Here is a 922,746-nt window from a genome sequence, read left to right as displayed (position 1 = left end):
ATTATTTCGGAGCGCGAAAATAAAGGGAGTAAGTGGTGGTTGCTGATAGTCAGCCTGGGCATATCGATCAAATTAAGCAGACCAATGCGGGCGCGGTTTATCGCCTGATTGATCAGCTGGGTCCGGTATCGCGTATTGATCTCTCTCGCCTGGCACAATTGGCGCCTGCCAGTATTACTAAAATTGTCCGCGAAATGCTCGAAGCGCACCTGGTGCAAGAGTTGGAAATCAAGGAAGCGGGCAGCCGAGGACGTCCGGCCGTTGGGCTGGTTGTGGAAACGGAAGCCTGGCACTATTTATCCATTCGTATCAGTCGCGGCGAGATCTTTCTGGCGCTGCGCGATCTGAGCAGCAAACTGGTGGTTGAAGATTGTCTTGAAATGGCGCTGGTCAGTGAAACACCATTGCTGGAACGCGTTATTACCCAGGTCGATCAGTTTTTCATCCGCCACCAGCAAAAGCTGGAGCGCTTAACCTCCATCGCCATTACCTTACCCGGCATTATTGATACTGAAAACGGTATCGTTCATCGCATGCCATTCTACGACGATGTCAAAGAGATGCCGCTGGGTGAAGCGCTTGAAAATCATACCGGCGTGCCGGTCTATATTCAGCACGATATCAGCGCCTGGACTATGGCCGAGGCGCTTTTTGGCGCATCGCGCGGCGCGCGCGACGTCATTCAGGTGGTTATCGATCATAACGTGGGGGCCGGAGTAATCACCGACGGTCATCTACTGCATGCCGGCAGCAGTAGCCTGGTGGAAATTGGTCATACCCAGGTGGACCCCTACGGCAAACGCTGCTATTGCGGCAACCATGGTTGCCTGGAAACGATCGCCAGCGTCGACAGCGTGCTCGAACTGGCACAGGTACGCTTGAAGCAATCAATGAGTTCTTCTCTACACGGGCAACCGTTAACGGTAGACGCGCTGTGTCTGGCGGCGATGCAGGGGGATTTATTGGCGAAAGATATTATTAGCGGCGTCGGGACCCATGTCGGACGCATTCTGGCCATCATGGTGAATTTGTTCAACCCGCAAAAGATATTGATTGGTTCTCCGCTCAGTAAAGCGGCGGATATTTTGTTTCCCACTATTGCTGACAGCATTCGTCAGCAAGCGCTCCCGGCCTACAGTCAGCATATTGTCGTCGAAAGTACGCAGTTCACCAATCAAGGGACGATGGCAGGGGCGGCGCTCGTGAAGGACGCGATGTATAACGGTTCTTTGTTGATTCGTCTATTACAGGGTTAACATTTTTTAACTGTTGTACGAAAAATTGCGCTATCTCAAGCCGATTCTCGTCGTCATACCTTAGACTTTCTCCACTGTATTATTTTCCTGACTTATATTTTCAAAGCATAACGGTGGAGTTAGTGATGCTGAAGCGTTTCTTTATTACAGGTACAGACACTTCTGTTGGGAAGACCGTGGTTTCCCGCGCATTACTACAAGCGTTAGCGTCAGGGGGTAAAAGCGTTGCGGGCTACAAACCCGTGGCTAAAGGAAGCAAAGAGACACCTGAAGGTCTGCGCAACAAAGATGCGCTGGTGCTGCAAAGCGTGTCTACTATCGAACTGCCCTACGAGGCGGTCAACCCGATTGCGTTGAGTGAGGATGAAAGCAGCGTAGCGCATAGTGGTCCGGTCAATTACACCCTGTTATCCAACGGCCTCGCAAGCCTCAGCGAAAAAGTGGATCACGTTGTCGTGGAAGGCACCGGAGGCTGGCGGAGCCTGATGAACGATCTGCGTCCGTTATCTGAATGGGTGGTGCAGGAACAACTGCCGGTGCTGATGGTGGTGGGTATCCAGGAAGGCTGTATTAATCATGCCATCCTCACCGCACAGGCGATTGCCAGCGACGGACTGCCTTTGATTGGCTGGGTCGCGAACCGAATCAACCCGGGGCTAGCGCATTATGCGGAAATCATTGATGTGCTGGGCAAAAAATTACCCGCACCGCTGATCGGTGAACTGCCTTATCTGCCTCGCGCAGAGCAGCGCGAGCTGTCTCAGTACATCCGTCTGTCAATGCTCGGCAGCGTGTTGTCGGTAGATAGAGTCCTGGCGTAACGTTCGCGACAGCACAGACGCCACCACACAGGCAACCAGCAATCCGGGGAGCAGACGATACTCCCCGGTCATTTCACAAACCATCAGTGTCGACATTATTGGCGCATGCGTGGTCGCTGCCAGCAGCGTGGCCATCCCCGTTAATCCCAGCAGAATGGCAATCTCATCCGGACCCGGAAGCCATAATCCCCACACTCGTCCCAGCAGCATACCCACTGAAAGACCGACAAACAGCGTTGGCGTAAACACACCGCCAGGCGCACCGGAACCACTGCTGGCAAGCACCGCCAGTAATTTGCAGATGAAGATCCCGCTCACCACGGCCAGCAGCGGTGGGGAGAGTAAATATGATTGCACCACGCTGTAGCCGTTACCCCAGACCGCAGGCGTGAGCAATGACAGCAGGCCAACGATCAGCCCGCCAAGCGCCAGTTGCCACGGTGGCGAGAGTTTTAAGCGCAAAAAAACATTATGGCTGGCGGTCATCAACCACATGAATAGCGGTCCGCAAACGCCGGCAGCCAGACCGGTGCTGATGATCATGACGTATTCCAGCGCATGCAGTTCCCGTGTGAAGTGCACGGCATACAGCAGCGCATTGCTGTCGCTCAGCATATTGGTGGTGAGCAAGGCGACGACGGCGGATACCACCACCGGTCCCAGTGACGCGAGGATCAAGGTGCCAAACAACACTTCAGCAATAAATAGACTGCCCGCCAGTGGGGCATGATACGCTCCGGCCATACCCGCAGCGGCTCCGCAGGCAATCCATAACTTCCATTCTGTGCGCGGGGTGAAGCGTTGAGCAAAGCTGGAGGCTGCCAGCGCTGCCAGTAAAATCATGGCACCTTCGCGCCCGATGGCGCTCCCGCTGGAGACGACCAGTAACGAGGCCAGCGATTTCACCAGGCTTGCACTGACGTCAAATTGTCCGTTAGTTTGCAAGGCTTCCATGTAATCAGTGGGAGCCTGCGGGCGTAACCGGTTGAACGTTTGCCATCCCCAAAGCAGCAAACCCGCCGCCAGCCCTCCTAACGCAGGTGTCAGCATGCGTCTTACAGGGGAAAGGTTTGTTGCCGCGTTGACCAGACTCCCTGTGTCATTGCTCAGGAACAACCATTCAAGAAGGAGCATGGCGTGGCGAAATCCTGCGACGGCCAACGCAGCAAGGATACCAATCAGCGCAGCAATCAGCAGGCGGCGGAACATGGCGCGCAGGTCAGGATAAGCATGTAAATGATGCATGAGTGGCCAGACAGGAAATTTCAGACGCTTTATTTTGCGGCTATTTGGCAACAGAAGCAAAAGCTCAGCGTGCGCAACAGGATGCTACACAGGCAGGACACATCCTGCCTGTGATGAAACTAACGAAAAAGTGGCTTATCGGCTATCGGGATCAGTAACTGCGACTGCCATTGCGCTAGCGTCAGACGGGCCAGCTCCCCCAGCGCCTGGTAAAACGGGTGATCAGCTTTTTCGATAAACACATCAAGGAAGCGGGATGACCACGGGAACAGATGCCAGGCCAGCAGTTGTTCGCACTCGGTGTGGCGTTCATTTTCAGCAAGCCAGGCCGTCAGCAACAGCAGTGAACCAAAGTGATCTTCTGGCTCATTTTGCTGCATGGCAAACTGGATGCCGTTGTCCCGCATCCACTGACGGAGTGCCAGTGTAGAGTCGCCAAACAACACGTTTTCGCGATCCAGCCAGACAGATCCCCAGGGCGGAGAGGGTAGCGCATATGGACCGACAAACAGGCGCTGCCAGGCCTGCGGGAGAGGCTCATCGACCTCGGCTTGTAGCCGTGCAGCCAGCGGGAAAAGCATTGCCTGATCGAGCGGCCACTGCGCCTGCCAGCCATCGGCTCTTAACGCGCTGACTAATGCAGAGGCTTCCGCGCTATCTGGCGCATAGTAAAACAGTGCGCCGAGTACACGCGCCGCGGTAGAAAAGTTGTCACCTTGCGAAAAATGGGTCATGCAAACAATCCTGAACAGTGCGGGTTGCCCCGCACCCGAAAGTTAACCTGCAACAGCCATTCCGACTGTCATATGTAAACCGTAAAACAATCCGCGGCCAATGATTTCACCGGCGAGGACTAACATTAAGCCCAGCGCCAGGCCGCCGACGGATGGTGCTTTACGACGGATCAGCGGGCATATCCAGCAGCCCAGACCGGCGGCCAGCAGAATGATGCGCCAGACCTGCAAGCTTCCGTAGTCGGGAACCAGCGCGCTGGCGGATTGCACCGAACTGTGGATCCCGCCGAGAGACAGCCCCTGCAGAACAATAACCGCCACGATCACCAGTAGGGCCAAAACGCTCACGTAGGCGAATCTGGCGGTGCCAGAGGAAACACCCACAGCACGCAGTAGCAGGGCGGCAAACAGCGGTCCGCTTAGCAACATCGTCATAAAAAATGCCACCGTAGTGTAGCCGTTATACCAGGTCGGGACAGTGTCTATCTGGTAGACGCTGGTCATCGCCAGCACAAATACCAGACCCAGCAGCATGCCCACCAGCAGCCAGATTTTACCTAACGCTGCGGGCATTTTACCGAGAAACGCCACCAGCCACCACAGGCCACCGACGGCGAAAAACAGTGAACCACTGGCGATTTCGTTACTCAGCGCAGATGCGCCAACTCTGTTCAGCGAGTTAAAGGCGCGCAGTGGCGAACCCAGGTGCATTACCGAGGCGAGAAAGGCGATGCCCATCACCAGCCACAGAAAAAACATGCTGCGCACGATACGTTGTTTTGCCACCTCGTCTTTAGCGGTCAGCCAGCCATAGCCACTCACTATCAGCGCTCCGGCCACGCACTGGCCCAGCACCGTAAACAGGACCAGCGGCCATTCATGCCATCCATTGCCCATGTTACACCTCCTGCGGATTCGCCAGATAACCCGTGGTATCCCCGGTCGGGCGGCTATTGGCGTTGGGTTTGATCACAATGTTCGGTTTGGTGAAGTGCGCACCTGGCAGCGGAGCGACCGCCGCCAGTTCACCGTGCTTTTTGCGCAGCTCATCAATTGGACCAAAGTCCAGCGCGCGCAGCGGACAGGATTCGACGCAGATGGGCTTTTTGCCGTCGGCCACGCGGTCATGACAGCCATCGCACTTGGTCATATGACCTTTGGCGGCATTGTACTGCGGTGCGCCGTACGGGCAGGCCATGTGGCAGTAGCGACAGCCTATGCATATGTCTTCATCCACTACCACAAAACCATCTTCACGCTTATGCATAGCGCCGCTGGGGCAAACCTTGGTGCAGGCCGGATCTTCGCAGTGATTACAGGCAATGGAGAGGTAGTAGGCGAAGACATTCTGTTGCCAGACGCCGTTATCTTCCAGCCAGTCGCCTCCAGCGTATTCGTAAATACGCCGGAAACTGACGTCGGGAGTGAGATCCTTGTAATCTTTGCAGGCCAGCTCGCAGGTTTTACACCCCGTGCAACGGCTGGAATCAATAAAAAATCCATACTGAGTTGTCATGGGTTAGTCCTTATGCCTTTTCAACCTGAACGAGATTACTGTGGGATGGATTCCCCTTCGCTAATGGAGAAGGTCGATGCGACGTGAGAATATTTATGGAACCACCATGATCGATCTGGTCGCCGAACATATCGGCATTGAGCCAGGCTCCTTGTCCGATGGCAGTGACGCCGGGCAAAATACGCGGTGTGACTTTCGCGCTGATCAGCATCTGGCCGATATTATTAAACACCCTAACTGTGTCGCCATTACGGATGCCGCGCGTCCTGGCATCGACGGGGTTTATCCAGATCTCCTGCGGGCAAGCCTGCTGTAAAACATCGATATTGCCGTAGCTGGAGTGGGTTCTCGCCTTATAGTGGAAACCCGTGAGCTGCAATGGATACGTTTTGCGCTTAGGATCGTCCCAACCGTCAAAGCCTGGTGCATAAGCTGGAAGAGGATGAACAATCTCATCGTCTTTGAGTTCCCATGTTTCTGCAATGGTTGCTAGCCGTTCAGAGTAAATCTCAATTTTCCCTGATGGCGTTTTCAATGGGTTAGCCCCAGGATCTTCTCTGAAAGAACGGAAAGCAACATAGTGTTCTTCGGGGCATTTTTTCTTGAAAATACCTGTCGTTTTCATTTCGTCGTAATCCGGCATTTCCGGGTTACGCTCTTTGGTCTTGGCATGCAGGTATTTCACCCATTCATGCTGCGTACGACCCTCGGTGAATTTTTGATATACATCCGGACCTAGACGTTTGGCGACTTCACTTAACATCCAGTAAATGGGTTTACGTTCAAATTTTGGCGATGTCGCAGGTTGACCAAGGATGACATAGCCCATGTTCCCGGCAGACTCGTGTGAGATGAGATCTTCTTGTTCAGTTGGCATCAGGTCAGGTAGCAGAATGTCGCAGTATTTTGCGGAGGCAGTCATAAAATGCTCAATACCGACGATCATTTCGCACTTGCTGTCATCCTGTAAGACATCATGGGTATGCGCGATATTGCCATGCTGGTTGATGAGCGTATTGCTGGCATAACACCAGATAAACTTGATAGGCACGTCCAGCTTATCTTTACCGCGAACACCGTCCTTGGTCGCGGTCATCTCTGCACCATGATCAATAGCATCCGTCCAGGTAAAGACTGATATCTGCGTTTTAACCGGGTTTTCTAGCATGGAGAACCATTCCACGCCCAGATCCCAGGTCCCTTCGCGCATCCCTGAATTACCACCGTTTATCCCCACATTGCCGGTTAAAACGGAGAGCATCGCAATCGCGCGAGCGGTTTGTTCACCGTTGGAGTGACGCTGCGGTCCCCAACCCTGGCAGATATAAGCGGGTTTCGCTGCGCCGATTTCACGCGCTAACTGGATAATTTTCTCAGCCGGAATGCTGGTAATGTGGGAAGCCCAGTCCGGTGTTTTGGCTATCCCGTCTGGTCCATCGCCTAAAATATAGGCTTTATAGTGTGCATTCCGCGGTGCACTGGCGGGAAGAGTGGTTTCATCGAAGCCGACACAGTATTTATCAAGAAAAGGTTTATCAATCAGATCTTCGGTGATCAGTACCCAGGCGATCGCCGCAGCCAATGCAGCGTCAGTTCCTGGTCGGATAGGCAGCCATTCATCTTCACGACCAGCGGCAGTATCGTTATATCGAGGATCGATAACGATCATTCGTGCGTTAGAACGTTCGCGGGCTTGCTCAACATACCAGGTTACACCGCCGCCGCTCATACGGGTTTCGGCAGGGTTATTGCCAAACATGACGACCAGTTTTGTATTGGCGATGTCGTCAGGACTGTTGCCGTCGTTAGCACCAAACATATAACCCATTGCGGCGCTGATTTGCGCGGTACTATAACTACCGTAGCGGCTCAAATAGCCGCCGCAAGAATTCATCAGGCGGTAGGGGACGTTGGAGTTAGTAATATTCCCACCATCTACACCTGTACCGTACAGCACGTGAACCGCTTCGTTACCGTAATCCTGCAGGATCCGCTTCAAATTACCACTAATGGTGTCCAGTGCTTCATCCCAGGTGATCCTTTCAAATTTTCCTTCTCCACGCTTGCCTACACGTTTCATTGGATATTTTAGGCGGTCAGGGTGATTCATACGGCGACGGATCGATCGGCCACGCAAGCAGGCACGTACCTGATGATTACCGTAGGTATCATCGCCCGTTGTGTCCGACTCTACCCAATAGACGGAGTCATCCTTAACGTGCAGACGTAAAAGACAACGACTACCACAGTTAACGGTACAAGAACTCCAGACAACCTTCTCTTCAACGGGTTGTATCGCCTGCTGTACCGCTGCGGCGGCAGTGCGCATTCCGAAAGGTAACGACAGCCCACCCGCGGCAAGCGCCAGCGAACCGATTGCCGAGGATTTCACTAACGTCCTGCGGCTAATGCCTCCATATTGCTCAGTTTTTGACATTACTCACCCCATTATAGTTATCGCTATATATTAATTTCTATAACGAAATTAATAGCATGCTAATAATGGTTTGAGTTTACCCACTTATGGGTATGTCATCTTAATGCATATCAAACTGGAGTGACCCTCCGCGCACGGAGGGCGTGATTTATTGCGGTTCGGCGACGTGCCCGTCCTGGGCAGGGGTGCTATTGGCAGGGGCGTTGCCACTGTTGGTTCGGGTATAGAGAATTTTGTGCGTATCGTTTGCACAATGTCCCACGACCAGTGAATCAGGCTGATCGGCCTGATCGTTGGGAACAATGTTCAGCGTAAAGCTGGATTCAGCAACGCCATTATTAATGATCCGCTGTTCGATATCGCTTTTCACGCGTTCACATGACGCCGGTGCCGCCAAAACCTGCGGGGACGCGACGGCCAGTAAGAGCGCGGCAATTCCTGTTATGTATTTCATCATCAGCTCCTTTATGATCGACCTGGACTAAGATTAGCATTTCTGGTGTAAATAACTGTATTTGCTAATATGATTGAGAATTATCTTCTTATCCCGGTGAAAAATGTGAAGAAAAAGATCTTGTTAGGTTTCCTGTGCGTCGTGTTGGCCGGGTGTGATAACGCCAAAGGCCTGGATTCCTTTACGCCGGAAATGGCCAGTTTTTCCAATGAATTTGATTTCGATCCGCTGCGCGGGCCGGTAAAAGATTTCAGCCAGACGCTGCTTAATGACAAAGGTGAAGTCACCAAGCGCGTTGTCGGTACGCTCTCACAGGAAGGGTGCTTCGATACGCTTGAATTGCATGATATTGAAAGCAATACCGGCATGGCGCTGGTCCTGGATGCTAACTATTACCGGGACGCCAAAACGCTGGAAAAACGGATCCGCTTACAGGGTAAATGTCAGTTAGCAGAACTGCCTGCGGCGGGCGTGGTATGGGATACCGACGATAACGGTTTTGTCGTTTCCGCCACGGGAAAAGAGATGAAGGTGCAATATCGCTATGATGCGGAAGGCTACCCGCTGGGTAAAACCACCATCAATAAGGACAATACCTTGCAGGTTGATGCCAAACCGTCGGTTGACCCGTTGAAGAAGCTGGATTACACCGCGGTAAGCCTGCTCAATAACCATCCGTTAGGTAATGTAAAACAAACGTGCAAGTATGATGACTATGCTAATCCGGTCAACTGCCAGCTTGTTATCGTTGACGAGAGCGTGAAGCCGGCAGTTGAACACCATTACTCGATTGAAAACACCATCGATTACTATTAGTCAGTCTTTACTGAGCGGTAGGTTGCAGCAGGTTAGGACCTGACGTTTTATGTTCTGCCAGATACTGCTGCTGGAAGATACACATGCGGATTGTGTTGCGGTATTGGCCGTTGATAAAGAATTCATGAATCAGTTCGCCTTCGACCATAAACCCGAGTTTACGGTAGATGTGGATGGCTTTTTCGTTCTCTTTATCAACGATCAGATACAGCTTATATAAGTTAAGTACGGTAAAGCCGTAATCCATCGCCAGCTTAGCAGCCCGGGAAGCCAAACCTTTGCCCTGATATTCCGGCGAAATAATGATCTGGAATTCTGCCCGGCGGTGCACATGGTTAATTTCAACCAGCTCCACCAGTCCGGCTTTTTCACCGTCGCATTCCACAACAAAGCGACGTTCGCTTTGGTCGTGGATATGCTTGTCATACAGATCTGACAGCTCAACAAATGCTTCGTAAGGTTCTTCAAACCAGTAACGCATTACGCTGGCGTTGTTATCAAGCTGATGGACAAATCGTAAATCTTCACGCTCCAGCGGGCGCAGCTTAACACTGAGGGCGCTAGTCATATCGTATCCTTTCAATATCTTTCAAAGTGCAATCATTATGGGGCAACGGTGCGGCCAGTGCGTCGGTCGAGGCAGCGCAGGGTGTTGGGCTCCCAGTACGCATTAATATTAGCGCTCTGTTCGCACTTATCACGGCTATCGAAAGCTGCGTCGGTTTTGTCCCACTCTTTCTCTGCACGCTTGTTGACCTTCTGGCGTAACTGACGCGTATCGTTCCATTGTTCCTTTTCCATTGCTGCCTGTTGACGACTTTGCGCACTGTCCCCGGATTCAATGATCAGTTTACTGGTTTCAGCAAATGCGGAAGAGGTGTACACAGCCGCAGCCAGCGTCAGCATAGCCGTCAGGCACAGGCGTTTGGTCAGTGTAATATTCATGGTGAATTCCTTTTATGGGAAAGGGAAAAAACAATAAAACAGGGCTAAATTCTACACTATTCTGGCTTGCGGGCATACCCACTCAGCGGAGATGGATACGCTAACGACATTCTGTCGTATCATGGTTAAACCAAAGGTAACTGAATAACATCAATGCTTAAGACCACATTCCTTTTTTTCATCACCGCGTTATGCGAAATCATTGGCTGCTTTTTACCCTGGCTCTGGCTTAAGCGAGGGGCTACGGCCTGGCTGCTGATACCCGCCGGGATGTCACTGGCCTTATTCGTCTGGTTACTGACGCTGCATCCGGCAGCAAGCGGGCGTGTGTACGCGGCCTATGGTGGAGTTTACGTGGTGACAGCGCTGCTATGGCTACGCATTGTTGACGGCGTAAAACTTAGCCTGTACGACTGGTCAGGCGCGCTGGTGGCATTGTGCGGCATGCTGATTATTGTGGCTGGGTGGGGGCGCGCATAGCGCCTTTTTTGTGATCAATCAGCGTTTTTTTGATCTTCATACTTGTATGGTAGTAGCTCAGTTGGGTAAATTTCCTGCATCACAAGAACAAATGCAAGGAATAAGAGATGAAGATTGTTGGGGCTGAAGTGTTTGTCACCTGTCCGGGGCGTAATTTTGTCACGTTGAAAATTACGACAGACGATGGGATCACTGGGCTGGGAGATGCCACGTTAAACGGACGCGAGTTATCCGTAGCGTCGTATCTGAAAGATCATGTTTGTCCGCAGCTGATTGGTCGCGATGCGCACCGAATTGAGGATATCTGGCAGTTTTTCTACAAAGGCGCGTACTGGCGTCGTGGTCCGGTCACCATGTCGGCGATTTCCGCGGTGGATATGGCATTGTGGGACATCAAAGCGAAAGCGGCGAATATGCCGTTGTACCAGCTGCTCGGCGGTGCATCTCGTGAAGGCGTTATGGTTTACTGTCACACCACAGGCCATACCGTTGATGACGTACTCGAAGATTATGCGCGCCATAAAGAGATGGGCTTTAAAGCAATTCGCGTGCAGTGCGGCGTGCCGGGTATGAAAACCACTTACGGTATGTCTAAAGGCAAAGGACTGGCCTACGAACCCGCCACCAAAGGGCAGTGGCCAGAAGAGCAGTTATGGTCAACGGAGAAGTACCTCGATTTCACACCAACACTGTTTGAAGCCGTGCGCGACAAGTTTGGTTTCAACGAACATCTTCTGCACGATATGCACCACCGTCTGACGCCAATTGAAGCGGCCCGTTTCGGCAAAAGCATTGAGCAATACCGTCTGTTCTGGATGGAAGACCCAACCCCGGCTGAAAACCAGGAATGCTTCCGCCTGATCCGCCAGCATACGGTCACGCCGATTGCGGTAGGGGAAGTTTTCAACAGCATCTGGGACTGCAAACAGCTTATCGAAGAGCAATTGATCGACTATATCCGCACCACCATCACCCATGCGGGCGGTATCACTGGCATGCGTCGAATTGCCGATTTCGCGTCGCTGTATCAGGTACGTACCGGTTCGCATGGACCTTCCGATCTGTCCCCAGTATGCATGGCCGCTGCGTTGCACTTTGATCTGTGGGTGCCGAACTTCGGCGTACAGGAATATATGGGGTATTCCGAGCAAATGTTGGAAGTGTTCCCGCACAACTGGACCTTTGATAACGGCTATATGCATCCTGGAGACAAACCAGGTCTTGGGATCGAGTTTGACGAAAAGCTGGCGGCGAAATATCCGTATGACCCTGCATATCTGCCTGTTGCTCGTCTGGAAGATGGCACGTTGTGGAACTGGTAAATATAAATTTTACGTACGAAAGATGTTGATTAACTCAATACCCTACAGAAGGTAAAACTTATGGTTAGTTCAGTCGATATTAAAAATAACGTAGATAATAAACCCATTATTCGCAGAGTGGCTTCAGCCTCCGCAATTGGTACTGCTGCCGAATACTATGACTTCTTTGCATATGGGACAGCAGCCGTACTCTTTTTTGGTCATTTATTTTTCCCAAGTGACGATCCGTTAATTAGTACGCTGGCTGCTTTTGCAACCTATGCCGTTGGTTTCCTGGCTAGACCATTAGGAGGAATTGTCTTTGGGCATATTGGCGATAAGGTCGGGCGCAAAAAAGCACTGGTTATTACTATACTAATCGTTGGCTTAGGGACATTCTGTATTGGGTTGTTACCTACATATGAAAAAATAGGTGTATGGGCTCCAGCTTTACTTATATTTATTCGTGTATTACAGGGCTTTGGTGTTGGAGGAGAACAAGCCGGTGCAGTATTGATGACTGCTGAATATTCTGAGCCCAAACATCGTGGATTTTTTTCGAGTTGGGTTCAAATCGGTGCCCCAGTTGGTTTTCTTCTGCCGTTAGCACTCTTTGCGTTGTTAAATGCCACACTTTCTCCAGAGGCAATGATGGATTACGGGTGGCGTATACCGTTCCTGTTAAGTCTGTTGCTGGTTATTGTTGGGTTATTTATCCGCTTAAAAATTGAGGAATCACCAGTCTTTGCTCAGATTAGGGAGACAAAAGCAGAAGAATCACGTCCATTAGTTGAAGTTATCCGTGATTTTCCGGGAATTGTCGTTAAGGGAGTATGTGCGAAGCTGATTGAGGCTTGCACATTTGCAATGTTTACAGTGATTGTCCTTGCATACGGTAAGGCAAACAATCTCGATGCAAATATCTTGATGGAGACAATGATTGTTGCGGTGATTATAGAAATAATTGCAATACCGATGATGGGCTCGCTATGCGACAAAATTGGGCGTAAACCAGTTTATATTATCGGCGCATTGCTCCAGGTTGTTATGATTATTCCTTTCTTCCTTGCAATCAATCAGGATAGCTTTTGGCTTACGCAAATAGTAATGATCCTGGTACTGAGCGTTGGGCATAGTATGTGTTATGCACCTCAGGCATCTTATTTCCCAGAGCTTTTCCCGACTCATATTCGCTGTAGCGGAATAGCATTAATTTGGCAGTTGGGATCGCTAATTGGTAGTGGGATTCTTGGTTTAGTAGCAGTAAAAATTCTGCAAGTAACTGGTGGACATTATTATGGACTCGCAACCTATGTGATTGTACTTGGCGTCATCTCAGTTATTGGTTTGGTGATGATGCCGGAAACTGCACCGCAAAGGCTTAAACGTGAATACCAGCAGTGGCAGAAACATTAATATCCTTTGGCGGCAATATGCCGCCAAATTTACCTTTTATGGTACACAGCTTTAAGTGATGTCATACCAATCATAAAAAGCTTAATGCAAATCAAAACATACAACCATACAGGCGTTACTCTGAATCAATCCTGATTTCATTGATAAGTAGGTCATACCATGCAAAACAAGCTCTTAACGGCAAAGGCTGCACTTCCCGACTACGATCGTACAAAACTGGTCCCGCGTATTGTCCATCTGGGGTTTGGCGCATTTCACCGCGCACATCAGGGGGTTTACGCTGACATTCTCGCTGCAGATCACGGCAGTGACTGGGGCTATTGCGAAGTGAACCTGATTGGCGGCGAGCAGCAGATTGCCGATCTGAAACAGCAAGATAACCTGTATACCGTTGCAGAAATGTCTGCGGATGCATGGACTGCAAGAGTCGTGGGCGTGGTGAAAAATGCGCTGCATGCGCAGGTTGATGGTCTGGAAAGCGTACTGGCTGCGATGAGTGAACCGCAAGTTGCGATTGTTTCCCTGACCATTACCGAGAAAGGGTATTGCCATTCTCCGGCGACCGGTCAATTGATGTTAGACAACCCGATGATTGCTGCCGATCTACAAAATCCAAAACAGCCAAAAACTGCGCCAGGCGTTGTGGTTGAGGCGCTTGCACGCCGCAAAGCTGCGGGTTTAGCCGCCTTTACCGTGATGTCCTGCGACAACATGCCAGAAAACGGTCATGTGATGCGCAATGTTGTCACCGCGTATGCCCGGGCGGTGGATGCGGAACTGGCTGCGTGGATCGAACAACATGTCACATTCCCGTCGACAATGGTTGACCGCATTGTCCCTGCTGTTACCCAGGATACGCTGGACAAAATTGAACACATTACCGGCGTACGCGACCCGGCAGGCGTAGCATGTGAACCGTTCCGTCAGTGGGTTATTGAAGATAACTTTGTCGCTGGCCGCCCTGAATGGGAGAAGGCGGGAGCGGAGCTGGTTGCTGATGTCATTCCGTTTGAAGAGATGAAACTGCGTATGCTCAACGGCAGCCACTCTTTCCTTGCTTATCTGGGGTATCTGGCGGGATATCAGCACATTAACGATTGCATGGGCGATGAAAATTATCGCCTCGCCGCGCGCGCGCTGATGTTGCAGGAACAAGCGCCCACGTTAAAAGTGAAAGGTGTGGATCTTCCGCACTATGCCGATCTGTTAATTGAGCGCTACAGCAACCCGGCACTGCGTCATCGTACCTGGCAGATCGCGATGGACGGCAGTCAAAAACTGCCGCAGCGTATGCTGGACTCCGTTCGCTGGCACATTGTGCACGGTAGCCACTTTGAACTGCTGGCGCTGGGCGTGGCTGGCTGGATGCGTTACGTCGGCGGTGTGGATGATCAGGGCCAGGCGATTGAAATCAGCGATCCGCTGTTACCGGTGCTCCAGAAAGCGGTGCATAGCAGTAACGAGGGCGAAGATCGTGTCCAGGCGCTGCTGGCGATCGATGCTATTTTTGGTCGTGAACTGCCGCAGGTAGAATTGTTCAAGAATCAGGTCACACAAGCCTATCTTGCTTTACTGGCTGAAGGGGCAAAGGCAACCGTTGCGAAGTATGCTGCAAAACTGAAGTAACGAGAACATCATTTAAGTCGCCATCTGGCTATAAACAGGCCAGATGGCGCAATGTTTTCTGGCATTCACACCAATTAGTTCATGCCCAAACGAATCAATTCGAGGGGGGCATATTTACCTTCACACCCTTCGATTTCCACTGTTTTCCCGCGGCGAATTTGCTCAGCGGTCAGACCATCGGTATCTATCGCTGTAATGCGGCCTGTAAGTCCGGTGTCGCTAATCATGACGCGGCTGCCAGTGGTGATTGCGTTACGGTTACGATCGTATGTTTTCATGGTGTTTTCTCCTTTCCAACTTACCGTCAAAGCCCGTGGGCTCTAGTCCCACGTAACGGGCGCAATATAAATACGCTTCTCGTTAATGATTTTTTTTGTTTTCGATCAAAATCACAGCTTTTTTTATGCAGATGTGCGGGAGAGGGGAAAGCAGGAGAAACTCACCTCGGTGTGAGGTGAGCGTAATATTAATCTTCGCTGAACCAGTCGCTATTTTCCTGACGGATTAGCTGAACGGACTCACCAATTTCCTGGAGATGCAGCATCATTGCGCGCTCAACGGCATCGCCATCATGTTTCTCAAGTGCGGTAAAAATATCGTGATGCTGACGCAGCAGCATTTCAGGCGAAGAGATATGATCCAGGCTCATATAGCGAACGCGGTCAATCGTGGCCTTAATATTCTCAACGGTGTCCCAGGCGAGCTGGCACTCGGCGATTAAAGCCAGTTTCTGATGAAATTCGTCATCTAGCAGGAAGAAATCATTGATTTGTTTTCGATCAATCGCAATGCGCTGCTGATGCAGATTTTGTTCGAGCTGATAGCACTGTTTGTCGGTGATCAGTGATGCGGCGCGGCGGACCACGGCACATTCAATTGCCTGGCGAACAAAACAGCCGTTTTGCACCTGCGACAGCGAAATTTTGTTTACGTAGCTGCCACGCTGCGGGCGGATCTGAATCAGACCGTTCTCTGCCAGTTTGATGAATGCTTCTCGTACCGGCTGGCGTGACACATTAAAGCGTACGGAAACCTCTTTCTCCGACAGCGGCGTACCGGGTGCAATCAGACAGTGCACGATATCACGACGAAGAATACGGTAAATCTGTTGATTTACCGGTTGTGTAGGGTTGAGCTGCGTTTCTACGGTCATTCATTCTTACTTTTTAGAGAGTTAACCCGGAGATCTTATCACTTATTTCAGGCTATCTATACCCGGCGCAAGGCCGGGCAGAGAAATTAGCTCCGATGAATACTCAGTCCGGCAAAAGACTGTGTGACAGGCATCATTTCAAGGGTGTTAATGTTGACATGAGCGGGTAAGGACGCCACCCACCATACCGCTTCTGTAACATCTTGCGGGGTCAGGGCGGTGGTATTTTCGTAGGCTTTTTCAGCTTTAGCGTCATCGCCTTTGAAACGTACGTTAGAGAATTCCGTACCGCCAACCAGACCCGGTTCAATGTCGGTAACGCGAATCGCAGTGCCGTGTAAGTCAGTACGTAAATTCAGGCTAAACTGGCGAACAAACGCTTTGGTCGCACCGTAGACGTTCCCGCCAGCGTATGGCCAACTTCCCGCGGTAGAACCGATATTGATAATATGACCGCGGTTGCGCTCAACCATGCCTGGCAGAACGGCACGGGTCATATAAACCAGGCCTTTGTTGTTGGTGTCGATCATATTTTCCCAGTCTTCAACGCTGGCCTTGTGGGCTGGCTCAAGGCCCAGCGCCAGACCCGCATTGTTGACCAGAACATCAATATCGCGCCATTCAGCGGGTAAGGCGTTCAGCATCTCTTCAATTGATGCACGATTACGTACGTCCAGTTGCGCGGTATAGAGGCGGTCACCCAGCTCATCTTTGAGTTCCTGCAGGCGCTCCTGGCGGCGTCCGGTGGCAATAACTTTATGCCCATTCTCAATAAAACGACGCGTAATGCACTCACCAAAACCTGCGGTTGCTCCGGTTACTAAAACGATCATCTCACTGTTCCTCAACGCTTTTTATGTAGTACTACCATAGCACGTCATTTCCGTTCAGAGCTATTCCTGCTTAACGCGATTGCGGTCGATTCCCGGGAAGTCTACTCTGGTAAACAAATCGTTTTCAGGAGTGAAAGATGTCGTTAACGAATCCATTTTTACATCACAGCACATTGCCGTATCAGGCACCGCAGTTTGATCAGATCGACGTGCAGCATTATCGTCCAGCGTTTGATGAAGGCGTGCGGCAAAAACGCGCCGAGATCGACGCTATTGTGCAAAACTCACAGGTTCCTGATTTTGCTAATACGTTGCTGGCGCTTGAACAAAGCGGGGTGCTGCTCACGCGTGTGACCAGCGTTTTCTTCGCGATGACGGCGGCGCACACCAACGATGAACTACAGCGCCTTGACGAAGAGTTTTCCGCAGAACTGGCGAACCTTGCCAATGATATTTATCTCAATGGCGCGCTTTTCGCCCGTGTCGAAGCCGTCTGGCAGAGGCGTGGTACGTTAAGTCTGGATAGCGAATCAATACGTCTGCTGGAGGTCGTGTATCAGCGTTTTGTACTGGCCGGCGCCCGTCTGAATGAGACCGATAAAGCCAAACTTAAAGCGCTCAATACGGAGTCAGCCACGCTGACCAGCCAGTTTAATCAACGGTTGCTGGCAGCCAACACGTCAGGTGCTATGGTGGTGGATGATATCCGGCATCTGGAGGGGCTGAGCACAGAAGAAATTGCCGTTGCCGCCGAAGCTGCAAGGGCGAAAGGGCTTGAAGCGCGTTGGGTTATCCCGCTATTAAACACAACACAGCAACCGGCGCTTGCGGTTTTACGCGATCGTCAGACCCGCGAAAAACTGTTCACCCGCGCATGGACGCGGGCTGAAAATGATGATGGCAACGACACGCGAGCTATTATTCAGCGACTGGTAGCAATCCGGATGCAACAGGCGCAACTGCTTGGTTTTGCCAATTACGCAGCCTGGAAAATTGCCGACCAGATGGCAAAAACGCCGGAAGCGGCACTGACATTTATGCGATCTATTGTTCCAGCCGCGCGGGCGCGGGCGTTGGATGAGCAGGCTGAAATCCAGAACGTTATCTTTCAAGAACACGAGTCGTTTAGCGCCGAGGCCTGGGACTGGTCGTTTTATGCCGAGCAGGTCCGTCGTGAGAAATATGACCTTGATGAGGCACAGCTCAAACCTTACTTTGCCCTGGATTCGGTGCTGAACGAGGGCGTTTTCTGGACGGCCAATCAACTCTTTGGCATCAAATTCGTTGAACGATTCGACATTCCGGTTTATCACCCGGATGTTCGGGTATGGGAAATATTCGATCATGATGGCGTAGGGTTAGCGCTATTTTACGGTGATTTCTTTGCCCGGGAATCAAAAAGCGGCGGAGCCTGGATGGGCAATTTTGTTGAGCAATCGCTGCTTAACGAAACCAGACCGGTTATTTACAACGTCTGTAATTATCAAAAACCAGCACAGGATCAGCCTGCATTGCTGCTGTGGGATGATGTTATTACGCTATTTCATGAATTTGGACATACATTGCACGGTCTGTTCGCCACTCAGCGTTATGCCACGCTTTCTGGGACCAACACTCCGCGTGATTTTGTCGAGTTTCCTTCACAGATCAACGAACACTGGGCTAGCCATCCTCAGGTCTTTGCCCGTTTTGCCCGACATGTTGATACCGGGGAGCAAATGCCGCAGGCATTGCGGGATAAAATGCAGCGGGCCAGTCTGTTTAACAAAGGTTACGACATGACCGAACTGCTCAGCGCTGCATTGCTGGATATGCGCTGGCACTCTCTGGAGTTGAGCGAGTCATCTCATCCGGTCGATCAATTTGAACAGCAGGCGCTGGCGGCGGAAGGTTTAGATCTCAAGGCTGTGCCGCCGCGTTATCGCAGCAGTTATTTTGCCCATATCTTCGGTGGCGGTTATGCCGCAGGTTATTATGCCTATCTGTGGACGCAAATGCTGGCCGATGACGGCTATCAGTGGTTCGTAGAGCAGGGCGGATTAACCCGTGAAAACGGACAGAAATTCCGCGAAGCAATTTTGTCCCGCGGAAACAGCACTGATTTAACTGAACTTTATCGCCAGTGGAGCGGGCGTGATCCGCGCATGGAACCCATGCTGGAACATCGTGGCTTGAGCGCTTAAGACAGGTCAGTCAGAAAATTGAACCGGGCGTGGTGCCCGGTTGTTAGCTGGATTTTTTCTTCAGCAAAATGAATCGTTGTTGGGTATTGATGCCTTGCATCTCATAGAGACGCTCGGGTAGGGAGTGCTGCTGGTGAAAGGTCGGCATTGTTTTCCTGTTCTTACGTTACTTGACTGGTTTGCTTTGGGAAGGAAGGTAGGTATTGCCGCAGTTGGGGCAGACTAACGTTATGTTGTTTTTTATTCTCGACAGGCTGTGCATTGACTGGCGGCAGCAGTGAGGACAGGTACTTTTCACTGGTCGTAAAGTACGCATCTTAATATCTTTGAGTATCGACATATTGATTGTCCTTGTGATGGGGTGCTTACCATACACTATGAAGCAATAAATAGCTCATTTTATAACCATTGCGATGACATGGATTACTGTACGGTTTGCAAGAATCTTATGAGCGGCCAACATGTCTTATAGAAGGTAGTTACGTTTCGTTTAACGTTCATTGGGGTTGTCGATGATAGATTAGCCAACTATCCGTTATCTTCGCAGGGAATTGCCAGGTAGCGTATAAAAGCAAAACACAAATCTATCCATGCAAGCATTTACCGCTGGTTTATCCGGCGGTTTTTTTTATCTGTACATCAGGGAAAAGGTGCCGGGAGGGGGAATTCAGGTAAAAAAATGGCCCCTTGTGCAGCTACGCAGCAAGGGGCCGGGTCGGTTCAGGACTATCTCCGTTCATCAATCATCCCATCTGTGGCTAAAATACGCGGCCAGGAAACCGGAAAATAAAATAATTCCCAGAACAGCCATAAAAATATTCATATTACCCAGCATAGTAAATGCTCCTTTATTTGTGAGTTTCCTCTCTTACCTTAAGTTCACCTCGCTTATGACTATAGTAGCAATTCAATCTTAAACAAAGGCTGAACTGTGTGATTATTTCGGCGGAAAAGTAAAATTTTGACGTGATTACGTCGGGAAAAATAAATAATAGTGACAAGGCTCGGTTATCTGCGAACAAATAACCATGTTTTTATACCGGGGCGCGCCGTTATGACCGTGTGTGACAGACACACATTGTTGCACGTTTATAATGCAGAGTTGTCTCATTGTGGTTCAATCTTTCACGCGATTAATCCTTCTAGCGGCAAAAATTAATACTGATTTTTGTGTCTAAAATTCTAATTCATTGATTTTATATGATGTTTTAATATCTGGCATCGTTTTTTCCTTATCACTTCTGAATACCCTTAATTTGCACCGTTTTGTCTGCCCGGCTGCACCGGAGCTTTCAACAAGACTAATTTCAGGAGTGAAACTATGCAGCGTCGTACATTTTTAAAAGCTTTTGCGCTTTCCGCCTCTGTTGTCGCAATGGGAATGAGTTTTAGTGTTCAGGCGGCCGACACTATTAAGGTTGGCATCATGCATTCGTTATCCGGCACCATGGCTATTTCCGAAACGCCGCTGAAAGATGTGGCGTTGATGACTATTAATGAAATCAATGCGCAGGGCGGTGTATTGGGCAAAAAGCTGGAACCGGTGGTGGTTGACCCGGCTTCGAACTGGCCGTTATTTGCTGAAAAAGCACGTCAGTTACTGAGCCAGGACAAGGTAGCGGCGGTTTTCGGCTGCTGGACATCGGTTTCGCGTAAATCGGTTTTACCGGTATTTGAAGAATTGAACGGTCTGCTGTTTTACCCGGTGCAATATGAAGGAGAGGAGATGTCGCCTAACGTCTTCTATACCGGCGCTGCGCCTAACCAGCAGGCGATCCCGGCGGTTGAGTATCTGATGAGTGAGGACGGCGGCAGCGCTAAGCGCTTCTACCTGCTGGGTACGGACTATGTCTATCCGCGTACGACTAACAAAATTTTACGCGCCTTTTTGCATTCGAAAGGCGTGGCCGATAAAGACATCGAAGAGGTGTATACCCCATTCGGACACAGCGATTACCAGACCATTGTTGCCAGTATTAAAAAATTCGCCGCAGGGGGAAAAACGGCGGTGGTATCGACCATCAACGGGGATTCTAACGTTCCATTCTATAAAGAGTTAGCGAACCAGGGCCTGAAAGCCACGGATGTACCGGTGGTGGCATTCTCTGTGGGTGAGGAGGAGTTGCGCGGTATCGATACTAAACCGCTGGTGGGCAACCTGGCTGCGTGGAACTACTTTGAGTCCGTAGATAATGCGGCCAACAAGAAGTTCGTCGCGGATTACCGGGCGTATGCCAAAGCGCATAAGCTACCGAATGCTGATTCGGTGGTGACCAACGACCCTATGGAAGCCACTTATGTTGGCCTGCATATGTGGGCGCAGGCAGTAGAAAAAGCCGGAACTACCGATGTGGATAAAGTCCGGGCGGCTATGGCAGGACAATCATTCGCGGCACCATCAGGATTTACCCTGACCATGGATGCGACCAACCATCACCTGCATAAACCCGTCATGATTGGCGAGATTGAAGGCAACGGCCAGTTTAACGTGGTGTGGCAAACCGAAGCGCCGGTTCGCGCCCAGCCGTGGAGTCCGTATATCGCCGGTAATGATAAAAAATCTGAACAGCCCGTTAAAACCGCCAGCAACTGATCTTACGCCCTCCTGCGGGAGGGCAACGCTTTGGAGAATGCTCATGAAAGCCATGCGCTTTATTCGTGGTGTGTTGTTGCTGACGTGGCTTTTGCCGTGGATAGCGCAGGCCGCAGATGCCGATACCTTTACCGCCGCCAACCGGACTCAGCAGGCCGCCTTGCTAGAACAATGGTCGGTAAAACCCGATGTTCAACGCTTGCCGGTGCTCAAAGCGCTGAGTGATGAGAACCTGCTGACAGATAACGCGAAAAACGCGTTCATCATGAACGGCTCGCACGTACAACCGCTAGGAACGGCGGCAGGCCCGAACGGGGAGCTAAAAAAAATCCGCCTGACTAACCGCCTGCGTAATCTGGTTGCCGGAACCTTGGCCGTCCACCAGCTATTAAGTGACAGTGTCACGCAAAGGAGCGGGGCAGCGCGTACATTACAGCGTGAGGCCCAGCCGGAGATGCTGCCGTTTTTGCAGCAACGACTGGCCCAGGAGCCCGATGCTGACGTGAAATCTTTACTGGCTATTGCACTGGCAAACCTGCAACTGACCAGCACTTCGCCTGAGATCAGACGTCAGGCAATCGAACTGCTAGGGGCGTCGAACGATCCTGAAACCCAGGCGCGCCTGCAGCCATTCACCCATGCTGAACATGAACCTGATGCCCGCGTTCGTGCTGCCGCTGACGAAAGCCTGAATTCCATCGCGCATCGCATGAAGGTTGGCGATCTTCTTGGACAGGCATTTATGGGATTGTCGCTGGGCTCCATTTTGCTGCTGGCGGCATTGGGTCTGGCGATAACCTACGGCTTACTTGGCGTCATTAATATGGCGCATGGTGAGATGTTAATGCTCGGCGCTTACGGTACCTGGATGGTGCAACAGCTGATGGGCCAGTTTTTCCCGCAATGGTTGGCCTGGTATCCGGTTATTGCGCTTCCGGTCGCCTTTTTGCTTACCGCTGGGGTTGGAATGCTACTCGAGCGCGGAGTGATCCGCCATTTATACGGGCGTCCGCTCGAAACCCTGCTGGCAACGTGGGGGATCAGTCTGATGCTTATCCAGTTAGTGCGTATGTCCTTCGGCGCGCAAAACCTTGAAGTCGCAAATCCGGAATGGCTTTCCGGGGGCATTCAGGTTTATGCCAATCTGATTTTGCCGTGGAACCGAATTGTGGTGCTTGGCTTTGCCATTCTGGTGCTGTTCTTCACCTGGCTGTTGTTGAATAAAACCCGTCTCGGACTGCGCGTACGTGCGGTGACGCAAAATCGCAATATGGCGGCCTGCTGCGGCGTACCTACCGGACGAGTGGATATGCTGGCCTTTGGTCTTGGTTCAGGGATTGCCGGACTGGGGGGCGTAGCGCTCTCGCAGTTAGGCAACGTAGGACCGGAGCTGGGGCAAAGCTACATTATTGATTCGTTTCTGGTGGTGGTGCTGGGCGGCGTGGGACAACTCGCGGGGAGTGTAGCCGCTGCGTTTGGGCTTGGGATCTTCAACAAAATTCTTGAGCCTCAGGTGGGAGCGGTTCTCGGTAAGATTATGATTCTGGTGCTGATTATTTTGTTTATTCAGAAACGTCCTCAGGGGCTGTTCGCGTTGAAAGGGAGGGTTATTGACTGATGACGATGCCAATGACATTAACGCTGGCGCGTAAAGCGCCACGCGCGACACGCGTCCTGGGGCTGGGTTTACTGCTGGCGCTGATTATTCTGCCGTTTCTGGCGCTGTTACCTGCGGATCATCCGCTGGCCATATCGGTGTGGACATTGACTCTGGCCGGGAAAATTCTCTGCTATGCCATTGTGGCGGTGGCGCTGGATCTGGTGTGGGGCTATGCGGGAATGCTCTCGCTGGGCCACGGTATTTTCTTTGCGCTGGGGGGATATGCGATGGGAATGTATCTGATGCGCCAGGCTTCCGGCGAAGGATTACCGGCCTTTATGTCGTTTCTGTCGTGGACCGAGCTGCCCTGGTTTTGGTGGGGAACGCAACATTTTATCTGGGCGATGTTGCTGGTTGTGCTGGTGCCGGGCCTGCTGGCGCTGGTATTTGGCTGGTTTGCCTTCCGTTCAAAAATCAAAGGGGTTTATTTCTCCATCATGACCCAGGCCCTGACTTTCGCCGGAATGTTACTGTTTTTCCGCAACGAAACCGGCTTTGGGGGAAATAACGGTTTTACCGGCTTTACCACCATTCTGGGATTTCCGGTGACCGCGACCTCAACCCGTATCGCGCTGTTTCTGGCGACGGTCATGCTGCTGGTGCTGGCAATATGGCTGGGACTGGCGCTGGCCCGCAGTAAGTTTGGTCGAATTCTCACCGCCGTGCGTGACGCCGAGAACCGACTGATGTTCTGTGGTTACGATCCGAAAGGTTTCAAGCTGCTGGTGTGGACGCTTTCCGCCGTGCTGTGCGGCCTGGCGGGGGCGTTGTATGTCCCGCAGGTGGGAATCATTAACCCCAGCGAAATGTCGCCGACCAACTCGATAGAAGCGGCGATTTGGGTTGCCCTCGGCGGGCGTGGAACCCTGATTGGCCCGGTATTTGGCGCCGTACTGGTGAACGGCGCTAAAAGCCTGTTTACCGTCATTATGCCGGAATACTGGCAGCTGTTTCTTGGCCTGATCTTTATTGGCGTTACGCTTTTTTTGCCTCGTGGCGTGATGGGTCTGTTTCGCAAGGGAGACAAATAATGCAGCCAGATGAAGGGCTTTTTACTCGCCAGATGCCAGGCGATCGGTTTCGCAACCAAACGGACCCGGTGCTCCAGCTGGAAAAAATTAACGTTAACTTCGATGGCTTCCAGGCGTTAACGGATCTCACGCTCAATATTGGCGTTGGGGAACTGCGTTGCATCATTGGTCCCAACGGTGCCGGAAAAACGACGCTAATGGATGTTATTACCGGCAAAACCAGGCCGCAAAGTGGTCGGGCGATATACGATCAGTCGACCGATTTAACAACGCTGGACCCCATCGCCATTGCACGTCAGGGAATTGGGCGGAAGTTTCAGAAACCCACGGTATTTGAAGCGTTAACGGTGGAGGAAAATCTGGAGCTGGCGCTGAAAAGCGATAAATCTGTCTGGGGCTCTTTACGGGCGCGCCTCACCGGCGAACAACGGGATCGTATAGATGAAATACTGGCGCTGTTGCGGCTGGGCAACGAGCGAGCCCGCCGCGCCGGGCTGCTTTCTCACGGGCAAAAACAGTTTCTCGAAATTGGCATGCTGTTGGTACAGGAGCCGCATTTACTGCTGCTGGATGAACCCGCGGCGGGCATGACGGATGCGGAGACGGAATACACTGCGGAGCTGTTTCGTAAGCTTGCCGGGAAGCACTCGCTGATGGTTGTTGAGCACGATATGGGATTTGTCGAAACCATTGCCGATCGCGTCACGGTCTTACACCAGGGACGCGTTCTGGCTCAGGGAAGTCTGCGCGAAGTGCAGGCCAACGAGCAGGTTATTGAAGTTTATCTCGGGCGTTAAGGAGCACAGATGCTGCAGGTGAAAGAACTGAATCAATATTATGGTGGCAGCCATATTCTGCGAGGTGTGAACTTTGAGGCGCGTATCGGCGAGGTGACATGTCTGCTGGGGCGTAACGGCGTGGGTAAAACGACGCTTCTGAAGTGCCTGATGGGGCTTATTCCTGCCCGCAGCGGGAGTGTGTTCTGGCAGGAGAAAAATGTCACTCACTGGAAGCCGCATCAGCGGGTCAGGGCCGGTGTGGCGTATGTACCACAGGGTCGCGATATTTTTCCGCGTCTGACGGTAGAAGAGAACCTGCTGCTCGGCCTTTCCCGTTTTTCAGCACAGGAGGCCAGACATGTGCCGGATGATATCTATGCGCTCTTTCCAGTGCTACAGGAGATGAAACATCGGCGGGGCGGAGATTTGTCCGGCGGGCAACAGCAGCAACTGGCGATTGGGCGTGCGCTGGCCAGTCGCCCGCAGTTGTTGATCCTCGATGAGCCCACGGAGGGGATCCAGCCGTCAGTGATTAAAGAAATTGGGCAGGTGATTTCTCAACTGGCGCACCGGGGTGACATGGCCATTTTGCTGGTGGAGCAGTTCTATGATTTTGCGCAGCAACTGGCCGACAAATACTTACTCATGTCGCGAGGCAGCATTATTCAAAGCGGTGACGGTAAAAATATGGAATCCGAAGGCGTTCGAGGGCTGGTTGCCATTTGAGATTCGCGACAGAGCGGCTTTGGCTCTGTCGCGATCATCATTAGCAGACCGCCGTCTGGCCCCAGGGTTTGGCGCGCATGCCTTTTATCATTAGCGCCCAGGCAAGAACGATCGCCACCATCAGCGCCACAAACAGCGACCACGGCGGCAATGTGGTTAAAATGACGCCGCTGACTAATGGGTTTACCGCTGCGCCCAACCAGCCTAACGACTGGGCGGAAAAATAGCTGGCTTTCATTCCTGCAGGCGCGATGTTGTCGATGAGCATGTATTCACCCGGTGCGTAAATGACTTCGCCAATAGTGAAAAAGGCCGCAGAAATGCCCCATAACACCAGGTTGTTGCCGGAGAAGGTAAAGCCAACCAGACCGACCACAAAGAACAGCGTGCCTACAGTCATTAGCGGGCGGATATTGGTGGCGGTGAGCCTGCGCCCGAGGGCATATTGCAGTGATACCACAATGGCGGCGTTAACAGGCAGGACGACTGCCACCACTTTCTCGGCAAAATCGCCGTCTGCAACCACCATAACGTATTGCGAAATACAGGACGCAAAGGCACCACCAACGAATGACGCCAAAAATGCTGACAGCGTAAACCAGAATAATGCTCTGTCGCGCAGCAGTACCGAGGGGGACCAAACTGCGGCGTTCAAACCTTCTGATGCTGCTGGTGAACGTTTTACCCAGGTCTGGATAAATACCAGAGGGAGTGCTGAACATGCAGCAGCGAGCCAGAATGGCAGGTTAATGCTTTGCATCACCAGTAGCGTGCCCAGCGGTGGGCCTACGGTCCAGCCGATGTTCAGCACGGTATAGTTAAGCGAGAAAATTTTAGTCTTGTTGGTCGCCGAGAGATTATCGGCAAACCAGGCTTTCAGCACCGTGGCGAAGACGGAGTAGGCGCAGTTGATCAGGGCAAAGAGCAAAACCACTACCACTACGTTATGCACCAGTGGAATAGCAATAAAGCCAGAGGCAAAGCCGCAGATAGCCAGCAGCATATAGCGTTTTTTATCAAACTTGTCGGCCAGAATACCAAAGCCAAGGCTGAACACGACGCCAATGGTCAGTGCGACCGTCATCGCATAACCGATCAGGTCGACGCTCAGATTGTACTGTCGGCTGAGGTAGATCGTCATAAAGGGCAGCGTGGCGCCACGCCCAATCGTTAATAACAATGATGACGCGAGTAACGCGAGAGTGGACCTTCTCAGAGAGATATTCATTTTCCTGCCCGACAATGCATGTTGTTATGTTTTTTTTAGATATCAGAAACAAATAGCATGCTAAAAGTGTGATGTACACTCAATAAGTTGTCCGAAAATGCCCTGTGTGGCCTACCTGAATTAATGATCTGTTACGGCACAACGATTTCCGTTACTTTAATTTGTTTACAAAAATTTAATATTCGCAGGGGCGGTGGTATGTCGCGTAAAGACGGGTTATTAGCGTTACTGGTCGTTGTGGTTTGGGGGCTGAACTTTGTCGTCATCAAAGTGGGGCTACACAATATGCCACCCTTAATGCTGGCTGGGTTGCGTTTTTTACTGGTGGCATTTCCGGCGATTTTCTTCGTTGCCCGGCCGAAAATTCCGCTTTCACTGCTGCTCGGCTATGGGCTGACCATCAGTTTTGGGCAGTTCGCGTTTCTCTTTAGCGCCATCAAATTCGGTATGCCTGCCGGGTTAGCTTCTCTGGTATTACAGGCTCAGGCGTTTTTCACCATCATTCTGGGGGCATTCGCCTTTGGTGAACGTCTGCAAGGTAAACAACGGGTAGGGATTGCGCTGGCCATATTTGGCGTGCTGGTGCTGATTGAGGCCAGTCTGAACGGACAGCATGTCGGCATGCTCGGTTTTATGCTGACGCTGGCGGCGGCACTAAGCTGGGCCAGCGGTAATATCTTTAATAAAAAAATCATGCAGCATACGTCACGCCCGGCGGTGATGTCGTTGGTGGTATGGAGTGCGTTGATTCCTGTTGTCCCATTCTTCCTCGCCTCAATACTTCTCGATGGCCCAACGCAAATTATCCAAAGTCTGGTGACGATAGATATGACCACCATTCTGTCACTGGTTTATCTGGCGTTTGTGGCAACCATTGTGGGTTATGGCATCTGGGGATCTTTACTCGGGCGTTATGAGACATGGCGTGTCGCGCCGTTGTCGCTGTTGGTGCCGGTTGTTGGACTGGCGAGCGCGGCCGTGCTGCTGGATGAAACGCTTACCGGATTACAACTGCTCGGTGCGCTGCTGATCATGGCAGGATTGTACATTAATGTGTTTGGCTTTCGGTTGCGTAAGACTGCGCAGGCGAGAGGGTAAAAAAAAGCCCCGCAGTGACGGGGCAAAAAAATTACAGGTTGCGCATATTGTAATAAGGCACACCTAATTCGTCGGATTTGTCGCTGCCTGCACCCATATGATTAAAATCGAACGGGGACCGATCGTGCGCAGGCGGCATAATCATCGCGTCACGACTGTTTTGTGTGGCAGGTTGCGCGGTCTGTTCCGCCATGCTCTGGCCCGAAACAACATACAGCAGGGCCAGCATCGCATAAGACAGAAGTTTCATGATTTCCTCGGTTACGTCGTTAACTGGCGATTAGCAATTACATTGATTGAGTGGCAGCAAATAGCGTGATTCGCCGTGCATATTCGTCATACGGTATTTATGCGGCGGAACATCAAAATAGTTTTTGAATGTCCGGGTCAGCGTTTGCTGGGACTCAAAGCCGTAACGCTCCGCCAGATAAAGGATCGGCTCGTTACTCTCTTTTAATTTTTGCGCTATTTCAGTCATTTTACGGCTACGGATGTATTGACCCAGTGAATGACCGGTTTCTTTTTTAAACATCCGTTGCAGGTGCCATTTGGAGTAACCTGAACGCTCTGACACCTTTTCCAGCGAGAGCGGCGATTCAAGGTTATTTTCGATCCAGTCCAAAATGCTATGAATAGTGATTGTGTCAGTATTGCGTCTGGACATCGTCATACCTCTTTCTGTTTACGGCAGGATTTTCTTCAGCAAATGCTCAAGCGTGGTCACTTCATCCGCCGTTAAGTTTTTTGTTAGTTCCTGGTGCAGGTCTTGCCCTACTAATTGATGACACTGCTCGCAAATTGCCGCGCCATGCTCGGTGAGTTTCACCAGCACGCCTCGCTTGTCATGTGGATTCGGAAGCCTTTCTATCCAGCCTTTACAGGCCAGCCTGTCCAGCATCCGCGTCAGGGCGCCGAGATCGACAGACAGCACTTTTTTCAATTCGACAGGGGTAATACACACCGCGCAACGGATAGAGCAGAGCACCTTGAACTGCGATGCCGTGATATCCAGCGGTGACAGATAGTCGTTTAGTAAACGATCTTTTTTCTGATTAACCATGTAGATCAAACGACCCAGTGGGATGATTTCGTTAAACAGATCACTGGTGCTTTTCACAATGGTTGCCCTGGCAAGTAGTTAGTCACGGCTGATATTATTGCTTAGGCAAATATAAGTCAAATGAATGAGTCAGCAAATGCCACGTTTTGCTAAATCATCAGACTCAATATCTGGCGAGTGGAATTTTAACGGTTTGAAAATTATGGTTTATACGTGCGGATGAAAAATGAATCCTTACACCGCGAAAATGGCTTATCTCCCGGATTTCACCGTATACTTGCCGTTGACGATTAACGCACAGGAAAGATGACATTATGATGGACTTGTTTAAAGCAATAGGACTGGGGCTGGTAGTCCTGTTACCGTTGGCAAACCCGTTAACCACCGTGGCGTTGTTCCTCGGCCTTGCCGGCAACATGAACAGCGCAGAGCGTAACCGTCAGTCACTCATGGCGTCCGTTTACGTGTTTGCCATCATGATGGTGGCGTATTATGCCGGACAACTGGTGATGAATACCTTCGGGATTTCGATTCCCGGGTTACGTATCGCGGGCGGGTTAATCGTTGCGTTTATCGGCTTTCGAATGTTGTTTCCACAGCAGAAGGCACATGACTCTCCGGAAGCGAGAAGCAAATCAGAAGAACTGGAAGATGAACCGACGGCGAATATTGCATTTGTTCCGCTGGCCATGCCAAGCACCGCGGGTCCGGGTACGATTGCAATGATCATCAGCTCGGCGTCCACCGTGCGTCATGGGGCTGAGTTTCCGGACTGGGTGATAATGGTCGCACCGCCGATTATTTTTGCCGTGGTCGGGGTTATCCTGTGGGGCTGTTTGCGCAGTTCTGGCGGGATCATGCGTCTGGTCGGCAAAGGCGGTATTGAGGCGATCTCCCGTCTGATGGGCTTCCTGCTGGTATGTATGGGCGTGCAGTTTATTATTAACGGCGTGCTGGAAATCATTAAAACTTACGCTTAAAACAACGTGCCCGGTATTGTCTACCGGGCACGCTTTTATGAATGCTGAGGCTGCTCTTCCAGTGATACTGGCCATTTACGGAAGATAATCACCGACCATATGAACGCTACAACCGCAGGCACTGCACCTACGTAACCAATCGTAGACATTGACCAGTGCAGACTCACCTGATTTCCCACCAGCGCGCCAGCGCCTATCCCAATATTAAAGATACCTGAGAAAAGGGCCATTGCGACGTCGGTGGCATCTGGGGCCAGCGCCAGCACTTTGACCTGCATACCCAGGCCTATCAACATAATGGCGATGCCCCAGAATATACTCAGGACGGCCAGATGCATTTCGCTGTCCGCTGCGGGCAGTAACAGCACCAGGCACACCGTCAGCAGGGCAATGGCGCTACTAATCAATACGGAAGCATGTTGATTACCCAGCTTGCCAAAAATGACGCTACCGACAATACCTGCGCCACCCAGAACCAGCAGCAGCACGGTGGCAAAGTTTGCGCTCAGCCCGGCGACGGTCTGTACAAACGGTTCGATATAGCTGTAGGCCGTGTAATGCGCGGTGACCACAATCACCGTCAGCAGATACAGGCTCATCAATGCCGGACGGCGGAATAAAACCGGCAGGCTTTTTAATGAACCGGAATGCTCACTGGGTAATTTTGGCAGGAGCTTAATCAAGCAAAGTAGGGTGACTAACGCCCCCATACCGATGGCGAAGAAGGTGGTACGCCAGCCAAAATACTGGCCAACAATGCGCCCGATAGGCAGGCCCAGCACCATCGCCAGCGCGGTGCCGGTCGCAATCAGGCTGAGAGCCTGCGCGCGTTTCCCGGCAGGAGCCAGGCGAATCGCCAGCGATGCGGTGATCGACCAGAAAATAGCGTGGGCAAAAGCAATACCGATACGACTGATCACCAGAACGGTAAAATTCCATGCCAGGAAAGAGAGAACGTGGCTGGCGATAAAAACGACAAACAGGCAGATCAGAAGTTTGCGGCGTTCTACCTGGCTGGTAAGCAGCATGAAAGGCAGCGACATCAGGGCGACAACCCAGGCGTAGATCGTCAGCATGATCCCGACCTGAGCGGTCTGCATATTAAAACTTTGTGCGATGTCGGATAACAAACCGACAGGGACAAACTCGGTGGTATTGAAAATAAAACCGGCAATGGCAAGCGTAACTACCCGAAGCCACGCGACCTTGCGGGAAACAGTGTCTGTTGTCATATCAATTAGGTGGATTAGCTGCGAAAAGGTAAGGCCACGATCTTAAAACTTTTGCTGGCTAAAATACAATCATTTCGTGATGCAGATCTCATTTCATTGACTGGGTGGCAAAATTGACTGCCGAACATTTCGCGTAATTTTAACTATTTCATTATTAATGAAATTCCGGGCGTGCGAATTCACCCGGAACGCTATTTATGGCGTTGTTTGAGAATCGCGAATTATTCCGTGCTTTTCGACAACTGAGGGTTCAATACCTCAATAAACGCTTCCAGTTGCCTCGTCATTGCCCCTCTGCGCCAGACCAGCCACGTATTCAGCCAGCGCCAGTTTTCGCTTAGCGGCCAGGCGTGGACCTGATGGTGTCCTGGCATGCTCTCCAGCATCGAACGCGGGATCAGCGCGATACCCGCACCGGCAATGACGCAAGCCAGCATGCCGTGATACGACTCCATTTCATGAATGGTGCCGGGCATTGCGCGATCGGCATGAAACCAGCTTTCAAAATGGCGACGATAGGAACAGTTGGCGCGAAAGGCGTAAATGCTGCAACCGTTAACGTCGCTGGCCCGCTGGATAGGGGGATGACCGTGCGGAGTGACTATCATCATCTCTTCACGGTAGACCGGCATTCCTTCAAGACCTGGATGAGTAATTGGGCCGTCGACAAAGGCGGCGTTCAGCGTCCCGTCGAGCACGCCGTCCAGCATCGTGCCTGAAGGACCTGTCGCCAGCGCAAACTGAATTTTGGGGTAACGCTGATTATATTCAGCCAGCGTGGCGGGGATCCGCACAGCGGCAGTACTCTCGAGCGAGCCAAGAGAGAACAACCCCTGCGGTTCATCGCCGGCGACGACCATTCTCGCCTCGTCAACCAGGGCGAGGATCCGCTGGCTGTAGCGTAAAAAATTGTGCCCGGACGGGGAAAGCCGCAAACGCTGATTTTCACGAATAAACAGATCGACGCCAAGGTCGGCTTCAAGCTGGCGAATACGGGTGGTGAGATTGGATGGCACGCGATGCACCTTCGCGGCGGCCTGCGTAATACTGCCTGTCTCCGCGACGGCGTTGAACATTTCCAGTTGCGTCAGATCCATAATGTTCTCTGTTCGTGAATGGTGTGGTTAATATTATTCATTTTTCAGAAAGAGTAAATATGCGCATGATATGACCATACCCTGCGATAAAGAGAGGCACTTATGACTATCACAGCAGCAACACATGCGATTTCCGTTAACCCTACCAACGGTGAAAGGTTGGCGGCAATGCCGTGGGCCAGTACTGAAGAGATTGCACATGCGCTGAGCCTTGCCGCGAATGGCTACAGTGAATGGAAACACACTGCCGTTGAGCACCGTGCGCAAACGCTGCGTCATATCGGGCAGGCTCTGCGTCATCGCGCGGAAGAGATGGCGCAGTGTATCTCACGTGAAATGGGGAAACCCATCAAGCAGGCGCGTGGTGAAGTTGCCAAATCAGCCGCATTGTGTGACTGGTACGCCGAACATGGACCGGCGATGCTCAACCCGGAACCTACGCTGGTGGAGAACAACCAGGCGGTGATTGAATATCGCCCCGTTGGAACTATTCTGGCGATCATGCCGTGGAACTTCCCGCTCTGGCAGGTACTTCGCGGCGCCATTCCAATTCTGCTGGCCGGAAATGGCTATCTGTTAAAGCATGCGCCAAACGTAACCGGCTGTGCTGCGATTATCGCGCAGGTTTTTGCTGATGCGGGCGTTCCCGCGGGTGTTTATGGTTGGGTGAATGCCGATAACGCCGGGGTAAGTCAGATGATCAATGACCCGCGTATCGCGGCGGTAACGGTGACGGGCAGCGTTCGAGCCGGTGCGGCGATTGGTGCTCAGGCGGGTGCGGCGCTGAAAAAATGCGTGCTTGAACTGGGGGGTTCCGATCCGTTTATTGTCCTTAATGATGCTGACCTCGATCTGGCCGTTAAGGCGGCGGTCGCCGGTCGTTATCAGAATACCGGACAGGTTTGTGCGGCAGCAAAGCGCTTTATTATCGAAGAAGGAATTGCGGCAGAATTTACGGCTCGTTTTGTGGCGGCCGCGAGCGCGCTCAAAATGGGCGACCCGCTGAACGAAGAAAACGATCTGGGTCCGATGGCAAGATTTGATCTGCGCGATGAGCTGCATCAGCAGGTCGAAGCCTCCCTTGCCGAAGGCGCGCGGTTACTTCTCGGCGGGGAAAAAATCGCGGGTCAGGGCAATTACTATGCCGTGACGGTTCTGGGGGATGTCACCCCGGAGATGACAGCTTTTCGTCAGGAGCTGTTTGGCCCGGTTGCAGCGATTACCGTTGCAAAGAATGCGGAACATGCCTTAGCGCTGGCTAATGACAGTGATTTCGGCTTATCAGCCACGGTGTTCACCGCGGATGAAGCTCTGGCGCAGAAGATGGCGTCACGCCTGGAGTGTGGGGGCGTATTTATCAATGGTTACAGCGCCAGCGATGCCCGCGTTGCTTTTGGCGGCGTGAAGAAAAGTGGTTTTGGCCGCGAGCTTTCACACTTTGGTCTGCATGAGTTTTGTAATGTACAGACCGTCTGGAAAAACCGCCTCTGATGGTGTGGGTGCCTCCGACGGGGGCACCGGCCTTAATTCTGCGATGTTTCGGTCTGCGTCATGAATCTCACCCGCTCATGCAGACCGTGGCCAGATTCCGCCTTCCGGCCTGACGCTGCGTATTCAGCTCTGTTATACTCGCAGGCCTTTCATACCTGCGAGCAAGGAGCATGTTGTGGCCAGGGCCATGGACAATTCAATTTTAGAGACCATTGTGCAGCAGGTTCGTCCGCTGATTGGTCAGGGTAAAGTCGCTGATTACATTCCTGCCTTAGCTTCTGTCGACGGTTCAAAACTGGGTATTGCTATTTGCACCGTCGATGGACAGCACTATCAGGCGGGGGATGCGCAAGAGCGCTTTTCTATTCAGTCAATTTCAAAGGTGCTCAGTCTGGTCGTGGCGATGCGTCACTATCAGGAAGATGAGATCTGGCAACGCGTCGGCAAGGATCCTTCCGGGCATCCTTTTAATTCCCTGGTGCAGCTGGAAATGGAGCAAGGGATCCCACGCAATCCCTTTATCAACGCCGGGGCGCTGGTGGTTTGCGATATGCTGCAAGGACGTCTGAGCGCACCGCGTCAACGGATGCTGGAAGTGGTACGGGCGCTAAGCGGCGTTTCGGATATCGCCTATGATGCGACGGTGGCGCGTTCTGAGTTTGAGCACTCGGCGCGTAACGCGGCTATTGCCTGGTTAATGAAGTCCTTTGGCAATTTTCACCACGACGTGACCACCGTTTTGCAAAATTACTTTCACTACTGCGCACTGAAAATGAGCTGTGTGGAGCTGGCGCGCACGTTCGTCTTTCTGGCAAATCAGGGACATGCTTTTCATCTTGCTGAGCCCGTGGTGACGCCCATGCAGGCCCGACAGATCAACGCGCTGATGGCGACCAGTGGCATGTATCAGAACGCAGGGGAATTTGCCTGGCGAGTGGGCTTACCGGCGAAATCTGGTGTGGGGGGCGGTATCGTGGCTATCGTGCCTCACGAGATGGCGATTGCCGTCTGGAGTCCGGAACTGGATGCGGCGGGAAATTCGCTGGCGGGTATCGCCGTGCTGGAGCAATTAACGCAACAACTGGGGCGCTCGGTTTACTGATGAACTCGCTCGATCCTCTTTTTGCCCGGCTGGCGAAATCAACGTTTCGCTCGCGGTTTCGCCTTGGCCAGAAAGAAAGGCAGTATTGTCTGGATAAAGGCGCGCCGGTTATCGAACAACACGCCACGGATTTTATTGCCAAACGGCTGGCGCCCGCGTTTCCTGCCAATGACGGTAAGCAGACACCCATGCGCGGGCATCCGGTATTTATCGCTCAACATGCTACGGCGACCTGTTGTCGGGGATGTCTGGCGAAATGGCATGATATCCCTCAGGGTGTGGCGTTAAACGATGAACAGCAGCGTTACGTTGTCACGGTTATCTATCACTGGCTAGTGATCCAGATGAACAAGCCATAGATAACATAATCCTATGATATGACTCCTTGTGTTGTGCAATTGTTAAAAGCAGTATGAAGGGGTCATTCTAAGGAGAAAAAAATGGCTTCCTGTAAACCCTGCTTTGTGCTGAGCGCGGCCCAGATTCTGTCGAGAATCGATGAATTCAGCGACATCCTTGAAACATGCGTCAATGATGGCGCCTCTGTCAGCTTTATGCTCCCTTTTAGTGGTGATAAATCACGGCCTTTCTGGATAAGTGTCGCGCAAAGCGTTGACCGTGGAGAAAGGATTGTTCTGGGTACGCAGAACGCACAGGGGATGCTTGTCGGTACCGTCCAGCTCATTATCGATCAACCCGAAAACCAACCTCATCGTGCTGATGTCGCTAAGTTGCTGGTTCACCCCTCCGCGCGGCGCGGTGGGGTTGCCCGGACGTTGATGAACGAACTCGAAAACTGCGCGCGTCAGCAAGGGAAAACGCTGCTGGTGCTTGATACAGCGACGGGGAGTGACGCTGAGTTGTTCTACCACAATTGTGGATGGCAAAAAGTAGGGGTGATACCGGACTATGCAAAAATGCCTGACGGGAAGCTGACCGGGACCACACTTTTCTACAAAACTCTCTAATTTGTCGCCGGGGATTGATCAAAACAGGGTTTCAATGTATTAAAGTTTGCTAACCTATTGGACCAATTCAATCAGGTTGTATGACTAATTAAAAAGGGAACCCATTGTGCAAACACTAAATCGTCGCGATTTCCCCGGTGCTCAGTATCCTGAACGCATTATTCAGTTTGGTGAAGGAAACTTCCTGCGCGCCTTTGTTGACTGGCAAGTCGATTTGCTGAACGAACATACCGATCTGAACGCTGGTGTAGTCATTGTTCGTCCCATCGAAAGTACCTTCCCGCCATCGCTGAGTACGCAGGATGGTCTCTATACCACCATCATTCGTGGTTTGAATGAGAAGGGTGAGGCCGTAAGCGATGCCCGTTTGATCCGTTCGGTTAACCGCGAAATCAGCGTCTATAGCGAATACGATGAGTTCCTGAAGCTGGCGCATAATCCAGATATGCGTTTTGTGTTCTCCAATACGACTGAAGCGGGCATCAGCTACCACGCGGGCGATAAGTTTGAGGATGCACCGGCCGTGAGTTATCCGGCTAAACTGACCCGACTGTTGTTCGAACGCTTCAGCCATTTTAATGGCGCGTCGGATAAAGGCTGGATTATCATTCCTTGCGAACTGATTGATTACAATGGTGATGCGCTGCGTGAACTGGTGCTGCGCTACGCTCAGGAGTGGGCGCTGCCGGAGGCATTTATTCAGTGGCTGGATCAGGCCAACGCATTTTGCTCCACGCTGGTGGACCGCATTGTTACCGGTTATCCGCGTGACGAAGTGAAGAAACTGGAAGCTGAGTTGGGCTATCACGATGCCTTCCTCGACACTGCAGAACACTTCTATCTGTTCGTTATTCAGGGACCGAAGTCATTAGCTGCAGAGCTGCGTCTGGATAAGTATCCGCTTGATGTCCTGATTGTTGATGACATCAAACCGTACAAAGAACGAAAAGTGGCGATTCTCAACGGCGCACACACCGCACTGGTTCCCGTTGCCTGGCTGGCAGGGCTGGACACCGTAGGTGAGGCGATGAATGACGCAGAGATTTGCGCCTTCGTTGAAAAAGCAATTTATGAAGAGATCATTCCGGTACTGGATTTACCCCGCGATGAGCTGGCGTCTTTCGCCAGCGCGGTGACCGGTCGATTCTGCAATCCGTACATCAAGCATCAGTTGCTGTCGATTGCCCTGAACGGCATGACTAAATTCCGTACCCGTATATTGCCGCAGCTGCTGGCAGGGCAACATGCCAGCGGTAAACTGCCGGCGCGCCTGACGTTTGCGCTTGCCGCGCTGATAGCTTTCTATCGTGGAGAGCGTAACGGTGAGGCTTATCCGGTCCAGGATGATGCGCACTGGGTGGCACGTTTTCAACAGCTGTGGTCCCAGCATCATGACCGCCAGATAAGCACAGACGAGTTAGTCAAATCGGTACTGGACGTTAAAGAACACTGGGAACAGGATCTGACCCAGGTTTCCGGACTCGTGGAGCAGGTTTCAGCCGATCTGGATACCATTCTGGCCAAAGGCATGCGTGAAGCCGTTAAGCCATTATGCTAAGAAGACAACCCGGCTCAGGCCGGGTTTTTTATAGAACATTCATTAGTTACAACATGCTATTGTTTATTAATGACTACACCGTTCTGTAACTCCGGTGCGCGGTGGTTCTGGCAGCGCAAAAGTTGTTTAGTTAATGTTGCGATTAACTTGCAACATTGATCATGATCGCGTCTAATGTGATGGATTTCACATTTTCCCGAAGAAAACCATGATCGTTCGCCCCCAACAACACTGGCTACGCCTGATATTCGTCTGGCATGGGTCAGTATTATCCAAAATCTTTTCACGACTGCTGCTGAACTTCCTGCTCTCCATCGCCGTTATTATCATGCTTCCGTGGTATACGATGCTGGGAATCAAATTCACCCTGGCGCCATTCAGCATTCTCGGCGTGGCGATTGCAATCTTTTTAGGTTTTCGCAATAACGCCTGTTATTCACGTTACGTTGAGGCCCGACACCTGTGGGGGCAGTTGATGATTGCTTCCCGATCGCTACTGCGTGAGGTAAAAACCACCTTACCGGATGACGCCGAATTAGGGCAGTTTGTTCGTCTGCAAATCGCGTTTGCCCACTGTTTACGCATGACTTTACGTCGAAAGCCACAGGCAGAGCCGTTGGCGAAGTACCTCAGCGAGAAAGATCTGCAGACGGTATTTGCCTCACAATCTCCAGCAAACCGCATTTTGTTGTTGATGGGAGAGTGGTTGGCCGTGCGCAGGCGTAATGGTCAACTGTCAGACATATTATTTCATAGTTTAAACAATAGGTTAAACGATATGTCTGCGGTACTGGCTGGTTGTGAGCGGATTGCGAATACGCCGGTCCCGTTTGCTTATACTTTGATCCTTCATCGCACGGTATACCTGTTTTGTATCATGCTGCCATTCGCGTTAGTGGTGGATCTGCACTACATGACACCGTTTATCTCTGTGCTTATTTCCTATACATTTATCTCGCTCGACACGCTTGCAGAAGAGCTTGAAGATCCGTTTGGCACAGAGAACAATGACCTGCCGCTGGATGCGATTTGCAATGCGATCGAAATCGATTTGCTGCAGATGAACGATGAAACAAATGTGCCAGCAAAACACATGCCTGATAAGCATTACCAACTAACTTAGTTACGTTCGTTTTGCCACCAGTCTGGCTGCATATCGGAAAACGAATGAAACTCTAGCGCCAGGTCTTCATCGTTAGGGTCATCAAAAGCCCCGGCTAAAAGTGCAATTACCGGGGCATCATCAATAGCGCCCACGGAACTGCCGCACTGAGGGCAAAAGGCTCGACAACTCGTTTCTGATGAGCGCCAGGTTGTCGGTTTTCCGGCTTTTCCCGTCCATTCTACATTTTCTGCATCAAACTCAATCCAGACGACGGTCGGTGCGCCCGTATGTTTCCGGCATATATCGCAGGAGCAGGTATGGGAATTATTAGGACTGCTGGCCGTGAAGCGGATCGAACCACAAAGACACCCACCAATGTAGACTTTAGACATAACAACTCCCGTCAGAAACACGTGGCAAGACACTAGCAGATGCCTCGCATTGTCACTAGATCCTTATGTTAAAAAGGCGAGGGCGCTCATAGGCGATCCACTATTCCTGTGATCTATCTGATGATAAATGCTTAATTATTGCTTCGCGCAACAATAAACAATCGGGGAAATGCCAGTAAAATTTTGCCATTTTCCTGCAGTGGATATTGCTCCTGAAGTAGTTCGTGGTAGCGCGCCAGATACTGACGTTGCTCGCTTTCTCTCAAATCCTGCAACCAGGGGCGCAGGCCTGTAGAACTTACCCAGTCGATAATTGCTTGATGAGAATCCATAATGTGATAATACGTGGTGCGCCAGATATCCACCTCACAGCCAGTTTCGGTCAAAATATCATAGTAGGCATGTACGCCAGGAAGTGGCGCACGACCCCGGTCCGGGAAACCCTGTTCATAAGCCACTTCGCGCATCAGAACATGCGTGGGTTCCAGCCAGTTATCCGGCATTTGTACGGCCAGAACGCCGTTGCGACCCAGCAGCGATACCAGGTTCGGCAATAGTTCATAGTGATCGGGTACCCATTGTAAAGACGCATTTGCGTAAAGCAGATCCACAGGATGCTCGGGCTGGAACTGACTGATATCCGCTTCAATAAAATGGCATTGCGGTAATGCGTTGCGCGCTTCATTCAGCATGGCGGGTGAGGAATCAACCCCGGTTATTACAGCCGAAGGCCAGCGCTGATGCAGTAATGCCGTGCTGTTTCCCGGACCACAGCCAAGATCAACAACTGAACGAACACTCTCTAACGCCACTCTGTTGAGTAATTCCGCTGCGGGTCTTGAACGTTCAGTTTCATATTGCAGATAAAGCGAAGGGTTCCAGTCAGCCATGAATGAATCTCCAGTATGAGAGAAAAAGGCAGAAAGGACCGCATAAGTCCTTGCCGGTGAGCCATTTCATTTAGAAGATTATATGATAATGAAGGATAAGGGCAGAAATATGCCAGGAAGACAGATTGGCATGTCTGTGGTTTGCCTGCGTGAACTACAGTTATCAGTTTTGATGTTCAGTGAGTGATGTGGCACAGGTCGAAAATGGTTAGCGCTGGTAACGGCATTTGAAAAGAGGTTTGACCATCATTATCGAGCAGCACAAGGATTACCATAAAGCATCAGATTCTACCTTACTCAACACTTGTCAAAGCAAGTTTAAAATGTCACCTCTTTGTGCAAGATAGAAAGGGCACTTTCAGCCTATGTAATCATATTAATGTGACTGCTGCGTTATCCCACTCAACCAATTAATAAAGCAAAAGTTAAATATGAAAGACTGGAATAAAAATATAACGAAAACATCTTAATATGGAAATATCTGTGTCAACGGGATCTTTAGTTATTGAATATCTGGTTCTAAATAGGTTCTACATTCAACGGGAAGGGAAACCAAATATCTATATGTTTTTTATAAATACCATTACGTGGCAAACAACAATCTGCATATTTTTTTAAAGAATCTCCACATGGACAAATATTTTCTGGCGATAATACTCCATCATGTTCTTTCGCCTTAAATCTCCAGGTCGTAATATTGAAAATTTGATGTGGGGATTGTATGTATTTGACAACACTAATTAAAGTTGAATAGTTATAATGATCACCATCATTGGAGAAAAAAACACTACATTTGTTAACGGGATTACTAACTATGTCATAAGTAATTAATTCAAAATCGATCACTTCATCAAAGCAAAGAACTCCATTATAAAGTTTATTTTTAACATGACCACAATCATTAATAAAACTACGGGTTGTATTACATACTGAACATTTCACTTCTTTTATTATTTCACGAGAACTACCGAAGATTTTATATGGGAATAACGCCTGCCAATTACATACCATTCTCGCTAAGAAGTTAACACCATAGAAATTAACCTCAGGCAGAAACTCATTATTTTCTTTAATATGTATTAAATCTATTTCTATCCTTTCAAGTTCTACCCATGCTTCATAAAAATCACCTCTTGTAAGTAAATTAATGACTTGAATATATTTTAAATGGGCTAGTAAAATTGTTTTGTATAAAAACAATCTGTTTGATTCATTATTCAAGCTCAAGGATTGAGCTTTTTTTAACTCAGCATTAAGATAATCAAGAATAGCACTATCTTCTTGAGTAATACACATCCAACGCTTTAACTTTTCGTGAATATTCATAATATCTATATAGATTTTTATTTGATTTTGTTAATTACTTTTAAAACATCGTCTACTTTTCCAGAAACAGTGTATTTCACATGTTTTCCTGATTTATTTTTTTTAATTATAGAGACTTTAACGTCTATATCTCTAGTTCCAAAGTTATCAATTTTTTTCTGAATATAATTTGAAACAAGATTTACTAAAAAAGGTATCATTACTGATGTGGCAAAGAAAGTGCCTAACGCTAACGTTATACTGTTTAATTGCAGGTACGAAACACCATTAGAATCTCCGTACACTTTAACATTAGAATGTGATTGCTTGGTGAACTGGAAAAAATCCAGTGCATTACCTCCAGTAATTTTTGAACTATCAAAAACGATCGCAATCTCATCATCTTGAGGTTCATATGAAGAAATGATTTTTACCTCTTCATCTTCATCACTCATTTCACTCAAAGTAATGGGGTTCATTCTCAACTCCTTGTTTTATATTTTTACATTCAAATTTTACTATACGACTGGTTAATTGCTCCTGTCCAACACACACCAGAGTTCATATGCTTAGCATACAAGGGACCAATGCCAGTAGCGACAGGCTAGTGTGTCAAAAAACCACATGAAGATCAATCTCCTGCGGAAAATTTGGCCGCAATTAGTTTCATTGTCCTTTCCATGCCTTGATAAACTGTCGCATCTGTAATGTTTAACCTTGCGAGTTCCTTAAGTATTCTAGCTTTGTTTCTGATCACTATTTTTTCTACTTTAAACTCTTGCATAGCATCATCAGGGTTTGAAACTAAATCGGGATAAACAGCATTATTCCCAAATAATAAGAATGCACCTGACTGTGATGACATCCTTTCATTATTATTTCTTCCTTTAACGAAAATTAACCTTTCCAAATCTGATGGTATAATTACATCTTTAAAATAAGGTTTTTCATCTTTAATGTAATGTATGAGTTTTTGACAAGCTTCAGTTTTATTGAAAGCCTCCTTGTCCATTTTACAATCCAGCTGATCTTTCAGTGTTTGACTTAGCATTGATATATTTGATATGCAACTTACTGTATCAGAGTCAAAGAATTTTATACGATCCCTTTTTGTTTTGAAAATAATAACATGTCCATCAACCTCATTTGTATTTTCATTATTACTAATGTCGCAACAAGCGAAATACAGAGCGATTAGTGGATTTGATGTTATATCCAACAAACGAGTTGGTAGTCCGTAGTGTTGCATCCTTACTAACTTGTCTAGCATTGTTTTATCATCAACAAACTCAGTTGGCCTTGCTGTTAGGGCTTCACGGACTAAATTTGATTCACTGTGCAAATGCTTGAAGTTACCTTTTTTGTTTTTCCTGAAAACTGATGGAGCCAACTCGTAAGATACATCAGAATGTCCACGATAAAATATTTCTGCATCTTCTTCATGATCTTGTTCTAAAACACGCGCCATGAAACTTTGAACATTATCTATTATTGGGTAGTTATCAACTTCATCAGGAAGTGCTTCAGTAGGAGGAAGTGGTGTACTTCTTGTCGTTATATTTAGAAGTGCTAATGTTTGATTTAAATCACGTGCTTTTATTCCCCAGTGAGTCCGTTTCAGCCCATATGCACCTAATTCTAAAGCTGTTTGATATAACTCTTTGTTTATCACTACGACATCATCTTGTGAGTGAGTGATTCTGAAATCAAACTCAACATTTTTGTTAACTGTTCGTAGATTTGAAATTACACCAAGTCGCAAAGTAATGTATTCAACATTGTCTCGGGAATAAAGTTCTGACATAAAAAGCGTAGGTAATTTCTCAATATAAGATAATGCTTTATCATTCAAAGGCGTTAACTTCAACCGGATGTCATCAGAGGTGCCTTCTAACATACGTGATATAGGAAAATCACAACTCCCACTAACCCGTTCATACATGGGCCAATGTTCAAAATAGTCAGGTTCTCCGCCCATAATTAGATTAAACATTAAAACTAAATCCTTATATTTTACTTAATGAATTATTTACAATCCAATCAATTGCGCCAGAGGTGCGAATCCAAGGCTTTATATTATGATTCACATAATAAATGGCTTCATCCATTCCACCTAACGTGATATATCCACTGTTAGACTTGATCTGTAATCTGCACTTCGATAACAAGCCGGGGATGTGTCTATTAGAATCAATCGCAGCTTTAGCGATATCATCGGCATCCGGGGATGACTGTCGGTAGGCGAGTAGGGCGCGTGTATACTGAAAAAACGAACGCATATCCCCAGGATAATCGTCCAGTAGCAAGGCCAGATCATCCACCATTTCAAGCTCAAGGTAATAGTTCGCTAATAAATGACGAATCCCCTGGTTATCGTTCGGGTTGAGCTTCAGCATTTCGCGGCTATGAGCCATAGCCGGATAAAAATTACCAGACTCCCATAAGGCCTCAGCCAAAGCTGCTTTTGCTCTCATATATGGACGTGTTTCGACAAATCCCCAGAAACGTCCTGCGAACTCCTGAAAATCCTCGCCAAGTGCAATGCTGGCTGCGTACAAAGCAGTCTCCAGCTTCCCGATTTTTGACTCAGGAGGTTCTTGAGATATCTCGCAGTAGAATGAGTATGCGTCAGCACAGAGCGGGGATTTCTTGATAGCTTTTCTGATGAGTTTCAGCACAACTTCCAGGTCATCATTTTCCCAGGCATCGAACATGAACTCCTGAGCCGCAACCAGATCTAGATGTAATTGCTCAGAGCTGACAGCAGTTTTATACAAATCAACGCGCTTTGTAGTCGGGAATTTAATCATCTCAAGTATCCTTTTGGGGACTCACTGTTCCGGTACTTTGCAGCACTGATGGTCGATTCTATCGCTTTGAACTTGCCACAAACAAGCTCGGGTCTGCCAGAACGGGATTGATAGCCCGGAGCTGTTCCTGGATGCGCACCTGAGCCTTACGGCTGGGCGATTTTTTGCTTCGTTCCCGTTTGCCTTCGCTTTCCCGCTCATCCTGTTTTACCTGAGCCAGTCGGAGTACAGTCCCGAGACGTTTGTTATCAACAATCTGCCCCTGGTCGACACAGGCCAGCTTATCAAATGCCTGGCACTTAAGGCTCCGGTGCCCATAGAGGAAGGCGAGGGTGCCATCGGGATAATCCAGTACTTTAATTTTTTCACCGGCAAGACGGCTATTTTCTTCTGTGGTGTCCATGAGATAAAGGATCTTATCGTACTGGAAGGTCAGTGATTTCGACACGGTACGAACATCATGCCAGGCAAAGATGTCTCTTAATTCATCGGGGCTTTCCTGCACCGGACGATGCAAATCTTTGGGGAACTTAGCCGGTCGTGAAAACCGGCTGTTAAAGTCAGCGATGAAAGTGGCAAGCCAGGCATTTGCGGCCTCAATGCCGGTTATACCTTCCAGACGCATTTCTTTGATCAGCCGATCCTGAAGTGTCTGATTCGCACGTTCCACGCGGCCTTTAGCTTCAGAGCTGTTGGCACAAATAAGCTCGATTGCCAGGTCATAAAGCACACGTCCGAACTGGGTAACGGTGGTATTGCGTTTCTCCGGACCACTGACGCGAAATATTGCGTGTTTGTCACTGTACAGCGATACCGGCTTCCCATGCTGCTCGATGTATTCCCGGGTTGCCAGCATGTAGTCAAAGGCTGTTTCTGACTCGCTGAACCGCAAATGCATCAGACGCCCGGTGGCATCATCGATAAAGACCAGCAGGCAGCATTTTGGCGCACGGCCTTCAAACCAGTCATGGTGGGAGCCGTCGATCTGGATAAGTTCACCCAGACAATCACGCCGATGTCGGGGTTGATAAACCCGTGACTTACGGCGAGCATGCGGGACCCAGAGTCCGTCAGACGTCATCCAGTTGCGGACGGTCTCGATTGAAAGCCGGATATTATGGCGCTCTCTGAGTTTTTCTGCGGCCAGTGTGGGCCCAAAGTCACTGTAGTTTTCACGTATCAGCGTGAGTACTCGTAGTTTGAGAGATTCGGTCAACCGGCGGTTGCTGGGCTGGCCGCGTTTGCGGCTGACAAGTCCTTCAGCACCAGAAACTCGGTAACGATTGATAAGTCGTTGCGCCTGACGTTCTGAAATGCCAAGCTGTGATGCTGCATCACGACGGCGTAGACGCTTTTCACAAACTGCCTGTATCACCGGTAGGCGGTGGATCTCTTTATCTGACATGGTCACCAACATGCGTTGAGCCCCTTAGAATTGCATTCAGTTTAGCTTACTCTAAGGTGACGTTTCTATCTGGATAAAAAGTGACATTACTAAATGGTTCTAACAACACTTGTCAAGGCTCAATTGAAATGTCCGTTATCCAGCTCAATTAAAATGACCACTTTGATCTCTCATTCTCTTTACTGATAGACTTTCCTCCGACTGAAACAACAGGATGATTGAGCCCATGCTTCGATACGAGTTAACGCCGAACAATGCAGGTTTTATACTGTGGGGAGATTCAGAAGCCCTGAATGAATTACATGAACTCATTCATTACATCGTGGATGAAAGCCCACTGATTAAAGTTAAAGACGGATTTATGTTATCCCTTGCCTATGATATTCGTAAAGCACGGGAAGGTAATCGTCGTGTTGAGCAACATCAGTATGATCAACATGATACATATAAGCTTTATGGTGTTGAGCTTTTATGGCCTCTGGTCCTGGTACAGTCCTCAATACTCAGAAACTCAATGGGTTATATTCAGACAGACAAAAACCAGCTGTCTGTCATGTATGCCTTTGAATACCTGATAGAATCAGCATTAACAGAGTCTGAGAGAACAACGTCGAATGATATTATGCTAACAGTAAAATATGCATCAGACTCTGATTTTAATTTCATTGAGGATAATATTGACAGCAGGTGCTGCTATTTTATCAGCCTATCTCCGGAGCAAAGAAAAAAGCAGTTAATCAGTATTGTTCGTTCTTTTCATTCATTATGGGGTAAGTATGCCCGTGAAAAGCAGGACATAAAGATGCTGAACGAAATGAATAATACATCATGGGTCTGGCCGGACAATATCAACTGGTGAGCAACCACTGTCCGGCCAGTGAGTACCATCAGCGGGCTCTTTTACCAAAAATGTCCTCTGAACGTGACTGAAGCTGTTTGAGTGCTTCGAGCATGTCATCATTATCCAGTGAGCGCTGGGATTTCTTCCCTTCCTGCTTTGGCCGTCGTCGGGAAGGGCCATCTCCAGCGGGAATTGACTGAGAGCGCGTGTTATCCCGCTTGCTCTGCACCAGACTGATAAACTCCAGGGTTCGGCCAAGACGCTTGTTATCGACAATCGCGCCCTGGTCGATTTCTGACAGTCGGTCGTAGGTAGAGTAGGGAAGTAGCGTACCGTTCAGGCGCAGCTCTTTTCTGCCATCAGGATAGTGATACACATCGATATATTTACCTATTGCACGGCGACTCAGTTCGCTGTCTTCAATCAGGTACAACATTTTATCATATTGTATCGTCAACGATTTTGAGACTTTACGTTTTTCACGAACAGTGAAAATAAGCCCCAGGTCCTCATCATGTTCTACAGCACGGTGTACGTCAAAATCATGTCGCGGTACTTTGCCAAAACGGCGGTTATAGTCAGCCATATAGGCCTCAGCGAAGTCATTTGCAGCCTCCATTGAACAAATGCCCTGTAACCGCAGCTCTTTGACCAGACGATCCTGTAAAGTGAGGTGAGCTCGTTCTACACGCCCTTTGGCGGGACTGGTTTCTGCACAGATAGTCTGGATGTTCAGTTCATGCATGGCTCGCCCAAACTGAGTATGCCCGTCTCCGCCTGTGGCGTGTTTATTGTTAACACGAAAAACACCGGCTTTATCGCTGTACAGTGCCAGCGGTTTACCATGCTTATCGATATAGCGCCGCGTGGCTTCGAAGTAAGAAAACGTGGACTCCGATTTAACAAACAACAGTTCCATCAGTTTGCTGGTTGCATCATCAACATAGACCAGCGCGGTGCAGGCCGGGCCACGGCCTTCAAACCAGTCGTGATCACAGCCATCTATTTGTATCAGCTCACCAGTACACGGACGCCGGTACCGTGGTTGAGGGATCCTTGCGGCACGTTGTTTACGGGGAACCCATAAGCCAGCCCGCACCATGATGCGCCGGACAGTTTCTTTGCCAAGAAACAGTCCGTGGAGTTCTTCGAGCTTTTCACGCGCCAGAGTCGGACCGAAATCAGCATAACGCGTCTTGATCAGTTCCAGAGCCTGATCTGCGAGCCCGGGTGGCAACTGGCGGTTACCACGCATGCCACATCGTCTGCTGGCCATACCAAGCGGTCCGCCTTCACGGTAACGGGCAAGAAGTCTGCGGCATTGCCTGTCGCTGATACCGAGGTGCTCGGCCGCACGGCGCGTTGTGATGCGACGTTCAATGACGTCCTGTATAATCTTGATCCGGTTGATCTCTTTCAAAGTAAACACTCCTGAGCTTTCTGCGCTCATGATATGCCTCCCGGTAGTTTAAACGGACCAGTGAAGCTTACCATAGCGCGGACATCTGAATTGAGCCACAGGCGGACATTACTATTGAGCCATTACAACACTAGTGCGCATAATGTATATTATGTTAAATGCAATTTAGTATTTGATGGATGCTTAGTTCATAGCCCTTAGCTGACGCCGTTCCATCAAATCCTTACCCTTCCCTTATCTGCTACGGTAACAAGTTTTCGTCAGATGACCCCGAATGCAGATCCCTCTTTAGCCATTCTCAGTTTGGCGGTTCCGGTTGGTACACAGTGATGAAAAACGATAAAGTCAGAGCTGTTGTCGCCTTCGAGTCAGGAAGCGGTTTTTTTCATTCCTGGAAAAGCTCCCCCTGCTAATCCTGACTGAAAACTGCTGGACATGACTGTCTGCCTTGAGCAAAAGCAGACAGTCACTTTGATTTTCTACCGTAAGTTTTTTCTTTTTTTATAATCAATGCATCGGGCTAGATATTTTTGTAACAACTTTATAAGTTAAAGATCTGCCGCAATAACAGATTCCTTTATTTATAATTAGAGGTTTGCAACGTTGTGATAGACTTTTTGAACATCATCGTCATCTTCAAGGGCATCCACGAGTCCTGCAAAGATTTCTAAATCTTCTGGTGAAAGTTCAACTTCTGATTGAGCAATCATTTCTAATTCTGTTGTTGAGAATTCAGTAATCCCAGCGGCTTTCAGTGCTGCAATTCCTTTATGAAGGTCTGTAGATTCAGTATAAATAACGATGTTTCCCTCTTCCTCGGTTACATCGCGAACATCTACATCAGCATTAAGCAAAATTTCAAAAATATGGTCAGGATCTGTTCCTGCAAATACAATCACCCCGGTATTGTCAAACATATAGCTGACAGCACCTGCCGCTCCGATATTCCCGCCTTTTTTATTGAAAATTGAGCGGACATTAGCAATCGTACGGTTAACATTTGACGTCAATGTTTCAGCGATAATCAGTGAACCACTTGGACCAAAGCCTTCATAACGCCCTTGCACGAACGTTTCATCGCTGCCGCCTTTGGCTTTATCAATTGCTTTATCAATAACGTGTTTAGGAACCTGTGCTTGTTTCGCACGTTCAATAACGAATTTTAAAGCTGAGTTTGATTCTGGGTCTGGTTCACCTTGTTTGGCAGCGGCATAGATTTCTACACCGAATTTTGCATATATATTAGACGTTGCACCGTCTTTAGCAGTTTTTTTAGCAACAATATTTGCCCATTTACGTCCCACTGGAATAGTCTCCTCAGAAATTCATTTACATTACATGCAGATTAATAACCTGCAAATTTTTCCGCAACATTATATCATGATATGTAAACTCTCGTCCATGAAAAACAAAATATCCATGTTTTACTAAATGTTACTTTAATTTTATCAATAGTTAACATTATGGATATGTTATTTCAGTTTTTTTGGATCTTTAGTTTTTTAATTTTAATAGTTGAATGGTGGCAATAATACATAAATAAAGAGAAGCTGAAGTAACAATCCAGGTATAAATACCCACTTAAGATTAATGAACGCATCTAATCCAGATCTTTTCTTCAGCAATGTCTGGCTGATGTTTACTTCTTAATCATGAAAGCCTGAGGAACAGATGCCATTGCTGGTCGCCCCGCTTTCTTGTAACCTTCTTCCCGTTGCACTACTGACAAAATCTGGAACCACTGAACTGGACTTCATATGAATGCTCATATTTCTAAAGACCCTTTACATGGCGTAACGCTTGAAATGCAGGTCAATGCACTGGTTGATCGTTATGGTTGGGCTGAGCTGGCGCAACGCATTAATATCAACTGCTTTAAAAATGAGCCGAGCGTTAAATCCAGTCTGAAGTTTCTGCGCCGCACGCCGTGGGCGCGGGCAGAAGTTGAAGCGCTGTACCTGGATTCACTGCATGATCTGGCCTCAAATAACACCACCGAACCGGCGTTCGATCCCTGGGCTAACAGCCGCAACAAGAAGAATTAAGAGCAAAATCTGATGTCAGCATCCGGTTTTATTTCAGCAAATTATCAGAAAAAACTGGCGAATATTCTCGCCCGTTCCCGAGCCAGGCTGCCGCGTACCAACATGACATGGTTCGCGCTGCTCGTAGGCAGTATGTTGCTACTTGGCAGTTGTTCTTCACAGCCGCCCGGTTCAAAAATCACCCCACTGCCCCCGGTGGGCAAACCACAGCAGACCAAGGAGCCGGTGCGCGGTATCTGGCTGGCAACGGTTTCGCGTCTTGACTGGCCGCCGATTTCATCCGTCAACATCAGCTCGCCTGCCGTTCGTATCAGCCAGCAGCAAAAGGCGCTGACTGACAAGCTGGATAATCTGAAACGTCTTGGTATTAACACCGTTTTTTTCCAGGTGAAGCCCGATGCCACTGCGCTGTGGCAATCTACAATCTTGCCGTGGTCAGATACCCTTACCGGTAAAATTGGTCAGGATCCGGGTTACGATCCGTTACGGTTTATGCTCGATGAAGCGCATAAACGCGGAATGAAAGTCCATGCCTGGTTTAACCCCTACCGCGTGTCCGTTAACACTAAACCTGCGACGGTTACCGAATTAAACAACACGCTGTCACAGACGCCTTCCAGCGTTTTTGTCCTGCATCGGGACTGGATCCGTATCTCGGGCGAGCGTTTTGTGTTAGATCCCGGTATTCCCGAAGTGCGTGACTGGATAACCAGTATCGTGGCGGAAGTGGTTGAGAATTACCCGGTTGACGGCGTGCAATTCGATGATTACTTCTATACCGAGTCTCCCGGCTCTGCGCTCAACGACAGCCAGACCTTCAGAAGATACGGCCAGGGATTCGTCTCCAAAGCTGACTGGCGGCGCGATAACACGCAACGCCTGATCGCTCAGGTTTCACGAACCATTAAGAAACTCAAACCTGAAGTTGAATTTGGCGTCAGCCCTGCGGGCGTGTGGCGCAACCGTTCGCACGATCCGGCGGGCTCCGACACGCGCGGCGCGGCAGCCTATGATGAATCGTATGCGGACACCCGCCGCTGGGTGCAACAAGGCTTGCTGGACTACATCGCCCCGCAGTTGTATTGGCCTTTTGCCCGCGACGCGGCGCGTTACGATGTGTTGGCAAAATGGTGGGCAGATGTCGTCAAATCAACCAACACCCGCCTGTATATTGGGGTGGCGTTGTACAAAGTCGGTGAGCCGTCGCGAAAAGAACCTGACTGGACGGTCAAAGGCGGTGTGCCGGAGCTGAAAAAACAGCTCGATCTGAACGAGTCTGAACCGCACATTAACGGCACAATTCTGTTTCGCGAAGATTACCTTAATCAGCCGCAAACGCAGGAAGCCGTGACCTATATTCGCAGTCGTTGGGGGCGTTAATGGTCGTCCGTATTGGATTTATAACGCAAGAGCGTCCGGTAATACGGACGCTCTTAACCGATCCATCAGGCAACTGAAGGCTCAGGCAATCTGAATGATGAGACCAGCATCGCCAGCTGTTCCGCCTCCTCTTTCAGCGCCTGCGTTCGCGCGGCGGCATCATCTATTAACGAGGCGTTTTGCTGAACTGTGCTGTCCATTTCGGTAACAGCCAGCGTAACTTCGGAAACGCCCTTGCGTTGTTCTTCACCCGCAACGCGTATTTCCCCCATTAACTGACGTACCTGACGTACATTACTGACCAGCTCTCCCAGACGTTCGCCCGCATTGTGAATTTGCTGACTTCCGCTACCTACATGAGAAACGGATTCATCGATCAATGCTTTTATTTCCTGCGCGGCGGTGGCGCTGCGCTGGGCCAGCGTGCGCACTTCGGAGGCCACAACGGCAAACCCTCTCCCGGCATCACCTGCTCTGGCTGCTTCAACCGCGGCATTCAGGGCGAGAATATTGGTCTGGAACGCAATGCTGTCGATAACCGCGACAATTTCCACCATTCTGCCGGATGAGGCACTGACGTTATCCATTGTAGAGATAACACCCTGCATAACATCGCCGCAGCGGTTGGCCGTTTGCGCGGTGCTATCAGAGAGTTCATCCGCCAGTTGTGTATTACTGGCATTTTGATGAACGGTCGCATTTAACTGTTCCATCGCCGCTGAACTCTCTTCCAGCGCAGCGGCCTGTTGCGTCACGCGAGATGAAAGTTCCATATTACTGTCTGCCAGGCTGACAGCGTTATTCGCCACCACTACGCTACTGCTTCTGACAGTGATCAGAATGGCTGAGATTTTATCGACGAACAGGTTAAACGCTTCGGCGATAGCGGAAATCTCATCTTTGCCACGCACATCCAGGCGACGGGTAAGATCGCCTTCTCCCTGCGCAATGTCATCGAGAGCCTGACGGGTATCATCGAGACGTGAAATCAGTCGGCGAACCACCAGCCAGGATCCCACCAGCAACAGGGTCATGATCGGGATCAACACTTCCAGCACGTCCTGCATCATCACTTTGGCAAGGCCGACGATACGCGATTCAGGCGTCGCAAGACCAACAACCCAACCGGTATCCGCCATCGGGAACAGCATCACCCGTGAAGCTGAATTCAGGACGTTATCATTTGCAAGCGTAATCGTTTTCACCCCATTCGCTGGGCGCAGAGATTTCAGACCATTTTCCACCGGGATAAGCCATTGCGCGCTTTGCGCCAGATCGTTAATGGTTTTATATTTCGCCAGATCGGCCTGCGGGAAATAGAGAATTTGTCCCTGCTTGTCCACCACAAACGCGTAACCACCGGTGCTGTTTCCCTGCTGCTGCATGAAAGTGGCGACGTTATCCAGGCGAATATCGGTGGTGGCGACACCGGCAAACTTGCCCGCCAGTTGATAAGGTACGCTGCACGTCACCATGTTGACGCCTGAACTGGCGTCCTGGTAGACATCAGACCATAAGCAACTGTTTTGTGAATGCCCTTTAGCATGCTGATACCAGTTTTCATTGTGGTATCCGCTTGACCCTTCGACGTTATAGTCGTTGGAATACACCAGTTTACCTTCAGCATTACGCGCCCAGAAAAAGCTTCTTTTCTCCACACCTGCGGTGAAAGCGTCTGGTTCTGGCCAGATGCCGCCGCCGGTAATAATCGAATCTTTATCTTCACCAATCAGATGCGGAACGACGCTTTGATAAAGAGATTCATCATTTGGCAGCACCTCAGCCAGTCGTGACAAGCTAACGGTCTCACCTTCAATTCGGGACAATACGGTACTCAACTGGCGGGTTAAACCTTGCCCTGTTTCTTCGATCAGGGCGGTGTTGATTTCAACGACGCGCGGTTGGCCACGCCAGAGCATAATCACCACAATAACAAGGGTCGTGACTGCAAGCAGCAGAATGCCGCCGATGGTTAAACGCGTTGAAATACGAGTAGGATACCAGGCCATACAAACTCCTTCTGCAAAAGGCTAACTTTTATCCAGTATCGGCACAGGCGTTTATATCTTTATAAAGTTTTCTTAAGTATCACAAAATAAATAGGTGACATTGTCACAAATAGCAAAACCCAGCACTTTGGCTGGGTTTTAATAATGACTTAATCTTATTTGGATAATTCTTTTTTGATTTCGTCTTTTATTTTGCTTAATTCGCTCTGCGGATGTTTTTTACAAAGTTCAACGGTCAGAGGAACTGCAGTAGTCACGGTTTCGTTATAGTCTACGTAATCGCCACCCTTGAAATCTTCGTCTTCATTGAGCACCCAGAAAGCCACCGGGGCCATAGTTTGCGGGTTCAAATCAATAAACTCCTGGCAATTCATGCCTTTTGGAGTCACTTCAGTTTTAGCGTTATCAGTTGCTGCATTGACGCTGACACTGGTTAACAGCGCTGCGACCAGAATACCTGCTGTAGAAAGGGAGAATTTATTCATTGTAGTACTCCATTTATAATATAAATAATATCTACACTTGCGCTTCAAACCGTTAATGTAGTTCGCAAAAAATAATACCCCTAACGTCATAAGAATAAAGATTGCCACCATTGATATGGCTGAAATTTATATTTCACATTACTGATTCTGATGTCTGGGCGTAAAACGTGGCCACAATGTGATCGTTCCGACGAAATCAGCAGATTCATACCCCTCTTCCCCTGTCGCTGCACCAAAACTGAACTACGCTGCACAAATGTTGATCATTAGTTAACGGATATGGGCTGATTTTTAACAAAAACGGTCGGCGTGCCGCTGTTACCAACATGGCACGCGTCCTGCATTGTTAATTTGCTAACAGTGAACCGTACTCTGACAAACAATTAACAGCGAGAAGGTGATGACAGCGAAACCGGAGTTATTTACCCGCATAGAGCAGACCTTTAGCCAACTGACGCCCAGCGAAAAGCGCGTGGCCGGGTGGCTGTTAGCCCATGCTGTGCAGATCCCTTTTGAAACCGCGGATGGTATTGCTAAAGCGACTGGTACCAGCGGCATTACCGTTGGACGCTATCTGCGTAAACTGGGCTTTCGCAATCTGGAAGATGCAAAAGCCAGCCTGCGGGAGCTACCCGTCGTCGCCTATCAACCCTGGGGGATGAACGAGCGGCTGGACTCCTGGCACCAGCAACAAAGCCTGCCAGATCGCGCGCAGCAGTCGCTGTTACTGGAAATCGACGCCATTACCTATGTCTATCAACTCGCGCAAGGCGAAACGTTTTTACGCATAGCGCAGCGGCTGGCGCATGCGGAAGCCGTGTATATCCTTGGGATCCAGTCCACCCGCGGGATCGCTAACGCCTTTTTCAGTCACCTGGAATACCTGCGGCCTAAAGTCAGCTACTCCGAAGGGCTTTCCGGCAGTTGGGTTGAGTCGCTGAATTCAGGATTCACCCAGCCTTACGTGGTGATCACCGATATGCGCGCCTATTCCGCTATCTCGCGACAATATTGCCGCGTTGCCACAGAACGCTGCATTCCGCTGGCGTTAATCACCGATGTGTGGTGCCCGTGGGCCAGAGACTATTCCATTGACTTACTTCAGGTGAAAACTGACACCGGACATTTCTGGGACTCACTGGCTCCGGTGAGCTGTCTGTTCAACTTATTACTCTCTGCGGTGGTGGCACAACTGGGTGACTCCCTCGCAGAACGCCTGCAAACCAATCGCCAGTTACAACAACAATTTGGTCAATTCGAACAATAAACAGGAAACGTGCTATGTCAGAAACCCCAGAACTGGTCGATCTGTCGGTGATATTCCCGTCGCTACATATCGATCTTAAATACGCTACGGCAGACAACATTACCGGCGCCCCTATCTACCGGGAAGCTCGTTGCCTGTTGCACACCGAGGCGGTCACTGCGCTGGCGAAAAGCATCAGTATTGCGCAACTGGCGGGCCTGAAACTTGTGGTATACGACGCGTATCGCCCGCAGCAGGCGCAGGCGGTGCTGTGGAATGCGTGTCCGGATCCTCAGTATGTTGTCGATGTGGCGATAGGATCCAATCACAGCCGCGGAACGGCCATTGACGTTACGCTAATGGACGATCGTGGCAATCTTCTCGATATGGGCGCGGGCTTTGATGAGATGCACGACCGTTCCCATGCCTGGCACCCTTCTGTTCCTCCGGCCGCGCAGCGCAACCGCCTGCTGCTCAATGCCATTATGTTCGGCGGCGGTTTTGTCGGTATCACCAGCGAGTGGTGGCATTTTGAATTACCTGATGCCGCCCGCTATCCGCTGCTTGACGATCAGATAGATTGTTACACTGTCACACCCATAACAACACAACATTCCCTTTAATTCTGGAGCCTGGTTATGAAGACTACACTTGCGTTAAACGCGTTTTTTCGCCCCGCTCTGATAGCCGTTGCGCTGGCGTTTGCCCTGCCCGCTGCGCAGGCCGCCGTTCCCAAAGATATGCTGGTGATCGGCAAAGCTGCCGATCCGCAGACGCTCGATCCCGCCGTGACCATCGATAACAACGACTGGACGGTCACCTATCCCTCTTATCAGCGACTGGTTCAGTACAAAACAGATGGCGGTAAAGGCTCCACGGAAGTTGAAGGCGATTTGGCCAGCGGCTGGAAGGCCTCTGACGACCAGAAAGAGTGGACGTTTATCCTGAAAAAAGATGCCAAATTCGCCGACGGAACGCCGGTGACGGCTGATGCGGTAAAGCAATCTTTTGAACGCCTGCTCAAAATCGGCCAGGGGCCTGCAGAAGCGTTCCCGAAAGATCTGAAGGTCGAGGCTATCGATAACAATACGGTGAAGTTTACCCTCAGCCAGCCATTTGCGCCGTTTCTGTATACGCTGGCCAATGACGGGGCCTCAATTATTAACCCGGCCGTCTTAAAAGAGCATGCTGCAGACGATGCCCGCGGATTCCTGGCGCAGAACACGGCAGGCTCCGGTCCCTTCATGCTCAAAAGCTGGCAAAAGGGACAGCAGTTGGTGCTGGTTCCTAACCCATATTATGCCGGTGCAAAACCGGCGTTTAAGCGGGTTTCGGTAAAAATCATCGGTGAAAGCGCCTCTCGCCGTCTGCAATTGTCGCGGGGTGATATCGACATTGCTGATGCGCTTCCGGTTGACCAGCTTGCCGCCTTAAAACAGGAAGGCAAAGTTAACGTGGCGGATTATCCCTCGTTGCGCGTGACCTATCTGTATCTGAATAACAGTAAAGCGCCGCTCAATCAGGTGGATTTACGCCGCGCCATCTCGTGGGCCACCGATTATAAAGGCATGGTAAACGGGATCCTGAGCGGCAACGGTAAGCAAATGCGGGGTCCGATCCCTGAAGGCATGTGGGGTTTTGACGACAAGGCCATGCAGTACAGTTTCGATGAAGCCAAAGCGAAAGCGGCGTGGGACAACGTTGCCACCAAACCTGACAGCCTGAGCTTCCTGTACTCGGATAATGACCCTAACTGGGAACCTATCGCGCTCGCGACCCAGGCAAGCCTTGGCAAACTGGGCATTAAGGTCAAGCTGGAAAAACTGGCGAACGCCACCATGCGTGACCGCGTGGGCAAAGGAGATTACGACATTGCCATTGGCAACTGGAGTCCAGATTTCGCCGATCCGTACATGTTTATGAACTACTGGTTTGAGTCAGATAAGAAAGGCTTGCCGGGTAACCGTTCGTTCTATGAAAACGGTGAGGTCGATAAGCTGCTGCGTAGCGCGCTGGCCACGACCGATCAGGTTGCCAGAACCAATGACTACCAGCAGGCGCAAACTATCGTGATTGATGAAGCCGCCTACGTCTATTTATTCCAGAAAAACTATCAGTTGGCGATGAACAAAGACGTCAAAGGATTTGTATTCAACCCCATGCTGGAACAGGTCTTCAATATCTCCACCATGAGTAAATAAGCCACGTTAATGCGGAGCCGCTCTGGCTCCGCAAGGGGAAGCTAATGACGTTCTGGAGCATTTTACGCCAGCGATGCTGGGGACTTATTCTGGTGGTTATCGGTGTTTGCGTAATCACTTTTATTATTTCGCACCTGATACCTGGCGACCCCGCGCGGCTATTGGCGGGCGATCGCGCCAGTGATGAAATTGTCGAAAATATTCGCCAACAGTTGGGGCTGAACCAGCCGCTGTACGTCCAGTTTTTTCGCTATGTCAGCGACATTTTTCACGGCGATTTAGGCACCTCTATTCGCACCGGACGTCCGGTGCTGGATGAGCTGCGCATCTTCTTCCCCGCCACCCTTGAGCTGGCTTTCTGCTCCTTGTTGCTGGCGCTGGTTATCGGTATTCCTTTGGGCATTTTATCTGCGGTCTGGCGCAACCGCTGGCTAGATCACCTCGTTCGCCTGATGGCGATCACCGGTATCTCCACGCCAGCATTCTGGCTGGGGCTGGGGGTTATCGTGCTGTTTTATGGTCATCTGCAAATTTTACCCGGCGGTGGACGTTTAGACGACTGGCTGGATCCGCCAACTCACGTCACCGGGTTCTATCTGATTGATGCACTGCTGGAAGGCAATGGCGAAGTCTTTTTCAATGCGCTTCAGCACCTGATCCTGCCATCACTGACGCTGGCCTTTGTGCACCTGGGGATCGTTGCCCGCCAGATTCGCTCCGCCATGCTGGAGCAACTGAGTGAAGATTACATTCGCACCGCTCGCGCCAGCGGGTTGCCGGGCTGGTACATTGTGCTGTGTTACGCGTTGCCAAATGCGCTTATCCCCTCGATAACCGTTCTCGGCCTGGCATTGGGCGATCTGCTCTACGGTGCGGTGCTGACTGAAACGGTCTTCGCCTGGCCGGGAATGGGTGCCTGGGTGGTGACGTCGATTCAGGCGCTCGACTTCCCGGCGGTAATGGGATTTGCCGTGGTGGTCTCTTTCGCCTATGTGCTGGTTAACCTGGTGGTGGATTTACTCTACTTGTGGATCGATCCACGAATTGGACGCGGAGACGCACAATGATGCTCACACAAGAAACGCCAGCCGCGCCTCAGACAACACGCCGTCGCACGGACTGGGCTAAACTGTTCTGGATGATGAAAAGCAGCCCGCTGACGCTGGTTGGCGGGGTCATCATTGTGCTGATACTGCTGCTGATGGTGCTGTCGCCGTGGATAACCCCTCACGACCCTAATGCCATCAATTTGAGTGCACGCCTGCTGCCCCCGTCAGCCGCTCACTGGTTTGGTACCGATGAAGTCGGCCGCGATCTGTTCAGCCGCGTTCTGGTGGGTAGCCAACAATCGGTCGTTGCGGGGCTGGTCGTGGTGGGTATCGCCGGGGGATTGGGGTCGCTGCTGGGCTGTTTGTCTGGCGTAATGGGCGGACGCGCCGATGCAATTATTATGCGAATAATGGACATTATGCTGTCCATTCCCTCGCTGGTGCTGACGATGGCGCTGGCCGCCGCGTTGGGTCCAAGCCTGTTTAACGCCATGCTGGCGATTGCTATCGTACGTATTCCGTTTTATGTGCGCCTCGCACGCGGTCAAACGTTAGTAGTGCGCCAGTTTACCTATGTGCAGGCGGCGCGGACCTACGGCGCATCACGCTGGCATCTGATTAGCTGGCACATTTTACGTAACTCTCTGCCCCCGCTAATTGTGCAAGCGTCGCTGGATATCGGCAGTGCGATCCTGATGGCCGCCACGCTCGGATTTATCGGTCTGGGCGCACAGCAGCCCAGCGCTGAATGGGGAGCGATGGTCGCAATAGGCCGTAACTATGTGCTTGATCAGTGGTGGTATTGCGCTTTCCCCGGCGCCGCCATTCTGATTACCGCCGTAGGCTTTAATCTCTTTGGCGATGGTATTCGCGATCTGCTTGACCCGAAAGCCGGAGGAAAACAGTCATGACACAACCCGTGCTGGAAATCGAAGATTTGCATTTGAGTTTTCCCGGCTATAAAGCTGACGTGCATGCGCTTAACCATGTATCGCTGCATATCAACCGCGGAGAAATCGTTGGGGTGGTTGGTGAGTCCGGTTCCGGTAAGTCCGTGACGGCCATGCTCACCATGCGTCTGCTGCCGGAAGGCAGTTATCATATCCACCAGGGACGCGTTTCGCTGCTGGGGGAAGATGTGCTCAATGCCAGCGAGAAGCAAATGCGCCAATGGCGCGGCGCACGCGTAGCGATGATCTTTCAGGAACCCATGACGGCGCTGAATCCGACCCGACGCATCGGTCAGCAAATGGTGGAGGTTATCCGCCATCATCAGGCGTTAAGCCGCACGGATGCCCGTCAGAAAGCCATCGCTTTACTCCAGGAGATGCAAATCCCGGACGCGGCGGAAGTCATGAAGCGTTTCCCGTTTGAGCTTTCCGGCGGGATGCGCCAGCGCGTAATGATAGCGCTGGCCTTTTCGTGTGAACCGGAGCTCATCATTGCCGATGAACCGACCACCGCTCTGGACGTCACGGTGCAACTGCAGGTGCTGCGTTTGCTGAAGTTAAAAGCGCGAGCCAGCGGGACAGCCGTGTTATTTATCAGCCATGATATGGCGGTGGTTTCACAGTTATGCGACCGGTTGTACGTCATGTATGCCGGAAGCGTGATTGAGAGTGGCCCAACGCAAACCGTTATTCAACGCCCGATGCATCCCTATTCCATTGGTCTGCTGAAATGCGCGCCGGAACACGGCGAGCCGCGCGCATTGCTGCCCGCCATTCCCGGCACCGTGCCGAACTTAACCTGCTTACCGACGGGATGCGCGTTTCGCGAGCGCTGCTTTGCCGCTGGCCCCCGTTGTGAAGAAACACCTGCGTTACGCAGTCAGGGAGGCGGGGATCAACAATCTGCCTGCTGGTATCCGCAACTGGAGACAACACATGTCTGATTTTTTACTGGCGCTGCAGAATGTTCATGTCAACTTCCCTGCGCGTAAAAACTGGCTCGGCAAGGTAACGGAACGGGTGCATGCGCTCAATGGTCTGGATTTAGAGATCCGTCAGGGGGAAACGCTGGGGATTGTTGGCGAGTCCGGCTGTGGAAAAAGTACGCTGGCGCAACTGCTGATGGGGATGCTGAAACCCAGTCAGGGCAACTATGCACGCCGTGGTGACAAGCAGCATACCGGTATGCAAATGGTCTTTCAGGATCCCCTTTCATCGCTGGATCCGCGCTTACCGGTATGGCGGATTATCACCGAACCGGTGTGGATCCAAAAACGTCCTGCAGAACGTGAGCGCCGTATGCTTGCTGAAGATTTGGCGCGACAAGTGGGAATTCGTCCTGAATATCTCGACCGCCTGCCGCATGCGTTTTCCGGTGGACAGCGCCAGCGTATTGCCATCGCCCGGGCGTTGTCATCAGAGCCGGACGTGATTGTGCTTGATGAACCTACTTCGGCGCTGGATATCTCCGTGCAGGCACAAATTCTCAATCTGCTGGTGTCATTGCAGGCGCGCAGAAACCTGACCTACGTGCTTATCTCGCACAACGTGTCGGTGGTCCGACATATGAGCGACCGCGTGGCGGTAATGTACCTCGGGCAAATTGTTGAGCTGGGCGATGCGCAGCAGGTACTCACGCAGCCCGCCCATCCCTACACGCGATTATTGCTGGATTCGGTCCCTAAAACGGGAGCACCGCTGGCGGAGGATTTGGTGTTACGGAAAACCGAACTACCGGGGAACCGAACGCTGCCCCAGGGTTGTTTTTTCCGTGACAGATGTCCACTGGCGACCAGCGGCTGTGAGAAGAAACAGGCATTGCTGAAAAGTGATAGCGGTGGTGAAGTTCGCTGCTGGCGGGCGGTTGCATGAGCTGAACGGTTGGCGTATTGCGTGAGAGTCAGGTGCAATACGCCTTTTTCAGTGAATCCACCAGCACTTCAGAAGCGGTAGATAACTTATGATGCGCCGAACGCAAAACGCCGATCCGACGCTGGATCACCGGCGTATCCAGATCGATACAGGTTGCACCCAGCTCTGTCATTTGCGTGCGGCACAATGCGGGCACGGCGCTGCCGCCCAGTCCGCTCGCCACCAGGCGACCAACCGTCACCAGTTGATGGCTCTCCAGCGCCACTTCCAGCGTATGCCCACTTTGCACCAGCTGTTCTTCCAGCATCAGGCGCACGGCGGAAGGACGTTGCAGGGTGATAAAATCCAGCGTCAGTAATTCGCGCCACGCAATACGATCCCGTCCCGCCAGTTTGCATGTCGGCGGAACAATCGCGATAAAACGATCCACGCCGAGCGGGGTGAAATGCAGATGCCCTGAAGAGTCCGGCTCAAAGGCAATGCCCATCTCCACCCGCCCTTCACTGACCATCTCAATCACTTGTTCGTTAATCACGTCATGTACCGTTACGTTGATCCCGTAGTAGGAATCACGAAACGTTTTCAGTACCGATGGCAGGACGTTAGCGGCGAATGAGGGCATGGCGGCAATAGAAATTTTCCCGCGCTGCAGCGTAAAGCGTTGGCGCATTGCCTCTTCCGTATTCTCCCAGTCCGCCAGCAGCTGTCGCCCCATGTTGAGCAGCGTTTCTCCCTCCTGCGTCAGGGTCACTTTGCGGGTGGTTCTCAACAGTAACGCCCCGCCCAGTGAATCCTCCAGTCCTTTAATCGCCAGGCTTAAAGCGGGTTGCGACATATTCAGTCTTTCACTGGCATGAGCAAAATTCAGAGTGTGAGCTACCGCTAAAAACGCGCGTAACTGTTTGATGCTCATTCCCATTTCGCATTCCTTTAACTTGTTGAATACCTTTAATTAACATTAAATTGATAAAAAAACCCAATGAGTGAGTCACAAATTTAAAATTAACAAATCATTTTTCACCCCCAATGATGTCGGCAAGGACAACAGGAGGGGCAAGTGTATGGCTGGACTGGATAAACGGGTTGCCACCTATCAAGAGGCGCTGGCAGGACTGACCGATAACATGACGCTGCTGGCGGGCGGTTTTGGCTTATGTGGGATCCCTGAGAACCTGATTGCCGAAGTACGCCGTCGGGAGGTTCAGGGGCTTACGGTTGTGTCAAACAACTGCGGCGTGGATGGTTTTGGCCTTGGCGTTCTGCTGGAAACGCGCCAGGTACGCAAAGTGGTCGCATCTTATGTAGGTGAAAACGCCCTGTTTGAGCAGCAGGTTCTCAGCGGTGAACTGGAAGCTATCCTGACGCCGCAAGGCACGCTGGCTGAGCAGTTGCGCGCGGGCGGCGCGGGGATCCCGGCATTCTTTACCGCGACCGGTTACGGAACCCCGGTCGCGCAAGGGAAAGAAGTTCGCGAGTTTGCCGGACGCCCTTACATCTTAGAGCAGGCGATAACCGGTGATTTTGCGTTGGTTAAAGGTTGGAAAGCCGACTGGTACGGCAACGTTATTTATCGCCACACCGCACAAAATTTTAATCCGCTGATGGCTGCCGCTGGGCGTATTACCGTCGTGGAAGTTGAAGAAATTGTCCCTCCCGGAGAGCTGGACCCCGCCGCAATTCACACCCCCGGAATTTACGTTAACCGCATTATCCAGGGGCAGTTTGAAAAACGTATTGAACAACGCACCCTGCGCCAGAAAGGAGCCTGACCATGTTAACGCGTGAACAAATGGCGATGCGTGTCGCCCGCGAGCTGCGAGACGGTTATTACGTCAACCTCGGGATTGGTATTCCTACTCTGGTGGCGAACTACATTCCTGAAGGCATGGACGTAATGCTGCAATCGGAAAACGGCTTGCTGGGTATGGGCCCGTTTCCCACGGAAGACGAAATTGATGCTGACATGATCAACGCCGGGAAACAGACCGTGACGGCGCGCAAAGGCGCGGCAATCTTCGACTCGGCGCAATCCTTCGCCATGATCCGCGGCGGTCACGTCGACCTGACGGTGCTCGGCGCGTTTGAAGTGGATGTTAACGGCAATATCGCCTCATGGATGATCCCCGGAAAAATGGTGAAAGGCATGGGCGGCGCGATGGATTTGGTTGCCGGAGCCGACAACATCATCGTGGTGATGACGCATGCCTCTAAAAGCGGCGAGTCGAAACTGCTTCCCGCCTGCACCCTGCCGCTGACCGGCGTGGCCTGTATTAAACGCGTGCTTACCGATCTGGCGCTGCTGGAGATTGCCGATGGGGCGTTCATTCTGCGCGAGCGAGCGCCGGGCATCAGCGTCGATGAGATAGTCGCCAGAACCGCCGGCAAGCTGATCGTTCCCGAAAATGTCCCCGAAATGCACTTTAGCTGAGGAGCTGACCATGCAGGATGTTGTTATTGTCGCGGCGACGCGCACCCCAATTGGCAGTTTTCATGGCGCGCTGGCGCCGCTTTCCGCGGTTGAACTAGGTTCAGTGGTGATCCGTTCGCTGCTGGAAAAAACCGCCGTGGCACCTGAGCAAATTGATGAAGTGATCTTCGGCCAGGTTCTGACGGCTGGCTGCGGCCAGAACCCTGCCAGGCAAACGGCGTTACGCGCAGGACTGCCGGTCACCACGCCCGCGTTAACCCTGAATCTGGTGTGCGGCTCGGGCATGAAGGCGGTGCATCAGGCGGTCCAGGCGATTCGCTGCGGCGATGCGCAAATTGTAATTGCCGGTGGGCAGGAGAGCATGAGCAATGCGCCCTATTTCCTCGACGGCGCCCGGGCGGGACTGCGGCTCGGTCATGCCAGCATGAAAGACAGCGTGGTGCATGACGGTCTGTGGGATGCGTTTAACGACTATCACATGGGGATTACCGCGGAAAATCTGGCGGATAAGTTCGTGATCGGTCGCGAGCAGCAGGACGCCTTTGCCCTGCGCTCACAGCAAAAAGCGGCCGCCGCCATTGAAGCCGGTCGTTTTAGCGCGGAAATCACGCCAGTCAGCGTCCCGCAGGGCAAAAAACCGCCGCATGTCGTGGATCGTGACGAACAGCCTCGTCCGGATACGCAGGCTGAAAAGCTGGCGCAGCTCAAACCAGCGTTTCGCCCAGGTAACGGCACGGTGACCGCCGGGAATGCCTCTTCAATCAACGATGGCGCCGCCGCGGTGATGTTGATGAGCGCCGCCAAAGCAGCAGAACTCAATCTGCCGGTTCTTGCCAGAGTGGCGGGCTACGCTGTCTCCGGCGTCGACCCTGCGATTATGGGTATTGGGCCGGTAGAGGCATCACTTCAGTGCCTGAAGCGAGCTGGCTGGACGTTAAATGATGTCGATCTCATTGAAGCCAACGAAGCCTTTGCCGCGCAAGCGCTGGCGGTTGGCGAATCCCTGAACTGGGACAGCAATCGGGTGAACGTAAACGGCGGCGCGATTGCGCTGGGCCATCCCATTGGCGCGTCAGGTTGCCGAATTCTGGTGACTTTGCTGCACGAAATGGCCCGCCGTAACGCCGCCAAAGGGCTGGCTACGCTGTGCGTAGGCGGCGGTCAGGGGGTGGCGCTGGCGGTTGAGCGCCCGCAGGAGGTATCTCATGAAAACTAAGCATATCTGCGTACTGGGCGCGGGTTTAATGGGTGTCGGTATTGCCACCCACTTCGTCCGTTATGGTCACGATGTCTGGCTGTACGACACCGATAGCAACCGTATTGCAGACATTGGCGCAGTTGCCAGCGGAATTCTGGATGAACTGATTGCCACCGAACAGTTTCCTAAAAACGACAAAGCACAGGCTGTGAGTCGTCTGCATGGCACTACCTCACTGCAAGATATCGCCGCGTGCGGATTATTGATCGAAGCCATCCCGGAGCGACTCGAACTCAAGCACGCGTTGTATGCACAACTGGAAGCACTGATCGCGCCTGAGGCCGTCATTGCCAGTAACACCAGCGGCCTGCCGCCGGATGCGCTGGCAGAGAAGCTCGCCCATCCTGAGCGGTTGTTAATCGCCCATTTCTGGCACCCGCCGCATTTTATTCCGCTGGTTGAGATTGTACCCGGCACGGCCACGAAGCCGGAATATCTGCAGGAGCTGCAACAACTGCTGCTTTCGATGCAGCTGGAAGCCGTCGTGCTCGACCGCGCCGCGCCGGGGTTTGTCGGTAATCGCCTGCAGTTCGCTCTGCTGCGTGAAGCGTTGCATATCGTAAAAAGCGGGATCGCCAGCGCAGAGGTGGTGGATCAGGTAATGCGCGCCTCGCTCGGTCGTCGCTATGCAATGGTCGGTCCGCTGGAGGCGGCGGATATGACCGGACTTTCTACGGTACAGGACATTTGTCGGCATCTGCTACCGGAGCTGGCAACCGGGAGCGACATGATGTCTCTGGTCGCTGACAAGGTGGCTAACGGTGATACCGGTTTGCGCAGCGGTCAGGGATTTTATCGCTGGGATGATTCGCGCAAGGAATATATCCAGCAACGCAGAGAGCATCAGCTGCGCTTTGCCCTGAAACCGTAACTTCTCTTTCTGTACCCCACTATAACAATGATATTGAGGAGTCATGATGAGTGTATTAATCGCCCTGGCAGCGTTGGGCCTGCTGATGCTGGCAGCCTATCGCGGATATAGCGTCATCCTGTTTGCCCCCATCGCGGCATTAGGTGCTGTATTGCTCACCGAACCCAGCGCCGTCGGCCCTGCCTTCACCGGCCTGTTTATGGAAAAAATGGTCGGTTTTGTGAAGCTTTACTTCCCGGTGTTCTTACTGGGCGCTGTGTTTGGCAAGTTAATCGAGTTATCGGGTTTTTCTCGCTCCATCGTTGCCGCCGCCATCAACATTCTCGGGCGTCGTCACGCCATCCCTGTGATTGTGCTGGTGTGTGCACTGTTGACCTACGGCGGCGTATCGCTGTTCGTGGTGGCATTTGCGGTGTATCCGTTTGCGGCGGAGCTGTTCCGTCAGAGTAATATTCCGAAGCGCCTGATCCCGGCCACCGTTGCGCTGGGCGCGTTTTCCTTCACCATGGACGCTCTGCCAGGAACGCCGCAGATCCAGAACATTATTCCGACCAGCTTCTTTGGAACTAACGCCTGGGCCGCGCCCTGGCTGGGTTTGATCGGTTCTCTGTTTATCATCGTTGTCGGTCTGGTTTATCTCGAGCGCCAGCGTCGTAAAGCGCAGGCAAAGAATGAAGGGTATGGCACTGAACTGTTAAACGAGCCGGAAACGCCGGATAACATTAACCTGCCGAACCCGATAATTGCTATCTCTCCGCTGATCCTGGTTGGCGTTTTTAACCTACTATTTACCCACTGGATCCCGCAATGGTATGGCGCTACGCATCAACTGGAACTTCCGGGCCTTGCCAAACCGATTACCACCGAAGTCGGTAAAATCACCGCTATCTGGGCGGTAGAAGCGGCGCTGATTTCTGGGATCCTGCTGGTGGTGCTCTTCGGCTATCGCAACATTAAAGGTCGCCTGGCGGAAGGGAGCCGAACGGCGGTTGGCGGCGCGATCCTCGCAGCCATGAACACCGCATCAGAATACGGTTTTGGCGCAGTGATCGCCGCCCTGCCAGGTTTCCTCGTGCTGTCAAAAGCGCTGGCGGCCATTCCCGACCCGCTGCTCAATGAAGCTATCAGCATCACCACGCTTGCCGGGATCACCGGCTCGGCGTCTGGCGGGATGAGTATTGCCCTCGCCGCCATGTCTGACACTTTTATTGCCGCCGCCCATGCCGCCAATATTCCCCTCGAGGTCTTCCACCGCGTGGCGTCAATGGCCAGTGGTGGTATGGATACCCTGCCGCATAACGGTGCGGTCATTACCCTGCTGGCCATAACCGGTCTTAGCCATCGTCAGGCGTACGGCGGGATATTCGCCATTACCGTAATTAAAAGTCTGGCCGTGCTGTTTGTTATCGGCGTCTTCTACACCACCGGAATTGTTTAAGGAGAATCATCATGAACTTAACGGGAAAAACCGCTCTGATTACCGGCTCTACCAGCGGTATTGGATTAGGCATCGCACAGGTGCTGGCGCAAGCGGGCGCTACCCTGATCCTTAACGGATTTGGTGATGTGGAAGCCGCCAAAGATGCCATTGCGCAGTATGGCAAAACGCCGGGCTATCATGGCGCGGACCTGAGCGATGAAGCGCAAATTGCCGACATGATGCGCTATGCCGATAGCGAATTTGGCGGGGTGGATATTCTGGTCAACAATGCCGGGATCCAGCATGTTTCACCGGTGGAGACCTTCCCGGTTGATAAATGGAACGCGATTATCGCCATTAACCTCTCTTCTGTTTTTCACACCACGCGCCTGGCGCTTCCCGGCATGCGTACGCGTAACTGGGGACGCATCATCAATATCGCTTCAGTTCATGGCCTGGTGGCCTCAAAAGAGAAATCCGCCTATGTGGCGGCGAAGCACGGCGTGGTGGGATTAACCAAAACCATTGCGCTGGAGACCGCGCAGACGGGTATTACCTGCAATGCGCTGTGCCCCGGCTGGGTGCTTACGCCGTTGGTCCAGCAGCAAATCGATAAACGTATTGCCGAAGGCGCTGAGCCTGACGCCGCGCGTGACGCCCTGCTGGCGGAAAAACAGCCGTCGCGCGAATTCGTCACGCCGCAACAGTTGGGTGAGCTTGCGCTATTTTTGTGCTCAGACGGGGCGTCGCAGGTGCGTGGCGTGGCATGGAATATAGATGGCGGCTGGGTGGCGCAATAAAGACATCTGGTGCCGGATAAGACCCCGTCGCATCCGGCACACCTTCTTTACGATTTTAACTGATAATCCAGCGTGATTTCCGCGTTCAGTACCTGTGATACCGGGCAACCGGCTTTTGCTTTCTGGATGATGCCGTCAAACGTGGCGGCATCTATCCCCGGGACGCTCACCTGACTGTGTAGCGCGACTTTGGTGATAGCAAATCCGGCATCCACTTTATCCAGAGAAACATCGGCAGTGGTATCAATGGCATCTGGGGTAAAACCCGCTTCGCCCAGCATGAGCGAAAGCGCCATTGAGAAGCAGGCTGCATGCGCCGCGCCAATCAACTCTTCAGGATTGGTGCCTTTCGCCCCTTCAAATCGGGTGTTAAACCCATACGGTTGCTGATTCAACACCCCACTTTCGGTCGATACGGTACCTTTACCGCGCTTAATGTCGCCTTCCCAGTGTGCCTGACCTTTCTTATGGATAGTCATTACCGTTCTCCTGTGTTGTCGTTGGAGTTACAAGTATAGGACGGCTGAGAAAAAGCATGGCACATACGGGATAGTTCTCATTTGCCGCTTAAGCATTGACCTTTCAACTGAAATGACCGACCATCCAGAAAGCCGCTATTTTTAACATCGGCTTTCTATCAGGTTGTATTTCGTCCGTTCTCATACGGACTCGCCCTTGAAACCAGTAACAGGATTAAGGAGTTAGAATGAAATCGAACCGTCAGGCCCGTCATATTCTCGGACTGGACCACAAAATCTCAAATCAACGCAAAGTCGTGACCGAAGGTGACAAAACCAACGTGGTCAATAATCCTACCGGAAGAAAGCGCCGCGCTGACGGCAAATAGCCTTTCGCACGTCTGACTGAATAACGAGATAAACACCATTGCAACCGCAGTGGTGTTTTTGCTTATAAAACCCCTTAACCCATTCACAATGCTTTATACTTCGGCCGTTTCCCTGGCGGACAGGCCACATACGATCATAAAGAGTGCCAGGGACGGTTATTCAAAAAAGAGTGAGTGACATGGAAAACGAAACTAAAAAACTGCGTTCCCTTTACATCCCCTACGCTGGCCCGGTTCTGCTGGAATTCCCTTTACTGAATAAAGGGAGTGCTTTCAGTGCCGAAGAACGCCGTAACTTCAACCTGCTGGGGTTACTGCCGGAAGTGGTCGAGACGATTGAAGAACAGGCTGAACGCGCCTGGATCCAATATCAGGGATTCAAAACCGAAATCGATAAACATATTTACCTGCGCAACATCCAGGACACCAACGAAACCCTGTTTTACCGGCTGGTGCATAATCACCTTGATGAGATGATGCCAGTTATCTATACCCCAACGGTCGGCGCGGCCTGTGAGCGTTTCTCCGAGATTTATCGTCGCGCGCGCGGCGTGTTTATCTCTTATCAGAACCGCCACAATATGGACGATATCCTGCAAAACGTTCCTAACCACAATATCAAGGTCATCGTTGTCACCGATGGGGAACGTATTTTGGGTCTTGGCGATCAGGGGATCGGCGGGATGGGTATTCCAATCGGTAAACTGTCGCTGTATACCGCGTGTGGTGGGATCAGCCCGGCCTACACCCTGCCGGTGGTACTGGACGTCGGAACCAACAACCAGCAACTGCTCAACGATCCGCTGTATATGGGCTGGCGTAATCCGCGTATCACCGATGATGAATACTACGAATTTGTCGATGAATTCATCCAGGCCGTGAAGCATCGCTGGCCGGACGTGCTGTTGCAGTTTGAAGACTTCGCACAGAAAAACGCCATGCCGCTGTTGACCCGCTATCGCGATGAAATTTGCTCGTTTAACGACGATATTCAGGGTACCGCTGCGGTGACCGTTGGCACGCTGATTGCGGCCAGCCGTGCTGCCGGTAGCCAGTTAAGCGAACAGAACATTGTCTTCCTCGGGGCAGGTTCCGCCGGTTGCGGAATTGCCGAGCAGATCATCGCGCAAATCCAGCGTGAAGGTTTAAGCGAAGAAGCGGCGCGTCAACGCGTGTTTATGGTCGATCGCTTCGGCCTGTTAACCGATAAGATGCCGAACCTGCTCTCTTTCCAGACCAAACTGGTGCAAAAACGCGAAAATCTGCAGCACTGGGATACGCAAGAAGATGTGCTGTCGTTACTCGATGTGGTACGCAACGTTAAGCCGGACATACTGATTGGTGTTTCCGGACAGACGGGCCTGTTTACCGAAGAGATCATTCGCGAAATGCATAAGCATTGCCCGCGTCCGATCGTCATGCCGCTGTCTAACCCGACTTCCCGCGTAGAAGCCACGCCACAGGATATTATCGCCTGGACCGAGGGTAACGCGCTGGTTGCGACCGGTAGCCCGTTCGCACCGGTACTGTGGAAAGAGAAAATCTATCCCATTGCCCAATGTAACAACGCCTATATCTTCCCGGGTATTGGTCTGGGGGTAATTGCTTCTGGTGCATCGCGTATCACCGATGAAATGCTGATGTCAGCCAGTGAAACGCTGGCGCAGTATTCACCGCTGGTGCTCAACGGCGAAGGACTGGTGTTACCTGAGCTGAAAGATATTCAGACCGTTTCCCGCGCCATCGCGTTTGCCGTCGGTAAAATGGCCCAGCAGCAAGGCGTGGCGGTGAAAACCTCCGCCGAAGCATTGCAACAGGCGATTGACGATAATTTCTGGCAGGCAGAATACCGCGACTACCGTCGTACCTCTATCTGACGGTTTGCCCGGCGGCACTCTGCTGCCGGGCGCTCAGAACTTGCGCGACTGCGTGACTTACGATTACACTTTCGCTACCGATTAACATTCTGAAAAACAAAAGGAGGATACTTATGCTGTACTGTGAACGTTTTATCGTTTCACATGCTTTTGGCGATCGCCAGTGCTCAAGCGTTATCGGTATCGTGCTGCGATAACTTCTGCTTGAGCGAAGCTAACTTCTAAATCCTCTTCTCTCGGGCTTACCGGGTTATCGTCAGCGATGTTTGACGAGGCGTTTTTACGCCTGTAACTCTTGAGTAAGCAACAATGAGCACATTACTAACCGCACAATCCTTACACGTTGATACGGCATTCGGCACGCTATTCGACGATCTTTCCTTTACCCTGAAAAAAGGCGACCGCGTCGGGCTTATCGGCTACAACGGCTGCGGCAAAAGCACGCTGTTAAAACTGCTCGATGGCACAATTTCGCCGACCAGTGGGATTATCGCGCAGGCAAATCACTGCCATCTCGCCCGTGTAGAACAACATCTCCCAGACGAAATACTGCCGCTCACGCTGCAGGAAGCCGTTCTGGCTCAACTGCCCGAGCATGAACGCGCAGGTCAGCAGTGGCGAGTTGAAGCACTGCTCGCCGAAATGGGGTTCACGCCGGAGAATTTATCTCTGACAGCACACACGCTGAGCGGCGGCCAACACACGCGTCTGTTATTGGCGCGGGCGCTGATGCGAAACCCTGACCTGCTGCTGCTGGATGAGCCGGGTAACTACCTGGATCTGCCAACCTTACTGTGGCTGGAACAGTTCTTACAAAACTGGTCTGGCAGTTTTGTGGTGGTTTCCCACGACCCGCAGCTGTTAGACGCGGTGACTCACGGAACCTGGATCCTGCGCGATCGAACTCTCCATGCCTTCGATCTGCCCTGTAGCGCGGCGCGTCAGGCTCTGGCAGAAAGAGACATCAGCGATGCTCTGCGCCATAAGGCTGAGCAAAAGGAGATAGACCGGGTGACCGCCAGCGCCAAACGGCTGGCTACCTGGGGGCGGGTCTACGACAACGAAGATCTTTCCCGCAAGGCCAAGCAGATGGAAAAACAGGTACAGCGCCTGAAAGAGGTACAGACTGAAGTGACGTCAGGAAGTCAGTGGACACTAACATTGCAGGGAGATGCCCTGCGTGCGGATCGTTTGCTGGAGATGACTAATCTGTCCGTGGCCCCTGCTCCCGACGCCGATACACTGTTTTCCATTGCCGGTCTCCGGTTAAAAAGCGGCGATCGCGTGGCGATTGTCGGGCGCAACGGTTGCGGGAAATCATCGTTGTTAAGGCTTATCTGGCAACAGTTTCACTCACAACTGGCATCACCTTCACTGGTGTTACACCCGCGCGTTACGTTGGGGTATTACGACCAGACGCTGCACCAACTCGCAGATAACGATTCGTTATTTGACGCGCTGGAGCCGTTTGCTCCGCAGCCTGATATCCGCAAAATGGCGCTGATTAGCGCGGGTTTTCCGTGGGTTCGTCACGCGCAGCGGATCAGTTCCCTAAGCGGCGGTGAGCGCTCCCGGCTGCTGTTTGTGGGGCTAACGCTTGCGCGCTACAGCCTGCTGATGCTCGATGAACCGACCAACCATCTGGATCTGGAAGGTAAAGAGGCGTTGGCAGAAACGCTGCAAAGCTATAACGGCGGCGTGTTGTTGGTCAGTCACGACCGTCAGCTTATTAGCCAAAGCTGTAACCGGTTTTGGTTGATCGACAAGGGCGAACTCAGTGAATGGCACGATCTGGACGCGGTCAATGCGCGTATTCGGGAAACATCCTCGGAGATAACCGTTCCAAAAACGGTGGTCGATGCGAGAGCCGAAATAAGCGGTGACAGCGATGGATTGCTGGAACAACTTCTTGAGCTGGAGCAGCGTCTGGCTGACGATCTTGCCCGCAAGCCGAAACATCAAAAGCCGTTGTTACAGGCGCAATGGCGTGAGGAGATTGAGCGCCTGAACTCACAACTGGAGTAAACCGTATTGCCGGATGGCAGCCTACATCAGCAAAATGCGCGTGTAGGCCCGTCATCCGGCTTATCTTTTGTTATTGCGGTTTTTTCTCTTTCCAGGCATCCCAGGCCTGCTTGATCTCTTGCTTTGCCGTAGCGGCGTCATTGAAACCGTTTAATTCGACCTTCTTGCGCCCTTCCGGCAGATCTTTGTATACGCGGAAGAAAGATTCCAGACGTTGAACTTCAATCTTGGGCAGGTCGCTTAACTCTTTGATGTTGTCATAAGTGGGGTCAATTTTGCTGGCCGGAACGGCGACAATTTTATCGTCCTTTTCACCGCCGTCGATCATCTTCAGTACGCCTATAGCCCGCAGCTTAATCAACGTTCCCGGGGCCAGCGGCGCGCGGGTATAAAAGATAACATCCAGCGGATCGCCGTCACCGGCTAAAGACTGGGTTAGTGAACCGTAGTTGGCGGGATAGGCAACCGGCATTGACTGGAAGCGATCGGCCACGATAAAACCGGTTTTGGCGTCGGTTTCATATTTAATCATTCCTCCTGCCGGGATTTCGGTTACGGCATAAAACTCTTCCGGGTTATTTTCCGGCTGAGGAAATTCGAGGATGTTCTGCGCCTGAGCGGACGCACAAAGAAACACGCTGACTGCGAGTAATTTTTTCACCAGATGCATTGTCTTTTAACTCTTCTATTATTGGAAAGACAATACCTTACGTTCAGCAGATGACAAAAACATGACGTTTTTTGGGCAAAAAAATGGCGCTACTGGTGTAGCGCCATTACGATCAGGGCACGTCAGGAGTTAGTTAACCCCTTCCTCGCTCTCTTTTTTCGCTTCTTGCCGTTCAACTTCGCGATACCAGCGTGGGTGATGTTTCTTCGCCCAGCGACGGCTCACTTTCCCTTCGACCATGCCTTTAATCGATCCTTTCACCCAGAATGCCATATACATGTGGATGAGGATGGCGTGCATCAGGATAATCCCCGCAGCCGCATGGATAAGCAGGCTATAGCGCACGACCTGCATCGGGAAGAACTGCGCAAAGTACGGACGCCAGATAATGATGCCGGTGATCAGCAGCACGAAAATCATGCTCATGATCGACCAGAACATCATTTTCTGTCCGGCATTGTACTTACCCACGTCCGCCACTTTGTGTTCATTGCCTTTCAGCACTTCCACAATGTTTTTCAGCCACGGGATATCTTTTTTATCCGGGATGTTGTGGTGAACAAAGCGTACAAACATGAACATCAGCGCCACGAAGATCAGCAGTCCGAAGAACGGGTGCAAAATGCGCCCCATCTGCGGCGTACCGAAGGTCTGCGTCAGCCATTGCAGAGTCGGGAAGAAAAACGAAATCCCCGACAACGCCACCAGGAAGAAGCAGATCACCACCGTCCAGTGACAGGCGCGGTCGATAAACTTCGTGCGCACAATCATTTTCGACTTACTCATGATGATCCTCCTCGTCGTCGTCCACTTCCTTATTCGGACCGATACCAATGTAGTGGTAAATCAGTCCGGCGAAGGTGGCGATAAATCCGGCAGCGGCCAGCGGTTTCAGCGCCCCTTTCCACAGATTGATAGAGGTATCGATCTGCGGTTCTTTCGGCAGGCCGTGATACAGCTCCGGCTGGTTGGCATGATGCAGAACGTACATCACGTGCGTGCCACCCACACCTTCCGGGTTGTAGACACCGGCATGTTCATAACCACGTGCTTTCAGTTTTGCCACACGCTGTTCGCCCATTTCCAGCATTTCCTGCTTGGTACCGAAATGGATTGCCCCGGTCGGACAGGTCTTCACGCAGGCAGGTTCCTGCCCGACGCTGACGCGGTCCACACAAAGCGTACATTTATACACGCGGTTATCCTCTTTATTGAGGCGCGGAATATTAAATGGACACCCGGCAATACAGTAGCCGCAGCCAATGCAGTGCTCTGACTGAAAATCAACAATCCCGTTGGCGTACTGGATGATAGCCCCGGCAGACGGGCATGCCTTCAGACAGCCCGGATCTTCACAGTGCATACAGCCGTCTTTACGAATCAACCACTCGAGCTTGCCGTTCTGTTCGGTTTCGGTAAACCGCATCACCGTCCAGGACTTGGCGCTAAGATCGGCAGGGTTGTCATACACCCCGACGCAGTGGCCGACTTCATCGCGGATATCATTCCACTCTGAGCATGCCACCTGACAGGCCTTACAGCCTATACAGGTGGAAACGTCGATCAGCTTTGCGACCTCAGCTTTGTAATCACGGGCCTGAGGCGGCGGCGTGATGGCGTTTGTTGCGGACCGTTTGATGATGTCCTGCGTTTCCATAGACATATGTTCGCCTCCCTTACGCCTTCTCGATGTTAACTAAAAACGCTTTGTATTCCGGCGTTTGCGAGTTTGCATCACCGACATTCGGCGTCAGGGTGTTGGCGATATAGCCTTTACGCGCGACTCCTTCAAAGCCCCAGTGGATCGGGATCCCAACCGTTTCAACCTGCTGACCGTTGACGTGCAGAGTGCGCAGACGACGGGTAACCACGGCAACTGCGCGAATAAATCCACGCTTGCTGCTGACTTTGACGTGATCGCCGTTGGAGATCCCCTTCGCTGCCGCCAGCGTTTCGCTGATTTCCACAAACTGCTCTGGCTGGGCAATCGCATTCAGCAATGCGTGCTTGGTCCAGGTATGGAAATGTTCGGTCAGACGATAGGTCGTCCCGACGTACGGGAAGTCCTGTTTTGTGCCCATGCGTAACTTATCCGCTTCGTACAGACGCGCTGCCGGGTTGGAGATCACGTTCGGATGCAGCGGGTTCGTACCCAGCGGCGTTTCCATCGGCTCGTAGTGTTCCGGGAACGGACCTTCCGCCATCTTATCGATAGCGAACAGACGACCCAGCCCTTCCGGCTGCATAATAAACGGATTGGTGCCACTGCCCGGTGCTGCGGTGTTGAAGTCCGGGATATCGTTCCCCGTCCACTTCGTGCCGTTCCACTGGATCAGCATGCGTTTTGGATCCCATGGCTTACCTTGCGGGTCCGCCGAAGCGCGGTTATACAACACGCGACGGTTTAACGGCCATGCCCAGGCCCAGCCCAGCGTATTACCAAGACCTGACGGGTCGGCGTTATCGCGATTGGCCATCTGGTTGCCCTGCTCGGTCCAGCTACCGGTATAAATCCAGCAGGACGATGACGTAGATCCATCATCGCGCAGAAGCGCAAAGCTGCTGAGTAACTGGCCTTTCTTCGCAACCAGCACACCGTTGGCATCATAGAGATCTTCCAGCGCATAGCCGTTGTTCTCTTTTGCCACTTCTTCGGAGTGCGGTTCGTCCGGCTGCTTATAGTTCCAGCTCATTTTCAGCACGGGTTCAGCGGCTTTACCGCCTTCAGTGCGATACATGTCGCGCAGACGGTGATAAATACCGGCCAGAATTTCGCCATCGTTGCGGGCTTCACCCGGGGCATCCTGACCTTTCCAGTGCCACTGCAGCCAGCGACCGGAGTTGGCGATGGAGCCGTCCTCTTCCGCAAAGCAGGTGGATGGCAAACGGAAGACTTCGGTCTGAATAGAAGCCGGATCAACGTCGTTTGATTCACCGTGGTTCTGCCAGAACGTAGAGGTTTCGGTCACCAGCGGATCGATAATCACCAGATACTTCAGTTTGCTCAGGCACTGCACCACTTTGTTTTTGTCCGGGAAGGACGCGACCGGGTTAAAGCCCTGACAGATGTAGCCGGTGACTTTCCCGCTATCCATCATGTTGAAGTATTTGATGACGTCGTAGGACTGATCCCACTTCGGCAACCACTCAAAGCCCCAGTTGTTTTCTTTCTGCGCCGCATTGCCGTAGAAAGATTTCATCAGGCTGACGAAGAATTTCGGGTAGTTGCCCCAGTAGTTCACCTGATCGGCCAACGTCGCTTTTGGCGTGTTAGCGGCCAGATAGGTTTGCAGATCGGCCTGTTTCTCTGACGGCAGCGTCAGGTAGCCTGGCAGACTGGTAGAGAGCAGCCCTAAGTCGGTTAAACCCTGAATGTTGGAGTGACCGCGTAAAGCGTTGACCCCGCCACCTGCCATCCCCATGTTGCCGAGCAGCAACTGGATCATCGCCATGGTACGGATGTTCTGCGCCCCTACGGTATGCTGTGTCCAGCCCAGCGCATACAGGAACGTGGTGGTGCGATCCGCTGCGCTGGTGGAAGCCAGCACTTCGCAAACTTTCAGGAAGTCTTCTTTTGGCGTACCGCAGATGTTTTCCACCACATCCGGCGTGTAGCGGGAAACGTGCTGTTTTAGCAGATTCCAGACACAGCGGGGATGGCTTAACGTTTCATCGCGTTTCGCGTAGCCGTTTTCATCGAACTGGTAGTTCCAGGACGATTTATCGTATTGGCGTTTTTTCGCGTCGTAACCGCTGAACAGGCCGTCTTCAAAAGCAAAATCATCCCGCACCAGCAGGCTGGCGTTGGTGTAATGCTTAACGTATTCAGCGTTGATTTTGTTGTTTTCAATCAGATACAGCAAGACGCCGGACAGGAACGTAATGTCCGTGCCGGAACGAATTGGCGCGTAAATATCCGCTACCGAGGCTGTACGTGTAAAACGGGGGTCAACAACAATTAGCGTGGCATCATTGTTGTTTTTAGCTTCCATCGCCCAGCGGAATCCCACCGGATGTGCTTCAGCGGCGTTACCGCCCATCACCATCACGACGTTGGCGTTTTTAATATCAACCCAGTGGTTGGTCATCGCACCGCGACCAAATGTTGGAGCAAGACTTGCTACCGTTGGTCCGTGTCAGACGCGCGCCTGGTTGTCTACTGCCAGCATGCCGAGTGAGCGCACAAATTTTTGCGTCAGCATGCCGGTTTCATTACTTGCCGCAGATGCACACAGCATCCCGGTAGAAAGCCAGCGGTTTACCGTTACGCCCTGCTCATTCTTCTCAATAAAGTTGGCGTCGCGGTCAGTTTTCATCAGCTTCGCGATACGGGTGAAAGCCTCATCCCAGCTGATACGCTGCCATTTGTCGGAGCCTGGAGCGCGATATTCCGGGTAACGCAGACGGTTTTCACTGTGCACGTAATCCAGTAATCCTGCGCCCTTAGGGCATAATGCCCCACGGCTCACCGGATGATCCGGATCCCCTTCAATATGGTAAATCGACTCTTTGGCGTTTTTTGCTCCATCTCCCAGGCTATACATTAATAGCCCGCAACCTACGGAACAGTATGTGCAGGTGTTTCGGATCTCTTTGGCGCGCAACAGCTTATAGTTTCGCGCCTGAGCCAGTGCCATTTTGGGTGCAAAACCCAGAGCGGCTACTGTTGTTCCCGCCATACCGCCCGCGCAGATTTTAAAAAATTGTCTGCGGCTGACGTCCATTGCTTTCCTCTTTTTTGCAGGGATTCGTACAGGAAATCTCTCAAATTGCGCCAGCGCGGCATGATTGAAAGATGACATGTACAACTTCGCGACGAAACTATCAGCTATATCCATATTTTTTTTGCGTCAAATCAATAACGAAACGGTTCCGCTACTAAATAGTGCACTTCGCTTAACCTTTGTACCCATAAGGGAGTAGGCAAAAGGGAATTAATTAGTGCGCTACGGTGTAAAGGTGCTATACATTTCAGCTTAATTTTTGCCAGTACCATGGACAGACAATCAGCATGACAAAACAAAAAGCAACGTTAATTGGGCTTATTGCCATCGTGCTCTGGAGCACGATGGTCGGGCTTATTCGTGGGGTAAGCGAAGGACTGGGGCCGGCAGGCGGCGCGGCGATGATTTTTACATTAAGCGGCCTGTTGCTGATATTTACCGTCGGATTCCCAAATATCAGAAAAATTCCTGTGCGATATTTAATCGCCGGTAGCGTGCTTTTTGTTAGCTATGAAATATGCTTAGCGCTGGCCCTGGGCTATGCTGCTACTCGTCACCAGGCTATTGAAGTGGGTATGGTCAATTATCTCTGGCCAAGTCTGACAATATTATTCGCCATCTTATTTAATGGCCAAAAAACAACCTGGTTGGTGATTCCCGGATTAATCATCGCATTGACCGGGGTTTGTTGGGTGTTGGGGGGCGAAAACGGCCTCAATCCTGGAGAAATTATCAGTAATGTTGCCAGCAGTCCGCTTAGCTATTTCCTCGCCTTTCTCGGCGCTTTTATCTGGGCAACGTATTGCACGGTGACTAATAAATATGCAAAAGGTTTTAACGGCATCACCGTGTTCGTTTTACTAACGGCGGCAAGTTTGTGGGTTTACTATTTTATTACGCCTCAACCGGAAATGGTTTTCAGCACTTCGGTGACGATTAAAATGTTCACTGCAGCATTAACGTTAGGATTTGCCTATGCGGCGTGGAATATTGGTATTTTGCATGGCAACGTGACCGTTATGGCCGTCGGGTCTTATTTTACTCCAGTGCTCTCCTCTGCGCTGGCGGCGGTGTTGCTCAGCGCCCCGCTGTCACTATCCTTCTGGCAAGGAGCGCTGATGGTCTGCGCGGGGTCTCTGCTTTGCTGGCTGGCAACGCGGCGTGCCTGAAAAAAAGTCGGGTTTTATCACAAACAAATAAAATCCGGCTATACTTTAGACAATTTAATGAATAATAATTGTTCATTCCACTGCGGTTTATGTTTATATTTTTTTGATTAAATGTTAAATATATGGAAATTAATTAACGCCCGAAAGTATTACTCGGTTATCTGTATCTCTTCACATGTATATATTACACCTGCGAAACTAACGCCATTTAAATCATAGCCTGCACAATAGTTCCCCATGTAAATATACCCATTCCGATCTGTCACATATTAAGATTAATACAATCAGCTATATTATGTAGATCTGGATCACACAACTTCAAATATTTCGCAATATTATGAAACTTATTATTGAACTTATACCACTGCGTCATTTAAAAATGGTTTGCCATTGACGAACCCCTTCGTTTAGCAATGGTTTAGGAAACACACCAAGAAATAATTATAAGGATTATTTAGAATGAAACTTAAATTAGTTGCAGTGGCAGTGACTAGCCTGTTGGCGGCAGGTGCGGTAAACGCAGCTGAGGTATATAACAAAGACGCAAACAAACTGGACCTGTACGGTAAAGTTCACGCTCAACACTACTTCTCTAACGATACCAGCAGCGATGGCGACAAAACTTACGCGCGTCTGGGCTTCAAAGGCGAAACTCAGATCAACGACCAACTGGTTGGTTTTGGTCAGTGGGAATATGAATTCAAAGGCAACCGTTCTGAAGATCAGGGTTCCGACAAAGATAAAACCCGTCTGGCATTCGCTGGCCTGAAATTCGCTGAATACGGTTCTTTCGACTACGGTCGTAACTACGGCGTAGCTTACGACATCGGCGCATGGACCGACGTTCTGCCAGAGTTCGGTGGCGATACCTGGACCCAGACTGACGTCTTCATGACTGGTCGTACTACTGGCGTTGCAACCTACCGTAACACCGACTTCTTCGGTCTGGTCGAAGGTCTGAACTTTGCCCTGCAGTACCAGGGTAAAAACGATCGTAGCGCCGACAAAGAAGCTAACGGCGACGGCTTCGGTCTGTCAACTACCTATGAGTACGATGGCTTCGGCGTAGGTGCAGCCTATGCGAAATCTGACCGTACTGACTCCCAGAACAACCACAGCGGTCAGTTCAAAGCTGACGGTAAGAACGCTGAAGTTTGGGCTGCTGGCCTGAAATACGATGCGAACAACATCTACCTGGCAACGACCTACTCTGAAACCCGTAACATGACTACCTTTGGTGGTACTGTTAAAGGTACTGAGATCATCGGTATTGCAAATAAAGCACAGAACTTTGAAGCTGTTGCTCAGTACCAGTTCGACTTCGGTCTGCGTCCGTCCGTTGCTTACCTGAAGTCTAAAGGTAAAGACATCAACGGTTACGGCGACCAGGATCTGGTTGAATACGTAGATCTGGGCGCGACCTACTACTTCAACAAAAACATGTCCACCTTCGTTGATTACAAAATCAACCTGCTGGATGCCAACAACTTCACAAGAGCTGCCGGTGTAAGCACTGACAACATCGTTGCTGTTGGTCTGAACTACCAGTTCTAATTTTGTTGTAGTCTGAATAAAAAGCCAGTCCTTCCAGGGCTGGCTTTTTCTCTTAATGTAGACTCGGTCATAAGGAGTATGCCGTGCAGACATTCACTGGTCGTTGTCTTTGCGGGCAGAGTCATTTTACCGTCGACGTCGAAATGCTGGATGTCTATGCCTGTCATTGTACGCTGTGCCAGAAGTGGTCAGGTGGCATCGCTATGTATCTGGAAGCCAGCGCTCAGCCGCTGATGTCGCCAGATTCAGCAGAACCTTCGCACTTCCCTTCTTCAAATCGTGGTGAACGTTTCTTCTGTTCCGGATGCGGGTGCCCGCTGTGGTTTACCCTAACGGGCAGCGATCGTTATTTTGTGCCGTGGACGCTGCTGGAACTGAATGAGGTGGATCGCCGCCGCCTGGTTTTAGCGGCAGAGATCTATACGGAAACACAGCCTGCGTTCTGGAGGCTGACGGGGCAATACGCTCGACTGAGTGGGAAAGAAGTCGAAGAGATGGATTACCCCTGTCATTTAGCCCATTAGTTATTGACGCTGTACCTTTGCAAGACTGAACCACATTCCTACCGCTAATACGATAAGCATGCTGCCAGCGCTGCTTAAGGCTACGCTGTGCGACCAGGTAAAGGCTTCTTTAGCAGCCGACAGCAACGCCTCACTCAGCGACGACGGGAGCGAGTGCGCCAGTTGCACCGCCTCCCCCATTGACGATGAGGCTCGTTCTATCTCCTGTGGGTTAAGTCCGACAGGCGGCAGAATCGAGGCTGAAAAGCTGCGGCTCAACAACAAACCAAAGATAGCGATCCCAAGCCCGGCCCCCAGTTCATAAGCCATTGTCTCAATGGCGCCCGCGGCAGCGGCTTTTTCTGCCGGGGCTGCCGCCATGATAGCCGCCGTCGAGGCCAGCAGCGCACTGGCGGCGCTGAAACCGAGCAAAGCCATTAATATCCAGGCTTGAATCTGCTGAGTACTGAAATCTGTCATCGCCAGGCCGTAAAAACTGACGGCGCTAAGCGCCATACCCGCCGTTGCCACACAACGTAATCCCAGGCGTGACACCAGCATACCGGCAATGGGGCCGCTGAAGCCGCTTGCCAGCATCACCGGCAGCATAAACAGTCCCGCCTGATACGGTGTTAAACCATGAACAAACTGTAGCTCCTGAGCCATCAGTAACTCGAAACCCACCAGAGTTATCATCGCGGTCATCGCCATCACAACGCCGCTTAAGATGATGCGATGCGTGAACAGCCGCATATCTATCATCGGGCGGGAAGCGGCAAGCTGGATGCGGACAAACTGCCACAACAGTAACGCGCCGGTTAACAGCGTCAACGCAATGGCAGCGGTCGCCGTATGCCCTTTCAGCGCGGTTTTAGCGCTGTAAACCAACAGCAGAATGGCGACAATCAGCATTATCGCATGACCGAAATTTAACGACTGATCGCGACGTCCAGTCTGGCGCGGCACTAAGCGTGCGGTTAAGGCCATTACCACCAGGACAATCGGCACATTAATTAAGAACACGGATCCCCAGTAGAAGTGCTCCAGCAGCATTCCACCAACCAGTGGGCCAAATGCCGCACCGCCGGAACCCACGGCCGCCCAGACACCGAGCGCCATATTGCGATGCCGTTGCTCAGCGAATGTGGCGCGAATACCCGCAAGCGTTGCCGGAACAATCATCGCCGCCCCAATAGCCAATACAGCCCGAGTGGCAATCAGCCAACCCGCGCTGTGGGCAAAGGCAGCGGCCAGCGATGCGAGACCAAATAATCCGCCCCCTAACAGCAGCAGACGTTTAAAGCCAATACGATCGCCCAGCGCGCCCATTGGCAATACCATTCCGGCCATTACCAGAGAATAAATATCAATGATCCACAGCAGCTCGTTACCACTGGCACCCAGCGTCATACTCAGCGTGGGCGCGGCAACGTGCAGCACCGTTGCATCAATCGCAACAGGGATGTAGACCAGTACAATAATGACTAACGTTAACCACTGACGAAACATAAAACTCCCTAACGAAACTGAAACTGGACACGTGTCCAGCTTTAGCGATCCTACGGAAATTTGAACGTATGTCCAACTTTTTGTTAGACTGCGTGCTATACGGGTACAGGAGGAAAGATGAGCTATCTGAATCGGGACGAACGTCGGGAAGTTATTCTGCAAGCGGCCATGCGTGTCGCGCTTGAGGAAGGATTTACTGCTATGACGGTGCGGCGTATTGCCACGGAAGCGCAGGTGTCCACCGGGCAGGTACACCATCACTTTACCTCTGCGGGTGAGTTAAAATCCCTGGCTTTTGTGCAACTGATACGGACCCTTCTGGATGCCGAACAGGTCAGTGATAACGCCAGCTTCCGCGAACGACTGCATGCTATGTTGGGCAGCGAAGATGGCGGGTTCGAACCCTACATTAAACTGTGGCGTGAAGCGCAGGTCCTGGCGGATAAAGATCCGGAAATCAAAAGCGCCTACCTGCTAACCATGCGGATGTGGCATGAAGAAACCGCCGCTATCATCACTCAAGGACAGAGTGCAGGTGAATTCTCAGCAATACCGGATGCGGCCGAGGTGGCCTGGCGCTTAATCGCATTGGTTTGCGGCCTGGATGGCATCTATGTCTTAGGCATTGAGGAAATGGCCGACCCTGCATTCGAACGCCATTTGGATCGTATGATTACGTTAGAGTTAGTTAATTGATGTTATAGATGAATTAATAATACATCTTTTAATTTTACAATTGGTAACACTTAAGCAACATGTAATTCCCTCATCACGCCGCGTTATTGCGCTTTTTTATCTATTCTTTCAGTCAATATTCCCAAAACTTTTCAATAGTTTCTAAAAAGAACTCGCGCGGCGCTGTGTGCGTTTATTTCTTTTTCATGAACGGCATGGGCATGGAGAATAATATGTCAGCATCAAATGAGAAAAATAATCGTTATCTTTTAACTGACTGGAAACCGGAGAACCCCGCCTTTTGGGAAAACAAAGGTAAGCATATTGCACGTAGAAACCTCTGGATATCAGTAAGTTGTCTGTTGCTGGCGTTCTGCGTCTGGATGTTGTTTAGCGCCGTGGCCGTCAATCTGAATAAAATTGGTTTTAATTTCACCACTGACCAACTGTTTTTATTAACGGCATTGCCTTCTCTTTCTGGCGCAATATTGCGCGTTCCCTACTCCTTTATGGTACCTATATTTGGTGGGCGCCGGTGGACCATTTTTAGCACGATTATTCTGGTTATTCCCTGCGTCTGGCTCGGTTTTGCCGTGCAAAATAACGCTACTCCGTTTGGCGTATTTATTATCATTGCGCTGATGTGTGGTTTTGCTGGCGCAAACTTTGCCTCCAGCATGGGTAATATCAGCTTTTTCTTCCCCAAAGCGAAACAAGGCAGCGCATTAGGCGTTAACGGTGGTCTCGGCAACCTTGGCGTCAGCGTGATGCAGTTGATCGCGCCGCTGGTGATCTTTCTGCCTATCTTTACCTTTTTGGGCGTACAGGGCGTACCGCAAGCCGACGGCTCGTTATTGTCGCTGGCCAATGCCGCATGGATTTGGGTTCCGTTACTGCTGATAGCCACCTTAGCAGCAGGCATGGGAATGAACGATATTGCCAGTTCGAAGGCCTCAATTGCTTCCCAGTTGCCGGTCCTCAAACGTTTTCATCTGTGGTTATTAAGCCTGCTGTATCTCGCCACCTTCGGTTCATTTATCGGCTTTTCGGCAGGCTTTGCCATGCTGGCGAAAACTCAGTTCCCGGACGTGAATATCCTGCAACTGGCGTTCTTCGGCCCCTTCATCGGCGCTCTTGCGCGATCGGCAGGTGGGGTGATCTCTGACAAATTCGGCGGTGTGCGCGTCACGTTAATTAACTTCATCTTTATGGCGCTGTTTAGCGCCCTGCTGTTCCTCACCCTGCCTGGGTCAGGCGAAGGAAACTTTGTCGCCTTCTACCTGGTGTTTATGGGCTTGTTCCTGACTGCGGGTCTGGGAAGCGGCTCAACCTTCCAGATGATCGCGGTGATCTTTCGCAAAATCACCATATACCGGGTGAAGCTGCACGGTGGTACTGAAGAACAGGCCCAACGTGAGGCGGTAACCGATACCGCTGCCGCGCTGGGATTCATCTCTGCTATTGGCGCTGTGGGGGGCTTTTTCATCCCCAAAGCGTTTGGTTCATCGCTGGCGCTGACTGGCTCTCCGGTGGGCGCAATGAAAATATTCCTCGTGTTTTACATCGTCTGCGTGCTGGTGACCTGGCTGGTCTATGGCCGTAAATCACAAAAAAAATAACAAAATGGATACCGCAGGATCGGACAGTTCGATAGGCCGGATAAGGCGTTAACCGCCATCCGGCCTACCGTTCGATTCACCGTCGGCAATATTCTCAAAGCAGGAGTTATGTCATGAGTAAACTGTTCGATCGCTTTCGCTACTTTAAACAAAAGGGCGATACGTTTGCCGATGGGCACGGGCAAGTGATGCACACCAATCGGGACTGGGAAGACAGCTATCGTCAGCGCTGGCAGTTCGACAAAATTGTGCGTTCTACCCACGGCGTTAACTGTACCGGCTCATGCAGTTGGAAAATCTACGTCAAAAACGGACTGGTGACCTGGGAAACGCAGCAAACCGACTACCCGCGTACCCGCCCTGACCTGCCAAATCATGAACCCCGTGGCTGCCCGCGCGGTGCCAGCTACTCCTGGTATCTTTACAGCGCCAACCGTCTGAAATATCCCCTGGTGCGTAAACGTCTGATCGAACTGTGGCGCGACGCCCTGTCCCGCCAGCCCGATCCGGTGCTGGCCTGGGAATCCATTATGAACGACCCGCAAAAATGCCAGAGCTACAAGCAGGTACGCGGGCGCGGTGGTTTTATCCGTTCCAACTGGAAAGAGCTTAATCAGCTCATTGCCGCCGCCAACGTCTGGACGGTGAAAACCTATGGGCCGGATCGCGTGGCCGGGTTCTCCCCGATCCCTGCTATGTCGATGGTCTCCTATGCCGCAGGCACACGTTATCTATCGCTACTGGGCGGAACCTGCCTGAGCTTCTATGACTGGTACTGCGATTTACCGCCTGCATCACCGATGACCTGGGGCGAACAGACCGATGTTCCAGAATCCGCCGACTGGTATAACTCCAGCTACATCATCGCCTGGGGGTCAAACGTGCCGCAGACCCGTACCCCGGATGCGCACTTTTTTACTGAAGTACGCTACAAAGGCACCAAGACGATTGCCATTACGCCGGATTACTCGGAAGTCGCCAAACTGTGCGACCAGTGGCTGGCCCCCAAGCAAGGGACAGACAGCGCGTTGGCGATGGCGATGGGCCACGTGATTCTGAAAGAATTCCACCTCGACAATCCAAGCGATTACTTCATCAATTACTGTCGTCGCTATACCGATATGCCGATGCTGGTTTTGCTGGATGCCCGGGAAGATGGCAGCTACGTGCCAGGGCGTATGATGCGCGCCTCAGACCTTGTCGATGGTCTGGGCGAAAGTAACAATCCGGAGTGGAAAACCGTGGCCTTTAACACTGCTGGCGAACTGGTGGTCCCGAACGGGTCTATCGGTTTTCGCTGGGGCGAGAAAGGTAAATGGAACCTGGAGCCACTGGCGGCTGGCGCTGAAACAGAACTTTCCCTCTCGTTGCTTGGTCAGCATGATGAAGTGACCGGCGTGGCATTCCCCTACTTCGGCGGCAACGAAAACCCACATTTTCGCAGCGTGAAACAGGAACCCGTGCTGATTCGTCAACTGCCGGTAAAACATCTTACCCTCGCCGACGGCAGCCGTTGCCCGGTGGTAAGCGTCTATGATCTGGTGCTGGCGAATTACGGCCTCGACCGTGGTCTGGATGACGCTCATAGCGCGCAAGATTACAGCGAAGTGAAAGCCTACACCCCGGCCTGGGGAGAGCAAATTACCGGTGTCCCTCGTCGTCATATCGAACAAATCGCCCGTGAGTTTGCCGATACGGCGCACAAAACGCATGGCCGTTCGATGATTATCCTCGGGGCTGGCGTCAACCACTGGTATCACATGGATATGAACTACCGTGGAATGATTAACATCCTCGTGTTCTGCGGTTGTGTGGGACAAAGCGGCGGCGGCTGGGCGCACTATGTGGGTCAGGAGAAACTGCGTCCGCAAACCGGTTGGTTGCCGCTGGCCTTTGCGCTGGACTGGAACCGCCCACCGCGTCAGATGAACAGCACCTCGTTTTTCTACAATCACTCCAGCCAGTGGCGTTATGAAAAACTCACCGCTCAGGAACTCCTCTCTCCGCTGGCTGACGCGTCCAAGTTTAGCGGACATTTGATCGACTTTAACGTGCGGGCAGAAAGAATGGGCTGGCTGCCGTCCGCGCCGCAGCTCAACCTCAACCCTCTGACCGTCAAAGCAAAGGCAGAACAAGCGGGAGTGTCGCCTGCACAATACACTGCACAGGCGCTGAAATCGGGTGAAATTCGTTTTGCCTGCGAGCAGCCGGATAGTGGTAACAACCATCCGCGTAATCTCTTCGTCTGGCGCTCTAACCTGCTCGGCTCCTCCGGTAAAGGGCATGAATACATGCTCAAGTATCTGCTGGGTACCGAAAGCGGGATCCAGGGGGAAGCGCTCGGTTCAAGCGAAGGTATTAAACCTGAAGAGGTGGAATGGCAGTCCGCGGCGATAGAGGGCAAGCTTGATCTGCTGGTAACGCTCGATTTCCGTATGTCGAGTACCTGCCTGTTCTCCGATGTCGTTTTGCCGACCGCCACCTGGTATGAAAAAGACGATATGAACACCTCGGATATGCATCCGTTTATTCACCCGCTGTCGGCGGCGGTCGATCCTGCGTGGGAATCGAAGAGTGACTGGGAAATTTATAAAGGCATCGCCAAAGTCTTCTCTGAGGTTTGCGTCGGGCACCTTGGGCAAGAAACGGATGTGGTATTACAACCGCTGCAACACGACTCCCCGGCAGAGCTGGCGCAGCCGTTTGACATTCAGGACTGGCGTAAAGGTGAATGCGATCTCCTCCCGGGGAAAACGGCGCCCAATATTGCCGTCGTGGAACGTGACTATCCCGCCACCTACGAACGCTTCACTTCGCTTGGTCCGCTAATGGACAAGCTCGGTAACGGCGGGAAAGGTATTACGTGGAATACCCAGACGGAGGTCGATTTCCTCGGCAAGCTTAACTACACCAAACGCGAAGGTCCGGCGAAAGGCCGACCACTGATAGACACCGCGCTGGATGCGTCTGAGGTGATCCTCGCCCTGGCACCGGAAACGAACGGTCAGGTGGCGGTGAAAGCCTGGGAAGCGCTGGGAGCGATGACCGGACGCGACCATACGCATCTGGCGTTGAACAAAGAAGACGAGAAAATCCGTTTTCGCGATATTCAGGCGCAGCCGCGCAAAATCATCTCCAGCCCCACCTGGTCCGGGCTGGAAAGTGAACATGTCTCCTATAACGCAGGCTATACCAACGTCCACGAGCTGATCCCGTGGCGCACCCTGTCCGGTCGCCAACAGTTGTACCAGGATCACGCGTGGATGCGAGCCTTTGGTGAAAGTCTGGTGGCATATCGTCCGCCTATCGATACCCGAAGCGTCAGCAATATGCGCGAAGTTCCGCCTAACGGCTTCCCGGAAAAAGCGCTCAACTTCCTGACTCCGCATCAGAAATGGGGGATCCACTCTACCTACAGCGAAAACCTGCTGATGCTGACGCTGTCGCGCGGTGGCCCCATTGTCTGGATCAGTGAGACCGATGCTAAAGAGCTGGGCATTGAGGATAACGACTGGATTGAAGCCTTTAACGCCAACGGTGCGCTCACCGCGCGTGCTGTGGTGAGTCAGCGCGTGCCGCCGGGAATGACCATGATGTATCACGCTCAGGAGCGAATCATGAATATCCCTGGCTCGGAAGTCACCGGTATGCGCGGCGGGATCCACAACTCAGTCACCCGCGTCTGCCCGAAACCCACGCACATGATCGGCGGCTATGCGCAACTGGCATACAGCTTCAACTATTACGGCACAGTCGGCTCTAACCGCGATGAGTTCATCATGATTAGAAAAATGAAAAATATTAACTGGCTGGATGATGAAGGTCGCGATCAGGTACAGGAGGCGAAAAAATGAAAATACGCTCACAGGTAGGCATGGTTCTTAATCTGGATAAGTGCATCGGCTGCCACACCTGCTCCGTCACCTGTAAAAACGTCTGGACCGGGCGCGAAGGGATGGAATATGCGTGGTTTAACAACGTTGAGACCAAGCCAGGCATTGGTTATCCGAAAAACTGGGAAGATCAGGAAGAGTGGCAAGGCGGCTGGGTTCGCGATGTTAACGGGAAGATAAGGCCGCGCCTGGGCGGCAAGATGGGCGTTATCACCAAAATTTTTGCTAACCCGGTGATCCCGCAAATCGATGATTATTACGAACCCTTTACCTACGATTATCAGCATCTGCATAGCGCGCCGGAAAGCAAGAATCAGCCCACCGCACGTCCGCGCTCGCTGATAGATGGCAAACGGATGGACAAGATTATCTGGGGTCCTAACTGGGAAGAGTTGCTCGGCGGTGAGTTCTCAAAACGTGCCCGCGACCGTAACTTTGAGAAAATGCAAAAGGAGATGTACGGGCAATTCGAAAACACCTTCATGATGTATTTACCGCGCTTGTGCGAACACTGCCTGAACCCAAGCTGTGTCGCCACCTGCCCGAGCGGTGCCATCTATAAGCGTGAAGAAGACGGCATCGTGTTGATCGACCAGGATAAATGTCGCGGCTGGCGCTTGTGCATAAGCGGTTGTCCGTACAAAAAAATCTACTTTAACTGGAAGAGCGGTAAATCAGAGAAGTGCATTTTCTGCTACCCGCGTATTGAGTCCGGCCAGCCGACGGTATGTTCGGAAACCTGCGTGGGACGCATCCGCTATCTTGGCGTATTGCTGTATGACGCCGACCGCATCGAAGAAGCAGCCAGCACCGAGCATGAGACCGATCTCTACGAGCGTCAGTGCGATGTGTTCCTCAATCCACACGACCCGGCGGTCATTGAAGAGGCGTTAAAACAAGGTATTCCGCACAACGTCATCGAAGCGGCCCAACGTTCGCCCGTTTACAAGATGGCGATGGACTGGAAGCTGGCGCTGCCGCTGCACCCGGAATACCGCACCCTGCCGATGGTCTGGTATGTACCGCCGTTGTCGCCGATTCAGTCGGTCGCTGACGCGGGGGGACTGCCGCACAATGGCAACATTCTGCCAGCGGTTGAATCACTGCGAATTCCGGTTCAGTACCTTGCCAACATGCTTAGCGCGGGCGATACCGGTCCGGTACTGCGCGCGCTAAAACGAATGATGGCCATGCGCCATTATATGCGTTCGCAAACCGTAGAAGGCGTTACGGACACCCGCGCGATTGAGGAAGTGGGTCTGACCGTTGAGCAGGTTGAAGAGATGTATCGCTATCTGGCCATCGCCAACTATGAAGACCGCTTCGTGATCCCGACCAGCCACCGTGAAATGGCGCGTGATGCGTTCCCGGAGAAAAACGGTTGCGGATTTACCTTTGGCGACGGCTGCCATGGCTCAGATACCAAATTCAACCTGTTTAACAGCAGTCGTATTGACGCCATCGACATCACCGAAGTGCGCGATAAAGCGGAGGGTGAATAATGCAAATCCTGAAGGTTATCGGCCTGCTGATGGAATATCCCGACGAGTTGCTGTGGGAGTGTAAAGACGAGGCGCTGGCGCTTGTGGCCAGCGATGCCCCAATGCTTACCGAATTTAGCCAGGGGCTGCTCAATGCGCCATTACTGGATAAACAAGCCGAATGGTGTGAGATATTTGACCGGGGCCGGGCCACCTCTCTGCTGCTGTTTGAGCACGTGCACGCCGAGTCTCGCGATCGGGGCCAGGCGATGGTTGATCTGTTGGCGCAGTACGAAAAGGTCGGACTGCAGCTCGACTGCCGCGAACTGCCGGATCATCTGCCGCTGTATCTGGAGTACTTAAGCGTGTTGCCGGAAGCGGAGGCCAAAGAAGGATTGCAGAACGTCGCACCGATTCTGGCGCTGCTGGGTGGGCGTTTGAAACAGCGTGATACGCCGTGGTATCAACTGTTTGACGCCCTGCTATTGCTTGCCGGAAGCCCTCTTTCAAGTGACAGTGTCACTAAGCAGGTTGGCACGGAAACCCGCGACGATACCCGACAGGCGCTGGATGCCGTCTGGGAAGAGGAACAGGTGAAGTTTATCGAGGATAACGCCACCGCCTGTGACAGTTCACCGTTACAAAACTATCAACGACGCTTTAGCCAGGACGTGGCACCTCAGTATGTCGACGTCAGCGCGGGAGGCCCGAAATGATACAGTACCTGAACGTCTTTTTTTACGATATCTACCCGTACCTCTGTGGCACGGTGTTTATCCTCGGCAGTTGGCTACGCTATGACTACGGGCAATACACCTGGCGGGCCTCTTCCAGCCAGATGCTGGACAAACGCGGCATGGTGTTATGGTCAAACCTGTTCCACATCGGCATTCTGGGGATCTTTTTCGGGCACCTGTTTGGCATGTTAACCCCGCACTGGATGTATGCCTGGTTCCTGCCGATTGCGGTGAAGCAGCAGATGGCGATGATCGCCGGTGGGCTCTGTGGCGTGCTGACGCTGGTCGGTGGCGCTGGCTTGCTGGTACGTCGTTTGACCAATCCGCGCATTCGTGCAACCTCCTCCACTGCCGATATCCTGATCCTCTGCGTTCTGCTGATTCAGTGTATCCTCGGCTTAACCACCATCCCATTCTCTGCGCAGCATCCCGACGGCAGTGAAATGCTGAAACTGGTAGGTTGGGCGCAGTCGGTGGTGACCTTCCAGGGCGGCGCGTCTGCGCATCTGGATGGCGTGGCGTTGATTTTCCGTGTGCATCTGGTTCTGGGGATGACTATCTTCCTGCTGTTCCCGTTCACACGCCTGGTTCACGTGTGGAGCGCGCCGTTTGAGTACTTTACCCGCCGCTATCAAATAGTGCGTTCACGCCGATAAATCCGCATTGAAATGTCGGGTGACGACACGCCTTATCCGGCCTACAACCAGGCACCGTAGGCCGGATAAGATAGCGGTCATCGCCATCCGGCATTTTGCACGTTATGATGCTTCTCCATTCCAGGGAGAACGTTAATGAAACCACAGGTTTACCACGTCGATGCCTTTACCTCGGTACCCTTTCGCGGCAATTCAGCAGGTGTGGTTTTGCATGCTGACGGACTGAGCGAAGCGCAGATGCAACTCATTGCTCGCGAGCTGCGTCATTCGGAAACCGCTTTCCTGCTGACCAGCGACGACAGCGATGTTCGCATCCGCTATTTCACGCCGACGGTCGAAGTTCCTATCTGTGGGCATGCTACCGTCGCTGCACATTATGTGCGGGCAAACGTGCTTGGCTTGGGCAACAGTACAGTCTGGCAAACCTCGCTGGCTGGTCGTCATCGGGTGGATATCGAAGCTACCGGGAATGACTATCGTATTAGCCTTGAACAAGGCGTACCCGGATTTGAACCTCCGCTGGAAGGGGTTATTCGTAGTGCGATTATCGAGGCCCTACACCTGAGCGAAGACGATATGCTGGCAGGCTTGCCGATTCAGGTTGCTACCACCGGGCATTCGAAAGTGATGATTCCGCTCAAGCCCGAGGTGGACCTCGACGCCCTTTCCCCTGATTTGCAGGCTTTGACAGCCATCAGCCAACAAATTGGCTGTAACGGCTTCTTTCCTTTTCAAATCCGCCCGGGCGAAAACGCCACCGATGGCCGCATGTTTTCGCCTGCAATTGGGATTGTGGAAGACCCGGTTACCGGCAATGCCAACGGTCCAATGGGCGCGTGGTTGGTTCACCATGGGCTGATGGCGCATGATGGGAAAACGTTACGTGTTCAGGGACATCAGGGCCGTGCGCTCGGGCGCGACGGTATTGTTGATGTGACGGTAACTATCCGTGATAACCAGCCAGAAAAAGTCACCATTACCGGTTCGGCGGTGATCCTGTTTCACGCAGAATGGGCGATAGATTTTTAATTGTTCCCGTAGGCCGGATAAGGCGATTACGCCAATCCGGCACTAATCCCGATGCCCCTATTTCCCCGCGTCCGGATGCGTATCAAACGCCGCCATTACCGTGGCCAGCTCATCCTGGGTAAAGCCATGCTTCACGTCCTCCACGCCCAGGCCAAACCGGTCCTGCAACAAGGCATACAGACTGGGGACGTCAGGCAGATTAATCTGTTCTACCGCGTGTCCATCCTGATAATGGGTGAAATGAAAATTGGTTAACGTTAATTTCCCGCCGTCGGGCAGATGACGACACATCAGCAAATGATGGCGAAAATGTGATTGCGGCCAGTGAGCGGACCAGAAGTTGCCTATCAGATAATCGCTCTGATGCTGTACGACCAGGTCGAAACGGTACATTGATTGCCAGTGTTCGTGATGACAGAACTGTAGGATCCAGTCTTCACCTTCCTGAATCAGCCGATACTCGCCGTGTGGTGTCTTCTGCTCAATGTTCGCCTGCAGACGAATCGGCGCCGTCAGCGTCTGCCCGCCGAAACCAACGTCGGCGATCCACTGCTCTCCCTGCAACTCAACCAGCAACAGACGATGCGTGCGTGGTGGCAGGCTTGACGGGTTCGCCAGTACCACACGTCCGAGCAGACTGCGTACGGTAAAACCGATTTCGCGTAGCGCTCGCTCAAATACTCCGTTCTGTTCAAAACAATAGCCGCCGCGACGCGCCGTCACCAGCTTCTCTTCCAAAGACAAATCGTCAAGCTGCATCTCTCTTGGAAGCAATACATCCAGGTTTTCAAAAGGTATGGCGGCGTTGTGCAGTAAATGCAGCGCCCGTAAGGTTTCAATGTTGACCCTGGCCAAATCTGACCAGCCAATACGGGCAAAATAAGCGGTTAAAAAAGGCGTCATACGGAGTTCCTGTTCAATTAATGCAGTACTTATAACGCATTTTTAATTTTGCGCCGTCGATTTTGTGCGTTGTTCCTCCAGACGAGGCGACAAAATCGCTAATACCGTTAATATCTATGTTTATTGTGGTGTGTTATCTCTCAGCCAAGGAGCATCCATGAGCCATTTTCGTCCGATCGAATTAAAACATGCCAGTCGGTTGCTAAATCACGGCCCAACGATATTAATCACCAGCCGGGATGAGCATACCGAGCGGCGAAATGTGATGGCTGCCGCGTGGTCAATGCCCGTGGAGTTTGAACCACCGCGGATCGCGATTGTTGTCGACAAGACCGCCTGGTCACGGGAGCTCATTGAACGTAGCGGCAAATTCGGCATCGTTATTCCGGGCGTTGCCGCCGCCAACTGGACCTGGGCCGTAGGCAGCGTTTCCGGTCGTGTGGAAGATAAATTCAACTGCTACGGCATTCCCGTGGTGCAGGGACCGGTACTGGGTTTACCGCTGATTGAAGCCAAATGTCTGGCCTGGATGGAGTGTCGCCTGTTGCCTGCCACTGCGGCACAGGAAAAATATGACACGCTGTTTGGTGAAGTGGTCTCGGCTGCCGCTGATGAGCGAGCCTTCGTGGAAGGACGCTGGCAGTTTGATGATGGCAAGCTCAATACCCTGCATCACCTTGGGGCCGGAACGTTTGTCTCCAGTGGAAAACTCATAACAGCAGCTGAATAATGGCACGACAAAACGGGCGGAAAATCCGCCCGTTTTGTCTTACATGCTGTAGCCGGGTTTTTTAATCAACCTAGCCATCTGCGGCGCAATCTCCACATCCCACACGCCCTGCCACGCCTCGGGCTCAATTTCATTAAGCGCCACACTCACTGAACTGTCTTTGCTTTGCAAATGACGAATAATGACGTCGGTAATATCCGCCGCCAGCGCGGATTTTTGTTCGTCGTTCAGGTCGCGAGGAAAACATTTGATATCGACGTGCGGCATAGCAGATTCCTTATTGTTTTGGGATGCAGTTAACTTATGCGGATTCTCGTTCCACCAGGTGAAATCCAACATCAATAATATCGTCTTCACGCGGAATTTGTTCTATACGATCGGCAAGCAGAGAGGCGGCGCGTTGTCCAATAGCCCGTCTGTCGACGCTGACGGTGGTGATGGCAGGTCGGTTACTGGCGGCAAAGTCGAGATCGCCAAAACCGATTACCGCTAATTCCTGCGGCACGCGTAGACCACGGCTTTCAGCTTCCATGATCGCCCCCTGGGCTAACGTATCTGAGCTACAGACGATGACATCAAACGCGCGTTCAGCCAATAGCTGTGCCAACCCGCTACGCCCCAATGCCAGAGAGGCAGGAAGCGGGACATCCACCTGTGCACCAGCCGCAATACCATGACGGCTCAGCGCATCGCACAGTCCTTGTTTACGCTGGCCTGCCCGGCGATCGGCGGTCCATAGCAAACCAGGACGGCGATACCCTTTGTCCAGCAAATAGTCTGCTACCGCCTGCCCGACTTTTTCGTGCGAAAACCCCACCAGCATATCGATGGGCGTTGGCGTTAAATCCCATATTTCCACGACCGGGATGGCCGCATTAAGAATCACCTTTTTCAGCTCGGCGGTATGATGGATACCGGTGAGCACTACACCATCCGGGCGACGAGAAAGCAGCGTTGCCACCAGCTCAGCCTCTGTTTGCGGCGTATAACCCGACACGCAGAGCAAGATGTGGTATCCGCGTTCAGCCAGTTCATCGCTTAATGACTGGATGGTATCGACAAACATATTGTTGTTAATTTGTGGGACAACCACAGCAATAAGCTTACTGCGACGCGACGCCAGCCCCCCGGCCAGCGCGTTGGGAATATAGCCAGTGGCGCGTACCGCCTGCATCACTTTTTCTACTGTTCTCGGGCGCACCAGTTGCGGGGTATTCAACGCCCTGCTCACCGTCATGGGCGACAACCCCGCGGTACGGGCAACATCTTCCAGCGTGGGTGCGCGCGGAGGTCTGGGATTTTTCACTGTCGATGCCCTTGTCAAAAATCGCTGATTTATCCTGGCATTATTCATCATGATTTCGGCTATTGCCAGCGCCCCTCTACGATAACGCTGAGAAAACAGCAGCTTAGTTAATTAGCGCCATCTGAAATGATAGCGCCATCATAATGACTTGTGCATTTACCCATAAAGTATTGGAATGTGATGCTGTTTACAAGTTACTGCCCTTTCGTCTCAGTATTTGTGAGCGATTGTTCAAAACGCATTCAATTCGCTGGCGCAATGATTGCGCTAACACTAAAAATGTTAGCGCAATCATTTGTTATCACCAGGAGAGATTAAAATGTCATTAAGTGCGAATTCCGATGCCGTAACGTATGCCAAATCAGCCAATGCAAAAACCGCGGCTGAAACCGGCGACCGTATCGAGTGGGTTAAGCTGTCCCTGGCTTTCCTTCCTCTGGCAACACCCGTGAGCGATGCCAAAGTGCTGACCGGTCGCCAGAAACCCCTAACCGAAGTTGCTATTATTATCGCGGAGATCCGCAGTCGCGACGGGTTTGAAGGCGTTGGATTTAGTTACTCCAAACGGGCTGGCGGCCAGGGAATCTATGCTCATGCCAAAGAAATTGCCGATAACCTGTTAGGCGAAGATCCAAACGATATCGACAAGATCTACACCAAGCTGCTGTGGGCTGGAGCTTCCGTAGGGCGCAGCGGCATGGCGGTTCAGGCTATCTCCCCTATCGATATCGCCTTGTGGGATATGAAGGCCAAGCGTGCAGGGTTGCCGCTGGCTAAACTATTGGGTGCACACCGGGACTCCGTGCAGTGTTACAACACCTCCGGCGGATTCCTGCATACGCCGCTGGATCAGGTGCTCAAAAACGTCGTTATTTCCCGTGAAAACGGCATTGGCGGCATCAAACTCAAGGTTGGTCAGCCAAACTGCGCCGAGGATATTCGCCGCTTAACCGCGGTGCGTGAAGCGCTGGGCGATGACTTCCCGCTGATGGTCGATGCCAATCAGCAGTGGGATCGAGAAACCGCCATTCGTATGGGACGAAAAATGGAGCAGTTCAATCTGATCTGGATTGAAGAGCCGCTGGATGCCTACGATGTGGAAGGTCACGCCCAACTGGCCGCCGCGCTTGATACCCCGATTGCTACCGGTGAAATGCTGACCAGTTTCCGCGAACATGAACAGCTGATCCTCGGTAATGCCAGTGATTTTGTGCAGCCCGATGCACCGCGTGTGGGGGGAATTTCACCGTTTCTGAAAATTATGGACCTGGCAGCAAAACACGGTCGCAAACTGGCTCCGCACTTTGCCATGGAAGTTCACCTGCATCTGTCAGCCGCTTACCCGCTTGAGCCATGGTTGGAACATTTCGAATGGCTGAACCCGTTATTTAATGAACAGCTTGAGCTGCGCGATGGTCGGATGTGGGTTTCCGACCGTCACGGTCTGGGGTTCAGCATCAGCGAGCAGACGCGCCGCTGGACGCAATTAACCTGCGAGTTTGGTAAACGTCCTTAATTTATTTGGCGGGTAAGTAATACCCGCCCTCTTCCCTACAGAAACGCTCTCAACCTTATGAAAGGAGTGGGTGATGAACACAATAATAAAGCGCACAAAAGTGCGTTACGGTATTTTGATATTTCTGTTTCTTGCCACCGTATTTAATTACGCCGATCGCGCGACGTTATCCGTCGTGGCTCCGATTATGAGCAAAGAATTAGGTTTTGATCCCGAAGCAATGGGGCTGGCCTTTTCTGCCTTCGGTATTTCTTATGTCATTATGCAATTGCCTGGCGGCTGGCTACTTGATCGCTACGGTTCTCGTCTGGTATACGGCTGCGCCCTGATTGGCTGGTCACTGGTGACCATGTTTCAGGGCACCATTTATCTGTATGCCAGTCCACTTGTGGTATTGATAATCTTACGTTTACTGATGGGTGCCATTGAGGCTCCGGCCTTTCCTGCCAACAGCCGATTAAGCGTACAGTGGTTTCCTAATAATGAACGAGGCTTTGTCACCTCAGTTTACCAGGCCGCGCAATATATCTCGTTAGGGGTAATTACACCGTTAATGACGATTATTTTGCATAATCTCAGCTGGCACTTTGTTTTTTATTACATTGGGGCGATTGGCGTTATTCTTGGCATCTTCTGGCTGGTAAAAGTCAGAGATCCTATGCATCATCCGAAGGTAAACCAGCAGGAAATTGACTATATCCGGGAAGGCGGTGGCGAACCGTCGCTGGGAAATAAAAAAGAGCCACAGAAGATTACCTTTGCGCAAATAAAAAGCGTCTGCGTCAACCGCATGATGATTGGCGTTTACATCGGGCAGTTCTGCGTGACGTCAATCACCTGGTTCTTCCTGACCTGGTTTCCTACCTATCTGTATCAGGCTAAAGGAATGTCGATCCTTAAAGTGGGGTTTGTCGCCAGTATTCCTGCTATTGCCGGTTTTATCGGTGGATTGTTAGGGGGCGTTTTTTCAGACTGGCTATTAAAACGCGGCTACAGCCTGACGGTTGCTCGTAAGCTACCCGTTATCTGCGGAATGTTACTTTCCTGTGTCATCGTTATCGCTAACTACACCTCGTCAGAATTTGTGGTTATCGCGGCGATGAGTCTGGCATTTTTCGCCAAAGGCTTTGGCAATCTGGGATGGTGCGTACTTAGCGATACTTCACCAAAAGAAGTGCTCGGCATTGCTGGCGGCGTATTCAATATGTGCGGCAATATGGCGAGTATTATCACGCCGCTGGTGATCGGCGTCATTCTGGCGAATACCCAGTCATTCGATTACGCCATTCTGTACGTCGGTTCGATGGGGCTGATTGGCCTGATTTCTTATCTGTTTATCGTGGGGCCACTGGATCGTATTACGCTGAACCCGTCCGTCGCGTAATGTAAGCTTATGGCGATAGTTCGCCCGCTGTTCCGGGATTTGCACTCCTGCGGAACAGCGTTTTTTTGTTTAAATAATCTTATTATTTTTCAGTACAGTACGCAGTCGCGGGTGCTGGCAAACCGCGTCAGCGATGGCGCTGATATTGGGCGTGTTGTCCTGAAACCAGTCATGCCCCGGCCCCCACGTACGCATAACGGCAATATAAACGTCCAGCAGTGTTAGCTGATCGCCGAACGCGTACGGCTCAGCGCTTAGCTGGTCGTTCAGCCACATATAAAGCGATTTGCGGTACTCAATACAGTTCTTTTTTAACTGCGCCGCGGCGTCTGGTACCCAGCGTTGTGGATAATCGGCATAGGTAAACGTTGGATAGACATTTGCCACCAGCCATATCAACAGACGCTGAAACTGCTGGCGCTCAGCGTGCCCAACGGGTGGCGCAAGTTCAGGACAACGATCGAGGATCATCAGGGCGATCGCCGCCGTTTCCGTCATCACGTTACCATTTTCCAGTATCAGTGTGGGCACCTGGCACAACGGATTCATTTTTTTAAGCAACTCCCGCGAAGGCCCATCGCGGTCAAAACCATCCACATCAATAAAGCTGTAAGGGATCTCCGCCAGTGTGAGCATCACTTCACTGATGGCCGATCCCCAGCCCGGCACCCCATAGACCTTAATCATGCTGCCCCCCCCCAAAGTTAAAACCCTAAGTGTAGAGCAGCATTCGTCAGTCTATGCAGACCTGCCTATCTTTCCCTTGAAGTTCACAGCACTTTCGACAAGAACTGCTGGGTGCGCGTGTGGCGTGGATGATTCAGCACCTGCTCGCTGCTGCCCTGTTCGACAATTTTGCCATCGACCATAAACACCACCTGATCCGCCACTTCCCGGGCGAATCCAATCTCGTGCGTCACCACAACCAGCGTGGTTCCCGACTGCGCCAGTGCTTTGATGACATCCAGAACTTCGCCTACCAGTTCAGGATCCAGCGCTGAAGTGGGTTCATCAAACAGCATAACGCGTGGATTTAGCGCCAGCGCACGGGCTATAGCGATACGCTGCTGCTGACCGCCGGAGAGATGACGCGACCAGGCATCGGCTTTATTACGCAGGCCAACGGCATCAAGCAGAGTTAATGCCCGCTCGGTGGCGGCTTTACGCGATGCCAGACCGTGCGCAATGGGCGCTTCAATCAAATTCTCCAGCACTGTTAAGTGCGGAAACAGATTAAAATTCTGGAACACATAGCCGACGTTAACGCGCTGGCGCAAAATTTCCGCCTCTTTCAGCTCATACAGCTTGTCTCCCTGCCGACGATAACCAATGTAATCGCCATCGATTTGAATAAACCCTTCATCGACGCGCTCCAGATGGTTGATCGTCCGCAAGAGTGTGGATTTCCCTGAACCGGACGGGCCAAGAATAACCGTTACCGTTCCGGGAGGGATCTCCAGCGATACATTATCCAGCGCTTTGTGGCGACCGAAGTATTTGCTGACGCCGGTAATGGAAATATGGCCTTCAGGCGAGTGGGACATGGACGGCCTCCTGCTGTGGACGTTGACGGTTGCGTTTTTCTGCACGGCTCACCCGGGCGGTATTGATTGCGGAACGTCGCTCGCTGCGGGCCAGCGCGCGTTCGACCAGGTGCTGAATTAACGACAGGACGCTGGTGATCACCAGATACCACACCGCACCCACCATCAGCAGCGGGATCACTTCCTGCGTGCGGTTGTAGATCATCTGGATGGTGTAGAACAGCTCTGGCATTGCCAGCACGTATACCATCGCCGTCCCTTTCGCCAGACTGATGATTTCATTGAAGCCAGCAGGCAAAATGGTGCGCAGCGCCTGCGGCAGAATAATTCGCAGCGTACGTCGCCATGCGGGTAAGCCCAGCGCTGCCGCTGCTTCGTACTGGCCGTGGTCAACCCCTAAAAATCCACCACGAATAATTTCAGCGGTATAGGCGCTTTGCACCAGCGTCAGGCCAACCACCGCGGTGGAAAACTGGCCGAGTACATTGATGGTCTCAAAACTGCCCCATTGAATGGGAGTAAACGGAATACCAATCGCCAGCGTGTCGTACAAATAGGAGAAGTTGTACAAAACGATGAGCACCACAATCAGCGGTAACGAACGAAACAGCCAGATGTATCCCCATGCCAGACCGTTCAGCAACCAGGAAGATGAAAGCCGTGCCAGCGCCAGCAGACCACCGATGATAATACTCAACAGCGTACCGATAAGCGTCAGTAGCAGAGTTTGCCCAAGGCCGGACAAGATAACCGGATCAAAGAACCAACGGGCAAACACGCCCCATTCCCAGCGCGGATTAAACGCCACGGACTGGATAATCACCGCCAGGACAAACAAGGCAATGACTGCTCCTGCGGTGCGCATCGGATAGCGCGCCGGTACGACTTTAATACTCTCCGTCGTTTTCATCTTCTCTCCTCAGGCTATTCTGGCCTGACCGGCGATGGTCAACAGTTTGGTAAAGCGCAGCCGGCCATCAAACGGTGGCAGGCTGTACTCTTCGGGATCGCGCGCTGTATCAAATTGCGGATCGTAGCCCTGGCTTAAATAAAGTCGCACGGCCTCCGGCTGGCGAAATCCCGTGGTCAGATAAATCCGGCTGTAGCCCGCCAGCAGCGCCCTGCGTTCCAGCTCCTGCACCACGCGCGCCGCCAGCCCCTGCTGACGCAGGCTGCTTTTCGTCCAGATGCGCTTAATCTCGGCGGTGTCTTTGTCGTAAGGTTTGTAGGCCCCGGTGGCGATAATCTCGCCGCTGCGCTCCAGTACCACGAAAAGTCCCTGCGGTGCCAGATACCATTCGGTCAGCTCCACTTCAGCGTCGCGAGAAAAATAATCGCCATAGCGGGCGGCATATTCACCGAACAGACCGTTCAAAATTGGCTGCAGCTCGCTGGCTTCAGGTGAGACCACGCGAAATTGATCGCTCACGATGACCTCCTTAGTCGCCTAAACCGGCCGGGTTGATTTCAGATTGCGGAATACGTTCCACCCCTTCTCCCCAGCGGTTCAGCACCTTGTCATAGTCGCCGTTGCCAATTACGCCGTTGAGGGCGGTTTGTACCGGCAGAACCAGACCGCTGTCCTTTTTCAGCGTCACAGCGATGTGTGCCGCTTTTGGCCAACCGCCATCAACGCTGCCCACCCGTTGCGTTTTACCGTTGAGTGCAGCTTTCCACGCGCCGATAACGTTAGGACCGAAGTAAGCATCGGCGCGGCCTGACTGCAGAGCCAGGGTTTGCGCGGCATCATCTTTGGTATACACCGGCGTAAACGGCTGCAACCCTTTCTTCACGTTCTCATCGTTCCAGGCGAGCAGGATGGCTTCCTGATTTGTCCCCGAACCGACGATGATGCGCAGACCGGCAATATCTTCTGCCTGCTCGATTTTCTTCAGCTTACTGCCGGTTTTGACATAGGAGCCAAGGGAGTCCTTACGATACGTCGCGAAATCGAATTTCTCTTTGCGGGCTTTGGTGACGGTAATATTGCTGATCGCGGCATCATATTTGCCGGACGTGACGCCCAGCGGCCAGTCTTCCCATGACGTGGGCACGACGTTGAGTTCCAGCCCCAGACTATCAGCCACCAGACGAGCGATGTCCGCCTCGCTGCCGATCAGTGTCTTATTGTCATCGGCAAAGACGGTCAGCGGCGGCTGGCTTAGCCCGGCAATCGCCACGGTGAATTTACCCGGTACGGCCAGGTGCAGGTTCGCGGGCAACTGCGCAATCGCCTGCGGATTTTTTGCCGTATTAATTGGCGTTTTATTGGCTTCCAGGCTTACGCCCGTACCGTTAATAGTCACATCATTTGCCCAGACGTTAGCGCTGAAAGCCAGTGACAGCGCGAGGAAAACTGATTTTTTCTGCATAGCGTTTTTCTCTTATTGTGTGAATTGGTTTGCAGGTGTCGCGAGTCCCAGGCTTGCGCGCAGGGTCGTACCGGGATATTCATGGCGGAACAGGCCACGCGCCTGAAGCACGGGGACAACCTGTTCGACAAAACGTGGGAAGGTATCTGGTGTTCCACCCTGGATGATAAAACCGTCTGCGGCTTTTTCGTCGAACCACTGCTGAAGACCATCGGCAACCTGTTGCGGCGTACCGCTGAAACGTGGGCGTGGACTGGCCGCTTCCAGAGCAACCTGGCGTAGCGTTAAGCCACGCTCACGCGCGTTGCGTTTGATCTCATCAGTCGTACTGCGAAAGCTGTTTTGTCCAAGGGAGCCCAAATCCGGGAACGGTGCGTCCAGTGGATATTGGGCGAAATCATGATGTTCAAAGTAGCGGCCCAGGTAGTTCAGCGCGTCGGTAATAGAGACCAGCGCAGCGGTAGTCTGATACTGCTGCTCAACATCCTCAGCGCTGTCGCCAACAATCACGCTGACGCCCTGGAATATATGCAGTTGTTCGGGATGTCGCCCGGCGTAGGCCAACTGGCTTTTTACATCCTGATAGAACTCTTTGGCCTCCGCCAGCGACTCCTGATGGGTAAAAATAGCATCGGCATGCTGCGCTGCTAATTTCTTACCATCCTGTGAAGCACCCGCTTGAAATATAATCGGACGGCCTTGTGGCGTGCGCCCAATATTTAACGGCCCTGCGACCTGAAAATAATCTCCATGATGGTTAAGCGTGTGCAGTTTTTGCGGATTAAAAAATTCTCCGCTTGCCTTATTACGGGTAAAAGCATCATCTTCCCAGGAATCCCACAGTCCTTTCACCACCTGTAAATATTCATCGGCGATACGATAACGCAGGGCATGTTCTGGATGCTGAGCACGGGAATAGTTCTTTGCCGAACCCTCCAGAGGTGATGTGACCACGTTCCATCCGGCTCGCCCCTGGCTGAGATGATCAAGGCTGGCGAACTGCCGTGCGGTAGTAAACGGCTCGCTGTATGACGTGGATACCGTGCCAACCAATCCCAGATTTTGGGTAATGCTGGCCAAAGCAGATAATACCGTCAGCGGCTCAAAGCGATTTAAAAAGTGTGGGATTGATTTTTCATTAATATACAGACCATCGGCGACAAAAATAAAATCCAGCTTCCCTTTTTCCGCAATAAGCGCCGTCTCTTTGACAAAATCAAAATTAATACTGGCATCGGCCTGTGCCGCCGGATGACGCCATGCGGACATATTTCCCGCTGCGCCATGCAGAATAGTGCCGAGCCGTAGTTGCCGATTTTCAGCCATAATAACCCCTACCCAACAGGTAAACTTAAAGATGTGCGAATGCCGTTTTTGCTAACTGTGCAAAGTAATGCGCGGCAGGTTCAATTAAACGTTCGTCCGGATTAAAGCCCGGGTGATGTAATCCGTATTCACTGGCGCTGCCAATACTGACAAATGCGCCAGGCGTATTTTGCAGATAGACGGCAAAATCCTCGCCGCCCATATGCAGGTCGGCATGGTGGGTGGTGTAGCCTGATTGTTTCGCCACGGCGGTGGCGATATCGGCCCAACGTGCATCGTTTACCAACGCGGTCGGCCCCGCGTGCCAGATAACGTCGATTTGTGCGCCAAAGGCGTGGGCAAAACCGGCGGCGATGTCATTAACCCGTGCTTTAACCTGCTGTTGCACCGAAGTCCGGTGCGTTCTGAGCGTCCCTTCCAGCTCAACGGATTCTGGCAACACATTCCATGTATTTCCTCCCTGAATACGGGTCACGCTAAGCACCACTGAATCCAGTGTGTTAACGTCGCGACTGGCAACGCTTTGCAACACCGTGACCAGTTGGCTGGCGAGCAGGATGGCATCTCTGCCTTCATGCGGACGCGCCGCATGTGCGCCCTTGCCATTAATACGCAGCACGAAGCGATCGACGTTGGCATAGAACGCACCGCCGCGTGTGGCAAATTCCCCCACCGGTAAACCTGGCTCATTGTGCATGCCGAAAATAGCCGCAACGTTGTGCAGCGCACCGGCGCGGATCAGCGTTTTTGCGCCACCGAAACTCTCTTCAGCGGGCTGAAACAAAATTCGTACTCGACCCGGTAAGTGTGTTTCCTGTTGTTTAAGCAGCAGCGCGGCGCCCAGCATGACGCTGGTGTGAACGTCATGTCCGCAGGCATGCATCACTCCCGGCGTGAGGGAGCGAAACGGCACATCGGCGCTTTCTTCTATCGGTAGCGCATCGATATCTGCTCGCAGCGCGATGACCTCTTCTCCCTGCCCGATTTCCGCGACCAGACCGGTTTTCAGGTCGAACGGCAAAATCTCGACGTCCGCTGCGTGCAGCCAGGCGTGAATGCGCGCCGTCGTTGCCGCCTCTTGCAGGGAAAGTTCCGGGTGCTGGTGTAATTCACGACGCCAGTTGATAAGCGTTGAGGCCAGAGTCATCAGAGCACCTCCACGGCGTTATGGGCTTGCGCCAACAACCGCAGCGATGTCAGACGCGCGTGACCTTCCGCCACTGGCGTGTCGATAATGAACTCATCAATGCCAAATTGCGTATGCAGGGCATTCAGCTTCGCCATCACCTCCTGAGCCGTGCCGTGTAACAACGCCTGCTCACGACGCGCGATTTTGCGTGGCGGACTGCCGGCCTGCGCGGCGAATGCCAGCGCCTGCTCTTCGCTGGCTACCGTGACACGTTGACCATTCTCCAGCTCCACGCCCCAGATTTGCACGTTTTCCGCAAGCTGCGCGGCGGTATCGTTACTGTCAGCCACAATCACTTGTACGGCAACTATCGTCGGACGTGCGCTGTGGGTCTGCCAGAAGGACAAAACGTCACGCAATAACGCGCGGTCACCGTTGAGGTGTGCCGCGAAGATAAAATGCCAATTGAATTGCGCTGCTAACTGTGCGCTTTGCACACTGGCTCCCAGGACAAATCCTTCCGGCGGTATCGGTGGGATTGGCGTCGGAAATACCGTTTCCCCGCTTTCCGTGCCGCTCAGCGTCAGCCAGTCGTTAAGCTGGGAAAGTTGGTCGGCAAAACTGCCTTTTTCATCCTGATGCACTCCTTGCTGTAGTGCCTGAGTCGACAGTGGTAAGCCGCCAGGGGCTTTCCCTACGCCGAGATCGACACGCCCGGGTGCCAGCGAGGCCAGAAGATTGAAGTTTTCCGCCACTTTGTACGGGCTGTAATGTTGCAGCATCACGCCACCGGAGCCTACACGAATACGCTGGGTTTGCCCGAGGATCCAGGCAATCACTAGCTCCGGTGATGGGCTGGCCAGCTGTGGCGTATTATGGTGTTCCGCGATCCAGAAACGATGGTATCCCCACTCTTCTGCCTGCTGCGCCAGACGTAACGTCCGGGCAAGCGCCATCGCGGCGGTTTCACCTTCCCCGAGGGGGCTTTTATCCAGAATACTCAGGCGATATGACATGTTACGGGCCTATGCTTGTTAACATGTCATTATTATTAAATTATCAGATAACCATGCAGAAACATTTAATTCACATTTGCTCAGCTAAAAAGTAGATAACCAGCCCTGACGCTGTCAGGGATAAAATTCGGATCGCCTTGTACTGGTCGGAACACGAAACTGAAAACACGCGGAATGTATGGCCTACAAAATATAATAGGGTCGTTGGTCTCACGGGAATAACATCCAAATCATTTCATGCCAGTTTTCTTTTTGCGAAAACGTTTTTTAACGCGATTTACGTTAAGTCAGGTTAAATGACTTAAAACGTTATGCGGTTGTATAAAATGTTTCAGTTTTATGACCCTGAATGAATATTCCACAGAGATTTTTTAATTTAAATACTTCCACAGAAATGATGATTAGTAGAGAATGCAGCGTTTCTTATTAAAACGGTTTAAAACGGCTTTTTAATATTCATCCCGATTTTATTGCGGGAATTTTTGTATGGATTATACATATCATTATGGGGCCTCTATGAAAAGTAACATGCCCGTTACACAAATTGAGCACGCACTTAACGACAAAGCGACGCTGCTTTCAACGACGGATAAAGAAAGTCATATTACCTACGCTAACTCTGCTTTTATCGATGCCAGCGGATTTAACGAAGATCAATTAATGGGCGAAGCGCATAATATTATTCGCCATCCTGACATGCCTCCCGCTGCATTCGCCGATATGTGGTACACGCTACAGCAGGGAGACAGCTGGACGGGTATGGTGAAAAACCGCCGCCAAAATGGTGACCATTACTGGGTTCGCGCCAATGTTACGCCGGTCTGGCACAATGAAAAACTCACCGGTTACATCTCGGTGCGTACCGTTCCTTCGCGTGATGAAATAACTCACAGCGAAAATTTATACCAAAAAATGAATAGTCAGCAGTTTAAAGGCTTTCGACTTTTTAAAGGGATTATCATTCGTCGCGGCTTATTGGCATGGACCTCCATGTTTAAATGGCTGAATATCAGCCAGCGCGTCAATTATTCTTTAGGGGTGACGGCCCTGCTCGCTTTGCTATTTATCTTCGCCCCGTTTAATCCATTTATTCAGTCGGGTGGCTTGCTGGTGTTATTTATGGCGCTGGCTATTTACCTTAAGTATCAAATTTGTCAGCCAGTTAATACGCTCCTGACGCAAATGAAAAAAGTGGTGTCCGGACGTAAACCTGATAACTGTCATTTAAATCGGGTGGATGAGATCGGAATGCTAATGCGACTGGTTAATCAGTCCGGACTTAATCTGAATTCTCTGGTCGATGACGTCAGTACGCAAATTTCCGGTATTCGCGCTATCAGTCAGCGGGTGTCAAAAGAAGGTACGGCGCTGCATCAGCGTTCAGAAGAAACCTCTGCCGACCTGCAACAAACCGCTGCGGCCATTGAAGAAATTGGTAGCGCGGTACAACAAACCGCTGAGACGGCGGCACATACCATGACCATGGCCGATAAAACCAGCGCCAACGCTGCAGAAGGCGGCGATATCATGAAACAAACTATCGCCATGATGCAGGCGATATCGCGTGACAACGGGCAGATCGTTGACATCATTGGCGTGATCGACAGCATCGCCTTTCAGACCAATATTCTGGCGCTCAATGCCGCGGTTGAGGCCGCGCGAGCCGGGGAATCCGGGCGTGGCTTCGCCGTTGTCGCGGCAGAAGTCCGCAATCTGGCCCAACACTCGGCGTCTGCGGCAAAAGAGATCAAACAGCTTATTGAGAAGAACGTCGCCAATGTTAATAGCGGCGTCAAAATGGTGGAGCAAACGGAAACGCATCTCACCGGGATGATTGGGGATGTACTGCAGATGTCGATGATGATCAAAGACATTAGTCTGGCCACGCGTGAGCAAACCCAGGCTTTGGATCTGATTAACGATTCAATTTCACGCGTTGGCACCATGACACACAATAATGCCGAGATGGTGGAGCGCGTCACCGACGCCACCGCCGATCTGACCCAGCGTTCATCACGCTTACAGCAGGCCGTTCAGGTCTTTGGCGTATCGGCATAACGTTACGGCGCTTATTGGGTGAATGTCTCGATAAGCGCACTCCTCTACAGGTATAAACGCCCTTCTCCTTTATTGGCTGAATCGAGGCCACACCGCGCCAGTACCGGCTGCATAAAAATGCTTAATTCTTGTTACCGGGGCTTTGCGGAACCAATCAATTGAATGTAGGATGCTCGGCCGGCAGTTTTCCCCCGTAACACAATGAAGGGTAAGGCTGTTTTCGCCGCAGCAGGTGCGGCAAAAAGGATGTTGTATTTTTGTCAGGTCAACAGGAATCGTAATGAACACAAACAACACGCAAGCCGCGGAACAACATGCGGCGAAACGACGCTGGTTGAATGCTCACGAAGAGGGGTATCACAAAGCGATGGGCAATCGACAGGTACAAATGATCGCCATTGGCGGCGCAATTGGTACCGGGTTGTTTTTAGGGGCAGGCGCACGCCTGCAGATGGCCGGCCCGGCTTTGGCGCTGGTCTATCTGGTATGCGGTATTTTTTCGTTTTTTATACTGCGCGCGCTCGGCGAACTGGTTTTACATCGCCCTTCCAGCGGTAGCTTCGTTTCCTACGCCCGTGAATTTTTAGGTGAGAAAGCCGCCTATGTGGCTGGCTGGATGTACTTCATCAACTGGGCGATGACCGGCATTGTCGATATCACCGCGGTGGCGTTGTATATGCACTACTGGGGCGCATTTGGCGACGTGCCGCAGTGGGTGTTCGCCCTCGGCGCGCTGGCTATTGTCGGCACCATGAACATGATCGGCGTGAAGTGGTTCGCGGAGATGGAGTTTTGGTTTGCGCTGGTTAAGGTACTGGCAATTGTGATTTTCCTGGTGGTAGGTACCGTTTTTTTAGGTACCGGAAAGCCGCTGGATGGTAACGCCACGGGTTTTCACCTGATTACCGACAACGGCGGCTTCTTCCCGCATGGCCTGCTGCCTGCGCTGGTACTGGTACAGGGTGTTGTTTTCGCCTTTGCCTCTATTGAACTGGTGGGTACCGCCGCCGGTGAGTGCAAAGATCCGCAAACGATGGTGCCGAAAGCAATCAATAGCGTTATCTGGCGTATTGGTCTGTTCTATGTGGGTTCTGTCGTGCTGCTGGTTCTGCTACTGCCCTGGAACGCCTATCAGGCGGGGCAAAGCCCGTTTGTGACCTTCTTTTCCAAACTGGGCGTGCCGTACATTGGCAGTATCATGAATATTGTGGTGCTCACCGCGGCGCTTTCCAGCCTTAACTCAGGGTTGTACTGTACCGGGCGTATTTTACGCTCCATGTCGATGGGCGGTTCGGCACCGAAATTCATGGCTAAAATGAGCCGTCAACAGGTGCCGTGGGCCGGGATCCTCGCCACGCTGGTCGTGTATGTCGTCGGGGTATTCCTGAACTATCTGGTGCCGTCACAGGTGTTTGAGATCGTGTTGAACTTCGCGTCACTGGGCATTATTGCGTCGTGGGGGTTTATCATGGTCTGTCAGATGCGTCTGCGCCGGGCCATAAAAGAAGGTAAAACGGCAGACGTCAGCTTTAAACTGCCGGGCGCACCGTTTACCTCGTGGTTAACGCTGCTGTTCCTGGTGAGCGTACTGGTATTGATGGCGTTTGACTATCCAAACGGCACCTATACCATCGCGTCATTACCGCTGATTGCCATCCTGCTGGTCGCGGGCTGGTTCGGCGTGCGTAAACGTGTTGCAGAGATCCACCGCACCGCGCCATAACGGCAGAAGGCCTGACAGGTTAATCCTTCAGGCCTTCTTTTTTTAGTTCGCTTCAATCAACTGCGCTACGTCGTTGCTGTTAATTTCCCGCGCATTCCCATCCTGATCGGTATAGCTGGTCATTCCCGTGTCTTTATCCAGTTTTGGCTTACCCTGGGTGGTGATGGTTTGTCCGCTTTTGGTCGTCATAACGTAATCGGTGGTGCATCCTGCCAATGTAAACAGCATTACGCCTGCACAAAGACAGATAAATGGCTTTTTCATGGTATTCCCGTGTTATTCAGTTAGCCGTTGAGGGCGTAGTGTAAGTCCCTGAAGTGGGTCAGGCTACTGGCCGGGTGTAACGAGGCGTATCGGGGGATTTAGAGAAGTGACAGGAGGGGTTTCCCCCTCCGGTTAATTACAGCGCAATACGAATAACATCGTCCGGCTGGGTGGCTTCCTGCTCGCGGGTGGACTTCTGTTTCACGCTAACGTACAGGGTTTTACCGTCGGCGGAGAGCGCCAGGCTATTCGGGAATGTTGGGGTCTCGAACGTTTTAACGACTTTATAGCTTTTCGCGTCGATCACGCTCACTTTGCCGGCCTGACGATGGGTCACGTAGGCCTCGTTACGCGCCGGGTTAAACAGCACGGCCAGGGATTCCGGCGCGGCGACTTTTGCCAGGACGTTGCCATTACGGGTGTCGATTACCAGCACTTCCGCCGCTTTAGAGTCGGTGACAAAGGCGCGGTTGCCCGCCGTGTCCAGACTCAGGTTGATGAAGAAATGCTCTTTTCCATCATCCAGCAGCTTTTTACGGCTGAGAATTTTGTTGGTGGTGGTATCGATAGTGATGAATTCACCGTCCGCATTGGCGGTGTACAGGCGTTTAGCCTTGCTGTCGACAGCCAGAGCGGTGCTCATTTTGCCGGTATTTTGAATGGTGTCCTTCAATTTAATGGCATCACCGTCCACCACCCAAATCACGCTCTCTTTACCAATACCGCTAATGTATACCGTGTTGGTGGCGTCATCGGCGACCAGCTCACGCGGCTGCAGTGGGCGAACGTCTTCAGAACGCTTACGCGCATCCAGCACCAGACGTCCTTTCACCGCGCCCGTTTTAGCATCCATTGCCGTCACCGCGCTGTTTACCGTGTTGCCGAACCACAGCGTTTGCGTGGCGTTGTTGATGGTGGCGCCAAACGGTTTGAGATCGTTATGAATAACCTGAGTCACTTCGAGGGTGACCGGGTCAAGACGGTAAACCACCCCGCCGGTATCCAGTTTGCGGCTCTGCGAGGTCGCCAGCCACAGCGCGTTCTCTTGCTGACTGTACGCCATTTCATAGGCGCCTTTGCCCACGGCTTTGCGCAGCAGTTCTTCTGCAGCCTGCGTAGTAAAAGATGATGCAACGAGCAGTGAACCTAACAGTAAAGAACCACGCAGACGCGGCGAAAACAGATGACGTAAAGACATGACGACTCCCTTTGATAAATTCGTTTGTTACTGCTTCACATAGCTTCAATGAGCAAAATCATGGTTTTGCCTTTTTTAGGAATGAGAATAGTAATCATTATTCATCTCAAAGTGGAGCACTTCTTCACATATTGACTACAATCGTTGTCATTGCCCGAAAAACTAGCGCAATTCAGCAGCGCTAAAATTCATCTTTTATAAAAAAATTCACGCGCTTATCGCTGGTGTTACGGCGTAAGCATCATTAACTGGCCTTGTTCATGACGATTTTTGCATCCCGCTACACTGCACTTCCTGTTTCTTTACTGCCTGTCTTCCTCTCGCCTTATGCCGTGGCAGAAAGTGAGATAAACGATCAAACGCTGATCGTTAGCGCGACACCACAGTCCGTTTCTGAACTGGACACCCCTGCCGCCGTCAGCGTCGTTGACGGAGAAGATATGCGTCTGGCAACGCCGCGAATTAATCTGTCTGAATCCCTGACCAGCGTCCCTGGGCTACAGGTGCAAAATCGGCAGAACTACGCCCAGGATCTCCAGTTGTCGATTCGCGGATTTGGTTCGCGAACCACTTATGGCATCCGCGGCATTCGTTTGTATGTCGACGGGATCCCAGCAACCATGCCGGATGGGCAGGGTCAAACATCCAATATTGATATCAGCAGCGTACAAAATATTGAGGTTTTACGCGGCCCCTTCTCTGCTCTGTATGGCAATGCGTCTGGTGGAGTGATGAATGTCAGCACTGAAACGGGACATGAGCCGCCAACCATTGAAGCCAGCAGTTATTACGGCAGTTTTGGCAGTTGGCGCTACGGGTTAAAAGCAACGGGCGCACTGGGCGATGGCACACAGCGAGGGGATGTGGATTACACCGTTTCAACAACCCGGTTTACCACCCATGGTTATCGCGATCGCAGCAGCGCCCAAAAAAATCTGGCCAATGCCAAACTGGGCGTGCGCATGGACGATACGAGCAAACTAACCCTGATTTTCAATAGTGTAGAGAGTAAAGCTGACGATCCTGGTGGTCTTACCGAGTCGGAGTGGCAGGCCAATCCGCAGCAATCTCCCCGCGCTGAGCAATACAACACGCGAAAAACCATCAAGCAGACCCAGGCGGGGTTGCGCTATGAACGCCAGCTTAGCGCGAAGGATGATATCAGCATCATGACTTATGCGGGCGAGCGTGAAACCACTCAGTATCAGTCAATCCCGATGGCCCCGCAGTTAAAACCCTCTCATGCCGGAGGCGTTATTACCCTGCAACGTCATTATCAGGGGATAGACAACCGCTGGACTCACCGTGGCGAGCTGGGCGTACCCGTGACCTTCACCACCGGTCTGAATTACGAAAACATGAGCGAAAACCGTAAAGGCTACAACAACTTTCGCCTTGATGATGGCGTGCCAGAATATGGTCAGAAAGGCGACTTACGACGTAACGAACGTAACCTGATGTGGAATGTCGATCCCTATCTGCAAACCCAGTGGCAATTAACGCAGAAACTCTCGCTGGATGCCGGGGTTCGCTACAGTTCGGTGTGGTTTGATTCTAACGATCGCTATATTACGCCTGGTAACGGAGATGACAGCGGTGACGCCAGCTATCACCAGTGGTTACCTGCCGGATCGTTAAAATACGCCATCACCGATGCCTGGAACGTCTACCTGGCCGCGGGACGTGGGTTCGAAACGCCCACCATCAACGAGTTGTCTTACCGCTCCGACGGCCAAAGTGGGATGAATTTTGACCTACATCCTTCCACAAACGATACCGTGGAAATCGGCAGTAAAACGCGTATCGGCGATGGGCTGTTTACCGCAGCGCTATTCCAGACCGATACCGATGACGAGATCGTGGTTGACAGCAGTAGCGGCGGGCGGACAACCTACAAAAACGCTGGAAAAACCCGCCGTCAGGGAGGTGAGTTATCCTGGGACCAACGCTTTGCCGCAAGCTGGCGTGTAAAAGCTGCATGGACCTGGCTGGATGCGACCTACCGCAGCAACGTCTGTGGCGATCAAAACTGCAACGGCAACCGCCTGCCTGGCATTGCGCAAAACATGGGATTTGCTTCGCTGAGCTACGTGCCTGATGAAGGTTGGTATGCGGGAACTGATGTTCGTTATATGAGCAACATTATGGCAAATGATGAAAATACGGCGCAAGCCCCGTCCTATACCGTAGTGGGTTTAAATACCGGCTATAAATTTTATTACCGCAGTCTGATGATCGACCTGTTCGGTCGGGTGGATAATCTGTTTGATAAGTCCTACGTCGGTTCGGTGATAGTGAATGAGGCAAATGGTCGATATTACGAACCGGCGCCAGGACGAAACTATGGCGTAGGGATTAATCTGGCCTGGCGTTTTGAATAACACTGGCGGGAATGACTCCCGCCATCCGTTTTACGCATCGTCTGCAAGACGAATCACCACTTTACCGAAGTTTTTGCCGGTCAGCAGGCCGATAAAGGTCTGCGGCGCATTTTCCAGACCGTCGGTGATTTGCTCGCGGTAATGGATTTTGCCCTCTTTAACCCAGCGCCCCATCTCCCGCTGAAACTCCTGAATGCGGTGACCATAATCCTGACCAATGATAAAGCCCTGCATCCGAATTCGCTTTTTCAGCAGCGTTGCCATCAGCAAAGGTAATCTATCGGGTCCGCCTGGAAGCGATGTGGCGTTGTAACCGCTGACCAGTCCGCACAGCGGAATGCGCGCAGAGGTATTGAGCAATGGCAGAACGGCGTCAAATACCTTACCGCCGACGTTTTCGTAGTAAATATCGATCCCCTGCGGACAGGCTTTTGCCAGCTGTTGCGCAAAATCTTGTGCATGGTGATCGAGGCAGACATCAAAGCCCAAGACCTCGGTGGCATGTCGGCATTTTTCTGCCCCGCCAGCAACCCCGATCACCCGGCAGCCTTTGAGCTTACCAATCTGCCCTACCGTTGCGCCAACCGGGCCGGTGGCGGCGGCCACAACCAGCGTTTCCCCTGCTTTTGGCTGACCAATATCCAGCAGCCCCATATAAGCAGTAAACCCTGGCATCCCCATCACTCCCAGCGCCCAGGAGGGATGTTCGGGATTATCGCCAAGTTTCACCAGCCCGTTACCGTCGGAGATGTCATAGTCCTGCCAGCCGCTGTAGCTCAGCACCCACTCGCCTGGCTGGTAATCAGGATGGTTGGAGGACACCACGCGACTCACGGTCCCGCCAACCATCACGCCGCCAATCTCTACCGGCGGGGAGTAAGACGGCTCATCGCTCATGCGTCCACGCATGTAGGGATCGAGGGAAAGAAAAATGGTGCGCAGTAAAACCTGGCCTTCACCCGGCGTTGCCACCTCATCGTCTTCAAGACGGAAGTTTTCCGGGACCGGCGCGCCATGCGGGCGGGAAGCCAGTACCCAGCGGCGATTGCGATTAGTCTGTTGACCCATGATGTGCTCCTCTGCTTTTGGCATGATTCCATCAATAGTAGCAGCCTGTGTCCGCCAGTTAGCTGACGACATGATTTAACCGCACAACCAGGTAAACGCAGGGGTGTGCGGTTTCATTGATAAACCGACAATCATTCGGCGGACCAAGCTCCAGGCAATCGCCAGCCCGCATTTCATGACGCACGTCCCCTTCCACAAAGACCAATTCCCCCTGCTGTAGCCAGATAAGTTGTCTTGCCTGCACATAGGAAGAGGCTGGCATCGGGATGTCGCTTCCGGCGGGCAATTCTATCTGCACCAGATCAATAGGCAGATCGCTGCGCGGTGAAACGTGGCGGCGCAGATAGTGGCTTTGCGGGTCGTGCCAGACAGGCTGATCAGCGAAGCGCAGCAGCTTTCCCTCCTGCATTTCGGCCCGCGCCATCAGCATAGACATGCTGATACCAAAGGCACCGGAGAGCCTGCCCAGCAGCGTGGCCGTTGGGCTGCTCTCACCGCGCTCTATTTTATGGATCATCGCCCGCGACACGCCTGCGCGTTCAGCGAGTTCCGTCAGAGACCAGCCGCGAGACTCCCGCTCAATGCGAATTCTTGCACCGATCCGTTGATTTATGCTGTCTTCAATAGTATTCATATTGTAATACTATAGTGAACAATCCCTGAGGTTCAACATGTCCATTCGATTTGCCAGCAAAGAAGATTGTGCCGCCATTGCAGAAATCTACAACCATGCGGTACTGCATACGGCGGCTATCTGGAACGATCAAACGGTCGATGCCGAAAACCGTATCTCATGGTATCAAGCCCGCCAGTTGATGGGCTATCCGGTGCTGGTGAGTGAAGAGAATGGCGTAATTACAGGGTACGCCTCCTTTGGCGACTGGCGTAACTTTGATGGATTCCGTCATACTGTTGAACATTCGGTGTATGTCCATCCTGCTCATCAGGGTAAAGGCCTGGGACGAGCGCTGCTCAGCAGACTGATAGAAGAAGCCCGCGCGTGCGGCAAGCATGTGATGGTTGCGGGCATTGAGTCTCAGAATCAGGCATCGCTGCATCTGCACAGCACGCTGGGTTTTAAAACCACCGCGCAAATGCCACAGGTTGGCACGAAATTTGGGCGCTGGCTGGATCTGACTTTTATGCAGTTGCAGTTAGACGATCGCCGCGAACCGGATGCCAGCAGATGAACCAGACGCTAACCCTCTCCTTTCTGATTGCCGCAGGTATTGGTCTGGTGGTGCAAAATACCTTGATGGTACGCATCACGCAGACGTCCTCGACGATCCTCATCGCCATGTTACTTAACTCGCTGGTCGGGATCGTGCTGTTTGCCAGCATACTGTGGTTTAAGCAAGGTATGGCGGGGTTTGGGGAACTGGTTTCCAACGTGCGCTGGTGGACGCTAATCCCTGGCTTGCTGGGATCGTTCTTTGTTTTTGCCAGCATCAGTGGATACCAAAATGTGGGTGCAGCAACCACTATCGCGGTGCTGGTGGCCAGCCAGTTAATCGGCGGACTGGTGCTGGATATTCTGCGCAGTCATGGCGTGCCGCTGCGGGCGTTGGTGGGGCCGGTCTGCGGCGCGGTGCTGCTGGTTGTTGGGGCCTGGCTGGTGGCGAGACGTTCGTTTTAATTGCGCTTATCCGGCCTGAACATGCAGGCCGGATAAGGTGTTACTTCGCCATCTGGCAACAATGAATTAAAGGATTGTGCCGCCTTTGGTCAACTGTTCGCGACGGGTTTCCATATCCTCTTTATGCTGACGGCCATGATGTGCGATAGCCGTACGCAAACGCTGTTGCTGGGTGTAACGTTCTTCCCGGCTCAGCACGACATCATCGCTGAGTTCAATCAGCAATTCATTCATATGCGTAATGACGCTCTCTTCAATGGCGGCATCAACACGTGCGCTGACCTCATCCAGATGCGACATAACCTCTCCTTAACTCATTAATTTAATTTTGCTTTTGAAAAATCGCTGCCCATCAGGCTAACGCTGTATCCGCTGACGTTGCTGCGCGTCGCGTAAAACGTTTTCCCGTTTGCTAACGCAATCCACGGAGCCTGCTGGTAGAAAATCTCTTGCGACTGCTGGTAAAGCGCGGCGCGTTCTTCCGGTTTACTCACCAGTTTCGCCTTTTGAACCAGCGAATTATACTCTTTATCGCACCAGCGCGCGGCGTTAGATCCGGTTTTAATGCTGTCACAGCCCAGCAGTACATCGGCGAAGTTGTCCGGATCGCCGTTGTCTGACATCCAACCGAACAACGCGGTGTCATGCTCACCTTTACGCATTCCGGAGAGATATTCGCCCCACTCGTACGACACAATTTTCGCCTTCACGCCAACCTTCGCCCAGTCGCTTTGGATCATCTCGGCAATCCGTCGGGAGTTCGGGTTGTATGGGCGCTGAACCGGCATTGACCACAGCGTCGCTTCAAAGCCGTTTTCCAGTCCCGCCTGTTTCAGCAGATCTTTCGCTTTTTGCGGGTCATAAGCGTAATCCTGCAGATCTTTATTGAATCCCAACATATTCGGCGGAATTGGCGATTTTGCCACCGTACCGGAACCTAAAAAGACGGCGTTAATAATGGCCTTTTTGTCTGTCGCGTAGTTAAGCGCCTGACGCACCAGCACGTTATCAAACGGTTTTTTCTCGGTATTAAACGCCAGATAGCCGACGTTCAGCGCTTCAACCGAATGCAGCGTCAAATCTTTATTCTTCTTAATCTCGTCAAACTGTACGGGCGCAGGTGCCGGAATTATCTGGCATTCATTGGTTTGCAGTTTCGCCAATCGGGTCTGAACGTTTGGCGTGATTGAGAAGATCAGGTGCTTCGTGGGGACAGCGCCGTCCCAGTAGTTCGGGTTGGCGAGATAGCGGATTTGCGAATCCTGCTTGTACTGCTGCAACACGTATGGCCCGGTGCCAATTGGCCAGTTATCGACGTTTTCCGGAGTGCCTTTTTTCAGCATCACGTCGGCATATTCCGCAGAAAGGATGGAGGCAAAATCCATTCCCCAGTCGGCAAGAAACGCGGCATTAGGTTCATTAAGGATAAACTGAACGTGATAATCATCGACCTTCTTCACTTCTTTAATCAGTTTATCCAGACCGACATCGTTGAAGTATTCGTAGCTTCCCTGAGAAATTTTGTGGTACGGATGATCGGCATCTTTCTGTCGTAATACCGAGAAAACCACGTCATCAGCGTTGAAGTCACGGGTTGGTTTGAAGAATTTATTACTGTTGAATTTCACGCCCTGACGCAGGGTAAAAGTGTAGGTCTTACCGTCCGGCGAAATCGTCCAGTCCGTTGCCAGAGACGGAACTGGCGTATTTTTTACCGGATCAAAGTTGATGAGTCGGTTGTAGAGCACCTGTGAGCTGGCCACAAACGATGGACCGGAACTGGCGATTTGCGGGTTAAATGACTCTGGCGACGCTTCTGAGCAGTAAATGAGAGTGTCAGTATTGGCCGCGAACGCCGCGCCTGATGGTAAGACGGCGCTGAGCGCCAGCGCGAGTAACGTTGTTTTCCTTGCAATCATGGTTATAAGCCTTCTTATTTTATTATTAACCGGGATATCAGAGCATAGCTGACAAAAACTGACCAATAACAAATCACTATCAGGTTATTCTAATCCGGTGTATTTCGCTGAATAATTCATCACCCTAAGCGAATTAATTTCCCTTAAGTCTTTTTTAAAACGTCAAGATTTTTCCCGGCACTCTATGCCATGAAAATTCGCCCCTTTTTGCCTCTCTTCCACCGTTTGCTCGTTTTTATAAAACGTAAAGTAGATACGTGAAGAAGTCTAAGGGGTAACAACGTGGCAAAAACTCTCTTGCGCAGCGGCAATTTGGATGACTATCAGGCCGTGGGCGGCGGTGGTCAGGCCGTGTTTGATTCAGCATTGCAAATTCGTGAAACGCTTCGCCTGCGTAAACAGCAGGCGATGGTGGATTGTCTGGCGATCCCACAAATTAACGACAACGGCGATCGCGTTGACTGGTATTCGCCGATTGAAGGGAAAGCCGTTGCATGGAAAGCCGCTGATGAAGAGGCCCGTTTTCGTGCGCTGCGCTATCTGGGAAGCACGCTGGAAAATGCGGCGGCGCTGAGCCGTAAAAGTCTGCAATCGGGTAAAACCTCCCTGCAACTGTTTGGCTCACTGCTGGAAAAAGCCATCCAGTTTCCTGGTGAGAATCACGTGTTTCTGGTTGAAGGTAAACCCGTTATTACGTTCTGGGGTTTCGTCAATCTGAATGAAAATCCTCGCGACGATGTGCTCGATTGCCTGCGCCTTGCCGATATTCCTCCGGTCGTCACCGTAGCGGAGCCTGAGCCGGAAGAAGAAATCACTGCCCAAATCACCTTCGTCGAGGCCGACGCGCCTTTGTTGACTCCAGTCGTTGAGCTACCTAAACCGGCTGAACCTGAACCACAACCCCCGGTCGTTGTTAACGAACCGGAAGTCTCGCCGCCGCTCGCACAGAAGAAACCCGCACGCCGCTTGCCGTTGTGGAGCCTGCCCGTTGCCGCGGTGATCATTGCAGCCATGGTTGGGCCGCTGCTGTGGAAGCAACAGCCCACCCCGCCCGTACCCGCTGTTCCCCCTGCAGACGTCGCTAAGTCAGATATAGCACCGCTGCCAGAACTGACATCTGCACTGCCGCTGCATCGGGCTGAAGTGGTTCCGGTCGCCAAAAAAGAAAAACCTGTCGAGGGACCGGTCGTGATCGCCGCGATTCCGAAAGATGCGCTGGTGATGGATGCCAACCAGATGAAGGCAGGAACGACGCGTTTTCTCAACGGTAACTGGCGCGTAATGGTTGATGTTAAAGATCCGGTTAGCGGTAAAGCGCCGTCGCTGCGCTATCAGATCCAGGCCAATAAAGGCACGGCGCGCGTGGTTCATGGCGACAATATTGTTTGTCGTGCCGAGATTTTCTCCGGTTTGCATCAGTCAGGTGAATTAATGATTAAGAGTCGCGGGAATGCCCGTTGTACGGACGGGTCACGTTATCCGATGCCGGAAATTACCTGCAAAGCGGGAACCAATGACGTCGCCGCCTGTACCGCACGTTATGACGATCACGCGGAAATCCCTCTGACGATCAAAAAGATAGGTGCCTGATTTTATGTTGGTGAATCTGTGTGACTACAAACAGAGCGTGACGCTCATCGCCAATAGCGGTGTGCAATTTCTGGATTTTGGCCTGACGCCGCAGGAATCTGCGCATCATGGCCGCTTTGTGCGCAAAACGGCAAATGGTCCCCTGCTGCGGCTGGATTTCGATCTGACAACCGGACGTTATACCTTACCAGGCAGCACCGGCGCTCAGCCCGAAGTGGTGAAGCCGGAAAGCACCCAGAAGCTGCATTATTCGCTGGACGTGCTCGACGGTGTCTGGCTGCCGCTGCCGTTCCTGCGCTTTAATCCGCCGCGTACGTTCGTTGAAGGCCCGGATAACTGGGCGCGCGTACAGGTGCGAAAGCTGGCGCAACCTGACAGCGCGGGCAACACCCACCGCGTCACCGTGGCGCTGGACAGCCAGCTCACTGAAAATGCCCCTGCGGCGTTAACCCCCAACGAAAATGACCTGCTGAACGGTACGCGATTTGCGCTGGCCTGGCATGACAACGAAATTGCCGATTTCCTCGACCAGACCTGGATTGACGGCTGGTTGCGCGAATCCTTTATGCATCATGTCACACAGCATGAGAACCGCTCAGAACAAGAGATCCAGCAGGCGCTGCGTAACTTTGAATATCAGGCGCACTGGCTGAATGTGCTGACCCTGTTAGGCGAGCAGCTTTCCGTCCCGGAAGTGAAACTGGTCACGCATACCCTTAGCACGCCCGCCATTCCCGTTGATCTTATCCTGGATATCGGTAACACCCATACCTGTGGCGTCCTGATTGAAGATCACGGGGATGCCAATGACGGACTGCGCCAGACAGCCGAATTGCAGGTGCGTTCGTTAAGCGAGCCACAGTTTCTCAACGATCCGTTGTTCACCAGCCGACTGGAGTTTTCCGAAGCGCGTTTTGGTAAGCAGCACTTTTCCGTGGAGAGCGGTCGTGATGATGCCTTTATCTGGCCGTCGATTGTCCGCGTTGGCGATGAAGCCCGAAAGCTGGCGATGCAGCGCATGGGCACTGAAGGCAGCAGTGGGATCTCCAGCCCGCGCCGTTATCTGTGGGACGAAACGCCGGTGTTGCATGACTGGCGCTTTAGCCAGATGAATGGCAAAACCCAGCGCGAACCACTGGCTACCGCCTTCCCGCTGATGAACCTGATGAACGATGACGGGCAACCGCTGTTCAGCCTGCCGCAGGATGATCGTCTGCCGGTATTCTCACCGCAATACAGCCGCAGTACGCTGATGACGCATATGTTGTGCGAAATACTGGCCCAGGCGCTGGGGCAAATTAACAGCGTGGCGACGCGTTTGCGCCTCGGATTCCCGGCATCTCCTCGTCAGTTGCGTACGCTGATCCTGACCCTGCCGTCGGCGATGCCCAAACAGGAGCGTGAGATTTTCCGCCTGCGCATGTTTGAAGCTATTGCGTTGGTCTGGAAAGCGATGGGCTGGCACCCGCAGGATGAAGACTTCACCACCCGTAAACAGCAGGAAAAGAGCGTGGTTCCCGTACCTGAGATCCAGATGGAATGGGATGAGGCCAGCTGCGGGCAACTGGTGTGGCTGTATAACGAAGCTATCTCTCACTACGATGGTCACACCGAATCGTTCTTTAACGCCCTTGCCCGCCCGGACCGTCTGCCGGAGCCTGGTGAGACTAAAGGTCGTGCGCTGCGCGTGGCATCGATCGACATTGGCGGCGGGACAACGGATATGGCCGTCGTCCATTACCAGCTTGATGACGGCGTGGGTACAAACGTCAAAATTACCCCGCACCTGCTGTTCCGTGAAGGCTTTAAGGTTGCGGGCGATGACATGCTGCTGGACGTGATTCAGCGTTGCGTGTTGCCTGCGCTGCAAACCCGTCTGCAACAGGCTGGCGTGACCGACGCCGCCGCATTGCTGGCCACGCTATTTGGCGATTCCGGGCGCATCGACACCCAGGCGATTTTGCGTCAACAAACGGCGTTACAACTCTTTATGCCGCTCGGTCATGCGGTACTTTCAGCCTGGGAACAAAGTGATATTAACGATCCGGTAGCGGGTCTGCATGCCACCTTTGGCGAACTCCTGAGCCAGCAACCAACGCGCAACGTGCTGAATTACATCCAGCAGGCTATCGATCATGCGTTGCCTGCGGGATCGCCAGCGTTTGATGTGTTGAGCGTGCCGTTACAGGTGCAGTTCAGGCAGTTACAAGAAGCGTTACTGGCGGGCCAGTTTACCCTGACCTCCCCACTGCATGCGGTCTGTGAGGCCATTTCACACTATCGCTGCGATATTTTATTAGTGACCGGCAGACCCGCCTGTTTACCGGGCGTACAGGCGTTGATCCGCCATCTGCAGCCCGTTCCGGTTAATCGTATGATCTGGATGGATAACTACCGCGTACATGAGTGGTATCCGTTCAGCCAACAAGGGCGGATTGGTAACCCCAAATCCACCGCAGCAGTTGGTGCCATGTTGTGTAGCCTGGCGCTGGATCTACGCTTGCCGCGTTTCAACTTTAAAGCTGCCGATATCGGCGCTTACTCGACCGTACGTTATCTCGGCGTGTTGGATAATACGGTCAATACGCTGCGCGATGAGAACATCTGGTATCACGATATCGATCTGGATAAGCCCGGCGCGAAGCTGGATGCCCGCCTGCACTTCCCATTGCGCGGCAACGTTACGTTAGGTTTCCGTCAACTGGCCAACAGCCGTTGGCCTGCCACACCGCTGTATACGCTCAGCATAAATTCTGCCGAACTGGCAAAAACCATCGCCGGAGATGGCGTGTTGAATGTACGGCTGCAGCTACGCGGTGGTAGCAAAGAAAGCGGCCCGGAATTCTTCGTACTGAGCGATGCGTGGTTACAGGATGGCACTCCCGTTGCCGCCAATGCCTTAACGTTAAAACTGAATACGCTGGCAGACCGACGCCATAGCGGGAGCCATTACTGGATTGATAGCGGGAGCGTGTACCTGAAATGAGTAAGATGTTAAACACCGCGCAGGCCGCCATCGAGTGGGTAACTGATACCCGTCAGCGTGCGGCGCGTCTTGATGATGAAGCGGATGCCCTGTTGGCGCAGCTCACCCTGGCCGCCGTTAATGAATCTGCGTTGAAGACGACCTTTTCATCGCGAGGATGCGTTGGGCTTTACGGACATTCGCAATCGGCAAAAGCGCACCTGCTCACAGCATTGTGCAGCAACGCCAATGGCAAAGTGAATATCGTTACCCCGGATCGCAGCTTTGATTACTTTTCACATATTAATCCTGGTCATGCGCCAACCAATATGGCGATCCGCTTTACGCGTGATGAAAATCCGCTCGATGGTGAATGGCCGTTGCGCCTGCGGCTACTCAGTGAAGCCGAACTGGTACAGCTATTTATTACCCAGTTCTGTGCGCTTGCGGATAACCGCCAGGTCGAGAAATCGATTATTGAGGCGCGCCTGGAAAAATGGCAAACGTTGCGCCAGCGTCATCCGGTGCCGGGCATTACCGCGCAGGATGTCGCGGCAATTGGTCGTTTCTGGCGCGCCTGCGTACCGGCCAGACAGCAGCAATTTGACGACGCGCTATGGTATCAGTTTGCCACGCTGCTACCCGCTCTGGATCTGACTACCCGGGCAAACGCCTGGGCGTTACTGTGGGGAGAACAACCAGAGTTGACGCAACAGTGGTTGGCGCTGGCGCATACGCTGCAACAAACCGGGAGCGCGCAAGAACTCGCGGCTCCGCTGAGCCTGCTGGTTGACCATTTTGGTTTACCTGCCGAGAGTTTCCTGACTCAGGTAGCATTGAACGGGAATGAGGCGCAAAGCGATGTGGTGGTTCATCCAATAGAAAATGATCAGTTGCTCAATGCGGTCAGCCTTTCTCAGGCTTCGCTGGCGCTGCTCACGCGCGAGCTGGTCCTGACGGTTGAAGACGCGGTACTGGAGAATGTTGATCTGCTGGATATTCCCCTCGCCCCGGATGTTCATCCCCATCCATTGTGGCAGGCCAAATTAGGCTGGATGCTGGAACATTATCGCCAGCATCTGCAACCGGATGTACTTTTAATCTGTAATGCGGTATCTACCCGCTCCCAGACTCCCGCCATCACCCGCAAGCTGCTGGGCTGGGTTAACGATACTCAGCCCGTACATGACGCTGCATTGCCGGGAGTGGTCTGGGCCATTACTCCGCAGGATGCGCGGTTTAGCACTCAGCAAAATCTTGATGAATCTGTGCAGCAATTAATGGGCAAGCCCGGACTGCACTGGGGCACGCTGCAGGCGCTGGATAAACACAGCTTACAACGCCTCGTCGAATGGCTGACTCAGGCAACCTCGCCCCAGCAACGCCAGGCGAGATTGACCTCCCTGCGTGAGCAGCACCAGCAGCGCGTACGCGAAACCCTGATCGGCTGGATTAACCCCGTTGAAACCGAATCGGGTAGCAATGAGTCGGTGATCCGCCAGCTCCAGGCCCAGGCGGCAAAACATGGCGAACTCCTGGACGGTTTGCTCCCGCCGATGCGCCTCTTTGAGTCGCTACTGCGTGTTCAGCAGCCGCGCGAGGAACAGGTGAGCGGATTATTTAATGAAGAGATTGACCTGTTTGCCGAGGTGCGTGACACACCGCACTCGCCGGAAAGCAAAGAGACCGGGTATCAGGCGCACAAAATGTGGGTTAACCACGTGCGCCAGTGGTGTCGCGATGAAAATAATGCGCGCCGTTTACGTCTCGAGCCGCGTACGCTAAGGCAGGTTGCCGATATCCTCGTCACCACCAGCTATCGGCTGGAAATGCCGCAACGCTTACAGCGCATTATGCAGCGAGAAAACGTCTGCGCCGCGCAGCTTCACGCCGATATTGGGGATTTTATTACCTGGCTTGGATTTGCCAGCGTGGCAGAGGAACAGCGTCCGGCCAGCAGGATCCAAAAAGGATCGGCTATTTTTAGTGCCCCGGCGCAACAGCCGATGTTACGGTTGACGAAACTGGATGAACAACCTTCGCATGGCGCAAGCCGTTACGTTTACGACTGGCTGGTTGCTTTGTATACCCGCGCCAATGAAAACGTGGGATATCAGCATCCGCAGGATGTTTGCGCAGTCGACAAAAAACGATTAGATGCCCTGCTTTCCTCCTGAAACGGCGTTCACGCCGTCATCAGAAGAGAGAAAACATTAACGCGACGGGAAAACTCATCGGCCAGGTCGCCCCGACTAATACCGCGCTGAGAAAACGAATCCGCTTTTTATCGCGGGAAAGAAACCAGGTGATGATTGCCGTGATAGCGGCCATCACCGCATAAAAAACCAGCATTTTTTGGTACAGAGACATGTCAGGCATCCGGGCCGAAAGGTAAAATCGCGCGCAATATGCTCTTTTTCATGACCCACATCAAGTTTTATTAATTATTTTAAGAGAAACGCCGGTAAAACAAGCCGTTTTCATTATGTTCAGAATCCGTACTATTGCGGATAGTTATAACCCGTACTATACCCATAAGGGTTAAAACGAAAGGTGGCACAAATGAATGTTTCCAGTAAAACTGTGGTGCTGATAAATATATTTGCTGCTGTAGGACTTTTCAGTCTGATTTCCGCAAGGTTTGGCTGGTTTGCTTGATGTCGTTCTTCTTGATTAATTGCAGCGTCCGCTGGCAGAGAGGCTCTTCTCTCTGCCATTAGTACACGATTTTCCCACTCTCCTGCCACCCGGTAAATTATCCTTAGTATGTAATCCCCCTAATCCTTCTGCGGCATTATATTGCCCGCATAACGGCTCGGTGTTGTGCCGGTATGCTGATGGAAAAAAGCGATAAAAGCACTGTCACTGACAAATTCCAGATATTGCGCCACCTGGCTGATCTGCCCCCCGTCAGCCAGCATCTCCATGGCTTTTAATAGTCTAAATTGCTGCCGCCAGCTCTGATAATTCATCCCTGTATCCCTGGTAAATATTCGACTGATCGTCCTCTCGCATGCCCCAACCCGTTGGGATAATTGATTTAGTCGTGGTGGCAATTCGCCCATGCGTACTCCTTCAAGCCACACGTTCAGCCGTGGATCTGAGGGAAACTGCAACGTCCAGTTTTCACTGCGGGCGGCCCGCATTTCCTCACAGAAAACGGTGATAAGACTGGCCTGCTGCGCGGCAGGCATTTCCCACGGCCAGAAAGCCATACGTTCTATTACTTCAAAAAAGAGAGGATTAACGTCGACTATCTGCAGCGGTAACTTAGATAACGGCAATGTAGTTGAAAAATACAACGAACGATAAGCCATCACCCCGCGCATTATGGCGCGATGTACCGTACCAGCCGGGATCCAGACCGCGCGCCGTGGCGGTAGCTGACACAGGGCATGCTCCAGCTCAATCGTAATGCTTCCCGCAGCCGAAAAAAGTAGCTGATGACGAAGATGGCTATGCCGGCCTGAATCGTGTACGCCCATCTCGGAGGCAATCCCGATTACCGGTTTATCAAAGCTATCCGCATCGAAATCATCATCCGGGGCAATTTCCATTATCTGTCCGATAGTTGATATTTAAAGTCTTGATAATGGTAATGCGACACCTCCCTTTCAGCAATAATGCCCGCCAGTTTTCTGTCTCTCTGGATATTGCTATGAACACTCTTCGCCGCCCGCCGCTGTGGCTTCTTACTTTGCTGATTATGTTTCCGCAACTGGTGGAAACCATTTATAGCCCGGCATTGCCAAGGATTGCCACGTCTTATCACGTAAGCAGTGAGCGCGCGGCGCAAACACTCTCCGTTTATTTTATTGCCTTCGCCATCGGCGTGGCGATGTGGGGTTGGCTGAGCGACTGCATCGGTCGACGTTGGGCGATGCTGGCAGGACTTATCTGCTATGGGTCAGGTTGTGCCCTGGCCGTGGTTGCCACTGACTTCAGCGTTTTGCTGCTGGCGCGGATGATCTCAGCCATCGGCGCGGCTGCCGGGTCAGTGGTGGTACAGACCATGCTACGGGACACTTATGAATCAACTGCACTATCCCGCGTCTTTTCCGTGATGGGCGCTGCGCTGGCATTGAGTCCCGTTTTCGGCCTGCTAAGCGGAGGTTGGTTGGTTAGCCTGTATGGTCATACCGGTGTATTTATTGCCCTTGTGCTGCTGGCGCTGCTACTGCTACTACTGACTGCGACCATGCTGCCAGAAACCCGGCCCGAAAATACGCTCAGACCCAGCCTTGCTGCACTGCTCTCCCGCATGATGCATGACCGCGAGCTGTGGAAAAATACCATGCTGGTTGCGCTGCTGAACACCATGCTGTTTAGCTATTACAGCCTGGCTCCGTTTCTTTTCGGGCAATTGGGATGGAGTTCCAGAGCCTTTGGCTGGACGGGGGGACTACTTGCGTTTGCTTCGCTGTCGGGCAGCCTGCTGAACCGGAGATTATTGACGACAGACCTGACATCGGAACAGAGGGTACGTTATGCCTGTGCGCTGGCAGCATTGTCAGGCCTCGCCGCGTGGTGGTTACAGCACTCCGCGTGGATTCTGATACCGGTTTTCGGCGCGGTGATTGCCTATGGCATCGCAATCCCTAATGTGCTGAGTCAGGCCCTACGCCACTATCGTGAACAGGCCGGGGCCGCCGGTGCATTATTTGGATTAAGCTATTACCTGTTGCTGGGAATGATGCTGGGGGTTGCAGGCATGGTGCAACAACTGGGGCTGGTTCTGAGCATCTGTGCGCTACTCGCCTGGATTTGCAGCTTGCGCCGCGGATAACCGGATGACGATCGTGAAAGCACAAAGCCCTGACATTAATAAGCCGGGGCTTTGTTGTATCAATTAGCCTGACCTCGCGGATATTTCCAACTTACCGCCGTCCGATGGCGACGAGGCCAGTGGCGCGAATAATATAGACACACGTTTGCCAGTATTTAGCTATCCGTGCCGCATTTATCGCTCGCGCTTCAGATATTACTCATGCTTGATCATGACATGGCGAACAATCGTGTAATCTTCCAGCCCGTAAACCGACATATCCTTGCCATAACCAGACTGTTTTTGTCCGCCGTGCGGCATCTCGCTGACCAGCGTGAAGTGGGTATTGACCCAGGTGCAACCATACTGCAGGCGAGCGCTAAATCGATGCGCGCGCCCCACATCCCGAGTCCAGACGGAGGATGCCAGGCCGTATTTCGAATCGTTAGCCCACGCCAGCACCTGATCTTCATCCTCAAATACGGTGACGCTGACCACCGGACCGAAAACTTCCCGCTGCACGATAGCATCTTCCTGCTTCGCCCCGGCCAGCAGCGTCGGAGCAAAATAGTAGCCTGCGCCGTCCACTTTTTTACCACCGGTGATGACTTTGATATGCCCCAGTGCTTTGGCTTCATCGACCGCTTTAGTCACGCGATCGAGGTGCGCCTGCGAGCTTACCGGCCCCAACTCCGTCGATTCGTCATTCGGTGCACCGATTTTCAGGCTGGCAACCGCGGCACCCAGTTTCTCAACCAACGCGTCATAAATGCCTTTCTGGGCATAGATTCGACAAGCGGCGGTACAGTCTTGCCCGGCGTTGTAATACCCAAAGGTTCGCACGCCGCTCACCACCGCATCCAGATCGGCATCATCAAAAATGATGACCGGGGCTTTGCCGCCCAGCTCCATATGTGTGCGCTTAATCGAAGGCGCGGTGTGCTGGATAATGTGTTCACCGGTCGCAATGGAGCCGGTCAGGGAAACCATCCGGACTTTTTCATGACCGGTCAGCGGGTCACCCACCGTTTTGCCACGGCCAAAAAGCACGTTGATAACGCCAGGCGGATAAATATCTTTGGCAAATTCAGCCAGTTTAAGTGCCGTTAGCGGGGTAATTTCTGACGGTTTAATCACCACACAGTTACCCGCCGCCAGCGCCGGTGCCAGTTTCCACGCCGCCATCATCAGCGGGTAGTTCCACGGCGCGATAGAGGCCACCACGCCCAGCGGATCCCGACGAATCATCGACGTATGCCCTTCCAGATACTCTCCGGCCGCCTGTCCTTGCAGGGTACGAGCTGCCCCGGCGAAGAAGCGGAAAACGTCGACGATTGCCGGAATTTCATCGTTAAGGACACAGTGCAGCGGCTTACCACAGTTAAGCGATTCCAGCTCAGCGAAGGTTTGCGCGTTATCGGCGATAGCATCCGCCAGTTTCAGCAGCAGTTCGGAACGGACTTTCGGTGTGGTTTGTCCCCAGGTGGAAAATGCGTTGTCTGCTGCACGTACCGCCGCATCAACCTGCCCGGCTGACGCCTCGGCAATCTCCAGAATGCGTTCTCCAGTGGCAGGGTTATAGACTGGCTGCTTTTCACCTTCACCGTTGACCAGCTCGCCATTAATCAGTAATTGATGTTGCATAGCAATTTCCCATATCGTCGTTTATTTACCGTTTCCGGCGAGAGTGTCGCCTTCACGCGTTAGCCACCAGGCCCCTAAAATTGGCAGTGTTGTCACCAGCATTACCAGCAATGCCACAACGTTGGTGACAGGCACATCTCGTGGTCGACCCAGTTGATTGAGCAGCCACAAAGGAAGTGTTCTTTCATGTCCGGCGGTGAACGTTGTCACGATGATTTCATCAAACGACAAAGCAAACGCCAGCATCCCTCCCGCCAGCAGTGCCGATGCCAGGTTTGGCAGCACGACATAACGAAAGGTTTGCCAGCCGTTGGCGCCAAGATCCATAGACGCTTCAACCAGACTCCATGAGGTACGGCGAAAACGCGCCACGACGTTGTTAAATACCACCACCACGCAAAACGTCGCATGGCCGACCACGATGGTGAGAAAACCGGGTTCCAGGTTGATAGTTTTAAACGCCGTCAGTAGCGCCAGACCGGTAATAATCCCCGGCAGCGCGATCGGCAACAGCAGCAACAGCGATATTGCGCTTTTACCAAAAAAGTCCCTGCGCCACAGTGCGGCAGCGGCCAGCGTCCCCAGAACGAGAGCAATGGCCGTCGACAATGCAGCGATTTTAAGTGACAACGTCACCGATTCCAGAATATCGCTACGTTGCGCCGCAACGCTAAACCACTTCAGCGTTAACCCCTGCGGTGGAAAACTAAAAGCAGCCTCCTCAGTATTAAAAGCATAGGTGGCGATGATGAGGATGGGAAAGTGCAGGAAAATAACCCCGCCCCATGCCGCCAGTTTGAGTAACCAGGGCGCGCGTTCAGAGTGCATCGAAAGCTCCCAGACGCTTCACGAACGCCAGATACAGTGCGATTAACACAATCGGCACCAGAGTAAATGCCGCCGCCATCGGCATATTGCCGATCGCCCCTTGTTGCGAATACACCATATTGCCGATGAAATAGCCTGGCGGCCCCACCAGTTGCGGCACGATAAAATCGCCCAACGTCAGAGAAAAAGTAAAGATCGACCCCGCCGCGATACCGGGTATCGCCAGTGGCAGGACCACATAGCGGAAAGTCTGATGCGGACGAGCGCCCAAATCAGCGGAGGCCTGTAAGAGCGAAGGCGGAAGTCTCTCCAGCGCGGCCTGTACCGGCAGGATCATAAAAGGCAGCCAGATGTAGACGAACACCAGAAAACGCCCTAACCCTGAAGTCGACAACGTATTGCCGCCTACCGCAGGTAGCGTCAGGAACGAAAGCAGCAGAGGCTCCAGTCCCAGATGAGTTAAAAACCACTGCGCCACCCCGTCTTTAGCCAACAGTAACGTCCATGCGTAGGCTTTAACAATGTAGCTGGCCCACATCGGCAACATCACAGCAATGTAAAAAAAGGCTTTCATTTTGCCACTGGTATATCGCGCCATATACCACGCCATCGGAAACGCCAGAATCGCGCTGGCAATGGTGACCGCCACCGCCATCGTCAGGGTACGCAAAATGATGTCGTAGTTGGCGGGATTAAACAGCGCCTGCAAATTCGCCAGCGTCAGGTCGGGCGTGACCGACATGGTGAAATCATCGAAGGTATAAAAACCTTGCCATAACAGCGTCAGTAATGAGCCGAAGTAGACGATCCCAAACCACATCAGCGGTCCGAGGAGCAGCAAAAACAGCCCCAGACCTGGATTACGCCAGAAGAACCCTGAGATCCGGTTCAGACTTGTCGACTGTGGAGGCGAATGTAAGACATTCATAGCCATTCACCTCTCCTCAACCAGCGGTACCATCACGTCGCGTGACCACGATGCCATCACCTGTTGACCCGGCGACAGCGTTGTCGGCAGCATTTCTCCCGTCAGGTTCGCCTGGCTAACCAGCAATTTTTCACCGCCGACAAGTTTCAGCTCAAAACGTGTCGCGGCACCCTGGTACTGCACCGCCTGGATAACCCCCCGGGCCTGGACTTCACCACTGGTATCATTCAAGCGAATGTGTTCCGGACGCAGGGAAAACATACCCTGTAGCCCGCAAACGTTCGCTGACATCGTTTCATCAAAAACATTTGACGTCCCGACGAAACTTGCCACAAACGGTGTGCGCGGACGCATGTACAGTTCACGCGGAGAATCTACCTGTTCGATGCGACCATTATTAAACACCGCCACACGATCGGACATCGACAGGGCTTCACCCTGATCGTGGGTGACAAAAATGAAGGTGATACCCAGGGATTGCTGTAACTTTTTCAGTTCCAGCTGCATCTGCTCACGCAGCTTAAGATCCAATGCCCCGAGCGGTTCATCCAACAGCAGGACGCGCGGTTCATTGACCAGCGCGCGGGCAATCGCCACGCGTTGCCGCTGACCACCGGAAAGTTGCGATGGTTTGCGTTCATAAACAAAACCGAGCGCAACCTTATCCAGCGCTTCACGTGCTTTTGCGTGACGCTGTTTTTTATCAATACCTTTGACCATCAGCCCGTAGGCGACATTGTCGAGAATCGACATATGCGGGAATAGCGCATAATCCTGAAATACCGTATTGACGTCCCGTTCCCAGGGCGGCAATTCGCTGGCCTGCTTACCAAAAATGGTGATTGCGCCGCCTGACAGTTGCTCAAACCCTGCAATAAGGCGCAGACAAGTGGTCTTGCCGGAGCCGGATGGCCCCAGCATAGAGAAAAACTCACCGTCGTTAATCGCAATACTCACCCCATCAACTGCACGAACATCCCCGTACAGACGCGAGACGTTATGAAACTCCACTGCGTACGTCATAAAACCCCCAGCGGAATTAACGACCGCCCATAATGGCGATGTAATCCTGCGTCCAGCGACTGTAAGGAACGAATTTGCCACCTTCTGCGATCGGCGTTTTCCAGAAGGCAATTTTGTCAAAGTAGCTATAGCCGTTGGTTTCACAGCCCTTTTCACCCAGCAGCGGGCTGGCTTTACAACCTTCAGGCACGACTGGCAGAGAACCAAACCAGGCTGCGACGTCGCCCTGAACTTTCGGGGTTAATGACCAGTTCATCCATTTGTAAGCGCACACCGGGTGTTTGGCTTCGCTGTGCAGCATGGTGGTATCAGCCCATCCGGTAACCCCTTCTTTTGGGAAGACCGTGGCAATAGGCTGGCCTTCTCCTTTCAGGGCGTTCGCCTGATAAGGCCAGGCGCTGGACGCCACCACACCTTCGTTTTTGAAGTCGCTCATTTGCACGGTGGTATCGTGCCAATAGCGATGGATCAGCGCGTGTTGATCGCTCAGGACTTTGATCACCGCCTGATACTGTTGTTCGGTGAGCTGATAGGGATCGGTAATGCCCAGTTGCGGCTGAGTCGCCTTAACGAATAATGCAGCATCGGCAATATAGATCGGGCCATCGTAGGCTTGAACGCGCCCTTTATTGCTTTTTCCGTCCCCAAGTTTTTGCTCAACAAATACCACGTTCCAGCTATCCGGCGGCGTTGGGAAAATTTTGGTGTTGTACATCAGCAGGTTTGGCCCCCACTGGTATGGTGTGCCGTAAACTTTTCCGCCAACGTTAAACCACTCGCCTTTTACCACGCGCGGATCGATGCTTTTCCAGTTAGGGATCAGCGCGGTATTAATCGGCTGAACGCGTTTTCCCATAATCAGACGCAATGAGGCATCGCCGGAAGCGGTAACCAGGTCGTAGCCGCCTTTTGCCATCAGGCTGACCATTTCATCAGAAGTGGCCGCTGTTTTAACATTGACCGCGCAGCCGGTCTCTTTCTCAAACTGCGAGACCCAATCATATTGTTTATCGGTCTGTCCACGTTCGATGTAGCCCGGCCAGGCAATAATATCCAGACGGCCTTCCGGTTTATCTAAGGATGTCGGGGGTTCGGCTGCCTGTGCAGTCATCAGCGTCATACTGAGTGCGCACAGGCTACTGAGGGCAAACTGCTTGCTCATAACGTCTTACTCCTGTCTAAAAAATATTGAGCGGCAGCCTTGCCGTAAATATATGTCCTTTCCTAAAAATAGTCGGGGTGTTGTAAGCGTTCCTGCTGGCGCAAGGAAATTTAATCAGGTTGTGAGCTAACGCTCATTACGCTACTGATGCTGATCGGGAGCTTTAATCTTCTGGAGTATAGACAAGGAGTTAGGTGCAATGGTGGCAATAGTAAGAACTATTGATTTTTTGTATGGTAGCACCCGATATAAATAACATCGGGGTTAGGTATTCTCTATTTCGAAAATAAGAACGCGCTATTCTTTTATATTGAATAGCGCGTTACGTTTTATTTCATCATCTCGCGAATTAATTTTCCCAGCTGTTTCACTGCCTGTTCCTCACGCTCTCCCCAGTGCCATGCGGTATTAAAGCGAAAAAAACGAGTCCAGCTCCCCGAGGTCGAAAACATTTTTCCCGGTGCAATGCTGATATGGTGCGCCAGTGCCTGGGTGCTGAGCGCGCCTGCATCAAGCGGTTCAGGCAGTTCCAGCCACAGAAAATAGCCGCTGTCGTTATGGTGAATTTTGACTTCCGCCGGAAGATGACGCAGCAACGTTTGCCAGGCCTGCTGTTTGCGTTCCGCCAGTTGACGGCGTAAGCGGCGCAGATGCGCGTCATAGCGCCGGGTTGACAGATAATCCACGAGCGCAAGCTGCATGGGGGAACTGGTGGATAACGTGCTCATGAGCTGGAGTCGCTGAATACGTCGAGCATGCTTCCCGGCCGCCACCCAGCCCACGCGAAATCCGGGCACCAGGCACTTCGAGAAGGATGAACAATGCAAAACGCTGTCGGCGCGATCCCAGGCTTTGGCAGGCAGTGGTTTTTCGCGACCAAAGTACAGCTCGCTGTAGACATCATCTTCTATCAGCATTACATGATATTTTTCCAGCAATGCGACCAGGTGCGCCTTTTTCTCTGGGCTGAGCGTAAAACCCAGCGGATTTTGGCTGTTGGTCATCAGCCAGCAGGCTTTTACCGGATACTCCTGTAACGCTTGCTCCAGCGCGGTAAGATCGATCCCCTCTTTCACGTCGGTGGCAATCGAAAGCGCCTTCAGCCGTAATCGCTCCAGGGCCTGCAACGCCCCGTAGAAACAGGGGTTTTCGACAATCACCCAGTCTCCCGGTTCGGTAGCCGCCTGCAGGCTCAGGTTGAGGGCATCCAGCGCACCGGTAGTGATGACAATCTCATCAGGTGAAATGGTCATCCCCTGTTGAGCATAGCGGCGGGCAATGGCATGGCGCAGCTCATCATTTCCCGGCGGCAGGTTTTCTATCACGCTCATGGCGGTCGCGGTTTTACTGACCTGCGCCAGCGAGCGGTTCAACTGCTGGAGGGGAAACAAACGCGGATCGGGGAATGCAGAGGCAAATGGCATCACTGACGCATCCCGGCTGGCCTGCAGCATATCAAAAATATAGGTGTTGATATCCACCGCTTCATCGCGCATCACCTGCGCCTGCGGCGCTGCCAGCTCACGTTCAGGGCGCGCGGCAACATAGTAACCCGACTGCGGTCGGGCGATAATCCGACCCTGACTTTCCAGCAACTGATATGCATGTCCGACGGTCATAAAACTCATGCCACTGCTGACCACCTGCTCGCGCAAGGATGGCAAGCGATCGCCGGGCTGCCATACGCCAGACGCGATTTGATCGCGAATTTGCTCAGCCAGTCGCTGGTATTTTTTCATTTTTCGTCCTGATAATCGGTGTCGGTGACAAGCACTGTGTATATCAGTTTACATAATCAGGGCATTTTTTATAACTGTTATAGTTAACAGTTTTACAACATCGTTACTGACAGCTCCTTGCCTAAGGCGCGTGCAGCTATTTGCACAGCATCAATTTTTGTCGCGTGCTTTAAATCGAACAAACGGGTAATTTCCTGCTTAGGCCTGCCGATTCTGTTTGCCAGCTCCTGCTGGGTGATTTTTGATTCAAGAAAGGCATTTAACAAAAGAACCTTCGACGCAATGCTCAGGGGGATTTCCACATAGTCACCTTCTGCGCCAACCGCCGAAGGTAAAGGAATCGGTTCGTTATCGTCGAAATAGAATTCAAAAGCGGTCACCAATGCAGACTGCGCAGCCTGCAAAGCCCCATGACGGGTTTCGCCCTGGGTTAATGCTTCAGGAATATCCGGGAAAGAAACCACGAATCCACCTTCCACGGCGGGGATTAGATTAACGGGATAACGCATGATTTTTTCAAAATCTCTCATATAATTAACCTCATATTGATGATGACTGTAAACCAAGCTGCTTCAGGATCGATTTTCGCAAGGCTTCTTTTATTTCATCACCAGGATGCCTGGGCATAACGCTACGCCTTTCCTGATACCTCAACTTCAGATGATTTGAGCCGTTTGTAACAGCCACTCCCTGAGATTCAAGCCAGCGTCTGAACTCACTTTGCTTCACTGCGCCTCCCTGTCGTCTATTATACGCACAAAGTAAACATTTATGATTACCTTTTCATTACCTCGCTAGTGATAGCGTAAAATCACTCGCGTGGGGAGGACGCGATTCAATAACAGGAATCCAGGTTCCAGATTTCATATCAGCCAGGCTAACCTATAACAGCACGACAACTGTTATGGTTAAAAAGAACTGTTCTGTTTCTGCCTTCCATTGCTTCGCAGCCTTAGAATTGCGCCAAATCAATTTTGCCTGCGGAGCTAAGCATGTTCGGTCTTGACGCGTTTCACCTGGCGAGGATCCAGTTCGCGTTTACGGTATCCTTTCACATCATCTTTCCGGCGATTACCATTGGCCTCGCCAGTTATCTGGCGGTGCTCGAAGGGTTATGGTTAAAAACGAAAAATCCGACCTGGCGCTCGCTATACCATTTCTGGTCGAAAATATTCGCCGTAAACTTTGGTATGGGCGTGGTTTCCGGGCTGGTGATGGCTTATCAGTTCGGCACGAACTGGAGTGGTTTTTCTGAGTTCGCCGGTAGCATCACCGGGCCGCTGCTGACCTATGAAGTATTAACCGCCTTCTTCCTCGAAGCGGGCTTCCTCGGGGTAATGCTGTTTGGCTGGAACCGGGTTGGCCCAGGGCTTCACTTCTTCGCGACCTGTATGGTTGCGCTGGGTACTATTATTTCTACCTTCTGGATCCTCGCCTCCAACAGCTGGATGCAAACGCCACAGGGCTATGAAATTGTTAACGGGCAAGTTGTTCCCGTCGACTGGTTCGCCGTGATTTTCAATCCGTCATTCCCTTATCGTTTGCTGCATATGTCCGTTGCCGCCTTCCTGAGCAGCGCGCTGTTTGTCGCGGCTTCAGCCGCATGGCATTTATTGCGCGGTAATAGCACGCCAGCAATTCGCGCTATGTTTTCAATGGCGCTGTGGATGACGTTAATCGTCGCTCCGCTGCAGGCCTTAATTGGCGATATGCACGGGTTGAATACGCTGAAGCACCAGCCTGCAAAAATTGCGGCGATTGAAGGACACTGGGAAAATCCGCCCGGTGAACCGACCCCGCTGCTGTTGTTCGGCTGGCCGGATATGGAGCAGGAGCGCACCCGCTATGGGCTGGAAATCCCGGCGCTGGGCAGCCTGATCCTGACTCATAGTCTGGATAAACAGGTCCCGGCGTTAAAAGAATTTCCGAAGGAAGACAGGCCCAATTCCACCATCGTGTTCTGGTCGTTTCGCATTATGGCAGGGTTAGGCATGCTGATGATCCTGCTGGGCGCGTTTGCCCTGTGGCTGCGTTATAAGGAGCGGCTATACACCTCACGTCCTTTCCTGCGTTTTGCATTGTGGATGGGGCCCTCCGGTCTGATTGCCATCCTTGCTGGCTGGGTGACCACCGAAGTTGGCCGTCAGCCGTGGGTGGTTTACGGTTTGCAACGTACGGCGGATGCGGTTTCCGCACATGGTGATTTACATATGAGCATCAGCCTACTGTCTTTCTTTGTGGTGTATAGCTCGGTGTTTGGCGTGGGTTACAGCTACATGATCCGCCTGATCCGCAAAGGGCCACAGGAAGATGAGCCGACCATTCCACCAACAGGCACGCCGGCACGGCCGCTTTCTGCTGTCGTTCTCGATTCTCAACCGGAGGCACACCGCTAATGGGTATCGATTTATCAGTTATCTGGTTTGTAATTATCGTGTTCGCCACGCTGATGTATATCGTGATGGACGGTTTTGATCTCGGGATCGGTATTTTATTCCCTGCGATTTCGGATGCGGATGACCGCGATGTGATGGTCAACAGCGTCGCCCCGGTATGGGACGGTAATGAAACCTGGCTGGTGTTGGGCGGCGCCGGATTATTCGGCGCTTTTCCCCTGGCCTATGCGGTGATTGTCGATGCGCTGACGATCCCGTTGACCCTGATGCTCATCGGCCTGATATTTCGCGGCGTCGCGTTTGAGTTTCGCTTCAAAGCCACGCCGGCGCATCGACCATTCTGGGATAAAGCTTTTCTCGGCGGTTCAATCCTCGCGACATTCACTCAGGGTATTGTGGTCGGTGCCGTACTCAATGGATTTTCCGTCACCGGACGCAGCTACAGCGGCGGTCCTTTCGACTGGCTGACCCCCTTTACCCTGTTCTGCGGCGTGGGCCTGGTTGTAGCCTACGCCCTGTTGGGGGCAACATGGCTGGTGATGAAAAGCGAAAATCCGTTGCAGGATAAAATGCGCTGCGTGGCAAGAAAACTGCTGCTGGCGATGCTGGTTGTCATTGCCATTATCAGCCTGTGGACGCCGCTGGCGCACAGCGCCATTGCCGAGCGTTGGTTTAGCCTGCCCAATCTGTGGTTCCTGATGCCGGTTCCGCTCCTGGTTGCGCTGATTAGCCTCTGGCTGTGGCGCTCGCTGGGTCAGCAAAACAGCCATACGCTGCCTTTTGTATTGACGCTGTGGCTGATTTTTCTCGGGTTCAGCGGGCTGGGGATCAGTATCTGGCCCCACATCATTCCACCGTCCATTACGCTGTGGCAGGCGGCAGCTCCGGCGCAGAGCCAGGGCTTTATGTTAGTTGGCGCGCTGCTGATTATCCCGATAATCCTGGTGTACACTTTCTGGAGCTACTACGTTTTCCGCGGCAAAGTTCAACATGGTGAGGGGTATCATTAATGCAACAAACAATCTGGAAACGCCTGATGTGGCTGGTGATCCTCTGGGGCGGCAGCGTGCTGGCCCTGGCCGCCGTTGGTATGTTCTTTCGTCTCCTGATGACGGCCGCCGGATTTAAATCCTGATTCTCTCTCTGATAACAACCGGGCAGCGCTGCACTGCCCGGTTGTGACAAATCCCAACGTTATCTAAACAAAAATGTAAAAAACATCGAAATGACAAAACAGAGATTGTCATTAACCCGATTAAAATATTGAATAGTCACCTGGCGAAATTATCGTCAATTCCGCAGCTAACGTACCAGAGGGTGCATGATGTTTAAGAAAGGGTTAACGGTGTTATTGCTGGCCAGCGCGCTTTTTTCCGGTCAGCTTCTCGCTACTAATCAGGGACATGAATATCTTCAGGTGCAGGATGCCGATCACTTATTACGACACACGGCCGACAGCGATGAACTACGAATGACGGCGGAAGAATCCGCCGCCGATCTTCGCGAACACCATTACTGGCAAAAATCACGCAAACCCGATACACATCAGAGCTAACCGTTAGCTTTTACGCTTTGGCAACGTTTTCAGCAGTTCTTCAGGGCTGACGGAAGCCACCACGCTGCCCGGCAACGGCATCTTCAGAATGTGATGTTTCATCTTGCCGATCACGTGCATTTCGCACGGTCGGCAATCAAATTTCAGCGTCAGGACCTCATCGCCGTTAACCAACTGCATCGGCGTGGCTTTCCAGCTTTTGATATTTCCTTTCGCCTGTTTCGGACACAGGTTAAACGCAAAACGCAGGCAATGTTTGGTGATCATCACCGGCACATCGCCCTTTTCTTCATGCGCCTCATAGGCGGCATCAATCAACTGCACGCCATAACGGTGATAAAACTCTCGCGCTTTATGGTTGTAGACGTTAGCCAGAAAGCTCAGATGCGTTTGCGGGTAAACCGGCGCCGGCTGGGCAACCGGTTTACGGCGACCGCGCTGATAGTTTTGCAAACGAGCTGCATCCAGCATGTCGACCGCTTCACGTCGCAGCTGATTCAATTGACCGTTCGGCACGAACAATGCTCCCGGCAGATTCACCTGAATATTACGGGCGTAATACAGCGTTTGTCCCAGCTTTGCCAGGCCATCCTTTAGGTTGCTCAACGCTTTTTCTGCATTGTTCGCTTCCTCAAACTGGCCGTCCAGCGTATGGGTGATACTCACCCCCTCCTCACTGGTGAGCGTCAGGATCAACTGTTCCTGCCAGCCGCCCAGCTCAATATCGACCGCGACGCGGCGTTCGCTGGAGGTTTTGGTCAACGCTTGCTGCCAGTTATGATCGAGATTGCGGTTCAGCGGATGGTTGGCGCGCACTTTGTGCAGATCGGCGGGCATTTCATTCGGCCACACCCGATAACGATTGTGCCCCGTTTTTTCAACGGTGTTGGCGCGAAATCCGACGACCTCACGCTTGATTAACACGTTCAGACCATCCCCGTTGGCCAGCGGTTCTGTTACCTCAACATCGAGATGCTCTTTTGCCACCTTCAGGACTTCGCCAACCGGCAGACCGATGAACTTTGGTGAGTCGAATGCGCCGATATCCCCCTTACGGGCATTCACAAAATAATCGGTGCTGCCGCGATGGAAGGTCTTTTCCGTGGATGGAGTAAAGAAATGTTCGGTACGCCCGGCTGAAGAACGTGCAAGATCGCCGCGCTCTTCAATAATGGCGTCCAGCATCTGACGATAATGCGCGGTAATATTCTTCACATAGCTCATGTCTTTATAGCGCCCTTCAATTTTGAAGGAGCGCACGCCCGCGTCAATCAACGCGCCGAGGTTGGCGGTCTGATCGTTATCTTTCATCGACAACAGATGTTTTTCATAGGACACCACTCGCCCCTGATCGTCTTTCAGGGTATACGGCAGGCGACAAGCCTGAGAACAGTCACCGCGGTTAGCGCTACGTCCGGTTTGCGCATGTGAAATATAACACTGGCCTGAATAGGCGACGCACAGCGCACCGTGAATGAAAAATTCAATAGTCGCATCCGTAGCCTGATGAATGGCGTGTATCTGCTCAAGGCTCAGTTCGCGCGCGAGGACAATTTGGGTGAATCCGACGTCAGAAAGAAACTTCGCCTTCTCGACGCTGCGAATATCACATTGGGTGCTGGCGTGCAGCTCAATGGGAGGAATATCCAGCTCCAGAATCCCCATATCCTGCACAATCAGGGCGTCAACGCCGGTCTGATACAGATCGGTAATTAATCGCTGTGCGGGCTCCAGCTCATCATCATGCAAGATTGTATTCAGCGTCACAAAGATTTTCGCCCCGTAACGATGCGCAAACGGCACCAGTTCGGCGATATCTTTCAGACTGTTACTGGCGTTATGACGCGCGCCAAAACCCGGTCCGCCAATGTAAACGGCGTCAGCACCGTGCAAAATGGCTTCACGTGCAATGGCGGTATCCCGGGCCGGGCTTAACAATTCAAGGTGATGAGGCTGCTGGCGCATACAGTTGTTACCATCCACAAGTGGTAAAAATGGCGGCTATTGTAGTCACAAGCGCGGATTTTCGGAATAGTTTTCCCGATTAACCGCGCGGGTAATGGATCAGGGAATGAAAGTGAACCGTTTGTTCGCTACTGTTACGGTAGCTATGCGCCCTGTCTCCCGCAAAACGCACCCCCTCGCCGGATTTCATGGTGCGCCACTGCCCCTCAATACACATATCCAGCAGCCCATTTATCACCACCACGTGCTCTATAACGCCGGTTTCATGCGGAGTCGATTCACTGAGTGCGCCAGGTGCCAGCTGTATCGAAAAATGATCGAAGCACAGCTGTGGGTCCCACGGAAACAATGGCGTGACGACCATCGCCTGCTGCTGGGGATCGAATGTTGGCGCGCCGTCTGACTCTGGCGGTGAAATAAACGTCGAGAACGGCACGTTCAGTCCGGTAGCAATTTTCCACAATGTCGCCACCGTTGGGCTGGATTCGTTGCGCTCAATCTGCCCCAACATGGCTTTTGACACGCCGGTTTCCTCCGCCAAACGTGACAGGCTCCATTCCCGATGGTGACGTAGCGTGCGGAGCGTTGTGGCCAGATAGTGGGTTAAGTTTTCCATTTTTCGCCTTCCTGACTCTCCTTTCTCAAGGCTACAGCTTAGCACTTGTACGCTATAACGCACAGTGCTACATTGATTGACCGTTATAACGCACACGGAGTGACTATGCGCGCATTTTCCATCCCACTATCCACCGTATTATCGGGTTTTGTGGCTGTCCTGGTCGGTTACGCCAGCTCGGCTGCCATTATCTGGCAAGCGGCCCTGGCCGCAGGTGCGACCACAGATCAAATCGCGGGCTGGATGACCGCGCTGGGGATTGCAATGGGCGTCAGTACGCTGGCGCTGACGTTATGGTATCGCGCTCCTGTGCTCACGGCCTGGTCAACACCTGGCGCCGCGCTGCTGGTTACGGGTCTGCACGGGGTAGCGATTCAGGATGCTATCGGCGTTTTTATCGTAGCTAACGCGTTGATTGTGCTGTGCGGCATAACCGGATTGTTTGCCCGTCTGATGAAAATAATCCCCCACTCACTGGCATCAGCCATGCTGGCCGGGATCCTGCTGCGCTTTGGTCTGCAGGCCTTTAATAGCCTCAACAGTGAGCTTATTTTGTGCGGTAGTATGCTGGTGGCATGGCTGGTATTTAAAGTCACAGCCCCACGGTACGCGACGATCGCCGCGATGCTGGCGGGTATCGCTATCGCGCTAATAAAAGGTGACATTGTCACAAGCGGAGTGGATTTGTCGCCGGTCATGCCTGCGTTTATTGCCCCACACTTTTCATTTGCCCACAGTATCAGCATTGCGCTACCGCTGTTTCTGGTTACCATGGCTTCACAAAATGCCCCTGGTATTGCCACTATGAATGCCTCGGGCTATTCATTACCCGTTTCACCGCTCATTATCTTTACCGGCCTGCTGGCGCTGCTGTTTTCGCCGTTTGGTGTCTACTCCATCTGCATTGCCGCCATAACCGCCGCAATTTGCCAAAGTCCCGAAGCGCATCCTGATGCCAAACGACGCTGGCTCGCCGCCGCCGCGGCTGGCGTCTTCTATCTTCTGGCAGGAGTGTTTGGCGGTTCAGTCACAGGACTAATGGCGGCACTACCCGTAAGCTGGATCCAGATGCTGGCCGGTCTGGCCTTGCTCGGGACAATTAGCGGTAGTTTGTATCAGGCGTTGCATAATGAAGCGGAACGCGACGCAGCCATCGTTACGTTTTTGGTCACGGCCAGCGGCCTGACGTTATTGGGGGTTGGATCTGCATTCTGGGGGCTGGTCGTAGGCGGTATCTGCTACGCCGTGTTGACGTTATTTCGCCGCACGTAGCTGCGTTGGCGTTTTACCGGTTACCTGTTTAAACCGGTTACTAAAATGGCTTGCCGAACTGAATCCGCAGGTCATCGCAATATCTGACAAACTGCGTGAAGTGTAACAGACCAGATGCTGTGCCAGCACCATACGACGTTGCATCACGTACTGATGCGGTGCCATATTCATCGACTGGCGAAACATTCTGGCAAAATGGAATTCGCTTAGCGCCGCCTCGCTAGCCAGATCGTTCAGGGTGATTGGGTACGCCAGATGCGCGTCAATATAGGCCAGCACGTTACGCAAGGTGACGGGCGCGAGTCCCCCGGTGACGGTGGGCAGTCGCCATTGGACGTTGCTGTAATGCTGGATCAGATGCGTTAACAGTAGCGAAGATGCTGCGCTGAGCGTGAGGTGATTGGCCGGTTGCTGCCAGTCGTTATCAAGTAAAAACTGACGGTAAACCGCCGTGATCCCCGGGTCACTGCCAAACGTGTGCTCGTCCAGCGTGAAGCTATAGGGGCTTTTATCCCAGACTTTTTCCCCCACTTCGCGCAGATGTGCATCGGTACAATAGAGATGAACAAAGGAGAGATCGTCGCGGATATCCCAACTTGACTCGCTCTCTTTCGGCATCAGGCAAAAACGGTCCGGTCCGCCGCCATTCTTCCAGCCCCCCGCCGTTTTGTGATAACTCTCGTAGCCATCCGCGATATATAAACTGAGCGTATGGTGATCGCAATACTGGGTGATGGTATCGCGCTTGTTTGACCAGGCCGCCAGTTGGATCCCTGAATGTAACGCAACCGATTCATGCAGCACGGCATTATGTTTGCGTAAGTTTTCAAAGGCATCGTAGGGCTGAGGCATACCATCACATTCAAAATAAGTTAGCAGGCTTTCAGTCTATAACAGCCACATATTGTTAACAGCTTCCTTTTCGCTTTTACGCTAAAAAAGCGCAAGATTTTGCAAGTCCGCCGCAAACCGATGAAAGCCTCCTGCCGCCAGACATGACACAGTGTGAACCTGAATCCAAAAAAGAGAGAGTTGTATGAACGCACTGTTGTACTGCCTGGTGGTGGTAATTTGGGGAACGACATGGATTGCGATTTATTTGCAGCAGGGCCCGGTTTCTGCGCCGGTTTCTATCTTTTGGCGCTTCGCCGTTGCCAGTTCGCTGATGATAGTGATCCTGCTGGTTAGCGGTAAATTACGCAAACTGTCTGGTCGCGATCATCTGTTTTGTCTGTTACAGGGTGGATGCGTTTTTTGCTTCAACTTCTGGTGTTTTTATACGGCTGCAGCCTGGATTAATACCGGCCTGGAGTCGGTAATTTTCTCAATGGCCGTCCTGTTCAATGCGGTCAATAGCTTCATCTTTTTTGGGCAAAAACCACCGCTGCGTTTCTATATCGCAGCCGGTCTTGGACTGACGGGCATTGTGACTCTGTTCTGGCAGGATTTGCTCAACAGCGGATTCAATCATTCCTTGCTGCTGGGTATCGGCTTAAGCGCCCTTGGAACCTTCGGTTTCTCATTGGGTAATATGATCAGCATGCGTCACCAGAAAAAAGGGCTGGAAGTGTTAACGACCAACAGTTGGGCCATGCTGTACGGCACGCTGTTGATCGCTGCCATTGCGCTGATGCGCGGGGACAATTTTACGCCACAGTGGACATTCAGCTATCTCAGCGCGCTGTTATATCTGGCTATTTTTGGCTCAGTGATTGCTTTCGGCGCTTATTTCACACTGGTAGGTCGCATTGGTCCCAGTAGGGCGGCATACAGTACCCTGCTTTTCCCGCTGGTTGCGCTAACGCTGTCAACATTGTATGAAGGATACGTCTGGCAAGTTAACGCTATTGCCGGATTAGTATTGATTTTACTGGGGAATATGGTGATGTTTGCCCGACCAGAAGTGCTGATGGGTAAACTATTCTATCGACGCCGGGTGGCATAAAAAAAACGCACCATCCTGAGATGGTGCGTTGATTATTATTGTGGTTTTTTGTTCACGTCAAACATGGTGGCATCCGTCGCCATGTCATCAACAACTTTCTTCAACGTTTCGAATGTCATCGGCGTATTTTCGTTGCTCAGATCTTTACCTTCACCCTTACGTACAACTTTAACTACCGGTTTATTGGTCGCCGCATCAATCAACTCACCCTCGAAATAGAGGTTGGTATCCATGGTACGGTGACCCGTTGCCATTTGTGTTCCCGCAACGAGTAGCGCAACCGGGATCACTTCATAGAACTGCAGTCCTTCTTTGCTCGTTGCAACACCGGTAATCGCTCCGCGGAAAATCAGGCTACGTGGCCCAGGGGTAGTAACCAGGGGCTTACGCTTGCTGATGGCGGATTTCAACTGGGTATTAGTGTAGGTCAGCAGTTGATCAAGAACCTGCTGCCCTACCTGCGTGGTAGGTTTAGGAACCGGATAATACGTTACCGGGTTATATACAATGTTGTCATATTTGGATTCGTTGTAGCTCGGATCAACCCAACGGAGTACGGTTTGTCCCGATGCTGATTGTGTTTCCTTCAAATCAGAGTAATTTTTTAAAAACCCAGAATATTTATCCGGCGCAGTCACTTTTGACGCACAGCCGGATAATGCCAACAAGCCAGTAAGCACTGCAACTTTAAATAAAGTTTGAGTACGCATGAAACGATCCCTTTAGTTTTCGCAATGATGCTTAAAAAGCATAGCAAAACCGTTTCATTTTGGATGTACTAAAAATGGTAAACACCGCACAATTTTCTCTCTACGCCCGGCACAAAAAATGCTGAGCGCAGAAAGAGTTAACCCAGGCGGGAGGTTCAGGCAGTTTTGCGTGCCAGCATTGTGGCAAAGCGCAGTTTAATTCGATTACCGTTTTCATCCGTACGATGAAGTTCACCCACGTCTTCGTTATATTTCAGCAGATCCCATCCGCTGTAATAATTGCGCAATTCTCCGGTTTTAAACGCGAACGGGAAACCCACGGTACACGGAAAATCATCGGTATCCATCGCCGCGACAATTAAGTTATATCCGCCCGGTTTAGTGCAACGCTGCATATTTTCAATAAGGCCAGGGATAGTTTTGGCTTCAAGGAACATCAGCACAACGGTAGAAAGAATAAAATCATATTCGCCATCAAAGCGTAATGCGTTGAGATCCGCGACGTTCGCGTGCAGATTGGTCAGCCCTTCCGCCGCTTTGATACGCTCAAGGTTAGCGATGCTCATGGGATTTTTATCCCATGCTGTCACCTCATAACCGTTTGCCGCGAGGTACAGGCTGTTACGACCGTTACCGCAGCCCAGGTCTAACGTTTTACCTGGCTTAACAATTTTTGCCGCTTCAACAACATCGGAATGCGTACGAGTTAAATCGTATTTCTCAGTAAAGTAGTTTTCGTCGCAAAGGGTCATTATTTATCCTCAGATTTCAGTAATGCAGCACGCTCCGTGCGGATGAGCAGTTTCCCCTGCATCAGCAATGCAAACGTACGTACCAGTAATAATGCAATGATAAAATTGGTAAAAATAAACAGTGGGATCGACAGCGTATGAAAAAATCCTGACTCGCTACCGTGGCCCAGATGCAGCCCTGTTGTTGCCAGAGCCGACACGCCAAACGAGAAACTCCAGAAAGACGCATTAAATGGCTGTGACAAATACCACGGCATGAGCCGTAGCATGAACAAAAGTTGCAGGAGACCATAGCCGAACAGCATTTTGGCTAACGTATCGCCCTCGCCGCCGTTGACGCTAAGCCAGGCGCTGCAGGCGACCAGCGCAGGCGCCAGTTGAATGCCAAGTGAAGTACGTAATACCGCAGGCAACTCGCCGCAGCTACGTAAACGTTGCAGAATCACCGGCTCCAGGCTGAGCCAGGAAAAAACCCCGGCGCCCAAAAACACCAATCCTGCGTCGTTGAAACCCAGTGCGCCACAGGCCATTGCACTGATAAAGTTATTGGCGACGGTCGGCAGATACAGACCCGGCGTGGTGGCTTCCTCTGGATGCGATCCACGCCACAACCCTGCCGTTTGCCAGGCGGCGTAGGCCAGCTGTATCACCACGCCAATGCTGAACAACCCAATCGCCAGCGCTCGATACCACGGGACAAAACCAATCGCGACCAGCATCGTTGTGGCCGGAAACAGACTGACAAAGCTGCTCATCACCGGGTGACGAATTTCCGCCAATACGCTATGCGGAAAACGCAGTAAACGGCTCAGAAAAGCCAGCGTCAGCAGCCCCCAAATGACCATTGCGAGGATCACTAAACCGTCGCCAATCAAGTGACTCACAGGCCACACCTGACTGGCATAACGCCACGCAAACCCCATCCCAATGATGCCCAGTACCATGCCAAAATAACCGGCCGGAAGATTGAGGACCCGCTCACTCTGTTTGTTCTTACTCATTTTGTTTATTTTTTAAAGTATATTTGAAATGCATTTTATGGAATTTCCGCTGATTTAGCCAGTGCGGAAAACTTTGCTACGTTTAACTAAGGTGCGCAACATGGAAATGAGCTATGACCAAATATCGTCTCAGCGATGAGTCTCGATCCTTTAGTTACCAGGATAATGGCAATAAAAAAAGCGTATTACTACGCCAAATCATTGCGCTCACTGATTTTAATGATGTCCAGGCCGGCACGCCCGGTGGCTGGATCGACAATGAAAGCGTGCTGTCACAAAGCGGTGATTGCTGGATTTACGATGAAAACGCGCTCGCATTTTCCGGCGCGACGATTACAGGAAACGCCCGCATTACACAGGCAAGCGTGGTCAGAGATGGCGCGCAAATTAGCGATGACGTGTGGATTGACCAGGCTGAAATCAGTCATAACGCGCAAATACGTGACAACGTCACCATTCAGGATTCTGTGGTTCGCGGCGAATGCCTTCTCTTTGGTGATACGCGCGTGGTGTGTGACTCTGAAATCATCGCCGCCAGGGGGCTAACCCGTGAAAGCGACCAGCTCCTGCAAATTTATGATCGGGCTTTTGTCAGCCACTCACGAGTGGTGCATCAGGCGCAGATCTATGGCGATGCGAAAATCAACTATGCCTTTATTGAACATCGGGCAGAAGTTTTTGATTTCGCACAGGTGGAAGGTAATGAAGAGAACAATGTCTGGATTTGCGATTGCGCCAAAGTCTATGGATATGCGCGCGTCATCGCCGGGAGTGAAGAAGATGCCATACCTACCCTACGCTACAGTTCGCAGGTGGCGGAGCACGCGGTAGTTGAAGGTAACTGCGTGCTGAAACACCACGTGCTGGTCGGCGGTCATGCGCAATTACGCGGTGGACCGCTCCAGTTAGACGACCACATCCTGATTGAAGGCCACGTCTGCGTGCTGGGCGAAGTGCTGATCGAGCATCACATTGAGATAGCCGGTCAGGCGCATATCCAGGCGTTTGATGGCGATACCATTCACCTACGCGGACCGAAAGTGATTAACGGTGAACAGCGCATTACGCGCACGCCTATCGCAGGTTTATTCTGAAGAGCCATCAATGATGCGGGCGTAGAGATTCACATCATAGTAATCACCATTAAGGAATTCCGCCTGTTGCATACATCCTTCCAGTTGGAAGCCATTACGTAGCGCCACCTGGTTACTCTCAACGTTTTCTACGCGACATTTAATCACGAAGCGGCGAATCTCCTGACGCTGCGCATAATGATGAATTAAGGCCTGTAGCGCCTGGGACATGATGCCTTTACCCTGATGCTCCTCATCCAGCCAGTAGCCGATATAAGCCGCTTTGTTCAGCGGTTCTATCTGGTTAAACGAGATAACCCCGACCACATTTTCTTGCGCAAAAATCAGGAACATTTTGGCGTAACCGCGCTGGTGCAACATCATATTGCCCTGCACATTCTTGCGGGTGTCCTCCTCAGAGGCAACAAACTGCGGCCAGTTCAGCGACTGCTGGAGCCAGCTTTTATTTTTAAGCACCAACTGATGCAAAGGCGTGACGTGTTGCTCTTCTACGGCACGCAGTTCCAGCGTGTCATTGATGGTAATCACTTCTGACATTTTCATTCCGTTATGATGGTTAAGCAGGCCACCCTGCTCAATCAAATAAAAACAGGAAGGGCTCCCTTTTGGAAGCCCTTTTACACAGCAAGTGCCGTTTTACTTAGCTCTCACTGACACTCTCTTTTTGCAATATTTTGAGCAGATCTTCCTTCAGGTGGAGTTTCTGTTTCTTAAGGCGAACAATGTCCAAACTATACCCCCGACCATCCGAACCTTCCAGTCTGGAGATCTCATGATCAAGGCTGTTGTGTTTTTCGAATAAGGACAGAAAGCGAGGGTTCTCGGATTTCAGTCGGGAAATAAGGTCTCTATATTCTGGAAACATACTTTCTCCCTGTTAGTGGAAAAGAACGTGTATAAGAAATACACACCTCCAGAGTACCCACTTGACTTACAGAAAAATGCGAACGGGATCGAGTAAATAGTGTACAGAATGGTTGTGAAGAGGATTACAGATACGGCTCCCCATTCGGAGAGCCGTAAAGGGAGTGATTAACGCATCTCGCGGTCGTCAACGTACTGACGTTTATCCGGCGCTGGCGGGAAGTACTGATACAGCCAGGTTTCACTGATGGCGTCGCCCTGACAACGCAGGAACATACGCATATCTACCGGATCGGTTGAGTCAGAGGTCGGATACCAGTCAAACTGAATGCGATAACCGTCGATAGGTTCCACGTAAAGGATCTCAATCTGTTTCGCTTCACCGCTGGAGAGCGTAATCACCGGTTCAATACCCTTCGGCGCTGCGGCTTTTAGATCGCCACCGACGAAATCAACAGCAAAACGTCGCGCCCATTTTTCCGGGTAGTGCTCGCCCGGCGCCCATCCTTCCGGGAAGCCGCCCATGCCTGTTCGGGTCGCCATCACGCGAGCCAGCGGTGAACGCACCGGCGGCTGAGCACTCCAGTACAGGCGATATTTGAATTCCAGATCATCGCCCGCTTTGATCGACCTTTCAGGCTGCCAGAAGCAGACGACGTTATCCAGCGTTTCGCCGGTCGTCGGGATCTCCATCAGGCCGATAGTCCCCTTGCCCCACTGGTTACGCGGTTCGACCCACAGGCTCGGACGCTTGTTGTACCAGCCCATGATATCCTGGTAATGGGAGAAGTCGCGATCGAGCTGCAGCAAGCCAAACCCTTTCGGGTTGTTATCGGTATAGGCGTTGAACTGCAGTTTTTGCGGGTTATTCAGCGGGCGGCAGATCCACTCGCCATTGCCCCGCCACATCGCCAGACGGTCGGAATCATGAATTTGCGGGTGAATGGTGTCACACATCCGACGTTCGTTGTTGCCGCAGCTAAACATGCTGGTCATCGGTGCAATACCGAGCTGCTTGATGTCTTTGCGCGCATAGATGTGGTTTTGTACATCCATGATCACCTGCGTTTTCTCGCAGTGGATCACGAACTTAAATGCACCGGTTACGCTGGGGCTGTCGAGAAGCGCATACACGGTAAAGGAGGTTGCGCCCGGTTTGACCGTTTCGAACCAGAAAGAGGTGAAATCAGGAAACTCTTCTTTGCTGTCGGTGTAGGTATCTACCGCCAGACCGCGGGCCGATAAACCGTACTGATAGGTGTCATCCACGGCGCGGAAATAGCTGGCGCCCAGGAAAGAAACGATATCGCGACGGGCTAATTCTGGCGCTTTAAACACGCGGAACCCGGCGAACCCGAGGTCAGTCTGCCCTTCCAGCTGTTTGGTATCCACACCCGCATCATTGTATTTAAACAGTTCCGGACGGAAGTGGATTTCGCGCGCCATATGCGTGCTGCCATCAACCGAGAACATGCGTACGCGGCGACGGAAGCCCATTCCCACATGGAAGAACTGCGCATCAAGCTGACGATTTTCAACATTGTTCCACAGAGACTGCTCTGGGTCGTATTGAATGCTGTTGTAGGCCTGCGGCGTCAGTTTGGCCAGCGTGTCAGGTAACGCGCGCGGTGCGCCGCCCCAGGGCTTCTGTGCTAAGTCATGGGCCATCGATTGCAGAACGGAAAAATCAAAACGTACGGTTTTTCCGTCTGCAATGTCAGACTCTGCCGCAAAGGCGGCGCTGGAAAAGAGTGATGCAATACCACTGGTTCCGCACACGGCGGCCATTGCCATTGAACCTTTAATAAATCGTCTGCGATTCATGCCTGAAAGTGAGTCCTTCTGGTCGTGTAAATGGTCCCGCGCCGGCCATAATCAGCGGCAAGAGAGTGCACATTTCTGACCGCTCACTCTAGACAAAATTCATTAATAATCCAATTGTTGGTCGCCGATTATCTGTACAAAATCGAAAATATTTTATGTCGATGGGAACAGACCGAATCCCATGTAAATTCAATTAAAGTAAACCACACCGCCGTTTACTGCGATCTTGCGCCTCCTGATACAACGCAAACTCATCATAAACCGCACAACCCAGCGCCTGTTCAAACGCGTCGCGACTGGAATTACCGTGGCTACGGGCCTGAGTTTCATTCCCCAGATTAGACTGGAAAATCCCCGCGGCGCTCACCGGTAAAAAATCTTCGTAGGTAATGGGTTGAGCAACCAGCCAGCCCCGCTCAATGAGCGGTTGCGGGTCGTCATCCGGGCGAATCGCCTGTCGATGCGCCTCGCCCGACGGCGTCAGCCGGTAGCGGAACCAGGCAAGCCCCTGCTGGCGCAGCAGAAATTCGCTGTCCGGGAATGCTTTGAACACCTCCTGCAAATGCAGCTGATGCGTCAGGTTGTCTTTTCCCGTTCCCGCTTTATTCAGCAATTCGTCGTACAATGCTCTGCCTTTCGGCGTCAGGGCCACGCCGCGCTGTTCGATTTCACCAAAACGCGCCGTGTGAGTGCCACGCATTTCACCGGCAAATAACACCGGCTCTTCCAGCGCTTTAAAACTGGTCTGGCGCAATAAAATGGGCACCTCGCGGCGCGGCGGCCCTTCAATCAGTATTTTGGGTTCAATGCCGCACTCCGGCATCATCGACTGAACCCGGTCGATATCCAGCGTACGCGGCGTCAGATGGTTGATATGACACCCAGGGAAACACACCACATCAGCAATCAGCCGGTGCTCATTGTGCAATGCGTGATAGGTCGCCTCATCGACCGTGGCATGCTGATGCCAGCGGAAAGTTTCCAGCGCTTCTTGCACAAACTCCTGCGCCTGCTCAGGCGTAAAACTGCCCTGCACATCAAACTCATCCAGCAGTTCGTGACAACGACGGGTGAAAATATCGCGTTTCGCGAGGATCTCCGCGGCTTTTTGCCGTAGCGCGGCGTTTTCGATTAATTCGAGCCGCAATAACGAAGTGAATACCCGAAACGGGTTGCGCGAAAGCGACGCATCGTCAATGGGACGAAACGCGGTGGAATGCACGGGAACACCGGCCTGGGAGAGATCGTAATAACTCACCGGATACATGCCCATAATGGCAAACATCCGGCGTAGCGTAGAAAGCTCCTGCGCAGTGCCCACCCGAATGGCGCCGTGGCGCTCAACGTTTAGCCGGGCCAGCTCATCTGCATTCGCCAGTTTTTCATGCAGCGTAGGATTATTTTCCAGTACCGCCAGATTCACATCAGCGACAAGTTCCAGCAACGTGCCATATTGCGGGACTTCCTGCTGGTACATTGCTGACATTGCCTGCGAAAATTGTTCCCGAATCTCATCTGCCGTGATGGTGTTCGCCATAATGTCATGCCTCCAGTGAATATTACCTGGAGTGTAGAAAACGCCGCTGACTCCGGTGGGAAGAATTTACAAAGTGTGACCCCGCGTAAATTTCCCACCCCTACAGACGGTGAACAGAACCTACTGGCGTGGTTTTAAATGACTTTCCAGCCAGGGCAACATCTGTTTTTTACGGCTGAGCATCCCCTCCACCTTACAGGGTTGCGGGATGTCTGACAGCTCTGGGCCGGAAAACCACAGGCTGGTGTCGCCCAGATTGATATCGGTGAGCATCAGTACAACCAGCGCGGCATTCTTTTCCTCTGCATAGCGCGCCATTTCCAGACGGAGATCGTCCAGCACCGCATCCACCTGTTGCAGCGCATACAGTTCAAGCTGCGCCACACAGACCGAATGTCCATGAATGGTAAAGGTTTTAATGTCTTTCTGCAGAAGCTCGCGAGCGCTCATGCCTTCCACGCTTGTTTTAGCAGACAGCAGGTCGCGACTAAACGCCTCGAGATCCACACCGGTTTTTTGGGCCAGGGCCTCTACCGCCAGGCGATCGTCAGAGGTGGTCGTTGGTGAGCGAAGCGTGACAGTGTCACTCAATGCGGCACCCAGCAATAAAACGGCCTCAGCGGCAGACAACTGGCTGCGCTCCTCTTCCGACATCAGTTGCCATAACAGCGTCGCGCTACTGCCGACTGGCTTCACCCACACTTCAGGTGGCAGACGAGTGACTAATCCACCGAGTCGGTGATGATCGATAATTCCCACGACGTTACTTTCTGCCAGCGATGCCGGCCCCTGGGCAGGCTCGGTGAAATCGACCAGCCACACATCACGATCGGTCAGTTCAAACGTTAGCCGTTCAGGCATCGTCAGCCCCGCATGCTCAAAGATAAATTGCGTTTCGCGGTTAGGTTCGCCCAGACGCCATGCCGTCGCCTGCTGGCCACGTAAAGTAAGCCAACGCGCCGTCATGGCGGCGGTACAAATGGCATCGCTATCGGGGTTAAGGTGCCCTATTACATCTATCATTAATCAGTACCTTGTGAAGATAATGGTTCAAAAGCAAACAATAACGAAAGTATATCGACTGGACGCATTCTCTTCCATGATCCCACCACCCGGCAGCGCTGTACAAAACATAAGCAAAATAAATCAGTTGTAAGTAAAATAGGATAAATGTTAATAATATTTTGCTATCAAGTTATCAAAATCGAACAACTTCACTTGTCACCGATACGACTCTGTTTTTAACATCGCTTATGGAAAAAAATGTTCTGTTCAATCAGCGCATTCGCTTGCGCCACCTTCATACTTTTGTCGCCGTTGCACAGCAGGGAACGTTGGGCCGCGCGGCTGAGACCCTTAACCTGAGCCAACCAGCCCTCTCCAAAACGCTGAATGAACTGGAGCAACTGACCGGTACCCGGCTCTTTGAGCGTGGCCGTCTTGGCGCACAATTAACGCTGCCCGGAGAACAGTTTCTTACCCACGCAGTCAGAGTGCTGGATGCGCTCAACACCGCCGGACAAGCCTTAAACCAGCGCGAAGAGTCACAGACGGATGTTGTACGGATTGGCGCCTTACCCACCGCGGCCCTGGGCATTCTGCCGGCGGTCATTGGCCCGTTCCATAAGCAGCAAATGGAGACCACGCTGCAGGTTGCCACCATGAGCAATCCCATGATCCTGGCGGGTTTAAAGTCAGGGGAAATTGATCTCGGCATTGGCCGTATGGCCGATCCGGAATTGATGGTTGGTCTGAACTACGAGCTGTTATTTCTGGAATCGCTCAAACTGGTCGTGCGCCCTAACCACCCGTTGTTGCAGGAAACCATCACGCTGAGTCGGGTGATGGAGTGGCCGGTGGTGGTTTCACCAAAAGGAACCGCCCCTCGCCAGCACGCAGAGGCGTTGTTGCAAAGTCAGGGCTGCAAAATGCCGCCGGGCTGTATTGAAACACTGTCAGCATCGCTCTCCCGCCAACTGACGGTCGATTACGACTATGTGTGGTTTGTCCCTTCAGGCGCGGTTAGAGAAGATTTACGCCAGGCGACGCTGGTGTCGTTGCCGATACCCACCCACGGTGCGGGTGAACCCATCGGCATTCTTACCCGTGTCGATGTGCAACTCTCTCAGGCCGCGCAGATCCTGATCGCCGCAATACGCAAAACCGTGCCGTTTTGATGCCAAAAATTAAGGGACCATCAGGTCCCTTAATTGATTTTATTGTTAAAACGTTTCCCAGTTATCGCCACTGGCAGTTGCCGCCTGCGGGCGTGAATGGTCAGGCTTTGTCGTCACAGGCGCGCGTTTAATAGCACTTGTCCCTGTTAAACGGAATGTGCCAACAGCTTCCGTTAAGCGCGCCGCCTGCTCTTCCAGCGATGCCGCTGCGGCAGAGGCTTCTTCAACCAGCGAGGCATTTTGCTGCGTTACCTTATCCATTTCTGAAATTGCCTGGCTCACCTGGACGATACCCCGGCTCTGCTCATCAGAGGCCGCCGCAATTTCCAGCATAATGTCGGTGACGCGTTTTACCGCATCGACAATATCCGTCATCGTATTGCCCGCAGCGACCACTTCTCCGGAGCCCTGGTCAATCAGTCGGACTGATTCGCTGATCAATCCTTCAATCTCTTTTGCCGCCTGAGCGCTGCGGCTTGCCAGCGTGCGCACCTCACTAGCAACCACGGCAAACCCACGGCCCTGCTCTCCTGCCCGCGCCGCTTCAACCGCTGCGTTCAGCGCCAGAATATTGGTCTGGAAAGCAATGCTGTTAATAACGGCTGTGATTTCGGAGATTTTCTTCGAACTCGTTGAGATATTGCCCATAGTTTTGACCACGCCAGAAACCATCTGACCGCCCCGACTGGCCTTACCGGAGGCATCTTCTGCCAGCTTGCTCGCATGATGCGCGTTGTCGGCGTTTTGCTTCACCGTCGCCGTCAACTCTTCCATGCTGGCCGCCGTTTGTTCAATCGCCGCAGCCTGTTGTTCGGTACGTGAAGACAGATCGGTGTTCCCCGCCGAAATCTCACTGGTACCGCGATAAATCTCTTCCGCGCCCTGACGCACCGTGCCTACCGTTTTCCCCAGCGAACGTTGCATTGTTTGCAAATGGCGGCTCAGGCGACCAATTTCGCTGCGCCCGGTCGGTTCCTCCGGCATGGTGAGATCCCCCGCTGAAATTTGCTCAATACGCTGGGCGGCACGCAACAGAGGGTGAATGACAGTACGGCGCAGAACAATGAACGTCATCACGGTCAGCGCCAGCGCAAGAACGAATGCGCCCAGCATAAAAGCCATACCAAGCTGTGTACGCTGATGCGCCTGTTCGCTTAACTGATGCGCCCTGGTGGTACGAATGTCGATCACCTTTAACAGCACCTTGTTGTAAGCAGAGTCCAGCGGTCTGGCCTGTTCATTTTCATGGTTGATGATCGCCTCAAACATGCCGTTTTTAGCGTACTTCAGCATCGGCTGTAAGCCGTCGGTATAGGCTTTGAAGCTGGCGCTCAGTTCAGCGTCTAACGCTTCATCGGCAGACGTTTTTACCGCGCGTGACATATAAGCATTGAAACCGTCCTGCGATTGCTTAATCCGTTTTTCTGCCTCGGCGATATTGGCCTTCATGTCATCCATTTCGGCAATACGGCTCGCCGCGCCGGCGTGGATCATGTTGATACGCGCGGTACGCAAGTGGTTAGAGCTGTTAGATAACCCCATCCTGACCTGAATCTCATCGGTCACGTCGCGCTGATCGCGATCGGCCTGCATAAGAAAATAGCTTGCCAGCCCGGAACTTAAGGCGAACAGCAGAAGGATGCCACCGAGAATGGAGGAAAACAGCGGAACCAGCCGGATTTGATGCAGAAAGCCCAGTTTATGCTGGGCTTGCATCGATGTAGTGTTGTCCATGACCGTCGACTCTCTTGTAGGGTTTATGCGTGAAAACACGCCCGTTAGATAGTCATCGGCAATCCGGGAAGTTTACTTACCGTGAAAAGCGCCAGATTCGTCACACTTTCACAACATAATTCTAAAAAATTCAGGAAAGTGCCAGCGGTGAAATCCGCTGGCCAATGAATCAGTTATCGCCAAAGTGGATAACGGTACGGATGGATTTACCCTGATGCATTAAATCGAACGCGTCGTTAATCTGCTCCAGCGGTAAACGGTGGGTAATAAACGGATCCAACTGAATTTTCCCGCTCATCGCATCTTCAACCATACCAGGAAGCTGAGTACGACCCTTCACGCCGCCAAATGCGGAACCGCGCCAGACACGCCCGGTAACCAACTGGAACGGACGCGTTTTGATCTCTTGTCCGGCTCCTGCCACGCCAATAATGATGCTTTCGCCCCACCCTTTATGGCAGCATTCCAGCGCAGCGCGCATCACGTTAACGTTACCGATACATTCGAAACTAAAGTCCACGCCGCCATCGGTAAGCTCGACAATCACATCCTGAATCGGTTTGTCGTAATCCTTCGGATTGATGAAATCGGTCGCGCCCATTTCACCTGCCAGCGTAAATTTTTCCGGATTGGTATCAACGGCCAGAATACGCCCGGCTTTCGCCTGCGCCGCGCCCTGAATCACCGCCAGGCCAATGCCGCCCAGACCAAATACGGCGACGGTATCACCTTCTTTCACTTTTGCGGTGTTATGGACCGCTCCGATACCGGTGGTCACGCCACACCCCAGCAGACACACTTTGTCCAGCGGAGCCTGCGGGTTAACCTTCGCCAGAGAGATCTCCGCGCAAACGGTGTATTCGCTGAAGGTGCTTGTGCCCATATAGTGATAAATCGGCTCGCCGTTATACGAGAAACGGGTTGTGCCATCCGGCATCAGACCTTTGCCCTGGGTCGCACGTACGGCCTGACACAGGTTAGTTTTACCCGATTTACAGAACTTACACTCGCCACATTCTGCGGTGTATAGCGGGATCACATGATCGCCCGGTTTCAGGCTGGTAACGCCTTCACCCACTTCAACCACAATGCCGCCACCTTCATGGCCGAGCACCGCCGGGAAAACCCCTTCCGGATCGTCGCCTGAGAGCGTAAAAGCATCAGTATGGCACACGCCGGTGTGGGTAATTTTAACCAGCACTTCACCTTTCTTTGGCGGTGCGACATCGATTTCGACAATTTTTAACGGTTGGCCGGGGCCGAATGCAACTGCTGCACGTGATTTCATTTGTCTCTTCCCATTATAGCGAGGTGATGGTGTTATTTTAGATAAGCACGCAGAAGATGGCCGATTTCAGCCATGCGCACGGCACGCTGGTCTGGGGTTGTTTCCCCGCTGACCAGTTCGTCTTTCAGGTGGATCTCAACCATTTCGCCCATCAGGCCATTGGATGCGCCGCGCACGGCGGCAATTTGTTGCAGGATAGCCAAACACGGCTCGCCGGACTCCAGCGCGCGCTCAAGCGCATCAACCTGACCGCGAATACGGCGTACACGGGTGAGAATGCGTTTTTTATCTTCGGGTGAATGCGGCATACGCCCTCCAAATACTATAGGGGGGTATACTATCAGTCTTTTTAACTAATTGTAAAATAAATAACTTGTTATTATTTAATACGTTGCACAAACAGCACATTTAGACATATCACCGTTTTAAGCGGTTTTAGAGCCGCAACACCGAGCGCTTTTCGATGTATTCTGCATCGCTGAACAGTCCGGATTTTTTCTGGAGCAGCGTAACTGGATTGTCACTCGCAAAGAACAGTCAGTTGAAGACTCATGTAATTATGAACAATACGAATACCCCCGACTACAAACCGGGGGCTTCTATTTTTTAATACGCTATATATATAATAATTAGTTACTTATTCCGTAACTGCACACTCTGGCACGCGAATTTCCTTAATGAGCCTGGAAAAACTTTTTAACGAACACATTCCCTGACTATTTTTCTCTTCACATGCAATTAATTTTAAATCAACTTTGCCGGCAGGTTTTTCTAACGACAACGGTTGTATATCCCTCATATCTCTCAGCGTCTGATAAACAAATAAAACCTGAACCCAATCCGTATTATCACTGGTTCTTTTCCACTTTTCGAATACAAGCTCCCCACCAGGAGGGGTATTATCGGGTTGACCGGGCAGCGACCAGTTAAGATCTAAAGCCCCGCTTAAATTTGCAAGATTGGTATCATGACCAGCAATAAACAACAGAGATACGGGTAATTTTATGCCATACCTGTTTTCTGTTGTACCATTTGTCAATAATGCAGTGTCTATCATATCGAGTAATGGTGTGGCTCTACTACGGGCAACTTCTGGAGTTCTTTGCAAAAGATCAAACTGAGCGTTATGCAGACTTAACAAATCTCTCCATTCTTTTTCCCCCGTAATACGCCCCCAGGCTACCTGTGGCATTCCCTGGGCCTCTTGCAACAGAAATATCTCAGTCAGCGTGGAAGAAAGACTCCAGGCACCAGGTAATGATACATTGTCAGGAGTTACCTTAAGTTCAGACGGTAAAGCCTCTGGTAATGTGCATTTCGTAGACTTCTCTGTAGTCTTACATGTCTCCGATTGTGAGAAATTTAAAACATTTTCCAGGGTCCGAAATGAAGATTGATAGCGTTGGGTATACAGTTCAATATTTCCTCCGGCCCGTTCCAGAATAGCGTTTTTAACCTTCAATGTGTTAAACGAACACTTCCCCATTTTTACCGGATTAAAAAGAGGATCAGTTTTTTCTTCATCCTTCTGATAATGCACTTGAATTTGACATTTTGGTGCTAACCCAGCCAGAAACGCCTCACCCGTTTTACGGGTGCGTTGATCCGTGTCTGCAATAACAGCAACCTGCCCTGGAGATGGGCACGTTTGATTATTCAACAGACCTTTGCTCGTGAACCATAAACGTTGATACTGACCTAATTCAGAAACAAGTTCTCCCCCACGAGGCGTTAGCCATCCTAACGGCACATCCCATTGTGGCCATTGATCGGGTGTGACATCTTTCATTATTGGAGTGAACTTCGTAGGTGCTCTTACTCCATGACGACTCACTATCACAACCCGCTCAAGTTTCATACCGTTCTGCTCTTCAGCATGTATTGAGAAAGAACCGCATAAGAGAGAAAAAAATAATAAACGAATGATGAATGTACTCATTACCAGCACCACCTTTTCGTAAGTGAAAAACAAACAACTCGTATAAGCCAGTTCGATAACTGGTTCTATCAGATAGAAATAATCCTACTCCTGAGTTCACAACAATCCAACTTTTTGAATATCAACTTTGTATCTTATCGAAGTATTAAAGGAGCGCTAATTTAGCCGCGCTGGAAAGGTATCCAAGGTTATGGAATCGTTGGCAATTTACAACGTCCTGTCATTGAAAGGATAATTGATCCGGTATAAATAAGGTGGGCGGAAGCCTTGTTTGGCTATCAATTTACCCGCAGCAAATCACTGTATCTCGTTGTATAACGTGGTGAAAGCATATCTCGCTTCATCGCCCACGGCTGCTGTATCCCTTGCCCGGCAAAGTAGAGCGTTCCTTTCCCCTTTTCAGCATTAAGAGTATCCAGTAGGTCCATCAATTTATCGCTATTACGCCGCGGGGCGTTATTATCAAAAAGATTCAGCTGTGCAACGCCAGAGCTAAAAAAATCCCCCAGCATAACGCCCGCTTTTTGATAACGTAGCCCCTCTCGCCAAACGGCGTCCAGGCTGCGCGTGGCTGCTGTAATAATGTCCCGGCTATCCTGAGTTGGCGTCAGCAGTTTTATCGATGCGCTGTTACCGTAATAAGGTTCATTCAGGGCAAACGGACTGGTTTTGATAAACGTAGAGATAAACCGGCAGTACTGGTGTTCTCTGCGCAGCTTTTCCGCAGCACGTGAAGCATAGGTGCAAATGGCCTCTCTCATGGCGTTGTAATCCGTGAGTTTTTCACCAAACGATCTTGAGCAGATAATTTCCTGCTTATCCGGCGCAAACTCTTCCAGCGCCAGACAAGGCTCACCGCGCAATTCCCGGACGGTTCGCTCAAGCACGACGCTGAAATGTTTACGAATGAAGCGAATATCGGTATCCGCCAGGTCGAGAACCGTTTTAATGCCCATGACGTCCAGTTTCTTGCCGATACGGCGTCCGATGCCCCAGACTTCATCAACCGGGAGTGCTGCCATCAGCTTACGCTGGCGTTCAATATTTGAGAGATCCACGACTCCGCCCGTCTGTTCCTGCCACTTTTTGGCCGCATGGTTTGCCAGTTTGGCCAGGGTTTTGGTCTGAGCGATACCGACCCCAACCGTGAGACGTGTTTTCTGCAAAATGGTTGCTCTGATTTCCTGACCAAAATCCGTAAGATCCCTGCAGTTTCGCACGCCCGTTAAATCACAAAAGGCTTCATCAATACTGTATATCTCCACGCGTGGCGATAGCTCCTCCAGAATCGACATCACCCTGCTGCTCATATCCGCATACAGTTCGTAGTTCGAACTAAAACAGAACACGCCATAGCGCCTGAACAGATCTTTCTGTTTGAAGTACGGAGCGCCCATATTAACGCCAAGCGCCTTTGCCTCTACGCTGCTGGCAATAACGCAGCCATCGTTGTTTGAAAGAACGACAACGGGCTTCCCTTTCAGATCAGGCCGGAATGCCGACTCACAGCTGGCATAAAACGCGTTAACATCCACCAGTGCAAACATCATCAGCCCGCTGCTTTAATGATAAATGTCACCACGCCAAATATATCCAGCGTGTCCTCGCTGCTAATCATGATCGGCGCGTAGGCGCTGTTCTCTGGCTTCAGCATCACAACCGGATGTAATTGCAGGCGTTTAACGGTGAATTCGCCCTCAACGGCGGCAATAACGATGTCTCCATGGGCAGGTTTTCTGGCGCTGTCGACAATCAGTAAATCACCCTCGCCGATCCCTGCTCCCCTCATAGAGTCGCCAGATGATTTAACAAAATAGGTTGCGCTGGGATGCCGTACCAGCAGGTCATTGAGGTCGATACGTTTCTCAACGTAGTCCTGTGCAGGAGATGGAAAACCGCAGGGCACAAGATCGCTAAATAACGGAAAGTGTTTAATTTCGCGGCGTTCCGCAGGCTGGAAAAACAACATAATAATCTGCCTCTCATTTACTGTATTTATATACAGTAGTTTTAATAAGAGCAGCAATCAAGTAGCGAGTGTGATGAACTGGACGTTGTTTAACCATCTTGCCGGTAAGTTTTTATGATGTCTGGAAAAATAATCGGCTAAAAAAATACCCCGCATTTGCGGGGCATTACATCAGGAGCGTTTTCGCGGCATCATGCGCAGCAGCGTATTGTCCTTCCAGAAATAGTGGTGCATCAGGGCCGCAGCGGCATGCAGAGCAATAACAAAATAGCCCAGATTTGCCAGCGTCACGTGCCAGGACTTCAGCATATCCACTACATCAAAATTGGCCTCTGCCGCATGCGGCATAACAATGCCGAATGCAATCCACGGGTTACCCCGGTTATACATCATCACCAGTCCAATAATCGGCAGAACAATAAACAGCAGATAGATAACCAGATGCCCCAGATGCGCCATTCCGGTCATCATCGGCTTCGGTTTTGGCACAATCGGCGGTGCCGGATATTTTAGCCTGACCAGCAGACGCGCCACCATCAGCGTTAAAATAGTGATGCCACAGGATACGTGCACCATGTTAAATAAGGGACGATAGCTGCGCGGGAAAAATCCGCGAAACTCCATAGCGCTGTAGGCCACAATGACCAACAAAAAGACCAGCCAGTGAATGCCAATTTGCAGGCCAGAATACTTATTCCCCATAACACTTCCTGAATAAAAACAATAATGCGTCACCATAACGGGCTTTTGTTAAAAATTCATTAACTTTTGCTCACCCGGCTTATTCTTATGGATCGCCAGCAAAGTGTGAGAATTGCGCCGGGTGGCGTACAGGCTCACCCGGCGAAAACTTAGGACTGCAGATACACCACCTGCGTTTGCAGATATTCGTTCAGACCGTGTTTACCGTCAGCCCCGCCAATCCCGGACTTGCGCCAGCCAGCATGAAAGCCCTGCATCGCCTCGAAGTTTTCACGATTAATATAGGTTTCGCCAAACTTCAGCCCTTTAATCGCTTTCATCGCCGTATTCAGATTCTGCGTATAGATCGATGAGGTCAGACCGTAATCGCTGTCATTGGCCATCGTCAGCGCCTGTTCCAGCGTATCAAACGCTACCACCGGCAGCACCGGACCAAACGTCTCCTCGTGCATAATCGCCATCTCCTGGCGCACGTCTAACAGTAACGTCGGTGGATAGTAATACCCTTTGCCGGAAACGGCCTTACCGCCCAGCACCACTCTGGCGCCTTCCTGCACCGCTCGTGCAACTTTCTGCTCTACACGATCCAGCGCAGCGGCGTTAATCAGCGGCCCCATTGCAATATCATTGCGCTCAGCCGGATTGCCAAACTGCACGGCTTTCATCGCCTCACCCAGACGATTGACGAATTGGTCATAAATACCTTTCTGAACGTACACGCGCTCGGCACAGTTGCATACCTGTCCGGTGTTGATCACCCGCGAGTCAACAATTGCCTTTACGGCCAGTTCAAGATCGGCATCATCCATCACGATAGCCGGGGCCTTGCCGCCCAACTCCAGGCAAACTTTGGTGATATTTTTAGCCGCCGCAGCCATAATTTTCTCACCCGCCCCGACGCTACCGGTCATGCTCACCATGGCCACCTTCGGGTTTGCGGCCAGCGCCTGACCGACCGTTTCACCACGTCCCAGTACCAGATTAAATACGCCGCGCGGCAAGCCAATATCATCAACAATTTTGGCAAAGGCGATGGCGTTATTCGGTGTAAATTCACTCGGCTTAATGACAATGGTATTACCCGTCAACAGTGCGGGAGCCAGTTTGCGGGCAATCAGGAAAAATGGAAAGTTCCACGGCAGAATGCCTGTAGTCACGCCCAAAGCGCGCTTAAACAGCAGAATATTCTCGCCCGGACGATCGCTTTGCAGGATCTCGCCTTCATAGCGACGCGCCCACTCCGCCATGTAATCGATATAGTCGGCGGTAAACGAGACTTCGACCTCAGCCAGTTGCTGTATTTTTCCACCCTCCGCCACAATCAGCGCGCTGATTTCACTGGCTCGCTGACGGATACCCGCAGAAATTTTGCGTAACCAGTTCGCCCGTTCAATGGCGGGCAGCGCTTCCCATTGCGGCTGAGCGCGCTGTGCGGCATCGATCGCTTTACACGCATCCTCGGCACGTCCATCGGGAATACGCGAGATCACCTCTTCCGTGGCAGGATTGACGACATCAATCCAGGCATCATCGTGCCAGGTCACAAACTGCCCATCGATATACATAGGATGTTGTACGGGTACTGACATGCGGCTCTCCTGTGATTGATTTGTTTTTAACAAGTAAAACTATTGTTAATTAATATCAATCATGCAGGTCGTATTATGGCTGGAGTGGCTGTTCTGTGAGCGGCTTCATAAAAGCGTCTGGCAAAGTGATGATGAAGGGAAAAAACAGGTGTGATTTTTGCCCGTTTGCCGCAAAACGCCGACAAACGGGCAACAGGAATTACAGAGAGCGGCTCTCCAGTAAGTCAGTCAGCACGATGTCATTTTGCAACTGCTGCCAGGCTTGCTCAACGTTCTGAGGAATATCAACATGGGCAATAAAATCGCGGCCACAAGGCCCATAACCGGTGGCATCATCACGCAGGCGAGGAAGTTCACCGGTTATGAGAGACAGATAGCGATCCACTGACCACAAACCTTCTGCTGCTGGCACAAAATCCACGCCGTCTTGCTGTTGGGCCAGCTCAGGGATGAATCCAGGGAAACTCAACCAGCGCGGCGCATGCGGCTCATCGCGGGTTACGCGCTGAAAGGTTGCCATCGTGCGACGTTGCATAGTGGGATCCTGTACCACAATGACGGTATGAATACTTTCCGTCGCCTGATTCAATAATGCACAGCTAAAACGGGCATTCTCACCGCAGTTTGTTGACTGGTCTTCCACCCAAATCTTCTCCCCCGGGATTTGCCAGAACTGATGTGCGATATCGGCAAGGATCGCCGCTTCCGCGCGTCCGGTGGTACGAATGATGTTGTAACGAGGATGCTCTGCAATCGCGTCATACAAAAATCGTGTGGAGTGACCGATGCCACCGCTAATCAACAAGGGAACCTGTTGCTCTTTCGCGATCCGGCAGGCGGCATCGATGGTCGGAATAACCGCGTTCCCTGCCAGAATCACGCAATCTGACTGAACGGTGATATTCCCCGTAAAATCATTCTGCGCCAACCATCGCCCTACGGTATTGATCGCCGCAAGCGTGGTTGCGGAAAGTGTCGGAAACTGGCTCATACTCATGACTCCTGATCTTAATACTTTATCGGGTTGCATACCGGGCGGTGACGTCACCTTACCCGGTATGCTGTCTGGTACCGATTTATCCCGAAATTTGCTCCATCGCCTGCAAAATACGTTTATCGGAAATCGGATACGGCGTACCAAGCTGCTGGGCAAAATAGCTGACGCGCAGCTCTTCTATCATCCAGCGGATCTCTTTGACATCGTCATCTTCACGGCGCGCGGGAGGCAGTTTATTGAACCACTGCTGCCAGGCCTGCTGCACGCTATCCACTTTCAGCATCTGCGCACGGTCACGATGCGGGTCGATAGCCAGTTTTTCCAGACGCTTTTCGATAGCCTGCAAATAACGCAGCGTATCGCCCAGACGCTTGAAACCATTGCCGGTAACAAATCCACGGTACACCAGCCCGCCCATCTGCGATTTGATATCCGCAAGCCCCAGCGCCATGGTCATATCCACGCGCCCTTTCAGACGTTTGTTGATATTAAACACCGCGGTCAGAATTTGTTCGACCTGCTTAGCAATATCCACCACCGTATCGTTCAATTCAGCCCGCACTTTCTCATGCAGCGCCGCAAAGCCTTCTTCGGTCCACACCGGACCACCGTTGGCGTCGATCAGTTGATCCACACCACAGGATATACAGTCGTCAATCAAATCCAGCACTTTACCGTACGGGTTAAAATACAGCCCCAGCTTGGCTTTGTTGGGCAGTTTCTCATGCAAATATTTGATTGGTGAAGGAATATTCAACAACAACAGGCGGCGTAAACCGCACCACATCGCCTGCTGTTGCTCCAGCGGGTTATCAAACAGTTTGATGGCAACGCTGTCACGCTCATCCACCAGCGCTGGCCAGGCTTTTACCTTATAGTTACCGCGTTTTTGCTCGTAACTCTCCGGAAGCTGACCGAAGCTCCAGATGTGCAACCCGCTCTGTTCGATACCGTCATCCGCCACCGCAGACAATGTTTCCTGAACTTTACCCTTCAGTGCGTCTTTCAGATCCTGCAGCGAACGTCCTTCCTGCAGCTTTTTGTTCTTATCATCCACTACCCGGAAGGTGATTTTTAGGTGATCGGGCACCTGATCCCAATGCCAGTCTTCACGGTCAACGGTCACGCCGGTCATGCGGCGCAGTTCACGCTCCAGCGAGTCCAGCAGCGGCAGTTCCAGCGGCGTGACGCGGCCTAAAAACGCTTCCGCATAGTTCGGCGCGGGCACAAAGTTGCGTCGTACCGGTTTCGGCAAAGACTTAATCAGGGCGATCACCAGTTCACGGCGCAGCCCCGGAATTTGCCATTCAAAACCGCTCTCTTCGATCTGATTGAGCAGCGGGAGCGGAATATGCACGGTCACACCGTCCGCATCGGCCCCGGGTTCGAACTGGTAACTTAACCGTAGTTTGAGATTGCCCTGATGCCAGAAGTTCGGGTAATCCAGCTTACTGATTTTTTCCGCGCCCTCTTTGATGAGCATGCTCTTTTCAAAGTTGAGCAGATCCGGCGTTTCACGGCTGATCTTTTTCCACCAGCTGTCAAAGTGACGCGCGGAGACTACATCATGGCTGATGCGTTGGTCGTAAAACTCAAATAGCGTCTCATCATCAACCAGAATGTCGCGACGGCGCGATTTGTGCTCTAACTCTTCCACCTCTGCGCGTAACTTCAAATTGTCACGGAAAAACGCATGGCGCGTTTGCCAGTCGCCTTCCACCAGAGCATGGCGGATGAACAGTTCACGCGACAACGCGGGATCGATCTGGCTGTAGTTCACCTTACGAGCTGCAACAATCGGTAAACCGTAGACGGTAACCTTTTCTGTTGCCATCACTGCGCCCTGCGCACGTTCCCAGTGCGGTTCACTGTATGAACGTTTGATCAGATGCTGGGCAACCGGTTCGACCCACTCAGGATCGATGCGTGCAGCAATACGTCCCCACAGGCGGCTGGTTTCCACCAGCTCCGCTACCATCGTCCACTTCGGCGGTTTTTTAAATAGACCAGAGCCTGGGAAGATCGAGAAGCGAGCGTTACGCGCCCCGGTAAATTCCTGTTTATCGGCATCTTTCATCCCGATATGTGACAGTAAACCGGTCAGCAACGCGACGTGGATCTCTCTGTATTCAGCGGGTTCGCTGTTAACAGGAATCCCCAACTCTTTCACCCCCTGGCGCAGTTGCGTGTAGATATCCTGCCATTCACGCACGCGCAGGTAGTTCAGAAAATCAAGTTTGCACTGACGACGGAACTGGTTTGACGACAGCGCTTTCTGCTGCTCGCCGAGATAGTTCCACAGATTCACAAATGCAAGGAAATCAGACTCTTTGTCGTGGAAACGGCGATGTTTTTCGTCGGAAGCCTGCTGCTTGTCCATCGGGCGCTCGCGCGGATCCTGAATAGACAGCGCCGAGGTGATAATCATCGCCTCACGTACGCAGCCATGTTTTTGCGCTTCCAGCACCATGCGCGCCAGACGCGGATCCACCGGCAGTTGCGAGAGCTGACGGCCCAATGGCGTCAGTTTGTAAGCGGTTGCCTGTTCGTCGGTGGTTATTGCCCCCAGTTCTTCGAGCAGGCGTACACCGTCCTGAATGTTACGTTTATCCGGTGCTTCAACAAACGGAAACGCCGCGATATCGCCCAGCCCCAAGGCGGTCATCTGCAAAATAACGGACGCCAGGTTGGTACGCAGGATCTCCGGGTCAGTAAACTCCGGGCGCGACAGGAAATCGTCTTCGGAATACAGACGAATACAGATCCCCTCCGAAACACGACCGCAACGGCCTTTACGCTGGTTGGCAGAGGCCTGCGACACCGGTTCAATCGGCAAGCGCTGAACTTTGGTGCGGTAACTGTAACGGCTGATACGCGCAGTACCCGGATCAATCACATACTTGATCCCCGGAACGGTCAGCGAGGTTTCCGCCACGTTGGTCGCCAGCACGATACGGCGACCGCTGTGCGACTGGAACACACGGTTCTGCTCGCTGTTGGAAAGACGCGCATATAGCGGTAGCACTTCGGTATGGCGCAAATCCAGCTTATTCAGCGCATCGGCGGTATCGCGGATTTCGCGCTCGCCGCTCATGAAAATCAAAATGTCTCCCTGACTTTCACGGCCTAACTCATCTACGGCATCAAAAATTGCCTGCAATTGGTCACGCTCGGTGTCATCTGCGTCTTCAACAATTGGACGATAGCGAACTTCCACCGGATAGGTTCGACCAGAGACTTCGATAATCGGTGCATTATTGAAATGCTTTGAAAAACGCTCCGGATCGATGGTCGCCGAAGTGATGATAATTTTTAGATCCGGACGGCGCGGCAGAAGCTCTTTCAGATAGCCGAGCAGAAAATCGATATTCAGGCTGCGCTCATGCGCTTCATCGATGATGATGGTGTCGTACTGCATCAGCAGCCGATCCTGCTGGATTTCCGCCAGCAGGATACCGTCCGTCATCAGCTTAACCATGGTGTTGTCGCTGACATGATCGCTAAAACGGACTTTATAACCGATACAACCGCCCGGCTCGGTTTGCAGTTCTTCTGCAATACGGTTCGCCACGGTACGCGCCGCCAGACGACGCGGCTGGGTATGGCCGATCAGCCCTTTTACCCCGCGCCCGAGCTCCATACAGATTTTGGGTAACTGAGTGGTTTTCCCTGACCCCGTTTCCCCGGCGACAATCACCACCTGGTTATCGCGGATCGCTTCCAGAATATCCTGTTTTTTCTGACTGACGGGCAGGTTTTCCGGGTAGCTGATGACCGGACGCGCGGCTTCACGCAGCACAACTTTACCTGCAGCGTGATCAATCTCTTTTGCCATCTCCTGGTAAATGGCCTGTTGTGCATCAGGATTTTTAACCTTCTTCACGCCCTGCAGGCGGCGGGCAAAACGCTGTCTGTCACGCAGCATCAGTGAATCCAGCTGTTGCTGCAACATGTTGAAGGTTAATTTTTGTTGTTCTGTCATAGCGTTAAAAGGCAGTGCTCTGCCGGGTTAAATCTCTTTTAGATGATAGGTATAGAGTACCACATCAGCGCTTTTCATGTGTTGTTCAATAATTTCGAACATAGGATTCGATATATTGCGCTATCACTGCGACAGGATTGTGAATAAAGTGTCAACAAGCAACGGGGCACTCCCCCTTCAAACACATAAAAGGAAACACCCATGAGCAAGGTATTAGTTCTTAAATCCAGTATTCTGGCAGGGTACTCTCAGTCTGGTCAGTTGTCTGATTATTTTGTTGAACAGTGGCGTGAAAAGCACTCCGCTGATGAAATCACCGTCCGTGACCTGGCTGCAAATCCTGTTCCGGTACTGGATGGCGAACTGGTGGGTGCGCTGCGCCCGAGCGATGCACCGCTGACACCGCGTCAGCAGGAAGCGCTGGCGTTGTCCGATGAGCTGATTGCTGAGCTGAAAGCGCATGATGTGATTGTTATCGCCGCGCCGATGTATAACTTCAACATCCCAACCCAGCTGAAAAACTATTTCGATCTGATTGCCCGTGCAGGTGTGACTTTCCGTTATACCGAGAAAGGTCCGGAAGGTCTGGTGACGGGTAAACGAGCAGTCGTGTTGACCAGCCGTGGTGGTATCCATAAAGATACGCCGACCGACCTGATCACGCCGTATCTGAACGTATTCCTGGGCTTTATCGGCATCACCGACGTGAACGTCGTCTTTGCTGAAGGCATTGCGTACGGCCCGGAAGTGGCGTCCAAAGCGCAGTCCGATGCGAAAGCCGCTATCGACAGCGTCGTCGCTGCCTGATAATTCACCCTCTCACCATCCGGTGGGAGGGTTTCTCCAGCATTTACTTCTTTACCTGCACCTGTTTACCGTGAATGCGGTTAATATCGCGCCAGATGGTTGCATAATCTCTGCACTTCGCCAGATTCTCTTCCCAGCAATGCAGCAAAAATTGTTCTGGCTCGGCAACATCCCGGCTTAACAGCTTGAATATCCAACGATTCCAGACATACCACTTGAAAAGCCACATGATTTCACTCCGCAACGCGACCGGTGTTGAACTATATCAGCCTCAGTTTGATGCCGTGTGGCAACTATTGCGATGTCGATGAATAAGTCAGCGTCGTGCCTCTCTGGTTGTGTGCAGAGAAGATTTATTATTTTCTCAACCACTTACCATTGATGCCCTGGACGTACTCCCCTGGTTTAGCCCGAGCGACCAGCTTTTGTCCGGCCATTTTCGCCACTTCATCTGGAGGAATGTTATTGCTCTCAGCCAGTTGCTGATAGCTGACGCTGCGTGCTTTATTAATCTCACTCACCAGCGCCTGCGTTTCGGCGTCGGTTTGCAATGCCACCAGATAACCATTAAGCGTTTCGCCCACCCGCCCCTGGGATCTGGCTTCATTCAAGGTCAATGCCCACCCATTGCCACTGAATAAACTCAATGCCACCAGGATCACTGCAAGCTGTTTTTTCATCGTGACCTCAGAACAAATCGCTGCGCGATTTTAATAAGCTCTCAACGTCTTTATCGACTTTGATATGGATCTCATGCTCGATTTTGACGTTCATATTAATAGTGATCGGCTCTTTAGGCGCAGCCACTTCGATTCTGGGTGTGCACCCGCTCAGCAGAGATGAAGCCAGCAGACCCAGCATGGCAGCTATCGTTTTCATTGTTGTTCCTCACATTCCTTGCCTTCCGGGCAATGGGATTCTGGCAGCGCTGCATTTTGTTCAAGCCATGCCTGTAAATTGTCGCCAAAACGCAAACTACGCCATAGCGTAAAGACGTTTTCCTCATGGGTGTAATTCAAATTAACCGTCCCCACTTTGCCATCCACCCGGCTATTGCCAGTTACGGTTGCCTGCATGGTTAAGACACCGAGATTATCCAAATTTATTTTCGTCCAGGAATGGCTTATTTCCATATAACGCAGCCAGTTAATGGCCGCACCGGCTGCCATATTATCTTTGACGACGGCATCCGCCGTGTCTTTATCAATACGCAGCGTCATAGGTCCCGGGTTGGTCAGCCAGCCGTCTTTAATGATCCACTTTTCGTTATCCAGCCATAACGGCAACGCACCGCTGACCGGGCCAGACATGGCGAATTGCTTGGGATTAACCGCGCTGATAAGCTCGCTGGAAGAGATATTCTGCACCCGTAATAATGCCGGATCGTGCTGCGGCATCCGCAGTTGTTGCATGATGACTTTGCCCCCCAGCAGTTCGGCGCTGACATCGCTTAACAGTAACGGATTGTCTTCACTCCAGGGATACGCCCCCTGTAGATCGGCGGCGATATTTTTCACCGTCACCTGATTCACCACTTCCGCAATACGCAGTGAAATAGGTCCACGCGTACCCAGTTGCCATGCGCCTTCACTAAACCGGAAAGGCAACACAAAATCGACGCCATTAATTTGGTTATCGGGCATCCAGGCGCTACCGCCTTTTAATACCCCATGGCCGCCCGCTTCAAAGCCCTGTTCCGGGGCAGCGGAAAACGCAACCTGCGCATACAGTTCACCTTCACGTAGCTTCATTTTCCAGTCTGGTGGGATGAGCGGTTGGAATACGGTGAGCGATTGTTTTGGCCACCAGGCCTGTCCGCGCAGGCGGATCCCGTCCCAACGGCCATTTACCTGTACTGGACCTATCGCGCCCGCGTGAAGCTGTCCTTTAAACTGGAAAATCGTCGGGTCGGTGCCTTCCACGCTGAACTTCAGGGTTGACGGCGGTAACACGCTCCCCCCGGTAAAAGTGGTGTTCCCTGCGTCCAGCGACAGCGCGCCGCTAAAAGTCGGTTTGTTGGCATCCCGTACCCAGACGATCGGCTCGTCCATCACCAGGCGTGGGGTTTCTACCTTCATGGTGCCGTATTGCAGGTGGTCAAATCCGGTGGAGAGATCAAAAAGCTTCAGGGTGTTGTCATGCCATTCGCCCTTACCCGCCACGTCCCAACGCGCATGCATTGGCGTAAAGCTGCCTTTGCCCCAGTACCGCCACTGCCAGCGACCCGCGTCAGGGAGAAAATCATTTGCCAGACCATCCAGATGCAATTCAAAACCGCCCATCTGGTTTTCATGCGCGCGCAATATAGCCTGCAGACGGCCATCTACGCCGCGCTGCGTTACTTTTACGCCCGCCAGCGGCCAGCGAATTTCGTCAATATCCAGCGAGTCAATCACCCGTCCACGCGAACGCAGCAGCGCTCCTGGCTCGAAAGCCAGCTGCGGGTCGTTCAGGCTTCCGGTGAGTCTGGCGGGTAATTTGGCGTAGAAGATCAGGTCACCCTGTTTCGCCTCGCCTATCAACTGTAACGGCATGTCGCTACTATCCACACCCAGCTTACCCGGCCCCAGCGTTAATACGGCGTTTCCTTTACCTGCATCGCCTTGGGTCAGTATGTTCAGACGCCCGCTCACCACCGCATTTTCCAGCCCGGCCTGCCAGTTTTCAACTTTCATGCCCAACCGCCCGCTGAGCGGGAATCCCTGATAAGGCCAGTTCCAGCGACCGTCGCTGATGGTTAATTGCTGGCGGGTTATTTCCCACGGAAGATCGAGCAACGGATCGGCATTGTCCCGCGCCATAACGATCAGTTGTCCGCTGTTTTCTTGCCACTCCAGTTCGGCGTCCACCAGTGAGGGCTCCTGCGGCAAGCTCAGAGTAGCAACCGCATGACCGCTCACCGGTAGTCCATCAGGAACCAGCGGCATGGTAAATTCACCGACCAGTTTTACCGGCGGTTGCCCTTCAAATGCGGCTATATCCAGCTCATTTACCGTGAGATTTTGCCCGTGCAGATGCCCCTGGAATTTCACTTTTTCACCCTGGTAGCGCAGTTGCTGGGTCGATGGCGTTAGCGAGAGAGACAGTTTTCCCTGCCACTCCTGCCAGGGGGAGAGAATAACTTTGTCGATGTTAATCCAGGTATTGGGCAGCATCGATTGCCATTCAGCCAGCGTTTTGGGCGCTGCCGGAGACGCTTCTGTCTGCGGTAATTTAGCCAGGCAAGCGGAATCCAGCTCAATTGTCCCGACATTAAGCAACCAGCGGCTGGGATGGGAAAGATCGGCCTGAGTAATGCGCGCTAGTGGGCAATCATCGACCAGATAGCGGAGTTCCGGGATATGCAGCCCATGCCGTGTCAGCCGTGGGCTCTCATCCAGCGCGATGCGCGTGCCAACAGGTAACCAGACGCCCACCAGCGTAGGAACCCACAGGCCAAGCGTCATGACCAACGTCAGCGGCACGAGAATCAATAATAAGAGAAGTGCCAGAGCGGCTTTATATTTACCCTTCATGGGTAGTTAATATCCTGATTTAGCGAAAATTTAAGCCGGTTTAGGCCAGTATTGTGGCATGTTTAACAGGATATGCCCACATTAAGAATAAATTCCCATGAAGTATGTGCACTATTTATCAATCAACGAGAATTAATAAAATAATAATCAATTCAATAAGATAGTGCATTATTTTATATGGCACGCTGTTACACGTGCCGTCGGGAATATAAAGAACTCAGACTCAATGAGGCCTCAGTTCTCCATCGCTATGTTTAGGTCCTAAACGACCAGCTTCTATCAGAATTTCCTCAATGAGCTCTTCGAGGCACTCCCTACCATGATGATCGCAGACCAGATGTACCTGCCGGGAAATCTCCTCAGGTTTCATACCATCACATAATGCCGCCTTAAGCATTAAGGTGGCCCATCGCTTTGCTTCAGAGTGAGTTAACATGACCCCTCCCGATATTTGCTACCTGTATAAGCGTAGCTGTCTGGATGTGATTCGGCTGGCTTTTTACCTGCATCGATTACGGGTATTGAGTTGGACGGAAAAATATCCAGTTGTTGAAATTGAGTAACCTGCCCACACTAACAACAGATGCGCTGAAATTATTCATTACGCCTATGACTATCAATAACTTTTTAGATTTTGTAAAATAATTTGAATTGGATTAATGTGACGTCAAAATCACTGGAGAAAGTCTTATGAAACTCGCCATCTATAGTACAAAACAGTACGACAAGAAGTATCTGCAGCAGGTTAACGAGGCTTTTGGTTTTGAACTTGAATTCTTTGACTTTCTGCTGACGGAGAAAACAGCCAAAACAGCCCATGGCTGTGAAGCCGTCTGTATCTTCGTCAACGACGATGGCAGCCGCCCGGTTCTGGAAGAGCTGAAAAAGCATGGCGTGAAATATATTGCGCTGCGTTGCGCCGGCTTCAATAACGTCGATCTCGACGCGGCAAAAGAGCTCGGCCTGCAGGTCGTCCGTGTGCCAGCCTATTCACCGGAAGCCGTCGCTGAACATGCGATTGGCATGATGATGACGTTGAATCGCCGTATTCACCGCGCCTATCAGCGTACTCGTGATGCCAACTTCTCTCTTGAGGGGCTGACCGGCTTTACCATGTATGGCAAAACGGCTGGGGTGATCGGTACCGGTAAGATTGGGATTGCGGCACTGCGGATCCTGAAAGGTTTTGGGATGCGCCTGCTGGCGTTTGATCCCTACCCAAGCGCTGCCGCACTGGAGTTAGGCGTTGAATATGTCGATCTTAAAACGCTGTTCGCGGAGTCCGATGTCATCTCCCTGCACTGTCCGTTAACACCGGAGAATTATCACCTGCTCAATCACGAAGCCTTTGAGCAAATGAAAAATGGCGTGATGGTTATTAACACCAGCCGCGGGGCATTGATCGATTCACAAGCCGCTATCGATGCGCTGAAAAACCAGAAAATTGGTTCTCTGGGTATGGACGTGTATGAAAACGAACGCGACCTGTTCTTTGAAGATAAATCCAATGACGTGATTCAGGATGATGTGTTCCGCCGCCTGTCGGCCTGTCATAACGTGCTGTTCACCGGTCACCAGGCGTTCCTGACGGCCGAAGCATTGACCAGCATTTCTGAGACAACGCTGCAAAATCTGGCACAGATCTCCAAAGGCGAAACCTGTCCAAACGCCCTCTTCTAATCCCTATGCTCCCCTGGATTCAGGGGGGCATTTTCAGATAATCACCGATGCTAAAATCTTCAGTATCATTATTATATTGAATATATTCCCGTCACAAACGTAGAGAAATTGAATGAAAAAAGTTGTCACGTTGATTGCGCTCAGCATGCTGATGGCTGGCTGTGTGAGCAATGGAAAAGTTTCCGTCAATCGCGAACAGTTGCAGCATCACCGCTTCGTTTTGCAGAGCGTGAATGGTAAAGCCGTCACCGTCGCTAATAACCAACCCGAATTGAGTTTTGGCGAAAACATGACGGTATCGGGAAAGATGTGTAATCAATTCCACGGTCAGGGCAAACTGTCCGACGGCGAGTTGAAGGTTAAAGATATGGCGATGACCCGCATGATGTGCGCCGATCCACAGCTTAACGCGCTCGACGGGATCGTCAGCGACATGTTTAAGCAAGGCGCACAGGTCGATCTGACTGCTGACCAGTTAACACTGGCGACAGCAGAACAAACACTGACGTATAAACTCGCGGATTTAATGTAGGAAACGCGGTGGCTTAATAGTTGCCACAGCTTCCGGCGGCAAGCGACTGCTCACTACAGCGTTTGCCGTTGGGTAACGCACACATTCCGATAGCTGAACCATCCAGCTGACGGGCAACGGAGAGCGAACCACCAATCATGGCGCAATTAGCTTCTCCAGAACTGGACATTGCGGCCTTCATCCCCGGTGCGACATGCGCGGCGGTTGCCTGCTGAACAGGTTCACTACTACAAGCCGATAATAATAACGCGGCACACCCTACCCAAAACGCTGCGCGCATCTTACTCCCCTCTGAATATTAACCAAACGACACAGCCATAAATAATAGGCAGCGGAAACACCGCCGTCGAGAGGCAATATGCGCATTTATGCGCACTGTTTACATTTTCTGGCAATTTTTTGGCTGCTCCTTTGATCAAACCATTCATTCTGTTTATTCGGGGGACACAAAAGCGAAAATCTGTCTTTAGCGCTTTTGCTAAACTAAAAGGATAACTACAGGATTCGCCGCTGTTACGCGTGTCCCTTTTTTTGCGCAATGTAAGGGTGTCAGTATGATCACAATTGACGGTAATGGTGCGGTTGCTTCGGTCGCATTTCGTACCAGCGAGGTTATCGCCATCTACCCGATTACGCCCAGTTCGACGATGGCTGAACAGGCGGATGCCTGGGCCGGGAACGGGCTTAAAAACGTGTGGGGGGATACCCCTCGTGTCGTAGAAATGCAGTCGGAAGGCGGTGCGATAGCGACCGTTCACGGCGCGTTGCAGACCGGTGCGCTCTCTACGTCGTTTACTTCATCGCAGGGCCTGTTGCTGATGATCCCGACGCTGTACAAACTGGCCGGTCAGTTGACTCCGTTTGTGCTGCACGTTGCGGCGCGTACGATTGCCACTCACGCATTATCCATCTTTGGCGATCATTCCGACGTGATGGCGGTGCGCCAGACGGGATGCGCAATGCTGTGCGCCAGCAGCGTTCAGGAAGCTCAGGACTTTGCGCTAATTTCGCAAATGGCCACCCTGAAAAGCCGGGTCCCGTTTATTCATTTCTTTGATGGTTTCCGCACATCGCATGAAATTAATAAAATAGTGCCGCTGGCCGATGACACAATCCTCGGGCTGATGCCGCAGGCGGAAATTGATGCTCACCGCGCGCGCGCACTCAACCCAGAGCATCCGGTTATTCGCGGTACGTCTGCGAACCCGGACACCTACTTCCAGTCACGCGAAGCAACAAACCCGTGGTACAACGCGGTTTACGATCACGTAGAACAGGCGATGAACGATTTCGCTGCTGCGACGGGCCGTCAGTACCAGCCATTTGAATACTACGGTCATCCGCAGGCAGAACGCGTCATTATTTTGATGGGCTCGGCGATTGGAACCAGTGAAGAAGTCGTCGAAGAGCTGCTGGCACGCGGCGAGAAAGTTGGCGTTCTGAAAGTGCGTCTGTTCCGCCCATTCTCTGCCAGACATTTACTGCGCGCCCTGCCGGAAACGGTACGGAGCATCGCCGTCCTGGATCGCACCAAAGAGCCCGGCGCGCAAGCTGAACCGTTGTATCTGGATGTAATGACCGCGCTGGCGGAAGCCTTTAACTGCGGCGAACGAGAAACGCTACCGCGCGTGATTGGCGGGCGTTATGGCCTTTCTTCCAAAGAGTTTGGCCCGGACTGCGTCATGGCGGTCTTTAATGAGCTGAGTAGCGCGAAGCCGAAATCTCGCTTTACGGTCGGTATCTATGATGATGTCACCAACCTGTCGCTACCGTTACCGGAAAACACCCTGCCCGGTACCGCGAAGCTCGAGGCACTGTTTTACGGGCTGGGCAGTGACGGTAGCGTGTCGGCCACCAAAAACAACATCAAGATTATCGGTAACTCTACGCCGTGGTATGCGCAGGGTTATTTCGTCTATGACTCGAAAAAAGCAGGCGGTCTGACGGTTTCTCACCTGCGCGTTAGTGAACAACCTATTCGTTCAGCGTATCTGGTGTCGCAAGCCGATTTTGTTGGTTGTCACCAGTTGCAATTTATCGATAAGTATCAGATGGCTGAGCGCCTGAAACCTGGCGGTATATTCCTGCTTAATACCCCGTACAGTGTGGATGAAGTCTGGACACGTCTGCCGCAGGAAGTTCAGGCTGTTCTGAATCAGAAGAAAGCGCGTTTCTACGTGATTAATGCGGCCAAAATCGCCCGCGAGTGCGGTCTGGCTGCTCGTATTAACACCGTTATGCAGATGGCGTTCTTCCATCTGACGCAAATCTTACCAGGCGACAGCGCTCTGGCTGAATTGCAGGGTGCGATTGCGAAAAGCTATAGCAGTAAAGGGCAGGATCTGGTTGAACGTAACTGGCAGGCGCTGGCCCTGGCGCGTGAATCCGTCGCCGAAGTGGCGCTTCAGCCGGTTGACTCACATAGCGCTAATCGCCCACCGGTGGTTTCTGATGCCGCACCTGATTTCGTGAAAACCGTCACCGCGGCAATGCTCGCCGGTCTGGGCGATGCCCTCCCCGTTTCAGCGCTGCCGCCAGACGGCACCTGGCCGATGGGCACCACGCGTTGGGAAAAACGCAATATCGCTGAAGAGATCCCCATCTGGAAAGAAGAGCTGTGTACCCAGTGTAACCACTGCGTAGCCGCTTGCCCGCACTCGGCTATCCGCGCCAAAGTGGTTTCACCAGAAGCGATGGAAAATGCCCCTGCCAGCCTGCATTCTCTGGATGTGAAATCACGCGATATGCGCGGTCAGAAATATGTCCTGCAGGTTGCGCCAGAGGATTGCACCGGGTGTAATCTGTGCGTCGAAGTATGCCCGGCGAAAGATCGCCAGAACCCGGAGATCAAGGCCATCAATATGATGTCGCGCCTTGAGCACGTGGAAGAAGAAAAAGTTAACTATGACTACTTCCTCAATCTGCCGGAAATCGATCGCACTAAACTGGAACGCATTGATATTCGTACCTCGCAGTTGATAACACCGCTGTTTGAGTACTCTGGGGCCTGCTCTGGCTGTGGTGAAACGCCGTATATCAAATTGCTTACGCAGTTGTACGGCGACCGCATGCTGATCGCCAATGCGACCGGCTGTTCATCAATTTATGGCGGTAACCTGCCCTCAACGCCTTATACCACCGACGCCAATGGTCGCGGGCCTGCGTGGGCAAACTCCCTGTTTGAGGATAACGCCGAGTTTGGGCTGGGCTTCCGCCTGACGGTGGATCAGCACCGTGTACGCGTCATGCGTTTAGTGGAACAGTTTGCCGATAACATTCCGGCTGAACTGAATGACGCCCTGCACGCTGAAGCTACGCCAGAGGTGCGCCGTGAGCAAGTTGCAGCACTGCGCCAGCACCTGAAAGATGTCGAAGGCGCACAGCAGTTGTTAACCGATGCCGACGCGCTGGTCGAGAAATCTATCTGGCTGATTGGCGGTGATGGCTGGGCTTACGATATTGGTTTTGGGGGACTGGATCACGTCCTGAGCCTGACCGAGAACGTCAATATTCTGGTTCTGGATACCCAGTGTTACTCCAATACAGGCGGACAAGCGTCGAAAGCTACACCGCTCGGGGCCGTCACTAAATTTGGTGAGCATGGCAAGCGCAAAGCTCGCAAAGATCTTGGCGTCAGTATGATGATGTACGGGCACGTGTATGTTGCACAAATCTCTCTGGGCGCGCAGTTGAACCAGACGGTGAAAGCTATCCAGGAAGCGGAGGCCTATCCAGGTCCGTCGCTGATTATCGCCTATAGCCCATGTGAAGAGCATGGTTACGATCTCGCACTAAGCCATGATCAGATGCGTCAGCTCACGGCAACCGGGTTCTGGCCGCTGTACCGCTTTGATCCACGTCGAGCAGATGAAGGTAAGCTGCCGCTGGCGCTGGACTCTCGGCCACCGTCAGACGCCCTGGCCGAAACATTGCTTAACGAGCAGCGCTTCCGCCGCCTGAATGCCCAACAGCCAGAAGTCGCAGAACAACTCTGGAAAGACGCCGCAGCCGATCTGCAAAAACGCTACGACTTCCTTGCGCAGTTGGCTGGAAAAGCGGAAAAGAGCGGTACCGAGTAATGCGTTTATCTCAGTATTAACCTGGAACTCAAAAAAAAAGCCCGAACGGTTGTTCGGGCTTGTCAATTTATTCGCTGGCTAATTAATAATAGCTATCAATACGTCAACGAAAAATAAAACGTGACAATAAAGGCATATAACACGCGCAGAATAGCCCAACACACTTCACTTGTATAATTTTTATTTTATATATTTACCATCCATACATTCACCAAAATTATCATCATTTCCGTAGAATTATTTCTTTAAGGTTTTACTTAAGGCGTAACAATTCATATTTATCCCTTTACGGAACTTCTCCTTTAGCATGCTTTTACTCCCTACATGGGTAGTCACAGGTTAATAAAAAAACTAAAGGATTATTTCAATGAACAGAAAAGTACTGGCTCTCGTAATTCCTGCCCTGCTGGCTGCAGGCGCTGCTCACGCTGCTGAAGTTTATAATAAAGACGGCAACAAATTAGATCTCTATGGCAAAGTAGACGGCCTGCATTATTTCTCTGATGACGCTAACAGTGATGGCGATCAGACTTATATGCGTATGGGCTTCAAAGGCGAAACTCAGGTTAACGATATGATCACCGGTTACGGCCAGTGGGAATATCAGGTTCAGGCTAACGGCACCGAAGGTGATAAAGGTGACTCCTGGACTCGTCTGGCATTCGCAGGTATTAAAGTCGGCGACTACGGCTCATTCGACTACGGCCGTAACTACGGCGTAATGTACGACGTTGAAGGCTGGACCGATATGCTGCCGGAATTCGGTGGCGACTCTTACACCAAAGCAGACAACTTCATGACCGGTCGTGCGAACGGCGTGGCGACCTACCGTAATACCGACTTCTTCGGTCTGGTTGACGGTCTGAACGTGGCATTGCAGTACCAGGGCGCGAACGAAAATCAGTCACCAGAGCAGGAAGGCACCAATAACGGTGGCGACGATCGTAACATGAAGAACTCCAACGGTGACGGCTTCGGTATCTCTTCGACCTACGATTTGGGTATGGGTGTAAGCTTCGGTGCAGCATATACCTCTTCTGACCGTACTAACGAGCAGGTTAACGATTCTACCGCGGGCGGTGATAAAGCTGACGCGTGGACAGTCGGTCTGAAATACGACGCGAACAACATCTACCTGGCAACCATGTACTCCGAAACCCGCAACATGACCCCTTATGGTGGCTCAAACGGTAGTGATAATACGATTGCCAACAAAACTCAGAACTTTGAAGTGACTGCACAATACCAGTTCGACTTCGGTCTGCGTCCGGAAGTTTCTTTCCTGATGTCTAAAGGCAAGGATCTGGGTGTAAACGGATCTGATGGCGACCAGGATCTGGTGAAATATGCATCCGTAGGCGCTACTTACTACTTCAACAAAAACTTCTCCACCTATGTTGATTACAAAATCAACCTGCTGGATGAAGATAAAAACTTCTACAGCCAAAACGACATCTCTACCGATGACGTAGTAGCACTGGGTATGGTTTACCAGTTCTAATCCGTCAGCCCGCTGGCAACAGCGGGCTCTCTTTATGTTCTAACAATTCTGTTTTATCCAGATCAAAACATTATATCTGTTGCGCTAAAACACATCTCTGATAGATGATATCTTGCATTAAGACCTGTAGTAGAGGATACCTGCAATGAATCATCATCCTGTAAAATCATCCCGTATTGCATCCGTCGGCTATGACGAATCCTCCCGCACGCTAGAAATTCGCTTTCACCAGTTGTCTACTCTGCAATATCAGCATGTCCCTGCTCGTATTTTTCGTGATTTCCTGAGCGTCGTTTCTAAAGGTCGATTTTACGATGGAGTAATAAAAGGGAAGTTTCCTGAAATAAAAATAAAGTGATGCCAAAATGTGATCTTTGTCATTGTACATAAAGTGCCATTACGCGGTAAGCTTTGGGTGGATACTTAAACAGGAGGTTTTATGAACAGAACGATTCTTGTACCCATCGATATTTCAGACTCAGAATTAACTCAACGTGTTATTGCCCATGTTGAAGCAGAGGCAAAAATTGACGATGCACAGGTTCATTTTTTGACCGTAATTCCGTCACTGCCCTATTATGCTTCCCTGGGATTGGCCTACTCGGCAGAGTTACCGGCCATGGAAGATCTGAAAGCCGAAGCAAAATCTCAACTGGAAGAGATTATCAAGAAGTTCAATATCCCAACGGACAGAGTGCACGTTCATGTCACAGAAGGTGCGCCAAAAGATAAGATTCTGGAGATGGCCAAAAAATTACCGGCTGATATGGTCATTATTGCCTCACATCGACCTGACATCACCACCTACTTGCTGGGGTCTAACGCCGCAGCCGTGGTGCGTCATGCGGAGTGTTCGGTACTGGTAGTCCGCTAAGCTGTCTGGCCCGCACATCGCTGCGGGCTTTTTGTTTCTACCTCTTATACCCCACGATTCCTGTCCTAAATGTGCTGACATTTTTCCCGCTTATCCGTACCATACACGCCACAGTTTTTATATCAGACTTCTTTTGCCGGACTATCCGGCGTGATGCATACTCTTCTGATGCCACACTATGAATTGAGCCTCTATTAAATGTCGCAAAATCAAGATATTAGTTGGGATAAACCGCCACTCATTAATACTCTCGTTTAGACTGCAGCCACCAGCAAAATGTTTAAACCACTCACCCAGCTAGTCCAGCCAATATGACGCAGCATTACATGCCTAATCTTAAGTATTCTTTTCCATCAACTAACCTCACCATTCTGTATGATTCTTAGCCTCCTCCTTTGCTTTTGCCGTCTGTTTTCAAAAGGACTTAAAAATACTCATCTACACATTTTTATTGCCGATAACTTTAGTATCAAACTCACGTCATAAAATACTGATGGCCGGCAGGCGAGGAATAACATGAAACTGATCAATTACGATAAAAATGCACTTCAGCAAATCCACGACTGGAAAAACCCACAACGCGGTTTTCTGGCTAAATCATTTGATTTAATCAGTAAACCTCTTAACAGCGCCGGAGAGTTGATGCTTTCTACACCGGTCGTCGGCGAAGCCATTCAATCTTCTGTGCAGGGTCTGGTGGGAGTCTGTAACGATGCCGCACTGTGGTCAGTGCGACCAGAGGCGATTTTCGAAGAGTTCCGTAATGACGGGCATGTCCACATCAATCGATATGAAGATATTGAAACGTTGCGTCTTGAGGACATCGATAAAACCGTTGGCTGGCTGGCAGCTAAGTATAAGGGCATCGCACTGGCGGAAGGTGCAGGCACGGGCATGATGGGGATTGCAGGGATGGCTATCGATATACCTACTCTCATTACATTGAATCTACGAGCCATTGGCGAATATGCGACGTATTACGGTTTTGATATCACCCGTCAAGAAGAACGACTTTTTGCCTTTAATATTTTGGGGCTATCTTCTGCTTCATCGACTATGGCGAAAAATGTCGCCATGGCACAACTGGTAAAAATATCGCAACAGGTCGCCAAGAAAGTGGTCTGGGAAGAGTTGGAAAAACAAGTGTTTGTGAAGATTATTAAGCAGATTGCCAACAGTCTTGGGATTCGACTCACCAAAGCAAAACTAGCTCAAACGATTCCCGTCGCAGGCGCGGCCGTTGGCGGAGGTTATAACGCCTATTTCACCAGTAACGTCTGCGAAGCGTCCTACCATCTATATCGTGAGCGCTTCCTGGCGATGAAATACGATCCGTCTGTGATTGATCTCACGGTAAAGCCTGCGGATGATTTTTTCCCCGGCGACAGCGATCCGGTTTTCGAATGAGCAGAATATCCTCCGGCATAGCCGGAGGTTTTTCTGATACGCCTATCAGGCTCTCTTACCAGCCGCGTCCTAACAGGCATATACGATCTGACATTTGCATCAAACTTAATTAATTACGGCCAGTAAACGGGCTATCCGGATACGAGAGTTATAACTGCTCATACAACATCAGACTGCTTTCCCCTTTCAGATCTCCCATAAAGCCGGATACGCTCATCTTCGGTAGGATTTCCAGAAGTATATGGATGTGATCCGCACACATTCTGCTTCTAGAACATTCACACTTCTCTATTCGCACAGCTTTCTTAAGATGCTGCCAATCGCTTTACGGAACCTCCAGCCTAGCTGGAGGTTTTCTGTGCACAATGAAAAAGGCCGCCATGTGGCAGCCATTATTTATCTATTTTCAACTATCAGACAAAAATCACATCAGATGATTGCCTGGAAGTGTGATGCTTAAGCAAAACTACAGTGCGATTAAACAAAAAAAAACCGCTGCTATCACGGTACACAGCGGTAAATAAACTAATTTATTATGGTAATTATAACTACGAGTTAACTATTGCATATATGAATAACCACTTCAAACATAGGAATTAATCACTTTTGGACATTGTGTTGTTCTCTCACTCTTATGCCCCGTAGTGAGGATTGGTTGCGGTGGCCCTGCGTATAGACTAAGGGGGATAAAATATGTACTATTGCCTTCCTTCAGAAAAATAGAATGCTCACCCGTTGTTATTATGAAAATCATCCTCGTTACGATGTTATCATCACTAATTCTCATAGCTGGGTGTGATGAAAAAAAAGAAGTTAAAGTAGATGCTGAATGCTACTTTTCATCCACGAAATCAAGTGCTCGCCATTTCACGGATGGTAGCGCTACTGAGCTTGAGCTGGATTACGAGGGTAATAAAATGAGTGGTTGCGCCTGGGTGAAGAGAGTGACTGATTCCATATCAGATGCTACATGCCATGAAGTAAATCCAGATTAAAACTAAGTTAAACATGCCGCATTAAGCGGCATGTTTAACTGTTCAGGGCACGACTGGTTTCGACGGCATAATCCGGGTTGATTGGCACTCACTAATGCCTCAACGAACGGCGCTAGTGCCGAGTTAACTCTCGCTATCTCTTTTATGCAACAGAGGAGCTTTATTCATAACATCAGGAACACACCCTGTTTTAACAATAATGCCTGGGTTACCAATGACAACTGAATAGGGAGGGATATTGCCTGTCACAAATGCTCCCGCAGCAATTTTACTCCCGCGACCTATAATAACCCCACCTACAATGACAGCATTTGGACCAATCCAGACATCATCTTCAATAACTGGGTAGCCTGTTACGCGGCTTCCATTTTCTAAAACTTTATCGCGTTGGCCGATAGTTACACCATGAAACAAAGTAACGTTCTCTCCAATTTTGGCTTCCGGTGATATTACTATCCCCCACCCATGAGTAATCGCCAGCCCTGCACCAACCCGTGTTCTTGATGGAAAGTCCATTGACCCCATATGAGCAGACCATCGATGTAATACTTTAAATGGGTATAACATTAGGCGGAATGGTGTTCTAGAAACGGCGCAAAATTGGCATAACCGCATGAATACGATGATGCGGAAGGTTCTGCGGGTTAATGTGCCAACAAAGAGTTTTCTCCATGAGAAATAACCAAATTCGCGGTGAGTATCGGCTTTAATTTTGTCGAATGCCATCATGTTATCTCGTTGTAGAACGAATCAAATCTGATTTGTGATTGTTGATATTAAAATCCCCCATACTCACTATAGCCATTAAATTCAAATAGATAAGGCACATCCATAACTAAAAGTAGTAGGTATTAAAGGGATTATTACTACTACCACCTAAGCAAAATTCACAGCGCCTACTATTAATATCTGTTTTTTGACTACACACTATTGAGCAACGTCGCTATTTTTTGTCGTTCCGCGTGACCATTTCCTGATAACGCGGATCGGATGCTTTTGGCAGTGCCAGACATCGAATCAACTGTCAGCAACCCTCCCTTTAGATGATCGACATCCGACTCGGCATCGTTTAAAATTTAATATTACTCTGAAGTATGTTTATCAGCAATTGCCTTCATGAATGCGGTTGAACAAACATTCCCTAGCTGCTCTACCACAAATAGGTTACCTGTTTTTTTAGCGGCCATAGTTACCCTCGAATGTTCATAGGAGAATGAGTCATTCTTCGCTGCAACAGTACATGCGTCCCAAACATCACCAGCAGTTTTCTCGATGTTGGACATAAATTCCAAATCCGTTTCCTCGCTTACTTTTGGGCTGGATGACGCTATCATCAATACTGCCAAGTCTATAGCCTGTTGCCTGGTTGGCAATGGGGACATGCCGAGTAGGTAGTCTCCCTCTGCGTAAGAAGTAAATGATATAAAAAATGTTAAGAGGAGTAGTCTCTTAAAGAGCAGCATTAAATTACCTCGTAAAATACACCATGAATCTTCTCGACTACCTTAGCTAAATAATAAAGCTCAGGCTGCAACGCGAGTCTGACACAATTCCGGAAAATTTACTCTCATCAGCGCTTCCGCATCTTACCCCGATAGTCCTTGCCGGTGATGTACCACTCCGGGAAGCCCTGCCTCTTGGGCTGGAGTTTCAACAATCTGCAAGCGGTCACTAAGAAAAAGGTGTTCATTGAGCGACTTCATTCATTATAGTGGGCTGTTTTCATCCAGCTTCGTAATCTTCCAGATGTCGCCACTCGTATCATCTATACGCCAGAAAGATTTGTTACCGGCAGTCCCCCCCAAGGCATATTCAACTAACACAAGGATGTTCAACTTCTTGTTGTCCTTAGCAACAAAGGAATAATAGTTATCGATAAAGTAGCCGGTAGACTGCGTGGTTGACAACGCCCTGCCTCCAGTAACTTTTAAATCAGGAGTGTAATCCTGAATGCTTTTGTCAGCATATTCTGTTTGTACCTTCTGCGCGAGTTCGTCACTAATCGTATAGGCGGCTTTTGCTGGGAAATGTTTCAATACGGAAACCAAATCAGGTTTTTTGCTATCACTCTTCAATAGTCCATTTTTTATCACTGTTGCAGAAAGCCAACAACCGAACAATGCATCTTTAGCATATCTATAATCTGGGTCAGATAGGTCGGGTAACTCCTTGACACTCTCACCAGAATTATGCAAAGCGACAAAATCTGAACAAGATGATAATTTCGCCTGATTTCCATCACTCAAAACAACTGTTAATGGTGAATTATCGATAATGAGTTCATTAGCAGCAGAACTGTTAAAACTAAAAAGTAACGTCGCGATGACTACAGCAATATATTTCATATAATCTCCATACGTGAGATACGATCATTTTCATCCTTCGATATCATAAAGATAATAGCGAAGAAAAAATAGTTTTTATTTTTACCCTGCACATAGATTTATCAGCACACCCAGCACTACGTTTATTGGAGGCCACAATAAAAGTTAACTTATCAACATTAAGCTCATTCAACACTTATTTCAAAATTCTAAACAATTGTAGCCTGATCACTTACTAAGCAATAGTACACAATTCTCTTGATTGTAGGCTGCCCCCCGTTTTTAGGTATTGTAGGTTCGTTTGGGTCGTAAATATTGCCTGCGCGCTGAGTTTCAACCATAGTTATCCATTGAAGGATACGTCTGACAAGAATCCGTTTATCTGTCCAGATTCTTTCCGTCATGAAATACCACGTCATAGGGATTATACTTCCCATAAGTTTGGGTCTATATTCCTCGTTCGGAATATTATGATATATGCACCAATACTATCAGCGTATATAGTCGCTAGTTTTGAGTGCGCATCCTGATCATCGGAAATTTCGGATCACCAAAGACAGATGCCGGGATTAGAACGATAAAACTACTGGAGCCAGCACTGGATGCGAAAAGGAGAGCAAAAAACTTACTACTCTATGAGTAGCATAAGTGCCAGATGGAACGCCGCTGTAAAACGTGCTGGTATTCGTCGCCGTAATCCGTACCATACGCGGCATACTTTTGCTTGCTGGCTGTTATCGGCTGGAGCGAACCCATCATTTATAGCTAATCAGATGGGGCATGAAAACGCGCAGATGGTATACGAAATTTACAGTGCATGGATTGAAGAACTGAACGGCGAACAGGTGAAAATGCTCAACGCCAAACTTGCCCTGTAAAAAATTTTTGCCCCTTATATGCCCCTTTTGGAGTCAGAGACAGTAAATAATGCAAGAAAATCAACAAGTTACAAAGAAAGAACAATACAACCTGAACAAATTGCAAAAACGTCTGCGCCGTAACGTGGGCGAAGCCATTGCCGACTTCAATATGATCGAAGACGGCGATCGCATTATGGTGTGCCTTTCCGGGGGGAAAGACAGCTATACCATGCTGGAGATCCTGCGTAATTTGCAGCAAAGCGCCCCGATCAGTTTTTCCTTAGTTGCGGTTAACCTCGATCAGAAACAACCTGGCTTCCCGGAGCATATTCTGCCGGAATATCTGGAACAACTGGGCGTGGAGTATAAGATTGTCGAAGAAAACACCTACGGGATCGTCAAAGATAAAATCCCTGAAGGCAAAACGACCTGCTCGCTCTGTTCTCGCCTGCGTCGCGGCATTCTGTACCGCACGGCAACTGAGTTAGGCGCCACCAAGATTGCGCTCGGTCACCATCGCGACGACATCCTGCAAACGCTGTTTTTAAACATGTTCTACGGCGGGAAGATGAAAGGTATGCCGCCGAAACTGATGAGCGATGACGGTAAACATATCGTTATCCGTCCGCTGGCTTACTGCCGTGAGAAAGATATCGAGCGTTTCTCCGAAGCGAAAGGTTTCCCGATTATTCCATGTAATCTGTGCGGCTCACAGCCTAACCTGCAGCGTCAGGTCATTGCCGATATGCTGCGCGACTGGGACAAACGCTATCCAGGGCGTATTGAAACCATGTTCAGCGCAATGCAGAACGTTGTACCTTCACATCTTAGCGATATCAATCTGTTCGATTTCAAAGGTATCAGGCACGGTTCAGAGGTTGTGGACGGCGGTGATTTAGCGTTCGATCGTGAAGAGATCCCGTTGCAGCCTGCGGGCTGGCAGCCAGAAGAAGATGATGCTCAACTGGATGAGCTGCGCCTGAACGTCGTGGAAGTGAAGTAAGTCGATAGTTCCGGATAAGCGGAGCGCCATCAGGCGCTCCGACGAGTGGTTATTTCAATAACCGAACCCGGCAAGTCTTGCCTTTTATCTTACCGTTTTGCAATTGCTTCCATGCCTTATGCGCTACAGTCTGGCGAACAGCGACATAGACATGCGCCGGATGAACGGCAATTTTGCCGATATCGGCGCCTTCCAGACCAATATCACCGGTCAGCGCGCCGAGAACATCGCCGGGACGCATTTTAGCCTTTTTACCGCCATCAATGCATAACGTCGCCATCTCAGCTTCCAGCGGCAGGATTGGGCCGTTAGCTGGGGCTGGCAGCCAGTTCAGCTTCAGTTGCAGCATTTCAGAAAGAATATTGGCCCGCTGCGCTTCTTCCGGTGCACAGAAGCTTATCGCCAGACCACTGTTGCCGGCACGTGCGGTACGCCCGATACGATGGACGTGGACTTCCGGATCCCACGCCAGTTCGAAGTTAACCACCAGCTCAAGTGATTTAATATCCAGACCACGCGCGGCCACATCGGTAGCAACCAGAACGCGCACGCTGCCGTTGGCAAAACGCACCAGCGTCTGATCGCGATCGCGCTGCTCAAGATCGCCATGCAGTGAGAGAGCGCTTTGCCCCGCCGCATTCAGTGCGTCACATACGGCTTGACAATCTTTTTTGGTATTACAAAAAACTACGCATGATGCAGGTTGATGCTGACTGAGCAATTTTTGCAGCAGCGGAATTTTGCCGTGGCTGGAAGTTTCGAAAAACTGCTGCTCAATCGCCGGCAGCGCGTCAACGGTATCAATTTCGATCGTTAATGGATTTTGTTGCACCCGGCCACTAATGGCGGCAATGGCTTCCGGCCAGGTCGCAGAAAACAGTAAGGTCTGACGCGAAGCTGGCGCAAAGCGAATGACATCATCAATCGCATCGCTAAAGCCCATATCCAGCATGCGATCGGCTTCATCCATCACCAGCGTATTCAGGGCATCCAGAGAAACGGTGCCTTTTTGCAGATGGTCGAGTAAACGACCCGGCGTGGCGACAATAATATGTGGCGCATGCTGCAGGGAGTCACGTTGTGCGCCAAAGGGCTGCCCACCGCACAACGTTAAGATCTTGGTGTTAGGCAGAAAGCGCGCTAAGCGACGCAGCTCACCCGCCACCTGGTCAGCAAGCTCGCGCGTTGGGCACAGCACCAGGGACTGCGTCTGAAACAGCGCGACATCAACATGCTGTAATAATCCAAGACCAAAAGCCGCCGTTTTGCCACTGCCGGTTTTAGCCTGCACGCGAACATCTTTCCCCGCCAGAATTGCCGGTAACGCAGCAGCCTGAACAGGCGTCATTTCAAGATAACCCAGCTCGTTAAGATTCTCGAGTTGGGCAGCAGGTAAAACATTCAGGGTTGAAAAAGCGGTCACAATTTAATCTCGCGGTAAAAACTCACAATCAGCAGGCGCGTATCCTCGCAGATCTGCGCCCGCGATGCGACAATTTAATCGGCTCTTCATCCGGTGGGGGATCCGGCATTGGCTGCGGACGAGGTATGGGATCGGGAATGGGATCGGGAATGGGAACCGGGTCGGTCGGTAGCGAATCAGTGTGCGGCGTTGCAATCAGACAGTTCATATACCCCTCCAGTTATTCAGGTTGGCTCTTTTAGGGTAGACGCTGATTTCCTGCAGGCAAAAAAAAGCCGACTAATCTAAGTCGGCGTCGTACGAATCAATTGTGCTATGCAGTAATTCAAAAAAGGAAGTAAGACAATATGGAGCGCAACGCCCATCGCTTGACGTTGCATTCACCTGCGAGAGAGATATTGCCCCGAATAGGTAGATGGTTTATTGACTTCGCTCAAAAACCAGGACGTTTTCATGCGCAAAAGTCACTAAAAAACGTTGTTGTTACAACCATTTACTACGATGCAACCATAAAGTAACACCACCAATCAGGACCACTAACAGAATACAAAAAAGTGAGAAGCCAAACTGCCAGCCACCGCCAGGGATACCGCCGAGGTTAACGCCAAACAGCCCGGTTAAAAATGTGCTGGGAAGAAAAACCATTGCCATCAATGACATTGTATACGTTCGGCGAGCCAGAGACTCCTGCATAACCTGCGCAATTTCATCCGCCATAATACCGGTCCTGGCAATACAGGCATCTATTTCATCCAGCCCTCTCCCTAGCCTGTCAGCGATATCCTGCATCCGCCGCCGATGGTCGTCGGTCATCCAGGAAAAACGTTCGCTCGCCAGCCGGGAATAGACATCGCGTTGAGGCGCCATATAGCGGCGCATCACAATTAACTGCTTACGCAGCAATGCCAGGAAACCACGCGGCGGAATCTGCTGATCGAGCAGGTTATCTTCCAGATCGATAATCTTATCGTGCAATTGTTCGATAAACTCACTGGCATGATCGGTTAGTGCATCGCAAACATCCACCAGCCAACTACCACAATCAGCCGCTCCCGTGCCTTCCTGGAGATCGCTGACCACATCATCCAGCGCCAAGACTTTACGCTGACGCGTTGAGACAATCAGACGTTCATCCATATATAAGCGCATCGCAACCAGTTGGTCAGGTCGCTCGTCGGTGCTGCCGTTAATACAGCGCAGCGTAATCAACGTACCTTCCCCTACCCGACTTACGCGTGGGCGCGTGCTTTCACCCGCCAGCGCATCACGCACGTTATTGGGAAGTAAAGGCGTTGTCGCCAGCCATTGCGCGCTTTCAGGATGGGTATAATTAAGATGCAGCCAGCAGGGATGTTGACTGTCGATAACATCGTTATCTTCCAGTGGCTTCACCCCACCACGGCCATCCAACAGCCAGGCAAACACGGCATCCGGCACATTAACATCCGTTCCCTTAATGGCTTCCACAGCGCCTCCACAAACATTCAGCTTTTTTCGTTAGTCTAGCTGTCAGAATATGTTAAGCAATATCTCATTGTCCCATTGTGCTGAAATGATTCATAAAAAGTATCTGATAATAAGAAAAGCGCCGACGAATGCGGCGCTGGTTACGAGATGCCCGTCTCAGGCCCGCTGGCGTCTCTCTAATTCAATCGCATGACTTAAGCGAAATTTATGCGTTCGCGATTGAAGGTCAATCACCTGATTTTTCAGGATACCTGAGGAGTCAGAAAGCTCATCAACCATAATGGCATTACTTTGGGTGACGTTCTCCAGTTCGGCCAGAGCATGGGTAATTCTGATTATTCCTTTCTCCTGCTCCTGCGTAGTGGTTAATATCTCGCCCATCAGTTGGTTTAATTGCCCGGCCCCCCCGACAATATCATGCATGTTTTTCTCAGCTTCACGCACAATAGCAGCGCCTTGCTGAACATTTTGATGGGTTTGGGCAATCAGTTGCTTAATATTCTTAGCTGCATCTGCACTGCGGTGTGCAAGCATTCTTACCTCACCGGCCACCACAGAAAAACCTTTGCCATGTTCACCGGCCCTTGCAGCTTCCACAGCAGCATTCAATGCCAGAATATTGGTCTGGAATGCAATACCATCTATCAGCGTAATAATTTCTGTCATTTGCTGTGCGCATTCGGTGATTGAACGCATATTTGTCGCAACCTGCACCATTAATTCGCCACCCTGACGGGCGCATTGCGTGGCAATTGTTGCCTGGGCGCTGGCTATTTGCGTGTTATCAGCATTATTTCGCGTATTAACCGCTATTTCATCCATGTTGGCAGCCGTCTGCATTAATGCTCCGGATTGCTGTTCTGTTTTCACTGAAAGCTCGGCGCTGCGTTCCGCCAGCTGTTCAGAAAGCGTCATCGCCGTTTGCGAGGATGTTCTGATCTCATTAACGAGTGCTGAAATATTACTTGATAAGCTATTGATGCCAGGAATTAGTCTACCCGCACAGTTATTACCAAATTCGGGAATACTGATTGCCAGATTCCCGGATGTTACTTCTTCAATGCTTCTTTTAACCGTATTAATCGGCATGACCAGATATTTCGTCATGTACCACCACAAACATAATATAGAAATAATGCTTACCGCATTAGTGCCAATAATAATTTCTGGGGTAGCCGAAAAAATCATTTCAACAACATTGAGCGCAACCGCTGTAATGAGCAGAAATAAAACAATAAAGGTTCTGACGCTAATATCATTTAACATTTTAACCCTGTGCACCAAGAAATAACGTGGATGTTATTTTTATAGCATCTGCAATACAGATTTCCATTGCTCTGTGACGAAAGCTGAACTTTCAATGAGAGCCAGCAGCCCTTTTACTTAAGTCAATAAATTACACTAGCCATTCATAATAGGTCAGCACTTTATCCCGCCAATGGCGGTAATGTTCCCCACCATCAGATTATTGTGATGGCGAGCACGTGACGAGCATAAAACACACAGAAACATAATTTTTATGAATGTTTATATAAGTAATGGCTTGTCATTTTCAATATCTTGCTCTTCGCTCTAATACTCATTGTAAAAACACAAGAACATTCCTGGTTTTATCAGGTTAACTGGACAAAACCTGCTAGATTTATCATCACGGCTTTTTTTCGATAGGTAGTAAGATGTTGCACGTGTCGTGGGACCCTGTATTGATTGGGATTTCCTTTGTTGTCGCGTTTATTGCCTCCTTTATTGCCCTCGACAGTGCGGGTAAGGTAGCAATCTCCAGCAAACGTGAATCTACCTTCTGGCGGCTATCTGGCGGCGCTACGCTGGGTATGGGGATCTGGTCGATGCATTTTATCGGTATGCTGGCCATGAAAATGACTATGCCGATCAATTATCACCTATCACTCACCGCGTTTTCGTTCTTTATTGCGCTCATTTCTGCAACCCTCGCCATCAATATCGCTATTTCCGGTAATACGCTATCAACAAAACGACTGGTCATTGCCACCAGCATATTGAGTGCCGGCGTTGTCACGATGCACTACGTTGGCATGTATGCCATTATCGAACATGTGGCCATCTCATGGGATCGCTCGCTGATTTTGCTCTCTGTAATTATTGCCGTCGTTGCATCCGGCGTAGGTTTATGGCTCGCCTTCCATTTACGCCAAAACACCCGTCGCGTGCTGATTAACCGACTTATTGCTGCCCTCATTATGGCGCTGGCAATTGCTTCTATGCATTACACCGGTATGGGAGCGGCAACGTTCACCCATTTTGGACACACTGCGCACGATGGGCTCAGTACGCTGGAACTCTCTGTCTGGGTCTGCGCCGTCACGCTGATTATTTTGGGTATCATGCTGGTCGTCTCAATGGTGGATTCACAACTGCGCACTTCCCGACTGGCTGACAACCTGCATCAGTTGAACTGCCAGCTTGAACATCAGGTCCACTTCGACGCGCTGACCGGACTAGCTAATCGAACGCAAATAGATACCCGCTTACAGGCCTGCCTGCGGCATTCCAAATTGCATCAACAGCATTTCGCGTTGGTATTTATCGACCTCGATCGTTTTAAAGTCGTTAACGATACCTGGGGGCATCACATCGGCGATCAACTGCTGATTGCCAGTACACAGCGTATCTACAGTTGCCTTGATGATTCAATGACGCTGGCAAGACTGGGGGGAGATGAATTTATCTTGCTGGTTCCAGACTGCAACCAGCAGGCTATCTCCGCCTTGCTTGCGCGAATTTCAGATGCGATCGGTGACCCCTTTACCTTATTCGGTCATACCATTCGGGTTTCGTTAAGTGCGGGGAGCAGTATTTATCCCGAACATGGCTCGACACTGCATGAGCTAAAAGTGAAGGCCGATATGGCGATGTATCATGTCAAACAGGCGGGCAGAAACGGCTGGGCTATTTATAGTCCCCAGATGGAAGCTATCGCTGATACGCCGCCGACATTTCTACAGGAACTTTCACAAGCGCTTGAACGCAACCAGTTTGAGCTATGGTATCAGCCTAAATATACCGCTGGAGATCATTCCCTGACTGGTTTTGAAGCGTTATTACGCTGGCATCATCCGGAGCGCGGCATGCTGCTACCGGCTGAATTTCTGCCTGCGCTGGAAGAAACGGGCCTGATTATTCCCGTCGGCAGATGGGTTATCCAACAGGCATGTTTGCAGTTGCATCAGTGGACATTACAAGGGAATACAGAATGGACGCTCGCCGTTAACCTCTCCCCCGCCCAGTTTGAACAGCATGATATTATTGATGTTGTTTGCAACGCCCTGGCGCAATACCAACTTTCACCTGCCTGTCTCACGCTGGAGCTCACGGAGAGCACTGCACTTAAAAATTTAAAACGCAGTATTGAAATCCTGAATGCTTTCTCTGCTTTGGGGATCACCGTTTCTATTGATGATTTCGGCACTGGTTATTCAAATATACTGATGTTGAAGTCACTTCCGGCACGGGAATTAAAAATCGACAGGATATTTGTCAAAGATATTAGCGAGAACAGTAAAAATACAAAAATTGTGTCTACCATTATTGACATAGCTCACTCCATGAATATGCGCGTGGTGGCTGAAGGAATAGAAACCCAGGAGCAGGAATTACTTCTTACCCAGATGGGATGTAGCATGCTGCAAGGTTTCCTGTTTGCAAAACCGCTGCCAGCGCATAAGATTCATGAACTGATCCAATCAGAAAACAGCATCAAACAAAAGCCAGTCGTACAACCCTTGTCTCACCGACAATCAATAACTTTGTGAGACTGTAATATCTAAAATTTTCGCCATTAAACGGGCAACACAGCAGATAAAGATAACGGGATTATCGATGAGCACAACCGAGCTGCATTCACTGGATTTGTTAACCTTTCCGGTGTGGATTGTTTCGCCACAAACCGAAGAACTGGTGTTCGCTAATATCGTTGCACGTGAGCTAATGCAGGATCTCTGTTTTTCCCCACTGCGCAAGGGCATATTCTCAACGCATTCTCAAAATGATTTAACCATGTATCTCAGTGACTTGAGCAATCATCATCACGTTGTTGAGATCCTCACGGTTTACCGCGATGGTGAGGAAATCGCGTTGGCCAGCCGCCTGTCCATTAAATCTCTGCCGGGCGTGGGGGATGTTATCCTTTTCGAAGGCATTGAAACGCCTACTGCGCAAGGTCTGAAAGCCAGCCGTTCAGCAACTTATCAACGAAAAAAACAGGGCTTTTATGCGCGTTTTTTCCAGACCAACTCCGCGCCAATGTTACTGATTGATCCGTCCCGCGATGGCCTGATCGTTGATGCAAACCTCAGTGCCCTGAATTTTTATGGTTACAACCTTGATGTGATGTGCCAGAAACATACCTGGGAGATCAACATGCTGGGCCGCCATATATTGCCGGTGATGCATGAAATCGCCCATCTGCCCGGCGGCCATAAGCCTTTGCACTTTGTCCATAAACTGGCAGACGGCACCTCACGTCATGTGCAAACCTACGCCGGACCGATTGAAATTTACGGTAATAAACTCATGTTGTGCATTATTCATGACATTACCGAACAAAAACGGCTGGAACAGGAGCTTGAGCATGCCGCTCTGCGTGACCCCTTAACGGGATTACTTAATCGCCGACATTTTTATCAGGTAACCGAGCCGGAGCAGACGCATGCGGTATCATTGACGCAGGACTACAGTCTGTTGTTGATCGACACCGATCGTTTTAAAAGCATTAACGATCTCTTCGGTCATTTAAAAGGCGATGAAGTGCTTTGCGCTCTGGCCCGCACACTGGAATCCTGTGCACGAAAAGACGATCTTATTTTTCGCTGGGGTGGTGAAGAATTTGTGCTGCTGCTGCCGCGAACCTCGCTGGATGTCGCCCTCAATCTTGCAGAAGTGATCCGCGCAACGGTAGCCAAGGTTACTCTCCCTGGTCTTCCCCGCTTTACCGTCAGCATTGGCGTTGCGCGGCACGAAACGAACGAAAGTATTGATGAATTATTCAAACGCGTGGACGACGCGTTGTACAAAGCCAAGCACGAAGGCAGGAACAGAGTATTGGCCGCCTGATGAATACGTGGCTCAGCGGCTGCGCTTAGCGTGACGCTCCCAGTTTTCCTGTTTTGCCTGCGCGGTTTTACGTAATGCCACATAGCATGCCCCGCTGCCGCCGTGATGCGGCAAAGCGGCGCAGTAGGCCTGGACGTCATCAAATTCTGTCAGCCAGCGCGCCACATAGCTGCGAACAATATTGGCATGAGCGTTATCGTCACGCCCCTTACCGTGTATCACCAGCACGTTACGTAATCCATCTTGCTGTGCCTGCAGAATAAAACTGAATAGCATCTGGCGGCATGTTTCTACGGGCTGGCGGATGAGATTAAGGCTCGCCTGCTGCGGATATTTTCCGGTTCGCAGTTTGTCAGTCACGCCGTGCTGCAAACCTTCGCGACGAAACTCCAGCGGCTCGTTCAACGGGATAATATCGAGAAACCCCGTCGTGAGAAAGTTATCCAGTTGAAGCGTATCGATACGCGCTGGAGTGCGGATATTACGCGTTGGCTGCCAGTGTACATCGGCGCAGCCCTTCAGCGGTTGGACATCCCCCATAGCATCCAGAAACAGCGAAGCATCATCAAGATTCATGTTTCTTCCTCCAGCGAATTACGACGAGCATTATCATAACCGCGCACTATTATACCGACAACGGTTTACGATTATTTCCAATAATTCACCCGGCTCGCTCCGCTGAAAAGATCTACTCACGACATACAGATATCCGTTTTTAGGGGTATAGCTGCGACTGTCGCTGGCGTGATAATGTGTAACCTCGCCTGAACGCTGTAATGAGAGAAACGGATGCTGAACTTACTGGAAGATACCATCGACACGCCGCTGGGCCCGCTGTGGGTTATTTGTGATGAGCAATTTCGCCTGCGCGCGGTGGAATGGGATCAGCACCGCGATCGCATGGAACAATTGCTGGATATTCATTACCGCACAGAAGGTTATCAGCGTATTCCAGCCAAAAACCCTGGCGGATTAAGCGATAAACTGTCGGAGTATTTTGCCGGGAATCTCAGTATTATTGACACGCTGGAAACGGCAACGGCTGGCACGCCTTTCCAGCGTGAAGTCTGGCAAGCATTACGCACTATCCCGTGTGGGCAGGTCATGCACTATGGTCAACTGGCCGAACAGTTAGGGCGCGCCGGTGCTGCAAGAGCCGTCGGTGCGGCCAATGGCGCCAACCCGGTAAGCATTGTGGTCCCCTGCCATCGCGTCATTGGGCGTAACGGCACCATGACTGGATATGCTGGCGGCGTGCAGCGAAAAGAGTGGTTATTGCGTCACGAAGGTTATTTGCTACTCTAGATTCCAGGCAATTAATGCCTTATTCGTCACACTTTCGCATAATGTGACCACAAATTTAATGCGGTTAATCAAGGAGTTACAAACATTCATTCCGGTTATACCTGAATTATTCTCTATTGGGAGTAGCTCAGGCTTACGTGCTCACCAAAAAGATGTTAAAATTGACAAATATCAATTACGGCTTGAGCAGACCTATGATCCCGGAAAAGCGAATTATACGGCGCATTCAGTCTGGCGGTTGTGCTATCCATTGCCAGGATTGCAGCATCAGCCAGCTTTGCATCCCGTTCACACTTAACGAGCATGAGCTTGACCAGCTCGATAACATCATCGAGCGCAAAAAGCCTATCCAAAAGGGGCAAACGCTCTTTAAAGCAGGTGATGAACTTAAATCACTCTACGCTATCCGCTCCGGAACGATTAAAAGCTATACCATTACCGAACAAGGCGACGAGCAAATTACCGGCTTCCATCTGGCAGGTGATCTGGTCGGTTTTGACGCGATCGGCAGCGGACATCACCCGAGCTTTGCCCAGGCGCTGGAAACCTCAATGGTTTGCGAAATTCCTTTCGAAACCCTTGATGACCTGTCCGGAAAAATGCCGAATCTGCGTCAGCAGATGATGCGTCTGATGAGTGGCGAAATCAAAGGCGACCAGGATATGATCCTGCTGTTGTCGAAGAAAAATGCAGAAGAGCGCCTGGCGGCCTTTATCTACAACTTGTCTCGCCGCTTTGCCCAGCGCGGATTCTCGCCTCGTGAGTTCCGCCTGACCATGACCCGCGGCGACATCGGTAACTACCTGGGTCTGACGGTTGAAACCATCAGCCGCCTGTTGGGTCGTTTCCAGAAAAGCGGTATGCTGGCAGTGAAAGGCAAATACATAACTATTGAGAATAGCGACGCGCTGGCAGTTCTTGCTGGCCACACGCGTAACGTTGCGTAATCTTTCCGCAAGCATTTCTGTTATCCTTCTGTCAAATCGCTAAATTTTCCCGATTTATTGATCTGGCAGGAGGTTCTCCCCTGTTTCAATCCACATTATTGGGTTACTCTTTTAATTACAAACTGCGATGACAGTTGTAAGGAGACCCTGTATGGCTATGTATAAAAATATGCTGGTCGTCATCGATCCAAACCAGGACGATCAACCAGCATTACGGCGAGCTGTTTATTTGCATCAACGGATTGGTGGCAAAATTAAAGCCTTTTTGCCAATCTATGACTTTTCCTACGAGATGACTACCCTGCTGTCGCCCGATGAGCGTACGGCAATGCGTCAGGGGGTCATCAGCCAGCGAACAGCATGGATCCGTGAACAAGCAAAATACTACATCGAAGCAGGGATCCCTCTTGAAATTAAAGTGGTATGGCACAACCGTCCCTTTGAAGCCATCATCCAGGAAGTCATTAGCGCTCAGCATGACCTGGTCCTCAAAATGGCACACCAACACGACCGCCTCGAAGCCGTAATTTTCACGCCTACCGACTGGCATTTATTGCGCAAATGTCCAAGCCCGGTATGGATGGTTAAAGACCAGCCATGGCCTGAAGAGGGTAAAGCTCTGGTTGCGGTGAACCTCGCCAGTGAAGAGCCTTATCACAACGCGCTCAATGAAAAACTGGTCAAAGAGACGCTGCAACTAGCAGAACAGGTTAACCATACTGAAGTGCATCTGGTTGGCGCCTACCCTGTTACGCCAATCAATATAGCAATTGAACTACCTGAGTTTGACCCCAGCGTTTATAACGACGCGATCCGTGGACAGCATCTGCTGGCCATGAAGGCGTTGCGCCAGAAATTCAGTATCGATGAGAAAGTGACGCACGTTGAAAAAGGATTGCCTGAAGAGGTCATTCCTGATTTAGCCGAGCACTTGCAGGCGGGTATTGTAGTACTGGGTACCGTCGGCCGTACCGGTATTTCTGCCGCGTTCCTTGGTAACACCGCTGAACAGGTTATCGATCACCTACGCTGCGACCTGCTGGTCATCAAGCCGGATGAATATCAGACGCCAGTTGAACTGGATGATGAAGAAGACGATTAACCACACAACTCAATGCCGGATGGCGATCTCATCCGGCATAACAAACGCTTAGTGTTGCTCTTCGCCGCCGAGGAAATAGATTCCCAGCGGGATAGCCAACAGAATCGTAAACACCATGCTGTAGACACAAATCATTGCCGATTGAATGGCGTACATTGAAGCGGTCCAGTCGGATAGCGGAATGTCATACTGTTCAATCACACCACCGATCGTCGCTCGCGTCACGACCGACGCTGCAATAATAAACACCCCAAGCAGGCACAACAGAAACTTCCGTCCCTTCGCTGTCTTCAGCTTAGCCATGATCATAGTACTGTCCTTTTGCAGATGAAAACCTTGTTACTTTGCGCTAACAATACCATGACATCAACTGACTGTCTGCTACATAAACCGCTTTCAGGGTGGATACCAGCGCTATTTCGCCGAAAATAGCGCTAATTGCATTATATATCTCCCCTATGGATTAATGATCTGACCGCCAGAACTGAGTAAAATATTCGAGGATTAGGATATCAGAAGATATTTCACTACCACGGAGCTGTTGGAAGAATCATGATCGCTGAACTGTTTATAAATAATGCGTTTAATTTGACGGTAATTCTCAGCTGCTGTGCCGCGCTGGTTCTGATGAGCGTCTGGTATCATCGTGGAGAGCGTCGCTGCAAAGGATTCATATTTCATGCCGCGCAATTTCTTGTCTATGCCATTATCATCGGGACGTTAGGCAGTATTGCTAATAACGTTATCGAAAATTACAGCCTGAAATTTATCTCCTCCAGCGTGGTCGACTTTATCTGCACCTCGTTGATTGCGCTGATCCTTACCATCAAACTTTTTCTGGTAATTAATCAGTTTGAAAAGACGCAGATTAATAAAGGCAGAGATATCACCAGCGCGAGGATCCTGTCGCGAATCATCAAGATTACCATCGTGGTTGCCATCATTTTGCTGTATGGCGAACATTTCGGTATGAGCTTATCCGGCCTGTTAACCTTCGGCGGCATCGGCGGTATCGCTGTAGGTATGGCAGGCAAAGACATTCTGAGCAACTTTTTCTCAGGGATTATGCTCTACTTCGACAGACCCTTTAGCATCGGCGACTGGATCCGCTCCCCGGACCGCAATATTGAAGGTACAGTTACGGAAATCGGCTGGCGAATGACCAAAATAAACACCTTCGATCATCGTCCGTTATATGTCCCGAACTCGATTTTCTCCTCTATCAGCGTAGAAAACCCAGGAAGGATGACGAATCGCCGCATCAAAACGGTGATCGGGTTACGATATGAAGATGCTGATAAAGTCAGTGCCGTTGTCGAGTCGGTCAGAGAAATGCTGCAAAACCATCCGGGAATAGACCAGAAACAAACCCTGCTGGTTTATTTTAATGAATTCGCCGATTCATCGCTGAATATCATGGTGTATTGCTTCACGAAAACCACCGTGTGGCAGGAATGGCTTGCGGTACAGCAGGACGTTTATTTAAAGATTATTTCGATAGTCAAGGCACACGACGCCGACTTTGCGTTCCCCAGCCAGACGCTGTATATGGATAATCCTGAAGTATCGCCATCGACACACTAACAAAAGAAAAGGCGCGGAAATCCGCGTCTTTTTTCTGCACTTATTTCAATGAGGCAATATCAATGACAAAGCAGTACCAGCGCCAGCGTTGGAATATACGGATTCAGGTCATACAGATACGGAACTGTATCAATAATCAGGTCAAACTGATTCACTTCGGGCATCGGATTCTTTACCTGCAGAACGCGTGCCCCGCACAGCTCAGGGGAGCAGGTTGTACTCAGCGTCGCTTACCGGTTCAAGCCACTCGTTCGATGCGCCAGCTGCCGGGATTTCCACAGCGATATGGGCAAACCAGCTATCACGCGCAGCGCCGTGCCAGTGTTTCATTCCCGCCGGGATGTGTACTATATCACCGGTTTTCAGTTCACGCGCCGGTTGATTCCACGCCTGATACCAGCCTCTGCCGCCGGTCACCAGCAAGATTTGTCCCCCTTGATGATGGATATGCCAGAAGTTACGACAGCCCGGCTCAAATGCTACGTTACCAATGACCACGCCTTCCATGGAGAGCATGGTCAGATAGCTGTCGCCAGTGAAATATTTCGCATACGCTTCATTTTTCTCTCCGCGAGGAAAGACGCTGTTACCATCAAATTGTTGATTCATAATCTCCGCGCCGGCGCTGGAGACGGTATTCCGTTGATTTTGCATTTAGACTCTCCAAAACGGTGGCAGCACGCGCCACCGATGCTGAAAACTATAAAAATTATAGAGACTCGACAGGCGGGTGATTAGAGGTGAAAAGAAGGACAACCTTATGAATCATGCTCATCAATAGTCGGTAACAGGTACAACATTTCTACTGGAGATGGCGTGAAGCCTTAGGCCACAATTTCAATCAAATTGCCGTCAGGATCGCGTATCACCGCTTCGTAATAGCCATCACCGGTGGTGCGCGGGTCAGAAACTAATATCCCCTGTTCTTTTGCATGCATCGCCATGGCATCAACGTTTTCACTGCCGCCAACTGAAATGGCGAGATGCACCCAGCCTGAGGTGTTATTGTCGGGAGCATGTTTTGTCAGTCCAGGCTTAGTCATTAACTCAATCGCGATATCCTCACCAATTTTGACAAAATAGGATTCAAATCCAGGATTGGTTTTACTGCAGTATTTTTCGTTGATCTTTGCGTCAAAAAACGTGACCCAGAATTGAGCTTGTTGCTCAAGATCCCGTGTCCATAACGCCACATGCGCAACCTTCATAGCTAACCTCTTCTTGTTGTATCCAAACAATAGGTTCCCTAAAGGGATGTTGACATCGTGAACCATAATGCACAATTATGCTTGTTATTGCTCGATGTTTATTTCACTGGAGTATTGATGCTCGATTACGCAGCATTCCCTGAACAGCGCCAGGCGCTTATCTATCAGATCCTGCAGGAAAACGGCAGAGTCATCTGTTCCGAACTCGCCAGCAGGTTAGGCGTTTCGGAACATACAATCCGCCGCGACCTGCATGAACTGAGTAAAGACGGCGTGTGTAAAAAAGTCTATGGCGGCGCGGTCATTGCACTCCCTGAATCCGAAGACATCACCGTGCGCAAGAGTATTAATGTGGCGAAAAAGAGCAATATCGCGCAGAGATGCGCCCGGATGGTCAAATCCGGAAGCTGCATTTTTATCGACACGGGCAGTACTAATCTGGCGATGGCTGAAGCCCTACCCGCCGAGCTGGCGTTAACTGTGGTAACAAATTCCCCGGAGATTGCCGCCGTTTTACTAAAAAAACCACTGTTTGATGTCATTATGCTGGGCGGCGCGGTGCAACGATCTTCTGGAGGGTGCGTGGGTGCCACCGCTATCTCGCAGGTGCAGGGCATTTTATTCGATCAGGGATTTATTGGCGGCTGCGCGATGTCGCCAGAATCCGGCTTAACCGGATTTGATTACGCGGATTGTGAGTTCAAAAAAGCGGTGATCAAACAGTGTAATGAAACTATTGTCGCGCTGACGGCTGAAAAAATCCCGGCTGTCGCCCGTTATGTCGTTACCGAAAGCAGCAATATCGATGTAATTGTCGTCGAGGAAAATATCAGCAAAGAGTATGCCACGGCGTTTCAGGCGCACGACATTCGTATTTATACAGTGTAACCCATTCTATTGGGTGATACCTTTTCCATTGCTTTCATGACTCACCTTCCCCACAGCCTTGCCTGTTCGGGAAATCGCCAATGCAACGTCCCGAACAGGCCAGCTATATCAGTGCTTCACAATATACATTGTGCGGCTATAAGCCACATCTTCAGGGTTAGTAATCGGATACCCTTTCAGCCACGGTTTAATTAAACGCCCGTTGGTGTACTGATAAATCGGCGCAATGGGAGCCTGTTCCATCAGAATGTTCTCCGCGGCGTTATAATCAGCATTGCGCGCTTTCTGCGTATTCTCCAGGGTTGCCTGGGTCAACACTTTATCGTACGCCGGATTATTAAAGCGGGAGATATTGCCCGTATGGGTTGATGTTAATAGCGACAGGAACGTAGATGGTTCATTGTAATCGCCCACCCACGAGGCGCGGATCACATCAAAATTGCCGGTATTGCGGCTATCGATATAAGTTTTCCACTCCTGGTTTTGCAGTTTCACGTCAACGCCGAGATTTTTCTTCCACATAGACGCGACAGCAATAGCAATCTTCTGATGATTTTCAGAGGTGTTATACAGCAGCGTCAGTTTAAGTGGTTTCTGTGGACCATAGCCCGCCGCACGCAGCAGCGTTTTCGCCTGCGCGTTCAGCTCTTCCTGACTCATTTGCTCAAACGGTGAAGGTTCCGGCACAAACCCTGCCGTTACATCCGGCGTAAAATGCCATGCGGGCTTTTCGCCGGTACCCAGAACCTTCTCTGCCATCAGGCGACGATCGATAGTCATGCTGAGCGCCAGGCGCACGCGTGAGTCGGCAGTCGGTCCCTTCTGGGTATTAAAGGCATAGTAGTAAGTGCCAAGCTGCGGCGGGGTATAAACCTGGCCCGGGATGTCCTTCAACAGTTTCTGATACATGTTTTTCGGGAACGACTCGGTAATATCGATATCACCAGCAAGATAGCGCTTGGTCGCTGCCGATTCCTGGTTAATAGGCAGGAAGGTGACTTTTTGCAGCACCGTTTTGGCGTTGTCCCAATAATGCGTGTTCGGCACAACGTCCAGTTTTTCGTTCACCACACGATCTTTGAGCACATAGGCGCCGTTACCAATTAGATTACCCGGTTTGGTCCAATCTTTACCGCTCTCAACGTTAGCTTTTTGTACCGGATAGAAAGCAAAACTCGCCGTCAGATTGGCAAACCAGGGCAGCGGTTTATCCAGTTGGACCTTCAATGTACGCGCATCGATCGCGCTAACGCCGAGCTTATCTGGCGAGGCTTTTCCATCGATGATCGCCTGTGCGTTGTTAATACCCGCCAGCGCAGCAAACCAAGCAAACGGCGACAGCGTTTTCGGGTCAACCAGACGCTGCCAGCTATAGACAAAATCCTGTGCCGTTACCGGCGTACCATCTGCCCATTGCGCATTATCGCGCAGCGTAAACGTCCAGATACGGTTATCGTTGCTTTTCCACTGAGTGGCAACACCGGGCACAATCTCGCCCTTCTCATTCTGGTTGACCAGCCCTTCAAATAAATCACGAATAACCTGAATTTCAGGAAGCCCGACGGCCTTTGCCGGATCCAATGACGCCGGTTCGTCTTTGATATGACGCACCAGTTCTTGCTTTTCTGCCAGTACCGTTCCGCTGGGAACATCAGCAGCCCAGGATAATGAAATGCTGCTTACCAATAGCGCACAACAGGTTACTGAAACAGAATGCTGCATAAAATACCCTCAATTCCGGCTACTAAGTGAATGTGTAATTATTTGTATCGCCAGCAGGAAATGCAATTAACTTTCGACAAGGAAATAATATTACATCTGAAAAGATAAGTGTGTGAAAACGATTTGATTATCCATACATTTTGCACAACACTGCGAGTAACAATCCACGCATTCAGAGATGACTATGACCGTTACCCGACCCCGTGCCGAGCGCGGCGCATTCCCACCTGGAACCGAACATTACGGACGTTCATTATTAGGCGCGCCGCTAATCTGGTTTCCCGCAATGGCGGCCGATCGTGAAAGCGGTCTGATACTGGCAGGAACGCACGGCGACGAAAACGCATCGGTTGTCACCCTTTCCTGCGCATTGCGTACGCTTAATCCTTCCTTACGTCGTCACCATGTGGTGCTGGCGGTTAACCCTGACGGTTGCCAGCTCGGGCTGCGCGCAAATGCGAACGGAGTGGATCTAAACCGTAACTTTCCCGCTGCCAACTGGAAAGCGGGTGAAACGGTGTATCGCTGGAACAGCAGCGCAGAAGAACGCGATGTGGTGTTGTTGACCGGCGAAAATCCGGGCTCAGAACCAGAAACCCAGGCGCTGTGCCAGCTTATTCACCGAATTCATCCTGCGTGGGTGGTCTCTTTTCACGATCCGCTGGCCTGTATTGAAGATCCCAGACGCAGCGAATTAGGCGCGTGGCTGGCGCAGTCGTTTGAATTACCCCTCGTCACCAGCGTAGGTTATGAAACGCCCGGCTCATTTGGAAGCTGGTGCGCAGACCTGAACTTACACTGTATAACCGCCGAATTTCCGCCCATCTCTTCAGATGAAGCGAGCGAGAAATACCTGCTGGCCATGTCCAATCTCCTGCGCTGGCACCCTAGAGATGAAGTTGTCCGGTCGTAAAATGCAGGGCCGGCTCCGCGTCGCTGGCAAGCCAGGTCGGGCCATCAAGATCGGCAAATTTAACCTGCGGCGTAAGGGGTAACGCCGCGCCAATCGCCCGGGAAGTACACAACATGCAGCCCAGCATTAGCGTAAATCCCTGCTCGCGGGCTTCGGTTGCCAGCGCCAGCGCCTCCGTCAGGCCGCCTGTTTTATCCAGTTTGATATTGACCATTTCATAGCGCCCGTGCAGCGCTTTCAGGCTGCTGCGGGTGTGGCAGCTTTCATCTGCGCAGATCGGCAGCGGATGCACAAAATTTTCCAATGCGGCATCGTCCTGCGCTGGCAGCGGCTGCTCCAGCATCGCCACCCCTAAATCAGCCAGCAGCTGGCAGCGCGCCGCCAGACCTTCTGCCCGCCAGGATTCATTGGCGTCGACAATAATCGTTGCATCAGGGACTGCGGCACGAATAGCAACCATCCGCTCGCTAATCAAGCGCGCATCCAGTTTAACTTTTAGCAGTTTCGCGCCATTTTCCCACAGTGCAGCCGCACTCACCGCCATTTGTTCCGGCGTGCCAATCACCACGGTTTGCGCCGTCGTCACCACTTCCGCCAGCTCACTTCCCACCAACTCTGCCAGTGACAATTGCTGTTGACGCGCACTCAGATCCCACAACGCGCAGTCCACAGCATTACGCGCGGCTCCCGCTGGCAGCAGCTTTTGCAGCTCTTCACGCGTCAGTCCATTTTCCAGTTGTGGGGCAATGCTCATAATTTGCGCCAGCACTGAGGCATCGCTTTCACCATAGCGCGGATACGGTGTGCACTCGCCGATACCCGTGACGCCGTTTTCTGCCACTTCAACCACTACCACATGCGCTTCGGTTCTGCTCCCACGGGCAATAACAAAGGGAGTGTGCAGCGGCCAGGCTTCCTCATACACCTTAACTGTTCTCATTTGCTTTCCTTAATGCAGTCCCTGAAGCGGATATCCGCAAATAGCGTTTGCCGTGTTAACTGCTGATGGCATAAACTAGCCTCGACGTTAACTATATGTAAACAGGAAGATAACCATGTCACAAACCGTTCATTTCCAGGGCAACCCGGTTACAGTTGCCGGCTCAATTCCTCAGGCTGGAAGCAAAGCTCAGGCTTTTACCCTTGTGGCTAAAGACCTGTCTGACGTTACGCTGGGCCAGTTCGCAGGCAAGCGCAAAGTGCTGAATATTTTCCCAAGCATCGATACCGGCGTTTGTGCGGCATCGGTACGTAAGTTTAACCAACTGGCGACAGAAATCGACAATACCGTCGTACTGTGCATTTCGGCCGACCTGCCATTCGCCCATTCACGTTTTTGCGGCGCGGAAGGTCTGAGCAACGTTATCACGCTGTCCACCCTGCGCAACGCAGAATTTCTGAAAAACTACGGCGTAGAAATCGCTGAAGGCCCACTGAAAGGTCTGGCCGCACGTGCCGTGGTCGTTATTGATGAAAATGACAACGTCGTTTTCAGCCAACTGGTCAATGAAATCACCAACGAGCCAGACTACACTGCTGCGCTGGACGTACTGAAAGCTTAAACCACGTCTGCATACAAAAATGCCTCCGCAGGGAGGCATTTTCATTTACCGCGTTACTCTTCGCTTTTTTTCTGCTGGCTCAGGCCATATTCACGCAATTTGTTGGCAATCGCGGTGTGCGAAACGCCAAGGCGTTTGGCCAGTTTGCGCGTGCTGGGATAATTCATATAAAGCTGCGTCAGCACAGAGCGTTCAAAGCGGCTGGTAATTTCATCCAGCGATCCTTCCATCACCTCTTCTCCGACTGCAACCGTTGCCGCATCGTAATCCGGCAGTAAAATATCCTGCGGCCGCAGCTCATAGCCTTCAAGCTGGGTCAGCGCCCGGTAGATGGCATTTTTAAGCTGACGCACGTTGCCCGGCCAACCGTAGCGGGTTAACACCGTGCTGAGATCGGCAGACAGCTTCGGACGCGGCACGCCCTGCTCGTCGGCGAAGCGCGCCACAAACAGTTCGGTAAGCGGCATAATATCCTGCGGGCAATCGCGTAGCGGCGGCAGATTTAGCGTCAGTACATTCAGACGATAATAGAGATCTTCACGGAAAAGCCCTTTCTGCACCATTTCCACAAGGTTCTTTTGCGTCGCGCAAATCACGCGGACATCAACATGAACTTCGTGATCTTCTCCCACGCGGCGGAACGTGCCGTCATTGAGAAAACGCAGCAATTTGGTCTGCATACGCGGCGACATTTCACCAATTTCATCTAACAGAACCGAGCCGCCATTCGCCTGCTCAAAGAAGCCTTTTTTGCCTTCCGGGGCATGGCCAAACAGCTCACTTTCGACCGCATCCTCAGGAATTGACGCGCAGTTCAGCGCCAGATACGGCTTCGACGCACGCGGGCTTGCCAGGTGGCAGGCATGGGCAAAGAGATCTTTGCCGGTGCCGGTATTACCGGTAATCAGCAGCGGCGCACTCAGTGTCGCCAGCTTACGCGCCTGTTCCACTACGTGTTTCATTTTGGCGCTGACGGCAATAATCTGGCTAAACGCGCTCAAATCCTGCGTAGTCATATTTTGCAGCTGACGCCCCATCCGGATGGTGGAGCGCAGCATGACAACAGCACCGGTCAGCATCTGCTCCTGATTTTCACCCTGCAAATGGACAGGCGTAATCTCCATCAGGAAGTTCTGTCCGTTAATTACGACATGCTCGCTATGAGAATCCTGCGGATTGCTTTCGAGCCAGCGCTGGAAGTTAAACCCATTGATTAACTGGGCGGCGGTATGATTGCGCATCCGATCCTGAGTGTGCGCGAAAAGCTGACAGCTCGCAGGGTTCGCCATCTCGATTTTGCTTTTCATATCCAGAGAAAGGACCGGTTCTGGTAACGCCTCAAGCAGCGCACTCAACGCAAGATGTTCTCGTTCGGAAGGCATCCAGGGCACGGTACGCACATCCGTAACCCCTGAAATACGGCGGATTTCAGCCATCAGACTACTGAAGTTGGTGAACTCCAGTTCCGCAAAATTGAGGTAAATCCGCCCGATGGGGTCAATCTCGATACCGCGTAAATCAATGCTTCTCAGCACCAGTAAATCGAGCAATTCGCGGGTCAGACCAAGTCGGTCTTCACAAAAGACTTCCAAACGCATAGGAACCTTCACCTGGACAAGGGATTATGTATTAAATGATAAGACAGTATTGGGTTTGCAGGAAGAACTCTGTCAACAAATATTGACAGCTCGCTGGAAAATCAGGCGCCGGGACGTAAAGTTAAACGACTGGCGCCCAATTTTTAGCTAACTTTCGCGCGGAGATTTGTTCTTTTGTAAGGTTTCTTTCACCTGACCAATTAGTTGACGGCGAAAATCGCCCAGTCGTGGCTTATCGTCATCGATCCACGGTAGCGGTCGGCAAAGTTCCATGGCTTTAATACCCAGACGCGCCGTTAATAACCCCGCGCCAATACCCTGCGCGGCACGCGTCGATAAGCGGGCGGCTAAATCCTGCGACATCCAGTCCATTCCCACTTCCCGCACCAGCTCACTGGCCCCGGCAAAAGCGATATTTAGCAGCACCAGGCGGAACAAACGCAGGCGGCTGTAATAACCGAGTTCAATGCCATACAGCGATGCAATGCGATTAATCAGCCGCAGGTTTCGCCAGGCAATAAACGCCATATCCACCAATGCCAGCGGACTGACGGCAATCATCAGCGTGGACTCCGCCGCTGAACGGCTAATCTCACGTCGGGCCTGCGCGTCCAGCACCGGCTGCACAAGATGGGCATACAGGCTGACGACTTCTCGATCGTTCTGCGTTTCATGAATTGAGGCATACCAGCGCTGTAGCGCCGGATGGGACTGATCGATACCCGCCTGCTGCGCCAGCTTTTCACAAAATGCACGACCTTTTCCGGTTCCATGGCTGTGGAGCAGATCACGCGCTTCATCGCGCTCGTGTGCACGCTGGCGCAAACGCCATAGCCGACGCCACTCGGTCGCAACCGATCCGACACCTGCGCCGATAATCAATGCGCCAGCGGCACATCCTCCCAGCGCGACCCAGTCCTGAGTTTGCCAGGCATTCATGGTCCATTGTACGCCCTGAGCGACAACGCTCGCGCCAAACAGCGCCAACCCGCCCATCACCATTTTGCGCCACAAACTGCGTTTGGGGCGTAGGGCCGCATCAATGACGGCCTCAGCCTGACCTTCGTCTTGCAGAGGTTCATCCACTGTCGCCGGAGAAAAAGTCTGCGCCTCTGTTTCATTGAACATCTGCTGCGCTTTAAACGCCGCGTTTTGTTCCACGTCCAGCGGACCTGAGAAATCGATACGCGGTTTTAACGGCTCGCTCATCGCAATTTATCTCCTATTAAAAACTCCATCGCGGCATCAAGACGAATATGCGGTAAGGGTTTATCAACATCCATAACCTGCGGGCGAAACGCCTCAAACTGAAAGCCCTGGCTGTCCCAGAATGCTTGTCCAGGTAAACGCGCGGGCACTTCCCCCGGATAAACGGTTAGCGGTTCACCATCGCTCAGACGATGACCACGCAGCGCCGGGATCTTTTCGCCTTTCACATCGATCAGGCCGCTGGTGGTTGCCTGTACTGATGCCAGTCCCAGACAATCCATGCTGATACCTTCGAACGCAGCGTTTTGCCAGGCGTCCTGGATCAACTGCTGCAATAACGACACCATATTGGCGTGCTGATCGACCGTCACATGGTCGGCTTTGGTGGCGGCAAACAGCAGTTTGTCGATCACCGGGGAAAACAGCCGACGAAACAGCGTGCGCTGTCCATAATGGAAACTTTGCATCAGTTGGGTGAGCGCCAGACGCATGTCATTAAACGCCTGTGGCCCGCTGTTGAGCGGTTGCAGACAATCGACCAGCACAATCTGACGGTCAAAGCGCAGGAAGTGATTCTTATAAAATCCCTTCACGACTTTTTCACAGTAATAATTAAACCTGTCGCGCAGCATGCCTGCATTGGTGTGTTTGTCTGCCTGCGCCAGCTTCGATTCCCCCCAGGCATCAACGTCCGGCCACGGGAAGAACTGCAGCGCAGGAGCGCCCGCCATATCTCCGGGCAGAACAAAACGGCCCGGCTGAATAAAATGCAGTCCCTGCTGCTTGCACTGGTGCAGATACTCCGTCCAGGCGGCAGCGATTTCCGCAAGACGGTTTTCATCAGCAGGCGCCAGCGGATCCAACCCCTGGCATAACTGCCGCCATCTTGCCGACCATTCGCCCCGCTGTCCCTGTAATAATCCGGTCATTTGCCGCGACCAGCTGAGATAATCCTGGGCCAGCATCGGTAAATCGAGCAGCCACTCCCCCGGATAATCGACGATTTCCAGGTACAGCGTGGAGGTGTCTTTAAAGTGGCGCAGCAATGAATCATTGGATTTGTAGCGCAGCGCGAGGCGTATTTCACTCACGCCGCGCGTAGGTGTCGGCCAGGTCGGCGGTGAGCCATACAGCTGCGCCAGTCCCTCATCATAGGTAAAGCGCGGAATACCAAAATCGCGTTGTGGAACCCGTTTAACGCCGAGCAGACGCTCTTCGCGCACGCAACTGAGCAACGGCAGACGCGCACCGGCATGAATATTGAGTAACTGGTTTACCATCGCGGTAATAAACGCTGTCTTACCGCTACGGCTAAGTCCGGTGACAGCCAGGCGCAAATGCCGGTCTACGCCGCGATTAACCAGCGAATTGAGTTCATTTTTAAGTCGCTTCATCGCCATCCCGTTTTGCTGAAGGAACCGAAGAAATTATAACAAACAGGAAGTAAAGATAGGGGTCAATTCTTACTTATCAACTACCTGAGCTGTAACAGGCGGCATTATTCTTACCGCCTGGAGCAGAAGGAATGCGAGCGGTTTATTGATTCTCTACTTTAGGAAGCGCTATCTGATTGATGCCACCTTCGTTGGTCACCTGCGTGTAGCCCATTTCCGTCAACATATCCTTCGCCTGCCCCGATTGACGCCCGGAGTTGCAGTAAAGCTTCACGGTGTCGGTCTTATCAGGAACTTCAGCAGCGATACGCGCCTTCATCTCTTTTAATGGAATGTTGACCGCCCCCTGAATATGCTGCTGTTGATACTGTTCAGGAACGCGAACATCAATCCAGTGCTCGGCTGCAAAAACCGGCATGCCGATGACCAGTACCAACGCTAATACGCCTTTTTTCAACATAATATCTTCCTGACTGAGAGTTGGATTTAACCAACACACTATACGCCAGTTCTTAAGAAAATATTGCGACCGCATTATCACCCTCTGCACCCGTGGACGAGACTTCGTCTGGTTGCGCATACTGCGGTTAGTTTTTAGATTTTTCTGCCCGCATTCCGATATTGTTGTCATTCGCCAATTAACTCCATAATATGTTCGCCATTGACTCTCGGACGGAGCTTGGGATCTATGTCTCCTACCATTTATGATATTGCACGAGCCGCTGGCGTATCAAAATCCACGGTGTCGCGCGTGCTTAATAAGCAAACCAATATCTCGCCGGAAGCGCTTGAAAAAGTGCTGCGTGCTATTGATGAGTTACAGTACCAGCCCAATAAACTTGCCCGCGCACTCACCTCTTCCGGGTTTGATGCAATAATGGTGATATCTACCCGTTCAGCAAAAACAACCGCCGGTAATCCGTTTTTCTCTGAAGTGCTGCATGCTATTACTGCCAAGGCTGAAGAGGTCGGTTTTGATGTCATATTACAGACGTCGCGAAGCACTGAAGATGATTTACAAAAATGTGAGAGCAAAATTAAGCAGAAATTGATCAAAGGTATCATTATGCTGAGTTCTCCCGCCGATGAATCTTTTTTTGCAAGGCTGGATAAATACAACGTACCGGTTGTGGTTATTGGAAAGGTTGAAGGCGATTACGCCAATGTCTATTCTGTAGACACAGATAATTATCGTGACAGCATTACGCTAACTGATGCGCTGATTGAGAGTGGACACCGTAATATAGCCTGTTTGCACGCGCCGCTTGATGTTCATGTTTCTATCGATCGCGTTAACGGATATAAAGCCAGCCTTCAGGCGCATAATATTAAAATGCGCGATGAATGGATTGTTGACGGGGGCTATACCCATGAAACAGCCCTGCTTGCTTCACGAAAATTACTGAGTCAGCAGCCGTTACCCGACGCCGTATTTGCCACCGACAGCTTGAAATTAATGAGCTTATATCGCGTGGCGGCTGAGAAAAATATAACCATCCCACAACAACTTGCCGTTGTGGGCTACAGTAATGAGCTGTTGTCTTTTATGCTCACGCCCGTTCCTGGGGGAATTGATGTGCCTACCCAGCAGTTGGGTGAACAAAGCTGTAATTTATTATTTAACCTGATTGCGGGCGAGAAAGGATTACAAAATATCACGGTGAGCACACAAATATCGCTGGCCGACTCACTGGTGTAAAAACTGGGGCATAAATGCCCCAGTATATTTTAGAATGCGTAGTTCACGCCTATACCAGCATAATGGAATCTGTCGCTTTCGCCTTCGTCGTGATCTTCCCACTCATAGGCATACTCCAGTGACATTGATAAACCATTCTGGAAATCATATGCATACAGTAAACCGAGACGATTGAAATTATGGCCTTCACGTTCCGGATCATCTCGCCAGTCCCAGTTTGACCAGCGATCAAGCCCCAGACGGGTATACGGCGTCAGGGTGGTATTGCCTAAAGACAACGGTAAATATGCACGAATTTCCTGGGTTGAGAACTCACCATTATTGCGCGAATCAGCCAGATTAAAGCCGCGCTCAAGGTAATAGTTGACCGTTAAGCCCACCGTTTCGTTAAACCTGTAATTCAGACCGGTCTCGCTTTCGACACGACTATCGGAGTAGCCAGTAGTATTCAAATCATTAACGAATTGATACATCGACAGCCAACCGCTAAAGCGCAGGTCGTCGGTCAGTTTAACATCCCAGTCCGGCTGAACTTTCCAGCGCTGCATATTAGCGGTGTCGTTTCCTGGTTCATTGACATAGTGATAACCGTAATTACGGAAGCCACCGGTCAAACCGAAATTAACATCCTCACTTTCCAGAAATTGATAGCGAATTTCCAGTTCCGGACGATCAAACCAGGTACCACGCTTACCTTCGCTGTAATCAACCGGTCCTTCCTGATAATAGGCCAGCGATATTTTCCATGGCCCATTAGATGCGTTGAAATAGACGGACGGCTCAGCCAGTCCATCCATATCTTCGCCCTGACCTTCAACGTTTTCTATTTCGTACATAGCACCAATATTAAAGTGCCAGTCATTATTTTCAGCAGCCTGCGCGCAGGCCATTCCTGCGCTCATAATCAGCGCAGTAGCGGACAGTAGGGTTTTCATTATTATTCCTTGTTAAAATACTCGCAAAAATGCCCCAAGGCTTGGGGGGGATTTATCCCCCCGGAATTTTATTGAATAGCCACTTCAGTTTCAGCATCAAAGAAATGGCATTTCGCCATATCAAAATGAATAGTGATATTTTCTCCTGCATGATAATCATTCACTGCCCCAGCACGGACCACCAACTCATGCCCCCCAACAATGGTATAAAGCATAAATTCAGCGCCGGTTAATTCTGCAACGCTAATTTTTGCCGATATACTATTTTCATTATTAAGCTGCGGGTGTATATCTTCAGGACGAATTCCCAGAGTGACCGCCTGATGTTCATAACCCTGCGCTTTTAATTGTGCCAATTTATTTTGTGGAATCGTTAATTTCAGTGTTTCAGTAACAAACTTATCACCATCAATCGCGCCACGAATAAATTTCATGGCCGGTGAGCCAATAAATCCGGCGACAAACATATTAGCCGGGTGGTTATAAACCGTTTTCGGCGCACCAACCTGCTGAACGATGCCATCTTTCATAATCACAATACGCGTCGCCATAGTCATGGCTTCGGTTTGATCGTGGGTAACATAGATCATGGTGGTATTGAGTTTCTGATGCAGTTTGCTAATTTCAGCCCGCATCTGAACGCGAAGTTTGGCATCGAGATTCGATAAGGGTTCATCCATCAGGAAGACCCCCGCTTCACGTACAATCGCACGCCCCAGCGCCACACGCTGACGCTGACCACCGGATAACGCGCCGGGTTTACGCTGCAGATAATCGCGCAGACCAAGGATCTGCGCCGCCCAGTTGACGCGCTCCTCAATCACAGCAGGCGCAATTTTCTGCATTTTCAGGCCAAACGCCATGTTGTCATAGACGGTCATGTGTGGGTACAACGCGTAGTTCTGAAAAACCATCGCAATGTTGCGTGATTTCGCCGGCACATCGTTCATCCGTTTACCGTCAATCAGCAAATCGCCGCCGCTGATCTCCTCCAGACCGGCGATCATGCGTAACGTAGTTGACTTCCCGCAGCCGGAAGGTCCAACAAAAACAATAAACTCTTTATCTTCAATTTCCAGATTGAAGTCTTTAACGACGTGTACCTGGTTGTCGTAAATTTTTTGAATGTGTTGCAACGAAAGCTGTGCCATGTTGAATCCTTTACTTGTCGTGTTGCCAGAAAGCCGATAAGCACGGCCACGTCAGAAATTCGGTTGCCGGAAGCAGCAAGTCTGCCCCATTCAGCCCTTTACCGATGCCGACAGAAAGCATGCCGCAGGCGTTGATTGCATCAATTCCCGCTTGTGCATCTTCTATGCCAATACATTGTTGCGGGTCAACGCCAAGACCCGCGCAGGCTGCCAGGAAAATTTCCGGATCCGGTTTCGAGCGGGTGAGCAATGCCGCATCCGCACAAAAATCAAAGCAAGAGCTAAGATTAAGCGCTTGTAAAATAGCCGGGGCATTGCGCGACACAGAGGCCAAACCCACCGGAATCCGTTCTTCCCGCAACGTCATCAACAGCTCACGTATTCCCGGTAATACCGAGTTAACCGTCAGCTGGCGCAAAGAATGGACATACAGTCTGTTTTTTCTCTCGGCCAATTGTGCGCAGGCCTCGGGAGAAAACGCCCCCGCCTTCCCACCATGGTGCAAAATACGCTGTAGTGATTCGCCGCGACTAATCCCTTTCAGGCTGTCATTAAATACTTCGTCGATCACAATCCCTATTTCATCGGCTACCTGCCGCCAGGCCAGAAAATGCAGATGCGCGGTATCGGTAATCACGCCATCCAAATCAAAAATGATGGCCTGTGGTTTGAGTATCATTCATCGCCCCTTTCTGTGGTAGCGGTCCCATAAGTGGGCGAAATAATGGCGTCATTGCGGATTACGGTTTCCCCCTGCACGGAGACCTTTTCACCATTGACCCAAAGGACAATCTGCTCAGTGCTGTTAATACGGATTTCAGCCGCATTAATGATTACCTGCATATCGATGCCCTGCCAGCGCAGCGGGAAAGACAGCGTTTGCCAATGAGTCGGTAAGGCAGGAGCAAGGTGTAACTCCCCGTGGCGAATATTCACGCCGGCAAAACCCTGGATTGCACCCAGCCAGATGGCGCCCGTTGCCGCAGCATGAATGCCGTCATCGCAGCTATGTGGGTCCTCCCCGAGATCGATAAGCGATCCTTCACGCCAGAACCGATAGCCCTGTGCCGGATCACCGCAACGCGCTGCCACAATCCCGTGGATCGCTTTACTCAACGAGGAGTCATGAATTGTGCGCGGCTCGTAAAAGCGCAGGTTTGCCAGACAGGTTTGCGGGCAAAATTGCTCCGGTAGCATGTAGGTCAGCATCACCACATCGGCCTGTTTGAGAATTTGCATCTCATTGACTTCTGCACGGGAGTAATCGAGCAAAATCGTCTGCTTGCCCGCTTTGGCTTTGTACTGTGACAGATCGATAGCCGGTTTGCTCAGGAAGGTATCGTCCTGAGGTAGCACGCCATCGGGCTGAACTTCCGGTCGCCAGAGATGCTGTAAAAAATACTCTGCGCGGTGAATAAACGTCTCATCACCGCAGCCCAACCGACGGGCAAAACCCAGCGCCTGTTCCACGTTGTACCAGGCCATGTAGTTGGTGAACGCGTTGTTGTTCACATGCTCAGTGTATTCATCCGGGCCAATCACATCGTGGATCTCTAAACGATCATTAACCATGACCGCCCTGCTGATCCAGAACTTCGCCGTTTCCAGCAGCAACGTCATTCCCTCACGGGACATGAAGTTTAGATCCCCTGAGGCATGCCAGTAATTGATTACCGCCCAGGCAATATCCGCCACGAGGTGATGTTCAGCCTGCGCAGAGGCCACTTTCTGACGCAGTCCGGTACGGATGTTGATCGCCGCAAATTCAGGCGTTTCCTCATCACCGCTGCGAGCGCTTTCCCACGGGAAAAGCGCTCCCTGCCAACCGTTACGGCGAGCTTTCTCACGCGCCCCCGACAGATTATGCCAGCGGTAACGCAACAAACTTCTCGCGGTTTTCGGCTCGGTAAAGAGATGAAACGGTAACAGAAAGACCTCGGTATCCCAGAATATGTGGCCTTTATACCCTTCCCCCGTCAGACCTTTGGCCGCAATACTGCTGCGCTCATCGTGGTCAGGAGTCATCACACGCAGATGATAGAGCGCATAGTCCAGCGCTCGCTGATCGCTGGCATCAGTGCTGGTGACCTGAACGCGACGATTTTGCCACCAGGCATGCCAGTTAGCAGCCGACTCAGCAAGCAGAACGTCATAGCCTTGCTGCGCGCATACTTCCAGGTTGCGCAGCGACTGGCGTCCCCAGGTCTCAAGCGACAGGCTGCGTTCGCTCGCCCAGTCTACCCAGCTAATTTTTGTCAGCGTGACGCGCTGTCCGGCTTTCGCCTGCACGCTGTTGTGTTGTAACAGCCGACGTTCTTTCGCGGTGAAGCAGCGCTGCGCTGCACCGTCTACATCGCAATACGTGGTGATAGCGATATCATTGCGGTTGTCCTGGGTGGTGTAAATCCCTTGCATAAGATGCTGGCCAAAGACCCGGACCTGCGTTTCATCCAAATGCTGACGACCATGATTGGTCATCGTGGCGTCAATTCCGGTCGAGATACCAATGCTGGCATCGCCATCCAGTGGCGTGACGACAACTTCCATAGCAAACAGCGGCAGTTTTTGTGCCGAGACAAATCGCCGGCTCTCAATGGCAAAACGCGCCCCGCCAGACGCACGCCAGGTAAGCGCACGGCGTAATTCCCCACTGGCAAAATCCAGTTCACGTTGCCAGCTTTCGATAACGCCGCTGGTGAGCGAGAAAATCTCACCATTGAGTGAAATCTCCACCCCCACCACATCAGGCAGATTAACCAGTTCATTAATCTCGCCTTTCCCTGCCCGGTGATACAGTCCAGCAAGGTACATGCCGCGAGTTTGTAAGGTGTAGGCTTCCTCGTGGCTGGCGCGAATCCCCATATAACCGTTACCGGTCGTCATGAGGGACGCATATTTATTCAGGTTGTGTGGGCAAAAAGCCGGTTCAGTTAGCATTACTGGCCTCGTCATAAGTCTACGTAGGTCCCTGTTTCAGCCGATTGATACAGTGCGGCAACCAGTTGTTGAATAACGACGCCTTGCTCTGCGTCAGCAATAGTGACAGGCTCGCCCTGGACATGATTCACAAAAGCTTCCATGCTGCGATAATGACGATTGTCATCGGCCATTTCGCGTTGAAGCAGTACGTCAAGCGTCCCCTCACGATCGGTATAAACCTGGGCCGGGAATAACGTCGCCCCTGCCAGATCGCCGCAGAAATTAACGTTCATAATCGATTGTTCCGGGATATTCAGCGCGAAAGAGGTTTCCAGTCGCAGGATACCGCCGTTATGAAATTCAATCGTCCCGAACAGAGAATCCTCCACGGTATACGTCTCGGGATCCCATTTCCCAAACTGGCCGCTGTTTTTACGCGTGCCAATGCGTTGATAACTGTGTGCGTTAACGCGCTTTACTGCCGGAAACCCCAGCACATACATGGCGGCATCAAGCATATGGATGCCGAGATCAATCAGCGGCCCGCCGCCCTGCAGTTCTTTGTTGGTAAATACCCCCCAGCCGGGCACGCCGCAGCGGCGCAAAGCGCGGACATTGGTGACATAGATTTCACCCAGCACGCCGGCCATCACCTGCTCACGAAGCAGCTGCGTATCCAGTGCGAAACGATGATGAAAATCATAAGCCAGAACTTTCCCCATTCGACGCGCCGTGTTACACATTTCCAGCGCCTCGGCTGGCGTCATCGCCGGAGGTTTCTCACACATCACATGGCATCCGGCGTTCAGCGCCAACATGGTGTGTTCATAATGAAAACGATTGGGTGAACAGATGCTGACGATATCTGGCTTAGCCTCGCGTAGCATCGTCTGAGGATCGTCCCAAACCTGCGGATTGCCGTATTTCTCTGCCAACGCCTGCGCCTGTGACAGGCGGCTGTCACAGACAGCCACCAGTTCCAGATCGTTGCGGGTGCAGTAGTACGAAGCATGAACTTTATCCGCCACCTGCCCGGCGCCGATAATGGCGATGCGTAGCGGAGAGCTTGTCAGTGCACTTTTCACAGAAATCCTCTTAGCAGGTACGCAGCCAGGCCAGTGACTGACGGTACGCTTCCGGCAGGTTCTCTGCCCGTACACGCCCTTCGTACACGACGTAACCCTGATAATTATCTTCACGCAACTGGTCAAACAGCGCAGTGAAATCCAGCGTACCGCTCCCCGGCTGATAACGGTGGTTATCCGCAATATGGACGTGTCCCAGCAGATCGCGATTGTCATGCAGCGCCTGAGCCATATCGTCTTCTTCGATATTCATATGGTAAAAATCACCAATGATTTGCACATGCTTCAGGTTGTTTTCCACGATATAGCGACGGGCATCCGCCAGGGTGTTGATCATATGATCCTGATAGCGATTGAGCGGTTCCAGATACACCACCGTCCCCGTACGCTCGGCAACTTTATCGAGATAAATCAATGAATCACTTACTGCTTTACGATCGCCCGCCAGGCTGCGCGGAGAGGTCATCGGCGGTAAGCGGAAGGTAAACATGCCCCATGCAGCGGGTACAATAATGCCCTGCCCACCGACTTCGGCCAGCGCTTCGAGAATGCGGGTAATCTGCTGTAAGCCATTCAAACGACGCTCTTCGATAAAATCACCGATCCAACCGTCATATCCTCCACAGGCGGTGGTGACGGGCAGGCCTGTTTCTTTGATTGCTGCTTTCACTTCTGCCAGGTTGTTAACCAGCAGCTTGCCGTCAATTTCAAAACCGTCAAACCCCATCTCTTTGATGTAACGGAATTTCTCGAGAATATTTTCCGGAAAAAAAGCCTGGTTCTGTGTTCCAATTTTCATCTTCTGCATTCCTTAATTAAAACGTCACGCCCATTTTGATGCTCTTTTCCGGATGGCGATCGACATACTGCATATAGCTTTCCGGGCTGCTGGCAAATGTCACTACCGGGTCAATAAGTTCTTCACAGTTCAGGTAACCGTTCATCAACAGTTCCCAACAGGTCTCCTCAATACGCTTGCGGCTCCAGCGCGGATAATCCGGATTTGGCTCACTGCAGGCACGGGAGAAGACAATTTTAGCGTTGTTGAAGTGCGCTTCACGCCCCAGGTTGAAGCCTTCAGCAAAAGGTTTCGCGAAAGCGACATAGGAGATGGTTCCACCATAAGCCAGACCGCGTAACGCCGATTGCAACGCATCCGCATAGCCACTGGTTTCGATAATCACATCCGCGCCCTGCTTGCCGGTCAGCTTCTTAATTTCCATGCCGACATCGGTGCCAATAGGATTCAGACAGAAATCCGCGCCATGACGACGCGCGATATCGCAACGATGGGCAATCGGATCCACACCAATGACCACCGAGGCTCCCGCTTTCTTAGCCAGTTGGACGGCAATCTGGCCAATCGCCCCTAAGCCGACGATGACAACAAAGTCGCCGACACGCACATTGGCGTCGCGCACGCCACTCATGGCGAACTGTGCCGGGTCATAGCACACGGCATTTTTCCACGAACTGCCTTCCGGCATTTTGCGCAGTTTGTAGTTGTTTACCGCATTAAAGAAAACCGTTTCTGCCAGTGGGCCGTAGCCGCAAACTGAATCGCCAACGGCGTATTCGGTCACATCGCTGCCACACTCAATAACATCGCCCACCACCATGTTGCCAAGCTGGAACTTGCCGAATTCAATCCCGCGCGGCGCCCCTTCCGGACGCGGCATGAACATTTGCCATTCACCGTTAAAATCTTCGTCAATAAACGGACTGGCAGCGCGAAAATCGACCACTTCCGTGCCATGTTTTGGCGCACCAAAGCGAACGCGAACTTTCACTTCATTGGCGGATACAGCTCTGTCTTCATATTCCACCAGCGCCGCAACACGCGGTTCTGTGGCAACTAACTTCTTCATTTACAACTCCTTAATTAAACTGGCCGCTTAGCCTTTCACGCCGCCTGCGGTCAAACCACTTTTAATAAAACGTTCGGAAAGCGCATACATAATGACGACCGGCAATGCGGTGACTAACGATGCCGCCATCATGCGTCCCCAGATATAGTCAGGCGTACTGAACAGCGCGTTCAGACCGACCGGTAAGGTAAAATTGCTGGCGCTGGAGAGGAAAATCGAGGCAAACAGATAGTCATTCCACGCCACCATAAAGCAGTACACAAAGACCGAAACCAGGCCAGACATCGCCAACGGCACGGTAATGCGAAAGATGATCTGCAGACGGTTCAATCCATCCATCATCGCGGCTTCTTCTATCTCATCCGGAATGGTGTCGAAGTAGCTTTTCAGCATGAACACCGCGGTCGGCAGCGTCTGGGTGACCATGGTGATAATCAACGCCATTTCGGTGTCATAGATGCCAAGTGCCGTAATGATTTTGAATAGCGGCACCACCAGCAGGATCCCCGAAAACATGTACACCGTGTAAAAGCTGGCATTGATGGTCATTCGCCCTTTAAAACGCAGGCGGGAAAGCGCATACGCCCCGAGCACGCCGAGAAACACCGCCACCACCGAAGAAGTGACCGATACCACCAGGCTATTACGGAAGTAGTCAACAAACGGGAAAATCATCGGGTTGAAGATGTCGATGTAATGTTCCAGCGTCCATTGCTGCGGTAACAACGTCGGATGCAGCGAGATCGCCTCTTTGGCGCTTTTAAATGAGGTCATCAGCATCACAAAAAATGGAAATAGCGTGATGCCCAGGAAGACAATTAATCCACAGTAAAAGCCGATGCGGCCAAGTGTGCGCTTATTTGTTGCCATTGAGGTTCACCCGTTTTCTGGTCAGCAGGATAACAGCGAAAATAATGACGAAGAGGACGACAGAAATAGCGGCCGCTTTGCCTAAGTCGTTAAATGCAAATGCTGTTTTATAGAGATAGACCCCGAGAATATCGACTTTAGTGGTCAGCAGATAAACATCGGCGAACATGTAAAACATCCAGATCGTGCGCAGCGTGACCACGGTTGCCAGCACCGGCATAATCGCTGGCAGCGTGACGATACGAAACCGTTGCCAGGCATTCGCGCCGTCCATTTCTGCCGCCTCATACAACGATTTATCAATCGTCTGTAAAATCGCCAGAAACGAGATAAAGGCATACGGGAAGTAGCGCCAGATGGCGAACAGCACGACCAGCGCGAAGCTGCTGCCGGGATTGTCGAACCACAGCGGTGCCTGATCGTAGAGATGCAACAGATCCACACCGAGGTAGTTCACAATGCCGTAGCCGTTGTTGAACATGTATTTCCAGGCAAACACCAGCGAAATTGATGGCGTCACGTAAGAGAGGATGACCAGTGAGCGCGCCGTTTTCCGCAGACGAAACTCACGGTTAAAAAACATCGCTACGCCCAGCCCCAGTACCGTGCTTCCTGCCACAACCAGCGCGGTATACCAGACCGTCATCCACAGCGAATGCCAGAATCCGGGATCGGATAAGATACGGATATAGTTGCTCAACCCGACAAACGTAGACTCAATTTGCGGATTCAGCGGCAGTCGCATAAAGCTGATTTCGATGTTTGATATCATCGGCCACGCCACTAAACCGCCCAGCAACAGCAAGCTGGGCGCCAGCAGCAGCATGGCGAATGGCATATCAGATCGACCTGAAAAGAACTTATTCATCACGGCTTTCCATTTCCCCATTAGCGCTGTTCAACGAGGTCATCCAGTTTTTTCTGGCTCGCTTCAATCGTGGTGACGAGGTCGGCTTTGCCTACCGTCACGTTGTGCACCATTGAGCTCACAACACCGGAGCCTGTGACGTCGCCCATGCGGGTGAAGTTCTTATCGCCGACGGCACCAAACACCTGGATATTCGGCAGTTCGGCAATCAGTTGATCGGGTAATTCACCCAGCGCTTTGATGACCGTGTTATCTTTCCACGTCGGGGTATTCACCACTGCTTTGTTGACCGGCAGCGCCGCCCCTGGCGACATCATGACCCAGTCCGCGATGTTGTCGGCCTGCTCCATAAAGGTGACAAATTTCTCTGCCGCTTCTGTCTCTTCAGACTTTTGACCCGCGGTAATGGTTAACGACGTCAGCATGCCGTAAACAGCAGAGTTTTTTTCCGTCGGCACCATAAAGCCCACATTTTTAGGATCGCCCTCTTTAATCACCGCCGGGAGGATATAGGTGGAATAAATCGCCATCGGTGCCGTGCCGTTCATGAACGCGTCTTTGACTTCCATGATGTCGTTTGAGCCCGGCATGGTGTTCATTGCCAATTGGCGGTAATACTGCAGCGCCTGCGCCATTTCAGGTGTGTTGAGCGTTATCTTTCCTTGCGCATCAAAAACGTTGGCCTGGTTTGAGAGCGCGAACTGAGAAAATGACTGTTCGGTCAAAACGCTTTCCGCCGTGGGCAGCGCAATACCATATTTCTTACTACCAGGATTGTTTAGCTTCTGCGCCACGCTCAGCAGTTGTTGCCAGTCTTTTGGCTCTTCCAGCCCAGCTTTTGCCAGCACATCTTTGCGATACCAGATCCCGCCAATCCAGGCGCTAACCGGAACCCCGGTCCAGGCGGTACCGTCTTCAGTACGCACAATACGCAGCACGCCATCATAAAAAGTACCTTCACCTACGGCGTTGATGACCTGCGCTACGGCTTTACGATCGATAAGTGATTCTTTATCCATAACTTTCGCGTAGTCATGGCTGGTTTCAATGACTTCAGGCAGTGAACCACTCCGCGCCAGGGTAATGACCTTGGTGTTGTACGCATCTTCTTCTACAGGAACCTGTTTGACACTGATCCCCGGATTCTCTTTTTCAAAACGCTCAATCAGTTTTGCAATAACCGCCTGCCGCTCCTGTTCAACAGAAGAGTGCATAAATTCAATCGCAACAGAGGACGTTTTATCATCCTTACACCCGGAAACCAGGGCGCAGGAAACCAGTGCTGAAATCAGCACAATTTTAGTTTTAAGCATGAAATGTTCCTTTTTATTACTTAACCCACATGACCTGCCAGGCGTTCAACGTTAATTCTTTACCTGAAATAGTTTTACCGCTAATCAAATCAAATCCATTTTCAACATCAATACTAATGGTTTGCGTATGACCGCTGACATTAAATAATCCGGTAATTTTTTCGCCTGTTTCCGCCGTACGTTTAATTTGCATTACAGCCGGTGTAACACAGCTAATCTGAAAATCACTATCAGGGTGAAATGCTTTATTACTACGACGTATTACAATTAATCGGGATAATTCATGATAAATAGCGTGGCGCAAACTGGTTTCATCTGCCAGCTCCGTTTCGATTTGGCTTATTTGATATTTTTTGCGGTTGATCGCGCGGTTATAACCTAGCGCCTCGACACCTTTATAATCATTGCGTGACCCAAGAATGCTTTGAATGTAAACCGCAGGTACACCCGGAAAACTCAGCAAAATGGCATGTGCGAGAATAAAGCGGGAAAAACGTTCGGCATCACTACAATTGCCTGGCGTCAGTGCGTCCATATATGTGACGTTAATTTCATACGGACTGCGACTACCATCAGGGTTATTTTTCCAGTTAACCAGCGCGCCTTCCTGTTGTAATTCCGTCACCAGGCGCACGATCTCGTCTTCAGGTAACAAACCACGTAATGGGTTGAGACCAATGCCGTCATGCGATGCGAGGAAATTAAACCAGGTGGTCTCACTGGACGGCAGTTCCAGTGATTGCGCCCACTGGCACAAGGTTGAGGTATCCTGGCGTTGTACCGCATGCAGCACCAGCGGCGGTAACGAGAACTGGTACACCATATGTGCTTCATCACGGCCATTTCCGTAGTAGGACACATTATCCTTATGCGGAACGTTTGTTTCAGTAATAATCGCCGTACCAGGCGCCGCGCAGTCAGCAATAGCGCGAAATAGTTTGATAAGCTGATGCGTTTTTTCCAGGTGAATACAGGTCGTTCCTGGCTCTTTCCACATAAAGCCAACCGCATCCAGACGGACATAATCAGCGCCCTGCTCAATATAACTCAATAGCACATCGACCATCGCCAGTAACACTATCGGGTTGGCATAGTTGAGATCGATCTGGTCGTCGCTGAACGTCGTCCATAAATAGCGTACGGTGTTATCTTTCAGCGTAAAAGGCGTCAGTAACGGTAATGCGCGTGGGCGCGTTACGTTGCTCAGGTCCGTATCAGGATCCATCGCAATAAAGAAATCTTCATAACCGTCAAGCTGTTGCAAATAGTTATTAAACCATTCGCTTTTCGCTGACATATGGTTACAAACAAAATCAAACATCAGTCGACTGGATTTACCCAATTGCTTAATATCATTCCAGTCACCGGTTTCTTCGGCAACCTGATGGTAATTAATTACGGAAAAACCATCATCCGATGACCACGGATAAAACGGCAAAAGATGCACATGAGAAAATGTCGACTTAAGCCATTCATTATAAAACTGATTAAACATCGGCAGTGGTTTTTTGCCTGCCCCGTGGAATTGATCGGCGTAGGTAATAAGAACCACATCGCCCTCGTCCCAATGCGCTTTACGGATTTTTTTAATTAATCCCTGTGATTTCTCTAAACGTGCAATCAGCGCTTCATAGTGGCATGAAGTAAACGTATCACCATAAACTTCTGCCAGGCATTTTTGGATTTTTTGGTTCACCTTCAATTCTCGTGGTAGCGGTCCCATGAGTCAAGAGACTACTCTGCGGGAAATAAGCTGTCAATCGGCTGAGGTGGCCAGGAGGGGGATAATAAAAGAATTTCGGCAGCCAAAAAATCGTATTTGTGAGCTGCCGCAAATTAACAGAGGGAATGTTGATTAATTGTTGCTTGCTTTTGCTGATTCGGATATCAGGGTTGATTACCTGAATAGCGTTTCGATAATTTTGCCGCTGCCCGACTCAAAACCGGCTCCAGGACCAACGCCAGCAGCATTTTAAGCGGGCGTCGAGCGACGGACTTCACCGCCCACCCTGCTACCCCCGCCGGGCCGTAACGAAGCGCAGTTAAAAGCACCAGCTTACCTGCTATTTTAAAGCCCGGCTTAACCCTTTGCCCGGCACGTTGCCAGCGATTGTTCATTTCTATCCTCACAATTGGCGGAAACGGCTGCGCAATGAAAAGGTATCAGAGGTGACATAACGCTCCATTTCACGCAAACGCTTTTCACTTGCCGCCAGCTCGCGATCGACGGCATCCAACAGCTCGCCGCTTGATGGCTGCTGCTCACCGGAAACCACATTGTCCGGCATCGGGTCCAACACAAACGTCAGCACGATGTAAGCGACGAAGGTGAAAAAGGCCAGACCAAAAAAGACGGACAACACCACCAGGATCCGCACCAGCTTCACAGGCACATCGAGATAATGCGCTATACCTGCGCAAACTCCCTTCACCATGCCCTGCTGCGGAATACGCCACAGTTTTTTGTTCAGATTAACGCCTCCCATTAGCGGTCCCTCCAGTTTGGATGTTCAGCATCAAGGATGTCTTCCAGCGCCTGAATGCGCTCGCGCATCCGCTGTGCGTCATCGTTGAGTTCTACCAGACGTTGCTGTTCACTTTGCGCCAGTTCGCCACGACTGGAACGGTTGCTGTAATGCAGCCAGAGCCAAATCGGTAAAACGAACAACACAAAGATGGTTAATGGGATAGCCAGAAATAGCGCGCTCATGAGTACTCCTTACAGGTGATGAGCGGCGGCGCGTTCGGGCGCCGCCAGATGTTATTATTGCTTATCTTGCTGCATTTTGGCTTTAAGTTGCGCCAGCTGCTCGCTGATTTCATCATCTGCTTTCAGGTCAGCAAATTGCTGATCCAGAGACTGCTGTTTACCGAAGTTATGGCTTTCGGCCTCAGCTTCCATCTGATCGATACGACGCTCGAAAGATTCAAAGCGTGCCATCGCTTCATCCAGCTTACCGCTGTCCAGTTGACGACGAACATCACGCGAAGAGCTCGCAGCCTGATGGCGCAGCATCAATGCCTGCTGACGAGCACGGGTTTCACTGAGTTTATTTTCCAGCTCACCGATCTCTTTTTTCATTCGCGCCAGCGTATCGTCAACCAGCGTCACCTCATGCTCCAGAGAAGCAATCAGGTCAGTCAGTTTCTGTTTTTCGATTAAGGCAGAACGCGCCAAATCTTCTTTCTCTTTACGCAGCGCCAGCTCGGCTTTTTCTTGCCACTCTGCCTGTTGTGCGCTCGCCAGTTCGATACGGCGAGATAATTGTTTCTTTTCTGCCAGAGCGCGTGCGGAGTTTGAGCGCACCTCAACCAGCGTGTCTTCCATTTCCTGGATCATTAACCGCACCAGCTTCTGCGGATCTTCAGCCTTTTCCAGCAACGCATTAATGTTGGCGTTCACGATGTCGGCAAAACGAGAAAAAATACCCATAATGTAATCCTCACTTACTGTTCTGATATCGGGCTATGCCCTGCTGTTTTCGTAATGCACTTGGCGTGCCAACTTTTTAAATAATTGATTTTAATGTAAATATGCAATTTTACCTGACGGGAGAATTAGGGTAAATTGGTGAATAACACTAACAAGTGGTGAATTTCATCATGGCAGGATACAAAGACAATATTCTGGGCGAAGCGAACAGCTTTATTGAAGTGCTGGAACAGGTTTCTCATCTGGCGCCGCTGGATAAACCTGTACTGGTTATCGGTGAGCGAGGTACGGGGAAAGAGCTTATTGCCAACCGCCTGCACTACCTCTCCAGCCGTTGGCAGGGCCCATTTATTTCGCTTAACTGCGCAGCTCTCAACGAGAACTTACTTGATTCCGAACTGTTTGGTCACGAAGCCGGTGCGTTTACCGGTGCGCAAAAACGCCATCCAGGACGTTTCGAACGCGCGGACGGTGGCACGCTGTTTCTTGATGAACTGGCGACCGCGCCAATGTTGGTACAGGAAAAACTGCTGCGCGTAATTGAGTATGGCGAGCTGGAACGCGTCGGCGGCAGCCAGCCCTTGCAGGTTAACGTGCGTCTGGTCTGCGCGACCAATGCCGACCTGCCACGTATGGTCAGCGAAGGCACTTTCCGCGCGGACCTGCTGGATCGTCTGGCCTTTGACGTGGTGCAACTTCCCCCACTACGCGAGCGTCAAAGCGACATCATGTTAATGGCCGAACACTTTGCCATTCAGATGTGCCGCGAGATCGGGTTACCGCTTTTTCCGGGATTTAGCGCCGAGGCCAGAGAAACCCTCCTCCATTACCGTTGGCCGGGTAATATTCGTGAACTGAAAAACGTCGTGGAGCGCTCCGTTTACCGGCACGGTACCAGCGATTACCCGCTGGATGAGATCATCATTGACCCCTTCCGCCGCCACGTTGCGCAGCCACAGGCAGCACCACCAAAGCAGACATCTGTAGCATTACCGCTGGATCTGCGTGAATTCCAGCAGCAACAAGAGAAAGACTTTCTACAAACCAGCTTGCAGCAGGCGAAATTTAATCAGAAAAAAGCTGCTGAGTTACTGGGTCTGACTTACCATCAGCTACGCGCGTTGCTTAAGAAACACCAGATCTAATACGCATTTGCAGGTGTCATACTGGCGGGTTTGACGCATAACGTCATAAGGTTTACCATGGCGTTGTTACTGTATAAAAACACAGGCATAGATATGACTCTGGCATTAGTTGGCGAAAAAATTGACAGAAATCGCTTCACCGGTGAAAAAGTTGAAAATAGTACATTTTTTAACTGCGATTTTTCAGGTGCCGACCTGAGCGGCACTGAATTTATCGGCTGCCAGTTCTATGATCGCGAAAGTCAGAAAGGATGCAATTTTAGTCGCGCAATGCTGAAAGATGCCATTTTCAAAAGCTGTGATTTATCAATGGCAGATTTCCGCAACGTCAGCGCATTGGGCATTGAAATTCGCCACTGCCGCGCACAAGGCGCAGATTTCCGCGGTGCAAGCTTTATGAATATGATCACCACGCGCACCTGGTTTTGCAGCGCATATATCACTAATACCAATCTAAGCTACGCCAATTTTTCGAAAGTCGTGTTGGAAAAGTGTGAGCTATGGGAAAACCGCTGGATGGGGACTCAGGTACTGGGTGCGACGTTTAGTGGTTCAGATCTCTCCGGTGGCGAGTTTTCGACTTTCGACTGGCGAGCAGCAAACTTCACACATTGCGATCTGACCAATTCGGAGTTAGGTGACTTAGATATTCGGGGTGTTGATTTACAAGGCGTTAAGTTAGACAACTACCAGGCATCGTTGCTCATGGAGCGGCTTGGCATCGCTGTGATTGGTTAGCTCAGCGTTTACACCGGGAGATGCGTTTGACGATTTACTTTTAACCAGTACGACTCCTGGCAAGCATTGTGAAATGTTTTCTCCAGTGGACGAATATCCTGACCTGCCGCATCAACGACATGCCATCTAATGCTGCATTCTGGACAGGAATTTGATGGATATATAACCAATTCATTTTCGCGAGAACAACGAATAACCACTCCCGAATCATGAAGCCATGTCTTATTTATAATCTCAACTTCAGCCATGTCATCCCGTTTACTGACATCCTCAATACAAATAACATTTTTGCCTATTTTTATAGCATTGACGTAATCCGCTAAGTTGCTCATTTATTAAATATTCCCTTTGATTCGTACACTAACGCATTGTAATCGCTTATGCATTTTGTCACAGCGAGGAAACCGTAACAAATTACGCCAACTGTCCACATCCTGCACCGCGTTTATAGCAAGTCAGATGGTCCATGAAAATGCTAAGATAGTTAACAGAGTAGATTCAAAGTGGATAGCAGGTATGAATTTTGACCATGTCGCGGTGTTGAACTCGCGCTTATCGAGCCTGTTACTCCCAAACACAAACGGTAATGGCAAATGTCATTAAATATTAGTAAGATAGCCTCTTTATTTATAATCCTTTAAAATTATGCGCCTGGTTTTATCATCTCTGATCGTGATGGCTGGATTTCTGAGTGGTCAGGCTGCTGCCGCGCCTGAACAGGCTTCGCATGCTGATATTCGTGACAGCGGCTTTGTCTATTGCGTTAGCGGGCAGGTCAATACGTTCAACCCGCAAAAAGCGAGCAGCGGTCTTATCGTCGACACCCTGGCAGCCCAGCTGTATGACCGACTACTCGATGTCGATCCGTACACCTATCGACTGGTGCCTGAGCTGGCTGAAAGCTGGGAGGTGCTGGATAACGGCGCAACCTACCGCTTCCATCTGCGTCGTGACGTCCAGTTTCAGAAGACGGCCTGGTTCACCCCCACCCGCAAACTGAATGCGGACGACGTGGTGTTTACCTTCGAGCGCATCTTTGATCGCCAGCATCCGTGGCACAATGTAAACGGTAGCAGTTTCCCCTACTTCGACAGCCTACAGTTCGCCGATAACGTCCAAAGCGTACGCAAGCTGGACAACAACACCGTTGAGTTCCGCTTAACTCAGCCCGACGCCTCCTTCATGTGGCACCTCGCCACGCATTATGCCTCCGTGATGTCAGCAGAATATGCGGCTAAATTGGCAAAACAGGATCGCCAGGAGCTGCTCGACAGACAACCCGTCGGCACCGGACCGTACCAGCTTTCGGAGAATCGCGCAGGGCAATATGTTCGACTGCAGCGCCATGAAAAATTCTGGCGTGGTACTCCTCTGATGCCGCAGGTGGTTGTGGACCTCGGCTCTGGTGGCACCGGACGTCTATCGAAACTCCTGACCGGTGAGTGTGATGTTCTGGCCTGGCCTGCCGCCAGTCAGCTCAGCATTTTGCGTGATGACCCGCGCCTGCGTCTGACCCTGCGCCCGGGGATGAACATCGCCTATCTGGCATTCAACACCAATAAACCACCGATGGATAATCCCGCCGTGCGGCATGCGCTGGCGCTGGCCATTAATAACCAACGGCTGATGCAGTCCATCTACTACGGGACGGCGGAAACCGCAGCATCTATTTTGCCTCGCGCCTCGTGGGCTTATGACAACGAAGCTAAAATTACAGAGTACAATCCGGCAAAATCGCGCGAGCAGTTAAAAGCACTGGGGCTGGAGAACCTGACATTACAGCTTTGGGTACCCACCAGTTCTCAGGCCTGGAACCCCAGTCCACTGAAAACCGCGGAGCTGATTCAGGCTGACATGGCTCAGGTGGGTGTGAAAGTTAAAATCATTCCGGTAGAAGGTCGTTTTCAGGAGGCGCGATTAATGGATATGAACCATGATCTAACGTTATCCGGTTGGGCGACGGACAGTAACGATCCTGACAGTTTTTTCCGACCGTTGCTAAGCTGCGCCGCCATCAACTCGCAGACTAACTTCGCCCACTGGTGTAATCCGGAATTTGACAGCGTTCTGCGCAAGGCCCTCTCTTCGCAGCAACTCTCATCGCGAATTGATGCCTATGACGAAGCGCAAAATATTCTCGCGAAAGAGTTACCGATCCTGCCGCTGGCCTCTTCACTGCGTCTGCAGGCTTATCGTTACGATATCAAAGGACTGGTGCTGAGTCCGTTCGGCAATGCATCTTTTGCCGGGGTTTCCAGGGAAAAGAAAGATGAGGTGAAAAAGCCATGATTATCTTCACCCTGCGTCGTTTTTTATTGCTGCTGGTCACCCTTTTCTTTCTGACCTTTATTGGTTTCAGCCTGAGCTACTTCACGCCTCATGCGCCGTTACAGGGTGCATCGCTGTGGAACGCCTGGGTATTCTGGTTCAATGGCCTCATTCACTGGGATTTTGGTGTATCCAGTATTAACGGTCAGTTGATTTCAGAACAGTTGAAGGAGGTGTTCCCGGCGACGATGGAACTGTGCATTCTGGCCTTTGGTTTTGCGCTGATGGTTGGGATCCCCGTTGGTATGCTGGCAGGGATCACGCGGAACAAATGGCAGGACCGATGCATCAGCGCCTTAGCGTTGATGGGCTTTTCCATTCCGGTTTTTTGGCTGGCGCTGTTGCTGACGTTGCTCTTCTCACTGACTCTCGGCTGGCTTCCCGTTTCGGGACGCTTTGATCTTCTCTATGAAGTGAAGCCCGTTACCGGATTTGCCATTATTGATGCGTGGATCTCCGACTCGCCCTGGCGCGATGAAATGCTGGTCAGCGCAATCCGTCACATGGTGCTTCCGGTGTTGACGCTTTCCGTCGCCCCTACCACGGAAGTTATTCGCCTGATGCGAATCAGCACCATTGAGGTCTTTGATCAAAACTATGTTAAAGCGGCCGCCACGCGCGGTCTGTCACGCTTAACCATTCTGCGCCGTCACGTTCTGCACAACGCCCTTCCGCCGGTGATCCCGCGTCTGGGCTTACAGTTTTCCACCATGCTGACGCTGGCGATGATCACCGAGATGGTCTTTAGCTGGCCAGGTCTTGGCCGTTGGCTGATTAACGCAATTCGCCAGCAGGATTACGCGGCAATTTCGGCGGGCGTCATGGTGATTGGCTCACTGGTTATCATCGTTAACGTCATCTCTGATATTTTGGGTGCTATGGCTAACCCTCTGAAACATAAGGAATGGTATGCCTTACGATAGCGTCTACAGCGAAAAGCGCCCGCCGGGTACGTTGCGCACCGCATGGCGCAATTTTTACGGCGATGCGACTGCGATGATCGGCCTGTATGGCTGCGCAGGATTGGCGATTCTGTGTATTTTTGGTGGTTGGTTTGCCCCTTATGGCATCGACCAGCAATTTCTCGGCTATCAGCTTTTACCGCCGTCATGGTCGCGCTATGGCGAAGTCTCATTTTTCCTCGGAACTGACGATCTCGGGCGTGACGTGCTAAGTCGCCTGCTCAGCGGCGCGGCCCCAACCGTTGGCGGCGCGTTTGTCGTCACCCTCGCCGCCACACTATGTGGCCTGTTACTGGGCGTGGTTGCCGGCGCAACGCACGGTTTGCGCTCCGCGGTGCTGAACCACATTCTGGACACCCTGCTCTCGATCCCTTCGCTGCTGTTGGCGATTATTGTGGTGGCCTTTGCCGGACCGCATCTGACACACGCGATGTTTGCCGTCTGGCTGGCGCTGCTGCCGCGCATGGTACGCTCCGTCTACAGCATGGTGCATGACGAGCTGGAAAAAGAGTACGTTATCGCCGCTCGCCTGGACGGTGCAACCACGCTCAATATCCTGTGGTTTGCCGTTCTGCCCAATATTACCGCCGGACTTATCACTGAAATCACCCGTGCGCTGTCGATGGCGATTCTGGACATCGCCGCGCTGGGTTTTCTCGACCTTGGCGCACAGTTGCCGTCACCAGAATGGGGAGCCATGCTTGGCGACGCGCTGGAGCTGATTTATGTCGCACCCTGGACGGTTATGCTGCCAGGTGCGGCGATTATGATAAGCGTGCTGCTGGTTAACCTGCTGGGTGATGGCGTGCGCCGGGCAATTATTGCGGGGGTGGAATAATGCCATTACTGGATATCCGCAACCTGACCATTGAATTCAGAACCGGCGACGACTGGGTGAAGGCGGTTGACCGCGTCAGTATGACCCTCAATGAAGGTGAAATCCGCGGACTGGTTGGCGAGTCTGGATCGGGCAAGAGCCTGATCGCCAAGGCCATTTGCGGCGTCGCTAAAGATAACTGGCGCGTAACCGCAGACCGCATGCGCTTTGATGATATCGATCTGTTGCGCCTTTCCGCGCGTGAACGACGCAAGCTGGTCGGCCATAACGTTTCCATGATCTTTCAGGAACCGCAATCGTGTCTCGATCCGTCTGAGCGCATTGGACGACAACTGATGCAAAATATTCCGGCATGGACTTATAAAGGCCGCTGGTGGCAGCGTATCGGCTGGCGTAAACGCCGCGCGATTGAACTCCTGCACCGCGTCGGGATAAAAGATCATAAAGATGCGATGCGCAGCTTCCCGTATGAACTGACCGACGGCGAATGCCAGAAGGTGATGATCGCAATCGCCCTGGCTAATCAGCCGCGTTTACTGATTGCCGACGAACCAACGAACGCGATGGAGCCAACCACTCAGGCGCAAATTTTCCGCCTGCTGACCCGGCTGAACCAAAACAGCAATACCACCATTTTGTTGATCAGCCATGACCTGCAAATGCTCAGCCAGTGGGCTGACAAAATTAACGTGATGTACTGTGGGCAAACGGTGGAAACTGCGCCCAGTAAAGAACTGGTGACTATTCCGCATCATCCTTATACCCAAGCGTTGATTCGCGCCATTCCTGATTTTGGTAGCGCAATGCCGCACAAAAGCCGCCTGAATACCATGCCAGGAGCCATTCCATTGCTGGAACAATTACCTATCGGCTGTCGTCTGGGGCCGCGCTGCCCTTATGCTCAGCGCGAATGTATCGAAACCCCAAGACTGACCGGAGCAAAGAATCATCTCTACGCCTGTCATTTCCCGTTGAACATGGAGAGAGAGTGAGATGGTAGAAACCCTGCTCGAAGTTCGTAATCTGAGCAAAACCTTTCGCTACCGGACGGGCTTATTCCGCCGTCAGACCGTTGAGGCCGTTAAGCCCCTGAGCTTTACCCTGCGCGAGCGTCAGACGCTCGCCGTCATAGGTGAAAATGGTTCCGGTAAATCTACGCTGGCGAAGATGCTGGCCGGTATGATTGAGCCCACCAGCGGTGAGCTGCTGATTGACGATCACCCGTTAAAATATGGTGATTATTCATTCCGTAGTCAGCGTATCCGTATGATTTTCCAGGATCCGTCAACGTCGCTTAACCCACGGCAACGTATTTCGCAGATCCTCGATTTTCCGCTACGTCTGAACACCGACCTCGAGCCTGAACAGCGTCGCAAACAGATCATCGAGACCATGCGCATGGTCGGTCTGTTGCCTGACCATGTGAGTTATTACCCGCATATGCTGGCTCCGGGACAAAAACAGCGTCTGGGCCTTGCCCGAGCGCTCATTTTGCGACCCAAAGTCATTATCGCCGACGAAGCCCTGGCCTCTCTGGACATGTCGATGCGTTCGCAGCTCATCAATCTGATGCTGGAATTACAGGAAAAACAGGGGATTTCATATATCTATGTGACTCAGCACATCGGCATGATGAAGCACATCAGCGATCAGGTATTAGTCATGCACCAGGGTGAAGTGGTTGAACGCGGCAGTACAGCAGATGTTCTGGCCTCGCCGTTGCATGAGCTGACCCGTCGCCTGATTGCCGGCCATTTCGGCGAAGCGCTAACCGCTGACGCGTGGCGTAAAGATCGCTAGCAGATGCAGCCCTCCTCAACCGGAGGGCAATTTTGCAATCAGTGACAAACATTTGGTAAGAGCAGTGTATCAACCTCGCTAAACGCGACCGAAGGGAAAAGGGATCCCTGCATCACCCAAACACCAGCCGCGCCTACTTCGTCGATAAGCTGTTTGGTTTCCACGCCCTCCACCGCAATGCGGTCGCAATATTCGCGGATGTTTTTAATTAGCACCGGGAACATCGGTTTTTCAGCCTGATCCAGGAAAAAACCACGATCCAACTTCACAACATCAAAACGACCGCAAACCAGCGGACTGGCCCCAATGCTGCCGGAGCCCAGATCGCCCAGCCATAATGCGTTTGGACCGTCGCAAAGTGAATTAATCAGCAGATTATTCAGACATACGGTATTCGTCAGAAAACGCTCTGAAAGTTCTAGTGCGACAAAAGGCATGGCATGTAGCGCCGATTTGACGCTCGGGTCGCCAATTGCCAGCAGCGCCATTTCATCAATGAGGTTCAGAGTACAGAAAAGGTTGTGGCTCTCAAACCAATTACGCTTTTCGGCAATTAATCGAATTTGCTCGAGCATGAAATTACGTTTTTGTTCGCTATTCCACACTGAAATGATGAACTCTGGATGTATCGGCGAAACCGTATCTGAAACAAACCGGACGCTCATCTCAACACCCAGTAACGTATCAGTTGTGTCTCTCATCGGTTCCGCGATGAAATGATAGTGCATAAGACCACTCCAATTGATCATAACTTCCTGATAATGCACTTTTAATCACAATCAATCAATAATAACGATCAATGAATCAATATTGATCGATAAAAACAATATATCATAAAGAACTGAATACAGTCATATTTTTTGTTTTAAGAAAGTTCCTACATTGCTATGTTTTAAAACATAAGCTAGCAGTTAATAATACCATTGAGATGCCTTTAAAGCCTTGTATTTTCTCCTTCCCCCCGCGCTTCGCAGAATGAATGAGACTTAACCAGGGAAAGTGTTATAACCCTCATGTGTAATGAAAAGTGATTATCAGTAAGGGATGATAACTATTCTACAAGGCACAAAGAGTGGGATATAATTGCTGCCCCATTTCGAAACACCTTCAAATTGTGATCATAACTCATTGATTGCAAAAAATAAGCAATGACCATAAGGATTAAAGCTATGGGTTTTCTTTCCGGTAAGCGCATTCTGGTAACGGGTCTTGCCAGCAAACTGTCCATCGCCTGGGGTATCGCTCAGGCCATGCATCGCGAAGGGGCTGAACTGGCGTTCACCTACCAGAATGACAAACTAAAAGGCCGCGTCGAAGAATTTGCAGCTCAACTGGGTTCCAGCATCGTACTGCAGTGTGATGTGGCGGAAGATGCCAGCATTGATGCAATGTTTACCGAACTGGGCAAAGCCTGGCCGAAATTCGACGGTTTCGTGCACTCCATTGGTTTTGCGCCCGCAGACCAACTGGATGGCGACTATGTGAATGCAGTCACCCGCGAAGGCTTCAAAATTGCTCATGACATCAGTGCTTACAGCTTTGTGGCGATGGCAAAAGCCTGCCGTTCCATGCTGAACCCAGGCTCGGCGCTGCTGACGCTATCCTATCTGGGCGCAGAACGCGCCATCCCTAACTACAACGTGATGGGCCTGGCAAAAGCCTCACTGGAAGCGAACGTCCGCTATATGGCTAATGCGATGGGTCCTGAAGGGGTGCGTGTGAACGCTATTTCTGCCGGTCCTATCCGTACACTCGCCGCTTCCGGCATTAAAGATTTCCGTAAAATGCTGGCGCATTGTGAAGCGGTTACGCCGATTCGCCGCACTGTAACCATTGAAGATGTGGGCAACTCCGCAGCATTTTTGTGCTCCGATCTTGCTGCCGGCATCTCTGGTGAAGTCGTTCACGTCGATGGTGGCTTCAGTATCGCGGCAATGAACGAGCTGGAACTGAAATAATCGTAAGTCTTCTATGGGCGGTCTTGCCCCGCCCATGACTCTCCTCTGCCCGCCGCCATATATGCTTTTCTGATATTTATTATCACGGAACAATCTTTCATCCCCTCTTCTGCTTACGTCAGGATATTGCAGCGCAAACGATCCGGCGTAGTAGTAGACGACGTGTCCGGGTCGCCACTTTTTAGACCAAGGACCGCCCATGGAACAACGCCGAATTGAAGGCAAAAGCCACTGGTATCATGAGACGCAATCCAGCAAGCATCCGCAAGATATTCTGCCGCTGGTGCCGGAAGCCGCTCATGTCGACGACAGCTTTTTACTGGATCTGGCGATACCTGATGACGCCCTTTTGCCTTTTCAATCCTGGTTAACCCCTGCCCGTAAACTTGCCCAGGTTCTCTTCCCGGTTCACGTAAACCTTAATCAGATGCACACATTCAGCGCCTATGAACGGATGAGTACGGCGCTTACCGTCGCTCAGGTGTATGGCGTCCAGCGATTGTGCAATCACTATGCCGCGCGGTTAACACCGCTTCCTGGTCCTGACTCGTCACGGGAAAGTAACCATCGGCTGGCGCAAATCACCCAATATGCTCGCCAACTTGCCAGCTCTCCTGACGTGATAGGCGCACGCGATCGCCAGCATCTGGATGCGGTCGGGCTGACTACCAGCGATAGTATTTTGATGAATCAAATCATCGGCTTCGTCGGTTTTCAGGCCCGGACCGTGGCTCTGTTTCAGGCCTGGTTTGGACATCCGGTGCGCCGAATACCGGGGCTGGATATACAGCAATTCGCTCACGCTTCGCCATTTAGTGCAACAAACGCTACCTGGCACGCTGCGCCATTCCCAATCGAAAAATATCCTGCTCAGGACGAGACGACGGCCAGACATTTTCCCGCTGAACTGCAAGCGTTGGTGCCATTACTGATTCATTCACCGGTCATTTTAGATTTATTCACGACACTGATTTCCAGTACCCGGCGCAGCGCAGTACCGGTGCAGGCATTTTCACTGGCGGCGCTAATGACCTCACGGATTAACGGCAGCGTGGCCTGCTTTAATGAACAGGCACATACAGCCAATGAATTAGCCAACGTTATCGCCCTGCTTCGCCAGGAGGAACGTGAATTACAGCGCTGGGAACAGCGACATCCGGTTGAGCGCGTCACCCTGCAGGCGGTACAATGGTTAACCCGAGCGCCCGACCGTTTTAGCGCCGCGCTGTTAACCCCTTTGTTCGATCAGGGCATCTCTTCTGAACAAGCGATTAACCTGCTGGCCTGGAGCGGATTGTGCGGATGGTTGAATCGCTTGAAAATCGCGCTGGGCGAGACTTATTAACCGATCCACTTACTGAAAGAGCGCTTGCCGCAACTGAGAGAATCGCGTAAAACTGTCAGCCGCTCTTTTAGCCACGAAAATAGACAATTATGCTTCAGGACAACCCGCTGCTAGCGCAGCTTAAACAGCAACTGCATTCCCAGACGCCACGTGCTGAAGGGGTGGTAAAAGCCACGGAAAAAGGCTTTGGCTTCCTGGAAGTCGATGCACAAAAAAGCTATTTCATTCCACCGCCGCAGATGAAAAAAGTGATGCATGGCGACCGCATTGTTGCGGTTATCCATACAGAAAAAGATCGTGAATCTGCCGAGCCGGAAGAACTGATCGAACCCTTCCTGACGCGCTTCGTGGGTAAAGTTCAGGGCAAAAATGATCGTCTGTCCATTGTGCCGGATCATCCGTTACTGAAAGAAGCGATCCCTTGCCGTGCCGCCCGCGGCGTTGAGCACGACTTTAAAGAAGGTGACTGGGCCGTCGCTGAAATGCGCCGCCACCCGCTGAAAGGCGATCGCACCTTCTATGCCGAGTTAACCCAATTTATCACTTTTGCTGATGACCACTTTGTCCCGTGGTGGGTCACGCTGGCACGCCATAATCTCGAAAAAGAAGCGCCGGACGGTGTGGCAACTGAGATGCTGGATGAAGGTCTGGTTCGTCAGGACTTAACCGCCCTCAACTTTGTCACCATCGACAGCGCCAGCACCGAAGATATGGACGATGCGCTGTATGCTGAAGAGCTGGCCGACGGCAAACGGCAATTAACTGTCGCCATTGCTGACCCTACGGCCTGGATTGCAGAAGGCAGCAAGCTGGATAAAACGGCAAAAATTCGCGCGTTTACTAACTATCTGCCGGGGTTCAATATCCCGATGCTACCACGCGAACTGTCTGACGATCTGTGCTCTTTACGCGCGAGCGAAGTGCGTCCGGTTCTGGCTTGTCGTATGACCATCGCCGCGGATGGCGCGATTGAAGACAACATCACCTTCTTCGCAGCGACGATTGAGTCGAAAGCGAAGCTGGTCTACGACAACGTCTCCGACTGGCTGGAAGGTGCCGGTGACTGGCAGCCTGCAAATGACGCGATTGCTGAACAAATCCGTCTGCTACACCGTATTTGCCTGAGCCGCGGTGAATGGCGTCATAACCATGCTCTGGTATTTAAAGATCGCCCGGATTACCGTTTTGTTCTTGGTGAAAAAGGTGAAGTCCTGGACATCGTCGCTGAGCCACGCCGCATCGCAAACCGAATCGTGGAAGAATCCATGATTGCGGCAAACATTTGCGCCGCCCGCGTGCTTCGCGACAAGCTCGGCTTCGGTATTTATAACGTCCATATGGGATTCGACCCGGCCAACGCCGACGCTCTGGCCGCGCTGCTAAAAACCCATGGTATGCACGTTGATGCCGAGGAAGTCCTGACGCTGGAAGGTTTCTGCAAACTGCGCCGCGAGCTGGATGCGCAGCCTTCTGGTTTCCTCGACAGCCGAATTCGCCGCTTCCAGTCTTACGCTGAAATCAGTATCGAGCCAGGGCCGCACTTTGGGCTGGGTCTGGAGGCTTATGCCACCTGGACCTCTCCTATTCGTAAATATGGCGATATGATTAACCACCGCCTGCTTAAGGCCGTCATCAAAGGTGAAACCATTACCCGCCCTGGGGATGATACCACGGTGCAAATGGCGGAACGTCGTCGCCTGAACCGGATGGCTGAGCGTGATGTGGGCGACTGGTTATACGCCCGTTTCCTGAGTGACAAAGCCGGGACCGATACCCGCTTTGCGGCCGAGATAATTGACGTCAGCCGCGGCGGTATGCGCGTACGTTTAGTTGATAATGGCGCAGTCGCATTTATTCCTGCCCCATTCCTGCACGCCGTTCGGGACGAGCTGGTATGCAGCCAGGAAAGCGGCACGGTGCAAATCAAAGGTGAAGTGGTTTACAAAGTCACGGATGTGATTGACGTAACCATCGCCGAAGTTCGCATGGAAACCCGCAGCGTTATCGCGCGTCCAGCCGCGTAACACGTATCAATCCAGCGACCTTTCTCATTTTGTGAAAGGTCGTTTCTTTTTTCCGCCCAAATTCCCACCAGGCACTACACTTCTTTCATTCGGTTAATTTTATTTTTTTACTTTTTTCAGTTCCGCTGGCTTTGCTTTTTACGGATTCTGGATTAAACATAAATATATAAAAAAAACAATACGTTCAGCCATAATCACCCCGAATGAATCATGGCTACCCATACTTTTGAGGCTCTATGCGCTTTAAACGGGATAGTACACATGATGAAAGACGTCCGGGAGCTGGTTACGTTGTATAGCTATGTGGGCACTAATAACCCCTACTGGCGTTTGTCAGAGGATTGCAACATCCTGCATTTCTCTATCGACGAAGCGTCAGAAGCTGATCAGACCATCGAATTATTACCTGAACAAGCCGATCGCATTCGCGAGATGACGGTGATCACGTCAAGTCTGCTAATGACGTTGCCCATTGAAGATGACGACATTCCCGTGCATCTGGTCGGTCGAAAAATCAATAAGCGCGAATGGGCTGGTAGCGCATCCGCCTGGGATGACACCCCCTCCGTCGCCCGCGATCTGGCCCACGGCCTCTCTTTTGCCGAACAAGTCGTTTCCGAAGCCAATTCCGTTATTGTCATTCTTGACCGCATGGGCAACATTCAGCGGTTTAATCGCCTGTGCGAAGAGTACACCGGCCTCAAAGAACGTGAAGTCATTGGTCAAAGTGTATTCACATTATTTATGAGCCGTCGTGAAGCGGCGGCTTCACGGCGCAATATTGAGGTCTTTTTTCGCGAAGGTAACTCGTATGAGGTTGAACGCTGGGTCAAGACCTGCAAAGGCCAGCGTCTGTTTCTGTTTCGCAATAAATTTGTGCATAACGGTAGCGGCAAGAACGAAATTTTTCTGATCTGTTCCGGGACGGATATCACTGAAGAACGCCGCGCGCAGGAACGACTGCGGGTGTTGGCGAATACCGACTCCATCACTGGATTACCAAACCGCAACGCAATTCATGAACTGATCAGCAATGCGATTGAGAACGCGGGCGATACGCAGGTCGGTATTGCGTACCTCGATCTGGATAACTTCAAAAAGGTAAACGATGCCTACGGGCATATGTTTGGCGATCAGCTACTACAAAGCGTGTCGCTGGCAATCCTCAGTTGCCTCGAAGACAACCAGATCCTGGCGCGATTTGGCGGCGATGAATTCATTGTTCTTGCCACCGAAACATCCCAGGGCACACTGGAAGCCACCGCATCACGCATTCTGACGCGCCTGCGCCAGCCCTTCCGCATCGGTCTGATTGAAGTCTATACCGGATGCTCTATTGGTATATCCCTCGCGCCTCAGCATGGTCAGGACTGCGAGAGCGTCATTCGTAACGCGGATACAGCCATGTACACCGCGAAAGAAGGCGGCCGTGGGCAGTTTTGTGTTTTTTCTCCGGAAATGAATCAGCGGGTATTTGAATATCTGTGGCTGGATACTAATCTGCGTAAGGCACTGGATAACGATCAACTGGTTATCCATTATCAGCCAAAGATAACCTGGCGCGGTGAAGTGCGCAGCCTGGAGGCGCTGGTTCGCTGGCAATCTCCGGAACGCGGCCTCATTCCACCGCTGGAGTTTATATCCTACGCCGAAGAATCGGGGCTCATCGTCCCGCTGGGGCGTTGGGTTATTCTCGACGTTGTGCGCCAGGTCGCGAAATGGCGTGACAAGGGAATAAACCTGCGCGTGGCGGTAAACGTTTCTGCCCGCCAGCTCGCCGACCAGACGCTTTTTACCGCACTTAAGCAGGTGCTTCACGAGCTCAACTTTGAGTATTGCCCCATCGATGTTGAATTAACAGAAAGCAGTTTGATAGAAAATGAGCAACTGGCGTTGTCAGTCATTCAGCAGTTTAGCCAGTTAGGTGCGCAAATCCATTTGGATGATTTTGGTACCGGTTATTCGTCGCTGTCTCAACTGGCCCGCTTCCCGCTAGATGCCATTAAACTGGATCAGACCTTTGTCAGAGAGATCCACAAACAATCCATTTCACAATCGCTGGTACGGGCCATAGTTGCGGTAGCACAGGCGCTCAACCTGCAGGTCATCGCCGAAGGCGTGGAAAGCGCGAAAGAGGATGCGTTTCTGACCAAAAATGGCGTCAATGAGCGTCAGGGGTTTTTATTCGCCAAACCAATGCCAGCAGCCGCATTTGAACGTTGGTATCGCCGCCACCTGAGTAAAAAACTGCGCTAATGCAGAGAGAATGAAGGCGATAAATAGCCATAAATGGACATTACATGACGACGCTATCCGCATGTAATCACAGAATATATAATATTCTTCAATCGTTCAGGTTAATACTATTTTTCCCTTCTCTTTTGCCATGAAATTCTGCATCATGAAATTCAAACTCTATTGCCATTAGGATGACGACCATGTCTGATATCGACGCTCAGCGTCTGGCCGAACGTATTGATACCGTGCTGGATATCCTCGTTGCAGGTGATTACCACTCAGCCATCCACAATCTTGAAATTTTGAAAGCTGAACTGTTAAACACGGTCAAAGAAGATGCCGAATCTTTGGCGAAAAAGCAGAAGGCACCATGGGAGATCTGATGACAGTGATCTTTTGATGTCGCTGCTATCAGCAAACTGCAGATAATGCAGTTTCCGTTTAATTTCCGATACGATATCGCAATAAAATTAATATTATGAATTCCCGACAACAATCTATTTTGCAGATGGTGACCGATAAAGGTCAGATGAGCGTCGCCGATCTGGCAAAAGTCACCGGTGTCTCCGAAGTGACGATTCGACAGGATCTGAACACGCTGGAAAAACAGAGTTACTTACGCCGAGCCCACGGTTTTGCTGTTTCATTGAACAGCGATGATGTTGAAACGCGCATGATGACCAATTTCACTCTGAAACGTGAACTGGCTGAATTCGCTGCATCTCTGGTCAGTCCAGGCGAATCCGTATTCATTGAGAATGGCAGCAGCAATGCACTTCTGGCCAGAACGCTGGCAGAGCAAAAAGATGTCACCATCATCACCGTGAGCAGCTACATTGCTCATCTGCTCAAAGAAACGCCCTGTGAAGTGATACTTCTCGGTGGAATTTACCAGAAAAAAAGTGAGAGCATGGTCGGCCCCTTAACTCGCCAGTTTATCCAGCAGGTACACTTCAGTAAGGCCTTTATCGGCATTGACGGCTGGCAGGCTGATACCGGTTTTACCGGACGCGATATGATGCGTTCTGACGTGGTTAACGCGGTGCTGGAAAAAGGCGCAGAAGTTATTGTGTTGACCGACAGCTCAAAATTCGACGCCATTCACCCTTACACGCTGGGTCCATTAGAGCGATTCAGCCGCGTAGTAACGGACTCCAGACTCAGCGCCAGCGTACAAATGCAGCTCGAACATTCAGGATTAATCGTCAATATCATTGATGCCCACGTATAAAATCTTCAGTAGATGGTTTGTCAGCAGACAAATCATCTGCTCTCTGAGAGTTATCTGACAATCCAATTAAGACTTTTTACCTGTCGTTAACAGGATAAAGTCGTAAAATTAATGTTAGCGATATAACAGGAACGAACCTCCAACTTCAGGATAGTGTTTGTAATGCCTTCGCTAAACGGTTTCACGGAAATATCTTCGATAGTCTTAATTTGACGCTATCCTTAAAGAACACTGGATTCCGTGAATCAATAATTCAGGAGAAAGTATTATGTTAGTAACGAGCAAAAAAATGACCGCTGCCATTCTGGCGATTACTCTGGCAATGTCGCTGAGTGCCTGCTCTAACTGGTCCAAACGAGATCGTAACACCGCAATCGGTGCTGGTGCAGGTGCAATAGGTGGTGCAGTACTGACTGACGGTAGCACGCTGGGTACGCTGGGTGGTGCTGCAGTAGGTGGTATTATTGGCCACCAGGTGGGTAAATAATCTACGGTTAAACGGCTCGATATAATAATACGTTTACTTTTTCAGGTCTGTATTATTAAAAAGCCACGGAAATTTTCCGTGGCTTTTTTATTAACCGCCAGCCAGTTTAACTTTCATTCCTTTAGCTTCCAGCAGCGATTTAATCAGGTCGCGTTTATCCCCCTGAATTTCAATCACGCCATCTTTCACTGCTCCACCGCAACCACACTTTTTCTTCAGTTCTGCGGCTAATTTGGTCAGTTCGGCATCGTCTTGATCAATACCGGTAATCAGGCACACGCCCTTCCCTTTGCGACCACTGGTCTGGCGCTGGATACGAACAATGCCATCGCCTTTTGGACGCTCAGGCGCTGTTTTCGGTTCATCAATACGCCCGGAGTCGGTAGAGTAGACCAGACGAGAGTTTGAGTCGTTCATTTACGCACCTCGTTTCAGGGAAGCATTGATCATCTTCAGCGTCTGCGCGGGATCGGCCGACTGGGTGACCGGACGACCAATCACCATGTAATCCACACCTGCTAATTGCGCCTGTTCCGGTGTCATAATACGACGCTGATCGCCCGCCTCGCTGCCTTCAGGACGAATCCCCGGCGTCACCAGCTTAAATGCCCGGCCCAACGCCTGCTTGAATCGCACCGCTTCCTGAGCTGAGCATACGACACCATCCAGACCACAATTCTGGGTTAAGCGCGCCAGTCTTTCAGCATAATCCGCAGGTGACAACGTCACGCCGAGATCGGCGAGGTCGCTGGCTTCCATACTGGTCAGAACCGTCACGGCAATCAGCAGCGGCGCATCCTGGCCAAAAGGCACTAAGGCTTCACGGGCTGCAGTCATCATACGCGCCCCGCCAGAAGCGTGAACGTTAACCATCCAGACGCCAAGTTCGGCAGCAGCGGCAACTGCATGCGCGGTGGTATTGGGAATATCATGAAATTTCAAATCAAGAAAGATGTCAAAACCACGCTGTTGTAGATCGCGAACCAACTGAGGCCCAAAAAGCGTGAACATCTCTTTGCCCACTTTCAAACGGCAATCACGAGGATCAATTCTGTCAACAAAAGCTAATGCTTTATCACGATTAGAATAATCGAGAGCGACAACGACAGGAGAATCGGTAACAGCACGAGAAGAAGATGAAGCAGTAAACGTCATGACCAGACCTTCTTGAGGATGGGCGCCCACGGCGGCGCGAAATGGGTAAACGGCGTGCATTCTACCTGCGGTAATAGAAAATTAACAGGCGCGATTACATTTCTGCCAAGCGAACCGGCAGCGGAGGTTGAGGATGGATCGATGACACACCAAAAGTATGTTGTAACTAAAATGAGGTTTTTTTAAAAATTACAGCCCATCAAGTCCGCGAATGGGCTTAATGGTTGACCATGAACGGCAGGATGGACAGTGCCAGTACAGCGTATACGCCGTAAAACCGCACTTCTGGCAGCGGTAGCGCGGTTTACTGCGTACCTGCTCTCCGACCATATCGCGCAGAACCATCAGGCTCTCTTTGGCACGCCCTTCTTCGGCTTCGTGGAGATGATAATCCATCAGCTTGTGGAACACGCGCATCGTAGGATGACGTTGCAGCTGACGAGTGATATAGACCTGAGCGGTATCAGCCCCCTCACGCGCCTCAAGAATATCAGCCAGCATCAGTTCGGCGGCGGCACCAGTATTTTCCTCGACGGCCCGACGTAAAAACTCCGCCCACTCATCGTTTTTCCCCAGATGCTGGTAGCAGCTTTGCAGCATTTCCAGCGTTTCGCTGACCAGCTCTTTGTCCTGGGAAATGACCCGTTGCAGGCTTTCAACCGCCTTCGCGTAATCACCTTTTTCCATGTACACGCGACCCATCATGATGGATACCCGTGCACTGTTTTTGTCTGCCGCGGCGCCTTTTTTCAACAGCGTCATGGCGCGATCCATATCGTCGCTACCCATTTGCTGTAAGGCCAGTTCGCAGTAGAAGTGGGCTATCTCATTACGCTGTTTGTCTTTGCCGAGTTTTACCAGACGCTCTGCTACATCAATGGCTTTTTGCCATTCGCTGGTGGCCTGATAAATTTGCAACAGTTGCTGTAATGCGCCAACCCGAAAATCAGTTTCATCGGTAAGCTGATTGAACATGTCTTCCGCGCGGTCGTACAGTCCCGCGGCCATGTAGTCGCGCCCCAGCTGTTGCACGGCCAGCAAACGCTGCTCGTAGGTCAGCGAGGCACTTTCCATTAACGTTTGATGGATGCGGATTGCGCGATCGACTTCACCGCGAGAGCGGAACAGGTTTCCGAGGGTGAGATGAGCCTCAACGGTGCCTGTGTCCTCTTTTAGCATATCAAGGAACAGATCTACCGCTTTATCTTGTTGGTTGCTCAGGAGGAAGTTAACCCCGGCGACATAGTCACGAGAAAGACGGTTAGCTTCATCCTGCTTGGTTTGTTGCGCACTTCTGCGACCCATATACCACCCATAGGCAGCGGCTACAGGTAAAAGCAGAAACAACAACTCCAACATAAATAATTATTCCTTCACAACCGACGAATCGGCAGATACCGCAACGTCGGTCGCAGGCGCAAGCTGGTTTTCCAGTCGTTTGATTTTACGTTCGGCGCGCGCAAGAGACACACGAACCTTCAGCCAGAAAAGGCCGCAAATTAGCCAACCAATCGCAAACCCTGCGGCAAACAATACAGCAAGCAGAGTAGAGATACGATACTCACCCTGAGCCAGCAGGTAATTAAACGTAACCTGTTGATCGTTTTGCGCACCCAATGTCACCGAAATAACAAAAATCGCCAACACCAGTAAGAAAATGAGTAAATATTTCACATTACTTCCCGTTATGTGGTTTGAGCGAATAAATCGTGTCCAACTTACCGCGTTGAGCCCTTTAAATTACCATTTTCACAACGAGTGCGAAACGGAAAAGCGCTTTCCACTTTCTGATTTGAGGGCAAAATTTGAAAAATCAATCATCGCTAGCTTTCTTGTTCTCGCTGCGCGATTTCTTTTTCCTCCTGCACTGGTGGGGTTAATGGTCCACATACCCGCTGTGCAAGCCAGGTTGCCAGCGTCACCAGCAGCCACGAAATCAGCGTTGCCACCACCAAATCACGGGGCCAGTGCATGCCTAACAGCAAGCGGCTACCCATCACGCCGGTCGCCCAGATCAGCAAAAACACAATCGTCAGCGTACGTCTGCGGGGCCATAACAGCCCTACGCCCAGTAAAGCCCAACTGGCGGCAAACATCGTATGTCCGGACGGAAAGGCAAACCCCGTTTCTTTTTGCCAGTGCTTGCGTAAAAACGTTGGAATATCCTGCTGTTCGGCCAATTGTTCTTTGACTAAATGCCCACGATCTTTACGTTTTAAAGTGTAGAACTCATCAACCGGAATATGGTGCGTTTTTTCCAGCCACACGACAAAAGGTCGCGGTTCTTGCACCCTGTCTTTTACCCAGGACTTCACGCCCTGTCCCACTAAAATCGCCGCTGCCAGAATAGCAAACAACATTATCGCGGCTTTAAGACGAAAACGCAGGCACCACAGAAACCATGCACAAAGCGCAACGTGAGTGATAATTCCCCACGGCTGCGTCACCGTTTCCGTTACCCAGTACAAGGACTTTAACCACCAGACATTGTGCCCCGGCTGCCAGCTCCAGCCTGATACCCATACGGCAACCGGCATGATAAGTAGCAGCCCGGTCCCCACTGCGGTGCGCTTTGCAATAGACAGCATTGCCTCTCCTTTCGTCGATAAGTATCACAATCATAACTGAAAAATTCACACGTCGGGAAAATTGACAATTTTGTGCCATTCCAAAAGCGAATCCGTGGTCGCGATTAGGTGAACGTCGTTGCCTTATGGCAAAATAGTGTAATACAGAACAGAAGCCGACAGGCGAAGGCACGACGAGTGCCAGCATAATCTGGAGAATTACATGCAGCTTAAACGTGTGGCAGAAGCCAAACTGCCAACCCCCTGGGGTGATTTCCTGATGGTGGGATTTGAAGAACTGGCAACCGGACACGATCATGTCGCACTGGTTTTTGGTGATATCACAGGCCAAACACCTGTCCTGGCGCGCGTCCACTCCGAATGTCTGACTGGCGATGCGCTGTTTAGCCTGCGTTGCGATTGCGGTTTCCAGCTCGAAGCGGCCCTCACCCACATTGCTGAAGAAGGGCGTGGTATTCTGCTTTATCACCGTCAGGAAGGACGCAACATTGGCCTGCTTAACAAAATCCGCGCTTACGCGTTGCAGGACCAGGGTTATGATACCGTTGAAGCGAATCATCAGTTGGGATTTGCGGCAGACGAGCGCGATTTCACGCTGTGTGCCGATATGTTCAAGCTGCTGGGCGTGGATGCGGTACGTTTGCTGACCAATAACCCGAAGAAAGTAGAAATCCTGACCGAAGCGGGAATCAATATTGTTGAACGCGTGCCGCTGATCGTGGGCCGTAATCCAAAAAATGAACATTATCTGGACACCAAAGCCGCCAAGATGGGACATTTGCTGGGCAAATAATCGTTGTCACCGGCTATCAAAAAGCCTGCTCTCGCAGGCTTTTTTGCATTTTAATTCAACATATTACGAATCACGTAGTGCAGAATGCCGTCGTTTTGGTAATACGTTAGCTCCGTCGCGGTATCAATGCGACAGCGGCATAGAATCACCTCTTTACGCCCATCTGCGCGGACCATACTCACCGGAACTGTCGCCCCCGGTTTAATGTGTTGTAGGTCCGTAATATCGATCGCCTCCTCACCGGTTAATCCCAGCGTTTTACGCGTGACGCCCTGCGGGAATTCCAGCGGTAAAATGCCCATGCCAATCAGGTTAGAACGGTGAATTCGCTCAAAAGACTCTGCGATAACCACGCGAACGCCCAGCAAACGTGGACCTTTCGCCGCCCAGTCGCGGCTGGAGCCGGATCCATACTCTTTCCCGGCAATCACCGCCAGAGGCACGTTCTCCTGCTGGTATTGCATGGCCGCATCATAAATAGCTACCACTTCGGTTCCCGGCAAATGACGCGTCATACCACCTTCCACGCCGGGTACCATCTCATTGCGAATACGAATATTGGCAAAGGTACCACGCATCATCACTTCATGATTCCCGCGTCGTGAACCGTAAGAGTTAAAATCTTTACGCTCAACGCCATGGCTTTGCAGATAGCGCCCCGCCGGGCTGTCTGGTTTAATACTGCCGGCAGGAGAAATATGGTCGGTGGTAACAGAATCTCCGAGCATCGCCAGAATACGCGCACCGTGAATGTCCTGAACCGGATCCGGCGTAGCCTGCATACCATCGAAGAACGGTGACAAACGGATATAGGTCGAGTCAGACTGCCAGCCATAGGTATCAGCGCGATCAACCTGGATTGCTTTCCATTCTGGCGTGCCTTCAAAGACTTCAGCATACTCTTTGTGGAACATGGCGGTAGAGACCTGCTCAACGGCGCGGGCAATTTCCTTGGCTGTCGGCCAAATATCTTTCAGATAAACAGGATCGCCTTTTCTGTCATGGCCTAACGGATCTTTCGTCAGATTGATATTCATATTCCCCGCCAGCGCGTAGGCCACCACCAGCGGCGGAGACGCCAGCCAGTTGGTCTTCACGAGCGGATGGATACGACCTTCAAAGTTACGGTTTCCAGAAAGCACTGCCCCAACTGTAAGATCGCCTTTTTTGATAGCTGTTTCGATAGGATCGGGTAAGGGTCCAGAGTTGCCAATACAGGTGGTACAGCCATAACCCACAAGATTAAATCCCAGCTCATCAAGGTACGGAGTGAACCCAGCCTTTGCCAGATAATCGGAAACCACCTTCGATCCTGGCGCCAACGAGGCTTTCACCCATGGCTGACGTTTCAAACCAAGCGTTACGGCTTTTTTCGCCAGCAGCCCCGCCGCCATCAATACGCTTGGGTTTGAGGTGTTGGTACAAGAGGTGATAGCGGCTATCACCACCGCGCCGTCCGGCAACTTATACTGCTGACCGCTCATGGTATAGTCCACTGGTTGACGGTCTTTCAGCGAGCTATTCACCTCGAGTTCATTACTCGCCGAAAAGGCTTTCGGCACATCAGCCAGCGCCACCCGATCCTGCGGACGCTTGGGTCCAGCAAGGCTTGCCTCTACGCTGCCCATATCCAGCTCCAACGAACTGGTAAACACAGGTTCATCCCCTGGGTTACGCCACATTCCCTGCGCTTTAGCATAGGCATTGACCAACTCAACCTGTTCCTCACTGCGCCCGCTCAGACGCATATACTCAAGGGTAATGTCATCGATCGGGAAGAAACCGCAGGTTGCGCCGTATTCCGGTGCCATGTTCGCAATGGTTGCTCGATCGGCCAGAGGTAAGGTGTCCAGCCCATCACCGTAGAATTCAACGAATTTACCGACTACACCGTGCTTACGCAGCATCTGGGTGACGGTCAGAACCAGGTCGGTGGCAGTGATACCTTCCCGCAGTTTACCCACCAGTTTAAAGCCCACAACATCTGGGATCAGCATTGAGACCGGTTGACCCAGCATTGCCGCTTCAGCTTCAATGCCTCCAACGCCCCAGCCCAGCACACCGAGACCATTAATCATCGTGGTATGGGAATCGGTACCGACCAGTGTATCGGGATAAGCCACCCACTCACCGTCCTGTAACTCGCTCCAGACAGCTTTGCCCAGATATTCAAGGTTAACCTGGTGGCAAATCCCCGTACCCGGCGGTACAACGCTGAAGCGACTAAATGCCTGCTGTCCCCATTTCAGGAACACATAACGTTCATGGTTACGTTCCATTTCCAGGCGCACGTTTTCTTCGAAAGCATCATCATCACCGAAACGATCCACCGTTACCGAGTGATCAATGACAAGATCCACTGGCGAAAGCGGATTCACTTTTGCCGTATCCCCACCCAGACGTTTTACCGCTTCGCGCATGGCGGCGAGATCGACCACCGCCGGCACGCCGGTAAAATCCTGCATCAGAACACGAGCAGGTCGATAGGCAATTTCTCGATCGGCATGGGCGGTCTTCAGCCAATGCGCAAGCGCATGAATATCATCTTCGGTAACGGAATTACCGTCCTGCCAGCGAAGCAGGTTTTCCAGCAAAACTTTTAGCGATTTCGGTAAACGGGTGATATCACCCAGTGATTTAGCGGCCAGCGGCAGACTGTAATAACGGTAGGTTTTATCTTTAACCTGCAATGTGTCCTTACTGGCTTCTCGTAGGGTCGACGACATAGCTCCTCCTTAATGACAGGGTTGGATCCCCTGATTTTCCTCAGGGTTAGTATTAAAGATAACACAAACAAAATGTAACGCTTTGATAACAACTCAAATTGATAAAAGTGGAGGGCTACAAAAGGGGCAACTGAAGTATCTGGCGAGGAGAAAGGTTTAAGCGGTCAAGGTTAATACGGTGATAAGCATGGCTCATCACGATTGCCCGGAATAAAATATTTGCAGTACAAGACAACGGACTAATAATAATTATAAAATTCGTATCAATTATTGTTTCTGTTCATCATCCGCAAACAGATCGATAAACGCCCGTTGTTCAGGAGAGAGTTTCCAGGTCGCTGGAATATTCGGCTTATTCTCTGCGCTGCGTTGACTCTCTTGTTCATGGTCATCCGGAGATGGCATCACGGTGGAGTGTTGTTCCAGTGTGGACATGACCTATCCCCACACGTTCCAGGCCACGAGCGCGACAATAACCCAGAACACGGCAGAGCCAAGAAACACAGCGAACCAGGCTTTACGTTTCATGACGGGATCCCGGCGTGCTGGCTGGTTTCCTGAAGGCATCGCTAACCTCATACTATCGAAATCACTTATCATTTAAGCACCAAACAATCGGTACAATTAATCATCAGATAGGAGGAATCCTAATAAAAAAGGTCAAAAAAAGCCAGTTAATTTTCATACTCGACCTGATAAATAAATTAATTATTTGATCGGTTATAAATATTTGAGAGGGATTTTTGGCGACCTTACTAATTTGAAACTACTTTAGCAAGTGTTTACCATAAACAATATATGGTTAATATATAGAGGAAAAATATTGAATAGATTCAGACTCTGCCGTCGGTATCGCTTTATGTTTGAGGATACCGACGAGGTAACAGCCGTTATTATTTCTCAGGCAATTTAATATCTTTAAACATGGCTTCAATATCGTCGTTGGAACGTAGCGCCACCGCCGTATCCACCACATCACGCGTCAGATGCGGCGCGAAACGTTGAATAAAATCATACATGTAACTGCGTAAAAAAGTGCTGCGACGAAAACCAATCTTGGTGGTGCTATGGCTGAAGATATCATGGGCATCAACGCGCACCAGGTCAGGGTCGGAGACAGGATCAACCGCCATACTGGCAATTACCCCCACGCCAAGGCCCAGGCGTACATAGGTCTTAATGACATCGGCATCGGTCGCGGTAAAAACTATACGCGGCTCAAGCCCCGCACGGTTGAACGCGGTGTCCAGTTCCGAACGTCCGGTAAATCCGAACGTGTAGGTCACCAGCGGGTACTGCGCCAGTTCTTCAATGGATACGGCGGATTTGCCCGCCAACGGATGGTCCGGCGTAACGACAATCGAACGGTTCCAGTGGTAGCAAGGCAGCATCACCAGATCGTCATACAGGTGCAGGGCTTCCGTCGCGATAGCAAAATCTGCATTCCCTTTCGAGACGGCTTCGGCGATTTGCGTCGGCGACCCCTGGTGCATATGCAATGAGACGCGTGGATAACGCTCAATAAAGCCTTTAATGACATTCGGCAAAGCGTAACGCGCTTGAGTGTGCGTGGTGGCGATATACAGTGAACCTTTGTCCGGCCAGGTATGTTCGCCAGCAACGGACTTAATGGCGTCCACCTTCGACAAAACTTCTCGCGCGATTCGAATGACTTCCTGCCCCGCTGGCGTAACCTGGGTCAGGTGCTTACCGCTACGGGCAAAAATCTGGATGCCAAGTTCATCTTCCAGCATACGAACTTGCTTACTGATACCTGGCTGCGAGGTATAAAGCCCTTCCGCCGTTGAGGAGACATTAAGGTTGTGGTTCACCACCTCAACAATGTAGCGAAGCTGCTGTAATTTCATGTTAAGCCATCCCGATTTGCGCCATCAAATCATCGTTTCAGAGCAGGCTCGTGGCGCTGCTAATACGATTTAATAATAAAAAGTGTGTTAACTATAACCACTATATCATTTCTATGTGAGCTGTATAGGGATGACAAAAAATAATACGCCAGAAATAAAAAGGGCCGCTTACGCGACCCTTTGAGGAGAAACTCAGCCGGAATGCTGTTATTTCTTCCCTTCTACCCATTTACCGTCAACGAAGAACGCGGACCAGCCAGTCGCCTTACCGTCTTTCTCCGCAGCAACGTATTGCTGCTTGGTTTTACGGCTGAAACGAACCATCGACTTGTTGCCGTCCGGGTCAGTCTGCGGCGCATCTGCCAGATAGCGCAGTTTTTCCGGCAGACGATCGCGGAAGCGGTACAACTCTTCAACCAGCGGCGCACGTGTCTCACGTGATTTCGGGAACGTATTTGCCGCCAGGAAGATACCTGCAGCACCATCACGTAACACGAAATACGCATCAGATTTTTCACACGGCAGTTCTGGCAACGGAACCGGATCCTCTTTAGGTGGAGCAACTTCACCGTTACGCAGGATCTTACGGGTATTTTTGCACTCGTCGTTGGTACACGCCATGTACTTGCCGAAACGTCCCATTTTCAGGTGCATTTCAGAGCCACATTTCTCGCACTCAACGATAGGACCGTCATAACCCTTGATGCGGAATTCGCCTTCTTCGATCTCATAGCCATCACAGGTAGGGTTATTACCGCATACATGCAGCTTGCGCTTAGGATCGATAAGGTAGCTGTCCATCGCCGTGCCGCACTTCTGGCAGCGACGTTTGGCGCGCAAAGCGTTGGTTTCCGCATCGTCGCCTTCCAGCACGTTCAGCACTTCGTTTTCCGGCACCAGGTTAATGGTGGTTTTGCAACGCTCTTTCGGGGAAAGCGTATAGCCAGAACAACCCAGGAAAACGCCGGTGCTGGCGGTACGAATACCCATCTTACGTCCGCAGGTTGGGCAATCAATGCTGGTCAGCACCATCTGGTTCGGACGCATACCGCCCTCTTCAGGATCTTTCTCGGCTTTATCCAGTTGCTGAGTAAAATCAGTGAAGAAATTGTCGAGTACGCCCTTCCATTCGGCTTCGTGATTTGCCACCTGGTCGAGACTGTCTTCCATCTGCGCGGTAAAGTCGTAGTTCATCAGTTCGCGGAAGTTTTCTTCCAGACGATCGGTGACGATTTCACCCATTTTTTCAGCGTAGAAGCGACGGTTCTCAACGCGAACATAACCGCGATCCTGAATCGTAGAAATGATCGACGCATACGTGGATGGGCGACCAATCCCACGTTTTTCAAGCTCTTTAACCAGCGAAGCTTCACTGAAGCGCGCAGGCGGTTTGGTAAAGTGTTGCGCAGGTGTCAGTTCGATGAGCGTCAACGTATCGCCTTTATCCACCGCAGGTAAAATGCGGTCTTCATCGCCCTTACGCAGCGCAGGCATCACTTTCGTCCAGCCATCGAAGCGCAGAATACGACCACGCGCCTTCAGACGGAAATCACCCGCACCCACCGTCAGCGTGGTGGAATCATATTTAGCAGGCGTCATCTGACAGGCAACAAACTGGCGCCAGATCAGCTGATACAGTTTTTGCGCATCGGCTTCCATATCTTTCAGCGATTCCGCCTGAACGGCGACATCGGAAGGACGGATAGCTTCGTGCGCTTCCTGCGAGTTCTCTTTGCTGGCGTACTGGTTCGCGCTCTCCGGCAGATACTTTTTGCCGAAATTATCGCTGATGTAATCGCGAACCATGTTCACCGCATCCTGGCTCAGGTTGGTTGAGTCAGTACGCATATAAGTGATGTAGCCCGCTTCATACAAGCGCTGCGCCATCATCATGGTTTTCTTCACGCCGAAGCCCAGACGCGTGCTGGCGGCCTGCTGTAGGGTGGAGGTGATGAACGGCGCACCCGGCTTGCTGCTGGTCGGCTTATCTTCACGTTCCAGAACGCTGTAGCGCGCTTTTTCCAACAGGCTAACGGCGGCAAGCGTTTGTTCCCGGTTGACCGGACGGAACGGTTTATCATTCTGATGCGTCACCTCAAGCGGTAACGCGTCACCGCCTGGCGTCGTCGTGTTAGCATCAATTTCCCAGAACTCTTCTGGAACGAATGCTTTGATTTCGCGTTCACGCTCAACCACCAGACGCACGGCAACCGACTGTACGCGGCCTGCTGACAGGCCTCGCGCAATTTTTTTCCACAGCAGCGGCGACACCATATAGCCCACAACACGGTCCATAAAGCGGCGCGCCTGTTGCGCATTGACGCGGTCGATGTTCAGTTCGCCCGGTTTTTCAAACGCCTGACGAATAGCGTTTTTGGTAATTTCGTTAAACACCACGCGACTGTAGCGGGTGTCGTCGCCGCCGATCACTTCCCGCAGGTGCCACGCAATGGCTTCCCCTTCGCGGTCAAGGTCGGTTGCGAGATAGATGTGGTCGGCTTTTTCAGCCAGTTGCTTCAGTTCAGAAACAACTTTTTCTTTACCGGGCAGCACTTCATAGCGCGCATCCCAGTTGTGCCACGGGTCAACACCCATACGATTGACGAGAGCGCCACGTTCATCCTTTTTGGGCTTTTTAGCCGTTTTGGTGGAGGTTGAGTCGGCGCTCTTTTTAGTTGCTGAGCCACTGGTCGGCAAATCACGGATATGACCGACGCTGGATTTCACCACGTAGTCATTACCCAGATACTTGTTGATCGTTTTGGCTTTTGCCGGGGACTCAACGATGACAAGAGCTTTACCCATATTCACCTTTACCTAATTTGATTCTTCCAGAATGCGTCGCACGTTGATTCACCTTCCACTGGCGACGAGACATCGATATGGTCTCTGCGTCGGCGGATATCAACCCTTAAACTGATTCGCGCTTGTAATGTAACTCTCATGTAACTGAGTTAACAGGCTTTTTCGCTCACAAACGCTATAGCACGACGGAGTATTGGTCGAATGTCAAGCAAATCTGTTGCCAGATTGACGAAAGCGTCACACTGTACCTGATAAAATGCGTTACGCAACTTTATTAGCATGCAAAAACAAATCTCGCCACTTGCAACACTGTCGTAAGACCTTCATTTAAGTCAGGGAATATTTGCCCATAAGCCGGGCTCGGCGTAGACTAATGTCCTTGTTTAAGGAGTAAATAATGCATAAAGACACTCAACCCATCGATCGCGAAACACTGCTGATTGAAGCCAACAAAATCATTCGTGAGCATGAGGACACGCTGGCGGGGATTGTCGCCACCGGCGTAACGCAGCGAAATGGCGTGCTGGTTTTCAGCGGAGATTACTTTTTAGACGAGCAAGGGCTACCGACGCCCAAAAGTACGGCGGTGTTTAATATGTTTAAACATCTGGCGCACGTACTTTCTGAAAAGTATCACTTGATCGATTAACACGAGAAATGATTTGCCGGATGACGGCTGCGCCTCATCCGGCAATTACAATTTTACATCAGCGGTTTTTGCCCCCGCTGCCACCAACGCATCAGTAAACGATCGGCGCTCTCGGCGGCACTGCCGGTAAAACGGTCCATCAGTTTTTTACGCTGCAGATAACGTACGTTTAATACGTCACGACCGTCCATCAGTCCGAGGATCACCTCATCACTGGTATTGATCTCATCCACCAGCCCGTTGACCAGCGCCTGTTGACCAAACCAGTGTTCACCCGTGGCAACCTGCTCAATGTCCAGAGCCGGACGCATGCGCTGTACAAAATCTTTAAACAGATGATGGGTTTCGTTCAGGTCTTCGCGGAATTTCTGCCGCCCTTCTTCCGTGTTTTCACCAAGTAAGGTCAGCGTACGCTTGTACTGTCCGGCGGTGTGCAGTTCGATATCAATATCTTTCCCTTTCAGGAAGCGGTGAAAGTTCGGGATCTGTGCCACAACGCCAATAGAGCCGACAATAGCAAACGGCGCCGAGACAATTTTATCCGCCACGCAAGCCATCATATATCCGCCGCTCGCAGCGACTTTATCTACCGTAACGGTCAGCGGGATCTGCTTATCGCGCAGACGTTGTAACTGGGACGCGGCCAGTCCATAGCCGTGTACTACGCCGCCCGGACTTTCCAGACGAACCACGACCTGATCCTGGGGTTTAACGACCGCCAGCACTGCCGTCACCTCTTCGCGTAATGCGCTGACCTCATGGGCATCCATACTGCCTTTAAAATCAAGTACCCATACCCGTGGTTTATCAGATGACGTACTGTCTCCCAGTTTCGCTTTGGCCTTAGTGGCCTTCGCCTCAAGCTTGTGTTTCTTTTTCTGGGTCTTATGCCAGAATTTTTGCTGATGCCCATCCAATAAGGCCAGCGACAGGTCTTCTTTCATCTCTTTATATTGATCGCTGAGATTAATAACCCGCAATTCCCCACGCTGACGTTTGCGTTGTGTCGCGTTTACGATCAGCATAACTACCACCGCAATAGCCACCACGACAGTGACAATTTTTGCCAAAAACAACCCATATTCAGACAACAATTCCACGTGACCCACCTTGGTTAAACAACGCTACTTTCGCTCAGTGTACAACAGCCTTGTTAACCCGTCTTGCTTCATCCATTCAGTAAAAAGCATGACAACGCGTTCATTTTGCGGTGTTATTGCCTTTGGCTGATTGAAAAAGAACAGGGTTTAAGGCATAAAGCCCAAAAGTTATCGCGAACGAGATGGCCAGGACGTCGCCGAGGAGTAGCCGTGCATTATCAACCGAAACAAGATCTTCTACAGGACCGCATTATTCTGGTCACCGGTGCCAGCGATGGCATAGGACGTGAAGCCGCACATACTTACGCGCGTTACGGCGCGACCGTGATTCTGCTAGGGCGTAACGAAGAAAAACTGCGTCAGGTTGCCCGCTCCATCGCCGAAGAAAAAGGTACGCAACCACACTGGTTTACGCTGGATCTGCTCACCTGTACGTCTGACGAATGCCACCAGCTCGCACAGCGCATTGCCGCGCATTTCCCACGTCTGGATGGCGTATTGCATAATGCCGGATTGCTCGGTGACATTTGCCCGATGAGCGAGCAAAACCCGCAGGTATGGCAGGACGTGATGCAGGTAAACGTGAACGCCACATTTATGCTGACTCAGGCATTGCTGCCGTTGTTGCTCAAATCCGATGCCGGATCGCTGGTCTTTACCTCCTCCAGCGTCGGTCGCCAGGGGCGCGCCAACTGGGGGGCATACGCCACCTCCAAATTTGCTACCGAAGGAATGATGCAGGTTCTGGCTGATGAATATCAGAACCGCCACCTGCGCGTAAACTGTATCAATCCTGGTGGAACGCGTACCGGCATGCGAGCCAGCGCGTTCCCGACGGAAGATCCGCAAAAATTGAAAACCCCCGCCGATATTATGCCGCTGTACCTGTGGCTGATGGGCGATGACAGCCGCCGTAAAACCGGTATGACTTTCGATGCCCAGCCGGGCCGTAAACCAGGAATCGCCCAATGAGTGAAGAACGCTATCAGCAGCGCCAGCAGCGCGTAAAAGACCGGGTTGACGCCCGTGTTGCCGCCGCCAGAGACGAGCGCGGGATTATTATTGTGTTCACCGGAAATGGTAAGGGTAAAACCACCGCCGCGTTCGGTACCGCTACGCGCGCAGTAGGCCACGGTAAAAAAGTCGGCGTAGTGCAATTTATTAAGGGTACGTGGCCAAACGGTGAACGAAACTTACTCGAACCCCACGGCGTTGAGTTTCAGGTCATGGCGACAGGATTTACCTGGGAAACGCAGAACCGCGAGTCCGACACCGCAGCCTGCATGGCCGTATGGGAACACGGCAAGCGGATGCTGGCCGACGCTGAGCTGGATATGGTGATACTGGACGAGCTGACCTACATGGTTGCATACGACTATCTGCCGCTCGACGAGGTCATTAATGCCCTAAACGCGCGCCCTGCCCATCAAACGGTCATTATCACCGGTCGTGGATGTCATCGCGATATTCTGGAGTTAGCGGATACGGTCAGCGAACTGCGGCCGGTTAAGCACGCCTTTGAAGCGGGCGTGAAAGCCCAGATGGGGATCGATTACTGACAGTAGGCCGGATAAGGCGCTTACGCCGCATCCGGCTCCACGCTCGCGCCTGATGGCGCGTTGCTTATCAGGCCTACTCATGATTAACCGTTGTTGCTGCGACCGCCCGGACGACGGCTGCCGCCAACCTGAGAGTGGCGCTTCACCGCACGGCGGATCTGGTTTGCCTTCATACGGCGACGATCTTTCTCGACGGCAACTTTAGAGGTGGTTTCCGGCTTCAGTTCCACCAGTTCACGCAAATAGTTGGTCTGCGCGAGGTCAAGTTCCGTCCAGCCGCCACGCGGCAGGCCTTTCGGCAGCGGGATATCACCGTAACGTACACGGATAAGACGACTTACCTGCACGCCCACAGCTTCCCACAGGCGACGGACTTCACGGTTACGCCCTTCGGTCAACGTGACGTTATACCACTGGTTGATCCCTTCACCGCCGCTGAACTTGATCGTTTTAAATGCGGCCGGACCATCTTCCAGCTGCACGCCACGACTCAGATCGCGCAATTTCGCGTCATCAACCTGACCAAACACACGCACCGCATATTCACGTTCAACTTCGCGGCTTGGGTGCATCAGACGGTTCGCCAGTTCGCCATCGGTGGTAAACAGCAGTAAACCACAGGTATTCACGTCCAGACGTCCCACGGCAATCCAGCGCGCATCGCGCAGTTTTGGCAGACGATCAAACACGGTCGGACGACCTTCCGGGTCGTTACGGGTACACAGTTCACCTTCTGGCTTGTAATAAGCCAGAACACGGCAGATTTGCTCCGCAGATTCTTTAACCGAAATCAGATGACCGTCGATACGGATTTTCAGACCCGGCGTAACTTCAACGCGATCGCCGAGCGTGGCAATTTTGCCATCAACGCTCACGCGACCCGCGGCAATTATGGATTCAATTTCACGGCGAGAACCGTGGCCAGCGCGCGCCAGCACTTTTTGTAACTTTTCGCTCATAGAGCTTCCTTTAGATGTCGCCTTCACAGGCGTCGAACAGGAGAATCAACGGCGCCAGTCAGCGCCATTTTAAGGCCGCGTAGTATAGCGGTTCGCGCCCTTATAAGAAAGGTTTAACGTCGCCGACGCCTTCGCGCAATACCACCGGGGAATCATCGGTTAAATCAATGACCGTGGTTGGCTGCTGACCGAGATATCCACCGTGGATAATCAAATCCACCACTTTCTCCAGACGATCTTTGATTTCTTCCGGATCTGACTCGGTAAATTCGCTGCCCGGCAGCATCAGTGATGTAGAAAGCATAGGCTCGCCCAGCGCTTCTAAAAGCGCCAGCGCAATCGGATTCGAGGGTACACGCAAACCGATGGTCTTACGTTTTTCCTGCAACAGTCGACGTGGTACTTCTTTCGTCCCCTTCAGGATGAACGTGTAGTTGCCCGGCGTGTTGTTTTTAATTAAACGGAAGGCCACGTTGTCGACAAACGAATAGGTCGACAGTTCGGACAGGTCACGACACATCAGCGTAAAGTTGTGCCCGTCCGGCAGGTGACGGATGCGACAAATGCGCTCCATGGCGCCTTTATCTTCAATTTTGCAACCCAACGCATAGCCGGAATCAGTTGGATAGACGATCACCCCTCCTTTACGCACGATTTCAACGGCCTGATTGATCAGTCGCTGCTGTGGGTTTTCGGGATGAATATAAAAAAACTGGCTCATACTTTCCTCTCTGTGGTCTCGGGCTGTTCCCAAAGTTGCCAGACGCCTTCTACGCCTGCGGGCAACCAGAGTTTACGACCCAGCTCAATCCATGGGCAGGGTAGATGAAAATCAGACCCTTGCGATGCCCACAGTTGATGCTGACGCGCAAGCGTCGCCAGATGGGTGCGTTCATTGGGAGACTGCTGGCACTGTGCCACTTCCATCGCGTCGCCGTGATGTTCAGCAAAATGCGCAACCAGTCTTTTCAGCCACTTAGCGCTAAGATCGTACCGCCCAGGATGAGCCAGAACTGCCTTACCGCCAGAATGATGAATGACATCAATAGCTTGTTCTATTGTACACCACTGTGGCGGAACGTAACCGGTTTTCCCACGAGCAAGATATTTTTTAAAGACATCCGCCATGGTTGTGGCTTTTCCGCACTCCACCAGGAAACGCGCGAAATGCCCCCGAGTGATCGCCCCGCCATCAGCCAGGCGTAATGCCCCTTCCCACGCGCCGGGAATATGCGCTTTGTCGAGTCGTTCAGCAATCAGGCGCGCGCGCTGCTGACGACGTTCCGTTTGCTGCGCCAGAAATTCGCACATCATTGGATGGGCGATATCAATGTTCAGACCCACGATATGGATCTCATGGTTTTCCCAGACTGTTGATATCTCGACGCCAGGGATCAAATTTAACGCTAAACCCGCACGTGAAATTTCTTCTCTTGCCGCCGCAATACCCGCCGTGGTGTCATGATCGGTGATCGCCAGTGTACCGACTCGCATCTCTACCGCACGGTGTACTAAGGCTTCTGGCGTTAATCGCCCATCGGAGGCTGTAGTATGACTGTGCAGGTCATAAATCACTGCGTAATTCGTGTCGCTCAATGCGGCTCCCGTTTCACTAAATGTCTTAACCCGCCCATCATAGCGGTTTAGACAAATATACTGAAATCAGGTGTTGACTTTATTCCATTGAACTAGTTAACTAGTACGAAAGTTCACATGAAGAAGGTATCTGAGATGAAAGCAACATATGTTCTGCACGGTTGGTGGCGCACTTCCTGATTTCGGGCAGTGTCTTACGTCTGCAATATGCAACCAGATACCCGGCCCGCCAAATGAGCGGGCTTTTTTTTGAACAAAATTAATGAGAATAACGATGCAAACACAAAAACCGACACTTGAGCTGCTTGCCTGCGATGCCGCCTACCGTGAAAATCCGACGGCGCTGTTTCATCAGGTGTGTGGCGCACGTCCGGCAACGCTGCTGCTGGAATCTGCCGATATCGACAGCAAAGACGATCTGAAGAGCTTGCTGCTGGTCGACAGCGCATTACGCATTACCGCCATCGGTGACACTGTCACCATCCAGGCATTATCCGCTAACGGCGCATCGCTGCTGCCGCTGCTGGATGCTGCCCTGCCCGCGGGTGTTGAGAACAAACAACAGCCGAATGGTCGCCATCTGCGATTCCCTGCTGTTAGCCCGCTGCTGGATGAAGACGCCCGCTTATGTTCCCTGTCCGTATTTGATGCCTTCCGTTTATTGCAGGAGCTGGTTAATGTTCCTGCGCAAGAACGTGAAGCGATGTTCTTCGGCGGTCTGTTTTCCTACGACCTGGTTGCCGGTTTTGAAGATTTACCTCAGCTTGAAGCGGGCAACCGTTGCCCTGACTACTGCTTCTATCTGGCAGAAACGCTCATGGTCATCGACCATCAGAAGAAAAGCACCCGCATTCAGGCCAGCATATTTACCCCCAGCGATGCCGAAAAACAGCGTCTTAATGCCCGTCTGGCGCAACTGAGCCAGCAGCTTACCGAACCTGCGCCGCCGCTGCCCGTCACTGAAGTTCCGCACATGCGCTGCGAATGCAATCAGAGCGATGAAGAGTTTGCCGCCGTGGTTCGTGGTATGCAAAAGGCCATTCGCGCTGGCGAAATTTTCCAGGTTGTTCCATCCCGTCGTTTCTCGCTGCCCTGCCCGTCACCGCTGGCGGCCTACTATGTGCTGAAGAAAAGTAACCCCAGCCCGTACATGTTTTTTATGCAGGACAACGATTTCACACTGTTCGGCGCTTCTCCGGAAAGCTCGCTGAAATACGATGCCACCAGCCGGCAGATTGAAATCTACCCGATTGCCGGGACCCGCCCACGCGGTCGTCGTGCGGACGGTTCGCTGGACCGCGATCTCGATAGCCGTATTGAGCTGGAGATGCGTACCGATCATAAAGAGCTTTCCGAGCACCTGATGCTGGTAGACCTGGCGCGTAACGACCTGGCGCGCATCTGTACGCCCGGCAGCCGCTACGTTGCTGACCTCACCAAAGTGGATCGTTATTCCTTCGTTATGCACCTGGTTTCCCGCGTAGTCGGCGAGCTGCGTAGCGATCTGGATGTGCTGCATGCTTACCGCGCCTGTATGAACATGGGCACGCTAAGCGGAGCGCCGAAAGTTCGCGCCATGCAGCTTATCGCCGAGGCCGAAGGCCGTCGTCGCGGCAGCTATGGCGGCGCAGTGGGTTACTTCACGGCCCATGGCGATCTGGATACCTGTATTGTGATTCGTTCCGCCCTCGTGGAAGACGGTATTGCCACCGTACAGGCTGGCGCCGGAATTGTTCTGGATTCCGTTGGGCAGTCAGAAGCCGATGAAACCCGTAATAAAGCGCGTGCGGTTCTGCGTGCTATCGCCACCGCACACCACGCACAGGAGACCTTCTAATGGCTGACATTCTGCTGCTCGATAATATCGACTCTTTTACCTATAACCTGGCAGATCAGCTGCGTACTAACGGTCATAACGTGGTGATTTACCGCAACCATATTCCGGCCCAGACATTAATAGACCGCTTAGCGACCATGAAAAATCCGGTGCTGATGCTCTCTCCAGGTCCAGGTGCGCCAAGCGAAGCGGGCTGCATGCCGGAGCTGTTAACCCGCCTGCGCGGCAAGCTGCCAATCATCGGCATTTGTCTGGGGCATCAGGCCATTGTCGAGGCCTATGGTGGATACGTGGGACAGGCTGGGGAAATCCTGCACGGCAAAGCGTCCAGCATTGAACACGATGGTCAGGCAATGTTCGCCGGTCTGGCAAATCCGCTGCCAGTGGCGCGCTATCACTCGCTGGTTGGCAGCAACGTTCCGGCCGGATTGACCATCAACGCCCACTTTAACGGCATGGTGATGGCGGTACGTCACGATACCGATCGCGTATGTGGCTTCCAGTTCCATCCAGAATCCATTCTGACCACCCAGGGCGCACGTCTGCTGGAGCAAACGCTGGCCTGGGCGCAACAGAAACTCGAACAGACCAATACCCTACAACCTATTCTGGAGAAACTGTATCAGGCCCAGACGCTGTCTCAGCAGGAAAGCCACCAGCTGTTCTCCGCCGTGGTACGCGGTGAACTGAAGCCGGAACAACTAGCTGCGGCGCTGGTGAGCATGAAAATTCGTGGCGAGCACCCGAATGAAATTGCCGGTGCGGCAACCGCGTTGCTGGAAAACGCCGCCCCGTTCCCGCGACCTGATTATCTGTTTGCCGATATTGTCGGTACCGGCGGTGATGGCAGCAACAGTATCAATATTTCCACCGCCAGCGCCTTTGTGGCGGCCGCTTGCGGACTGAAAGTCGCCAAACACGGCAACCGCAGCGTCTCCAGCAAGTCGGGTTCTTCGGATCTGTTAGCGGCTTTTGGCATCAATCTGGATATGAACGCCGATAAATCCCGTCAGGCACTTGACGACCTCGGTGTGTGTTTCTTGTTTGCGCCGAAATACCACACCGGTTTTCGCCATGCTATGCCGGTACGCCAACAGTTGAAAACCCGTACGCTGTTTAACGTCCTCGGCCCGTTGATTAACCCGGCACATCCGCCGCTGGCGCTGATCGGCGTTTACAGTCCGGAACTGGTGCTGCCGATTGCCGAAACGCTGCGCGTGTTGGGGTATCAGCGGGCAGCCGTGGTGCACAGCGGCGGCATGGATGAAGTTTCCCTGCATGCACCGACCATTGTGGCAGAGCTGCATGATGGCGAAATCAAGAGCTATCAACTGACGGCGGAAGACTTTGGCCTGACGCCTTACCACCAGGAACAGCTGGCTGGCGGCACGCCGGAAGAAAACCGTGACATTCTTAGTCGCTTGTTACAAGGTAAAGGTGAAGCCGCTCATGAAGCTGCTGTTGCCGCGAATGTCGCCATGTTAATGCGCCTGCACGGTGAAGAAGATTTAAAAGCCAATGCGCAAACCGTGATTAATGTACTGCGCAGCGGCGCGGCCTATGACCGTGTCACTGCACTGGCAGCAAGAGGGTAAATGATGCAAACCGTTTTAGCGAAAATTGTCGCAGACAAGGCGATTTGGGTAGAAGCCCGCAAACAGCAACAACCGCTGGCCAGCTTTCAGAATGATGTTCAACCCAGCGCTCGTGATTTCTACGATGCGCTGCAAGGTGCACGCACCGCCTTTATTCTGGAGTGCAAAAAAGCGTCTCCGTCAAAAGGCGTGATCCGTGATGACTTCGACCCGGCACAGATTGCGGGCGTATATAAACAATATGCTTCTGCGATTTCCGTACTGACCGATGAGAAATATTTCCAGGGGAGCTTTGATTTCCTGCCCATCGTCAGCCGCATCGCACCGCAACCGATTCTGTGTAAGGACTTTATTATCGATCCTTACCAGATTTACCTGGCGCGCTTCTATCAGGCGGACGCCTGTCTGCTGATGCTGTCGGTGCTTGATGATGAGCAATATCGTCAACTCGCCGCCGTCGCCCACAGTTTGAAAATGGGCGTACTGACCGAAGTCAGTAACGATGAAGAGCTGGAGCGAGCTATCGCACTGGGCGCCAAAGTCGTCGGTATCAACAACCGTGATTTACGCGACCTGTCGATTGATCTGAATCGCACCCGCCAACTTGCGCCGCGACTGGGTCATGGCGTAACCGTCATCAGCGAGTCCGGTATCAATACCTATGGTCAAGTGCGAGAACTCAGCCACTTCGCCAACGGTTTTCTGATTGGCTCTGCGTTGATGTCGCATGATGATCTGCATGCTGCCGTGCGTCGCGTTCTGCTCGGCGAAAACAAAGTCTGCGGTTTAACCCGGGCTCAGGATGCAAACGCGGCATACGAAGCGGGTGCCATTTACGGCGGGTTGATTTTTGTGTCCACATCGCCACGCGCGGTCAGCGTTGAACACGCGCGCGAGGTCATGACCGGCGCACCGCTGCAATATGTCGGGGTATTTCGCAACGCAGAGATTACCGACGTGCGCGAAACAGCGGTGGCTCTGGGGTTAACAGCCGTGCAATTGCATGGTAGCGAAGACCAGGCCTATGTTGACGCCCTGCGCGACGCGCTCCCCGAACAGGTGCAAATCTGGAAGGCGTTAAGCGTCAGTGAAACGTTGCCAGCTCGTGATTATCAGCACGTCGATAAATACGTATTCGACAATGGTCAGGGCGGCAGCGGTCAACGCTTCGACTGGTCACTTTTAGGCGGACAATCGCTGGATAACGTTTTACTGGCTGGCGGACTCGGCGCTGATAACTGCGTTGACGCGGCAAAAACCGGCTGTGCCGGTCTCGATTTCAATTCTGGCGTAGAGTCACAGCCGGGCATCAAGGATGCACGTCTTTTGGCTTCGGTCTTTCAGACGCTGCGCGCATATTAAGGAAAAGGACATGACAACATTACTCAATCCGTATTTTGGTGAATTTGGCGGTATGTATGTGCCACAGATTCTGATGCCTGCCCTGCGCCAGCTGGAAGAAGCTTTTGTCAGCGCGCAAAAGGATCCTGAATTTCAGGCGCAGTTTACAGACCTGCTGAAAAACTATGCTGGTCGTCCAACTGCACTGACCAAATGCCAGAACATTACTCAAGGCACCAACACTACGCTGTATCTCAAACGTGAAGATTTGCTGCACGGCGGCGCGCACAAAACCAACCAGGTGCTGGGCCAGGCGTTGTTGGCGAAGCGTATGGGGAAAACGGAGATCATCGCCGAAACCGGCGCGGGCCAGCACGGTGTTGCATCAGCTCTCGCCAGCGCACTGCTGGGGCTGAAATGCCGTATTTATATGGGTGCAAAAGACGTTGAACGCCAGTCGCCAAACGTTTTCCGTATGCGTCTGATGGGGGCTGAAGTTATCCCGGTTCACAGCGGTTCTGCAACCCTGAAAGATGCCTGTAACGAAGCGCTGCGCGACTGGTCTGGCAGCTACGATACCGCGCACTATATGCTCGGTACGGCGGCGGGTCCACATCCCTTCCCGACCATTGTTCGTGAATTTCAGCGCATGATCGGCGAGGAAACTAAAGCGCAGATCCTTGAAAAAGAAGGTCGCCTGCCGGACGCGGTTATCGCCTGCGTGGGCGGCGGTTCTAACGCCATCGGTATGTTCGCGGACTTTATTAATGAAACCAGCGTCGGTCTGATTGGCGTCGAGCCTGGCGGCCATGGGATTGAATCAGGGGAACATGGCGCACCGTTGAAGCATGGTCGTGTCGGGATTTATTTCGGCATGAAGTCCCCGATGATGCAGACCGAAGAAGGACAGATTGAAGAGTCTTACTCTATTTCCGCGGGGCTGGATTTCCCGTCTGTCGGGCCGCAGCATGCGTATCTGAACAGCATTGGTCGCGCCGATTATGTTTCGATCACCGACGACGAAGCGCTCGAGGCCTTCAAAACGCTGTGTCTGCACGAGGGGATTATTCCGGCGTTGGAGTCCTCCCATGCCCTGGCTCACGCATTGAAAATGATGCGTGAAAACCCGGAAAAAGAGCAGTTACTGGTGGTTAATCTCTCCGGTCGCGGCGACAAAGACATTTTCACCGTACACGATATTCTGAAAGCGCGAGGGGAAATCTGATGGAACGTTACGAAAACCTGTTTGCACAGCTGAAGGACCGCAAAGAAGGTGCTTTTGTCCCCTTCGTAACCCTGGGCGATCCGTCTGTTGAGCAGTCACTGAAAATCATTGATACGCTGATTGAAGCCGGTGCCGATGCCCTTGAGCTCGGTATTCCGTTCTCCGATCCGCTGGCTGACGGTCCAACCATTCAGGAAGCCACCTTGCGTGCGTTTGCCGCCGGCGTCACGCCGTCGCAATGCTTTGAAATGCTGGCGCTGATTCGTCAGAAGCACCCTACGATTCCCATTGGCTTGCTGATGTATGCCAACCTGGTGTTTAGCAAGGGCATTGACGAGTTTTACGCCCAGTGTGAAAAAGTGGGCGTGGATTCCGTGTTAGTAGCCGATGTTCCCGTTGAAGAGTCCGCGCCATTCAGAGCTGCAGCGCTCCGCCACAACATTGCGCCAATTTTTATCTGCCCACCGAACGCTGATGAAGAACTGCTGCGCCAGATAGCCTCTCATGGCCGCGGCTATACCTATTTGCTTTCGCGTGCGGGCGTGACCGGTGCAGAAAATCGAGCGGCATTACCGCTGCATCACCTGGTCGAAAAGTTGAAAGCATATAATGCTCCGCCTTCTTTACAGGGGTTTGGTATCTCTGCACCTGAACAGGTAACCGGCGCGATTGACGCTGGCGCTGCTGGCGCTATTTCCGGCTCGGCAATAGTGAAAATCATTGAGAAAAATGTTGCGGCACCGGAACAGATGCTGGCTGAGCTGAAAGCTTTTGTCAGCGCGATGAAAGCCGCCACCCGGCAGTAAGCTAAATCAACCGCCAGAGACTTCTGGCGGTTTACGCTTCTTTCGTGTGTTTCATTTTATACATGGCGCTATCTGCATTCTGAATAGCCACATCCAGTTCGCCGTTCACCTCTGCAATCCCCCACGATACTGACAATGGCACGGTATGACCGTCCACTACAAACACATGGCTGGTCACCTGCCCGCTGATACGTTGAGCGATTGCGATGGCATCAGTTGCCTGCGAGCGAAACAGCAGGATCATAAATTCATCCCCGCCGGTACGAATCACAATATCGTGACTGGTGCGGGTGTTTGATAACATCCTGTTGGCGATAATTTGCAGCGCACGATCGCCTGCCGCGTGACCCCAGGTATCATTGACGGCCTTGAACTTATTGCAGTCCAGTAGCACCACCGAACAGTGGGATAAATCACGGCGCTTGATGATGTCGAGTATTCGGCGATTAAAGCAACCGGTCAGGGTGTCTATATAAACCTTCAGGTCGCTTTCGTTTAGCCATGATTTTAGCGAGAAACTAATCATGATGAAAAAGAACGGCGCCAGCAGGATCACGATCCCTGCATGGGTATCGCGCGTCATAAAACGGCCTAATGAAAGCGAATAGTGCAGCGCATATTTCTCCGAAAAATTGCGCACTAAAAAACGGGATTGACCTGTACATTTACCGGATAAACAGAGACTTTCATTGTTGGTCAAATTTACCAATTCCACATTCAGCTCTGGTGGGAGCTGGTAGTCAAATGCTTGAGCCAACGCTTCCTGCAATTCGGGCTTTGAATGGTCATAAACCAGATAGGCCACGATTTGGTCTGATATCTCTTTGCCAGACAGATCGTAGATATAGCTCACCACGCTGTAAGCTTTTTCACCGGTAATTTTATCGGTATAGAAGTTCGTTGAACTAAGGGCTTTGTTTTTGACGTTTTTTTGCAACAGTCGGGTATAGAAATCGACCGGCGGATAGAAAAAGTTGGTGAGATCCCGCGCCATTTCAGAATTTGAGAAACTGAAGTTGCGCGAATCGGAAGCCATAAACCAGTAAAAATAATCTGAATTTTTGGCGATAATATAACGATGTGCATCGAAGCTGCCCGGATTTAGCTCATTAACCATACCGCGAATAAACTCCGCCGCCGTATACATACACAGCGCGTTGTGGCTGGCTTGCTGGGCAATAATTGTCCCCGTTACCGAATGCAGACGCTTTGGGTCGGCGTTAATTCCCCATTCAATCTCATTGCGGGGAACAAATTGTGAAATATCGCCACATTGCTCACCCGATTTAATATGGTGATAGCGCTCACCAATCGCATCGGCGATCAGCTCATTATCGTTAAAAATGTCCATCATGCGCGCTTGCATGCGGTTAACACCGTCACTGACTGCAGCCATCCGCTGCTCATAAATTATAAACAGAAACAACGACGTAAATATCAACGTTATCAGCCCTGATACCAGCAGTGCCTGCCTGTTTCTGAGCTTGTCCTGCACAATCTTCACGAGTTCACCCTGATAGTTAACATATTGCCAAACCGGTTACCCGTTTCTGTCGTTGCATAACTGCGCTGTATGTTGATTGAGAATGTTAACCGTCCCTAAACTGATGCCTTAGAAGCCCGCCATTGTGTGCGCTAAAGTTACAGATTTATACAATAAAAGCACATTTTTGTTAACATAAATGCAAACTAATCATCACCCTCAATCGGATACCCCGCCCGACGAATGGCCTCACGACAATCGCTCACGCCTGCAGCGTAGCCCGCTTCAATCTCACAAACAGGACTGGCGCTGCAATAAGGTAGTTTAACCGGAGTCGCAATGCGTTTCTCCAGCACTTCAATTTTATCCATAAATTTCAATAAGTCACGCGCGGCACTCACGGCGAACTCTGCCGTTTCATCTCCGGTGAATGGTTCCAAAAGTGTGATTTTTTGTTGTAGCAGGTGGCGAGTCAACATCATCGTCAATGCCCTCAAAGCCAGTTTGCTTAAAGAGTAGCATTACATCGACGGGGAGAAAGGCAGGAAGAAATAAACTGGTAATAAAAAAGCTGACCGTGGAGCGATCAGCTTTTCAGTATTTTAATCATGGACTTAGAAGCGATAACCCGCGGAGAACATAAACACCCACGGATCGAGGCGGACGCTGTCATGCTGCTGCGCGCCAGCCAGTTTGTAGCTCGCGGTGGTGTCGATATCCATGTACCAGACCGACATGTTAATCAGCCAGTCGCGGTTAATCAGATAGTCCATACCCACTTGCCCTGCTGCGCCCCAGGAGTCTTTCAGGCTCAGGTCAGATAAACCGGTTTCTTTGCCGTTATTGTTAAAGCCTTCGTCAAAGAAGGTGGTGTAGTTCACACCGACACCAACGTAAGGACGCAGTTTGCTGCTGGAATCGCCGAAATACCACTGTGCCATTAAGGTCGGCGGTAAATGGTGAACGGTCGCAATATCACCTGTTGTGGCAGTGCCAATTTTATGGCGGAACGGCGTGGCTGCCAGTAATTCAACACCGATATTGTCGGTTGCCATGTAGGTAAATGTCAGACCCAACTGCGTGTTATTGCTGACATCAAAGCCACCCAGGCTCCCCAGCGTACCACCCGCGCCTTCCGTCGGTCTGACGGTGGCAGAACCTGCACGAATAAAGAATTCTCCGGCCTCATGCGCAAATACGTTACCAGAGAGAAGAGTTGTTAAAGCCACTGCTGCAACTGTTAATTTTTTCATGTCCGCTCCATCGTTATGGTTATAAAAGCGGAACGAATATACCCACATTGGAGTAATAAGTGATCTAACCTGGATCACATTGACTTTGATAATTTAACATTTATTGATCCAGATTAAGTTAGAACTTGCATTCAAAATCCTGGTTAACTTAATTCAGATCAATTTTGATATATTTTCGCCACGCAAGTATCTGACCTCCGTTGCAGAATAGCGATGGTTATTTGTTCGTGATGCGCAGAGAACAACCAACGTTCTTGCATGACGCTGAAGTCATAGTCAAAAATTACCGGGGCTTTACAAAGATATGCTTTTCCATACACCGCGCGATGCTGCCACTGTAGAGTTATCCAGGGTACAATTGCCCACAAATGAACACCTGCAAAACTCAAGGAGAGTGCATGTCTATCACGGCGAAATCCGTTTACCGTGACACGGGAAACTTTTTCCGTAATCAATTCATTACCATCTTGCTGGTATCGTTGTTGTGCGCGTTTATCACAGTGGTGTTAGGGCATGCCTTTTCTCCCACCGACGCACAAATAGCGCAACTTAGTGAAGGCGATCAGTTAACCAGCAGCGTGGGATTGTTCGATCTGGTGCAAAACATGACCCCGGAGCAACAGCAAATTTTGCTACGCGCTTCCGCGGCGTCGACGTTTTCCGGTCTGATTGGTAATGCCATCCTCGCCGGAGGCATTATCCTGATGATTCAGCTGATTTCAGCCGGTCATCGGGTCAGCGCGTTACGCGCCATCGGTGCCAGCGCGCCGGTTTTGCCGAAGCTGTTTATTCTGATTTTTCTGACTACTCTGCTGGTGCAAATCGGTATTATGCTGGTGGTGGTACCCGGTATTCTGCTGGCTATCCTGCTGGCACTTGCACCGGTGATGTTAGTACAGGACAAAATGGGTGTCTTTGCCGCGATACGCAACAGTATGCGTCTGGCGTGGTCGAATATGCGCCTGGTTGCACCAGCAGTGATCGGTTGGCTGTTGGCAAAAACGTTGTTGTTGCTTTTTGCGCCAAGTTTTGCGGTACTTACGCCAAATGTAGGCGCGGTATTGGCGAATACGCTGAGCAATATGATCTCCGCCGTGTTGCTGATCTATTTGTTCCGCCTGTACATGCTAATTCGCCAATAAACCCTGAACGCATTCCGGGCTTGTACCCGGTGCTTTTGATGACGGAATCGAAGAATGAAGCAGTTTCTTGATTTTTTACCGCTGGTTGTCTTTTTTGCTTTTTATAAGCTCTATGACATCTATGCGGCGACCTCGGCGCTGATTGTTGCGACGGCTGTGGTTTTGATTTACAGCTGGGTCCGCTATCGCAAGGTCGAGAAGATGGCATTGATCACTTTTGTTCTGGTAGCCGTGTTCGGTGGCCTGACCATCTTCTTCCACAATGATGAATTCATTAAGTGGAAAGTAACGGTGATTTACGGGCTGTTTGCCGGTGCGCTGCTGGTTAGCCAATGGGTAATGAAAAAGCCGCTGATTCAGCGCATGTTAGGTAAAGAGCTGAGCTTGCCACAGCCGGTTTGGACAAAACTTAACTTCGCCTGGGCCGTCTTCTTTATCCTGTGCGGTCTGGCGAATATCTATATCGCGTTTTGGCTACCGCAGAATATTTGGGTCAACTTTAAAGTATTCGGCCTGACCGCCCTGACTTTACTATTTACGTTACTGAGCGGAGTCTATATTTACCGCCACCTTCCGCAGGAAGATAAATCGTAATAAATGCTCGCCAGATCTCCGGATCTGGCGAATTTTTATCCCTTCGCGTTCCTTGTTCCCATCAAACCTGGCTTACTTCCGCCCCGCAGGCCGCATCCCCTCTGTTCTCAGCGCGTAAATTCTAGTAGCATCGCGCCTGTAATCTTTCTCTATAGTCGGTTCTACAATGACAACAACGAATAACACTCCCCAGGGCGAACTGGTTTTACGCACTCTGGCTATGCCTGCCGATACCAACGCAAACGGTGATATTTTTGGCGGCTGGCTGATGTCACAAATGGATATAGGTGGCGCTATTCAGGCCAAAGAGATCGCACATGGTCGCGTGGTAACGGTGCGGGTTGAAGGAATGAGCTTTTTGCGCCCGGTTGCCGTGGGCGATGTGGTTTGTTGCTATGCGCGCTGCGTGAAACGCGGGACGACCTCGATCAGCATTAATATTGAAGTCTGGGTGAAGAAAGTCGCTTCAGAACCTATCGGCCAGCGCTATAAAGCTACCGAAGCCCTGTTTATCTACGTTGCCGTTGATAAAGACGGTAAACCGCGGCCGATTCCCTCCCTGGCGGGATAGCACGCGCAAGCATCGCCATCCGGCAATCATTCTGCCGGATTTGGCGGCGTAACGCCAAATCCGACCTGATGCTTACTCGATCTGTGTTGTGCCGTTCAGGCGGAATACAATATTCACCACCAGCCCGGAACCTGGCTTACCGGCTTCATAACGCCATCTGCGCATCGCATTTTTTACTTCACGCTCAAACATATTCGCAGGCTGTGCGGACAGAACTTCCACATTTTCAACCCGGCCATCCGAGGTCACGTCAAATTTGACCTTCACACGGCCTTCAATGCGCAACGCCTGTGCACGTGCCGGATATTGAGGCTGATTACGACTTAAGGCTCGCGGACCCGATGGAGCACTCACCGCCGGTTTAGTGGTTGCCGGAGCGGTACTGGTTGTTGGACGCGCAGGCGCCGTATTTTCAAACGGGGACGTCGGACGCGGCTCTGCTGGTTTAACATCACGCTTCGGCTGCTCTTCCACCTTTTTCACCGGTTTTGGCTTCGGTTTAGGCTTGGGCTTCGGTTTCTCAATCACTACCGGCGCTTCTTTTGGCGGTTCGGGGATCGGTTCTGGCTCCGGTTCAGGCTCGACGACAGGTTCCGGCGGCGGCTGAACGGCCTGAGGCGGTTCAAGATCGGCAGGCGCAACCATCGTAACGGAGATCGGCTGCGCTGGCGCAGGCAGTTCAATAACCTGATGTACCGAGGTATACAGCAAACCTGCCACTACAGCACCATGAATGCCGACAGAAAGTAACGTAGGCCAGGGAAAGCGACGAGGTAAATCAAGGGTCATTGAAGTCATAATCGTTTCAGTAAAAAAACCAGGCCCCGATTTTAAATGCAAATAGCAATCATATTCAATAAGACCGTGAAGCTAACTGGCATTTAAAACGCGATTTTATGATAAAAAACCATTTTCAAAGTATGGCCTTAACATATTAGTTATCTTTCCGTTGCAGTTACCAGGCCTTTCCAATAACGTAAATATGACCTTTTACCGTTCAAGGAGCTCTACCCGTGCTGTACGTTATTTACGCTCAAGATATCGCAGACTCTCTCGAAAAACGTCTTTCCGTACGCCCTGCTCATCTGGCTCGTCTGCAACTCCTTCATGACGAAGGCCGTTTGCTCACGGCGGGTCCTATGCCAGCGGTTGACAGTAACGACCCGGGGGCCGCAGGCTTTACCGGCTCAACGGTGATCGCACAATTTGAATCTTTAGAAGCCGCGCAGGCGTGGGCTGAAGCCGATCCCTACGTGGCGGCAGGTGTTTATGCGCAGGTTTCAGTAAAACCGTACAAAAAAGTATTTTAAAAACAAAACGAAAAGCAGACATTGGGCACCGACAGCGGTGCCCTTTTGAGATCAGATGTTGTGGATCGCAAACAGCAACGAGTTACGTTGATGGTTGAGAATACACTTCCTGATGGTATGGATACGCATATTACGGCGCGATTGTCCTTCAAGCCAACGTGCTTTACGGCGGCTAGCCTGACGCAGCATCCGCCAGCGTCCCACTTCCGTTCTACTACGCTTCATGTTTACTACTCTTTCAGTCACTGAGCGGCCATTATAACGCCACACCGAATGCAGACCAGTGGTTTTCCCGTGTTTTTATTTGCCAGATTAATCCTGATGCGTAAACTCTTAACAATACGCTTTCAAAAGGATTTTTAAATTTATGACAACCTTCTACACCGTGGTGAGTTGGCTGGTCATTCTGGGTTACTGGGTACTCATTGCTGGCGTAACATTACGCATTCTAATGAAACGACGCGCAGTGCCCTCCGCAATGGCCTGGCTTTTGATCATCTATATTCTGCCATTGGTAGGGATCATTGCTTATCTGTCCTTCGGTGAGCTCCACCTGGGTAAACGTCGCGCCGAACGCGCCCGGGCAATGTGGCCGTCAACGGCCAAGTGGCTGAACGATCTTAAAGCCTGTAAGCATATTTTTGCGCAGGAAAACAGCAGCGTCGCGTCATCCTTATTTAAGCTGTGCGAGCGTCGTCAGGGAATCGCTGGCGTTAAAGGGAATCAACTGCAGTTGCTCACCAGTTCAGATGACGTGATGCAGGCATTGATCCGTGATATTCAACTGGCGCGTCACAACATCGAGATGGTGTTCTACATCTGGCAACCAGGCGGTATGGCCGATCAGGTCGCCGAGTCATTAATGGCTGCCGCAAGGCGTGGAATTCACTGTCGCTTAATGCTGGATTCCGCGGGTAGCGTGGCGTTCTTCCGCAGCCCATGGGCGGCGATGATGCGTAACGCGGGTATCGAGGTTGTTGAAGCGCTGAAAGTAAACCTGATGCGTGTATTTTTACGCCGTATGGACCTGCGTCAGCACCGCAAAATGATCATGATCGATAACTATATTGCTTATACCGGCAGCATGAACATGGTCGATCCCCGTTTCTTCAAACAAGATGCAGGCGTCGGGCAATGGGTGGATTTGATGGCGAGAATGGAAGGCCCGGTAGCCACCGCTATGGGCATCGTCTATTCCTGCGACTGGGAAATTGAGACCGGCAAGCGCATTCTGCCCCCGCCGCCAGACGTCAATATCATGCCGTTTGAGCAGGCCAGCGGCCACACCATTCACACAATCGCTTCGGGACCTGGTTTCCCTGAAGATTTGATTCATCAGGCGCTGTTAACCGCGGCTTATTCGGCGCGTGAATATTTAATTATGACCACGCCCTACTTCGTTCCCAGTGACGATCTGCTGCACGCGATCTGTACGGCGGCGCAGCGCGGGGTTGACGTCAGTATTATTCTTCCACGCAAGAATGATTCCCTGCTGGTTGGCTGGGCAAGCCGGGCCTTTTTCACTGAGCTGCTGGCCGCTGGCGTTAAAATCTATCAGTTCGAAGGTGGCTTACTGCACACCAAGAGCGTACTGGTCGATGGCGAGCTGAGCCTGGTCGGTACCGTTAACCTGGATATGCGCAGTCTGTGGCTCAATTTTGAAATCACGCTGGTCATTGATGATGCCGGATTCGGTGGCGATCTCGCGGCAGTACAGGATGATTATATTTCGCGTTCTCGTCTGCTTGATGCCCGTTTGTGGGTAAAACGACCACTCTGGCAGCGGATCGCTGAGCGACTGTTTTACTTCTTTAGTCCGTTGCTGTAAAACGTGCCCATCAGACAGTAAACAGGTAGTCATTATGGATATGGATTTGAACAATCGCCTGACTGAAGACGAAACGCTTGAGCAGGCTTACGATATTTTTCTTGAACTGGCTGCGGACAACCTGGATCCAGCCGACATCATTCTGTTCAATTTACAGTTTGAAGAGCGCGGTGGTGCCGAGTTATTCGACCCGGCAGAAGACTGGCAGGAGCATGTTGATTTTGACCTGAACCCTGACTTCTTTGCTGAAGTGGTGATTGGTCTGGCAGATACAGAAGACGGCGAGATTAACGATATTTTTGCGCGCGTTTTATTATGTCGCGAAAAAGATCACAAACTCTGCCATATTCTTTGGCGCGAGTAACAAACAAAAAAGCTGCTCTCGCAGCTTTTTTCATTTTTAGCCCGGCAGTTTACTTCCGCAGCGGTTACAAAACTGCGCACTATGTTCATGCTGCGCCTGCTGACACTGCGGGCATCTACGCTGATATCCTCGCTGTTGGAACGCACTGCTCATGTGTGTGGTTATCAATCCGGTCGGTATCGCAATCACAGAGTATCCAATCAGGATAAGCACTGACGCCACCATGCGTCCCAACGGCGTGTGCGGTGTAATGTCACCGTAGCCGACGGTGGTGACCGTAACAATTGCCCAATACACAGACGCATTCAGCGTAGTAAAGCCATATTTGGGCCCTTCTATCAGATACATCATCGCGCCGAAAACAACCATCAGAATGGCAATAAAGGAATAGAACAACATCAGTTGATGACGGGCGCTTTTTAACGCATTCCAGAACACTCGTAGAGAAGGCATAAAACGCAGCAGCTTGAGAATACGCAAGACGCGCAGGACACGCATCGCTCGCCAGGCGAAGACATAGCTCAGACTTATTTCAGGCCATAGCCACATCACGTACAGCGGTAGAATGGTGGCCAGATCGATAATCCCCCAGAAGCTAAACACATATTTAGCGGGATTGGCCCAGCTGCATAAGCGAAGAAAATATTCGAGGGTAAAGACCAGAGTAATAAAGACCTCCAGCCAGACAAAAATGCGCCATTCCTCGAAGGTTAAATGGTATTGCGTCCCGACGCCGGACTCAATGAAGATAACAATAACGCTGAGCAAGGCGAACAGCGCACACATACCTTCAAAGCGACGCCCTGAACGGGTGTTTAAATCGAATAATTTGCGATAGAGCGCGCGGCGGACAGAAGATACTAAACCTGACACATATACCTCACCAAAAAGAAGGGCTGACCTTTGTCAGCCCTCAGGATTATAGCGGGTCTACTTTCAGGCAGGAAACTGCGTGACGGAAACTTCCTTCGAGAACCGGGCGGGTTTTTGCGCATTCCGGTCCGGCAATCGGGCAGCGCGTACGGAACACGCAGCCGGAAGGAGGGTTAATCGGCGACGGTAATTCGCCTTCCAGCAACTGGATAACCTTGTTCCTTTCCTGATCCGGGTCGGGAATTGGCACTGCAGACATCAACGCTTTGGTATAAGGGTGCAGCGGATTATGGTACACCTCATCATAAGTCCCTAATTCCACCGCGTGTCCGAGATACATGACCAGCACGCGATCGGAGATATGTTTCACCACCGCCAGGTCGTGAGCAATGAAGATTAACGATAATCCCATTTCACGCTGGAGCTGTTGTAACAGGTTCACCACCTGGGCCTGAATGGATACGTCCAGCGCCGAAACCGGTTCATCGCAAATAATCAGCTTCGGCTCGAGGATCAGCGCCCGGGCAATACCAATACGCTGACACTGACCGCCTGAAAACTCATGCGGGTAGCGGTTAATCAGATTTGGCAGCAACCCCACCTTCATCATCATCGCCTTCACACGGTCGCGGACTTCCTGACCAGACAGGTTCGGATGATAAGTCCGCAGCGGTTCGGCGATGATTTCACCGATGGTCATGCGCGGGTTCAGTGATGCCAGCGGATCCTGGAAAATCATCTGAATATCGCTACGCACTTCCCGCCACTCATCGGGTTTCATGCCCAGCAAATCTTTACCCAGCCAGGCGACTTTTCCATCGGTGGCTTTCACCAGGCCAATAATCGCACGGGCAAAAGTCGATTTTCCACAGCCTGATTCGCCGACCACGCCCAGGGTTTCACCTTCATACAGTCGCAGAGTCACGCCATCAACCGCTTTCAGGGTTTTAGACGGCTGCCAGAACCACTGCTTGCCGTCTTTAATGTCGAAATGGACTTTAAGATCGGCAATTTCAAGGAGCACTTTTCGTTGTTCGGTGACCGCATTCATACCAGTTCCTCCACCGGTTTAAAGCAGGCGCGCAGGCGGCCCGGACTAAACTCTTCCAGTGGCGGAGCACTGCTACAGATTTCCATCGCATGCGGGCAACGCGGCTGGAATGGACAGCCTTTTGGTAGACGCAACAGGTTCGGCGGGTTGCCCGGAATAGTCAGCATCTCTTCCCCTTCGGCATCCAGACGAGGTACGGCATTCAGCAAACCAATCGAATACGGATGAACGGGCTTATAAAAGACATCCCGCGCACTGCCATATTCCATGGTACGTCCGGCGTACATCACCAAAACTTTATCGCAAATACCGGCAACTACTCCCAGATCGTGGGTGATCATGATAATCGCAGTGTTGAATTCGCTTTTCAGTTCATTCAGCAGGGTCATGATTTGCGCCTGTACCGTAACATCGAGCGCAGTAGTCGGCTCATCGGCTATCAGTAATTTAGGCCTGCACAACAGCGCCATGGCGATCATTACGCGCTGACGCATCCCGCCGGAGAATTCATGCGGATACATTTTCATACGCTTACGGGCTTCCGGCATTTTCACCGCATCCAGCATTCTTACAGATTCTTCAAAGGCTTCCGCTTTGCTCATGCCTTTATGCAGCATGAGAACTTCCATCAACTGCTCGCCGACTCGCATGTACGGATTGAGAGAGGTCATCGGGTCCTGGAAAATCATCGAGATTTGCTCGGCGCGCAGTTTGTTCAACTCACGTTCCGGTAAATTCAGAATTTCACGTCCGTTGAAAGTTGCAGATCCTCCGATACGGCCATTTGCCGCCAGCAGGCCCATCAGGGCAAAGGCCGTTTGCGATTTCCCTGAACCGGATTCCCCAACAATACCCAGCGTTTCTCCAGCTCGCAGAGAAAAGTTTAAATCGTTTACCGCAGTCACATCGCCGTCGGGGGTGGCAAACGTCACGCGCAGATCTTTAACGTTCAGCAGTGCGTTAGCCTGTTGTTGCGCGAGCGGCGCGGTTGAGGTTTCAATTACGCTCATGGCTGCACTCCTTAACGGTCTTTCGGGTCGAGGGCATCACGCAGGCCATCGCCAATAAAGTTAAAACAGAACAAAGTGACCACCAGGAAGCCTGCCGGGAAGAGCAGCAGCCATGGTGAGACTTCCATCGAGTTGGCACCATCACTCAGCAACGCCCCCCAGCTACTTAACGGCTCCTGCGTCCCTAATCCCAAAAAGCTCAGGAAGGATTCAAACAGGATCATGCTGGGCACCAGCAACGAAGCGTACACCACCACCACGCCCAGCACGTTCGGCACAATATGACGGATAACGATGCGCACGGTAGATACCCCACCCACTTGCGCTGCTTCAATAAACTCTTTGCGCTTGAGACTCAGCGTTTGTCCACGCACGATACGCGCCATATCCAGCCAGGATACCATCCCGATAGCGACAAAAATCAGCAGGATATTTTGCCCAAAGAAGGTGACCAGCAGAATCACGAAGAACATGAACGGGAAGGAGTTGAGGATTTCCAGCAGACGCATCATCACGGAGTCGATTTTACCGCCGAGGTAGCCCGACAGAGAACCGTATAGCGTGCCGACAACTACCGCGACCAAGGCCGCGGCAATGCCGACCATCAACGAGATGCGACCGCCAATCGCCACACGAACCAGCAGGTCTCGACCTGACGAGTCGGTGCCGAAATAGTGTCCAGATTCCGTATCCGGCGCGCTGGACATCATACCCCAGTCGGTATCGAAGTAGGTAAACTGCGACAGCATCGGCGCCAGCGTCACAAACAGCGCAATAATCACCAGCACTACCAGGCTTGCTACCGCCGCGCGGTTATGCATAAAGCGTCGACGCGCGTCCTGCCACAGACTGCGGCCCTCGACCTCCAGCTTTTCACTGAAATTTTCCAGCGCTTCGCTGTTTTTCTTACTTAACATCATAGCGAGCTCCAGTATCAGTAACGAATTTTCGGGTCGATAACGGCATACAGCACGTCAACAATCGCGTTAAACACGATGGTCAGCGTCCCTACCAGTATGGTGAGGCTCAGGACCAGCGAATAGTCGCGGTTTAACGCACCATTGACGAACAGCTGGCCAATGCCCGGCAAACCATAGATGGTTTCAATAACCATCGAACCGGTAATAATGCCGACAAATGCTGGTCCCATATAGGACAGCACGGGCAACAGCGCAGGTTTTAACGCATGGCGGAAAATGATCCGCCGCATCGGCAACCCTTTAGCGCGCGCGGTACGAATAAAGTTAGAGTGCAGCACTTCAATCATCGAACCGCGGGTAATACGGGCGATACTGGCGATATATGCCAGTGACAAGGCCACCATCGGCAGGATCATAAATTTCAACGCCCCGCCGTTCCAGCCGCCTCCGGGCAGCCATTTCAAGGTTATGGCAAATATCATGACCAATAAGGGAGCGACCACGAAACTGGGGATAACCACTCCGGTCATTGCCACCCCCATCACCGTGTAGTCCCAACGCGTATTTTGTTTCAGCGCGGCTATCACCCCAGCGCTAACGCCAACGAGGACCGCCAGAATAAAGGCCGCAGCTCCCAGCTTCGCAGAAACCGGAAAGCTCGAGGCCACGAGGTCGTTTACCGTATAGTCTTTATATTTAAAAGATGGCCCAAAATCGCCATGTGCCAGCTGCTTGAGGTAGCTGAAGTACTGCGTCGAGATAGGATCGTTAAGATGATATTTCGCTTCGATATTAGCCAGTACCTCTGGCGGTAACGCGCGTTCCCCGGTGAATGGACTTCCCGGCGCAAGGCGCATCATAAAGAATGAAATCGTAATAAGTATAAACAGCGTCGGAATCGCTTCCAGACAGCGACGTAATATAAATTTTAACATTGCCCGTACCTTCTGGCGTGTGCCTTTACACCTCTTCTACCCCGACGTTCAGGTAAAGCGGTGTTAATAGTTCGAAGAAAAAGACACTGTGGGGCAAAATGATTGCCCCACGTCTTGCCATTAATGCTTGATAATATACAAGTCTTTAACGTGGATATTATCCATCGGGTCTTTACCGGAGTATCCGCCAACCCATGGTTTCACCAGGCGGGCGTTAACATAGTAATAAACCGGTACAATCGCAGAATCTTTATCCAGCTGCTGTTCCGCTTTCGAATACAGTTCGCTGCGCTGCGCTTCATCAGTCACTTTCAGCGTATCCGCAATCAGCTTATCAAACGCCGGGCTCTTATAGTGGACGGTGTTGTTGGAGCTGTCAGACAGCACCATATTCAGGAAGGATGTTGGTTCGTTGTAATCCGCACACCAGCCCGCACGCGAAACATCATAGTTACCCTGATGGCGCGTATCGAGGAATGTTTTCCATTCCTGGTTTTCCAGCTTCACGTTGGCGCCCAGATTTTTCTTCCAGATAGATGCCGCAGCGATGGCCAGCTTTTTATGCAGATCTGAGGTGTTATACAGCAGGTCAAAGGTCAACGGTTTTTCAGCGGTATACCCGGCTTCAGCCAGCAGTTTTTTCGCTTCTTCATTACGTTTTTCCTGAGACCATTTGAACCACTCTGGTTCAACCAGTTTCGCGCCATCGGTGTAAGGAGGAGTAAAGCTATACGCCGGCAGGTCCCCCTGGTTTTTAACTTTGTTGACGATAATGTCACGATCCAACGCCAGTTTCAGGGCGGTACGAACACGAACATCGTTGAACGGTGCTTTCTGGTTGTTGATTTCGTAATAGTAGGTGCACAGATACGGGTCAACGTGAACTTCGTTCGGGATCTCTTTTTTCAGTTTCTGGAATAACTCGATCGGCATGTTGTTATAGGTCATGTCGATTTCGCCGCTGCGATAGCGGTTAACGTCAGTCACTTCAGAAGAAATTGGCAGGTAGGTAACCTGGTTAATAACCGTTTTGGCGTTGTCCCAGTAGTTGGTGTTACGCTCAAGTACAATGCGCTCGTTGACCACCCAGTCTTTCAGCTTATAGGCGCCGTTGGTGACGATGTTAGCGGGCTGGGTCCATTTCTCACCGTATTTTTCAACCGCTGCTTTAGGAACCGGAGAAACGGATGAGTGCACAAGCAATTTGTAGAAATAAGGAACCGGCTCGCTCAGGGTGACTTCAAATGTATGATCGTCGAGAGCTTTGACACCGAGATCGGTGATCGGCTTTTTGCCGGCGATAATATCGTCAATATTGACAATGTGACCGTACTGTAAATAACTGGCGTACGGTGACGCGGTATTTGGATTAGCCAGGCGTTGCCAGCTATACACGAAATCTTGCGCGGTAACAGGCGTGCCGTCAGACCACTTAGCGTCCTTACGCAGATGGAATGTCCACACCTTAAAGTCTTTATTTTCCCACTTTTCAGCCACGCCAGGCGATGGTTTGCCATCGACATCGCTGATTAATAAACCTTCAAACAGGTCACGGTTGATATTGGATTCAGGTACACCTTCGATTTTATGTGGATCGAGTGACTGAACTTCCGAACCGTTATTACGCACCAGAGTCTGCTTTTCAGCAAGCTGCACACCTGCTGGCACAACTGCCGCCGTAGCAACATTCCCAGCGATTAGCGCAGTTAGGATCCCCGCAGCTACTAAACTTTTTTTAGTGATGTTAGTCATTGTGTTTGTACTCCCTCATTATTATGGCTGGTTTTTTAACCAGACTGTTAATCCTGTCAGGATCCCTGTACGGCACCGGAGATTTTCTGCCGTCAGGTAGTTTCTTGTTTTACTGCTTGCTATCACCGACTTTATTTATTTCTGGCGATTCGTATGACCGCCTTGCGTCGATTATCTACGTGCCTCCCCTGCCGGAAACACGTTATTACCCTGTTGAGAGAAACTAATTGAAAATGATTCTCATCAACGTGAATTCTTCTGCATAATACCTGGCCGGAAAGTATCAAATGCGTTTCTTAACCGCCAATACATTTTACAAATTTGTTAACCAATTCTCTTTTATTGGAAATAAATCTCACTAAAAAAGTCTTACGAATGAAAGATCATGACAATAAAACGATGAAAATCAATACATTGCATAACGCGCAGTGTTAACTCCCCAGTCCTGTGTCAACACCACGCCAAAATGCACATAAATTTAACAATTGGTTATTAATTAGCACATTCATCTAAAAAAAACGCTGAAATAACTAATAACATTTCGATAATCCTTCAGCAAGCCCCAGAGTATGATGTTAATAAAATAACAGTGACATCGGGATCCCTCTGGTGGACCATTGAGTGTTATATCCATAAAATCAATGAATAAATTAATGAATAACCATCAGATATTTTTATATTTCTATGCTGATTTTCAACTTTAGTGAGAAGTTTTACTAATAACGAATGGAAACGGAGCCGAAAGAGGCTCCGTTGATGCCGAAGAGGAATATCAGGCAAGTAAACCGGGGAAAATGGACTTGATTCCAGTCACAATGAATTCGATCCCTAAGGCCATTAACAACAACCCCATAATACGCGTAATGACGTTGATACCGGTTTGGCCCAGCAGCCGTACCAGCCACGGTGCCATGCGAAAAAGTCCCCAACAGCACAGGGCAAACAACGCAATCGCCACAAAAAAACCAAACAGGTTAATCGCACTGTGATAGCGCGTACCCCAAACAATAGTTGAGCTTATCGCCCCCGGCCCCGCCATCAGCGGCAATGCCAGCGGCACTACGCCGATACTTTCGCGGATTGCTGTTTCTGATTTTTCCTGTTTGTTTTGCTTATCTTCGCCCAGTTTTCCGCTAATCATGGACATTGCGATAGTCACCACCAGAATGCCGCCGGCAATCCTGAACGAATCTATCGAGATACCGAAGAGCTGCAGAATACCGTCACCAAGGAACAGCGAAGTCCACAGGATGATGGCAACCGACAGGTTTGCCGTAAGGTTGGTTTTATTTCGCGCAGCAGCCGTTTGATAGCTGGTCATACTGATAAAGACTGGGATGATCCCGACCGGGTTAACCAATGCGAATAACCCAATGAAAAACTTAAAATAGACAGGAAAATCAAATAGCGTTTGGATCACGGTTAGCTCCGAAGCGTTAGCCGGATAAAATGAGTCATAAAAATTGATAAAATCCGCGCTGAAGATACGCCTTTTGTCAGCATACTTCACCTTCTATCTGTGTATATCTACGTAAATACACATCCAATACTTAGTGTTATTAATATGTATTAAATATGCTAATGTTAATGGCATTCACCCCATCAATTTATTAACACTTACCGATAAACGCTAAAAGGGCCTGCTGAAAGGTGTCAGCTTTGCGAAATTTTGATCCAGATCACGCAATTACTACTCAGAAGTGAGTAATCTTGCTTACGCCACCTGGAGGTAGCGCGTTAGAATTAAGTGGCGCTAGCGTATAAGCTCTTTTAGTAAATCAAGGTAAAGTGGACGTTAATTAACCGTTTGATTTTCAAAACGTTACACAAATTTTCGTCGATCTGTCTATACTCTCGTATCGAGCAGATGATTTACTAAAAAAGTTTAACATTATCAGGAGAGCATTATGGCTGTTACTAATGTCGCTGAACTTAACGCACTTGTAGAGCGCGTAAAAAAAGCCCAGCGTGAATATGCCAGTTTCACTCAAGAACAGGTTGACAAAATCTTCCGTGCCGCCGCTCTGGCTGCCGCAGACGCTCGAATCCCTCTCGCGAAAATGGCCGTTGCCGAATCTGGCATGGGCATCGTCGAAGATAAAGTGATTAAAAACCACTTTGCTTCCGAATACATTTATAACGCATATAAAGACGAAAAAACCTGTGGTGTGCTGGCTGAAGACCACACCTTCGGTACCATTACCATTGCTGAACCGATTGGTATCATCTGCGGTATCGTTCCAACCACTAACCCGACTTCTACTGCAATCTTCAAATCACTGATCAGCCTGAAGACGCGTAACGCCATCATCTTCTCTCCGCATCCGCGTGCTAAAGATGCCACGAACAAAGCGGCTGATATCGTTCTGCAGGCAGCAATTGCTGCTGGCGCACCGAAAGATCTGATCGGCTGGATCGATCAACCTTCCGTAGAACTGTCAAACGCACTGATGCACCACCCGGACATCAACCTGATCCTTGCGACCGGTGGTCCAGGCATGGTTAAAGCAGCGTACAGCTCCGGTAAACCGGCAATCGGTGTAGGCGCAGGTAACACCCCTGTGGTTATCGATGAAACCGCTGATATCAAGCGTGCTGTTGCATCTGTTCTGATGTCTAAAACCTTCGATAACGGCGTAATTTGTGCTTCTGAACAGTCCGTTGTTGTCGTTGACTCTGTATACGACGCAGTACGTGAGCGTTTCGCGACTCACGGCGGCTACATGCTGCAAGGCAAAGAGCTGAAAGCCGTTCAGGACGTTATCCTGAAAAATGGCGCGCTGAACGCGGCTATCGTTGGTCAGCCGGCATACAAAATTGCTGAACTGGCAGGCTTCTCCGTACCAGAAACCACTAAGATTCTGATCGGTGAAGTGACAGTTGTTGACGAAAGCGAACCGTTCGCTCACGAAAAATTGTCTCCGACGCTGGCAATGTACCGTGCGAAAGACTTCGAAGACGCCGTTATTAAAGCTGAAAAACTGGTTGCGATGGGCGGTATCGGTCATACCTCTTGCCTGTACACCGACCAGGACAACCAGCCAGAACGTGTTGCTTACTTCGGTCAGATGATGAAAACCGCACGTATCCTGATTAACACCCCAGCTTCTCAGGGTGGTATCGGTGACCTGTACAACTTTAAACTCGCGCCTTCCCTGACTCTGGGTTGTGGTTCCTGGGGTGGTAACTCCATCTCTGAAAACGTTGGTCCTAAGCACCTGATCAACAAGAAAACCGTTGCTAAGCGAGCTGAAAACATGTTGTGGCACAAACTTCCGAAATCTATCTACTTCCGTCGTGGCTCTCTGCCAATCGCACTGGATGAAGTGATTACCGATGGTCACAAACGTGCGCTGATCGTGACCGACCGCTTCCTGTTTAACAATGGCTATGCTGACCAGATCACCTCCGTGCTGAAAGCTGCTGGCGTTGAAACCGAAGTGTTCTTTGAAGTGGAAGCTGACCCAACTCTGACCGTTGTACGCAAAGGTGCTGAGCTGGCTAACTCCTTTAAACCAGACGTGATCATCGCGCTGGGTGGCGGTTCCCCGATGGACGCCGCGAAAATCATGTGGGTTATGTACGAACACCCAGAAACCCACTTCGAAGAACTGGCATTGCGCTTTATGGACATCCGTAAACGTATCTACAAGTTCCCGAAAATGGGCGTAAAAGCGAAGATGGTTGCCGTCACCACCACTTCCGGTACTGGTTCTGAAGTTACTCCGTTTGCGGTTGTTACTGACGATGCAACTGGTCAGAAATACCCGCTGGCAGACTATGCGCTGACTCCGGATATGGCGATTGTTGACGCCAACCTGGTGATGGATATGCCTAAGTCCCTGTGTGCGTTCGGTGGTCTGGATGCCGTCACTCACGCCCTGGAAGCTTACGTATCCGTGCTGGCTTCTGAGTTCTCCGACGGTCAGGCTCTGCAAGCGCTGAAACTGCTGAAAGAAAACCTGCCAGCGTCCTACCATGAAGGTTCTAAGAACCCGGTAGCGCGTGAGCGTGTACACAGTGCAGCAACCATCGCCGGTATTGCGTTTGCTAACGCCTTCCTGGGTGTATGTCACTCAATGGCGCACAAGCTGGGTTCTCAGTTCCACATTCCTCACGGTCTGGCGAACGCCCTGCTGATCAGCAACGTTATTCGTTATAACGCGAACGACAACCCGACTAAACAGACTGCATTCAGCCAGTACGACCGTCCGCAGGCTCGTCGTCGCTACGCTGAAATCGCAGACCATCTGGGTCTGAGCGCACCGGGCGACCGTACTGCTGCAAAAATCCAGAAACTGCTGGGCTGGCTGGACGAAATCAAAGCTGAACTGGGTATTCCTAAGTCTATCCGTGAAGCTGGTGTTCAGGAAGCTGACTTCCTGGCACACGTGGACAAACTGTCTGAAGATGCGTTTGATGACCAGTGTACTGGTGCTAACCCGCGTTACCCGCTGATTTCTGAACTGAAACAGATCCTGATGGATACCTACTACGGTCGTGAATACAGCGAAGATCAAACCGCCGTTAAGACTGAAGCCGTAGCTGCTCCGAAAGCTGAGAAGAAAGCGAAGAAATCCGCTTAATTCAACCAGATAAGTTTTAGTCTCACCATAAACGGTCCCAATTTGGGGCCGTTTTTTTTTACATCTTACGTTATCAGAATCGATACATGACCAATTCAGCGACGTGTAAAGGATGGACCTGTAAAAGGATGCTTAGGAGGATGCGAGAATAGCGTCAGGAGAGTGTCTGACAGGGTAGCGAACATTAGCGAATGTCTCAGCCTACCCTGTGCTAATAAGCGCCCAGAAGCGCGTAGAGTTAGTCGTGGTTGTGTCGTTCTTGTATCGCCGTCAGAGAGCCCTCAGACTGTGCTTGCTTATAATGCTTACGGCACACCGATACATAGCGTTCGTTCCCGCCAATCACCACCTGTTCGCCCTCGTTATAAGGTCGTCCTGCCTGATCAAGACGCAACACCATGCTGGCCTTACGCCCACAGAAACAAATGGTTTTTAATTCAACCAGTTTATCTGACCACGCCAACAGGTATTCGCTGCCGCCAAATAACTCACCACGAAAATCGGTACGCAAGCCGTAGCACAACACGGGAATATCCAGCTGATCGACAACTTCAGATAATTCATAAACCTGCTGTCGAGTCAGAAACTGCGACTCATCAACCAGTACACAGTGAATTCTTTGCTGCTCATTCTCAGCCCGAATCTCTTCGAACAATGATGAATTTTGGTTAAACAATTTTGCAGGTGACGACAGACCTATACGTGAACTTACTTTTCCAGCACCAAAGCGGTCATCAATTTCCGCTGTATATACCACGGCACGCATCCCACGTTCCTGATAATTGTACGAAGATTGCAGCAATGCAGTCGACTTACCGGCATTCATTGCAGAATAGTAAAAATATAGCTGTGCCATTGACCGTAGGCCCTCACCCGGGGAAATAAATATGGGCAGGATTGTACCATATTTCACGAACGTGTCGGTGTAGCGTTGCCTGCATAGGCGTATAAATAGGCGTACAGACTCGCTCAGTGTCGCCTAAATAACCGATCCTTTAAGTGACATGGGAGCGTGAGTACACTCCAGCCATAGCCCAGGTAGCCTGAAACTGGACGGGTATATACACACTCTTTCACAAATAGTGCTCATGAAGTTTATCCATACCGCTTATCTTCTTACGGCAATAAAGAAACCCTTCCCTTATTGTTATTGAATCTACCCACTGTCGCCATGTATTAGCGAATTCATGTAAGCAAAACTAATACAAAAGGTTGAAATCACTGCAAAGAGATACTATTTGTACACCATGAAATGTGACCTGAATCTTGAATTTTTACTCTCAGCTGCTGAGAAGCCCCCTCACCAATAAGCCTTTTTTATGCCCAACGTCGCGGTGAATTTAAGACAGATGAATTAATTCTGATACTAAATAAAGCGCAATTTTGAATTCCTTACATTCCTGGCTATTGCACAACTGAATTTATCGCTCTATTATTAGCTCAACAAACCACCCCCAATATAAGTTTGAGATTACTACAATGAGCGAAGCACTTAAAATTCTGAACAACATCCGTACTCTTCGTGCGCAGGCAAGAGAATGTACTCTGGAAACGCTTGAAGAAATGCTGGAAAAATTAGAAGTTGTTGTTAGCGAGCGCCGTGAAGAAGAAAGCGCTGCAGCTGCTGAAGTTGAAGAACGTACTCGTAAACTGCAACAATATCGTGAAATGCTGATCGCTGACGGCATTGACCCGAACGAACTGCTGAATAGCATGGCTGCTGTTAAATCTGGCACCAAAGCTAAACGCGCTGCACGTCCGGCGAAATATAGCTATGTTGACGAAAACGGTGAAACTAAAACCTGGACTGGTCAGGGTCGTACACCGGCAGTGATCAAAAAAGCGATGGAAGAACAAGGTAAACAACTGGACGATTTCTTAATCAAAGAATAATTCAGAAATAGTTTGCTTAAAATCCCGCCAGTGGCGGGATTTTTTTTACCTGTACTTAGCACAGTCCCTACCCAGTTTAGGTATAAAAAAACGGTGCTGGATTAACAGCACCGTTCAGACCTGATAATACCAGCAGGTTACTTCTTAATACCCATCTCATCTTCCAGCCAGGCTTTAAATTCAGCGCCGAGAGTATTATGGCGAATACCATATTCAACGAACGCCTGCATATAGCCCAGCTTATTACCACAGTCATGGCTTTTGCCCTTCATGTGATAAGCTTCAACCGTTTCTTTTTCAATCAGCATATCGATAGCATCAGTCAGCTGAATTTCGTCACCGGCTCCCGGAGGCGTTTTTGCCAGCAGAGGCCAGATATCCGCGCTAAGGACGTAACGCCCCACGATGGCCAGATTAGATGGCGCCACATTCGCTTTCGGCTTTTCAACAACGCCAACCATCGGTACGCTTTCGCCCGGCGCTAATTCAACGCCTTTACAATCAACAACACCATAAGCGGTAACATCTTCTACCGGCTCAACCATAATCTGGCTGCTGCCTGTTTCATCGAAACGATGAATCATTTCGGCAAGGTTGTCGCGTGATAAATCAGATTCGTATTCGTCAAGAATGACGTCCGGCAAGATAACCGCAACGGGCTCATCGCCAACCACCGGGTGCGCGCACAATACCGCGTGGCCCAGACCTTTGGCCAGTCCCTGACGGACCTGCATAATAGTGACATGTGGCGGACAAATAGATTGCACTTCTTCCAGAAGCTGGCGTTTTACACGTTTTTCCAGCATAGCTTCAAGTTCAAAGCTGGTATCGAAGTGGTTTTCAATCGAATTTTTAGACGAGTGAGTTACAAGTACAATTTCAGTGATGCCCGCAGCAATACATTCGTTTACGACGTACTGAATTAATGGCTTATCTACCAACGGTAGCATCTCTTTCGGGATTGCTTTCGTAGCCGGTAACATCCTGGTTCCTAATCCCGCAACCGGGATAACGGCCTTTTTGACTTTTGAATTAAGGGCAGCCATTTAAAACTCTCCTGGACTGTTCATGTATTGAACGTGTTCATCAATCTGTATCGCATCCAAGTATATCAGTACCGCGACAAGCTTCTGGTCTGAAAAGGACGCGCGTCGGTATAATTAAGATAAATACGAATAAATCTGGCGCTGATAGTAGCACTCACAGCATGAGGGGAGTGAGCCAATTTCATTCTCACGCCACTCGGTTGTTCATTCTGCAGACAACATCAGGCGCAGCCGACCACCGGCCCCCCAAATTTGGCATTGCCAGGATTCGCAACGTTGGCTCAGTTGATTAAGATACGCATTCCCTAAGGTTCCCAACGGAACGCCATTGCTGATTTGTACATTGTGGGAACCTGTATTTAATGTCGCATTCAGCCCTGCTGATACCAGAATCAGGTTTTTTAATCCGCTGTGGTAATAACCCACCAGCAAAGGGAATTGTCCGGGCAAATTAGCCTGGCGCAATAAATGGTTAACCTGTTTCAATAACGCACCGAGCTCCGGCAATCGTTGATTTTGATGCGCGAGCTGTTCCTGCAGCAAACCGTTAAATAGCGCCCGCAGTAACAATGCTGCCAGAACGCCATTATCCCCTGCCCGCGTCACATCCAGACAATAAAACGCAAGGTCATGGTCCGATAGCGGTGCAATATCCAGTACCAGCCCCGGTTGATCGGCGGCCACCAATTGACGATAGTTGATCCGACATCGTGAAATAACTTGCGACACAGGAGGCTGTAATTCTTGCAACAGCTTTGCTGCAGCGGCGGGATCACCAACCATCGCATCCCAGTCACGAAACAGCCGCTCTTCTTCTTCCACGCGTGAATTAAACATATTCGGATACAGACACGCAAAGACGGTTTCGCGCAGGCGGTTCAGGTCCTTTACCGGCTTTAGCAGCACATCATCCACACCCAATCGCAGTGCTTTGGCTATATCAGACATGTTTTCCGTCGCTGATATCACCAGGATTGGGGTCTGATCGCCACGATTACGCAGATACTCTACTAGCTTAAGGCCGTTCATACGTGGCATAGCCAGGTCGCAGATAATCAGGTCGGGGTTAAAGTGCCCGAGTAATTCAAGTGCTTCAAGTCCATCGCCAGCTACCGCCGTTGTCGCTCCCAAAGAGGAAAACCATGAGTCCATGAGTGAGCGAAATACCGGCTCATCCTCAACGATAAGAATCTGTTTTCCGACCAATGGCTGCGTCATACTCTCCCCCCTGACTGGCTTTAGTAAATAGTGGCATGCTATTGCTACTCACGCCTGTCAGAATTTGCTTAAGTGTTGATAAAAAATGCGTTAGATGTTGGTTTTCACCAGGGGTAGAAGCTCATCCATTTTCTTCTCGACCGCCAGTTGTCCAGCAGCAATTGCTGCGCTGGCGCGGTGAAAATCCAGCGTGGATATTTGCGGACAAAACGGCTGAATCAGGATGTCTGGCGGGTCACCGGCCATGCGGTTACGTTTCAGACGGTTTTCCAGAACCTGAATAGAAGTCGTCATGATCTCCATCGCCGTCGGCGCGGTTACCGCACGCCTGGCCGTTATGTTGCTCAAGCGCTCTTTCAGTCGGGCACGCCATGAAAGCGCGTCGACATCATCACCCGTTTCGGCATCACTGCTGACGTTGAAGGAGAGTAAATCTTGCTGCATAAGATGCGCATCGTGTTGCAGATCGACGGCAATAACGATGTCAGCGCCCAGCGCGCGAGTTAAGGATACAGGAACGGGATTCACCACCGCGCCATCGACCAGCCAGTAACCATTATGCGCTACAGGGGACATCAGACCAGGAATACTGCAGGAGGCCCGAACAGCCAGGTGCAAATCACCTTCCGTGAACCAGAGCTCCCGACCCGTACTCAGATTAGTAGCCACAGTTGCGAAACGGCGAGTGCATTGCTCAATTGCTTCTACCGGCATGACATTACGGTACTGATTGAATACCCGTTCACCACGCAGTAAACCGCCCCTGCGCCACGAGAGATCCATCAGACGTAAGACATCCCAATAGCTGAAAGAACAAACCCATTGTTCGAGAGCAGGTAACTTATTGCATGCGTAGGCTGCACCAACAAGCGAACCAATGGAACACCCTGCCACAATATCAACATCAATGCCCATATGCTTTAGGGCCTTAATAACGCCAATATGCGACCAACCTCGCGCCGCGCCGGAACCTAGCGCCAGCCCAATTTTTATTTTTCTCATTGTACGTACAAACTTCCCCTGGCTTGCAGACGTAGCAACATCGCTACCGCTCAGTTAACATAGTGCTACCTTGGCGTTTTTACGCCGTTTTTTTATTCCAGGGAGTACTTTGTGTCTCAGCTTTGTCCCTGTGGTAGCGCTGTCGAGTATAGCCTATGTTGCTACCGTTATGTGTCTGGCGCGCAAGTAGCACCTACGCCGTCACATCTCATGCGTTCTCGTTACTGTGCTTTTGTGATGAAAGACGCAGATTACCTTATCAAGACCTGGCATCCGGACTGTCATGCAGCCGAGTTTCGCGACGACATTATCGCAGGATTTAGCCACACTGAATGGCTCGGGCTGACCGTTTTTGAACAACAAACGGTAGACACAGAAAATATCGGCTATGTCAGCTTTGTTGCGCGATTTTCTGAACAAGGTAAAACAGGTGCAATTATCGAGCGCTCTCGTTTTTTAAAAGAAAACGGTCAGTGGTACTATATAGACGGTACACGCCCTCAAATTGGACGAAACGATACCTGCCCTTGTGGCTCCGGTAAAAAATTTAAAAAGTGCTGCGGCTAATCAACGCCCGACAGTATCAATTTTGCAAACATTCTCAACAGGATCACCGCTGCAAATGCATTCATTACAACGAAAAGTGCTGCGTACTATTTGCCCGGACCAAAAAGGTCTGATCGCGCGCATTACGAATATCTGTTACAAGCATGAACTGAACATCGTGCAGAACAATGAGTTCGTGGACCACCGGACCGGGCGCTTTTTTATGCGTACCGAACTGGAGGGTATTTTTAACGACGTTACGCTGCTTGCCGATCTGGATAGTGCCCTACCAGATGGCTCCATTCGTGAATTAACACCAGCAGGACGCCGCCGTATCGTCATTTTGGTCACCAAAGAAGCACATTGTCTGGGTGATCTGTTAATGAAGGCCAATTATGGCGGGCTGGATGTTGAAATCGCCGCTGTGATCGGCAACCACGAGACGCTGCGACCTTTGGTTGAGCGGTTTGATATCCCGTTTGAGCTGGTCAGCCACGAAGGTTTAACGCGTGACGAACATGACCTGAAAATGGCCGATGCTATCGACGCGCACCAACCTGACTATGTCGTGCTGGCAAAATACATGCGCGTTCTGACACCAACATTTGTTTCACGCTTCCCGAATAAGATTATCAATATTCACCATTCATTCCTGCCAGCGTTTATTGGCGCTCGCCCTTACCATCAGGCTTATGAGCGCGGCGTGAAGATCATCGGTGCGACAGCCCACTACGTGAATGATAACCTCGATGAAGGCCCAATCATTATGCAGGACGTAATTCATGTGGATCACACCTACACCGCGGAAGACATGATGCGTGCGGGCCGCGACGTTGAGAAAAATGTATTAAGCCGCGCGCTGTATCAGGTTCTGGCTCAACGCGTCTTTGTTTACGGTAACCGAACGATTATTCTGTAATCGATTGATAATTGAATTGGTTACCTTTACATCTTTACGCGTAAAAATCAGGCAACCAGTTCTTTTTTATCAACGGAATACTTTACAGGGGCGCATCATTTGATATGATGCGCCCCGCTTCCAACGGAAGCAGGCCAGTAACTAGCATTACCCCGTGGTGGGGTTCCCGAGCGGCCAAAGGGAGCAGACTGTAAATCTGCCGTCATCGACTTCGAAGGTTCGAATCCTTCCCCCACCACCATTCATTCCGATAGATTCATAAAATTAGTATACCCCTGGTGGGGTTCCCGAGCGGCCAAAGGGAGCAGACTGTAAATCTGCCGTCATCGACTTCGAAGGTTCGAATCCTTCCCCCACCACCATCACTTCATAAAGCACCTGTATCAAATCCATCTGTTATGCCTCATATTCTGCCCAGACGGGAAGGATGAGAAGCTTCGACTAAGGTTCGATTCGAGCGTTAGCGAGAAAGCGTTGCCGCAGGCAACGACCCGAAGGGCGAAGCGCACCGCGCTGAGTAATCCTTCCCCCACCACCATCACTTCATAAAGCACCTGTATCAAATCCATCTGTTATGCCTCATATTCTGCCCAGACGGGAAGGATGAGAAGCTTCGACTAAGGTTCGATTCGAGCGTTAGCGAGAAAGCGTTGCCGCAGGTAACGACCCGAAGGGCGAAGCGCACCGCGCTGAGTAATCCTTCCCCTACCACCATCACCTCATAAAGCACCAGTATCCCATCCATCTGTAATGCCCCATCCCTTGCCCTCGATCAAGCCTCAATTCGGGTCGGCAATTTGCCTGATGCGCTATGCTTATCCGGCAATTAGTCGTAAAAAAACCCCGCCGGAGCAGGGTTTTGTCTTACACAGATAACCGATTAATGACGCGCACGAACAATCTGGTATTTGCGCGTCAGATATTCGACCGGAACGCTCCAGATGTGCACCAGACGCGAGAACGGGAACAACAGGAACAGCGTCATACCCAGCACCAGGTGCATACGGAAAATGAACGCGACGCCATCCAGATATTGAGACGCACCACCCTGGAAGGTCACCACTGTCTGCGCCCAGTTCACCAGCTTCATCATCTCGCTGCCGTCCATATGCTGGGCGGAGAACGGAATGGTCAGCAGGCCCAGCGCACACTGGATCACCAGCAGGGAGAGGATCAGAATGTCCGCTCCGGTAGTGGTCGCCCGCACACGTGGGCTGAACAGGCGGCGTTTCAGCAGCAAGACGCCGCCAATCAAACACATCACACCACTGGCACCACCCGCGAACATCGCCATCTTTTGTTTCACTTCAAGCGGCAGCCACGCTTCATACATCCAGTGTGGTGTCAGCATGCCAAGGAAGTGCCCGGCAAAAATCCCCAGGATCCCGATGTGGAACAGGTTTGACGCCAGGTTCATCCCTTTGCGATCCAGCATCTGACTGGAAGCCGCGCGCCAGGTATACTGCCCATAGTCATAACGCAGCCAACTGCCAATCAGAAAGACAGAACCCGCGATGTATGGATAGATGTCAAAGAAGAACGTATTCAGGAAGTGCATTATTGCTGTCCTCCGGTGGTGATATTCAGATACTGCGGCGCAACGGCCCCGGCAAAACGACGCTGGTGAGCGGAAATTTCCGACTCACCACACCCCTGATCGGCGAAGAATTTCACCTGCTCTTCTTCCCAGACCGCATCCAGCGCTTGTGGGGTATCGTCACGCGCTTCATCTGCAATTTTTTCAGCCACTTTATCGCTGTCGATAACGGTATTCGCCAGTTTTAACAGCAGATCGAACAGCACCGCATAACGGCTTTCACGCTGTTGCAAGCGAGCGCTGAGCAGCGCCAGAATCGGCGCGATATCCTGTAACCCCCCTAATGCTTCGCTTTTCGGCAACTGCGCAAGGTATTCCAGATACAGCGGCAGATGATCGGGAAGTTCGCGGCTGTCGAGCTGCAGACCGTGCTGTTCATACTGCGCCATCAGGTCAACCATAGCCTGACCACGATCGCGGGACTCGCCGTGTACATGTTCAAACAGCAGCAACGAGGTGGCGCGGCCACGGTCAAACAGTTCGCTATAGCTTGCCTGCACATCCAGCATGTCCTGCGCGGTGAGATCGCGCAGGAAAATGCCCAGAGTCTGGGCATCCTCTTTATCCAGGTTCTCAGATGACGCGAGTGCATCGAAAAGTTCCTGCTGATGCTGCCACAAGGCAGCATCCGGGTACTCGAGCAGACGCGAAACAATGACAAGTTCAATCATTGGTGCGGCTCCGTTTTGCTGGTCACATCGACAGCGTCGATGCGGCGGCTGTTGAACAGATTGAATTTAGTATCAGAACCGTGGCAACCGTCACCGAAGGTAAAGCCACAACCGCTTTTCTCCGGGAACGCGTCACGCGCCAGTTCACGATGGCTGCTCGGTACCACGAAACGATCTTCGTAGTTAGCAATCGCCAGATAACGATACATTTCCTGTGCCTGCGCTTCGCTTAAGCCCACCTCTTCCAGCGCACGGGTATCAACTTTACCGTCAACGGTTTCCGCACGTTTGTAGTGACGCATCGCCAGCATACGTTTCAGCGCCAACAGTACCGGCTGAGTGTCGCCTGCGGTCAGCAGGTTCGCCAGGTACTGAACCGGAATACGCAGACTGTCAACGTCCGGCAGAATACCGTTGCTGCCCAGCTCGCCCGCATCGGCGGCAGACTGGATCGGTGACAAAGGCGGCACGTACCAGACCATCGGTAGCGTGCGGTATTCCGGATGCAGCGGCAGCGCCAGCTTCCAGTCCATCGCCATTTTGTAAACCGGCGACTGCTGTGCGGCATCAATGACGCTCAGCGGAATACCATCTTTCAGCGCTTGTTCAATAACAGCCGGATCGTTCGGATCGAGGAACACGTCCAGTTGACGCTGGTACAGATCTTTCTCGTGCTCCGTGCTTGCCGCACTTTCGATCGCATCTGCGTCATACAGCAGTACGCCGAGGTAACGAATACGGCCTACGCAGGTTTCGGAACAAACGGTCGGCTGACCGGCTTCGATACGCGGGTAGCAGAAAATGCACTTCTCAGATTTCCCGCTCTTCCAGTTGAAGTAGATCTTCTTATACGGGCAGCCAGTGATACACATACGCCAGCCGCGGCATTTGTCCTGGTCGATCAGCACGATGCCATCTTCTTCACGCTTGTAGATAGCGCCGCTTGGGCAGGTCGCCACGCACGCCGGGTTAAGGCAATGCTCACACAAACGCGGCAGATACATCATGAAGGTATTTTCGAACTGACCGTACATCGCCTTCTGCATGTTTTCGAAGTTCTGGTCTTTGGCGCGTTTTTCGAACTCGCCCCCCAGAATTTCTTCCCAGTTCGGACCGCTGGTGATTTTATCCATCCGCTGACCGGTGATCAGCGAACGCGGACGGGCAATCGGCTGCGCCTTACTGTCTGCTGGGGCGTTGTGCAACGTTTGGTAGTCAAAATCAAACGGCTCATAGTAATCATCCATGCCCGGCAGATGCGGGTTAGCAAAGATTTTACCCAGCAGCAGTGCTTTGTTACCCATGCGCGGCTGCAGCTTGCCATTGATTTTACGGATCCAACCGCCCTTCCATTTTTCCTGGTTTTCCCAGTCGTTCGGGAAGCCAACGCCAGGCTTACTTTCGACGTTGTTGAACCAGGCGTACTCCATACCTTCACGGCTGGTCCAGACGTTTTTGCAGGTCACTGAACAGGTGTGGCAGCCGATGCACTTATCGAGATTCAGCACCATGCCGACTTGTGAACGAATTTTCATTTTACGCTCTCCTGTACCTGGTCATTGCCTTCGCCATCCAACCAGTTAATGTTCTTCATCTTACGTACAACTACGAACTCATCGCGGTTTGAACCGACGGTACCGTAGTAGTTAAAGCCGTATGCCAGTTGCGCATAACCACCGATCATGTGAGTTGGTTTCGGCGTAATACGGGTTACCGAGTTGTGGATCCCGCCGCGCTGCTGGGTGATTTCAGAACCCGGCAGGTTAACAATACGTTCCTGCGCGTGGTACATCATGGTCATCCCGGCCGGCACACGCTGGCTGACAACTGCACGCGCCGTCAGCGCCCCGTTGCTGTTGAAGACTTCGATCCAGTCGTTATCTTCGATACCCAGATCCTTCGCATCAACTTCGCTCATCCACACAATCGGACCACCGCGAGACAGCGTCAGCATCAGCAGGTTGTCGCTGTAGGTGGAGTGGATACCCCATTTCTGGTGCGGCGTCAGGAAGTTGAGCGCTTTTTCCGGGTTACCGTTAGACTTCTCGCCGATCACCGCTTTCACCGAACGGGTGTCGATTGGCGGACGATACACCAGCAGGCTCTCACCGAAGTCACGCATCCACTGGTGATCCTGATACAACTGCTGGCGACCAGACAGCGTACGCCATGGGATCAGCTCATGAACGTTGGTATAACCGGCGTTATAAGACACATGTTCATCTTCCAGACCTGACCAGGTCGGACTGGAGATAATTTTGCGCGGCTGCGCCTGGATGTCGCGGAAACGAATTTTTTCGTCTTCTTTATTCAGCGCCAGATGCGTATGGTCACGACCGGTAAATTCACTCAGCGCCGCCCAGGCTTTAACGGCAACCTGACCGTTAGTTTCCGGAGCCAGCGTCAGGATCATCTCAGCAGCATCAATTGCGGTATCCAGCATCGGTTGGCCTTTCGCCGGACCGTCAGCCTTGGTGTAGTTGAGCTTACGCAGCAGATCCATTTCGCTCTGGGTGTTCCAGGCAATCCCTTTACCGCCGTTACCAATTTTTTCCATCAGCGGACCAATGGAGGTGAAACGCTCGTAGGTTGCCGGATAATCACGCTCAACGGTCATGATGTGCGGTGCCGTAACACCTGGAATCAGGTCGCATTCCCCTTTTTTCCAGTCCTTCACGTCCAGCGGCTGCGCCAGTTCAGCGGCGGAGTCGTGCTGTATCGGCAGCGTAACGACGTCGGTTTCTTTACCTAGGTGCCCCACACAAACTTCAGAGAATTTCTTGGCGATGGCTTTATAGATTTCCCAGTCGCTCTTCGATTCCCAGGCCGGGTCAACGGCCGCAGACAGAGGATGAATAAACGGATGCATATCCGAGGTATTCATGTCGTCTTTTTCATACCAGGTAGCGGTCGGCAGCACGATATCGGAATACAGACAGGTACTCGACAGGCGGAAGTCCAGCGTAACGACCAGATCCAGTTTGCCGTCCAGTCCGTTATCCTGCCATTCCACTTCTTCTGGCTTCACGCCGCTCTGCTGGCCGAGATCTTTGCCCTGAATACCATGTTCAGTACCCAGCAGATACTTGAGCATATACTCGTGGCCTTTACCGGAAGAACCGAGCAGGTTTGAACGCCAGATAAACAGGTTACGCGGATGGTTTTTACCGTTTTCCGGCTGCTCTGCCGCAAAGCGAATAGAACCTTCTTTCAGGGATTTAACGGTGTAGTCCACCGGCGTCATACCTGCTTTCTGCGCTTCTTTCGCGATATACAGCGGGTTAGTCCCTAACTGCGGCGCAGACGGTAACCAGCCCATACGTTCAGCGCGAACGTTAAAGTCAATCAAATGACCGCTATAGCGGGATTTGTCTGCCATCGGGGACAGCAGTTCCTGTGCAGTCACCGTCTCATAGCGCCATTGGCTGGAGTGGTTATAGAAGTAGGAGGTACTGTTCATATGACGAGGCGGACGCTGCCAGTCAAGAGCAAACGCCAGCGGCTGCCAGCCAGTTTGCGGACGCAGTTTTTCCTGCCCTACATAGTGGGCCCAGCCGCCGCCGCTCTGGCCGATACAGCCACAGAACACCAGCATATTGATCAGGCCACGATAGTTCATATCGAGGTGGTACCAGTGGTTCAAACCGGCGCCGACGATAATCATCGAACGACCGTGCGTTTTATCTGCGTTATCCGCAAATTCACGGGCGATGCGTACAATCTGAGAACGTGATACGCCTGTAATTTTTTCTGCCCACGCTGGCGTGTACGCTTTCACGTCATCGTAGCTGGTCGCGCAGTTTTCATCGTTCAGACCACGTTCCAGGCCGTAGTTAGCCATAGTCAGATCGTAAACGGTGGTCACCAGCGCCGTAGAGCCATCGGCCAGTTGCAGGCGTTTAACGGGCAATTTATGCAGCAGAATGTTTTCCAGTTCGACTTTACTGAAGTGCTCGGTACCTTCGCCACCAAAGTACGGGAAGCCCACTTCAGCGATATCATCCTGGCTACCCAGCAGGCTGAGCTGCAGTTCGGTTTCATCACCGGACGTGCCGTCGCGCTGCTCAAGGTTCCATTTGCCTTTTTCGCCCCAACGGAAACCAATTGAACCGTTTGGCGCAACCATTTCGCCGTTGCTGTTGATAGCGACAGTTTTCCATTCCGGGTTATTTTCCTGCCCCAGAGAGTCAACCAGATCCGCAGCACGCAGCATACGACCAGCAGCATAGTAGCCGTCGCGCTCTTCGAGCATCACCAGCATTGGCATGTCGGTATAACGACGAACGTAGTCGGTGAAATATTGGCTCGGGTTATCGAGGTGGAACTCGCGCAGCATGACATGACCCATCGCCATTGCCATCGCCGCATCGGTTCCCTGCTTCGGAGCCAGCCACAGGTCGCACAGTTTGGCGATTTCTGCGTAGTCAGGAGTAATTGCTACTGTTTTGGTGCCTTTATAACGAACTTCAGTAAAGAAGTGCGCATCCGGGGTACGGGTCTGCGGTACGTTAGAGCCCCATGCCAGAATGTAGCTGGAGTTATACCAGTCGGCAGATTCCGGTACGTCGGTCTGCTCGCCCCAGGTCTGCGGGGAGGCTGGCGGCAGGTCACAGTACCAGTCATAGAAGCTCAGGCAGGTCCCGCCAATCAGCGACATATAACGTGCGCCGGACGCATAAGAAACCATCGACATCGCCGGGATTGGCGAGAAGCCTGCGACGCGGTCAGGACCATAGGTTTTGATGGTGTAAACGTTAGATGCGGCAATCAGCTCATTCACTTCCTGCCAGGAAGAACGAACGAATCCACCACGACCACGCGCTTGTTTGAAGCTTTTTGCTTTATCGGCGTCTTCGATAATGGATGCCCATGCATCTACCGGATCGCTGTGCAGTCTTTTTGCTTCACGCCACATCTTCATCAGACGTTTGCGCATCAGCGGGTATTTCAGACGGTTAGCGCTGTAGAGATACCATGAATAGCTTGCACCACGCGGGCAGCCGCGAGGCTCGTGGTTGGGCATATCTGGACGAGTGCGTGGGTAGTCAGTTTGCTGGGTTTCCCAGGTCACCAGACCATTTTTCACATAGATTTTCCAGCTGCATGAGCCGGTGCAGTTTACACCGTGGGTTGAACGCACGATTTTGTCATGCTGCCAACGCTGGCGGTATCCATCCTCCCAGTCCCTGTTGGTATTGAGAAGCTGGCCGTGCCCATCGGCAAAGGTTTCGCCCTTCTGCTTGAAGTAGCGAAACCGGTCCAGGAATTTACTCATCGGTTTTCTCCTGTAGGAGCCTGACGGCTCTCTGATAAATCGACATTGCTTGATTGAGAGCGAAGGTAACGCTCTGAAAGGGCGTGAGAATTGATAACGATCAAGGCAGGCAGGGATGAAAATTAAGGGTCGATTTTCACATACCCCCTTAGTGGGATATTGATAAATCAATCAACATATTGAATTTTATTGATTTTTTTAAACTCACTTATCATACAAATGTTAAATTCTTTATAAGTGGGTATTAAGGGGTATCCCCCCTGTTTAGCATATTGCGAGCGCCGTTCTAACAGGCTGTTGTCGTGCCACAATATAAAAGTATGTTGTAACTAATGACGGGCAAAAAAAAAGCGCGGTCTAACACCGCGCAATGGATAATCAACAGTTACTACTTTTTTACTTTTTAGAATGACGTCCGTACACCGCCCAGGTGATAACCACACAGGCGACGTAGAAGATTAGGAATACTTTCATCGCATCGACCGGAGAGCCAGTTAATGCCAGGGACGTACCGAATGCTTTCGGAATAAAGAAGCCGCCGATCGCACCAATAGCTGAGATAAAGCCCAGCGCTGCCGCGGTGTCGGTCGCCGCCTCGCGCATCGCTTTCTCTTCTGAACCGCCTTCAGCTTTCACTCTGTCCATCGTCAGCTTGCGAAAGATAACAGAGATCATCTGGAAGGTTGAACCACTCCCCAGACCAGCCGTCAGGAACAGCGCCAGGAACACCGCAAAGAAGGCGATAAAGTTGCCACCGACACCGTTTGATGGCAGCGTCAGGAACAGTAAGGCACTGAAAATAGCCATCAGCACGAAGTTCACCAGCGTTACGCGGGTCCCCCCCAGCCGGTCAGAGATTGCGCCGCCTGCTGAACGAGCCAGGGCGCCAATCAACGGTCCAAAGAAGGCGTAATGCAGGATCTGTACCTCAGGAAACTGCGTTTTTGACAGCATCGCGAAACCGGCAGAGAAACCGATAAATGAACCGAAGGTTGCCAGATACAGCAGGCTCATAATCCACAGGTGCCCGCGTTTCAGCACCGGCAATTGCTCTTTCAGCGAAGCTTTTGAGGTTGCCAGTTCATTCATACCAAACCATGCGGCCAGCGTTAAAACAGCCAGGAACGGGACCCAAATCCATGCAGCGTTTGCCAGATACAGTTGCGTACCATCCGGTTGTTCAACACCCTGGCTGCCAAATGCGGCAAAGATTGACAGTGAAACCACCAGCGGAGCGACTAACTGCATCACGCTGACGCCCATGTTACCCAAACCACCGTTCAGACCCAGCGCGCCGCCCTGTTTCTGTTTTGGAAAGAAGAAGCTAATGTTTGCCATGCTGGAGGCAAAGTTCGCACCGGCAAAACCGCACAACAGCGAGATAATGATAAAGGTACTAAATGGCGTGGAGGTATCCTGCACCGCAAAACCTAACCATACGCAAGGAATGATCAGGATACCGGTGCTGAACGCCGTCCAGCGACGTCCACCAAACAGGGGGACCATAAAGGAGTACGGTACACGCAGCAGCGCACCGGACACCGAAGGTAATGCCGTCAGCATGAACAGTTGTTCAGTGGTGAAATCAAATCCGACTTTCGGTAAGTTCACCGCCACGGCGCTAAATAACATCCACACGCAAAACGCCAGCAGCAAGCAAGGGACGGAAATCCACAGGTTACGGCTGGCGATTCGATGACCACGCTGCTGCCAGAAGGCGGGATCTTCCGGCCGCCATTCAGTAATTACAGCTCCAGATGCCCTTTCCGGGGCAGATGAGTGACTCATAGACACCTCTGATACTTGTTTCGATGCCTGCCACATTAGGGTTTACAGCTGGAGGTAAGTTGATATAAATCAAAGGAAAAGGTGTCATTATTGATGCCTGAAATTTATCATCATCCTAAATGAGTACATAACTTCGGTAAAAAAGATGTGGTTTTTCACGCTTCTGTCGTCCCCTACTCCCCCTCGTTTAGGATCTCTCCCTCTGGCGGCAATTAAGGGGTAGCCCGTTTGAGGTATGGGTATACTCCAGTGTATCGCCGAGAATAACGCCACTGCCTGCAGCAGAATCGTCATTCAATAAGGTTTTCGGCTTTACGAAAACCCGAAGGAACAAGTCACCATGTTTAAACGTTGTCTTTCCCCGCTTACGCTGGTCAACCAGGTGGCGCTGATTGTTTTATTGTCTACTGCCATCGGCGTGGCGGGTATGGCAGTCTCTGGCTGGCTGGTTCAGGGCGTTCAGGGTAGCGCGCATGCAATCAACAAAGCGGGATCGCTACGCATGCAAAGCTATCGCCTGCTGGCGGCCATACCGCTGGACGCCAACGATCAACCACTGCTGGATGAAATGGAGCAAACGGCGTTTAGCCCGGAATTGACGCGTGCCGCGCAGCGTGACGGACAACAGGCGCAGTTAAAAGCCTTACAGGATTACTGGCACACCAAACTGGCACCGGGGCTTGCGCATGCGCAAACGCCCGATGCGGTAGCGCAGGATGTCAGGCGCTTTGTGGGCGGACTGGATAAGCTGGTCACCGCCTTTGACCATACCACCGAGTTACGCATTGAACGCGTCGTCTTGCTGCATCGCCTGATGGCCGTATTTATGGCGTTGCTGCTGGTCTTCACCATTATCTGGCTGCGCGTGCGCCTGTTACAGCCGTGGAAACAACTGCTGGCGATGGCGCGAGCCGTCAGTCAACGTGATTTTACCCAACGCGCACATATCAGTGGGCGTAATGAGATGGCAGCGCTGGGTTCGGCGCTGAATAATATGTCGGAAGAACTGGCCGAAAGTTACGCGGTGCTGGAACAGCGGGTACAGGAGAAAACGGCGGGTCTGGAGCACAAAAATCAGATCCTCTCTTTCCTGTGGCAAGCCAATCGCCGTCTGCACTCTCAGGTGCCGTTGTGCGAACGCCTCTCTCCGGTACTGAACGGTCTGCAAAATTTGACCCTGCTGCATGATATTGAACTGCGGGTCTATGACCTGGAAGATGAAGATAATCATCAGGAATTTACCTGCCAGTCCAATGTTAGCTGTGATGAGAAAGGCTGCCAGTTGTGTCCGCGCGGTACGCTACCCGCCATTGACGGCGGTATCACGCTGAAATGGCGGCTAACCGACGCCCATACCCAGTATGGTATCCTGCTCGCGACTTTGCCGTACGGACGCCATCTCAGCCACGATCAGCAGCAACTGGTTGATACCCTGGTTGAGCAACTGACCGCAACGCTTGCACTCGACAGGCATCAGGAGCGTCAGCAGCAGTTGATCGTGATGGAAGAGCGTGCCACCATTGCGCGCGAACTTCATGATTCTATTGCACAATCGCTCTCCTGTATGAAGATGCAGGTGAGCTGTTTGCAGATGCAGGGCGATGCGCTTTCAGATAACTGCCGCGAGCTGCTCAGTCAGATTCGTAACGAGCTAAACGCCTCCTGGGCGCAACTGCGCGAGCTGTTAACGACCTTCCGTTTACAGCTGACGGAACCTGGATTGAGACCGGCGCTGGAAGCCAGCTGTCAGGAATACAGCGCACGTTTTGGCTTTACGGTTAAGCTGGATTATCAGCTGCCACCGCGTCTGGTCCCTTCGCATCAGGCGATTCACCTGCTACAAATTGCGCGCGAAGCCCTGAGCAACGCCCTCAAACACTCTCAGGCCGATGAAGTGGTCGTAACGGTGGTGCAAAATGGTAAGCAGGTCAGACTAACAGTGCAAGATAACGGCTGCGGCGTACCGGAAAACGCCGAACGCAGTAACCACTACGGCATGATAATCATGCGCGACCGTGCGCAAAGCTTGCGCGGCGATTGCCGTGTACGCCGTCGCGAGACAGGCGGTACTGAAGTTGCTGTCACTTTTATTCCCGAAACAAACTTCACAGAAGTCCAAGGAGATACCCATGAGTAATCTGGAACCGGCAACCATCCTGTTGATCGACGATCATCCGATGCTGCGAACCGGTGTAAAACAGCTTGTCAGCATGGCGCCCGATATCACCGTTGTCGGCGAAGCCAGCAATGGTGAGCAGGGTATCGAGCTGGCAGAATCCCTTGATCCCGATCTGATCCTTCTTGATCTCAACATGCCTGGCATGAACGGTCTGGAAACACTCGACAAGCTGCGTGAGAAATCACTGTCAGGCCGTATCGTCGTGTTTAGCGTATCCAATCATGAAGAAGACGTGGTTACTGCACTGAAGCGCGGTGCCGACGGTTATCTGCTGAAAGATATGGAGCCGGAAGATTTGCTGAAAGCATTGCAGCAAGCGGCTGCCGGTGAAATGGTGCTGAGCGAAGCCTTAACGCCGGTTCTGGCCGCCAGCCTACGCGCTAATCGCGCAACGTCCGACCGTGATGTTACCCAACTGACACCGCGCGAACGCGATATTCTTAAGCTCATCGCCCAGGGCCTGCCTAACAAGATGATCGCCCGCCGCCTGGACATCACCGAAAGCACGGTAAAAGTTCACGTGAAGCATATGCTGAAGAAAATGAAGCTCAAATCACGTGTTGAAGCCGCGGTATGGGTGCACCAGGAACGTATTTTCTGATAACGCGCGCATGCGTCATTGTTAACGAGGATCATTTTCCGAAACGCTAGTAAACGGTTCGGTCAGTGATAGCGTGATCTCATTGGAAGAGACACGCTGGCCCTGCTCATCTTCTACCACCACAGACAACCGCCAGCGGTTCGTCGCACCTTCTCTGCTGTCCCACTTCGGCATAATAATCGTCCAGCCCTGCGCGCTTCGGTTATTGCTGCCGGCCGTTAAGCTCAACGCCTGAGTATCGCCCTGCCACGTCAGGTGGCGGATCCCATGCAAACTACGCACCTGCAGCTTCAACGCCACCGTCTCTCCCGGTTTGAGATCCCAGGGCGGCGTGGCCAAAAATACCGACAGCGTTTTACGCTGGCGATACTCCAGCGTCGGCAAATTGTTACGCTGCGGATCATCATAACGACTACCGCGCAGTGAACGGCTGTTCGCCACCTCACTGACCATCAACTGTTTTTTTAACGGCACGCCAAAACGGTAACTAAGCGTTAAGCCGAGGTTATTCTGGCTAATGCCGCTTTCACCCTGCTTATGCTGCGCTGTCACCGTGATCAGCGGCACCGGTGTATAGCTCAGCCCGAGGTTCACCGCCACCGGATTGTGATACCCGGTTCCCGAATGAAATAGATCCACCCGGTCGCCAAAATACTGTTCCACGCTGACGCTGGTATTGAGATGTTGATAGAACGGCATCCGCATTTGCGCGGTCAGATCGTAGCCGCGGGCCATCCGTTGTTGCTGGGTTGCAAAACGATCCTGCCAGGAAGACAACGGTTGATAATAGTTAGCGGATAAGCGCAAATATTCGCCCCATGCCTCCGCGCCGAGGCCTCCGCGGGGCAGATTTTCATCCAGTAAGTTGTCATAAAAGGTGTTGTAACCCAGTAACCAACCGTCGCGTACCCAACGTTGCCCAATCCCCGCATTACTGACTAAGCCGTCGTCCTGTTGCGTCACTCCTAGCTGGCTCCAGGTAAGATAACGTTGATTGTCCTGCCACGGCACAAACCAGCTTCCCCGACTCCCGGTAAAACTGCCTTCGTTATCAACCTGCAACCCGATGCTGGCGTTTCCCCAGGGAGAAAGCCAGGATTCCAGTTGCTGATTCACCTGTTCGCTGACCGTATCACGCACCTGGCCAAACGCGAACTGCTTCGCCTGTTCACCGGTATCAAGCCCGTTATCAGTCATGCTGGCTTCACCAAACGCTTTGACCATTTCGGCAAAATGCTTTTCGCCTGCCCGCGACTCCGGGGCCATACCAAGATCGGGCAAGCCATCACTATTGTTATCGAAAGGGTTTTCAGCCTGGTGCACAAAGGACGACTGCGCGTTAGCAGTACCGCCTGCCAGCGGCAAGAGTGCGAATACAGCAAGAGAAGAACAGATAATACGGCTCAAATCGTTAGTGGTTTCTTACATCAATTAGCCACAGTGGCATACTTATCTTAAACCATAACGTTTTCAGCGTTGATTTTCAGCCCCTCCCCCTTTTTTCGGCATTATCCTGGCATTGAGAAATAGGTGTAACATACGTGTCGGTTATTTACGCTCACATGCAGTAACAGGAGTAAAAATGCAAAAGATAGTGATCGTCGCGAACGGAGCGGCTTATGGAAGCGAATCGTTATTTAACAGCCTACGTCTGGCTATCGCCCTGCGCGAACAGGAAGCCGCTCTCGACCTGCGTCTGTTTTTAATGTCTGATGCCGTAACCGCAGGATTACGTGGTCAGCAACCCGCGGAAGGCTACAATATTCAGCAAATGCTGGAGATCCTGACTGCGCAAAATGTTCCGGTAAAACTGTGCAAAACCTGCACCGATAGTCGTGGGATCACGGCGCTGCCGTTAATTGACGGAGTGGCCGTCGGCACGCTGGTAGAACTGGCTCAATGGACGCTGGCTGCAGATAAAGTGTTGACCTTCTGATACACCGTTTTCAGGCAAGCGCACTGAAAGTGTCGATAATTTCCGGATTTAATATTTGATGGGCGCGGTTTCGTTGAACGTTAGCACGCCCGTTCAACCCTTTTGAGGTGTTTTGTCACTTTTGTTTAATCGTTATGCCATTTTTTGATCAAAATCAGCATCCTGTTGCTCCCCCTTTGGTGTTATGCAATGAGTGAAATGTGAACAACATCACGCAGCACTTTCGACAGAAAGTACGTTGTTTTCAAGAACGGGGTGAAAAATGGCATTAGTGAAGGCAAGTTTAAAGTTATTTGGTGGCGATACGGTGGTTGTGCGCTGTTCCGAGCGCTGTCACATCCATCTGATGAGCGAAAAAAATCACGTCAAAGACACGCAGTCCGACATCTTAAGCGTGCAGGATCGTGATAACGCATGGTTGACCGTGCCCTATACTGGCGTCTGGAACGTGCTGATCGACAGCCACAGTCAGTCGCTTGAGCATTCGATAAGTTATATTGCAGCCTAAGCGTGACATGCCCGAAAAGCACCTGGCTTTCGGGCATACAATTCCACGCCGGGTTCAGGCAAACCCTGGCCGCATAACGCCTTCCGGCAGGTTCTCTCCCAACAATCGTTTGACCGTGATCACCAGATCATTAAGACAATCATCCTGCATCCCCAGCTTGACCAGCTCTTGTTCCAGCGAGAACAGATACTGGGCATTAGTGCCTAAAGGTCCGCTGGCCGCGGCAATAAGCGGCGCGATCACCTGCGCGCGCGTGTCTGACTCAAACAACGGATGGCGCGGATCCATAATAAACACCAGCGCGTTCACCGTACGGCCGTCATCAAGCGCCAGCTGGCACCAGGTCGGCAGATAGCATCCGGTGATCATTTCTCGCTTCCACAACAGAGAAAGCTCTTGTTCCAGCGTCGCGTCCGGCAAGCGGTAGGCCACACCGGTGGTACGTCCGCCCTCTTTCAGGGCCAGCATGCGTCCCGGCTGACACGCCGTTCCTCGCCCCGCCGTCAGGCGCAGACAAAATGCACGGTGCCAGCCGACTAATGTGCCGGTACAGGACTCTTCAAACTCTAAGGCCGGGTTCCACATCAACGATCCATAACCGAAGATCCACACCGGTCCATCATCTGGTCGACAAGCGAGCGTGGCGGCCAGTGAGGCTGCACGTTGTTCCGCTGACCAGAGTAGTGATTCTTCAATAGCACCAAATGCCGTCTTACAGTCGGCATTCAATAAAAAATCACGCGTTAACACCTTACACCTCCGCCACTGCTGCTTCCCTGCGACAACTTTTTTGACGCCTTCCGGGCTTTTTTACTGCTCATTTTGAAACCAATAGCTGGACAATAGGCAATTCACCGCTCGCTTGCAAGCCAGTAACCGCGCGGCGTAGCACGATTCGCTAACGCCTGATGCAAGCGAGTTTATAAAGGCATTATAATTGATACTGTTACGTCTTTTTATGCCATTTACCATCATCACCTTTTTGGTAATCATTTTTAACCGCGGCCCACGCCACCTTATGTGCAGTCTCTTCTCGGGTGGCATCGTCACGTCGGTCAGATTTGTCTTTATACTGTTCCCAGGCGCTGTTGAAAGCTTCTTTATAAATGTCCTGAGCATGGGCTGGCAGAACGTGCTGCACGCTGTCAGGCAGATCGCTTTTAGATTTATAGGGCATTGTGAACTCCTCTTTTTAGGCTAAACCTTAAGTGTGGTTAACAATGCGGCGAGACGCCAATAATGGACATTTTTAGAAATTTTCTTTACCTAACCTTCTGTTAATTAAACAGTCTATAAACAAGAAATTTGTTTTTGGCCGCTTTGAGAGGGAAAACAGGTGATGTAGTAAAATTTCGTAAAATGTCACCTACAAAACCACGTTTTCTGTTATTTTTTACATTCTTTAATACTTTTTATAATTATAAATACCTGCAGAGATGGAGAATTAATGCAATGACACAAGCACATGAGGCGGTAAAAACCCGCCACAAGGAGACCTCTCTCGTCTTCCCGATTTTGGCGCTGGTAGTCCTGTTCTTCTGGGGGAGCAGTCAGTCACTACCAGTGGTCATCGGTATTAATGCGCTGGCCCTTATTGGTATATTAAGCAGCGCATTCAGCGTTGTCCGTCATGCGGACGTATTAGCGCATCGACTTGGCGAACCCTACGGGTCGCTGATCCTCAGTTTGTCCGTTGTTATTCTTGAAGTCAGCTTAATCTCCGCATTAATGGCAACCGGCGATGCCGCACCTACGCTCATGCGCGATACGCTGTATTCAATCATTATGATCGTAACCGGGGGTCTGGTCGGTTTTTCATTACTATTAGGTGGCCGTAAATTTGCCACTCAGTATATGAACCTATTTGGTATTAAGCAGTATTTAATCGCCCTGTTCCCACTGGCCATTATTGTACTGGTATTCCCGATGGCGTTGCCGGGGGCAAATTTCACTACCGCGCAGGCGCTGTTGGTGGCGTTAATTTCTGCGGCGATGTACGGCGTATTTTTGCTGATTCAAACTAAAACGCACCAAAGTCTGTTCATTTACGAGCATGAAGACGAGGGTGACGACGACGACCCGCATCACGGTAAGCCGTCAGCGCACAGCAATATGTGGCACGCCGCCTGGCTTATCATTCATCTGATCGCTGTTATCGCCGTGACCAAGATGAACGCCAGCCCGCTTGAGACCTTGCTGACTGAACTGAATGCGCCAGTCGCATTTACGGGTTTCCTGGTCGCGTTACTGATCCTCTCGCCTGAAGGACTGGGCGCACTGAAAGCGGTTCTGAGCAATCAGGTGCAGCGGGCAATGAATTTATTCTTCGGTTCGGTGTTAGCCACAATTTCGCTGACCGTACCGGTGGTGACGCTGATTGCATGGGCAACCGGGAATGATTTGATGTTTGCGCTGGGGGCGCCAGAGATGATTGTGATGGTTTCATCACTGGTTCTGTGTCAGATCTCTTTCTCCACCGGACGCACCAATGTGCTTAACGGTGCAGCGCATCTGGCACTGTTTATCGCCTATCTGATGACAATATTTGCCTGATTATTATTTTAGACGTACCCCACGGTCCGCTTCAGGGCCGTTTTCTTTTCTGTCGATATAACACAATCGATGGCGCGTCTGGTGCCTGACGGCGACCTTTATACCCTTTTCAAATAGCAGGCCGGAGGGAAACTCCGGCCTGTCACACTCACTTAGTTCTCGGTATCCAGCTCGTCGAAGCTTTTCACCAGGTCATCAATCGCTTTAATCTGCGTCAGGAACTGTTCCAGCTTCGCCAGCGGCAGCGCGGATGGGCCATCGCATTTCGCATTGGCTGGATCCGGATGCGCTTCAATAAACAGACCTGCCAGACCAACCGCCATACCGGCACGCGCCAGTTCGGTAACCTGCGCACGACGACCACCGCTTGCTGCGCCAAACGGATCGCGGCACTGCAACGCATGGGTAACGTCAAAAATCACCGGTGAGTTGCCGGAGACTTTCTTCATCACGCTGAAGCCCAGCATGTCCACAACCAGGTTGTCATAACCAAAGTTCGCACCACGGTCGCACAGAATAACCTTATCGTTGCCGCCTTCATGGAATTTATCCACGATGTTGCCCATCTGAGCCGGGCTGATGAACTGCGGTTTCTTCACGTTGATTACGGCACCGGTTTTCGCCATTGCTTCCACCAGATCGGTCTGACGAGCAAGGAATGCCGGAAGCTGAATCACATCCACCACATCAGCAACAGGCTGTGCCTGGCTGGCTTCGTGAACGTCGGTGATCACTTTTACGCCAAAAGTCTGTTTCAGTTCCTGGAAGATTTTCATCCCTTCTTCAAGGCCCGGTCCACGGTAAGAGTGGATGGAAGAACGGTTGGCTTTATCAAAGGAGGCTTTAAACACGTAAGGGATACCCAGCTTTTGAGTAACAGTTACGTAGTGCTCACAAATGCGCATCGCCAGATCGCGGGATTCCAGCACGTTCATTCCGCCAAACAGCACGAACGGCAGGTCATTTGCCACGTTGATGTCGCCAATGCTAACCACTTTTTGTTTCATAGGATCGCCTTAAACGGTAGGTAAAGTGTGATTAATCAATGCAATACAATTTGTTTGTGCGAAATAGTATTAATTTGCGCACGAATCATTTCGCTGATCGGGTCTTCCGGACACTGTTCAACGAAATAACTTAAATCTGTCAGCGCAACATGTTCGCACTCGAGCTGCGCGTATATTAAACCACGATCGCGAATTTCATACGGATCTTCAGGATTAAACTGCAATAGTGCTTCACTGGCACGCAGCGCCAGCTCCATTTGCCGCTCTTCCATCAGTGATGATTTCAGCGTGTCGAGCAGTTTGCGGATCACTTCCGCGTTATCCGCCTCATCCAGGTCTTCGTTAAACAGCTCCGCGACCGGGCTGATGTTCCCCTTCAACCACACTTCCAGCGTGTGCTCATTTAACGTTTCGCCATTGAATGGATTGATTAGCCACATTTCACCATCGAGCGACTCAATACGAAGGATCAGTTGCGTCGGGAAAATCACCGGTACCAGCGGCAGCTCCAGTCTGTTGGCAATCCACAATAAGATCGCCCCCAGAGACACGGCGCTGCCCTGCCGATTTTTCAGTACCTGGTCAAGCCAGAGTGCATCAGAAAGACGATAGACGCCGTGGGTATCCGTAAATCCCCATTCGCCGTAAAAAAGTGCCAGCAGTTTTTCCAGTTGCTCATCCTGAGACAGGAGCTGGCTAATTTCTTCTTGCGCCAGACTGACCAGACGTTCCAGTTCGTCATAGACAGTTTGTGTTGGAAAATCCAGACGGATAGACTCCGACGCCAGGATCATCCCATCACACAATGGCGCTTTATTAAATTCGAAATCAGCTAACGACCTCATGCTTACCCCAGTAACGGTATTTTTGTGGTGGCGAGTTTAATGATGATGTACAGCGCCACCAGCGCCAGCGGAAAGGCGACTAATCGCGCCTGCTGACTGCGCGCCCGACGATAATCGAGCGCAATAAAACCCAAAACGATGTAAATGTTAACCCCAAACAGCTTTTCAGTCAGCCATGTCCCGTGCTCAGTGAATGGCAGGATGTGCGCTTTAACCATTAGCGCCACGCCGCTGAGTAATAAAACGGTATCCACAACGGGTGGCACAATGCGCGTCCAGCGTGCGCAGGCAAGACGCGAGTCGGTGTAACGCCACCAAAAACGCAGCGTCAGCAAGCCAACGGAAAGCGCAATACTGATGAGATGAATGTTGAGTAACACACTGAAGGTACTCATGATGGGATGCGTCCAAGCGTAATTCGCTCGTTGCCGCCATAATCACGGCAGGTTTCAACCGCCTGGTAACCCGCACGAGTAAAGACGTCCCGGACGGCCTGCCCCTGCTGCCAGCCATGTTCCAGCAACAGATAGCCGCCGGGCGTTAACACGCGCTGAGACTGGTCAATGATATGCACAATATCCGCCAGCCCCCGATCGCCCGCCACCAGTGCCGACAGAGGTTCAAAGCGTACATCGCCTTGCGCCAGGTGCGGATCCTGTTCGTCGATATACGGTGGATTGCTGACAATCATGTCAAACTGCTGTCCCTGCAAAGCGCTGAACCAGTTGCTTTGCAGCACGCAAACATTGTCGATGCCCAGATGCTGTTTGTTGCGAGTGGCCAGCGCAACGGCATCCGGCATGCGGTCAACCGCCGTTACTGCGCAATCCGGACGTTCGGTTGCCAGCGCCAGCGCAATGGCGCCCGTGCCGGTTCCCAAATCGAGAATGCGGCATGCTGAGGCCGGCAGGCGAGCCAGCGCCTGTTCCACCAGACACTCTGTATCCGGACGAGGAATAAGCGTAGCCGGAGACACAAACAGCGGCAGTGACCAGAACTCCCGCACGCCGGTTAAATGCGCCACCGGCTCACCCCGCTGACGGCGCTCCAGTAATGTGTCGAGCTGTTGACGCTGCGCCTCGGTTAACACCGTTTCACCGAAAGCCAAAATAAAGGTGCGTCCCTTACCGGTAACAAACTCGAGCAAAATCTCGGCGTCACGGCGCGGGCTTTCACTTGCCTGTAATTGGCTTATCGCTTCACGCAGCCAGTGCTGATAATCCATTAATCCTGCTCGGACAACGCCGCCAGTTGGTCGGCCTGGTATTCCTGGACAATTGGCTCAATGAGCATATCCAGTTTGCCTTCCATCGCTTCATCCAGACGGTAGAGCGTCAGGTTAATGCGGTGATCGGTCACGCGACCCTGCGGGAAATTATAGGTACGGTTGCGATCGCTGCGATCGCCACTGCCCAACAGATTGCGACGCTCAGAGGCTTCTGCCTGTTGACGTCTTGCCACTTCGGCGGCTCGAATTCGCGCCCCCAGCACCGACATCGCTTTCGCTTTGTTTTTATGCTGCGAACGTTCGTCCTGGCATTCCACTACGATACCGGTCGGCAAGTGGGTAATACGGATTGCGGAGTCGGTGGTGTTAACGTGCTGCCCCCCTGCGCCTGATGAGCGGAAGGTATCAATACGCAGATCGGCCGGGTTGATGTCCGGCAGTTCGGCATCCGGCAGTTCCGGCATGACCGCGACCGTACAGGCAGAAGTGTGAATACGGCCCTGTGACTCCGTCGCAGGTACGCGCTGCACGCGATGCCCACCGGACTCAAATTTCAGTCGACCGTACACGCCTTCGCCGCTAATTTTGGCAATGACTTCTTTAAACCCGCCATGTTCGCCTTCGCTGGCGCTCATGATCTCTACCCGCCAGCGACGCGATTCAGCGTAACGGCTGTACATGCGGAACAGATCGCCGGCAAACAGCGCGGCCTCATCACCACCGGTTCCCGCACGCACTTCGAGGAAGGCGTTACGTTCGTCATCAGGATCTTTAGGCAACAGCAGAACCTGCAGATGTTGCTCCAGCTGCTCGCATTTATCTTTTGCTTCACGCAGTTCATCCTGCGCCATTTCACGCATTTCAGGATCGTCGAGCATCATCTGAGCCGTCTCGATATCTTCCTGAACCTGTTGCCAGTCCGTAAAACAGCGAGATACATCGCTTAATTGCGCATATTCGCGCGACAGTGCACGAAAGCGTTCCTGGTCTGCGATAGTACCCGCATCCCCGAGCAGCGCCTGAACTTCTTCATGGCGTTCATGCAGGGCTTCCAGTTTGGCAACGATAGAAGGCTTCATAGGCGTAAATGCACCCTGTAAAAAATAAGATTGGTGTGCTGCTACTCCAGCCCGAGGCTGTCGCGCAGAATATTCAGGCGTTCACTATCCCCGTCACGGGCGGCCTGTTGAAGTGATTTGGTTGGTGCATGGATCAAGCGGTTGGTCAGTTTCCAGGCCAGATCCTGCATAATGGCTTGCGCATCACCACCCTGTTGAAGAGCGGCCAACGCTTTGGCGGTCAGTTCATCACGGATCTGTTCTGACTGACTGCGATACTCGCGGATAGTTTCACTTGCGCCCTGAGCGCGTAGCCAGGCCATAAATTCGCTGGTTTCCTGCGCCACAATGGTTTCGGCTTCCACGGCCGCCGCTTTGCGCTGGGCCAGGTTATGCGAAATGATGCTTTGCAGGTCGTCAACGCTGTACAGATAGGCGTTGGACAACTTACCCACTTCCGGCTCGACATCGCGCGGTACGGCGATATCCACCAGCAGCATAGGTTGATTACGGCGATTTTTAAGCGCGCGCTCCACCATTCCTTTGCCGATAATCGGCAGCGGGCTGGCGGTAGAACTGATAATAATATCGGCATCCTGTAAACGCGCGTCGATATCACTCAGCGAAATCACTTCGGCGCCGACTTCATCCGCCAGCACCTGCGCACGCTCGCGGGTACGGTTGGCGATGATCATCTTCTTCACTTGATGCTCACGCAGGTGTCGCGCCACCAGCTCAATGGTTTCGCCTGCGCCCACTAACAGCACGGTCACCGTGGAGAGCGATTCAAATATTTGCCGCGCCAGCGTACAGGCGGCAAAAGCCACGGACACGGCGCTGGCACCGATGTCTGTTTCTGTACGTACACGTTTAGCGACAGAGAATGATTTCTGGAACATGCGTTCCAGCGCACTGGCGTTCAGGTGACCTTTTTGCGAATCCGCAAAAGCTTTTTTCACCTGCCCCAGAATCTGCGGTTCACCAAGCACCAGCGAATCCAGACCGCTGGCAACACGCATCAAATGACTGACGGCGTCGTTGTCCTGGTGCCAGTACAGGCTATTGCGCAAGTCTTCTTCATTAAGATTATGGTAATCGCACAGCCAGCGAACCAGCGCTTCTTGCAGGTTATCCTGCTCTTCAACGCTGAGATACAGTTCCGTACGGTTACACGTCGACAGCACCACCCCGCCCTGCACCATTGGCTGCGCAAGCAGGCTGTCCAGCGCCTGATCGAGCGTATCCGGCGAAAACGTTACGCGTTCTCGCAGCGATACAGGTGCCGTTTTATGGTTAATACCAAGCGCTAAAAGGGTCATGTGTGCGGGAATAGTACCAGCGTTGATAAGGTTAGACTGGGTGCATCATACAGGATGCGTGCGGTCAATAAAAGAGACTGCCCCCTTTTGGAGTAATAGCTTAGTGCACAAATTTGAGCGATTTAAGATAACTTGAACGTAGACGATGTATGATGGCGGCGCTAGCATTAAGAGTTATAACTGCAACGTATCTCAAGGATTTGTCATCATTATGACCCTGCCTGATTTTCGCCTGATTCGCCTGCTGCCGTTGGCGGCCCTGGCTCTTACCGCCTGTACGCTCAACGCGCCGAAAGGTCCCGGCAAAAGCCCTGACTCTCCACAGTGGCGCCAGCACCAGCAGGAAGTACGCGCCCTGAACCAATATCAGACGCGCGGTGCGTTTGCGTATATTTCCGATCAACAGAAAGTCTATGCCCGCTTTTTCTGGCAACAAACCGGACAGGATCGCTACCGTCTCCTGCTGACCAATCCCCTGGGCAGCACTGAACTGGAACTCAATGCCCAGCCGGGCAACGTCGAACTTGTCGATAACAAAGGCAAGCACTACACCGCTGACGACGCCGAAGAGATGATTGGTAAGTTGACCGGCATGCCTATTCCATTGAACAGCCTGCGCCAGTGGATCCTTGGCCTGCCGGGAGACGCCAGCGATTACAAACTCGACGACCAGTATCGTCTGAGTGAAGTGAACTACAGCAAAGACGGTAAAAACTGGAAAGTGGTCTATAGCGCCTACGACAGCAAAATTAAGCCTGCGATGCCGGCAAACATGGAACTGTCCGACGGCGATCAGCGTATTAAGCTGAAAATGGATAACTGGATTGTGAAATGATGACCCACTGGCCCTCTCCGGCAAAACTGAATCTGTTTTTATACATCACCGGGCAGCGTGCGGACGGTTATCACACCTTGCAGACGCTATTCCAGTTTCTTGATTATGGCGATACGATAGGTATCGCACTGCGTAGCGACGGAGAAATCCGCCTGTTAACGCCGGTGGAAGGCGTTGCACATGAAGACAATCTCATTGTCCGTGCGGCGCGCTTGCTGATGAAGGCGGCGTCTGAAAGCAATCGCCTTCCCAAAGGGAGCGGCGCCGATATCAGTATCGAAAAACGCCTGCCGATGGGCGGCGGTCTTGGCGGAGGTTCGTCTAATGCAGCTACCGTCCTGGTGGCGCTGAATCACCTTTGGCAGTGCGGACTTTCGGTTGATGAACTGGCAGGACTCGGCTTAACGCTGGGGGCGGACGTTCCCGTATTCGTGCGCGGCCATGCGGCCTTTGCTGAAGGCGTAGGTGAAATTCTGACCCCGGTCGAGCCAGAGGAAAAATGGTATCTGGTCGCCCACCCGGGAGTCAGTATTCCGACGCCGGTGATTTTTAAAGATCCCGACCTCCCGCGCAACACGCCAAAAAGGTCAATAAAAACGTTACTAAAATGTGAATTCAGCAATGATTGCGAGGTTATCGCAAGAAAACGTTTTCGCGAGGTTGATGCGGCGCTTTCCTGGCTGTTAGAATACGCGCCGTCGCGCCTGACTGGTACAGGGGCTTGTGTCTTTGCTGAATTTGACACTGAGTCTCGTGCTCGCCAGGTGCTTGAGCAAGCCCCGGAATGGCTCAAAGGCTTTGTGGCGAAAGGTGTCAACCTCTCCCCATTGCACAGAGCGTTACTCTAAATCATTCGGGTTTCAGGAAGATGGCGAAATATGCCAGCACACATGAAACGTGAAAGATGACGAGTAAGCCGGGCAAGCTGAGTTGCGGTGACAACGTCACCCTGTTCCAGACGTTGCATCGCGCTCTTTAATACACCGCATGGAGAGGATACTGCCTGGCCCGCACAGTTTTCGGCAGATTCTTTCCACCAATGGACGCATGCCTGAGGTTCTTCTCGTGCCTGATATGAAGCTTTTTGCTGGTAACGCCACCCCGGAACTAGCACAACGTATTGCCAACCGCCTGTACACTTCACTCGGCGACGCCGCTGTAGGTCGCTTTAGCGACGGCGAAGTCAGCGTACAAATTAATGAAAATGTACGCGGTGGTGATATTTTCATCATCCAGTCCACTTGTGCCCCTACTAACGACAACCTGATGGAATTGGTCGTTATGGTTGATGCGCTGCGCCGTGCTTCCGCAGGCCGTATCACCGCCGTTATTCCTTACTTCGGCTATGCACGTCAGGATCGTCGCGTACGTTCCGCTCGTGTACCGATTACTGCTAAAGTCGTCGCTGATTTCCTGTCCAGCGTTGGCGTTGACCGCGTCCTCACCGTTGACCTGCATGCTGAACAGATCCAGGGCTTCTTTGACGTACCGGTTGATAACGTATTCGGTAGCCCGATCCTGTTAGAAGACATGCTGCAGCTGAATCTGGACAACCCGATTGTGGTTTCTCCGGACATCGGTGGCGTCGTGCGTGCCCGCGCTATCGCTAAACTGCTGAACGATACCGACATGGCTATCATCGACAAACGACGCCCGCGCGCGAACGTTTCTCAGGTGATGCACATTATTGGTGACGTTGCAGGTCGTGACTGCGTGCTGGTTGATGATATGATCGATACCGGCGGTACGCTGTGTAAAGCAGCAGAAGCACTGAAAGAACGTGGTGCAAAACGCGTATTTGCTTACGCTACCCACCCGATCTTCTCAGGTAATGCGGCAAACAACCTGCGCAATTCAGTGATTGATGAAGTCGTTGTCTGTGACACTATTCCACTGACTGACGAAATCAAAGCACTGCCAAACGTGCGTACATTGACCCTGTCGGGTATGCTGGCCGAAGCGATTCGTCGTATCAGCAACGAAGAATCCATCTCTGCTATGTTCGAGCATTAATCGAGCCCGGCTCAAAAACCCGCTGCGGCGGGTTTTTTTATCTGCAACATCTATTTGTATGACTTATGCCTCCTTCACCTGCCATTTAGTTGACAGATGATGCGCTCATGGATGAAACATTATTGTGAACAGATTATTTTCCTCACATGTGATGCCTTTCCGCGCCCTCATCGACGCTTGTTGGAAAGAAAAATATACCGCTTCTCGCTTTACCCGCGACCTGATCGCCGGGATAACCGTTGGGATCATTGCCATTCCGCTGGCGATGGCCCTGGCAATAGGCAGTGGCGTGGCGCCGCAGTACGGCTTGTATACCTCAGCCGTGGCTGGGATTGTTATCGCCCTTACCGGGGGTTCACGTTTTAGCGTATCTGGACCAACTGCCGCCTTCGTGGTGATTCTGTATCCGGTGTCGCAACAGTTTGGGCTGGCAGGCCTGCTGGTCGCAACGCTAATGTCCGGGATATTCCTGATCCTTTTCGGCCTCGCCCGTTTTGGTCGCCTGATCGAATATATCCCGGTATCCGTTACGTTAGGTTTTACATCGGGTATTGGTATCACCATCGGTACCATGCAGATTAAAGATTTTCTCGGTCTGCAAATGGCCCATGTCCCGGAGCACTACCTGCAAAAGGTCGGCGCGCTGTTTATGGCCCTGCCAACCCTCAACGTTGGCGATGCCGCAATTGGCGTGGTGACGCTGGGGATCCTGATTTTCTGGCCGCGTCTGGGGATCCGACTGCCGGGCCATCTTCCAGCACTGCTGGCAGGCTGTGCGGTAATGGGGATTGTGAACCTGACCGGCGGCCATGTCGCCACCATCGGTTCTCAGTTCCACTACATTCTGGCTGATGGCTCGCAGGGTAACGGCATCCCGCAGTTGCTGCCGCAACTGGTATTACCGTGGGACATGCCGGAGTCAAACTTTACCCTGAGCTGGAGTTCGTTACAGGCGCTGTTACCGGCCGCCTTCTCCATGGCGATGCTCGGGGCGATTGAATCTCTACTGTGCGCCGTCGTGCTCGATGGGATGACCGGCACCAAGCATAAAGCCAACAGTGAGCTGATTGGCCAGGGCCTGGGTAACATCGTGGCACCGTTCTTCGGTGGTATCACCGCCACGGCGGCAATTGCCCGTTCTGCGGCAAACGTCCGCGCCGGGGCGACCTCACCAATTTCAGCGGTCATCCACGCGATTCTGGTGATCCTTGCCCTGCTGGTGCTTGCGCCGCTGCTTTCCTGGTTACCGCTTTCCGCCATGGCCGCCCTGCTGCTGATGGTGGCATGGAACATGAGTGAAGCGCATAAAGTGGTGGATCTGCTGCGTCATGCGCCAAAAGACGACATCATTGTCATGCTTATGTGTATGTCGCTGACGGTGCTATTCGACATGATGATCGCCATCAGCGTCGGTATCGTTCTCGCCTCCCTGCTGTTTATGCGTCGTATCGCGCGCATGACGCGTCTGGCGCCGGTCAACGTAGACGTACCTGACGATGTGCTGGTGCTGCGCGTTATTGGCCCACTTTTCTTTGCCGCTGCGGAGGGATTATTTACCGATCTCGAATCGCGTATTGCAGGTAAACGTATTGTGGTCTTGAAGTGGGACGCGGTCCCGGTACTGGATGCCGGTGGTCTGGACGCTTTCCAGCGTTTTGTAAAACGCCTCCCGGAAGGGTGTGAACTGCGGATCAGTAATCTGGAATTCCAGCCGTTACGTACCATGGCGCGCGCGGGCATTCAGCCGGTTGCCGGACGCCTGACGTTCTTCCCGAATAAAGACGCCGCGCTGGCAGATATCAGCTGACGTGTAGCCCAGCCAGGCGAAGCGCCGCCGGACTACAAATGACAGGCAAAAAAATGGCTCCCGTGTGTGGGAGCCATTTTTATAATCAGCTTATTGCTTACGCGTTCAGCAGTTGCTCAGCTGTCACTTTCACGCTTGCCAGCAGGACTTTGACATCCTCCAGACACACCGTTGGGTTCAGCAGCGTCAGCTTCAGGCAGGTTACGCCATCTGCTTCGGTCACGCCCACATTGGCGCTACCAGAAGCCAGCAGAACGTCGCCAATACGCTGGTTCAACAGCCCAACGAACGCCATGTCGTCACTGTGCGGACGGAAACGGAACAGCACGCTTGCCAGCTGCGGCTCCATCACCAGTTCCAGGTGTGGCTGAGTTTTCACAAACGCAGCCACATCACGCGCCAGCGTTACGCCGTTATCAATGATTTCGGCATACTGCTTTTTGCCCAGCGCTTCGAGACCCATCCACAGCTTCAGCGCGTCAAAACGGCGCGTGGTCTGCAGCGATTTCGACACCAGATTCGGTACGCCCGCCTCTTCATCAAAATCAGAGTTCAGGTACGCCGCCTGGTAACGCATCAGCTCGTAATGACGCGCGTCTTTCAGCAGGAACGCGCCGCAGCTGATGGTCTGGAAGAACTGTTTGTGGAAGTCCAGCGTCACGGAATCCGCCAGTTCAAGGCCGTTCAGGAAGTGACGATACTGCTCAGAAAGCAGTAACGCCCCGCCCCATGCTGCATCCACATGCATCCAGATCTGGTGTTCTGCCGCCAGCGCCGCAATGTCCGCTAACGGGTCGATCGCACCCGCATCGGTAGTACCAGCAGTGGCGACAATCGCCATCACCTGTTCGCCGTTGGCTTTCGCCTGGGCCAGCTTGTCTTTCAGGTCAGCCAGATCCATGCGTGAGAACGCATCGGTCTTCACCTGGGTGACGGAACGGTAACCCAGCCCCATCAGCGCCATGTTCTTCTGCACAGAGAAGTGCGCGCTTTCAGAGCAAAATACTTTGATTTTGCTCAGGTCGCCGGTCAGACCATTCTGCTGAATGGAATGCCCCTGGCGGGCAAAGAAGGCGTCGCGCGCCAGCATCAGGCCCATCAGGTTGCTCTGGGTGCCGCCGCTAGTGAACACGCCCGCGTCGCCTGCCGCATAGCCCACCTGCTCACGCAACCATTCGATCAGTTTGATCTCAATGATGGTCGCCGACGGGCTCTGATCCCAGGAGTCCATACTCTGGTTGGTGGCGTTGATCAGCACTTCTGCCGCCTGGCTAATCACCAGGCTCGGGCAGTGCAGGTGCGCCACGCACTGCGCATGGTGAACCAACAAGCTGTCTTTCAGAAAGTATTCAACCGCACGCTCAATAGCGGCCTGATTGCCCAGGCCCTGAGACGTAAAATTCAGGTTGATACGTTCGCGCAGTTGCTCAACGGTTTTGCCCTGATACATCTCAGGTTGCTTCAACCATTCAACGACCGCTTGCGTACTCTGCTCGATAGCGTCCTGGTAGGCAGCGATGCTTTGTGCCGAGCCGGACAGAATCGGATTTACGTCTGACATTCGATCCAACTCCGTTTAAACCGGCTTCACGCCAGCGCCCAGCAGGGCATTTTCGAATTTATCGAGGAAAATCTCCAGCTCTGCGTTGGTGATCAACAGAGACGGCAGCAGACGCAGTACGCAACCGTTACGGCCGCCACGCTCAAGAATCAGGCCGTTTTCGAAACATTTTTTCTGCAGCAGCGCGGAAAGCTCGCCATCGGCCGGGTAGCAGCCCATGTGATCCTGCGCTTCGTTCGGCTTAACGATTTCCAGACCAATCATCAGGCCCAGACCACGTACCTGGCCGATAACCGGGTAACGTTTCTGCAGGTCAGTCAGTTTGCCTTTCAGCCACTCGCCCTGGGCAGCAACTTTATCGGCAATCTTGTCGTCTTTGAGGATTTTCAGCGTTGTCAGACCGGTCGCCATCGCCAGTTGGTTGCCGCGGAAGGTGCCAGTGTGATGGCCCGGGGCCCAAGCATCGAACTGCTTTTTAATGCCCAGTACCGCCAGTGGCAGACCGCCGCCAACCGCTTTGGACATCACGATGATATCCGGCTCAATACCGGCGTGTTCGAAGGCGAACAGTTTACCCGTGCGCGCGAAGCCTGCCTGAACTTCATCGATAATCAGCAGAATGCCGTGTTCCTGGGTCACTTTACGAATACGCTGCAGCCACTCGATCGGAGCCGGGTTTACCCCGCCCTCACCCTGCACCGCTTCGAGGATCACGGCAGCCGGTTTACGCACGCCGCTCTCAACGTCGTTGATCAGGTTTTCGAAGTAGTAGGTCAATGCTTTGACGCCAGCGTCGCCGCCGATACCCAGCGGGCAACGGTACTGATGCGGATACGGCATAAACTGCACTTCCGCCATCATGTTGCTGACGGCTTCTTTCGGCGACAGGTTGCCGGTCACGGACAGCGCGCCGTGGGTCATCCCGTGGTAGCCACCGGAGAAGCTGATGATGCTGGAACGGCCGGTAACTTTCTTCGCCAGCTTCAGCGCCGCTTCAACGGCATCGGCACCGGACGGCCCGGTGAACTGCAGGCAATACTCTTTGCCCTGGCCCGGTAATAAAGAAAGTAAATACGATGAGAATTCATCTTTTAACGGTGTGGTAAGGTCAAGCGTATGTAACGGTAAGCCGCTTGTGATGACACTTTGAATGCTCTGCAGCACTTCAGGATGATTATGACCAAGCGCCAAGGTTCCGGCACCTGCCAGGCAATCAAGATATTGATTATTTTCTACGTCAGTAATCCAGACGCCCTGCGCTTTAGCAATCGCTAATGGCAGTTTACGTGGATAGCTGCGGACATTAGATTCAAACTCAGCCTGTCTTGCTAAAAAGGTATCATTGCTCTGTGGTAATGAATTAGCACTTAAAGTATCAATACGGACTTTATCCGTCATCATATCACTCCTACAACCAGGTGTAGATTAACGCCTGATTGAATAAATGGTTATAAGGGTTACCTGTAAAAAAGCGCGGCTAATATATGTTGTTTTAGCCCTGGACTCAATCATTTATTTTTCAACACATTTAGCAGGTATTTTTTCTTTATAATTCAAAGTGTAACAGCCACCCTTCATTACGAAATCCTAAAGAAATATATCTATTTAATTAACAATTACCGTAGCCAATTGCAACGCATACGATGTTATAAAAACCATGTGATTTTCATGTTTTTATTATTTTTTTACACGTTTTTACCATTAATAATGTACGCGTTTTCTTGTTACGACATGATTTTTCACTTATTTGTCGATAAATCGAATAAAAAAGTCGACCCCTAAATATAAATCACTTAGTATGGCGCGCTTATTTGCAGGCTATGTAAATAAAATTAATGCGCAGCACCCGGTAACGCGTACAGGCGACACGCGTTTTCGACAACAGGAATTCCCTGGGTTGTCAGCAGAAATGTTCGCGGGCGGACATTTCGTAAGGCGAACACCGTTTCCCCTTATGCCGAGAATGAAAATTTTCTAGCCATACTTTTATGGCGCCCTGATATGAGATTGTTATGACTCGCATTTATCCACCATCCGTCGTTGCCAAATTTGGCGGCACCAGCGTCGCTGATTTTGATGCGATGAACCGAAGCGCCAGCATTGTCCTTGCTGATCAAGATGTCCGTTTAGTCGTACTGTCTGCTTCTGCAGGCGTTACAAACTTACTGGTCGAGCTTTCTGAAGGTCTGGAAACGCATCAACAATTAGATAAGCTTGAGACCCTACGCGCCATCCAATACAACATTATTTCCCGCCTGAAGCAGCCGTCCGTTATCAGCACGGAAATCGATAATCTTCTCAACAACATCCGCCATCTTGCACAAACGGCGACCGTTTCACCGTCTGATGCGCTAAGCGATGAATTGGTCAGTCACGGCGAGCTGATGTCCTCTTTACTGTTTACTGAGGTCTTACGTGAACGGCATGCCGAGGCCGGGTGGTTTGACGCCCGCAGCGTGATGCGTACCAACTCGAGTTTCGGCTGCGCCGAACCCGAACTCAGTACCTTGCACCACCTGGTGGAGACTCACCTGCGCCCTCGTCTTGAGCAAGCGATTATGGTGACCCAGGGGTTTATCGGCCGGGATGCCGCAGGGCATACCACTACGCTGGGACGCGGTGGTAGTGATTACACGGCGACGCTTCTCGGTGAGGCGCTTCACGCCGCACGCGTGGACATCTGGACCGATGTCGCAGGGATCTACACCACCGATCCGCGCATTGCGCCGCGGGCCAAACGGATTGACCACATCTCATTTTCCGAGGCCAGCGATATGGCCGCCTTCGGTGCGAAGGTCCTCCACCCGGCTACGCTGCTTCCGGCAATGCGTAAAAGCATTCCGGTCTTTGTTGGCTCAAGTAAGGATACGGCTGCCGGTGGTACGCTGGTGCATAACACCACCGACAACCCACCTCGCTATCGTGCGCTTGCCGTGCGCCGTAAACAGACGCTGTTGCGATTACATAGTCTGGAGACACAACCGTCCGGTTCTTTCCTGGCGCAGTCCTTCGCCATTTTAGCTCGCCACGCGGTCACGGTGGATTTGGTTACAACCTCAGAGAACAGTATTGCGCTGGCGCTGGACGCGACTCACGCAACCTCAGGTGAAGATCATATACTGACCAGCGCATTGTTTACCGCATTATCCTCCCACTGTCGTGTGGAAGTGGAAACCGGACTGGCATTGGTCACTTTGGTGGGGAATCGACTGACTCAGGCGGCGGGTGTTTGCAAAGACGTTTTTGCCTGGCTTGAAGGGCATACGGTGCGAATGATTTGCCACGGCGCGTCAAATGACAACCTGTGTTTCCTGTTGCCCGCTGAAGACGCGGATAGCGCGGTTAAAACGTTACATTATCGGTTATTCGAATAACGTTTCTTATATTCCATAGCGAATATAAAAGTGCGTTCTATGCAAGGATAATGAACAAGCAGAGTCCTGGTTTTTCAACCAGGACTTTGTATTCAAACCGCAGCCCTCTCTACCGGGAAACGATTTAGTTATGACGATGAGTGGTATCACCGCGACGACAGCGTTTGTCATAATGGCGTACCCACCAGTAACGGTCACTGATTTGCTCGTGCCCGCCCACTCTGGCTCCCGCCAACCACAGAACACCACCTACAAAAATACTGAGCACGGCACCATGTGCGAAAAACTGTGGCAGATTAAATTGCGGCAATTGGTTTAAAATAGAGTAACCAACCCCCCCCACCATCACCACCAACCCTAAAGCCATGAGCACGTTACCGAGTAACGAAGCGTTTTTGCGTTTCATGTGTCACCTCCGGAACTTTGGGTTGCTACAGGGAATACCCCTAATCCTTATGTGTAAAGTATAGACAACACTGCCGTTCGCAAGTGCGGGAGCGATCACAATTACAAACACTCGCGCAACAAAACTTTACAAATAAGCTACTGAACATACTCAATTTCTAATAGTCCATTTGTGCAATTATTCAGCTTTTGGCGATTAGTACGCAGTTTTTTGTCAAGAGCAGCGTCAGACAGTAAACTACACGTCGTTTATGGAAACACTCAGGACAAAACACGTGACGATTAAATTGATTGTCGGCCTGGCGAACCCCGGCGCAGAGTATGCGGCAACGCGACACAACGCAGGCGCATGGTATGTCGATTTACTGGCAGAGAGATTACGCGCCCCTTTGCGTGAAGAGCCGAAATTCTTCGGCTACACCTCCAGAGTAACGCTCGAAGGGGAAGATGTCCGTTTGCTGGTACCGACCACATTTATGAATCTCAGCGGCAAGGCCGTGGGTGCGATGGCCAGTTTTTATCGTATCAACCCCGATGAAATTTTGGTCGCGCACGACGAATTAGACCTGCCGCCTGGCGTGGCAAAATTTAAGCTCGGTGGCGGTCATGGCGGACATAATGGTCTGAAAGACATCATCAGCAAGTTGGGCAATAACCCCAACTTTCATCGTTTACGCGTGGGAATTGGTCATCCGGGTGATAAAAACAAAGTTGTCGGATTTGTTTTAGGCAAACCGCCTGTTTCAGAACAGAAGTTAATTGATGAAGCAATTGACGAAGCGGCACGTTGTACCGAGATTTTATTCAAAGATGGCCTGACCAAGGCAACGAGCCGGTTACACACCTTTAAAGCGCAATAAGCAGGGATGTGCGGCATTTTTCTCGCGTGCTGTGTATAATAGGCAGAGTTATTTACTTTTCTACAATCTGTTTTCCATAACAGGTTGAATATCAAAAGATTAAGGTGATTTAAACATGGGATTCAAATGCGGTATCGTCGGTTTGCCAAACGTAGGCAAATCCACCCTGTTCAACGCGCTCACAAAAGCGGGTATTGAAGCGGCAAACTTCCCGTTCTGTACTATCGAGCCGAACACAGGTGTTGTCCCGATGCCCGATCCGCGTCTGGATCAGTTGGCCGAAATCGTCAAACCGCAGCGTATCCTGCCAACAACGATGGAATTCGTCGACATTGCCGGTCTGGTAAAAGGCGCGTCCAAAGGCGAAGGTCTGGGTAACCAGTTCCTGACGAACATCCGTGAAACCGAAGCTATCGGCCACGTGGTTCGCTGCTTTGAAAACGACAACATCATCCACGTTAATAACAAAGTGGATCCGGCTGACGACATTGAGGTTATCAATACCGAACTGGCGCTGTCTGACCTGGATACCTGTGAGCGCGCTATCCATCGCGTACAGAAGAAGGCTAAAGGCGGCGATAAAGACGCTAAAGCGGAACTGGCTGCACTGGAAAAATGCCTGCCACAGCTGGAAAACGCTGGCATGCTGCGTGCGTTGAAAACACTGACCGATGAAGACAAAGCGGCTATCAAATACCTGAGCTTCCTGACGTTGAAGCCAACGATGTATATCGCCAACGTCAACGAAGACGGTTTTGAAAACAACCCATACCTCGATAAAGTGCGTGAAATCGCCGCAGCTGAAGGCTCCGTTGTTGTTGCAGTTTGCGCTGCCGTTGAAGCTGACATCGCAGAACTCGATGATGCTGACCGTGAAGAATTCATGGCTGAAATGGGTCTGGAAGAACCTGGTCTGAACCGCGTAATCCGCGCTGGTTACGAACTGCTGAACCTGCAGACCTACTTCACCGCTGGCGTGAAAGAAGTTCGTGCATGGACCATTCCTGTTGGCGCAACGGCTCCGCAGGCGGCGGGTAAAATTCATACTGACTTCGAGAAAGGCTTTATCCGCGCACAAACCATCGCGTTTGAAGATTTCATCACCTATAAAGGTGAACAAGGCGCGAAAGAAGCCGGTAAGATGCGTGCAGAAGGTAAAGATTACATCGTTAAAGATGGCGATGTGATGAACTTCCTGTTCAACGTCTAAATAAAATTTGCTGTCTCATGAGGTTTCACTGAATCTCATAACAACGGCAAAATCCTATAAAATCCACGCAATTGCGTGGATTTTTCATTTCACAATGTCTCAATTCATCTCGTAACAACGCTGTCAAAAATGAGTACATGAATGAGCACAACATTCTGCCATCTTCATTTTTAGTGGGTACGATAACGGTATAATAAACAAACAAGGCCCCGTTAGGTTCACTGATACGAATGCCGCACTGCCAAGCTGAAAGAAAAACTCCATTGTCTCAATGATTTCAACTCGCTGAGCAGGCTGATGAACTGACCATCCTCCAGAAGGCCGCGACATACTCGCGAAGCGCCTGCATGGCCTGCGGCCTGAGGATGACCTGGATGTGCCTACAGGCTTGAGGAAATTGCCCAATAAAATCATTGTTATCTCTTACACATCCGGTCCTTATGTGCTGTATGCGAAACAGTGAAAAACCACAAAGCCCCGCGTAGCCTGCGAGGCTTTGTTATCTGGTGCGTTACGTCATCTGACGGGCAATATACCCTGCCCCTTTGATCGCCAGTTGGGCGATCTCGTCTTTATCACAGATAAAATGGACCGGGTTCTCAAGTCCATATCGGCTGCGCCATAAAGAACGATACATTTCGCAGCGCTGCCGCTTGCCTGTCAGCACAATGTCGCCTTGCAGAGAAAAGCCTAAACGCTCGGCCTCATCAAAAAGTTTCATGTCATCCGCCGCCAGCGCCGCCTGACAAAAAAATGTTCTTTCGACTGCGGTGCACGGCAACGAGAACTCGATAAAACGCGTAAACAGCAGCGTGCGCAGAAGGCCCGCATGATGCACGCTATCACAGGCATATTGCAGGATGTCCGCCGAGAAAAAATCGTCATCCTCTTCTTCCAGCATACTGGCGCCAATAAACGTCTCTTTTTTCACCGCCGCATAAACCTGCCCGCTCAGACTGGTAATACTGCCGGCGATTCTTCCCTGCGCGTCAATGTGGATAAGCTTGGTTGTTGAACCCAGTTCGATCATCGTCAGCGGCAGGTTCCTGTAAAGCGACGTCATCAACCCCACGGCCTGAGTCTCTTCCCCCCGCATCAGGTCGATATCCCGCAGGCTGGACCAGCTACGATCCGCCTGCGCATTTTTGATACCAGGGACAAAACGGATCTCCAAATCCAGAGGCAGTATTGCGGGATCTTTTACCTTCACCACCCGGGAGACAAGCTGCTCAAGGCTCACCGGAGCGGTGATATGCGGTATCTCCAGCAGCCCGAGGTTAGAGGTGATCATTCCCGAGGCAATCGCAAAACGCACATCACCAGTCGTCAATTGGTTAGCGTGCAGCAGTTCACTTATCCCTGCGGCAATGGCGTCTCTGAAATCCCCCTGAGAACGGGCCTTCCCGGAGTTAACGCCAACAGCGAGGAGATGTTCAGCAACGATCTCCTCATCGCGTAACAAATAGAACCTGGTCTGGGTTGAACCGCTGTCGATGATAATAATCATAAGCTTGCTCCTGAGGCGGTGGCGTTGGTTTAGAGGCTTTGCTGATAAATGGCGCGAATCTCATCGGCATCAGGCACGCGGGGATTATTCGCAAGCACGACGCGCATCGTGGTAGTGGCATTGCCAATAAACCAGTCGAAATGTTCCTCTTTAACGCCCAGAGAGCTGAGCGACGGCAGCATATTGACGTAGCCCAGCAGCGAACGCACCGCATCAATACTGCTTCTCGCCGCTTCTTCTTCGGTCATATTGAGGGTATTCACGCCAAGCGCTTTGGCGATAGCGGCGAATTTTTGCGGCGCGCTTTGCCAGGTGAATTCCATAAAGGCCATGTAAATGGCGGCAATGCCTTCAGCATGTACGACATCAAGCAACCCGCCCATCGGGTGCTGCAACGCATGGGGCAATGTCGTCCCGGCACAATCAATCGCCATACCCGCTAGCGAACTGGCAAAAGAGACTTTTTCCCACGCCTCAATATTGGCGGCATCGTCATAAACCTGCGGTAAATATTTGCCAATCAGCTCAAGCGCCTGTAATGAAAGCATTTCACTCATCGGATGGGCATTTTTCGAAATAAATGACTCCAACGAATGAAACAGGACATCTGCTCCCGGACCGGCAATAACGCGCCGGGGTAACGTCAGCATTAATAAAGGATCAATAATTGCCGCCTTCGGATAAATCAGCGGGTTCACCAGCCCTTTTTTGTCATTGGTTTGTGGATTCGTAAATACCGCCGTTTTATTCGCTTCACTGCCCGTGCCTGCGGTAGTCGGAATTAACACTACCGGTAGCGCCGAATCAGCCGGAGTTTGTCCAAATACATAGTCCCAAATTCCTCCGCTATTACAGGCCATAAAGGCAATGCCTTTTGCCATATCCATCGCGCTTCCCCCGCCGATGCCGACAATCACATCACATTGCTGTTCACGGGCGAACGCAGCCCCTTCATCGACAAGGGTTGAAAGCGGGTTCTGCATGAAACGGTCAAAACAGACGGACGTCACGCCCGCCTGCGTCAATGCCTCAACCAACGCCGCCAGCTGCCCCGTGGGCTTCGCACTATCTGAAGCAATAATCAGCGCCTTTTTGCCGTATTGCGCGGTAATTGTTCCCGCCTGTGCCAGTTTCCCCTGGCCAAAATAGAAATTAACCGGATTAACGAAATTAAATCCTGACATAATTTTTCCCTTATGGTGTGAATTCACGATGAAGTTAATGCGGCGCGCGATGCCCATTAATAATCAGCCATTCGCCTGAACGAGAAGCTACTCAATACGCATCACCGACAGTCCAAAATATATATTTCACCCTGAACCTCAATTGTGATTAATATCGCTTTATTCACCCTAATAATCCCTATATATGAAACACGAGTTTATAATGTGGTATTGTGTGAGCGAATTCATATTTCCAGTTAATTGACTATGGAAATATACCGCCATCAAATAAGCGACCTGGCGGAAATTATCATGACCTCCTCTCCTTCGACTGTGAACGGTGTACAAACGTTACTGCGCGGACTGGCTGCCATCGAAGCGGTTGCCGCAGGACATCATGATTTACGCGCAATCAGTCAGCACATTTCCGCACCGCGCAGTACAACACATCGTCTGATCAGCGCCCTGGTCGCTCAACGATATTTGCGACAAATTTCCAGCCGGGGCTATTTTCTCGGGCCAAGGCTGATTGAGCTGGGCGGCGCATCGCTTGCTGGTTATCCGCTACGCATCGCTGCCCGCCCGCTGCTCGAAGCGCTGGCTCAGCTCACTCAGGACACCGTCCATCTCGGCATTCGCGAGCAAGGCGACGTGTTGTATATCGATAAAATTCCCGGTACCCGCGGGCTGGAGATGCGCTCGCGCGTTGGGCACCGTATGCCGCTGTTTTCGACTGGCATTGGCAAAGCGCTGATGCTCGGCGCGACGATGGCGGAATGGCAGCACTTTTATCGACTGCATAATCCCGGCGCGGACGCCGGTTCCTTTATTCGCAGCATGCACCATTACGCTGAGCGCGGTTACACCCTGGATCTGGAAGAAAACGAACTCGCCATCCGCTGCGTGGCGGCACCGATTCGGGATGCCGGAAATCATGTTGTCGCCGCTATTTCCGTCGCCAGCATCGCCCCCTACATGCCGGATGAACGCATGCAGGAGCTCAGCGGCATCGTAAAACGTTACGCTGAGGACATTTCCGCAGAGCTGGGCTGGGTGGCACATCGAACCTCTCTGATTTATCCCTTCGTCTCTACGCATGCAAAAGGATCCTGATATGACTGCATTGATCGCCCTGGATTGGGGAACCAGCGCGCTACGCGCCTACCGCTTAGCCGCAAACGGTACCGTGACTGCACGGCGGGAACTTCCCCACGGCATCATGAAATTACCCGACGCGCCCAATCGGCTGATGAGCTTCCGTCTGGCCTTCGACCTGGCCTGCGCAGACTGGCTGGCAGCCGATCCCGCCTGTCCGGTTATTGCCAGCGGCATGATTGGCAGCGCCCAGGGCTGGCAGCCCGCGCCCTATTTGCCTGCGCCCTGCGATGCTCGTCAGTTGGCGGAGCAGTTAACCCGCGTCGATGTCGATGACCAGCGCTGCTTCTATATCATTCCAGGCGTTCAGCAAACGAACCTTTTGCCGGAAGTGATGCGTGGAGAAGAAACCCAGGTGTTCGGCGCAATCGCGGGTGATGAACGCCTGCGTGATGTTCAGGCCAGCGGCAGAGAATCGCTGATTGCCCTGCCCGGTACGCATTCAAAATGGGTGAGCGTCACGCAGGAGAAAATTGACCGCCTGCGTACGTTTATGTCGGGGGAACTTTACGATGTGCTGCGCCACCATTCGATACTGGGGCTGACGATGCAGCCCCCTGAAACTCCTGACTGGCAGGCTTTTGCTGAAGGCATCCGCGTCGCCCGCCAGCAGCCAGGCAATTTGCTCGGCTCTCTCTTTTCGGTGCGCACCCGGCTCCTTTGTCAGCAGCTATCGCCGCAACAACAGCCGGACTATCTCTCGGGTCTCCTGCTGGGCAATGAGCTTGCCATCGCGCTGGATGGGATCTCCGCCGATACCGACATCACCTTAATTGGTTCGCAGCCGTTGTGTCAGCGCTACCAGCGCGCCATGGCGATTTTTGAATGCCGCAATCCGGTGTATATCGCTCCCGGAGCGGCGGAACAGGGAATGTGGCAGGTAGCGCGTTACGCCAGTCTTGTGGCCTGATTTCCCGTTGACCTTTTTCTCGACCAACACCAGGAACTGACTATGGATTTTATCACCACGCTACGTCAAACCGGTCTGATTGCCATTCTGCGCGGTATACCGCCCGAACAGGTTGAAGCCGTCGGAGCCGCCCTGTATGAACAGGGATTCCGCATCATCGAAGTCCCGCTTAATTCGCCTGAACCCTTGCTGAGTATTTCACGTCTGCGTCGTATTTTACCTTCGGACTGTTGGGTGGGCGCTGGAACGGTGATGACCGTGACTCAGCTGCATGACGTGGCGCAAAGTGGCGGCCAGCTGATTATCTCTCCCCATACCGATCCGGTATTAATTGAAGAGACAAAGCGCGCGGGATTGATAAGCCTCCCCGGGGCGGCGACGCCAGGCGAGGCTTTCAGCGCGCTGGCGAAGGGAGCGGATGCGGTGAAACAGTTTCCCGCTGAGGCGATCCCTCCCGTCGTGGTGAAAGCGTGGCGCGCCGTGATCCCCGCGGCGATCCCGCTGCTGCCCGTTGGTGGAATCACGCCGCAGGCAATATCTGACTATCGCGCCGCCGGAGCCAGTGGATTCGGCCTTGGCGGCGCGCTTTACCAACCGGGTATGACAGCAGAGCAAGTGGCAAGTCGCGCCGCTGACTTCGTGACCGCCTGGCGAACGTCCTCGCCCCTTAATACATAAAAAGAACCAAACGGAGTTGACTATGAAAATTCAAAAATTTACCTCTGGATTATTAACCTCGCTGTTAGCCGCCAGTTCATTACTGCTGGCAAGCCCGACTCAGGCGGCGGATTATCCTACGCGCCAGATAGAGCTGATCGTCCCCTTCGCCGCTGGCGGCGGCACCGATCTGGTGGCGCGCGCATTTGCTGAGGCCTCTAAACCGCACTTTCCGGTCGGCGTTGGCGTCATTAATAAGCCTGGCGGAGGCGGCGCAATTGGTTTTAGCGAGCTTGCTGCATCGCGCCCTAACGGCTACAAGCTGGCGATGGGCACCGCCGAACTGACTATCCTGCCCTCTCTGGGAATGGTGAAGTTCAAAACGGAGGACTTTACTCCACTGGGTCTGTTCAATATGGAACCCAGCGCCGTGACCGTTAAAATCGACGCACCATGGAATACGCTGGAAGAGTTCCTCGCCTGGGCGAAAGAGAATCCGGGCCAGGTCAGGGTAGGCAACTCAGGAACGGGCGCAATCTGGCATCTGGCAGCCGCGTCGCTGGAAGATAAAACCGGTGTGACCTTCAACCACGTTCCTTTCGATGGCGCGACGCCAGCCGTCACCGCGCTTTTAGGCGGGCACATTGAAGCCGTTACGGTGAGCACTGCGGAAGTCCTCAACCAGGTTGAGGATGGCAAGCTGAAAACACTGGCCGTAATGAGCACTCAACGTGACGCCAACATGCCTGACGTCCCCACGCTTCAGGAAAAAAACATCGATCTGTCGATCGGCGCATGGCGTGGGCTGGTTATCTCCAGCAAAACCCCGCAAAACGTGATCGATTTTCTGACCACCGCTATCGCCGCCACTGCCGATGAACCCTCTTTCAAGGAAGCGTTAGCCAAAATGCGCCTCAACTATGTCTGGCTCGATCGTGCTGAATTCCAGGCATTGCTTGAAGAGCAGCAGCGCGATTTCTCCGTCACCATCGAAAAACTGGGCCTCGGTCAAAAATAACGGTGACGTCCGGCCAGCCCCTTCTGGCCGGATAGTCCTAATGGGAGTCGTTTATGGTTGAAAATCCGTTAACTCCGACAACGCCGCCACCAGCGTCTACGGCAGAACGACAATGCTACATTTTGGTCGCTCTGCTGCTCTGTCTGATCGCCGTAGTGGTGCTGACGATTGCCAAAAGCTTTCCTGCAACGTCCATTTCTACGGATATCGGTGCGGGCGCATTTCCTTCGGTTTATAGCTGGTTGCTGATTATTCTCTCGTTGATCTTAATTGCTGGTCAGTTCTCTGGTACCACGCTACGCCAGCTGATGGTTCTACCCACTCGCCCCACTCAGGGGTTTGGACGCTGGACGGGGCCGTTTTGTACCGTCGTCACCTGCGTGGCATACCTCTACGCCATGCAGCTTTTTGGCTACCTGGTCGCAACGGTACTTTTTATGATGCTGATTATGAAAATCTCCGGTATCCAACGCTGGTGGGTTAATGGGCTGCTGGCCATCGTGCTCTCCATTACGCTGTATATCCTCTTTTCGCTGGCGCTGAACGTTCCGCTGCCGGAAAGCAGCCTCCTGGAATCGCTGACTCTGGAGTAATTATGTCCCAATTTGATCTTATTCTCGGCGGCGTAAATAGCTTGCTGGCCCACCCGGAAGCCATTTTATTTTCAATGATTGGCGTCTGGCTTGGCATCCTGGTGGGCGCGTTACCGGGCCTGACTGTCACCATGAGTGTTGCCGTAATGCTGCCTTTTACCTACGGCATGGATCCGATTTCTGGCTTACTGATTATCTCCGGCGTCTTTTTTGGTGGCGTTTATGGTGGTTCGATTATTGCCATTCTGCTCCGGATCCCCGGCACGCCAGCCGCCGCGGCAACGGCGATTGACGGCTATGAACTGACGAAAAAAGGTCAGGCCGGTGTGGCGCTGGGCACGGCGACTTTCTCCTCTTTTTTCGGCGGCACCCTCAGCATAATCGTGCTGATGTTCCTCTCGCCGATTCTGGCCGAGGTGGCGCTAAAATTCAGCGCCGCAGAGACGTTTGCGCTGGCCGTTTTCGGCTTGAGTATTATTGCCAGTATTTCCGGTGAATCGCTGATTAAGGGGCTGATCGCTGGCGTTGGTGGTTTGCTGGTCGCGACCATTGGCCTCGATCCGATGGGCGGATTTCCGCGTTTCACCGGCGGTTTTGTCGAGCTGATGAACGTGCCTTTTATCCCGGTGATGATTGGCCTGTTCGCCACTGCAGAAGTGCTTAAGTCGCTGGAAAAAGACGAGGTAGTGAGCAAGACGGTGCAGTACGCTATTGGTCGAATCATTCCGCCGTGGTCTACGTTCAAACGTCTGATTGTCACACTGCTGCGATCCTCCGGTCTGGGCGTGTTTATTGGCATGATTCCCGGCGCGGGGGCGGATATTGCCGCTTTCGTTTCTTACAATGAAGCGAAGCGCTTTGCCAGGCCGGAAGATCAGTTTGGCAAGGGTGAACTCAAAGCGGTTTCGGCCTGTGAAGCAGGCGCTAATGGCTGCACGGGCGGCGCGCTGTTACCTATGCTGACGCTGGGAATTCCTGGTGACGCCACGACGGCGGTAATGCTGGGCGCGCTGACGCTACAGGGAATGCAGCCTGGGCCTCGACTATTTACCGAACACAGCGACACGGTGTATATGCTGTTTGTCGGAATGCTGTTTTGCTATCTGATGCTGCTTATTCTTGGCCTGGTTTCCGTTCGTTTCATCGCCAAAATGATCAACATTCCCAAGAGCGTCCTGACTCCGCTGATCCTCGCGCTGTGTATCGTCGGCACCTATGCTCTGAACAACAGCATGTTTGACGTCGGCATTATGCTGGTCGCGGGCGTGATCGGCTATTTCATGCAAAAAGGCGGTTTCCCTGCATCTCCTGTCGTGCTGGCACTCATCATGGGGCCGATGGCGGAAAGTAACTTCCGTCGCGCGATGTCGCTGTCCAACGGGAGTTTTGATTTCATTTATACCCGTCCCATCACCGCCACACTCCTGCTACTGGCGATGCTGACTCTGTTTGGCCCAATGGTACGCAAGGCCATAGCCGCAAGACGCGCACGTAAAAATCATTTGCTCTCCTGAATGAGCAGAAACGGGCAGAAAATCCGTCACTGTTACACGGAATTTCTGCCCGCGGTGGCGAAATCACGGCGCGGTTACATTTTTATCGCACAGAATAGGTTATTGTTATCGTACTGATCTTAAACATGAATATGACCACTGTATCAGGGTGAATTATGGATGCTCAACCTACCGAAATTACGGGAGTACAAACCCTACTGCGCGGTCTTGCTGTTATTGATGCCGTCGCGTCAGGATGTCGGGATTTACGCAGCGTCGGCGAGTTTACCGGAACCAGTAAAAGCACAACCCATCGGCTGCTCAGCGCGCTGGTACAACAGCGTTTTCTTCGCTTCACTCACCACGATGGCTATGCGCTTGGCCCACGCTTAATTGAGCTGGGCACCCGTTCACTGGAAAATACGCCGCTTTATCCTCTGGCGCGCCCCTTCCTGCAACAGCTGGCGGATTTTACCCGCGACACGGTTCATCTGGGGCAACGGGAAGGCGCGGAAGTCCTGTATATCGATAAAATTCCTGGCCAACAGGGACTGGAAATGCGCTCGCGTATTGGGCATCGCATGCCGCTGGTGCTGACCGGCATTGGCAAAGCGCTGTTACTCGACGCGGATGAATCCGAATGGCGTCAGCTTTTTTTAGCCCATGGCGAATTATGTCATCTCCCGGACTTCCTCGCCCGAATGCGCGGCTACGCCGACGCAGGCTTCGCGTTCGATCTTGAAGAAAATGAGCCGACGATTCGCTGCGTGGCGGCTCCGGTTTACGATGCCGGAAACCATGTGGTCGCGGCCATCTCCGTCGCCAGCACGGTCATCTATATGCCGGACGCGCGCATGCAAGAACTCGTCCCTCACGTCAAAGAGTGCGCTAAAAAAATATCGCAGGAACTGGGCTGGCGCGCCCCTTCTTTTACCCCGTAATCCCACCGCTTAATGTCAACATCCTTGAGTGTTAACGGGCGACATATCGATTGCAGCTATGTCGTCTGTTGCTGTCCCGCGAGTAGAGTGCCCCACTGCCGGGTTCTCCAACATGCAGGTTCGAAAACACACTCTTTTTCGTGCAAGAGAAGGATCGTTACCAGCCGCGAATGTCCTTTTAGCCTCCTGACGCTGACTTCTGGCTTCAGCCAGAGAAACATCGGGGTAAACGCCAATAGCGGACAGGAATAATGAATAATACCGATCGGCACGATCGACAGAATCGATTATGAACAAGCAAATGCTTTATCGTCGGACGTGGAAAACTAATCGAAAAAGAAGGACCAGACGCAGGGGCAACGTGGAAAACGGTGTGTGTAGCAGCCTGCAAGGCCTGGCGGTCAATATATTTTTGACGCAAATAAACTAAGGTGAACTATAAGAGCAGGTTATCATTCAGATAAGCAGAATAGATTTTTTGTTTATAATTTATTATGTTAGCTTAAATTAAGACGCGGGGTCGCACTCATCCTGGCTGCAATTCTGGTCTTATCTGATAGCACCACGCGTGCGGGAGGAAAAAATGAGTCAACCTGTTTATCAGAATATCGCGCAGGAAACGAAAACCTCCCTGGATGAATGCTTTGCTCAGCGTGTGATTCCTCTGGAGCAGCAGTATCTCGCCGGGCTTCAGGCGCTGAGAACAACACTTTTCGGTCAGCAGGAAATGGCTGAGCTTTCACCCGCGCAGCGTGACGAGCTGACCGCCTGGGTTGACGAACTCGATCGTCGCATCATCACCTATCAAACATTGTGCACCAAATATCTGAACGCCCTTAACTCTGAGCAGCAGCGTGAATTAATGACCTTTATGCTCTTCGGCGATACCCGGACAGCACGGGCACAGAAGAATATCCAGGAACATATACAGCTGCGCAGCGAAGCCGTGAACAGAATCAACGAGCGGCTGGCCGATCTGCACTCTCCTGAAGCGCTCGAACGTCAGCTTCAACAGCGGCTGGAAAAAGAAATCCACATCCGCCGTTTTCTTGACGAATCCACCCACTATCGCCCTGTGCGTAAAACAGGCTGAACGGTTGCTCAGCTTTTATTGCCGGATGTCGGCGTAAACACCTTATCAGGCCTACAGATGTGGAACCCGCAGGCCTGATAGCGCTGCGCCATCAGGCATTTTATCTCTGTCGTCAGCCCTCTTCGCTTTCTGATTCCCCGGCAGTAAAAACTGGTTCAATGCGCTTGATACCCGCGCTGTTAATAATGATGCGTGCCCGCTCCAGAAAACTCTCTTTGCCATCCGTCACCCGATGAATAAGGTTGATGTGATAGACCTTTTCCCCGTACAGCACCTGCTCATCATCCAGAGTCGGTAATTCATTCAGCAACTCATCGGTGTATTTCAAAAAAGGGGTGATATCCAGGCGCGTAATATCCATCACAGAACGATTCACGGCGGAAAACATCTGGTCCCCGCCGCGCAGATGAACGTGTTTGGAGTAGTGCAAAATGTCTTCGCTCAGATAGTAGTTTTGAATATCCAGAATGTGCACCTTACGGCGCATCGTCCTGACGTCATCGGGTAGCTGACGCTCCCCCACAAAGACGAAAGATTCGTTGCACTTACCGACCGGAGAGCGCAGGTTTTTATAAATTATCTGCTGTCGGTCAGGTAACCAACGGCGAAATGTCGAAAACAATCGCGCCCGAAATCCCTCTTTCATTCTGTCTTTAAAGATATAGCCAATCACCATTGCGAGAAATAGTTGAAAGCTCAGCGCTCCGTATTTCCCCTGCCAAATAAACGCCACCGCCGTCGCGAAAATCATCGCAATTGCCGCGGCGATTCCGGCAATGGTATGCGCCAGAAAGGTCTCGCCTTTTTTACGCCGGATATCCAGATACATTGGACTGCTGATATATTTTTTCAGGGTATTAACGTGATAAATCACCAGTTCGTTATCCGAATTAGGTGACGGGAAAGTCCCCGGATGATTGGCTTTGCGATACAGCATCTGCTCGCGCCAGAAAATACGCAGAGTATCGTATCCCGGTGAAGGCGAAAGATCATTGAGCAATTTACGCCCATAGTGCGTCAGCATCAGTGAGAGGAATTCGTCACCATAGTCAATGATGCGTAACGCATTGACCTCAGCCACCTTTGACATTTTTATCCGCATCCGACGATAGTTATTGAGAATATCCTCTGCGGTGGCGGCGAAGCTCAGCAGTGCCTGCTCCTGTTTGTCTTCGCTCAACTTGCCGATATAACGTACCTCTACGTGAAGCGCCCGTTTGAAGGTCAGGCAAAACATTTTGAGTCGGTATTCAAAACCCTGAGCAGAGGTATCTTTGCTCTGTTCGGTAATTAACCGTTCAATTGTCCCCAGCGTCTTCGGCACGCTGACGGACAATTTACGCAGCGACAGGGTGGGAGGACGCAGGCGAATATAGTTCTTCAGGTTTTGCTGAAAGGCCTGCGGCGGAAATGTCCAACGATTGATCTGCAAACTGGAAGGAAAGAATAGCCAGGTTTCAATATGGTAGTTTTCGCTTCGTAGAGGTTTGGTTCCGACTTTCTGCGGGAAAAAAATCCGCTGCTTAATTTCGATACAGCGTTTTCCTGATGCTTTTATCGTATCGCCTGGCATCTTTGCCTCCTGCAAATCAGGCGGTAATTTGAATTACCGCCTTCACATCAATGCTACCAGAGGGCGCTATTGAACCCCATCAGCGGCATGACATATTGAGTCCATAAAATCAGTAACACCCAAATAATAGCCATCTGGATAATACCATATTTGAAAGACTCGCCGGTCGAGTAGTGATCGAGCAGGTAACTGATGTTTGCGGGTTTAGAGTTAAAGTAGAGCACGTAAACCTGGTTAATCAGGAATGCCATCGGCAGACAGAATCCCACCACGTCCCAGCCGAACTTTTTAGCGATACTGATAATGATCGGGAACATAATGATGGTACGTGCCGTTTTACTTTCGCTCACCAGCGTGGTGATGGCGAACACGCCGCTCAGTACGGCAAAGACCAACAGTTTGCCGCCACCTGAAGGGTCGATCTGCCATTTATCAAACAGGCTGTGAATATAGAGGCCGACGATATCCGTCTGATCGACCATTCCGCCAAGGACGTAAGCACCAAAGCTGAACATCAGCATATGCCATGGAATGTCCGCGTCGTTCCACTTCATCACGCCCAGAGCCGGAAGTTTGCACACCGAAGGCATCAGAACAACGCAGGCACCCGCCACGGCGATAACTTCGGCACGCATACCGTGCACCCGGTCGGTCGCCCACAGCAACAAGACGATAATAAAGGTCAGCGCCGCGCGAACTTCACCCGCGCTAATCTTACCGAGCTGCGCCAGTTCCCCTTTCAGGCGATCCATGCCGCCTTCAATTTTCGGCTTAGCATCTTCTTTCTTAATGGGGAAAATCCAGCGAGTTCCGGTGTACCAGGCAATGGCACACTGAATCAGCGCCAGTGGACACAGGGCAATGAACCAGTCGCCGTAATAGACTTTGAATCCCGCCTGCTCCATCATCGCGACCGCCAGCAGGTTAGCTGCGGAACCGGTAATAAAGGCGCTGGCCGACACGTTATTCGCCAGCAGGTTCAGCAGCACCATGTTGCGCCCGACGTTATTGCGTTTTTCCCCGCCGGTCGCACCGTAGATGGCGGCGATAACCATAAACAGCGGTAACAGCAGCGCCGTTTTCGCAGAGGTCGCACTGATGAACGCCCCGAGAATCAGGTTGAGTAATATAAAGCACCAGAACAACAGCGAGATATTATTCCCCATACGTACCAACAGCCAGAGCGACATACGCTTCGCCAACCCTGTCACCACCAGGGCGCTGGCCATGATGAAGCTGGCAATGTTCAGGATCATTACTGGCTCACCCAGCATGGCAAACGCAGGACGCATCTTCATTGTGCCGGTCAGGATCACCGTGACGACCACGATAAGCGAGGTGAGATAGTTCGGAATCGCCTCCGTCAACCACAGCACCAGCGAGGCAAGAAAAATTCCCGTTGCGCTGTAACAGTTGGCCGGAGGAACTTTGGTTTGGGTATCGAACATTTCGATAGGCCCGACCCACTGCAAATGAAAGAACAGGAACAGCAGGATAGCCAGCGGCATACCGATGAATTTGATCCGCTCCATCCAGATACCGGCTTTAATCTCCTTGAATTTCTCCAGAGAGTAATTGCTCATATCCAGCGGATCGAAAACTTTCTTAGCGCCTTTGTCTGACATGGCCATGTCTCCTTATGCGCCTCCGGGGCAGCAAGCTACCCATGGAGGCGTGAATTTCACATGCCAACAACCTGTCTGGCGGCTTTCAGATAATTCGTGTTAGGCAGTTCGTCGAGCCCCAGCGCCGCAACCGCTGCCTTAATTCCGGCATAATCTTCACTTTCGCAACAGGCGGTTTCGACCATCGCACCGTTAAACCATACCTGCGCGTATTCGCTGATGATGCCGTTAACGGAAAAACCGTAGCGCATTTTCTCTACTTTAACCGGTACTAAATCGCTACTGGCCCGCGCCATATTGGTAAATTCTTCCAGGGTATAGCACTCTTTATCCAGCGCCATGTTGACCTGGAGATGCTGCAAAATGGTGGCTAACTCCTCACGCTGCACCGGGAATTGAAACTTGCCGCGCGGCTGGAAGATCTCATAGCCTTCCGGGGTTTCGCCGGTTTTCGTTTTGATATCCAGCAGACCGTCGCGGACTTTAACGTTAACCGTATCGGTATGTAGCGACAGAAAGTAGGTCTCTTCCGGCATCTTACGAGCCTTAAATAATGTGGCTTTGGCATCCCACATTTTTTCTTTTACCCGTTCGATAATGCCGTGGCCGAATACGCGGAACTCCGCGCGGGGAATGATTTTTTCAGCGTCGCTCGACGACGTGGCGGTATTCTTATCCATATGCGTAGCCATTGTGATTCTCCTGTTCCATTAAGAATGGTGAATGCCGCTATTTATCCCATTCGGTAAAAGGATGGGCGACCAGATTGGAGTTGAAGTAGCGCGGATCGCCGCTCACCTCTTCACCAATCCACTCGGGTTTATCGAACTTCTGCTCTTCACTTTTCAATTCCACTTCTGCGACGATCAGTCCGACGTTAACCCCCATGAATTCGTCGATTTCCCACACCACATCACCCACCGGGATTTTGTAGCGTTTCTTTTCGATAATGGGGCGCTCTGCCAGCTCATCCAGCATGGCACAGCAATCGGCATACGGAATTTCGTATTCATATTCAGTTCGCGTTGCAGAAACGGTAACTCCCTTGATGGTCAGGAACGCCTTATCGTTTATCGTCCGGATACGAACGGTTCTCTCTTTTATACTGCTGAGATATCCCTGACGATAAACGGTTCCCTCTGCAAGTGCGCGCCACTGCTCTGAGCACACCAGGAATTTCCTTTCAATTTCTTTAGCCATCTTAAGCCTCTCATTGTCGGAACATCTGTCGATAGTTATTCACTATCTCTCTTAATTGACTCCATATTAGGCAGGCTTCTGACAGGATTAAAAATTGTAAATCAGTATCAGACCTATAAGCTCAGTTTATAGATTGATGTCGATCACATTTATTATTTTCTCATTAATTTTAGAGAGTTAAATTTGATAGGGGCGTAAGCAATGTGTTCGGCTTATAGGCTGTTTTTTCAGACATAAGCGTATGAGTCCTTGTTGTATCAAGGATAATGAACAATGCCACTTAGCGATGATTATGGAATATATTTTCCAGCAGCTCAGGAAAACTCCCCCACTCATTATCTGGAGTGTCATCATAAAGCAGTGAAATAAAGCCGAGGGCGGCGCGGGACAGTGAGTGCTCCCCCTGGTAAACAAGGTAGTAATCTACCGCGAGATTAAAACCTTTGACATGAAGTTCAACCAGCTCACCGCTGTTCAGCTCATCGGATATCGCCAGATGAGGAATCACGGTTACGCCATAACCGCTGCCGATAAGCCGTTTAGTCGCCTCCAGATTAGAGAGCGTCACACGGTTTTGCGGAGCGGTGTTCGCTGAGTGACGTTTAAACCACGAATTTATTTTGGCTCTTATCCGTGTTCCTTTCTCACGCATAATGAAAGGTGATTGTAGTAATTCATCCGGACTCATATCCCGCCCGGCACATGTCGCCAGGGGGGAGTGCTTGCCCACCACTACTTTGTAGTTTTCCCGATGCAGAAATACCTGTTGTAACGGAGAGCGAATTACGGAACGTCCGGCAAAACCGATCTCAACCTCGCCGCTGGCGACCAGTTCCGCAATGTGGTGCGAGTTACCAGTCAGAATTTCCAGTTCAATTCCCGGAAAGCGTTCGTGGAAACGCTGAATAAAACGCGTGAGATAGTAAGTGCCCATCACGCCCGTCGCCCCGATGGTCAGACGGCCTACCTGTAGTTTACTGATGTCCTGAAACACGCTCTGTACTTCATCAAAAAGATGAAAAATACGCTGTGTGTATTCAAACAGGACTTCGCCTTCTTTGGTTAAACTAATTTGCCGACGGGAACGATCGAATAATGACACCTTCAGATAGCTTTCCAGTGCCTGGATCTGCATGCTGATGGCGGGCTGAGATAAAAAGAGTGCCTGTGCGGCCTTAGTAAAACTGCCGCTGATAACAACCTGGTTGAACGTCTTAAAATGGTCAATATCCATATTTAGGTACCAGCGGTTAGAGGTGCGTTTAACGATTCTGAATATGAATATACCGAATTAACACAGAAAAAGCAGGGGAGCATCCGTTCGTTTTACTGGATGACGTATTCCGGAAACCGCATGAGAAAAGGTGATAATGCCTCGCTGTCTCTAAAAGCCGAAGCGCATCCACGCAAACAGGGCGTTACCATTGTTATACGTACCTGTTCCGGGGTTATAGGGGAGGCTTTTGGCATTTTACACTGTCGTTCATCCCGCAGCTGCAACGGTGTAGTTCTGGCCAAGGACCAGTTGAGCGGATTCGCGTTTAAACTCTGCGCTGAAATTTCTTTTTTTCATTGGGACACCTGTATTGTTCTGAGATGAGCATATCACCTCTGCTCAGGTGGCCAAATTCAATAAACCACTACAGTAGAAATAAAAGGGATTTTGCGAATTTAACTAAAGGTGGTTAAGTAATAAGTGAATTAGCTCAGTTATATTACCAGGTGATAATAACCATTATTTGCAAGTAAAGAGTTAAAGTCGAAATTGCAATTTTCTGCAGGTAGACCAATGACGCTTTCTTTTGGCATCCGAAATTTTTATATTTCCGATCCAGAGGGGAATCTGCTTGAAATAGGAAGCACGAACGAGAAGTTAGGGGGCGCATGACGGAGCAGTTGCAGGCATGCTGACCTCAGCTATACAGAGGTGTCATATATGGCGATAGCCAAAACGTCTGCAGTCCCCAACGAGTTTAGTGTTGGTCCGGATAACCGTGTATCAACAGTCGGGTGTTATGCCTCAAGTAATGACACCCCTGTTAGCCTCCAAGCGGCGTAAATAACTCAATCAAGTTTTCCTCCGGATCGTACAGATGAACCACTCTCACACCCCATTCTGGCATATCTATTGGCTCGTTAATGAATTTAATCCCTTTTAACGAATAGGCCTCAAAGCTTTCATCTACATTATCAACCTCGAAACAAACCATTGATTTTTCGCGATATATTATCGATTTTTCTCTGTCAGCATTTCCAATAATTGGGGCCATCAGATCAGAAGTAAAGATAGCAAGACCTTCTATACCTTCGGCGACTTTGAAGCTGGCATAGCAATCTTCAATATCCCAGACAGCTTCCAAACCAAGCTTCTGGGTGTAGAAATTGAAACATTTGCGGTAATCTTTGACTAACAGTCTTACATTGTTGAATTTCATATATTTTCCCTTATATATTACATAAACCACAAAACGCAAGTTTGAACATCTGAGCGTGACTATTAATTTGGCTTATCAGAGATAAGCTCTGTCAAAATTCAGATATATCATCCTGGTGCTCCTTTGTATTCCTGAAAGTGCGATTATTCCAGTTCTGTTCCTGTATATTCTCTCATTGAGCTTATTGTTTGCGTTGACGACATCAGATTATAGCTTTTCTTAGCAAGTTAAAAGGTGTGTATCTGACTAATAGCACAACCGTGTTTGCATTTTCCCGCTGTGACCGTCCTGCAAGTAACCTGAAAGGCGTCGGGTATTAGCACTTAACGCCTTAAGTATTATTTTAAAGTTTTTTCCGACGAACAAGTCGCTTGAAGAGGAGAACGCCCGCCTCAAGAAGCTGCATGCCGAAGCCATGCTGGATAAGGAGGCACTCAATGCCGTAATGCTAAACCTAAAGTTGGCCTGGACCACGAAGTAAGACCTTACAGGCAAAAAATAATCCTCAGATGTCCCTGCCGTTTTATGAATTTCATTCATAGCGGCTATTTAATGTGCGTAATTATCTTTCCTCCCGACTTCGTTAGTCTTGGTCACATGCGGACACACTCTTTATGTCCTGATATGACCAGCCTGAGTGGCTGGCCAAAGGTATCGTCTGATAGGGGTTAAATACTCTTATCGAAGAAGACGTCCAGCTTTTGCAAAGCCTTGTCGACGTACTCAGGAACCCAATACGTCTCGATATGGGTAGCGCCATCGATCAGGAAGAGTTCTTTGTCTTTTGTACCGGTGGCTTTCGCAAACGCATCTTCCGTCATATAGAGCGTGTCGGCTTTTGTACCAGCAATCATCAGCAGCGGTTTATTGATGAGATTGATATGGTCCGTAACGTCAAAACTCATCAAATCTAACAGGCTACTTGTCGTGTATTTAAACGTAGAGTTCGGGTGCGCGTGAGTTTTCCAGTAGTACTCATAGCCCTGTCGATATAAGGCAAAAGGCAACTTAGCGATCTGTTCATCAGTCAGATTGGCATCACCGGAGTACAGGACTTCGCCTCCGGAAGCTTCCTGAGCACGTGCGTCAGAAGCCTGCTGAAGACGCTGCTGAATAGTATCCAGCTGTGAGTCCTGAAAACCGTTGCGGCGCACCAGGCCTGAATTAAACATGCTGATGGTTGCGATCGATTTAAACCGTTGATCCGTTTCGGCCGCAACAAGTGAATAACCGCCACCTCCGCAAATACCCAGCAGACCGAGGCGGGAAGTATCCACTCCCGGATACTGGCTGATGTAGTCAGCCATGCCGTGGATATCCTCGATGCGATTAGCGGGTTTATCCACGCTGCGAGGCATCCCACCGCTCGCGCCCTGATAAGCCGCGTCGGCAGTAATCGTGATGTAGCCCTGCTCGGCGAGACGCTGGGCATACAAACCTGCGACCTGCTCTTTTACGCCGCCATTCGGATGTGCAACCACCACGGCAGGGTATTTTTTGGCGGGATCGTAGTTAGCAGGGGTATAGACATTCGCAGCTATCTGTATGCCATGCAGATCGTACTTCACCGGATGAATGTTGACCTTGCCTTTGACGTTCTCAGTAATGGCGCCGTCATAGGCCAGGGTGAATGGATTTTTTTTGTAATCAGCCGCATTGACTGAGGTGGCCCCGGTTATTGCCGTGAGCAGTATTGCAGTTAACAGATTGAATTTCATGGTCTCTCCCGATGAGTTTCAGGCTTGCGGATTTAAATGTGCAGACTCAGGTTAGAGAGAGAGGCCTGTCAGCATCGTGACAGGAAAATAACATTTTTGTCAGCAAGCAGGCTGAGATGGCTTCATGTTTCTGACAATGCTGTCAGGTAAGCGTCAGCTTTATGTTGGCAATCAAGAGGCAGAATAAGCCCGATTGAACAGTTAAGAGGAAATCCCGTTATGCGCCTGTTGCTAGTCGAAGATGAAGAAAAAACGTCAACCTATCTCAACCGTGCGTTGAGTGAATCGGGATTTACGGTAGATGTCTCTGCAGATGGCGCTGAAGGTCTTCATTACGCGCTGGAGCTTGACTACGACGCGATAATCCTTGATGTGATGCTGCCGGGGATGGATGGCTACCGGGTACTTGAGGGGGTGCGAGCCGTCAAACAAACGCCGGTACTGATGCTCTCGGCACGAGGATCGGTCGACGAGCGCGTCAAAGGGCTTCGACTTGGCGCGGATGATTATCTCCCTAAGCCCTTTTCGCTGATTGAACTGGTGGCGCGCATTCAGGCACTGGTGCGTCGCCGCGCTACGGATGGCGCAGACATCACCCAGCTGCAAATTCACGATCTGCATCTCGACCTGCTGGCCCGCCGCGTATTTCGCGCCGGAACGCGACTGGAGTTGACCGCAAAAGAGTTTTCCCTGTTAAGTCTTCTGGCCCGGCATCAGGGGGAGATCCTGTCAAAAATGATGATTGCTGAGCAGATATGGGACATGAATTTTGACAGCGATGCCAATGTGGTTGAAGTCGCCATTAAACGTCTGCGAGCCAAAGTGGATGCCCCGTTCGACGTCAAACTGTTACATACCGTTCGTGGCATGGGGTATGTCCTCGAAGTCCGGTCGGAATAAATGAAGAGGCTCAGCATGCCTAAACGTTCCATCTCCGTTCACCTGGCGCTGATGTTTGCCTTATCCGCGCTGCTGATTGTGTCTATTATCGGTATCCTGCTCAGAAGCTCCTTACATGACTCTTTGCAAAAGCAGATGCACAACGAGCTGCTGTTCCGGGAATCATTAATGAGTCCGTGGATCGCCGCACGAACCTCGGCTGACGGCTGGTCGACGTTGGCTAATAAATTTACTCTGCTAACCAATTCTGAAGGTGAGCGCGTTCGTTACTGGATAGTGAGCGATAACCCGCGCTTTAGCATGGGGGGAATACCACCGGTGGGCGTTCAGTGGTCTTCTTTGCAGGAGGGATTTAATAAAGTGCCCGGCGCATCGGAAGGTGCATGCTCACTGTTCCTGTTAGTGAAAACCATCCCCGCCAACGGTGAAAGGCCTGAGCTGCGCTATGTGGTTGCCATCGACTCTACGCCGTATATGGGCACACTCGATGCGTTCACACGAACGCTGCTGATTATTGTCGCGCTGGGCGTATTGATTGTCGCCTTACTGGGATACGTTGTTTCACGGATTGGCCTGCGTCCGGTGGGCATGCTCAGTCAGCAGGCACAACACCTTGCACCAGGTGACCATGGCCAGCGCCTGAATACCTGCGCGTTGCCCGAAGAACTGCAGCAACTGGCATCATCATTTAACGGTGTGTTAGAGCGTCAGGAAATCGCCTGGCGACAGCTCGAGAGCTTTAATGCCGATGTTGCGCATGAACTTCGTACCCCGCTGACTAACCTGATCGGCCAGACGCAACTCGGGCTATCACGCCGACGTTCACATGATGAACTGGAAGAGTTATTGGGTTCAAACCTGGAGGAGCTTGAACGCATGACGTCGATAGTTAACGACATGCTGTTCCTGTCTCATGCGCACGCGGGTGAACATGCTTCCCAGCTTACGCAAGTCTCCCTGCGCGAAGAAACCCTGAAAACAGCGGAATATGTTGAACCCTCTTTTGCTGAAAAACAGCTTTCGCTGGAGGTTCAGGGCGACGTCACGGCGCATATCGACAGGCGGCTGTTTCACCGTTCACTGGCTAATTTGCTGGAAAATAGCGCCAGGCATTCCCCCTCCAATAGCACGGTTACGGTGCGCTTAAGCGAAAAAGGCAATCAAGCTTGTGTAGACGTTTCTAACCCTGGCGATCCGATAGCGCCAGAGCACTTACACCGGCTTTTCGAACGGTTCTATCGTGTTGACACCTCCCGAGCCAGGAGTGATACCCATCATGGGCTGGGCCTGTCGATTGTCCGTGCCGTCGCCATTATGCACCGGGGAGATGTCTTTGCCCGTAGCGAGAACGGTATCAATACCTTTGGCCTGACGTTTGCTAAACAGCCTGACGCTATCCGAACCGGGAGACTTATTTCAGAGACAAAATCGGGATCTCCGCGCGCAAAGCCTTCTGACAAAATTGTCAGAGAGTCGTCAGTCTGATGTCAGGCTATCTGCGCCAGAATCACTGCTGATACTCACCACGGCTGATTGAAGGAATGAAACAGTGAGAATGAAAAAGGTATTTAGCGGGTTTCTGGCGATGATGGTCATGGGGCTTCTGGGGCAGCCCGCGTTCGCATCAGAGGATTCATCCGCACACGCCCGCACGCTGATTATCTACTTTTCACAACCAGAGGAGATGAAAGCTGGTGCCGTGGATGGTTTTTCCGGGGCCAGCGTATTACAAAAAAATACGCCAGAGACCGGCAGCACGCAGTTTGTTGCGCAACTGATTCAGAAGCAGACTCACGGCGACCTGTTTCGCATTGAAACCGCCACTCCCTACCCTCGCCAGCATGATGCACTTTTGCGCGTTGCCGAAAAGGAACAGCAAACGAAAGCCAGACCCTCGCTAAAAACGCCGCTCCCTGACCTGAGCGATTACGACACCATTTACGTCGGCTACCCCATCTGGTGGTATACCATGCCAATGGTGATATACAGCCTCTTTGAGCAAAATGACTTTGCAGGCAAAACGGTCGTTCCCTTTACCACCCATGGTGGCAGCAGGTTAGCCGACTCCCTGCGAGAAATTGCTCGCATGCAGCCACAGGCCAAATTAGTCACTCGTGCGCTCGCGATCTCGCGCAACGATATTTCAGCTCCTGACGTACCCGCGCAGGTTGAGCAATGGGTAAAACAAGTCCAGCCACAGCGTTAATCCCTCGACATGAAGAAAATTTATATTTTCCAGGTCATGCAGGATGCGCTGATGACGTTACTTCTGTTGGTATTGATGGGATTTCACCTTCACGGTGAAATCGTGCATGAATGGGCGGGTATTATTTTTACGCTGCTCATCATGCTGCATTTATATCTTAACCGGCATCGCTTGTGGTCACTGTCGCCCAATATTCCGTTAACCATGCTGGTAGTTAACAGAATCATTAATGCAGTGACATTCGTTGTCATTCTGACCGCGATTGTATCGGGCATGATGCTGTCCCGACATATCCTTCTGGACCTGGCGTTCCACAACCCGGCGAGCTGGATCAGGAAAGTACACATGACGTCGGTCCACTGGGGAATGCTCATTCTGGCGCTGCATATCGGGTTGCACTGGAAAATGCTGGCGACTTTTTTCTGCCGGGTCCTGAACATCTCCAGCAATTCATTCTTTGCAAATGTCATGATGCCAGGAGTTTTTTCGCTAATCGCACTACTGGGATTGTACGAATTACTGAACCAGGACTATCTCGATTATTTGTTGATAAAGGTCGATTTCTCCTTTTTCGATTACGATGAATCTGCCCTACTTTTTTATCTACGCTACCTGGCCATCATTGTTTTATTTTCATTAATGACACGGTTTTCGCTTTGGTGCCTTATTTTTAGAAAAGACAAAGCAGCGTCACCATAATAAGGGTTAACTGACAGAATTGTCAGGCTGGCGTCAGTCTGACGACATCTCCCCCTGATTAGAATCATTGCAGACCCTCTCCATCATTGTAGATAAGGACGCTTTGCATGATCAGACATTTACGTTACCTCGGGCTGTTACTGCCCCTCTTTACGTTTTCATCCTGGGCGGCGGAGCAAAATCCCGCTGTCCATATCGCCACCGCCGGAAGCCAGAATGCGGTGTACGGGGCAGCAGAGAACTTTACCGGTCGCGTCCGGGTTGATCCTCTCTTCAAACCAGATAACGAAATTAGCGTTTCCGGGGCTTATGTCACCTTTGAGCCAGGTGCTCGTTCCGCCTGGCATACGCATCCGGCAGGCCAGCGGCTGATTGTGACCTCGGGAGTTGGGCTTACCCAACAAGAAGGCCAGCCGGTGCAGGTCATCCGCGCTGGCGACGTTGTCTCTTGCCCGGCGGGCGTCAAACACTGGCACGGGGCGGCACCCGGCAGCGCAATGACGCACCTGGCGATAACCGGGATTGTGGATGGCAAAAGCGTTAACTGGATGGAGAAAGTGACAGATGAACAATACCACGCCCATTAAGGCATTAACGGCAGCGGTACTGCTGACCTTTGGTTTGGGTCTCACGGCACATGCTGCGCCCGTCAATAAAGGAGCCTCAGAAATGAACCACGAACAAACGGTTTCAGATACGCTGTCAGCTCGCCAGCAAGCCATCCCGTTGATTGCGGCATCAATGGCCAGCAGTCAGATGGATAAGCTGAATGCGGCACTGAATCAGGGGCTTGATGCAGGACTCACGATAAACGAGACCAAAGAGATTCTCGTCCAGCTCTATGCCTATACGGGATTTCCCCGTAGCCTGAACGCGCTGAATGAACTGATGAAAGTCGTCGAAGCACGTAAACAACGTGGCGTTGAAGACGTTGAAGGTAAAGAGCCGGTCGCCGCCATCCCTGTCGGAGATGAGCTTCGCCGTGTCGGTACCGCAAACCAGACTAAAATCTCCGGCGCCCCCGTCCAGGGACCTCTGTTTGATTTTGCCCCGGTCATTAATCAATTCCTACAAACGCATCTGTTCGGCGACATTTTCGCCCGCGATAACCTCGACTGGCAAAGCCGCGAGCTGGCAACGGTTGGCGCATTAGCCGCCACGCCGGGCGTTGAAGCTCAGCTGTTATCGCATACGCGAGCCAGCATGCGAGTCGGCCTGACGGCAGCGCAACTGCGCCAACTGGCACAAGTTCTTCGTGAAAATGGCGAAGAAGATGCGGCTACGCGGGCGGAACAGGCGCTGCAACGGGCGTTAGCAAACAGTTAGGCGTTGGTTTGAGACGATACGGTGCTAATCCTCCGCATTCATGAGTCTGCCAAATAAGGGCAATCAAAGGTGCTAAATAATTCACGCTGACAACTCAGATATGATTGAACGGCAAACATAACAGAGGATGTAATCTTGAAAACTGTCTTAAAAACGCTGGCCATCTGCGCGATGGCGGGTGGCATGGTGGCTCAGTCGGTATACGCCGAGCCGCTGGTCATTCAGGAACAGGGAAGCTTTTCTGCTGGTGGCACTATCATCACCGCACCAGGGAAATTTGACGCGAAAACACCGCTGGACTCTGCGGGTCAAACCTGGCATGGCGATCATGCATCTGTGTTCTACCAAATTCCGGAAAATCCGCATAAATACCCTATCGTCATGCTGCACGGCGCAGGTCAGTTCTCCCGCACCTGGGAAACCACGCCGGATGGTCGCGAAGGGTTCCAGAACATATTCCTGCGTCGTGGATTCTCAACTTATCTGGTCGATCAGCCGCGTCGGGGCAGCGCCGGGCGCACGACGGTAGAAGGTACGGTTACGCCTAAACCGGATGAACAGATGTGGTTTAACCAGTTCCGCGTTGGCGTGTGGCCAGAGTATTTTCAGGGCGTTCAGTTTTCTCACGACAAAGAAGCCCTGAATCAGTATTTCCGTCAGATGACCCCGAATACCGGGCCGTTTGATATCAATGTTATCTCTGATGCGATGTCCGCCGTCGTGGATAAATCTGGCCCGGCTATCCTCTTCACCCACTCTCAGGGTGGCGGACCAGGCTGGTACACGGCGATGAAAAATGACAAGGTCAAAGCCATTGTCGCCTTCGAGCCTGGTAGCAGCTTTGTCTTCCCGGAGAAAGAGCTCCCTGCCCCAATGCCAAGCGCGTTCGACACGCTGAAGGGTGAACCGGTGCCGATGGAGCAGTTTATGGCACTGACTAAAATTCCGATTATGATTATTTACGGCGATAACATCCCGGATAAACCTGTCGCCATGCCCGCGCAGGACAGCTGGCGCGTACGTCTGGCAATGGCTCGCGAGTGGCGTGACGTGGTGAATAAGCATGGCGGGGATGTCACTGTGACACATCTGCCCGAGGAAGGAATCAAAGGCAATACCCACTTCCCGTTCTCGGATCTGAATAACGTGCAGATTGCTGATTTGGTGAGTCAATTCCTGAAGGAGAAAGATCTGCAATAGGAAGAGATAGTATTGAGCCTTCATTAATGAAGGCTCAATACAAGCATCAGTTTTATCAAAAAAATAAAATGGGGCGTGACGGTCTGTTTTGAGCGAGGAGCGGAAATTAATATATCTGTTAAAGTGAACAAATTTAGCTATCCGCAAGCGAGTAAACTCTCCACCAGAGGTGACTTATGACAAAACCTGTATAAACAACCAAAAGCCTCGCAAACAGCACACGCCTGAATTTCGCCGTGATGCTCTGAAGCTTGCCGAACGCATCGGTGTTGCTGCCGCAGCTCACGAACTCCGCCTGTATGTATCCTCTACGGGTATCGGAAAATCTGCTGAAACAGGATGTTTACTCCAGCGAACCGAATCAGAAATGGGCTGGTGATACCACATACTTATGTATCGATGGAGACTGGCTTTATCTGTCGGTGGTCATTGAGCTGTGAGCCCGCGCGGTTATCAGTTCCTCACTGTCATCACAAATGACGGATCAGCTTGCCTGCGATGCACTACAAATGGCGCAGTAGCGGTAAAAACGCTCGGAAAATTTCACTTTCCATATCAACAGGGGAGGTCAGTACTGTTCAACGGAATATCAGGCCCTGCTGAAGCGGCATATTCTGCGTGGCAGCATGAGTGTAAAGAAGGCTGCGACGACAATGCCTGCGGCAGCCTTAGCCCGGAACAAATTTGAAAACCAGAACCTCGTATAGTGCTGTGTTCACATTACTTGGATAGGATCAAAGTTCGATTAATTCTACAAAGCCCGCTCATGATAATTATTCTTATTCAATTAATCGTAAGTGTATCTCTAAAGACCAATCGAAGGGTCATCTTTAATCATAACACCATGAATAACATAAGTAATCCCCCATCTAAAAGCACTTGTATAGAGGATGTATACGAATGTTATTAAAAATAAAAAAGTTTTACTCAAATATTGCAGATCGCTCTCCATATGATTTAAATCAAATATCAAATGCAAATATCACGTCGATTAAATATATTCGTGATTTATTATATTCATGATAACAATTCTGTTGTCTTCTCACCTTTGGTAAGGATTAATGATGAAAGCATTGCCAAAAGTTGCAAAAGGTTCCGTAAACGAACTTTCGAATAAAAGTATTACGCCAATTGTGGCAGGGATAGTTGCCGGAGTGATTGCCGGAGTAAGTGCTCCTGCAATGGCATCCAACGGCAGCGAACCCCCTATTTCTACTATTCAGTCACAAGCAACCATTAATCACACCGTACAGCAAACCAATACGGCAATAATCCTGTCTAAACCGTCTTTAGATGGACAGGCATTCGCTGCGCATTACAGCCACTCCAGTCATGCCAGCCATTCCAGCCACTACTCATGCACACCAGGTTCAACGTGCTAATAAACAAGGCCAGCCTAAAAGCTGGCCCTTTCAGAAGGTGATGATGATGGATAATGTTGTGCAAGGAAGAAATGCGTTGGGTGAGTTCTTTATGCTATCGTTGAATAAAGATTTTTACTGCCCAGAAGCAATAATGAAGAGCTGCTATGCGCTAACAGATGATTACTTCATTCACGCAGTAAAATTAACAAATGATTCCACGGGAATCTATTTTTATAACAAAATTGAAAATACCTATGATATTGGCAATACTGTAAAACATTTTCTGCAATTACTTAATGATAATCAGATGCGCCAAATTGTTCTGCAGGAAACATCTTCCTTACATGAGGAAATCATTAAAAAAGCATTTTCTCCTGCTGCTTCACTCATCAATGTACAGAATAAGAGTGACGATTTAACTATTCTTGTATCAGCAGTGTAATCTTATGTTAATAAAACTAGATCCCGATTTTTACACTCCAGAATCTATCTGTAATATGGCCCGACAATTTTCGGACTATATGAGCGTAGAGTTTGATGCTAACGAGGAAATTTGCCTGAAAATGAGCGTAAAGGCAGAGCACCAGCCAGAAAGCGTGCTCATTATTAACACATTCCTCAATAATATCCTTGAGTTAAGCATACAGGACATGATGAGTAATGAGCGTTAAATTCCAAGCACCTTCAACATTTGTCCGCCAGGCATATCAACTTCTTCCGTTCCGATTTAGTTTGCTTGAAAGTGGAAACTATTTCCTTTCGACAGATTACGGGGAGTGGATTTGCCTCAACCCGCCACAACTTTCTACATTGATAAAAAAAGAAAAAATCGAAGATGCAATGCTTTGGTATGAACTGAAAGCCAAACATATAGTTTGTCAGAATATTGATAATAACCAAATAGCGCTACTCGCTTCGCGATATAGAACGAAAAAAGCGTTTCTCGAGAACTTCTCTCAATTGCATATCTTTGTCCTAACAGTAAGGTGCAATAATTCTTGTGTATATTGTCAGGCATCACGTAAAACCTGCCAGTCTGATCAATCTCGCTATGATATGAGTCCGGCCGTTCTCGAAAAGAGCATTGAATTATTTCTGTCTATGCCATCTGATAAGTTAACCCTGGAGTTTCAAGGGGGAGAGTCAACGTTAAATATGACGTTGATCCGGCAAGCAGTTTCACTGGTTAAGTCAAAGGGCACGAAAAAGGATATTCAGTTCGTAGTTTGTACCAATCTGTGCGAACTGAATGATGACGACCTGGAATTTCTGCTTGAACATCAGTTTTCAATTAGTACTTCACTGGATGGCCCACAGGAATTACATGATGCTAACCGCAGGTATGGCAACAATGGTGCCTGGAACGCATTAGTCGCGACTCTAGATAAAATCAAACGGAGGAAGGGGTTTGACAGGGTAAGCGCACTGATGACTACTACCAGGCAAAGTCTTGAAATGCCACATGAAATAATCGATGAATATGTTGCTCAGGGGTTTCGCAGTATCTTCATCCGCGAACTTAACCCCTATGGATTTGCCCAAAAATATTTTCATAAAGTCGGCTATAGCACTGCTCAGTTTCTGGCATTTTATGAGAAATGCCTCGATTACATTATTTGCCTAAACCGCAATGGTATTACGTTCCGTGAATCCTATGCCAGCCTGATCATGAAAAAGCTCATGACCCCGTGGGCTGCGGGATTTGTAGACCTTCAGTCTCCTTGTGGCTCAGGTTTTGGCGTAACACTCTACAACTATGATGGCAATATTTACCCGAGTGATGAAAGCCGTATGATGGCAGAAATGGGCGATCAGCATTTCAAAATGGGGAACATCTTTGAGAATAGTCCCGAAGAACTGTTCTTTGGTCCTGTTATGCAAGACCTGGCAGCTGCGGGAGTAAATGACTGCCTACCGGTATGTTCTGACTGCGCATTCGCGCCTTATTGCGGTGCAGATCCTATTCGCAGATATCAGGTGACAGGGTCAACTTTTGGGCAGCCAGGAAAAGATGAATTCTGTGTAAAAAACAGGGGCATTATTAACATGGTCATTAAAAGATTCACGGAGGGTGATAATGAAACTCGCCGCTTGTTGATGCAGTGGGGTATGAAGTGAATACACATTACGCAGAAGATACGCTTTTTCTTTCTACACAGGCAGATAGCACATTGCACTTGAATACGCCACTGTTTGGTAAAGTTGTCGCAGATTCGAATGAAAGTGTGGACGATGCCATTCTTTACTTGTCACCACACATGCAAGCCCCCTTACCACCTTTGCATAATGTCTACGCTATCATTTGTACCTTTGATGACCCGCGCCTGGAATTTATTAAATCGCAAAAAGAGATACCGATAATTATTGTCGATAAGGACAAAGTATTCAGTCATGGCGACGTCATTACTGTAAGTGAACGTGGGCGCATTCATCGTCTTTTCCGTGCCCGCTCGCAGAACAATGCATTCCTTGTAACTGAAGTCTGCAATAACCTTTGCATTATGTGCCCTCAGCCGCCAAAACCAGAATCAGAGGTCAACCATAGATCTATTGAGCACAGAATTCTGCAAACTCTGAGCCTGATTGATGATGAACTGTTCCCTGCATCACTGTGTATTACTGGCGGTGAACCCACGATGCTTAACGATGGATTACTGCGCATTATTGAAGGTATCTCAAGCAGAAACCAGCAGACGTTAATTCATTTGCTAACCAACGGTCGTTTTTTGAGTAATGAGCACTATACGGCTCGCCTGGCCTTGGTGGGTAATCATCAACTACTCGCTGGAGTTCCACTTTTTGGGCATGCCTCAGAGATACATGATTATGTGGTTCAATGTGAAGGTGCTTTTGAGCAAACGATGGCCGGCTTACTAAATTGCTACAGGCACGGCATCAGTATCGAATTGCGTGTCGTGTTGAATAAACTCACAGTGAAACATCTGACTGCGCTGGCTGAATTTATTTCCCGTAACCTGTTCTTCGTGAAACACGTCGCTCTGATGGGGATGGAGAACATGGGATATGCAAAACTTAATCGTGATACAGTGTTTATCGATCCATGGGAGTATAAAGATATTCTTTCTGAAACTATTGAAATATTTCAGCTTTATGGTATCGATGTTCGGGTTTTTAATCTACCTTTGTGTGTTGTGAATACTGATACTCATATTTATTGTAAACAAAGCATCAGTGACTTTAAAAATAGTTGGAACCCCGCCTGTGAGCACTGTTGTAAGCGCAACAACTGTTGCGGATTTTTTAACTCATCCACAGATAAATTTTGGCTATCCAGACATATTAAACCCTTTGTTAGTGACTGAACAGAATCGTGGAGCGTTGCGAGATACTTCTCAATACAGGTTTTATAACTGAGTTGCCGCAACCTTTCGTCATTATAAATACTAAGAATGCTGAACAGGATATATGATGTTTAAATTAAATATTAGTGTATTGGGCTTACTATTTCTGACGCTGATTAGCAGTGTTTATGCGGCAGATATTAATCAAGCAGACTGCAATTATGCTATAAAGCGTTTGGAAGATTTCAACTCTAATGGTCTCAAAAATCCAAATCAGCGCAAAACCTTTGAAGAAAAAGCAACTTATGCATATGCAGAAGCGTGTCAAAGCGCGGGACTGGTTACTATCTTTGGCTATTTGCAAGAAGCACCAGAAACTACACCAGAAATACAAAAATATTGTAGTGATAACGCACGTTCACGTGGCGAGTATGCGCGATGCGCCGTGACGGGAAAGTTAGATGATGTTTCTAATTAAAAGATACAGCGAAAAACAGAACTAGCGTCAAAAAGTGAATATTTTTCACTAGGATGCTTACAGTTCACTTTAGATATCTAAAATAAAACACCTGGATTTAATGAAGAGCCTCTCTGAGCGGGATCTCGTATCTTGATAGGACTGCTAAGAGTACTTCTCAAAGTTATCTGGGTGTTTTAGTGTCAGAGTATTCAGCGAAAGAGTTTTTGGCGATGCCGTTTTAACCACTCCTACATAAAACGTGCCAAATATATATTCAAACTATCATCCAGGGATGTCATATCCATCAGTTTATTTATATTTTACATGCTGAATTTAAAATAATACGCCTACCACTGAAACTTACTTTCTTTATAAATGGCATTCAAAATGTCAGGCATGTTATATTTCGGCCTGTTAGGCCTTTCTATTTTTTATCCTTAAATTCAAGGCCTAGGGAAAAATATTCGCGATCTCGTAGTAATTGTTTATCCAGGACAAGAGGCTCAATTGCTGAGCAAAATCAGGAACAACAAGACCATAACGGTTATATCTGCACTCATCAAACAAGCTCATGAATTACCTGTTGAGCCTTATAAAACATTAACATGGGGTCGTGGCGCTGAAATGACCAGCCACACCCGATTTACTGTAGCCACAGACATTCAGATTTATTTCTGTGATCCTCAATCTCCCTGGCAATGTGGCTCAAATGAAAATACGAATAGATTGCTCAGACAATATTTACCAAAAGGAACTGACTTATCGGTTCACAGCCAGTAAAGGCTTAACAGTGTTGCCAGACAGCTCAACGAAAGGTTGAGAAAAACACTAAACTATGAATCACCCGCAGAGAGGTTCAATAAGTGTGATGCGTCCATCGGTTGAACTCACAGAACTTAGCGGACAATCAAACTGGGCTGTATGTTCGCTGCGAGCTAAAAGCGGAAGTTGAAGTTCAATTGCTAACTGAAAAGACAACTTCCGAACTCGCAGCGTTCATTCAGGATTTTACAAACAAGCTCATTATTCCCACTGCCAGGGCGCTATAGAAAAGCAACTGATACAGATTCGTCGGCACGTCTGTCCATTTTCTAACGATGCCCAGCGCGACCACGACCAGCGCAGCCGGATAAATGGCGCACAGCACGGGAACCGCCATTGCGGTGAGGGAATTCAGTCCCAGCACGGCAAGTGCTGCTGACGCCATCAGGGAGAGCGTCACCAGCAGCCCATAAGACGCACCGGTCGTCTGGTTGAAATAGCGCGCCGTTCCGGTCGTCAGACCAATGGCCGTGACCAGACAGGCGAGGGTAATGATCGCCGCCAACAACACCCGGCCATAAACGCCAAAAACAGTCTCGACATAGGCACTCATCACCTGCATACCATTCGTTGCGCCCCGCACCGGGCTGTGGGCCCCCATCGACAGATAGCAGATATAAATCACGGCCAGACCTGCCGCGGCGATAAAGGCTGCGGCGATGGAATGGGTAAAGATGCCCCGCGGATGGTGGATCCCGCGCTGTTTAAGCGTGTGGGTGATAATGGCGCCAAAGCACAGCGCACTGATCACATCCAGGGTCTGATAACCGTTGACGAACCCTGTATCGAACGCGCGAGTTTGATATGCGGTTGTGGCGGTCGTGAGGTCACCAATCGGATGTAACCAGGCACATATGCCGATAAAAATCAGGGCACTAATTTTAATGGGCGAAAGGAAGAAACCGACGATTTCCAGCATTTTCCCCGGCTTAGCCAGCGTCGCGCCAGCAAGGCCAAAGAACGCGGCGGAAAATATAATCTTCTGCATCAGGGAACTAGCTGCGCCATCGGTGATGACTTCGTAGCTAATCGTCGCGGTGCGTGGCGTACCAAATAAAACCCCCAGCGTTAAAAAGCAAATGCCAATAAAAATCAGGCTCGGCCATTTGCCTAAGGGTTTCGTTAATTCCGCGATATCACCGCCATTAATGGCAAGGGAAATAATCGCCAGCGCCGGGAACAGAACCGCTGTGATGATAAAGCCAAAGCCTGCATTAAAGGCGTTTGCGCCCGCCTGCATGCCGACCAGCGGCGGGAATATAATATTGCCAGCACCAAGAAAAAGAGCCAGCGTCATCCCCCCAAGAGCTATGGTCTCGGATAGAGGCAGTTTACAATTCTTTGTCATATTTTTTAAAAAACGCTCAGGTTTTGTGCGATTCATTTAGTGGAGATAATATAGATTACAGGACAATTAGCCGAATTTAAGATTGTTTTGTGATTTTTATCACTGATTTATACTTTTCAGAGAACAATTATTAACCGTTTTGCTATCACCTCCAGTATTTTCTTCTAATCAATATTCCTAACTCCAGCTGTAACGAGTTAAATAAACATACGACAACATGACTTTCAACCAAAGGTAGATGCAAACAAGCATGTGTTTAATATTTATAGGGGAGTGTTGAGCAGTTAAAAAATATATTCCTTGTTACGGTAATGTATATTTTTTGATGAATTAATAATTTGTTAACTTATTAACAATACCAACTACATCCGATTTTGGCATGGAACGGCTAAGCGGGCAGACCCAGAGGTCGCCACGAGTAACGCTGGCAGTAACACTTTTCGACGCTTGTCATATCACTTGTAGTAATAGAGCCGCAAATTCCCCCAAGTCAGGGAGTAGTGTGTTTTAATACTTTTTGATTTCATCATTTCACAGCCAAACTATGCTAATCATCCTCAGCTTCCTGCCAGGAAGTGGGAAAAGCACTATCGCTCAGGCATTAACAAAAAAGTTCAACGCTCTGTGCTTGAGAAGAACCCCAACGATTATTATCGTGGGGAGTTAGCAACAGCCGCTTCTGACAAAAAGTTGACCGTCAGCACGCCACAAATTAATGAACACATCTAATAAACCCTAGCTAATTACCCCATCTAATCGAATAAATAACTTTGCGTTATGCTTTTCCTCGACAACAGCCAAAGGATAACGTCATGCAAACTGTAAAACTGAACAACGGTATTGAAATGCCCCTGCTGGGCTTTGGTGTGTTTCAAATGTCTGATGCCGCTGAATGCGAAAGATCCGTGATTGATGCCATCGATACGGGATACCGCCTGATCGATACCGCCGCGTCTTACCAGAATGAAACCCAGGTCGGGAACGCTCTGAAACAAAGCGGTATCGACCGTAACGAACTCTTTGTTACGACCAAGTTGTGGCTGCAGGATACTCATTACGAAGGCGCTAAAGCCCAGTTCGAACGCTCCCTGAATCGTCTGCAACTTGATTATGTTGACCTGTATCTGATTCACCAGCCTTACGGTGATGTTCATGGGGCATGGCGTGCCATGGAAGAATTGCAACAGGCAGGAAAAATTCGCGCCATTGGCGTCAGCAACTTCCATCCTGACAGACTGGCCGACCTTATCGCCTTCAACAACGTTGCCCCTGCGGTAAACCAGATTGAAGTTAACCCCTTCAACCAGCAGCTGCATGCCGTTCCTTGGAATCAAAGCCGTGGCATTCAGCCGGAAGCCTGGGCTCCGTTTGCTGAAGGGAAAAATGGTCTGTTCCAGCATCCCGTATTAACGGCAATTGGTCAGAAGTACGGCAAAAGCGTGGGCCAGGTTGTTCTGCGTTGGATCTTCCAGCGAGGCATCATTTCACTGGCGAAATCGGTGCGCAAAGAACGCATGGCAGAGAACATTAACATTCTCGATTTTGAACTCAGTTCTGAAGATATGCTGCAGATTGCTGCCCTCGACACTGCAACCAGCGCCTTCTTCTCTCACCGCGACCCGGCGATGGTGGAATGGCTGACCGGCCGCAAACTTGATGTTTAAGTCGTGATAAAAGAGGTATTCATTCAATGCAAAAACGTTATCTGGGTAAATCCCGACTCGAAGTATCCGCGCTTGGGCTCGGCTGCATGGGCTTAAGCCACGGCTACGGTCCGGCGACCGATACCCGTCAGGCTATCGAGCTCATTCGCGCTGCGGTTGAACGTGGCGTCACCTTCTTCGATACCGCTGAAGTGTATGGCCCCTTTCTTAATGAAGAGGTTGTAGGCGAAGCCTTAAAACCGTTTCGTGACCGTGTGGTTATTGCCACCAAGTTTGGTTTTACCTTCGGCACGGACAACAAGCAGCAGATTTTAAACAGCCGTCCTGAGCATATCCGTGAAGCTGTGGAAGGATCATTACGCCGTCTTAATACTGATGTCATTGATCTGCTGTATCAACACCGTGTCGACCCGGATGTCCCCATTGAAGATGTCGCGGGAACTGTGAAAGACCTGATAGCGGAAGGCAAAGTCAAACATTTCGGTCTGTCCGAAGCGGGCGCACAAACCATTCGTCGTGCACATGCCGTACAACCGGTCACTGCGCTGCAAAGCGAATACTCTCTGTGGTGGCGCGAACCTGAGCAGGAAATCCTGCCGTTACTGGAGGAACTGGGTATTGGTTTCGTTCCCTTCAGCCCATTAGGCAAAGGCTTCCTGACGGGATCGATTAAGCCAGGAACCACTTTTGGCAAGGATGATTACAGAAGCCAAGTGCCGCGTTTCGCCGAACAGGCAATTGAAGCCAATGAAAAGCTGGTCTCCTTGCTGGGTGAACTGGCGGCAGAGAAAGGCGTGACGTCTGCGCAAATCGCGCTGGCATGGCTGCTGGCACAAAAGCCGTGGATTGTTCCTATCCCTGGTACCACCAAACTACACCGGCTGGAGGAAAACCTGGGGGCTGCCGACATCATTCTTTCGCCGAAAGATACGCAGCAGATAACCCAGGCGCTGGAAACGATTAACATCGTCGGTGAACGTTACTCTCCTGAGCACCTGGCCCGCGTAGGCCGTTAATACCCGAACGGGTCTACGGACCCGTTATTGGGCGTAGCGAAGTGCATCGATCATCAGCGCAAATGCGGGCGGGTGCTGCTTACGGCTCGGGTAGTAGAGATAATAGCCGGGAAAAGATGGACACCAGTCCTGCAGAACCTGAATAAGCTCTCCTGACTTTATATAATCCTGCACCCTGTCTTCAGGCATACAGGCAATGCCAAAACCGGATAAAGCAGCATCAATCCTTTCTGCCTGCTGATTAAACGTTACCTGCCCTTCCACTCTGACCCGTAACGGTTTCCCTTCCTTCTCAAACTCCCAGTGATAAAGCCCACCGGCAGTCGGCAGGCGCATATTGATGCACCGATGATTTTGTAGCTCGTGCGGCGTTTCAGGTGCAGGGTTTGCCGCGAAGTAAGACGGTGCTCCCACCACGGCCATGCGCATGTCCGGGCCAATTCTTACAGCAACCATATCCTTATCCACGCTTTCGCCCAGGCGGATCCCGGCATCAAAACGGCCCTCAACAATATCGACAAAGCCGTTATCAACCACCAGTTCGAGATTAATTTCCGGATATTCCCTGAGGAAAGGTTTTAACTTTGGCCATACCAAACTTCGCGCGGCATGCTCCCCAGCAGATAAGCGGATATTGCCGGAGGCAGTGCCGTTCAGTTGAACCAGCGATTCCAGCTCCTGCTCAAGATCGGCAATACGCGGTTCAAGGCAGGCAATAATTCTCTCACCGGCTTCCGTAGGAGCAACGCTTCGGGTCGTGCGGGTAAGAAGGCGGATATTGAGCCTTTCCTCCAGCGCCTTCATCGCATGGCTGAGTGCAGACTGAGATACACCCAGTTTGCCCGCTGCTTTGGTAAAACTTCGCTCCCTTGCCACCACCAGAAAGATTTGCAGTTCGTTGAAGTTTTCTTTGAGCATCGGCGATTTCCTTATGGTGGCATTCCCTTCATCGCGCACTCATGAAGGGTGTTCATAGACACAATCATTTTAGCCCTATTACTGACAATAATGATAATTGATATTCTGGCTGTAGAGAAAATATGTCTGAATTATCAGAAGGTTTATCATGAAAATACTCATTGCAGGCGCGACCGGAAGTATTGGTCTTCATGTCGTAAATACCGCTATCGAAATGGGCCATCAGCCCGTGGCGCTGGTCAGAAATAAACGGAAAGTAAAATTACTTCCGCGTGGAACGGATGTTTTTTACGGCGATGTTTCAATGCCTGAAACACTTACCGATTTGCCGAAAGATATTGATGCCATCATCTTCACTCTCGGTTCCGATGGCCAGGGGCGTATTGGCGCCAGAGCGATAGATTACGGCGGTGTACGTAACATTTTACGACTCTTCAGGGATACACCTGTACGCATCGGTTTAATGACCACGATTGGCGTGACTGAACGGCTCAGCACCTGGAATCAACGCACTGAGGTTCATGACTGGAAAAGACGTGCCGAACGTCTGGTCAGAGCGAGTGGTCACCCGTATACCATCGTCAGACCCGGCTGGTTTGATTACAACAATGATGATGAACACAGAATCGTTTTGCTCCAGGGGGATCGTCGCCATGCAGGAACACCAGAAGATGGTGTGATATCAAGGCAGCAAATCGCCCAGGTTCTGGTCAGTGCCCTGACTAACGAGGCGGCAAAAAATAAAACGTTTGAGCTGGTGGCCGAACGAGGCGAAGCACCGCCGGATCTTACTCCACTGTTTGCAGACCTGCAGGCTGATGATCCACAAAAAAATGACGGCGTTTTAGATATAGACAATATGCCTCTGCGTGAAGAACCTGAGTGCATTATTAACGAGCTGAACCGCACGGGGTTGCTGAAATCTATAAATAAATCATAAGAATCCCGACAAGGCTGTATCATCGCCCTCTTATAATGAGCGTTATTTTATGTTCAGAACAGAAGACATCATCGATGAGATAACCCGAGCGATTGATTTAAACGTACACAAATCGCTGAAGGTAAGTTTAGCGTATCGATGATCAGGCATGCTTCAGCCAGTTCCGGAATATTTGCGCTTGCAGTATTCCCTGAAAATCAATCAGCCCTGAGCAACCAAGTTTCTTGATCAGATTCTGCCTGGCCTGGTAAATGGTTTTTAAGTGTAGATTTAACATGGCAGATATCTCAAAAACAGTTCGCCCCTCCCCTAGCTGCGTTAAAATATATTTATCTCGCGCAGTCAAGGAGATATTGAGTTCCGATTGATGCTCGTGCTTACCACCAGCACGAGTAATATCAATAATAAATTGCTTGATTGAGGCAACATCGCTATCTACTGGCAGTCTGTAAAGTGAGATGTCATTGAGATACTGATACAGATGGCCATCAATCAGCAGCACCAGACGATATGTATTCAGATCGTAATTTTGCTTTTTTACCGCGTCAAAGTGATTAGCGGTGAAGAAAACAAGTCGCGCCTTGTCATCTTCAAAAACGATATCTGCAAGGATATTCTTTAACCCTTGCCTGATATAGATATCATCAATCCATAAAACTGCGTTTCCAGCATGTTCCTGCACGATGTTCATCATTATGACCTCAACGAAAAATCACCATTGACCTCACCGGGCTGCGAAGTTTTATCGAGTTGAAGATGTGCCAGAATCTGTGAATAGAGATCGGTCAGTATCACATTCTTCTCATTCTTCTCATTCTTCAACTGCGTGCTGAATGCCTGAACAAGAACATCATTACTGATACAACCCTGTTTTAACATGACATTACGCTCTATATCCTTATACAAAGCGCAGCGGAAAATAAAATCTTCCGGAATTGAATTAGCCATATCAACTCCATAATATGCAGTCATAAAAATAAGAGGATGCTATGTATAGTCTTAATCCAAACAGCGAAGCGACAGAACTTACATCATACAATAATTGTGCTGTGTATTTATATTAATGTGCTATCTCATTAGACGTCATCAGCCGTATAACGTAACACTATTTCCAGGGTTTTTCTGATAATGTCTGCCTTGACAACGTCAGTTGTTGACTCCAGCGAACTAATCAGGCTTAAAATGATATTTTTATTATTAACATTATCACCTGCCAGAATTACATTTGTTACCGCCTGCCCCAATACCACTGACTCATCTGCTAATAGTTCACCTGCATTATGGAAGTAACTTGATAAAGCTTTATCCGTCATTACACTGTGGACATTAATTTCATGAAGCATGGTAACCTCGCTTGTATAGTCTGGAGAATTATCTTTAATGTAATTTAGGGTTTTTGCTGGCACTGAAAGCACTCTCATCTCTCGTTTTTTCCGGTTTTCTGCTTATCTTCCCCGGATTAACATTTGTGAAATCATTGATAACGCTGTCAATTAATTGTTTACGTGTACCATCCATTTCACTGGCATGCATAAGTCGCAATTGCTTAATCAGTGCAGCTAACGAAACGTCTTTATGCATTCGCAAAATTTCTAGCACAGCCAAACCTGTAATTTCATGTTTCAAGCGTTCACTGTCAGGTTTCTTCATAACTCCTTCACTACTTACCCATTATCATAGTAGGGCTTTATTTTATTCGAAAAGCAGGCCGATTAACGCATTGTAATGTTTCTGTTCATTCTCACCTGATGCATTTTCAAGACGGTGCAGAAGTTTGGTACACAGTGATTTGCGACTGAGATTGCGCCCATCTTTTAGTATCTCAGTCACGATTTCGCCCAACGTTTCCTGTTGGGTTGGCAGATGCGCTTTAGCAAAGTAACGAGAAATCGCGCTTGCAGAATCAGTGCGAACGGTATGCTGCTGCATGGAGTGCTCCTGTAACAAAATGCTGGTGAATATTAAGTTTTATAACAGTAGCAAAGCTGTACCGAAAATGCGTACAACATAGCACGCTAATTTTTAGCAAAAAATGCTAAGCCAATTAAATCATGTTGTTACGATGATTAAGATCTCCATGAAATTCAATTTCTTTGTACAAATCACTTTGTATTATCAATGAAATTGATCTGTATTAGCCCGATTACTTGTAAAGACAAAGTTAGAATTATGTATTAAAATCAGGGCGTAACCTGGTTTGTCTGATACTGACCAGACCTCTTCTCCTTCCTTGATCCCGGACTGTCCATGCTCACGACCATTATTTACCGTAGCCATCTACGTGAAGACGCCCCTCTCAAAGCGCTTGAGGATATGGTGACAGCCGCAAATATCAAAAACAGGCGATCAGATGTTACGGGGATCTTACTCTTTAACGGCCATCACTTTTTCCAACTGCTTGAAGGCCCAGAGGAGCAGGTAAAAGAGATCTATCGTTGTATTTGTAACGACCCTCGGCACCACAATATCGTTGAACTGATGTGTGATTACGCGCCTGCGAGAAGATTCGGAAATGTAGGGATGGAGTTATTTGATTTACAAAAACATGAACGGAATGACGTCCTGCAAGCTGTACTCAATAAGGGTACGTCCAAATTTCAGCTCACGTATGATGACAGAGCATTACAGTTTTTCCGCACATTTGTCCTCGCCACGGAAAAATCGAGCTATTTTGAAATACCTGCGCCTGATTACTGGAGTTTTATAACCGACAATACCTGTACCATCCTGGATGAAAGCACACTCCCGTCAGATACAGATTTCAGCTTTGCTTTTCAACCAATTATCGATCCTATGTCACAGCGCGTCATTGCGCTGGAAGCCCTTATTCGCGGTAAAGACGGTGAAACGCCCGCAACGTATTTTGACAAATTCAAACCTGAAGATGTGTATACCGCTGATCTGCAGAGCAAAAAGACTGCATTTGCAATGGCAAGCGCACTGGGACTTAATCACAAAATGCTGTCGGTTAATCTGTTACCCATGACCCTGGTAAACAGACCCGATGCAGTCAGCTTTCTTATAAACGAAATCGCGGCGCATGGACTGGTGCCTGAACAAATCATTGTTGAGTTTACCGAAAGTGAAGTTATTTCGCGTTTTGATACGTTCGCGCAGGCCGTGAAGTCACTCAAGGCAGCGGGAATATGTGTGGCGATAGATCATTTCGGGGCAGGTTTTGCCGGGCTTCAGCTTTTGTCTCGCTTTCAACCGGACCGAATTAAGATAAGCCGCGAACTCATCACTGATGTGCATAAAAGTGGACCACGGCAGGCCATCATTCAGGCCATAATCAAATGCTGCGCTTCACTGGAGATTATGATTTCTGCGGTCGGCGTCGAAAAACCTGAAGAGTGGATGTGGCTTGAATCCGCGGGTATTGAGATCTTCCAGGGTAACCTGTTTGCAAGAGCCTGCCTGAATGGTACTCCGTCTGTCGCGTGGCCAGAGAAAAAATGATTTCTCAGCGTTATAATAATTAACGTATTGTTATTACACAATAATCCCGCCACCTCTTTTATGCTGAACATAAAAATTCAGCATTTACTCCCTACGTGATAGTAAAGTAAATCTTAATTTTGCTAGAATCCTATGTATGTTTTGTACAATTTGATGCATGTTGTACAAAGTAGCAGGAACCGCATATCGGTGACGGAGAATCATGAGTGTCTGGGGGAATTATGGCTTATTACAGCATTGGGGATGTCGCAGAACGTTGCGGGATAAATCCTGTCACCCTTCGGGCATGGCAACGACGTTACGGTTTACTCAAACCTCAACGCAGCGAAGGTGGCCACCGACTCTTTGATGAAGAGGATATTCAACGTATTGAAGAAATAAAACGTTGGATTAGCAGTGGCACACCCGTTGGCAAAGTTAAAGCATTGCTGGAAACCAGTACCCGTGAAACTGACGACGACTGGAATCAATTGCAAGAAGAGATGATGGGCATTCTTCGTATGGCGTATCCCCCGAAGCTGCGAGCCAAAATTATCGCACTCGGTCGCGCCTACCCCGTAGATGCGTTGATTGATCGCGTTTATCTTCCTGTACGTCAGCGGTTGATACTTGACCATAATACATCCCGCATCATGAACAGTATGCTTGATGGCGCATTGATTGAATATGTAGCCACCCTGCTGTCTGAAACGCGCCGCAAATCAGGGAAAGATGCCATCCTGATGGCCTGGGATGTTGAAGACCGAACCCGTTTATGGCTCGAAGCCTGGCGTTTATCGCAATCGGGCTGGCATATTGCCGTGCTTGCTGAACCCATTGAATCGCCAAGACCTGAACTCTTCCCCGGGCAAACGCTTTTTGTCTGGACTGGTATTACGCCAACCCGCAGACAAAATGAACTTCTACAACACTGGAACGAACAAGGTTATAAAGTCATTTTTCACAGCCCGTAACCAACATGTATCGCAGTAATGAGCTGAGTAAGATAAATCTTACTAATTCTCATTTTTTGGGTGGTTATTTTGAATGCCATCCAATGAATCTGTGTTCCCCACCCGCCTGACTTAATACCCGCAGTAGCATAAAAACAAAACAATATACTCACCCGTGGGTATTATTTTTTTGCAAACGACATCACCTTTTTCCTAAGTAAAATTTATTAGATCAACTGGCGCACGCCTAATACTTATTCTAGGGTTAAACCATGTCTTCTTGTACCACATTATTGTTTTTCTAAAGTAATAAATGTGGTTATTTGAAAAAGGTAAAGGATATGGCTCTAGTCTTAGACAAACGCTTAATTCTTTGTTGCTGCGCCTTTTCCATTATTCCCGTGGCAAATGCAGCAACCGTTAACGGAACATTTCAGGTACTGATGACGATTCAAAAGGCCTGTACCGTGACTGCCGGTTCGGCTTCAAATATCACGCTTGGGCCGGTGAATACCACGGCAACAAATACCAATGCAAGCAACACGATTTCGATTAATTGTTCTAAAACTACGCCCTATTTTATCGGTCTGGCGCCGTCGGCCGCCAATGGGGGGACGACGACGGGCTCAGGCGCCATGTCCTCCGTGGCTAACGCAGCCACCAATACCGATAAAGTGCCCTACCAGCTAAATCGAACATCAGCAACAGGTCCGGTGTGGGGGAACACCGCCACCGACACCGCGCCTGGAAACGGCGTAGCGGCGACGGGGACCGGGCTGGTGCAAACGTTTACTGTTTATGCCACCGCACCGAGCGCCAACTTCACTCCTGACGACTATGCCGACACGGTAACGGTTAACGTTAACTACTAACTTCAGGAAGCCACATGAGAGTAAAACTGCCTGTTCAGCAGTGTGCCTGCGCATGCCTGTTAGGGATGGTTGCGAGCCTCAACCCTGCCGCCGCCAGCGGGCTGCAAATCGCCCCGGTCACATTAACTTTGCTCGCGACGCAAAATGCCGATGGTATCTGGCTTAGTAATGCGGGTGAAAATGTGCTCAATGCCCAGGTTCGGGTTTTTCACTGGAGCCAGAGCGCTTACGGCGACAAACTTTCCCCCTCTCAGGGGCTGGTCATTAGCCCGCCGATGCTGGCATTAGCCCCTGGAGAACGTCAGTTGATTCGCGTTATTCGGACCGGCCCACCTTCGGCAAATGCTGAAGACGCTTATCGGTTATCGATAGATGAGTTACCGCCTGCAAAAGTAGAAAAAAATAAGCTTCAGTTTGTGCTGCATTATTCCGTCCCCGTTTTCATTCAACCAACATCAGCGGCGCAAACGCAGGCAAAATTGCAATGGAAATTACAACAGCTTGATGGCAAAAAATTTATTGAAGTGAGTAACCAGGGAAATGGGCATGCACAATTATCTGCTGCAACATTTATAAGCCCTGACGGTGCTAAAAAAGTTATTACGCCCGGACTGTTAGGCTACGTTTTACCCGGCTCAACGATGCGCTGGATAGTCTCTCCGTCGGCCAGTAATACTCATGATGGCGGGAAAGTTGAAGTCACAATCAATGGCCAAAAAACAGTACAAGATCTGTAACAGATCCTGGCTTCTGGTGAAATATTGCTTTCTCAATGGAGTATTAATATCGGGAATGGTTTGCGCACAAACGCTGAATAATAACCTGAACGACGATGGTGTTATTAATGGCGCAGCGCAGCTCGTGGGGGTCAATTTGTATCTCGACGTCACCTTAAATGGGAATCCCGTTGGGCTGGTGCATTTGGGTTACGATAATGGAAAGCTCTATGCAGGGGCAGATACCCTGCGAAAAATGGGCTTTCGCTTTGCGCCTGACGCCACTCACGCCGTCTGCCTGAACGATATCCCCGAGCTAACCATTGACTATAACGTTCAGTTGCAAACGCTTTCGCTTACTGTGCCACTCAGTTCACTCGATCTTGCGACCACGCAGCTTAACTCCCCCGTAGAGACCGCGCCGACGGCGACAACATCACGCGGAGCGCTGCTCAATTACGATATCTATACCCAACAGGGGGATGAAAGCGCAATAAATACCTTCAGCGAACTCCGCGCTTTCAATGCTGCAGGCGTGCTCAGCACCACCCAGTTGACGCAGTATTCCACCGAGGAAAATGCGGATAACAGCGTTGAGCGACTTGATACCAGCTGGCGTACGTCATTTCCCGAAACGATGTTGGCGGTAACCGTTGGCGATACCCTGACCAGTTCACTTATCTGGTCCCGGCCGACGCGTATCGGCGGCATTCAGATAGGAACCGATTTTGGTTTGCGGCCCTATATGCCAACCACCCCGCTCCCTGCATATCTTGGCTCCGCGACGTTGCCGTCAAACGTTGAGCTGTACGTCGACGGCGTCAGGTACTACAACGGAGAAGTCCCCGCGGGTAGCTTTCAGATCAACACAATGCCGAACATCAGCGGCGCGGGAACGGGTCAGGTGATGATGACGGATGCGCTGGGCAGAACGAGCGTACAAAATTTTTCGTTCTACAACGATCAGCAACTGCTGCGGGAAGGATTAACTGCCTGGTCTGCAGAATTGGGCACGGTACGCGAAAACTATGGTTACTCCTCTTTTGATTATGCCAGCGCACCGGTACTGAGCGGTACATGGCGTCGTGGGTTTAGCAATACGTTCACCGCCGGGACTCACGCTGAAACCAGCGATGGACTGATTAACGCGGGCTTCAGTAACGACTGGATCCCAGGCACCCGCAGCGGCACGTTTTCGACCTCAGTTGCCGCAAGTACCGACGCAGGAAAGAACGGTTTTCTGTACAGTTTTGGTTACCGTTGGTCCGGCGAACGGTTTAATTTCAGTACCAGTACGACGGCCACTTCCGGCGATTATCGTGATGTCGCCACCCATTATGGCGAGCCGCCACCGACGCTTAACAGCAATACGGTCATTGGCTATTCGCTGGAAGCTGCCGGTAATGTCAGCCTGAGTTACCTGCAGTTTCGTTATCCGCACGAAAATGCGGTGCGCTACGCCAACGCCAGCTGGTTCAAATCGATTACCGACAACTTTTCACTGAATGCCGGATTCAACCAAAACATCGATGATAACCGCGATCGCAGTCTCTATCTGATGGTGACAATGACCACTGATAACAATCTCAGTGCCAGCAGCACCCTACAACGTACCAATGATGAGACCGGCTACCAGCTCAACGCCAGCCTGACGCCTCCTGCCGACGGCGGTTGGGGCTGGAATCTGGCCGCAAGTCAGCAGGCTTCCCGGCAAAGCGGTCAGGGAGAAGTGGGATATCTGGGTCGTTATGGTAAAGCGTACGCGGGATTCAGCCGTTTACCGGATAACCATTACGGCTACGCAGGCGCCACCGGATCGCTTGTTACCATGGGAGGCGGCCTGTTTGCAGCACGAGAAATCAACAATGGCTTTGCCGTCGTATCAACTGACGGCGTTCCTGACGTCCCGATTAAATTACAAAATAACCTGATTGGTCGCAGCGACGACCAGGGGCTATTGCTGGTCACGCCGCTGAACAGTTATCAAAAAAACCTGATCAGTATTGACCCAATGGATCTCCCCGCCAATATGCGGATCGCACGCGTTGAGACGAATGCAACGCCTGCCGATCGTTCCGGTACATTGGTTAGCTTTGGCATTACCCCGGTACGCGCTGCGCAGGTCATCCTCGTCGACAATCAGGGTAAACCCATTCCCGAAGGCAGCATGGCATACGCCATCAGCGGAGCAGGACAATCGTCTGTCGTTGGTTTTGATGGGATGACCTGGTTCGACACGCTGGAACAGCACAACGCGCTACGCGTTGAGACAGACACCGGCAGTTGTCGCGTGCAATTTGACTATCCCGCTTCCGCAAAGGGGATTGTGCAAATAGGTCCACTGGTTTGCCGGCCACACTAACAGGAGTGCGCTCATGAAGTTAAGGCATCTGTTACTCATCGCAGCCGTACTCTTTTGTCCGGCGATTAGCCATGCCGTAACCTGTTCGGTGAGCAATGTACAACCCATAAATTTGGGCTCAATCAATCCGCTGTCTGCGACAGGCGCAACGTCATCAATGACGTTCAACTACACCTGCACCAAAGAGCTTGGCGACGCGCTGGCAGGGATCAACCTCTGTTTTAATATTGGCGCCTCAGCCGTCAGTGGCCAGGTGACACCCCGAAATATGTCATTAAACGGAACACCTGCCAGAACGCTGGCATACCAGCTTTACCAGGATGCCGGACACACCAAAGTCTGGGGGAGTCAGTATCAGTCGGGAACAACTTTTCCAATGGTACAGCTTAACCTGCTGAATCTGACGCCAGTGACGGGCTCACTCACGGTATCAGCGCAGATTGTCACGCCACAAACCTCAGCGGTCCCCGGAAGCTATCAGGATAGCTATACGGCGGCGACAGCCCTCGTCACCCTCAATCCTGGATTGCTTTTCCCGCCGACCACCTGTGGCGATACCGTTGCCGCCAGGCTTCCCTTCACCGTATCGGCGACGGTCAGCAAACAGTGCAATATCACCTCTGCAACCAATATTAGCTTTGCGCCCGCCGGGGCGACCGGGCGTAACCTAACGGCTTCAAATACCGTGGGCGTAGCATGTTCCAATAACACGCCTTACACCATCGGACTTCAGCCCTCTAACGGCAATACGGCAGGCAGCGGCGTGATGGCCGGCACGGGGTCAAATACGGACAAGGTCCCCTACCAGCTTAGCTCGACGCCGGGGCCGTCCGGAACGGTTTGGGGCAATTCATCGCTCAATACTGTCGCGGGCAACGGTACGGGAACCACCACCACCTACCCGGTTTACGCCACCGTTCCCAGCGCGAACTACACGCCTGACAACTATGCTGATACCGTTACCATCGCCGTGACCTACTGACCCCTGCTTAATCGCAATAAAGCAAATACATTTTATTATCATATTATTTACTTTTAGAGGTGCGTCATAAATCTGACAAATTGCGATTTTTATAAATCATGCATATTAAATTACCCAGCCAGCAAAATTACCGAAATATCAGCACAATCAAAGAATAACTATTCACTTCTCAGCTAAAGCCCACACGCTTCACACCGATAAACCGTGTTAGCCGGACAGGCCATTCTATGAAATAAATGTTAAATTTAGGTTCATATGGTGTGATTCACTGTATACCACGGCCAAATTAAGAACATATTACTTTTATAACTAAGGTTTATCATGGATAAGTTATCTTACGCTTCAGATAGCAGCACATCTGCCTGGAATACCTACCTGCAACAAATCGAGCGTGTGGCCCCTTACCTGGGCGAACTTTCCCATTGGGTGGATACCCTGCGCCACCCAAAACGCGCGCTGATTGTCGATATCCCGGTGCAGATGGATGACGGTACTATCCGTCATTTTGAAGGGTATCGCGTGCAACATAACCTCTCCCGCGGGCCGGGCAAAGGCGGTGTGCGTTATCATCCTGATGTTGATCTTAATGAAGTGATGGCCCTGTCCGCATGGATGACCATCAAATGCGCAGCGTTGAACCTGCCGTACGGCGGTGCGAAAGGTGGCGTGCGCGTCGATCCGTTCTCGCTTTCCGAAGGTGAACTGGAGCGTTTAACCCGCCGTTATACCAGCGAAATCGGCATTATCATCGGGCCGCAGAAGGACATTCCTGCGCCGGATGTGGGGACTAACGGAAAAGTAATGGCCTGGATGATGGATACCTACTCCATGAACCACGGCACCACCGTGACCAGCGTGGTCACCGGTAAACCTATTCACCTCGGCGGCTCGTTAGGCCGTGATAAAGCCACCGGTCGTGGTGTTTTCGTCAGCGGTCTGGAAGTGGCGCGTCGTGCCAACATCGACGTTGAAGGCGCTCGCGTAGCGGTGCAAGGTTTTGGTAACGTCGGCAGCGAAGCCGCCCGCCTGTTCGCGGCAGCAGGAGCACGCGTGGTCGCGATTCAGGATCACACCGCAACGCTGTTTAACTCAACGGGTATCGACATGGCCGCGTTGTCTGCCTGGCAACTGGAGCACAAACAGATTGCCGGTTTCCCGGGTGCTGAAACCATTGCCAGCGAAGCCTTCTGGAGCCTGGAGATGGATATTCTGATCCCGGCCGCGCTCGAAGGCCAGATCACCCGTCACCGCGCGGAAACGCTGACCTGTAAACTGGTACTCGAAGGCGCTAACGGCCCAACCTATCCGGATGCCGACGACGTTCTGGCAAGCCGCGGTATCGTGGTTGTCCCTGACGTTGTTTGTAACGCCGGCGGCGTAACCGTCAGCTACTTCGAATGGGTTCAGGACATGGCTAGCTTCTTCTGGAGCGAAGAAGAGATTAACAATCGCATGGACAAAATCATGACCGATGCGATGGTACACGTGTGGGAAAAAGCGGCAGAGAAATCCTGCTCACTGCGTACGGCAGCCTACATTGTTGCCTGCGAACGCATTCTGCTGGCACGTAAAGATCGCGGAATTTATCCGGGCTAACGCCGAAATCGACCATGCCTACAAACCACCTGCTCTGCAGGTGGTTTGTTTTCCATAAACACCCGTGAATCAGCTTCCCGGCCAAATACGGCCCAACCTCTCATTTTCGCTGTTTTATGCACCATGACGTTCCAATACGGAACATTATTATGTTGCTACGTTTCGTATTGAAACGCCCATTACAGCAATTTTCTTTTGCCAACCCGTGTGCAAAATTACCTTATCGGCAGCGAGCAGTCGCCGTGGCGTTGTATAACCCGATACCCTACATCAGATGCCTGCCCGAATCTGGCAGCCATCCAGGACTGTCTGCGGAGCATAAATAATGAAAAAATTGATTAACCGTGTTGAAGACGTACTGACTGAACAACTCGCCGGGCTGGCGAAAGCGTATCCTTCCCTGGCACTGCATCAGGATCCGGTATATGTCACCCGCGCAGATGCGCCGGTAATGGGCAAAGTGGCGCTGCTTTCCGGCGGCGGCAGCGGACACGAGCCTATGCACTGCGGCTATATTGGTCAGGGCATGCTCTCTGGTGCCTGCCCGGGTGAAATTTTTACCTCACCCACGCCGGATAAAATGTTCGAATGCGCCATGCAAATTGATGGCGGCGAAGGCGTACTGCTGATCATCAAAAATTACACCGGCGATATTCTTAATTTCGAAACCGCCACCGAGCTGTTGCATGAAAGCGGCGTCAAAGTCACCACCATGGTAGTGGATGACGACGTGGCGGTGAAAGACAGTCTGTATACCGCCGGTCGTCGTGGTGTGGCGAATACCGTATTGATCGAAAAACTGGTCGGCGCGGCCGCCGAACGCGGTGACTCACTGGAAGTTTGTGCGGCGCTGGGTCGTAAACTGAATAACCAGGGCCACTCCATTGGGATAGCCATTGGCGCCTGTACCGTTCCGGCCGCCGGACAACCGTCGTTCACGTTGCAGGATAACGAAATGGAGTTTGGCGTGGGTATCCACGGGGAACCGGGCATTGACCGCCGCACCTTCACTTCCCTCGATCAGACCGTAGATGAAATGTTCGATACCCTGCTGGAAAACGGCAACTACAGCCGTACGCTCCGCCACTGGGACAACGTTCAGGGCGCGTGGCAGGAAGGCAAAGAAAGCAAACGCGCGTTGCAAAGCGGCGATCGCGTCATTGCGCTGGTCAATAATCTCGGTGCGACGCCGCTGTCAGAACTCTTCGGCGTGTATAACCGCCTCGAAAGCCGTTGCCAGGACGCCGGCATCGTCATTGAGCGCAACCTGATCGGTTCTTACTGTACCTCTCTGGATATGACCGGCTTCTCAATCACCCTGTTACAGGTGGATGACGACACGCTGAGCTTATGGGATGCACCGGTTCACACCCCTGCTCTCAACTGGGGTAAATAAGGAGATACATGATGTCCCTCAACAGAACACAAATTGTTAACTGGCTCTATCGCTGCGGTGAGATCTTCACCACCGAAAGTGATTTTCTCACCGGTCTTGATCGGGAAATTGGTGATGCCGACCACGGTCTGAACATGCACCGCGGCTTTAGCAAAGTCGTCGAAAAGCTGCCGTCCATCGCCGATAAAGACATTGGTTTTATTTTGAAAAACACCGGCATGGTGCTGCTCTCAAGCGTCGGGGGGGCCAGCGGTCCACTGTTTGGTACCTTTTTTATCCGTGCCGCCCAGGTGACCCAGGCTCATCAAAGCCTGACGCTTGAGGAGTTGTATCAAATGATTCGTGATGGCGCAGAAGGTGTGATTAGCCGCGGTAAAGCTGAACCTGGCGACAAAACCATGTGCGATGTCTGGCTGCCGGTAGTGGAATCTTTACGCCAATCCTGCGAGCAAAAGCTGAGCGTACAGGCGGCGCTGGAAGCGGCAAGCCAACAAGCGGAAGCAGCAGCGCAAAGCACCATCACCATGCAGGCCCGCAAAGGCCGCGCCAGCTATCTCGGTGAGCGCAGCATTGGGCATCAGGATCCTGGCGCAACGTCCGTAATGTTTATGATGCAAATGCTGGCTCAGGCGTCCAGAGAGTAAGGATAAAGCGATGGTAAACCTGGTTATTGTTTCTCACAGCGCCCAGTTGGGCGAAGGCGTCGGCGCGCTAGCCCGGCAGATGTTAATGGGTGATGGTTGCAAAATCGCTATTGCCGCAGGCATTGACGATCCTGAGAATCCGATTGGCACCGATCCTATCAAGGTGATGGAAGCCATTGAGTCCGTGGCCGATACGGATCACGTGCTGGTGATGATGGATATCGGTAGTGCGCTACTGAGTGCGGAAACCGCGCTGGAACTGCTCGATCCGGCCATTGCCGCCAAAGTACGTTTGTGCGCCGCGCCGCTGGTCGAAGGCACGCTCGCCGCAACGGTTAGCGCTGCCGCAGGTGCTGACATCGAGCGGGTCATCTGTGATGCCATGAACGCCCTCGATGCCAAATGTGAGCAACTGGGTTTACCTTCGCCATTTGCAGCAAAGCCGACATCTGCCGAATTCGCGCCTGATGCAGATGCTCATTCAGTGGCCATTGTGGTGAAAAACCCAAACGGCATTCATGTGCGTCCGGCTTCACGGCTGGTTTCCGCGCTGTCTGGCTTTAACGCCGATATGTGGCTGGAGAAAAATGGCAAGTGCGTCGTCCCTGATAGCCTGAATCAGATTGCCCTGCTGCAGGTACGCTGTAACGACACGCTGCGCCTGATTGCCAAGGGCGAACAGGCAGAGGATGCACTGGCCGCATTCAAACAGCTGGCAGCTGAGAATTTTGGTGAATCGCTCGAGCCCGCGCATGCTGATACCGTGGTGACGAAGGTTCCCTCACAGGTCACGGGGACGGCATTCTGTTACACACCGTTCTCACCACAGGTAAGCCAACAGCCTATAGCCTCACTCCAGATTGAGCAGCAACGGTTACGGGTCGCTATCCAAAGCACGCTGAACGACTTAAGCGGGCTAACCGCGCTTGCAGAAGAGAGATATTCCGCAGATATCGCCGCTATTTTCTCCGGTCACCACACACTGTTGGACGATCCGGATCTGTTCGATATGGCCTGTGATCTAATGCGTGAAACGCAGTGCAGCGCGGCCTGGGCCTGGCATCACGTGCTGAGCGATCTCAGCCAGCAGTATTTACAGCTCGACGATCCTTACCTGCAGGCGCGATACATCGATATTGAAGATTTGTTGTCTCGTTCACTGCAGTATTTGACGGGAGAGACTGCACAAATTCCCGCCTTCATCCGTCCCACTATTTTGGTCGCGGAGGTCATCTATCCATCTACGGTGCTGCAACTCGATCCGAAGACCATCAAAGGCATCTGCCTGCGAGACGGGAGCGAAGCGTCTCACCCGGCGATTATCGCCCGTGCAATGGGGTTATGTTGGTTATGTCAACAAGGCGAGGCCATCGAGAGTATCACGATGGGTGATACCCTGACCCTTGACAGCGTGGCCCAGCGGATAACCCGCGCGGGCTGATGTCGGTTGCACACCCTTTGCCGACAAAGGGTGTGCATCTTTTCGATTCGCGTCGGGAAATGTCTGTTTATTCGCAAAATGGGGCGTCGATCACGCGCAACGGTCGATCCTGAACTAAGGTTTTCTCATGGTAAATGCCGCTGCTTCGGCACACCCTAAGGAGATTAACCGATGATAACGCCTGCAACTCGCCATCCAGGCCTGCTCTCTGTTGCAATAAAACTGACGCTCGCAAGCACCTTTTTTGCCCTTTCCTCTTTTGCCGTCAACGCCGAGGACGCACCAACCGCTACGCCTCAGCCGCCTGATATTTTGCTTGGCCCTCTGTTTAATGATGTACAAACGGCCAAACTGTTTCCTGACCAGAAAACCTTTGCTGACGCCGTTCCTAACAGCGATCCATTAATGATCCTTGCCGATTACCGGATGCAGAAAAATCAGTCCGGATTCGACTTACGTCATTTTGTGGAAGTGAATTTCACCTTGCCGAAAGCTGGCGAGAAATACGTCCCCCCAGCCGGGCAATCGCTGCGCGAGCATATTGACGGACTGTGGCCGGTACTCACCCGTTCGACAACCGACGCTGAAAAATGGGACTCTCTGCTGCCGCTCCCGGAGCCGTATGTCGTGCCTGGCGGGCGTTTTCGCGAAATATATTATTGGGACAGCTATTTCACCATGCTGGGGCTTGCTGAGAGCAATCACTGGGATAAGGTCTCCGACATGGTGGCAAACTTCGCTTACGAGATTGATTCCTGGGGACACATTCCTAACGGCAACCGCACCTACTATCTGAGCCGTTCTCAACCGCCATTCTTTGCCTTTATGGTGGAACTGCTGGCGCAGCATGACGGGGATGACGCGCTGAAAAAATATCTCCCGCAGATGCTCAAAGAATACACCTACTGGATGGAAGGCGTCGAAACGCTCCAGCCCGGTCAGCAGAATAAGCGCGTGGTTAAACTGGATGACGGCACCATTTTGAATCGCTACTGGGATGACCGCGATACGCCGCGGCCAGAGTCCTGGGTGGAGGATATCGCCACAGCGAAAAGCAATCCGAACCGACCGGCCACAGAAATCTACCGCGACCTGCGTTCTGCCGCCGCGTCGGGTTGGGACTTTAGTTCCCGCTGGATGGATAACCCCAATCAACTAGGCACCCTGCGCACCACCAGCATCGTTCCGGTCGATCTCAATGCGTTGATGTACAAAATGGAAAAGATGATCGCCCTCGCCAGCAAGGCCGCCGGGGATAATGCCAAAGCTGCACAATATGAAGGCTTCGCTAATGCCCGACAAAAAGGGATCGAAAAGCACCTGTGGAACGACAAAGAAGGCTGGTATGCCGATTACGATCTGAAGAGCCACAAAGTACGTAACCAACTCACGGCCGCCGCCTTGTTCCCGTTGTATGTCAATGCAGCGGCAAAAGATCGCGCCAGTAAAGTGGCCGCGGCAACCCAGGCGCATTTGCTGCAACCCGGCGGCCTGGCCACCACGTCGGTGAAAAGCGGCCAGCAGTGGGATGCTCCCAACGGCTGGGCCCCGCTCCAGTGGGTCGCCGCATCGGGATTACAGAATTACGGTCAGGATAACGTCGCCATGGACGTGACCTGGCGATTCCTCACCAACGTGCAGCACACCTACGATCGTGAGAAAAAGCTGGTTGAAAAGTATGACGTGAGTAGCACAGGCACTGGCGGAGGCGGCGGCGAATATCCGTTGCAGGATGGTTTTGGCTGGACCAACGGCGTAACGCTAAAAATGCTCGACCTGATCTGTGCCAAAGAAAAGCCCTGTGACAGCGTGCCCGCATCGCGCCCGGCCCCGGCAAGTACCACGCCAGTCGAGCCTAAAAAACAGGCTCAGCCGACGTCTTAATGCCGTTACCTGAAGCGTTTTACTCCCCGAATCCGCGCTGCGTCGCGGATTTTTTCTGGCTTATATTTCGCCATTCCTGTTGTCTCTACGCCATCTAGCCCTTATGGGGTATTCCGGGTTTTCATCCGTGAGAAATTGATTCTGAACATGTTTTTATTCGCTGTATATGTAAATATATAGCGATTTTATCACCTTCAGGATAACAATTATGCCACTGACAAGACGGATGTTTGCCCAGCTTGTGGCATCTGCACTGCTGCTACGCCATCTTCCCGCCTTGGCTCAAACGCCGCTAACCGTTGCCGTTGGAGGCCACCCAGCGCCAGAGGCGACCCAACGCGTGGTCAGCGCAGGCGCACCCGCCGACATGCTGCTGCTGGCCGTCGCGCCGGAAAAACTGGTTGGTTTTTCATCCTTTGATTTTTCTCGTCAGACCGCCATCCCGTTTCACGAAGACATTCGGGCTTTACCGAAACTGGGCAAGCTGGCGGGACGCGCCAGCACACTCTCGCTTGAAGCGCTACTGGCGCTTAAACCCGATCTGGTGATTGACTGCGGCAATGCCGATGAAACCTGGCTTTCTCAGGCCAGACAAGTCAACGCGCAAACGCAAATTCCCTGGCTGCTGATTAATGGCGAACTGCGGCTCAGCCCGCAACAGCTACTCGCGGCAGGTGAAGCGCTGGGAGTTGCAACACGGGCCAGGACTCAGGCCAAACTGGCCCAGCGTTTTATTGATGAAGCCCTCGCGTTTTCACACTCTCCCGCAGCAAAGCTGCGTTTTTATGCCGCGCGCGGCGCCCGCGGACTTGAAACAGGATTACAAGGTTCATTGCATACCGAAGCGGCAGAACTACTGGGATTACACAATGTGGCGCAAATTCCTGGGCGGCACGGGCTGGCGCAGGTTTCAATGGAAAACCTGTTGAGCTGGCAGCCCGATATTATTCTGGTACAGGATGCGATTACGGCACAGTACCTGCGAGAAGATCCCGTCTGGCAAGGAGTCAAAGCGGTTGCCGATCGGCGCATTCTGTTTCTCAGCGGCCTGCCGTTTGGCTGGCTGGACGCGCCTCCCGGCATCAATCGTTTGCTGGGGTTACGCCGTCTGCATGCCTGGCTTGATCCACAGGTTGAAGCGGGCTTTAAAACCGATATGCAGCGCTACAGTGAGCTGTTCTGGCACACCACGTTAAGCGACGCACAGTATCAACAACTGGTGAGCGTCTGATGAAAACGTCTACCCTCGGTTTTCTGATGATTACGACGGTGGTGCTTTGCGTGAGCATCGCCGCGGTGTCGGGTGCTTATCGCCTCGATGCACAACAGATCGTGGATCTTATTGCAGGCAGGGATGGTGTCCCGATGCAGGACAAAATCGTCTTCTGGCAAATCCGACTGCCACGCATTCTGGCTGCATTGTTACTCGGCGCAGCGCTGGCTGGTGCAGGAACCACCTATCAGGGAATGTTCCGTAACCCACTGGTTTCGCCGGATATCCTCGGCGTGGCGGCCGGTGCCGGTTTGGGCGCCTGTACGGCAATCCTGCTGGGGCTACCAATCCTGTTTATTCAGCTGTATGCGTTCACTGGCGGTTTGTTAGTGGTCGCCGGTGTCTGGCTGATTACCCGGCGAGTCAAGCGTCACGATCCGGTGTTAACACTGGTGCTGGTCGGGATTGCGCTGGGTACGGTCTGCGGCGCGGGAATTTCGCTCATCAAAACGCTGGCCGACCCGTATACCCAACTTCCGTCGATCACCTTCTGGCTGCTCGGCGGTTTATCGACAATTACTCTGCACGATCTGTGGTTCTCAGCACCGCTGATCCTTGCTGGACTGGTCCCGTTATTGCTGCTGCGCTGGCGCATGAACCTGCTCACTCTGTCGGATGATGAAGCCCGATCGCTTGGGATCAACGTCTCCCGACTGCGGCTGGGACTGATCGTCTGCGCAACGTTAGTCACCGCCTGTACCGTCGCCATTGCCGGCATTATCGGCTGGATTGGACTGGTGGTGCCGCACATCGGCAGACTCCTCAGCGGGAATAACCACCAGCAGTTACTGCCGGTGTCCATGGGGATCGGCGCCATTCTACTCCTGCTCACCGACACCCTCGCCCGCACGCTGAGCCGCACGGAAATCCCGCTGGGGATCCTGACTGCATTTATTGGCGCACCGTTCTTTTTGCTGCTTTTGCTGCGGGGAAACCGCCCATGACGCTATTACTCGTGCGCCACGCGTCGCTGGGATACCACAGTAAACAACCCGTGTTACGTGATATCTCCTTTCAGGTTTCGCCCGGTTCTGTCTGTTGTCTGATTGGTGCTAACGGCAGCGGTAAAACCACCCTGATGCGCACCATTCTCGGCGTTCTTCCGCCGCTTCGCGGTGACATTCTGCTTGATGGCGTCGCGGTGAATCATCTCAGCGATCGGGAACGCGCCGCAGCCATCGCCTGGGTTCCTCAGGCGCACGACGGCGCGTTTGCCTTCACCGCCCTGGACATGGTGATGATGGGACTGGCCCCGCAACTGGCGGCATTTGCGGTTCCCGGCGCTAAAGAGCGTGAAATTGCACATCAGCAACTGGCGATGCTGGAGATTTCTCACCTGGCACTTCGACGCTGGAACACCCTGAGCGGCGGCGAACGGCAACTGGTGTTGATCGCTCGCGCGCTGGCGCAACGTCCGCGTCTTTTATTGCTGGATGAACCCGCATCCAGCCTTGATTTTGGGCATCAAATCCGTCTGCTCGACACGCTGGTGACGCTGAAAAATTCCGGTATGGCCCTGCTGATGTCGACCCATCACCCGTTGCACGCCCGGGCAATCGCCGACAGCGTGGTACGGGTTGAACCAAACGGCGAGGTGTCGCAGGGTCTGCCTGAACATCAGCTCGCCGCCGACCGCCTGGCCGCGCTGTATCGCGTTACACCGTCACAAATTACCCACCATCTTTATGGTTCACTCAATTAAGGAATATTCATGCTCATTGACGACATTGATTTTGCCGATCTTTACCGTAAGCAATTACAGCTGGCGAACAGAACCGAGAAAAAGCCGGAGCACTGGGACAAACGTGCGGAAAAAATGGCGGAGAATTGCGCCTCATTAACCGACAGCTATCTGCTGCAACTGCTGGGGAAAATCGACCTGCAAGGTGCAGAGTCGCTGTTTGATATGGGTTGCGGCCCCGGTACAGTCTCGCTGGCGCTGGCTAAAAAAATGCCAATAATTTACGGCGTAGATTACAGCAAGGGAATGCTGAGCGTAGCTGCCCGCCGCGCCGCACAAATGAACGCCCGTCACGTACAATGGGTGCAACGAGCCTGGGAAGAGCACTGGGATGATTTACCCCAGTGCGATATCGCCGTCGCCTCGCGCTCCACGCTGGTTGCCGATATGCGTCAGGCAATGAGCAAGCTGAATAATCAGGCCCGGCTGCGGGTTTATACCACCCACCTCGTCAGTTCATCTTTCGTTTCTCCCACCATTCAGCGCGCACTGGGCCGCGAAGTGATTGAACTGCCCAACTATATCTATGCGCTTAATGTTCTTTATCAGATGGGGATCCACGCGCACGTTGATTTTATCCGCGGTCCCAACTGTCAGCAGGACAACAGCACCTGGACGCGTTTTCTGGAAAACGTGCGCTGGAGTATGGGTGAACTGAGCGCCGACGAGGTCGAACGTCTGGAAAACTGGTACCAACAGCAGGATCCACGCGCTATTGCCCCCGCCAGCCGTGACTGGGCGCTTATCTGGTGGGACAGCATCCCGCTGGAGGCGCTGCGATGATCTACTTTTCGCAGGCGCAAACTGACGCGCTGCTGCTGGAAGATATTCAGGGCGGCGATCTGACCACCCGCGCGCTGGGTATCGGCGCCCAACCAGGCGTCATCGAGTTTAGCCATCGCCAGGGCGGATGCGTTAGCGGTACCGCTGTTGCCAGACAAATGCTGACTTCATTGGGATTAACCGTCACCGATATTTTGTCTGATGGCGAACGGGCGAACGCCGGACAGCGACTGATTCGCGCACACGGACCAGCGGCGGCGCTGCACCAGGGCTGGAAAGCGGTACAAAATGTACTGGAGTGGAGCTGCGGCGTGTCGGGCTATCTCATCGAGATGCTGAGCATGCTGCATCAACGCTATCCCGATGGGCAGATTGCCTGCACCCGCAAAGCCATTCCCGGTACGCGTTTACTGGCGACTCAGGCAATACTTGCCGCCGGGGGCATTATCCATCGGGAGGATGCGCCGAAACGGTACTGCTGTTTGCTAATCACCGCCGTTTTCTTACCAACCCAAACGACTGGACAGGCGCGATTGCGCGCTTACGCAGCCATGCGCCAGAAAAAAAGATCGTGGTCGAAGCGGATACGCCAGATGAGGCATTGACCGCCCTACGCGCCGCCCCTGATGTCTTACAACTCGACAAATTTACCCCCGAGCAGGCGGCAGAAATTGCCCGTCAGGCCCCTGCTCTGGCCCCCCATTGCACGCTGGCGCTGACCGGCGGCATTACCCTCGCCTCGCTGGCGGGTTATCTCGACTGCGGTATCAGACTCTTTATCACTTCCGCGCCTTACTACGCTCCACCTGCGGATATCAAAGTGAGCCTGAGCCCGGACGCACGTGGCCTATAACATCAAAAAATGGACTAAAAATAATGAATTTCAACAAAAGTTGTCTTTACACAGCCCTGTCGTTTGCTTTCGCGCACAGTGCTTTTGCTGGGCAGGAAAGCGAAACCATGACCGTCTGGTCTAGTCCGGTCTCCGCGGCAACCACCACGGTTCTCGGCCAGGAAACGATACAACAGTTGGATAAACAGAACGTGGCGCAGGCGCTGAGCGTCGTCCCTGGCGTCGTGCTGCAAAAGTCAGGCAACCGCAACGAGCAACAGGTAAAAGTGCGCGGGTTTGACAGCCGTCAGGTTCCCGTCTTTTTTGACGGCGTGCCGGTGTACATCCCCTATGACGGCAACCTCGATTTAGGCCGTTTTCTGACATCCGATATCGCTTCGGTTGAAGTCTCCAAAGGCTACTCGTCTCTGTTACAGGGGCCAAACCAGATGGGCGGTGCCATCAATATCACTACAAAAAAACCGACCAAACCGCTTGAAGGCAGCATTGGTTATCGCCAAGGCTGGAGTCGCAGCAAAGACAACGCCCACGATATGCACGCTTCATTTAGCGCCAGTAACGATCTCGGCTATATCCAGCTCAGCGGCAGTCAGCTGAAGCAGGATTTTCTTGGATTACCGCATGGCGTGGACAACCCGGTTGCAGGCAGTCACGGCAAGATGATCAACTCTTCCGCTGATGACAAGCGTGGCATCGTGAAGCTGGGCTTTACCCCTCGTGGAGATGATGAATATGTGCTGACCTATATAAATCAGGACGGTGAAAAAGATAATCCACCGTACGCCGGAACCAGCAGCCAGAAATCACGCTATTGGCAATGGCCACAATACGATAAAGAGAGCTATTACTATCAGGGAACCACGCATTTGGGCGACCGTTTTACCCTGAAAAGCCGTCTGTATCGCGACACCTTTGAAAATACGTTGATGATGTACAACTCGCTGGCCGACCTGAAAAATAAGAAAGGCAGCTACAGCCATTATTCGGACTATAGCGATGGGGCTGGCCTGCAGCTCGCTGCGGATATGCGAGAAAACGATCTGCTCTCTTTCGCCGTGAACTGGAAGGACGATGTTCACCGCGAGAAAGGCGCACCGAATGCGGCTTACGACCGCTACGAAGACCGCACCTGGTCCGTGGCCAGTGAATACCAGTGGGCTGCGGCGGATAATGTCGATGTGGTGGCGGGAATAAGCTATGACTGGCGAGACAGTCTGGAAGGTATGAAGCACGAGAAAAACGGCAGCGTCACGCACTACGATGACAACAATCAGTCGGCCTTTAACTGGCAGGTGATGACCAAATACCACTTTGAAAATTCAGACACATTAGCGCTGTCTTACTCTGACAGAACGCGTTTCCCAACGTTAAAAGAACGCTACACGACCTCGAAACCGGCCTATAACCAGGTGGCTCTGGTCAATCCACAGCTTAAACCGGAGCGCGCCCGCAGCGTGGACCTGACATGGAATGGTTCACTTAGCCCGAACTGGGGGTTCGAAGCCAGCGTGTATTACAACCGCATCAGCGACGCGATTCTTTCGCACAATATTGATGCCGACACCATCCAGAACCAAAACAGTGGTCGGGTGGATTACACCGGCCTGGATGCAGGCGTTAAAGGTAAAGTTTTTGATATGCTGGACGTCGGGCTGAGCTACGGCCTTATTCATGCGGACGCCAAACGCAGCGATATCGGTAAGATTACCGATCTGCCGACGCAAACCCTGACCGCCTGGATGACGCTGAAACCGTGGGAGCCACTCAGCATTACGCTGTCCGAAGAGGCCCGTTCGTCGAGCTATAGCAATACCGACGGCTCGCAGAAAGCCGCTGGTTTCGCCATTACCCATTTGCGCGCTGATTACGCCATTGGCCACGGGTTTAGCGTTAACGCTTCGGTCAATAACCTGTTCGATACGCAGTACGTTTACAGTGAAGGATTTATTGAAGAGGGGCGTAATTACTGGGCGGGCATTGAGTATCAGTTCTGACTTAACAATACAGAAAAACGGCCCCGTCAGGGGCCGTTCTATTAATCTCGTCGTACAAGCCGAAAGACACCCAGCACAACAATCGCGCCGACCACGGCCACCAGGAAGCTGTGGAGATTAAACCCGCTGATATCGCCGCCGATACCGAACATCGTAGCCAGCCATCCACCGACCACAGCACCGATAATACCGAGAATGCAGGTCAGGATAAATCCACCGCCATCGCGCCCCGGCATAATCAGTTTGGCGATAACCCCCGCAATCAGACCAAAAATAATCCAGGTAATAATTCCCATTTCCAGGCCCTCTTTCCAGTGAACGCACGCGCAAGACATTCTTGCGCCAGCACGTTAAGTATAGGCAAGCCATCGCTACGTGCTTTTTCCCTCAGACTTAATTCATTGGGTTTGGTAAAAAATTTCATCCATTTGTATTAAGTTCCGTTGATTGATGCCGATAATCCAACGATAAACCAGGCATCCAGGAGTCATTAGGTGTGAGTAACTACAATGAGCAGTTCCTGAAGCAAAATCCGTTAGCGGTGTTAGGCGTACTCCGGGACTTAAATTCGCAGCAGGTTCCGCTGCGTATCTCCTGGTCAGGTGGCCAGTTCATCAGCAAAATACTGGCGGTCAGCCCGGACGAACTGATCATGGATTTTGGTAGTCAGGAATATGAAAACCAGGCCGTGCAGCGAGCCAGTCAGATAACGATTATCGCCGAAACGCAGGGAGCCAAAGTGGAGTTCACCCTGCCACAGCTGAAAAAAGGCGAATACCAGCGGCTACCTGCATTTATCTCATCATTGCCGCCATCTCTGTGGTTCGTCCAGCGTCGGGAATATTTTCGTATCGGTGCTCCACTGCATCCCCCCTATCGCTGCACGGTAAAAATGCCGGATAACAGCACGCTGTGTTTTCGCTTATTCGATTTGTCTCTTGGCGGCATGGGCGGGCTGTTAGAAACGGCTAAACCAGAGGGACTGGTAGAAGGCATGCGCTTTTCACAGGTTGAACTGAACATGGAGCAATGGGGAGTGTATCAGGTGGACGCCCAGCTAATTTCCATTAGCGAACGCAAAGTTATCGACGGGAAAAACGAAACAATTACCACTCCCCGCCTGAGCTTTCGTTTTCTCAACGTCGGCCCGGCGGTGGAGCGTAACCTACAGCGGATTATTTTTTCCCTCGAGCGCGAGGCCCGGGAAAAGTCGAATAAGGTGCGCGATTAGCATCACCTGAATTACATCACATCCAGCGCTTGTTGAAGCTTCCAGATATAGCGCGGAGCCTGCGGCGCCGGATGATTATCCGCAACATGTTCAATAAATTCATCCGGGCTGAGATCGTTTATCTTATTAATGGCTTTTTTCCTGTCGGAGGAGAACGTTCGCAGCAGCGCGCCCGCACCGTTGGCGTACGATACCACCAGCGCATATTGCATCACCTGCGGATCTTCGATCCCGGCCAGCGGCCCGGTCTCAAGAATGCTCAGGTATGCGGCCCCCATCGAGATATTGCGCTCAGGATTTTTCAGCTCGCTGGTTGACGGCTCGCCACTCCACCCCATGCGACGATAAACATCACGCCCTGACGTAGAGGCTTTTAACTGCATCAGGCCAATCGCATTAGACTTACTGACCGCATTCGGGTTTCCACCTGATTCAATAGCGATGATAGCGGTAATCAATTGTGGACTGACACCCCAGGCCGCACCGGCTTTTTCGCTGATCGGCATCCATTGCATTGCGCGTTTAACCGGAACTTCAGCATTCCACGGCGGATTTTTGTAATCCTGTTTTGAACTACAGCCCGCAAGTAATACAACCAAAAAAGCAAACCATCTCAATTTCACGTCATCTATCCTTATAGCCGGAACCTGTCGCTGAGGTGACAACGACATACCTACGCGGCATGATATACATTTGGTTTTAGTTGTAGCAAGGAAATGCCATGTCCCGGTTTCACTTAATTGCCCCGTCGGGCTACTGTATCAACCAGCAGGCTGCCTTACGCGGGCTGGCGCGTCTTACTGAGGCCGGTCATCAGGTCGACAATTCAGCGGTCATTGCGCGCCGCTGCCAGCGTTTTGCGGGTACAGAAGCAGAACGGCTTGCTGATGTGAACGCGCTCGTAAATCTGAACACGCCCGATACCATTGTGATGGCAGTACGCGGCGGCTATGGCGCGAGCCGTTTACTGGCAGATATTGACTGGCAGGCGCTGGCGAACCGTCAGCAACACAACCCGCTGCTGCTGTGCGGACACAGCGATTTTACCGCGATCCAGTGTGGTCTGCTGGCGCAGGGGAATGTGATTAGCTTCAGCGGCCCGATGCTGGCGGCTAACTTTGGCGCCGAGGAGATGAACGCATTTACCGAGCACCATTTCTGGCAGGCTGTTCGCAATGCCCAATTTACCCTCGAGTGGCAAGGTAACGGTCCGGCATGTGCGACCGAAGGTACGCTATGGGGCGGAAATCTGGCGATGCTCATTTCTCTGATGGGCACGCCGTGGATGCCCGCTATCGAAAACGGCATTTTGGTGCTGGAAGATATTAACGAGCATCCTTTTCGCATTGAACGCATGCTGCTGCAACTGTATCACGCAGGAATACTGGCCCGACAAAACGCCATTATCCTCGGCAGTTTTAGCGGCAGCGCACCTAATGATTACGACGCGGGTTACAGTCTTGACTCAGTTTGTGATTTTCTACGCGCCAGGTTATCGGTTCCGGTGATCGACGGCCTCGATTTTGGTCATGAACAACGCACCGTCACCTTGCCGTTGGGGGCAAGAGCGGTACTGAAAAATGATAAAAACGGCGCTCAGCTCACCTTAAGTGGGCATCCGGTACTTAAATCGTAAAAAAAGCGGTTAACAGGGCTAAGTAAAACGCTGTTTCTGTCGTTATTATGTTAGGGTTTATAAATACGAAACAGCGTAATTCAGGAGTAACCGAACGTTGGATGCCGCAGCAATAATTAGCCTTTTTATTTTGGGTTCAGTACTCGTCACCTGCAGTATCTTACTCAGTTCATTCTCATCACGTCTTGGTATCCCTATTCTGGTGATATTTCTCGCTATCGGTATGTTAGCGGGAGTCGACGGCGTGGGCGGTATTCCTTTCGATAACTACCCTTTCGCCTATATGGTGAGTAACCTGGCGCTGGCGGTTATCCTGCTCGACGGCGGGATGCGCACCCAGGCCAGCTCATTTCGTGTCGCGTTAGGCCCGGCGCTGTCGCTGGCGACCGTCGGGGTGCTGATTACCTCCGGACTCACCGGCATGATGGCCGCGTGGCTGTTTCATCTGGATCTTATCGAAGGACTCCTGATTGGCGCGATTGTCGGTTCAACCGATGCCGCGGCGGTTTTTTCCCTGCTCGGCGGCAAGGGGCTTAACGAACGTGTTGGCTCTACGCTGGAAATTGAATCCGGGAGTAATGACCCGATGGCGGTGTTTTTAACCATCACGCTTATCGCCATGATTCAAAATCACGAGACCGGTTTAAGCTGGATGTTTGCGGTGCATATTATCCAGCAGTTCGGCTTAGGGATCATACTGGGTCTCGGTGGGGGCTACCTGCTTCAGCAAATGATTAACCGCATTTCACTGCCTGCCGGGCTTTATCCGCTACTGGCCTTAAGCGGTGGGATCCTGATTTTTGCCCTGACCACTGCACTGGAAGGCAGCGGTATTCTGGCGGTCTATCTGTGTGGTTTCCTGCTGGGTAATCGCCCCATCCGCAACCGATTTGGCATTCTGCAAAACTTCGACGGTCTGGCCTGGCTGGCGCAAATCGCCATGTTCCTGGTGCTGGGGCTGCTGGTTACGCCGTCCGACCTGCTGCCTATCGCGATCCCTGCGCTGATTTTGTCTGCATGGATGATATTCATTGCCCGTCCGCTGTCGGTCTTCGCCGGACTGCTGCCGTTTCGTGGCTTCAATCTGCGCGAGCGCATTTTCATCAGTTGGGTGGGCCTGCGCGGTGCAGTCCCCATCATCCTCGCCGTGTTCCCAATGATGGCGGGTCTGGAGAATGCGCGCCTGTTCTTTAACGTCGCGTTCTTCGTGGTTCTGATCTCGCTGCTGTTTCAGGGAACGTCGCTTTCCTGGGCCGCCAAAAAAGCCAAAGTGGTGGTTCCTCCCGTCGGCTGGCCCGTTTCGCGCATTGGTCTGGATATTCATCCGGAAAACCCCTGGGAGCAGTTTGTTTATCAGCTCAGCGCGGATAAGTGGTGTGTAGGAGCCGCACTGCGCGACCTGCATATGCCGGAAGAGACGCGAATTGCCGCCCTGTTTCGTGACAACGTGCTGTTTCACCCATCCGGCAGTACGCGGCTGCGCGAAGGCGACGTTTTGTGCGTCATTGGCCGCGAGCGCGATCTCCCTGCTCTCGGCAAGCTGTTTAGCCAGTCGCCGCCGGTGTCGTTAGACCAGCGCTTCTTCGGTGATTTTATTCTCGAGGCCAGCGCAAAATATGCCGATGTGGCACTGATATATGGCCTGGAAGATGGCACAGAGTATCGTGATAAACAGCAAACGCTGGGTGAAATTGTCCAGCATCTGCTTGGCGCCGCGCCGGTCGTCGGTGACCAGGTTGAATTTGCTGGCATGATCTGGACGGTTGCTGAGAAAGAAGATAATGCGGTGCTGAAGGTCGGTGTTCGCGTTGCTGAAGATGAGGATGAGGCGCGTTGATGCTTTTTGCCGGGCGGCGGCAGCGCTTTGCCCGGTTTGCGCTCTGCGTCGCATAAACGGTGTAGCCGGATGAAACGCATCAGCGTCGACATCCGGCTTCAGATACGCTACACCGTCACAACCGGCACGCGCAGCGCCAGAGAACACATCAACTCGTAGCCCACCGTACCCGCGGCGCTGGCCACATCGTCAATTTTAATCTCTTTGCCCCACAGCTCTACCGGCGTCCCGATCCCCGCCTGCGGACACGGTGTCAGATCTACCGCCAGCATATCCATTGAGACCGTCCCCACCGTTGTCGTGCGTACGCCGTCCACCAGCACCGGCGTTCCGCTTGGCGCATGGCGCGGGTAACCGTCTGCATACCCGGTTGCCACAATGCCAATGCGCTGCTCGCCGCTAGCGGTATAGCGTCCCCCGTAGCCCACCCGGTCTCCTGCTTTCAGCGTCTGTATGCCGATTATCTCGCTGCTCAGGGTCATGACCGGTTTCAGGCCGGTATTGGCGATGTCCCGCCACTGTCCCGAAGGTGACGCGCCATACAAAATAATGCCCGGGCGCACCCAGTCATAATGTGCTTCAGGGTGCCACAGCGTGGCGGCCGAATTGGACAGCGACCGTCTGCACTCCAGCCCTTCTGTCGCCTGTGCAATCCGCGCCATAGCTTCCTGAATACCTTCCGGGTGCTCCGCATCTGCAAAGTGGGACATCAGCGTCATTTCACCGACGTTGGGCATTGCCCGCAGCTGTTGCCAGACCGTTGATACTCTTTCCGGTAAAAAACCCAGTCGGTTCATGCCGCTGTTCACCTTCAGGTAAACATCCAGCGGCGCGTTGAGGCGCGCATTCTGCAGCGCTTTTAATTGCCAGTTACTGTGTACACAAGTGGTCAGACGATATTTGTCATACACCACCAGGTCTTCGGCGTGGAAAAATCCCTCCAGCATGAGTATCGGGCCTTTCCACCCGCGCTCACGCAGGGTTATCGCTTCTTCAAGATTGAGCATGGCAAAACCGTCGGTTGTGCCCAGCGCATTCCAGACACGTTCAATGCCGTGTCCGTATGCATTGGCTTTTACCACCGACCAGACGCGGGCGTCCGGCGCGGCCTGGCGGGTAATGGTCAGGTTTTGTTTCAACGCCTGCAGGTCAATGCTGGCCAGTATCGGGCGAGTCATCTCACGTCCTTATCAGTTATGTGCGCCATGTAAATGCCGTGGACGAGATGGGGTAAACCCCGGGCTGTAACGCGCCACGCTCAGATCGTCGTAAGGAATGGCTGGTGTGCGGCCAGACAGAATGTCGCTCAGCAACTGACCCGAACCGCAGGCCATGGTCCAGCCCAGCGTGCCGTGGCCGGTATTAAGCAGTAGATTCTTAAAGCGCGTTCGCCCGATCACTGGCGTACCGTCCGGCGTCATCGGACGCAGCCCGGTCCAGAAGGTTGCCTGCTCCACATGCCCACCGCGTGGGAAGAGATCGCGAACGACCATCTCCAGCGTTTCACGACGGGGTTGCAGCAATTCCGTATTGAAGCCGACAATCTCCGCCATGCCGCCAACGCGAATACGATTATCAAAGCGGGTAATGGCGATTTTGTAGGTTTCATCAAGGATCGTTGAAACCGGCGCGCCGTCATCTTGCGCCACCGGAATGGTCAATGAATAGCCTTTGAGCGGATAGACCGGAATATCAACGATCCCCTTCAGCATCGCCGTAGAGTACGAGCCGAATGCCATCACATAGGCATCGGCTTTGACTATCTCCTCGCCACACTGAACGCCATAAATCTGCTCACCATCGCTCAACAGCTTATCGACCGGAGTATTAAAGCGAAATTTCACACCCGCCTGCTCCGCCATCAGCGCCAGACGCTGGGTAAACAGCTGGCAGTCACCGGTTTCGTCATTCGGTAAACGCAGACCGCCGGTCAGCTTGTGTGCCACTTCCGCCAGCGCCGGTTCAACTTCCGCCAGGCGGCTTGCTTCCAGGAGCTGATACGGCACGCCGGCGTCTTCGAGGACGGCGATGTCGCGGGTCGCGTTCTCATACTGTTGAGCGGTACGGAACAGCTGTAACGTTCCGCCCTGGCGTCCTTCGTATTCGATACCGGTAGAGGCGCGTAGCGCTTTCAGGCAATCACGGCTGTATTCCGCCAGTCGCACCATCCGGCCCTTGTTTTCCATGTAATGGCTGGTGTCGCAGTTGCGTAGCATCTGCCACATCCATTTCAACTGGAACTGCGTCCCGTCGAGGCGAACGGCCAGCGGCGCATGGCGCTGAAACATCCATTTAATTGCTTTAAGCGGGACGCCTGGCGCCGCCCAGGGTGCTGCATAACCTGGAGAGATTTGCCCCGCGTTCGCCGCACTGGTTTCCAGTGCCGGACCGGGTTCACGATCAATGACGGTGACTTCGTGTCCAGCCTGACTTAAGTACCAGGCGCTGGTCACGCCGACGACACCACTTCCCAGTATGACAACTCGCATAGCCACTCCGTTAACAGTAAAAGAACAATCATCTAATTACATCTTGATAACTCAGTTGAAAATATTATTCAACATATGGCTTTTTTATGGTGACTTATCTCACATATGGCGGTGATGGCGGGGAACTCCCTGCTTTGGTATCTCCTGCTGTGCGTTATTTTTATCCAGCATAAAATTTTGCGGCCATACCGTTTTTCGACGCCTCGCTAACAAGAAATCGCAAAGAAAAAATTTCAGCCGCAGCACGTTTTTTAACACCATGATCTATGCTTGAAATGAGGTACTCCAGACAGAGAGTGCCGCCAACAATGAGGGTGCGCGAATGGCTACGATTGATTCCATGAACAAGGACAGCACACGGTTAAGCGATGGACCCGACTGGACGTTTGATCTGCTGGATGTCTATCTGGCGGAAATAGACCGCGTGGCGAAACTCTACAGACTGGATACCTACCCGCACCAAATCGAGGTGATCACCTCCGAACAAATGATGGACGCTTACTCCAGCGTCGGGATGCCAATCAACTATCCTCACTGGTCGTTTGGTAAAAAATTTATTGAAACCGAGCGTTTGTATAAACATGGTCAGCAGGGGCTGGCCTATGAGATTGTTATCAACTCCAATCCGTGTATCGCGTATCTGATGGAGGAGAACACCATCACCATGCAGGCGTTGGTGATGGCGCATGCCTGCTACGGACATAACTCCTTCTTTAAAAACAACTATTTGTTCCGTAGCTGGACGGATGCCAGCTCCATCGTTGATTACCTGATCTTCGCGCGAAACTATATTACCCAGTGTGAAGAGCGTTACGGCGTGGATGAAGTCGAAAAGCTCCTCGACTCCTGTCACGCGCTGATGAACTACGGCGTGGATCGTTACAAACGCCCGCAAAAAATCTCCCTACAGGAAGAGAAAGCCCGACAGAAAAGCCGTGAAGAGTATCTGCAAAGCCAGGTCAATATGTTGTGGCGTACGCTGCCGAAGAAAGAGGAAGAGAAAACCGTTGCGGAAGCCCGACGTTATCCTTCTGAACCGCAGGAGAACCTTCTGTACTTCATGGAGAAGAACGCCCCGCTGCTGGAATCCTGGCAACGCGAAGTGCTGCGCATTGTGCGCAAGGTCAGCCAGTATTTTTATCCGCAGAAACAGACCCAGGTGATGAACGAAGGGTGGGCCACTTTCTGGCATTACACCATCCTTAATCACCTTTATGACGAAGGTAAAGTCACCGAACGGTTTATGCTGGAGTTTTTACATAGCCATACCAACGTGGTATTCCAGCCGCCGTACAACAGCCCGTGGTATAGCGGGATAAATCCCTATGCTCTGGGTTTTGCCATGTTCCAGGATATTAAACGAATTTGTCAGTCGCCTACCGAAGAGGACAAATACTGGTTCCCGGATATAGCGGGTTCTGATTGGCTGGAAACCCTGCATTTCGCGATGCGCGATTTCAAAGATGAGAGCTTTATCAGCCAGTTTCTGTCACCGAAGGTTATGCGTGATTTCCGCCTGTTCACCGTGCTGGATGACGATCGTCATAATTATCTGGAGATTTCCGCGATTCACAACGAGGAAGGATATCGTGAGATCCGCAACAGGCTGTCGTCGCAATATAACCTGAGCAACCTTGAGCCGAATATTCAAATCTGGAATGTCGATCTGCGCGGCGACCGCTCGCTCACCTTGCGCTATATTCCGCATAATCGCGCTCCGCTGGATAAAGGACGCAAAGAGGTGCTCAAGCATGTGCACCGGCTCTGGGGTTTTGACGTAATGCTGGAGCAGCAGAATGAAGACGGCAGTGTGGAACTGCTGGAGCGTTGCCCGCCGAGGATGAACGGTCTGTAAATCTTATTGCCGGATGGCGACGCGAAAACGTCTTATCCGGCCTACAACGCATTTCGTAGGCCGGATAAGGTGCGATTAGCGCCCCTGAATAGCTAAATCGCCCGGCAGGTTTTTCTGCATACGATGCCAAATCTCGCCGCTGTCGTGACCATAGCGACGCACCGTTTCATATACCTGCTCATGAGCACCCTGATCACAAAGTTCTGACAGCTTACGGTAAAAGCTCAGCGCCAGCGCGCGGGCTTCCGGATTGGCGAAATAATGGCGGCCAATGCGGGTATATAATCCCTTCATTCCATTGAGGATCAAACCGTAAATCGGATTGCCAGAGGCAAATGCCAGACCGCGGAAAATGTTATAGTCCAGATCGGCGAACGCATCAGCATGGTCGGCCACCTGATTTGCCGTTGCCAGAACCTCCTGCGCTTTATCAGGATGCTGGCGAAACGCGGTACGAACAAAGATCGTCGAGATGTTGGTACGCACGGACAGCAGATTATCAATAAGCTGCGGCACGCTCTCGTGATCGAGACGCGCCAGCGTTTCAAGGATATTTAGCCCGGAGGTTTCCCAGAAGTTATTCACCTTCGTCGGCTTGCCGTGTTGAATGGTCAACCAGCCGTCCCGCGCCAGACGCTGTAATACCTCGCGTAACGTGGTACGTGTCACTCCAATCAGTTCAGAGAGTTCACGTTCAGCAGGCAAAATAGTGCCAGGTGGGAAGCGGTTATTCCAGATACTTTCAATGATGTACTCTTCCGCGAACCCAGCCGGGCTTTGCGCCTTAATGACCATAGTGATAATTCCATTACACAGCAAAACATAGTTACAGTTATCATACCAGACGGGCTACATGGCTGATAGCTGACGCAATGAAGAAAAAGTGGATCAAGGCTTCATTTTCCAGATTACGCTGAAGCACAGCCAGCCTTGTCCGTCGCGTGAATAGCTTGCCTGTACTCCCTCCTCCCGCTAAGCTTTGCGGTCAAACATAAAAACATGATTTCATTTTTAAAGGTAGGGAAATCACCATGGAGCTATCATGGGGCCGCGCTATGTGGCGCAATTTTTTAGGTCAATCACCTGACTGGTACAAACTTGCACTACTCGTTTTCTTAGTCGTTAACCCGGTTATATTTTTCATCAATCCCTTTATTGCGGGCTGGTTGTTGGTGGCCGAGTTCATTTTTACGCTGGCGATGGCGTTAAAATGTTACCCGCTGCTACCAGGCGGGCTGCTAGCCATCGAGGCGGTCATCATCGGCATGACCAGTGCCACACATGTGCGTGAAGAGGTTGCCGCTAACCTTGAGGTGCTGTTGCTGCTGATGTTTATGGTGGCTGGCATCTACTTTATGAAGCAGTTGCTGCTGTTTATTTTCACCCGCCTACTGCTTACGATTCGCTCCAAGATGCTGCTGTCGCTGGCATTTTGCGTTGCCGCCGCCTTCCTTTCTGCATTCCTGGATGCGCTGACCGTCGTTGCCGTGGTAATCAGCGTAGCGGTTGGTTTTTATGGTATCTACCATCGTTTCGCCTCTTCCCGCACGGAAGACAACAATATGCTCGATGACAGCCATATCGATCAGCACAATAAGGTCGTACTGGAGCAGTTCCGTGGTTTTCTACGCAGCCTGATGATGCATGCGGGTGTCGGTACGGCGTTAGGCGGCGTAATGACTATGGTCGGCGAACCGCAAAACCTGATTATCGCCAAAGCGGCTGGCTGGCATTTTGGTGACTTTTTCCTGCGCATGTCGCCGGTCACCGTCCCGGTGCTGATTTGCGGCCTGTTAACCTGCATGCTGGTTGAGAAATTGCGCTGGTTTGGCTATGGCGAAACGCTGCCGGAGACCGTCCGCGATGTCCTGCAACAGTTTGACGATCAAAGCCGTCAGCAGCGTACTCGTCAGGAAAAAATCAAACTGATTGTCCAGGCGATTATCGGTATCTGGCTGGTGGTTGCCCTGGCCCTGCATCTGGCGGAAGTCGGATTAATCGGTCTGTCCGTCATTATCCTGGCCACGTCGTTGACCGGCGTTACTGACGAACACGCGATTGGTAAAGCGTTTACCGAGTCGCTGCCTTTCACCGCCCTGCTGACCGTGTTCTTCTCTATCGTTGCGGTGATTATCGATCAACAGCTCTTTTCACCGATTATTCAGTTTGTTTTGCAGTCCTCTGAACATGCTCAACTGACGCTGTTCTATCTCTTTAACGGCCTGCTGTCTTCTATCTCTGATAACGTGTTTGTCGGCACCATTTACATTAACGAAGCCAAAGCCGCGTTGGAACATGGGACCATCAGCCTTAACCAATTTGAGCTGTTAGCGGTGGCGATCAATACCGGGACTAACCTGCCTTCCGTTGCTACACCAAACGGCCAGGCGGCATTCCTGTTCCTGCTGACCTCCGCGCTGGCACCATTGATTCGACTCTCTTATGGCCGCATGGTGTGGATGGCTCTGCCTTATACTCTCGTCCTGACGCTGGTTGGTCTGCTTTGCGTCGAGTTCACGCTTGTACCGGTGACTGAGTGGATGACCCAGGCGGGCTGGTTAGCTACACTTTCATAACAATTTACCGGGCAAATCACTGCCCGGTTTGACTTTTTGCATGATAATTATCCGATTACTCAAATTTTCAATTCCTGCTAGTGGCGCATAAATTGAATTGGTTTAAACTGCGCTCTCTACGCATGTTGCAGGGAAATTATTATGTTGCGATTTTTAAACCAGTGCTCCCGAGGTCGTGGTGCATGGTTATTGTTGGCGTTAACCGCCTTTGCGCTGGAGCTTGTCGCGCTGTGGTTCCAGCACGTCATGCTGCTAAAACCTTGCGTGTTGTGTATTTACGAACGTAGCGCATTATTTGGCGTGATGGGCGCGGGGCTGGTGGGGGCTATCGCACCAAAAACGCCGCTGCGCTATGTGGCGATGATTATCTGGATTTACAGTGCCTGGCGCGGACTGCAGTTAGCGTATGAGCACACCATGATTCAGTTGCACCCATCACCGTTTATGACCTGTGATTTTGCCGCACGCTTCCCGAGCTGGCTGCCGCTGGACAAATGGCTGCCGCAGGTGTTTTTAGCATCCGGTGACTGTGCTGAACGCCAGTGGTCTTTTTTAACCCTGGAAATGCCACAGTGGCTGTTGGGGATCTTCGCCGCTTACCTGGTGGTCGCCGTGCTGGTAGTCATAGCACAGCCGTTTAAACCGAAAAAACGTGACCTCTTCGGTCGCTAACAGAGACGCTCCTTCGGGAGCGTTTTTTTTGCCTTAAATTCATTGCCTGCTGGCATCTATAAGATGTATATTAAATGCATCTTATAGATGCCACACCAAGGAGATGTCTGATGTCCCATTTACGCATCCCGGCAAACTGGAAAGTAAAACGCTCTACTCCCTTCTTTACCAAAGACAACGTCCCGGCAGCACTTCTTTCTCACCATAACACCGCAGCAGGCGTGTTTGGACAGCTCTGCGTGATGGAAGGTACGGTAACGTATTATGGCTTTGCCAATGAAGACGCAAAAGAACCTGAAGTGAAAGTGGTGATTAATGCCGGTCAGTTCGCGACCAGCCCACCGCAGTACTGGCACCGCGTTGAATTAAGCGACGATGCGCAATTCAACATTAACTTCTGGGTGGAAGATGACAACCACTCCGATGAGATGTATCAGGCGAAAAAGTCTTAACCCTTAACGCCTGCTAATCGATGGGCGGGTCAGTCCGCCCATGAAGGTTTGTTCAGGATATGATCCTGCCAGTCACGCACTTCCGATTCTTTCACCGCAATATGACGAACCGAGATACGTTCACCGTGCATCGCCGCTTTTGATCCTGTCAGCAACGGGTGCCACTCCGGTAGCCCTTTTCCTTCTGCGAGCAGACGATAGGCGCAGGTCATCGGCAACCATTCAAAAGTCGGCAGATTATCACGCGTCAGTTTGATGCAGTCAGGCTCGTACTCGAATCGACGTTCGTAATTACGACACTGGCAGGTTTTAATGTTGAGCTGACGACAGGCGACGTTGGTAAAGTAGATTTCGTCAGTATCTTCATCCATCAGCTTATGCAGGCAGCATTGACCGCACCCGTCACATAATGACTCCCACTCGGCATCGGTCATTTCATCAAGGGTTTTACTTTGCCAGAAAGGTATGTCGCTCATCAGGGTTTCCGCTATTGCAATAAAGCTGCACCTTATAACCAGTCTGGCACGCTGATGCAAGTTTTGCCGCCCGAAAAGGCGGCAAGCAGAGATTACAGCACGCGGGTTGTTAGCGTTTGACCGTGAAAACTGATGGCCAGTTCGTCGCCGCTGCTTAAAGGTCCCACGCCTGCTGGCGTTCCCGTTAGCACCACATCGCCCGCTTTGAGGGTAAAGAAACGACTCATATAAGCAATCAAGGGAACGATGTGATGGATCATGTCCGCCGTGGAGCCGTGCTGGCGAGTTTCACCGTTGACCGTTAATCCAAGCATCGTATCCTGCGGATCGCCGTTAAACTCCGCCACCGGAATAAATCCAGACAGCGGGCAAGAGTTATCAAAACCCTTCGCTTTTTCCCATGGCTGCCCCGCCTTCTTCATTTTGCCCTGAATATCGCGCAGGGTCAGATCCAGCGCGACACCATAACCGGCGATGGCTTTGCGCACATGATCTTCTGTCGCTTGCCGCAGGGTCGCGCCAATCAGCACAGCCAGCTCAACTTCATGGTGGACAGACCCCATATCAGATGGGATCACCAGCGGCTGGCGCAAATCGCACAGCGCGGTTTCCGGTTTAATAAACAGAACCGGTTCTTCCGGGGTGGTTCCGCCCATCTCTTTAATATGGTTGGCATAGTTACTCCCTACGCAAACCACCTTACTCACCGGATAATCCAGCAGAGCACCATGCCAGTTGTGATGTTGATACATTACTTTCCCCTAACGTAGTCATAGATTTCAGGTACTGCATCGATGGAACGTGCTGCTGCCGGATGCAGTTTAACGTTTAGCGTCTGGTGTATTTTGTTTTGCCGCTGCCAGATGCTGTTTAAGTAAATCTTCTGGCGGCGGGGGTATTTGTAAATAATAGCCCTGCTCGGTCAGGGCCTGTTTTACTTTTTCAAGATCGGCATTAACTAATTTTTTTCGCCCATCAAGCGGTAACATCATTGCCAGCGTCGGCTGACCAAATCCTCTCATCAGTTCTTCAGGAACGCGCGAGAAATCGTCTTTTTTTTCGACATATAAATAGGTCTGGTCACGTTTGCTGCTTCGGTAGATCACACAAAACATATCTTTTACTCTGAATTCACGGAATGTTGGCTTGCCTCAATATAATACTGACTATAACATGCCTTATAGTCTTCGGAATATCACCCCGCGCTGGGGATGATAAATAGCAAATTGAGTAAGGCCAGGATGTCAAACACGCCAATCGAGCTTAAAGGCAGTAGCTTCACCTTATCAGTGGTTCATTTACATGAAGCAGAACCCGAGGTTATTCGTCAGGCGTTGGAAGACAAAATCGCGCAGGCACCGGCTTTTTTAAAACATGCTCCCGTGGTGGTTAACGTGAGTGGTCTTGAAAGCCCGGTAAACTGGTCAGCGCTGCAGAAAGTGGTCGCGTCTACCGGATTGCGCATTATTGGCGTTAGCGGATGCAAAGACGCCAGACTAAAGGCAGAAATCGACGAAATGGGTCTTCCTTTACTGACTGAAGGTAAAGAAAAAGCTATTCGTCCTGCGCCTGTTGAGGTCCCGGCTCCCGTCGCTCCGCCGCAAAACGTTACTCCCATCACAAAAACACGATTAATAAATGTGCCGGTTCGTTCCGGTCAGCGCATTTATGCTCCACAATGTGATCTGATTGTTACAAGCCACGTCAGTGCGGGCGCAGAGCTTATCGCTGATGGCAATATTCATGTTTATGGAATGATGAGAGGCCGTGCGCTGGCAGGTGCAAGCGGCGATCGTGAAGCGCAAATTTTTTGTACCCATCTGACGGCAGAACTGGTGTCTATCGCAGGTGTTTATTGGCTGAGTGATAAAATCCCAGCAGAATTTTATGGCAAAGCGGCCCGTCTGCAATTAGCAGAGAACGCTTTGACAGTTCAACCGTTGAATTGATCCCTTTTTAACAAGGAATTTCTATGGCACGCATTATTGTTGTTACTTCGGGTAAAGGGGGCGTTGGCAAAACCACCTCCAGCGCGGCCATCGCTACAGGTTTGGCCCAGAAGGGAAAGAAAACTGTCGTTATTGATTTTGATATCGGCCTGCGTAACCTCGATCTGATTATGGGTTGTGAACGCCGCGTCGTTTACGACTTCGTCAACGTTATTCAGGGCGATGCGTCGTTAAATCAGGCGTTAATCAAAGATAAGCGTACCGAAAATCTCTTTATTCTTCCGGCCTCACAGACTCGCGATAAAGACGCGCTGACGCGTGAAGGCGTCGCGAAAGTTCTGGACGACCTGAAAACGATGGAATTCGATTTCATCGTCTGCGACTCCCCAGCGGGTATTGAAACCGGCGCGCTGATGGCCCTGTATTTTGCCGATGAAGCGATTATCACCACTAACCCGGAAGTCTCCTCTGTACGTGACTCTGACCGTATTCTGGGTATTCTGGCGTCGAAATCTCGTCGTGCGGAAAACGGTGAGGATCCGATTAAAGAGCATTTGTTGCTGACGCGCTACAACCCTGGCCGCGTAAATAAAGGTGACATGCTGAGCATGGAAGACGTACTGGAAATTCTGCGAATCAAGCTGGTTGGCGTGATTCCTGAAGATCAGTCAGTCCTGCGCGCGTCTAACCAGGGTGAGCCGGTTATTCTCGACATCAATGCTGATGCCGGTAAAGCCTATGCTGATACCGTAGACCGTCTGTTGGGAGAAGAACGTCCTTTCCGCTTCATTGAAGAAGAGAAGAAAGGTTTCCTCAAACGCCTGTTCGGAGGATAAGTTATGGCATTACTGGATTTTTTTCTCTCGCGGAAAAAGAGCACAGCGAACATCGCTAAAGAGCGCCTGCAGATTATTGTTGCGGAACGTCGTCGTAGTGACGCCGAGCCACATTATTTACCGCAACTGAGGAAAGATATTCTCGAGGTTATCTGCAAGTATGTACAAATTGATCCCGAAATGGTCACCGTACAGCTTGAACAAAAAGACGGCGATATATCTATCCTCGAACTTAACGTGACATTACCTGAAGCTGAAGAGTCTAAATAACGGCTTTGCTCAGTGAGTTATAGTTGCAAAAAAGGCAGATTATTCTGCCTTTTTTATTTTCAGTTTCTTGCCAAGCTGTTGCGGATTTATTCCAAAGTAAACTTTGGATAGTTTTCGGCAAAATAGCGGCGCAAATACTCAACCGTAATACGGATTTTTGCCGACGTCGCCAGCCGAGAAACATAAACCGCCCATATATTTGCTGGTTGATAATACTCGGGTAATACGTGTACCAGATGTCCACCAGCAATGTTGTCGCAAACGTCCCACCACGAACGCAGGGCAATTCCCTGCCCATCAAGACACCACTGATGTACCACTTCGCCATGATTAGACGACAGAGGCCCCGTAACTTTAATTGAGTGAGCGCCCTCTTTATTACGCATTTGCCAGATGCCAAACGGATGGTCGCGCTCTTTGATAACCAGACAAGGAAAAGTGGAGAGATCGTTGAGTTGCTTCGGCGTCCCGTGCTGCGCCACAAATTCCGGCGAGGCGCACAGAATACGGTAGTTAGTCGCCAGCTTGCGGGCAATCAGGTTCGGCGCGATATCATCCCCGATACGAATATCAAGATCGACGCCCTCATTCACCATATCCACCAGGCGGTCTTCAACATCGAACCTCAGTTCTAACTGCGGGTACGCTTTTGCCAGCGCAGACAGCGCCGGAGCCACCACCCGACGGCCAAAACCAAAGCTACTAATAATGCGTAGCATCCCCTGCGGGATCTGCCTGGCATCCGACAACTCGTCCATCATCTGATCGACATCCTGCAGGATCCGCTGCGCCCATTCGTAGATCCGCTCCCCCTCTTCCGTGATGGTTACACGCCGCGTTGTCCGGTGCAGCAGCACCACGTTCAGCGTCTGCTCCAGCAGGGCTACTCGCTTACTGATAAAAGCCGGTGATACACCCAGTTCCTCGGCAACGGCGGCAAATCCTGCCCGACGGGCAACCAGCATAAAGACGCGTAAATCATTTAGCAGCGGCAGATTATTCATGATCTGTGTTTTATGTTTCACCAGTTAGGGGGATTAACTCTTAATCAGTCAATTATAGGATAAAGGGAAAGTCAATTTTGATGGCGTACAAGTGAGAGCTGCTATGAAGAAAACCTGTCGTATTGCCGCTATCCCCGGAGATGGCATTGGTAAAGAAGTGCTGCCTGAAGGCATTCATGTGTTACAGGCAGCCGCCGAGCGTTGGGGGTTGTCGCTCAGCTTTGAGCAAATGGAATGGGCGAGCTGCGAGTACTACACCCATCACGGTAAAATGATGCCGGATGACTGGCATGAGCAGTTGCAATCCTTTGATGCTATCTATTTTGGCGCCGTTGGCTGGCCGGACACCGTACCGGACCACATCTCTTTATGGGGCTCGCTGCTTAAGTTTCGCCGCGAATTCGACCAGTACGTCAACCTGCGTCCGGTACGCCTGTTTCCGGGAGTCCCTTGCCCACTGGCGGGCAAGCAGCCAGGCGACATTGATTTCTACGTCGTACGCGAGAACACCGAGGGAGAATACTCTTCTCTCGGCGGACGCGTGAGTGAAGGAACGGAACACGAGGTGGTTATCCAGGAGTCGGTCTTCACCCGTCGCGGCGTAGATCGTATATTGCGTTACGCTTTCGAGCTGGCGCAAAACCGCCCGCGCAAAACCCTGACCTCGGCGACCAAATCCAATGGTTTGGCCATCAGCATGCCTTACTGGGACGAGCGTGTTGAAGCAATAGCGGCTAACTATCCTGAGATCCGTTGGGATAAACAGCATATCGATATATTATGCGCCCGCTTTGTGATGCAGCCGGAGCGCTTTGACGTTGTGGTTGCTTCCAACCTGTTCGGCGACATCCTCTCCGATCTGGGTCCGGCCTGTACCGGGACGATTGGCATCGCACCTTCTGCCAACTTAAACCCGGAACGCACCTTCCCGTCCCTGTTCGAGCCGGTGCATGGTTCGGCCCCCGATATTTACGGAAAAAACATCGCCAACCCGATTGCCACTATCTGGGCTGGCGCCATGATGCTGGACTTCCTTGGCAAGGGTGATGCCAACTATAAGGCTGCCCACGACGGTATTCTGGCGGCAATTGAGCACGTTATTGCCAGTGGCCCGAAAACGCCGGATATGAAAGGCAGCGCCACCACGCAACAGGTGGGAGAAGCCATCTGTCAGGCACTACGTTAGAGGTCAAACCACGAAATATGAGCCGCGTCACTGACGCGGCTTTTTTATGCGTTTTGTGGAGCCAATAACCTGCGCCAATTCACCTTTTATTATTTCCGTTCCGTGTTTTATTGCTTCACGCATCGGGCAATTGTTTAATTCATGTAAAGAACAAATAATAAAATTGTTAAATATAAAGTAACTCATTCTACCCCTACAGCATGATAACAACGACAGGCTAATGCCATACGCGGGCAACTGTGCCCAGGAGATCCCATGTTGAGCAACGTCAAGAAAAAAGACATGCCGCTGATAGCCATCAGCCTGGTGGCTATTCTTTTCATCGCCGCCACACTTAGTCTCTTCCCTCAGCAGTCTGCACAAGTCGCAAATACCCTTTTTAACGGCGTTACCCGGATGCTGGGTTCCGCCGTGCAGATCCTCGTTCTGATGGCTATGGGTCTGGTCGTCTGGCTGGCTACCAGCAAATACGGCAACATCCGTCTGGGAGAAGGTAAAGCGGAATACAGCACGCTCTCCTGGCTGTTTATGTTTATATGCGCCGGATTAGGCTCTTCCACGCTCTACTGGGGCGTTGCTGAGTGGGCCTATTATTACCAGACCCCAGGTCTGAATATCGCGCCGCACTCGCAAAAAGCGCTGGAATACAGCCTGCCCTACTCCTTTTTCCATTGGGGGATCAGCGCATGGGCGACCTACACGTTGGCCTCATTAACCATGGCCTACCACTTCCATGTGCGTAAAAACAAAGGACTGAGCCTGTCCGGGATTATCGCCGCCATTACCGGCGTGCATCCGCAGGGTGTCTGGGGTCGCCTGGTTGACCTGATGTTCCTGATCGCGACAGTTGGCGCGTTAACTATCTCTCTGGTCGTCACCGCCGCCACCTTTACCCGCGGTTTGTCTGCCCTGACGGGGTTACCGGATAACTTCACGGTGCAGGCGTTTGTGATCCTGTTCTCTGGCGGCATTTTCTGCCTGAGCTCCTGGATTGGCATCAATAACGGTTTGCAACGTCTGAGCAAAATGGTCGGCTGGGGGGCATTTTTACTGCCGCTGCTGGTGCTGATCGTCGGCCCGACCGAATTCATCACCAATAACATCATTAACGCCATCGGCCTGACGACACAAAACTTTTTGCAAATGAGCCTCTTCACCGACCCGCTTGGCAACGGTGAGTTCACCCGTAACTGGACGGTGTTCTACTGGCTGTGGTGGATCTCCTACACGCCGGGCGTGGCAATGTTTGTCACTCGCGTATCCCGTGGTCGCAAAATCAAAGAGGTTATCTGGGCATTAATCCTCGGTAGCACTGTTGGTTGCTGGTTCTTCTTTGGCGTGATGGAAAGCTACTCCATTCACCAGTTTGTGAACGGCGTGATCGACGTACCGCAGGTTATGGCGACGCTGGGCGGTGAGACAGCCGTACAGCAAGTGTTGATGTCGTTGCCTGCCGGGAAACTGTTTCTGGTGGCGTATCTGGCGATCATGATTATATTCCTCGCCTCACACATGGATGCTGTGGCCTACACCATGGCGGCCACCAGCACACGCAACCTGCAGGAAGGGGAAGATCCGCAGCGCAGTCTTCGTCTGTTCTGGTGCGTGGTCATCACCCTGATCCCATTATCAATTTTGTTCACCGGCGCGTCCCTGGAAACCATGAAGACCACGGTGGTTCTGACCGCTCTTCCATTCCTCGCCATCCTGTTGGTGAAGGTTGGCGGTTTTCTGCGCTGGGTACGGCAGGACTATGCCCACGTTCCTGCGCATCAAATTGAAAGTCATATTCCCGAAGCGCCAGTTGACGTCCCGGTCGCGCCACCGGCCGGGACACTACTCAAAGGCGACAATTAAGCGCCAGTACAAAAATCCTCTTACTCACAAATTAAAGGTATTCCAATGAGCAATCTGAGCCCTGAGTTTATTCTGCCGCAAAATTTCTGTGCCAACCCGCAGGATGCCTGGACTATCCCGGCCCGGTTTTATACCGACCATCAGGCTTTCGAACACGAACAAGAAAAGGTGTTCGCTAAAAGCTGGATTTGCGTCGCCCACAGTAGCGAACTGGCGAAACCCAATGATTATGTTACCCGAGAAGTGATTGGCGAGAATATCGTGCTGGTACGTGGGCGCGATAACGTGCTGCGGGCCTTCTACAACGTCTGCCCGCATCGCGGTCATCAGCTGTTGAGCGGCGAGGGGAAAGCGAAAAATGTGATTACCTGCCCTTACCACGCATGGGCGTTCAAACTTGACGGCAATCTGGCGCATGCGCGTAACTGCGAAAACGTCGCCAACTTCGACAGCGAAAAAGCGCACCTTACACCGGTACGCCTGGAAGAATATGCCGGATTCGTGTTTATAAACATGGATCCGAATGCGGGCAGCGTGGAAGAACAACTCCCTGGTCTTGCGGACAAAGTTATCGAAGCCTGCCCAGACGTGCATGACCTGAAACTTGCTGCCCGCTTTACGACTCGTACCCCAGCCAACTGGAAGAATATTGTCGATAACTATCTGGAGTGCTACCACTGTGGTCCGGCCCATCCAGGTTTTTCCGACTCGGTCCAGGTTGACCGTTACTGGCATACCATGCACGGCAACTGGACGCTGCAATACGGTTTCGCCAAACCTTCAGAGCAGTCATTTAAGTTCGAAGAAGGGGTTGATGCCGCCTTCCACGGTTTCTGGCTGTGGCCGTGCACCATGCTCAACGTGACGCCAATCAAAGGCATGATGACCGTTATCTACGAATTCCCGGTAGATGCGGAAACCACGCTGCAAAACTATGACATCTACTTCACCAACGAAGAGCTGACCGAAGAGCAGAAACAACTGATCGAATGGTATCGCAACGTCTTTCGTCCTGAAGATTTACGTCTGGTTGAAAGCGTACAAAAAGGGCTGAAATCGCGCGGGTATCGCGGCCAGGGACGCATTATGGCGGACACCAGCGGCAGCGGCATCTCCGAGCATGGCATTGCCCATTTCCATAATCTGGTCGCCCAGGTTTTTCAGGAATAACCCGGGGCTTTTACGACAGGTTCCGGCGCGTCGCTGAGCCGCGTCGGACAGATTTTTTAGGGAGGCCGCAATGTCTGATTATCAAATGCAAGAAGTCCGGGTCAGCCGGATTGAGACGATTACCGCGCAGGTAAAATGCTTCACCTTAACGGCGACCTCAGGCCAGCCGTTGCCCGCGTTTCAGGGTGGCAGCCATATTATCGTGCAGATGCGCGATGGCGAGAACCTGTACAGCAATGCGTACTCGCTGATGAGTTCACCACGCGATACGCGCGCCTATAAAATTGCCGTACGCCTGGAGGAAGCGTCCAAAGGCGGCTCACGATACCTGCATCAAAACGTGAAGCCCGGCGACACGCTCACGATCTCCACACCAAATAATCTCTTCGCCCTCGCCCCTCAGGCACAAAAACATCTGTTGATTGCCGGAGGTATCGGCATCACACCGTTTTTATCGCAACTCCCGGAGCTGGAACAATCTCAGACGCAATGGCAACTGCACTATTGCTCTCCCAGCCAGGAGACCTGCGCGTTTCATGACGAACTCATGCAACACCCCAGCGCCGATCGCATTCATCTGCACCTGTCGAACGCAGGCACCCGCCTCGATTTAGCCCGTCTGCTGGCAGATGTTGAACCCGGCACGCATATCTACACCTGTGGCCCTGCGGTGCTCAACGATGCTGTCAGAGAAGCGGCTTCCCGCCTTGGGCTGGACAGCAATACGCTACATTTCGAACAATTTGCCGTGGAAGAGAAAGGCGGCGACGCCTTCACCCTGGTGCTGGCGCGTTCCGGGCGCGAGTTTGTGGTCCCGGAAGAGATGACCATTTTGCAGGTTATCGAAAATAACAAAGCCGCCCGGGTTGAGTGCCTGTGCCGGGAAGGTGTTTGCGGCACCTGCGAAACGACGATTCTCGAAGGGGAAGCGGATCACCGCGATCAGTATTTCAGCGACGACGAAAAAGCCAGCCAGCAAAGCATGCTCATCTGCTGCTCGCGCGCCAAAGGTAAGCGCCTGGTGCTCGATCTGTAGCGTTGCGCAGGCCGGGTCAGCAAACGCGCGACCCGGCGAGCCTGGTGACTTACTGCGGGTATTCCTGCAGCAGCGCGTTGAGGCGATCGGACATCAATTCGCCACGCCAGCCGGAAACCAGCTCAGGCAGGGATTGCTGCGGCTTTAATTTCCAGTGCCAGTTGAGCAACTGGTTGATCTGGCGACGCGAAGCAAGCAGTTCGACGCTGAGATTATGTCCCGCACTCACCTCGGCAACCAGCGCTTTGATGGCTTTGAACGCCTTGCGATACCCTGGCATATCCATCAAATTCAGCAGCGGCTGCGGTAGCGACTCTTCCGGTAAAGCCTGTGCCTTTTCCACCAGGGCGATCAGCGTTTTACCGTGGAAACGAATTTCACTCCCGGAAAGACCCAGGCTATCCAGTTCACCCAGGCTGCCCGGCATATAACGCGCCACCGCCCACAGGTGCTCTTCACGCACCACGAAGTTTACCGCCAGATCGCGCTCGCGTGCTTTACGCAGTCGCCAGTCGGCAAGCAGTTGCAGGCAGGCTAGCTGACGGGTGCGCAGTTGCCATGCGTTGGTGATGTCACGCCAGGCGTCTTCCGGCGCCAGAATCTCCTGGCGACGCTGCTGCATTAAGCGGCATTCGTCCAGCGCGGCTGGCAGCCAGCCGCTGGCTTCGGTTTCAGCCATCAGTTTTGTGGTGATCGGTAACAGATACCAGACGTCAGCCGCCGCGTATTCGCACTGACGCTCGGTCAGCGGTCTGGCCAGCCAGTCGGTACGCGATTCGCTTTTGTCGAGCGCCACACCCGTAAACTCTTCCACCATCGAGGCGAAGCCCCACGACAGCGGACGACCGCAAAACGCGGCCAGGATTTGTGTGTCAATTAACGGCTGCGGAAGTTCGCCAAAAGCGTTGAGAAACACTTCCAGGTCTTCACTTCCCGCATGCAGGAATTTGGTGATGGCGGTATCACGCAGAATATCGCGCAGGGGCGACCAGTCGGTGATCCCTAGCGGATCAATCAGAGCAACGTGTTTGCCATCAAACAGTTGGATCAGCCCCAACTGCGGATAATAGGTACGTGTGCGAACAAATTCGGTATCCAGGGCTATCGCCGGAAATTCACGGACGGCTTCGCACAGCGTGGCTAACGCGTCGTCCGTGGTGATCATTTGATAATTCAAATCGTGCTCTCTTAGGTTTGCGCCAAAAAAAACGCCGGTTTACCCGGCGTTTTCTGCTGGCTGACTTAACGCTCAGCCTTTATTGTCCACTTTGGCGCGCGCTTCGTCACGTAATTCTCGTCGCAAAATTTTACCGACGTTAGATTTCGGCAACTCGTCGCGAAACTCCACCAGCTTCGGTACTTTATAGCCCGTCAGGTGACGACGGCAGAAAGTGATAAGCGCCTCATCAGTTAACGAGGCATCTTTCTTCACCACGAAAATTTTCACCGCTTCACCGCTGCTGCCCGACGGAACGCCGACCGCAGCCACTTCCTGTACGCCAGGATGTTGCATAACCACGTCTTCAATTTCATTTGGATAGACGTTAAAGCCGGACACCAGGATCATATCTTTCTTACGATCGACAATACGTAGGAAGCCTTCATTATCCATCACCGCAATATCGCCGGTGTGCAGCCAGCCGTCTTTGACGATTTCGTCGGTGGCGTCTGGTCGCTGCCAGTAGCCCAGCATCACTTGCGGACCTTTCACGCACAGTTCGCCCGGTTCTCCCGGCGGCACTTCGTTATCGTCGTCATCCACCAGTTTGACCTCGGTGGAAGGAACCGGTAACCCGATACTGCCGCTGTGGTAGTCGATATCATGAGGGTTGACGCTCACCAGAGGGGCACACTCCGTCAGGCCATAGCCTTCCAGCAGATACTGACCGGTCAGCTTCACCCAACGTTCAGCTACCGCCTGTTGAACCGGCATCCCGCCGCCTGCCGAAAGGTGCAGTGACGAGAAGTCCAGTTGTTGGAACTCTTTGTTATTCAGCAGCGCGTTAAACAGCGTGTTGACGCCGGTCATAGCGGTGAACGGATACTTCGCCAGCTCTTTTACCAGTCCCGGAATATCACGAGGGTTGGTAATCAGCAGGTTTTGACCGCCCAGCTCAATAAACAGCAGACAGTTCATCGTCAGCGCAAAAATGTGATACAGCGGTAGGGCCGTCACCACCAGTTCTTTACCCGGATGCAGCAACGGGCCATAAGTGGCATTAACCTGCTCAAGGTTAGCCAGCATGTTACGGTGCGTAAGCATCGCGCCCTTCGCCACACCGGTAGTCCCCCCGGTATATTGCAGGAACGCCAGATCTTCCGACACTACTTCGGGTTTCACATACTGCATGCGATAACCGTTTTGCAGCGCACTACGAAATGAGATGGCATCCGGCAGGTGATATTTCGGCACCAGACGCTTGATATACTTGACGACAAAGTTAACCAACGTCCCTTTGGCGGTCGACAGCTGATCCCCCATACGCGTCAGGATCACGTGTTGCACCGACGTTTTGTCGACGACTTTTTCCAGCGTGTGGGCAAAGTTAGACACGATGACAATCGCCGACGCGCCGCTGTCGTTGAGCTGATGTTCCAGCTCGCGGGGCGTGTACAGCGGGTTCACGTTCACGACGATCATGCCGGCACGTAAAATCCCAAACAGTGCGACCGGATATTGCAGCAGGTTCGGCATCATCAATGCGACGCGATCGCCCTTCTTCAGCCCGAGTCCCTGTTGCAAATAGGCCGCAAATGCCCGGCTACGCTCTTCAAGCTTGCGGAAGGTCATCACCTCCCCCATGTTTACAAACGCGGGCTGATCGGCATACCGTCTTACTGAGTGTTCAAAGAGTTCCACCAGGGATTGATAACGGTCAGGATTGATCTCCGCAGGAACACCAGCGGGATAACGGTTAAGCCAAACCTTTTTCAATACATCACCTCTAAAATGCGTATTCGTCGTCATCACAACCCCAGGCAATAAACAAACTGTTAACATAATATTAACTCAGCGTACCAGTTTGTTTATTACACAACGACAAGGTTGCGAAGCACGTCACTATTTATTTTTCTTATATCCACGTTAATGCAGAAACAGCGGACGAGCCGCTGTTTCTTTTACTCATAAAACAAAGAGTTACTCAGTTACTATGGTCTGAACCTGTGCCGGGCCGGGATTGTACCATCCCCATCCCCCGTAGCCACCGTAAGGCCAGCCACGCGCACCGTAGAACCAGGGGTCGATCGGCTGCGGCGGCATAACAATTTGCTGAGTAATATGCCAGCGTTTATAGCCAGTTACCTGCATCAGCATGAATTTATACGGCGTATTACCGATTTTTCCATCCACAGTACCGCTAATCGGACCGATGACGGTAACCAGTTGACCGCGGAAGTCCACCGGGTCGAGGAAGCCATTTACATCAGCATAAATTCGCCCGCGGGAGGCTTCGCCCAGCACCGGTCGCGCCCCGCTATCAAGAGGAACAGTGGCAATTTCCAGACGGGATTTCCCCTGCTGGTTCTGAATATCCACCACTTTACCGCCGAAACGCGCTTCCTGTCCGACATACAGCTGTGGCGCATTCATCACCCGCACCAAATCCTGCTGCGGCGTAGGGCTCGAACCTTTAATCGCGTCCGGGATGGTGACACAACCGCTAAGCATTAACGCGAATGCGCCCGCCAACACACCTTTCAATAACTGCTTTTGCACCGCCATATTGCGACTCCCTTTTCTTAGCTTCTGCCCCGACCAATTCACCATGCTGCGCACTGACGGCTATGCGAATTAACCAGGGATGTACTACTAAGATTCATTCTTTACCGGGAAGTTTCTTCCATGCCACGGTGTTACGTAAATAAACCGGTTCCGCATGTTCAACCGCCACGGTCTTACCGGCAGCCAGCATTTGCGTGGCAACAGGCAGCATATCTTCAGCCGCCGGAAGCAAAACGTCGCCATCGCTCAGCGTCAGACCGCTGTCTTTACCGAGCTCAGGCCAGGCAGGCCAGCCCGTTCCGACCGTTACCCACTCGCCAGACAGTTGCAGTAAACGCGCATGCACCTGCTCGGGGGTTAGCACCGCTTCGGTTTCTTCACCGTGCCAGTTGCCGTGCTCATCACGCAGGTATTCGGCCCAATAGACTTCGCCCATTCGCGCGTCGATCGCGGCCAGTACGCGGGACGCGCCCGACTTACGCCAGGCTCCCTGCGCCATTGTTGCCAGGGTGGAGACGCCGATCATCGGTAAATTCGCGCCTAACGCCAGCCCCTGAGCAATGCCAATCCCAATACGTACACCGGTGAAACTGCCAGGACCGCGACCAAACGCCAGAGCGTCGATATCGGTTAACGTGAGACCGCCAGCAGCCAGGATTTCCTCGACCATTGGTAAAATTCGTTGGGTGTGTTCTCGTGGGCAAAGCTCGAAATGAGCCTTGGTAGTACCGTCATTCCACAGGGCAACAGAGCACGCCTCTGTGGCGGTATCGATAGCCAGAATTCGCATGGGTGTTTGTGATCAGGTCAATAAATTTGGCGCGCATCTTACCACACTCCGTAACAAATTACTCAGTCGTTGGTATGGCAAGAAAACGAACAGCGCGAGCAATATCACGCGTCCGCGGCGCAGGCGGAAGGCTTGCCAGGAAAGTGGCACCGTAAGGTCGCATCACCAGACGGTTGTCGCAAATCACCAGCACCCCGCGGTCGTCGGCGTCACGAATCAGACGCCCCACGCCCTGTTTCAGGGTGATTACCGCATCCGGCAACTGAACGTCTTCAAACGGATCGCCGCCGCGCAAACGGCAGTCCTCCATCCGCGCTTTTAACAGCGGATCGTCCGGCGAGGTGAACGGCAGTTTATCAATAATCACCAGCGACAACGTATCGCCACGCACGTCCACCCCTTCCCAGAAGCTGCTGGTGGCAACCAGTAACGCATTACCTGCGCTGACAAACTGCTGTAACAGTTGCCCTTTACTGGTTTCGCCCTGCAGCAGCACGGGAAGGGTCATGGTGGCGCGGAATTGTTCCGCCAGATCGCGCATCATCGCGTGCGAGGTACACAGCATAAAGCAGCGACCGTTGTTCGCTTCGATAATGGGACGCAGCATGGATGCCAACTGACGCGCCGCTCCCGGTTGGTTGGTTTGCGGGAGATTACGCGGCACGCACAGCAGCGCCTGGCGGGTGTAATCAAATGGACTTGGCAGCAGCATCGACTCGGCATCTTCAATACCCAGCCGCGCGGTGAAATGATGAAGATCATCGTTTACCGACAGCGTCGCGGAGGTAAAAATCCAGCAGCCCGGCTTCTGTTCCATCACTTCTTTGAATTTATCCGCCACCGTGAGCGGCGTCAGCGCAAGGGTGAAATGGCGCGAGGTGCATTCATACCAGTAGCTGAAACCTGGCTGGTTGATCTCTTTCAGGCGCTTCAGACGAGTACGGTAAAGCGTGGCACGTTCAAACGCGGCATCCAGCAAGGCGGAACGTCCGAGAGACAGTTTCGCCACGTCGTAACACAGCTCCAGCGTGTCATCGAGCAACAAAAACGCGCGCTGCACGCGCGGGTCGGCCAGCAGTTCCCGCAAGTTTCCTCGATAGCCCGGCTCGCCCAGCTGCAGGCGGAAGTCCTGCGCGCTTTGCGCCAGCCGGTCGGCGCATTTTTGAAGCTGTTGAGTGTCTTTCAGCTCGGTGCGATAGGCAATGGTGATGTCTTTCGCCAGATCCAGCAGTTGGCGACTGGAGAGCGATTGACCAAAATACTGGCTGGCGATATCCGGTAACTGATGCGCTTCATCGAAGATCATCACTTCAGCTTCCGGGATCAGCTCGCCAAACCCACTCTCTTTCACCACCATATCAGCGAGAAACAGATGGTGGTTTACCACGACGACATCCGCATCCATCGCCTTCTTGCGCGCTTTAACGACAAAGCACTCTTTGTACAGCGGGCAGTCGCTCCCAAGGCAATTATCGTTTGTGCTCGTCACCAGCGGCCAGGCCTGAGAGTCTTCCGCCACGCTGACGCAGGTGCTGATGTCACCATCAAGGGTTTGATTTGACCAGGAGCGTAGCAGAATGACGTCACTTAAAGTTTGTACCGGCAGGTCACCGCCCGCCAGCGCCTGTTGTTCGAGACGCTCAAGACACAGATAGTTTGAACGCCCTTTCAGCAGCGCCAGTTTACCCGTGAATTCCAGAGCCTTCGCTACTGTGGGTAAATCGCGGCTGTATAGCTGATCCTGCAACGCCTTCGAGCCCGTGGAGACAATTACTTTCTTTCCGGCACGCAGCGCGGGAGCAAGATAAGCGTAGGTTTTACCCGTTCCTGTTCCGGCTTCGACAACAAGCGGCTGTGATTTTTCGATAGCATGACTGACGGCGAAGGCCATCTGCCGCTGTGGTTCACGCGGTTTAAAACCGGGTATCGCTTTAGCCAACTGACCGTCTGCTGCAAAATCGTCCGTCACACTGCCCCCTGTTCATTTGAACAGGGATTATGTCAGGCCAGCGGCTCTTTCGCCAGTTGAAGAGGTGACGTGGACACAACATTATGGCAGTCTTGGCGCAACCCGAAGCCATTATGAAAAAACGTAAATGAGGAATGATTTATGACGATTGTGCGCATTGATGCCGAAGCGCGTTGGTCCGACGTGGTTATCCACAACAACACGTTGTATTACACCGGCGTACCGGAAAATCTGGATGCCGACGCCTTTGAGCAAACGGCAAATACGCTGGCGCAAATTGATGCGGTGCTGGAAAAACAGGGCAGCAGCAAGTCACGTATTCTTGATGCCACCCTGTTCCTGGCGGACAAAAATGATTTTGCCGCCATGAACAAAGCCTGGGACGCATGGGTTGTTGCTGGTCACGCGCCGGTACGTTGTACCGTTCAGGCCGGGTTAATGAACCCGAAATACAAAGTTGAAATTAAGATTATCGCTGCGGTATAAGCGGCGTTATTCGTCTTCATCTTCAAAACGCGCCACGATCCGCTCGCCGGTATGACTGGCGCGTAATTCAGCAGCCACTTTCGTAATCGCCTCGCCACTGCTCATCCCCTGGGATATCAGTTCATGAATGCGTTCAACCGCCTGTTGCTGCTGATCGTGCGTGAGTGAAGGTAAACCTGCAATCATGGTGAACTCCTGCTAAATTATTAGCGCTAATTATTTCATGCTACCCGGCACATAGCCAGTGAAGTAGCAACGAGTCAGGACTGATGAAGACGTTATCTCCCGCTGTAATCACACTCCCCTGGCGTCTGGACGCCGCTGAGCACTATTTTGCCACATTAAGCCACCAGCCCTGGGCAATGCTTTTGCATTCAGGCCATGCCGACCATCCGCATAATCGCTTTGATATTCTGGTCGCCGACCCCATTACAACGCTGGTCACACATGCAGAAGAGACCGTTGTGCATGACCATCACGGCACTATGCAAACGGTTGATGATCCGATGACGGTTTTACGTTCGGCGCTGACATCGCTGACTATTCAGCCCGATTATAATCCCGATTTTCCCTTCCAGGGAGGCGCATTGGGTCTGTTCGGTTATGACTTAGGCCGTCGTTTTGAATCTCTGCCAACGGAAGCCGAACAGGATATCACGCTACCGGACATGGCGGTTGGCATTTACGATTGGGCGCTGATTGTCGATCATCAGTTGCAAAGGGTGTCGCTACTTAGCCACTCCGATGTACAGGCACGACGCCGTTGGCTGGAAAATCAACAGATACCCGTGCGCGAACCGTTTTCGTTAACATCCTCGTGGCAGTCCAACATGACCCGTGCGCAGTATGGTGAAAAGTTCCGTCAGGTGCAGCGTTATCTGCACAGCGGCGATTGCTATCAGGTCAATCTTGCCCAGCGTTTTCAGGCGCATTATCAAGGAGATGAGTGGTTGGCGTTTGTACGTCTCAACCATGCGAACCGCGCCCCGTTCAGTGCGTTTTTACGTCTTGAGGAAGGGGCGATTCTCAGCCTTTCACCTGAGCGTTTTATTCTGCTGGAAAACCAGCACATCCAGACGCGTCCGATTAAAGGCACGCTGCCCAGACTTGAAGATGCCGATGCCGATCGTCTGCAGGCTCAATCACTGGCGAACTCCCCAAAGGATCAGGCGGAAAACCTGATGATCGTCGATTTAATGCGTAATGATATCGGCCGCGTTGCCGAACCCGGTTCGGTACAGGTTCCGGAACTGTTCGTTGTCGAACCGTTCCCTGCCGTTCATCATTTGGTCAGCACCATTACCGCGCGTCTGCCAGAATCATTGCACGCCACTGACCTGCTGCGCGCCGCCTTCCCCGGCGGCTCTATTACCGGTGCGCCAAAAGTGCGGGCAATGGAAATTATTGACGAACTGGAACCGCAAAGACGCAACGCCTGGTGCGGTAGCATTGGCTATCTGAGCTTTTGCGGCAATATGGATACCAGCATCACCATTCGCACGCTGACAGCCACCAACGGACGCATTTATTGTTCCGCTGGCGGTGGCATTGTGGCGGACAGCCAGGAAGATGCGGAGTATCAGGAAACGTTTGATAAAGTGAATCGTATTTTGCACCAACTGGAGAACTGACACGTGGAATACAGCAGCCTGACGCTTGATGATTTTTTATCGCGCTTTCAACTCCTGCGCCCGCAGGTTAATCATACTGCGTTAAACCAGCGTCAGGCCGCCGTACTGATCCCCGTCGTGCGTCGTGCACAGCCGGGGTTACTATTAACTCAGCGTTCCGTTCATCTGCGCAAGCACGCCGGACAGGTCGCCTTTCCCGGCGGCGCGGTGGATAGCAGCGATGCCTCGTTAATTGCCGCCGCCCTTCGCGAAGCGCAGGAAGAAGTGGCGATCCCACCATCCTGCGTGGAGGTGATTGGCGTTCTGCCGCCGGTCGACAGCGTGACCGGTTTCCAGGTCACGCCGGTGGTAGGCATTATCCCGCCAAATTTGCCATATCGCGCAAGTGTTGATGAAGTTTCCGCCGTGTTCGAAATGCCGCTTGCACAAGCCCTGCATTTAGGTCGTTATCATCCGCTGGATATCTACCGTCGCGGCGATTCACATCGTGTATGGCTTTCCTGGTATGAGCAATATTTCGTCTGGGGAATGACCGCCGGAATAATTCGTGAGCTGGCGCTGCAAATTGGCGTCAAGCCCTGACTATACTTATCTTTACGCACACCATAGACAACTTGAAACTCAGGTCACAACATTAGTAAAACCGCGGTTATCTATTAGTTTAATTCATGTGAATAGTTAAGCCGATCGCCGCGTTCCCTCTTACACTATGCGCAGTTATAACATCGTTACTGGAAACCCCAGTCGCCCTGTAGGAGTATTATCGTGATTAGTCTATTCGACATGTTTAAGGTGGGGATTGGTCCCTCATCTTCCCATACCGTAGGGCCTATGAAGGCGGGTAAACAGTTCGTCGATGACCTGGTCGAAAAAGGATTACTGGACAGCGTTACTCGTGTCGCCGTCGACGTGTATGGTTCACTGTCGCTCACGGGTAAAGGTCACCATACCGATATCGCCATTATTATGGGTCTGGCGGGCAATGAGCCTGCTACCGTGGATATTGACAGCATCCCCGGATTTATCCGCGACGTAGAAACGCGTGGACGCCTGCTGCTTGCGCAGGGCCAACACGAAGTGGATTTCCCGCAGAATGACGGAATGCGTTTTCACAACGGCAACCTGCCGCTGCATGAAAACGGAATGCAGATCCACGCGTACAGTGGCGAAACCGTCATTTACAGCAAAACCTACTACTCTATCGGCGGTGGATTCATCGTTGATGAAGAACATTTTGGTCAGGATGCCGCGGGCGAGGTCAGTGTGCCTTATCCGTTCAAATCCGCCACTGAAATGCTGGAATACTGCAACAGCACCGGCCTGTCTCTCTCTGGCATGGCGATGCAGAACGAACTTGCTCTGCACAGTAAAAAAGAGATTGAAGAGTACTTTGGTAACGTCTGGCAAACCATGCAGGCTTGTATCGATCGTGGTATGAACACCGAAGGCGTGCTGCCGGGTCCGCTGCGCGTTCCTCGTCGTGCTTCAGCCCTGCGTCGTATGCTGGTTTCCAGCGACAAGCTGTCCAACGATCCGATGAACGTGATCGACTGGGTGAACATGTTCGCGCTGGCCGTTAACGAAGAAAACGCCGCGGGTGGTCGCGTAGTTACTGCGCCAACCAACGGTGCTTGCGGTATCGTGCCTGCGGTACTGGCCTATTACGATCATTTCATCGAGTCCGTCAGCCCGGATATCTATACCCGTTATTTCCTGGCGGCCGGCGCGATTGGCGCGTTGTATAAAATGAACGCGTCTATCTCTGGTGCAGAAGTGGGTTGTCAGGGTGAAGTGGGCGTAGCCTGTTCCATGGCTGCCGCGGGTCTGGCTGAACTGTTAGGCGCGAGCCCTGAGCAGGTATGTGTTGCTGCTGAAATCGGCATGGAACATAACCTCGGCTTAACCTGCGATCCGGTGGCGGGACAGGTACAGGTTCCGTGCATCGAACGTAATGCCATTGCGTCAGTGAAGGCGATCAACGCTGCGCGTATGGCAATGCGCCGTACCAGCGCACCGCGCGTCTCGCTGGATAAAGTCATTGAGACCATGTACGAAACAGGTAAAGACATGAATGCCAAATACCGTGAAACGTCACGCGGTGGCCTGGCAATCAAAGTTCAATGTGACTAATACTTATTTTTCGCCCATCTGCGACGGATGGGCGAATTTGCCCCCTCTCCCTCGTCTGGCGTAATTTTCCCCACTACACTTGCTCTGTTGCTGTTGGCTACTGTGACCAACGGCTTATCGGGCGGCCCGCATGCAAACAGCGCAAAGGATCATCAAGAACTATCGCCGGAATCGCTTAATCGTCTGCACATTATGTGCACTACTGACGCTCATTCTCACATTAACTGTCCGATTTATTTCGGAGCGTAATTTAAATCATCGCAATACCGTTACCTTTGCCAACCACGCCGTTGAAGAGTTGGATGACGTGCTTTTGCCCCTACAGACCGGACGCGATGTACTGCTACCGCTGATTGGGCTTCCCTGCTCAGTCGCGCGTTTACCTCTGAGTAAGCATGCAGCCAGACTGCAAACGGTACGTTCTATCAGCCTGATTCAGAGCGGGATCCTTTATTGTTCCAGCATTTTTGGCTATCGCAATGTGCCTATTCGCCAACTGGAGCCTGAATTACCCAGTCGGGAGCCGCAATTGCTGCTGTCTACCGACCATTCGTTGATTAAGGGCAGTCCGATTCTGACGCAATGGTATCCAGCATCTGCCGATGGCTCAGATGGCGTGCTGGAAATCGTTAACATTGATTTATTATCGTCCATGTTGCTTGAACCCCAGCCACCGCAAATTACCCATGCCAGCTTAACCGTCGGTAATCGCCATTTGCTATATGGACAGGGTGTTGTCGATACGCTACCTGAACTGGATAATGAAAAACGCTACCAGCTCTCATCGCAACATTTCCCCTTTACTATCAGCGTCACCGGTCCGGGTGCCAGCGAACTGGCTATAAAACATCTACCAACACAACTGCCGCTGGCGGTGATCCTAAGTTTTTTAGTGGGCTACCTGGCATGGCTGGCGACCGCCAGCAGAATGAGCTTCTCCTGGGAGATAAATCTGGCCCTTGCTGCACGGGAATTCGAGCTGTTTTGCCAGCCGCTACTTAATGCGCAAACCCAGCAATGTATGGGAGTGGAAATCCTTTTACGCTGGAATAACCCGCGCCAAGGTTGGATCTCTCCCGAAGTGTTTATTCCCATCGCAGAGGAGCACAACCTGATTGTGCCGCTTACCCGTCATGTCATCGCAGAAACCATTCAGCAACGGCACGTATTCCCGATGAGCAGCCAGTTTCATATTGGGATAAATGTTGCCGCCAGCCATTTTCGTAACGGTACGCTGCTAAAAGATCTCAACCAGTACTGGTTCAGCCAGCACCCTATTCAGCAGTTGGTTATCGAACTCACCGAGCGCGATGCGTTACTGGATGTGGATTATCGAGTCGTGCGCGAGTTAAATCGGCTTGGCGTAAAGCTGGCAATTGACGATTTCGGCACCGGCAACAGTTCGCTCTCCTGGCTGGAAAAGCTTCGCCCGGATGTGCTGAAGATTGATAAATCATTTACCTCGGCAATCGGGACAGACGCCGTGAACTCAACCGTCACAGACATCATTATCGCTTTGGGGAAAAAACTGAATATCGAACTGGTGGCGGAAGGCGTTGAAACACAGGCGCAGGCACAGCATTTACGCCGACACGGCGTACATTTATTGCAAGGCTTTTTGTATGCAAAGCCGATGCCGCTGCGCGATTTTCCCAAATGGCTGGCGGGCAGCACGCCGCCGCCCGCCCGGCATAACGGGCGACACAGTATGCACGTTATGCCGTTTCGCTAACCCCGCTTACTCGTCTTCGTCGTGAGCGGGTTGTTCTTTAACAATGCGAACTAAATCCACACGATAGTCATTGGCTTCGACAATCGTAATGCTCAACGGTGCAACATCGATAACATCACCTACGCGTGGAATATGGCCGTTAGCGGCAATGACTAAACCTGCCACCGTGGCGATGTCTTCATCTTCATTCACTAACGTATCCACGTCCAGCGCCTGTTGCAACGCATGCAGATCGGTACCACCTTTCACCAACCAACCGCCTGCATCAGCAATAATTTCAGGCGTTTCATCAGCATCCGGGAATTCACCGGCAATAGCTTCTAATACGTCCAACGGCGTGACCAGACCCTGGACTACACCAAACTCGTTAGTGACGATAACAAAGCTGCCGCGAGCGCGTCGCAGAACACCTAACAGATTGATAGGATCCAGCGTTTCCGGGACAATAATAGCCGGAGACGCAGAGGCAATGGCCGCCACATCCACACCGTCTTCCAGCGCGACCAGCAGCTCTTTAGCACGCACAATACCGATGATTTCATCCAGTTCGCCACGACACACCGGGAACAGGCTGTGTGGTGACGAGAGCAATTGCTCGCGAATTTCCTCCACGCTCAGGTCTGCATCAACCCAGCTAATTTCGCCACGAGGCGTCATAATGCCACGTAATGAACGCGACGCCAGAGACAGGACGCCGTTGATCATATAGCGTTCTTCTTCCACAAATGCGCCTTCCGGGACGGGAACCGGCACCGGGTTGTCGGATTCCATCTGCGCGCTGGCCTGACTTTTACCCCCCATCAGACGCAGGATTGCATCGGCAGTGCGCGCACGCAGCGGCAGCGTCGACTGGTGGCGAATAAAGTTCCGACGGGCAATCTGGTTAAACAACTCAATGATGATTGAGAAGCCAATCGCCGCATACAGATAGCCTTTCGGAATATGGAAGCCAAACCCTTCGGCAACCAGGCTCAAACCGATCATTAACAGGAAGCTCAGACACAGCACCACCACCGTCGGATGTTGGTTCACAAATCGTGTCAGCGGCTTAGAAGCCAGCAGCATCACGGCCATAGCAATCACGACCGCCGCCATCATCACCGGCAGATGGTTGACCATACCAACCGCCGTAATAACGGCATCCAGCGAGAACACCGCATCGAGGATGACAATCTGCGTCACAACAACCCAAAAACTCGCATACCCTTTTGCCTGGCCGGTATCATGTTCACGGTTTTCCAGCCGCTCATGCAGCTCTGTCGTGGCCTTGAACAAGAGGAAAATCCCCCCCAGCAGCATGATCAGATCGCGCCCCGAGAACGAGTAGTCCATTACCGTAAATAGCGGCTTAGTTAGCGTCACCATCCACGAAATCACGGACAACAAGCCCAGGCGCATAACCAGTGCCAGTGACAAACCGATTAAACGCGCTTTATCTCGCTGTTTTGGCGGCAGCTTATCAGCCAGGATCGCAATGAAGACCAGGTTATCAATACCCAGAACAATTTCGAGAACGACAAGCGTGAGCAAACCCACCCAAATCTGCGGGTCCATTAATAATTCCATGACAAGCTCCTGCTTAAGGAATGACCAAACTGCGCGCTGAGGATCTCAGGCGTTGAAGCGATATGCAGAGAAAATTTGTGGCAAAAAGTGCCAATCTGACAGGCTTGATACGGCCTGATAGTGAAATGACGTCGGTGACGATCCATATGGTGAGCTACTGCCCTATACTCCTGAGTAATTAAACCGATGCTAAACATAACAGAGACAACCGTTTTTTAGCAAAGATTTACCTTCCTTTGCAATAAGTTGTTTCGGAGATATTTTACCCTTCGAAATTTCTTTTTATCGGAAGTTAAATTACGGATCTTCATCACATAAAATATTTTTTTCGATATCTAAAATAATTCACGAAAATCATAGGTTTTTCTTTGTAACCCTTATCTGAATCGATTCGATTGCGGACGACGATTCAAATACATCTTCACGTTGATGTGTTAACGATAATAAAGGAGGTAGCAAGTGACCATTGCTATTGTAATAGGCACACATGGTTGGGCTGCAGAGCAGTTACTTAAGACAGCAGAAATGCTGTTAGGCGAGCAGGAAAACGTCGGCTGGATCGATTTCGTTCCAGGCGAAAATGCCGAAACGCTGATTGAAAAGTACAACGCTCAGTTGGCAAAACTCGATACCAGTAAAGGCGTGCTGTTTCTCGTTGACACATGGGGAGGCAGCCCGTTTAACGCTGCGAGCCGCATTGTCGTCGATAAAGAGCATTACGAAGTCATCGCCGGTGTGAACATTCCCATGCTGGTTGAAACCTTCATGGCGCGTGATGACAACCCCAGCTTCGATGAATTAGTGGCACTGGCCGTTGAAACCGGTAGTGAAGGCGTGAAAGCGCTGAAAGCAAAACCGGTGGAGAAAGCCGCTCCAGCCCCAGTCGCGGCGCCAAAAGCAGCAGTTCCCGCCAAACCGATGGGTCCGAACGATTATATGCAGATCGGCCTGGCGCGTATTGATGACCGCTTAATCCATGGTCAGGTGGCAACTCGCTGGACCAAAGAAACCAACGTAACACGCATTATCGTCGTCAGTGATGAAGTTGCCGCCGATACCGTGCGTAAAACGCTGCTGACCCAGGTTGCACCTCCGGGTGTGACGGCGCATGTGGTTGATGTCGCGAAAATGATCCGCGTCTACAACAACCCGAAATATGCAGGTGAGCGTGTGATGCTGTTGTTTACCAACCCGACCGACGTAGAACGTATCGTTGAAGGTGGTGTGAAAATTACCTCTGTAAACATTGGCGGTATGGCTTTCCGTCAGGGTAAAACGCAGGTAAACAACGCAATTTCTGTCGATGAAAAAGACATCGAAGCCTTCAAGAAACTCAACGAACGCGGTATTGAGCTCGAGGCTCGTAAGGTTTCTACCGATCAGAAACTGAAAATGATGGATTTGATTGCCAAGGTGAAATAACGCCCTGGCATTTACTTAGTTTTCACACTTAAGTCTGTATAGCAATAGGAGAAGTACAATGGAGATTACCACTCTTCAGATTGTGCTGGTGTTCATCGTCGCATGTATCGCGGGTATGGAGTCGGTACTCGATGAATTTCAGTTCCACCGTCCGTTGGTGGCCTGTACGCTGATTGGTGCCGTTCTCGGTGATATGAAAACCGGTATCATCATCGGTGGTACCCTGGAAATGATCGCCCTGGGCTGGATGAACATCGGTGCTGCGGTTGCACCTGATGCCGCATTGGCCTCAATTATCTCTACCGTTCTGGTTATCGCGGGTCACCAAAGCATTGGTGCAGGTATCGCGCTGGCTATCCCACTGGCAGCAGCAGGCCAGGTACTGACTATCATCGTTCGTACTATCACCGTAGCATTCCAGCACGCAGCGGATAAGGCGGCAGAAAACGGTAACCTGACGGCGATCTCCTGGCTGCACGTATCCTCCCTGTTCCTGCAGGCTATGCGTATCGCTATCCCGGCGGTAATCGTGGCGATTTCTGTTGGTACCAGTGAAGTTCAGAGCATGCTTAATGCCATTCCGGAAGTAGTGACCGGCGGTCTGAACATCGCAGGGGGTATGATCGTAGTGGTTGGTTATGCGATGGTCATCAACATGATGCGCGCAGGCTACCTGATGCCATTTTTCTACCTCGGCTTCGTCACCGCGGCATTTACTAACTTCAACCTGGTTGCTCTGGGTGTGATTGGCGCAGTAATGGCTATCCTCTACATTCAGCTGAGCCCGAAATATAACCGCGTAGCCGGCGCACCTGCTGCTGCGGCTGGCAATAACGATCTCGATAACGAACTGGACTAGCAGGTGAGCGAAATGGTTGATATGACTAAAACTACCACCGAGAAAAAACTCACTCCGAGTGACATTCGTGGCGTGTTCCTTCGTTCTAACCTGTTTCAGGGCTCCTGGAACTTCGAACGTATGCAGGCGCTGGGTTTCTGTTTCTCCATGGTGCCGGCTATCCGCCGCTTGTACCCGGAAAACAACGACGCTCGTAAGCAGGCTATTAAGCGTCACCTGGAATTCTTTAATACCCATCCGTACGTAGCAGCCCCCGTATTGGGCGTTACGCTGGCGATGGAAGAGCAGCGTGCAAACGGCGCAGAGATTGACGATGGTGCCATCAACGGTATCAAAGTTGGTCTGATGGGACCGCTTGCAGGCGTGGGCGACCCGATCTTCTGGGGTACCGTACGTCCGGTATTCGCCGCACTTGGCGCAGGTATCGCGATGAGCGGCAGTCTGCTTGGACCACTGCTGTTCTTCATCCTGTTTAACCTGGTTCGTCTGGCAACCCGTTACTACGGTGTGGCATACGGCTACCGTAAAGGTATCGATATCGTTAAAGATATGGGCGGTGGCTTCCTGCAGAAACTGACTGAGGGGGCGTCAATCCTCGGCCTGTTTGTCATGGGGGCATTGGTTAACAAGTGGACGCACGTAAACATCCCGCTGGTGGTTTCCACTATCACCGGTCAGGATGGTCAGACTCGCGTCACCACTGTGCAGACTATCCTTGACCAGCTGATGCCGGGTCTGGTTCCTCTGCTGTTGACTTTCGCCTGTATGTGGCTGCTGCGTAAAAAAGTGAACCCGCTGTGGATCATCGTTGGCTTCTTCGTCATCGGTATCGCGGGCTACGCTGTCGGACTGCTCGGCCTGTAAGACTGTTGTACATCACCGGGGGCTTGCCCCCGGTTTTTCTATTTAGAGGGTTGAGGATTCATGACTATCACGGACCTGGTGCTGGTTCTTTTTATCTTTTCGCTGCTGGCGTATGCCATTTACGATCAGTTCATCATGCCCCGCCGTAATGGCCCTACTCTGCTGTCTGTCGCCCTGCTTCCTCGTAGCAGAGTCGACAGCGTTATCTTCCTTGGCTTGATTGCTATTCTTATCTACAACAACATCACCAGCCACGGCGCGCAATTTACCACATGGTTATTATGTGCACTGGTATTGATGGGACTGTATCTGTTTTGGATCCGTACGCCAAAAATCATCTTCAAACAGAAAGGCTTTTTTTTCGCCAATGTCTGGATTGAATATAACCGGATTAAAGAGATGAATTTATCTGAAGACGGTGTCCTGGTGATGCAATTAGAACATCGAAGATTACTGATTCGCGTACGGAATATAGACGATCTCGAAAACATATATAAACTTTTAATTTCAAATCAATAAGTTACAAATATAGCCTGAACTATGTTTTTTATATATCCATTCAAAAATAAACATAGCTAAGGCTATATCCCACCGCTCATAATGTTATTTATTTTAACGTTTTATTTATAAATAAATCTAAATGAAAATCGTTTTCAATTAGAGGCCAAATATTATTTCTGCGTTTCTTGTTTTATATTCTCAAAATATGTTAAGGTTGCGCCCGTCGTTGGGGAGTAGCCGATTTCCAGACTCCGGAAATGTACGTGTCAACATACTCGTTGAAAAACGTGGCGCGTACGGACTGATCTTACAGGTTCAGTCAGGCGAGACCATAGGCACATCAACTGCAATGCATACCTGAATGGCGCTGTATTTACAGTGATTCCAGCCTGTATGCATGGTTACTGGGGGCAGTGATGTGTGTTATGGATACCCCGGTCAGGACGCTGTTATGAATCTCACCGCTACTGTTCTTCTTGCTTTCGGCATGTCGATGGATGCTTTCGCTGCATCAATTGGCAAAGGCGCCACCCTGCATAAACCCAAATTTTCTGAAGCACTGCGCACCGGCCTTATTTTCGGCGCCGTTGAAACGCTTACGCCGCTCATTGGCTGGGGCATGGGTATGCTCGCCAGCAAATTTGTACTGGAGTGGAACCATTGGATCGCCTTCATTCTGCTGATCTTTTTAGGCGGACGAATGATAATAGAAGGCTTTCGCGACGACGGGGATGAAGATGAAGAGCCACAGCGCCGCCATGGCTTCTGGCTGCTGGTCACCACCGCCATTGCAACCAGTCTCGACGCAATGGCCGTCGGGGTGGGTCTGGCTTTCCTGCAGGTCAACATTATTGCCACAGCGCTGGCCATCGGCTGCGCCACGTTGATTATGTCTACGCTCGGCATGATGATCGGTCGTTTCATTGGCCCGATGCTGGGCAAGCGAGCTGAAATTTTGGGCGGGGTGGTACTGATAGGTATTGGCGCCCAGATCCTCTGGGCACACTTCCACGGTTAATTCAGGCGCTGCCAGATATGAATACTAAAGTCTGTCTGGCAGTCAAACGTCGTTTTTCCGGCTAACGTTTCCCACACTTCCGACTTTGCCCGCCAGGCGAACGGCGTCATTTGCAGTAACGCAACGGCCTCGCTACCTTTGAGCTGCATCTGATACCCCAGCGCAAGACTCTCTTGCAGAACAAAACCGTCCAGTTGCTCAGTGTGTGGCGCATGCAAACGCACCTCATCATAAATCAGCCCTTTCAGCTCCATTAAATGACGCGGACCCGGCGTGGCGGTAATAACCCAGCCACCCGGTTTGACCACGCGAGCCAGCTCCGGCGCTTTACAGGGCGCATAGATCCGGATGATGGCATCCATTGACTCGTCGGCAAACGGCAGGCGATGGCTGGAGGCAACGCAAAAGGTCACCTGCGGATAACGTCGGGCTGCGGCCTTAATCGCCACTTTAGAAACGTCAAGACCAAAGGTTGTACAGCCCGTCAGCGCATCGGCAAAGGCATGGGTGTAATACCCTTCCCCACAGCCAATATCCAGGATCGCCGCATCTTCTGAACTCAACCTCTGGGTGAGCGCATCCACAATTGCTTCGCGCAGCGGCTGATAGTGTCCGGCATCGAGAAATGCCCGGCGCGCCTGCATCATCTCCGCGCTATCACCCGGATCGCGCGACCGTTTGTGCTGAACCGGCAGTAAGTTGACATACCCTTCTTTCGCCACGTCAAACTGGTGCCGCCCAGGGCAGACAAAACTGTTATTCGCTTGAGTAAGAGGCTGGTGGCAAAGAGGACAGGAAAACGACATGACAACTCCGGCAGGTGACTTAAGGGCGCAAGTGTAACGCGAATTGCGCCCTGGGAAAATAACTTACAGCGACGGCGAGGATACGTTGCTGCCGTGCATTACCAGCAGATGATCGGAGCCAGGAGGCATACCGTCCGGCTTAACGTTTTCCAGACGCAGGACATCGCCCATTATCTGGCTGAATACCGGCGCGGAGACTGCCCCCCCATAATAAGCACCGTTTTGCGGGTTATTTATAACCACAACCAGCGCGAACTTTGGGTCGCTCGCTGGCGCAACGCCCGCCGTATAGGCCACATATTTATCGACATATTTGCCGTCATCGCCAATTTTCTTTGCCGTTCCGGTCTTAACCGCGACGCGATAATCTCTGACCGCGGCCTTGGTTCCCCCGCCGCCGGGTAGCGCGACGCTTTCCATCATATGTTCAACCTGGTGAACCAACGCCTCCGGCATCACCCGCGTACCTATTACCGGCGGATCGATACGCGTAATAGAAAGGGGTCGATAGATACCAAAACTGCCGATGGTGGCATATACATGCGCCAGCTGGAGCGGCGTCACCATTAATCCATAACCAAATGCGAAGGTTGCCCGGTCCAGATCGCTCCAGTAGCGGCGTTGAGGCATTAATCCGCGACTTTCCCCGGTTAAACCCAGTCCGGTTGGATCGCCAAAGCCAAAGCTTTTATAGGTATTCAGTAATTTCTGTACCGGCATCGCCAGCGAAAGGTGTGACACGCCGGTATCGCTCGATTTCTGCAAAATCCCGGTCAGCGATAGCTCCGGGTAAAATCCGACGTCGCGGATGCGATGCCCATCAACAATAAAAGGATGAGTATCAATCACGCTGTCAGGCTGTACTATCCCCTGCTGCAGAGCGGTCATAATCACCAGTGGTTTTACGGTTGAACCGGGTTCAAAGGTATCGCTAATTGCACGATTACGAAAATCATCCAGTACCGCGCCATCACGGTTATTGGGATTGAAATCGGGAAAGCTTGCCATGGAGAGTATTTCGCCGGTGGCAATGTTGACCAGCACTGCGGCCCCTGATTCCGCTTTATTCCATGTCACGGCATTGTCCAGCGCGTCTTCAGTAACCGTCTGCAAGCGCTCATCAATGCTGAGCTGTAATTCATGCGCAGGCACCGGCATCACTTCCGTGATATTTTCGATGACATGGCCAAATTTGTCTTTCCGTACCAGGCGGGAGCCGGGTTTGCCCATCAACTGGCTATTGAAGCTTTTCTCCAGCCCTTCAATCCCCTGACCGTCAATGTTGGTGAAACCAATCAGATTGGCCGCAACATGTCCGGCGGGATAAAAGCGGCGGGACTCTTCACGCAGGTTGATTCCCGGCAGATCCAGTTTATCGACCCATTCTGCCTGCTGAGGAGAGATCTGGCGCGCCAGATAGATAAACCTCCCGGCTGGATTGCTGTTAACGCGTTCAGCCAGCGTGCTGAGAGAAATATGCAGCGTCTTCGCTAACGCCTGCCAACGTTCGTTATAGCCAACGCCACCCTTGCTGATAATCGTCTTCGGATCGGCCCAGACGGCGTTAACCGGAACGCTTACCGCCAGCGGTCGCCCTTCTCTGTCGGTTATCATTCCGCGTGGCGAAGCGATGGACACCTCGCGTAAGGAACGCATGTCTTCCTGTTTTACCAGATTCGTCGGCGTGACAATTTGCAACCACGCAACCCGCCCCAGCAGCAATCCAAGGCTCAATAATATTGCCACACAAAGCAGGGCAAAACGTACGGGAGTAAAATTGCGCGCATCGCCGTCGTTTTTCTTTTTCACCCGATCTCCAACAAGATAGTTTTTCAGGTGTCTGATTTAACGGGAAATGCCGCAAGAAAGCGGGGAAAACTATGCTACGAACCTCACGCCTTTGCAACAAAGCGCTAATGGATGGGCATTCAGTAATATTTTGACGTAATTTGAATTAAAAAGCCCCGCATAAGCGAGGCTTTATATCTGAGATGGATGCGCAAAAGCGCTTCAAATCAGTGGTGTCGATCAGATAGCTGTTACGTTAACAGCAGCCGGACCTTTCTGGCCGTCCTGAATTTCGAACTCAACGTTCTGGCCTTCAGCCAGAGTTTTGAAGCCGTTACCCTGGATAGCGGAGAAGTGTACGAACACGTCTTTGCTGCCATCAGCCGGAGTAATGAAACCAAAACCTTTAGACTCGTTGAACCACTTAACTTGACCTTTAATCTTTGCCATTTGCAAAATTCCTTAGAGTATTTTCTTCGCCCGCGGGCATAACATAGATAAAACTGAGACATTACTGCTTGAGGCACTAATATAAGGTTCGGCAGAGAAGCGGTATTCAACGTCAACGTGTTTACTCAGGACTTCTTTACTGAAAATGCCACACATAAACAGAACTGTACCTCGTTTAACCCAAAACGTGTTATCACATACAACGTTAATAATGGCAAGCCATTTTTAAACGTGTCTCGATCGGTCGCACAAATCCCGTCGTCCATCAAACAGCAACTGCACAGTTATGCGCCAGGTCGAGTAGAATTATATTCTCGCCTCTCTCCCCTATCCCCGCCTGACTTGCGCCATAGCCGGGATATTTCTACCATAGCTCAATAGCTTCAGTTGTTCCAGGTTATCTGTTACGGGTTCTGCCAGATATCATTTTTTATGCTTAGTAATGCATAAAATGTCACAAGCGTAAAAATGAGATCCGCCTTCTGGTTTTGCACCAAAATAATGAAAGAATGATGACAAGGCACAAAAAAAGTAAGAGAAACGTTTCGCTGTTAATAAAACGATCGTTATCACAAAAATGACATAATCATATTTTTTACGTATGGAAGATTATATTTATATCAGACTGGGGATAAGATATTAATTAGTCGGAGCATCTGAAAATACTGAGAATAGATGACTGCCCGGCCGCCAATTACACGACGGGGACAGAAGAAAATAATCTGACGCGCTGACGACAGGATGAAGCAACTGAGAACAACAACAGCCTTTCCTCATCCTGCCATACCTTTTTTACCGCTCAGCTACCAGGCGGATGATGTCATCGTCTTCATCCTTAATGGGCAGTGCAGTAGGCTCTGCCGCTTTCTCGGGTTCGTTAGCTTCGCAAAGGCGACGTAACAAAGCATTCTGTCTTTTTTGCTGATCTAACAATGCCTCAAGCAGCTCAATCTGCTCGTTAGTACGCGAACTTGCCCGATTGATAAAAAACCAAAGAACAAGCCCAACAATCAGAACCACCACCGATACCGCTAAAGGCGCAAAACTCAACGCGCCAGAATTCAAAACTTCGTTCATTTTACCACCTCAATGTAGACAGCGTAGTTTACCACTGCCGCACAAGAAGGTAATCAACTGTTGCGAAAATGCGCTTACCAGGGAATAAATTTATTGAAGGCACAAATACCGCTGAAAAATTGTACGTCCTGATCGCACATGATGTTGAACACCTGCGCCCACATCAGTATGCATACCAGTACAACAACAATCAGCACTACCCAGCGAATTTTTTTCACTCCAGCTCCACTCTTCAACTCCACATCTTATGTCTATAAATTATCATGCGTTACCTAAACCCAGCGTTAACTGTATAGGCATTCAATCTTTTTAGGAATGATTGACTTGTTTCATACCGTGTACAGGCTAATCTAATAACAATGAGAAAAGATAAGAGGTTGTAATGCGTCTGATTATCCGCGCTATTGTGTTGTTAGCTCTGGTTTGGATCGGTTTATTATTGAGCGGCTATGGGATTTTGATTGGAAGTAAGGAGAATGCTGCCGGTCTGGGTCTGCAATGCCAATATCTGACTGCCCGTGGAACCAGCACGGCACAGTACGTCCACACCAGTAGCGGTATCATTGGCCTGTCGGATTGTCCCCTGTTAAGGAAAAGCACGGTCATTATCGATAACGGCTAATAATGCAACATTACATTCGATACGTTATTTACGCCAGGTAACGTTATGACTGTTCATAAAAAACCCCAGGTACAAAATACCTGGGGTTTTTAACATTCGCGATTACGTCAGATTAGAACGGATAGTCGTTATAGCCCATTTGTTCTGAAATCTTGCGCGCTGCCGTATGCAGCATTGCCACATACTCGTGTAAACGCTCTTCTGAGAAACGCAGCGTTGGGAATGAAATACTCAACCCCGCAATAACCACGCCGAAACGGTCAAACACCGGTACGCCGATGCAGCGCAGGCCTTCTTCCTGTTCTTCGTTATCTTCGCCGTAACCCTGCTCACGTACTTTATCCAAGAGTACCAGTAATTCATCAGTATTCGTAATGGTACGATCGGTGCTGCGTTTGTACTCAATGCCATCCAGAATCTGCTTCACTTCATCGCGGTCACGCCATGCCAGCAGAACTTTACCGATAGCCGTACTGTACAGCGGATTACGACGACCAACGCGGGAATACATGCGCAGATTGTACATAGAGTCGATTTTGTGAATGTAGACGATGCTGTCTTCATCCAGCGCACCGAGGTGTACAGTCTCTTTGGTCAGGCGCGAAAGTTCGCGCATCTGAATGTCAGCGCTACGGATAAGATCGACGTTTTGCAACGCGCGCGCGCCCAGCTCGAATAATTTCAGGGTCAGTGAGTATTTCTCAGACTCCCCTTCCTGTGCCACATAACCCAGCGTTTTCATGGTCTGCAAAAAACGATAAACGGTGCTTTTCGACATCATGACGCGTTGCGACAACTCGGTAATACCAATTTCGCGCTCTTCACCCAGCGCCTGCAGAATGCCAAAAACTTTCAGCACGGAAGATACAGAATCGGGTTGCTTATCCAGATCTGCGATTGCCATTTATCACCCCTTTCGAGTGTTTTATAAAAATCAGAACCGGTTTTTATTATAATTTCACGTACCAACCCTCGCAATCGCTCTTTGCTCACTTAGTTACAAATCTGCGACCTAACACCTGAATATCAATGCTAAAATTATTACTCTCATCATAAATTCCACAAATATCGACTTTCTATGGAAAAAATTCAGGCCGATGGTCTGCCATTGCCCCAGCGATATGGCGCAATTTTAACCATTGTTATTGGCATTTCTATGGCAGTACTCGACGGTGCAATAGCGAACGTGGCCCTGCCAACTATCGCCGCCGATCTTCAGGCCTCACCTGCCAGCTCAATCTGGATTGTGAACGCCTATCAAATCGCGATCGTCGTTTCGCTCCTGTCCCTCTCTTTTTTAGGCGATATGTTCGGTTACCGGCGCATTTATAAGTGTGGCCTGGTCGTGTTCCTGCTTGCATCGCTATTTTGTGCCTTGTCAGATTCGTTGCACATGCTGACGCTGGCTCGCGTCGCCCAGGGTTTTGGCGGTGCGGCGCTAATGAGCGTGAATACGGCATTGATCCGACTTATTTATCCCCAGCGTCAGCTTGGGCGGGGGATGGGGATTAACTCTTTTATCGTCGCAGTCTCCTCGGCTGCGGGTCCGACCATTGCCGCAGCAATTCTTTCTATTGCCTCCTGGAAATGGCTGTTTCTGATTAACGTCCCGCTGGGAATAGTTGCCCTGTTGCTGGCGATGCGTTTTTTGCCAGCCAATGCGTCCCGCGGCACTAAACCACGCTTTGACCTGCCCAGTGCGGTAATGAATGCCTTAACGTTTGGCTTGTTAATTACGGCGCTCAGCGGCTTTGCACAAGGACAGTCGCTAAAACTGATTGGTGCCGAGCTTGTGGCGCTTATGGTGGTGGGTTTTTTCTTTATCCGACGCCAGCTCGCGCTGGAGGTGCCGTTACTGCCGGTTGACCTGTTACGCATTCCACTGTTTTCACTCTCGATTTGTACCTCGATATGTTCATTCTGCGCACAAATGCTGGCATTGGTTTCCCTGCCCTTCTTTATGCAAACGGTGCTCGGACGCAGCGAGGTCGAAACAGGCCTGCTGTTGACGCCATGGCCGCTGGCAACCATGGTGATGGCGCCGCTGGCGGGATATCTGATTGAACGCGTTCACGCCGGGCTGTTGGGCGCACTGGGCATGGCGTTGATGGCCAGCGGGTTGTTTTCGCTGGTGCTGCTGCCCGTTTCCCCCTCCGATTTTAATATCATCTGGCCGATGATTCTGTGCGGCGCAGGCTTTGGCTTGTTCCAGTCCCCAAATAATCACACCATCATCACCTCCGCGCCTCGTGAACGCAGCGGTGGGGCGAGCGGTATGCTGGGGACGGCGCGCTTGCTGGGTCAGAGTACCGGGGCCGCGCTGGTCGCGCTGATGCTAAACCAGTTTGGCGACAGTGGAACGCACGTCTCGCTGATAGCCGCAGGCATTCTGGCCTCGCTGGCAGCAATTGTGAGTGGATTACGCATTACGCAACCGCGAGTTCAGGCATAATAAATATCCTCCGGCATAGCCGGAGGTTTTTCGGATGCGCCTATAAGGCTCTGTTACCAGCCGCGCCCTAACAGGCGCATACGATCTGACATTTGCATCAGACTTCGTTACTTACGGCCCGTAAACGGGCTAACCGCATAAGGGATCGATAACTGCTCACCCATTTTATCTTCTGCAAGCTGGTGCTTTATGTATTCCTGTATCTTCACCGTGTTCTTACCCACCGTATCTACGTAGTATCCCCGGCACCAGAACTCTCTATTCCTGTACTTGAATTTCATATCCCCAAACTGTTCATACAGCATCAGACTGCTTTTCCCTTTCAGATACCCCATAAAGCCGGATACGCTCATTTTGGGTGGGATTTCCACAAGCATATGAATATGATCTACACAGCATTCCGCTTCCAGGATCCGCACGTTTTTCCACTCACACAGCTTTCTTAAGATGCTGCCTATCGCCCTGCGTTTCTCACCGTAGAATGCTTGTCTTCGGTATTTGGGCGCAAAAACTATGTGATATTTACAGTTCCATCGGGTGTGCGCTAAGCTCTTTTCGTCCCCCATTGGGACCCCCTTTTGATTTCTTGTTAAACATTTGCAGTTGCCAGACCGCAATGTGTTTTAACAAATCAAAAGGGGTTTTAATAACTGGCCCAAAGCTGAAAGCTTTCCGGAACCCCCAGCCTAGCTGGGGGTTTTCTGTGCACAAAAAAACGGGAACCTCTCGGTTCCCGTTTTCACACAACCCAGTATCTGGATTACATGTTTTCGATGATTGCGTCACCAAACTCAGAACACTTCAGCAGCTTAGCGCCATCCATCAGACGTTCGAAATCGTAGGTTACGGTCTTGGCGTTGATCGCGCCTTCCATACCTTTAACAATTAAATCAGCCGCTTCGGTCCAACCCATGTGGCGCAGCATCATTTCAGCGGACAGAATAATGGAACCTGGGTTCACTTTATCCTGACCTGCATACTTCGGTGCAGTACCGTGGGTTGCTTCGAACAGCGCACATTCGTCACCAATGTTCGCGCCCGGCGCGATACCAATACCACCAACCTGTGCGGCCAGCGCATCGGAGATGTAGTCGCCGTTCAGGTTCATACAGGCAATCACATCATATTCAGCCGGACGCAGCAGGATCTGTTGCAGGAACGCATCGGCTATAACATCCTTAACCACGATCTCTTTACCGGTTTTCGGGTTCTTGATTTTCACCCACGGACCGCCGTCGATCAGTTCACCACCGAATTCTTCACGCGCTAACTGGTAGCCCCAGTCTTTGAACGCGCCTTCGGTGAATTTCATGATGTTACCTTTGTGTACCAGGGTAACAGAATCACGATCGTTAGCGATGGCGTATTCGATCGCCGCACGAACCAGACGTTTAGTCCCTTCTTCAGAACACGGTTTGATACCAATACCGCAATGCTCCGGGAAGCGGATTTTCTTCACGCCCATCTCTTCGCGCAGGAATTTAATCACTTTCTCGGCATCTGCAGAGTCCGCTTTCCATTCGATACCTGCGTAGATATCTTCGGAGTTTTCACGGAAGATGACCATGTCGGTCAGTTCAGGGTGCTTAACCGGGCTAGGCGTGCCCTGGTAATAACGCACCGGGCGCAGGCAGACATACAGGTCAAGTTCCTGACGCAGGGCAACGTTCAGAGAGCGAATACCGCCGCCAACTGGGGTGGTCAGTGGGCCTTTGATGGCAACACGATATTCACGAATCAGATCAAGGGTTTCAGCAGGCAGCCAGACGTCCTGGCCATAAACCTGAGTGGATTTCTCGCCGGTGTAGATTTCCATCCAGGAGATTTTACGCTCGCCTTTATAGGCTTTCTCGACAGCAGCATCGACAACTTTGATCATCGGTGGGGTTACATCAACGCCGATACCGTCGCCTTCAATGAACGGGATAATCGGATTTTCAGGAACGTTGAGTTTGCCGTTTTGCAGGGTGATCTTCTTACCTTCCGCCGGAACAACTACTTTGCTTTCCATTCACCTCTCCTTCGAGCGCTTCTGGTTCTGCTCGTCTGTCATCGCGCTGCATGTGCGTTTGCGTCCTGCTGCACGAATGCGTTAGAGCAATTTTTTGTTAATGTTTTGTAATGAGCATGTCAATACTACCCTAATGTTCGTCGCCATGAAAGACACTCGTTCTTAGGCTATAATGCGGCAATTGATATAATCTGAAAATACCATGCAAAAAACTTCTTTTAGAAATCACCGGGTTGAGCGATTCAGCTCACGACAAGTCACCAAACAGCGTAAAGAAAACCAGCCAAAACGCGTGGTTTTGTTCAATAAACCCTACGATGTTTTGCCACAATTTACTGACGAGGCGGGCAGAAGCACGTTAAAAGATTTTATTCCCGTGCCGGGAATCTATGCTGCGGGCCGACTCGACCGGGATAGCGAAGGACTTTTGGTGCTGACCAATGACGGCGCGCTGCAGGCGCGGTTAACGCAACCTGGCAAGCGCACGGGGAAAATCTATTACGTCCAGGTCGAAGGCGAGCCGACAGCAGAAGCGCTGGATGCGCTGCGTACCGGGGTGACGCTCAATGATGGTCCCACGCTACCCGCAGGTATTGAAATAGTAGAGGAACCCACCTGGCTGTGGCCGAGAAACCCGCCTATTCGGGAACGGAAAAATATCCCCACCCGTTGGCTGAAAGTTACTTTATATGAAGGCCGTAACCGCCAGGTTCGTCGTATGACAGCGCATATTGGATTCCCGACGCTGCGCCTCATCCGCTATGCCATGGGAGATTACACGCTGGAAAATCTCGCCAACGGTCAATGGCGGGATGCAACTAACTGAATAAGGAACAGGTATGTTCAAACCGCACGTCACGGTCGCCTGCATTGTGCATGCAGAAGATAAGTTCTTAGTCGTTGAGGAAACAATCAATGGCAAAGCCCTGTGGAATCAACCTGCAGGACATCTGGAAGCGGATGAAACCCTGGTGCAAGCCGCCGCTCGCGAACTGTGGGAAGAAACGGGCATCAAAGCGCAGCCGCAACACTTCATCCGGATGCATCAATGGATTGCGCCGGACAAAACGCCCTTTTTACGTTTTCTGTTTTCTATCGAGCTTGCCAATATGTGCGCTACTGAACCTCATGACAGCGATATAGATTGCTGTCGCTGGGTCAGCGCAGAAGAGGTTCTCTCAGCGCCAAATCTGCGTTCGCCGTTGGTTGCGGAGAGTATTCGTTGCTACCAGAGCGGACAGCGCTACCCGCTGGCGATGATCGGCGAATTTAACTGGCCGTTTACAGAGGGTGTCAAGTAAGGGGCTGCGTGCTAGAATATGCCGCCTTGAAGTTCAATGTCGTGAGTATTCCTATGTCTGAAAGCCCAAAAAAAGTGATCGTCGGCATGTCCGGCGGTGTCGATTCCTCCGTTTCTGCCTGGCTGTTGCAACAACAGGGTTATCAGGTCGAAGGCCTGTTCATGAAGAACTGGGAAGAGGACGATGGCGAGGAATATTGCACAGCGGCCGCCGATCTTGCAGATGCGCAGGCTGTCTGTGACAAACTCGGCATTGAACTGCATACCGTCAACTTTGCTGCAGAATACTGGGACAACGTCTTTGAACTGTTCCTTGAAGAGTACAAAGCGGGCCGTACGCCAAACCCCGATATTCTGTGCAATAAAGAAATCAAGTTTAAAGCCTTCCTCGAGTTTGCCGCCGAAGATTTAGGTGCCGATTATATCGCCACCGGTCACTATGTGCGCCGCGCCGACGTCGACGGCAAAAGCCGCCTGCTGCGTGGACTCGATGGCAATAAAGACCAGAGCTATTTCCTCTACACGCTCGGTCATGAACAAATCGCGCAAAGCCTGTTCCCGGTAGGCGAACTGGAAAAACCGCAGGTGCGTAAAATTGCCGAAGATCTCGGTCTGATTACAGCCAAGAAAAAAGACTCAACCGGTATCTGCTTCATCGGCGAACGTAAGTTCCGCGAGTTTCTCGGTCGTTACCTGCCCGCTCAGCCTGGCAAAATCATCACCGTTGATGGCGAAGAGATTGGCCAACATCAGGGGCTGATGTACCACACGCTGGGTCAGCGTAAAGGTCTGGGCATTGGCGGGACGAAAGAAGGCACGGAAGATCCGTGGTACGTGGTGGATAAAGACGTCGAGAACAACATTCTGGTTGTTGCTCAGGGTCATGAACACCCGCGTCTGATGTCCGTTGGCCTGGTGGCGCAACAGCTGCACTGGGTCGATCGCGAACCGTTCACCGGCACAATGCGCTGCACAGTGAAAACCCGCTATCGTCAGACCGACATTCCGTGCACCGTTAAGGCGCTGGATGCTGAGCGTATTGAAGTCATTTTCGACGAGCCAGTCGCGGCGGTAACGCCGGGTCAGTCGGCTGTCTTTTACAATGGCGAAGTGTGCCTCGGCGGCGGCATTATCGAACAACGATTGCCTCTGCCGGTATAATTACTTACACATCTAATACAAGGAAGCAGTGAACGTGGCAAAGAATTATTATGACATCACCCTCGCTCTGGCAGGCATTTGTCAGTCGGCACGCCTGGTGCAGGAACTGGCGCACCAGGGGCATTGTGATGCCGATGCATTACACGTTTCACTGAACAGTGTCATCGACATGAATCCCAGCTCTACGCTGGGCGTGTTTGGCGGTAGCGAGGCCAACCTGCGTTTAGGTCTGGAAACGATGCTCGGCGTGCTCAACGCCAGCAGTCGTCAGGGGCTGAACGCGGAACTCACCCGCTACACGTTAAGCCTGATGGTGCTGGAGCGTAAGCTGTCAGCCGCTAAAGGCGCTATGGACACGCTGGGAGACCGCATCAACGGCTTGCAGCGCCAACTGGACCATTTTGATTTGCAGTCAGAAACGTTGATGAGTGCGATGGCAGGCATTTATGTTGACGTCATCAGCCCACTCGGCCCACGTATTCAGGTTACGGGCTCCCCGGCCATCCTTCAGAGCCCACAGGTTCAGGCTAAAGTACGCGCTTCCCTGCTGGCTGGCATTCGCGCTGCCGTGCTCTGGCATCAGGTTGGTGGAGGCCGTCTGCAACTCATGTTTTCTCGTAATCGCCTGACGACTCAGGCTAAACAAATTCTTGCTCATTTAACCCCGGAGTTGTGATCTATGGAATTATCCTCACTGACCGCCGTTTCCCCTGTCGATGGACGCTACGGCGATAAAGTCAGCGCGCTGCGCGGGATTTTCAGCGAATACGGTTTGCTGAAATTCCGTGTACAAGTTGAAGTACGCTGGCTGCAAAAACTGGCCGCGCACGCAGCGATCAAGGAAGTTCCTGCTTTTGCTGCCGACGCAATCGGTTTCCTTGATGCGATTGTCGCTAACTTCAATGAAGAAGATGCTGCGCGTATCAAAACCATTGAGCGTACGACCAACCATGACGTGAAGGCAGTTGAGTATTTCCTGAAAGAGAAAGTGGCAGATATCCCGGAACTGCACGCTGTTTCCGAGTTCATCCACTTCGCGTGTACCTCAGAAGACATCAACAACCTGTCTCACGCGCTGATGCTGAAAACCGCCCGTGACGAAGTTGTTCTGCCGTACTGGCGCAAGCTTATCGACGCGGTGAAAGATTTGTCCGTACAGTATCGCGATATTCCTCTGCTCTCCCGTACCCACGGTCAGCCAGCCACCCCGTCTACGCTGGGCAAAGAAATGGCTAACGTGGCTTACCGTATGGAGCGTCAGTACCGCCAGCTCAATCAGGTCGAAATTCTCGGCAAAATCAACGGTGCAGTCGGTAACTATAACGCCCACATCGCCGCTTATCCGGAAGTGGACTGGCATCAGTTCAGCGAAGAATTTGTCACCTCGCTGGGCATCCAGTGGAACCCGTACACCACGCAGATTGAGCCGCACGACTACATTGCCGAGCTGTTTGATTGCATCGCCCGTTTCAACACTATCCTGATCGACTTCGACCGCGATGTCTGGGGTTACGTGGCGCTGAACCATTTCAAACAGAAAACCATCGCGGGTGAAATTGGTTCCTCCACCATGCCGCACAAGGTGAACCCAATCGATTTCGAAAACTCCGAGGGTAACCTGGGCCTGTCTAACGCGGTTCTACAGCATCTGGCGAGCAAACTGCCGGTCTCCCGCTGGCAGCGAGATCTGACGGACTCTACCGTTCTGCGTAACCTGGGCGTGGGGATTGGCTATGCGCTGATCGCTTATCAGTCCACGCTGAAAGGTGTGAGCAAACTGGAAGTGAACCGCGATCATCTGCTGGATGAACTGGATCATAACTGGGAAGTGCTGGCAGAGCCGATCCAAACCGTGATGCGTCGCTATGGCATTGAAAAACCATATGAGAAGCTGAAGGAGCTGACCCGCGGCAAACGCGTTGACGCCGAAGGTATGAAGCAGTTTATCGACGTTCTGGCGCTGCCTGAAGACGAGAAAACGCGCCTGAAAGCAATGACGCCGGCCAATTACATTGGTCGCGCCGTCACCATGGTTGATGAACTGAAGTAATCTGTTTTACGCCTGTCAGGCCTGCATCATATCGTAGGCCTGCCAGGCGTAGCGCCATCAGGGATTATTGAGTCTTATGGCATTTCCGGCGGTGTAATGCCAAAGTGGTTCCACGCCCGCACCGTTGCCATACGTCCGCGCGGAGTTCGCTGCAGAAAACCTTGCTGAATCAGATACGGCTCCAGCACGTCCTCAATGGTTTCACGCTCTTCCCCAATCGCCGCCGCCAGGTTATCCAGTCCTACCGGTCCACCGAAGAACTTATCGATAACCGCCAGCAGCAGCTTACGGTCCATATAATCGAATCCTTCCGCATCCACATTGAGCATATCCAGTGCCTGAGCGGCGATATCTGCTGAAATTGTGCCGTCATGCTTCACTTCGGAGAAGTCGCGTACCCGGCGTAATAAACGGTTGGCGATACGCGGCGTACCACGGGCGCGGCGTGCCACTTCCAATGCGCCTTCATCGCTCATTTCCAGTCCCATAAAGCGGGCGCTGCGTCCAACAATGTGCTGCAGGTCTGCCACCTGATAGAATTCCAGGCGCTGTACAATACCGAAGCGGTCACGCAGCGGAGACGTTAACGAACCGGCGCGCGTCGTCGCCCCGATCAGGGTAAACGGCGGCAGATCGATCTTAATCGAACGTGCGGCTGGTCCTTCGCCAATCATGATATCCAGCTGATAATCTTCCATCGCCGGATACAGCACCTCTTCCACCACCGGTGACAGGCGATGGATTTCATCGATAAACAGCACATCGTGCGGTTCAAGGTTGGTGAGCATTGCCGCCAGATCGCCCGCTTTTTCCAGTACCGGACCGGAAGTGGTGCGCAGATTAACGCCCATTTCATTGGCAACAATATTGGCAAGCGTGGTTTTACCGAGACCTGGAGGACCGAAAATCAGCAGGTGATCGAGGGCTTCACCGCGCAGCTTCGCCGCCTGGATAAAAATCTCCATTTGCGAACGCACCTGAGGCTGGCCAATATACTCTTCCAGCAATTTGGGGCGGATCGCGCGATCCACCAGATCTTCAGGGGTCGTGCTGACAGCCGAAATCAGGCGATCTGCTTCAATCATCCTTTACCTCACAATGCCGCGCGAAGCGCTTCACGAATCAGGGTTTCACTGCTGGCATCAGGGCGAGCAATTTTGCTCACCATGCGGCTGGCTTCCTGTGGTTTATAGCCTAACGCCACCAGCGCAGCAACCGCTTCCTGCTCGGCGTCATCCGTTGCAGGACTGGCCGGAGAGGTCAGGACCAGATCCGCCGCAGGCGTGAAGAGATCGCCATGCAGGCCTTTAAAGCGGTCTTTCATTTCCACAATTAAGCGCTCTGCGGTTTTCTTACCTATACCCGGTAATTTCACCAGCGCGCCAAGCTCTTCGCGCTCAACGGCATTAACGAACTGCTGTGCAGACATACCGGAGAGGATCGCCAGCGCCAGCTTCGGCCCGACGCCATTGGTTTTGATTAACTCTTTAAACAGCGTGCGTTCTTGTTTGTTGTTAAAACCATATAGCAGTTGAGCGTCTTCACGCACCACAAAATGGGTGAAGATAATCGCTTCCTGCCCGGCTTCCGGCAACTCGTAGAAACAGGTCATCGGCATATGGACTTCATAGCCTACTCCGCCGGTTTCCAGAAGGACCAACGGGGGTTGTTTTTCAAGAATGATGCCTCTGAGTCTGCCTATCACGTGACGCTCCTGCGTTAAGGGCTAAAAGGTAATGCGCTATCATAAAAAAAGGCTGGATAGATATCCAGCCTCATTTGTCACTAACGTAACCGACCTCGCGCCAGATTCAGCCGCGACTCGCTCATTTGCATGGCGTTCTGGCTGACGTGGCAATGGGTAATAGCAATCGCCAGCGCATCCGCGGCATCCGCCTGCGGATTTGCCGGGAGTTTTAGCAGCGTGCGTACCATATGCTGAACCTGGCTTTTTTCCGCGCTGCCGATACCCACCACGGTCTGTTTTACCTGGCGGGCCGCGTATTCAAAGACCGGAAGATCCTGATTGGTAGCCGCAACGATTGCCACGCCGCGCGCCTGCCCCAGCTTTAGCGCCGAGTCGGCATTCTTCGCCATAAAGACCTGCTCAATGGCAAAATAGTCGGGCTGGAACTGGGTGATGATTTCCGTCACGCCCGCATAAATCAACTTCAGACGTGATGGAAGATCGTCGACTTTGGTGCGAATGCAGCCGCTACCGAGGTAGGTCAGCTGTCTGCCGACCTGACGGATTACGCCATAACCGGTGATGCGCGACCCCGGGTCAATGCCGAGAATGATAGACATCACGCATCTCCTGTTAGTTTATGGCTTAACCACATCATTCGAGCGTTGCAGCAACCTCATCGGAGATTTCGCCGTTGTGGTAAACTTCCTGCACGTCATCGCAGTCTTCCAGCATATCGATCAGACGCATCAGCTTCGGCGCCGTTTCTGCATCCATATCCGCTTTGGTGGAGGGGATCATAGACACTTCAGCCGCGTCCGCTTTCAGACCTGCCGCTTCCAGCGCATCACGCACTTTGCCCATCTCTTCCCACGCGGTGTAAACGTCAATCGCGCCGTCGTCGAAGGTCACAACGTCTTCAGCGCCCGCTTCCAGTGCCGCTTCCATAATGGCGTCTTCGTCGCCTTGTTCAAAAGAGATCACGCCTTTTTTGCTGAACAGGTAAGCTACGGAACCGTCGGTACCGAGGTTGCCGCCCGTTTTAGTGAATGCGTGACGCACTTCCGCAACGGTACGGTTACGGTTGTCAGACAGACACTCAATCATAACGGCTGTTCCGCCAGGACCGTAACCTTCATAGATGATGGTTTCCATGTTCGCATCATCGTCGCCACCAACACCACGCGCGATTGCACGGTTCAGGGTGTCACGGGTCATGTTATTTGCCAGCGCTTTATCAACTGCGGCGCGCAGACGTGGGTTAGCATCCGGATCGCCGCCGCCCAGTTTGGCTGCCGTCACCAGCTCACGAATGATTTTGGTGAAAATTTTACCGCGTTTAGCATCCTGCGCTGCTTTACGATGTCTGGTGTTGGCCCATTTACTATGACCTGCCATAAATAATCTCTCCAAAAAGCGCGCCTTCTCAGGCGACGTTAATTACAAACTCTTCAATCGCCTGCCGGTTACTCCACGACTTGGTTAACTGCGCGGCTTCGTGCGCATTAACCCAACGGTAGGTCAGATGTTCGGTGAACACGATCTCTCGTTCAGAGGGAAGTGCCAGGCAAAACCAGGATTCAGTATTACGCTCAATTCCCGGCGCATAGCGATGACGTAAATGGCTAAAAATCTCAAATTCCACCGTGCGCTGACAGTCAATTAAGGTCAGTTGCTCAGTCGCAACATCAATGGCGACCTCTTCCTTTACTTCGCGCATCGCGGCTTGCGACGCGGTTTCACCCTCTTCAAGGCTGCCGGTGACCGACTGCCAGAAATCAGGATCGTCGCGTCGCTGTAACATCAGCACTCTCCCGGTGTCCTTTGCATAAATCACGACTAACACCGAGACAGGCTGTTTGTATCTCATATCAGTTATTCTCGGCCTTCTTAACAACCTGAATGCTCAGTTCCGCCAGCGCGGCTTCATTGGCAAAGCTTGGTGCTTCAGTCATCAGACATGCTGCAGCCGTGGTTTTCGGGAAGGCAATAACGTCACGAATGTTGTCAGTACCGGTCAGCAGCATAGTCAGACGATCCAGACCAAACGCCAGGCCCGCATGCGGCGGTGTACCGTATTTAAGCGCATCCAGCAGGAAGCCGAACTTCTCGCGCTGTTCTTGCTCGTTAATGCCCAGAATGCCGAATACGGTCTGCTGCATATCACCGTTGTGAATACGCACGGAACCACCGCCCACTTCATAGCCGTTGATGACCATATCGTAAGCGTTGGCAACCGCGTCTTCCGGCGCAGCTTTCAGCTCAGCGGCAGTCATGTCTTTTGGCGCGGTGAACGGGTGGTGCATCGCGGTCAGCCCGCCTTCACCATCGTCTTCAAACATCGGGAAGTCGATAACCCACAGCGGCGCCCATTTGGCTTCGTCGGTAATGTTCAGGTCTTTGCCCAGTTTCAGACGCAGCGCGCCCATCGCGTCGGCCACCACTTTCTTGTTGTCGGCACCGAAGAAAATCATGTCGCCGTCTTGCGCACCGGTACGCTCCAGAATCGCATCTACGATTTCTGCGTTCAGGAACTTAGCAACCGGGCTGGTGATGCCTTCCAGGCCTTTCGCACGCTCGGTGACTTTGATGTAAGCCAGACCTTTCGCGCCGTAAATCTTAATAAAGTTGCCGTAATCGTCGATCTGCTTACGGCTTAAGCTCGCACCGCCCGGTACACGCAGGGCAGCCACGCGGCCTTTCGCATCGTTCGCCGGACCAGAGAACACGGCGAACTCAACGCCTTTCACCAGATCGGCAACGTCAACCAGTTCCATCGGGTTACGCAGGTCTGGTTTATCAGAACCGTAACGACGCTCGGCTTCGGCAAAGGTCATGATCGGGAAATCACCCAGATCCACACCTTTAACTTCCAGCCACAGGTTACGCACCAGCGCTTCCATCACTTCACGCACCTGCGGCGCGGTCATGAAGGAAGTCTCAACGTCGATCTGAGTAAATTCAGGCTGACGGTCAGCACGTAAGTCTTCATCACGGAAGCATTTTACGATCTGATAGTAGCGGTCAAAACCGGACATCATCAGCAGCTGTTTAAACAGCTGAGGAGACTGCGGCAGCGCGTAGAACTTACCTTTATGAACACGAGAAGGAACCAGGTAATCGCGCGCGCCTTCCGGCGTAGCTTTGGTCAGCATCGGAGTTTCGATGTCGAGGAAGCCGTGATCGTCCATAAAACGACGCACCAGGCTGGTAATTTTGGCACGCGTTTTCAGGCGCTGCGACATTTCAGGGCGACGCAGATCCAGGTAGCGATACTTCAGTCGCGCTTCTTCGGTGTTTACATGGTTAGAGTCCAGCGGCAGCGAGTCTGAACGGTTGATGATGGTCAGATCGGAGGCCAGCACTTCAATTTCGCCAGTCGCCATATCGGCGTTGACGTTTTTCGCGTCACGCGCACGCACGGTGCCCGTAACCTGGATACAGAACTCATTACGCAGTTCGGAGGCCAGCTTTAACGCATCCGCACGGTCCGGATCGAAAAATACCTGCACGATACCTTCGCGGTCGCGCATATCGATAAAGATCAGGCTACCAAGATCACGACGACGGTTGACCCAACCACACAGAGTCACCTGCTGCCCCTCGTGGGACAGACGTAGCTGTCCGCAATATTCTGTACGCATGAGATATCCCTTAACTTTGCCGCAGGCGGATTGTCACCTGTCTCGCAGGTGACGAAGTCGCAGCTTTAGCTGAATGTCACAACTGAATGAAAAAAGGCGGCTATTATACTGGAAATTCTGCCGCACGATAAGTCCGGTACTGACTGTACGCCTGTTTCCTGGACGGGCATTGCGTAATCTCACAAAAAATAACAAAAATTGTCGTCCCTTTCACACTGATTCGCGATTAAGGTGTAACGGAATTCTTTTTTTACTGGAGTGATCATGCTGGAACTGAACGCAAAAACAACCGCTCTTGTTGTTATTGATCTACAGGAAGGTATCCTGCCTTTCGCTGGCGGCCCATACTCGGCAAACGACGTGGTTGCCCGCGCCGCGCAGTTGGCGGAAAAATTCCGTGCCCACGGTTCCCCGGTGGTAATGGTGCGCGTCGGCTGGTCTGCCGATTATGCCGAAGCGCTGAAACAGCCAGTTGATGCTCACGCTCCGGCCAAAGCGTTACCCGAAAACTGGTGGAATTACCCGAGCGCTCTGGGTAAATGCGCCAGCGACCTCGAAGTGACCAAACGCCAGTGGGGAGCTTTCTACGGCACCGATCTGGAATTACAACTGCGTCGTCGGGGCATCGAGACCATCGTCCTGTGCGGCATTTCCACAAATATTGGCGTGGAGTCAACGGCGCGAAATGCGTGGGAGCTGGGTTTTAATCTGATCGTTGCAGAAAACGCCTGTAGTGCCGCCAGCGCTGAGCAACATCAGGGCAGCATGACGCATATTTTCCCGCGTATCGCACGCGTACGCAGCGTGGACGAGATCCTGCAAGCGCTATGATTTATATCGGTTTACCCCAGTGGGCGCATCCCAAATGGGTGCGTCTGGGGATCACCAGCCTTGAAGAGTATGCCCGCCACTTTAACTGTGTGGAGGGCAATACCACGCTGTACGCGCTGCCAAAAGCCGACATTGTGGCCCGCTGGCATGCGCAGACTACCGATGCGTTTCGATTTTGTTTTAAGTTTCCGGCTACCATTTCGCATCAGGCCGCGCTGCGTAATTGCGATGACCTGGTACAAGAGTTTTTCACGCGCATGTCGCCACTTGAATCACGCATTGGACAATACTGGCTGCAATTACCCGCAAGTTTTGGCCCGCTCGACCTGCCTGCCTTGTGGCAGTTTCTCGATGCGCTCCCCAAATCCTTTACCTACGGTGTGGAAGTTCGCCATCCGGACTTCTTTGCCAAAGGCGAAACAGAGCAGCTATTCAATCGAGGCCTACATGAGCGCGGGGTAAATCGGGTGATTCTGGACAGTCGACCAGTACATGCCGCAATACCACATACTGAAGCGATACGTGACGCCCAGCGCAAGAAGCCAAAGGTTCCGGTGCATGCGGTGGTGACGGCAAACCATCCGATGGTACGCTTTATCGGCAGCGATAATATGGCACAAAACAGCGCGCTTTTTGCCGTCTGGCTGACCAAGCTGTCGCAATGGCAACAAACCACAACGCCGTATCTGTTTTTACATACCCCGGATATCGCGCAGGCCCCGGAGCTTGTCGATACGCTATGGGCAAATTTACGCAGCGCCCTGCCAGAGATCGGATCAGCTCCGTCTATTCCACAGCAATCTTCTCTTTTCTGAAAATGCCACCTATCATAGTCAATGCCATCAGCCATTTTAAAAGGGAGTTTGTATGGTAAGCGCGCTTTATGCCGTATTGGGTGCGTTATTGTTAATTAAGTTCTCCTTTGACGTCGTTCGCCTGCGCATGCAATACCGCGTTGCATATGGTGACGGAGGTTTTAGCGAACTACAAAGCGCTATCCGCATTCACGGTAATGCGGTGGAATATATTCCCGTCGCATTGGTGCTGCTGTTATTTATGGAAATGAACGGCGCTGAAACGTGGATGGTGCATATTTGCGGGCTGATTTTGATTGCCGGACGACTGATGCATTATTACGGATTTCACCACCGGCTTTTCCGCTGGCGCCGTTCAGGCATGAGCGCGACCTGGTGTTCGCTGTTGCTAATGGTGCTGGCGAATCTTTGGTATATGCCCTGGGAGTTGGTTTTCTCCCTGCATTAGCGCACAATACGCCACTTTATTTTTCCCGGATTTTTACGTTATGTCTCACCGCGACACGCTTTTTTCTGCGCCTATCGCCAGTCTGGGTGACTGGACCTTTGATGAACGGGTAGCTGAAGTCTTCCCGGATATGATCCAGCGATCCGTTCCTGGCTATTCCAATATCATTTCCATGATTGGGATGTTGGCCGAACGTTTCGTACAACCCAACACACAGGTCTACGATCTGGGCTGTTCTCTGGGCGCGGCGACGCTCTCGGTGCGTCGCAATATTCATCACGAGAATTGCAAAATTATTGCCGTTGATAACTCCCCGGCCATGGTTGAGCGCTGCCGCCGTCATATTGACGCCTATAAAGCGCCGACACCGGTTGACGTTGTCGAAGGCGATATTCGCAACATTACTATCGAAAACGCCTCGATGGTGGTGCTGAATTTTACCCTGCAATTCCTTGAGCCACCTGAGCGCCAGGCATTGTTGGATAAGATTTATCAGGGGCTGAACCCCGGCGGCGCGCTGGTGCTGTCTGAAAAATTCAGTTTCGAAGACGCTAACGTTGGCGAGCTGCTGTTCAACATGCACCACGATTTCAAACGGGCAAATGGCTATAGCGAGCTGGAAATCAGCCAAAAGCGCAGCATGCTGGAGAACGTGATGCTGACCGACTCGGTCGAAACGCACAAAGCGAGACTGCATCAGGCGGGCTTTGAACACAGCGAATTGTGGTTCCAGTGCTTTAACTTTGGTTCTCTGGTGGCACTGAAAGCTGAGGTTAGCGCATGATCGACTTTGGTAACTTTTATCAACTGATTGCCAAAAATCACCTTTCCCATTGGCTGGAAACGCTCCCGGCGCAAATCGCGACCTGGCAGCGCGATCAGCACGGCTTGTTTAAGCAGTGGTCAAATGCGGTCGAGTTTCTGCCCGAGCTAACGCCGCATCGCCTGGACTTACTGCATAGCGTTACCGCCGAAAGCGATGAGCCGCTCAGCGACGGTCAGCTCAAACGTATCGACACCCTGATGCGTAACCTGATGCCATGGCGTAAAGGGCCGTACTCGTTGTACGGCGTCAATATAGATACCGAGTGGCGCTCGGACTGGAAATGGGATCGCGTTCTGCCGCACTTGTCTGACCTCACCGGGCGCACCATTCTTGATGTCGGCTGCGGGAGTGGATATCACATGTGGCGCATGATTGGCGCGGGGGCGCATCTGGCGGTTGGCATCGATCCTACCCAGCTGTTTCTGTGCCAGTTTGAGGCAGTACGTAAACTGCTGGGCAATGACCAGCGCGCTCACCTGCTGCCGCTGGGTATTGAGCAGCTTCCGGCGCTCAACGCCTTTGATACCGTATTCTCCATGGGAGTGCTTTATCACCGCCGTTCACCGCTGGAACACCTGTGGCAGTTGAAGGATCAGTTGGTGAAAGATGGCGAACTGGTACTGGAAACGCTGGTCGTCGAAGGTGATGAAAATACCGTACTGGTACCGGGCGATCGCTACGCGCAGATGCGTAACGTTTACTTTATTCCTTCTGCGCTGGCGTTAAAAAACTGGCTGGAAAAATGTGGGTTTGTTGATGTGCGCATCGCTGATGTCTGCGTCACCACCACCGAAGAGCAGCGCCGCACCGAGTGGATGATAACCGAATCACTGGCCGACTTCCTCGACCCGAACGATCACAGCAAAACGGTGGAAGGCTACCCGGCCCCATTACGCGCGGTATTGATTGCACGTAAGCCGTAGTTACTTTTGCCAGATAGCACTCTTTCTGCAAAATAGTTCAACTTGCAGCAAGGCAGACAGCTCCGTTGCGGCTTGAAATATGCAGGATAAAAAAAGGCCCCTGTTGAAATTGCAGGGGCCTGGTACGAGCAAGCATCATATTGGGCGACATGATGCAACGGTAAAAATCAGCTGGCCTGGTGGTGTGCAATGATTGCTTTCATTTCCGCAACCGCCGCCCCGTCTACTGCATAGCGTGAATACTCATCCGCCTGTGCATCCGAAGACATCGACAACCCCGAATTGCGATAACGCATGGGAGAAGCCAGCCATACTCCGGCAGAACTGTGGACTTCCTGCACTCCAGCATCAAGGAACAGGGACAAATTCGAGGCGCGAACCCCCGCTCCGGCCATAATGATTGGAGCATCCCCCTGCGCAATAAGTTCCATAATTTTTGTTAAACCTTGCGCCGCATCTGATTTTTGCCCGGAAGTCAGCACTCTGGCGATGCCCAAATCAGCTAATTTTTTTAGCGCATTGAGTGGGTTAACGCACATGTCAAAGGCCCGATGAAAAGTGACGTGCAGCGGTCCCGCCGCGATCATTATTTTCTCCATGCGCGGCATATCGACATTACCGTCTGCATCTAAAATGCCGGTTACCAACCCTGAGAACCCCAGATCTCTTACCATCGCAATATCATTCAGCATTGCAGAGAATTCACCGTCGGTGTAACAAAAGTCGCCCCCACGCGGGCGAATAATGGGATTGACCGGAATCGAGATATGCTGGCGAACCGAACGCAAGACGCCCAGGGACGGCGTTAAGCCCCCCTCTTTGGGCGCCGAGCAAAGCTCAATGCGATCCGCGCCGTTTTGCTGCGCCGTGCGCGCGCACTCCATGCTGTAACAGCAGATTTCCAGTAATGCCATACTCACTCCTGACGTTCGCTTGCCACAATGGCTTCAATCGACCACGGATGGAATTTTATCGTCACGCTGCCATCGCTGACCGCCAGCGTTGGATTCGGTAAACGTTCGCGCTCGCCTTTTGGCGAACTGGTTTTTACAAATATACCCGGCTGGCTCAGCCCGTGATCTGAAAGCAGCGCCAGCGCTCGTGCATTCAGCGTCTCCACCTCACCCGGCAGAACAATTTCAACATGCTCCCAGCCTTCATGCGGATAACGCTTTTCGCCCGGCCACGGCAGTTCTACGATAGTAAATTGCCAGTGTTGCACACAAACTGGCTCATCGAGTTTGAACAAGCAAATCGGTCGGCCATTGATGATATTTTCTGACAACAATTCGCCACACTGTTCAAACCCACGACGCCAGCGCTCTGCGGTGGTATTTTGATGACAACGCAGAGAAATGTGATCGGCTTCAAGCGATGAGATATCCAGCCCAAGGCGAGTGGAAAGATCCGTTAACGCCTGAATGAAATGCGGTAAATCTGCGGAAATATCATGCAATTCTGCAACTGTCTGCCAGTTCGCCATAATGAAAGCTCATATCCATATTCAAAGCCGCTAATTTACCCTGTTGCGCAGCCCCAACCAACTGCTGATTTTCTTAAGCGCAATATGAATAATTATACGTAATGACAATGTTTATATTTCAGGCTGCTGGCGATACTCGCAATGCTGACGGCAACGGGCATTTGCAGTATACTCCCGCCCTTAATTCTTAAACTGGTGCGGTGCATTTTAAGCCGCTTCATAAATGTAAGGTATTCCGGTGAATATTCAGGCTCTTCTCTCAGAAAAAGTCAGTCAGGCCATGATTGCTGCAGGCGCGCCTGCAGATTGCGAACCGCAGGTTCGTCAGTCAGCAAAAGTACAGTTCGGCGACTATCAGGCTAACGGCATGATGGCTGTCGCTAAAAAACTGGGTATGGCGCCGCGACAACTGGCTGAGCAGGTGCTGACTCATTTGGATCTCAACGGGATCGCCAGCAAAGTTGAAATTGCAGGCCCGGGCTTTATCAATATTTTTCTCGATCCGGCATTTCTGGCGCAGCACGTTCAGCAGGCGCTGGCTTCCGATCGTCTGGGCGTCACCCAACCGGCTAAACAAACCGTTGTGGTTGATTACTCCGCACCTAACGTAGCGAAAGAGATGCACGTTGGTCACCTGCGTTCCACCATCATCGGTGACGCTGCGGTGCGTACGCTGGAGTTCCTCGGTCACAATGTTATCCGCGCCAACCACGTCGGCGACTGGGGTACTCAGTTCGGTATGCTCATCGCATGGCTGGAAAAACAGCAGCAGGAAAATGCTGGCGAGATGGCGCTGGCTGACCTTGAAGGTTTCTACCGTGATGCGAAAAAACATTACGACGAAGATGAAGCCTTCGCGGAACGTGCCCGGAGTTATGTCGTGAAGCTGCAAGGCGGCGACGAGTACTTCCGTGAGATGTGGCGCAAACTGGTCGACATCACCATGTCGCAAAACCAGTTAACCTACGATCGCCTGAACGTCACCCTGACCCGTGACGACGTCATGGGTGAAAGCCTGTACAACCCGATGCTGCCTGGCATCGTGGCCGATCTCAAAGCTAAAGGCCTGGCTGTTGAAAGCGAAGGCGCTACCGTCGTATTCCTTGATGAGTATAAGAACAAGGAAGGTGAACCGATGGGCGTAATCATTCAGAAGAAAGATGGCGGCTATCTCTACACCACGACCGACATCGCCTGCGCCAAGTACCGTTATGAAACGCTGCATGCCGACCGCGTACTTTATTACATCGACTCCCGTCAGCATCAGCACTTAATGCAGGCCTGGACCATCGTGCGTAAAGCCGGTTATGTGCCGGACTCTGTGCCGCTGGAACACCACATGTTCGGTATGATGCTGGGTAAAGACGGCAAGCCGTTCAAAACCCGCGCGGGCGGCACGGTTAAACTGGCCGATCTGCTGGATGAAGCGCTGGAACGCGCACGCCGTCTGGTAGCGGAGAAGAACCCGGACATGCCTGCCGACGAGCTGGAAAAACTGGCGAATGCGGTCGGTATCGGCGCGGTGAAATATGCCGATCTGTCCAAAAACCGTACCACCGACTACATCTTCGACTGGGACAATATGCTGGCGTTCGAAGGGAATACTGCGCCGTATATGCAGTACGCTTACACCCGCGTACTGTCCGTGTTCCGTAAAGCGGATATCGACGAAAGCGCGCTGGCAAATGCGCAGGTGATTATCAGTGAAGATCGCGAGGCTCAGCTGGCAGCGCGTCTGCTGCAGTTTGAAGAAACGCTGACTGTTGTTGCACGTGAAGGTACGCCGCACGTGATGTGTGCGTACCTGTACGACGTTGCCGGTCTGTTCTCCGGCTTCTACGAGCACTGCCCTATCCTTAGCGCTGAAAACGAAGAGATTCGTAACAGCCGCCTGAAACTGGCACAGTTGACGGCGAAAACCCTGAAGCTGGGTCTGGATACGCTGGGTATCGAAACCGTAGAACGTATGTAAATCAGCTCACCTATCAGGCCTGACTCCGAAATTCGGACTCAGGCCTTTTTTATTTCTGTAACAGGCCATCTGTAACAACTCACAAGGAATGACACATTTCCGTAGAGATATGGAACATTTTTTGCCTGTCATCCCGTTTAAGCCTCCGTATCATGAGGCGGCGAATTAATCGGGTACGGGTCAATGACATTCAGAGATTTTGAGGCGGAGGAAAAACTCTTCCAGCGGCGTGTATTGGTGGCCTTTGGCCTGGTGGTCATCTGCTTTGGCATCCTGATTTACAATCTCTACAACTTACAAATCTGTCAGCACCAGTATTACACCACCCGCTCGAATGCAAACGACATCAAAATGCTTCCCGTGGCCCCGACGCGTGGCATGATTTACGATCGCAACGGCATCCCGCTGGTGCGCAACGTAACCTGGTACGACATTTCCGTTACGCCTTATAAAATCAGTGATATGAATGCCCTGATCAGGCAGCTCACGCCTATCATTGACCTCACTCCTGATGACATTGACCAGTTTCGCCATGCGCTGAAAGCCAGCAGCCGCTATCGCCCGGTCGTGCTAAAAAATGCGCTGACTGATGTGGAAATCGCCCGCTTCTCGGTTAACCAGTTTCATTTCAGCGGCGTCAATATCAATAGCTATGAAGACCGCCAGTACCCTTATGGCGCAGCGCTGGCGCATGTCCTTGGCTATGTGTCAAAAATCAATGACAACGACCTGAAAGCGCTGGATCAAAAAGGCCTGACAGAGAACTACGCCGCCGATCACAACATCGGTAAGCAGGGTATTGAGCACTACTATGAAAATGAACTGCATGGGAAAACCGGTTATCAGGAGGTCGAAGTTGATAACCACGGACGCATCGTTCGCCTGATCAAAGATGTGCCGCCCGTTGCCGGAAAAGATATCCACCTGACGCTGGACCTCCATTTACAGCAATATATTGAGAGTCTGTTGGTGGGCCAGCGGGCCGCCGTTTTGGTTGAGGATCCGCATGACGGTTCCGTGCTGGCAATGGTTTCGAACCCCAGCTATGACCCCAACCCGTTTGTCAAAGGTATCAGCTATCAGGACTATAACAAGCTGCTTCAGGATAAGGACCTGCCGTTAATCAACCGCGTCACGCAAGGGTTATATCCTCCCGCCTCCACGGTCAAACCGTATATGGCGATGTCAGCGTTACTGGACGGCGTGATCACGCCGCAGACCCGTTTCTTCGGCGCCCCCACCTGGACGCTCCCCGGCACGGAGCGACATTACCGTGACTGGAAAAAAACGGGCCACGGTATGCTGGATGTCACCAAAGCAATTGAAGAATCTGCCGACACATTCTTTTATCAGGTGGCGTATATGATGGGGATTGACCGTATTAACAGCATGCTCAGCCAGTTTGGCTATGGCAAACCGACCGGCATCGATCTTGGTGAGGAGTATAACGGCCTGCTCCCGAGCCGCGAATGGAAGCAGAAAGTACATAAAAAAGCCTGGTATCAGGGAGATACCATTTCGGTTGGCATCGGCCAGGGCTACTGGATTGCCACGCCAATCCAGATGGTTAAAGCCATGGTCGCGCAGATTAACAACGGCAAGGTTATCGCCCCTCACCTGCTACGTGATGAAGAGAGCGGAAAAGTCATCACGCCGTATCAGGCTCCCGAAGCACCGTCACAAATTGCCTCTGCTTCGTCCCCCTACTGGGGGCTGGTACGTCAAGCGATGTTCGGCATGGCGAATGAGCCAAACGGTACCGGTTATAAGTTCTTTCACACCGCGCCTTACGGCATTGCAGCGAAAAGTGGCACATCACAGGTCTTTAGCCTGAAAGAAAATCAGACCTACGATGCGAAAATGATCCCCGTACGTCTGCGCGACCACGTGTTCTATACCGCATTTGCGCCATATAAGAACCCAAAAGTCGCCATAGCGTTAATTCTGGAAAACGGCGGCAGCGATGGCGTCACCGCCGCACCAGTCATGCGTCAAATCATGGATCATCTGTTTGCTGCGCAGGGCAACGATGCACAAGCGGGTCCGATAGCCGCAACGCCACCGGACACCGATATCAAAAATACTTACGCAAGTATTCGGTAAGGCACAGCATCGCCATCGCCTGACCGTAAGGCATGGAGGTCCGGGGGATGTTGCGGTAGAAATCGAGATTGTGGCCCATCCCGGTACCAAACGAGGTATGCAGCAATTCACCTTCCGGCGAAATATGTTGCACAATGCCTCTGATGGCTTTTTCGGCTACAGCCGCATAGTCTTGTCCGACATAGCGTTTACGTACCGCTTTGAGGATCCCATAGGCAAATCCGGCGGTTGCCGAGGCTTCCAGATACGACTGCGGGTCGTCCAGCAAGGTGTGCCACAGTCCGCTTTCATCCTGGCACTTCGCCAACGCCGCGATTTGCGCGTTCAAAACCTGCACCAGATAGCGGTGCACTGCATTGTTTTCCGGCAAATCAAGTAATTCGAGGAAATCCGGGATGACTATAGTTAACCAGCTGTTGCCACGCGCCCAGCGAGCGTTGGCGAAGTTATGCTGTCCTTCATAGCTCCAGCCGTGGAACCACAGCCCCGTTTCTTTATCCATCAGGTTTTGCACGTGCAGCAGGAACTGATAGGTTGCCTCTTCAATATACTCGGGACGGTTGAGCAACTTGCCAATCTTCGCCAGCGGTAAGACCGTCATCATCAACGTGTCATCCCACATCTGCTGGTGATTTTCTTCCGCCAGCGTAATGTGCTGCATACCGCCGAATTGGGTACGCGGCATATCATGCATTGCCCACTCAGCCCAGCTGTCGAGCCACGGCAGATACGCGGGATTACGCGTCTCTTCATAGCGATATGCCAGCGTTAAAAACGGCGCCATGGTGTTGACGTTTTTGGTCGTTGCACCTTCCGCAAAGCGATCGGCAAACCAGCTGTCGATAATATCGCGCATCGCGGCATCGCCGGTTTGCTGATAATACTGATACATCCCGTACAAGCCGATGCCGTGCGTCCACTCCCATCCCGCCCAGCCTTTGGTATCAATAACGCGTCCGTCATCCAGACGTAGCAAGAACTCGCCGGTCTCATCATGAATATTGACCAGGTTATGCGTCACCTTTTTGATCAACGCTTTTAATTCATCCCTGGCAATAAAATGTTCTGGCTGGCGCAACAATGGACTGTGTTTAACCGGATAAACAATCATTTACTTAACCTCTGTCAATGTCGAATTCAATACAGCACCCTTTTCCAGTTTCGGTGCCGCTGGTTTATTACGATTCAGGTAACCAATATTGTTGTTACCCCAAAGTGATTCATAAGGCATGCCCGATAGCATCTCTACGGTCGCGCGTCCTTTAGCGGAAAGTCCTTCCAACACGGGTTGCCCGGACTCTCGCATTTTTGCTGTCTCTTCGCGCAGGGTGCTGTGCGTTTGCAGGTTCAGTTTGAAGCGCAAGGAAACCAGGAAACCCAGCGCCAGAACAATCAGCGTTCCGCAGCTCAGAATTAACAGGATGGTATGGCTGACCGCCGCGGGCTGTGCGCTCTGACCGGAGACAAAACCAGACAACTGCATCACAATCCCCACCAGCATCACCGCTCCCGCCTGCGACGCTTTACGCGTTAACGTCATAATGCCGGCGAAGATCCCTTCCCGACGCTGACCGGTAATCACTTCGTCAACGTCGGCAATATAGGTGTAGATATTCCAGGGAACGTAGTTGATACCACCGCGTCCCAAACCCGCAACGGCGGAAACCAATAGCAACAGAGAATAAACATCGCTTAATCCGGCGTAATACAGCCCCGCATAGGAGAGTGAACTGAGGCCAAACAGGACGACCACCATGCGATAAGACGGCGCAGGTCCGAAACGGATGCACAATGGGATCATGGCGATAACGGCAATAAACTGGAAGATAGCCATCGTACCCAGCAGGTTTGACGCCATTGATGCTTCCTGCATCAGCACAAACACCACATAGTAAGTAAAGACGGCGTTAAAGACGTCCTGGGCAATATAGCCGCCAAGATACATTCCTAAATGCTGGCGAAAGATACGGATGCGCAGTGTTGAACTCAGTTCCACAAATAAACGGTTCATACTCTGACTCAAGGTCAGGCTTTTCTTCTCTTCTTCGGCTCGCAGCGCCGCCTCAGTCCACTCTTCCCGTGGGCGTTCCCAGGTAAAGAACCAGACGAAGGTCAGCATCAGTGCACACAGCACGGAAAACACCAGGCTGGCGTAGAAAAAAGAGACGGGGTTGTCCTTGCCAAACAGCGTCAGCAGAACGCCAGGTAAGAATGAGGCCAGAATGGCAGACATTTGCGCCATCGAAATGCGCGCGCCGGAGAATTTGGTTTTCTGTTTAAAGTCATCGGTCATTTCGGGTACCAGCGTTTCGTAAGGCACCAGAATCATGGTGTAGACCACGTCAAAAATCAGATAGGTGAGCAGGTAGTACCAGAACCCCATATCACCCACCCACATTAGTGAGTAGCTAAAGACACAGGGTATCCCCAACAGAATAAAAAACTTGCGTCGCCCAAAGCGTTTGCCGAGCCAGGTGGAGCCAAAGTTATCGGTTAAAAAACCCATTAATGGGCTAACAACGGCATCCAACACCCTGGCGGTAGCGAAGATAAAGGTTGCTTCGATTGGCGTCAGGCCACAGAACGTCGTGTAAAAATAGAGTAGCCAGGCCGCGGTTAACGCCGTGGTGCCTGCGCCTAAAAAATCCCCCGAACCGTAGGCAAAATAGTTAACCAACCCAATTTTACGTGTATTCATTGCCGTTACCCCTGCACATTATTGGGAGGCCCCGCAATCCTCGCTTTGACATTGGGCCTCCTTACAGGGCCACAGTAAAAGCTAACAGCAAGTGAAACCTTTCTATTTTTGCCAGGGGTATTCGTGAAATGGCAACAGCACAAAGAGTCCGGCAACGTATGTCACCCATTTTATAAAACAGCGTTTCTATTTAATCAAAGAGGCGGACTAGAATTGCGAAGCAGCCAGCAGTTTCTGCTGCTGGCCGGAATGATGGGAGGCGTTAACGATAGTTCACAATCACCTGATTGCTCTGAACCTGTAAGGCGGGGATCAGGCGACCGCCACCGGGTACTTCCCAGACAAAATGCATCGGTTCGATGGCGGGAACATTATTGAATCCGTTGGTGGTCCCGCTTTGCCCGTCCAGCTCAACACAGCGGGACTGAGAACATAAACGCACCCGTAAACCCGCGGGCGTTGGGCCATTGAGCTCATAGCGCCAGGCCACCAGCGTCATCAACCCCGAGACCGGCTGGCTGGGCGTCAGAGGTGAAGACGAGGCTGACTGGCCGCGGTGATTTAAAGTAATCCCCATACCGCTGGCCTGCCAGGCGCCTTCTCCGGCAGCCTGCGCTACCAGAGGAAAAAACAACAACCACAGTAATTTACGCATTACTTACCTCCAATAGTCGCCGTCATACGGATATGGCGGTTGTCAGACAGCTCCATGTTCGATAACACCACCAGTTGCGGAATGCTGCGACGTAAAAAGCGTGCCAGTAACGGACGCAACGCGTGGTTGACCAGCAAGACCGGCGGCGCACCCAACATTTCCTGACGAGACAGCGCTTCCTGAGTCTGGGCCAGCAGTCGGTCTGCAAGACCCGGCTCCAGACCGCCGCCGCCCTGCAGCGCCTGCAGAAGCAAACGTTCGAGCGGAGTATCAAGGCCGATAACCTGAACCTCTTCATTACCCGGGAACCACTGCTGAGTGATGGCGCGTCCCAACGCAACACGTACCACCGCGGTAAGCTCATGCGGATCGTTTTGCAGCGGTGCATGTTCAGCCAGCGTTTCGAGAATGGTGCGCATATCGCGAATCGGTACTTTCTCATCCAGTAAGTTCTGCAGCACTTTATGCAGCGTAGTGAGCGTCACGACGCCCGGAACCAGGTCTTCTGTCAGTTTTGGCATCTCCTGCGAAACGCGGTCCAGTAGCTGTTGCGCCTCCTGACGGCCAAACAGCTCCGCAGCAAACTGCCCAATCAGGTGATTAAGGTGCGTGGCGACAACGGTACTGGCTTCAACAACCGTAAAGCCCTGAATCTGCGCCTGTTCCTTCAATGCGCTTTCAATCCAGATAGCGTCCAGACCGAAAGCCGGATCGACCGTTTTCTCGCCCGGCAGTGACCCGGCGGCAGTACCAGGGTTAATGGCCAGCCAGCGTCCCGGATAGGCGTCACCGCTGCCAATTTCCACCCCTTTCATCAAAATACGATAGCGGGCTGGCTGCAGATCCATATTGTCGCGGATATGTACCACCGGCGGCAGAAAACCCATATCCTGGGCAAATTTCTTACGAATACTGCGAATTCGCCCCAGCAACTCGCCATCTTGCTGAAAGTCCACCATTGGGATCAGGCGGTAGCCTACCTCCATCCCCAGGGAATCCTCCAGCTGTACGTCATTCCATGTTGCTTCCACCACGGAGTTGTTTTCCGGCATTTTCACCGGCTGCGGCTCATCGGGAGCTTTTTGCTCACGACCACGCATCCACCAGGCCAGACCCAGTAACGCGGCGGTAAACATCAAAAACACCAGGTTCGGCATGCCCGGAACCAGACCCAAAAGACCAAGCACCGCTGCACTAAGCAGCATGACACTAGGATTACTGAACAGTTGGGTCACCATCTGTTCGCCTACATCCTGGTCGGTACTCACGCGGGTCACGATAACCCCCGCCGCGGTGGAGATTACCAGCGCAGGAATTTGCGCCACCAGCCCGTCACCGATGGTCAGCAGGGTATAACTTTCCGCTGCGCTACCCATGCTCATACCATGCTGCAACACCCCGACTAACAGACCGCCGACCACGTTGATCACCATGATCAAAATACCGGCGATGGCATCTCCACGTACGAATTTACTCGCACCGTCCATAGAGCCGTAGAAATCCGCTTCCTGCGTCACCTCCGAGCGCCGTTTTTTGGCTTCATCTTCGCCAATCAGACCCGCATTCAAATCCGCATCAATCGCCATCTGCTTGCCGGGCATACCATCCAGCACGAAGCGCGCGCCAACCTCGGCGATACGTCCGGCACCTTTGGTGATAACCATAAAGTTGATAATGACGAGAATAACGAAGACCACGATACCGATCGCAAAGTTACCGCCCACCAGGAAGTGACCAAAAGCTTCAACCACCTTTCCCGCCGCCGCCGCGCCGGTATGCCCTTCCATTAAAATGATACGCGTCGACGCAACGTTCAGGGCGAGGCGTAATAATGTGGTAAACAGCAAAATCGTCGGGAATGCGGCAAACTCCAGCGTACGCTGGGTGAACATCGCCACCAGCAGCACCATGATCGACAGCGCAATGTTAAACGTGAACAGCAAATCGAGGACGAAAGCCGGCAACGGCAACACCATCATCGACAGGATCAGCAGGATAAGGATCGGTCCGGCAAGGATTTGCAGTTGCGTGGATTTCAGGTTGCTGGGCAAACGCAACATCGCGACCAGATTAGCCATCAGTATTCTTCTCGTTCATGAAATCCAGTGCTTCAGGCACCGGAAGGTTTTCAGGTTGTGGTGGACGCTTGCCGCCGGCGAGACGCCAGCGTTTTAGCTGCCATACCCATGCCAGCACTTCGGCAACGGCGGCATATAATTGACCCGGTATTTGTTGACCAATCTCAGCATGACGGTATAGCGCACGCGCCAGCGGCGGCGCTTCTAACGTAGGGACTCGATGTTCAGCGCCAATCTCACGAATGCGCAGCGCCACCAGCCCCGCGCCTTTGGCAACAACTTTCGGCGCGCTCATTTTGTTCTCGTCATACTTCAACGCCACCGAATAGTGCGTGGGGTTGGTAACAATCACGTCTGCTTTCGGCACATCCGCCATCATGCGACGCTGCGCGGCCGCGCGCTGCATTTGGCGTATTTTGCCCTTAACGTGCGGGTCGCCTTCGCTTTGCTTAAATTCGTCACGGATATCCTGACGCGACATGCGCAGCTTTTTCAGATGGCTGTAAATCTGGAAAAAAACGTCGAACCCCACCATCGGAATAACGCCAAGCACCACCAACAGCGCGCACATGCCAACTAAATCCAGTGCGTTGCCCATCGCCGTAATCGGCGATTCCGCCATCAGACGCATCATCGCCGGCCAGTTATGCCAGAGATAAAATCCGGCCACGCTCCCCACCAGCGTGGATTTCAGTATCGCTTTGAGCAGTTCCGCCCCGGTTTGCGCTGAAAACATGCGTTTAATGCCCGGCAACGGATTCAGCTTAGAGAACTTGGGCTGCAGAGATTTACCGCTGAAAATCAAGCCGCCAAGCATCACCGGGGAGATTAATGCCACCAGAACGACGCCGGTAATCAACGGTAACAGCGCAATCATCGCGTCTTTAATCAGCAGGATGATTTGGCTGAGGATCAGGTTAGGGTCATTGACCATACTGTGGTCAAAACGTAATCCGGCCGACAGCATACCGGCCAGTCTGCGGGCAAGCGACTCCCCGCCAATCCAGATAATGCACACGCCCACCAGCAAAATAAGCAGTGAGGTCAGCTCTTTGGATCGGGGGACCTGCCCTTCTTCCCGTGCTTTTTCAAGTCGGTGGGGTGTGGGGGCTTCTGTTTTGTCGTCGTCGCTTTCTTCTGCCACGGCATTACTCTCGTCGTCACGGTCACGAGTATTATCGCGACCGCAACCATTGCCAATGCGTCGAATAGCGAAACGAAAACAGAGGAATTCGAGCGTTCGTTTGTCACGACAGCGCGAACGCTGCCGTGACAACCACGCGGTTAGCGCTGCCAGATAACGCGATAATGGCCCGATCCCACCTGCGCGCTATAGCCGCCGTCTACTGGCGCGAAGTCGAGGCCATCGGTATCGAGCAGCGTTTGTGCGCCATCAAGGATCACCATTGAGTGAGTATTCGGCGGAATATCTACCTCAAGGGTGATGGACTGTAAGCCATCGCGCGCCGGTTCCTGCGTCCAGTGGACGGTAATATCACCATATACCGAGCCGAATCGCGCTTTCAGCCATGTCAGGCCACCGCCCGGAATAGGCCGTAGTACCGAAGATTTAAATCCCGGCGCATGTTCTTCGGTATTTATTCCCGCCGCCACGCGATACAGCCATTCACCGATCGCCCCGTAGGCATAATGGTTGAAAGAGTTCATGTCCGGGCTCCACATTGTGCCATCCGGTTTCACGCCATCCCAGTGTTCCCAAATCGTCGTCGCCCCGGCCTTTACCTGATACAACCAGCTTGGGAAGTCCTCTTTCATCAGTAATTGCCACGCCGCGTCGGCCTGCCCGTTTTCGCTCAATGCGTGACAGAAATAGGGGGTGCCGACAAACCCCGTCACCAGATGCCCGACATTTTCCGCCAGCCGTTCCAGCAGCGTTTGCACGGTGCGCTCGCGGTGCGCATCCGGCACTAACTGGAAGTAAAGCGCCAGAATATGCGCCGTTTGCGTGCGCGCCGCCAGCCGCCCGGTGGCGGTAAAAAACTCATTGCGGAAGCTTTCGACAATCGCGGTATGCAGCGCCTGATAATGAGTGTGGTCAACGTCATTTCCCAGTGCTTTGGCTGATTTCGCCAGCAGCAGCGTGGACAACGCATAGTAGGCCATGCAGGTCAGTTCATTCGGCGTTGCGCCAAAATAGCTGCCCTCTTTGGCATCCAGCGCAACCCAATCGCCAAACTGCAGTTTCCACGACCACTGGTTCTCAACAGCGTTGTCATGCATAAACTCCACCCAGGCTTTCATGCTTTTGTACTGGCGGGCCAGCGTCTGTTTATCGCCGTACATCAGGTACAGCGTCCACGGGTTAATCACCGCCGCATCGGCCCAGGCTGCGGCGGAATGGGTGCGCCCGTGGGATAAAAAGCGGTCGTTGTCGCATTTGCCGGTGAGGATATCGGGAATGACGTGCGGCACACCGCCCTCCGGCGTTTGGTCATGCTGAAGATCAGTCAGCCATTTGGCAAAAAAAGTGCGCGTCTGCATCAGATAACTCGCAGTGCGACAAAAAATTTGCGCATCGCCCGTCCATCCCAGACGTTCATCGCGCTGCGGGCAGTCGGTTGGGATATCGACGAAATTGCCCTTAAGCCCCCACATGATGTTGTGATGTAGTTGGTTGAGATCCGCATTTGAGGTTTCAATGTGACCCGTCGGCGTCATCGCGGAATGCAGCACGACCGCGACAAAATCATCCCGCGTCGGCGTGCCAGGCCAACGTTCAATCAGCACATAACGGAAACCCTGAAAGGTAAAATGCGGGTGATAACATTCTTCACCCTCGCCGCGTAAGGTGTAATCAATGCACTGTTTGGCGGTGCGCAGGTTCGCCAGATAAACATTGCCTTCGGCATCCAGCACTTCAAAATGGCGCAGCACCACGCGCTCACCTGCCGCACCGCGCACCAGAAACTCCACCCAGCCGCTGAGGTTCTGGCCAAAATCAAGCACCGTCTCGCCTTTTGGCGTCGTGATGATTGAGCACGGCGCAAGCCGTTCTATTTCTTGTACCGGGCAGGCCGTTTGCGGTTGCAGCACCGACGTCTCTGCCGCAAGCGTCGTCACCGCACGCCAATGCCCGGCGCTAAACGCAGGCTCGCTCCAGCCGCGCTGCTCCCGACGTGCGTCATACACTTCGCCATCATAAATTTCAGCAAACAAAATCGCGTCATCGCAGCTCTGCCAGTGTGCATCCGTGGCGATTATCCGCTGGCTACCATCGTGGAGCGTCACCACCATATGGCAAATAAACCCCGTCTGCTGGCCGTAATAGTTGCGATAGCGGTTGAAGCTCATATCCCCTTTATACCAACCCGCTCCCACCATCGCGCCAATCACGTTTTCGCCTTCTCGCAGGTGCTCGGTCACATCCCAGGTTTGATACAACAGATGGTGGTGGTAGCTCGTCCAGCCGGGCGATAACTCATCACGCCCGACTTTTTCGCCGTTGATCCACAGTTGGTACAACCCCAGCGCGCTGGCATGTACCACCGCCGAAACAATGTCATCACCGTCGGACAAACTGAACGCATGGCGCAACAACGTGCCTTTCGAGTTGTCTTTATCCTGCGGCGTTTCAGCCGAGATAAACACCCCTTGCCACGCTTGCGCTGGCAGGCCAGTAATAAACGTTGCCGCCGGGCTCCAGCCGCTCTCTTCACCGTGGTTATCGGTAATATGCACCCGCACAAAATAGCGCGTCGAGTGCTGGCAGGCGACGTCGGGCAATTCGATATTACTGGAGCGGTCATCGTGCATTTCGCCGCTGTCAAACAGGCATTGGGCAAAATCTTCTTGCGCCGACAGCTGCAAACGCCAGCTACGCTGCTGTACATCGCGCAAGGTGCTGGTGATTATCCAGCCGAAAACCGGCAACGTTTCGCAGCCCGTCAGCGTGGTTTCATAGTTGAGCGTAATCTTTTCTACTGCCAACATAATTTTTCCCTCAGTGGCTCATATTCAGGCTTTGGCCCGCAAAGTATCGTGCGACGCCTGTCCGTTATCAGACGTCGCCACCATTTCTGTTTCTGCATTAAATTCATTACGTTGCTTGCCGTGGAAGCACAGCCAGCCGATAACCATGCCTATCGCCACAATCGCCGTCAGCAGGCAATAAAGAACCACCGGCCCCGCGCTCAACAGCACAGGAGTGACGAACGCCAACAAGCCGCAGGTCAGACGGGCGACACCGACAATCACTCCTTGCGCGGTGGCGCGTAGCATGGTGGGGAATGACTCTTGCGCCCACACTTTCATGATGCCTTCGAAGGCAAATCCTGTGCCGATATTGGTAAACAGCAGGCAGCAGAACCAGGAGAGCGGCGAGAAATTAAACAGTACCGGCACGAAATAACCACCGGACATCATCACCGCGCCAAAAATAAAGAATGGAACCCGTTTTGAGGTATCAACGACGCGCATAAACATCAACCCAGACGCCACGCTCACTGGCAGAATCAACAGCCCCCACAGCGAGTGCGTGCTGACCGAAATGCCCACCACATTTACCGCTACATAAGCCCCAAACTGCCCGCCGGTATTGGCCGCCAGATTGGTGAAGGTATAAAAGATACACAGCGAGATAAACGGCCACAGGTATTTGCCTTCAAGCAGATCGCGCCAGCCGGTTTTCTGCGCCCGCACGGTGGCGATGCCACGACGCAGTTCATCCTTTGCCGCCAACCACAGCGGCGACTCAGGGATAGACCAACGCAGGATCATCAGCACAACCGCCACCAGCCCAACGTGCATATACATGATTTGCGCGCCAATCAGTCCCCAGTCGCCGACGATAGCGGAGATCCCCATCGTGGCGCCAATTCCCACCAGCCAGAGTAAATTGGACAAGCCGATAATCTTGCCGCGGTTTTCATCGTTCGCCGCTTCGGAGATAGTCGCCAGAGAGACAGGTAAATCAGCCCCTGTCGCCAGCCCCACCAAGAGTGTGCCCAGCACCAGGAACGGGAAGTTCAAACCAAAGGCCAGCGCCAGCGTGCCGATAAAAATCATCGCCATCGTAATAATAAAAACATTACGACGACCAATACGGTCTCCAAGACGACCGCCACCAAAAGCCCCAGCGGCAATACTCAGCGTTAATAATCCAGATAAAATGCCAATTTGTAGTGCAGTAATACCCATTGTTTTTTGATAAATGACTAAGGCTGTACCACTGGAAACAATAGCCGCCGAATCAATATATGATGCCATTCCAGACACCACCCCAATATACCAGGGGTTAGGTGTTTTATTTTTTGACATAACGATTCCCTTAAATTTACAGATAGTATGGCGAGAAATAAGCGTATGGCCTACCCCCGTCACGATGGATGGTAGTAATAATTTTTTATTGTTATTAACCTAACAATTAAATCGCTATTAAAACTCGTGAATGAAGTTCACGTTCATGGCTTGGAGGATAATGGAAATACCGTCGATACGATTCAGTCAACCTGATCGCATTCATAAAACCACAACGTGTCGCAATTTCACTGATGGTTTTATCCGTAGTGCGCAGTAATTCTTGAGCTTTTAATACACGATACAACATCTGGAATTTAACCGGAGTATAACCAGTCACTCGCTTAATTAAGCGATACATCGTGCGCCTGGCGACACCGTTATCATCACTCAACACATTCCAGTCTAAATGACGCAAGCTACTGGTCTTGAGCATACGGATCAGGTTGGCTCGCCCTCGCTCATCAGGGCTAAGCGCCTCGGTTTGGCGGTCGCACTGGCAAAGTGTGTTGATGATGTTCAGCAAAGCGACTTCACACAATGAAAAATAGAGCACGTCATAGTTACTCTCGTTACGTGAGATTATCTCCTGGCTCAATACCTCAATACGCGCCAGCGCTCCCTGAGTTAACGCCAGCGCGGTAGGCTGTAGAAGTTTTTCTTTTATACAATCGAGCAAATTATCAATGTGCTGTAAAAAATGAAAACTGCGCGGGCGACGAATCAATATATTAATAACCGACAGATTATTAGTTGAAACATAACTATGGGTATCGTTAGCGGTCACTAAAAAAAAGTCACCCTGGCAGATAAAACGAACCAAGTCATTAATAATATGAAACCCGCTACCGCTACGGACAATCACCAGTTCATCAAAATCATGCCCGTGCACACCTTCCATTAATTGGTTATTCATCGAAAAAAGACAAAACGCATGTTGCTCTGAATGAAAAAAATCATTCTCACGTAAAATTCGCATATCTCCCCCGCCGCTATTCGAGTAAAAACACTCGGGATATCGATAAATAACCTACTGACATAATATATTGCCTTGCACCGATAACCATTTAACTGCAATTATTATGACAAGTCTATATATCGCACTGTCACTCAGGCGTAACCTGCTGTGACCTCAGCATCATTTCGGCAAATAACCGCCAAGTTATGGCATAAAAAAGAGGATATACGCCGTGCAGATGAACCCACTTCATCCAGGCATTCAACCGGGTACGAATCATAGTGCAGGGCACATTGTGCCGACTGGCGGCCCAATAATCCTGCGGGATCCACAAAAGCGCAGCGCTCGGTATGCAGCGTTCGAACCCGTTCTGGCAACGTCACCGTAAAAATGGATAGTAAGTAAAGAGAACGATAGGTATCTGTAGGCCGGATAACGCGCAAGCCGTTATCGGTTAGAATGCCCGGCGGCGAGCGCCTGCCGGGCCAGCAAATAAAAACGCTACGGATCAGAACCCGAGGCTATCCAGCAGGTCGTCAACCTGATCCTGACTTGCCACCACGCCGGCTTTTGAGGTGTCAACCTGCGGGCCGTTAAGCAAGCTTTCGTTTTCACGTTTCGGACGAGCGCCCTGCTCTGGAATGTTTTCCAGCAGAACCATCAGCAGCTGACGTTCAATCTCCTGGATAACATCCATCATGCGCTTGATGACCTGACCGGTGAGGTCCTGGAAATCCTGCGCCATCATGATGTCCAGCAGTTGAGCGTTAGTAAAGCTGGTATGCCCTGGCACATCACCCAGGAACTGGCGGGTATCGGTGACCAGTTCACGGGCGTCAGACAGCTCGATCGGATTTTCGAACCATTCATCCCAGCGTTTGGTCAGGTCTTTGGCCCCTTTTTCCATCGCGTCCTGGTGCGGCTGCGAAGCTTCCACACTGTTCAACGCGCGCTCTGCCGCCTGTGCGGTCATCTGCACAACGTAATCGAGACGATCGCGGGCATCGGGAATCGCTTCTGCCGCTTCGGCAATGGCCTGATCCAGCCCCAGTTCACGCAGGCTGTCGCGCAGCATTCGGGTCAAACTGCCGATGCGCGCGATGATGTCCCCGGCTGAATGTTCGTCAGCAGGTTTAATTTGTGGTTGCATCATCATTATCACACCCTCACATGCCCAGTTTCTCAAAGATTTTATTGAGTTTCTCTTCTAGCGTCGCCGCCGTGAACGGTTTCACGACATAACCACTGGCGCCAGCCTGTGCCGCCGCAATGATATTCTCTTTCTTCGCTTCCGCCGTAACCATCAGCACCGGCAGGGCGGACATTCCGCCATCAGCACGAATGGTTTTCAGCAGTTCCAGGCCATCCATGTTCGGCATATTCCAGTCGGAAATGACAAAACCAAATCCCCCAGCCTGCAGCTTATTCAGCGCGTCCACGCCGTCTTCGGCCTCTTCAACATTGTTGAAACCCAGTTCTTTGAGCAGGTTACGCACGATGCGACGCATGGTGGAAAAGTCATCCACAACCAAAAACTTAAGCTCTTTATCCGCCATAAAAAATAAACTCCTGATTCAAATACGTATTGCCTGTCCGGCACTGATTTTCGCCAGCATTTGCTGGCTTACCTGGCTAAGATCGACCACTTCGCTGACGCCACCCATATTGATGGCCTCGCGCGGCATGCCGAACACCACACAACTTGCTTCGTTTTGCGCAATGGTCCAGGCACCCGCCTGGTTCATCGCTAACATTCCGGCGGCGCCATCGTTGCCCATACCCGTCAGGATCACTCCCACAGCATTACGCCCCGCATGTTTTGCCACCGAATGGAACAGCACATCCACTGAAGGTCGATGCCGGTTAACCGGTGGACCATCATGAATTTTGATCTGGTAGTTCGCCCCGCTGCGCGCCAGTTCCATATGCTTGTCACCAGGGGCGATATACGCATGCCCTGGAAGCACGCGCTCCCCGTCCTCAGCCTCTTTCACGGTGATCTGACACAGTTTGTTCAGACGCTCGGCAAATGAGCGGGTAAATCCTGGCGGCATATGCTGGGTAATAAGAATACCGGGACTTGAAAGCGGCAATGGCTGGAGTACATGGCGAATTGCCTCTGTTCCTCCGGTTGAGGCGCCAATCGCCAGCAGTTTTTCAGAACTGAGTAACGGCCCCGCTTTCAAGGTCACCTGTGCCGTCATGGGTTTGTGGGCCGCCAGTTTTGCCCGCGACGCGGTGCGGATCTTCTCAGCGATCATTTCGCTGTAGGCCAACATCCCTTCACGGATCCCCAACTGTGGTTTGGTGACAAAATCAATCGCTCCCAACTCCAGCGCCCGCAGCGTGACCTCAGAACCTTTACCGGTCAGCGAAGAGACCATAACCACTGGCATCGGACGCAGACGCATCAGTTTCTCAAGAAAGTCGAGGCCGTCCATGCGCGGCATTTCCACATCCAGCGTCAGGACGTCGGGATTGAATTTTTTGATTAAATCCCGGGCAACCAACGGATCCGGCGCCGTCGCCACCATTTCCATATCACTGTGGCTGTTAATAATTTCGGTCATGATTTGACGCATCAGTGCAGAATCATCAACCGATAAAACCCTGATTTTACTCATGCTTTATCCTTACCTGGCGCATGCGCATACACCGTCTGTCCACGCAAGCTAAACTCGCGCACGAGGTTGCTAAAGTTTTCTGAATGACCTGCAAACAGCAGCCCATCTGGTTTAAGAAGTGGAACAAAACGGTGCAAAATGTCCTGCTGCGTCGTTTTATCAAAATAGATCATCACGTTACGGCAAAATATGGCATCGAAGGGGCCTGGCACGTTGTACTGCTTATCCAGTAAATTCACGCTGGAAAATTCAACATGCCCCGCCAGTTCCTGCCGAACGCGTACCAGTCCTTCATGCGGTCCGGTGCCACGCATGAAATAACGCTGTAGCTGCTGCGGTGACAGCGTCTTTAGCTCATCAAGGCGGTAGATGCCACTTCTGGCTTTTTCCAGCACTTCGGTATCAATGTCGCTGGCAAAAACACGCCAGCGGCCCGGAGCCATACCTAAGGTATCAGCGAGCGTAATCGCAATGCTGTACGGCTCTTCTCCGGTTGACGCCGCCGCGCTCCAGACACGGTATTCACCGCTGCGCCGACGAGCATGATCTGACAGCACTGGAAAATGATGCCCTTCGCGAAAAAACGCGGTCAGATTGGTAGTCAGGGAGTTAATAAAAGCCTGCCACTCAGCACTGTTCTGGTTAGCTTCCAGCATGCTGAGATAGCGACCAAAGTCATCCAGTCCCAGGGTTCGCAGACGGCGGACCAGGCGGTTATAAACCATGTCCCGCTTATGGTCGGCCAGTACGATCCCCGCACGCTGGTAGATTAATTGACATATCCGACGAAAATGCGCGTCAGACAGCGCGAGGCGCTGTGTCATCTGTAACAATAATGACGTTTGCCCAGGGGGCAGAGATGATGTCATAGCGCCTTCTCAATCACATTCAGGATACAACGGGCACAACCTGCGGCTGCGCCAATTCTTGTTTTGCTACGGTTTGCTCTTCAAGCTTAAAAAATGCGACACAGGCAGAAAGATTATCGGCCTGCATGGCAAGTTGTCCGGTGGCGGATGCGGCTTCTTCCACCAGCCCGGCGTTTTGCTGCGTCACGGAGTCCATCTGGCTGACGGCCTGCGCCACCTGCTCGATGCCTTTGCGCTGTTCATCAGACGCAGAGGCAATCTCGCCCATGATGTCGTTAACCCGGGTAACCGAGCTGACAATTTCCGTCATGGTGCGCGCTGCCATATCAACCAACTGCGAGCCCTGATGCACTCGGGTGACAGACTCCTCAATGAGCCCCTTAATTTCTTTCGCCGCCTGTGCGCTACGGCTTGCCAGATTGCGCACTTCGCCCGCAACCACGGCAAAACCACGCCCCTGCTCACCCGCGCGAGCGGCCTCAACCGCAGCATTCAGCGCGAGGATATTGGTCTGAAAGGCAATACTGTCAATCACGCCAATGATGTCGCCAATTTTCTGCGAGCTCGCGGAAATCTCATGCATGGTGCTGGCGACCCGGGACGTCTGTTCGCCGCCTTTATGCGCTGTATCTGCCGCACTTTTGGCAATTCCTGACGCCTGGCGCGCGTTATCCGCATTCTGCCCAACGGTTGCGGTCAGTTGTTCCATGCTGGCTGCCGTTTGCGCCAGCGCGGCCGCCTGCTGTTCAGTGCGCGAAGACAAATCGTTATTGCCCATCGCGATTTCTGAAATGCCGCTATGCATGGCTGAGCTGCCCTGGCGTACTTCGCTTACCGTTTCACGCAGTGCCTGCTGCATCTTCTTCAGACTGGCAAAAATGGCTGAGATCTCATTGCGCCCATAAACCGCTACCGGCCGGGCCAGATTACCCGCGGCAATGCTGTCGAAATGACTGCCCACGATAGCCAGCGGCTGGACAATCATCTTGCGCGACCAGTACAGCGCACCGCTGGTGAGCAGTGCCGCCAGTACCACCATGGTGGCGAAAATCACCCCCGACATATGGTAATTTCGCTGGCTCTGCTCTCCTGCCGTTTGCAACACGCGATCGATGTTGCTCTGCCACGCATTCACATTTGCATCAAAAGCATCCTGAGCAGCCTGCACCGGCGCGGTCAGAAAATCTGACAACTGATTGTTTTCAAGCCAGGTGGCCTGATGCGCAAGAGCGCTGTGCCACTGGCTGAAACTTTTCTCCGTTGCGCCAAACAGCGCCTTTCCTTGTGCCGTCGTATCCGATGTCGCCATAAAGCGTTTAAACATCAATTCAGACTGCGCCAGGCTATCACGTGCGAGGGTCATCAGCGTGTTGATATCCTCTGGCGGATAGCTCAGGGCGGTCAGCGTCCCTGCCTTATTAAGGGCCGTACTGGCCTGTAATAACACAGCGCGGGTTTGGGCCAGCGCAGCGCGTTGCTGATTACTTCGTTCGACCTGATTCAGGTTCTGAAAACCGTCCCGAAATGCCCAGAAGGACAAGCCATTACTGCCAATCTGCAAAACACCGCAGAGGATTAAAATCAAAAACAGCGTGGTCGAAATTCGAATACGATTAAACATCAACGCTCCCATTGGGCGGCACTGGCCGCGGTTTAACTATCAGTCAAAATGTTTCCCAATTCGTATCTTGTTCATTGTTCTGGCGCGGATAGGATGCGGCCGCCGTTGCAGGTAATCGTGTATCGCGTGGCTTAGCCGACGCCGGACGTGACGCAAGGCGGAAAGTCGACACCGACTGCGTCAGGCGGCTGGCCTGTTCTTCAAGAGCAGCGGCAGCGGCAGCCGATTCCTGTACCAACGAGGCGTTCTGCTGCGTAACGCGATCCATCTCGGATACCGCGAGCGCCACCTGATCAATCCCCCGGCTTTGCTCGTCGGAGGCCGAGGCAATCTCGCCCATAATGTCGGTCACCCGCGTTACGGCATTTACGATGTCGTTCATCGTTTCGCCTGCGCTTTCTACCAATACGGACCCGGTATCCACTCGGGAAACCGAATCCTCAATCAACGCTTTGATCTCTTTCGCCGCCTGCGCACTGCGACTTGCCAGATTACGCACTTCGCCCGCAACCACAGCAAAGCCACGGCCTTGTTCACCGGCACGCGCCGCTTCAACCGCCGCGTTCAGCGCGAGAATGTTGGTCTGGAAAGCAATACCATCAATAACGCTGATGATGTCGGCGATTTTCTTCGAGCTATCGGCGATTTCGTGCATGGTGTTCACCACGCTATCAACCACTTTGCCGCCATGCTGTGCGGTATCGGAGGCGCTTTTCGCCAGTTGCGAGGCCTGACGCGCGTTGTCCGCATTTTGCTTCACGGTTGCGGTCAACTGTTCCATGCTGGCTGCGGTCTCTTCCAGCGCAGAGGCCTGCTGTTCAGTACGAGATGAAAGGTCGGTGTTCCCGCTGGCAATTTCGCTGGTCCCGGAATAAATCGCATCAGAACCTTCACGCACCAGGGTGACGGTTTCCGTCAGCGAGCGCTGCATATGATCAACCGTACTGGCCAGCTCGCCGATTTCATTACGACCGCTGACGGCCAGGGTCGCGGTCAGGTTACCGCTGGCGATTTCCCGAATATGGGCAATGACGCGAGACAGAGGATTAAGCAGGGTATGGCGGATGCCGTACCACACCACCACCAGAATCAGCACCAGCACTACGGCCAGCACGCCAAGCTGCCATTGGGCGAAATGGTAATCCCGCGCACTTTTATCGAATGCCTGAGCGTAAAGCTTTTCGCTAACGCTGGCGTACTTGCCCAGCGCCTCACCGAGCGCGTTTTGCATTCCCTGAGTCGGTTGCGCGAAATAGGCGTCCATATTGCCGTTCTCCAGAAACTGAACCAGTTCGGTTAAGGCCGCATGGTACTGCTGATATTTCTCCTCAACGTTGCCGCTGGCTTCTGCCATCTCGGGTAACGGTGTGATGTTTTTAAATTTTGCGTAATGTGTTTCGGCCTGCGCCAACGATGCTTTCGCATTCTTCAGCAGATCGTTTTTCGCGCTGCTTTGCTGGTTGGACGCGTCCATCATCATGCGTGCAGAAGAACGGCTTAAATTGATACGTGTTTGCAGCATCAGATCCCATGTTGAGGTGAGTTCACTTTGCTGCTGTCGAAGATCGTTAGAAATAACAAAACTTTGCTGATTCTGCTGCAATGAAGAAAACAACAGACCACCGGAAACAAGCTGTAGCAGTGCGAAAACCCCCAGCACCATCATCAGCATTGTGACAACGCGGATACGGTTAAACATAAGGCACCTTCCTGAAAACGAGTTATCAACGTTATCGGCAGTCGCTGAGATAACTTTACGTTTGCGAAAAGGAAATCCTGAAGGGACGTGAAGCCTCGCGGAAGGAGGGGAAGACGGGTGTACGGCAACCACAAATCATTCACATAAAAATGTCACAATTATCATGTGAATAACATTCAAATTTATCTGTGGGCGCGGTCATATTGGATGAAACAGTCATTATTTCGTGACCAGGATCACAAATACATATCCTCTGCACCACAACAAAATGGATAAAAAATTAAAAAAAGTTGTATCAGCTGGCGCTTTAATTCAATTTATATGATGAATACTTAGTTACCAATTAATAAATATAAAAAATGAGTAACCGAACAATAAATGTTAAATCCTTACTGAGGGCTTTTTAGTGGCAAATGCAAACAAACTCACGTTGTTTATCGTGATCTTCATGCTGGCGGGGATCCTGTCAGGGGCGGTGATCCACTCTTATGCCGCCCCCGGCGTAGTGACCGCCTGGGCCGATAATATTACGCTTCTCACCGACATCTTTTTGCGCCTGATTAAAATGGTGATCGCACCTTTAGTATTCAGCACCCTGACCGTCGGTATTATGCGCCTGGGGGAAACGTCCACCATCGGGCGCGTAGGCGGCAAAGCGATGATCTGGTTTATCAGCTCTTCCATACTGTCTATTCTGGTCGGTCTGTTTGTGGTTTCTCTTGAGCAACCCGGAAGCGGCCTGAACCTGGCGATCCCGCTGGAAGCCACTGATACCGGCCTGGCCGTGAGCGGCATGAGCCTGAAAGGTTTCCTGACTCACACCATCCCAACCAGCATAGCCGAGGCGATGGCCAACAATGAGATCCTGCAAATTGTGGTGTTCTCGATGTTCTTCGGTATTGGTGGCGCATCCCTTGGTGAGAAGTTCAATGCCCCGCTGGTTGCCGCGCTGGATGTGGTCTCCCACATTATGCTTAAGGTGACTGGCTACGTGATGTACGTTGCGCCGCTGGCCATTTTCGCCGCCATTTCCTCCGTTATCTCCACCCAGGGTCTGGGGATCCTGCTTAACTATGCGTCGTTCATCGGCGGCTACTATGTGGCTATTTTGCTGACCTGCCTGGTTCTGCTGGCGGTCGGTTATGTCATGCTGAAAAAAGAGGTTTTTCGTCTGGTAAGCATGCTGAAAGATCCGGTTCTGGTCGCATTTACTACCAGCAGCTCGGAAGCCGCCTATCCGAAAACGCTGGAGCAAGTAACCAAATTTGGTTGCTCGCCCAACATCGTGTCATTTGTATTGCCTATCGGTTATTCATTTAACCTGGTCGGCTCGATGGTTTACTGTTCATTTGCCTCGATGTTTATCGCGCAGGCCTATAACATTCACCTCTCCTTTGCAGAAATCACCGTCCTGATGCTGACGCTGATGCTGGCGTCAAAAGGGATTGCCGGCGTGCCGCGTTCTGCGCTGGTGGTGCTGGCAGCAACCATTCCGAGCTTTAATATTCCGGTTGCCGGGATTCTGTTACTGATGGGTATTGACCACTTCCTGGATATGGGACGTTCAGCAATCAACGTATTAGGTAACGGGATTGCAACGGCGATGCTGGCACAAGATGAAGGTTTACTGGAAGAAGAACCGGAGCTGGTTGAGCGGGAAGCGTAAAGGGAAATCTGCCGGATGCGCTACGCGTATCCGGCCTACAACAGCAATGATTGTAGGCCGGATATGGTATAGCGGTTACGCGACGTGGCTGGCGGCAATATCCAGCAGCGCCATTTCTTCGCTATTGAGCAGCTTCTCAATGTTAACCAGAATCAGCATCCGGTCACCCAGCGCCCCCAGTCCCGTCAAGTATTCCGTCGACAGCGTTACGGCAAATTCCGGTGCCGGACGGATTTGATCCGTTGTCAGCGACAGCACATCCGAGACGCCATCGACCACAATCCCGACCACCCGCTGGCCCAGATTCAGCACAATCACCACGGTGTTTTCGTTGTAGTCCACATCGCTCTGGCTAAACTTCACGCGCAGGTCAACAATCGGCACAATCACACCGCGCAGATTGGTGACACCTTTGATAAACGCAGGCGTGTTAGCAATACGCGTCACCTGATCGTACCCACGGATTTCCTGCACTTTCAGGATATCGATACCGTACTCTTCATCCCCCAGTGTGAACACGAGGAATTCCTGACCTGACGGTTCGCCGGCCAGTTTAGTTACATTACTCATACCGGTCATATTATTCCCTTCTTACTCAATCAGGCGGCTGTGATCGCCACACGTTGTTCGCGGTTTAATCCCTGCAATGCAGAGACATCAACAATCAGCGCGACGCTGCCGTCGCCGAGGATCGTTGCTGCAGAAATACCTGGCACTTTGCGGTAGTTGCTTTCCAGGTTTTTGACGACCACCTGGTGTTGACCAATTAACTGATCGACCAGCAGCGCGTAGCGACGCCCTGCACTTTGCAAAATCACCACAATACCTTGAGTCGCTTCGGTTTTTGCGCCTTCAACCTCAAAGACTTTCCACAGCTCAACCAGCGGTAAATATTCGCCACGCACTTCCAGCACGCGCTCTCCTCCGGCCAGCGGATGGAGATCTTCTTCGCGCGGTTGCAGTGATTCCATAACGGCATTCAGCGGCAGAATAAAGACTTCGTCGGCCACGCGCACGGACATGCCGTCGAGGATCGCCAGCGTCAGCGGCAGCAGAATTCGGATAGTCGTCCCCTGTCCCTGTTTGGACTGGATCTCAACATGGCCCCCCATCTCCTGGATATTTCGCTTCACCACATCCATACCCACGCCGCGGCCAGAGACATCCGTCACCTGTTCAGCGGTCGAGAAGCCCGGAGCGAAGATCAGCATACCGACTTCGTCATCGCTCATGTTTTCGTGGATCGGCATCCCCTGGGAGATAGCTTTGGCGAGGATTCGTTCACGGTTCAGACCGGCGCCATCATCGGTGACTTCAATACAGATATTCCCGCCCTGGTGCTCCGCGGAAAGCGTCAGATTACCGATTGGGCTTTTCCCGGCTTCAAGGCGTTTTTCCGGCAGTTCAATACCGTGATCGAGGCTGTTACGCACCAGGTGCGTCAACGGATCGATGATGCGTTCAATCAGGCTCTTGTCGAGTTCGGTTGAGCTTCCCACCTGTGTCAGTTCGACCTGTTTACCCAGCTTACCGGCCAGGTCACGCACCAGACGCGGAAAACGGCTGAACACATACTCCATGGGCATCATACGAATCGACATCACCGACTCTTGCAAGTCGCGGGCGTTACGTTGTAACTGACCCATACTGGTGATGAGATCGCCATGATTGACGGGATCCAGTTCGTTAGAACGTTGTGCCAGCATAGACTGGGTGATGACCAACTCACCGACCAGGTTAATGAGCTGATCGACCTTCTCAACCGCTACGCGGATGCTGGTTGACTCGCTGGCACGGGCGGGTTTGTCGCGTTCCGCGCGTCCGTTTGGCGCTTCGCTGGCGGCGGCTTTTGCCGCTGGCGCAACGGCAACCGGCTGCGGCTTCGCGACAACGGCTACCGTTTCTGCTTCAGCTTCAGCTTCAGCTTCAGTTTCAACGGCTGCGGGCGCTGCGCTGACGGTTTCGAATTCAATCTGATCAGCTTCAATCACAAAGCACAGCACCGCGATGATGTCATCTTCCGCGAGGTTGCCATCAAGCGTTGCTGACAACGTGTCGCTCCCTTTCACCACATCGGTTAAGGTCGCCAGGTTCCCCAGCTCCTCTTCCAGTAAATCCACTTCATTGGCTTTCAGGCGCGTGAGAATAATGCGTTTCTTGCTCTCTTCACTTGCAGACTCAGGCTTTGCAACCGCCTCTTCCTGCATTGCAGCGCTGTCAACAACGCTCAGTTTTGCGGTGTTGACGACTGCCGGTGCGGTTTCACCTTTCGCTTCGAGCGCTAACTGTCGTAACGCATTACAAATGTACTCAAAGCTGGCGGCATCCGGCTCCTCTGAGTTTTTATAGGCGTCGAGCTGTTCCTGCATAATATCTTTCGTTTCCAAAAACAGGTTGATAATGTCGGCATTGAGCTGCATCTCGCCACGCCGCGCTTCATCCAGCAGGTTTTCCATCAGATGGGTCGTTTCCTGCAAAATGGTAAAGCCGAAGGTGCCCGCCCCGCCTTTTATCGAGTGCGCAGCACGAAAAATTGCATTCAGCTGTTCGGAATCCGGGGCTTCAGGAACCAAATCAAGCAGGTGTTGCTCCATGTCAGCCAACAGTTCGTCAGCTTCATCAAAAAATGTTTGATAAAAATCGCTTATATCCATGCTCACGCTATCACCTCGGATTGGCTGGTGGCGATGTGGGAACGCTTGCCGGCGGGAGTTCCGCTGGCTGTTGTAAGACACTTACCGGCTCATTCTGGCTTTCAGCGTTTTCATGCAAAATGGCCTCTTCCGCCTGCTTATTGAGAACCAGCAGGCTAATACGGCGGTTGATAGCGTCTTCAGGACCGCGATCGCTCAGACGCATCGTGGCGGCCATACCTACCACACGTAATACTTTTCCATCATCCAGACCGCCGCTAACCAGTTCGCGACGCGACGCGTTAGCGCGATCGGCGGACAACTCCCAGTTGCTATACCCTTTTTCACCATTGGCGTAAGGGTAATCATCCGTATGGCCGGAAAGGCTGATTCGATTAGGAATGCCGTTAAGCACTGGCGCTATGGCTCGCAGGATATCGCGCATATACGGTTCCACCTCAGCGCTACCGGTTTTAAACATCGGGCGATTCTGACTGTCGATAATCTGTATCCGCAGCCCTTCCTGAACTAAATCAATTTTCAAATGCGGGCGCAGCGCACGCAGTTTGGGGTCAGATTCAATCAACTGATCGAGATCGCCGCGAAGTTTGCTCAAGCGGCTTTGTTCCATGCGTTTTCTCAGATCATCGATATTCGGCTGCTTGTTCACCTCTCCCTGCTGCTGGGTGTAATCATCCCCGCCGCCTGGAATTGGACTTTGGCTATTCGAAATACGATTTCCCCCGGTTACCGCAGTAGCCAGCGGCGTACGGAAATATTCGGCAATCTGGATCAATTCTTTAGGGCTAGAGATGGAAATGAGCCACATCACCAGAAAGAAGGCCATCATCGCGGTCATAAAATCGGCGTAGGCGATTTTCCACGAACCATGCGCCCCACCACCGTGACCTTTATGCTTGCGTCGCTTTACAACGATAATGGGATGGGCCTGATTTTTCATGCGTCCTCGGTCGTCTGCTGCGCAGTTGGATTTCTCACCGCACGAACATGCTCTTCCAGTTCGATAAACGATGGACGTTCGCTGGAATACAGAGTCTTACGACCAAATTCGACGGCAATTGGCGGCGCGTAACCATTCAGATTGGAGAGCAGAGTTATCTTCACACACTGCATCATTTTGGTGGTTTCAGCGCTTTTCTGGCGCAGAACGCTGGCAAGCGGAGAAATAAATCCATAGGCCAGTAAAATACCGAGGAATGTCCCTACCATGGCATGTGCAATCAGCGAACCCAGTTCAGCCGCCGGACGATCGGCAGAAGCCAGCGCATGGACAACCCCCATGACCGCCGCCACGATCCCGAACGCCGGTAATGAATCCCCCACCATCGCCAGACTGTTGGCCGGGACTTCGGCCTCACTTTCGTGCGTCTCAATCTCTTCATCCATCAGCGCTTCAATTTCAAACGTGTTCATGTTGCCGCTGATGATCAGACGCAGATAATCGACAATGAAATCAAGCATCACGGCATCAGCAAGAATGCGCGGATAGCTGGCGAAAATTTCACTCTCTTTGGGGTTTTCGATATCGCGTTCAAGCGAGAACATGCCCTGCTGACGTGACTTGGCCATCAGGCGATACAACAGCGCTAGCAGATCCATATACATCGCTTTGGTGTATTTTGATCGACGAAAAAGCATCGGGATGGCTTTCATCGTCCCCTTAATGGCTTTCCCGTTATTGCCGACGATGAATGCCCCAATACCCGCGCCACCGATAATCACCAGCTCAGCCGGTTGATAGAGTGCCCCAAGGTGTCCGCCGGTCATCATGTAACCGCCGAAAACTGTACCAATAACAACCAGGTAACCTAATAAGATAAGCACGACATCATCCTTTCGCAATTGACTATGACAGGATGCGCAGTCGGGCAGTTAACTCGAGGTCAGGACAAAAAAAAGCAGCGGTAATCGCTTACCGCTGCTGGAGTGTTTGTCCACACCGTATCAGTTAAACAGCCTGTTCGATCTGTTCATCCAGCAGTTGTGGAATAATATCGGCAGCATTCTGGGAAAGTTTACGTCTTTTTACGGCGCGTGATGGCGGTTGGCATAAACTGCAGGCAAAGCTGCCTGCGGGTTGGTGAGCGTGGGTAATAAAATTCCCACCGCAGCAATTGCATCGGGACAACTCCAGCAATCCGCTGTCGACAAAACGCACCAACGTCCATGCGCGAGTTAACGCCAGCAGTGGCCCTTCTTCTGGCTGCGGGCACTGCTCAAGGTATAAACGATACGCTTTGATCACGGCATCCACGCCGCTGCACAAACCAGTTTTGAGCAGGAATTGCCATGCGTTGCAAAACATCGAAGCATGAATGTTTTGTTCCCACGTCATAAACCAGTCGGTGGTGAAAGGCAGCATCCCTTTTGGCGGAGGGCTGCCGCGTAATTCTTTATACAGCTTGATAAGTCGGCCACGGCTTAATTGCGTTTCGCTTTCCAGCATTTGCAAACGGGCGCCCAATGTGATTAATTCCATTGCTAGCTGGATATCACGCGCTTCCTGAACAATGCTTTTTTCGCTCATCATCAAGCCCTTTTCTTGCGCGCTGCTTCATCGATGTCACTTAACAGTCGCGTTGAAAGCATGATACCGGTATGAATTTGCTGAAGATCGTCAACGCGGGAGTCTTGCGTCAGGCGAGTAACGGTCTGGTGATCGTCGAAACGGAAATGACAGACCAGTTGGTTTGTTTCAGCCAGTTTGACCATTTGTGGAAGTGTTAATGTTGCCAACGTGTCCGCCATTTCTTCGCTGATACCAAGGCGAAACATCGCAGATGCTTTGTCCTGAACGATCAAACGCTGTGCAAGCAATAAATATGACAAATTGATGTCATAGATGTGTTTCAGCAACTCGGATGTATGCATTATTTGCATCCATAATAACCAACATTGTTTTCATGCGGTGAAACCGCACCCCGTGATGTCGCCGGGAAGGCCCGGTAAAAAAAAGCAAAAGGTCAAATACATAGCAGCGTGACGGCACTTACGCGTTGTCTAAACATTCCCTTTTCAGAAAGCCGCGCCCCTTACAAGCTCACATCAATTCTTACAAATGTCTAAGATTTTTCCTAATTCGACGCAACTCTACCCGCCGCCCGTTACACATACAACGTAGCTATGCTGCGAATTTGAAGAATATGTGACATAGATCACATAAACCAGCTAAACACTTAACATAAATCCATCAGCACAGCTTTTACTTTGCTTATTTTTTAATCTCAAGTTCGCCATTTCAATTCCTGACATACGAATATTCTTGCAATAAAAGCGAATAGTATTTTGTTCACAAACGTTAATATCACCTTGTGAAATAGCGAGCTTGATCACATATTTAATGTAAAACACTATTTTAATTAAATCCTTTATAAACAATGACTTAAATATTAAGGGTGATTAATTAATACCGGGTAGTGATAACCCGTTAAATGTTAACTTATGTTAATTTTTAATTAACACATTGTTTTCATTAGCGGTGAGTTTTACTTAAGTAAGCTGAACGTATTTACAACTTATATGACGCAATTATTCTATTTATAAGAATAATTAATGAATAACCATGATGACATTCACACTATCCAGGAAGGAAACGTTGCAGTATGGAGTAAGCTGAGCAATGCTGAGAAACCCTCTCATAATTCTTGAAAAAAGGAGCGAGTTATGAGCTATACACACATTCTTGTGGCCGTTGCCGCCACCCCTGAAAGCCAGCAGTTGTTAGCCAAGGCGGTTTCAATCGCTCGCCCTGTCAACGCTCGTATTAGCCTGATAACTCTGGTCTCAGACCCTGAACTGTATAATCAGTTTGCAGCACCTATGCTGGAGGACCTGCGTGAAGTGATGCAAGAGGAGACTCAGGATTTTATCGACAAGCTCAGCAAAGAAGCACAGTACCCCATTGAGCATACCTTTATTACCTATGGGGCACTGAATGAACATATTCTGGATGTATGCCGTAAACACGCGGTCGATCTGGTCATTTATGGCAACCATAACCACAGCTTCTTTTCGCGCGCGTCCTGCTCAGCAAAAAGCGTGATCGGTGCCAGCCACGTGGATGTTCTGCTGGTTCCACTGGCTGGAGATTGACCTGCGTTTTCTGAGCGTTACGCCAGTTTAGTGCAGGGAGAAACGTTGTCTGGCAATGGCTGTTTACTCTGACGTTGGATAACTTTTTCCAGATCGCAAATGAACCTCGCCTGCCAGTTGTCGATATCGTTTTTAATGATAGTTTCGAGCATCTCAGCGTGGCGGGAGATACGCTCAGCAAGCGGCATCGTCAGAGCCTGGTTTAATGCGCCAGCCACTTCGTCGCGGTCATAAGGATTAACAATAAGCGCGGCAGTTAGCTCATTCGCGGCCCCGGCAAATTGCGATAACACCAGCACGCCGGGGTTGGCAGGATCCTGCGCGGCCACGAATTCTTTCGCAACCAGGTTCATACCATCTCGCAGCGGCGTCACCAGCCCTACATCAGAGTAGCGGAAGATTTTCATCAGCAATTTACGATCAAAGTACTGGTTCAGATAATAGAGCGGCGTCCAGCCCAACTGCCCATATTTACCGTTAATCCTCCCCGCTTCAGTCTCCAGTTGGTGCCGAATATCCTGGTAGGCCTGCACCTCTTCACGCGAAGTTGGCGCTATCTGGGTGTAGCGAATTTTACCGTGGTGCTGCGGATAGTGTTCCAGCAGAGCCTCATAGGCCTGAAAGCGCTCCGGCAAACCCTTAGAATAATCCAGACGCTCAACGGAGAAGATATTCTGCACATTTTTAAGTTCTGCTTTCAGTTGCGCCAGCTTCGGCGGCAAAGGTCCGGAAGCCTGGCGGGCGATCTCATCCGGCTCAATACCGATGGGATAGACCTGGGTACGAAACGCTTTTCCCCATGCGCGGTGGTGCTGCTCGCTCTGAGTGGTTACCTGAGTCTGGGCTGCCAGACAATCCAGAAAAGCCTGACGATCGTTCTCGGTCTGGAAACCCAGTAAATCAAAGTCACACATCTGCTCAAGTAGCGTCTGATGTGGGGGTAAGGCATTAAAGATTTCCGGCGTCGGAAAAGGGATATGCAGGAAAAAACCGATACGGTTATTCACGCCGCGTTTACGCAGCTCGCTGGCAAACGGCAACAGATGGTAATCATGAACCCAGATTATGTCGTCATCGCTGAGCAGCGGCAGCAGTTTATCTACCAGCAAGGCATTCACCCGCTGATAGCCCTCCCATGCAGGACGCTGAAACTGTACCAAATCAAGACGATAATGAAATGCAGGCCATAAAACCGCATTAGAAAACTGGCAGTAATACTCTTCGTAATCCTGTTCACTCAAATTAAACGAAGCCCAGGTAATGTTGCCACGCGTGACTTTTTTTAATGGTTTGTCCTCATTACCCGTGTCCCCACTCCAGCCAAACCACAGGCCACCAGCAGCCTTCAACGCGCCCAGCACACCGACGGCAAGCCCACCTGCGCTTCCTTTGTCATCGGGTGAGGCGATACGATTAGATACTACGACTAAACGACTCATAGCCACCTCTTCTGTTATTCGTTGCTTTCGATTCTTGCTGCGAAGAGTTAATTTGTTCCAGCCAGTGCCAGACATCACTCACGCCATCCAGACGCCATGTCGCCTGCGTCGTTCCATTCCCCACCTTCACGGAAATGCCCCCTGCGCGATTAACCACGCCAAATCCTGTTTCGTCCGTCAGATCGTCACCAAAAAAAACGGGGACCCGTCCGGCAAAAGGTGCTTCCTGCATAAATGCGGCAATTGCGTCACCTTTGTTCGTACCCTTTGGTTTTATCTCCACAACGCATTTTCCGTGCTGTAAAGCCAACTGCGGCCATCTGTGCGTGATGCGCTCAGCCAGATTAATTAGCGCCGCTTCATGTTCCGGGGCCTGGCGATAGTGCAGTGCGAACGCCATCCCTTTTGCTTCAAGCGTTGTACCCGGCATCGTCGCCAAGGCGGTACTTAATAGCTCTCCTGCTTCGCGTTCTATTGCCGCAGCCAGGCGCACTATATGAGTTTGACCATTGATGTCACGGCGCTCTGCCCCATGCACTCCGGCGAGCGGAAAACGAAAGGGAGTGGTAAGCGCGTCAAGCTCAACCATCGAGCGCCCTGAAATCAATGCCAGCGCACCCGCATTATGCGTCGCCAACTGATGTAATAACTGCAGGATTGTCTGAGGGACAACGACCTGGTCTGGATAAGGTTTGATCTCAGCCAGTGTCCCATCGAGATCAAAAAAATAAGCACAGCTTGCAGATTGTTCAGGGGGTAAGATCAGTGATGCTGTCACCCGGTAATCCTCCTCATCATGGTCTGTACGCCGCGCGGATCGCGCCGTATATATGATGTATGACGGATATAAGTATAGACAGTGTGACCATGCTCGCCATTTGGAAAAACAATCGCCAGCCGGGTAGCGGCTGGCGATGAGCTAAAGCTAGACTAAAAAGTTGGGGTTAAAATCATCAAACAGTACGCTTCGCTTTTTGCTTGTAACGGTCGAAGATCACCGCCGCCAGCAGGATCAGACCACGTACGACATACTGTGCGAACGGAGAGATGTTCAGCAGGTTCATTGCATTCTCAACCGTACCCAGAATCAACACACCGGCCACCACATATGAGATTTTTCCGATGCCGCCTTTAAGCGAAACGCCCCCTAACACGCACGCGGAAATCACGATCAGCTCATAGCCGATTGAGGTCATTGGCTGGCCGCTGGTCATACGAGATGCGAGGATAATCCCGGCAATGGCGGAAACCAGCCCGGACAGAATAAAGATAATAATTTTGGTACGAACGACCGGAACCCCAGCCAGACGTGCCGCCTCTTCATTCCCCCCAATGGCCAGCGTGTTACGACCAAACGTGGTTTTATTGAGCAGCAAGCCAAAAACGATGAAACAGACGACCGTGATCCAGATAGGTGCCGGCAGACCAAACCAGTTGGCGTAGCCGAGAGTGAAGAAGCGCTCGTCTTCAATCCCTACCGCCTTACCGTCGGAAATAATGTAGGCCAGACCACGCACAATCTGCATCGTCGCAAGGGTCGTGATTAGGGCGTTAATTTTCAGCCGCGCAATCACGAACCCATTCACCAGACCACATAGAATACCGAGCAGTAGCCCGGCAGCCACGCCAATCCACAGGCTTTCGGTCATATTAATGACCACGGCTGTAGTGACCCCGGCGCAGGCAATCACGGAGGCAACGGACAGGTCGAAGTCACCGGATGCCAGGCAAAACAGCATCCCACACGCGACCATACCCGACATCGATACCGCCAGCCCCAGCCCCTTCATGTTGATGAAAGTGGCAAAGTTAGGCACAAAGAGGGAACAAACCAGGAACAGCGCGGCGAACACGACCAGCATCCCGTATTGATCCCAAATGCGACCAAGATTTAGCGCCGACTTTGCAGCACCTGAACCCGATGTTGAAACGGAAGACATCATTCTCTCCTTATTCAGGCTACAGCCTGGCTAACTTTTGGCATAGCAAGGCTTAACGCCTGGCGTTCATCCGCCTGTTCATGAAGTAACTCACCGGCAATTTCGCCTTCTCTCATCACCACGATACGGTCGGCGACACCGAGCACTTCTGGCAGATCGCTGGAAGCAAACAGCACGGCCACGCCGCGCGCCGCGAGGGCATAAATCACGTTATAAATTTCATGCTTGGCACCCACATCAATACCGCGTGTAGGTTCGTCCAGCAAAATCACTTTCATCTCTTCCGATAACCAACGGCCGAGGATAGCCTTCTGTTGATTACCGCCGGAGAGGTTCATAATCAGTTGCTCCGCGCCCGGCGTTTTAATATTGAGTGAGCGAATATGGTGATCGGCATTGGTCTCTTCCCAGCCGTTGTTGATCACGCATCCGCCCAGAACATGTTTACGACGGGCACTGATGTTGATGTTGTTACGTACCGAATGGACCGGAATGATCCCTTCAGCCTTGCGATCTTCCGGGCACAGCATCATCCCCGCTTCAATGGCGTGGCTCGGTTTACGGATATCAATAGGCTGTTCATCGATAAACACCTGGCCTGCCGTGATACGCGTGCCGCCAAACAGACCTTTCATTAATTCGCTACGTCCGGCGCCCACCAGTCCAAACAATCCAACAATTTCACCACTGCGCACTGATAAACTGATCGGGGTGCGCACGCCTGGGGCTTTGACTTCATGCAAACGCAGGCGCTCTGCACCATAAGGTCTGGATTTCCAGCCATAAATATCACCGAGGTCGCGCCCGACCATCGCCTGCACCAGCGCGTCGTGATCGACCTGCTGCATATCCGTGAACGTTTTGACGTAATGACCATCTTTAAACACGGTGATGGCATCGCTAAGGGCAAAGATCTCCTCCATACGGTGCGAAACGTACAGGATGATGCGCCCTTCGTTGCGTAGCTCACGGATGACGCGAAACAGATTCTCAATCTCGCGCGCTGAAAGGGAGCTGGTCGGTTCATCAAACGCGATAATTTTGGCGTTGCGCGCCAGCGCTTTCGCAATCTCCACCATCTGCCATTGACCAATGGAGAGGTATTTCAACGGCGTATCGGGATCGATATCCATGCCCAGATGCTTGAGCTGGAGACCCGCTTCATAGTTCAGCAGCGAGCGGTTCACAATCCCGCCTTTGTGCGGCATCTGCCCTAAATAAATATTCTCGGCAACGGTCATTTCCGGGACGAGATGCAGCTCCTGGTAAATAATGGCAACACCGGCGTTCAGCGCGGCATTGGTGTCCGCAAACGAAACCTCTTGTCCACGGATCGCCAAAGATCCCGTCGTTGGCGCATAGTTGCCGCTGAGAATTTTTAATAGTGTTGATTTCCCGGCGCCATTTTCGCCCATCAGCGCATGCACCTGACCGGCATAGCAGTCGAAACTGATATCCGTGAGCGCTTTAACGCCGGGGAACGTTTTGCCAATGCCGCGAAATGAGAGATACGGGGTAGACTGTTGCATAACGTCTCCGTGAGTCAGATCTTTATGCCGGATAGCGGCTTTGCCTTATCCGGCCTACTGAGTACGCAATTCGTAGGCCGGATAAGACGCGTGGCGTCGCATCCGGCATTTGTGTTACTTACCGCCTAAGCCTTTCTTCGCCAGTTCTTCTTTAAAGTTATCGCGGTTAATCAGCACCACATCCGTCACTTCAGTAAACGCCGGTGGCTCTGCACCTTTCGTTACCCAGTTGTAGAGCATCTCACTTGATTTGTAGCCGTGAACGTCCGGGCTTGGCAGGAGTGAACCGTAGAACCCGGTCGCTTCGCCTTTGGAGAGTTCGCTCACGGCATCAACGCCGTTGATGCCGATACCAATCACATTCGGCGCTTTGAAGCCCTGCCCTTCGGTCGCACGTACGCCGCCCAGCACGGTGTTGTCGTTCATGCCAACAATCAGCCAGTGTTTGACTTCAGGGTGCTGAACCAGCATGGAGTTAGCGGCATCGAATGCCCCGGGGATGTCATTCGATTTTGTGGGGACCTGGTAGATCTGTTTTTCCGGGAAGCCAGCGGCTTTAAGCGCTTCCATTGAACCCGATGTACGGCGACGCGCGGTATCGAGTTCATTCGCGGTAATGGCCATTACGGCTGTGGATTTCACATCCCAACCGCGCTTTTGCATCTCCTTATACAGCTCCTGGCCCTGGCGCTCACCAATTTTGGTTGCAGCCATCATCACCAGCGGCACGGTATCCATCGGCTTACCTTTGGCGTTAGCAAACTGGTCATCGACGGCAATGACTTTCATATCGTAGCCACGCGCCTTGGCCATAATGGCAGGCCCGAGTTTGGGGTCCGGCGTACAAATCACAAATCCTTTTGCGCCACTTGCAGCCAGGCTGTCGATGGCGTTAAGGGTCTTCTCACCATCCGGGACGGCAATTTTAATCACCTCAAAGCCAAGGTCTTTACCGGCTTTATCGGCAAATTTCCATTCAGTCTGGAACCACGGTTCTTCCGGTTGTTTGACCAGGAAACCGAGCTTCATGGATTCAGCGATAGCGGATTGTGACATAATGGCAGCCAGACCGATGGCAGCCAGCGCTTTAGTGAATTTGTGCATGGTTAACTCCAGCTTTAACGTTCTTTTATGTAGGGTAAAATCAGACGATTTTTTGTAATTCGGACGTAAAACAAGGCATTACCTTTTAGTGATAAGATCAATGCCAGTGCTGAGAGTAGTTTTAGCGGGAAATTGATTCTCCATAAGAGAGCGGCATCACACCACAGAATTACAGTAATTGCGTACATAAATTCAGCGGGAAATGACATAAAAAAACGCGGTTTTGTCGACGGGAAAAAAGAGGGATAGCAGATTAATCCATAACATCAGCCAACGAATCCTTGTTCCCGAATACCGAAGCATTCGGGAACATGATTACCATCGGTAATAAATGTGGTCAGCGTGATCGCGAACCGGAATGTCATCTCCCAGCAGGCGCGCCGCAAGCGTCAACGCAAAATCGAAAATATGCCCTAATCCTTTGCCGCTAATCAGATTGCCATCTTCAACAACCGGCGCATCGATATATTCCCCGTCCGTGACGTTTTGCCACAGATCGCCTGAGCAAACATAGCGACGCCCCTTCAGCAGACCGTTGCCGCCCAACACGCGCGCGGCCGCAGAACATACCGGGCAAATGAGCTTTCCTGCCTGATCATGACGGGATACAAACTGGATGACCGCCTCACTGGCGGCAAGATTAACGCTGCCCTGCGGCCCGCCTGGCAATACGACGGCATCGTAGAGATATGTCTGGCGCGCGGCCAACGTGCTATCCATCACCATCGGTACGTCATGATAACTCACCACCGCACGTGACTCTGCGCAGGCCAGGGTTTCGACTTCGATATTCAGGCGACGCAGAATATCCAGGGTAACAATCGCCTCCGCCTCTTCAAAACCGGGTGCCAGCAGCACCGCAACCTTCTTCATATGTAACTCCTTGCTTAATCCACATAAACGAAAAAATTAATGACGACCAGTGCAGACTGTTAAATTTCTCAATTTGATTAAAACTGTTCTGGCGCAAAAAATTAGCCATCAGATAATTTGTACTAATCCATCCCGATCGTGAAATTGCCTTTCAACTTGGGCAGATAATCATCAGATGCCAGACAATACCTTATTGTGGAATTTAATTTTGTGATATGAAACACCATTTCATTATCGTGAAAATCATTTAATTACATAAATTTCAACCTCTTACATTCATGTCATCTATATGCCAAAACAACAGAAGCATGAATACTGTTATGACAATATGTAAAAAAACATAAATACGCAGATTTAAGGATTTTCTTATACCAGGGCAAGCGTTATGCTGAATCTCGATCGGAGCGAATATAATTCGTGATCACTAAAGGACCGGCGGAACGGATTTATTCTGCTAACAGTTTTAATTGTACGTAGAGGTGAAGTGCAGCGACAGCCCGCTGTACTGGCGTGAGTAACGTACATCCCCCTTTCTGGAAATAAGGATATTGATATGGCTGCAGTTGGAATTGTTCATAAACTCAATACACAAATGAATCTCGAGTTCTACGCCTCGAATCTTTACCTGCATCTCAGCGAATGGTGCTACGAGCATAGCCTGACAGGTACAGCCACGTTTCTACGCACGCAGGCGCAAGGTAACGTGACTCAAATGATGCGTATGTTCAATTTTATGAAAAGTGCCGGGGCTAATCCCATCGTCAAGGCCATGGATGTGCCGGGTGATGAACTGAGTTCCCTTGAAGAATTGTTTCAGAAAACGTTGGATGAATATCAACAGCGCTCGAGTAAGCTCTCGCGTTTAACCAATGAAGCTGAAGCATTAAACGATGCGCCAACCATTGATTTTCTTCACGATCTGGAAAAAGAGCAGCAGCAGGATGGCGTGCTGTTACAGACGATTCTTGATGAAGTCCGCAGCGCCAAACGCGCGGGGTTGTGCATGGCGCAAACCGATAAGCACTTGCTCAACGTCGTTAACTACCAGCATCACTAATCTTCAGTTTTCATCGCGTTAATGCCGGATAGCGATGCTGCGCACTTTATCCGGTCAACCTCTGATTTTCCCTGGCACGCGCCTCCCATTCTGCGAGGCGCAAAAAAACCTTTCTAAAACCTGAAACAACGGTTTATTTTAGTGGGATTCGTTCTGCGGCGTGAATTTCAACTCGATCAAGGCAACCGCTTTTTGTATTGCGCGCATAGTGACCGGATCGGCCCCTGCAGGATGGCTGGAAAAATCGATGTTTTTCAGTTGGCTGGACATTTTTTCCCGAACTTCTACCGGGGCAATAACATCAAGAACATCCAGAATTTGCTTGATAACCAGCTGACAGGCAACAACGTCCGAGAGCAGTTCCTGATCGGCATTCAATGTTTGGGACATAGTGAGCTCCTTATAGAAAGGTCGTCATAGTACCTATTCAGCGATCGAAACGATAGCCGCGCACACATTACAAATGCGCTGAAAATAAAAAAGGTCCAGTCAGTTTCTTTTGAGATGGCAAGCACAACATGAGTGAACAGTTAGCGGTTGAGAACCAACGCGGTCTTTCCCCGGCAGCATTACTTGTTGCCGGGGCTTTCTTTATGGAATTTATTGACGGCACGGTGATTGCCACAGCCCTACCCGACATGGCCAAAAGCTTTGGCGTACAGGCGGTAGACCTGAACATTGGTATCAGCGCCTACTTGATCACCCTCGCGGTGCTTATCCCCGCCAGCGGCTGGATTGCGGATCGCTTCGGCGCCCGAAAAGTGTTTACCCTGGCGCTAGCGATTTTTACTCTCGCTTCGGTTTTATGCGGTTTTTCCGAAAGCCTTGAGAGCTTTGTAGCAATGCGAATTTTACAGGGTGTAGGTGGCGCGCTAATGGTTCCTGTTGGCCGTCTCGCGGTACTGCGCACCACGCCTAAACATCAGTTGATCACCGCCATAGCGACCCTGACCTGGCCCGCGTTAGTCGCGCCTATCATCGGGCCACCGCTTGGAGGATTCATTACCAGCTATGCTAACTGGCGTTGGATCTTCTTTATTAACGTACCGCTGGGAGTTTTGGCGATCGCGCTGGCGCTACGTTTCATCCCGGATATTCATGACGACGAGCGCCGTCCATTTGATATAGCGGGTTTTATCGCGACCTCTGTTGCGATGGTTAGCCTGGTGTATGCTATGGAGTTACTGGGAACCCAGCAGCCGCAGGGCTGGCTAACCGCCGGGCTGCTGGCGCTAGGAACCGTGACCTTTCTGTTTGCCCTGCATCATTTTCGTCACACTACCTGGCCGATGATTCGTCTTGATGCCATGAGCGTCCCTACTTTTCGCGTCACCCTGTACGGCGGGTCACTATTTCGTGCCTCTATTAGCGCTGTACCATTTCTGCTGCCGTTAATGTTCCAGGTCGGTTTTGGCATGAACGCTTTTCACGCGGGTTCGCTGGTTCTGGCGGTGTTTGTGGGCAATCTGACGATAAAACCTGCCACCACGCCGTTGATACGCTGGCTGGGCTTTAAGAAACTGCTGTTAATCAACGGTGCGCTAAACGTCCTGGCGCTGTTGGCCTGTGCATTAATTACGCCGCAGACCCCGGTGTGGGTTATTTTGTTGGTGTTGTATCTGGGCGGCGTGTTCCGCTCAATTCAGTTTACCGGCATCAGCACGCTTGCCTTTGCGGACGTCCCCGGGCCACAAATGAGCTACGCTAATACGCTGTTCAGTACGGCAACACAATTAGCGGTAGGCTTGGGCATTTCGTTGGCCGCTATCGGGATCCGTATCGGTGATGAGGTGAGTGAATGGCTGGCGTTAGGCTATATTCCGGGTATCAGTTTCCGGCTGGCCTTTGTCGCTATTGCGATTATTTGTCTGGTAGGTATGGTTGATACGCTGCGGCTTGCCCATGATGCTGGAAGCGCGGTTTCTAACAAGAACAAATAGCCCGGCAGGCGAACACCGCCGGGCCAACAGGATTTAGCCAACTATCTCGCGTACAAACGCTTCGATCGCTTTGTCCTGGCAGTTTTCAAAGAAGCACTGCTGGAAGCGCGGACCAGATACGGCGGTTTTTACCAGTTCAGGATCGATAGCGCGCAGAGTGTCCAGATAGTTTTCTTTTACCACCGCCGCTTTCACCTGGTTCAGGATCCCCGCGTTACGCACCTGCGGCTCTTTACGCTCTGGTGGATACCCTTCGCCGTTACGACCAGTGAATGCTTTTTCAAACATATAGCGCACATTCAGCTCAGCACCCCAGCCAAAACCTTTGGCGAATGCCAGAGAAAGCGCATTCCCGTTGTTGATCTGAGAGAACAAGAATGCGTCTGCCGGATCGAGACAATAACCACACACCACGCCCGGATGAATATTCAGTGACATCATTGCCCCCTGACCCGTACCGCACCCCGTAACCACAAAATCCACGGCTTTGGAATTGAGCAGGATGCTGGCCATAATCCCTAAATGGATGTAGGTCAGATGATGGTCATTTTCGTCGCTCATCCCGACGTTATACACTGGAAAACCTTTCTCATCCGCAACGGCTTTAAGCTCGTTATGAATGATGGCATTTTTGCTTGCCTGGCTGTTTTCCATCATCAATGCAATTTTCATTCTGTAATCTCCTGAATGCGCTGCGGAGGCCCGCTGAAAGTCATAACATTCAGGCCACATTACTATTTTGCAAACTCACTTTCAAATTTAATGAAATTTTGTTTTATAAAATAATGAGGTGCTCACATTTTTCCTGAGACAGCTCAGAATAGCCTCAATAAAATGACGTCGTTGCGATTAATCGCAGGTGATCTTCGGGTTATTCAAGCCATTGATGCGCCACCACATATGCCATGATAGCCTATCTCCGAACTTTCAGAGCGATCACATGAAGACCTTTATCCTTGCCCTTTTGCCGCTCGTGCTGACAGGATGCACTATTACTAAACAGGCGCAGGTCAGCGAAGCCAGTGCCATCACCGGCGTCGTTCGCCTGACCTACAACCAGGCCATGCTACAAACGGCGCGTACCGATGATTACGTGACCCAAGGCATAGCCACCAAAGAGTGTCAGCGCCTGGGTTATGCCAACGCAATGGCGTTTGGTCAGCCGGTGTCAACCTGTAGCGTATATGCCGGTTCTCTGTGCTTAAATACCAAAATTACGCTCGCCTGGCAGTGTCACGGCGTTACGGTATCCCAATCGCCTGCCTTCAATTATTAATATTTTCGACCAGCACATTATTGCTGGTCTTCTGCCTTTTCATTATTTATATTCTCCGCTTAATAGCGTTAATGCGTTTTATTCCCATTCGCATTTTAATAAATAAATTTATTATTTTACCTTTTGCAAATAATTAAATAACAAATTATAGTGACGCCACGCTAATATATAATAACGTTTGTGGAGCACAACCATGCTGAAAACAGAAATGATCGACCAACTGAATGAGCAAATGAACCTTGAATTATATTCATCTCTGCTCTACCAACAGATGAGCGCGTGGTGCAGCTATCACAGCTTTGAAGGTGCCGCCGCGTTCCTGCGCCGTCACGCCCAGGAAGAGATGACGCATATGCAGCGTCTGTTTGACTACCTGACCGATACCGGCAGCTTGCCGTGTATTAACACCGTCCCTTCCCCCTTTGCTGAATATGCGTCTCTGGACGAACTGTTCCGTGTTACTTACGAACACGAGCAGTTGATCACCCAGAAAATTAATGAGCTGGCACACGCGGCAATGACCCACCAGGATTATCCGACGTTTAATTTCCTGCAATGGTATGTTGCCGAGCAGCATGAAGAAGAGAAATTATTTAAATCTGTCATTGATAAGTTATCGCTGGCAGGGAAAAGTGGCGAAGGTCTTTATTTCATCGATAAAGAACTGGCTACGCTTGATACACAGAATTAATGTTGTGGGGTAATGAAGGCAACCCGCCATCATTACCCGCTAAAATCAGTGACGGCAGATCTTGCTTTCGTGCGTAGAGAAGCCGTCTTCTTTTGCAATAAACTTTCCCTTCGCCGCTAAAAACGCCACCAGCTCAGCTGCCGACATATCCGCCGCAGAACAGGTGTGAAAACGAGCCTGCTCGCCAAACCGTGCCGTAATCGCCGCTTCAAGGCTGGCATTTGAATACTGCTCGCCAGATTCAATCATCATGTTGAGCACTTCGTGACCGTGAATAGATTCCATACTACCTCCTCAATAAAGTCCGTAGCCTAATGTGAACGGCACGGCCTTGCTTTGCGCTAACGCAGGTTTACCCGCAGATAAATATCATTTGTGATACATCTTAACGCGCCAAACATCGTAAAGATTAATGTACATTCATTGTAACGGTGATTTGACGAAAATAGCGTTTTGCCTTAACCTGCGCCGCAGATATAACCGTTGATTATCTCTGGGACAGAGGAAAGCGTGAAAAACAGAACCCTGGGTAGTATTTTTATCGTGGCGGGAACCACGATTGGTGCCGGAATGTTGGCAATGCCGCTGGCCGCGGCAGGCGTGGGGTTTAGCGTCACGCTGGTATTGTTAGTGACTCTTTGGGCGCTAATGTGCTACACCGCGCTGTTGCTGCTTGAAGTGTATCAACACGTACCGGCAGACACTGGGTTGGGTACGCTGGCAAAACGTTATCTTGGTCGTTACGGACAATGGGTAACGGGCTTTAGCATGATGTTTTTAATGTACGCGCTGACGGCGGCGTATATCAGTGGCGCTGGTGAGTTGCTGGCTTCCAGCATCAGCGACTGGACCGGGACAACGCTCTCCCCGACAACAGGCGTACTGCTGTTCACCTTTGTTGCCGGTGGCGTGGTTTGCGTTGGCACATCTTTGGTCGATCTGTTCAACCGTCTGTTGTTCAGTGCCAAGATAATCTTCCTGGTGGTGATGCTAGCCCTGTTAATGCCGCATATCCATAAAGTAAACCTGCTTACGTTGCCGCTTCAGCAGGGGCTGGCACTGTCTGCAATCCCGGTTATCTTCACTTCGTTCGGTTTTCACGGCAGCGTCCCCAGTATCGTCAGCTATATGAACGGTAACATCCGTAAACTGCGTTGGGTGTTTATCACCGGGAGCGCCATTCCGCTAGTCGCCTATATCTTCTGGCAACTGGCCACGCTTGGCAGTATTAACTCCTCAACGTTCATGGGGCTGTTAGCCAACCACGCTGGTTTAAACGGTTTATTACAAGCATTACGTGAAGTCGTGGCTTCGCCGCACGTCGAACTGGCGGTGCATCTGTTTGCCGACCTTGCGCTGGCAACCTCTTTCCTCGGCGTCGCACTGGGATTATTTGACTACCTGGCCGACCTCTTCCAGCGCCGCAATACCGTAGCAGGAAGAATGCAAACCGGCGTGGTGACCTTCCTGCCGCCGCTGGCATTCGCGCTGTTCTATCCGCGTGGTTTCGTCATGGCCCTGGGGTATGCGGGCGTTGCCCTGGCGGTGCTGGCGCTGCTCATTCCCTCGATGCTGGCATGGCAGAGCAGAAAACAGAATCCACAGGCTAACTACCGCGTGGCGGGGGGTGCTCCGGCGCTGGCGCTGGTATTTTTGTGCGGCATTGTGGTGATAGCCGTACAGTTTTCGATTGCAGCAGGATTACTACCGGAAGTGGGTTAAAACAAAAGGGGCTTCACGCCCCTTTTTCTTAATGCAAACAACACTGCTTATATTTTTTACCGCTACCGCACGGACAAGGGTCATTGCGCCCTACCTTGGCATCCACTTTGACCGGTACTTTAACCGGCGTTTCCTGAGGATGCGCCATCCAGTAAGCATGCAGATCCAGCGCCGCCAGGCGGATGGCATCCACGCTCTCTTCGAACGCTTCTGGCGTCATTTTCTCAACGACCGCAAAGTTTTCTTCCGTACCGTGCAGCGCAATAGCCTCGAGCGCCGGTTTTAACGAGTCTGGTAACGCGGACCAGTCCGACAGCGCGACGCCGCGCATATAACCAAAACACCACTCTTCAACGATGGTCAGTTCATGCTCGTCAATTTCACGCAAACCAAACAGCGGCTCAAACTGCTCAGGATATTCATCCAGGCGATCGGCCGTATCCGCCATATGTTGAAACGCCAGGTTCATGAAACGCGTCATTTCTTTTTCGGAGGACCAGCGAGGAACATACTGCGCGCCGCCCCAAATAGCGACCAGCCACTGCTCCGGTTCAATTTCATACGGTGAACTCAGTACCGCCGTCAGTAAACCATCCAGTTCTGACACATCCAGAATAGCCTTATCTGTATTGTACTTAGTCAGTACATCATCCAGCCATTCCAGTTCGCTCTCGTTTAATGGTCCCGTTTTCATAACGCTTTTCCTTAGTCAAAAAATCTTGCCTGTGATCATCCTACATGGCTGGAGGGATAACAGATATAAATGGGCATATGCGGCTTACAGCAGCCGCCTGTTCAGGTTAACAGGAAAAGAGGGGAATTCCGGTAGTTAACGCACAAAAGAGAACACTAAGCCGCCGGGCATCATACCGGGAAAACACAATAAAACCACCCGCAGGTGGTTTACTGTTGTTCAATACGGTTGAGCGTTGCGGTATAGCCCGTTTTCGCTACTGCGTTAAGTAGAGTATCGGTTGGGAAACCTTCTGGCACGATGGCTTCTGCCTGCCGGGTTTTGAGAGAGGATTTTGCTTTAATCACGCCGTCGGTTTCACGTAGCGCCTGATTGACCGAAATAACGCATAACGAGCAGGTCATATTTTGTATATCCAGCACCACTTTTTGATTGGCCGCCTGAGCCCACAGCGGCAACAGCAAGCATGCAACTAACGCGAAGATCTTCATTCAAATACCTCATAAAACCAGGCAACAAGCGTTGGGTAAAATAGCACCGGCAAAATCAATGCCAGCGCGCACCAGTAGAGAACGCGCGCTTGCTTCAGAGTTAACCACCCGGAGCACCACAACCGTTTGGAAAAATAGAGCCGCCAGAAGACACGCAATAATAATCCCAGGGACAGCAGTACCAGAGGAGTTCGCAAAAACTCAAACCGGGTGAAAACGGCGAAGCTCGCCGCCGAAATACCAAACAGCAGGTAAAGTAGTGGTCCAACACAGCATAAGCCAGCGGTGACGGCGGCGGCCGCAGCCGTCAACAGGGTAAGCCCCGCACCTTTAGCGTTGTTCTGTGGCGACATAGCTGTAGGAAAACGCTTTAGGGTCATAGAAATTGATCGGGTCGCCATCGACTTCAGCGTAAGGATAACCAAAGTTATTCATGGCCCCCTGCTCCGTTGCCGGATACAACTCGAAATCACGCCCATAGTTGAATCCAACCCAGTTCATTTCCCAGTTACCAAACAGGTAAGCGTTAACCGCCTGGACATCGGCATCCTGATGCGTTTTTTTCTCTGCCAGACGCATTTTGGTCACATCAGCAGGATCGCACGGTAACCAACCGTAACCTGCCAGATAGAACTCAGCGCGGCAGTGTTGTCCGCCGCTCACATTGGCAACGCCTGCACTGTCGGCTGTGCCAAAAGCACTTTTCGAGTAACGTTCGAGCTTATTGGCCTTGCCCAGACGGATGCCAAACAGTTCGCGCGCCGGAATACCGCTGGCCCGCGCCAGAGCAACAAAAACGGAGCTCATGTCGGTGCATTTTCCTTTGAGCTTACCGCTTTTTAATATCTCCGCCACATCCCCCGTGCCGCAGCCAATAACGTCGTTGTCACGCTCCATATGGCTGCTGACCCATTCGTAAATCAGGCGCGCTTTTTTTAGCGGATCCTGCTCATTACCGGTGATTTTACGCGCGGTTTCCAGGACCAATCCATCAACTGGGGTATGTGCCGTCGGCAACAGATACGGTTTTACATCCAGCGGATAAATAATCTGCTCAGGTGCCTGCCAGTTTTTCAGCGCGTCCTGCTTCAGCGGTTCCCAGTCGGCGGTTTCAATGTCGATATCAACGTTAACCAACAATTCACCCTGCGAGTCAGCCCAGGTGGCAAACAGCGTTTTCGCGCCATAGGTATTATTGGTGGTGACGTACGCCTGCTTATAGTTTCCGCTAAAGGCAAGCGCCGTCATTTGTTGAAACGCGGTATCCACCGGTAGCGGGATCCACAGTTTCACCACGCCGCTCGATCCCTTAGGAGGATTAAGTTTATACGTTTGAGATAAGACAAAGCGTCGACGAGCTATTGGCGCAACGGATGGCTCCGCGGCACGTACCGTCTGGCTAATGAGTGCAGGGCCGACTAATCCGGCGGCGGAAAGGAGAACGCTATTTTTGAGAAACTGACGACGTTGCATTGCTGTCTGTCCAGGTTGTAAGAGTTGAGCTACGGCTAAAGGGGAAACCGTACGCGATCATCACAGCAGACAGAGGCTGGCATAAAAAGGCGAGTCGATGGAGATTATTCATCAATAACAGACCTGTTAACTGTGAATGAAGTGAGAAACTGCAAGGTCGCTATTAAGCCATTTACAGCCACAAAAGTACAGCAGCGGAGATACGTTCAGACTATATACACAGTCGTTGCCAGTTTGCGGGCTAACCCTCTTGCCCCTTCGCGCATGACCGTGTTGTGATTCCAGCGAAATACAGGTGCTGCCAGCGGGGCGAGATAATTCATCCAACGGATCGTGGTACGCACATTCCAGTCATATCTGACAATAGTCGCTGTACCATTGGCAGTAAAAGACCATACCCCTCGCCCTTCCACCGCGCCGCTGGCTTGTCCTTCAAGCAGTGTGCAAGGCCGTATTTTCAACACATTGATATCAAAAGTTAAGCGATAAGGAAGCGCCCCTTTCCAGGTATAACGATGCAACGCCCCAATACCCCGTAAATCCCCTTTCCTTATCTCAACGATGCGTTCCAGACTTCCCCACCATTCAGGCCAGCTATCCGGATGGGAAAAAACATCCCATACCTCCTGAATTGAAGCCTCAACCCGCCAGACTGTGGAAAACTGATAGTCAGCCATAGTGCAGGCTCCCTCAAGGCGTGAAAAAATTGACGGGGAAACGGGTGTTGATAACCATAGCATCCAGAAGAACAGTTTCTAATCGCTGCCCATCTGGCGCATAGCTGATCACTTTGGCAGGGAGTCCGTGATAATTATCCAGCCAGATGTCGTAGCGGTGAACGCAACTCGCGGAGAAAATGAGACGCGCATAATCGCCCCCTTGTATCGGTACTATCTGCAAACTGGAGTCATCAGCTGTCGACTGTTTTTATTATAGTTCTTAATTGCGCGGCACTCCTCTCCCGGCCCCTCAGACTCCGTACAGGCAACAGGCTTAAATTGTTTATTTTCTATTCAGATGAGATAAAGGTATAAGACTATACTTTAATAGCCATACTTTTAATGGGTATTAATCATGAAACTGCCATCGGTATTTTCATGCGCCGTCCTCGTATTGCTGCTGGCGTCATCGTCTGCCGCAGCCAGCGCGTTACAAAACCAGGCCGCAAGAGAGCAAGAGTTAAGCGCGGCACTTCTTGCAGGAAATGGCGTCATCATCATTGGCGGGACGGATGATTTCGCTTTCACATTCAGGGCACGTAACCGAATCCACAGACATTTGGCGATTCAGGATGGCATAGGCGATCCCATCATGATGAATGGTTTTCAGGACCACAACTATAATCCCTCCCGGGATGGCTTTATCAACAACCCAGCCCGGGGAAGGTTTATGTTTAATGCACCGATTCGTCGATAGATTGATTGGCAATGGGGAGTGTGTAGCGGGCGGCTTAACGTATCTGGCTGGCTTACTTGACGCAAAATACCTATGGTTCGTCAAAAGCCGGCACAAAAAAACCACCCGTAGGTGGTTTCGCGACACTGCTATTGCTTTGATTGTTCTATTCTTTCCCATGGTACCGGTGTGGGATTTGCCCACACAGCACGAACGCCGAGCAGTTCAGGATATTTTTCAAGAAGTTAATATGTAACTTACTTCTGCGTAAACACCTTTGTTAATCAGGTATGCGGGATCGGAAGTCCGGCAACAGAAAACTGGTGATTCGATTATTTTTAATCTGCGTGGTTAAGCTTGTTGCAGACCGTTCAAATCGTTAAGCATCCGCTTGAGACATTTGATTTTATTCTTATCGCGAACTGATTGCGAAAGCTTACTGAGTTGAAAAAACGTTTTGTCACCAAACCCGTCAATGACTTTGAAGCGATAATCCTGACGCTCGCTATCCCAGGCATAAACAATGTTTTTACAATGCAGGGAGTTAATAATGACTTTGGTGCTGACAAACCATGCTAAAAAAGCATTCAACTTCTGCAATTTGCTGTCATCGAGTTCTTTTTTGAGAGCAAGCTGATAAAGAGTTTGAGCAAGGTTGCCATGCTCATCGCACTCCTTCACAGTGATCTGCCCTAGCCCTTTATTTGTTTCAACAAGACCTTCGATCTTTTGCATATAAAGAGAGTCTGTTTGATGACCAGGCTTGCATTCTTTGAGGTCCCGGAAGACTTCCCGTAACTTGCTTTTATAGTTCGCAATATCTGAAATAACGATTTTGATCAGCAGGTTACTATCCTGTGGATGCTGAAAGACGTAACGATCGTTACCTCGTGCAAGTAAGTCTTCATCTGTCAATACAAGCTCTTGTTTCATGATAGTTTTTGACTCTTACCCTAAGGGAAATGAAATTGCCTCAACTGACCTGCATCGGTAAGTTCTGCTAATCAAAAAACTATTATGTATATATTTATTTCAATAATTGATAAACGAAATGCATTCGGAGTGAGACAAATGTCTCTTCAGGCAAGTGGGCAGGCTAATGAACCTGTTTTGATCCCCCGCAAATACGCTTCTCCAGTCGTGAACGAGGGTTATCAGTAAAGAGCAGGCACCGGTATGAAGTCAACAGGCACCCGATAATATTAAGCGGAAAGATTACTTAACCCGTTTCCCCGTTTCGTCAATGACCTTTTCGCCATCCTCTTTGGTAAAAGAGCCTTTCTGAGCTTCAGGTAAAATATCCAGCACAATTTCTGAGGGACGACAAAGACGCGTGCCAAGCGGCGTCACTACAATCGGCCGATTAATCAGGATCGGATGCTGAATCATAAAATCGATCAACTGCTCATCAGAAAACTTATCCTCATCAAGACCCAGTTGCTCATAAGGTTCAACGTTCTTCCGCAGCAATGCGCGTACTGAAATGCCCATATCTGAAATCAGTTTGGTCAGTTCATCACGAGCCGGGGGCGTATCGAGATAATAAATAATAGTTGGTTCGTTACCGCTGTTACGGATCATTTCCAACGTGTTACGTGAGGTGCCACAGGCCGGGTTGTGATAGATGGTAATGTTGCTCATATCAGTATCTCATTACAAAGTGACAGAGAGCCGCCACGCCAGCGCGGCCAGAGTGACGAACAGCACGGGCAGAGTCATGATAATGCCGGTGCGGAAGTAATATCCCCAGGTGATGGTCATATTTTTCTGTGCCAACACATGAAGCCACAGCAGAGTTGCCAGACTGCCTATCGGGGTGATTTTAGGACCTAAATCGCAGCCAATCACATTGGCATAAATCATGGCCTCTTTGACGACGCCGGTCGCAGCACTCCCGTCAATGGACAATGCACCAATCAGCACCGTCGGCATATTGTTCATCACAGACGACAAGAAGGCAGTCAGGAAGCCGGTACCGAACGTGGCAGCCCATAAACCTTTGTCTGCCAGCATATTGAGTACAGCAGAAAGATACTCGGTGAGTCCTGCATTACGCAGGCCGTAGACGACCATATACATACCCAGCGAGAAAATCACGATCTGCCAGGGCGCCCCGCGCAGCACTTTCCCGGTATTAATAGCGTGGCCACGCTTGGCTACCACGAACAGCACCGCAGCCCCAACTGCTGCTATCGCGCTTACTGGGATCCCCAGCGGCTCCAGAACAAAGAAACCGACCAACAGGAACAGCAGAACAATCCAGCCCGCCCTGAACGCCGCCGGATCTTTAATCGCACTGGCGGGCATCTTGAGCAGTGAAACGTCATAACTGGCCGGGATATCGCGGCGGAAGAAGAGATGGAGCATGACCAGCGTGGCAGCAATGGCCGCCAGGTTTACAGGGACCATCACGGAGGCATACTGTGTAAAGCCCAGGCCGAAGAAATCCGCCGAGACAATATTGACCAGGTTAGAGACAATCAGCGGCAGGCTGGCAGTATCTGCGATAAATCCTGCAGCCATGACAAAGGCCAGCGTCGTCGCCTGGCTGAACCCCAGGGCGAGCAGCATCGCAATCACAATCGGCGTCAGTATCAGTGCTGCACCGTCGTTAGCAAACAGCGCAGCGACAGCAGCGCCAAGCAGTATTATCCAGGTAAACAGCAGGCGACCACGCCCGTTACCCCAGCGGGAGACATGCAGCGCGGCCCATTCAAAGAAACCGGACTCATCGAGCAGCAGGCTGATGATAATCACCGCGATGAATGCCGCTGTTGCGTTCCAGACGATATTCCAGACTACGGGAATATCATCAATGTGGATGACCCCCGTCCCCAGTGCCAGTAAGGCTCCGATACTTGCGCTCCAGCCAATGCTGAGACCTCTGGGCTGCCAGATGACCAGGACCAGCGTCAGTATAAAAATACTCCCTGCCAAAAGCATTTTAGATTCCTTTATATATGATTATGTGAATATGACAAATTCTCTCAACAGGATGTGCAGGCTGATTTTTTCAGCCATTCACCCACATCTTTCCTCAGACACAGCCAGGACGTCGTGATCGTCTCAGCGGCCCACGCAGGCATGTGGGGAGACAGACGGTAGTGAATCCATTTGCCTTCCCGGCGGTCAAGCACCAGTTCCGCTTCTCGCAGAATAGCCATGTGGCGAGAAATTTTAGGCTGTGATTCAGAGGTCGCCGCGCATATATCGCATACGCACAGTTCGCCGGATTCCCGGAGAAGCATAACAATGGCGAGACGGGTTTCATCCGACAGGATTTTAAAAAGCTGAACAGGCTGTAGCATTTTTTACTCCGTTCCCTTTAGAATACATATATGATAAATCATATGTGTTGAATTTGAAATCACAGAACCTCCCGGAGGAGTAAAAAATGGAACACTTTCCTGCACTGAATGCTGATTGCTTCGATCAGCAGATTGCTGAACGCCTGCAGCTCCAGGAGCCGCCACGCATACTGATCCTGTATGGCTCGGTAAGAGAGCGTTCTTACAGTCGTTTTGCCGCAGAAGAAGCGGGACACCTGCTGACGGCGATGGGAGCGGAAGTAAGACTGTTTAATCCCTCAGGTTTACCCCTGCCGGATGATGCCCCAGATACGCACCCAAAAGTCACCGAGCTGCGCGAGCTAGTCAGATGGTGTGATGGGATGGTGTGGAGTTCCCCGGAGCGGCATGGGGCAATGAGTGCGGTGATGAAGGCACAGATCGACTGGATACCCTTAAGCGAAGGGGCCGTTCGCCCTTCACAGGGAAAAACACTGGCGGTGATGCAGGTCTGCGGCGGGTCGCAGTCTTTTAACGCCGTGAACCAGATGCGTATCCTTGGGCGCTGGATGAGGATGTTCACGATCCCTAACCAGTCCTCAATAGCCAAAGCCTGGCAAGAATTCGATGAGAGCGGGCGAATGAAACCTTCGTCCTGGTATGATCGTATCGTCGATGTCGTCGAGGAGTTGTTTAAAATCACGCTGCTGCTCAAGGGGCAAACCGATTACCTTGCTGATCGCTACAGCGAACGAAAAGAGAGCCATCAGGAGCTTTCATCCCGCGTCAATCAGGCGAAAATATAACGTCCTTTTTTACTGAGCTCAAAAACGTCCGCTTTTTGCTGGGCGTTCAACCGCTGGATGCAACAATGTTAATTCTTTGCTGGCTGCGAACCGATAAGCCAGCTCCTTTTGGAAAATACTGTCTGAGCAATCTGTTCGTATTTTCATTAGAACCACGCAGCCAGGGAGATTGAGGATTACAGAAATAAATTTGGGAAGCCGCCCTTATCATCAGGCTCTTTGCGATACCTTTTCTTTATATTTACATATCCAAAACATCATAAAGTTAAGATTTTTTGGACAAATTAGGGTATGGTTGAAGTTCATCCACTCAAGGAAAAGCCTATGTCAGAACGTAAAGACTCTAAATCACGCCGCAACTATCTTGTCAAATGCACCTGCCCAAACTGTACCCAACAATCTGAACACAGTTTTTCAAGAGTACAAAAAGGTTCTCTTTTAATCTGTCCTCATTGCAATAAAGTATTCCAGACAAACCAAAAAGAAGCAGCCTGAATCCGTTTTAGACTCTATTTCTGGAACAGAATCACCACATCTGTATTTTAAGATTTATCAAGCTACAGATAATAGAAAACCCGCTGGCTGCGGGTTTAGTATTTTCATATTTAAAAATAAAAAATATGGTGATATCTGGGAAAAGCTATCTTCTTGCGTATGTTGTCGTGCAAAGCAAGTGGTTAGACTTTTCGTGCAGCGAACCTACACGTACTCAAAATGGTCAGCATACTTTCTCATGCAAAAGAGAGATGAAATATGCTGACCGTTGCCCTGAATGCCGGATCAGTAACATTTCATCTCTACTGACCCAACAATACATCCATTGCTTCTGTCAGTATGTCTACTCAGGCTTTAGCCTTCTTCGTTATCGCATACAGACAAAAAAAGGATTTACTCTGTAATAACTACATTGCCAGCAACCGGACCTTTAGTACCATTCTCAATGGAGTAAGAGACTTTTTGCCCTTCAAACAAGGTGCGGAAATTATCGCTCTGGATAGCAGAAAAATGTACAAATAAATCTTTACTACCGTCAACAGGAGAAATAAAACCGAATCCCTTATCGGCATTAAACCATTTTACTAAACCATTCATCTTTTTTGACATTTTGTATTCCTTAATTTGGCCTTCCGGCGAACATGGTTTTATTACAGAAACTACTTAGTGCTTAGTGGGGAGACTCAAAGAAGGGATAAATATAAAACACCTGAAATGAGAACTGCTTTAGTAAACTACTTTGTATTTTGTCTGTTCTTCAAACCGACGCGACCATTAACGCACGGGCGTATATAATAATCAATGTTTATTTTAGTTATCCAGATCTCACGATTGCTGAAAAATATTTCTGGCATTATCCAGGGGTATGTGTATAGTGCAACACGTTATTAGCTTTAAGGAATTTTTTTGTCTCGTAAAATGACAGGAATTGTCAAAGCCTTTGACTGCAAGAGCGGTAAAGGCCTTATCTCCCCCTCCGATGGTCGCAAAGATGTACAGCTTCACATTTCAGCCTTAAGTCTCCGTGACTCAGAAGTACTCATCCCCGGATTACGCGTTGAGTTTTGTCGAATAAATGGTCTTCGAGGCCCCTCGGCTGCGAACGTTTATCTCTCATGACCTGTAGCCGCCCCTCCTGACTTCTGGAATCATAAAAGAGAATTTCAAAACAGGGAGAGTTTCATATGTATCAGAAAATCTATCTCAACGACTGGCTGACAGGCCTTAAGAGCTCATGCTGCACGCTGATAGTGACTCTGCTTGTTTTCATCTAACCTGTTAGTTCAAGACCGGTAAGAGTTGCAATAGCGTTGGCGTATCTGTGTTGAGCCCGTCAGGGTGATATGCTTGCGTTACACCCCAAATGCCTGTGATGCACATAGGATGAAAGCCAGGGGATTTCTGAGCTTGAAGGTTCGCTGAGCGAGAAGCGAGAAATTTCAGGCACAAAAAAACCACCCGTAGGTGGTTTCACGACACTGCTTATTGCTTTGATTATTCTTTTCTTTCCCATGGTACCCGGAGTGGGACTTGAACCCACACAGCGCGAACGCCGAGGGATTTTAAATTCTACGTAGGATCAATGAGTTACATAGCAGTGCATTGCGAAACTTTGCTGACGTTGAATGGTCGTCTTTGCAACCACTGGCAGAAAATGGATAGCCGTAGATTGCGTTGAGCACAGAAACAGCACAGGGTAATCGTCTACCTGGTCCTGTAAAGGAGGTTGTTGCCACACAAGCTAAAGCGCTTGACCTGCCCCCAGTATTCGGTACAACTGTCAGTTAGTAATATCTGTTCTGTGAACCGCTCTCTGAATGTGATCCATTCATAATCAGCGCTACCTTTAGAGGTTGAATACCCAGCCCCTGGTAAACATAACGTTCCAGGGGGTACTTTGCGATGAAGGATATTTTTACAGCGTAAATTCGTTTCCGGGTCCAGTGCCCTGGTTATTTACTATATAAGCATCTATTCTCTGATCATTAAATCGCCAGCAGTCAATGGCAAGATCCATCAGCAGGCGTTGCCTTGATGTGATGTTTTCCGCGGACCAGTCTTGATATTCATATCCATATTTCAGCTTAAAGCGATTTAATGCAGTGTTATCACCAATTGAGTACTGGGAGTGGAGTAATCGAGTCATGATGATTTCAGAGTTTAAATATTCTGTTTGTTTTTTCAAAAACCAGTCTTCACTCAAATCATTGCAGTTATTGACGGACTGGTTAATTGTACCCTCTAATAATGTTACATTACCAATCTTGTATAGATAACTTGTTCGATTTGCATCAGAGAACTCCCCGTTTTCAGGGGCGTTTCGTACCGTCTGAGGAAGAATATGCTCAATTTGCATCTGCTGAATAGCCTGCTGGCTCTTTTCCGGAAAACCGCAAAGATGGCGGATATGATTCTCTAATCTACCCAATACATAACGTTGGCGATACTGAGGCGTAAAATTATAGTCATTAATAATTGAGAATCGTTCTTTAAATTCATCTAAACGCTCCACAACAAAAGGTATAAGTGTTGCTGAAACAACATTTGCAACCTCTGCTTTCGTTTTCACATCCCGAAGCTTTACAGCCCATTGAGTAAAGCGTTGCTCATATGTCTTCGATTGAATAGCCATTGTATTTGTAAAGAATAAAAAGCTCTCAAGTTGAGCACCTAAGAAATCCATTACATCATCAGAACAACTAATGTCCAATGCCATTAGTAAAACCAAATGCTGACGTGAGCGATATTTATTAATATATCCAATGTTACTTACGTTTGGAAAACGGATATTTTCACGCCAGTAGGCTGCTTCATTTGTTGCATTGACCAGGTTAGCGTATCGTTCTGATAGTTTTTCCAATTCTTTGACGAGGACCATAGGGCGTGTCTTATACTGCAACGACAGTTCCCCCTCAGCTGAAATGATCCATTTATATATATCATCTTCACGCAAAATCCCGTGATGATATCGTGCCATCAGAAAGTAACGTAAAAAACGAAGCGGGTTATCACTTTCACCGCAAGACTCAAGGTTATTAGTGATGGATTTCCATGTTGTCTTTATTGCCGAAAACTGTTCTTCTTTTATCTGACTGAAAATCAAATTTTTAACAAGATCCATAGCATTAAGGCTGGCACCACGCTGATTGATCGTTTCGAAGATCTTTAATGCGCTACTTAAGTTCTCTGATTCAATGACAACCAGCTCAACTTTTGTTAAAAAAAAGCGAGCGAAGGAGATTAATCCATTCAAGCTATCTTGCAATTGGTATTTAAGATAATCACGAATGTGATCATACGCGTCAGCCATTTTTTTTACTGAAGCTGTTTCCGCAAAGGTATTGGTTTGCCCTTCAATTAACCGCGAAATAAATCCTCGACTTTCTTCATATTGAAGATCTAGTCTAATTAGATTTTCCTCACTATTAATATCATAACTAGAGAGCCATTCCTCAATAGTTTTCAGATATTCCAGGCCTTTTTTGTCAAGTGTATCCAATCTATCTTTTAATAGATCCCGTAAGGCACACATAGTGATGACAATAGTGGTCAACCGCTGCTGTCCGTCAATAACATCATGCTTTTCCCCATTCTTTACGATAATAACAGAACCGAGAAAATAACCATTTTGATCTTTCTGCTCTGGTTGGTATTCATTGTCTAAATCCATGATAAACTGTTCAACCTGATCATCAACCTTCCATACGTACTCACGTTGATAATCGGGAACTAAAAAATAATAATCGCTTAATTTTGATATATTTTTTACATCGGCTTCTATTTTCATTTTATATCCTTACATAGCTGGATGAACACCACAGATCATACTGATCCCAGATCCAATTCACAAACGAACAGGAGAGTAGACCCCTTCTACATTACAGCTATCTCCGTCATCAAAAATCAACTCTCCTGCACTATAACCATCCATGGATAAAATAGCCTTTTCATTGAGAGCCAGACTAAGGCACATTGATGTTTTTATCATATTATCTGTACCATAAACCTCATACCAGTTATCTTCTTTTTTAGAAACCTCTACCTCATACTTTCCTGAGTCAATATTAACCATGCTAAATACATTATCTACATCACATGAATCCTTGCTATCTGTAAAAATTATTTTTTTATCATAGCCATCAACCCTGAGATATGCGTCTTCAGAATAAGCATAAACATAACAATATTTAGTATTAACAAAAGAATCCTTCCCAGTAATTTGATATAAATTACTATCTTTTCTTGTGACATTTATTTCCCACGTATTGGCATGAACATAACCTGGAGCCAAAAACAGGGTTAATAAGAACGGTCCAATCTTGGCTTTAAAGTTTCTAACAGTTTTGAAAAACATAAAACCCCTTCTTATATAGTTCTGTAATATTTTAATTTAGCTGGGCTCTTACTACATATCAGCCAACAACATCCCAGCCATGCCATCCAGCCGTTTCTTGACCTTTTCCCACCCAGGCATAACCTGCCCCATCAGGCGGTAAAACTCTTCACTGTGGTTGTGCTCAGCAACATGGCATAACTCATGTAGCAAAACATAATCGATACATTCTGAGGATGCCTTAACCAGCCATGGATTCAGGGTCAGACAGCCTTTTGCTGAACAGTTGCCCCATTGCGTTTGCATCGCCCGCAGACGTATCGGAGGACGCTCACTGACCCAAAGGGTCTGCGGAATCAGTAAATCAAGCCTGCGCTGAAAAACATCTCTGGCACGTTCCCGATACCATTCAGCCAGCAATGCTTTAATCTTTTCTGCCGATTTGTGTCTGACAGTCACTTCCAGACGCCCACGCAACATTTTCACTCGTTGCGGCACAGTAGCGTCTTCTGTCACTTTCAACTGATATTGCTTACCGAGATAATAATGGCTTTCTCCGCTGACATACTGACGCGGAACAATGTGTGTCTGTTGCTCCCTGAAATCACGCAGTTGCTGGTATATCCAGCGCCCTCGTTTTTTCAGCGCAGACAACACCTCGTGCTCCTGTGTTTCTGGCGGTACAGAGGCCACTACCCGGCAGTCGGGATAAACCTTGATGAGCACCCTGCCCTTTACGACCTGACGCGGAACACACTGTACGGTGATGACATCATCACCATAAATAATGCGTAACGCTTTCACTGCTGGCGACTCTTTTTCACTCATGATTTCATCAAACCAACGCGCAGTATCTGGATGATAGTTTCCACAATACGGTTTACCTGATTCATTCCGGCACCTATTTCCCGGCAGGTCGTAAACAACAGCGGTAAGAGATTTGTCTTGACTGCTTTCTCGATATCCTGAGGGTTCAGGGAGTTTTCTGCCACTGCTTTGACGATGATACTGTCTACTTCAAAAGCCAGCTTCGTCCACTTCTCATGCACCTGAATGTCGTTTATCGCAAAAACCTCAGGCAGCTCTTTTTTAAATACACCGTAATATGCCTGAGCATGCTTGTTTACCGCCAAAGCATCCGGGACATCACTGAGCTTACGGGCTTCAACCTGTTCTTCAAACTCACGGAATAAGAGGTACTGCTTAAGTGGATGGTCGAACAGTTTTTCAGCCTCTTCGATTGCCATACGCAGGAGTCTGGAAAAGGCCTCCTGAGCATACGGATCATCACGCAGCTCCTGCTCAATCATCTTCGTCACACGGGTTTTAATGATGTCGGTTTCATTGCGGGTTTTATTGTTGTCCCACTCTTCGGGCTTTTCGCTCTTACCCATTTTACCGACTTCATACACGCCATCCGGTTCACGAACCTCAACGCCAGTGACATGCTTATCCAGCAGTTTTTTCACCTGCTCGGCGTAGTCGTCATAATTGACCTGCTCTCCACTTACCTGCATCGCCCACTGGCGAAGGCTGGACATCTGTTTTACGGTTTCTTTATAGAGATTTCGGTCTTGTTCCGTAAAGCTCTTGTCGGTGAAGAAGGTGGCGGACTGCAGTGCCACTTTCAGGCATCCGGCAAAGGCCGTTAACGCCTCGAAGAAATCATCACGGGTTTTCTGATGGATATCGACCATCTCTCCGTCACGTTCTTCCATTTTAGGCACCAGTACTGCACGTAACTGTTCAGTATCATTTTTGTTTTTAACACCGGCAAATATGGCCCACAACTGGTTATACAGATGCGGCAGACGTTTATATTCAGAGCTCATGGCGCTGTACAGCCCGTCAATATCCTTGATGTCGTATCCACCCTGGGTTCGGGAGGCGAGATCCTGATATTTGCCGATAGTCGTGTCCAGTTCAGCCAGAATGCCGCGATAATCAATCAGCAGGCCAAACTTTTTCAGTGGATGCAGTCGGTTTACCCGGGCAATCGCCTGGATAAGATTATGGGATTTAAGCGGTTTGTCGATATACAGCACGGTATTTTTCGGTTCATCAAACCCGGTGAGCAGTTTATCGACGACAATCAGCAAGTTAAGTTTATCATCGGTATCGAAACGACTGATGATATTGCGGGTATACACAGACTCCTCCTGCGTGCCGACATTATCCTTCCACCATTTCGTCACTTCCGGCAGTTTGCTTTCATCCACCTCGGTATTCCCTTCGCGGGTATCCGGCGGGCTGATAACTACAGCTGACTCAAACAACCCAGCTTCATCAAGATACTTTTTATATTTGATGGCGGAGATTTTGCTGTCGCAGGCAAGTTGCCCTTTCAGCCCCTCATCAATATTTTTCGAGAAGTGTGTGGCAATATCGAGTGCGATAAGTCGGATGCGGTCATCTGCACTGTAAACCTCACCTTTACGGGCATATTTACGCTTAAGGTCGGCTTTTTGCGCTTCTCTTAACCCATCGGTAATACGATCAAACCAGGCATCTATTGCCCGATCGTTAACCTCAAGGTCGGGAATACGTTCTTCATACAGCAAAGGTGTAACGGCTTTATCTTCTACCGCTCGCTGCATGGTATAAGCGTGGACAATCGGCCCGAATTTATTAGTGGTCTTATCTTCTTTCAGCAACGGCGTACCGGTAAATGCCACAAAGGCGGCATTCGGCAGGGCCAGTTTCATTCGCACATGGTTCTCACCCCCCTGGCTCCGGTGTCCTTCATCAATCAGAACGATGATGTCGGAGCTGGTATTGACGCATTCAGGCAATTTTGTCGCTGAGTTAAATTTCTGGATAAGGGTAAAGATTATACGTTCTTTACCAGAGCCAATCTGCTGTGCCAGCTTCTGACCTGAGGTCGCCATCGCTTTGGCCTTATCATCCTTCCCGGCCAGTTCTCCACCAGAAGCGAAAGTACCGCTGAGCTGCCCTTCAAGATCGACACGGTCCGTCACCACCACAATGCGACACAGCTTCAGGCTGTCATGGAGGATCAGCGCCTTGCTGAGGAAAACCATGGTGTACGATTTACCTGACCCCGTGGTATGCCAGATCACCCCACCTTCCCTGCCCCCATCCGGTCTGCGAGTACTGATGCGTTCCAGTAGTCTTTTAATCCCGAACACCTGCTGATAGCGCGCGACAATCTTTCCGGTCTTTTTATCAAACAGGGTGAAGAAACGGGTCATCTCCAGCAGACGTTCCGGCGAAAGCAGACTGATAAGCAGCTTATCCTGCCCGCTGACAGCCAGTTCACCAGCGGCGATTAACTGTTGGTACCAGTCGAGATCGGCTGAAGGACGATGATCAAACAACGCATGAATTTGTTCCGTCGATAACTGATGGTTGCGCAGCGCATACATCTGCGGATCGGTAATATCTTCTTCGCGCCATGCCGCCCAGAATTTCATTGGTGTATGACAGGTGCCGTAGCGCCCGTCATACCCGTTAATCGACAGTAATAGCTGGCTATAGGCAAACAGCTGCGGGATTTCGTCGTTGAGCTGATTGCGGATACTCTGGGATATCCCTTCGTCAATGGTTGGCCCTTTCTTGCCGTGACCCGCCGGGCTTTTCGCTTCAATGACGGCCAGCGGGATACCATTCACAAAACACACAATATCCGGTCTGCGGGTTTCGACACCGCCTGACCGCAATACCGTAAATTCTTCGGTAAAATGGAACTGGTTATTTTCCGGATGTTCCCAGTCGATCAGCGCAATGGTGGGGTTCACCTTCTTGCCATCGACAAACTCCGTGACGGCGATACCGTAGAGCAGATGGTTATACATCCGCTCATTGGCTTTCAGCAGCCCTTCATTCAGCGCCGGAGAACAAACCTGCGATATCAGGTTATCCAGTGCCTTTTCCGATAACTGGCAAGTTTTACCGCCCGCCATAAAGGAACGCTTCGACAACGCCTCACGCAGAACCGGACGCAGCACCACCTCATCCTGTTTATAGCCCCGATAACCCATAATCTGTTTCGGGGGTAAAAACGTCCAGCCGAGGCTGGTCAGTAACGTCAGTGCCGGAATTTTGGCGCTGTATTCTTCCTGGAACTTTGGCGTGTACGTCTGGTTCATTAGCTTTCCTTGTTCTTCGCGTTAAGCGCTAACGGCTTCTTCAGCTTCTACTTTGACACGACGTTTTCCGGTCAGTAACTGCTGCATCAGAGCTTTTTTCTCGTCTTTGAGGCAGGCGAGTTTTTTCTCCAGGATGGAGATTTCAGCATCGGCAGCGAAAAGGACGGTGGCGATTTTTTGTTGTTCTTCTATCGCTTTAGGAATTGTCATATTTAGTGCCTTGATGGCTTCAACTTGAACGCCCTTAACCGTGCTCCCCGTCCCCATTTTTGCTATCTGTTCAGAGTGTAATAGAAACCAGTTGAAAATATATTCTGAGCAAACATATTCACTTGCACAAATTGCTTTTAAATCTTGGTTAATAGCAACATCGCAAGACGCCATCACTGTTTTCCCAACTGCCATTCTAGTCGCAATTATTACAGTTCCAGCAAGGACAAGATTTGATGCGCTCTCAGCTAAACCAATTTCGTTAATATACTCTTGAGCACCGTTAATACGTGGTGAAATTAGATCTTTAACTGTTACCCATGGGATATCTCCTCCCCATAGTCCGCTATTAGCTCGTGATGGTGTGCCCCCACCATAAATCCTACCGACTAAGCTCCCTAGCGGTCCTGAACGCCACTCCCCACTAAACCTAACCCCATTCTCATCCAGCAAGCGTTTCTTCCCGGTAAGCAATTGCTGCATCAGGGCTTTTTTCTGCTGCTGACTGTTGGCGAGAAGGTTTTCCGTCACCGAAATTGCATTGTCCCAGGTTGACAGAATTTTAACGATTCTCTTTTGTTCAGACAGTGGGGGGATATTAAATGGCCACTTAAACCAACTATCTAACTTAAAAATCATTTTCTCTATGTGCACACCAATGCTAGAGTGGAAGCAGGTTTGCTGGAAATATAGAGACTCCGATAGAAATTCCATATAAGGAAGATAAAAACCGGACTTCCCTGTAAGCACACAATATTCATTCGATACAATTGAGCCAGAAAGTTCTTTAGGTACAAGACCGCAAGCACCGTGCACAATTTGTCGTTTTGATATGAGAAAGTCGTCTTCGGTGATGCTGCCAACTTACTGATTTAGTGTATGATGGTGTTTTTGAGGTGCTCCAGTGGCTTCTGTTTCTATCAGCTGTCCCTCCTGTTCAGCTACTGACGGGGTGGTGCGTAACGGCAAAAGCACTGCCGGACATCAGCGCTATCTCTGCTCTCACTGCCGTAAAACATGGCAACTGCAGTTCACTTACACCGCTTCTCAACCCGGTACGCACCAGAAAATCATTGATATGGCCATGAATGGCGTTGGATGCCGGGCAACCGCCCGCATTATGGGCGTTGGCCTCAACACGATTTTACGTCACTTAAAAAACTCAGGCCGCAGTCGGTAACCTCGCGCATACAGCCGGGCAGTGACGTCATCGTCTGCGCGGAAATGGACGAACAGTGGGGCTATGTCGGGGCTAAATCGCGCCAGCGCTGGCTGTTTTACGCGTATGACAGGCTCCGGAAGACGGTTGTTGCGCACGTATTCGGTGAACGCACTATGGCGACGCTGGGGCGTCTTATGAGCCTGCTGTCACCCTTTGACGTGGTGATATGGATGACGGATGGCTGGCCGCTGTATGAATCCCGCCTGAAGGGAAAGCTGCACGTAATCAGCAAGCGATATACGCAGCGAATTGAGCGGCATAACCTGAATCTGAGGCAGCACCTGGCACGGCTGGGACGGAAGTCGCTGTCGTTCTCAAAATCGGTGGAGCTGCATGACAAAGTCATCGGGCATTATCTGAACATAAAACACTATCAATAAGTTGGAGTCATTACCTACCCTGCCAGTGCCTTTGCGCGTGGTCGTAAAAGCCGCCAAAAAGGCCGTAGTCAGTGGATTAAAAAAGGCCTGGAACTGGATTTTCGGCTGAATATATAAAAACATAGCGGGGGCGATGGCTCCCGTGTAAGTTATCTCAGGTTAAGAGACACAACCTAACCCGAAGATCCCACAAGGTTTTCAAATTATATCTGTAAAGCTAAGAATGGTGGTTTAGCTTTGCACCTGGAAGCAGAACCACCTATAAGGACATCTCCCCCCATGAAATTTAAATATCTTGCGTTATCCCTACTCGTAAGCTTGCCTGCCCTGGCTGAATCATCCCTTATTGCGTGCAGCCCTAAAGACAAAAGTGGGGATGACTCTGCAAGTATTTGGCCGAGCCCCTATTTGTCACAAAACAAACTCTGTTTCAACATAAGTGCCAATTCAGGTAGTACGTGTGTTGCTAACGGGAAAAGTACTTCCTGGTTTACTGAAGCCGTAATTGTTGATATTGATGGCGAACCACAAGGACGGGATGATACCTGGTTCCGGGTTGTACATCCCATAATCACTGATGAAAAAATAGAGTATGTGATCGAGGGTTCAAGAGATAAAAAAAATTGGGGGGGTGTATCACATGTCTCGATTAACAGACTTACGGGAGAAGCGGTAGACTGGTTTATCGCCGACCAAGGTGGAACATCTTATCAGTGTCATCTGGAAAAACGAAAAATCTGACTGGCATTATATTGTGCCGGTGATGCTGCCAACTTACTGATTTAGTGTATGATGGTGTTTTTGAGGTGCTCCAGTGGCTTCTGTTTCTATCAGCTGTCCCTCCTGTTCAGCTACTGACGGGGTGGTGCGTAACGGCAAAAGCACCGCCGGACATCAGCGCTATCTCTGCTCTCACTGCCGTAAAACATGGCAACTGCAGTTCACTTACACCGCTTCTCAACCCGGTACGCACCAGAAAATCATTGATATGGCCATGAATGGCGTTGGATGCCGGGCAACCGCCCGCATTATGGGCGTTGGCCTCAACACGATTTTACGTCACTTAAAAAACTCAGGCCGCAGTCGGTAACCTCGCGCATACAGCCGGGCAGTGACGTCATCGTCTGCGCGGAAATGGACGAACAGTGGGGCTATGTCGGGGCTAAATCGCGCCAGCGCTGGCTGTTTTACGCGTATGACAGGCTCCGGAAGACGGTTGTTGCGCACGTATTCGGTGAACGCACTATGGCGACGCTGGGGCGTCTTATGAGCCTGCTGTCACCCTTTGACGTGGTGATATGGATGACGGATGGCTGGCCGCTGTATGAATCCCGCCTGAAGGGAAAGCTGCACGTAATCAGCAAGCGATATACGCAGCGAATTGAGCGGCATAACCTGAATCTGAGGCAGCACCTGGCACGGCTGGGACGGAAGTCGCTGTCGTTCTCAAAATCGGTGGAGCTGCATGACAAAGTCATCGGGCATTATCTGAACATAAAACACTATCAATAAGTTGGAGTCATTACCTATTGTGCCTGAAGAATACGGGAGCTTATGCTCCCGATATTATTCTTAAGGACTCAGAGTTTAACAAGTCCTGCTTTAAGAGCCAGACGGACACATTTATTGGCTTCCTGCATAATCACCTCCTGTGGATATCGGTTCATTTCCCGATATCCATCAGATTTAGCCATGCGACCTTCCATTCCGGCATTATCCAGGACGGTTTTCCAGGCATCCCGTATTTTCTTTGAATCCTTTTCTCCCACGCCCCCCGACAGCGTTCCGAATAACTCTTTCGTATTGTTATTGAGATGTTTATATTCAGCAGCGTCCGGGTCTAATAGCATGGCCATTTTTGTTGATTGTCGGGTCGCTTCATAGCAGAGCCCTGCCGTTTCAAGCGATATTTTGGCTGCAAACGAGGTGGTAGAAAATCCTATAACAAAAAATGTAATAACAATCTTTTTCATGATATGAAGCCTCGGTAAATTATGCGTATGATATATATTTCAGACGAAGGGTAATATGAGGGAGGGACAGGTTATGTCCTGGTTGATAAAAATATTTCGATACCTCGTTCTTAGGGGGTTCCAAAAATATCTGCTTTCAGCCGGTCTGTATTATCTGGCATTAATAAAAAACCCTCAGATACCCTGTCTGACGCGCTCTCTTATCAGAGGGGCCAGTCGCACTTTGCCGGGTGCAATCACCTCTGTTACGGTTTCCACTCTCAATAAGTCACGCTGCCCTGTGCGATGGCACACGGAAAACTGCTGGCAAATGTCTTCGACTGACAGGGTATTGCCCGTATAAAGCTGAAGTAAGATCCATCCCAGTCTCTCGGCTATTTTCTCGCCTCGTGTTCGGTGCATAGTCCGTACCTTTATGGATTTGAAATTAAGAACCCTCACTCACAATTGCGTCTAACCAACTGTAATATCGACATAATTTTAAGGGTGTAAAACGTCCGTTGGGGTAATGATTAACAGACATCCCCCTGATTGGTCATTTAGGGGGAATGTTGGTAAAACCACGAGGGATCTGAGATCCCCCGTGTCTGCACATGTTTATGCGAACGGTCCGGTACAACCAGTATCATCATCATGCTGCGATGTACTGCGCATGAAGAGGATTACAAAGATGCCCGTTTTCTTCCTGTTCATAACAGGTCAACAACTTTCCACAGTTACCGTTACCCGGTAAATCCCCATAGACAGGTAATCCATAAAATTACCCTCCCATAAGGACCAGAGTTCATTCCTCTCTGCCGCCAGTGAAATATCCCCAGCCAGATAATGGAAGACGTATTGACCTGACCAACAAAAGTCCATTTCCTTTTCCAGCTCCGGATAGACTCGTCCCATGTAACTAAAGTCTGTGACATAATCGAAATACCATTCGTTATCCTGGCGGATGAACCGCATTTCAACCGGATGAAATCCGCCGGATTCTGCACTGTAGTCCGGGTCACGAAAATTAATGACTACTGCCCTGACAGATGTTTGCTGAGATTGTTCTGCCAGAAGCGTAACGATGTGCTGCTGAAATAATTTAGTGACAGGCAGCGTTAATCCTGCCTGTTTTAGGGCATACTGTGTTTGCATAATAGATTTTCCTGTAAAAGGTGAGTAGAGGTGTGTAGTAGTTTCTGGTTGTATAACAGTTCTGGTAAAGAATTAATTCTTCGCAATCCTTTCTCAATCGCCAACCTTACTGAGTGTTTTAAGACGCGCCCGCCAGTCAGCATATAAAACATGCGTAAACAACTTCTCAGGGTGCGCCTCAAGCAGGCATATATCCGGGGAGCGTAAAACAGCAGCCAGAAAACCGGCATTATTGGCACTTGCTCCTTTAAATAATGATCTGAATACGCCTGATGTGAAGCCCGTTGTCGGTTGAACTTCGAGTACACTTTCAATCTTAGAAAGTGGGACCCAGTCTTTAGAGAACAATCCACCGCTGCCATTTGCCATGAGGCGCAGATAGAGATCATTATCTTTTTCAGACATTGCCAGTTGCCATGTCAGCATGCCACTGGCTTTAGGGCTGATTTTTTCCGCCTGACCTGATTCAATTAGCAGCTTATAACTCTCTTCAGGTAATATTTGGCCATCTTCAGTGATACCTTTTTCAATATCACTTAAATCATTATTTAACTCCAGGCCCTCGTGTTCATTATTATTTTTTCCCGACTTTGACTTTCTCATTTTCATCTCCTGATTTTAATATAATTTACAGACGGGATTCCGCCATAGACATTAATTTATCAATCCCGCCCAGAGGACAATTGGGATGAAACAACAGATAAATACCATTTCCATTATCTTCTGTAATTGATAGCATCAAGTAATATTCATCTGTCAGATGGACCACGAACTCAGGGTTTGCAATTAAATGATGAATTACATCCAGTACGTGTCGTTTAATATCTTCGGGAACATCACCGGGTTCAATGTACATTAATGTTACACCCACCTCTCCCCAAAAATTCATTGCGGAAAGTTCATCATCAAATGGGAGTATCAGTTCTTTTCTCAAAACAGACATAACTGAATCGGGAAGAAGGAGCGACGGCAGGTCTTGCCAGCTCGAGATAAATTTCATTGAATAATCCTCATAAACAAAAAAACCCGATACGTTTTAAGTATCGGGGTTACACAGACAGGGTAAAGAATCTGGAATTGCCTTCAGGCGTCATCTAAATTCTTTCATAATATCCACAATCCTTGCAGATAAGCACTGGAGCATTATTCCTTTCACGCTGTTTAAGGAATCCAAATAGACGCTGTATCGCCCTGATGATTTCTTTAAGCAATTCTGGTAATTGCTCCGGGCTAATATAACCGGATGTCGATGTCAGAAACCGGTCATCGCGAGTCACCTTTGCTATATTTCCGGCAGTTTCTGTGACTGTATTCCGACTACCGCACTTAGGGCACTTTAACGGCATAATCATTCTCCACGTTTAAGAGATGCAAAAATCACTGTTCTTTACTGGTAGCTACGGGGGGTAAAAGAAGGTCGGTAACACCCTGCCTGGTCTGACGCATTCGCTCTGGTGTCAGTTTTGCGTAGCGCTCCGTACTCTGAATACTGGCATGCGCAAGCTGGGCTTTAACGTCATACAGACTGTACTGTCCGCTGGAGACAAGTAATGATGCGACAGAATGGCGCGTAGTGTGGAAACAGACTTCACTTTTATCTATCCCGCACTCTGCCAGTATTTTTTCATAGGCCCACCGGGGTTCTGATATCGGTTTTCCATTATCTTTTACGGCAAACAGATAGGGGTTGCTGCCAGCCCGTGGGATCGAATCAATAATGGATAATGCAACATCACTGAGATACACAGTTCTGCTGCGACCATTCTTAGTATAAGGAATGAATAACGACCTGTTATCCCGATCAATATGTTTGTGCATGACGTTAAGCATTTCTGATTTGCGGGTACCGGTTAACAACAGCATGGCTATTAGTCCCCCGGCAGCCTTATTGGGATATCGTGCCGCAGCGTCGAGGATCCTCCTGATCTCATCAGCGTCAAAAAAGCGCGTCCGCTGATTATTCTCCTTCAGCAAAGGGATCTTATCGGCTTCATTCTTCTCCAGGACATCCTGTCGTAGCGCATAACGCCCCATAGTTTTCAGAATAGCCAGCGCCCTGTTACAGGTAGACGGTGCATACTGCTGGTCTTGAATACGGCCCTCAAGCATGTCAAAAAGCACCTGCTGGATTTCCCGGGCCCGAAGGTCACAGTAACGTATCTTTCCCAGACGAGGTTCAATGTATTGCGTGAAACGCTGAACATCCTTATCCCAGGACTTTTTATGGCGCTTGATGAACGGAACATAGGTCAGGTGAAAAAACTCACTAAGCGTTGGCATCGCACGATAATTATCGCGCTCTGCCTTAGGGTCATTTCCCAGTGCAATCGCCTCCTTGTGACGACGAGCTATCTGACGGGCTGTCCCCACATCAATTTCAGGGAATCTGCCAATACTGATACTTTTTTTGGTACCGTGGAATGTGTAGCGCAGGAGGAAACGTTTGTTACCCGTTCGACCTGAGAGGCATTTGAGGCCAATGACCTCGGTATCAGATACCTCAAGCTCTGTAGATCTGGTATCTGTGTTTGCCGGAAGGGCTTTGATGGATGAATTGGTGAATCGGAAGGATTTTTGCATATTTATCCTCATGTATCTGATTGATATCATGAAAATAATATATATCTGAAGGTGTTTTTATTACGGGGCAGGATTGAAGAATGGAAAGGCTATTAGACGCGTACAAACGGATATTACAGGAAGTTGACGCCCAGTCATTTAACCTGAATGAAGATAAATACTCAGGCGTCTTTTTACCCGTGCCGTTTGAAGAATACTGGCACTCACCGGTAAAAATCATGCTGGTTGGACGTGAAACCGCTGGCTGGAATACGCTGAATGGTAAGAATACGATATCACGGATGCTGGGACTTATACCTGACGTCACCATCGGGCAGGTGGTTGAAGAGGCTGTAGATCGTTACAGGAAACATCTTCCGGTACAAAATGATGGCACCACGAACCTCAAATCACGTAGCCGCTTCACGCAGTATCATTTCCGGCTGGCCCGGGAGCTTAATATTCCTCCCCAGGCAATCGTGTATGCCAATCTACTGGCGTGGGATTACGACGGACTGACCCCTCTCAATCGCCCTCAAAATGAAGTGCAGGAAGTCATATTAGCCTCGCTGAAGCTGCTGGCGGTACAAATTAAACACCTTGAGCCTGATTTCATCATCTTTGCATCTGGAGCCCGGAGAACAGACTACATCATAAAACAGGTGCTTACTGAGCTAGGCGGCTATGAGACTTCTTCAGTCATTCCGGGGAAGCTGTGGGAGTTCAAAACAGGTAATACAATCTGTTTCAGAATTGCCCATCCAAGGGCTATGCGCGGACACCAGAAGTACAGAGATGAGGTGATTGCACGAATTAAGCAACTTTGTACTCAGGGTTGCTAGAGCATTACAACTTGCTCAGCAGGTCCCCCTTCCCGGAAGAGTACCGGAAAACAGGCAAAGCGGCCTGGTTCTCTATGCTGGAGGCGACACGTTCAATTCGGCATTGCCAAGCTGGAGATTGCACTTCATTGCACCCCGTGAGCACAGGATATGCACAGGGCGTGAATTCCAGGCACAAAAAAACCACCCGTAGGTGGTTTCACGACACTGCTTATTGCTTTGATTATTCTGCTTTTTTCCCATGGTACCCGGAACGAGACTTGAACTCGTACAGCCTATGGCCGAGGGATTTTAAATCCCTTGTGTCTACCGATTCCACCATCCGGGCTCGGGAAGAAATTGGAGGCGCGTTCCGGAGTCGAACCGGACTAGACGGATTTGCAATCCGCTACATAACCGCTTTGCTAACGCGCCGAAATCTTCTGGCTTTTCAGCCGACATCCGCTATTGCCGATGTCTTTAATTTGGAGCGGGAAACGAGACTCGAACTCGCGACCCCGACCTTGGCAAGGTCGTGCTCTACCAACTGAGCTATTCCCGCATCACCAAGTAACTTTGTTAATCACTTGATTTTGTTATCGTCTGGCAATCAGTGCTGCCGTTCGATGCGTTGCATTCTACTTACCTGACGCAATGAGTCAACGATATTTTTCACCACTGACGATCGTTTGCTGAAATTTGCGCCGAAACGATCACTGTTCAAGCAAATCTCCCCACGCAGCGCTCAAATACTGGAACATTGACCACAACGTCAGTATCGCGGCGACGAAGAAAAGTGCGATCCCGGCGTACTCTACCCAAATATTTGGACGCCACAGCAGCCATGCGAGCGCGGCCATTTGCGAAGTGGTTTTCACTTTGCCGATCCAGGACACCGCCACACTGCTACGTTTACCCAGTTCAGCCATCCACTCACGCAGCGCAGAGATAATAATTTCACGCGCGATCATCGTGGCGGCAGGAAGCGTTACCCACCAACTGTGATAGTGCTCGGTCACCAGCACCATCGCGATAGCCACCAGTACCTTATCAGCGACCGGATCGAGGAAGGCGCCAAAACGCGTGCTTTGGTTCCAGCGACGCGCCAGATAGCCGTCAAACCAGTCGGTGACCGCCGCAATACAGAAGATCAGCGCACAAACGAAGGGAGCCCAGGTGAATGGCAGATAAAAAGCCAATACAAAGAATGGGATCAGGATGACGCGAAACAGCGTGAGCAACGTAGGGATATTAAATTGCATATGACGGATAACTATCTGTTGTCAGTAAAATTACCCCTATGTTGCTACAGAGGGCCTAATGTTTCAACGAGTAGAAGATCTTTTCTGCCAGAGCTTGCGAAATACCCGGCACTTTTGCAATTTCTTCAATACTCGCGTTACGAAGCCCTTGCAAACCGCCCATATATTTCAACAACATCTGCCGACGCTTCGGCCCGACACCTTCAATAGTCTCCAGCGTGCTGGTACTTTTCACCTTCGCCCGTTTTTTACGGTGCCCGCTAATCGCATGATCGTGAGATTCATCGCGGATATGCTGGATAACGTGCAATGCAGGGGAATCCGGCGGAAGGCTAAAGCCCTCTCCTTCCGGCTCAAAGAACAGCGTTTCCAGGCCTGCTTTACGATCGGCCCCTTTTGCCACGCCCAACAAAAGCGGGTGCTGTTTGTCCCAGGGAACGTCCAGTTCAGCAAACACGGCTTTCGCCTGCCCCAGTTGACCTTTTCCGCCGTCGATCAATATGACGTCCGGAATCTTACTTTCTTCAATCGCCTTACCGTAGCGCCGACGGAGAACCTGATTCATTGCCGCATAATCATCACCCGGCGTAATACCCGTGATGTTATAGCGGCGATACTCGGCGCGCAGTGGTCCATTGGCATCGAATACCACGCAGGAGGCTACCGTCTGCTCGCCCATTGTGTGGCTGATATCAAAGCACTCCATGCGTTTCACTGCGGGTAACTTGAGTACTGATGCCAGCGCCGTCAGGCGTTGAGTAATGGTCGACTGCTGGGAAAGTTTTGTGGTTAACGCCACCGCCGCGTTGGTACGCGCCAGCTTCAGATACCGCGCGCGATCGCCTCGCGGTTTCGTCTGAACGTTGATCTTCCGCCCGGCCAGCTCAGACAGAGAGTCCGCCAGCAGGGTTTTATCGCTAAGATTAAAATCGAGCAGGATCTCACCCGGTAAGGTGCGCATCTGACTTCCCTGCAGATAAAACTGTCCGACAAAGGTTTCAACGACCTCGCCGAGTTCTGTTCCACCTGGTACTTTCGGGAAATAGCTACGACTGCCTAACACTTTACCCTGGCGAATAAACAGCACGTGCACACAGGCCATGCCGGCGTCAAACGCCACGCCGATGACGTCCAGATCGTCTCCGGTATTAGAGACAAACTGTTTTTCGGTCACGCGGCGTACGGCCTGAATTTGGTCACGAATGCGGGCAGCCTCTTCAAACTCGAGATTTTGGCTGGCCTTTTCCATCCGGGCGATCAGCTGCGTTAATACCTGATCGTCTTTCCCGGACAGGAACAGACGAACGTAATCAACCTGCTGCGCATACTCTTCCTCACTCACCAGACCCGCCACACACGGACCGAGGCAGCGGCCAATCTGATATTGCAGACAGGGCCGCGAGCGATTGCGATAAACACTATTTTCGCACTGACGAATAGGGAAGATTTTCTGCAGCAACGCCAGCGTTTCGCGTACAGCGTAGCCGTTAGGAAACGGTCCAAAGTACTCGCCTTTGGCATGCTTGGCCCCGCGATGCATTGCCAGGCGAGGATGGGTATCGCCGCTGAGGAAAATAAAAGGATAGGATTTATCGTCGCGCAGCAAAACGTTATAACGCGGCTGATACAGCTTGATGTAGTTGTGCTCAAGCAATAACGCCTCGGTTTCGGTGTGCGTTACCGTGACATCAATCTGCTGTATTTGCGCGACCAGTGCTTCGGTCTTACGCGATGCGAGGTTGCTACGGAAGTAGCTGGAAAGCCTTTTTTTCAGGTCTTTCGCTTTCCCGACGTAGATGACCGTCCCGGCGTCATCATACATACGATAAACGCCGGGCTGACTGGTCACGGTTTTCAGGAACGCTTTGGCATCAAACTGATCGGTCACTGGCTTGTTAATGTCTCCGCATTACACAGGCCATGGCGAATTGCCAGGTGAGTCAGCTCAACATCGCCGTGAATGTTTAATTTACTGAACATTCGATAGCGATAGCTGTTCACCGTTTTAGGACTAAGATTCAGTTGCTCTGAGATCTCATTGACCTTCTGACCTTTGGTGATCATCAGCATAATCTGCAACTCACGTTCAGACAAACTGGCAAACGGGGTTTCCGTTTTCTCAGGCTCAATCTGGCTAAGCGCCATCTGCTGAGCGATATCGGAGGCAATATAACGTTGGCCAGAATAAACCGAACGAATCGCACTCACGACCTCCTGGGGCGCAGCCCCCTTACTGAGATAGCCCGCGGCTCCCGCCTGCATGACTTTTGCAGGTAACGGGTTTTCGGTATGGACAGTCAGCATGATCACTTTAATGTCAGCCGTTGAACGCGCAATTTTACGCGTTGCCTCAAGGCCACCAATACCGGGCATATTCATGTCCATCAGCACAACGTCAACGGAATTTGAGCGGCACCATTTTACCGCATCTTCACCGCAGCACGCCTCGCCGACAACTTTAATGCCTTTTATATCTTCAAGAATGCGTCGTATCCCTGCGCGCACCAGTTCGTGGTCATCAACAAGAAAAACGTTGATCAAAGGAATATCTCCAGAATAGGGATAACGCTACCGATAGTTAATCGGTCCTATGTTAACGGGTTTTATCTCAACTTTGAAATGTAAAAATCGCCGTCTTTCGATTTTGCTCTCGTTTTTGGAAATTAGAAGGTACGACGAGTGGAAACTTTCTGTTATGGCAACCTTTTGCCACGGTTATATCTGCATAGCTGTTTCAGAATAGTGACAAAAAATTCATATTCGTCCGTTGAATGCAAAATAGGCAGCTAAAGTTGTAACAATAATTAACGAGTAAAATACTCGAAATAAACAACAGGTGGAGAAAATATATGCACCGCAACATGTTGTTTATTTTAATGTCCGCGACTTATGTTTGCGCAGAAAACAACCGCTGATATTTTTAGCCTCGCTTATGGTATACTCCGGCGCCTTAAGATTTGACATCGCACTTTTTCATTGAAACATAACGAGGAAAATAAATGAGTACGCCTGACTTTTCCACTGCTGAGAATAACCAGGAACTGGCCAATGAAGTCACCTGCCTGAAAGCCATGTTAACGCTGATGCTGCAGGCAATGGGCCAAGCCGATGCAGGGCGCGTGATTCTTAAAATGGAAAAACAGATCGCGCTGATTGAAGATCAATCACAGGCTGCGGTATTTTCCAGCACTGTTAAGCAAATTAAACAGGCCTACCGCCAGTAATAAGAACCCGGCTGACAGCGATGCTCTCAGCCGGGTTTGCGTCTGACACTCAGAACGATAATTTACTCAGATCAGCCCGGTTGCCGCGGCATAACAGGCGATCTGCGTTTTGTTGGGTGCATTAAATTTCTTTTGCATATTTTTCTGGTGAAAGTTAACGGTATTTTCAGAAATCGACAGAATTATCGCTATCTCTGAAGAGGTTTTCCCCTCTGCCGTCCATTTCAATATCTCTTTTTCCCGCTTGCTAAAGCGCATCTCTGGCGCCATGACCATGTCATCTTGCAGCCGCGTCAGTACCGACAAGCTTTCCCGCACCAGCAGTTGCATCCTGAGCTCTACCTCATCGTTTGCAAAGCGACTATTACGGACACTCGCACGCGATACCGATAAAAAACCCAACGCCCGATTAGGCAACATTAAGCATTGCGTCATCCCTTTACGTAAACCGTGATTGCGCGCAGCATCCCACAGGGGCTGTGCATCGCGAAATAAGGTATCGTTCCAGGGTAAATGCCCCTGACTGAAGTTTTCAGGCTTCAGCACCGGATCAATAGCGAAATAATTCTCGGACTGATAATGCGCCACCCATGCTTTGGGATAGGTCGTGTGAAGCGACGTTTTAGGTCGGGTAAAAGGTACGGGATGACGAACACAGAGCGCGTAAAAATCGAACTCTAAATGCTGCGTCTGTTGTTGTAATTCATTATAGACATCCTCTGCCGTCGCCATTTCCTGAAAGCGTAACAGCATGCTCCGTCGCCAGGTGAAGAAATCATGACCCTGCATACTAAGTGGTAATACCCCTGAGATTGATAATCATCCAAACATATGAAACAAGCTAACACATAAATGTATTTTATATATGCAAATTATCGGACAAATGAACAATTACTTGAGCATTACTCAACAACGGCAGGAAGTAACGGTATTGGGAGTTAATAATAAAGCAATAATTATAAATAGTTATGCGAACAGCACTCGTCAAAAAACAATTTCGACAAGTGCTGCATGCACTATTTATTGCATCAGAAACTTTTCAAGAAACTGACGGGTTCGCGGTTGCTGCGGATGCGTGAATAAGGATTTAGCGGGCCCCTGCTCCACTATCCGTCCTTGATCCATAAATATCGCCCGATCGGCAACGTCGCGCGCAAAGCTCATTTCATGCGTCACAATCACCATGGTGCGTTTTTCCTGCGCCAGTTGGCGGATGGTATTAAGTACCTCACCAACCAGTTCAGGATCAAGCGCGGAGGTAGGCTCATCAAACAGAATCACCTCAGGTCGCATCGCCAACGCTCGGGCAATAGCCACGCGCTGCTGCTGCCCGCCGGACAAACGCCGCGGATAGCTGGTTTCTTTACCAGCTAACCCGACTTTCGCCAGCAGTTCGCGCGCTCGGACTGTCGCTTCGGCTTTCGGTTCGCCTTTAACAATCACCGGACCTTCAATAATGTTTTCCAGCACCGTGCGATGCGGGAACAAATTAAAGTTCTGGAACACAAAGCCCACGTGCTGGCGCAACTGACGAATCAGACCTTTCTGCTGAGTTAACGAACGCGCGGTATCAATGGTAATCTCACCCACCTTAATGGTGCCCGCCTCCGGTTGCTCCAGCAAATTAATGCTGCGCAGCAGCGTAGTTTTGCCCGAACCGCTCGGCCCGATAATCGCCACAACTTCACCGGGTTTGACGTCAAGATCGATCCCATGCAGCACCGTTTGCCCATGGAATTTTTTGACCAGGTTTCTGACTTCGATAGCACTCATTTCGGCTCTCTCTCCTGGCGATTCAGTTGCTCTTCAAAATAGTTTTGCAGTGCAGAAAGCACCGTCGCCATCACCCAATAAATCAACGAGGCTGCCAGATACATCGTGAATACCTCCAGCGTACGCGAGGTAATCAACTGCGCCTGACGGAACAGTTCCGGTACCTGAATAGTCGCGGCCAGAGAGGTGTCTTTCACCAGGCTGATAAAGCTGTTACTCAGCGGTGGGAGCGCAACCCGCGCAGCCTGCGGCAGGATTGCCCGGCGCATGGTTTGCCACCGCGTCATCCCAATACTGGCACCCGCTTCCCACTGCCCTTTGTCGATGGAGGAGATTGCCGCACGCAGCGTTTCCGCAGCGTAGGCCGCCGTATTAAGCGATAAGCCAATCATCGCCGCCGGAATAGGATCAAGCTCAATACCAAACTGCGGCAGACCGTAATAGATCATGAACAGCTGGGCAATCAACGGCGTTCCGCGAAAGATAGAGATATAAAAGCGCGCCAGCCAGCGCACAGGCAGCAGCGGCGACAGACGCATCAGCGCCAGGATAAACCCCAGCACGAGGCCAAAGAACATCCCACCGATACTCAGTTGCAGCGTAAACACTGCGCCCTTGAGCAGATACGGCAGAGAATCAATCACCAGTTGGATACTTTCATGCATTAGCGTTTTTCTACCTGGTCGTTACACGTGAGGATGGTAGGCAAACAGCGCAGGCGCCCCACCAGTATGAATAAAGAGAATTGGCCCTTCATCCTTGAAGCGCTTCTGGCTAATGCCATCAATCAGACCCGCCATCGCCTTGCCGGTATACACCGGATCCAACAAAATGCCTTCCAGACGCGCCAGCAGTTTTACCGCCTCCATGCCCTCTTCGTTTGGCGTACCGTAGCCCGGCGCATAATAATCGTCCCATAACAGGATTTCCGCTGAGGCCGTCAGTTCCAGCTCCCGGGCAATATCCTGCTGCAGTGCAACAACTTTGGGCTTTTGATCCGCCACGCTGCGTGAGACGGTCACGCCGATGAGTTCAACGTCTGGCATCAATTGCTCCAGGCCCACGGCCAGTCCGGCATGGGTTCCCGCACTGCCCGAGGCCACCACTACGGAAGAGAGCGAAACGGCCCCTTCACACTGTTGGGCAATTTCCAGCGCGCTTTCCACATAGCCCAGCGCACCCAGTGCATTGGAACCCCCAACCGGGATCACATACGGGCGGAACCCTTGCGCTTCAATCCGCGTCGCCAGATCCTGCAGCTGTGCATTCGGATCGGTCAGCGCATCGCACATTTCAATTTGCGTATTAAACAGGTCCAACAGCAGACGGTTGCCATTGGTGAGATAGTTTTCGGCAGTGGTGCCTATCGGATTTTCCAACAACGCCACGCAGTGCAGGCCTAGCTTAGCGGCGACCGCCGCCGTCTGGCGAACATGGTTAGACTGAATCGCACCCGCGGTTATCAGCGTATCCGCGCCTTCACGCAGCGCGTCTGCGGCCAGAAACTCCAGCTTACGCAGCTTATTGCCGCCCATAGCCATCGGCGTGACGTCATCGCGTTTAATGAAAATATCGCGCCCGAGGTAATCTGAGAGGCGCGGAAGATATTCGAGTGGCGTTGGCGCGCCAATAAATTCCAGACGTGGAAAGCGCGTTAAATTATGCAGCGGCATACAGCCTCCGGTATTCGTTGTTGTGATGTTCTTTTATTATGCACGTTCAGGCGCAATGAAATAAAAAAAGGCGCTGTTAAAGGCGCCTTTTTTCATCAGGTGACGATTATTTCGTCACATCTGCTCCAAACCATTTTTCAGACAGGGCTTTCAGCGAACCGTCTTTCTGCATTTCAGCAATGGCTGCATCAACCGCTTTCAGCAGATCTTCATTGCCTTTACGCAGCGCCACGCCGGACTCCTGGCGGGAGAATGCTTCACCGGTAACGGCCAGCGTATCCTTGGTTTTTTTCACCAGATCCAGCGCGGCCAGACGGTCAACCAGGATGGCGTCGATACGACCTACGCGCAGATCCTGATATTTGGTCGGGTCATCATCATAGGTACGAATATCCACGCCCTGTACGTTCTGGCGCAACCACTCTTCATAGTTGGTTCCCAGACCCACGCCGACTTTTTTACCTTTCAGATCGGCAGCAGTCTTAATAACGCCTTCATTGCCTTTCTTCACCAGCGCCTGGATACCAGAGACCGTATACGGGGTAGAGAAATCGTATTTTTTCTTACGATCATCAGAGATAGTCACCTGGTTGATCACCACGTCAATGCGTTTGGAATCAAGAGAAGCCAGCATACCGTCCCATTTGGTCGGCTTCAGCGTGGCTTTCACCCCAAGATGCTTGGCCAGTTCCTCGGCAAACTCCACTTCGAAACCGGTCAGCTTGCCGTCATCGCCCTGAAAACTAAACGGGGGATAGGTCCCTTCCAGGCCCACCAGCAGCGTGCCGCGCTCTTTAACTTTATTTAACAGACCTTCATCTGCATAAGTCTTCACACTCATTCCGGCGACAAGTGCAACAGCCATTACACCCATCAGAGCCTGACGTCCCAGAAGTGCTAATTTCATAGTTACCCCGAATATTGTCATTAGTGACTATCATTTATGACTACAGTGTAAAGCGTTTGCCGTGATCCACAAACACGACTCTGTTACACCTTATTCGTTTTTAATATATATCAGAACTGGCTGTCCAGGAGGATTTCTGCATATGTCCCATATGCGTATGGGCTTTAAACTGCTCATACTTACGCAAGGCGATGCGGTAATTGTTGGTGCTGGTTTCCGGCAGCCACGGGGCAAGGTTTTCGTCGAGAAACCCTTCCTGCAGCAGATCGTGAGAGATATTTTGTTCGGTCAGATGATTCCCGAGGCGACGCAGGCGCACAACGTATTCGCGTACCGTGCCGTGACTCATTTCGGTCTGCTCGAATAAAAATTGCTTGAAGCCGATAATGTCAAAAAAGTCGCTCTGCTCTTTGCAGTGCAAATCACCACAAAAACGACACAGCGCCACCCACTCTTTTTTCTCCTGTTCCCACTCTGCTTCATTCAGCAACGTGTCCAGTCGGGCGATGGCGATTTTATTCACAATTTGCCCGCGGCGAACCAGCGTGATCCTGTCGAGCAACTTAAAGCAATGGGCGCAATGCGTCTGGCTGTGTTTGAAATCTTTGAGGTAGCGGCTTAGAGGCCGTCTTTTTGATTGCTGCACCGTCATGAGAACTCCTGGTAGTCAATTCGTAATGCGGCATTGTTCAGGGGTAATGGTGTACCCCTATAGCTTACCCAGCTTGGTGCGTAGACGTTTGATGGCCTGACTGTGCAACTGGCTAACCCGTGACTCCCCCACTTCCAGTACCGCGCCAATCTCTTTCAGATTCAGCTCTTCCTGGTAGTACAGCGTTAACACCAGCTTTTCGCGTTCCGGCAACGCTTCGATGGCGTCCATCACGCGCTGGCGGAGGTTACCCTCAAGTAGCTGCTGTAACGGGTTTTCCTGCTGATGTTCTTCCGTCACCAGCTCAATACTATCGCCATGCTCTTCCCGCCACTCGTCGTAGGAGAAGAGTTGGCTGTTATTGGTATCAAGCAACATCTGACGATACTCTTGCACAGGAATAGCCAGACGCTCCGCCACTTCGGTTTCCGTCGCGTTACGCCCTAATTCCTGCTCCAGTTGCCCCATCGCCTGTGCCACTTCGCGAGCATTGCGCCGAACGCTACGCGGCACCCAATCCCGGCTACGTAGTTCGTCCAGCATCGCTCCACGAATACGCTGCACTGCGTAAGTGGTAAATGCCGTTCCTTGCAAAGCGTCATATCGGTCGACTGCATTCAATAACCCGATGCCGCCCGCTTGTAGCAGGTCATCCAGTTCTACGCTCGCCGGCAAACGCACCTGAAGGCGCAATGCTTCGTGACGCACCAACGGTACATAACGCTGCCACAGCGAGTGTTTATCCATTACACCTTCAGCGGTATACAGTGAATTCACGATAAACAGCCCTGCGTTAAATGAGTTATCGGCATGATTATCCGTTTCTGCAGGGGTTTTAATCGGGTGAATAGTGGGTGAAATGGGGGGTTATTTAGGGGTTACGGGTAAAGCTGAATGTAAAAAACCCCGCCGGAGCGGGGTTTGCGCAGTAAGCGTAAATTAACGCAGCAGAGACAGAACGTTCTGCGTGGTCTGGTTAGCCTGTGCCAGAACAGAAGTACCCGCCTGTTGCAGGATCTGAGCACGAGACATGTTAGATACTTCGGTCGCGTAGTCAGCGTCTTCGATACGGCTACGTGCAGAAGACAGGTTGTTTACTGTGTTGCCCAGGTTAGTGATAGCAGAATCGAAACGGTTCTGCACCGCACCCAGAGAGCTACGCAGTTTGTCAACTTTGGCCAGCGCTGAATCCAGTTTTTCCAGTGGATTAGAAGTTGCCAACGCCTTCATATCTGAAGCTGAAATCTCTGTACCTTTGGCCGCTGTGGTATTAGTAATAGTGGCAGCATAAATTTTGTCACCTTCGCGCATAATCGCTTGCGAATTACCATCTTTATTTACAGCCCATTCAACTGCCTTACCATTCGGGTCAGTAATGACGGTTGTATTGCCAGTCGCTGCATCTACATTGACAGCAAGGTATTTCCCATCGGAGGTTTTTGCGACAAATTTATTCGCTTGAGCTAACCCATCCTTATCTTGAATTTGATGAACGTCAAGATTTTTACCTTCAAAGTATACTGACATCGGAGCATCATTATAGGCAAGTGCTTTACCAACTTTACCTGCCGCTAAGTCAACAGATTTTGCGGCATCTGAACCATCATCTACAAACGCTGTGACACGGCCACCAAAATTCGCCAGTTGCACATCATTACCATCAATCGTAACCTTGTCATAACCTGTACCATTCTGTTTAAGGAGTTGGTACTCGCCACCTGCTGCGTTTCCTTTTTGAGCAACAAAATATGTTTGCCCCTCAACTTGAATTTGACGAACATCTGCATCGGTACCACCTAAAACATTAGTCTTATCGCCAGTAGGCGTAGATGTAGCGAAATATGTATCAAGTGCAATATTTTTATAAGTTGCACCGAAAGCATCGACACCATTAGCTTTACCATTAGCAGGGTCTACTTTAGTAAGATCTGGTGCTGCTTCGCTTTTCAAAGTGACAGAAGATGACATTGGAACTTTACCCGGAGCCACGCTGAAGCTATCCAGACCTAAAGTCTTAGCATCAATTTTGTCCAGTTGGATTTCGATGGTTTCGCCATCGTTAGCACCAACCTGGATTTTCATAGTCTGGTCAGCGGCCAGTACTTTCACGCCGTTAAACTGAGTCTGACCGGATACGCGGTCAATTTCGCTCAGACGCTGGGTAATTTCATCCTGAATAGAGTTCAGGTCGGAATCTGAGTTAGTACCGTTAGTTGCCTGAACGGACAGCTCACGGATACGCTGCAGGTTGTTGTTGATTTCAGACAACGCGCCTTCAGTGGTCTGTGCAACGGAGATACCGTCGTTAGCGTTACGGGACGCCTGAGTCAGGCCTTTGATGTTAGAGGTGAAGCGGTTTGCAATCGCCTGACCAGCAGCATCGTCTTTCGCGCTGTTGATACGCAGACCAGAAGACAGACGCTCGATAGCGGAGCTCAGAGAAGACTGAGATTTGTTCAGATTATTCTGGGTCAACAGCGACAGGCTGTTTGTATTGATGACTTGTGCCATGATCTTTTCCTTATCAATTACAACTTGATGTTATTGGGCTGTTGCCCACGGTTTCTCACCGTAACCCATGTATCGGCACCTTAATTTCGAACTTTAGAAAATTTTTACTTTCCGCCCTCTTTTTTCTTAGCCCCAGAAATACCCGCAATATGCCCCACTATTCTGCGCATTATTTTTGCAAAACTATCATTAAACTTTGCGCGAAGATTGCCGATAACCCGCTTAACTACTGTTTGCAATCAAAAGGAATTAGGCATGGCTTCATTTACTTCTCTCGGCGTCGGTTCAAATCTGCCGCTGGATACATTGCTAACGAATCTGACCATCGCTGAGAAAAAACGCTTAAACCCAATCACACAACAACAGAGCGACAATACATCTCGTCTGACAGCTTATGGCACATTAAAAAGCTCATTGGAAAAATTCCAGACAGCAAATACTGCACTTAATAAAGCCGAATTATTTAGAAGTACTACCGTTACCAGTAGCACTGAAGATCTAAAAGTTTCCACTGAGGCCGGGGCAGCGCCAGGTATATATACCATCAGCGTCACACAACTGGCTCAGGCGCAATCTTTGAGCACTGCTAACGTATCCTCTAGCAAAGATGCGCTGGGTAACGGTTCCGCTAGCCGAACCATAAAGATTGAACAACCTGGCCGTAAAGAACCGCTGGAGATTAAACTCTCGCAAGACAAGACCACACTTGACGATATCAGCAAAGCGATAAACGATACTGATAGTGGTATTTCAGCCAGTATTGTTAAAGTTAATGAAAAAGAGTTCCGTCTTGTACTAACCGCAGCCGAAGGTATGGACAGCAAGATGACCATCTCTGTTGAGGGCGACAGCAAGCTTAACGATATGCTGGCTTACGACAGCGCGACCGGTACAGGAAAAATGACCGAGCTGGTTCAGGCCCAGAACGCCAAGCTCACGATGAATGGTATTGATATTGAGCGTCAGAGCAACAAAGTCACCGATGCACCTCAGGGTGTTACGCTGGAACTAACCAAAAAAGTCACTGACGCACGTGTCACCGTAACGAAAAGTAATGAGAAAGCCACGGAAGCCATTAAAGGCTGGGTGGATGCATATAATTCTCTGCTTGATACCTTTAATACGCTGACCAAATACAAAGCCGTTGATCCTGGTGCAGAAGAACAGGATAAAAGTAATGGTGCACTCCTTGGCGACAGTGTCGTTCGCACCATTCAAACAGGTATCCGTGCACAATTTGCTAATGGTGCGAGTGAAGGCGCATTCAAAACGTTAAATGAAATCGGCATCAAGCAGGACGGCGCAACTGGCAAGCTGAAAATTGATGATGACAAGCTTAAAAAGGCGCTGAACGAAAATACAGCATCCGTACGTGAATTACTGGTCGGCGACGGCAAAGAAACCGGTATTACCACCAAAATTGCCACCGAAGTAAAAAGCTATTTAGCTGATGACGGCATCATTGACAGTGCACAAGACAGCATTAATGCCACGCTGAAAAAACTGACCAAACAGTATCTGTCGGTTAGTGCCAGTATTGAAGATACAGTAGCCCGTTACACGGCACAGTTTACGCAGTTAGACACCATGATGAGCAAGCTCAACAACACCAGTACCTATCTGAGCCAACAATTTACGGCGATGAGCAATTCCTGATAACACGAGGTAAGCATGTATACCGCGAGCGGTACCAAAGCCTATGCACAGGTCAGCATAGAGAGTGGCGTGATGAGCGCAAATCCGCATCAGCTGATTGAAATGTTGTTTGATGGCGCGAACAGCGCCCTGGTGCGCGCTCGCCTGTTTATGCAACAGGGTGATATCGTCGCCAAAGGTGAGGCGTTAAGTAAAGCCATTAATATTATCGACAATGGCCTGAAGGCAGGACTTGATCAAGAGAATGGCGGCGAAATCGCCACCAGTCTGTCTTCACTGTACGACTATATGATTCGCCGTTTACTGCAAGCTAACTTGCGTAATGATTGTCAGGCCATTGAAGAAGTCGAAGGGTTACTCGGCAACATTGCAGATGCCTGGAAACAGATCTCACCGAAAGCATCTTCCCAGGAGTCTCGTTAATGACCTCAGCCGTGGAGTTTATCAACCGTTGGCAGCGCATCGCGCTGCTCAGTCACTCACTGCTGGAACTGGCGCAGCGCGGTGAATGGGACCTTTTACTGGAACAGGAAGTTACCTATCTGCAAAGTATTGAAGTGGTCATGGAAGAGCAAACTCCACCAGGCATTACGCGAAGTATTCAGGATTTAGTGGCCGGGTACATTAAACAGACGCTGGATAACGAACAACTGCTCAAAACATTGTTGCAGCAGCGTCTGGATGAACTCAGCAATCTCATCGGTCAGTCGACGCGCCAAAAGACGCTAAATAACGCCTATGGCCGTCTTTCCGGCATGCTGTTAGTTCCCGACGCCCCCACTGCCCCACAATAATTTCCCGTCTCGTCTGAATAATCTTCCATACTCCAGAGGTCGGCCAAACGACTTCTGGAGCACGGAAGATGAAAAATCCCACGTTATTGCAGTATTTTCACTGGTATTACCCCGAGGGCGGTCAACTCTGGCCCGAACTTGCCGAACGCGCAGGTGGACTCAATGACATCGGCATCAATATGGTGTGGTTACCTCCCGCTTATAAAGGCGCATCCGGCGGCTATTCCGTTGGCTACGACTCCTACGATCTGTTTGATCTGGGCGAATTCGACCAAAAGGGAACCGTCGCCACTAAATATGGCGATAAAAACCAGCTCCTGGCGGCGATAGACGCGCTAAAACACAATGATATTGCCGTACTGCTCGACGTGGTGGTTAACCACAAGATGGGCGCAGATGAGAAAGAGAATATTCGTGTCCAGCGGGTTAACGCCGAGGACCGCACGCAAATAGACGATGAGATCGTCGAATGCGAAGGCTGGACGCGCTACACCTTCCCTGCCCGCGCGGGCCAGTACTCGCAATTCATTTGGGACTTTAAATGCTTCAGCGGTATTGACCATATCGAAAACCCAACCGAAGACGGCATTTTTAAAATCGTGAACGACTACACCGGCGAAGGCTGGAACGATCAGGTTGATGATGAGTTGGGTAATTTTGATTATCTGATGGGCGAAAACATCGATTTTCGCAATCACGCGGTCACCGAAGAGATCAAATACTGGGCGCGTTGGGTGATGGAGCAAACCCAGTGTGACGGCTTTCGTTTAGATGCCGTGAAACATATTCCGGCATGGTTTTATAAAGAGTGGATTGAGCATGTGCAGGAAGTCGCCCCCAAGCCGCTGTTTATCGTCGCGGAATACTGGTCGCATGAAGTCGACAAGCTGCAAACCTACATTAATCAGGTGGAGGGGAAAACTATGCTATTCGACGCCCCTTTACAGATGAAATTCCACGAAGCCTCCCGTCAGGGACGCGATTACGACATGAGTCAGATTTTCACCGACACCCTGGTGGAAGCCGACCCGTTTCATGCCGTCACGCTGGTGGCCAACCACGACACTCAGCCCTTGCAGGCGCTGGAAGCCCCTGTCGAAGCGTGGTTTAAGCCGCTGGCCTATGCGCTGATCCTGTTGCGCGAAAACGGCGTACCGTCAGTGTTTTATCCTGACCTCTACGGGGCGCATTACGAAGACACCGGGGGAGATGGCGAAACCTATCCTATCGACATGCCGATCATTGAACAGCTTGATGAACTGATCCTCGCGCGCCAGCGCTTCGCGCACGGCGTACAGACACTCTTTTTCGATCACCCTAACTGTATCGCTTTTAGCCGCAGCGGAACGGACGAGGATCCCGGCTGTGTGGTTGTTCTTTCTAACGGCGATGACGGGGAAAAGACCATCAATCTCGGTGCGAATTACGGGAATAAAACCTGGCGTGACTATCTGGGAAATCGCGAAGAAAGCGTGGTCACCGATGAGAACGGTGAAGCGACGTTTTATTGTAACGGCGGTAGCGTCAGCGTGTGGGTGATTGAGGACGTGTTGTAAAGCTCAACCCCGGTGGCCGTGGGCTACCGGGGCGTATAGCTTATGGCAGTGGCGTGGCCAGCGGCGTTTTCTTTAGCGCATCAGCACATTCCTGCGTCGGGCGGTCGACCCGCTGCAGCGTCATACCGTCATATTCCAGCGTATTGCCTTCACGCTCAATCTCATACAGCTCGCGTTTCACCGTCACGTTGGTGAGATCGCCAGAGATCATCGTCAGTTTCCCCGGCAGCGCGATCACTCGCTGCCACTGGCGACAATCCAGCGTGTCGCCCTCTTTTGTTACCACCAGGCTGGCAATCGCTTCCGGGCTCACCAGACTGCGTTGCGGACCTTTTGACTGCCAGTATCCTTCCAGACCGGCTGGCGCTGGCGTTTTCACCACGTCGTTATAATTTTCTACTTCGGCGCATCCGGTAAGCGCCAGAAATACAGCAACGATTGCTAATTTTTTCATCATTCATCCTGCATGCGAAGAAAATGGGATTGTGGCATTAAAGGCCTGATGTCGCCAGCCTTTCGGCAGCGTCGAGAAAGATTGATCCAGACGATGTTACCTCTTATTACTCATAGTCAAAAATTCTGATCGGTGTAGTATCCACACTTCTTGTTACATACCTTCTGAGTTCAGAGGCACAACGCATGTCATGGCAACACTTCAAACAGGCCTGGTTAATTAAATTTTGGGCCCCCGCCCCTGCGGTCATCGCAGCGGGTATTCTCTCTACCTACTATTTCGGCATTACGGGAACCTTCTGGGCCGTTACCGGCGAATTCACCCGCTGGGGTGGTCAAATCCTGCAACTGTTTGGCGTTCACGCCGAAGAATGGGGATACTACAAGCTGATCCATCTCGAAGGCTCACCCCTGACCCGCATTGACGGCATGATGATCCTCGGTATGTTCGGGGGCTGTTTTGCTGCCGCATTGTGGGCAAACAACGTCAAATTACGCATGCCCCGCAGCCGGGTGCGCATTATGCAGGCGATCGTCGGCGGGATGATTGCCGGATTCGGCGCCCGGCTGGCAATGGGCTGTAACCTGGCCGCATTCTTCACCGGTATTCCACAGTTCTCGCTACACGCCTGGTTTTTCGCCCTGGCAACGGCTATTGGCTCATGGTTTGGCGCACGCTTTACCCTGCTGCCGATGTTTCGTATTCCGGTCAAAATGCAGAAAGTCTCCGCCGCTTCTCCGTTAACGCAAAAGCCGGATCAGGCCCGTCGCCGTTTCCGCCTCGGCATGCTGGTGTTTATCGCCATGATCGGCTGGGCGCTACTCACTGCAATGGATAAGCCCAAACTTGGTTTGGCCATGCTGTTCGGCGTCGGGTTCGGGCTGCTGATTGAACGGGCGCAAATCTGCTTCACCTCCGCCTTCCGCGATCTGTGGATTTCCGGTCGCACCCATATGGCGAAAGCGATCATCTTCGGGATGGCGGTCAGCGCCATTGGTATCTTTAGCTACGTGCAACTGGGCGTCGAGCCTAAAATCATGTGGGCAGGTCCGAATGCGGTGATCGGCGGCTTGCTGTTCGGCTTCGGCATTGTTCTGGCGGGCGGGTGTGAAACGGGCTGGATGTACCGCGCCGTTGAAGGCCAGGTGCATTACTGGTGGGTGGGTCTGGGCAACGTTATTGGCTCGACCATTCTGGCCTACTACTGGGATGATTTTGCTCCCGCGCTTGCCACCAATTGGGACAAAGTGAATCTGCTCAACACCTTCGGCCCGCTCGGTGGCCTGCTGGTAACCTATCTGCTGTTATTTACCGCGCTGATGCTCATCATCGGCTGGGAAAAACGCTTCTTCCGTCGCGCTGGGCTGACGCCTGCCAAGGAGTCTGTATGAAAAATATCGTGCCTGATTATCGCCTCGATATGGTCGGCGAGCCGTGTCCGTACCCGGCTGTCGCCACACTGGAAGCGATGCCGCAATTGAAGAAAGGTGAGATTCTGGAAGTGGTGAGCGATTGCCCGCAGTCAATCAACAATATTCCACTGGATGCGCGTAATCACGGCTACACGGTGCTGGATATTCAGCAGGATGGTCCAACGATTCGTTATTTAATTCAGAAGTAATGCGATTCTCCCGTTGCCCGACGCAGCGGGAGAATGTTCAGCTTGCTACACCTGCATCGACATCACTTCCTGATACGCCGACACCAGTTTGTTGCGCACCTGGATCCCCATCTGCATCGATACCGACGCTTTTTGCATATCGGTCATCACATCGTTCAGCGCAATACCCGGTTCACCGAGGGTAAATTTCTCAGCCTGTACACGGGACGCGGTTTGTACATCGCTGATCCTGTCTAACGCCGCATGCAGTTGACCGGCAAAGCTCACGGTCGGTTGTGGCTGCATATCCTGCATTTTTGCTGACATCGCCGTGGTCTGTAGCTGGCTGATGACCCCTTCAATCCCCTGTATTGCCGACATTCTGATCCCCTGGATAATTTTTTACGTAGTTGAGATTACCAGTTAGTCAATAAGATAAAGGCGTTAAATAACGATAAAAAACCACGGTTTTTAACGCATAGAAAAATTCGAAACCGCAAATAATGAGACCGTCAATTTTTCGAGTTTGCTGACCCGGGAGTGAGTCTTGTTCCACTTTGCAAAAAACGCCGTCCACGATAAGCCACGAGGTGCGAGATGAGTGCGACAGCATCGACTGCAACCCAGCTTAAACCTCTCGAGTGGTTAAACCGCCTGCGCGCGAATCCCAGAATTCCTCTGATTGTGGCGGGAGCCGCTGCCGTCGCGATCATCGTGGCGATGGTCCTGTGGGCCAAAGCACCTGACTACCGCACGCTGTTCAGCAATCTTTCCGATCAGGATGGTGGCGCGATCGTCACCCAACTGACGCAGATGAACGTTCCCTATCGTTTTACTGAGGGAAGCGGCGCCATTGAAGTTCCTGCCGATAAAGTCCACGAACTGCGTTTACGTCTGGCGCAGCAAGGTCTGCCCAAAGGCGGCGCGGTGGGTTTTGAACTGCTGGATCAGGAAAAGTTTGGTATCAGCCAGTTTAGCGAGCAGGTCAACTACCAGCGCGCGCTGGAAGGTGAATTAGCCCGTACGATTGAAACGTTGGGACCGGTAAAACGCGCCCGCGTGCATCTGGCTATGCCGAAACCGTCGCTGTTTGTGCGTGAGCAAAAAGCGCCTTCAGCCTCCGTCACCGTCAACCTGGAGCCGGGTCGCGCGCTGGATGAAGGTCAGATCAGTGCGGTCACGCATCTGGTTTCCAGCGCTGTTGCAGGCTTGCCGCCGGGTAACGTTACGCTGGTCGACCAGGCGGGGCATCTGTTAACCCAGTCGAATACCAGTAGCCGCGATCTTAACGATGCGCAGCTGAAATACGCCAGCGACGTCGAAGGCCGCGTTCAGCGCCGTATCGAATCAATTCTGTCGCCGATTGTCGGCAACGGTAACGTACATGCGCAGGTTACCGCGCAGCTGGATTTTGCCAACAAAGAGCAAACCGAAGAACAGTACCGTCCAAACGGTGATGAGTCCCAGGCCGTGCTGCGTTCTCGTCAGTTGAACGTCAGTGAGCAGGTCGGTAGCGGAGCACCAGGCGGCGTCCCGGGCGCGTTGTCAAATCAGCCCGCTCCGGCAAATACTGCGCCAATCGCCAACCCACCCGCTAATCAGCAAAACGCGCAAAATACGCAAAACGCACAGACGGCGAATAACAGTAATAATGCCGGCCCGCGCAATACTCAGCGCAATGAAACCAGCAACTATGAAGTTGACCGCACCATTCGCCATACCAAAATGAACGTTGGCGATGTGCAGCGTCTCTCGGTGGCTGTCGTGGTCAACTACAAAACGTTACCAGACGGCAAACCGTTGCCGTTAACCGCCGAGCAGATGAAACAGATTGAGGATCTGACCCGCGAAGCGATGGGATTCTCCGACAAGCGTGGCGATACCCTGAACGTGGTGAACTCTCCCTTCACGGCGACCGACGATTCCATTGGCGAGCTACCGTTCTGGAAACAGCCGTTCTTTATTGATCAGTTAATGTCCGCAGGTCGTTGGTTGCTGGTTCTGTTGGTGGCGTGGATCCTGTGGCGGAAAGCCGTTCGTCCGCAGTTGGTCCGTCGCAGTGAAGAAGCGAAAGCCGTACAAGAACAAACGCGTGTCCGTCAGGAAACCGAAGAAGCGGTAGAAGTTCGCCTCAGCAAAGACGAACAAACCCAGCAGCGTCGTACTAATCAGCGTCTGGGAGCAGAAGTCATGAGTCAGCGTATTCGTGAAATGTCAGATAACGATCCGCGCGTCGTGGCGCTGGTCATTCGCCAGTGGATGAGTAACGATCATGAGTAATCTTACCGGTACCGATAAAAGCGTCATCCTGCTGATGACCATTGGCGAAGATCGCGCGGCGGAGGTGTTTAAGCACCTTTCCACGCGCGAAGTTCAGGCGCTCAGTACGGCGATGGCCAACGTTCGCCAGATTTCCAACAAGCAGTTGACGGAAGTGCTGGCCGAATTTGAACAAGAAGCCGAACAGTTTGCCGCGCTGAATATCAACGCCAACGAATATCTGCGCTCCGTGCTGGTGAAAGCGCTGGGCGAGGAACGTGCCTCCAGTCTGCTGGAAGATATTCTGGAAACCCGCGATACCACCAGCGGCATTGAAACGCTTAACTTTATGGAGCCGCAAAGCGCCGCCGACCTTATCCGCGACGAGCATCCGCAGATTATCGCCACCATTCTGGTGCACCTTAAGCGGGGCCAGGCCGCCGATATACTGGCACTGTTCGACGAGCGTTTACGTCACGACGTGATGCTGCGTATCGCCACTTTTGGCGGCGTACAGCCTGCCGCGCTGGCAGAGCTGACCGAGGTTCTCAACGGCCTGCTCGATGGCCAGAACCTCAAGCGCAGCAAAATGGGCGGCGTGAGAACGGCGGCAGAAATTATCAACCTGATGAAAACCCAGCAGGAAGAAGCGGTTATTACCGCCGTACGCGAATTCGACGGCGAGCTGGCGCAGAAAATTATCGACGAGATGTTCCTGTTCGAGAACCTGGTGGATGTCGACGATCGCAGTATCCAGCGCCTGCTGCAGGAAGTGGATTCCGAATCGTTGCTGATTGCCCTGAAAGGTGCCGAACAGCCGCTGCGCGAGAAGTTCCTGCGCAACATGTCGCAACGTGCTGCCGATATTCTGCGCGACGACCTCGCCAACCGCGGTCCGGTGCGTTTGTCGCAGGTGGAAAACGAACAGAAAGCCATTCTGCTTATTGTTCGTCGTCTGGCGGAAACCGGCGAGATGGTGATAGGCAGCGGCGAGGATACCTATGTCTAACGAACTGCCGTGGAAAGTCTGGACCCCGGACGACCTCGCCCCACCGATGGCGGAGTTCGTCCTGGCTGACCACAGCGAAACCCCGCTGTCAGAAGAAACAGCAGAACCAGAGCTTTCCGCAGAGCAACAGCTTGAACAGCAGCTCGCACAGCTGCAACTGCAGGCCCATGAGCAAGGTTATAACGCGGGTCTGGCGGAAGGTCGACAAAAAGGCCACGAACAAGGTTATCAGGAAGGCCTGAGTCAGGGGCTGGAGCAAGGCCAGAACCAAGCGCGCGCTCAGCATGCGCCGATCCATGCCCGCATGCAGCAACTGGTGAGCGAGTTTCAGAATACGCTGGACGCGCTGGACAGCGTCATTGCCTCGCGTCTGATGCAAATGGCGCTGGAAGCTGCGCGTCAGGTTATTGGCCAGACGCCTATTGTGGATAACGCTGCGCTGATTAAACAAATCCAACAGCTGTTGCAGCAAGAACCGCTGTTTAGCGGTAAACCGCAACTACGCGTACATCCGGACGATCTCCAGCGTGTAGAGGAAATGCTCGGTGCGACCCTCAGCCTGCACGGCTGGCGGCTGCGCGGCGATCCGACGCTGCATCACGGCGGCTGTAAAGTCTCTGCCGATGAAGGCGATCTGGATGCCAGCGTTGCCACGCGCTGGCAAGAACTCTGCCGTCTGGCAGCGCCGGGAGTCGTGTAATGACCACTCGCCTGACTCGCTGGCTCAACACGCTGGACAGCTTCGAAGAGAAAATGTCGCTACTGCCTGCGGTGCGCCGTTACGGTCGCCTGACCCGCGCCACCGGGCTGGTGCTGGAGGCCACGGGATTACAGTTGCCGCTGGGCGCCACCTGCGTTATTGAACGCCAGGACGGCAACGAAACCCAGGAGGTCGAAAGTGAAGTCGTGGGCTTTAACGGTCAGCGTCTGTTTCTGATGCCCCTCGAAGAGGTTGAAGGCGTTCTGCCCGGCGCGCGCGTTTACGCGAAGAACATTGCCGGAGAAGGTCTGCAAAGCGGGAAGCAATTACCGCTTGGTCCTGCATTGCTGGGTCGGGTGCTGGACGGTAGCGGCAAACCGCTCGACGGTCTGCCCGCCCCGGATACCACCGAAACCGGGGCGCTGATTACGCCGCCGTTTAACCCGCTACAACGCACCGCGATTGAACACGTCCTGGATACCGGCGTACGCCCCATCAACGCGTTGTTAACCGTCGGTCGCGGTCAGCGTATGGGACTTTTCGCGGGCTCCGGTGTCGGTAAAAGCGTTCTGCTCGGCATGATGGCGCGCTATACCCAGGCCGATGTTATCGTCGTGGGTCTGATTGGCGAACGTGGTCGCGAAGTTAAAGATTTTATTGAAAATATTCTCGGTACCGACGGTCGTGCACGCTCGGTGGTGATTGCTGCTCCCGCAGATGTCTCGCCGCTGTTACGTATGCAAGGTGCGGCCTATGCCACGCGTATCGCCGAAGATTTTCGCGATCGTGGACAGCACGTATTGCTGATTATGGATTCCCTCACCCGCTACGCGATGGCGCAACGTGAGATCGCCCTGGCGATCGGAGAGCCGCCGGCAACGAAAGGTTATCCCCCCTCAGTATTCGCCAAATTACCGGCACTGGTCGAACGTGCCGGGAACGGTATTCACGGCGGCGGTTCCGTTACCGCGTTTTACACGGTACTGACCGAAGGTGACGACCAGCAGGACCCCATTGCGGATTCCGCGCGCGCGATTCTGGACGGCCACATTGTGCTGTCCCGTCATCTGGCCGAAGCGGGTCACTATCCGGCCATCGATATTGAAGCCTCGATCAGCCGCGCCATGACCGCGCTTATTAGTGAACAACACTATGCGCGGGTACGTAACTTTAAACAGCTGCTATCCAGCTTCCAGCGCAACCGCGATCTGGTCAGCGTGGGGGCGTATGCCAAAGGCAGCGATCCCATGCTGGATAAAGCCATCGCCCTATGGCCACAACTGGAAGCATTCTTACAGCAAGGCATTTTTGAACGGGCGGACTGGGAAGATTCTCTGCACGCGTTAGAACTGATTTTCCCTGGTGTGTGAGTAAGCAGGAGAGCATAGGTCATGGCACAACATGGTGCATTAGCCACACTGAAAGACCTGGCTGAAAAAGAGGTAGATGACGCCGCTGTCTTATTGGGAGAGATGCGTCGTGGCTGTCAGCAGGCGGAAGAGCAGTTGAAAATGCTGATCGATTATCAGCATGAGTACCGCAACAATCTGAACAGTGACATGGGTCAGGGTATTACCAGTAATCGCTGGATCAATTACCAACAATTTATTCAGACGCTGGAAAAAGCGATTGAGCAACACCGCCAACAGCTCAATCAGTGGACGCAGAAAGTAGACCAGGCATTGAACAGTTGGCGCGACAAAAAACAACGTTTACAGGCGTGGCAGACTCTGCAGGACAGACAAACCTCGGCGGCGTTACTGGCCGAAAACCGCCTGGATCAGAAAAAAATGGATGAATTTGCTCAGCGTGCAGCTATGAGGAAACCCGAATGATTACTTTACCCCAACTGATTACCACCGACACCGACGTAGCCGCAGGTCTTCAGTCAGGCAAAGCGGTTGATTCACCCGAGGATTTTTTAGCGCTGCTGGCGGGTGCATTAGGTGCGGACAACGCGCAGGGTAAAGACGCCCCGCTGTCGTTTGCCGACTTACAGGCGGCCGGTAGCAAACTGCAAAAAGGGTTACTGCAAAAAAATGACGATTCAGCACCGTCGCTCAAGTTGACCGAACTACTGGCGCAAAAAGAGATGCACACTGATGCTTCTCTTGTCGACATGACAGACGCTCAGCAACTGTTGTCTGCCCTCACGCCCTCACTGAAAGTTAATGCCCTGACGACACTGGGCAAAGTCGCTCAGCAGGATGAAAAAAAAACCGCACTGAGCGATGAGGATCTCGCCAACCTGAGCGCGTTGTTCGCCATGCTGCCAGGACAACCGCAGACCACGCCGGCCGTCGACAGCTCGCCAGCCCCCGTTGATGCGACGCTTTCGGCGTTGTCACGAGGCTCGGTACACAGCGCTATCGCCGATAATGCTGGCGAATTGCTGCCAGGTGATGCCAAAAAAGGCAAAGCGGATATTGCAACGCCTGCCAGCAGCGTAGATCAGACAAACAATCCGACATTAACCCCGTTGACGGCAGCGGCGACGACCAGAGCGGAAATTGAAAGCTCCCCTTCGCCGACCAGCATTGGCATGACGACAGCGCCGTTAAGTGGCCCGCAGTCCCACGCTCAGCCGTTACCGACCGCCGCACCAGTGCTAAGCGCGCCATTGGGTAGCCAGGAATGGCAGCAATCACTGAGCCAGCACGTCACTCTGTTTACTCGCCAGGGCCAGCAAAGCGCGGAACTGCGTCTGCATCCACAGGATCTGGGCCAGGTGCACATTTCCCTCAAGCTGGATGACAACCTCGCGCAGTTGCAAATGGTATCGCCACACAGTCACGTGCGCGCTGCGCTGGAAGCTGCATTACCGATGCTGCGTACGCAGTTGGCTGAAAGCGGTATCCAGCTTGGACAAAGCAGTATCAGTAGTGAAAGCTTTGCCGGTAATCAGCAGTCTTCCGGGCAGCAACAGCAGGCGGGTCGCGCTCAGGGACAAGACATTTTTGCCGCTGAAGATGACGCCGTACTGGCAGCGCCAGCCTCACTGCAAGCCGCAGCACGCGGTGATGGAGCAGTAGACATCTTCGCCTAACGCCAGAGGTAGCATGATTATCCGCGTCTTTTCCACGCTTTGTCGTGGACAGGACACGGGATAATCAGCCCATAAGCTGTACCGAAACAGGAAGCCCGTATCTGATGACTGACTCCGCGATTAACAAAAAAAGTAAACGCGCTATTTGGATCCCTCTGCTGGTATTGATTACCCTCGCCGCCTGCGCAACTGCGGGTTATAGCTACTGGCGCATGCAGCAGCAGCCGTCCGCCAGCGTCAAAGCGGAACCGGCTCCACCGCCAGCCCCGGTATTCTTTGCGCTGGATACCTTTACCGTCAATCTGGGTGATGCGGACCGTGTACTGTATATCGGTATCACGCTGCGCATGAAAGACGAGGCAACGCGTTCACGTCTTAACGAATATCTGCCGGAAGTGCGCAGCCGCTTGCTGCTGCTGTTCTCTCGTCAGAACGCGGCTACGCTCGCCACCGAAGAAGGTAAGCAACAGCTCATTGCCGCCATCAAAGAGACGCTCGCGACTCCGCTCGTTGTTGGGCAACCCAAACAGGTTGTCACCGACGTTCTTTATACAGCTTTTATTCTGCGGTAAAGACATGGGCGACAGTATTCTTTCTCAGGCTGAAATCGACGCATTGCTTAATGGCGATAGCGAAACTAAAGACGAACCCATTTCCGGTATCGCAAAAGAAAGCGATATTCGTCCTTACGATCCCAACACCCAGCGCCGCGTGGTACGTGAGCGTTTACAGGCGCTGGAGATCATTAACGAACGCTTCGCGCGCCAGTTCCGTATGGGGTTATTTAACCTGTTGCGCCGTAGCCCGGATATTACCGTGGGTGCGATCCGTATCCAGCCATACCACGAGTTTGCGCGCAACTTACCGGTTCCGACCAACCTGAACTTAATCCACCTGAAGCCGCTGCGCGGTACGGGTCTGGTGGTGTTCTCACCGAGTCTGGTATTTATCGCCGTCGATAACCTGTTCGGCGGTGATGGCCGCTTCCCGACGAAAGTGGAAGGCCGTGAATTTACCCATACCGAACAGCGCGTTATCAACCGCATGCTGAAGCTGGCGCTGGAAAGCTACAGCGACGCGTGGAAGGCCATCAATCCGCTGGAAGTGGAATACGTTCGTTCCGAGATGCAGGTGAAATTTACCAATATCACCACGTCTCCTAACGATATTGTGGTCAATACCCCATTCCACGTTGAAATCGGCAACCTGACCGGTGAATTTAACATCTGTCTGCCATTCAGCATGATTGAACCGTTGCGTGAGCTGCTGGTGAACCCGCCGCTGGAAAACTCGCGTAATGAAGATCAGAACTGGCGCAATAATCTGGTGCGTCAGGTTCAGCATTCTGAGCTGGAGCTGGTGGCAAACTTTGCTGACATTCCGCTGCGGCTATCCCAGATTTTAAAACTGAAACCCGGCGATGTACTGCCGATTGAAAAACCCGACCGCATTATTGCTCATGTGGACGGCGTGCCTGTACTGACCAGCCAGTATGGCACGGTGAACGGTCAGTATGCGTTACGCGTAGAACATCTGATAAACCCGATTTTGAATTCGCTGAATGAGGAACAGCCCAAATGAGTGATATGAATAATCCGTCCGATGAGAACACTGGTGCATTGGACGATCTGTGGGCTGACGCGTTAAACGAGCAAAAAACCACGCCCACCAAAAGTGCGGCCGATGCGGTATTCCAGCAGTTAGGTGGCGGCGACGTCAGCGGTGCCTTGCAGGACATCGACCTGATCATGGACATTCCGGTCAAACTGACCGTCGAATTGGGCCGAACCCGTATGACCATCAAAGAACTGCTGCGTCTGACGCAGGGTTCGGTCGTCGCGTTGGATGGTCTGGCGGGCGAGCCGCTGGATATCCTGATCAACGGTTACCTGATTGCCCAGGGTGAAGTGGTGGTTGTCGCAGACAAATACGGCGTACGTATCACCGACATTATTACCCCATCTGAACGCATGCGCCGTCTGAGCCGTTAATCATGAATACCCAGGCTACAGTTTCTCAGCCAGCCGCCGTACCCGGCTCACCGCTGGTTCAGGTAAGCGGCGCGCTGCTTGGGATCATCGTATTGATCCTGGCTGCAGCCTGGGTGATTAAGCGTATGGGGTTTGCCCCCAAAAGCGCCGGTACGCGCGGACTGAAAGTTGCGGCAAGTACCTCACTGGGTCCACGTGAGCGCGTGGTGATTGTTGAGGTTGAAGATGCGCGCCTGGTACTGGGCGTCACGGCCTCGCAAATTAACGTGCTGCACACCCTGCCCCCGGCGCCTGCTGATACAGAAGAAAAACCGGCCTCCCCCGCGGATTTCCAGGCCATGATGAAGAGTTTGCTTAAGCGTCCCGGGAGATCCTGATGCGCCGTTTGTTATCCATCACGCTGGCAGGCTTATGGCTTTTCAGCCCAGTAGCCCTCGCCCAGCTCCCGGGTCTGGTTAGCCAGCCGCTGCCTGGCGGCGGACAAAGCTGGTCTTTGCCCGTGCAAACGCTGGTGTTTATCACCTCGCTGACGTTCCTGCCCGCCATTTTATTGATGATGACCAGCTTCACCCGCATCATCATCGTTTTCGGTCTGTTACGAAATGCGCTGGGAACCCCTTCGGCCCCCCCGAACCAGGTGCTACTGGGCCTGGCGCTATTTTTGACCTTTTTCATCATGTCGCCGGTAATCGACAAAATCTACGTCGACGCATATCAGCCGTTCAGCGAAGAGAAAATCTCTATGCAGGAAGCCATGGAGAAAGGCGCACAGCCGCTGCGCGAGTTTATGTTGCGCCAGACCCGTGAAGCCGATCTGGCACTCTTCGCGCGCTTAGCAAACAGCGGTCCCCTACAGGGACCAGAAGCCGTACCGATGCGGATTTTGCTTCCAGCCTATGTCACCAGCGAGCTGAAAACGGCATTCCAGATAGGCTTTACCATTTTTATTCCGTTTCTGATTATCGACCTGGTCATCGCCAGCGTGCTGATGGCGCTCGGGATGATGATGGTCCCCCCGGCCACGATCGCGCTACCGTTCAAGCTGATGCTGTTTGTGTTGGTAGACGGTTGGCAGTTGCTTGTCGGCTCGCTAGCTCAAAGCTTTTACAGTTAGAGGCGCGAAATGACACCTGAATCGGTCATGATGATGGGCACAGAGGCGATGAAAGTCGCCCTGGCCCTTGCCGCGCCTTTGCTGTTGGTCGCCCTCGTCACAGGTCTTATCATCAGTATTTTGCAGGCGGCGACCCAGATAAACGAAATGACGCTGTCCTTCATTCCCAAAATTGTCGCGGTTTTTATTGCCATCATTGTTGCCGGCCCGTGGATGCTTAACCTGCTGCTCGACTACGTGCGTACGCTGTTCAGCAATATCCCCTACATCATCGGGTAGATAACATTATGCTGCAGGTGACCAGCGTTGAGTGGCTTCACTGGCTGAATCTTTACTTCTGGCCTTTGCTGCGCATCCTGGCGCTCATCTCAACGGCCCCGATTCTCAGCGAGCGCGCGATCCCCAAACGGGTAAAACTGGGGCTGGGGTTAATGATAACCGTCGTTATCGCTCCGTCGATTCCCCCGGTAGACGTCCCTATCTTTTCTATCGGCGCGCTATGGCAGGCAATGCAACAAATCCTGATCGGCATCGCTCTGGGCTTCACTATGCAGTTTGCCTTCGCGGCAGTACGTACCGCCGGGGAATTAATTGGTCTGCAAATGGGTCTCTCCTTCGCAACCTTCTTTGATCCCGGCAGCCGTCTGAATATGCCGGTACTGGCGAGACTGATCGACATGCTCGCCATGCTGTTATTCCTGACTTTTAACGGCCATTTGTGGCTTATTTCGCTGTTGGTGGATACATTTCATACCTTGCCAATCGGCGGCAATCCGGTGAACAGCAATGCGTTTCTCGCGCTGGCGCGGGCGGGTAGCCTGATTTTCCTCAACGGGCTAATGTTGGCCCTGCCGATAATGACGCTGCTACTCACCCTAAACCTCGCACTCGGTCTGCTGAATCGCATGGCCCCGCAGCTGTCGATTTTCGTCATCGGTTTTCCACTCACCCTCGCCGTGGGTATTTCATTAATGGCGGCCCTGATGCCATTAATTGCGCCATTCTGCGAGCGATTATTCAGCGAAATTTTTAATCTGTTGGCTGATATTGTCAGCGAAATGCCCGGAAAATAATAACCCTTAATTTTTATCCTGTTTTACTAAGGATTGTCCTAAATTTAAAAAGCGACAACATCCACCAGGATATCTCTGTCGCGGTTTATTTATTATTGACTCACTCACATAACGCAACATTTACTTTACTTTAAGATGTTTCCTGGCAAATTATACGCAACTTTACGGGATAGTAATTTCGCCTGAAAAACAGCGAAAGCGTCATCTTGGGTCGTTATTATTCCGTTTAGTTGTGATGAAAATAATCAGGTAAGGGGAATTATCGTTACGCATTGAGTGAGGGTATGCCATGTCAACGATTATTATGGATTTGTGCAGTTACACCCGGCTAGGGTTGACCGGATATCTGGTAAGTCGGGGGGTGAAGAAAAGGGAAATCAACAACATTTCCAACGTTGAGGAGCTCAGTCTCGCCTGTGTCTCTCAACAGCCCGCTGTGGTGTTTATTAATGAGGACTGCTTTATCCACGATCCTGCTAATAGCCAGCAAATAAAGCAAATCATTAATCAGCATCCCGGCACATTATTTATTGTGTTTATGGCAATTGCCAACGTGCATTTTGATGAGTATCTATTAGTCAGAAAAAATTTATTGATTAGTTCTAAGTCGATTAAACCAGATTCACTGGATGAACTCCTTGGCGATATTCTGAAAAAAGAAGTAGATTTTGTCATTGATGTGAATCTACCGACATTATCATTGAGCCGTACCGAGTCCAGCATGCTACGCATGTGGATGGAGGGTCAGGGCACAATACAGATATCCGACCAAATGAATATCAAGGCCAAGACCGTGTCATCCCATAAGGGGAATATAAAACGAAAGATAAAAACGCATAATAAGCAAGTTATCTATCACGTTGTGAGACTCACCGATAACGTTACCAATGGTATCTTTGTGAATACGCGCTAACACGTTCTGACTGGTGGCGAATCCACCAGTCAGGATTATGCAGCCAAATTCACCTTATTCTACTTTTTCCACGAAGATACCATCCTGATGACCTGACTCATTAAAGAACCAGATACCGAGCGGGTAGTCTTCCAGCGAAACCAGGTACATGGTGCCTTCACTAAACTCTTCGATAGCCAGTACCACGCCCGGTCGACGAGGACCGCCGTCCGTTTTGACTGTGACCCGATCATTCACCTTCATAGTTTTCCTCCTGTGGCTTTGTGCCAGTGTAGAACAATTTCCTTTTTCTGGCAGCGCCCGCCTCGCGCGATTGCGGGTTTTATCGACGGTCTATACTTAAGTTGTGCGTATCTGATGTTTGGATGCGCTCCCCCGGTATCCTTAACGGTTGAGAGGTATGAGGATGAAAACCGCGAAAGAGTACAGCGATACGGCCAAACGTGAAGTCAGCGTCGATGTGGACGCGCTACTGAAGGCAATCAACGAAATCTGCGAGAGTGAAATTCATCGCAGTCAGGATGACCCGGAACGCGTCAGCGTCGACGGACGTGATTACCACACGTGGCATGAACTGGCCGACGCGTTCGAGCTTGATATCCATGATTTTAGCGTGTCGGAGATCAATCGCTGACTGAGGGCGAAAAAAATCCCGGCCCTTATCGGGTCGGGATCAAGCTTGCTTATGCAAGAAGCACTTGAAAATTCGTTACACCAGGAAATCTGATGTGAAACAAACCTTATCTGCAATTTTTTTGCCTGACAAGTAAATAATTCTCACTAAAATGATAAATATAACTAATGATTGAAAGATCACCCGGTTACGCGCACCCCAGGTGTTCAGGCATCCTGGCAGAGCTTTCTTCGCTCGCCTGGCACCAGTTCATCTTCACGGAATGCTTCCCGTTTGACGCCAAAGCCGTCGTACCAGCGACACTCCACCATTCCGCTGGCATACCCGGTAACGATCATGCGTGGGCCACCCTCTTTGGAGGTGACTTCCTCACTGACAGAAAAGACCATACCTGCCTCCTGTATCAAGAGAAACCTTTACACCTTAGACGACAAAGAAGGGTTTTGCGTAATCAACCCTGCGACAATTAGTGCGAAACTCCGCGCACTCTGGCGACGGCTTTCACCAGCAGCACCACTATTGCGCCAATGATAAAACCGAGCACCAGATTCAACAGGGTCGGAAGCATTAGCGCAATCAATGCACTTTGCTGTTGGGCAAAATGTTCAATCGCATGATGCAGCGGTGTTATTCCGTGCACCACAATTCCGCCGCCAACCAAAAACATCGCCAGCGTGCCGACCACGGAAAGTGTTTTCATAAGCCAGGGGGCAACAACCAGCAATCCTTTACCCAGCGACTGGGCCAGCGTACTGCGCTTTTCTGCCAACCAGTATCCGATATCATCGAGCTTAACGATAATCCCGACCAGGCCGTAGACCCCCACTGTCACCACTAACGCGATGCCAGATAACACCAACACCTGATTCAACAATGGCGCATCCGCTACAATCCCCAGCGTAATCGCGACAATCTCAGCAGATAAAATAAAGTCGGTACGTATCGCCCCTTTGATTTTGTCTTTCTCAAAGGTGAGTGGATCCTGCGCTGCCAAAGATGTCAGACGCTGCTGGCGCTCTTCCGGGGTTTCTTTGTGCTTACGCGCTTCCAGGGTATGGAGAACTTTTTCTACACCTTCAAAACAGAGGAACGCCCCGCCTACCATTAATAAGGGGGTGATCGCCCAGGGAATGAAGGCGCTTATCAATAGCGCCAACGGCACAAGGATAACTTTGTTAACAAACGATCCTTTCGCTACACTCCAGACCACCGGGAGTTCACGGTTCGCCCGCACACCCGACACCTGCTGCGCGTTAAGCGACAGATCATCGCCCAGCACACCCGCGGTTTTTTTCGCGGCCAGTTTTCCCATGACAGAGATATCATCCAGCAAAGTGGCGATATCATCGAGTAAGGTCAATAAGCTACTTCCTGCCAAAATTTTTACCCTCAATATTATTTTTTTGCAGTCATAAGTATGAAGTAAAACACGCAATGCTGAAACTGACCTTTCTGGTCAACAAATTTTTAACATCAGCACGTAATTATAAATCTCGCCAGCAAGATAGTTTTGACGTTTACTATGTTGCACCTTTTTATTTCCACCGTGAGGGATTATGCGTTTCAGGCAATTGCTACCGCTTTTCAGTGCGCTTTTCGCGCTGTACATCATTTGGGGTTCCACGTACTTCGTTATTCGCATTGGCGTTGAAAGCTGGCCGCCGTTGATGATGGCTGGCGTTCGTTTTCTCTCTGCGGGGATTTTATTAACAGCATTCTTACTTATCCGCGGACATAAGCTGCCGCCTCTGCGCGTGCTCCTGAACGCCGCGTTAATTGGTATCCTGCTGCTGGCTGTCGGTAACGGACTGGTCACCGTCGCAGAACATCAAAACGTGCCTTCCGGTATTGCCGCCGTGGTGGTCGCCACCGTCCCGCTGTTTACGCTGTGTTTTAGCCACTTTTTTGGCATCAAAACGCGCAAACTTGAATGGATGGGGATCGCAATTGGACTCGCGGGGATCATCATGCTGAACAGCGGTGGTAATTTGAGTGGTAATCCATGGGGAGCAATTTTAATCCTGATAGGTTCGATAAGCTGGGCGTTTGGCTCAGTGTACGGCTCGCGCATAACGTTACCCGTTGGCATGATGGCCGGAGCCATTGAAATGTTAGCCGCCGGTATTGTGCTGATGTGCGCCTCGCTGATTTCCGGGGAAAAGTTGACCACTATGCCGACGTTTTCAGGCTTTATGGCGGTCGCCTATCTGGCCGTGTTTGGTTCTATTATTGCCATCAACGCGTACATGTACTTGATCCGCAACGTCAGCCCGGCATTAGCCACCAGCTATGCCTACGTTAATCCGGTTGTCGCCGTACTGTTAGGTACCGGCCTGGGAGGAGAAAGTCTGGCGCCCATCGAATGGCTGGCGCTTGGCGTGATTGTATTTGCGGTGGTACTGGTCACACTCGGTAAATACCTATTTCCCGTTAAAGCGGACGCCGTTGTGACCCCGTCGGAAAAGACGTTACAGTAAATGAATACCGAGGGTGTCGATCTGCGCACTTGCGCCACCGCCGCAGATCCACTCGATGACGCGTTCGGACAACGCGTCATCCCCCAGCTTTTCGCGCCCACGCAGGGCGCACTCCCAGACAATCAGTACGCGCCAGCCCAAAGCCTGCAATTTTTCACAATCCCGCGCGTCACGCTGAACATTTTTGCCTATTTTTTCCAGCCAGAACGCTGTTCGTGTGGCGGGGACTTTGAATAGATAGCAGTTGTGATGATGCCAGAAACAGCCGTGGGTAAAAATCACACAACGATAATCATCCACCACGAAATCGGGACGACCGGGTAACGTCGCATCCTGCACACGAAACGTTACCCCCTGCTCTGTCAGTACGCTGGCAAGGCGTTTTTCAATTGCGGTATCGCGGGTTGCTATCGCCCGCATATTTTTACTGCGCGTCGCTTTATCGTGAACGTCTGCCATGCAGTTTCTCTTTCTCGCGAATAGCAACCGCCTGTTTGATTTTTGGCTCCAGCAGTCTGGCAACCGCCGCAAATGCCGGGACGACCACCGAATTACCAAACTGACGATAAGCCTGTGTGTCCGACACCGGGATCCTGAACTGATAGCCCTGAGGTGATTCAAATCCCATCAGGCGCGCGCACTCTCTGGGCGTCAGCCTGCGCGGACGGTATCGCTGATTGTGCGGATCATCAAAATCCTTTTCACCCTGCGCCATATCCCAACCGCGGTCGATCAAGATCTCCGCCCCATCTTTATAGTAACGCGCCGATAATGTGCGCGTTACGCAATCGGGATTGCCGGGATACACCATGCCATAGCCAAATCCATTGCCCCGCGCCTGATGCTTTTTTGCATAACGATACAGATATTTCCACAGCACCGGCGTGAGCACATATTTTGCATCGACGGTCGGCTCAAGTAGCTCCGCCAGCGTCGTACGCCGCTGAGGATAGCGGGAGACAATATCGCGCAACGTGAAGTCTGATTTCAGATTCAGATCGCGGCGAAAGCCGACGAGCACAATACGTTCGCGATGCTGGGGCAAAAAATGTTGCCCATCGATAATTTTCGGATCGTCCGGCCCGTTATCGTGTGCATCAGCCACGTCATAACCCAGCTCATCCAGCGTTTGCATAATGATGCGGAACGTTTTCCCCTGATCGTGACTCTTCAGGTTTTTGACGTTTTCGAGCACAAATATTGCCGGCCGACGCGCATCAATGATGCGCACCACGTCAAAAAAAAGTGTGCCTTGCGTATCGCAGGCGAAGCCATGAGCCCGCCCTAACGCGTTTTTCTTTGATACACCGGCCAGAGAGAATGGCTGACAAGGAAATCCCGCCAGCAGCACGTCATGTTGCGGAACATGCTGGCGAATATGTTCCGCCGCCTGCAGGTCGCTCACCCCATCATGATGACTGAGGGTGATATCGCGAATATCTTCATTAAAATGGTGCTGGTGAGGATCGCAGTAGTGATTCGCTTTGTAGGTGCGCACCGCATGCTTGTTCCACTCACTGGTAAACACGCACTGCCCGCCAATCGCCTCAAAGCCGCGACGAATGCCGCCAATACCGGCAAAAAGATCGATAAAGCGAAAAGCATAATGTGGATGATGCGCAGGCGGCCTCGGCAGCAAGTCGTTCAGATGAGCCAACTCACCGTCGCTGAGGCGATGCCACGTTTCATTGGCAACCACTCGCTTGAAGATGGCCGGACTCCAGCGGTTCTCGCCAACACCATTCAGATGAGCAACCAGCGTTTTCACGTCATATATTTCAAGCAACTTAGCCAAAATCACCTGTGCGGCGGCCTCGTTATCATCTGTCATCGGGTTCATGGAACCTGCTACTGAAAAATTATCCTGCATACATTTAACCGGCCGAAATGGATAGCTGACAGGTTAACATAAATTAGCGCGGTTGACGTTGCGGCTGTACTGGCGACTAACGCAGCTTAAAGGGTTGAATCGCGTCAAGATCCAGCATTTCATATTCTCCTTTTAACTCCGCACTCAGCTTCGCCATGTACGTCAGTAAGAAGTCAGCATTATGTTGCGCCAAATGCCGACCGTGTTCAGTTTGCATCGTCATCGGCAGCGTCAACAATTTGGTCTGGAAGTGATCGAGTGCGTACTGTTTATCATCAAGGTTACGCTGTCGGGCAAACGGATCTTCCGCATCAAACAGCGCCACGCCTAACGCGCCGGACACGGCAAATACCCGTGCTAAACCAATTGCGCCCAACGCCTCAAGCCGGTCAGCATCCTGCACGATTTTGGCTTCAAGGGTTTCTGGTACGATTTTGGCGCTGAAACTGTGCGCCTCAATAGCATGGCACACGGCAGGTAATCGTTGTTGTGGGAAATCAGGAAAATCGCGCATCAAAACGCGACGCGTTTCCTGGGCTGCCAGTACCGACGAACGATGACGATCGGGATGATTCTTCGGCAAACTGACGAGATCGTGGAAGTAGCACGCCGCCAGCACCACCAGCCAGTCTACGGTCACATCCATGCTCAACTTTTGTGATGTCATCCAGACGCGACGAAAATGAAAGATGTCATGGGCAGCGTCGTGCCCGGAATGATTGTCACGTAACCAGGCTTCAAATTTCGACTGCCAGTACTGTAGTTCCATACTCTCGCTCTTCGCATAAAGAAAACCACCTTAGCAACAATTCTCATGTCAGACTACCGTCGACGCTTTTTTTATCATCAATACATATTATTCACTTAATAATTATTATCCTCACGAATATATAAATCCATTATTCAAAACAAGTAGAACAATTATAATCCCGCATGCAAAATAAATAACAAATACCAATAATATACATTCAACAAGATAGAATAAAAAAAATCATAACTATATGATAAAAAATACATTTACATGGATAATATTAATTCAAATGCCATGCAATTTTAATTATGTAAAAGCAACAATGAAACATATTGAAATATCTTAAATACATTTGTTACATGTTATATTTAAAATTAAATGAACTTCATAGATAGTATTCAAATGTAGTCTTTCAGATAGCGCTACATATTCATTTTAATTATTATATAAAGGGAATACATAATGAAAAGAAAAGTACTGGCACTGCTTCTCCCTGCCTTATTCGCTGCAAGCGCAGCAAATGCGGCTGAAATTTATAATAAGAACGGCAATAAAATTGATTTTTACGGCAAGATGGTAGGCGAACGCATCTGGTCGAATACGGATAGCAGTAACAGTGAAAATGCTGACACCTCTTACGCCCGTTTTGGGGTGAAAGGTGAAACCCAGATCAGCAACGAGTTGACAGGTTTTGGTCAGTTTGAACACAACCTCGACGCCAGCAATGCGGAAGGATCTCAGGGGCAAAAAACCCGTCTGGCCTTCGCGGGCCTGAAATATGCGGATTACGGCTCATTTGATTATGGTCGTAACTATGGCGTAGCCTACGATGCGGCAGCCTACACCGATATGCTGGTTGAATGGGGTGGCGATTCCTGGTCTGCGACGGATAATTTCATGACCGGTCGTACCAACGGCGTGGCGACCTACCGCAACACAGATTTCTTCGGCATGGTTGAGGGTCTTAATTTCGCGCTGCAGTACCAGGGCAAAAATGACGATCACGCTGCCACTAAAGCAAATGGCGACGGCTACAGCATGTCGGTGGACTATAACGTGGATGGCTTTGGTGTCGTCGCGGTGTATGGTAAATCCGACCGTGCGGACAAACAATCCATCGATGGCTATGGCAGCAACGCTGAAGTCTGGTCCCTGGCAGCAAAATATGACGCCAACAGCATTTATGCGGCAGCGATGTATGGCGAAACGCGTAATATGACCAGAACCGTAACCGATCGCGGTTTTGCAAACAAAACGCAAAACATTGAAGCAGTCGTTCAATATCAGTTCGACTTTGGTCTGCGTCCATCTCTGGGTTACGTTTACTCGCAGGGTAAAGACCTGGCCGGCGGTGTTAACGCTGACCGCGTGAATTACGTCGAGCTCGGCACCTGGTACTACTTCAATAAAAATATGAACGTCTACACAGCGTATAAATTTAACCTGCTGGATAAAGAAGACGGCGCAATTACTGGCAACGCAGTTGACGATCAGTTTGCCATGGGTATTGTGTACCAGTTCTAATCTCCACAAACTCAAAAGCCCGCACTTGGACTGCACCCCAAAAGTTGGACACCCAACTGACTAAGGTGCAGTTTTTTATGGCAAAGCCAAAATATTCCCTCGAAACCAGATTAGCTGTAGTTAATCATTACCTTGCCGGACTCGATGGCACACATCGTACCGCTGAACGTTTTGGTGTTGAAAGAACATCGGTGCGACGCTGGGTAAGAGCCTGGCAACTTCACGGTATTGATGGTATTACCTGGAAAAATGACCGCCATTCACCGTCGTTCCGGATTGCTGTAGTCCGGACTGTACTCGCTGAAGAACATTCCATGCGCGAGGCCGCCGCACGGTTTAATATCTCAACCGAAACCGTTGTCCGGCACTGGGTTAATGTTTACCAGGATGCTGGTGAGAAAGGACTTCTGAGGATAAAACAGGGCCGGAGCAAGGACATGAAAAAACCTAAAAAATCATCTCCACTTACCGATGCTGCACTGGAAACGTTATCGCCCGAAGAACTACGGGCTGAACTCCGTTACCTGCGTGCAGAGAATGCCTACCTAAAAAAGCTGAAGGCCTTAGTTCAAAGCGAGAAAAACGGCAAAAAGCCGCAATAATCAGTGAGCTAAGGCTGGAGTATGCGCTCAGTGATCTTCTGCGTGCCGCGGGTATGTCCCGCAGCACGTGGTATCACAATATGAACGCGCTAAAGCGCATGGACAGGCATGCCGGACTGAAAGATAAAATAAGAGAGATTTACCACTATCACAAAGGACGTTATGGCTACCGCAGGATCACGCTCTCGCTGAAAAAACAGGGGCTGCTGGTGAACCATAAAACAGTGCAACGACTGATGGCAGAGCTGTCGCTCCGGTCCCTGATAAGGGTGAAGAAATATCGTTCCTGGAAAGGCGAAACTGGCAGGGCAGCGCCCAATATACTGAACCGGAACTTCGGCGCGTCAAAAGCCAACGAAAAATGGGTTACAGATGTTACTGAGTTCTCGGTACAGGGTAAAAAGCTGTACCTGTCACCGGTTCTTGACCTGTTTAACCGGGAGATTATCTCCTACAGCCTGTCGGAAAGGCCGGTGATGGAGATGGTTAATACGATGCTGCACGATGCGTTCCTGAAGCTCAGCCCGGAAGATAGCACGCTGCTGCACTCGGATCAGGGCTGGCAATATCGAATGGAAGGTTATCAGGCCAGGTTAAAGGCGAAGGGCATGACGCAGAGTATGTCGCGTAAAGGGAACTGTCTGGACAATGCGGTGATGGAGAACTTCTTCGGGACGCTGAAATCGGAATGTTTTTATCTGAGTCAGTTCAGCAGTGTCAGCGAACTAAGGAAGGCGATAGAGAGCTATATCCATTACTACAACAACGAACGAATAAGCCTGAAATTAAAAGGCCTGAGTCCGGTAGAATACCGAACCCAGGCTCTGAAAGCCGCTTAACATGAACTGTCCAACTTTATGGGGTCAGTCCAGCTGCGGGCTTTTTTGTTCAACGAAGCGTATTTTTTACCACACGGGCATTACAACGATAAACTTGTGAGGATACTCAAAGAAAAAGACATCCATGAGAACTGTCGTTGAAAGCAAGGCGTGCAAGTGCTTGAAATGACGCGTGAAGACTATCTCGCCCTGCTCTCTGAATACGCTGAACGCGACATTCCATACGATCCAGACCCATCGGACGTTTCAACGTGGCACCTGCCATCAAAGTTCTGCTGCTGAGTGAACGTGATGAACAACTGCACCTTGACCCTGTACTTTGGGGATACGCCCGAGGTGGTGGTATAAACCGCTGCTAATTAACGCACGGTCTGAAACAGTGGCCGACAAAGGACTGGTAGATATTTACGACAGACAACCGTTGGTAGTGCTACCGGAAGCCGCGCGCGAATGGATGAGGCAGGATCTTGGAGGGAAAGAAGCAGCGGAAATTGCAGTTGACGGTGTCGTGCCGGCTGATAAATTTATATGGCACGCCGTAACGCGTGCCGTCGGAAATGTGAAAAATCAGGGTGCAGATTTAATTAAGCCTGTTACTTAACCCGGAGCAGGTCTTCATCGCGGGTGGTATATCGGGGTGACAGCATCTCTCTTTTCATTGCCCACTGTTGCTGGGTACCCTGACCTGCGAAATAAAGCGCTCCCCTTACTTCCTTTGCATTCATATGATCCAAAACTTCCATCAGCTTCTCGCTCCCCCTTGACATGAAAGAAAAAGCCTGCCTTTGACTTGTCGGTATTTTTACTGTCAGGCATGTTGCAAAACTTCCCCTTATCAAATACATTATTTGTAACAATAGTACAACAAACATCACAAAGTGGTAGGTATAACACAATCTGAATTTCGTCATGAAAGAGAAGGTCCACAAGAAAAACTAAACTCCTTTATTAAGGCATAGACACAGATCAAAATATCGTAGCTAAGCGTAAGTTAAAGTTACAAAAATAATTCAACAAAACAAAACGTTACTTAAAGGAAATTTATGATTAAATACATTATCGCCTTAAAATTCGTAATATTCGGGCGTTCACAAGAACTATTCTATTATTGGAAGAGTGAGATTATAAGGAGACCGTATTTTTCAATCATAAGATTACTACGCGAGAAAAAATTAAGACACAGAAATTTCCTTTTTTGGTGGCGCCTAGCCAATGAAATGTACAAAAATGGTGGGAAATACCAAAAAAGAGCAGCAATAAAGCTGAATAACAAAATAATTGAGAGATTTGGCTGTGAAATAGGATTGGGTGCAAATATAGGCAAAGGCTTATTGATCCCGCACCATTCAGGCATAGTTATTCACGGCTCTGTTGACATTGGGGATAATTTTATTATCAGACAAAACTGCGTAATAGGACAAATAGACAAGGATTGCAAATCTTTAAGGTTAACAATCGGTAATAATGTTGACATAGGTGCAAATACATGCATCATTGGTCTTTCTGTGAAAATTGGTGACAATGTCAAAATTGGTGCAATGTCATTTATTAAATCTAATATTCCATCTAACTGCACCTACGTCACAGAAAAAAAATCACGAATTATAGTTTCCCCCTCCTCATAGAGGGGGTATTAATATTTGTTCAGACAAACGTTCAGATGTAAGCAGGAAAAAAACCAGATAGAAAACTGCCGTGTACTTTTCATGATCTCAAAGCCAAGGGAATATCGGATTATGAAGGCTCGAGTAAGGACAAGCAACTATTCCCAGGTCACAAAACTGAAAGCCAGGTTGTGGTTTATGACAGAAAAGTGAAAATTTCTCCCACACTGGATCTTCCAGTATTGGGCAAATCAGAAGATGATGATGGCGAGTTTTATACCAAGTGAATATACCAACACTATACCAAGTGTGACATGAGTCGTTGAAAGGAAGTGTGCTAAGTGTTTGAATAGTGGCGGAGAGAGGGGGATTTGAACCCCCGGTAGAGTTGCCCCTACTCCGGTTTTCGAGACCGGTCCATTCAGCCGCTCTGGCATCTCTCCGTTTTGGCGGTTGCCATGATGCCAGGTAATTTGGCATTTTAACAGACCCAGTTCCGTCAATTTCGTTCAAGTGACGAGTTTGCGAGCAAAACGATGATTAAGTGGCCCTGGAAAGAACAAGAAGCAACCCGGAGTGACGATTGGCCGTGGGACGACGCCCTGGCTATTCCCCTTTTGGTGAATCTCACCGAGCAAGAACAAGCCAGACTTATTGCCCTGGCCGAGCGCTTTTTACAACAAAAAAGATTAGTCGCTCTTCAGGGGTTTGAGCTGGACCCGCTAAAAAGTGCGCGCATTGCTCTGCTATTCTGTTTACCTGTTCTGGAAATGGGGATTGAGTGGCTCGACGGGTTTCATGAAGTTCTCATCTACCCTGCCCCATTTGTCGTAGACGATGAATGGGAGGACGATATTGGGCTGGTGCATAATCAACGCGTGGTACAGTCCGGGCAGAGTTGGCAACAAGGCCCGATAATTCTCAACTGGCTTGATATTCAGGATTCCTTTGATGCCTCCGGCTTTAATCTGATCATCCATGAAGTGGCGCACAAGCTTGATATGCGTAATGGCGATCGTGCCAGCGGTATTCCGGCGATTCCCCTGCGCGATATCGCCGGTTGGGAACACGACCTGCATGCTGCAATGAACAATATTCAGGATGAGATCGATCTGGTTGGAGAAACTGCGTGCAGTATAGATGCCTACGCAGCGACCGATCCTGCTGAATGCTTTGCCGTGCTATCCGAGTATTTTTTCAGTGCTCCTGAATTATTTGCTCCGCGTTTTCCTGCCTTATGGCAGCGTTTCATCCAGTTTTATCGCCAGAACCCCATGGAGCGGTTAGGCGATACCCGGGGAGGCGACGATTATCGCTCACCAAACACGCATTAACACTGAATTTGAAGATTAATTAACCAATTGAAATGACGCGCTAATTTTACTGTTGACACCTCATGATGAGGTCAGTAATATGCGCCTCGTTCACACGATTCCTCTGTAGTTCAGTCGGTAGAACGGCGGACTGTTAATCCGTATGTCACTGGTTCGAGTCCAGTCAGAGGAGCCATTTTCAAGAAAGCAGACGTTCACTAACGTCTGCTTTCTGCATTTCTATCAATTGGTTATCCCCTCTCAGTCGTTCACCCTCGTTCACTAAAAACCACTCGAAGCCATATCATTTTGATGGTAAAACTGCTGGTAATGCTGGTTCGATTTCCCTTTTACCAACAAATGAGGGGGTGTTTTCATGTCACTGACTGATATTAAAGCAAAAAATGCAAAACCCCTTGAGAAGGAATACAAGCTGACTGATGGCTTTGGTATGTTCCTTCGTGTTACCCCTAAAGGTTCGAAATACTGGCAAATGGCCTACCGTTTCGAAGGGAAGCAAAAACTTTTCTCTATCGGTGTTTACCCTGCTGTTTCTCTTTCTGACGCAAGACAACGCCGTGACGAGGCCAGAAGGCTTCTGGCTCAGGGTATTGACCCTAATGCAAAGAAACAGGCAGAGGTTAAAGAGCTTAAAGCCAAACGTGATAATACACGCTCCTTCAGAACAGTAGCCAAAGCGTGGTTCGCCACGAAAACAAAATGGTCTGATGATTATGGTGATGCCGTATGGAAGCGCCTTGAAACTTATGTCTTCCCGGTAATCGGTGACAAAGATGTTGCCGAACTGGATACAGGTGATCTGCTGGTTCCGGTGAAAAAGGTGGAGGCTCTTGGTTATCTTGAAGTCGCCATGCGCATTCAACAATACATTACGGCAATCCTGCGTCATGCCGTCCAGCAAAAGCTGATACGTCATAACCCAGCCTATGATATGGAAGGGGCAGTTCAGAAACCACAAACTGAACACCGCCCTGCACTTGAGCTGGAAGAAATACCCCAGCTACTGAACAAAATTGCCGAATACAAAGGCCGCAGGTTAACCATACTGGCAATACAGCTCAATCTGATGATTTTCATTCGTTCCAGTGAGCTGCGTTTCGCTCGCTGGTCAGAAATTGATTTCAAAAGTAAGTTATGGGTGATACCCGAACAGCGTGAAGCGATTGAAAACGTCAAACATTCAACTCGTGGGGCTAAAATGAAACGTAAGCACTTCGTTCCCCTTTGTAAGCAGGCCATGAAGATACTCAAAGAGATCCGACAACTGACTTATGAAGAAGGGCAAGATGATGGGTTAATCTTTACTGGCTGTTATGACTCGTTTAAACCCATGAGTGAAAACACCATCAACAAAGCCCTGCGTAATATGGGATATAACACGAAGCAGGACATCTGTGGACACGGTTTCCGCACACTGGCCTGTAGTGCCTTAATTGAGTCCGGGCTATGGTCAGAAGACGCTGTAGAGCTTCAGATGAGCCATAAGGAAAGCAACAGTGTCCGGGCAGCTTATACCCACAAGGCTAAACACCTTGATCAACGCCGCCTGATGCTTCAGTGGTGGGCTGATTTCCTTGATGCTAACAGCAACGATATGGTCAGGCCGTTTGAGTTTGCTACAAATAAATAAAGGGAAAGGCCGTTCGCGGCCTTTCAACTTCATGCTTAATTACAGTCTATGCTGAATATGATACTGAATCTTTTTCTATCGCTAAACCAGCGATTTTTTCCAGCATTATTTCCCAGAGTGCGTATTTTCTTTTGTGCTCAATAAACAGAGATTTTAAATACTCTTCTGTTGAAGGGATTTTTTCAGTCCATGCAATATCTTTACTGTAATCAATGCTTTTTTTCATATCAGATGCCGCATAGGTGTAGTATTTACTCTGAGAACGACTGATACTGTCCTCTGCCAGCACTCTACGGAGCAGAGTTGCAGAACATGCATAACCATGCCTGTAAAGCTCACTCGATAAGGTACGAACAAAAGAACCGCGTAATAAAGACATCATCTCTGCGATTTCATTTTCACTCGCATTCATGACTTCAGAATCAAGTTTTCCATAACTATCTGTCCCGGACAAGAAAAGAATAACAAACGGAAAGCCTTTTTTCTTTGCTATGCCAGAGAACAAATCCAGTGAGTCATTATTTTTCTCCACCCGATTATAGATATTATAAAAAATAACATCACACCTGTTCTTAAATCCGTCTATACAAATTGTTTTTGCCTGCTGAATCTCGCCTTCTTCAATCAACGCCAGAGCCAACACCTCAGTCCATTTATCACGAAGCCCTGCCTGATCAACTGATTTATCTTCTTTGATTTTATTGAGAACCTGAATGGCCTCCTCAGTACACAGTTCATCAACCAGCAACTCAGCAAACTTAATGATATATTCTGGCTGATTCAGTTTTCTTTTCTCAAAGCATTGCCTGATGAAATCAACATCCCTGATATACAGACTTAACTCAACAGCACCATTGACATCACCTGTCTTAAGAAGACTTTCCCTTAAAACACGAATAACATTGTATCCCAGTTCTTTTTTATACTTATCAAAAATATCAAAGTTAAAATACACATCACCTTTAAGTACGGAAATTATTTTATCCGCTATAACATCAATGCTTTTGTCTTTTTGTAGGGACAGGGATTTTAACCATATTTCGACAGCACCATTATAATAGTCCATCCATGATCCATCTGATGTATCAGCAATTTCGCTGACTTTATCAAATGAGAGCAGTAAATCATGGCAAAACGCCTCGGTTTTTTCAGGCAGCGTTGATACCGTCTTTTCAAGTGGAAATATGACATTCCTGTATAGCCCCTCAAAAAAAATCGCTGCTTCATAATAATCATAAAAGCGTTTTGTTTTAATTACCCTTTTGTATTCAGCCTCAGCCTTTTTCAGTGATTCTTCTGGAGTTAACAGATATTTATTAATAAGAAAGGATTTTGCCTGACCATTATCCTCTGCAATATCACAAATTATTTGCATGAGTTGATCGGCAGGTATTTCTTTGAGTAAAGCAAGTTGTTTCTTGTTCAGTTTAGCCATCATCACATCCTGATAATGTTTGGTAGACGCAGAAAAGCTAATTGTACTAACACGAGGACAGGACATTCAATAAAAGCATTAACATAATGATTTAAAAAGAAATCTGTAGCACGCTGTTCATTGATGAAATGCACTATTTACCGTAAAATATCCCCCATCACACAGTAACCTGATACAGATACGTGGAATGGTCAATGAACAAACTTTCGCCTGAAATGCCCGAACTGCAATCAATGAATATCACTGCTGATAACATCACCAAGCTTAAATCATTGTTTCCTGAAGCCTTTAATGAAAACGGCATTGATTTTGACGTTTTAAAACAGCTTTTGGGTGAAAATGTAGACGAAAAAGAAGAACGCTATGGCCTGAACTGGCATGGTAAGCGTCAGGCTCGTCAGCTTGCTCTTACCCCTTCCCGTGGCACCTTACGCCCATGTAAAGATGAAAGTGTTGATTGGCATAACACCAAAAACCTCATGATCGAAGGTGATAACCTTGAAGTGTTAAAGCTTCTTCAAAAAAGTTATGCCGGAAAAGTGAAGCTTATTTACATCGATCCGCCTTACAATACCGGTAAAGATTTTGTCTATCCTGACAACTTCCAAGATAATATGAAAAATTATCTTGAAATTACTGGACAGACAGAAGACGGAGCACGTTTAAGCACAAATACAGAAACCAGTGGGCGTTACCATACTGATTGGTTAAATATGATTTACCCACGTTTAAAACTTGCAAGAAACTTGTTGAAAGAAGATGGGGTTATTTTCATTTCCATTGATGATACTGAAGTTGATAATTTAAAAAAAGTTTGCTCGGAAATTTTTGGTGAAGAGAACTTTGTTGCTAATATTGTATGGCAAAAAAAGTACTCACCACAAAATGATGCAACATATTTTAGTGATATGCATGATCATATTTTAGTCTATGCAAAGCAAAGGAAGACTTCAAAAAATGATTCAAACGGTTGGAACATAGATTTTCTACCAAGATCAGACGAACAAAATGCAGCATATAAAAACCCCGACAATGACCCTCGTGGAGTGTGGAAGTCTGTAGATTTATCAGTCAAAACTTATTCCAAGGCTAATGATTACTCAATTACCACACCATCAGGACGTATTGTAACTCCTCCCGCCAGTAGATGCTGGCAGGTTTCTGAAAAACGTTTTGTAGAATTGTGTAAAGAAAATAAAATTTGGTTTGGAGAAAATGGTAATAATGTTCCATCAATCAAAAGATTCCTGACTGAGGTCCAAGATGGTGTTGTTCCTACAACATGGTGGTCATATAAAGAATGTGGACATAATCAAGAGGCCAAGCAGGAACTAAAAAAACTCATGGAGGGAGAATCTGTATTCTTTGACACACCTAAGCCATTGAGATTATTAGATAGAATATTACACTTAGCAACAACCAATGATAAAGATTGTATTATCCTAGATTTTTTCGCAGGGTCAGGTACCACGGCTCACGCAACTTTGAATAAAAATATTGCTGACAGTGGTTCACGCCGATATATTGCTGTGCAATTACCTGAAAAAATAGATGATGAAAAATACTATACAATATCAGAATTAACCAAAGAACGCCTCCGCCGCGCTGGTAAAAAGGTTCGTGAAGACAATCCAGAGTGGAAAGGTGATGTTGGTTTTCGTGTTTTCAAACTCGATACATCTAACATTCGTCCGTGGGAAGCCACAGCAGAAACCCTTTCAGAACAGCTTGATGCTTATGTAAGCCCAATCCTTGAAGGCCGTAGTGAAGAAGACTTGCTGACTGAACTGATGCTTAAGCGTGGTATTGATCTCAGCGTGAACGTTGAAGTTCGCCAGTTTGATGGATTAACCGTTTCTTGTGTTGACGGTGGTAAATTGTTTACCTGCTTTGCTAAACAAATCCCTGCCTCTTCTGTTGAGGAACTAACCAAGGGGATCATTGACTGGCATAAGAGTTTAAAAGCTGGCAAAGATACGGTCTGCTATTTCCTTGATGACGCATTTGAAAATAACGTTGCTAAAACAAATCTTTGCGCCATTCTGGAACAACACGGCCTGACTAACCTGCACAGCCTGTAAGGGAATGAGATGAAACTACATTTTGAATCAGACCTTACATACCAGAAAAACGCAATAACATCGGTCTGCGATCTGTTTGAAGGTCAGGAAAAATGGGAAAGCGAAATGACTGTGCTGGCCCCAGCTCAGGGTGCACTCTCATTTGAAGGCGCAACAGGTTCAATGCCTGTAAACCCACAGATACCCGAAGATGATGTTCTGCTGAAAAACTTAAACAATGTTCAGTTGAAAAATCAGCTTCCTCCCTCACCTATGCTCGACAGCCATGATTTTACTGTCGAGATGGAAACAGGGACAGGTAAAACGTATGTTTATCTTCGCACCATGCTTGAGTTGAATAAACGCTATGGCATGAGCAAATTTATCATCGTAGTTCCTTCCGTTGCCATCAAGGAAGGCGTTTATAAAACACTACAAATCACTGAAGAACATTTCAAAAGCCTGTATGCGGGAGTTCCATACGAATACTATCTGTATGATTCGGCAAAACCTGCGGATGTTCGAAATTTTGCAACCAGTTCTGTTATGCAGATCATGGTAATGACGGTGGGTGCGATTAACAAAAAAGACGTTAACAAGCTCTATCAGTCAAGTGAAAAAACGACCGTTGATGATCTGGATAAGCCAATTGACCTGATCCGGGCTACACGTCCGATTATTATCGTAGATGAGCCGCAAAGTGTTGATGGTGGCTTGAATGGTGCAGGTAAAACCGCACTTGAAGCTATGCATCCCATGTTCACCTTACGCTATTCAGCAACGCATGTGCATAAACATCATATGGTGTACCGCCTTGATGCCATTGATGCTTACAACCAAAAACTGGTCAAACAGATCGAGGTTGCCGGGCTTGAAGTCCAGAATGCAAGCAACAGCCCTTATGTGAAACTGGTCAGTATTAATAGTAAGAAAAATGTTATCAGCGGTACTGTTCTTGTTGATATAGCCGATAAAAAAGGGAACGTAGATCGTTCAGAGATTACCGTATATGACGGTATGACACTTGATGACGAAACAGGACGTGATATTTATCAGGGTTACCGGATAAGCGAGATCCGAACGGGCAAAGAGGGTTATCTTACACTGGAGACGCCTTCTAATACCTACTATATGCAAGTGGGTGATGTCGTGGGTGATATTGACCCGATGCTCATCCAGCGACATATGATTAGACGTACAATCCGTGAACATCTGGATAAAGAACTTCGCCTGAATGCTCAGCAAATCAAGGTTCTTACCCTGTTTTTCATTGATAAGGTTGATTTATATCGTCAGACCAATGAAGAAGGAGTACGTGAACCGGGTGAATATGCCCGTATCTTTGAAGAAGAATATCTTAAAGCAATCAAAAGCCCTGCATATAAAGATTTACTCCCTTCTCATCCAGAACATGCTAAAGACGTTCATGATGGTTATTTCTCCATTGATAAAAAAGGTGCGTGGGCTGAAACAAGCGAAAGCAATAATACAGGCCGTGAAAATGCTGAACGTGGTTATAACCTCATCATGAAAAATAAAGAGAAGCTTTTGAGTTTCTCGAATCCAGTGAGGTTTATTTTTTCACACTCTGCTTTGAAAGAAGGCTGGGATAATCCAAATGTATTCCAGATCTGTAGCCTTCGTGAGATGGGGAGTGAACGCGAACGCCGTCAGACATTAGGCCGTGGGCTTCGCCTGTGTGTTAACCAAGATGGTGAGCGTGTCCGGGATGACAGCATTAACATTCTGACTGTAGTTGCCAGTGAAAATTATGAAGCCTATGCCGAACGACTACAGAGCGAAATTGAGAACGAAACAGGCATCCGTTTTGGTATCATCGAAAAAGATGCGTTTGCCCATCTGATCTTCTCTGATTCCTCACAAGTTGTAGGTATCATCGCTTCACAGGAGATATGGTCTGAACTACATGCTGAAGGTTATCTGGAAAAAACCGGGAAAATCACCAAAACACTGAAAGAGACTCTTTTCGATGGCACTTTTACTGTTAGCGAAAAGTTCCTTACCCTTCAGGAGCAAATTGAATCTATCCTACGTAAATCAGCAGGGCGACTCAATATAAACAATGCTGATGAGCGTAAAACAATCAAATACCGGAAAGAAGTCTTAAACAGCCCGGAATTCGAAGCGTTATGGCAGCGCATTTGTCAAAAAACGCTGTACCGTCTGGCATTTGATGAAGATGAATTGATTAAATCCTGTACGAAATCACTTTCTGAAATGCAGCCTGTAGCGAAAGCAATGGTCAGTTTCAGTAAAGCCACAATAAAACAAAGCCAGTCAGGTCTTGGTGTTGAAGCTCAGTCAAAGGGGACGACAAGCTCTGTTATTGATGTTGAAGAACAGCCACTGCCAGATGTTCTTGGTGTTCTACAGGAAAAAACGGGCCTGACAAGACGCAGTTTATGCACCATCCTTAAAGAGAGTGGAAAACTCGTTGATTTTGCTAAAAACCCACAGCAGTTTATCAGTGAAGCTATAAGTCGAATCAACTATTGCAAACGCCTGTCAATTGTTGACGGTATTAAATATTATCCACTAAAAGGAGAGGTGTATGCGCAAAGTCTCTTTATTGATAAAGAGCTAACAGGATATGCCCGTAATCTTTTCGAAACCTCATTTAAGTGCGTTTACGAATATGTTCCTAAAGATTCTGAAGTCGAAAGCCGTTTCGCTCAGGAACTCGAAGAACAGGATGAAGTTAAGCTTTATGTGAAGCTTCCCGGCTGGTTTAAAATCCCGACACCATTAGGGACTTACAATCCTGACTGGGCCTTAGTTATTGAAGACAATGGTGAAGAACATATTTACTTTGTTGTAGAGACAAAAAGTAAACACATTGGTCTTGGTCATGAAGAAGATGCGAAGATAGCCTGTGGAACAGCGCATTTTAGTGCCCTAAAAGAAGAACAGAGTAATGCAGCAAAATATGTTAGAGCTACAGATCTTACAGAAATAATGGGTAGCCTCTAAACTATATAAAATGGCCTTTCAGGAGGCCATTTAAAAAATCATAAGAATATCCGTGCTTAATAGATTCAGTGAGTTAATAGAAATCTTGTTTATTTAATTTTTATTACATTTGTTTAGTTTTTAATATTATTGGCATATAGCATAAACAGTTATAGTAGCTGTAATATTTTTAGTTGTATCACATCCTGCATACCAACTGTTATCACCATTAGGTCTGGAGACCGTTAACCAAACATATCCTTCTGCTGTATTACATTGACCGCCTCCACCTACAACTTTTTCTGAACCAGCGCAAGAAGCAACAGCTTCGGGGAAACGATAAGCAGAGGCAGATGCTGTTCTTATTACTGGACTTCCTGTTGATCCTCTCCATACACCATTAACACAAGATAAAATAGCCCCTTCTGACGTTCTTCCCTGTAATCCATTAGGAGAACATCCCCATCCTACATTCGCTTTTCCATTTATATAAACAAATGTATTAGCGTTTATTTGACCATCAGCATCAAGATTGCCAGTAGAATAAACATAGTTAGAGCTGATCTTTCTTGATGCCCATACGTAATCAACAACATCTACTCTTTCAGCAGTTACTGTTCCAGCAGAATTTATATTACCAGAAGAAATTTCAGTTGCATATAATACAGAATTAGTTTTAAGGTTAGATTCTCCAGCACTTATAGTGTTATCATCTAGCATGGTTAATCTTCCCCCATATTTCTCGAAATAAAGACCTCCATCACCTAATATTCTGAACCAGTTTTGAGTATAGGTATCGCCACGAGATATTACAGTTTTTCCAGAAACGGTATTACTTGAGTTTAAATTACCATATATTTGTCCATTTCCATGAACATTTAAATCAGATCTTAAAGTAGTTACGCCTGCTACATTTAATGTTGTTCCAACTGTAGCAGCAGCATTAGTTTTTAATATTCCTGTTGTAGTTGTTCCATTCGCAGTTATATTCTGAGCATTATAAACGCTTTGACCACCCATATTAAGGTTTCCGGTCATGGGTAAGGTTCCATCTCTACGGAGATAGATAGAATATAACGCGCTATTAAATCCTACACGGAAAGCTAATTGCCCTGCAGAGGTAATATTATTGAAATTGGCAGAAGTTTCTGACCATTGACCACCATAACCAAAAGCATTTGATGTAGTTCTGGTCATTCCGCTATCAATACCCGCTGTTTGCATGGCTTTCCCTAATAAATCATAACGTGTTTTTCCGCCTTCAATCCATGCCGTCGATGTCGTTATAAGACCATTAATAACATAGTTAGGTGAAGTTCCATCTCGTTTTAATATGATTTTATACGAGGATTTATTAGCATTAGTGCCTGTATAGGCTGAAGGTAGTAAACCTTCGTTAATCAATGTCTGGTAAGTAATTTCACATACTGAACCTGAACAGGTTCTTGGACCCGGATCGGTTCCTGTTCCGGCAGCATTGGATAAGGTTGATAATTTATCATAACGGATATTTATATAGCCATTAACTGCTTCACCGATCTGTTTCATTTGTTGACCGACAGTAGAAGCCATTATACTCTCCTGTTCATTTTTCATATCCTGAAACTTCATAAAAGCCACCATCGTCCCAACACCTAAAACAAGAGTTAATTCTAGTAAAGAGAATCCTTTTTTCATTTTCATCGTCCTTTTTATTTTCACGTATTAATTAATTATCAAATAACAAACAAAAATCAAGATGAAAGAAGAACTATATATAGAAGAATAAAAACCAATAAATGATAAAAAAGGCCCCTTTAAATAAGGAGCCAAAAAAAATAATTTATTAAAACATTGTTGTTAAATAGAAGTGAAGATCAATGTATTACTGTTAGCGTCAGAACAAGCACCTGCTGTTGCCGCTACGTCAAGCGTTCCACCTGCTGGTTTAACAGTTGTAGAGCCTACTTGAGCAATGTAGAAGTTACCTGCTGTTGCTGTCATGATCTTAGTACATTCTGCTGCTGGTACGTTATCATAAGTAATTGTGAAAGAAGAACCTGCTGCTGATGATGGACCAGTGTTAGCTACACCTAATGTTACAGCACCTTTGAATGCGTTGATTGGTGTTGCAGAGTTACCTGAACCGCTTAACATGTTGTCAGGGAAGATCTTCGCTTGAACTGCTACTGAGTTATTCAAACCAGTAAAGCTTGAAGCGGAAGTATAAAGGGCTTTAACACCAGCTTGGATTGTTGCGATGTTATTACTCTCAGCTTGTGAACGTTGTGATGCTTGCACTTTAGGATATACGATAAATGCTGCTACCACTAGCGCTGCGATAATACCAAGAACAAGTAATAGTTCTAAAAGTGAGAAACCTTTTTTACTTTTTATTTTTTTAATTAATACTGTATTTTTCATTTCCTTTATATCTCCATTGTTTAATAAAATGATATAAAGAAAATAATAAATTTAAAAATAAACGCAACCACTTAAAAAATATTATATACAAAGTAGCCGATAAGCGGATTACTTAACAGAAAATAAAAAGACCGTGTTCACTTACGGTCGCTTTATCGGGAGGATACCCCCATGACTTTATTAAATACCACCACAGCTTACAAGATTTGAATATGGAGTTATTCATCTGTGATGATAAAATGAAATACAATTAATATAAAATAATGTCAAATTTAATTCAATGAAAGTTGAATACATATAACATTTTATACTTATACAATGACTTCTATATTCCATTAAGTTTTTCGGCCTTTCATACTAGCCAGAAATAACATTCCGTTTCTTTTAAATCTTTCTTTATCATCTGGATGTAGGTGGGGTATCTCTAGTAGCATACCTAAAACAAGATCCTTATCCACCGTAAAAACATCACAATCAAGAGCCTTGGCAACTTCAGCCCCTAAAATTATTTTCTGACGTGTCTCTATCTGTTTAGCTTCTTTCTTAGACTTATATTGCAAACGATTTAAACGCATCTGAGCAGATGCTAATTGCTGCTCCAGTGTCTTTTTTATTCGTGGTTTCTTTCTGGTTTGCTCTTTATCTGAAATATCACTCATTTTCTATCCTCTTATAGTTCCATGATACATATATATTTCTTATATATATGTTAGTCAATGAGGATATTTGAAAAATTGGATTATTATTTCTTTTTATACGATGGGAACTTTTCTTTTAAAATGTTAAAGCAGTTGATAACATTTTCATGCTCTACTGAAAAATGATCTATACTCCTTTTCAGAAGATCATTGGCAACATCAACAACAAATTGGCTCCCTTCACTATGATCATAGACAGTAAATACATCAGCTATCCAATGATAGCAGCAAAGCGTCAACAAAATACAATAGTCTTGATATTCTTTAATGCCTGATAAAAAAGTACATCCGTTATAATCCACTTGCCTTGTTCTTCTATAATATTGTTTGAGCGTGGGCTTTATTATTATTAAATTATTTTTAACTATATCATAGTGAATGTCATCCTGAACGTAGTCGTTTTTAAGAAAAAAACTATTGCTGTGAACATATAAAGCATAGGCAATTGTTTCAGTAGATATTCCATATTTTTCGCATAAAGCCGTTGAGACAACAGGATTGTTTTCTATATATCTTATAAACTCACTTTCTTTCAAGTTTTTTGTTTTGGTTTTAGTTTTATTCATATATCCCTCACTATTATTATATCCGATTAACGACGGAAGGTTTCTGGTCTTTTCCACTCAAACACTACTGCATGACGTTCTTTGTCTCTTTCTTTTTTGATCTGACAAGATATACGATTGTTGAGGATCTTTTTTCGAGCGATTTTTAAAACTTCTTTCATTTCACATTTTACAAGCTTTCTACCTTTAATTTTCATTTCTTCATATATGGCATTATTGATAAAATCTCTTTCTTTAGCTGATAGTATCTTTAATCTTCCTTGCTCATCCGCATTATTTGATATGGTATTAATTGTTTCATCTTCTTTTTTTTCCATATCAACTTTACTCTTCTTTTGTTTTTTTGATTTTTGCTCTTTTCTAATCGAGCGGACTTGATCACGAGCAATAAATTTGACAGTTTGTTTTTCTTTTTTATTTAGTGCTTTACCTTTTAACTTAGCGGCTTCTTCCAGAAAATCATCTATTATCTTTTTTTCATTCTCAGTAAGATTTTGTATCCATCCCATTCTTAGTTTTTTTGTTTTACTTTCCATATCATTACCTTTTTATTTATATTTTTTAATTAATACAATTAAAAAACAAAAAACTCAAATTAATCCATGCACCATATTTAATTTATAAGCCTACTTATCTTTCGTTAGTGCCTTGATGAAATGGCACCTACCTACTGATATTTTTAAAATTATTTTTTTGTACTAGTAGTACTAGAATTTTATTAGATTAGGTTCTGGGGTTTTAGATAGCGACTTTCAGTCGTAGTAGTTTTCCGTCAGGAAAACTTAGTTTTTCTGCAAGCTTCACCCCCCTAACCCCCCGTAAAAAAATACTATTGTAATATTTTTTTTAGGTTCGCAGGTTGGCGATTCTCACCGTAGCTATTGAGTTCCAGCACGTTTCCATTACTGGGACACCCCATCGGACTCCTACGGATACATCATGATCATTTAAAGCATTTTCTCGTTTTACTAAAGAAAATTATACTACCGCTTTATAGATTTTAGATGAACGCTTCAAGTTGGTGGCTACCGACTTCCCCCCGTTTATATGCCACCTACAATAACCTAAGAACAAAACAGTTTTTAACACATGATGTCCAAAGATTCTTAGACCTGATACACAGGTTTAACGTTATTGCTTTTGAAGACTAAAATGTTTTTGGAAATGGTATTTGAAAAGCTTATAAAAAGTTGAGATTTAGATTTGACAAATATGAAAAGATTATTTAATACTTTATTATATTTGTAATCACGTTATTCCTCTAACTGATTACAAGGCTTCAAAAGTCGGCAAAACTTTTTTAGTCCTTAAAAAGTCAACTTTGATAAGTTGGCTTTTTTTGTATCTTTATTTTATTTACAACACAACATTTTACTTGTCAAATAAAACAACCTAACTTTATTAAAAATAAAAAAGACCAGACAAACTTAAATATATTTCGTCAAAAAACACATTTAACATATGATCTCATGGATTTTTATTTGATTTTTACTGTTTAATCAGCAATAACTCAAATGGTTATGATACAAAAGGTGATAACAAAAATGGTGTTTACAAGACTCTGCACAAAAATGCAACAAGCTCTATATGTAATCATGCAACATATACAATCAAAATCATTAACCTAAATCATCTAATATTCCCCACGTTACTTGACTCTCTTTCCTTATGGTTTATTTTTCACCCTTTGCTTTTTCACTCTTATTTTAAGTCCGAACCTACACCATCCATTTTTTTAAAAAAACTGTCGTTATAAGTCTGTTTTAGTGCATTTAGCTTTTCCCGCCTTACGGCGGGAGGGAAATTAACTCTTTTGCCCTTACGGGCGCTCTCTAAAACCATAATCATTAAGATTCGTGTAATACCTCAGCCGTTCATCCGAATCTAGCCCCGTTAATTTCACAGACATTAAAACTAGCGTTATTATTTAACTATAGAAAAGCTTTATACATTGTCGTTATTTTTAGCTCCTTTAGGAGATATAAAAATAAAGCAATGCCCACCTATACACTGCTACGCAGTGTGTGGGGTCTACCGACGGTTGCCTGCCGCAGGCTAACACCGTTTCCTTCGGAAACAAGGTCAACGTCAACACCAGAGTTTTTCTTGCGAAAAACTAAAACCAGCATAGTCGCATTGGAGAGTTATATTTTGGTTTGATATTTAAATTTATATTGAGGTTGTTTTTATTGTATGGCTATTTTTCATCTTGATTTTAAAATTGTGAAACGTTCAGAAGGCAGGTCTTCCGTTGCGAAGGCTGCCTATCATGCTCGTACACGTATAACAGATGAAAGAACAGGTGATACGTATGATTACAGTCGCCGTACTGATTTATATGGGCACTTCATATTAGCTCCAGCTAACGCACCAGAACACATCGTAAAAGATTCTACAGCATTGTGGAATGAAGTGGAAAAAGTTGAGCGCCAGAACAATGGTCAAACAGCCCGTTATTTCGATGTTTCCATTCCTACCGAGTTAAATAATGATGAAAAGAAAAAACTTGTCCTTGAGTATTGTCAGAAAAATTTCGTTGATAAAGGTATGATTGCTGATATCGCTTTCCATGATCTCGATAGCGACAACCCACATGCTCACGTTATGTTGACGTTAAAAACCATTGGCCCGGAAGGGTTTGGTAAAAAAGAAAGAAGCTGGAATGACAGAAAAATGTCTGTGTTGTGGCGTGAATCATGGGCATCTATGGCGAACAGCTACCTCGCTGCTGCTGGTTCGCCAGAACGTATTGATCATCGTTCCCTTCAAGCCCAGCACGAAGAGGCATTAGAAAAAGCGGCGGCTGCTCTGGACAATGAAGAACAAGCACTATGGCTTGCTAAAGCCGCTGAAACAAACCGTCCTCCAATGAAGCGTATCCATAGTGCCAAATGGCGTAGTAAAGCAGCACAAGAGCAAAGAGCAGCAGAACAGGCTGTTCGTGACGCTGCTAAACAAGAAGCTGTTGAAGTCTACAAAACATTCAGCGAACTTGATCTTGAAATCGTCGTTGATGTCAGAAGCTTCACGATTACACATCTTGCTGAACCAGAAGAAATTGTTTTACCTGAAACGCGATCCAGCTCTTCTACAAATGACGAACAAAGACCTTTACTGGTAGCACCAGCTCCTCATACTCGTATGCGTGGCGTTAAATCCTATCGTGATAAATCCAAAGTCAGTAAGGTTGTTGCTGGTAAGAAACCATCGGTCAGTATTTCTGATTATGAAACAAATACTATTTTGAAAACATCCACCTCTCAAAACCCAAACAGGGCATCCAGAAGCGCCCCTGACCGTGCAAGAAAGCATAAGACTACTCCACGTCAGGATAATATTTTTAAACGCTTCACAACTCTTGTCATAGATTTTTTTAAGCAGAAGTTTGTATGGGCTAAAGCAAACAAATCCCAAAATGATCTTATCAGTGAAGAACATGATAAACGTATTGCTGAAAACTATGTCTTTGATGAGGTATTAGGCCGTCATGTTCTACGCCCTGAATATGAGAAACGAGCTAAGTTTAACCAAGATGACTACAAGCCAACGACTGACGAGATCACCCGTTTCCCAAGCCGTCTTAAGCAGGATCAGGCAGAACACAATCAAAGTGAGAATCTCACCCCGTCTGTACCACTTGAGCAGATGGGAAAGGATAGCTATCCAAAGTTCAGGCCACCGGGATTACGAAGTAGAGATTCGTAGAGCTATAACAGAATGAAACTATAATATCATTTATCAGTTATAGCTTTGATTAGTTTACCAAAGCTGATAAGCCCACCCCGAGAAGTCAAATGATTAGGCAACTCTCTGGTTTTGGGAAATTTACGGTGTTTCGGACCAAAAGATAGTATTATTAGCTTTTTCTTAGTTGTAGGGTCATACCATCTGTAATGAATAACTGCTGCAGATGTTGCCCCAGATATATTTAAATCACGGATCTTGGCTTGGGTAGATGTTGAGTTAGGATCATATGGTCCAATATGATAATGCCAATGACCGCCTGCTTTATATCCTATAAGGATTGATATTTCATCACCATTAGTATCAGTCCAAGACGGCTTATTTTTCCCTCGAAGAAGTTTTCCATCTTCTACATCAAGAACAAATAGTGTTAAAAGACCAGCTTCGCAATTAGAAGTAAGATCATTAGTCAAGAGTGAGAAATCACAAAATTTCTCTCCTCTATAATTACCACTAATAAAATCAGGATGATAATAAACGATAGCAGGCATAGTAAATTAACGTATAATAGATTATTTATAAAAAAGGTGAGGGGTAGCCTCTTGCTCTTCACCAAGAACTGTTTTTGCAACCTGACGTTGCCACTCTAGAAGAGACTGTAAACGCTCTTCTCTTGTGCCATCACAAACAGGTGCTTTGATCAGGTCCGATTCGTCAATGTGCTCACCACGCTTGAGAAGCATTTCATGTTCTTTAGGCTTTAAACTCAACATAATAACCTCCTATCACTCTTAAATAAATTTAAGCCAAAAATCTCTTTTTGTCAATTATTTATACAGTTTCCTACTAAGAGCCTATCCATTAGGCTAGGCGTAATTGTTGCAGGCAGTTTAAGCACAAACAACGCTTCAATCCCGGAGCGTACAGGTAGTACGTAAGGATTTTGAGCACCACCTCGCTTCAAAATGACCAATTAAATAGGCTAATAGGATAGGCTCTTAGTCTTTACACATAGATACTGTAAAAATCATCAGTTCACTTCTTGATTTACCCCCTAATTTTAGGTATAAAATCAGGAAGTGACGAGTGATGCGAGAACCGTATGAACAATCAAATGCAGCGTAAGGTAGTTTTTGGTGATGAGGCAATTGCCAATGTTTCTAAATATGGGATTAGCGAGTATGCACTTCAAGCAGCTATAGAAGATGGTCTTCTGGAGATCAGACAAAGTACTGATCTAGATGCTAAAACAGATCCGGGGTCTCGTGCTTGGGGAGCGGTTATTCGTGGCTTGCGCCGTGAATTGCTTACTGATAGTGAAGAATGGAGCTTTTCATTTGTTAGCGGGTTAAACCTGACTCATAACAAGGATAAAGGGTTAAATATTCTCGTTATGAGTGGCGACAAGTACACTGGTCTTTTAGATGGGAATCCCAAGAGCAAAAACCCTAAAGGGGCTGCTACTGAAGTTCTGGTCGGTGAAAACTTTGAATTGTTTAATCCTGAAAAAGGGATTTCTCCCATTGTCGCATCAGAACCTGTTGATTCGATGATCAACTTTGTTCTCCTTTACTTTTTCGATTATGGTAATAAAGAAGTGCGCTATGAATTATCCATTCCCGATGGAATGAGCAATTCTGCTGGTAAAACGCGAATAGCTTCATGGAAGGAACGATACATTTTCGAAGCGATTCCGTTTGTTAATAAAGTTATCCCTCTTAAAGAAGAGTTTAACGAAACCCCTGCGTTCACAGTTATTAGAAACGAGTAGTTCGGATATCACATGGCAAAATTTAACCCTTCGCGCCTTAAACTTGCAAGGACAAGAAGAGGATTAACAATGACAGCCTTAGCAAAAAAAGCAGGGCTTTCTTTGAGAATGATCGTTGATTATGAGAAAGATTATTGCCTATATGAGCCATCTGAGCAAACTATAGCTTCATTTGTAGATGTTTTAAAATATCCTGCCGATTTTTTCTTCGGTGAAGATATTGAATCAATTGATCCTTCTACAGTATCTTTTCGTTCTCTGAAGAAAATGACATCTGCACAGGAAGGTGCAGCAATTGGTGCAGGTCAACTCGGATTGATTGTTAGTGACTATTTTGAACAGTATTTTAAATTACCAGAACTCAACCTAATTGATTTAAGAGGCGAAACACCTGAATCAGCTGCACGAGCACTTCGTGATTACTGGAAACTTGGCAGTAAAAGCATTTTTAACATGGTTCATTTGTTAGAAATGAATGGGATTAAAGTATTTTCATTATCAGAAAATACAGCGGAAGTTGATGCTTATTCGTTTTGGAAAGCAGGAAAGGCATATGTATTTCTGAACAACCAAAAAACTGCTGAACGAAGTAGATTTGATGCAGCTCATGAACTGGGGCATTTGGTTCTGCATAAACATGGAACACCTCAAGGCAAGGATATTGAAATTGAGGCTAATGAATTTGCTTCAGCGTTTTTAATGCCAAAAGAGAATATTCTAGCTGCAAAAATGCGCAATCCATCTTTAGATGCCGTGCTTCAACTTCGTCATAACTGGAAAGTATCTACCTTTGCTCTTATTTACCGTATGAGGCAAGCGGGAGCATTAACTACTTGGCAATATAATAATCTTGTAAGAGAAGCTTCTGCACGTGGGTTTAGATTGAGAGAGGATCAAGTAATGGAGCGAGAAAGATCTATGATCATTGACTCATTACTCGACGCCCTAGCTGATGATGGTATAACCTTACCGGTGATTTCTCGCCAGCTAAATATCCCTGTAGGGGAGCTTTCTAATCTGTTGTTCAGATTTGGTTTGATTCAAAGTATCTGAATGTTCAAATGAAGTGAGGCTAACAGATTAGCATTTCAAGATGTTAGCATTGTCCACTTATGGCACAGATCAGTCTGTCTGTAATTGTTTGTTGTATCAGTTTCAACTTTTTACATACAAAAAAACCATACCTAGATAAGTCAATGGTATGGTTTCCTGTATTAAGTCTGATTACATCCTTCTTCTAAACACAACATTATCAGAGAATATCGCCTTACCAGCTATAAACCCAACAGCAGCAATGATTGGTAGGCTGATAGTAGCTCCCGCCATACCTGTAGACATTCCGATCAGTATAGACAGGCCGAAGGCCAATAATATAACCACGAAAGCATACCAGCCGGGGAAGGTTCCATACAGAACCGTCGCCATGCAGCCGGTGCAGACATGGACACCCCTTTGGCTTTCTTTCAGGCAAAATGGACACTTGATGGTATTGTTTTCCATGATAGCCCCTTAGATCGCTTTCCAGCCATTGCTGGTTTTAACAAGATTAATCATGCCGTCTTCAGGTTCATTCATACCCTTGACGCTGGAGAACGCTTTTTTGTCCACCCATGCAGGAACATCCGCCAACTTCCATGTATAAGACACGCGAACAATTTTCTGATTACCGTTTCCCGGTTCAGTCCATTCCTTTATCTCAGCAACCGCACGATGACCAATACAGGCACCATTTTTACGATCCCAAAACTCAACCGCTTGGCCTTTGTCTGTTACTTCCAGAACATCGACACTGCTAAACCCATTTGCCTGTTGTGAAACAGTGAGCAGCCCTTGTTCAGCAAGTCCTTTCAGGATTTCATCACTGGCACTGTATCCGGCAGAACGGTAGCCACGGTTAACCTTAATCGGAAAACCTTTGTTGAATACAATATCGTTGTCCTGCAGGGAGTAGCACAGCTTTGATTGTGATATTTTTGCGTTGATCGCTTTCTCAAAGTCGCCTTTTTCACCGCATCCCGATACAAGAGCAGCAAGACCCGCCACGAGTAAAAATTTACGCATAGTGTTATCCCAGAGTTAATGGTTGATTGTGCCGTTTCTCAGAACAACGAGACGAACTGGCATATCGGCATTGTTGACGGTAGCGAATCCACGGACTTCGAAATTGTTTACCGTTCCGGTGACGCTGATTTTCTGGCCTTTCTTATAGGTAAGAACTGCATCATCAATACCAGAGTAGTAATCCAGCCATACCATGCCACCGCAGTAGCTTGTATCGGCTGTTTTAAAGAGCAGGTAATAGTTAGGGGCTGTTTTGGGCATTCCCGTCATCATATCGCTGGCACTTCTGCCCTTCGTAACTTCCAGAACAGTGGCATTGGTGATAGAGATCCTTTTGCCAGTCCACTGTTTCTCTGCTGCCATTGCGTTTTCTTCATAGTCTTTGCAGACAGCACCAAGGCCAGATACAGACGATACCGGGCCAAGGCTTTGAGTGGTGGCAGTTCCCCCCAGCGCTTTACCTACTGAAGACAACGAAGAACTGATTGCTCCATTAACTGTATTCACGCCATCGTTGAGCTGCTGGCATCCTGTTAGTGCGGCAGCAGACAGTACCAGTGGCATCACTATCCGTAATTTCATATCTATCCCCAATGTGTGGAAACTTTATGTCAAAGACAGCCCTACCCATAGGTTGGTCTCTCTGGGCTGAAAAAAAGCATTAATCAATTGATAGGATTCAATTTATTTTTCTGTTCGTCATATCGTTTGTATCGATCGAATTCAAATCATTTGATAGTTTTAGGCTATCATATATACACAATCGATCGTTATAAACAATTATAACACCGATCAATTGACACCCATTCAATAGCTACAGCCTATCAAAAGCATTTTATTGATCTTTTATATCGATCGATAAGTGGTGTAATGTGCACGAAGAGCCATGTCAGTAGCTGTTTGCACATGGATGGAGATAGAAAGGTATAGGTCGGAACAGGTAATACCCTGTCGGCCATTACGCAGACAGAGATTGTTAGATCTCAGGTAACGTAGCTATCTTCAGATATGGTGTTGCAAAAACCTGTATGCAATGCATGTTTTAATATGCTGTTTCATATGGAATGGTTGCTACCATTCAGATTTTTCAATCATCTTCCAAAGCACTCACACCGCTTGCCGGGAAATTGGTTTTCATATTATTCGATATCTTCGGAACTAAGGACTCTATTGTTTCTTCGCTAACTTGGCTCAGTTCAGAAATCAATCTTCTGTATGTATTAATCATTCGTTCCTGATCACACTCATTTGCTGATTCTGATAAGAAGAAATAGTCATAATCTTTGACATGGATATTATCACCATTTTGCAAAGTTAGTTTTATTCCTTGTTCATTCTCTTCAACATCTTTAACAATACAAGTCATAAATGGTATTTTTTATTTGTATGAAAGAGCGTAATAATCTTAATGTTGTTCATTCTTTATTTTCCTTCTTTTTTATTATTAATACCATATCGAATCGGTAAAAATCAAATTTAACTCATTTAATAAACGTTTTACCTGTTTTTTCTTATTCTTTTGAAAAGATATTTCTCTTATGAGCTAAAGCTCATGTGCTGACGCACGGCTACGCCCTAACACTGTAAAATATATTTAACGATTTAACAATGGTCCTTGCTATGTTTTAGGGTAAAGCCAAAAGGATCAACATCTATTCTTTTATTCATGATTAAATATTTTCGATCCTATATTTCATAACAGCATTAGCACTAAAAGATATAGTATTTGCTCTTAAACGCATAGGAAAACTATATTCATAGAAGCAGCACTTAGTGATTGCTCAAGACAATCACACTGCTGAAACAGGGTTCACCCCTGTTAACGATGGATTTATCCATAAAGAATTGCGGCAGTAGCCGCTAATGTAAGATTAGTACAATTAATTTTACCACTTCATGTACGATTTCATTTTTAAGACATTTTATATACTAGCTTTACCTTAAACTTAATTAAGACATCATATTGAAAACAGATCTTTTATTATGAGCCTCCTCTCATGGCTTCGCCCTTTTTCTATATTAATGATAAATCCATCGAGGCTATAGCATTTGCTCTTAAACACATAGTAAAACTATATCCTCAATAGCAGCACTGAGTGATTGTCAGAAACAATCACATTGCTGAAACAGGGTTCATCCCTGTTAATGATAGATTTATCCATAAAGAATTGCGGCAGTAGCCGCTAATACAGTTAAAAGTAAATTCCATTCTTTACAACAAAACTATGATTATCAATTTAGCAACAGAAAGCAGCGCTTCGTGATTGTAAAAAACAATCACTTCGCTGAAAATACACCCCAAGAAAACCATATGTTTTTACGTAAAACGCTCTGCACATAAGATAAAAGGAAAACTGGACTCTCTTAACTTCTTACTAATTATTTAATTATAAGCACTCTCCCAGCCCAATAAAATCGGGGCTTCACACCTTTTTTTCCTATGTTTAAACATAGCAGACACCTATGTTTAAACATAGAACCCTCCTATGTTTAAACATAGCGGAATCTATGTTTAAACATAGTTTTTTTAACATATAGCAACATCATAATAATAAAAGTTCTATTTTATTTATAGTTTAACTATTGACTTTCATTTTTCTGCATAGTATTAAATAGGCATAATAAGAACTATAAGAGAGAATAATATGAATACTAATGACACTGAACTACTTCGCTTATTTGAAACATTAACCACAGAGCAAAAGATTGATATCGCAAGACACTTGCTACAAAACAAAGATATAAAATCAACCACCGTTATTGCAACAGAAGAAGATAAAGCGATCTCATTTGCACAGCCTTATGTTTTTGCTTTTACTTCAAACTTTCGTGTTTTTTCTGATCTGGATATATCTAAGAATGAATTCCGCGTGTTGACTTATATCTTAGAATATATGGAGTTTGGAAACCTAATCAACCTCTCACAGTCATCACTCTGTAAAGCGTTGAATATCGCATCCGGTAATATGTCAAACATATTCAAAAAGCTAAAACAAAAAGGTATTCTCGTTGAACATCATGGACACCTGTATATCAACTCTAATATTTTTGCCAAGGGTATGAGTCATCAACTTGATGAAAAACGTAAAGAGCATTTGAGTAATGCAAGAAATGTTCAGGCTGAGATTGAACAATACCCTGATGGTTATCAAAATCTTTCTCAACAGGAAAGACGAGGATTAGCCCTCGAAACAGTAAATCAAAATGTTTATACAGATGCTTTTATTTTTAGCAAGAAGAAAAAGAACAATGCAGTTCCTAATGCTAAAAACAGTATCAAGATAGATAAACCCCGCAAGGTATATAAACGAACAAAAGAAAATGAAGCAAATAGACAAGATTTAGTTAATATCACTAACCACTTAAAAGCTGTTTCCTAAATAATAACAAGGAATGAAAATGAAAAAGCTACCCGGTTCACTTGAAATAAAACTTCATGAAAAACTATCAAAAAACGACATTCTGAATGTCTTAGCAGAACATATGACGATGCTTGAGGAAACATTTGGCATTGAAGAGTTCAAACTCTATTCTTTTCTTGAATGTTATATTGATAGTAAAAAACAGTCCTTTTATCATGAAGAACATAATACTGTTGTAAATTCATTTGACTTACAAGGTAATGAGAAACTTGAGAACACAGCAAAAATAATTTCAAAAGATGGTAATAAAAGAATCGTCTCTTTTGATAAAAATATCGATGTAGATAGAATACGTTTAACAGTTGGAAGTATTCAGAAACATAATCCGTATCGATATTGGTCTAACAATATTCAAGTCATTCCATCATCAGTAGTCAGCAACATCATTCAAGATAAAGAAAGCCAACTACAATTAGAAAGAGATAAACTTTACTTCCTCAACCAACTGAGACGTAAACAAGAAGAGGAACAAAGGCGTAAAGAGCGTGAGGAATTTGAGCGTCCATTGAAATCACTCATTACAAAAAAGATCATGGAAAGCGGCCTAACTGATTTAGAGTTCAAAAGAACAATATGTTCAAGCTTTGACTATATAAAGAGCCGTTCTGTAATAGCAAAATACCTAGCCAATAAACCTGATTTGTTAGAAAAATATCATGACTCCAGAATAATACGAATGTCCATTAAAAATGATGAAGGTAAAGTCGGCAAGGTTGAACTTTATGATCTTTCTGGAACACTAATTTTTGAAAGCTATAAAAACAATTAAGAGAGTTATGATATGCAATGTTCTTGTGATAAAAATGGTGCTGATTTAAAAGGTATAAAAGGTAATAATCATCCATTTTCTATTGAGGAAAGAAAATGGGCTGCCGAGGCAGTAGCTGATTGTTATAAAAGAATTGAAAATGTAAATGCAAAACGGCTGAATTCAGAATGTTAATTTAATGAATTCGGTAATTATCGCAAATAATATATCTGATATACACGTCGAAATAATTCTAGTGGAGGAAATAACATGCAATGTTCATGTGGTAGAGAAATGACAGAGAGGTTTTCTGTTTCTAAGAAATGCAACTTGAGATGGGAATACTCTTTTTGTAAGTCTTGTGGAAGAATCGATGCAGATTATCTTTATAGCTACGATAAAACACAGTTTATTGAACGAGGTTATTCAGCAAGGCTAAATTATAGAGATATGACAAGGAAAATAGATAATTAAATTAAAACCGCGCCCCTGACCATGAAAGAAAGGATAAGACTACTCCACGTCAGGATAATATTTTCAAACGTTTCACAACTCTTGTCATAGATTTCTTCAAAGAAAAATTTGTATGGGCTAGATCAAGCAGAGTTAAGCATGATCCTGTCAGTACAGAACATGATAAACGTATTACTGAAAACTTTGTCTTTGATGAAGTATTAGGTCATCATGTTTCTCGTGCTGAATATGAGAAACAAGCTAAGTTTAACAGTGATACTTACAAACCAACACCTGATGAGATTCGACGTTTCCCAAGCCGTCCTAAGCACGAACGAGTCAATGCAGATAATAACATGGATTTTATACCGACTGTTTCAACAATAAATGATAAAAATCATACTCCTCGTTTAAGGCCACCTACACGCCGTGGCCTAGATAAACTATAGAATAACTTATATTGCTGTTATGCAATTAGTAACACAATTTTGTTTATTCATATTAATAAGATCGCATCTGCATAATCATTTAATAGCCTCTATATATTCTATGAAATCATTTTCCCATCCTTTTATTCTGATTGTTTTAGGGTGAGGCGCTCTAATCGTATGTTCTGGGAGGTCTGGATGGTATAATCTTACGAAATGTTTTTCTGGCAATCCATTTATGTTTTCAAACATTAAATCTTCATATAAAGACGTTAGTCGATAATCATATTTATGATTTGTGAAGAAAACACATATATCAGGAGTAAGAATATTAATTTCCTCCTTTAATATATAATCAAACGATGATATATCTCTAGCTAGCTCGGTATAATCTGGTGATCCGCAATCAACATCAAACCGATTCAGATTTGACCATGCAATTGCATATGGTTCAATACCAAGCGCTCGCTCTACTTTCCTTATGATATTCCAGAATGGACTGCTATAATATGATACGCCAAAATCGAACTCCTCATATGTTTCAAGCTGTTCATTAATATCGGGAGAGTTGCACCATCCATAGGTTTCCTGTCCTATAACCATCAATTTATTATGCTGATGAAAATAATTTTTTAGCTTTAAAAGGAGGGGGCCATGTAAGTTATTATCTGAATGTTTTTCACGGTAATTATTTAATGCGTTAATGTTGTTGACATATAGCATATTAAGTCTTTTATTCATATTCTTTCCATTTTTAACTAATATCATAATAACATAAATAGTTATTATGATATTATTCGATTTGTAGACAGTCAACCTCTTTTTATAATAGGGTTATTATTTTTTATTTCATCATGGTTACAATAATCACATTCATTTATACTGCTAAAATAATATGAGCATGTATTTTTAAAACATTCTTCCTGAAAATTCCATCTACTACTTACACACGGCTATGCCCTAATACTGAATCAATTATTTCGTTTTAGCGTATAACTTATATGGTAAATTTAAATTTTCTAGTTTCGTTATAGATTATTTCCTTATGATAATTGATAATGATCACATCTTGAAATGTAGCATGTTATTTACAACCTATGATATTTGATCTTAAACGTATAATAAAACTATATTTTCAGCAGCAGCGCTTAGTGATTATTCCTAACAATCACTAAGCTGAGATATAAATTCAAGAGAGGAAACCAATGCAATAAAAAGTAAAACTGCCTCCTAAAGCATCTATGATTAGTTGTTCTCATCTTCACTAACTGAATAATGAAGAAAAAAATGCTCTCAGGCCAGTTATAGCTAAAAAACAAGTACCGACTTCCGGGAGTTAAAGTCCCGAATCCCGGTACTTAAGTTGATAGCTATTTTTCAAATAAACATGTAACTCATTCTTATATAATCCAGCATTGAAAGCTTCAAAATACCATTGAACGTTATTTTGAAAGAACATTTAAATTTGACACTTTGAACCAATCCCTTAAAATAAAATATATACACAATCCACTAAAAATAAGAGGAGTCAACATGACAGACCATATAAAAAAAGAACCGGAAGATGAAACAATTATTGATAGTGCTAAAATTTACGATGCGCTTAGAAAAAATTATTTTGATAGATGCTTCCTTTCTTCTTACTTAGATGAAAAAATAGATGATAACTTACATCCTTTCAGTGACGAAGCATATAATAAAATGAAGTCCTTGCATGATGAAAGAGATAATCTTAATTTTAAAAACAAAATGAAAGAGATTAAAAGGAATTTATCTACATCACAAAAAAAAGAAGTCGAAAAAATAATGAAAAACAAAATAAAATAATTTTTTAAATATCCAGCCATGAAAAACACTTTCTCCGATGAGATAAAGATCATGACTACTTTCTTTATCTGAATATATAGAAGCCTACATTGACTTCTATATCCCATTAAACCTATTAAATATTTTTAACTTCCAATATTCAGAACCTTCCTCTTTCTCTCGAAGATTGGCCTCAAGATTCTTCATGATTAGCGCTTTTACTCCTTGGTTATGTGCTGCCATTACTTTGTTAAAGAGTTCTTTTTCATCTATATCTTCCCGTTTTACTTTTTCTGTTCCATTCACTTTTTTGTAGTAATCGAAATCATCGAATAGATTGTTTATTTGTATTTTAAGTGCCTGTCCCACACACTTTTCATTTTCAATGATCATTACCGCTTCATTATGAAATCCATATGCTATTTCGTATATGAAATCGCAATATAATGATAAGACCGTGCAAATAGCAAAAGACATTGATTCATTTTTTTCGTATAATACCACATCATTCATATCATATTCCTCTTGTAATCGATGTACAGCCCCATTACGGGGCCACATAATCTAAATCAGTGAGTAGATAACAACTCTGCCCATGATTTCTTAATCTATTTTTATTTTGATATTATTTACAATACTCCCATGAATGCCGGACCAGACGTTCCGCTACCTCTTCAAAGTTTACTTCTTCAAGCTTTCCTTCCAGACATTCACATTGGATAATGATGTAAAAATTTTTACTGATATGCTCAATAACATTGCCGATGAAAACACACATAAAATCCGCATCATATACCAAGTATGAGACATTATCAGAGGCCATATCCTGCATAACCTTCCAACTAGCCTCAAACGAACGCTCTGCAATATTATAAAACGTTTCTGTAGATACACTTTTAATTTCAAAAATTTTACTCATGGTTACGCCTCACTATTAAATGATATTTGTTTTCTTTTTTATTTTTTCGCCCCATGAATGAGGCTAAAAGTGATTTATTAAATAACCTTTTTATCTTCGTTTGTGATTAACACGTAATGTTATCAACACCACCTCCTTATCAACCATTTTTACTGAATGCCCTTGTTCAAAGTACTCCCATCTGACTACCTTTTTAAAAGATGCGCTTGCATTTTTGATACAATCCTTATAAATACTATCCATGAATGCATCATCCTCCATTAACATCTCTGCTTCATCGGGTCGGACTTCCTTAAGCGTATTCATTTTCATTTCATAAAACAAACCTGCCATATGCATAAATACTTTTTGAGATTCTTTTATCAGTTTTTCACTCATTTCATTACCTCTTATTTTATATTACAGTCTGTTTATTTGCGCTGATTTCTATTCTTTTGTAATAAAGAACATAATCATCACCATTAAAGCATTTAATCAAAAACTCATGATAACTACTTAGTATAGTTTTAACCTCTGGAACTGATATGTATTTAATCTTTATCTCTTCAGCACTTTCAAACCATTCCTGTAGCGTGAGATTAATAATATCCATTATGAATATCTCCCTGTAAAATCCATCCTTCATTTTTTTCAGAAATTCATCATCACTTAGATTAAAGTATAAGTAATGTATTAACTCGTTATAGGTATTTACAACATCAGTAGCAAAGTTTGCTGTCTCAGCATTACTTGCGGATATTTTAACGGGTATTTCATTCCAGCCTAAACATTTTTCGTTCATATTTTCCTCTCTCATTAATAGTTAGTACGATACGCAGAGTAAATAACTCTCAGATTCCTTCTCACCTCATCCAAGAACAGATAATATTCTTTCCCTTTATTATCTTTCATTGATTCAGCAAACTCTTGTTTTGTTCGTTCGATCACTTTTCCAATCACTTCTTCAATATAAAGTCGGTCTTTAAAATGACGCTCATAATCATTTCCCATACAATCAATCATGACCTGAAGATGTTTTCTAAAGTTATTTATTGCCATTTCCATAAATACTTCTGTCTCATCATTCGTAACAGTCACCACACAAGGCAGTACGTTTTTACTTTTCATCTTAACCTCTCATTATTTAATAAACTTTTTTAGATATGATTGCGAGAATCAGAAATGATTTTGTAAATCCATTCATCAATCTCACTTTCAATAAATGCTATAGAGCGCAATCCGGTTTTTACTTGCTTAGGAAATTTACCCGCTCTTATTAAGGTATATATCCACGTTTTACCAAACCCTGTTCTTCTTTTTACTTCTGGCAAACGAATCAGTTTCGGATGTTTATCTGTTTTGTTTTGAACCATATTATCTCCTGTTTTTTTTACGTAATATCTTGGATATTTCGTTTTTTAGTATGTTGTTCGATGTGATCTTCCCCCTTTGTTCAGTACCGCTGTAAAGTAGAGTTTTCGGCCCTTCTTTTCCGTCCAAAAAGAGGTCATTCGTTATGAAAAAGACGCGTTATACCGAAGAACAAATCGCTTTTGCACTCAAACAGGCTGAAACGGGTACTCGAGTGGAAGAAGTCTGTAGGAAGATGGGCATTTCGGAAGCGACATTTTACAACTGGAAGAAGAAGTTTGGGGGAATGGGTGTCACGGAATTGCGCCGTCTTCGGCAGCTTGAGGATGAGAATCAGCGCCTCAAACGTCTGGTGGCCGATCTGAGTCTGGATAAGGAAATGCTGCAGGATGTCATCCGAAAAAAGTTCTGAGGCCGCTGCAGAAGCGCGATGCCGTGGAATATCTGCTGGCGGCGTACCGTATCGGAGTACGCAGAGGGTGCAGGCTGATGATGCAGAGCCGCACTGTATACAACTATCGTAGCCATCGTGACGATCGGGCTATTACTCAGCGAATACGGGAAATTGCGGAGACGCGCATCCGTTATGGCTGTCCGCGCATTCATATCCTGCTGCGGAGAGAAGGCTGGCTTGTTAACCATAAGAAAACGCACCGTATTTACTGTCTTGAGGGTCTCAATCTACGTTCGAAACGTCCACGGCGGCATGTGACAGCGAGGCACAGGCACGCACGTCCAGAAGTGACCGCGTTAGATCAGTGCTGGAGCATGGATTTCGTTGCTGATAATCTGTTCAACGGGCGTCGGGTCAGGGCGCTAACTATAGTGGATAATTTTAGTCGTGAATGTCTGGCGATCGAGGTCGGTCAGGGGTTACGTGGAGATGATGTTGTGGCTGTCATGGACAGATTAAAACATTCGCTGGGGCGTATTCCACAAAGGCTGCAGACAGATAACGGCAGCGAATTCATCTCGAAGTCGATGGACCGATGGGCGTATGAAAACAGGGTCACGATGGACTTTTCACGCCCCGGAAAGCCTACAGATAATGCCTTTATCGAGTCATTTAATGGCAGTCTGAGGGATGAATGTCTGAACGTGCACTGGTTCCTTTCTCTGGAAGATGCTCAGGAGAAAATTGAACAATGGCGGCAAGAATATAATCATTTTCGTCCGCATTCTTCGTTAAATAACCTGACTCCGGCAGAATTTGCCCGAAGTCATCAAAAAGGTCCGGATCTCTGATTTAGCCTGGTACGGATATTGGGGAGGGATCAGATGGAGATAATTCTAGGATTTTGGCTGGTTCTAAACTAGGGATGTTCACCAACCGTGAGTTTCGCGGAAATTTTTGGAGGGATACGCTTTTTAGGGATGTTCGCAGATTGTGAACATCCCTTGTGTTTACTTTTTGTTTTTATCCGTGGCTTTATCGTTAAATGTTATCACGTCAGTGATCTTCCAGTCCTTTAACATATTGTTTTTAATATAAAAATCATTTAAAACCTTGAAGTACTCATCGTTATCAAGATAACTTTTCGCGTAATCATAATCAGTATCTTTGATGTTATCACGGCTCCGAATCCCACCAGTACCATGTAGAATGTCAGCTAAGATGTTGAAAGGTATGTTCTTACCTTCGTTGTAGAGCTGTTCCCATGAGATCAAATCCATCAAAGGGATGACTTTGTAATCAAGTATTCTTTGAAAAGTCTTATGACCAAACCGAAAAGTTCGTTTTGGTGGTTTTGCCGTTTTAAGCTGCTTTTGCCATAGAGCAATCAGCACCTTCAGGTGTTCTGCGAGATCGTCGCTGCTGGCTTCTTCCAAGTCAATTTCAACCAGTATTTTGTTGGCAGGATTCATGCCACCTTGTTTCAGATACTCAGAGATGTAGTCAGAACTCACAGCAACAGGGTCTGTTTGCTCAGAATTCTCCAGCCGATACATAGCCCGCCCATAGTTGAACAATTGAACTCTGCTCATTGGTCTTACAGCATAGCTATGCGACAGTCTGTGATTGTCTGAAATCCAGTCTGATTTAAGTATCACATCACCACATCGGATTGTGGCATCATGGTATATCGCTTGCATTTGATTATCTTTGCCTGCTGTTTCCCATTGTTGTCTTGTTTTGTAAGCCAACATCCGTCTTTCAAGCTCTGCATAGATTTGTTCTAAGGTGAGGTCTTTCAGGCCATCATATCGGCGTACATCAAACCAAGATAACGCTGCCCTGATTTCTTCCATTTCCTTTTGTGTAGTCATTGTTCTACCGATTGCTTTTGTGTTTCCTAAACGTTAGCCCATTCAACATGATAGAGAAAGTGGAAAAGAGGAGCGGGTTTTCAAAATGGTGTGAGCACAGTAAGTGACCTTGGAGGCCAGTGCTTTCACCTTGACTAAACATGATTTATTTAATAAAAAATAACCAATTGTTTTTCATCATTTATTTTAACAAAAATAACGACAACATCATGTTGATAATGAAAGCAAATTTAGATACGTATAGTCAGATGATTATGACAACAACCAATTGTTTTTAATTGACATTTTTACCACAAGAAAACAATAATGATGGTAAATATGTTGGTAAAAATATGGCTATATTTAACAAAGGCAGTAATAACAGGAGATGTAGATGAAGTTCGAGTCCAGTCAGAGGAGCCAAATTCCGATTCTTACGCTTCCCTGTGTGTCTTTATTCGATTTAGATTCAACAGGTTAGCGTAAAAATCCTTCCCGATGCGTATTCAGTTTTCCCTCCGCATCCGGTTAATTTGGTGGTCAGATTTGGGGTCAGGTTAGTTCGATTATGGAGTGACCCCCATATGTCCCTTAATGATTCAAAAATCCGCAGCTTAAAACCTTCTTCCAGACCCGTAAAACTCTCCGATTCACATGGCCTGTATCTGCTCGTCAATCCGGGCGGTTCGCGTATCTGGTACCTCAAGTATCGCTTCAACGGAAAGGAATCCCGCGTCAGTCTGGGCGCATATCCGCTGGTTTCTCTCGTTGAGGCCCGACAGCAGCGCGATGTTTTCCGCAGGCAACTGGCGCAGAATATCAATCCCGCACAGCAGCGTGTTGCTGAAAAAGCGGCCGCTTCACCGGACAAATGCTTTCAGGCCGTGGCGCTCGACTGGCTTAAGACCAATAAAAAATGGTCGAAAGATTATGCGGAGCGCACTCTCGCCAGTATGCACAATCACATCTTTCCGGCGATTGGTCATCTGCCCGTCACCCTGCTGAAAACGCAGCATTTCACGGTGTTGCTGAAGGTTATCGAGGAAAAAGGCCTCCTTGAAGTCGCGTCCCGTACCCGGCAACGGCTTTGCAACATCATGCGTTATGCCGTGCAGCAGGGGCTTACCGAAAACAACCCGGCGCAGCATCTGGAAGGCGTCACGGCACCACCGGTTAAAAATCACCACCCGGCCCTGCCGCTGGAGCGCCTGCCCGAACTGCTTGAGCGTATCGGCGATTACCAGCAGGGACGACAACTGACGCGGATGGCGGTTCTGCTCACCCTGCATCTGTTTATCCGCTCCAGTGAGCTGCGTTTCGCCCGCTGGAGCGAGATTGATTTCAGAAACAAAATCTGGACTATCCCCGCCACCCGTGAAGAGATTGAGAAAGTCCGTTTCTCAGGTCGCGGGGCAAAGATGCGTACACCGCACATCGTGCCGCTCTCCCGTCAGGCAATTGCCATTCTGAAACAGATACAGGAACTCTCCGGTCATCAGGAACTGGTGTTTCCCGGCGATCACGATCCCTGTAAGCCCATGAGTGAGAACACGACCAACCGGGCGCTGCGTCTGATGGGCTATGACACCAAAACAGAAGTCTGTGGTCACGGTTTCAGGGCAATGGCCTGTAGCGCGTTAGTGGAATCTGAACTCTGGTCGCGGGATGCCGTGGAGCGACAGATGAGCCATCAGGAGCGCAACAGCGTGCGGGCGGCGTATATTCATCGCGCTGAACACCTTGACGCCCGCAAGGCCATGATGCAGTGGTGGTCGGACTATCTGGACATGTGCCGGGAAAGTTATGTTGCGCCGTATATTTATGCGCGGCAGCATAAGGTGAGCTGAGTCTGCGGCAATATAGACAATGGAAAAGCAGATCCGGAGCAAATCTGGATATGCTTTTCTTTTTGCACTGAATACCTGCACCAGCCATAAGATCACGGGGGATTGCTCCAGCGCCACGTCCACAGTAACGTGACAGAGCTGCGCCAGATATCGCCGGATACATATCGAGCTGCGCCAGTTACAGCCTTTTAAGCCCTTTGGCCTTTTCCGGTCTGGCGCTGTTACCCTTACCCGCCCCTTACCCTTTCAACCTTTTTCCTTTTACTGGCGCAGCTGTCAGCAGGAGCATGATGCTGTACCAGAGCGATGCTGGATGACATCTGAAAACGCCCGGCAGCCCCTAATCGGCCATACCTTTCGAAATACCATTATTGAAAGGAAAGCGTACAAAAAATTTTGCCCCCAAAATTTTTTGTACGAAAACCGATGGATAACCTGGGATTAATAGGAAATCACCCAAAATTATTTGAGGGCAAATAATTTTGTACGAAAACCGATGAATAACCCAGCTTTTTCAGGGCAATGGTTATCAATCAGTGTCCTCCTTTCGCCCGTAAACCTGCGCCACATACCGCCCGCGCCCGTCGCCGTGGCCCAAATCCATCGCCGTCATTGCCAGCGCTTCTTTTTCGCTGAATCCCTGCGCCAGATAATGGCGGATCGCATCCTGCGCCCACGTATAACGTAACGAGTGTGGGGAATACACGCCTGTTAAACCAATACGTGACGCCTGGCTGTGCCAGTATTTCATCGCACTCTTCAGATCGGGCTTGTCGATCAGCCTGCTGTGACGGCTTTCTGCGACAGCGTTGGCGTTATCCAGCGCCCTTCTGACTGCGCCAGTATCCAGGATCACCGTCTCGCGGGGCCGTCCGCCTTTGGTGCCGAACACCACCGTTAACCGGGACTCACCGCGATCCAGCGCCTGTTGCCACGTTTTCAGCGACCGGGCACTCTGCACTGCTTCCTGCGAGCGCAGCCCCATCAACCTTGAGAGCTCCAGAGCTGCCGCCAGTCCCGCGTCTTTTGCGCGGGCGGTTTCCAGCGCATGGCGGTAATGCTCCGGCGTAATGGCCTGCCGCGTACCGTTGCGGGATGCGCCGGACAGACCCAGCGAACGGTTATTCAGCCGCTCACTCTGCGCCAGCCTGTCGCGCCCGGCCTGTTTCAGCAGATTACGGATCGCCGCCATCTCATTTTGCAGGGAGCGTTTTGTCATGCCCTGCGCCAGTCGTTCCCGGATATAGCCCTCAATATGCCGCGCTTTTAGCTGTTCTATCCGGCGGATCTGCACGTTTTGCGCCACGACTAAACGCTCACAAAACCGCTGCGCCAGCTTAATGCGGTCGTGAACGGTCTTGTGACTGCCGCCCGCCTGCTGCGCCAGCCGTTTCATTTCCTGCTCCAGTATTCCCATACATTCCCCCTTTCATGATTGCCGCAAATTCATAACCCAAAACCTGATACAGCTTTCCCCGGCGCACAGGCCAATAGCCCCTGAGTTTTGTCGGGGCTGCGAACGATACCTGAGCGCCGGGGCGGCAGCCGTTGAGGTGTGGTGGGGCTTCGGTTGTGCTCTCTGAGCAGCCACCCGCTTTCGCGGGTTATCCCCCGGATCGTCCAGATCCGCCTCGGTATCGGTTCATGTTCTCCTTATTGGTCAAATGGCCTGAAAAGGCGGTGTCAGAGTCCAGCCAGTGGCTGGTGCAGTTGATTTCTCTGGTGCAGGTCGAAAGGGCTGAGTGCGTCACTTTCCCGCTCGGCACGGTTAAAATGACGCACTGGACTGGTGCAGTGCTAAAAAACAGATATCTGGTGCAGTTTTACGGTCACGCGGTAGCAAAGCCTTCGGCAATGCAGGCCGCAGCCCGTTATACAGAGGGGGCTGACGCTCCGGTTCAGGGAGCGTCGGTGTTTATAGTACAAATCCGTAGTGAGAACCATCCGGCAGTTCAACATCAAGGCGTAGCTTGCCGCCGGTCGCTTCAACGTAGCGTTTCAGCGTGGAAAGCTTCAGGTCGCGCCCCGGTTTTTCCATTCCTGCAACGGTAGGTTGCCTGATCCCCAGAGCCTTCGCCATTTCGACCTGCGTTTTCTGCACTTTCTCGCGCAGTTCGGCAAGGTGAATATTGAGCAGGATGTCCGTCGCCATCGCCTGAGCTTCGGCCACGACTTCAGGTTTTTCATCCGCAATAAGCTGTTCCAGCGTTCTGCCCATCGCGTTACTCCTTCTCTTTAATTGTGTTCAGCCAGTTCGTGAATTCCCGATCTGCAACCGGGATCATCTCATCATAAAAACGCTTTTCATTGCCGACCTTATTTCCGGCACAAAGTACAATGCCGGTACGGGCTGGATCAAAAGCGAAAAATGCCCGTATCGGGTCGCCCCGGCTCTGAATACGCAACTCTTTCATGTTGCTAAAGCGGGAGCCTCTAAGCGTATCGGCATAAGGTCTGGACAAACCCGGCCCCTTTTCCCGCAGGACCAACAGCGCTGCAAGCACGCTGGCCCGATCGATATCATTGAGAGAGGAAAACCAGTGATCAAACATATCCGTTGTTTTAATCGTCCACACGGGACCTCCTGAGTAATATAGGTCAAACACTATATAGGTGTAAAGCTATAAAGATGATTATGAAACGATGGAATGAGGGATTCATGCGTCGTTGCTGAAAAGCTGGAGACGCATTCGGGTATTTCAGTGAATGGCATGCACGGCATTCACCGTTTTACGATCTGTACCGGAAAACCAGTTCAGATATTGACGCAATGTGAAGAGTGACCTTAACTGCAACGCAGTCCGACATTTTCAAAGGTATTGTCGGTAAAGGGACGACCAGCCTGAAATCAGGCCGCTTCTTGCAGGTCGTGAAGCGTATAAGGGCACCCCGGAGGGCCATTTGTTGCAGAGAGAAAATAATGCGAATGTGGCTGGTGCCGAAAGAGGAAACTGTTTTTGCCTGAAAAACATTTCCCGTTGACTTGATTAAATGCTGAGTTGCCGCACGTCACTGGCATTCTCCCGATCTCCCATCTGCAAGGGCAGGCAAAAGATCGGGAGAAACCGTTTGTCTTATCGGTATTCTGGTTTACGGTAGCGTGATGGCCAGATGTTCTCAGGCGCAACATCTAACGCTTCGGCAATTAATTTCTCTCCTTTAGGCCAGCGGCGGGTAAGCGCATTTGCCAGCGTGGAGGATGCCAGCCCTGCCTGACGCGAAAGCGCTGACAACGAAGTACCACGTTTTTTCAGCCCTGCGATAATGTCGGCAGGATGCCAGTCAGACTTCATCATGCTTTGATCTCCACACCGTCGATAAACTTCACGCCGCCGGCAGTACGCAGCCAGCGCGGTGCCTTCATTTCTGCAGAGAAGTAGTTAATCAGGTCGTACAACAGCCAGCTAAGGTACTTCTCCGTTTCTGAAGCAAATCCCAGCCCCGACAGGGTTTGCGTGATAGCAAGGCAGTAACGACAAAGCTCAGTACATTCAGGCTCGAAACGGGGAGTAGTCGCAGGGAGAGTGTCAACGGTCAGGCTTTCAACCAGATGGGGAGGCACTGGTTCTAACAGTGTGGGTTGCAACAGCGTCAGACAGGCGTTGAGTCTGCCGCAAAGCGCCATTTTCAACGCGGGATCGTTGCTTTCAATCAGGGTTTCGGCAAAGGTTTCGCAGTGACCGGCGAGTACGGTGAAATCCGTGGTGGCATTAAAGGGAACAGCAAGTGACGGGTGTGTCTGAGTGAGGATTGTAGCCATAGGGCAACCTCCGGTATGTGAATTTAAATTCCACCACCGAAGAGACCAATCTTACGGGTGGTGAACTGAACGGAGTTGGTCTTACCGGCCATACCTACACCGGCGCACCTTGCGGTGCCCCCGCCCAGCCCACCATAGAGATGTAGCCGAACGCACGACATAAAAAAAGCGCGGATGCGCCATTATGTCGCAGGTATGATATTCAGGAGACCAATCCCGGCACCTGATTTTGCAGGTGCGGGTAAAAGATACTGCTTTCGGTCAAAAACGGCAAGGGGATATAGTGGAATGCAGCTCGCAAATTGTTTTGAAGATAAGTATTAGCCATTAACGTACTATCTTTATAAATCTTATGGAGGGGACTAATGGATAACATGGAACAACAGATTGTAAAGCTGGGGCCGCCAGTAGGGAAAGCAGACGCTTATTTGCCGCTGGAACTTATGGAACCGAAAACGTTTGAACTGTTTTGTTGTGAACTCATAAAAAAACGGTTAAAAAATGAAGATGGCGAGATAATTGATGCCATGACAATTGGTATTTCCGGTCAATCGCAATTTGGTGCCGATATTATTTCACATCGTCGGTATGACCATCAGGATATTTACTCGTTGTACGAAGTAAAGCGTTATAAGAAATTTAGTGTCGATGACTACACTACTGCCGCCAACCGCTTTGTCGATAATCGGGATAAATGGCAGGTTCATATCAATGAATTTTATATTTTCCTCTGTGTGAAACACTCCGCAAAATTAATATCCGAATACAAAACACAAGAAAAACGGTTTAAAACTCTGAATATCGTGCATCGTTTACTGGATAAAGAAATAATCCACGACTGGCTGAAAAATTTGTATTGTCCGGATCTGCTTTATCGCTTTTGTCATGAGAGTTGGGTGTCTCTCTTTTATGGCGAGCGGGCACTGTTGAATATCAAAAACTATGGTTTGTGGGACTATAATGAATCTTCTGCCTGGCGAAATTATACGCATCCCTATGAGCACATTAATGGTGATACCTATACACTTCAGAACGATCATGTGTTTATTCAGGCGTTTTTACCTAACCTGAAAGGGAACCCCCTTTCCTGTTTTATTGATTTTCGTAATGGCCGCTACAGCCATGTATTGCTGACAATGAGTCCGAGTAACCTGCTAAATTCAGCCTTCGAAGGGGTCGGTAGCCCACCGGAGGCGGGAGTCAGACCATGGGTTTTAAAAGAATCTCATGGCGAGAATTATTATTGCGATATGGGAAACTGTCGTCTTCTGCTTACCCTAAATGAAACCCGCTCCCTCTGTGATGCTTTTGATAAATTCTGGAAACGCTACAAACAGCGCATGGAAGAGATTGACAGGATTTGTCACACTGTTGATTTTTCGAACAGTACACCGCTCGGCGATAATATTCATCTCATTACCATTCCTTACGGGCTATGGGGTCGCATCAGCACCTTTTGTCAACATCATGACTATCTGGATACCAAAGGCGAGTGGTCGATATTTAATCCTGTCCGTGAGCGCATTATGGTCTTCACCCGTTATAAAAACGAAGTAATGAACGAAGGGCATCACGTCACGCTATTAGCCAGCCACGATCCTAATTCCAATCGCCTCACTAATCATCGCGTGGCGCTGATCTGGCAGCCACCCAGTCGCTACGATCTCGATAGTATGAAAGAGGATGCCATCGGGCCGCGTAATTACTGGGATGCATTGACGACATATCGCTGGCTGATGGAGAAATTAATCCCTGCGGCAGATAGCTGGTATTGCGCCAATTACTTTCCAGAACGTCGTGGCTGGCAACGGCTGCCATTTCGCGCCCCCTGCCATATTCCCTATACATCCGATGATATTTATTCCAACTACCAACCAGAAAGTAATATCTCTGTTGAACAGGTAGACAGCAAGCAGAGTTTGTTGGCGTTGCTGACTGAACTACAAGATTTTTTTAATATTTACACTCGCCGGGTATACTTTAAGGCTAATGAGTTTGAGCAACTTTGCGACGCTTTTCTCTATTTGTTAAACAAGACTACCGTCAATTACTGGGGTTATATCCGTAGTAGCGTCGGCGCTTCGCAGGAAGACCATGAGTCCGTGGTAACAGCATTGCAAAAGTATCGGATGGAAAGTCCGGTTCATGAAAAAAATTCGTCCCTGTATGATTATCTGCTTCGTGGCATGATGGCGCTCTTTCGCGATGGCGACTGCCATATTAACGAAGTGGAAGCGATGAAGGTTGCAATGTTGCTGCGCCCCTTTGTGGATAAGGTGACAGAAGGACGTTTTTTGCGGCGCTGTCAGAGGCGGTTATAAACTATCCTGCCAATACGCTTTCCCCACGACCACTCTGTCGTGTTTTTTGTTGCTTGATTATATATTCAGCAACGATTGGTTTTCTGAATGGCAGGTAGCATTGCTTGCTACCTGCCATTCAAATAGTTTTTTATCTCTTTGTTTTATTAACAAACTATCCGTAAAATAAGTCCTAAGAACAGGTAGAGTGGTGCATCAGCACTGCATTCATTATATGAAGGTGAAACTTGTCTGATATGAATCTGAACGGCCCCGCAAACGGCGGTGGAGCAGCAACCAGTAGCGGTATTTTATTTCAGCAACAACTGGGAGCTCATTTTGCTGCTCAGATTTTGTCTGGTAGCAAACTGGATGCACGATTAGGGCTGGGCGAGGCATCTCCTGTCTGGTTGCGCTTTGAAACGGAAGCGCCCGTTGATGACATACTGGTGGCCACATCTGCGGATGGTTTTATCGCGATTCAGGCTAAAACAACGCTTTCGCTTTCAGATGATGAAAAAAAACCTTTTTATCGAACCGTTGAACAGTTTGTCCGCCAATGGTTAACATGCCGGGACGGCAATGGTTCTCTGGAATGGAACAGGCCTCTTGATTCAGATAAGGACCGTCTGGTTTTAGCGGTAAGTACCAAAGCGCCGACGTCAATTCGGGAGGATATTCCTGCTGCCTTGTCTCTTTTTTCTCAGCACGGTTTTGGTGCAATGAATCAGAAGCAGGAAAAGGCGTTTAGCATTTTTGAACGCTGCATTTCCGCTGCCTGGGGTAACATAACTTCTGAGCCACAGCCTCCTCACCTTGTTTCTGAATTTTGCCGCCTGGTTGTTATTTTGGCCGTTGATATTGAAAATATGGCTTCACCGGCCTATTTACAACTTGCCCAGAGCCTTGCCAGAGATTCTGACGCAACAACGGTCTTGAGTATTTTTACCGAAATATGCGGCACAATGATGTCCCATCGCGGTGGCGGCGATCTGTCAATATTTCGCAATGAGCTTGCAGGAAAAGGGATTGAGCTCGCAGCACCACCTCGATACAGGGATGATATTGCCCAACTTCAGCAACATTCTCAGGAAATTGCTGATTCCCTTAATCGATATGAAGCTATTGAAAGTCAGACCGGTCAACCAGTTACCCTCCGCAGAGAATGCCAGAGCGAAGTTGAACAAGCCGTGCAGTCAGGTTCTCTATTAATTATTGGTGAACCCGGCGCAGGTAAAAGCGGAGTCCTGAATGCACTGGCACGCAGTTTGCGGGAACGAGGAGATGATGTACTGGAGCTGGCGGTTGATCGCTATTCCGTTGAGTCGCTTGAAGGTCTGAGTCGAGAACTCAAACTGGAGCATAGTTTGACCGACGTGCTTGAGGCATGGGATGGCCCATCTCAGGGCTGGCTGATTATAGACGCACTGGATGCCACCAGAGGGGGTAAGGGAGAAGCGGTTTTCCGCCCACTCATTGAACAAGTGTTGGGTTGGGGTGGTCGTTGGAAAATCATCGCTTCAATACGTAGTTTTGATCTGCGCATGGGAGTAAAGCTTCGTGACTTGTTTAAAGGTGTCCCTCCTGTTGCTGAACGTGCTGATACTCTGTTTTCTTCCGTTCGCCATATTGTTATCCCACGCTGGTCAGATGATGAATTTCGCCAACTACTGAAAGCATCCCCCTCTCTGGCTACGGCCCTAGAGGGAGCCTCCGACAAACTGCAAGATCTGGCGAAAGTTCCGTTTAATACCAGACTGCTGGCAGAACTGGTTTCGCAAGAAACTGGTGTCAGGTTTACGGCTATCTCATCTCAGACAGAACTATTAAAACTATACTGGCAACGTCGAGTTGAGGAACATGGACTTAACGCAACGCGAAATATAAAAGCATTAGTGGATGCCATGATTGACGGGCGCTCACTGAGTGTTTCATCCCTGCTTACTGGCACGGACCCAGACATGCTCGATACACTGTGTCATGAAGGCGTATTGAATCGGGAACAAAATGGCCGCCGGATACAATTTCGCCATCACCTTTTATTTGACTATGCTGCGGCACAGACATCGTTTGATCCAGATGCGCTAATTACGGGGAGATTGCATTTTCAGAAAGAACAAGCTCAGGGATTAATGCTATCCCCCGCACTTAGCTTTGTGCTTCAGGAAATATGGAGTTATGACGATAATCATCGTAGCTTTTGGCTGGCAGTGAGTAATCTGGTCAATGACAAAGATGGGGATCCGATTATTCGTAGTTCGGCTGGTCGAATTGCAGCAGAGTATCCCATAGAACAGGACGATCTGCTCTGGCTTGCTGAACGTGTGGCAGTTGACGACGAGAAAATAATAACCACTTTGGGCCATATATGCGGTGCGCTGGCAATACGATTTGAGGATGAAAGAAATGTTGCCCTGCTACCATGGGTGCATTTGGTATCAGCCCTGACGCCTCAGGTGAATAAAGTTACAGAAACTTTGCGATTCTTATTGCATCCACTCATCAGGCAGGTTGCTGAGTCAGTCTTACGTAATATGCTCGGTACAACCAGCCGTGCAATGCTTTCGCATGGCTTAACGTTAAGTGATCCGCAATACTTTGTCGGTAACGCTATTTCGTTCGTTGCAGATACAATCGACACCGATGTTCAGGCTTCCTGTAATTTACTGGAACAGATCCTTTCTCCTGAGCGGCTTCAACGTTTTGGCTCCGAAGAAATCCCTACACTTTGTCATAACATCGAGAAAATAGGAGAACATGCACCGGATTTCGTGGCCCGTATCTTCGAGTTTGTCTATAGCCATGACATCGTAGACGATCGGGAAACAAATCTGGGGGAGAGTCGAATTCTTCCGTTGAGATCAAATGCCCGACAGGATTATGAACTGGCAAGATATTCACTCAGTGAGTATTTTCCTTATTTTCTTGAACAATATCCCAGTCAGGCTATTAGCGCTGCTGTGAGTGCTCTCGATGGTTACGTTGCTCGAAGACATCCGATTGATGCGCCTACTGAGCATGTAACAATTTCCGGATGCAATATTGCTCTTAAGGCCGACCGCAGCCACGTTTGGGCATATAACCCAGGCAGCCAGCACGCACATGATGGTGAAGAACTGGTTAATAAACTTTTTCAACGTTTGCAAGTTGCCCCAGATTCAGATGTGCTTGTTCTTGCCAAACTTATCTGCGAAAAAGCGTCACTGGCAGTATTCTGGAGCAGACTCTTTCTGGCTGCGAATAAACGGGATGATGGCCTGATTGATTTTCTGTGGCCTATAGCTGCACAAAAAATATTTATCCGAAATGAAGATACCTGTAAAGATGCCATTGATATTGTGGGCAAGGGAGTTACTCGCCGCTCAGAAGAAGAACGAGAGAAGCTAGAAAGCTCTGCTTTTCAGTATGATCTTTCTGGTTATCTTTATCCAGAAGAAGCAAAAAACAGGCTGCTATGTCGTCTTTTTAACGCTATCGGTACGGAGAATTTATGCACTCAGTCTGCTCGAGATTTCTTGAAAAACTTTTCGGGTGACGTTGAAACATCAAGTAATGAGCGGCTTTTTAACGTTTCTCCAGTCAAGGTAACAACTGGAATACCTTATGATTTTATTGATGATTTAGATCAGAAAGAACCAGACAATACGATCCTTATCGACGCTGTAAAAACAGCAAGAGAAGCGCTGAGGCTTGAGTCGAACAATACTCTTCCCTCCGGACTATCATTAGAAGATATCTTCAATATCCTTGAACCTGTTCATAGTCTCCTCTACCTGGAAAATACTCATAATTATGTACGCATTACCGCAGAAGACGTAATTATCAGAGCCTGTAATGCAATCATTGAACAGAAGTTATTACCAGCAGCGGATGAAGAACAGGCAGAAGAACTCACATCGCATTTTTTAAAATTCCTCGATATCGCTTCCCATTCTGCTGGCCCTGAACTTAAGGAGAATACGGAAGAAGAATTTGAAAATAGTACCAGTTGGGGTTCTCCTGCACCAAGAATTGATGCAGCGCAGATTATCCTTGATATTATTCCTTTGCGTCCCGATCTTTATGGAAGACTAAAAGCTGATATTGAAAGAATGCTGATTGATCCTCATCCGGCGGTTCGCTTCCAGACGTCAGTACGCCTCTTACGACTATGGGATATTGATCAGGATAGTACATGGCACTATCTGAACGAAAGGATAGAACAGGAAACCAACGCCGGTGTTCTGGAGCATACTGTCGCGTATGGTACAAGACGTTTGCTACATGTTGATCCTTCACGTACTTTCAGCCTCATTCAGAAATTACTTGGACGATTTAATGACGATCCGGAACGTCAAAAACGCATTCGTAAAATTGTTAGCAGCGATCTAACTATTCTCTGGGGAGTGCATGAAACCAGAGATGCTTATGACATACTACAAAGTTGGGGTAATGCCCCCACCATTTATAGTGATGAACTTAATCAGGTTCTGTTCACATTAAGGGAGGGGTTCGTTCTTGGACTTACCGGGCAAGCGGCACCGGAAGATATAAAAATTAGGCAACGAACACTGGATATTGCCTATAACATTATCAATGCAGCCGGGATAAAGCTGGAAGAGTGTTATCGACAAAAGAATCTGACAGACGCTGACAAAGAAAATGTAAAACGGTGTGCAGAAGTCATCGACAGAGCCTGTTCGCAACTTCGCTTCGCTTGCGAAGGTAAGCGTAATTCCGACGAACCGCCGTTGAAAAATGAGGGACTTAAGCAATTCCTGAATGAAACCGAAAGGCACCTGAAGCGTATTGGTGATTGTGGTACGCCGCACACTATCTACTATCTTCTCGAACTCCTTGAAATACTGGTTCCTGTCTCACCCGAAAAGTGTTTCGATCTACTGGCTAACGCGCTTTATCACGGCAGGGAACTCGGTTTCCAGAACGAAAGACTGGGAATGGATCAACTGGTAAAAATGATGGGGATATTTCTTGCCGATTATAAAACCATCTTTGACGATCAAAACAGACGTACCCGTTTGATAAACAGTCTGGACATCTTTATGGAAGCGGGTTGGCCTGCAGCCCGACGCCTGCTTTACCGGTTGCCGGAGTTGATTCAGTGAACGAAGCACAACTTCGTAATCAGTTTCGTGGTGATTTATCCAAGTTAATGGAGGATATTGTACGCTTTATTGAATGCAGAATTATTAACCCTTATTCAAAAGATAGTGCAAATACCCTCCATGAACATGATACTCGAATCTTGTTTTTCGATCGGTTGCTAACAAGTCTGGGCTGGCGATTAGGTGCCTATGGTAATGTTCAAGAAGAAGCCAGAATAAAAGCAGATACAACACGATTTATGGACTATGTCGGCATAAATCAGGAGACTAAAACACCTTTAATGATTTTTGAAGCGAAAGCTTGGGACGTTCCTTTTGTTTCTGCCCGCAACCCTGAAGACAGAGCCAAGGACGAAGATCTCATCGTTATGGCAATTCGTCATATACTGAATGACAAACCTGAAAATGAATCACCAGTTTCGAAACAATGGCATGGTTTTTTGAAACAGGTTATGGATTATGTTCGAACCATGAAAACAATAAACGAACATGATACTCCCTGTGCTGTGTTATCCAGTGGACAATGGACTGTAGTATTTACGAATCCTGTTCTTACTTTTTCTGATGGTAGGGTAAGCTCAGATGATATTAAAATTTTCAACCTGCAATCTTATATGAGTAATGCAGATACATTATTTAATCTTTTACACTCTTCAGTTTTAGCGAAAGAAATCCCATTTCCTTTACGACCTGCACAAATAAAAGATTATATTGATGGTGATTCTATAAGCACCACATATTATGGTGTGCATGTTCACTATGAAGAAACAGGAAGCCGCTTTGTTGGACCGAAGCCTCAAGTATTGATTTATCCAGTATTAGTACTCCAGCGCAATGATGGCGTTTTTGCAGCTGTAATTAATAAAGCAGAAAGCTTCACTCTGGAATATGAAAATAGTGCTCATGCAAAAAAAGAAGATCTTACATTACATTTGAATTCTGTTACTGCTTGCCTTCAGGAACTTCATCATATTTGTGAGCAAGAATTAGATTGTAAACTAACTATTTCTCCAATCGATGTTTTCCCAGGGTTTACATCTGAATCCTATAGAATGGGAAGCCAGGCATTAATAGCGAAGCGTATAAAAGGTTATCATGATGAGTGGTTGTTAGTTACCGGAATAGAAAAACATTATCTACGTAATGTTCCCCTGATTGAACACTGTCGCTTCCACTCATGGGCTGATTGCCTTGCTGAAGGTTGTGAAAATGGAACATCAGCTATTAATATCCGCTCAACAAATCCGCGGATTATATTTATTGACAAACAAATGCATCATTGTGCCAACCAAACTGTGTACGATCGAAAGAGGAAAAGATGCCATATTTTACAGATAGATGAAAGGATCTGCTGTCAAACATGCAATTACTCCAGCTTGTGCTGGTCGCAGGAGGAACAAGAAAAGCTACCTTGCGGAAATAATATAATCGGCATGGTTCTTTGACTCATCTAGCTAATCAATATTAACAATGAAATTATTTTTTAGTTTATTAACAATGGGAGAATAATTCATAATGTTACCCCTGGATAAAAAAATCCACTTAAAAGGACCCGTGCCTGTAACAATTGTGGATGATAACTCTTTACAAGGCCCTATTTTTCACCCAGGAATCCCCCTCAATTCCTCATGGAAAGCTGGCAACAATGCAGCCTCGCAATATCAAGGTATCCAATCCGTGTGGAAGAACATGGTAGGTTACTTTAATAAATCACAAAATGAACATGGTTACGATAAAAAATTACAGATAAAATCAGGGATTTGTGAGCTAAAAACTCTATTAGACATAGTCCCTCAGATGCACAAAACTATTGTTAGCCATCCAATATATAATTGGAGTGGTTTAAGGCCTTATATATCAATCACACAATCAAAATTAGATGAAGCTGGGCTATTTTATAAAAAAGTAAACATTGAAAAAAAACAAAGCAATAAACAACATTCAAAAAATTAGAAACAATATAGGATCTCATTTCTCCGATGCCCAGATTGCCAAGACCATTCCTTGCGAAAGGATAGACAAACGTTCAACTAGAGAAAAAATATCGTGGAATGAAGTTATCCTTTTATGGGAGTCATTAGAATTAAACAGCTTTATGGATCTGATAGCATCCATACATGCATACTTGAATTTCATTAATACTTTACCAATTTATGAATGGTACAGATATGAAGAAAATGGAACCATAAGAACTCATGTTCCTCGTACTGGCACAGTCGATGAATCGGGCAAGGAAAATATTTGCATCATGAGTGAAAGCATGAGAATAGCGCTATCAGTAGACTCATCAGAATAATTTCCCGAGTCAAATTAATGCCCTGCAAACATTTTTCTGATAAAAGTTCGTTCTCAGTATTATAAAAGATAACCGTAGTTCATATTTGGTAGATGGTGGTCATTCTGGTGGTCTTGACAACCACGGATTTTTACTTTAGCTTACCAATCAGCCAGTTAATGGCTACGGCGATCCCAGTCAGAGGAGCCAAATTTAAGAAGCCCGCTTAAGGAAACTTAAGCGGGTTTTTTGCTTTTAACGTCTGTGTAAAAGCTGCCTCTATAAGCGCTCAGTCTGCCATAACTCCCCATTCCATGCAGCATCACATCGTTGATTAAAGTTGTGTAAATGTAAATCGTTTAAACTTTGCAATTATTGTAAGTGCTAGTGATTATCATTTATTGTACGCGAGCCAAAAGAACGAGCCCCGACTCGGTTCACTGTATGTTCCAATTACTCTGGGATAAAAACGATGAATGCTCTGACTCGCACCGGATTGCGCCGTATCACGCTTGCCTCTGCCCTCCTCTTCTCTGTCAGCCTGCCGGCTTTCGCTCAGGAAACGTTAACGCTTTACACCACCCGTGAACCGGGCCTGATCCAGCCTTTACTTGATAGCTGGACTAAAACCAGCGGTATCAAAGTAAGTACGGTCTATATCAAAGACGGTATGCTTGAGCGTGTTAAGGCTGAAGGCAAAAACTCCCCTGCCGACCTGCTGATGACCGTCGATGCCGGAAATCTCATCGATTTAGTTGAAGCCGGCGTCACTCAGCCGGTAGAGTCAGAAGCGCTGAAAGCCGCCATTCCGGCGAATCTGCGCGGTGCGGATAATCAGTGGTTTGCGCTTTCAATGCGCGCCCGCGTACTGTATGCCGAGAAGTCGCTGCCAATCGATAACTGGCATTACGAACAGCTCGCCAGTCCTGAATACAAAGGTAAAGTTTGTATTCGTTCCGGTCAGCACCCCTACAACACGGCGCTGATCGCCGCGATGATTGCCCATCATGGTGAAGCTAAAACTGAAGAATGGCTACGCGGCGTAAAGGCTAACCTGGCGCGTAAAGCCACCGGCGGCGATCGCGATGTTGCCCGCGATATCCTCGGTGGAATTTGTGATATTGGTCTGGCCAACTCCTATTATGTCGGCCATATGAAAAACGCCAAAGAAGGCAGCGATGCTCGTCAGTGGGGCGATGCCATTAAAGTCGTTAAACCAACCTTTGAAAATGGCGGTACGCACGTCAACATCAGCGGCGCTGCCGTTGCCCGCTATGCGCCAAATAAAGCCGATGCCGTTAAGCTGATGGAATATCTGGTTTCCGCGCCTGCCCAGCAGCAGTATGCGAAAGCGAACTTCGAATATCCGGTACTGAAAGGCGTAACGCTTGACCCGGTCATTAGCGCCACAATCGGTGAAATCGACGTCGATAAAACGCCGCTCACCGAGATCGTGAAGTATCGTAAACAAGCTAGTTTGCTGGTAGATAAAGTTGGATTCGATCAATAAATCGCTGCAGTTCCCGACGTTACGCGGCCTGGTTTCCGGGCCGCAGTCATTATTAACGCCGTTGCATCTTGGCGCGTTGTGCGTCGCGCTTGGCGTCCTGACCCCCATCGTTGCGCTGATCTGGCAGGCCACCCAGGCTGATTTATCCCACTGGGATAATCTTATGACATTTGTACTGCCTTCAGCGCTAAAAAACACCGTGCTGTTGCTAGCGGGTGTCGCGATAATGGTTGGCGTTATTGGCGTAGGCAGCGCATGGGCGGTAACGGCATGGGATTTCCCTGGGAGAAAAGTTCTAAGTTGGGCGCTGCTGTTGCCGCTGGCAATGCCGACCTACATCGTTGCCTTCGCATGGCTCGATCTGCTGCATCCGATTGGCCCCCTGCAAACCTTTATCCGTTTCTTACTGGGCTTTGACAGCCCGCGACAGTTCCGCCTGCCCGATTTACGTTCCCTTTCCGGCGCAATAATCTTGCTCGGATTAGTACTTTATCCTTACGTGTACCTGACAACCCGCGCCATGTTTATCAGCCAGCCGGCCCATCTGTTGGAAGCTGCACGTACGCTGGGTTGCAGCGCAACCGGGACTTTTTTTCGTGTTGCTCTCCCCATGGCTCGCCCGGCACTGGCCGTCGGGATCAGTCTGGCGCTGCTGGAGACGCTTAACGATATTGGCGCGTCGGAATTTCTCGGGGTACAAACGTTAACCGTTACCGTATACACCACGTGGATCTCTCGCTCTGATTTATCTGCCGCAGCGCAAATCGCCTGCATGATGCTGATGTTTATATTCTTTATTCTGACGCTGGAATTTTATGGCCGCAGAAAACAGGGATTCAGCAGCCGTAGCCTGCGGGAAATTCAACCCACCCGCGTGCAAGGCTGGCGTGGCTGGCTACTCGGTGTCGTTATTTCGCTGCCGGTTGTGCTGGGCTTTCTGGCCCCGGTGCTGTTTTTAATCTGGGAAAGCGCCAAACGTATAGGTGACGAGAGCCCTATATCCTCCTCGTTACTGTCTGCATTACAAAATACGTTATCACTGGCCGCGGGAACCACGTTGGTGGTGGTTTGCGTCAGTATGTTGGTGGCCTGGAGCGCGCGGCATAGCGCCGCAGACAACGCGATGCCAGGATTTCGCCGTGGTGTAATGCGTCTGGCTTCTTTAGGCTACGCGGTTCCCGGTACAATTCTGGCGATTGGTTTTTTAACCCCCGCCATGGCATTAGACCGCTGGCTGGCAGATTTACTGGATGTTCGCGGCCTGCCGCTGATGTCTGCCGGGATCCTGCTGGTAATTTGTTGTGCCATGCGTTTCCAGGCGATTGCTATCGGCGCACTGGATTCCGGCCTGGGCCGCATTCCGCCTTCGCTGGAGCAGGCTTCTCGTCTGTTGGGTGAGAATGGTGCCGGCACATTTGCACGGGTTCATTTCCCATTGCTGCGCCCGGCGTTAGTGAGTAGCGCCCTGCTGGTTTTTGCCGATGCCATGAAAGAACTGCCAACAACGTTGCTGTTGCGCCCGGTAAACTTCGAAACGCTGGCAACGTTGCTGTATGCAGAAGCCGCCCGTGGAACCTATGAAGAAGGTGCTATCGCCGCGCTAATGATTGTTTTAGCTGGCACGCTACCGGTTATTTTGTTGGTGCGTCACCAGATGACTCGCCGTGGTTAAGAGAGTAACAATGTCAGAAATTGCATTACGACTCCAGGATGTGCATGTTGCCTACGGCAACAGCCAGCAATCGGTGCTGAGCGGGTTTTCAATGTCGGTACGTAAAGGAGAGATCGCTTGTTTACTGGGCGCTTCAGGTTGCGGAAAAACCACAGTGTTACGCGCAGTTGCCGGATTTGAACGGCTGCGAAGCGGAGAGATCTATGTGTCGCAGCGCCGCGTTGCCGGTTCCGGTGTTCATCTGCCGCCGGAAAAACGGCATGTCGGCATGGTCTTTCAGGAATATGCGTTATTCCCTCACCTGACCGCGCAACAAAACGTGGCCTTTGGGTTACGACGTATGCCGCGTGAGCAGCAGCAGGTCCGGGTGGCGGAGCTGTTAAAAATGGTGGAGTTGCACAGTCATGCCGGCCGTTATCCGCATGAACTGTCCGGCGGTCAACAGCAGCGTATCGCTCTTGCGCGCGCGCTGGCGCCGCATCCGGAAATCCTGCTGCTCGATGAGCCTTTCTCCAGCCTTGATAAGCGCACGCGTGAGCGTCTTGGCAACGAGGTGCGAGATATTTTGCGTGCGGCCGGGCAAACGGCACTGCTGGTTACACACAGCGAACACGAGGCGCAGCTAATGGCAGACCATATTGGCGTGGTAAAAAAGGGACAATATCAAATTAAAAAAGCGACCCACCCAGACTAAAGGTCACAGGGTCGCCTTGAAAATTAGTAATGGGTCTGAATCAGACTGATATTCACCGGCATGCCGGAGCGTCTTTCCAGTGCCTGATTTCCGCGACTCATATCCACGTCATTCCCGCTGATGAAGGTGCGCAGCGCGGGGGTGACTGGCAAGGGAACTTTTCTGTCAGACTCGTATTCCGACCGGTTTCGTGACAGTGGTTCATGCACTTCCACCCAGCGACTACCGTCCGGCTCTACGCTGTATTTCACCGGTCGGTCTATCAGTTGCACACGCGTCCCTACCGGTACGGTATCAAACAGATATTTAATGTCGTCATTACGCAAACGGATACACCCCTGACTTACCCGCAGACCAATACCGAAATTCGCATTTGTGCCATGAATGGCATAAAGCCTGCCGATATAAATCGCATACAGTCCCATCGGGTTATCAGGCCCGGCAGGAACAAACGCCGGCAGGCTTTCCCCACGTGCTGCGTATTCGCGCCGGGTATTCGGCGTAGGCGTCCAGCTTGGTGCTTCCTGCTTACGTTCTACCGCCGTCACCCAGTTACGCGGCGTTTCTCTACCCGCCTGGCCAATGCCAATGGGTAAAACCTCAACCGTATTGCTGCCAGCGGGATAATAGTAAAGGCGCATTTCTGCGACGTTGATTACGATCCCCTCGCGTACAGTATCCGGTAATATCAGTTGCTGTGGCACAACCAGCGTCGAGCCAGACTTAGGCAGAAAAACATCCACGCCGGGATTGGCCTCCAGCATATTGCTCAACCCCTGTCCGTACTGGGCGGCAAAAGCTTCCAACGGCTGAGTGTTTCCTGAAGGTACCGTAATGGTCAAAGGGCTCCCCACCAGGCGACTGCCTTCAGGCGGGAGCGGATAACTCACCGCCTGCGCGCTCTGACTCACGAGCAGCATAATGAGTGAACAAAGCAGTTTCACACGACGCATCTTTTTCCTTTCCTTCGCCGCAGCAGATATCCGTTAATTATAGCTTTTATTATCTGTTTTAGTGGGTTACGACTAAAATCCGCATAAAAAAGCCGCCTGAGGCTAATGCAGTTCAGTTAACGCCTCTGTATCAGAAAGCATCACCTGTGTTGGCAGAAGTTATGAATATGCTATCTCACGGTAAGGGTTCCGTTCACCTCATGTGCATCGTTTATCTGAAACACCGATTCCTGTGAACGTGTAAAGGGCGTTCTCCGCCACGCCCTTTACAATCCCGGCTCCCGGCGGGAAAATTGCCGCTCCGCGGTCCCCTCCGTTTATTCCTCCAGGCTACCGGGCCGGGCGCGAGGTAGCATCCCTGCAAAACGCGCCCTGAACCCGCATCCCTGCGGGTTCTCCCGGCCTTACGGAAACACGTCGGCAATTTTCAGCCGGACCAGCCCACACCTGACCTCCTGCACTTTTATTGGAATATATCTGAACAGCAAAACAGAGTTAACTGGAAGTCAGTGCGTTGCAGCGATAACCCCGGTCCGGCTGAAAATCGATGAGGCGTTGACGGCTGACCGGGTCTGCCCGCAGGGATGCGGGCAGAGGGGACGGCCTGCAAGGACGCAGGCCCGGCCCCGACCCGACAGGCAGACGGCATAAGACGAATGAATCGCGCAGCGACGATTTTCCCGCCGGGAGCCAGGGATGCAAGGGAGGCGGCGGTGAGCCTCCCTTGCGCGTTCACAGGTATAACGTTATCAGAGAAGCAACGCACATAAGGTGAACGGAAACTGATTCAGAGCAAAACATTTCCATACAGGCTTAACTGAACGGTATTGCACCATGGGGCGAAGTTCAGCGTGGCCGAAAACTATGCTTCCTTACCATCCGGAAGCACAATGTTACTGGCGGCAAGCTGCCCCATGTTGTTGTACATTGCACAGGCGGCTTCAACAATCGGCATCGCCAGCGCGGCCCCGCTGCCTTCGCCCAAACGCATCCCCATATTGAGATACGGCTCCAGTTCAAGATGCGCCAGCGCGGTGCGAGCCCCCTTCTCGGCGGAGAAATGTGACGGGATCAGGTAAGGTTTAATCTGCGGCGCAATCTGGCAGGCTGCCAGCGCAGCGGAATAAGAGAGAAAACCGTCCAGCACGACCGGCAGGCCGCAGGAGGCCGCCCCCAACATCACCCCCGCCATGCCGACCAGATCAAACCCGCCTACCTTAGCCAGCACATCGATACCGTCATTGCGATCCGGTTGATTGACAGCGATTGCTCGCCGCACTACATCGACTTTATTGCCTACTCTTGAAAGCGGCAGGTTAGCGCCGATACCCACCACATCCTCGGCATCGCTGCCGGTCAGCACGCTGACGATTGCCGCCGCTGGTGTCGTATTTGCCATACCAAGTTCACCGACGCCAAACAGCGTTACGCCATCTTTGGCCAGCTCATGGGTATAGCGAATAACCTCCAGCAGCAGCTCCTCGGCCTGCGAACGACTCATCGCCGGGCCTTGTGCAATATTGCCGCAGCCGCGCGCCACACGCATATTCACCACGCCAGGGATAAGCTCAGCATCGATGCCGACATCAATCACATGTACCTTTGCCCCCGCCTGAGCGGCCAGCACACAAACGCCTGTCGTGCCACGCGTCATATTAGCAGCCTGAATAGCCGTGACGATTTTAGGCGAAACAGCAACCCCTTCATCCCATACACCGTGATCGGCGCACATCACCAGCATCGCTTTGCCATTCACATGCGGTACGCCCTTCAGACCCGGCATTCCGGCCAGTTGCACGGCGAGCGACTCAAGCCGACCAAGACTTCCTGGCGGTTTAAGCAAGCCATCGACATGCTGCTGTGCACGCAGCATCGCAGCACTATCAGGTGAAGGGATTGCGTGGAGTAAAGAGGTTAAAGTCTGCATAAGGGTTCCAGTATGTTGGCTGACTCAGAGCAGAGCCAGCAGGAAAATCAACTCGCCAAGTTCAATGGCCGCGCCCAACGTATCGCCGGTCTGCCCACCCAACGTGCGTTTTAATAACTGCCCAAGAATAAAAATCGCAACTATCGTAACAACCAGCGCCGCCACGCCGCGCATGCCCGGAAGAAGCACGGCAGCCAGGATCGCCGCAAATCCCAACGTGACGCAGGTTTGACGCCCGGTGACTTTACCGATAAAGACGTTGCCCAGCCCTTCTTCGCGGGCGTAGCGATGTCGATACATCAGCAAAACAGCGGTACCCCGCCCGGCGACACAAGCGGCTGCAAGTGCCGCCAGCATCGGCGTGCCCCGCAAAGCCAGTTCGCTCACCACCAGCACTTTTGCCAGCAACACGAAAATTAACGCCAGTCCACCGTGAGTCCCCAGGCGGCTGTCACGCATGATTTCCAGCATCCGCTCGCGTCGACGCGCCGAAAAAATACCGTCACAGGTATCCGCCAGACCGTCGAGATGAAATCCCCCGGTTAATAACGCCAGCGTGAGGACTGCAAACAGGGCCGCCAACGGCACCCCACACCAGGGCTGCAGCGCCATAAACACCAGCCCCGTCAGCCCTCCCAGCACCACGCCAATTAGCGGGAACATCACAATGCCACGTGAATAGTGCTCGAAATCCAGTCCTTGCGACCAGCGAGCAGGAACGGGCAAGCGACTAATAAAAGAGAGCATTGCCCAGAACAACTTACTCATTTAATTTTGACTCCAATTCCTGATACCACCAGCCAGACCTCATCAGCCGCCGCCGCCAGTCGCTGGTTCACGCGTCCTGCAATATCGCGAAAATGCCGTGCCAGACGGTTCTCCGGAACAATCCCCATTCCGACTTCGTTAGTGACCAGCACAACCCTGGCCGGACAGCGCTGACAGGCCGCAATCAGCGAACGAATTTCATCCTCAATAGTTTGCTCCATCGCCGCGTAATCCCAGCTATCCGGGTCGCTATCACCGCCCAGCGCAAACAGCAGGTTAGTCACCATCGTGGTGATGCACTCCAGCAGAATGGCTTCTTGTGGATCGTTTGCTGCCGTAATCAGTTCATCGAGATGTTGCCAGCGTTCGGCTGTCCGCCAGTGCGCAGGACGTCCGTCACGATGATGCTGAATTCGCGCAGCCATCTCCTCATCAAAAATCTGCGAAGTCGCGATATACAAAACGTTTGGAGAATCTGCGATCAGCGCTTCCGCATGCCGACTCTTGCCGCTTCGCGCGCCGCCAGTCACCAGAATCATCATACTGGCTCCCGGTGTTGCTGCATGATGGTATAAATTTTCTCAATATCGATGTGTTGCCGCATCGCATCCGCCAGCAGATCAAACTGCTGCGATTTATATTGCGCGTAATGGAAGGTGGAATCCAGCGGCGCTAACCCTTTACGTTCTCGCAGGCCATTAACCAGCGCACGGGTAAATTCATCGCTGTCGAACAGACCGTGAAGATAGGTGCCGAACGCCAGGCCATCGGCAGTGACCGCGCCATCAGCCACGTTGCCGCCGCCTTTACGCAGCGTCATCACCGACCGGCATTCCTCGGTTAATGCCGTTTCGCCCATATGAATTTCATAACCGCGAACGGATAATCCCGCGGTACCCGCCAGCCAGTCCGGCAGCGAGGAGGACATTTGTCCCTCAACCAGGGTCGTGGTTTTGTGCTGGGCAAAATGCGTTACGGTATTGAGCAAGCCCAGACCCGGCAACGTACCGAGTCCTGACTCAACTTCATCAATGATGGTTTCGCCGAGCATTTGATAGCCACCGCAAATCCCCACCACGGGTACGTGATTACGATGTAATTGCACCACGCCATGCGCCATCCCGCTTTCACGCAGCCACACCAGATCGCCCAGGGTGTTTTTGCTGCCCGGAAGAATCACCAGATCGGCCCCCGCCAACTCTTCAGGCTGGCGAACATAGCGCACGCGCACATCCGGCTGTGCGGCAAGCGCATTGAAATCAGTAAAGTTAGAAATGTGTGGTATCTGAACAACGGCGATATCGATGTCGCGTTTGTCTGTGCGCAAATATTTGCCCTTTTGCAGCGCAACGCCATCTTCATCTTCCAGATCAACGTCCAGCCATGGCATGACGCCCAGGACCGGAACGCCGGTCAGCGCTTCAATTTGCTCAATCCCGGAATACAGCAACGCCACATCACCGCGAAACTTATTGATGATCACCCCTTTTACCCTGGCGCGTTCATGGTCGTGCAGTAGCGCCAGCGTGCCGTAAATGGAGGCGAACACCCCGCCGCGGTCGATATCCGCCACCAGAACGACAGGGCACTGCGCCATTTCTGCCATCCCCATATTGACGATATCGCGATCGCGCAGGTTAATCTCAGCCGGGCTTCCCGCCCCTTCCAGTACCAGCACATCGAATTCCTGCGCGAGACTGTTATAAACAGACAGGATTTGATCCCGTAGTTTCGGTTTGTACTCGTGGTAGCTCACCGCATCCATATCGGTTGCCACTTTGCCCATCAGTACAACCTGCGCTTTACGATCGCTGGTCGGCTTAAGCAGCACCGGATTCATACGCACATCTGGCGTAATACCGGCGGCCTCAGCCTGAAAAATTTGCGCGCGGCCCATCTCTTTGCCCTCTGGCGTAATGCCAGAGTTCAGCGCCATGTTCTGCGATTTGAACGGTGCGGTACGCAGTCCATCCTGATAAAAAATTCGACACAGACCGGCGACCAACACGCTTTTACCTACATCAGATGCCGTTCCCTGCAACATTATTGCCTGCGTCATGACGCCTCCTTCAGTGCGTTCTCTCGCATACAGCTAAAAAATTCAGCCTCTGTTTTACACAGCGGGAAACCCAGCTCGGTATGCAGCTTCACCAGCCAGGGCTGAGTTAATCCCGCTTGTTCAATAAGATCCGTCCGGGCAAACACATCACCCGGCGAGCCGTGTGTTAGCACTTCCCCCCGGCGTAAAACGTACACTGCATCGCTGACTTCATAGATAAGATCGATATCATGGCTGGAGATAACCACGTGGTTTCCTTGCGCTACGATGCGTTTGATTATCTCAATCATCTGCGTGCGACCTGATGGGTCAAGGCCCGCAGTAGGTTCATCCAGTAGCAAATACTGCGCCTGCAACACCAACGCCCCGGCAATCGCCACACGTTTTTTTTGCCCGTGACTTAAACACTGAATTGGCTGATGGCGAAAATGCTGGGCATCGACCAGCGTGAGCGCATCATCCACCCGGCGGGAGATTTCAGTCTCATCCACCCCAAGGTTGCGCAGGCTGAAGGCAATATCGCTGTCGATATCGGTATAAAAAATTTGCTGATCGGGATCCTGAAATACGGTTGCCACCTGCTGACGCAGCGCCAGCAGGCCGCGCTTGCTGTAATCCAGCGGTTTGCCTTGCCACATCACCGCGCCTTCCTGCGGGCGCAGTAAACCACTCAGGTTCATAAACAGCGTGGATTTCCCGCAGCCATTAGCACCTACCAGCCCGGTGACGGCATGCGTTGAAAAGTCCAGCGTTAGCCCTTTGAGGATTGGGTCATCCTGATAGCGAAACCAAAGCGCTGAAGTGGCAAGCATACTTTTCCTTACAGGTGAAAATCACCCTGATACAGTTTGATATCCAGTGTGGTGGTCATTTGCTGGTAGCGGATCAACACGCGGGTAAACAGCAATCCCACCAGCATCGCCAGCGAGCGATAGCCCAACGGCAAGCTACGATAACCAAAACGTAGCGTTTGTGCGCGATGAATAGCCAGCGCCTCGTCTAACAGGATAAAAATAAAGCGCCAGGTTAGCAGGATCTGCTCAGTGAGCAGGCGAGGAACGTGCGCGCGTTTGAGTAAGATAATTAATTGCGGAAACGGCAGATTCAGGACCAGCCAGAACGTCGCCGCCAGCGCAGCCAGGCTGCGCCAGAAGGTTTCATTGGCGGTGACAAGCCCTGGCGCGCTAACGCCTAACCAATAGCTTCCAACGGGGATGCTGGCCAGCAGCGTCTGCGGATCGCGGCTAAAACTAAACAGAATGGTCACGACGCCGACCGTCAGAAAACCAAACGGTAATGCCATCCAGCGACACCAGCGCCAGAAGGAAATGCGCAGCAGCCAGCAGCTCAGCGCGGCAATCAGTAACAGCTCAATACCCTGCCCCAACGGGGGCAGAGTAAACGCCAGAATCATCATCATCAGCCAGAGCAGAAATTTCCGCACGGGTGAGACATGAAACCAGCGGCTTTGATAGCTAAGCCTGTCAAGCCCGGTCATCACGGCGTTGCCTGCCCTTGGTGTAACCCAGAATGTAGAAAATCACGGCTGCGCCCAGCGATCCCTGGAGCGTAAACAGCAGGCTTTCAATCTCACCGCTTGCCGGTTCATACAAGGGCTGGAACCACGGCTCATAATGTGGGGCAATTGCCTGAATCTGACTCTCCGCCTCACCGTCTGAGCCGCCGTACTCTCCACCATGGTTGATAAAGAACGGCAGGATCACCAGCGCCACTACCATCCCTAACAAAATCAGCGTCTTTTTCATCGTTAATGTCCTTGAGCGGTAATCAACTGCCGTTTGGTTAACTGGTCATAAATCATTACGGTGAGCAGACCTTCCGCTATCGCAATTGGGATCTGCGTCAGGCAGAAAATCCCCATGAACTTGATGATTGAACCCGTAGCACCGGCGGATGGGTCCGGGAACGCCACGCCCAGTTGCACCGAGGTCACGAAATAGGTGACGAGATCCGCCAGCATCGCGCACAGGAAGACGCAAACATCACGACGCAACCCCGCACGGCAGGCCATTTTCCATACCATGTAACCCACTACCGGGCCAATCACCGCCATCGACATTCCGTTAGCGCCAAGCGTTGTCAAACCACCGTGCGCCAGTAACAGTGCCTGGAACAGCAGGACGATTGCCCCAAGGATTGCCACCACGCCCGGTCCAAACAGGATAACCGCCAGGCCTACCCCGGTAGGGTGCGAACAACTTCCGGTAACAGAAGGAATTTTCAGCGCCGACAGCACAAAAATAAACGCGCCGCACAGAGCCAGTAACACTTTTTGGTGACTATCTTCCTGCACGATTTGGCGCAGCCGCACCAGCCCGTACCACAGGCACGGCAAAAACAGCAGCCACCAGGCCAGCGCCCACATCGGCGGCAAGAAACCTTCCATTATGTGCATGGCGAACGCTTGTTCAGGAACAACCATCAGTAATAGCGCCGCAGCCAACCCGCTGAAAGACAGTTGTTTTAGCTGTTGTTCAAGCTTCATTGTGCATACTCCCACTGTTTATTGACCAGAATGGTCGAGAAATAAGGCAGCGGCTGATCGTCGCTCACCTCATCGAGATGACGCCAGCACTGTTCACCCGGCAGCGTGGCTTCAGACATCATCAATGCACAGCCCAACAAACCCTCTTGTTGCAGCAGCGCTTTGATGCGCGCAAAACGACCGTATACCTTCATCAGCACCAGACTGTCATGCTGCTTTAACGCCTGCTGGATTTCCGCTTCCGGCGCGGTACAGGAGACCACGGCCAGTGACTGTTGCTCCATGGCGAGCGGCGTTTTTGACCGCGCGGCAATCGCAGCGAAAGAGGTCACGCCCGGGACGATTTCTAACCAGTCAGGACAGCCAATACGCTGGAGTAAAAAAACCCAGGTGCTGAACAGCATGGCGTCGCCAAGTGTAATAAAGCCCACCTGCTTACCCGCTTCGACTTCCTGAACCAGCGCGGCCGCAACGTCATCCCATACTGCCTCTTTTTCGGCGCTGTCAGCACTCATAGGAAAATGGCAGCAGCGAACTTCGGTCTGCTCGCCGATATATTCACGTACGATCGACAGCGCCAGACTGTCGCCACCTTTACGCCCAGCGGGCGCATAGAGAATATCCAGCGTACCCAGCGTGCGTGCGGCCCGCACGGTGATAAGATCGGAAGCGCCTGGCCCGGTGCTTAATGCGTACAGTTTTCCGCTCATGCTGCTTCCTCCAGCGCCACATTAAGCGCCTGTTGTAAATGCGCCACGAACATAGCGCGAACCGCCGGATTCTCACCCAGACCACTGAGCCACGGCGTAGCCGGTATCCCGGCCGCATTGAACAATGTTTTCCAGGAATCCTCTTCGTCAGAGGCCATATCATTGATGGCATGATCGCCAGCAACTAACATCAGCGGCATCAGATGCACCGCCGTCACCCCTTCCTGAGACAAACTTTCAATCAGCACATCGACTTCCGGGTAGCTTTCCACCGCCCCAACCCGCGCCGGGTAGCGCTGTGCCGTCATCATATGGTCGAGGCAGGCATAGGCGGCAAAGGCATGATGGCTGGCACCGTGTCCCATAAACACCACTTTTTCATTTTCGCCAAGCACCGGCATTTGCTGTTGCAGCGCCAGCATCAGCTGGGCGTAATCGTCATGGCTGCTCAGCAGCGGAACACCCAGCGTCAGGCGAGAAAAAAGCGGGCGCATGCTTTGCACTTCGCGGACAATTTTTTCGTATTCATCACCGTTGATAATGTGCAACGACTGAATAGCCACGTCCTGATACCCCTGCTCCGCCAGCTTTTGCAGCGCCTGCAGCGGCGTGTCGATCTCAATGCCGTCGCGCTGCTTGAGCTTGCGGATAATCATCCCGGAGGTAAACGCCCGAAACAGGTCGCGGTCAGGGCAACTGGCTGCGAGATCGCGCTCGCAAGCCACAATATTTTTCTCACAGGTGTCGTGATAGCTGGTGCCAAAGCTGACCACCAGAAGCGCCTTTTTCATCTCTAACTCCTTAAGCAGCGGCCAGCCAGCGCGTTAAACGCGCCCCAAAGGCGGCCTGACTTTCCAGTAACTCTTCTCCCGTCACCAACGGTGCCGGACGTGTAATCACGATGCAGGGGATACCAGCATCCAGACAGGGTTGAACTTTTTCCTGATAACCACCTTCCGCACCGGATGCCTTAGTGATCACCACATCAGCCTGACACTGGCGATAAAACGCAGCGTTGAACTCGGCGCTAAACGGCCCGCACAATGCAAAAATCTCACCGACGCCAAATCCCAGGTCCGCGCATTGCTGAATAACCTCGGGTACAGGCAGGACGCGCGCCAGCAGCGTTTTTTCAGGCAACCCTTCGCGCCAGATAGCCAGATCTTTACTGCCGGTCGTCAGCAGCACGCGGTCACCGAAACGGCGCGCAACCTCGCAGGCTTGCTGAATACTCTGTACGGTATAAAGCTGCGGGTGGGTTAAACCGCTCAACTGCTCAGGACGTTGATAGCGGCTCAGCAGTACCCCCGCCGCTTCGCAGGCGTTCATGATGTTGCGGCTCACCACCTCGGCATACGGATGCGAGGCGTCTATCACCCAGCGCGTCTGATTTTCCTGTAGCCAGGCAATCATTTGTTCGCGCTCCAGACGCCCGCAGCGCACCTGACCTTTGATATCTCCCGCCAGTTGCTTCCCCGTTGGGGTCGCAACTGACAGGGTGTAGGCCACATTGGCTGCGTCCAGTTGCTGGCACAGCATGCGCGCATCGCTGGTACCGCCCATGACCAACACATCACCGTAATTCACAGCACATAACCTCGTGGCGTGATCATCAGGCCGTCCTGAACATAGGTTGTTTTGTTGCCAACGATCACAAGGCTGGTCATATCAACCGGTTCAAAGTCCATTTCACCCAGGGTGGTCAACCATTTTTCCTGTTTTTTACGTCCGGCTGACTTCACAATACCCACCGGCGTTTGCGCGCTCTTGCTGGCAGAAAGCAGCTCAAATGCGCGCGCCAGATGACCTTCGCGACCCCGACTGCGCGGGTTGTAGAAACAGATTACAAAGTCTGCTTCGCCGGCAGCCACTATGCGTTTTTCGATAACTGGCCACGGTGTTAACAGATCGCTCAAGCTGATGTGGCAGAAGTCGTGCATCAACGGCGCACCCAGCAAAGAGGCGGCGGCAATGCTGGCCGTCATTCCTGGGATCAGCCTGACCTCAACGTCCAGCTTTTGCTTGCTGACAAGCTCAAGCACCAGCCCGGCCATACCGTAAATCCCTGCATCACCGCTGCTGATCAGCGCCACATTGTGACCTGCCTGCGCCAGTTCGATCGCCGCCTGGCAGCGTTCAATCTCTTTGCACATCCCGGTTTTGATCACCTGCTTGTCGCCAGTGAACGCTTTTACCAGGTGGGTGTAGGTTTTATAGCCAACGATGATTTCCGCTGCCTGCAATGCTTCAACGGCTTCCATGGTCATCATTGCCTGCGAGCCAGGGCCAATTCCAATTACGCTTAACATCAGTGTGAAACTCCCAAAGTGATAGTGACGCCCTGTTCTCGCAGGGTCTCGCCTAACAGTTTTCCGTGGCTCAGCAGCCAGGCTGCAGGACCGGAAACGCTTCCTGTACCCACCGTTTTGCGAACAAACGATGAGGCCGGAAAACGGTGTTCATGCTCACGCAGCGCGTCAGCAGTAAAGGTTTCGAAAGGAACGCGACAGCACGAAGCCAGTTGGATAAGTCCCTGTTCATCTTTTTTCAGCGTGATACTGCCAATCGCTTTAAGCGCCAGCGGATCGAGCTGCTGGGCTTCGAGTTGCCTGGCAAGCAGCGCGGCCAGCAACGGGAACGGCGTGTCACGACGACAACCAATTCCGGCCACAACACGTTGTGGCACCAGCTTCCAGTGAGGAACAGGCAGATCGGGCAAATTGGTGCGTAAGGTGATACACACCAGCGCATCCAGTTCAGGAAGCTGATTGAGATCGGTTACCGTGATAAATCCGCGCCGGTCGCAATGACTGACATCCTGCGTCAGTTCATCATCCCACCACAGCCCTACCCGCTTATTACTGACCAGCATCTGATTAACGATCTTCACCGCCGAACGGAAATCACTCATCCGGGCATTCAGTTGAAATGCCAGCGTATCCAGTGCCGCCATATCGTTGACATCCGTCGCAGTGGTGATCACCGGATCGGCGCCCAACATGCCCGCCAGATACCGCGCCAGCGCATTGGCACCGCCCGCGTGACCGGAGAGCAGGCTGATGACATGCTGGGCGCGTTCATCAATGACCACCACCGCCGGATCGCAAAATTTGTCGTTAACCAGCGGGGCCAGCACGCGCACCGCAATGCCGGTCGCACCGATAAAAATCAGCGCCGAGTAATTCGCAAACGCTTCGCGGGCGGTATTCGCAAAGCCGTTTTCGAAAGGAATGAATCCCTCCTCCAGCAGCTTTTCACTGGTAAAACAGGTGACCGGCAGCATGGCCGCCAGACGTTTTGCCAGCGTAACGCCTCCCGGGGTCAGGCAAAAAAGCGCAATTGACTCAGGCTTTACGGTATTCATGGCTAAAGTCCGCCGCATAGAGTTTGGAGTAGTGATACTCCGAGCCCAGGAAATTACCGACCAGAATAAGGGCCGTTTTACGGATGCCCGCATCACGAACCTTGTCGCCAATATCCGCCAGGGTACCGCGCACAGTCTGGCTTTCCGGCCAGGTTGCCTTGTAGATCACCGCCACGGGCGTGGTCGCCGGATAACCGCCTTCAATCAAACGCTCGGCCACACGATGAATACGCTGAACGGACAGATAAATCGCCATAGATGTCTGGTGACTGGCAAATGACTCCAGCTGTTCGCGCTCCGGCACCGGCGTGCGTCCTTCCAGGCGGGTAATGATCAGGCTCTGTGAGACCTCAGGCACGGTATACTCAACGCCCAACTCCGCCGCCGCACCAAGGAATGCGCTGACACCCGGCACCACCTGCCAGTCAATCCCGCGTTTGGTCAGTTCCTCGCCCTGCTCGCGCACGGAACCGTACAGCGAAACATCGCCGGTTTGCAGACGCACCACGGTCTTACCCGCTTTCACTCCGGCTTCCATCAGATCAAGGATCTGCTCCAGATGCAGTTCAGCGCTGTCGTGGCATTCAGCACCAGCAGGACAATATTCCAGCAGTTCGATGTTAATCAGCGATCCGGCGTAGATAACAACCTGCGCCTGCTGTAGCAACCGGTAACCTTTGAGGGTAATCAGCTCGCGATCGCCAGGACCTGCGCCAACAAACCACACGCTACGGGGATCAAAAATCTCAGACATGGTTTCCTTCCTTCTGACAGGCGATAACAAATACGGGGTTATTCGGTTTGAAATAGTGACCACTGCCAAGCGTGGTAAGCGAGGAAACCTGTAGCTGCAGGCAATCCACTCCCGGTACGCCAAGATGGTCCAGATGTGCCAGCGCGGTGTTGAGGTTTTCCTGGAGGATGAATGTCATCACCAGCCGCCCTGCGGGATGCAATTGACGCATTGACCAGTCAATCAGTTCAGTCAAATGGCCACCGCTGCCGCCCATGAAAATGGCATCGGCTTTTTCAGCGATGGTCATCGGCGCAACACCGGGAAAAATGTCGATGTTTGCACAGGCAAAATGCTGGCGGTTTTCATCCAGCAACCTGAGCGCCGCCGGGTTACGCTCGATTGCCGTCACGCGCAATCCAGGGTATTGCAGCGCGGCTTCTATCGACACGCTGCCGGTTCCCGCGCCAATATCAATCAGGTGACTGGCGCGGTGTAATTCAAGTTTTGAGAGGGCAAGTGCACGTACCGCTTCTTTGGTCATCGGCACTTTCTCTCCACGTAAAAACAGCTCATCTTTCATCAAGGATCACCACTGCATTCATGTCATAGTCGGCGTTAACTTCGCTCACAGGCAGGAAATGGATCCGTTCGTTTTCCATTGCCAGGTTTTCGCCAATCACCATCCAGCGATGTCCCTTGCCTCGTGCAATGAGCTGCTGCGCAATTTCACGCGGGCCACACTGCGCATCTGTCACCATCGCCACCTTGTTATGTCGCGCCAGTTCATCGAAACAGACGCTGCGACCATGGCTACTGGTCAGCCACATATCGTTCATATCAATACCGGACTGCGCACACAGGTACTGCACCGCGCTAATACCGGGGATAATGCGCACATTTTCAATACCGAAATGCGCCACCATGCGCGTCCCGATGCCGTAAAACAGCGGATCGCCAGATGCCAGCACCACAACGCGTTGCTCCTGGTGCGCGCAAATCCAGTTCAAAAGTTCGAGAATATTGACGCCGAGAACAAACTGTTCACCGGTAAAATCCGGGAATTGCTGCAAATGCCGCTTTCCACCGACCAGAACATCAGCCGTTGCGACCGCTTCACGCGCCGCAGGCGTCATCAAATGCAAACCGGCTGGTCCCATCCCTACAACGGTTAACATTGCATCTCCTCAGCAATCTCTGCGACCGGGCGATTACTTCCAAGCACCTGATTATCAAAAGAGAACATGATGGCGTCACAGGTCGGGGGATTTTTGGTAAAGCGCAACGTTTGCAGGACGCGCATACAGATGCGCTTAGCCAGATGGTTGTAAATGTGCTGAAAACCGTATGCTTCTATGTGTTCCATCGCCGCCTCGGTGGTATCGCAGTCGCTGACCAGCGTGAGCAGTTCCAGCGGCGCACCCAGTAACGCGAGGTGGGCCACCAGCGTTTCCATGCGAGCATCGGCAATATGGCTGTGGGTATGAAAGATCCCCGCCGCAATTTTGACGAGCTTACCAGGGTGTCCCACCAGCACAATTTGTCGGAACCCCAGACGGACGGCTTCTTCAATCATGTAGCCGACAAAATTGCTCATAGTGACCACAACCTGGGTGTCGATCCCCATCTGCTCACGCACAAAACGTTCGCCGTGGTTTCCTGGCACCAGTACGACACGCTCCAGCCCCGCCGCTCGCTTAATTTCCAGTTCCAGCGACAGTGAACGTTTCCAGCTTTCTTCTGACATCGGCGTGACGATCCCAGTCGTACCAATGATCGAAATGCCGCCCAGAATGCCAAGGCGGGAGTTGTAGGTTTTTTGTGCCCGCTCTTCGCCTTCCGGCGCGAAAATTTCAATTTGCGCCCCACGATTCGGACCAATCGCCTCACGAACCGCAGACTCAATGGTCTGGCGAGGTGTGCGATTAATCGCCGAACTGCCCACCGGCAGGCCGATCCCTTTGCGGGTTACCGTGCCGACGCCTTCCCCGCCCTGAAGGGTTATCTCTTTGCTATCGTTTAACGTCACGCGGGCAAAAATCAGCATGCCGTGAGTGGCATCCACATCATCGCCACCGTCTTTGCGGATGGCGGCTATCGCCTGCTGTCCTTCGATATGCGGTGACTCTACGTTCAGACACAGCGTCACACCTGATGGCGTCACGATAGAAACCTGATGGATCAGGTGCTGACGCAATACCATCAGCGCCGCCACTTTTGCCGCCGCCGTCGCGCACGATCCCGTGGTATATCCTTTACGCAGCGCTTTACCGTTGTGCCACACAGGCGTATCGAAGGACTCGCTCATCGCGCCCCCTGCATGTGATAAAGCATGGCGTTGACGATCGCGGCGGCGACGTTACTTCCCCCTTTACGACCTAACGCAGCAATGGCGGGCAGATTGCTTTGGGTCAGTGCATCTTTCGACTCTTCTGCACCGACGAACCCAACCGGTACGCCAACTACGCCACTCACGGCCACATCATGCTCAAGCAGGCGGAACAGCGCTGTCGGCGCGTTGCCAAACACAAACAGCTTTTCACCCTCTTCCTTCACCGCAATGTCAACGGCCGCCATTGACCGGGTAATGCCCTGCTCTTTTGCCGTCCGCACGACCCGCGGGTCGCTGATGTAGCAGCGGCATTCGCCACCGAATTTTGCCAGCAGCGTTTTATTAATCCCGGAAAGGGCCATAGTGGTATCGGTATAAATCACGCTCGAACGGCTAAGCGCCGCACAGAACTGCTCCAGCACATCACTGGAAAACCACAGAATGTCCAGCCAGTCGAAATCCGCTGTCGTGTGAATGACCCGCTTGATAATGGCTTCATGTAACGGGCTGGCAAACTGATAGTCCGGGCGGGTTTCACGGATGATCTCGCCAATAATGTCGAAACTTTTGGCCTCAATCGCCTGGGGTTGCTGGATATATTGCATTGTGTTGTCCTCAGGCCACACCGACCAGCAGCCACCGCAGCGCAATAAACAGCGCCAGTGCCAGCATCGATGCCACCCACATCAATCGAATCGTATGGGAAATGTCGTCTACCGAAATGTCGCGTTGTGCATCACCGATCCACGGTTTCTCAACGCGCTCGCCAAAGTAGTCATTAGGACCACCCAGACGAATTCCTAATGCCCCGGCAACGGACGCTTCTGACCACGCGCAGTTTGGGCTGCTGTGGTTGTAGCGATCGCGCCAGCCAATCTGCAAAGCACGCGTGCCGTCCTGGCGACATAAAAATGCCGCTGCGCCCAGCAGCAGCCAACTTAGTCTCGCGGGAATATAATTTGCGACATCGTCCAGACGAGCGCTGACCATACCGATAGCGCGGTATTTTTCATGTTTGTAGCCCACCATGGAGTCAAGGGTGTTTACCGCTTTGTAGACCATCGCCAGAGGCGCACCGCCGAGGAGCAAGAAGAACAGCGGCGCGATGATGCCATCAACGGTGTTCTCAGCCACGGTTTCCACTACACCGCGGTTGATCTGTTGTGGCTGTAATTGCGAGGTATCGCGTCCCACAATCCATGACAGCTTTTCCCGACTTGCAGCAAGGTTACCGGCACGTAGCGGACGCTCGACATCCTGCGCGGCGTTTGCCAGGCAGCGCCCGGCCAGCACGGTAAAGATCATCCAGACCTCAACCACCCACCCAAGCCAGGGATGAATAGAGTGCGCCAGCGCCAGTACTCCCCAGGACACAACCCAGGTCAGCCCCACCACCACAATCCACATCACCCCGCCACCGATGCGTAGCGCACGGTCGCTATGGCAGTAACGCCGAACAACTCGCTGCACTGCAGAAATCAGATTGCCAATCCAGCGCACTGGATGCGGCCAGTTCTGCGGATCGCCGATGATAAAATCAAGCAGCCAGGCAACACACCACGCGAGGATGGTCATAGTGCGCTCCTCGCGGCTGCCAGCCAGTGGTTAAGCATCTGCGGACGTTGAGCAAAATGAACGTGTAGATAGCTGGCAAAGGTATTTCCCACCTGCCAGCCGCCGGACCAGGCTTGCAGCGTTTTGCCATCGCGCACTTTGCGACAGTTCATCACCGCGGAGGTTTCAGGGGTAAAATCGGAGTAGTGGAATTCATGTCCGCGCAGCACTTCACCTTCTGCAGCTAACAACGTCTGCTGCGCGGCCTGCGCTTCGCAGTAGCCAAATCGGGTCAGACGTTTCCCCATTTTGCTGTGACCGGGAATGATATCCGCCATCAACCAGGTATCACCCTGGCTGTCTTCCAGCGAACTGCCGAGATACATCAGCCCCCCGCACTCGGCATAAATCGCGACACCCTGCTGGTGCGCCGCCCGCAGTTGGTTAAGCATTGCAATATTACGGGCCAACGCCGCAGCATGTAACTCAGGATATCCGCCCCCCAGCCAGATCATCTGACAGTCGGGTAAACAGGTGTCGTGCAACGGGCTAAAACGGACAATCTTAAGCCCCGTGCGCTCCAGTAGCGTAATGTTGTCCGGGTAGTAGAAATTGAACGCTTCGTCATCGGCGATGGCAAGCGTTAGCCCTGCCCCGGCGTCTGCGGCGGGCAGCGCTGGCCATTCACCCGCAGGAAGCGTGTTTAACTGGCTTAATCTCAACAGCGCGTCGATATCAAGGGTTTGCTCCAGCGTCGCGGCAAACGCCTGCCACGGCTGCTGGTTGATAACCGACTCACGCGCGGTAACCAAACCCAGATGACGCTCAGGAAGCGCAACGCCTTCCATACGGGGAACGTAGCCTAAGACGGGTACAGCGCAGTAACGCTCAATCGCCACTTTCAGGAGCTGGTAATGCGTTTCGCTGTTAACCCGGTTAACAATAACGCCGGCAATATTCAGGGTTGGATCAAAATGCTGAAACCCCATTACCGTCGCGGCGATCGAGGTGGAAACGGCTTTGCCATCAACCAGTAGGATAACCGGACAGCCTAACTGTTTGGCCATCGCGGCGGTGCTGCAGTAGTTTGGGTCGGTGCCGTATCCGTCATACAACCCCATAACGCCTTCAATAACGGCGATATCCGCATGTTGCATGTGCTCGCGAAATAAAGCATTCAGGGTGGGGACGGGAAGCATGAAGCTATCAAGATTGCGGGAAGCAGTGCCGCATACCGCGGTATGCCAGCCGGTATCAAGGTAATCGGGGCCTACTTTGCAAGGCTGGACGCGTAAACCGCGTTTTTTCAACAAGCTCAACAAGCCCAGCGTCACCGTGGTTTTACCACAGCCGCTTCCGGTACCTGCAAGAACAAAAGCGTGAAAATTGGCCGCCATACCCTGATCCTGTTCAGGGTGGTAGGGGTGTAAAGATACCCAGTCTCTCGACTGTATGCATCTGAACCACCCACTTCCCACCGAAGTTGTTGGTAGTCACTGACAGGCAGGTCTTCTGGCTTAGCGTCATCCTCACCCGTCCTTCCCAATCTTGCGATCAGTGGTCAATACGGGGTCGTCAGCATCACAGCAGCGGGGGCTGCGGGGGATTCTCACCCCCTTCCCTACCACAAATGTGGCAAACCTGTCAGTTCAAGAGCCTGATTAATTAAGCTCTCTGTTATGAGGTAAATTCACGACCTCATGACAATAATTCAATTTAATATCTTGCCGGGTTCATTCAACCAATTACCTGGCATAAACCCACTTATTCATATGCTCGCATTCTGAATGAAAGTGCCAACAAAGAATAAAGAAAGTCATTCACAGAGACACTGTATCTCATCACAAAAATAAAAACTGGTGCAGTTTATCCCTCTAATACTATTATTTTGTTGCGCTATGACAATTTATTGACTGCTGTCGCTACTTTTCATTTTATAATGACTGGCATAGCGCCCTATATCAAAATTCGGCAATAGCAAAATATTGCCATTTAAGCGGATTCGCCACGTGAAATGACATTTATTTGTTGGCGAAATGCCTGCGGCGTGACCTGATACGTTTGACGAAAAACTTTGCAAAAATAACTGGTTTGCGAAAATCCTAAATTACGCGCAATGCTGGCTATGCTCCAGTCACTGTGCCAAAGCAGCTCTTTTGCACTGGCCATTCGCTGCTGGTTTACCCATGCGTTAAAACCGATACCATGATATTTTTTGAACAATTTGCTGAAATAGTAAGGGCTAAGGTAAACATGAGAGGCGACATCCTCCAGACGCAATTCGTCTGATAGATGCGCATCAATATAACGCAGTGCTTTTTTCATTTTGCTGTCATGAGGATTGGTGCTGCGGTTAGCGCGTACCGGCTCTGACTGCTGCGGGTTATCTTTGATAACCACAAAATTAAGTTGTTTCTTAAGGCAATTTTCTACGATGAGCTTCAGCAGATCCGCTGAGGCGATGACTCGCGAATAGTCCATTTCCGGTACATTACGAAACTCGTTGACCAGTTCGGGATCGGCTTGCCAGCGGTCATCTACATTCAGAATATCAACCAAACCAACATCGTTACTTAAGCGTACCTGGCCACAAAGCACAAACCCTACCAGGTGCCCCGCAATGACCAGCGGAATTGAGAAGTCGGTAAGTCCGGCGTGACAGCGATAGATGCAGGGTTGATCGGATTTAGAGGCTTCCAGCCCTCCACAGCGATCGCTCATACGACAGCGGGTACTGTGCTGAGGATGCTGACGCATCAACTGGCAAAAAGGGGTGAAATTAAAAAGCTCAGAAATTTCATCACCGTGAATATTGACAACCACAACGGCCAGACTGGTGGCCTGCGCAAAATCCTGTGCGATTTTATTAATGAGTTCTGAGTTCAGGGCACTCGCAGAAATCATGATAAAACCTCTCAGTTAATTTATTGTTATAAATAAAACATATTATTCACATTCATTTTCACCCTGCCATCCTGAGCATTGATGAAAGTCGTAATTGAACATAACAAAAGTCTCCCATTCTTGGGAGACTTTTTGGGCAGTTCAGGATACCGGATCACGAAAACAGTTTTTACTTTTCAAAAATAAACTTCTTCTGTGAAGCTATCTCTCATTTTCGTCCAGCTTACACGTATTACACGGTAAATTTTTGCCAATCAAATAACGATAAATTGCTGCACCCGCGCACGCGCCGATGATAGGGGCCACAATCGGTACAATGAAATAAGGGATATCACGCCCACCGGTCATCGCAACATCTCCCCACCCGGCCATCCAGGTAAACAATTTAGGGCCAAAATCACGCGCCGGATTCATCGCAAATCCGGTGAGCGGACCGGTGGATGCGCCGATAACAGCAACCAGAATACCAATCAGCAGTGGTGCCAACGGACCTTTAGGCACACCGTTACCGTCGTCAGTCAGCGCCATGATCATCCCCATAAGAATGGAGGTAATCACCACTTCGACCAACGCTGCCTGCCAGACGCTGAGCGCCGCCGCAGGATAAGTACTAAAAATACTGGCAAGGTGCAAGCTTTCCAGACTGCCGCGCACCATCTGGTGGGCCGACTCATACTCGGTAAACAGACTGCCGTAGAGCAAATAAGCCAGCAAAGCGCCACCAAAGGCCCCCGCGACCTGCGCCACAGTGTAAGGTAATACTTTGCGCCCCGGAAAACAGGCAAACAGCCACAGTGCGATGGTGATAGCAGGGTTGAGATGCGCGCCAGAAATCCCGGCCGTCAGGTAGACTGCAAGCGAGATCCCCAGTCCCCAAATGATGCAGATCTCCCACAATCCCAGGCTGGCACCTGCGACTTTCAGAGCGCTCAGGCAGCCAATACCAAAAAACAAAAACAGCCCGGTACCCAAAAACTCAGCAATGCATTGCGCTTTTAGTGAATCGTTCATTGTGACACCTTCTAAGCAGAGTTCGTGTCTTTACCAGCGGACTCCTTACTGGCAAGTAGAATACTTCGAGGCTTACTATAAAAGGCCGTATCAGCAAATTGTTGGCATTCTGCGGATAGCTTGCCCTTTAAAATCGTGGCGCAATAGCAAATTCTTGCTACGCACTTTATTAAAACATTAGAGACAATCGGGATTTCGCGTATTACACGGACATTTTCAAAACAATAAAATATTGCTATTAGCAGAAATCCGTTTTCAAACCACCATCACAATTTCATTTTTTTCGCATAGCAAATGATATTTATAATGTCACCAGAAAAAGTGTAAATGTGGAGCTAGCATAACTAAATAATCATATTAATGAAACTTAATATACCCATTAAAAACAACAAGTTAAAATAATTAATAGCAATTTTATATCACCTTACCTCTATTATTTTTTCACTCTCAATTTCAAGTCAGCCATTCTTTTTCCTCGCTTCTTTTTATAGTCATGAACATCGGGACAACCCAGGCGAGGTCTTTATGCAACAAGAAGCGTTAGGAATGGTAGAAACCAAAGGCTTGACTGCAGCCATAGAGGCCGCAGATGCAATGGTGAAGTCAGCCAATGTAATGCTGGTCGGCTACGAAAAAATTGGTTCGGGGCTGGTAACAGTCATTGTCCGCGGCGATGTTGGCGCAGTCAAAGCAGCAACAGATGCAGGTGCCGCCGCAGCACGTAATGTGGGAGAAGTGAAAGCCGTACACGTCATCCCACGCCCTCACACCGATGTAGAAAAAATCTTACCGAAGGGAATTAGCTAATGAGCAGCAATGAGCTGGTTGATCAGATCATGGCGCAGGTGATTGCTCGCGTGGCAACGCCGGAACAGCAGGCTATCCCTGAAAATAATCCTCCAACACGAGAAACGGCTATGGCAGAGAAAAGCTGCAGTTTAACGGAGTTTGTCGGTACTGCGATTGGCGACACCGTCGGTCTGGTAATCGCCAACGTGGACAGCGCCCTACTGGACGCAATGAAACTTGAAAAACGGTATCGCTCCATTGGCATCCTTGGCGCGCGTACTGGTGCAGGCCCGCACATCATGGCCGCAGATGAAGCGGTAAAAGCCACCAATACTGAAGTCGTCAGTATTGAGTTGCCACGTGATACCAAAGGCGGCGCGGGTCACGGTTCGCTGATTATTCTCGGTGGCAACGATGTTTCCGACGTGAAACGCGGAATTGAGGTTGCGCTGAAAGAACTGGATCGCACCTTTGGCGATGTGTATGCCAACGAAGCCGGTCACATCGAAATGCAATACACCGCACGCGCCAGCTACGCGCTGGAAAAAGCCTTTGGTGCACCGATTGGCCGTGCCTGTGGCGTGATCGTCGGCGCCCCGGCATCCGTTGGTGTCCTGATGGCTGATACTGCGCTGAAATCCGCCAACGTGGAAGTTGTGGCCTACAGCTCCCCTGCCCATGGCACCAGCTTCAGTAACGAAGCCATTCTGGTCATTTCAGGCGATTCCGGCGCTGTGCGTCAGGCCGTTATCTCCGCCCGCGAAATCGGTAAAACCGTACTCGGGACCCTCGGCTCAGAACCGAAAAACGATCGTCCGTCCTACATCTGATATCAGTGAGGCTGATTCATGAGATCGAAAAGATTTGAAGCACTGGCGAAGCGCCCTGTGAATCAGGATGGCTTCGTTAAGGAGTGGATCGAAGAAGGCTTCATTGCGATGGAAAGCCCGAACGACCCTAAACCGTCGATTAAAATCATCAACGGTACAGTCACAGAACTGGACGGCAAATCCGCCAGTGAATTTGACTTAATTGACCATTTCATTGCCCGCTATGGCATTAACCTGGCGCGCGCTGAAGAAGTCATGGCGATGGACTCAGTAAAACTTGCCAATATGCTTTGCGACCCTAACGTGAAGCGCAAAGACATTGTGCCGCTGACCACCGCAATGACCCCGGCAAAAATTGTCGAAGTGGTGTCCCATATGAACGTCGTTGAGATGATGATGGCCATGCAGAAAATGCGTGCTCGTCGTACACCGTCTCAGCAGGCGCACGTCACTAACGTTAAAGATAATCCGGTGCAGATTGCCGCTGATGCGGCTGAAGGCGCCTGGCGCGGATTTGACGAACAGGAAACGACGGTTGCCGTTGCGCGTTATGCACCCTTTAACGCCATTGCGCTGTTAGTCGGCTCACAGGTTGGGCGCCCTGGCGTATTAACCCAGTGCTCGCTGGAAGAAGCGACCGAACTTAAACTCGGTATGTTAGGCCACACCTGTTACGCGGAAACCATCTCTGTCTATGGTACTGAACCCGTCTTTACCGACGGCGATGACACGCCATGGTCGAAAGGTTTCCTCGCCTCTTCCTACGCCTCACGCGGTCTGAAAATGCGCTTTACCTCCGGTTCTGGCTCAGAAGTTCAGATGGGTTACGCCGAAGGTAAATCGATGCTTTACCTTGAAGCCCGCTGTATTTACATCACCAAAGCCGCTGGCGTACAGGGTTTACAAAATGGTTCAGTAAGCTGCATCGGCGTGCCTTCCGCTGTGCCATCAGGCATTCGTGCGGTGTTAGCTGAAAACCTGATCTGTTCCTCCCTGGATCTGGAGTGTGCCTCCAGTAACGACCAAACCTTTACCCACTCGGATATGCGTCGTACTGCCCGCCTGCTGATGCAGTTCCTGCCGGGTACTGACTTCATCTCTTCCGGTTATTCCGCTGTACCGAACTACGACAACATGTTTGCGGGCTCGAACGAGGATGCCGAAGATTTTGACGACTACAACGTTCTCCAGCGAGACCTCAAGGTAGATGGGGGTCTGCGTCCGGTTCGTGAAGAAGACGTTATCGCCATTCGTAATAAAGCGGCACGTGCACTGCAGGCCGTCTTTGCCGGGATGGGATTACCGCCAATCACTGATGAAGAAGTGGAAGCGGCGACTTACGCCCACGGTTCGAAAGATATGCCGGAGCGAAACATCGTTGAAGATATCAAGTTTGCGCAAGAGATCATCAATAAAAACCGTAACGGTCTGGAAGTGGTGAAAGCCCTTGCTCAGGGCGGGTTTACCGATGTCGCTCAGGACATGCTCAACATCCAGAAAGCCAAGTTAACCGGGGATTATCTGCATACCTCCGCCATTATCGTTGGCGACGGACAGGTGCTATCCGCAGTAAATGACGTCAATGACTATGCCGGTCCGGCAACAGGTTATCGCCTACAAGGCGAACGCTGGGAAGAGATCAAAAACATCCCTGGCGCACTTGATCCCAACGAACTTGGCTAAGGGGTGAAAAATGGAAATCAATGAAAAGCTGCTGCGCCAGATAATTGAAGACGTACTGTCTGAAATGCAAACCAGCGACAAACCCGTCTCATTCCGCGCATCGACAGCGGCTAGCGCACCACAGGCTGCAGCGGCGCAGGGCGACAGCTTTCTGACCGAGATTGGCGAAGCCAAACAAGGCCAGCAGCAGGACGAAGTGATTATTGCCGTAGGTCCCGCGTTTGGACTGTCGCAAACCGTCAATATCGTAGGGATCCCGCATAAGAACATCTTGCGCGAAGTGATTGCGGGTATTGAAGAAGAAGGCATTAAAGCGCGCGTTATCCGCTGCTTTAAATCCTCCGATGTGGCATTTGTCGCCGTGGAAGGTAACCGTCTGAGCGGTTCCGGGATCTCTATCGGCATCCAGTCAAAAGGCACCACGGTTATCCACCAGCAGGGGTTACCGCCGCTTTCTAACCTGGAGCTGTTCCCTCAGGCACCGCTTCTGACGCTGGAAACCTATCGTCAGATCGGTAAAAACGCCGCGCGTTATGCCAAGCGTGAATCTCCGCAACCGGTCCCTACTCTGAATGACCAGATGGCTCGTCCTAAGTACCAGGCGAAATCGGCCATTCTGCACATTAAAGAGACCAAATACGTCGTGACGGGCAAAAACCCGCAGGAACTGCGCGTGGCGCTTTGATAAAGGATAACTCCATGAATACCGACGCAATTGAATCGATGGTTCGGGATGTGCTGAGCCGGATGAACAGCCTGCAAGGCGAGCCCGCGACGCCGGTCGCGGCGAGTTCATCAGCACATACCGCGAAAGTCACGGATTACCCTCTCGCGAATAAACATCCTGAGTGGGTAAAAACCGCAACCAACAAAACTCTGGATGACTTCACGCTCGAAAATGTTCTGAGCAACAAAGTGACGGCGCAGGACATGCGCATCACCCCTGAAACGCTGCGCCTTCAGGCGGAAATCGCCAAAGATGCCGGACGTGACAGACTGGCGATGAACTTCGAGCGCGCCGCTGAGCTAACCGCTGTACCTGACGATCGCATTCTTGAGATCTACAACGCGCTGCGCCCATACCGCTCAACGAAAGATGAGCTGATGGCCATCGCCGACGATCTCGAAAATCGTTATCAGGCAAAGATCTGTGCAGCTTTCGTTCGTGAAGCGGCAGCGCTGTACGTTGAGCGTAAAAAACTCAAAGGCGACGACTAACTCAGGGACAGGATCATGCGATATATAGCTGGCATTGACATAGGCAACTCATCAACGGAAGTCGCTCTGGCTACCCTCGATGAGTCTGGCGCACTGAGCATCACCGGCAGCGCGCTGGCAGAAACCACCGGAATTAAAGGCACATTACGTAATGTGTTTGGTATTCAGGAGGCACTTTCGCTGGCAGCAAAAAATGCCGGTATCAATGTCAGCGATATTTCGCTAATCCGTATTAACGAAGCCACCCCGGTCATTGGCGACGTCGCGATGGAAACGATAACCGAAACCATCATCACTGAATCCACCATGATCGGCCATAACCCTAAAACGCCGGGCGGCGTCGGATTAGGCGTTGGCGTCACTATTACGCCGGAAGACCTGCTCAGCCGTCCGGCGGATACGCCCTATATTCTGGTGGTGTCATCGGCATTTGATTTCGCCGATGTCGCCACGATGATTAATGCCTCCGTCCGCGCCGGATACCAGTTAACTGGCGTTATTTTGCAGCAGGACGATGGCGTGTTGGTCAGTAATCGTCTGACCCACCCCTTGCCTATCGTCGATGAAGTCCTTCATATCGACCGCATCCCGTTAGGTATGCTGGCTGCCATTGAGGTCGCGATTCCAGGAAAAGTCATTGAAACGCTTTCTAACCCTTACGGGATTGCGACCGTTTTTGGCCTCAACGCCGACGAGACTAAAAACATTGTCCCGATGGCGCGGGCGCTGATCGGCAACCGTTCTGCCGTGGTCGTGAAAACACCGTCAGGTGATGTGAAAGCACGAGCCATTCCTGCCGGAAATCTGGAGCTACAGTCGCAGGGTCGTACCGTACGGGTCGACGTTGCAGCTGGCGCTGAAGCGATTATGAAAGCGGTTGGTGAATGCCCGAAACTGGATAACGTCACCGGAGAGGCTGGGACCAATATTGGCGGCATGCTGGAGCATGTGCGCCAGACAATGGCTGAATTAACTAACAAACCCAGCCACGAAATTTTTATTCAGGACCTGCTGGCAGTCGATACCTCGGTTCCCGTCAGCGTGACCGGCGGGCTAGCCGGTGAGTTCTCGCTGGAACAAGCTGTCGGCATTGCTTCCATGGTGAAATCAGACCGCCTGCAAATGGCGATGATTGCTCAGGAAATCACGCAAAAGCTCAACATTGACGTCCAGGTTGGCGGCGCCGAAGCCGAAGCTGCCATTCTGGGGGCCTTAACCACCCCCGGCACGACGCGGCCACTGGCTATTCTGGACCTCGGTGCAGGATCGACCGATGCCTCCATCATCAACCCGAAAGGCGAAATTATTGCCACGCACCTGGCGGGTGCGGGCGATATGGTCACGATGATTATTGCCCGTGAACTGGGGCTGGAAGACCGTTATCTCGCTGAAGAGATCAAAAAGTACCCGCTGGCGAAAGTCGAGAGCTTGTTCCATCTTCGCCACGAAGATGGCAGCGTCCAGTTCTTCCCTACACCTCTCCCGCCAACGGTTTTTGCCCGCGTATGCGTAGTAAAACCCGATGAACTGGTGCCACTGCCAGGCGAACTGGCGCTGGAGAAAGTCCGGGCCATTCGCCGCAGCGCTAAGGAACGCGTTTTCGTCACCAACGCACTCAGAGCGCTACGTCAGGTGAGTCCGACCGGGAACATTCGGGATATTCCCTTTGTGGTGCTGGTTGGCGGCTCATCCCTGGACTTTGAAGTTCCGCAACTGGTCACCGATGCGCTGGCACACTATCGCCTGGTTGCCGGGCGCGGCAACATTCGTGGCACCGAAGGTCCGCGCAACGCGGTCGCGACAGGGCTGATTCTCTCCTGGTACAAGGCATTCGCTCATGGAAAGTAATCTCACCACGCCAGCCATCGTTATCTTCGCCACTGCTGGATGCACTGACGTCTGGAGTGATGTGCTGCTGGGTATTGAAGAAGAAGGGATCCCCTTTGTGATTCAGGAGAGCTCGTCAACTGACGTTATCCACAACGCATGGCTGGCGGCTTGCCACTCGCCGCTGCTGGTTGGCATTGGCTGTAGTCGCGAAAAACTGGTCGTGCACTATAAAAACTTACCCACATCAGCGCCACTATTTACGCTGACGTATCAACAAGATAACCATGCCCGACGCAGCATTGGTAATAACGCTGCGCGGCTGGTTAAAGGCATTCCATTTCGGGAATGCCACTCATAACCCACAGGAGAAAAGCAGTATGAATAACGCACTGGGACTGGTTGAAACAAAAGGGCTCGTCGGCGCTATTGAAGCCGCTGATGCCATGGTGAAATCCGCAAACGTGCAGTTGGTTGGTTACGAAAAAATCGGCTCAGGCCTTATCACCGTTATGGTTCGCGGCGATGTCGGCGCAGTGAAAGCTGCCGTAGATGCAGGAAGCGCTGCAGCAAGCGCCGTTGGCGAGGTGAAATCCTGCCACGTTATCCCACGTCCGCACAGCGACGTTGAAGCCATTTTACCTAAATCCGCATAAGTCGTTGCAACCAAGGAGCACAGCGTGAAGCAATCACTGGGATTACTTGAAGTTAGTGGTCTGGCATTAGCCATCAGTTGCGCGGACGTCATGGCGAAAGCCGCCTCCATCACGCTGGTGGGCCTCGAAAAAACCAACGGTTCAGGCTGGATGGTGATCAAGATAATCGGGGATGTGGCCTCCGTCCAGGCGGCCATTTCCACCGGTGTCAGTTTCGCTGACCAGCGAGATGGACTGGTGGCTCACAAAGTCATATCCAGACCAGGGGATGGAATTCTGTCACATAGCGTCACCCCGGAGTCTGAGCCAGCGCCCGCCCCGACACCGGTCGTACCACATGAAGAGATGACAGAGGATCATGCAGCGCCCGAAGCGCCGCAAGATGCAGAGTTGATTAGCTGCAATCTGTGTCTTGACCCTGCCTGCCCCCGTCAAAAAGGCGAGCCGCGCTCTCTTTGTCTGCACTCAGGCAAACGAGGTGAAGCGTGATGGATAAACAGCAACTTGAGACAACGGTCACCAAAGTTCTGGATGAAATGCGTGAGCGCCCTATTCCGCTAGGGATCTCTAATCGTCATATTCATCTATGCGCTGAAGATTACGACCGCTTGTTTCCCAATCACCCTATTAGTGAGAAAAAAGAGCTGCTGCAGCCCGGACAATATGCAGCAGACCAGACCGTCACGCTGGTGGGACCAAAAGGTCAGTTAAAAAATGTGCGCTTACTCGGCCCACTGCGTAGCACCAGTCAGGTCGAAATTTCTCGTACCGACGCTCGTACGTTGGGAATTGCTGCTCCACTACGGATGTCAGGCAGTATCGAGGGCACGCCAGGCGTTCGCCTTATCAGTCCATTTGCTGAACTGGACTTAGCATCCGGGGTAATCGTCGCCCAACGCCATATCCATATGTCGCCGCTCGATGCCCTAATCCTGCGCGTTTCCCATGGCGATAAAGTCTCTGTTGCCATTAATGGCGATGAACGTCGACTGATTTTCGATAACGTCGCCGTACGCGTTTCGCCGGATATGCGCCTTGAGATGCATATCGATACCGACGAAGCCAATGCTGCGGGCGCAGATAATCCGCAGGCATTTGCCACACTGGTGAGCCCACGATGAACAACGAACTGCTGCAACGCATTATCGAGGAGGTTGTTTCCCGATTAAAAAAACGCGCGGAAAGCACGCTCTCGCTTAGCGTCGCGCAGTTACGGGAAATCGAACCACGGACATTGTGCTGCCAGTACTCGTCGCTCCACCTCCTGCAGGCGGACCTGCCATTGCTGGAGCAAATTGCCGAGGGCTGCGCGGACAACATGTCGGTGGTAACGATCCACGAAGCGCTGGCATGCGGAGTCCGCGTGAAAATTTCACTACAACACCGATTGTTACCCGCAATCCCCGTTAGAAAACTTGCGCGTCTGCCTCTGGAGTTCAGTGACGAGCTGGGGCGAATCATCGTTTTGCATCCTGACAAACTTCTCAGCTATGCCGACGTCGCCCAACTGAAGGGGGGCGTTCTGGTGCTACGTCGTCGATGTGTCGTGACGGCTCTGGCTCAGGACGCCGTCGGTACGCGAAATATCCAATTAATTAAGCAGGAGTGAGCTATGCATCTGGCACGGGTTACAGGCGTTGTGGTTTCCACGCAAAAATCCCCATCACTGGTGGGGAAGAAACTGTTGCTGGTACGTCGGGTGAGTGCGGACGGAGAACTTCCCGCGTCCCCTGTGAGTGGAGATGAAGTCGCGGTTGATTCTGTCGGCGCTGGAACTGGAGAACTGGTATTACTCAGCAGTGGCTCCAGCGCCAGACACGTTTTTTCCGGCCCTAATGAGGCCATCGATCTGGCTATCGTCGGCATTGTCGACACGCTTTCTCGTTAGGAGGAACTATGGCGATTTATACCCGCACTGGCGATGCCGGCACAACGGCCCTCTTTACCGGGCAACGCGTGAGCAAAACGCACCCGCGCGTCGAGGCTTACGGTACGCTGGACGAACTTAATGCGGCGCTTAGCCTGTGTGTTTGCGCAGCGAAAAACCCGCAGCACCGCCAGTTACTCGAAAACATTCAACTGCAGCTTTTTTGGTTCAGCGCCGAGCTGGCAAGCGAAAGCGAACAGCCAGCGCCAGAGCAGCGCTACATCAGCTCAGAAGAAATTGCCGCGCTGGAAGCCGCCATTGATAACGCGATGGGGAGAGTGCCCCCCCTACGCAGTTTTATTTTACCTGGCCGCAGCGAAGCCGCCAGCCGTCTGCACTTTGCCCGCACGCTGGCCCGCCGTGCAGAGAGGCGACTGGTCGAACTCTCTACCGAGATTTCCGTCAGACACGTGCTGATGCGTTATATCAATCGCCTCTCCGACTGCTTATATGCGCTTGCACGAGCAGAAGATCATGACGCCCATCAAAACAACATTATTCAGAAAGTGGCGGAGCGTTATCTCGCAGCCGTCCGTACATCAGCCACCAGGGAGCCGGCTATGTCTCTGTCTTTTCAGGAACTCCACCAACTCACTCGCGCTGCGGTAACGAGAGCAGAAGAACTTCAGGTTCCGGTCGTCATCAGCATTGTTGATGCGAATGGGACCCAAACGGTGACCTGGCGCATGCCTGACGCATTACTCGTCAGTAGCGAACTGGCACCGAAAAAAGCCTGGACCGCCGTGGCAATGAAAACCGCCACGCACGAGCTGACATCGGCAGTGCAGCCAGGCGCCGCGCTTTACGGTCTGGAAAGCCATATGCAGGGAAAAGTCGTCACCTTCGGTGGCGGGTACGCATTATGGCGTGAGGGGTTACTCCTTGGGGGTCTTGGCATCAGCGGGGGAAGCGTTGAGCAGGATATGGACATTGCAGAAACTGCCATTGCGGCAATTAACGTGAGAATACATCAATGAACACTTCAGAACTTGAAACCCTTATTCGTAACATTTTGAGTGAGCAACTTGCCCCGGCAAAAGCAGAAGTTAAGGGTAATGGAATTTTTCCGTCCGTTAGCGAAGCGATCGATGCCGCTCATCAGGCTTTTCTGCGTTATCAGCAATGTCCATTGAAAACCCGCAGCGCCATCATTAACGCCCTGCGAGAAGAGCTGACGCCTCACCTTGCTTCATTGGCTGCTGAAAGCGCTGCCGAAACGGGAATGGGCAACAAAGAGGATAAGTTCCTTAAAAATAAAGCTGCGTTGGACAATACCCCGGGCATCGAAGATCTCACCACCACGGCGCTTACCGGCGACGGCGGCATGGTGTTATTCGAGTATTCACCCTTTGGCGTGATTGGTTCCGTCGCCCCCAGTACCAACCCGACTGAAACCATTATTAACAACAGCATCAGTATGCTGGCTGCGGGAAATAGCGTTTATTTTAGCCCACATCCAGGTGCAAAAGCGGTCTCACTGAAGCTGATTACCATGATTGAAGATATTGCTTTTCGCTGCTGCGGGATTCGGAATCTTGTCGTCACGGTCACAGAACCCACTTTTGAGGCTACCCAGCAGATGATGGCGCACCCTAAAATCGCAGTTCTGGCGATTACCGGTGGTCCAGGCATTGTTGCTATGGGCATGAAAAGCGGGAAAAAAGTCATTGGCGCAGGCGCAGGCAATCCTCCCTGCATTGTTGATGAAACAGCCGACCTGGTTAAGGCGGCGGAAGATATCATCAATGGCGCATCCTTTGATTACAACCTCCCCTGCATTGCTGAGAAGAGCCTCATTGTTGTTGATGCCGTTGCCGAACGACTGGTTCAACAAATGCAGTCTTTTGGCGCGATGCGACTCAATAGCGAAGAGGTAGACAAACTGCGCGCAGTTTGTCTACCAGAAGGAATAGCCAATAAACAACTGGTAGGGAAAAGCCCGGCAACCTTACTGGAAGCCGCGGGAATACCGGTTCCGGCAAAAGCACCTCGATTACTGATAGGTATCGTCAAGGCTGACGACCCATGGGTTACCAGCGAGCAACTGATGCCAATGCTCCCCATCGTAACGGTGAGCGATTTTGACAGCGCGTTAACGTTGGCCCTGAAGGTTGAAGAGGGATTGCATCACACCGCCATTATGCATTCGCAAAATGTGTCACGTCTGAACCTTGCCGCGCGCACGCTTCAGACCTCCATTTTTGTGAAAAATGGCCCCTCTTATGCTGGGATTGGCGTTGGTGGTGAAGGCTTTACCACCTTCACCATTGCAACGCCGACCGGCGAAGGAACGACATCTGCGCGCACTTTCGCACGCTCTCGTCGTTGCGTGCTGACAAACGGTTTTTCTATTCGCTAATGGGGCCGTTATGAAAAGCTTTTCACTGCAAACTCGATTGTACAGCGGCCAGGGAAGCCTGGATGTGCTTAAGCGCTTCACGAATAAGCATATCTGGATTATCTGCGATGGTTTTCTCGCGCGTTCTCCCCTGATTGAAAAGCTGCGCGACGCGCTGCCAGCGGATAACCGCATCAGCATTTTCAGCGATATCACCCCCGATCCCACCATTAGCACGGTAGTACAAGGGATTGCGCAAATGCAGTCCCTACAACCGGACATCGTAATTGGTTTTGGCGGTGGCTCTGCATTGGACGCCGCAAAAGCCATCGTCTGGTTCAGCCGACAGTTCGGTATTGAGATTGAAACCTGCGTTGCAATTCCCACCACCAGCGGCACGGGATCGGAGGTGACCAGCGCCTGCGTGATTAGCGATCCGGATAAAGGCATTAAGTATCCATTATTTAATAATGCGCTTTATCCGGACATGGCCATCCTTGATCCGACGCTGGTCGTCAGCGTTCCACCAGCCATAACCGCGAATACCGGCATGGACGTATTAACGCATGCGCTGGAGGCTTACGTGTCCACGAAAGCCAGCGACTTCACCGATGCGCTGGCTGAAAAAGCGGCACAAATTGTCTTCCAGTACCTGCCTGTCGCCGTCAGCAAAGGCGACTGCCTGGCAACCAGAGGAAAAATGCACAACGCGTCAACGCTCGCGGGAATGGCATTCAGTCAGGCTGGTCTGGGTATCAATCATGCGATTGCCCATCAGTTAGGCGGCCAGTTTCATCTGCCCCACGGACTTGCCAATGCGCTGCTGCTGACCCATGTCATTCATTTTAATGCCCATGATCCGCGGGCCGCGAAGCGCTATGCCCGTTTCGCTAAAGCCTGCCACCTATGCCCGGATAACGCGAACGATACGGCGGCACTGAATGCGCTAATTCGTCATATAGAGCTACTCAAAAAACAGTGTGCGTTACCTTCTTTTGCTGACGCGCTTAAAGACGGAAAGCAAGCCTGGTCACAACGTATACCGTCGATGGTTCAGGCCGCGCTGGCTGATGTCACGCTGCAAACCAATCCTCGTGTTGCCGACGCCAGCGCCATGCAGGAACTGCTTGAGGAATTATTATGAAGACAGCCATGACGGCAGAGTCCACGCTTTATGATGCGCAGACAATTCGCGAACGCGTTCGCGCAGCGGGTGTTGTCGGGGCCGGAGGCGCAGGCTTTCCTGCTCACGTAAAATTACAGGCGCAGGTCGATACGTTTCTGGTCAATGCGGCAGAATGTGAGCCGATGCTGAAAGTTGACCAGCAATTGATGGCCGTTCAGGCTGAGCGACTTATCCGCGGCGTTCAATATGCCATGACGGCTACCGGGGCCAGGGCCGGTATTATTGCGCTCAAAGAGAAATATCAAAAGGCTATCAATGCGTTAACGCCCCTTTTGCCTGCCGGGATCCGCTTACATATTTTGCCTGATGTCTACCCGGCTGGTGACGAAGTTTTGACCATCTGGATGGCAACGGGCCGGAGAGTTCCGCCTGCCGCGCTGCCGGTCAGCGTCGGCGTGGTGGTCAATAACGTCCAGACTGTACTCAACATCGCCAGAGCCGTTGAGCAGCAGTATCCGGTTACGCGCCGTACCCTGACCGTTAACGGCGCGGTCGCCAGACCAATCACTCTTACCGTCCCTATCGGAATGTCTTTACGTGAGGTTCTGGCGTTGGCCGGTGGTGTTACCGTTGACGATCCCGGTTTTATTAACGGTGGTCCGATGATGGGCGGCCTGATTACCTCACTGGATACCCCAGTCAGCAAGACCACCGGGGGACTGCTGGTTTTACCAAAGTCTCATGCGTTGATTCAGCGGCGGATGCAGGATGAACGCACCGTGCTTTCCGTCGCAAAAACCGTTTGCGAGCAGTGTCGTTTGTGTACGGATTTGTGCCCAAGGCATTTGATCGGCCATGAATTATCGCCGCACCTGCTGGTTCGCGCGGTTAATTATCAGCAGGCGGCCACACCGCAGTTACTGCTCACGGCCCTGACCTGTTCAGAATGCAATGTATGTGAAAGCGTAGCCTGTCCGGTTGGGATTTCACCGATGCGAATTAACCGCATGCTTAAACGCGAGCTACGGGCGCTCAACCATCGTTATGAAGGGCCGTTAAATCCTGAGGATGAAATGGCGAAGTATCGGCTTATTCCGGTGAAGCGCCTTATTACCAAACTGGGCCTTAGCGACTGGTATCACGATGCGCCACTGACTGAGACTGATTATCCCACGGATAAAACGACGCTGTTGCTACGCCAGCATATTGGTGCCAGCGCCATCCCATGTGTACAGCAGGGCGAACACGTTGTTCGCGGTCAATGCGTTGCCGATGTGCCGTCCGGTGCATTAGGCGCACCTGTCCACGCCAGTATTGACGGTATTGTCAGCGAAATTACTGAGCAATCCATCACGGTAATAAGAGGTTAATCATGTCTCAGGCTATAGGGATTTTAGAACTCACCAGCATTGCCAAAGGAATGGAAGCTGGCGATGCCATGTTAAAAAGCGCGAATGTGAATTTACTGGTCAGCAAGACCATCTGCCCGGGCAAATTTCTGCTCATGCTCGGTGGTGACGTAGGCGCAGTACAACAGGCGATCGCCACCGGAACTTCTCTTGCTGGCGATATGCTCGTTGATAGTCTGGTACTACCCAACATTCACGCCAGCGTACTTCCTGCGATCAGTGGACTTAACAGCGTGGATAAGCGTCAGGCCGTTGGCATTGTTGAAACATGGAGCGTTGCGGCCTGCATCTGCGCCGCCGACCGTGCGGTTAAAGCCTCCAATGTCACGCTGGTACGCGTCCATATGGCATTTGGTATTGGCGGCAAGTGCTACATGGTTGTCGCTGGCGATGTGTCTGATGTGAATAACGCAGTGACAGTTGCCAGTGAAAGTGCGGGTGAAAAAGGTCTGTTGGTTTACCGTTCGGTCATCCCTCGTCCGCATGAAAGCATGTGGCGACAGATGGTGGAGGGATAATGGAAAGACAACCCACCACGGATCGTATGATTCAGGAATATGTTCCTGGCAAGCAGGTTACGTTGGCGCATCTTATCGCTAATCCGGGTAAAGATTTGTTCAAGAAACTGGGATTACCAGAGTCGGTTTCCGCAATCGGTATTCTGACGATTACCCCCAGCGAAGCCTCAATCATCGCCTGTGATATCGCCACGAAATCCGGGGCGGTAGAGATTGGTTTTCTCGACCGTTTTACCGGCGCTGTGGTACTGACGGGCGATGTTTCCGCCGTTGAGTACGCGCTGAAACAGGTAACCCGGACGCTGGGTGAAATGATGCGTTTTACCGCCTGTCCCATCACCCGGACATAATCTCATGAAACGCATAATGCTAATTGGCCCCAGCCAGTGCGGTAAAACGTCACTCACGCAGTGCATGCGGGGAGAGGCGCTTCACTATCAGAAGACCCAGGCCATTGTCTGGTCTCCCACAACGATAGACACACCGGGTGAATATCTCGAAAACCGCTGCCTGTACAGCGCGCTGCTGGCCAGCGCCTGTGAAGCAGACATCATCGCGCTGGTTCTCAATGCTGACGCGCCGTGGTCACCTTTTTCTCCAGGTTTTACTGGCCCGATGAACCGACCCGTTATCGGCCTCGTCACCAAAGCCGATTTAGCCAGCCCGCAGCGTATTTCTCTCGTGGAGAGTTGGTTAGTTCAGGCTGGCGCGCAAAAAGTATTTGTCACCAGCGCACTGGAGAATACCGGGGTCGATGAGATGTTCATTTTTCTGAATGCAAAGGAACCTTCATGTCTCACAAAATAATGGCCATTAATGCAGGTAGTTCCTCGCTTAAGTTTCAGCTCCTGGCGATGCCGCAGGGTGAAATGATTTGCCAGGGACTGATCGAGCGTATCGGTATGTCTGATGCGCAGGTCACCCTAAAAGCACCAGCACAAAAATGGCAGGAGACTTTGCCCGTAGCCGATCACCGTGAAGCAGTAACGCTGCTACTGGAAAAACTGCTCAGCCACAATATTATCAGCAGTCTGGAAGAGATCGACGGCGTTGGCCATCGCGTCGCACACGGTGGAGAATCCTTCAAAGATTCCGCGCGGGTAACTGATGAAACACTGGTGGAAATCGAACGCCTTGCGGAACTGGCACCGCTTCATAACCCGGTTAATGCGTTGGGGATTGCGATATTTCGCCAGCTACTGCCGAAAACGCCAGCCGTTGCGGTTTTTGACACGGCTTTTCATCAGACCCTTGATGAGCCTTCTTTCATCTATCCCCTGCCCTGGCGCTACTACTCAGAGCTCGGTATTCGTCGTTATGGTTTTCATGGTACCAGCCACAAGTATGTCAGCGCTCAGCTTGCTGAAAAGCTGGGCGTGCCGCTCAGCGCCCTGCGGGTTGTTTGTTGTCATCTGGGCAACGGCAGCAGCATCTGCGCTATCAAAGGCGGACATTCGGTGAATACCTCCATGGGTTTTACGCCGCAGTCTGGCGTAATGATGGGCACGCGAAGTGGCGATATTGATCCATCCATTCTGCCGTGGATTGCCCTGCGTGAAGGCAAAACCCCGCAGCAGCTCAACCAATTGCTCAACAATGAGTCCGGATTACTCGGAGTTTCTGGTGTTTCACCCGACTACCGGGACGTTGAACATGCCGCAGATACGGGCAATCACCAGGCAGCACTGGCGTTGACGCTTTTTGCCGAGCGGATTCGCGCCACTATTGGCAGCTATATTATGCAGATGGGCGGTCTGGATGCGCTGGTGTTTACCGGGGGAATTGGTGAAAATTCAGCGCGTGCTCGCGCCGCGATTTGCCACAACCTGAATTTCTTAGGTCTGGCCGTTGATGAAGAAAAAAATCAGCGTAACGCCACCTTTATTCAAACGGAAAATGCGGTGGTTAAAGTGGCGGTGATTAATACCAATGAAGAGCTGATGATAGCCCAGGACGTTATGCGTTTAGCGATATCAGAAACTGTGACATTGGGCATTCCCGCCTGATATTGCCGCACCGCAAATTGCGGCAAATCATGGTAATAGCGCGATCGCCATGACACTATGCGCCGAGGATTGCTGAACACAAAGGTGAAGACGTGGCTGTTGCGCAATGTCCCGCATCGTGCGGAGAACTTATCCAGGGCTGGATTCTGGGGAGTGAGAAACTGGTCTCCTGCCCGGTCGAATGGTATAGCACCGTTGAGGTCACTTCAGGCTCACCGCTGACAGATGAACGTCCACTTTCTCGGGCAATGGTTAACAGGTTATTACAGCACTGGCAGTACCCGGCGCATCTCAGTCAGGATATCCGGATAGATGTTCAGTCAACCATTCCCATCGCGAAAGGAATGGCCAGCAGCACTGCGGATATTGCCGCCACGGCCATCGCCGCAGCGCATTATCTGGGTCATCAACTGGACGAGCCAACACTGGCACAGCTTTGCGTTTCTCTGGAGCCAACCGACAGCACCGTTTTTCGTAAGCTAACCCTTTTCGATCATAACAACGCTTCCACGCAAATTGGTTGTGAAGCTCAGCCTCAACTCGATCTGCTGGTTCTCGAAAGCCCTGAAACATTGCGTACCGCGGATTATCACCGTATTCCACGTCATTCCGGCTTGCAGGCAGGAGCTGCGGCCCTCCAACGGGCATGGGAAAAAGTACAGGAAGCCTGTATTAGCCAAAATCCTTACCGGTTGGGAGAAGCGGCTACGCTTAGCGCAATCGCCAGCCAACTGCTGTTACCAAAGCCGGATTTTGATTCACTATTAGCACTGGTGGAAGAATGTGATTTATACGGCGTCAACGTCGCGCACAGCGGCAGCGTAGTCGGACTGATGCTGGACAGAAATCGTCATGATGTGGATTACATTAAATGGATGCTGACGCAGAAAAAACTTACTATTCACTGGCCAGAACAGCATTTGTTACGCATGGTAACGGGCGGGGTCGAACTGCAATAAGGGTCGCCGCACGGCAGCGACCCGAACAAGCATAAAATCGTTACTCGGCTTTCGCTTCGCCGTTTTTCACTTCGCCCATGGCTTTCAGCTTTTTAGAGATATCGCGGCGTTCTTTAGAGATCTCGGCGTTTTTGATGATGTAGTCATCAACACGATCTTCATAATCGCTTTTCATGCTGGCAATGATGCCCTGAATCGCTTCCACGCTCATACCAGGCTTGATGTAGTCGCTCAGGTTGTCCAACAGCAGAACGCGTTTCTGGTTGTCACGGATCTTTTTCTCAACGTCCTGGATTTCACGTTGCAGTTTGTTTTTACGACGGAACAGACGAACAAATTCCAGCACGTCCTGGAAAGAAGGCTTGGTAGTTTCCATTTTTACACCCCTGATAATGTGAGATTCGGATTCGTTAAAACAACGGCTAAAGTGGGTCAACATTACTTTCATGCCCGCCATACTTCAAGTTGCATCTGCATCGACAATGCATGGTTGAAACCTGAGTTATCGAGGGTAAAGCCATTGCAGTTACCAATGGTTTTAGCCTTTTTCAGTATCATACCTCTAATCTTTGCTGAATCGAAGCAGCAGTAGAACCAATCCCCTCATCTGCTCTTTATTTGCGCAGTGCGCGACAGATTAAATGTGAGAGTAACTCCAGCTGTCGAGCCATCTCCATGTTCAACCAAACGTAGCCGTGAATGGGTGTTTCTGCGACATTATCGCCTTTATGCTCAGCAATAAGCTGACGCAGCTCTGCCACGGTGTCATTGAGCTTTTCCGTATTGGCAAGCACCGGCTGCGGATTACCTTCATACAAGGCGTGGGTTATTGTCAGTAGTGCCTGCTGGGTCCTGAGCTGAGTTTCACGCAGAGTATGCGCATTCAACATGACAAAGTGGCTGGTACGGCTGGTCCACAGCGCATTAATTTGCAGCTCGAGCATGCAGACCAGATTGCGATTCACCGTCTGAATAGCCTCAAAGATCGACTTTTGAATGCGGGTTTCCTTGCTGGCAGGAGCGATGAGCCCACGCATTTTGACAACGTCGCTCAACAGTTGTTTTAAATGCTTTTCCAGCCGCGGTTGCTCGAGCAGATTGGGGGATAGCGCGGCCTGATACACCCGATTGTACCCCGTGACACAATGCGCCAGTTGGATACGCCAGTGTATAAATGCCCGCTGCGGCCAGATGCCGGTAAACAGCATCGCCAGTAACGACCCCAGAATAACATCACCACCGCGCCATAACGCGGTATTCATATCTCCGGCAGGCGCACCCACGACCACGGCAAGCGTTATGCCAATCAGCAGCGCCTGGTACGGCCTTTTACCCAGCGCCAGCCAGCCGCAGAGAAACATCGCTACCGCGCACCATATCAGCATTAACGGCAGCGAGAAGAGTTCCAGACGCAGGGCAACCAGTCCCAGGACCGAGCCCAGGATCGTGCCGCCTATACGTTCAAAGGCCCTGGGAACAACGTTACCCCAAAAAGATATTGGCCCCATAATCACCACCAGCGTGATCAGAGGCCATGTACCTTCGGGAATGTTTAACAGGCGTACCAACAGAAAAGTAAGGAGAAACGCCAGCGCAATGCGAATACCATGCACCACACGATAATGACGATACAAACGAATTTCAAAAGGACTCAGCGATTTGTCTGCACGCACTCATCCACTCCGTCAGGGAATAGCAAAGAAGCGAATTGTACCTGTTTTTAGCGTGAAAAGATCATCCTGATTTACCCCCAAAACAGTTACTTCGTCTGCACTGGCACGTACATTTCAATGTCCCAGTAACCGTCCTCCATGCCATTGTTCATATAAACTTCAAAGCAGGGTTTAGCGGCTATCGTATAAGTTGTATCCTGCAACAGGCGCTCGAAGAACTGATACCAAGGCGTCGCAAAATCGTGATTCTCAACGCGCGCAACGGCGACAGCATAGTCGCCACCCGCCAGTTCGGTGAGGATCACCCCTTCGCTGTTTTCCGGGATTTCAAAACCTTCAGGCACAGAAACCACGGTATCACAGCGCAGTTTTTCCGCAGGAACAACATCAGGGTTGTCGTAATAAACAGCAATCCATTCCAAAGGCACAATCTGTTTACCGTCGACCCACTTCATTAATTGCTCAAACCCCTGCTTCACCGTTTGTTCCCACGGTCCAACCATATGGAAACCGGCAATCATGCGTTTTTCGACCAGCTTTATCTCGTACTCCATACAACCTCCACTGTTACACTGTATTTATATACAGTGTAATTTCTGGCTATGTCGGCCACAAGGAAATAGTGATTATTATGTGAGCAAATTCGCACTCTTGCCAGTCAGACGCATCAGGAAAAACTACGCCTTGTGGTGGAAATAATCGCTCAGGCGCGAGAAAACGCCGCCTTCGCCGACGGATTCCAGCGTAACCAGAGGCCAATGCGCCACCAGCTTATCCCGATCGTAGAGTTCAATTTCCCCCACACGTTGATGCGCAGCGATGGGAGCAACCAGCTCTTTCTTATCAAGGACATATTTTGCTTTGATGTTAGGGACTTCTGCTTTAGGCAGGGCCATCCAGAAATCCTGCTCGGTTCCGAGGCTGATTTTTTCTTTATCGCCATACCAGATCCGTTCAGTGCCAACCTGCTTACCGCTACGCAAAACCTGCACTGTATCGAAGTTGTGTTGCCCCCATTGCAGCAGTTTACGCGCCTGATCTTCGCGCCCTTTCGCACTCTCCGCACCCATCACCACTGCAATCAGACGGCGCTGACCATCGACGGCGGAAGCAATCAGGTTAAACCCGGCACCGGACGTATGCCCTGTCTTCAGGCCATCTACGTTCATGGTTTTATCCCACAACAAGCCGTTACGGTTTTGCTGTGTGATGCCGTTCCAGGTAAGGCTTTTCTCACTGTACATATGGTAGAAATCCGGTTCCCCGTGGATGATAGCGCGGGACAGCACGGCCAGGTCGTACGCCGAGCTATGCTGACCCGGCGCATCCAGACCATGTACCGTTTCAAAATGGGTGTCCTGCAGGTTCAGTTTTTGCGCATAGTTGTTCATCATCGCGACAAACTGCGGCTGCCCTCCGGCGATGTAATCCGCCAGTGCCACGCAGGCATCATTACCGGAATCAACAATTAACCCACGACTGAGGTCGCGTACCGAAACACGATCCCCTTCTTTCAGGAACATCAAGGATGAACCGACAAATACCGGATTATCTTTTGCCCATGCATCGCGCCCGACGGTCACAATATCTGTCGGACTAATACGCTTGCTGTCAATTGCGCGATCGACAACATAGCCAGTCATCAGTTTCGTCAGGCTGGCAGGATTGCGCTGCTGGTGTTCATTACCGGCTGTCAGGATTTGGCCCGTGGTGTAATCCATTAACACCCATGCCCCGGCAGTAATCGCTGGAGGTTGTGGGGCGAAGCTCACGGCATCGCTCGCCCAGGCGGGCGAAAAACTCATCGTTAATAGTGAAGCGGCAATAAACAAACGGCGTTTCAACAGCATGTCCTCAGGAAAGGGAGAAATAGCCGTTCTTTTTACGGAAGTTCTGTCGAACAAACATGGATAAATTGCAAGAAAATGTGACATAAGGCACATTTTCTTGCTATCAGGAAAGGGTTTCAGAGACAAACCTCGCCGGAGCTACCCTTTACGCGGCGCGGTCTCTGCATGATGACTGCGATGGCGGTGATAACCATCGATCATACTGCGAAAAATTTGCCCCGGTGTGTCACCCAGCGTGCACAGGTAAATATGCGCGCAGATGAACAGTAAGCCCACAATCGCTAACGCCATATGCAGCACCAGCATCACCGGCCCCGCCCCTACCACCTGCGGGTAGAGACATAGCAACCCGGTGATGATCAGTAGTGGAACCAGTGCGTACATGATGGCCAGGTAGGCCAGCTGTTGCAGCGGGTTAAATTTGTCCTCTGCCGTTGCGGCAAACGGGTGCGGCTCACCTTTCATAATGCCATACAGATAAAAGCGTGTTTGCAGCAGGCAGCGTGATATCAACCCGCTAAATTTCACGCGATAATGGCAGCCGTTGCCGCTGGTTGCGTTTATTAACACAAAGCCAATCCAGAAGGCCAGCAATGCGAAGCCACACCAGGTATGTACCTGCACCATTAAGGCCACCGGTCCGACAGAAAAGTGGCCAAACAAGCCGCTCAGCAGAAGCAGGATAAAGAGCAGTGCATTACCCCAGTGCCAGCGGCGGACCGCCAGCGAATAGAGGTAGTCCCGATGCTCTTCCCCGGTTGCCGTTTTAGGCGCCAGCATCCGACGTAACAGCGCGTGCGTGACCAGACCCGCAATCATCAGCACAATAATAACGCCTGCATAAATGAGCCACAGCGGCCAGTAGTCCGGCGCATAGTTAAGCTCTGCTCCCCAGATAGAATTCATACATTACCCTCCTGATGGATCTCTTTACGCCGATAGACACTTACCGGGCCGCTACGCGTATCTTGCTGGCGATAAACCTCTTTTTGATTAATCCAGTGCTGAATTTCCGGGTCATCGCGACGACCAAATTTCAGCGCATCCGTCGGACAAACGGAAACGCAGGCTGGCGATTGTCCGACCTCCAGGCGAGTATCGGCGCAGAAGTTACATTTGTCGGCAATCCCCGTTTGTGGGTTGAGGTAGCGGACATGGAACGGGCAAGCGGCGACGCAGTAGTCACAACCAATACAGCGAGACTTATCCACTTGCACAATGCCATTTTCGTCACGAAATGAAGCTCCGGTAGGACAGACGCTGACGCACGGCGCATCTTCACAATGCTGACAGGAAACGCGAACAAACTGGAAGTGGGACAGCACCTCGGGTTCATGTTCGGGTGAACGGATCTGCACTTGTAGGCGACTAAATCCCTCCGGCACGTCATTCAATACCTTGCAGGCAACCGTACACGCCTGACAGCCAATACAGCGTTTCTCGTCATGCAGCATGACATAAGGGTTTGTTGATTGATTCATGATGTTCTCCTTTCTCATGCCCGACGAAGCGTGACGCCAGCGGTGTGCACCACCGTACCGGAAACCGGACTGGTAACATGCGGAAGCAAATTACCGCAGTGAATACCGTGCGTCGTCGCCGCGGTTTTGGCTCCCGCCTTGGCGCCAAATCCCATATAAACGAACAGCGTATCGGGTCGTATTCCGGCAGTAACCAGTGCTTTGCCTTTTTCCTTACCGGTCGCATTTTCCAGCCAAATCTCATCGCCGTTTTTGATGCCTTTTTCACGGGCCGTTTGCGGGTGGATCCACACCGCGTTATCCCACATCAGCTCACTCAGCAGTGGTACATATTGCGTCGCGCCGTTGGTATGCACCGCCACTTTTCCCTGAATAAAATAGAGTTCATTGTCGCCTTTGAGGGCAAAATTGCGGGCGCGCGGAATACCGTAGCCAGGCAAAAGTGCTTCCAGCTCTTCAGAGTAGAGTTCAATTTTTCCAGACGGGGATTTAAAGCGCAGTTGCTCGCCATAGGTACCGTCGCCGTCAACCGCCACTGCGCTCGGATAACGCGCAACAAACTGACGCACTACTTCAGGTTCCCGTAGCAGCAGCGGAATCCCCCACTCCCGATATCCTTTCTGACGCAGTTCAGCGGAAAGTGCATGATCGCCATTAAGCTGGTACAACTGCCGCGTCTGCATATCCTGCCAGGGGTAGAACTGCCCAAAGCCTAACTGCACGGCCAGTTCTTTCCAGATTTGCCAGCTCGGACGCGCATCCCCAATCGGCTCTACAACCTGCTGGCGCAGGGCATAGGCCGGATTCAGGCCCGACATGTCAGAGACTTCTTCATCGCGTTCAAGGTAGGTGCATTCGGGTAACAGATAATCGGCATATGCCGCGCTTTCGCTTAAATAGACATCGCAACTGACCACCAGATCGAGTTGTTCGACGGTTTTGACCAGATCAGGCCGACAGGTCACGGTTTGGAAAGGATTGTGGCGGGACATGATCCATCCCTTCACCGGATAGGGTGTCTGGTTTAACACGGCATCGATGATGCTTTGCACCACGCCGCCGCCCGCCGCGATGTACTTGAATTGTGGGGCAACCAAATCGATGCGCTGCGCCGTTGGCTTGGGCAATTTGGCATCAGGTTTTGCCAGCACCGGAGCGACCTTCTCTCCGGCCAGCTTATTGTAGGTCGCCGCGGCTTTTTTCTGGTACAAGCCCCCTTCACGCTCAATATTTCCCAGCAGCGCATTGAGGGTGAAAATCATACGCCGCATATCAATTTCTTCTTGCGAAAACGTCGCGCGATGGCCTGGGCTGACGATAGCATGAGGCGCACAGGCGGCCATTTCGCGGGTGACCCGAACAATAACATCAGCAGGCACATCAGCTTGATTTTGCGCCCATTCCGGCGTGGTCTCTTGTACCGCTTCGGCCAGTTGGTCAAACCCTGTGGTGTAGCGCGCTACGAAGTCCGCGTCATACAGATGTTCATTAATCATGACGTGACACATGGCCATTAACACCGGCAAGTCGCCGCCCGGCTTGAGCGCATGCCATTCATCCGCCTTGCTGGAGAAGACTGACAAACGGGGATCGAAGCTGACCATTTTTGCGCCCTTTTCCTGCGCGGTCATCAGTTCATGCGTTTCGGCAACCTCAATACCTTCATAGAGATTGTGGCCAAAAGAGACCATATAACGGGTATTGGCGATATCCATAGCCAAATCGCCGCCCATCATCACTTTGGCGGCAATCGATTTTCCGGCAGGGCATGTCGACGCATGCGTAAAGGTGTTTGGCGATCCAAATGCCGTTGCCAGCTGAAATAAATGACCCGAAAGCGAACCAGATTTGGAAGAGAATACGACCCCCTGAGGACCATGCTGCGCTTTTATTGCCGTCATTTTTTCGGCAATTTCTTTGTAAGCCTGTTCCCAACTAATAACCTGCCATTCTCCGCTGCCGCGAGGCCCTGTGCGTTTCATGGGTTTGACAATACGGTGCGGGTCGTTGACCAGGCTAACACCACTGCCTCCGCGCGCGCAGACACGCGTGCCTTGTTGAGGCGCATTAGGGTTCCCCTGAATAAAAACCGTCTTGTTATTAATTACCTGTGCCTGTATTGGGCAACGATAAGAACACATTTCGCACAAGCTTGGCGTCAGGGATGTTTTCCCCTTAATGCTCTCTGGAGAATTTCGCGCCAGTGCGCCAGGCGGAAAACTGCCTATCGCGCAGGCCGAGCAACCGATACCCACTCCTCGCAAAAAATTACGCCGACTAATGCTCATATAACCTCCTGTTATTAGATATATCCAATTATTATATGGTGTTTAAATTATTAATTTTTAACCTCACTCACATTTCATTAGAATATAGAGCAGCTAACCGCCAAAATAAAAACCCATTGTTTATAAAAGAATTTTAAAATTTCCAGAACACAACAAATCAGCACCAAATAACAATAATGGTTCTCATTTATATTATTTATCAGCTCATAGATTTCAGACAATTTATTCCAGTAATTTCCCTTAACAGTGCAAAATTTATTAATCAATTCTATTAAAGCCTGTTCATCTCAATTTTATTGCGTACATCATTCAGCATTGATAATCGCTTTGCTGATTACCTCGCTATTTTTTGGTATTCTTGGACGAGCGCTAAATTGATCCCGGACATAACTGAACAATGAATGACGGCAAGCAGCAACCTGGTTTTCTCTTTCACGATTACGAGACCTTTGGTACCCATCCGGCGCTGGACAGACCCGCGCAATTTGCGGCTATCCGCACGGATAGCGATTTCAACATCATCGGTGAACCTGAAGTCTTTTATTGCAAACCCGCAGACGACTATCTGCCGCAGCCTGAGGCGGTGCTGATAACCGGTATCACACCGCAGGAAGCGCGTGAAAAAGGAGAAAATGAAGCCGCCTTTGCTGCGCGCATCCACGCCCTGTTCACCGTGCCGAAAACCTGTATCCTGGGCTATAACAACGTGCGCTTCGATGATGAAGTGACGCGCAACATCCTGTATCGCAATTTCTACGATCCCTATGCCTGGAGCTGGCAGAACGATAATTCGCGCTGGGATCTGCTGGATGTGATGCGCGCCTGCTATGCCCTGCGTCCTGAAGGAATTAACTGGCCGGAAAACGACGACGGCTTACCCAGCTTTCGCCTGGAACATTTGACCAAAGCCAACGGTATTGAACATGCCAATGCCCACGATGCGATGGCCGATGTATACGCCACAATTGCGATGGCGCAATTAGTGAAGTCGCGCCAGCCGCGCCTGTTTGATTATCTCTACAGCCATCGCAATAAGCACAAGCTGGCCGCACTGATTGATGTCCCGCAAATGAAGCCGCTGGTCCATGTTTCGGGGATGTTCGGCGCATGGCGCGGCAACACCAGTTGGGTGGCGCCATTAGCCTGGCATCCTGAGAATCGCAACGCGGTGATTATGGTCGACTTAGCCGGTGATATTTCACCGCTGCTTGAACTGGGCAGCGACGCGCTGCGTGAGCGGCTCTACACTGCTAAGGCTGATCTGGGAGATAACCCAGCCGTGCCGGTTAAACTGGTGCACATCAACAAATGCCCGGTACTGGCACAGGCGAATACCTTGCGCCCGGAAGATGCCGATCGCCTTGGCATTAACCGCCAGCATTGTCTGGATAATCTCAAAGTACTGCGCGAAAATCCGCAGGTACGCGACAAAGTGGTGGCCATCTTCGCCGATGCGGAACCCTTTACGCCATCAGATAACGTAGACGCACAGTTGTACAATGGTTTTTTCAGTGATGCCGACCGTGCCGCGATGAAAATCGTCCTGGAAACTGAGCCGCGCAATTTACCGGCGCTGGATATCTCCTTTGTCGATAAGCGCATTGAAAAGCTGCTGTTTAACTACCGCGCACGTAACTTCCCCGGAACGCTGGATGAAGCCGAACAGCAGCGCTGGCTGGACCATCGTCGTCAAATATTCACGCCGGAGTTTTTGCAAAATTACGCCAATGAATTGCAGATGCTGAGCCAGCAATATGCAGATAACAAAGAGAAACTGATGCTGCTGAAGTCACTCTGGCAGTATGCGCAAGAGATTGTATAACTCCCACGTATAAAAAAACCGGAGAACATGTCTCCGGTTTTTTTTTATCTAAATACAGCTATTACGCGATATCTTCGTCGTACTGTGGCACCGGGTTACGGAAGCTTTTGGTCACGCAAGCCAGGTAAATCAGACCAATAGCGGCCCAGATCAGCCCCAGAACCATTGAGCTCTCTTCCAGGTTCACCCACAGCGCACCAACGGTCAGCGCACCGCACATTGGCAGGAACAGATACTGGAAGTGGTCTTTCAGCGTCTTGTTACGCTTCTCACGGATCCAGAACTGGGAGATCACCGACAGGTTAACGAAGGTAAACGCCACCAGCGCACCGAAGTTAATCAGCGCCGTCGCCATCACCAGGTCGAAGTTAATTGCCAGCAGAGCAATCGCACCAACCAGAATGATGTTCATGGACGGAGTACGCCATTTCGGGTGGACATAACCGAAGAAACTTTTCGGGAACACACCGTCACGTCCCATCACATACATCAGACGCGCTACGCCTGCATGCGCCGCCATACCTGAAGCCAGTACGGTAATGGTAGAGAAAATCAGCGCGCCAACCTGGAAGAACTTACCAGCGACATACAGCATGATTTCCGGCTGCGAAGCGTCCGGATCCTTGAAGCGTGAGATATCCGGGAAGTACAGCTGCAACAGATAGGTGGAGACGATAAAGATCAGGCCACCAATCAGCGCGGTCAGGAAAATCGCCCGCGGGATCACACGTTCAGCGTCTTTGGTTTCTTCAGACAGGTTGCTGATACCGTCAAAACCGGTGAACGAGAAGCACAGAATAGTCGCTCCCGTGATCATCGGGATCACATGCGCATCACCTGACCAGAACGGACGGCTGCTCGCCAGCGTACCGGCACCTTCCCCTTCGAACACGCCATAAACGACCATGCCGAGGATCACTGCAATCAGCACCACCTGCAACAACACGATGACGGTGTTGAAATTCGCAACAGATTTCAGGCTGCGCAGGTTAAAGGCGGTCATAAAGGCCACCAGCGCCACCACGAATATCCATGACGGTATCGACGGCACCAGAGCTTCAAAATAAATTTTCGCCAACAGAATGTTGATCATCGGTGCGAACAGGTAGTCCAGCAGTGACGACCAACCCACCATAAAGCCAACGGTCGGGCTAATGGATTTCTGGGCGTAAGTGTAGGCAGAGCCTGCAGACGGATAGCGACGCACCAGCTTACCGTAGCTCAGTGCGGTAAAGAGGATGGCGATCAGTGCAAAGGCGTAAGCTGTCGGGACGTGACCATCGGTCATTCCTGATACGATACCGAATGTATCGAACAGCGTCATCGGCTGCATATAGGCAAGGCCCATCATGACAACCGGAACCAGCGTAAGCGTTTTACGTAATTCCACGCGAGAGGTGTTTGGAGTAGCGTTATGCGACATGGTTATCCCCCATTACGGCGAAAACCGTCGCGTAAGCAAAAAATTGCCCCATTTTTTGTTAATCCTCAGCGACAACAACTGTCGATTTTTAAGTAAGTATCTATCCGGTACGAAGCCCGGCCTCTTTTATGAATGATTGGTTTGATGCAAAAAAATAACCGACGCGTATTAAAACGTCGGTTAATGTCATTTTTTGCAAGCGGCGTATTTTGCACTAATTTGGAGAGAAATAACAAGAGATTGAAGCTACTACAAAAGAATATTTTTTCTTAACTGATTGATTTATCAGCAGCCGTTTTAACATACACCCCCGCAATAGCACTATTTGCTAAAATCTCATCTCGCCACCAGGCGCTGGCCAACCCGGCAGTCTGTTCATTCCAACCTATCCACACGGGTTCAAAGATAATTTGTGCGACCACTTTTTTCTCAATCAGAGCGCCGCTCTCCAGAAATCGCTGCGCCAGATAGCGCGGAATATAGCCGCATCCCAGACCACTGATTTGCAGTTCCAGCTTGGTTTTGAAGTCAAAAACGGTGATGGCTTCCTGATCGTCGAGCACCTGAGAGCCCGAAACGTTGGCATGCAGTGCATTGTCGCCCACCACAATCGCGCGAAAACGCCGAATAGTGCGACGATTCAACGGCTCCTGTTCCTGCGCCAGCGGATGATGCGACGCAACCACAAACACCTGCTCCAGAACTCCTAGCTGCGCAAAGCCAAATTCGCTCGCGGCAGGCGGCTCATGCGTGGCGCCGACAATAATATCCGCCCGCCCCTGAGTGAGGGCATCCCAGGAGCCGCCCAGCACGCCATTGATAAATTTCAGGCGCGTCACACTGTGGTGTTGATAGAAAGATTCGATGAGTGGGGCCAGCAGCGAAAAGGGAAACGTATCATCTACGCCAATAACCAGTTCATTCTCCCAACCTTCATGAAGTTTAATCGCCTGCTTTTCGAGTTCGCGGACGGTGTGCAACACCTCCCGCCCCTTTTCCAGCAGCATCTGTCCGGTACGGGTAAACTTAGCCCGATGTCCGCTGCGATCGAGTAGCTGAATATTAAGATCGCTTTCCAGCTTATGGACGGTGTAGCTAAGCGCAGACGGCGTCTTAAACAATTTTGCCGACGCCGCAGCGAAACTGCCCTCTTTTTCCAACGCATCGAGGATGATAAGAACGTCCAGCAGTGGTTTCATACTCGCCCCCTGGCGGTATCAGCGGCACTCTGCTGGTCTGTCACTCCATCGGCATCACCAGCGGGTCAGGATACTGGTACTCAAACCCAAGCTCGTTACAAATACGGTTGCCATCAATGACTTTACCTTTACCGTTATCCTCATTGCCACGAAATTCCGGCGGCTCCATCCCCAACTGGCGGGCCATCTGTGGATAGAACACATTGCGCGCCGGATGCATAGGCGCACATATATTATAGATGTGTCCCCCTTTTGGCGCTTGCAGCAGCAAAGAGATGGCGGAAACCACATCATCCAGATGCACCAGATTGACGCCATGGTGTCCATCTGGCGCCGTCTTGCCAGCGAAAAAACGACCGGGATGTCTTCCCGGGCCGACAAGTCCGGCCAGGCGCAAAATATCCACCGAAGTGCCGGGTAAATTGTGCAACCAGTCTTCAAGTTCTTTCAAAACGCGACCACTTGCCGTGACCGGGTTACGCGGAGTCCCTTCTTTCACGATGCCTTGTGCATCGCCATAGACCGACGTCGAACTGGTAAAAATAATCCGCGGGATACGGTACGCCAGCGCACTGTCGACCAGCTCCTGCATAGCCTGCAGGTAAAATGTCTCCCCCGGACCGCTACGGCGCGCAGGTAGCGTAATAACCAGCGCGTCGGCGTCCATCAGTGCGTCGAGATCGTCTGTCTCACAGACCAGTTCAGGCTCCAGGCGCAGCGAGTAGCTCTCTATACCACTCATGCGGGCCGCTTCCACCCCATCCAATGTGGTTTTGCTGCCGGTAACCTGCCAGCCTCTCGCCGCCAGCGACATAGCTAACGGCATGCCTAACCAACCTAAACCGACAATTGCGACCTTTTTCATGCCTTCTCTCCTGACTTTTGGCCTATAACGCAAGGCTACGCTAGCCCACAGTGGCTGACAATTCATAGTATCAATATGAAATGAATTAATGATCAAAAAAAGCCCTTGCTTTCCGTAGCTAAAGTGGTTTAGGTTAAAAGACATCAAATGAATAAACATTCATCGAGAAAATTTATGACACGCGCTCAATTCAAACACCATCATCACCATCATCCTGACTAGTCTTTCAGGCGATGTGTGCTGGGAGACATTTAAATCTTCCAGCGGTGCATGAGCGTATGAGAAAGCCCCCGGAAGATTTCTTCCGGGGGCTTTTTTTTGTGCGTGACCCAAACTGATTCAGACAGGATAACGAGGAATAAAGAATGTTAGATAACACCCGTTTACGCATAGCTATGCAGAAATCAGGTCGTTTAAGCGATGATTCACGCGAATTGCTGGCCCGTTGCGGCATTAAAATTAATCTTCACACCCAGCGCCTGATCGCGATGGCTGAGAATATGCCGATCGATATTCTGCGCGTGCGTGATGACGATATCCCGGGTCTGGTGATGGACGGCGTCGTAGATCTCGGCATCATCGGGGAAAACGTTCTCGAAGAGGAACTGCTCAACCGCCGGGCCCAGGGTGAAGATCCGCGCTATTTTACCCTGCGTCGTCTGGACTTCGGCGGCTGCCGTCTTTCGCTGGCTACCCCGGTTGATGAAGCCTGGGATGGCCCGGCAGCGCTGAACGGTAAGCGTATCGCTACCTCTTACCCACACCTGCTTAAACGTTATCTTGATCAAAAAGGGGTGTCGTTTAAATCCTGTCTGTTAAACGGCTCTGTAGAAGTCGCTCCCCGCGCAGGTCTGGCTGATGCGATTTGCGATCTGGTGTCAACCGGAGCCACGCTTGAAGCCAACGGTCTGCGTGAAGTGGAAGTGATTTACCGCTCTAAAGCCTGCCTGATTCAGCGCGACGGCGAAATGGCCGAAGCCAAGCAACAACTGATCGACAAACTGCTGACCCGTATTCAGGGGGTTATTCAGGCTCGTGAATCAAAATACATCATGATGCACGCGCCGAGCGAACGTCTGGACGAAGTCATCGCCCTGCTGCCAGGCGCTGAGCGCCCTACCATTCTGCCACTGGCGGGTGACCAGCAGCGCGTAGCCATGCACATGGTCAGCAGCGAAACCCTGTTCTGGGAAACGATGGAAAAACTGAAAGCGCTCGGCGCCAGCTCAATTCTGGTGCTGCCGATTGAGAAGATGATGGAGTGATAGCCATGAGCTTCAATACCCTGATCGACTGGAATAGCCGTAGCCCCGAGCAGCAGCGCGAACTGCTGATGCGCCCGGCGATATCCGCCTCTGAAAGCATCAGCCGCACGGTGGCTGAGATTCTTGAGAACGTCAAAAATAACGGCGACTGGGCGCTGCGTGAATACAGTGCGAAGTTTGACAAAACCGAGGTCGGCGCGCTGCGCGTCACCGAAGAAGAAATTCAGCAAGCCAGTAGCCGCCTGAGCGACGAGCTGAAACAAGCCATGCGGGCGGCGGTACGTAATATTGATACGTTCCACACCGCGCAAATCCTGCCGCCGGTGGATATTGAAACTCAGCCTGGCGTGCGCTGCCAGCAGGTTACTCGCCCTATCGCCTCCGTGGGGCTGTATATTCCTGGGGGATCGGCACCGCTCTTCTCGACCGTATTAATGCTGGCGACCCCGGCGCGTATCGCTGGCTGCAAAAAAGTGGTGCTCTGCTCACCGCCGCCGATTGCCGATGAAATCCTCTACGCCGCGCAACTGTGTGGCGTAAAAGAGGTGTTCAACGTGGGCGGCGCGCAGGCCATTGCCGCGCTGGCGCTGGGTACCGAATCTATTCCTAAGGTCGATAAAATCTTCGGGCCAGGCAATGCGTATGTGACCGAAGCCAAACGTCAGGTCAGCCAACGTCTTGACGGCGCGGCTATCGACATGCCTGCGGGCCCGTCTGAAGTGCTGGTTATTGCCGACAGCGGCGCGACGCCTGACTTTGTTGCTTCCGACCTGCTTTCTCAGGCCGAACACGGCCCCGACTCGCAGGTTATCCTGCTGACGCCAGACGCTACGCTTGCCGAAGGCGTGGCCAAAGCCGTTGAACGCCAGCTTGCCGAGCTTTCCCGCGCCGACACCGCACGTCAGGCGCTCGCCGCCAGCCGACTGATCGTCGCCAGAGATCTGGAGCAATGCGTGGCCATATCTAACGCCTACGGCCCGGAGCATCTGATTATTCAGACCCGTAACGCGCGTGAACTGGTTGACGATATCACCAGCGCTGGTTCGGTATTCCTGGGTGACTGGTCTCCTGAGTCGGCTGGCGACTATGCTTCCGGCACCAACCACGTTCTTCCGACCTACGGCTATACCGCAACCTGCTCAAGCCTTGGGCTGGCTGATTTCCAGAAACGGATGACGGTACAGGAATTAACTCCCCAAGGTTTCTCTACCCTGGCCTCCACCATTGAAACACTGGCCGCGGCTGAACGACTGACTGCCCACAAAAATGCCGTCACCCTGCGCGTTAACGCCCTGAAGGAGCAAGCATGAGCACTGACAACTTTCTCAGCGTCACTGATTTAGCCCGTAAGAATGTTCGCGAGTTAACGCCCTATCAGTCTGCCCGTCGTCTTGGCGGTAACGGGGACGTCTGGCTCAACGCGAATGAGTACCCAACCGCCGTTGAGTTCCAGCTACGCCAGCAGACGCTGAACCGCTATCCGGAGTGTCAGCCGAAAGCCGTAATTAAGAATTACGCGCAGTATGCTGGCGTCAAACCAGAACAGGTGCTGGTCAGCCGCGGCGCCGATGAAGGGATCGAACTGCTGGTGCGCGCTTTTTGCGAACCCGGTAAAGATGCCATTCTCTACTGTCCGCCGACTTACGGCATGTACAGCGTCAGCGCCGAAACGATTGGCGTTGAATGCCGCACCGTCCCGACCCTGGATAACTGGCAGCTGGATTTACAAGGCATCGCGGACAAGCTTGATGGCGTGAAAGTGGTCTACGTATGCAGCCCCAATAACCCAACCGGCCAGCTGATAAATCCGCAGGACCTACGTTCACTGCTCGAAATGACGCAGGGTAAAGCCATCGTGGTCGCTGATGAGGCCTATATTGAGTTTTGTCCGCAGGCTACGCTGGCAGGCTGGCTGTCTGAGTATCCGCATCTGGCAGTATTACGTACGCTGTCTAAAGCATTTGCTCTCGCCGGTTTACGCTGCGGATTTACGCTGGCGAATGAAGAGGTTATCAATCTGCTGTTAAAGGTGATTGCTCCCTACCCGCTTTCTACCCCGGTAGCGGATATCGCCGCCCAGGCGCTGACGCCACAAGGGATTTCCGCCATGCGCCAACGCGTAGAGCAGATCCTGCAAGAGCGTCAGTATCTGGTGGAGAACCTGAAAACCATTCGCTGTGTAGAGCAGGTTTTCGACTCTGAAACCAACTATGTTCTGGCGCGCTTCACCGCATCAAGCAGCGTATTTAAATCTTTGTGGGATCAGGGCATTATCTTACGAGATCAGAATAAACAACCTTCATTAAGCGGCTGCCTGCGAATTACTGTCGGAACCCGCGAAGAGAGCCAGCGCGTCATTGACGCCTTACGTGCGGAGCAAGTATGAGCCAGAAGTATCTTTTTATTGACCGTGATGGAACCCTGATTTCAGAACCGCCAAGTGACTTTCAGGTCGATCGCTTTGACAAACTCGCCTTCGAGCCGGACGTCGTTCCCGTTTTGCTGAAGCTGCAAAAAGCCGGCTTTAAGCTGGTGATGATTACTAACCAGGACGGACTCGGTACGCAGAGCTTCCCGCAGGCCGATTTTGACGGTCCGCATAACCTGATGATGCAAATATTCACCTCTCAGGGCGTAGCATTCGATGAGGTGCTGATCTGCCCGCACCTGCCAGCGGACGCGTGTGATTGCCGTAAGCCAAAAGTGAAACTGGTTGAGCAGTATCTGGTTGAACAGGCTATGGATGTGGCAAACAGCTACGTCATTGGTGATCGGGCGACCGATATTCAGCTCGCAGAAAACATGGGCATTAGCGGATTACGCTACCACCGTGACACCCTGAACTGGGCGATGATCGGCGAGCAGTTGACCAAGCGAGACCGCTACGCGCACGTTGAGCGCAATACCAAAGAGACGCAGATTGACGTCAAAGTCTGGCTGGACCGCGAAGGTCGTAGCAAAATCAATACCGGCGTTGGCTTCTTTGACCACATGCTGGATCAAATCGCCACCCACGGCGGTTTTCGCATGGAGATTGCCGTCAAAGGCGATCTGTATATTGACGATCACCACACCGTTGAAGATACCGGTCTGGCGCTGGGTGAAGCCTTAAAGCTGGCATTAGGCGATAAACGCGGTATCAACCGTTTTGGTTTTGTGCTGCCGATGGACGAGTGCCTGGCACGTTGCGCGCTGGATATCTCGGGGCGTCCGCACCTGGAATACCGCGCGGAGTTTACCTACCAGCGCGTTGGCGATCTGAGCACAGAGATGATTGAACACTTCTTCCGTTCACTCTCTTACACCATGGGTGTCACCTTGCACCTGAAAACCAAAGGGAAAAATGACCACCACCGTGTGGAGAGCCTGTTTAAAGCCTTTGGTCGTACGCTGCGTCAGGCTATTCGCGTAGAAGGCGATACGCTGCCCTCCTCAAAAGGAGTGCTGTAATGAACGTGGTGATCCTTGATACCGGCTGCGCCAATCTGCACTCGGTGAAATCCGCCGTCGCGCGCCATGGATACGACCCGGTTGTCAGCCGTGACCCGGACGTGGTGCTGCGTGCCGATAAACTGTTTCTGCCGGGCGTCGGTACCGCCCAGGCGGCTATGGACCAGTTGCACGAGCGTGAACTGATTGAACTGATTAAAGCTTGTACGCAACCGGTACTGGGGATCTGTTTAGGCATGCAACTGCTTGGCCGCCGCAGCGAAGAGAGTAACGGTGTCTCTCTGTTGAGCATTATTGAGCAGGACGTTCCGAAGATGTCCGATTTCGGTCTGCCGCTGCCGCATATGGGCTGGAATCGCGTCTATCCGCAGGCGGGAAATCGTCTGTTCCAGGGCATTGAAGATGGCGCGTATTTCTACTTTGTACACAGCTATGCTATGCCGGTGAACCCGTGGACCATCGCCCAGTGCCATTACGGCGAACCATTTACCGCGGCAGTACAAAAGGACAATTTCTTTGGCGTGCAGTTTCACCCTGAACGCTCGGGCGCGGCTGGGGCGCAGTTGCTGAAAAACTTTCTGGAGATGTAATGATTATTCCGGCATTAGATTTAATCGACGGCACGGTGGTGCGTCTTCATCAGGGCGATTACGCAACGCAACGTGATTATGGCAACGATCCTCTCCCCCGTTTACAGGATTACGCAGCTCAGGGTGCCGAAGTACTGCACCTGGTTGATTTAACTGGCGCGAAAGACCCGGCGCAGCGGCAGATCCCGCTGATTAAAACGCTGGTCGCTGGTGTCAATGTTCCGGTACAGGTTGGCGGTGGCGTGCGTACTGAATCGGACGTTGCGGCGCTGCTTGACGCAGGCGTGGCGCGCGTGGTGGTAGGTTCGACGGCAGTAAAATCCCCCGAAGTCGTCAAAAGCTGGTTTGCCCGTTTTGGCGCCGACGCGCTGGTACTGGCGCTGGACGTTCGTATTGACAAGCGCGGTAATAAACAGGTAGCGGTTAGCGGCTGGCAGGAAGATTCCGGGGTTTCTCTGGAAGAACTGGTTGAGACCTATTTACCCGTCGGCCTGAAGCACGTGCTGTGCACCGATATCTCCCGCGACGGTACGCTGGCTGGCTCAAACGTCGCGCTTTATGAAGAAGTGTGCGCCAAATATCCGCAGGTAGCATTTCAGTCATCTGGCGGCATTGGCGGGATCGAGGACGTAGCAGCCCTGCGTGGAACCGGCGTACGCGGCGTGATCGTCGGACGCGCTCTGCTGGAAGGTAAGTTCACCGTTGAGGAGGCCATTCAATGCTGGCAAAACGCATAATTCCTTGTCTGGACGTTCGTGATGGGCAGGTGGTAAAAGGCGTCCAGTTTCGCAATCACGAGATTATTGGCGACATTGTCCCGCTGGCAAAACGCTATGCCGATGAAGGCGCAGATGAACTGGTGTTCTACGATATCACCGCCTCCAGCGATGGCCGCGTAGTGGATAAAAGCTGGGTATCTCGCGTGGCGGAAGTGATCGATATTCCGTTCTGCGTTGCCGGTGGCATTAAATCCATCGACGATGCGGCGCGCATCCTCTCCTTCGGGGCGGATAAAATCTCTATCAACTCCCCGGCGCTGGCTGAACCGGAGCTTATCACCCGCCTGGCGGACCGCTTCGGCGTGCAGTGTATCGTGGTAGGCATTGATACCTGGTATGACGCCGAAACCGGCAAATATCATGTTAATCAATATACCGGGGATGAAAGCCGTACCCGCGTCACGCAGTGGGAAACGCTGGACTGGGTGCAGGAAGTACAAAAACTCGGCGCAGGCGAAATCGTCCTGAACATGATGAACCAGGACGGCGTGCGTAACGGTTATGACCTGGAGCAACTGAAAAAAGTGCGCGACGTTTGCCATGTACCGCTGATTGCCTCCGGCGGCGCGGGCACCATGGAACACTTCCTTGAAGCATTCCGGGACGCAGACGTTGACGGCGCGCTTGCCGCCTCCGTCTTTCACAAGCAAATTATTAATATTGGCGAATTAAAAGCGTACCTGGCAACACAGGGCGTGGAGATCAGGAAATGTTAACGAAGCAACAATGCCGCGAGCTGGACTGGGAAAAAACCGACGGACTGATGCCAGTCATCGTGCAGCATGCGGTTTCCGGTGAGGTACTAATGCTGGGTTATATGAACCCGGAAGCACTGGATAAAACGCTTGAAAGCGGCAAAGTGACCTTTTTCTCGCGGACCAAACAGCGCCTGTGGACCAAGGGTGAAACCTCTGGTCACTTCCTGAACGTGGTGAGCATCGCGCCCGACTGCGACAACGACACCCTGCTGGTGCTGGTTAACCCGATTGGCCCGACCTGCCATAAAGGCACCTCAAGCTGCTTTGGCGATGCCAGCCACCAGTGGCTGTTCCTGTATCAACTGGAGCAACTACTGGCCGAACGTAAAACCGCTGACCCGGCAAGCTCCTACACCGCGAAGCTGTATGCCAGCGGCACCAAACGCATTGCGCAAAAAGTGGGTGAAGAAGGCGTAGAAACCGCGCTGGCTGCGACGGTGAACGACCGTTTTGAGCTGACCAATGAAGCCTCTGATCTGATGTATCACCTGCTGGTTCTGCTGCAGGATCAGGACCTGGATCTGACGACGGTGATTGAGAATTTACGCAAAAGACATCAGTAATAGACAGATACCGGCACGATGCCGGTATCTTTATTTAACTGAGTGTTTAATCATTTCCGAATAAATCTCTGGTATAGACTTTATCGGCTACATCCAACAGTTCTTCGGCCATCCGGTTAGAGATTATAACATCGGACTCGCTTTTAAATTTAGTCAGATCACGCTCAACCCGCGAATTGAAAAAACTATCATCTGGCAATACAGGCTCATAGATTATGACCGGGATACCTTTCGCTTTAATACGCTTCATAATACCCTGGATAGACGATGCCCGGAAATTATCTGAGCCACTTTTCATAATCAATCGGTAAATACCGACGACCTTTGGCTTTCGTGAAATAATTGCATCAGCAATAAAGTCTTTCCGCGTCCGGTTAGCATCAACGATTGCTGAAATAATATTATTGGGTACAGATTTATAGTTGGCGAGTAATTGCTTAGTGTCTTTTGGCAGACAGTATCCACCGTAACCGAATGAGGGATTGTTGTAATGGTTACCAATACGCGGGTCCAGACAAACACCTTCGATGATCTGTCGTGCATTAAGCCCCAGGGTTTCTGCATAGCTATCAAGTTCGTTAAAATAGGCAACACGCATCGCCAGATAGGTATTTGCAAAGAGCTTGATAGCTTCGGCTTCAGTTGAATCTGTAAATAGGGTCGGAATATCTTTCTTCAGAGCCCCTTCCTGTAGCAGTGCAGCAAACGTTTCAGCACGGGAAGATCGTTCACCAATTACAATGCGTGAAGGGTACAAATTGTCATATAGCGCTTTACCCTCTCGCAGGAATTCTGGGGAAAAGAAAATATTGCTGGTACCCAGTTTTTCTTTAATAGAATTAGTAAAACCTACCGGGATGGTAGACTTAATTACCATTACTGCATCTGGATTAATTGCAACCACGTCGCGAATAACAGCCTCGACACTTGAGGTATTAAAGTTATTAGTCTTTGGATCATAATCCGTTGGTGTCGCGATAATAACGTAGTCCGCATCGCGGTAGGCATCACACTTATCAGTCGTTGCACGAAAATTTAGTGACTTGGTCGTCAAATACTCTTCGATCTCTTTATCCACAATCGGCGATTGTTTCTGATTTAACATCTCAACTTTCGTCTGGATGATATCCAGGGCGACCACCTCGTGGTTCTGAGCAATCAGAATACCATTTGACAGGCCAACATATCCGGTACCAGAAATGGTGATTTTCATTTCATTATCTCAGTGTTAACTTTTGCTCATCATGTTTGTATCATCATGACATGTATTAAAAGTTGTAACGTCTGAGTTGATGAAGTGTCAATGAAAGACAGCACAATTCAGATTTACTTCATTACTATAGACCTCAATTATTAAGTTAATATTAAGGAAAAAATTAAAATCAATAAGAATTTAGGCAAAAAAAAAACCCAGACACTTAGGTCCGGGCTTATAAAAACACAAATTAATACTCAGTAATAGCGTTAAAAAATGGCAATAAAGCATGCCCAATGATAGGGCTACTTTTATATATCATCTCATGGGTATTCAATTACCTCATCAACAGATAATCGTCGAATGCTTTATTTACGATTACCAATTATTATAACTTAGCATGACGATACTTAGTCTTTATTATAACTAGAAAGCCACCTAAATGTACATCACAATCAGATTGACACTTGATATGTTAGGGAAGGTGCGAATAAGTCACCAAACGCAAAAAAACGCCTATGTAAGTGATTGAATTTAATTGACTAAAAGTTTCATTTTCGTTGCGGAGGGTACTTATTCGCACCCTCCTTAGGTACCTGTTCCATAGATTTATACTTTCATTCGATAAGCAACTTTAGTAAGTTGCGTATCTGAGATCGTTACTGGACTGCCCCACTTTAGACGATCCTGTCCTATGGTTTGATCATAGGAGGAGCGTATGGGCACACCACGATTTACACCCGAATTTAAGGAAGAAGCCGTCCGTCAAATAACGGAACGCAGTTATTCCGTCGCGGAAGTTTCTGACCGGCTGGAAGTTTCCGCACACAGTCTCTATAAGTGGTTACGAGTTATTAAGCCCGATAACAGCGAGCAGCATGCCAGGCATTTACTGGAAGCGAAAATTGAGATCCTAAAACTATGGGCGCAGCTAAAAAAGTTCCGAAGAAGAGCGGGATATCATGAAAAAGGCCGCGCGGTACTTTGCAAGGGACCCCGACTGAAGTACCGCTTTATCAATGAGCACCACACTGTACGGGGTGTGATGACAATGTGTCGGGTACTGAATATCGCCCGGGCTGGATTCTACGCGTGGCTGCACAACCTGGTCTCGGCGCGTGATAAAGATAACCAGCGTCTGCTGATGCTTGTCCGTGACTCATATTCACTGAGCGGAGGCGTATACGGTTACCGGCGAGTTCATGGCGATCTGAACGAAATCGGGGAAACCTGAGGCAAAAACCGGGTGGGTAGTATTATGCAACTGAACCGGAGCAAAGTCGTGTGCGGCTATAAAGCACCACGTCGTATCGCTGGCAGACCTTCAGTGGTTGCCCCTAATCGCGTGCAGCATAGTTTACTGTTGGCCGGACCAATCAGGTCTGGGTCACCGATATTACTTATAGTGTGCCCGGAGTTCAGGGCGGGCATGGATGCTTAAATGAACCGCGAGTCTGTCTGGAATATTGAACCGGTAACTCACGATGAGAAACCCAACAATCCCACCGGGTGTGACGGTGGAGAACCTGAGCGGCAGTGACCTGCGGCATGCCCGCAGGGTGATGTAACCCGCTGACAACGGGGATTGAGGCGAGATCACTAAGCCGAGATGATCCTCAAGGTTAAGTACTGAAAGGCTGAAGAACATGAACCCGTTAATCCGCCTCTGTGGGTTGAAAACGTCACCACGGCCTACGTGATCTGACAGGCCGTGCAGGAGGAACTGGCAGTGATACGTAAGCACTGCCGGTCGAAGGTGTTTTGACATGTATGCGAAACACCGGGGCAGCAGCGTCTATCACGCTTGCGTTGCTGACTTCTGCCAACTTGCGGCAAGCAAGGATAAAGAGTGCGACGGGCAGCCTCCTCAGTATGCCTGAGTCCAGGCAGGTAAACCGGGGAAGGTCAGCGACGGATGTTAAGGGGGCATGGCTCCGATGACGCGCTGGCTGGCGGAGCTTCCGTAGTAGTCCGCGATGGGGAAAGCCCATTACATGGCGAAGGGAAGCAGTTTGAATGTGTTTGCGACGTGAATTAACTGACCTAACGAGGTGAAGACCTTTGATAATCAGCGAAATGCAACGCAAGCTTGCCACATGGGCAGCCACCGATCCGTCCCTACGGATTCAACGGCTGCTGCGTCTGATAACACAACCAGAATGGCTGGCTGAAGCGGCGCGGATCACGCTTTCATCAAAGGGGGCCCATACCCCCGGCGTTGATGGCGTGAACAAAACAATGCTACAGGCCAGACTGGCTGTTGAGCTGCAAATCCTCAGGGATGAATTACTCTCAGGCCACTACCAGCCCTTGCCCGCCAGACGGGTTTACATCCCTAAAAGCAACGGCAAACTGCGACCACTGGGTATCCCCGCGTTGCGGGATCGTATTGTTCAGCGGGCCATGCTGATGGCGATGGAGCCGATATGGGAGAGTGATTTTCATACGCTCTCATATGGCTTCCGGCCTGAGCGCAGTGTCCACCACGCGATCCGCACGGTGAAATTACAGCTCACAGACTGTGGTGAAACCCGGGGACGCTGGGTGATTGAAGGCGACCTGTCCAGTTACTTCGACACCGTACATCATCGACTGCTGATGAAGGCTGTACGCCGCAGGATCAGTGACGCACGTTTCATGACTCTGCTGTGGAAAACCATCAAGGCGGGACATATCGATGTCGGTCTCTTTCGGGCGGCCAGTGAAGGTGTGCCACAGGGCGGTGTTATATCGCCGCTATTATCGAACATCATGCTGAATGAGTTCGATCAATACCTGCATGGGCGCTACCTGAGCGGGAAAGCCAGAAAAGATCGGTGGTACTGGAATAACAGTATCCAACGGGGCCGAAGTACGGCGGTCAGAGAAAACTGGCAGTGGAAACCCGCGGTGGCGTACTGCCGCTATGCCGATGATTTTGTCCTCATCGTCAAAGGCACCAAAGCACAGGCGGAAGCCATCAGGGAGGAGTGTCGGGGTGTGCTCGAAGGCAGTCTGAAACTCAGGCTGAACATGGATAAGACTAAAATCACCCATGTTAATGACGGCTTTATCTTTCTGGGGCACAGGATCATTCGCAAACGCAGTCGTTATGGCGAGATGCGAGTGGTCTCAACGATCCCGCAGGAGAAAGCCAGAAACTTCGCCGCATCGCTGACAGCACTGTTATCAGGCAACTACAGTGAAAGCAAAGTCGATATGGCTGAACAACTCAACCGAAAACTGAAAGGCTGGGCCATGTTCTATCAGTTCGTTGATTTTAAGGCCAAAGTCTTCAGTTATATCGACCGTGTCGTGTTCTGGAAGCTGGCTCACTGGCTGGCCCGCAAATACCGTACAGGTATCGCTTCCCTGATGAGGTGGTGGTGTAAATCACCGAAACCGGGTCAGAGCAAAACGTGGGTTTTATTTGGTAAAACCAATCACGGCAAGCTCAGCGGCGAAATACTGTACCGGTTGGTGGGGCAAGGCAAGAAGCTGTTCCGCTGGCGGCTACCCGAAGGTAATCCCTATCTGAGGACGGAGACCAGAAACACGTATACATCGCGCTTTACAGAAGTGGCAATGGCGTTCGCCAGCATTTAAATGGAGAGCCGGATGCGCTGAAAGGTGCACGTCCGGTTCGGGGAGGAGAGGCAGGGAAATAGTCCGACTACGCCCTGCCTCTTACTCTACTCCGGACCTGGCAGGGCTGGCTGTATCTGGCGTGGTTATCGATCTTTTCGCCCGTAATGTAGTGGGCTGTTCGATGAAACCCACTCTGTCAAGGGAACTGGCGCTGGATGCGCTGATGATGGCGGTATGGCACAGAAACCGAACGGAGAGGTCATCGTGCACTCGGACCAGGAGCAACTAGTACGGCAGCGACGACTGGCAACGGTTCTGTCGGGCCAATAATCAGGCCCCCAGTATGAGCCGGCGTGGCAACTGCTGAGATAATGCGGTGGTCGAATCATTCTTCAGTTTGCTGAAAAAAGAACGATCAGAAAACGCATCTATAAAACCCGGGATATGGCCCGGGCCGATATCTTCGATTACATTGAAGTGTTCTATATCCGGTCCCGGCGGCACAGTCATCTCGGCGGCATCAGTCCGGAGGTCTTTGAACAGGCCTCGTAGTGGGGACAGAATTTGTCTACCGGGGAGCAGTCCATACATGATCATCATATGTGCTGGAATTCAGGGGTACACAGTCATAGCGGAAACTGAAAGTGTCCGATTCACCCACTACAATAGCGAAGGTGTCTTACACAGACAATAGGCATTACAGATAATTTATCACAAAACAAAGAATAATGACTTCGCTCAGCCGATTATATAGTTATATCATACAATTTATTCATTACTAAATTTGGGCAACAATGATTTATCACGAACAAAATCCGAGTTTGTTCATAAAATTTAGAAATAGCACTTAAGTTTCATCAAAATAAATTTATTAATAAATACGGAAGTGGCATGTAAAATTACAAAAAACATGGCGGGAACAAATCCTATATACCACAGCACAAAGTCGAGATAAGCGTGAATTTTTGCATGTCCCGCCATAATAACATACCAACTGAGGGGCACTAAAATCGTTGTGATCAAAAACATGGCGTCGCGCAAAAATAAATTAGAATCAAAAAACTTGATAAATATAAGAGAGATGAGTGTAGCTAAACAAGTCCATGCAAAAAGAGTCAAGCTTGTAAATGGATAGATGAAAGGTTGTTGCCAGTTAAAAACATAATTATTCAAAACAGCGAAAACCGATATTTTGTTTTGAGGATTCCCGTCAGTTGAGATCGGCAAATATTTTATCGCATCAAAACCTAGTGTTTCATGCAACCCTTCGGCCAAGGTGTCCGCACGCATGCTTATATGTATCAAGACAGCAATAGCGAACCCAAGTAATGCAAATGCTATAAATTTGGATACCGCAATAACCGCATCGCGAATAGAGTAATTATTCCCTGGCATGAAGGGGGCAATAAAATAGATAAATACTGAAACAATCAGAAGGCAGGGGATATATTCATAACCAGCCAGACATTTTAGTACTACACTAACCATGAAAAAAAACATTAGCATGGTCTGGATTAACGGTCTGGCTTTAAATCGATAAGACAACAATGCGAAATACATAGGCCAAAACCATAAAAAAGTTGCCCAGTATAAATTTCAAGCAAACCCAACAATCTGGGGTGAAAACATCATGGAAACGATAAAGCACAGACTAAACAATAAGGAGAATGACTTTCTTAATTCTTCAGCGATTAATAAAAATACAATGCTCAATAGGATGCTGAACAATAATTGAAGATTTTCAATGGTTTTAAAAAAATCAAAAGTTTGATATAAAAATGACAAGATCACTCCTTGAATACCATACTGTTGGTAATATGGAAGATAATCATAGTCATGATCAGTCAACTCTATTTGCCCAGGCTCCTCAATTTCAGAAGCATTAAAAAAAGGTCCTGAATACATAACTGTTATGAATTGTTCCCCCAACTCGACAGACGTAACGGTGCTTGGTTTACCACCAGGCATGATTAAAATCTGACCAATATAAAACTCGCGCTTTTCATAACCGACTTTTATGTGATCTTGACCCTCCATCTCCGAACAGCTTTTGTATCTTAAGTTAACGATGTCCGCTGCCGCCGGTATTCCCTCGGGGAGTGATATCCCAGCGCGCTGTGCGGGTGGTTTTCATTGTAATGCGTGAACGCTACTGCAAGGTTTCGCAGTGCTGTTCTCACATCCGGTTTTGGCATGAACGCGATATAGTCTTCTTTCATCGTTTTCACGAACCGTTCGGCCATGCCATTACTCTGCGGGCTGCTCACCGCTGTTGTGCAGGGCTCCAGATTCAGCTCTCTCGCGAACCTCCGCGTTTCATACGCGGTATACGCTGAACCGTTATCCGTCAGCCACTGCACCGCTGTGTCGGGCAACCTGTCGCCGAAGCGCTTTTCCACCGACCTCAGCATCACATCCTGCACGGTCGAACTGTCATAGCCTCCCGTGCTTGCTGCCCAGTCTATGGCCTCACGGTCGCAGCAGTCCAGCGCGAACGTTACCCGCAGTTTTTCGCCGTTGTCGCAGCCGAACTCGAAGCCATCTGAACACCAGCGCATATCGCTTTCTGCCACCGCTATCTTGCCCTTATGTTCACGCTTCGGTCGCTCTGGTTTGTGATGCAACAACAACAGGTTATGCTCGCTCATTATCCTGTAAAGCCGTTTGGCATTCACAGGTGGCTGTCCCTCTGTGCGACGTTGCTTGCGCAGGATGCCCCACACGCGTCGATAACCATAACTCGGCATATCGCTGATAATGTTGAGGATAGCCGACAGTATTTCTGCGTCTGCTTCTTCATTACGCCGGTTACAGCGCCTGTCCTGCCAGTCGGCAGAACGGTTAATCCGCAGTGACAGTTGCGCACGCGACACGCCCATGGTCCGGCTGACCATGGCTATTCCCCGTCCTTTGGCAACAAGGGCGCGTGCGCTATCCATTTTCGCGACTGACCGTACTCCACGGCTTCTTTCAGGATCTCAACTTCCATCGTTTTCTTGCCCAGAAGGCGCTGAAGCTCCCGGACCTGCTTCAGAGCAGCAGTAAGCTCAGAAGCAGGAACGACTTCCTCTCCAGCCGCAACGGCGGTGAGGCTGCCTTCCTGATATTGCTTCTTCCACTTAAACAGCAGGCTGGGCTGGATACCATGCAGGCGGGCGACATGGGAGACATTCATACCCGGCTCCATCGTCTGCTGGATAATGGCGATCTTCTCCTGAGGAGTTTTACGTTTACGGACTTCTTGCCCTAACAGGATCCCGGTCATCTCAAAATTGGCGTTAGTGTTAGACATATATTCAAGCCTATCTCTTATCTGGAGATACAGCTACTGTCCGGTGTTTCAGGGGGCTACATCATAACCGACTTTTATGCCGGATGCACGATCAACTATAAATTTATTAGCATTTCTACTAAAACCTTTATTCCAATATTGATCAGATACACTGGCAGTAACAATACCTTGTGGGTATTCAATACGTTTATAAACAGCCAGAACATCATGATCTTTAGTAATACTATATTTCTGTATAAAGCCAACATTACTTTTTAGCGTATTCTTTTCCACTACATCCGCAAAAATTTTACCAAGTACTAAAGCTTCAGAACCATCTTTTATGGTACTAAACTGATTGAATGATGCTACGTGTAAATAATTATACTGAAAATTCACAACCAACAGCAGCAGCAACAGCAACAGCAACAGCAACAGCAACAGCAACAGCAACAGCAACAACATAGTCGCAAAAGCTTTAATTACAATACGCTTAAAATATCCCGCTTGTTTATTTTATTAATAATATCTTCCGGCATAGTCGGATTTTTTAAATACGCATGCATGAGCAGTACCCTAGTAGGTGTATTGTGATCGAACATTTCTATTTACGACCTATAACCAGTCTGTACAAAACAATGAGCGATAACTGCTCACCCATTTTATCCCTTTCAAACTGATTCTTTATCTATTGCTGTATCTCCGCAGTGTTCTTACCCACCGTCTTCATATAGTAATCCCAACACCTGTACTCCCTGTTTCTGTGATTTAAATATAGACATCTAAACTGCTTATACAGCATGTGGCAATATACTGAATTCTTGTTGGGTAGAGAGTAATATACAGATGAATAAATATCCTCCGGCATAGCCGGAGGTTTTTCGGATGCGCCTATAAGGCTCTGTAACCAGCCACTCCCTAACAGGCGTATACGATCTAACATTTGCATCAGACTTCGTTACTTACAGCCCGTAAACGGGCTACCCGGATAAGGGATCGATAACTACTCACCCATTTAATCTTCTGCAAGCTGGTGCTTTATGTATTCCTGTATCTTCACCGTGTTTTTACCCACCGTATCTACGTAGTATCCCCGGCACCAGAACTCTCTATTCCTGTACTTTTTTCATATCCCCAAACTGCTCATACAGCATCAGACTGTTTTTCTCTTTCAGATACCCCATAAAGCCGGATACGCTCATTTTGGGTGGGATTTCCACCAGCATATGGATATGATCTGCACGGCATTCCGCTTCTAGGATCCGCACGTTTTTCCACTCACACAGCTTTCTTAAGATGCTGCCTATCGCCCTGCTTTTCTCCCCGTAGAATACTTGTCTCCGGTGTTTGGGCGCAAAAAATATGTGATATTTACAGTTCCATCGGGTGTGCGCTAAGCTCTTTTCGTCCCCCATTGGGACTCCCTTTTGATTTCTTGTTGAACATTTGCAGTTGCCAGACCGCAATGTGTTTTAACAAATCAAAAGGGGTTTTAATAACTGGCCCAAAGCTGAAAGCTTTCCGGAACCCCCAGCCTAGCTGGGGGTTTTCTGTGCATAAAAATCACAGGACTTCGAAGCCCTGTGCATATTCCTAGCGAATAAATTTAATATTTAAATTAATATTGTTACACGTGTAAACTTTTTTACCACGAAGGCCGGCCAAGCTTACGCTATAATCACCCTGTAATTTGCGGGCATCAACTAGTGTTGAAAATCCTGCATCATCAAGATGTGCATGCTTGAAAGCATTAGCTACATCAGGTCGTTTACTTTCATGCGTTGAAAAGAATTGGCTAGATGCATTTGCTGCTTTTAAAACCAACAGAGTCTGATCGTACAACTCACCTTTTGCACTTGATGCTGCCAGCCAACCTTTGACTTGTAAACTGGAAGACACTTCTGAACTTGCAGAAGAGGCTGCCTTGTTATTTATTTCATCAATACTGCCATCACAGAAAATAGAGGTGGTCGCGTCAATATTACTAAGAATAGCTAATTTATTATAGTTAATAACGCGTGGTTTAACATGGATCGTGCTGTTATTAAGCTGAATAAACTTCGCTGTAAAGGTTGGTTTTAGGTAATAAATAGAGTCGGTCTCAAACATCAAAGCCTTAACAGGTTCGCCCTGGATACTTTCTAAAGTAATACCAGTTAGCAGAGGGGATGCCCAAACACCACTTGCAGAATTAAGAATATTTAAACGAAACTCCTTAACATCTCCATTCTCAGTTTTATATTTAACTTTAACAATACCCCCACGAAATAAAAGATTTTTGAGTCGACCAAGTAGCGTAAATTCAAAATGGGGCTGAACTTTGACAATCCCTTTATCGAATTCTGGAATCTGATACCACACACCAAAATGCATTTCCTGCTCTGTTAAAGTGGTATAATTCGTTTTATAGATTTGTTCCTTTCGCTTCATCAGCACAACAGGCACTCCCCCACGCCCATTAGTAATTGCAGAGATATCATAGTTATTAAGAATGCTGGTGCTGGTTAAAGGATCCTCATTCAAAGTATATTTATAATCAAAGCCTTCGAAAAGATTACAGTCTTTCGAATAACATGTAAGGCCACCAGTCCATAGAACGAACTCAGGCCGCTCTGTTGATTCGAAATAATTACGGTTCATTCCATCCAGCACAGGTGTAAGCGTCATGTAGTTTTGGAATAGAGGTCGTGTTGTGTAATTAAAATCATTCGCTATCAAGTATTCGTTGTTATAAGGATAAACATCTATTGTTGAATCTTTAACTAAATCTATAATTTTACTATCTAATTTATATTCAGAATAGATACTCTTCATCCGATCATTATAGCTTTCATCGAAATTAAATGCCGTAGCGAATGGTCTAATTGTTGCCGCACCTGGGAATGTTTGATGCGTTGCCATATAAAATAAAGATACAAAACATATACCGAAGATAATCCTCCCTATTGGCATTTTTTCACAAACCAGTATCAACGATATGATGATCATTGGCACAACAAAATAAGTGTTGTAATGATCAGAACGCCCAAATCCAAGCTTAAACAGGATTACCCAAATTGCGACGTAGGTGAGCAGAAGATAGCGCCTGACAGTAAAAGTATGGATCACAAAACACACAAGTACAATAAACGCGCAAATATAGGTTGATATTGTATTTGTAACATCTAGCGTCATATCAACAGAGTTACCAAAATTAAGTTGCATATTAATTTTTATGTAACTGTAGAGACTAACTGGATTATGAAAAATCAACAAACCGATAATGAAATAAGATATGAACAAGGCCATGCAAAAGCTAAACAGTGAATGTATTATATGTTTTGCTGGTAAATGACTGATAAGGTATGTAACGAAAATCACACATGCAATCAAGCCGAAGAAAAAACGCACATAGAACTCAAAACCAACAATAGCGCCCAACAAAGCGAATGCCTTCCAAGACAATGTAATCTTTCGTTCTTTGTAGAATTCAATGTACGTAACAATAATCAAAGGCCAAAGAAATAGCGCACTCTTAACCTGTAATGTTAAGATGAAAATTAAAAATGCCGAGGCAAATTCAATATATCTTTTCGCATCGATGCAAATAAGCACCAAACCGGTCCAAAAAAAAGCGAAATTAAAACTTAAAAAAAACACAGCCAACCAGTAAGTCACTTGGTTAAATGGTGTTGCCACCCCCCCCACCAACCAATACAGCGGTCCATAGCTAAATAAAAAATCTTGATTCCGTGCGAACATTGAGTTCGTCAGATTTATCCATTGCTCAACATTACCAATTGATCCTGCAGGATAAATTCGGACAGATGAAAAAATAAAAACAAAGAGAGAGAAAAAAATGAACAACTCTTTTTGATGACGACATAAGGCTAATTTGAGCCTGCTAAAATACGAATTCATAACTATTCCTATTAGCGTTTATTATAGTGGCCCAAGCAACTTTTAAACAAAATTTTAAGTACAGCCAGATTGCCGCTAAAGCTGCTGATCTTGGTTGGGACTTCACCTTCTGGATAAATACGGGAGGTCGGTAATTCGATGCAGCGGAAGCCCAATCTAGGGGCGATGTAAGAAAGATAGGCTAACAGTTCATAGGTCATAAAAACATTACGGAAAGGTGCTACTCGTTCATCTAACAGCAATCTGCTGCTGTAGGCACGAAATCCTTGTGTGGTATCGGTCCAGTGAAATCCTGATGCTAAACTTAGGGCCGGTGCGTGAATATATTTAATCGCGAAGTCACGTGTTTTTGGTGTATTCACCGCAACGCCACCATTGACAAAACGCGAGGCCTGAACGAAATCGTAACCTTTCTCAAGCGCATTGAGGAATTCAGGAATTGAAGACGGATCATCTTTATCATTACCATCAATAGTAATGATATTTTTATATCCTTGCTCAAGTACAAACGCATAACCACAGCGTAATTGTGCACTCAACTTTCCTGGACCTGTTTTAAGCACCAATCCAGAAACACCGAGAGATAATAAGCGATTTTTTTCAAGGGAACTGTCAGTACTTCCTCCATCGACGATAATAATATCAGCAATATCATTAATTTTCAGATTACTCATTTTCGTGAGCAAGCTGACAATTCGGTCACCTTCATTAATAACCGGGATCACAACGCATGCGTCATGCTTTTTGTCCGTCCATAAGGTGATATCGTAAGTCGGGACTTCCCAATTTTTTTCATTTTTCATCGATAAATCCATTATTAAGCAGCCTTTGACGTAATCAGCGCTACACCGACGATGACTAACACCACGCCAGCAATAGTCGTCCAGTGGAAGGTTTCATTAAAAACAAGGACAGATAAAACCGCCACTGCGGCAACCGCTCCAGTTGTCAAAACGGGATGGGCAATGTTCAGAGGGAAAACGGCTAATGCAGCAGCATAGAATAAGAATGCTCCACCATAAAGTGCCAAACCTAGCCAGAAAGGCCAGTTACTCAACGACGCTAACGGATCCGCGAGGGAAGGAAATTTACGTGGAGGCATCATTGCCATCTTGATCAGAACGCTTGCCGAGGCATTACATACAATGCCCAAAATAAGAATTAACCATTTCAAGTTAAATACACCTGCTTAACGATAAAGAGAAGTCACGAGTTGAAGCGCGCGACGAATAGAAACTAAATGAGGCTCATTTTTCGTTGCCAGCATTTCAATAGTGGCAGGATGTGCAGGCAATTGTGAGGTAATTGCAGCCGCAATATTCGCATGGTATGAATATGTATCTCCTGGTGGTGCAAGCTGTGCTTCACTGATATGCACATGGCCAATCACGTCTTTTACTTGCGTTACAATAGCAGAAATATCTTCCTGATTGATAATAACCGCCCCGGTATCAAGCTGCATTTTGATTGCTGGATGATCAATATCATTAACAACATTGCAGGTTTCGAGGCTGGTTGTCATAAAGTTTGCACCGTAAACACTCGGATTTGGCTCAAGACAAACAATAACTCCATAGTCAGCGGCGATATCGCCAAGCTGACGAAAAAACAATCGAGATATCTCCTGCACCTGGCTAACTGATAGACCAGAACAATCCCGATTTTTGGGCGAACCGAATACCAGTCGCGAAGCCCCTAGTCCTGCTCCGATACGGCAAACTGCAGCCAAGTGATCGAGTAGTTTTTTCTGGATAGATTCACTACCAAATACATTCAGACCTATAGTACCAAATAACAGTGCCTGCATGCCAATGATGTCAATGCCTCGCTCCTGCCACCAATCTTTAACTGCATGAATATCTGCTATTGACGCGCTAGCAGGTTCAGGGAAATATTTACCTGGTGCAATATCAATCGCATCAACGTTAAATAAGTTCAATAAATTAGCAACTTCTAGATCTTCTTTAACGTCCCAAGCAAGGTTGGAGATTGATATTCTCATTTATTATATTCCTGCACTTTTTTGGGCTCTGATTGCGCATAATGTCTGACAGCCTGCACCGTGTCTTTCACCGAATATTGGTAATGCTCACTGCCCCCATACAGTGGACCATACACGCTGCGCATATCATAGGTAACAGGTTGTGCGGCCTGCTGCACATCAAAATTAATATTGAAACCATCTCGAGCAATTTTCGCCACCGAAACCGGGGCTGCCGTCAGGTGAACAAGATTAATTTTTTTCTCAAGCGCAATCTTAATATCGAACCAAAGGTTCACCATAGGATAGAATTGAAAGATGCTACGGCTTTCGATTTTCTCAACGTTATTCTCATTAAGAAAATCAAAAATAATATTCTTACGTAGCCCCGGACCAACTAAACCAGGAAGTCTGACTATCAGATGCTGTTGGAACCGCTTTGAAACAAATTGCTCAAGCCGATAGCGATTCAGACCATAGGCATGCAGTTCCTGCGTATCGATCACGGAATTCTCATCAACGCCATTGGGTGATTTGAATACATCCACCGTACTGATGAGGATAAATGTTTTACACTCAATACTATCCAGGCAGTCAATCAGCGAATCAATAATTTCCTGATCACCTTTGGGATCAGCATTTGCGATCCATTTTTTCGCTGGAGCACCGGCACAGACAACCAGATCAAATTTTTTACCCTTAATATCATTAATATTCGTCGAACGGTAAAAATCGTCAAATTTGGTTTGCTTTAAGAGCGTCGTGCCTACAAACCCGGTATAACCAATCAAAGCCTTAGTCATGATCTCTCCAGTATTTAGCGGTCGCGTCCGGTTTGCACCAGATTAGCCTTTTCGACAGTCGCATCATTTAACACATTAACGCGGTCCTGGTTAACCATGACAGCACTATTTTTCTCAAACACGACGGAATATGCTGCCTGTTCACTTCGGTCATCCAGCAAACGGCTGAGATATTCCCCGAAAAAAGCCAACATAATAAATTGCAGCATAAACAGAATGGACATAAACAAAACCGTGGTGGTCCAACCCTCCACAACATGTCCATTGATTAGATTTACGATGATACTATAAACCGCAAAAAGCAGCGCACTTAGGCTACCTACGGTGCCAACAATTGACATCCAGCGCAACGGACGAGAAGAGTTGAAGACCATCAGACGCACTAAATTACGAAAACCGTATGTGATAGAACGCTTAACATGCGTTTCACTAACCGGCTGATAAGTCAGTTCGCTGGCGGGATAGCCCGTTTTCTGAATGCGCATATAGAACTGATGGTGAAAACGACCAGTATCCGTTACCGCATTCACCGCACGGCGACTGAGACAACGAAAACCTGTTGAGTTTTTAGGGATATGGTAATCGATCGCTTTTAAAATATGCGATGCCGTATCACGCATAATGCGGTACGCGCACGGAAGAGACTGGGTTGAGACACCTACAACGACATCGGAGCCGGACTTACACTCTTCCACGGCACGATGAATGATATCAACAGGATCCGTCAGATGATCATATAGAATCACAAAGTCTCCAATCGCATTCTCAAGACCTGCAGCCCACACCACATCATCATGAACACAGCCCGACAGTTGCAGGAAACGCACGCTTGGAATAGTTTGTAAAATATTGTCGATCGCAGAGGTTCTTGGTACATCACGATATGGTCCTTTAGAAACAATTAAAATTTCGTAGTCGGTATAATTATCGTCGAGTAAGGACTGGATCTGCTGCAATTTATTTGTTAATTCATTCGATAGGTCGTGCGTATTTAAAACGACCGAAACAAAAGATTCACTTTTCACTTGTGTAGTCTCTAAATTTTTAAATAACGTTCATATTTTTAATAGCTTCAAAGGCATCGTATACGTTATCTATTTTGCCCCCCATAATACAGTGAAAACCCTGCATTCCATGATTCGGCCTAAAGAGAATCGGGCGGGAATCATCTGTTTCACTGCGTGGGAGAAGCGTCTTCACTTCCCACAGAGAACGCTCATAACGGCACTCACTCAAAATTGGCATGTAACGTGAGGCATCTTTAATCATATATTTCTAGGCACTAGTTCTCGTATCGGAATCAAATTTCGCATGTGAATCGAGGTACTTTTCACCGGGCTTATCGTGCCACTCATAATGAGGTGTATAACGCACGTGACTAAATGAATGCAATCCAACGGATGGGAATGGCATCACGGAGAAAAACGGGCCACACATGATGGTAAAACCAGCTTTTTTGCACACTTCCGGCACATCAACCAGACACATTTCTGTCATCTCGTGCTTCAAGGGGATCAGTTCAATCCCTGAATTATCCAGAAGATAATTCAGATGTGAATAAGTGCAATTGAACACGTGGTCAGCAACATATTCTTGCACTTCACCGGAGCTTATATCTCTGACCAGAGTTTTAATGCCATTTTCCAGTTTTTCGATTTTATCAACGGAATAGCCGCAGTAGAATTCAGCATTTGAACTATCCAGCCTCTTTAACATAAGCTCACGGAGCTTAAAGGCATCGAACGCAAATTCTTTAACCGTAAAACAGGCATTAATCATTTTTGGATTTACCATGTTCTGGATTTTCGCTGGCGCATAATCACAATCAGCACCAATGCGGTCACAGAACATGCGAAACTGGCTGGCAGACACTTTTCCTAACATTTCGCTGATTAAATAGTATTTATCAAAGTCGGAATCAATGCAGTCACGGAATTCATCAACAAAACGTGGGAAAGAGATACGTGAACGTAAAGCAGTCAAAATACTTCTGGGGTAGTGGTAGCCATTATGCACACGCGCCTGGTTGTTATATGATGCGCGGGACATGTAATTCTTCTCTTTTTCGAAAAGTTTCACTCCATGTCCTAAAAGAGAAAATTGCTCAGCGAGGTACATACCAAAAAAACCACCGCCCACAATTATTATATTTTTACGCATGATTGCATTAATGCCTTAAGTAGAACGCATTTATGTTATTCTCTTCAGATATTAAAACCAAGAGATAACTCTAATGCTATAAAAGGTTTACATGCAATAAGGCCATCCATTCGGATGGTCTTATTGTTAAAACAGAAGATATAAAACGCTGTTAATTAATCCAGCCATTCCGTATGGAACACACCTTCTTTATCAGTACGTTTATAAGTATGAGCACCAAAATAATCACGCTGGGCCTGAATCAGGTTTGCAGGTAACACTTCGGCACGATAGCTGTCGTAATAAGCGACAGCCGCAGAGAATGTCGGTACTGGGATGCCATTCTGCACGGCATACGCTACAACATCGCGCAGTGCCTGTTGGTATTCATCAGCAATGTTCTTGAAGTACGGGTCGAGCAGCAGGTTCGCGATACCAGCGTTTTTAGCATAGGCATCGGTGATTTTCTGCAGGAACTGCGCACGGATGATGCAGCCTGCACGGAAGATTTTTGCAATCTCGCCGTAGTTCAGAGCCCAATTATGCTCGTCAGATGCGGCACGCAGCTGTGAGAAACCCTGAGCATAAGACACGATCTTACCGAGGTACAGCGCACGACGTACTTTCTCAATAAATTCTACCTTATCACCCGCAAGCTGAATTTTAGGACCGGACAGGACTTTAGAGGCAGCAACACGCTGATCTTTCAGTGAAGAGATGTAACGTGCAAACACAGACTCAGTAATCAGAGACAGTGGTTCACCGAGATCCAGAGAGCTCTGGCTGGTCCATTTACCCGTCCCTTTATTCGCCGCTTCATCCAGGATGAAATCCACCAAATATTTACCATCTTCATCTTTTTTAGTGAAGATATCTTTGGTGATATCGATCAGGTAGCTACTCAGCTCGCCGTTATTCCACTCGGTGAAGGTGCTAGCCAGTTCTTCGTTGCTTAGGTTCAAACCACCTTTCAACAATGAGTAAGCTTCAGCAATCAGTTGCATATCACCGTACTCAATACCGTTGTGTACCATCTTCACATAGTGACCAGCACCGTCGGCACCGATATACGTCACACACGGTTCACCATCTTCTGCAACAGCGGCGATTTTGGTCAGAATTGGGGCAACCAGCTCGTAAGCTTCTTTCTGGCCACCAGGCATAATAGATGGTCCCTTCAGCGCACCTTCTTCGCCACCGGAGACGCCGGTACCGATGAAGTTAAATCCTTCAGCTGAGAGCTCACGGTTACGACGGATAGTGTCCTGGAAGAACGTATTACCGCCATCAATAATGATGTCACCTTTATCCAGATATGGCTTCAGGGAGTCGATAGCAGCATCAGTGCCAGCGCCTGCTTTCACCATTAACAGAATGCGACGAGGCGTTTCAAGGGATTCAACAAACTCTTTTACCGTATAGTAAGGAACCAGTTTTTTCCCCGGATTCTCGGCGATAACCTCTTCCGTTTTTTCACGCGAGCGGTTGAAAACGGACACGGTATAACCACGGCTTTCGATGTTGAGCGCCAGATTGCGCCCCATCACAGCCATACCAACGACGCCGATTTGTTGCTTAGACATTATGTACTCCTGTCAGGTGCGGTTCGCCCTGTAGACTATTACTGCAGGACTTTAGTGAACAATATGTTAACCCAGAAGAATCGCTTACGATAGTAGCATTAAATACTGAAGATACTTACCTTTGAAAACAGTACAATATTTACGTATTCAGTAAATTGCTATTATTATTTGGTATCGAAAACGGCTCACTTTAATGGACGACTTTTAATGTGAGCGTTTTTAATCTTCCAACCCACAACTTATTTAAACGAGTTAAACCTTGGGCCGCAACAATGAAAACAAAGGGCATGACAAAATACTTATAGCGCGGTTGAACTTCAATAAGAAGATAAATCATGAAATTAACCAAACACACCATCATAAAAAAATATAACTCTCTTGAAGGTTGAACACCTCTAATCATTGAGAGAAATACATCAGCTACACTGATTAAAAACAAACCAAGTATAAATGTGTAGTAAATCTTGTCAACAGAAATGAAAATATTAACTAAATCGTTCATGTAATGTTCTTTTCCGAATAACTTCACCGTCCTGGTAAGTTCACCATCATTAAATGTAAAATAAACTGGGCTTGGTGAGGACCACATGAAAGATTGCTTATCAAACACAAAACTCGCCACATCCTGAGGGGTTTTGTACGTTGCCTTAACATAATCAATAATTTCTTTTTTTCGTTCTGAGGCATCTTCCATCGCTAAAATATTAACATGAGAAGTATTCCACGCGCCAAGATGTTCTTTATCAAGACCAACCATAAATTTCCATTCAGGGTTTCTGTTATCAATTCCATATTGATTAACACCGGATAATTTGATTACGGAACTGGTCAGTAAATGAATGATGATATAAATAAAAAGAACTATACTAAATTTTGAAAATTCCCTTATCACATTGTTTCGGTCATAACGAACACATCCAACAATCAAACAAAAAAAAGCTGCAACTAAGACAATAATGATTTCTGGTCGCATTAGATCAGCCAACGCTAAAAAAACACCTGAGAAAACTAACGAGATGTAATTATTTTTAAGGAGGAAATAAATGCCAAGTAAAACAAAAAAAGTAGATAAGTGCTGATTTGATAGCAACGGAGAATAAAAAATCATTTCCGGATATAGTGAGTACAAACATGCAGTAACAAAGGCGATTTTATGAGAAAAGATCGTGCTGCATATTTTGTATATCATCACAGAAGAACCTGCCATGAAAAAAACATTCAAAAGCTTCAAAGCATCAATCGAGTGGTATAGATAAAGAACTAATGCTTGGTATAAAGTATATACCGATTGACATGCCCATATATCATAATAACCGCCAGGTCCAACATTAAAGGTGTTAATCGTACCATCAGCATACATACCTGCAGTCTGAAAAATTGTTTCAAAGTCGCTTTCTGGCTTGCTATTCACAAGCATTATAAATATTAATTTTGTAGTCAGACTAAGAATAAATATTATCCACACATGATTGGTTTGATGGAGCACACTATCTGATTTATTGATAAAAAAGTCAGAACAACAATAAAAAGGAATACAAGTCCGATACCTAGGAAATTGAAATAGTGCGTAATATATGCAGAGTTTAGTGATAAAACATTTAATGATACAATAAACCCTACAAACAAGAACAAAACAAAAACACTTGTGAAGTTAATAAACGCAAACATCTTTCTCATTTAAGGAATACTCTCCATAAGCATCAGATAGCCAAAGCACACAAAAATCCCTTGCAGGCACAAAAATTAACATAATGACAATATTGATATTTATGATTTTCAAGGTCAATCATGCTCATCATTAAGGTCCGATTGAATCCACGTACACTTCTCAATAAAATAAGATGGTCGGTTTTTTACTTCTACATAAATTTTACCGATATACTCACCCAATATTCCAATACACAAAAGTTGAACGCCTCCCATAAAGAACAAGCCAACCATTACAGAGGCCCACCCTTCAATGGTATGACCTAATAATTTTTGCATTAATGCCGTAGAACCAATAACAAATGAGACTAAAGAAACCAAAAAACCCAACGATGAGATAATACGAAGAGGTTTTACTGATAGAGAGGTAATTCCATCAAGCGCAAGTGACAACATCTTCTTTAGTGGATACTTCGACTCACCAGCAAGACGTGCTTTTCTTGAGTAAAGAACTTTTGTGCTTTTAAAACCTAATAAAGGGATAATTCCACGGATATACAAATTTTTTCTTTAAAATCGAGAAATGCATTTAATGCATTTCGCCCCATTAATCGATAGTCAGCATGTTGTCAGCATGTTGCTCGATTTGATGAACTCCAAGTCTGCCCATCAATTTATAGAACAATGCAGCTGTATTTCGCTTGAAAAAGCTATCCGTCGTTCTGTCATCTCTAACACCATAAACAATCTCATAGCCATTATGATACTCATCAACCATTTTAGTTATAGCAATGACATCGTCTTGTAGATCAGCATCAATACTAATGGTAATATCAGCATCAGAAAATCTTAACCCTGCTCTTAAAGCAAGTTGATGCCCCTTATTACGGGATAACTTCAAACCACGGACATTTTCGAATTCATGAGAAGCAGTGTTAATTTTTTCCCAAGTATCATCTCGACTGCCATCATCAACAAATAACACATAGCTATCTGCTGATACACGCTCAGTCTCAACCAAAGATTGAATGACATCCCTCAATTGAGATAGGCACATCGAGAACATATCACTTTCATTATAGCAAGGCACAACAATAGCAAGCAAAGGATGTTTCTTTTTTCCCAGAGTCATTTCATCGCCCATAGCTTATTAATTATAAAACAAGAGGTTGTATAGATTACCATACCTGAAAATTGAGACAGATATTCATTGAAAGACAAAAAATCAATCGCATACTTTATAGTTAAGATATTAAGTCCGTACGAAATTGCAACAGTAACCAAGAATTTTATAAATCGAGTTAACTTTATACCTACCAAAAAAGTAAATTTCGAATTCATGAAAAAACTAATTACAATACCAGCGATATATCCCAAACCGTTTGAAATAAACATCGGAATACCTATATGCATCAATGTAAAAATTATCAACATAGTGGTAATCGTATTCACAAAACCAATAATGCAAATCTCACAAGTTGATTATTCATGATGTGCAGATCGTTTATATTATATTTCATTACGTATTATTCTTATTAAAACCATAAGCCATACACAGGTTAAGTTAATATTAAAACCAACGCCAATGATGAATCCTAAAAAATGAAATCATTGATCTAAAGAACAAGATAATATGTTTCAATCCCTTACGTGCAGCATAGCCACCATGATGAATAACTTCAACTGAAGGTACATAAGCAATATCGCAGAACTGTTTAGCTCTAATGCTTAAATCGAAATCTTCGAAATATAAAAAATACCGGCGATCAAAACCCTGACATTTTTTCCATACATCGGTTTTGAAAAACATGAAGCATCCGCTCACCATTGGCGGATTCCAATAAACTTCATTGCTATTGATAACATCTACCATTTCATAGTTCTTTAATAACTTATAAAAAATTTTTTTCATGAATGCTGGAGCAAATCCTCTCAATAAAAGAACCAATACCGAGGGATACTCTTTACATAACCTCTGGACCGTTCCATCGGTCCATTTTGCATAAGGTGTAATAAGACCACAACGTGAGTTATTATGCATAAACTGGATTGCATTAACAATCGCATCTCTACTTATTATCAAATCAGGGTTAATAATAAGATGGTAATCCGACTGTACGTCTAATGCCTGGTTGTGTGCGCTACCAAAACCGACATTCGTAGCATTTTTTGAATAGGTAAAATCAACGTGCTTAAAATAGCGACCAATATACTCCGTTGATAGTCCAGATTGATATTCATCTGGACTATTATCAATTACATAAAGGTGATAAATGCTCCCTGCATTATCTAAGCTTGTGACTAGGCTAGTAAGAGTATCATTCAATTGATTAAGCTCAGGCTTATAAACAACTAATGAAATAGTTAATTCAGTAACATTGTTCATTAATACACTCATAGCAATTACACTATACGAATATTTTTGGGAAAAGTTCAGAAAATCGATCTTCCCATGTAACACTTTCAAGACTATCTTCACAAAAATAAAGTGTATCGTTTGGAACCTTAAATGGACAATCCGTCCTATGGCTTTCTATTTTTTTATTATGCCAAAACATCTCACCGAATCGAGTTGAAAGTAACGGTATCTTTTTTGCCGAGTACTCATAAAATTTTATTGGATCAACAAACCTAGTAATATCATTGATTTGGAATGGTATTAACCCAACATCTATGTGTGACAATACAATCGGAACCTCATCATGAGAGATAGCTTTCTCTATCAGAATATTCTTCGGTAGATTAATGGGCTTTAGCGTTTTGAGTGGCCCAATTAAACGGATTTTTGATGATGGGTTAAGTTCAGCCAGCTCAATAACCCAGCTCCAGTCAAACCAGCTCGCAATTGTTCCAACATACCCAAACACAACCCCCTTCCCGCTTTCAATCCTTTCCCGGCGCAGTCCAGTAACGAAATCAGAAGTACATGCGTTTAAGCAAAGTTCAACATTAGTAAATCTTGAAAATTTTTCCTGTAACGGATGACTAGTACATATTACTGTATTAACAGTAGAAGCAATTTTTTTTTCTATGTTAGCCATACTAAAAGATGAATAACCTTTAAAAAAGGCAGGATAATTGTCCATTGCATCAAAGAAAATACTTTTCCAACCAGATTGCTTAGATAACTCCAGAGCCAAAAGACTAGGTTTCCCAATTACAAGTATTGTATTTTCATCTTTAAATTCATTCACTTGCTTTTTAACAAACTCCAATGAACCTTTATTAAAAAGTTTAAATAAAAAATGAAAGGGTTCAATTGGAAATACAGCTGGAACAGGTACTACTGTAAAGTTAATAAAAGTACGTTTACTCGCTGGTTCCCTGGCATGTCTACCAGGGATAAGGTCGCCTAAATTTGGTAACCTACCGGGATAAGGTTCAACCCAAATAATTTCCTTTACTCCAGCATGAAAAGCATGCTGGATAAAGAAATGGGGCCTTTGACTCATACTATTCCAAGGTACTGGAGATAGATATACTAGCTTCATTCGGAAATTATTCCAAAATAACTACGAACAATTTTAACAATTCTGTCGCTCGATTTTCCATCACCATAAGGAGAAGCACCCTTGGCCATCGCCTGATAAGCTGATTGGTCATCAAGTAGGATAGATACCTGTTCGACAATATCATTCATTTCAGTGCCAATGAGTTTAACAACGCCTTCAGTAACTGCTTCAGGCCTTTCTGTATCTCGTCTGAGCACCAATACCGGTTTACCAAGTGCCGGAGCTTCTTCCTGAACACCGCCGGAATCTGTCAAAATGATATGTGCCTTTTTCATAGCAGAGACAAACGGACCGTAATCAAAAGGTGCTATTAGCTTAATACGTGGATGATTCTGGAGATATTCATCCGTAACCTTACGAATATTTGGATTTGGATGAACCGGAAATACAACAAAAATATCGTCATACTTATTTACTAAATAGCTGCGCCTAATACCGCTACACTTTTGCCTGACCATGTTTTCCTCCGGGGAATGGGCTGGCGGTTTCCATAAAATGGCGGACCTTTTTCAGTAACTGCCACATTGAGCGGCACTGATGATTACGGGTTATCGTGTCATGAAGTGCCTGCCATAGCCGTTCCACATGATTCACCCACGGCGAGTAAACCGGCTGGTAAATTACCCTGAACTTGGGATTTGCTTTCAACCAGCGCTGTGTTTCGCGGCTTTTATGGATAATGTAGTTATCAACGATCAGCGTGATTGTTTTCGCCCGCCGGTAAGTGGCTTTCAGGTGCTTCAGCAGAGCGATAAACAGCGCTGAACTTTTGCTGTTGCCGCCCACGTAGCTGACTTTACCCGTGCCACTGTGCAGTGCGCCGGCCAGATAGTATTTTTCGTTCTGCCCCGGCGTCACTACCCGTTTCTGCTGTCCGCGCAACTGCCAGTCCGCACCGATTTTAGGATTAAGGTGGATATCCACTTCATCTTCATAAAATACCGGATGCTCTGCGCTGCATTCATCCAGCGCTTTGTGGATTACCGCCATCTTTTCATCTTTATGTGGGTCACGGATACGCAGAGTTGGCGCGGCCCTGCGCCATACAAGCCCCGCAGATGGCAACCAGCGGCGAACGGTTCCTGCATGTAACTGGCAACCGGTTATCTCATTGATTTTTATTGCCAGTAATTCGGTGCTCCAGCGTGAACGTTGATAACCAAAATCGCCGGGAGAATGCTTTATCAGCTCACGTAACAGGGTGCAGATATGTTCAAAAGGCCAGCGTCGGGAGCGCCCTGCGGGTAAGGATTTCAGGCCTTCAATACCTGAGTGCGTAAACCAGTTAATCCAGCGACCAACGGATGAACGGGCACAACAGAGAGTTCTGGCAACATCGCTGACCCGTTCACCCCGATGAAGCATCAGCATGGCCGTGAGTCTGCGGGCATGATTTTTATCGCGCGTTTTATGAATAGCTTTCTGCATCAGGCGTCGTTCGCCACGGGGTATTGGTGCTATGATCGGCATCGCTCAGTCCGGTTGGTGGTTTTGGTTGGTTTGGCGATTGATCAGATCGCACAATCCGGGCTGAGTTCCCTTTCAGTGATCTACTATTCCGCGCAGCTATTTAGCTCAAGTATAGCTTTACAAGTATTGATAATTGGCTGGCCAAAATTCTCGCGGCGATGTGATGTCACAAGAACCATACGCATGCCTTCTGGAATATCTACTCCAATTGGGAAATTTTTTTCTGCTGTTGAGAGTAAAGCATCAATAACAGTATTGCCTATGACAAAAATCTTCTCCGAGTTGATCGCCTCTCGAAGCAAATTACTACGAGAGACCTCTGTTGGGGAAAAATGTAAACATGCTAAGTTACCAGCTAGGATTCTATTGGCTTCTTCAGGGTATGGAGAGTAAAGATCATGCGTCCTTAGGCCTGCCTCGAGGTGAGCAAAGGGGATTTTTTGATAGAAACATGCAAGCGCTGTTACAAATACCGTCGTTGTATCTCCTTGCGCGATCACCAAATCTGGTTTTACATCGGTTAAAGTTTTATCAATACCAACCATCAAACGAGCTGTTAACTCTGGTAAGCTCTGTCCCGGCTGCATAATATTAAGGTCGTAATCGCTCTTGATATCAAATAAAGATAAGGCTTGATCCAAAAGATCTCGGTGTTGTGCAGTAGCTAACACGCACACCTCAAAATCGGTAGCTTGTTTAAAAGCATTTACAACCGGAGCCATTTTAATGGCTTCCGGACGTGTACCAATTACACACATAACTTTTTTACCAAACATATCTAAATCCTATTTTTTATATCGAGAAGATTCAACCGCATCACGAGTAGCCTGCAAATAAGCATAGCCATACTCCCTATCAGGCTCAAGATATGCACCTTCACCCCATTCATTCCAGGCATTGATAAAGATCAACTTATCTTCAACATCAGTACGCTCATTGGCTTCGACAATCACATCCTGAAGCCAATTTTTATAGAGTGCTGGAGTCGATTTATGGAATATCATTCCTTTGTTATCGCGACGCGCAGTATTATCCCACATTGGCATTACAGCACGATACAAACGGTCATAATTATATTTAAAATATTTTTTATTAACTACAATATCTTCATAATCTAGGACTAAACCTTCAAATTTCGGCTGAACAAATTTTATTGAATGAGTTATATCACTACAGTGTTTGAACAAAGTGCCGGGATGAAATTCACTTTGCGCATCAAATCCTATAGCCAGAAGATCATGCTCCCAAGTATGCTCTTTCACGCCTACAAGATGAATATCTCCCACTCCCGCCTCATTACATTTATTCCTCCAGTGCTGAAGAACATTTTTACAGTCAGGAATAAAGGATGGGCGATATACTGTCAACAGCGGTTTTCCACCAACCTTGATATAGCGCGGATCCTGCATGTAAGGAATGACACTCTCAATGAAGGTTTTATAGCTATCAACACTATCGCTCTGCTTCATCAGAATTTCACCACAGGTGCCATCAAAACGGCGCGTCCAAGACTCATTTGCCCAGCATAACGAAAATGGGAAATCAATATCAGGGTTACTCATAAACAAGTCTAGTGGTCTTTCAAGTAACCTTGCGCCATCAAACCAGTAATAGTAAAAAGAAAAACCGTAGACACCGTAATTTTTAGCGAGTTCCACTTGTCTAAGCATATTCTCTTTCAAACGTAGATCATAAAATCCTAGCTCGCCAGGCAACCGTGGCTGGGAATGTCCAACAAATTGTGGCTTAGCGCGACAAACATTATTCCATTCTGTAACCCCCTTCCCCCACCATTCATCATTTTCGGGGTTAGGGTGAAATTGCGTAAGATAGTAAGCAATTATTTTCGCATCACCTTCTTTACGTTCAAAATGGTCCATACTTTCGGCCACGTATTCAGAAGAGGCAGGTTTTGCAGAACTTAGTATCTGATGTATGTAATCATCTTTAGTCGTATCAACAAAGTCATTGGCTGTACTATTAGGTTGTTGTTTTGCATTACGTATGGCTCTTCTTACACGCCCTACGATAGCTTCTTTAGTTTCATCACTAAATGGTAGCTTCCAATAAACTTTTCTTACTAACTGATATAACTTGCGATTCATTTATACTTACCTTCAATATTTTTATTAACATTGACTCCGACTAATTCCAGATATTCAAGTGTTTTTGATTGCCATGAGTTACTCAACGCTTCAGCATCTAATGTACTGAGATAATCTTGATCATTTTTTAAATTGATGGCTTTTTGTATGTTTTCTATAAAGTTATCGTAGTTCATCGACCCAGCCACAAGACAACTTTTATATTTCAGGCACTCCACAAGGTCTGTTGTAACAACAGGTTTACGTAATGCCATGTACTCAAACAATTTAACCGGTGATACTGATTCAGTTAACTTATACTTTTTAAATGGCAATATCCCTACGTCATAATGACAGGCATATTGTGGAAGTTCAAAATAAGACTTACTACCAAGGAAGTAAACATTTTCCCTTTCTGCTAATCCGCTGTCTCTAAACGAATTGTCGTGTTCATATCCGATTAATAACAGTTGTAAGCCATCAACATCAGCTATTCTCTTCAATAAATCATAATCTATCCATTTAGCTAAAGCCCCATGGTAACCAACAATAGTTTTCTTATCAGCCAATAATGGTTTAATATCTTCAGGAGGATTATTTGCAGTAACATGCCAGTGTTCGATATCAACACCATTGGTTGATAACAGCATATTTTTAGTTCGATGGTTTGCTACTTCTTCGAACAATTTAGTTGCTGTAGCAACAACAAAAACCGACTCATTCTCAAGTATCCATTTATGACGATTTATAATCGTATCCGGAAAATCGCCAACAATCTCTTCTGTTATTTCATCAATATACTCATATACAACCTTGAATCCCATATCTTGGAATTCCAAGATATCTTCTATTGTAGTTGCGAGATCGATTGATTGTATTCTTACAACTTTTTGCGCAAGTGTATTTGATTTCAACGCTTTCTTTATTTTTTCATTTAGCACGCTGTCGAGTGCATCGAAGACAATCACATTGCTATCTTCGCGTTCATAAACAAATAGTTTTTTATCAACCTGAATGTGCCCACCGTAAATAGCCAACCCACCAAGTCGAGCCGCCTGCAACGAAATATGCTGAAATCTTTGAAACAGCGGTGTGTGCCATCCCATCGGTACATGGAAAAGGTCAATGTAATTTTTTTCGTTAAGAATAAATTTTTCGAGTTCGTTAATTCTTTGCTGATACAATTTACTTTTTTGGATTTTTTTAAAATGATTAACAGATAAATTCCCGGCTGTTTTTATAGCCAGAGGGATTGCATTAATAAGACCATGTCTTTTTACTCCCCCTTGAATACGATTTACTAAATAACCGCCTAACTGCTTTTTATTTCTTAACCAGTTAGCTATTTTACCTTCATATGGAATTTTAGCCAACATTCTCACCATTCTCAACGGTTTTGTTACCTTCCAACTAAGCGATGCCCGCATCAACTCTACGTTAATCTTATATTGTTCTACTTCGAGTTTATGTTGTTCTACTTCGAGTTTATGTTGTTCTATTTCGAGTTTATATTGTTCTACTTCCTTAGCGAGCAACGATTCAGCTAATACCAGGCGCTCAACGCTGGTATTGAATTCTGACAATTCGATTGTTTGATTTTCGATCTGCTCTTTCTGGGCAGCAAGAAGCATACCGACGTTTCTAAAACGCTCTGCTTCATCAATATAGCTTCTACTTTTAATAATCTGTGAAGAATACCAGTTACCTAAATTAGCTTTGTTTCGGCCAGATACCAAACTCTGGAATTCAGATTCAAAATCAGCGCATCTTTCGAGGTCTTCAGGTGTAATATTAAAACCTAATGATTTATAACATAATTCGAAAAACTCTCGCCTAGTCAGATCATTAACTTGCTCATTATACCCAAAGCGAGTATTTGACTGAACAGTAATTAATAATACTCTAAATAACAACCAAGCTAACGACACCTCACCTTCATAAATCCATTCTTGATCAATTAAGCACCATGTCTCAAAATCTGACTCCGAAACGATTATATTTTGCGGAATACAGTCAATTAATTCCCCGGAAACTGTATCTGCCAACCATTCAGGGTCAAAATCACTCGAGCCTTGATTTTTAAAACCGTAGACAAATACCAAATATTTTTTTAAAATATTAATGAAATCATCTAACAACCAATATTCACTAGAAACTATTTGTGATATTTTCTCATTTAGCGACATTCCTACTAAATAGTCATCCTCAGCTTTAATATTATTAATTAATGAGCCATTTTTTTCTTTATCCTTAAATTCCGTAGCACATCGATACGTTTTAATTTTTATTTTATCATCACCATCAGAGATAAAATGACTTTGCTTACAGAAATTTTTGAGCCTTGAGGTACTATAGTGAAATGCTAAATATTCAGATTCAACAACAAGGTGGGGATCTTCTAAAGGACTTGCAACAATTAGAAATGAGTTCGCAAATTCCAGTCCAAGATTATTATCATGTATTACTTTCCATGTTTTTTCCTGTGAGAAAAGTAGATGGCTTGGTAATTGATGATCTTTAAGAGAATTTTCTATTGCAAAAGCTGCTGCATTGAATGAGTTATGCCGGTACGCACTCTCAGTAACAATTGAGTTTGCCGTTTTATAGTCCGGGAATGGAGCAAAAAATTGTAGAGAGTTGAAATTAGCACTTTTCAGAATGCTTTGTAACTTATGCTTACCAAAAGTCTCTGGATCATTTTTAGTATAACGTCCTTCGATACCATACATCACTTTCCATTTATGATCTTCAGGTGCACCAGCAAAGTATTTTAAGCCCAGTTGATTTTCAATTGCAATAATTAACCTACCATTTGGTTTAAGGTAACTATATACATCATCCAGCATCGTTTTTGTTGGAGTATCACTTGTAGTGAACAAATTCGCATACTCGAGAACGCCAATTAACGTGATAACATCAAACTTATGGTCTGTTTCAAGATCAGCAAATTTTTCTGCGAGAACAGTTACATTATCTAAATCTCTGGTACGAGAACGTGCTATTTTGGCCCGTCTAAGAGATCCCTCCACAGCTAATACATTCGCCCCACTTTCCCCAAGAAAACGAGTAATAGCACCGCATCCTGCACCAATTTCAAGTACATCAACCCCTTTAAGTAGACTTTCAAATGGTCTCAGGATATTCGCTCTTTCTGAACCAAGATGATAGACAGTAGGCCAATCAACACAATGACTTCTTAATTCAGTTGAAAGAACACTTAAGTCATTGGTGTTACTAATAATTTCATAGATTTTTTGTTCAATGCTATCTCCATCGCTATAGTTGATACTTTTGTATTCGTTATTGCAATAGACTTTGATATCATCGTTTAAGGAGTATTTCCGAGTATTAAAAAGGCTGGACATTATTTACTCATCCCCTGAAAGCTTATTCATTTTTAAATTCATATTTGACAATCCGAACATTGTCTTATCAGGTTCAACCTGTATATGGATAGCATCATAGCGTCGGTCATGTGGTTCGACATCTTCTGATGCTTTGCTCGCAATTCCCAAGGATATAAAATAGTCACCAGGTGCAAGATTGCATGTGAAACTCATATTAATAATCTCGACACTACCTTTTGAACCTGTAGACATTACGTCTTCAAATTCTAGTAACTCCGAGTTAGTACCATATACAGTGACACCCTCTTTGTTTTTTACTGTAAATCCAATAATCGGACGAAAGATCTCTTCTATAAACCGTACTGACATCGACAGTTCTATATTACTTCCTGATCTCAGTGCTGGGGGATAATTGATGCCTTCACAAGAAAGTATGTAATCCAGAATAATTGCTTTTCGATCTCCCCAACGATAACTTAAACTATTTGAATTGGGACGGCCTAAAAAGACATCTTCACTTTGGTTAAGAGTAACGACGTCGTCACTGCATACATTCTGTACTGTTTCAAGGGGTTGGTTTTGCTTCGCCTTAGATTTTACGCTGCGACCAAATAGTAAATCAAGATAGTAATTAGTGACCTGTCTGGGCTCCCCAATATCCATAACCACCCCGCTATCAATTAACACTGCTTTAGAACAGTGCGTTACTATTTGTTCAGTTGAGTGTGTCACTAATAGGATACTGGTGCCACTCTGCTTCAGCTGTTTTAATCGTTCAAAACACCTTGCTTGAAACTTTGCATCACCAACTGCTAGAGCTTCATCGACTATTAAGATATCCGGTTCGATCTGTGCCTGAACCGCAAATGCAAGACGAACCATCATACCGCTGGAGTAGGTTTTTACAGGTTGATCTATAAACGGCCCAATATCCGCAAAGTCAATAATGCTCTCAAATTTCTCGTCGATCTCTGCTTTACTTAAACCTAATAAGGCAGCATTCATATATACATTATCTCTACCACTGAACTCAGGGTTAAACCCTGACCCTAACTCCAGCAAAGCAGCTATGCGCCCCTTAGTAGTAACTTCACCAGATGTTGGATTAAGTGTCCCGCAGATTATTTGTAATAATGTTGATTTACCACTGCCGTTTTTGCCAACAATGCCAACTGTTTCGCCCTTTTTTACTTCAAATGAGATATTTCGTAGCGCCCAAAACTCTCTATAATATTTATGATCTTTTCTTGAGAGCATTTGTTTAAGTCTGTCTATCGGCTTATCGTATATCTGATAGCACTTACCTATATTCTCAACTTTGATTGCATAATCAAATGACATCAGCGAAACCTTTTCTTGTTTTCTGAAAAAAGAAGAAACCCATCCACAACATCAGCAGTGATGCCACAAAGCAAATTGCATAGAATATATCTATTCCATGGCCGAAAAAGATAAAAGCTCTAAACGTTTCAACAAAATAGGTCAACGGGTTGATGAAAAGATAATGCCTGTAGTTTTCCGGTAATGCTGTTACTGGATAAAATACAGGTGACATGAAAAGTAACACAGTAATTATGATGTTAATAAATTGTGCTATATCTCTAATAAAGACACTTAATGCACTCAAGAGCCAGCATACACCAGCAACAAAGAATATAAATGGTAAAAGAATCAATGGAAATAGAAAAAATGTTATTGGTGGAATTCCATTCAATACAACATATGCAATTATCCATACAGAAAAACTAACTACAAAATTGAATAATGCACTTCCGACGCAAACTGGAACTAAAATTTCCAGAGGGAATACCACTTTTTTTACATAATTGGCATTTTGTATTATCAATGACGTTGATCGGGCGATGCATTCTGAAAACAAATTGAACATTATCATCCCAGCAAATAATACTAGTGCAAACTCTGTTTTTGATCCGCTATCTACACCCCATTTAGCTTTAAACACAACACTAAAGACAAAGGTATAAATTGCCAGCATAACAATAGGAGTAATTATTGACCAAAGCACTCCTATATATGAACCATTATAACGTGACTTTATATCTCTTATGACTAACCCTTTTAATAATGGGTAATTCTCAAAGAAACTCTGGAGTAAATATTTAAGTGTGGCATCGTGTTTTTTCATTTTTAAAAACTTATAGTTTCATTCAAAGACGAATGCAATTTATCTTTTTCAGAAAGAATTAGCTGTCCATCAAACTCAGGCCATTCAATACCAATATCAGGATCATTCCACATAATTCCACGATCGCTTTGTGGATGATAATAATTAGTGGTTTTATAAACAAATTGGGCTCTCTCGCTAATCGTCAGAAAACCATGTGCAAAACCTTCCGGTATCCACAGTTGACGTTTATTTTCTGCACTTAAACTAACACCGACCCATTTACCAAATGTGTTTGATTTTTTACGAATATCAACAGCGACATCAAAGACTTCACCTTCAATGCACCGTACTAGCTTCCCTTGGGCATAAGGCTCAAGTTGAAAATGGAGGCCACGCAACACACCTCTTTGTGATTGAGAATGGTTATCTTGAACAAATTCGACACTGCGACCAACAGCCTCATCAAATATATTTTTGTTATAACTTTCGAAAAAAAAACCCCGAGAATCACCAAAAACTATTGGTTCGCAGATTAACACCTCTGGAATGTCTGTTTTACTATATTCATATATTACTCTTTAAAATTTTCACTTACCAAGAATTTCAATAACAACTCGTTCTACACCCTGACTCCAGTGCGGCAAAACGACGTTGAATACATTTTGAAATTTATCGTTGGATAATCTTGAATTATGTGGCCGCTTTGCAGGGGTAGGGTAGGCAGATGTAGGAATACCATGTACCTCTTCCACAATTAATCTCTCATTGTTCTTTTTCGCAATAGCAAAAACGTACTCTGCATAATCAAACCATGTCGTTTCACCGCTAGCAACTAAATGATATGTGCCGTGAACTTGGCTATTTTGTCGTTCAACTCTAATCGCATGGGCGGTGCAATCGGCAAGCAATTCTGCACCAGTTGGTGCCCCGTATTGATCATTGATGATCGATAATAACTTTTTATCATTTGCAAGACGAAGCATGGTTCTAGCAAAGTTAGCCCCTCGCGCAGCATAGACCCAACTCGTTCTAAAGATTAAATGACGCGGGTTTAAGCGGCTAATAGCTAACTCGCCTGCCAGCTTTGTTTCCCCATACACATTTAACGGGTTGGGGAGTTCTTTTTCACTACGATAGTGCTGCCCTTCACCATCAAAAACATAATCAGTTGAATAATGAATCAACAGAGCACCAATCTTTGCTGTCTCTTTAGCTATAACTTCGACACTTTCGGCGTTGAGCAAATGCGCAAGCTCACGTTCACTTTCGGCCTTATCAACTGCAGTATGTGCAGCTGCATTGACAACGACATTAGGCTTCACGTCATTAATTGTTTTCGCAATACCAGCAAGATTCGTCAGATCGCCACAAATATCTGTATCGAAGTAATCAACGGCTGTAACTTTACCTAATAAGGAAAGAGAACGTTGTAACTCCCAGCCAACTTGACCATTTTTACCAATGAGAAGGATATTCATCGATGCTCCATACTATATAGTCATATATTTGAGTTACAAAGTTACTCATTAATTAACATATAAAGATAACGTCCATATTCTGTTTTTTGCAGCACTTGAGCTTGGGCCTCTACTTGTGCCTTTTCTAACCAACCTTTTCTATATGCAATCTCTTCCAAACATGCAACTTTCATTCCCTGCCGTTTTTCAATGGTATGGATGAACTGCGACGCCTCAACAAGGCTATCATGTGTACCGGTATCAAGCCAGGCGAACCCACGGCCTAACAATTCTACCTGGAGATTTCCTTTCTCCAGATACATTTTATTCAGGGTTGTAATTTCAAGTTCACCACGTCTGGAAGGCTTAACCTGCTTTGCCATTTCCACCACATGGCTGTCATAGAAATAGAGTCCGGTCACCGCCCAGTTTGATTTTGGTTTTAGTGGCTTCTCTTCAATCGATAATGCCGTGTAGTTTTCATCAAATTCAACAACGCCAAAACGTTCAGGATCCAAGACCTGATAACCAAATACCATCGCGCCGCTCGTAAGCTGTGCTGCAGTTTCAAGTTTTTTACCAAAGCTTTGACCGAAGTAAATATTATCTCCTAAATAGCTGCGCCTAATACCGCTACACTTTTGCCTGACCATGTTTTCCTCCGGGGAATGGGCTGGCGGTTTCCATAAAATGGCGGACCTTTTTCAGTAACTGCCACATTGAGCGGCACTGATGATTACGGGTTATCGTGTCATGAAGTGCCTGCCATAGCCGTTCCACATGATTCACCCACGGCGAGTAAACCGGCTGGTAAATTACCCTGAACTTGGGATTTGCTTTCAACCAGCGCTGTGTTTCGCGGCTTTTATGGATAATGTAGTTATCAACGATCAGCGTGATTGTTTTCGCCCGCCGGTAAGTGGCTTTCAGGTGCTTCAGCAGAGCGATAAACAGCGCTGAACTTTTGCTGTTGCCGCCCACGTAGCTGACTTTACCCGTGCCACTGTGCAGTGCGCCGGCCAGATAGTATTTTTCGTTCTGCCCCGGCGTCACTACCCGTTTCTGCTGTCCGCGCAACTGCCAGTCCGCACCGATTTTAGGATTAAGGTGGATATCCACTTCATCTTCATAAAATACCGGATGCTCTGCGCTGCATTCATCCAGCGCTTTGTGGATTACCGCCATCTTTTCATCTTTATGTGGGTCACGGATACGCAGAGTTGGCGCGGCCCTGCGCCATACAAGCCCCGCAGATGGCAACCAGCGGCGAACGGTTCCTGCATGTAACTGGCAACCGGTTATCTCATTGATTTTTATTGCCAGTAATTCGGTGCTCCAGCGTGAACGTTGATAACCAAAATCGCCGGGAGAATGCTTTATCAGCTCACGTAACAGGGTGCAGATATGTTCAAAAGGCCAGCGTCGGGAGCGCCCTGCGGGTAAGGATTTCAGGCCTTCAATACCTGAGTGCGTAAACCAGTTAATCCAGCGACCAACGGATGAACGGGCACAACAGAGAGTTCTGGCAACATCGCTGACCCGTTCACCCCGATGAAGCATCAGCATGGCCGTGAGTCTGCGGGCATGATTTTTATCGCGCGTTTTATGAATAGCTTTCTGCATCAGGCGTCGTTCGCCACGGGGTATTGGTGCTATGATCGGCATCGCTCAGTCCGGTTGGTGGTTTTGGTTGGTTTGGCGATTGATCAGATCGCACAATCCGGGCTGAGTTCCCTTTCAGTGATCTACTATTCCGCGCAGCTATTTAGCACAAGCGCGCATGGCTCATTATTGATAAATCATGTACAGGATCTTTAGCTACAACCAATTGAAATAGATAGAAAAAAGGCTTCGTTTGTGATCTGATTTAATCGCAAAAAAAAACCGACACGCCCGAAGCCATGACTATTATCAATGCAACCCAGTACCTCAAGCAACTTCTTAGCTCTTCTGAACTCAACCGGATCGGTAAATTTACCGGTTTTTGTCAGCGACTCCGGGATATCCAGCCTGCGAGACTACTCCCGGCTCTGCTCTCAGGGCTTGGTTGCGACAAGGTGGATGGTATTGCTGGTTTGCATCGCCATTTCAATGCGTTGCAGCTCCATGATACTGACCAAATAGCGTATAAACCCTTTCACAACCAGTTACGCAAGCAGGGTTTTCCCTTGTTCATGCGCGCACTGGTTGAACGAGCCATCGCCTTACGCCTCAAGGAGTGTCTACCGGACGCCCACGGACTGGCAGGCTTTGAGCAGGTACTGCTGCAGGACGGGTCGTCATTCGCGTTACATCCGCAATTGGCAGAACATTTCCCGGGCCGATTCAATAAGCACAGCCCCGCTGCGGTAGAGTGTCATATGACCATGTCCTTGCTGGACCAGTCGCCGATATCGATGAGTATCACGGCGGATACCGAATCGGAGCGCAAGCATCTTCCGGCCGCAAATTCGTTAAATAACAAACTGTTATTGGCGGATGCCGGTTACATCAGCCGCGAGTACTTTGCTGATGTGACCAAAGCCAAAGGAAGCTATCTGGTCAGAGGGAGTCAAAATCTCAATCCCAAAGTACAGGCAGCTTACCGACAGGACGGCAGGGAAATGCCCAAGTTACTCGGAAAAAAGCTCAAGGATATCGATCGGAGAAGCTGCAGAGCCGAGGTTCTGGATCTGGATGTGAGTTCGGGAAAGTATAAATATCGACTCATAAGACGTTGGTTTGCAGAGGAAAAACGGTTCTGTATATGGATGACCAATCTTCCGCGTGAGCGATGGCCAGCCGAGAAGGTGATGGCATTGTATCGTTGCCGTTGGCAGATCGAACTGTTGTTCAAAGAGCTGAAATCACATAACCGGTTGAAGGCGTTCGCGACACGACAAAAAGCGATAGCGGAAGGCTTGATCTGGGCTAGTTTGCTGGCCTTGCTGGTCAAACGTCGGCTGGCGCTGACGCTGATTGGCAGCGCGGAGTTATCGATGCTGAAGATTGCCAAAAACAGCGCGCTTTGGTTAATGCCGATATTGGCGAGCATCATCCATGGTGCGTGGCAGGAAATAACAGAGAAGTTGGAGTGGGCAATGGTGTATTTATCCAAAAACGGCAAAAAGAGTAGGCAGAGAAAATCCAAGCAAAACAACACGTTAGACGGTATTATTAATTCGCTTGCCGCTTAAGGTTCTGTACATGATTGATAAATTCTTCACCAATAATAAAGGCCTGTGCCAAACCATCTGGAGAAGGCTGAACTTCGTAGGATAAACTGATTCCAAACTGTGAACCATCGCCTAACAAACGTTTGAATGATGGCATATCATCGGGTGTAGTAATTACTAAAATCTCACGAATACCCGCCAACATCAGTACGGAAATAGGGTAAAAAATCATTGGCTTATCATAAACAGGCAACAGTTGTTTTGATACGCCTTGGGTTATTGGATAAAGGCGAGTTCCGGAACCACCTGCAAGTACAATACCTTTCATCATTCTTTCCTTTCTTATTCTACCGATCCCAGGCGCTCGCCTGTATAAGAGCCATCCATTATTCTCTGCCACCAATCTCTATTATTTAAATACCAGTGTACCGTTTTACGAATGCCTGATTCGAATGTTTCTTGCGGTATCCAGCCGAGATCATTTTGAATTTTACTGGCATCAATCGCATAGCGCAGATCATGCCCTGGGCGATCGGTTACATAGGTAATGAGATCTGCATAGTGATTAATTCCCGCAGGTTTATCCGTAATAATTTCATCGAGAATACTACAAATAGTCTTTACAACGTCTATATTTTTACGTTCGTTGTGGCCACCAATATTGTAAGTCTCGCCAACCTTCCCTTCAGACACTACTTTATATAAGGCACGTGCATGATCTTCTACAAACAACCAGTCGCGAATTTGTTCACCATTCCCATAAACTGGCAACGACTTACCCGCCAATGCATTCAATATAGTAAGAGGGATCAATTTTTCGGGGAAATGATATGGACCATAGTTGTTTGAACAGTTCGTCACCAGAGTAGGTAAACCGTAGGTTCGACGCCAGGCGCGAACTAAATGATCACTGGATGCTTTCGAGGAGGAATAAGGGCTACTTGGGGAATAAGGCGTTTTTTCAGTAAACAGTGGTAAATCGCTTCCGCTCGCTACTTCCTCAGGATGTGGCAAATCACCGTATACCTCATCGGTCGATATATGATGGAACCGAAATGCGGTCTTACGTGAGTCGTCCAGTTCTGACCAATACTGACGGGCCGATTCCAGAAGAACATAGGTACCGATAATGTTTGTTTCGATAAATGCCGCTGGACCTGTGATAGAGCGATCAACATGGCTTTCTGCCGCAAGATGCATGACCGCATCAGGTTGGTGCACAGCGAAAATTCGTGCCATGGCATTTCTATCGCAAATGTCTGCTCGCTCGAACGCATAACGCGGATCACTAGCAATGTCTACTAACGATTCTAGATTACCAGCATAGGTCAATTTATCTACATTTACCACATAATCATTAGTATTATTAATAATATAACGAACAACTGCAGATCCAATAAAACCTGCTCCACCAGTGACGAGTATTTTCACAAGACTATTCCGTATTACGTCGCAATGTTTAAATTCAAACTTCATCCTGCAGAGCCAAACTGTGTTGCGTAAAATTATAAGCAAGCTACCGCCCCAGGCTCTACAGCTACCAGTATACTGAAAAGAATTACAACGTTATCAACTCTCCAGCCGAAACTGGTGAGCAATTTAATATAGGAGTTGGCACAAAATGCTAATCCTATATTCTCCCCTTAAACGCCCTTGAAAACAAGAAAAAATATCACCTTCAGACAAGTGCTAACGGGAAGTACTACTAACATTAACTGTTGATTCAAATATAAAAAAAAGGTAGCAATGAGAACTTACTAAGCTCTGAACAGCTCAGAATCCTTCTCTGCTACCTACTTGCAACTATCAGTCAAATCTTCGGATTATGAATTTATCACGTAAGCAACTTCTCAATGCTCTTACGGAACTTCGTTCCTTCTTTCAGGTTACGCAGGCCGTACTTAACAAACGCCTGCATATAGCCCATTTTCTTCCCGCAATCGTAGCTGTCACCCGTCATCAGCATGGCGTCAACAGACTGTTTTTTCGCCAGTTCAGCAATAGCATCCGTCAACTGAATACGCCCCCAGGCACCTGGCTGGGTATGCTCCAGTTCTGCCCAGATATCAGCAGAAAGCACGTAGCGCCCTACTGCCATCAGATCGGAATCCAGAGTCTGCGGCTGGTCTGGTTTTTCAATGAATTCAACAATACGGCTGACTTTGCCTTCGTTATCTAAAGGCTCTTTGGTCTGAATAACAGAGTACTCAGACAGATCGCCTTCCATACGCTTAGCCAGCACCTGACTACGCCCGGTTTCATTAAAACGAGCAACCATGGCAGCCAGGTTGTAGCGCAGCGGATCCGCGCTCGCTGTATCAAGAACCACATCAGGTAATACGACGACAAAAGGGTTATCCCCAACAATTGGGCGAGCACAAAGAATTGAATGACCCAGACCCAGTAACTGAGCCTGACGAACGTTCATAATAGTCACGCCTGGAGGACAGATAGACTGCACCTCGGCTAATAGCTGGCGCTTAACACGCTGCTCAAGCAACGATTCGAGTTCGTAAGAGGTGTCGAAGTGGTTCTCAACCGCGTTCTTAGACGCATGAGTCACCAGCACGATTTCTTTGATACCTGCAGCTACAATTTCGTCGACAATGTATTGAATCATCGGCTTGTCTACGATCGGTAGCATCTCTTTAGGGATTGCCTTCGTGGCAGGCAACATGTGCATCCCCAGACCTGCTACCGGAATAACTGCTTTCAAATTAATCATTAAGTCATTCACCTATTCAATTGTTGCTGAATTATAGCTTTTTAGCTTGTTTTAGCCAGTATGAATTACATTACTCCGATGCAGCGTATGTTACGCCGCTTAACTTCGCAATGCAGTAATCTTAATCCCATGGAGGTGTCACTTTAGCCAGGAATGGTCGCAAAGTTACCGCTCCCGTCCCGGCACTCGAAAATTCACCGCTTCGACATTCACCACCTGATGGTTTACCCGGTCGATGTCAACTGAGCTTTGCCCGGTTTCGTTTACCGCATGGATATTCGCCAGCGAGAGTAATGTGTCCTGTTTAGCCATAAACTTGCCGCGCACATCCTTACGGAGATCGAAGTGCATCTTAAGCGCGGGTCCCGTTACAGATTGCTGCATAACCCTGATGTTACGTAAAAAAAGGTGCTGTGGTTGGTTGTGCAACTCAAGCGTGGCACGCTTCATCTCCACGTTGGTGATCGCCACAAATGAAGTTGCATTACCAGAGGAGATCTGAATACCGCGCAATTTGTATTCACGTTTCGTATTATCCAGATGGATATTATTTAACTTAAAGTTTTGTGGAATGGATAAATAACGCCCTTTGATTACGCCGTAACCAATGAGCATACCAGCGCTATTCTCCATATTGATATTATCAATTACGAAATTATCACATCCGTAAATAGCGACCGTCGCATTATCAATGCCCGCTTTCTTGCTATAATCCGGGGTGATATTTCGCGCGGTAATATTACGAATAATAAAGTGTTTGCCGTTCTCCACATGGACTAACTGTCGACAGTCGCTACCGGTTATGTTCGCTACCACAAAGTTTTTTACCGCCAGTTCATCGGGATAGGTATTGTCATAGGTACTCCCCGCCAGACCGATGCCAATGCCCCAGTTCACGTTGCCGTTAGTACAGTTGATACGTTCAATGACATGGTCAGAAATGAGGATGTTGCTGTCGTTTATCGCCACATTCCACTCGATAGCATCACCCTGTAAATCGCTAAAACGGCTGTTCGTGATCTTTACGCCGTCCATTCGGTTATGAAAACCCTGACGCAAAATGCCATAGTTAGCGCGCGTGACGGTAATATCATCGATAGTCAGATTACGCATCAGCCTCGAGGTTTTACCGCCGATATAGATTTGCGTCACCGGACCGAAACCGCTCATGGCAATCCCTTTTATCACACAGTCCGAACCCCGCACATCGAGGGTAACGTTCCTCAGGCTCCCGCCCTGCTCGCCCATCACCTTGCATCCATCCTGCAGAACAAAGCGCCCACGGCCATTGCCGCTGATTCTGCCTTGCAGGTGTAGCGTTTTGCCAGGCGGGATAACAACTGCGGTATTGAGATCCTTACATTCCAGTTCATTTGGTACGACTACCGTTTGTCCTTCTTTGAACGCCTGCCTGAAAGAAGCCACCCAATCCTTTGGGTTGTAATCTTGAATGTTGACGCTGCCCGATGATTCAAGCGCCCGGACAACGGGAGTATGCAGTACGACAAGCGCAGAGCCTGCCGTCAGAAAAGTACGGCGTGAGAGTTTGTTCTCTGACATACAACCTCGATTTACATCGTTTGCAGCAGACTGGCTAACTGTTTATTGATCGCTAACTGATTAAATTCAGTTTCAATTTTTTCGCGCGCGCACTGCACAATCGGCTGTACCTGCTCACTGTCGAGCAGGCTAAATGCCGCTAATCGCTCGGCCAGCGCCTGCGCATCGTTTTCCGGTGCCAGCCAGCCAGACTTGCCCGACTCGACCAGTTCAGGGATCCCACTATGGACGGTGGAAATCACCGGGATGCCCACCGCCATCGCCTCCATCAGCGCCACCGGGATCCCCTCCATATCGCCATCCCTTCCGGTAATTGAGGGCAGCAAAAAGACATCGGCCTGCTCAAGCATTTCCTTCACCTGATGACTGGGTTTAAAGCCAGGCATCTCAATCACATCATCAAGTTGATATTGCTCGATTAGCGTACGCAGACGACGCTCCCAGGGGCCAATGCCAAGGATGCGATAACGGAATGCAACGCCCTGCTCTTTCAACTGACGACAGGCTTCGATGGCGACGTGCAGTCCTTTTTTCTCAGTTAACCTGGCGACAGAGATAATCTCCAGCGGGGCGGCAGGCGATTTCAACTGGCGTGGCGTAAAGCGCGTCATATCGATTCCCATGCGCGAGACCGCAATTTTCTGCGGCGGGCACCCCATATTTTTTAAACGTCCGGCCCAGAGGTTGCTAATAGGTAACATCAAATCCCCACGTTCAAACAGTTGCTGATATTCAGGGGTGTAGTGGGCAAGCACATCCCGATGCGAAACATCAATGCCGTGAAATACCGTGGCGATTTTGCCGCGGATCATCCCTAGCTCACGCAGCTTGGCGGCCGTTACGCCTGCGGGTCCAAAATGAGCGATAAACACATCCGCTTCAAACGCCCGCGGGTTCGCGCCACAAATGGCCGCCAAAATCAGATTGCGCGCCTCATCGCCATAGCGTGAAACATTCAGCGCTTTCCAGGTGGCTGAGCGGGTAATACCGCGCAGGGCCGCCACTGCCCTATACTTAAGCTTCGCCAGTTTGCTGTTCGGCTCATTCAGTAACCAGCGCGTTTTTTCACCCAGACGGTAGGTATTAAATGAGGCATGCGTATTTTCAAGATCACCCTTGTGCAACGCGACAATTTCCACGTCGTAGCCCATGTCGATAAATGCGGTAATCTGATTGAGTACAAAGGTCTCGGAGGAGAGCGGAAATTTAAGCAGGAAAAAGCCAAACTTCATTTTTCCCCCTCAATACGCGTTAAAACCGATTGCACCATGTTCACCCCACGTTCACGCTCACGCCTAACCGCGTCGCCGAGACGTATGTTCAGCTCAGGTAGCTGTCCGAGAGCATCGGCGACCTTTCCTTCCAGGCTGCCATCGAGCAGATGGCGAATATCGACGGCCATCTCTGCTAACCCCAGTTGTTGCATGATACCTGCCGATTTATGCTCATAATTAATGGCGATGGCTGGCGTCATAAAATTCATCGAGATGATGGCCGAGTGTAAACGAGTCCCCACCGTCAGATCGCATGTAGCCAAAATTTTCCCCATCTCCAGGTCGTTGAGTTCATCCATCACCACGTGATAACGGCCCGGGTCGTTAACATACTGGCTCAGGTTCAACGCCACCATGCGGTCATCTTTGTTGTAACTATCAATACCGGTACAGGTTGACAGCGCTATCACCTGGTAACCTTCATCAAGGATGCGGTTCACTACCCCAGCAAAAGCTTGCTCATAGGCCTGCTGCGTTGTCCCCAGACGCTTATCAAAAGGAGCCAGCTCACGCAGAGTAATGGCAACAGTCTTCTGTTTTGCCGCCATGTGTAACCAGTGCTGTACGGCATAACCAGGCTCATAATCCTCATCATGGTTATTTACCAGCCAGGCGGTATCTACCCCGGTTTCGACTTTATCCGTGTTTATTGCACTGCGCTTCATCAGATCCAGACTGACGGATTCACGCAAAATCAACGCATTACAGTGTCCAAAAACGTAGTTCGCCAGTTGATTAAACTGTTCATCCTGGAATGGCCCCACGCTGTGGCCAATCATGTACAGCGGTTTTTTCGCCATAAACGTACACAGGGCATGTTCAAACTGCGGTACGCCATACAAATCGACAAAAAACGATCCGCCGACCTGGATAATGGCGTCGTAGCGCGACAGCAGACGAACAAAATCGGTAAACCCCTGGGCGATCGCGATATTGCGCAGATTACCGGAATCGGTGACACGCGAGAGCAGCACCTGATGCTGATAGCGACGACGCAGCACTTTCTTCACGCGTCCCATAACGCCCGCAGCATTATTGTGTTGCTTCATCTGCGAATACAGCGGATCGCCCATCACCGGGCGGTTCAGCAACCACGAAGAACTCACCGGATAACGGCTCATAACATCCACTTCAGTCTCAGGACGCAACGCGTTAATGGCATCCAGCAAACCGCGCAGAATCGCGCTATCCCCACGGTTCCCACAGGTATGGTTGCCTAAAATTAATAGTTTCATTATGACCTCTTAAAGCGTTGTTCTTATCCTGCACGAAGCAAGGTTTTCATTTTTTCACTGCGGCAGAGCTGGCGTTTTATTTCCACCACTAACGGATGGCGCGACACCACAATCATCGCCGCAAACGCCAGCGCTCCTGCCGCTACCTGGATCCCCAGCAACGCACCTGGCGACAGTTGGCTGCGCAGCATTACGTCCAGCGCATAGCTCACCACAAGGGTAGGTAAAGAGAGATATAACGGCAGCCACAGACTGAGCATGTACTGGCGGTAGCTGGAGCCAAGAACAGGTTTGATCATCACGAAGTAACTGAGGATCGTGTTAATCACCTGGACCAGCAAAAAGCCCAGTGTCACGCCAATCGCCCCGGCCTGATGACCACCGATGAAAATGGCGGGAATAAACAGAAAGGTTTTGAACACATTGAATTTGAAGCTGATGTCGACCCGTGCTTTCGCCATCAGCAGTGAACCGATCGGATTCCCCACAGAGCGCAGCAGTCCAACAATGCACAGCAGTTGCAAGACGGGAATAATACCGTTCCACTTCTCGCCAAATACCAGCGGCACCACATTGTTCGACACCACCATCAATCCCAGGAGTACCGGGAAGTTAATGATCCCGACCACCGACAGCAGCTTGTAAAAATTCACCCGTAGCTTTTCACTGTCGTCCTGAATTTTGGCAAACGCCGGAAACAGGACACGGGTAATAATCGGGTTCAGTTTGATCGGAGGGACAACCGCCACGTTCCAGGCGAGATTGAATCCGCCCGCCACACCTGCGCCCAACGTTCTGGCTAAAACCAGCGTGGAAAGGTTGGTATTGAGGTAATTGATAATGCTGTCTGCCGTCAGCCACGCACCAAAACGCAGGTTCGACGAAACGGATGCCAGCGAAAAATGCAGCCCCGGACGGTAAATCCGGCGACCAAAATAGCCGAACAGCAGCGTTCGTAGCGTACTGTTCACCAGATACCCGAGAATGGCCGTCAGCGCGAGCGGCCAGAAATGGGCGCTGACCACGGTAAAGGTAAAACCGGCCAACACCGAACTGGTTTCAATCATGCCAATTTTGTTGAAGGCCAGCTCTTTTTGCATCAGCGCGCGAAACTGCTGCCCGTGCGGTATCACCACAAACGCCAGCGATAAGGTTTTGATGAGTGGCGCCAGTTCGGGATTATTGAGCACGCTGGCAATCGTCCCGCTAAGCAGAAACATCGCCACACATACCACCATACCCAGCCCAACGTTGAGCCAGTACAGCGTTGTCAGCTCAAGATAACCGATGTCTTTGCGCTGAATAATTGAATTGGCGATACCGAAATCCGACAGCGTATCGGCCAGCGCAATGATCACCAGCGACACGGTTAACAACCCAAACTGGTGGTTATCAATAATCCGCGCCAGGACGGTCATCTGGATAAGTCCCAGACCAATAATGATCACCGTGGCAATCGCCGACCACTTTGCGCCATTAAGCGTTTTTTCTCGTAAACTCATGTTAATACGCCGCTTTGTTCACAAAGCCTTTGAATACCGTCAGAAAAACAATTTTGATATCGAACCACACGCTCCACTCGCGAATGTATTCGAGGTCAAACTCCACACGTTTTTCCATTTTTTCCAGCGTATCGGTTTCACCGCGCCAGCCGTTGATTTGCGCCCAGCCGGTAATGCCCGGTTTTACCTTATGGCGTAACATGTACCCCTCGATCAGTTGACGGTACTGTTCGTTATGCGCCACCGCATGCGGACGTGGCCCGACGATAGACATCCCCCCGGTCAGGACGTTAATAAACTGCGGCAGTTCATCGAGCGACGTCCGGCGCAGGAAATTTCCCACAGGAGTAACGCGCGGATCGTTTTGCGTCGCCTGCGTCACCACCGCGTCGTTCTCCATCACTTTCATCGAGCGAAACTTCCAGACTTTGATCGGCTTCCCGTCCATGCCATAGCGGGTCTGGCGGAAAATCACCGGACCTTTGGAGGTCAGTTTTACCAGCAGCGCAATACCACACAGCACTGGGGAAATAAGTAGCAGGATCAGTGAAGCCAGCACGATATCTTCCGCGCGCTTTAACAGACGATTAATCCCCGAGAGCGGCGTGTCATACAGCGGTACCACCGGAACGCCGTTCATCTCTTCAATCCGTGAATGCAGAATATTGAAGGTAAAGACATCAGGAATGAGGATCACCGAGCAGGTAGTGTCGGCCAACTCACGCACCAGTTTTTTTACGCTTGCGCCATCGCTCATCGACATGGCGATATAAACGTTATGAATGCGTGAAGCTTTGGCGTCGTCCACCAGTTGTTGCAGATTACCGGCCCAGTCGCGGGAGTTTTTTCCAGGGATTGGGTCGTGATAGACCCCCGCCACTTCAAATCCCAGCCACGGTTCATGGCGAAAACTGTCCAGCAGCATTTGTCCGGCGGGCAGGTCGCCAGCCACCGCCACCCGGCGGGTGTTGTAACCACGATTACGCAGCCACCCCGCACCGTAGCGAATAAACGAACGACTCAACACCAGGCCGACGCTTGAAAGCAGATACCATGCCAGCCAGACGGCGAGACGGTTATCGAAATCGTTATTAAAGGCGATCAGACCTGCGCTAAAAATCAGACTCAGCGTCCAGTTTTGTAGTAACAGCACCAGCTCAGTGGAAATTTTGACGCCGCGCCAGGAGCGATAAAAATCCGTTATGCCACCGAGCATCTGAAAAACGACCAGCGTGATCAGCGCCACCAGCAGGTGCATATACAGGAAAGGCAAACCGCTTAATTCGCAGATCACCCACAACCCGCCAAACATGATGGTGATATCTGAAAAGCGTTGCACCATCGAAATTAACGACGCATTGGTTTTGGCGCGTTCGCGCTTTTTTAGATGTGTCATCGTGGTTCCTGTTAGTCACCCTTTGCCCATAAGCGGGCAAAGGAAGCACCGGCATTACTGATTCAGTAACGCCAGAAGAGTGCGCGTTCGCGCTTCCATCAACGGAATATTTCCGCGCGATTCCACGTTCAGGCGCACCACCGGTTCGGTATTGGAAGAGCGTAAATTGAAGCGCCAGTCGACAAACGCCATGCTGATACCGTCCGTTCTGTCCACCGTCAGCGCCTCACGGGAAAAGTGCCGCTCCACACGCGCAATCGCTGCCGCCGGCTCTGCCAGCGTGCTGTTGATTTCCCCACTCGCCGGATAGGCCACCATCCGGTCACGGACCAGTTCACCCAGCGACTGTCCTTTCAGACTCAGCAGTTCCGCCACCAGCAGCCACGGGATCATTCCGCTGTCGCAGTAAGCAAAATCACGGAAATAGTGATGCGCGCTCATTTCACCGCCATAAATGGCATCTTCATGGCGCATCCGCTCTTTGATAAACGCGTGCCCGGTTTTTGACATCACCGGTTTACCGCCTGCCGCCGTCACCACGTCCACGGTATTCCAGGACAGGCGCGGGTCGTGGATAATTTTCGCCCCCGGATTCTTCTCCAGAAACGCTTCTGCCAGCAGGCCGACAATGTAGTAGCCCTCAATGAACTGACCTTTTTCATCGAACAGGAAGCAGCGGTCAAAATCACCGTCGAAGGCAATCCCCATATCCGCACCGTGTTCAATCACCGCATTGCGCGTGTCGGCCCGGCATTCCGGCAGCAGAGGATTAGGAATACCGTTGGGGAAGTTGCCATCCGGCGTATTGTGAATTTTGATGAACTCGACCGGCACACCCAGCGCCTTAAAACGGGCTTCAATGGCGTCAACCACCGGACCTGCCGCACCGTTGCCGGAGTTAAGCACCAGCTTCATCGGTCTCAGGCTGCCGGGATTGATGTAACCCAGCAGGTGGTCGATGTAGGCATCGCGGGTAGTAATACGCTGGTAGTGGCCACGTTTTGTCACATCAACCGCCGGGAAGTCGTTGGCTTCCGCCAGGCGCTGCACGTCGCGCAGACCGGTATCACCGCTGATGGGCCGCGCCCCTTCCCGCACCAGCTTCATGCCGTTGTAATCCATCGGATTATGGCTGGCGGTCACTTCAATACCGCCGTCAATGCCAAGGTGGAAGGTGGCGAAGTAAATCTCTTCGGTGCCCGACATACCAATATCCAGCACATTCACCCCCGCATCCTGCAACCCTTTCGCCAGCGCCAGTTTTAGCGTCTCGCTGGTCTGGCGCACATCGCCGCCCAGAACGATAGATTTTGGCTTCAGGAACTCGCCGTAAGCGCGGCCAATGCGCCACGCAATCTCTTCATTCAGCTCTTCGCCCAGCCTGCCGCGAATATCGTAGGCTTTGAAACAGGTTAATTTCGTCATGATTTCCCCTTCTTCAGGCAACAGTTAGCCCTCTCCTGACTGGAGATATTTTTCACAAAATGACTAGCCGTTAGTTTTTAGGCCGGATAAGGTGTTCACGCCGCCATCCAGCAACGATGATGTTGTGTTACGCGCGCCCGTAGCGATCCGCAAACCGCACCACATCATCCTCATCGAGGTAAGATCCGGAGCGCACTTCAATCAGATCGAGCGGGATTTTCCCGGGGTTCTCCAGACAATGGGTCGCCCCCAGCGGAATATAGACAGACTCGTTTTCAGCAAGCAGTTTGATATCATCATTGATTGTCACCTTCGCGGTACCAGCAACCACAACCCAGTGTTCAGCCCGGTGATGATGCATCTGCACAGACAATCCCTCACCAGGCTTGACGGTAATTCGCTTCACCTGGTAACGCTCTCCGGCATCAATTGAGTCGTACTTGCCCCACGGACGATAAACTTCGCGGTGAATATGATGCTCATGACGCCCGTCAGCCTTAATTTGCTCTACCACTTTTTTGACGTCCTGCACCGCGTTGCGATCGGCTATCAGCACCGCGTCTTTGGTCTGCACCACCACCAGATCTTTCACCCCGACGGTCGTCACCAGGCCGGATTCGGCATACACGTAACTGTTTTCCGTTTTGTGGCTAATGACGTCGCCGTGATGCACATTGCCTTCAGCGGTATGGGCACTAATTTCCCACAGCGATGACCAGGAGCCAACATCGCTCCAGCCTGCGTTCATTGGCATCACCACCGCATCGGCTGTACGTTCCATTACCGCATAGTCCACAGACTCTTCCGGGCAGGCGAGAAACGCCTGTTCATCAACGCGGATAAAATCGAGATCGGGGTCGACCGTGCTCATGGCGTTCTCACAGGCTTCAAGAATGTCGGGACGATACTTTTTCAGTTCTTCCAGGTAACGTCCGGCCCGGAACAAGAACATGCCGCTGTTCCAGTAGTAGTCGCCGCTCGTCACGTAAGCCTGCGCGGTTTCCAGATTGGGCTTTTCAACAAACTGTGCCACCTCAAAAGCCACGGCGTCGGTATTCGTCGGCGAGACTTCCCCCCGGCGGATATAGCCATAGCCGGTTTCCGCCTGGTCCGGCACGATACCAAACGTCACCAGCTTACCCGCTCCGGCATATGGCATCGCATTGCGAACCGCCTCGCGGAATGCCTCTTCGTCGGCAATCATGTGATCGGCCGCCAAGATCAGCAGCAGCGGATCCTCACCCGGACTTTGACGTTTTGCCGCCAGCGCGGCCAGCGCTATCGCCGGTGCCGTGTTACGCCCGGCAGGTTCGAGAATGATGTTCTCAGTCAGCTTGTGCAGCTGTCGTAACTGTTCCGCTACGATAAAACGGTGTTGTTCATTACAGATAACCACCGGGCTTTCGCACTCCACGCCGTTCAGACGGCAAATCGTCGTCTGCAGCATGGTGAGATCGCCTTTCAGGCACAGGAACTGCTTTGGGTACAGCACGCGGGACAGTGGCCATAAACGGCTACCCGAGCCACCGGCCATCACCACCGGAAAGAGTTTGCTTTGACTCATCATGTACCCCGTATATCTGCAAGAAATTGACTCAGCACGTTTTCTTTATCCAGCGTGCGTTCGGCATAATCACGTGCCACCGTGTTTACTTTTGGCATCATCAATGCCCGTTTAATACCGCAAACCAGCGCGTTTACCGACTCCGGCTCCACGCACACCGCAATGCCAGGGTGAGCGTCACAAAGCTGACCCAGCTCGGTTTCAGGTTCGGCAGTAATAACTGCGTTACCACCAACAGCGAGGATATTGGTCAATTTGGAGGGCAGTACGGCATCAGCCGCACCACGCTTTTGCACGACCAGATGACAATCCGCCATCTTGAGCAGCGCAGGCAGCGCGTCATATGATTGCAGCGGAAAGAACATCACGTTGTTCAGGCCGCGTTCGCTGACCATACTCTCCAGCCGCGCTTTACCACCGCCCTGCCCGACAATCACAAACAGCCAGGGGTGTTCGCTCAACTCGAGCGCTGCGTCTATCACGCTCTCCAGCCCCTGCTTTTCACCGATATTGCCTGAGTAAAGAACGATCTTTTGATCGGCAGGCAATCCCAGTTGCTGGGACAACGCCAGGGCATCGGCGTCGCTCACATCACGAAAGCGCGTCACTTCTGACCAGTTCGGAAAGAAAATAACCTTGTGCGGCGCAACGCCTTTTTCCATGGCTTTGTGCATCATGGAACGGGAAATCGTCGAAATATGGTCCATATTCAACAGCCCACTGCGCTCAAAGGCGCTGGCCAGTTTTGCCACCATACCGCGCGTGCCTTTGCCCGCCATTCCTAGCCCCAACATGGCATCGACTTCGTAATCCTGAACGTGCAATAGCGTACGTGCGCCACAAAGCTTTGCCAGCAGGCGCATGCCCGGCGTGCAAAACAGCGTCGGCACTACGCCGATAATGCGATCCGGCTTCCAGCGACGTTGCGCCAGTAGCGGGAAAAAACTGCTCAGGGCGAAACTGCCCAAATGCAGCAGGCGCTTGAGCGTTGAGGGTTGCTCAGGCACATACAGCGGACAACGCCAGACGAGGGCGTCGCCCTCTTCGCGACGGTAGCGCCAGGATGAATAACTGCCGTTTACCTTCCACTGGGGATAATAAGGCGGCGCGGTGATCACCCGAACGTCATGCCCCTGCTGCGCCATCCACTCCACCATTTCACCGGTGTATTTGCCGATACCGGTCAACTCCGGCGAATAGTTGATGCCATACACGAGGATCTTCATAGCCCGGGTACTCCGGCCTGACTTGTTTTACAGAAGTAAGCCCGACTGTTGTCGTGCACGTGGTCACTGACCAGAATCTGTGTAGCCGCCATCCATCGGTACGCATCATGTTGGACATTGGGCAGTAGCAAGTCGTTTTCCGACACCCGCAGACGAAATCCCAGCACGATGTAATGCGTTGAGAAATCATCCCCAGAAAAGTTGTCGTCATAGAAGTGCTGCCAGACACCGTAAAACTCCGCAGCGGACAGCGGTAAACGTAACCCCAGCTCCGTTTCGGTAAGCCGCTCAAAGGCCACGTGCAGCGGTTCATTTTTTTGCACCCGACCGCCGGGCACAAACCAGTAACCCTGCGCCGGACGATTGAGACGCTTACCGAGCAGAAATTCACCGTGGGTGTTTTCCACGATCAAATCGATGGAAATCAGCGGAGTTGAACGTACTACGGTGGCAAAATCCTCATGACGTAAAAACATGCTTACCCCCGGTAGCGCTGCTGGTTTTCAAGGAACCACTGCCAGGTACTGGCAAGCCCCGCTTCCAGTGATATCTCGTGATACCAGCCCAACTGATGCAGACGCGTAACATCGAGCAATTTGCGCGGCGTTCCATCCGGTTTGCTGGCGTCGAACACCACGCGCCCCTTGTAACCCACGACCTGCGCGATGGTTTGCGCCAGTTCGCGGATGGTGCAGTCCACGCCGGTGCCCACGTTGATATGCGACAGCATCGGCTGGGTATATTCCTGCAAGACTTCCTGATCCAGCTCCATCACGTGGATACTGGCCGCTGCCATATCGTCAACATGCAGAAATTCACGCATTGGCGTCCCGCTTCCCCACACCACCACATCCGGCGTATTGTGCTCGCGAGCGTCATGAAAGCGGCGCAGCAGCGCCGGGATCACATGCGAATTACTCGGGTGGAAGTTGTCATGCGGCCCATACAGATTGGTCGGCATCACCGAGCGATAATCGCGGCCATACTGGCGGTTATACGATTCGCACAGCTTGATCCCGGCAATTTTGGCAATCGCATACGGCTCATTGGTCGGTTCCAGCTGCCCCTGCAACAGCTCGCTTTCGGCTATTGGCTGGGTGGCTTGCTTTGGATAAATACAGGATGATCCGAGGAACAGCAGTTTATTCACGTTATGCAAATGCGCAGCATGAATAATGTTGCTCTCAATCATCATGTTTTCATAAATAAAATCAGCAGGATAAGTATTATTCGCCACGATCCCGCCGACTTTAGCCGCCGCCAGATAAACCTGGTCAATACGTTCAGTGGCAAAGAACGCCTGCACCGCACTTGCGTCCAGCAGGTTAAGTTGGTCGCGGGTACGCAGCACCAGCTCGACATTATCTCGCTGCGACAATTGTCTGACGATGGCGGACCCCACCATCCCGCGATGGCCCGCCACAAAAATACGTTGTGTCTTCATCCTCAGTACTCCAGCGCGATGGCGACCTCGTAACCGTGCGACTTCAGCAGGGAATGCTTCTTCGCTGCTTCAAGATCGTTGGCAACCATTTCCGAGATCATCTGGCGCAACGTGATTTCCGGCTTCCAGCCCAGTTTTTCATGTGCTTTGGCCGGATCGCCCAGCAGCGTTTCCACCTCTGCCGGACGGAAATAGCGCGGATCGACGGCAATCATGACATCCCCAGGCTTCACACCCGGCGCGTCGTGTCCGGTTACGGAAACCACGATGCCTTTCTCATTCACGCCCTCGCCTTCAAAGCGCAATTTAATCCCCAACTGAGCGGCGGCCATTTCCACAAACTGGCGCACGGAATACTGCACGCCGGTGGCAATCACGAAATCTTCCGGCTTGTGCTGCTGCAGCATCATCCACTGCATCCTGACGTAATCTTTGGCATGCCCCCAGTCACGCAGCGAATCCATATTGCCCAGGTACAGGCAAGACTCCAGCCCCTGCGCGATGTTGGCGATCGCACGCGTAATTTTGCGCGTGACAAAGGTTTCCCCGCGGCGCGGAGATTCGTGGTTAAACAGAATGCCGTTACAGGCATACATACCGTAAGATTCGCGGTAGTTGACGGTTATCCAGTAGGCGTACAGCTTGGCAACGGCATACGGCGAGCGCGGGTAGAACGGCGTGCTCTCTTTCTGCGGGATTTCCTGTACCAGACCGTACAGTTCAGAGGTGGAAGCCTGATAAAAACGGGTCTTCTTTTCCAGCCCGAGGAAGCGGATAGCTTCCAGCAAACGCAAGGTGCCGATAGCATCGACATCCGCGGTGTATTCCGGTGAATCAAACGACACCGCGACATGACTCATGGCGCCCAGGTTATAGACCTCATCCGGTTGCACTTCCTGTAAAATACGGGTCAGGTTGGAGGAGTCCGTCAAATCGCCATAGTGCAGATGGAATTTGGGATTGCCCGAATGCGGATCCTGATAGATATGGTCCACACGTTCGGTGTTGAATGATGAAGCGCGGCGCTTAATACCGTGTACTTCATACCCTTTTTCCAGCAGGAACTCTGCCAGGTAAGAACCATCCTGCCCGGTTACGCCAGTGATGAGAGCGACTTTTGACATGTTATTACCTCTTAAATGATCCCCTCAGGGAGTAACTTTCTCGACGCGTTCGCGTGTGACTATTGCGGGATTTCCCCGACAAACGACATTGGCTGGCAGCGATTTAAATACACTGCTGCGTGCTCCGACGACGGTGCCATCGCCAATCGTCACGCCAGGCGCGACAAAGACATCTGTCGCCAGCCAGCATTTATCACCAACTACAATTGGTGTGGCGTTAATATCAAAATGTTGACTGGCATAATCATGACTCCCGGTGCATAAATAACTTTTTTGCGAAATAACCGCGTGCGCACCAATCGTAATATCACCCAGCGTATATAAAACCGCGTCATCACCCACCCAGGAATAATCTCCCAGGGTTAATTTCCACGGATAAGTAATTTTTACTGAAGGTCGAATAACTACGTTTTTTCCTATTTTTGCGCCAAACATTCGCAATAAAAACGCACGCCAGCGATACATTACCTGCGGGGACCAGCGAAATAATGTGGCTTGCACTGCCCACCATAATTGCACTTTAATGGCACCGCCGCCGCGAAAACCTCCCGGCACGTTGAAGCCGCTTAAATCCTGCATAATGTACCCTTACGCTTTTCCATATAAGGTTTTTGTTTTACCGGTTGTGCGCAGACGTAAATATTCTGACAATCCGGTCCAAAAACCTGGCATGTGTAATATCTGGCGCTGTACCTTTTTTGCATCCCGGCACAATTCCAGATTATTCGTCGTTGACACCCCACCCATGGAAAACTCTGACACCAGCCCGCTCAGCTTTTTAAACGCGTAACCTGACTTGTATAATTTGGCTGCCAGCGCGTAATCAGACGATATCTTATATTGCAAATCATAGCGCCAGACATTCAGTCCAGAGAGAGGAAAGAAGATGGCCTGATGGCTGGCGGGAAGGCTGTGATAAATATACCAACCCGGCTTGGCCCGCCGCTTAATTTTGTTACCATTACCGAAATCCAGCAACGCATCGCCAATGACCATCGCTTTATCGCTCTGCGTTTTTAGCTGGCGGATAAAATGAGCCGCATCTGCATGCAGAATATCCCCGGAGTTGAGGAACAGCGCAAACCGCCCGCGCGCCATAGCGATACCTTTGTTCATTGCATCATAGATGCCCTTATCCGGCTCGCTGACAAACCGTAACCGGTGCTCTCCACTGAGCCCTTCAAGAAAGGCCGAGGTACCGTCAGAGGAGCCGCCATCAACAACAATCCACTCAAAACTGATATCACCCGCCTGCGTCAGATGAGCTAACGACGCGTGAGTTTTGACGATCCCTTCCAGATTACGAAAGGCGACGGTAATAATACTGAGCAGCATGCGTTCTACCTCGCTATATTCAGCGCCTTGCGCAAAATAAACGGACATACAATTAAAAATGCGTATTCCGGACTAAATACTGAACCTGTAAAAAACAGCGACAGCGGCGTAAAAAGATAAAGCTGCACCCGATAATTCTGATTATCACCAAACGCATTGATCATCATCTTCATGACTTTCCCCATGTACCACAGGGCTAATATCACCGCGAACCATGAGAAATAAATAATCAGCAGATACAAGCCATTGTCTATCGTTTTACCAACATCTGCACCGTTAAAAATTCCGAATGACGCAACATATTCATAAAGTGAGCCGAATCTCACTACCCCATCAACGTTAAGTAACGAATAACCGACCATTACTAATGGTCCCACGATACGATAATACGATGATGAGCCTTCAGTTCCTAAATCTCCAAGCCGTGTCGCGATGTACGGAAACGCAAATATCACACCAACAACAAACACGCTTAATGAGATTATCGCCAGCGGCAACTTCTTTTTTATCGCATCTTTATTCAGATACTGGAACGCCCACTCCAGGAGGTAAAACAAAATAAATGTCATTACCCCTGAAAACGATCCTGATAATATTATCCCTGCCAGAATCATAGCATCGGACTTAGGCGTTTTGATACCAAACTGTTTGATACTGAGCCAAATTGAGATTAACGCCAGAGCGAAGAATGCCGGTTCGAAATAGAGTGCAGTGGTACGCTTCCCACCAAACTTAATAAAGTTCAGAACATAGCTATTACTGTAAATAAGATATTTCGAAATAACTTCCATTAAACTGCTGCCGCCACTAAGAATTATCTGCGCCATTTCCACCGCAGCTAACCCCACCACCAGGCCCACAACCAGCCAGAAAAAACGCAAGATCTTAATGTAGTTATGCGGCGAAATGGTTTTGAAGCGAATACTCCACACCATACCGATAATCACCACGGTATAGACAAACAGCATTGCGGACGTCACGTACTTGCTGGCATCCAGTGATTGTCCGAACAGATAGTTAAACGCCGTCAGTCCGCCCCCCACGCCCAGCGCAATCATTAATTTTTTAATATTGATGCGCTCGACAAACAGCAACAGCAGAACGGGCAAGAACGTGACGATAGTTATCGGGAAGCTCTCGCCAAGCTGGGCGAGTTTGACGTTAACCAGCAGATAAAGCAGCGGTAGCACCAGATAGCTACAGATTCTGATAGAACGAGACATACTCCTCCAGCATCTGTTGCCCACTGTATGCCACCCGGCTGCGCTGGCTGAACGCGGCAAGCGACGTGTCAAATACCGCCTGCGCAATGTCTGATCTTTTCAGTTGCACCAGGTGCAAAACATCCGCTTCGCTGAACGTTTTGCCGCCCGATTTCGCCAGCACTTCCTGCGCGGCATCGCTGTGCGTAGCAATCACCGGTACGCCGATGGAAAGCGCTTCGCACAGAATCAGCGGGTAGTTATCAACGCGCGAGCTGAACACCAGCCCATCCATCTCGTTAAGCGCGCTCATCAACGTGCGCTTATCGCTCTCAAACCCGTGATTGATGACGTTATCCCCGACAAACGGGGAAAATTTGCCGAAGGTATGCAGCTCAATTTTGTCTCCGAGCGCAATCATCGCTCGCACCAGTTGCTGACTGGTTTTACCGTCATAGCGCAGGTCATGGGCCACTACGGCGATTTTCGGTCTGCCGCTTTCCTCATGCTTAGCGGGAAGTTCGGCAAGAATGGCTTCCGTTGCCACATCGATGCCATTGTTAATAATGCGGCAACAACCGGCGCCATACAGACTGTTGAATGCATCGGCCACATGCTGACTGGGCGAGATGAACTGGCAGCCCAGCGCCAGCATGGCGCGAAACATCTGCCGTTTACCAGGCAACTGTTGATGGGCTTTATCGATTTTTACCGGCGGATAGTTACTGAGCGTTGGACATTTCTGACAGCCCGTTTTCCAGCTTTCGCAGCCATCGGTAAAGGCACAGCGCCCGGTCACGCTCCAGTGATCGTGCAGCGTCCAGACGAAGGTGATATCCGGTTTATGCGCCTTTACTTTTTGGCAAAAGGCGACCACCTCTTCCAGATTCAACCAGTAGCTGTGCAACACATGAAAATGCAGTACCAGCGGGCCGGAAGTGCGGGTTACCGTACGGTACAACTTGTCGAGATTGCCAAACATGTCGCGGTTCGCGAAACGAAACAGCGCAATGTTCGCCGCCGACGTCAGACGTGGCGTATGTTTGATAACCTGCGGGTAATTCTCGTGGCTGACGCTTTTCTTACCGCCTTTGCCATAGCCGTAGACAAAACGCGATGACAGCCCTTTCTCCAGCGCCCTCAGATGCAAATCTAACGCCACGCCTGCCGCCCCGCCTTCTGCGAGTCGCACATTAAACTGTAATATCTTCATTTTATTACCTTCACCCGTGCCTTCTCGCCCACGACCAGCGTATTGTCCGGGATGCTATCCACTACGACGCTCCCGGCGCCAATCGTCACGTTATCGCCAATGGCAACGCCGCCAAGCAGAGTGACATTGGCCCCCAGCTCAACGCCGTTACCGATGACCGGACAGGACAGATCGTTGCCGCCAAGATTGCCGATGGTGACGCCGTGGCGCAGGGTGAAATCATCCCCCGCCACCACGTGTTTATTGATCACCACCCCATAGCCATGATGGATGGTGAAACGACGACCAATAGATGCAGCGGCCTGGATTTCATAGCCAAACACGCATTCAGTGATAAGGCGATACATCACCAGCACCGGCGCCGCCCACAGGTTGTTCAAGACATTTTTTTTACGCCAGACGGAGCAAAAATGGGCAATCCGATAGGCCACCACCATGCAGCAGGGTCGCAGACTCCAGCCGTTCGCGCGTAAATCTTCCAGCATACTTAGCGTCCTCGCAGTCCGTCGGCCAGGCGCTTACTATTGCGAACAGAAAGCAGCGTCAGCAACGTGCGCCAGTTCATCCGTTTATTGCGGATCTGGTAGAGGGTAAACAGCTGATATTTCTTGCTGGCCCGATCAAATTTGCCTTTGTGCTTACGGTAGAACTGAAAGTAGCCGGAGAATTTATGCGGGGATGAGGTAATACGCATTTCACCGTGATTCACATGCAGGATCTGCGTTGCCTCTTTTACCTTCCACGGTTTGCCATACGCCACCACCATGCGCAGGAAAATGTCATAATCCTGCGCCGCTTTCAGCGTGGTATCGAACAGGCATGCTTTAAACCGCCAGGCCCAGGTAAACACCTGATTACCAATAATATTGCGCTTATAAAATTTACGGCGTGAATAAACGGCCTTCGGATAGAGCGGCAAACTGGTCGGCTGCGAATATACTTCGCCTTCACAGACATAGTCATTGGCATACAGAAACGCCCGCGTCACCAGATGATGGCGATAATTGAGAAATACGCTCAGGCGGTTCGGCGTCCATTCATCATCATCATCAATACCCGTAATATATTGCCCACTGGCCTGCATGATGGCCTGATTACGCACCGCACAGGCTCCGGAGTTAGTTGGATTACGCGTATACGACACACGCGGATCGTTGAGCTCTTCAACAAATTGCTGCAGTTGCTCATACGAGGAAGAGCAATCATCCACAATGATCATCTCCCAGTGAGGATAGTCCTGGCGCAGTACCGATTTAATCGCCCGGATGGCCAGTTGCTGACGGTTCCAGGTGGGCATATAAATTGAAATTAGCGGGTTGTCTGTCGTCATTTTCGTTTCCCAGATATCCCCGTCATACTTCAAGTTGCATCTGCGTTGGCTTTCCTGCAACTCGAGTTATTTAGGGTATAAATATGTTTTTGTGGGCCGCTATCCGGCAATGTTCGTTACCTATTTCGAATCCGAGGTGTACTCGTATTCGTAGTAACCGTAATCCTGATACCCGCTGGCGCGGCGGAAGATCGAGTTCAGGATCACCCCTTTCACCTGAATGCCGTTTTGCTCAAAGCGACTCAGGCTGGTTTCCACCTCTTTCAGCGTGTTGACCGCGTAACGCGCCACCATCAGCGTGGTTCCAGCGTGACGCCCCACGATAGCCGCATCGGTCACCGCCAGTATTGGCGGGGTATCGATCAGCACCAGGTCATAGTGCGAGCTGGCCCATGCAATCAGTTCGCCAAAGCGTTCACTCATCAGCAACTCGGAGGGGTTGGGGGGAATTTGTCCGCGAGGGATCAGATCAAAATGTGGAATCGATGTCGGTTTCGCACTGCATGAGATATCCCCCTTGCCGATGAGGATCTCAGACAGACCGTTAACGTTATTGGTCCCCAGCAGCTCGTGGGTATAGCCTTTGCGCATGTCGCAGTCGATCAACAGCACGCGTTTGTTGGTCTGACTAACGACCGCCGCCAGGTTGGCGCAGACAAACGTTTTACCAATTGACGGGCTGACGCCGGTCAGCATCAAGACGTTGTTGCGCGCCTGCATCATGGCAAAGTGCAGGCTGGTACGCAGGCTGCGGACCGCTTCTATCGCAAGATCCGTCGGATTCCCCACCGCCAGCAACTGGCTTTGTTTGTAGCGTTTCACGCCTTTAATGGTCTGCACGTTATCGCGTGCTTTTTGCCATTCTGATAGCGGAATGCTGGCATACACGCTGATACCATGCTCTTCCAGCGCCTGTGGGCTTTCAATGCCGCGATTAAACAGGGAACGCAGCAGTACGTCCACCACTGAAAGCATCAAACCAAGAATGATGCTACCGAGAATAATCAGCGTCGTTTTCGGCTTCAGCACGCCTGGCTGGGCAATCGCGGGATCGACGATGCGTACATCTCCGACCGTACTGGCCTCGGTAATCTTCAGCTCCTGCTGCTTGTTCAGCAGTTGCATATAGACCTGCTGGCCGGACTCCACGTCACGCGTCAGGCGGACAATTTCCTGCTGCGTTTTCGGCATCGCCGTTACGCGCCCGTTCAGCTTGCTTTTCTCATCTTCCAGCGCCTGGCGTTTTTCCAGCAAGGTGCGGTACGCAGGGTGCGCTTTGGTGAACAGCTTGGAAATCTCCGCTTCTTTGAAGGTCAGCTCATTAAGCTGCGCATCAATATTCACCATGGAATCCAGCACCGCTTTGGCTTCCAGCGGCAAATCCACGGAGTCTTTGTCCTGACGAAAGGCATTCAGCTTGTTTTCGGCAACGTCCAGCCGGTTACGTACCTCGGGCAACTGCTTTGCCAGAAACGCCAGACTTTTGGCGGCCTCTTCAGATTTACGCTCCACGTTTTGTTGCAGATAGTTGCGGGTAATACTGTCAAGGATCTGGCGGATTTGCTCGCGGTCTTCGCCGGTAAAGGTCAGGCTCAGTACGCCAGTGTCTTTGCCGGTTTCCGTCACCATCAGATTATTTTGCAAGGTGTTGATCATGCCCAGCGTGGAGAATTTGCTGACGGTAAATTGGCTCTCAGGGCTGGCATGGATCGCCTCGACCAGCATCGTCACGCCGTCATGTTTCAGCACCTGCCCAACCTGCCCCTGGGCGCTAAAACCTCCGTCACTCACCAGCTGATAACTTTTGTCATTCAGCACGCTTAGCGTGAAGGTCTGTTCATTCATTGCCTTTGGCAGCGTGAAAGTCGTCACGTTAACCGTTTCGTTCTGGCGACCCATCAACCGATCCCAACCCGCGCCAAAAATGGGGAACGTATCTTTGGTAACCGCGATATCCAGATTGAGATCGTCTACCGTTTTCCCCAATACCAGCCGTGACTGGATGAGCTGAATTTCCGCTTCAGAGGCCGGAGGTTTGTTCGACAACGCCGAGCCAATATCCTGCACCAGTGAATTTCCGGTATTTTGCTCAATTTGCACCAGCGCGTCCGCACTGTAGATGGGAGTGGCAAATAGCGTGTAGACCGCTGCGCATAATGCAAATGCCGCAGTAATACCAAGCACCCACCAGCGGGCTTCCACCACCGTTGCCACCAGACGACCAATATCGATTTCATCATTGCCCGTTACCGGCGCAGCAGACTGTTTTACTTTTTCTGTCATTGTTTTCCCTGCTCTGCGTTCAATGCCTGAGCCCATTGGCGGGCAGACCGTTCAAGTAATGCGTACACCGCGTCAAACGCATCACGGCTTTTACGATACGGATCGGGAATTTCGCGCTCGCTGTCCCAGTGACCAAACAACATCACTTTGCCGCGCATCTCCGGCACCATTTCACACAGGGCAGAGATATGGCGTTTTTCCATGGTCAGGATCAGGTCATACTCCCGGCACATTCGTCCCGAGATCTGCCGGGCACAATGATTCTCCAGTGACAGGTTGTGCGCCTGCGCCACGCTGATGGCGCACGGGTCCGCGCCTTTGCCTACCATCGCCCCGAGGCCGGCAGAAGAGACCGTCAGCGCCGGGTGAAATTGCCTTAACAAGCGCTCTGCCGTCGGAGAGCGGCAAATGTTCCCCACACAGACAACTAAGATTTTGTTAAACATGACGATTACCAGTTGTGAAGGTCGCTGGCCGTGTCCGTCATATAGCGAACACCGCTAATAGTCGGCAGCAACTGATTGATCAAACGGTTCCAGCGAGCAACCGGCGCGGTAGTGACGTACACCACATCGTATGGCTGGAGTCGGAATGACGTCGCCATCACCAGCGATGTCGCATCGGACATATCAAGCTGATAGATATTGGCAATCTTGCCGTTGTTCCCGCCCTCGCCTTTCAATGGACGAATAACGAAAATGCCGCTGGCGTTGGAGGTGGTCAGGTCGATACCTTCCGCGTTGCCGAGCGCTTCGGTGAGCGTCATGCCGCTGAAGTCCATTTTGAGGGTGCTCTGTTTTTTCACTTCCCCCATCACGAAGACTTTCAAATCGTCATTACGCGGAACAAACAGGATGTCGCCAGGATAGAGCAGACGGTTCTGGCTCAGGTCGCCATTTTGCATTAGCGCTTGCAGTGAAATACGTTGCTCCTGCCCTTTATGAGTCAGTACAACGTTGCGCCAGTCTGCCGCCTCGGTGAGACCGCCTGCGGCGTTAATGGCATCGAGAATGGTAAGCGGCACGTTGGTGATGGCCTGCTGGCCGGATTTGTTCACCTGCCCGGAGACATAGGCCTTCTGCGAACGGAAAGCGGCGATATTAACGTCCACCTGCGGGTCAGCAATGTACTTCGCTAAGCGCCCGGTAATATCACTACGAATTTCGGCCAACGTTTTCCCTGACACGCTAACTTTGCCGATGTAGGGGTAAAACATGGTGCCATCAGGCTGCACCCAGTTGCCGGCATCACTTGAGCTACGATACTGCCCAGCCGGCGTGGTGAGTTCAGGATGATCCCAGACGGTAACATTCAGGACATCGCCCGGGCCGACCCGGTACTGATACCCGGAAATCTCCTGGTCGAGAGACATATTAGGCTGCGCAACATTTGGTCGGGGACGTAATTGTTCGACCAGTCGTGGGGTGAGTGGATAAACATTCACCATGCGATCGATATCAAAATCAGCGTCCTGCTGTTTAATCACATCTTTGCCCATCGTAGACATATTGCTGCCCGGAAGCACGGTACAACCGTTTATCAAGATTACCGATACCAATACAGGCATCAATTTAAGTTTGGATTTCATCATTGATTATTTATCACTTTGGCAGAGTAATTATCACGTGCGATCTAAATAGCGACTTCGCCTGTACGCATTTACCTTGCCGTTAATTGAAAAGGAATTTAACTGGCATCTGTCCTAAAAAAAATGAATTCATCTGCGGTCTCTTGACAGAATAATTTAGGCTCGTCTCAGGCGACCAGACACGCTACCGCCCCTGGCTTCATTAGCTACCAATGCACTGATTAATTTAAATTTTTATCTTCCCCTTTATTTTCATCACATTCACAGCGGGAACGCATCAGGAATAGCGCCGCTGGTTGATAAGGAAATATTTATCTTTTGATTATTACCGGAAGAATTGTTGCAGCTAAGCGAATATCAGGCAAGGTAACAAGTTACCGACAACTTGCTTTTAAGATTAATATTAAGCGTTGAATTTGTATATTTTTAGGATTTTATTGATATTGACAATATTAATATAGAAATATCCCACCTGCGATATTTCTTAAAGAGCTTTGGATTAATAATATAATTTCCTGTAGTTACATTAAGGCTAATATCCCGTACCTGGTTGTAATAGGCTACAGAGAAATCCCTCCTCGCCATTGCATTTTTCGCCAGTTTTACCCATGATCGAATTGTGACAATTGTCATACAACTATGGGTATAGCATTTACTATGGAATGGATTGCCGATCCGTCAATCTGGGCCGGACTCGTCACGCTAATCGTGATCGAACTTGTTCTTGGCATTGATAATCTTGTTTTTATTGCCATCCTCGCGGAGAAACTGCCTCCTGCCCAGCGGGATAAGGCGCGTATTACCGGGCTACTGCTGGCGATGGTCATGCGCCTGCTGCTGTTGGCATCAATATCATGGCTGGTAACGCTGACCACGCCGCTGTTCAGCATTCGCGGCCTGAGCTTCAGCGCGCGCGATCTGATCATGCTGTTCGGCGGTTTCTTCCTGCTGTTTAAAGCCACCATGGAGCTAAACGAACGGCTGGAAGGCAAAGACAGCGAGAACCCGACCCAGCGTAAAGGCGCTAAGTTCTGGGGCGTCGTCGCGCAAATAGTCGTGCTGGACGCCATCTTCTCCCTGGATTCCGTCATTACCGCCGTGGGTATGGTCGATCACCTGGCGGTAATGATGGCTGCGGTGATTATTGCCATCAGCCTGATGGTGCTTGCCAGCAAGTCGCTGACGCGCTTTGTCAACAGCCATCCCACTATCGTCATTCTGTGCCTGAGCTTCTTGCTGATGATTGGTTTCAGCCTGGTCGCCGATGGGTTTGGTTTCCATATTCCGAAAGGTTACCTGTACGCCGCCATCGGCTTCTCGGTCATGATAGAAGCATTGAACCAGTTGGCTATCTTTAACCGCCGTCGCTTCCTGTCAGCCAACCATACCCTGCGCCAGCGCACCGCCGAGGCGGTAATGCGACTGCTGAGCGGGCAAAAAGAAGACGCCGAACTGGATGCCGAAACCGCAGCCATGCTGGCAGACCATCATGAAGGACAAATTTTTGCCCCTCAGGAACGGCGGATGATTGAACGTGTGCTGAACCTTAATCAGCGTACGGTCAGCAGCATCATGACCTCACGCCATGATATTGAGCACATCGACCTCAATGCGCCGGAAACAGAAATCCGCGCTTTGCTGGAAAAAAACCAGCATACGCGTCTGGTGGTCACCGGCGAAGATGAGCAGGAAGACTTGCTGGGCGTGGTGCATGTCATTGACCTGCTGCAGCAATCTCTTCGCGGCGAGCCGCTCGACTTACGCGTCTTGATTCGCCAGCCGTTGGTGTTCCCGGAAACTCTGCCGCTGCTTCCGGCGCTTGAACAGTTTCGTAACGCCCGGACGCACTTCGCTTTTGTGGCCGATGAATTTGGGTCAGTTGAAGGGATTGTAACGCTCAGTGACGTGATGGAAACCATCGCCGGTAACCTGCCAAATGAGGTAGAGGAGATTGACGCCCGCCATGACATTCAGAAAAACGCGGATGGTTCATGGACCGCAAACGGACACATGCCGCTGGAAGATCTGGTGCAGTACGTGCCTATCCCGTTAGATGATAAGCGTGAATATCACACCATTGCCGGACTGTTAATGGAGTATTTGCAGCGCATCCCGAAAACCGGGGAGGAAGTTCAGGTCGGCGACTATCGACTAAAAACCCTGCAGGTGGAAAATCATCGCGTGCAAAAAGTCCAACTGATACCGCTGCACAGTGAAGAAGAGATGGATTACGAGGTGTAAATCACGAGCCGGAGGCGGCATCAACCGCCATCCGGCAATATGAATCAGAGTTTATCCAGCAACTTTTTAACATCTTTACCGTTGCGGGAGTCTTTATTGCGATCGGCCCAGTCGTTAAGGCGACGTTTTGCTTCATCCTGCAAATGCTTACGCAAAATCTGGTCGACCTGCAGACTGTAGTTTAGCGCCTGCCACTGACCGTAGACTCTGAGAGGAACCGGGGTAGCCTTCAGGAAGTTAATCAGCTTACTTTCGCCATCCCAGCCGCCCAGCACGCGAATGTTAAACAGCGTGTCGCAATTCAGCTTCACCAGATCCAGCGTTCCCTTGCCGGTCAGCGCCAGCATCGCCGACTCACCCGCCATGTTATCCAGCATAACCTCGCCGTTATCCAGCGTCATATCGGTTACGAAATGATCCAACCGGGTCACGTTATCCAGGTTTTGCTGAGCTTTAACATCCCCACCGCTACGTTCGACGGCCTGTTGTATCATCTGCTGAAAGTTCATTCCTTCCATTCGCGTATCGCTCATTTCGACATGGGCCTGCCCTTGCCAGCTATGACGAAACGCCTGGGCATCAATATCTGAGCCAGAGAAATCCCCTGCCAGTGATAGCTTACCGGTGAGGGCGATGGGGTAGTCGAAGGCTTTCAGGATAGTACCAATTTCCACGCCTTCCAGGCGCGGATGGAAGACCGCTCGCGGCTGTCCTTTTCTGGCATCCAGCATACCAGGAAGCGACACCAGCCCGCCGTCACTTTTCCCCTGCAACTGCGTAACGTTCAATAAGCCGAACTGGTTGTCAATTTTTGCCGAGACATTATCAAACGCCATTTTCCGCCACAGCACTTTGTCAGCTTGCAACGCGATGTCTGCCGAAAATCCCTTCAGCCCCTGATACGAAACGGCATCAACCTGGGAAGCAATGACGGGGCGCGCCAGCGTTGACTGACTCTGACCTTGCTGAACTTCACCGTTCGTCGTCACAGCCTCACGTTGTACGAGCAGATTGTCCAGATTGAGCTGACCAAACTTCAGGTCGACGGCCCATTCTGGTTTTTCCAACAATGTCACATGAACTTGCCCGGCGAGAGAGCTGTCGTTAGCGGTCAAATGAATCTGGCTAAACGCGAGCTGTTTTTTCTCTTCCAGCCACTGCGCCTGAAACTGTCCCTGGCCTTTGATCCCCTGCGCCGGTAGATCGGCCCCCTGCAATTGCCAGCTTAGCTGCTCAATATTCGCGGATAAGTTATGCGGATAGTCGGAGGCATCAACGCTGCCGTTGAAGGATAACGCGAGGTCACGCTGATCGCGGTTAACGCGCCCGGAGAAATCAAACGTGCCGCGGTGCTGGTTATCCTGTTCCATATCCAGACGAATATCGCGAACCGTGACCTGTTCATCGTCTTCATGCTGGAATACCAGAACGCTATCGGCAACACGCAGGCGGGCAATATCAAACGACCATCCTCTGTCTTCAGCCAGGTCGGGCAAGGTATTGTCTTTTGGGGCAACGGGCGCATCTTTGCCACGCACCGCTTCAGTTTGCGGGGTCAGTTGAATCACCGCGCCTTTGAGCATCACCTGCTTCACGCTGAGCTGGTGACTCAACAGCGGCCACAACGCGACGTCAAGACGCATATTGTCGGCACGAATCAGGGGTTCGCTGGCGCCTTCAGCCGTTAACACCATGCGCCCCGAGAGGATACTCAGCTGTGGCCATACGTGCCAACGCAGAGGGCCATCCAACTGCAGCTGATATCCGCTACGCGCAGCAACCTGCTTGACCATATATGCGCGGAAATCATTCGGATTAACCAACAGTACTAACGCAGAAAAACCGGCCACCAGCACGACCAGTAGGATCATCAGCGTCGTCAGAAATCGTCTCATGCTATCCCCAATGGACTGAAAATACTCAGTCTTTATCGATCCGGCTGGCAACGGCGCCCTGCTGATCGCGATACTTTGCATCCTGACGACGGTTGTAAGGTCGCGCCGCCGGACCGGAAAGCGGTTCGAAGCTTAATGCGCCAATCGGCATGCCAGGACGCAGGGCCAGCGGTAGTTTTCCGGAGTTGTAAAACTCCAGTACGATGCAGCCAGACCAGCCCGGATCGATACGGTGTGCGGTGACGTGTACCATCAGTCCCAGACGCGCCAGCGAAGAACGGCCATCTAACCAACCCACAAGATCGGAAGGCAGCGTCACGGATTCGAACGTCACTGCCAGCGCCAGTTCGCCCGGATGCAGGAAAAATGCCTCGCCGTCTTTGAGGACGATTTCATCACTCATCACGCGATCCAGCGCGGCGCTGACTTCATCTTTCGGTCCGCTCAGATCGATATACGCCGCCGTATGCCCGCGGAACGTACGGAATTTGTTGCCAAGGCGCACATCTACCGTGGCGCCGTTGATTCGCTCGACAGGAGGGCGTGGATTGATCGACAGACGACCTTGATCCAACCAGGCTTCAATATCTCGGTCACATAAACGCATGGCACTTTCTCCTTTCGTGCTTCAACCCCTTAATGCCAGGTGCATTAAGGGTGAACCAGGTTAACACTGAACGGTACACAATTCGCTGAACTTATTCAAAGAACTGACTGATTTTAGCCTTCAGAATATCGATGGCGATGCGGTTTTTACCCCCGCGCGGCACAATGATGTCGGCGTATTGTTTTGAAGGCTCAATAAATTGCAGGAACATTGGACGGACGGTTTTCTGATATTGCGCCATCACTGAATCCATTGAACGACCACGTTCGTTCACATCGCGCTTGATACGGCGCATCAGGCAAATATCCAGCGGGGTATCAACAAAAATAGAGAAGTTCATCTCATCACGCAAACGCGCATCCGTCAGCAGCAAAATGCCTTCCAGGATGATGACTTTCTTGGGTTCGATATGAATAGTGTCTTGCGTGCGCGTGTGCTCAACGTAGCTGTACACCGGCAGCTCAATGGCACTACCGCGTTTCAGCGTTTGCAGATGTTGGAACAGCAGGCTGTGATCCATCGCGTTCGGATGGTCGTAGTTGGTTTTTACACGCTCTTCCATCGATAGATGGCTTTGATCTTTGTAATAGCTGTCTTCGGGAATAACGCCAATATGTTCGTCACCGACTTGTTCACGCAATTCGCGATAAAGAGTACTGGCAATAAGACTCTTGCCGGAAGCCGATGCGCCGGCAATGCCGATAATGACGCACTGATGGGACTGATCAGTCATAAATTTAGCGACCTGATTAACCTGGATGTTAGGAAGGGCGGCGCCGAAACGCCAAACGCGGCAATTATAGGGATTTCAGCGGCGCGACGCCAGCCCAGGCTGCACCAATGCCTTCCCTGTCGCAAATTAAAACGGTCATATTTAAAGCATGCGCTACATTTATTCGCCAGCCTTAGTAATTAATAGCTTGAGAGTGTTAATTTATGAGCAGCTGGCGTATAAATTGTAAATTATTTGTACTAGCATAAACCCAGATTAAATGTGATGCGTCCGGCATCTCTACTGGGCGACAACGGCTATTTGGGTAGAGTGGTAATGAGTAAACAATCCCAACATGTTTTAGTTACCTTACCTCATCCTCTACTGCGCCTGGCCAGTTTAGGTCTGGTGGCTTTCATCTTTACGCTGTTCTCGCTGGAACTGTCTCGTTTCGGGGCGCAGCTGGCGCCGCTGTGGTTTCCGACCTCAATCATGATGGTGGCTTTTTACCGTCATGCGGGAAAAATGTGGCCGGGGATCGCGCTGGCGTGCTCATTGGGTAACATCGCGGGTTCTTTGCTCTTCTTCCCCGGAGAGTCGCTTAGCTTTACCTACACGGCCATCAACATTATTGAGGCTGTCGTGGGGGCAATGTTATTGCGCAAACTGCTGCCCTGGTACAATCCTTTACAAAATCTCAACGACTGGGCGCGCCTGGCATTCGGCAGCGCAGTGGTCCCTCCGCTGCTGGGCGGCGTATTACTCTGGTTATTATTACCGCAAGAAACGTCGTTAAATACCTTCCTCATTTGGGTGCTGTCAGAATCCATCGGCGCGCTGGCGCTGGTACCATTAGGTTTACTGTTTAAGCCACATTATCTGCTGCGCCACCGCAATCCGCGATTACTGCTTGAAACTCTGATTACGCTTCTGGTGACGTTAACGTTCAGTTGGCTGTCGATGATGTTCATTCCATGGCCGTTTACCTGCGTTATTGTCCTGTTGATGTGGAGCGCTGTCCGTCTGCCGCGTATGGAGGCATTTTTAATTTTCCTCAGCACCGTGATGATGGTTTCGCTGATGTTGGCCGCTGACCCTTCGCTGCTCTACACCCCCAAACAGAACATGATGACCAGCATACCGTGGCTGCCGTTTTTGATGATCCTGTTGCCAGCCAATATGATGACCATGGTGATGTACGCGTTTCGGGCTGAACGCAAGCACATCTCAGAAAGCGAAGCGCGCTTTCGCAATGCTATGGAATATTCCGCAATTGGCATGGCGCTGGTCGGGACCGAGGGGCAATGGCTACAGGCCAATAAAGCCTTGTGCCAGTTTCTGGGTTATAGCCAGGAGGAGCTACGTTCGCTCACCTTCCAGCAATTAACCTGGCCGGAAGATTTGAACAATGACCTCGAACAGTTGAACATGCTGGCACGCGGGGAAATTAACAGCTATTCCATGGAGAAGCGCTATTACACGCGCGCGGGCGAGGTGGTATGGGCTTTGCTGGCCGTTTCGCTGGTGCGCCATAGCGACACCACCCCACTCTACTTTATTGCTCAGATTGAGGATATTAACGATCTGAAGCACACCGAGTGGATGAACAAACGGCTGATGGAGCGCATTACGCTCGCTAATGAAGCCGGGGGGATCGGCATTTGGGAATGGGAACTGCAGCCTGATGTGATCAGTTGGGATAAGCGTATGTTCGATCTCTATGAAGTCCCGGCACATATCAAGCCCAGCTGGCAAGTCTGGTATGAATGCGTTGTGCCTGAAGATCGCGAACACGCCGAAAATGTGATTCGCGATTCGCTGGCCGCACGAGCCCCATTTAAGCTTGAGTTTCGTATCGCAGTAAAAGGTGGCATACGGCATATCCGCTCGTTGGCCAACCGGGTACTGAATAAAGACGGTGAAGTTGAACGCTTACTTGGCATCAATATGGATATGACCGAGGTGAAGCAGCTCAACGAAGCGCTGTTTCAAGAAAAAGAGCGTTTGCATATTACGCTGGACTCCATCGGCGAGGCGGTGATTTGTATTGATGTCGACATGAATGTGACCTTTATGAATCCGGTCGCTGAGAAAATGAGCGGCTGGCAGCAGGAAAACGCAATTGGCATTCCGCTCCTGACAGTACTGCGTATTACTTTCGGCGATAACGGTCCGCTGATGGAAAATATCTACAGTGCCGACATGTCACGTAAGGCAATGGAGCAGGAAGTCGTCCTGCATTGTCGCAACGGCAACAGTTATGACATTCAGTACAGCATCACGCCCCTCAGCACCCTTGATGGCGGCAGCATTGGCTCGGTGCTGGTCATTCAGGATGTCACCGAGTCACGTAAGATGCTGCGCCAGCTTAGCTACAGCGCTTCGCATGACGACCTGACGCAGTTGGCCAATCGGGTCAGCTTTGAAAACCATCTCAAACAGTTGCTGCATACGGTACACGACGCGCACCAGAGTCATGTGCTGGTTTTTATCGATCTTGATCGTTTTAAAGCGGTGAACGATAGCGCAGGGCATGCCGCAGGCGATGCCCTGCTGCGCGAACTCTCTTCACTGATGCTAAGCATGCTGCGGTCCAGCGATATGCTGGCGCGCCTTGGCGGCGACGAGTTTGGTCTGTTGCTGCCGGATTGTAATATCGAAAGCGCCCGCTTCATCTCAGGTCGCATCATCAGTGCTATTAACGATTACCACTTCATGTGGGATGGCCGCTTGCACCGCATTGGCGCCAGTGCGGGAATTACGCTGATTGATGACAAAAACCATGTTGCGACTGACGTCATGTCTCAGGCGGATATCGCCTGCTACGCGGCGAAAAACAGCGGACGTGGGCGTGTCTGCGTCTATGAACCCCAGCAAAGCCAGGCGCATGCCGCGCGTAGCCAACTGTCATTGGACGAACAAAAGCATACCATTATGCACAGCCCGATGCTGATGATCGCCAGAGGCGTGGCTTCTCCACGTATACCTGAGACGTTTAGCTTCTGGCTTATATCGCTACGCTTAGGGACCGCTGAAGGCGAAGTGATTGAAGAGCAGACATTCCGTACCGGGCTGGTCGATCCCACATTGAATCAAGCGCTCGACCGTCGGGTATTCAGCGAATTCTTCCAGAATGCTGCCCCGGCAGTCGCCAGCAAGGGCCTCAGTGTTGCGCTCCCCCTTTCCGCCGCCGGGCTGCTCAATTCAGAACTTGTTGATGAGCTGCTGGAACAATTGCAACATAGCCCGTTACCGCCACGCCTGCTGCACCTGACCGTTCCGGCCAGCGTCATTAAAACGAATCCAACGCAGGCGATATCCGCCCTGCATCGGCTACGTCAGTTCGGTTGTCGAATTGTGTTAAGTCAGGTCGGTCGTGATTTAGAGCTTTTTGACAATCTGAAATACCGCATTGTCGATTACCTGTTGCTTGACAGCGAACTAAGCGCCAGCGCTCACGGAGACCTGATTGACGAGATGTGGGTGTCCATTATCCAGGGCCATGCCCAGCGTCTGGACATTAAAAGCATCGCCGGTCCGGTGCAGTTGCCGCTTATCATGGATGCGCTTTCTGGCATCGGTATTGACATGATTTATGGCGACATTATTGCCAACGCCCAACCGTTGGATCTGCTACTGAATACCAGTAATTTCGCCATCAACTGACGGTTGCCAGCCATCCGTGTACCAGATATGCAAGAGTGCATAGGAGCGCCAGGGTTTCCAACGCTCTGCATACCGCCGGATCTGGGCTGGCGTCATGCCGGGAAAACGCTGTTTAATCAGATAATCATCCGGCAGAAAAACATCCTTCGCCTGCCAACCACGCAGCGCAAAATAGTTGGCGGTCCAGCGCCCTATTCCGGGAAACGTTTGTAGTTGCTTAACGCCTTGCTCAATATCGTCAGGCGCTTCTGTCGCAAGCGTTCCTTCAAGCGTTGCACGCGCCAGGTGAATCAACGCTTCAGCGCGTTTGAGCGGCATCCCTAACGCTTTCAGGTGCAGCGGTTCGGCGTCAGCAAGCGCTTCAGGCGTGGGAAAACAAACATACCCTGGCGCACCCTCCAGCGTGTCGCCATAAGCATGCGCGACTTTCGCCGTCAGTTTTGCCGCCATAGCCACGCTGACTAACTGCCCTAAAATCGCCCGTACCCCTTGCTCAAAAGCATCGACACATCCCGGCAGGCGCAGTCCCGGACGCGCCGCACCAAGGCTTCCCAGCGCGCTGACAATTTGCTGCGGGCAACAAGTAAGATCAAACAAACGGGTTATTTTCGCCAGGCACTCGGGGGCGGCGGGTTGTAATCCCGAACTTAACGTCACGTGTAGCACATTGGCGTGCAAATCCGGTACGACGCGCACCAGACCCCGATGCTCCCCTACGGACAGGCTTCTGGTATAACTCAGTTCCTCCACCGTTTCGACACCGTCAACCGCACGGGCGGCAAGAAATCCCAGCATCCAGGGCCAGTCATAAGGCGGTTGCCAGCTCAGCGTGAACATTCAGTTTTCCTTTTTATGCAAACCTACAGCATAAACGGTATTCAATCGATGCGCCTTGCTTTCATATTCCAGTTGTCGGAGCGTCAACATTTCGTTAAAGTCACGCCCCTTCTTCACTGGCATGGGGATTTTTACGGTGTTTATTGGTTTTGACTACGGTACGGCAAACTGTTCAGTGGCCGTTATGCGTGACGGGCAGCCTCACCTGCTCAAAATGGAAAATAACAGCACGCTTCTGCCTTCAATGCTGTGCGCGCCAACTCGCGAAGCGGTCAGCGAGTGGCTGTATCGCCATCACGACATCCCAACCACGGACGACGAAACGCAGGCGCTGCTTCGCCGCGCGATGCGCTATAACCGCGAAGAAGACATCGACGTTAACGCCAACAGCGTGCAGTTCGGTCTGGCATCGCTGGGTCAATATATTGAAGACCCGGAAGAGGTGTATTTCGTTAAATCGCCAAAATCATTTTTGGGTGCCAGCGGTCTGAAGCCGCAGCAGGTTGCGCTGTTTGAAGATCTGGTCTGCGCGATGATGCTGCACATACGCAACCAGGCACAAAATCAGTTGCCGGAAGCCATCACCCAGGCCGTTATTGGTCGTCCCATCAACTTCCAGGGGTTAGGGGGCGATGACGCCAACGCCCAGGCGCAGGGTATTCTTGAACGTGCGGCTAAACGCGCCGGTTTTCAGGATGTCGTCTTCCAGTACGAGCCGGTAGCGGCTGGTCTGGATTACGAAGCCACGCTGCAGGAAGAAAAACGCGTGCTGGTGGTGGATATTGGCGGGGGTACAACCGACTGTTCACTGCTGCTGATGGGGCCGCAATGGCATCAGCGCGCCGATCGCGAAAACAGCCTGCTGGGGCACAGCGGCTGCCGCGTTGGCGGGAACGATCTGGATATTGCGCTGGCGTTTAAACATCTGATGCCGCTGCTCGGTATGGGGGGGGAAACGGAAAAAGGGATCGCCTTACCTATTCTGCCCTGGTGGAACGCGGTCGCGATCAACGATGTTCCCGCGCAAAGTGACTTCTACAGTAGCGCCAACGGTCGCTTGCTCAACGATCTTGTCCGCGACGCGAAAGAAGCCGATAAAGTCGCCCTACTGCTTAAAGTCTGGCGCGAGCGTCTGAGCTATCGCCTGGTGCGCAGCGCAGAAGAGAGCAAAATCGCGCTTTCCGATCAGACCATTGTGACGGCGGCGATACCGTTTATCAGCAACACGCTGGCAACCGATATCAGTCAACACGGGCTGGAAGCTGCGCTCAATCAGCCCCTGGCGCGCATTCTGGAGCAGGTTCAACTGGCGCTGGAAAACGCGCAGGAAAAACCGGACGTGATTTACCTGACCGGCGGTAGCGCGCGTTCGCCGCTGATTAAAAAAGCCCTCGCCCAGCAACTTCCCGGGATTCCGATCGCGGGGGGCGATGATTTCGGTTCCGTTACTGCCGGACTGGCCCGCTGGGCTGACGTTGTTTTCCGCTAAGCGGCTCGCATGCTGAAAAGTACGCGTATTGACATCACCATTGCTGTGGCTTAATTTCAGGAGTGAGGGTTAGGGAGGGCTTCCCCTCCTCCTGGTGTCTTAGTAAGCCGGTAAGCTAATCACTAAGAGTATCACCAGGATGATGACCTGCTTCATCATAACCCTTTCCCTATTTTGGCCCCTTCCTCGGGAGGGGCTTTTCCGTACCAGCGTTCCGCTGAAATCTCTGGCTCTCCTCCTTTTTGCCTTGTCAGCGCTCTAACGCACAATCACGTATTCGCTATTTTCACCACCGATTGTTGCGTAACGCTTCGCAAAGCCGCATCAGCATTCAGACGAATCCCGACAGTGTTTCATAATTCCTCCATTTTTCTCCCTTGTTCGCTGGCTAAACTAGTATCATTCCGCGAATCGTTTCAGGATGAGAAACTTATAACAATGAAAGGCAGTAAAAAATCCCGCTGGGTGATAGCAATCGCGATCGTTGTGGCCACCGTCGCCGCCATCTGGTTCTGGCAAAGCCGTAACGACGCCCAGGAAAACGCACCGGGCGCTACCAAACCAGCGCAGCACACGCCAGGTTCGGGACGGCGTGGAATGCGCTCCGGGCCGTTGGCTCCCGTTCAGGCTGCCACCGCCGCCATGGAAGCCGTTCCGCGTTACCTGACAGGGCTGGGTACCATTACTGCCGCAAATACCGCCACGGTACGTAGCCGGGTGGATGGTCAGCTCATTGCCTTACACTTCGAGGAAGGACAGCAGGTAAAAGCCGGCGACCTGCTGGCAGAGATAGATCCCAGCCAGTTCAAAGTTGCTCTGGCTCAGGCGCAGGGCCAACTGGCCAAAGATAAAGCCACGCTGGCAAATGCCCGTCGCGATCTTGCCCGCTATCAACAGCTGGTGAAAACTAATCTGGTCTCCCGCCAGGAGCTGGATGCCCAGCAGGCGCTGGTAAATGAAACGTTAGGGACAATCAAAGCCGATGAAGCCAGCGTCGCCAGCGCCCAATTGCAGCTTGACTGGAGCCGGATAACCGCGCCTGTAGAGGGGCGTGTCGGTCTGAAGCAGGTCGACGTCGGTAACCAAATTTCCAGCGGCGATACCACCGGAATCGTCGTCATTACGCAAACCCATCCTATCGACCTGATATTCACCTTGCCTGAAAACGACATTGCCACCGTGTTGCGGGCGCAAAAATCGGGGACTCCGTTAAAGGTCGAAGCCTGGGACCGAACCAATTCGCAAAAACTGAGCGAAGGCGTCCTGCTCAGTCTCGACAATCAGATTGATGCCACGACCGGAACCATCAAAGTTAAAGCCCGTTTTGACAATCAGGATGATGCTTTATTCCCTAACCAGTTCGTTAACGCCCGCATGCTGGTCGACACGGAACAAAACGCCGTGGTGATCCCAACGGCCGCCCTGCAGATGGGCAATGAGGGCCATTTTGTCTGGGTGCTGAACAGCGAGAATAAAGTGAGCAAACATCTGGTTAAACCAGGTATTCAGGATAGCCAAAAAGTAGTGATCGCCGCCGGGTTGTCCGCAGGCGATCGGGTCATAACCGACGGTATTGACCGCCTGACGGAAGGCGCAAAAGTAGAAGTCGTAGAGGCGCATGACGCCTCTGCTCAGGATGAGAAAACTGCGCCCCGCGGATACGGCAAAAAAGGAGCTAACTCCTGATGCAGGTGTTACCTCCGCACAACACAGGCGGGCCATCACGCCTGTTTATTCTGCGACCTGTCGCCACCACGCTGCTGATGGTCGCGATTTTGCTTGCCGGTATTATCGGTTATCGTTTCCTGCCGATCGCCGCCTTACCGGAAGTCGATTACCCCACGATTCAGGTCGTTACGCTGTACCCGGGCGCCAGCCCGGACGTCATGACCTCGGCGGTAACCGCGCCGCTTGAGCGTCAGTTCGGACAGATGTCCGGCTTAAAACAGATGTCCTCGCAAAGTTCCGGCGGCGCATCGGTCGTCACGTTGCAGTTTCAACTGACGCTGCCGCTGGATGTTGCCGAGCAGGAAGTTCAGGCTGCGATTAACGCCGCCACCAATTTATTACCGGGCGATCTGCCCAACCCGCCGGTCTACAGCAAGGTAAACCCGGCAGATCCACCGATCATGACGCTGGCGGTCACGTCCAGCGCCATGCCGATGACGCAGGTGGAAGATATGGTCGAAACCCGCGTCGCGCAGAAAATCTCTCAGGTTTCCGGTGTCGGTCTGGTAACACTTTCCGGCGGGCAACGGCCGGCGGTCCGCGTGAAGCTTAACGCACAGGCTATTGCCGCACTCGGTCTGACCAGCGAAACCATCCGTACAGCCATTACCGGGGCTAACGTCAATTCGGCAAAAGGGAGTCTTGATGGACCAACGCGTGCTGTCACCCTTTCCGCCAACGACCAGATGCAGTCCGCAGACGAATATCGCCAGCTCATCGTGGCCTATAAAAACGGTGCGCCGGTTCGTCTGGGCGATGTCGCCACCGTCGAACAAGGGGCAGAAAATAGCTGGCTGGGCGCATGGGCCAATAAGCAACAAGCCATTGTAATGAATGTTCAGCGCCAGCCTGGGGCGAACATCATCTCCACGGCAGACAGTATCCGTCAAATGCTGCCGCAGCTCACCGAAAGCCTGCCCAAATCAGTTAAGGTCAGCGTGCTTTCGGATCGTACGACCAATATTCGTGCGTCCGTTGCAGACACCCAGTTTGAGCTAATGCTGGCGATTGCGCTGGTGGTGATGATCATCTACCTGTTCCTGCGCAATATTCCGGCGACGATTATTCCTGCGGTCGCCGTTCCGCTGTCGCTCATCGGCACCTTCGCGGTGATGGTATTTCTTGATTTCTCCATCAATAACCTGACCCTAATGGCGCTAACCATCGCGACAGGATTCGTAGTGGATGACGCTATCGTGGTTATCGAGAATATTTCTCGCTATATCGAAAAAGGCGAAAAACCGCTGACTGCCGCCCTGAAGGGGGCTGGTGAGATTGGTTTTACCATCATCTCTCTGACATTTTCGCTAATCGCCGTGCTGATCCCGCTGTTGTTTATGGGTGATATCGTTGGCCGATTATTCCGCGAGTTTGCCGTTACGCTGGCCGTGGCAATTCTGATTTCCGCCGTCGTCTCGCTCACCCTCACGCCGATGATGTGCGCGCGCATGCTTAATCAGGCCTCGTTGCGTAAGCAAAACCGCTTCTCCCGCGCCTCGGAGCGTATGTTCGATCGCGTCATTGCCGGGTACGGTCACTGGCTGGCAAAAGTGCTGAACCATCCGTGGCTCACGCTGGGCGTGGCGCTCGGCACGCTGGCACTGAGCGTTATGTTATGGGTCTTTATCCCCAAAGGGTTCTTCCCGATCCAGGACAACGGCATCATCCAGGGTACGCTGCAGGCGCCGCAGTCCAGTTCATTTGCCAGCATGGCCCAGCGCCAGCGCCAGGTTTCCGATGTCATCCTTCGAGATCCGGCGGTAGAGAGCCTGACCGCTTTTGTCGGCGTGGATGGTACTAATCCGGCATTGAACAGCGCGCGTCTGCAAATCAACCTTAAGCCGCTGGACGATCGCGACGATCGCGTGCAGAAAGTGATCGCACGCCTACAGGACGCGGTTGACAGAGTACCCGGCGTTGATCTCTATCTTCAGCCCACCCAGGACCTGACGATTGATACCCAGGTCAGCCGGACGCAATATCAGTTTACGCTGCAAGCAACGTCCCTTGATGCTCTCAGCACCTGGGTTCCACAGCTGTTAGAAAAACTTCACCAGCTACCGCAACTGTCTGATGTCAGTAGCGACTGGCAGGACAAAGGGCTGGTGGCGTATGTGAACGTCAATCGCGATAGCGCCAGCCGTTTAGGCATCAGCATGGCGGATGTCGATAACGCCCTGTACAACGCCTTCGGCCAGCGACTGATTTCAACCATCTACACCCAGGCCAACCAGTATCGCGTCGTGTTGGAACATGACACCAATAGTACGCTGGGACTTGCTGCACTGGACACTATCCGTCTGACCAGCAGCGACGGCGGCGTGGTTCCGCTCAGCGCAATCGCCAGCATTGAACAGCGTTTCGCTCCGCTGTCGATTAACCACCTCGATCAGTTCCCGGTCACCACCATCTCGTTCAACGTACCGGACGGTCATTCGCTGGGCGATGCGGTGCAGGCAATTCTGGATGCCGAAAAAACGCTCAACCTGCCAGCAAATATTACCACCCAGTTCCAGGGCAGTACGCTCGCTTTCCAGGCCGCGCTGGGTAATACCATCTGGTTGATTGTGGCTGCGGTTGTCGCGATGTATATCGTCCTCGGCGTGCTGTATGAGAGCTTTATTCACCCGATTACCATTCTCTCCACGCTACCCACGGCGGGCGTCGGCGCCCTCCTGGCGTTAATGATTGCCGGCAGTGAACTGGACGTCATCGCGATTATCGGCATTATTTTGCTCATCGGTATCGTCAAGAAAAACGCCATCATGATGATCGACTTCGCCCTTGCCGCGGAGCGCGAACAGGGCATGACCCCACGCGACGCTATTTTCCAGGCCTGTCTGCTGCGTTTTCGCCCGATTCTGATGACTACGCTGGCGGCACTGCTCGGCGCGTTGCCGCTGATGTTAAGTACCGGCGTGGGGGCCGAATTACGTCGTCCATTAGGAATTGGTATGGTCGGCGGTCTGCTGGTAAGCCAGGTATTAACCCTGTTTACCACCCCGGTGATTTATCTGCTGTTTGACAGTCTGTCACTGTACGTGAAAAGCCGCTTCCCGCGTCAGGAAGAGGAAGCGTAGATGAAATTTTTCGCGCTTTTCATTCATCGTCCGGTGGCGACCATTCTCATTTCGGTGGCCATCACCCTGTGCGGGATACTGGGCTTTCGTCTGCTGCCGGTAGCTCCGCTGCCGCAGGTGGATTTCCCGGTGATCATGGTCAGCGCATCATTACCCGGCGCCTCCCCTGAAACGATGGCGTCTTCGGTAGCCACCCCGCTGGAGCGCTCACTGGGGCGCATCGCGGGCGTGAACGAAATGACCTCGAGTAGTTCCCTTGGCAGTACGCGCATTATTCTTGAATTCAAATTCGACCGTGACATCAATGGCGCGGCGCGGGATGTTCAGGCCGCGATTAACGCAGCGCAAAGCCTGCTACCCAGCGGCATGCCAAGCCGCCCCACGTACCGCAAAGCCAACCCTTCCGATGCGCCAATCATGATCCTGACGCTCACGTCGGACACCTACTCGCAGGGTGAGCTGTACGATTTCGCATCAACCCAACTAGCACAGACCATCGCGCAAATCGACGGCGTGGGTGACGTCGATGTTGGGGGCAGCTCTCTGCCTGCCGTGCGCGTAGGGCTTAATCCGCAAGCGCTGTTTAATCAGGGCGTGTCGCTGGACGACGTGCGTAGCGCGATTGCTAACGCCAATGTGCGTAAGCCGCAGGGAGCTATCGAGAATGATACCCATCGCTGGCAGGTACAAACCAACGATGAGCTGAAAACCGCCGCCGAGTACCAGCCGATTATCATCCACTACAATAACGGCGCTGCGGTGCGGCTGGGCGATGTTGCGTCTGTGAGCGACTCGGTGCAGGACGTACGTAACGCGGGGATGACCAACGCAAAACCGGCTATCCTGCTGATGATCCGCAAGTTGCCAGAAGCCAATATTATTCAGACGGTAGACAGCATTCGGGCCAAATTACCGGAGTTACAAACGCTGGTCCCGGCCGCCATCGATCTGCAAATTGCCCAGGACCGTTCACCGACCATTCGCGCCTCGCTGGAGGAAGTCGAACAGACGCTGATTATCTCCGTTGCGCTGGTTATCCTGGTGGTCTTTGTTTTCCTGCGCTCCGGGCGCGCGACCCTGATCCCTGCGGTAGCGGTTCCAGTCTCGCTGATCGGTACCTTTGCCGCCATGTATCTGTGCGGATTCAGCCTGAACAACCTGTCATTAATGGCGTTGACCATTGCCACGGGATTTGTCGTTGATGACGCAATCGTGGTGCTGGAAAATATTGCCCGCCACCTGGAAGCGGGAATGAAGCCACTGCAGGCGGCGCTACAAGGTACGCGCGAAGTGGGATTCACGGTGCTCTCAATGAGCCTGTCGCTGGTAGCGGTGTTCCTCCCGCTGCTGTTAATGGGCGGATTGCCTGGGCGCTTGCTGCGCGAATTTGCCGTCACGCTGTCAGTTGCTATCGGTATCTCGCTGCTGGTGTCGCTGACATTAACGCCAATGATGTGTGGCTGGATGCTCAAATCCAGCGCCCCGCGTGAACAGTCTCGTAAACGGGGTTTTGGTCGTGTGCTGGTGGCACTGCAACAGAGTTACGGCACTTCGCTTAAATGGGTGCTGCGCCATACGCGACTGGTAGGCGTGGTGTTACTTGGCACCATTGCGCTGAATATCTGGCTTTATATTTCCATCCCCAAAACCTTCTTCCCGGAGCAGGATACGGGCGTGTTGATGGGGGGGATTCAGGCCGACCAGAGCATCTCTTTCCAGGCGATGCGCGGCAAACTGCAGGACTTTATGAAGATCATCCGCGACGACCCGGCGGTGAATAACGTCACCGGTTTCACCGGCGGTTCCCGGGTTAACAGCGGGATGATGTTTATCACCCTCAAGCCACGCGATGAGCGCGGTGAAACCGCTCAGCAGGTGATCGACCGCCTGCGCGTCGCGCTTGCAAAAGAGCCTGGCGCGAATCTGTTTCTGATGGCGGTGCAGGATATTCGCGTCGGCGGTCGCCAGGCCAATGCCAGCTATCAATACACATTGCTTTCCGACGATCTGGCGGCACTGCGCGAGTGGGAACCGAAGATCCGTAAGGCGCTTGCCGCCCTGCCCCAACTGGCGGATGTCAACTCCGATCAGCAGGACAATGGCGCGGAAATGAACCTGGTCTACGATCGCGACACCATGTCTCGTCTGGGGATCGACGTTGCAGCCGCTAACAGCCTGTTGAACAACGCTTTTGGACAACGGCAAATTTCAACTATTTATCAACCGATGAATCAGTACAAAGTGGTGATGGAGGTCGATCGACGTTACACCCAGGACATCAGCGCGCTGGATAAAATGTTCGTCATCAACAATGACGGTAAGGCAATCCCGCTATCGTACTTTGCCAAATGGCAACCGGCGAATGCCCCGCTGTCGGTAAACCATCAGGGCTTGTCCGCTGCCTCAACCGTGTCGTTTAACCTGCCAACAGGTTCTTCACTGTCTGAGGCGACAGAGGCTATCAACAGAGCCATGACCCAGCTCGGCGTCCCCTCCACGGTTCGCGGTAGCTTTGCCGGCACGGCACAGGTATTTCAGGACACCATGAACTCACAGGTGATCCTGATTATCGCCGCCATCGCCACGGTCTATATCGTTCTGGGTATGCTGTATGAAAGCTATGTTCATCCCCTGACCATTCTCTCCACGCTACCTTCAGCTGGCGTCGGGGCTTTGCTGGCGCTGGAGCTGTTCAATGCCCCGTTCAGCCTAATCGCCCTGATAGGGATAATGCTATTAATTGGCATTGTGAAGAAAAATGCCATCATGATGGTCGATTTTGCGCTGGAAGCGCAGAGAAACGGCAAGCTGCAGCCGGAAGAAGCCATTTTCCAGGCCTGCCTGCTGCGCTTTCGCCCAATCATGATGACCACGCTGGCGGCGTTGTTTGGCGCGCTGCCGCTGGTGTTATCCGCCGGGGATGGCTCCGAACTACGTCAACCTTTGGGGATAACCATTGTCGGCGGGCTGGTCGTGAGTCAACTCCTGACGCTGTACACCACGCCCGTGGTCTATCTCTTTTTCGACCGTCTGCGTCTGCGTTTTTCGCGTAAAAACAGCAAACCGGTAGCAGAGTTATGACAGAACTTCCCGACAGCACCCGCTGGCAACTTTGGATTGTGGCATTCGGCTTTTTTATGCAGTCGCTGGATACCACCATCGTGAATACTGCGCTTCCCTCGATGGCGGCAAGCCTCGGGGAAAGCCCGTTACACATGCATATGGTCATTGTGTCATATGTTTTAACCGTTGCCGTGATGCTGCCCGCCAGCGGATGGCTGGCGGACAAAGTTGGCGTGCGTAATATCTTCTTCACCGCCATCATCCTGTTTACGCTTGGCTCGCTGTTTTGCGCCGGGTCCAGCACACTCAACGAGCTGGTGTTGGCGCGCGTCTTACAAGGCGTTGGCGGTGCGATGATGGTGCCGGTCGGCAGGCTAACGGTGATGAAAATCGTCCCGCGTGAGCAATATATGGCGGCGATGACGTTTGTCACATTGCCCGGTCAGATTGGCCCGCTACTGGGACCGGCATTAGGCGGTATTCTGGTTGAGTACGCCTCCTGGCACTGGATATTTTTGATTAACATTCCGGTTGGCATTGTCGGCGCGATAGCGACGTTAATGCTGATGCCCAACTACACCATGCAAACCCGACGCTTCGATCTCTCCGGATTTGCGATGCTGGCAGTCGGCATGGCGGTACTGACGCTGGCGCTTGATGGCAGTAAAGGAACCGGCATCTCCAGTATCTCGCTGGCAGCGTTGGTTATCTGCGGAGTGCTGGCTATTGCGCTGTATCTGAAACACGCCCATCGTAATCCACGCGCGCTGTTCAGCCTGAATCTGTTTCGCACACCGACCTTCTCGCTGGGTCTTTTCGGCAGTTTTGCCGGACGCATCGGTAGCGGTATGCTGCCGTTTATGACGCCGGTGTTTTTACAAATAGGCCTCGGTTTTTCGCCCTTTCATGCCGGGCTGATGATGATCCCGATGGTGCTCGGCAGTATGGGCATGAAGCGCATTGTGGTGCAGGTCGTTAACCGCTTTGGCTACCGTCGCGTACTGGCCGCTACAACGCTTGGCCTGTCGCTGGTCAGTCTGCTGCTGATGACCACCGCGCTGCTCGGCTGGTATTACGCCCTGCCCTTCGTACTGTTCTTACAGGGAATGGTCAACTCAACGCGCTTTTCATCCATGAACACCCTGACGTTAAAAGACCTGCCTGACGATCTCGCCAGCAGTGGTAACAGCCTGCTGTCAATGATCATGCAGCTGTCGATGAGTATCGGGGTGACCATCGCGGGACTGCTGCTAGGCATGTTCGGTCAGCAGCATAGCGTCATCGACAGCGGAAGTACGCATACCGTCTTTATGTATACCTGGCTGTGCATCGCATTCATTATCGCGCTGCCTGCCATTATTTTTGCCCGCGTGCCGAACGACACGCAAACCAACGCGGTGATTTCACGGCGCAAAAGGAGCACCTGATGAAGTTCTGGCGGCCCGGTATCACCGGCAAACTGTTTCTGGCGATTTTCGCCACCTGCATCGTATTGCTGATCAGCATGCACTGGGCCGTACGCATAAGCTTCGAACGCGGTTTTATTGACTATATCAAGCACGGTAACGAACAGCGGCTGCAAATGCTCAGCGACGCATTAAGCGAGCAGTATGAACAGCACGGCAACTGGCGATTCTTACGCAATAACGATCGGTTTGTTTTTCAGATCCTGCGCTCTTTTGAACACGACAACGACGATGATAAACCCGGCCCCGGCATGCCGCCGCACGGCTGGCGTACGCAGTTTTGGGTTGTCGACCAAAATGCCCGCGTGCTGGTCGGTCCGCGTGCTCCGGTCCCCCGTGACGGTATGCGCCATCCGATCCGCGTCAACGGTAGCGAAGTCGGTGCCGTGATTGCCTCTCCCGTGGAACGCTTAACGCGCAATACGGATATCAATTTCGACATGCAGCAAAGGCGTTCCAGTTGGCTCATCGTCGCGCTCTCCACGATCCTGGCGGCGCTGGCAACGTTTACGCTGGCGCGCAGTCTGCTGGCCCCGGTCAAGCGGTTGGTAGAAGGCACGCACAAACTGGCGGCTGGCGATTTCACCACTCGCGTTGCGCCGACCAGTACGGATGAACTGGGCAAGCTGGCGCAGGACTTCAACCAGCTTGCCAGTACGCTGGAAAAAAACCAGCAGATGCGGCGTGACTTTATGGCCGATATTTCTCACGAACTGCGTACGCCGTTAGCGGTGTTGCGCGGTGAACTGGAAGCCATTCAGGATGGCGTACGCCAGTTCACCCCTGATTCCGTTACCTCTTTGCAAGCTGAAGTGGGTACGCTCACCAAGCTGGTGGACGATCTGCATCAGCTCTCCATGTCCGATGAAGGCGCACTGGCCTACCAGAAAATATCGCTGGATCTCATCCCGCTGTTGGAAGTGGCAAGTGGCGCATTTCGTGAACGCTTTGCCAGCCGTGGACTGACGATACAACTTTCACTCCCGGACAGCATGACGGTATTTGGCGACAGGGATCGTCTGATGCAGTTGTTCAACAATCTGTTGGAAAACAGTCTGCGCTACACCGACAGCGGCGGCGGGCTGCACATCAGCGCCGAACAACGCGAGCGTATGGTTTTATTAACCTTCGCTGATTCCGCTCCCGGCGTAAGTGACGACCAGTTACAGAAGCTGTTTGAACGATTTTATCGAACCGAAGGCTCGCGTAACCGTGCCAGCGGTGGTTCCGGGCTGGGGCTGGCAATTTGCGTCAATATCGTACAGGCGCATAATGGTCTGATTCGCGCCGCCCATTCGCCTTTTGGCGGGGTTAGCATTACAGTAACATTACCGCTGGAACGCGATTTACAGAGAGATGTATGACTGAGTTACCCATTGATGAAAACACGCCGCGTATTCTGATCGTGGAAGACGAGCCCAAGCTGGGGCAACTGCTTATCGACTACCTGCGCGCGGCAAGCTACGCTCCTACGCTCATCAGCCACGGCGATCTGGTTCTTCCTTACGTGCGTCAGACGCCGCCCGACCTGATCTTGTTGGATCTGATGCTGCCTGGTACCGACGGCCTGACTCTGTGCCGGGAAATCCGCCGATTCTCTGAAGTCCCCATCATGATGGTAACCGCCAAGATAGAAGAAATTGATCGCCTGCTGGGGCTGGAGATCGGTGCGGATGATTATATTTGCAAACCCTACAGCCCGCGTGAAGTTGTTGCTCGCGTGAAGACGATTCTGCGCCGTTGCAAGCCGCAGCGCGAACTGCAACAGATGGATGCTGACAGCCCGTTGATCGTCGATGAAGGTCGTTTTCAGGCGTCCTGGCGTGGGAAAATGCTCGACTTAACGCCTGCTGAATTTCGCTTACTCAAAACGCTGTCGCATGAACCGGGAAAAGTGTTCTCCCGTGAACAGTTGCTCAATCATCTCTATGACGATTACCGTGTCGTTACCGACCGAACCATCGACAGCCATATTAAGAACCTGCGACGCAAGCTGGAATCGCTGGATGCGGAGCAGTCGTTTATCCGCGCGGTCTATGGCGTAGGGTATCGCTGGGAAGCCGACGCCTGTCGGATTGCGTAAACACTCCCGTCCTGCAGGACTCCGCGGCTTCGTGGAGTTCTGTTGACTAGCAACTCTCCAAATATCGCTCATACTCTTTGTGGCAACACTGTCGTCAATAACTGTTTGATATAAAACTTTAATCAAGGAGTTCATATGGCTGGTTGGTTTGAATTAAGCAAGAGTAGCGATGATCAGTACCGCTTTGTTCTTAAGGCTGGAAACGGGGAAACTATCCTTACCAGTGAGCTTTACACGACAAAAGGCGCGGCAGAAAAAGGGATCGCATCTGTCCAGGCTAACAGCCCTCTGGCCGAGCGTTACGAGAAAAAAACGGCAGCTAATGGAAAATTGCATTTCAATCTGAAAGCAGCAAACCACCAGATTATTGGTAGCAGTCAACTGTATGCGAATGAACAGTCGCGCGAGACCGGTATTGCTTCAGTTAAGACCAATGGTGTAACTCAGACGATAAAAGATAAAACCTGATAATGACTCGCTCAGCCGGGTAACGCCACGCTGTCGCCCGGCGTTTTTCTTTACCTGTCTTCCCCGCAGCGCTACAATGCCCGCCCTTAATATGGGGGCACTCCCCTAACCGCCTCATTGAGTGAGGCGAGTCTGACCTGTCATCAGAACGAGAAAATTATGTTTAAACCGGAACTCCTTTCCCCGGCGGGAACGCTGAAAAACATGCGTTACGCTTTCGCCTATGGCGCAGACGCTGTATATGCGGGCCAGCCGCGTTACTCACTGCGCGTACGCAACAACGAATTCAATCACGAAAACCTGCAGCTAGGCATTAATGAAGCCCATGAACTGGGTAAAAAATTCTATGTGGTGGTTAATATTGCCCCGCATAACGCCAAGCTGAAGACCTTCATTCGTGACCTGAAACCGGTGGTGGAAATGGGACCGGATGCACTGATCATGTCCGACCCCGGTCTGATTATGTTGGTGCGCGAAAACTTCCCTGACATGGACATTCACCTTTCAGTACAGGCTAACGCCGTAAACTGGGCGACGGTGAAATTCTGGAAGCAGATGGGATTGACCCGTGTGATCCTGTCCCGCGAACTGTCGTTGGAAGAAATTGAAGAGATCCGCACCCAGGTGCCGGATATGGAAATTGAGATCTTTGTTCACGGCGCGCTGTGCATGGCTTACTCCGGCCGCTGCCTGCTCTCTGGCTACATCAACAAGCGTGACCCAAATCAGGGTACCTGTACCAATGCCTGCCGCTGGGAATACAACGTGCAGGAAGGCAAAGAAGACGTGGTGGGCAATATCGTGCATAAGTACGAGCCTATCCCGGTACAAAATGTTGAGCCGACGCTGGGTATTGGCGCGCCGACTGACAAAGTCTTTATGATCGAAGAAGCCCAGCGTCCGGGTGAGTACATGACCGCGTTTGAAGACGAACACGGCACTTACATCATGAACTCGAAGGATTTGCGTGCCATTGCCCACGTTGAGCGCCTGACTCAGATGGGCGTGCATTCGCTGAAAATTGAAGGCCGTACTAAATCATACTATTACTGTGCACGTACCGCGCAGGTTTATCGCAAGGCCATTGATGATGCCGCTGCCGGGAAACCGTTCGACCCGCAACTGCTGGAAACGCTGGAAGGTCTGGCGCATCGCGGTTACACCGAGGGGTTCCTGCGCCGCCATACGCATGACGACTATCAGAACTACGAATACGGCTTCTCTGTTTCCGAGCGTCAGCAGTTTGTCGGCGAATTCACTGGCGAACGTAAAGGTGAACTGGCGGCTGTGCTGGTGAAAAATAAATTCACCGTCGGCGACAGCCTGGAGCTGATGACCCCACAGGGCAACATCAACTTTACCCTCGAACAGATGGAAAACGCGAAAGGCGAAGCGATGCCGGTTGCGCCGGGCGATGGTTACACCGTGTGGATGCCTGTACCGGAGGATATCGATCTGAATTATGCATTGTTGATGCGTAATTTTGCCGGTGAGTCCACGCGCAACCCACATGCTAAGTAGTTAATTACGGTTATTTTTCAGCGTTCGGAAGATTCTTAGAAATCGATCACATACCGCTTCGTTCATTAAGGGTATTATCCCATCCGCTGAAAAACATAACCCATAAATGCTAGCTGTACCAGGAACCACCTCCTTAGCCTGCGTAATCTCCCTTACGCAGGCTTATTTTTTGCCTGCCGTTTACCCCCCTATTCAAATCACGACTTTCAGGCGAAAAAAAACCGGGCATTACGCCCGGTTCATTAGGTGATTAGATATTAATGTGCTGCTTCTGGCTTGTGCTTTTGCGCACTCTGGAAACCATAAGTCAGCTCATTTTTCTCTTTATCCAGCGCAACGGTCACCTGACCGCCATCCACAAGCGAGCCGAACAGCAGTTCGTTAGCCAATGGTTTTTTCAGGTTATCCTGGACAACGCGCGTCATCGGGCGTGCGCCCATTGCGCGGTCATAGCCCTTCTCAGCCAGCCAGTCGCGGGCTTCCTGACTCACTTCCAGAGAGACACCTTTCTGATCCAACTGAACCTGAAGTTCGACGATAAACTTATCAACAACCTGATGAATCACCTCAGTAGAGAGATGATCGAACCAGATAATGTTGTCGAGACGGTTACGGAATTCCGGCGTAAACACTTTTTTGATTTCGCCCATCGCATCAGTACTGTTGTCCTGATGAATCAGCCCAATCGATTTACGCTCGGTTTCACGCACGCCGGCGTTAGTGGTCATGACCAGCACCACGTTGCGGAAATCCGCTTTACGCCCGTTATTGTCGGTCAGCGTACCGTTATCCATCACCTGCAGCAGCAGGTTAAAGACGTCCGGATGCGCTTTTTCGATTTCATCCAGCAGCAGTACCGCATGCGGATGTTTAATGACAGCATCCGTCAGCAAACCGCCCTGGTCGAAACCGACATATCCCGGAGGCGCACCAATCAGGCGGCTGACGGTGTGACGTTCCATATACTCGGACATATCAAACCGCAGCAGCTCAATACCCAGCGCTTTGGACAACTGCACCGTGACTTCGGTCTTACCTACACCAGTCGGTCCGGCAAACAGGAACGAACCGACAGGTTTATGCTCGTGTCCCAGACCAGCACGGCTCATTTTGATCGCTTCAGTCAGCGCCTCAATGGCTTTATCCTGTCCGAATACCAGCATTTTCAGACGATTGCCCAGGTTTTTCAGCGTATCGCGATCGCTCTGCGAAACGCTCTTCTCCGGGATCCGCGCAATGCGGGCCACGACGGACTCGATATCCGCCACGTTGACGGTTTTCTTGCGCTTGCTGACCGGCATCAGACGCGCCCGCGCGCCCGCCTCATCGATCACGTCAATCGCTTTGTCCGGCAGATGACGATCGTTAATGTATTTCACCGCCAGTTCGACCGCTGCACGCACCGCTTTGGCGGTGTAGCGAACGTCATGGTGCGCTTCGTATTTCGGCTTCAGACCGTTGATGATCTGCACGGTCTCTTCTACCGACGGCTCAGTGATATCGATTTTCTGGAAACGGCGTGCTAGCGCGCGGTCCTTTTCAAAGATATTGCTGAATTCCTGATAGGTTGTGGAGCCTATCACACGGATTTTACCGCTGGAGAGCAACGGTTTGATCAGATTAGCCGCATCCACCTGGCCGCCCGATGCCGCACCCGCGCCGATAATGGTGTGGATCTCATCGATAAACAGAATGCTGTTAGTATCCTGTTCCAGTTGTTTCAGCAGCGCCTTAAAGCGTTTTTCAAAATCGCCACGGTATTTGGTACCCGCCAGCAGCGAGCCGATATCCAGAGAGTAAAGGGTACAATCAGCCATCACTTCCGGCACGTCGCCCTGGACGATACGCCAGGCGAGGCCTTCCGCAATAGCGGTTTTACCGACGCCAGACTCACCCACCAGCAGCGGGTTATTTTTTCGACGACGGCACAGTACCTGAATGGCGCGTTCCAGCTCTTTGTCCCGGCCAATGAGCGGATCAATTCCGCCCACACGGGCAAGCTGGTTAAGGTTAGTCGTGAAGTTCTCCATACGGTCCTCCCCGCCAGCTTGCTCTTCGTTATTCGGCTGATTACCAGAGTCAGAGGACTGACTTGGTTCGTCTTTGCGCGTGCCATGAGAAATAAAATTCACCACATCAAGGCGACTCACTTCATGCTTACGCAGCAGATAAGCCGCCTGAGATTCCTGCTCGCTGAAGATGGCGACCAGCACATTAGCACCGGTAACTTCATTGCGTCCGGAGGACTGAACATGAAAGACCGCGCGTTGCAACACACGCTGAAAACTCAACGTGGGCTGCGTGTCGCGCTCTTCTTCACTGGCAGGCAATACGGGTGTGGTTTGTTCAATGAAGGCTTCGAGTTCCTGACGCAGAGCCACCAGATCCACGGAACACGCTTCCAGCGCTTCGCGGGCCGATGGGTTACTGAGCAATGCCAGTAGCAAGTGCTCGACGGTCATAAACTCATGTCGGTGCTCGCGCGCTCTGGCGAAAGCCATGTTTAAACTGAGCTCCAGTTCTTGATTGAGCATAGGCACCTCCCCCAATATTTATGCCTGCATTCAGGCTTTTTCTAGCGTACACAGCAACGGATGCTCGTTCTCCCTCGCATACTTGTTCACCATCGCAACTTTGGTTTCAGCCACTTCGGCAGTGAATACGCCGCAAATCGCTTTACCTTGATAGTGAACGGCAAGCATCAGTTGCGTTGCACGTTCTACATCATAAGAAAAGAATTTTTGTAACACGTCAATAACAAACTCCATCGGAGTGTAATCATCATTGACTAATATCACTTTATACATAGATGGCGGTTTTAGCGCGTCGCGCAATTTATCTTCCGCCAGCAGATCGAAATCCAGCCAGTCGTTAGTCTTACCCATTGTCAGTCGTCATCTTCAGTTACGGTTTCCGGCAGAAAATCTTGCCGCTGACAAGCAGCCTATGCGCACAATCAATCTACCTCAAGTATTAGATAACTATCATCTATTAGTGCCATCCGCGACATCTGTCACATAACCGACAATAGCGTTAACTGCTTCAAATTTTGATGCATTTTTACCCTATTCCGTCAGCCTGGCGCTTGACGCCTCGCCTGATTTCTCTAAATTGTAGTTTCGAGAGTTGGCGAGGTTTTGAACAGCCCCCACTCCGCCACCGGTTCATTCCATCTTACTTATATAAGATTTACGAAGGATGTCGAAGCATGGAAACGGGTACTGTTAAGTGGTTCAACAACGCCAAAGGGTTTGGTTTCATCTGCCCCGAAGGCGGCGGCGAAGATATTTTCGCCCATTACTCCACCATTCAGATGGATGGTTACAGAACGCTAAAAGCCGGACAATCTGTCCAGTTTGATGTCCACCAGGGGCCAAAAGGCAATCATGCCAGCGTCATCGTGCCTGTCATTGAAGCAGAAGCTGTCGCATAGCTCTTCTGTTTCATTGTGTACATCCCGCAGTCAAAATGCCAGCCTTTGCGGCTGGCATTTTTATCTCGATAGTATTATTCCCGCGCCAGAGCATCTACCGGATCCAGCCGCGCCGCATTTCGCGCCGGTAGCCAGCCAAACAAAATCCCGGTCACAGTCGAACACAGAAACGCCGTCAATAAGGCTACAGGTGAGAAACCTATTTCCCAGCCTGGCAGGAATAGCTGAAGCGTAAAGGCGATCAGCATTGACAAGCTAATGCCCAACGCGCCGCCAACCAGACACACCAGCACCGCTTCAATTAAGAACTGCTGCAGTACGTCACTGGCGCGGGCGCCAACCGCCATACGAATGCCAATCTCGCGCGTTCGTTCGGTTACCGAAACCAGCATAATATTCATCACACCAATTCCACCGACCACCAGCGAAATCACGGCCACCAGCGTCAGGAAGAGTTGTAATGTACGTGTGGTCTTTTCGGCGGTTTTCAAGACACCGTCCATATTCCAGGTGAAGAAATCCTTCTTACCGTGGCGTAACGTCAGTAGTCGGGTGAGCTGCTGCTCGGCCTGGGCACTATCAAAACCGTCTTTCACCCGCACGGTGATCGAGTTCAGCCACGACTGCCCCATAATGCGCCCGGACATGGTGCTGTAAGGCAGCCAGACCCGCAGGATCTTGCTACTGCCAAACATCGACTGTTTCTCTTCTGCAACACCAATCACCGTGGCAGGCATATTCCCCACCAGCACGACTTCGCCGACAACTTTCGCTTTGTTGGGGAACAATTGACGACGGGTATTGCTGTCGAGCACCACCACCTGAGCGCGCCCCGCCAGTTGTTCAGCGTTAAAAGTGGTCCCTTCGCTAAACGTCATGCCATAGACGTTGAAATAGTCGCCGCTAACGCCATTAGCACTGGCTGCCACGTCGATATTGCCATAGCGTAGCCGCAGGTTTTTCGACACCGCAGGCGTCACCGAACTGACCCAGGGCTGCTTCTGTAACGCCGTTAAATCGTCATACTTCAGCGCCTGTTGATATTGTGGGTCGTCGTCGCCGAAATCTTTGCCAGGATAGATATCGATGGTATTGGTGCCAATAGCGCGAATATCTGCCAGCACCAGCTGTTTAGCCGCATCGCCTACCACCACAATCGACACCACCGAAGCAATACCGATGATGATCCCAAGCATGGTCAGAAGCGTTCGCATTTTATTCGCAGCCATTGCTAGCCAGGCCATAGTGAGCGCTTCGCGAAAACCGCTGACAAACTGCCCCCAGCCGGACGCCGTTTTCACCGTCGGCTCCGCGATATCGCGCCCGGTAGAGGGTTTGTGCGACGGCGGATTGCGCACAATCTCGCCGTCACGAATTTCAATGACGCGTTCGGCCTGTGCGGCGACCTGGCTGTCGTGAGTGACGATAATCACCGTATGCCCGCGATCGCGCAGCTGATGCAAAATCGCCATCACCTCTTCGCCTGAATGGCTGTCCAGCGCGCCGGTGGGTTCGTCGGCGAGGATAACCTGTCCCCCGTTCATCAGCGCACGCGCAATACTGACCCGCTGCTGCTGACCACCGGAAAGCTGGGAAGGCTGATAGTCGACTCTGTCGCCCAGACCCAGTCGCTGCAGGAGTTCTTGCGCACGGGCCAGGCGCTGCTTACGTTCGGTGCCAGCGTAGACTGCAGGCACCTCAACGTTTTGCGCGGCGGTTAAATGCGACAACAAATGATAACGCTGGAAGATAAAACCGAAATGTTCGCGACGCAGCTGGGCTAACGCATCGCTATCCAGCGTGGAGACATCGCGCCCGGCAACCCGATACATACCGCTGGTGGGTTTGTCCAGACAGCCGAGAATATTCATCAGCGTCGATTTACCCGAGCCAGACGCCCCGACAATCGCCACCATTTCCCCGGCCTGAATGCTCAAGGATACGTCCTTCAATACCTCGACCTGACCTTCGCCTGACGGATAGCTGCGGCGGATATTGCTCAGTTCAAGCAATGCCGTCATTTTGGCGCTCCAGCGTTGCCCTCACCGGTGATGACTTCATCCCCCTCTTCCAGCCCTTTCACGATCTCCACATCGGTGTCATTACGCGCGCCGATAACCACTTCGCGTTCACGGGTTTCGCCATTACGCAGCAGCCTGACGTTATAACGATTGTTGCCAATAGGATCACCCAGCGCCGACAGCGGGATCGTCAGGACATTTTTCACATCCGTGAGCTGGATATGGACCTGCGCGGTCATATCCAGACGCAGGATCCCTTTCGGGTTGGGAACTTCGAAGCGAGCATAGTAGAAAATTGCATCATTCACTTTCTCTGGCGTCGGAAGAACATCTTTGAGCTTACCTTCGTAGCGCGTCTGAGGATCGCCCAGAACGGTAAACCAGGCCTTTTGCCCGGGATGCAGGTGAATCACATCCGCCTCGGAAACCTGCGCTTTCACCAGCATGGTGCTCATATCTGCCAATGTCAGAATGTTAGGCGCCTGCTGGGCAGCAATAACGGTTTGCCCCTGAAGGGTAGTAATTTGCGTGACTTCGCCTGCCATTGGCGCGACGATGCGGGTGTAATCAAGGTTGGTTTTTGCCGTATCGAGAGAGGCCTGATTACGCTTAATTTGCGCATCAATTGTGCCGATTTGCGCCTGTTTGACCGCCATCTGAGTAGCCGCCGTGTCGAGATCCTGCTGCGAGACAGCCTGGGTTTTCGCCAGCTGTTGCTGACGGGAAAGCGTTACCCGCGCCAGTTTCCACTCGGCTTCAGCCTGTAAACGCTGAGCGCGTAATTCCATCAGCGTCGCTTCAACCTCTTTAATCTGGTTTTGCGCCTGTTCAGGATCGATAACGCCAAGCAGTTGATCTTTTTTTACTTTGTCGCCAATGGCGACCGACAGCGTTTTTAACTGCCCGCTTACCTGCGCCCCGACGTCAACTTTACGCAACGCATCCAGTTTCCCGGTTGCCAGTACGCTTTGCTGCAGATCGCCCGGACGCACAATTAACGTTTGATACTGAGGTAAAGGCGCATTAAGCGTTCGCCAAAGTGCAATTATCGCCACAATAATGATGATGGCGAAGAGAAAATAGCGCTTTTTGATTTTTCCCTTGAGCTTCATAAATGTCCCAATTTCCCCCAATACGTCCACCAGAGTGGAGTGGTAAACATCAACGTTAAATAAATAGCCGTTGAAAAACGCAAGAATAACAGAGTTATTGATGAATGGTTAAGATCCGCTGTGTTGAAATTAGTACCAGAGTATCCATCGGATTGTTATTATGAGCCAGCTAACTGACAGCACTTTTCATTCTTCAAAACCCGCCACAAGTTTTAGCCTCTTTTGTAGCCTGATGACCGGACATTGGCGACCTGGAAAATTTTGGCATCAGCGTAGCTTCCGTCGTAAGTTTTTGTTGCGCTCAGCGCTTATGCCACGATTAATGCATGAATGGATGACTGAACTGGCGCAATGGCCTGATCTCGATAGCGTACTGGCACGCCAGCCTCGTCTGCCGGTTCGCCTACATCGCGCCTATCTCGCACAAAACCTTGATCGGAAAATGAAACTGGATGCTGTGCGTTTTCATTACAATGCTATCCGCAGCTATTTTTCAGCCACGGAATATAAAGCTTATTTAAGTGCGGATGGATTACAACTGGCACAAATTGAAGGCAAAAATAGCGAAATATTTAGCGTAATACTGGGCTCATTTATCTCACTGGATAAAGAAGGTGAAAGTACCATTCTGGTACGCAATAGCGCTGGCGAGACTTTAGCGGAAATGACGTTTACGCTGTGCAATTATCAAGGAAGCAGCACACTGTTTATTGGCGGGTTACAGGGAGGCAGTCGATTACTGCCACATGAAGAAATTCAAAAAGCGACCAAATCATGCTATGGAATTTTCCCTAAACGTATTGTGATGGAAGCCATTTGCTGTTTTGCAGAACAATTGAATATTAAACAAATTCTGGCTGTCAGTAATGAACAGCATATCTTTCGCAGCCCGCGTTACCACGATAAAAACAAGGTGATACTTTCCGACTACAACGCATTTTGGGAGTCGGTTGGCGGTGAGTGCGACAGTCACGGCTATTACCATATCCCACGCACAATGGCGCGAAAAAGCGAAGCGGACATTGCCAGCAAAAAACGCGCGGAATACCGCCGTCGCTACCAGTTACTGGACAGCATCCACTCGCAGCTGTCGTCGATGTTTCGCAACTAATCCGCTCTGCCGCGTGCCAACCACAGCACGCGGGAGAACATTTTTCGCAGCAGCGTTGGCACCGCGTCAACGCCGCGCCGCCCGGCTTCCATCGCCACCTCAATGGCTAAATCTGGTTTTGACGACCGGTGAATCGCCTTCGAGATAATTTTGCGCATATTCATGGGCACGTTTTCGGGGATTTGCGCCACCCTGTGGAATACGTCAGCGAACCCCTGGCGATACATAAAGTGTTCCATGTCCAGCGCGGGAAGCATGGTTAAATGATCGCGCTCTTCTTCTCTGTCGTTATTCAACAAACTCCGCACCGTAGCGGCATACTTTTTCCCGGCTTCATCACCATCAACCAGCACATGCCACTCGATACCCATCCGGCGAGCGAACTTAACCAGCGGCTTAAGGCCGGACTGGGCAAATTCAATGACTTTGATACCTTCCGCATCAAAGTGGTGCCCACACTGGCGGGCCAGTTCGTTAATGACCCAAGTTTCCGTTTCGCCTTCCACCAGCAGCCAACAGCGGGCAAACAACGACGATGCACGGTTAAAACGAATATGAAAGGCAATACGCCGACCATCTTCTGCGCTGATCCCACCTGGCCCAAGCCGCCAGGCGGCGACGCGGGAGGACTCACGCACCAGGCGGACAACATGTTCCACGGGGGTGAGGGACAGTAACTCACCTGAGTTGGTGGTCGCCACCCGTTGCAGTGGAAGCAAATTCAGCAGGTGCCAGGCAACCGACAGCATAATCGGATGTAAACGCGTTTCAGGATCTTCTACCAACAGTAACGGCCGGGCGTCTTTATCCAGCCTCAGCGTACCTTTGGCCTGTAACAGCGTCGAAAACAGTCCCAACAAGATCACGCGGTGCGTGCGTCCGCCCGGTCTATCAATCATACGGTTGATAATATCCAGATAGCGCCAGCTACGTTGTTCGTTATTGGAACGTCGACGCATCAGACGATAGCGGGACTGACTGGAACCCTGCTCAGAAAAATAGTGTTCCAATAGCTGTACCATGGCCGATAACCCCTGACGTATCTGCCCATCTGTCAGGTTTTGCGGTCGGGTAGCCAGTTCACGTGCCAGAAAATCCAGTTGCCGCGCGGTCACTTCGACATCCGCCGAATCCGGCACCGTACCGTTTCGGATCCGTCGCATAAAACGTGCGTCGCGCAGGCGCAGTACTGGCATCAAACGCACGAGGTGCCGCGCCTGATCGTTAATGTCGTCGAGGGGAAGCTGATGGCCCTCGCCATCCAGAAAACTGCGTAACGTCAGAACGCTACCGTCGTCCGCACATTCACCTTCCAGTCGATAGAATATGCGGTGATAGCCATCCTGACACAGCGTCCAGCTGGCTTCCAGAGGGCGATACCTGCGCACGCGGTGGCGACCCGGTTGAGACTCACGAAACGTCAGGATGATATGCAGATGATGTTCCCGGCCTTGAATATCGCCCGGCGGGAACCAGAAATCTTCGCGGTCAAAGTGGTACAAATCAGTTTCCGGCGACAGCAACAGGGTTAAAGCATCCAGCAGACTGGACTTACCCCACGCGTTCTCCCCAATCAGCACGTTGCTTTGCTCCAGCATCAACGACAGACGGTTAATACCACGAAATCCAACAATCTCAACGCGTTCGAGAATCATATAGCCTCCGGAAATGCTAACTTTTTCCTTCAAGTTATCAGGAGTATAACGGCAAGCGGGCGCTCAGGACACCCGATATGATCAGGAGGTTAGTCGCAGAAATCAAAAAATATAAGAATATTCTTCTTATGTTTTCTCCAGAATATTATTTCAGAACTCAATCATCGCCGTTTTGCTAATTGAACTATGCTTCATTCATCCAATATTCAAAAAGGAATCACAACATATTGCCTTAAATCAAATTTTTTCATCAATTTAACTGGCGAAGGGATGATGTTTTTTTCTAAAATACCGGCTCTTTCATCATCGTCCCTTTTAGCGATGAATTACCGGGTAAGGAACACGAACCCGGAACTTTTAATTGAGGTGGTTATGTTCAGGAAATTAGCAGCCGAATTCTTCGGTACGTTTTGGCTCGTCTTTGGTGGGTGCGGTAGCGCAGTTCTGGCCGCAGCATTCCCGGAGTTGGGTATTGGATTTGCCGGTGTCGCGCTGGCGTTTGGTTTGACCGTATTAACCATGGCATTCGCCGTAGGTCATATTTCCGGCGGACACTTTAACCCGGCGGTGACCTTCGGTTTATGGGCGGGCGGTCGCTTCCCGGCAAAAGACGTTATTGGTTATGTTATCGCTCAGGTTGTGGGCGGTATTGTTGCAGCAGCGGCACTGTATCTTATTGCCAGCGGTAAAGCTGGTTTTGACGCAACTGCCAGTGGTTTTGCCTCGAACGGCTTTGGTGAACATTCACCTGGCAGCTATTCAATGCTGTCTGCCGTCGTAATTGAAATTATTTTGACCGCTGGTTTCTTATTAGTGATCCACGGTGCGACCGATAAACATGCTCCGGCAGGTTTTGCACCTATTGCGATTGGTCTGGCGTTAACCCTGATCCACTTGATCAGTATTCCGGTTACCAACACCTCCGTTAACCCGGCACGTAGTACCGCCGTAGCCATCTTCCAGGGCGGCTGGGCATTGCAACAATTGTGGTTCTTCTGGGTTATGCCGATTATCGGTGGTGTCCTCGGCGGTCTTATTTACCGCACTCTGCTGGAAAAACGCGATTAATCGATAACAAAAAAGGCCTGGCGCAAGTCAGGTCTTTTTCCCCCCGCTATATTTCCTTTTATTTGCAACTTTACTCCCTTCTTTGCATTGAGTAGTGTGTGCTGGCGCATTTCGTCTTACTCTCAGCAAGGATCTGGTTTTCATGTTTTCAGGGCTGTTAATCATTCTGGTTCCCCTTATTGTGGGCTACCTTATTCCGCTTCGGTACAGGGCTGCATTAAAACTCATCAATCGCCTGTTGAGCTGGATCGTCTACCTTATTCTCTTTTTTATGGGTATCAGCCTGGCGTTTCTGGATAATCTCGCCAGCAACCTGTTAGCCATTCTTCATTATTCTGCGGTCAGCGTGACGGTCATTTTGCTGTGTAATATCGCGGCGCTGTTCTGGCTGGAGCGTTCGCTGCCCTGGCGACATAACCACAAGCAAGAAAAGCTACCCTCGCGAATTGCGATGGCACTTGAGTCGCTTCAGCTTTGTGGCGTCGTCGTCGTGGGTTTTCTGCTCGGCCTCACCGGTCTTCCTATTCTGCAGCACGCCACCGAAGCCAGCGAATATACGTTAATCTTTTTACTGTTCCTGGTCGGGATTCAACTGCGCAATAGCGGTATGACCTTAAAGCAAATTGTGCTGAATCGCCGGGGGATGATTGTTGCGGTGGTCGTCGTCGCCAGTTCGATGCTGGCGGGGGTTATTAATGCGTTGATCCTCGGCCTGCCGCTGAAAACCGCGCTGGCGATGGCGTCTGGTTTTGGCTGGTATTCCCTGTCCGGTATTCTGTTAACCGAATCGTTCGGGCCGGTGATTGGTAGCGCCGCCTTCTTTAATGACCTGGCCCGCGAACTGATTGCCATTATGTTGATTCCTGGAATGGTGGGCCGCAGCCGCTCAACCGCGCTGGGGCTATGTGGCGCGACATCAATGGATTTCACCTTACCGGTGCTCCAACGCAGCGGCGGTCTGGAGATGGTTCCGGCAGCCATCGTCCACGGCTTTATTCTGAGTCTGTTAGTACCTTTGCTGATGGCGTTTTTCTCCGCCTGAAGTCAGGACAGATACCTCTCTGGCGGTAGTCATCTACCGCCAAAATTGCGCTAAATCAATCTCCCTGCAAGTTGTAGCAGAAATCCCTTTTATCCCTTCGCGCACAGGCATAACCTTAAACATGTATATTAAATATAACTTTAAAAGGTGTGACCATGTTTTGTGTGCAATGTGAACAAACCATCCGTACTCCGGCAGGAAACGGCTGCTCTTACGCGCAGGGTATGTGCGGTAAAACGGCTGAAACCTCCGATTTGCAGGATCTGCTGATTGCTTCCCTACAAGGTCTGTCTGCATGGGCTGTTAAGGCACGTGAATACGGCATCATCGACCATGAAGTTGATAACTTTGCGCCGCGTGCATTCTTCTCCACGCTGACCAACGTTAACTTCGATTCTCCGCGTATTGTTGGCTATGCCCGTGAAGCTATCGCCATGCGCGACGCCCTGAAAGCGCAATGCCTGAACATCGACGCGAACGCAGCGGTCGCTAACCCGATGGCCGATCTGCAACTGGTCAGCGACGATCTGGGCGACCTGCAACGTCAGGCCGCTGAATTTACCCCGAACAAAGACAAAGCAGCCATCGGCGAGAACATTCTCGGCCTGCGTCTGCTGTGCCTGTACGGCCTGAAAGGTGCGGCAGCTTACATGGAGCACGCGCACGTTCTCGGTCAGTACGACAACGACATCTACGCTCAGTACCACAAAATCATGGCATGGCTGGGAACCTGGCCTTCCGATATGAACGCTCTGCTGGAGTGCTCAATGGAAATCGGCCAGATGAACTTCAAAGTGATGAGCATTCTGGATGCTGGCGAAACCACTAAATACGGCCACCCGACGCCAACTCAGGTCAACGTCAAAGCAACCGAAGGTAAGTGCATCCTGATCTCCGGTCACGACCTGAAAGATCTGTACAACCTGCTGGAGCAGACCGAAGGTACCGGCGTTAACGTCTATACCCACGGTGAAATGCTGCCGGCGCACGGCTACCCGGAACTGCGTAAGTTCAAACACCTGATCGGTAACTACGGCAGCGGCTGGCAGAATCAGCAGGTTGAATTTGCTCGCTTCCCGGGCCCAATCGTAATGACCTCTAACTGCATCATCGACCCAACTGTTGGTGCCTACGATGACCGTATCTGGACTCGTAGCATCGTCGGTTGGCCGGGTGTAAGCCACCTCGAAGGCGACAACTTCGCTCCGGTAATTGCTCAGGCTCAGCAGATGGCGGGCTTCCCGTACAGCGAAATTCCGCACCTGATCACCGTTGGTTTCGGTCGTCAGACTCTGCTGGGCGCGGCTGATACCCTGATCGATCTGGTAAGCCGCGAAAAACTGCGTCACATCTTCCTGGTTGGCGGTTGTGATGGCGCGCGTGGCGAACGTAACTACTTCACCGACTTCGCCACCAGCGTGCCGGACGACTGCCTGATCCTGACCCTGGCGTGCGGTAAATACCGTTTCAACAAACTGGAGTTCGGCGATATCGAAGGCCTGCCGCGTCTGGTCGATGCAGGTCAGTGTAACGATGCATACTCTGCCATCATCCTGGCGGTAACCCTGGCTGAGAAACTGGGCTGTGGCGTGAACGATCTGCCGCTGTCTCTGGTGCTCTCCTGGTTCGAACAGAAAGCGATTGTCATTCTGCTGACCCTGCTGTCTCTGGGTGTGAAAAACATCGTCACTGGCCCGACTGCGCCTGGCTTCTTCACGCCGGACCTGCTGGCAGTTCTCAACGAGAAGTTCGGTCTGCGTTCCGTGACCACCGTTGAAGAAGACATGAAGCAACTGCTGAGCGCGTAAGGAGTAAAGAATGACAATGCCAACTCATCAGTGCCCATGGCGGATGCAGGTTCATCACATCCATCAGGAAACGCCGGATGTATGGACAATTTCGTTGCTGTGCCACGACTATTATCCGTACCGCGCCGGGCAGTATGCACTGGTCAGCGTACGTAATTCAGTGGACACGCTGCGTGCTTACACCCTCTCTTCAACGCCGGGCGTTAGCGAATACATCACGCTGACCATCCGCCGCATTGACGATGGCGCAGGCTCACAGTGGTTAACCCGCGACGTGAAGCGCGGCGACTATATCTGGCTGTCCGATGCAATGGGTGAATTCACCTGTGAAGATAAAGCGGAAGACAGGTTCCTGATGCTGGCCGCTGGCTGTGGCGTCACGCCAATCATGTCAATGCGTCGCTGGTTGGCAAAATACCGCCCACAGGCAGATGTGCAGGTGATCTTTAACGTCCGTTCACCGCAAGATGTCATTTTTGCCGACGAATGGCGCGAGTATCCGGTGACCTTAGTTGCTGAAAACAATGCCACTGAAGGTTTTGTTTCCGGCCGACTGACCACCGAACTGCTGCAAAGCGTACCGGACCTGGCTTCTCGCACCGTGATGACCTGCGGCCCGGCGCCGTATATGGATCTGGTCGAGAAAGAAGTCAACGCGCTGGGCGTGACACGCTTCTTTAAAGAGCAGTTCTTCACCCCGGTAGCTGAAGCCGCCACCAGCGGTCTGAAGTTCACCAAACTGCAGCCGGCAAAAGAGTTTTATGCGCCGGTAGGCAGTACGCTGCTGGAAGCGCTGGAAAGCAATAAAGTGCCGGTTGTCGCCGCATGCCGTGCGGGCGTTTGCGGCTGCTGCAAAACCAAAGTGGTTGACGGTAACTACACGGTCAGCAGCACCATGACGCTGACCGACGCAGAAATTGCTGAAGGTTATGTGCTGGCTTGCTCCTGTCATCCGCAGGGTGATTTAGTGCTGGCGTAATTGGCCCATATCTGATGTACAAAAGGCTACCCGGTTATATCGGGTGGCCTTTTTTTATGCTGTCAGACGCTGCAAAATTCCTATTTTTTCCCCCTCCCAGGCAAAATACCGTCCTCCTCCTGCGAATTATCGACCACACTTACCTGGCACAGGTTAAGCAAAACCCCGACTACCACGTCGAACTTTCTACAAAGGATCCCCATGAAAAAAGTGGCCATCGTCGGCGTAGGTCCCACCGGAATTTATACGTTTCATGCCCTCGTTGAGCGCGGTGAACCGCTGGAGATACAGCTTTATGAGCAAGCTGAGGAAGCTGGCGTAGGCATGCCTTATAACAGCGACAACAACGCAGACCACATGCTGGCCAATATAGCCAGCATTGAGATCCCGCCGATTTATATCAGTTATCTGACGTGGCTACAGAATCAAAGCGATGAATACCTGGCGCAGTTTCGGCTTGAACGTACATCGTTGCATGAGCGGCAATTTTTGCCCCGCGTGATCCTCGGCGACTATTATCGCGATCGTTTTTTAGCCATTGTCGATAAAGCGCAAAGATCCGGGTTCACAATTCGCGTATATGAATCAAGTAAAGTCACCGACCTGCAAGCAAACCCGACTGGGGTCTCCCTGTGGATCAATCACGCGTCACAGCCCGTCAAAGTGGATTTCGCCGCTATCGCCAGCGGTCATCTGTGGCCAGAAACTGATGCTCAGGCACGCAAGTTTTTCCCCAGTCCGTGGACCGGCCTGATGGAGGCGCGGATTAGCGCTTGCAGGGTGGGTATTCTGGGCACCTCGCTAAGCGCTATCGACGCGGCGATGGCCGTGGTCAGTCAGCATGGTAACTTCACCACCAATACCGACCATTCACTGCAGTTCACGCGTAAACCCGACAGCCAAAACCTGAAGCTGACCCTGATGTCGCGCAGCGGTGTGCTGCCTGAAGCGGATTTTTACTGCCCTCTTCCCTATGAACCGCTGAATATCGTGACGCAAGAAGCGATTGAAAACGCCATTGCCGAGGGCCAAAACGGATTACTGGACCGCATCTTCCGGCTTATTGTGCAACAACTGCAAGACGCGGCCCCTGGGTGGTGCCAACAGGTTGCACTTGCAACGCTTAACGCCGACACATTCCCCGAGGTCTATTTTGCCGACAGGCTCAAGCATGACCCTTTTGACTGGGCGAGGCGTAACCTGGTGGAGGTTGAGCGCAACAAGCATGAACAACATACCGTCGCCTGGCGCTATACCTTATTGCGCCTCCATGAGGTTATTGAAGAGATCGTTCCTCATCTTGATGCTCGCGACGAAAAACGTTTCAGGCACGGACTGGCGCGCGTCTTTATTGATAACTATGCGGCAATCCCGTCTGAATCTATCCGCCGATTGCTGGCTCTGCACGATGCCGGGCTGATTGAGATCCTCGCACTCGGCAAAGATTATGAGCGTACGAGTGAGCAGGAAAGGACGGTCATTTACCACCACGGTCAGCGCAGTGAATTTGATGTATTCATTGACGCCCGAGGGCAACGGGCATTGCAGAGCAAAGATATTCCGTTCCCAACGCTACGCGATCAACTGCTGGCCTGTGGCGATGAGATCCCGGATATCGGCGAAGATTACACGCTGCAAGCGCCGGAAAACGCCCGCAACCGCATCGCCTTTGGCGGACTGCCGTGGTTGATGCACGACCGTCCCTTTATTCAGGGGCTGGTGGTTAGCGCTGAAATAGGCGCCGCGATGGCAAAGGCATTGACGCAACGTGCACTGAGACGTCGGCACAAACTGTGGAGCAGTGACGACATGGATTAGCGGCCAGATTTAATGGCGAGGCGGAGATAGGTTAACGCATTCCCGCCTCTGTATTGATTCTCGGATGGCAAACTATCGCCAGGCCGAGTTTCCGGCAACGGAGAAACGCCCCGCGCCCAAAAATGCCACGGCCAGAGCGCCGATGAAGAAATACACCAGACTTTCAATTGCCCATGCGCCGGTTTTATTCAGTGACCAGGTTTCACCCATCCCGACCATCAGCCATGCCACCACCATCGTAAACGCGAGCCCCAACGCCGCCGGACGCGTCAGGATCCCAAGAATAATCAGACACGGTGCCACAACCTCTCCCAGCAGAACGCCATACGCAATAAAGCCGGGGAAACCTTTCGCTATCAGCATGCCACTGATGCCATCAATACCCGCGAACAGTTTATGCAGCCCATGAAACAGCATTAATCCCCCCACGGCAATACGTAACAAAAACTTGCCAAAATCTTCATGAGTCAGTACCCGGTTAACTGTATTTAATAGTTTTATAACCATTTGAATTTATTCCTTTTTTCACCATATCCAATAACAAACTACGCTTAATACAGGCTTAATGAAACCTGCCGGAAATAAGAGGTAATGATAAGCATAACTATTATCTTCATCTAAACTTGTAACCGGTATCACATTAAAGGAGAAGGAAAACCATGAAACAAACGGTTGCCGCTTTTATTGCTAAAACACTCGAACAAGCTGGCGTTAAACGCATTTGGGGTGTGACGGGTGACTCGCTAAATGGCCTTAGTGACAGTCTGAATCGTATGGGAACGATTGACTGGATGCCAACCCGTCATGAAGAGGTTGCGGCCTTCGCCGCGGGAGCTGAAGCGCAGTTGACGGGAGAACTGGCCGTCTGCGCAGGCTCGTGTGGACCAGGCAACCTGCACCTGATTAACGGCCTGTTTGATTGCCACCGCAACCACGTCCCGGTGCTGGCAATTGCTGCACACATTCCATCCAGTGAGATAGGCAGCGGTTATTTTCAGGAGACCCACCCGCAAGAGTTGTTTCGCGAATGTAGCCACTATTGCGAGCTGGTTTCCAGCCCTGAACAGATCCCACAGGTGCTGGCAATTGCCATGCGTAAAGCGGTGCTCAACCGCGGCGTCTCCGTGGTGGTATTACCCGGCGACGTCGCGCTGAAGCCAGCACCTGAAAGCGCCAGCACTCACTGGTATCATGCGCCGCTCCCGGTGGTCACTCCGGAAGAAGAAGAGCTCAGAAAACTAGCGCAACTGCTACGCTACTCCAGTAATATCGCCCTGATGTGTGGCAGTGGCTGCGCCGGTGCGCATAAAGAACTGGTTGAGTTTGCTGCTAAAATAAAAGCGCCGATTGTGCACGCCCTGCGTGGTAAAGAGCATGTGGAGTACGACAACCCTTACGACGTGGGCATGACCGGGCTGATCGGCTTTTCATCCGGCTTCCATACCATGATGAATGCCGACACGCTGATCCTGCTCGGTACCCAGTTCCCCTATCGCCCGTTCTACCCCACCGACGCCAAGATTATTCAGATTGATATCAATCCGGCGAGCATTGGCGCGCACAGTAAAGTTGATATGGCGCTGGTAGGCGATATTAAATCCACACTCCGCACCCTGCTGCCGCTGGTGGAAGAAAAAACCGATCGGCAGTTCCTGGATAAAGCGCTGGAACACTATCGTGAGGCGCGTAAAGGGCTGGATGATTTAGCCAAACCCAGCGATAAAGCCATTCATCCGCAGTATCTGGCGCAGCAGATCAGCCATTTTGCCGCTGACGACGCCATCTTCACCTGCGACGTTGGCACGCCAACGGTGTGGGCGGCACGTTATCTGAAAATGAACGGTAAACGCCGTCTGATCGGTTCGTTTAACCACGGGTCGATGGCCAATGCCATGCCCCAGGCGCTCGGCGCGCAAGCGACCGAACCGGGACGTCAGGTTGTCGCAATGTGCGGTGACGGCGGTTTTAGCATGCTGATGGGCGACTTTCTGTCGGTTGTGCAAATGAAGCTGCCGGTGAAGATTATTGTCTTCAACAACAGCGTGTTGGGGTTTGTGGCGATGGAGATGAAAGCTGGCGGTTATCTGACCGACGGCACCGAACTGCACGATACAAATTTTGCACGGATTGCCGAGGCTTGCGGCATCACGGGCATTCGCGTGGAGAAATCCTCAGAGGTTGATGAAGCGCTGCAAAGGGCGATGTCGATTGACGGTCCGGTGCTGGTCGATGTGGTCGTCGCGAAAGAAGAACTGGCGATCCCGCCGCAGATCAAACTCGAACAAGCTAAAGGTTTTAGCCTGTATATGCTGCGCGCAATCATCAGCGGGCGCGGTGATGAAGTGATCGAACTGGCGAAAACTAACTGGCTCAGGTAAAACAGAGGGCATTACCTCACTTAAAAAGGAATGCCCGTGATTGATTTACGCAGTGATACCGTCACCCGACCAAGTCGCGCCATGCTCGAAGAGATGATGGCCGCCCCGGTCGGGGACGACGTCTACGGTGATGACCCTACCGTTAATGCCCTCCAGCAATACGCAGCCGAGCTTGCTGGCAAAGAAGCCGCAATTTTCTTACCCACAGGTACTCAGGCGAACCTGGTGGCTCTCCTCAGCCATTGTCAGCGCGGCGAAGAGTATATAGCCGGTCAGGGCGCGCATAACTATCTCTACGAAGCGGGTGGCGCAGCGGTGCTCGGCAGCATTCAACCGCAACCTATCGACGCCATGCCGGATGGCTCTTTGCCGCTGGACAAAGTTGCGGCAAAAATCAAAGCGGACGATATCCATTTTGCCCGCACGCGTTTGCTCAGCCTGGAAAACACCCACAACGGCAAAGTGCTACCACGCGAGTATCTGAAAGAGGCCTGGGAATTTACCCGTGAGCGCAATCTTGCGCTGCATGTCGACGGCGCGCGTATTTTTAACGCCATCGTCGCCTATGGCTGTGAGTTAAAAGATGTCACGCAATACTGCGATTCATTCACCATTTGTCTTTCCAAAGGTTTAGGAACGCCGGTAGGCTCACTGCTGGTCGGCAGCCACGAGTACATCAAGCGCGCCATTCGCTGGCGTAAAATGACCGGCGGCGGAATGCGTCAGGCCGGTATTCTGGCGGCGGCCGGACTGTATGCGCTGAAAAATAACGTGTCGCGTTTACAAGAAGACCATGACAACGCCGCCTGGATGGCGGAACAACTGCGCGAAGCAGGAGCGGACGTCATGCGCCACGACACCAACATGCTGTTTGTCCGCGTTGGCGAAGAACACGCTGCGGCACTGGGCGAGTACATGAAAGCGCAAGGCGTGCTGATTAACGCCTCGCCGATTGTGCGTCTGGTGATGCATCTGGACGTATCGCGTGAACAGCTTGCTGAAGTCGTCGCCCACTGGCGCGCTTTTTTAACCCGCTAAGGAGATGGGCGTGCCGCAACGGATTTTGGTTCTTGGCGCCAGTGGCTACATTGGTCAGCATCTGGTACAGGCGCTCAGTCAGCAAGGGCATCAGGTGCTGGCTGCGGCACGCCGCATCGAGCGGCTGGAAAAGCAGCAGTTGGCCAACGTCAGTTGCCATAAGGTCGATTTGAATTGGCCAGATAACCTAACACCGCTGCTGACCGGCGTTGATACGGTCTATTACCTGGTCCATGGCATGGGAGAAGGCGGTGATTTTATCGCCCATGAGCGCCAGGTAGCAATGAACGTGCGCGATGCGCTACGTGATACGCCAGTCAAACAGCTTATTTTCCTGAGCTCATTACAGGCTCCCCGGCATGAACAATCCGATCATCTGCGTGCGCGACAGATAACCGCGGACACCCTGCGCGAATCAGGCGTGCCAATGACCGAATTGCGCGCGGGTATTATCGTAGGGGCAGGTTCTGCCGCCTTTGAAGTGATGCGCGACATGGTCTACAACCTGCCGGTACTCACCCCTCCGCGCTGGGTGCGCTCGCGTACCACGCCTATCGCGCTGGAGAATTTAATGTACTACCTGGTGGCGTTGTTGGATCATCCTACACGCCAACACCGCGTACTCGAAGCCGCCGGGCCGCAGGTATTGAGCTATCAGGAGCAGTTCGAGCATTTTATGGCGGTCAGCGGTAAACATCGCCTGCTCATCCCTGTCCCCTTTCCTACCCGCTGGATTTCGGTCTGGTTTTTGAACGTCATAACGTCAGTGCCGCCGACCACGGCCAAAGCGCTGATACAGGGGTTAAAACACGACCTGCTGGCCGATGACACCGAATTACGCACGCTGATCCCGCAAAAGCTGATTGCCTTTGATGACGCGGTGCGCAGCACGTTGAAAGAAGAAGAGAAGCTGGTCAATTCCAGCGACTGGGGTTACGACGCGCAGGCATTTGCCCGCTGGCGCCCCGAATATGGCTATTTCGCTAAACAAGCTGGCTTTAGCGTTGAAACCTCCGCCAGTCGGCAGGCGCTGTGGCAGGTGGTGAATCGCCTCGGCGGCAAAGAAGGCTATTTCTTTGGCAATATTTTATGGAAAACGCGCGCGGCGTTGGACCTGCTGGTCGGCCATAAGCTGGCAAAAGGCAGACCGCAACACTCTCTGTTGCAGGTTGGCGATACCGTTGATAGCTGGAAAGTTATCATCGTTGAGCCAGAAAAACAGCTGACGCTGCTGTTTGGGATGAAAGCGCCAGGATTGGGTCGACTGAGCTTCACGCTGGAAGATAAAGGCGACCACCGACGCATTGATGTCCGCGCCTGGTGGCATCCGCACGGCATGCCAGGCCTCTTCTATTGGCTGCTGATGATCCCGGCGCATCTGTTCATTTTTAGAGGGATGGCGAAGCGTATTGCTAAACTTGCAGAACAAATCACAGACTCATGATAAAAAGAGCCTGTATTCTTTCATGTTTCCCATTGCATACAGACGAAATTCACGGAAGAATGCGCACGACGTTTTTTAAACACAGTGGATTGATATGAAGGTACTGGTTACCGGAGCCACCAGCGGCTTAGGCCGAAACGCGGTTGAGTTTTTATGCAGCAAAGGCGTCAGCGTCAGAGCTACCGGTCGCAACGAAGCGATGGGCAAGCTGCTGGAGAAAATGGGCGCAGAGTTTGTGCATGCCGATTTGACCGAGCTGGTCTCTTCGCAGGCAAAAGTGATGCTCGCCGGTATCGATACGCTGTGGCACTGCTCCAGTTTTACCTCACCATGGGGAACTCAGGAAGCCTTCGATCTGGCCAACGTTCGCGCAACCCGCCGTCTGGGCGAGTGGGCCGTGGCCTGGGGCGTTCGTAACTTCATTCATATCTCATCACCGTCGCTCTATTTTGATTATCACCACCATCGCGATATCAAAGAGGACTTCCGCCCCCAACGCTTTGCCAATGAATTCGCCCGCAGTAAAGCGGCTGGCGAAGATGTGATTGCGTTGCTGACACAGGCCAACCCGCAGACCCGTTTTACGGTATTGCGTCCGCAAAGCTTGTTCGGACCACACGATAAAGTCTTTATCCCGCGCCTGGCCCATATGATGTACCACTACGGCAGCATCCTGTTGCCGCACGGCGGAAGTGCGCTGGTGGATATGACCTACTACGAGAATGCGGTGCACGCGATGTGGCTGGCAAGTCAGCAAGCCTGCGATAATCTGCCGTCGGGTCGTGCGTACAACATTACCAACGGCGAGCATCGCACCCTGCGCAGTATTGTGCAGAAACTCATCGACGAGCTAAATATTGATTGTCGTATCCGATCCGTACCCTACCCGATGCTGGACATGATTGCCCGCAGCATGGAGCGGTTAGGCAATAAATCGGCGAAAGAGCCAAAGCTTACGCATTACGGCGTCTCGAAGCTGAATTTTGACTTTACGCTGGATACCACCCGCGCTCAGGAAGAATTAGGTTATCAGCCCGTTGTGACGCTGGATGAAGGGATTGAGCGTACCGCGGCCTGGCTGCGTGACCACGGCAAGCTGCCGCGTTAACCCTGCCCGTATTTCTCCAGTAACGCTTCGGCAATCGCCTGAGTTTCTGCATCCGCCACGCCGTTCCACAACGTCGGGCGGAAGTGCATCTGGAAGGCCATAATCACCCGCCGCTGTTCACGCGGCGTCATTTCAGGTTTTACCTCATAACCATAGCGCGACAGCAGATCGAGCAATGATGAGGTTTCTACCGGTGCATCGGGCGCTCGCCCGGCAAGATAAAACGCCACCCGCTGAGCATCCGGCCACGCGCCAATTCCCTGAGCGGCCAGTTTTTCCCATGGAAACAGCGGACCTGGATCGTCCTTGCGCTGCGGTGCGACATCCGCATGGGCCACCACGTTCTGTGGTTTTATGTCATAACGGGCAATAATATCTTTCGCCAAGGGGATTAACGCCTGAATTTGCGCGGGTTCAAACGGCGCAAAATACTTGCTGCCCGCCGATTTTTGCCAGCCACTGTTTTCCAGCTCAATGCCGATCGAGGTATCGTTAATTCGCGTAGCGCCGCGCCAAAAGCTAATCCCCGCATGCCAGGCCAGATCTTTTTCCGGCACCAGTTGCCAGATACGCGGTTTGCCGTGGTAGAGCGGCGGCACTGCCGGGATCAGATAGTGCGAGCTGACGTTTTTATCGGTCAGCGTAGCCAGAGAAGAGTCGAAATCATCGGCCGTGTAATGGATAACCAGCACTTTAATGCGCGGGTAAGCAGCCTGCGCCTGACGACGGGTATCTAACTGATACCCGTCTTTGTCGACAATCCCTTTTTCGCCAGCACATCCTACCAGCAGCAGCGTTAATGCCAGCAGAGACAGCAGACGCTTCATCGGCGAGTTTTCACCGCGGTGCCGCTGACGCTCACCATCAGCATGCTACCGTCTTTGCCTACGGTTTCGTAATCGATATCGATACCGACTACCGCATCAGCACCGAGCGCTTTTGCCTGTTCACCAAGCTCCTGAAAGGCAATTTCACGCGCTTTACGCAGCTCTTTTTCATACGCGCCGGAGCGACCGCCGACGATATCGCGAATGCCGGCGAAGAAATCGCGGAAGATATTCGCGCCTAAAATGGCTTCGCCAGTCACAACACCGCAGTATTCCACGATGCTCTGCCCTTCCAGCGTAGGGGTTGTCGAAAACTGCATGGTTAATCTCCTTTTTGCGCTAAGAGCACGATCTCAAAAGCATTATCGAACCGATCCACTATCATTGAAAGGATATATTCTTTACACAAAATAATTCGAGTTGCAGGAAGGCGGCAAGAGAGTGAATCCCCAGGAGCATAGATAACTATGTGACTGGGGTGAACGCACGTAGCCAACGCACAAGCAACTTGAAGTATGACATGTAAATCAACGTAGAACACTAATAGTAGAAAGCTAATAAGGAAATCATTATGCGCTACTCGAAACTCTCTCTGCTGGTTCCATGTGCACTACTTCTCAGCGCCTGTACTACCGTAACGCCGGCCTACAAAGATAACGGGACGCGTAGCGGCTCATGCATAGAAGGCGGGCCAGACAGCGTGGCTCAACAATTCTATGATTACCGTATTCAGCACCGAAACAATGACATTACCCCCCTTCGTCCGTACCTCAGCGACAACCTGGCGAAACTGCTGAACGATGCCAGCCGTGATAACGCGCATCGCGATCTGTTTAACAGCGATCCGTTCTCTAGTCGCGCTACGTTACCGGACAGTGCCAGCGTCGCCAGCGCATCGACCATTCCGAATAGTGATGCACGCAACATTCCGCTGCGCGTAGAGCTTAAACAGGGTGACCAAAGCTGGCGTGATGAAGTTCTGATGATCCGCGAAGGCCAGTGCTGGGTAGTTGACGATGTCCGCTATCTGGGCGGCAGCGTACACACGCCAGCCGGGACGCTGCGCCAGTCTGTCGAAAACCGCTAACCGCCCCATTCACCCGCCTGAATCATAACCCCCATAAATTGTCTGGCATTCTGCATAGAATGCCGACAATTATTCTTGCCCACTGGTGGCCCCGCTATTTTGTGCTATGTTTAGATAAGAATGCGGTTTGCATTTAACTTTTAACGCATAAATATTGCATAACTATTCTGTCAAAGGTAGTATCTGCGGCTTCAATAGCTATCAGACTGCCAGTATCGAGTGTCAATGAGTATTCAATTAAACGGCATTAACTGCTTCTACGGCGCACATCAGGCGCTGTTCGATATCACGCTGGATTGCCCTCAGGGTGAAACACTGGTGTTACTTGGCCCTAGTGGAGCCGGGAAAAGCTCGCTGCTGCGCGTACTCAACCTGCTTGAGATGCCGCGCTCGGGCACACTCTCTATTGCGGGTAACCGTTTCGACTTCACGAAGACCCCGTCAGACAAAGCCATTCGGGAGCTGCGTCAGAACGTGGGCATGGTCTTCCAGCAATACAACCTTTGGCCGCATCTCACGGTTGTGCAGAATCTGATTGAAGCGCCCTGCCGCGTACTGGGTCTGACAAAAGATCAAGCGCTGGCACGCGCCGAAAAATTGCTGGAACGTCTGCGCCTGAAGCCGTACAGCGATCGCTACCCACTGCATCTCTCCGGTGGCCAGCAACAGCGTGTGGCCATTGCCCGCGCGTTGATGATGGAGCCGCAGGTGCTGCTGTTTGATGAACCTACCGCAGCGCTTGATCCGGAAATTACGGCCCAAATCGTCAGCATCATTCGTGAACTGGCGGAAACCAACATTACTCAGGTGATCGTCACCCACGAAGTGGAAGTTGCACGTAAAACGGCCAGCCGTGTGGTGTATATGGAAAACGGTCATATCGTCGAGTTTGGGGATGCGAGCTGCTTTGCCAACCCGCAAACCGAAGCGTTTAAAAACTATCTCTCTCACTAAGATTCGGGACAATACAATGAAAAAAGTTCTGATTGCCGCGCTAATCGCAGGTTTTAGCCTTTCCGCTACCGCAGCCCAAACCATCCGTTTCGCCACCGAAGCGTCTTATCCTCCGTTTGAATCTATTGATGCGAATAACAAAATCGTAGGGTTTGACGTTGATCTGGCGAATGCGCTGTGTAAAGAGATTGACGCGACCTGTACCTTCACCAATCAGGCCTTCGACAGCCTGATCCCGAGCCTGAAATTCCGTCGTTTTGACGCGGTGATGGCCGGTATGGACATCACGCCAGAGCGTGAAAAACAGGTTCTGTTCACCACCCCGTATTACGACAACTCTGCCCTGTTTGTTGGCCAACAGGGTAAATACACCGGCATTGACCAGCTGAAAGGCAAAAAAGTCGGTGTACAAAACGGTACTACGCACCAGAAATTCATCATGGATAAACATCCGGAAGTGACCACCGTACCGTATGACAGCTACCAGAATGCCAAACTCGATCTGCAAAATGGTCGTATTGACGGCGTATTTGGTGATACCGCAGTGGTGACCGAATGGCTGAAAGACAATCCAAAGCTGGCCGCAGTTGGCGACAAAGTGACGGATAAAGATTACTTCGGTACGGGTCTGGGCATCGCTGTGCGCCAGGGCAATACCGAGCTGCAGCAGAAATTTAACGCTGCGCTGGAAAAAGTGAAGAAAGATGGGACTTACGAGACCATCTACAACAAATGGTTCCAGAAGTAATACTTGATGAATGAATTTTTTCCTTTAGCAAGCGCCGCCGGGATGACCGTCGGCCTTGCCGTTTGTGCGCTGATTATTGGCCTCGCGCTCGCCATGTTTTTTGCCGTCTGGGAGTCAGTGAAATGGCGTCCAGTGGCATGGACGGGTTCAGCTCTGGTCACCATCCTGCGTGGTCTGCCGGAAATTCTGGTGGTTCTGTTCATCTATTTCGGCTCTTCACAGCTGCTGCTGACGCTGGCCGATGGCTTTACGATCAATCTCGGGTTTGTACAAATCCCGGTTCAGATGCAGATCGAAAACTTCGACGTCAGCCCGTTCCTGTGCGGTGTAATTGCGCTGTCATTGCTGTATGCGGCTTACGCGTCGCAAACGCTGCGTGGCGCGCTGAAGGCCGTACCACTCGGACAATGGGAATCAGGTCAGGCGTTGGGTTTGTCTAAAGCCGCGATCTTCTTCCGCCTGGTGATGCCGCAGATGTGGCGTCACGCTCTGCCGGGACTGGGTAACCAGTGGCTGGTATTGCTGAAAGATACCGCGCTGGTCAGCCTTATCAGCGTGAACGATCTGATGCTGCAAACCAAGAGCATTGCCACCCGTACCCAGGAGCCGTTTACCTGGTACATTGTGGCGGCGGCTATTTACCTGGTGATTACGCTGGTGAGTCAGTACATTCTCAAACGCATTGACCTGCGCGCGACACGATTTGAGCGGAGACCAGGCTGATGCTTGAGTATTTACCTGAATTGTTAAAAGGGCTGCATACCAGCCTGACGCTGACGGTCGCCTCCATCGTGGTTGCTCTGGTGCTGGCGCTGGTTTTCACCGTCATCCTGACGCTAAAAACGCCGATTGTGGTCTGGTTGGTTCGCGCCTATATCACGTTGTTTACCGGTACTCCACTGCTGGTGCAAATCTTCCTGATCTACTACGGGCCAGGGCAGTTCCCGACGCTACAGGAGTATCCGGTACTGTGGCACCTGCTCTCTGAACCGTGGCTGTGCGCCTTAATTGCGCTATCGTTAAACAGTGCGGCTTATACCACTCAACTGTTCTACGGTGCTATCCGCGCAATCCCGGAAGGCCAGTGGCAGTCCTGTGGAGCGTTGGGGATGAGTAAGAAGGATACGCTGGCGATTCTGTTGCCGTACGCCTTTAAACGCGCCCTCTCCTCGTATTCCAACGAAGTGGTGCTGGTGTTTAAAAGTACCTCACTGGCATACACCATCACGCTGATGGAAGTCATGGGCTATAGTCAGCTGCTGTATGGTCGCACTTATGACGTCATGGTTTTCGGCGCGGCGGGTGTGATTTACCTGATCGTCAACGGTTTGCTGACGCTGATGATGCGCTTGATCGAACGTAAAGCGCTGGCGTTTGAACACCGGAATTAAATCGGTTTTTGTGTCTGATGGCGCTACGCTTATCAGGCTACGATTCGTCTTCCGTTGTACACTCTCCGGTGAATATGCATAAAGCCAAAATAAAAAAGACGGACAACAACCTAAATTGTCCGTCTTTTTTTATATCTTTAAAAATATTTAATCATTTTTATTGCATATAAATTCATTAAATGGCATTGTTAATTCACGCCGCAGACACGGTAAATAATCATAAGATTGACAGACGGGAGTTCCACCATGAAAAAGTTAGTACTGGCCGCATTACTTGCTACTTTCGCCGCTGGCGCCTCAGCTGCTGATAAAATTAGTTTCGGTGTATCCGCGACTTATCCGCCATTTGAGTCACTGGATGCAAGCAATAAAATTGTCGGTTTTGACATCGACCTGGCAACGGCACTGTGCAAACAAATGCAGGCTGACTGTACTTTCACCAATCATGCTTTTGATAGCTTGATTCCCGCGCTGAAATTCAAAAAATATGATGCGGTGATTTCCGGAATGGACATCACGCCTGAGCGTAGCAAGCAGGTGGCATTTACTCAGCCTTACTATGCAAACTCCGCGCTGGTGATTGCGAAAAAAGACACCTATAAAACCTTTGCCGACCTGAAAGGGAAACGCATTGGCATGGAAAACGGCACCACGCACCAGAAATACCTGCAGGACAAACACCCTGAAGTGAAAACAGTGGCCTACGACAGCTATCAGAATGCGATTATCGACCTGAAAAATGGTCGTATTGATGGCGTATTTGGCGATACCGCCGTGGTTAACGAGTGGCTGAAAACCAACCCGCAGTTAGGTGTAGCCACTGACAAAGTGACCGACCCACAATACTTCGGTACTGGTCTTGGCATTGCGGTTCGCCCGGATAACAAAGCCCTGCTGGAAAAACTGAATAGCGCGCTGGCCGCAATCAAAGCTGACGGCACGTACCAAAAAATCAGCGATCAGTGGTTCCCACAGTAACGTCCGCCCAATCTGAAAAGCCGCATTCTGCGTAATGCGGTTCAGTTAACGCCTCAGTTTCAGAAAGCATCACCTGTGTTGGCAGAAGTTATGAATATGCTATCTCACGGTAAGAGTTCCGTTCACCTCATGTGCATCGTTTCTCTGAAACACCGATTCCTGTGAACGTGTAAAGGGCGTTCTCCGCCACGCCCTTTACAATCCCGGCTCCCGGCGGGAAAATTGCCACTTCGTGGTCCCCTCCGTTTATTCCTCCAGGCTACCGGGCCGGACGCGAGGCAGCGTCCCTGCAAAACGCGCCCTGAACCCGCATCCCTGCGGGTTCTCCCGGCCTTACGGAAACACGTCGGCAATTTTCAGCCGGACCAGCCCACACCTGACCACCTGCGTTTTTTATCTGAATAGCAAAACAGAGTTAACTGGAAGTCAGCGCGTTGCAGCGATGACCCCGGTCCGGCTGAAAATCGATGAGGCGTTGACGGCTGACCGGGTCTGCCCGCAGGGATGCGGGCAGAGGGGACGGCCTGCAGGGACGCAGGCCCGGCCCCGACCCGACAGGCAGACGGCATAAGACAAATGAATCGCGCAGCGACGATTTTCCCGCCGGGAGCCTGGGTTGCAAGGGAGGCGGCGGTGAGCCTCCCTTGCACGTTCACGGGTATCTGCGCTTCAGAGAATTGCTACCGCCGAGGTGCACGGAACCCTGAGCAAGAATCACATGTTCCCCATAATGCTTAACTGAACAGTATTGCGCATCCTGCGGCTTTTTTTATCTCTTCGCCTTCGCTTTCAGTCAGTTCTTACGCCATAAACCCATTCCTGGCGTACACTTGTTAAAACGAAAAAAAGTGAGGCAAACGGATGATAGCGTTCCCTGCCAGTTTACTGATCCTCAACGGAAAAAGTGCTGATAATCTCCCCCTGCGTGATGTCATTGCAGAGCTACGCGATGAAGGCGTGGAAATCCATGTTCGCGTTACCTGGGAAAAAGGCGACGCCCAACGCTACGTTGATGAAGCTCGCCAGTTAGGCGTTGCAACGGTGATTGCCGGCGGCGGCGACGGCACAATTAACGAAGTCTCGACGGCGCTGATCCAGTCGCAGGGCGGCAATATCCCAGCGCTAGGTATTTTACCGTTGGGAACGGCGAATGATTTTGCAACCAGCGTAGGCATACCCGACGCCCTTGATAAAGCGTTAAAACTGGCTATCGCCGGAAATGCGACTGATATCGATATGGTTCAGGTCAATGATAAAACCTGTTTTATCAATATGGCGACCGGCGGCTTCGGCACACGCATCACCAGCGAGACGCCAGAAAAACTCAAGGCCGCATTAGGTGGCGTATCGTACTTTATTCACGGATTAATGCGCATGGATACGCTCAAACCCGACATCTGCGACATTCGTGGGGAAGATTTTCACTGGCAGGGTAAGGCGCTGGTCATTGGTATCGGTAATGGTCGTCAGGCCGGTGGTGGGCAACAGCTATGCCCGACGGCCCTGATCAACGATGGTCTGCTGCAACTGCGTATTTTTACCGGCGAAGAGTTGTTGCCAGGGCTGCTTTCGGCGTTAACGCAATCCGAAGACAACCCTAACATCATCGAAGGCGCATCATCGTGGTTTGATATCCGCGCCCCGCACGAAATTACGTTTAATCTCGATGGCGAACCGCTTAGCGGACAAGAATTTCATATTGAAATCCTGCCCGCAGCGCTACGTTGCAGACTGCCGCCGGGTTGTCCGCTACTGCGTTAACACGACGACACCCCAACTGGAATCAGGCAATGGTGACTTTGCTGTCCAGATAAACATCCTGCACGGCGTTAATCAGCTTAACGCCGTCAGCCATGGTTTTCTTGAATGCTTTTCGTCCAAGAATCAGCCCCATGCCGCCAGCACGTTTGTTAATCACTGCCGTACGTACCGCATCGCTCAGATCGGTTTCGCCGCCAGCCGCACCGCCAGAGTTAATTAATCCGGCGCGCCCCATATAGCAGTTCGCCAGTTGATAACGCACCAGATCGATTGGGTTGTCGCTGGTCAGCTTGCTGTAAACGCGATCGTCAGTGTAGCCAAAGTTGACTGCTTTATACCCGCCGTTATTTTCCGCCATTTTCTGCTTAACGATATCCGCCCCGATAGTGGCTGCCAGATGGTTAGCCTGCCCGGTGAGATCGGCGGAAACATGGTAATCCACGCCATCTTTTTTAAACGCGGAGTTACGCAGATACGCCCATAGCACGGTGACCATGCCCAGTTCATGAGCACGCTCGAACGCCGCAGAAATCTCTTCAATCTGGCGACGGGACTCCTCTGAACCGAAATAGATGGTTGCCCCTACCGCAACCGCACCCATATTGAATGCCTGTTCTACGCTGGCATACAGCGTCTGGTCAAACGTATTGGGGTAGCTCAGCGTTTCGTTGTGGTTAATTTTTACAAGAAACGGAATGCGGTGCGCGTAGCGACGGGAGACGGAAGCCAGCACGCCATAGGTCGATGCCACGCAGTTACACCCTGCTTCGATAGCCAGTTCCACAATATTCTTCGGATCAAAGTACAGCGGGTTAGCCGCAAACGATGCCCCCGCGGAGTGTTCCACGCCCTGATCCACCGGTAGAATTGACAGATAACCTGTCCCGGCCAGTCGGCCCGTGTTATACAGCGTTTGCATATTACGCAGCACCGCTGGCGGACGGTTGTTATCCACCATCACGCGATCGACGTAATCATGTCCAGGCAGGTAAAGTTGGTCAGAAGGAATGGTCATACAACGATGCTGTAAAAGGTTGTCGGCATCTTTGCCAAGCAACTGCGCAATATCAGTCATAGCTATGCTCCCGTAAGTTCCGATTTGAAACCGGAATGTGGATTGTCCTGACCCGCTTTGTTGCGGGCAGCAATAAGCCTGGTACCGACTGCGTTTTTTTTCCATCTTTAGCGCACTTTTCAGCAACTTCTGCTGGCTCGATTCAGGAAGAAATAATGTTAAGGCGGTCAAATTTAGACCTCAAAGGTATTTTAAAGGTATTATCGAATGGTACTATCAGTGCGTACCTTACCTGTCATGAAGGATTTAAAGATGAAAACTACAGTTAAGCTGTCGTTCATGATGTTTGTAGAGTGGTTTATCTGGGGCGCCTGGTTTGTACCGCTGTGGCTGTGGCTGAGTAAAAGTGGCTTTAGCGCCGGGGAGATCGGCTGGTCCTACGCCTGTACCGCAATTGCCGCGATCCTGTCGCCCATCCTGGTCGGTTCTGTCACTGACCGTTTTTTCTCCGCGCAAAAAGTGCTGGCGGTGCTGATGTTCGTCGGCGCTATTTTGATGTACTTCGCCGCCCAGCAAACCACCTTCAGCGGATTTTTCCCGCTGTTACTGGCCTATTCGTTGACCTATATGCCGACGATTGCGCTGACCAACAGTATCGCTTTTGCCAACGTCAGTGACGTTGAGCGTGATTTCCCGCGCATCCGTGTGATGGGAACCATTGGCTGGATCGCCTCTGGTTTGGCCTGCGGTTTCTTACCGCAAATGCTTGGCTATAGTGACATCTCCCCTACCAATATTCCTCTGCTAATCACTGCCGGAAGCTCCGCTCTGTTGGGCGTCTTTGCGTTCTTTTTACCGGATACGCCGCCGAAAAGTACCGGCAAAATGGATTTCAAGGTCATGCTGGGTCTGGATGCGCTGATCCTGCTGCGGGATAAGAACTTCCTCGTCTTTTTCTTTTGCTCTTTTCTGTTCGCGATGCCGCTGGCGTTCTATTACATCTTCGCCAACGGTTATCTGACAGAAGTCGGGATGAAAAACGCCACCGGCTGGATGACGCTGGGCCAGTTCTCTGAAATCTTCTTTATGCTGGCGCTACCGTTTTTCACCAAACGCTTTGGCATTAAAAAGGTATTGCTGCTTGGTCTTATTACTGCGGCTATCCGCTACGGATTTTTCGTTTACGGCGGCGCGGAAGAATATTTCACTTACGCTCTGCTGTTTCTCGGCATTCTGCTGCACGGCGTCAGTTACGACTTCTACTACGTCACAGCCTACATTTATGTCGATAAAAAAGCGCCCGTACATATGCGCACCGCGGCGCAAGGGCTTATCACCCTCTGCTGTCAGGGATTCGGTAGCCTGCTCGGTTATCGTCTGGGCGGCGTGATGATGGAAAAAATGTTTGCTTATCAGGAACCGGTGAATGGTCTTACCTTTAACTGGGCTGGCATGTGGGGATTTGGCGCGGTCATGATCGCCGTCATTGCCGTAATGTTTATGATTTTCTTTCGCGAGTCAGATAAAGAAATCACCGCCATTAAGGTGGACGATCGCGATGTAGCGTTGAAACAAGGGGAAGTAAAATGAAAGCAGAACGTATTCTCGGTGCTCTTTATGGGCAGGCGTTAGGGGATGCGATGGGTATGCCGTCGGAACTGTGGCCAAGAACCCGGGTTAAAGCCCATTTCGGTTGGATCGACCGTTTTTTGCCCGGCCCTGCGGAGAATAATGCCGCCTGCTATTTTAACCAGGCGGAGTTCACTGATGACACCTCCATGGCGCTGTGTCTGGCTGATGCCCTGCTTGAGTGCGACGGAGAGATTGTACCCGACGTTATTGGCCGCAATATTCTGGCCTGGGCCGAACGTTTTGATGCTTTTAATAAAAACGTGCTCGGCCCGACCTCAAAAATTGCGCTAAAAGCCATTCGCGACGGCAAACCTGTCGCCGAACTGGAAAATAACGGCGTTACCAACGGAGCGGCAATGCGTGTTTCACCGCTGGGATGCCTGCTCCCCGCGCGCGATCTCGATGCCTTTATCGATGATGTGGCATTAGCCTCCAGCCCGACGCATAAATCGGATTTGGCTATCGCTGGCGCAGTGGTGGTCGCGTGGGCGGTATCACGCGCTATCGATGGCGGAAAATGGTCAGAGATTGTCGACGCGCTGCCAGCCATTGCCCGGCATGCGCAGCAAAAAAGGATCACTACCTTTAGCGCATCGCTCTCTGCACGCCTTGAACTGGCGCTGAAAATTGTCCGTAACGCTGACGGCATTGAGTCTGCCTGCGAGCAGTTGTATCAGGTTGTGGGGGCCGGAACCAGTACCATTGAATCCGTGCCTTGCGCCATCGCTATGGTTGAGCTGGCGCAGACCGATCCTAACCGCTGCGCCATTCTGTGCGCGAACCTCGGGGGCGATACCGACACCATCGGGGCGATGGCAACTGCCATTTGTGGCGCGCTCCACGGCGTAAGTGCGATTAATCCGGCATTGAAACATGAGCTCGATGCGGTAAATCAGCTAGACTTTATCCGCTACGCCAGTGGATTGATGCGACTGCGCGAGCAGCGGGAGGCACTATGAGCACCACGCGTCTGCAACAACTTCTCCCGCAGTTACGCACACAGCGACCCGTTACGGTGGTGGGTGCGGCGGTGATTGATGTCATTGCCGATGCGTATGCCCTTCCCTGGCGCGGATGTGACATTGAACTCAAACAGCAAGGGGTGAACGTTGGCGGCTGCGCGCTCAATATCGCCGTAGCACTCAAGCGGTTAGGTATCGACGCCAGTAATGCTTTACCGCTGGGTCAGGGAGTGTGGGCCGATATTATCCGCAACCGGATGGCAAAAGAGGGACTGCACAGCCTGATCGATAACGCCGCAGGCGATAACGGCTGGTGTCTGGCTCTGGTCGAGCCGGATGGCGAACGTACCTTTATGTCCTTTAGTGGCGTCGAAAATCAGTGGAACGCTGACTGGCTGGCACAGCTGGAGATCCCACGTCACAGCCTGGTTTATCTCTCGGGCTATCAGTTAGCCTCTCCGTGTGGTGAGTTGCTGGTGCATTGGCTGGAAGGGCTGGAGGAAGTGACGCCGTTTATCGATTTTGGCCCACGCATCAGCGACATTCCCGAGCCCTTACTGGCAAGAATTATAGCCTGCCGTCCACTGGTATCGCTCAATCGGCAGGAGGCGGAAATTGCCGCCGAGCGGTTTGCATTAAGCCAGGATATAGAAGGTTTTGGCGCACAATGGGTGCAACGTTTTGCCACACCGGTGGTGGTACGCCACGATAAAGACGGTGCGTGGTATTTCAGCACACAAACTTCCGGTTGCGTACCGGCATTTTCGACAGCGGTCGTTGATACCATTGGCGCTGGTGACAGCCACGCTGGCGGCATGCTGGCGGGACTGGCGTCTGGCTGGTCGCTGGCTGACGCGGTACTGCTTGGAAACGCCGTGGCGTCCTGGGTGGTAGGGCATCGCGGGGGCGATTGCGCCCCTACGCGCGAGGCGTTACTCCTCGCACACAAACACGTATAGATCGCTTCGACAATAGCTGATGCTGTATTCAATGGGCCGTTGCTGCTGGTCAAGCGCTACCTGCTTGATCACCAGCACCGGCACTTTGCTGTCCATTTGAATGTGCGCCTGGAATTCTGCGTCAGGCATTCGGGCACTGACACGTGAGCGCGTGCGCTGCGGGAAAATATGCTGGCTGCGAAAATAGTCATACAGTGAAACGCCGATGGCATCCACGTCATGGATTAGATGGGCAGGAACCCATGACTCTTCAATAGAAACCGCATCTTCATCTACGTAGCGAATGCGCTTGAGCAAGAAGACGTCACTCCCCGTGGCAACAGCCAGCTGCTGCGCTACATCTTCCGGGCAAGGCACAATCCGCTTGTTAACCCACAGCGTATCTGGTTTTTTACCGCGCAACACCACCTGCTGTGAAAAACCACGCGCTTCTTTTAGCGAATACTCGAAGATGTTATTGATTTGCGTCCCGTAACCGCGGGCGCGCGTCACGACGCCTTCTTCTTCCAAAGCCTGCATCGCCTTACGAACCGTAATTCGCGAAACGCCGGTCAACTGGCTGAGATCGCGCTCGCCGGGCAGGATGTTTCCATGCTCCAGAATCCCGCTACGCACAGCGTTTTTCACCGTTTGCGCAAATTTCATATACAGCGGCGTGTTATCTGCCGCGGAAATACGTTCATTCAGTTGCGCGATAAGCTGGGTATGCGCTTGTTCCATTTATCTTTTTCCTGCAGCCGTTTCTGCAGCCAGTATACTCATTACCACCACGCGTGGAAATGATGCACCGGACCAATTCCCTCACCGACTTCCAGGGTGTCGGCCTGCGCCAATGCCGCTGAAAGCCACAACTTAGCTTCCTGCACTGTCTGTGCCCAGTTGTCATGGCGCGGACGCAGCGCCGCCAGCGCCGCCGATAGCGTACAGCCAGTACCGTGGGTATTTTTGGTCATCACCCTTGGCGCGGTAAAACGCTGCTCGCCATCACGGGTAAAGAGCCAGTCGGGGCTTTGCGCATCCTCCAGATGACCGCCTTTCATCAACACCGCCTCGCAACCCAGCGCCCGCAGCGCCCTTCCCTGCTCTAACATCTCCTGCTCAGTCTGCGCATGGGGAGCCCCGAGCAGCGCCGCAGCTTCGGGTAAATTTGGGGTGATAATCGAAACCTGCGGCAGCAAATGGGTACGCAGCGTTTCAACCGCCGAAGGAGACAGCAACGGATCGCCGCTTTTCGCCAGCATCACGGTATCCAGCACGACATTTTGCACCCGATGGCGACGCAAACGTTCGGCGACCGCTTCAACAATATCCGTTTCCGCCAGCATACCGATTTTAGTGGTGTCGATACGCACATCACTGAACACCGAATCCAGCTGTGCGGCGACAAAGTCAGGTTCAATGCGATACACCGACTGCACCCCGCGCGTATTTTGCGCCACCAACGCCGTGATAACCGAGCAGCCGTAAGCGCCAAGCGCCGAGAACGTTTTTAAATCGGCCTGAATACCTGCGCCACCGCTTGGATCGGTTCCGGCAATGGTTAATGCGTTAATCCGTTTCATAGTTGCTCCTGCGCGTTCAGGTTATAGAGGGCGTCGATAAATGCCGGGACAAAACTGCCCGGTCCGGTTGATTGTTGAGTGGCTATTTGTCCGGCCTGTTTCATCCAGCTACAGGCGGAGGCGACGTTATCAAGCCGGTCACCGTGCAGGGCGCAACTGGCCGCAACGACCGCCGACAGCGCGCATCCGGTGCCCACCACGCGCGTCATCAACGAGTCACCCCCGTTCACGCAGACGGTACGCTGACCATCGGTGACATAGTCAATTTCGCCGGTAACCACGACAATGGTCCTAACCTGACGAGCCAGTGCCTGCGCTGCGGGAAGCGCAGCGGCTGCCGTATCGGTCGTATCCACGCCGCGTCCCCCGCCGTTCATACCCGCCAGAGCCAGTATTTCCGAAGCGTTGCCGCGGATAGCTGCAGGCTGTAGCGCCAACAAATCCAGACAGAAGCGACGACGAAACTCCAGCGCCCCCACGGCAACGGGATCGAGCGTCCACGGGGTTTTAGCAAGTTGTGCCCGCTCAACTGCGGCGCGCATCGCCGTAGCCCGTTCCCGGGTTAAGGTGCCGACATTAATCAGTAATGCACTGGCAATAGACGCGAACTGACTGGCTTCCTCAGGCTCGATTACCATTGCAGGTGATGCGCCCAGCGCCAGCAACGTATTGGCCGTAAAGCTTTGCACGACCTCGTTGGTCATGCAGTGTGTGAGAGGGGAAAGCGTTCTAAATTGGTGTAAGGTGTGAGCCGCGAGTGTGCGGCTGTGCAGGTCAGGCTGCATGGTTCAGCTCCTGCCCGCGCGAAGAAGGGACACGAGCAGTGTCAGACTTCCCTACGCTGGCATTATCCAGATCAGGTGGTACGGGTATTTCTCAGCCCATCAGCGATGGGGCACCCCGAGTCGTTGAAACACAAGTTTCGGTAACAGAATACTGCCTACGCTTGATGATGTAAATTAGCGCAGCACCATGGCCCTCCACGAAATTACGGGGTAAGGTTGCAGCTATTCTGTACATTCATTTACACTTTTTACGAAATGACTGGCGTGAACACAAAAAAGTTCTTGTCAGATGCCCTATAAGCCAGGAATGATACACGACTGATGTTGATGACCCGAACAGGTAAAGAGGATGGGTATGAAGAATAAAATGTTGCTGGGTGCACTCCTGCTTGCAAGCAGCGTCGTCTGGGCCGCGCCGGCCGCAACAGCTGCTCCCACCGGAATTGATAAGTATGAGTTGAGCGGTTTCATCGCCGACTTTACCCATTTTAAACCTGGTGACACGGTCCCACCGCTGTACCGTACTGACGAATATGCGATTAAGCAATGGAACCAACGCAACCTGCCAGCACCTACCGCCGGTACCCACTGGACCTACATGGGTGGTGCGTACGTCCTAATCAACGATGCTGACGGTAAGATCATTAAAGCCTACGACGGCGAGATTTTTTATCATCGTTAATAGAAAAAACACGTACTTTCAGCAAGAAAGTACGTGAAATACCCGCAAATCAATTAGTCATAAGATACTGCAAATATTACTTTACTTTGTACTTCACCAGGCAGTAATGATTCCCCTGTCACGCGAACATATTTCGCAGTGATAGGGAAAGTGTACTGATTACTGATTGCTTCCAGTTTGGTCATTCTGTTCATCAGATTATCCCCCTGTTTTAGGGGAGAAGTCGCGGTGCCATTATATATCTGGAACCCCACCCCTTTGGCGCCATTTGCTATCGTGTTTTTTAGTATTTTCCCGCTTTCATCCCAGTCACCGCGCACCACCTTAAAAGTGACGGGATTGGTGGTAACGTTATATATACTTTCGCAATTCAATACCAGATTTGTGGAACCCGATTTGGTATTATTAACCGTGAGCATCTCATTCAATGTGGTATCTGGCATTTTAATTTCGTAGCGGGGTAATGAAAACTGACACGTGGTGGGTTTATGCGTTACTGTAAAGCTTAAATTCTGTGTAAAAGCTGAATTACTCGATAAACGTCCGGTAACCCAGCAATAAAGATAAGCTAACCAGTTTGAAGTACAAGAATTATCAGAGGTAATACTTACTGCCGGGTCGCTCAGACTAAACGCATCACCGGATACTGTCTGCTTAATAGTCCCTGAATTTACATATCTTGCTGAGATGGTGAAATTTTTGGTATCCAGCGCTTCGCTGGCACTAACCGTTTTCTTACCAATACTTACTGGAAAATCATTGCTGGTCAGATTGATATTAATTAAAACCTTCTTGCCGCTGCCTCCCTGAATTGCAACAATGTAATCCTTGAGCGGTGTTGTATAATATAAGCTATCACTGTTGGCTGTACACACTATGTTGCCACTGGAACTGAGATTAATTTGATTTGTTGCTGTTCCAGATGTCATATCCAGATTAATTGTCGTTAACCCGCCATTTTTCGTCTGAAATGTACACCCGGCATCAGCACCAAAGGATGACAGCAGCAAAAATATCAAAAATACGTATCCTTTCATATCTTGCATCCTTATCGGCAAATATAGACTTTATTCTCATCAATCACCCTATCGAAGGTAATTGTACAGAACTGTCCCTGCTGTTTATTAACTGCAACACGTACCGACGCGGGAATATCGTTGGTGCGAATAAATAACCGGCTACCCTGCCCCACCAGGCCCACATTATTACCGATATCATCTTCCACTTCATAACCGAAAGATAACGGAGAGCCGTCCGGACGCTCGGCAAGAAAGTACCAGGGTTTGCGCCGATCGGTTTCAAACTCCGTCATCACGACCGCACCGCGATAAGGTACTGTACCTTTTCGATTGCCCAGTAATGCCACATCGCTATTAGTGTCAGAAAGATCCAGCATCAGCATATTTTCACGGTACGGCGTCAGACTGTCGTAAACCGCGTAACCTTTACTGTTGGTTGTTAGGTAACGATGCCCTTGCACAGCCGCACCCTGTAACCCAGGCGCTTTAACAATGGCGAATGTATCTGAAAGCCGGGGAGTCAGAGCCACGCCCTCAGACCACACCACGATCCCCCCCTGAATATTGCCGCTGGCCTGTTGATACTTATTCGATTGGCTGTAACTACTGCCTACAGTCGCCACTGGCGCGCGCCAGACCATGCTAACGCCCGCCGTTGTCTCGTTCCCCTGTCGTTGCTGACTGAGGTTGGCACCATAGCTGAATTGATCGCGATTACCCGTCACCCCGCTTAAGCTGGTGTTATTCGACTGAAAGCCGTCATTATCAAACGTCGTGGAATTAGAGACGAACAGATCGCGTCGAGGAGTGGAAATACCGTCCCCCCACGAGAACGGGATGGAGATATACAGGTTAAAACGCTTATCCTCGTGGTTATCCTCATCGTACGTTTGACTCACGGCAACGGTATAGCTAACTCGCTGCCAGGCGTTAGAGTAGCTAAGTTGATAATCTTTGCCGTTTCCACTGCGTTGCCAATAGTCGCGCCACAGGCCACTGACCGCCAGGGATCCCCAGTTTTCGGGTAACGCTTGATTTATATTCAGTGAAAAACTGTTCTTGCGGCCAAAGTCGTTTTGATAGTAGTCCGCAATGTCATAAACATCGTTTTTATCGCGATTATAGTTATTTTTATTATTCGCCCACACGTAGTCATTAAAGGTACGATAATCCCGCGAGGAATAACGATAAGCTGCAAGTGCAAACTGCGTACCGGTCTGCGTGACATATTTGTTCCATGCAATCTGATAGCTCTGACCATCAAAAACATCACCATTATCCTGCTCGCTATGCGATCGCGTGGCGTCTACCGATACTGCGCCAATGGGGGTATTCCAGCCAGTCCCAAGCACAAATGAAGAATAGTTTTGCGACAGCATTGTACCGCCATAGACCGTTAGCAGATTGTTCAGACCATACTGATAACTCCCTTGCAGGAAATCATACTGATTGCCAGCCCCTTCAATATGGCTACGCCCTGCAGCGAAATCATATTTCGATACGCCCGACTGCAGCATATTTGGCACAGATGAAAAAGGCACCAGATAATGAGATATCGAACCGTTAGCCTCTTTCACACTGACATCTAAATCCGAACCGCCGCCAGCGAGTTGTAGATCATCAATAGCAAATGGGCCTGGTGGTACTTCTTTCTGGTAAATAACAAAACCATTTTGTTCGATGGTTACCAGGGCGTTGCTCTGGGCAATCCCACGAACTACAGGGGTAAAATTCTGTTTTGAGTTTGGTAACATTTGCATATCGCGCCAGATACGCACACCACGAAAACGTACGGCATCAAAAATATCAGCCCCGGTATACATGTCACCGGCGCGCAATGTACCAAGAATCGACGGAACGCCACGTTCCACATATAACGTGTTGCTCTTCCATTTGCCGTTGCCCTCGTTACCTTTCGTATAGTTGTCACTTGAATGCAACTGCCACCCCAGCAGGTTCAACCCGCTATTCAGGTTCACATAGCTGCTTTTATCATCACCACCGTGTTTATAATTACTGTAATACTGGCTGGCGTAATAAGAGGTATAAAAAGCGTTCACCCCACGATCCCAGGTTTCAGGCGGCATATATCCTGGTTCATATTCAATCACATACGCCTGAGGTACGCTTAAATTTAGAATAAACTCCCCAATGTCATAACTGACACTGCCGCCCTGCACTGCTGCACGCAGCGGCACGCAGCCTTCTTGTTTATCCGTTTTAATGTTCCCGGTGCGAATACCAATTTGCTGCAATTGTGCCCAGGGCAGACATGTCAGTTCGGGATCATCTTTAATATCAATATCGTACCGACCACGCCACTTATTATTAAGATAAACATCCATTTCATATATACCGGGCATTGGCTTATCGCCATCAATTTGATAGCGAGAGATTTTCTCACCATTCAAACCACCGATCATAAAGTGGGTATCAAACGTGTCTTCTTCAGCCCATACGGATGAAGCTGCCAATACCGACAGGATTGACAGTGTAATAGAATTTATCTTTGACATAATCAATCCTTGACTATCTTTCCGTTTTTATTTTTTCACTTAAGTAGTTTCCGTGATCATCAATAAGAGTAACCTTGTAATGATTAACGACAGTAGTGGTGACGACCTTTTTATCTGACCACGGAGCAAGTAACACTGTCTCGCTGTTTATTTTTGAATTACCCACTATTTCAGGAATAGTAATCCAGTTGGCAGAATTATTTTTGATATTAATGCCACCACTGACATCTCTGACGTTTAAGCGAGAAAAGCTTTTTTCATCTACACCGGCAATACCCTGCGGGCGATATATAAATTTGATGCGATTCTGCATAGCAAATTTAATCATGTTCTTACCTTCTGATTCCGCAGAATTAGGAGGAATATCTAACACATTCAGAAAAAAAAGGCTTTCACGATCTTTCGGCAGCGTATTTGCCGGTGATGCTGCCAACTTACTGATTTAGTGTATGATGGTGTTTTTGAGGTGCTCCAGTGGCTTCTGTTTCTATCAGCTGTCCCTCCTGTTCAGCTACTGACGGGGTGGTGCGTAACGGCAAAAGCACCGCCGGACATCAGCGCTATCTCTGCTCTCACTGCCGTAAAACATGGCAACTGCAGTTCACTTACACCGCTTCTCAACCCGGTACGCACCAGAAAATCATTGATATGGCCATGAATGGCGTTGGATGCCGGGCAACTGCCCGCATTATGGGCGTTGGCCTCAACACGATTTTACGTCACTTAAAAAACTCAGGCCGCAGTCGGTAACCTCGCGCATACAGCCGGGCAGTGACGTCATCGTCTGCGCGGAAATGGACGAACAGTGGGGCTATGTCGGGGCTAAATCGCGCCAGCGCTGGCTGTTTTACGCGTATGACAGGCTCCGGAAGACGGTTGTTGCGCACGTATTCGGTGAACGCACTATGGCGACGCTGGGGCGTCTTATGAGCCTGCTGTCACCCTTTGACGTGGTGATATGGATGACGGATGGCTGGCCGCTGTATGAATCCCGCCTGAAGGGAAAGCTGCACGTAATCAGCAAGCGATATACGCAGCGAATTGAGCGGCATAACCTGAATCTGAGGCAGCACCTGGCACGGCTGGGACGGAAGTCGCTGTCGTTCTCAAAATCGGTGGAGCTGCATGACAAAGTCATCGGGCATTATCTGAACATAAAACACTATCAATAAGTTGGAGTCATTACCTATTTGCCAATTGCTTAATTTTCAGTTGTTGACCAGAACCTCCGCTGACCTTTGCCACAGGAGGGGTCATTACAAATGGCACGTGGATTTCTTCGGGTGACAGACTGGTATCTCCGTCATCTATCCAGGATTGAACCAGCGAACTGCGACTGCCTTCATTCATTAACTGCACGGTGATTTCTTGTTTCTGTGCCGGATAAATGACACGGGTGCCGTAAATGTATATGCCGCCCCACGCAGGCATTACTGTACCGGCCAGTAAAAACACGAGTATTTTTTTCATTATAATTATCCTTACTGCGGAAATAATCGGCGGCCGGAGCCGCCGACAAACAGGATAGTCATCTTAATCAGTAACAACAGTCATCGTCAGCGAAGAGGCCACATCACCAGCGGAAACACTGGCAGTACCAATTTTCGCATAGCGTGCGCTAAAGTTTAGAGTATATTTATTGTCCGCAGTTTTAGTTAACTCAATACCTGTATCGGGGTTAACCTGTTTAGTAAAATCATCACCATAGTATACGGTGAAGCCAGCACCATTATTTGCTGCGGTATTTCGTGTAATATATTTATTTTCGCTGTCAAATTGGGAGCTGGAGAAAGTAATTTTTGGTGCTTTACTTCCTGTACATTCAACTGTCAATGGCACAGTGGTTTTATTTGAGTATCCTTCATAAACACCACCAGCACTTAAGGCATTTAATCTGTCAGCACCAATTTGGTTCATACCAATGGTCGCAGTGGTATCCCCTGTAAATTTACAGGTGGTCCCTACTACCTTACCAGTAATAATCAGTTCACCCTGATCAGAATCAGCAGCAAAAGCCCCAGCGCTCATAACTACAGCGGACAGAACAGCAGCAGAAATAATTGAACGTTTCATCGTATATTCCTTAATGAATTAACTTCTATTGGTTAAGAGGACTTAACCCGTGAAATTAAATTCGCACACCAGAAACGTTATCGCAATGTAAACGCGTTGTTTTATTGATTTAAAACAAATTGCAAAGCGCAATATAATAGAAACAAATCAGTCGATTTTTTTATTCTTTTAAATTAATAAATTTACGAGATTAACTGTTGGGATGGAATTCTTCAGAGAAATGATCAGCCACGTATTATTCACAATAATAATGCATGGCTGATAAAAGACGTTTAATCGTAATGCGTCATCACAATTTGTCGTGTAGCGTCACCGGTGATAGTAACAATTTCAGTTACCGCACCTTTTGTTGGATTTGAAACACCCGCTCTGACGTTTGAAAAGGAAATGGCATTGCCACAGCGTTGCTGCACTTCGTTATTTACAACATCAGTGCTACAGGTGGGTTCAGTTACCCGACCATTGATATTCAGGGTGGCAGTATCTGTGGAGAAAGCAGAAGCGCTCATTCCATAAGCCAAAGTAATAACTCCCAAGAATAAATTTTTTTTCATTACGTTCATTATTCCTGTATCGGTTGGGAAACAGCACACAAGCCGTCTTTCCAGTAGATTATGGATTAACTGCCTCGCTAAGACTAATTGAGATTGTAGATTAATTCGACCATTTTGATCAATTTAAATGATGCATTGAGGGTGTTTATTCAGAAAAAGACATGAATTATACAGTCCGGATAAATAATTGAGTGAGGTTTTTCATCCAATATATTCACCGCATCAATTCATTATTGATGCGGTGAATATTTTTAACGCTATTAATTACACCGCGCGGAAGGCAATTTCACCCGGGATCACTTCCCCTTGCCAGTAGAGCTGGGCAGCGACACGTCCTGCCAGGTCGCGGTAAATGGCGGTAAATTCGCTGTCAGGGCGGCTGATGACCGTCGGCGTACCACGATCCAGGTCTTCACGCAGAGAAATATGCAGCGGCATCTGTCCCAGCAGTTGGGTGTGATACTGCTCAGCCAGTTTCTGCGCGCCACCGGTGCCGAAGATTGGCTCGTGATGACCGCAGTTGCTGCAAATATGCATACTCATATTCTCAACAATACCCAGCACTGGCACTTCGACTTTTTCGAACATCACGATGCCTTTTTTCGCATCGATCAGCGCGATGTCCTGCGGAGTGGTCACCACAACCGCACCCGTGACCGGAATGTTTTGCGCCAGCGTCAACTGGATATCACCCGTACCCGGCGGCATATCCAGTACCAGGTAATCAAGATCCGGCCATAAGGTTTCTTGTAGCATCTGCAGCAGGGCTTTGCTGGCCATCGGGCCACGCCACACCATCGCATTATCGTCAGTGACCAAATAACCAATAGAGTTCGTCGCCAGGCCGTGAGACATGATCGGCGCCATGTGGGTACCGTCTGGTGAGGTTGGACGCTGGTTCTCCGCACCGAGCATCGTCGGGATTGACGGGCCATAAATATCGGCGTCCAGAATCCCTACCTTCGCCCCTTCCGCAGCCAGCGCCAGCGCCAGGTTCACGGCAGTAGAGGATTTACCTACGCCACCTTTACCCGAACTGACGGCGATGATGTTTTTTACACCATTAATGCCCGGCTGGTTTTTCACGCGTTTCAGCGTCGCAATGTTATGCGACAGTTTCCAGTCGATCGCTTTCGCACCAGTAATACGCAGCAGATCGGCGCTACATTGCTCTTTTAAGTCCTCAAACGCGCTCTGCCAGACAAACGGCATGACCAGCTCAACGTGCAACGTGTCATCCATCCAGGCGACGTGGTGCAACGCTTTAAGCGTCGTCAGATTATGCTTCAGGGTTGAATGCTGAAAATTCGCCAGCGTCCCGGCAACCATCGCGCGCAGGGTCTCTGGTGATTTGGCCTGGGATTGTGCGTTCATCCCGACTCCTTTTTGTTGTTCTGAAAATACAATAGTCACCAGGTAGTTTACTCCAACCGCAACAATTATTCATTTACGGATAAATGCCCTTATCGCTTGGCGCAGTAATTACCATTTTGGTACTATCAAAGCCCTTTTCACTACAAAAGAAGTAATTGCCCACTATGACTCAAGTCGCGAAGAAAATTCTGGTAACGTGCGCGCTGCCGTACGCCAACGGCTCTATCCACCTCGGCCATATGCTGGAGCACATCCAGGCTGATGTCTGGGTCCGTTACCAGCGAATGCGCGGCCACCAGGTTAACTTCATCTGCGCGGACGACGCACACGGTACGCCAATCATGCTGAAAGCACAGCAGCTTGGGATCACGCCAGAGCAGATGATCGGTGAAATGAGTCAGGAGCATCAGACTGATTTTGCGGGTTTTGACATCAGCTATGACAACTACCACTCTACGCACAGCGAAGAGAACCGTGAGCTGTCTGAGCTGATTTATACGCGCCTGAAGGAGAACGGTTTTATTAAGAACCGTACTATCTCCCAGCTTTACGATCCGGAAAAAGGCATGTTCCTGCCGGACCGTTTCGTTAAAGGCACCTGCCCGAAATGTAAATCTCCGGATCAGTATGGCGATAACTGTGAAGTCTGCGGCGCAACCTACAGCCCGACCGAACTTATCGAGCCGAAATCCGTCGTTTCTGGCGCGACGCCGGTAATGCGCGACTCCGAACACTTCTTCTTTGACCTGCCGTCATTCAGCGAGATGCTGCAGGCCTGGACACGCAGCGGCGCGTTGCAGGAGCAGGTCGCCAACAAAATGCAGGAATGGTTCGAATCCGGCCTGCAGCAGTGGGATATTTCCCGCGATGCCCCATACTTCGGTTTTGAAATCCCGGATGCGCCAGGCAAGTACTTCTATGTCTGGCTGGATGCACCAATTGGCTATATGGGTTCGTTCAAAAACCTGTGCGATAAGCGCGGCGACACGACCAGTTTTGATGAGTATTGGAAGAAAGATTCCGACGCTGAGTTGTATCACTTCATCGGTAAAGACATCGTCTACTTCCATAGCCTGTTCTGGCCGGCGATGCTGGAAGGCAGCAACTTCCGTAAGCCGACCAACCTGTTCGTACACGGTTATGTGACGGTAAACGGTGCGAAGATGTCCAAATCTCGCGGTACCTTCATTAAGGCCAGCACCTGGCTGAAGCACTTTGACGCCGACAGCCTGCGTTACTACTACACGGCGAAGCTTTCTTCACGCATTGATGACATCGACCTGAACCTGGAAGACTTCGTTCAGCGTGTAAACGCCGATATCGTCAACAAAGTAGTCAACCTGGCATCACGTAACGCAGGCTTTATCAGCAAGCGTTTTGACGGCGTACTGGCGGCTGAACTGGCCGACCCGGCATTGTATAAAACCTTCACTGACGCTGCTACGGTGATTGGCGAAGCATGGGAAAGCCGTGAATTTGGTAAAGCTATCCGTGAAATCATGGCGCTGGCCGATGTGGCAAACCGCTACGTTGACGAACAGGCTCCGTGGGTCGTTGCTAAACAGGAAGGCCGCGATGCCGACCTGCAAGCGATCTGCTCCATGGGTATCAACCTGTTCCGCGTCCTGATGACTTACCTGAAACCGGTTCTGCCAACGCTTGCTGAACGTGTAGAAGCTTTCCTGAACAGCGAGCTGAGCTGGGATGCCATTAAGCAACCGCTGCTCGGTCACAAGGTCAACACCTTTAAGGCGCTCTACAATCGCATCGACATGAAACAAGTTGAAGCGCTGGTGGAAGCGTCGAAAGAAGAAGTGAAGGCCGCTGCCGCACCGGTAACCGGCCCGCTGGCGGATGACCCGATTCAGGAAACCATTACCTTTGACGATTTCGCTAAAGTTGACCTGCGCGTGGCATTGATTGAAAACGCCGAGTTTGTGGAAGGTTCTGACAAACTGCTGCGTCTGACGCTGGATCTCGGTGGCGAGAAGCGTAACGTCTTCTCTGGTATTCGTTCTGCCTATCCGGATCCGCAGACCCTGGTTGGACGTCAGACCATTATGGTTGCTAACCTGGCACCTCGTAAGATGCGCTTCGGCATTTCTGAAGGGATGGTCATGGCGGCAGGTCCTGGCGGGAAAGATATCTTCCTGTTAAGCCCGGACGAAGGCGCAAAACCTGGCCAACAGGTGAAATAAATCTGACATCTCGAGCGCTGCAACTGCAGCGCTTTTTTTTTGCTGAGGGATTTACCTTTAATCTTAAACACACTCCCCCACTCCATTTTCGGACTGCTTAGCCATCGCTATTAGATTTATTCTATACTGCTCTGCTATTAAGGCCGCCCGGCCCCATCATATTCATTAGAATTATTATTTAGCATTCGATATTCATAAAATGGAGTTTTACATGACAGCGTTACAAAAATTAGTTTCTCTCGCCGCGGCATCGGTTGTGGTTTTTTCCCTGGCGGGTTGTGGTGAAAAAGAAGAGACGAAAACATTCAATGCCAATCTTAACGGTTCGGATATCACCGTCTCTTACACCTATAAAGGTGACAAAGTTCTGAAACAAAGCTCCGAAAGTAAAATCAGCTATGCGTCTGTCGGCGCCAGCAATAAAGAGGAAGCCGCAAAAGTATTCGACGCGTTAAGCGCCAAATATCAAAATATTGCAGGCGTAGAAGAAAAGCTCACCTATACAGATACCTACGCGCAGGAAAATGTCACTATCGATATGGAAAAAGTCGATATAAAAGCGTTACAGGCAATTTCCGGGATGAAGCTTTCTGAGAAAGCCGATAAAAATATCAGCATGAAGCAAATGCAAACGGTAATGGAATCGGCAGGTTTTAAAGAGGTGAAATAACATCCTGGCGACCCGAAATTCATCGCGGTCGCCAGCGTCGTTTTACGCTTTCGTTTTGTGCACTCGCGACGTCAAACCCCGCAGGAAATAACGCAGAAACTGATCGCCGCATTCGCGATAGTTCTTATGGTCCGGCGCGCGCATCATGGCGGTAATTTCCGGCATCGACACACGAAACTTCTGCTCGGTCATAATGGCCAGAATATCATCGGTTTTCAGCGAAAAGGCGATACGCAGCTTTTTCAGCACCGTATTGTTGTTAACACGACGCTCAAGCGCCAGTTCCGGCGCAGAATCGTCTTTACCACGCAGATGATAAATCAGACCGTTTAAAAATCCGGAGAGAATGATATCCGGGCAGCGAATAAACCCGGCTTCATCTTCTTTTGTCATCCAGGTATCAAAACCTGCGGAGGTGGATTCCATGTCAGCAAGCGCAAGAATACGCACCATGTCGTTATTGTTCGCTTTCAGGGTGTAGCGCAGGCTACGAAGAATATCGTTACTTAGCATAGAGCCTTCAACTGTCGGTGATGCAATGGCGCGCAGTGTATCAGTTTTACAGTCCAATCGCCTCTTTTAGACTTTTAAGATAACGGCGACTTACCGGAACTGTCAGCCCGTTGCGTAAAATCAGTTCGGCCTGACCGTTTTCTTCCAGACGGATCTCCCGCAATTGCGCCATATTCACCAGATACTGCCGATGGCAGCGCAGCAAAGGTGTACGGCTTTCCAGCGTTCTGAGCGTCAGTTCGGTGAAACCTTCTTTACCATCGCTGCTGGTCACATACACGCCGCTCATGCGGCTGCTGATAAACGCCACGTCATCCATTTGCAGCAGATAGATTCGGCTGTGGCCGCTGCACGGAATAAACTTCAGCGCCTGCTGATTCTCCGGCAGTAGCGATACATCCTGCTTCGTGCGCTCCTGACGCAAACGGCTCAGCGTTTTTTCCAGTCGCGCCTCTTCAATCGGTTTGAGAAGATAATCAAACGCGTGTTCTTCAAAAGCTTTCACCGCATATTCATCAAAGGCAGTAAGGAAAACAATATACGGACGATGCTCAGGATCAAGCATGCCAACCATTTCCAGACCGCTGATACGCGGCATCTGAATATCAAGGAACAGGACATCCGGACGCAGTTTATGTACCGCGCCGATGGCTTCCACCGCATTCGAACATTCGCCGACGATCTCGATGTCGCTTTGCGCCTGCAACAGGATCCGCAGATTCTCCCGCGCTAACGGTTCGTCATCGACAATCAGCACTTTGATCATGCCAGTTCCTCCAGAGGAAGTCGTAAAGTGATTCGGGTAAAGCGGTCAGGTTCACACGCTACGCTGATGCCAAAATCGTCGCCAAACCGCTCGCGCAGTCGTTTATCAACCAGATTCATACCCAATCCGCTGGCCTCAGACGTTGGCTGATACAACCCGGCGTTATCTTCAATATCCAGCATCAGATACTGCCCTTCACGGCGGGCGGTAATCGACACTTCGCCGGTATCCAGTAGCTGAGAGGTACCGTGCTTAATGGCATTCTCCACAATAGGTTGTAGGGTAAAGGCAGGTAATTGCTGATACGAAAGCGCATCTGGCACCGTCAAAGTCACCTGCAGGCGCGACTGAAATCGCGCCTTTTCAATTTGCAGATAGGCATTAACGTGCTCAATTTCATCAGCCAGCGTCACAATCTCCGACGGACGTTTTAAGTTTTTGCGAAAGAACGTCGACAGATACTGCACCAGTTGGCTGGCCTGCTCGCTATCACGTCGGATCACGGCTTTGATGGTGTTGAGCGCATTAAACAAAAAATGGGGGTTCACCTGTGCATGCAGGAGTTTGATTTCCGACTGCGTGAGCATCGCTTTTTGCCGCTCATACTGCCCGGCCAGAATCTGCGCCGAAAGCAACTGGGCGATCCCTTCCCCCAGCGTGCGGTTGATCGAGCTAAAGAGGCGGTTTTTGGCTTCATACAGTTTGATGGTCCCCATCACTCGCTGGTTTTCACCCCGCAAAGGGATCACCAGCGTCGAGCCTAATTTGCATTGCGGGTGCAAAGAGCAGCGGTAAGGGACTTCATTCCCATCGGCATACACCACCTCTCCGGTTTCTATCGCCCGTTGGGTGTACGACGACGAAATAGGTTTTCCGGGTAGATGGTGATCGTCACCAATGCCGGTAAATGCCAGCAGCTTCTCGCGGTCGGTAATTGCCACAGCACCGATATCCAGCTCTTCATACAGCACCTGAGCGACCTTCATGCTGTTAACCTCGTTAAACCCCTGGCGCAAAATACCCTCCGTTGAGGCGGCAACTTTGAGCGCAGTGGCGGAAAAAGCAGAGGTATATTTTTCAAACATCGCCCGTTTATCGAGCAAAATACGCATAAATAAGGCTGCGCCCACGGTATTCGTCACCATCATCGGCGCGGCGATATTACTGACCAGCCGAAACGCATCGTCAAACGGCCGGGCGATTAACAAGATGATCAGCATCTGCACCAGTTCGGCGACAAAAGTAATGGCACCCGCGGTCAGTGGGCTAAAGACTTTATCGGTACGGCCACGACGGGTGAGCACGCTGTGCACCAGCCCGCCGAGCAAACCTTCGACAATGGTCGAAATCATGCAACTGAGCGCCGTCATTCCGCCCATTGAATAGCGATGTAAGCCACCGGTCAGACCGACCAAACCGCCGACCACCGGGCCGCCAAGCAGCCCACCCATCACCGCGCCGATAGCACGGGTATTAGCAATAGAATCATCAATGTGCAGCCCGAAATAGGTGCCCAAAATGCAGAAAATGGAAAAGGTAACGTAGCAAAGCAGCTTGTGCGGAAGCCGAATCGTGACCTGCATCAGCGGGATAAACAAACGCGTTTTGCTCATGAGCCACGCGATAACGAGAAACACACACATCTGCTGAAGCAGCAGCAACACCAGATTAAACTCGTACATACCTGCCAACCACACATCACTTAAAAGCGCGTAACATACATGGGCTGCGCGTAACTTTCTTTGAAGTGTTGCAAAAAAAAAGGAATTTGTGAGAACGATCACTCGAAAGCGCGAGCATGACTACAAATTCACCCATTTGTTGATCAAAAAACAGACAAAACTACCTGGTTCGCAAAAGAGCGTCTAAAGTAAAACTGGGACCTCGCGAGCATAAGTGAGACGACGATGGCGCTTTACACAATAGGTGAAGTGGCTTTGCTTTGTGATATCAACCCTGTCACTTTACGCGCGTGGCAGAGGCGTTACGGATTACTGAAACCGCAGCGAACAGACGGCGGGCATCGCCTGTTTAACGACGCGGATATCGACCGGATCCGTGAGATAAAACGCTGGATAAATAACGGCGTTCAGGTCAGTAAGGTAAAAATGTTGCTCAGCAATGAGAACATTGATGTGCATAACGGCTGGCGCGAACAGCAAGAGACGCTGTTGAGCTATTTGCAAAGTAATAATCTGCATAGCCTCAGGATGTGGATCAAAGAGCGCGGTCAGGATTATCCCGCACAAACGCTCAACACCCATTTGTTCATTCCGTTACGCCGCCGCCTGCAATGTCAGCAGCCGATCCTGCAGGCGTTACTGGGGATCCTCGACGGTGTCCTCATCAACTACATCGCGATTTGTCTGGCCTCGGCGCGCAAGAAACAGGGTAAAGATGCCCTGGTTGTCGGCTGGAACATTCATGATACCACCCGCTTATGGCTGGAGGGGTGGGTAGCCAGCCAGCAGGGATGGCGCGTTGACGTCCTCGCCCACTCGCTAAACCAATTGCGACCAGAGCTGTTTGAAGGGCGAACCTTACTGGTCTGGTGCGGCGAAAGCCAAACGCCCGCTCAGCAGCAACAACTGAACGAATGGCGCGCGTTAGGTCACGATATTTATCCGCTCGGTATTTAAAGCCAACCAGGATCGGCTCTTAATATTCTGTTAACAAACGTGTACAATCCTTAGATTCACATAAGGAGTGCATAATGAGCGCAGCTAAAATCGGTGTCATTACCCTCTTCCTGCTGATGGCCATCGGCGGTATCGGCGGCGTCATGCTGGCAGGCTACACATTCATTTTACGTGCCGGGTAAGGTGGCTCGCTAAGCGCTCAAACCCGCGGTCAACGATCACCGCAGCCAGCGCGACCAGCAGCGCCCCCTGAATCACATAGGCGGTATTGAACCCGCTCAGTCCGATGATAATCGGCGTGCCCAGCGTGTTCGCCCCGACGGTTGACGCTATCGTAGCGGTGCCGATATTAATAATCACCGACGTGCGAATTCCCGCCAGAATAACCGGTGCCGCCAGCGGCAACTCCACTTTCCGCAGCCGCTGGCCCTGACTCATGCCCATTCCGCTGGCAATATCCATCACGCTGGGAGAAATTCCACCGAGTCCCGCCAGAGTTGCCTGCAAGATTGGTAACACGCCATACAAAATCAGTGCGATAATCGCGGGTTCAAGCCCAAACCCCATCACCGGTACGGCGATCGCCAGCACGGCGACCGGAGGAAATGTCTGCCCCACGGCGGCAATCGTTTCCACCATCGGCCTGAATTCCGCGCCCCAGGGCCGGGTTACCGCTATTCCCGCTCCGGTGCCAATGATGACGGCAATAAGGCTTGAAATCCCCACCAACGCAAAATGACTCAACGCCAGCGCCGTAAAACTTTCCTGCTGATACACGGGACGCGGCAGCGTCGGAAATAGCGAACTAAACAGGGCCTGACTGTGAGGCAACCCCACCAACAGGATCAGAAACAGCGCAACAAGCCATAGCAATGGATCAGCAAGACGTTTCACGGGTCGGCGTCTCCGAAAGCAAATCGCGAAAATGAAGCGTCCCGCAGGGCACCCCCTGCGGCGTCACGACCGGCAAGACATCGCAGCCACGCGCCACGAACACCGACAATGCATCACGTAGCGTCATCTCATCCACCAGCGGCTCGCCGTCTGAGTGTTCACCGCGACGGATAAAATCCCCTACCGTACGCAGCGACAACAGCCTTACGCCCAGTTCACTGCGGCCAAAAAAAGTTTGCACGAAATCATTCGCTGGCGCAGTGAGCATCGACAACGGCGTGCCTTGTTTCACAACTTTTCCCGCATCCATCAAAATCAGATGCTCCGCCAGTCTCAGCGCCTCGTCGATATCATGCGTCACCAGCACAATGGTACGTCCCAACAAACGGTGGATACGCGTCATCTCCTGCTGCAGCGCGCCGCGGGTGACCGGGTCCAGCGCGCCAAAAGGCTCATCCATCAGTAGCACCTGCGGATCTGCCGCCAACGCTCGCGCAACCCCAACCCTCTGCTGTTGTCCGCCGGAAAGCTGATGCGGATAACGGTGACGCAAACTCGCCTCAAGGCCCAGCAGCGCCATAAGTTCATCTGTTCGGTCATCAATACGTGAACGTGACCACTTTTGCAGCTGCGGTACGGTGGCAATATTCTGCGCGACGGTCCAGTGGGGAAACAAACCAATAGACTGAATCGCGTACCCCATGCGCCGTCGTAACTCCAGCACCGGCAGGCTGCGGATCTCCTCCCCGGCGAAACGGATCTGCCCGCTGTCATGTTCAACCAGCCGGTTGATCATCTTTAGCGTGGTAGACTTGCCCGAACCTGACGTGCCAATTAATACCGAAAAGCTGCCCTCTCCTAACTGCAGGTTCAGGTCGTCGACGGCTTTTTGCTGGCCATAGGTTTTACTGACATGGCGAAATTCAATCATTATTCGATACCTTTAGCAGCGCGATCCCTAAATCAAACAGCGCATCAATCAACACAGCCAGCACAACGACCGGGATCACACCCAACAGCACTAAATCAACGGCGCTACTGAGCAATCCCTGAAAGACCAGCGCGCCAAATCCCCCTGCACCAATCAGCGCGGCTATCACCGCCATCCCCACCGTCTGGACCATCACCACTCGCAAACTGCGCAAGAAGACCGGCAGCGCCAGTGGAAACTGCACCGAGATAAACCGCTGACGCGCGCTCATCCCCATCGCCCGGGCGCTTTCAAGTACATCGCGTGGAACCTGATTCAATCCAGCCACTACGCCGCGAACCAGCGGTAAGAGCGCATACAGCACCAACGCAATAAGCGCAGGCGTCAGACCGGTTCCCGCTACGCCAAGTGAACCCAGCAAGGGAAAGTGCTTCACCAGTCCAGCAAGCGGCGCTATTAACAGGCCAAACAGCGCGACGGAGGGAATAGTCTGGATAATGTTCAGTACCGCGAATACCGGCCCCTGACGGGAGACAGAAAAAGTACACCAGACGCCCAGCGGCACGCCAATGAGCAGCGCGGGCACCACGGTAGCGAACAGAATCGTCAGATGCTGCGCCAGCGCGTCGTTAAAGACATCCTGGCGATTGGCATATTCTTTAAGCAGAGAAAGATCGTTAAACGTACCGGAGAGCAGTAACACCAGCGGCAAAATGAATATTTGTGCGTGCAATAACCAACGCCACGATGCCCGTTCGGTGATGCGACGAATGGCGTCACTGGCTGCCAGCAGCATCAGTCCCAGCCCTAACCAGAACCCGCTGCCCAGGCTGGTTCTGGCCAGCGGGCTACCCGTCTGAGCCAGATACGTTGCCGTTGTGCCGGCGATGACCAGCGCCGCAATCACCAACAGTTGGCTAACAATAAGCGTCAATATATTGCCGGATTTTCCCGGTACAAAGCACAGAAGAAACAGCAGCACACAGGCCGCCGCTAATCCCCACGCCATGTCGGGTTGGATATCCCAGAGTTGACGCCCTTCACCGGAAACCAGGCGATTGGGAGCATAGCTGATGAAAGGAAGCGCTGCCGCCGCGATGGTCAGAAACACCAGCAGCAACAGCACCCGATTTACTGAAATATTCGACAAAACACCCACCTGCTGCAAACTCCGTTACTTCACCCATCCTTTTTGCTTCAGGTAGTCTGCTGCGACTTTTTTCGCATCCAGCCCCTCCACGGCGATACTGGCATTCAGCCGTTGCAGCGTTTTTTCATCCAGGCTGGCAAATACCGGTTGTAGCCATTCTGCCATTTGCGGGTAGTCCTGCAGCACCGATTCACGCACAACGGGCGCTGGCGCATAAATGGGCTGCACGCCTTGCGGATCGCTTAATGTTTGCAGACCAAGCGCCGCAACCGGACCGTCGGTACCGTAGGCCATCGCTGCATTGACCCCAGAGGTCTGCTGCGCCGCCGCTTTAATCGTCACCGCGGTATCCCCCCCCGCCAGCGACAACAGCTGATTCTGATTCAGTTTGAAATCATAGGCTTTTTCAAAGGCAGGCAGCGCGTCAGCCCGTTCGATAAATTCCGCAGAGGCGGCAAGTTTGAACGTCCCCCCGTCTTTCAGGTAACGGCCTAAATCGGCAAGGGACTCAAGCTTATTCTTTTGCGCGACATCCTGGCGAACCGCAATGGTCCAGGTGTTGTTGGCGGGCGCAGGCGTTAGCCAGATCAGCTTATTTTGCTCTGCGTCCAGCTTTTTCACTTTGTCATAACCGGCCTGCGCATTTTTCCATGCAGGATCATTCTCATCTTTAAAAAAGAATGCGCCATTGCCGGTATATTCCGGATAAATATCCAGTTCACCAGAGGTGATTGCCCCACGCACCACCGGAGTGGTACCCAGCTGTACTTTATTAACGGTTTTCACGCCGTGACTTTCGAGCACCTGCAAAATAATGTTGCCGAGCAGCGCCCCTTCGGTATCTATTTTTGAACCGACCGTGACGGGTGACGCGGCCTGTAAGGGCAAGCTGATCGCGGCTAATAACGCCAGCGAACCCACCCAAACTTTTGAAATTATCATGCTGCACTCCTCATTCTTTTACGGCCCTTTTCAGAGACTTGAGGAAAAAGCATAGTCGAAAAATCAAGCCTTAACCTGGCAATTGGGTAGTAACACTGAGAGTTACTCGCGGTAAGGCGATAATACAATAAAAAAAATCCGGCAAACCCAAAGTGAGTTTACCGGATGGTACGATTTCGCAGGCCTGATAAGCGTCACGTTACCAGGCATGATATCAATTACTACAGCAGTTCAAATTCGCCCTGCTTCACTCTGGCAGAATCCACGCCGATAAAGACGTTGAACTTGCCCGGTTCGGCATCGTATTGCATACGCTGGTTCCAGAATTTCAGCGCTTCAACATCAATTGGGAAGCTAACGGTTTGGGTTTCACCCGGCTTAAGATTCACCTTCTCAAAACCTTTCAGCTGTTTTACCGGACGACTCATTGAAGCGGTAACATCCTGCAAATACATCTGAATCACCGTCGCACCTTCGCGTTTGCCGGTGTTGGTCACCTGCACGCTGGCCGTCACGGTCCCGTCACGCTTCATCGTCGGAGAAGAGAGTTTCACATCAGAAACCGTGAATGTGGTGTAGCTCAGGCCATAGCCAAAGGGATACAACGGACCGTTCGCTTCGTCAAAGTAGCGCGACGTGTACTTATTCGGCTTATCGGCATTATACGGGCGACCGGTATTGAGATGGCTGTAATAGACCGGGATCTGTCCGACAGAGCGCGGGAAAGACATCGGCAACTTGCCTGACGGGTTGTAATCGCCAAACAGCACATCGGCGATGGCGTTACCGCCTTCCGTCCCGGCAAACCAGGTTTCGAGGATCGCATCGGCCTGTTGATCTTCCTTAACCAGCGCCAGCGGACGACCGTTCATCAGTACCAGAACCAGCGGTTTGCCCGTGGCTTTCAGCGCGGTAATCAGGTCACGCTGACTCTGCGGAATGGTGATATCGGTGCGGCTGGAGGCTTCATGCGCCATTCCCTGCGCTTCACCAACTACCGCGACCACCACGTCAGACTGCTTCGCGGCGTTAACCGCTTCATCAATCATCGCCTGCGGCGAACGCGGGTCAACCTTCACCGCCTCTTCATACTGGTTGAGGAAGTCGACAATGCCTTTGTCGTTGGTGATGTTCGCCCCTTTGGCGTATACCACTTTGCCCTGCTCGCCGATGGCATTTTTAATCCCCGTCAGCACCGTAACCGACTGATCGGCAACCCCGGCAGCAGACCAACTGCCCATCACATCACGCTTGCTGTCGGCCAGCGGACCGACAACCGCTACGGTGGCGGATTTTTTCAGCGGCAATGTTTCCAGACGGTTTTTCAGCAGCACCAGGCTTTCACGCGCCACTTCACGCGCCTCTTTGCGGTGCAAACGGCTTTCCGCGTTGGTGTCCTGCGGGTCAGATTCTTTAGCCCCCAGATGGCTGTACGGATCATTAAACAGCCCCATATCATATTTCACGTTCAGCACATGACGCGCAGCGTCGTCCAGCTCCGCCATCGTCACCTTACCTGACTTAATCAACCCCGGCAGGTATTTGCTGTAATACTCATCGCTCATGCTCATGTTGATGCCGGACTTGATCGCCACACGCACCGCATCTTCAGGATCGGCGGCAGTGCCGTGCTTAATCAGTTCCTTAATCGCGCCGTGATCGGAAACGGTAATGCCCTTAAAGCCCCACTCATCGCGCAGGACGTCTTTTAACAGCCATGCATCCGAAGTCGCCGGCGTACCGTTCAGAGAATTAAGCCCCACCATCACTGCACCGCTACCGGCGTCCAGTCCGGCTTTGTACGGTGGCATATAGTCGTTGAACAAACGCTGCGGGCTCATATCGACGGTGTTGTATTCCTTGCCGCCTTCAACCGCGCCATAGGCGGCATAGTGCTTGACGCTGGTCATCACCGAATAGCGATCGGCCGGGCTTTTACCCTGCATCGCTTCCACCATGGTTTTGCCCATCGTGGCGGTCAAATACGTATCTTCGCCAAACCCTTCCGAGGCGCGGCCCCAGCGCGGATCGCGCGAGACATCGACCATCGGCGCCCAGGTCATATTCAGACCATCATCGGCGGCTTCATACGCAGACACTCGACCAACGGTTCTGACCGCATCAAGATTAAAGGAGGATGCCAGACCGAGGCTTATCGGGAATACGGTACGCTGACCGTGCAATACGTCGTAGGCAAAAAAGAGAGGGATTTTCAGGCGGCTGAGATCCATCACCTGATCCTGCATTTTGCGGATATCCTGGCGCGTGACGGTGTTAAAAATTGCCCCAACCTGCCCGTCTTTGATCATCTCGCGGATGGCTTCTTTCGGGTTATCAGGCCCGACGCTTATCAAACGCAGTTGCCCAATCTTCTCATCTACGGTCATCTGCTTGAGTAAATCGGTAACGAAGGCATCCCGCGCCTCTGGCGTCAGTGGATGGTTACCAAACAGAGTGTCCGCCAACGCTGGTTGCAATGCCAGACTCACCGCGACACCTACAGAACATAGCCATTTCATGTTGATTCTCTCTTTATTTTTTCCCGACGAGGCAGCGAAAATATAACAAAAACCGCAGTTTGCCGTAAGACTAAACGGGAGCGATAAAGAAAGCTAAGGTTATTCTCCTAATTTTCGAAACCAGCGCGAATCAGTAAAAGACGAACCAGAGACAATATGAATGAGAAAGCGTATTGTCATACAAAGCGCTATGCTTGTTCCTGATATTGAGTCCCACCACAAGGAGTGGAGAATGTCTTCCATTACAACAGATAATAAAGCTTTCCTGAATGAACTGACCCGTCTGGTGGGTCATTCACACCTGCTGACAGAACCTGCTAAAACCGCCCGCTATCGCAAGGGATTCCGCTCCGGCCAGGGCGATGCGCTTGCCGTCGTGTTCCCCGGGTCGCTTTTAGAACTGTGGCGCGTTTTGAGCGCCTGCGTCGCCGCGGATAAAATTATCCTGATGCAGGCCGCTAACACCGGCCTGACCGAAGGGTCTACGCCGAGCGGTAATGATTACGACCGCGAGATTGTCATTATCAGCACCCTGCGTCTTGATAAGCTGCACGTCATCGGCAAAGGTGAACAGGTGCTGGCCTATCCAGGAACCACGCTCTATTCGCTGGAAAAAGCGCTCAAACCGTTTGGGCGTGAGCCGCATTCGGTCATCGGATCTTCCTGTATCGGCGCTTCGGTTATCGGTGGCATTTGCAACAACTCCGGCGGCTCGCTGGTACAGCGCGGCCCGGCCTACACGGAGATGTCGCTGTTTGCGCGTATTGACGAACAGGGAAAATTACAGCTGGTTAACCATCTGGGTATCGAGCTGGGCCAGACCCCGGAGCAGATCCTGAGCAAACTGGATGACGAGCGTATTAGAGATGACGATGTTCGCCACGACGGGCGTCACGCGCACGATCATGACTACGTTACCCGCGTCAGAGATATCGACGCGGACACGCCCGCACGCTATAACGCCGACCCGGATCGCTTGTTTGAATCGTCCGGTTGTGCAGGCAAGCTCGCGGTCTTTGCCGTGCGTCTGGACACCTTCGAAGCCGAAAAAAACCAGCAGGTCTTTTACATCGGCACCAACCAGCCAGAGGTGCTGACGGAGATCCGCCGTCATATTCTGGCAAAATTCGAGCATCTGCCGGTCGCCGGTGAATATATGCACCGCGATATTTACGACATCGCTGAGCAATACGGCAAAGATACGTTTCTGATGATCGACAAGCTCGGCACCGACAAAATGCCGTTCTTCTTCACCCTGAAAGGTCGCACCGATGCGATGCTGGAAAAAGTGAAAATTTTCCGTCCTCACTTCACCGACCGGGCAATGCAGAAATTTGGTCATTTGTTCCCCAGCCACTTACCGGCGCGCATGAAAAGCTGGCGCGATAAGTACGAGCATCACCTGCTGTTAAAAATGGCCGGTGGCGGCGTGGCTGAAGCCCAAAACTGGCTAAGCGAGTATTTCAAAACCGCTGAAGGCGACTTCTTTGCCTGTACGGCGGAAGAAGGCAGCAAGGCGTTCTTGCATCGCTTTGCGGCGGCTGGCGCGGCTATTCGTTATCAGGCCGTGCATGCGGATGAGGTGGAAGATATTCTGGCGCTGGATATCGCGCTGCGCCGTAACGACACCGAATGGTACGAGCATCTGCCTCCAGAGATCGACAGTCAACTGGTGCACAAACTCTATTACGGTCACTTTATGTGTTACGTTTTCCATCAGGATTACATCGTGAAAAAAGGCGTGGATGCGCATGCGCTCAAAGAGCAGATGCTGGAACTCCTTCGTGAGCGTGGGGCGCAGTATCCGGCAGAGCATAACGTCGGGCATCTGTATCAGGCACCGGAAACCTTGACCCGTTTTTACCGTGAGAATGACCCCACCAACAGTATGAATCCGGGTATTGGGAAAACGAGTAAGCAGAAGTTCTGGAAAGAATCGTAAATCTGAAAAAGATAAGCGCTACCGGGCATGTTGCCGGGGCGCTTTGCTTGCCCGGCCTACTGCTACATTCGCTATGCGTAGGCCGGATAAGACATCTTATTTAATCGTTCTGTGCGGTTTGCTCGCCCTTCGCCGAACCTGCCGCCGCCATCTGCGCAGCTTTTTGCTTTTTATAGCTCAGCGCCGCCGCCGGAACCGGCATCACCTTGCCCGTTTCAATCCAGGTACGTAAACGGCTGGCATCGGCAAAGTGAGTATATTTGCCAAAGGCATCCATCACCACCAGCGCCACCGGTTTGTTGTTAATCACCGTGCGCATCACCAGACAGTGGCCTGCCGCATTGGTAAACCCGGTTTTCGTTAACTGAATATTCCAGTTATCGCGGTATACCAGATGGTTGGTGTTACGAAACGGCAGCGTATACGCAGGGTTGGCAAACGTCGCCATATCTTCACGCGTGGTACTTAGCTGGCCGATCAGCGGATACTGTTTGCTGGCGATCAGCAGCTTGGTTAAGTCACGGGCGGTCGAGACGTTATGAATCGACAAGCCAGTGGGTTCCACAAAGCGTGTCTGAGTCATGCCGAGCGCTTTCGCTTTGGCATTCATGGCTTTGATAAACGCGTTGTATCCGCCCGGGTAATGATGCGCCAGGCTCGCCGCCGCGCGGTTTTCTGATGACATCAGCGCCAGTAGTAACATGTCTTTACGGCTGATTTCGCTGTTCAGTCGTACGCGAGAGTAAATGCCTTTCATCTCCGGCGTCTGGCTAATATCGACTTTCAGCTTTTCATTCAGCGGCAGTCGTGCATCAAGCACCACCATCGCCGTCATTAATTTGGTAATCGACGCAATCGGACGCACAAGGTCCGGGTGGTTCGAATAGATAACTTTGTTGGTATTCAGATCAACGATCATCGCGCTACCGGACGCTATCTCAGGTTGAGAAGCCGCTGCGGTAGTTGCCGTTTTCGCCACGGCTTGGGGTGCAAAAGGAACGGCCAGCACCAGGGCAAGGCTTAATAATGAAACTCGGAATTTCAGCATGATGAGATTTCTGATAATGGTTCACGCACGTCACAACGCACACCGCCAGAGATTAAGTATTATCTCAAGCTAGCTCAGGCATCATAGCGATCCGGCAGGTTTGCTGCCACAGGAGAATCGTCTCGAAATGCTGCGTTGCTGACTTTTACGTCAACAACGCAGCGTAGACAGGTTTATCCGTCAGAATAACCGATAGCCGTAACCCCACAGAATTACCGTAATAGCCAGCAGAACCTCCAGTACCAGCACACCGATTGCCAGCGTCGAACTGGAAAAACTCAACCCTTCCTCACGAGTGATATTCAGGAACGTCGGAATACCGAGATAAAGTAAATACCCGGTGTAAAACAGCGCGAGAGTCCCGACTAATGCGCACAGCCAGACCAGCGGATAAAGTGCGACCAGCCCGCTTAAAAACAGCGGCGTCGCGACATATCCGGCAAAGACCATACAATGCGCCAGCGACGGACGCTGCGGGTAGTTACGCGCCATCCACCAGATAACCCGGCCCATGACGGCAACGCCCGCCAGCATCACCCCGTAAAACAGAATCGCCATTGCAAATCCAGTCAACAGGGATAATTTCAGGATATTGCCATCGCCAAAATCCCAGCCGATTTGTGTGGTACCGATGAACGCACAAACAACCGGGATTGCCGCCATCAGCAGTACATGGTGGGTATAGTGATGCGAAACGCTTTCGTTTTCGCTGTTGATCACATGCATTTCACGATCGGGATGGGAAAACAGCCCCCAGACATGGTTCATACCGCCCCCTTCTTGTCAGCTCCGGACCTCAACAGTTCAAGTATAATTCAGCTTTGGATTAATTTTTGTACAACAACAAAAATGACGAACCGCTAATTCAGCGCTTTTAAACCCCACGATGATTCACAGGGTGTATGCTTAACGTCGGGAGGTCATCCAGACATATGGATATAAACAGTCTTATTGCACATTACGGTTACGCCGCATTGGTCATTGGCAGTTTGGCCGAAGGTGAAACCATTACCCTGCTGGGCGGCGTGGCGGCACATCAGGGATTACTTAAATTTCCTCTGGTGGTTATCTCTGTGGCCCTGGGCGGGATGATTGGCGATCAATTGCTGTATCTGCTTGGGCGTCGTTACGGTGGAAAAATTTTGCGTCGTTTCTCAAAACATCGCGACAAAATCCGCCGGGCGCAGAAAATGATCCAGCGCCGTCCTTATCTGTTCGTGATTGGCACCCGTTTTATGTATGGTTTTCGCGTGATCGGCCCGTTGCTGATTGGCGCAAGCCATTTGCCGCCTAAAATTTTCCTGCCGTTGAATATCCTGGGGGCGCTGGCGTGGGCGCTGATATTTACCACTCTGGGTTACGTGGGGGGAGAAGTCATTGCGCCGTGGCTACACAATCTCGACCAGCATATTAAGCACTGGATATGGCTGGCTCTGGTGATTGTGCTGGTGCCTGGCGTTCGGTGGTGGTTAAAAAAACGCAGCAGCAAAAGTACAGCCCGGTAGCGCGATGTCTACCGGGTGGGTGCGTTACGAAGCGTGGTAGCCGCCCCCCAGCGCGCGGTTCAACTGGATTGAGGCATCCAGCCATTGCCCTTGTAAAAGCAGAGCGTTGCACTGTTCACGTAATGCCGGGATCTTTGCCTCACTGACCCGGGAGCCCGCAATAATTCCGGCATTGAAGCGCGCCTGCGCCAGACCCACTACGCGCAGTGCATCATGCTCAATCTGCTGCTGATGCTGATTCTTCTGCGCCAGTGTTTCTACCTGCGATGCTGCACGCGCCACGTCATTCACCGCATCCACCACGGCTTTGTTGTAATTCGCCACCGTCAGGTTGCTTTGCGCTTGAGTAATGTCGAGATTCGCGTTCAGCCTGCCGCTATCAAAGATAGGCAGCGTCAGCCCGGCCGTTACGCCCATTTGCTGCGCGGAATGGCGAAACAAGTCGCTCAGATGTAACGCATCCTGTTGTAAAAATGCCATCAGATTTACATCGGGATAAAACGCCGCTTTCGCCGCATCAATGCTGCTCAGCGATGACTCAATGTACCAGTGCGCCGCCTGCAAATCCGGTCGGCGGGCCAGCAGCGAATAACCTAGCTGGGACGGGAGCTGGCTTTCCACCGCGGGCAGCGGGGTCGAATGGAGTTTCAGGGCTGTGGACTGCGAGTTGGTCAGCGCGCTCAACCGCGCTTCAATCACCTTCATTTTACCGCTGACATCGTTCAGCTGCTGCTCTGTTTTGCTGGAATCGATATCGGTTTCAACGCCTTCCACCGAAGAAGTAAGACCATTTTGATACAGTTGACGATCAACGTTAATGACGTTCTGCTGCTCGGTTTCGATTTGCGTCAACACGGTTTTCAGCCCGGCCTGCGTTTGCCATTCCCAGTATAGACGAGCCACACCGCTCGCCAGCACCTGTCGCGTTTGCTCGCGCTCGGCTTCACGCGCCTTAACGGCCCCAATACGTGCCGTCACTTCGGCCCGATTTTTACCCCACAGATCCAGATTCCAGCCAGCAGTTAAACCAAAGGTGCCGTTGGTGTACCACGGCCCGGTCGTCCCGGCGGCCGGATCGGTAATGGCAAACGGACCCATCAGCCCTTCGGCTGACATTCTCTGACGCTCCACATCTGCTGAGAAATCGATCTCCGGGCCATCCTGCGCCTCCACAGCCTTAGCCTGCGCCTCCGCCAGTTGAATGCGCTGTTCCGCGACCTGCATATCAGGGGAGTTTCGTAACGTGCTGTCAATCAGCGCATTAAGCTGGGGGTCATGGTATGCCTTCCACCATTGGCTGTCCGGCCAGCCATTTTTTAACGCCGCAGGCAATGTGGTATCGACATTCGCAGCGGGGGTCTGCTGTGACAGAGACTGGCGGTCATCATGCATCGGAGCGCAACCTGACATCAAAATAAAAAGCGGCAACAATGCCGTCGTGACAAAAGCAGAATTACGATTCATGGAGAGACACAGGTAAGAAAAGATGTGCTGAGATTACGACTTGTCGCGTTTCCTTTTTTAGTTACGCGTGGCAATACACCTTTGGCAATAAAAATATATAATCGGCAAAATATACACCCAACAAATAATTTAGATTAATTAATTTTAATAATTTATGGATGGAGACATTATGTCACAGAATATCTATGACGATCCCGAGTTCTTTGCCGGATATGCCACGCTGGACCGTTCAGTAAAAGGGCTCGACGGTGCGCCAGAATGGCCGACAATACAAGCGATGCTCCCCGCTCTACAGGGAAAAAATATCCTCGATTTGGGTTGCGGATATGGCTGGTTTTGCCGCTACGCGCGCGATAACCAGGCGGCCAGCGTAGTGGGACTGGATATTTCACAAAAGATGTTAACTCAGGCGCACAGCATGACGCAGGGTAATGGCATCGTTTATCGCCGTGAAGATCTCGAAACGCTTTCCCTGTCGCCAAATTCCTTTGACCTGGTTTACAGCTCACTTGCCCTGCACTATTTGCGCGATATCGCGCGATTATTCGTAACGATTTACCAGTCGTTAACACCGGGAGGCATGTTGGTATTCTCTGCCGAGCATCCCATTTATACTGCACCGCTTAATCAAGGTTGGATAAAAGATAAAACCGGGCAACAGTCCTGGCCGGTCAATCATTATCAGCAGGAAGGCACACGCATCAGTAACTGGTTCGCGGAGGGTGTCAAAAAACAGCACCGTAAGCTGGCGACCTGGATTAATGCGCTGATAGCCGCCGGATTCGAAATCGTTTGTGTCGATGAATGGGGACCGTCCGCTGAACAGATTGCTGAAAACCCGGCGCTGGATGAAGAAAAAGAGCGGCCAATGGTGTTTCTGCTCAGCGCACGTAAACCGGAGTAAGGTCATTACAGGAAGATTTTCAGAGGCTTTCCTATACTTAACCTGAACTCACCAAAAAAGGAACGCTGATGAAAATCTTACTGTGGATTATTTTAGTTATTTTTCTGATTGGGTTATTGGTGGTGACTGGCGTGTTTAAGATGATTTTTTGAAAAAAAGGCCACTCCGGTGGCCGATTAATGTGTTAATGCAATTTAGCGATATCAATGGCCTGAATCGCGCGCGCGATATCCGGTGAATTGTTTAATGCGCGGATTTCCTGAAACAGCGCGGTTGCCTCTGAGTATTCTTTACGCAAATACCCTAACCATTGTTTAATCCGCGCCACGTGATACAGCCCGGTATCACCCTGCTTTTCAAGACGAGTATATTTTTGCAATAGCATCACGACATCAGGCCACGGCATACGTGGCTCGTTGTACTTCACCACACGACTCAGGTTCGGAATATTTAATGCCCCACGGCCAATCATCGCCGCATCGCATCCGCTGATAGCCATACAGTCCTGGGCGCTTTGCCAGTCCCAGATTTCGCCATTCGCGATAACCGGAATGGTAAGCCGCTGGCGGATCTCACCGATCGCCTGCCAGTTGATATGTTCGGCCTTATAGCCCTGTTCCTTGGTTCGGCCATGCACCGCCAGCTCGCTGGCGCCAGCCTGCTGAACGGCATCAGCAATTTCAAACTGCCTGTCGCTGTTGTCCCAGCCCAGACGCACTTTCACCGTCACGGGGAGATGATCCGGAACCGCCTCGCGCATGGCTTTTGCGCCCCGGTAGATGAGTTCAGGATCTTTTAATAACGTTGCGCCACCGCCGCTGCCGTTGACCAGCTTCGACGGGCAGCCACAGTTCAGATCGACACCAAACGAGCCCAGTTCTACCGCGCGCGCCGCGTTCTCCGCCAGCCACTGCGGATACTGCCCCAGCAACTGTATGCGCACCCGCGTGCCGGATGGCGTCCGGCTATTGTTATGCAGTTCCGGGCAGAGCCGATGGAATACTTTTGCCGGCAGGAGCTGATCCACCACGCGCACAAACTCGGTGATGCACAGATCGTAATCATTCACTTCAGTCAGCAGCTCGCGCACCAGTGAGTCGAGCACGCCTTCCATCGGCGCCAGTAAAACACGCATATCGTCACCCGCAAAAAAAGAGGCGCTATGGTAGCGCCTCCGTTCGGGAGATTAAAGAGGCTCAGCGCGGCAACAGGCAGTTATCTTCTTTCCAGCCGTACAGCCATTCCATACCACGATAAAATTCCGCCTGAGATTTGCCTTTCCACAGCAGATTACGCACTTGGCGCTCGACGCCTGCGGCGTGGTACACACGTCCCATTTCGCGCGTCGACCAGACGATGCGCGCAGTACGCGGAATACGCACCGACTCATACAAGGCAAAGGCATCAGCCGCATCGCCGTCACACTGCTGTAACGCCTTACCAAGAGTGACGGCATCTTCAAGCGCCATACAGGCACCCTGCGCCATATATTGTGCCACCGGATGCGCAGCATCACCCACCAGCGTAATGCGGTCGGTCCCCCATTTCTCTACCGGTTCGCGGTCAGTGGTGGACCAACGACGCCATGAGGTCGGCTTATCCAGCATCTGACGCGGACGCGCATGAATACCGGCAAAATAGGAGAGCACTTCCTCTTTACTGCCATCCTTTACCCCCCACTCCTCCTGCTGACGACTGTGGAAGGTCACCACCAGGTTATACTGCTTGCCGCCGCGCAGTGGATAGTGCACCAGGTGGCAGTGCGGTCCGGCCCACAGCACCGGCGCGTTAATGCGCAAATCTTCCGGCATATCATCGCAATCAATCACCGCGCGATAGACCACGTGCCCGGTAACGCGTGGCGCATCGCCAATCAGAGACTGACGCACAACCGACTTCACACCGTCACAGCCCACCAAAATATCCGCTGTCCAGCTGTTACCGTGCTCATCAAATACCGTCACATCATCTTCTGTCTGGCGAATATCAACCACGTTAGTTGAAGTGCGATACTCAACGTTGGGATGAACCAGTGCAGCTTCCCAGACAGAAGCATGAATATCAACCCGATGGATAACCGCATAAGGACCGCCAAAGTGATCGCGGAACGCCTGCCCGGTTTCAATATGTACAACCTCTTTCGCGTTTACCGCATCCATCATGGTGATGTGATCGGTAAAAACGGCGCGCTTGCGAGCGACGTCACCCACGCCAAGGCTGTCCAGAGCAGAAAACGCGTTCGGCCCGAGCTGAATGCCCGCACCAATCTCACCAATCTCGTGCGCTTTCTCCAGCAACATCACTTTAATGCCTTGACGGGCCAGCGATAGCGCGGTCGCCGCGCCGCCAATCCCGCCACCCACGATAATTGCGCGTGTCACTTTAGCCATTGTCGTTCTCCTTATCAGGCTGGAATTTTGTCTTGTTGATTCTCGGGCGCGGCGGCGATAAACGCCGGAAGCTGGGTACAGGCATCGTATACTGCCTTACAGCGCGGATACCCGCTCAGATCGCAGCCCATACGTAACGCGTTCGCCCACTGCGGGATCAGACAGCAATCCGCCAGCGTCGGCGCATCCCCCACGCAGAACGTCCCCGACTGACTCTGGCGCAGCATCTGTTCAACCGCGCTTAACCCTTGCTGGATCCAGTGCGCATACCAGCGTTTTTTATCCTCTTCACTGACCTTTAGCTCTTCGCTCAGGTAGCGCAGTACCCGCATGTTATTCACGGGATGGGTATCACAAGCGATGGCATAAACAATTTCCAGCACCCGGCTGCGCGCCGGGAAGTCGGCTGGCAGCAGCGGCGACTGCGGAAAGTGACCATCCAGCCAGTCGGTTATCGCCAGCGACTGCCCGAGTGATTCTCCCTCATCAGTGACCAGCGTCGGTACAAGCCCTACCGGGTTCATCCGCCGGTAGGCCAGCTCGTTCTGCTGACCGATGCGAATGTTGACACCCACCGTCTGGTAATCAAGCCCCTTCAGCGCCAGCGCAATGCGTACGCGATATGACGCGGAGCTGTTAAAGAAACTGTACAGCTTCATCATCCACCTCAGACAATCTTCACAGCGATGGGGGTTAAACCGTCTACATTGCCGGTGATCACATCTCCTTTCACCACTGCACCCACGCCCTCTGGCGTGCCTGTGTAGATCAAATCGCCCGGCTGTAGTTCGAAAAAGCCGGACAGATAGCTAATGGTTTCATTAACGGACCAGATGAGGTGGCGAATATCGCTACGCTGATGATCGTCGCCGTTGACCTGCAACCAGATAGGCGCGTTGTTAACATCCGCACTTTCGCTGGCTTTATGCAGTGGCGCGATGGGGGCTGAGAGATCAAATGCTTTGCCGATTTCCCACGGACGCCCCATCTGGCGCATCTCCATCTGCCTGTCGCGGCGGGTCATATCCAGACCAGTGGCATAGCCCCAGATATATTCGTGCGCTTTTTCCAGGGGTATATCGCTGCCCTTTTTACCGATCGCCACCACCAGCTCTATCTCATAGTGATAGTTATCGGTCTGCGACGGGTATGGCAGCTCGAGGGTTTGACCGGCCGCCACCGGGACCACCGCATCGGCAGGTTTACAGAAGAAGAACGGCGGTTCGCGATCCGGATCAAAACCCATTTCACGTGCATGAGCGGCATAGTTGCGGCCCACGCAGTAAACGCGATGCACGGGAAACTGTTCATTACTGCCAACGACCGGAACGGTAACAGGCGCTTGTGGTTCGAATACGTATTGCGTCATTTTCTCTCTCCCAAATTAATAACGTGCTTCACGGAACAACCCCAGCGCTTCCTGAACCGGTCTGTCCGAAAAACTAAATAAGACGGCATCTTCGTGGGCCTGGAATGACACGCCGTGCCAGGTTGGCACCACGAAGATATCTTTTGGCGAAAAATTTAAAGTCTCGGTGCCGATGGTGACCTGCCCGCTTCCTTCCACCACGTGATAGATAGTGCTGTCGGTGGTACGCGCCATCCGCGAGGAAAAGCCCTTCGGCAACAGTTGTAAAAAGGTCCCCATTGAAGGCATGGGATAACCACCGGTTACCGGGTTGACGTAACGCATCTTGTAACCGTCCCACTCATCGGCGTCGCCCATGCGGGTCAGGTCATGCAGCGCTTCACGGCTGCGATCGTAGCGATAGTTGAAAATTGGCGATGAGTTACCCTTCTGATGACGCAGCGGCAGCATATTGGCCGCGTAGCGTGGTAAGTAATCCCCTTCCTTGCGCGTGACTGGTTGCTGATCCTCCGGGTAATCTTCCGCAAAGCCGCAACCCAGCAGATTCACCAGTGGCAGATCCAGACCGTCCAGCCACACCACCGGTTCACTGCCTGGGTTGCCGTGGTCGTGCCAGCGCCACTGTGGCGTCAGAATAAAATCGCCTTCATGCATTTGGGTGCGCTCACCATCCACCGCGGTAAATGCCCCTTTCCCTTCGACAATAAAGCGCAGCGCAGACTGATTATGCCGGTGACTCGGGGCAACCTCGCCCGGCATGATTAACTGCAATCCGGCGTACAGCGTTGGGGTGATTGAAGACTGTCCGCGCAGCATGGGGTTTTCCAGCACCAGTACGCGACGAATCGCCTCTTTCGCGCCAATCAGATCGCCGCTTTCCAGCAGCAACGGGCGGATCTCCTGATAGTTCCAGTACGCAGGAGCACAATGTGCGTTCGGCGTTGGCGGTACCAGGCGGTGCAGCGACTCCCACAGCGGGGTCAGATTCTGCCCGGAAATATGCTGGTAAAACTGCTGACGGCTGTTCTTAACATCCTGATTAAGTTCTGACATAGAGATTCTCCTTATTTGTTCACGATGCCTACGCGTGACAACGCGTCAGGGACAGAGGCCGACTGGCGGATAACAACCGTCAGCAGCATAAGCATCACCGCGCTGATGGCCGCCGGAACGGCAATAATGAAAAACAGGTTATCGAATGAGAAATTCATCGCCATCATCACGCCGCCGGAGAGCGAGCCGACAATCGCGCCGCAGCGGCCAATCGCATTAGACCAGCTGACGCCCGTGGCCCGGCTCTGCGTCGGATAAAGCGTGGCGGTTAAGGCATTCAGGCCCACCTGCGAACCGCTGATGCCGATGCCGGTGCCAAAAATGGCCAGCGCCATCAGCCACAGGCCGTTCTCGCTCAGACCAATCATGACAATACACACCGCACCCAGCGCATAGCTCACTGCCAGCACGCGGAAAGGGTTGTATTTATCCATCAGCACTCCCAGCACCAGCGCACCGAGCGTACCGCCAATCTGAAAGGCAGCGGTCACCCATGAGGCATGCTGCAGGTCAATTCCGCGATGGTTAAGCAGCGTTGGCATCCAGCTGGAGAGCAGATAAATGATCAGCAGGCTCATAAAGAACACCACCCATAACATCAGGGTAATGGGCAACTGTTGCCCGACGAACAGCTGGCGAATGCTGCCTTTGGCAATCGCGGCGCCCTCGTTGAGATAAAATTGGGTATTGTCATAACGCTCCCGGGTGATGGCGCTGACGGTTCTGGCAATCACGTTTTGCGGCAACTGACGACGAACCTGCCAGCGCGGGGATTCCGGCAGCGCAAACAGCAGAGCCACAAACAGCATCAGCGGTAGCACGCCTCCCAGCACCAGGATGCCGTGCCAGCCAATAACCGGCACCAGCTGTGCGCTGACAATCCCGCCCATCGCCGAGCCCAGGGTAAAACCGCAGAACATCATGGTGACCAGTGCGCCACGCCGACGCGCTGGCAGGTATTCTGAGGTCATAGTGATAGTATTTGGCATCGCGCCGCCCAGGCCTAACCCGGTAAGGAAGCGCAAAAAAACCAGCGTTTGCAGATCGGGGGAAAAAGCCGAGATCAGGCTCAGTGCGCCGAACAGCGCCACGCAGAGTTCAATCACCCGTTTGCGGCCAAAACGATCCGATAGCGGACCGCAGAGCAGTGCGCCAGCGGTCAGACCCAGCAGGCCTGCGCCAAACAGCGGCGCCAGATCTCCGGCCGTCAGTTGCCAGTGGGTGCGAATGTCGGGCGCGATAAAACCAATAGCCGCGGTATCAAAACCGTCGAGCATGACGACCAAAAAACAGCAAATGATAACGCGCCACTGGGTCTTACCGACGGGGGCGGAATCGATCAGTGCTTGTAGATCACGTTGTTGAGTCATAGTGAATGCCTCAGTGCAGGTAGAGTAGATGTCTGTTTTGTTTTAGGTATGTTGCGACTTTGTATGTTTGGAGATGAAATGTACAATGGCTTTTCATGCAGAGGCATAACCTGGAGGTTATAGCAAATGGCTAACTGGGTGCAGAAACTTAAGTTACACCACCTGCAAACGCTTATTGCGCTGGGCGAACAGGGGAATTTGACTCACGTCGCCCGAATGATGAATATCACCCAGCCAGCGTTGTCAAAATGGTTATCACAGCTCGAAGATGAGATGGGTATCACACTCTTTGAACGTCATAGCAAAGGCTTACGCCCTTCAGAAGGCGGCAAGCTGCTACTGCAGCATGCCCAACGCCTGATCAATGATATGGAACGTTCACAGTATGAAATCGCCCGTTTTAAGCAGGGAGGCCTGGTAGGGAGTCTGAAGATTGGCTGCTCGCCGGTGGCGACGGACTGCGTTTCACAGGCGATATTGGGTTTGCTCACAGAGCTGCCGACCCTGCATCTTAATATTGAAGAGAAGGTGATGACCCCGCTGCTGCACGATCTGCTCGCGGGTTCGGTGGATGTGGTGGTCGGACGCGTCGGTGGCCGGGCGCTTCAGTTGCCGCTCAATTACCAGGTGCTGTATACCGAGCCGGTCTGTTTCGTCGCGCGCCCCGACCATCCGCTGGCAAAATATCCCCTGCTCACCTGGCATGATCTGGCTAACTGGCGCTGGATTGTCTGGCCGACGGGAACGCCCATCCGGATAAGCATTGACAACGCGCTGGTAGATAACGGCGTCATGCTACCGGAAAACATCATTGAGTCGGCGTCGATAAACGTCAGCACCAACCTGCTGCAAAGTAGCGACATGATCTCTATTCTTTCTCTACGCCTGGCGCAGCGTTATGCCGCCCAGGGACAGCTGGCTATCCTGAATCTGCCGAAGATTGAACAAAAAGGCAGCGTAGGCGTGTTCTGGCGCAACAATGAAACGCCCACGACCGCCCTGAATCGTTTTCTGTATTACCTGGCACAGGTTTAACGTGAACAGTTAGGGCCATCGCCCGATGTTCCAGATATCTATTTCTTCTATGCTTAGAATTCATGATGTGATCGGTAGCACGTTTTGAAGTTTAATTGTATGATGAATCAGTCTCGTCAAGGGTTTCAACTATGAGCAAAGCACTGAACATTATCTGGCAATATTTGCGCGCATTCGTCCTGATTTATGCCTGCCTCTATGCAGGTATTTTTCTTGCATCGCTACTCCCCATCACCATTCCGGGCAGCATTATCGGCATGCTGATTCTGTTTGTCTTACTGGCTTTGCAGGTGCTACCGGCAAAATGGGTTAACCCCGGCTGCTATGTGCTGATTCGCTATATGGCCCTGCTGTTTGTCCCGATTGGCGTGGGGATCATGCAGTACTTTGATCTGCTCCGTGCGCAATTTGGTCCGGTGGTGGTGTCCTGTACCATCAGTACGCTGGTCGTTTTCCTGGTGGTGAGCTGGAGTTCTCACATTGTGCACGGTGAGCGCAAAATCGTTGGGCAAAAAGGGTCTAAAGAATGATGTCGTATATCTGGTGGTCGTTACCCCTTACGCTGGCGGTATTTTTTGGCGCACGTAAGCTGGCTGCACGATTTAAAATGCCGCTATTGAACCCGCTACTGGTCGCCATGGTGGTGATCATTCCCATTCTGATGCTGACCGGAATTCCCTACGATCACTATTTCAAAGGCAGTGAGGTGCTGAACGATTTGCTGCAACCTGCCGTGGTTGCGCTGGCCTATCCGTTATACGAACAGCTGCACCAGATTCGCGCTCGCTGGAAATCAATTATTGCCATCTGCTTTGCGGGGAGCGTTGTGGCGATGGTTACAGGTACAACAATCGCCTTGTTGATGGGCGCATCGCCGCAAATTGCGGCGTCAATCATGCCGAAATCGGTAACCACGCCTATCGCTATGGCAGTGGGAGGCAGTATTGGTGGTATTCCGGCCATCAGCGCCGTGTGCGTCATTTTTGTTGGTATCCTCGGGGCTGTGTTTGGTCATACTTTGCTCAATGCGATGCGTATTCGCACCAAAGCCGCACGTGGACTGGCTATGGGTACCGCTTCGCACGCCCTGGGTACCGCACGCTGTGCAGAGCTGGACTATCAGGAAGGCGCGTTTAGCTCTCTGGCGCTGGTTATTTGCGGCATTATCACCTCGTTGGTCGCCCCATTCCTGTTCCCGATTATTCTGGCCCTGGTCGGTTAACCTTCAATTTTTGGCTAATTATTTGCGATGCGTTGCACATTTTTAATTTAAGTTTCATAAGTTGCATACACAATGAGATTTGGATCACATATAAAGCCGTAACAGGCCCGTAAACTACGATTCCATTACATTGTTAAGAGGCATCGCCATGCATCCACGTTTTCAAACTGCTTTTGCCCAACTCGCGGATAACTTGCAATCAGCCCTGGCGCCTGTTCTGGCGGATGCGCATTTTCCCGCCATGCTGACTGCTGAGCAGGTCTCTTTGCTAAAACGCGAATCGGGACTGGACGAAGACGCGCTGGCATTCGCTCTACTGCCGCTGGCTGCGGCCTGCGCGCGTACTCCGCTGTCCAACTTCAACGTTGGGGCAATTTCTCGCGGCATCAGCGGCACCTGGTACTTCGGTGGGAACATGGAGTTCCTGGGGGCGACCATGCAGCAAACCGTTCATGCCGAGCAAAGCGCCATCAGCCATGCCTGGCTGCGCGGTGAAAAAGGGCTCGCCGCCATCACCGTCAACTACACGCCGTGCGGCCACTGTCGCCAGTTTATGAACGAACTGAACAGTGGACTGGATTTACGTATTCATCTGCCGGGACGTGCGCCACACGTGCTGCGCGATTACCTGCCAGACGCCTTCGGACCGAAAGATCTGGAGATTAAAACACTGCTGATGGACGATCAGGATCACGGCTTCGCACTGCAGGGCGATGCGTTGACCCAAGCGGCTATCACCGCCGCCAACAGATCTCATATGCCGTACAGCAACTCCCCAAGCGGCGTGGCGCTGGAATGTAAAGATGGTCGAATTTTTAGCGGTAGCTATGCGGAAAATGCCGCCTTCAACCCGACCCTGCCGCCGCTGCAAGGCGCGTTAAACCTGTTGAACCTTAACGGTTATGACTACCCGGATATCCAGCGTGCTGTGCTGGCTGAAAAAGCCAATGCGCCGTTGATTCAGTGGGATGCGACCTCCGCTACCCTGAAAGCGCTGGGCTGCAATAATATTGAGCGCGTGCTGCTCGGTTAATTGCCTGGCGCTACGCTTATCTGGCCTGCAATCGCTCGAGGTTGTCGGCCAGATTTGCTGTTGCTACCATCCAACAGGGCCGTTTTGCTGAAAATCCCCTCAATCAGATTGCTGTTTCTTGCGCTACGTCTTCCGGTACAGTAGCCTGATTGAAATTCCATCCAAATAACGAGTTTTCTGCATGTTAAAGCGCGTGTTTTACAGCCTGTTAGTCCTGGTAGGCTTGCTGCTTTTGACTGTGCTTGGGCTCGACAGGTGGATGAGCTGGAAGACGGCTCCCTACATCTACGACGAATTGCAGGATTTACCCTATCGCCAGGTCGGTGTGGTCCTGGGCACGGCGAAATACTATCGCACCGGTGTCATCAACCAGTATTACCGCTACCGCATTCAGGGCGCATTGAACGCCTATAACAGTGGAAAGGTAAACTATCTGCTGCTGAGCGGCGACAACGCACAACAAAGCTACAACGAACCCATGACGATGCGTAAAGATCTGATTGCCGCCGGTGTCGATCCCGCTGACATCGTGCTTGATTACGCCGGGTTCCGGACGCTCGATTCAATTGTACGAACCCGCAAGGTGTTCGATACCAACGATTTCATCATTATTACTCAGCGATTCCACTGTGAGCGCGCCTTGTTTATTGCGCTGCATATGGGCATCCAGGCCCAGTGCTATGCGGTGCCCTCACCAAAAGATATGCTCACCGTGCGGGTACGTGAATTTGGCGCCCGCTTTGGCGCACTGGCCGATCTCTATATTTTCAAACGTGAACCCCGCTTTTTAGGCCCGCTGGTGCCCATCCCTACCATGCATCAGGTACCGGACGATGCACAGGGATATCCGGCGGTCACGCCTGAACAACTACTCGAATTACAAAAGAAACAAGGAAAATAAGCATGGATGTACAAACCCTTTTCGTCGTGTTGGCCTTTCTGCTCATTCCCGTATTTTGTTTTCGCGAAGCATGGAAAGGCTGGCGCTCTGGGGCCGTAGATAAAATTAAAAAGAATGCACGCGAACCGGTTTACGCTTATCGCAATCAAGAGCCCCTGCAATTTTGGTCTTATGTGCTGGTTTATGCCGGGTGCGGATGTTTATCCTTCGGGATGGTTATTTACTTAGTCTTTTATCGCTAGAGAATTTTCCTTTATATTAGCATTTGAGAATAGCTAATATTTTGATAATAGTTACCATTTCAATGTAAGGAATTAATGCTGCCCGCCAGCATTTCCCTCAGACTATCTTCTATTTGTGAATCCTTTCACAGAATACTCTTCCTGCAGTGCTTAGCCTTAAGAATAGCCTTCACTTTTTATATTTTGTTATTAACGGTTTGCCTTAATTTACTCAAGCATTAAGGAAGAAAATATGCCACAACAAAATTATCTGGATGAGCTCACGCCTGCTTTTACCCCATTATTAGCAATAAAAGAGGCTTCTCGCTGTTTATTATGTTACGACGCCCCCTGTAGTCATGATTGCCCGGCGCAAACAGACCCAGGGAAATTTATTCGTTCTATTTATTTTCGTAATTTTAAAGGCGCTGCCGAAACTATCCGCGAAAATAATGCGCTCGGTGCGGTGTGCGCCCGGGTTTGCCCAACCGAAAAATTATGCCAGCGCGGATGTACGCGCTCAGGAATTGATAAACCTATCGATATTGCACGTCTGCAGCGCTTTATTACCGATTTTGAACAGCAGACCGCAATGAAAATCTATCAGCCGGCAACAAAAACGCTCGGCAAAGTAGCTATCATCGGTGCGGGTCCGGCAGGGTTACAGGCCAGCGTAACGCTAAGTAATCTTGGTTATGATGTGACAATCTTCGAAAAACAGGCCCAGCCAGGTGGCTGGTTGCGTTATGGCATTCCAGAGTTTCGTCTGCCGCAAGCAGTTTTGGATCTTGAAATTGCCCGTATCGTTGAAATGGGCGTGACCATCAAGTGCAATTGTGAAGTCGGCAATGCCCTTTCCATTGAGCAACTCAAAGCAGAATACCGCGCCGTACTGGTTACCGTTGGGATGTCTTACGGTTCAACATTACCTCTGTTTGAGAGGGCGAATCATGTCGAAATCGCCGTCGATTTTCTGCAACGAGCCCGGCAATCCAACGGCGATATTACCGTCGCACAAAGTGCATTAATCATCGGCGGTGGCGACGTGGCGATGGATGTCGCCAGTACGTTGAAGCTGCTGGGCTGCCCGTCAGTCACCTGTGTCGCGCGTGAAGAACTCGCTGACTTCCCGGCCAGCGACAAAGAATTCAGCAGCACACAGGCTTTAGGGGTGTCGATAATTGACGGCTTCACGCCCGTGGCGGTTAGCGGAAATCGAGTCACCTTTAAGCACGTACGCCTGCCAGGAGAACTCACGCTTGAAGCCGAACAGATTATTCTCGCCGTCGGCCAACATGCTCAGCTTGATAATTTCGCCGCGTTAAAACCACAGCGCAATCTTATCGATACGCACAATTATCAAACCGCCGATCCGGCTCTGTTTGCTGCGGGCGATATTGTTAAAGGCGATAAAACCGTTGTTTACGCCGTGAAAACAGGAAAAGAAGCCGCTCAGGCCATTCATCACTATTTAGAGGGAGCTTGCTCATGTTAACGAAAGATCTTTCTATTACTTTTTGCGGCGTCAAATTCCCCAACCCGTTCTGCCTCTCTTCCTCTCCGGTGGGCAACTGTTATGAAATGTGCGCCAAAGCCTATGATAGCGGCTGGGGTGGCATTGTTTTTAAAACGATCGGGTTCTTTATTGCTAATGAAGTCTCCCCACGTTTTGACCATCTCACCAAAGAAGATACCGGCTTTATTGGCTTCAAAAACATGGAACAAATTGCCGAGCATCCGTTGGAGGAGAATCTGGCCGCAATTCGCCGACTGAAACAGGACTACCCGGACAAAGTCCTGATTGCGTCGATTATGGGGGAAAATGAGCAGCAATGGCAGGAACTGGCCCGCCTGGTTGAAGACGCGGGTGCCGACATGATCGAGTGTAACTTCTCGTGCCCGCAAATGACCTCACATGCCATGGGTAGCGATGTCGGGCAAAGCCCTGAGCTGGTTGAAAAGTATTGTCGGGCCGTTAAACGCGGCTCGTCCCTGCCGATGCTGGCGAAAATGACACCGAACATTGGTGATATGTGTGAGGTGGCTCTGGCAGCAAAACACGGAGGTGCCGACGGTATCGCGACCATCAATACGGTTAAATCCATCACGAATATCGACCTGAACCGAAAAATCGGGATGCCGGTCGTCAACGGTAAATCCAGTATTTCCGGCTACTCCGGCAAGGCCGTTAAACCTATTGCTTTGCGATTTATCCAACAACTGCGCATGCACCCTGAACTGCGCGATTTCCCGATTAGCGGCATCGGGGGAATTGAGACCTGGGAAGATGCCGCCGAGTTTTTACTGTTAGGCGCGGCCACGCTGCAGGTGACCACCGGGATCATGCAGTATGGCTACCGGATTGTGGAGGACATGACCAGCGGGCTGTCACATTACCTCGCCGATCAAGGGTTTGATTCACTGGAGGAGATGGTTGGTCTTGCCAATGCCAATATCATCCCCGCGGAGGATCTTGACCGTAGCTACATCGTCTACCCGAACATCCATCTTGATAAATGCGTTGGCTGTGGCCGCTGCTACATCTCCTGTTATGACGGCGGACATCAGGCGATGGAATGGAATGAGGAAACCCGCACACCGCATTGCAACACAGAAAAATGTGTGGGATGCCTGTTGTGTGGGCACGTTTGCCCGGTAGCCTGTATTGAGCTGGGTGAGGTGAAATTTAAATCCGGTGAGAAAGAGCATGCGTTAACGTTGTAACGCTGACAAAAAAGCCCGGTACAGATTACGCTGCACCGGGCTTTTTGCGTTATACGATTACTTCTTACGCGCGTACTTCAGTGAGTCCAGCGCGACCGCGAAGATGATAATGCCGCCCTTGATAATGTACTGCCAGTAAGGGTTCACGCCAATGTAGGTCAGACCGTAGTTGATGACGGTGAAGATAATCACACCGGTCACCACGCCAAACACGGTCCCTACCCCGCCGCTGAACGACACGCCGCCAACCACGCACGCCGCAATCGCATCCAGCTCATACATAAAGCCGAGGTTGTTAGTCGCCGAGCCGATACGCCCGGCTTCGAGCAAACCACCGAAGGCATAAAACACGCCAGACAACGCATAGATAATCAGCAGGTTCAGCGCAACGTTGACCCCAGACACTTTCGCGGCTTCAGGGTTTCCGCCGATGGCGAAAATGTTTTTACCGAAGCGGGTCTTGTTCCACAGCACCCAGACAAACGCCACCGCAATCAGCGCATAGAAGGTGATGTAGGAGAGGCGGAAACTACCCAGCGCAATAAAGCCCTGCGCGAAGGTGGAGAATCCGCTGTCAAAGCCAGAAATTGGCGATGCGCCGACAAAGTCGTAGTACAGGGAGTTGATCCCGTAAACGATGATCATCGTACCCAGGGTGGTAATAAACGGCGTCACATTCAGATAAGCAATGATAATACCGTTCACCAGACCGATAATGGCGCCAATCACGCAAACAATCAGCACCACCACGATGATTGGCATTGTAGCCATTTCCGGGAACACCTTGTTGGCGTTCTCCATCGACTGTAGCAAGGTTGCCGCCACGACTGCCGCCAGGCCAACCTGACGTCCCGCCGACAGGTCTGTCCCTTGGGTAACAATCAGCCCGGCCACACCCAATGCGATAATAATACGCACCGAGGATTGCGTCAGAATATTACTCAGGTTCAGTAAGCTTAAGAAAGTGGGATCCTGGAAAATAATAATCGCCAGCAAAACCAAAAGAACAACGTAAATTCCGCCTTCTTTCAGATAAGTAAGAAAACTTTTCTTATTTAACGCACTCATGAGGAGCCCCTAATCTTAAAGGTGCAAAGACGCAAGACGGAGGATTTCGTTTTGCGTTGTTGTTTTAGTGTCAACAATTCCGGCAACGAGACCATTGCTCATCACCAGAATACGATCGGTAATACCTAGCAGCTCCGGCATTTCAGAGGAAATAATAATAATCCCCTTATCCTTTTTCGCGAGTTCGGCAATCAGCTGATAAATTTCAAATTTCGCGCCAACATCGATACCACGCGTGGGTTCATCTAACATCAGGATTTCTGGCTGCGTTAATAACCAGCGACCAATAACCACCTTTTGCTGATTACCACCGGACAGTGAACCGATTTGTGTACGATGGCCCGGCGTTTTCACCCTCATTGAGTCAATTACCCACTGGGTATCACTCTTCATGCGGGAATTATCCAGCAGACCAACTTTATTTTTATAGTTTTGGATATTGGAGATTAACGAGTTAAAACCAATATCCAGATACGCGTAAATACCGGTTGAGCGGCGCTCTTCCGTGACCAGTGCAAAACCATGGTTAATGGCCTCATTTGCGCTGTGGTTATTAATCTTTTTGCCGTGTAGCGTAATCGTACCCGATGATTTCTCACGAATACCAAAAAGCGTTTCTACGATATCAGTACGTTTTGCGCCGACCAGCCCGGCAATCCCGAGAATTTCCCCTTTGTGCAAATCAAACGAGATATCACGAATCGACGGCTGACGCAGCGAGGTCAGGTTACGTACTTGCAGAATGACTTCACCGGGTTTGTTTTCTTTATCCGGAAAACGTTGGTTCAGTGAACGGCCGACCATCATGGAGATGATCTTATCCATATCCAGCCCTTCCAGCGGCTGGGTCGCAATCCACTGGCCATCACGCAGCACGGTAATTTCATCGCATAGCTGGAAGATTTCTTCCATCTTGTGAGAAATATAAACAATACCGCATCCACGCTCTTTCAGCTTACGGATAATGGTAAACAGATGATTAACTTCTTTCTCGGTTAACGATGACGTTGGCTCATCCATGATGACGATTTTTGCGTCATAGGAGAACGCTTTCGCAATTTCAATCATCTGCATTTGAGAAACGGATAATGTACCAACGCGCGCACGCGGATCGATATCAATATCCAGTTCATCAAATATCGCTTTGGTATCGCGGTACATTTTGTCCTGATCGACAAACATGCCTTTGGTGGGATAGCGTCCCAGCCACATGTTATCCATCACAGAACGTTGTAATACCAGGTTTAATTCCTGGTGTACCATCGAAATACCATTTTCAAGCGCTTCTTTAGCAGAATGAAAATCGATTTCTTTACCCTGAAATAAAATACTACCGGAATCTTTTTGATAGATGCCGAAAAGACATTTCAATAATGTTGATTTCCCCGCGCCATTCTCCCCCATTAAGGCATGAATGGAATGTGGGCGGACTTTTAAATTGACATTATCAAGAGCCTTAACGCCGGGGAAGGACTTGTTGATGCCGGTCATTTCCAACAAGTATTCGCCTGACGACTGAGTATGTGTGCTGACCATAATTATACCTTGTTGGCCTTGCAGAGTGCGTTATTAAGGGCGCAATGACATTGCGCCCAAAGACGGAGTATTTACTTATTGGTAAACTCTGCCAGATTATCTTTATCGACACCTACGTACGGAACGCGAACAATTTTGTTCTCAATTTTCCAGTTAGTGCCATCTGCCGCACCTTTACCGTCAGCCAGGTTTTTCGCCAGATCGAAGGTGGCTTTCGCCTGGTTGTTGGCGTCGTTCAGCACGGTACCAGCCATTGCGCCAGATTTCACCAGAGCCAGCGCTTCAGGCAGCGCATCCACACCAAATACCGGTACGCTGGTTTTGTTGTGCGCTTTCAGCGCTTCAACTGCGCCCATTGCCATCGCATCGTTGTTTGCGATAACCACTTCGATTTTGTTGGCGTTCGGACCGGACATCCACGCATCCATTTTATCTTTTGCCTGAGCGGTATCCCACATTGCAGTATCTAACTGCAGTTGCTCAGTTTTAATGCCTTTATCGTTCAGCTCTTTAATCACGTAAGTGGTACGTGCTTCAGCGTCCGGGTGTCCCGGTTCGCCTTTCAGCAGAACAAACTGAATTTTGCCGTCTTTGTTCAGGTCCCAGTTCGGGTTAGCTGCCCAGTGTTTGGCGATCAAATCACCCTGAATAATACCGGACTCTTTAGAGTCGGTACCGACGTAAAACGCTTTGTCATAACTGTCCAGCGCCTTACGAGAAGGTTCTTTGTTAAAGAACACGATCGGTACGTTCTGCCCGCGTGCTTTTTCAATGACCGTGCCTGCCGCTGCCGGGTCAACCAGGTTAATCGCCAGTGCTTTAACGCCTTTTGCCAGCAGCACGTCGATCTGGTCGTTTTGTTTGGACTGGTCGTTCTGCGAGTCATTCATCAGCAGCTGTACATCTGGCGCCGCTTTGGCATCTTTTTCAATAGCCTTACGTACTACAGACATAAAGTTATCGTCATACTTATAGATAGTCACACCAATGCGGGTATCAGCAGCGTGCGCAGCCGCGCCGAATAACATGCTTGCCATTACAGCAGACAGGGTCAACACCTTCTTATTCATGGTATCTCCGGTTTTATTATGCAGGGTAGTACTTGAGATAAATGCTCGGCAGGCAGAACGTTACTGAAGTGTTACTGAACGCCGAAGCTCACTTTTAAAAAATATTTCTTCCGTGTCTGGCAACGCTCCAAAAACAGGCTTTAATTTTTGTTTAAGGCACCTTTACCTCGGTGAAAGTGATTATTCACCGTTACATAGTAGTTACAGCGCAACAAACAGTGTCATCATAGCTATGGCATTGTTAATATACTGTGAATTTACTCACATATTGAAAGCGGTTACATCGCGCAACGTTATGAGTTAGTGATCGGTGCCGCATTCTGCCGAAGCGCCACAGAATGGCGACGCACCAGCGTCGGCATAAAGCAATGCGTCGCCTCCGGGTCTAACGTGCCTGCAGCCCCCTGTAGCGCAAGCTCCGTCGCCATTTTTGCCATGGAGGCAATGGGATAGCGTACGGTGGTCAGTTGCGGATCGGTGTAACGCGCGATAGGAATATCATCAAAGCCAATGATAGAAAGGTGTAATGGAATAGCGATGCCGTTGTCTTTTAGCGCGGTCAGCGCGCCGGCAGCCATATTGTCGTTATAGGCGAAAACCGCCGTCAGTTGTAAGTTACGTCCCAGCAGTTCTACCATCGCAGACTCTCCGCCTTGCATATCGGGCGAACCGGTGCCGACCCAACTTTCTGCCGCAACAATCCCCTGCTCTTTCAGGGCTGTTAACCACCCTTCTTTGCGCATGGTATCATCTTCAATGCGATGGCTTGACGCCAGATAACCGATGCGTTGATGACCATTATTCAGCAGCATTCGGGTCGCCATTTTGGCACCGCTGATGTTATCCAGGCAGACGCAACGGTGGGCGTAACCCGGCACCAGACGGTTGATCAGCACCATGCCGGGGATCTGATCCATAAACTCGGCGAGTTCCCGATCGCTCAGTGCTTTCGAGTGTACAATCAGTGCGTTACAGCGCTGACGAATCAACACCTCAATGGCATGACGTTCTTTTTCAGCCTCATGATAGCTGTTGCCAATCAGGACATACTTCTGATGCTGCTGGGCAACCATATCCACGGCTTTTACCAGCGCGCCAAAAAAGGCGTCTGATACATCCATGACCACAACACCAATCGTGTCGCTCACCTGCGTCGCCAGCGCTTGCGCGTTGGCATTAGGTCGATAGCCCAGCAGAGTAACTGCCTTCATTACCGCTTCACGCGTATCGGGACTCACCAGCGCACTGTTGTTCAGTACGCGGGAAACGGTGGCTACAGAAACGCCAGACTGTCGTGCCACATCACGTATGGTGATCATATTCACTGCCCTGTTTTAGATTGCGGTTGCCCGCAGACACCCCAGGCTGGGTATTTTGTCAGCACAATGAAACGCACTGCGTGAGAGATGTCACAGGAATGAAAGCGCTTACATCCGTTTTGTTAATGAATGTGATCCAGATCGTTATCTGGATGTACGCGGCAATGATGTCCCCGCAGCACGCAGGGTTAATTGACGCCATAGCCATTCCACCGGGCCCTGGCGGTAAAAACGTAGCCATATGACGGAGAAAAGTAGGTTAACGGCCCAAACCGGAATGACGAAATACAGCAGCTCCAGTCGGTCAAATTTCATAAATAAGCCGACCTGGTAAAACAGCGTGGTGCAGATTAAGGTTTGTAACAGATAGTTAGTTAATGCCATGCGCCCCACACAGGCGATGGCAATGACCCATTTTAAGCGGCTAAGCTGCGGCCAGAAGCCGAACATCAGCGCGGCGTAACCGATGGTTTGCAACGGCGCACCCAGCTCTCGCGGGGCTTGTAGCAAGAAGGCACACCAGCGATATGCCCAGTCCAGATGCCACTGAGCGACGATAGCAGGCAGGTTAATCGCCATCCCGAGAATGACCAGCAATACACCGGTGCGTCGGTAATGCTGTAAGCTGTACTGCCCTTTTAACCAACCGCTGCGCATCAATGCCGCGCCGAGCAGCATCATCCCCGCCAGTTGCCAGCCGTACTGTGCACCCAGCGCCAGCAAGCTATTGGACATCATATCCACGCGATTGCTGACGGCTTCCATTCCACCGTTTATTTTCCAGTATTTTTCATACAGCAACGCTGAGGCATCCGGCGTCCAGGCACGACTGGTTTCACTCCCGGAGATAACCCCCAGCAGCAGCAATACGCCAACGCCCACCAGATAAAGCAGTACGCCGGTGTTAAATAAGCTTTTTACCGACGGCGCATCACGTATCAACCGCCAACAAATCAGGCCGATTAAGCCATATGCCAGCAGGATATCGCCATCCCAGAAGAGTAAACCGTGAATAAAACCCAATAGAACCAGCAGCGTAAGCCGCGACTGGATCCAGCGTTTACCGCGCGGGAGCAGCATTTGCAGACCGGCACCGAACAGCAGCGCAAACAGCGTGAGGAATTTTACCTGCGCAAAGAGATCGAGCAGCGCCCAGGTCCAGGCGTCGGATAAGGTGATGTTGCCATACCACGCGGGATTGAGGTATGCCGCCTTTGGCAAGCCAAAGGCGCTAATATTGAGAAGCAGGATACCAAGAATGGCGACGCCACGAATAAAATCCAGCGTGACATTACGCTCCATGGTCCCTGCCCTAATCAGTTGTGATGACGTACTGCGCGCAGGAATTCCTGACGCGTGTTCTGGCTGGACTTAAACAATCCGCCAAGAGAAGTGGTCGTGGTCGCACTGGTCGCATCGCGAATGCCACGCGCTTTCACACAGTAATGTACCGCATCAATCGACACCGCCACATTATTCGTCCCGAGCAGCGTTTGCAGCGCGGTGAGAATTTGCTGGGTGAGACGTTCCTGTACCTGCGGACGCTGTGCGAAAAACTGCACAATGCGGTTAATCTTCGACAGACCAATAACCGAATCTTTCGGGATATACGCCACCGTCGCTTTGCCATCGATAGTAACAAAGTGGTGTTCGCAGGTGCTGGTCAGCGTGATATCGCGGACCGTGACCATCTCGTCCACCTTCATTTTGTTTTCAATGACGGTAATTTTCGGGAAGTTGGCGTAGTCGAGGCCGGAGAAAATCTCATCGACATACATTTTCGCAATGCGATGCGGAGTTTCCATCAAACTGTCATCGCTCAAATCGAGATTGAGCAACTGCATAATCTCGGTCATATGGCCCGAGATAAGACGTTTGCGCGTTTCGTTATCCATCTCTTGCACGGGCGGGCGTAGTGGCGTTTCAAGACCACGCGCGACCAGCGCTTCATGAACCAGGGCCGCTTCTTTACTGAGTGATGACATTTCTTCTTCTCCTGCAGGTGGGGCGCCTCTGCCCTGCATGGGGCAAAGTTTTTAGGCTGTGTCACAGCCAGAACATTGTGCGTGAGGCGGCGCACATAATCCAGTATTCACCGCGATAATTATTGAAATTGGCACAGCCTTTCAGCGTAGCGATTTCACTTGTCGTTCTACCCGGCGACGTCGAGTGTTAATGTAAAGTTATATAGATGATGAAGTATGTTTGCTCAATGCGGAAGTGAAAGTTGCTCACAGTGCCATGAATAATCTGTATTATGGTGAGTTCGCAAACATATTCAGGTTCAACACAACAAGGAGCCCCGCATGGAAATGCTTGAAGAGCACCGCTGTTTTGAAGGCTGGCAGCAACGCTGGCGTCACGACTCCGCCACGTTAAATTGCACCATGACCTTCAGTATTTTTCTTCCTCCCCCGCGCGATAACACCCCGCCTCCGGTGCTGTACTGGCTGTCGGGTCTGACATGCAATGATGAAAACTTCACGACTAAAGCCGGCGCACAACGCATCGCGGCTGAGCTGGGCATTGTACTGGTGATGCCGGACACCAGTCCGCGCGGCGAACAGGTTGCCAATGATGATGGCTACGATTTAGGCCAGGGGGCGGGATTTTACCTCAATGCTACCCAACAGCCATGGGCAACGCATTTTCGCATGTATGACTATCTGCGTGATGAGCTGCCGGCACTGATTCAATCGCAGTTTAACGTCAGCGATCGCTGCGCCATCAGTGGACACTCCATGGGCGGTCACGGCGCATTGATTATGGCGCTGAAAAATCCCGGGAAATACACCAGCATTTCCGCCTTTGCGCCGATCGTAAATCCTTGCCGCGTTCCGTGGGGGGAGAAGGCTTTTAGCGCGTATCTGGGTGAAGATAAATCACGGTGGGCCGCGTGGGACAGCTGCGAGTTAATGTTGGCCAGCAAGCCCGCAGACGCGATTCCGACGCTTATTGATCAGGGAGACAGCGATCAGTTTCTCGCCGATCAGCTGCAACCCGCGGTACTAGCCGAAACGGCCCGTCAAACCGCATGGCCAATGACGCTACGCATCCAGCCAGGTTACGACCATAGCTATTACTTTATTGCGTCGTTTATTGAGGATCACCTGCGCTTCCATGCCCAGTATTTGTTGAAGTAACGCCTGAGTGAGGGCGCCAGCCCTCTTCATTTCTCCATCATTCCTTCACTTTTTCTCCTTTTTTCTTTCTCCACTATCCTATTGATTTAAAAAGCATTACCCTCAAAACAAGATCAAACACAAATGATTTCGATTATCATTTGTGTTTACAAACATTCATACTTTTGTACAATCCATTCGCTTCTTTACAGACAAGAGTCCTTAAAAGACAAATACATACAATTGTCATGGCCTTTCACATGACGCGCTGATCGTTACCCTAAATAATTCGAGTTGTATGAACGCGCGTAGCCAACGCATCTGCAACTTGAAGTATGCCGGGTAAATTCATTTAAATGGAATGATACAAATGACTATACCTCACTATAAGGGCTTCCCCGAACAGTCAACGCCGGTTTTTAATTTCTGTCTGTTCATCAATGAAAGGCAAGGGATAAGACTGCGCTACTATAAACGGTCATGCTGAATCGCTAGTGATTCGGACCCTGATGAAAGACGCTCGTGAGATCCTCCTTCGTTAATCGGATAGTGATATCCAGTAGGATATGCAGATACTTCTCACGGGGGTCTAACCCTTTACCATCAACAATTTACAGTTCAGTTACTACTCAGTTAAATTTTTCATGTTGTTGAATACAGTCTGAAGTCATCGCCGTAATGTAATGATGCCCAGCACAACCTCGCATTCTTGGCGGCGATTGCAACGACAGCACGCCAGTATCCCCGCCTACCAATCAACGAGCAGACCCAACGGCTAAACGGGTCCGTTCTATTCTCTGCCCCTACCATTACAGAACGGGCTCCCTGGACCAGTAGGGTTCGCAGATAGGCATCACCCGCTTTTGTTATCCTGCCAAGCTTTGATTTTCCGCCACTACTGTATTGTGATGGCGTTAGCCCCAACCAGGCTGCCAGTTGGCGCCCGTTCTTAAAATCATGGGCATTGCCAATACTGGCGACCAGCGCACTCGCTGTGGTGGGCCCAACACCTTTCAGTTCCATTAACTGCTGGCTGCGATGATCTGTTTTGGCCACACGAGATAATACCCTGTCATATTCGGCGATTTTCTCTTCAATATTAGTGACATGTGTCAATAGATCATCAATGCACAGCCTAACCTGTACTGGCAGAGTTTCCTTCTGGTCAGAAACAACATGACGCAGAGCATCAGTGCTTTGTGGGGCAATAACCCCGAATTCAGATATCAGGCCCCGAAGACGGTTATACGTTGCTGTTCTTTCCTGGATAAATCCCTGTCTTGTCCGATGTAAGCATTGCATTGCCTGCTGGCTTTCGTCTTTGACTGGTACAAAGCGCATATGCGGCCGCTGCACTGCCTCACAAATAGCTATTGCATCAGCTGCATCATTTTTCCCGGTCTTACCCGCCATGCGATAGGGTGAGACAAATTTCGGAGCCATCAACCGGACATCATGGCCATACTGCCTGAATAATCTTGCCCAATAGTGGGCACCCGAGCAGGCTTCCATTCCAATGACACAGGGAGGTAAACCTGCGATGAGTTCAGAAAGTGCTGCACGCGACACCTTGGGTTTAACCAGAACAGCTTTACCATTTTGGTCAATGCAGTGAACAGCAAACACATTTTTAGCAAGATCGATACCGACTGTGGTGATGGTCATAACGAATCCCTCTGGGTCAATGTTTATCCTATGATTGCACGAAAGTTAATCAGGCACATATCTAGGGGAAGTCCCTTCCATTCGTTAAGGCTGTAGCTGCCGCAGTATGCGTCGCCAGTCTCCCATCACTCGGGCATGCCGCTGAACAAGACACCGTGGTGGTTACCGCCACCGGCTTCGAACAGAAAATTCAGGACGCTCCCGCTTCGATATCTGTTATTACCAAGCAGCAGATTGAGGACAAAGCCTATCGCGATGTTACCGATGCGCTAAAAGATGTCCCTGGCGTCGTCGTCACCGGCGGGGGTAGCAGCAGCGATATCAGTATTCGTGGTATGGCTTCGCAATACACGCTCTTCCTGGTCAACGGTAAACGCATCAGCACACGCGGCACACGTCCTAACAGCGACAACTCAGGTATTGAGCAAGGTTGGCTGCCGCCGCTGGAATCCATCGAGCGTATCGAGGTCATCCGTGGCCCAATGTCATCTCTGTACGGCTCAGATGCGATGGGCGGCGTCATCAACGTCATCACCAAGAAAGTGTCGAATACCAAAGCCTGGACCGGCTCTCTGCACGGCGATGCCACTTTCCAGGAAGACAGAGACTCCGGCGATATTTATCAGACCAACGCCTATGCGTCTGGGCCCCTGATTGACGGATTACTCGGCGCGAAAGTGACCGGGTTATTCTCTCATCGGGCAGAGGACAAAATCCTCAATGGCTACAATGAACAGCGTATGCGTAACGGGGGCTTAACCCTGAACTTTACGCCAGATGATAAAAATGACATCGACTTCGATTACGCACGTGAACTGCAGGATCGCGACAGTACGCCAGGCAAATCCATGGCCGAGGAAAGCTGCCGCAACGGAAGCTGCAAGCCCAACAGTAAAAGCGAAAACAAGTATGTGCACACAACGTATTCACTAACCCACAGCGGTTATTACGACGACTTCAACTCCACCAGCTATGTCCAGCAGGAAGAGACCGAAAACCCAGGTCGCCAGATGAAGTCCTACAACACGATTTTCAATAACCAGAACCAGGTCTTCCTTGGGGCGCACACCCTGACGTTGGGCGGGCAATACCGTTATGAAAAACTGAGTGATAACGGCAACCAGCTGCAAGCTGCTGATGGACTGAACAAACTGACCCGCTGGAGCTGGGCGCTGTTTGCTGAAGATGAGTGGGCCGTTACCGATACCTTCACGCTGACTGGCGGTCTGCGTATGGATAAAGATGAAAACTACGGCGACAACTGGACGCCGCGCGGTTATGGCGTATGGCATCTGAGCGATCAATGGACCTTAAAAGGCGGCGTTTCAGCGGGCTATCGCGCACCGGATCTGCGCCAGTCGTCTGCCAGTTGGGGACAGGTCACCGGCGGCGGTAGACTGGACGGAATCATTGTCGGCAACCCGGACCTGAAGCCGGAGAAAAGCCTCAGCGAAGAGATCGGTTTACTGTGGGATAACGGCAACGATCTCAACGCGGGCGTCACGCTGTTCAATACTGACTTCAAAGACAAAATCACCGAAGTGCGCCGCTGTAACAGCAGCTCCGATCCGGCCTGTACCATCGGCAATACCCACTATGACTTCGTCAGCGATCGCGTTAACGTCGATAAAGCCAATATGCGCGGCGTAGAATCCACTTTCGGCTGGAAGATGACTTCCGACATCAACTGGACGGCGAACTACACTTACACGGAATCTGAACAGAAAAGCGGTCAGTTCTCCGGTCAGCCATTGAACAAAATGCCAAAGCATATGTTCAACACCACGCTGGACTGGCAGGCCACGCAGGATCTCGGTTTCTGGAGCCGTCTGAATCTGCGCGGGAAAACGTCTGAATACCTGAGCCGTACCTCCATGGCGCAGGGCACCCCGTCCTATACTCAGGTCGATGTTGGTTTGCGCTACTATGCTAACAAAGATCTGCTGATGACCGCTGGCGTGTATAACGTGCTGGATAAGCAAATCGATTACGATACCTACGACACTGTTCTCGATGGTCGTCGTTACACGGTTGGCCTGACTTACAGCTTCTAAGTCTGGCGCAATAAAAAAACCCCGGCACTCATCATGCCGGGGTTTTTGTTATGCTTTTTATACTGTTATTTCTTCACGCGATCCGGGAATTTCATTTCGCTGTAGCGAACAAAATGAGTTCCTTTCGCCAGCTTATAGCCAAACCAGATAATCAGGAACAGCGGGATACCGATATAGGTTGCCATCACGCCGCCCCAGTCAATGCTATCTTTCAGGAACGCTTCGTAGTTCTGGCCCAGAGTGATAATCAGGCACAGCACAAAGGCGAAGATCGGACCCAGTGGGAAGAAGCCAGAACGGTACGGCAGATCCTTCACATCGTGACCCTGCAGCACATAACCGCGACGGAAACGATAGTGGCTAATCGCGATCCCCAGCCAGGCGATAAAGCCCGTCATCCCGGAGGTGTTCAGCAGCCAGAGGTACACGGTCTGGTTACCAAACATCGAGGTCAGGAAACACAGCCCCGCCACCACAGTCGTCGCATACAGCGCGTTACGCGGAACACCGCCACGAGACAGTTTGCCGAAAATACGCGGCGCTTTACCGTCGCATGCCAGGGTGTAAAGCATACGCGTGGAGGCATACATCCCGGAGTTACCCGCTGACAGTACCGCCGTCAGGATAACCGCGTTCATCACTGCAGCGGCTGACAGCAGACCCGCATGCTGGAATACCAACGTGAACGGGCTAACGCTGATGTCTTTCACATCGTTGCGCAGCAGACTCGGATCGGTGTACGGGATAATCAGGCTGATAATCAAAATCGCGAACACATAGAACAGCAGGATTCGCCAAAACACCTGACGTACCGCACGTGGAATGTTCTTTTCAGGATCTTCAGATTCGCCTGCCGCGATACCAATCAGCTCAGTTCCCTGGAAGGAGAAGCCGACGATCATCGCCACGCCAATCATAGCGGCAAAACCCCCGGCAAACGGTGCATCACCGGTCGTCCAGTTGCTCCAGCCCACCGGCTGAGTACCTTTGAAGATACCGAAAATCATCATCACGCCAACCACGATGAAGATAATTACAGTGGTGACTTTGATCAGCGAGAACCAGTATTCCGCTTCACCAAATCCGCGAACGGAAATGTAGTTCAGCAGGAAGATAACGCCGAGGAACAGTGCGCTCCAGATCCAGCCCGGCGTGTCCGGGAACCACCAGCTCATCACCAACTGTGCGGCCACCAGGTCAACGGCAATCGTTACCGCCCAGTTGTACCAGTAGTTCCAGCCCAGCGCGAAACCAAAGCCTTCTTCTACGTAGTTTTGACCGTAAGTGGAGAACGAGCCGGAAACCGGCATATAGGCAGCCAGTTCACCGAGGCTGGTCATCAGGAAGTACACCATCAGACCGATCAGGATATAAGAGAACAACGCGCCGCCAGGACCCGCCGCAGAAATAGTTGCACCAGATGCAACGAAAAGACCTGTACCGATGGAGCCTCCAATGGCAATCATCGTCAGGTGACGCGCCTTCAGTTCACGACGTAGCGTGGGCGCTTCTGTGGTTTTAGTTTCGGAAACCATGTGAAAATGCTATCCATCCAAAAAATGAGGCGCGATTGTAGCAGACGAAATGGCATTCTTCCGGCACAAATGCGCTGTTATAAGAGACCTTCATGACTGGCCGCGGATTATAAGTAAAGCAGAAAACGGGCGGCACAAGGCGGTTAAGACGTAACAGCCATTATGGATAGGGTGGCCTGACGAGAGTTAGCGCGCTATTCGCCCTACTCAACCTGGTCGCTGTAATATAAAAAACGCGTAATGGCATTGGAGATATGTTTTTGCCGGTGATGAACGCGCCAGAGAGTGCGCACTAAACGCGGTAGTGGCACGGTAACTTCGCTCAGCGTCCCTGCCTGTAACTGCTCCGCAATGACCCGACGCGACAAACAGCTGATCCCGAGACCATGGCGCACCGCATGCTTAATGGCCTCGGAGTTCCCCAACTCCATCGCCATCTGAAATCTTGGCAGATGAGACAACAGCAGGTAATCCACCAGTTCACGCGTCCCCGATCCTCGCTCACGCAGGATCCACGGCGAAGCAGCCAGCTGTTCCAGCGTAATGGGCCCCTTTGTGAGCGGTGACGACGGTGCGGCAAACACCACCAGTTCGTCCTCCAGCCACGGTTCAGAGATGATTTCCGTACTGTGACACGGCCCTTCAATCAGCCCGATGTCTACCCGAAAATCCAGCACCGCATTGATCACGTCCTGGCTGTTGCCCACGCTAAGCTCCAGCGGTAAATCGGGGAAGTCCTGGCGATAACGGGCGATCATGGCGGGCAGAATATAATTACCGATGGTGCTACTGGCATAGACCCGAATGGCGCCATTATCTTTGCGAAAAAGCTGTTCGATTTCGGTGGTTTGCTCAAGTAACGCCAGCGCGCGCGGATAAAGCAAGCGTCCGTGTTCGTTAACCACCAGCCGTTTGCCGACACGGTCAAACAGTTGCACGCCAAGTTGCCCTTCCAGATCGGTAAGCGCCGCACTCACCGCCGACTGCGACAATGCCAGCATGACAGATGCCTGGGTCGTTGAGCCGCTTTTTAGTACCTCAGCAAACACTTCAAGTTGTCGCAGGGTGATATGCATAGTCGTTTTCCACCGGATAGCCGTTACTTATACCCTAAATAATTCGAGTTGCAGGAAGGCGGCAAGAGAGAGCATCCCCCGGAGCGTACTTAAGTACGTGACTGGGGTGAATGAGCGCAGCCAACGCACATGCAACTTGAAGTATCACGGGTATACCACTTATATAGATTAATTATAAATATATAATCAATTTTATTTTTAAACCACTTCGCCTTACTCTTTTACCCAGATAAAGGAGAAGGATATGACAGAACTCACCTTACAGACTCATCGTCGTACAGCGTGGCATTTTATTCCGGGGCTTGCCCTGAGTGCAGTTATCACTGGGGTCGCCTTATGGGGAGGATCCATTCCCGCCGTCGCAGGTGCCGGGTTCAGCGCCCTCACCTTAGCCATCTTATTGGGGATGATTCTCGGCAACACCGTCTATCCGCACATCTGGAAAAGCTGTGACGGCGGCGTGCTGTTCGCGAAACAACATTTATTACGTCTGGGGATTATCCTCTACGGTTTCCGCCTCACCTTCGCGCAAATTGCTGACGTCGGCGTCAGCGGTATCGTGATTGATGTGTTAACGCTAAGCAGTACCTTTATGATTGCCTGTTTCCTGGGGCAGAAAGTATTTGGTCTGGACCGTCACACCAGCTGGCTGATTGGCGCGGGTAGCAGCATTTGTGGTGCCGCCGCCGTGCTGGCAACCGAACCAGTGGTGAAAGCAGAAGCCAGTAAAGTGACCGTCGCTGTCGCCACCGTGGTTATCTTCGGTACTATCGCTATCTTCCTGTATCCGGCGATGTATCCGTTGCTTTCACACTGGTTTAGCCCAGAAACCTACGGCATTTACATTGGCTCCACCATGCATGAAGTTGCACAGGTTGTGGCTGCCGGGCACGCCATTAGCCCGGATGCGGAAAACGCCGCGGTTATTGCCAAAATGCTGCGCGTCATGATGCTGGCACCGTTCCTTATCCTCCTGGCCGCACGCGTTAAACAACTGTCTCCGGCCACGGGCGGTGAGAAGAGCAAAATAACCATTCCATGGTTTGCCATCCTGTTCATTGTGGTCGCAATTTTTAACTCGTTCCACCTGCTGCCACAGTCAGTAGTGAACATGCTGGTAACGCTGGACACCATTTTGCTGGCAATGGCGATGGCTGCCCTGGGGCTGACCACGCACGTTAGCGCGCTGAAAAAAGCCGGTGCCAAACCGTTACTGATGGCCCTGCTGCTGTTTGTCTGGCTGATTGTGGGTGGCGGTGCGATTAACGTCGCTATCCACGCGCTGATGGCATAAACGATCACGACTCACCTCTATTAACCCGCTATACTCTCCCTTTTTGTATTTGAGTATGGCGGGTTAAATTTATGAAATATATCGGAGCGCACGTAAGCGCCGCTGGCGGTCTGGCTAACGCCGCTATTCGAGCCGCAGAAATCGAAGCGACCGCATTCGCCCTGTTCACCAAAAATCAGCGCCAGTGGCGTGCCGCGCCGCTGACCACCGAAATCATTGATGATTTTAAATCTGCCTGCGAGAAGTATCATTATACTGCCGCCCAGATCCTGCCTCACGACAGTTACCTGATTAACCTCGGTCATCCGGTTAGCGATGCGCTGGAAAAATCACGTGATGCGTTTATAGATGAAATGCAGCGCTGTGAACTGCTGGGCTTATCCTTGCTGAACTTTCACCCGGGCAGCCATTTGATGCAGATCCCGGAAGATGAGTGTCTGGCGCGCATTGCCGAATCCATCAACATCGCCCTTGCTCAGACCCAGGGCGTTACGGCAGTTATCGAAAATACCGCCGGACAAGGCAGCAACCTTGGATTTAAGTTTGAGCACCTTGCCGCCATTATCGACGGCGTCGAAGATAAGTCCCGCGTCGGCGTCTGTATTGATACCTGCCATGCCTTCGCGGCCGGTTACGATTTGCGCTCCGTCGAGGAATGCGAAAAGACGTTTGCGGAATTTGAGCGTATTGTCGGCTTCAGGTACCTACGCGGTATGCACCTGAACGACGCCAAGAGCGCATTTGGCAGTCGCGTTGACCGTCACCACAGCTTAGGTGAAGGCAATATTGGCCACGATGCCTTCCGTTGGATCATGCAGGACAATCGTTTTGACGGCATTCCGCTGGTGCTGGAAACAATTAATCCGGATATCTGGGCAGAAGAGATTGCCTGGCTGAAAGCCCAGCAAACAGAAAAAGCGGTGGCATAACCATGAACGACAGGGAAAAGCAGATCCTTAAGATCCTGCGTCGCAATCCGTTGATTCAGCAGAATGAAATCGCCGATATTTTGCAGATCAGCCGTTCACGCGTTGCTGCGCATATTATGGATTTGATGCGTAAAGGCATGATCAAAGGTAAAGGTTATATCCTTACCGAACAGGATTATTGCGTGGTTGTTGGGGCGATCAATATGGATATTCGTGGTGTTGCTGACATCCACTATCCTCAGGCTGCCTCTAACCCTGGTAGCATTCACTGCTCGGCAGGCGGCGTGGGACGCAACATCGCCCACAACCTGGCGCTGCTGGGCCGTGACGTCCACTTAATTTCCGCTGTTGGCAGTGATTTCTATGGCGAAACATTGCTGGAACAAACGCGTCAGGCCGGTGTTAACGTTTCCAGTTGCATACGCCTGCATGGACATAACACCTCAACTTACCTGTCGATCGCTAATCAGCAGGAAGAGACCGTACTGGCAATAAACGATACCCATATCCTGCAACAACTGACGCCGCAGTTACTGAATAGTTCGCGAGATTTGATCCGCCATTCCGGTGTCGTACTGGCAGATTGCAATCTGACTGCCGAAGCCATTGAGTGGGTCTTTACTATTGCTGATGATATTCCGGTATTCATTGACACCGTTTCAGAGTTCAAAGCGGCAAAAATGAAGACCTGGTTTACGCGTATTCATACGCTCAAACCAACGCAGAAAGAGCTGGCGATTTTGTGGGGTCAACCTATTCATTCAGATGCCGATCGCGTACTGGCCGTTAATAGTCTCCATCAGCAAGGGGTAAAACGAATCTTTGTTTGCCTGGAAGATGAATCCGTTTTTTGCAGCGAAAAGGACGGAGAACAGTTTTTACTGACGCCTCCTGAGCATACGGTTGTAGACAGTTTTGGCGCCGACGATGCTTTTATGGCGGGATTGCTGTACAGCTTTCTGGAAGGTAGTGAATTTCGTGAAAGCGCTCACTTTGCCATGGCCTGCGCGGCATTATCGCGAGCCAGCGTCAGCATCAACAACCCAACCCTCTCAGCAGATAACGCCTTGTATTTGCTGCAAACTGCTTAAATGTAATGCCGGATGGCGCTACGCGTATCCGGCATTATTTTCGCTATGCCAGCCCGATAAAGAAACCGGCTATAGTAGCGCTCATCAGGTTTGACAGCGTTGCTGCTGCCAGCGCGCGCATGCCAAGCTGCGCGATTTCCGGGGCTCGCTGTGGCGCTATCGCCGAAAATGCTCCGACGACAACGCCAATCGAACCAAAGTTAGCGAAACCGCACAGCGCAAACGAGATAATCGCAATGGTCTTCACATCCAGTGTTCCACCCGTTTGCAGATACGGCGAGAAGTTGAGATAAGCGACAAACTCATTAATCGCCAGCTTCTGTCCGATCAGGCTGCCTGCCAGCGTCGCATCGCCCCAGTCCACACCCATAATCCACGCCAGCGGGGCTAGCGCATAGCCAAAGATCCCTTCCAGAGTGGCGTGACCAAAGCCAAACCACCCACCAATTCCGCCAATAATGCCGTTAATCAGCGCGATAATGGCGACAAATGCCATTACGACCGTCGCCACGCCAGCTGCAATTTTCAGCCCGGTCATCGCTCCGCTCGCCGCTGCTTCGATGATGCTTTTCGGTGGCGTTTCAGTAAATGACAGGTTCTCAAAGGTGACACGAGATTCTTCAGTTGCCGGACTCAGCATACGCGCGAACAAAATACCGCCAGGGATTGCCATCAACGATGCCGCCAGCAAATAGTCAATCGGAACGCCCATTCCGGCGTAACCAATCATCATTGAGCCAGCAATCGAGGCCATCCCACTACAAATAGCGGTAAACAGCTCATTGCGATTCAGGCGGTCAATAAACGGCTTCACGATCGCCGGGATCTCGTTTTGCCCGAGAAAAATCGTCGTTACGGCGACAAATGACTCGATCTTACTGATGTTCAGCGCTTTCTGGAAAATACCGCCGAGGATGCGGATCAACAGCCCCATCACGCCAATGTAGTAGAGAAGACTGATCAGTGCGGTCACAAAAAATGATGGCCGGAAGCACCCGAAAAGCGAAGATAAACCCGGCTCCGTCAAACAGCACATCCATTTTTGGCCCTACCAGGGAGCCAAAGATAAATGCGCTTCCCGCGTCACTGTATGACATTACCTTGTGGACACCGAGCGCAGCCTGTTCAACCAGCCATTTTCCTGGCGGGAAGTACAGCATAATGCCGCCGATTGCGATTTGCAGTACCAGTGCAGCCCCGACCGTACGCAGACTTATACGTTTTTTATTTACTGACAGCAGAAACGCGATGGCCAGTAATACCACCATACCCACAACACTTCTCATTATATCCATAATGAAATTCCCTTCATGCCAGGAAACCCGGCGTTATCGCCAGGTTTTGGTAGGTTTGATATTCGCGGGCGACCGCATTCTGCCCGGGAAATTCTGTCAGACGAGGCGCTGATACTCCTTCGCAATTTCACAGGCCAGTACCGCATTGTTGAACACCAGCTGAATATTTGATTTCAGGCTGTCACCACCGGTCAGCTCTGCAACCCGCGCTAACAGGAACGGCGTACTCTCTTTGCCCACAACGCCCTGATCTTCCGCTTCTTTTACCGCCCGATCGATTGCCGCATTAATTTTCTCTTCAGCCATCGCAAACTGCTCTGGGATGGGGTTCGCAACAACCAGACCGCCGTCGAGACCCGTTTGCCATTTCACCGCCATGGCACGGGCAATCTCTTGCGCACTGTCCAGACGGATGCTGACCTCAAACGGACTGGTACGGCAGAAAAATGCTGGCAACGCGTTGGTTTGATAACCAATTAACGGCACACCAAAGGTTTCTAAATATTCAGTAGTTAAGCCGAGATCAAGAATAGATTTCGCCCCGGCACAAATTACCGTGACATTGGTATGCGCCAGTTCTTGCAGATCCGCGGAAATATCAAAGGTATGTTCAGCACCACGATGAACTCCACCTATTCCCCCTGTCGCAAATACTTTAATTCCCGCCAGGGCGGCAATAATCATGGTTGAGGCAACCGTCGTTGCACCATTTTTTCCTGCCGCGACCACAAACGGCAAATCACGACGACTTACTTTCGTAACGCTATGACCTTCTCGCCCAAGCAGCTCAATTTCATCTTTGCTTAAACCAACTTTCATTATTCCGCCAATAATGGCAATGGTCGCAGGAACCGCACCGTGTTTACGAATAGTTTCTTCTACTTCAATCGCTGTCTGGGCATTCTGCGGAAATGGCATACCATGAGAAATAATGGTTGATTCAAGTGCAACAATCGGCTTCTTACTGTTTAATGCTTCCTGTACTTCTGGAGATATTTGTAATAATTCAGAGGAAAGAGTTAATTCAGACATTCTGTGTTCTCCACTAATGTGCTTACATTCGCAACAGACAAATCAGGGTTATTGGTATATTCACAGGCTAACGCCATTGATGAACAACCCTGCGCAAATCGAACCGAATCAATAAAGGGCATGCCGTCTACCCAGCAGGAAGCCAGTCCAGCCATCATCGCATCGCCAGCTCCGGTAACATTAATGACGTGAGTTTTAATCGGCAGCGACCAACCACGACTCCCCGCAATATCACTGTAATAAACACCGTCGCCGCCCATGCTGAGCACCAGCCTATTTAAGCCGCGATCATGAAACCAGGCGGCGACTTTACCCACGTCATCACGCCCGGAAAGCGCAATACCGCTTAGCGTTTCGGCTTCAAGCCGGTTGGGTTTAAGAGTGTGAATTTGTCCAAGCCGCTCGCGAATTTTGACGCATTTCCATGCCGATACCGGGTCAACAAACACCGGAACCTCTCCGGCATTTTCCAGCACCCATGCCAGGGCATCTTCGCTGATATTGCAATCGGCGACGATGACTTTCGCCTGCCGAATAAAATCATGATGCTGTGATAAAAAATCAGCTGAAATATGTTCGGTAATGCTCATATCATTAATGGCAACCAACATTTCACCGGTGTTATCAAGCAATGATAAATAACTGGACGTATTCTCTCCGGGAACGATAAGACACTTATCAACATGAACTCCGGATTGATTGGTTTGCGCCAATAACGATTGTCCATAAAAATCATTACCAACCGCCGTCAGTAACCATGAATTTTTCCCCAGCAGCGCGAGATTATGTGCAATGTTACGTCCAACTCCGCCGGGGGTGAATTTTATCTTTCCTGGATTCGAATCCGCATAATTTAGAGAAGCATGCGAATACCCAGCAACATCCATATTGGCCGAACCAATAGTTACTATGTATTCCTTTTCACGCATAGCACGTCCCCTGGCAATTAACTTGCCACAAATGAGTTCGTTAAAAATAACCAACGCCACACATCAGGTTATTAGAGCACATGTTCACTATCAAACACATGTTCATAGTAAGCGTGTTTTTGACAAAGTAAATCCATATTCAAGATCTAAACTCAATAGATATGAACAGAATCACAATTTTTTATTGATACAGTCTGTAAAGGAAAGAGAAAATGAGAGGTAGTACACAATTCAAGCAGTCTAAAGAGTTTAACTCCGGCATAACCGGAGATTTTTCAGATGCGCCAGACGATCCGGTTCGTATCAACTGAGCGAAACAAGGTCCTCTGGCATATGGTTGTACAAAATCCGCCAGAAGTGCTCAGCCGTTTTATTCAACCGGGTATCCATTCGGTAAATATAAGCCTGAATAGGCACCATCAGTTCCGGCGTCTGCAGACAAACCAGCCGCTTTTCGCGCAGTTCGTTTACGATTGTCCACGCCGGCAGCCAGGCGATACCATGCCCATCCAATGCCATATTTTTTAATAACTCACTCATCGAAGACATAAACAGCGTTCGGGCTGAAATGCCGCCTACTTCCGCCAGATGACGGTTTACCAATCTTCCCATGTAGGATGTGCTGGTATAGTTCAGAATCGGCGCCTGCGACTGGTAGATATCAAACAACGCCTTACCCTGCGCATCAACTGCACACACGGGGTACAGTTCAGACTCAAAAACCTTCAAGCCGCAGAAAGGTGACTGCATTAAATCTTCATCCCGAAAGGAGATAATAAAATCGCTTTTCCCCTCGCGCAGAGTATTCACCGCCTGAACAACATCAATAGCTTCAACGTGATAGACAAACTCCTCACCCCAGGCCGCCATTGAGTGCACCAATCTGGGCAACATCGTCAGCGACAGAGAATGTGCCGCCGCTATTTTGATATTGGGTACACCCAGTAAATTGTGGCCGCTTAGCTCATCCAGATTACATTCCAGCTGTTGCAACAAACTACGGGTTTGCGAATGAAATAGCTTGCCCTCCTCCGTGAGTTGCAGTGGGCTCGTTGTGCGATCAAAAAGCAGCACACCCACGGCTGATTCGAGCGCCTTGATCCGCCGACTAAATGCCGGTTGGGATATGTTGCGCTCCTCAGCCGCCTGGGAAAAATGACGGCATGCCTCCAACGTCAGAAAGTCATATAACCATTTTGTCTCAATATTTTTCATGCTTATCACGCGGATATTTAAATATGCCTATTAGCCTTAAAGCATCATGCCTGAATAGTTCCGGAGATGACATTCATCATTAGCGCCTGGTGATTCGTTTTTTGCATCAAGGCTTCATTTTTAACATTAACATACTTCTCTCCCTATCGGTTACGACCGCTTGCCCGCCGCGTAACGCGTAGCCTCTGGCCGAATACCGGCCTGCTGAGGTTACACAATAAACCACAGTCATGCGGTTTTTGCATTGAACCATACATTATTGCATTTCTCCTCACCACTCACTGCTGTTAAACATTATCAGCAGACACAACCCAGCTCTGAATATTAATCATCGGTGAATTGAGGTATATATCGTGAAAGGTTTAATTGGCGTGCTTGGTGGTATGGGACCTGCTGCAACGGTCGACCTGTTTAATAAATTCGTCACTTTTACCGCTGCGCAACGTGACCAGGAACATATCCCCTTAATTATTTCATCTATTCCTGACATTCCAGACCGAACCGACGCGTTAATGCATCATGGTCATTCCCCACTTCCGGCAATGCGCGATTATATGCATAAACTCGAAGATGCTGGTGCCGAGTGTATTGTGATCCCCTGTAACACCGCCCACTTTTGGTTTAATGAATTAAAAGCGTGCTGCCATACAGAGCTGCTCAGTATCGTTGAAACGACCATCAATGAGGTTAAAAACTGCGGGAAATCGCAAATCGGATTACTCGCCACCAACGCCACTTTATACATGGGTCTCTATCAAAAAGGCATAGAATCTCTTGGGTTAACCTGCATCAGCCCTGACCCATCCAGTCAGGAAAAAGTGATGGAAAGTATCTATTGCTTAAAAGCTGGTGAGGCTAAGCGGGCGCAAACGCTGATGAATGAACAAGCTGAAGCACTCTTCTCACGCGGGGCACAAGTCATCGTACTCGGATGTACTGAAGTTCCTGTCATTCTTGCTGAAGCCGTCAAAAAGTCACCTGAAAAATATATTGATTCAACCGGTTCGTTGGTTCGTGCCGGTATTAAATGGTACGAGAAACGCGTGGGTAAAAATCACCTTTTGGCGCAATGAATATCCCTACCTGTTTAATTGTTGCATTAAATAAAAATCCATTTTAATTACAAATTACTCTCTGGCGGAGGCCATTATGATTTGGCTAGAAATTATCGTAGTGTTGGGCGCAATTTTTTTCGGTATCCGCCTTGGCGGAATTGGTATTGGTTTATGCGGCGGGCTGGGGCTGGCTATTTTAACGCTGGGATTTGGGCTGCAAATTGGTTCACCACCCGTTGACGTTATTCTTATTATTATGACGGTGGTGGTGGCGGCATCGGCGCTACAGGCCGCCGGAGGCATGGATTATCTGGTTCGCATTGCCGGTAATTTTATGCGCCGTAACCCTAAATATATCAATATTATTGCGCCGATTATTACCTGGTCGATGACGATTATGGCGGGAACAGGGTTCATCGTCTTTTCTACTCTGCCGGTGATTGCCGAAGTTGCCAAAGAGTCAGGTATTCGCCCTTCTCGTACGCTCGCAGGCTCCGTAGTCGCTTCGCAGGTGGCGATATCCGGTTCGCCGATCAGTGCCGCAATGGCCGCTATGCTGACTATTATGGAAGGCAACGGTATCAGCTTTATTCAGGTCATGGCGGTTTGTCTGCCTGCCTCATTTGTCGCCGCGATGGTCGCCGCTTTTATCGCCTCACGTCAGGGATGTGAGCTACAGGATGATGAAGTCTATCTGGAACGCCTGCAAAAAGGACTGGTGCGTAAATATGCAGGGCAAAACAGCACAACGCCAGGTGCCAGACTGTCAGTGGCCCTGTTTATGCTGGCAACGGTGGTCATCGTTATTCTTGCCGCATGCCCTCAATTGCGCCCTGGATTCGATGCAGGCAACCCAATGAATACCCGGGATATTATCATTATCTGCATGCTAGCTGCCGCGTGTCTGATGGCGGTGCTATGCAAAACATCAACAGACGCGATTGTCCTGACATCCACGTTTCGCGCGGGTATGAGTTCGTTGGCTGTGATTCTGGGGATTGTTACGCTGGGCACAACCTTCATTGATGCCCACTTAACGGGGATAAAGGATATCGCGGGCGATATTCTACGGGCTTATCCGATGCTGTTGGCGCTGGTGCTGTTTGGTACCTGCGCGCTTCTCTATTCGCAGGGAGCCACCACGCCGCTGATTATCCCTCTTGCCGTCGCGCTCGGCGTACCCACATGGGCCATTCTGGCTTCCTATGTCGCAGTGACCGGCGTGTTTGTTCTGCCAACTTATCCGACTTCGCTGGCGGCAATGGAGTTCGACACCACCGGGACAACGCGCGTGGGTAAGTATGTCTTAAACCATCCGTTTATGTTGCCAGGGCTTGGCGGGATCATTGCTGGCGTTGCCTTTGGTTTTATCATCGCGCCAATGATTGCCTGAACCGGTTAACACTACCGGGCAGATTTAATGGATAAAAAAAGGGGCAGAGAAATCTCTGCCCCGGATGTCAGCGTTAAATCAGGCCGCCTTTGCCACAACCTCTGCTTCCGGGCGTTTCAGCACCGCGTAGGAGAGACCGGCTACCAGCGTACCGGCAATAATGGCCAGCAGGTATCCAACCACCGGAGTGATTGCGCCAGGGATTAACAGCACAAACAGACCGCCGTGCGGCGCCATCAGCTTAGCCCCCACCGCCATCGAGATAGCTCCGGTAATCGCGCCGCCAACGATACAGCAAGGCAGAACGCGCATCGGGTCACGGGCAGCAAATGGGATAGCCCCTTCGGTAATAAAGCACAGGCCCAGTACCAGCGCAGCTTTACCGCCTTCCTGCTGCGCTTTGTCGAACTTACGACGCGCCACCAGCGTTGCCAGCCCCAGGGCCAGCGGAGGCACCATACCCGCCGCCATAATCGCCGCCATCGGCGCATAGGTTTGCGTACTAAGCAGGCCCACACCGAAAGCATACGCCGCTTTGTTAACCGGACCGCCCATATCGGTACACATCATGCCGCCCAGAATCGCTCCAAGCAGCACCGCGTTCGCGGTTCCCATGGTTTGCAGCCAGTGGGTCAGACCTTCCAGAATGCCCGCCACTGGTTTACCGATCAGGTAGATCATGGCCAGACCAACCACCAGGCTTGAGAGCAGCGGAATGATCAGGATCGGTTTCAGCGCTTCCATACTCTGCGGGAGTTTCAGCTTCGTGCTGATGAGCTTCGCCACATAACCGGCAAGGAAACCGGCAATAATCCCGCCAATAAAGCCGGAACCGGTGCTCACCGCCAGCATACCGCCGATAAGACCTGGCGTCAGACCCGGACGGTCAGCGATGGAAAACGCGATGTAGCCCGCCAGAACCGGCACCATCAGCGCGAAAGCTGAACCACCGCCAATCTGCATCAGCGCCGCCGCCAGCGTCCCCTGCTCCTTGAACGCTTCGATACCAAAAGCGAATGAGAGTGCAATACACAGACCGCCAGCAACCACCATCGGCAGCATGTAGGATACGCCCGTCAGCAGGTGACGATACGCGCCAGCGCTCTCTTTCTTACCTTCAGTGGTTGCAGACTGCGCTTTGCCGGCAGGCTGGTACGGCGTTGCTTCTTCCAGCGCTTTATCCAGCTCCTGCTTCGTTTTCTTCAGCGCAAGGCCAGTTGAAGTACGGTACATTGGTTTTCCGGCAAACTTCGCCAGATCAACTTCAATGTCAGCCGCCACAATCACCAGATCCGCCTGAGCCACCTCTTCCGGCGTAATGGCATTGCCTGCGCCAACAGAACCACGGGTTTCAACCTTCACCCACCAGCCACGTTTTTTCGCTTCCGTTTCAATAGCTTCAGCGGCCATAAACGTATGGGCTACGCCAGTTGGACAAGCCGTCACCGCCACCACGCGTTTTGGACCACTACTGGCCACGGACGCTGTCGCAACCGGAGCGCTATAAGGTTTTGCGTGGCTTTTCGCTTCACTGAGGAAAAGTTCAGGATGCGCAACCGCACGACCAATATCGCCCAGCCAGACTTTTTTGCCGTTCAGCGAACTGTCGGCAGGAAGCGTGTCGCCCAGAACAATTGCCAGTTCGGCATCATTAGGATTATCAATAATTTCCAGATGTGCTTTCTGCGCCGCCGCTCCAAGCAGGGTTTTCGCCATATAAGCGCGAGCCTGGCCGAGATTAGCGTCAATAATCAGCAGCGTTTTCATTATGCCTCTCCTGCTGTCAGTTAAACGGTTTTAAGTCGACACGCGCCATCATTGCGGCCAACTGAGGACGATCGGTAATGCCCACATTGCTTTGGCTTACCGCCAGGGCGGCAACAGCGGTTGCCAGACGCAAGGTGTGTTCACTGGATTCACGCATCAGCAGGCCGTAAATCAGGCCACCAACCATTGAATCACCCGCGCCTACGGTGCTTACCACCTCGACTGACGGCGGTTTAGCAATCCACTCACCCGAAGCGTTAACCCACAGCGCACCTTCCGCGCCAAGTGAAATCACCACGTGAGCAATACCCTGCTCGCGCAACGCATGTGCAGCTTCAATCACATCTTTCATTTCTGGCAGCTTACGGCCTGCCCAGATTTCCAGTTCACGACGGTTTGGTTTTACCAGCCACGGTGCCGCTTTCAGACCGGCCACCAGTGCTTCACGACTACTATCAAAGATAATGCAAGGACACTGACTGCGCAGGGGCGTCATCCAGTCGGTGAATGCTTCCGGGCTAACGCCGGTCGGCAAACTGCCGCTGACGCACACCATGTCGAACTGGCCCAACCAGCTCAGCGAGTCATTCACAAAGCGTTCCCAGTCAGCCGGGGTGACTTCAAAGCCGGAGAAATTGAAATCGGACACTTCGCCGTCTTTTTCGGTCAGCTTGACGTTGATACGGGTACGCCCCTGTACAACCTGAAAACGGTTGGCGATACCCAGCTCGCTGAACAACTGCTGAAAACCATCCTGGTTGTCTTTACCGAGGAAACCGCCCACCGTTACATCGATACCTAAATCTTTCAAAACCTTAGCGACGTTAATCCCTTTACCTGCCGCGTGCAGACCGGTCGTTTTAACCAGGTTCACTTCACCGCGTTCAATTTCCGGGCAGAAACCTACCAGATCGTAGGCTGGGTTAAGGGTGATAGTAGCAACACGTCTGCTCATTACGCGCCCTCCCCAAGACCCGCCGCGATGGCTTCGCCAATCGCTTTCAGCGCCTGTTCAGCATCTTCACCCTGAGCGGTAAAGCGCAGGTGATGTCCTTTCTTCACGCCTAATGCCACAACTTTCATCAGACTGCGTCCATTCGCCGGCTTGCCGGTTCCATCAAGATTTGTCACGGTAATTTCACTGTTAAATTGTTTAATCGTATTCACCAGCATGGTGCCCGGGCGGGCGTGTAAACCATGCTCATTGCGCACAATAAATTCGGCGCTCAGTACATCATCAGTTAAGGCATCATCGCTGGTCAGCAGCGCCAACACCGTTGCCGCATCGGCTTTCAACAAACGGTCAGCTTTATTATTCAGCAGCAGATCGCCAAGGCGCTTCAGCACCGCAACCGGTTGTTCGTCATTCATGGCGACGGTCACCAGCAGGGCTGCCGCTTCACCTTGTACATCGAACGCTGTTGCTGCGCGGCTGACCGCAACGGCGCTGCGCACATTGCCTTCAGCACAGTCATTCAGCCAGATCCCCTGACCGAGATTCATCGGTTGCTCATTAATGGCTCTGGCCACAAAGGTGGCGTCAACCGCGCCGACCTCTTTCAACCGTGCGGCGTTGAGCGCCTGCAGCGTGACCAGCGAGTTGGCAACGACGTCCAGCGACAGCGTTTCGTTATCAAGCTTCAGCTGTTCGCTTTGCTTTTCCCCCATCAGCAACGCGCGCAACTCTTCCGCCGTGGTCGCAGATTTCAGCTGTTCAGCGACGGAGTCATCGCTCAGCACATGCGTCAGCTGACGTAGTAAACCGAGGTGCTCATCAGAGCTGGCGGCGATGCCGATTGCCACATAAGCAACCTGCCCTTCACCCCAGATCACGCCCTGCGGAAACTGAAACACCTGCACGCCGGTTTTCAGCACCCGATCGCGCGTGTCCGTCGTACCGTGAGGAATAGCAATACCGTTGCCGAGGAACGTGGACGTCTGTTGTTCACGCGCCAGCATGCCATCGACGTAGCCTTCCGCTACGTTACCTGCCAGCACTAAGGCAGCGGCAACCTGGCGAATAGCCTCTTCTTTATTCCCGGCCTGTTCGCCCGGGTGAATATCCTGAACAGATAACTGGAACATGGTTCTCCTCTCCCGCTGATTTGAAACGATTCAGCTAACATGAGAAAAAAGGCGTCACCTGACTCCATCAGTTATGGCGAGATGACGCTGAAACGTTTCAAGAAGTCTTGCTCTTTTTTCTTCAGCACACAAGTAAAGTTGACAAATTACTTGCTGAATTTAGAGATAACGCACATTTTCTCCGCGGAGGAGAAAAAATTGCTGACGCAAAAACGGCGTCAGCCTGTCAGATTCAGCAGCGTCAGCAAACTGCTTTCTCTGACTGAAATGCTATTTTGATTTTTGATGCCGATTTTGATTTGGCTCCCTGTTTATTTTCTGACAAGCAGCGTAAACTCCGCGTCTCTTCACATTATTGATATCAAAACATGCACAACACCCCCGTAGCCGCCACACCCAAGGCGTTTGATTTAACGTCTTCGGCGTTCCTGCTTGTCGCATTTCTGACGGGTATCGCCGGTGCGTTGCAGACGCCAACCCTCAGCCTTTTTCTGACGGATGAAGTCCATGCCCGTCCCGGCATGGTCGGGTTCTTTTTTACCGGTAGCGCCGTAATCGGCATTTTGGTGAGTCAGTTTCTGGCCGGACGTTCAGATAAAAAAGGCGATCGCAAAAACCTGATTGTGTTTTGCTGCGTGCTGGGGATGCTGGCCTGCGTGCTGTTCGCCTGGAACCGTAACTATTTTATTCTGCTGTTTGTCGGGGTATTCCTCAGCAGTTTCGGTTCGACCGCCAACCCGCAAATGTTTGCTCTCGCCCGCGAGCACGCCGACCGTACGGGTCGGGAAGCCGTCATGTTCAGCTCGATATTACGTGCGCAGGTTTCGCTGGCCTGGGTGATTGGCCCGCCGCTGGCCTACGCGCTGGCCATGGGGTTTAGCTTTACGGTGATGTACCTCAGCGCGGCGGTGGCGTTTGTTGTCTGCGGCGTAATGGTCTGGCTGTTCTTACCCTCGATGAGTAAAAACGTGCCTCTCGCGACAGGCGCGGTAGAAGCCCCGCGCCGCAATCGACGCGACACGCTGCTACTGTTTGTTATCTGCACATTAATGTGGGGGACTAACAGTCTCTATATCATTAATATGCCGTTGTTTATTATCAACGAACTGCATCTGCCGGAAAAGCTGGCGGGCATCATGATGGGAACTGCCGCGGGGTTGGAAATCCCAACCATGTTGATTGCCGGATACTTCGCGAAGCGTCTGGGCAAACGCCTGTTGATGAGAATCGCCGTTGTCGCCGGATTTTTCTTTTATGCCGGCATGCTGTTGGCCCACTCTCCGGCGATATTGCTTGGCTTACAGCTGCTGAACGCGATTTACATCGGCATCCTCGGCGGGATTGGCATGCTCTATTTCCAGGATCTGACGCCGGGACAAGCGGGTTCAGCCACAACTCTCTATACAAATACCATTCGCGTGGGCTGGATTATTGCCGGATCGTTGGCGGGTATTGCCGCTGAAATCTGGAACTATCACGCGGTATTCTGGTTTGCGTTGGTGATGATCGTCGCCACCGTCGCGTGTCTGACGCGCATCAAAGACGTTTAAGGTGCGGTCAGCGCCTCGAGCTCAATGAGATAGACCATGGCCTGGTGCGTCGTCTGTCCGCACATTTCCGCACTGGGCTGTAAACCGGCGCACACTTTTGGCCGCAGAGGCGAAGCAAAAATTTTACAGCGCAGGGATTCATCCAGTTGAACGCATGGCGTATTAGCGGGCTTGCCATCAGGCATGCCGGGGATGGGACTGGAAATTGAAGGCGCGGTGCAACATGCACCACAATCCGGACGGCATTCCATACAGTACTCTCTTTATTGTAAACCATCGGATTGTGCAGGAAGCGCACAGTAACACCTTTTTTGCACCAGCAAAAGCATCAATTCCGCTTGCCTGAATGCCCCGGCGCGAGTAGTTTTACGCGATATTTTAGACACTCCTCATTACAGGATTTTTTCGATGCCAAGAGCGAACGAAATTAAAAAAGGTATGGTACTGAATTACAACGGCAAACTGCTGATTGTAAAAGATATTGATATTCAATCACCAACCGCACGTGGTGCCGCCACGCTGTACAAAATGCGTTTTTCTGATGTTCGTACCGGTCTGAAAGTTGAAGAGCGCTTCAAAGGCGATGACATCGTTGATACCGTCACCCTGAGCCGTCGTGGCGTTGATTTCTCCTATGTCGATGGCAACGAATACGTCTTCATGGATAAAGAAGACTATACCCCGTATACCTTCACCAAAGACCAGATCGCAGAAGAATTGCTTTTCATCCCGGAAGGCGGAATGCCGGATATGCAGGTACTGACCTGGGACGGCCAGCTGCTGGCGCTTGAACTGCCGCAAACGGTAGACCTGGAAATCGTTGAAACGGCTCCGGGCATTAAAGGCGCGTCAGCAAGTGCGCGTAACAAACCAGCGACCATGAGCACCGGTCTGGTTATCCTGGTTCCTGAATATCTGAGTGCAGGTGAAAAAATCCGTATTCATATCGAAGAACGTCGCTACATGGGCCGCGCAGACTAACTTTTCTGCTGCGACAGCGGTGAAAAGGGACAGCATTTGCTGTCCCTTTGTTCTTTTCAGCCCTGGCTGCTGAGGTAAAAATCATCCATCAACAGAGATTCCAGATACAGCCCATCCTCACGCATAAAATGCGTTATGACGTTAACCGCCTGAGGATAAACCCCCTCTTCGTCCCGGTGTAAACAACTTTCCCGTAGCAGGGGTGCCCAGCACATAATGTGATGATGCAAAAAGTAATATTGCGCCGATAACGTCTCCTTTTTGGTAACCATTCTCGCCATCAGTGCCAGCTGTACAGCAATATGGTCGGCAGGCTCGTTGTCCTGCGGGGTCAGCCCATGCTCGACTAACAGCACATTCATTTCCTTGCGTTCTTCAGGCGCGGTCGTATGCGGATAATGCCCCGCATAAGGAGAAACACCGCCAGGAGGTGCCAGCAAAAACAACGAGGCATAGTCCGCCGCCAGCTCCAGCTGTCGGCTTTCCCGGCGCAGCGCCCGAACGAGACTACGTTCCAGGTTTTTAACATCAACGGATAACCCAGGGATAGCCGTCAACGACGCCAGCCACTTTCGGCTTTCCCCACTTTCCAGGCGGATGAGTTGCTCCTCGTCCAGCTCGCGGAACAGCAGTTGTGAAAACCACTGGTACACCGCCGCACGCTGTCGATGAATGTGATTATGCTGCACTTGCCCCCTCCTCTTTCACAACCTCCGGCCCGCCAAAGCCCGTGACCTGCGGGGCATTCTCCTGGTACCGCTCCACCTCGACCAGCACCGTATGCGCCGAAGGCCCCTGCGCCAGTTGTGATGTACCGATATCCGCACTCAGCACATTCGGATCGCCATAAGTGCATAGTGTGCCCGCTTTCCCGCCTTCCTGCGGCGAATACCACGCGCCTTCATGAATCCGGACGACGCCAGGCGCGTAATCCGGGCTGATCACCACCCCGGCCAGCACCTGGCCTCTGGTGTTAAACACGCGCGCAATATCCCCGGCTTTCAGGCCACGTGCGCGGGCATCCGACTCGCTCATGTACAGCGGCTCTCTTCCTGCCACCGCATAGGTGTTACGAAACGCCTCGCTTGAGCACAGCTGGGAGTGCAGACGTTTATCCGGATGGCAGGACTGCAGATGCAGCGGATATTTATCTGTTTTGCTGCCATGGGTACGCTCAAAAGGTTCCATCCACACCGGATGCCCCGGGCAGTCATCGTAGGCAAAGCCCGCGATGGTTTTGCTGTAAATTTCAATCAGACCAGAGGGTGTTCCTAACGGGTTGATATCCGGCTGTTCGCGAAATTCTCCATGACGCACCCACGGCTTCCCGGCAGGATATTCAATGTATCCTTCGCCCTGCCAGAAACTCTCGAAGTTCGGCATACTCACGCCAAGGGACGCTCCTGTTTTCGCGCCCTCATCATAAATGGCTTTTATCCACTGCATTTCATCCCGCTTTTCGCGGTATGTCTCTTCCTGACCAAAGCGTTTGCACAAACCGGCAAAGACATCAAAGTCATGTCGCGCTTCAAACTGCGGTTTAACCACCTGATGTATCGCCATCAGCCCTTTATTCGAGTGTGTACCGAACTGCTCAATGTCATTACGCTCAAAGCGCGTGGTCACAGGCAGGACGATATCGGCAAAACGACAGGATGCTGTCCACTGATGATCCAGAACGACCACGGTTTCCAGCTTCTTCCACGCTTCGATCATGCGGTTACGATCCTGCTGCGCATGGAACGGATTGGCGGCGCTGAAAATCGCCATTTTGATATCAGGGAAAGTTAATGTTTCACCATTGAAAGCAATCTTTTTGCCTGGCGCCAGCAGACAATCAATCATTCGCGAGGTAGGAATATGCTCTGAAGCGCCGCGGAAATCCGCTTTGTATTTCGCGGCCGGGGGATTGTTGATGCTCCCGAGGCCGGACAGGACGGGACCGGCAGAAGTGACCGTCCCGCCGCCGTTATAGTGCCAGCCAAACCCTACTCCGCCGCCCGGCAAGCCAATTTGGCCAACCATGCTTGCCAGCACCACCAGCATCCACGGATACTGCTCGCCATGGTGCATACGCTGCACGCACCAGCCGCCCATAAACTGTGTCCGACCTTTGACCAGCAGGCGGGCGAAGTCGCGGATCTGCTCCGCCGTCAGGCCGCAGATTTCCGCCGCCCATTCGGCATTTTTCGGCTGCTTGTCGCTTTCCCCAAGCAGATACGGCAAGAACTGTTCAAAGCCCACGGTATAATCGTTAATGAACGCCACGTCATACAGTTTTTCTTCGTACAGGGTATGCGCCAGCGCCAGCAATAACGCGACATCCGTTTGCGGTCGCAGCGCCAGCTGCTCACAGCCAAGATAGTTTTGCGACTTGCTACGCACCGGATCAACGCTGATAACGCGCATCTTTCCCTGCGCAACCGCTTCTTTAATCTGCTGCCAATAGCCAAACGCATCGTGATCGGGAACCAGGAACTCGATCTGCAGATTCTTGATAGGATCGCAGCCCCACAGCACGATGGTTTGGGTATTTTCGATAACCAGCGGGAGTGACGTTTGCTGCTCGTAAACTTCCAGCGAACCAATCACATGCGGCAAAATGACCTGCGCTGCGGCTGCCGAGTAGTCGCCGACGGTCGTTACATAGCTACCGTGTAAGCCGAGTCCCCGATCCATCGCGCCGCCGGCCTTATGATATTTGCCAACAATTTGCCAGTCCGCCAGCCCGGTAAAGACACCAGAAGATCCGTAGGTCTTTTGTACTCGTTCAAGCTCTTCATAAACCAGATCCAACGCCTGATCCCAGCTCACACGGACAAAGCGATTATCGCCGCGCTGGTTGCGATCTGACTTTTCACGCTTGCGCAGCCAGTCCAGCCGCACCATCGGGTAGCGCACACGCGATGGGTTGTAGACCACTTCACGCACCGCATTCAACATATCGCAGGGGTATTTGTCATGTTTGAAGGGGCGGGTATCGACCCATTCACCGTTCACGACTTTGGCTTCAAAAGCGCCAAAGTGCGAGCCAGACTGGAGCCATTGCTCCGGGTTTTCACCCGCTGCCCAGACCTTTGAGATCAGTGGATTTGGCCCTAAAGCGCTGACGGCACCGACTGCCAGCATTCCACTTAAAAACCGTCGACGTGACGGATTAAAATCATGAATATCCATAAATTATCCTTTTGAATTGTTAGGTTGAGGTATATCGCTGGCGTGAGTCTGGAGATATTTCAACAACGTACGGTCTTCCACCGGGTTAAGCCGGTAGTAGGTGGACATGGATTTCAGTCCGGCGATCCAGCCATTCGCGGAATAACGGGTCGGCGGCGGCGTGCTGTGGCAAGCGCTACAGGTGGATTGCAACATCTGATCGGCGTATTGCCAGAGGGGGTCAATATTGTCGGTAAAACCCTCCGCCGAACTCCAGGCCATCACACTTACCTGCTGCCACTCCTGATGTGACTCCGGATCAACCTGTGTTTGCTCAACCTTCACGTTGCTCATCAGCGAGGCATCTAATACGGCAGCAAAAACGCGTTTACCCATATACTGGGTAATCACCCGTCCACGTCCTTTGCTTTCCCGCCAGCCGGTCAGCTCTATCTGAACGTTTTTTCCTTCTCTTTTCAGCACACGCACTTGCGTTGCCGGGTACAGCATGGCTTTACCTGCCGGGCTCTCTGCTGTCGCAGTCAGTGATTTTTCGCCTAACGAATACAGCGTCGTCGCCGTGGGTAACTGCTCTCCCTGACGCTGCAGCTGCTTGTAACGATCGCGAAAACCGCTGCTCATATCGGGTTTGTGATGGGCAATGCCTTTGTGACAATCGATACAGTTACTGTCTTTTGCCGCCGCCGCGGTCATTTGCGCCGCTGCATTTGCCGATTGCTTACCGTGATCCATCGCCTCGTAGCTATGGCAGGATTTACACACCGCAGAATTATTCGCGCTCATGCGCGCCCATTCTCGCTGGGCCAACTCCGCCCGCTTTGCGGCAAATTTTTCCGGGGTATCGATCGAAGGAGAGATAAAGGTGTGGTAGAGGTCGTTTAAGGCTTGCGTTTTACGAACCAGCGTTGGGACGATGCCTGGCGGAATATGACAATCCTTACACTCCGCACGCACACCAGAAGCATTACGAAAATGCACGCTGGTTTTATACTCCTCGCCAGATGTGCGCATCGAGTGACACGATAAACAAAACTCGGTAGAACTGGTGTAATGAACGCCTTGCCACGTTCCCCAAATAGCCAGGGCCATTGCTACCGCCCCGGCGAATGCGCACCATAGTGCGTTTTTTCTTATCCACGACATGCTTGCCTCCATTTTTTTAATAGCGACACGCTAAGGGATAATAAAAATCAAAAATAGAGACAGCGAAGGCAGATTATAGGAACAGCATCCACTCTATGAGGTTCGTCAAATAGTAAAGAGCAGAAGTCCGTAATATAATTACCATCTATAAATAAGGAATTTATCATGCTCAAACTGACTCTCGATAGAGAAAGCCGGACTCCGCTGCAGTTGCAGATATTTCAATTTTATTTACAGGCCATTCAGCGGGGTGATTTGCTGTGTGGAGATAAACTCCCCTCTATTCGCGAGCAGGCTCAGGCATTGAACATTGCCAAAATAACGGTAGTGATGGCCTATGATAAGCTGATGGCGGCTGGGTTAATTAAGAGCCGACACGGCATTGGCTATGAGGTGATATTCACCACGCCTGTACGTGTAACTCCAGCGCATGTGTCCGTACCCCAGGGCTCTCCGCCAGTAACACCAAAAGCGGCCGGGGTCTCTACCGATGTTTACGCAGAGCCTGGGCGGGAGTGCTACTGCCGGATGGGCGTCCCCGATCCCAATGCTTTTCCCTGGGCAAGCTGGCGAAAATGGAATAACGCGCCAAGCGTACTTAAAGAGCAATTGTTTACCCGATATCATTCATCAAATGGATTATTTTCACTGCGTGAGCAACTAGCCAGGTACCTTAATTTATCTCGCGGCATTAATACCCGGGCGGAGAACATCATCATTACCAATGGGATTCAGGAAGGATTGTCGCTGCTGAGTCAAATATTTATTGTTCATCATGCCGTCAGTCAGCAAAAAAAGTGCCACGTTGTGGCCGAATCCCCTTGCTATTCTGGCGCATGGCATCTGTTTAATTATTACGGTGCAGACATTACGTCAATTGCTGTAGATAACCACGGGCTGCAAACAGATAAATTACCCGAATATGAAACCCAGCTTTGCTATGTGACTCCGGCTCACCAGTATCCAATGGGAAGCGTCCTTTCGCTGGAGCGCCGTCAGTCATTATTGACGTGGGCGCAGCGCGTCGGCGCTTATATCCTTGAAGACGACTACGATGCTGTTTTTACCTATGGCGAGAACCCCCTTCCTGCACTGAAAGCTATGGATTATCACAACCGGGTTATCTACATGGGGACATTTTCCAAAACGCTGGGGCCGGGAACGCGTCTTGGCTATCTCATTTGTCCTGATGAACTGCTCCCGGCAGTAAAGAATATGAAAGCGCTCAACAACAACGGCAGTCAGTGGCTATTGCAGCAATTTTTAGCCGAATTAATGCAAAATCAGGTGTTTTACTCGCACATCAGCAAGCTGGCCTGCAACTATGCGGCGCGCCTCAATCTGTTACGCGATGGCCTTTCTGTTCTGTTTCCGTCAGGGAAAATCGCTGGCGCAACGGCGGGTCTGCACCTCTCGTTACGCGTTGACAGACACCCAGATATGATAGCCAGGCTGCAACAGCGCTGCCTGCTGGCAGGGATCCGCTTTGACACTCTGCCAGATATAGAAAATGGCTCAGGAGCCGCATGGCGTAGGGAGAACAGCGATGCTGTTATGTTTTTCGGGTTTGGCGGATTGCAGATACAGCAGATCAAAAAGGTGCTGTCGGTACTGGAGCAGGCGCTAGCGCAGCCTTGATGAATTTCAGGGATCGCGCCTGCGGCACAATCCCTGTTGTTAACCTTACAGCAGATCGCGGAACTGCGTTTGTTTTAACGCCAGTTCAACGCCGCGAACTTCCGCCAGCCCTTTCAGACGACCAATCGCGGAGTAGCCTGGGTTGGTTTTCTTGTGCAGGTCGTCAAGCATCTGGTGTCCGTGATCCGGACGCATCGGGATAGGACGCAAATCGCCCGCCTTTTTACGGCGCTGTTCTTCGCCCAGGATGGCAGCAACCACCGATACCATATCCACATCGCCTTGCAGGTGCGCACCTTCGTGGAAGGTTTTCGGGTTATCTTCACGGCAGGTGGAGCGCAGATGCGTGAAGTGGATTCGATCGCCAAAGGTTTCGATCATTTTCACCAGATCGTTATCGGCGCGCACGCCGTAGGAACCGGTGCACATGGTGAAGCCGTTATTGATGCTGTCGACGGTTTCTTTCAGCCACTGCATATCTTCGATAGTCGAAACAATGCGCGGCAGGCCGAGGATCGGACGCGGCGGATCGTCAGGGTGGACAGCCAGACGCACGCCGACTTCTTCCGCCACAGGCACAATCGCCCGCAGGAATACCGCCATATTATCGCGCAGATCGTCTTTGCTGATGCCGTCATATTCAGCGAGGCGCGCACGGAACTGATCCAGCGTATAGCCCTCTTCCGCACCGGGCAGGCCGGCAATGATATTGCGGGTCAGCTTTTCGATATCGGCATCGCTCATAGCATTGAAGTAATTCAGCGCCTGGCGTTGTTCTTCTGCGGTGTAATCCGCTGCGGCGCCAGGGCGCTGAAGAATATGCAGTTCGAAGGCTGCAAAAGCAATCTGGTCAAAACGTAGCGCTTTGGAGCCGTCCGGCAGCTGATATTCGAGATCGGTACGCGTCCAGTCGAGGATCGGCATGAAGTTATAGCACACGGTATCGATGCCGCAGGTCGCCAGATTACGGATACTCTGCTGATAATTGGCAATCCACGTTTGGTACTGGCCTGAACGCGTTTTGATATCTTCGTGGACAGGAATACTTTCCACCACCGACCAGGTCAGCCCTTTTTCAGCCAGAATAGCCTGACGCTGTTGAATCTCTTCTACCGGCCACACTTCACCGTTGGGAATGTGGTGCAAGGCGGTCACAACACCCGTTGCGCCAGCCTGACGCACATCATCAAGCGATACCGGATCGTTAGGTCCGTACCAACGCCAGGTTTGTTCCATTGTTTCACCCCACAAGTTGTTATACCAAATTAAACTATCTGAATGACGACTACCATACAGCCATCCCGGAGATGTTCAACAGATGGCCTATCATTGATTGATCCAGCTCACATTCCCCGGATAAATGAGGCACACCAATTCAATTTGCTGTCATATAACTTTATACTGCCATTGTTAATTAATGGTTAATCAGGTGTATTTAATGAAAACTATTGCCTCAGCGCCTCTGGCGGAAAATGTCATGATGCCGCAGTACGACCGCCAACAATTAAAAACGCGGATTGTACATTTTGGTTTCGGTGCTTTTCACCGCGCCCATCAGGCGTTATTAACCGACAGGGTGCTGAATGCGCAGGGCGGAGACTGGGGGATTTGCGAGATCAGTCTGTTCAGTGGCGATCGGCTGATGCGTCAGCTTCGCGAACAGGATCATTTATTTACCGTGTTAGAAAAAGGGGCTAACGGCAACCAGCCTATTGTTATCGGTGCCGTTAACGAATGCCTGAACGCCACGCTGGATTCGCTGGCGGCCATTATTGAAAAATTCTGCGAGCCTCAGGTCGCGATTGTCTCGTTAACCATCACGGAAAAAGGCTACTGCATCGATCCGGCGACGGGTTCGTTAGATCTCTCTAATGCGCGTATTATTCACGATCTGCAGACACCGGCTGAACCGCACTCCGCCCCCGGTATAATCGTAGAAGCGCTGCACCGCCGACGTGAACGTGGACTGCAGCCGTTTACCGTCCTCTCCTGCGATAACATCCCGGACAATGGTCATGTGGTAAAAAATGCCGTACTGGGGATGGCGGAAAAACGCTCTCCTGAGTTGGCGCACTGGATCCAGGAGCACGTCAGTTTCCCGGGTACTATGGTGGATCGGATTGTTCCCGCCGCCACCGAAGAGTCGCTGGCTGAAATCGCCCGTGAGCTGGGCGTTGCCGATCCTTGCGCAATCAGCTGCGAGCCGTTTATTCAGTGGGTGATTGAAGACAACTTTGTCTGTGGTCGTCCGCAATGGGAAACCGCGGGTGTCCAGATGGTTGAAAACGTCTTGCCGTGGGAACAAATGAAACTGCGGATGCTGAACGGCAGCCATTCGTTTCTCGCTTATCTCGGCTATCTGGCCGGATTCCAGCACATCAGCGACTGTATGCAGGATAGCGCATTTCGTGAAGCCGCTTACCGGCTAATGCTCACCGAACAGGCCCCCACGCTGCAAATTACCGATGTTGATTTAAACCAGTATGCCTTAAGCCTGCTGGACCGCTTTGCCAACCCGGCGCTGAAACACAAAACCTGGCAAATCGCGATGGATGGTAGCCAGAAATTACCCCAGCGAATGCTGGAAGGGATCCGCGTGCATTTAGCACGTCAAAGCGAGTGGCCGCTGTTGGCGCTCGGCATCGCAGGCTGGATGCGCTACGTGAGCGGTGTGGATGATTCAGGCGCTACGATTGATATTCGTGACCCGCTCAGTGAGAAAATTGCCGCTCTGGTGGCACAGAGCACTGAATCAGAACGCGTCAGCGCCCTGCTTTCTCTGCATGAGATTTTCTCCGCCGAGCTCGTACAGAATCCGCAGTTTGTCGCAGCCATTCAACAGGCCTGGCAACGTATTGCCCAATACGGTGCGCATCAGGCTGTCATTGAAACGTTAAAAAATTAACGATTTCTGCCATTAAACAGGACGAAGCACGTCTTCGTCCCCTCCCCCCTTCTCTTTTTCCCCATTTTTCGCCAGGATTGTTAAATGCCATTACGGTAATTTATGATTCTGGAGTAATTGTGACTAAAACCAATCTCATCACTGGTTTTCTCGGCAGTGGCAAAACCACCTCTATTCTTCATCTATTGGCGAACAAGGATCCCGCAGAGAAGTGGGCCGTGCTGGTCAATGAGTTTGGTGAAGTAGGTATTGATGGCGCCCTGTTAGCCGACAGCGGCGCATTGCTAAAAGAGATCCCCGGCGGCTGTATGTGCTGCGTTAACGGTCTACCGATGCAGGTTGGCCTCAATACGCTGCTGCGCCAGGGAAAACCCGATCGATTGCTGATTGAACCTACTGGCCTCGGACACCCTAAACAAATTCTGGATTTACTCACCGCACCGGTTTACGAACCGTGGATCGATCTGCGCGCGACCCTCTGTATTCTTGACCCCCGGCTGTTACTGGATGAAAAAAGCGTCGCCAATGACAATTTCCGCGATCAGCTGGCCGCCGCAGATATCATTGTTGCCAATAAAGCCGACCGCGCCACAGCGGAAAGCGAAAACGCCTTGCAAACCTGGTGGCAACACTACGGCGGCAATCGCCAGTTGGTTCATGCCGACCATGGGCAAATTGACGGGCAGTTACTGGATTTACCCCGACTAAACCTGGCAGAGCTTCCTGCAAGCGCAGAGCACGCCCATAGCCATGCAGACAAAAAGGGACTGGCGGCATTGAGTCTGCCGTCACAGCAGCGCTGGCGGCGCAGCCTGAACAGCGGCCAGGGCCATCAGGCCTGCGGTTGGATTTTTGACGCCGATACGGTGTTCGATACCATCGGTCTGCTGGAATGGTCCCGTCTTGCCCCCGTGGGGCGCGTGAAAGGTGTCATGCGTATAAAGGAAGGGCTGGTGCGCATTAACCGCCAGGGAGACGACTGGCATATTGAGACGCAAAACGTCGCGCCACCGGATAGCCGTATTGAACTCATCGCCGATACTGAGACCGACTGGAATACGCTACAGAGTGCATTGTTGAGACTTCGTTTAGACGCTAACGCGTAAGGTTGCCTTCGTTTTTATAGCAATGGTAAACGATGATGAAAACCCGATACCCTCTTATTCTCCTACTCAATATTGCGGGGCTGGCGCTGTTTCTGTCCTGGTATCTTCCTGCCGGACATGGGATCTGGTCTTCATTGGATACGGGCGTTTTCCGCTTCTTTAACCAGAAACTGGTGGAAAGCCCGCAGTTCTTGTGGATTGTTGCTATTACCAATAACCGGGCATTTGATGGTTGCTCATTGCTGGCAATGGGCGCCTTGATGCTGCATTTTTGGCTGAAAGAGACGTCGGAAGGTCGCCGACGCATTGTCGCTATTGGCCTGGTTATGCTGCTCACCGCAGTGGTATTAAATCAGTTAGGCCAGGCGCTTATTCCCGTTAAACGCGCCAGCCCTACTCTGATGCTGGATAATATTTATCGCGTCAGCGAACTGCTGCATATTCCGACTAAAGATGCGTCCAGAGACAGTTTCCCCGGCGATCACGGTATGATGCTGCTTATTTTTTCCGCATTTATGCTGCGTTATTTCGGAAAAGTCGCCGGAATAATCGGCCTTATTATCGCTGTGGTTTTTGCCTTTCCACGCATAATGATTGGCGCTCACTGGCTCACCGATATCGTGATCGGTTCCATGACTGTCGTCTTGATTGGTCTGCCCTGGTGGCTAATGACACCGTTAAGCGACCGATTAGTCACTCTGTTTGCGAATTATCTGCCCGGTAAAAACAAACAATTCTTAAACAAATAACGCAGAGTTATTAACATCATCAGGGAAAACTCTGATTCCCTGATGATGCTTGTCAATATTTCATCATTCTGGCTGTCATTCTCCTGTCATCTTATTCATCTTTAAAATGATTGGGTTGCGTCTTTTTTATCCCGATTGTTCTTAATTTAGGCAATGCAGGTTATTCACTTTCTGTATCAATTTTTCTTATAAGAAATCACGTAAATTCACTCGCAATGACCGGACCGATCGGGTAATCTCGAACTCGTTTTGCCTCGCGGGATAATTATTCTCTTCAGGAATAAATTTGTGCGTTCTGCCACAGATTTGACCTTAAAGAATTGTCTCATCGTGCGATGGTAATTAGTCTCGTCACGTTTGGCATTTTTTATAACGATATTTATCGTTAAGGACTTCAAGGGAAAACAAACAAAATGGTCAAATCTCAACCGATTTTGAGATATATCTTGCGGGGCATACCCGCGATAGCAGTTGCGGTTCTGCTTTCTGCATGTAGCACAACGAACACCGCCAGGAATATGCATTCTGAGACGCATGCTGTGGGCAATGGAGATAACTCTTCACTGCAAGCCTCTCAGGATGAATTTGAAAATATGGTCCGTAATATAGATGTTAAATCACGTATTATGGACCAGTATGCTGACTGGAAAGGCGTGCGTTACCGCCTTGGCGGCAGCACCAAAAAAGGTATTGATTGTTCAAGCTTCGTACAACGTACGTTCCGCGAGCAATTTGGTTTAGAGCTTCCTCGCTCAACCTACGAACAACAGGAAACGGGTAAATCCGTTTCGCGCACTAACCTGCGCACAGGCGATCTGGTTCTGTTCCGTGCTGGCTCCACTGGCCGTCACGTCGGTATTTATATCGGCAATAACCAGTTCGTACACGCCTCGACCAGCAGCGGCGTTATCATTTCCAGCATGAACGAACCTTACTGGAAAAAACGTTACAACGAAGCTCGCCGGGTCCTGAGCCGCAGTTAATTTCGTTTGGCAGCTATCCCTTGGCTATCCTGATGAGACATTTTGAAAAGCACTGCTTCGGCGGTGCTTTTTTTTTGCTTTGTCTTGTGACTAAGAAAAATCTCACAAGGTGAGTCATTTCAGGTTATATTCATACAGAATAAGCGGTTAACTCAGGTAAACATAAGGAACTATGTTTAAACGCTCCTCTTCATCCAATCAGAAAATCCTGCTTTCCTGTATGTTAACGGGGCTTATCGTCGCGCTCCTGGTGAGTACCCTGCAATTTTTCGTGACCTGGCATAAACGAGACATTAAGTACGACACGCTCCTTTCCGATATCCAGAATTATGTCAGCAGCTACTTCGCCGATCTCAAATCCACCACAGATGACCTTCAGCCACTGGTCGCCAACAGTTGCCAACAAGTCGCTGCTCAACTGACCTCCAGCGCGGCCTTTAGCCTCAACGTTCGCGCATTTTTACTGGTCAAAAACGGCATTGCTTTCTGCTCCTCCGCAACGGGCGCAATGTTCACCCCGATTTTAGATCTGGTCCCAAGCCTCGATATCAGCAGAAATATTGATGTGGAATTACTCCCCGGTACGCCCATGATGCCGAACAAGCCGGCAATAATGATTTGGCACCGGAACCCATCGTTCACTGATAGCGGCGTGTTTACCTCACTGAATATTAATCTGGCCCCTTATCTGCTTTATACCGCCCGACAGGATGATTTTAACGGTATTGCCATAGTCGTCGGTGATAACGCGATTTCAACATTTTCATCACGGATTATTGATGCCTCCGCTCTGCCCCACTCTCACTGGCGGCAGGCGACCCTGGAAGGTATTCCGCTACAGATTCGTTTATATGCTGATGAGTGGACCTATACCGACATCTGGTATTCGATTATGTTGGGATGCATGGCGGGGATTATTGCCGCGCTTCTTCTCTGGTACTATATCTACACCATCCGTTTACGTCCGGGCAAAGATATCCTCAACGCTATCAAACATAACCAGTTTTATGTGGTGTACCAGCCCGTGGTAGAGGTGCAGACACTGGAGGTGAAAGGTGTAGAGGTGTTATTACGCTGGAATCATCCGACAACGGGTGAGATCCCTCCGGATGCTTTTATTCACTACGCCGAATCCCAGAAAATGATTGTCCCGCTGACCCAGCATCTCTTTAAGTTGATAGCCCAGGACGCACCGATGCTGCAAAAAGTGTTACCCGCAGGTGCTAAATTGGGGATCAATATCGCGCCAACGCATCTGCACGGCGAGACGTTTAAAGACGACATTCATCACCTGCAGACCTCGCTTCCCGCAAACCATTTCCAGATGGTGCTGGAAATCACCGAACGGGATATGCTTAATCAACACGAGGCCACAAAGCTTTTTGAATGGCTTCATTCCGCAGGTTTTGAAATTGCCATTGATGATTTTGGCACCGGTCATAGCGCGCTGATTTATCTGGAACGCTTTACCGTTGACTACCTGAAAATCGATCGCGGCTTTATTAACGCCATTGGAACAGAGACCCTGACCTCTCCGGTTCTGGACGCCGTGTTGACACTCTCTAAGCGTCTTAATATGCTGACGGTGGCTGAAGGGGTTGAAACGCCTGAGCAAGCCCGTTGGCTGCGCGATCGTGGGGTGCATTTTTTCCAGGGATACTGGATTAGCCGACCATTAAAACTTGCTGATTTCGTGCGTTGGATGGCGCAGCCCAATAAGCCGACGTGGTGATCGCAGTATGCGAATCATATACTCTCACTCGCCGCCACATCCCTTATCTTTCAGGCATGATGCCCGTCGGGTTGTGGCAGGAAAAGGAAATCGCATTTAATGATCCCTCGCGTATTGCTGCTGTTTATCGCCCTCATCGGGTTTAGCGCCGAGGCGCAGTCCATCAAAGAAAGCTATGCTTTTGCCGTACTGGGCGAACCGAAGTACGCGTTTAACTTTAATCACTTTGATTACGTCAACCCTGCGGCCCCCAAAGGCGGGCAAATCACCCTCTCCGCCATCGGCACATTCGATAACTTCAACCGCTATGCGATGCGCGGTAATCCCGGAGCACGTACCGAAACGCTTTACGATACGCTGTTTACTACCTCTGACGATGAACCTGGCAGCTATTATCCGCTCATCGCCGACAGCGCACGCTATGCTGATGACTATTCATGGGTAGAAATCGCCATCAATCCGCGAGCGCGTTTTCACGATGGCTCCCCCATTACCGCCAGCGATGTCGCATTCACCTTCCACAAATTTATGACTGAAGGCGTGCCGCAATTTCGCCTGGTCTACAAGGGAACAACGGTAAAAGCGATCGCGCCATTAACCGTACGTATTGAATTAGCCAAACCGGGTAAAGAGGACATGCTCAGCCTGTTTTCATTACCCGTGATGCCAGAGAAATACTGGAAAGATCATAAGCTCAGCGATCCCTTATCATCGCCTCCGCTCGCCAGCGGTCCTTATCGCATCACGAAATGGAAGATGGGTCAGTACATTGTCTATTCGCGCGTCAACGATTATTGGGCCGCTAATCTGCCCGTCAACCGTGGCCGCTGGAACTTTGATACCATCCGCTACGACTACTATCTGGATGACAACGTCGCCTTTGAAGCGTTTAAGGCCGGGGCGTTTGACCTGCGTCTTGAAAACGATGCTAAAAACTGGGCGACACGTTATACCGGTAAAAATTTCGCGAATCATTACATCATCAAAGATGAGCAAAAAAACGAATCCGCCCAGGATACGCGTTGGCTGGCGTTTAATATTCAGCGCCCAGTGTTCAGCGACCGACTGGTGCGAGAAGCCATCACCCTGGCATTTGATTTTGAATGGATGAATAAAGCTCTGTTCTATAACGCCTGGAGTCGGACCAACAGCTATTTTCAGAATACCGAGTATGCCGCTAAAAATTACCCCGATGCGGATGAACTGGTGATACTTGCGCCCTTGAAAAAAGATCTCCCTCCTGAGGTCTTCAGCCAAATTTATCAGCCGCCGAAATCAAAAGGCGATGGCTACGATCGTGACAACCTGTTGAAAGCCGATGCCTTACTGGAGCAGGCCGGATGGGTACTTAAGGGACAACAGCGCGTAAACAGCGCCAACGGTAAACCCCTGAGCTTTGAACTGTTGCTCCCGGCGGGCAGTAACAGTCAGTGGGTGCTGCCGTTCCAGCACAACCTGCAGCGCTTAGGCATTACAATGAACATCCGCCAGGTTGATAACTCACAAATCACAAACCGGCTGCGCAGTCGTGACTATGACATGATGCCGAGATTGTATCGCGCAATGCCGTGGCCAAGTTCGGACCTGCAAATTCTCTGGGCCTCTGAATATATTGACTCCAGCTATAACGCCCCGGGCGTGCAAAGCCCGGTGATTGATAAACTGATCAACCAAATCATCGCGGCGCAGGGTGATAAAGCCAAACTAATCCCACTCGGTCGGGCACTGGACAGGGTATTAACCTGGAACTACTACATGTTGCCGATGTGGTTTATGGCAGAGGATCGCATCGCCTGGTGGGATAAGTTTTCGCATCCAGCTATTCGCCCCATTTATACCATTGGTCTCGACAACTGGTGGTACGACGTTAACAAAGCGGCGAAACTGCCAGCAGCCAGACGGCAGGGAGAATAAATGGGCGCTTATCTGATTCGACGTCTGCTACTGGTGATCCCAACGCTTTGGGCCATTATCACCATCAACTTTTTTATCGTGCAGATTGCCCCCGGTGGTCCGGTTGAGCAGGCCGTCGCCGCTATTGAGTTCGGACAAAGCGGGGCATTACCCGGCGCGGGTAGTGAAGGCATTCGCGCCAGCCACGCGCAAACCGGCGTCGGCAATATCAGCGACAGTAATTACCGAGGTGGCCGTGGTCTTGACCCGGAAGTGATCGCCGAAATCACTCGCCGTTACGGGTTCGATAAGCCCATTCATGAGCGTTATTTCAAAATGCTCTGGGACTATATTCGTTTCGATTTCGGCGACAGTCTGTTTCGTAGCGCCTCAGTGCTGACGCTTATCAAAGACAGCCTGCCTGTTTCCATCACGCTGGGGCTATGGAGTACGCTCATTATCTATCTGGTGTCGATACCGCTTGGGATCCGCAAAGCCGTTCACAACGGCAGCCGATTTGATGTCTGGAGCAGCGCATTCATTATTATTGGCTATGCCATACCGGCTTTTCTGTTTGCGATTTTACTGATCGTCTTTTTTGCCGGGGGCAGCTATTACGACCTGTTCCCGCTTCGCGGACTGGTTTCCGCCAATTTTGATTCCTTGCCCTGGTATCAGAAAGTGACCGACTACCTTTGGCATATTACCCTGCCAGTGCTGGCGACGGTGGTTGGGGGTTTTGCCGCGCTAACCATGCTGACCAAAAACTCATTTCTGGATGAGGTACGCAAACAGTATGTCGTCACCGCGCGCGCCAAAGGGGTCAGCGAGAAAAACATTTTGTGGAAACATGTGTTTCGCAATGCCATGTTGCTGGTAATCGCTGGCTTCCCGGCAACATTTATCAGCATGTTTTTTACCGGTTCGCTGCTGATTGAAGTGATGTTTTCGCTTAACGGTCTGGGACTACTGGGTTATGAATCCACCGTATCACGTGACTACCCGGTAATGTTTGGCACGCTCTATATCTTCACCCTGATCGGTCTGCTGCTGAATATCCTCAGCGACATCAGCTACACGCTGGTCGATCCCCGTATTGATTTTGAGGGACGCTAATGTCGCGATTAAGCCCCGTCAATCAGGCCCGCTGGGCGCGTTTTCGCCATAACCGTCGCGGCTATTGGTCGCTGTGGATCTTTCTACTGCTCTTCGGCCTTAGCCTGTGTTCAGAACTGATTGCCAATGATAAGCCGCTACTGGTGCGCTACGACAGTAGCTGGTATTTCCCCCTGTTCAAAAACTACAGTGAAAGCGACTTCGGCGGACCATTGGCGACCCAGGCTGATTATCAGGATCCGTGGTTACAGCAGCGCCTGGAAAACCGGGGCTGGATCCTGTGGGCGCCGATACGCTTTGGAGCCACCAGCATTAACTTTGCCACTGATAAGCCCTTCCCTTCCCCGCCTTCTGCACAAAACTGGCTGGGAACAGACGCCAACGGTGGTGATGTGCTGGCACGGATCCTCTACGGCACACGTATTTCTGTCCTGTTCGGATTAATGCTAACCCTGTGCTCCAGCGTGATGGGGATCATGGCTGGCGCAATCCAGGGCTATTATGGCGGCAAGGTGGATCTGTGGGGGCAACGATTCATTGAGGTTTGGTCAGGTATGCCAACGCTGTTTTTGATCATACTGCTGTCGAGCGTGGTCCAGCCAAACTTCTGGTGGCTACTGGGCATTACCGTGCTGTTTGGCTGGATGAGCCTGGTTGGCGTGGTACGCGCGGAATTTTTACGTACCCGAAACTTTGATTACATTCGTGCCGCTCAGGCGCTTGGCGTGAGCGATCGCAGTATTATTCTGCGCCATATGCTGCCCAATGCGATGGTCGCCGCCCTGACCTTTTTACCGTTTATATTATGCGCCTCGATCACCACTCTGACCTCGCTGGATTTTCTTGGCTTCGGCTTACCGCTTGGATCGCCATCGCTGGGAGAACTCCTGTTACAGGGTAAAAACAACCTGCAGGCACCGTGGCTTGGTATCACCGCGTTCATCTCCGTTGCCCTGCTATTATCGCTACTGATATTTATTGGTGAAGCGGTACGCGACGCGTTCGATCCCAACAAGGCGATTTAAGATGACACAACCGCTATTAACTATTGAAAATTTATCGGTAGGTTTTCGCCAACAGGAGACCGTGCGCACCGTGGTCAATACCCTCTCACTGAGGGTTGAAGCCGGGCAAACTCTGGCGCTGGTGGGCGAGTCCGGTTCGGGTAAAAGCGTGACCGCACTTTCTATTCTACGGTTATTACCGACCCCTCCCGCAGTCTACCTTTCCGGCGACATCCGTTTTCATGGCGAATCATTGCTTCATGCCGATAAGCAGACGCTTCGCGGCGTTCGCGGGAATAAAATCGCCATGATTTTCCAGGAGCCAATGGTGTCGCTAAACCCGCTTCACAACCTGGAAAAACAGCTGTATGAAGTGCTGTCGCTGCATCGGGGAATGCGTCGGGAGGCCGCGCGGGCAGAAATACTGACCTGTCTGGATCGGGTCGGCATCCGTCAGGCGGCCAAACGTCTCGCAGACTATCCGCACCAGCTATCCGGCGGTGAACGCCAGCGCGTGATGATCGCCATGGCGCTGCTGACGCGACCGGAGCTGCTTATTGCCGATGAACCGACCACCGCGCTGGATGTCTCCGTACAGGCGCAAATCCTGCAGTTGCTGCGGGAGCTACAGCGCGAGCTGAACATGGGATTACTGTTTATCACCCATAACCTCAGCATTGTGAAAAAACTCGCCGATACCGTTGCGGTGATGCAAAACGGCCAGTGCGTTGAGCAAAATCGAGCAGCACAACTGCTCACTGCGCCAACGCATCCCTACACGCAGAAATTGTTAAACAGCGAACCTTCCGGCGATCCGGTGCCTGTACCTGCCGGGCAAGCGCCATTGCTGGAAGTGGAAAAACTCTGCGTTGCCTTCCCCATCCGTAAAGGTATCCTGAAGCGCGTGGTGGACCATAACGTTGTGGTTAACAACGTCAGTTTTTCCCTCCGGCCCGGTGAAACGCTGGGGCTGGTCGGGGAGTCAGGATCGGGGAAAAGCACTACCGGGCTGGCGCTACTGAGGTTAATCACCTCACAGGGAAGCATTGTGTTCGATGGCCTGGCGCTGCATACCTTAAATCGCCGCCAGCTGTTACCGGTACGTCACCGCATTCAGGTCGTGTTTCAGGATCCCAACTCCTCGCTGAACCCACGCCTGAGCGTGCTACAGATTATTGAGGAGGGACTGCGCGTTCATCAGCCAACCCTGTCAGCCGAACAGCGAGAAGCGCAGGTGAAAGCGGTAATGGCGGAAGTGGGACTGGATAGCGAAACGCGGCATCGTTACCCGGCGGAGTTTTCCGGCGGTCAACGTCAACGTATAGCCATTGCCAGAGCCTTGATTCTCAAGCCTTCCCTGATCATTCTGGATGAACCAACATCGTCGCTCGACAGAACTGTACAGGCGCAAATCCTGACGTTATTAAAGTCTTTACAGGAAAAGCATCGCCTGGCTTATATCTTTATCAGCCATGATTTGCACGTAGTACGCGCGTTATGCCATCAGGTTATTGTGCTAAGGCAGGGAGAGGTCGTGGAGCAAGGACAATGCGAGCACGTATTTAACGCGCCACAGCAGGCATATACGCGTCAGTTGCTCGCGCTAAGCTGACGCTCAAAACGGATTGTTATTTGAAAACGGCTCTGCGATGGCCACGCCGAAATTTTTCAGTCTGCAGGTCGCGGCAAATTCATCCTGGCGATTCACAAACAGGCACGGCTCTCCTTCGCATTCCAACACGGAACAAGGTACCTCAATGTCGCTGAGGGCCTGGCTGAGTTTATGCATGACTGACCACGCGCTGTCACCATCAGGGCTAAGCAATTTGAGCGCCACCAGGCTGTTCTCATTGCTCTGACCGTTTTGCGGAATCGGTTCAACCTTTGAACCTGCGAAACCCACCGACCAACGATAGCACTGTGGCAGACGATGAACGATTGAGAGTTGTAATGTCATCACTTTCTTTCCCTGGAAGTACAATCACTTCACAATTATTTTACATCAATATTAACACATCATTGACAATACGTCTTTAAACAGTTCGTAAACGTTTACACCCTGACTTTATGCCACTTTCCGAACCAAATATTTAAATTTATTCAACGGTTCTGGCATATTTCCGCGCTATATGTACTCGTTTCTGCGATCTAACTCAACCTTTTTAACTACAATGATGTGACTTTTTACATAAATTGATTTTACATAAAATAAACATAAGCGGGGAAATTGATAGATTTTCGGTTGATGTACATCAACTCTGGAGGCCCTATCGCCCCCAGGTTGTGTAATAGATCACCGTTTTTTGGCGCGACTGGCGTAGAGATAGAAGAGAATTGAGCAGGTAGCGCAAAACGCTATCGACCAGATCATCGGCCAGGCCGAGTTAAAGGTCGCCAGTGACAGCAGCGCCCCAACGATGGCGCCAATGCCAAAACGGAACGTCCCTGCCAGCGATGACGCCGTTCCCGCCATATGCGGAAATTCATCCAGAATGACCGCCATGGCGTTGGATGACACCATCGACACGCAGCCAACAAACGCCGCAACGCCCACCACCAGCGCCCAGAAACCAACCCCGAACAGCGCGCTAAAGACCATCCAGCCCGCCATCACGAACTGGATCCACAGGCCAGTACGGAACATATTCAACGCCCCAACCCGACGAACAAAGCGGCTGTTGATGATGGTCATCACGAACAGGAAAACAATGTTCAGCGCGAAGTAATAGCCGAAATGCTGCGGTGAAACGTGGTTGATCTCAATGTAAACAAAAGGTCCGGCGCTCAGGAACGAGAACATCCCGGCAAAACTAAACCCACTGGCCAGCATATAGCTCAGTACACGCTTGTGGCGAAACAGCGAGGCAAAGTTGCCGAGAGTAGTACGCAAGCGAAACGGCTGGCGGCGCTCAACCGGCAAGGTCTCTTTGATCAGCGTAAAGATCATCACCGACGCCAGAATAGCCGCCACGGCGAGGATCCAAAAGATGTAGTGCCAGCTCAGCCATACCAATACCCAGCCGCCCACGATGGGTGCCAGTAAGGGTGCAATTGTCGTGACCAGCATGACAAAGGACATCATGCGCGAAAACTCTTCCTTCGGATAGATATCGCGCATCAGGGCGTTGATAACCACGCTCGCCGCAGCCGCAGCCAGACCATGGAAGAAACGCATCACGATCAGTTGATCGATAGTTTGTGCCAGCGCACAGGCAACTGCCGCCGCCGCAAACACCAGCGTCCCGCCCAGAATCACCGGCTTGCGCCCAATGCTGTCAGCCATTGGACCATAGAGTAACTGCCCCACCGCGAACCCAAGAATATAGGTACTGAGGGTCATCTGCGCGCTACCTGCAGGCACACCAAACTGTTCAGAGATAACAGGTAGTGCCGGAAGATACATATCAATCGACAACGGCATCAGCATGGCTAACAAGCCAAGGATAAAGACAATGGCAATTGACGAGTTCTGCCGGGTGGTCACATTTAGCTCCTGAAATTAACGCGGGGTTAAGTTAACGCTGGCGATTTCTTCTTCGGTCAATGGACGGTATTCACCCGGCTCCAGATCCTCATCAAGCTTGATGTCACCAATCCGTTCACGGTGCAGTTCCACAACGTGGTTACCTACGGCGGCAAACATACGTTTAACCTGATGATAGCGCCCTTCGCTGATGGTCAATCGCACCTGAGTTGGCGTAATAACCTCCAGCACGGCCGGTTTGGTCAGGTCTTTCTCATTATGCAGTTGTACGCCATGGGCAAACTGTTCGGCGGTGTCATCTGCCACCGGCGACTCCAGCGTCACCAGATAGGTTTTCTCACAATGGTGACGTGGCGAAGTGATGCGATGCGACCACTGTCCGTCATCGGTCATCAGCACCAGTCCGGTAGTGTCGATATCCAGGCGCCCTGCCGCATGCAGTTTGTAGGCAACCGGCTCATCAAGGAAATAGAGCACTGTCGGGTGATCCGGGTCATCCGTTGAGCAAACATAACCCTGAGGTTTATTCAGCATAAAATAGCGCGGGCCATTTTGTTGAATCAGGGAATTACCGTCATATTCTACGTCGTGTTCTGGCAGCAGCTTAAAGGCACTGTTTTTGACGATTTCACCGTCGACGGTAACGCGGTTAGCACGGATCTCACGCCCGGCAATAGCGCGGCTGACGCCGAGTTGCTGAGCGATAAATTTATCAAGTCGCATGAGTGTGATTTTTGCCTGTAAAAAACAAGAAGCGGGATTGCGCCCGAAAAGTGGGACGATTATCCGCCCAGTATAGCGGCGTTACACCATCCCTCAAGGGAAATGATTCATGGCATACTATACATTGTTGCTGCTTACCTTAATGAGCCCATGATTTTTACTCTTCGCCCGTACCAAAAAGAAGCCGTGGATGCCACGCTCAACCATTTCCGCCACCATCGCACGCCAGCGGTTATCGTCCTGCCAACCGGTGCGGGAAAAAGCCTGGTGATTGCTGAACTGGCCCGCGTGGCGCGTGGTCGCGTGCTGATACTGGCGCACGTTAAAGAACTGGTCGCGCAAAACCATGCCAAATATCGCGCGCTGGGGCTGGAAGCCGATATTTTTGCCGCAGGTCTGAAGCGTAAAGAGAGCCACGGGAAAGTGGTATTTGGCAGCGTACAGTCGGTGGCGCGTAATCTTGACGCCTTTCAGGGAGAGTTCTCGCTGCTTATCGTCGATGAATGTCACCGTATTGGTGATGATGACGAGAGTCAGTATCAGCAAATCCTCACTCACCTGACCAAAGTAAATCCCCACTTACGCCTGCTCGGGCTTACTGCCACTCCTTTTCGTTTGGGCAAAGGCTGGATTTATCACTTTCATTATCACGGTATGGTGCGCGGCGATGAAAAAGCGCTGTTTCGTGACTGCATTTATGAATTACCGTTGCGTTACATGATTAAACACGGCTATCTGACGCCGCCAGAACGCCTCGACATGCCGGTAGTGCAGTATGACTTCAGCCGCCTGCAGGCGCAGAGTAACGGCCTGTTTAGCGAAACAGATCTCAATCAGGAACTGAAAAAGCAGCAGCGAATAACGCCGCATATCATCAGCCAGATTGTCGAGTTTGCCCAGACGCGCAAAGGGGTGATGATTTTCGCCGCCACAGTGGAGCACGCCAAAGAAATTCTGGGCCTGCTGCCTGCTGACGATGCCGCGCTAATCACCGGAGACACGCCTGGCGCTGAGCGTGATGTGCTGATTGAAGAGTTCAAAGCCCAGCGCTTTCACTATCTGGTGAATGTGTCGGTCCTGACCACTGGCTTCGATGCCCCGCACGTCGACCTTATCGCCATTCTGCGCCCGACGGAGTCAGTTAGCCTTTACCAACAAATTGTCGGTCGCGGCCTGCGCCTGGCACCGGGTAAAACCGACTGTCTGATCCTCGATTATGCCGGTAACCCGCACGATCTTTACGCGCCGGAAGTGGGGGCGCCGAAAGGGAAAAGCGATAACGTTCCGGTGCAGGTGTTCTGTCCCACCTGCGGGTTTGCAAACACCTTCTGGGGCAAAACAACGGCAGACGGCACGCTGATTGAACACTTTGGCCGCCGCTGTCAGGGGTGGTTTGAAGATGATGACGGCCATCGCGAACAGTGCGATTTTCGTTTTCGTTTTAAAAACTGCCCACAATGCAACGCGGAAAATGATATCGCCGCCCGCCGTTGTCGGGAGTGCGACACGGTGCTGGTTGACCCGGATGACATGCTGAAAGCCGCGCTCAGGCTCAAAGATGCGCTGGTCCTGCGCTGTAGCGGCATGGTGTTACAAAACGGCCAGGATGAAAAAGGCGAATGGCTAAAAATCACCTATTACGATGAAGATGGTGCCGACGTTAGCGAACGCTTTCGCCTGCAAACTCCCGCGCAACGTACGGCTTTCGAGCAACTGTTTATTCGCCCGCACACCCGAACGCCCGGCATTCCCTTACGCTGGATAACCGCCGCCGATATCCTCGCCCAGCAGGCGCTGTTACGTCATCCTGATTTCGTGGTGGCGCGCATGAAAGGTCAGTACTGGCAGGTCCGTGAAAAGGTCTTCGATTATGAAGGACGCTATCGTCGGGCACATGAATTACGCGGTTAATCGTACTTTTGATTGATGTACCAGCCGTTTAAGTATAGAATCTCGCCCGCTTTTGCATACGCAAAGCAGATCACTTACCTGTTGCTGGGTCGCCTGTAGCAGGAATTATTAAAGAGAGATTTAAATGTTTACTATCAACGCTGAAGTACGTAAAGAGCAGGGTAAGGGTGCGAGCCGCCGCCTGCGTGCCGCTAACAAGTTCCCGGCAATCATCTATGGTGGCGCAGAAGCCCCGGTTGCTATCGAACTGGATCACGATGCAGTTATGAACATGCAAGCTAAAGCTGAATTCTACAGCGAAGTTCTGACCATCGTTGTTGACGGTAAAGAAGTGAAAGTTAAAGCTCAGGCAGTACAGCGTCACCCGTTCAAGCCGAAGCTGGCACACATCGACTTCGTTCGCGCGTAATCGCCTACAAGTTGAAGAAAAACCCCGCCTCGGCGGGGTTTTTTTATGGGATTTTGTTGGCGGTAAAGATGAATCACGCAGGCCGGATAAGGCGTTAACGCCCCCATCCGGCAAACGGCTTTATTTCCCGCCCGAGGTACGACGCTGTAGCTGATCGCGCAGGTTCGGCGGCGTACCTTTGATGGTCAAAGTATCTGTGGCTGGATCCCAGAAAATACGCTCACCCAGTAACATGGCGTCGAAGTTGATGGTTAACCCGCCGCCGCTTCCGGCAAATTTGGTTAACTGACGCAGCGTGCTGCGATCCGCCGGGAAGCTCTCTTCCAGCTCGTAGCCTTTATCAGCGGTAAATTCGCTGAAGCTGACTTCACTGACGCCGGAAAGCTCTTTGGACAGCGACTCCAACTCGATCTCTTCACCGGCCTGCAGTTGCTCGTTACAGTAGCTGTACACCTGCTGACGCACGTTCTGGCGTTCAGCTTTATCGAGTTGCGCCTCGGCGGTAAAGTCATCGACCGCCTGCAACAGGCCGCGGTTTTGCGCTTTGGCGTTAAGCCCCTCGCTGGCACCCAGGAAGTCCATAAAGAAATCGGCGACTTTGCGCCCTACCCGCCCTTTCAGGAACGTCAGATAGCGCGTGGACTCCGGGTTGGTTTCCCACTCGGTTAAATCAATACGCGCCACGATATCCGCATGATTGATATCCAGATAGTGTGTCGGGTTGATATCCAGATTTTCATTGACGCGCATACTGCTTAAATTGTTCAGCACGGCGACCAGCAGATACTCTACCGCCAGATAGCGGTAATGGCAGAACAAGACAATGCCGCCATCGGCAAAAGGATATTTTGCCAGTTCGTCCCGCAAGCGCCCTGTCGCTGCACGACTAAAGGCCAGAAAATCCTCTTCGCCCTGACGCTGTAAACGCAGCGTTTGCGCCAGTTCACTCTCTGCGCTAAACAGGCCATAAGCTTTATTCTTGGCGCTGTACACCCGATGCAACTCAGCCATCATATCGACAACGGTCGCTGTCGGTTCCAGTAATGAATCGCGCAAGACCAGCTCAAGGTTCTGCTCGTCACGTTTGATAAGCTGGTGCAGGGCAATCTGGTTGATATCCAGACTCATGATAAACTCTCCTTTTAGACCGGGCGGTATTCAACCACCTGCCGGGCAGTGACGCAATAGAAGATAAAAAAGCAGAAAAAAAACTGTCTGTACGGTAATATGTTGCCCTTTCATGAACAGACTGATTTCGATTTATGCCACAAATTTCCCGCTATAGTGACGAACACGTTGAACAACTGCTGAATGAGATGCTCAACATACTGGAAAAACATAAGGCGCCGACCGACCTTTCCCTGATGGTACTGGGAAATATGGTGACTAACCTTATCAATACAAGCATCGCACCGGCCCAGCGCCAGGCGATTGCCAACTCTTTTGCCCGCGCATTGCAGTCTTCGGTAAACGACGACCAAGCGCATTAAGAGCCTGCTCCGGGGAAACGAACAACAGTTTATGGTAACTCATCGTCAACGCTACCGTGAGAAAGTCTCCCAGATGGTTAGCTGGGGGCACTGGTTTGCCTTGTTCAACATTCTGTTGGCCATGGTGCTCGGTAGCCGTTACCTGTTTGTCGCCGACTGGCCGACAACCCTTGCAGGTCGTGTTTATTCCTACCTGAGCGTTGTCGGGCATTTTAGCTTTCTGGTGTTCGCCACCTATCTGCTGATCCTGTTTCCCCTGACGTTTATCGTCATGTCCCAGAGGCTGATGCGATTCTTATCAGCTATTCTGGCGACGGCTGGCATGACGCTGTTGCTAATCGACAGCGAAGTTTTTACCCGCTTCCACCTGCATCTCAATCCGATCGTCTGGGAACTGGTCATCAACCCAGACCAGAATGAAGCGGCGCGTGACTGGCAACTGATGTTTATCAGCGTACCGGTTATTCTGTTAATTGAAATGCTGTTTGCAACCTGGAGCTGGCAAAAGCTGCGCAGCCTGACGCGTCGTCGCCATTTTGCCAAACCGTTAGCAGCATTCTTCTTCGTTTCCTTTATCGCCTCGCACGTGGTGTATATCTGGGCGGATGCCAATTTTTATCGCCCGATTACCATGCAGCGTGCGAATCTGCCGCTCTCCTACCCGATGACGGCACGTAAATTCCTGGAAAAACATGGCCTGCTGGATGCGCAAGAGTATCAGCGACGCCTGATCGAACAGGGCAATCCAGAAGCGGTTTCCGTGCAGTACCCGCTCAGCGAACTGCGCTATCGCGATATGGGCACCGGTCAGAACGTGCTGCTGATTACCGTCGACGGTCTGAACTACTCACGCTTTGAAAAACAGATGCCTGCGCTGGCTGAATTCGCCGGGCAGAATATCTCGTTTACGCGTCACATGAGCTCAGGCAATACCACGGATAATGGCATCTTTGGCCTGTTCTATGGTGTCTCGCCAAGCTACATGGACGGCATTTTGTCGACCCGTACGCCTGCGGCGCTGATTACTGCACTGAACCAGCAGGGTTACCAGTTAGGGCTATTCTCCTCGGATGGCTTTACCAGCCCGCTGTATCGCCAGGCGCTGCTGTCAGACTTCTCCATGCCAAGCGTACAAACGCAATCTGACGAACAAACCGCAAGCCAGTGGATTAACTGGCTGGGACGCTACGCGCAGGAAGATAACCGCTGGTTCTCGTGGGTCTCCTTTAACGGGACGAACCTTGATAACAGCAACCAGAAGAACTTTGCCAAACGCTATGCCAGCGCCGCTCAGGATGTGGATGCCAATATTAACCGTATTCTAAGTGCCCTGCGCGACTCCGGTAAACTGAACAACACGGTGGTGATTATTACCGCAGGTCGGGGCGTGCCACTGACTCAGGAAGAGAACAATTTTGCCTGGTCGCGCGGTCATCTGCAGGTTCCGCTGGTTATTCACTGGCCGGGAACGCCTGCCCAACGCATCAATAGCCTGACCGATCATACAGACCTGATGACAACGCTCATGCAGCGCCTGCTGCACGTCAGCACGCCTGCTAACGAATACTCGCAGGGGCAGGATCTGTTCAATGCAAACCGCCGCCATTACTGGGTTACCGCCGCCGACGGCAGCACGATGGCCGTTACCACGCCAGAGATGACGCTGGTGCTGAACAACAACGGTAATTATCAGACCTATGATTTACGCGGCGAAAAAATAAAAGATCAGAAACCGCAGCTAAGCCTGCTGCTACAGGTTCTGACGGATGAGAAACGATTTATTGCTAACTGATTAATTATAAATCACTTAGCGATGCTTCCCCTTGCATTCGCAGCGGAAAGCAGTAGTATTAGCAGCCATAGCGTCGGCACGTAGCGCAGCCTGGTAGCGCACCGTCATGGGGTGTCGGGGGTCGGAGGTTCAAATCCTCTCGTGCCGACCAATTAACACCCTATTTTCAACAAGTTAGTTATGTTGTTGGAAATCTAATCGGGGCTAGGATTTTGTGTATGCACACTTGATCTTTTGCCCCGACACTTCTACATAAATCCCTTGCATTGTCAATTCGCACTTTGTGAAGTTCATTACAAATATTACGCCACTATGACAGGTGTAAAAAACCATACCTCCATTTCATTACGGCATGAGCTATCAGGCTGCGCTACGTGCCGAAAAAAATCAATCGAGCTTTTCAGCCCTCAACACTGTGAAGAGCAGGACACTGTAAAAGGGAATTTATTTGAGGAGAATCAAAACCGCAGACCCCCACAGGAACATTTCTATGGGGCGGCATTGATATTCTTGAATGGAGTACAAATCAATAGGTGTTACACACAACGCCATTACCCATAGGGTTGCAGGTTGTCGTAGTCATAGTCGGTGCTGCTGGTTGCTGCTGCTGTTGCACTGCTTGTTGCTGCTGCATTTGCTGGTTCGCCGCATTCAATCCATTCGTAAGACCTTGCATATCAGCGGCAGCGTAACAAGCCGCCTTATCACCGCTATCGCACATCGCCATCACCTGACCAACTGATTTAAAAGCATAACGACTGTTCCACATGCTATTAGGGTCATTTGTACAACCGCTGAGTACAACTAAAGAAACTGCCGCCACCATCAATAGCTTAATCTTCATTTTTATTAACACCTAAGGAATTACCCAGACACTGTAAATTAATGTAAATCGAAACAATTTGTAAAGTTGTGATCTGAATCAATAAAAAATAATTAATCACGCTCCGTAAATACATAACCCATACACTGTAAAGTAGTAACCCTGTCAGGATTCATTGCCACGAATTAAGCTGCTTAGGCTCTGTCACTGCGAACTGCCGCTCAAGGTGATTCGGGATAGCGATGTGTTCATGACCGCCGCGCTTATAACGGTGAGTAGGCTGCTGACAACTCACCAGCCCCAGCTCTTTCATGAGTCTGCCGGCAAGCCATCGTCCCATCCGGAAACCTCTCAGCGTTGCCATGGTCGCGATACTTCTTGCGCCAGCAGAGCCATGGCTGATGTTATGCAGCTCCAGAACCTGGCTGCGTAATACAGCCCGCCTGCCGTCTGGCTTTTCAGGACGGTTTTTCCAGTATTTGTAGCTGCTGCGATGAACCCCGAACACGTGGCAGAGTGTGGCCACTGGATAACGCGCCCTGAGCTTCCCGATTAACGAAAATTGTTCAGGGAGTCTGACATCAAGAGCGCGGTTGTAGATTCAATCTGTCAATGCAACACCCCTTTCAATTATCTCTTTCGGTGTTTTGAACTTCAGTGTCTTTCTCGGTCTGTTGTTTAGCTGAGCAGCAACCAGATCTAGTTCATGTTGAGTATATTGGGCAAGACATGTCTTTTTAGGAAAGTACTGCCGAATTAGCCCATTTGTGTTCTCATTTGTTCCCCGCTGCCAAGGACTCTGAGGATCGCAGAAGTAAACTTTAACGCCGGTGCTGACAGTAAATTCTAGATGTCTGGCCAGTTCCATTCCTCTGTCCCATGTCAGTGATTTTCTGAGTTCTGACGGTAAACTCAGGAATTTGTCGGTAAGAGCCTGATTTACTGAGACAGAATCTTTGCCCCTGAGTCTAAGGATGATCGTATAACGTGATTTTCGGTCTACAAGTGTGGCTATATGAGAGTTTTTTGTACCTGAGACTAAATCGCCCTCCCAATGCCCCAGAGAGCGTCTGTTATCGATATTTCGGGAACGTTCGTGAATTGGTGTTCCGTTCACTATGTTAATCGTACCTCTTTCGCCTTTGCGGGTATGACGCCTGCCATGGCGAAGGCTATGCGACCGTCGCAGATGCTGTATATTCAGGTGGTGTAGCGCTTCACGGCTACGAAAGTACAGCGTTTTATAAATTGTCTCAGGTGATATTCGCAGCGTTTTTTGACGTGGTTTTGTTCGCCTTAACCATCCTGATATTTGCTCTGGAGACCATTTCATCTCCAGCTTTTCCAGAACAAGCTTTCGCAATGGTAAATTTTGATCCAGTAAGCACGGTTTTGGCCTTTTCGCCATTCTGTTGGCTCGGTTATTAGCATCAACAGCTTTGTAATAGCGTCTGCCCCGATTACGCTGAACTTCACGTGAGATCGTCGAAGGACTGCGATTCAGCGCAGTAGCTATCGCACGAATGCTCATTTTGGCTGACAAACCAGCTCGTATCTCCTCGCGCTCAGACAGTGTCAGGTGAGCTACAGCCCGCTTACGCTCATGGGGTTTTATGCCGCCAGTATCCCTTAACATAGTGAAGATCGTTCCGGGTTTTGAACCCAGGATATTCGCTATTTCACTGAAGCCTGTTCCGTTCTTCCATAGTTCAAAAACAGAGGCTTTTTCCTCTGCTGTAAATGTTCGTCTCATTCAAAAAACCTCCGCAACCCCATGTTTTCACATAACTGTTGCGTTGACCAATTGAATCTACAGTAGCCTTTTTTAATATTTCATTTTCCATTTCAATACGTTGTAGCTTTTTTTTCAGTTCACGTATTTCGATTTGTTCCGGGGTTATTGGGGAGGCTTTTGGGATATTGCCCCGGCGTTCATCACGCAGCTGTTTTACCCACCGTGTCATTGTGGAGAGCCCCACATCCATAACACTGGCCGCATCAGCAACAGTGTAGTTTTGATCAACAACAAGTTGGGCTGATTCGCGTTTAAACTCTGCGCTGAAATTTCTTTTCTTCATTGAGGCACCTGAACAGAGGTGAGGATATCACCTCTGTTCAGGTGGCCAAATTCAGTGTGCCACTACAAAGTGAACGGGCCCGTTCACTTTGTAGTGAGATGAATAATGCCGAGAGCCTGTGAAAGTTCCATTTAAAAAGGTCCATGTAGAGACATGAACCCTTTTTACATCAACCACCGGATCGGTCAACCGATCCTTAAATGATCGGCATTAACCTTCATGGTTGGTTTTTTTATACCTGCGATTCCACGTTCCTTATTATTAGCCCGGCCTTTGGCACAGGTTTTACTACTTACCCATGCACAAATTGGGGTAAAATTTACCCTCTCATCAGCGCGATGAAACTAGACGAGTGATGCGCTGAAAACAATAATGATACTAATAAAAACTCAGGAGAATAGTATGCCTGAAGCAACGCCTTTTCGGGTGCTGATTGTCGACGACCACCCACTAATGCGGCGAGGAATTAGTCAATTATTGCAACTGGATCCCGCATTTAACGTAGTCGCGGAAGCAGGTGACGGTGCCAGCGCTATCGATCTGGCTAACCGTCTGGACCTGGATGTGATCCTGCTGGATCTCAATATGAAAGGCATGAGCGGACTGGACACCCTGAACGCGCTGCGCCGGGATGGCGTCACCGCGCAAATTATTATTCTTACCGTCTCGGATGCCGCCAGCGATGTGTACGCCTTAATTGATGCCGGCGCGGATGGTTATTTACTCAAAGACAGCGATCCTGAAGTCTTGCTGGAGGCCATTCGCAGCGGCGCCAAAGGCGGTAAAGCTTTTAGCACACGCGTCAGCGAATATCTGCGCGAACGCGATCTGTTCGGCGCACAAGAAGATCCCTTCAGCATTCTCACCGAACGTGAACTGGATGTATTGCATGAACTGGCTCAGGGGCTGTCGAACAAACAGATTGCGTCAGTGCTGAATATTTCCGAACAGACCGTGAAAGTGCATATTCGCAACCTGCTGCGCAAACTCAATGTGCGCTCTCGCGTTGCTGCCACTATCCTGTTTTTACAAACGCGTGGAATGCAGTAATCCATGAAGAGGCCGGATAGCCCCGATATGCGAAGCGCTATCGGGGCTATTCTGGATACTTATTTCTCCTGCGGCGTTAGCTGCTCCATCGCCTGCTTAATGCTCCGTTCTATTACCGCCCGACGGGTATCGTTGGCAGGTAATAGTTTCAGCATCATCTCCCACGCCGCAACCGCCTCGCCGAAGCGCTGCTGTTCAAAGGCGTTGAAAGCGTACATGCTGAGAACCCGCACGTTGGCATGTTCGCCACGCACCAGTTGGCGTAACAGCTCCCCTCCCCGACGGTTATCATCAGGATCGGAAGAACGGGTCAGCGCTTCCGCATAGCCCAGCGCCGCATCGCTGTTTTTAGGATCCAGTCGATAGGCATTGGCATAGGCTTCAGTGGCCGTACTGGCGTTACCGAGTACCATGCCAATGCGTCCAAGCATGATCCAGCCTTCAACATTTGTGGGATCGGCTTGTAAACGCGTGCGCAGCCCCAGCGCCAGACGCGCCATATCTTCTTCATTGAGCGGTTCCGCTTTCGGATCCAACGCCCGCTCCAGCAGCGCCGGAGCCTGAGCGGTGGCCTGCTGCCAGACCTGAACCTGCTTATAGCTGCCGGTTTGGTAATAGCTTACTGCGCCAACCACCAGCGCCACCACGATACCTGGCACAAACAACCCGAATCCACCGCGCTTGCCATTCGGAATAACATCGTCAGGAAACGCTTCCTGTTTCACCCGGACGCGTCGGCGAGTACGGGCGAAAATGATCCAGCCCCCCAGACCAATCGCTACCACCGGCATCACCCACAGCAGCACGGTGAGCGGCGTTAACGGCGGATCGTACGTGACGAAGTTGCCGTAGCGCGCCACCATGTAATCGACAATTTCTTTCTGGCTTTTTCCTTCCTGCATCAGTTCGTACACTTTCTGACGCAGGTCGGTGGCAATCATCGAGTTAGAATCGGCAATGCTGTTGTTCTGGCATTTAGGACAACGCAGTTGTTCAGTAAGCTGGCGGAACTGCTGCTCCTGCGCTTCGTCCTTAAACTGCATCACGTCGATAGTCGCAAGCGCGGATCCCGAGATAACCAGCATTAGCAGGCCCAGTAAAAATCTCATTGCGCAGCCTCCTTACTGTACTTGTCCCATAACGGTTTGATCTCGCTCTCCCACACCCGGGCGTTCAGATCGCCGGCATGGCGATAGCGAATAATGCCTTTGCCGTCGATCAGGAACGTCTCCGGAGCACCGTACACGCCAAGATCCAGACCGAGCATACCGTCGCCGTCAAACAGACTTAATGAGTAAGGATTACCCAGCTCTTTCAGCCAGACAATGGCTTTCTGACGATCATCTTTATAGTTCAGACCCACTACCCGCACGCCTTGCGCAGACAGCTGATTCAGATACTGATGCTCGGCGCGACAGGTCGGGCACCAGGTCGCCCAGACGTTCAGCAATACCGGTTTGCCCTGCGTCAGCACATCGGCCTGATAGTGCTGACCCGGATTTTCCAGTGACTCCAGGCGGAATGTCGGAACAGGTTTGCCGATCAGCGCCGATTCCAGATTAGTGGGATCGTCGCCCTGAGCGTTACGCGCGAGCTGCCACAACAGCGCCGCCGCAATGATGAGAAAAATAATAAACGGAATTAACAGTGCGTTGCGCTTCATACAGCCTCCGACGCATTTTTTTGCACCGCGGCGCGAGGTCGCGTCCGCTGGCGATAGCGTGGATCAAACAGGCAGAACAACCCGCCCAGCGCCATCAGCAATCCTCCGGCCCAAATCCAGCGAATAAACGGTTTGTAGTACAGGCGTACAGCCCATGCGCCATTATCCAGTTCTTCACCCAGCGCAGCGTACAGATCGCGCGTGAATCCGCCGTCAATTGCCGCTTCGGTCATCATCGAACTGGTGCTGTTATAGAAGCGTTTTTCCGCATGCAGCGTGGCTTCCGGCTTACCGTCTCGGGTAACGCCAATAATGGCAACGCCGCCCCGGTAGTTTGGCCCGGTAATATCTTTCACTTCGCGGAAAGTGAACTGATAGTTATGGATACTAACGCTATCACCCGCTTTCATGCGCACATCGCGTTCAACGCTGTAGTTCTGGCTAAAGGCAATACCAACAATGGTAATCGCCAGCCCAACGTGACCCGATACCATGCCCCAGTAGCTTGGCGTCAGCTTTGTCCCACGGGAAATACGCAGGAACGCTTCGGACATCGCCAGTACGAATATCCAGCACGCCATCGCCAGCCCCACCACTGTCATGGCGGCAATGCGATCCTCAAGCAGCCACGGCAGCAGCAGCGACAGAACAAGGGTGGTGACAAACGCGATAAGCAATAACGTTTTCAGTTTACGCGGTCGGTCACGGCCCCAGCGCACTAATGGCCCAATCCCCAACAACAGTGCGAACGGCGCCATCAGCCAGGTGAACATGGTGTTGAAAAACGGCTCGCCAATCGAAATGCTGCCCAGCCCCAGCTGTTTGTGCACCAGCGGCAGCAGCGTGCCCAGTAGCACCACCAGCATGGCGGCAATCAGCAGGACGTTATTCCCCAGCAGCAGCGATTCACGCGACCACAGCGCGTTGTTTACCCGTGAGCGAACCTTGTGACCGCGCACCGCAAACAGCAGCAGGGAGCCGCCAATTACCAGCACCATAAAGGCCAGAATAAACATCCCGCGCGACGGATCGGAGGCGAAAGCATGCACCGACACCAGTACGCCGGAGCGCACCAGGAAAGTACCTAACAGACAAAGTGAGAATGCGCAGATTGACAGCAACAGCGTCCAGGCTTTAAAGCTGGCGCGCTGTTCGGTTACCGACAACGAGTGCATCAGCGCCGTTCCCACCAGCCATGGCATAAACGAGGCGTTTTCAACCGGATCCCAGAACCACCAGCCGCCCCAGCCCAGCTCGTAATAGGCCCAGGCCGAACCGAGCACAATGCCCAGCGTCAGAAACACCCACGCCGCCAGCGTCCACGGACGCGAAAAACGGGCGAATGTGCTGTCCAGTCGACCGCTCATCAGCGCAGCAATCGCAAACGCAAAGGCGACCGAGAAGCCGACATACCCCATGTACAGCAGCGGCGGATGGAAAATCAGCCCCGGATCCTGCAACAGCGGGTTCAGGTCACGTCCTTCAATCGGGAAGTTCGGCAACGTGCGGGCAAACGGGTTGGAGGTAAACAGAATAAACAGCAGGAAACCGACGCTGACCATTCCCATGACCGCCAGCACGCGGGCGACGATATCCAGCGGCATGCGCTGGCTGAACGCTGCAACGGCGAACGTCCAGCCGCTCATCAGCAGCACCCACAGCAGCAGCGAGCCTTCATGCGCCCCCCACGTCGCCGCCACCCGATACCAGACCGGAAGCTGGGTGTTGGAGTTGCTGGCGACGTAGGTCACGGTAAAGTCATTAACCACGAAGGCGTTGACCAGAATCAGGAACGCCCCCATCACACAGATAAACAGTACCCAGGCAAAGGGACGCGCGGAGGCCATCATCCGCACGTCGCCGCGCGCTACGCCCCACAGCGGATAGACCGACAGCAGTAATGCAACGCCAAGCGCAAGGCACAACAGCGCATTGCCAATTTCAGGCATCATGACGTTTTATCCTTATAAACACTTTCCGGGCGACGGTGGTTTTCCTGCATCGCTTTTTCGACTTCCGGCGGGGTGTAATTTTCATCATGTTTAGCAAGCACTTCTTTGGCCTGCACATGATTTCCCCCGTCCAGTTCGCCCTGAACGACGACGCCCTGCCCTTCGCGGAACAGATCCGGCAGAATGCCTTCATAGGTGACATCCACCACACCTTCGGCGTCATAGATGCTGAAATTCACCTTCAACGACTGCGGATCGCGCTTTACGCTGCCAGGCATTACCATACCACCCACGCGCAGGCGCTGGCCGACTTCAGGCATTTGCTGCGTTTCGCGCTTCCCGTAGAGTATTTCTCCCGGCGTATAGAACAGGTCGATATTGGAACGCAGCGCGTAGAGTACCAGCGAAATGGTCAAAGCCAGACCTGCCAGGACCGCGCAGGCTATCCATAACCGATTTTTACGTCGAATATTCACGCCGCCTCCCGTTGCACTTGCGCCGCGCGCATGCGCGCTTCTCTCGCCCGCTGCTGCGCGACACCGCGTAAGATGGCACGATGCTGTAACGCAGAATGCAGCACCAGCGCCACCAGCGGGATAACGCTCATCGCCACAGCCAGCCAGACATACAAGGCGTAACCGCCCATCGCGAAAAAATCACTCCATGATGCAAATGCAGGGGTCATTGGCGGCCTCTTTTTAAGATCAGTTCGCTCACCCACGGGCGGCGTTTTTCCATCATCAAAATCAGGTTACGCATGCGCATCAGCGCCAGCGTGACAAACAGTAACAGGTAGCCGACGATCGCCAGACGCAGCGGCGCGCGCATTGCCGGATCGATACTCTGCTGCATACGGGTCGACCCCTGATGCAGCGTATTCCACCACTCGACCGAGTAGTGAATAATCGGCAAGTTGACCACGCCAATCAGCACCAGAATGCCGGCAGCGCGACCAGCCAGACGGCGGTCGTCAAAGGCATGCCACAGCGCAATGGCGCCAACGTAGAGAAACAGCAGCACCAGTTCAGAGGTGAGTCGGGCATCCCAGACCCACCAGGTGCCCCACATCGGTTTGCCCCATGCAGAGCCCGTCACCAGCGCAATAAAGGTAAACACGGCACCAATGGGCGCCATCGCGGCCAGCGCCAGATTGGCCATTTTCATCTGCCAGACCAGGCCAATAAACGCGGCAACGGCCATCGATGCATAAATACCCATCGACCAGATTGCTGCCGGAACGTGCAGATAAATAATGCGATAGCTCTGCCCCTGCTGATAATCCGCAGGCGCGAAGCCAAAGCCCCAGATCAACCCGGTTATCAGTACCACCGCGCTGGCAATCGCCAGCCACGGGATAAACCAGCCGCAGATCTGATAGAGCCGAGGAGGCATCGCCAATTGATGAAGTGTTTTCCACATAGTTCAGTCACCAGACTCCGTAAATTAATATCCGTTGTGCCGGGGCGCCTTGCCCGGCCTGCATATCTCAACTGCGCTACTGCACGCTGATCCGTAACGCCGCAGCTGTGGCAAACGGGCTTAGCGTGGCGCTGCCGACCAGCAACGCGCCCAGAATCGCCATGTACCCTTCAACCGGTAAGTGCATGGAAGCCGCATCCATCGCCGCGGTCGCAAAAATCAGTAAGGGTATGGTGAGCGGGAGTACCAGCACGCTTAACAGCACGCCGCCGCGCTTTAAGCCCACCGTCAACCCCACGCCCGGCGCACCGAGGAAGCCCAGCGTCGGCGTCCCGAGTAACAAGGTCAGCGCCATAATTTTCCAGCCGTACATGTCCATGCCCAGCAGCAACGCCACCAGCGGCGAGAGGATCAGCAGCGGCAGGCCGGTCACGACCCAGTGCGCCATCACTTTCGCCAGCACCACTGCCGGCAGCGGCAGCGGCAACAGCATCAGTTGCTCAAGGCTGCCGTCCTGCAGATCATCACGAAACAGGCGCTCCAGCGCCAGCAACGACGCCAGCAGCGCCGCAACCCAGATGATGCCCGGTGCAATACGCGCCAGCAGTTGCGGCTCCGGCCCAATGCTCAGCGGGAACAGCGTAATAACAATCAGGAAGAACCATAAAGGATTGGCGATTTCCGCACTATGACGAAACGCAACTCGTAGTTCTAAACGGAAGATTCGCCACATCATTGCGTTGCCCTCTCGCTGGTCAGCGCAATACGTCGCACTTTATCGGTCTCGACATTGAGCGGTTGGTGGGTGGTGAGAATAACAATACCGCCCTGCTCCGTATGCTGCGCCATACGCTGAGTCAGTCGCTCAACGCCGTTCACATCAATGGCGGTAAAGGGTTCGTCGAGGATCCACAGCCGGGCGCGGGTCAGCCACAAACGGGCCAGCGCCACGCGCCGCTGTTGTCCGGCGGAGAGTTGATTCACCGGGATATCTTCATATCCGGCAAGCCCCGCCTGCGCCAGCGCAGCCAGACACTGTGCGACGTCGCCGTCATGGTGAAAGAAACGCAGGTTTTCCAACGCCGAAAGCCGGGTTTTTATCCCCGGCTGATGTCCGATCCACAGCAGTTGTTGATGGTAGCTGTCCCGCACGTGATGCAGCGGTTGCTCTTGCCAGCAAACCTCCCCTGCGTCGGGACGCGCCAGCCCGGTAAGTAACCGCAGCAAAGTGGTTTTCCCTGCGCCGTTGCTGCCGGTAATTTGTACCCATTCCCCTGCGTTGACGCGAAATGACAAATCGCTGAACAGTATTCTGTCATCCCGCTCGCAAAGTAATTCTCTGGCTTCAAGCATACCTGGTTATCTACATCCTGTTAAAATCCCGGTTTGACTTCGCGCATATCAGGCAGTTTGTGCGCTATCCCTTTATGACAGTCAATACAGGTTTGCCCGTCTTTCACGGCCTGGTCGTGCATTTTGGCCGCAACGCCTTTCTGGGCGGTTAAATCCATAAACTCGAAGTTGTGACAGTTTCGACACTCTTGCGAATTGTTATCTTTCATACGCCGCCACTCATTTTGCGCCATCGTTAAACGATGGTCTTCAAATTTCTGCGGTGTATCTATCAACCCCAGTGCTTTCGCGTACAGCTCTTTACTGGCCTTGATCTTACGAATCATTTTCGGACCCCACTCATGTGGGACGTGACAATCAGGGCAAGTCGCTCGCACACCACTACGGTTGTTGTAGTGTACGGTTTCCATGTATTCCTGGTACACCGTATTGCGCATTTCGTGACAGCTAATGCAGAACTCTTCTGTATTGGCCTTTTCCATACCGGTATTAAAGCCGCCCCAGAAAATAATGCCGCCCACAAAGCCGATTAACAACAGCGTGCCGAGCGCCAGACGGCTGGGGCGACGCCACCATTGCCAGACGCGCTTAATCCAGCCTGGTTTACGGTTAGAATTTTCCATAATGACCTCTTATTTCCCGTAACCTTTCGAGGGGGTGAAGGTATTTTCAACAATCGGCGCGGCGTCAGCCTGCGGAACGTGACATTGCAGGCAGAAATAACGACGCGGCGCGACTTCAGCCAATACCTTACCGTCGCTGTCCATAAAGTGCGTCGGACTGATGCGCGGCGCACCGGTGGTGCGATAGCTTTCCACACCGTGACATTGCAGGCAGCGGTTAGTGTTAGTCGTCACCTGATACCCTTCAACGCTGTGCGGAACCATCGGCGGCTGATTCACATAGTTCAGCGGCATACGCACTTGCTCTTTCGGCATGCGAATCGCCCCTTCTTGTGTCCCTGAGACTTCCGGTGACTGACTCAGATCCACTCCGTTTGCAGCCCAAACGGCCCCACTGACTACCAGGGCCAGCGCAGCCGTCCATTGACTCAGCGCTTTAATCAGGTCATGGCTTTTCATGATTTCGCTCCCGAACTCCATCGTGTTGTTATTGTAAAAACATCCTCAGAACAGACATCCACACAGCGACCGCAGGCCATGCAATCGCGGCTGGTTACCTGCACCGGACTTTGCTCATCCAGCACCGGCGCACGTAGCACATGCGGTTCCGGGCAAACATGAAAACAATCCATACAGCGGTTACATCTGTTACGTTCTTTTGCCGAAACGGTTAATGCACCTTTACTCCCCACCACGCTATACAGCGCACCCAGTGGGCAAAGATGCCCGCACCAGCCATGCTCAACGACCAGTAGATCAAATAAAAACAGCGCGAGGATCAGCAGCGCCCCGCTGCCAAATCCCATGACCAGGCTCCGTCCGAGCAGAGAGACTGGATTTATCCACTCCCACAGCAGCGTACCGGTCACGGCGGAACCGACCAGGATAACCACCAGCAGGACGTACCGTATATGGCGCGGCAGGGTTGCAGACTGATTCAGGTCAAACCTTCTGCGCAACCAACTGGCTAAATCGGTGACAGGGTTCATGGGACAAACCCAACTGCAAAACAGTCGCTTACCCGCCAGGGCATACAGCACCGTGATGATGACCGCCCCCGTTAACGCAACCGTCGCCGGCAGGTGTCCGCTGGCCAGGCTTTGCAGGGTAATCAGCGGATCGGTGAACGGGATGGAGTCCAGCAACAGGCTGCTACTGTAATTGCCATGCAGGATCCAGACGCCAAGCCACGGGCCGCTAAGGAACATCGCCAGTATCAGAAACTGGCTCAGACGACGCAGCACCAGCCAGCGATGACTCTTCCACCATCCTTTTTTTGCCTGCGCTTCACGCCCGGCGTCACGTTTACGATTTGCCATTGTTCCCCTCCAGCCAACCGAAGCGGTAATGGTGTCCTAACTCCCCTTTCGCCAACGACAGGGGCAGCACTTTTATTGCTGGCTGCTCCAGGACGCAGACTTTTTCGCATTTCCCGCAGCCGGTGCAGGCATCGCTGTGTACGGTCGGAATAAACCGCGCATGCTTGCCGGTACGCATGTTGCGGTCCAGCTCCAGGGTGATAGCCTCATCGATTTTCGGACATTCGCGATAGCAAACGTCGCAGCGTAATCCCTGATAGTTGAGGCAGTTTTCGTGATCCAGCAGTACCGCCAGCCCCATGCGTGAATCGTCAATAGATTCAATGTCCCTGTCCAACGCGCCGCTGGGGCAAACTTTGGCGCACGGAATGTCTTCACACATTTCGCAGGGAATATCACGCGCGACAAAATACGGCGTACCGGCAGCCAGCCCTGAGGCCAGCGTCGCCAGCTTCAGCGTGTCATACGGGCAGGCCTGAACGCACTGACCACAGCGCACGCAGGCACTGGCGAATGCCTCCTCGCTCAGTGCGCCTGGCGGGCGTAGCCGCACGCCGGTTGCACGTGCGGTTTGCTGTTGCAACCCCAGCGCCACGCCAACGACGGCTAATCCGCCCGCTGCGCGAACCATATCGCGCAGAAAGCGGCGGCGGCCATTTTGGGGTTTTGCTGACCGGGACATAACGCGTTACACCTTCGCCAGTTTCACAGCGCACTTCTTGAAATCCGTCTCTTTGGAGAGCGGATCCGTCGCATCCAGCGTCAGGTTGTTCACCAGCTGTGCGGCGTCGAAGAACGGCATGTAGACCAGCCCCTGCGGTGGACGGTTACGCCCGCGCGTTTCAACTATCGAGATAACTTCACCACGACGGGAAACCACTTTGACTTTGTCGCCACGGCGCAGATCGCGTGCTTTTGCATCCAGCGGATGGATAAACAGCACAGCTTCCGGGAAAGCACGGTGCAGCTCAGGTACGCGACGCGTCATACTGCCGGTATGCCAGTGCTCCAGCACACGTCCGGTAGACAGCCACAGGTCGTACTCTTTATCCGGCGCTTCGGCGGCAGGTTCAAATGGCAGCGCGAAGATGACCGCTTTGCCGTCCGGCTTACCGTAGAACTTGTAGCTTTCACCCGCTTTCACGTAAGGGTCGTTGCCTTCGCTGTAGCGCCACTGGGTCTCTTTGCCCTCAACGACCGGCCAGCGTAAACCGCGCGCTTTGTGGTAATCGTCAAATGGCGCAAGGTCATGCCCGTGACCGCGACCAAACCAGGCGTACTCTTCGAACAACCCTTTTTGCAGATAGAAGCCCAGCTCGCGGGATTCATCGTTCAGCTGATCTTCAGCCAGTTCAGCCACCGGGAATTTCGTCACTGCAGGCGTGGCAAACAGTACGTCATACAGCGTTTTGCCGCGCAGTTCCGGTTTCTGTGCCAACAGCGCTTCCGGCCACACTTCTTCTGTTTTGAAGCGACGAGAGAACTGCACCAGTTGCCACAGATCCGATTTCGATTCACCCGGCGCTTTAATCTGCTGACGCCAGAACTGTGTACGGCGTTCCGCGTTACCGTAAGCACCTTCTTTCTCTACCCACATCGCGGTCGGCAGGATCAGGTCGGCCGACAGAGCGCTGACCGTCGGGTACGGATCGGAGACGATGATGAAGTTGCGCGGATCGCGCCAGCCCGGCATACGCTCTTCGTTGATGTTCGGACCGGCCTGCATGTTGTTGGTACACATCGCCCAGTAGACATTGAGCTTGCCATCTTTCAGCGCACGGTCTTGCGCCACGGCATGCAGACCGATTTTTGCCGGAATGGTCCCCGCCGGAATATTCCAGTGCTTCTCACAGATATCGCGGTGTTTTTCGTTCGTAACCACCATGTCCGCAGGCAGACGGTGGGAGAACGTACCGACTTCACGCGCGGTACCGCAGGCGGAAGGCTGACCGGTCAAAGAGAACGGACCGCAGCCTGGCTGGGAGATTTTACCGGTCAACAGGTGCAGGTTATAGACCAGGTTGTTGGCCCACACGCCGCGGGTATGTTGGTTGAAGCCCATCGTCCAGTAGGAGATGACTTTTTTCTTCGGATCGGCATACAGCTGCGCCAGCTGTTCCAGCTGATCTTTCGGTACGCCGGTCATTTCGGCGGTTTTATCCAGCGTGTACTCGGCAACAAAGGCTTTGTAGTCCTCAAAGCTCATCGGCTCAGAGGCATCGGATCCCGGGTTTTTCGCCGCTTTTTCCAGCGGATGGGTTGGACGCAGACCGTAACCGATGTCCGTCACACCTTTACGCAGATTAACGTGCTTGCTAAAGAAATCCTGGTTGATCGCATTGTTTTGAATGATGTAGTTAGCGATGTAGTTGAGGATCACCAGATCGGTTTGCGGCGTGAAGACCATGCCGTTATCCGCCAGCTCAAAGCTGCGGTGCTGGAAAGTGGAGAGCACCGCGACATTAACATTGGGATCGGACAGACGACGGTTGGTGATGCGCGACCACAGGATCGGGTGCATCTCCGCCATATTCGCGCCCCACAGGACGAAAGCATCTGCATGCTCGATATCGTCATAGCAGCCCATCGGTTCATCCATACCAAAGGTACGCATAAAGCCGACTACCGCTGACGCCATGCAGTGACGCGCGTTCGGGTCGATGTTATTCGAACGGAAACCCGCCTTAAACAATTTGGCAGCGGCATAACCTTCCCAAATCGTCCACTGACCCGAGCCGAACATACCGATAGACTCCGGGCCTTTCTCTTTCAGGGACGTTTTGAATTTCTCTTCCATCACGTCAAAGGCTTGGTCCCAGCTAATCGGGGTGAACTCGCCTTCTTTGTGATACTTACCGTCCTTCATGCGCAGCATCGGCTGCGTTAAACGGTCTTTTCCGTACATGATTTTCGGCAGGAAGTAACCTTTGATGCAGTTAAGCCCACGGTTAACCGGCGCATCCGGATCGCCCTGGCATGCCACAACACGCCCTTGCTGCGTCCCGACCAATACGCCACAGCCCGTCCCGCAAAAACGGCACGGGGCTTTGTCCCATTTGATGGCTTCTTGCTGACCGACTACCGCACGGGCTACGCCCGGCACGCTTAACCCGGCAGCCGCCGCAGCGGCCGCAACGGCGTTAGCTTTCATAAAGCTACGACGACTGAGTTTCATGGTGTTTCCTCACCTTGCTCATCCTGCTGGTGATAAACCAGCGACACCGCCAGCACGCCCGCAACGTTGCGCACTGACTCAATAGTTTTCATTAACGTTTCGCTGTGCTCAGCTTCCACCACCACGATCAGTTGACCGCTTTCCACATCGCTGAGTGCAACTTCGCAACCTGGGAACGAACGCAACTGCGTGGCGATATCATTGATATGCTGACTTTTGGCCTGAACGACCAGGCTGCAGACCTGCCAGTTATTGTCCATGGTTGTACTCCGCGTTAATGGCTGATACCGGGCAGATAGCGACACATGCGCCACATCCGTTACAGTCCTGATTGTCGAGCTGCGGCTGATAAATGCCGGACAGCGTGGGACGAAAGGTTATGGCCATGGGTTCACAGCTATCCTGACAGCGATGACATTCAACGGACTGATATGCGAGACAGTTTTCCCCAATCGTAAAATTCAGATCCCATGCCCTGGTGTGGCGCGGAAGAAAAAGGGATTCAGAACAGGCCTCTGCGCAGGCATAGCAAAAGCTACACTCGCCGTGTTTGAAATTTACGCTAGGGTAACCGCCCTGGCCTCGCTGCAGGATGTCGGTTTCACACGCCTGGATGCAGGCGTCACAACGAAGGCAATGGGCCAGAAAGTGAGAGTCTTCCTTGCTCCAGGGCGGACGGATCCCTGAGTTGGCGTTTCGCCAACTGCCTGTCAACATGCCTCGACGGGATAAATCAACCATGACATTGTCCTTCCATAATGACGCCCTGCCCTGGCGGGTTGAACGACATAAAAAACTGCACTATTTATGAGTAGTTATTTTTAGTCGTAAGATATTTCAGGATGTGTTAGAGGTGCATACCCCAATCGGGGTAAATGCTGTTGCCGGATCAAAGGAGTGTTGAGTTGGCGGGAAAAAATGCGCTTTTGCTCACATTTCAACGAGTTATATAACGATGTATATAACGAACCACTCAAAAAGAGAATGATTTTATAATTAAGATTATTCTTAGAATATATCGCTAGTCCGAAAGCAGACGTATACCAAATACACTTAAAATATAAGTAAATCCAGCTTAATCTATTATGTAAATATGTTAACCTGCCCCAGACTCGTTCATAAGACAGAAGAAAGGAAACACTGTGAACAATAAGATGAAAACAATTGTCCCTGCCGTACTTTTCGCCGCCTTTGCCAGCGCCTCTGCATGGGCTGCCAGTAACGATGCCAGCGCTCAGCCGCTGGAAAAAGTCGCCCCTTATCCTAAGGCGGAAAAGGGTATGAAGCGCCAGGTTATTCAGCTTACCCCTGAGAAAGATGAATCTACTCTGAAAGTAGAACTGCTGATCGGACAAACGCTGGAAGTTGACTGCAACCAACACCGCCTGGGCGGAGAACTGGACAGCAAAACGCTGGAAGGTTGGGGATATGACTACTATGTCTTCGACAAAGTGACGTCTCCGGTTTCAACCATGATGGCCTGCCCGGACGGTAAGAAAGAGAAGAAATTTATTACCGCGTATCTGGGTGATGACGGCATGCTGCGCTACAACAGCAAGTTACCGATTGTGGTCTATACGCCGGAGAACGTGGAAGTGAAATACCGTATCTGGAAAGCGGAAGAGAAGATTCAGGACGCAGTCGCACGATAAGTAAGAATGTGCCGGAGGGCGGCGTACCGCCTTATCCGGCATTTTATTTACAGTGCGATATCCGCTACAGTTTTCTGCTCAGGCTGCGGTTGCGCCTGAGGTTTCAGCTGAGGTTTCGGCGCTTCATCAGCAGCCTGCGGCTTATCATATTTCAGCCCCAGAACATCACTGGTGTATTGCAGCTCTTGTTCCGTAGCTTCAACGTTACCGTTCAGCTTGGTACCATAAGACGGAATAATGGTTTTCAGTTTCGCCTGCCATTCAGGGCTGGCCACTTTATCTTTAAACACTTTTTCCATCAGATGCAGCATAATCGGCGCCGCGGTTGATGCACCCGGAGAAGCGCCCAGCAGCGCGGCAATGGTGCCCTCTTTATCGCTGACGACTTCGGTACCCAGACGCAGCACACCGCCCTTCTCCGCATCACTTTTAATGATCTGCACACGCTGGCCCGCCTGCCATAAACGCCAGTCTTCTTTTTTCGCCTGCGGATAGTACTCTTGCAGCGCGGCAAAACGGTCGTCATCGCTGAGCATCACCTGGCTTACCAGATATTTCACCAGATCGAAGTTATCCAGACCCACGTTGACCATCGGCATAAAGTTCGAGGTGGTGGTCGAGCTGAGCAGATCCCACAATGAACCGTTTTTCAGGAACTTGGTGGAGAATGTCGCGAATGGCCCAAACAGTACAACGCGTTTGCCATCAAGGATACGGGTATCGATGTGCGGCACGGACATCGGCGGCGCGCCAACGGAGGCCTGGCCGTACACTTTCGCCAGGTGGCGATTCACCACGTCCGGATTATCCGCAACCAGGAACTGCCCGCCAACCGGGAATCCGGCATAACCTTTCGCTTCCGGAATGTCGGTTTCCTGCAACAGCTTCAGCACAGCGCCACCGGCACCGATAAAGACAAACTTCGCCTTGATATCGTGTTCCGCTTCGTTATTTTTCAGATCGGCGACCGTGACGGTCCAGCTATTGTCGGCATTGCGTTTAAAGCCACGCACTTCGGTACTCAGCTGCAGCGCAAAGTTGGGCTTTTTCTGCAACGAGGCAATCAGCTGGCGCGTGATTTCGCCGTAGTTTACGTCAGTACCAATCTCGGTACGCGTTGCCGCGACTTTCTGCTTCGGATCGCGGCCTTCCATGACCAGCGGCGCCCACTCTTTAATCTGCGCGTGATCTTCGGAATAACGCATGCCACGGAATAACGTGCTCTGCTGCAGTGCGGTGTAACGGGCACGCAGGAAGTTCACGTTCTCGTCACCCCAGACAAAACTCATGTGCGGAACGGTGGTGATAAATGAGCGTGGTTCATGCATTACGCCATTATTGACCTGATAGGCCCAAAACTGGCGGGAGATCTGGAAGGCTTCGTTGATTTCGACTGCCTTTTCAATGCTGATGCTACCGTCGGCCTTTTTAGGCGTGTAGTTCAGCTCCATCAGTGCGGAGTGGCCTGTTCCGGCGTTATTCCAGCCGTTTGAGCTTTCCTGCGCTACACCATCCAGTCGCTCAACCATGGTCATTGACCATTGCGGTTCCAGCTCCTGTAAATAGGTTCCCAGCGTGGCGCTCATGATGCCGCCGCCAATCAACAGTACATCCGTTTCCTGCTCTTCCGCCGCTTTCGCTTTTGCCGCCATCGAGACAACATTCAGCCCAACGGCCATGGTGAAGAGCATGGCAGTCACTTTTTTCATAATGTTAATGCCTTACTTTTAGTATCGTTTTTTGCTTTTAATGCAGGTGAAAATCGAGCGGTATCAACGGTAACACTTAAGTAAAAATATTTAAATATTGTTTATAAATTATATTTAATTTTTAAAAATGTTATTAATAAGTTGATAGTTTATACGGTTATTGACAATCATTTCTGGAAACCGATCCGTCAGACAGGTACTATGCTGCGCTTTGCTATTCACCGCACGGATGCCTGTCGGTCTGCTGTATCGGGCCATTTTTGACCTAAGAGTAACGATGTCTGCAACTCAACCCACCTCTGTCGCAGTAGCGGAGCACGCGACGCGCGCAGTGCTGCGCCAACCCCGTTTACTGGTTCGCGAAACGCTGGCCGGTGTGGTAACCGCCCTGGCGCTGATCCCGGAAGTGATCTCTTTTTCCGTTATCGCCGGCGTCGATCCTAAAGTCAGCCTGATAGCCTCAGTCGTACTGTGCCTGGCAATGTCATTTTTAGGTGGCCGTCCGGCAATGGTTACCGCAGCGGCAGGATCGGTCGCGCTGGTGATTGGCCCGATGGTGCATCAACACGGCGTCCAGTACATCCTGCCTGCGGTGGTGCTGGCCGGGATTATTCAGATCCTGTTTGGCATATTGGGGATGGCGCGTCTGATGCGATTCATTCCTACAGCCGTCATGACCGGTTTTGTGAACGCGCTGGGTATTTTGATTTTCTTTGCCCAGGTCCCGCATTTCTGGGGTAAAAGCCCGCTAATCTGGGGGCTGTTTGTCCTGACCCTGCTGATTGTGCTGTGGGTTCCGCGGTTTATTAAAGCGATCCCCGCGCCGCTTATCGCCATCGTGCTGCTGACGGTGTTCACTGTCACCAGCGGACAACTATTACCGACCGTCGGTGACGAAGGTTCAATGCGCGGCGGCCTGCCGGGATTCACGCAGTTATTGGTACCACTCAACCTGCAAACGCTGGCGATTATCTGGCCCTGCGCGCTGAGCATCGCTTTTGTCGGATTAATGGAGTCGCTGTTAACCGCCCGTCTGGTGGATGACCTGACGGTTACGCCGTCGAATAAGAATCGCGAGGGCGCCGGGCTGGGGATAGCCAATATTCTGGCCGGTTTTTATGGCGGCATCGCCGGGTGTGCGATGATTGGTCAAACCATCGTTAACGTCGAGATGGGCAAAGGACGCAGCCGCGTCTCGACGGTCGCCGCCGGGCTGGTGCTGTTGTTGCTGGTCACTGCGTTAAGCGAAGTAATGGCGAAAATCCCCATGTCGGTGCTGGCGGGAATTATGGTGATTGTGGCGGTGAAAACCTTCAGTTGGCACAGCATCCAGCCCGCTACGCTGCGGCAACTCCCCGTTACTGAAACGCTGGTGATGCTGATGACCGTCGCGGCAACGGTGTCAACCGGCAACCTGGCGCTTGGCGTGGTTGCCGGGGTGATGACGATGCTCATTTTGCCGCGTATCGTCAGAGGCAAACGTGCGGCTACATCAGAAACAGCGTTGCCAGACCGAGAAAAATAAAGAAACCACCGGTATCGGTGATTGCCGTAATCATGACGCTCGAGCCGACCGCCGGGTCGCGCCCGAGCTTCACCATCGTCATCGGAATAATAACGCCCATCAACGCCGCCATCAGCAAATTGAGCATCATCGCCAGGGTCATCACGCCGCCGAGCGCCATGTCATCGTACAGCCACCAGGTAATGCCGCCCATAATTCCGCCCCACACGAGGCCATTAATCAACGCCACGCCCATTTCGCGCAGGATCAAAAACGTCAGGTTTCCCGGCTGAATATTTTGTAGCGCCAGCGCGCGAACAATCATGGTGATGGTTTGATTCCCGGTGTTGCCGCCGATCCCCGCCACAATCGGCATCAGCGAGGCCAGCGCGACCAGTTGCGAAATTGTATGTTCAAAGCCGTCGATCACTCGCGAAGCAATAAAGGCGGTACAAAGGTTAACGGCCAACCACGCCCAGCGGGTTTTTACCGCTTTCGTGACGGGGGCAAACACATCCTCTCCGGCGCTTAAGCCGCCCATTCGACGCAGATCGGTATCGGTTTCTTCATAGACCACATCGACGATCTCATCGATGGTTAAACGGCCCATCAGTTTACCTGAAGAGTCAACGACCGCGGCACTGACCAGGTCGTCACGTTCAAAGGTTCGCGCGGCGTGTTCGGCGATATCTTCCGGAGAAAAGGTGAGCGGATCATCTTCCATCACCTCGCTGACTTTTCGCTGCACGTCATTGAGCAGAATACAGGTGAGCGTCAGTTCCCCGACCAGCACTTTATTGCGGTCGGTCACGAAGAGTTTATCGGTGTTCTCCGGCATTTTTCCCAGCCGCCGCAGGTAGCGTTGCACCACTTCCAGCGTCACGTCCGGACGCACGGTGATAACTTCGAACTCCATAATCGCACCGACGCGATTCTTCTCGTAGTGCAGCACCTGGCGGACGCGTGCCCGCTCCTCGGCCGGTAACGTCGCCAGCAGTCGACCCGTGAGGTTACGAGGGAGGTGCTGAACCAGATAAATCTGTTCGTCGATATCAAGGTATTGCAACGCATCCAGCAGCTCACGGTCGCTCATCTCATCGATCAGGTCGTCCCAGACGTTTTCAGACGCCTCAAGCAGGACGTTACCGCGTTTTTCACTTTCGACCAGTCGCCACAGGGCGTGACGCTCTTCAGAAGGTAATGCTTCGAGGGTATCCGCCAAATCGGGCGGCGGCAGGTGGGCGACCAGCGCCCCTACCTCAGCAATATCGTCGGCTAACGTGCCGACGTCATATTGCTCAGCCAGGGTAAGCTTGCCCAATAGCGTTGAAACAACGGCTTTATCAGTGGTCAGCAGCCAGATAAGACGCGCACGCTCTTCATCACGCAGTCTGGCGCTGTTTTTGTTTGTTACAGGCATTAATCATAAATCCATGATATGAAATATCATTAATCATGATGCCGATTTATGTAAATAACAATAAACAGTGCCGCCGGGTGGATAAAAAACCGGCGGCATGTGGGATCATGCGGTGCGAGCCACCGCGTCACGCGAGGCGGCATCACGCTCATCGCCCAGCAGTTCACTCAACTGTCCGTTACGCATTTCCAGCAGACGATCGGCGTGAATAAAATAGTGATCGTCATGGCTAATGGCGAAGATAGTTTTACCCATTTCTTGCATCAGCGGTAACAGGACCTGATAGAACTCACGACGGAAATGGGGATCCTGATCGGCAGCCCATTCATCCAGCAGAATGATGTCGCGCTCCTCCGCCAAAGCCAGCAGCAGCGCCACGCGTTTCTTCTGCCCTTTCGACAGCTTCAGATTGAGGATGCGGCCATCGTTCATCTCCAGCTTGTGACCCATCTTTAGATGTTCCAGCCACTTCGCTACCAGCTGCGGATTGGCTTCTTTACCTTCCGGCCCCAGCAATTTGTCGAACAGCCAGACGTCGGTAAACACGGCGGAAAACAGCTTGCGATAATCTTCCGGCTTTTCAACGGCCACGGCCTTACCATCAAGCAAAATTTCACCTGACTGCGGCTGGTATAGCCCGGTCAGTAACATCGCCAGCGTAGATTTCCCGCTGCCGTTGCCGCCAATCAGGAAGATCAGTTCACCGCGATGAATCGTCAGATTGAC

The 922,746-nt window shown here is 50.8% G+C and carries 854 protein-coding genes, 8 tRNA genes, 2 other RNA genes, 30 pseudogenes, 2 riboswitches and 2 other annotated features (1 of these 898 only partly in view); of the genes and pseudogenes, 399 read left to right on the top strand and 495 right to left on the bottom strand.

Translation table 11 applies throughout. The annotated features are described in order from the left end of the window. The first annotated feature begins 35 nt into the window (after nucleotides 1-35). Nucleotides 36-1,256 (top strand): sugar metabolism global transcriptional regulator Mlc, encoded by a 1,221-nt coding sequence (gene mlc / locus HV350_RS13085; protein ID WP_016153045.1) that lies wholly within the window; start codon nucleotides 36-38, stop codon nucleotides 1,254-1,256. Nucleotides 1,257-1,381: 125 nt separating this feature from the next. Further along, nucleotides 1,382-2,077, top strand: a complete 696-nt coding sequence (gene bioD / locus HV350_RS13080; protein ID WP_016153046.1) for a dethiobiotin synthase — start codon at nucleotides 1,382-1,384, stop codon at nucleotides 2,075-2,077. Here the strand turns inward: bioD and clcB are convergent. The 6 genes from clcB to HV350_RS13050 form a co-directional block, all read right to left on the bottom strand. After that, nucleotides 2,033-3,322, bottom strand: a complete 1,290-nt coding sequence (gene clcB / locus HV350_RS13075; RefSeq protein ID WP_181628651.1) for a voltage-gated ClC-type chloride channel ClcB — start codon at nucleotides 3,320-3,322, stop codon at nucleotides 2,033-2,035. The two genes, bioD and clcB, sit on opposite strands and share 45 nt — an antisense overlap. A 119-nt stretch (nucleotides 3,323-3,441) precedes the next feature. Then, complete coding sequence (dmsD, locus tag HV350_RS13070) at nucleotides 3,442-4,056, bottom strand: Tat proofreading chaperone DmsD (RefSeq protein ID WP_016153048.1); 615 nt, start codon at nucleotides 4,054-4,056, stop codon at nucleotides 3,442-3,444. Between the two features lie 42 nt (nucleotides 4,057-4,098). Further along, nucleotides 4,099-4,953: a dimethyl sulfoxide reductase anchor subunit family protein gene (locus tag HV350_RS13065; protein WP_181628650.1), complete on the bottom strand. Its 855-nt coding sequence runs from the start codon at nucleotides 4,951-4,953 to the stop codon at nucleotides 4,099-4,101. A gap of 1 nt (nucleotide 4,954) precedes the next feature. Further along, nucleotides 4,955-5,572: a DMSO/selenate family reductase complex B subunit gene (locus HV350_RS13060; RefSeq protein WP_016153050.1), complete on the bottom strand. Its 618-nt coding sequence runs from the start codon at nucleotides 5,570-5,572 to the stop codon at nucleotides 4,955-4,957. A 10-nt stretch (nucleotides 5,573-5,582) separates the two neighbouring features. Then, complete coding sequence (gene ynfF, locus HV350_RS13055; protein ID WP_181628648.1) at nucleotides 5,583-8,009, bottom strand: selenate/tellurate reductase subunit YnfF; 2,427 nt, start codon at nucleotides 8,007-8,009, stop codon at nucleotides 5,583-5,585. 148 nt (nucleotides 8,010-8,157) lie between these two features. Beyond that, nucleotides 8,158-8,466 carry a DUF1161 domain-containing protein gene (locus HV350_RS13050; protein ID WP_085951053.1) on the bottom strand — a complete coding sequence of 103 codons (309 nt, stop codon included), beginning with the start codon at nucleotides 8,464-8,466 and terminating at the stop codon, nucleotides 8,158-8,160. Between the two features lie 102 nt (nucleotides 8,467-8,568). Between HV350_RS13050 and HV350_RS13045 the strand changes: the two genes are divergently transcribed. Next, the gene (locus HV350_RS13045) at nucleotides 8,569-9,279 is read left to right on the top strand and encodes a YnfC family lipoprotein (RefSeq protein WP_181628646.1); all 711 of its coding nucleotides are present in this window, start codon (nucleotides 8,569-8,571) and stop codon (nucleotides 9,277-9,279) included. 7 nt (nucleotides 9,280-9,286) lie between these two features. Here HV350_RS13045 and speG read toward each other — a convergent pair whose 3' ends face one another. Together speG and HV350_RS13035 are read right to left on the bottom strand one after the other, a co-directional pair. Beyond that, on the bottom strand, nucleotides 9,287-9,847 hold the full coding sequence (speG, locus tag HV350_RS13040) for a spermidine N1-acetyltransferase (protein WP_006684613.1): 561 nt from the start codon (nucleotides 9,845-9,847) through the stop codon (nucleotides 9,287-9,289). A 35-nt stretch (nucleotides 9,848-9,882) separates the two neighbouring features. Then, complete coding sequence (locus tag HV350_RS13035) at nucleotides 9,883-10,224, bottom strand: DUF1283 family protein (RefSeq protein WP_016153054.1); 342 nt, start codon at nucleotides 10,222-10,224, stop codon at nucleotides 9,883-9,885. Nucleotides 10,225-10,377: 153 nt separating this feature from the next. Between HV350_RS13035 and HV350_RS13030 the strand changes: the two genes are divergently transcribed. The 4 genes from HV350_RS13030 to HV350_RS13015 all read left to right on the top strand — a co-directional run bounded on the left by HV350_RS13030 (nucleotide 10,378) and on the right by HV350_RS13015 (nucleotide 15,047). Further along, entirely contained in the window at nucleotides 10,378-10,704 is a 327-nt protein-coding gene (locus HV350_RS13030) for a YnfA family protein (protein WP_016153055.1), read from the top strand. Nucleotides 10,705-10,811: 107 nt separating this feature from the next. After that, complete coding sequence (gene rspA, locus HV350_RS13025) at nucleotides 10,812-12,026, top strand: starvation-sensing protein RspA (protein WP_016153056.1); 1,215 nt, start codon at nucleotides 10,812-10,814, stop codon at nucleotides 12,024-12,026. Nucleotides 12,027-12,086: 60 nt separating this feature from the next. Continuing rightward, entirely contained in the window at nucleotides 12,087-13,421 is a 1,335-nt protein-coding gene (locus HV350_RS13020) for an MFS transporter (RefSeq protein ID WP_181628644.1), read from the top strand. Between the two features lie 159 nt (nucleotides 13,422-13,580). Continuing rightward, nucleotides 13,581-15,047 (top strand): mannitol dehydrogenase family protein, encoded by a 1,467-nt coding sequence (locus HV350_RS13015; protein WP_181628642.1) that lies wholly within the window; start codon nucleotides 13,581-13,583, stop codon nucleotides 15,045-15,047. Nucleotides 15,048-15,121: 74 nt separating this feature from the next. Here HV350_RS13015 and ydfZ read toward each other — a convergent pair whose 3' ends face one another. From ydfZ to ydfG, 3 genes are all read right to left on the bottom strand, one after another. Further along, nucleotides 15,122-15,325 carry a putative selenium delivery protein YdfZ gene (ydfZ, locus tag HV350_RS13010; RefSeq protein ID WP_003032393.1) on the bottom strand — a complete coding sequence of 68 codons (204 nt, stop codon included), beginning with the start codon at nucleotides 15,323-15,325 and terminating at the stop codon, nucleotides 15,122-15,124. Nucleotides 15,326-15,513: 188 nt separating this feature from the next. Further along, a complete protein-coding gene (locus HV350_RS13005; RefSeq protein WP_181628641.1) occupies nucleotides 15,514-16,200 on the bottom strand; it encodes a GntR family transcriptional regulator in 687 nt (228 codons plus the stop codon). A gap of 86 nt (nucleotides 16,201-16,286) precedes the next feature. Next, nucleotides 16,287-17,033 carry a bifunctional NADP-dependent 3-hydroxy acid dehydrogenase/3-hydroxypropionate dehydrogenase YdfG gene (ydfG, locus tag HV350_RS13000; protein WP_016153061.1) on the bottom strand — a complete coding sequence of 249 codons (747 nt, stop codon included), beginning with the start codon at nucleotides 17,031-17,033 and terminating at the stop codon, nucleotides 16,287-16,289. 137 nt (nucleotides 17,034-17,170) lie between these two features. On the opposite strand from ydfG, the gene dcp reads away from it, so the two are divergent. Beyond that, entirely contained in the window at nucleotides 17,171-19,216 is a 2,046-nt protein-coding gene (dcp, locus tag HV350_RS12995; RefSeq protein ID WP_181628639.1) for a peptidyl-dipeptidase Dcp, read from the top strand. 739 nt (nucleotides 19,217-19,955) lie between these two features. Here dcp and mgtS read toward each other — a convergent pair. Continuing rightward, nucleotides 19,956-20,051, bottom strand: a complete 96-nt coding sequence (gene mgtS / locus HV350_RS12990) for a protein MgtS (protein ID WP_003032406.1) — start codon at nucleotides 20,049-20,051, stop codon at nucleotides 19,956-19,958. A 486-nt stretch (nucleotides 20,052-20,537) separates the two neighbouring features. On the opposite strand from mgtS, the gene urtA reads away from it, so the two are divergent. The 5 genes from urtA to urtE are packed head-to-tail and all read left to right on the top strand — an operon-like array spanning nucleotide 20,538 to nucleotide 26,005. Then, a complete protein-coding gene (gene urtA / locus HV350_RS12985) occupies nucleotides 20,538-21,809 on the top strand; it encodes an urea ABC transporter substrate-binding protein (RefSeq protein ID WP_016156478.1) in 1,272 nt (423 codons plus the stop codon). A gap of 43 nt (nucleotides 21,810-21,852) precedes the next feature. Next, nucleotides 21,853-23,427 carry an urea ABC transporter permease subunit UrtB gene (gene urtB / locus HV350_RS12980; RefSeq protein ID WP_181628637.1) on the top strand — a complete coding sequence of 525 codons (1,575 nt, stop codon included), beginning with the start codon at nucleotides 21,853-21,855 and terminating at the stop codon, nucleotides 23,425-23,427. After that, nucleotides 23,427-24,500, top strand: coding sequence for an urea ABC transporter permease subunit UrtC (urtC, locus tag HV350_RS12975; protein ID WP_016153066.1), 1,074 nt, complete (start codon nucleotides 23,427-23,429; stop codon nucleotides 24,498-24,500). Before urtB ends, urtC begins: the two co-directional genes overlap by 1 nt. Then, the gene (gene urtD / locus HV350_RS12970; RefSeq protein ID WP_016153067.1) at nucleotides 24,500-25,297 is read left to right on the top strand and encodes an urea ABC transporter ATP-binding protein UrtD; all 798 of its coding nucleotides are present in this window, start codon (nucleotides 24,500-24,502) and stop codon (nucleotides 25,295-25,297) included. Before urtC ends, urtD begins: the two co-directional genes overlap by 1 nt. 9 nt (nucleotides 25,298-25,306) lie before the next feature. After that, on the top strand, nucleotides 25,307-26,005 hold the full coding sequence (urtE, locus tag HV350_RS12965) for an urea ABC transporter ATP-binding subunit UrtE (RefSeq protein ID WP_181628635.1): 699 nt from the start codon (nucleotides 25,307-25,309) through the stop codon (nucleotides 26,003-26,005). Between the two features lie 40 nt (nucleotides 26,006-26,045). Here the strand turns inward: urtE and ydeE are convergent, their stop codons facing one another. After that, nucleotides 26,046-27,233, bottom strand: coding sequence for an efflux MFS transporter YdeE (ydeE, locus tag HV350_RS12960; RefSeq protein ID WP_047359042.1), 1,188 nt, complete (start codon nucleotides 27,231-27,233; stop codon nucleotides 26,046-26,048). 198 nt (nucleotides 27,234-27,431) lie between these two features. On the opposite strand from ydeE, the gene eamA reads away from it, so the two are divergent. Beyond that, the gene (eamA, locus tag HV350_RS12955) at nucleotides 27,432-28,331 is read left to right on the top strand and encodes an O-acetylserine/cysteine exporter (RefSeq protein WP_019076776.1); all 900 of its coding nucleotides are present in this window, start codon (nucleotides 27,432-27,434) and stop codon (nucleotides 28,329-28,331) included. Between the two features lie 31 nt (nucleotides 28,332-28,362). Here eamA and marB read toward each other — a convergent pair whose 3' ends face one another. The 3 genes from marB to marR are packed head-to-tail and all read right to left on the bottom strand — an operon-like array spanning nucleotide 28,363 to nucleotide 29,448. Then, nucleotides 28,363-28,581, bottom strand: coding sequence for a multiple antibiotic resistance protein MarB (marB, locus tag HV350_RS12950; RefSeq protein WP_016153071.1), 219 nt, complete (start codon nucleotides 28,579-28,581; stop codon nucleotides 28,363-28,365). A gap of 30 nt (nucleotides 28,582-28,611) precedes the next feature. Beyond that, on the bottom strand, nucleotides 28,612-28,995 hold the full coding sequence (marA, locus tag HV350_RS12945; protein ID WP_003032424.1) for an MDR efflux pump AcrAB transcriptional activator MarA: 384 nt from the start codon (nucleotides 28,993-28,995) through the stop codon (nucleotides 28,612-28,614). An 18-nt stretch (nucleotides 28,996-29,013) separates the two neighbouring features. Next, complete coding sequence (gene marR, locus HV350_RS12940; RefSeq protein ID WP_016156485.1) at nucleotides 29,014-29,448, bottom strand: multiple antibiotic resistance transcriptional regulator MarR; 435 nt, start codon at nucleotides 29,446-29,448, stop codon at nucleotides 29,014-29,016. Between the two features lie 257 nt (nucleotides 29,449-29,705). On the opposite strand from marR, the gene HV350_RS12935 reads away from it, so the two are divergent. After that, the gene (locus HV350_RS12935; RefSeq protein WP_016153073.1) at nucleotides 29,706-30,371 is read left to right on the top strand and encodes a MarC family NAAT transporter; all 666 of its coding nucleotides are present in this window, start codon (nucleotides 29,706-29,708) and stop codon (nucleotides 30,369-30,371) included. 35 nt (nucleotides 30,372-30,406) lie between these two features. Here HV350_RS12935 and HV350_RS12930 read toward each other — a convergent pair whose 3' ends face one another. Beyond that, nucleotides 30,407-31,603 (bottom strand): sugar transporter, encoded by a 1,197-nt coding sequence (locus HV350_RS12930; protein ID WP_019076778.1) that lies wholly within the window; start codon nucleotides 31,601-31,603, stop codon nucleotides 30,407-30,409. Between the two features lie 221 nt (nucleotides 31,604-31,824). Next, the gene (locus HV350_RS12925) at nucleotides 31,825-32,700 is read right to left on the bottom strand and encodes a LysR family transcriptional regulator (protein ID WP_016153075.1); all 876 of its coding nucleotides are present in this window, start codon (nucleotides 32,698-32,700) and stop codon (nucleotides 31,825-31,827) included. Nucleotides 32,701-32,802: 102 nt separating this feature from the next. Between HV350_RS12925 and sad the strand changes: the two genes are divergently transcribed. The 6 genes from sad (at nucleotide 32,803) to HV350_RS12895 (ending at nucleotide 38,942) form a co-directional block, all read left to right on the top strand. After that, nucleotides 32,803-34,191, top strand: a complete 1,389-nt coding sequence (sad, locus tag HV350_RS12920) for a succinate-semialdehyde dehydrogenase (RefSeq protein ID WP_046276382.1) — start codon at nucleotides 32,803-32,805, stop codon at nucleotides 34,189-34,191. Between the two features lie 175 nt (nucleotides 34,192-34,366). After that, the gene (gene glsB, locus HV350_RS12915; protein ID WP_016153077.1) at nucleotides 34,367-35,293 is read left to right on the top strand and encodes a glutaminase B; all 927 of its coding nucleotides are present in this window, start codon (nucleotides 34,367-34,369) and stop codon (nucleotides 35,291-35,293) included. Then, on the top strand, nucleotides 35,293-35,652 hold the full coding sequence (locus HV350_RS12910; protein ID WP_047359047.1) for a DUF4186 domain-containing protein: 360 nt from the start codon (nucleotides 35,293-35,295) through the stop codon (nucleotides 35,650-35,652). The genes glsB and HV350_RS12910 overlap by 1 nt, the downstream gene beginning before the upstream one ends. Nucleotides 35,653-35,733: 81 nt before the next feature. Beyond that, complete coding sequence (locus HV350_RS12905) at nucleotides 35,734-36,261, top strand: GNAT family N-acetyltransferase (RefSeq protein ID WP_181628633.1); 528 nt, start codon at nucleotides 35,734-35,736, stop codon at nucleotides 36,259-36,261. Nucleotides 36,262-36,367: 106 nt separating this feature from the next. Further along, the gene (locus HV350_RS12900) at nucleotides 36,368-37,819 is read left to right on the top strand and encodes a tagaturonate reductase (RefSeq protein WP_181628632.1); all 1,452 of its coding nucleotides are present in this window, start codon (nucleotides 36,368-36,370) and stop codon (nucleotides 37,817-37,819) included. 208 nt (nucleotides 37,820-38,027) lie between these two features. Continuing rightward, nucleotides 38,028-38,942 (top strand): bestrophin family protein, encoded by a 915-nt coding sequence (locus HV350_RS12895; protein ID WP_016153081.1) that lies wholly within the window; start codon nucleotides 38,028-38,030, stop codon nucleotides 38,940-38,942. Here the strand turns inward: HV350_RS12895 and HV350_RS12890 are convergent. The 7 genes from HV350_RS12890 to HV350_RS12860 all read right to left on the bottom strand — a co-directional run bounded on the left by HV350_RS12890 (nucleotide 38,939) and on the right by HV350_RS12860 (nucleotide 45,726). Next, nucleotides 38,939-39,316, bottom strand: coding sequence for a GFA family protein (locus HV350_RS12890; protein ID WP_181628630.1), 378 nt, complete (start codon nucleotides 39,314-39,316; stop codon nucleotides 38,939-38,941). The genes HV350_RS12895 and HV350_RS12890 overlap by 4 nt on opposite strands. A 131-nt stretch (nucleotides 39,317-39,447) precedes the next feature. Further along, nucleotides 39,448-40,206 carry a trans-aconitate 2-methyltransferase gene (gene tam / locus HV350_RS12885; RefSeq protein ID WP_181628628.1) on the bottom strand — a complete coding sequence of 253 codons (759 nt, stop codon included), beginning with the start codon at nucleotides 40,204-40,206 and terminating at the stop codon, nucleotides 39,448-39,450. Between the two features lie 519 nt (nucleotides 40,207-40,725). Continuing rightward, nucleotides 40,726-41,532 (bottom strand): hypothetical protein, encoded by an 807-nt coding sequence (locus HV350_RS12880; RefSeq protein WP_016239971.1) that lies wholly within the window; start codon nucleotides 41,530-41,532, stop codon nucleotides 40,726-40,728. A gap of 17 nt (nucleotides 41,533-41,549) precedes the next feature. Then, a complete protein-coding gene (locus HV350_RS12875; protein ID WP_016239970.1) occupies nucleotides 41,550-41,990 on the bottom strand; it encodes a hypothetical protein in 441 nt (146 codons plus the stop codon). Nucleotides 41,991-42,142: 152 nt separating this feature from the next. Further along, nucleotides 42,143-43,504: an FRG domain-containing protein gene (locus HV350_RS12870; RefSeq protein WP_000482601.1), complete on the bottom strand. Its 1,362-nt coding sequence runs from the start codon at nucleotides 43,502-43,504 to the stop codon at nucleotides 42,143-42,145. A 13-nt stretch (nucleotides 43,505-43,517) separates the two neighbouring features. Continuing rightward, nucleotides 43,518-44,321: a hypothetical protein gene (locus tag HV350_RS12865; protein ID WP_000589340.1), complete on the bottom strand. Its 804-nt coding sequence runs from the start codon at nucleotides 44,319-44,321 to the stop codon at nucleotides 43,518-43,520. Between the two features lie 58 nt (nucleotides 44,322-44,379). After that, nucleotides 44,380-45,726, bottom strand: a complete 1,347-nt coding sequence (locus HV350_RS12860; protein WP_076611902.1) for an ISNCY-like element ISLad2 family transposase — start codon at nucleotides 45,724-45,726, stop codon at nucleotides 44,380-44,382. 226 nt (nucleotides 45,727-45,952) lie between these two features. Here HV350_RS12860 and HV350_RS12855 point away from each other — a divergent pair, with 226 nt between their 5' ends. Next, entirely contained in the window at nucleotides 45,953-46,585 is a 633-nt protein-coding gene (locus tag HV350_RS12855; protein ID WP_001567369.1) for a hypothetical protein, read from the top strand. 28 nt (nucleotides 46,586-46,613) lie between these two features. Here HV350_RS12855 and HV350_RS12850 read toward each other — a convergent pair whose 3' ends face one another. Beyond that, a complete protein-coding gene (locus tag HV350_RS12850; RefSeq protein ID WP_001567368.1) occupies nucleotides 46,614-48,017 on the bottom strand; it encodes an ISNCY-like element ISKpn21 family transposase in 1,404 nt (467 codons plus the stop codon). Nucleotides 48,018-48,574: 557 nt separating this feature from the next. After that, nucleotides 48,575-49,291 carry a YebC/PmpR family DNA-binding transcriptional regulator gene (locus tag HV350_RS12845; RefSeq protein WP_016153084.1) on the bottom strand — a complete coding sequence of 239 codons (717 nt, stop codon included), beginning with the start codon at nucleotides 49,289-49,291 and terminating at the stop codon, nucleotides 48,575-48,577. Between the two features lie 453 nt (nucleotides 49,292-49,744). Here HV350_RS12845 and HV350_RS12840 point away from each other — a divergent pair, with 453 nt between their 5' ends. Then, complete coding sequence (locus tag HV350_RS12840; protein ID WP_016153085.1) at nucleotides 49,745-50,032, top strand: VF530 family protein; 288 nt, start codon at nucleotides 49,745-49,747, stop codon at nucleotides 50,030-50,032. Nucleotides 50,033-50,044: 12 nt separating this feature from the next. Continuing rightward, nucleotides 50,045-51,412 (top strand): glycoside hydrolase family 10 protein, encoded by a 1,368-nt coding sequence (locus HV350_RS12835; RefSeq protein ID WP_181628627.1) that lies wholly within the window; start codon nucleotides 50,045-50,047, stop codon nucleotides 51,410-51,412. 65 nt (nucleotides 51,413-51,477) lie between these two features. Here HV350_RS12835 and HV350_RS12830 read toward each other — a convergent pair whose 3' ends face one another. Further along, complete coding sequence (locus HV350_RS12830; protein ID WP_181628625.1) at nucleotides 51,478-53,421, bottom strand: methyl-accepting chemotaxis protein; 1,944 nt, start codon at nucleotides 53,419-53,421, stop codon at nucleotides 51,478-51,480. 155 nt (nucleotides 53,422-53,576) lie between these two features. After that, nucleotides 53,577-53,906, bottom strand: a complete 330-nt coding sequence (hdeB, locus tag HV350_RS12825) for an acid-activated periplasmic chaperone HdeB (RefSeq protein ID WP_003019999.1) — start codon at nucleotides 53,904-53,906, stop codon at nucleotides 53,577-53,579. A 400-nt stretch (nucleotides 53,907-54,306) separates the two neighbouring features. On the opposite strand from hdeB, the gene HV350_RS12820 reads away from it, so the two are divergent. From HV350_RS12820 to HV350_RS12790, 7 genes are read left to right on the top strand one after another with little or no spacing between them, the layout of a single operon-like run. Continuing rightward, nucleotides 54,307-55,173, top strand: coding sequence for a MurR/RpiR family transcriptional regulator (locus HV350_RS12820; protein WP_016156533.1), 867 nt, complete (start codon nucleotides 54,307-54,309; stop codon nucleotides 55,171-55,173). A gap of 14 nt (nucleotides 55,174-55,187) precedes the next feature. After that, nucleotides 55,188-55,775 carry a D-alanyl-D-alanine dipeptidase gene (gene ddpX / locus HV350_RS12815; RefSeq protein WP_016156534.1) on the top strand — a complete coding sequence of 196 codons (588 nt, stop codon included), beginning with the start codon at nucleotides 55,188-55,190 and terminating at the stop codon, nucleotides 55,773-55,775. 15 nt (nucleotides 55,776-55,790) lie between these two features. Beyond that, nucleotides 55,791-57,353, top strand: coding sequence for an ABC transporter substrate-binding protein (locus HV350_RS12810; protein ID WP_181628623.1), 1,563 nt, complete (start codon nucleotides 55,791-55,793; stop codon nucleotides 57,351-57,353). Between the two features lie 44 nt (nucleotides 57,354-57,397). After that, complete coding sequence (locus tag HV350_RS12805; protein ID WP_016153091.1) at nucleotides 57,398-58,420, top strand: ABC transporter permease; 1,023 nt, start codon at nucleotides 57,398-57,400, stop codon at nucleotides 58,418-58,420. Next, on the top strand, nucleotides 58,417-59,313 hold the full coding sequence (gene ddpC, locus HV350_RS12800) for a D,D-dipeptide ABC transporter permease (RefSeq protein ID WP_016156536.1): 897 nt from the start codon (nucleotides 58,417-58,419) through the stop codon (nucleotides 59,311-59,313). The genes HV350_RS12805 and ddpC overlap by 4 nt, the downstream gene beginning before the upstream one ends. Continuing rightward, entirely contained in the window at nucleotides 59,310-60,296 is a 987-nt protein-coding gene (locus HV350_RS12795; protein WP_075848212.1) for an ABC transporter ATP-binding protein, read from the top strand. The genes ddpC and HV350_RS12795 overlap by 4 nt, the downstream gene beginning before the upstream one ends. Continuing rightward, entirely contained in the window at nucleotides 60,289-61,224 is a 936-nt protein-coding gene (locus HV350_RS12790) for an ABC transporter ATP-binding protein (protein ID WP_047359106.1), read from the top strand. The genes HV350_RS12795 and HV350_RS12790 overlap by 8 nt, the downstream gene beginning before the upstream one ends. Nucleotides 61,225-61,252: 28 nt before the next feature. Here the strand turns inward: HV350_RS12790 and HV350_RS12785 are convergent, their stop codons facing one another. Further along, nucleotides 61,253-62,143 (bottom strand): LysR family transcriptional regulator, encoded by an 891-nt coding sequence (locus tag HV350_RS12785; protein ID WP_181628621.1) that lies wholly within the window; start codon nucleotides 62,141-62,143, stop codon nucleotides 61,253-61,255. A 142-nt stretch (nucleotides 62,144-62,285) separates the two neighbouring features. Between HV350_RS12785 and HV350_RS12780 the strand changes: the two genes are divergently transcribed. Genes HV350_RS12780 through HV350_RS12755 form a run of 6 tightly spaced genes read left to right on the top strand, consistent with a single transcriptional unit; the run spans nucleotide 62,286 to nucleotide 68,001 of the window. Beyond that, nucleotides 62,286-62,993, top strand: a complete 708-nt coding sequence (locus HV350_RS12780; RefSeq protein WP_046276373.1) for a CoA transferase subunit A — start codon at nucleotides 62,286-62,288, stop codon at nucleotides 62,991-62,993. Between the two features lie 2 nt (nucleotides 62,994-62,995). Next, on the top strand, nucleotides 62,996-63,652 hold the full coding sequence (locus HV350_RS12775; RefSeq protein WP_016153097.1) for a CoA transferase subunit B: 657 nt from the start codon (nucleotides 62,996-62,998) through the stop codon (nucleotides 63,650-63,652). A 10-nt stretch (nucleotides 63,653-63,662) separates the two neighbouring features. Then, on the top strand, nucleotides 63,663-64,868 hold the full coding sequence (locus tag HV350_RS12770; RefSeq protein WP_181628620.1) for an acetyl-CoA C-acetyltransferase: 1,206 nt from the start codon (nucleotides 63,663-63,665) through the stop codon (nucleotides 64,866-64,868). Beyond that, nucleotides 64,858-65,781: a 3-hydroxyacyl-CoA dehydrogenase family protein gene (locus tag HV350_RS12765; protein ID WP_169330127.1), complete on the top strand. Its 924-nt coding sequence runs from the start codon at nucleotides 64,858-64,860 to the stop codon at nucleotides 65,779-65,781. The genes HV350_RS12770 and HV350_RS12765 overlap by 11 nt, the downstream gene beginning before the upstream one ends. Nucleotides 65,782-65,824: 43 nt before the next feature. After that, a complete protein-coding gene (locus HV350_RS12760; protein ID WP_196615732.1) occupies nucleotides 65,825-67,219 on the top strand; it encodes a GntP family permease in 1,395 nt (464 codons plus the stop codon). Between the two features lie 11 nt (nucleotides 67,220-67,230). Next, on the top strand, nucleotides 67,231-68,001 hold the full coding sequence (locus HV350_RS12755; RefSeq protein WP_181628619.1) for a 3-hydroxybutyrate dehydrogenase: 771 nt from the start codon (nucleotides 67,231-67,233) through the stop codon (nucleotides 67,999-68,001). 47 nt (nucleotides 68,002-68,048) lie between these two features. On the opposite strand, the gene HV350_RS12750 is transcribed toward HV350_RS12755, so the two are convergent. Continuing rightward, the gene (locus tag HV350_RS12750; protein ID WP_019076792.1) at nucleotides 68,049-68,480 is read right to left on the bottom strand and encodes an OsmC family protein; all 432 of its coding nucleotides are present in this window, start codon (nucleotides 68,478-68,480) and stop codon (nucleotides 68,049-68,051) included. Nucleotides 68,481-68,707: 227 nt separating this feature from the next. Here HV350_RS12750 and sra point away from each other — a divergent pair, with 227 nt between their 5' ends. The 3 genes from sra (at nucleotide 68,708) to HV350_RS12735 (ending at nucleotide 72,750) form a co-directional block, all read left to right on the top strand. Next, a complete protein-coding gene (gene sra, locus HV350_RS12745; RefSeq protein ID WP_006684530.1) occupies nucleotides 68,708-68,848 on the top strand; it encodes a stationary-phase-induced ribosome-associated protein in 141 nt (46 codons plus the stop codon). Between the two features lie 179 nt (nucleotides 68,849-69,027). Next, nucleotides 69,028-70,725, top strand: coding sequence for a malate dehydrogenase (gene maeA / locus HV350_RS12740; protein ID WP_016153104.1), 1,698 nt, complete (start codon nucleotides 69,028-69,030; stop codon nucleotides 70,723-70,725). 309 nt (nucleotides 70,726-71,034) lie between these two features. Further along, complete coding sequence (locus HV350_RS12735; protein WP_181628617.1) at nucleotides 71,035-72,750, top strand: ABC-F family ATP-binding cassette domain-containing protein; 1,716 nt, start codon at nucleotides 71,035-71,037, stop codon at nucleotides 72,748-72,750. Nucleotides 72,751-72,820: 70 nt separating this feature from the next. Here HV350_RS12735 and HV350_RS12730 read toward each other — a convergent pair whose 3' ends face one another. The 4 genes from HV350_RS12730 to fdnG form a co-directional block, all read right to left on the bottom strand. Next, nucleotides 72,821-73,420, bottom strand: coding sequence for an inorganic diphosphatase (locus HV350_RS12730; RefSeq protein ID WP_046276368.1), 600 nt, complete (start codon nucleotides 73,418-73,420; stop codon nucleotides 72,821-72,823). Between the two features lie 129 nt (nucleotides 73,421-73,549). Next, entirely contained in the window at nucleotides 73,550-74,206 is a 657-nt protein-coding gene (fdnI, locus tag HV350_RS12725; RefSeq protein ID WP_016153106.1) for a formate dehydrogenase-N subunit gamma, read from the bottom strand. Beyond that, on the bottom strand, nucleotides 74,199-75,083 hold the full coding sequence (fdnH, locus tag HV350_RS12720; protein ID WP_016156544.1) for a formate dehydrogenase N subunit beta: 885 nt from the start codon (nucleotides 75,081-75,083) through the stop codon (nucleotides 74,199-74,201). The genes fdnI and fdnH overlap by 8 nt, the downstream gene beginning before the upstream one ends. 13 nt (nucleotides 75,084-75,096) lie before the next feature. Continuing rightward, nucleotides 75,097-78,144 carry a formate dehydrogenase-N subunit alpha gene (gene fdnG / locus HV350_RS12715; RefSeq protein ID WP_181628616.1) on the bottom strand — a complete coding sequence of 1,016 codons (3,048 nt, stop codon included), beginning with the start codon at nucleotides 78,142-78,144 and terminating at the stop codon, nucleotides 75,097-75,099. 287 nt (nucleotides 78,145-78,431) lie between these two features. On the opposite strand from fdnG, the gene yddG reads away from it, so the two are divergent. From yddG to HV350_RS12700, 3 genes are all read left to right on the top strand, one after another. Then, entirely contained in the window at nucleotides 78,432-79,313 is an 882-nt protein-coding gene (yddG, locus tag HV350_RS12710) for an aromatic amino acid efflux DMT transporter YddG (RefSeq protein ID WP_016156546.1), read from the top strand. A gap of 459 nt (nucleotides 79,314-79,772) precedes the next feature. Then, nucleotides 79,773-80,867, top strand: coding sequence for a porin OmpD (ompD, locus tag HV350_RS12705; RefSeq protein ID WP_019076795.1), 1,095 nt, complete (start codon nucleotides 79,773-79,775; stop codon nucleotides 80,865-80,867). Between the two features lie 143 nt (nucleotides 80,868-81,010). After that, nucleotides 81,011-81,391, top strand: a complete 381-nt coding sequence (locus HV350_RS12700) for a GFA family protein (RefSeq protein ID WP_087121860.1) — start codon at nucleotides 81,011-81,013, stop codon at nucleotides 81,389-81,391. On the opposite strand, the gene HV350_RS12695 is transcribed toward HV350_RS12700, so the two are convergent. Continuing rightward, the gene (locus HV350_RS12695; protein ID WP_181628614.1) at nucleotides 81,392-82,879 is read right to left on the bottom strand and encodes an MFS transporter; all 1,488 of its coding nucleotides are present in this window, start codon (nucleotides 82,877-82,879) and stop codon (nucleotides 81,392-81,394) included. It abuts the gene before it with no gap. Nucleotides 82,880-82,996: 117 nt separating this feature from the next. On the opposite strand from HV350_RS12695, the gene HV350_RS12690 reads away from it, so the two are divergent. The 7 genes from HV350_RS12690 to HV350_RS12660 all read left to right on the top strand — a co-directional run bounded on the left by HV350_RS12690 (nucleotide 82,997) and on the right by HV350_RS12660 (nucleotide 92,969). Further along, the gene (locus tag HV350_RS12690) at nucleotides 82,997-83,575 is read left to right on the top strand and encodes a TetR family transcriptional regulator (RefSeq protein ID WP_016153113.1); all 579 of its coding nucleotides are present in this window, start codon (nucleotides 82,997-82,999) and stop codon (nucleotides 83,573-83,575) included. A 212-nt stretch (nucleotides 83,576-83,787) separates the two neighbouring features. Continuing rightward, entirely contained in the window at nucleotides 83,788-85,173 is a 1,386-nt protein-coding gene (locus tag HV350_RS12685; RefSeq protein ID WP_047358146.1) for a NarK family nitrate/nitrite MFS transporter, read from the top strand. Nucleotides 85,174-85,286: 113 nt separating this feature from the next. Then, complete coding sequence (locus HV350_RS12680; protein ID WP_103283814.1) at nucleotides 85,287-89,027, top strand: nitrate reductase subunit alpha; 3,741 nt, start codon at nucleotides 85,287-85,289, stop codon at nucleotides 89,025-89,027. After that, nucleotides 89,024-90,568 (top strand): nitrate reductase subunit beta, encoded by a 1,545-nt coding sequence (gene narH / locus HV350_RS12675; RefSeq protein WP_016156550.1) that lies wholly within the window; start codon nucleotides 89,024-89,026, stop codon nucleotides 90,566-90,568. The genes HV350_RS12680 and narH (HV350_RS12675) overlap by 4 nt, the downstream gene beginning before the upstream one ends. Further along, nucleotides 90,568-91,263 (top strand): nitrate reductase molybdenum cofactor assembly chaperone, encoded by a 696-nt coding sequence (gene narW / locus HV350_RS12670; RefSeq protein WP_016153117.1) that lies wholly within the window; start codon nucleotides 90,568-90,570, stop codon nucleotides 91,261-91,263. The genes narH (HV350_RS12675) and narW overlap by 1 nt, the downstream gene beginning before the upstream one ends. After that, nucleotides 91,260-91,940 carry a respiratory nitrate reductase subunit gamma gene (gene narI / locus HV350_RS12665; RefSeq protein ID WP_003833047.1) on the top strand — a complete coding sequence of 227 codons (681 nt, stop codon included), beginning with the start codon at nucleotides 91,260-91,262 and terminating at the stop codon, nucleotides 91,938-91,940. The genes narW and narI (HV350_RS12665) overlap by 4 nt, the downstream gene beginning before the upstream one ends. 135 nt (nucleotides 91,941-92,075) lie before the next feature. Beyond that, the gene (locus tag HV350_RS12660; RefSeq protein WP_016153118.1) at nucleotides 92,076-92,969 is read left to right on the top strand and encodes a PhzF family isomerase; all 894 of its coding nucleotides are present in this window, start codon (nucleotides 92,076-92,078) and stop codon (nucleotides 92,967-92,969) included. 57 nt (nucleotides 92,970-93,026) lie between these two features. Here HV350_RS12660 and nhoA read toward each other — a convergent pair whose 3' ends face one another. Further along, nucleotides 93,027-93,872, bottom strand: coding sequence for an N-hydroxyarylamine O-acetyltransferase (gene nhoA, locus HV350_RS12655; protein WP_181628613.1), 846 nt, complete (start codon nucleotides 93,870-93,872; stop codon nucleotides 93,027-93,029). A 157-nt stretch (nucleotides 93,873-94,029) separates the two neighbouring features. Between nhoA and HV350_RS12650 the strand changes: the two genes are divergently transcribed. After that, nucleotides 94,030-94,602: a flavin reductase family protein gene (locus HV350_RS12650; protein WP_016156553.1), complete on the top strand. Its 573-nt coding sequence runs from the start codon at nucleotides 94,030-94,032 to the stop codon at nucleotides 94,600-94,602. Between the two features lie 39 nt (nucleotides 94,603-94,641). On the opposite strand, the gene pptA is transcribed toward HV350_RS12650, so the two are convergent. Together pptA and HV350_RS12640 are read right to left on the bottom strand one after the other, a co-directional pair. After that, nucleotides 94,642-94,869 (bottom strand): tautomerase PptA, encoded by a 228-nt coding sequence (pptA, locus tag HV350_RS12645; RefSeq protein ID WP_047358141.1) that lies wholly within the window; start codon nucleotides 94,867-94,869, stop codon nucleotides 94,642-94,644. A gap of 34 nt (nucleotides 94,870-94,903) precedes the next feature. After that, nucleotides 94,904-95,908, bottom strand: a complete 1,005-nt coding sequence (locus HV350_RS12640) for a LacI family DNA-binding transcriptional regulator (RefSeq protein ID WP_047417410.1) — start codon at nucleotides 95,906-95,908, stop codon at nucleotides 94,904-94,906. A 319-nt stretch (nucleotides 95,909-96,227) separates the two neighbouring features. On the opposite strand from HV350_RS12640, the gene HV350_RS12635 reads away from it, so the two are divergent. Together HV350_RS12635 and HV350_RS12630 are read left to right on the top strand one after the other, a co-directional pair. After that, nucleotides 96,228-97,424, top strand: coding sequence for an L-talarate/galactarate dehydratase (locus HV350_RS12635; RefSeq protein WP_016153126.1), 1,197 nt, complete (start codon nucleotides 96,228-96,230; stop codon nucleotides 97,422-97,424). Between the two features lie 73 nt (nucleotides 97,425-97,497). Then, complete coding sequence (locus tag HV350_RS12630; protein ID WP_131350794.1) at nucleotides 97,498-98,808, top strand: MFS transporter; 1,311 nt, start codon at nucleotides 97,498-97,500, stop codon at nucleotides 98,806-98,808. 69 nt (nucleotides 98,809-98,877) lie between these two features. On the opposite strand, the gene HV350_RS12625 is transcribed toward HV350_RS12630, so the two are convergent. The 7 genes and pseudogenes from HV350_RS12625 to HV350_RS12590 form a co-directional block, all read right to left on the bottom strand. Then, on the bottom strand, nucleotides 98,878-99,495 hold the full coding sequence (locus tag HV350_RS12625) for a glutathione S-transferase family protein (protein ID WP_016153128.1): 618 nt from the start codon (nucleotides 99,493-99,495) through the stop codon (nucleotides 98,878-98,880). Nucleotides 99,496-99,578: 83 nt separating this feature from the next. After that, nucleotides 99,579-100,352, bottom strand: coding sequence for an amino acid ABC transporter ATP-binding protein (locus tag HV350_RS12620; protein WP_016153129.1), 774 nt, complete (start codon nucleotides 100,350-100,352; stop codon nucleotides 99,579-99,581). Next, entirely contained in the window at nucleotides 100,336-101,262 is a 927-nt protein-coding gene (locus HV350_RS12615; protein ID WP_016153130.1) for an amino acid ABC transporter permease, read from the bottom strand. Before HV350_RS12615 ends, HV350_RS12620 begins: the two co-directional genes overlap by 17 nt. A 9-nt stretch (nucleotides 101,263-101,271) precedes the next feature. Continuing rightward, entirely contained in the window at nucleotides 101,272-101,781 is a 510-nt protein-coding gene (locus HV350_RS12610; RefSeq protein WP_016153131.1) for a GNAT family N-acetyltransferase, read from the bottom strand. Nucleotides 101,782-101,791: 10 nt separating this feature from the next. Then, nucleotides 101,792-104,050: pseudogene (locus HV350_RS26660) on the bottom strand (NtaA/DmoA family FMN-dependent monooxygenase). A gap of 25 nt (nucleotides 104,051-104,075) precedes the next feature. Next, on the bottom strand, nucleotides 104,076-105,197 hold the full coding sequence (locus HV350_RS12595; RefSeq protein ID WP_181630605.1) for an amidohydrolase: 1,122 nt from the start codon (nucleotides 105,195-105,197) through the stop codon (nucleotides 104,076-104,078). Further along, entirely contained in the window at nucleotides 105,197-106,195 is a 999-nt protein-coding gene (locus HV350_RS12590) for an MsnO8 family LLM class oxidoreductase (protein WP_181630604.1), read from the bottom strand. Before HV350_RS12590 ends, HV350_RS12595 begins: the two co-directional genes overlap by 1 nt. Nucleotides 106,196-106,711: 516 nt before the next feature. Here HV350_RS12590 and HV350_RS12585 point away from each other — a divergent pair. Both HV350_RS12585 and ansP read left to right on the top strand, forming a co-directional pair. Then, nucleotides 106,712-108,253 carry a PAS domain-containing methyl-accepting chemotaxis protein gene (locus tag HV350_RS12585; protein ID WP_086616429.1) on the top strand — a complete coding sequence of 514 codons (1,542 nt, stop codon included), beginning with the start codon at nucleotides 106,712-106,714 and terminating at the stop codon, nucleotides 108,251-108,253. 280 nt (nucleotides 108,254-108,533) lie between these two features. Next, nucleotides 108,534-109,976, top strand: a complete 1,443-nt coding sequence (gene ansP, locus HV350_RS12580) for an L-asparagine permease (protein ID WP_047358134.1) — start codon at nucleotides 108,534-108,536, stop codon at nucleotides 109,974-109,976. Between the two features lie 42 nt (nucleotides 109,977-110,018). Here the strand turns inward: ansP and HV350_RS12575 are convergent, their stop codons facing one another. Together HV350_RS12575 and HV350_RS12570 are read right to left on the bottom strand one after the other, a co-directional pair. Then, the gene (locus HV350_RS12575; protein WP_003020157.1) at nucleotides 110,019-110,240 is read right to left on the bottom strand and encodes a YgdI/YgdR family lipoprotein; all 222 of its coding nucleotides are present in this window, start codon (nucleotides 110,238-110,240) and stop codon (nucleotides 110,019-110,021) included. Nucleotides 110,241-110,376: 136 nt separating this feature from the next. Further along, nucleotides 110,377-111,438: a YncE family protein gene (locus HV350_RS12570; RefSeq protein WP_016153137.1), complete on the bottom strand. Its 1,062-nt coding sequence runs from the start codon at nucleotides 111,436-111,438 to the stop codon at nucleotides 110,377-110,379. Nucleotides 111,439-111,698: 260 nt separating this feature from the next. Here HV350_RS12570 and pqqU point away from each other — a divergent pair, with 260 nt between their 5' ends. Then, nucleotides 111,699-113,819 (top strand): TonB-dependent receptor PqqU, encoded by a 2,121-nt coding sequence (gene pqqU, locus HV350_RS12565; protein WP_181630602.1) that lies wholly within the window; start codon nucleotides 111,699-111,701, stop codon nucleotides 113,817-113,819. A gap of 30 nt (nucleotides 113,820-113,849) precedes the next feature. Here pqqU and HV350_RS12560 read toward each other — a convergent pair whose 3' ends face one another. Beyond that, nucleotides 113,850-114,887 (bottom strand): NADP-dependent oxidoreductase, encoded by a 1,038-nt coding sequence (locus HV350_RS12560; RefSeq protein ID WP_016156570.1) that lies wholly within the window; start codon nucleotides 114,885-114,887, stop codon nucleotides 113,850-113,852. 58 nt (nucleotides 114,888-114,945) lie between these two features. Continuing rightward, nucleotides 114,946-115,521, bottom strand: coding sequence for an XRE family transcriptional regulator (locus HV350_RS12555; RefSeq protein WP_046275593.1), 576 nt, complete (start codon nucleotides 115,519-115,521; stop codon nucleotides 114,946-114,948). A 37-nt stretch (nucleotides 115,522-115,558) separates the two neighbouring features. On the opposite strand from HV350_RS12555, the gene mddA reads away from it, so the two are divergent. Together mddA and HV350_RS12545 are read left to right on the top strand one after the other, a co-directional pair. Further along, the gene (mddA, locus tag HV350_RS12550) at nucleotides 115,559-116,077 is read left to right on the top strand and encodes an L-methionine sulfoximine/L-methionine sulfone acetyltransferase (RefSeq protein ID WP_016156571.1); all 519 of its coding nucleotides are present in this window, start codon (nucleotides 115,559-115,561) and stop codon (nucleotides 116,075-116,077) included. Further along, nucleotides 116,074-116,523, top strand: a complete 450-nt coding sequence (locus tag HV350_RS12545) for a DMT family transporter (RefSeq protein WP_181630600.1) — start codon at nucleotides 116,074-116,076, stop codon at nucleotides 116,521-116,523. Before mddA ends, HV350_RS12545 begins: the two co-directional genes overlap by 4 nt. A gap of 66 nt (nucleotides 116,524-116,589) precedes the next feature. Here the strand turns inward: HV350_RS12545 and HV350_RS12540 are convergent, their stop codons facing one another. Continuing rightward, entirely contained in the window at nucleotides 116,590-116,823 is a 234-nt protein-coding gene (locus HV350_RS12540) for a YdcY family protein (RefSeq protein WP_016153143.1), read from the bottom strand. A gap of 17 nt (nucleotides 116,824-116,840) precedes the next feature. After that, on the bottom strand, nucleotides 116,841-118,442 hold the full coding sequence (locus HV350_RS12535; RefSeq protein WP_181630598.1) for an ABC transporter substrate-binding protein: 1,602 nt from the start codon (nucleotides 118,440-118,442) through the stop codon (nucleotides 116,841-116,843). A gap of 282 nt (nucleotides 118,443-118,724) precedes the next feature. Between HV350_RS12535 and HV350_RS12530 the strand changes: the two genes are divergently transcribed. The 3 genes from HV350_RS12530 to HV350_RS12520 are packed head-to-tail and all read left to right on the top strand — an operon-like array spanning nucleotide 118,725 to nucleotide 125,174. Further along, complete coding sequence (locus tag HV350_RS12530; protein WP_181630596.1) at nucleotides 118,725-120,032, top strand: SrfA family protein; 1,308 nt, start codon at nucleotides 118,725-118,727, stop codon at nucleotides 120,030-120,032. Nucleotides 120,033-120,036: 4 nt separating this feature from the next. Next, nucleotides 120,037-123,018, top strand: coding sequence for a virulence factor SrfB (locus tag HV350_RS12525; protein WP_047358152.1), 2,982 nt, complete (start codon nucleotides 120,037-120,039; stop codon nucleotides 123,016-123,018). Further along, entirely contained in the window at nucleotides 123,015-125,174 is a 2,160-nt protein-coding gene (locus tag HV350_RS12520; protein ID WP_181630595.1) for a virulence factor SrfC family protein, read from the top strand. The genes HV350_RS12525 and HV350_RS12520 overlap by 4 nt, the downstream gene beginning before the upstream one ends. Nucleotides 125,175-125,193: 19 nt before the next feature. Here HV350_RS12520 and HV350_RS12515 read toward each other — a convergent pair whose 3' ends face one another. Then, the gene (locus HV350_RS12515; RefSeq protein ID WP_016153148.1) at nucleotides 125,194-125,367 is read right to left on the bottom strand and encodes a GhoT/OrtT family toxin; all 174 of its coding nucleotides are present in this window, start codon (nucleotides 125,365-125,367) and stop codon (nucleotides 125,194-125,196) included. Between the two features lie 192 nt (nucleotides 125,368-125,559). Between HV350_RS12515 and yncL the strand changes: the two genes are divergently transcribed. Further along, nucleotides 125,560-125,655 (top strand): stress response membrane protein YncL, encoded by a 96-nt coding sequence (yncL, locus tag HV350_RS12510; RefSeq protein ID WP_071524268.1) that lies wholly within the window; start codon nucleotides 125,560-125,562, stop codon nucleotides 125,653-125,655. 119 nt (nucleotides 125,656-125,774) lie between these two features. Here the strand turns inward: yncL and HV350_RS12505 are convergent, their stop codons facing one another. Then, nucleotides 125,775-126,554, bottom strand: a complete 780-nt coding sequence (locus tag HV350_RS12505) for a helix-turn-helix transcriptional regulator (protein WP_049271609.1) — start codon at nucleotides 126,552-126,554, stop codon at nucleotides 125,775-125,777. Between the two features lie 101 nt (nucleotides 126,555-126,655). Here HV350_RS12505 and HV350_RS12500 point away from each other — a divergent pair, with 101 nt between their 5' ends. Beyond that, a complete protein-coding gene (locus HV350_RS12500) occupies nucleotides 126,656-127,783 on the top strand; it encodes a multidrug effflux MFS transporter (RefSeq protein WP_181630592.1) in 1,128 nt (375 codons plus the stop codon). A gap of 195 nt (nucleotides 127,784-127,978) precedes the next feature. Here the strand turns inward: HV350_RS12500 and patD are convergent, their stop codons facing one another. The 8 genes from patD to HV350_RS12460 form a co-directional block, all read right to left on the bottom strand. Then, nucleotides 127,979-129,406 (bottom strand): aminobutyraldehyde dehydrogenase, encoded by a 1,428-nt coding sequence (patD, locus tag HV350_RS12495; RefSeq protein WP_047358126.1) that lies wholly within the window; start codon nucleotides 129,404-129,406, stop codon nucleotides 127,979-127,981. Between the two features lie 21 nt (nucleotides 129,407-129,427). After that, on the bottom strand, nucleotides 129,428-130,234 hold the full coding sequence (locus tag HV350_RS12490) for an ABC transporter permease (protein ID WP_003020204.1): 807 nt from the start codon (nucleotides 130,232-130,234) through the stop codon (nucleotides 129,428-129,430). Then, nucleotides 130,224-131,168, bottom strand: coding sequence for an ABC transporter permease (locus tag HV350_RS12485; RefSeq protein ID WP_016153152.1), 945 nt, complete (start codon nucleotides 131,166-131,168; stop codon nucleotides 130,224-130,226). The genes HV350_RS12490 and HV350_RS12485 overlap by 11 nt, the downstream gene beginning before the upstream one ends. Further along, entirely contained in the window at nucleotides 131,169-132,185 is a 1,017-nt protein-coding gene (locus tag HV350_RS12480) for an ABC transporter ATP-binding protein (protein WP_016156582.1), read from the bottom strand. It lies immediately after the preceding gene. A 16-nt stretch (nucleotides 132,186-132,201) separates the two neighbouring features. Then, on the bottom strand, nucleotides 132,202-133,347 hold the full coding sequence (gene ydcS / locus HV350_RS12475) for a putative ABC transporter substrate-binding protein YdcS (RefSeq protein WP_016153154.1): 1,146 nt from the start codon (nucleotides 133,345-133,347) through the stop codon (nucleotides 132,202-132,204). Between the two features lie 329 nt (nucleotides 133,348-133,676). Continuing rightward, complete coding sequence (locus tag HV350_RS12470) at nucleotides 133,677-135,086, bottom strand: PLP-dependent aminotransferase family protein (protein WP_181630590.1); 1,410 nt, start codon at nucleotides 135,084-135,086, stop codon at nucleotides 133,677-133,679. A gap of 92 nt (nucleotides 135,087-135,178) precedes the next feature. Further along, nucleotides 135,179-135,595 carry a type II toxin-antitoxin system HicB family antitoxin gene (locus HV350_RS12465; protein WP_131341011.1) on the bottom strand — a complete coding sequence of 139 codons (417 nt, stop codon included), beginning with the start codon at nucleotides 135,593-135,595 and terminating at the stop codon, nucleotides 135,179-135,181. A gap of 31 nt (nucleotides 135,596-135,626) precedes the next feature. Further along, nucleotides 135,627-135,815 carry a type II toxin-antitoxin system HicA family toxin gene (locus HV350_RS12460; RefSeq protein ID WP_181627388.1) on the bottom strand — a complete coding sequence of 63 codons (189 nt, stop codon included), beginning with the start codon at nucleotides 135,813-135,815 and terminating at the stop codon, nucleotides 135,627-135,629. Nucleotides 135,816-136,078: 263 nt separating this feature from the next. Between HV350_RS12460 and HV350_RS12455 the strand changes: the two genes are divergently transcribed. The 4 genes from HV350_RS12455 to HV350_RS12440 all read left to right on the top strand — a co-directional run bounded on the left by HV350_RS12455 (nucleotide 136,079) and on the right by HV350_RS12440 (nucleotide 139,037). Continuing rightward, on the top strand, nucleotides 136,079-137,482 hold the full coding sequence (locus HV350_RS12455) for a cytochrome ubiquinol oxidase subunit I (RefSeq protein WP_016153156.1): 1,404 nt from the start codon (nucleotides 136,079-136,081) through the stop codon (nucleotides 137,480-137,482). Continuing rightward, nucleotides 137,482-138,492 (top strand): cytochrome d ubiquinol oxidase subunit II, encoded by a 1,011-nt coding sequence (cydB, locus tag HV350_RS12450; protein ID WP_181630589.1) that lies wholly within the window; start codon nucleotides 137,482-137,484, stop codon nucleotides 138,490-138,492. Before HV350_RS12455 ends, cydB begins: the two co-directional genes overlap by 1 nt. Beyond that, on the top strand, nucleotides 138,492-138,617 hold the full coding sequence (locus tag HV350_RS12445) for a DUF2474 domain-containing protein (RefSeq protein ID WP_003020230.1): 126 nt from the start codon (nucleotides 138,492-138,494) through the stop codon (nucleotides 138,615-138,617). Before cydB ends, HV350_RS12445 begins: the two co-directional genes overlap by 1 nt. A gap of 189 nt (nucleotides 138,618-138,806) precedes the next feature. Beyond that, nucleotides 138,807-139,037: a DUF2554 family protein gene (locus HV350_RS12440; protein ID WP_016153158.1), complete on the top strand. Its 231-nt coding sequence runs from the start codon at nucleotides 138,807-138,809 to the stop codon at nucleotides 139,035-139,037. Between the two features lie 3 nt (nucleotides 139,038-139,040). Here HV350_RS12440 and HV350_RS12435 read toward each other — a convergent pair whose 3' ends face one another. Both HV350_RS12435 and HV350_RS12430 read right to left on the bottom strand, forming a co-directional pair. After that, nucleotides 139,041-141,002 carry a U32 family peptidase gene (locus HV350_RS12435; RefSeq protein ID WP_181630587.1) on the bottom strand — a complete coding sequence of 654 codons (1,962 nt, stop codon included), beginning with the start codon at nucleotides 141,000-141,002 and terminating at the stop codon, nucleotides 139,041-139,043. Between the two features lie 79 nt (nucleotides 141,003-141,081). Beyond that, nucleotides 141,082-141,618, bottom strand: a complete 537-nt coding sequence (locus tag HV350_RS12430; RefSeq protein ID WP_181630585.1) for an XRE family transcriptional regulator — start codon at nucleotides 141,616-141,618, stop codon at nucleotides 141,082-141,084. Between the two features lie 105 nt (nucleotides 141,619-141,723). Between HV350_RS12430 and HV350_RS12425 the strand changes: the two genes are divergently transcribed. Beyond that, on the top strand, nucleotides 141,724-142,890 hold the full coding sequence (locus HV350_RS12425; RefSeq protein WP_181630582.1) for a benzoate/H(+) symporter BenE family transporter: 1,167 nt from the start codon (nucleotides 141,724-141,726) through the stop codon (nucleotides 142,888-142,890). Here HV350_RS12425 and HV350_RS12420 read toward each other — a convergent pair. Then, the gene (locus HV350_RS12420; protein ID WP_181630581.1) at nucleotides 142,873-143,742 is read right to left on the bottom strand and encodes an AraC family transcriptional regulator; all 870 of its coding nucleotides are present in this window, start codon (nucleotides 143,740-143,742) and stop codon (nucleotides 142,873-142,875) included. The two genes, HV350_RS12425 and HV350_RS12420, sit on opposite strands and share 18 nt — an antisense overlap. Nucleotides 143,743-143,926: 184 nt before the next feature. Between HV350_RS12420 and HV350_RS12415 the strand changes: the two genes are divergently transcribed. Beyond that, nucleotides 143,927-144,835, top strand: coding sequence for a DMT family transporter (locus HV350_RS12415; RefSeq protein ID WP_016153163.1), 909 nt, complete (start codon nucleotides 143,927-143,929; stop codon nucleotides 144,833-144,835). A 35-nt stretch (nucleotides 144,836-144,870) separates the two neighbouring features. On the opposite strand, the gene HV350_RS12410 is transcribed toward HV350_RS12415, so the two are convergent. The 3 genes from HV350_RS12410 to tehA all read right to left on the bottom strand — a co-directional run bounded on the left by HV350_RS12410 (nucleotide 144,871) and on the right by tehA (nucleotide 147,298). Beyond that, complete coding sequence (locus HV350_RS12410; RefSeq protein ID WP_016153164.1) at nucleotides 144,871-145,545, bottom strand: DUF3313 domain-containing protein; 675 nt, start codon at nucleotides 145,543-145,545, stop codon at nucleotides 144,871-144,873. A gap of 155 nt (nucleotides 145,546-145,700) precedes the next feature. After that, nucleotides 145,701-146,297 carry a tellurite resistance methyltransferase TehB gene (gene tehB, locus HV350_RS12405; protein WP_181630579.1) on the bottom strand — a complete coding sequence of 199 codons (597 nt, stop codon included), beginning with the start codon at nucleotides 146,295-146,297 and terminating at the stop codon, nucleotides 145,701-145,703. Beyond that, nucleotides 146,297-147,298 (bottom strand): dicarboxylate transporter/tellurite-resistance protein TehA, encoded by a 1,002-nt coding sequence (gene tehA / locus HV350_RS12400; protein ID WP_169330109.1) that lies wholly within the window; start codon nucleotides 147,296-147,298, stop codon nucleotides 146,297-146,299. Before tehA ends, tehB begins: the two co-directional genes overlap by 1 nt. Before the next feature lie 113 nt (nucleotides 147,299-147,411). On the opposite strand from tehA, the gene ydcK reads away from it, so the two are divergent. Continuing rightward, nucleotides 147,412-148,392 (top strand): YdcK family protein, encoded by a 981-nt coding sequence (gene ydcK, locus HV350_RS12395; protein WP_181630578.1) that lies wholly within the window; start codon nucleotides 147,412-147,414, stop codon nucleotides 148,390-148,392. Here the strand turns inward: ydcK and rimL are convergent. The 5 genes from rimL to HV350_RS12370 form a co-directional block, all read right to left on the bottom strand. Next, nucleotides 148,384-148,929, bottom strand: coding sequence for a 50S ribosomal protein L7/L12-serine acetyltransferase (gene rimL, locus HV350_RS12390; RefSeq protein ID WP_016156595.1), 546 nt, complete (start codon nucleotides 148,927-148,929; stop codon nucleotides 148,384-148,386). The genes ydcK and rimL overlap by 9 nt on opposite strands. A gap of 103 nt (nucleotides 148,930-149,032) precedes the next feature. After that, nucleotides 149,033-149,257 carry a YdcH family protein gene (locus tag HV350_RS12385; RefSeq protein WP_003833168.1) on the bottom strand — a complete coding sequence of 75 codons (225 nt, stop codon included), beginning with the start codon at nucleotides 149,255-149,257 and terminating at the stop codon, nucleotides 149,033-149,035. Between the two features lie 167 nt (nucleotides 149,258-149,424). Further along, a complete protein-coding gene (locus HV350_RS12380; protein WP_049282406.1) occupies nucleotides 149,425-151,080 on the bottom strand; it encodes a glucan biosynthesis protein in 1,656 nt (551 codons plus the stop codon). A 193-nt stretch (nucleotides 151,081-151,273) separates the two neighbouring features. Beyond that, nucleotides 151,274-152,617, bottom strand: coding sequence for a VOC family protein (locus HV350_RS12375; protein ID WP_016156596.1), 1,344 nt, complete (start codon nucleotides 152,615-152,617; stop codon nucleotides 151,274-151,276). 120 nt (nucleotides 152,618-152,737) lie between these two features. Then, nucleotides 152,738-153,640, bottom strand: a complete 903-nt coding sequence (locus HV350_RS12370; protein WP_181630576.1) for a manganese-dependent inorganic pyrophosphatase — start codon at nucleotides 153,638-153,640, stop codon at nucleotides 152,738-152,740. 230 nt (nucleotides 153,641-153,870) lie between these two features. Between HV350_RS12370 and pcaQ the strand changes: the two genes are divergently transcribed. Continuing rightward, a complete protein-coding gene (gene pcaQ, locus HV350_RS12365) occupies nucleotides 153,871-154,794 on the top strand; it encodes a pca operon transcription factor PcaQ (protein WP_003020288.1) in 924 nt (307 codons plus the stop codon). 45 nt (nucleotides 154,795-154,839) lie between these two features. Here pcaQ and HV350_RS12360 read toward each other — a convergent pair whose 3' ends face one another. The 10 genes from HV350_RS12360 to hrpA all read right to left on the bottom strand — a co-directional run bounded on the left by HV350_RS12360 (nucleotide 154,840) and on the right by hrpA (nucleotide 168,994). After that, a complete protein-coding gene (locus tag HV350_RS12360) occupies nucleotides 154,840-156,528 on the bottom strand; it encodes a methyl-accepting chemotaxis protein (protein ID WP_181630574.1) in 1,689 nt (562 codons plus the stop codon). Nucleotides 156,529-156,697: 169 nt separating this feature from the next. Beyond that, the gene (locus HV350_RS12355) at nucleotides 156,698-157,816 is read right to left on the bottom strand and encodes an S-(hydroxymethyl)glutathione dehydrogenase/class III alcohol dehydrogenase (protein ID WP_016153173.1); all 1,119 of its coding nucleotides are present in this window, start codon (nucleotides 157,814-157,816) and stop codon (nucleotides 156,698-156,700) included. Between the two features lie 32 nt (nucleotides 157,817-157,848). After that, complete coding sequence (locus tag HV350_RS12350) at nucleotides 157,849-158,124, bottom strand: metal/formaldehyde-sensitive transcriptional repressor (RefSeq protein WP_003833178.1); 276 nt, start codon at nucleotides 158,122-158,124, stop codon at nucleotides 157,849-157,851. A 329-nt stretch (nucleotides 158,125-158,453) separates the two neighbouring features. Continuing rightward, nucleotides 158,454-159,755 carry an AppA family phytase/histidine-type acid phosphatase gene (locus tag HV350_RS12345; protein WP_181630573.1) on the bottom strand — a complete coding sequence of 434 codons (1,302 nt, stop codon included), beginning with the start codon at nucleotides 159,753-159,755 and terminating at the stop codon, nucleotides 158,454-158,456. A gap of 278 nt (nucleotides 159,756-160,033) precedes the next feature. Continuing rightward, entirely contained in the window at nucleotides 160,034-161,302 is a 1,269-nt protein-coding gene (locus HV350_RS12340; protein WP_029139549.1) for a Y-family DNA polymerase, read from the bottom strand. A gap of 2 nt (nucleotides 161,303-161,304) precedes the next feature. Beyond that, nucleotides 161,305-161,724: a translesion error-prone DNA polymerase V autoproteolytic subunit gene (locus tag HV350_RS12335; protein ID WP_016153176.1), complete on the bottom strand. Its 420-nt coding sequence runs from the start codon at nucleotides 161,722-161,724 to the stop codon at nucleotides 161,305-161,307. A gap of 171 nt (nucleotides 161,725-161,895) precedes the next feature. Next, nucleotides 161,896-162,426, bottom strand: a complete 531-nt coding sequence (gene cybB / locus HV350_RS12330; RefSeq protein ID WP_019076843.1) for a cytochrome b561 — start codon at nucleotides 162,424-162,426, stop codon at nucleotides 161,896-161,898. Between the two features lie 149 nt (nucleotides 162,427-162,575). Next, nucleotides 162,576-164,015 carry an aldehyde dehydrogenase gene (aldA, locus tag HV350_RS12325; RefSeq protein WP_181630571.1) on the bottom strand — a complete coding sequence of 480 codons (1,440 nt, stop codon included), beginning with the start codon at nucleotides 164,013-164,015 and terminating at the stop codon, nucleotides 162,576-162,578. 199 nt (nucleotides 164,016-164,214) lie between these two features. Continuing rightward, a complete protein-coding gene (locus HV350_RS12320; protein WP_047417340.1) occupies nucleotides 164,215-165,006 on the bottom strand; it encodes a YdcF family protein in 792 nt (263 codons plus the stop codon). 85 nt (nucleotides 165,007-165,091) lie between these two features. After that, the gene (gene hrpA, locus HV350_RS12315; RefSeq protein WP_181630569.1) at nucleotides 165,092-168,994 is read right to left on the bottom strand and encodes an ATP-dependent RNA helicase HrpA; all 3,903 of its coding nucleotides are present in this window, start codon (nucleotides 168,992-168,994) and stop codon (nucleotides 165,092-165,094) included. A gap of 201 nt (nucleotides 168,995-169,195) precedes the next feature. On the opposite strand from hrpA, the gene azoR reads away from it, so the two are divergent. Continuing rightward, nucleotides 169,196-169,801, top strand: a complete 606-nt coding sequence (azoR, locus tag HV350_RS12310) for an FMN-dependent NADH-azoreductase (RefSeq protein ID WP_006684422.1) — start codon at nucleotides 169,196-169,198, stop codon at nucleotides 169,799-169,801. A gap of 43 nt (nucleotides 169,802-169,844) precedes the next feature. On the opposite strand, the gene HV350_RS12305 is transcribed toward azoR, so the two are convergent. The 4 genes from HV350_RS12305 to HV350_RS12290 form a co-directional block, all read right to left on the bottom strand. Further along, nucleotides 169,845-170,030, bottom strand: coding sequence for a hypothetical protein (locus HV350_RS12305; RefSeq protein WP_016153181.1), 186 nt, complete (start codon nucleotides 170,028-170,030; stop codon nucleotides 169,845-169,847). 127 nt (nucleotides 170,031-170,157) lie between these two features. Beyond that, the gene (locus HV350_RS12300) at nucleotides 170,158-170,481 is read right to left on the bottom strand and encodes a YdbL family protein (RefSeq protein WP_049282415.1); all 324 of its coding nucleotides are present in this window, start codon (nucleotides 170,479-170,481) and stop codon (nucleotides 170,158-170,160) included. A 7-nt stretch (nucleotides 170,482-170,488) separates the two neighbouring features. Continuing rightward, nucleotides 170,489-170,680: a YnbE family lipoprotein gene (locus HV350_RS12295; RefSeq protein ID WP_016153183.1), complete on the bottom strand. Its 192-nt coding sequence runs from the start codon at nucleotides 170,678-170,680 to the stop codon at nucleotides 170,489-170,491. Further along, the gene (locus HV350_RS12290; protein WP_181630567.1) at nucleotides 170,677-173,316 is read right to left on the bottom strand and encodes a YdbH family protein; all 2,640 of its coding nucleotides are present in this window, start codon (nucleotides 173,314-173,316) and stop codon (nucleotides 170,677-170,679) included. The genes HV350_RS12295 and HV350_RS12290 overlap by 4 nt, the downstream gene beginning before the upstream one ends. 690 nt (nucleotides 173,317-174,006) lie before the next feature. Here HV350_RS12290 and HV350_RS12285 point away from each other — a divergent pair. Both HV350_RS12285 and hslJ read left to right on the top strand, forming a co-directional pair. Continuing rightward, nucleotides 174,007-174,996: a 2-hydroxyacid dehydrogenase gene (locus HV350_RS12285; protein ID WP_003833196.1), complete on the top strand. Its 990-nt coding sequence runs from the start codon at nucleotides 174,007-174,009 to the stop codon at nucleotides 174,994-174,996. Between the two features lie 112 nt (nucleotides 174,997-175,108). Beyond that, nucleotides 175,109-175,528 carry a heat shock protein HslJ gene (gene hslJ, locus HV350_RS12280; protein ID WP_046274558.1) on the top strand — a complete coding sequence of 140 codons (420 nt, stop codon included), beginning with the start codon at nucleotides 175,109-175,111 and terminating at the stop codon, nucleotides 175,526-175,528. Between the two features lie 13 nt (nucleotides 175,529-175,541). Here the strand turns inward: hslJ and HV350_RS12275 are convergent, their stop codons facing one another. Next, nucleotides 175,542-175,808, bottom strand: coding sequence for a DUF333 domain-containing protein (locus HV350_RS12275; protein WP_003020360.1), 267 nt, complete (start codon nucleotides 175,806-175,808; stop codon nucleotides 175,542-175,544). 274 nt (nucleotides 175,809-176,082) lie between these two features. Between HV350_RS12275 and nifJ the strand changes: the two genes are divergently transcribed. From nifJ to HV350_RS12250, 5 genes are all read left to right on the top strand, one after another. After that, entirely contained in the window at nucleotides 176,083-179,607 is a 3,525-nt protein-coding gene (nifJ, locus tag HV350_RS12270) for a pyruvate:ferredoxin (flavodoxin) oxidoreductase (protein ID WP_019076849.1), read from the top strand. Nucleotides 179,608-179,974: 367 nt separating this feature from the next. Beyond that, a complete protein-coding gene (gene ompC, locus HV350_RS12265; protein WP_016156616.1) occupies nucleotides 179,975-181,108 on the top strand; it encodes a porin OmpC in 1,134 nt (377 codons plus the stop codon). A 145-nt stretch (nucleotides 181,109-181,253) separates the two neighbouring features. Then, complete coding sequence (locus HV350_RS12260) at nucleotides 181,254-181,466, top strand: KTSC domain-containing protein (protein ID WP_016153189.1); 213 nt, start codon at nucleotides 181,254-181,256, stop codon at nucleotides 181,464-181,466. 81 nt (nucleotides 181,467-181,547) lie between these two features. Next, nucleotides 181,548-181,982 carry a universal stress protein UspF gene (uspF, locus tag HV350_RS12255; RefSeq protein WP_016153190.1) on the top strand — a complete coding sequence of 145 codons (435 nt, stop codon included), beginning with the start codon at nucleotides 181,548-181,550 and terminating at the stop codon, nucleotides 181,980-181,982. Nucleotides 181,983-182,498: 516 nt separating this feature from the next. Continuing rightward, nucleotides 182,499-183,389, top strand: a complete 891-nt coding sequence (locus HV350_RS12250) for an EcsC family protein (RefSeq protein WP_131379373.1) — start codon at nucleotides 182,499-182,501, stop codon at nucleotides 183,387-183,389. A gap of 148 nt (nucleotides 183,390-183,537) precedes the next feature. Here the strand turns inward: HV350_RS12250 and HV350_RS12245 are convergent. The 4 genes and pseudogenes from HV350_RS12245 to HV350_RS12230 form a co-directional block, all read right to left on the bottom strand. Next, a pseudogene (locus tag HV350_RS12245) lies at nucleotides 183,538-183,719 on the bottom strand (transposase); the annotation flags it as partial. Nucleotides 183,720-184,507: 788 nt separating this feature from the next. Beyond that, the gene (locus HV350_RS12240) at nucleotides 184,508-185,113 is read right to left on the bottom strand and encodes a serine acetyltransferase (RefSeq protein ID WP_131345884.1); all 606 of its coding nucleotides are present in this window, start codon (nucleotides 185,111-185,113) and stop codon (nucleotides 184,508-184,510) included. Between the two features lie 353 nt (nucleotides 185,114-185,466). Then, entirely contained in the window at nucleotides 185,467-185,847 is a 381-nt protein-coding gene (locus tag HV350_RS12235; RefSeq protein ID WP_181630565.1) for a hypothetical protein, read from the bottom strand. A 243-nt stretch (nucleotides 185,848-186,090) separates the two neighbouring features. Beyond that, a complete protein-coding gene (locus HV350_RS12230; protein ID WP_181630563.1) occupies nucleotides 186,091-186,729 on the bottom strand; it encodes a hypothetical protein in 639 nt (212 codons plus the stop codon). 496 nt (nucleotides 186,730-187,225) lie between these two features. On the opposite strand from HV350_RS12230, the pseudogene HV350_RS12225 reads away from it, so the two are divergent. Beyond that, nucleotides 187,226-187,586: pseudogene (locus HV350_RS12225) on the top strand (site-specific integrase); the annotation flags it as partial. A 49-nt stretch (nucleotides 187,587-187,635) separates the two neighbouring features. Then, nucleotides 187,636-188,571 carry a tRNA 2-thiocytidine(32) synthetase TtcA gene (gene ttcA / locus HV350_RS12220; protein WP_016153195.1) on the top strand — a complete coding sequence of 312 codons (936 nt, stop codon included), beginning with the start codon at nucleotides 187,636-187,638 and terminating at the stop codon, nucleotides 188,569-188,571. A 49-nt stretch (nucleotides 188,572-188,620) separates the two neighbouring features. On the opposite strand, the gene dbpA is transcribed toward ttcA, so the two are convergent. The 4 genes from dbpA to HV350_RS12200 all read right to left on the bottom strand — a co-directional run bounded on the left by dbpA (nucleotide 188,621) and on the right by HV350_RS12200 (nucleotide 192,727). Next, nucleotides 188,621-189,994 carry an ATP-dependent RNA helicase DbpA gene (gene dbpA, locus HV350_RS12215; protein ID WP_181630562.1) on the bottom strand — a complete coding sequence of 458 codons (1,374 nt, stop codon included), beginning with the start codon at nucleotides 189,992-189,994 and terminating at the stop codon, nucleotides 188,621-188,623. 28 nt (nucleotides 189,995-190,022) lie between these two features. Next, nucleotides 190,023-190,202, bottom strand: coding sequence for a hypothetical protein (locus tag HV350_RS12210; protein WP_181630561.1), 180 nt, complete (start codon nucleotides 190,200-190,202; stop codon nucleotides 190,023-190,025). Between the two features lie 275 nt (nucleotides 190,203-190,477). Further along, nucleotides 190,478-191,461, bottom strand: coding sequence for a zinc transporter ZntB (gene zntB / locus HV350_RS12205; protein ID WP_016153198.1), 984 nt, complete (start codon nucleotides 191,459-191,461; stop codon nucleotides 190,478-190,480). A gap of 156 nt (nucleotides 191,462-191,617) precedes the next feature. Next, nucleotides 191,618-192,727 carry a methyl-accepting chemotaxis protein gene (locus HV350_RS12200; protein WP_181630559.1) on the bottom strand — a complete coding sequence of 370 codons (1,110 nt, stop codon included), beginning with the start codon at nucleotides 192,725-192,727 and terminating at the stop codon, nucleotides 191,618-191,620. 410 nt (nucleotides 192,728-193,137) lie between these two features. Between HV350_RS12200 and HV350_RS12195 the strand changes: the two genes are divergently transcribed. Together HV350_RS12195 and HV350_RS12190 are read left to right on the top strand one after the other, a co-directional pair. Then, on the top strand, nucleotides 193,138-195,252 hold the full coding sequence (locus HV350_RS12195; RefSeq protein ID WP_181630558.1) for an EAL domain-containing protein: 2,115 nt from the start codon (nucleotides 193,138-193,140) through the stop codon (nucleotides 195,250-195,252). 67 nt (nucleotides 195,253-195,319) lie between these two features. Continuing rightward, nucleotides 195,320-196,552, top strand: a complete 1,233-nt coding sequence (locus HV350_RS12190; RefSeq protein WP_016156622.1) for a sensor domain-containing diguanylate cyclase — start codon at nucleotides 195,320-195,322, stop codon at nucleotides 196,550-196,552. 12 nt (nucleotides 196,553-196,564) lie between these two features. On the opposite strand, the gene smrA is transcribed toward HV350_RS12190, so the two are convergent. After that, nucleotides 196,565-197,128, bottom strand: a complete 564-nt coding sequence (smrA, locus tag HV350_RS12185) for a DNA endonuclease SmrA (RefSeq protein ID WP_016153202.1) — start codon at nucleotides 197,126-197,128, stop codon at nucleotides 196,565-196,567. Between the two features lie 213 nt (nucleotides 197,129-197,341). On the opposite strand from smrA, the gene ogt reads away from it, so the two are divergent. The 3 genes from ogt to uspE all read left to right on the top strand — a co-directional run bounded on the left by ogt (nucleotide 197,342) and on the right by uspE (nucleotide 199,906). Further along, on the top strand, nucleotides 197,342-197,857 hold the full coding sequence (gene ogt / locus HV350_RS12180; protein WP_181630557.1) for a methylated-DNA--[protein]-cysteine S-methyltransferase: 516 nt from the start codon (nucleotides 197,342-197,344) through the stop codon (nucleotides 197,855-197,857). A gap of 194 nt (nucleotides 197,858-198,051) precedes the next feature. Further along, nucleotides 198,052-198,804, top strand: coding sequence for a fumarate/nitrate reduction transcriptional regulator Fnr (gene fnr, locus HV350_RS12175; RefSeq protein ID WP_003020397.1), 753 nt, complete (start codon nucleotides 198,052-198,054; stop codon nucleotides 198,802-198,804). Between the two features lie 151 nt (nucleotides 198,805-198,955). Continuing rightward, on the top strand, nucleotides 198,956-199,906 hold the full coding sequence (uspE, locus tag HV350_RS12170; protein ID WP_016153204.1) for a universal stress protein UspE: 951 nt from the start codon (nucleotides 198,956-198,958) through the stop codon (nucleotides 199,904-199,906). 48 nt (nucleotides 199,907-199,954) lie between these two features. Here uspE and HV350_RS12165 read toward each other — a convergent pair whose 3' ends face one another. Further along, nucleotides 199,955-200,215, bottom strand: a complete 261-nt coding sequence (locus tag HV350_RS12165) for a DUF2534 family protein (RefSeq protein WP_003020403.1) — start codon at nucleotides 200,213-200,215, stop codon at nucleotides 199,955-199,957. A gap of 243 nt (nucleotides 200,216-200,458) precedes the next feature. Between HV350_RS12165 and HV350_RS12160 the strand changes: the two genes are divergently transcribed. Then, entirely contained in the window at nucleotides 200,459-201,490 is a 1,032-nt protein-coding gene (locus HV350_RS12160) for a mechanosensitive ion channel family protein (protein WP_016153205.1), read from the top strand. A 201-nt stretch (nucleotides 201,491-201,691) separates the two neighbouring features. Here the strand turns inward: HV350_RS12160 and HV350_RS12155 are convergent, their stop codons facing one another. Both HV350_RS12155 and HV350_RS12150 read right to left on the bottom strand, forming a co-directional pair. Next, complete coding sequence (locus HV350_RS12155) at nucleotides 201,692-202,099, bottom strand: cupin domain-containing protein (protein ID WP_181630659.1); 408 nt, start codon at nucleotides 202,097-202,099, stop codon at nucleotides 201,692-201,694. 215 nt (nucleotides 202,100-202,314) lie between these two features. Next, nucleotides 202,315-202,698, bottom strand: coding sequence for a VOC family protein (locus HV350_RS12150; protein WP_181630555.1), 384 nt, complete (start codon nucleotides 202,696-202,698; stop codon nucleotides 202,315-202,317). A 117-nt stretch (nucleotides 202,699-202,815) separates the two neighbouring features. Here HV350_RS12150 and HV350_RS12145 point away from each other — a divergent pair, with 117 nt between their 5' ends. Further along, nucleotides 202,816-203,586 carry a DeoR/GlpR family DNA-binding transcription regulator gene (locus HV350_RS12145; protein WP_065554831.1) on the top strand — a complete coding sequence of 257 codons (771 nt, stop codon included), beginning with the start codon at nucleotides 202,816-202,818 and terminating at the stop codon, nucleotides 203,584-203,586. Nucleotides 203,587-203,694: 108 nt separating this feature from the next. On the opposite strand, the gene mppA is transcribed toward HV350_RS12145, so the two are convergent. Further along, the gene (mppA, locus tag HV350_RS12140) at nucleotides 203,695-205,308 is read right to left on the bottom strand and encodes a murein tripeptide ABC transporter substrate-binding protein MppA (RefSeq protein ID WP_016153209.1); all 1,614 of its coding nucleotides are present in this window, start codon (nucleotides 205,306-205,308) and stop codon (nucleotides 203,695-203,697) included. A gap of 184 nt (nucleotides 205,309-205,492) precedes the next feature. Here mppA and mpaA point away from each other — a divergent pair, with 184 nt between their 5' ends. After that, complete coding sequence (mpaA, locus tag HV350_RS12135) at nucleotides 205,493-206,221, top strand: murein tripeptide amidase MpaA (protein ID WP_016153210.1); 729 nt, start codon at nucleotides 205,493-205,495, stop codon at nucleotides 206,219-206,221. Here mpaA and ycjG read toward each other — a convergent pair. Beyond that, nucleotides 206,196-207,161 (bottom strand): L-Ala-D/L-Glu epimerase, encoded by a 966-nt coding sequence (gene ycjG, locus HV350_RS12130; RefSeq protein ID WP_153690324.1) that lies wholly within the window; start codon nucleotides 207,159-207,161, stop codon nucleotides 206,196-206,198. The two genes, mpaA and ycjG, sit on opposite strands and share 26 nt — an antisense overlap. Before the next feature lie 115 nt (nucleotides 207,162-207,276). Between ycjG and tpx the strand changes: the two genes are divergently transcribed. Continuing rightward, nucleotides 207,277-207,783, top strand: coding sequence for a thiol peroxidase (gene tpx / locus HV350_RS12125; protein ID WP_016153212.1), 507 nt, complete (start codon nucleotides 207,277-207,279; stop codon nucleotides 207,781-207,783). Nucleotides 207,784-207,836: 53 nt separating this feature from the next. Here tpx and tyrR read toward each other — a convergent pair whose 3' ends face one another. From tyrR to pspE, 4 genes are all read right to left on the bottom strand, one after another. After that, nucleotides 207,837-209,381: a transcriptional regulator TyrR gene (tyrR, locus tag HV350_RS12120; RefSeq protein WP_016153213.1), complete on the bottom strand. Its 1,545-nt coding sequence runs from the start codon at nucleotides 209,379-209,381 to the stop codon at nucleotides 207,837-207,839. 147 nt (nucleotides 209,382-209,528) lie between these two features. Continuing rightward, entirely contained in the window at nucleotides 209,529-210,590 is a 1,062-nt protein-coding gene (locus tag HV350_RS12115) for a YcjF family protein (RefSeq protein ID WP_016153214.1), read from the bottom strand. Then, nucleotides 210,587-211,984: a YcjX family protein gene (locus HV350_RS12110; protein WP_016153215.1), complete on the bottom strand. Its 1,398-nt coding sequence runs from the start codon at nucleotides 211,982-211,984 to the stop codon at nucleotides 210,587-210,589. The genes HV350_RS12115 and HV350_RS12110 overlap by 4 nt, the downstream gene beginning before the upstream one ends. Nucleotides 211,985-212,126: 142 nt before the next feature. Further along, nucleotides 212,127-212,444, bottom strand: a complete 318-nt coding sequence (pspE, locus tag HV350_RS12105; protein ID WP_103283784.1) for a thiosulfate sulfurtransferase PspE — start codon at nucleotides 212,442-212,444, stop codon at nucleotides 212,127-212,129. 228 nt (nucleotides 212,445-212,672) lie between these two features. On the opposite strand from pspE, the gene HV350_RS12100 reads away from it, so the two are divergent. After that, the gene (locus HV350_RS12100; protein ID WP_016153217.1) at nucleotides 212,673-213,683 is read left to right on the top strand and encodes a LacI family DNA-binding transcriptional regulator; all 1,011 of its coding nucleotides are present in this window, start codon (nucleotides 212,673-212,675) and stop codon (nucleotides 213,681-213,683) included. A 29-nt stretch (nucleotides 213,684-213,712) separates the two neighbouring features. Here the strand turns inward: HV350_RS12100 and HV350_RS12095 are convergent, their stop codons facing one another. The 15 genes from HV350_RS12095 to pspA form a co-directional block, all read right to left on the bottom strand. Next, the gene (locus tag HV350_RS12095) at nucleotides 213,713-214,618 is read right to left on the bottom strand and encodes an OmpG family monomeric porin (protein ID WP_016156630.1); all 906 of its coding nucleotides are present in this window, start codon (nucleotides 214,616-214,618) and stop codon (nucleotides 213,713-213,715) included. A gap of 68 nt (nucleotides 214,619-214,686) precedes the next feature. Next, entirely contained in the window at nucleotides 214,687-215,769 is a 1,083-nt protein-coding gene (locus tag HV350_RS12090; protein ID WP_181630553.1) for an ABC transporter ATP-binding protein, read from the bottom strand. 10 nt (nucleotides 215,770-215,779) lie between these two features. Beyond that, complete coding sequence (pgmB, locus tag HV350_RS12085) at nucleotides 215,780-216,448, bottom strand: beta-phosphoglucomutase (protein WP_065554828.1); 669 nt, start codon at nucleotides 216,446-216,448, stop codon at nucleotides 215,780-215,782. Continuing rightward, nucleotides 216,445-218,721 (bottom strand): glycoside hydrolase family 65 protein, encoded by a 2,277-nt coding sequence (locus HV350_RS12080; protein ID WP_181630552.1) that lies wholly within the window; start codon nucleotides 218,719-218,721, stop codon nucleotides 216,445-216,447. Before HV350_RS12080 ends, pgmB begins: the two co-directional genes overlap by 4 nt. Next, nucleotides 218,718-219,773: a Gfo/Idh/MocA family oxidoreductase gene (locus HV350_RS12075; RefSeq protein WP_016156633.1), complete on the bottom strand. Its 1,056-nt coding sequence runs from the start codon at nucleotides 219,771-219,773 to the stop codon at nucleotides 218,718-218,720. Before HV350_RS12075 ends, HV350_RS12080 begins: the two co-directional genes overlap by 4 nt. A gap of 10 nt (nucleotides 219,774-219,783) precedes the next feature. Then, nucleotides 219,784-220,572: a TIM barrel protein gene (locus HV350_RS12070; protein WP_016156634.1), complete on the bottom strand. Its 789-nt coding sequence runs from the start codon at nucleotides 220,570-220,572 to the stop codon at nucleotides 219,784-219,786. Nucleotides 220,573-220,588: 16 nt separating this feature from the next. Then, nucleotides 220,589-221,641: a zinc-binding alcohol dehydrogenase gene (locus HV350_RS12065; protein WP_016153224.1), complete on the bottom strand. Its 1,053-nt coding sequence runs from the start codon at nucleotides 221,639-221,641 to the stop codon at nucleotides 220,589-220,591. A gap of 27 nt (nucleotides 221,642-221,668) precedes the next feature. Then, on the bottom strand, nucleotides 221,669-222,511 hold the full coding sequence (locus HV350_RS12060; RefSeq protein WP_003020474.1) for a carbohydrate ABC transporter permease: 843 nt from the start codon (nucleotides 222,509-222,511) through the stop codon (nucleotides 221,669-221,671). Next, nucleotides 222,498-223,379, bottom strand: a complete 882-nt coding sequence (locus HV350_RS12055; protein ID WP_003840754.1) for a sugar ABC transporter permease — start codon at nucleotides 223,377-223,379, stop codon at nucleotides 222,498-222,500. The genes HV350_RS12060 and HV350_RS12055 overlap by 14 nt, the downstream gene beginning before the upstream one ends. 20 nt (nucleotides 223,380-223,399) lie before the next feature. Beyond that, nucleotides 223,400-224,692 carry an ABC transporter substrate-binding protein gene (locus tag HV350_RS12050; protein ID WP_019076863.1) on the bottom strand — a complete coding sequence of 431 codons (1,293 nt, stop codon included), beginning with the start codon at nucleotides 224,690-224,692 and terminating at the stop codon, nucleotides 223,400-223,402. Nucleotides 224,693-224,708: 16 nt separating this feature from the next. Beyond that, the gene (locus HV350_RS12045) at nucleotides 224,709-226,415 is read right to left on the bottom strand and encodes a sugar phosphorylase (RefSeq protein ID WP_250153355.1); all 1,707 of its coding nucleotides are present in this window, start codon (nucleotides 226,413-226,415) and stop codon (nucleotides 224,709-224,711) included. A 164-nt stretch (nucleotides 226,416-226,579) separates the two neighbouring features. Next, the gene (gene pspD, locus HV350_RS12040) at nucleotides 226,580-226,810 is read right to left on the bottom strand and encodes a phage shock protein PspD (protein ID WP_003833267.1); all 231 of its coding nucleotides are present in this window, start codon (nucleotides 226,808-226,810) and stop codon (nucleotides 226,580-226,582) included. 8 nt (nucleotides 226,811-226,818) lie between these two features. Continuing rightward, entirely contained in the window at nucleotides 226,819-227,178 is a 360-nt protein-coding gene (pspC, locus tag HV350_RS12035; protein WP_003020497.1) for an envelope stress response membrane protein PspC, read from the bottom strand. After that, on the bottom strand, nucleotides 227,178-227,402 hold the full coding sequence (gene pspB / locus HV350_RS12030) for an envelope stress response membrane protein PspB (protein WP_016153227.1): 225 nt from the start codon (nucleotides 227,400-227,402) through the stop codon (nucleotides 227,178-227,180). Before pspB ends, pspC begins: the two co-directional genes overlap by 1 nt. Before the next feature lie 54 nt (nucleotides 227,403-227,456). After that, complete coding sequence (gene pspA, locus HV350_RS12025) at nucleotides 227,457-228,125, bottom strand: phage shock protein PspA (RefSeq protein WP_016153228.1); 669 nt, start codon at nucleotides 228,123-228,125, stop codon at nucleotides 227,457-227,459. A 155-nt stretch (nucleotides 228,126-228,280) separates the two neighbouring features. Between pspA and pspF the strand changes: the two genes are divergently transcribed. Continuing rightward, nucleotides 228,281-229,270: a phage shock protein operon transcriptional activator gene (pspF, locus tag HV350_RS12020; RefSeq protein WP_029139556.1), complete on the top strand. Its 990-nt coding sequence runs from the start codon at nucleotides 228,281-228,283 to the stop codon at nucleotides 229,268-229,270. A 93-nt stretch (nucleotides 229,271-229,363) separates the two neighbouring features. Continuing rightward, on the top strand, nucleotides 229,364-230,008 hold the full coding sequence (locus tag HV350_RS12015; RefSeq protein ID WP_032492467.1) for a quinolone resistance pentapeptide repeat protein QnrB10: 645 nt from the start codon (nucleotides 229,364-229,366) through the stop codon (nucleotides 230,006-230,008). An 8-nt stretch (nucleotides 230,009-230,016) separates the two neighbouring features. On the opposite strand, the gene HV350_RS12010 is transcribed toward HV350_RS12015, so the two are convergent. Next, nucleotides 230,017-230,340: a hypothetical protein gene (locus tag HV350_RS12010; RefSeq protein WP_072161006.1), complete on the bottom strand. Its 324-nt coding sequence runs from the start codon at nucleotides 230,338-230,340 to the stop codon at nucleotides 230,017-230,019. Between the two features lie 313 nt (nucleotides 230,341-230,653). Between HV350_RS12010 and sapA the strand changes: the two genes are divergently transcribed. From sapA to sapF, 5 genes are read left to right on the top strand one after another with little or no spacing between them, the layout of a single operon-like run. Then, entirely contained in the window at nucleotides 230,654-232,297 is a 1,644-nt protein-coding gene (gene sapA, locus HV350_RS12005) for an ABC transporter substrate-binding protein SapA (protein ID WP_016153232.1), read from the top strand. Beyond that, nucleotides 232,294-233,259 carry a peptide ABC transporter permease SapB gene (gene sapB, locus HV350_RS12000; protein WP_003020545.1) on the top strand — a complete coding sequence of 322 codons (966 nt, stop codon included), beginning with the start codon at nucleotides 232,294-232,296 and terminating at the stop codon, nucleotides 233,257-233,259. The genes sapA and sapB overlap by 4 nt, the downstream gene beginning before the upstream one ends. Then, a complete protein-coding gene (sapC, locus tag HV350_RS11995) occupies nucleotides 233,246-234,136 on the top strand; it encodes a peptide ABC transporter permease SapC (RefSeq protein ID WP_016156640.1) in 891 nt (296 codons plus the stop codon). Before sapB ends, sapC begins: the two co-directional genes overlap by 14 nt. Further along, nucleotides 234,136-235,128, top strand: coding sequence for a peptide ABC transporter ATP-binding protein SapD (gene sapD, locus HV350_RS11990; protein WP_016153234.1), 993 nt, complete (start codon nucleotides 234,136-234,138; stop codon nucleotides 235,126-235,128). The genes sapC and sapD overlap by 1 nt, the downstream gene beginning before the upstream one ends. Before the next feature lies 1 nt (nucleotide 235,129). Continuing rightward, on the top strand, nucleotides 235,130-235,936 hold the full coding sequence (sapF, locus tag HV350_RS11985; RefSeq protein WP_016153235.1) for a peptide ABC transporter ATP-binding protein SapF: 807 nt from the start codon (nucleotides 235,130-235,132) through the stop codon (nucleotides 235,934-235,936). A 38-nt stretch (nucleotides 235,937-235,974) separates the two neighbouring features. Here sapF and HV350_RS11980 read toward each other — a convergent pair whose 3' ends face one another. Beyond that, a complete protein-coding gene (locus HV350_RS11980; RefSeq protein ID WP_181630658.1) occupies nucleotides 235,975-236,664 on the bottom strand; it encodes an EAL domain-containing protein in 690 nt (229 codons plus the stop codon). A 441-nt stretch (nucleotides 236,665-237,105) separates the two neighbouring features. On the opposite strand from HV350_RS11980, the gene fabI reads away from it, so the two are divergent. The 7 genes from fabI to osmB all read left to right on the top strand — a co-directional run bounded on the left by fabI (nucleotide 237,106) and on the right by osmB (nucleotide 245,219). After that, nucleotides 237,106-237,894: an enoyl-ACP reductase FabI gene (fabI, locus tag HV350_RS11975; RefSeq protein ID WP_047417281.1), complete on the top strand. Its 789-nt coding sequence runs from the start codon at nucleotides 237,106-237,108 to the stop codon at nucleotides 237,892-237,894. Nucleotides 237,895-238,093: 199 nt separating this feature from the next. After that, nucleotides 238,094-239,239, top strand: coding sequence for a carboxymuconolactone decarboxylase family protein (locus HV350_RS11970; RefSeq protein WP_181630549.1), 1,146 nt, complete (start codon nucleotides 238,094-238,096; stop codon nucleotides 239,237-239,239). 89 nt (nucleotides 239,240-239,328) lie between these two features. Continuing rightward, entirely contained in the window at nucleotides 239,329-241,263 is a 1,935-nt protein-coding gene (locus HV350_RS11965) for an exoribonuclease II (protein WP_181630547.1), read from the top strand. 264 nt (nucleotides 241,264-241,527) lie between these two features. Continuing rightward, nucleotides 241,528-243,519 (top strand): cyclic di-GMP phosphodiesterase, encoded by a 1,992-nt coding sequence (gene pdeR, locus HV350_RS11960; RefSeq protein ID WP_181630656.1) that lies wholly within the window; start codon nucleotides 241,528-241,530, stop codon nucleotides 243,517-243,519. A gap of 173 nt (nucleotides 243,520-243,692) precedes the next feature. Continuing rightward, complete coding sequence (locus HV350_RS11955; RefSeq protein ID WP_161623181.1) at nucleotides 243,693-243,884, top strand: hypothetical protein; 192 nt, start codon at nucleotides 243,693-243,695, stop codon at nucleotides 243,882-243,884. 95 nt (nucleotides 243,885-243,979) lie between these two features. Continuing rightward, nucleotides 243,980-244,732, top strand: coding sequence for a DNA-binding transcriptional regulator YciT (locus HV350_RS11950; RefSeq protein ID WP_181630545.1), 753 nt, complete (start codon nucleotides 243,980-243,982; stop codon nucleotides 244,730-244,732). Between the two features lie 268 nt (nucleotides 244,733-245,000). Further along, nucleotides 245,001-245,219, top strand: coding sequence for an osmotically-inducible lipoprotein OsmB (gene osmB, locus HV350_RS11945; RefSeq protein WP_003020583.1), 219 nt, complete (start codon nucleotides 245,001-245,003; stop codon nucleotides 245,217-245,219). Nucleotides 245,220-245,309: 90 nt separating this feature from the next. On the opposite strand, the gene yciH is transcribed toward osmB, so the two are convergent. The 5 genes from yciH to pgpB form a co-directional block, all read right to left on the bottom strand. Beyond that, a complete protein-coding gene (gene yciH, locus HV350_RS11940; RefSeq protein WP_016153243.1) occupies nucleotides 245,310-245,636 on the bottom strand; it encodes a stress response translation initiation inhibitor YciH in 327 nt (108 codons plus the stop codon). Then, nucleotides 245,637-246,374, bottom strand: a complete 738-nt coding sequence (gene pyrF, locus HV350_RS11935; protein ID WP_181630543.1) for an orotidine-5'-phosphate decarboxylase — start codon at nucleotides 246,372-246,374, stop codon at nucleotides 245,637-245,639. A gap of 189 nt (nucleotides 246,375-246,563) precedes the next feature. Further along, the gene (lapB, locus tag HV350_RS11930) at nucleotides 246,564-247,733 is read right to left on the bottom strand and encodes a lipopolysaccharide assembly protein LapB (RefSeq protein ID WP_016153245.1); all 1,170 of its coding nucleotides are present in this window, start codon (nucleotides 247,731-247,733) and stop codon (nucleotides 246,564-246,566) included. Between the two features lie 6 nt (nucleotides 247,734-247,739). Then, on the bottom strand, nucleotides 247,740-248,048 hold the full coding sequence (locus HV350_RS11925; protein ID WP_006684318.1) for a LapA family protein: 309 nt from the start codon (nucleotides 248,046-248,048) through the stop codon (nucleotides 247,740-247,742). 149 nt (nucleotides 248,049-248,197) lie between these two features. Beyond that, nucleotides 248,198-248,962 (bottom strand): phosphatidylglycerophosphatase B, encoded by a 765-nt coding sequence (gene pgpB, locus HV350_RS11920; protein ID WP_016156647.1) that lies wholly within the window; start codon nucleotides 248,960-248,962, stop codon nucleotides 248,198-248,200. Between the two features lie 202 nt (nucleotides 248,963-249,164). Here pgpB and ribA point away from each other — a divergent pair, with 202 nt between their 5' ends. Next, complete coding sequence (ribA, locus tag HV350_RS11915; RefSeq protein ID WP_016153247.1) at nucleotides 249,165-249,755, top strand: GTP cyclohydrolase II; 591 nt, start codon at nucleotides 249,165-249,167, stop codon at nucleotides 249,753-249,755. Nucleotides 249,756-249,805: 50 nt separating this feature from the next. Here ribA and acnA read toward each other — a convergent pair whose 3' ends face one another. The 5 genes from acnA to topA form a co-directional block, all read right to left on the bottom strand. Beyond that, nucleotides 249,806-252,481: an aconitate hydratase AcnA gene (gene acnA / locus HV350_RS11910; RefSeq protein ID WP_181630541.1), complete on the bottom strand. Its 2,676-nt coding sequence runs from the start codon at nucleotides 252,479-252,481 to the stop codon at nucleotides 249,806-249,808. A gap of 267 nt (nucleotides 252,482-252,748) precedes the next feature. Further along, complete coding sequence (locus tag HV350_RS11905; RefSeq protein ID WP_181630540.1) at nucleotides 252,749-252,916, bottom strand: hypothetical protein; 168 nt, start codon at nucleotides 252,914-252,916, stop codon at nucleotides 252,749-252,751. 3 nt (nucleotides 252,917-252,919) lie between these two features. Next, nucleotides 252,920-253,060: a YmiA family putative membrane protein gene (locus HV350_RS11900; RefSeq protein ID WP_213083732.1), complete on the bottom strand. Its 141-nt coding sequence runs from the start codon at nucleotides 253,058-253,060 to the stop codon at nucleotides 252,920-252,922. Between the two features lie 314 nt (nucleotides 253,061-253,374). Then, nucleotides 253,375-254,349 (bottom strand): HTH-type transcriptional regulator CysB, encoded by a 975-nt coding sequence (gene cysB / locus HV350_RS11895; RefSeq protein WP_016153251.1) that lies wholly within the window; start codon nucleotides 254,347-254,349, stop codon nucleotides 253,375-253,377. Between the two features lie 207 nt (nucleotides 254,350-254,556). After that, entirely contained in the window at nucleotides 254,557-257,154 is a 2,598-nt protein-coding gene (topA, locus tag HV350_RS11890; protein WP_181630539.1) for a type I DNA topoisomerase, read from the bottom strand. 397 nt (nucleotides 257,155-257,551) lie between these two features. Between topA and HV350_RS11885 the strand changes: the two genes are divergently transcribed. Then, entirely contained in the window at nucleotides 257,552-257,803 is a 252-nt protein-coding gene (locus HV350_RS11885; RefSeq protein ID WP_003020616.1) for a YciN family protein, read from the top strand. A gap of 53 nt (nucleotides 257,804-257,856) precedes the next feature. On the opposite strand, the gene sohB is transcribed toward HV350_RS11885, so the two are convergent. Beyond that, on the bottom strand, nucleotides 257,857-258,903 hold the full coding sequence (sohB, locus tag HV350_RS11880; protein WP_181630537.1) for a protease SohB: 1,047 nt from the start codon (nucleotides 258,901-258,903) through the stop codon (nucleotides 257,857-257,859). Between the two features lie 210 nt (nucleotides 258,904-259,113). On the opposite strand from sohB, the gene HV350_RS11875 reads away from it, so the two are divergent. After that, entirely contained in the window at nucleotides 259,114-259,875 is a 762-nt protein-coding gene (locus tag HV350_RS11875; RefSeq protein WP_181630535.1) for a YciK family oxidoreductase, read from the top strand. Next, nucleotides 259,872-260,462 (top strand): cob(I)yrinic acid a,c-diamide adenosyltransferase, encoded by a 591-nt coding sequence (gene cobO / locus HV350_RS11870; protein ID WP_016153255.1) that lies wholly within the window; start codon nucleotides 259,872-259,874, stop codon nucleotides 260,460-260,462. The genes HV350_RS11875 and cobO overlap by 4 nt, the downstream gene beginning before the upstream one ends. An 83-nt stretch (nucleotides 260,463-260,545) precedes the next feature. Here the strand turns inward: cobO and rluB are convergent, their stop codons facing one another. From rluB to rnm, 3 genes are all read right to left on the bottom strand, one after another. Next, entirely contained in the window at nucleotides 260,546-261,421 is an 876-nt protein-coding gene (gene rluB, locus HV350_RS11865) for a 23S rRNA pseudouridine(2605) synthase RluB (RefSeq protein ID WP_006684306.1), read from the bottom strand. Nucleotides 261,422-261,521: 100 nt separating this feature from the next. Next, a complete protein-coding gene (locus HV350_RS11860; protein ID WP_016153256.1) occupies nucleotides 261,522-262,142 on the bottom strand; it encodes an L-threonylcarbamoyladenylate synthase in 621 nt (206 codons plus the stop codon). Beyond that, the gene (gene rnm / locus HV350_RS11855) at nucleotides 262,139-263,017 is read right to left on the bottom strand and encodes an RNase AM (protein ID WP_029139558.1); all 879 of its coding nucleotides are present in this window, start codon (nucleotides 263,015-263,017) and stop codon (nucleotides 262,139-262,141) included. The genes HV350_RS11860 and rnm overlap by 4 nt, the downstream gene beginning before the upstream one ends. A gap of 156 nt (nucleotides 263,018-263,173) precedes the next feature. After that, nucleotides 263,174-263,268 (top strand) — a sequence feature (Trp leader region). 23 nt (nucleotides 263,269-263,291) lie between these two features. Between rnm and HV350_RS11845 the strand changes: the two genes are divergently transcribed. Genes HV350_RS11845 through trpA form a run of 5 tightly spaced genes read left to right on the top strand, consistent with a single transcriptional unit; the run spans nucleotide 263,292 to nucleotide 269,821 of the window. Further along, entirely contained in the window at nucleotides 263,292-264,854 is a 1,563-nt protein-coding gene (locus tag HV350_RS11845) for an anthranilate synthase component 1 (protein ID WP_016156654.1), read from the top strand. Further along, nucleotides 264,854-266,449 (top strand): bifunctional anthranilate synthase glutamate amidotransferase component TrpG/anthranilate phosphoribosyltransferase TrpD, encoded by a 1,596-nt coding sequence (trpD, locus tag HV350_RS11840; protein ID WP_003020639.1) that lies wholly within the window; start codon nucleotides 264,854-264,856, stop codon nucleotides 266,447-266,449. Before HV350_RS11845 ends, trpD begins: the two co-directional genes overlap by 1 nt. Before the next feature lie 3 nt (nucleotides 266,450-266,452). Continuing rightward, on the top strand, nucleotides 266,453-267,811 hold the full coding sequence (gene trpCF, locus HV350_RS11835) for a bifunctional indole-3-glycerol-phosphate synthase TrpC/phosphoribosylanthranilate isomerase TrpF (protein WP_181630655.1): 1,359 nt from the start codon (nucleotides 266,453-266,455) through the stop codon (nucleotides 267,809-267,811). 10 nt (nucleotides 267,812-267,821) lie between these two features. Further along, nucleotides 267,822-269,015: a tryptophan synthase subunit beta gene (gene trpB / locus HV350_RS11830; protein ID WP_003020645.1), complete on the top strand. Its 1,194-nt coding sequence runs from the start codon at nucleotides 267,822-267,824 to the stop codon at nucleotides 269,013-269,015. After that, nucleotides 269,015-269,821, top strand: a complete 807-nt coding sequence (trpA, locus tag HV350_RS11825; RefSeq protein ID WP_181630533.1) for a tryptophan synthase subunit alpha — start codon at nucleotides 269,015-269,017, stop codon at nucleotides 269,819-269,821. Before trpB ends, trpA begins: the two co-directional genes overlap by 1 nt. Nucleotides 269,822-269,852: 31 nt before the next feature. On the opposite strand, the gene HV350_RS11820 is transcribed toward trpA, so the two are convergent. The 3 genes from HV350_RS11820 to ompW all read right to left on the bottom strand — a co-directional run bounded on the left by HV350_RS11820 (nucleotide 269,853) and on the right by ompW (nucleotide 272,557). Continuing rightward, nucleotides 269,853-271,325 carry a GGDEF domain-containing protein gene (locus tag HV350_RS11820; RefSeq protein WP_016153261.1) on the bottom strand — a complete coding sequence of 491 codons (1,473 nt, stop codon included), beginning with the start codon at nucleotides 271,323-271,325 and terminating at the stop codon, nucleotides 269,853-269,855. A 185-nt stretch (nucleotides 271,326-271,510) separates the two neighbouring features. After that, nucleotides 271,511-271,786: a hypothetical protein gene (locus tag HV350_RS11815; protein ID WP_131345966.1), complete on the bottom strand. Its 276-nt coding sequence runs from the start codon at nucleotides 271,784-271,786 to the stop codon at nucleotides 271,511-271,513. Nucleotides 271,787-271,918: 132 nt separating this feature from the next. Next, nucleotides 271,919-272,557, bottom strand: coding sequence for an outer membrane protein OmpW (ompW, locus tag HV350_RS11810; RefSeq protein ID WP_016153263.1), 639 nt, complete (start codon nucleotides 272,555-272,557; stop codon nucleotides 271,919-271,921). Nucleotides 272,558-272,840: 283 nt separating this feature from the next. Here ompW and HV350_RS26655 point away from each other — a divergent pair. From HV350_RS26655 to yciA, 4 genes and pseudogenes are all read left to right on the top strand, one after another. Next, nucleotides 272,841-272,927, top strand: a pseudogene (locus HV350_RS26655) (YkgJ family cysteine cluster protein); the annotation flags it as partial. 28 nt (nucleotides 272,928-272,955) lie between these two features. Further along, nucleotides 272,956-273,699 (top strand): YciC family protein, encoded by a 744-nt coding sequence (locus HV350_RS11805; RefSeq protein ID WP_181630531.1) that lies wholly within the window; start codon nucleotides 272,956-272,958, stop codon nucleotides 273,697-273,699. A gap of 54 nt (nucleotides 273,700-273,753) precedes the next feature. Continuing rightward, nucleotides 273,754-274,293 carry a septation protein A gene (locus HV350_RS11800; RefSeq protein WP_016153265.1) on the top strand — a complete coding sequence of 180 codons (540 nt, stop codon included), beginning with the start codon at nucleotides 273,754-273,756 and terminating at the stop codon, nucleotides 274,291-274,293. A gap of 166 nt (nucleotides 274,294-274,459) precedes the next feature. Then, complete coding sequence (gene yciA, locus HV350_RS11795; protein WP_181630529.1) at nucleotides 274,460-274,864, top strand: acyl-CoA thioester hydrolase YciA; 405 nt, start codon at nucleotides 274,460-274,462, stop codon at nucleotides 274,862-274,864. A gap of 72 nt (nucleotides 274,865-274,936) precedes the next feature. On the opposite strand, the gene tonB is transcribed toward yciA, so the two are convergent. Next, complete coding sequence (gene tonB / locus HV350_RS11790; RefSeq protein ID WP_016156660.1) at nucleotides 274,937-275,653, bottom strand: TonB system transport protein TonB; 717 nt, start codon at nucleotides 275,651-275,653, stop codon at nucleotides 274,937-274,939. 224 nt (nucleotides 275,654-275,877) lie between these two features. On the opposite strand from tonB, the gene HV350_RS11785 reads away from it, so the two are divergent. Beyond that, nucleotides 275,878-276,174: a YciI family protein gene (locus HV350_RS11785; protein ID WP_094762090.1), complete on the top strand. Its 297-nt coding sequence runs from the start codon at nucleotides 275,878-275,880 to the stop codon at nucleotides 276,172-276,174. 51 nt (nucleotides 276,175-276,225) lie between these two features. On the opposite strand, the gene HV350_RS11780 is transcribed toward HV350_RS11785, so the two are convergent. After that, on the bottom strand, nucleotides 276,226-276,399 hold the full coding sequence (locus HV350_RS11780) for a YciY family protein (RefSeq protein WP_016153268.1): 174 nt from the start codon (nucleotides 276,397-276,399) through the stop codon (nucleotides 276,226-276,228). A 142-nt stretch (nucleotides 276,400-276,541) separates the two neighbouring features. Here HV350_RS11780 and cls point away from each other — a divergent pair, with 142 nt between their 5' ends. Both cls and HV350_RS11770 read left to right on the top strand, forming a co-directional pair. Then, entirely contained in the window at nucleotides 276,542-278,002 is a 1,461-nt protein-coding gene (gene cls / locus HV350_RS11775) for a cardiolipin synthase (RefSeq protein ID WP_003020687.1), read from the top strand. A gap of 34 nt (nucleotides 278,003-278,036) precedes the next feature. Continuing rightward, nucleotides 278,037-278,366 carry an HI1450 family dsDNA-mimic protein gene (locus HV350_RS11770; protein WP_003020691.1) on the top strand — a complete coding sequence of 110 codons (330 nt, stop codon included), beginning with the start codon at nucleotides 278,037-278,039 and terminating at the stop codon, nucleotides 278,364-278,366. Between the two features lie 36 nt (nucleotides 278,367-278,402). On the opposite strand, the gene HV350_RS11765 is transcribed toward HV350_RS11770, so the two are convergent. The 7 genes from HV350_RS11765 to ychE form a co-directional block, all read right to left on the bottom strand. After that, nucleotides 278,403-279,239 (bottom strand): ion transporter, encoded by an 837-nt coding sequence (locus tag HV350_RS11765; protein ID WP_016156728.1) that lies wholly within the window; start codon nucleotides 279,237-279,239, stop codon nucleotides 278,403-278,405. Nucleotides 279,240-279,285: 46 nt separating this feature from the next. Then, on the bottom strand, nucleotides 279,286-280,290 hold the full coding sequence (gene oppF / locus HV350_RS11760) for a murein tripeptide/oligopeptide ABC transporter ATP-binding protein OppF (RefSeq protein WP_016156729.1): 1,005 nt from the start codon (nucleotides 280,288-280,290) through the stop codon (nucleotides 279,286-279,288). Then, complete coding sequence (gene oppD, locus HV350_RS11755; protein ID WP_003833364.1) at nucleotides 280,287-281,300, bottom strand: murein tripeptide/oligopeptide ABC transporter ATP-binding protein OppD; 1,014 nt, start codon at nucleotides 281,298-281,300, stop codon at nucleotides 280,287-280,289. Before oppD ends, oppF begins: the two co-directional genes overlap by 4 nt. An 11-nt stretch (nucleotides 281,301-281,311) precedes the next feature. Continuing rightward, nucleotides 281,312-282,220: an oligopeptide ABC transporter permease OppC gene (oppC, locus tag HV350_RS11750; protein WP_003020701.1), complete on the bottom strand. Its 909-nt coding sequence runs from the start codon at nucleotides 282,218-282,220 to the stop codon at nucleotides 281,312-281,314. 14 nt (nucleotides 282,221-282,234) lie between these two features. Further along, nucleotides 282,235-283,155, bottom strand: coding sequence for an oligopeptide ABC transporter permease OppB (gene oppB, locus HV350_RS11745; RefSeq protein WP_003020708.1), 921 nt, complete (start codon nucleotides 283,153-283,155; stop codon nucleotides 282,235-282,237). Nucleotides 283,156-283,275: 120 nt separating this feature from the next. Further along, entirely contained in the window at nucleotides 283,276-284,907 is a 1,632-nt protein-coding gene (gene oppA, locus HV350_RS11740; protein ID WP_016153271.1) for an oligopeptide ABC transporter substrate-binding protein OppA, read from the bottom strand. Nucleotides 284,908-285,679: 772 nt separating this feature from the next. Beyond that, the gene (ychE, locus tag HV350_RS11735; protein ID WP_003020714.1) at nucleotides 285,680-286,327 is read right to left on the bottom strand and encodes an NAAT family transporter YchE; all 648 of its coding nucleotides are present in this window, start codon (nucleotides 286,325-286,327) and stop codon (nucleotides 285,680-285,682) included. Nucleotides 286,328-286,814: 487 nt separating this feature from the next. Here ychE and adhE point away from each other — a divergent pair, with 487 nt between their 5' ends. Beyond that, the gene (adhE, locus tag HV350_RS11730; protein WP_016153272.1) at nucleotides 286,815-289,493 is read left to right on the top strand and encodes a bifunctional acetaldehyde-CoA/alcohol dehydrogenase; all 2,679 of its coding nucleotides are present in this window, start codon (nucleotides 286,815-286,817) and stop codon (nucleotides 289,491-289,493) included. Between the two features lie 238 nt (nucleotides 289,494-289,731). Here adhE and tdk read toward each other — a convergent pair whose 3' ends face one another. Beyond that, the gene (gene tdk / locus HV350_RS11725; protein ID WP_019076935.1) at nucleotides 289,732-290,349 is read right to left on the bottom strand and encodes a thymidine kinase; all 618 of its coding nucleotides are present in this window, start codon (nucleotides 290,347-290,349) and stop codon (nucleotides 289,732-289,734) included. 623 nt (nucleotides 290,350-290,972) lie between these two features. Here tdk and hns point away from each other — a divergent pair. Next, nucleotides 290,973-291,386: a histone-like nucleoid-structuring protein H-NS gene (hns, locus tag HV350_RS11720; protein WP_003020723.1), complete on the top strand. Its 414-nt coding sequence runs from the start codon at nucleotides 290,973-290,975 to the stop codon at nucleotides 291,384-291,386. Nucleotides 291,387-291,523: 137 nt separating this feature from the next. On the opposite strand, the gene galU is transcribed toward hns, so the two are convergent. The 3 genes from galU to rssA form a co-directional block, all read right to left on the bottom strand. Beyond that, nucleotides 291,524-292,432, bottom strand: coding sequence for a UTP--glucose-1-phosphate uridylyltransferase GalU (gene galU / locus HV350_RS11715; protein ID WP_181630527.1), 909 nt, complete (start codon nucleotides 292,430-292,432; stop codon nucleotides 291,524-291,526). 204 nt (nucleotides 292,433-292,636) lie between these two features. After that, nucleotides 292,637-293,650: a two-component system response regulator RssB gene (rssB, locus tag HV350_RS11710; protein ID WP_016153275.1), complete on the bottom strand. Its 1,014-nt coding sequence runs from the start codon at nucleotides 293,648-293,650 to the stop codon at nucleotides 292,637-292,639. Nucleotides 293,651-293,740: 90 nt separating this feature from the next. Continuing rightward, nucleotides 293,741-294,652 carry a patatin-like phospholipase RssA gene (rssA, locus tag HV350_RS11705; protein WP_016156731.1) on the bottom strand — a complete coding sequence of 304 codons (912 nt, stop codon included), beginning with the start codon at nucleotides 294,650-294,652 and terminating at the stop codon, nucleotides 293,741-293,743. Between the two features lie 111 nt (nucleotides 294,653-294,763). Here rssA and HV350_RS11700 point away from each other — a divergent pair, with 111 nt between their 5' ends. The 6 genes from HV350_RS11700 to HV350_RS11675 all read left to right on the top strand — a co-directional run bounded on the left by HV350_RS11700 (nucleotide 294,764) and on the right by HV350_RS11675 (nucleotide 296,831). Continuing rightward, on the top strand, nucleotides 294,764-295,219 hold the full coding sequence (locus HV350_RS11700; protein WP_181630525.1) for a YchJ family protein: 456 nt from the start codon (nucleotides 294,764-294,766) through the stop codon (nucleotides 295,217-295,219). A 55-nt stretch (nucleotides 295,220-295,274) separates the two neighbouring features. Then, nucleotides 295,275-296,117, top strand: coding sequence for a formyltetrahydrofolate deformylase (gene purU / locus HV350_RS11695; protein WP_016153278.1), 843 nt, complete (start codon nucleotides 295,275-295,277; stop codon nucleotides 296,115-296,117). A gap of 156 nt (nucleotides 296,118-296,273) precedes the next feature. Continuing rightward, a tRNA-Tyr gene (locus HV350_RS11690) sits at nucleotides 296,274-296,358 on the top strand. 36 nt (nucleotides 296,359-296,394) lie between these two features. After that, nucleotides 296,395-296,479, top strand: a tRNA-Tyr gene (locus HV350_RS11685). 44 nt (nucleotides 296,480-296,523) lie between these two features. Next, a non-coding RNA gene (locus HV350_RS11680) (RtT sRNA) lies at nucleotides 296,524-296,655 on the top strand. A 44-nt stretch (nucleotides 296,656-296,699) separates the two neighbouring features. Beyond that, nucleotides 296,700-296,831: non-coding RNA, RtT sRNA (locus tag HV350_RS11675), on the top strand. Nucleotides 296,832-296,997: 166 nt separating this feature from the next. Here HV350_RS11675 and narI (HV350_RS11670) read toward each other — a convergent pair. From narI (HV350_RS11670) to HV350_RS11650, 5 genes are all read right to left on the bottom strand, one after another. Next, complete coding sequence (narI, locus tag HV350_RS11670; RefSeq protein ID WP_016153281.1) at nucleotides 296,998-297,675, bottom strand: respiratory nitrate reductase subunit gamma; 678 nt, start codon at nucleotides 297,673-297,675, stop codon at nucleotides 296,998-297,000. Next, complete coding sequence (gene narJ / locus HV350_RS11665) at nucleotides 297,675-298,385, bottom strand: nitrate reductase molybdenum cofactor assembly chaperone (protein ID WP_016153282.1); 711 nt, start codon at nucleotides 298,383-298,385, stop codon at nucleotides 297,675-297,677. The genes narI (HV350_RS11670) and narJ overlap by 1 nt, the downstream gene beginning before the upstream one ends. Beyond that, on the bottom strand, nucleotides 298,382-299,920 hold the full coding sequence (gene narH / locus HV350_RS11660; protein WP_003833388.1) for a nitrate reductase subunit beta: 1,539 nt from the start codon (nucleotides 299,918-299,920) through the stop codon (nucleotides 298,382-298,384). The genes narJ and narH (HV350_RS11660) overlap by 4 nt, the downstream gene beginning before the upstream one ends. Then, the gene (locus tag HV350_RS11655) at nucleotides 299,917-303,660 is read right to left on the bottom strand and encodes a nitrate reductase subunit alpha (protein WP_047358964.1); all 3,744 of its coding nucleotides are present in this window, start codon (nucleotides 303,658-303,660) and stop codon (nucleotides 299,917-299,919) included. Before HV350_RS11655 ends, narH (HV350_RS11660) begins: the two co-directional genes overlap by 4 nt. A gap of 396 nt (nucleotides 303,661-304,056) precedes the next feature. Beyond that, complete coding sequence (locus tag HV350_RS11650) at nucleotides 304,057-305,448, bottom strand: NarK family nitrate/nitrite MFS transporter (protein ID WP_016153284.1); 1,392 nt, start codon at nucleotides 305,446-305,448, stop codon at nucleotides 304,057-304,059. A 340-nt stretch (nucleotides 305,449-305,788) separates the two neighbouring features. Here HV350_RS11650 and narX point away from each other — a divergent pair, with 340 nt between their 5' ends. Together narX and narL are read left to right on the top strand one after the other, a co-directional pair. Next, nucleotides 305,789-307,585, top strand: a complete 1,797-nt coding sequence (gene narX, locus HV350_RS11645; RefSeq protein WP_016153285.1) for a nitrate/nitrite two-component system sensor histidine kinase NarX — start codon at nucleotides 305,789-305,791, stop codon at nucleotides 307,583-307,585. After that, nucleotides 307,578-308,228 carry a two-component system response regulator NarL gene (narL, locus tag HV350_RS11640; RefSeq protein WP_003020756.1) on the top strand — a complete coding sequence of 217 codons (651 nt, stop codon included), beginning with the start codon at nucleotides 307,578-307,580 and terminating at the stop codon, nucleotides 308,226-308,228. The genes narX and narL overlap by 8 nt, the downstream gene beginning before the upstream one ends. A gap of 21 nt (nucleotides 308,229-308,249) precedes the next feature. Here narL and HV350_RS11635 read toward each other — a convergent pair whose 3' ends face one another. Beyond that, complete coding sequence (locus tag HV350_RS11635; protein ID WP_181630524.1) at nucleotides 308,250-309,635, bottom strand: YchO/YchP family invasin; 1,386 nt, start codon at nucleotides 309,633-309,635, stop codon at nucleotides 308,250-308,252. Between the two features lie 175 nt (nucleotides 309,636-309,810). Between HV350_RS11635 and HV350_RS11630 the strand changes: the two genes are divergently transcribed. Further along, nucleotides 309,811-310,164: a DsrE/DsrF/TusD sulfur relay family protein gene (locus tag HV350_RS11630; protein ID WP_181630522.1), complete on the top strand. Its 354-nt coding sequence runs from the start codon at nucleotides 309,811-309,813 to the stop codon at nucleotides 310,162-310,164. A gap of 262 nt (nucleotides 310,165-310,426) precedes the next feature. Then, entirely contained in the window at nucleotides 310,427-310,672 is a 246-nt protein-coding gene (locus HV350_RS11625; RefSeq protein WP_003833405.1) for a DUF1883 domain-containing protein, read from the top strand. A 54-nt stretch (nucleotides 310,673-310,726) separates the two neighbouring features. On the opposite strand, the gene HV350_RS11620 is transcribed toward HV350_RS11625, so the two are convergent. Together HV350_RS11620 and chaB are read right to left on the bottom strand one after the other, a co-directional pair. After that, nucleotides 310,727-311,422, bottom strand: coding sequence for a gamma-glutamylcyclotransferase (locus HV350_RS11620; protein ID WP_095715907.1), 696 nt, complete (start codon nucleotides 311,420-311,422; stop codon nucleotides 310,727-310,729). Nucleotides 311,423-311,618: 196 nt separating this feature from the next. Beyond that, nucleotides 311,619-311,849 carry a putative cation transport regulator ChaB gene (chaB, locus tag HV350_RS11615; protein WP_016153288.1) on the bottom strand — a complete coding sequence of 77 codons (231 nt, stop codon included), beginning with the start codon at nucleotides 311,847-311,849 and terminating at the stop codon, nucleotides 311,619-311,621. Nucleotides 311,850-312,124: 275 nt separating this feature from the next. Here chaB and chaA point away from each other — a divergent pair, with 275 nt between their 5' ends. Continuing rightward, nucleotides 312,125-313,225: a sodium-potassium/proton antiporter ChaA gene (gene chaA, locus HV350_RS11610; RefSeq protein WP_049269389.1), complete on the top strand. Its 1,101-nt coding sequence runs from the start codon at nucleotides 312,125-312,127 to the stop codon at nucleotides 313,223-313,225. 152 nt (nucleotides 313,226-313,377) lie between these two features. Here the strand turns inward: chaA and kdsA are convergent, their stop codons facing one another. From kdsA to hemA, 6 genes are read right to left on the bottom strand one after another with little or no spacing between them, the layout of a single operon-like run. Further along, on the bottom strand, nucleotides 313,378-314,232 hold the full coding sequence (kdsA, locus tag HV350_RS11605; RefSeq protein ID WP_016156739.1) for a 3-deoxy-8-phosphooctulonate synthase: 855 nt from the start codon (nucleotides 314,230-314,232) through the stop codon (nucleotides 313,378-313,380). A 35-nt stretch (nucleotides 314,233-314,267) separates the two neighbouring features. Continuing rightward, a complete protein-coding gene (gene sirB1, locus HV350_RS11600; RefSeq protein ID WP_003020775.1) occupies nucleotides 314,268-315,077 on the bottom strand; it encodes an invasion regulator SirB1 in 810 nt (269 codons plus the stop codon). 2 nt (nucleotides 315,078-315,079) lie between these two features. Then, nucleotides 315,080-315,472, bottom strand: coding sequence for an invasion regulator SirB2 (gene sirB2 / locus HV350_RS11595; RefSeq protein ID WP_181630520.1), 393 nt, complete (start codon nucleotides 315,470-315,472; stop codon nucleotides 315,080-315,082). Then, nucleotides 315,469-316,302 carry a peptide chain release factor N(5)-glutamine methyltransferase gene (gene prmC / locus HV350_RS11590; RefSeq protein WP_016156740.1) on the bottom strand — a complete coding sequence of 278 codons (834 nt, stop codon included), beginning with the start codon at nucleotides 316,300-316,302 and terminating at the stop codon, nucleotides 315,469-315,471. Before prmC ends, sirB2 begins: the two co-directional genes overlap by 4 nt. Further along, on the bottom strand, nucleotides 316,302-317,384 hold the full coding sequence (gene prfA, locus HV350_RS11585) for a peptide chain release factor 1 (RefSeq protein ID WP_016153293.1): 1,083 nt from the start codon (nucleotides 317,382-317,384) through the stop codon (nucleotides 316,302-316,304). The genes prmC and prfA overlap by 1 nt, the downstream gene beginning before the upstream one ends. A gap of 41 nt (nucleotides 317,385-317,425) precedes the next feature. After that, nucleotides 317,426-318,682 carry a glutamyl-tRNA reductase gene (gene hemA / locus HV350_RS11580; protein WP_016153294.1) on the bottom strand — a complete coding sequence of 419 codons (1,257 nt, stop codon included), beginning with the start codon at nucleotides 318,680-318,682 and terminating at the stop codon, nucleotides 317,426-317,428. 211 nt (nucleotides 318,683-318,893) lie between these two features. On the opposite strand from hemA, the gene lolB reads away from it, so the two are divergent. The 4 genes from lolB (at nucleotide 318,894) to dauA (ending at nucleotide 323,337) form a co-directional block, all read left to right on the top strand. Beyond that, complete coding sequence (gene lolB, locus HV350_RS11575; RefSeq protein ID WP_047358971.1) at nucleotides 318,894-319,517, top strand: lipoprotein insertase outer membrane protein LolB; 624 nt, start codon at nucleotides 318,894-318,896, stop codon at nucleotides 319,515-319,517. Beyond that, the gene (gene ispE / locus HV350_RS11570) at nucleotides 319,514-320,365 is read left to right on the top strand and encodes a 4-(cytidine 5'-diphospho)-2-C-methyl-D-erythritol kinase (protein WP_181630518.1); all 852 of its coding nucleotides are present in this window, start codon (nucleotides 319,514-319,516) and stop codon (nucleotides 320,363-320,365) included. The genes lolB and ispE overlap by 4 nt, the downstream gene beginning before the upstream one ends. Nucleotides 320,366-320,582: 217 nt before the next feature. Continuing rightward, complete coding sequence (prs, locus tag HV350_RS11565; RefSeq protein WP_001518537.1) at nucleotides 320,583-321,530, top strand: ribose-phosphate diphosphokinase; 948 nt, start codon at nucleotides 320,583-320,585, stop codon at nucleotides 321,528-321,530. 151 nt (nucleotides 321,531-321,681) lie between these two features. Beyond that, nucleotides 321,682-323,337: a C4-dicarboxylic acid transporter DauA gene (gene dauA / locus HV350_RS11560; RefSeq protein ID WP_249418040.1), complete on the top strand. Its 1,656-nt coding sequence runs from the start codon at nucleotides 321,682-321,684 to the stop codon at nucleotides 323,335-323,337. A 97-nt stretch (nucleotides 323,338-323,434) separates the two neighbouring features. On the opposite strand, the gene HV350_RS11555 is transcribed toward dauA, so the two are convergent. Together HV350_RS11555 and HV350_RS11550 are read right to left on the bottom strand one after the other, a co-directional pair. Continuing rightward, entirely contained in the window at nucleotides 323,435-324,907 is a 1,473-nt protein-coding gene (locus HV350_RS11555) for an aspartate aminotransferase family protein (protein ID WP_181630515.1), read from the bottom strand. Between the two features lie 6 nt (nucleotides 324,908-324,913). Then, nucleotides 324,914-326,299 carry a diaminobutyrate--2-oxoglutarate transaminase gene (locus tag HV350_RS11550; RefSeq protein WP_019076946.1) on the bottom strand — a complete coding sequence of 462 codons (1,386 nt, stop codon included), beginning with the start codon at nucleotides 326,297-326,299 and terminating at the stop codon, nucleotides 324,914-324,916. 611 nt (nucleotides 326,300-326,910) lie between these two features. On the opposite strand from HV350_RS11550, the gene lysC reads away from it, so the two are divergent. Further along, nucleotides 326,911-328,272: a lysine-sensitive aspartokinase 3 gene (gene lysC, locus HV350_RS11545; RefSeq protein WP_016156744.1), complete on the top strand. Its 1,362-nt coding sequence runs from the start codon at nucleotides 326,911-326,913 to the stop codon at nucleotides 328,270-328,272. A gap of 124 nt (nucleotides 328,273-328,396) precedes the next feature. Here the strand turns inward: lysC and ychH are convergent, their stop codons facing one another. Then, nucleotides 328,397-328,678, bottom strand: coding sequence for a stress-induced protein YchH (gene ychH / locus HV350_RS11540; RefSeq protein WP_016153301.1), 282 nt, complete (start codon nucleotides 328,676-328,678; stop codon nucleotides 328,397-328,399). 274 nt (nucleotides 328,679-328,952) lie between these two features. Here ychH and pth point away from each other — a divergent pair, with 274 nt between their 5' ends. Then, nucleotides 328,953-329,537, top strand: a complete 585-nt coding sequence (pth, locus tag HV350_RS11535) for an aminoacyl-tRNA hydrolase (protein WP_047415432.1) — start codon at nucleotides 328,953-328,955, stop codon at nucleotides 329,535-329,537. A gap of 115 nt (nucleotides 329,538-329,652) precedes the next feature. Beyond that, nucleotides 329,653-330,747, top strand: a complete 1,095-nt coding sequence (gene ychF / locus HV350_RS11530; RefSeq protein ID WP_016153303.1) for a redox-regulated ATPase YchF — start codon at nucleotides 329,653-329,655, stop codon at nucleotides 330,745-330,747. A 511-nt stretch (nucleotides 330,748-331,258) separates the two neighbouring features. On the opposite strand, the gene HV350_RS11525 is transcribed toward ychF, so the two are convergent. Together HV350_RS11525 and HV350_RS11520 are read right to left on the bottom strand one after the other, a co-directional pair. Continuing rightward, entirely contained in the window at nucleotides 331,259-332,254 is a 996-nt protein-coding gene (locus tag HV350_RS11525) for a 2-dehydro-3-deoxygalactonokinase (RefSeq protein WP_016153304.1), read from the bottom strand. Nucleotides 332,255-332,283: 29 nt separating this feature from the next. Further along, nucleotides 332,284-333,438: an iron-containing alcohol dehydrogenase gene (locus HV350_RS11520; protein ID WP_016153305.1), complete on the bottom strand. Its 1,155-nt coding sequence runs from the start codon at nucleotides 333,436-333,438 to the stop codon at nucleotides 332,284-332,286. Nucleotides 333,439-333,729: 291 nt separating this feature from the next. On the opposite strand from HV350_RS11520, the gene HV350_RS11515 reads away from it, so the two are divergent. The 7 genes from HV350_RS11515 (at nucleotide 333,730) to HV350_RS11485 (ending at nucleotide 340,184) form a co-directional block, all read left to right on the top strand. Further along, a complete protein-coding gene (locus HV350_RS11515) occupies nucleotides 333,730-334,530 on the top strand; it encodes an IclR family transcriptional regulator (protein WP_016153306.1) in 801 nt (266 codons plus the stop codon). Between the two features lies 1 nt (nucleotide 334,531). After that, the gene (locus tag HV350_RS11510; protein ID WP_016153307.1) at nucleotides 334,532-335,482 is read left to right on the top strand and encodes a 2-dehydro-3-deoxygalactonokinase; all 951 of its coding nucleotides are present in this window, start codon (nucleotides 334,532-334,534) and stop codon (nucleotides 335,480-335,482) included. Nucleotides 335,483-335,524: 42 nt separating this feature from the next. Continuing rightward, the gene (locus HV350_RS11505; protein ID WP_103777286.1) at nucleotides 335,525-336,160 is read left to right on the top strand and encodes a 2-dehydro-3-deoxy-6-phosphogalactonate aldolase; all 636 of its coding nucleotides are present in this window, start codon (nucleotides 335,525-335,527) and stop codon (nucleotides 336,158-336,160) included. A 22-nt stretch (nucleotides 336,161-336,182) separates the two neighbouring features. Then, entirely contained in the window at nucleotides 336,183-337,157 is a 975-nt protein-coding gene (locus HV350_RS11500; RefSeq protein WP_016153309.1) for a tripartite tricarboxylate transporter substrate binding protein, read from the top strand. 53 nt (nucleotides 337,158-337,210) lie between these two features. After that, nucleotides 337,211-337,750, top strand: coding sequence for a tripartite tricarboxylate transporter TctB family protein (locus HV350_RS11495; RefSeq protein WP_016153310.1), 540 nt, complete (start codon nucleotides 337,211-337,213; stop codon nucleotides 337,748-337,750). A 2-nt stretch (nucleotides 337,751-337,752) separates the two neighbouring features. Continuing rightward, entirely contained in the window at nucleotides 337,753-339,264 is a 1,512-nt protein-coding gene (locus HV350_RS11490) for a tripartite tricarboxylate transporter permease (protein ID WP_047389883.1), read from the top strand. Nucleotides 339,265-339,419: 155 nt separating this feature from the next. Then, nucleotides 339,420-340,184: an IclR family transcriptional regulator gene (locus HV350_RS11485; protein ID WP_181630513.1), complete on the top strand. Its 765-nt coding sequence runs from the start codon at nucleotides 339,420-339,422 to the stop codon at nucleotides 340,182-340,184. A 135-nt stretch (nucleotides 340,185-340,319) separates the two neighbouring features. On the opposite strand, the pseudogene HV350_RS26650 reads toward HV350_RS11485, so the two are convergent. Then, nucleotides 340,320-340,430: pseudogene (locus tag HV350_RS26650) on the bottom strand (Arm DNA-binding domain-containing protein); the annotation flags it as partial. A gap of 337 nt (nucleotides 340,431-340,767) precedes the next feature. On the opposite strand from HV350_RS26650, the gene HV350_RS11475 reads away from it, so the two are divergent. Next, entirely contained in the window at nucleotides 340,768-341,277 is a 510-nt protein-coding gene (locus tag HV350_RS11475) for a hypothetical protein (protein ID WP_181630511.1), read from the top strand. 112 nt (nucleotides 341,278-341,389) lie between these two features. Here the strand turns inward: HV350_RS11475 and HV350_RS11470 are convergent, their stop codons facing one another. The 8 genes and pseudogenes from HV350_RS11470 to HV350_RS11435 form a co-directional block, all read right to left on the bottom strand. Continuing rightward, nucleotides 341,390-342,850 carry a hypothetical protein gene (locus HV350_RS11470; RefSeq protein ID WP_016153314.1) on the bottom strand — a complete coding sequence of 487 codons (1,461 nt, stop codon included), beginning with the start codon at nucleotides 342,848-342,850 and terminating at the stop codon, nucleotides 341,390-341,392. A gap of 53 nt (nucleotides 342,851-342,903) precedes the next feature. Continuing rightward, nucleotides 342,904-344,475, bottom strand: coding sequence for an SLC13 family permease (locus tag HV350_RS11465; RefSeq protein ID WP_016153315.1), 1,572 nt, complete (start codon nucleotides 344,473-344,475; stop codon nucleotides 342,904-342,906). A 56-nt stretch (nucleotides 344,476-344,531) separates the two neighbouring features. After that, nucleotides 344,532-345,167, bottom strand: a complete 636-nt coding sequence (locus HV350_RS11460; protein WP_016153316.1) for a hypothetical protein — start codon at nucleotides 345,165-345,167, stop codon at nucleotides 344,532-344,534. 37 nt (nucleotides 345,168-345,204) lie between these two features. Further along, nucleotides 345,205-345,675, bottom strand: coding sequence for a CYTH domain-containing protein (locus HV350_RS11455; RefSeq protein ID WP_181630509.1), 471 nt, complete (start codon nucleotides 345,673-345,675; stop codon nucleotides 345,205-345,207). A gap of 280 nt (nucleotides 345,676-345,955) precedes the next feature. Beyond that, a complete protein-coding gene (locus HV350_RS11450; protein WP_047389874.1) occupies nucleotides 345,956-346,909 on the bottom strand; it encodes a LysR family transcriptional regulator in 954 nt (317 codons plus the stop codon). A gap of 194 nt (nucleotides 346,910-347,103) precedes the next feature. Next, nucleotides 347,104-347,248: pseudogene (locus HV350_RS11445) on the bottom strand (IS3 family transposase); the annotation flags it as partial. A 466-nt stretch (nucleotides 347,249-347,714) separates the two neighbouring features. After that, nucleotides 347,715-348,110: a VOC family protein gene (locus tag HV350_RS11440; protein ID WP_016153321.1), complete on the bottom strand. Its 396-nt coding sequence runs from the start codon at nucleotides 348,108-348,110 to the stop codon at nucleotides 347,715-347,717. A 668-nt stretch (nucleotides 348,111-348,778) separates the two neighbouring features. Continuing rightward, nucleotides 348,779-349,828, bottom strand: a complete 1,050-nt coding sequence (locus HV350_RS11435) for an alpha/beta hydrolase (protein ID WP_016153322.1) — start codon at nucleotides 349,826-349,828, stop codon at nucleotides 348,779-348,781. A 219-nt stretch (nucleotides 349,829-350,047) separates the two neighbouring features. On the opposite strand from HV350_RS11435, the gene HV350_RS11430 reads away from it, so the two are divergent. From HV350_RS11430 to HV350_RS11370, 14 genes and pseudogenes are all read left to right on the top strand, one after another. Beyond that, a complete protein-coding gene (locus HV350_RS11430) occupies nucleotides 350,048-350,728 on the top strand; it encodes a heavy metal response regulator transcription factor (RefSeq protein ID WP_049282242.1) in 681 nt (226 codons plus the stop codon). A 15-nt stretch (nucleotides 350,729-350,743) separates the two neighbouring features. After that, complete coding sequence (locus HV350_RS11425) at nucleotides 350,744-352,213, top strand: heavy metal sensor histidine kinase (protein WP_016153324.1); 1,470 nt, start codon at nucleotides 350,744-350,746, stop codon at nucleotides 352,211-352,213. Nucleotides 352,214-352,313: 100 nt separating this feature from the next. Continuing rightward, on the top strand, nucleotides 352,314-352,934 hold the full coding sequence (locus HV350_RS11420; RefSeq protein WP_225622928.1) for a flavodoxin: 621 nt from the start codon (nucleotides 352,314-352,316) through the stop codon (nucleotides 352,932-352,934). Between the two features lie 51 nt (nucleotides 352,935-352,985). Beyond that, a complete protein-coding gene (locus tag HV350_RS11415) occupies nucleotides 352,986-353,633 on the top strand; it encodes a DUF4405 domain-containing protein (RefSeq protein ID WP_016153326.1) in 648 nt (215 codons plus the stop codon). Between the two features lie 107 nt (nucleotides 353,634-353,740). Beyond that, the gene (locus HV350_RS11410) at nucleotides 353,741-354,220 is read left to right on the top strand and encodes a cupin domain-containing protein (protein WP_016153327.1); all 480 of its coding nucleotides are present in this window, start codon (nucleotides 353,741-353,743) and stop codon (nucleotides 354,218-354,220) included. Next, a complete protein-coding gene (locus HV350_RS11405; protein ID WP_047358267.1) occupies nucleotides 354,198-354,959 on the top strand; it encodes a carboxymuconolactone decarboxylase family protein in 762 nt (253 codons plus the stop codon). Before HV350_RS11410 ends, HV350_RS11405 begins: the two co-directional genes overlap by 23 nt. Nucleotides 354,960-355,094: 135 nt before the next feature. After that, nucleotides 355,095-356,159 carry an alpha/beta fold hydrolase gene (locus tag HV350_RS11400; RefSeq protein WP_016153329.1) on the top strand — a complete coding sequence of 355 codons (1,065 nt, stop codon included), beginning with the start codon at nucleotides 355,095-355,097 and terminating at the stop codon, nucleotides 356,157-356,159. 302 nt (nucleotides 356,160-356,461) lie between these two features. Continuing rightward, nucleotides 356,462-356,820 (top strand): annotated as a pseudogene (locus HV350_RS26645) (DDE-type integrase/transposase/recombinase); the annotation flags it as partial. A gap of 400 nt (nucleotides 356,821-357,220) precedes the next feature. After that, nucleotides 357,221-357,541 (top strand): hypothetical protein, encoded by a 321-nt coding sequence (locus HV350_RS11395; RefSeq protein ID WP_131346154.1) that lies wholly within the window; start codon nucleotides 357,221-357,223, stop codon nucleotides 357,539-357,541. Further along, nucleotides 357,492-357,965, top strand: coding sequence for a His-Xaa-Ser system protein HxsD (hxsD, locus tag HV350_RS11390; protein ID WP_032947106.1), 474 nt, complete (start codon nucleotides 357,492-357,494; stop codon nucleotides 357,963-357,965). The genes HV350_RS11395 and hxsD overlap by 50 nt, the downstream gene beginning before the upstream one ends. A 218-nt stretch (nucleotides 357,966-358,183) precedes the next feature. Continuing rightward, nucleotides 358,184-359,641, top strand: a complete 1,458-nt coding sequence (gene hxsB / locus HV350_RS11385; RefSeq protein ID WP_016153333.1) for a His-Xaa-Ser system radical SAM maturase HxsB — start codon at nucleotides 358,184-358,186, stop codon at nucleotides 359,639-359,641. Next, complete coding sequence (gene hxsC, locus HV350_RS11380; RefSeq protein WP_181630505.1) at nucleotides 359,638-360,846, top strand: His-Xaa-Ser system radical SAM maturase HxsC; 1,209 nt, start codon at nucleotides 359,638-359,640, stop codon at nucleotides 360,844-360,846. Before hxsB ends, hxsC begins: the two co-directional genes overlap by 4 nt. Before the next feature lie 103 nt (nucleotides 360,847-360,949). Beyond that, the gene (locus HV350_RS11375) at nucleotides 360,950-361,303 is read left to right on the top strand and encodes a hypothetical protein (RefSeq protein ID WP_131346163.1); all 354 of its coding nucleotides are present in this window, start codon (nucleotides 360,950-360,952) and stop codon (nucleotides 361,301-361,303) included. A gap of 516 nt (nucleotides 361,304-361,819) precedes the next feature. Further along, nucleotides 361,820-362,170 (top strand): annotated as a pseudogene (locus tag HV350_RS11370) (IS30 family transposase); the annotation flags it as partial. A 115-nt stretch (nucleotides 362,171-362,285) separates the two neighbouring features. Here HV350_RS11370 and brnQ read toward each other — a convergent pair. Beyond that, nucleotides 362,286-363,404 carry a branched-chain amino acid transport system II carrier protein gene (gene brnQ, locus HV350_RS11365; RefSeq protein WP_249418036.1) on the bottom strand — a complete coding sequence of 373 codons (1,119 nt, stop codon included), beginning with the start codon at nucleotides 363,402-363,404 and terminating at the stop codon, nucleotides 362,286-362,288. Nucleotides 363,405-364,267: 863 nt separating this feature from the next. Here brnQ and HV350_RS11360 point away from each other — a divergent pair. After that, nucleotides 364,268-365,119: an aldo/keto reductase gene (locus tag HV350_RS11360; protein WP_181630502.1), complete on the top strand. Its 852-nt coding sequence runs from the start codon at nucleotides 364,268-364,270 to the stop codon at nucleotides 365,117-365,119. Between the two features lie 26 nt (nucleotides 365,120-365,145). After that, nucleotides 365,146-366,135, top strand: a complete 990-nt coding sequence (locus tag HV350_RS11355; RefSeq protein WP_181630500.1) for an aldo/keto reductase — start codon at nucleotides 365,146-365,148, stop codon at nucleotides 366,133-366,135. A 24-nt stretch (nucleotides 366,136-366,159) separates the two neighbouring features. Here HV350_RS11355 and HV350_RS11350 read toward each other — a convergent pair whose 3' ends face one another. Then, nucleotides 366,160-367,053: a LysR family transcriptional regulator gene (locus HV350_RS11350; RefSeq protein WP_016156764.1), complete on the bottom strand. Its 894-nt coding sequence runs from the start codon at nucleotides 367,051-367,053 to the stop codon at nucleotides 366,160-366,162. A 148-nt stretch (nucleotides 367,054-367,201) separates the two neighbouring features. On the opposite strand from HV350_RS11350, the gene HV350_RS11345 reads away from it, so the two are divergent. Continuing rightward, nucleotides 367,202-367,993, top strand: a complete 792-nt coding sequence (locus HV350_RS11345) for an SDR family oxidoreductase (RefSeq protein ID WP_181630499.1) — start codon at nucleotides 367,202-367,204, stop codon at nucleotides 367,991-367,993. A gap of 142 nt (nucleotides 367,994-368,135) precedes the next feature. On the opposite strand, the gene HV350_RS11340 is transcribed toward HV350_RS11345, so the two are convergent. From HV350_RS11340 to ycgZ, 5 genes are all read right to left on the bottom strand, one after another. Further along, nucleotides 368,136-368,687: a LuxR C-terminal-related transcriptional regulator gene (locus tag HV350_RS11340; protein WP_016156766.1), complete on the bottom strand. Its 552-nt coding sequence runs from the start codon at nucleotides 368,685-368,687 to the stop codon at nucleotides 368,136-368,138. Next, the gene (locus HV350_RS11335) at nucleotides 368,687-368,941 is read right to left on the bottom strand and encodes a hypothetical protein (protein WP_181630497.1); all 255 of its coding nucleotides are present in this window, start codon (nucleotides 368,939-368,941) and stop codon (nucleotides 368,687-368,689) included. The genes HV350_RS11340 and HV350_RS11335 overlap by 1 nt, the downstream gene beginning before the upstream one ends. Nucleotides 368,942-369,069: 128 nt before the next feature. Further along, nucleotides 369,070-369,336, bottom strand: a complete 267-nt coding sequence (locus HV350_RS11330) for a biofilm development regulator YmgB/AriR family protein (protein WP_016153343.1) — start codon at nucleotides 369,334-369,336, stop codon at nucleotides 369,070-369,072. 34 nt (nucleotides 369,337-369,370) lie between these two features. Continuing rightward, the gene (locus HV350_RS11325) at nucleotides 369,371-369,643 is read right to left on the bottom strand and encodes a hypothetical protein (protein WP_016153344.1); all 273 of its coding nucleotides are present in this window, start codon (nucleotides 369,641-369,643) and stop codon (nucleotides 369,371-369,373) included. A 42-nt stretch (nucleotides 369,644-369,685) separates the two neighbouring features. Then, entirely contained in the window at nucleotides 369,686-369,922 is a 237-nt protein-coding gene (gene ycgZ / locus HV350_RS11320; protein WP_016153345.1) for a regulatory protein YcgZ, read from the bottom strand. A 318-nt stretch (nucleotides 369,923-370,240) separates the two neighbouring features. On the opposite strand from ycgZ, the gene HV350_RS11315 reads away from it, so the two are divergent. The 17 genes and pseudogenes from HV350_RS11315 (at nucleotide 370,241) to HV350_RS11235 (ending at nucleotide 390,921) form a co-directional block, all read left to right on the top strand. Continuing rightward, the gene (locus tag HV350_RS11315) at nucleotides 370,241-371,452 is read left to right on the top strand and encodes a diguanylate phosphodiesterase (protein ID WP_016156768.1); all 1,212 of its coding nucleotides are present in this window, start codon (nucleotides 370,241-370,243) and stop codon (nucleotides 371,450-371,452) included. A gap of 221 nt (nucleotides 371,453-371,673) precedes the next feature. Next, nucleotides 371,674-372,405, top strand: coding sequence for a MerR family transcriptional regulator (locus HV350_RS11310; protein ID WP_032931597.1), 732 nt, complete (start codon nucleotides 371,674-371,676; stop codon nucleotides 372,403-372,405). A 320-nt stretch (nucleotides 372,406-372,725) separates the two neighbouring features. Then, nucleotides 372,726-373,256, top strand: a complete 531-nt coding sequence (locus tag HV350_RS11305) for a spore coat protein U domain-containing protein (protein ID WP_016153348.1) — start codon at nucleotides 372,726-372,728, stop codon at nucleotides 373,254-373,256. Between the two features lie 14 nt (nucleotides 373,257-373,270). Next, the gene (locus HV350_RS11300; protein WP_115190519.1) at nucleotides 373,271-373,993 is read left to right on the top strand and encodes a molecular chaperone; all 723 of its coding nucleotides are present in this window, start codon (nucleotides 373,271-373,273) and stop codon (nucleotides 373,991-373,993) included. Between the two features lie 55 nt (nucleotides 373,994-374,048). Next, on the top strand, nucleotides 374,049-376,334 hold the full coding sequence (locus tag HV350_RS11295) for a fimbria/pilus outer membrane usher protein (RefSeq protein WP_181630495.1): 2,286 nt from the start codon (nucleotides 374,049-374,051) through the stop codon (nucleotides 376,332-376,334). 13 nt (nucleotides 376,335-376,347) lie between these two features. Next, a complete protein-coding gene (locus tag HV350_RS11290; protein WP_047416641.1) occupies nucleotides 376,348-377,316 on the top strand; it encodes a spore coat protein U domain-containing protein in 969 nt (322 codons plus the stop codon). 321 nt (nucleotides 377,317-377,637) lie between these two features. Continuing rightward, nucleotides 377,638-378,912: a Glu/Leu/Phe/Val dehydrogenase gene (locus HV350_RS11285; RefSeq protein WP_016153352.1), complete on the top strand. Its 1,275-nt coding sequence runs from the start codon at nucleotides 377,638-377,640 to the stop codon at nucleotides 378,910-378,912. A 325-nt stretch (nucleotides 378,913-379,237) separates the two neighbouring features. Next, a complete protein-coding gene (dhaK, locus tag HV350_RS11280) occupies nucleotides 379,238-380,308 on the top strand; it encodes a dihydroxyacetone kinase subunit DhaK (RefSeq protein WP_016153353.1) in 1,071 nt (356 codons plus the stop codon). 11 nt (nucleotides 380,309-380,319) lie between these two features. Further along, nucleotides 380,320-380,952, top strand: coding sequence for a dihydroxyacetone kinase subunit DhaL (gene dhaL, locus HV350_RS11275; protein WP_016153354.1), 633 nt, complete (start codon nucleotides 380,320-380,322; stop codon nucleotides 380,950-380,952). Nucleotides 380,953-380,962: 10 nt separating this feature from the next. Beyond that, nucleotides 380,963-382,393, top strand: coding sequence for a dihydroxyacetone kinase phosphoryl donor subunit DhaM (gene dhaM, locus HV350_RS11270; RefSeq protein WP_181630493.1), 1,431 nt, complete (start codon nucleotides 380,963-380,965; stop codon nucleotides 382,391-382,393). Between the two features lie 171 nt (nucleotides 382,394-382,564). Further along, nucleotides 382,565-384,277, top strand: coding sequence for an alpha,alpha-trehalase (locus HV350_RS11265; protein WP_016153356.1), 1,713 nt, complete (start codon nucleotides 382,565-382,567; stop codon nucleotides 384,275-384,277). Nucleotides 384,278-384,485: 208 nt separating this feature from the next. Beyond that, nucleotides 384,486-385,508: an ABC transporter substrate-binding protein gene (locus HV350_RS11260; protein ID WP_046275010.1), complete on the top strand. Its 1,023-nt coding sequence runs from the start codon at nucleotides 384,486-384,488 to the stop codon at nucleotides 385,506-385,508. A 26-nt stretch (nucleotides 385,509-385,534) separates the two neighbouring features. Then, nucleotides 385,535-386,494, top strand: a complete 960-nt coding sequence (locus tag HV350_RS11255) for an iron ABC transporter permease (protein WP_181630654.1) — start codon at nucleotides 385,535-385,537, stop codon at nucleotides 386,492-386,494. Further along, on the top strand, nucleotides 386,491-387,252 hold the full coding sequence (locus HV350_RS11250) for an ABC transporter ATP-binding protein (RefSeq protein WP_046275011.1): 762 nt from the start codon (nucleotides 386,491-386,493) through the stop codon (nucleotides 387,250-387,252). The genes HV350_RS11255 and HV350_RS11250 overlap by 4 nt, the downstream gene beginning before the upstream one ends. A gap of 9 nt (nucleotides 387,253-387,261) precedes the next feature. After that, entirely contained in the window at nucleotides 387,262-388,074 is an 813-nt protein-coding gene (locus tag HV350_RS11245) for a class I SAM-dependent methyltransferase (RefSeq protein WP_181630491.1), read from the top strand. Further along, nucleotides 388,071-388,927: pseudogene (gene modD, locus HV350_RS11240) on the top strand (ModD protein). The gene HV350_RS11245 and the pseudogene modD overlap by 4 nt, the downstream one beginning before the upstream one ends. 23 nt (nucleotides 388,928-388,950) lie before the next feature. Further along, on the top strand, nucleotides 388,951-390,921 hold the full coding sequence (locus tag HV350_RS11235; protein WP_181630490.1) for a TonB-dependent receptor: 1,971 nt from the start codon (nucleotides 388,951-388,953) through the stop codon (nucleotides 390,919-390,921). Nucleotides 390,922-390,962: 41 nt separating this feature from the next. Here HV350_RS11235 and HV350_RS11230 read toward each other — a convergent pair whose 3' ends face one another. Then, nucleotides 390,963-391,217, bottom strand: a complete 255-nt coding sequence (locus HV350_RS11230; protein WP_016153363.1) for a GlsB/YeaQ/YmgE family stress response membrane protein — start codon at nucleotides 391,215-391,217, stop codon at nucleotides 390,963-390,965. A 200-nt stretch (nucleotides 391,218-391,417) separates the two neighbouring features. Between HV350_RS11230 and ycgR the strand changes: the two genes are divergently transcribed. After that, entirely contained in the window at nucleotides 391,418-392,152 is a 735-nt protein-coding gene (gene ycgR, locus HV350_RS11225) for a flagellar brake protein YcgR (protein WP_095715404.1), read from the top strand. Nucleotides 392,153-392,163: 11 nt separating this feature from the next. Here ycgR and emtA read toward each other — a convergent pair whose 3' ends face one another. Next, on the bottom strand, nucleotides 392,164-392,775 hold the full coding sequence (gene emtA, locus HV350_RS11220; protein WP_016153365.1) for a membrane-bound lytic murein transglycosylase EmtA: 612 nt from the start codon (nucleotides 392,773-392,775) through the stop codon (nucleotides 392,164-392,166). A gap of 98 nt (nucleotides 392,776-392,873) precedes the next feature. Here emtA and ldcA point away from each other — a divergent pair, with 98 nt between their 5' ends. Beyond that, nucleotides 392,874-393,788: a muramoyltetrapeptide carboxypeptidase gene (ldcA, locus tag HV350_RS11215; RefSeq protein ID WP_019076960.1), complete on the top strand. Its 915-nt coding sequence runs from the start codon at nucleotides 392,874-392,876 to the stop codon at nucleotides 393,786-393,788. 97 nt (nucleotides 393,789-393,885) lie between these two features. Continuing rightward, nucleotides 393,886-395,625 carry a potassium/proton antiporter gene (locus tag HV350_RS11210; RefSeq protein ID WP_016153367.1) on the top strand — a complete coding sequence of 580 codons (1,740 nt, stop codon included), beginning with the start codon at nucleotides 393,886-393,888 and terminating at the stop codon, nucleotides 395,623-395,625. A 107-nt stretch (nucleotides 395,626-395,732) separates the two neighbouring features. On the opposite strand, the gene dadX is transcribed toward HV350_RS11210, so the two are convergent. Both dadX and HV350_RS11200 read right to left on the bottom strand, forming a co-directional pair. Next, the gene (gene dadX, locus HV350_RS11205; protein WP_103928301.1) at nucleotides 395,733-396,803 is read right to left on the bottom strand and encodes a catabolic alanine racemase DadX; all 1,071 of its coding nucleotides are present in this window, start codon (nucleotides 396,801-396,803) and stop codon (nucleotides 395,733-395,735) included. 12 nt (nucleotides 396,804-396,815) lie between these two features. Further along, nucleotides 396,816-398,114 (bottom strand): D-amino acid dehydrogenase, encoded by a 1,299-nt coding sequence (locus tag HV350_RS11200; RefSeq protein WP_016156783.1) that lies wholly within the window; start codon nucleotides 398,112-398,114, stop codon nucleotides 396,816-396,818. 322 nt (nucleotides 398,115-398,436) lie between these two features. Here HV350_RS11200 and HV350_RS11195 point away from each other — a divergent pair, with 322 nt between their 5' ends. Next, nucleotides 398,437-399,969, top strand: a complete 1,533-nt coding sequence (locus tag HV350_RS11195; RefSeq protein ID WP_003833557.1) for a SpoVR family protein — start codon at nucleotides 398,437-398,439, stop codon at nucleotides 399,967-399,969. 75 nt (nucleotides 399,970-400,044) lie between these two features. Here HV350_RS11195 and fadR read toward each other — a convergent pair whose 3' ends face one another. After that, nucleotides 400,045-400,764, bottom strand: coding sequence for a fatty acid metabolism transcriptional regulator FadR (fadR, locus tag HV350_RS11190; protein WP_016153370.1), 720 nt, complete (start codon nucleotides 400,762-400,764; stop codon nucleotides 400,045-400,047). Nucleotides 400,765-401,000: 236 nt separating this feature from the next. On the opposite strand from fadR, the gene nhaB reads away from it, so the two are divergent. The 3 genes from nhaB (at nucleotide 401,001) to HV350_RS11175 (ending at nucleotide 403,669) form a co-directional block, all read left to right on the top strand. Continuing rightward, nucleotides 401,001-402,545, top strand: a complete 1,545-nt coding sequence (gene nhaB / locus HV350_RS11185) for a Na(+)/H(+) antiporter NhaB (protein WP_029139569.1) — start codon at nucleotides 401,001-401,003, stop codon at nucleotides 402,543-402,545. A gap of 141 nt (nucleotides 402,546-402,686) precedes the next feature. After that, complete coding sequence (gene dsbB / locus HV350_RS11180; protein WP_003844060.1) at nucleotides 402,687-403,217, top strand: disulfide bond formation protein DsbB; 531 nt, start codon at nucleotides 402,687-402,689, stop codon at nucleotides 403,215-403,217. A 110-nt stretch (nucleotides 403,218-403,327) separates the two neighbouring features. After that, nucleotides 403,328-403,669, top strand: coding sequence for a DUF1971 domain-containing protein (locus HV350_RS11175; protein WP_016153372.1), 342 nt, complete (start codon nucleotides 403,328-403,330; stop codon nucleotides 403,667-403,669). A 29-nt stretch (nucleotides 403,670-403,698) separates the two neighbouring features. On the opposite strand, the gene HV350_RS11170 is transcribed toward HV350_RS11175, so the two are convergent. From HV350_RS11170 to HV350_RS11160, 3 genes are all read right to left on the bottom strand, one after another. Next, on the bottom strand, nucleotides 403,699-404,145 hold the full coding sequence (locus tag HV350_RS11170) for a YcgN family cysteine cluster protein (protein WP_016153373.1): 447 nt from the start codon (nucleotides 404,143-404,145) through the stop codon (nucleotides 403,699-403,701). 92 nt (nucleotides 404,146-404,237) lie between these two features. Further along, nucleotides 404,238-404,897: a fumarylacetoacetate hydrolase family protein gene (locus HV350_RS11165; RefSeq protein WP_016156786.1), complete on the bottom strand. Its 660-nt coding sequence runs from the start codon at nucleotides 404,895-404,897 to the stop codon at nucleotides 404,238-404,240. A gap of 69 nt (nucleotides 404,898-404,966) precedes the next feature. After that, nucleotides 404,967-405,260, bottom strand: coding sequence for a YcgL domain-containing protein (locus HV350_RS11160; RefSeq protein WP_016153375.1), 294 nt, complete (start codon nucleotides 405,258-405,260; stop codon nucleotides 404,967-404,969). A gap of 126 nt (nucleotides 405,261-405,386) precedes the next feature. Here HV350_RS11160 and minC point away from each other — a divergent pair, with 126 nt between their 5' ends. Genes minC through minE form a run of 3 tightly spaced genes read left to right on the top strand, consistent with a single transcriptional unit; the run spans nucleotide 405,387 to nucleotide 407,200 of the window. After that, nucleotides 405,387-406,094 carry a septum site-determining protein MinC gene (gene minC, locus HV350_RS11155; protein ID WP_016153376.1) on the top strand — a complete coding sequence of 236 codons (708 nt, stop codon included), beginning with the start codon at nucleotides 405,387-405,389 and terminating at the stop codon, nucleotides 406,092-406,094. A gap of 23 nt (nucleotides 406,095-406,117) precedes the next feature. Next, the gene (minD, locus tag HV350_RS11150; protein WP_003020956.1) at nucleotides 406,118-406,930 is read left to right on the top strand and encodes a septum site-determining protein MinD; all 813 of its coding nucleotides are present in this window, start codon (nucleotides 406,118-406,120) and stop codon (nucleotides 406,928-406,930) included. A gap of 3 nt (nucleotides 406,931-406,933) precedes the next feature. Beyond that, complete coding sequence (gene minE / locus HV350_RS11145) at nucleotides 406,934-407,200, top strand: cell division topological specificity factor MinE (RefSeq protein WP_001185666.1); 267 nt, start codon at nucleotides 406,934-406,936, stop codon at nucleotides 407,198-407,200. Between the two features lie 86 nt (nucleotides 407,201-407,286). Here minE and HV350_RS11140 read toward each other — a convergent pair whose 3' ends face one another. Further along, nucleotides 407,287-408,204, bottom strand: coding sequence for a LysR family transcriptional regulator (locus HV350_RS11140; protein ID WP_016153377.1), 918 nt, complete (start codon nucleotides 408,202-408,204; stop codon nucleotides 407,287-407,289). 103 nt (nucleotides 408,205-408,307) lie between these two features. On the opposite strand from HV350_RS11140, the gene HV350_RS11135 reads away from it, so the two are divergent. The 4 genes from HV350_RS11135 to HV350_RS11120 all read left to right on the top strand — a co-directional run bounded on the left by HV350_RS11135 (nucleotide 408,308) and on the right by HV350_RS11120 (nucleotide 413,453). Then, nucleotides 408,308-409,390 carry a tartrate dehydrogenase gene (locus HV350_RS11135; protein WP_181630489.1) on the top strand — a complete coding sequence of 361 codons (1,083 nt, stop codon included), beginning with the start codon at nucleotides 408,308-408,310 and terminating at the stop codon, nucleotides 409,388-409,390. Nucleotides 409,391-409,645: 255 nt separating this feature from the next. Then, nucleotides 409,646-411,247 (top strand): BCCT family transporter, encoded by a 1,602-nt coding sequence (locus tag HV350_RS11130; RefSeq protein WP_016153380.1) that lies wholly within the window; start codon nucleotides 409,646-409,648, stop codon nucleotides 411,245-411,247. Nucleotides 411,248-411,292: 45 nt separating this feature from the next. Next, nucleotides 411,293-412,417 carry a carnitine monooxygenase, oxygenase subunit YeaW gene (yeaW, locus tag HV350_RS11125; RefSeq protein WP_003833746.1) on the top strand — a complete coding sequence of 375 codons (1,125 nt, stop codon included), beginning with the start codon at nucleotides 411,293-411,295 and terminating at the stop codon, nucleotides 412,415-412,417. 70 nt (nucleotides 412,418-412,487) lie between these two features. Continuing rightward, nucleotides 412,488-413,453: a PDR/VanB family oxidoreductase gene (locus HV350_RS11120; RefSeq protein ID WP_075848666.1), complete on the top strand. Its 966-nt coding sequence runs from the start codon at nucleotides 412,488-412,490 to the stop codon at nucleotides 413,451-413,453. Between the two features lie 49 nt (nucleotides 413,454-413,502). Here the strand turns inward: HV350_RS11120 and rnd are convergent, their stop codons facing one another. The 5 genes from rnd to HV350_RS11095 form a co-directional block, all read right to left on the bottom strand. Further along, nucleotides 413,503-414,618, bottom strand: coding sequence for a ribonuclease D (rnd, locus tag HV350_RS11115; protein WP_181630652.1), 1,116 nt, complete (start codon nucleotides 414,616-414,618; stop codon nucleotides 413,503-413,505). Nucleotides 414,619-414,702: 84 nt separating this feature from the next. Next, nucleotides 414,703-416,388, bottom strand: coding sequence for a long-chain-fatty-acid--CoA ligase FadD (gene fadD, locus HV350_RS11110; protein ID WP_131346197.1), 1,686 nt, complete (start codon nucleotides 416,386-416,388; stop codon nucleotides 414,703-414,705). A 204-nt stretch (nucleotides 416,389-416,592) separates the two neighbouring features. Beyond that, nucleotides 416,593-417,177, bottom strand: a complete 585-nt coding sequence (locus HV350_RS11105; protein ID WP_181630487.1) for a Slp family lipoprotein — start codon at nucleotides 417,175-417,177, stop codon at nucleotides 416,593-416,595. A 94-nt stretch (nucleotides 417,178-417,271) separates the two neighbouring features. After that, nucleotides 417,272-417,967, bottom strand: a complete 696-nt coding sequence (gene tsaB / locus HV350_RS11100) for a tRNA (adenosine(37)-N6)-threonylcarbamoyltransferase complex dimerization subunit type 1 TsaB (protein ID WP_181630485.1) — start codon at nucleotides 417,965-417,967, stop codon at nucleotides 417,272-417,274. A 58-nt stretch (nucleotides 417,968-418,025) separates the two neighbouring features. After that, nucleotides 418,026-419,936 (bottom strand): ATP-dependent DNA helicase, encoded by a 1,911-nt coding sequence (locus HV350_RS11095; RefSeq protein WP_016156792.1) that lies wholly within the window; start codon nucleotides 419,934-419,936, stop codon nucleotides 418,026-418,028. A 141-nt stretch (nucleotides 419,937-420,077) separates the two neighbouring features. On the opposite strand from HV350_RS11095, the gene HV350_RS11090 reads away from it, so the two are divergent. Then, nucleotides 420,078-420,422 (top strand): RidA family protein, encoded by a 345-nt coding sequence (locus tag HV350_RS11090; protein WP_016153387.1) that lies wholly within the window; start codon nucleotides 420,078-420,080, stop codon nucleotides 420,420-420,422. Between the two features lie 6 nt (nucleotides 420,423-420,428). Here HV350_RS11090 and HV350_RS11085 read toward each other — a convergent pair whose 3' ends face one another. Continuing rightward, the gene (locus HV350_RS11085; RefSeq protein ID WP_016153388.1) at nucleotides 420,429-420,608 is read right to left on the bottom strand and encodes a YoaH family protein; all 180 of its coding nucleotides are present in this window, start codon (nucleotides 420,606-420,608) and stop codon (nucleotides 420,429-420,431) included. A gap of 83 nt (nucleotides 420,609-420,691) precedes the next feature. Here HV350_RS11085 and pabB point away from each other — a divergent pair, with 83 nt between their 5' ends. From pabB to HV350_RS11065, 4 genes are all read left to right on the top strand, one after another. Next, entirely contained in the window at nucleotides 420,692-422,053 is a 1,362-nt protein-coding gene (pabB, locus tag HV350_RS11080; RefSeq protein WP_181630483.1) for an aminodeoxychorismate synthase component 1, read from the top strand. Between the two features lie 3 nt (nucleotides 422,054-422,056). Next, the gene (locus HV350_RS11075) at nucleotides 422,057-422,635 is read left to right on the top strand and encodes a CoA pyrophosphatase (RefSeq protein ID WP_016153390.1); all 579 of its coding nucleotides are present in this window, start codon (nucleotides 422,057-422,059) and stop codon (nucleotides 422,633-422,635) included. A 183-nt stretch (nucleotides 422,636-422,818) separates the two neighbouring features. Continuing rightward, nucleotides 422,819-424,183 carry an L-serine ammonia-lyase gene (gene sdaA, locus HV350_RS11070; protein ID WP_016153391.1) on the top strand — a complete coding sequence of 455 codons (1,365 nt, stop codon included), beginning with the start codon at nucleotides 422,819-422,821 and terminating at the stop codon, nucleotides 424,181-424,183. Nucleotides 424,184-424,313: 130 nt separating this feature from the next. Next, nucleotides 424,314-425,915, top strand: a complete 1,602-nt coding sequence (locus tag HV350_RS11065) for an EAL domain-containing protein (RefSeq protein WP_016156794.1) — start codon at nucleotides 424,314-424,316, stop codon at nucleotides 425,913-425,915. Nucleotides 425,916-425,921: 6 nt separating this feature from the next. On the opposite strand, the gene yoaE is transcribed toward HV350_RS11065, so the two are convergent. Beyond that, nucleotides 425,922-427,481 (bottom strand): CNNM family cation transport protein YoaE, encoded by a 1,560-nt coding sequence (gene yoaE, locus HV350_RS11060; protein ID WP_016153393.1) that lies wholly within the window; start codon nucleotides 427,479-427,481, stop codon nucleotides 425,922-425,924. Nucleotides 427,482-427,940: 459 nt separating this feature from the next. Between yoaE and manX the strand changes: the two genes are divergently transcribed. From manX to mntP, 5 genes are all read left to right on the top strand, one after another. After that, nucleotides 427,941-428,903 (top strand): PTS mannose transporter subunit IIAB, encoded by a 963-nt coding sequence (gene manX / locus HV350_RS11055; RefSeq protein ID WP_047416602.1) that lies wholly within the window; start codon nucleotides 427,941-427,943, stop codon nucleotides 428,901-428,903. Between the two features lie 58 nt (nucleotides 428,904-428,961). Beyond that, nucleotides 428,962-429,762: a PTS mannose transporter subunit IIC gene (manY, locus tag HV350_RS11050; RefSeq protein WP_016153395.1), complete on the top strand. Its 801-nt coding sequence runs from the start codon at nucleotides 428,962-428,964 to the stop codon at nucleotides 429,760-429,762. A gap of 12 nt (nucleotides 429,763-429,774) precedes the next feature. Continuing rightward, complete coding sequence (locus HV350_RS11045) at nucleotides 429,775-430,626, top strand: PTS mannose transporter subunit IID (protein WP_016153396.1); 852 nt, start codon at nucleotides 429,775-429,777, stop codon at nucleotides 430,624-430,626. A 60-nt stretch (nucleotides 430,627-430,686) separates the two neighbouring features. Further along, nucleotides 430,687-431,145: a DUF986 family protein gene (locus tag HV350_RS11040; RefSeq protein WP_016153397.1), complete on the top strand. Its 459-nt coding sequence runs from the start codon at nucleotides 430,687-430,689 to the stop codon at nucleotides 431,143-431,145. A 433-nt stretch (nucleotides 431,146-431,578) separates the two neighbouring features. After that, the gene (gene mntP, locus HV350_RS11035) at nucleotides 431,579-432,145 is read left to right on the top strand and encodes a manganese efflux pump MntP (RefSeq protein WP_016153398.1); all 567 of its coding nucleotides are present in this window, start codon (nucleotides 431,579-431,581) and stop codon (nucleotides 432,143-432,145) included. Here the strand turns inward: mntP and rlmA are convergent. The 6 genes from rlmA to mgrB form a co-directional block, all read right to left on the bottom strand. Beyond that, complete coding sequence (rlmA, locus tag HV350_RS11030) at nucleotides 432,142-432,951, bottom strand: 23S rRNA (guanine(745)-N(1))-methyltransferase (RefSeq protein WP_181630481.1); 810 nt, start codon at nucleotides 432,949-432,951, stop codon at nucleotides 432,142-432,144. The two genes, mntP and rlmA, sit on opposite strands and share 4 nt — an antisense overlap. A gap of 63 nt (nucleotides 432,952-433,014) precedes the next feature. After that, nucleotides 433,015-434,760: a peptidoglycan glycosyltransferase FtsI gene (gene ftsI / locus HV350_RS11025; RefSeq protein WP_016153400.1), complete on the bottom strand. Its 1,746-nt coding sequence runs from the start codon at nucleotides 434,758-434,760 to the stop codon at nucleotides 433,015-433,017. A 219-nt stretch (nucleotides 434,761-434,979) separates the two neighbouring features. Further along, nucleotides 434,980-435,189, bottom strand: a complete 210-nt coding sequence (gene cspE, locus HV350_RS11020; RefSeq protein WP_001062678.1) for a transcription antiterminator/RNA stability regulator CspE — start codon at nucleotides 435,187-435,189, stop codon at nucleotides 434,980-434,982. 12 nt (nucleotides 435,190-435,201) lie between these two features. Beyond that, a complete protein-coding gene (locus HV350_RS11015; protein WP_006684179.1) occupies nucleotides 435,202-435,345 on the bottom strand; it encodes a DUF2627 domain-containing protein in 144 nt (47 codons plus the stop codon). A gap of 636 nt (nucleotides 435,346-435,981) precedes the next feature. After that, nucleotides 435,982-436,266, bottom strand: coding sequence for a YebO family protein (locus tag HV350_RS11010; protein ID WP_047358298.1), 285 nt, complete (start codon nucleotides 436,264-436,266; stop codon nucleotides 435,982-435,984). A 74-nt stretch (nucleotides 436,267-436,340) separates the two neighbouring features. Next, entirely contained in the window at nucleotides 436,341-436,484 is a 144-nt protein-coding gene (gene mgrB, locus HV350_RS11005) for a PhoP/PhoQ regulator MgrB (RefSeq protein WP_016153402.1), read from the bottom strand. A gap of 164 nt (nucleotides 436,485-436,648) precedes the next feature. Here mgrB and HV350_RS11000 point away from each other — a divergent pair, with 164 nt between their 5' ends. After that, entirely contained in the window at nucleotides 436,649-436,888 is a 240-nt protein-coding gene (locus HV350_RS11000) for a YobH family protein (protein WP_016153403.1), read from the top strand. Nucleotides 436,889-437,000: 112 nt separating this feature from the next. Here the strand turns inward: HV350_RS11000 and kdgR are convergent, their stop codons facing one another. Further along, nucleotides 437,001-437,792, bottom strand: a complete 792-nt coding sequence (gene kdgR / locus HV350_RS10995) for a DNA-binding transcriptional regulator KdgR (protein WP_003833778.1) — start codon at nucleotides 437,790-437,792, stop codon at nucleotides 437,001-437,003. Nucleotides 437,793-437,966: 174 nt separating this feature from the next. Here kdgR and HV350_RS10990 point away from each other — a divergent pair, with 174 nt between their 5' ends. Beyond that, on the top strand, nucleotides 437,967-439,340 hold the full coding sequence (locus HV350_RS10990) for an MFS transporter (RefSeq protein ID WP_016153405.1): 1,374 nt from the start codon (nucleotides 437,967-437,969) through the stop codon (nucleotides 439,338-439,340). 107 nt (nucleotides 439,341-439,447) lie between these two features. Here the strand turns inward: HV350_RS10990 and tnpA (HV350_RS10985) are convergent, their stop codons facing one another. Both tnpA (HV350_RS10985) and icd read right to left on the bottom strand, forming a co-directional pair. Beyond that, nucleotides 439,448-439,906: an IS200/IS605 family transposase gene (gene tnpA / locus HV350_RS10985; protein ID WP_181628790.1), complete on the bottom strand. Its 459-nt coding sequence runs from the start codon at nucleotides 439,904-439,906 to the stop codon at nucleotides 439,448-439,450. A gap of 194 nt (nucleotides 439,907-440,100) precedes the next feature. Then, nucleotides 440,101-441,351 carry an NADP-dependent isocitrate dehydrogenase gene (gene icd, locus HV350_RS10980; RefSeq protein ID WP_003841892.1) on the bottom strand — a complete coding sequence of 417 codons (1,251 nt, stop codon included), beginning with the start codon at nucleotides 441,349-441,351 and terminating at the stop codon, nucleotides 440,101-440,103. Between the two features lie 202 nt (nucleotides 441,352-441,553). Here icd and rluE point away from each other — a divergent pair, with 202 nt between their 5' ends. Genes rluE through purB form a run of 5 tightly spaced genes read left to right on the top strand, consistent with a single transcriptional unit; the run spans nucleotide 441,554 to nucleotide 445,862 of the window. Then, a complete protein-coding gene (gene rluE / locus HV350_RS10975; protein WP_181630479.1) occupies nucleotides 441,554-442,177 on the top strand; it encodes a 23S rRNA pseudouridine(2457) synthase RluE in 624 nt (207 codons plus the stop codon). A gap of 13 nt (nucleotides 442,178-442,190) precedes the next feature. Then, entirely contained in the window at nucleotides 442,191-442,652 is a 462-nt protein-coding gene (locus HV350_RS10970) for an NUDIX hydrolase (protein ID WP_016153407.1), read from the top strand. 53 nt (nucleotides 442,653-442,705) lie between these two features. Then, nucleotides 442,706-443,812 (top strand): tRNA 2-thiouridine(34) synthase MnmA, encoded by a 1,107-nt coding sequence (mnmA, locus tag HV350_RS10965; RefSeq protein ID WP_003832402.1) that lies wholly within the window; start codon nucleotides 442,706-442,708, stop codon nucleotides 443,810-443,812. A 34-nt stretch (nucleotides 443,813-443,846) separates the two neighbouring features. Beyond that, nucleotides 443,847-444,488 (top strand): high frequency lysogenization protein HflD, encoded by a 642-nt coding sequence (gene hflD, locus HV350_RS10960; RefSeq protein WP_016153409.1) that lies wholly within the window; start codon nucleotides 443,847-443,849, stop codon nucleotides 444,486-444,488. Nucleotides 444,489-444,491: 3 nt separating this feature from the next. Then, on the top strand, nucleotides 444,492-445,862 hold the full coding sequence (gene purB / locus HV350_RS10955) for an adenylosuccinate lyase (protein ID WP_181630477.1): 1,371 nt from the start codon (nucleotides 444,492-444,494) through the stop codon (nucleotides 445,860-445,862). 74 nt (nucleotides 445,863-445,936) lie between these two features. Here the strand turns inward: purB and ruvB are convergent, their stop codons facing one another. From ruvB to aspS, 6 genes are all read right to left on the bottom strand, one after another. Beyond that, nucleotides 445,937-446,947 carry a Holliday junction branch migration DNA helicase RuvB gene (ruvB, locus tag HV350_RS10950; RefSeq protein ID WP_016153411.1) on the bottom strand — a complete coding sequence of 337 codons (1,011 nt, stop codon included), beginning with the start codon at nucleotides 446,945-446,947 and terminating at the stop codon, nucleotides 445,937-445,939. An 8-nt stretch (nucleotides 446,948-446,955) separates the two neighbouring features. Beyond that, on the bottom strand, nucleotides 446,956-447,567 hold the full coding sequence (gene ruvA / locus HV350_RS10945; RefSeq protein WP_016153412.1) for a Holliday junction branch migration protein RuvA: 612 nt from the start codon (nucleotides 447,565-447,567) through the stop codon (nucleotides 446,956-446,958). Between the two features lie 80 nt (nucleotides 447,568-447,647). Continuing rightward, nucleotides 447,648-448,169, bottom strand: a complete 522-nt coding sequence (ruvC, locus tag HV350_RS10940; RefSeq protein WP_003034867.1) for a crossover junction endodeoxyribonuclease RuvC — start codon at nucleotides 448,167-448,169, stop codon at nucleotides 447,648-447,650. Between the two features lie 34 nt (nucleotides 448,170-448,203). Further along, a complete protein-coding gene (locus HV350_RS10935) occupies nucleotides 448,204-448,947 on the bottom strand; it encodes a YebC/PmpR family DNA-binding transcriptional regulator (RefSeq protein WP_016153413.1) in 744 nt (247 codons plus the stop codon). Nucleotides 448,948-448,975: 28 nt separating this feature from the next. Beyond that, nucleotides 448,976-449,419: a dihydroneopterin triphosphate diphosphatase gene (nudB, locus tag HV350_RS10930; RefSeq protein WP_016153414.1), complete on the bottom strand. Its 444-nt coding sequence runs from the start codon at nucleotides 449,417-449,419 to the stop codon at nucleotides 448,976-448,978. A gap of 1 nt (nucleotide 449,420) precedes the next feature. Further along, nucleotides 449,421-451,193 (bottom strand): aspartate--tRNA ligase, encoded by a 1,773-nt coding sequence (gene aspS / locus HV350_RS10925; protein WP_181630475.1) that lies wholly within the window; start codon nucleotides 451,191-451,193, stop codon nucleotides 449,421-449,423. 264 nt (nucleotides 451,194-451,457) lie between these two features. Between aspS and HV350_RS10920 the strand changes: the two genes are divergently transcribed. Genes HV350_RS10920 through cmoB form a run of 5 tightly spaced genes read left to right on the top strand, consistent with a single transcriptional unit; the run spans nucleotide 451,458 to nucleotide 455,036 of the window. Further along, the gene (locus HV350_RS10920; protein WP_181500321.1) at nucleotides 451,458-452,024 is read left to right on the top strand and encodes a hydrolase; all 567 of its coding nucleotides are present in this window, start codon (nucleotides 451,458-451,460) and stop codon (nucleotides 452,022-452,024) included. Continuing rightward, nucleotides 452,021-452,839, top strand: coding sequence for a DUF72 domain-containing protein (locus tag HV350_RS10915; protein WP_181630474.1), 819 nt, complete (start codon nucleotides 452,021-452,023; stop codon nucleotides 452,837-452,839). The genes HV350_RS10920 and HV350_RS10915 overlap by 4 nt, the downstream gene beginning before the upstream one ends. A 52-nt stretch (nucleotides 452,840-452,891) precedes the next feature. Continuing rightward, nucleotides 452,892-453,287 (top strand): MAPEG family protein, encoded by a 396-nt coding sequence (locus HV350_RS10910; protein ID WP_016153418.1) that lies wholly within the window; start codon nucleotides 452,892-452,894, stop codon nucleotides 453,285-453,287. A 40-nt stretch (nucleotides 453,288-453,327) separates the two neighbouring features. Continuing rightward, nucleotides 453,328-454,071: a carboxy-S-adenosyl-L-methionine synthase CmoA gene (cmoA, locus tag HV350_RS10905; protein ID WP_016153419.1), complete on the top strand. Its 744-nt coding sequence runs from the start codon at nucleotides 453,328-453,330 to the stop codon at nucleotides 454,069-454,071. Continuing rightward, nucleotides 454,068-455,036 (top strand): tRNA 5-methoxyuridine(34)/uridine 5-oxyacetic acid(34) synthase CmoB, encoded by a 969-nt coding sequence (cmoB, locus tag HV350_RS10900; protein WP_016153420.1) that lies wholly within the window; start codon nucleotides 454,068-454,070, stop codon nucleotides 455,034-455,036. The genes cmoA and cmoB overlap by 4 nt, the downstream gene beginning before the upstream one ends. Nucleotides 455,037-455,203: 167 nt before the next feature. Here cmoB and cutC read toward each other — a convergent pair whose 3' ends face one another. Both cutC and HV350_RS10890 read right to left on the bottom strand, forming a co-directional pair. Then, the gene (gene cutC / locus HV350_RS10895; RefSeq protein WP_103928317.1) at nucleotides 455,204-455,950 is read right to left on the bottom strand and encodes a copper homeostasis protein CutC; all 747 of its coding nucleotides are present in this window, start codon (nucleotides 455,948-455,950) and stop codon (nucleotides 455,204-455,206) included. Between the two features lie 2 nt (nucleotides 455,951-455,952). Continuing rightward, nucleotides 455,953-456,519, bottom strand: coding sequence for a VOC family protein (locus HV350_RS10890; RefSeq protein WP_016153422.1), 567 nt, complete (start codon nucleotides 456,517-456,519; stop codon nucleotides 455,953-455,955). A 238-nt stretch (nucleotides 456,520-456,757) separates the two neighbouring features. Between HV350_RS10890 and argS the strand changes: the two genes are divergently transcribed. Then, a complete protein-coding gene (argS, locus tag HV350_RS10885; protein WP_016153423.1) occupies nucleotides 456,758-458,491 on the top strand; it encodes an arginine--tRNA ligase in 1,734 nt (577 codons plus the stop codon). A 183-nt stretch (nucleotides 458,492-458,674) separates the two neighbouring features. Next, a complete protein-coding gene (mrdA, locus tag HV350_RS10880; RefSeq protein WP_181630471.1) occupies nucleotides 458,675-460,594 on the top strand; it encodes a penicillin-binding protein 2 in 1,920 nt (639 codons plus the stop codon). Here the strand turns inward: mrdA and HV350_RS10875 are convergent. The 14 genes from HV350_RS10875 to tar form a co-directional block, all read right to left on the bottom strand. Continuing rightward, nucleotides 460,566-461,705, bottom strand: coding sequence for a glycoside hydrolase family 105 protein (locus HV350_RS10875; protein WP_016156806.1), 1,140 nt, complete (start codon nucleotides 461,703-461,705; stop codon nucleotides 460,566-460,568). The two genes, mrdA and HV350_RS10875, sit on opposite strands and share 29 nt — an antisense overlap. After that, nucleotides 461,706-463,292, bottom strand: a complete 1,587-nt coding sequence (locus HV350_RS10870) for an MFS transporter (RefSeq protein ID WP_016153426.1) — start codon at nucleotides 463,290-463,292, stop codon at nucleotides 461,706-461,708. It abuts the gene before it with no gap. 262 nt (nucleotides 463,293-463,554) lie between these two features. Continuing rightward, nucleotides 463,555-463,947, bottom strand: coding sequence for a flagellar protein FlhE (gene flhe, locus HV350_RS10865; RefSeq protein WP_016153427.1), 393 nt, complete (start codon nucleotides 463,945-463,947; stop codon nucleotides 463,555-463,557). After that, entirely contained in the window at nucleotides 463,947-466,025 is a 2,079-nt protein-coding gene (gene flhA / locus HV350_RS10860) for a flagellar biosynthesis protein FlhA (RefSeq protein ID WP_016153428.1), read from the bottom strand. The genes flhe and flhA overlap by 1 nt, the downstream gene beginning before the upstream one ends. Further along, a complete protein-coding gene (gene flhB / locus HV350_RS10855; RefSeq protein WP_016153429.1) occupies nucleotides 466,018-467,169 on the bottom strand; it encodes a flagellar biosynthesis protein FlhB in 1,152 nt (383 codons plus the stop codon). Before flhB ends, flhA begins: the two co-directional genes overlap by 8 nt. Nucleotides 467,170-467,309: 140 nt before the next feature. Then, entirely contained in the window at nucleotides 467,310-469,976 is a 2,667-nt protein-coding gene (locus HV350_RS10850; RefSeq protein ID WP_181630470.1) for an alpha-L-rhamnosidase, read from the bottom strand. A gap of 24 nt (nucleotides 469,977-470,000) precedes the next feature. Continuing rightward, entirely contained in the window at nucleotides 470,001-471,302 is a 1,302-nt protein-coding gene (locus HV350_RS10845) for an MFS transporter (RefSeq protein WP_094761091.1), read from the bottom strand. 106 nt (nucleotides 471,303-471,408) lie between these two features. Further along, entirely contained in the window at nucleotides 471,409-472,260 is an 852-nt protein-coding gene (locus HV350_RS10840; RefSeq protein WP_181630468.1) for a helix-turn-helix domain-containing protein, read from the bottom strand. A gap of 487 nt (nucleotides 472,261-472,747) precedes the next feature. Beyond that, complete coding sequence (gene cheZ, locus HV350_RS10835; RefSeq protein ID WP_029139578.1) at nucleotides 472,748-473,392, bottom strand: protein phosphatase CheZ; 645 nt, start codon at nucleotides 473,390-473,392, stop codon at nucleotides 472,748-472,750. 13 nt (nucleotides 473,393-473,405) lie between these two features. Then, the gene (gene cheY, locus HV350_RS10830; protein WP_016153434.1) at nucleotides 473,406-473,795 is read right to left on the bottom strand and encodes a chemotaxis response regulator CheY; all 390 of its coding nucleotides are present in this window, start codon (nucleotides 473,793-473,795) and stop codon (nucleotides 473,406-473,408) included. 18 nt (nucleotides 473,796-473,813) lie between these two features. Continuing rightward, entirely contained in the window at nucleotides 473,814-474,863 is a 1,050-nt protein-coding gene (locus HV350_RS10825; protein WP_016153435.1) for a chemotaxis response regulator protein-glutamate methylesterase, read from the bottom strand. After that, nucleotides 474,860-475,732: a protein-glutamate O-methyltransferase CheR gene (gene cheR, locus HV350_RS10820; protein WP_016153436.1), complete on the bottom strand. Its 873-nt coding sequence runs from the start codon at nucleotides 475,730-475,732 to the stop codon at nucleotides 474,860-474,862. Before cheR ends, HV350_RS10825 begins: the two co-directional genes overlap by 4 nt. Nucleotides 475,733-475,751: 19 nt before the next feature. Further along, a complete protein-coding gene (gene tap, locus HV350_RS10815; RefSeq protein WP_095715403.1) occupies nucleotides 475,752-477,353 on the bottom strand; it encodes a methyl-accepting chemotaxis protein IV in 1,602 nt (533 codons plus the stop codon). Between the two features lie 43 nt (nucleotides 477,354-477,396). Further along, nucleotides 477,397-479,052, bottom strand: coding sequence for a methyl-accepting chemotaxis protein II (tar, locus tag HV350_RS10810; protein WP_046275660.1), 1,656 nt, complete (start codon nucleotides 479,050-479,052; stop codon nucleotides 477,397-477,399). A gap of 406 nt (nucleotides 479,053-479,458) precedes the next feature. Between tar and HV350_RS10805 the strand changes: the two genes are divergently transcribed. Further along, the gene (locus HV350_RS10805; RefSeq protein WP_181630466.1) at nucleotides 479,459-480,718 is read left to right on the top strand and encodes a dicarboxylate/amino acid:cation symporter; all 1,260 of its coding nucleotides are present in this window, start codon (nucleotides 479,459-479,461) and stop codon (nucleotides 480,716-480,718) included. 75 nt (nucleotides 480,719-480,793) lie between these two features. Here HV350_RS10805 and cheW read toward each other — a convergent pair whose 3' ends face one another. The 6 genes from cheW to flhD form a co-directional block, all read right to left on the bottom strand. After that, entirely contained in the window at nucleotides 480,794-481,297 is a 504-nt protein-coding gene (gene cheW, locus HV350_RS10800; RefSeq protein ID WP_003034638.1) for a chemotaxis protein CheW, read from the bottom strand. Nucleotides 481,298-481,317: 20 nt separating this feature from the next. After that, nucleotides 481,318-483,378, bottom strand: a complete 2,061-nt coding sequence (gene cheA / locus HV350_RS10795; RefSeq protein WP_181630464.1) for a chemotaxis protein CheA — start codon at nucleotides 483,376-483,378, stop codon at nucleotides 481,318-481,320. 4 nt (nucleotides 483,379-483,382) lie between these two features. Continuing rightward, on the bottom strand, nucleotides 483,383-484,312 hold the full coding sequence (gene motB, locus HV350_RS10790) for a flagellar motor protein MotB (protein ID WP_016153441.1): 930 nt from the start codon (nucleotides 484,310-484,312) through the stop codon (nucleotides 483,383-483,385). After that, nucleotides 484,309-485,196 (bottom strand): flagellar motor stator protein MotA, encoded by an 888-nt coding sequence (gene motA / locus HV350_RS10785; protein WP_016153442.1) that lies wholly within the window; start codon nucleotides 485,194-485,196, stop codon nucleotides 484,309-484,311. Before motA ends, motB begins: the two co-directional genes overlap by 4 nt. A gap of 124 nt (nucleotides 485,197-485,320) precedes the next feature. After that, complete coding sequence (gene flhC, locus HV350_RS10780) at nucleotides 485,321-485,905, bottom strand: flagellar transcriptional regulator FlhC (RefSeq protein WP_181630462.1); 585 nt, start codon at nucleotides 485,903-485,905, stop codon at nucleotides 485,321-485,323. After that, the gene (flhD, locus tag HV350_RS10775; RefSeq protein WP_016153444.1) at nucleotides 485,902-486,243 is read right to left on the bottom strand and encodes a flagellar transcriptional regulator FlhD; all 342 of its coding nucleotides are present in this window, start codon (nucleotides 486,241-486,243) and stop codon (nucleotides 485,902-485,904) included. Before flhD ends, flhC begins: the two co-directional genes overlap by 4 nt. Before the next feature lie 792 nt (nucleotides 486,244-487,035). On the opposite strand from flhD, the gene uspC reads away from it, so the two are divergent. Continuing rightward, a complete protein-coding gene (gene uspC, locus HV350_RS10770; protein WP_016153445.1) occupies nucleotides 487,036-487,464 on the top strand; it encodes a universal stress protein UspC in 429 nt (142 codons plus the stop codon). A gap of 17 nt (nucleotides 487,465-487,481) precedes the next feature. Here the strand turns inward: uspC and otsA are convergent, their stop codons facing one another. From otsA to HV350_RS10740, 6 genes are all read right to left on the bottom strand, one after another. Beyond that, nucleotides 487,482-488,903 (bottom strand): alpha,alpha-trehalose-phosphate synthase, encoded by a 1,422-nt coding sequence (otsA, locus tag HV350_RS10765; RefSeq protein ID WP_131405073.1) that lies wholly within the window; start codon nucleotides 488,901-488,903, stop codon nucleotides 487,482-487,484. Then, on the bottom strand, nucleotides 488,878-489,681 hold the full coding sequence (gene otsB / locus HV350_RS10760) for a trehalose-phosphatase (RefSeq protein ID WP_181630460.1): 804 nt from the start codon (nucleotides 489,679-489,681) through the stop codon (nucleotides 488,878-488,880). The genes otsA and otsB overlap by 26 nt, the downstream gene beginning before the upstream one ends. Nucleotides 489,682-489,856: 175 nt before the next feature. After that, nucleotides 489,857-490,843, bottom strand: a complete 987-nt coding sequence (araH, locus tag HV350_RS10755) for an L-arabinose ABC transporter permease AraH (RefSeq protein ID WP_016153448.1) — start codon at nucleotides 490,841-490,843, stop codon at nucleotides 489,857-489,859. Between the two features lie 14 nt (nucleotides 490,844-490,857). Further along, nucleotides 490,858-492,372 (bottom strand): arabinose ABC transporter ATP-binding protein AraG, encoded by a 1,515-nt coding sequence (gene araG, locus HV350_RS10750; RefSeq protein ID WP_019077050.1) that lies wholly within the window; start codon nucleotides 492,370-492,372, stop codon nucleotides 490,858-490,860. A 114-nt stretch (nucleotides 492,373-492,486) separates the two neighbouring features. Next, nucleotides 492,487-493,476 carry an arabinose ABC transporter substrate-binding protein gene (locus tag HV350_RS10745; RefSeq protein ID WP_181630458.1) on the bottom strand — a complete coding sequence of 330 codons (990 nt, stop codon included), beginning with the start codon at nucleotides 493,474-493,476 and terminating at the stop codon, nucleotides 492,487-492,489. Between the two features lie 315 nt (nucleotides 493,477-493,791). Then, on the bottom strand, nucleotides 493,792-494,349 hold the full coding sequence (locus HV350_RS10740; RefSeq protein ID WP_019077051.1) for a DJ-1/PfpI family protein: 558 nt from the start codon (nucleotides 494,347-494,349) through the stop codon (nucleotides 493,792-493,794). Between the two features lie 553 nt (nucleotides 494,350-494,902). On the opposite strand from HV350_RS10740, the gene HV350_RS10735 reads away from it, so the two are divergent. Then, nucleotides 494,903-495,406, top strand: coding sequence for a non-heme ferritin-like protein (locus HV350_RS10735; protein ID WP_016153451.1), 504 nt, complete (start codon nucleotides 494,903-494,905; stop codon nucleotides 495,404-495,406). Between the two features lie 138 nt (nucleotides 495,407-495,544). Here HV350_RS10735 and HV350_RS10730 read toward each other — a convergent pair whose 3' ends face one another. After that, nucleotides 495,545-495,796, bottom strand: coding sequence for a DUF2766 family protein (locus HV350_RS10730; RefSeq protein WP_016153452.1), 252 nt, complete (start codon nucleotides 495,794-495,796; stop codon nucleotides 495,545-495,547). Nucleotides 495,797-495,924: 128 nt separating this feature from the next. On the opposite strand from HV350_RS10730, the gene HV350_RS10725 reads away from it, so the two are divergent. Then, nucleotides 495,925-497,346 (top strand): MFS transporter, encoded by a 1,422-nt coding sequence (locus HV350_RS10725; RefSeq protein WP_181630456.1) that lies wholly within the window; start codon nucleotides 495,925-495,927, stop codon nucleotides 497,344-497,346. 33 nt (nucleotides 497,347-497,379) lie between these two features. On the opposite strand, the gene HV350_RS10720 is transcribed toward HV350_RS10725, so the two are convergent. Then, a complete protein-coding gene (locus HV350_RS10720) occupies nucleotides 497,380-498,018 on the bottom strand; it encodes an RpiB/LacA/LacB family sugar-phosphate isomerase (RefSeq protein WP_016153454.1) in 639 nt (212 codons plus the stop codon). A gap of 268 nt (nucleotides 498,019-498,286) precedes the next feature. On the opposite strand from HV350_RS10720, the gene yecR reads away from it, so the two are divergent. Continuing rightward, complete coding sequence (gene yecR / locus HV350_RS10715) at nucleotides 498,287-498,622, top strand: YecR family lipoprotein (protein ID WP_181630455.1); 336 nt, start codon at nucleotides 498,287-498,289, stop codon at nucleotides 498,620-498,622. 193 nt (nucleotides 498,623-498,815) lie between these two features. Continuing rightward, nucleotides 498,816-499,313, top strand: a complete 498-nt coding sequence (ftnA, locus tag HV350_RS10710; protein WP_016153456.1) for a non-heme ferritin — start codon at nucleotides 498,816-498,818, stop codon at nucleotides 499,311-499,313. Nucleotides 499,314-499,358: 45 nt separating this feature from the next. Here ftnA and HV350_RS10705 read toward each other — a convergent pair whose 3' ends face one another. Further along, nucleotides 499,359-499,598, bottom strand: a complete 240-nt coding sequence (locus HV350_RS10705; RefSeq protein WP_016153457.1) for a YecH family metal-binding protein — start codon at nucleotides 499,596-499,598, stop codon at nucleotides 499,359-499,361. 225 nt (nucleotides 499,599-499,823) lie between these two features. Between HV350_RS10705 and tyrP the strand changes: the two genes are divergently transcribed. Further along, complete coding sequence (tyrP, locus tag HV350_RS10700) at nucleotides 499,824-501,035, top strand: tyrosine transporter TyrP (RefSeq protein ID WP_181630453.1); 1,212 nt, start codon at nucleotides 499,824-499,826, stop codon at nucleotides 501,033-501,035. A gap of 28 nt (nucleotides 501,036-501,063) precedes the next feature. On the opposite strand, the gene HV350_RS10695 is transcribed toward tyrP, so the two are convergent. The 6 genes and pseudogenes from HV350_RS10695 to HV350_RS26835 all read right to left on the bottom strand — a co-directional run. Further along, on the bottom strand, nucleotides 501,064-501,729 hold the full coding sequence (locus HV350_RS10695) for a YecA family protein (protein ID WP_019077057.1): 666 nt from the start codon (nucleotides 501,727-501,729) through the stop codon (nucleotides 501,064-501,066). A 209-nt stretch (nucleotides 501,730-501,938) separates the two neighbouring features. Then, nucleotides 501,939-502,220, bottom strand: coding sequence for a heavy metal-associated domain-containing protein (locus HV350_RS10690; RefSeq protein WP_016153460.1), 282 nt, complete (start codon nucleotides 502,218-502,220; stop codon nucleotides 501,939-501,941). Beyond that, nucleotides 502,217-502,573: a mercuric transporter MerT family protein gene (locus HV350_RS10685; protein WP_016153461.1), complete on the bottom strand. Its 357-nt coding sequence runs from the start codon at nucleotides 502,571-502,573 to the stop codon at nucleotides 502,217-502,219. Before HV350_RS10685 ends, HV350_RS10690 begins: the two co-directional genes overlap by 4 nt. After that, nucleotides 502,551-503,693, bottom strand: coding sequence for a transglutaminase domain-containing protein (locus HV350_RS10680; protein WP_181630452.1), 1,143 nt, complete (start codon nucleotides 503,691-503,693; stop codon nucleotides 502,551-502,553). Before HV350_RS10680 ends, HV350_RS10685 begins: the two co-directional genes overlap by 23 nt. Before the next feature lie 206 nt (nucleotides 503,694-503,899). Then, the gene (locus HV350_RS10675; protein WP_053389504.1) at nucleotides 503,900-504,370 is read right to left on the bottom strand and encodes an SRPBCC family protein; all 471 of its coding nucleotides are present in this window, start codon (nucleotides 504,368-504,370) and stop codon (nucleotides 503,900-503,902) included. 13 nt (nucleotides 504,371-504,383) lie between these two features. After that, nucleotides 504,384-504,533 (bottom strand): annotated as a pseudogene (locus HV350_RS26835) (DUF1571 domain-containing protein); the annotation flags it as partial. Nucleotides 504,534-504,767: 234 nt separating this feature from the next. Between HV350_RS26835 and HV350_RS10670 the strand changes: the two are divergent. Then, nucleotides 504,768-505,109, top strand: coding sequence for a hypothetical protein (locus HV350_RS10670; RefSeq protein WP_181630450.1), 342 nt, complete (start codon nucleotides 504,768-504,770; stop codon nucleotides 505,107-505,109). A gap of 330 nt (nucleotides 505,110-505,439) precedes the next feature. Here the strand turns inward: HV350_RS10670 and HV350_RS10665 are convergent, their stop codons facing one another. From HV350_RS10665 to HV350_RS10650, 4 genes are all read right to left on the bottom strand, one after another. Then, on the bottom strand, nucleotides 505,440-506,021 hold the full coding sequence (locus HV350_RS10665; protein ID WP_016156828.1) for a YrbL family protein: 582 nt from the start codon (nucleotides 506,019-506,021) through the stop codon (nucleotides 505,440-505,442). A 282-nt stretch (nucleotides 506,022-506,303) separates the two neighbouring features. Beyond that, nucleotides 506,304-506,729, bottom strand: a complete 426-nt coding sequence (gene arsC / locus HV350_RS10660; protein WP_181599165.1) for a glutaredoxin-dependent arsenate reductase — start codon at nucleotides 506,727-506,729, stop codon at nucleotides 506,304-506,306. A 12-nt stretch (nucleotides 506,730-506,741) separates the two neighbouring features. Beyond that, nucleotides 506,742-508,031: an arsenic transporter gene (locus HV350_RS10655; RefSeq protein WP_181630449.1), complete on the bottom strand. Its 1,290-nt coding sequence runs from the start codon at nucleotides 508,029-508,031 to the stop codon at nucleotides 506,742-506,744. A 44-nt stretch (nucleotides 508,032-508,075) separates the two neighbouring features. Then, a complete protein-coding gene (locus HV350_RS10650) occupies nucleotides 508,076-508,396 on the bottom strand; it encodes a transcriptional regulator (RefSeq protein WP_181630447.1) in 321 nt (106 codons plus the stop codon). Nucleotides 508,397-508,482: 86 nt separating this feature from the next. On the opposite strand from HV350_RS10650, the gene arsH reads away from it, so the two are divergent. Continuing rightward, entirely contained in the window at nucleotides 508,483-509,181 is a 699-nt protein-coding gene (gene arsH, locus HV350_RS10645; RefSeq protein ID WP_181630446.1) for an arsenical resistance protein ArsH, read from the top strand. Nucleotides 509,182-509,239: 58 nt separating this feature from the next. Here the strand turns inward: arsH and HV350_RS26510 are convergent. Continuing rightward, nucleotides 509,240-509,374: pseudogene (locus HV350_RS26510) on the bottom strand (IS30 family transposase); the annotation flags it as partial. Nucleotides 509,375-509,505: 131 nt separating this feature from the next. Here HV350_RS26510 and HV350_RS10640 point away from each other — a divergent pair. Then, on the top strand, nucleotides 509,506-509,676 hold the full coding sequence (locus HV350_RS10640) for a YnfU family zinc-binding protein (protein WP_162835200.1): 171 nt from the start codon (nucleotides 509,506-509,508) through the stop codon (nucleotides 509,674-509,676). 393 nt (nucleotides 509,677-510,069) lie between these two features. On the opposite strand, the gene cspA is transcribed toward HV350_RS10640, so the two are convergent. Further along, on the bottom strand, nucleotides 510,070-510,285 hold the full coding sequence (gene cspA / locus HV350_RS10635) for an RNA chaperone/antiterminator CspA (protein WP_016153470.1): 216 nt from the start codon (nucleotides 510,283-510,285) through the stop codon (nucleotides 510,070-510,072). Nucleotides 510,286-510,582: 297 nt separating this feature from the next. On the opposite strand from cspA, the gene cspH reads away from it, so the two are divergent. Next, on the top strand, nucleotides 510,583-510,795 hold the full coding sequence (gene cspH / locus HV350_RS10630) for a cold shock-like protein CspH (protein ID WP_049040548.1): 213 nt from the start codon (nucleotides 510,583-510,585) through the stop codon (nucleotides 510,793-510,795). A gap of 796 nt (nucleotides 510,796-511,591) precedes the next feature. On the opposite strand, the gene HV350_RS10625 is transcribed toward cspH, so the two are convergent. Genes HV350_RS10625 through HV350_RS10605 form a run of 5 tightly spaced genes read right to left on the bottom strand, consistent with a single transcriptional unit; the run spans nucleotide 511,592 to nucleotide 519,183 of the window. Then, a complete protein-coding gene (locus HV350_RS10625; RefSeq protein ID WP_181630444.1) occupies nucleotides 511,592-513,463 on the bottom strand; it encodes a DUF262 domain-containing protein in 1,872 nt (623 codons plus the stop codon). Nucleotides 513,464-513,520: 57 nt separating this feature from the next. Then, nucleotides 513,521-514,030, bottom strand: coding sequence for a hypothetical protein (locus HV350_RS10620; protein ID WP_181630442.1), 510 nt, complete (start codon nucleotides 514,028-514,030; stop codon nucleotides 513,521-513,523). Nucleotides 514,031-514,081: 51 nt separating this feature from the next. Then, nucleotides 514,082-514,837, bottom strand: coding sequence for a SprT family zinc-dependent metalloprotease (locus HV350_RS10615; RefSeq protein ID WP_181630441.1), 756 nt, complete (start codon nucleotides 514,835-514,837; stop codon nucleotides 514,082-514,084). Then, nucleotides 514,834-518,118, bottom strand: a complete 3,285-nt coding sequence (locus HV350_RS10610) for a type I restriction endonuclease subunit R (protein ID WP_181630439.1) — start codon at nucleotides 518,116-518,118, stop codon at nucleotides 514,834-514,836. Before HV350_RS10610 ends, HV350_RS10615 begins: the two co-directional genes overlap by 4 nt. A gap of 21 nt (nucleotides 518,119-518,139) precedes the next feature. Next, nucleotides 518,140-519,183 (bottom strand): restriction endonuclease subunit S, encoded by a 1,044-nt coding sequence (locus HV350_RS10605; protein WP_256435608.1) that lies wholly within the window; start codon nucleotides 519,181-519,183, stop codon nucleotides 518,140-518,142. A gap of 49 nt (nucleotides 519,184-519,232) precedes the next feature. On the opposite strand from HV350_RS10605, the gene HV350_RS10600 reads away from it, so the two are divergent. From HV350_RS10600 to HV350_RS10590, 3 genes are all read left to right on the top strand, one after another. Continuing rightward, nucleotides 519,233-519,930 (top strand): IS1-like element IS1A family transposase gene (locus HV350_RS10600; RefSeq protein WP_103215986.1). Its coding sequence is split into 2 segments (ribosomal slippage): nucleotides 519,233-519,482 and nucleotides 519,482-519,930, totalling 699 coding nucleotides; the frame shifts between segments, so codons are not numbered across the junction. A 279-nt stretch (nucleotides 519,931-520,209) separates the two neighbouring features. Beyond that, nucleotides 520,210-520,671, top strand: coding sequence for a hypothetical protein (locus HV350_RS10595; RefSeq protein WP_021536924.1), 462 nt, complete (start codon nucleotides 520,210-520,212; stop codon nucleotides 520,669-520,671). Between the two features lie 73 nt (nucleotides 520,672-520,744). Continuing rightward, nucleotides 520,745-521,442 (top strand): IS1-like element IS1A family transposase gene (locus HV350_RS10590; protein WP_103215986.1). Its coding sequence is split into 2 segments (ribosomal slippage): nucleotides 520,745-520,994 and nucleotides 520,994-521,442, totalling 699 coding nucleotides; the frame shifts between segments, so codons are not numbered across the junction. Between the two features lie 68 nt (nucleotides 521,443-521,510). Here the strand turns inward: HV350_RS10590 and HV350_RS10585 are convergent. The 5 genes from HV350_RS10585 to HV350_RS10565 all read right to left on the bottom strand — a co-directional run bounded on the left by HV350_RS10585 (nucleotide 521,511) and on the right by HV350_RS10565 (nucleotide 525,617). Next, the gene (locus tag HV350_RS10585) at nucleotides 521,511-521,903 is read right to left on the bottom strand and encodes a hypothetical protein (protein ID WP_021536923.1); all 393 of its coding nucleotides are present in this window, start codon (nucleotides 521,901-521,903) and stop codon (nucleotides 521,511-521,513) included. Nucleotides 521,904-522,602: 699 nt separating this feature from the next. Beyond that, nucleotides 522,603-523,037 (bottom strand): DUF2787 family protein, encoded by a 435-nt coding sequence (locus tag HV350_RS10580; protein ID WP_063135756.1) that lies wholly within the window; start codon nucleotides 523,035-523,037, stop codon nucleotides 522,603-522,605. Between the two features lie 93 nt (nucleotides 523,038-523,130). Continuing rightward, a complete protein-coding gene (locus HV350_RS10575; RefSeq protein ID WP_181630436.1) occupies nucleotides 523,131-523,640 on the bottom strand; it encodes a hypothetical protein in 510 nt (169 codons plus the stop codon). Between the two features lie 25 nt (nucleotides 523,641-523,665). Further along, nucleotides 523,666-524,037, bottom strand: coding sequence for a hypothetical protein (locus tag HV350_RS10570; protein ID WP_023314390.1), 372 nt, complete (start codon nucleotides 524,035-524,037; stop codon nucleotides 523,666-523,668). Between the two features lie 377 nt (nucleotides 524,038-524,414). After that, on the bottom strand, nucleotides 524,415-525,617 hold the full coding sequence (locus tag HV350_RS10565; protein WP_181630434.1) for a site-specific integrase: 1,203 nt from the start codon (nucleotides 525,615-525,617) through the stop codon (nucleotides 524,415-524,417). Between the two features lie 80 nt (nucleotides 525,618-525,697). Here HV350_RS10565 and HV350_RS10560 point away from each other — a divergent pair, with 80 nt between their 5' ends. Further along, nucleotides 525,698-526,438: a hypothetical protein gene (locus HV350_RS10560; RefSeq protein WP_167586937.1), complete on the top strand. Its 741-nt coding sequence runs from the start codon at nucleotides 525,698-525,700 to the stop codon at nucleotides 526,436-526,438. 242 nt (nucleotides 526,439-526,680) lie between these two features. Here the strand turns inward: HV350_RS10560 and HV350_RS10555 are convergent. The 6 genes from HV350_RS10555 to uvrY all read right to left on the bottom strand — a co-directional run bounded on the left by HV350_RS10555 (nucleotide 526,681) and on the right by uvrY (nucleotide 530,220). Then, nucleotides 526,681-526,766, bottom strand: a tRNA-Leu gene (locus tag HV350_RS10555). Between the two features lie 12 nt (nucleotides 526,767-526,778). Further along, nucleotides 526,779-526,852 (bottom strand) — tRNA-Cys (locus HV350_RS10550). Between the two features lie 51 nt (nucleotides 526,853-526,903). Continuing rightward, nucleotides 526,904-526,979: transfer RNA gene (locus HV350_RS10545), tRNA-Gly, on the bottom strand. 151 nt (nucleotides 526,980-527,130) lie between these two features. Next, the gene (gene pgsA, locus HV350_RS10540) at nucleotides 527,131-527,679 is read right to left on the bottom strand and encodes a CDP-diacylglycerol--glycerol-3-phosphate 3-phosphatidyltransferase (protein ID WP_016153472.1); all 549 of its coding nucleotides are present in this window, start codon (nucleotides 527,677-527,679) and stop codon (nucleotides 527,131-527,133) included. A gap of 55 nt (nucleotides 527,680-527,734) precedes the next feature. Beyond that, nucleotides 527,735-529,567, bottom strand: a complete 1,833-nt coding sequence (gene uvrC / locus HV350_RS10535) for an excinuclease ABC subunit UvrC (RefSeq protein WP_016153473.1) — start codon at nucleotides 529,565-529,567, stop codon at nucleotides 527,735-527,737. Then, nucleotides 529,564-530,220, bottom strand: coding sequence for a UvrY/SirA/GacA family response regulator transcription factor (gene uvrY, locus HV350_RS10530; protein WP_006684079.1), 657 nt, complete (start codon nucleotides 530,218-530,220; stop codon nucleotides 529,564-529,566). Before uvrY ends, uvrC begins: the two co-directional genes overlap by 4 nt. A gap of 348 nt (nucleotides 530,221-530,568) precedes the next feature. On the opposite strand from uvrY, the pseudogene HV350_RS26830 reads away from it, so the two are divergent. Together HV350_RS26830 and HV350_RS10525 are read left to right on the top strand one after the other, a co-directional pair. After that, nucleotides 530,569-530,637, top strand: a pseudogene (locus HV350_RS26830) (hypothetical protein); the annotation flags it as partial. A gap of 41 nt (nucleotides 530,638-530,678) precedes the next feature. Beyond that, nucleotides 530,679-530,903, top strand: a complete 225-nt coding sequence (locus HV350_RS10525; RefSeq protein ID WP_016153474.1) for a DUF2594 family protein — start codon at nucleotides 530,679-530,681, stop codon at nucleotides 530,901-530,903. A gap of 66 nt (nucleotides 530,904-530,969) precedes the next feature. Here HV350_RS10525 and sdiA read toward each other — a convergent pair whose 3' ends face one another. From sdiA to HV350_RS10485, 8 genes are all read right to left on the bottom strand, one after another. Continuing rightward, nucleotides 530,970-531,692, bottom strand: a complete 723-nt coding sequence (gene sdiA, locus HV350_RS10520) for a transcriptional regulator SdiA (protein WP_016156833.1) — start codon at nucleotides 531,690-531,692, stop codon at nucleotides 530,970-530,972. Nucleotides 531,693-531,923: 231 nt separating this feature from the next. Beyond that, a complete protein-coding gene (gene tcyN, locus HV350_RS10515; RefSeq protein WP_137350775.1) occupies nucleotides 531,924-532,676 on the bottom strand; it encodes an L-cystine ABC transporter ATP-binding protein TcyN in 753 nt (250 codons plus the stop codon). Continuing rightward, nucleotides 532,673-533,341, bottom strand: a complete 669-nt coding sequence (tcyL, locus tag HV350_RS10510; protein WP_003030474.1) for a cystine ABC transporter permease — start codon at nucleotides 533,339-533,341, stop codon at nucleotides 532,673-532,675. Before tcyL ends, tcyN begins: the two co-directional genes overlap by 4 nt. Nucleotides 533,342-533,362: 21 nt before the next feature. Next, nucleotides 533,363-534,349 (bottom strand): D-cysteine desulfhydrase, encoded by a 987-nt coding sequence (gene dcyD / locus HV350_RS10505; protein WP_047358000.1) that lies wholly within the window; start codon nucleotides 534,347-534,349, stop codon nucleotides 533,363-533,365. Between the two features lie 106 nt (nucleotides 534,350-534,455). Beyond that, on the bottom strand, nucleotides 534,456-535,256 hold the full coding sequence (gene tcyJ, locus HV350_RS10500; RefSeq protein WP_016156835.1) for a cystine ABC transporter substrate-binding protein: 801 nt from the start codon (nucleotides 535,254-535,256) through the stop codon (nucleotides 534,456-534,458). A gap of 100 nt (nucleotides 535,257-535,356) precedes the next feature. After that, entirely contained in the window at nucleotides 535,357-535,908 is a 552-nt protein-coding gene (fliZ, locus tag HV350_RS10495; RefSeq protein ID WP_016153478.1) for a flagella biosynthesis regulatory protein FliZ, read from the bottom strand. A 57-nt stretch (nucleotides 535,909-535,965) separates the two neighbouring features. Continuing rightward, on the bottom strand, nucleotides 535,966-536,685 hold the full coding sequence (fliA, locus tag HV350_RS10490) for an RNA polymerase sigma factor FliA (protein WP_016153479.1): 720 nt from the start codon (nucleotides 536,683-536,685) through the stop codon (nucleotides 535,966-535,968). A 162-nt stretch (nucleotides 536,686-536,847) separates the two neighbouring features. Further along, on the bottom strand, nucleotides 536,848-538,419 hold the full coding sequence (locus tag HV350_RS10485) for a flagellin (RefSeq protein WP_181630432.1): 1,572 nt from the start codon (nucleotides 538,417-538,419) through the stop codon (nucleotides 536,848-536,850). A gap of 255 nt (nucleotides 538,420-538,674) precedes the next feature. Here HV350_RS10485 and fliD point away from each other — a divergent pair, with 255 nt between their 5' ends. The 4 genes from fliD to amyA all read left to right on the top strand — a co-directional run bounded on the left by fliD (nucleotide 538,675) and on the right by amyA (nucleotide 542,425). After that, nucleotides 538,675-540,075, top strand: a complete 1,401-nt coding sequence (gene fliD / locus HV350_RS10480) for a flagellar filament capping protein FliD (protein ID WP_047502080.1) — start codon at nucleotides 538,675-538,677, stop codon at nucleotides 540,073-540,075. 15 nt (nucleotides 540,076-540,090) lie between these two features. Then, nucleotides 540,091-540,498 (top strand): flagellar export chaperone FliS, encoded by a 408-nt coding sequence (fliS, locus tag HV350_RS10475; protein WP_016153482.1) that lies wholly within the window; start codon nucleotides 540,091-540,093, stop codon nucleotides 540,496-540,498. Continuing rightward, entirely contained in the window at nucleotides 540,498-540,869 is a 372-nt protein-coding gene (gene fliT, locus HV350_RS10470) for a flagella biosynthesis regulatory protein FliT (protein ID WP_003030458.1), read from the top strand. The genes fliS and fliT overlap by 1 nt, the downstream gene beginning before the upstream one ends. A 68-nt stretch (nucleotides 540,870-540,937) precedes the next feature. Beyond that, a complete protein-coding gene (amyA, locus tag HV350_RS10465) occupies nucleotides 540,938-542,425 on the top strand; it encodes an alpha-amylase (RefSeq protein ID WP_181630431.1) in 1,488 nt (495 codons plus the stop codon). Nucleotides 542,426-542,465: 40 nt separating this feature from the next. Here amyA and yedD read toward each other — a convergent pair whose 3' ends face one another. After that, on the bottom strand, nucleotides 542,466-542,879 hold the full coding sequence (gene yedD, locus HV350_RS10460; protein WP_016153484.1) for a lipoprotein YedD: 414 nt from the start codon (nucleotides 542,877-542,879) through the stop codon (nucleotides 542,466-542,468). 185 nt (nucleotides 542,880-543,064) lie between these two features. On the opposite strand from yedD, the gene yedE reads away from it, so the two are divergent. Both yedE and yedF read left to right on the top strand, forming a co-directional pair. Next, entirely contained in the window at nucleotides 543,065-544,270 is a 1,206-nt protein-coding gene (gene yedE / locus HV350_RS10455) for a selenium metabolism membrane protein YedE/FdhT (protein ID WP_019077070.1), read from the top strand. After that, complete coding sequence (gene yedF, locus HV350_RS10450; RefSeq protein WP_000790504.1) at nucleotides 544,267-544,500, top strand: sulfurtransferase-like selenium metabolism protein YedF; 234 nt, start codon at nucleotides 544,267-544,269, stop codon at nucleotides 544,498-544,500. Before yedE ends, yedF begins: the two co-directional genes overlap by 4 nt. A 45-nt stretch (nucleotides 544,501-544,545) precedes the next feature. Here the strand turns inward: yedF and fliE are convergent, their stop codons facing one another. Further along, nucleotides 544,546-544,860, bottom strand: a complete 315-nt coding sequence (gene fliE / locus HV350_RS10445; protein WP_016153486.1) for a flagellar hook-basal body complex protein FliE — start codon at nucleotides 544,858-544,860, stop codon at nucleotides 544,546-544,548. Between the two features lie 216 nt (nucleotides 544,861-545,076). Between fliE and fliF the strand changes: the two genes are divergently transcribed. From fliF to rcsA, 14 genes are all read left to right on the top strand, one after another. After that, complete coding sequence (gene fliF / locus HV350_RS10440; protein ID WP_016156841.1) at nucleotides 545,077-546,759, top strand: flagellar basal-body MS-ring/collar protein FliF; 1,683 nt, start codon at nucleotides 545,077-545,079, stop codon at nucleotides 546,757-546,759. After that, nucleotides 546,752-547,747, top strand: a complete 996-nt coding sequence (gene fliG, locus HV350_RS10435) for a flagellar motor switch protein FliG (protein ID WP_016153488.1) — start codon at nucleotides 546,752-546,754, stop codon at nucleotides 547,745-547,747. Before fliF ends, fliG begins: the two co-directional genes overlap by 8 nt. Further along, nucleotides 547,740-548,447, top strand: a complete 708-nt coding sequence (fliH, locus tag HV350_RS10430) for a flagellar assembly protein FliH (protein WP_016153489.1) — start codon at nucleotides 547,740-547,742, stop codon at nucleotides 548,445-548,447. Before fliG ends, fliH begins: the two co-directional genes overlap by 8 nt. After that, nucleotides 548,447-549,817: a flagellar protein export ATPase FliI gene (gene fliI, locus HV350_RS10425; protein ID WP_016153490.1), complete on the top strand. Its 1,371-nt coding sequence runs from the start codon at nucleotides 548,447-548,449 to the stop codon at nucleotides 549,815-549,817. The genes fliH and fliI overlap by 1 nt, the downstream gene beginning before the upstream one ends. A 21-nt stretch (nucleotides 549,818-549,838) precedes the next feature. Then, the gene (gene fliJ / locus HV350_RS10420; RefSeq protein WP_016153491.1) at nucleotides 549,839-550,282 is read left to right on the top strand and encodes a flagellar export protein FliJ; all 444 of its coding nucleotides are present in this window, start codon (nucleotides 549,839-549,841) and stop codon (nucleotides 550,280-550,282) included. Beyond that, nucleotides 550,279-551,493, top strand: coding sequence for a flagellar hook length control protein FliK (gene fliK / locus HV350_RS10415; protein WP_181630429.1), 1,215 nt, complete (start codon nucleotides 550,279-550,281; stop codon nucleotides 551,491-551,493). The genes fliJ and fliK overlap by 4 nt, the downstream gene beginning before the upstream one ends. A gap of 104 nt (nucleotides 551,494-551,597) precedes the next feature. Next, nucleotides 551,598-552,065, top strand: coding sequence for a flagellar basal body-associated protein FliL (gene fliL / locus HV350_RS10410; RefSeq protein ID WP_016153493.1), 468 nt, complete (start codon nucleotides 551,598-551,600; stop codon nucleotides 552,063-552,065). Nucleotides 552,066-552,069: 4 nt separating this feature from the next. Next, entirely contained in the window at nucleotides 552,070-553,074 is a 1,005-nt protein-coding gene (fliM, locus tag HV350_RS10405) for a flagellar motor switch protein FliM (protein WP_003030434.1), read from the top strand. Next, on the top strand, nucleotides 553,071-553,484 hold the full coding sequence (gene fliN / locus HV350_RS10400; RefSeq protein WP_003030433.1) for a flagellar motor switch protein FliN: 414 nt from the start codon (nucleotides 553,071-553,073) through the stop codon (nucleotides 553,482-553,484). Before fliM ends, fliN begins: the two co-directional genes overlap by 4 nt. Then, nucleotides 553,484-553,861: a flagellar biosynthetic protein FliO gene (gene fliO, locus HV350_RS10395; protein WP_103847937.1), complete on the top strand. Its 378-nt coding sequence runs from the start codon at nucleotides 553,484-553,486 to the stop codon at nucleotides 553,859-553,861. Before fliN ends, fliO begins: the two co-directional genes overlap by 1 nt. Next, nucleotides 553,861-554,598 (top strand): flagellar type III secretion system pore protein FliP, encoded by a 738-nt coding sequence (fliP, locus tag HV350_RS10390; protein ID WP_006684053.1) that lies wholly within the window; start codon nucleotides 553,861-553,863, stop codon nucleotides 554,596-554,598. Before fliO ends, fliP begins: the two co-directional genes overlap by 1 nt. Nucleotides 554,599-554,607: 9 nt before the next feature. Further along, a complete protein-coding gene (gene fliQ / locus HV350_RS10385; protein WP_003030425.1) occupies nucleotides 554,608-554,877 on the top strand; it encodes a flagellar biosynthesis protein FliQ in 270 nt (89 codons plus the stop codon). Nucleotides 554,878-554,885: 8 nt separating this feature from the next. Further along, the gene (gene fliR / locus HV350_RS10380) at nucleotides 554,886-555,671 is read left to right on the top strand and encodes a flagellar biosynthetic protein FliR (protein WP_019077076.1); all 786 of its coding nucleotides are present in this window, start codon (nucleotides 554,886-554,888) and stop codon (nucleotides 555,669-555,671) included. A 289-nt stretch (nucleotides 555,672-555,960) separates the two neighbouring features. Further along, a complete protein-coding gene (gene rcsA, locus HV350_RS10375) occupies nucleotides 555,961-556,584 on the top strand; it encodes a transcriptional regulator RcsA (RefSeq protein ID WP_016153497.1) in 624 nt (207 codons plus the stop codon). Nucleotides 556,585-556,638: 54 nt separating this feature from the next. Here the strand turns inward: rcsA and dsrB are convergent, their stop codons facing one another. Then, nucleotides 556,639-556,827 (bottom strand): protein DsrB, encoded by a 189-nt coding sequence (gene dsrB, locus HV350_RS10370; protein WP_003030419.1) that lies wholly within the window; start codon nucleotides 556,825-556,827, stop codon nucleotides 556,639-556,641. Nucleotides 556,828-556,990: 163 nt separating this feature from the next. Here dsrB and yodD point away from each other — a divergent pair, with 163 nt between their 5' ends. Beyond that, nucleotides 556,991-557,218, top strand: a complete 228-nt coding sequence (gene yodD, locus HV350_RS10365; RefSeq protein ID WP_003030417.1) for a YodD family peroxide/acid resistance protein — start codon at nucleotides 556,991-556,993, stop codon at nucleotides 557,216-557,218. Between the two features lie 206 nt (nucleotides 557,219-557,424). Here yodD and HV350_RS10360 read toward each other — a convergent pair whose 3' ends face one another. Together HV350_RS10360 and HV350_RS10355 are read right to left on the bottom strand one after the other, a co-directional pair. Next, on the bottom strand, nucleotides 557,425-557,607 hold the full coding sequence (locus HV350_RS10360; protein WP_016153498.1) for a DUF2158 domain-containing protein: 183 nt from the start codon (nucleotides 557,605-557,607) through the stop codon (nucleotides 557,425-557,427). Nucleotides 557,608-557,684: 77 nt separating this feature from the next. Next, nucleotides 557,685-558,596, bottom strand: coding sequence for a DUF808 domain-containing protein (locus HV350_RS10355; RefSeq protein WP_049041218.1), 912 nt, complete (start codon nucleotides 558,594-558,596; stop codon nucleotides 557,685-557,687). 178 nt (nucleotides 558,597-558,774) lie between these two features. Here HV350_RS10355 and yedA point away from each other — a divergent pair, with 178 nt between their 5' ends. Further along, nucleotides 558,775-559,695: a drug/metabolite exporter YedA gene (gene yedA, locus HV350_RS10350; RefSeq protein WP_103847939.1), complete on the top strand. Its 921-nt coding sequence runs from the start codon at nucleotides 558,775-558,777 to the stop codon at nucleotides 559,693-559,695. Here yedA and HV350_RS10345 read toward each other — a convergent pair. The 3 genes from HV350_RS10345 to HV350_RS10335 all read right to left on the bottom strand — a co-directional run bounded on the left by HV350_RS10345 (nucleotide 559,687) and on the right by HV350_RS10335 (nucleotide 562,334). Beyond that, nucleotides 559,687-560,154: a very short patch repair endonuclease gene (locus HV350_RS10345; RefSeq protein ID WP_049269529.1), complete on the bottom strand. Its 468-nt coding sequence runs from the start codon at nucleotides 560,152-560,154 to the stop codon at nucleotides 559,687-559,689. The two genes, yedA and HV350_RS10345, sit on opposite strands and share 9 nt — an antisense overlap. Further along, complete coding sequence (locus HV350_RS10340; protein WP_181630427.1) at nucleotides 560,135-561,565, bottom strand: DNA cytosine methyltransferase; 1,431 nt, start codon at nucleotides 561,563-561,565, stop codon at nucleotides 560,135-560,137. The genes HV350_RS10345 and HV350_RS10340 overlap by 20 nt, the downstream gene beginning before the upstream one ends. A 76-nt stretch (nucleotides 561,566-561,641) precedes the next feature. Next, nucleotides 561,642-562,334, bottom strand: a complete 693-nt coding sequence (locus tag HV350_RS10335) for a phosphohydrolase (protein ID WP_181599155.1) — start codon at nucleotides 562,332-562,334, stop codon at nucleotides 561,642-561,644. 444 nt (nucleotides 562,335-562,778) lie between these two features. On the opposite strand from HV350_RS10335, the gene HV350_RS10330 reads away from it, so the two are divergent. From HV350_RS10330 to HV350_RS10320, 3 genes and pseudogenes are all read left to right on the top strand, one after another. Then, nucleotides 562,779-563,840, top strand: a complete 1,062-nt coding sequence (locus HV350_RS10330) for a porin (protein ID WP_181630425.1) — start codon at nucleotides 562,779-562,781, stop codon at nucleotides 563,838-563,840. 77 nt (nucleotides 563,841-563,917) lie between these two features. Further along, nucleotides 563,918-565,281 (top strand): IS3 family transposase gene (locus HV350_RS10325; protein WP_181630424.1). Its coding sequence is split into 2 segments (ribosomal slippage): nucleotides 563,918-564,395 and nucleotides 564,395-565,281, totalling 1,365 coding nucleotides; the frame shifts between segments, so codons are not numbered across the junction. Between the two features lie 165 nt (nucleotides 565,282-565,446). Then, nucleotides 565,447-565,882 (top strand): annotated as a pseudogene (locus HV350_RS10320) (SOS response-associated peptidase family protein). On the opposite strand, the pseudogene HV350_RS10315 reads toward HV350_RS10320, so the two are convergent. Next, nucleotides 565,875-566,039, bottom strand: a pseudogene (locus HV350_RS10315) (DUF4113 domain-containing protein); the annotation flags it as partial. The pseudogenes HV350_RS10320 and HV350_RS10315 sit on opposite strands and share 8 nt — an antisense overlap. Nucleotides 566,040-566,324: 285 nt before the next feature. Between HV350_RS10315 and HV350_RS10310 the strand changes: the two are divergent. Together HV350_RS10310 and HV350_RS26640 are read left to right on the top strand one after the other, a co-directional pair. Next, on the top strand, nucleotides 566,325-566,906 hold the full coding sequence (locus HV350_RS10310; protein ID WP_047416060.1) for a serine O-acetyltransferase: 582 nt from the start codon (nucleotides 566,325-566,327) through the stop codon (nucleotides 566,904-566,906). A gap of 74 nt (nucleotides 566,907-566,980) precedes the next feature. Next, nucleotides 566,981-567,172: pseudogene (locus tag HV350_RS26640) on the top strand (hypothetical protein); the annotation flags it as partial. A gap of 66 nt (nucleotides 567,173-567,238) precedes the next feature. Here HV350_RS26640 and HV350_RS10305 read toward each other — a convergent pair. Beyond that, nucleotides 567,239-567,328: transfer RNA gene (locus HV350_RS10305), tRNA-Ser, on the bottom strand. A gap of 93 nt (nucleotides 567,329-567,421) precedes the next feature. Between HV350_RS10305 and mtfA the strand changes: the two genes are divergently transcribed. The 3 genes from mtfA (at nucleotide 567,422) to HV350_RS10290 (ending at nucleotide 569,849) form a co-directional block, all read left to right on the top strand. Next, the gene (gene mtfA / locus HV350_RS10300; RefSeq protein WP_181630422.1) at nucleotides 567,422-568,219 is read left to right on the top strand and encodes a DgsA anti-repressor MtfA; all 798 of its coding nucleotides are present in this window, start codon (nucleotides 567,422-567,424) and stop codon (nucleotides 568,217-568,219) included. A 99-nt stretch (nucleotides 568,220-568,318) separates the two neighbouring features. Beyond that, nucleotides 568,319-568,394: transfer RNA gene (locus tag HV350_RS10295), tRNA-Asn, on the top strand. A gap of 180 nt (nucleotides 568,395-568,574) precedes the next feature. Continuing rightward, complete coding sequence (locus HV350_RS10290; RefSeq protein ID WP_071681935.1) at nucleotides 568,575-569,849, top strand: integrase arm-type DNA-binding domain-containing protein; 1,275 nt, start codon at nucleotides 568,575-568,577, stop codon at nucleotides 569,847-569,849. 46 nt (nucleotides 569,850-569,895) lie between these two features. Here the strand turns inward: HV350_RS10290 and HV350_RS10285 are convergent, their stop codons facing one another. Beyond that, nucleotides 569,896-571,284, bottom strand: coding sequence for a SpnT protein (locus HV350_RS10285; protein ID WP_089614581.1), 1,389 nt, complete (start codon nucleotides 571,282-571,284; stop codon nucleotides 569,896-569,898). Between the two features lie 194 nt (nucleotides 571,285-571,478). Between HV350_RS10285 and HV350_RS10280 the strand changes: the two genes are divergently transcribed. Then, nucleotides 571,479-573,365, top strand: a complete 1,887-nt coding sequence (locus tag HV350_RS10280) for a site-specific DNA-methyltransferase (RefSeq protein WP_181548343.1) — start codon at nucleotides 571,479-571,481, stop codon at nucleotides 573,363-573,365. A gap of 9 nt (nucleotides 573,366-573,374) precedes the next feature. Beyond that, on the top strand, nucleotides 573,375-576,335 hold the full coding sequence (locus HV350_RS10275) for a DEAD/DEAH box helicase family protein (RefSeq protein WP_181630420.1): 2,961 nt from the start codon (nucleotides 573,375-573,377) through the stop codon (nucleotides 576,333-576,335). Between the two features lie 126 nt (nucleotides 576,336-576,461). On the opposite strand, the gene HV350_RS10270 is transcribed toward HV350_RS10275, so the two are convergent. From HV350_RS10270 to HV350_RS10250, 5 genes are all read right to left on the bottom strand, one after another. Continuing rightward, nucleotides 576,462-577,991: a prepilin cleavage protein gene (locus HV350_RS10270; RefSeq protein WP_181630418.1), complete on the bottom strand. Its 1,530-nt coding sequence runs from the start codon at nucleotides 577,989-577,991 to the stop codon at nucleotides 576,462-576,464. 162 nt (nucleotides 577,992-578,153) lie between these two features. Further along, nucleotides 578,154-578,717, bottom strand: coding sequence for a type 4 pilus major pilin (locus tag HV350_RS10265; protein WP_071845384.1), 564 nt, complete (start codon nucleotides 578,715-578,717; stop codon nucleotides 578,154-578,156). Nucleotides 578,718-579,052: 335 nt separating this feature from the next. Beyond that, a complete protein-coding gene (locus HV350_RS10260) occupies nucleotides 579,053-579,376 on the bottom strand; it encodes a conjugal transfer protein TraD (RefSeq protein ID WP_001548707.1) in 324 nt (107 codons plus the stop codon). Nucleotides 579,377-579,459: 83 nt separating this feature from the next. Further along, nucleotides 579,460-579,981 carry a hypothetical protein gene (locus tag HV350_RS10255; protein ID WP_001548708.1) on the bottom strand — a complete coding sequence of 174 codons (522 nt, stop codon included), beginning with the start codon at nucleotides 579,979-579,981 and terminating at the stop codon, nucleotides 579,460-579,462. A gap of 26 nt (nucleotides 579,982-580,007) precedes the next feature. Then, nucleotides 580,008-580,517: a hypothetical protein gene (locus tag HV350_RS10250; RefSeq protein WP_063623202.1), complete on the bottom strand. Its 510-nt coding sequence runs from the start codon at nucleotides 580,515-580,517 to the stop codon at nucleotides 580,008-580,010. A gap of 1,657 nt (nucleotides 580,518-582,174) precedes the next feature. Between HV350_RS10250 and mobQ the strand changes: the two genes are divergently transcribed. Further along, on the top strand, nucleotides 582,175-583,686 hold the full coding sequence (mobQ, locus tag HV350_RS10245) for a MobQ family relaxase (RefSeq protein ID WP_032730747.1): 1,512 nt from the start codon (nucleotides 582,175-582,177) through the stop codon (nucleotides 583,684-583,686). Nucleotides 583,687-583,712: 26 nt separating this feature from the next. Here mobQ and HV350_RS10240 read toward each other — a convergent pair whose 3' ends face one another. Next, nucleotides 583,713-584,216, bottom strand: coding sequence for a hypothetical protein (locus tag HV350_RS10240; protein ID WP_016240051.1), 504 nt, complete (start codon nucleotides 584,214-584,216; stop codon nucleotides 583,713-583,715). Between the two features lie 21 nt (nucleotides 584,217-584,237). Beyond that, the gene (locus HV350_RS10235; RefSeq protein WP_016240050.1) at nucleotides 584,238-584,438 is read right to left on the bottom strand and encodes a hypothetical protein; all 201 of its coding nucleotides are present in this window, start codon (nucleotides 584,436-584,438) and stop codon (nucleotides 584,238-584,240) included. Nucleotides 584,439-584,767: 329 nt separating this feature from the next. On the opposite strand from HV350_RS10235, the gene HV350_RS10230 reads away from it, so the two are divergent. Both HV350_RS10230 and HV350_RS10225 read left to right on the top strand, forming a co-directional pair. Beyond that, nucleotides 584,768-585,436, top strand: coding sequence for a hypothetical protein (locus HV350_RS10230; protein WP_016240049.1), 669 nt, complete (start codon nucleotides 584,768-584,770; stop codon nucleotides 585,434-585,436). 12 nt (nucleotides 585,437-585,448) lie between these two features. Continuing rightward, complete coding sequence (locus HV350_RS10225) at nucleotides 585,449-586,489, top strand: ImmA/IrrE family metallo-endopeptidase (RefSeq protein ID WP_063930100.1); 1,041 nt, start codon at nucleotides 585,449-585,451, stop codon at nucleotides 586,487-586,489. Nucleotides 586,490-586,660: 171 nt separating this feature from the next. On the opposite strand, the gene HV350_RS10220 is transcribed toward HV350_RS10225, so the two are convergent. From HV350_RS10220 to HV350_RS10205, 4 genes are all read right to left on the bottom strand, one after another. Beyond that, the gene (locus HV350_RS10220; RefSeq protein ID WP_048260929.1) at nucleotides 586,661-586,936 is read right to left on the bottom strand and encodes a membrane protein; all 276 of its coding nucleotides are present in this window, start codon (nucleotides 586,934-586,936) and stop codon (nucleotides 586,661-586,663) included. 9 nt (nucleotides 586,937-586,945) lie between these two features. After that, the gene (locus HV350_RS10215) at nucleotides 586,946-587,497 is read right to left on the bottom strand and encodes a lipoprotein (protein WP_032730749.1); all 552 of its coding nucleotides are present in this window, start codon (nucleotides 587,495-587,497) and stop codon (nucleotides 586,946-586,948) included. Between the two features lie 15 nt (nucleotides 587,498-587,512). After that, nucleotides 587,513-588,079, bottom strand: a complete 567-nt coding sequence (locus HV350_RS10210; RefSeq protein ID WP_032730750.1) for a hypothetical protein — start codon at nucleotides 588,077-588,079, stop codon at nucleotides 587,513-587,515. Nucleotides 588,080-588,584: 505 nt separating this feature from the next. Next, a complete protein-coding gene (locus HV350_RS10205; RefSeq protein WP_001548720.1) occupies nucleotides 588,585-588,863 on the bottom strand; it encodes a hypothetical protein in 279 nt (92 codons plus the stop codon). A gap of 1,279 nt (nucleotides 588,864-590,142) precedes the next feature. Here HV350_RS10205 and HV350_RS10200 point away from each other — a divergent pair. From HV350_RS10200 to HV350_RS26635, 4 genes and pseudogenes are all read left to right on the top strand, one after another. Further along, on the top strand, nucleotides 590,143-590,877 hold the full coding sequence (locus HV350_RS10200) for a replication/maintenance protein RepL (protein WP_001515489.1): 735 nt from the start codon (nucleotides 590,143-590,145) through the stop codon (nucleotides 590,875-590,877). A 19-nt stretch (nucleotides 590,878-590,896) separates the two neighbouring features. After that, nucleotides 590,897-591,688 (top strand): hypothetical protein, encoded by a 792-nt coding sequence (locus HV350_RS10195; protein ID WP_001515488.1) that lies wholly within the window; start codon nucleotides 590,897-590,899, stop codon nucleotides 591,686-591,688. Nucleotides 591,689-591,700: 12 nt separating this feature from the next. Further along, on the top strand, nucleotides 591,701-591,862 hold the full coding sequence (locus HV350_RS10190) for a hypothetical protein (RefSeq protein ID WP_001515487.1): 162 nt from the start codon (nucleotides 591,701-591,703) through the stop codon (nucleotides 591,860-591,862). A gap of 290 nt (nucleotides 591,863-592,152) precedes the next feature. After that, nucleotides 592,153-592,569 (top strand): annotated as a pseudogene (locus tag HV350_RS26635) (molybdopterin-guanine dinucleotide biosynthesis protein MobA); the annotation flags it as partial. Between the two features lie 75 nt (nucleotides 592,570-592,644). On the opposite strand, the gene HV350_RS10185 reads toward HV350_RS26635, so the two are convergent. Then, nucleotides 592,645-593,289, bottom strand: a complete 645-nt coding sequence (locus HV350_RS10185; protein WP_032730751.1) for a hypothetical protein — start codon at nucleotides 593,287-593,289, stop codon at nucleotides 592,645-592,647. A gap of 792 nt (nucleotides 593,290-594,081) precedes the next feature. Here HV350_RS10185 and HV350_RS10180 point away from each other — a divergent pair. Further along, nucleotides 594,082-594,375 (top strand): hypothetical protein, encoded by a 294-nt coding sequence (locus HV350_RS10180; RefSeq protein WP_000129503.1) that lies wholly within the window; start codon nucleotides 594,082-594,084, stop codon nucleotides 594,373-594,375. A gap of 96 nt (nucleotides 594,376-594,471) precedes the next feature. Here HV350_RS10180 and HV350_RS10175 read toward each other — a convergent pair whose 3' ends face one another. From HV350_RS10175 to HV350_RS10150, 6 genes are all read right to left on the bottom strand, one after another. Next, the gene (locus HV350_RS10175; RefSeq protein WP_024176586.1) at nucleotides 594,472-594,867 is read right to left on the bottom strand and encodes a hypothetical protein; all 396 of its coding nucleotides are present in this window, start codon (nucleotides 594,865-594,867) and stop codon (nucleotides 594,472-594,474) included. A gap of 112 nt (nucleotides 594,868-594,979) precedes the next feature. Beyond that, nucleotides 594,980-595,273 (bottom strand): hypothetical protein, encoded by a 294-nt coding sequence (locus HV350_RS10170; protein ID WP_049121561.1) that lies wholly within the window; start codon nucleotides 595,271-595,273, stop codon nucleotides 594,980-594,982. 90 nt (nucleotides 595,274-595,363) lie between these two features. Further along, a complete protein-coding gene (locus tag HV350_RS10165; RefSeq protein ID WP_088765788.1) occupies nucleotides 595,364-595,651 on the bottom strand; it encodes a hypothetical protein in 288 nt (95 codons plus the stop codon). Nucleotides 595,652-595,667: 16 nt separating this feature from the next. Then, complete coding sequence (locus HV350_RS10160) at nucleotides 595,668-596,054, bottom strand: hypothetical protein (protein ID WP_048234408.1); 387 nt, start codon at nucleotides 596,052-596,054, stop codon at nucleotides 595,668-595,670. A gap of 14 nt (nucleotides 596,055-596,068) precedes the next feature. Then, nucleotides 596,069-596,380 carry a hypothetical protein gene (locus tag HV350_RS10155; RefSeq protein WP_001515481.1) on the bottom strand — a complete coding sequence of 104 codons (312 nt, stop codon included), beginning with the start codon at nucleotides 596,378-596,380 and terminating at the stop codon, nucleotides 596,069-596,071. 29 nt (nucleotides 596,381-596,409) lie between these two features. Then, the gene (locus HV350_RS10150) at nucleotides 596,410-596,625 is read right to left on the bottom strand and encodes an AlpA family transcriptional regulator (RefSeq protein ID WP_000250489.1); all 216 of its coding nucleotides are present in this window, start codon (nucleotides 596,623-596,625) and stop codon (nucleotides 596,410-596,412) included. 143 nt (nucleotides 596,626-596,768) lie between these two features. Here HV350_RS10150 and HV350_RS10145 point away from each other — a divergent pair. Continuing rightward, a protein-coding gene (locus HV350_RS10145) for an IS3-like element ISYpe1 family transposase (RefSeq protein WP_087785276.1) occupies nucleotides 596,769-597,868 on the top strand; the annotation gives its coding sequence in 2 pieces (ribosomal slippage) (nucleotides 596,769-597,030 and nucleotides 597,030-597,868; 1,101 coding nt in all). A gap of 159 nt (nucleotides 597,869-598,027) precedes the next feature. On the opposite strand, the gene HV350_RS10140 is transcribed toward HV350_RS10145, so the two are convergent. Next, entirely contained in the window at nucleotides 598,028-598,891 is an 864-nt protein-coding gene (locus HV350_RS10140) for a DUF6387 family protein (protein ID WP_181630416.1), read from the bottom strand. Nucleotides 598,892-599,454: 563 nt separating this feature from the next. Between HV350_RS10140 and HV350_RS10135 the strand changes: the two genes are divergently transcribed. Next, a complete protein-coding gene (locus HV350_RS10135; protein ID WP_181630413.1) occupies nucleotides 599,455-600,717 on the top strand; it encodes an integrase arm-type DNA-binding domain-containing protein in 1,263 nt (420 codons plus the stop codon). A 529-nt stretch (nucleotides 600,718-601,246) separates the two neighbouring features. Here the strand turns inward: HV350_RS10135 and HV350_RS10130 are convergent. The 5 genes from HV350_RS10130 to HV350_RS10110 form a co-directional block, all read right to left on the bottom strand. Beyond that, nucleotides 601,247-602,134 (bottom strand): integrase domain-containing protein, encoded by an 888-nt coding sequence (locus tag HV350_RS10130; RefSeq protein ID WP_181630412.1) that lies wholly within the window; start codon nucleotides 602,132-602,134, stop codon nucleotides 601,247-601,249. A gap of 498 nt (nucleotides 602,135-602,632) precedes the next feature. Continuing rightward, a complete protein-coding gene (locus tag HV350_RS10125) occupies nucleotides 602,633-602,935 on the bottom strand; it encodes a helix-turn-helix domain-containing protein (protein ID WP_053390178.1) in 303 nt (100 codons plus the stop codon). Nucleotides 602,936-602,939: 4 nt separating this feature from the next. After that, nucleotides 602,940-603,293, bottom strand: a complete 354-nt coding sequence (locus tag HV350_RS10120; protein WP_053390179.1) for a type II toxin-antitoxin system RelE/ParE family toxin — start codon at nucleotides 603,291-603,293, stop codon at nucleotides 602,940-602,942. 498 nt (nucleotides 603,294-603,791) lie between these two features. Then, a complete protein-coding gene (locus HV350_RS10115) occupies nucleotides 603,792-604,013 on the bottom strand; it encodes a helix-turn-helix transcriptional regulator (protein WP_053390180.1) in 222 nt (73 codons plus the stop codon). Beyond that, a complete protein-coding gene (locus HV350_RS10110) occupies nucleotides 604,010-604,477 on the bottom strand; it encodes a hypothetical protein (RefSeq protein WP_181630410.1) in 468 nt (155 codons plus the stop codon). Before HV350_RS10110 ends, HV350_RS10115 begins: the two co-directional genes overlap by 4 nt. A gap of 365 nt (nucleotides 604,478-604,842) precedes the next feature. On the opposite strand from HV350_RS10110, the gene HV350_RS10105 reads away from it, so the two are divergent. The 8 genes from HV350_RS10105 to HV350_RS10070 all read left to right on the top strand — a co-directional run bounded on the left by HV350_RS10105 (nucleotide 604,843) and on the right by HV350_RS10070 (nucleotide 618,033). After that, nucleotides 604,843-606,798 carry a hypothetical protein gene (locus HV350_RS10105; RefSeq protein WP_181630409.1) on the top strand — a complete coding sequence of 652 codons (1,956 nt, stop codon included), beginning with the start codon at nucleotides 604,843-604,845 and terminating at the stop codon, nucleotides 606,796-606,798. A 236-nt stretch (nucleotides 606,799-607,034) separates the two neighbouring features. Continuing rightward, nucleotides 607,035-611,882, top strand: coding sequence for an ATP-binding protein (locus HV350_RS10100; RefSeq protein WP_249418039.1), 4,848 nt, complete (start codon nucleotides 607,035-607,037; stop codon nucleotides 611,880-611,882). Next, complete coding sequence (locus HV350_RS10095) at nucleotides 611,879-613,327, top strand: hypothetical protein (protein ID WP_225622979.1); 1,449 nt, start codon at nucleotides 611,879-611,881, stop codon at nucleotides 613,325-613,327. Before HV350_RS10100 ends, HV350_RS10095 begins: the two co-directional genes overlap by 4 nt. 70 nt (nucleotides 613,328-613,397) lie before the next feature. After that, a complete protein-coding gene (locus tag HV350_RS10090; RefSeq protein ID WP_181630405.1) occupies nucleotides 613,398-613,835 on the top strand; it encodes a hypothetical protein in 438 nt (145 codons plus the stop codon). Next, nucleotides 613,795-614,178 carry a hypothetical protein gene (locus HV350_RS10085; protein ID WP_181630404.1) on the top strand — a complete coding sequence of 128 codons (384 nt, stop codon included), beginning with the start codon at nucleotides 613,795-613,797 and terminating at the stop codon, nucleotides 614,176-614,178. Before HV350_RS10090 ends, HV350_RS10085 begins: the two co-directional genes overlap by 41 nt. Before the next feature lie 451 nt (nucleotides 614,179-614,629). Then, entirely contained in the window at nucleotides 614,630-615,667 is a 1,038-nt protein-coding gene (locus HV350_RS10080) for an extracellular solute-binding protein (protein ID WP_047499042.1), read from the top strand. Then, nucleotides 615,651-617,339: an iron ABC transporter permease gene (locus HV350_RS10075; RefSeq protein WP_181630403.1), complete on the top strand. Its 1,689-nt coding sequence runs from the start codon at nucleotides 615,651-615,653 to the stop codon at nucleotides 617,337-617,339. The genes HV350_RS10080 and HV350_RS10075 overlap by 17 nt, the downstream gene beginning before the upstream one ends. Before the next feature lie 10 nt (nucleotides 617,340-617,349). Further along, on the top strand, nucleotides 617,350-618,033 hold the full coding sequence (locus HV350_RS10070; protein ID WP_142417486.1) for an ABC transporter ATP-binding protein: 684 nt from the start codon (nucleotides 617,350-617,352) through the stop codon (nucleotides 618,031-618,033). A gap of 23 nt (nucleotides 618,034-618,056) precedes the next feature. On the opposite strand, the gene ldtA is transcribed toward HV350_RS10070, so the two are convergent. From ldtA to pduF, 23 genes are all read right to left on the bottom strand, one after another. Then, a complete protein-coding gene (gene ldtA / locus HV350_RS10065; RefSeq protein WP_016153509.1) occupies nucleotides 618,057-618,986 on the bottom strand; it encodes a L,D-transpeptidase in 930 nt (309 codons plus the stop codon). 862 nt (nucleotides 618,987-619,848) lie between these two features. After that, a complete protein-coding gene (gene cobT / locus HV350_RS10060) occupies nucleotides 619,849-620,913 on the bottom strand; it encodes a nicotinate-nucleotide--dimethylbenzimidazole phosphoribosyltransferase (RefSeq protein ID WP_016156857.1) in 1,065 nt (354 codons plus the stop codon). A 24-nt stretch (nucleotides 620,914-620,937) separates the two neighbouring features. Then, nucleotides 620,938-621,681: an adenosylcobinamide-GDP ribazoletransferase gene (gene cobS / locus HV350_RS10055; protein WP_019077089.1), complete on the bottom strand. Its 744-nt coding sequence runs from the start codon at nucleotides 621,679-621,681 to the stop codon at nucleotides 620,938-620,940. Then, entirely contained in the window at nucleotides 621,678-622,223 is a 546-nt protein-coding gene (gene cobU / locus HV350_RS10050; RefSeq protein WP_181630401.1) for a bifunctional adenosylcobinamide kinase/adenosylcobinamide-phosphate guanylyltransferase, read from the bottom strand. Before cobU ends, cobS begins: the two co-directional genes overlap by 4 nt. Next, on the bottom strand, nucleotides 622,220-623,740 hold the full coding sequence (locus HV350_RS10045; RefSeq protein ID WP_181630399.1) for a cobyric acid synthase: 1,521 nt from the start codon (nucleotides 623,738-623,740) through the stop codon (nucleotides 622,220-622,222). Before HV350_RS10045 ends, cobU begins: the two co-directional genes overlap by 4 nt. Then, nucleotides 623,737-624,552, bottom strand: a complete 816-nt coding sequence (locus HV350_RS10040) for an energy-coupling factor ABC transporter ATP-binding protein (protein WP_016153514.1) — start codon at nucleotides 624,550-624,552, stop codon at nucleotides 623,737-623,739. The genes HV350_RS10045 and HV350_RS10040 overlap by 4 nt, the downstream gene beginning before the upstream one ends. 8 nt (nucleotides 624,553-624,560) lie before the next feature. Then, nucleotides 624,561-625,238, bottom strand: a complete 678-nt coding sequence (locus HV350_RS10035) for an energy-coupling factor ABC transporter transmembrane protein (RefSeq protein WP_016156861.1) — start codon at nucleotides 625,236-625,238, stop codon at nucleotides 624,561-624,563. Further along, the gene (locus HV350_RS10030) at nucleotides 625,225-625,506 is read right to left on the bottom strand and encodes an energy-coupling factor ABC transporter substrate-binding protein (protein ID WP_006683999.1); all 282 of its coding nucleotides are present in this window, start codon (nucleotides 625,504-625,506) and stop codon (nucleotides 625,225-625,227) included. Before HV350_RS10030 ends, HV350_RS10035 begins: the two co-directional genes overlap by 14 nt. A 2-nt stretch (nucleotides 625,507-625,508) precedes the next feature. Further along, a complete protein-coding gene (gene cbiM / locus HV350_RS10025) occupies nucleotides 625,509-626,246 on the bottom strand; it encodes a cobalt ECF transporter S component CbiM (protein WP_016153516.1) in 738 nt (245 codons plus the stop codon). Beyond that, nucleotides 626,243-626,956: a cobalt-factor II C(20)-methyltransferase gene (locus tag HV350_RS10020; RefSeq protein WP_016156863.1), complete on the bottom strand. Its 714-nt coding sequence runs from the start codon at nucleotides 626,954-626,956 to the stop codon at nucleotides 626,243-626,245. Before HV350_RS10020 ends, cbiM begins: the two co-directional genes overlap by 4 nt. Beyond that, nucleotides 626,953-627,747 (bottom strand): sirohydrochlorin cobaltochelatase, encoded by a 795-nt coding sequence (locus HV350_RS10015; protein ID WP_046275696.1) that lies wholly within the window; start codon nucleotides 627,745-627,747, stop codon nucleotides 626,953-626,955. The genes HV350_RS10020 and HV350_RS10015 overlap by 4 nt, the downstream gene beginning before the upstream one ends. Nucleotides 627,748-627,757: 10 nt before the next feature. Beyond that, nucleotides 627,758-628,543: a cobalt-precorrin-6A reductase gene (locus tag HV350_RS10010; protein ID WP_047357942.1), complete on the bottom strand. Its 786-nt coding sequence runs from the start codon at nucleotides 628,541-628,543 to the stop codon at nucleotides 627,758-627,760. Next, complete coding sequence (locus HV350_RS10005) at nucleotides 628,540-629,265, bottom strand: precorrin-3B C(17)-methyltransferase (protein ID WP_003030278.1); 726 nt, start codon at nucleotides 629,263-629,265, stop codon at nucleotides 628,540-628,542. The genes HV350_RS10010 and HV350_RS10005 overlap by 4 nt, the downstream gene beginning before the upstream one ends. Next, the gene (gene cbiG / locus HV350_RS10000) at nucleotides 629,265-630,320 is read right to left on the bottom strand and encodes a cobalt-precorrin 5A hydrolase (protein WP_016153520.1); all 1,056 of its coding nucleotides are present in this window, start codon (nucleotides 630,318-630,320) and stop codon (nucleotides 629,265-629,267) included. Before cbiG ends, HV350_RS10005 begins: the two co-directional genes overlap by 1 nt. Then, nucleotides 630,301-631,074 (bottom strand): cobalt-precorrin-4 methyltransferase, encoded by a 774-nt coding sequence (locus tag HV350_RS09995; protein WP_053389627.1) that lies wholly within the window; start codon nucleotides 631,072-631,074, stop codon nucleotides 630,301-630,303. Before HV350_RS09995 ends, cbiG begins: the two co-directional genes overlap by 20 nt. Beyond that, entirely contained in the window at nucleotides 631,067-631,636 is a 570-nt protein-coding gene (locus HV350_RS09990; RefSeq protein WP_016153521.1) for a decarboxylating cobalt-precorrin-6B (C(15))-methyltransferase, read from the bottom strand. The genes HV350_RS09995 and HV350_RS09990 overlap by 8 nt, the downstream gene beginning before the upstream one ends. Next, on the bottom strand, nucleotides 631,626-632,231 hold the full coding sequence (locus HV350_RS09985) for a cobalt-precorrin-7 (C(5))-methyltransferase (RefSeq protein WP_181630397.1): 606 nt from the start codon (nucleotides 632,229-632,231) through the stop codon (nucleotides 631,626-631,628). Before HV350_RS09985 ends, HV350_RS09990 begins: the two co-directional genes overlap by 11 nt. Then, complete coding sequence (gene cbiD, locus HV350_RS09980; RefSeq protein ID WP_016153523.1) at nucleotides 632,225-633,361, bottom strand: cobalt-precorrin-5B (C(1))-methyltransferase CbiD; 1,137 nt, start codon at nucleotides 633,359-633,361, stop codon at nucleotides 632,225-632,227. Before cbiD ends, HV350_RS09985 begins: the two co-directional genes overlap by 7 nt. Continuing rightward, nucleotides 633,358-633,990, bottom strand: a complete 633-nt coding sequence (locus HV350_RS09975; RefSeq protein WP_008785140.1) for a cobalt-precorrin-8 methylmutase — start codon at nucleotides 633,988-633,990, stop codon at nucleotides 633,358-633,360. Before HV350_RS09975 ends, cbiD begins: the two co-directional genes overlap by 4 nt. A gap of 10 nt (nucleotides 633,991-634,000) precedes the next feature. Further along, nucleotides 634,001-634,960 (bottom strand): adenosylcobinamide-phosphate synthase CbiB, encoded by a 960-nt coding sequence (gene cbiB, locus HV350_RS09970; RefSeq protein WP_181630396.1) that lies wholly within the window; start codon nucleotides 634,958-634,960, stop codon nucleotides 634,001-634,003. Further along, the gene (locus tag HV350_RS09965; RefSeq protein WP_181630394.1) at nucleotides 634,957-636,336 is read right to left on the bottom strand and encodes a cobyrinate a,c-diamide synthase; all 1,380 of its coding nucleotides are present in this window, start codon (nucleotides 636,334-636,336) and stop codon (nucleotides 634,957-634,959) included. Before HV350_RS09965 ends, cbiB begins: the two co-directional genes overlap by 4 nt. An 87-nt stretch (nucleotides 636,337-636,423) precedes the next feature. Then, a riboswitch (cobalamin riboswitch) is annotated at nucleotides 636,424-636,599 on the bottom strand. Between the two features lie 332 nt (nucleotides 636,600-636,931). Beyond that, nucleotides 636,932-637,843, bottom strand: coding sequence for a regulatory protein PocR (pocR, locus tag HV350_RS09960; protein ID WP_181547954.1), 912 nt, complete (start codon nucleotides 637,841-637,843; stop codon nucleotides 636,932-636,934). 201 nt (nucleotides 637,844-638,044) lie between these two features. Then, complete coding sequence (gene pduF, locus HV350_RS09955; protein WP_181630392.1) at nucleotides 638,045-638,854, bottom strand: propanediol diffusion facilitator PduF; 810 nt, start codon at nucleotides 638,852-638,854, stop codon at nucleotides 638,045-638,047. Between the two features lie 525 nt (nucleotides 638,855-639,379). Between pduF and pduA the strand changes: the two genes are divergently transcribed. The 21 genes from pduA (at nucleotide 639,380) to HV350_RS09850 (ending at nucleotide 656,140) form a co-directional block, all read left to right on the top strand. Then, nucleotides 639,380-639,661, top strand: a complete 282-nt coding sequence (gene pduA / locus HV350_RS09950; protein ID WP_003030255.1) for a propanediol utilization microcompartment protein PduA — start codon at nucleotides 639,380-639,382, stop codon at nucleotides 639,659-639,661. After that, on the top strand, nucleotides 639,661-640,473 hold the full coding sequence (gene pduB / locus HV350_RS09945; RefSeq protein WP_016153528.1) for a propanediol utilization microcompartment protein PduB: 813 nt from the start codon (nucleotides 639,661-639,663) through the stop codon (nucleotides 640,471-640,473). The genes pduA and pduB overlap by 1 nt, the downstream gene beginning before the upstream one ends. Before the next feature lie 18 nt (nucleotides 640,474-640,491). Then, entirely contained in the window at nucleotides 640,492-642,156 is a 1,665-nt protein-coding gene (gene pduC, locus HV350_RS09940) for a propanediol dehydratase large subunit PduC (protein WP_111465408.1), read from the top strand. Nucleotides 642,157-642,166: 10 nt separating this feature from the next. After that, entirely contained in the window at nucleotides 642,167-642,841 is a 675-nt protein-coding gene (gene pduD, locus HV350_RS09935) for a propanediol dehydratase medium subunit PduD (RefSeq protein ID WP_003844241.1), read from the top strand. A gap of 14 nt (nucleotides 642,842-642,855) precedes the next feature. After that, nucleotides 642,856-643,374, top strand: a complete 519-nt coding sequence (gene pduE / locus HV350_RS09930; RefSeq protein WP_049040279.1) for a propanediol dehydratase small subunit PduE — start codon at nucleotides 642,856-642,858, stop codon at nucleotides 643,372-643,374. A gap of 15 nt (nucleotides 643,375-643,389) precedes the next feature. Beyond that, on the top strand, nucleotides 643,390-645,222 hold the full coding sequence (locus tag HV350_RS09925; RefSeq protein ID WP_019077098.1) for a diol dehydratase reactivase subunit alpha: 1,833 nt from the start codon (nucleotides 643,390-643,392) through the stop codon (nucleotides 645,220-645,222). Beyond that, nucleotides 645,212-645,562 carry a glycerol dehydratase reactivase beta/small subunit family protein gene (locus tag HV350_RS09920; protein WP_181630390.1) on the top strand — a complete coding sequence of 117 codons (351 nt, stop codon included), beginning with the start codon at nucleotides 645,212-645,214 and terminating at the stop codon, nucleotides 645,560-645,562. Before HV350_RS09925 ends, HV350_RS09920 begins: the two co-directional genes overlap by 11 nt. 19 nt (nucleotides 645,563-645,581) lie before the next feature. Then, nucleotides 645,582-645,857 carry a propanediol utilization microcompartment protein PduJ gene (gene pduJ / locus HV350_RS09915; protein ID WP_001057752.1) on the top strand — a complete coding sequence of 92 codons (276 nt, stop codon included), beginning with the start codon at nucleotides 645,582-645,584 and terminating at the stop codon, nucleotides 645,855-645,857. A 24-nt stretch (nucleotides 645,858-645,881) separates the two neighbouring features. Then, nucleotides 645,882-646,346: a BMC domain-containing protein gene (locus HV350_RS09910; RefSeq protein WP_049270753.1), complete on the top strand. Its 465-nt coding sequence runs from the start codon at nucleotides 645,882-645,884 to the stop codon at nucleotides 646,344-646,346. Next, the gene (locus HV350_RS09905; RefSeq protein ID WP_016153533.1) at nucleotides 646,346-646,978 is read left to right on the top strand and encodes a phosphate propanoyltransferase; all 633 of its coding nucleotides are present in this window, start codon (nucleotides 646,346-646,348) and stop codon (nucleotides 646,976-646,978) included. Before HV350_RS09910 ends, HV350_RS09905 begins: the two co-directional genes overlap by 1 nt. Further along, a complete protein-coding gene (gene pduM, locus HV350_RS09900; RefSeq protein WP_181630389.1) occupies nucleotides 646,975-647,466 on the top strand; it encodes a microcompartment protein PduM in 492 nt (163 codons plus the stop codon). The genes HV350_RS09905 and pduM overlap by 4 nt, the downstream gene beginning before the upstream one ends. 3 nt (nucleotides 647,467-647,469) lie before the next feature. Further along, a complete protein-coding gene (locus tag HV350_RS09895) occupies nucleotides 647,470-647,745 on the top strand; it encodes a EutN/CcmL family microcompartment protein (protein ID WP_003030211.1) in 276 nt (91 codons plus the stop codon). An 8-nt stretch (nucleotides 647,746-647,753) separates the two neighbouring features. Next, nucleotides 647,754-648,761: a two-domain cob(I)yrinic acid a,c-diamide adenosyltransferase PduO gene (gene pduO / locus HV350_RS09890; protein ID WP_181630387.1), complete on the top strand. Its 1,008-nt coding sequence runs from the start codon at nucleotides 647,754-647,756 to the stop codon at nucleotides 648,759-648,761. Beyond that, entirely contained in the window at nucleotides 648,758-650,143 is a 1,386-nt protein-coding gene (gene pduP / locus HV350_RS09885; protein ID WP_047357934.1) for a CoA-acylating propionaldehyde dehydrogenase PduP, read from the top strand. The genes pduO and pduP overlap by 4 nt, the downstream gene beginning before the upstream one ends. A 10-nt stretch (nucleotides 650,144-650,153) precedes the next feature. Beyond that, nucleotides 650,154-651,266: a 1-propanol dehydrogenase PduQ gene (locus HV350_RS09880; protein WP_181630385.1), complete on the top strand. Its 1,113-nt coding sequence runs from the start codon at nucleotides 650,154-650,156 to the stop codon at nucleotides 651,264-651,266. Further along, entirely contained in the window at nucleotides 651,263-652,618 is a 1,356-nt protein-coding gene (gene pduS, locus HV350_RS09875; RefSeq protein WP_181599145.1) for a cobalamin reductase PduS, read from the top strand. The genes HV350_RS09880 and pduS overlap by 4 nt, the downstream gene beginning before the upstream one ends. A gap of 2 nt (nucleotides 652,619-652,620) precedes the next feature. Continuing rightward, nucleotides 652,621-653,175, top strand: a complete 555-nt coding sequence (gene pduT, locus HV350_RS09870; protein WP_003030201.1) for a propanediol utilization microcompartment protein PduT — start codon at nucleotides 652,621-652,623, stop codon at nucleotides 653,173-653,175. Further along, nucleotides 653,175-653,525 (top strand): propanediol utilization microcompartment protein PduU, encoded by a 351-nt coding sequence (gene pduU / locus HV350_RS09865; protein ID WP_016156881.1) that lies wholly within the window; start codon nucleotides 653,175-653,177, stop codon nucleotides 653,523-653,525. The genes pduT and pduU overlap by 1 nt, the downstream gene beginning before the upstream one ends. A gap of 4 nt (nucleotides 653,526-653,529) precedes the next feature. After that, complete coding sequence (gene pduV / locus HV350_RS09860; protein WP_049270742.1) at nucleotides 653,530-653,982, top strand: propanediol utilization protein PduV; 453 nt, start codon at nucleotides 653,530-653,532, stop codon at nucleotides 653,980-653,982. Then, nucleotides 653,967-655,181 (top strand): acetate/propionate family kinase, encoded by a 1,215-nt coding sequence (locus HV350_RS09855; protein ID WP_046275681.1) that lies wholly within the window; start codon nucleotides 653,967-653,969, stop codon nucleotides 655,179-655,181. The genes pduV and HV350_RS09855 overlap by 16 nt, the downstream gene beginning before the upstream one ends. A 92-nt stretch (nucleotides 655,182-655,273) precedes the next feature. Continuing rightward, a complete protein-coding gene (locus HV350_RS09850; RefSeq protein WP_104651488.1) occupies nucleotides 655,274-656,140 on the top strand; it encodes an L-threonine kinase in 867 nt (288 codons plus the stop codon). Between the two features lie 40 nt (nucleotides 656,141-656,180). Here HV350_RS09850 and HV350_RS09845 read toward each other — a convergent pair whose 3' ends face one another. From HV350_RS09845 to phsA, 7 genes are all read right to left on the bottom strand, one after another. Then, nucleotides 656,181-656,516: a DUF496 family protein gene (locus HV350_RS09845; protein ID WP_003834176.1), complete on the bottom strand. Its 336-nt coding sequence runs from the start codon at nucleotides 656,514-656,516 to the stop codon at nucleotides 656,181-656,183. Between the two features lie 238 nt (nucleotides 656,517-656,754). Further along, a complete protein-coding gene (locus tag HV350_RS09840; protein ID WP_169330003.1) occupies nucleotides 656,755-657,813 on the bottom strand; it encodes an FUSC family protein in 1,059 nt (352 codons plus the stop codon). 86 nt (nucleotides 657,814-657,899) lie between these two features. Then, nucleotides 657,900-658,367: a DNA gyrase inhibitor SbmC gene (sbmC, locus tag HV350_RS09835; protein WP_016156886.1), complete on the bottom strand. Its 468-nt coding sequence runs from the start codon at nucleotides 658,365-658,367 to the stop codon at nucleotides 657,900-657,902. Nucleotides 658,368-658,490: 123 nt separating this feature from the next. Further along, nucleotides 658,491-659,663, bottom strand: coding sequence for a serine-type D-Ala-D-Ala carboxypeptidase DacD (gene dacD, locus HV350_RS09830; protein WP_032931656.1), 1,173 nt, complete (start codon nucleotides 659,661-659,663; stop codon nucleotides 658,491-658,493). Between the two features lie 138 nt (nucleotides 659,664-659,801). Beyond that, the gene (phsC, locus tag HV350_RS09825; protein ID WP_032319018.1) at nucleotides 659,802-660,569 is read right to left on the bottom strand and encodes a thiosulfate reductase cytochrome B subunit; all 768 of its coding nucleotides are present in this window, start codon (nucleotides 660,567-660,569) and stop codon (nucleotides 659,802-659,804) included. Further along, nucleotides 660,566-661,144, bottom strand: a complete 579-nt coding sequence (gene phsB / locus HV350_RS09820; protein WP_016153548.1) for a thiosulfate reductase electron transport protein PhsB — start codon at nucleotides 661,142-661,144, stop codon at nucleotides 660,566-660,568. The genes phsC and phsB overlap by 4 nt, the downstream gene beginning before the upstream one ends. Nucleotides 661,145-661,158: 14 nt before the next feature. Continuing rightward, complete coding sequence (gene phsA / locus HV350_RS09815) at nucleotides 661,159-663,432, bottom strand: thiosulfate reductase PhsA (protein ID WP_169330001.1); 2,274 nt, start codon at nucleotides 663,430-663,432, stop codon at nucleotides 661,159-661,161. A gap of 397 nt (nucleotides 663,433-663,829) precedes the next feature. Here phsA and sbcB point away from each other — a divergent pair, with 397 nt between their 5' ends. Continuing rightward, entirely contained in the window at nucleotides 663,830-665,254 is a 1,425-nt protein-coding gene (gene sbcB / locus HV350_RS09810) for an exodeoxyribonuclease I (RefSeq protein WP_169330000.1), read from the top strand. Between the two features lie 61 nt (nucleotides 665,255-665,315). Here sbcB and plaP read toward each other — a convergent pair whose 3' ends face one another. From plaP to HV350_RS09790, 3 genes and pseudogenes are all read right to left on the bottom strand, one after another. Beyond that, nucleotides 665,316-666,677 (bottom strand): putrescine/proton symporter PlaP, encoded by a 1,362-nt coding sequence (gene plaP / locus HV350_RS09805; protein WP_016153551.1) that lies wholly within the window; start codon nucleotides 666,675-666,677, stop codon nucleotides 665,316-665,318. 214 nt (nucleotides 666,678-666,891) lie between these two features. After that, nucleotides 666,892-667,876: pseudogene (locus HV350_RS09795) on the bottom strand (LysR family transcriptional regulator). 40 nt (nucleotides 667,877-667,916) lie between these two features. Continuing rightward, nucleotides 667,917-668,741, bottom strand: a complete 825-nt coding sequence (locus tag HV350_RS09790) for an SDR family oxidoreductase (RefSeq protein WP_016156891.1) — start codon at nucleotides 668,739-668,741, stop codon at nucleotides 667,917-667,919. A gap of 174 nt (nucleotides 668,742-668,915) precedes the next feature. Between HV350_RS09790 and hisL the strand changes: the two genes are divergently transcribed. The 9 genes from hisL (at nucleotide 668,916) to hisIE (ending at nucleotide 676,146) form a co-directional block, all read left to right on the top strand. Next, nucleotides 668,916-668,963 carry a his operon leader peptide gene (gene hisL, locus HV350_RS09785; protein ID WP_100250077.1) on the top strand — a complete coding sequence of 16 codons (48 nt, stop codon included), beginning with the start codon at nucleotides 668,916-668,918 and terminating at the stop codon, nucleotides 668,961-668,963. Then, nucleotides 668,939-669,061 (top strand) — a sequence feature (His leader region). (Overlaps the previous gene by 25 nt.) A 45-nt stretch (nucleotides 669,062-669,106) precedes the next feature. Continuing rightward, nucleotides 669,107-670,006: an ATP phosphoribosyltransferase gene (gene hisG / locus HV350_RS09780; RefSeq protein ID WP_003834191.1), complete on the top strand. Its 900-nt coding sequence runs from the start codon at nucleotides 669,107-669,109 to the stop codon at nucleotides 670,004-670,006. A 5-nt stretch (nucleotides 670,007-670,011) separates the two neighbouring features. Next, complete coding sequence (gene hisD, locus HV350_RS09775) at nucleotides 670,012-671,316, top strand: histidinol dehydrogenase (protein WP_181630381.1); 1,305 nt, start codon at nucleotides 670,012-670,014, stop codon at nucleotides 671,314-671,316. Further along, on the top strand, nucleotides 671,313-672,392 hold the full coding sequence (gene hisC, locus HV350_RS09770) for a histidinol-phosphate transaminase (protein WP_181630380.1): 1,080 nt from the start codon (nucleotides 671,313-671,315) through the stop codon (nucleotides 672,390-672,392). The genes hisD and hisC overlap by 4 nt, the downstream gene beginning before the upstream one ends. Beyond that, nucleotides 672,389-673,456 carry a bifunctional histidinol-phosphatase/imidazoleglycerol-phosphate dehydratase HisB gene (gene hisB, locus HV350_RS09765; protein WP_016153556.1) on the top strand — a complete coding sequence of 356 codons (1,068 nt, stop codon included), beginning with the start codon at nucleotides 672,389-672,391 and terminating at the stop codon, nucleotides 673,454-673,456. The genes hisC and hisB overlap by 4 nt, the downstream gene beginning before the upstream one ends. Then, nucleotides 673,456-674,046: an imidazole glycerol phosphate synthase subunit HisH gene (gene hisH / locus HV350_RS09760; RefSeq protein ID WP_181630379.1), complete on the top strand. Its 591-nt coding sequence runs from the start codon at nucleotides 673,456-673,458 to the stop codon at nucleotides 674,044-674,046. Before hisB ends, hisH begins: the two co-directional genes overlap by 1 nt. After that, the gene (gene hisA, locus HV350_RS09755) at nucleotides 674,046-674,783 is read left to right on the top strand and encodes a 1-(5-phosphoribosyl)-5-[(5-phosphoribosylamino)methylideneamino]imidazole-4-carboxamide isomerase (protein WP_047357922.1); all 738 of its coding nucleotides are present in this window, start codon (nucleotides 674,046-674,048) and stop codon (nucleotides 674,781-674,783) included. The genes hisH and hisA overlap by 1 nt, the downstream gene beginning before the upstream one ends. Then, a complete protein-coding gene (hisF, locus tag HV350_RS09750; RefSeq protein ID WP_181630378.1) occupies nucleotides 674,765-675,541 on the top strand; it encodes an imidazole glycerol phosphate synthase subunit HisF in 777 nt (258 codons plus the stop codon). Before hisA ends, hisF begins: the two co-directional genes overlap by 19 nt. Next, entirely contained in the window at nucleotides 675,535-676,146 is a 612-nt protein-coding gene (hisIE, locus tag HV350_RS09745; RefSeq protein ID WP_000956425.1) for a bifunctional phosphoribosyl-AMP cyclohydrolase/phosphoribosyl-ATP diphosphatase HisIE, read from the top strand. Before hisF ends, hisIE begins: the two co-directional genes overlap by 7 nt. A 46-nt stretch (nucleotides 676,147-676,192) precedes the next feature. Here the strand turns inward: hisIE and ugd are convergent, their stop codons facing one another. Then, the gene (gene ugd / locus HV350_RS09740; protein WP_181630376.1) at nucleotides 676,193-677,359 is read right to left on the bottom strand and encodes a UDP-glucose 6-dehydrogenase; all 1,167 of its coding nucleotides are present in this window, start codon (nucleotides 677,357-677,359) and stop codon (nucleotides 676,193-676,195) included. Nucleotides 677,360-678,059: 700 nt separating this feature from the next. On the opposite strand from ugd, the pseudogene HV350_RS09735 reads away from it, so the two are divergent. The 3 genes and pseudogenes from HV350_RS09735 to HV350_RS09725 form a co-directional block, all read left to right on the top strand. Continuing rightward, nucleotides 678,060-678,745 (top strand): annotated as a pseudogene (locus tag HV350_RS09735) (transposase); the annotation flags it as partial. Between the two features lie 672 nt (nucleotides 678,746-679,417). After that, on the top strand, nucleotides 679,418-680,926 hold the full coding sequence (gene ltrA, locus HV350_RS09730) for a group II intron reverse transcriptase/maturase (protein ID WP_134957367.1): 1,509 nt from the start codon (nucleotides 679,418-679,420) through the stop codon (nucleotides 680,924-680,926). An 80-nt stretch (nucleotides 680,927-681,006) separates the two neighbouring features. Next, nucleotides 681,007-681,460: pseudogene (locus HV350_RS09725) on the top strand (IS3 family transposase); the annotation flags it as partial. Nucleotides 681,461-681,742: 282 nt separating this feature from the next. Here HV350_RS09725 and HV350_RS09720 read toward each other — a convergent pair. The 29 genes and pseudogenes from HV350_RS09720 to HV350_RS09580 all read right to left on the bottom strand — a co-directional run bounded on the left by HV350_RS09720 (nucleotide 681,743) and on the right by HV350_RS09580 (nucleotide 711,895). Further along, the gene (locus HV350_RS09720; RefSeq protein WP_181630375.1) at nucleotides 681,743-682,396 is read right to left on the bottom strand and encodes a hypothetical protein; all 654 of its coding nucleotides are present in this window, start codon (nucleotides 682,394-682,396) and stop codon (nucleotides 681,743-681,745) included. Between the two features lie 108 nt (nucleotides 682,397-682,504). Further along, nucleotides 682,505-682,945, bottom strand: coding sequence for a hypothetical protein (locus HV350_RS09715; RefSeq protein ID WP_181630373.1), 441 nt, complete (start codon nucleotides 682,943-682,945; stop codon nucleotides 682,505-682,507). Between the two features lie 20 nt (nucleotides 682,946-682,965). After that, nucleotides 682,966-684,173, bottom strand: a protein-coding gene (locus HV350_RS09710) for an IS3 family transposase (protein WP_089617520.1) whose coding sequence is annotated in 2 segments (ribosomal slippage) — nucleotides 682,966-683,852 and nucleotides 683,852-684,173 — 1,209 coding nt in all. Because the reading frame shifts where the segments join, the coding sequence is not laid out codon by codon here. A 75-nt stretch (nucleotides 684,174-684,248) separates the two neighbouring features. Beyond that, complete coding sequence (locus tag HV350_RS09705; RefSeq protein WP_181630372.1) at nucleotides 684,249-684,644, bottom strand: hypothetical protein; 396 nt, start codon at nucleotides 684,642-684,644, stop codon at nucleotides 684,249-684,251. A 226-nt stretch (nucleotides 684,645-684,870) separates the two neighbouring features. Beyond that, nucleotides 684,871-685,002, bottom strand: a pseudogene (locus tag HV350_RS26630) (hypothetical protein); the annotation flags it as partial. Between the two features lie 192 nt (nucleotides 685,003-685,194). Continuing rightward, nucleotides 685,195-685,594: pseudogene (tnpA, locus tag HV350_RS09700) on the bottom strand (IS200/IS605 family transposase). Between the two features lie 178 nt (nucleotides 685,595-685,772). Then, complete coding sequence (locus HV350_RS09695; RefSeq protein ID WP_181630370.1) at nucleotides 685,773-688,079, bottom strand: hypothetical protein; 2,307 nt, start codon at nucleotides 688,077-688,079, stop codon at nucleotides 685,773-685,775. A gap of 11 nt (nucleotides 688,080-688,090) precedes the next feature. Then, nucleotides 688,091-688,882 (bottom strand): glycosyltransferase family 2 protein, encoded by a 792-nt coding sequence (locus tag HV350_RS09690; protein WP_103284463.1) that lies wholly within the window; start codon nucleotides 688,880-688,882, stop codon nucleotides 688,091-688,093. 14 nt (nucleotides 688,883-688,896) lie between these two features. Then, on the bottom strand, nucleotides 688,897-689,253 hold the full coding sequence (locus tag HV350_RS09685) for a multidrug transporter (protein WP_103283976.1): 357 nt from the start codon (nucleotides 689,251-689,253) through the stop codon (nucleotides 688,897-688,899). A gap of 15 nt (nucleotides 689,254-689,268) precedes the next feature. After that, the gene (locus tag HV350_RS09680) at nucleotides 689,269-690,081 is read right to left on the bottom strand and encodes a TIM barrel protein (protein ID WP_181630369.1); all 813 of its coding nucleotides are present in this window, start codon (nucleotides 690,079-690,081) and stop codon (nucleotides 689,269-689,271) included. Continuing rightward, nucleotides 690,078-690,863, bottom strand: coding sequence for an NAD(P)-dependent oxidoreductase (locus HV350_RS09675; protein WP_181630368.1), 786 nt, complete (start codon nucleotides 690,861-690,863; stop codon nucleotides 690,078-690,080). The genes HV350_RS09680 and HV350_RS09675 overlap by 4 nt, the downstream gene beginning before the upstream one ends. 14 nt (nucleotides 690,864-690,877) lie before the next feature. Beyond that, on the bottom strand, nucleotides 690,878-691,888 hold the full coding sequence (locus HV350_RS09670) for a glycosyl transferase family 2 (protein WP_181630366.1): 1,011 nt from the start codon (nucleotides 691,886-691,888) through the stop codon (nucleotides 690,878-690,880). A 250-nt stretch (nucleotides 691,889-692,138) separates the two neighbouring features. Further along, nucleotides 692,139-693,023, bottom strand: a complete 885-nt coding sequence (locus HV350_RS09665) for an FAD-dependent oxidoreductase (RefSeq protein ID WP_249418035.1) — start codon at nucleotides 693,021-693,023, stop codon at nucleotides 692,139-692,141. A gap of 155 nt (nucleotides 693,024-693,178) precedes the next feature. Continuing rightward, complete coding sequence (gndA, locus tag HV350_RS09660) at nucleotides 693,179-694,585, bottom strand: NADP-dependent phosphogluconate dehydrogenase (protein WP_181630365.1); 1,407 nt, start codon at nucleotides 694,583-694,585, stop codon at nucleotides 693,179-693,181. 190 nt (nucleotides 694,586-694,775) lie between these two features. Continuing rightward, nucleotides 694,776-696,002 (bottom strand): glycosyltransferase family 39 protein, encoded by a 1,227-nt coding sequence (locus tag HV350_RS09655; protein ID WP_181630363.1) that lies wholly within the window; start codon nucleotides 696,000-696,002, stop codon nucleotides 694,776-694,778. A gap of 365 nt (nucleotides 696,003-696,367) precedes the next feature. After that, a pseudogene (locus tag HV350_RS09650) lies at nucleotides 696,368-697,364 on the bottom strand (glycosyltransferase family 2 protein). A gap of 438 nt (nucleotides 697,365-697,802) precedes the next feature. After that, a complete protein-coding gene (locus HV350_RS09640) occupies nucleotides 697,803-698,618 on the bottom strand; it encodes a glycosyltransferase (protein WP_181630360.1) in 816 nt (271 codons plus the stop codon). A 22-nt stretch (nucleotides 698,619-698,640) separates the two neighbouring features. Beyond that, nucleotides 698,641-699,684, bottom strand: a complete 1,044-nt coding sequence (locus HV350_RS09635) for a glycosyltransferase (protein WP_181630358.1) — start codon at nucleotides 699,682-699,684, stop codon at nucleotides 698,641-698,643. 35 nt (nucleotides 699,685-699,719) lie between these two features. Further along, nucleotides 699,720-700,202 carry a UDP-N-acetylglucosamine 2-epimerase gene (locus HV350_RS09630; RefSeq protein WP_181630356.1) on the bottom strand — a complete coding sequence of 161 codons (483 nt, stop codon included), beginning with the start codon at nucleotides 700,200-700,202 and terminating at the stop codon, nucleotides 699,720-699,722. Further along, on the bottom strand, nucleotides 700,183-701,214 hold the full coding sequence (locus HV350_RS09625; protein ID WP_046092923.1) for an IS630-like element ISEc33 family transposase: 1,032 nt from the start codon (nucleotides 701,212-701,214) through the stop codon (nucleotides 700,183-700,185). The genes HV350_RS09630 and HV350_RS09625 overlap by 20 nt, the downstream gene beginning before the upstream one ends. 83 nt (nucleotides 701,215-701,297) lie before the next feature. After that, nucleotides 701,298-701,990 (bottom strand): UDP-N-acetylglucosamine 2-epimerase (non-hydrolyzing), encoded by a 693-nt coding sequence (wecB, locus tag HV350_RS09620; protein ID WP_181630354.1) that lies wholly within the window; start codon nucleotides 701,988-701,990, stop codon nucleotides 701,298-701,300. 9 nt (nucleotides 701,991-701,999) lie between these two features. Further along, a complete protein-coding gene (locus tag HV350_RS09615; RefSeq protein ID WP_181630352.1) occupies nucleotides 702,000-703,319 on the bottom strand; it encodes a glycoside hydrolase family 99-like domain-containing protein in 1,320 nt (439 codons plus the stop codon). After that, a complete protein-coding gene (locus tag HV350_RS09610) occupies nucleotides 703,316-706,663 on the bottom strand; it encodes a methyltransferase (RefSeq protein ID WP_181630351.1) in 3,348 nt (1,115 codons plus the stop codon). The genes HV350_RS09615 and HV350_RS09610 overlap by 4 nt, the downstream gene beginning before the upstream one ends. Nucleotides 706,664-706,666: 3 nt before the next feature. Continuing rightward, the gene (locus HV350_RS09605) at nucleotides 706,667-707,986 is read right to left on the bottom strand and encodes an ABC transporter ATP-binding protein (protein WP_181630349.1); all 1,320 of its coding nucleotides are present in this window, start codon (nucleotides 707,984-707,986) and stop codon (nucleotides 706,667-706,669) included. Next, nucleotides 707,976-708,791 carry an ABC transporter permease gene (locus HV350_RS09600; protein ID WP_181630347.1) on the bottom strand — a complete coding sequence of 272 codons (816 nt, stop codon included), beginning with the start codon at nucleotides 708,789-708,791 and terminating at the stop codon, nucleotides 707,976-707,978. Before HV350_RS09600 ends, HV350_RS09605 begins: the two co-directional genes overlap by 11 nt. Before the next feature lie 2 nt (nucleotides 708,792-708,793). After that, entirely contained in the window at nucleotides 708,794-709,312 is a 519-nt protein-coding gene (gene rfbC, locus HV350_RS09595) for a dTDP-4-dehydrorhamnose 3,5-epimerase (RefSeq protein WP_249418034.1), read from the bottom strand. A gap of 48 nt (nucleotides 709,313-709,360) precedes the next feature. Continuing rightward, complete coding sequence (rfbD, locus tag HV350_RS09590; protein ID WP_181630345.1) at nucleotides 709,361-710,251, bottom strand: dTDP-4-dehydrorhamnose reductase; 891 nt, start codon at nucleotides 710,249-710,251, stop codon at nucleotides 709,361-709,363. Nucleotides 710,252-710,292: 41 nt separating this feature from the next. Then, a pseudogene (locus tag HV350_RS09585) lies at nucleotides 710,293-710,844 on the bottom strand (sugar phosphate nucleotidyltransferase); the annotation flags it as partial. Nucleotides 710,845-710,863: 19 nt separating this feature from the next. Then, entirely contained in the window at nucleotides 710,864-711,895 is a 1,032-nt protein-coding gene (locus tag HV350_RS09580) for an IS630-like element ISEc33 family transposase (RefSeq protein ID WP_046092923.1), read from the bottom strand. Nucleotides 711,896-712,131: 236 nt separating this feature from the next. Between HV350_RS09580 and HV350_RS09575 the strand changes: the two genes are divergently transcribed. Then, the gene (locus HV350_RS09575) at nucleotides 712,132-713,406 is read left to right on the top strand and encodes an IS4-like element ISApu2 family transposase (protein ID WP_011191341.1); all 1,275 of its coding nucleotides are present in this window, start codon (nucleotides 712,132-712,134) and stop codon (nucleotides 713,404-713,406) included. 16 nt (nucleotides 713,407-713,422) lie between these two features. On the opposite strand, the pseudogene HV350_RS09570 reads toward HV350_RS09575, so the two are convergent. The 23 genes and pseudogenes from HV350_RS09570 to HV350_RS09460 form a co-directional block, all read right to left on the bottom strand. Then, a pseudogene (locus HV350_RS09570) lies at nucleotides 713,423-713,713 on the bottom strand (sugar phosphate nucleotidyltransferase); the annotation flags it as partial. 14 nt (nucleotides 713,714-713,727) lie between these two features. Beyond that, nucleotides 713,728-714,816 (bottom strand): dTDP-glucose 4,6-dehydratase, encoded by a 1,089-nt coding sequence (gene rfbB, locus HV350_RS09565; RefSeq protein WP_200046973.1) that lies wholly within the window; start codon nucleotides 714,814-714,816, stop codon nucleotides 713,728-713,730. Nucleotides 714,817-715,219: 403 nt separating this feature from the next. Next, a complete protein-coding gene (galF, locus tag HV350_RS09560) occupies nucleotides 715,220-716,110 on the bottom strand; it encodes a GalU regulator GalF (RefSeq protein WP_181630343.1) in 891 nt (296 codons plus the stop codon). A gap of 165 nt (nucleotides 716,111-716,275) precedes the next feature. Then, nucleotides 716,276-717,670: a colanic acid biosynthesis protein WcaM gene (gene wcaM, locus HV350_RS09555; RefSeq protein WP_181630341.1), complete on the bottom strand. Its 1,395-nt coding sequence runs from the start codon at nucleotides 717,668-717,670 to the stop codon at nucleotides 716,276-716,278. An 11-nt stretch (nucleotides 717,671-717,681) separates the two neighbouring features. After that, nucleotides 717,682-718,902: a colanic acid biosynthesis glycosyltransferase WcaL gene (gene wcaL / locus HV350_RS09550; protein ID WP_181630339.1), complete on the bottom strand. Its 1,221-nt coding sequence runs from the start codon at nucleotides 718,900-718,902 to the stop codon at nucleotides 717,682-717,684. Continuing rightward, complete coding sequence (gene wcaK, locus HV350_RS09545; RefSeq protein ID WP_181630338.1) at nucleotides 718,899-720,179, bottom strand: colanic acid biosynthesis pyruvyl transferase WcaK; 1,281 nt, start codon at nucleotides 720,177-720,179, stop codon at nucleotides 718,899-718,901. Before wcaK ends, wcaL begins: the two co-directional genes overlap by 4 nt. Nucleotides 720,180-720,202: 23 nt before the next feature. Beyond that, a complete protein-coding gene (wzxC, locus tag HV350_RS09540) occupies nucleotides 720,203-721,681 on the bottom strand; it encodes a colanic acid undecaprenyl disphosphate flippase WzxC (RefSeq protein ID WP_053388856.1) in 1,479 nt (492 codons plus the stop codon). A 1-nt stretch (nucleotide 721,682) separates the two neighbouring features. After that, on the bottom strand, nucleotides 721,683-723,077 hold the full coding sequence (wcaJ, locus tag HV350_RS09535) for an undecaprenyl-phosphate glucose phosphotransferase (protein WP_016156914.1): 1,395 nt from the start codon (nucleotides 723,075-723,077) through the stop codon (nucleotides 721,683-721,685). A 54-nt stretch (nucleotides 723,078-723,131) separates the two neighbouring features. Then, nucleotides 723,132-724,502, bottom strand: a complete 1,371-nt coding sequence (gene cpsG / locus HV350_RS09530; protein ID WP_181627239.1) for a colanic acid biosynthesis phosphomannomutase CpsG — start codon at nucleotides 724,500-724,502, stop codon at nucleotides 723,132-723,134. Between the two features lie 127 nt (nucleotides 724,503-724,629). Next, on the bottom strand, nucleotides 724,630-726,066 hold the full coding sequence (cpsB, locus tag HV350_RS09525) for a mannose-1-phosphate guanyltransferase (RefSeq protein ID WP_181630647.1): 1,437 nt from the start codon (nucleotides 726,064-726,066) through the stop codon (nucleotides 724,630-724,632). Further along, the gene (gene wcaI, locus HV350_RS09520; RefSeq protein WP_181630336.1) at nucleotides 726,066-727,292 is read right to left on the bottom strand and encodes a colanic acid biosynthesis fucosyltransferase WcaI; all 1,227 of its coding nucleotides are present in this window, start codon (nucleotides 727,290-727,292) and stop codon (nucleotides 726,066-726,068) included. The genes cpsB and wcaI overlap by 1 nt, the downstream gene beginning before the upstream one ends. Next, a complete protein-coding gene (locus HV350_RS09515; RefSeq protein ID WP_181630335.1) occupies nucleotides 727,289-727,768 on the bottom strand; it encodes a GDP-mannose mannosyl hydrolase in 480 nt (159 codons plus the stop codon). The genes wcaI and HV350_RS09515 overlap by 4 nt, the downstream gene beginning before the upstream one ends. A gap of 2 nt (nucleotides 727,769-727,770) precedes the next feature. After that, on the bottom strand, nucleotides 727,771-728,736 hold the full coding sequence (locus HV350_RS09510; RefSeq protein ID WP_047499637.1) for a GDP-L-fucose synthase: 966 nt from the start codon (nucleotides 728,734-728,736) through the stop codon (nucleotides 727,771-727,773). A 2-nt stretch (nucleotides 728,737-728,738) separates the two neighbouring features. Further along, on the bottom strand, nucleotides 728,739-729,860 hold the full coding sequence (gmd, locus tag HV350_RS09505) for a GDP-mannose 4,6-dehydratase (RefSeq protein ID WP_181630334.1): 1,122 nt from the start codon (nucleotides 729,858-729,860) through the stop codon (nucleotides 728,739-728,741). Between the two features lie 24 nt (nucleotides 729,861-729,884). Further along, nucleotides 729,885-730,439, bottom strand: a complete 555-nt coding sequence (gene wcaF, locus HV350_RS09500; protein WP_016153587.1) for a colanic acid biosynthesis acetyltransferase WcaF — start codon at nucleotides 730,437-730,439, stop codon at nucleotides 729,885-729,887. Between the two features lie 9 nt (nucleotides 730,440-730,448). Then, nucleotides 730,449-731,195, bottom strand: a complete 747-nt coding sequence (gene wcaE / locus HV350_RS09495) for a colanic acid biosynthesis glycosyltransferase WcaE (RefSeq protein WP_049270706.1) — start codon at nucleotides 731,193-731,195, stop codon at nucleotides 730,449-730,451. Nucleotides 731,196-731,200: 5 nt separating this feature from the next. After that, complete coding sequence (wcaD, locus tag HV350_RS09490) at nucleotides 731,201-732,418, bottom strand: colanic acid polymerase WcaD (protein WP_016153589.1); 1,218 nt, start codon at nucleotides 732,416-732,418, stop codon at nucleotides 731,201-731,203. Then, entirely contained in the window at nucleotides 732,393-733,610 is a 1,218-nt protein-coding gene (gene wcaC, locus HV350_RS09485; protein ID WP_181630332.1) for a colanic acid biosynthesis glycosyltransferase WcaC, read from the bottom strand. Before wcaC ends, wcaD begins: the two co-directional genes overlap by 26 nt. Beyond that, a complete protein-coding gene (gene wcaB / locus HV350_RS09480) occupies nucleotides 733,607-734,095 on the bottom strand; it encodes a colanic acid biosynthesis acetyltransferase WcaB (protein ID WP_016156923.1) in 489 nt (162 codons plus the stop codon). Before wcaB ends, wcaC begins: the two co-directional genes overlap by 4 nt. Nucleotides 734,096-734,097: 2 nt before the next feature. Then, nucleotides 734,098-734,940 carry a colanic acid biosynthesis glycosyltransferase WcaA gene (gene wcaA / locus HV350_RS09475; RefSeq protein WP_016153592.1) on the bottom strand — a complete coding sequence of 281 codons (843 nt, stop codon included), beginning with the start codon at nucleotides 734,938-734,940 and terminating at the stop codon, nucleotides 734,098-734,100. Between the two features lie 120 nt (nucleotides 734,941-735,060). Then, a complete protein-coding gene (gene wzc / locus HV350_RS09470) occupies nucleotides 735,061-737,223 on the bottom strand; it encodes a tyrosine-protein kinase Wzc (RefSeq protein ID WP_181630330.1) in 2,163 nt (720 codons plus the stop codon). Then, nucleotides 737,220-737,669 carry a low molecular weight protein-tyrosine-phosphatase Wzb gene (wzb, locus tag HV350_RS09465; protein WP_181630329.1) on the bottom strand — a complete coding sequence of 150 codons (450 nt, stop codon included), beginning with the start codon at nucleotides 737,667-737,669 and terminating at the stop codon, nucleotides 737,220-737,222. Before wzb ends, wzc begins: the two co-directional genes overlap by 4 nt. A 5-nt stretch (nucleotides 737,670-737,674) precedes the next feature. Next, complete coding sequence (locus HV350_RS09460; RefSeq protein WP_047499630.1) at nucleotides 737,675-738,814, bottom strand: polysaccharide export protein; 1,140 nt, start codon at nucleotides 738,812-738,814, stop codon at nucleotides 737,675-737,677. 654 nt (nucleotides 738,815-739,468) lie between these two features. Between HV350_RS09460 and HV350_RS09455 the strand changes: the two genes are divergently transcribed. Then, the gene (locus tag HV350_RS09455) at nucleotides 739,469-741,052 is read left to right on the top strand and encodes a TerC family protein (protein ID WP_019077138.1); all 1,584 of its coding nucleotides are present in this window, start codon (nucleotides 739,469-739,471) and stop codon (nucleotides 741,050-741,052) included. A 44-nt stretch (nucleotides 741,053-741,096) separates the two neighbouring features. On the opposite strand, the gene asmA is transcribed toward HV350_RS09455, so the two are convergent. From asmA to udk, 3 genes are all read right to left on the bottom strand, one after another. Next, complete coding sequence (gene asmA / locus HV350_RS09450; protein ID WP_181630327.1) at nucleotides 741,097-742,947, bottom strand: outer membrane assembly protein AsmA; 1,851 nt, start codon at nucleotides 742,945-742,947, stop codon at nucleotides 741,097-741,099. 25 nt (nucleotides 742,948-742,972) lie between these two features. Continuing rightward, nucleotides 742,973-743,554, bottom strand: coding sequence for a dCTP deaminase (gene dcd, locus HV350_RS09445; RefSeq protein WP_016153598.1), 582 nt, complete (start codon nucleotides 743,552-743,554; stop codon nucleotides 742,973-742,975). Between the two features lie 91 nt (nucleotides 743,555-743,645). Then, nucleotides 743,646-744,287: a uridine kinase gene (gene udk, locus HV350_RS09440; RefSeq protein ID WP_003036776.1), complete on the bottom strand. Its 642-nt coding sequence runs from the start codon at nucleotides 744,285-744,287 to the stop codon at nucleotides 743,646-743,648. A 315-nt stretch (nucleotides 744,288-744,602) separates the two neighbouring features. Between udk and HV350_RS09435 the strand changes: the two genes are divergently transcribed. Next, nucleotides 744,603-747,932 carry a diguanylate cyclase gene (locus HV350_RS09435; RefSeq protein WP_181630326.1) on the top strand — a complete coding sequence of 1,110 codons (3,330 nt, stop codon included), beginning with the start codon at nucleotides 744,603-744,605 and terminating at the stop codon, nucleotides 747,930-747,932. Here HV350_RS09435 and alkA read toward each other — a convergent pair. Continuing rightward, the gene (alkA, locus tag HV350_RS09430; protein ID WP_181630324.1) at nucleotides 747,900-748,769 is read right to left on the bottom strand and encodes a DNA-3-methyladenine glycosylase 2; all 870 of its coding nucleotides are present in this window, start codon (nucleotides 748,767-748,769) and stop codon (nucleotides 747,900-747,902) included. The genes HV350_RS09435 and alkA overlap by 33 nt on opposite strands. Nucleotides 748,770-748,905: 136 nt before the next feature. Here alkA and yegD point away from each other — a divergent pair, with 136 nt between their 5' ends. Continuing rightward, complete coding sequence (gene yegD, locus HV350_RS09425) at nucleotides 748,906-750,258, top strand: molecular chaperone (RefSeq protein WP_016156931.1); 1,353 nt, start codon at nucleotides 748,906-748,908, stop codon at nucleotides 750,256-750,258. A gap of 99 nt (nucleotides 750,259-750,357) precedes the next feature. Here yegD and HV350_RS09420 read toward each other — a convergent pair whose 3' ends face one another. Further along, nucleotides 750,358-750,417: a type I toxin-antitoxin system Ibs family toxin gene (locus HV350_RS09420; protein WP_109017525.1), complete on the bottom strand. Its 60-nt coding sequence runs from the start codon at nucleotides 750,415-750,417 to the stop codon at nucleotides 750,358-750,360. A gap of 279 nt (nucleotides 750,418-750,696) precedes the next feature. Between HV350_RS09420 and HV350_RS09415 the strand changes: the two genes are divergently transcribed. From HV350_RS09415 to yegQ, 8 genes are all read left to right on the top strand, one after another. Further along, a complete protein-coding gene (locus HV350_RS09415) occupies nucleotides 750,697-751,944 on the top strand; it encodes an MdtA/MuxA family multidrug efflux RND transporter periplasmic adaptor subunit (protein ID WP_047414001.1) in 1,248 nt (415 codons plus the stop codon). Next, a complete protein-coding gene (locus HV350_RS09410) occupies nucleotides 751,944-755,066 on the top strand; it encodes an MdtB/MuxB family multidrug efflux RND transporter permease subunit (RefSeq protein WP_181630322.1) in 3,123 nt (1,040 codons plus the stop codon). Before HV350_RS09415 ends, HV350_RS09410 begins: the two co-directional genes overlap by 1 nt. Further along, nucleotides 755,067-758,147 carry a multidrug efflux RND transporter permease subunit MdtC gene (mdtC, locus tag HV350_RS09405; RefSeq protein WP_181630321.1) on the top strand — a complete coding sequence of 1,027 codons (3,081 nt, stop codon included), beginning with the start codon at nucleotides 755,067-755,069 and terminating at the stop codon, nucleotides 758,145-758,147. Beyond that, nucleotides 758,144-759,556 (top strand): MFS transporter, encoded by a 1,413-nt coding sequence (locus tag HV350_RS09400; RefSeq protein ID WP_181630319.1) that lies wholly within the window; start codon nucleotides 758,144-758,146, stop codon nucleotides 759,554-759,556. The genes mdtC and HV350_RS09400 overlap by 4 nt, the downstream gene beginning before the upstream one ends. Then, a complete protein-coding gene (gene baeS, locus HV350_RS09395) occupies nucleotides 759,556-760,959 on the top strand; it encodes a two-component system sensor histidine kinase BaeS (RefSeq protein WP_181630318.1) in 1,404 nt (467 codons plus the stop codon). The genes HV350_RS09400 and baeS overlap by 1 nt, the downstream gene beginning before the upstream one ends. Beyond that, a complete protein-coding gene (gene baeR, locus HV350_RS09390; protein ID WP_019077149.1) occupies nucleotides 760,956-761,678 on the top strand; it encodes a two-component system response regulator BaeR in 723 nt (240 codons plus the stop codon). Before baeS ends, baeR begins: the two co-directional genes overlap by 4 nt. A gap of 135 nt (nucleotides 761,679-761,813) precedes the next feature. Beyond that, nucleotides 761,814-762,146, top strand: coding sequence for a YegP family protein (locus HV350_RS09385; RefSeq protein WP_019077150.1), 333 nt, complete (start codon nucleotides 761,814-761,816; stop codon nucleotides 762,144-762,146). Between the two features lie 159 nt (nucleotides 762,147-762,305). After that, nucleotides 762,306-763,667 carry a tRNA 5-hydroxyuridine modification protein YegQ gene (gene yegQ, locus HV350_RS09380; protein ID WP_006683890.1) on the top strand — a complete coding sequence of 454 codons (1,362 nt, stop codon included), beginning with the start codon at nucleotides 762,306-762,308 and terminating at the stop codon, nucleotides 763,665-763,667. A 257-nt stretch (nucleotides 763,668-763,924) separates the two neighbouring features. Here the strand turns inward: yegQ and clpA are convergent, their stop codons facing one another. Beyond that, complete coding sequence (gene clpA / locus HV350_RS09375) at nucleotides 763,925-766,201, bottom strand: ATP-dependent Clp protease ATP-binding subunit ClpA (protein ID WP_016153651.1); 2,277 nt, start codon at nucleotides 766,199-766,201, stop codon at nucleotides 763,925-763,927. 30 nt (nucleotides 766,202-766,231) lie between these two features. Next, a complete protein-coding gene (gene clpS, locus HV350_RS09370; RefSeq protein ID WP_003036810.1) occupies nucleotides 766,232-766,552 on the bottom strand; it encodes an ATP-dependent Clp protease adapter ClpS in 321 nt (106 codons plus the stop codon). Between the two features lie 323 nt (nucleotides 766,553-766,875). Between clpS and cspD the strand changes: the two genes are divergently transcribed. After that, nucleotides 766,876-767,100, top strand: a complete 225-nt coding sequence (cspD, locus tag HV350_RS09365) for a cold shock-like protein CspD (RefSeq protein WP_003036813.1) — start codon at nucleotides 766,876-766,878, stop codon at nucleotides 767,098-767,100. Between the two features lie 74 nt (nucleotides 767,101-767,174). On the opposite strand, the gene macB is transcribed toward cspD, so the two are convergent. Together macB and macA are read right to left on the bottom strand one after the other, a co-directional pair. Then, nucleotides 767,175-769,121 (bottom strand): macrolide ABC transporter ATP-binding protein/permease MacB, encoded by a 1,947-nt coding sequence (macB, locus tag HV350_RS09360; RefSeq protein ID WP_181630316.1) that lies wholly within the window; start codon nucleotides 769,119-769,121, stop codon nucleotides 767,175-767,177. Further along, nucleotides 769,118-770,233 carry a macrolide transporter subunit MacA gene (gene macA / locus HV350_RS09355; protein ID WP_016156938.1) on the bottom strand — a complete coding sequence of 372 codons (1,116 nt, stop codon included), beginning with the start codon at nucleotides 770,231-770,233 and terminating at the stop codon, nucleotides 769,118-769,120. The genes macB and macA overlap by 4 nt, the downstream gene beginning before the upstream one ends. Nucleotides 770,234-770,393: 160 nt before the next feature. Here macA and HV350_RS09350 point away from each other — a divergent pair, with 160 nt between their 5' ends. After that, the gene (locus HV350_RS09350; RefSeq protein ID WP_181630314.1) at nucleotides 770,394-771,344 is read left to right on the top strand and encodes a VirK/YbjX family protein; all 951 of its coding nucleotides are present in this window, start codon (nucleotides 770,394-770,396) and stop codon (nucleotides 771,342-771,344) included. Here the strand turns inward: HV350_RS09350 and HV350_RS09345 are convergent. Further along, complete coding sequence (locus HV350_RS09345) at nucleotides 771,341-772,999, bottom strand: ATP-dependent endonuclease (RefSeq protein WP_016153655.1); 1,659 nt, start codon at nucleotides 772,997-772,999, stop codon at nucleotides 771,341-771,343. The genes HV350_RS09350 and HV350_RS09345 overlap by 4 nt on opposite strands. 372 nt (nucleotides 773,000-773,371) lie before the next feature. Here HV350_RS09345 and aqpZ point away from each other — a divergent pair, with 372 nt between their 5' ends. The 5 genes from aqpZ (at nucleotide 773,372) to HV350_RS09320 (ending at nucleotide 779,714) form a co-directional block, all read left to right on the top strand. Then, nucleotides 773,372-774,067 carry an aquaporin Z gene (gene aqpZ / locus HV350_RS09340; RefSeq protein ID WP_181630313.1) on the top strand — a complete coding sequence of 232 codons (696 nt, stop codon included), beginning with the start codon at nucleotides 773,372-773,374 and terminating at the stop codon, nucleotides 774,065-774,067. Between the two features lie 142 nt (nucleotides 774,068-774,209). Continuing rightward, nucleotides 774,210-775,109, top strand: coding sequence for a lysine exporter LysO family protein (locus HV350_RS09335; protein ID WP_053388843.1), 900 nt, complete (start codon nucleotides 774,210-774,212; stop codon nucleotides 775,107-775,109). A gap of 155 nt (nucleotides 775,110-775,264) precedes the next feature. Continuing rightward, on the top strand, nucleotides 775,265-776,917 hold the full coding sequence (gene hcp / locus HV350_RS09330; RefSeq protein WP_016153657.1) for a hydroxylamine reductase: 1,653 nt from the start codon (nucleotides 775,265-775,267) through the stop codon (nucleotides 776,915-776,917). A 10-nt stretch (nucleotides 776,918-776,927) separates the two neighbouring features. Then, nucleotides 776,928-777,896, top strand: coding sequence for an NADH oxidoreductase (hcr, locus tag HV350_RS09325; protein WP_181630311.1), 969 nt, complete (start codon nucleotides 776,928-776,930; stop codon nucleotides 777,894-777,896). Nucleotides 777,897-778,097: 201 nt separating this feature from the next. Next, nucleotides 778,098-779,714: an FAD-NAD(P)-binding protein gene (locus HV350_RS09320; RefSeq protein WP_181630310.1), complete on the top strand. Its 1,617-nt coding sequence runs from the start codon at nucleotides 778,098-778,100 to the stop codon at nucleotides 779,712-779,714. Nucleotides 779,715-779,786: 72 nt separating this feature from the next. Here HV350_RS09320 and HV350_RS09315 read toward each other — a convergent pair whose 3' ends face one another. Then, entirely contained in the window at nucleotides 779,787-780,221 is a 435-nt protein-coding gene (locus HV350_RS09315; protein WP_181630308.1) for a DoxX family protein, read from the bottom strand. Between the two features lie 152 nt (nucleotides 780,222-780,373). On the opposite strand from HV350_RS09315, the gene poxB reads away from it, so the two are divergent. From poxB to HV350_RS09295, 4 genes are all read left to right on the top strand, one after another. Continuing rightward, nucleotides 780,374-782,092, top strand: a complete 1,719-nt coding sequence (gene poxB / locus HV350_RS09310) for a ubiquinone-dependent pyruvate dehydrogenase (RefSeq protein ID WP_016156946.1) — start codon at nucleotides 780,374-780,376, stop codon at nucleotides 782,090-782,092. 36 nt (nucleotides 782,093-782,128) lie between these two features. Beyond that, complete coding sequence (gene ltaE, locus HV350_RS09305) at nucleotides 782,129-783,130, top strand: low-specificity L-threonine aldolase (protein WP_016153662.1); 1,002 nt, start codon at nucleotides 782,129-782,131, stop codon at nucleotides 783,128-783,130. A 10-nt stretch (nucleotides 783,131-783,140) separates the two neighbouring features. Beyond that, nucleotides 783,141-784,574, top strand: coding sequence for an SDR family oxidoreductase (locus HV350_RS09300; protein ID WP_016156947.1), 1,434 nt, complete (start codon nucleotides 783,141-783,143; stop codon nucleotides 784,572-784,574). A 94-nt stretch (nucleotides 784,575-784,668) separates the two neighbouring features. Continuing rightward, nucleotides 784,669-785,682, top strand: a complete 1,014-nt coding sequence (locus tag HV350_RS09295; protein WP_016153664.1) for an NAD(P)-dependent oxidoreductase — start codon at nucleotides 784,669-784,671, stop codon at nucleotides 785,680-785,682. On the opposite strand, the gene HV350_RS09290 is transcribed toward HV350_RS09295, so the two are convergent. Continuing rightward, nucleotides 785,679-786,509 (bottom strand): N-acetylmuramoyl-L-alanine amidase, encoded by an 831-nt coding sequence (locus tag HV350_RS09290; RefSeq protein ID WP_181630306.1) that lies wholly within the window; start codon nucleotides 786,507-786,509, stop codon nucleotides 785,679-785,681. The two genes, HV350_RS09295 and HV350_RS09290, sit on opposite strands and share 4 nt — an antisense overlap. After that, nucleotides 786,506-786,829: a heavy metal-binding domain-containing protein gene (locus tag HV350_RS09285; protein WP_001160725.1), complete on the bottom strand. Its 324-nt coding sequence runs from the start codon at nucleotides 786,827-786,829 to the stop codon at nucleotides 786,506-786,508. Before HV350_RS09285 ends, HV350_RS09290 begins: the two co-directional genes overlap by 4 nt. 251 nt (nucleotides 786,830-787,080) lie before the next feature. Between HV350_RS09285 and HV350_RS09280 the strand changes: the two genes are divergently transcribed. The 7 genes from HV350_RS09280 to yegS all read left to right on the top strand — a co-directional run bounded on the left by HV350_RS09280 (nucleotide 787,081) and on the right by yegS (nucleotide 793,428). Then, a complete protein-coding gene (locus HV350_RS09280; protein WP_181630303.1) occupies nucleotides 787,081-787,596 on the top strand; it encodes a lipoprotein in 516 nt (171 codons plus the stop codon). A gap of 225 nt (nucleotides 787,597-787,821) precedes the next feature. After that, nucleotides 787,822-788,550, top strand: a complete 729-nt coding sequence (artP, locus tag HV350_RS09275) for an arginine ABC transporter ATP-binding protein ArtP (RefSeq protein WP_016156950.1) — start codon at nucleotides 787,822-787,824, stop codon at nucleotides 788,548-788,550. Between the two features lie 16 nt (nucleotides 788,551-788,566). Continuing rightward, complete coding sequence (gene artI / locus HV350_RS09270) at nucleotides 788,567-789,298, top strand: arginine ABC transporter substrate-binding protein ArtI (protein WP_016156951.1); 732 nt, start codon at nucleotides 788,567-788,569, stop codon at nucleotides 789,296-789,298. Nucleotides 789,299-789,304: 6 nt separating this feature from the next. Further along, complete coding sequence (artQ, locus tag HV350_RS09265; RefSeq protein ID WP_016153668.1) at nucleotides 789,305-790,021, top strand: arginine ABC transporter permease ArtQ; 717 nt, start codon at nucleotides 789,305-789,307, stop codon at nucleotides 790,019-790,021. Next, a complete protein-coding gene (artM, locus tag HV350_RS09260) occupies nucleotides 790,021-790,689 on the top strand; it encodes an arginine ABC transporter permease ArtM (RefSeq protein ID WP_016153669.1) in 669 nt (222 codons plus the stop codon). Before artQ ends, artM begins: the two co-directional genes overlap by 1 nt. Nucleotides 790,690-790,935: 246 nt before the next feature. Beyond that, a complete protein-coding gene (gene artJ / locus HV350_RS09255; RefSeq protein WP_016153670.1) occupies nucleotides 790,936-791,667 on the top strand; it encodes an arginine ABC transporter substrate-binding protein ArtJ in 732 nt (243 codons plus the stop codon). An 861-nt stretch (nucleotides 791,668-792,528) separates the two neighbouring features. Continuing rightward, on the top strand, nucleotides 792,529-793,428 hold the full coding sequence (yegS, locus tag HV350_RS09250) for a lipid kinase YegS (RefSeq protein ID WP_046275436.1): 900 nt from the start codon (nucleotides 792,529-792,531) through the stop codon (nucleotides 793,426-793,428). A gap of 22 nt (nucleotides 793,429-793,450) precedes the next feature. On the opposite strand, the gene fbaB is transcribed toward yegS, so the two are convergent. Next, nucleotides 793,451-794,503 (bottom strand): class I fructose-bisphosphate aldolase, encoded by a 1,053-nt coding sequence (gene fbaB, locus HV350_RS09245; protein WP_016153672.1) that lies wholly within the window; start codon nucleotides 794,501-794,503, stop codon nucleotides 793,451-793,453. Between the two features lie 252 nt (nucleotides 794,504-794,755). Here fbaB and HV350_RS09240 point away from each other — a divergent pair, with 252 nt between their 5' ends. The 3 genes from HV350_RS09240 to HV350_RS09230 are packed head-to-tail and all read left to right on the top strand — an operon-like array spanning nucleotide 794,756 to nucleotide 797,996. Continuing rightward, complete coding sequence (locus tag HV350_RS09240) at nucleotides 794,756-796,033, top strand: nucleoside permease (protein ID WP_016153674.1); 1,278 nt, start codon at nucleotides 794,756-794,758, stop codon at nucleotides 796,031-796,033. Further along, complete coding sequence (locus HV350_RS09235; RefSeq protein WP_019077202.1) at nucleotides 796,030-797,034, top strand: ADP-ribosylglycohydrolase family protein; 1,005 nt, start codon at nucleotides 796,030-796,032, stop codon at nucleotides 797,032-797,034. Before HV350_RS09240 ends, HV350_RS09235 begins: the two co-directional genes overlap by 4 nt. Next, nucleotides 797,031-797,996 (top strand): PfkB family carbohydrate kinase, encoded by a 966-nt coding sequence (locus HV350_RS09230; RefSeq protein WP_181630301.1) that lies wholly within the window; start codon nucleotides 797,031-797,033, stop codon nucleotides 797,994-797,996. Before HV350_RS09235 ends, HV350_RS09230 begins: the two co-directional genes overlap by 4 nt. Here HV350_RS09230 and HV350_RS09225 read toward each other — a convergent pair. Genes HV350_RS09225 through thiM form a run of 3 tightly spaced genes read right to left on the bottom strand, consistent with a single transcriptional unit; the run spans nucleotide 797,970 to nucleotide 800,343 of the window. Continuing rightward, nucleotides 797,970-798,716 carry a GntR family transcriptional regulator gene (locus tag HV350_RS09225; protein WP_065554089.1) on the bottom strand — a complete coding sequence of 249 codons (747 nt, stop codon included), beginning with the start codon at nucleotides 798,714-798,716 and terminating at the stop codon, nucleotides 797,970-797,972. The genes HV350_RS09230 and HV350_RS09225 overlap by 27 nt on opposite strands. 41 nt (nucleotides 798,717-798,757) lie before the next feature. Then, a complete protein-coding gene (gene thiD / locus HV350_RS09220) occupies nucleotides 798,758-799,558 on the bottom strand; it encodes a bifunctional hydroxymethylpyrimidine kinase/phosphomethylpyrimidine kinase (protein WP_016156956.1) in 801 nt (266 codons plus the stop codon). Beyond that, nucleotides 799,555-800,343, bottom strand: a complete 789-nt coding sequence (gene thiM, locus HV350_RS09215; RefSeq protein WP_181630300.1) for a hydroxyethylthiazole kinase — start codon at nucleotides 800,341-800,343, stop codon at nucleotides 799,555-799,557. The genes thiD and thiM overlap by 4 nt, the downstream gene beginning before the upstream one ends. Before the next feature lie 31 nt (nucleotides 800,344-800,374). Then, nucleotides 800,375-800,471, bottom strand: a riboswitch (TPP riboswitch). Between the two features lie 221 nt (nucleotides 800,472-800,692). Between thiM and HV350_RS09210 the strand changes: the two genes are divergently transcribed. After that, nucleotides 800,693-801,025, top strand: coding sequence for an RcnB family protein (locus tag HV350_RS09210; RefSeq protein WP_019077205.1), 333 nt, complete (start codon nucleotides 800,693-800,695; stop codon nucleotides 801,023-801,025). 53 nt (nucleotides 801,026-801,078) lie between these two features. Here HV350_RS09210 and HV350_RS09205 read toward each other — a convergent pair whose 3' ends face one another. The 3 genes and pseudogenes from HV350_RS09205 to HV350_RS09195 form a co-directional block, all read right to left on the bottom strand. Further along, a complete protein-coding gene (locus HV350_RS09205; RefSeq protein WP_181630299.1) occupies nucleotides 801,079-802,062 on the bottom strand; it encodes a fimbrial protein in 984 nt (327 codons plus the stop codon). An 11-nt stretch (nucleotides 802,063-802,073) separates the two neighbouring features. Continuing rightward, the gene (locus tag HV350_RS09200; RefSeq protein ID WP_181630297.1) at nucleotides 802,074-804,560 is read right to left on the bottom strand and encodes a fimbrial biogenesis outer membrane usher protein; all 2,487 of its coding nucleotides are present in this window, start codon (nucleotides 804,558-804,560) and stop codon (nucleotides 802,074-802,076) included. A 13-nt stretch (nucleotides 804,561-804,573) separates the two neighbouring features. Next, nucleotides 804,574-804,978: pseudogene (locus tag HV350_RS09195) on the bottom strand (fimbria/pilus periplasmic chaperone); the annotation flags it as partial. Nucleotides 804,979-805,034: 56 nt separating this feature from the next. Between HV350_RS09195 and HV350_RS09190 the strand changes: the two are divergent. Further along, a protein-coding gene (locus HV350_RS09190; RefSeq protein ID WP_103215986.1) for an IS1-like element IS1A family transposase occupies nucleotides 805,035-805,732 on the top strand; the annotation gives its coding sequence in 2 pieces (ribosomal slippage) (nucleotides 805,035-805,284 and nucleotides 805,284-805,732; 699 coding nt in all). Nucleotides 805,733-805,748: 16 nt separating this feature from the next. Here the strand turns inward: HV350_RS09190 and HV350_RS09185 are convergent. From HV350_RS09185 to apbC, 4 genes and pseudogenes are all read right to left on the bottom strand, one after another. After that, nucleotides 805,749-806,030: pseudogene (locus HV350_RS09185) on the bottom strand (fimbria/pilus periplasmic chaperone); the annotation flags it as partial. A 63-nt stretch (nucleotides 806,031-806,093) separates the two neighbouring features. Further along, nucleotides 806,094-806,633 carry a fimbrial protein YehD gene (gene yehD / locus HV350_RS09180; RefSeq protein WP_181630296.1) on the bottom strand — a complete coding sequence of 180 codons (540 nt, stop codon included), beginning with the start codon at nucleotides 806,631-806,633 and terminating at the stop codon, nucleotides 806,094-806,096. Nucleotides 806,634-806,905: 272 nt separating this feature from the next. Further along, nucleotides 806,906-807,187, bottom strand: a complete 282-nt coding sequence (locus HV350_RS09175) for a DUF2574 family protein (protein WP_181630294.1) — start codon at nucleotides 807,185-807,187, stop codon at nucleotides 806,906-806,908. Nucleotides 807,188-807,451: 264 nt separating this feature from the next. Next, nucleotides 807,452-808,561: an iron-sulfur cluster carrier protein ApbC gene (gene apbC, locus HV350_RS09170; RefSeq protein WP_016153686.1), complete on the bottom strand. Its 1,110-nt coding sequence runs from the start codon at nucleotides 808,559-808,561 to the stop codon at nucleotides 807,452-807,454. Between the two features lie 164 nt (nucleotides 808,562-808,725). On the opposite strand from apbC, the gene metG reads away from it, so the two are divergent. Beyond that, nucleotides 808,726-810,759 carry a methionine--tRNA ligase gene (gene metG, locus HV350_RS09165; RefSeq protein WP_049281972.1) on the top strand — a complete coding sequence of 678 codons (2,034 nt, stop codon included), beginning with the start codon at nucleotides 808,726-808,728 and terminating at the stop codon, nucleotides 810,757-810,759. A gap of 211 nt (nucleotides 810,760-810,970) precedes the next feature. Beyond that, on the top strand, nucleotides 810,971-811,429 hold the full coding sequence (locus HV350_RS09160; RefSeq protein WP_141875420.1) for a YehR family lipoprotein: 459 nt from the start codon (nucleotides 810,971-810,973) through the stop codon (nucleotides 811,427-811,429). 42 nt (nucleotides 811,430-811,471) lie between these two features. Here HV350_RS09160 and HV350_RS09155 read toward each other — a convergent pair whose 3' ends face one another. The 3 genes from HV350_RS09155 to HV350_RS09145 are packed head-to-tail and all read right to left on the bottom strand — an operon-like array spanning nucleotide 811,472 to nucleotide 814,390. Continuing rightward, complete coding sequence (locus HV350_RS09155) at nucleotides 811,472-811,942, bottom strand: DUF1456 family protein (protein WP_016153689.1); 471 nt, start codon at nucleotides 811,940-811,942, stop codon at nucleotides 811,472-811,474. Nucleotides 811,943-811,988: 46 nt separating this feature from the next. After that, a complete protein-coding gene (btsR, locus tag HV350_RS09150; protein ID WP_016153690.1) occupies nucleotides 811,989-812,708 on the bottom strand; it encodes a two-component system response regulator BtsR in 720 nt (239 codons plus the stop codon). Beyond that, nucleotides 812,705-814,390 (bottom strand): sensor histidine kinase, encoded by a 1,686-nt coding sequence (locus HV350_RS09145; protein WP_016153691.1) that lies wholly within the window; start codon nucleotides 814,388-814,390, stop codon nucleotides 812,705-812,707. Before HV350_RS09145 ends, btsR begins: the two co-directional genes overlap by 4 nt. Nucleotides 814,391-814,615: 225 nt before the next feature. On the opposite strand from HV350_RS09145, the gene mlrA reads away from it, so the two are divergent. Beyond that, the gene (mlrA, locus tag HV350_RS09140) at nucleotides 814,616-815,347 is read left to right on the top strand and encodes an HTH-type transcriptional regulator MlrA (RefSeq protein ID WP_016153692.1); all 732 of its coding nucleotides are present in this window, start codon (nucleotides 814,616-814,618) and stop codon (nucleotides 815,345-815,347) included. 74 nt (nucleotides 815,348-815,421) lie between these two features. Beyond that, nucleotides 815,422-815,529 carry a protein YohO gene (locus HV350_RS09135; RefSeq protein ID WP_003027354.1) on the top strand — a complete coding sequence of 36 codons (108 nt, stop codon included), beginning with the start codon at nucleotides 815,422-815,424 and terminating at the stop codon, nucleotides 815,527-815,529. Here HV350_RS09135 and HV350_RS09130 read toward each other — a convergent pair. The 5 genes from HV350_RS09130 to bglX all read right to left on the bottom strand — a co-directional run bounded on the left by HV350_RS09130 (nucleotide 815,510) and on the right by bglX (nucleotide 821,783). After that, nucleotides 815,510-816,241 carry an ABC transporter permease gene (locus HV350_RS09130; RefSeq protein WP_065554088.1) on the bottom strand — a complete coding sequence of 244 codons (732 nt, stop codon included), beginning with the start codon at nucleotides 816,239-816,241 and terminating at the stop codon, nucleotides 815,510-815,512. The genes HV350_RS09135 and HV350_RS09130 overlap by 20 nt on opposite strands. Continuing rightward, on the bottom strand, nucleotides 816,225-817,172 hold the full coding sequence (locus tag HV350_RS09125) for an ABC transporter ATP-binding protein (protein ID WP_103766537.1): 948 nt from the start codon (nucleotides 817,170-817,172) through the stop codon (nucleotides 816,225-816,227). Before HV350_RS09125 ends, HV350_RS09130 begins: the two co-directional genes overlap by 17 nt. After that, the gene (locus tag HV350_RS09120; RefSeq protein WP_016153695.1) at nucleotides 817,165-818,331 is read right to left on the bottom strand and encodes an ABC transporter permease; all 1,167 of its coding nucleotides are present in this window, start codon (nucleotides 818,329-818,331) and stop codon (nucleotides 817,165-817,167) included. The genes HV350_RS09125 and HV350_RS09120 overlap by 8 nt, the downstream gene beginning before the upstream one ends. A gap of 15 nt (nucleotides 818,332-818,346) precedes the next feature. After that, entirely contained in the window at nucleotides 818,347-819,264 is a 918-nt protein-coding gene (locus HV350_RS09115; protein ID WP_016153696.1) for an ABC transporter substrate-binding protein, read from the bottom strand. A gap of 221 nt (nucleotides 819,265-819,485) precedes the next feature. Next, nucleotides 819,486-821,783 carry a beta-glucosidase BglX gene (bglX, locus tag HV350_RS09110; protein ID WP_016153697.1) on the bottom strand — a complete coding sequence of 766 codons (2,298 nt, stop codon included), beginning with the start codon at nucleotides 821,781-821,783 and terminating at the stop codon, nucleotides 819,486-819,488. A gap of 232 nt (nucleotides 821,784-822,015) precedes the next feature. Between bglX and dld the strand changes: the two genes are divergently transcribed. Then, complete coding sequence (dld, locus tag HV350_RS09105) at nucleotides 822,016-823,725, top strand: D-lactate dehydrogenase (RefSeq protein ID WP_016153698.1); 1,710 nt, start codon at nucleotides 822,016-822,018, stop codon at nucleotides 823,723-823,725. A 100-nt stretch (nucleotides 823,726-823,825) separates the two neighbouring features. Here the strand turns inward: dld and pbpG are convergent, their stop codons facing one another. Together pbpG and HV350_RS09095 are read right to left on the bottom strand one after the other, a co-directional pair. Beyond that, the gene (pbpG, locus tag HV350_RS09100) at nucleotides 823,826-824,773 is read right to left on the bottom strand and encodes a D-alanyl-D-alanine endopeptidase (RefSeq protein ID WP_016153699.1); all 948 of its coding nucleotides are present in this window, start codon (nucleotides 824,771-824,773) and stop codon (nucleotides 823,826-823,828) included. A 180-nt stretch (nucleotides 824,774-824,953) separates the two neighbouring features. Beyond that, nucleotides 824,954-825,541 (bottom strand): Yip1 family protein, encoded by a 588-nt coding sequence (locus HV350_RS09095; protein WP_016153700.1) that lies wholly within the window; start codon nucleotides 825,539-825,541, stop codon nucleotides 824,954-824,956. A 164-nt stretch (nucleotides 825,542-825,705) separates the two neighbouring features. Between HV350_RS09095 and HV350_RS09090 the strand changes: the two genes are divergently transcribed. Then, entirely contained in the window at nucleotides 825,706-826,278 is a 573-nt protein-coding gene (locus tag HV350_RS09090; RefSeq protein WP_016153701.1) for a DedA family protein, read from the top strand. Nucleotides 826,279-826,302: 24 nt separating this feature from the next. Here the strand turns inward: HV350_RS09090 and mdtQ are convergent, their stop codons facing one another. Further along, nucleotides 826,303-827,742 (bottom strand): multidrug resistance outer membrane protein MdtQ, encoded by a 1,440-nt coding sequence (gene mdtQ / locus HV350_RS09085; RefSeq protein ID WP_065554085.1) that lies wholly within the window; start codon nucleotides 827,740-827,742, stop codon nucleotides 826,303-826,305. Nucleotides 827,743-827,911: 169 nt separating this feature from the next. Between mdtQ and HV350_RS09080 the strand changes: the two genes are divergently transcribed. Further along, nucleotides 827,912-828,646, top strand: coding sequence for a class I SAM-dependent methyltransferase (locus HV350_RS09080; protein WP_016153703.1), 735 nt, complete (start codon nucleotides 827,912-827,914; stop codon nucleotides 828,644-828,646). 184 nt (nucleotides 828,647-828,830) lie between these two features. Here HV350_RS09080 and dusC read toward each other — a convergent pair whose 3' ends face one another. The 6 genes from dusC to HV350_RS09050 form a co-directional block, all read right to left on the bottom strand. Then, nucleotides 828,831-829,781: a tRNA dihydrouridine(16) synthase DusC gene (gene dusC / locus HV350_RS09075; protein ID WP_181630292.1), complete on the bottom strand. Its 951-nt coding sequence runs from the start codon at nucleotides 829,779-829,781 to the stop codon at nucleotides 828,831-828,833. A 61-nt stretch (nucleotides 829,782-829,842) separates the two neighbouring features. After that, nucleotides 829,843-831,036, bottom strand: coding sequence for a 3-hydroxybenzoate 6-monooxygenase (locus tag HV350_RS09070; RefSeq protein ID WP_181630291.1), 1,194 nt, complete (start codon nucleotides 831,034-831,036; stop codon nucleotides 829,843-829,845). 14 nt (nucleotides 831,037-831,050) lie between these two features. Further along, complete coding sequence (gene maiA / locus HV350_RS09065; RefSeq protein WP_181630645.1) at nucleotides 831,051-831,695, bottom strand: maleylacetoacetate isomerase; 645 nt, start codon at nucleotides 831,693-831,695, stop codon at nucleotides 831,051-831,053. Nucleotides 831,696-831,703: 8 nt separating this feature from the next. After that, complete coding sequence (locus HV350_RS09060) at nucleotides 831,704-832,405, bottom strand: fumarylacetoacetate hydrolase family protein (protein WP_049041063.1); 702 nt, start codon at nucleotides 832,403-832,405, stop codon at nucleotides 831,704-831,706. Nucleotides 832,406-832,420: 15 nt separating this feature from the next. After that, nucleotides 832,421-833,458, bottom strand: coding sequence for a gentisate 1,2-dioxygenase (gene gtdA / locus HV350_RS09055; protein ID WP_103928379.1), 1,038 nt, complete (start codon nucleotides 833,456-833,458; stop codon nucleotides 832,421-832,423). An 11-nt stretch (nucleotides 833,459-833,469) separates the two neighbouring features. After that, the gene (locus HV350_RS09050) at nucleotides 833,470-834,828 is read right to left on the bottom strand and encodes an aromatic acid/H+ symport family MFS transporter (RefSeq protein WP_016153709.1); all 1,359 of its coding nucleotides are present in this window, start codon (nucleotides 834,826-834,828) and stop codon (nucleotides 833,470-833,472) included. Between the two features lie 126 nt (nucleotides 834,829-834,954). Here HV350_RS09050 and HV350_RS09045 point away from each other — a divergent pair, with 126 nt between their 5' ends. The 8 genes from HV350_RS09045 to preA all read left to right on the top strand — a co-directional run bounded on the left by HV350_RS09045 (nucleotide 834,955) and on the right by preA (nucleotide 841,964). Continuing rightward, nucleotides 834,955-835,863: a LysR substrate-binding domain-containing protein gene (locus HV350_RS09045; protein ID WP_181630289.1), complete on the top strand. Its 909-nt coding sequence runs from the start codon at nucleotides 834,955-834,957 to the stop codon at nucleotides 835,861-835,863. 131 nt (nucleotides 835,864-835,994) lie between these two features. Beyond that, entirely contained in the window at nucleotides 835,995-836,393 is a 399-nt protein-coding gene (locus HV350_RS09040) for a CidA/LrgA family protein (protein WP_016153711.1), read from the top strand. Then, on the top strand, nucleotides 836,390-837,085 hold the full coding sequence (locus HV350_RS09035) for a CidB/LrgB family autolysis modulator (RefSeq protein WP_016153712.1): 696 nt from the start codon (nucleotides 836,390-836,392) through the stop codon (nucleotides 837,083-837,085). The genes HV350_RS09040 and HV350_RS09035 overlap by 4 nt, the downstream gene beginning before the upstream one ends. A 148-nt stretch (nucleotides 837,086-837,233) precedes the next feature. Beyond that, nucleotides 837,234-838,118: a cytidine deaminase gene (gene cdd, locus HV350_RS09030; protein WP_181630287.1), complete on the top strand. Its 885-nt coding sequence runs from the start codon at nucleotides 837,234-837,236 to the stop codon at nucleotides 838,116-838,118. Between the two features lie 181 nt (nucleotides 838,119-838,299). Beyond that, a complete protein-coding gene (sanA, locus tag HV350_RS09025) occupies nucleotides 838,300-839,019 on the top strand; it encodes an outer membrane permeability protein SanA (protein WP_016153714.1) in 720 nt (239 codons plus the stop codon). Between the two features lie 2 nt (nucleotides 839,020-839,021). Beyond that, on the top strand, nucleotides 839,022-839,261 hold the full coding sequence (locus HV350_RS09020; protein ID WP_016153715.1) for a DUF2542 family protein: 240 nt from the start codon (nucleotides 839,022-839,024) through the stop codon (nucleotides 839,259-839,261). Nucleotides 839,262-839,493: 232 nt separating this feature from the next. Then, entirely contained in the window at nucleotides 839,494-840,735 is a 1,242-nt protein-coding gene (locus tag HV350_RS09015) for an NAD(P)-dependent oxidoreductase (RefSeq protein WP_181630283.1), read from the top strand. Further along, complete coding sequence (gene preA, locus HV350_RS09010) at nucleotides 840,729-841,964, top strand: NAD-dependent dihydropyrimidine dehydrogenase subunit PreA (RefSeq protein ID WP_046275452.1); 1,236 nt, start codon at nucleotides 840,729-840,731, stop codon at nucleotides 841,962-841,964. The genes HV350_RS09015 and preA overlap by 7 nt, the downstream gene beginning before the upstream one ends. A 57-nt stretch (nucleotides 841,965-842,021) precedes the next feature. On the opposite strand, the gene mglC is transcribed toward preA, so the two are convergent. The 6 genes from mglC to folE all read right to left on the bottom strand — a co-directional run bounded on the left by mglC (nucleotide 842,022) and on the right by folE (nucleotide 848,942). Then, nucleotides 842,022-843,032, bottom strand: coding sequence for a galactose/methyl galactoside ABC transporter permease MglC (gene mglC, locus HV350_RS09005; RefSeq protein WP_003027393.1), 1,011 nt, complete (start codon nucleotides 843,030-843,032; stop codon nucleotides 842,022-842,024). A gap of 15 nt (nucleotides 843,033-843,047) precedes the next feature. Then, on the bottom strand, nucleotides 843,048-844,568 hold the full coding sequence (gene mglA, locus HV350_RS09000; protein ID WP_016153718.1) for a galactose/methyl galactoside ABC transporter ATP-binding protein MglA: 1,521 nt from the start codon (nucleotides 844,566-844,568) through the stop codon (nucleotides 843,048-843,050). 71 nt (nucleotides 844,569-844,639) lie between these two features. Continuing rightward, complete coding sequence (gene mglB / locus HV350_RS08995) at nucleotides 844,640-845,638, bottom strand: galactose/glucose ABC transporter substrate-binding protein MglB (RefSeq protein ID WP_016153719.1); 999 nt, start codon at nucleotides 845,636-845,638, stop codon at nucleotides 844,640-844,642. A 293-nt stretch (nucleotides 845,639-845,931) separates the two neighbouring features. Then, nucleotides 845,932-846,957: an HTH-type transcriptional regulator GalS gene (gene galS, locus HV350_RS08990; RefSeq protein WP_016153720.1), complete on the bottom strand. Its 1,026-nt coding sequence runs from the start codon at nucleotides 846,955-846,957 to the stop codon at nucleotides 845,932-845,934. 144 nt (nucleotides 846,958-847,101) lie between these two features. Beyond that, nucleotides 847,102-848,259, bottom strand: coding sequence for a DUF418 domain-containing protein YeiB (gene yeiB / locus HV350_RS08985; protein WP_047500983.1), 1,158 nt, complete (start codon nucleotides 848,257-848,259; stop codon nucleotides 847,102-847,104). A 14-nt stretch (nucleotides 848,260-848,273) separates the two neighbouring features. After that, nucleotides 848,274-848,942: a GTP cyclohydrolase I FolE gene (folE, locus tag HV350_RS08980; RefSeq protein WP_003027410.1), complete on the bottom strand. Its 669-nt coding sequence runs from the start codon at nucleotides 848,940-848,942 to the stop codon at nucleotides 848,274-848,276. A gap of 321 nt (nucleotides 848,943-849,263) precedes the next feature. Between folE and fghA the strand changes: the two genes are divergently transcribed. Beyond that, a complete protein-coding gene (gene fghA, locus HV350_RS08975) occupies nucleotides 849,264-850,100 on the top strand; it encodes an S-formylglutathione hydrolase (protein WP_101700072.1) in 837 nt (278 codons plus the stop codon). Between the two features lie 621 nt (nucleotides 850,101-850,721). On the opposite strand, the gene HV350_RS08970 is transcribed toward fghA, so the two are convergent. Further along, nucleotides 850,722-851,744, bottom strand: a complete 1,023-nt coding sequence (locus HV350_RS08970; protein WP_000156884.1) for an IS110-like element IS5708 family transposase — start codon at nucleotides 851,742-851,744, stop codon at nucleotides 850,722-850,724. 59 nt (nucleotides 851,745-851,803) lie between these two features. Between HV350_RS08970 and HV350_RS08965 the strand changes: the two are divergent. Beyond that, nucleotides 851,804-853,798: pseudogene (locus HV350_RS08965) on the top strand (ligand-gated channel protein). A 65-nt stretch (nucleotides 853,799-853,863) separates the two neighbouring features. Here HV350_RS08965 and lysP read toward each other — a convergent pair. Then, entirely contained in the window at nucleotides 853,864-855,333 is a 1,470-nt protein-coding gene (gene lysP, locus HV350_RS08960) for a lysine-specific permease (protein ID WP_016153724.1), read from the bottom strand. 203 nt (nucleotides 855,334-855,536) lie between these two features. Beyond that, nucleotides 855,537-856,409: a DNA-binding transcriptional regulator YeiE gene (yieE, locus tag HV350_RS08955; RefSeq protein ID WP_047500977.1), complete on the bottom strand. Its 873-nt coding sequence runs from the start codon at nucleotides 856,407-856,409 to the stop codon at nucleotides 855,537-855,539. A 244-nt stretch (nucleotides 856,410-856,653) separates the two neighbouring features. On the opposite strand from yieE, the gene HV350_RS08950 reads away from it, so the two are divergent. The 3 genes from HV350_RS08950 to HV350_RS08940 all read left to right on the top strand — a co-directional run bounded on the left by HV350_RS08950 (nucleotide 856,654) and on the right by HV350_RS08940 (nucleotide 859,723). Further along, nucleotides 856,654-857,703 (top strand): YeiH family protein, encoded by a 1,050-nt coding sequence (locus HV350_RS08950; RefSeq protein WP_016153726.1) that lies wholly within the window; start codon nucleotides 856,654-856,656, stop codon nucleotides 857,701-857,703. 71 nt (nucleotides 857,704-857,774) lie between these two features. Next, nucleotides 857,775-858,632, top strand: coding sequence for a deoxyribonuclease IV (nfo, locus tag HV350_RS08945; protein ID WP_046275457.1), 858 nt, complete (start codon nucleotides 857,775-857,777; stop codon nucleotides 858,630-858,632). A gap of 2 nt (nucleotides 858,633-858,634) precedes the next feature. Beyond that, on the top strand, nucleotides 858,635-859,723 hold the full coding sequence (locus HV350_RS08940; protein WP_047416236.1) for a sugar kinase: 1,089 nt from the start codon (nucleotides 858,635-858,637) through the stop codon (nucleotides 859,721-859,723). Between the two features lie 43 nt (nucleotides 859,724-859,766). Here the strand turns inward: HV350_RS08940 and HV350_RS08935 are convergent. The 4 genes and pseudogenes from HV350_RS08935 to hypT all read right to left on the bottom strand — a co-directional run bounded on the left by HV350_RS08935 (nucleotide 859,767) and on the right by hypT (nucleotide 864,194). Next, nucleotides 859,767-861,018, bottom strand: a pseudogene (locus HV350_RS08935) (NupC/NupG family nucleoside CNT transporter). A gap of 96 nt (nucleotides 861,019-861,114) precedes the next feature. Continuing rightward, entirely contained in the window at nucleotides 861,115-862,050 is a 936-nt protein-coding gene (locus HV350_RS08930) for a pseudouridine-5'-phosphate glycosidase (protein WP_016156984.1), read from the bottom strand. Then, nucleotides 862,038-862,979 (bottom strand): pseudouridine kinase, encoded by a 942-nt coding sequence (locus tag HV350_RS08925; protein ID WP_181630282.1) that lies wholly within the window; start codon nucleotides 862,977-862,979, stop codon nucleotides 862,038-862,040. Before HV350_RS08925 ends, HV350_RS08930 begins: the two co-directional genes overlap by 13 nt. A 303-nt stretch (nucleotides 862,980-863,282) precedes the next feature. Continuing rightward, on the bottom strand, nucleotides 863,283-864,194 hold the full coding sequence (gene hypT / locus HV350_RS08920) for a hypochlorite stress DNA-binding transcriptional regulator HypT (protein ID WP_016153733.1): 912 nt from the start codon (nucleotides 864,192-864,194) through the stop codon (nucleotides 863,283-863,285). A 353-nt stretch (nucleotides 864,195-864,547) separates the two neighbouring features. Here hypT and HV350_RS08915 point away from each other — a divergent pair, with 353 nt between their 5' ends. Both HV350_RS08915 and HV350_RS08910 read left to right on the top strand, forming a co-directional pair. Then, a complete protein-coding gene (locus HV350_RS08915; RefSeq protein ID WP_181630280.1) occupies nucleotides 864,548-865,267 on the top strand; it encodes an amino acid racemase in 720 nt (239 codons plus the stop codon). Nucleotides 865,268-865,343: 76 nt separating this feature from the next. After that, entirely contained in the window at nucleotides 865,344-866,642 is a 1,299-nt protein-coding gene (locus HV350_RS08910) for an anaerobic C4-dicarboxylate transporter (RefSeq protein ID WP_181630278.1), read from the top strand. 78 nt (nucleotides 866,643-866,720) lie between these two features. On the opposite strand, the gene fruA is transcribed toward HV350_RS08910, so the two are convergent. The 3 genes from fruA to fruB are packed head-to-tail and all read right to left on the bottom strand — an operon-like array spanning nucleotide 866,721 to nucleotide 870,494. Beyond that, nucleotides 866,721-868,409 carry a PTS fructose transporter subunit IIBC gene (gene fruA, locus HV350_RS08905; RefSeq protein ID WP_131379654.1) on the bottom strand — a complete coding sequence of 563 codons (1,689 nt, stop codon included), beginning with the start codon at nucleotides 868,407-868,409 and terminating at the stop codon, nucleotides 866,721-866,723. 16 nt (nucleotides 868,410-868,425) lie between these two features. Next, nucleotides 868,426-869,364, bottom strand: a complete 939-nt coding sequence (gene fruK / locus HV350_RS08900) for a 1-phosphofructokinase (RefSeq protein ID WP_181630276.1) — start codon at nucleotides 869,362-869,364, stop codon at nucleotides 868,426-868,428. Beyond that, entirely contained in the window at nucleotides 869,364-870,494 is a 1,131-nt protein-coding gene (gene fruB, locus HV350_RS08895; protein WP_016156988.1) for a fused PTS fructose transporter subunit IIA/HPr protein, read from the bottom strand. Before fruB ends, fruK begins: the two co-directional genes overlap by 1 nt. Before the next feature lie 368 nt (nucleotides 870,495-870,862). Between fruB and setB the strand changes: the two genes are divergently transcribed. Further along, a complete protein-coding gene (setB, locus tag HV350_RS08890) occupies nucleotides 870,863-872,044 on the top strand; it encodes a sugar efflux transporter SetB (protein ID WP_181630275.1) in 1,182 nt (393 codons plus the stop codon). Here the strand turns inward: setB and HV350_RS08885 are convergent. Continuing rightward, nucleotides 872,041-872,295, bottom strand: coding sequence for a YkgJ family cysteine cluster protein (locus tag HV350_RS08885; protein ID WP_016153739.1), 255 nt, complete (start codon nucleotides 872,293-872,295; stop codon nucleotides 872,041-872,043). The two genes, setB and HV350_RS08885, sit on opposite strands and share 4 nt — an antisense overlap. Before the next feature lie 157 nt (nucleotides 872,296-872,452). On the opposite strand from HV350_RS08885, the gene yeiP reads away from it, so the two are divergent. Then, nucleotides 872,453-873,025 (top strand): elongation factor P-like protein YeiP, encoded by a 573-nt coding sequence (yeiP, locus tag HV350_RS08880; RefSeq protein WP_181630273.1) that lies wholly within the window; start codon nucleotides 872,453-872,455, stop codon nucleotides 873,023-873,025. Nucleotides 873,026-873,081: 56 nt separating this feature from the next. Here yeiP and torD read toward each other — a convergent pair whose 3' ends face one another. The 3 genes from torD to torC are packed head-to-tail and all read right to left on the bottom strand — an operon-like array spanning nucleotide 873,082 to nucleotide 877,345. Then, nucleotides 873,082-873,714, bottom strand: coding sequence for a molecular chaperone TorD (gene torD / locus HV350_RS08875; RefSeq protein WP_181630271.1), 633 nt, complete (start codon nucleotides 873,712-873,714; stop codon nucleotides 873,082-873,084). Continuing rightward, on the bottom strand, nucleotides 873,704-876,202 hold the full coding sequence (torA, locus tag HV350_RS08870; RefSeq protein WP_181630269.1) for a trimethylamine-N-oxide reductase TorA: 2,499 nt from the start codon (nucleotides 876,200-876,202) through the stop codon (nucleotides 873,704-873,706). Before torA ends, torD begins: the two co-directional genes overlap by 11 nt. 3 nt (nucleotides 876,203-876,205) lie before the next feature. Continuing rightward, nucleotides 876,206-877,345, bottom strand: a complete 1,140-nt coding sequence (torC, locus tag HV350_RS08865) for a pentaheme c-type cytochrome TorC (protein ID WP_047500963.1) — start codon at nucleotides 877,343-877,345, stop codon at nucleotides 876,206-876,208. 165 nt (nucleotides 877,346-877,510) lie between these two features. On the opposite strand from torC, the gene HV350_RS08860 reads away from it, so the two are divergent. Further along, the gene (locus HV350_RS08860) at nucleotides 877,511-878,983 is read left to right on the top strand and encodes a PLP-dependent aminotransferase family protein (protein ID WP_016156993.1); all 1,473 of its coding nucleotides are present in this window, start codon (nucleotides 877,511-877,513) and stop codon (nucleotides 878,981-878,983) included. Between the two features lie 45 nt (nucleotides 878,984-879,028). On the opposite strand, the gene uxuA is transcribed toward HV350_RS08860, so the two are convergent. Next, a complete protein-coding gene (uxuA, locus tag HV350_RS08855; protein ID WP_181630267.1) occupies nucleotides 879,029-880,219 on the bottom strand; it encodes a mannonate dehydratase in 1,191 nt (396 codons plus the stop codon). 202 nt (nucleotides 880,220-880,421) lie between these two features. On the opposite strand from uxuA, the gene HV350_RS08850 reads away from it, so the two are divergent. From HV350_RS08850 to yejF, 9 genes are all read left to right on the top strand, one after another. Next, nucleotides 880,422-881,888: a mannitol dehydrogenase family protein gene (locus HV350_RS08850; protein ID WP_181630266.1), complete on the top strand. Its 1,467-nt coding sequence runs from the start codon at nucleotides 880,422-880,424 to the stop codon at nucleotides 881,886-881,888. 119 nt (nucleotides 881,889-882,007) lie between these two features. Then, on the top strand, nucleotides 882,008-882,994 hold the full coding sequence (locus HV350_RS08845; protein WP_016153747.1) for a GTP-binding protein: 987 nt from the start codon (nucleotides 882,008-882,010) through the stop codon (nucleotides 882,992-882,994). 35 nt (nucleotides 882,995-883,029) lie between these two features. Next, nucleotides 883,030-883,743 carry a phosphatase PAP2 family protein gene (locus HV350_RS08840; RefSeq protein WP_181630643.1) on the top strand — a complete coding sequence of 238 codons (714 nt, stop codon included), beginning with the start codon at nucleotides 883,030-883,032 and terminating at the stop codon, nucleotides 883,741-883,743. A gap of 413 nt (nucleotides 883,744-884,156) precedes the next feature. Further along, entirely contained in the window at nucleotides 884,157-884,726 is a 570-nt protein-coding gene (gene mepS / locus HV350_RS08835; protein ID WP_003027474.1) for a bifunctional murein DD-endopeptidase/murein LD-carboxypeptidase, read from the top strand. Nucleotides 884,727-884,898: 172 nt separating this feature from the next. Beyond that, nucleotides 884,899-886,458: a cyclic di-GMP phosphodiesterase gene (locus HV350_RS08830; protein WP_019077244.1), complete on the top strand. Its 1,560-nt coding sequence runs from the start codon at nucleotides 884,899-884,901 to the stop codon at nucleotides 886,456-886,458. A gap of 99 nt (nucleotides 886,459-886,557) precedes the next feature. After that, nucleotides 886,558-888,372: an extracellular solute-binding protein gene (locus tag HV350_RS08825; RefSeq protein WP_181630264.1), complete on the top strand. Its 1,815-nt coding sequence runs from the start codon at nucleotides 886,558-886,560 to the stop codon at nucleotides 888,370-888,372. Next, complete coding sequence (locus HV350_RS08820) at nucleotides 888,373-889,467, top strand: microcin C ABC transporter permease YejB (RefSeq protein ID WP_131379668.1); 1,095 nt, start codon at nucleotides 888,373-888,375, stop codon at nucleotides 889,465-889,467. Next, nucleotides 889,467-890,492, top strand: coding sequence for an ABC transporter permease (locus HV350_RS08815; protein ID WP_016153752.1), 1,026 nt, complete (start codon nucleotides 889,467-889,469; stop codon nucleotides 890,490-890,492). The genes HV350_RS08820 and HV350_RS08815 overlap by 1 nt, the downstream gene beginning before the upstream one ends. Before the next feature lies 1 nt (nucleotide 890,493). Continuing rightward, the gene (gene yejF, locus HV350_RS08810) at nucleotides 890,494-892,083 is read left to right on the top strand and encodes a microcin C ABC transporter ATP-binding protein YejF (protein WP_049282330.1); all 1,590 of its coding nucleotides are present in this window, start codon (nucleotides 890,494-890,496) and stop codon (nucleotides 892,081-892,083) included. A gap of 3 nt (nucleotides 892,084-892,086) precedes the next feature. Here yejF and HV350_RS08805 read toward each other — a convergent pair whose 3' ends face one another. From HV350_RS08805 to rsuA, 3 genes are all read right to left on the bottom strand, one after another. Next, on the bottom strand, nucleotides 892,087-892,431 hold the full coding sequence (locus HV350_RS08805; RefSeq protein WP_029139605.1) for a YejG family protein: 345 nt from the start codon (nucleotides 892,429-892,431) through the stop codon (nucleotides 892,087-892,089). A 333-nt stretch (nucleotides 892,432-892,764) separates the two neighbouring features. Next, nucleotides 892,765-893,955 carry a Bcr/CflA family multidrug efflux MFS transporter gene (locus HV350_RS08800; protein WP_016153755.1) on the bottom strand — a complete coding sequence of 397 codons (1,191 nt, stop codon included), beginning with the start codon at nucleotides 893,953-893,955 and terminating at the stop codon, nucleotides 892,765-892,767. A 15-nt stretch (nucleotides 893,956-893,970) separates the two neighbouring features. Next, nucleotides 893,971-894,678 carry a 16S rRNA pseudouridine(516) synthase RsuA gene (gene rsuA / locus HV350_RS08795; protein WP_016153756.1) on the bottom strand — a complete coding sequence of 236 codons (708 nt, stop codon included), beginning with the start codon at nucleotides 894,676-894,678 and terminating at the stop codon, nucleotides 893,971-893,973. A gap of 150 nt (nucleotides 894,679-894,828) precedes the next feature. Here rsuA and HV350_RS08790 point away from each other — a divergent pair, with 150 nt between their 5' ends. Together HV350_RS08790 and rplY are read left to right on the top strand one after the other, a co-directional pair. After that, the gene (locus HV350_RS08790; RefSeq protein ID WP_181630263.1) at nucleotides 894,829-896,589 is read left to right on the top strand and encodes a DEAD/DEAH box helicase; all 1,761 of its coding nucleotides are present in this window, start codon (nucleotides 894,829-894,831) and stop codon (nucleotides 896,587-896,589) included. Between the two features lie 124 nt (nucleotides 896,590-896,713). Then, nucleotides 896,714-896,998, top strand: coding sequence for a 50S ribosomal protein L25 (gene rplY, locus HV350_RS08785; RefSeq protein ID WP_016153758.1), 285 nt, complete (start codon nucleotides 896,714-896,716; stop codon nucleotides 896,996-896,998). A 120-nt stretch (nucleotides 896,999-897,118) separates the two neighbouring features. On the opposite strand, the gene yejK is transcribed toward rplY, so the two are convergent. Then, entirely contained in the window at nucleotides 897,119-898,126 is a 1,008-nt protein-coding gene (gene yejK / locus HV350_RS08780) for a nucleoid-associated protein YejK (protein ID WP_016157002.1), read from the bottom strand. Nucleotides 898,127-898,260: 134 nt separating this feature from the next. On the opposite strand from yejK, the gene HV350_RS08775 reads away from it, so the two are divergent. The 3 genes from HV350_RS08775 to HV350_RS08765 all read left to right on the top strand — a co-directional run bounded on the left by HV350_RS08775 (nucleotide 898,261) and on the right by HV350_RS08765 (nucleotide 900,431). Next, entirely contained in the window at nucleotides 898,261-898,488 is a 228-nt protein-coding gene (locus tag HV350_RS08775; RefSeq protein WP_181630262.1) for a YejL family protein, read from the top strand. A gap of 31 nt (nucleotides 898,489-898,519) precedes the next feature. Beyond that, the gene (gene yejM / locus HV350_RS08770; protein WP_016153760.1) at nucleotides 898,520-900,280 is read left to right on the top strand and encodes an LPS biosynthesis-modulating metalloenzyme YejM; all 1,761 of its coding nucleotides are present in this window, start codon (nucleotides 898,520-898,522) and stop codon (nucleotides 900,278-900,280) included. 74 nt (nucleotides 900,281-900,354) lie between these two features. Next, nucleotides 900,355-900,431: transfer RNA gene (locus HV350_RS08765), tRNA-Pro, on the top strand. A 375-nt stretch (nucleotides 900,432-900,806) separates the two neighbouring features. Here HV350_RS08765 and HV350_RS08760 read toward each other — a convergent pair. The 4 genes and pseudogenes from HV350_RS08760 to HV350_RS08745 all read right to left on the bottom strand — a co-directional run. Next, nucleotides 900,807-901,124 (bottom strand): hypothetical protein, encoded by a 318-nt coding sequence (locus HV350_RS08760; protein ID WP_016153761.1) that lies wholly within the window; start codon nucleotides 901,122-901,124, stop codon nucleotides 900,807-900,809. Between the two features lie 166 nt (nucleotides 901,125-901,290). Beyond that, nucleotides 901,291-901,695, bottom strand: a pseudogene (locus HV350_RS08755) (IS3 family transposase); the annotation flags it as partial. Between the two features lie 9 nt (nucleotides 901,696-901,704). Further along, nucleotides 901,705-902,856 carry an IS30-like element IS30 family transposase gene (locus tag HV350_RS08750; protein ID WP_001254932.1) on the bottom strand — a complete coding sequence of 384 codons (1,152 nt, stop codon included), beginning with the start codon at nucleotides 902,854-902,856 and terminating at the stop codon, nucleotides 901,705-901,707. 67 nt (nucleotides 902,857-902,923) lie between these two features. Beyond that, a pseudogene (locus HV350_RS08745) lies at nucleotides 902,924-903,181 on the bottom strand (transposase); the annotation flags it as partial. A gap of 402 nt (nucleotides 903,182-903,583) precedes the next feature. Between HV350_RS08745 and narP the strand changes: the two are divergent. Beyond that, nucleotides 903,584-904,231 (top strand): nitrate/nitrite response regulator protein NarP, encoded by a 648-nt coding sequence (gene narP / locus HV350_RS08740; protein ID WP_016153764.1) that lies wholly within the window; start codon nucleotides 903,584-903,586, stop codon nucleotides 904,229-904,231. A gap of 59 nt (nucleotides 904,232-904,290) precedes the next feature. Here narP and HV350_RS08735 read toward each other — a convergent pair whose 3' ends face one another. The 15 genes from HV350_RS08735 to napF all read right to left on the bottom strand — a co-directional run bounded on the left by HV350_RS08735 (nucleotide 904,291) and on the right by napF (nucleotide 916,476). Beyond that, nucleotides 904,291-905,340: a cytochrome c-type biogenesis protein CcmH gene (locus tag HV350_RS08735; RefSeq protein ID WP_181630260.1), complete on the bottom strand. Its 1,050-nt coding sequence runs from the start codon at nucleotides 905,338-905,340 to the stop codon at nucleotides 904,291-904,293. Further along, nucleotides 905,337-905,894 carry a thiol:disulfide interchange protein DsbE gene (gene dsbE, locus HV350_RS08730; RefSeq protein ID WP_003834613.1) on the bottom strand — a complete coding sequence of 186 codons (558 nt, stop codon included), beginning with the start codon at nucleotides 905,892-905,894 and terminating at the stop codon, nucleotides 905,337-905,339. Before dsbE ends, HV350_RS08735 begins: the two co-directional genes overlap by 4 nt. After that, complete coding sequence (locus tag HV350_RS08725) at nucleotides 905,891-907,846, bottom strand: heme lyase CcmF/NrfE family subunit (RefSeq protein ID WP_016153766.1); 1,956 nt, start codon at nucleotides 907,844-907,846, stop codon at nucleotides 905,891-905,893. The genes dsbE and HV350_RS08725 overlap by 4 nt, the downstream gene beginning before the upstream one ends. Then, nucleotides 907,843-908,322 carry a cytochrome c maturation protein CcmE gene (ccmE, locus tag HV350_RS08720; protein ID WP_016153767.1) on the bottom strand — a complete coding sequence of 160 codons (480 nt, stop codon included), beginning with the start codon at nucleotides 908,320-908,322 and terminating at the stop codon, nucleotides 907,843-907,845. The genes HV350_RS08725 and ccmE overlap by 4 nt, the downstream gene beginning before the upstream one ends. Further along, on the bottom strand, nucleotides 908,319-908,531 hold the full coding sequence (gene ccmD / locus HV350_RS08715) for a heme exporter protein CcmD (RefSeq protein WP_016157004.1): 213 nt from the start codon (nucleotides 908,529-908,531) through the stop codon (nucleotides 908,319-908,321). Before ccmD ends, ccmE begins: the two co-directional genes overlap by 4 nt. Beyond that, on the bottom strand, nucleotides 908,528-909,265 hold the full coding sequence (locus HV350_RS08710; RefSeq protein WP_016153769.1) for a heme ABC transporter permease: 738 nt from the start codon (nucleotides 909,263-909,265) through the stop codon (nucleotides 908,528-908,530). Before HV350_RS08710 ends, ccmD begins: the two co-directional genes overlap by 4 nt. Before the next feature lie 76 nt (nucleotides 909,266-909,341). Further along, a complete protein-coding gene (gene ccmB, locus HV350_RS08705; protein ID WP_003027542.1) occupies nucleotides 909,342-910,001 on the bottom strand; it encodes a heme exporter protein CcmB in 660 nt (219 codons plus the stop codon). Beyond that, nucleotides 909,998-910,618, bottom strand: a complete 621-nt coding sequence (ccmA, locus tag HV350_RS08700; RefSeq protein WP_016153771.1) for a cytochrome c biogenesis heme-transporting ATPase CcmA — start codon at nucleotides 910,616-910,618, stop codon at nucleotides 909,998-910,000. The genes ccmB and ccmA overlap by 4 nt, the downstream gene beginning before the upstream one ends. A gap of 20 nt (nucleotides 910,619-910,638) precedes the next feature. Next, nucleotides 910,639-911,241 carry a cytochrome c-type protein NapC gene (gene napC, locus HV350_RS08695; RefSeq protein WP_003027548.1) on the bottom strand — a complete coding sequence of 201 codons (603 nt, stop codon included), beginning with the start codon at nucleotides 911,239-911,241 and terminating at the stop codon, nucleotides 910,639-910,641. 9 nt (nucleotides 911,242-911,250) lie between these two features. Further along, complete coding sequence (napB, locus tag HV350_RS08690) at nucleotides 911,251-911,700, bottom strand: nitrate reductase cytochrome c-type subunit (protein ID WP_016153772.1); 450 nt, start codon at nucleotides 911,698-911,700, stop codon at nucleotides 911,251-911,253. Beyond that, nucleotides 911,697-912,560: a quinol dehydrogenase ferredoxin subunit NapH gene (gene napH, locus HV350_RS08685; RefSeq protein WP_016153773.1), complete on the bottom strand. Its 864-nt coding sequence runs from the start codon at nucleotides 912,558-912,560 to the stop codon at nucleotides 911,697-911,699. Before napH ends, napB begins: the two co-directional genes overlap by 4 nt. Continuing rightward, nucleotides 912,547-913,242 (bottom strand): ferredoxin-type protein NapG, encoded by a 696-nt coding sequence (gene napG, locus HV350_RS08680; RefSeq protein WP_016153774.1) that lies wholly within the window; start codon nucleotides 913,240-913,242, stop codon nucleotides 912,547-912,549. The genes napH and napG overlap by 14 nt, the downstream gene beginning before the upstream one ends. Before the next feature lie 6 nt (nucleotides 913,243-913,248). Continuing rightward, nucleotides 913,249-915,735 (bottom strand): nitrate reductase catalytic subunit NapA, encoded by a 2,487-nt coding sequence (gene napA / locus HV350_RS08675; RefSeq protein ID WP_016153775.1) that lies wholly within the window; start codon nucleotides 915,733-915,735, stop codon nucleotides 913,249-913,251. After that, nucleotides 915,732-915,995, bottom strand: a complete 264-nt coding sequence (gene napD, locus HV350_RS08670) for a chaperone NapD (protein ID WP_016153776.1) — start codon at nucleotides 915,993-915,995, stop codon at nucleotides 915,732-915,734. The genes napA and napD overlap by 4 nt, the downstream gene beginning before the upstream one ends. Continuing rightward, entirely contained in the window at nucleotides 915,985-916,476 is a 492-nt protein-coding gene (gene napF / locus HV350_RS08665; protein WP_131405173.1) for a ferredoxin-type protein NapF, read from the bottom strand. Before napF ends, napD begins: the two co-directional genes overlap by 11 nt. A 413-nt stretch (nucleotides 916,477-916,889) precedes the next feature. On the opposite strand from napF, the gene eco reads away from it, so the two are divergent. After that, complete coding sequence (gene eco / locus HV350_RS08660) at nucleotides 916,890-917,387, top strand: serine protease inhibitor ecotin (RefSeq protein ID WP_181627191.1); 498 nt, start codon at nucleotides 916,890-916,892, stop codon at nucleotides 917,385-917,387. A 47-nt stretch (nucleotides 917,388-917,434) separates the two neighbouring features. On the opposite strand, the gene mqo is transcribed toward eco, so the two are convergent. After that, the gene (gene mqo, locus HV350_RS08655) at nucleotides 917,435-919,096 is read right to left on the bottom strand and encodes a malate dehydrogenase (quinone) (RefSeq protein WP_181630258.1); all 1,662 of its coding nucleotides are present in this window, start codon (nucleotides 919,094-919,096) and stop codon (nucleotides 917,435-917,437) included. Between the two features lie 277 nt (nucleotides 919,097-919,373). Here mqo and HV350_RS08650 point away from each other — a divergent pair, with 277 nt between their 5' ends. Further along, nucleotides 919,374-920,621 carry a SulP family inorganic anion transporter gene (locus HV350_RS08650; RefSeq protein ID WP_181630256.1) on the top strand — a complete coding sequence of 416 codons (1,248 nt, stop codon included), beginning with the start codon at nucleotides 919,374-919,376 and terminating at the stop codon, nucleotides 920,619-920,621. Here HV350_RS08650 and mgtE read toward each other — a convergent pair. After that, nucleotides 920,584-922,020 (bottom strand): magnesium transporter, encoded by a 1,437-nt coding sequence (gene mgtE, locus HV350_RS08645; protein ID WP_016153782.1) that lies wholly within the window; start codon nucleotides 922,018-922,020, stop codon nucleotides 920,584-920,586. The two genes, HV350_RS08650 and mgtE, sit on opposite strands and share 38 nt — an antisense overlap. 105 nt (nucleotides 922,021-922,125) lie before the next feature. Further along, a protein-coding gene (locus HV350_RS08640) for a multidrug ABC transporter permease/ATP-binding protein (protein WP_047416264.1) crosses the window boundary here: on the bottom strand, nucleotides 922,126-922,746 show its 3' end. It continues 1,023 nt past the right edge of the window; only the last 621 of its 1,644 coding nucleotides appear in the window; its start codon lies off the right edge, out of view; it ends in the stop codon at nucleotides 922,126-922,128.

The organism is Citrobacter sp. RHBSTW-01013, assembly GCF_013781985.1.
GTDB classification, from domain to species: domain Bacteria; phylum Pseudomonadota; class Gammaproteobacteria; order Enterobacterales; family Enterobacteriaceae; genus Citrobacter; species Citrobacter braakii.
Note: the sequence above shows the minus strand (reverse complement) of the source record. Positions and strands in the feature narration are given on the sequence as shown.

Bases quoted from the DNA above. Each gene is read 5' to 3' on its own strand.
- HV350_RS11345 (WP_181630499.1), top strand. From the start codon at position 367,202: ATGAAAATACTCATTGCAGGCGCGACCGGAAGTATTGGTCTTCATGTC.
- HV350_RS12290 (WP_181630567.1), bottom strand. From the start codon at position 173,316: ATGAAGGGTAAATATAAAGCCGCTCTGGCACTTCTCTTATTATTGATT.
- HV350_RS08735 (WP_181630260.1), bottom strand. From the start codon at position 905,340: ATGAGATTTTTACTGGGCCTGCTAATGCTGGTTATCTCGGGATCCGCG.
- galF (WP_181630343.1), bottom strand. From the start codon at position 716,110: ATGATTAATTTGAAAGCAGTTATTCCGGTAGCAGGTCTGGGGATGCAC.
- urtB (WP_181628637.1), top strand. From the start codon at position 21,853: ATGAAAGCCATGCGCTTTATTCGTGGTGTGTTGTTGCTGACGTGGCTT.
- HV350_RS09985 (WP_181630397.1), bottom strand. From the start codon at position 632,231: ATGTTAACCGTTGTAGGGATGGGACCAGCCGGTTTGCATTTGATGACG.
- HV350_RS12430 (WP_181630585.1), bottom strand. From the start codon at position 141,618: ATGGAAAACTTAACCCACTATCTGGCCACAACGCTCCGCACGCTACGT.
- asmA (WP_181630327.1), bottom strand. From the start codon at position 742,947: ATGAGACGATTTCTGACGACGCTGATGATCCTACTGGTCGTGCTGGTG.
- tcyL (WP_003030474.1), bottom strand. From the start codon at position 533,341: ATGCATGAAAGTATCCAACTGGTGATTGATTCTCTGCCGTATCTGCTC.
- clpA (WP_016153651.1), bottom strand. From the start codon at position 766,201: ATGCTCAATCAAGAACTGGAGCTCAGTTTAAACATGGCTTTCGCCAGA.
- urtC (WP_016153066.1), top strand. From the start codon at position 23,427: ATGACGATGCCAATGACATTAACGCTGGCGCGTAAAGCGCCACGCGCG.
- HV350_RS10290 (WP_071681935.1), top strand. From the start codon at position 568,575: ATGTCACTGACTGATATTAAAGCAAAAAATGCAAAACCCCTTGAGAAG.
- HV350_RS11440 (WP_016153321.1), bottom strand. From the start codon at position 348,110: ATGAAATTCAACAATGTAAGACTGTTAGTCAAAGATTACCGCAAATGT.
- hdeB (WP_003019999.1), bottom strand. From the start codon at position 53,906: ATGAATAAATTCTCCCTTTCTACAGCAGGTATTCTGGTCGCAGCGCTG.
- poxB (WP_016156946.1), top strand. From the start codon at position 780,374: ATGAAACAAACGGTTGCCGCTTTTATTGCTAAAACACTCGAACAAGCT.
- yedF (WP_000790504.1), top strand. From the start codon at position 544,267: ATGAAAAATATCGTGCCTGATTATCGCCTCGATATGGTCGGCGAGCCG.
- fliD (WP_047502080.1), top strand. From the start codon at position 538,675: ATGGCTTCATTTACTTCTCTCGGCGTCGGTTCAAATCTGCCGCTGGAT.
- HV350_RS11355 (WP_181630500.1), top strand. From the start codon at position 365,146: ATGCAAAAACGTTATCTGGGTAAATCCCGACTCGAAGTATCCGCGCTT.
- HV350_RS11200 (WP_016156783.1), bottom strand. From the start codon at position 398,114: ATGCGAGTTGTCATACTGGGAAGTGGTGTCGTCGGCGTGACCAGCGCC.
- HV350_RS12080 (WP_181630552.1), bottom strand. From the start codon at position 218,721: ATGACGAGGCCAGTAATGCTAACTGAACCGGCTTTTTGCCCACACAAC.
- HV350_RS08925 (WP_181630282.1), bottom strand. From the start codon at position 862,979: ATGCGTGAAAAGGAATACATAGTAACTATTGGTTCGGCCAATATGGAT.
- hisG (WP_003834191.1), top strand. From the start codon at position 669,107: ATGTTAGATAACACCCGTTTACGCATAGCTATGCAGAAATCAGGTCGT.
- HV350_RS12015 (WP_032492467.1), top strand. From the start codon at position 229,364: ATGACTCTGGCATTAGTTGGCGAAAAAATTGACAGAAATCGCTTCACC.
- prmC (WP_016156740.1), bottom strand. From the start codon at position 316,302: ATGGATTATCAGCACTGGCTGCGTGAAGCGATAAGCCAATTACAGGCA.
- HV350_RS11630 (WP_181630522.1), top strand. From the start codon at position 309,811: ATGCAAAAGATAGTGATCGTCGCGAACGGAGCGGCTTATGGAAGCGAA.
- mobQ (WP_032730747.1), top strand. From the start codon at position 582,175: ATGGCTATTTTTCATCTTGATTTTAAAATTGTGAAACGTTCAGAAGGC.
- rimL (WP_016156595.1), bottom strand. From the start codon at position 148,929: ATGTCAGAAGTGATTACCATCAATGACACGCTGGAACTGCGTGCCGTA.
- HV350_RS11455 (WP_181630509.1), bottom strand. From the start codon at position 345,675: ATGGCTAAAGAAATTGAAAGGAAATTCCTGGTGTGCTCAGAGCAGTGG.
- HV350_RS12235 (WP_181630565.1), bottom strand. From the start codon at position 185,847: ATGCTGCTCTTTAAGAGACTACTCCTCTTAACATTTTTTATATCATTT.
- HV350_RS10825 (WP_016153435.1), bottom strand. From the start codon at position 474,863: ATGAGTAAAATCAGGGTTTTATCGGTTGATGATTCTGCACTGATGCGT.
- HV350_RS11430 (WP_049282242.1), top strand. From the start codon at position 350,048: ATGCGCCTGTTGCTAGTCGAAGATGAAGAAAAAACGTCAACCTATCTC.
- HV350_RS13035 (WP_016153054.1), bottom strand. From the start codon at position 10,224: ATGAATATTACACTGACCAAACGCCTGTGCCTGACGGCTATGCTGACG.
- HV350_RS08815 (WP_016153752.1), top strand. From the start codon at position 889,467: ATGTCGCGATTAAGCCCCGTCAATCAGGCCCGCTGGGCGCGTTTTCGC.
- HV350_RS10920 (WP_181500321.1), top strand. From the start codon at position 451,458: ATGCTGGAACTGAACGCAAAAACAACCGCTCTTGTTGTTATTGATCTA.
- cheY (WP_016153434.1), bottom strand. From the start codon at position 473,795: ATGGCGGATAAAGAGCTTAAGTTTTTGGTTGTGGATGACTTTTCCACC.
- HV350_RS11425 (WP_016153324.1), top strand. From the start codon at position 350,744: ATGCCTAAACGTTCCATCTCCGTTCACCTGGCGCTGATGTTTGCCTTA.
- HV350_RS12095 (WP_016156630.1), bottom strand. From the start codon at position 214,618: ATGAAAACCCTACTGTCCGCTACTGCGCTGATTATGAGCGCAGGAATG.
- napB (WP_016153772.1), bottom strand. From the start codon at position 911,700: ATGAAAAGCCATGACCTGATTAAAGCGCTGAGTCAATGGACGGCTGCG.
- narL (WP_003020756.1), top strand. From the start codon at position 307,578: ATGAGTAATCTGGAACCGGCAACCATCCTGTTGATCGACGATCATCCG.
- HV350_RS12415 (WP_016153163.1), top strand. From the start codon at position 143,927: ATGAACGCACTGTTGTACTGCCTGGTGGTGGTAATTTGGGGAACGACA.
- brnQ (WP_249418036.1), bottom strand. From the start codon at position 363,404: ATGACGCTGGCTCTTTTTCTTGGTGCTGGCAATATTATATTCCCGCCG.
- HV350_RS11015 (WP_006684179.1), bottom strand. From the start codon at position 435,345: ATGTGTGGCATTTTCAGTAAAGAAGTCCTGAGTAAACACGTTGACGTT.
- sapD (WP_016153234.1), top strand. From the start codon at position 234,136: ATGCCATTACTGGATATCCGCAACCTGACCATTGAATTCAGAACCGGC.
- dhaL (WP_016153354.1), top strand. From the start codon at position 380,320: ATGTCCCTCAACAGAACACAAATTGTTAACTGGCTCTATCGCTGCGGT.
- HV350_RS10115 (WP_053390180.1), bottom strand. From the start codon at position 604,013: ATGATGAAGTCTGACTGGCATCCTGCCGACATTATCGCAGGGCTGAAA.
- udk (WP_003036776.1), bottom strand. From the start codon at position 744,287: ATGACTGATCAGTCCCATCAGTGCGTCATTATCGGCATTGCCGGCGCA.
- HV350_RS12045 (WP_250153355.1), bottom strand. From the start codon at position 226,415: ATGGGACCGCTACCACGAGAATTGAAGGTGAACCAAAAAATCCAAAAA.
- HV350_RS12115 (WP_016153214.1), bottom strand. From the start codon at position 210,590: ATGAGCGAGCCGTTAAAACCGCGTATCGATTTCTCAGGTCCGCTGGAC.
- HV350_RS12585 (WP_086616429.1), top strand. From the start codon at position 106,712: ATGAAAAGTAACATGCCCGTTACACAAATTGAGCACGCACTTAACGAC.
- ltrA (WP_134957367.1), top strand. From the start codon at position 679,418: ATGCAACGCAAGCTTGCCACATGGGCAGCCACCGATCCGTCCCTACGG.
- uspE (WP_016153204.1), top strand. From the start codon at position 198,956: ATGGCTATGTATAAAAATATGCTGGTCGTCATCGATCCAAACCAGGAC.
- motB (WP_016153441.1), bottom strand. From the start codon at position 484,312: ATGAAAAATCAGGCCCATCCCATTATCGTTGTAAAGCGACGCAAGCAT.
- HV350_RS11770 (WP_003020691.1), top strand. From the start codon at position 278,037: ATGGATATGGATTTGAACAATCGCCTGACTGAAGACGAAACGCTTGAG.
- yegS (WP_046275436.1), top strand. From the start codon at position 792,529: ATGATAGCGTTCCCTGCCAGTTTACTGATCCTCAACGGAAAAAGTGCT.
- HV350_RS12160 (WP_016153205.1), top strand. From the start codon at position 200,459: ATGATCGCTGAACTGTTTATAAATAATGCGTTTAATTTGACGGTAATT.
- fliS (WP_016153482.1), top strand. From the start codon at position 540,091: ATGTATACCGCGAGCGGTACCAAAGCCTATGCACAGGTCAGCATAGAG.
- HV350_RS12010 (WP_072161006.1), bottom strand. From the start codon at position 230,340: ATGAGCAACTTAGCGGATTACGTCAATGCTATAAAAATAGGCAAAAAT.
- mdtC (WP_181630321.1), top strand. From the start codon at position 755,067: ATGAAATTTTTCGCGCTTTTCATTCATCGTCCGGTGGCGACCATTCTC.
- HV350_RS10100 (WP_249418039.1), top strand. From the start codon at position 607,035: ATGAATCTGAACGGCCCCGCAAACGGCGGTGGAGCAGCAACCAGTAGC.
- HV350_RS09515 (WP_181630335.1), bottom strand. From the start codon at position 727,768: ATGTTTTTACGTCATGAGGATTTTGCCACCGTAGTACGTTCAACTCCG.
- mntP (WP_016153398.1), top strand. From the start codon at position 431,579: ATGAATCTCACCGCTACTGTTCTTCTTGCTTTCGGCATGTCGATGGAT.
- HV350_RS11065 (WP_016156794.1), top strand. From the start codon at position 424,314: ATGCAAACAGCGCAAAGGATCATCAAGAACTATCGCCGGAATCGCTTA.
- HV350_RS09335 (WP_053388843.1), top strand. From the start codon at position 774,210: ATGTTTTCAGGGCTGTTAATCATTCTGGTTCCCCTTATTGTGGGCTAC.
- fdnI (WP_016153106.1), bottom strand. From the start codon at position 74,206: ATGAGTAAGTCGAAAATGATTGTGCGCACGAAGTTTATCGACCGCGCC.
- HV350_RS10040 (WP_016153514.1), bottom strand. From the start codon at position 624,552: ATGCTTGCCACTTCAGCGCTTTGGTTTCGCTATCAGGATGACCCAATC.
- HV350_RS12445 (WP_003020230.1), top strand. From the start codon at position 138,492: ATGCAACAAACAATCTGGAAACGCCTGATGTGGCTGGTGATCCTCTGG.
- ydeE (WP_047359042.1), bottom strand. From the start codon at position 27,233: ATGAATATCTCTCTGAGAAGGTCCACTCTCGCGTTACTCGCGTCATCA.
- HV350_RS12905 (WP_181628633.1), top strand. From the start codon at position 35,734: ATGGCTTCCTGTAAACCCTGCTTTGTGCTGAGCGCGGCCCAGATTCTG.
- HV350_RS12840 (WP_016153085.1), top strand. From the start codon at position 49,745: ATGAATGCTCATATTTCTAAAGACCCTTTACATGGCGTAACGCTTGAA.
- HV350_RS09160 (WP_141875420.1), top strand. From the start codon at position 810,971: ATGACAGCGTTACAAAAATTAGTTTCTCTCGCCGCGGCATCGGTTGTG.
- HV350_RS11010 (WP_047358298.1), bottom strand. From the start codon at position 436,266: ATGAACGAAGTTTTGAATTCTGGCGCGTTGAGTTTTGCGCCTTTAGCG.
- HV350_RS10840 (WP_181630468.1), bottom strand. From the start codon at position 472,260: ATGCGAATTTTACGTGAGAATGATTTTTTTCATTCAGAGCAACATGCG.
- fruB (WP_016156988.1), bottom strand. From the start codon at position 870,494: ATGTTCCAGTTATCTGTTCAGGATATTCACCCGGGCGAACAGGCCGGG.
- HV350_RS08650 (WP_181630256.1), top strand. From the start codon at position 919,374: ATGTCTGCAACTCAACCCACCTCTGTCGCAGTAGCGGAGCACGCGACG.
- ccmA (WP_016153771.1), bottom strand. From the start codon at position 910,618: ATGCTTGAAGCCAGAGAATTACTTTGCGAGCGGGATGACAGAATACTG.
- patD (WP_047358126.1), bottom strand. From the start codon at position 129,406: ATGCAACATCAATTACTGATTAATGGCGAGCTGGTCAACGGTGAAGGT.
- osmB (WP_003020583.1), top strand. From the start codon at position 245,001: ATGTTAGTAACGAGCAAAAAAATGACCGCTGCCATTCTGGCGATTACT.
- HV350_RS10240 (WP_016240051.1), bottom strand. From the start codon at position 584,216: ATGCCTGCTATCGTTTATTATCATCCTGATTTTATTAGTGGTAATTAT.
- narH (WP_003833388.1), bottom strand. From the start codon at position 299,920: ATGAAAATTCGTTCACAAGTCGGCATGGTGCTGAATCTCGATAAGTGC.
- HV350_RS11250 (WP_046275011.1), top strand. From the start codon at position 386,491: ATGACGCTATTACTCGTGCGCCACGCGTCGCTGGGATACCACAGTAAA.
- minD (WP_003020956.1), top strand. From the start codon at position 406,118: ATGGCACGCATTATTGTTGTTACTTCGGGTAAAGGGGGCGTTGGCAAA.
- trpA (WP_181630533.1), top strand. From the start codon at position 269,015: ATGGAACGTTACGAAAACCTGTTTGCACAGCTGAAGGACCGCAAAGAA.
- mrdA (WP_181630471.1), top strand. From the start codon at position 458,675: ATGACATTCAGAGATTTTGAGGCGGAGGAAAAACTCTTCCAGCGGCGT.
- trpCF (WP_181630655.1), top strand. From the start codon at position 266,453: ATGCAAACCGTTTTAGCGAAAATTGTCGCAGACAAGGCGATTTGGGTA.
- HV350_RS11360 (WP_181630502.1), top strand. From the start codon at position 364,268: ATGCAAACTGTAAAACTGAACAACGGTATTGAAATGCCCCTGCTGGGC.
- ddpX (WP_016156534.1), top strand. From the start codon at position 55,188: ATGTCAGAAACCCCAGAACTGGTCGATCTGTCGGTGATATTCCCGTCG.
- HV350_RS12620 (WP_016153129.1), bottom strand. From the start codon at position 100,352: ATGTCCCACTCGCCTGAAGGCCATATTTCCATTACCGGCGTCAGCAAA.
- HV350_RS09020 (WP_016153715.1), top strand. From the start codon at position 839,022: ATGGATGTACAAACCCTTTTCGTCGTGTTGGCCTTTCTGCTCATTCCC.
- mpaA (WP_016153210.1), top strand. From the start codon at position 205,493: ATGACCGTTACCCGACCCCGTGCCGAGCGCGGCGCATTCCCACCTGGA.
- HV350_RS12615 (WP_016153130.1), bottom strand. From the start codon at position 101,262: ATGAAAACGACGGAGAGTATTAAAGTCGTACCGGCGCGCTATCCGATG.
- ruvB (WP_016153411.1), bottom strand. From the start codon at position 446,947: ATGATTGAAGCAGATCGCCTGATTTCGGCTGTCAGCACGACCCCTGAA.
- purU (WP_016153278.1), top strand. From the start codon at position 295,275: ATGCATTCATTACAACGAAAAGTGCTGCGTACTATTTGCCCGGACCAA.
- pspA (WP_016153228.1), bottom strand. From the start codon at position 228,125: ATGGGTATTTTTTCTCGTTTTGCCGACATCGTGAACGCCAACATTAAT.
- sbcB (WP_169330000.1), top strand. From the start codon at position 663,830: ATGAATGACGGCAAGCAGCAACCTGGTTTTCTCTTTCACGATTACGAG.
- lapB (WP_016153245.1), bottom strand. From the start codon at position 247,733: ATGTTGGAGTTGTTGTTTCTGCTTTTACCTGTAGCCGCTGCCTATGGG.
- minE (WP_001185666.1), top strand. From the start codon at position 406,934: ATGGCATTACTGGATTTTTTTCTCTCGCGGAAAAAGAGCACAGCGAAC.
- tehB (WP_181630579.1), bottom strand. From the start codon at position 146,297: ATGACCCTTTGCGACGAAAACTACTTTACTGAGAAATACGATTTAACT.
- narI (WP_016153281.1), bottom strand. From the start codon at position 297,675: ATGCACTTCCTGAATACGTTCTTCTTTGACATCTATCCATACATCGCG.
- flhD (WP_016153444.1), bottom strand. From the start codon at position 486,243: ATGCATACATCCGAGTTGCTGAAACACATCTATGACATCAATTTGTCA.
- tehA (WP_169330109.1), bottom strand. From the start codon at position 147,298: ATGAGTAAGAACAAACAGAGTGAGCGGGTCCTCAATCTTCCGGCCGGT.
- HV350_RS12730 (WP_046276368.1), bottom strand. From the start codon at position 73,420: ATGCATCTGGTGAAAAAATTACTCGCAGTCAGCGTGTTTCTTTGTGCG.
- HV350_RS10270 (WP_181630418.1), bottom strand. From the start codon at position 577,991: ATGAAAAAAGGATTCTCTTTACTAGAATTAACTCTTGTTTTAGGTGTT.
- pspE (WP_103283784.1), bottom strand. From the start codon at position 212,444: ATGTTGAAAAAAGGCGTATTAGCGTTGGTACTGGTCATCGGCATGCCG.
- napH (WP_016153773.1), bottom strand. From the start codon at position 912,560: ATGGCAAATCGTAAACGTGACGCCGGGCGTGAAGCGCAGGCAAAAAAA.
- HV350_RS12190 (WP_016156622.1), top strand. From the start codon at position 195,320: ATGAGCACAACCGAGCTGCATTCACTGGATTTGTTAACCTTTCCGGTG.
- HV350_RS11105 (WP_181630487.1), bottom strand. From the start codon at position 417,177: ATGGCGGTGCAAAAGCAGTTATTGAAAGGTGTGTTGGCGGGCGCATTC.
- HV350_RS09385 (WP_019077150.1), top strand. From the start codon at position 761,814: ATGGCTGGTTGGTTTGAATTAAGCAAGAGTAGCGATGATCAGTACCGC.
- HV350_RS09655 (WP_181630363.1), bottom strand. From the start codon at position 696,002: ATGCTTGTGAATAGCAAGCCAGAAAGCGACTTTGAAACAATTTTTCAG.
- HV350_RS11170 (WP_016153373.1), bottom strand. From the start codon at position 404,145: ATGAGCGACATACCTTTCTGGCAAAGTAAAACCCTTGATGAAATGACC.
- mlrA (WP_016153692.1), top strand. From the start codon at position 814,616: ATGGCGCTTTACACAATAGGTGAAGTGGCTTTGCTTTGTGATATCAAC.
- sirB2 (WP_181630520.1), bottom strand. From the start codon at position 315,472: ATGAGTACCTTCAGTGTGTTACTCAACATTCATCTCATCAGTATTGCG.
- HV350_RS12360 (WP_181630574.1), bottom strand. From the start codon at position 156,528: ATGGACAACACTACATCGATGCAAGCCCAGCATAAACTGGGCTTTCTG.
- cobU (WP_181630401.1), bottom strand. From the start codon at position 622,223: ATGATGATTCTGGTGACTGGCGGCGCGCGAAGCGGCAAGAGTCGGCAT.
- HV350_RS10850 (WP_181630470.1), bottom strand. From the start codon at position 469,976: ATGTTGGCAGTAGAAAAGATTACGCTCAACTATGAAACCACGCTGACG.
- HV350_RS11285 (WP_016153352.1), top strand. From the start codon at position 377,638: ATGGATAAGTTATCTTACGCTTCAGATAGCAGCACATCTGCCTGGAAT.
- fabI (WP_047417281.1), top strand. From the start codon at position 237,106: ATGGGTTTTCTTTCCGGTAAGCGCATTCTGGTAACGGGTCTTGCCAGC.
- HV350_RS11420 (WP_225622928.1), top strand. From the start codon at position 352,314: ATGATGGTCATGGGGCTTCTGGGGCAGCCCGCGTTCGCATCAGAGGAT.
- HV350_RS10225 (WP_063930100.1), top strand. From the start codon at position 585,449: ATGGCAAAATTTAACCCTTCGCGCCTTAAACTTGCAAGGACAAGAAGA.
- chaB (WP_016153288.1), bottom strand. From the start codon at position 311,849: ATGCCCTATAAATCTAAAAGCGATCTGCCTGACAGCGTGCAGCACGTT.
- HV350_RS10595 (WP_021536924.1), top strand. From the start codon at position 520,210: ATGAAATTTAAATATCTTGCGTTATCCCTACTCGTAAGCTTGCCTGCC.
- HV350_RS11375 (WP_131346163.1), top strand. From the start codon at position 360,950: ATGATGTTTAAATTAAATATTAGTGTATTGGGCTTACTATTTCTGACG.
- sirB1 (WP_003020775.1), bottom strand. From the start codon at position 315,077: ATGAGGTCGTTAGCTGATTTCGAATTTAATAAAGCGCCATTGTGTGAT.
- HV350_RS11780 (WP_016153268.1), bottom strand. From the start codon at position 276,399: ATGAAGCGTAGTAGAACGGAAGTGGGACGCTGGCGGATGCTGCGTCAG.
- HV350_RS11490 (WP_047389883.1), top strand. From the start codon at position 337,753: ATGTCCCAATTTGATCTTATTCTCGGCGGCGTAAATAGCTTGCTGGCC.
- pspB (WP_016153227.1), bottom strand. From the start codon at position 227,402: ATGAGCGCGCTATTTCTGGCTATCCCATTAACCATCTTTGTGTTGTTC.
- HV350_RS10360 (WP_016153498.1), bottom strand. From the start codon at position 557,607: ATGGTCTTTTCTGTCAGTGAGGAAGTCACCTCCAAAGAGGGTGGCCCA.
- HV350_RS12065 (WP_016153224.1), bottom strand. From the start codon at position 221,641: ATGAAGAAGTTAGTTGCCACAGAACCGCGTGTTGCGGCGCTGGTGGAA.
- HV350_RS10260 (WP_001548707.1), bottom strand. From the start codon at position 579,376: ATGAGTGATATTTCAGATAAAGAGCAAACCAGAAAGAAACCACGAATA.
- artI (WP_016156951.1), top strand. From the start codon at position 788,567: ATGAAAAAAGTTCTGATTGCCGCGCTAATCGCAGGTTTTAGCCTTTCC.
- HV350_RS09695 (WP_181630370.1), bottom strand. From the start codon at position 688,079: ATGAATTCGTATTTTAGCAGGCTCAAATTAGCCTTATGTCGTCATCAA.
- cbiG (WP_016153520.1), bottom strand. From the start codon at position 630,320: ATGAATACCGTAAAGCCTGAGTCAATTGCGCTTTTTTGCCTGACCCCG.
- HV350_RS10160 (WP_048234408.1), bottom strand. From the start codon at position 596,054: ATGAACGAAAAATGTTTAGGCTGGAATGAAATACCCGTTAAAATATCC.
- HV350_RS11515 (WP_016153306.1), top strand. From the start codon at position 333,730: ATGACCTCCTCTCCTTCGACTGTGAACGGTGTACAAACGTTACTGCGC.
- dsbB (WP_003844060.1), top strand. From the start codon at position 402,687: ATGTTGCGATTTTTAAACCAGTGCTCCCGAGGTCGTGGTGCATGGTTA.
- pduB (WP_016153528.1), top strand. From the start codon at position 639,661: ATGAGCAGCAATGAGCTGGTTGATCAGATCATGGCGCAGGTGATTGCT.
- fruK (WP_181630276.1), bottom strand. From the start codon at position 869,364: ATGAGCAGACGTGTTGCTACTATCACCCTTAACCCAGCCTACGATCTG.
- HV350_RS09790 (WP_016156891.1), bottom strand. From the start codon at position 668,741: ATGAAAAAGGTCGCAATTGTCGGTTTAGGTTGGTTAGGCATGCCGTTA.
- HV350_RS10915 (WP_181630474.1), top strand. From the start codon at position 452,021: ATGATTTATATCGGTTTACCCCAGTGGGCGCATCCCAAATGGGTGCGT.
- uspF (WP_016153190.1), top strand. From the start codon at position 181,548: ATGAACAGAACGATTCTTGTACCCATCGATATTTCAGACTCAGAATTA.
- HV350_RS12850 (WP_001567368.1), bottom strand. From the start codon at position 48,017: ATGAGCGCAGAAAGCTCAGGAGTGTTTACTTTGAAAGAGATCAACCGG.
- HV350_RS11130 (WP_016153380.1), top strand. From the start codon at position 409,646: ATGTTGAGCAACGTCAAGAAAAAAGACATGCCGCTGATAGCCATCAGC.
- HV350_RS12785 (WP_181628621.1), bottom strand. From the start codon at position 62,143: ATGGGAATGAGCATCAAACAGTTACGCGCGTTTTTAGCGGTAGCTCAC.
- sanA (WP_016153714.1), top strand. From the start codon at position 838,300: ATGTTAAAGCGCGTGTTTTACAGCCTGTTAGTCCTGGTAGGCTTGCTG.
- HV350_RS09280 (WP_181630303.1), top strand. From the start codon at position 787,081: ATGCGCTACTCGAAACTCTCTCTGCTGGTTCCATGTGCACTACTTCTC.
- HV350_RS12055 (WP_003840754.1), bottom strand. From the start codon at position 223,379: ATGAATAAGTTCTTTTCAGGTCGATCTGATATGCCATTCGCCATGCTG.
- HV350_RS12435 (WP_181630587.1), bottom strand. From the start codon at position 141,002: ATGCGCCAGCAGCCTCATCACCTTGAATTGTTAAGCCCGGCCCGGGAT.
- HV350_RS10560 (WP_167586937.1), top strand. From the start codon at position 525,698: ATGGAAAGGCTATTAGACGCGTACAAACGGATATTACAGGAAGTTGAC.
- nifJ (WP_019076849.1), top strand. From the start codon at position 176,083: ATGATCACAATTGACGGTAATGGTGCGGTTGCTTCGGTCGCATTTCGT.
- HV350_RS12480 (WP_016156582.1), bottom strand. From the start codon at position 132,185: ATGACGTACGCAGTGGAGTTTCATAACGTCTCGCGTCTGTACGGGGAT.
- purB (WP_181630477.1), top strand. From the start codon at position 444,492: ATGGAATTATCCTCACTGACCGCCGTTTCCCCTGTCGATGGACGCTAC.
- wcaB (WP_016156923.1), bottom strand. From the start codon at position 734,095: ATGCTGGAAGATTTACGCGCGAACGGCTGGAGTCTGCGACCCTGCTGC.
- thiD (WP_016156956.1), bottom strand. From the start codon at position 799,558: ATGAAACGGATTAACGCATTAACCATTGCCGGAACCGATCCAAGCGGT.
- sapB (WP_003020545.1), top strand. From the start codon at position 232,294: ATGATTATCTTCACCCTGCGTCGTTTTTTATTGCTGCTGGTCACCCTT.
- yeiB (WP_047500983.1), bottom strand. From the start codon at position 848,259: ATGGAGCGTAATGTCACGCTGGATTTTATTCGTGGCGTCGCCATTCTT.
- HV350_RS12870 (WP_000482601.1), bottom strand. From the start codon at position 43,504: ATGTTTAATCTAATTATGGGCGGAGAACCTGACTATTTTGAACATTGG.
- aqpZ (WP_181630313.1), top strand. From the start codon at position 773,372: ATGTTCAGGAAATTAGCAGCCGAATTCTTCGGTACGTTTTGGCTCGTC.
- wecB (WP_181630354.1), bottom strand. From the start codon at position 701,990: ATGTTTGGTAAAAAAGTTATGTGTGTAATTGGTACACGTCCGGAAGCC.
- pduV (WP_049270742.1), top strand. From the start codon at position 653,530: ATGAAACGCATAATGCTAATTGGCCCCAGCCAGTGCGGTAAAACGTCA.
- fnr (WP_003020397.1), top strand. From the start codon at position 198,052: ATGATCCCGGAAAAGCGAATTATACGGCGCATTCAGTCTGGCGGTTGT.
- HV350_RS12440 (WP_016153158.1), top strand. From the start codon at position 138,807: ATGTTTAAGAAAGGGTTAACGGTGTTATTGCTGGCCAGCGCGCTTTTT.
- HV350_RS10105 (WP_181630409.1), top strand. From the start codon at position 604,843: ATGGATAACATGGAACAACAGATTGTAAAGCTGGGGCCGCCAGTAGGG.
- yedE (WP_019077070.1), top strand. From the start codon at position 543,065: ATGTCATGGCAACACTTCAAACAGGCCTGGTTAATTAAATTTTGGGCC.
- HV350_RS13030 (WP_016153055.1), top strand. From the start codon at position 10,378: ATGCTTAAGACCACATTCCTTTTTTTCATCACCGCGTTATGCGAAATC.
- oppC (WP_003020701.1), bottom strand. From the start codon at position 282,220: ATGATGTTAAGTAAGAAAAACAGCGAAGCGCTGGAAAATTTCAGTGAA.
- tap (WP_095715403.1), bottom strand. From the start codon at position 477,353: ATGTTTAATCGTATTCGAATTTCGACCACGCTGTTTTTGATTTTAATC.
- cmoB (WP_016153420.1), top strand. From the start codon at position 454,068: ATGATCGACTTTGGTAACTTTTATCAACTGATTGCCAAAAATCACCTT.
- HV350_RS09905 (WP_016153533.1), top strand. From the start codon at position 646,346: ATGGATAAACAGCAACTTGAGACAACGGTCACCAAAGTTCTGGATGAA.
- HV350_RS10110 (WP_181630410.1), bottom strand. From the start codon at position 604,477: ATGGCTACAATCCTCACTCAGACACACCCGTCACTTGCTGTTCCCTTT.
- HV350_RS11000 (WP_016153403.1), top strand. From the start codon at position 436,649: ATGCGTCTGATTATCCGCGCTATTGTGTTGTTAGCTCTGGTTTGGATC.
- HV350_RS09895 (WP_003030211.1), top strand. From the start codon at position 647,470: ATGCATCTGGCACGGGTTACAGGCGTTGTGGTTTCCACGCAAAAATCC.
- HV350_RS09600 (WP_181630347.1), bottom strand. From the start codon at position 708,791: ATGAAAAAACACGATGCCACACTTAAATATTTACTCCAGAGTTTCTTT.
- HV350_RS08820 (WP_131379668.1), top strand. From the start codon at position 888,373: ATGGGCGCTTATCTGATTCGACGTCTGCTACTGGTGATCCCAACGCTT.
- HV350_RS11140 (WP_016153377.1), bottom strand. From the start codon at position 408,204: ATGAATAATCTGCCGCTGCTAAATGATTTACGCGTCTTTATGCTGGTT.
- kdgR (WP_003833778.1), bottom strand. From the start codon at position 437,792: ATGGCAATCGCAGATCTGGATAAGCAACCCGATTCTGTATCTTCCGTG.
- wcaE (WP_049270706.1), bottom strand. From the start codon at position 731,195: ATGCTGCTCAGTATTATTACCGTCGCCTTTCGTAATCTGGAAGGGATC.
- sdiA (WP_016156833.1), bottom strand. From the start codon at position 531,692: ATGCAGGGTCATGATTTCTTCACCTGGCGACGGAGCATGCTGTTACGC.
- HV350_RS09630 (WP_181630356.1), bottom strand. From the start codon at position 700,202: ATGGTCAGGCAAAAGTGTAGCGGTATTAGGCGCAGCTATTTAGTAAAT.
- HV350_RS11525 (WP_016153304.1), bottom strand. From the start codon at position 332,254: ATGATTATTATCATCGACAGCGGTTCAACCCAGACCAGGTTCTATTTG.
- oppF (WP_016156729.1), bottom strand. From the start codon at position 280,290: ATGAATGCGGTCACCGAACAACGAAAAGTGCTCCTTGAAATTGCCGAT.
- HV350_RS09845 (WP_003834176.1), bottom strand. From the start codon at position 656,516: ATGGAAACTACCAAGCCTTCTTTCCAGGACGTGCTGGAATTTGTTCGT.
- cheW (WP_003034638.1), bottom strand. From the start codon at position 481,297: ATGACCGGTATGAGTAATGTAACTAAACTGGCCGGCGAACCGTCAGGT.
- HV350_RS09580 (WP_046092923.1), bottom strand. From the start codon at position 711,895: ATGCCGATCATAGCACCAATACCCCGTGGCGAACGACGCCTGATGCAG.
- HV350_RS12820 (WP_016156533.1), top strand. From the start codon at position 54,307: ATGACAGCGAAACCGGAGTTATTTACCCGCATAGAGCAGACCTTTAGC.
- napA (WP_016153775.1), bottom strand. From the start codon at position 915,735: ATGAAACTCAGTCGTCGTAGCTTTATGAAAGCTAACGCCGTTGCGGCC.
- sapC (WP_016156640.1), top strand. From the start codon at position 233,246: ATGCCTTACGATAGCGTCTACAGCGAAAAGCGCCCGCCGGGTACGTTG.
- HV350_RS12300 (WP_049282415.1), bottom strand. From the start codon at position 170,481: ATGAAAAAACAGCTTGCAGTGATCCTGGTGGCATTGAGTTTATTCAGT.
- urtA (WP_016156478.1), top strand. From the start codon at position 20,538: ATGCAGCGTCGTACATTTTTAAAAGCTTTTGCGCTTTCCGCCTCTGTT.
- HV350_RS12350 (WP_003833178.1), bottom strand. From the start codon at position 158,124: ATGCCGCATTCACCCGAAGATAAAAAACGCATTCTCACCCGTGTACGC.
- pduC (WP_111465408.1), top strand. From the start codon at position 640,492: ATGAGATCGAAAAGATTTGAAGCACTGGCGAAGCGCCCTGTGAATCAG.
- pabB (WP_181630483.1), top strand. From the start codon at position 420,692: ATGAAGACGTTATCTCCCGCTGTAATCACACTCCCCTGGCGTCTGGAC.
- rsuA (WP_016153756.1), bottom strand. From the start codon at position 894,678: ATGCGACTTGATAAATTTATCGCTCAGCAACTCGGCGTCAGCCGCGCT.
- HV350_RS11160 (WP_016153375.1), bottom strand. From the start codon at position 405,260: ATGTTTTGTGTGATCTACCGAAGCAGCAAACGTGACCAGACCTATTTA.
- HV350_RS10215 (WP_032730749.1), bottom strand. From the start codon at position 587,497: ATGCGTAAATTTTTACTCGTGGCGGGTCTTGCTGCTCTTGTATCGGGA.
- HV350_RS11970 (WP_181630549.1), top strand. From the start codon at position 238,094: ATGGAACAACGCCGAATTGAAGGCAAAAGCCACTGGTATCATGAGACG.
- HV350_RS08840 (WP_181630643.1), top strand. From the start codon at position 883,030: ATGAAAACCCGATACCCTCTTATTCTCCTACTCAATATTGCGGGGCTG.
- HV350_RS09455 (WP_019077138.1), top strand. From the start codon at position 739,469: ATGGAATGGATTGCCGATCCGTCAATCTGGGCCGGACTCGTCACGCTA.
- HV350_RS13050 (WP_085951053.1), bottom strand. From the start codon at position 8,466: ATGATGAAATACATAACAGGAATTGCCGCGCTCTTACTGGCCGTCGCG.
- pptA (WP_047358141.1), bottom strand. From the start codon at position 94,869: ATGCCGCACGTCGATATCAAATGTTTTCCTCGCGACCTGAACGACGAA.
- gmd (WP_181630334.1), bottom strand. From the start codon at position 729,860: ATGTCAAAAGTCGCTCTCATCACTGGCGTAACCGGGCAGGATGGTTCT.
- lysC (WP_016156744.1), top strand. From the start codon at position 326,911: ATGACTCGCATTTATCCACCATCCGTCGTTGCCAAATTTGGCGGCACC.
- HV350_RS10565 (WP_181630434.1), bottom strand. From the start codon at position 525,617: ATGCAAAAATCCTTCCGATTCACCAATTCATCCATCAAAGCCCTTCCG.
- HV350_RS11265 (WP_016153356.1), top strand. From the start codon at position 382,565: ATGATAACGCCTGCAACTCGCCATCCAGGCCTGCTCTCTGTTGCAATA.
- HV350_RS11655 (WP_047358964.1), bottom strand. From the start codon at position 303,660: ATGAGTAAATTCCTGGACCGGTTTCGCTACTTCAAGCAGAAGGGCGAA.
- HV350_RS10250 (WP_063623202.1), bottom strand. From the start codon at position 580,517: ATGGAAAGTAAAACAAAAAAACTAAGAATGGGATGGATACAAAATCTT.
- dadX (WP_103928301.1), bottom strand. From the start codon at position 396,803: ATGACTCGCCCGATACTGGCCAGCATTGACCTGCAGGCGTTGAAACAA.
- HV350_RS10640 (WP_162835200.1), top strand. From the start codon at position 509,506: ATGTCAGAACGTAAAGACTCTAAATCACGCCGCAACTATCTTGTCAAA.
- HV350_RS11845 (WP_016156654.1), top strand. From the start codon at position 263,292: ATGCAAACACAAAAACCGACACTTGAGCTGCTTGCCTGCGATGCCGCC.
- HV350_RS10185 (WP_032730751.1), bottom strand. From the start codon at position 593,289: ATGAATAAAAGACTTAATATGCTATATGTCAACAACATTAACGCATTA.
- clcB (WP_181628651.1), bottom strand. From the start codon at position 3,322: ATGCATCATTTACATGCTTATCCTGACCTGCGCGCCATGTTCCGCCGC.
- ansP (WP_047358134.1), top strand. From the start codon at position 108,534: ATGAACACAAACAACACGCAAGCCGCGGAACAACATGCGGCGAAACGA.
- HV350_RS08825 (WP_181630264.1), top strand. From the start codon at position 886,558: ATGATCCCTCGCGTATTGCTGCTGTTTATCGCCCTCATCGGGTTTAGC.
- HV350_RS09880 (WP_181630385.1), top strand. From the start codon at position 650,154: ATGAAAAGCTTTTCACTGCAAACTCGATTGTACAGCGGCCAGGGAAGC.
- cpsB (WP_181630647.1), bottom strand. From the start codon at position 726,066: ATGAGTCAAAGCAAACTCTTTCCGGTGGTGATGGCCGGTGGCTCGGGT.
- ompC (WP_016156616.1), top strand. From the start codon at position 179,975: ATGAACAGAAAAGTACTGGCTCTCGTAATTCCTGCCCTGCTGGCTGCA.
- hxsB (WP_016153333.1), top strand. From the start codon at position 358,184: ATGAGCGTTAAATTCCAAGCACCTTCAACATTTGTCCGCCAGGCATAT.
- HV350_RS11815 (WP_131345966.1), bottom strand. From the start codon at position 271,786: ATGATGTTGACTCGCCACCTGCTACAACAAAAAATCACACTTTTGGAA.
- urtD (WP_016153067.1), top strand. From the start codon at position 24,500: ATGCAGCCAGATGAAGGGCTTTTTACTCGCCAGATGCCAGGCGATCGG.
- HV350_RS10740 (WP_019077051.1), bottom strand. From the start codon at position 494,349: ATGAAGAAGGTTGCGGTGCTGCTGGCACCCGGTTTTGAAGAGGCGGAG.
- wcaI (WP_181630336.1), bottom strand. From the start codon at position 727,292: ATGAAGATCCTCGTGTATGGCATCAACTATTCGCCGGAGTTGACCGGT.
- HV350_RS09090 (WP_016153701.1), top strand. From the start codon at position 825,706: ATGGATATAAACAGTCTTATTGCACATTACGGTTACGCCGCATTGGTC.
- HV350_RS11650 (WP_016153284.1), bottom strand. From the start codon at position 305,448: ATGAGTCACTCATCTGCCCCGGAAAGGGCATCTGGAGCTGTAATTACT.
- manY (WP_016153395.1), top strand. From the start codon at position 428,962: ATGGAGATTACCACTCTTCAGATTGTGCTGGTGTTCATCGTCGCATGT.
- HV350_RS11120 (WP_075848666.1), top strand. From the start codon at position 412,488: ATGTCTGATTATCAAATGCAAGAAGTCCGGGTCAGCCGGATTGAGACG.
- HV350_RS09135 (WP_003027354.1), top strand. From the start codon at position 815,422: ATGAGCGCAGCTAAAATCGGTGTCATTACCCTCTTCCTGCTGATGGCC.
- HV350_RS12625 (WP_016153128.1), bottom strand. From the start codon at position 99,495: ATGATTAAGGTCTATGGGGTGCCGGGCTGGGGATCGGCCATCAGTGAA.
- HV350_RS10180 (WP_000129503.1), top strand. From the start codon at position 594,082: ATGACAGACCATATAAAAAAAGAACCGGAAGATGAAACAATTATTGAT.
- HV350_RS10685 (WP_016153461.1), bottom strand. From the start codon at position 502,573: ATGTCGCCACAGAACAACGCTAAAGGTGCGGGGCTTACCCTGTTGACG.
- HV350_RS12685 (WP_047358146.1), top strand. From the start codon at position 83,788: ATGTCAGCATCAAATGAGAAAAATAATCGTTATCTTTTAACTGACTGG.
- kdsA (WP_016156739.1), bottom strand. From the start codon at position 314,232: ATGAAACAAAAAGTGGTTAGCATTGGCGACATCAACGTGGCAAATGAC.
- folE (WP_003027410.1), bottom strand. From the start codon at position 848,942: ATGTCATCACTCAGTAAAGAAGCGGCCCTGGTTCATGAAGCGCTGGTC.
- HV350_RS11980 (WP_181630658.1), bottom strand. From the start codon at position 236,664: ATGCACTATCATTTCATCGCGGAACCGATGAGAGACACAACTGATACG.
- mglA (WP_016153718.1), bottom strand. From the start codon at position 844,568: ATGGTCAGCACACATACTCAGTCGTCAGGCGAATACTTGTTGGAAATG.
- HV350_RS12375 (WP_016156596.1), bottom strand. From the start codon at position 152,617: ATGGCGAACACCATCACGGCAGATGAGATTCGGGAACAATTTTCGCAG.
- yoaE (WP_016153393.1), bottom strand. From the start codon at position 427,481: ATGGAATTATTAATGGACCCGCAGATTTGGGTGGGTTTGCTCACGCTT.
- nfo (WP_046275457.1), top strand. From the start codon at position 857,775: ATGAAATATATCGGAGCGCACGTAAGCGCCGCTGGCGGTCTGGCTAAC.
- HV350_RS10330 (WP_181630425.1), top strand. From the start codon at position 562,779: ATGAAAAGAAAAGTACTGGCACTGCTTCTCCCTGCCTTATTCGCTGCA.
- HV350_RS09290 (WP_181630306.1), bottom strand. From the start codon at position 786,509: ATGAAGCGTCTGCTGTCTCTGCTGGCATTAACGCTGCTGCTGGTAGGA.
- mppA (WP_016153209.1), bottom strand. From the start codon at position 205,308: ATGCAGCATTCTGTTTCAGTAACCTGTTGTGCGCTATTGGTAAGCAGC.
- HV350_RS09575 (WP_011191341.1), top strand. From the start codon at position 712,132: ATGACTATTATCAATGCAACCCAGTACCTCAAGCAACTTCTTAGCTCT.
- yciH (WP_016153243.1), bottom strand. From the start codon at position 245,636: ATGAACGACTCAAACTCTCGTCTGGTCTACTCTACCGACTCCGGGCGT.
- HV350_RS09435 (WP_181630326.1), top strand. From the start codon at position 744,603: ATGAGTAAACAATCCCAACATGTTTTAGTTACCTTACCTCATCCTCTA.
- HV350_RS09285 (WP_001160725.1), bottom strand. From the start codon at position 786,829: ATGCAGTTTTCGACAACCCCTACGCTGGAAGGGCAGAGCATCGTGGAA.
- HV350_RS09040 (WP_016153711.1), top strand. From the start codon at position 835,995: ATGAGCAAAGCACTGAACATTATCTGGCAATATTTGCGCGCATTCGTC.
- HV350_RS11350 (WP_016156764.1), bottom strand. From the start codon at position 367,053: ATGCTCAAAGAAAACTTCAACGAACTGCAAATCTTTCTGGTGGTGGCA.
- hisC (WP_181630380.1), top strand. From the start codon at position 671,313: ATGAGCACTGACAACTTTCTCAGCGTCACTGATTTAGCCCGTAAGAAT.
- HV350_RS12100 (WP_016153217.1), top strand. From the start codon at position 212,673: ATGTCTCCTACCATTTATGATATTGCACGAGCCGCTGGCGTATCAAAA.
- HV350_RS11245 (WP_181630491.1), top strand. From the start codon at position 387,262: ATGCTCATTGACGACATTGATTTTGCCGATCTTTACCGTAAGCAATTA.
- pgpB (WP_016156647.1), bottom strand. From the start codon at position 248,962: ATGCTGTCTATTGCAAAGCGCACCGCAGTGGGGACCGGGCTGCTACTT.
- HV350_RS12695 (WP_181628614.1), bottom strand. From the start codon at position 82,879: ATGTTTCGTCAGTGGTTAACGTTAGTCATTATTGTACTGGTCTACATC.
- alkA (WP_181630324.1), bottom strand. From the start codon at position 748,769: ATGTTCACGCTGAGCTGGCAACCGCCTTATGACTGGCCCTGGATGCTG.
- HV350_RS10005 (WP_003030278.1), bottom strand. From the start codon at position 629,265: ATGTTAAGCGTAATTGGAATTGGCCCTGGCTCGCAGGCAATGATGACC.
- cydB (WP_181630589.1), top strand. From the start codon at position 137,482: ATGGGTATCGATTTATCAGTTATCTGGTTTGTAATTATCGTGTTCGCC.
- HV350_RS12750 (WP_019076792.1), bottom strand. From the start codon at position 68,480: ATGACTATCCATAAGAAAGGTCAGGCACACTGGGAAGGCGACATTAAG.
- ugd (WP_181630376.1), bottom strand. From the start codon at position 677,359: ATGAAAATCACCATTTCTGGTACCGGATATGTTGGCCTGTCAAATGGT.
- hcr (WP_181630311.1), top strand. From the start codon at position 776,928: ATGACAATGCCAACTCATCAGTGCCCATGGCGGATGCAGGTTCATCAC.
- rfbD (WP_181630345.1), bottom strand. From the start codon at position 710,251: ATGAATATCCTTCTCATTGGTAAAAATGGTCAAGTTGGCTGGGAGTTA.
- HV350_RS10035 (WP_016156861.1), bottom strand. From the start codon at position 625,238: ATGACCGGGCTTGACAGGCTTAGCTATCAAAGCCGCTGGTTTCATGTC.
- HV350_RS13065 (WP_181628650.1), bottom strand. From the start codon at position 4,953: ATGGGCAATGGATGGCATGAATGGCCGCTGGTCCTGTTTACGGTGCTG.
- HV350_RS10705 (WP_016153457.1), bottom strand. From the start codon at position 499,598: ATGGAATCTATTCACGGTCACGAAGTGCTCAACATGATGATTGAATCT.
- HV350_RS12735 (WP_181628617.1), top strand. From the start codon at position 71,035: ATGAGCACATTACTAACCGCACAATCCTTACACGTTGATACGGCATTC.
- HV350_RS09675 (WP_181630368.1), bottom strand. From the start codon at position 690,863: ATGACTAAGGCTTTGATTGGTTATACCGGGTTTGTAGGCACGACGCTC.
- fliZ (WP_016153478.1), bottom strand. From the start codon at position 535,908: ATGACGGTGCAGCAATCAAAAAGACGGCCTCTAAGCCGCTACCTCAAA.
- pduO (WP_181630387.1), top strand. From the start codon at position 647,754: ATGGCGATTTATACCCGCACTGGCGATGCCGGCACAACGGCCCTCTTT.
- HV350_RS11900 (WP_213083732.1), bottom strand. From the start codon at position 253,060: ATGAGGTTAGCGATGCCTTCAGGAAACCAGCCAGCACGCCGGGATCCC.
- dsbE (WP_003834613.1), bottom strand. From the start codon at position 905,894: ATGAAGCGCAACGCACTGTTAATTCCGTTTATTATTTTTCTCATCATT.
- rspA (WP_016153056.1), top strand. From the start codon at position 10,812: ATGAAGATTGTTGGGGCTGAAGTGTTTGTCACCTGTCCGGGGCGTAAT.
- HV350_RS11295 (WP_181630495.1), top strand. From the start codon at position 374,049: ATGGTTTGCGCACAAACGCTGAATAATAACCTGAACGACGATGGTGTT.
- HV350_RS10265 (WP_071845384.1), bottom strand. From the start codon at position 578,717: ATGAAAAATACAGTATTAATTAAAAAAATAAAAAGTAAAAAAGGTTTC.
- HV350_RS10735 (WP_016153451.1), top strand. From the start codon at position 494,903: ATGGCTGCAGTTGGAATTGTTCATAAACTCAATACACAAATGAATCTC.
- HV350_RS11230 (WP_016153363.1), bottom strand. From the start codon at position 391,217: ATGGGAATTATTACCTGGATTATTTTTGGTCTGATTGCGGGGGTTATC.
- wcaD (WP_016153589.1), bottom strand. From the start codon at position 732,418: ATGTCTCGTTCTATCAGAATCTGTAGCTATCTGGTGCTACCGCTGCTT.
- HV350_RS09015 (WP_181630283.1), top strand. From the start codon at position 839,494: ATGCCACAACAAAATTATCTGGATGAGCTCACGCCTGCTTTTACCCCA.
- HV350_RS12090 (WP_181630553.1), bottom strand. From the start codon at position 215,769: ATGGCACAGCTTTCGTTGCAACACATTCAAAAAATTTACGACAACCAG.
- HV350_RS12770 (WP_181628620.1), top strand. From the start codon at position 63,663: ATGCAGGATGTTGTTATTGTCGCGGCGACGCGCACCCCAATTGGCAGT.
- ydcS (WP_016153154.1), bottom strand. From the start codon at position 133,347: ATGAGCAAGCAGTTTGCCCTCAGTAGCCTGTGCGCACTCAGTATGACG.
- HV350_RS08950 (WP_016153726.1), top strand. From the start codon at position 856,654: ATGACAGAACTCACCTTACAGACTCATCGTCGTACAGCGTGGCATTTT.
- HV350_RS08970 (WP_000156884.1), bottom strand. From the start codon at position 851,744: ATGACCATCACCACAGTCGGTATCGATCTTGCTAAAAATGTGTTTGCT.
- oppB (WP_003020708.1), bottom strand. From the start codon at position 283,155: ATGTTAAAATTTATATTACGTCGCTGTCTGGAAGCGATTCCGACGCTG.
- wzxC (WP_053388856.1), bottom strand. From the start codon at position 721,681: ATGAGTTTACGAGAAAAAACGCTTAATGGCGCAAAGTGGTCGGCGATT.
- hcp (WP_016153657.1), top strand. From the start codon at position 775,265: ATGTTTTGTGTGCAATGTGAACAAACCATCCGTACTCCGGCAGGAAAC.
- HV350_RS12260 (WP_016153189.1), top strand. From the start codon at position 181,254: ATGAATCATCATCCTGTAAAATCATCCCGTATTGCATCCGTCGGCTAT.
- acnA (WP_181630541.1), bottom strand. From the start codon at position 252,481: ATGTCGTCGACCCTACGAGAAGCCAGTAAGGACACATTGCAGGTTAAA.
- amyA (WP_181630431.1), top strand. From the start codon at position 540,938: ATGAAAAATCCCACGTTATTGCAGTATTTTCACTGGTATTACCCCGAG.
- rluB (WP_006684306.1), bottom strand. From the start codon at position 261,421: ATGAGCGAAAAGTTACAAAAAGTGCTGGCGCGCGCTGGCCACGGTTCT.
- wcaL (WP_181630339.1), bottom strand. From the start codon at position 718,902: ATGAAGTTTGGCTTTTTCCTGCTTAAATTTCCGCTCTCCTCCGAGACC.
- cls (WP_003020687.1), top strand. From the start codon at position 276,542: ATGACAACCTTCTACACCGTGGTGAGTTGGCTGGTCATTCTGGGTTAC.
- HV350_RS10990 (WP_016153405.1), top strand. From the start codon at position 437,967: ATGGAAAAAATTCAGGCCGATGGTCTGCCATTGCCCCAGCGATATGGC.
- napG (WP_016153774.1), bottom strand. From the start codon at position 913,242: ATGTCCCGGTCAGCAAAACCCCAAAATGGCCGCCGCCGCTTTCTGCGC.
- HV350_RS12525 (WP_047358152.1), top strand. From the start codon at position 120,037: ATGTTGGTGAATCTGTGTGACTACAAACAGAGCGTGACGCTCATCGCC.
- HV350_RS10135 (WP_181630413.1), top strand. From the start codon at position 599,455: ATGTCCCTTAATGATTCAAAAATCCGCAGCTTAAAACCTTCTTCCAGA.
- HV350_RS09350 (WP_181630314.1), top strand. From the start codon at position 770,394: ATGAGCCAGCTAACTGACAGCACTTTTCATTCTTCAAAACCCGCCACA.
- pduM (WP_181630389.1), top strand. From the start codon at position 646,975: ATGAACAACGAACTGCTGCAACGCATTATCGAGGAGGTTGTTTCCCGA.
- HV350_RS09990 (WP_016153521.1), bottom strand. From the start codon at position 631,636: ATGAAAGATGAGCTGTTTTTACGTGGAGAGAAAGTGCCGATGACCAAA.
- fliF (WP_016156841.1), top strand. From the start codon at position 545,077: ATGAGTGCGACAGCATCGACTGCAACCCAGCTTAAACCTCTCGAGTGG.
- HV350_RS09175 (WP_181630294.1), bottom strand. From the start codon at position 807,187: ATGAAAAAAAATTTATTCTTGGGAGTTATTACTTTGGCTTATGGAATG.
- hxsD (WP_032947106.1), top strand. From the start codon at position 357,492: ATGCCAGCCATTCCAGCCACTACTCATGCACACCAGGTTCAACGTGCT.
- HV350_RS09925 (WP_019077098.1), top strand. From the start codon at position 643,390: ATGCGATATATAGCTGGCATTGACATAGGCAACTCATCAACGGAAGTC.
- HV350_RS12155 (WP_181630659.1), bottom strand. From the start codon at position 202,099: ATGAATCAACAATTTGATGGTAACAGCGTCTTTCCTCGCGGAGAGAAA.
- ynfF (WP_181628648.1), bottom strand. From the start codon at position 8,009: ATGTCAAAAACTGAGCAATATGGAGGCATTAGCCGCAGGACGTTAGTG.
- HV350_RS10655 (WP_181630449.1), bottom strand. From the start codon at position 508,031: ATGCTTTTGGCAGGGAGTATTTTTATACTGACGCTGGTCCTGGTCATC.
- yedA (WP_103847939.1), top strand. From the start codon at position 558,775: ATGCGTTTCAGGCAATTGCTACCGCTTTTCAGTGCGCTTTTCGCGCTG.
- HV350_RS09690 (WP_103284463.1), bottom strand. From the start codon at position 688,882: ATGAAAAATGAAAAAAATTGGGAAGTCCCGACTTACGATATCACCTTA.
- HV350_RS12780 (WP_046276373.1), top strand. From the start codon at position 62,286: ATGGCTGGACTGGATAAACGGGTTGCCACCTATCAAGAGGCGCTGGCA.
- HV350_RS10015 (WP_046275696.1), bottom strand. From the start codon at position 627,747: ATGAAAAAGGCGCTTCTGGTGGTCAGCTTTGGCACCAGCTATCACGAC.
- ccmB (WP_003027542.1), bottom strand. From the start codon at position 910,001: ATGATGTGGCGAATCTTCCGTTTAGAACTACGAGTTGCGTTTCGTCAT.
- flhA (WP_016153428.1), bottom strand. From the start codon at position 466,025: ATGGCTAATCTGGTCGCGATGTTGCGTTTGCCCAGCAACCTGAAATCC.
- HV350_RS12465 (WP_131341011.1), bottom strand. From the start codon at position 135,595: ATGCGTTATCCCGTTAATCTAATCCCCGCCGTGGAAGGTGGATTCGTG.
- fruA (WP_131379654.1), bottom strand. From the start codon at position 868,409: ATGAAAACGCTGCTGATTATTGACGCTAATCTCGGCCAGGCTCGCGCT.
- HV350_RS11475 (WP_181630511.1), top strand. From the start codon at position 340,768: ATGAGTCAACCTGTTTATCAGAATATCGCGCAGGAAACGAAAACCTCC.
- HV350_RS08940 (WP_047416236.1), top strand. From the start codon at position 858,635: ATGAACGACAGGGAAAAGCAGATCCTTAAGATCCTGCGTCGCAATCCG.
- HV350_RS10020 (WP_016156863.1), bottom strand. From the start codon at position 626,956: ATGAGCGGAAAACTGTACGCATTAAGCACCGGGCCAGGCGCTTCCGAT.
- tyrR (WP_016153213.1), bottom strand. From the start codon at position 209,381: ATGCGTTTGGAAGTCTTTTGTGAAGACCGACTTGGTCTGACCCGCGAA.
- HV350_RS11955 (WP_161623181.1), top strand. From the start codon at position 243,693: ATGACGACCATGTCTGATATCGACGCTCAGCGTCTGGCCGAACGTATT.
- galU (WP_181630527.1), bottom strand. From the start codon at position 292,432: ATGGCTGCCCTTAATTCAAAAGTCAAAAAGGCCGTTATCCCGGTTGCG.
- HV350_RS10665 (WP_016156828.1), bottom strand. From the start codon at position 506,021: ATGAAACAAGAGCTTGTATTGACAGATGAAGACTTACTTGCACGAGGT.
- HV350_RS09115 (WP_016153696.1), bottom strand. From the start codon at position 819,264: ATGATAATTTCAAAAGTTTGGGTGGGTTCGCTGGCGTTATTAGCCGCG.
- lysP (WP_016153724.1), bottom strand. From the start codon at position 855,333: ATGGTTTCCGAAACTAAAACCACAGAAGCGCCCACGCTACGTCGTGAA.
- phsB (WP_016153548.1), bottom strand. From the start codon at position 661,144: ATGAATCAATCAACAAACCCTTATGTCATGCTGCATGACGAGAAACGC.
- HV350_RS11300 (WP_115190519.1), top strand. From the start codon at position 373,271: ATGAGAGTAAAACTGCCTGTTCAGCAGTGTGCCTGCGCATGCCTGTTA.
- HV350_RS12485 (WP_016153152.1), bottom strand. From the start codon at position 131,168: ATGGCTATGAATGTCTTACATTCGCCTCCACAGTCGACAAGTCTGAAC.
- eco (WP_181627191.1), top strand. From the start codon at position 916,890: ATGAAAACAATTGTCCCTGCCGTACTTTTCGCCGCCTTTGCCAGCGCC.
- HV350_RS12230 (WP_181630563.1), bottom strand. From the start codon at position 186,729: ATGAAATATATTGCTGTAGTCATCGCGACGTTACTTTTTAGTTTTAAC.
- smrA (WP_016153202.1), bottom strand. From the start codon at position 197,128: ATGAATCTTGATGATGCTTCGCTGTTTCTGGATGCTATGGGGGATGTC.
- HV350_RS11255 (WP_181630654.1), top strand. From the start codon at position 385,535: ATGATTACGACGGTGGTGCTTTGCGTGAGCATCGCCGCGGTGTCGGGT.
- cheR (WP_016153436.1), bottom strand. From the start codon at position 475,732: ATGACATCATCTCTGCCCCCTGGGCAAACGTCATTATTGTTACAGATG.
- ttcA (WP_016153195.1), top strand. From the start codon at position 187,636: ATGCAAGAAAATCAACAAGTTACAAAGAAAGAACAATACAACCTGAAC.
- maiA (WP_181630645.1), bottom strand. From the start codon at position 831,695: ATGAAGCTGTACAGTTTCTTTAACAGCTCCGCGTCATATCGCGTACGC.
- HV350_RS10195 (WP_001515488.1), top strand. From the start codon at position 590,897: ATGAAAAAGCTACCCGGTTCACTTGAAATAAAACTTCATGAAAAACTA.
- dcp (WP_181628639.1), top strand. From the start codon at position 17,171: ATGTCGTTAACGAATCCATTTTTACATCACAGCACATTGCCGTATCAG.
- icd (WP_003841892.1), bottom strand. From the start codon at position 441,351: ATGGAAAGCAAAGTAGTTGTTCCGGCGGAAGGTAAGAAGATCACCCTG.
- pduJ (WP_001057752.1), top strand. From the start codon at position 645,582: ATGAATAACGCACTGGGACTGGTTGAAACAAAAGGGCTCGTCGGCGCT.
- cheZ (WP_029139578.1), bottom strand. From the start codon at position 473,392: ATGATGCAACCACAAATTAAACCTGCTGACGAACATTCAGCCGGGGAC.
- HV350_RS10080 (WP_047499042.1), top strand. From the start codon at position 614,630: ATGAATGCTCTGACTCGCACCGGATTGCGCCGTATCACGCTTGCCTCT.
- HV350_RS09640 (WP_181630360.1), bottom strand. From the start codon at position 698,618: ATGAACAATGTTACTGAATTAACTATTTCATTAGTTGTTTATAAGCCT.
- galS (WP_016153720.1), bottom strand. From the start codon at position 846,957: ATGATCACCATACGTGATGTGGCACGACAGTCTGGCGTTTCTGTAGCC.
- fliR (WP_019077076.1), top strand. From the start codon at position 554,886: ATGCTGCAGGTGACCAGCGTTGAGTGGCTTCACTGGCTGAATCTTTAC.
- HV350_RS11450 (WP_047389874.1), bottom strand. From the start codon at position 346,909: ATGGATATTGACCATTTTAAGACGTTCAACCAGGTTGTTATCAGCGGC.
- fliQ (WP_003030425.1), top strand. From the start codon at position 554,608: ATGACACCTGAATCGGTCATGATGATGGGCACAGAGGCGATGAAAGTC.
- HV350_RS10620 (WP_181630442.1), bottom strand. From the start codon at position 514,030: ATGTTTTTCAAAACTGTTAGAAACTTTAAAGCCAAGATTGGACCGTTC.
- yeiP (WP_181630273.1), top strand. From the start codon at position 872,453: ATGCCAAGAGCGAACGAAATTAAAAAAGGTATGGTACTGAATTACAAC.
- HV350_RS12110 (WP_016153215.1), bottom strand. From the start codon at position 211,984: ATGAAGCGACTTAAAAATGAACTCAATTCGCTGGTTAATCGCGGCGTA.
- baeS (WP_181630318.1), top strand. From the start codon at position 759,556: ATGAAGTTCTGGCGGCCCGGTATCACCGGCAAACTGTTTCTGGCGATT.
- HV350_RS10870 (WP_016153426.1), bottom strand. From the start codon at position 463,292: ATGAATACACGTAAAATTGGGTTGGTTAACTATTTTGCCTACGGTTCG.
- HV350_RS12765 (WP_169330127.1), top strand. From the start codon at position 64,858: ATGAAAACTAAGCATATCTGCGTACTGGGCGCGGGTTTAATGGGTGTC.
- HV350_RS10280 (WP_181548343.1), top strand. From the start codon at position 571,479: ATGAACAAACTTTCGCCTGAAATGCCCGAACTGCAATCAATGAATATC.
- maeA (WP_016153104.1), top strand. From the start codon at position 69,028: ATGGAAAACGAAACTAAAAAACTGCGTTCCCTTTACATCCCCTACGCT.
- HV350_RS10935 (WP_016153413.1), bottom strand. From the start codon at position 448,947: ATGGCAGGTCATAGTAAATGGGCCAACACCAGACATCGTAAAGCAGCG.
- HV350_RS12925 (WP_016153075.1), bottom strand. From the start codon at position 32,700: ATGGATCTGACGCAACTGGAAATGTTCAACGCCGTCGCGGAGACAGGC.
- apbC (WP_016153686.1), bottom strand. From the start codon at position 808,561: ATGAACGCACAATCCCAGGCCAAATCACCAGAGACCCTGCGCGCGATG.
- HV350_RS11405 (WP_047358267.1), top strand. From the start codon at position 354,198: ATGAACAATACCACGCCCATTAAGGCATTAACGGCAGCGGTACTGCTG.
- nhoA (WP_181628613.1), bottom strand. From the start codon at position 93,872: ATGACGCCTTTTTTAACCGCTTATTTTGCCCGTATTGGCTGGTCAGAT.
- yedD (WP_016153484.1), bottom strand. From the start codon at position 542,879: ATGAAAAAATTAGCAATCGTTGCTGTATTTCTGGCGCTTACCGGATGC.
- HV350_RS12630 (WP_131350794.1), top strand. From the start codon at position 97,498: ATGAACACAATAATAAAGCGCACAAAAGTGCGTTACGGTATTTTGATA.
- fliP (WP_006684053.1), top strand. From the start codon at position 553,861: ATGCGCCGTTTGTTATCCATCACGCTGGCAGGCTTATGGCTTTTCAGC.
- HV350_RS12660 (WP_016153118.1), top strand. From the start codon at position 92,076: ATGAAACCACAGGTTTACCACGTCGATGCCTTTACCTCGGTACCCTTT.
- plaP (WP_016153551.1), bottom strand. From the start codon at position 666,677: ATGTCGCATAACGCTACTCCAAACACCTCTCGCGTGGAATTACGTAAA.
- HV350_RS12420 (WP_181630581.1), bottom strand. From the start codon at position 143,742: ATGCCTCAGCCCTACGATGCCTTTGAAAACTTACGCAAACATAATGCC.
- HV350_RS10030 (WP_006683999.1), bottom strand. From the start codon at position 625,506: ATGAAAAAGACGCTGATTTTGTTAGGGATGGTAGTGGCGCTGGTGATC.
- HV350_RS12410 (WP_016153164.1), bottom strand. From the start codon at position 145,545: ATGCGTACTCAAACTTTATTTAAAGTTGCAGTGCTTACTGGCTTGTTG.
- HV350_RS10585 (WP_021536923.1), bottom strand. From the start codon at position 521,903: ATGAAAAAGATTGTTATTACATTTTTTGTTATAGGATTTTCTACCACC.
- HV350_RS12520 (WP_181630595.1), top strand. From the start codon at position 123,015: ATGAGTAAGATGTTAAACACCGCGCAGGCCGCCATCGAGTGGGTAACT.
- narJ (WP_016153282.1), bottom strand. From the start codon at position 298,385: ATGATTGAACTTGTCATTGTTTCGCGTCTGCTCGAGTACCCGGATGCT.
- HV350_RS12545 (WP_181630600.1), top strand. From the start codon at position 116,074: ATGAACCAGACGCTAACCCTCTCCTTTCTGATTGCCGCAGGTATTGGT.
- aspS (WP_181630475.1), bottom strand. From the start codon at position 451,193: ATGCGTACAGAATATTGCGGACAGCTACGTCTGTCCCACGAGGGGCAG.
- HV350_RS11800 (WP_016153265.1), top strand. From the start codon at position 273,754: ATGAAGCAGTTTCTTGATTTTTTACCGCTGGTTGTCTTTTTTGCTTTT.
- pgsA (WP_016153472.1), bottom strand. From the start codon at position 527,679: ATGCAATTTAATATCCCTACGTTGCTCACGCTGTTTCGCGTCATCCTG.
- lolB (WP_047358971.1), top strand. From the start codon at position 318,894: ATGACCCTGCCTGATTTTCGCCTGATTCGCCTGCTGCCGTTGGCGGCC.
- bioD (WP_016153046.1), top strand. From the start codon at position 1,382: ATGCTGAAGCGTTTCTTTATTACAGGTACAGACACTTCTGTTGGGAAG.
- wcaA (WP_016153592.1), bottom strand. From the start codon at position 734,940: ATGACGACAGACAACCCGCTAATTTCAATTTATATGCCCACCTGGAAC.
- HV350_RS10155 (WP_001515481.1), bottom strand. From the start codon at position 596,380: ATGAAAAGTAAAAACGTACTGCCTTGTGTGGTGACTGTTACGAATGAT.
- HV350_RS12060 (WP_003020474.1), bottom strand. From the start codon at position 222,511: ATGGCAACAAATAAGCGCACACTTGGCCGCATCGGCTTTTACTGTGGA.
- mddA (WP_016156571.1), top strand. From the start codon at position 115,559: ATGTCCATTCGATTTGCCAGCAAAGAAGATTGTGCCGCCATTGCAGAA.
- gndA (WP_181630365.1), bottom strand. From the start codon at position 694,585: ATGTCTAAGCAACAAATCGGCGTCGTTGGTATGGCTGTGATGGGGCGC.
- yciA (WP_181630529.1), top strand. From the start codon at position 274,460: ATGACAACAACGAATAACACTCCCCAGGGCGAACTGGTTTTACGCACT.
- cybB (WP_019076843.1), bottom strand. From the start codon at position 162,426: ATGGGGAATAAGTATTCTGGCCTGCAAATTGGCATTCACTGGCTGGTC.
- HV350_RS11435 (WP_016153322.1), bottom strand. From the start codon at position 349,828: ATGAAATTCAATCTGTTAACTGCAATACTGCTCACGGCAATAACCGGG.
- HV350_RS11965 (WP_181630547.1), top strand. From the start codon at position 239,329: ATGCTTCAGGACAACCCGCTGCTAGCGCAGCTTAAACAGCAACTGCAT.
- HV350_RS11465 (WP_016153315.1), bottom strand. From the start codon at position 344,475: ATGTCAGACAAAGGCGCTAAGAAAGTTTTCGATCCGCTGGATATGAGC.
- napC (WP_003027548.1), bottom strand. From the start codon at position 911,241: ATGGAAAATTCTAACCGTAAACCAGGCTGGATTAAGCGCGTCTGGCAA.
- HV350_RS12680 (WP_103283814.1), top strand. From the start codon at position 85,287: ATGAGTAAACTGTTCGATCGCTTTCGCTACTTTAAACAAAAGGGCGAT.
- HV350_RS12240 (WP_131345884.1), bottom strand. From the start codon at position 185,113: ATGATGGCATTCGACAAAATTAAAGCCGATACTCACCGCGAATTTGGT.
- HV350_RS10845 (WP_094761091.1), bottom strand. From the start codon at position 471,302: ATGTCAAAAAATAAAACACCTAACCCCTGGTATATTGGGGTGGTGTCT.
- HV350_RS12335 (WP_016153176.1), bottom strand. From the start codon at position 161,724: ATGTTGTTTTTCCAGCCTGCGGAACGCCGCGAAATTAAACACTTTCCG.
- rssB (WP_016153275.1), bottom strand. From the start codon at position 293,650: ATGACGCAGCCATTGGTCGGAAAACAGATTCTTATCGTTGAGGATGAG.
- HV350_RS11500 (WP_016153309.1), top strand. From the start codon at position 336,183: ATGAAAATTCAAAAATTTACCTCTGGATTATTAACCTCGCTGTTAGCC.
- HV350_RS10045 (WP_181630399.1), bottom strand. From the start codon at position 623,740: ATGACGCAGGCAATAATGTTGCAGGGAACGGCATCTGATGTAGGTAAA.
- HV350_RS11325 (WP_016153344.1), bottom strand. From the start codon at position 369,643: ATGAAGAAACCTGACAGTGAACGCTTGAAACATGAAATTACAGGTTTG.
- rcsA (WP_016153497.1), top strand. From the start codon at position 555,961: ATGTCAACGATTATTATGGATTTGTGCAGTTACACCCGGCTAGGGTTG.
- wzb (WP_181630329.1), bottom strand. From the start codon at position 737,669: ATGTTTAACAAAATCTTAGTTGTCTGTGTGGGGAACATTTGCCGCTCT.
- HV350_RS12755 (WP_181628619.1), top strand. From the start codon at position 67,231: ATGAACTTAACGGGAAAAACCGCTCTGATTACCGGCTCTACCAGCGGT.
- trpB (WP_003020645.1), top strand. From the start codon at position 267,822: ATGACAACATTACTCAATCCGTATTTTGGTGAATTTGGCGGTATGTAT.
- narH (WP_016156550.1), top strand. From the start codon at position 89,024: ATGAAAATACGCTCACAGGTAGGCATGGTTCTTAATCTGGATAAGTGC.
- HV350_RS08750 (WP_001254932.1), bottom strand. From the start codon at position 902,856: ATGAGACGAACATTTACAGCAGAGGAAAAAGCCTCTGTTTTTGAACTA.
- HV350_RS12890 (WP_181628630.1), bottom strand. From the start codon at position 39,316: ATGTCTAAAGTCTACATTGGTGGGTGTCTTTGTGGTTCGATCCGCTTC.
- HV350_RS12195 (WP_181630558.1), top strand. From the start codon at position 193,138: ATGTTGCACGTGTCGTGGGACCCTGTATTGATTGGGATTTCCTTTGTT.
- dhaK (WP_016153353.1), top strand. From the start codon at position 379,238: ATGAAAAAATTGATTAACCGTGTTGAAGACGTACTGACTGAACAACTC.
- narW (WP_016153117.1), top strand. From the start codon at position 90,568: ATGCAAATCCTGAAGGTTATCGGCCTGCTGATGGAATATCCCGACGAG.
- preA (WP_046275452.1), top strand. From the start codon at position 840,729: ATGTTAACGAAAGATCTTTCTATTACTTTTTGCGGCGTCAAATTCCCC.
- HV350_RS10610 (WP_181630439.1), bottom strand. From the start codon at position 518,118: ATGAACCAGACGTACACGCCAAAGTTCCAGGAAGAATACAGCGCCAAA.
- HV350_RS10130 (WP_181630412.1), bottom strand. From the start codon at position 602,134: ATGGGAATACTGGAGCAGGAAATGAAACGGCTGGCGCAGCAGGCGGGC.
- HV350_RS10205 (WP_001548720.1), bottom strand. From the start codon at position 588,863: ATGACTTGTATTGTTAAAGATGTTGAAGAGAATGAACAAGGAATAAAA.
- ydcK (WP_181630578.1), top strand. From the start codon at position 147,412: ATGACCAAATATCGTCTCAGCGATGAGTCTCGATCCTTTAGTTACCAG.
- HV350_RS12810 (WP_181628623.1), top strand. From the start codon at position 55,791: ATGAAGACTACACTTGCGTTAAACGCGTTTTTTCGCCCCGCTCTGATA.
- HV350_RS12150 (WP_181630555.1), bottom strand. From the start codon at position 202,698: ATGAAGGTTGCGCATGTGGCGTTATGGACACGGGATCTTGAGCAACAA.
- HV350_RS09460 (WP_047499630.1), bottom strand. From the start codon at position 738,814: ATGATGAAATCCAAACTTAAATTGATGCCTGTATTGGTATCGGTAATC.
- HV350_RS12500 (WP_181630592.1), top strand. From the start codon at position 126,656: ATGAACACTCTTCGCCGCCCGCCGCTGTGGCTTCTTACTTTGCTGATT.
- HV350_RS12790 (WP_047359106.1), top strand. From the start codon at position 60,289: ATGTCTGATTTTTTACTGGCGCTGCAGAATGTTCATGTCAACTTCCCT.
- HV350_RS10670 (WP_181630450.1), top strand. From the start codon at position 504,768: ATGAAACTGCCATCGGTATTTTCATGCGCCGTCCTCGTATTGCTGCTG.
- sad (WP_046276382.1), top strand. From the start codon at position 32,803: ATGACTATCACAGCAGCAACACATGCGATTTCCGTTAACCCTACCAAC.
- napF (WP_131405173.1), bottom strand. From the start codon at position 916,476: ATGGTTGATTTATCCCGTCGAGGCATGTTGACAGGCAGTTGGCGAAAC.
- tcyN (WP_137350775.1), bottom strand. From the start codon at position 532,676: ATGAGTGCTATCGAAGTCAGAAACCTGGTCAAAAAATTCCATGGGCAA.
- HV350_RS12295 (WP_016153183.1), bottom strand. From the start codon at position 170,680: ATGAAAACGATAGCTGCCATGCTGGGTCTGCTGGCTTCATCTCTGCTG.
- HV350_RS12760 (WP_196615732.1), top strand. From the start codon at position 65,825: ATGATGAGTGTATTAATCGCCCTGGCAGCGTTGGGCCTGCTGATGCTG.
- fliJ (WP_016153491.1), top strand. From the start codon at position 549,839: ATGGCACAACATGGTGCATTAGCCACACTGAAAGACCTGGCTGAAAAA.
- ycgZ (WP_016153345.1), bottom strand. From the start codon at position 369,922: ATGCAGCAGCATACCGTTCGCACTGATTCTGCAAGCGCGATTTCTCGT.
- HV350_RS11550 (WP_019076946.1), bottom strand. From the start codon at position 326,299: ATGATGACGGATAAAGTCCGTATTGATACTTTAAGTGCTAATTCATTA.
- arsC (WP_181599165.1), bottom strand. From the start codon at position 506,729: ATGAGCAACATTACCATCTATCACAACCCGGCCTGTGGCACCTCACGT.
- ruvC (WP_003034867.1), bottom strand. From the start codon at position 448,169: ATGTCTATCATTCTCGGCATTGACCCGGGGTCGCGCATCACCGGTTAT.
- mtfA (WP_181630422.1), top strand. From the start codon at position 567,422: ATGATTAAGTGGCCCTGGAAAGAACAAGAAGCAACCCGGAGTGACGAT.
- fliG (WP_016153488.1), top strand. From the start codon at position 546,752: ATGAGTAATCTTACCGGTACCGATAAAAGCGTCATCCTGCTGATGACC.
- HV350_RS10255 (WP_001548708.1), bottom strand. From the start codon at position 579,981: ATGAATAAAACTAAAACCAAAACAAAAAACTTGAAAGAAAGTGAGTTT.
- HV350_RS12595 (WP_181630605.1), bottom strand. From the start codon at position 105,197: ATGACTCTGGCCTCAACGCTTATCAACTGGCGTCGTGAATTACACCAG.
- dcyD (WP_047358000.1), bottom strand. From the start codon at position 534,349: ATGCCGCTGCATAATTTAACGCGCTTTCCACGTCTGGAATTTATTGGC.
- HV350_RS09705 (WP_181630372.1), bottom strand. From the start codon at position 684,644: ATGTTGTTGCTGTTGCTGTTGCTGTTGCTGTTGCTGTTGCTGTTGCTG.
- HV350_RS12285 (WP_003833196.1), top strand. From the start codon at position 174,007: ATGAAACTCGCCATCTATAGTACAAAACAGTACGACAAGAAGTATCTG.
- HV350_RS12515 (WP_016153148.1), bottom strand. From the start codon at position 125,367: ATGTCTCTGTACCAAAAAATGCTGGTTTTTTATGCGGTGATGGCCGCT.
- HV350_RS12805 (WP_016153091.1), top strand. From the start codon at position 57,398: ATGACGTTCTGGAGCATTTTACGCCAGCGATGCTGGGGACTTATTCTG.
- HV350_RS12070 (WP_016156634.1), bottom strand. From the start codon at position 220,572: ATGAAAATTGGAACACAGAACCAGGCTTTTTTTCCGGAAAATATTCTC.
- sapA (WP_016153232.1), top strand. From the start codon at position 230,654: ATGCGCCTGGTTTTATCATCTCTGATCGTGATGGCTGGATTTCTGAGT.
- HV350_RS08725 (WP_016153766.1), bottom strand. From the start codon at position 907,846: ATGATGCCTGAAATTGGCAATGCGCTGTTGTGCCTTGCGCTTGGCGTT.
- HV350_RS12560 (WP_016156570.1), bottom strand. From the start codon at position 114,887: ATGGGTCAACAGACTAATCGCAATCGCCGCTGGGTACTGGCTTCCCGC.
- HV350_RS09610 (WP_181630351.1), bottom strand. From the start codon at position 706,663: ATGTCCAGCCTTTTTAATACTCGGAAATACTCCTTAAACGATGATATC.
- hisF (WP_181630378.1), top strand. From the start codon at position 674,765: ATGCTGGCAAAACGCATAATTCCTTGTCTGGACGTTCGTGATGGGCAG.
- ddpC (WP_016156536.1), top strand. From the start codon at position 58,417: ATGATGCTCACACAAGAAACGCCAGCCGCGCCTCAGACAACACGCCGT.
- HV350_RS12570 (WP_016153137.1), bottom strand. From the start codon at position 111,438: ATGTCTTTACGTCATCTGTTTTCGCCGCGTCTGCGTGGTTCTTTACTG.
- artP (WP_016156950.1), top strand. From the start codon at position 787,822: ATGAGTATTCAATTAAACGGCATTAACTGCTTCTACGGCGCACATCAG.
- HV350_RS12425 (WP_181630582.1), top strand. From the start codon at position 141,724: ATGCGCGCATTTTCCATCCCACTATCCACCGTATTATCGGGTTTTGTG.
- HV350_RS10525 (WP_016153474.1), top strand. From the start codon at position 530,679: ATGAGTACGCCTGACTTTTCCACTGCTGAGAATAACCAGGAACTGGCC.
- cobS (WP_019077089.1), bottom strand. From the start codon at position 621,681: ATGAGTAAGTTGTTCTGGGCAATGCTCTCTTTTATTAGTCGCTTGCCC.
- pduP (WP_047357934.1), top strand. From the start codon at position 648,758: ATGAACACTTCAGAACTTGAAACCCTTATTCGTAACATTTTGAGTGAG.
- HV350_RS08760 (WP_016153761.1), bottom strand. From the start codon at position 901,124: ATGAAGATTAAGCTATTGATGGTGGCGGCAGTTTCTTTAGTTGTACTC.
- macA (WP_016156938.1), bottom strand. From the start codon at position 770,233: ATGAAGCTCAAGGGAAAAATCAAAAAGCGCTATTTTCTCTTCGCCATC.
- HV350_RS09050 (WP_016153709.1), bottom strand. From the start codon at position 834,828: ATGACTCAACAACGTGATCTACAAGCACTGATCGATTCCGCCCCCGTC.
- uspC (WP_016153445.1), top strand. From the start codon at position 487,036: ATGAGCTATACACACATTCTTGTGGCCGTTGCCGCCACCCCTGAAAGC.
- HV350_RS09060 (WP_049041063.1), bottom strand. From the start codon at position 832,405: ATGACGCAATACGTATTCGAACCACAAGCGCCTGTTACCGTTCCGGTC.
- HV350_RS11135 (WP_181630489.1), top strand. From the start codon at position 408,308: ATGAAGAAAACCTGTCGTATTGCCGCTATCCCCGGAGATGGCATTGGT.
- mgtE (WP_016153782.1), bottom strand. From the start codon at position 922,020: ATGCCTGTAACAAACAAAAACAGCGCCAGACTGCGTGATGAAGAGCGT.
- HV350_RS12165 (WP_003020403.1), bottom strand. From the start codon at position 200,215: ATGATCATGGCTAAGCTGAAGACAGCGAAGGGACGGAAGTTTCTGTTG.
- pqqU (WP_181630602.1), top strand. From the start codon at position 111,699: ATGACGATTTTTGCATCCCGCTACACTGCACTTCCTGTTTCTTTACTG.
- dacD (WP_032931656.1), bottom strand. From the start codon at position 659,663: ATGCTGTTGAAACGCCGTTTGTTTATTGCCGCTTCACTATTAACGATG.
- HV350_RS10125 (WP_053390178.1), bottom strand. From the start codon at position 602,935: ATGGGCAGAACGCTGGAACAGCTTATTGCGGATGAAAAACCTGAAGTC.
- tonB (WP_016156660.1), bottom strand. From the start codon at position 275,653: ATGACCCTTGATTTACCTCGTCGCTTTCCCTGGCCTACGTTACTTTCT.
- HV350_RS12305 (WP_016153181.1), bottom strand. From the start codon at position 170,030: ATGTGGCTTTTCAAGTGGTATGTCTGGAATCGTTGGATATTCAAGCTG.
- ccmD (WP_016157004.1), bottom strand. From the start codon at position 908,531: ATGACCCCTGCATTTGCATCATGGAGTGATTTTTTCGCGATGGGCGGT.
- HV350_RS11625 (WP_003833405.1), top strand. From the start codon at position 310,427: ATGGCATTAGTGAAGGCAAGTTTAAAGTTATTTGGTGGCGATACGGTG.
- HV350_RS09965 (WP_181630394.1), bottom strand. From the start codon at position 636,336: ATGGCGGCCAATTTTCACGCTTTTGTTCTTGCAGGTACCGGAAGCGGC.
- aldA (WP_181630571.1), bottom strand. From the start codon at position 164,015: ATGTCAGTACCCGTACAACATCCTATGTATATCGATGGGCAGTTTGTG.
- HV350_RS11040 (WP_016153397.1), top strand. From the start codon at position 430,687: ATGACTATCACGGACCTGGTGCTGGTTCTTTTTATCTTTTCGCTGCTG.
- ydfZ (WP_003032393.1), bottom strand. From the start codon at position 15,325: ATGAAAACATACGATCGTAACCGTAACGCAATCACCACTGGCAGCCGC.
- HV350_RS12835 (WP_181628627.1), top strand. From the start codon at position 50,045: ATGTCAGCATCCGGTTTTATTTCAGCAAATTATCAGAAAAAACTGGCG.
- hisB (WP_016153556.1), top strand. From the start codon at position 672,389: ATGAGCCAGAAGTATCTTTTTATTGACCGTGATGGAACCCTGATTTCA.
- cbiM (WP_016153516.1), bottom strand. From the start codon at position 626,246: ATGAAGCTTGAACAACAGCTAAAACAACTGTCTTTCAGCGGGTTGGCT.
- HV350_RS08775 (WP_181630262.1), top strand. From the start codon at position 898,261: ATGCCACAAATTTCCCGCTATAGTGACGAACACGTTGAACAACTGCTG.
- HV350_RS10170 (WP_049121561.1), bottom strand. From the start codon at position 595,273: ATGAGTAAAATTTTTGAAATTAAAAGTGTATCTACAGAAACGTTTTAT.
- azoR (WP_006684422.1), top strand. From the start codon at position 169,196: ATGAGCAAGGTATTAGTTCTTAAATCCAGTATTCTGGCAGGGTACTCT.
- HV350_RS10680 (WP_181630452.1), bottom strand. From the start codon at position 503,693: ATGCAACGTCGTCAGTTTCTCAAAAATAGCGTTCTCCTTTCCGCCGCC.
- HV350_RS08930 (WP_016156984.1), bottom strand. From the start codon at position 862,050: ATGTCTGAATTAACTCTTTCCTCTGAATTATTACAAATATCTCCAGAA.
- ychH (WP_016153301.1), bottom strand. From the start codon at position 328,678: ATGAAACGCAAAAACGCTTCGTTACTCGGTAACGTGCTCATGGCTTTA.
- HV350_RS13060 (WP_016153050.1), bottom strand. From the start codon at position 5,572: ATGACAACTCAGTATGGATTTTTTATTGATTCCAGCCGTTGCACGGGG.
- HV350_RS12050 (WP_019076863.1), bottom strand. From the start codon at position 224,692: ATGCTTAAAACTAAAATTGTGCTGATTTCAGCACTGGTTTCCTGCGCC.
- sapF (WP_016153235.1), top strand. From the start codon at position 235,130: ATGGTAGAAACCCTGCTCGAAGTTCGTAATCTGAGCAAAACCTTTCGC.
- HV350_RS09995 (WP_053389627.1), bottom strand. From the start codon at position 631,074: ATGTCTGAGATTTTTGATCCCCGTAGCGTGTGGTTTGTTGGCGCAGGT.
- HV350_RS11410 (WP_016153327.1), top strand. From the start codon at position 353,741: ATGATCAGACATTTACGTTACCTCGGGCTGTTACTGCCCCTCTTTACG.
- narP (WP_016153764.1), top strand. From the start codon at position 903,584: ATGCCTGAAGCAACGCCTTTTCGGGTGCTGATTGTCGACGACCACCCA.
- HV350_RS09975 (WP_008785140.1), bottom strand. From the start codon at position 633,990: ATGCAATATATCCAGCAACCCCAGGCGATTGAGGCCAAAAGTTTCGAC.
- HV350_RS10235 (WP_016240050.1), bottom strand. From the start codon at position 584,438: ATGTTGAGTTTAAAGCCTAAAGAACATGAAATGCTTCTCAAGCGTGGT.
- yecR (WP_181630455.1), top strand. From the start codon at position 498,287: ATGAAGACCTTTATCCTTGCCCTTTTGCCGCTCGTGCTGACAGGATGC.
- HV350_RS12930 (WP_019076778.1), bottom strand. From the start codon at position 31,603: ATGACAACAGACACTGTTTCCCGCAAGGTCGCGTGGCTTCGGGTAGTT.
- HV350_RS11175 (WP_016153372.1), top strand. From the start codon at position 403,328: ATGTCCCATTTACGCATCCCGGCAAACTGGAAAGTAAAACGCTCTACT.
- araG (WP_019077050.1), bottom strand. From the start codon at position 492,372: ATGCAACAGTCTACCCCGTATCTCTCATTTCGCGGCATTGGCAAAACG.
- HV350_RS09415 (WP_047414001.1), top strand. From the start codon at position 750,697: ATGAAAGGCAGTAAAAAATCCCGCTGGGTGATAGCAATCGCGATCGTT.
- pduD (WP_003844241.1), top strand. From the start codon at position 642,167: ATGGAAATCAATGAAAAGCTGCTGCGCCAGATAATTGAAGACGTACTG.
- yejK (WP_016157002.1), bottom strand. From the start codon at position 898,126: ATGAGTCTGGATATCAACCAGATTGCCCTGCACCAGCTTATCAAACGT.
- pcaQ (WP_003020288.1), top strand. From the start codon at position 153,871: ATGGAAAAAAATGTTCTGTTCAATCAGCGCATTCGCTTGCGCCACCTT.
- HV350_RS11165 (WP_016156786.1), bottom strand. From the start codon at position 404,897: ATGTATCAACATCACAACTGGCATGGTGCTCTGCTGGATTATCCGGTG.
- HV350_RS10580 (WP_063135756.1), bottom strand. From the start codon at position 523,037: ATGCAAACACAGTATGCCCTAAAACAGGCAGGATTAACGCTGCCTGTC.
- cobO (WP_016153255.1), top strand. From the start codon at position 259,872: ATGAGTGAAGAACGCTATCAGCAGCGCCAGCAGCGCGTAAAAGACCGG.
- cmoA (WP_016153419.1), top strand. From the start codon at position 453,328: ATGTCTCACCGCGACACGCTTTTTTCTGCGCCTATCGCCAGTCTGGGT.
- HV350_RS09235 (WP_019077202.1), top strand. From the start codon at position 796,030: ATGAAAGCAGAACGTATTCTCGGTGCTCTTTATGGGCAGGCGTTAGGG.
- HV350_RS10675 (WP_053389504.1), bottom strand. From the start codon at position 504,370: ATGGCTGACTATCAGTTTTCCACAGTCTGGCGGGTTGAGGCTTCAATT.
- HV350_RS13005 (WP_181628641.1), bottom strand. From the start codon at position 16,200: ATGACCGTAGAAACGCAGCTCAACCCTACACAACCGGTAAATCAACAG.
- HV350_RS12855 (WP_001567369.1), top strand. From the start codon at position 45,953: ATGCTTCGATACGAGTTAACGCCGAACAATGCAGGTTTTATACTGTGG.
- dmsD (WP_016153048.1), bottom strand. From the start codon at position 4,056: ATGACCCATTTTTCGCAAGGTGACAACTTTTCTACCGCGGCGCGTGTA.
- HV350_RS11090 (WP_016153387.1), top strand. From the start codon at position 420,078: ATGACGATTGTGCGCATTGATGCCGAAGCGCGTTGGTCCGACGTGGTT.
- fliK (WP_181630429.1), top strand. From the start codon at position 550,279: ATGATTACTTTACCCCAACTGATTACCACCGACACCGACGTAGCCGCA.
- flhe (WP_016153427.1), bottom strand. From the start codon at position 463,947: ATGCGTAAATTACTGTGGTTGTTGTTTTTTCCTCTGGTAGCGCAGGCT.
- HV350_RS09855 (WP_046275681.1), top strand. From the start codon at position 653,967: ATGTCTCACAAAATAATGGCCATTAATGCAGGTAGTTCCTCGCTTAAG.
- phsA (WP_169330001.1), bottom strand. From the start codon at position 663,432: ATGAGCATTAGTCGGCGTAATTTTTTGCGAGGAGTGGGTATCGGTTGC.
- mnmA (WP_003832402.1), top strand. From the start codon at position 442,706: ATGTCTGAAAGCCCAAAAAAAGTGATCGTCGGCATGTCCGGCGGTGTC.
- wcaK (WP_181630338.1), bottom strand. From the start codon at position 720,179: ATGAAACTATTAATTTTAGGCAACCATACCTGTGGGAACCGTGGGGAT.
- pgmB (WP_065554828.1), bottom strand. From the start codon at position 216,448: ATGATACTCAAACCACAGGCCATCATTTTTGATTTGGATGGCGTGATT.
- HV350_RS08910 (WP_181630278.1), top strand. From the start codon at position 865,344: ATGATTTGGCTAGAAATTATCGTAGTGTTGGGCGCAATTTTTTTCGGT.
- wcaF (WP_016153587.1), bottom strand. From the start codon at position 730,439: ATGCAGGATTTAAGCGGCTTCAACGTGCCGGGAGGTTTTCGCGGCGGC.
- tdk (WP_019076935.1), bottom strand. From the start codon at position 290,349: ATGGCACAGCTATATTTTTACTATTCTGCAATGAATGCCGGTAAGTCG.
- ydfG (WP_016153061.1), bottom strand. From the start codon at position 17,033: ATGATCGTTTTAGTAACCGGAGCAACCGCAGGTTTTGGTGAGTGCATT.
- topA (WP_181630539.1), bottom strand. From the start codon at position 257,154: ATGGGTAAAGCTCTTGTCATCGTTGAGTCCCCGGCAAAAGCCAAAACG.
- HV350_RS09200 (WP_181630297.1), bottom strand. From the start codon at position 804,560: ATGTCAAAGATAAATTCTATTACACTGTCAATCCTGTCGGTATTGGCA.
- HV350_RS09095 (WP_016153700.1), bottom strand. From the start codon at position 825,541: ATGAACCATGTCTGGGGGCTGTTTTCCCATCCCGATCGTGAAATGCAT.
- araH (WP_016153448.1), bottom strand. From the start codon at position 490,843: ATGTCTTCCGTTTCAACATCGGGTTCAGGTGCTGCAAAGTCGGCGCTA.
- wzc (WP_181630330.1), bottom strand. From the start codon at position 737,223: ATGACAGAAAAAGTAAAACAGTCTGCTGCGCCGGTAACGGGCAATGAT.
- marA (WP_003032424.1), bottom strand. From the start codon at position 28,995: ATGTCCAGACGCAATACTGACACAATCACTATTCATAGCATTTTGGAC.
- HV350_RS08850 (WP_181630266.1), top strand. From the start codon at position 880,422: ATGAAAACTATTGCCTCAGCGCCTCTGGCGGAAAATGTCATGATGCCG.
- thiM (WP_181630300.1), bottom strand. From the start codon at position 800,343: ATGCAGCCTGACCTGCACAGCCGCACACTCGCGGCTCACACCTTACAC.
- HV350_RS12455 (WP_016153156.1), top strand. From the start codon at position 136,079: ATGTTCGGTCTTGACGCGTTTCACCTGGCGAGGATCCAGTTCGCGTTT.
- HV350_RS11505 (WP_103777286.1), top strand. From the start codon at position 335,525: ATGGATTTTATCACCACGCTACGTCAAACCGGTCTGATTGCCATTCTG.
- HV350_RS10725 (WP_181630456.1), top strand. From the start codon at position 495,925: ATGAGTGAACAGTTAGCGGTTGAGAACCAACGCGGTCTTTCCCCGGCA.
- btsR (WP_016153690.1), bottom strand. From the start codon at position 812,708: ATGATCAAAGTGCTGATTGTCGATGACGAACCGTTAGCGCGGGAGAAT.
- pduU (WP_016156881.1), top strand. From the start codon at position 653,175: ATGGAAAGACAACCCACCACGGATCGTATGATTCAGGAATATGTTCCT.
- HV350_RS11950 (WP_181630545.1), top strand. From the start codon at position 243,980: ATGAATTCCCGACAACAATCTATTTTGCAGATGGTGACCGATAAAGGT.
- narI (WP_003833047.1), top strand. From the start codon at position 91,260: ATGATACAGTACCTGAACGTCTTTTTTTACGATATCTACCCGTACCTC.
- HV350_RS11510 (WP_016153307.1), top strand. From the start codon at position 334,532: ATGACTGCATTGATCGCCCTGGATTGGGGAACCAGCGCGCTACGCGCC.
- HV350_RS09510 (WP_047499637.1), bottom strand. From the start codon at position 728,736: ATGAAGACACAACGTATTTTTGTGGCGGGCCATCGCGGGATGGTGGGG.
- pyrF (WP_181630543.1), bottom strand. From the start codon at position 246,374: ATGACGTTTACTGCTTCATCTTCTTCTCGTGCTGTTACCGATTCTCCT.
- yddG (WP_016156546.1), top strand. From the start codon at position 78,432: ATGACAAAACAAAAAGCAACGTTAATTGGGCTTATTGCCATCGTGCTC.
- HV350_RS09920 (WP_181630390.1), top strand. From the start codon at position 645,212: ATGGAAAGTAATCTCACCACGCCAGCCATCGTTATCTTCGCCACTGCT.
- HV350_RS09225 (WP_065554089.1), bottom strand. From the start codon at position 798,716: ATGGAACAAGCGCATACCCAGCTTATCGCGCAACTGAATGAACGTATT.
- HV350_RS08860 (WP_016156993.1), top strand. From the start codon at position 877,511: ATGCTCAAACTGACTCTCGATAGAGAAAGCCGGACTCCGCTGCAGTTG.
- HV350_RS10650 (WP_181630447.1), bottom strand. From the start codon at position 508,396: ATGCTACAGCCTGTTCAGCTTTTTAAAATCCTGTCGGATGAAACCCGT.
- oppA (WP_016153271.1), bottom strand. From the start codon at position 284,907: ATGACTAACATCACTAAAAAAAGTTTAGTAGCTGCGGGGATCCTAACT.
- HV350_RS08790 (WP_181630263.1), top strand. From the start codon at position 894,829: ATGATTTTTACTCTTCGCCCGTACCAAAAAGAAGCCGTGGATGCCACG.
- HV350_RS11520 (WP_016153305.1), bottom strand. From the start codon at position 333,438: ATGTCAGGATTTAATTTCGTTAATCCGGTTAATTTCTATTTTGGCCAG.
- HV350_RS12355 (WP_016153173.1), bottom strand. From the start codon at position 157,816: ATGAAATCACGTGCAGCAGTTGCATTCGGCCCCGGCCAACCGTTAAAA.
- HV350_RS09345 (WP_016153655.1), bottom strand. From the start codon at position 772,999: ATGATTCTCGAACGCGTTGAGATTGTTGGATTTCGTGGTATTAACCGT.
- HV350_RS10285 (WP_089614581.1), bottom strand. From the start codon at position 571,284: ATGGCTAAACTGAACAAGAAACAACTTGCTTTACTCAAAGAAATACCT.
- fliL (WP_016153493.1), top strand. From the start codon at position 551,598: ATGACTGACTCCGCGATTAACAAAAAAAGTAAACGCGCTATTTGGATC.
- HV350_RS11310 (WP_032931597.1), top strand. From the start codon at position 371,674: ATGGCTTATTACAGCATTGGGGATGTCGCAGAACGTTGCGGGATAAAT.
- HV350_RS12275 (WP_003020360.1), bottom strand. From the start codon at position 175,808: ATGCGCGCAGCGTTTTGGGTAGGGTGTGCCGCGTTATTATTATCGGCT.
- HV350_RS12865 (WP_000589340.1), bottom strand. From the start codon at position 44,321: ATGATTAAATTCCCGACTACAAAGCGCGTTGATTTGTATAAAACTGCT.
- HV350_RS09410 (WP_181630322.1), top strand. From the start codon at position 751,944: ATGCAGGTGTTACCTCCGCACAACACAGGCGGGCCATCACGCCTGTTT.
- HV350_RS12490 (WP_003020204.1), bottom strand. From the start codon at position 130,234: ATGCACTCTGAACGCGCGCCCTGGTTACTCAAACTGGCGGCATGGGGC.
- hns (WP_003020723.1), top strand. From the start codon at position 290,973: ATGAGCGAAGCACTTAAAATTCTGAACAACATCCGTACTCTTCGTGCG.
- hisIE (WP_000956425.1), top strand. From the start codon at position 675,535: ATGTTAACGAAGCAACAATGCCGCGAGCTGGACTGGGAAAAAACCGAC.
- HV350_RS10970 (WP_016153407.1), top strand. From the start codon at position 442,191: ATGTTCAAACCGCACGTCACGGTCGCCTGCATTGTGCATGCAGAAGAT.
- baeR (WP_019077149.1), top strand. From the start codon at position 760,956: ATGACTGAGTTACCCATTGATGAAAACACGCCGCGTATTCTGATCGTG.
- mgtS (WP_003032406.1), bottom strand. From the start codon at position 20,051: ATGCTGGGTAATATGAATATTTTTATGGCTGTTCTGGGAATTATTTTA.
- HV350_RS08830 (WP_019077244.1), top strand. From the start codon at position 884,899: ATGTTTAAACGCTCCTCTTCATCCAATCAGAAAATCCTGCTTTCCTGT.
- HV350_RS09720 (WP_181630375.1), bottom strand. From the start codon at position 682,396: ATGGTTAGTGTAGTACTAAAATGTCTGGCTGGTTATGAATATATCCCC.
- pduS (WP_181599145.1), top strand. From the start codon at position 651,263: ATGAAGACAGCCATGACGGCAGAGTCCACGCTTTATGATGCGCAGACA.
- HV350_RS12345 (WP_181630573.1), bottom strand. From the start codon at position 159,755: ATGAGTACATTCATCATTCGTTTATTATTTTTTTCTCTCTTATGCGGT.
- HV350_RS10730 (WP_016153452.1), bottom strand. From the start codon at position 495,796: ATGTCCCAAACATTGAATGCCGATCAGGAACTGCTCTCGGACGTTGTT.
- phsC (WP_032319018.1), bottom strand. From the start codon at position 660,569: ATGAATTCTATCTGGGGAGCAGAGCTTAACTATGCGCCGGACTACTGG.
- HV350_RS09155 (WP_016153689.1), bottom strand. From the start codon at position 811,942: ATGCTAAGTAACGATATTCTTCGTAGCCTGCGCTACACCCTGAAAGCG.
- HV350_RS11305 (WP_016153348.1), top strand. From the start codon at position 372,726: ATGGCTCTAGTCTTAGACAAACGCTTAATTCTTTGTTGCTGCGCCTTT.
- dsrB (WP_003030419.1), bottom strand. From the start codon at position 556,827: ATGAAGGTGAATGATCGGGTCACAGTCAAAACGGACGGCGGTCCTCGT.
- HV350_RS12590 (WP_181630604.1), bottom strand. From the start codon at position 106,195: ATGTCATATCGCCTGAGTATTCTGGATAAAAGCCCCCTCGGGGAAGGT.
- HV350_RS09615 (WP_181630352.1), bottom strand. From the start codon at position 703,319: ATGAATCGCAAGTTATATCAGTTAGTAAGAAAAGTTTATTGGAAGCTA.
- HV350_RS12385 (WP_003833168.1), bottom strand. From the start codon at position 149,257: ATGTTTCCAGAATATAGAGACCTTATTTCCCGACTGAAATCCGAGAAC.
- HV350_RS11195 (WP_003833557.1), top strand. From the start codon at position 398,437: ATGGCTACGATTGATTCCATGAACAAGGACAGCACACGGTTAAGCGAT.
- HV350_RS10090 (WP_181630405.1), top strand. From the start codon at position 613,398: ATGTTACCCCTGGATAAAAAAATCCACTTAAAAGGACCCGTGCCTGTA.
- rssA (WP_016156731.1), bottom strand. From the start codon at position 294,652: ATGAGAAAAATAAAAATTGGGCTGGCGCTAGGTTCCGGCGCGGCGCGA.
- yodD (WP_003030417.1), top strand. From the start codon at position 556,991: ATGAAAACCGCGAAAGAGTACAGCGATACGGCCAAACGTGAAGTCAGC.
- HV350_RS10745 (WP_181630458.1), bottom strand. From the start codon at position 493,476: ATGCACAAATTCACTAAAGCGCTGGCTGCCATCGGTCTGGCTGCCATT.
- HV350_RS11335 (WP_181630497.1), bottom strand. From the start codon at position 368,941: ATGGCTAATTCAATTCCGGAAGATTTTATTTTCCGCTGCGCTTTGTAT.
- fliM (WP_003030434.1), top strand. From the start codon at position 552,070: ATGGGCGACAGTATTCTTTCTCAGGCTGAAATCGACGCATTGCTTAAT.
- nudB (WP_016153414.1), bottom strand. From the start codon at position 449,419: ATGAGATACAAACAGCCTGTCTCGGTGTTAGTCGTGATTTATGCAAAG.
- HV350_RS11470 (WP_016153314.1), bottom strand. From the start codon at position 342,850: ATGCCAGGCGATACGATAAAAGCATCAGGAAAACGCTGTATCGAAATT.
- cspA (WP_016153470.1), bottom strand. From the start codon at position 510,285: ATGTCAAAAAAGATGAATGGTTTAGTAAAATGGTTTAATGCCGATAAG.
- oppD (WP_003833364.1), bottom strand. From the start codon at position 281,300: ATGAGCGTAATTGAAACCTCAACCGCGCCGCTCGCGCAACAACAGGCT.
- HV350_RS12505 (WP_049271609.1), bottom strand. From the start codon at position 126,554: ATGGAAATTGCCCCGGATGATGATTTCGATGCGGATAGCTTTGATAAA.
- HV350_RS11905 (WP_181630540.1), bottom strand. From the start codon at position 252,916: ATGTCCACACTGGAACAACACTCCACCGTGATGCCATCTCCGGATGAC.
- ldcA (WP_019076960.1), top strand. From the start codon at position 392,874: ATGTCCCGGTTTCACTTAATTGCCCCGTCGGGCTACTGTATCAACCAG.
- pduF (WP_181630392.1), bottom strand. From the start codon at position 638,854: ATGAACGATTCACTAAAAGCGCAATGCATTGCTGAGTTTTTGGGTACC.
- HV350_RS11415 (WP_016153326.1), top strand. From the start codon at position 352,986: ATGACGTTACTTCTGTTGGTATTGATGGGATTTCACCTTCACGGTGAA.
- HV350_RS12370 (WP_181630576.1), bottom strand. From the start codon at position 153,640: ATGATAGATGTAATAGGGCACCTTAACCCCGATAGCGATGCCATTTGT.
- mepS (WP_003027474.1), top strand. From the start codon at position 884,157: ATGGTCAAATCTCAACCGATTTTGAGATATATCTTGCGGGGCATACCC.
- HV350_RS12555 (WP_046275593.1), bottom strand. From the start codon at position 115,521: ATGAATACTATTGAAGACAGCATAAATCAACGGATCGGTGCAAGAATT.
- HV350_RS10220 (WP_048260929.1), bottom strand. From the start codon at position 586,936: ATGGAAAACAATACCATCAAGTGTCCATTTTGCCTGAAAGAAAGCCAA.
- HV350_RS12200 (WP_181630559.1), bottom strand. From the start codon at position 192,727: ATGTTAAATGATATTAGCGTCAGAACCTTTATTGTTTTATTTCTGCTC.
- urtE (WP_181628635.1), top strand. From the start codon at position 25,307: ATGCTGCAGGTGAAAGAACTGAATCAATATTATGGTGGCAGCCATATT.
- HV350_RS12895 (WP_016153081.1), top strand. From the start codon at position 38,028: ATGATCGTTCGCCCCCAACAACACTGGCTACGCCTGATATTCGTCTGG.
- HV350_RS11330 (WP_016153343.1), bottom strand. From the start codon at position 369,336: ATGCTTCATGAAATTAATGTCCACAGTGTAATGACGGATAAAGCTTTA.
- arsH (WP_181630446.1), top strand. From the start codon at position 508,483: ATGGAACACTTTCCTGCACTGAATGCTGATTGCTTCGATCAGCAGATT.
- eamA (WP_019076776.1), top strand. From the start codon at position 27,432: ATGTCGCGTAAAGACGGGTTATTAGCGTTACTGGTCGTTGTGGTTTGG.
- sra (WP_006684530.1), top strand. From the start codon at position 68,708: ATGAAATCGAACCGTCAGGCCCGTCATATTCTCGGACTGGACCACAAA.
- HV350_RS12910 (WP_047359047.1), top strand. From the start codon at position 35,293: ATGAACTCGCTCGATCCTCTTTTTGCCCGGCTGGCGAAATCAACGTTT.
- fliT (WP_003030458.1), top strand. From the start codon at position 540,498: ATGACCTCAGCCGTGGAGTTTATCAACCGTTGGCAGCGCATCGCGCTG.
- yeaW (WP_003833746.1), top strand. From the start codon at position 411,293: ATGAGCAATCTGAGCCCTGAGTTTATTCTGCCGCAAAATTTCTGTGCC.
- hypT (WP_016153733.1), bottom strand. From the start codon at position 864,194: ATGAAAAATATTGAGACAAAATGGTTATATGACTTTCTGACGTTGGAG.
- pduT (WP_003030201.1), top strand. From the start codon at position 652,621: ATGTCTCAGGCTATAGGGATTTTAGAACTCACCAGCATTGCCAAAGGA.
- cbiB (WP_181630396.1), bottom strand. From the start codon at position 634,960: ATGACCATCCTCGCGTGGTGTGTTGCCTGGCTGCTTGATTTTATCATC.
- ycjG (WP_153690324.1), bottom strand. From the start codon at position 207,161: ATGAGAACAGTTAAGGTGTATGAGGAAGCCTGGCCGCTGCACACTCCC.
- HV350_RS11495 (WP_016153310.1), top strand. From the start codon at position 337,211: ATGGTTGAAAATCCGTTAACTCCGACAACGCCGCCACCAGCGTCTACG.
- HV350_RS11395 (WP_131346154.1), top strand. From the start codon at position 357,221: ATGATGAAAGCATTGCCAAAAGTTGCAAAAGGTTCCGTAAACGAACTT.
- HV350_RS10310 (WP_047416060.1), top strand. From the start codon at position 566,325: ATGATTAAATACATTATCGCCTTAAAATTCGTAATATTCGGGCGTTCA.
- cspE (WP_001062678.1), bottom strand. From the start codon at position 435,189: ATGGCAAAGATTAAAGGTCAAGTTAAGTGGTTCAACGAGTCTAAAGGT.
- HV350_RS12650 (WP_016156553.1), top strand. From the start codon at position 94,030: ATGAGCCATTTTCGTCCGATCGAATTAAAACATGCCAGTCGGTTGCTA.
- HV350_RS10335 (WP_181599155.1), bottom strand. From the start codon at position 562,334: ATGGAACTACAGTACTGGCAGTCGAAATTTGAAGCCTGGTTACGTGAC.
- hslJ (WP_046274558.1), top strand. From the start codon at position 175,109: ATGAAAAAAGTTGTCACGTTGATTGCGCTCAGCATGCTGATGGCTGGC.
- cbiD (WP_016153523.1), bottom strand. From the start codon at position 633,361: ATGAGCGAGTCCTTCGATACGCCTGTGTGGCACAACGGTAAAGCGCTG.
- speG (WP_006684613.1), bottom strand. From the start codon at position 9,847: ATGACTAGCGCCCTCAGTGTTAAGCTGCGCCCGCTGGAGCGTGAAGAT.
- HV350_RS12635 (WP_016153126.1), top strand. From the start codon at position 96,228: ATGTCATTAAGTGCGAATTCCGATGCCGTAACGTATGCCAAATCAGCC.
- yieE (WP_047500977.1), bottom strand. From the start codon at position 856,409: ATGCATATCACCCTGCGACAACTTGAAGTGTTTGCTGAGGTACTAAAA.
- HV350_RS10570 (WP_023314390.1), bottom strand. From the start codon at position 524,037: ATGAAATTTATCTCGAGCTGGCAAGACCTGCCGTCGCTCCTTCTTCCC.
- HV350_RS10625 (WP_181630444.1), bottom strand. From the start codon at position 513,463: ATGAAAATAGAAGCCGATGTAAAAAATATATCAAAATTAAGCGATTAT.
- HV350_RS11860 (WP_016153256.1), bottom strand. From the start codon at position 262,142: ATGAGCCAGTTTTTTTATATTCATCCCGAAAACCCACAGCAGCGACTG.
- HV350_RS10070 (WP_142417486.1), top strand. From the start codon at position 617,350: ATGTCAGAAATTGCATTACGACTCCAGGATGTGCATGTTGCCTACGGC.
- marB (WP_016153071.1), bottom strand. From the start codon at position 28,581: ATGAAACTTCTGTCTTATGCGATGCTGGCCCTGCTGTATGTTGTTTCG.
- ompW (WP_016153263.1), bottom strand. From the start codon at position 272,557: ATGAAAAAATTAACAGTTGCAGCAGTGGCTTTAACAACTCTTCTCTCT.
- hisH (WP_181630379.1), top strand. From the start codon at position 673,456: ATGAACGTGGTGATCCTTGATACCGGCTGCGCCAATCTGCACTCGGTG.
- HV350_RS10165 (WP_088765788.1), bottom strand. From the start codon at position 595,651: ATGAGTGAAAAACTGATAAAAGAATCTCAAAAAGTATTTATGCATATG.
- HV350_RS12795 (WP_075848212.1), top strand. From the start codon at position 59,310: ATGACACAACCCGTGCTGGAAATCGAAGATTTGCATTTGAGTTTTCCC.
- nhaB (WP_029139569.1), top strand. From the start codon at position 401,001: ATGGAGCTATCATGGGGCCGCGCTATGTGGCGCAATTTTTTAGGTCAA.
- HV350_RS12935 (WP_016153073.1), top strand. From the start codon at position 29,706: ATGATGGACTTGTTTAAAGCAATAGGACTGGGGCTGGTAGTCCTGTTA.
- pduA (WP_003030255.1), top strand. From the start codon at position 639,380: ATGCAACAAGAAGCGTTAGGAATGGTAGAAACCAAAGGCTTGACTGCA.
- HV350_RS10140 (WP_181630416.1), bottom strand. From the start codon at position 598,891: ATGACTACACAAAAGGAAATGGAAGAAATCAGGGCAGCGTTATCTTGG.
- HV350_RS09320 (WP_181630310.1), top strand. From the start codon at position 778,098: ATGAAAAAAGTGGCCATCGTCGGCGTAGGTCCCACCGGAATTTATACG.
- ogt (WP_181630557.1), top strand. From the start codon at position 197,342: ATGCTGAACTTACTGGAAGATACCATCGACACGCCGCTGGGCCCGCTG.
- fliN (WP_003030433.1), top strand. From the start codon at position 553,071: ATGAGTGATATGAATAATCCGTCCGATGAGAACACTGGTGCATTGGAC.
- otsA (WP_131405073.1), bottom strand. From the start codon at position 488,903: ATGAGTCGTTTAGTCGTAGTATCTAATCGTATCGCCTCACCCGATGAC.
- HV350_RS11260 (WP_046275010.1), top strand. From the start codon at position 384,486: ATGCCACTGACAAGACGGATGTTTGCCCAGCTTGTGGCATCTGCACTG.
- HV350_RS11045 (WP_016153396.1), top strand. From the start codon at position 429,775: ATGGTTGATATGACTAAAACTACCACCGAGAAAAAACTCACTCCGAGT.
- ribA (WP_016153247.1), top strand. From the start codon at position 249,165: ATGCAGCTTAAACGTGTGGCAGAAGCCAAACTGCCAACCCCCTGGGGT.
- HV350_RS10695 (WP_019077057.1), bottom strand. From the start codon at position 501,729: ATGAAAACGGGACCATTAAACGAGAGCGAACTGGAATGGCTGGATGAT.
- HV350_RS08885 (WP_016153739.1), bottom strand. From the start codon at position 872,295: ATGGAATGCCGTCCGGATTGTGGTGCATGTTGCACCGCGCCTTCAATT.
- tam (WP_181628628.1), bottom strand. From the start codon at position 40,206: ATGGCTGACTGGAACCCTTCGCTTTATCTGCAATATGAAACTGAACGT.
- HV350_RS11460 (WP_016153316.1), bottom strand. From the start codon at position 345,167: ATGGCTACGCATATGGATAAGAATACCGCCACGTCGTCGAGCGACGCT.
- HV350_RS12775 (WP_016153097.1), top strand. From the start codon at position 62,996: ATGTTAACGCGTGAACAAATGGCGATGCGTGTCGCCCGCGAGCTGCGA.
- HV350_RS12575 (WP_003020157.1), bottom strand. From the start codon at position 110,240: ATGAAAAAGCCATTTATCTGTCTTTGTGCAGGCGTAATGCTGTTTACA.
- fliI (WP_016153490.1), top strand. From the start codon at position 548,447: ATGACCACTCGCCTGACTCGCTGGCTCAACACGCTGGACAGCTTCGAA.
- fliH (WP_016153489.1), top strand. From the start codon at position 547,740: ATGTCTAACGAACTGCCGTGGAAAGTCTGGACCCCGGACGACCTCGCC.
- narX (WP_016153285.1), top strand. From the start codon at position 305,789: ATGTTTAAACGTTGTCTTTCCCCGCTTACGCTGGTCAACCAGGTGGCG.
- mqo (WP_181630258.1), bottom strand. From the start codon at position 919,096: ATGAAAAAAGTGACTGCCATGCTCTTCACCATGGCCGTTGGGCTGAAT.
- fdnH (WP_016156544.1), bottom strand. From the start codon at position 75,083: ATGTCTATGGAAACGCAGGACATCATCAAACGGTCCGCAACAAACGCC.
- HV350_RS11485 (WP_181630513.1), top strand. From the start codon at position 339,420: ATGGATGCTCAACCTACCGAAATTACGGGAGTACAAACCCTACTGCGC.
- adhE (WP_016153272.1), top strand. From the start codon at position 286,815: ATGGCTGTTACTAATGTCGCTGAACTTAACGCACTTGTAGAGCGCGTA.
- dcd (WP_016153598.1), bottom strand. From the start codon at position 743,554: ATGCGTTTATGTGACCGAGATATTGAAGCCTGGTTGGATCAAGGTCGT.
- gtdA (WP_103928379.1), bottom strand. From the start codon at position 833,458: ATGTCAGAACTTAATCAGGATGTTAAGAACAGCCGTCAGCAGTTTTAC.
- pocR (WP_181547954.1), bottom strand. From the start codon at position 637,843: ATGATTTCTGCGAGTGCCCTGAACTCAGAACTCATTAATAAAATCGCA.
- HV350_RS09665 (WP_249418035.1), bottom strand. From the start codon at position 693,023: ATGCGTAAAAATATAATAATTGTGGGCGGTGGTTTTTTTGGTATGTAC.
- cobT (WP_016156857.1), bottom strand. From the start codon at position 620,913: ATGCAGACTTTAACCTCTTTACTCCACGCAATCCCTTCACCTGATAGT.
- HV350_RS11085 (WP_016153388.1), bottom strand. From the start codon at position 420,608: ATGATTGCAGGTTTACCTTCACTCACGCACGATCAGCAGCAACAGGCG.
- yncL (WP_071524268.1), top strand. From the start codon at position 125,560: ATGAATGTTTCCAGTAAAACTGTGGTGCTGATAAATATATTTGCTGCT.
- HV350_RS09295 (WP_016153664.1), top strand. From the start codon at position 784,669: ATGAAGGTACTGGTTACCGGAGCCACCAGCGGCTTAGGCCGAAACGCG.
- HV350_RS10345 (WP_049269529.1), bottom strand. From the start codon at position 560,154: ATGGCAGACGTTCACGATAAAGCGACGCGCAGTAAAAATATGCGGGCG.
- hrpA (WP_181630569.1), bottom strand. From the start codon at position 168,994: ATGACAGAACAACAAAAATTAACCTTCAACATGTTGCAGCAACAGCTG.
- HV350_RS09205 (WP_181630299.1), bottom strand. From the start codon at position 802,062: ATGAAAGGATACGTATTTTTGATATTTTTGCTGCTGTCATCCTTTGGT.
- HV350_RS12380 (WP_049282406.1), bottom strand. From the start codon at position 151,080: ATGAATCGCAGACGATTTATTAAAGGTTCAATGGCAATGGCCGCCGTG.
- tcyJ (WP_016156835.1), bottom strand. From the start codon at position 535,256: ATGAAATTAGCACTTCTGGGACGTCAGGCTCTGATGGGTGTAATGGCT.
- ompD (WP_019076795.1), top strand. From the start codon at position 79,773: ATGAAACTTAAATTAGTTGCAGTGGCAGTGACTAGCCTGTTGGCGGCA.
- ychF (WP_016153303.1), top strand. From the start codon at position 329,653: ATGGGATTCAAATGCGGTATCGTCGGTTTGCCAAACGTAGGCAAATCC.
- pduE (WP_049040279.1), top strand. From the start codon at position 642,856: ATGAATACCGACGCAATTGAATCGATGGTTCGGGATGTGCTGAGCCGG.
- HV350_RS10190 (WP_001515487.1), top strand. From the start codon at position 591,701: ATGCAATGTTCTTGTGATAAAAATGGTGCTGATTTAAAAGGTATAAAA.
- fbaB (WP_016153672.1), bottom strand. From the start codon at position 794,503: ATGACTGATATTGCGCAGTTGCTTGGCAAAGATGCCGACAACCTTTTA.
- HV350_RS11805 (WP_181630531.1), top strand. From the start codon at position 272,956: ATGTCTATCACGGCGAAATCCGTTTACCGTGACACGGGAAACTTTTTC.
- HV350_RS12210 (WP_181630561.1), bottom strand. From the start codon at position 190,202: ATGAACTGTCTGATTGCAACGCCGCACACTGATTCGCTACCGACCGAC.
- HV350_RS13020 (WP_181628644.1), top strand. From the start codon at position 12,087: ATGGTTAGTTCAGTCGATATTAAAAATAACGTAGATAATAAACCCATT.
- clpS (WP_003036810.1), bottom strand. From the start codon at position 766,552: ATGGGTAAGACTAACGACTGGCTGGATTTCGATCTGCTGGCGGAAGAT.
- chaA (WP_049269389.1), top strand. From the start codon at position 312,125: ATGACACAAGCACATGAGGCGGTAAAAACCCGCCACAAGGAGACCTCT.
- prfA (WP_016153293.1), bottom strand. From the start codon at position 317,384: ATGAAGCCTTCTATCGTTGCCAAACTGGAAGCCCTGCATGAACGCCAT.
- HV350_RS09070 (WP_181630291.1), bottom strand. From the start codon at position 831,036: ATGGCTAAAGTGACACGCGCAATTATCGTGGGTGGCGGGATTGGCGGC.
- HV350_RS11290 (WP_047416641.1), top strand. From the start codon at position 376,348: ATGAAGTTAAGGCATCTGTTACTCATCGCAGCCGTACTCTTTTGTCCG.
- HV350_RS11885 (WP_003020616.1), top strand. From the start codon at position 257,552: ATGCATAAAGACACTCAACCCATCGATCGCGAAACACTGCTGATTGAA.
- trpD (WP_003020639.1), top strand. From the start codon at position 264,854: ATGGCTGACATTCTGCTGCTCGATAATATCGACTCTTTTACCTATAAC.
- HV350_RS12880 (WP_016239971.1), bottom strand. From the start codon at position 41,532: ATGAATATTCACGAAAAGTTAAAGCGTTGGATGTGTATTACTCAAGAA.
- HV350_RS10575 (WP_181630436.1), bottom strand. From the start codon at position 523,640: ATGAGAAAGTCAAAGTCGGGAAAAAATAATAATGAACACGAGGGCCTG.
- HV350_RS12690 (WP_016153113.1), top strand. From the start codon at position 82,997: ATGAGCTATCTGAATCGGGACGAACGTCGGGAAGTTATTCTGCAAGCG.
- HV350_RS10910 (WP_016153418.1), top strand. From the start codon at position 452,892: ATGGTAAGCGCGCTTTATGCCGTATTGGGTGCGTTATTGTTAATTAAG.
- HV350_RS09625 (WP_046092923.1), bottom strand. From the start codon at position 701,214: ATGCCGATCATAGCACCAATACCCCGTGGCGAACGACGCCTGATGCAG.
- HV350_RS12250 (WP_131379373.1), top strand. From the start codon at position 182,499: ATGAAACTGATCAATTACGATAAAAATGCACTTCAGCAAATCCACGAC.
- HV350_RS10275 (WP_181630420.1), top strand. From the start codon at position 573,375: ATGAAACTACATTTTGAATCAGACCTTACATACCAGAAAAACGCAATA.
- HV350_RS10720 (WP_016153454.1), bottom strand. From the start codon at position 498,018: ATGAAAATTGCATTGATGATGGAAAACAGCCAGGCAAGCAAAAATGCC.
- tar (WP_046275660.1), bottom strand. From the start codon at position 479,052: ATGTTTAACCGTATCCGCGTTGTCACAATGCTGATGATGGTGCTGGGG.
- HV350_RS12830 (WP_181628625.1), bottom strand. From the start codon at position 53,421: ATGGCCTGGTATCCTACTCGTATTTCAACGCGTTTAACCATCGGCGGC.
- cdd (WP_181630287.1), top strand. From the start codon at position 837,234: ATGCATCCACGTTTTCAAACTGCTTTTGCCCAACTCGCGGATAACTTG.
- cutC (WP_103928317.1), bottom strand. From the start codon at position 455,950: ATGGCATTACTGGAAATCTGCTGTTACAGCATGGAGTGCGCGCGCACG.
- macB (WP_181630316.1), bottom strand. From the start codon at position 769,121: ATGACGGCATTGCTTGAACTGAGCAATATCCGCCGCAGCTATCCGTCA.
- pbpG (WP_016153699.1), bottom strand. From the start codon at position 824,773: ATGCTGAAATTCCGAGTTTCATTATTAAGCCTTGCCCTGGTGCTGGCC.
- wcaM (WP_181630341.1), bottom strand. From the start codon at position 717,670: ATGTCAGAGAACAAACTCTCACGCCGTACTTTTCTGACGGCAGGCTCT.
- HV350_RS12875 (WP_016239970.1), bottom strand. From the start codon at position 41,990: ATGAACCCCATTACTTTGAGTGAAATGAGTGATGAAGATGAAGAGGTA.
- metG (WP_049281972.1), top strand. From the start codon at position 808,726: ATGACTCAAGTCGCGAAGAAAATTCTGGTAACGTGCGCGCTGCCGTAC.
- HV350_RS12145 (WP_065554831.1), top strand. From the start codon at position 202,816: ATGCTCGATTACGCAGCATTCCCTGAACAGCGCCAGGCGCTTATCTAT.
- yegQ (WP_006683890.1), top strand. From the start codon at position 762,306: ATGTTTAAACCGGAACTCCTTTCCCCGGCGGGAACGCTGAAAAACATG.
- napD (WP_016153776.1), bottom strand. From the start codon at position 915,995: ATGGACAATAACTGGCAGGTCTGCAGCCTGGTCGTTCAGGCCAAAAGT.
- rluE (WP_181630479.1), top strand. From the start codon at position 441,554: ATGCAAAAAACTTCTTTTAGAAATCACCGGGTTGAGCGATTCAGCTCA.
- uxuA (WP_181630267.1), bottom strand. From the start codon at position 880,219: ATGGAACAAACCTGGCGTTGGTACGGACCTAACGATCCGGTATCGCTT.
- HV350_RS09605 (WP_181630349.1), bottom strand. From the start codon at position 707,986: ATGTCATTTGATTATGCAATCAAAGTTGAGAATATAGGTAAGTGCTAT.
- artJ (WP_016153670.1), top strand. From the start codon at position 790,936: ATGAAAAAGTTAGTACTGGCCGCATTACTTGCTACTTTCGCCGCTGGC.
- HV350_RS12470 (WP_181630590.1), bottom strand. From the start codon at position 135,086: ATGAAAAAATACCAGCGACTGGCTGAGCAAATTCGCGATCAAATCGCG.
- HV350_RS10890 (WP_016153422.1), bottom strand. From the start codon at position 456,519: ATGGCGAACTGGCAGACAGTTGCAGAATTGCATGATATTTCCGCAGAT.
- HV350_RS09315 (WP_181630308.1), bottom strand. From the start codon at position 780,221: ATGGTTATAAAACTATTAAATACAGTTAACCGGGTACTGACTCATGAA.
- rnd (WP_181630652.1), bottom strand. From the start codon at position 414,618: ATGATCACCACGGACGACGCGTTAGCCACGCTGTGCGAAGCCGTCCGT.
- cspD (WP_003036813.1), top strand. From the start codon at position 766,876: ATGGAAACGGGTACTGTTAAGTGGTTCAACAACGCCAAAGGGTTTGGT.
- HV350_RS11340 (WP_016156766.1), bottom strand. From the start codon at position 368,687: ATGATGAACATCGTGCAGGAACATGCTGGAAACGCAGTTTTATGGATT.
- hemA (WP_016153294.1), bottom strand. From the start codon at position 318,682: ATGACCCTTTTAGCGCTTGGTATTAACCATAAAACGGCACCTGTATCG.
- fghA (WP_101700072.1), top strand. From the start codon at position 849,264: ATGGAAATGCTTGAAGAGCACCGCTGTTTTGAAGGCTGGCAGCAACGC.
- cysB (WP_016153251.1), bottom strand. From the start codon at position 254,349: ATGAAATTACAGCAGCTTCGCTACATTGTTGAGGTGGTGAACCACAAC.
- ftnA (WP_016153456.1), top strand. From the start codon at position 498,816: ATGCTGAAAACAGAAATGATCGACCAACTGAATGAGCAAATGAACCTT.
- HV350_RS10340 (WP_181630427.1), bottom strand. From the start codon at position 561,565: ATGCAGGATAATTTTTCAGTAGCAGGTTCCATGAACCCGATGACAGAT.
- HV350_RS10875 (WP_016156806.1), bottom strand. From the start codon at position 461,705: ATGATTGTTTATCCGGTTAAACACAGTCCATTGTTGCGCCAGCCAGAA.
- HV350_RS10230 (WP_016240049.1), top strand. From the start codon at position 584,768: ATGAACAATCAAATGCAGCGTAAGGTAGTTTTTGGTGATGAGGCAATT.
- HV350_RS10200 (WP_001515489.1), top strand. From the start codon at position 590,143: ATGAATACTAATGACACTGAACTACTTCGCTTATTTGAAACATTAACC.
- yejM (WP_016153760.1), top strand. From the start codon at position 898,520: ATGGTAACTCATCGTCAACGCTACCGTGAGAAAGTCTCCCAGATGGTT.
- HV350_RS09210 (WP_019077205.1), top strand. From the start codon at position 800,693: ATGGGTATGAAGAATAAAATGTTGCTGGGTGCACTCCTGCTTGCAAGC.
- fliE (WP_016153486.1), bottom strand. From the start codon at position 544,860: ATGTCGGCAATACAGGGGATTGAAGGGGTCATCAGCCAGCTACAGACC.
- HV350_RS12700 (WP_087121860.1), top strand. From the start codon at position 81,011: ATGCTGGATGTCTATGCCTGTCATTGTACGCTGTGCCAGAAGTGGTCA.
- hisA (WP_047357922.1), top strand. From the start codon at position 674,046: ATGATTATTCCGGCATTAGATTTAATCGACGGCACGGTGGTGCGTCTT.
- hisD (WP_181630381.1), top strand. From the start codon at position 670,012: ATGAGCTTCAATACCCTGATCGACTGGAATAGCCGTAGCCCCGAGCAG.
- HV350_RS11315 (WP_016156768.1), top strand. From the start codon at position 370,241: ATGCTCACGACCATTATTTACCGTAGCCATCTACGTGAAGACGCCCCT.
- mdtQ (WP_065554085.1), bottom strand. From the start codon at position 827,742: ATGAATCGTAATTCTGCTTTTGTCACGACGGCATTGTTGCCGCTTTTT.
- HV350_RS09635 (WP_181630358.1), bottom strand. From the start codon at position 699,684: ATGAGTCAAAGGCCCCATTTCTTTATCCAGCATGCTTTTCATGCTGGA.
- ispE (WP_181630518.1), top strand. From the start codon at position 319,514: ATGATGACCCACTGGCCCTCTCCGGCAAAACTGAATCTGTTTTTATAC.
- HV350_RS08710 (WP_016153769.1), bottom strand. From the start codon at position 909,265: ATGTGGAAAACACTTCATCAATTGGCGATGCCTCCTCGGCTCTATCAG.
- HV350_RS10175 (WP_024176586.1), bottom strand. From the start codon at position 594,867: ATGAATGATGTGGTATTATACGAAAAAAATGAATCAATGTCTTTTGCT.
- wcaJ (WP_016156914.1), bottom strand. From the start codon at position 723,077: ATGACACATCTAAAAAAGCGCGAACGCGCCAAAACCAATGCGTCGTTA.
- HV350_RS09715 (WP_181630373.1), bottom strand. From the start codon at position 682,945: ATGGAGGGTCAAGATCACATAAAAGTCGGTTATGAAAAGCGCGAGTTT.
- HV350_RS10210 (WP_032730750.1), bottom strand. From the start codon at position 588,079: ATGAAATTACGGATAGTGATGCCACTGGTACTGTCTGCTGCCGCACTA.
- HV350_RS12340 (WP_029139549.1), bottom strand. From the start codon at position 161,302: ATGTTTGCACTGGTGGATGTTAACGCGTTTTATGCCAGCTGTGAGTCG.
- sbmC (WP_016156886.1), bottom strand. From the start codon at position 658,367: ATGGAGTACGAGATAAAGCTGGTCGAAAAACGCATGATTGCCGGTTTC.
- mglC (WP_003027393.1), bottom strand. From the start codon at position 843,032: ATGAGTGCGTTAAATAAGAAAAGTTTTCTTACTTATCTGAAAGAAGGC.
- bglX (WP_016153697.1), bottom strand. From the start codon at position 821,783: ATGAAATGGCTATGTTCTGTAGGTGTCGCGGTGAGTCTGGCATTGCAA.
- pspD (WP_003833267.1), bottom strand. From the start codon at position 226,810: ATGAACAATCGCTGGCAACGTGCCGGGCAAAGGGTTAAGCCGGGCTTT.
- HV350_RS11235 (WP_181630490.1), top strand. From the start codon at position 388,951: ATGAATTTCAACAAAAGTTGTCTTTACACAGCCCTGTCGTTTGCTTTC.
- wcaC (WP_181630332.1), bottom strand. From the start codon at position 733,610: ATGAAGATATTACAGTTTAATGTGCGACTCGCAGAAGGCGGGGCGGCA.
- dld (WP_016153698.1), top strand. From the start codon at position 822,016: ATGTCTTCCATTACAACAGATAATAAAGCTTTCCTGAATGAACTGACC.
- setB (WP_181630275.1), top strand. From the start codon at position 870,863: ATGCACAACACCCCCGTAGCCGCCACACCCAAGGCGTTTGATTTAACG.
- HV350_RS10615 (WP_181630441.1), bottom strand. From the start codon at position 514,837: ATGAGTGAAAAAGAGTCGCCAGCAGTGAAAGCGTTACGCATTATTTAT.
- HV350_RS09035 (WP_016153712.1), top strand. From the start codon at position 836,390: ATGATGTCGTATATCTGGTGGTCGTTACCCCTTACGCTGGCGGTATTT.
- HV350_RS12320 (WP_047417340.1), bottom strand. From the start codon at position 165,006: ATGAGCCAGTTTCCGACACTTTCCGCAACCACGCTTGCGGCGATCAAT.
- HV350_RS09145 (WP_016153691.1), bottom strand. From the start codon at position 814,390: ATGTACGAGTTTAATCTGGTGTTGCTGCTGCTTCAGCAGATGTGTGTG.
- HV350_RS13015 (WP_181628642.1), top strand. From the start codon at position 13,581: ATGCAAAACAAGCTCTTAACGGCAAAGGCTGCACTTCCCGACTACGAT.
- tpx (WP_016153212.1), top strand. From the start codon at position 207,277: ATGTCACAAACCGTTCATTTCCAGGGCAACCCGGTTACAGTTGCCGGC.
- HV350_RS10150 (WP_000250489.1), bottom strand. From the start codon at position 596,625: ATGGTTCAAAACAAAACAGATAAACATCCGAAACTGATTCGTTTGCCA.
- HV350_RS09240 (WP_016153674.1), top strand. From the start codon at position 794,756: ATGAAAACTACAGTTAAGCTGTCGTTCATGATGTTTGTAGAGTGGTTT.
- HV350_RS09125 (WP_103766537.1), bottom strand. From the start codon at position 817,172: ATGATTGAATTTCGCCATGTCAGTAAAACCTATGGCCAGCAAAAAGCC.
- tsaB (WP_181630485.1), bottom strand. From the start codon at position 417,967: ATGCGAATTCTGGCTATCGATACCGCCACAGAGGCGTGCTCTGTTGCC.
- yehD (WP_181630296.1), bottom strand. From the start codon at position 806,633: ATGAAACGTTCAATTATTTCTGCTGCTGTTCTGTCCGCTGTAGTTATG.
- tnpA (WP_181628790.1), bottom strand. From the start codon at position 439,906: ATGGGGGACGAAAAGAGCTTAGCGCACACCCGATGGAACTGTAAATAT.
- minC (WP_016153376.1), top strand. From the start codon at position 405,387: ATGTCAAACACGCCAATCGAGCTTAAAGGCAGTAGCTTCACCTTATCA.
- dhaM (WP_181630493.1), top strand. From the start codon at position 380,963: ATGGTAAACCTGGTTATTGTTTCTCACAGCGCCCAGTTGGGCGAAGGC.
- rplY (WP_016153758.1), top strand. From the start codon at position 896,714: ATGTTTACTATCAACGCTGAAGTACGTAAAGAGCAGGGTAAGGGTGCG.
- HV350_RS09045 (WP_181630289.1), top strand. From the start codon at position 834,955: ATGGCTAACTGGGTGCAGAAACTTAAGTTACACCACCTGCAAACGCTT.
- pspC (WP_003020497.1), bottom strand. From the start codon at position 227,178: ATGGGAGGCGTTAATCTGAACAAAAAACTGTGGCGTATTCCGCAGCAG.
- cpsG (WP_181627239.1), bottom strand. From the start codon at position 724,502: ATGACGAAATTAACCTGTTTCAAAGCCTACGATATTCGCGGCAGGCTG.
- dusC (WP_181630292.1), bottom strand. From the start codon at position 829,781: ATGCGTGTTTTACTGGCGCCGATGGAAGGCGTGCTCGACTCACTGGTG.
- rlmA (WP_181630481.1), bottom strand. From the start codon at position 432,951: ATGTCGTTTTCCTGTCCTCTTTGCCACCAGCCTCTTACTCAAGCGAAT.
- HV350_RS12540 (WP_016153143.1), bottom strand. From the start codon at position 116,823: ATGTCGCATCTGGATGAGGTCAGCGCACGTGTTGATGCCGCCATTGAA.
- fadR (WP_016153370.1), bottom strand. From the start codon at position 400,764: ATGGTCATTAAGGCGCAAAGCCCGGCTGGGTTCGCGGAAGAGTACATC.
- torC (WP_047500963.1), bottom strand. From the start codon at position 877,345: ATGTCGTGGATAAGAAAAAACGCACTATGGTGCGCATTCGCCGGGGCG.
- yejF (WP_049282330.1), top strand. From the start codon at position 890,494: ATGACACAACCGCTATTAACTATTGAAAATTTATCGGTAGGTTTTCGC.
- HV350_RS09230 (WP_181630301.1), top strand. From the start codon at position 797,031: ATGAGCACCACGCGTCTGCAACAACTTCTCCCGCAGTTACGCACACAG.
- pdeR (WP_181630656.1), top strand. From the start codon at position 241,528: ATGAAAGACGTCCGGGAGCTGGTTACGTTGTATAGCTATGTGGGCACT.
- HV350_RS09400 (WP_181630319.1), top strand. From the start codon at position 758,144: ATGACAGAACTTCCCGACAGCACCCGCTGGCAACTTTGGATTGTGGCA.
- HV350_RS10690 (WP_016153460.1), bottom strand. From the start codon at position 502,220: ATGAAGATCTTCGCGTTAGTTGCATGCTTGCTGTTGCCGCTGTGGGCT.
- artM (WP_016153669.1), top strand. From the start codon at position 790,021: ATGCTTGAGTATTTACCTGAATTGTTAAAAGGGCTGCATACCAGCCTG.
- HV350_RS09080 (WP_016153703.1), top strand. From the start codon at position 827,912: ATGTCACAGAATATCTATGACGATCCCGAGTTCTTTGCCGGATATGCC.
- HV350_RS09680 (WP_181630369.1), bottom strand. From the start codon at position 690,081: ATGAGAATATCAATCTCCAACCTTGCTTGGGACGTTAAAGAAGATCTA.
- HV350_RS10485 (WP_181630432.1), bottom strand. From the start codon at position 538,419: ATGGCACAAGTCATCAATACAAACAGCCTGTCGCTGTTGACCCAGAAT.
- HV350_RS12860 (WP_076611902.1), bottom strand. From the start codon at position 45,726: ATGTCAGATAAAGAGATCCACCGCCTACCGGTGATACAGGCAGTTTGT.
- torA (WP_181630269.1), bottom strand. From the start codon at position 876,202: ATGGATATTCATGATTTTAATCCGTCACGTCGACGGTTTTTAAGTGGA.
- dauA (WP_249418040.1), top strand. From the start codon at position 321,682: ATGCCTTTCCGCGCCCTCATCGACGCTTGTTGGAAAGAAAAATATACC.
- mglB (WP_016153719.1), bottom strand. From the start codon at position 845,638: ATGAATAAGAAGGTGTTGACCCTGTCTGCTGTAATGGCAAGCATGTTA.
- artQ (WP_016153668.1), top strand. From the start codon at position 789,305: ATGAATGAATTTTTTCCTTTAGCAAGCGCCGCCGGGATGACCGTCGGC.
- ldtA (WP_016153509.1), bottom strand. From the start codon at position 618,986: ATGCGTCGTGTGAAACTGCTTTGTTCACTCATTATGCTGCTCGTGAGT.
- HV350_RS12535 (WP_181630598.1), bottom strand. From the start codon at position 118,442: ATGATTGCAAGGAAAACAACGTTACTCGCGCTGGCGCTCAGCGCCGTC.